The 901467-nt window shown below is 67.7% G+C and carries 802 protein-coding genes, 2 tRNA genes, 3 rRNA genes, 23 pseudogenes and 3 riboswitches (2 of these 833 cut by a window edge); of the genes and pseudogenes, 375 read left to right on the top strand and 455 right to left on the bottom strand.

Annotated features, from left to right (window positions below; all coding sequences use genetic code 11):
* The 6 genes from E0W60_RS08600 to E0W60_RS08570 form a co-directional block, all read right to left on the bottom strand.
* On the bottom strand, window positions 1-89 hold the 5' end (the start) of the coding sequence (locus E0W60_RS08600) for an IclR family transcriptional regulator (RefSeq protein ID WP_133094917.1). It extends 739 nt beyond the left edge of the window; the window shows 89 of its 828 coding nt (coding positions 1-89); it begins with the start codon at window positions 87-89; its stop codon lies off the left edge, out of view.
* 297 nt (window positions 90-386) lie between these two features.
* Window positions 387-1109 carry a CoxG family protein gene (locus E0W60_RS08590; protein ID WP_135703660.1) on the bottom strand — a complete coding sequence of 241 codons (723 nt, stop codon included), beginning with the start codon at window positions 1107-1109 and terminating at the stop codon, window positions 387-389.
* Entirely contained in the window at window positions 1099-1575 is a 477-nt protein-coding gene (locus E0W60_RS08585) for a (2Fe-2S)-binding protein (RefSeq protein WP_135703659.1), read from the bottom strand. The genes E0W60_RS08590 and E0W60_RS08585 overlap by 11 nt, the downstream gene beginning before the upstream one ends.
* 9 nt (window positions 1576-1584) lie before the next feature.
* Window positions 1585-2451 (bottom strand): FAD binding domain-containing protein, encoded by an 867-nt coding sequence (locus E0W60_RS08580; RefSeq protein ID WP_133094914.1) that lies wholly within the window; start codon window positions 2449-2451, stop codon window positions 1585-1587.
* Window positions 2444-4753 carry a xanthine dehydrogenase family protein molybdopterin-binding subunit gene (locus E0W60_RS08575; protein ID WP_135703658.1) on the bottom strand — a complete coding sequence of 770 codons (2310 nt, stop codon included), beginning with the start codon at window positions 4751-4753 and terminating at the stop codon, window positions 2444-2446. Before E0W60_RS08575 ends, E0W60_RS08580 begins: the two co-directional genes overlap by 8 nt.
* Before the next feature lie 62 nt (window positions 4754-4815).
* Complete coding sequence (locus tag E0W60_RS08570; RefSeq protein ID WP_431189856.1) at window positions 4816-5805, bottom strand: Bug family tripartite tricarboxylate transporter substrate binding protein; 990 nt, start codon at window positions 5803-5805, stop codon at window positions 4816-4818.
* Window positions 5806-6129: 324 nt separating this feature from the next.
* On the opposite strand from E0W60_RS08570, the gene E0W60_RS08565 reads away from it, so the two are divergent.
* A complete protein-coding gene (locus tag E0W60_RS08565; RefSeq protein WP_133094912.1) occupies window positions 6130-6645 on the top strand; it encodes a MarR family winged helix-turn-helix transcriptional regulator in 516 nt (171 codons plus the stop codon).
* Between the two features lie 88 nt (window positions 6646-6733).
* Here the strand turns inward: E0W60_RS08565 and E0W60_RS08560 are convergent, their stop codons facing one another.
* The 13 genes from E0W60_RS08560 to E0W60_RS08500 form a co-directional block, all read right to left on the bottom strand.
* Window positions 6734-8152 carry an MFS transporter gene (locus E0W60_RS08560; RefSeq protein ID WP_135704011.1) on the bottom strand — a complete coding sequence of 473 codons (1419 nt, stop codon included), beginning with the start codon at window positions 8150-8152 and terminating at the stop codon, window positions 6734-6736.
* Between the two features lie 275 nt (window positions 8153-8427).
* Window positions 8428-9384 carry a PDR/VanB family oxidoreductase gene (locus E0W60_RS08555; protein WP_133094911.1) on the bottom strand — a complete coding sequence of 319 codons (957 nt, stop codon included), beginning with the start codon at window positions 9382-9384 and terminating at the stop codon, window positions 8428-8430.
* Between the two features lie 30 nt (window positions 9385-9414).
* The gene (locus E0W60_RS08550; protein ID WP_135703657.1) at window positions 9415-10389 is read right to left on the bottom strand and encodes a VOC family protein; all 975 of its coding nucleotides are present in this window, start codon (window positions 10387-10389) and stop codon (window positions 9415-9417) included.
* 23 nt (window positions 10390-10412) lie between these two features.
* On the bottom strand, window positions 10413-11891 hold the full coding sequence (locus E0W60_RS08545; RefSeq protein WP_135703656.1) for an aldehyde dehydrogenase: 1479 nt from the start codon (window positions 11889-11891) through the stop codon (window positions 10413-10415).
* A gap of 39 nt (window positions 11892-11930) precedes the next feature.
* On the bottom strand, window positions 11931-12731 hold the full coding sequence (locus E0W60_RS08540) for an aspartate dehydrogenase (RefSeq protein WP_135703655.1): 801 nt from the start codon (window positions 12729-12731) through the stop codon (window positions 11931-11933).
* A 13-nt stretch (window positions 12732-12744) separates the two neighbouring features.
* A complete protein-coding gene (locus tag E0W60_RS08535) occupies window positions 12745-14454 on the bottom strand; it encodes a thiamine pyrophosphate-binding protein (protein WP_135703654.1) in 1710 nt (569 codons plus the stop codon).
* On the bottom strand, window positions 14447-15250 hold the full coding sequence (locus tag E0W60_RS08530) for an SDR family oxidoreductase (protein ID WP_135703653.1): 804 nt from the start codon (window positions 15248-15250) through the stop codon (window positions 14447-14449). Before E0W60_RS08530 ends, E0W60_RS08535 begins: the two co-directional genes overlap by 8 nt.
* Window positions 15251-15255: 5 nt before the next feature.
* The gene (locus tag E0W60_RS08525) at window positions 15256-16107 is read right to left on the bottom strand and encodes an IclR family transcriptional regulator (protein WP_133094905.1); all 852 of its coding nucleotides are present in this window, start codon (window positions 16105-16107) and stop codon (window positions 15256-15258) included.
* A gap of 31 nt (window positions 16108-16138) precedes the next feature.
* Entirely contained in the window at window positions 16139-16675 is a 537-nt protein-coding gene (locus tag E0W60_RS08520) for a cupin domain-containing protein (protein WP_133094904.1), read from the bottom strand.
* Window positions 16676-16710: 35 nt separating this feature from the next.
* On the bottom strand, window positions 16711-17484 hold the full coding sequence (locus tag E0W60_RS08515) for an SDR family oxidoreductase (RefSeq protein WP_135703652.1): 774 nt from the start codon (window positions 17482-17484) through the stop codon (window positions 16711-16713).
* Window positions 17477-18547: an aromatic ring-hydroxylating oxygenase subunit alpha gene (locus E0W60_RS08510; RefSeq protein WP_133094902.1), complete on the bottom strand. Its 1071-nt coding sequence runs from the start codon at window positions 18545-18547 to the stop codon at window positions 17477-17479. The genes E0W60_RS08515 and E0W60_RS08510 overlap by 8 nt, the downstream gene beginning before the upstream one ends.
* Before the next feature lie 34 nt (window positions 18548-18581).
* Entirely contained in the window at window positions 18582-18887 is a 306-nt protein-coding gene (locus tag E0W60_RS08505; RefSeq protein WP_371704171.1) for a recombinase-like helix-turn-helix domain-containing protein, read from the bottom strand.
* Window positions 18888-19127: 240 nt separating this feature from the next.
* Window positions 19128-20015 (bottom strand): alpha/beta fold hydrolase, encoded by an 888-nt coding sequence (locus E0W60_RS08500; protein ID WP_135703651.1) that lies wholly within the window; start codon window positions 20013-20015, stop codon window positions 19128-19130.
* A gap of 579 nt (window positions 20016-20594) precedes the next feature.
* Here E0W60_RS08500 and E0W60_RS08495 point away from each other — a divergent pair.
* The 3 genes from E0W60_RS08495 (at window position 20595) to E0W60_RS08485 (ending at window position 23442) form a co-directional block, all read left to right on the top strand.
* Window positions 20595-21689, top strand: coding sequence for a porin (locus E0W60_RS08495; protein ID WP_135703650.1), 1095 nt, complete (start codon window positions 20595-20597; stop codon window positions 21687-21689).
* Between the two features lie 118 nt (window positions 21690-21807).
* The gene (locus E0W60_RS08490; protein ID WP_133094898.1) at window positions 21808-22794 is read left to right on the top strand and encodes a Bug family tripartite tricarboxylate transporter substrate binding protein; all 987 of its coding nucleotides are present in this window, start codon (window positions 21808-21810) and stop codon (window positions 22792-22794) included.
* 156 nt (window positions 22795-22950) lie between these two features.
* Window positions 22951-23442, top strand: coding sequence for a DUF421 domain-containing protein (locus E0W60_RS08485; protein ID WP_133094897.1), 492 nt, complete (start codon window positions 22951-22953; stop codon window positions 23440-23442).
* 37 nt (window positions 23443-23479) lie between these two features.
* On the opposite strand, the gene E0W60_RS08480 is transcribed toward E0W60_RS08485, so the two are convergent.
* Together E0W60_RS08480 and E0W60_RS08475 are read right to left on the bottom strand one after the other, a co-directional pair.
* On the bottom strand, window positions 23480-25063 hold the full coding sequence (locus tag E0W60_RS08480) for a fatty acid--CoA ligase (protein ID WP_135703649.1): 1584 nt from the start codon (window positions 25061-25063) through the stop codon (window positions 23480-23482).
* A 37-nt stretch (window positions 25064-25100) separates the two neighbouring features.
* The gene (locus E0W60_RS08475) at window positions 25101-25883 is read right to left on the bottom strand and encodes an SDR family NAD(P)-dependent oxidoreductase (RefSeq protein WP_133094895.1); all 783 of its coding nucleotides are present in this window, start codon (window positions 25881-25883) and stop codon (window positions 25101-25103) included.
* Between the two features lie 321 nt (window positions 25884-26204).
* Here E0W60_RS08475 and E0W60_RS08470 point away from each other — a divergent pair, with 321 nt between their 5' ends.
* From E0W60_RS08470 to E0W60_RS08455, 4 genes are all read left to right on the top strand, one after another.
* Complete coding sequence (locus E0W60_RS08470) at window positions 26205-28550, top strand: mechanosensitive ion channel family protein (protein WP_135703648.1); 2346 nt, start codon at window positions 26205-26207, stop codon at window positions 28548-28550.
* 480 nt (window positions 28551-29030) lie between these two features.
* The gene (locus E0W60_RS08465) at window positions 29031-30224 is read left to right on the top strand and encodes a helix-turn-helix transcriptional regulator (protein ID WP_135703647.1); all 1194 of its coding nucleotides are present in this window, start codon (window positions 29031-29033) and stop codon (window positions 30222-30224) included.
* A gap of 198 nt (window positions 30225-30422) precedes the next feature.
* Window positions 30423-31583: an acyl-CoA dehydrogenase family protein gene (locus tag E0W60_RS08460; protein WP_135704010.1), complete on the top strand. Its 1161-nt coding sequence runs from the start codon at window positions 30423-30425 to the stop codon at window positions 31581-31583.
* Between the two features lie 48 nt (window positions 31584-31631).
* The gene (locus E0W60_RS08455) at window positions 31632-32615 is read left to right on the top strand and encodes an acyl-CoA dehydrogenase family protein (protein ID WP_135703646.1); all 984 of its coding nucleotides are present in this window, start codon (window positions 31632-31634) and stop codon (window positions 32613-32615) included.
* 68 nt (window positions 32616-32683) lie between these two features.
* Here E0W60_RS08455 and E0W60_RS08450 read toward each other — a convergent pair whose 3' ends face one another.
* The 8 genes from E0W60_RS08450 to E0W60_RS08415 form a co-directional block, all read right to left on the bottom strand.
* The gene (locus E0W60_RS08450; RefSeq protein WP_135703645.1) at window positions 32684-34228 is read right to left on the bottom strand and encodes a SpoVR family protein; all 1545 of its coding nucleotides are present in this window, start codon (window positions 34226-34228) and stop codon (window positions 32684-32686) included.
* A 129-nt stretch (window positions 34229-34357) separates the two neighbouring features.
* On the bottom strand, window positions 34358-35620 hold the full coding sequence (locus E0W60_RS08445; RefSeq protein WP_133094890.1) for a YeaH/YhbH family protein: 1263 nt from the start codon (window positions 35618-35620) through the stop codon (window positions 34358-34360).
* 37 nt (window positions 35621-35657) lie between these two features.
* Window positions 35658-37580 (bottom strand): PrkA family serine protein kinase, encoded by a 1923-nt coding sequence (locus E0W60_RS08440; RefSeq protein WP_133094889.1) that lies wholly within the window; start codon window positions 37578-37580, stop codon window positions 35658-35660.
* A gap of 458 nt (window positions 37581-38038) precedes the next feature.
* Window positions 38039-39226, bottom strand: coding sequence for an acyl-CoA dehydrogenase family protein (locus E0W60_RS08435; RefSeq protein ID WP_135703644.1), 1188 nt, complete (start codon window positions 39224-39226; stop codon window positions 38039-38041).
* 120 nt (window positions 39227-39346) lie between these two features.
* The gene (locus E0W60_RS08430) at window positions 39347-40126 is read right to left on the bottom strand and encodes an enoyl-CoA hydratase/isomerase family protein (RefSeq protein WP_133094887.1); all 780 of its coding nucleotides are present in this window, start codon (window positions 40124-40126) and stop codon (window positions 39347-39349) included.
* Window positions 40127-40158: 32 nt separating this feature from the next.
* The gene (locus E0W60_RS08425; protein ID WP_135703643.1) at window positions 40159-41142 is read right to left on the bottom strand and encodes a Bug family tripartite tricarboxylate transporter substrate binding protein; all 984 of its coding nucleotides are present in this window, start codon (window positions 41140-41142) and stop codon (window positions 40159-40161) included.
* 34 nt (window positions 41143-41176) lie between these two features.
* On the bottom strand, window positions 41177-42889 hold the full coding sequence (locus tag E0W60_RS08420) for a long-chain fatty acid--CoA ligase (protein WP_135703642.1): 1713 nt from the start codon (window positions 42887-42889) through the stop codon (window positions 41177-41179).
* A gap of 47 nt (window positions 42890-42936) precedes the next feature.
* A complete protein-coding gene (locus E0W60_RS08415; RefSeq protein ID WP_133094884.1) occupies window positions 42937-43950 on the bottom strand; it encodes a Bug family tripartite tricarboxylate transporter substrate binding protein in 1014 nt (337 codons plus the stop codon).
* Between the two features lie 278 nt (window positions 43951-44228).
* Here E0W60_RS08415 and E0W60_RS08410 point away from each other — a divergent pair, with 278 nt between their 5' ends.
* Window positions 44229-45425, top strand: coding sequence for an AraC family transcriptional regulator (locus E0W60_RS08410; protein WP_135703641.1), 1197 nt, complete (start codon window positions 44229-44231; stop codon window positions 45423-45425).
* A 6-nt stretch (window positions 45426-45431) separates the two neighbouring features.
* Here E0W60_RS08410 and E0W60_RS08405 read toward each other — a convergent pair whose 3' ends face one another.
* The 3 genes from E0W60_RS08405 to E0W60_RS08395 all read right to left on the bottom strand — a co-directional run bounded on the left by E0W60_RS08405 (window position 45432) and on the right by E0W60_RS08395 (window position 47900).
* The gene (locus E0W60_RS08405; protein ID WP_133094882.1) at window positions 45432-45638 is read right to left on the bottom strand and encodes a DUF6494 family protein; all 207 of its coding nucleotides are present in this window, start codon (window positions 45636-45638) and stop codon (window positions 45432-45434) included.
* A 92-nt stretch (window positions 45639-45730) separates the two neighbouring features.
* Window positions 45731-46984, bottom strand: coding sequence for a CaiB/BaiF CoA transferase family protein (locus tag E0W60_RS08400; RefSeq protein WP_135703640.1), 1254 nt, complete (start codon window positions 46982-46984; stop codon window positions 45731-45733).
* 1 nt (window position 46985) lies between these two features.
* Window positions 46986-47900, bottom strand: a complete 915-nt coding sequence (locus tag E0W60_RS08395; protein ID WP_133094880.1) for an SDR family NAD(P)-dependent oxidoreductase — start codon at window positions 47898-47900, stop codon at window positions 46986-46988.
* A gap of 274 nt (window positions 47901-48174) precedes the next feature.
* Between E0W60_RS08395 and E0W60_RS08390 the strand changes: the two genes are divergently transcribed.
* Window positions 48175-49077: a LysR substrate-binding domain-containing protein gene (locus tag E0W60_RS08390; RefSeq protein ID WP_029047285.1), complete on the top strand. Its 903-nt coding sequence runs from the start codon at window positions 48175-48177 to the stop codon at window positions 49075-49077.
* 34 nt (window positions 49078-49111) lie between these two features.
* Here E0W60_RS08390 and E0W60_RS08385 read toward each other — a convergent pair whose 3' ends face one another.
* Entirely contained in the window at window positions 49112-49621 is a 510-nt protein-coding gene (locus tag E0W60_RS08385; protein WP_135703639.1) for a DUF2628 domain-containing protein, read from the bottom strand.
* A 149-nt stretch (window positions 49622-49770) separates the two neighbouring features.
* Window positions 49771-50238, bottom strand: coding sequence for an MgtC/SapB family protein (locus E0W60_RS08380; RefSeq protein WP_133094877.1), 468 nt, complete (start codon window positions 50236-50238; stop codon window positions 49771-49773).
* A 492-nt stretch (window positions 50239-50730) separates the two neighbouring features.
* On the opposite strand from E0W60_RS08380, the gene E0W60_RS08375 reads away from it, so the two are divergent.
* From E0W60_RS08375 to E0W60_RS08355, 5 genes are all read left to right on the top strand, one after another.
* A complete protein-coding gene (locus E0W60_RS08375; RefSeq protein ID WP_133094876.1) occupies window positions 50731-51900 on the top strand; it encodes an acyl-CoA dehydrogenase family protein in 1170 nt (389 codons plus the stop codon).
* A 12-nt stretch (window positions 51901-51912) separates the two neighbouring features.
* Window positions 51913-53112, top strand: coding sequence for a CaiB/BaiF CoA transferase family protein (locus tag E0W60_RS08370; RefSeq protein WP_135703638.1), 1200 nt, complete (start codon window positions 51913-51915; stop codon window positions 53110-53112).
* A gap of 87 nt (window positions 53113-53199) precedes the next feature.
* Window positions 53200-54582, top strand: coding sequence for an MmgE/PrpD family protein (locus E0W60_RS08365; protein ID WP_135703637.1), 1383 nt, complete (start codon window positions 53200-53202; stop codon window positions 54580-54582).
* 10 nt (window positions 54583-54592) lie between these two features.
* A complete protein-coding gene (locus tag E0W60_RS08360; RefSeq protein ID WP_135703636.1) occupies window positions 54593-55417 on the top strand; it encodes an HpcH/HpaI aldolase/citrate lyase family protein in 825 nt (274 codons plus the stop codon).
* 38 nt (window positions 55418-55455) lie between these two features.
* Window positions 55456-56322, top strand: coding sequence for an FAS1-like dehydratase domain-containing protein (locus E0W60_RS08355; protein ID WP_135703635.1), 867 nt, complete (start codon window positions 55456-55458; stop codon window positions 56320-56322).
* 95 nt (window positions 56323-56417) lie between these two features.
* Here E0W60_RS08355 and E0W60_RS08350 read toward each other — a convergent pair whose 3' ends face one another.
* The 3 genes from E0W60_RS08350 to E0W60_RS08340 form a co-directional block, all read right to left on the bottom strand.
* Window positions 56418-56768 (bottom strand): hypothetical protein, encoded by a 351-nt coding sequence (locus tag E0W60_RS08350; protein ID WP_135703634.1) that lies wholly within the window; start codon window positions 56766-56768, stop codon window positions 56418-56420.
* Between the two features lie 329 nt (window positions 56769-57097).
* Window positions 57098-58069, bottom strand: a complete 972-nt coding sequence (locus tag E0W60_RS08345) for a Bug family tripartite tricarboxylate transporter substrate binding protein (RefSeq protein WP_135703633.1) — start codon at window positions 58067-58069, stop codon at window positions 57098-57100.
* 74 nt (window positions 58070-58143) lie between these two features.
* Window positions 58144-59664, bottom strand: coding sequence for a class I adenylate-forming enzyme family protein (locus E0W60_RS08340; RefSeq protein WP_135703632.1), 1521 nt, complete (start codon window positions 59662-59664; stop codon window positions 58144-58146).
* 316 nt (window positions 59665-59980) lie between these two features.
* Between E0W60_RS08340 and E0W60_RS08335 the strand changes: the two genes are divergently transcribed.
* The 6 genes from E0W60_RS08335 (at window position 59981) to E0W60_RS08315 (ending at window position 74658) form a co-directional block, all read left to right on the top strand.
* Window positions 59981-61174 (top strand): acyl-CoA dehydrogenase family protein, encoded by a 1194-nt coding sequence (locus E0W60_RS08335; protein WP_135703631.1) that lies wholly within the window; start codon window positions 59981-59983, stop codon window positions 61172-61174.
* Between the two features lie 13 nt (window positions 61175-61187).
* Window positions 61188-62315 (top strand): acyl-CoA dehydrogenase family protein, encoded by a 1128-nt coding sequence (locus E0W60_RS08330; RefSeq protein WP_135703630.1) that lies wholly within the window; start codon window positions 61188-61190, stop codon window positions 62313-62315.
* A gap of 192 nt (window positions 62316-62507) precedes the next feature.
* Window positions 62508-63887, top strand: coding sequence for a DUF1329 domain-containing protein (locus E0W60_RS08325; RefSeq protein ID WP_135703629.1), 1380 nt, complete (start codon window positions 62508-62510; stop codon window positions 63885-63887).
* Between the two features lie 378 nt (window positions 63888-64265).
* Entirely contained in the window at window positions 64266-72734 is an 8469-nt protein-coding gene (locus tag E0W60_RS08320) for a hemagglutinin repeat-containing protein (protein ID WP_135703628.1), read from the top strand.
* 11 nt (window positions 72735-72745) lie between these two features.
* Complete coding sequence (locus tag E0W60_RS38055; RefSeq protein ID WP_255519741.1) at window positions 72746-72880, top strand: hypothetical protein; 135 nt, start codon at window positions 72746-72748, stop codon at window positions 72878-72880.
* A gap of 47 nt (window positions 72881-72927) precedes the next feature.
* Entirely contained in the window at window positions 72928-74658 is a 1731-nt protein-coding gene (locus E0W60_RS08315) for a ShlB/FhaC/HecB family hemolysin secretion/activation protein (protein WP_135703627.1), read from the top strand.
* A 78-nt stretch (window positions 74659-74736) separates the two neighbouring features.
* On the opposite strand, the gene E0W60_RS08310 is transcribed toward E0W60_RS08315, so the two are convergent.
* The 22 genes from E0W60_RS08310 to E0W60_RS08205 all read right to left on the bottom strand — a co-directional run bounded on the left by E0W60_RS08310 (window position 74737) and on the right by E0W60_RS08205 (window position 98489).
* Window positions 74737-75528: an SDR family oxidoreductase gene (locus E0W60_RS08310; RefSeq protein WP_135703626.1), complete on the bottom strand. Its 792-nt coding sequence runs from the start codon at window positions 75526-75528 to the stop codon at window positions 74737-74739.
* 2 nt (window positions 75529-75530) lie between these two features.
* A complete protein-coding gene (locus E0W60_RS08305; RefSeq protein WP_133094861.1) occupies window positions 75531-76616 on the bottom strand; it encodes a Rieske 2Fe-2S domain-containing protein in 1086 nt (361 codons plus the stop codon).
* A 71-nt stretch (window positions 76617-76687) separates the two neighbouring features.
* Window positions 76688-77929 carry an NADH:flavin oxidoreductase gene (locus E0W60_RS08300; RefSeq protein ID WP_135703625.1) on the bottom strand — a complete coding sequence of 414 codons (1242 nt, stop codon included), beginning with the start codon at window positions 77927-77929 and terminating at the stop codon, window positions 76688-76690.
* 29 nt (window positions 77930-77958) lie between these two features.
* Window positions 77959-80403: an efflux RND transporter permease subunit gene (locus E0W60_RS08295; RefSeq protein WP_135703624.1), complete on the bottom strand. Its 2445-nt coding sequence runs from the start codon at window positions 80401-80403 to the stop codon at window positions 77959-77961.
* Between the two features lie 42 nt (window positions 80404-80445).
* On the bottom strand, window positions 80446-81417 hold the full coding sequence (locus tag E0W60_RS08290; protein WP_135703623.1) for a WD40/YVTN/BNR-like repeat-containing protein: 972 nt from the start codon (window positions 81415-81417) through the stop codon (window positions 80446-80448).
* 84 nt (window positions 81418-81501) lie between these two features.
* On the bottom strand, window positions 81502-82704 hold the full coding sequence (locus tag E0W60_RS08285) for an acetyl-CoA C-acyltransferase (RefSeq protein ID WP_135703622.1): 1203 nt from the start codon (window positions 82702-82704) through the stop codon (window positions 81502-81504).
* Window positions 82705-82718: 14 nt separating this feature from the next.
* Window positions 82719-83174 carry a MaoC family dehydratase gene (locus E0W60_RS08280; protein ID WP_135703621.1) on the bottom strand — a complete coding sequence of 152 codons (456 nt, stop codon included), beginning with the start codon at window positions 83172-83174 and terminating at the stop codon, window positions 82719-82721.
* Between the two features lie 165 nt (window positions 83175-83339).
* Window positions 83340-84143 carry an SDR family oxidoreductase gene (locus E0W60_RS08275; RefSeq protein ID WP_135703620.1) on the bottom strand — a complete coding sequence of 268 codons (804 nt, stop codon included), beginning with the start codon at window positions 84141-84143 and terminating at the stop codon, window positions 83340-83342.
* Window positions 84140-85342 (bottom strand): acyl-CoA dehydrogenase family protein, encoded by a 1203-nt coding sequence (locus E0W60_RS08270; RefSeq protein WP_135703619.1) that lies wholly within the window; start codon window positions 85340-85342, stop codon window positions 84140-84142. Before E0W60_RS08270 ends, E0W60_RS08275 begins: the two co-directional genes overlap by 4 nt.
* Window positions 85339-86499 carry an acyl-CoA dehydrogenase family protein gene (locus E0W60_RS08265; RefSeq protein WP_135703618.1) on the bottom strand — a complete coding sequence of 387 codons (1161 nt, stop codon included), beginning with the start codon at window positions 86497-86499 and terminating at the stop codon, window positions 85339-85341. The genes E0W60_RS08270 and E0W60_RS08265 overlap by 4 nt, the downstream gene beginning before the upstream one ends.
* Before the next feature lie 11 nt (window positions 86500-86510).
* Complete coding sequence (locus E0W60_RS08260; RefSeq protein WP_135703617.1) at window positions 86511-87386, bottom strand: SDR family oxidoreductase; 876 nt, start codon at window positions 87384-87386, stop codon at window positions 86511-86513.
* Between the two features lie 10 nt (window positions 87387-87396).
* Window positions 87397-88548: an acetyl-CoA C-acetyltransferase gene (locus tag E0W60_RS08255; protein WP_135704009.1), complete on the bottom strand. Its 1152-nt coding sequence runs from the start codon at window positions 88546-88548 to the stop codon at window positions 87397-87399.
* Window positions 88549-88577: 29 nt separating this feature from the next.
* Window positions 88578-89657 (bottom strand): acyl-CoA dehydrogenase family protein, encoded by a 1080-nt coding sequence (locus E0W60_RS08250; RefSeq protein ID WP_135703616.1) that lies wholly within the window; start codon window positions 89655-89657, stop codon window positions 88578-88580.
* Window positions 89658-89677: 20 nt separating this feature from the next.
* The gene (locus E0W60_RS08245) at window positions 89678-90853 is read right to left on the bottom strand and encodes an acyl-CoA dehydrogenase family protein (protein WP_135703615.1); all 1176 of its coding nucleotides are present in this window, start codon (window positions 90851-90853) and stop codon (window positions 89678-89680) included.
* Entirely contained in the window at window positions 90843-91634 is a 792-nt protein-coding gene (locus E0W60_RS08240) for an enoyl-CoA hydratase family protein (protein WP_135703614.1), read from the bottom strand. Before E0W60_RS08240 ends, E0W60_RS08245 begins: the two co-directional genes overlap by 11 nt.
* A gap of 19 nt (window positions 91635-91653) precedes the next feature.
* Window positions 91654-92736 (bottom strand): NAD(P)H-dependent flavin oxidoreductase, encoded by a 1083-nt coding sequence (locus E0W60_RS08235; RefSeq protein WP_135704008.1) that lies wholly within the window; start codon window positions 92734-92736, stop codon window positions 91654-91656.
* 8 nt (window positions 92737-92744) lie between these two features.
* The gene (locus tag E0W60_RS08230; protein WP_135703613.1) at window positions 92745-93635 is read right to left on the bottom strand and encodes an enoyl-CoA hydratase; all 891 of its coding nucleotides are present in this window, start codon (window positions 93633-93635) and stop codon (window positions 92745-92747) included.
* A 7-nt stretch (window positions 93636-93642) separates the two neighbouring features.
* Window positions 93643-94443: a CoA-transferase subunit beta gene (locus E0W60_RS08225; protein WP_135703612.1), complete on the bottom strand. Its 801-nt coding sequence runs from the start codon at window positions 94441-94443 to the stop codon at window positions 93643-93645.
* A gap of 35 nt (window positions 94444-94478) precedes the next feature.
* A complete protein-coding gene (locus tag E0W60_RS08220; protein ID WP_135703611.1) occupies window positions 94479-95372 on the bottom strand; it encodes a CoA transferase subunit A in 894 nt (297 codons plus the stop codon).
* Window positions 95373-95377: 5 nt separating this feature from the next.
* On the bottom strand, window positions 95378-96274 hold the full coding sequence (locus tag E0W60_RS08215; RefSeq protein WP_135703610.1) for a VOC family protein: 897 nt from the start codon (window positions 96272-96274) through the stop codon (window positions 95378-95380).
* A gap of 105 nt (window positions 96275-96379) precedes the next feature.
* Window positions 96380-97096 (bottom strand): EthD domain-containing protein, encoded by a 717-nt coding sequence (locus E0W60_RS08210; protein WP_135703609.1) that lies wholly within the window; start codon window positions 97094-97096, stop codon window positions 96380-96382.
* A 205-nt stretch (window positions 97097-97301) separates the two neighbouring features.
* The gene (locus tag E0W60_RS08205) at window positions 97302-98489 is read right to left on the bottom strand and encodes a helix-turn-helix transcriptional regulator (RefSeq protein WP_133094843.1); all 1188 of its coding nucleotides are present in this window, start codon (window positions 98487-98489) and stop codon (window positions 97302-97304) included.
* Window positions 98490-98700: 211 nt separating this feature from the next.
* Between E0W60_RS08205 and E0W60_RS08200 the strand changes: the two genes are divergently transcribed.
* Both E0W60_RS08200 and E0W60_RS08195 read left to right on the top strand, forming a co-directional pair.
* Window positions 98701-99531 (top strand): SDR family NAD(P)-dependent oxidoreductase, encoded by an 831-nt coding sequence (locus E0W60_RS08200; protein WP_135703608.1) that lies wholly within the window; start codon window positions 98701-98703, stop codon window positions 99529-99531.
* A 56-nt stretch (window positions 99532-99587) separates the two neighbouring features.
* Window positions 99588-100487, top strand: a complete 900-nt coding sequence (locus E0W60_RS08195; RefSeq protein ID WP_135703607.1) for an NAD-dependent epimerase/dehydratase family protein — start codon at window positions 99588-99590, stop codon at window positions 100485-100487.
* A gap of 42 nt (window positions 100488-100529) precedes the next feature.
* Here the strand turns inward: E0W60_RS08195 and E0W60_RS08190 are convergent, their stop codons facing one another.
* From E0W60_RS08190 to E0W60_RS08180, 3 genes are read right to left on the bottom strand one after another with little or no spacing between them, the layout of a single operon-like run.
* A complete protein-coding gene (locus tag E0W60_RS08190; protein WP_133094840.1) occupies window positions 100530-101288 on the bottom strand; it encodes an SDR family oxidoreductase in 759 nt (252 codons plus the stop codon).
* A gap of 25 nt (window positions 101289-101313) precedes the next feature.
* Complete coding sequence (locus E0W60_RS08185) at window positions 101314-102168, bottom strand: SDR family NAD(P)-dependent oxidoreductase (RefSeq protein WP_431189873.1); 855 nt, start codon at window positions 102166-102168, stop codon at window positions 101314-101316.
* On the bottom strand, window positions 102168-102587 hold the full coding sequence (locus E0W60_RS08180; protein WP_135703605.1) for a nuclear transport factor 2 family protein: 420 nt from the start codon (window positions 102585-102587) through the stop codon (window positions 102168-102170). The genes E0W60_RS08185 and E0W60_RS08180 overlap by 1 nt, the downstream gene beginning before the upstream one ends.
* Window positions 102588-102819: 232 nt before the next feature.
* Between E0W60_RS08180 and E0W60_RS08175 the strand changes: the two genes are divergently transcribed.
* Window positions 102820-103686 (top strand): SDR family NAD(P)-dependent oxidoreductase, encoded by an 867-nt coding sequence (locus E0W60_RS08175; RefSeq protein ID WP_135703604.1) that lies wholly within the window; start codon window positions 102820-102822, stop codon window positions 103684-103686.
* Between the two features lie 77 nt (window positions 103687-103763).
* Here the strand turns inward: E0W60_RS08175 and E0W60_RS08170 are convergent, their stop codons facing one another.
* The 9 genes from E0W60_RS08170 to E0W60_RS08130 form a co-directional block, all read right to left on the bottom strand.
* Window positions 103764-104210 carry a nuclear transport factor 2 family protein gene (locus tag E0W60_RS08170; RefSeq protein WP_135703603.1) on the bottom strand — a complete coding sequence of 149 codons (447 nt, stop codon included), beginning with the start codon at window positions 104208-104210 and terminating at the stop codon, window positions 103764-103766.
* Window positions 104211-104226: 16 nt separating this feature from the next.
* Complete coding sequence (locus E0W60_RS08165; protein WP_135703602.1) at window positions 104227-105867, bottom strand: FadD3 family acyl-CoA ligase; 1641 nt, start codon at window positions 105865-105867, stop codon at window positions 104227-104229.
* Between the two features lies 1 nt (window position 105868).
* The gene (locus E0W60_RS08160; RefSeq protein ID WP_135703601.1) at window positions 105869-106912 is read right to left on the bottom strand and encodes a ferredoxin--NADP reductase; all 1044 of its coding nucleotides are present in this window, start codon (window positions 106910-106912) and stop codon (window positions 105869-105871) included.
* A 27-nt stretch (window positions 106913-106939) separates the two neighbouring features.
* Window positions 106940-107704 carry an SDR family oxidoreductase gene (locus E0W60_RS08155; protein ID WP_133094833.1) on the bottom strand — a complete coding sequence of 255 codons (765 nt, stop codon included), beginning with the start codon at window positions 107702-107704 and terminating at the stop codon, window positions 106940-106942.
* Window positions 107688-109388 carry an FAD-binding protein gene (locus tag E0W60_RS08150; protein ID WP_135703600.1) on the bottom strand — a complete coding sequence of 567 codons (1701 nt, stop codon included), beginning with the start codon at window positions 109386-109388 and terminating at the stop codon, window positions 107688-107690. The genes E0W60_RS08155 and E0W60_RS08150 overlap by 17 nt, the downstream gene beginning before the upstream one ends.
* 17 nt (window positions 109389-109405) lie before the next feature.
* Window positions 109406-109930, bottom strand: a complete 525-nt coding sequence (locus tag E0W60_RS08145; RefSeq protein ID WP_135703599.1) for a flavin reductase family protein — start codon at window positions 109928-109930, stop codon at window positions 109406-109408.
* Window positions 109927-111681 carry an FAD-dependent oxidoreductase gene (locus E0W60_RS08140; RefSeq protein ID WP_135703598.1) on the bottom strand — a complete coding sequence of 585 codons (1755 nt, stop codon included), beginning with the start codon at window positions 111679-111681 and terminating at the stop codon, window positions 109927-109929. The genes E0W60_RS08145 and E0W60_RS08140 overlap by 4 nt, the downstream gene beginning before the upstream one ends.
* A gap of 27 nt (window positions 111682-111708) precedes the next feature.
* Entirely contained in the window at window positions 111709-112902 is a 1194-nt protein-coding gene (locus E0W60_RS08135; protein WP_133094829.1) for a flavin-dependent monooxygenase, read from the bottom strand.
* A 180-nt stretch (window positions 112903-113082) separates the two neighbouring features.
* Entirely contained in the window at window positions 113083-114234 is a 1152-nt protein-coding gene (locus E0W60_RS08130) for an LLM class flavin-dependent oxidoreductase (protein WP_135703597.1), read from the bottom strand.
* Between the two features lie 215 nt (window positions 114235-114449).
* Between E0W60_RS08130 and E0W60_RS08125 the strand changes: the two genes are divergently transcribed.
* Window positions 114450-114794: a VOC family protein gene (locus E0W60_RS08125; protein ID WP_135703596.1), complete on the top strand. Its 345-nt coding sequence runs from the start codon at window positions 114450-114452 to the stop codon at window positions 114792-114794.
* A gap of 8 nt (window positions 114795-114802) precedes the next feature.
* On the opposite strand, the gene E0W60_RS08120 is transcribed toward E0W60_RS08125, so the two are convergent.
* Window positions 114803-115990 (bottom strand): helix-turn-helix transcriptional regulator, encoded by a 1188-nt coding sequence (locus E0W60_RS08120; protein ID WP_135704007.1) that lies wholly within the window; start codon window positions 115988-115990, stop codon window positions 114803-114805.
* A gap of 448 nt (window positions 115991-116438) precedes the next feature.
* Here E0W60_RS08120 and E0W60_RS08115 point away from each other — a divergent pair, with 448 nt between their 5' ends.
* Genes E0W60_RS08115 through E0W60_RS08105 form a run of 3 tightly spaced genes read left to right on the top strand, consistent with a single transcriptional unit; the run spans window position 116439 to window position 119365 of the window.
* Window positions 116439-117248 (top strand): SDR family NAD(P)-dependent oxidoreductase, encoded by an 810-nt coding sequence (locus tag E0W60_RS08115; RefSeq protein ID WP_135703595.1) that lies wholly within the window; start codon window positions 116439-116441, stop codon window positions 117246-117248.
* Window positions 117249-117293: 45 nt separating this feature from the next.
* On the top strand, window positions 117294-118247 hold the full coding sequence (locus E0W60_RS08110; RefSeq protein WP_135703594.1) for an alpha/beta hydrolase: 954 nt from the start codon (window positions 117294-117296) through the stop codon (window positions 118245-118247).
* Window positions 118244-119365: a 3,4-dihydroxy-2-butanone-4-phosphate synthase gene (locus E0W60_RS08105; protein WP_135703593.1), complete on the top strand. Its 1122-nt coding sequence runs from the start codon at window positions 118244-118246 to the stop codon at window positions 119363-119365. Before E0W60_RS08110 ends, E0W60_RS08105 begins: the two co-directional genes overlap by 4 nt.
* On the opposite strand, the gene E0W60_RS08100 is transcribed toward E0W60_RS08105, so the two are convergent.
* From E0W60_RS08100 to E0W60_RS08085, 4 genes are read right to left on the bottom strand one after another with little or no spacing between them, the layout of a single operon-like run.
* Entirely contained in the window at window positions 119331-120335 is a 1005-nt protein-coding gene (locus E0W60_RS08100; protein WP_135703592.1) for an acetyltransferase, read from the bottom strand. The genes E0W60_RS08105 and E0W60_RS08100 overlap by 35 nt on opposite strands.
* Before the next feature lie 33 nt (window positions 120336-120368).
* The gene (locus tag E0W60_RS08095; protein WP_135703591.1) at window positions 120369-121160 is read right to left on the bottom strand and encodes an SDR family oxidoreductase; all 792 of its coding nucleotides are present in this window, start codon (window positions 121158-121160) and stop codon (window positions 120369-120371) included.
* A 29-nt stretch (window positions 121161-121189) separates the two neighbouring features.
* Window positions 121190-122359: a sulfotransferase family protein gene (locus E0W60_RS08090; RefSeq protein WP_135703590.1), complete on the bottom strand. Its 1170-nt coding sequence runs from the start codon at window positions 122357-122359 to the stop codon at window positions 121190-121192.
* The gene (locus E0W60_RS08085) at window positions 122356-123465 is read right to left on the bottom strand and encodes a DUF1214 domain-containing protein (protein ID WP_135703589.1); all 1110 of its coding nucleotides are present in this window, start codon (window positions 123463-123465) and stop codon (window positions 122356-122358) included. The genes E0W60_RS08090 and E0W60_RS08085 overlap by 4 nt, the downstream gene beginning before the upstream one ends.
* A gap of 211 nt (window positions 123466-123676) precedes the next feature.
* On the opposite strand from E0W60_RS08085, the gene cysD reads away from it, so the two are divergent.
* The 4 genes from cysD (at window position 123677) to E0W60_RS08065 (ending at window position 128544) form a co-directional block, all read left to right on the top strand.
* Window positions 123677-124573 (top strand): sulfate adenylyltransferase subunit CysD, encoded by an 897-nt coding sequence (gene cysD / locus E0W60_RS08080; RefSeq protein ID WP_063239596.1) that lies wholly within the window; start codon window positions 123677-123679, stop codon window positions 124571-124573.
* The gene (gene cysN / locus E0W60_RS08075; RefSeq protein WP_135703588.1) at window positions 124573-126495 is read left to right on the top strand and encodes a sulfate adenylyltransferase subunit CysN; all 1923 of its coding nucleotides are present in this window, start codon (window positions 124573-124575) and stop codon (window positions 126493-126495) included. The genes cysD and cysN overlap by 1 nt, the downstream gene beginning before the upstream one ends.
* 175 nt (window positions 126496-126670) lie before the next feature.
* On the top strand, window positions 126671-127810 hold the full coding sequence (locus E0W60_RS08070; protein ID WP_135703587.1) for a helix-turn-helix transcriptional regulator: 1140 nt from the start codon (window positions 126671-126673) through the stop codon (window positions 127808-127810).
* A gap of 263 nt (window positions 127811-128073) precedes the next feature.
* Window positions 128074-128544 (top strand): SRPBCC domain-containing protein, encoded by a 471-nt coding sequence (locus E0W60_RS08065; RefSeq protein WP_135703586.1) that lies wholly within the window; start codon window positions 128074-128076, stop codon window positions 128542-128544.
* 335 nt (window positions 128545-128879) lie between these two features.
* On the opposite strand, the gene E0W60_RS08055 is transcribed toward E0W60_RS08065, so the two are convergent.
* From E0W60_RS08055 to E0W60_RS08040, 4 genes are read right to left on the bottom strand one after another with little or no spacing between them, the layout of a single operon-like run.
* On the bottom strand, window positions 128880-129518 hold the full coding sequence (locus E0W60_RS08055) for a TetR/AcrR family transcriptional regulator (protein WP_133094813.1): 639 nt from the start codon (window positions 129516-129518) through the stop codon (window positions 128880-128882).
* Window positions 129519-129537: 19 nt separating this feature from the next.
* A complete protein-coding gene (locus E0W60_RS08050; protein ID WP_135703585.1) occupies window positions 129538-129915 on the bottom strand; it encodes a nuclear transport factor 2 family protein in 378 nt (125 codons plus the stop codon).
* Between the two features lie 18 nt (window positions 129916-129933).
* Complete coding sequence (locus tag E0W60_RS08045; protein WP_135703584.1) at window positions 129934-130719, bottom strand: SDR family NAD(P)-dependent oxidoreductase; 786 nt, start codon at window positions 130717-130719, stop codon at window positions 129934-129936.
* Between the two features lie 40 nt (window positions 130720-130759).
* Window positions 130760-131632 carry an alpha/beta fold hydrolase gene (locus E0W60_RS08040; RefSeq protein ID WP_135703583.1) on the bottom strand — a complete coding sequence of 291 codons (873 nt, stop codon included), beginning with the start codon at window positions 131630-131632 and terminating at the stop codon, window positions 130760-130762.
* 129 nt (window positions 131633-131761) lie between these two features.
* Here E0W60_RS08040 and E0W60_RS08035 point away from each other — a divergent pair, with 129 nt between their 5' ends.
* From E0W60_RS08035 to bcsR, 16 genes are all read left to right on the top strand, one after another.
* Window positions 131762-132553: an SDR family oxidoreductase gene (locus tag E0W60_RS08035; RefSeq protein WP_135703582.1), complete on the top strand. Its 792-nt coding sequence runs from the start codon at window positions 131762-131764 to the stop codon at window positions 132551-132553.
* 122 nt (window positions 132554-132675) lie between these two features.
* Window positions 132676-134244, top strand: coding sequence for a DUF1302 domain-containing protein (locus E0W60_RS08030; protein ID WP_133094808.1), 1569 nt, complete (start codon window positions 132676-132678; stop codon window positions 134242-134244).
* A 59-nt stretch (window positions 134245-134303) separates the two neighbouring features.
* Complete coding sequence (gene dmpE, locus E0W60_RS08025; RefSeq protein ID WP_135703581.1) at window positions 134304-135086, top strand: 2-oxopent-4-enoate hydratase; 783 nt, start codon at window positions 134304-134306, stop codon at window positions 135084-135086.
* A 47-nt stretch (window positions 135087-135133) separates the two neighbouring features.
* A complete protein-coding gene (locus tag E0W60_RS08020) occupies window positions 135134-136033 on the top strand; it encodes an acetaldehyde dehydrogenase (acetylating) (RefSeq protein ID WP_135703580.1) in 900 nt (299 codons plus the stop codon).
* Window positions 136034-136044: 11 nt separating this feature from the next.
* Entirely contained in the window at window positions 136045-137070 is a 1026-nt protein-coding gene (gene dmpG / locus E0W60_RS08015; protein WP_133094805.1) for a 4-hydroxy-2-oxovalerate aldolase, read from the top strand.
* A 90-nt stretch (window positions 137071-137160) separates the two neighbouring features.
* Entirely contained in the window at window positions 137161-138147 is a 987-nt protein-coding gene (gene surE, locus E0W60_RS08010) for a 5'/3'-nucleotidase SurE (RefSeq protein ID WP_135703579.1), read from the top strand.
* A 22-nt stretch (window positions 138148-138169) separates the two neighbouring features.
* Window positions 138170-138832, top strand: coding sequence for a hypothetical protein (locus E0W60_RS08005; protein WP_135703578.1), 663 nt, complete (start codon window positions 138170-138172; stop codon window positions 138830-138832).
* 327 nt (window positions 138833-139159) lie between these two features.
* Window positions 139160-141475 (top strand): cellulose biosynthesis cyclic di-GMP-binding regulatory protein BcsB, encoded by a 2316-nt coding sequence (gene bcsB, locus E0W60_RS08000; RefSeq protein WP_135703577.1) that lies wholly within the window; start codon window positions 139160-139162, stop codon window positions 141473-141475.
* A 1-nt stretch (window position 141476) separates the two neighbouring features.
* Window positions 141477-142691 carry a cellulose synthase complex periplasmic endoglucanase BcsZ gene (bcsZ, locus tag E0W60_RS07995; protein ID WP_135703576.1) on the top strand — a complete coding sequence of 405 codons (1215 nt, stop codon included), beginning with the start codon at window positions 141477-141479 and terminating at the stop codon, window positions 142689-142691.
* Complete coding sequence (locus E0W60_RS07990) at window positions 142676-146518, top strand: cellulose synthase subunit BcsC-related outer membrane protein (RefSeq protein ID WP_135703575.1); 3843 nt, start codon at window positions 142676-142678, stop codon at window positions 146516-146518. Before bcsZ ends, E0W60_RS07990 begins: the two co-directional genes overlap by 16 nt.
* 14 nt (window positions 146519-146532) lie before the next feature.
* Window positions 146533-148272 carry a cellulose biosynthesis protein BcsE gene (bcsE, locus tag E0W60_RS07985; protein ID WP_135703574.1) on the top strand — a complete coding sequence of 580 codons (1740 nt, stop codon included), beginning with the start codon at window positions 146533-146535 and terminating at the stop codon, window positions 148270-148272.
* A gap of 21 nt (window positions 148273-148293) precedes the next feature.
* Window positions 148294-148497 (top strand): hypothetical protein, encoded by a 204-nt coding sequence (locus tag E0W60_RS07980; protein ID WP_029047114.1) that lies wholly within the window; start codon window positions 148294-148296, stop codon window positions 148495-148497.
* Complete coding sequence (gene bcsQ, locus E0W60_RS07975; RefSeq protein ID WP_135703573.1) at window positions 148494-149306, top strand: cellulose biosynthesis protein BcsQ; 813 nt, start codon at window positions 148494-148496, stop codon at window positions 149304-149306. Before E0W60_RS07980 ends, bcsQ begins: the two co-directional genes overlap by 4 nt.
* Window positions 149303-151897 (top strand): UDP-forming cellulose synthase catalytic subunit, encoded by a 2595-nt coding sequence (gene bcsA / locus E0W60_RS07970; RefSeq protein WP_240745763.1) that lies wholly within the window; start codon window positions 149303-149305, stop codon window positions 151895-151897. Before bcsQ ends, bcsA begins: the two co-directional genes overlap by 4 nt.
* Before the next feature lie 42 nt (window positions 151898-151939).
* On the top strand, window positions 151940-153529 hold the full coding sequence (bcsG, locus tag E0W60_RS07965; protein ID WP_135703572.1) for a cellulose biosynthesis protein BcsG: 1590 nt from the start codon (window positions 151940-151942) through the stop codon (window positions 153527-153529).
* Window positions 153526-153723 carry a BcsR/BcsP family cellulose biosynthesis protein gene (bcsR, locus tag E0W60_RS07960; protein ID WP_135703571.1) on the top strand — a complete coding sequence of 66 codons (198 nt, stop codon included), beginning with the start codon at window positions 153526-153528 and terminating at the stop codon, window positions 153721-153723. The genes bcsG and bcsR overlap by 4 nt, the downstream gene beginning before the upstream one ends.
* 64 nt (window positions 153724-153787) lie before the next feature.
* On the opposite strand, the pseudogene E0W60_RS07955 reads toward bcsR, so the two are convergent.
* Window positions 153788-154187, bottom strand: a pseudogene (locus tag E0W60_RS07955) (thiamine pyrophosphate-dependent enzyme); the annotation flags it as partial.
* A 182-nt stretch (window positions 154188-154369) separates the two neighbouring features.
* Between E0W60_RS07955 and E0W60_RS07950 the strand changes: the two are divergent.
* Window positions 154370-154867, top strand: coding sequence for an acyl-CoA thioesterase (locus tag E0W60_RS07950; RefSeq protein WP_133094795.1), 498 nt, complete (start codon window positions 154370-154372; stop codon window positions 154865-154867).
* A gap of 111 nt (window positions 154868-154978) precedes the next feature.
* Here the strand turns inward: E0W60_RS07950 and E0W60_RS07945 are convergent, their stop codons facing one another.
* From E0W60_RS07945 to E0W60_RS07915, 7 genes are all read right to left on the bottom strand, one after another.
* Entirely contained in the window at window positions 154979-156397 is a 1419-nt protein-coding gene (locus tag E0W60_RS07945) for a sensor histidine kinase (protein WP_133094928.1), read from the bottom strand.
* A gap of 249 nt (window positions 156398-156646) precedes the next feature.
* Window positions 156647-156850, bottom strand: a complete 204-nt coding sequence (locus E0W60_RS07940; protein WP_133094794.1) for a CsbD family protein — start codon at window positions 156848-156850, stop codon at window positions 156647-156649.
* A 150-nt stretch (window positions 156851-157000) separates the two neighbouring features.
* The gene (locus tag E0W60_RS07935) at window positions 157001-157612 is read right to left on the bottom strand and encodes a hypothetical protein (protein WP_133094793.1); all 612 of its coding nucleotides are present in this window, start codon (window positions 157610-157612) and stop codon (window positions 157001-157003) included.
* Window positions 157613-157867: 255 nt separating this feature from the next.
* Window positions 157868-160990 (bottom strand): efflux RND transporter permease subunit, encoded by a 3123-nt coding sequence (locus E0W60_RS07930; RefSeq protein WP_133094792.1) that lies wholly within the window; start codon window positions 160988-160990, stop codon window positions 157868-157870.
* A gap of 13 nt (window positions 160991-161003) precedes the next feature.
* Window positions 161004-162218, bottom strand: coding sequence for an efflux RND transporter periplasmic adaptor subunit (locus tag E0W60_RS07925; protein WP_133094927.1), 1215 nt, complete (start codon window positions 162216-162218; stop codon window positions 161004-161006).
* 42 nt (window positions 162219-162260) lie between these two features.
* Entirely contained in the window at window positions 162261-163676 is a 1416-nt protein-coding gene (locus E0W60_RS07920; RefSeq protein WP_135703570.1) for a TolC family protein, read from the bottom strand.
* Window positions 163677-164060: 384 nt separating this feature from the next.
* Window positions 164061-165218, bottom strand: coding sequence for an acyl-CoA dehydrogenase family protein (locus E0W60_RS07915; protein ID WP_135703569.1), 1158 nt, complete (start codon window positions 165216-165218; stop codon window positions 164061-164063).
* A gap of 238 nt (window positions 165219-165456) precedes the next feature.
* Here E0W60_RS07915 and E0W60_RS07910 point away from each other — a divergent pair, with 238 nt between their 5' ends.
* Window positions 165457-165711 carry a hypothetical protein gene (locus tag E0W60_RS07910; protein ID WP_135703568.1) on the top strand — a complete coding sequence of 85 codons (255 nt, stop codon included), beginning with the start codon at window positions 165457-165459 and terminating at the stop codon, window positions 165709-165711.
* Between the two features lie 15 nt (window positions 165712-165726).
* On the opposite strand, the gene E0W60_RS07905 is transcribed toward E0W60_RS07910, so the two are convergent.
* The 3 genes from E0W60_RS07905 to E0W60_RS07895 form a co-directional block, all read right to left on the bottom strand.
* Window positions 165727-166587, bottom strand: coding sequence for a LysR family transcriptional regulator (locus tag E0W60_RS07905; protein ID WP_135703567.1), 861 nt, complete (start codon window positions 166585-166587; stop codon window positions 165727-165729).
* 89 nt (window positions 166588-166676) lie between these two features.
* Window positions 166677-167039: a hypothetical protein gene (locus E0W60_RS07900; protein WP_135703566.1), complete on the bottom strand. Its 363-nt coding sequence runs from the start codon at window positions 167037-167039 to the stop codon at window positions 166677-166679.
* Between the two features lie 210 nt (window positions 167040-167249).
* Window positions 167250-168731 (bottom strand): SLC13 family permease, encoded by a 1482-nt coding sequence (locus E0W60_RS07895; RefSeq protein ID WP_135703565.1) that lies wholly within the window; start codon window positions 168729-168731, stop codon window positions 167250-167252.
* Window positions 168732-168898: 167 nt separating this feature from the next.
* Here E0W60_RS07895 and E0W60_RS07890 point away from each other — a divergent pair, with 167 nt between their 5' ends.
* Window positions 168899-169750, top strand: a complete 852-nt coding sequence (locus E0W60_RS07890; protein WP_135703564.1) for an AraC family transcriptional regulator — start codon at window positions 168899-168901, stop codon at window positions 169748-169750.
* Window positions 169751-169799: 49 nt separating this feature from the next.
* Here the strand turns inward: E0W60_RS07890 and E0W60_RS07885 are convergent, their stop codons facing one another.
* From E0W60_RS07885 to acnB, 4 genes are all read right to left on the bottom strand, one after another.
* Entirely contained in the window at window positions 169800-170624 is an 825-nt protein-coding gene (locus tag E0W60_RS07885; protein ID WP_135703563.1) for a class I SAM-dependent methyltransferase, read from the bottom strand.
* Window positions 170625-170834: 210 nt separating this feature from the next.
* Entirely contained in the window at window positions 170835-172178 is a 1344-nt protein-coding gene (locus E0W60_RS07880) for a PQQ-dependent sugar dehydrogenase (RefSeq protein WP_135703562.1), read from the bottom strand.
* Window positions 172179-172311: 133 nt separating this feature from the next.
* The gene (locus tag E0W60_RS07875; protein ID WP_135703561.1) at window positions 172312-173016 is read right to left on the bottom strand and encodes a glutathione S-transferase N-terminal domain-containing protein; all 705 of its coding nucleotides are present in this window, start codon (window positions 173014-173016) and stop codon (window positions 172312-172314) included.
* A 209-nt stretch (window positions 173017-173225) separates the two neighbouring features.
* Complete coding sequence (acnB, locus tag E0W60_RS07870; protein ID WP_135703560.1) at window positions 173226-175817, bottom strand: bifunctional aconitate hydratase 2/2-methylisocitrate dehydratase; 2592 nt, start codon at window positions 175815-175817, stop codon at window positions 173226-173228.
* Window positions 175818-176688: 871 nt separating this feature from the next.
* Between acnB and fliL the strand changes: the two genes are divergently transcribed.
* The 8 genes from fliL (at window position 176689) to nadC (ending at window position 182327) form a co-directional block, all read left to right on the top strand.
* Window positions 176689-177183: a flagellar basal body-associated protein FliL gene (fliL, locus tag E0W60_RS07865; protein ID WP_135703559.1), complete on the top strand. Its 495-nt coding sequence runs from the start codon at window positions 176689-176691 to the stop codon at window positions 177181-177183.
* A 171-nt stretch (window positions 177184-177354) separates the two neighbouring features.
* A complete protein-coding gene (fliM, locus tag E0W60_RS07860) occupies window positions 177355-178374 on the top strand; it encodes a flagellar motor switch protein FliM (RefSeq protein WP_133094778.1) in 1020 nt (339 codons plus the stop codon).
* Complete coding sequence (fliN, locus tag E0W60_RS07855; protein WP_135703558.1) at window positions 178367-178819, top strand: flagellar motor switch protein FliN; 453 nt, start codon at window positions 178367-178369, stop codon at window positions 178817-178819. Before fliM ends, fliN begins: the two co-directional genes overlap by 8 nt.
* 68 nt (window positions 178820-178887) lie before the next feature.
* Window positions 178888-179331 (top strand): flagellar biosynthetic protein FliO, encoded by a 444-nt coding sequence (gene fliO, locus E0W60_RS07850; RefSeq protein ID WP_133094925.1) that lies wholly within the window; start codon window positions 178888-178890, stop codon window positions 179329-179331.
* Window positions 179328-180149 carry a flagellar type III secretion system pore protein FliP gene (gene fliP, locus E0W60_RS07845; protein WP_276609535.1) on the top strand — a complete coding sequence of 274 codons (822 nt, stop codon included), beginning with the start codon at window positions 179328-179330 and terminating at the stop codon, window positions 180147-180149. Before fliO ends, fliP begins: the two co-directional genes overlap by 4 nt.
* Before the next feature lie 46 nt (window positions 180150-180195).
* Window positions 180196-180465, top strand: coding sequence for a flagellar biosynthesis protein FliQ (gene fliQ / locus E0W60_RS07840; RefSeq protein ID WP_029047088.1), 270 nt, complete (start codon window positions 180196-180198; stop codon window positions 180463-180465).
* A 33-nt stretch (window positions 180466-180498) separates the two neighbouring features.
* Window positions 180499-181284, top strand: a complete 786-nt coding sequence (fliR, locus tag E0W60_RS07835; protein ID WP_133094776.1) for a flagellar biosynthetic protein FliR — start codon at window positions 180499-180501, stop codon at window positions 181282-181284.
* A gap of 209 nt (window positions 181285-181493) precedes the next feature.
* Window positions 181494-182327 carry a carboxylating nicotinate-nucleotide diphosphorylase gene (gene nadC / locus E0W60_RS07830; protein WP_135703557.1) on the top strand — a complete coding sequence of 278 codons (834 nt, stop codon included), beginning with the start codon at window positions 181494-181496 and terminating at the stop codon, window positions 182325-182327.
* Between the two features lie 119 nt (window positions 182328-182446).
* Here nadC and E0W60_RS07825 read toward each other — a convergent pair whose 3' ends face one another.
* Entirely contained in the window at window positions 182447-182992 is a 546-nt protein-coding gene (locus E0W60_RS07825) for a MarR family winged helix-turn-helix transcriptional regulator (protein ID WP_133094774.1), read from the bottom strand.
* Between the two features lie 350 nt (window positions 182993-183342).
* Between E0W60_RS07825 and phnN the strand changes: the two genes are divergently transcribed.
* Both phnN and E0W60_RS07815 read left to right on the top strand, forming a co-directional pair.
* Entirely contained in the window at window positions 183343-185148 is a 1806-nt protein-coding gene (gene phnN / locus E0W60_RS07820) for a phosphonate metabolism protein/1,5-bisphosphokinase (PRPP-forming) PhnN (RefSeq protein ID WP_135703556.1), read from the top strand.
* 43 nt (window positions 185149-185191) lie between these two features.
* Window positions 185192-186184: a tripartite tricarboxylate transporter substrate binding protein gene (locus tag E0W60_RS07815; RefSeq protein ID WP_135703555.1), complete on the top strand. Its 993-nt coding sequence runs from the start codon at window positions 185192-185194 to the stop codon at window positions 186182-186184.
* Between the two features lie 82 nt (window positions 186185-186266).
* On the opposite strand, the gene E0W60_RS07810 is transcribed toward E0W60_RS07815, so the two are convergent.
* The 19 genes and pseudogenes from E0W60_RS07810 to E0W60_RS07720 all read right to left on the bottom strand — a co-directional run bounded on the left by E0W60_RS07810 (window position 186267) and on the right by E0W60_RS07720 (window position 206130).
* Window positions 186267-187496, bottom strand: coding sequence for an RtcB family protein (locus E0W60_RS07810; RefSeq protein WP_135703554.1), 1230 nt, complete (start codon window positions 187494-187496; stop codon window positions 186267-186269).
* 82 nt (window positions 187497-187578) lie between these two features.
* Complete coding sequence (locus tag E0W60_RS07805) at window positions 187579-188553, bottom strand: threo-3-hydroxy-L-aspartate ammonia-lyase (protein WP_133094923.1); 975 nt, start codon at window positions 188551-188553, stop codon at window positions 187579-187581.
* Window positions 188554-188755: 202 nt separating this feature from the next.
* A pseudogene (locus E0W60_RS07800) lies at window positions 188756-189442 on the bottom strand (methyl-accepting chemotaxis protein); the annotation flags it as partial.
* Entirely contained in the window at window positions 189439-190503 is a 1065-nt protein-coding gene (dmpG, locus tag E0W60_RS07795; protein WP_133094770.1) for a 4-hydroxy-2-oxovalerate aldolase, read from the bottom strand. The gene dmpG (E0W60_RS07795) and the pseudogene E0W60_RS07800, both read right to left, overlap by 4 nt.
* 30 nt (window positions 190504-190533) lie before the next feature.
* The gene (locus E0W60_RS07790) at window positions 190534-191478 is read right to left on the bottom strand and encodes an acetaldehyde dehydrogenase (acetylating) (protein ID WP_133094769.1); all 945 of its coding nucleotides are present in this window, start codon (window positions 191476-191478) and stop codon (window positions 190534-190536) included.
* A 41-nt stretch (window positions 191479-191519) separates the two neighbouring features.
* The gene (locus E0W60_RS07785; protein WP_116318750.1) at window positions 191520-191711 is read right to left on the bottom strand and encodes a 2-hydroxymuconate tautomerase; all 192 of its coding nucleotides are present in this window, start codon (window positions 191709-191711) and stop codon (window positions 191520-191522) included.
* Window positions 191712-191748: 37 nt separating this feature from the next.
* Window positions 191749-192537, bottom strand: coding sequence for a 2-oxo-3-hexenedioate decarboxylase (gene dmpH / locus E0W60_RS07780; protein ID WP_133094767.1), 789 nt, complete (start codon window positions 192535-192537; stop codon window positions 191749-191751).
* A 30-nt stretch (window positions 192538-192567) separates the two neighbouring features.
* Window positions 192568-193350, bottom strand: coding sequence for a 2-oxopent-4-enoate hydratase (gene dmpE / locus E0W60_RS07775; protein ID WP_135703553.1), 783 nt, complete (start codon window positions 193348-193350; stop codon window positions 192568-192570).
* Window positions 193351-193358: 8 nt separating this feature from the next.
* Window positions 193359-194813, bottom strand: a complete 1455-nt coding sequence (locus E0W60_RS07770) for a 2-hydroxymuconic semialdehyde dehydrogenase (RefSeq protein ID WP_135703552.1) — start codon at window positions 194811-194813, stop codon at window positions 193359-193361.
* 118 nt (window positions 194814-194931) lie between these two features.
* The gene (locus tag E0W60_RS07765; RefSeq protein WP_133094764.1) at window positions 194932-195867 is read right to left on the bottom strand and encodes a catechol 2,3-dioxygenase; all 936 of its coding nucleotides are present in this window, start codon (window positions 195865-195867) and stop codon (window positions 194932-194934) included.
* Window positions 195868-195900: 33 nt separating this feature from the next.
* Window positions 195901-196224, bottom strand: a complete 324-nt coding sequence (locus E0W60_RS07760; RefSeq protein ID WP_133094763.1) for a 2Fe-2S iron-sulfur cluster binding domain-containing protein — start codon at window positions 196222-196224, stop codon at window positions 195901-195903.
* Window positions 196225-196240: 16 nt separating this feature from the next.
* The gene (locus E0W60_RS07755) at window positions 196241-197308 is read right to left on the bottom strand and encodes an NADH:ubiquinone reductase (Na(+)-transporting) subunit F (RefSeq protein WP_133094762.1); all 1068 of its coding nucleotides are present in this window, start codon (window positions 197306-197308) and stop codon (window positions 196241-196243) included.
* Window positions 197309-197336: 28 nt separating this feature from the next.
* Window positions 197337-197696 (bottom strand): phenol hydroxylase subunit P4, encoded by a 360-nt coding sequence (locus E0W60_RS07750; RefSeq protein WP_133094761.1) that lies wholly within the window; start codon window positions 197694-197696, stop codon window positions 197337-197339.
* Window positions 197697-197724: 28 nt separating this feature from the next.
* Window positions 197725-199236 (bottom strand): aromatic/alkene/methane monooxygenase hydroxylase/oxygenase subunit alpha, encoded by a 1512-nt coding sequence (locus E0W60_RS07745; RefSeq protein WP_135703551.1) that lies wholly within the window; start codon window positions 199234-199236, stop codon window positions 197725-197727.
* Window positions 199237-199267: 31 nt separating this feature from the next.
* Window positions 199268-199546 (bottom strand): MmoB/DmpM family protein, encoded by a 279-nt coding sequence (locus E0W60_RS07740; protein WP_133094759.1) that lies wholly within the window; start codon window positions 199544-199546, stop codon window positions 199268-199270.
* Window positions 199547-199567: 21 nt separating this feature from the next.
* Window positions 199568-200563, bottom strand: a complete 996-nt coding sequence (locus E0W60_RS07735; RefSeq protein ID WP_133094758.1) for an aromatic/alkene monooxygenase hydroxylase subunit beta — start codon at window positions 200561-200563, stop codon at window positions 199568-199570.
* A gap of 53 nt (window positions 200564-200616) precedes the next feature.
* Window positions 200617-200838 carry a phenol hydroxylase subunit gene (locus E0W60_RS07730; protein ID WP_133094757.1) on the bottom strand — a complete coding sequence of 74 codons (222 nt, stop codon included), beginning with the start codon at window positions 200836-200838 and terminating at the stop codon, window positions 200617-200619.
* A 1257-nt stretch (window positions 200839-202095) separates the two neighbouring features.
* A complete protein-coding gene (poxR, locus tag E0W60_RS07725) occupies window positions 202096-203799 on the bottom strand; it encodes a phenol degradation transcriptional regulator PoxR (RefSeq protein WP_135703550.1) in 1704 nt (567 codons plus the stop codon).
* 207 nt (window positions 203800-204006) lie between these two features.
* Window positions 204007-206130 carry a catalase gene (locus tag E0W60_RS07720; RefSeq protein ID WP_135703549.1) on the bottom strand — a complete coding sequence of 708 codons (2124 nt, stop codon included), beginning with the start codon at window positions 206128-206130 and terminating at the stop codon, window positions 204007-204009.
* A 272-nt stretch (window positions 206131-206402) separates the two neighbouring features.
* Between E0W60_RS07720 and E0W60_RS07715 the strand changes: the two are divergent.
* A pseudogene (locus tag E0W60_RS07715) lies at window positions 206403-206633 on the top strand (glyoxalase superfamily protein); the annotation flags it as partial.
* Window positions 206634-206655: 22 nt separating this feature from the next.
* Here the strand turns inward: E0W60_RS07715 and E0W60_RS07710 are convergent.
* On the bottom strand, window positions 206656-207465 hold the full coding sequence (locus E0W60_RS07710) for an IclR family transcriptional regulator (RefSeq protein WP_133093346.1): 810 nt from the start codon (window positions 207463-207465) through the stop codon (window positions 206656-206658).
* Between the two features lie 174 nt (window positions 207466-207639).
* Here E0W60_RS07710 and E0W60_RS07705 point away from each other — a divergent pair, with 174 nt between their 5' ends.
* The 4 genes from E0W60_RS07705 to E0W60_RS07690 all read left to right on the top strand — a co-directional run bounded on the left by E0W60_RS07705 (window position 207640) and on the right by E0W60_RS07690 (window position 213033).
* Window positions 207640-208659, top strand: a complete 1020-nt coding sequence (locus E0W60_RS07705; protein ID WP_431189854.1) for a Bug family tripartite tricarboxylate transporter substrate binding protein — start codon at window positions 207640-207642, stop codon at window positions 208657-208659.
* Window positions 208660-208693: 34 nt separating this feature from the next.
* Window positions 208694-209893 carry a CaiB/BaiF CoA transferase family protein gene (locus E0W60_RS07700; RefSeq protein WP_135703548.1) on the top strand — a complete coding sequence of 400 codons (1200 nt, stop codon included), beginning with the start codon at window positions 208694-208696 and terminating at the stop codon, window positions 209891-209893.
* Window positions 209890-210756: a citryl-CoA lyase gene (locus E0W60_RS07695; protein ID WP_135703547.1), complete on the top strand. Its 867-nt coding sequence runs from the start codon at window positions 209890-209892 to the stop codon at window positions 210754-210756. The genes E0W60_RS07700 and E0W60_RS07695 overlap by 4 nt, the downstream gene beginning before the upstream one ends.
* Before the next feature lie 264 nt (window positions 210757-211020).
* Window positions 211021-213033, top strand: a complete 2013-nt coding sequence (locus E0W60_RS07690) for an alkaline phosphatase D family protein (RefSeq protein WP_135703546.1) — start codon at window positions 211021-211023, stop codon at window positions 213031-213033.
* Between the two features lie 54 nt (window positions 213034-213087).
* Here E0W60_RS07690 and E0W60_RS07685 read toward each other — a convergent pair whose 3' ends face one another.
* Window positions 213088-213888 carry a DNA-binding transcriptional regulator gene (locus E0W60_RS07685; protein ID WP_135703545.1) on the bottom strand — a complete coding sequence of 267 codons (801 nt, stop codon included), beginning with the start codon at window positions 213886-213888 and terminating at the stop codon, window positions 213088-213090.
* 142 nt (window positions 213889-214030) lie between these two features.
* Between E0W60_RS07685 and E0W60_RS07680 the strand changes: the two genes are divergently transcribed.
* The 7 genes from E0W60_RS07680 to dmpG (E0W60_RS07650) all read left to right on the top strand — a co-directional run bounded on the left by E0W60_RS07680 (window position 214031) and on the right by dmpG (E0W60_RS07650) (window position 221795).
* Window positions 214031-214969 carry an alpha/beta fold hydrolase gene (locus E0W60_RS07680; RefSeq protein ID WP_135703544.1) on the top strand — a complete coding sequence of 313 codons (939 nt, stop codon included), beginning with the start codon at window positions 214031-214033 and terminating at the stop codon, window positions 214967-214969.
* Between the two features lie 91 nt (window positions 214970-215060).
* On the top strand, window positions 215061-216944 hold the full coding sequence (locus E0W60_RS07675; protein ID WP_135703543.1) for a bifunctional 3-(3-hydroxy-phenyl)propionate/3-hydroxycinnamic acid hydroxylase: 1884 nt from the start codon (window positions 215061-215063) through the stop codon (window positions 216942-216944).
* A 1-nt stretch (window position 216945) separates the two neighbouring features.
* A complete protein-coding gene (locus E0W60_RS07670) occupies window positions 216946-217890 on the top strand; it encodes a 3-carboxyethylcatechol 2,3-dioxygenase (RefSeq protein ID WP_135703542.1) in 945 nt (314 codons plus the stop codon).
* A 20-nt stretch (window positions 217891-217910) separates the two neighbouring features.
* Entirely contained in the window at window positions 217911-218702 is a 792-nt protein-coding gene (gene mhpD, locus E0W60_RS07665) for a 2-keto-4-pentenoate hydratase (RefSeq protein ID WP_135703541.1), read from the top strand.
* A 50-nt stretch (window positions 218703-218752) separates the two neighbouring features.
* Complete coding sequence (locus E0W60_RS07660; RefSeq protein WP_240745762.1) at window positions 218753-219760, top strand: Bug family tripartite tricarboxylate transporter substrate binding protein; 1008 nt, start codon at window positions 218753-218755, stop codon at window positions 219758-219760.
* A 20-nt stretch (window positions 219761-219780) separates the two neighbouring features.
* Window positions 219781-220731: an acetaldehyde dehydrogenase (acetylating) gene (locus tag E0W60_RS07655; RefSeq protein ID WP_133093363.1), complete on the top strand. Its 951-nt coding sequence runs from the start codon at window positions 219781-219783 to the stop codon at window positions 220729-220731.
* A gap of 14 nt (window positions 220732-220745) precedes the next feature.
* On the top strand, window positions 220746-221795 hold the full coding sequence (dmpG, locus tag E0W60_RS07650; RefSeq protein WP_135703540.1) for a 4-hydroxy-2-oxovalerate aldolase: 1050 nt from the start codon (window positions 220746-220748) through the stop codon (window positions 221793-221795).
* Here the strand turns inward: dmpG (E0W60_RS07650) and E0W60_RS07645 are convergent.
* The 3 genes from E0W60_RS07645 to E0W60_RS07635 form a co-directional block, all read right to left on the bottom strand.
* On the bottom strand, window positions 221773-221925 hold the full coding sequence (locus E0W60_RS07645) for a hypothetical protein (protein WP_431189853.1): 153 nt from the start codon (window positions 221923-221925) through the stop codon (window positions 221773-221775). The genes dmpG (E0W60_RS07650) and E0W60_RS07645 overlap by 23 nt on opposite strands.
* 51 nt (window positions 221926-221976) lie before the next feature.
* A complete protein-coding gene (locus E0W60_RS07640) occupies window positions 221977-222585 on the bottom strand; it encodes a glutathione S-transferase (protein WP_135703539.1) in 609 nt (202 codons plus the stop codon).
* A 159-nt stretch (window positions 222586-222744) separates the two neighbouring features.
* Window positions 222745-223698: a LysR family transcriptional regulator gene (locus tag E0W60_RS07635; protein WP_135703538.1), complete on the bottom strand. Its 954-nt coding sequence runs from the start codon at window positions 223696-223698 to the stop codon at window positions 222745-222747.
* Between the two features lie 121 nt (window positions 223699-223819).
* Here E0W60_RS07635 and E0W60_RS07630 point away from each other — a divergent pair, with 121 nt between their 5' ends.
* The 8 genes from E0W60_RS07630 to E0W60_RS07595 all read left to right on the top strand — a co-directional run bounded on the left by E0W60_RS07630 (window position 223820) and on the right by E0W60_RS07595 (window position 233200).
* Entirely contained in the window at window positions 223820-225649 is a 1830-nt protein-coding gene (locus E0W60_RS07630) for a gamma-glutamyltransferase family protein (protein ID WP_135703537.1), read from the top strand.
* A gap of 60 nt (window positions 225650-225709) precedes the next feature.
* A complete protein-coding gene (locus tag E0W60_RS07625) occupies window positions 225710-226687 on the top strand; it encodes a Bug family tripartite tricarboxylate transporter substrate binding protein (RefSeq protein ID WP_135703536.1) in 978 nt (325 codons plus the stop codon).
* A 1-nt stretch (window position 226688) separates the two neighbouring features.
* Window positions 226689-227237, top strand: a complete 549-nt coding sequence (locus E0W60_RS07620; protein WP_346769547.1) for a GAF domain-containing protein — start codon at window positions 226689-226691, stop codon at window positions 227235-227237.
* 81 nt (window positions 227238-227318) lie between these two features.
* Window positions 227319-227470, top strand: a riboswitch (FMN riboswitch).
* A 75-nt stretch (window positions 227471-227545) separates the two neighbouring features.
* Window positions 227546-228055: a 6,7-dimethyl-8-ribityllumazine synthase gene (locus E0W60_RS07615; RefSeq protein ID WP_135703535.1), complete on the top strand. Its 510-nt coding sequence runs from the start codon at window positions 227546-227548 to the stop codon at window positions 228053-228055.
* Between the two features lie 182 nt (window positions 228056-228237).
* Entirely contained in the window at window positions 228238-228981 is a 744-nt protein-coding gene (locus E0W60_RS07610; protein WP_135703534.1) for a DUF3348 domain-containing protein, read from the top strand.
* Between the two features lie 10 nt (window positions 228982-228991).
* A complete protein-coding gene (locus E0W60_RS07605) occupies window positions 228992-231868 on the top strand; it encodes a DUF802 domain-containing protein (RefSeq protein WP_135703533.1) in 2877 nt (958 codons plus the stop codon).
* Window positions 231865-232515 (top strand): OmpA family protein, encoded by a 651-nt coding sequence (locus tag E0W60_RS07600; protein ID WP_133093371.1) that lies wholly within the window; start codon window positions 231865-231867, stop codon window positions 232513-232515. The genes E0W60_RS07605 and E0W60_RS07600 overlap by 4 nt, the downstream gene beginning before the upstream one ends.
* A complete protein-coding gene (locus E0W60_RS07595; RefSeq protein WP_135703532.1) occupies window positions 232508-233200 on the top strand; it encodes a DUF2894 domain-containing protein in 693 nt (230 codons plus the stop codon). The genes E0W60_RS07600 and E0W60_RS07595 overlap by 8 nt, the downstream gene beginning before the upstream one ends.
* Here the strand turns inward: E0W60_RS07595 and E0W60_RS07590 are convergent.
* Window positions 233197-234045, bottom strand: a complete 849-nt coding sequence (locus tag E0W60_RS07590; RefSeq protein WP_135703531.1) for an amidohydrolase family protein — start codon at window positions 234043-234045, stop codon at window positions 233197-233199. The genes E0W60_RS07595 and E0W60_RS07590 overlap by 4 nt on opposite strands.
* 121 nt (window positions 234046-234166) lie before the next feature.
* Between E0W60_RS07590 and E0W60_RS07585 the strand changes: the two genes are divergently transcribed.
* The 3 genes from E0W60_RS07585 (at window position 234167) to E0W60_RS07575 (ending at window position 237009) form a co-directional block, all read left to right on the top strand.
* The gene (locus tag E0W60_RS07585) at window positions 234167-234916 is read left to right on the top strand and encodes a GntR family transcriptional regulator (protein WP_135703530.1); all 750 of its coding nucleotides are present in this window, start codon (window positions 234167-234169) and stop codon (window positions 234914-234916) included.
* A 49-nt stretch (window positions 234917-234965) separates the two neighbouring features.
* A complete protein-coding gene (locus E0W60_RS07580; RefSeq protein ID WP_135703529.1) occupies window positions 234966-235952 on the top strand; it encodes a tripartite tricarboxylate transporter substrate binding protein in 987 nt (328 codons plus the stop codon).
* Between the two features lie 67 nt (window positions 235953-236019).
* The gene (locus E0W60_RS07575) at window positions 236020-237009 is read left to right on the top strand and encodes a Bug family tripartite tricarboxylate transporter substrate binding protein (RefSeq protein ID WP_135703528.1); all 990 of its coding nucleotides are present in this window, start codon (window positions 236020-236022) and stop codon (window positions 237007-237009) included.
* A 72-nt stretch (window positions 237010-237081) separates the two neighbouring features.
* Here the strand turns inward: E0W60_RS07575 and E0W60_RS07570 are convergent, their stop codons facing one another.
* From E0W60_RS07570 to E0W60_RS07550, 5 genes are all read right to left on the bottom strand, one after another.
* Window positions 237082-238068 (bottom strand): Bug family tripartite tricarboxylate transporter substrate binding protein, encoded by a 987-nt coding sequence (locus tag E0W60_RS07570; RefSeq protein ID WP_133093377.1) that lies wholly within the window; start codon window positions 238066-238068, stop codon window positions 237082-237084.
* Window positions 238069-238137: 69 nt separating this feature from the next.
* Window positions 238138-239424 (bottom strand): phosphopyruvate hydratase, encoded by a 1287-nt coding sequence (eno, locus tag E0W60_RS07565; RefSeq protein WP_135703527.1) that lies wholly within the window; start codon window positions 239422-239424, stop codon window positions 238138-238140.
* A 10-nt stretch (window positions 239425-239434) separates the two neighbouring features.
* Window positions 239435-240853, bottom strand: a complete 1419-nt coding sequence (gene pyk, locus E0W60_RS07560) for a pyruvate kinase (RefSeq protein ID WP_135703526.1) — start codon at window positions 240851-240853, stop codon at window positions 239435-239437.
* The gene (locus E0W60_RS07555; protein ID WP_240745761.1) at window positions 240850-242160 is read right to left on the bottom strand and encodes a glycerate kinase type-2 family protein; all 1311 of its coding nucleotides are present in this window, start codon (window positions 242158-242160) and stop codon (window positions 240850-240852) included. Before E0W60_RS07555 ends, pyk begins: the two co-directional genes overlap by 4 nt.
* Window positions 242161-242337: 177 nt before the next feature.
* Window positions 242338-243423 carry a tartrate dehydrogenase gene (locus E0W60_RS07550; protein ID WP_135703525.1) on the bottom strand — a complete coding sequence of 362 codons (1086 nt, stop codon included), beginning with the start codon at window positions 243421-243423 and terminating at the stop codon, window positions 242338-242340.
* A gap of 132 nt (window positions 243424-243555) precedes the next feature.
* Between E0W60_RS07550 and E0W60_RS07545 the strand changes: the two genes are divergently transcribed.
* The gene (locus tag E0W60_RS07545) at window positions 243556-244497 is read left to right on the top strand and encodes a LysR family transcriptional regulator (RefSeq protein ID WP_133093381.1); all 942 of its coding nucleotides are present in this window, start codon (window positions 243556-243558) and stop codon (window positions 244495-244497) included.
* Window positions 244498-244629: 132 nt separating this feature from the next.
* The gene (locus E0W60_RS07540) at window positions 244630-245106 is read left to right on the top strand and encodes a DUF3597 domain-containing protein (RefSeq protein ID WP_135703524.1); all 477 of its coding nucleotides are present in this window, start codon (window positions 244630-244632) and stop codon (window positions 245104-245106) included.
* Window positions 245107-245157: 51 nt separating this feature from the next.
* On the opposite strand, the gene E0W60_RS07535 is transcribed toward E0W60_RS07540, so the two are convergent.
* From E0W60_RS07535 to E0W60_RS07525, 3 genes are read right to left on the bottom strand one after another with little or no spacing between them, the layout of a single operon-like run.
* Window positions 245158-245658 carry a TlpA family protein disulfide reductase gene (locus tag E0W60_RS07535; RefSeq protein ID WP_135703523.1) on the bottom strand — a complete coding sequence of 167 codons (501 nt, stop codon included), beginning with the start codon at window positions 245656-245658 and terminating at the stop codon, window positions 245158-245160.
* Window positions 245655-246905: a sialidase family protein gene (locus tag E0W60_RS07530; RefSeq protein WP_431189852.1), complete on the bottom strand. Its 1251-nt coding sequence runs from the start codon at window positions 246903-246905 to the stop codon at window positions 245655-245657. The genes E0W60_RS07535 and E0W60_RS07530 overlap by 4 nt, the downstream gene beginning before the upstream one ends.
* A 5-nt stretch (window positions 246906-246910) precedes the next feature.
* The gene (locus E0W60_RS07525; RefSeq protein ID WP_135703522.1) at window positions 246911-249196 is read right to left on the bottom strand and encodes a TonB-dependent receptor; all 2286 of its coding nucleotides are present in this window, start codon (window positions 249194-249196) and stop codon (window positions 246911-246913) included.
* A gap of 254 nt (window positions 249197-249450) precedes the next feature.
* Window positions 249451-249552, top strand: a riboswitch (glycine riboswitch).
* Window positions 249553-249683: riboswitch (glycine riboswitch) on the top strand.
* A 54-nt stretch (window positions 249684-249737) separates the two neighbouring features.
* Between E0W60_RS07525 and E0W60_RS07520 the strand changes: the two genes are divergently transcribed.
* Window positions 249738-251003: a D-amino acid dehydrogenase gene (locus E0W60_RS07520; protein WP_135703521.1), complete on the top strand. Its 1266-nt coding sequence runs from the start codon at window positions 249738-249740 to the stop codon at window positions 251001-251003.
* Between the two features lie 133 nt (window positions 251004-251136).
* Here the strand turns inward: E0W60_RS07520 and E0W60_RS07515 are convergent, their stop codons facing one another.
* Genes E0W60_RS07515 through E0W60_RS07505 form a run of 3 tightly spaced genes read right to left on the bottom strand, consistent with a single transcriptional unit; the run spans window position 251137 to window position 253223 of the window.
* Entirely contained in the window at window positions 251137-251535 is a 399-nt protein-coding gene (locus tag E0W60_RS07515) for a Zn-ribbon domain-containing OB-fold protein (RefSeq protein ID WP_135703520.1), read from the bottom strand.
* A 24-nt stretch (window positions 251536-251559) separates the two neighbouring features.
* Window positions 251560-252726, bottom strand: coding sequence for a thiolase domain-containing protein (locus E0W60_RS07510; RefSeq protein WP_135703519.1), 1167 nt, complete (start codon window positions 252724-252726; stop codon window positions 251560-251562).
* Window positions 252727-252764: 38 nt separating this feature from the next.
* Window positions 252765-253223, bottom strand: a complete 459-nt coding sequence (locus tag E0W60_RS07505) for a MaoC family dehydratase (RefSeq protein ID WP_135703518.1) — start codon at window positions 253221-253223, stop codon at window positions 252765-252767.
* Window positions 253224-253506: 283 nt separating this feature from the next.
* On the opposite strand from E0W60_RS07505, the gene E0W60_RS07500 reads away from it, so the two are divergent.
* Window positions 253507-254430 (top strand): LysR family transcriptional regulator, encoded by a 924-nt coding sequence (locus E0W60_RS07500; RefSeq protein WP_133093389.1) that lies wholly within the window; start codon window positions 253507-253509, stop codon window positions 254428-254430.
* An 11-nt stretch (window positions 254431-254441) separates the two neighbouring features.
* On the opposite strand, the gene E0W60_RS07495 is transcribed toward E0W60_RS07500, so the two are convergent.
* Window positions 254442-254960, bottom strand: a complete 519-nt coding sequence (locus E0W60_RS07495; RefSeq protein ID WP_135703517.1) for an Lrp/AsnC family transcriptional regulator — start codon at window positions 254958-254960, stop codon at window positions 254442-254444.
* 171 nt (window positions 254961-255131) lie between these two features.
* Here E0W60_RS07495 and mdeB point away from each other — a divergent pair, with 171 nt between their 5' ends.
* Window positions 255132-257834, top strand: coding sequence for an alpha-ketoglutarate dehydrogenase (gene mdeB / locus E0W60_RS07490; protein WP_135703516.1), 2703 nt, complete (start codon window positions 255132-255134; stop codon window positions 257832-257834).
* A gap of 40 nt (window positions 257835-257874) precedes the next feature.
* Here mdeB and E0W60_RS07485 read toward each other — a convergent pair whose 3' ends face one another.
* Window positions 257875-258312, bottom strand: coding sequence for a MerR family transcriptional regulator (locus E0W60_RS07485; protein ID WP_133093392.1), 438 nt, complete (start codon window positions 258310-258312; stop codon window positions 257875-257877).
* 63 nt (window positions 258313-258375) lie between these two features.
* Here E0W60_RS07485 and E0W60_RS07480 point away from each other — a divergent pair, with 63 nt between their 5' ends.
* The 5 genes from E0W60_RS07480 to E0W60_RS07460 all read left to right on the top strand — a co-directional run bounded on the left by E0W60_RS07480 (window position 258376) and on the right by E0W60_RS07460 (window position 262974).
* Window positions 258376-258663: a DUF2188 domain-containing protein gene (locus E0W60_RS07480; protein ID WP_240745760.1), complete on the top strand. Its 288-nt coding sequence runs from the start codon at window positions 258376-258378 to the stop codon at window positions 258661-258663.
* Between the two features lie 278 nt (window positions 258664-258941).
* Window positions 258942-259787, top strand: coding sequence for a TauD/TfdA dioxygenase family protein (locus tag E0W60_RS07475; RefSeq protein WP_133093393.1), 846 nt, complete (start codon window positions 258942-258944; stop codon window positions 259785-259787).
* A 32-nt stretch (window positions 259788-259819) separates the two neighbouring features.
* Window positions 259820-260878, top strand: coding sequence for a 3-keto-5-aminohexanoate cleavage protein (locus E0W60_RS07470; protein WP_133093394.1), 1059 nt, complete (start codon window positions 259820-259822; stop codon window positions 260876-260878).
* Window positions 260879-260944: 66 nt separating this feature from the next.
* Window positions 260945-261946 (top strand): tripartite tricarboxylate transporter substrate binding protein, encoded by a 1002-nt coding sequence (locus tag E0W60_RS07465; RefSeq protein WP_133093395.1) that lies wholly within the window; start codon window positions 260945-260947, stop codon window positions 261944-261946.
* A gap of 56 nt (window positions 261947-262002) precedes the next feature.
* On the top strand, window positions 262003-262974 hold the full coding sequence (locus E0W60_RS07460; RefSeq protein WP_133093396.1) for a quinone oxidoreductase family protein: 972 nt from the start codon (window positions 262003-262005) through the stop codon (window positions 262972-262974).
* Here E0W60_RS07460 and E0W60_RS07455 read toward each other — a convergent pair.
* From E0W60_RS07455 to E0W60_RS07435, 5 genes and pseudogenes are all read right to left on the bottom strand, one after another.
* On the bottom strand, window positions 262961-264043 hold the full coding sequence (locus E0W60_RS07455) for an AraC family transcriptional regulator (RefSeq protein WP_133093397.1): 1083 nt from the start codon (window positions 264041-264043) through the stop codon (window positions 262961-262963). The genes E0W60_RS07460 and E0W60_RS07455 overlap by 14 nt on opposite strands.
* 241 nt (window positions 264044-264284) lie before the next feature.
* Entirely contained in the window at window positions 264285-264941 is a 657-nt protein-coding gene (locus E0W60_RS07450; RefSeq protein ID WP_135703515.1) for a DUF799 domain-containing protein, read from the bottom strand.
* Entirely contained in the window at window positions 264938-265357 is a 420-nt protein-coding gene (locus E0W60_RS07445) for a DUF4810 domain-containing protein (RefSeq protein WP_133093420.1), read from the bottom strand. The genes E0W60_RS07450 and E0W60_RS07445 overlap by 4 nt, the downstream gene beginning before the upstream one ends.
* A 28-nt stretch (window positions 265358-265385) precedes the next feature.
* The gene (locus tag E0W60_RS07440) at window positions 265386-266012 is read right to left on the bottom strand and encodes a CsgG/HfaB family protein (RefSeq protein ID WP_133093421.1); all 627 of its coding nucleotides are present in this window, start codon (window positions 266010-266012) and stop codon (window positions 265386-265388) included.
* Between the two features lie 292 nt (window positions 266013-266304).
* Window positions 266305-266481, bottom strand: a pseudogene (locus E0W60_RS07435) (aldo/keto reductase); the annotation flags it as partial.
* A 63-nt stretch (window positions 266482-266544) separates the two neighbouring features.
* On the opposite strand from E0W60_RS07435, the gene E0W60_RS07430 reads away from it, so the two are divergent.
* Together E0W60_RS07430 and E0W60_RS07425 are read left to right on the top strand one after the other, a co-directional pair.
* Complete coding sequence (locus E0W60_RS07430; RefSeq protein ID WP_135703514.1) at window positions 266545-267471, top strand: LysR family transcriptional regulator; 927 nt, start codon at window positions 266545-266547, stop codon at window positions 267469-267471.
* A 110-nt stretch (window positions 267472-267581) separates the two neighbouring features.
* On the top strand, window positions 267582-267923 hold the full coding sequence (locus tag E0W60_RS07425; RefSeq protein WP_133093400.1) for a zinc ribbon domain-containing protein YjdM: 342 nt from the start codon (window positions 267582-267584) through the stop codon (window positions 267921-267923).
* Window positions 267924-268615: 692 nt separating this feature from the next.
* Here the strand turns inward: E0W60_RS07425 and E0W60_RS07420 are convergent.
* Together E0W60_RS07420 and E0W60_RS07415 are read right to left on the bottom strand one after the other, a co-directional pair.
* Window positions 268616-269029, bottom strand: a complete 414-nt coding sequence (locus tag E0W60_RS07420) for a hypothetical protein (protein ID WP_135703513.1) — start codon at window positions 269027-269029, stop codon at window positions 268616-268618.
* Between the two features lie 107 nt (window positions 269030-269136).
* The gene (locus tag E0W60_RS07415; RefSeq protein WP_010812830.1) at window positions 269137-269340 is read right to left on the bottom strand and encodes a cold-shock protein; all 204 of its coding nucleotides are present in this window, start codon (window positions 269338-269340) and stop codon (window positions 269137-269139) included.
* 789 nt (window positions 269341-270129) lie between these two features.
* Here E0W60_RS07415 and E0W60_RS07405 point away from each other — a divergent pair.
* The 5 genes and pseudogenes from E0W60_RS07405 (at window position 270130) to E0W60_RS07375 (ending at window position 273657) form a co-directional block, all read left to right on the top strand.
* Window positions 270130-270721, top strand: a pseudogene (locus tag E0W60_RS07405) (S1 family peptidase).
* Window positions 270722-271186: 465 nt separating this feature from the next.
* Window positions 271187-271462, top strand: a complete 276-nt coding sequence (locus E0W60_RS37460) for an isochorismatase (RefSeq protein ID WP_135703999.1) — start codon at window positions 271187-271189, stop codon at window positions 271460-271462.
* Window positions 271463-271479: 17 nt separating this feature from the next.
* On the top strand, window positions 271480-271701 hold the full coding sequence (infA, locus tag E0W60_RS07395; RefSeq protein ID WP_135703512.1) for a translation initiation factor IF-1: 222 nt from the start codon (window positions 271480-271482) through the stop codon (window positions 271699-271701).
* 1234 nt (window positions 271702-272935) lie between these two features.
* Complete coding sequence (locus E0W60_RS07380; RefSeq protein ID WP_240745759.1) at window positions 272936-273166, top strand: hypothetical protein; 231 nt, start codon at window positions 272936-272938, stop codon at window positions 273164-273166.
* A 206-nt stretch (window positions 273167-273372) separates the two neighbouring features.
* A complete protein-coding gene (locus E0W60_RS07375) occupies window positions 273373-273657 on the top strand; it encodes a hypothetical protein (RefSeq protein ID WP_135703998.1) in 285 nt (94 codons plus the stop codon).
* Window positions 273658-273746: 89 nt separating this feature from the next.
* Here the strand turns inward: E0W60_RS07375 and E0W60_RS07370 are convergent, their stop codons facing one another.
* From E0W60_RS07370 to E0W60_RS07350, 4 genes are all read right to left on the bottom strand, one after another.
* On the bottom strand, window positions 273747-273989 hold the full coding sequence (locus tag E0W60_RS07370; RefSeq protein ID WP_135703509.1) for a hypothetical protein: 243 nt from the start codon (window positions 273987-273989) through the stop codon (window positions 273747-273749).
* Between the two features lie 50 nt (window positions 273990-274039).
* Window positions 274040-274309, bottom strand: coding sequence for a GTP cyclohydrolase (locus E0W60_RS07365; protein WP_135703508.1), 270 nt, complete (start codon window positions 274307-274309; stop codon window positions 274040-274042).
* Window positions 274310-274656: 347 nt separating this feature from the next.
* Entirely contained in the window at window positions 274657-274893 is a 237-nt protein-coding gene (locus E0W60_RS07355) for a hypothetical protein (RefSeq protein WP_135703506.1), read from the bottom strand.
* A 217-nt stretch (window positions 274894-275110) separates the two neighbouring features.
* Complete coding sequence (locus E0W60_RS07350; RefSeq protein WP_135703505.1) at window positions 275111-275629, bottom strand: hypothetical protein; 519 nt, start codon at window positions 275627-275629, stop codon at window positions 275111-275113.
* A 964-nt stretch (window positions 275630-276593) separates the two neighbouring features.
* Here E0W60_RS07350 and E0W60_RS07345 point away from each other — a divergent pair.
* Window positions 276594-277451 carry a transglutaminase-like domain-containing protein gene (locus tag E0W60_RS07345; RefSeq protein WP_135703504.1) on the top strand — a complete coding sequence of 286 codons (858 nt, stop codon included), beginning with the start codon at window positions 276594-276596 and terminating at the stop codon, window positions 277449-277451.
* Between the two features lie 6 nt (window positions 277452-277457).
* Here E0W60_RS07345 and E0W60_RS07340 read toward each other — a convergent pair whose 3' ends face one another.
* Together E0W60_RS07340 and E0W60_RS07335 are read right to left on the bottom strand one after the other, a co-directional pair.
* Window positions 277458-277775, bottom strand: a complete 318-nt coding sequence (locus E0W60_RS07340) for a hypothetical protein (protein ID WP_135703503.1) — start codon at window positions 277773-277775, stop codon at window positions 277458-277460.
* An 842-nt stretch (window positions 277776-278617) separates the two neighbouring features.
* Window positions 278618-278908, bottom strand: coding sequence for a DUF2188 domain-containing protein (locus E0W60_RS07335; RefSeq protein WP_135703502.1), 291 nt, complete (start codon window positions 278906-278908; stop codon window positions 278618-278620).
* Between the two features lie 1463 nt (window positions 278909-280371).
* Between E0W60_RS07335 and E0W60_RS07330 the strand changes: the two genes are divergently transcribed.
* Window positions 280372-280782 (top strand): H-NS histone family protein, encoded by a 411-nt coding sequence (locus E0W60_RS07330; RefSeq protein ID WP_135703501.1) that lies wholly within the window; start codon window positions 280372-280374, stop codon window positions 280780-280782.
* Between the two features lie 301 nt (window positions 280783-281083).
* Here the strand turns inward: E0W60_RS07330 and flgL are convergent, their stop codons facing one another.
* From flgL to flgB, 11 genes are all read right to left on the bottom strand, one after another.
* Entirely contained in the window at window positions 281084-282307 is a 1224-nt protein-coding gene (gene flgL / locus E0W60_RS07325; protein ID WP_133093401.1) for a flagellar hook-associated protein FlgL, read from the bottom strand.
* Between the two features lie 41 nt (window positions 282308-282348).
* On the bottom strand, window positions 282349-284271 hold the full coding sequence (gene flgK, locus E0W60_RS07320; protein WP_135703500.1) for a flagellar hook-associated protein FlgK: 1923 nt from the start codon (window positions 284269-284271) through the stop codon (window positions 282349-282351).
* A 219-nt stretch (window positions 284272-284490) separates the two neighbouring features.
* Window positions 284491-285555, bottom strand: a complete 1065-nt coding sequence (gene flgJ, locus E0W60_RS07315) for a flagellar assembly peptidoglycan hydrolase FlgJ (RefSeq protein WP_135703499.1) — start codon at window positions 285553-285555, stop codon at window positions 284491-284493.
* 2 nt (window positions 285556-285557) lie between these two features.
* Entirely contained in the window at window positions 285558-286727 is a 1170-nt protein-coding gene (locus E0W60_RS07310) for a flagellar basal body P-ring protein FlgI (RefSeq protein WP_133093404.1), read from the bottom strand.
* Complete coding sequence (gene flgH, locus E0W60_RS07305; protein WP_133093405.1) at window positions 286711-287409, bottom strand: flagellar basal body L-ring protein FlgH; 699 nt, start codon at window positions 287407-287409, stop codon at window positions 286711-286713. The genes E0W60_RS07310 and flgH overlap by 17 nt, the downstream gene beginning before the upstream one ends.
* 11 nt (window positions 287410-287420) lie before the next feature.
* Window positions 287421-288206: a flagellar basal-body rod protein FlgG gene (flgG, locus tag E0W60_RS07300; RefSeq protein WP_029048755.1), complete on the bottom strand. Its 786-nt coding sequence runs from the start codon at window positions 288204-288206 to the stop codon at window positions 287421-287423.
* A 90-nt stretch (window positions 288207-288296) separates the two neighbouring features.
* Entirely contained in the window at window positions 288297-289040 is a 744-nt protein-coding gene (flgF, locus tag E0W60_RS07295) for a flagellar basal-body rod protein FlgF (RefSeq protein ID WP_135703498.1), read from the bottom strand.
* A gap of 44 nt (window positions 289041-289084) precedes the next feature.
* Entirely contained in the window at window positions 289085-290347 is a 1263-nt protein-coding gene (gene flgE, locus E0W60_RS07290) for a flagellar hook protein FlgE (protein WP_133093407.1), read from the bottom strand.
* 66 nt (window positions 290348-290413) lie between these two features.
* Complete coding sequence (gene flgD / locus E0W60_RS07285) at window positions 290414-291085, bottom strand: flagellar hook assembly protein FlgD (protein ID WP_135703497.1); 672 nt, start codon at window positions 291083-291085, stop codon at window positions 290414-290416.
* A gap of 38 nt (window positions 291086-291123) precedes the next feature.
* A complete protein-coding gene (gene flgC, locus E0W60_RS07280) occupies window positions 291124-291531 on the bottom strand; it encodes a flagellar basal body rod protein FlgC (RefSeq protein ID WP_029048751.1) in 408 nt (135 codons plus the stop codon).
* Between the two features lie 34 nt (window positions 291532-291565).
* Window positions 291566-291973, bottom strand: a complete 408-nt coding sequence (gene flgB, locus E0W60_RS07275) for a flagellar basal body rod protein FlgB (RefSeq protein ID WP_135703496.1) — start codon at window positions 291971-291973, stop codon at window positions 291566-291568.
* 230 nt (window positions 291974-292203) lie between these two features.
* Between flgB and flgA the strand changes: the two genes are divergently transcribed.
* The 3 genes from flgA (at window position 292204) to E0W60_RS07260 (ending at window position 293960) form a co-directional block, all read left to right on the top strand.
* Window positions 292204-293013: a flagellar basal body P-ring formation chaperone FlgA gene (gene flgA, locus E0W60_RS07270; protein ID WP_135703495.1), complete on the top strand. Its 810-nt coding sequence runs from the start codon at window positions 292204-292206 to the stop codon at window positions 293011-293013.
* Between the two features lie 172 nt (window positions 293014-293185).
* Window positions 293186-293494: a flagellar biosynthesis anti-sigma factor FlgM gene (gene flgM / locus E0W60_RS07265; protein WP_133093411.1), complete on the top strand. Its 309-nt coding sequence runs from the start codon at window positions 293186-293188 to the stop codon at window positions 293492-293494.
* Window positions 293495-293501: 7 nt separating this feature from the next.
* Window positions 293502-293960, top strand: coding sequence for a flagellar protein FlgN (locus E0W60_RS07260; RefSeq protein WP_135703494.1), 459 nt, complete (start codon window positions 293502-293504; stop codon window positions 293958-293960).
* Between the two features lie 96 nt (window positions 293961-294056).
* Here E0W60_RS07260 and E0W60_RS07255 read toward each other — a convergent pair whose 3' ends face one another.
* The 6 genes from E0W60_RS07255 to flhB all read right to left on the bottom strand — a co-directional run bounded on the left by E0W60_RS07255 (window position 294057) and on the right by flhB (window position 301702).
* The gene (locus E0W60_RS07255) at window positions 294057-294494 is read right to left on the bottom strand and encodes a flagellar protein FlhE (RefSeq protein ID WP_135703493.1); all 438 of its coding nucleotides are present in this window, start codon (window positions 294492-294494) and stop codon (window positions 294057-294059) included.
* Window positions 294494-295210: an RNA polymerase sigma factor FliA gene (locus tag E0W60_RS07250; protein ID WP_133098475.1), complete on the bottom strand. Its 717-nt coding sequence runs from the start codon at window positions 295208-295210 to the stop codon at window positions 294494-294496. The genes E0W60_RS07255 and E0W60_RS07250 overlap by 1 nt, the downstream gene beginning before the upstream one ends.
* A gap of 102 nt (window positions 295211-295312) precedes the next feature.
* Window positions 295313-296107: a MinD/ParA family ATP-binding protein gene (locus E0W60_RS07245; protein ID WP_135703997.1), complete on the bottom strand. Its 795-nt coding sequence runs from the start codon at window positions 296105-296107 to the stop codon at window positions 295313-295315.
* 11 nt (window positions 296108-296118) lie between these two features.
* Window positions 296119-298458: a flagellar biosynthesis protein FlhF gene (flhF, locus tag E0W60_RS07240; RefSeq protein WP_135703492.1), complete on the bottom strand. Its 2340-nt coding sequence runs from the start codon at window positions 298456-298458 to the stop codon at window positions 296119-296121.
* A 23-nt stretch (window positions 298459-298481) separates the two neighbouring features.
* Window positions 298482-300563, bottom strand: coding sequence for a flagellar biosynthesis protein FlhA (gene flhA / locus E0W60_RS07235; RefSeq protein WP_135703491.1), 2082 nt, complete (start codon window positions 300561-300563; stop codon window positions 298482-298484).
* The gene (gene flhB / locus E0W60_RS07230; protein ID WP_135703490.1) at window positions 300560-301702 is read right to left on the bottom strand and encodes a flagellar biosynthesis protein FlhB; all 1143 of its coding nucleotides are present in this window, start codon (window positions 301700-301702) and stop codon (window positions 300560-300562) included. Before flhB ends, flhA begins: the two co-directional genes overlap by 4 nt.
* Window positions 301703-302078: 376 nt before the next feature.
* Here flhB and E0W60_RS07225 point away from each other — a divergent pair, with 376 nt between their 5' ends.
* From E0W60_RS07225 to E0W60_RS07205, 5 genes are all read left to right on the top strand, one after another.
* Window positions 302079-302534 carry a DUF1772 domain-containing protein gene (locus E0W60_RS07225; protein ID WP_135703489.1) on the top strand — a complete coding sequence of 152 codons (456 nt, stop codon included), beginning with the start codon at window positions 302079-302081 and terminating at the stop codon, window positions 302532-302534.
* 371 nt (window positions 302535-302905) lie between these two features.
* Window positions 302906-303622: a hypothetical protein gene (locus E0W60_RS07220; protein ID WP_135703488.1), complete on the top strand. Its 717-nt coding sequence runs from the start codon at window positions 302906-302908 to the stop codon at window positions 303620-303622.
* A gap of 327 nt (window positions 303623-303949) precedes the next feature.
* Entirely contained in the window at window positions 303950-304963 is a 1014-nt protein-coding gene (locus tag E0W60_RS07215) for a 1-aminocyclopropane-1-carboxylate deaminase (RefSeq protein WP_135703487.1), read from the top strand.
* Between the two features lie 275 nt (window positions 304964-305238).
* The gene (locus E0W60_RS07210) at window positions 305239-305718 is read left to right on the top strand and encodes a YbhB/YbcL family Raf kinase inhibitor-like protein (protein WP_135703486.1); all 480 of its coding nucleotides are present in this window, start codon (window positions 305239-305241) and stop codon (window positions 305716-305718) included.
* Between the two features lie 88 nt (window positions 305719-305806).
* Window positions 305807-306196, top strand: coding sequence for a cupin domain-containing protein (locus E0W60_RS07205; RefSeq protein WP_135703485.1), 390 nt, complete (start codon window positions 305807-305809; stop codon window positions 306194-306196).
* 453 nt (window positions 306197-306649) lie between these two features.
* Here E0W60_RS07205 and cheZ read toward each other — a convergent pair whose 3' ends face one another.
* The 18 genes and pseudogenes from cheZ to E0W60_RS07115 all read right to left on the bottom strand — a co-directional run.
* Complete coding sequence (gene cheZ, locus E0W60_RS07200) at window positions 306650-307285, bottom strand: protein phosphatase CheZ (protein WP_135703484.1); 636 nt, start codon at window positions 307283-307285, stop codon at window positions 306650-306652.
* 18 nt (window positions 307286-307303) lie between these two features.
* A complete protein-coding gene (gene cheY, locus E0W60_RS07195; RefSeq protein WP_133095417.1) occupies window positions 307304-307690 on the bottom strand; it encodes a chemotaxis response regulator CheY in 387 nt (128 codons plus the stop codon).
* Between the two features lie 68 nt (window positions 307691-307758).
* Window positions 307759-308832 (bottom strand): protein-glutamate methylesterase/protein-glutamine glutaminase, encoded by a 1074-nt coding sequence (locus E0W60_RS07190; RefSeq protein WP_135703483.1) that lies wholly within the window; start codon window positions 308830-308832, stop codon window positions 307759-307761.
* 21 nt (window positions 308833-308853) lie between these two features.
* Window positions 308854-309525, bottom strand: coding sequence for a chemoreceptor glutamine deamidase CheD (cheD, locus tag E0W60_RS07185; protein ID WP_133095419.1), 672 nt, complete (start codon window positions 309523-309525; stop codon window positions 308854-308856).
* Entirely contained in the window at window positions 309525-310448 is a 924-nt protein-coding gene (locus E0W60_RS07180; protein WP_195427993.1) for a CheR family methyltransferase, read from the bottom strand. Before E0W60_RS07180 ends, cheD begins: the two co-directional genes overlap by 1 nt.
* A gap of 37 nt (window positions 310449-310485) precedes the next feature.
* Window positions 310486-310980, bottom strand: a complete 495-nt coding sequence (locus E0W60_RS07175; RefSeq protein ID WP_133095420.1) for a chemotaxis protein CheW — start codon at window positions 310978-310980, stop codon at window positions 310486-310488.
* Between the two features lie 35 nt (window positions 310981-311015).
* Window positions 311016-313061, bottom strand: a complete 2046-nt coding sequence (gene cheA, locus E0W60_RS07170) for a chemotaxis protein CheA (protein ID WP_135703482.1) — start codon at window positions 313059-313061, stop codon at window positions 311016-311018.
* Window positions 313062-313135: 74 nt separating this feature from the next.
* On the bottom strand, window positions 313136-314113 hold the full coding sequence (gene motB / locus E0W60_RS07165) for a flagellar motor protein MotB (protein ID WP_133095422.1): 978 nt from the start codon (window positions 314111-314113) through the stop codon (window positions 313136-313138).
* Between the two features lie 24 nt (window positions 314114-314137).
* Window positions 314138-315003, bottom strand: a pseudogene (motA, locus tag E0W60_RS07160) (flagellar motor stator protein MotA).
* A gap of 120 nt (window positions 315004-315123) precedes the next feature.
* Window positions 315124-315728 (bottom strand): annotated as a pseudogene (gene flhC, locus E0W60_RS07155) (flagellar transcriptional regulator FlhC).
* Window positions 315725-316043 (bottom strand): annotated as a pseudogene (gene flhD, locus E0W60_RS07150) (flagellar transcriptional regulator FlhD). Before flhD ends, flhC begins: the two co-directional pseudogenes overlap by 4 nt.
* Before the next feature lie 482 nt (window positions 316044-316525).
* Window positions 316526-317260 carry a DUF4088 family protein gene (locus E0W60_RS07145; protein WP_135703481.1) on the bottom strand — a complete coding sequence of 245 codons (735 nt, stop codon included), beginning with the start codon at window positions 317258-317260 and terminating at the stop codon, window positions 316526-316528.
* 58 nt (window positions 317261-317318) lie between these two features.
* A complete protein-coding gene (locus E0W60_RS07140) occupies window positions 317319-319163 on the bottom strand; it encodes a methyl-accepting chemotaxis protein (protein ID WP_135703480.1) in 1845 nt (614 codons plus the stop codon).
* Between the two features lie 39 nt (window positions 319164-319202).
* Window positions 319203-320864, bottom strand: coding sequence for a methyl-accepting chemotaxis protein (locus tag E0W60_RS07135; RefSeq protein ID WP_135703479.1), 1662 nt, complete (start codon window positions 320862-320864; stop codon window positions 319203-319205).
* Window positions 320865-320988: 124 nt separating this feature from the next.
* Window positions 320989-321486 (bottom strand): chemotaxis protein CheW, encoded by a 498-nt coding sequence (locus E0W60_RS07130; RefSeq protein WP_133097965.1) that lies wholly within the window; start codon window positions 321484-321486, stop codon window positions 320989-320991.
* Between the two features lie 116 nt (window positions 321487-321602).
* The gene (locus tag E0W60_RS07125; RefSeq protein WP_135703478.1) at window positions 321603-322025 is read right to left on the bottom strand and encodes a response regulator; all 423 of its coding nucleotides are present in this window, start codon (window positions 322023-322025) and stop codon (window positions 321603-321605) included.
* A 209-nt stretch (window positions 322026-322234) separates the two neighbouring features.
* Window positions 322235-324199, bottom strand: a complete 1965-nt coding sequence (locus tag E0W60_RS07120) for a putative bifunctional diguanylate cyclase/phosphodiesterase (RefSeq protein WP_135703477.1) — start codon at window positions 324197-324199, stop codon at window positions 322235-322237.
* 241 nt (window positions 324200-324440) lie between these two features.
* A pseudogene (locus E0W60_RS07115) lies at window positions 324441-324920 on the bottom strand (Tar ligand binding domain-containing protein); the annotation flags it as partial.
* Window positions 324921-325510: 590 nt separating this feature from the next.
* Between E0W60_RS07115 and E0W60_RS07110 the strand changes: the two are divergent.
* Window positions 325511-325819: an H-NS family nucleoid-associated regulatory protein gene (locus E0W60_RS07110; RefSeq protein WP_133097962.1), complete on the top strand. Its 309-nt coding sequence runs from the start codon at window positions 325511-325513 to the stop codon at window positions 325817-325819.
* Window positions 325820-325898: 79 nt separating this feature from the next.
* On the opposite strand, the gene galE is transcribed toward E0W60_RS07110, so the two are convergent.
* Both galE and E0W60_RS07100 read right to left on the bottom strand, forming a co-directional pair.
* A complete protein-coding gene (gene galE / locus E0W60_RS07105) occupies window positions 325899-326918 on the bottom strand; it encodes a UDP-glucose 4-epimerase GalE (RefSeq protein WP_133097961.1) in 1020 nt (339 codons plus the stop codon).
* 171 nt (window positions 326919-327089) lie between these two features.
* The gene (locus tag E0W60_RS07100; protein WP_135703476.1) at window positions 327090-328115 is read right to left on the bottom strand and encodes a tyrosine-type recombinase/integrase; all 1026 of its coding nucleotides are present in this window, start codon (window positions 328113-328115) and stop codon (window positions 327090-327092) included.
* A 247-nt stretch (window positions 328116-328362) separates the two neighbouring features.
* Between E0W60_RS07100 and E0W60_RS07095 the strand changes: the two genes are divergently transcribed.
* Both E0W60_RS07095 and E0W60_RS07090 read left to right on the top strand, forming a co-directional pair.
* A complete protein-coding gene (locus E0W60_RS07095) occupies window positions 328363-328794 on the top strand; it encodes a nuclear transport factor 2 family protein (RefSeq protein ID WP_133097959.1) in 432 nt (143 codons plus the stop codon).
* A gap of 69 nt (window positions 328795-328863) precedes the next feature.
* Window positions 328864-329859: an NAD(P)H-dependent flavin oxidoreductase gene (locus E0W60_RS07090; protein WP_135703475.1), complete on the top strand. Its 996-nt coding sequence runs from the start codon at window positions 328864-328866 to the stop codon at window positions 329857-329859.
* A gap of 66 nt (window positions 329860-329925) precedes the next feature.
* Here E0W60_RS07090 and E0W60_RS07085 read toward each other — a convergent pair whose 3' ends face one another.
* Complete coding sequence (locus tag E0W60_RS07085) at window positions 329926-330486, bottom strand: PadR family transcriptional regulator (RefSeq protein WP_133097957.1); 561 nt, start codon at window positions 330484-330486, stop codon at window positions 329926-329928.
* A 352-nt stretch (window positions 330487-330838) separates the two neighbouring features.
* Between E0W60_RS07085 and E0W60_RS07080 the strand changes: the two genes are divergently transcribed.
* The gene (locus E0W60_RS07080; protein ID WP_135703474.1) at window positions 330839-331063 is read left to right on the top strand and encodes a hypothetical protein; all 225 of its coding nucleotides are present in this window, start codon (window positions 330839-330841) and stop codon (window positions 331061-331063) included.
* 118 nt (window positions 331064-331181) lie between these two features.
* Here the strand turns inward: E0W60_RS07080 and E0W60_RS07075 are convergent, their stop codons facing one another.
* The gene (locus tag E0W60_RS07075) at window positions 331182-332324 is read right to left on the bottom strand and encodes a hypothetical protein (protein WP_135703473.1); all 1143 of its coding nucleotides are present in this window, start codon (window positions 332322-332324) and stop codon (window positions 331182-331184) included.
* 86 nt (window positions 332325-332410) lie between these two features.
* On the bottom strand, window positions 332411-332956 hold the full coding sequence (locus tag E0W60_RS07070; RefSeq protein ID WP_135703996.1) for a GNAT family N-acetyltransferase: 546 nt from the start codon (window positions 332954-332956) through the stop codon (window positions 332411-332413).
* Between the two features lie 208 nt (window positions 332957-333164).
* Between E0W60_RS07070 and E0W60_RS07065 the strand changes: the two genes are divergently transcribed.
* Window positions 333165-333401 carry a hypothetical protein gene (locus E0W60_RS07065; RefSeq protein ID WP_029048395.1) on the top strand — a complete coding sequence of 79 codons (237 nt, stop codon included), beginning with the start codon at window positions 333165-333167 and terminating at the stop codon, window positions 333399-333401.
* Window positions 333402-333410: 9 nt separating this feature from the next.
* On the opposite strand, the gene E0W60_RS07060 is transcribed toward E0W60_RS07065, so the two are convergent.
* Window positions 333411-334775: an MFS transporter gene (locus E0W60_RS07060; RefSeq protein ID WP_133097954.1), complete on the bottom strand. Its 1365-nt coding sequence runs from the start codon at window positions 334773-334775 to the stop codon at window positions 333411-333413.
* Between the two features lie 75 nt (window positions 334776-334850).
* Complete coding sequence (locus E0W60_RS07055) at window positions 334851-336596, bottom strand: IlvD/Edd family dehydratase (protein WP_135703472.1); 1746 nt, start codon at window positions 336594-336596, stop codon at window positions 334851-334853.
* A gap of 192 nt (window positions 336597-336788) precedes the next feature.
* Here E0W60_RS07055 and E0W60_RS07050 point away from each other — a divergent pair, with 192 nt between their 5' ends.
* Window positions 336789-337769, top strand: a complete 981-nt coding sequence (locus E0W60_RS07050; protein ID WP_195428017.1) for a LysR substrate-binding domain-containing protein — start codon at window positions 336789-336791, stop codon at window positions 337767-337769.
* Window positions 337770-337788: 19 nt separating this feature from the next.
* On the opposite strand, the gene E0W60_RS07045 is transcribed toward E0W60_RS07050, so the two are convergent.
* The 5 genes from E0W60_RS07045 to E0W60_RS07025 form a co-directional block, all read right to left on the bottom strand.
* Window positions 337789-338355, bottom strand: a complete 567-nt coding sequence (locus E0W60_RS07045; protein ID WP_135703471.1) for a DUF3016 domain-containing protein — start codon at window positions 338353-338355, stop codon at window positions 337789-337791.
* Between the two features lie 85 nt (window positions 338356-338440).
* Entirely contained in the window at window positions 338441-339616 is a 1176-nt protein-coding gene (locus E0W60_RS07040) for an L-rhamnonate dehydratase (protein ID WP_133097951.1), read from the bottom strand.
* A gap of 88 nt (window positions 339617-339704) precedes the next feature.
* Window positions 339705-340724, bottom strand: a complete 1020-nt coding sequence (locus E0W60_RS07035) for a 4-hydroxythreonine-4-phosphate dehydrogenase PdxA (RefSeq protein ID WP_135703470.1) — start codon at window positions 340722-340724, stop codon at window positions 339705-339707.
* Between the two features lie 22 nt (window positions 340725-340746).
* Entirely contained in the window at window positions 340747-341739 is a 993-nt protein-coding gene (locus tag E0W60_RS07030; RefSeq protein ID WP_135703469.1) for a Bug family tripartite tricarboxylate transporter substrate binding protein, read from the bottom strand.
* A 107-nt stretch (window positions 341740-341846) separates the two neighbouring features.
* Window positions 341847-342794 carry a LysR family transcriptional regulator gene (locus E0W60_RS07025; RefSeq protein ID WP_135703468.1) on the bottom strand — a complete coding sequence of 316 codons (948 nt, stop codon included), beginning with the start codon at window positions 342792-342794 and terminating at the stop codon, window positions 341847-341849.
* 142 nt (window positions 342795-342936) lie between these two features.
* On the opposite strand from E0W60_RS07025, the gene E0W60_RS07020 reads away from it, so the two are divergent.
* Both E0W60_RS07020 and E0W60_RS07015 read left to right on the top strand, forming a co-directional pair.
* Window positions 342937-343866, top strand: coding sequence for a dihydrodipicolinate synthase family protein (locus E0W60_RS07020; RefSeq protein WP_135703467.1), 930 nt, complete (start codon window positions 342937-342939; stop codon window positions 343864-343866).
* A gap of 166 nt (window positions 343867-344032) precedes the next feature.
* Window positions 344033-345607: an aldehyde dehydrogenase (NADP(+)) gene (locus E0W60_RS07015; protein ID WP_135703466.1), complete on the top strand. Its 1575-nt coding sequence runs from the start codon at window positions 344033-344035 to the stop codon at window positions 345605-345607.
* On the opposite strand, the gene E0W60_RS07010 is transcribed toward E0W60_RS07015, so the two are convergent.
* Together E0W60_RS07010 and E0W60_RS07005 are read right to left on the bottom strand one after the other, a co-directional pair.
* On the bottom strand, window positions 345604-346530 hold the full coding sequence (locus E0W60_RS07010) for a LysR family transcriptional regulator (RefSeq protein ID WP_135703465.1): 927 nt from the start codon (window positions 346528-346530) through the stop codon (window positions 345604-345606). The two genes, E0W60_RS07015 and E0W60_RS07010, sit on opposite strands and share 4 nt — an antisense overlap.
* A 122-nt stretch (window positions 346531-346652) precedes the next feature.
* Window positions 346653-347141 carry a SixA phosphatase family protein gene (locus E0W60_RS07005; protein ID WP_135703464.1) on the bottom strand — a complete coding sequence of 163 codons (489 nt, stop codon included), beginning with the start codon at window positions 347139-347141 and terminating at the stop codon, window positions 346653-346655.
* Between the two features lie 167 nt (window positions 347142-347308).
* Between E0W60_RS07005 and E0W60_RS07000 the strand changes: the two genes are divergently transcribed.
* Together E0W60_RS07000 and E0W60_RS06995 are read left to right on the top strand one after the other, a co-directional pair.
* Complete coding sequence (locus tag E0W60_RS07000; RefSeq protein ID WP_133097943.1) at window positions 347309-347968, top strand: dienelactone hydrolase family protein; 660 nt, start codon at window positions 347309-347311, stop codon at window positions 347966-347968.
* 123 nt (window positions 347969-348091) lie between these two features.
* Entirely contained in the window at window positions 348092-349141 is a 1050-nt protein-coding gene (locus E0W60_RS06995) for a phytoene/squalene synthase family protein (RefSeq protein ID WP_135703463.1), read from the top strand.
* Between the two features lie 18 nt (window positions 349142-349159).
* On the opposite strand, the gene E0W60_RS06990 is transcribed toward E0W60_RS06995, so the two are convergent.
* Together E0W60_RS06990 and E0W60_RS06985 are read right to left on the bottom strand one after the other, a co-directional pair.
* A complete protein-coding gene (locus E0W60_RS06990) occupies window positions 349160-350338 on the bottom strand; it encodes an FIST signal transduction protein (protein WP_133097941.1) in 1179 nt (392 codons plus the stop codon).
* Between the two features lie 91 nt (window positions 350339-350429).
* Window positions 350430-351428 carry a tripartite tricarboxylate transporter substrate binding protein gene (locus E0W60_RS06985; RefSeq protein ID WP_135703462.1) on the bottom strand — a complete coding sequence of 333 codons (999 nt, stop codon included), beginning with the start codon at window positions 351426-351428 and terminating at the stop codon, window positions 350430-350432.
* 186 nt (window positions 351429-351614) lie between these two features.
* On the opposite strand from E0W60_RS06985, the gene E0W60_RS06980 reads away from it, so the two are divergent.
* The 3 genes from E0W60_RS06980 to tcuB all read left to right on the top strand — a co-directional run bounded on the left by E0W60_RS06980 (window position 351615) and on the right by tcuB (window position 355265).
* The gene (locus E0W60_RS06980; protein WP_135703461.1) at window positions 351615-352541 is read left to right on the top strand and encodes a LysR family transcriptional regulator; all 927 of its coding nucleotides are present in this window, start codon (window positions 351615-351617) and stop codon (window positions 352539-352541) included.
* A gap of 128 nt (window positions 352542-352669) precedes the next feature.
* The gene (gene tcuA / locus E0W60_RS06975) at window positions 352670-354079 is read left to right on the top strand and encodes an FAD-dependent tricarballylate dehydrogenase TcuA (RefSeq protein ID WP_135703994.1); all 1410 of its coding nucleotides are present in this window, start codon (window positions 352670-352672) and stop codon (window positions 354077-354079) included.
* Window positions 354066-355265: a tricarballylate utilization 4Fe-4S protein TcuB gene (gene tcuB, locus E0W60_RS06970; protein WP_135703460.1), complete on the top strand. Its 1200-nt coding sequence runs from the start codon at window positions 354066-354068 to the stop codon at window positions 355263-355265. The genes tcuA and tcuB overlap by 14 nt, the downstream gene beginning before the upstream one ends.
* A 131-nt stretch (window positions 355266-355396) precedes the next feature.
* Here the strand turns inward: tcuB and E0W60_RS06965 are convergent, their stop codons facing one another.
* The 5 genes from E0W60_RS06965 to E0W60_RS06945 form a co-directional block, all read right to left on the bottom strand.
* The gene (locus E0W60_RS06965; RefSeq protein ID WP_133097937.1) at window positions 355397-356404 is read right to left on the bottom strand and encodes a Bug family tripartite tricarboxylate transporter substrate binding protein; all 1008 of its coding nucleotides are present in this window, start codon (window positions 356402-356404) and stop codon (window positions 355397-355399) included.
* Between the two features lie 196 nt (window positions 356405-356600).
* A complete protein-coding gene (locus tag E0W60_RS06960) occupies window positions 356601-357332 on the bottom strand; it encodes an SDR family NAD(P)-dependent oxidoreductase (RefSeq protein WP_133097936.1) in 732 nt (243 codons plus the stop codon).
* A 90-nt stretch (window positions 357333-357422) separates the two neighbouring features.
* Complete coding sequence (pcaF, locus tag E0W60_RS06955; RefSeq protein WP_133097935.1) at window positions 357423-358625, bottom strand: 3-oxoadipyl-CoA thiolase; 1203 nt, start codon at window positions 358623-358625, stop codon at window positions 357423-357425.
* Between the two features lie 39 nt (window positions 358626-358664).
* Window positions 358665-359303 carry a 3-oxoacid CoA-transferase subunit B gene (locus E0W60_RS06950; RefSeq protein WP_063241051.1) on the bottom strand — a complete coding sequence of 213 codons (639 nt, stop codon included), beginning with the start codon at window positions 359301-359303 and terminating at the stop codon, window positions 358665-358667.
* 22 nt (window positions 359304-359325) lie between these two features.
* Complete coding sequence (locus tag E0W60_RS06945; protein WP_195428012.1) at window positions 359326-359988, bottom strand: 3-oxoacid CoA-transferase subunit A; 663 nt, start codon at window positions 359986-359988, stop codon at window positions 359326-359328.
* Between the two features lie 518 nt (window positions 359989-360506).
* Here E0W60_RS06945 and E0W60_RS06940 point away from each other — a divergent pair.
* Window positions 360507-360746: a hypothetical protein gene (locus tag E0W60_RS06940; protein ID WP_135703458.1), complete on the top strand. Its 240-nt coding sequence runs from the start codon at window positions 360507-360509 to the stop codon at window positions 360744-360746.
* 42 nt (window positions 360747-360788) lie between these two features.
* Here E0W60_RS06940 and E0W60_RS06935 read toward each other — a convergent pair whose 3' ends face one another.
* Together E0W60_RS06935 and E0W60_RS06930 are read right to left on the bottom strand one after the other, a co-directional pair.
* Window positions 360789-363851, bottom strand: a complete 3063-nt coding sequence (locus E0W60_RS06935) for an AAA family ATPase (RefSeq protein ID WP_135703457.1) — start codon at window positions 363849-363851, stop codon at window positions 360789-360791.
* Window positions 363848-364996: an exonuclease SbcCD subunit D gene (locus tag E0W60_RS06930; RefSeq protein WP_135703456.1), complete on the bottom strand. Its 1149-nt coding sequence runs from the start codon at window positions 364994-364996 to the stop codon at window positions 363848-363850. The genes E0W60_RS06935 and E0W60_RS06930 overlap by 4 nt, the downstream gene beginning before the upstream one ends.
* 112 nt (window positions 364997-365108) lie before the next feature.
* On the opposite strand from E0W60_RS06930, the gene E0W60_RS38050 reads away from it, so the two are divergent.
* Window positions 365109-365243 carry a hypothetical protein gene (locus E0W60_RS38050; protein WP_276609531.1) on the top strand — a complete coding sequence of 45 codons (135 nt, stop codon included), beginning with the start codon at window positions 365109-365111 and terminating at the stop codon, window positions 365241-365243.
* A 147-nt stretch (window positions 365244-365390) separates the two neighbouring features.
* Here the strand turns inward: E0W60_RS38050 and E0W60_RS06925 are convergent, their stop codons facing one another.
* Complete coding sequence (locus E0W60_RS06925) at window positions 365391-365597, bottom strand: dodecin (RefSeq protein WP_029048440.1); 207 nt, start codon at window positions 365595-365597, stop codon at window positions 365391-365393.
* Window positions 365598-365834: 237 nt separating this feature from the next.
* Between E0W60_RS06925 and E0W60_RS06920 the strand changes: the two genes are divergently transcribed.
* The 3 genes from E0W60_RS06920 to E0W60_RS06910 all read left to right on the top strand — a co-directional run bounded on the left by E0W60_RS06920 (window position 365835) and on the right by E0W60_RS06910 (window position 369057).
* Window positions 365835-366530, top strand: coding sequence for a phospholipase D family protein (locus E0W60_RS06920; protein WP_133097930.1), 696 nt, complete (start codon window positions 365835-365837; stop codon window positions 366528-366530).
* 147 nt (window positions 366531-366677) lie between these two features.
* Window positions 366678-367388 (top strand): dienelactone hydrolase family protein, encoded by a 711-nt coding sequence (locus E0W60_RS06915; protein WP_135703455.1) that lies wholly within the window; start codon window positions 366678-366680, stop codon window positions 367386-367388.
* Window positions 367389-367509: 121 nt separating this feature from the next.
* Window positions 367510-369057: an acyl-CoA synthetase gene (locus E0W60_RS06910; protein WP_135703454.1), complete on the top strand. Its 1548-nt coding sequence runs from the start codon at window positions 367510-367512 to the stop codon at window positions 369055-369057.
* Between the two features lie 31 nt (window positions 369058-369088).
* Here E0W60_RS06910 and E0W60_RS06905 read toward each other — a convergent pair whose 3' ends face one another.
* Both E0W60_RS06905 and E0W60_RS06900 read right to left on the bottom strand, forming a co-directional pair.
* Window positions 369089-369790, bottom strand: coding sequence for a glycine zipper 2TM domain-containing protein (locus tag E0W60_RS06905; protein WP_135703453.1), 702 nt, complete (start codon window positions 369788-369790; stop codon window positions 369089-369091).
* 163 nt (window positions 369791-369953) lie between these two features.
* Window positions 369954-370412, bottom strand: coding sequence for a MarR family winged helix-turn-helix transcriptional regulator (locus tag E0W60_RS06900; RefSeq protein WP_133097926.1), 459 nt, complete (start codon window positions 370410-370412; stop codon window positions 369954-369956).
* A gap of 211 nt (window positions 370413-370623) precedes the next feature.
* On the opposite strand from E0W60_RS06900, the gene E0W60_RS06895 reads away from it, so the two are divergent.
* Together E0W60_RS06895 and E0W60_RS06890 are read left to right on the top strand one after the other, a co-directional pair.
* Complete coding sequence (locus tag E0W60_RS06895) at window positions 370624-371187, top strand: YggT family protein (RefSeq protein ID WP_133097925.1); 564 nt, start codon at window positions 370624-370626, stop codon at window positions 371185-371187.
* 160 nt (window positions 371188-371347) lie between these two features.
* On the top strand, window positions 371348-371641 hold the full coding sequence (locus E0W60_RS06890; RefSeq protein WP_135703452.1) for a hypothetical protein: 294 nt from the start codon (window positions 371348-371350) through the stop codon (window positions 371639-371641).
* Between the two features lie 54 nt (window positions 371642-371695).
* Here the strand turns inward: E0W60_RS06890 and E0W60_RS06885 are convergent, their stop codons facing one another.
* Window positions 371696-372715: a LysR family transcriptional regulator gene (locus tag E0W60_RS06885; RefSeq protein WP_133097923.1), complete on the bottom strand. Its 1020-nt coding sequence runs from the start codon at window positions 372713-372715 to the stop codon at window positions 371696-371698.
* Window positions 372716-372775: 60 nt separating this feature from the next.
* Here E0W60_RS06885 and E0W60_RS06880 point away from each other — a divergent pair, with 60 nt between their 5' ends.
* The gene (locus E0W60_RS06880; protein WP_135703451.1) at window positions 372776-374398 is read left to right on the top strand and encodes an MFS transporter; all 1623 of its coding nucleotides are present in this window, start codon (window positions 372776-372778) and stop codon (window positions 374396-374398) included.
* A 203-nt stretch (window positions 374399-374601) separates the two neighbouring features.
* Window positions 374602-375438: an IclR family transcriptional regulator gene (locus E0W60_RS06875; RefSeq protein WP_133097921.1), complete on the top strand. Its 837-nt coding sequence runs from the start codon at window positions 374602-374604 to the stop codon at window positions 375436-375438.
* 30 nt (window positions 375439-375468) lie between these two features.
* Here E0W60_RS06875 and E0W60_RS06870 read toward each other — a convergent pair whose 3' ends face one another.
* Window positions 375469-376329: a phytanoyl-CoA dioxygenase family protein gene (locus tag E0W60_RS06870; protein ID WP_135703450.1), complete on the bottom strand. Its 861-nt coding sequence runs from the start codon at window positions 376327-376329 to the stop codon at window positions 375469-375471.
* 250 nt (window positions 376330-376579) lie between these two features.
* On the opposite strand from E0W60_RS06870, the gene E0W60_RS06865 reads away from it, so the two are divergent.
* The 5 genes and pseudogenes from E0W60_RS06865 to E0W60_RS06845 form a co-directional block, all read left to right on the top strand.
* Window positions 376580-377506 (top strand): AAA family ATPase, encoded by a 927-nt coding sequence (locus E0W60_RS06865; RefSeq protein WP_135703449.1) that lies wholly within the window; start codon window positions 376580-376582, stop codon window positions 377504-377506.
* Window positions 377507-377511: 5 nt separating this feature from the next.
* Entirely contained in the window at window positions 377512-378579 is a 1068-nt protein-coding gene (locus E0W60_RS06860; RefSeq protein WP_135703448.1) for a DUF58 domain-containing protein, read from the top strand.
* Window positions 378576-380549 (top strand): transglutaminase TgpA family protein, encoded by a 1974-nt coding sequence (locus E0W60_RS06855; RefSeq protein WP_135703447.1) that lies wholly within the window; start codon window positions 378576-378578, stop codon window positions 380547-380549. The genes E0W60_RS06860 and E0W60_RS06855 overlap by 4 nt, the downstream gene beginning before the upstream one ends.
* 31 nt (window positions 380550-380580) lie before the next feature.
* Window positions 380581-381051: a MarR family winged helix-turn-helix transcriptional regulator gene (locus E0W60_RS06850; protein WP_135703446.1), complete on the top strand. Its 471-nt coding sequence runs from the start codon at window positions 380581-380583 to the stop codon at window positions 381049-381051.
* A pseudogene (locus E0W60_RS06845) lies at window positions 381048-381439 on the top strand (MFS transporter); the annotation flags it as partial. The gene E0W60_RS06850 and the pseudogene E0W60_RS06845, both read left to right, overlap by 4 nt.
* A gap of 351 nt (window positions 381440-381790) precedes the next feature.
* Here the strand turns inward: E0W60_RS06845 and E0W60_RS06840 are convergent.
* Window positions 381791-382123, bottom strand: a complete 333-nt coding sequence (locus E0W60_RS06840) for a hypothetical protein (RefSeq protein ID WP_133097915.1) — start codon at window positions 382121-382123, stop codon at window positions 381791-381793.
* Between the two features lie 235 nt (window positions 382124-382358).
* On the bottom strand, window positions 382359-383828 hold the full coding sequence (locus tag E0W60_RS06835; RefSeq protein ID WP_135703445.1) for a DegQ family serine endoprotease: 1470 nt from the start codon (window positions 383826-383828) through the stop codon (window positions 382359-382361).
* A 170-nt stretch (window positions 383829-383998) separates the two neighbouring features.
* Here E0W60_RS06835 and E0W60_RS06830 point away from each other — a divergent pair, with 170 nt between their 5' ends.
* Both E0W60_RS06830 and E0W60_RS06825 read left to right on the top strand, forming a co-directional pair.
* Complete coding sequence (locus E0W60_RS06830; RefSeq protein ID WP_135703444.1) at window positions 383999-384487, top strand: MarR family winged helix-turn-helix transcriptional regulator; 489 nt, start codon at window positions 383999-384001, stop codon at window positions 384485-384487.
* Window positions 384488-384520: 33 nt separating this feature from the next.
* Window positions 384521-384943 (top strand): organic hydroperoxide resistance protein, encoded by a 423-nt coding sequence (locus tag E0W60_RS06825; protein ID WP_133097912.1) that lies wholly within the window; start codon window positions 384521-384523, stop codon window positions 384941-384943.
* Window positions 384944-384993: 50 nt separating this feature from the next.
* Here E0W60_RS06825 and E0W60_RS06820 read toward each other — a convergent pair whose 3' ends face one another.
* From E0W60_RS06820 to E0W60_RS06795, 6 genes are all read right to left on the bottom strand, one after another.
* Window positions 384994-385263, bottom strand: a complete 270-nt coding sequence (locus tag E0W60_RS06820; protein WP_063241085.1) for a GIY-YIG nuclease family protein — start codon at window positions 385261-385263, stop codon at window positions 384994-384996.
* 105 nt (window positions 385264-385368) lie between these two features.
* Window positions 385369-385482, bottom strand: a 5S ribosomal RNA gene (rrf, locus tag E0W60_RS06815).
* Between the two features lie 115 nt (window positions 385483-385597).
* A 23S ribosomal RNA gene (locus tag E0W60_RS06810) occupies window positions 385598-388476 on the bottom strand.
* A 285-nt stretch (window positions 388477-388761) separates the two neighbouring features.
* A tRNA-Ala gene (locus E0W60_RS06805) sits at window positions 388762-388837 on the bottom strand.
* Between the two features lie 11 nt (window positions 388838-388848).
* Window positions 388849-388925 (bottom strand) — tRNA-Ile (locus E0W60_RS06800).
* A gap of 62 nt (window positions 388926-388987) precedes the next feature.
* A 16S ribosomal RNA gene (locus E0W60_RS06795) occupies window positions 388988-390519 on the bottom strand.
* Together the 16S, 23S and 5S rRNA genes with 2 tRNA genes alongside form the textbook arrangement of a ribosomal RNA operon.
* Before the next feature lie 565 nt (window positions 390520-391084).
* Between E0W60_RS06795 and E0W60_RS06790 the strand changes: the two genes are divergently transcribed.
* The 3 genes and pseudogenes from E0W60_RS06790 (at window position 391085) to E0W60_RS06780 (ending at window position 393617) form a co-directional block, all read left to right on the top strand.
* Complete coding sequence (locus E0W60_RS06790; protein WP_135703443.1) at window positions 391085-391474, top strand: OsmC family protein; 390 nt, start codon at window positions 391085-391087, stop codon at window positions 391472-391474.
* A 394-nt stretch (window positions 391475-391868) separates the two neighbouring features.
* Complete coding sequence (locus E0W60_RS06785) at window positions 391869-392690, top strand: hypothetical protein (protein WP_135703442.1); 822 nt, start codon at window positions 391869-391871, stop codon at window positions 392688-392690.
* Window positions 392611-393617, top strand: a pseudogene (locus tag E0W60_RS06780) (DUF3047 domain-containing protein). Before E0W60_RS06785 ends, E0W60_RS06780 begins: the two are co-directional and overlap by 80 nt.
* On the opposite strand, the gene E0W60_RS06775 reads toward E0W60_RS06780, so the two are convergent.
* The 8 genes from E0W60_RS06775 to E0W60_RS06740 form a co-directional block, all read right to left on the bottom strand.
* Entirely contained in the window at window positions 393614-394375 is a 762-nt protein-coding gene (locus E0W60_RS06775) for a lipoyl protein ligase domain-containing protein (RefSeq protein WP_133097052.1), read from the bottom strand. The pseudogene E0W60_RS06780 and the gene E0W60_RS06775 overlap by 4 nt on opposite strands.
* 53 nt (window positions 394376-394428) lie before the next feature.
* Window positions 394429-394770 carry a carboxymuconolactone decarboxylase family protein gene (locus E0W60_RS06770; RefSeq protein ID WP_133097053.1) on the bottom strand — a complete coding sequence of 114 codons (342 nt, stop codon included), beginning with the start codon at window positions 394768-394770 and terminating at the stop codon, window positions 394429-394431.
* Window positions 394771-394845: 75 nt separating this feature from the next.
* A complete protein-coding gene (locus E0W60_RS06765) occupies window positions 394846-395961 on the bottom strand; it encodes an acetoin dehydrogenase dihydrolipoyllysine-residue acetyltransferase subunit (protein ID WP_135703441.1) in 1116 nt (371 codons plus the stop codon).
* Window positions 395961-396977 carry an alpha-ketoacid dehydrogenase subunit beta gene (locus E0W60_RS06760; RefSeq protein ID WP_135703440.1) on the bottom strand — a complete coding sequence of 339 codons (1017 nt, stop codon included), beginning with the start codon at window positions 396975-396977 and terminating at the stop codon, window positions 395961-395963. The genes E0W60_RS06765 and E0W60_RS06760 overlap by 1 nt, the downstream gene beginning before the upstream one ends.
* Before the next feature lie 47 nt (window positions 396978-397024).
* A complete protein-coding gene (locus E0W60_RS06755) occupies window positions 397025-398026 on the bottom strand; it encodes a thiamine pyrophosphate-dependent dehydrogenase E1 component subunit alpha (RefSeq protein WP_133097056.1) in 1002 nt (333 codons plus the stop codon).
* A 33-nt stretch (window positions 398027-398059) separates the two neighbouring features.
* The gene (locus E0W60_RS06750; RefSeq protein ID WP_135703439.1) at window positions 398060-399133 is read right to left on the bottom strand and encodes an ATP-NAD kinase family protein; all 1074 of its coding nucleotides are present in this window, start codon (window positions 399131-399133) and stop codon (window positions 398060-398062) included.
* A 184-nt stretch (window positions 399134-399317) separates the two neighbouring features.
* A complete protein-coding gene (locus tag E0W60_RS06745) occupies window positions 399318-401330 on the bottom strand; it encodes a sigma-54-dependent Fis family transcriptional regulator (RefSeq protein WP_133097058.1) in 2013 nt (670 codons plus the stop codon).
* 223 nt (window positions 401331-401553) lie between these two features.
* Window positions 401554-402594, bottom strand: coding sequence for an LLM class flavin-dependent oxidoreductase (locus tag E0W60_RS06740; RefSeq protein ID WP_135703438.1), 1041 nt, complete (start codon window positions 402592-402594; stop codon window positions 401554-401556).
* A gap of 219 nt (window positions 402595-402813) precedes the next feature.
* Between E0W60_RS06740 and E0W60_RS06735 the strand changes: the two genes are divergently transcribed.
* Window positions 402814-403569 carry an IclR family transcriptional regulator gene (locus tag E0W60_RS06735; RefSeq protein WP_135703437.1) on the top strand — a complete coding sequence of 252 codons (756 nt, stop codon included), beginning with the start codon at window positions 402814-402816 and terminating at the stop codon, window positions 403567-403569.
* Window positions 403570-403591: 22 nt separating this feature from the next.
* Here E0W60_RS06735 and E0W60_RS06730 read toward each other — a convergent pair whose 3' ends face one another.
* Complete coding sequence (locus E0W60_RS06730; RefSeq protein ID WP_135703436.1) at window positions 403592-406372, bottom strand: hypothetical protein; 2781 nt, start codon at window positions 406370-406372, stop codon at window positions 403592-403594.
* A 178-nt stretch (window positions 406373-406550) separates the two neighbouring features.
* On the opposite strand from E0W60_RS06730, the gene E0W60_RS06725 reads away from it, so the two are divergent.
* From E0W60_RS06725 to E0W60_RS06700, 6 genes are all read left to right on the top strand, one after another.
* On the top strand, window positions 406551-407264 hold the full coding sequence (locus tag E0W60_RS06725) for an IclR family transcriptional regulator (RefSeq protein ID WP_135703435.1): 714 nt from the start codon (window positions 406551-406553) through the stop codon (window positions 407262-407264).
* Between the two features lie 80 nt (window positions 407265-407344).
* Entirely contained in the window at window positions 407345-408952 is a 1608-nt protein-coding gene (locus E0W60_RS06720) for an OPT/YSL family transporter (RefSeq protein ID WP_135703434.1), read from the top strand.
* A 65-nt stretch (window positions 408953-409017) separates the two neighbouring features.
* Complete coding sequence (locus E0W60_RS06715; RefSeq protein WP_135703433.1) at window positions 409018-410202, top strand: aminotransferase class V-fold PLP-dependent enzyme; 1185 nt, start codon at window positions 409018-409020, stop codon at window positions 410200-410202.
* Window positions 410203-410232: 30 nt separating this feature from the next.
* Window positions 410233-410988: a dipeptidase PepE gene (pepE, locus tag E0W60_RS06710; RefSeq protein WP_135703432.1), complete on the top strand. Its 756-nt coding sequence runs from the start codon at window positions 410233-410235 to the stop codon at window positions 410986-410988.
* 200 nt (window positions 410989-411188) lie between these two features.
* Entirely contained in the window at window positions 411189-412349 is a 1161-nt protein-coding gene (locus E0W60_RS06705) for a porin (RefSeq protein ID WP_135703431.1), read from the top strand.
* A 59-nt stretch (window positions 412350-412408) separates the two neighbouring features.
* On the top strand, window positions 412409-413365 hold the full coding sequence (locus tag E0W60_RS06700) for a DUF1177 domain-containing protein (RefSeq protein ID WP_133097066.1): 957 nt from the start codon (window positions 412409-412411) through the stop codon (window positions 413363-413365).
* Between the two features lie 10 nt (window positions 413366-413375).
* Here E0W60_RS06700 and E0W60_RS06695 read toward each other — a convergent pair whose 3' ends face one another.
* Window positions 413376-414356, bottom strand: a complete 981-nt coding sequence (locus E0W60_RS06695) for a DedA family protein/thiosulfate sulfurtransferase GlpE (RefSeq protein WP_135703430.1) — start codon at window positions 414354-414356, stop codon at window positions 413376-413378.
* Between the two features lie 354 nt (window positions 414357-414710).
* Between E0W60_RS06695 and kdgD the strand changes: the two genes are divergently transcribed.
* Window positions 414711-415625, top strand: a complete 915-nt coding sequence (gene kdgD / locus E0W60_RS06690) for a 5-dehydro-4-deoxyglucarate dehydratase (RefSeq protein WP_135703429.1) — start codon at window positions 414711-414713, stop codon at window positions 415623-415625.
* A 109-nt stretch (window positions 415626-415734) separates the two neighbouring features.
* Window positions 415735-417261 (top strand): aldehyde dehydrogenase (NADP(+)), encoded by a 1527-nt coding sequence (locus E0W60_RS06685; RefSeq protein WP_135703428.1) that lies wholly within the window; start codon window positions 415735-415737, stop codon window positions 417259-417261.
* A gap of 156 nt (window positions 417262-417417) precedes the next feature.
* On the opposite strand, the gene E0W60_RS06680 is transcribed toward E0W60_RS06685, so the two are convergent.
* The 3 genes from E0W60_RS06680 to gudD form a co-directional block, all read right to left on the bottom strand.
* Window positions 417418-418419 carry a Bug family tripartite tricarboxylate transporter substrate binding protein gene (locus tag E0W60_RS06680; protein ID WP_133097070.1) on the bottom strand — a complete coding sequence of 334 codons (1002 nt, stop codon included), beginning with the start codon at window positions 418417-418419 and terminating at the stop codon, window positions 417418-417420.
* Between the two features lie 104 nt (window positions 418420-418523).
* The gene (locus E0W60_RS06675) at window positions 418524-419549 is read right to left on the bottom strand and encodes a Bug family tripartite tricarboxylate transporter substrate binding protein (RefSeq protein WP_135703427.1); all 1026 of its coding nucleotides are present in this window, start codon (window positions 419547-419549) and stop codon (window positions 418524-418526) included.
* A gap of 46 nt (window positions 419550-419595) precedes the next feature.
* Window positions 419596-420969, bottom strand: a complete 1374-nt coding sequence (gene gudD / locus E0W60_RS06670; RefSeq protein WP_240745757.1) for a glucarate dehydratase — start codon at window positions 420967-420969, stop codon at window positions 419596-419598.
* A gap of 112 nt (window positions 420970-421081) precedes the next feature.
* On the opposite strand from gudD, the gene E0W60_RS06665 reads away from it, so the two are divergent.
* Window positions 421082-421885, top strand: coding sequence for a FadR/GntR family transcriptional regulator (locus tag E0W60_RS06665; protein WP_240745756.1), 804 nt, complete (start codon window positions 421082-421084; stop codon window positions 421883-421885).
* A gap of 76 nt (window positions 421886-421961) precedes the next feature.
* Here the strand turns inward: E0W60_RS06665 and E0W60_RS06660 are convergent, their stop codons facing one another.
* Window positions 421962-422591 carry a response regulator transcription factor gene (locus E0W60_RS06660; protein WP_133097072.1) on the bottom strand — a complete coding sequence of 210 codons (630 nt, stop codon included), beginning with the start codon at window positions 422589-422591 and terminating at the stop codon, window positions 421962-421964.
* 256 nt (window positions 422592-422847) lie between these two features.
* Between E0W60_RS06660 and fusA the strand changes: the two genes are divergently transcribed.
* Window positions 422848-424956, top strand: a complete 2109-nt coding sequence (gene fusA / locus E0W60_RS06655; RefSeq protein WP_135703426.1) for an elongation factor G — start codon at window positions 422848-422850, stop codon at window positions 424954-424956.
* A gap of 78 nt (window positions 424957-425034) precedes the next feature.
* On the opposite strand, the gene E0W60_RS06650 is transcribed toward fusA, so the two are convergent.
* The gene (locus E0W60_RS06650) at window positions 425035-426054 is read right to left on the bottom strand and encodes a DUF1338 domain-containing protein (RefSeq protein WP_135703425.1); all 1020 of its coding nucleotides are present in this window, start codon (window positions 426052-426054) and stop codon (window positions 425035-425037) included.
* A gap of 187 nt (window positions 426055-426241) precedes the next feature.
* On the opposite strand from E0W60_RS06650, the gene E0W60_RS06645 reads away from it, so the two are divergent.
* The 3 genes from E0W60_RS06645 (at window position 426242) to E0W60_RS06635 (ending at window position 432417) form a co-directional block, all read left to right on the top strand.
* Complete coding sequence (locus tag E0W60_RS06645; RefSeq protein ID WP_135703424.1) at window positions 426242-427171, top strand: LysR substrate-binding domain-containing protein; 930 nt, start codon at window positions 426242-426244, stop codon at window positions 427169-427171.
* A gap of 347 nt (window positions 427172-427518) precedes the next feature.
* Window positions 427519-427944 carry a PRC-barrel domain-containing protein gene (locus E0W60_RS06640; protein WP_133097076.1) on the top strand — a complete coding sequence of 142 codons (426 nt, stop codon included), beginning with the start codon at window positions 427519-427521 and terminating at the stop codon, window positions 427942-427944.
* 87 nt (window positions 427945-428031) lie between these two features.
* A complete protein-coding gene (locus E0W60_RS06635) occupies window positions 428032-432417 on the top strand; it encodes a response regulator (protein WP_135703423.1) in 4386 nt (1461 codons plus the stop codon).
* A 95-nt stretch (window positions 432418-432512) separates the two neighbouring features.
* On the opposite strand, the gene E0W60_RS06630 is transcribed toward E0W60_RS06635, so the two are convergent.
* Together E0W60_RS06630 and E0W60_RS06625 are read right to left on the bottom strand one after the other, a co-directional pair.
* Entirely contained in the window at window positions 432513-433262 is a 750-nt protein-coding gene (locus tag E0W60_RS06630) for a creatininase family protein (protein ID WP_135703422.1), read from the bottom strand.
* Window positions 433263-433327: 65 nt separating this feature from the next.
* Window positions 433328-434623, bottom strand: a complete 1296-nt coding sequence (locus E0W60_RS06625) for an MFS transporter (RefSeq protein WP_133097079.1) — start codon at window positions 434621-434623, stop codon at window positions 433328-433330.
* Between the two features lie 209 nt (window positions 434624-434832).
* Here E0W60_RS06625 and E0W60_RS06620 point away from each other — a divergent pair, with 209 nt between their 5' ends.
* Window positions 434833-435762, top strand: a complete 930-nt coding sequence (locus E0W60_RS06620; RefSeq protein ID WP_133097080.1) for a LysR family transcriptional regulator — start codon at window positions 434833-434835, stop codon at window positions 435760-435762.
* On the opposite strand, the gene E0W60_RS06615 is transcribed toward E0W60_RS06620, so the two are convergent.
* Window positions 435759-435938, bottom strand: a complete 180-nt coding sequence (locus E0W60_RS06615; protein ID WP_240745755.1) for a hypothetical protein — start codon at window positions 435936-435938, stop codon at window positions 435759-435761. The genes E0W60_RS06620 and E0W60_RS06615 overlap by 4 nt on opposite strands.
* A gap of 415 nt (window positions 435939-436353) precedes the next feature.
* On the opposite strand from E0W60_RS06615, the pseudogene E0W60_RS38315 reads away from it, so the two are divergent.
* Window positions 436354-436512: pseudogene (locus E0W60_RS38315) on the top strand (copper resistance protein CopQ); the annotation flags it as partial.
* A 47-nt stretch (window positions 436513-436559) separates the two neighbouring features.
* Here E0W60_RS38315 and E0W60_RS06605 read toward each other — a convergent pair.
* Window positions 436560-437930 carry an FAD-containing oxidoreductase gene (locus E0W60_RS06605; protein ID WP_135703420.1) on the bottom strand — a complete coding sequence of 457 codons (1371 nt, stop codon included), beginning with the start codon at window positions 437928-437930 and terminating at the stop codon, window positions 436560-436562.
* A gap of 723 nt (window positions 437931-438653) precedes the next feature.
* Between E0W60_RS06605 and fur the strand changes: the two genes are divergently transcribed.
* Window positions 438654-439127, top strand: a complete 474-nt coding sequence (gene fur, locus E0W60_RS06600) for a ferric iron uptake transcriptional regulator (protein ID WP_240745754.1) — start codon at window positions 438654-438656, stop codon at window positions 439125-439127.
* A 53-nt stretch (window positions 439128-439180) separates the two neighbouring features.
* Window positions 439181-439468: a hypothetical protein gene (locus tag E0W60_RS06595; RefSeq protein ID WP_133097082.1), complete on the top strand. Its 288-nt coding sequence runs from the start codon at window positions 439181-439183 to the stop codon at window positions 439466-439468.
* Between the two features lie 4 nt (window positions 439469-439472).
* On the opposite strand, the gene E0W60_RS06590 is transcribed toward E0W60_RS06595, so the two are convergent.
* Window positions 439473-440399 (bottom strand): DMT family transporter, encoded by a 927-nt coding sequence (locus E0W60_RS06590; RefSeq protein ID WP_135703419.1) that lies wholly within the window; start codon window positions 440397-440399, stop codon window positions 439473-439475.
* A gap of 533 nt (window positions 440400-440932) precedes the next feature.
* Here E0W60_RS06590 and E0W60_RS06585 point away from each other — a divergent pair.
* On the top strand, window positions 440933-441253 hold the full coding sequence (locus E0W60_RS06585) for a PadR family transcriptional regulator (RefSeq protein WP_133097084.1): 321 nt from the start codon (window positions 440933-440935) through the stop codon (window positions 441251-441253).
* Between the two features lie 79 nt (window positions 441254-441332).
* Here E0W60_RS06585 and E0W60_RS06580 read toward each other — a convergent pair whose 3' ends face one another.
* Together E0W60_RS06580 and E0W60_RS06575 are read right to left on the bottom strand one after the other, a co-directional pair.
* On the bottom strand, window positions 441333-444530 hold the full coding sequence (locus tag E0W60_RS06580) for a bifunctional diguanylate cyclase/phosphodiesterase (protein ID WP_135703418.1): 3198 nt from the start codon (window positions 444528-444530) through the stop codon (window positions 441333-441335).
* A 353-nt stretch (window positions 444531-444883) separates the two neighbouring features.
* The gene (locus E0W60_RS06575) at window positions 444884-445270 is read right to left on the bottom strand and encodes a hypothetical protein (RefSeq protein ID WP_133097086.1); all 387 of its coding nucleotides are present in this window, start codon (window positions 445268-445270) and stop codon (window positions 444884-444886) included.
* A 469-nt stretch (window positions 445271-445739) separates the two neighbouring features.
* Between E0W60_RS06575 and E0W60_RS06570 the strand changes: the two genes are divergently transcribed.
* Both E0W60_RS06570 and fumC read left to right on the top strand, forming a co-directional pair.
* Window positions 445740-446090, top strand: a complete 351-nt coding sequence (locus E0W60_RS06570; RefSeq protein WP_133097087.1) for a four-helix bundle copper-binding protein — start codon at window positions 445740-445742, stop codon at window positions 446088-446090.
* Window positions 446091-446330: 240 nt separating this feature from the next.
* Entirely contained in the window at window positions 446331-447737 is a 1407-nt protein-coding gene (fumC, locus tag E0W60_RS06565; RefSeq protein WP_135703417.1) for a class II fumarate hydratase, read from the top strand.
* 41 nt (window positions 447738-447778) lie between these two features.
* Here the strand turns inward: fumC and E0W60_RS06560 are convergent, their stop codons facing one another.
* A complete protein-coding gene (locus E0W60_RS06560) occupies window positions 447779-448114 on the bottom strand; it encodes a hypothetical protein (protein ID WP_133097089.1) in 336 nt (111 codons plus the stop codon).
* 262 nt (window positions 448115-448376) lie between these two features.
* Here E0W60_RS06560 and E0W60_RS06555 point away from each other — a divergent pair, with 262 nt between their 5' ends.
* Both E0W60_RS06555 and E0W60_RS06550 read left to right on the top strand, forming a co-directional pair.
* Complete coding sequence (locus E0W60_RS06555; protein ID WP_133097090.1) at window positions 448377-449300, top strand: LysR family transcriptional regulator; 924 nt, start codon at window positions 448377-448379, stop codon at window positions 449298-449300.
* 98 nt (window positions 449301-449398) lie between these two features.
* Window positions 449399-449872, top strand: a complete 474-nt coding sequence (locus E0W60_RS06550) for an aminoacyl-tRNA deacylase (protein WP_133097091.1) — start codon at window positions 449399-449401, stop codon at window positions 449870-449872.
* 61 nt (window positions 449873-449933) lie between these two features.
* Here E0W60_RS06550 and eutC read toward each other — a convergent pair whose 3' ends face one another.
* The 11 genes from eutC to tssH form a co-directional block, all read right to left on the bottom strand.
* A complete protein-coding gene (gene eutC, locus E0W60_RS06545) occupies window positions 449934-450773 on the bottom strand; it encodes an ethanolamine ammonia-lyase subunit EutC (protein WP_135703416.1) in 840 nt (279 codons plus the stop codon).
* Window positions 450774-450804: 31 nt separating this feature from the next.
* Entirely contained in the window at window positions 450805-452187 is a 1383-nt protein-coding gene (locus E0W60_RS06540) for an ethanolamine ammonia-lyase subunit EutB (RefSeq protein WP_133097093.1), read from the bottom strand.
* Window positions 452188-452309: 122 nt separating this feature from the next.
* A complete protein-coding gene (locus E0W60_RS06535; protein WP_167884559.1) occupies window positions 452310-453488 on the bottom strand; it encodes a DotU family type IV/VI secretion system protein in 1179 nt (392 codons plus the stop codon).
* The gene (gene tssM, locus E0W60_RS06530; RefSeq protein ID WP_135703414.1) at window positions 453485-457363 is read right to left on the bottom strand and encodes a type VI secretion system membrane subunit TssM; all 3879 of its coding nucleotides are present in this window, start codon (window positions 457361-457363) and stop codon (window positions 453485-453487) included. Before tssM ends, E0W60_RS06535 begins: the two co-directional genes overlap by 4 nt.
* A gap of 15 nt (window positions 457364-457378) precedes the next feature.
* Window positions 457379-458671 carry a type VI secretion system protein TssL, long form gene (gene tssL / locus E0W60_RS06525; RefSeq protein WP_240745753.1) on the bottom strand — a complete coding sequence of 431 codons (1293 nt, stop codon included), beginning with the start codon at window positions 458669-458671 and terminating at the stop codon, window positions 457379-457381.
* Window positions 458671-460014, bottom strand: coding sequence for a type VI secretion system baseplate subunit TssK (gene tssK / locus E0W60_RS06520; protein ID WP_133097096.1), 1344 nt, complete (start codon window positions 460012-460014; stop codon window positions 458671-458673). The genes tssL and tssK overlap by 1 nt, the downstream gene beginning before the upstream one ends.
* A 3-nt stretch (window positions 460015-460017) precedes the next feature.
* Window positions 460018-460506, bottom strand: a complete 489-nt coding sequence (gene tssJ, locus E0W60_RS06515) for a type VI secretion system lipoprotein TssJ (RefSeq protein WP_135703991.1) — start codon at window positions 460504-460506, stop codon at window positions 460018-460020.
* Window positions 460507-460655: 149 nt separating this feature from the next.
* Window positions 460656-461141 carry an Hcp family type VI secretion system effector gene (locus E0W60_RS06510; protein ID WP_135703413.1) on the bottom strand — a complete coding sequence of 162 codons (486 nt, stop codon included), beginning with the start codon at window positions 461139-461141 and terminating at the stop codon, window positions 460656-460658.
* Window positions 461142-461237: 96 nt separating this feature from the next.
* A complete protein-coding gene (tssC, locus tag E0W60_RS06505) occupies window positions 461238-462743 on the bottom strand; it encodes a type VI secretion system contractile sheath large subunit (protein ID WP_135703412.1) in 1506 nt (501 codons plus the stop codon).
* Window positions 462744-462792: 49 nt separating this feature from the next.
* Window positions 462793-463326 (bottom strand): type VI secretion system contractile sheath small subunit, encoded by a 534-nt coding sequence (gene tssB / locus E0W60_RS06500; protein ID WP_135703411.1) that lies wholly within the window; start codon window positions 463324-463326, stop codon window positions 462793-462795.
* Between the two features lie 38 nt (window positions 463327-463364).
* A complete protein-coding gene (gene tssH, locus E0W60_RS06495; protein WP_135703410.1) occupies window positions 463365-466091 on the bottom strand; it encodes a type VI secretion system ATPase TssH in 2727 nt (908 codons plus the stop codon).
* Window positions 466092-466597: 506 nt separating this feature from the next.
* On the opposite strand from tssH, the gene E0W60_RS06490 reads away from it, so the two are divergent.
* The 6 genes from E0W60_RS06490 to E0W60_RS06465 all read left to right on the top strand — a co-directional run bounded on the left by E0W60_RS06490 (window position 466598) and on the right by E0W60_RS06465 (window position 472863).
* Window positions 466598-467080 carry a TagK domain-containing protein gene (locus tag E0W60_RS06490; RefSeq protein ID WP_165971553.1) on the top strand — a complete coding sequence of 161 codons (483 nt, stop codon included), beginning with the start codon at window positions 466598-466600 and terminating at the stop codon, window positions 467078-467080.
* Window positions 467064-467630: a type VI secretion system baseplate subunit TssE gene (gene tssE, locus E0W60_RS06485; protein ID WP_135703408.1), complete on the top strand. Its 567-nt coding sequence runs from the start codon at window positions 467064-467066 to the stop codon at window positions 467628-467630. The genes E0W60_RS06490 and tssE overlap by 17 nt, the downstream gene beginning before the upstream one ends.
* Before the next feature lie 15 nt (window positions 467631-467645).
* Entirely contained in the window at window positions 467646-469526 is a 1881-nt protein-coding gene (gene tssF / locus E0W60_RS06480; RefSeq protein ID WP_135703407.1) for a type VI secretion system baseplate subunit TssF, read from the top strand.
* Entirely contained in the window at window positions 469523-470563 is a 1041-nt protein-coding gene (tssG, locus tag E0W60_RS06475) for a type VI secretion system baseplate subunit TssG (RefSeq protein WP_431189878.1), read from the top strand. Before tssF ends, tssG begins: the two co-directional genes overlap by 4 nt.
* Window positions 470564-470570: 7 nt before the next feature.
* On the top strand, window positions 470571-471638 hold the full coding sequence (gene tssA, locus E0W60_RS06470) for a type VI secretion system protein TssA (protein ID WP_135703405.1): 1068 nt from the start codon (window positions 470571-470573) through the stop codon (window positions 471636-471638).
* A gap of 187 nt (window positions 471639-471825) precedes the next feature.
* Complete coding sequence (locus E0W60_RS06465; protein WP_133097106.1) at window positions 471826-472863, top strand: AI-2E family transporter; 1038 nt, start codon at window positions 471826-471828, stop codon at window positions 472861-472863.
* 123 nt (window positions 472864-472986) lie between these two features.
* On the opposite strand, the gene E0W60_RS06460 is transcribed toward E0W60_RS06465, so the two are convergent.
* The gene (locus tag E0W60_RS06460; protein WP_135703404.1) at window positions 472987-473658 is read right to left on the bottom strand and encodes a FadR/GntR family transcriptional regulator; all 672 of its coding nucleotides are present in this window, start codon (window positions 473656-473658) and stop codon (window positions 472987-472989) included.
* 184 nt (window positions 473659-473842) lie between these two features.
* Here E0W60_RS06460 and E0W60_RS06455 point away from each other — a divergent pair, with 184 nt between their 5' ends.
* From E0W60_RS06455 to E0W60_RS06440, 4 genes are all read left to right on the top strand, one after another.
* Complete coding sequence (locus tag E0W60_RS06455; protein ID WP_135703403.1) at window positions 473843-474625, top strand: (Fe-S)-binding protein; 783 nt, start codon at window positions 473843-473845, stop codon at window positions 474623-474625.
* The gene (locus tag E0W60_RS06450) at window positions 474622-475344 is read left to right on the top strand and encodes a LutC/YkgG family protein (protein WP_135703402.1); all 723 of its coding nucleotides are present in this window, start codon (window positions 474622-474624) and stop codon (window positions 475342-475344) included. Before E0W60_RS06455 ends, E0W60_RS06450 begins: the two co-directional genes overlap by 4 nt.
* Window positions 475341-476786 (top strand): LutB/LldF family L-lactate oxidation iron-sulfur protein, encoded by a 1446-nt coding sequence (locus tag E0W60_RS06445; RefSeq protein ID WP_135703401.1) that lies wholly within the window; start codon window positions 475341-475343, stop codon window positions 476784-476786. The genes E0W60_RS06450 and E0W60_RS06445 overlap by 4 nt, the downstream gene beginning before the upstream one ends.
* A gap of 67 nt (window positions 476787-476853) precedes the next feature.
* Entirely contained in the window at window positions 476854-478563 is a 1710-nt protein-coding gene (locus E0W60_RS06440; RefSeq protein ID WP_135703400.1) for a lactate permease LctP family transporter, read from the top strand.
* A 79-nt stretch (window positions 478564-478642) separates the two neighbouring features.
* Here the strand turns inward: E0W60_RS06440 and E0W60_RS06435 are convergent, their stop codons facing one another.
* From E0W60_RS06435 to E0W60_RS06425, 3 genes are all read right to left on the bottom strand, one after another.
* Window positions 478643-479764, bottom strand: coding sequence for a CaiB/BaiF CoA transferase family protein (locus E0W60_RS06435; protein ID WP_135703399.1), 1122 nt, complete (start codon window positions 479762-479764; stop codon window positions 478643-478645).
* Between the two features lie 25 nt (window positions 479765-479789).
* Window positions 479790-480767, bottom strand: a complete 978-nt coding sequence (locus E0W60_RS06430; RefSeq protein WP_135703398.1) for a Bug family tripartite tricarboxylate transporter substrate binding protein — start codon at window positions 480765-480767, stop codon at window positions 479790-479792.
* 123 nt (window positions 480768-480890) lie between these two features.
* Window positions 480891-482690 (bottom strand): acyl-CoA dehydrogenase family protein, encoded by a 1800-nt coding sequence (locus E0W60_RS06425; protein ID WP_135703397.1) that lies wholly within the window; start codon window positions 482688-482690, stop codon window positions 480891-480893.
* A 132-nt stretch (window positions 482691-482822) separates the two neighbouring features.
* On the opposite strand from E0W60_RS06425, the gene E0W60_RS06420 reads away from it, so the two are divergent.
* The 4 genes from E0W60_RS06420 (at window position 482823) to E0W60_RS06405 (ending at window position 486681) form a co-directional block, all read left to right on the top strand.
* Complete coding sequence (locus E0W60_RS06420) at window positions 482823-483770, top strand: LysR substrate-binding domain-containing protein (protein WP_135703396.1); 948 nt, start codon at window positions 482823-482825, stop codon at window positions 483768-483770.
* A gap of 380 nt (window positions 483771-484150) precedes the next feature.
* Window positions 484151-484480, top strand: coding sequence for a FeoA family protein (locus tag E0W60_RS06415; RefSeq protein WP_240745865.1), 330 nt, complete (start codon window positions 484151-484153; stop codon window positions 484478-484480).
* A gap of 13 nt (window positions 484481-484493) precedes the next feature.
* Window positions 484494-486353 carry a ferrous iron transporter B gene (gene feoB / locus E0W60_RS06410; protein ID WP_135703395.1) on the top strand — a complete coding sequence of 620 codons (1860 nt, stop codon included), beginning with the start codon at window positions 484494-484496 and terminating at the stop codon, window positions 486351-486353.
* 13 nt (window positions 486354-486366) lie between these two features.
* Window positions 486367-486681, top strand: a complete 315-nt coding sequence (locus E0W60_RS06405) for a DUF6587 family protein (RefSeq protein WP_133097117.1) — start codon at window positions 486367-486369, stop codon at window positions 486679-486681.
* Between the two features lie 368 nt (window positions 486682-487049).
* Here E0W60_RS06405 and E0W60_RS06400 read toward each other — a convergent pair whose 3' ends face one another.
* Window positions 487050-488363, bottom strand: a complete 1314-nt coding sequence (locus E0W60_RS06400) for a hypothetical protein (protein WP_135703394.1) — start codon at window positions 488361-488363, stop codon at window positions 487050-487052.
* A gap of 194 nt (window positions 488364-488557) precedes the next feature.
* On the opposite strand from E0W60_RS06400, the pseudogene E0W60_RS06395 reads away from it, so the two are divergent.
* Both E0W60_RS06395 and E0W60_RS06390 read left to right on the top strand, forming a co-directional pair.
* Window positions 488558-488748: pseudogene (locus tag E0W60_RS06395) on the top strand (alpha-isopropylmalate synthase regulatory domain-containing protein); the annotation flags it as partial.
* Between the two features lie 387 nt (window positions 488749-489135).
* Complete coding sequence (locus E0W60_RS06390; RefSeq protein WP_133097118.1) at window positions 489136-489780, top strand: OmpW/AlkL family protein; 645 nt, start codon at window positions 489136-489138, stop codon at window positions 489778-489780.
* An 83-nt stretch (window positions 489781-489863) separates the two neighbouring features.
* On the opposite strand, the gene E0W60_RS06385 is transcribed toward E0W60_RS06390, so the two are convergent.
* Entirely contained in the window at window positions 489864-491351 is a 1488-nt protein-coding gene (locus tag E0W60_RS06385) for an AMP nucleosidase (RefSeq protein WP_133097119.1), read from the bottom strand.
* Between the two features lie 188 nt (window positions 491352-491539).
* On the opposite strand from E0W60_RS06385, the gene E0W60_RS06380 reads away from it, so the two are divergent.
* On the top strand, window positions 491540-491929 hold the full coding sequence (locus E0W60_RS06380) for a GNAT family N-acetyltransferase (RefSeq protein ID WP_133097120.1): 390 nt from the start codon (window positions 491540-491542) through the stop codon (window positions 491927-491929).
* Between the two features lie 282 nt (window positions 491930-492211).
* Here E0W60_RS06380 and E0W60_RS06375 read toward each other — a convergent pair whose 3' ends face one another.
* From E0W60_RS06375 to E0W60_RS06360, 4 genes are all read right to left on the bottom strand, one after another.
* Entirely contained in the window at window positions 492212-493240 is a 1029-nt protein-coding gene (locus E0W60_RS06375; protein WP_133097121.1) for an MBL fold metallo-hydrolase, read from the bottom strand.
* A 263-nt stretch (window positions 493241-493503) separates the two neighbouring features.
* On the bottom strand, window positions 493504-494472 hold the full coding sequence (locus E0W60_RS06370) for a Bug family tripartite tricarboxylate transporter substrate binding protein (RefSeq protein ID WP_135703393.1): 969 nt from the start codon (window positions 494470-494472) through the stop codon (window positions 493504-493506).
* A gap of 48 nt (window positions 494473-494520) precedes the next feature.
* The gene (locus tag E0W60_RS06365) at window positions 494521-494877 is read right to left on the bottom strand and encodes an AtuA-related protein (protein WP_135703392.1); all 357 of its coding nucleotides are present in this window, start codon (window positions 494875-494877) and stop codon (window positions 494521-494523) included.
* A gap of 10 nt (window positions 494878-494887) precedes the next feature.
* Window positions 494888-496249, bottom strand: a complete 1362-nt coding sequence (locus E0W60_RS06360; protein ID WP_135703391.1) for an acyclic terpene utilization AtuA family protein — start codon at window positions 496247-496249, stop codon at window positions 494888-494890.
* Between the two features lie 114 nt (window positions 496250-496363).
* Here E0W60_RS06360 and E0W60_RS06355 point away from each other — a divergent pair, with 114 nt between their 5' ends.
* The gene (locus E0W60_RS06355) at window positions 496364-497269 is read left to right on the top strand and encodes a LysR family transcriptional regulator (protein WP_135703990.1); all 906 of its coding nucleotides are present in this window, start codon (window positions 496364-496366) and stop codon (window positions 497267-497269) included.
* Window positions 497270-497334: 65 nt separating this feature from the next.
* On the opposite strand, the gene E0W60_RS06350 is transcribed toward E0W60_RS06355, so the two are convergent.
* From E0W60_RS06350 to E0W60_RS06315, 8 genes are all read right to left on the bottom strand, one after another.
* Window positions 497335-498132, bottom strand: coding sequence for an SDR family oxidoreductase (locus tag E0W60_RS06350; protein WP_135703390.1), 798 nt, complete (start codon window positions 498130-498132; stop codon window positions 497335-497337).
* Window positions 498133-498209: 77 nt separating this feature from the next.
* Window positions 498210-499346, bottom strand: coding sequence for an ABC transporter substrate-binding protein (locus tag E0W60_RS06345; protein ID WP_133097126.1), 1137 nt, complete (start codon window positions 499344-499346; stop codon window positions 498210-498212).
* Window positions 499347-499631: 285 nt separating this feature from the next.
* Window positions 499632-500144 carry a DUF1269 domain-containing protein gene (locus tag E0W60_RS06340; RefSeq protein WP_133097127.1) on the bottom strand — a complete coding sequence of 171 codons (513 nt, stop codon included), beginning with the start codon at window positions 500142-500144 and terminating at the stop codon, window positions 499632-499634.
* Window positions 500145-500372: 228 nt separating this feature from the next.
* On the bottom strand, window positions 500373-501809 hold the full coding sequence (locus tag E0W60_RS06335; protein ID WP_133097128.1) for an acetate kinase: 1437 nt from the start codon (window positions 501807-501809) through the stop codon (window positions 500373-500375).
* Between the two features lie 75 nt (window positions 501810-501884).
* On the bottom strand, window positions 501885-502751 hold the full coding sequence (locus E0W60_RS06330; protein WP_135703389.1) for a flagellin: 867 nt from the start codon (window positions 502749-502751) through the stop codon (window positions 501885-501887).
* A gap of 10 nt (window positions 502752-502761) precedes the next feature.
* Window positions 502762-503460 (bottom strand): C39 family peptidase, encoded by a 699-nt coding sequence (locus E0W60_RS06325; protein WP_135703388.1) that lies wholly within the window; start codon window positions 503458-503460, stop codon window positions 502762-502764.
* Window positions 503457-503888 carry a hypothetical protein gene (locus tag E0W60_RS06320; RefSeq protein ID WP_135703387.1) on the bottom strand — a complete coding sequence of 144 codons (432 nt, stop codon included), beginning with the start codon at window positions 503886-503888 and terminating at the stop codon, window positions 503457-503459. Before E0W60_RS06320 ends, E0W60_RS06325 begins: the two co-directional genes overlap by 4 nt.
* Window positions 503889-504069: 181 nt before the next feature.
* Entirely contained in the window at window positions 504070-505713 is a 1644-nt protein-coding gene (locus tag E0W60_RS06315; RefSeq protein ID WP_135703386.1) for a hypothetical protein, read from the bottom strand.
* 713 nt (window positions 505714-506426) lie between these two features.
* Here E0W60_RS06315 and E0W60_RS06310 point away from each other — a divergent pair.
* From E0W60_RS06310 to E0W60_RS06295, 4 genes are all read left to right on the top strand, one after another.
* A complete protein-coding gene (locus tag E0W60_RS06310; RefSeq protein ID WP_135703385.1) occupies window positions 506427-507209 on the top strand; it encodes a GntR family transcriptional regulator in 783 nt (260 codons plus the stop codon).
* A gap of 88 nt (window positions 507210-507297) precedes the next feature.
* Window positions 507298-508347 (top strand): tripartite tricarboxylate transporter substrate binding protein, encoded by a 1050-nt coding sequence (locus E0W60_RS06305; RefSeq protein ID WP_135703384.1) that lies wholly within the window; start codon window positions 507298-507300, stop codon window positions 508345-508347.
* A gap of 2 nt (window positions 508348-508349) precedes the next feature.
* Complete coding sequence (locus E0W60_RS06300) at window positions 508350-509663, top strand: 3-isopropylmalate dehydratase large subunit (RefSeq protein ID WP_240745752.1); 1314 nt, start codon at window positions 508350-508352, stop codon at window positions 509661-509663.
* A 62-nt stretch (window positions 509664-509725) separates the two neighbouring features.
* A complete protein-coding gene (locus tag E0W60_RS06295) occupies window positions 509726-510283 on the top strand; it encodes a 3-isopropylmalate dehydratase (protein ID WP_133097136.1) in 558 nt (185 codons plus the stop codon).
* Window positions 510284-510317: 34 nt separating this feature from the next.
* On the opposite strand, the gene E0W60_RS06290 is transcribed toward E0W60_RS06295, so the two are convergent.
* Window positions 510318-511013 carry a phosphoribosyltransferase gene (locus E0W60_RS06290; protein ID WP_135703382.1) on the bottom strand — a complete coding sequence of 232 codons (696 nt, stop codon included), beginning with the start codon at window positions 511011-511013 and terminating at the stop codon, window positions 510318-510320.
* 267 nt (window positions 511014-511280) lie between these two features.
* On the opposite strand from E0W60_RS06290, the gene E0W60_RS06285 reads away from it, so the two are divergent.
* Window positions 511281-511472 carry a hypothetical protein gene (locus E0W60_RS06285; protein ID WP_135703381.1) on the top strand — a complete coding sequence of 64 codons (192 nt, stop codon included), beginning with the start codon at window positions 511281-511283 and terminating at the stop codon, window positions 511470-511472.
* A gap of 8 nt (window positions 511473-511480) precedes the next feature.
* Here E0W60_RS06285 and E0W60_RS06280 read toward each other — a convergent pair whose 3' ends face one another.
* The gene (locus tag E0W60_RS06280) at window positions 511481-512371 is read right to left on the bottom strand and encodes a LysR family transcriptional regulator (RefSeq protein ID WP_133097139.1); all 891 of its coding nucleotides are present in this window, start codon (window positions 512369-512371) and stop codon (window positions 511481-511483) included.
* A gap of 150 nt (window positions 512372-512521) precedes the next feature.
* Between E0W60_RS06280 and E0W60_RS06275 the strand changes: the two genes are divergently transcribed.
* Entirely contained in the window at window positions 512522-512989 is a 468-nt protein-coding gene (locus E0W60_RS06275; RefSeq protein WP_135703380.1) for a nucleoside deaminase, read from the top strand.
* 10 nt (window positions 512990-512999) lie between these two features.
* Complete coding sequence (locus tag E0W60_RS06270) at window positions 513000-514319, top strand: cyanate transporter (protein ID WP_240745751.1); 1320 nt, start codon at window positions 513000-513002, stop codon at window positions 514317-514319.
* Here the strand turns inward: E0W60_RS06270 and cynS are convergent.
* Window positions 514313-514756 (bottom strand): cyanase, encoded by a 444-nt coding sequence (gene cynS / locus E0W60_RS06265; RefSeq protein ID WP_135703379.1) that lies wholly within the window; start codon window positions 514754-514756, stop codon window positions 514313-514315. The genes E0W60_RS06270 and cynS overlap by 7 nt on opposite strands.
* 65 nt (window positions 514757-514821) lie before the next feature.
* A complete protein-coding gene (locus E0W60_RS36975; protein WP_165971554.1) occupies window positions 514822-514959 on the bottom strand; it encodes a hypothetical protein in 138 nt (45 codons plus the stop codon).
* A 587-nt stretch (window positions 514960-515546) separates the two neighbouring features.
* On the opposite strand from E0W60_RS36975, the gene E0W60_RS38045 reads away from it, so the two are divergent.
* The 4 genes from E0W60_RS38045 (at window position 515547) to E0W60_RS06250 (ending at window position 518732) form a co-directional block, all read left to right on the top strand.
* The gene (locus E0W60_RS38045; protein ID WP_255519748.1) at window positions 515547-515672 is read left to right on the top strand and encodes a hypothetical protein; all 126 of its coding nucleotides are present in this window, start codon (window positions 515547-515549) and stop codon (window positions 515670-515672) included.
* Between the two features lie 81 nt (window positions 515673-515753).
* Entirely contained in the window at window positions 515754-516068 is a 315-nt protein-coding gene (locus E0W60_RS06260) for a YXWGXW repeat-containing protein (RefSeq protein ID WP_133097143.1), read from the top strand.
* A gap of 702 nt (window positions 516069-516770) precedes the next feature.
* The gene (locus E0W60_RS06255; RefSeq protein ID WP_135703378.1) at window positions 516771-517724 is read left to right on the top strand and encodes a helix-turn-helix transcriptional regulator; all 954 of its coding nucleotides are present in this window, start codon (window positions 516771-516773) and stop codon (window positions 517722-517724) included.
* 75 nt (window positions 517725-517799) lie between these two features.
* Window positions 517800-518732: a glycosyltransferase family 2 protein gene (locus E0W60_RS06250; RefSeq protein WP_135703377.1), complete on the top strand. Its 933-nt coding sequence runs from the start codon at window positions 517800-517802 to the stop codon at window positions 518730-518732.
* 58 nt (window positions 518733-518790) lie between these two features.
* On the opposite strand, the gene E0W60_RS06245 is transcribed toward E0W60_RS06250, so the two are convergent.
* Together E0W60_RS06245 and E0W60_RS06240 are read right to left on the bottom strand one after the other, a co-directional pair.
* Window positions 518791-519825, bottom strand: coding sequence for a GNAT family N-acetyltransferase (locus E0W60_RS06245; RefSeq protein ID WP_135703376.1), 1035 nt, complete (start codon window positions 519823-519825; stop codon window positions 518791-518793).
* A 127-nt stretch (window positions 519826-519952) separates the two neighbouring features.
* Entirely contained in the window at window positions 519953-521206 is a 1254-nt protein-coding gene (locus E0W60_RS06240; protein ID WP_135703375.1) for a DegT/DnrJ/EryC1/StrS family aminotransferase, read from the bottom strand.
* A 463-nt stretch (window positions 521207-521669) separates the two neighbouring features.
* Between E0W60_RS06240 and E0W60_RS06235 the strand changes: the two genes are divergently transcribed.
* Window positions 521670-523685, top strand: a complete 2016-nt coding sequence (locus E0W60_RS06235; RefSeq protein WP_133097148.1) for a polysaccharide biosynthesis protein — start codon at window positions 521670-521672, stop codon at window positions 523683-523685.
* A gap of 350 nt (window positions 523686-524035) precedes the next feature.
* Here the strand turns inward: E0W60_RS06235 and E0W60_RS06230 are convergent, their stop codons facing one another.
* Window positions 524036-525370 carry an NAD(P)-binding domain-containing protein gene (locus E0W60_RS06230; protein ID WP_133097149.1) on the bottom strand — a complete coding sequence of 445 codons (1335 nt, stop codon included), beginning with the start codon at window positions 525368-525370 and terminating at the stop codon, window positions 524036-524038.
* Between the two features lie 348 nt (window positions 525371-525718).
* Between E0W60_RS06230 and E0W60_RS06225 the strand changes: the two genes are divergently transcribed.
* The 12 genes from E0W60_RS06225 (at window position 525719) to E0W60_RS06170 (ending at window position 540165) form a co-directional block, all read left to right on the top strand.
* The gene (locus tag E0W60_RS06225) at window positions 525719-526375 is read left to right on the top strand and encodes a sugar transferase (protein ID WP_133097150.1); all 657 of its coding nucleotides are present in this window, start codon (window positions 525719-525721) and stop codon (window positions 526373-526375) included.
* A gap of 309 nt (window positions 526376-526684) precedes the next feature.
* The gene (locus E0W60_RS06220; protein ID WP_135703374.1) at window positions 526685-527725 is read left to right on the top strand and encodes an ATP-grasp domain-containing protein; all 1041 of its coding nucleotides are present in this window, start codon (window positions 526685-526687) and stop codon (window positions 527723-527725) included.
* A 17-nt stretch (window positions 527726-527742) separates the two neighbouring features.
* Window positions 527743-528864, top strand: coding sequence for a GNAT family N-acetyltransferase (locus tag E0W60_RS06215; RefSeq protein WP_135703373.1), 1122 nt, complete (start codon window positions 527743-527745; stop codon window positions 528862-528864).
* A gap of 474 nt (window positions 528865-529338) precedes the next feature.
* Window positions 529339-530655, top strand: coding sequence for a UDP-N-acetyl-D-glucosamine 6-dehydrogenase (gene wbpA, locus E0W60_RS06210; protein WP_133097186.1), 1317 nt, complete (start codon window positions 529339-529341; stop codon window positions 530653-530655).
* An 18-nt stretch (window positions 530656-530673) separates the two neighbouring features.
* On the top strand, window positions 530674-531624 hold the full coding sequence (locus tag E0W60_RS06205; RefSeq protein ID WP_135703372.1) for a Gfo/Idh/MocA family protein: 951 nt from the start codon (window positions 530674-530676) through the stop codon (window positions 531622-531624).
* 7 nt (window positions 531625-531631) lie between these two features.
* On the top strand, window positions 531632-532213 hold the full coding sequence (gene wbpD / locus E0W60_RS06200; protein WP_133097154.1) for a UDP-2-acetamido-3-amino-2,3-dideoxy-D-glucuronate N-acetyltransferase: 582 nt from the start codon (window positions 531632-531634) through the stop codon (window positions 532211-532213).
* 47 nt (window positions 532214-532260) lie between these two features.
* A complete protein-coding gene (locus tag E0W60_RS06195; protein ID WP_135703371.1) occupies window positions 532261-533376 on the top strand; it encodes a DegT/DnrJ/EryC1/StrS family aminotransferase in 1116 nt (371 codons plus the stop codon).
* Window positions 533373-534833, top strand: coding sequence for a lipopolysaccharide biosynthesis protein (locus E0W60_RS06190; protein ID WP_167884558.1), 1461 nt, complete (start codon window positions 533373-533375; stop codon window positions 534831-534833). The genes E0W60_RS06195 and E0W60_RS06190 overlap by 4 nt, the downstream gene beginning before the upstream one ends.
* Before the next feature lie 70 nt (window positions 534834-534903).
* Window positions 534904-536016, top strand: coding sequence for a glycosyltransferase family 4 protein (locus E0W60_RS06185; RefSeq protein ID WP_133097157.1), 1113 nt, complete (start codon window positions 534904-534906; stop codon window positions 536014-536016).
* Between the two features lie 284 nt (window positions 536017-536300).
* The gene (locus E0W60_RS06180; protein ID WP_135703369.1) at window positions 536301-537530 is read left to right on the top strand and encodes an O-antigen ligase family protein; all 1230 of its coding nucleotides are present in this window, start codon (window positions 536301-536303) and stop codon (window positions 537528-537530) included.
* A gap of 73 nt (window positions 537531-537603) precedes the next feature.
* Window positions 537604-538560, top strand: a complete 957-nt coding sequence (locus E0W60_RS06175; RefSeq protein WP_135703368.1) for a GNAT family N-acetyltransferase — start codon at window positions 537604-537606, stop codon at window positions 538558-538560.
* Window positions 538561-538731: 171 nt separating this feature from the next.
* Complete coding sequence (locus E0W60_RS06170; RefSeq protein WP_135703367.1) at window positions 538732-540165, top strand: hypothetical protein; 1434 nt, start codon at window positions 538732-538734, stop codon at window positions 540163-540165.
* 88 nt (window positions 540166-540253) lie between these two features.
* On the opposite strand, the gene E0W60_RS06165 is transcribed toward E0W60_RS06170, so the two are convergent.
* On the bottom strand, window positions 540254-541606 hold the full coding sequence (locus E0W60_RS06165; RefSeq protein ID WP_240745750.1) for a polysaccharide deacetylase family protein: 1353 nt from the start codon (window positions 541604-541606) through the stop codon (window positions 540254-540256).
* A gap of 331 nt (window positions 541607-541937) precedes the next feature.
* Between E0W60_RS06165 and E0W60_RS06160 the strand changes: the two genes are divergently transcribed.
* The 5 genes from E0W60_RS06160 (at window position 541938) to E0W60_RS06140 (ending at window position 548238) form a co-directional block, all read left to right on the top strand.
* Window positions 541938-543350 (top strand): glycosyltransferase family 4 protein, encoded by a 1413-nt coding sequence (locus tag E0W60_RS06160; RefSeq protein ID WP_240745749.1) that lies wholly within the window; start codon window positions 541938-541940, stop codon window positions 543348-543350.
* 284 nt (window positions 543351-543634) lie between these two features.
* Window positions 543635-544786 carry a polysaccharide biosynthesis/export family protein gene (locus E0W60_RS06155; RefSeq protein WP_195428072.1) on the top strand — a complete coding sequence of 384 codons (1152 nt, stop codon included), beginning with the start codon at window positions 543635-543637 and terminating at the stop codon, window positions 544784-544786.
* A gap of 13 nt (window positions 544787-544799) precedes the next feature.
* The gene (locus E0W60_RS06150; protein ID WP_135703366.1) at window positions 544800-545264 is read left to right on the top strand and encodes a low molecular weight protein-tyrosine-phosphatase; all 465 of its coding nucleotides are present in this window, start codon (window positions 544800-544802) and stop codon (window positions 545262-545264) included.
* Window positions 545261-547483, top strand: a complete 2223-nt coding sequence (locus tag E0W60_RS06145) for a polysaccharide biosynthesis tyrosine autokinase (protein WP_135703365.1) — start codon at window positions 545261-545263, stop codon at window positions 547481-547483. The genes E0W60_RS06150 and E0W60_RS06145 overlap by 4 nt, the downstream gene beginning before the upstream one ends.
* Window positions 547484-547569: 86 nt before the next feature.
* Window positions 547570-548238, top strand: coding sequence for an acetyltransferase (locus E0W60_RS06140; protein ID WP_135703364.1), 669 nt, complete (start codon window positions 547570-547572; stop codon window positions 548236-548238).
* Window positions 548239-548258: 20 nt separating this feature from the next.
* Here E0W60_RS06140 and E0W60_RS06135 read toward each other — a convergent pair whose 3' ends face one another.
* Window positions 548259-548960 carry a phosphatase PAP2 family protein gene (locus E0W60_RS06135; protein ID WP_135703363.1) on the bottom strand — a complete coding sequence of 234 codons (702 nt, stop codon included), beginning with the start codon at window positions 548958-548960 and terminating at the stop codon, window positions 548259-548261.
* 69 nt (window positions 548961-549029) lie between these two features.
* Window positions 549030-549650, bottom strand: coding sequence for a sugar transferase (locus E0W60_RS06130; RefSeq protein ID WP_135703362.1), 621 nt, complete (start codon window positions 549648-549650; stop codon window positions 549030-549032).
* A gap of 359 nt (window positions 549651-550009) precedes the next feature.
* Between E0W60_RS06130 and E0W60_RS06125 the strand changes: the two genes are divergently transcribed.
* Window positions 550010-551017 carry a DUF1839 family protein gene (locus tag E0W60_RS06125; RefSeq protein ID WP_133097189.1) on the top strand — a complete coding sequence of 336 codons (1008 nt, stop codon included), beginning with the start codon at window positions 550010-550012 and terminating at the stop codon, window positions 551015-551017.
* 25 nt (window positions 551018-551042) lie between these two features.
* Here the strand turns inward: E0W60_RS06125 and E0W60_RS06120 are convergent, their stop codons facing one another.
* The 11 genes from E0W60_RS06120 to E0W60_RS06070 form a co-directional block, all read right to left on the bottom strand.
* Window positions 551043-553634, bottom strand: a complete 2592-nt coding sequence (locus E0W60_RS06120; RefSeq protein ID WP_135703361.1) for a beta-mannosidase — start codon at window positions 553632-553634, stop codon at window positions 551043-551045.
* A 138-nt stretch (window positions 553635-553772) separates the two neighbouring features.
* Window positions 553773-554777, bottom strand: coding sequence for an amino acid--[acyl-carrier-protein] ligase (locus E0W60_RS06115; RefSeq protein WP_135703360.1), 1005 nt, complete (start codon window positions 554775-554777; stop codon window positions 553773-553775).
* A gap of 10 nt (window positions 554778-554787) precedes the next feature.
* Window positions 554788-555987: an acyl-CoA dehydrogenase family protein gene (locus E0W60_RS06110; protein ID WP_135703359.1), complete on the bottom strand. Its 1200-nt coding sequence runs from the start codon at window positions 555985-555987 to the stop codon at window positions 554788-554790.
* Window positions 555984-556235 carry an acyl carrier protein gene (locus E0W60_RS06105; RefSeq protein ID WP_135703358.1) on the bottom strand — a complete coding sequence of 84 codons (252 nt, stop codon included), beginning with the start codon at window positions 556233-556235 and terminating at the stop codon, window positions 555984-555986. Before E0W60_RS06105 ends, E0W60_RS06110 begins: the two co-directional genes overlap by 4 nt.
* A 410-nt stretch (window positions 556236-556645) precedes the next feature.
* On the bottom strand, window positions 556646-558985 hold the full coding sequence (locus E0W60_RS06100; RefSeq protein WP_255519752.1) for a polysaccharide biosynthesis tyrosine autokinase: 2340 nt from the start codon (window positions 558983-558985) through the stop codon (window positions 556646-556648).
* A 179-nt stretch (window positions 558986-559164) separates the two neighbouring features.
* On the bottom strand, window positions 559165-559887 hold the full coding sequence (locus tag E0W60_RS06095; protein WP_133097171.1) for a Crp/Fnr family transcriptional regulator: 723 nt from the start codon (window positions 559885-559887) through the stop codon (window positions 559165-559167).
* Window positions 559888-560183: 296 nt separating this feature from the next.
* Window positions 560184-560975, bottom strand: coding sequence for a hypothetical protein (locus tag E0W60_RS06090; RefSeq protein WP_135703356.1), 792 nt, complete (start codon window positions 560973-560975; stop codon window positions 560184-560186).
* Window positions 560972-561955: a DUF1839 family protein gene (locus tag E0W60_RS06085; protein ID WP_368671143.1), complete on the bottom strand. Its 984-nt coding sequence runs from the start codon at window positions 561953-561955 to the stop codon at window positions 560972-560974. Before E0W60_RS06085 ends, E0W60_RS06090 begins: the two co-directional genes overlap by 4 nt.
* Window positions 561956-562642: 687 nt before the next feature.
* On the bottom strand, window positions 562643-562921 hold the full coding sequence (locus tag E0W60_RS06080; protein WP_135703355.1) for a hypothetical protein: 279 nt from the start codon (window positions 562919-562921) through the stop codon (window positions 562643-562645).
* A gap of 159 nt (window positions 562922-563080) precedes the next feature.
* Entirely contained in the window at window positions 563081-563566 is a 486-nt protein-coding gene (locus tag E0W60_RS06075; RefSeq protein WP_346769545.1) for a DNA-binding response regulator, read from the bottom strand.
* 302 nt (window positions 563567-563868) lie between these two features.
* Complete coding sequence (locus E0W60_RS06070) at window positions 563869-564708, bottom strand: response regulator transcription factor (RefSeq protein WP_135703354.1); 840 nt, start codon at window positions 564706-564708, stop codon at window positions 563869-563871.
* 456 nt (window positions 564709-565164) lie between these two features.
* Here E0W60_RS06070 and E0W60_RS06065 point away from each other — a divergent pair, with 456 nt between their 5' ends.
* Window positions 565165-566985 carry a phage integrase family protein gene (locus E0W60_RS06065; protein ID WP_346769544.1) on the top strand — a complete coding sequence of 607 codons (1821 nt, stop codon included), beginning with the start codon at window positions 565165-565167 and terminating at the stop codon, window positions 566983-566985.
* A 219-nt stretch (window positions 566986-567204) separates the two neighbouring features.
* Here the strand turns inward: E0W60_RS06065 and E0W60_RS06060 are convergent, their stop codons facing one another.
* Both E0W60_RS06060 and E0W60_RS06055 read right to left on the bottom strand, forming a co-directional pair.
* Window positions 567205-568218, bottom strand: a complete 1014-nt coding sequence (locus E0W60_RS06060; protein ID WP_133097176.1) for a ParB/RepB/Spo0J family partition protein — start codon at window positions 568216-568218, stop codon at window positions 567205-567207.
* A gap of 3 nt (window positions 568219-568221) precedes the next feature.
* A complete protein-coding gene (locus tag E0W60_RS06055; protein ID WP_063237647.1) occupies window positions 568222-568881 on the bottom strand; it encodes an AAA family ATPase in 660 nt (219 codons plus the stop codon).
* Window positions 568882-569259: 378 nt separating this feature from the next.
* On the opposite strand from E0W60_RS06055, the gene E0W60_RS06050 reads away from it, so the two are divergent.
* Complete coding sequence (locus E0W60_RS06050) at window positions 569260-569463, top strand: cold-shock protein (protein ID WP_006159056.1); 204 nt, start codon at window positions 569260-569262, stop codon at window positions 569461-569463.
* Window positions 569464-569565: 102 nt separating this feature from the next.
* Here E0W60_RS06050 and E0W60_RS06045 read toward each other — a convergent pair whose 3' ends face one another.
* Together E0W60_RS06045 and E0W60_RS06040 are read right to left on the bottom strand one after the other, a co-directional pair.
* Entirely contained in the window at window positions 569566-570660 is a 1095-nt protein-coding gene (locus E0W60_RS06045; RefSeq protein WP_133097177.1) for a replication protein RepA, read from the bottom strand.
* A gap of 1806 nt (window positions 570661-572466) precedes the next feature.
* Window positions 572467-572670, bottom strand: coding sequence for a cold-shock protein (locus tag E0W60_RS06040; RefSeq protein ID WP_010811149.1), 204 nt, complete (start codon window positions 572668-572670; stop codon window positions 572467-572469).
* A gap of 416 nt (window positions 572671-573086) precedes the next feature.
* Between E0W60_RS06040 and E0W60_RS06035 the strand changes: the two genes are divergently transcribed.
* From E0W60_RS06035 to E0W60_RS06025, 3 genes are all read left to right on the top strand, one after another.
* Entirely contained in the window at window positions 573087-574451 is a 1365-nt protein-coding gene (locus E0W60_RS06035; RefSeq protein ID WP_135703353.1) for an NCS2 family permease, read from the top strand.
* A gap of 802 nt (window positions 574452-575253) precedes the next feature.
* Window positions 575254-575727 carry a hypothetical protein gene (locus tag E0W60_RS06030; RefSeq protein ID WP_133095566.1) on the top strand — a complete coding sequence of 158 codons (474 nt, stop codon included), beginning with the start codon at window positions 575254-575256 and terminating at the stop codon, window positions 575725-575727.
* A gap of 119 nt (window positions 575728-575846) precedes the next feature.
* On the top strand, window positions 575847-577214 hold the full coding sequence (locus E0W60_RS06025; protein WP_133095567.1) for a sigma-54 dependent transcriptional regulator: 1368 nt from the start codon (window positions 575847-575849) through the stop codon (window positions 577212-577214).
* Between the two features lie 147 nt (window positions 577215-577361).
* On the opposite strand, the gene E0W60_RS06020 is transcribed toward E0W60_RS06025, so the two are convergent.
* The gene (locus tag E0W60_RS06020; RefSeq protein WP_135703352.1) at window positions 577362-577769 is read right to left on the bottom strand and encodes a hypothetical protein; all 408 of its coding nucleotides are present in this window, start codon (window positions 577767-577769) and stop codon (window positions 577362-577364) included.
* Between the two features lie 1158 nt (window positions 577770-578927).
* Here E0W60_RS06020 and E0W60_RS06005 point away from each other — a divergent pair.
* Window positions 578928-580064, top strand: a complete 1137-nt coding sequence (locus E0W60_RS06005) for a YhjD/YihY/BrkB family envelope integrity protein (protein ID WP_371704425.1) — start codon at window positions 578928-578930, stop codon at window positions 580062-580064.
* Between the two features lie 124 nt (window positions 580065-580188).
* On the top strand, window positions 580189-581802 hold the full coding sequence (locus E0W60_RS06000; RefSeq protein ID WP_133095570.1) for a peptide chain release factor 3: 1614 nt from the start codon (window positions 580189-580191) through the stop codon (window positions 581800-581802).
* 136 nt (window positions 581803-581938) lie between these two features.
* On the opposite strand, the gene E0W60_RS05995 is transcribed toward E0W60_RS06000, so the two are convergent.
* Window positions 581939-584098, bottom strand: coding sequence for a TonB-dependent receptor family protein (locus E0W60_RS05995; protein ID WP_135703351.1), 2160 nt, complete (start codon window positions 584096-584098; stop codon window positions 581939-581941).
* Between the two features lie 330 nt (window positions 584099-584428).
* On the opposite strand from E0W60_RS05995, the gene E0W60_RS05990 reads away from it, so the two are divergent.
* Together E0W60_RS05990 and E0W60_RS05985 are read left to right on the top strand one after the other, a co-directional pair.
* On the top strand, window positions 584429-585676 hold the full coding sequence (locus E0W60_RS05990; RefSeq protein WP_135703350.1) for an MFS transporter: 1248 nt from the start codon (window positions 584429-584431) through the stop codon (window positions 585674-585676).
* 237 nt (window positions 585677-585913) lie between these two features.
* The gene (locus E0W60_RS05985; RefSeq protein WP_135703349.1) at window positions 585914-586804 is read left to right on the top strand and encodes a helix-turn-helix domain-containing protein; all 891 of its coding nucleotides are present in this window, start codon (window positions 585914-585916) and stop codon (window positions 586802-586804) included.
* Between the two features lie 268 nt (window positions 586805-587072).
* Here E0W60_RS05985 and edd read toward each other — a convergent pair whose 3' ends face one another.
* Complete coding sequence (edd, locus tag E0W60_RS05980; protein WP_135703348.1) at window positions 587073-588902, bottom strand: phosphogluconate dehydratase; 1830 nt, start codon at window positions 588900-588902, stop codon at window positions 587073-587075.
* 216 nt (window positions 588903-589118) lie between these two features.
* Here edd and zwf point away from each other — a divergent pair, with 216 nt between their 5' ends.
* The 6 genes from zwf to E0W60_RS05950 all read left to right on the top strand — a co-directional run bounded on the left by zwf (window position 589119) and on the right by E0W60_RS05950 (window position 595041).
* Complete coding sequence (gene zwf, locus E0W60_RS05975; protein WP_133095575.1) at window positions 589119-590576, top strand: glucose-6-phosphate dehydrogenase; 1458 nt, start codon at window positions 589119-589121, stop codon at window positions 590574-590576.
* 15 nt (window positions 590577-590591) lie between these two features.
* On the top strand, window positions 590592-591272 hold the full coding sequence (gene pgl, locus E0W60_RS05970) for a 6-phosphogluconolactonase (protein ID WP_133095576.1): 681 nt from the start codon (window positions 590592-590594) through the stop codon (window positions 591270-591272).
* A gap of 30 nt (window positions 591273-591302) precedes the next feature.
* Window positions 591303-592340, top strand: coding sequence for a glucokinase (gene glk, locus E0W60_RS05965; RefSeq protein WP_135703347.1), 1038 nt, complete (start codon window positions 591303-591305; stop codon window positions 592338-592340).
* A gap of 2 nt (window positions 592341-592342) precedes the next feature.
* Window positions 592343-593038 (top strand): response regulator, encoded by a 696-nt coding sequence (locus tag E0W60_RS05960; protein ID WP_135703346.1) that lies wholly within the window; start codon window positions 592343-592345, stop codon window positions 593036-593038.
* Window positions 593038-594372, top strand: coding sequence for a sensor histidine kinase (locus E0W60_RS05955; RefSeq protein WP_135703345.1), 1335 nt, complete (start codon window positions 593038-593040; stop codon window positions 594370-594372). Before E0W60_RS05960 ends, E0W60_RS05955 begins: the two co-directional genes overlap by 1 nt.
* Window positions 594373-594585: 213 nt before the next feature.
* On the top strand, window positions 594586-595041 hold the full coding sequence (locus E0W60_RS05950) for a YccF domain-containing protein (RefSeq protein WP_133095580.1): 456 nt from the start codon (window positions 594586-594588) through the stop codon (window positions 595039-595041).
* Window positions 595042-595063: 22 nt separating this feature from the next.
* Here the strand turns inward: E0W60_RS05950 and E0W60_RS05945 are convergent, their stop codons facing one another.
* The 3 genes from E0W60_RS05945 to E0W60_RS05935 are packed head-to-tail and all read right to left on the bottom strand — an operon-like array spanning window position 595064 to window position 597434.
* Window positions 595064-595531, bottom strand: coding sequence for a MarR family winged helix-turn-helix transcriptional regulator (locus E0W60_RS05945; protein ID WP_135703344.1), 468 nt, complete (start codon window positions 595529-595531; stop codon window positions 595064-595066).
* 33 nt (window positions 595532-595564) lie between these two features.
* Window positions 595565-595744, bottom strand: coding sequence for a hypothetical protein (locus tag E0W60_RS05940; protein ID WP_135703343.1), 180 nt, complete (start codon window positions 595742-595744; stop codon window positions 595565-595567).
* The gene (locus E0W60_RS05935) at window positions 595734-597434 is read right to left on the bottom strand and encodes an FAD-dependent oxidoreductase (protein ID WP_135703342.1); all 1701 of its coding nucleotides are present in this window, start codon (window positions 597432-597434) and stop codon (window positions 595734-595736) included. Before E0W60_RS05935 ends, E0W60_RS05940 begins: the two co-directional genes overlap by 11 nt.
* A 192-nt stretch (window positions 597435-597626) precedes the next feature.
* Here E0W60_RS05935 and E0W60_RS05930 point away from each other — a divergent pair, with 192 nt between their 5' ends.
* The 3 genes from E0W60_RS05930 (at window position 597627) to E0W60_RS05920 (ending at window position 601296) form a co-directional block, all read left to right on the top strand.
* Window positions 597627-599423, top strand: coding sequence for an OPT/YSL family transporter (locus E0W60_RS05930; protein WP_135703341.1), 1797 nt, complete (start codon window positions 597627-597629; stop codon window positions 599421-599423).
* Between the two features lie 119 nt (window positions 599424-599542).
* Window positions 599543-600700: an acyl-CoA dehydrogenase family protein gene (locus E0W60_RS05925; protein ID WP_133095585.1), complete on the top strand. Its 1158-nt coding sequence runs from the start codon at window positions 599543-599545 to the stop codon at window positions 600698-600700.
* Window positions 600701-600732: 32 nt separating this feature from the next.
* Window positions 600733-601296 (top strand): hypothetical protein, encoded by a 564-nt coding sequence (locus E0W60_RS05920; RefSeq protein ID WP_135703340.1) that lies wholly within the window; start codon window positions 600733-600735, stop codon window positions 601294-601296.
* Window positions 601297-601375: 79 nt separating this feature from the next.
* Here the strand turns inward: E0W60_RS05920 and E0W60_RS05915 are convergent, their stop codons facing one another.
* Together E0W60_RS05915 and E0W60_RS05910 are read right to left on the bottom strand one after the other, a co-directional pair.
* Entirely contained in the window at window positions 601376-601765 is a 390-nt protein-coding gene (locus E0W60_RS05915; RefSeq protein ID WP_135703339.1) for a PHA-granule associated protein 4, read from the bottom strand.
* Window positions 601766-601958: 193 nt separating this feature from the next.
* A complete protein-coding gene (locus E0W60_RS05910; RefSeq protein WP_135703338.1) occupies window positions 601959-604811 on the bottom strand; it encodes a M16 family metallopeptidase in 2853 nt (950 codons plus the stop codon).
* 180 nt (window positions 604812-604991) lie between these two features.
* Between E0W60_RS05910 and E0W60_RS05905 the strand changes: the two genes are divergently transcribed.
* Genes E0W60_RS05905 through thpR form a run of 3 tightly spaced genes read left to right on the top strand, consistent with a single transcriptional unit; the run spans window position 604992 to window position 607555 of the window.
* Window positions 604992-606476, top strand: coding sequence for an AlkA N-terminal domain-containing protein (locus E0W60_RS05905; RefSeq protein WP_135703337.1), 1485 nt, complete (start codon window positions 604992-604994; stop codon window positions 606474-606476).
* Window positions 606473-606976, top strand: coding sequence for a methylated-DNA--[protein]-cysteine S-methyltransferase (locus E0W60_RS05900; RefSeq protein ID WP_135703336.1), 504 nt, complete (start codon window positions 606473-606475; stop codon window positions 606974-606976). Before E0W60_RS05905 ends, E0W60_RS05900 begins: the two co-directional genes overlap by 4 nt.
* 9 nt (window positions 606977-606985) lie before the next feature.
* On the top strand, window positions 606986-607555 hold the full coding sequence (thpR, locus tag E0W60_RS05895; RefSeq protein ID WP_135703335.1) for an RNA 2',3'-cyclic phosphodiesterase: 570 nt from the start codon (window positions 606986-606988) through the stop codon (window positions 607553-607555).
* Here the strand turns inward: thpR and E0W60_RS05890 are convergent.
* Window positions 607539-608174, bottom strand: coding sequence for a LysE family transporter (locus E0W60_RS05890; RefSeq protein WP_133095592.1), 636 nt, complete (start codon window positions 608172-608174; stop codon window positions 607539-607541). The two genes, thpR and E0W60_RS05890, sit on opposite strands and share 17 nt — an antisense overlap.
* Window positions 608175-608326: 152 nt before the next feature.
* Here E0W60_RS05890 and E0W60_RS05885 point away from each other — a divergent pair, with 152 nt between their 5' ends.
* On the top strand, window positions 608327-609238 hold the full coding sequence (locus tag E0W60_RS05885) for a LysR substrate-binding domain-containing protein (protein WP_135703334.1): 912 nt from the start codon (window positions 608327-608329) through the stop codon (window positions 609236-609238).
* A gap of 198 nt (window positions 609239-609436) precedes the next feature.
* On the top strand, window positions 609437-610204 hold the full coding sequence (locus tag E0W60_RS05880; RefSeq protein ID WP_133095594.1) for a flagellar brake protein: 768 nt from the start codon (window positions 609437-609439) through the stop codon (window positions 610202-610204).
* 27 nt (window positions 610205-610231) lie between these two features.
* On the opposite strand, the gene E0W60_RS05875 is transcribed toward E0W60_RS05880, so the two are convergent.
* The 3 genes and pseudogenes from E0W60_RS05875 to E0W60_RS05865 form a co-directional block, all read right to left on the bottom strand.
* On the bottom strand, window positions 610232-611080 hold the full coding sequence (locus tag E0W60_RS05875) for an IclR family transcriptional regulator domain-containing protein (protein ID WP_135703333.1): 849 nt from the start codon (window positions 611078-611080) through the stop codon (window positions 610232-610234).
* Window positions 611081-611194: 114 nt separating this feature from the next.
* Window positions 611195-611311: pseudogene (locus E0W60_RS38310) on the bottom strand (YeeE/YedE family protein); the annotation flags it as partial.
* 291 nt (window positions 611312-611602) lie between these two features.
* The gene (locus tag E0W60_RS05865) at window positions 611603-613933 is read right to left on the bottom strand and encodes a patatin-like phospholipase family protein (RefSeq protein WP_135703331.1); all 2331 of its coding nucleotides are present in this window, start codon (window positions 613931-613933) and stop codon (window positions 611603-611605) included.
* Between the two features lie 211 nt (window positions 613934-614144).
* Here E0W60_RS05865 and E0W60_RS05860 point away from each other — a divergent pair, with 211 nt between their 5' ends.
* The 5 genes from E0W60_RS05860 to E0W60_RS05845 all read left to right on the top strand — a co-directional run bounded on the left by E0W60_RS05860 (window position 614145) and on the right by E0W60_RS05845 (window position 617021).
* A complete protein-coding gene (locus E0W60_RS05860) occupies window positions 614145-614519 on the top strand; it encodes a hypothetical protein (protein WP_240745747.1) in 375 nt (124 codons plus the stop codon).
* A gap of 155 nt (window positions 614520-614674) precedes the next feature.
* Window positions 614675-614890, top strand: a complete 216-nt coding sequence (locus E0W60_RS05855) for an oxidoreductase-like domain-containing protein (protein ID WP_371704433.1) — start codon at window positions 614675-614677, stop codon at window positions 614888-614890.
* Window positions 614887-615714: an NAD-dependent protein deacetylase gene (locus E0W60_RS05850; protein ID WP_133095598.1), complete on the top strand. Its 828-nt coding sequence runs from the start codon at window positions 614887-614889 to the stop codon at window positions 615712-615714. Before E0W60_RS05855 ends, E0W60_RS05850 begins: the two co-directional genes overlap by 4 nt.
* A 90-nt stretch (window positions 615715-615804) precedes the next feature.
* Window positions 615805-615948 carry a hypothetical protein gene (locus E0W60_RS36970; protein WP_167884557.1) on the top strand — a complete coding sequence of 48 codons (144 nt, stop codon included), beginning with the start codon at window positions 615805-615807 and terminating at the stop codon, window positions 615946-615948.
* 158 nt (window positions 615949-616106) lie between these two features.
* Entirely contained in the window at window positions 616107-617021 is a 915-nt protein-coding gene (locus E0W60_RS05845) for a DMT family transporter (protein ID WP_135703330.1), read from the top strand.
* On the opposite strand, the gene E0W60_RS05840 is transcribed toward E0W60_RS05845, so the two are convergent.
* The 3 genes from E0W60_RS05840 to E0W60_RS05830 all read right to left on the bottom strand — a co-directional run bounded on the left by E0W60_RS05840 (window position 617018) and on the right by E0W60_RS05830 (window position 618411).
* On the bottom strand, window positions 617018-617575 hold the full coding sequence (locus E0W60_RS05840) for a DUF1439 domain-containing protein (protein WP_135703329.1): 558 nt from the start codon (window positions 617573-617575) through the stop codon (window positions 617018-617020). The two genes, E0W60_RS05845 and E0W60_RS05840, sit on opposite strands and share 4 nt — an antisense overlap.
* 109 nt (window positions 617576-617684) lie before the next feature.
* Window positions 617685-617888, bottom strand: a complete 204-nt coding sequence (locus E0W60_RS05835) for a SlyX family protein (RefSeq protein ID WP_133095601.1) — start codon at window positions 617886-617888, stop codon at window positions 617685-617687.
* Between the two features lie 97 nt (window positions 617889-617985).
* Window positions 617986-618411 carry a VOC family protein gene (locus tag E0W60_RS05830; RefSeq protein ID WP_133095602.1) on the bottom strand — a complete coding sequence of 142 codons (426 nt, stop codon included), beginning with the start codon at window positions 618409-618411 and terminating at the stop codon, window positions 617986-617988.
* Window positions 618412-618669: 258 nt separating this feature from the next.
* Here E0W60_RS05830 and E0W60_RS05825 point away from each other — a divergent pair, with 258 nt between their 5' ends.
* Window positions 618670-619605, top strand: a complete 936-nt coding sequence (locus E0W60_RS05825; protein WP_133095603.1) for a LysR family transcriptional regulator — start codon at window positions 618670-618672, stop codon at window positions 619603-619605.
* Window positions 619606-619627: 22 nt separating this feature from the next.
* On the opposite strand, the gene E0W60_RS05820 is transcribed toward E0W60_RS05825, so the two are convergent.
* Genes E0W60_RS05820 through E0W60_RS05810 form a run of 3 tightly spaced genes read right to left on the bottom strand, consistent with a single transcriptional unit; the run spans window position 619628 to window position 622604 of the window.
* Window positions 619628-620404 carry an enoyl-CoA hydratase gene (locus E0W60_RS05820; RefSeq protein WP_135703328.1) on the bottom strand — a complete coding sequence of 259 codons (777 nt, stop codon included), beginning with the start codon at window positions 620402-620404 and terminating at the stop codon, window positions 619628-619630.
* A 23-nt stretch (window positions 620405-620427) separates the two neighbouring features.
* Window positions 620428-621399 carry a Bug family tripartite tricarboxylate transporter substrate binding protein gene (locus E0W60_RS05815; RefSeq protein WP_135703327.1) on the bottom strand — a complete coding sequence of 324 codons (972 nt, stop codon included), beginning with the start codon at window positions 621397-621399 and terminating at the stop codon, window positions 620428-620430.
* Between the two features lie 41 nt (window positions 621400-621440).
* Complete coding sequence (locus E0W60_RS05810) at window positions 621441-622604, bottom strand: CaiB/BaiF CoA transferase family protein (RefSeq protein WP_135703326.1); 1164 nt, start codon at window positions 622602-622604, stop codon at window positions 621441-621443.
* A gap of 303 nt (window positions 622605-622907) precedes the next feature.
* On the opposite strand from E0W60_RS05810, the gene argG reads away from it, so the two are divergent.
* From argG to E0W60_RS37455, 5 genes and pseudogenes are all read left to right on the top strand, one after another.
* On the top strand, window positions 622908-624233 hold the full coding sequence (gene argG, locus E0W60_RS05805; protein WP_135703325.1) for an argininosuccinate synthase: 1326 nt from the start codon (window positions 622908-622910) through the stop codon (window positions 624231-624233).
* A gap of 128 nt (window positions 624234-624361) precedes the next feature.
* Window positions 624362-624544: a type II toxin-antitoxin system HicA family toxin gene (locus tag E0W60_RS05800; protein ID WP_135703324.1), complete on the top strand. Its 183-nt coding sequence runs from the start codon at window positions 624362-624364 to the stop codon at window positions 624542-624544.
* Between the two features lie 24 nt (window positions 624545-624568).
* A complete protein-coding gene (locus E0W60_RS05795; protein ID WP_135703323.1) occupies window positions 624569-624958 on the top strand; it encodes a type II toxin-antitoxin system HicB family antitoxin in 390 nt (129 codons plus the stop codon).
* Window positions 624959-625028: 70 nt separating this feature from the next.
* The gene (pip, locus tag E0W60_RS05790) at window positions 625029-625982 is read left to right on the top strand and encodes a prolyl aminopeptidase (RefSeq protein WP_135703322.1); all 954 of its coding nucleotides are present in this window, start codon (window positions 625029-625031) and stop codon (window positions 625980-625982) included.
* A 32-nt stretch (window positions 625983-626014) separates the two neighbouring features.
* A pseudogene (locus tag E0W60_RS37455) lies at window positions 626015-626089 on the top strand (glutathione S-transferase family protein); the annotation flags it as partial.
* A 60-nt stretch (window positions 626090-626149) separates the two neighbouring features.
* Here the strand turns inward: E0W60_RS37455 and E0W60_RS05780 are convergent.
* From E0W60_RS05780 to E0W60_RS05770, 3 genes are read right to left on the bottom strand one after another with little or no spacing between them, the layout of a single operon-like run.
* Complete coding sequence (locus tag E0W60_RS05780; protein ID WP_135703321.1) at window positions 626150-627364, bottom strand: cation:proton antiporter; 1215 nt, start codon at window positions 627362-627364, stop codon at window positions 626150-626152.
* Window positions 627365-627384: 20 nt separating this feature from the next.
* A complete protein-coding gene (gene fabG, locus E0W60_RS05775; RefSeq protein ID WP_133095610.1) occupies window positions 627385-628116 on the bottom strand; it encodes a 3-oxoacyl-ACP reductase FabG in 732 nt (243 codons plus the stop codon).
* Window positions 628117-628158: 42 nt separating this feature from the next.
* Window positions 628159-629388, bottom strand: a complete 1230-nt coding sequence (locus E0W60_RS05770) for an NAD(P)/FAD-dependent oxidoreductase (RefSeq protein ID WP_135703320.1) — start codon at window positions 629386-629388, stop codon at window positions 628159-628161.
* Between the two features lie 293 nt (window positions 629389-629681).
* Here E0W60_RS05770 and E0W60_RS05765 point away from each other — a divergent pair, with 293 nt between their 5' ends.
* Together E0W60_RS05765 and E0W60_RS05760 are read left to right on the top strand one after the other, a co-directional pair.
* Window positions 629682-630716: an aldo/keto reductase gene (locus tag E0W60_RS05765; protein WP_135703319.1), complete on the top strand. Its 1035-nt coding sequence runs from the start codon at window positions 629682-629684 to the stop codon at window positions 630714-630716.
* Window positions 630717-630976: 260 nt separating this feature from the next.
* Window positions 630977-634243, top strand: a complete 3267-nt coding sequence (locus E0W60_RS05760) for a transglycosylase domain-containing protein (protein WP_135703318.1) — start codon at window positions 630977-630979, stop codon at window positions 634241-634243.
* Here the strand turns inward: E0W60_RS05760 and E0W60_RS05755 are convergent.
* Complete coding sequence (locus E0W60_RS05755) at window positions 634216-634467, bottom strand: GlsB/YeaQ/YmgE family stress response membrane protein (protein WP_133095615.1); 252 nt, start codon at window positions 634465-634467, stop codon at window positions 634216-634218. The genes E0W60_RS05760 and E0W60_RS05755 overlap by 28 nt on opposite strands.
* A gap of 121 nt (window positions 634468-634588) precedes the next feature.
* Window positions 634589-636145 carry a methyl-accepting chemotaxis protein gene (locus E0W60_RS05750; protein ID WP_133095616.1) on the bottom strand — a complete coding sequence of 519 codons (1557 nt, stop codon included), beginning with the start codon at window positions 636143-636145 and terminating at the stop codon, window positions 634589-634591.
* Window positions 636146-636486: 341 nt separating this feature from the next.
* Here E0W60_RS05750 and chrA point away from each other — a divergent pair, with 341 nt between their 5' ends.
* The 7 genes from chrA to E0W60_RS05715 all read left to right on the top strand — a co-directional run bounded on the left by chrA (window position 636487) and on the right by E0W60_RS05715 (window position 645325).
* Window positions 636487-637710 (top strand): chromate efflux transporter, encoded by a 1224-nt coding sequence (gene chrA / locus E0W60_RS05745; protein ID WP_135703317.1) that lies wholly within the window; start codon window positions 636487-636489, stop codon window positions 637708-637710.
* A gap of 272 nt (window positions 637711-637982) precedes the next feature.
* Complete coding sequence (locus E0W60_RS05740) at window positions 637983-638639, top strand: PepSY-associated TM helix domain-containing protein (protein WP_135703316.1); 657 nt, start codon at window positions 637983-637985, stop codon at window positions 638637-638639.
* 75 nt (window positions 638640-638714) lie between these two features.
* Window positions 638715-639239 (top strand): DUF2271 domain-containing protein, encoded by a 525-nt coding sequence (locus E0W60_RS05735; RefSeq protein ID WP_135703315.1) that lies wholly within the window; start codon window positions 638715-638717, stop codon window positions 639237-639239.
* 19 nt (window positions 639240-639258) lie between these two features.
* Window positions 639259-640125, top strand: a complete 867-nt coding sequence (locus E0W60_RS05730; RefSeq protein WP_135703314.1) for a DUF4198 domain-containing protein — start codon at window positions 639259-639261, stop codon at window positions 640123-640125.
* An 11-nt stretch (window positions 640126-640136) separates the two neighbouring features.
* The gene (locus tag E0W60_RS05725) at window positions 640137-641165 is read left to right on the top strand and encodes an FAD:protein FMN transferase (protein ID WP_205751605.1); all 1029 of its coding nucleotides are present in this window, start codon (window positions 640137-640139) and stop codon (window positions 641163-641165) included.
* Complete coding sequence (locus tag E0W60_RS05720) at window positions 641162-642760, top strand: sulfite reductase subunit alpha (RefSeq protein WP_205751604.1); 1599 nt, start codon at window positions 641162-641164, stop codon at window positions 642758-642760. Before E0W60_RS05725 ends, E0W60_RS05720 begins: the two co-directional genes overlap by 4 nt.
* A 126-nt stretch (window positions 642761-642886) precedes the next feature.
* Window positions 642887-645325, top strand: coding sequence for a penicillin acylase family protein (locus tag E0W60_RS05715; protein WP_135703313.1), 2439 nt, complete (start codon window positions 642887-642889; stop codon window positions 645323-645325).
* Between the two features lie 123 nt (window positions 645326-645448).
* Here the strand turns inward: E0W60_RS05715 and E0W60_RS05710 are convergent, their stop codons facing one another.
* Window positions 645449-646126, bottom strand: a complete 678-nt coding sequence (locus E0W60_RS05710; RefSeq protein WP_133095622.1) for a type 1 glutamine amidotransferase domain-containing protein — start codon at window positions 646124-646126, stop codon at window positions 645449-645451.
* Between the two features lie 116 nt (window positions 646127-646242).
* On the opposite strand from E0W60_RS05710, the gene E0W60_RS05705 reads away from it, so the two are divergent.
* Entirely contained in the window at window positions 646243-647178 is a 936-nt protein-coding gene (locus E0W60_RS05705; RefSeq protein WP_135703312.1) for a LysR family transcriptional regulator, read from the top strand.
* A gap of 43 nt (window positions 647179-647221) precedes the next feature.
* Here E0W60_RS05705 and E0W60_RS05700 read toward each other — a convergent pair whose 3' ends face one another.
* Both E0W60_RS05700 and E0W60_RS05695 read right to left on the bottom strand, forming a co-directional pair.
* Window positions 647222-647914: an SDR family NAD(P)-dependent oxidoreductase gene (locus tag E0W60_RS05700; protein WP_135703311.1), complete on the bottom strand. Its 693-nt coding sequence runs from the start codon at window positions 647912-647914 to the stop codon at window positions 647222-647224.
* A 184-nt stretch (window positions 647915-648098) separates the two neighbouring features.
* Window positions 648099-649055, bottom strand: a complete 957-nt coding sequence (locus E0W60_RS05695; protein WP_135703310.1) for a LysR family transcriptional regulator — start codon at window positions 649053-649055, stop codon at window positions 648099-648101.
* Between the two features lie 214 nt (window positions 649056-649269).
* On the opposite strand from E0W60_RS05695, the gene E0W60_RS05690 reads away from it, so the two are divergent.
* The 4 genes from E0W60_RS05690 (at window position 649270) to E0W60_RS05675 (ending at window position 652909) form a co-directional block, all read left to right on the top strand.
* The gene (locus E0W60_RS05690) at window positions 649270-650217 is read left to right on the top strand and encodes a hydroxymethylglutaryl-CoA lyase (protein WP_135703309.1); all 948 of its coding nucleotides are present in this window, start codon (window positions 649270-649272) and stop codon (window positions 650215-650217) included.
* Window positions 650218-650225: 8 nt separating this feature from the next.
* Complete coding sequence (locus E0W60_RS05685) at window positions 650226-651383, top strand: CaiB/BaiF CoA transferase family protein (protein ID WP_135703308.1); 1158 nt, start codon at window positions 650226-650228, stop codon at window positions 651381-651383.
* A gap of 73 nt (window positions 651384-651456) precedes the next feature.
* Entirely contained in the window at window positions 651457-652446 is a 990-nt protein-coding gene (locus E0W60_RS05680; protein ID WP_135703307.1) for a Bug family tripartite tricarboxylate transporter substrate binding protein, read from the top strand.
* Window positions 652447-652522: 76 nt separating this feature from the next.
* Complete coding sequence (locus tag E0W60_RS05675) at window positions 652523-652909, top strand: DUF427 domain-containing protein (protein WP_135703306.1); 387 nt, start codon at window positions 652523-652525, stop codon at window positions 652907-652909.
* A gap of 14 nt (window positions 652910-652923) precedes the next feature.
* Here the strand turns inward: E0W60_RS05675 and E0W60_RS05670 are convergent, their stop codons facing one another.
* The 6 genes from E0W60_RS05670 to E0W60_RS05645 form a co-directional block, all read right to left on the bottom strand.
* Complete coding sequence (locus E0W60_RS05670; RefSeq protein WP_135703305.1) at window positions 652924-653277, bottom strand: hypothetical protein; 354 nt, start codon at window positions 653275-653277, stop codon at window positions 652924-652926.
* An 8-nt stretch (window positions 653278-653285) separates the two neighbouring features.
* Window positions 653286-653705 carry a cupin domain-containing protein gene (locus E0W60_RS05665; protein WP_135703304.1) on the bottom strand — a complete coding sequence of 140 codons (420 nt, stop codon included), beginning with the start codon at window positions 653703-653705 and terminating at the stop codon, window positions 653286-653288.
* 100 nt (window positions 653706-653805) lie between these two features.
* Complete coding sequence (locus E0W60_RS05660) at window positions 653806-654624, bottom strand: GntR family transcriptional regulator (RefSeq protein ID WP_135703303.1); 819 nt, start codon at window positions 654622-654624, stop codon at window positions 653806-653808.
* Between the two features lie 89 nt (window positions 654625-654713).
* Window positions 654714-655703: an allantoinase PuuE gene (gene puuE / locus E0W60_RS05655; RefSeq protein ID WP_135703302.1), complete on the bottom strand. Its 990-nt coding sequence runs from the start codon at window positions 655701-655703 to the stop codon at window positions 654714-654716.
* 32 nt (window positions 655704-655735) lie between these two features.
* Window positions 655736-656470 carry an aspartate/glutamate racemase family protein gene (locus tag E0W60_RS05650; RefSeq protein WP_029045211.1) on the bottom strand — a complete coding sequence of 245 codons (735 nt, stop codon included), beginning with the start codon at window positions 656468-656470 and terminating at the stop codon, window positions 655736-655738.
* 45 nt (window positions 656471-656515) lie between these two features.
* A complete protein-coding gene (locus E0W60_RS05645; protein WP_135703301.1) occupies window positions 656516-658048 on the bottom strand; it encodes an NCS1 family nucleobase:cation symporter-1 in 1533 nt (510 codons plus the stop codon).
* 707 nt (window positions 658049-658755) lie between these two features.
* Between E0W60_RS05645 and E0W60_RS05640 the strand changes: the two genes are divergently transcribed.
* From E0W60_RS05640 to E0W60_RS38305, 3 genes are all read left to right on the top strand, one after another.
* Window positions 658756-658968, top strand: coding sequence for a hypothetical protein (locus E0W60_RS05640; protein WP_135703300.1), 213 nt, complete (start codon window positions 658756-658758; stop codon window positions 658966-658968).
* A 65-nt stretch (window positions 658969-659033) separates the two neighbouring features.
* Window positions 659034-659300, top strand: a complete 267-nt coding sequence (locus tag E0W60_RS05635) for a type II toxin-antitoxin system RelB/DinJ family antitoxin (protein WP_133095676.1) — start codon at window positions 659034-659036, stop codon at window positions 659298-659300.
* A complete protein-coding gene (locus E0W60_RS38305) occupies window positions 659287-659643 on the top strand; it encodes a type II toxin-antitoxin system YafQ family toxin (protein WP_135703299.1) in 357 nt (118 codons plus the stop codon). Before E0W60_RS05635 ends, E0W60_RS38305 begins: the two co-directional genes overlap by 14 nt.
* Here the strand turns inward: E0W60_RS38305 and E0W60_RS05625 are convergent.
* Window positions 659535-661085 (bottom strand): amino acid permease, encoded by a 1551-nt coding sequence (locus tag E0W60_RS05625; protein WP_135703298.1) that lies wholly within the window; start codon window positions 661083-661085, stop codon window positions 659535-659537. The genes E0W60_RS38305 and E0W60_RS05625 overlap by 109 nt on opposite strands.
* Window positions 661086-661456: 371 nt before the next feature.
* On the opposite strand from E0W60_RS05625, the gene E0W60_RS05620 reads away from it, so the two are divergent.
* The 3 genes and pseudogenes from E0W60_RS05620 to E0W60_RS05610 all read left to right on the top strand — a co-directional run.
* Entirely contained in the window at window positions 661457-663121 is a 1665-nt protein-coding gene (locus E0W60_RS05620) for a phospholipase D family protein (RefSeq protein WP_135703297.1), read from the top strand.
* A gap of 108 nt (window positions 663122-663229) precedes the next feature.
* Window positions 663230-664315, top strand: a complete 1086-nt coding sequence (locus E0W60_RS05615; RefSeq protein WP_135703296.1) for a Zn-dependent alcohol dehydrogenase — start codon at window positions 663230-663232, stop codon at window positions 664313-664315.
* Window positions 664316-664457: 142 nt separating this feature from the next.
* Window positions 664458-664583: pseudogene (locus E0W60_RS05610) on the top strand (helix-turn-helix domain-containing protein); the annotation flags it as partial.
* A 29-nt stretch (window positions 664584-664612) separates the two neighbouring features.
* On the opposite strand, the gene E0W60_RS05605 reads toward E0W60_RS05610, so the two are convergent.
* Window positions 664613-665119 carry a DUF6630 family protein gene (locus E0W60_RS05605; protein ID WP_135703295.1) on the bottom strand — a complete coding sequence of 169 codons (507 nt, stop codon included), beginning with the start codon at window positions 665117-665119 and terminating at the stop codon, window positions 664613-664615.
* Between the two features lie 55 nt (window positions 665120-665174).
* Window positions 665175-665864: an ArsR/SmtB family transcription factor gene (locus E0W60_RS05600; protein ID WP_135703294.1), complete on the bottom strand. Its 690-nt coding sequence runs from the start codon at window positions 665862-665864 to the stop codon at window positions 665175-665177.
* A 596-nt stretch (window positions 665865-666460) separates the two neighbouring features.
* On the opposite strand from E0W60_RS05600, the gene E0W60_RS05595 reads away from it, so the two are divergent.
* The 4 genes and pseudogenes from E0W60_RS05595 (at window position 666461) to E0W60_RS05580 (ending at window position 669237) form a co-directional block, all read left to right on the top strand.
* Entirely contained in the window at window positions 666461-667249 is a 789-nt protein-coding gene (locus E0W60_RS05595) for a class I SAM-dependent methyltransferase (RefSeq protein ID WP_135703293.1), read from the top strand.
* Between the two features lie 48 nt (window positions 667250-667297).
* Window positions 667298-668329 (top strand): annotated as a pseudogene (locus tag E0W60_RS05590) (AAA family ATPase); the annotation flags it as partial.
* Window positions 668330-668395: 66 nt separating this feature from the next.
* Window positions 668396-668986, top strand: coding sequence for a sigma-70 family RNA polymerase sigma factor (locus E0W60_RS05585; protein WP_135703983.1), 591 nt, complete (start codon window positions 668396-668398; stop codon window positions 668984-668986).
* Window positions 668987-669033: 47 nt separating this feature from the next.
* Complete coding sequence (locus tag E0W60_RS05580; RefSeq protein WP_133095642.1) at window positions 669034-669237, top strand: zf-HC2 domain-containing protein; 204 nt, start codon at window positions 669034-669036, stop codon at window positions 669235-669237.
* 106 nt (window positions 669238-669343) lie between these two features.
* Here the strand turns inward: E0W60_RS05580 and E0W60_RS05575 are convergent, their stop codons facing one another.
* A complete protein-coding gene (locus E0W60_RS05575; RefSeq protein ID WP_135703292.1) occupies window positions 669344-669730 on the bottom strand; it encodes a hypothetical protein in 387 nt (128 codons plus the stop codon).
* A 245-nt stretch (window positions 669731-669975) separates the two neighbouring features.
* On the opposite strand from E0W60_RS05575, the gene czcI reads away from it, so the two are divergent.
* The 7 genes from czcI (at window position 669976) to E0W60_RS05540 (ending at window position 678590) form a co-directional block, all read left to right on the top strand.
* Entirely contained in the window at window positions 669976-670350 is a 375-nt protein-coding gene (gene czcI, locus E0W60_RS05570) for a cation efflux protein, CzcI family (RefSeq protein ID WP_133095644.1), read from the top strand.
* Window positions 670351-670446: 96 nt separating this feature from the next.
* A complete protein-coding gene (locus E0W60_RS05565) occupies window positions 670447-671727 on the top strand; it encodes a TolC family protein (protein ID WP_135703291.1) in 1281 nt (426 codons plus the stop codon).
* Window positions 671728-671744: 17 nt separating this feature from the next.
* Window positions 671745-673046 carry an efflux RND transporter periplasmic adaptor subunit gene (locus E0W60_RS05560; protein WP_135703290.1) on the top strand — a complete coding sequence of 434 codons (1302 nt, stop codon included), beginning with the start codon at window positions 671745-671747 and terminating at the stop codon, window positions 673044-673046.
* A gap of 12 nt (window positions 673047-673058) precedes the next feature.
* Window positions 673059-676238: a CusA/CzcA family heavy metal efflux RND transporter gene (locus tag E0W60_RS05555; RefSeq protein WP_135703289.1), complete on the top strand. Its 3180-nt coding sequence runs from the start codon at window positions 673059-673061 to the stop codon at window positions 676236-676238.
* Window positions 676239-676296: 58 nt separating this feature from the next.
* Window positions 676297-677439 carry a cytochrome P450 gene (locus tag E0W60_RS05550; RefSeq protein ID WP_135703288.1) on the top strand — a complete coding sequence of 381 codons (1143 nt, stop codon included), beginning with the start codon at window positions 676297-676299 and terminating at the stop codon, window positions 677437-677439.
* Window positions 677440-677466: 27 nt separating this feature from the next.
* Entirely contained in the window at window positions 677467-677823 is a 357-nt protein-coding gene (locus tag E0W60_RS05545) for an antibiotic biosynthesis monooxygenase family protein (RefSeq protein WP_135703287.1), read from the top strand.
* Between the two features lie 11 nt (window positions 677824-677834).
* Window positions 677835-678590, top strand: a complete 756-nt coding sequence (locus E0W60_RS05540; protein ID WP_135703286.1) for a sulfite exporter TauE/SafE family protein — start codon at window positions 677835-677837, stop codon at window positions 678588-678590.
* Window positions 678591-678688: 98 nt separating this feature from the next.
* Here the strand turns inward: E0W60_RS05540 and E0W60_RS05535 are convergent, their stop codons facing one another.
* Window positions 678689-679438: a carbonic anhydrase gene (locus E0W60_RS05535; RefSeq protein ID WP_133095651.1), complete on the bottom strand. Its 750-nt coding sequence runs from the start codon at window positions 679436-679438 to the stop codon at window positions 678689-678691.
* Window positions 679439-679735: 297 nt separating this feature from the next.
* Window positions 679736-679936: a DUF3606 domain-containing protein gene (locus tag E0W60_RS05530; RefSeq protein ID WP_133095652.1), complete on the bottom strand. Its 201-nt coding sequence runs from the start codon at window positions 679934-679936 to the stop codon at window positions 679736-679738.
* Window positions 679937-680088: 152 nt separating this feature from the next.
* Between E0W60_RS05530 and E0W60_RS05525 the strand changes: the two genes are divergently transcribed.
* The gene (locus tag E0W60_RS05525; protein ID WP_135703285.1) at window positions 680089-681189 is read left to right on the top strand and encodes an extracellular catalytic domain type 1 short-chain-length polyhydroxyalkanoate depolymerase; all 1101 of its coding nucleotides are present in this window, start codon (window positions 680089-680091) and stop codon (window positions 681187-681189) included.
* A 39-nt stretch (window positions 681190-681228) separates the two neighbouring features.
* Here E0W60_RS05525 and E0W60_RS05520 read toward each other — a convergent pair whose 3' ends face one another.
* A complete protein-coding gene (locus E0W60_RS05520; RefSeq protein WP_135703284.1) occupies window positions 681229-681543 on the bottom strand; it encodes a 2Fe-2S iron-sulfur cluster-binding protein in 315 nt (104 codons plus the stop codon).
* The gene (locus tag E0W60_RS05515; protein WP_133095655.1) at window positions 681536-682153 is read right to left on the bottom strand and encodes an IMPACT family protein; all 618 of its coding nucleotides are present in this window, start codon (window positions 682151-682153) and stop codon (window positions 681536-681538) included. The genes E0W60_RS05520 and E0W60_RS05515 overlap by 8 nt, the downstream gene beginning before the upstream one ends.
* 275 nt (window positions 682154-682428) lie before the next feature.
* Here E0W60_RS05515 and E0W60_RS05510 point away from each other — a divergent pair, with 275 nt between their 5' ends.
* From E0W60_RS05510 to cysK, 3 genes are all read left to right on the top strand, one after another.
* Complete coding sequence (locus E0W60_RS05510; protein ID WP_135703283.1) at window positions 682429-684417, top strand: PhoX family protein; 1989 nt, start codon at window positions 682429-682431, stop codon at window positions 684415-684417.
* Window positions 684418-684530: 113 nt separating this feature from the next.
* A complete protein-coding gene (locus E0W60_RS05505) occupies window positions 684531-685148 on the top strand; it encodes a DUF938 domain-containing protein (protein WP_135703282.1) in 618 nt (205 codons plus the stop codon).
* 187 nt (window positions 685149-685335) lie between these two features.
* Entirely contained in the window at window positions 685336-686253 is a 918-nt protein-coding gene (gene cysK / locus E0W60_RS05500) for a cysteine synthase A (RefSeq protein ID WP_133095658.1), read from the top strand.
* Between the two features lie 49 nt (window positions 686254-686302).
* On the opposite strand, the gene E0W60_RS05495 is transcribed toward cysK, so the two are convergent.
* Window positions 686303-686788: a GFA family protein gene (locus tag E0W60_RS05495; RefSeq protein ID WP_133095659.1), complete on the bottom strand. Its 486-nt coding sequence runs from the start codon at window positions 686786-686788 to the stop codon at window positions 686303-686305.
* 92 nt (window positions 686789-686880) lie between these two features.
* A complete protein-coding gene (gene alkB / locus E0W60_RS05490) occupies window positions 686881-687543 on the bottom strand; it encodes a DNA oxidative demethylase AlkB (protein ID WP_135703281.1) in 663 nt (220 codons plus the stop codon).
* Between the two features lie 138 nt (window positions 687544-687681).
* Between alkB and E0W60_RS05485 the strand changes: the two genes are divergently transcribed.
* From E0W60_RS05485 to E0W60_RS05465, 4 genes and pseudogenes are all read left to right on the top strand, one after another.
* Window positions 687682-687984 carry a hypothetical protein gene (locus E0W60_RS05485; protein WP_240745746.1) on the top strand — a complete coding sequence of 101 codons (303 nt, stop codon included), beginning with the start codon at window positions 687682-687684 and terminating at the stop codon, window positions 687982-687984.
* A 378-nt stretch (window positions 687985-688362) separates the two neighbouring features.
* A complete protein-coding gene (locus E0W60_RS05475; protein ID WP_135703280.1) occupies window positions 688363-689760 on the top strand; it encodes an amino acid permease in 1398 nt (465 codons plus the stop codon).
* A gap of 269 nt (window positions 689761-690029) precedes the next feature.
* A complete protein-coding gene (locus tag E0W60_RS05470) occupies window positions 690030-691124 on the top strand; it encodes a Leu/Phe/Val dehydrogenase (RefSeq protein WP_135703279.1) in 1095 nt (364 codons plus the stop codon).
* A gap of 27 nt (window positions 691125-691151) precedes the next feature.
* A pseudogene (locus E0W60_RS05465) lies at window positions 691152-692345 on the top strand (2-isopropylmalate synthase); the annotation flags it as partial.
* Between the two features lie 214 nt (window positions 692346-692559).
* Here E0W60_RS05465 and E0W60_RS05460 read toward each other — a convergent pair.
* The gene (locus E0W60_RS05460) at window positions 692560-693444 is read right to left on the bottom strand and encodes a LysR family transcriptional regulator (protein WP_135703277.1); all 885 of its coding nucleotides are present in this window, start codon (window positions 693442-693444) and stop codon (window positions 692560-692562) included.
* A gap of 128 nt (window positions 693445-693572) precedes the next feature.
* Between E0W60_RS05460 and argC the strand changes: the two genes are divergently transcribed.
* On the top strand, window positions 693573-694502 hold the full coding sequence (gene argC / locus E0W60_RS05455; RefSeq protein WP_135703276.1) for an N-acetyl-gamma-glutamyl-phosphate reductase: 930 nt from the start codon (window positions 693573-693575) through the stop codon (window positions 694500-694502).
* A gap of 77 nt (window positions 694503-694579) precedes the next feature.
* Here the strand turns inward: argC and E0W60_RS05450 are convergent, their stop codons facing one another.
* From E0W60_RS05450 to fliF, 6 genes are read right to left on the bottom strand one after another with little or no spacing between them, the layout of a single operon-like run.
* On the bottom strand, window positions 694580-696028 hold the full coding sequence (locus E0W60_RS05450) for a flagellar hook-length control protein FliK (protein WP_135703275.1): 1449 nt from the start codon (window positions 696026-696028) through the stop codon (window positions 694580-694582).
* Between the two features lie 36 nt (window positions 696029-696064).
* Window positions 696065-696517, bottom strand: coding sequence for a flagellar export protein FliJ (fliJ, locus tag E0W60_RS05445; RefSeq protein WP_135703274.1), 453 nt, complete (start codon window positions 696515-696517; stop codon window positions 696065-696067).
* Window positions 696495-697976, bottom strand: a complete 1482-nt coding sequence (gene fliI, locus E0W60_RS05440) for a flagellar protein export ATPase FliI (protein ID WP_135703273.1) — start codon at window positions 697974-697976, stop codon at window positions 696495-696497. The genes fliJ and fliI overlap by 23 nt, the downstream gene beginning before the upstream one ends.
* Window positions 697969-698820, bottom strand: a complete 852-nt coding sequence (gene fliH, locus E0W60_RS05435; protein WP_431189851.1) for a flagellar assembly protein FliH — start codon at window positions 698818-698820, stop codon at window positions 697969-697971. The genes fliI and fliH overlap by 8 nt, the downstream gene beginning before the upstream one ends.
* Entirely contained in the window at window positions 698813-699835 is a 1023-nt protein-coding gene (fliG, locus tag E0W60_RS05430) for a flagellar motor switch protein FliG (protein WP_133095669.1), read from the bottom strand. Before fliG ends, fliH begins: the two co-directional genes overlap by 8 nt.
* Window positions 699822-701549 (bottom strand): flagellar basal-body MS-ring/collar protein FliF, encoded by a 1728-nt coding sequence (gene fliF / locus E0W60_RS05425; RefSeq protein ID WP_135703271.1) that lies wholly within the window; start codon window positions 701547-701549, stop codon window positions 699822-699824. Before fliF ends, fliG begins: the two co-directional genes overlap by 14 nt.
* Before the next feature lie 26 nt (window positions 701550-701575).
* Between fliF and E0W60_RS05420 the strand changes: the two genes are divergently transcribed.
* Together E0W60_RS05420 and fliE are read left to right on the top strand one after the other, a co-directional pair.
* Window positions 701576-701764 (top strand): hypothetical protein, encoded by a 189-nt coding sequence (locus E0W60_RS05420; protein ID WP_135703270.1) that lies wholly within the window; start codon window positions 701576-701578, stop codon window positions 701762-701764.
* 182 nt (window positions 701765-701946) lie between these two features.
* Entirely contained in the window at window positions 701947-702270 is a 324-nt protein-coding gene (gene fliE, locus E0W60_RS05415) for a flagellar hook-basal body complex protein FliE (protein WP_133096018.1), read from the top strand.
* 117 nt (window positions 702271-702387) lie between these two features.
* Here fliE and E0W60_RS05410 read toward each other — a convergent pair whose 3' ends face one another.
* The 8 genes from E0W60_RS05410 to E0W60_RS05375 all read right to left on the bottom strand — a co-directional run bounded on the left by E0W60_RS05410 (window position 702388) and on the right by E0W60_RS05375 (window position 708614).
* Window positions 702388-702678: an EscU/YscU/HrcU family type III secretion system export apparatus switch protein gene (locus E0W60_RS05410; RefSeq protein ID WP_135703269.1), complete on the bottom strand. Its 291-nt coding sequence runs from the start codon at window positions 702676-702678 to the stop codon at window positions 702388-702390.
* On the bottom strand, window positions 702675-703982 hold the full coding sequence (locus E0W60_RS05405) for a flagellar hook-length control protein FliK (RefSeq protein WP_135703268.1): 1308 nt from the start codon (window positions 703980-703982) through the stop codon (window positions 702675-702677). The genes E0W60_RS05410 and E0W60_RS05405 overlap by 4 nt, the downstream gene beginning before the upstream one ends.
* Window positions 703983-704088: 106 nt before the next feature.
* Complete coding sequence (locus E0W60_RS05400) at window positions 704089-704421, bottom strand: flagellar protein FliT (protein WP_135703267.1); 333 nt, start codon at window positions 704419-704421, stop codon at window positions 704089-704091.
* Window position 704422: 1 nt separating this feature from the next.
* Window positions 704423-704830 (bottom strand): flagellar export chaperone FliS, encoded by a 408-nt coding sequence (fliS, locus tag E0W60_RS05395; protein WP_135703266.1) that lies wholly within the window; start codon window positions 704828-704830, stop codon window positions 704423-704425.
* Between the two features lie 18 nt (window positions 704831-704848).
* Window positions 704849-706255 carry a flagellar filament capping protein FliD gene (fliD, locus tag E0W60_RS05390; RefSeq protein ID WP_135703265.1) on the bottom strand — a complete coding sequence of 469 codons (1407 nt, stop codon included), beginning with the start codon at window positions 706253-706255 and terminating at the stop codon, window positions 704849-704851.
* A gap of 61 nt (window positions 706256-706316) precedes the next feature.
* Window positions 706317-706691: a flagellar protein FlaG gene (locus tag E0W60_RS05385; protein ID WP_135703264.1), complete on the bottom strand. Its 375-nt coding sequence runs from the start codon at window positions 706689-706691 to the stop codon at window positions 706317-706319.
* 142 nt (window positions 706692-706833) lie between these two features.
* Entirely contained in the window at window positions 706834-708072 is a 1239-nt protein-coding gene (locus E0W60_RS05380) for a FliC/FljB family flagellin (protein WP_135703263.1), read from the bottom strand.
* Window positions 708073-708296: 224 nt separating this feature from the next.
* Window positions 708297-708614, bottom strand: a complete 318-nt coding sequence (locus E0W60_RS05375; RefSeq protein WP_135703262.1) for an RNA chaperone Hfq — start codon at window positions 708612-708614, stop codon at window positions 708297-708299.
* A gap of 997 nt (window positions 708615-709611) precedes the next feature.
* Between E0W60_RS05375 and E0W60_RS05370 the strand changes: the two genes are divergently transcribed.
* On the top strand, window positions 709612-709887 hold the full coding sequence (locus E0W60_RS05370; RefSeq protein WP_135703261.1) for a hypothetical protein: 276 nt from the start codon (window positions 709612-709614) through the stop codon (window positions 709885-709887).
* Between the two features lie 27 nt (window positions 709888-709914).
* Here the strand turns inward: E0W60_RS05370 and E0W60_RS05365 are convergent, their stop codons facing one another.
* Window positions 709915-710892 carry an oxygenase MpaB family protein gene (locus E0W60_RS05365; RefSeq protein WP_431189849.1) on the bottom strand — a complete coding sequence of 326 codons (978 nt, stop codon included), beginning with the start codon at window positions 710890-710892 and terminating at the stop codon, window positions 709915-709917.
* A 248-nt stretch (window positions 710893-711140) separates the two neighbouring features.
* Between E0W60_RS05365 and E0W60_RS05360 the strand changes: the two genes are divergently transcribed.
* A complete protein-coding gene (locus E0W60_RS05360; RefSeq protein WP_205751603.1) occupies window positions 711141-711335 on the top strand; it encodes a hypothetical protein in 195 nt (64 codons plus the stop codon).
* A 392-nt stretch (window positions 711336-711727) separates the two neighbouring features.
* Window positions 711728-712171, top strand: a complete 444-nt coding sequence (locus tag E0W60_RS05355; protein WP_133096007.1) for a BON domain-containing protein — start codon at window positions 711728-711730, stop codon at window positions 712169-712171.
* Window positions 712172-712260: 89 nt separating this feature from the next.
* Here the strand turns inward: E0W60_RS05355 and E0W60_RS05350 are convergent, their stop codons facing one another.
* From E0W60_RS05350 to ligD, 4 genes are all read right to left on the bottom strand, one after another.
* Window positions 712261-713346 (bottom strand): Ku protein, encoded by a 1086-nt coding sequence (locus E0W60_RS05350; protein WP_135703260.1) that lies wholly within the window; start codon window positions 713344-713346, stop codon window positions 712261-712263.
* A gap of 209 nt (window positions 713347-713555) precedes the next feature.
* A complete protein-coding gene (locus E0W60_RS05340; protein WP_135703259.1) occupies window positions 713556-715649 on the bottom strand; it encodes a hybrid sensor histidine kinase/response regulator in 2094 nt (697 codons plus the stop codon).
* A 296-nt stretch (window positions 715650-715945) separates the two neighbouring features.
* Window positions 715946-716362, bottom strand: coding sequence for a hypothetical protein (locus E0W60_RS05335; RefSeq protein ID WP_240745745.1), 417 nt, complete (start codon window positions 716360-716362; stop codon window positions 715946-715948).
* Window positions 716363-716480: 118 nt separating this feature from the next.
* The gene (gene ligD / locus E0W60_RS05330; RefSeq protein ID WP_135703258.1) at window positions 716481-719327 is read right to left on the bottom strand and encodes a DNA ligase D; all 2847 of its coding nucleotides are present in this window, start codon (window positions 719325-719327) and stop codon (window positions 716481-716483) included.
* Between the two features lie 305 nt (window positions 719328-719632).
* On the opposite strand from ligD, the gene E0W60_RS05325 reads away from it, so the two are divergent.
* Both E0W60_RS05325 and E0W60_RS05320 read left to right on the top strand, forming a co-directional pair.
* Window positions 719633-720640 carry an SDR family oxidoreductase gene (locus E0W60_RS05325; RefSeq protein WP_133096003.1) on the top strand — a complete coding sequence of 336 codons (1008 nt, stop codon included), beginning with the start codon at window positions 719633-719635 and terminating at the stop codon, window positions 720638-720640.
* A gap of 238 nt (window positions 720641-720878) precedes the next feature.
* Window positions 720879-722825, top strand: a complete 1947-nt coding sequence (locus E0W60_RS05320; RefSeq protein ID WP_135703257.1) for a hybrid sensor histidine kinase/response regulator — start codon at window positions 720879-720881, stop codon at window positions 722823-722825.
* Here E0W60_RS05320 and E0W60_RS05315 read toward each other — a convergent pair.
* Window positions 722810-723862 (bottom strand): sigma-54 interaction domain-containing protein, encoded by a 1053-nt coding sequence (locus E0W60_RS05315; RefSeq protein WP_135703256.1) that lies wholly within the window; start codon window positions 723860-723862, stop codon window positions 722810-722812. The two genes, E0W60_RS05320 and E0W60_RS05315, sit on opposite strands and share 16 nt — an antisense overlap.
* A gap of 356 nt (window positions 723863-724218) precedes the next feature.
* On the opposite strand from E0W60_RS05315, the gene E0W60_RS05310 reads away from it, so the two are divergent.
* The 5 genes from E0W60_RS05310 (at window position 724219) to E0W60_RS05290 (ending at window position 728475) form a co-directional block, all read left to right on the top strand.
* Window positions 724219-725619: a sigma-54-dependent transcriptional regulator gene (locus tag E0W60_RS05310; RefSeq protein WP_133096000.1), complete on the top strand. Its 1401-nt coding sequence runs from the start codon at window positions 724219-724221 to the stop codon at window positions 725617-725619.
* Between the two features lie 104 nt (window positions 725620-725723).
* Window positions 725724-726557: a sensor histidine kinase gene (locus E0W60_RS05305; protein WP_167884555.1), complete on the top strand. Its 834-nt coding sequence runs from the start codon at window positions 725724-725726 to the stop codon at window positions 726555-726557.
* 202 nt (window positions 726558-726759) lie between these two features.
* Entirely contained in the window at window positions 726760-727344 is a 585-nt protein-coding gene (locus E0W60_RS37320; protein ID WP_135703255.1) for a hypothetical protein, read from the top strand.
* Window positions 727345-727364: 20 nt separating this feature from the next.
* Window positions 727365-727970 carry a hypothetical protein gene (locus tag E0W60_RS05295; protein WP_135703254.1) on the top strand — a complete coding sequence of 202 codons (606 nt, stop codon included), beginning with the start codon at window positions 727365-727367 and terminating at the stop codon, window positions 727968-727970.
* 46 nt (window positions 727971-728016) lie between these two features.
* Complete coding sequence (locus E0W60_RS05290) at window positions 728017-728475, top strand: PRC-barrel domain-containing protein (RefSeq protein WP_133095996.1); 459 nt, start codon at window positions 728017-728019, stop codon at window positions 728473-728475.
* Window positions 728476-728556: 81 nt separating this feature from the next.
* Here E0W60_RS05290 and E0W60_RS05285 read toward each other — a convergent pair whose 3' ends face one another.
* On the bottom strand, window positions 728557-728895 hold the full coding sequence (locus tag E0W60_RS05285) for a BON domain-containing protein (RefSeq protein WP_133095995.1): 339 nt from the start codon (window positions 728893-728895) through the stop codon (window positions 728557-728559).
* A 245-nt stretch (window positions 728896-729140) separates the two neighbouring features.
* Between E0W60_RS05285 and E0W60_RS05280 the strand changes: the two genes are divergently transcribed.
* The 4 genes from E0W60_RS05280 to E0W60_RS05265 all read left to right on the top strand — a co-directional run bounded on the left by E0W60_RS05280 (window position 729141) and on the right by E0W60_RS05265 (window position 732946).
* Window positions 729141-729710 (top strand): low affinity iron permease family protein, encoded by a 570-nt coding sequence (locus E0W60_RS05280; RefSeq protein WP_135703253.1) that lies wholly within the window; start codon window positions 729141-729143, stop codon window positions 729708-729710.
* A gap of 91 nt (window positions 729711-729801) precedes the next feature.
* Complete coding sequence (locus E0W60_RS05275) at window positions 729802-730983, top strand: DUF3182 family protein (RefSeq protein ID WP_133095993.1); 1182 nt, start codon at window positions 729802-729804, stop codon at window positions 730981-730983.
* Window positions 730970-731830 (top strand): alpha/beta hydrolase family protein, encoded by an 861-nt coding sequence (locus E0W60_RS05270; protein ID WP_135703252.1) that lies wholly within the window; start codon window positions 730970-730972, stop codon window positions 731828-731830. The genes E0W60_RS05275 and E0W60_RS05270 overlap by 14 nt, the downstream gene beginning before the upstream one ends.
* Before the next feature lie 57 nt (window positions 731831-731887).
* On the top strand, window positions 731888-732946 hold the full coding sequence (locus E0W60_RS05265; RefSeq protein ID WP_133095991.1) for a DNA topoisomerase IB: 1059 nt from the start codon (window positions 731888-731890) through the stop codon (window positions 732944-732946).
* Window positions 732947-733006: 60 nt separating this feature from the next.
* Here the strand turns inward: E0W60_RS05265 and E0W60_RS05260 are convergent, their stop codons facing one another.
* Window positions 733007-733642: a ParB-like protein gene (locus tag E0W60_RS05260; RefSeq protein WP_135703251.1), complete on the bottom strand. Its 636-nt coding sequence runs from the start codon at window positions 733640-733642 to the stop codon at window positions 733007-733009.
* A 55-nt stretch (window positions 733643-733697) separates the two neighbouring features.
* Entirely contained in the window at window positions 733698-734813 is a 1116-nt protein-coding gene (locus E0W60_RS05255; protein WP_135703250.1) for a BON domain-containing protein, read from the bottom strand.
* A gap of 329 nt (window positions 734814-735142) precedes the next feature.
* On the opposite strand from E0W60_RS05255, the gene E0W60_RS05250 reads away from it, so the two are divergent.
* The 3 genes from E0W60_RS05250 to E0W60_RS05240 all read left to right on the top strand — a co-directional run bounded on the left by E0W60_RS05250 (window position 735143) and on the right by E0W60_RS05240 (window position 737271).
* Complete coding sequence (locus E0W60_RS05250) at window positions 735143-736000, top strand: SDR family oxidoreductase (RefSeq protein WP_135703249.1); 858 nt, start codon at window positions 735143-735145, stop codon at window positions 735998-736000.
* Between the two features lie 148 nt (window positions 736001-736148).
* Window positions 736149-736610, top strand: a complete 462-nt coding sequence (locus E0W60_RS05245) for a hypothetical protein (RefSeq protein ID WP_135703248.1) — start codon at window positions 736149-736151, stop codon at window positions 736608-736610.
* Window positions 736594-737271 carry a ParB/Srx family N-terminal domain-containing protein gene (locus E0W60_RS05240; RefSeq protein ID WP_240745845.1) on the top strand — a complete coding sequence of 226 codons (678 nt, stop codon included), beginning with the start codon at window positions 736594-736596 and terminating at the stop codon, window positions 737269-737271. Before E0W60_RS05245 ends, E0W60_RS05240 begins: the two co-directional genes overlap by 17 nt.
* A gap of 84 nt (window positions 737272-737355) precedes the next feature.
* Here E0W60_RS05240 and E0W60_RS05235 read toward each other — a convergent pair whose 3' ends face one another.
* The 4 genes from E0W60_RS05235 to E0W60_RS05220 all read right to left on the bottom strand — a co-directional run bounded on the left by E0W60_RS05235 (window position 737356) and on the right by E0W60_RS05220 (window position 740715).
* Window positions 737356-737544: a DUF3008 family protein gene (locus E0W60_RS05235; RefSeq protein WP_133095986.1), complete on the bottom strand. Its 189-nt coding sequence runs from the start codon at window positions 737542-737544 to the stop codon at window positions 737356-737358.
* A gap of 120 nt (window positions 737545-737664) precedes the next feature.
* Complete coding sequence (locus tag E0W60_RS05230; RefSeq protein WP_133095985.1) at window positions 737665-737823, bottom strand: DUF3309 family protein; 159 nt, start codon at window positions 737821-737823, stop codon at window positions 737665-737667.
* A gap of 226 nt (window positions 737824-738049) precedes the next feature.
* On the bottom strand, window positions 738050-738706 hold the full coding sequence (locus tag E0W60_RS05225; RefSeq protein WP_133095984.1) for a response regulator: 657 nt from the start codon (window positions 738704-738706) through the stop codon (window positions 738050-738052).
* Window positions 738703-740715 (bottom strand): type IV pili methyl-accepting chemotaxis transducer N-terminal domain-containing protein, encoded by a 2013-nt coding sequence (locus E0W60_RS05220; RefSeq protein ID WP_135703247.1) that lies wholly within the window; start codon window positions 740713-740715, stop codon window positions 738703-738705. The genes E0W60_RS05225 and E0W60_RS05220 overlap by 4 nt, the downstream gene beginning before the upstream one ends.
* A gap of 346 nt (window positions 740716-741061) precedes the next feature.
* Here E0W60_RS05220 and E0W60_RS05215 point away from each other — a divergent pair, with 346 nt between their 5' ends.
* The 3 genes from E0W60_RS05215 to E0W60_RS05205 are packed head-to-tail and all read left to right on the top strand — an operon-like array spanning window position 741062 to window position 743540.
* Complete coding sequence (locus E0W60_RS05215; protein ID WP_133095982.1) at window positions 741062-741487, top strand: hemerythrin domain-containing protein; 426 nt, start codon at window positions 741062-741064, stop codon at window positions 741485-741487.
* A 24-nt stretch (window positions 741488-741511) separates the two neighbouring features.
* A complete protein-coding gene (locus E0W60_RS05210; RefSeq protein ID WP_135703246.1) occupies window positions 741512-742855 on the top strand; it encodes a hypothetical protein in 1344 nt (447 codons plus the stop codon).
* A complete protein-coding gene (locus E0W60_RS05205) occupies window positions 742848-743540 on the top strand; it encodes a Crp/Fnr family transcriptional regulator (RefSeq protein ID WP_133095980.1) in 693 nt (230 codons plus the stop codon). Before E0W60_RS05210 ends, E0W60_RS05205 begins: the two co-directional genes overlap by 8 nt.
* Before the next feature lie 70 nt (window positions 743541-743610).
* Here the strand turns inward: E0W60_RS05205 and E0W60_RS05200 are convergent, their stop codons facing one another.
* On the bottom strand, window positions 743611-744786 hold the full coding sequence (locus E0W60_RS05200) for an NAD(P)H-dependent flavin oxidoreductase (RefSeq protein ID WP_133095979.1): 1176 nt from the start codon (window positions 744784-744786) through the stop codon (window positions 743611-743613).
* A gap of 272 nt (window positions 744787-745058) precedes the next feature.
* On the opposite strand from E0W60_RS05200, the gene ubiU reads away from it, so the two are divergent.
* From ubiU to ubiT, 3 genes are all read left to right on the top strand, one after another.
* Window positions 745059-746117, top strand: coding sequence for a ubiquinone anaerobic biosynthesis protein UbiU (gene ubiU, locus E0W60_RS05195; protein ID WP_431189871.1), 1059 nt, complete (start codon window positions 745059-745061; stop codon window positions 746115-746117).
* Window positions 746118-746188: 71 nt separating this feature from the next.
* Window positions 746189-747130 carry a U32 family peptidase gene (locus tag E0W60_RS05190; protein WP_135703245.1) on the top strand — a complete coding sequence of 314 codons (942 nt, stop codon included), beginning with the start codon at window positions 746189-746191 and terminating at the stop codon, window positions 747128-747130.
* Complete coding sequence (ubiT, locus tag E0W60_RS05185) at window positions 747127-747597, top strand: ubiquinone anaerobic biosynthesis accessory factor UbiT (protein ID WP_135703244.1); 471 nt, start codon at window positions 747127-747129, stop codon at window positions 747595-747597. Before E0W60_RS05190 ends, ubiT begins: the two co-directional genes overlap by 4 nt.
* 27 nt (window positions 747598-747624) lie before the next feature.
* Here the strand turns inward: ubiT and E0W60_RS05180 are convergent, their stop codons facing one another.
* The 3 genes from E0W60_RS05180 to norR all read right to left on the bottom strand — a co-directional run bounded on the left by E0W60_RS05180 (window position 747625) and on the right by norR (window position 751601).
* Window positions 747625-749238, bottom strand: a complete 1614-nt coding sequence (locus E0W60_RS05180) for a histidine kinase N-terminal 7TM domain-containing protein (protein ID WP_135703243.1) — start codon at window positions 749236-749238, stop codon at window positions 747625-747627.
* A 192-nt stretch (window positions 749239-749430) separates the two neighbouring features.
* Entirely contained in the window at window positions 749431-749883 is a 453-nt protein-coding gene (locus tag E0W60_RS05175; RefSeq protein WP_240745844.1) for a polyhydroxyalkanoate granule-associated phasin, read from the bottom strand.
* 161 nt (window positions 749884-750044) lie between these two features.
* A complete protein-coding gene (gene norR / locus E0W60_RS05170) occupies window positions 750045-751601 on the bottom strand; it encodes a nitric oxide reductase transcriptional regulator NorR (RefSeq protein ID WP_135703242.1) in 1557 nt (518 codons plus the stop codon).
* 153 nt (window positions 751602-751754) lie between these two features.
* On the opposite strand from norR, the gene ytfE reads away from it, so the two are divergent.
* Together ytfE and E0W60_RS05160 are read left to right on the top strand one after the other, a co-directional pair.
* Entirely contained in the window at window positions 751755-752483 is a 729-nt protein-coding gene (gene ytfE / locus E0W60_RS05165) for an iron-sulfur cluster repair protein YtfE (protein ID WP_135703241.1), read from the top strand.
* A 38-nt stretch (window positions 752484-752521) separates the two neighbouring features.
* Window positions 752522-754810 (top strand): nitric-oxide reductase large subunit, encoded by a 2289-nt coding sequence (locus tag E0W60_RS05160; protein ID WP_133095973.1) that lies wholly within the window; start codon window positions 752522-752524, stop codon window positions 754808-754810.
* Window positions 754811-754899: 89 nt separating this feature from the next.
* Here E0W60_RS05160 and E0W60_RS36960 read toward each other — a convergent pair whose 3' ends face one another.
* On the bottom strand, window positions 754900-755076 hold the full coding sequence (locus E0W60_RS36960; protein WP_167884554.1) for a hypothetical protein: 177 nt from the start codon (window positions 755074-755076) through the stop codon (window positions 754900-754902).
* Between the two features lie 40 nt (window positions 755077-755116).
* Complete coding sequence (locus E0W60_RS05155) at window positions 755117-756430, bottom strand: DUF3422 family protein (protein ID WP_133095972.1); 1314 nt, start codon at window positions 756428-756430, stop codon at window positions 755117-755119.
* Between the two features lie 149 nt (window positions 756431-756579).
* Here E0W60_RS05155 and E0W60_RS05150 point away from each other — a divergent pair, with 149 nt between their 5' ends.
* Window positions 756580-757446 carry a LysR family transcriptional regulator gene (locus E0W60_RS05150; protein WP_135703240.1) on the top strand — a complete coding sequence of 289 codons (867 nt, stop codon included), beginning with the start codon at window positions 756580-756582 and terminating at the stop codon, window positions 757444-757446.
* 283 nt (window positions 757447-757729) lie between these two features.
* Here the strand turns inward: E0W60_RS05150 and E0W60_RS05145 are convergent, their stop codons facing one another.
* From E0W60_RS05145 to bufA1, 6 genes are all read right to left on the bottom strand, one after another.
* Window positions 757730-758575, bottom strand: coding sequence for a cytochrome c (locus tag E0W60_RS05145; protein ID WP_135703239.1), 846 nt, complete (start codon window positions 758573-758575; stop codon window positions 757730-757732).
* A 140-nt stretch (window positions 758576-758715) separates the two neighbouring features.
* Window positions 758716-758934 (bottom strand): GDCCVxC domain-containing (seleno)protein, encoded by a 219-nt coding sequence (locus tag E0W60_RS37450; protein ID WP_133095969.1) that lies wholly within the window; start codon window positions 758932-758934, stop codon window positions 758716-758718.
* Between the two features lie 48 nt (window positions 758935-758982).
* Entirely contained in the window at window positions 758983-759459 is a 477-nt protein-coding gene (locus tag E0W60_RS05135; protein ID WP_133095968.1) for a DoxX family protein, read from the bottom strand.
* 24 nt (window positions 759460-759483) lie between these two features.
* Complete coding sequence (locus E0W60_RS05130; RefSeq protein WP_135703238.1) at window positions 759484-760269, bottom strand: HvfC/BufC N-terminal domain-containing protein; 786 nt, start codon at window positions 760267-760269, stop codon at window positions 759484-759486.
* Window positions 760241-761122, bottom strand: a complete 882-nt coding sequence (gene bufB / locus E0W60_RS05125) for an MNIO family bufferin maturase (RefSeq protein ID WP_135703237.1) — start codon at window positions 761120-761122, stop codon at window positions 760241-760243. Before bufB ends, E0W60_RS05130 begins: the two co-directional genes overlap by 29 nt.
* A gap of 11 nt (window positions 761123-761133) precedes the next feature.
* Window positions 761134-761454, bottom strand: coding sequence for a BufA1 family periplasmic bufferin-type metallophore (gene bufA1 / locus E0W60_RS05120; RefSeq protein ID WP_135703236.1), 321 nt, complete (start codon window positions 761452-761454; stop codon window positions 761134-761136).
* Window positions 761455-761571: 117 nt separating this feature from the next.
* On the opposite strand from bufA1, the gene E0W60_RS37315 reads away from it, so the two are divergent.
* Window positions 761572-761793: a hypothetical protein gene (locus tag E0W60_RS37315; protein WP_195430437.1), complete on the top strand. Its 222-nt coding sequence runs from the start codon at window positions 761572-761574 to the stop codon at window positions 761791-761793.
* Between the two features lie 106 nt (window positions 761794-761899).
* On the opposite strand, the gene E0W60_RS05110 is transcribed toward E0W60_RS37315, so the two are convergent.
* A complete protein-coding gene (locus tag E0W60_RS05110; RefSeq protein ID WP_135703234.1) occupies window positions 761900-762814 on the bottom strand; it encodes a sterol desaturase family protein in 915 nt (304 codons plus the stop codon).
* 254 nt (window positions 762815-763068) lie between these two features.
* Here E0W60_RS05110 and E0W60_RS05105 point away from each other — a divergent pair, with 254 nt between their 5' ends.
* Both E0W60_RS05105 and E0W60_RS05100 read left to right on the top strand, forming a co-directional pair.
* Window positions 763069-763362: a hypothetical protein gene (locus tag E0W60_RS05105; RefSeq protein WP_135703233.1), complete on the top strand. Its 294-nt coding sequence runs from the start codon at window positions 763069-763071 to the stop codon at window positions 763360-763362.
* A gap of 89 nt (window positions 763363-763451) precedes the next feature.
* Window positions 763452-763748 carry an EF-hand domain-containing protein gene (locus E0W60_RS05100; protein WP_135703232.1) on the top strand — a complete coding sequence of 99 codons (297 nt, stop codon included), beginning with the start codon at window positions 763452-763454 and terminating at the stop codon, window positions 763746-763748.
* A 33-nt stretch (window positions 763749-763781) separates the two neighbouring features.
* Here the strand turns inward: E0W60_RS05100 and E0W60_RS05095 are convergent, their stop codons facing one another.
* Genes E0W60_RS05095 through E0W60_RS05085 form a run of 3 tightly spaced genes read right to left on the bottom strand, consistent with a single transcriptional unit; the run spans window position 763782 to window position 767274 of the window.
* On the bottom strand, window positions 763782-765044 hold the full coding sequence (locus E0W60_RS05095) for an MFS transporter (protein WP_135703231.1): 1263 nt from the start codon (window positions 765042-765044) through the stop codon (window positions 763782-763784).
* Window positions 765045-765081: 37 nt separating this feature from the next.
* On the bottom strand, window positions 765082-766275 hold the full coding sequence (locus tag E0W60_RS05090; protein ID WP_135703979.1) for a chromate transporter: 1194 nt from the start codon (window positions 766273-766275) through the stop codon (window positions 765082-765084).
* 36 nt (window positions 766276-766311) lie between these two features.
* The gene (locus E0W60_RS05085) at window positions 766312-767274 is read right to left on the bottom strand and encodes a chromate resistance protein ChrB domain-containing protein (protein WP_135703230.1); all 963 of its coding nucleotides are present in this window, start codon (window positions 767272-767274) and stop codon (window positions 766312-766314) included.
* 138 nt (window positions 767275-767412) lie between these two features.
* On the opposite strand from E0W60_RS05085, the gene E0W60_RS05080 reads away from it, so the two are divergent.
* The 7 genes from E0W60_RS05080 to E0W60_RS05050 all read left to right on the top strand — a co-directional run bounded on the left by E0W60_RS05080 (window position 767413) and on the right by E0W60_RS05050 (window position 775647).
* Window positions 767413-767784 (top strand): hypothetical protein, encoded by a 372-nt coding sequence (locus tag E0W60_RS05080; protein ID WP_135703229.1) that lies wholly within the window; start codon window positions 767413-767415, stop codon window positions 767782-767784.
* Between the two features lie 99 nt (window positions 767785-767883).
* Window positions 767884-769101, top strand: coding sequence for a TolC family protein (locus E0W60_RS05075; RefSeq protein ID WP_167884553.1), 1218 nt, complete (start codon window positions 767884-767886; stop codon window positions 769099-769101).
* Window positions 769098-769652, top strand: a complete 555-nt coding sequence (locus E0W60_RS05070) for a hypothetical protein (RefSeq protein ID WP_135703227.1) — start codon at window positions 769098-769100, stop codon at window positions 769650-769652. Before E0W60_RS05075 ends, E0W60_RS05070 begins: the two co-directional genes overlap by 4 nt.
* Window positions 769653-769720: 68 nt before the next feature.
* Window positions 769721-770785: an efflux RND transporter periplasmic adaptor subunit gene (locus E0W60_RS05065; RefSeq protein WP_240745843.1), complete on the top strand. Its 1065-nt coding sequence runs from the start codon at window positions 769721-769723 to the stop codon at window positions 770783-770785.
* Between the two features lie 9 nt (window positions 770786-770794).
* On the top strand, window positions 770795-773899 hold the full coding sequence (locus E0W60_RS05060; RefSeq protein ID WP_135703225.1) for an efflux RND transporter permease subunit: 3105 nt from the start codon (window positions 770795-770797) through the stop codon (window positions 773897-773899).
* Window positions 773900-773951: 52 nt separating this feature from the next.
* Entirely contained in the window at window positions 773952-774329 is a 378-nt protein-coding gene (locus E0W60_RS05055) for a hypothetical protein (protein ID WP_135703224.1), read from the top strand.
* A 175-nt stretch (window positions 774330-774504) separates the two neighbouring features.
* A complete protein-coding gene (locus E0W60_RS05050; RefSeq protein ID WP_133095958.1) occupies window positions 774505-775647 on the top strand; it encodes a 3-deoxy-7-phosphoheptulonate synthase in 1143 nt (380 codons plus the stop codon).
* Window positions 775648-775706: 59 nt separating this feature from the next.
* Here E0W60_RS05050 and E0W60_RS05045 read toward each other — a convergent pair whose 3' ends face one another.
* Complete coding sequence (locus E0W60_RS05045) at window positions 775707-776366, bottom strand: DsbA family oxidoreductase (RefSeq protein WP_135703223.1); 660 nt, start codon at window positions 776364-776366, stop codon at window positions 775707-775709.
* Window positions 776367-776486: 120 nt separating this feature from the next.
* The gene (locus E0W60_RS05040) at window positions 776487-776891 is read right to left on the bottom strand and encodes a hypothetical protein (RefSeq protein ID WP_133095956.1); all 405 of its coding nucleotides are present in this window, start codon (window positions 776889-776891) and stop codon (window positions 776487-776489) included.
* Window positions 776892-777048: 157 nt separating this feature from the next.
* Between E0W60_RS05040 and E0W60_RS05035 the strand changes: the two genes are divergently transcribed.
* The gene (locus E0W60_RS05035; protein WP_133095955.1) at window positions 777049-777438 is read left to right on the top strand and encodes a c-type cytochrome; all 390 of its coding nucleotides are present in this window, start codon (window positions 777049-777051) and stop codon (window positions 777436-777438) included.
* 9 nt (window positions 777439-777447) lie between these two features.
* Here the strand turns inward: E0W60_RS05035 and soxR are convergent, their stop codons facing one another.
* Entirely contained in the window at window positions 777448-777963 is a 516-nt protein-coding gene (gene soxR / locus E0W60_RS05030; RefSeq protein ID WP_240745842.1) for a redox-sensitive transcriptional activator SoxR, read from the bottom strand.
* 126 nt (window positions 777964-778089) lie between these two features.
* Between soxR and E0W60_RS05025 the strand changes: the two genes are divergently transcribed.
* Window positions 778090-778524, top strand: coding sequence for a RidA family protein (locus tag E0W60_RS05025; RefSeq protein ID WP_205751623.1), 435 nt, complete (start codon window positions 778090-778092; stop codon window positions 778522-778524).
* 26 nt (window positions 778525-778550) lie between these two features.
* Here the strand turns inward: E0W60_RS05025 and E0W60_RS05020 are convergent, their stop codons facing one another.
* A complete protein-coding gene (locus E0W60_RS05020) occupies window positions 778551-778946 on the bottom strand; it encodes a nuclear transport factor 2 family protein (protein ID WP_135703222.1) in 396 nt (131 codons plus the stop codon).
* Between the two features lie 98 nt (window positions 778947-779044).
* A complete protein-coding gene (locus tag E0W60_RS05015) occupies window positions 779045-779947 on the bottom strand; it encodes a LysR family transcriptional regulator (RefSeq protein WP_135703221.1) in 903 nt (300 codons plus the stop codon).
* Window positions 779948-780044: 97 nt separating this feature from the next.
* Between E0W60_RS05015 and E0W60_RS05010 the strand changes: the two genes are divergently transcribed.
* Complete coding sequence (locus E0W60_RS05010) at window positions 780045-780821, top strand: NAD(P)H-dependent oxidoreductase (protein ID WP_135703220.1); 777 nt, start codon at window positions 780045-780047, stop codon at window positions 780819-780821.
* Between the two features lie 46 nt (window positions 780822-780867).
* Here E0W60_RS05010 and E0W60_RS05005 read toward each other — a convergent pair whose 3' ends face one another.
* Both E0W60_RS05005 and E0W60_RS05000 read right to left on the bottom strand, forming a co-directional pair.
* Complete coding sequence (locus E0W60_RS05005) at window positions 780868-781854, bottom strand: Bug family tripartite tricarboxylate transporter substrate binding protein (RefSeq protein WP_133095950.1); 987 nt, start codon at window positions 781852-781854, stop codon at window positions 780868-780870.
* A 100-nt stretch (window positions 781855-781954) separates the two neighbouring features.
* The gene (locus E0W60_RS05000) at window positions 781955-783454 is read right to left on the bottom strand and encodes an amidase (RefSeq protein WP_135703219.1); all 1500 of its coding nucleotides are present in this window, start codon (window positions 783452-783454) and stop codon (window positions 781955-781957) included.
* 142 nt (window positions 783455-783596) lie between these two features.
* Between E0W60_RS05000 and E0W60_RS04995 the strand changes: the two genes are divergently transcribed.
* Window positions 783597-784520 carry a LysR substrate-binding domain-containing protein gene (locus tag E0W60_RS04995; protein WP_133095948.1) on the top strand — a complete coding sequence of 308 codons (924 nt, stop codon included), beginning with the start codon at window positions 783597-783599 and terminating at the stop codon, window positions 784518-784520.
* Window positions 784521-784541: 21 nt separating this feature from the next.
* Here the strand turns inward: E0W60_RS04995 and xth are convergent, their stop codons facing one another.
* On the bottom strand, window positions 784542-785351 hold the full coding sequence (xth, locus tag E0W60_RS04990; RefSeq protein ID WP_135703218.1) for an exodeoxyribonuclease III: 810 nt from the start codon (window positions 785349-785351) through the stop codon (window positions 784542-784544).
* 110 nt (window positions 785352-785461) lie between these two features.
* On the bottom strand, window positions 785462-786586 hold the full coding sequence (locus E0W60_RS04985; protein ID WP_135703217.1) for a BON domain-containing protein: 1125 nt from the start codon (window positions 786584-786586) through the stop codon (window positions 785462-785464).
* A gap of 399 nt (window positions 786587-786985) precedes the next feature.
* Between E0W60_RS04985 and E0W60_RS04980 the strand changes: the two genes are divergently transcribed.
* A complete protein-coding gene (locus E0W60_RS04980; protein ID WP_135703216.1) occupies window positions 786986-787687 on the top strand; it encodes a response regulator transcription factor in 702 nt (233 codons plus the stop codon).
* 11 nt (window positions 787688-787698) lie between these two features.
* Window positions 787699-789606, top strand: coding sequence for a sensor histidine kinase (locus E0W60_RS04975; RefSeq protein ID WP_240745841.1), 1908 nt, complete (start codon window positions 787699-787701; stop codon window positions 789604-789606).
* Between the two features lie 93 nt (window positions 789607-789699).
* Here E0W60_RS04975 and E0W60_RS04970 read toward each other — a convergent pair whose 3' ends face one another.
* Entirely contained in the window at window positions 789700-790935 is a 1236-nt protein-coding gene (locus E0W60_RS04970; protein ID WP_135703215.1) for an MFS transporter, read from the bottom strand.
* Between the two features lie 143 nt (window positions 790936-791078).
* Here E0W60_RS04970 and E0W60_RS04965 point away from each other — a divergent pair, with 143 nt between their 5' ends.
* Window positions 791079-792119, top strand: a complete 1041-nt coding sequence (locus E0W60_RS04965) for a LysR family transcriptional regulator (protein WP_135703214.1) — start codon at window positions 791079-791081, stop codon at window positions 792117-792119.
* Between the two features lie 215 nt (window positions 792120-792334).
* Window positions 792335-794287, top strand: coding sequence for a methyl-accepting chemotaxis protein (locus tag E0W60_RS04960; RefSeq protein WP_135703213.1), 1953 nt, complete (start codon window positions 792335-792337; stop codon window positions 794285-794287).
* 16 nt (window positions 794288-794303) lie between these two features.
* Here E0W60_RS04960 and E0W60_RS04955 read toward each other — a convergent pair whose 3' ends face one another.
* Complete coding sequence (locus E0W60_RS04955) at window positions 794304-794513, bottom strand: DUF2905 domain-containing protein (RefSeq protein WP_133095941.1); 210 nt, start codon at window positions 794511-794513, stop codon at window positions 794304-794306.
* Between the two features lie 456 nt (window positions 794514-794969).
* On the opposite strand from E0W60_RS04955, the gene E0W60_RS04950 reads away from it, so the two are divergent.
* Window positions 794970-796349 (top strand): MFS transporter, encoded by a 1380-nt coding sequence (locus tag E0W60_RS04950; protein ID WP_133095940.1) that lies wholly within the window; start codon window positions 794970-794972, stop codon window positions 796347-796349.
* A 23-nt stretch (window positions 796350-796372) separates the two neighbouring features.
* Here the strand turns inward: E0W60_RS04950 and E0W60_RS04945 are convergent, their stop codons facing one another.
* The gene (locus tag E0W60_RS04945) at window positions 796373-797326 is read right to left on the bottom strand and encodes a LysR substrate-binding domain-containing protein (protein WP_135703212.1); all 954 of its coding nucleotides are present in this window, start codon (window positions 797324-797326) and stop codon (window positions 796373-796375) included.
* A gap of 94 nt (window positions 797327-797420) precedes the next feature.
* Between E0W60_RS04945 and pcaH the strand changes: the two genes are divergently transcribed.
* The 4 genes from pcaH (at window position 797421) to pcaD (ending at window position 801382) form a co-directional block, all read left to right on the top strand.
* Window positions 797421-798122 carry a protocatechuate 3,4-dioxygenase subunit beta gene (pcaH, locus tag E0W60_RS04940; protein WP_135703211.1) on the top strand — a complete coding sequence of 234 codons (702 nt, stop codon included), beginning with the start codon at window positions 797421-797423 and terminating at the stop codon, window positions 798120-798122.
* Between the two features lie 4 nt (window positions 798123-798126).
* A complete protein-coding gene (pcaG, locus tag E0W60_RS04935; RefSeq protein ID WP_135703210.1) occupies window positions 798127-798696 on the top strand; it encodes a protocatechuate 3,4-dioxygenase subunit alpha in 570 nt (189 codons plus the stop codon).
* Window positions 798697-798820: 124 nt separating this feature from the next.
* Window positions 798821-800179: a 3-carboxy-cis,cis-muconate cycloisomerase gene (locus tag E0W60_RS04930; RefSeq protein ID WP_240745863.1), complete on the top strand. Its 1359-nt coding sequence runs from the start codon at window positions 798821-798823 to the stop codon at window positions 800177-800179.
* A gap of 27 nt (window positions 800180-800206) precedes the next feature.
* Complete coding sequence (gene pcaD / locus E0W60_RS04925; RefSeq protein ID WP_135703208.1) at window positions 800207-801382, top strand: 3-oxoadipate enol-lactonase; 1176 nt, start codon at window positions 800207-800209, stop codon at window positions 801380-801382.
* 4 nt (window positions 801383-801386) lie between these two features.
* Here pcaD and E0W60_RS04920 read toward each other — a convergent pair whose 3' ends face one another.
* Complete coding sequence (locus tag E0W60_RS04920; RefSeq protein WP_135703207.1) at window positions 801387-802274, bottom strand: helix-turn-helix domain-containing protein; 888 nt, start codon at window positions 802272-802274, stop codon at window positions 801387-801389.
* Window positions 802275-802401: 127 nt separating this feature from the next.
* On the opposite strand from E0W60_RS04920, the gene pobA reads away from it, so the two are divergent.
* Entirely contained in the window at window positions 802402-803571 is a 1170-nt protein-coding gene (pobA, locus tag E0W60_RS04915; RefSeq protein WP_135703206.1) for a 4-hydroxybenzoate 3-monooxygenase, read from the top strand.
* 91 nt (window positions 803572-803662) lie between these two features.
* Here the strand turns inward: pobA and E0W60_RS04910 are convergent, their stop codons facing one another.
* The gene (locus tag E0W60_RS04910) at window positions 803663-804577 is read right to left on the bottom strand and encodes a sterol desaturase family protein (protein ID WP_135703205.1); all 915 of its coding nucleotides are present in this window, start codon (window positions 804575-804577) and stop codon (window positions 803663-803665) included.
* 252 nt (window positions 804578-804829) lie between these two features.
* Between E0W60_RS04910 and E0W60_RS04905 the strand changes: the two genes are divergently transcribed.
* From E0W60_RS04905 to E0W60_RS04890, 4 genes are all read left to right on the top strand, one after another.
* Window positions 804830-805828, top strand: coding sequence for a hypothetical protein (locus E0W60_RS04905; protein ID WP_135703204.1), 999 nt, complete (start codon window positions 804830-804832; stop codon window positions 805826-805828).
* Window positions 805829-805990: 162 nt separating this feature from the next.
* Window positions 805991-806704, top strand: coding sequence for a response regulator (locus tag E0W60_RS04900; protein ID WP_133095930.1), 714 nt, complete (start codon window positions 805991-805993; stop codon window positions 806702-806704).
* Between the two features lie 14 nt (window positions 806705-806718).
* A complete protein-coding gene (locus E0W60_RS04895; RefSeq protein ID WP_133096045.1) occupies window positions 806719-808050 on the top strand; it encodes an ATP-binding protein in 1332 nt (443 codons plus the stop codon).
* Between the two features lie 243 nt (window positions 808051-808293).
* Window positions 808294-809058, top strand: coding sequence for a DUF4410 domain-containing protein (locus tag E0W60_RS04890; RefSeq protein WP_135703203.1), 765 nt, complete (start codon window positions 808294-808296; stop codon window positions 809056-809058).
* A gap of 73 nt (window positions 809059-809131) precedes the next feature.
* On the opposite strand, the gene E0W60_RS04885 is transcribed toward E0W60_RS04890, so the two are convergent.
* The 23 genes from E0W60_RS04885 to E0W60_RS04775 form a co-directional block, all read right to left on the bottom strand.
* Window positions 809132-809590, bottom strand: coding sequence for a potassium channel family protein (locus tag E0W60_RS04885; RefSeq protein WP_205751622.1), 459 nt, complete (start codon window positions 809588-809590; stop codon window positions 809132-809134).
* Between the two features lie 50 nt (window positions 809591-809640).
* A complete protein-coding gene (gene cobA / locus E0W60_RS04880) occupies window positions 809641-810408 on the bottom strand; it encodes a uroporphyrinogen-III C-methyltransferase (protein ID WP_135703202.1) in 768 nt (255 codons plus the stop codon).
* Window positions 810409-810441: 33 nt separating this feature from the next.
* Window positions 810442-811941 carry a nitrite reductase gene (locus E0W60_RS04875; RefSeq protein ID WP_135703201.1) on the bottom strand — a complete coding sequence of 500 codons (1500 nt, stop codon included), beginning with the start codon at window positions 811939-811941 and terminating at the stop codon, window positions 810442-810444.
* A complete protein-coding gene (gene nirJ, locus E0W60_RS04870) occupies window positions 811938-813101 on the bottom strand; it encodes a heme d1 biosynthesis radical SAM protein NirJ (protein ID WP_135703200.1) in 1164 nt (387 codons plus the stop codon). Before nirJ ends, E0W60_RS04875 begins: the two co-directional genes overlap by 4 nt.
* Window positions 813101-813616, bottom strand: a complete 516-nt coding sequence (locus tag E0W60_RS04865; protein ID WP_135703975.1) for a siroheme decarboxylase subunit beta — start codon at window positions 813614-813616, stop codon at window positions 813101-813103. Before E0W60_RS04865 ends, nirJ begins: the two co-directional genes overlap by 1 nt.
* Window positions 813616-814116, bottom strand: coding sequence for an Lrp/AsnC family transcriptional regulator (locus E0W60_RS04860; protein ID WP_135703199.1), 501 nt, complete (start codon window positions 814114-814116; stop codon window positions 813616-813618). The genes E0W60_RS04865 and E0W60_RS04860 overlap by 1 nt, the downstream gene beginning before the upstream one ends.
* Window positions 814113-815096: a siroheme decarboxylase subunit beta gene (locus E0W60_RS04855; RefSeq protein ID WP_133095924.1), complete on the bottom strand. Its 984-nt coding sequence runs from the start codon at window positions 815094-815096 to the stop codon at window positions 814113-814115. Before E0W60_RS04855 ends, E0W60_RS04860 begins: the two co-directional genes overlap by 4 nt.
* Window positions 815097-815104: 8 nt before the next feature.
* Entirely contained in the window at window positions 815105-816346 is a 1242-nt protein-coding gene (locus tag E0W60_RS04850; protein WP_371704616.1) for a cytochrome D1 domain-containing protein, read from the bottom strand.
* Window positions 816274-816660: a c-type cytochrome gene (locus tag E0W60_RS04845; RefSeq protein WP_133095923.1), complete on the bottom strand. Its 387-nt coding sequence runs from the start codon at window positions 816658-816660 to the stop codon at window positions 816274-816276. Before E0W60_RS04845 ends, E0W60_RS04850 begins: the two co-directional genes overlap by 73 nt.
* Window positions 816642-816995 (bottom strand): c-type cytochrome, encoded by a 354-nt coding sequence (locus E0W60_RS04840; protein ID WP_133095922.1) that lies wholly within the window; start codon window positions 816993-816995, stop codon window positions 816642-816644. Before E0W60_RS04840 ends, E0W60_RS04845 begins: the two co-directional genes overlap by 19 nt.
* Before the next feature lie 67 nt (window positions 816996-817062).
* Window positions 817063-818748, bottom strand: coding sequence for a nitrite reductase (locus tag E0W60_RS04835; protein ID WP_133095921.1), 1686 nt, complete (start codon window positions 818746-818748; stop codon window positions 817063-817065).
* Between the two features lie 276 nt (window positions 818749-819024).
* On the bottom strand, window positions 819025-819450 hold the full coding sequence (locus E0W60_RS04830; protein ID WP_133095920.1) for a universal stress protein: 426 nt from the start codon (window positions 819448-819450) through the stop codon (window positions 819025-819027).
* A 10-nt stretch (window positions 819451-819460) separates the two neighbouring features.
* On the bottom strand, window positions 819461-820477 hold the full coding sequence (locus E0W60_RS04825; protein ID WP_133095919.1) for a TerC family protein: 1017 nt from the start codon (window positions 820475-820477) through the stop codon (window positions 819461-819463).
* Window positions 820478-820576: 99 nt separating this feature from the next.
* Window positions 820577-823462, bottom strand: coding sequence for an AMP-binding protein (locus tag E0W60_RS04820; protein WP_135703198.1), 2886 nt, complete (start codon window positions 823460-823462; stop codon window positions 820577-820579).
* Window positions 823463-823682: 220 nt separating this feature from the next.
* Entirely contained in the window at window positions 823683-824240 is a 558-nt protein-coding gene (gene mobB, locus E0W60_RS04815) for a molybdopterin-guanine dinucleotide biosynthesis protein B (protein ID WP_135703197.1), read from the bottom strand.
* On the bottom strand, window positions 824237-824944 hold the full coding sequence (locus E0W60_RS04810) for a carbonic anhydrase (RefSeq protein WP_133095916.1): 708 nt from the start codon (window positions 824942-824944) through the stop codon (window positions 824237-824239). Before E0W60_RS04810 ends, mobB begins: the two co-directional genes overlap by 4 nt.
* 29 nt (window positions 824945-824973) lie before the next feature.
* The gene (locus tag E0W60_RS04805) at window positions 824974-825726 is read right to left on the bottom strand and encodes a peptidylprolyl isomerase (protein WP_135703196.1); all 753 of its coding nucleotides are present in this window, start codon (window positions 825724-825726) and stop codon (window positions 824974-824976) included.
* Window positions 825727-825743: 17 nt separating this feature from the next.
* The gene (gene narI / locus E0W60_RS04800; RefSeq protein WP_135703195.1) at window positions 825744-826427 is read right to left on the bottom strand and encodes a respiratory nitrate reductase subunit gamma; all 684 of its coding nucleotides are present in this window, start codon (window positions 826425-826427) and stop codon (window positions 825744-825746) included.
* Window positions 826428-826472: 45 nt separating this feature from the next.
* Window positions 826473-827138, bottom strand: coding sequence for a nitrate reductase molybdenum cofactor assembly chaperone (narJ, locus tag E0W60_RS04795; RefSeq protein WP_135703194.1), 666 nt, complete (start codon window positions 827136-827138; stop codon window positions 826473-826475).
* 27 nt (window positions 827139-827165) lie between these two features.
* Entirely contained in the window at window positions 827166-828716 is a 1551-nt protein-coding gene (gene narH, locus E0W60_RS04790; protein ID WP_135703193.1) for a nitrate reductase subunit beta, read from the bottom strand.
* A complete protein-coding gene (locus E0W60_RS04785; RefSeq protein WP_135703192.1) occupies window positions 828713-832462 on the bottom strand; it encodes a nitrate reductase subunit alpha in 3750 nt (1249 codons plus the stop codon). Before E0W60_RS04785 ends, narH begins: the two co-directional genes overlap by 4 nt.
* A gap of 187 nt (window positions 832463-832649) precedes the next feature.
* Window positions 832650-834035: a NarK family nitrate/nitrite MFS transporter gene (locus E0W60_RS04780; RefSeq protein WP_135703191.1), complete on the bottom strand. Its 1386-nt coding sequence runs from the start codon at window positions 834033-834035 to the stop codon at window positions 832650-832652.
* 53 nt (window positions 834036-834088) lie between these two features.
* The gene (locus E0W60_RS04775; RefSeq protein ID WP_135703190.1) at window positions 834089-835369 is read right to left on the bottom strand and encodes an MFS transporter; all 1281 of its coding nucleotides are present in this window, start codon (window positions 835367-835369) and stop codon (window positions 834089-834091) included.
* A gap of 281 nt (window positions 835370-835650) precedes the next feature.
* Here E0W60_RS04775 and E0W60_RS04770 point away from each other — a divergent pair, with 281 nt between their 5' ends.
* Both E0W60_RS04770 and E0W60_RS04765 read left to right on the top strand, forming a co-directional pair.
* Window positions 835651-836874 carry an NnrS family protein gene (locus E0W60_RS04770; RefSeq protein ID WP_135703189.1) on the top strand — a complete coding sequence of 408 codons (1224 nt, stop codon included), beginning with the start codon at window positions 835651-835653 and terminating at the stop codon, window positions 836872-836874.
* Window positions 836875-836945: 71 nt separating this feature from the next.
* Window positions 836946-837382: pseudogene (locus E0W60_RS04765) on the top strand (substrate binding domain-containing protein); the annotation flags it as partial.
* A gap of 34 nt (window positions 837383-837416) precedes the next feature.
* On the opposite strand, the gene E0W60_RS04760 reads toward E0W60_RS04765, so the two are convergent.
* Window positions 837417-838424, bottom strand: a complete 1008-nt coding sequence (locus E0W60_RS04760) for an AraC family transcriptional regulator (protein WP_135703188.1) — start codon at window positions 838422-838424, stop codon at window positions 837417-837419.
* Window positions 838425-838955: 531 nt separating this feature from the next.
* Between E0W60_RS04760 and E0W60_RS04750 the strand changes: the two genes are divergently transcribed.
* Entirely contained in the window at window positions 838956-839540 is a 585-nt protein-coding gene (locus tag E0W60_RS04750) for a hypothetical protein (RefSeq protein WP_133095906.1), read from the top strand.
* A gap of 66 nt (window positions 839541-839606) precedes the next feature.
* Here the strand turns inward: E0W60_RS04750 and E0W60_RS04745 are convergent, their stop codons facing one another.
* A complete protein-coding gene (locus tag E0W60_RS04745) occupies window positions 839607-839921 on the bottom strand; it encodes an H-NS histone family protein (RefSeq protein WP_135703187.1) in 315 nt (104 codons plus the stop codon).
* A gap of 279 nt (window positions 839922-840200) precedes the next feature.
* Here E0W60_RS04745 and E0W60_RS04740 point away from each other — a divergent pair, with 279 nt between their 5' ends.
* Window positions 840201-840611 (top strand): VOC family protein, encoded by a 411-nt coding sequence (locus E0W60_RS04740; RefSeq protein ID WP_135703186.1) that lies wholly within the window; start codon window positions 840201-840203, stop codon window positions 840609-840611.
* Window positions 840612-840745: 134 nt separating this feature from the next.
* On the opposite strand, the gene E0W60_RS04735 is transcribed toward E0W60_RS04740, so the two are convergent.
* Window positions 840746-842140, bottom strand: a complete 1395-nt coding sequence (locus tag E0W60_RS04735; RefSeq protein ID WP_133095903.1) for an NCS2 family permease — start codon at window positions 842138-842140, stop codon at window positions 840746-840748.
* Window positions 842141-842620: 480 nt separating this feature from the next.
* Between E0W60_RS04735 and E0W60_RS04730 the strand changes: the two genes are divergently transcribed.
* Complete coding sequence (locus tag E0W60_RS04730; RefSeq protein ID WP_135703185.1) at window positions 842621-842842, top strand: hypothetical protein; 222 nt, start codon at window positions 842621-842623, stop codon at window positions 842840-842842.
* Between the two features lie 26 nt (window positions 842843-842868).
* Here the strand turns inward: E0W60_RS04730 and E0W60_RS04725 are convergent, their stop codons facing one another.
* Genes E0W60_RS04725 through E0W60_RS04720 form a run of 3 tightly spaced genes read right to left on the bottom strand, consistent with a single transcriptional unit; the run spans window position 842869 to window position 843860 of the window.
* On the bottom strand, window positions 842869-843474 hold the full coding sequence (locus tag E0W60_RS04725; RefSeq protein ID WP_240745839.1) for an N-acetyltransferase: 606 nt from the start codon (window positions 843472-843474) through the stop codon (window positions 842869-842871).
* Window positions 843475-843534: 60 nt separating this feature from the next.
* The gene (locus E0W60_RS38040) at window positions 843535-843666 is read right to left on the bottom strand and encodes a hypothetical protein (RefSeq protein ID WP_255519863.1); all 132 of its coding nucleotides are present in this window, start codon (window positions 843664-843666) and stop codon (window positions 843535-843537) included.
* A 17-nt stretch (window positions 843667-843683) separates the two neighbouring features.
* Complete coding sequence (locus tag E0W60_RS04720; protein ID WP_135703184.1) at window positions 843684-843860, bottom strand: glycosyl hydrolase; 177 nt, start codon at window positions 843858-843860, stop codon at window positions 843684-843686.
* A gap of 222 nt (window positions 843861-844082) precedes the next feature.
* On the opposite strand from E0W60_RS04720, the gene E0W60_RS04715 reads away from it, so the two are divergent.
* Complete coding sequence (locus E0W60_RS04715; protein WP_240745838.1) at window positions 844083-845231, top strand: glycosyl hydrolase; 1149 nt, start codon at window positions 844083-844085, stop codon at window positions 845229-845231.
* 14 nt (window positions 845232-845245) lie between these two features.
* Window positions 845246-845506 (top strand): MoaD/ThiS family protein, encoded by a 261-nt coding sequence (locus E0W60_RS04710; RefSeq protein WP_063237368.1) that lies wholly within the window; start codon window positions 845246-845248, stop codon window positions 845504-845506.
* A 132-nt stretch (window positions 845507-845638) separates the two neighbouring features.
* On the opposite strand, the pseudogene E0W60_RS04705 reads toward E0W60_RS04710, so the two are convergent.
* Window positions 845639-846581, bottom strand: a pseudogene (locus E0W60_RS04705) (HEAT repeat domain-containing protein).
* On the opposite strand from E0W60_RS04705, the pseudogene E0W60_RS37440 reads away from it, so the two are divergent.
* Window positions 846566-846655, top strand: a pseudogene (locus E0W60_RS37440) (ABC transporter ATP-binding protein); the annotation flags it as partial. The pseudogenes E0W60_RS04705 and E0W60_RS37440 overlap by 16 nt on opposite strands.
* Window positions 846656-846701: 46 nt before the next feature.
* Here E0W60_RS37440 and E0W60_RS04695 read toward each other — a convergent pair.
* Both E0W60_RS04695 and E0W60_RS04690 read right to left on the bottom strand, forming a co-directional pair.
* Window positions 846702-847228 (bottom strand): annotated as a pseudogene (locus tag E0W60_RS04695) (FAD-binding protein); the annotation flags it as partial.
* Window positions 847225-847419 carry a hypothetical protein gene (locus E0W60_RS04690; RefSeq protein WP_135703183.1) on the bottom strand — a complete coding sequence of 65 codons (195 nt, stop codon included), beginning with the start codon at window positions 847417-847419 and terminating at the stop codon, window positions 847225-847227. The gene E0W60_RS04690 and the pseudogene E0W60_RS04695, both read right to left, overlap by 4 nt.
* A 162-nt stretch (window positions 847420-847581) precedes the next feature.
* On the opposite strand from E0W60_RS04690, the gene E0W60_RS04685 reads away from it, so the two are divergent.
* Window positions 847582-848538 (top strand): chemotaxis protein, encoded by a 957-nt coding sequence (locus tag E0W60_RS04685; protein ID WP_133095900.1) that lies wholly within the window; start codon window positions 847582-847584, stop codon window positions 848536-848538.
* A gap of 342 nt (window positions 848539-848880) precedes the next feature.
* Here the strand turns inward: E0W60_RS04685 and E0W60_RS04680 are convergent, their stop codons facing one another.
* Window positions 848881-849537: a peroxiredoxin gene (locus tag E0W60_RS04680; RefSeq protein WP_133095899.1), complete on the bottom strand. Its 657-nt coding sequence runs from the start codon at window positions 849535-849537 to the stop codon at window positions 848881-848883.
* 82 nt (window positions 849538-849619) lie between these two features.
* Window positions 849620-850057 carry a universal stress protein gene (locus E0W60_RS04675; protein ID WP_133095898.1) on the bottom strand — a complete coding sequence of 146 codons (438 nt, stop codon included), beginning with the start codon at window positions 850055-850057 and terminating at the stop codon, window positions 849620-849622.
* A gap of 265 nt (window positions 850058-850322) precedes the next feature.
* On the opposite strand from E0W60_RS04675, the gene E0W60_RS04670 reads away from it, so the two are divergent.
* Window positions 850323-852032: a SulP family inorganic anion transporter gene (locus tag E0W60_RS04670; protein ID WP_135703182.1), complete on the top strand. Its 1710-nt coding sequence runs from the start codon at window positions 850323-850325 to the stop codon at window positions 852030-852032.
* Between the two features lies 1 nt (window position 852033).
* Here the strand turns inward: E0W60_RS04670 and E0W60_RS04665 are convergent, their stop codons facing one another.
* The 5 genes from E0W60_RS04665 to E0W60_RS04645 all read right to left on the bottom strand — a co-directional run bounded on the left by E0W60_RS04665 (window position 852034) and on the right by E0W60_RS04645 (window position 856687).
* The gene (locus E0W60_RS04665; protein ID WP_063237357.1) at window positions 852034-852228 is read right to left on the bottom strand and encodes a CopG family transcriptional regulator; all 195 of its coding nucleotides are present in this window, start codon (window positions 852226-852228) and stop codon (window positions 852034-852036) included.
* Between the two features lie 166 nt (window positions 852229-852394).
* The gene (locus tag E0W60_RS04660) at window positions 852395-853513 is read right to left on the bottom strand and encodes a dihydrolipoamide acetyltransferase family protein (RefSeq protein WP_135703181.1); all 1119 of its coding nucleotides are present in this window, start codon (window positions 853511-853513) and stop codon (window positions 852395-852397) included.
* A 45-nt stretch (window positions 853514-853558) separates the two neighbouring features.
* Window positions 853559-854536: an alpha-ketoacid dehydrogenase subunit beta gene (locus E0W60_RS04655; protein WP_135703180.1), complete on the bottom strand. Its 978-nt coding sequence runs from the start codon at window positions 854534-854536 to the stop codon at window positions 853559-853561.
* Window positions 854537-854582: 46 nt separating this feature from the next.
* Window positions 854583-855668, bottom strand: a complete 1086-nt coding sequence (pdhA, locus tag E0W60_RS04650; RefSeq protein ID WP_135703179.1) for a pyruvate dehydrogenase (acetyl-transferring) E1 component subunit alpha — start codon at window positions 855666-855668, stop codon at window positions 854583-854585.
* A gap of 203 nt (window positions 855669-855871) precedes the next feature.
* Complete coding sequence (locus E0W60_RS04645) at window positions 855872-856687, bottom strand: MetQ/NlpA family ABC transporter substrate-binding protein (protein WP_133095893.1); 816 nt, start codon at window positions 856685-856687, stop codon at window positions 855872-855874.
* Between the two features lie 181 nt (window positions 856688-856868).
* Here E0W60_RS04645 and E0W60_RS04640 point away from each other — a divergent pair, with 181 nt between their 5' ends.
* The 3 genes from E0W60_RS04640 (at window position 856869) to E0W60_RS04630 (ending at window position 859480) form a co-directional block, all read left to right on the top strand.
* Complete coding sequence (locus E0W60_RS04640; protein ID WP_135703178.1) at window positions 856869-857210, top strand: hypothetical protein; 342 nt, start codon at window positions 856869-856871, stop codon at window positions 857208-857210.
* Window positions 857211-857273: 63 nt separating this feature from the next.
* The gene (gene clsB, locus E0W60_RS04635; protein WP_133095891.1) at window positions 857274-858491 is read left to right on the top strand and encodes a cardiolipin synthase ClsB; all 1218 of its coding nucleotides are present in this window, start codon (window positions 857274-857276) and stop codon (window positions 858489-858491) included.
* The gene (locus E0W60_RS04630; RefSeq protein WP_133096038.1) at window positions 858491-859480 is read left to right on the top strand and encodes a lysylphosphatidylglycerol synthase domain-containing protein; all 990 of its coding nucleotides are present in this window, start codon (window positions 858491-858493) and stop codon (window positions 859478-859480) included. Before clsB ends, E0W60_RS04630 begins: the two co-directional genes overlap by 1 nt.
* Before the next feature lie 47 nt (window positions 859481-859527).
* On the opposite strand, the gene E0W60_RS04625 is transcribed toward E0W60_RS04630, so the two are convergent.
* The 6 genes from E0W60_RS04625 to E0W60_RS04600 all read right to left on the bottom strand — a co-directional run bounded on the left by E0W60_RS04625 (window position 859528) and on the right by E0W60_RS04600 (window position 865653).
* Window positions 859528-860802 (bottom strand): O-acetylhomoserine aminocarboxypropyltransferase/cysteine synthase family protein, encoded by a 1275-nt coding sequence (locus E0W60_RS04625; RefSeq protein ID WP_135703177.1) that lies wholly within the window; start codon window positions 860800-860802, stop codon window positions 859528-859530.
* Between the two features lie 203 nt (window positions 860803-861005).
* Window positions 861006-861974 carry a TauD/TfdA dioxygenase family protein gene (locus tag E0W60_RS04620; protein WP_135703176.1) on the bottom strand — a complete coding sequence of 323 codons (969 nt, stop codon included), beginning with the start codon at window positions 861972-861974 and terminating at the stop codon, window positions 861006-861008.
* Window positions 861975-862018: 44 nt separating this feature from the next.
* On the bottom strand, window positions 862019-862807 hold the full coding sequence (locus tag E0W60_RS04615) for an ABC transporter ATP-binding protein (protein ID WP_135703973.1): 789 nt from the start codon (window positions 862805-862807) through the stop codon (window positions 862019-862021).
* A 36-nt stretch (window positions 862808-862843) separates the two neighbouring features.
* Window positions 862844-863641, bottom strand: coding sequence for an ABC transporter permease (locus tag E0W60_RS04610; RefSeq protein WP_135703175.1), 798 nt, complete (start codon window positions 863639-863641; stop codon window positions 862844-862846).
* Window positions 863642-863654: 13 nt separating this feature from the next.
* Window positions 863655-864494 (bottom strand): ABC transporter permease, encoded by an 840-nt coding sequence (locus E0W60_RS04605; protein WP_135703174.1) that lies wholly within the window; start codon window positions 864492-864494, stop codon window positions 863655-863657.
* A gap of 4 nt (window positions 864495-864498) precedes the next feature.
* Window positions 864499-865653 carry an ABC transporter substrate-binding protein gene (locus E0W60_RS04600; RefSeq protein WP_240745837.1) on the bottom strand — a complete coding sequence of 385 codons (1155 nt, stop codon included), beginning with the start codon at window positions 865651-865653 and terminating at the stop codon, window positions 864499-864501.
* Window positions 865654-865924: 271 nt separating this feature from the next.
* On the opposite strand from E0W60_RS04600, the gene E0W60_RS04595 reads away from it, so the two are divergent.
* The 5 genes from E0W60_RS04595 to E0W60_RS04575 all read left to right on the top strand — a co-directional run bounded on the left by E0W60_RS04595 (window position 865925) and on the right by E0W60_RS04575 (window position 870564).
* On the top strand, window positions 865925-866851 hold the full coding sequence (locus tag E0W60_RS04595) for a TauD/TfdA dioxygenase family protein (RefSeq protein ID WP_135703173.1): 927 nt from the start codon (window positions 865925-865927) through the stop codon (window positions 866849-866851).
* Window positions 866852-866929: 78 nt separating this feature from the next.
* The gene (locus E0W60_RS04590) at window positions 866930-867940 is read left to right on the top strand and encodes an ABC transporter substrate-binding protein (protein WP_135703172.1); all 1011 of its coding nucleotides are present in this window, start codon (window positions 866930-866932) and stop codon (window positions 867938-867940) included.
* Between the two features lie 2 nt (window positions 867941-867942).
* Window positions 867943-868794 carry an ABC transporter ATP-binding protein gene (locus tag E0W60_RS04585; protein WP_135703171.1) on the top strand — a complete coding sequence of 284 codons (852 nt, stop codon included), beginning with the start codon at window positions 867943-867945 and terminating at the stop codon, window positions 868792-868794.
* A gap of 32 nt (window positions 868795-868826) precedes the next feature.
* Entirely contained in the window at window positions 868827-869738 is a 912-nt protein-coding gene (locus tag E0W60_RS04580; protein WP_133095886.1) for an ABC transporter permease, read from the top strand.
* Between the two features lie 55 nt (window positions 869739-869793).
* Window positions 869794-870564 (top strand): class I SAM-dependent methyltransferase, encoded by a 771-nt coding sequence (locus E0W60_RS04575; RefSeq protein WP_133095885.1) that lies wholly within the window; start codon window positions 869794-869796, stop codon window positions 870562-870564.
* 11 nt (window positions 870565-870575) lie between these two features.
* On the opposite strand, the gene E0W60_RS04570 is transcribed toward E0W60_RS04575, so the two are convergent.
* Both E0W60_RS04570 and E0W60_RS04565 read right to left on the bottom strand, forming a co-directional pair.
* Window positions 870576-870935, bottom strand: coding sequence for a helix-turn-helix domain-containing protein (locus E0W60_RS04570; protein WP_135703170.1), 360 nt, complete (start codon window positions 870933-870935; stop codon window positions 870576-870578).
* Window positions 870936-871147: 212 nt separating this feature from the next.
* On the bottom strand, window positions 871148-871381 hold the full coding sequence (locus tag E0W60_RS04565) for an IclR family transcriptional regulator (protein ID WP_195430021.1): 234 nt from the start codon (window positions 871379-871381) through the stop codon (window positions 871148-871150).
* Window positions 871382-871887: 506 nt separating this feature from the next.
* Between E0W60_RS04565 and E0W60_RS04560 the strand changes: the two genes are divergently transcribed.
* Window positions 871888-873126 (top strand): GGDEF domain-containing protein, encoded by a 1239-nt coding sequence (locus E0W60_RS04560; protein WP_135703971.1) that lies wholly within the window; start codon window positions 871888-871890, stop codon window positions 873124-873126.
* Between the two features lie 100 nt (window positions 873127-873226).
* Window positions 873227-874483, top strand: a complete 1257-nt coding sequence (locus E0W60_RS04555) for an Hsp70 family protein (RefSeq protein WP_135703169.1) — start codon at window positions 873227-873229, stop codon at window positions 874481-874483.
* 35 nt (window positions 874484-874518) lie between these two features.
* Here the strand turns inward: E0W60_RS04555 and E0W60_RS04550 are convergent, their stop codons facing one another.
* The 4 genes from E0W60_RS04550 to E0W60_RS04535 all read right to left on the bottom strand — a co-directional run bounded on the left by E0W60_RS04550 (window position 874519) and on the right by E0W60_RS04535 (window position 878680).
* Window positions 874519-875199, bottom strand: coding sequence for a phosphorylase (locus E0W60_RS04550; protein WP_133095881.1), 681 nt, complete (start codon window positions 875197-875199; stop codon window positions 874519-874521).
* Window positions 875196-877262, bottom strand: coding sequence for a squalene--hopene cyclase (gene shc, locus E0W60_RS04545; protein WP_135703168.1), 2067 nt, complete (start codon window positions 877260-877262; stop codon window positions 875196-875198). The genes E0W60_RS04550 and shc overlap by 4 nt, the downstream gene beginning before the upstream one ends.
* An 88-nt stretch (window positions 877263-877350) precedes the next feature.
* Complete coding sequence (hpnD, locus tag E0W60_RS04540) at window positions 877351-878223, bottom strand: presqualene diphosphate synthase HpnD (protein WP_135703167.1); 873 nt, start codon at window positions 878221-878223, stop codon at window positions 877351-877353.
* A gap of 253 nt (window positions 878224-878476) precedes the next feature.
* Entirely contained in the window at window positions 878477-878680 is a 204-nt protein-coding gene (locus E0W60_RS04535) for a cold-shock protein (protein WP_029045406.1), read from the bottom strand.
* An 887-nt stretch (window positions 878681-879567) separates the two neighbouring features.
* On the opposite strand from E0W60_RS04535, the gene E0W60_RS04530 reads away from it, so the two are divergent.
* The 3 genes from E0W60_RS04530 to E0W60_RS04520 are packed head-to-tail and all read left to right on the top strand — an operon-like array spanning window position 879568 to window position 884456.
* Window positions 879568-880296, top strand: a complete 729-nt coding sequence (locus E0W60_RS04530; RefSeq protein ID WP_135703166.1) for a response regulator transcription factor — start codon at window positions 879568-879570, stop codon at window positions 880294-880296.
* A complete protein-coding gene (locus E0W60_RS04525) occupies window positions 880289-881992 on the top strand; it encodes a FecR family protein (RefSeq protein ID WP_135703165.1) in 1704 nt (567 codons plus the stop codon). The genes E0W60_RS04530 and E0W60_RS04525 overlap by 8 nt, the downstream gene beginning before the upstream one ends.
* Window positions 881907-884456, top strand: a complete 2550-nt coding sequence (locus E0W60_RS04520; protein ID WP_135703164.1) for a CHASE2 domain-containing protein — start codon at window positions 881907-881909, stop codon at window positions 884454-884456. The genes E0W60_RS04525 and E0W60_RS04520 overlap by 86 nt, the downstream gene beginning before the upstream one ends.
* A 164-nt stretch (window positions 884457-884620) precedes the next feature.
* On the opposite strand, the gene E0W60_RS04515 is transcribed toward E0W60_RS04520, so the two are convergent.
* Both E0W60_RS04515 and E0W60_RS04510 read right to left on the bottom strand, forming a co-directional pair.
* The gene (locus tag E0W60_RS04515; protein ID WP_135703163.1) at window positions 884621-886027 is read right to left on the bottom strand and encodes a heavy metal sensor histidine kinase; all 1407 of its coding nucleotides are present in this window, start codon (window positions 886025-886027) and stop codon (window positions 884621-884623) included.
* The gene (locus E0W60_RS04510) at window positions 886024-886716 is read right to left on the bottom strand and encodes a heavy metal response regulator transcription factor (protein WP_135703162.1); all 693 of its coding nucleotides are present in this window, start codon (window positions 886714-886716) and stop codon (window positions 886024-886026) included. Before E0W60_RS04510 ends, E0W60_RS04515 begins: the two co-directional genes overlap by 4 nt.
* 158 nt (window positions 886717-886874) lie before the next feature.
* On the opposite strand from E0W60_RS04510, the gene E0W60_RS04505 reads away from it, so the two are divergent.
* From E0W60_RS04505 to copD, 4 genes are read left to right on the top strand one after another with little or no spacing between them, the layout of a single operon-like run.
* Window positions 886875-888752, top strand: coding sequence for a copper resistance system multicopper oxidase (locus tag E0W60_RS04505; protein ID WP_135703161.1), 1878 nt, complete (start codon window positions 886875-886877; stop codon window positions 888750-888752).
* Entirely contained in the window at window positions 888752-889759 is a 1008-nt protein-coding gene (locus tag E0W60_RS04500) for a copper resistance protein B (protein WP_431189869.1), read from the top strand. Before E0W60_RS04505 ends, E0W60_RS04500 begins: the two co-directional genes overlap by 1 nt.
* 44 nt (window positions 889760-889803) lie before the next feature.
* A complete protein-coding gene (gene copC / locus E0W60_RS04495; protein ID WP_135703159.1) occupies window positions 889804-890199 on the top strand; it encodes a copper homeostasis periplasmic binding protein CopC in 396 nt (131 codons plus the stop codon).
* Between the two features lie 9 nt (window positions 890200-890208).
* Complete coding sequence (gene copD, locus E0W60_RS04490; protein WP_135703158.1) at window positions 890209-891132, top strand: copper homeostasis membrane protein CopD; 924 nt, start codon at window positions 890209-890211, stop codon at window positions 891130-891132.
* A gap of 25 nt (window positions 891133-891157) precedes the next feature.
* Here the strand turns inward: copD and E0W60_RS04485 are convergent, their stop codons facing one another.
* The 3 genes from E0W60_RS04485 to E0W60_RS04475 all read right to left on the bottom strand — a co-directional run bounded on the left by E0W60_RS04485 (window position 891158) and on the right by E0W60_RS04475 (window position 893487).
* Window positions 891158-891670: a DUF6644 family protein gene (locus E0W60_RS04485; RefSeq protein WP_133095869.1), complete on the bottom strand. Its 513-nt coding sequence runs from the start codon at window positions 891668-891670 to the stop codon at window positions 891158-891160.
* 15 nt (window positions 891671-891685) lie between these two features.
* Window positions 891686-892048: a DUF6152 family protein gene (locus E0W60_RS04480; protein ID WP_133095868.1), complete on the bottom strand. Its 363-nt coding sequence runs from the start codon at window positions 892046-892048 to the stop codon at window positions 891686-891688.
* Window positions 892049-892161: 113 nt separating this feature from the next.
* Window positions 892162-893487, bottom strand: coding sequence for a tetratricopeptide repeat protein (locus E0W60_RS04475; RefSeq protein WP_133095867.1), 1326 nt, complete (start codon window positions 893485-893487; stop codon window positions 892162-892164).
* A gap of 218 nt (window positions 893488-893705) precedes the next feature.
* Between E0W60_RS04475 and E0W60_RS04470 the strand changes: the two genes are divergently transcribed.
* A complete protein-coding gene (locus E0W60_RS04470; protein ID WP_135703157.1) occupies window positions 893706-894155 on the top strand; it encodes an FKBP-type peptidyl-prolyl cis-trans isomerase in 450 nt (149 codons plus the stop codon).
* Between the two features lie 19 nt (window positions 894156-894174).
* On the opposite strand, the gene E0W60_RS04465 is transcribed toward E0W60_RS04470, so the two are convergent.
* Both E0W60_RS04465 and E0W60_RS04460 read right to left on the bottom strand, forming a co-directional pair.
* Entirely contained in the window at window positions 894175-895023 is an 849-nt protein-coding gene (locus E0W60_RS04465) for an MlaA family lipoprotein (RefSeq protein ID WP_135703156.1), read from the bottom strand.
* 32 nt (window positions 895024-895055) lie between these two features.
* Window positions 895056-897698 (bottom strand): MMPL family transporter, encoded by a 2643-nt coding sequence (locus E0W60_RS04460; protein WP_135703155.1) that lies wholly within the window; start codon window positions 897696-897698, stop codon window positions 895056-895058.
* A 175-nt stretch (window positions 897699-897873) separates the two neighbouring features.
* Here E0W60_RS04460 and E0W60_RS04455 point away from each other — a divergent pair, with 175 nt between their 5' ends.
* On the top strand, window positions 897874-898506 hold the full coding sequence (locus tag E0W60_RS04455) for an MlaC/ttg2D family ABC transporter substrate-binding protein (protein ID WP_135703154.1): 633 nt from the start codon (window positions 897874-897876) through the stop codon (window positions 898504-898506).
* Between the two features lie 116 nt (window positions 898507-898622).
* Window positions 898623-898841, top strand: a pseudogene (locus E0W60_RS38300) (ChbG/HpnK family deacetylase); the annotation flags it as partial.
* A gap of 161 nt (window positions 898842-899002) precedes the next feature.
* On the opposite strand, the gene hpnH reads toward E0W60_RS38300, so the two are convergent.
* Window positions 899003-900175 (bottom strand): adenosyl-hopene transferase HpnH, encoded by a 1173-nt coding sequence (gene hpnH, locus E0W60_RS04445; RefSeq protein ID WP_133095862.1) that lies wholly within the window; start codon window positions 900173-900175, stop codon window positions 899003-899005.
* 21 nt (window positions 900176-900196) lie between these two features.
* Entirely contained in the window at window positions 900197-901222 is a 1026-nt protein-coding gene (gene ispH, locus E0W60_RS04440) for a 4-hydroxy-3-methylbut-2-enyl diphosphate reductase (protein ID WP_135703153.1), read from the bottom strand.
* Window positions 901223-901456: 234 nt separating this feature from the next.
* Between ispH and hpnA the strand changes: the two genes are divergently transcribed.
* Window positions 901457-901467: the 5' portion of a hopanoid-associated sugar epimerase gene (gene hpnA, locus E0W60_RS04435; RefSeq protein WP_135703152.1), read on the top strand. The gene runs 994 nt beyond the window's last position; 11 of the gene's 1005 nt are visible here — the first part of the coding sequence; its start codon is at window positions 901457-901459; its stop codon lies beyond the right edge, outside the window.

The raw sequence follows: 901467 nt of genomic DNA, 5'->3' as shown, positions 1-901467 counted from the left end.
AGCAGCCGCAGGCCGCGCTCCAGGCCGGGCACGATGTACTTGTCCTGGCCGCTGTCCTTGTCGTCCTCTGGCGGCGTTTCGGTGGTCATGGTCTGTCTCTGCAGGTTTCGGTCTTGGCGTAACGCTTTCATATACCACGCCTGAAACCGATAGGGTACCTGTTCCGGGGATGAGACCCGCGATTCGGCAAGGTTTGGGGGCTTGACGACCAGCACTTTGTTGATGCTCCGGCCCTCTCCCCCGGCCCCTCTCCCGCGAGCGGGAGAGGGGAGCAAACAAGCGGGATAGAAAGGATTGCGGGCAGCGCCGCGACGGCGCCAAGCGGGCGGAACCGGGCATCCCAAGCGCCACCAGATATCAGCCGCAGCGCCTAGCCCCCAAGAGCCTCACCGCAAATACTCCCGCAACCAAGCCACACACTGCTCCCCCTGCGCCGCCGGCCACCGCACCACAATGGTCTCGTCGCGACGCCGCAACTCAACGCAAATATCGCTCAACGGCCTAGCATCGCCACGCCCAAGCAGCCGCGCAAACAGTCCCGGCGCAGCAATTGGCGCCCGAACCGCATGACCATTGGCCGCAGGCACGGCAGCGGGTTGCAAGCGCACCGCCGAAGACAGCTGCGGTTGTGCCTGCCCTTGCGGCGGAGCCTGCAATTGCCCCTGCGGCGACAATCGCACCAGCAGGTTGGCGCCAAACTCATCCCACATCCGGTCTGCCTTGGTCTTCATCACACTCAGCCCGAACGTGCCGAGCCGCCCCAATACATCCACCTGCACCCTGATGCGCAGCTGCGTCGAGCCATCTTCCTGTGGGGTCAGGAAGATCTCGCTCGACTGGCGCAGCGAACTTGCCACCGACGCATCCTCGCCGGTGCCCTCGGTGCGCAGGTAATGCGGGGCGCGGGTTTCGACGATCTTCGTATGCAGCCGGAAGCGCGCGTTGATAAAGGCAATCTTCACCGCCATGTGCGCGATGTACTCGACATCGCTCAGCACCTCGATCGATTCCATGCCGGGGACGCACGCGCCCATTACGTTGGGGTCGAGCAGCAGTTCCCATACGCGCGCCGGCGGCGCCGCGGTCACAAGGGTCTTTTCAATTTCCACGCATTTTCTCCGCGGCGGACAGCACGGATTCGACGATGCCCACATAGCCGGTGCAGCGGCACAGATTGCCGTTCAGGCCGTGGCGGACTTCGTCCTCCGTCGGGTTGGGATTGTTGGCAAGCAGCGCGCACGACGCCATCAGGAAGCCCGGCGTGCAATAGCCGCACTGCAGCCCGCCGTTGTCCATGAAGCACTGCTGCAGCGGATGCAGCTGGCCGTCGGCGGCCAGCCCTTCCACCGTCATCACATGACGCCCGCGCGCCTGCACGGCAAGCATCAGGCAGGACTTGACCACCTCGCCGTCGACCAGCACGGAGCAGGCGCCGCAGATGCCGGTCTCGCAGCCGCGCTTGGTGCCGGTCAGGTTGAGGCCGTCGCGCAGCAGGTCGGAGAGCAGGCGCCGGGCCGGCACTTCCACCTCGTGTTCTTCACCATTGACGGTGAGTTCGATGCTGACTTTGTTCATGGCGATTCCTTACTCCGAGGCCACGCCGAACAACTCGGCGATAGTGCGGCGCGCGACCACGCGCACCATCTCGCGGCGGTACGTGTCCGAGCCGCGCATGTCCGAGACCGCATTGATGTCGGTGGCGACGATGGCGGCCGTCTCGGCAGCCAGTTCGGCGGTCACGATCTTGCCGGCGAGCAGCGCTTCGGCGCGGCCCAGCCGCGCCGGGATCGGCGTCGACGCGCCCACTGCGAGCCTTGCTTCCACGCAGAAAGCGCCTTCACGGCGCACCGCCAGCGCCACGCTGGCAAGCGGCCGGTGCTCGGCGGCGGTGCGCAGGAAGCGCGCGTAGCGGCCGTCGGCGCCCGCGCCCGGTGCGGGCACGCGGATCTGCGTGAGCACCTCGTCGGGCGCCAGCGCGGTCACGTAGTAGTCGACCAGGAAATCTTCGATGGGGATCACGCGCTCGCCGCCGCTGCCGCTGACCACGACCTGCGCCCCCAGCGCCAGCAGGCAGCCCGGCGGATCGGTGGCCGGGTCGGCGTAGCAGAGGTTGCCGCCGATGGTGCCCTGGTTGCGCACCTGCGGGTTGGCCACGCGCGCGGCCATGCTGGCCAGCATCGGGTAATGCGCCTGCACCAGCGTCGAACGCGCCACCTCGGCATGCCGCGTCAGCGCGCCGATGCGCAGGCCCTCGCGCGCATCGAAGCTGATGCCGCGCAGCGCTTCCAGCCTGCCCAGCGACACCAGGTGGCCGGGCGTCAGCATGCGCTGCCGCATGCCGAGCATCAGTGCGGTGCCGCCGGCAAAGACGCGGCAGCTGTCGCCAAGGTCGGCCAGCATGCGGCTGGCCTCGGCCACCGACGCCGGCTCCAGGAACTCGAAATCACGCATGGGCGGCCTCCCCGTCCTGCTGCTGCAAGGCGCGCAAACCCGCCAGCACCTTCTCCGGCGTGATCGGCAGCGACTGGATGCGCACGCCCACGGCGTCGAATACGGCATTGGCGATCGCCGCCGCACCAGGCAGGATCGCGGTTTCGCTGGCACCCTTGGCGCCATACGGCCCGTTGGGATCGTTCGATTCAACCACGTCGGTGCGCAGCATCGGCACCGCGTCGGCGGTGGGCATGGTGTAGTCGGCAAGGTTGCCGTTCATCAGGCGGCCTTCCTCGTAGTGCAGGTTCTCGTACAGCGTCCAGCCGATCGCCTGCACCGTGGCGCCATGGGTCTGGCCATGCACCGCAAGCGGGTTGATGGCCTTGCCGCAGTCGTCGGCGACAAAGCTGTCGACCACGGTGACCTGGCCCGTGCAGGTATCGACTTCCACCTCGACCGCATGCGCCGCGAACGAGTGCGACGGCGCGACGTTGCCGTAGTAGTTGTCGTCATGCATCACGGTGGGCGCGTCATAGGTGGCCCGCACATGGATGCCTTCGCCGCCGTGGCGGAAGATGTGCAGCCGCGCGATCTCGGCCAGCGTGGCGGACTTGTCCGGCTGTCCGGATGCAACGATGCGGCCATCGGCAATCGTCAGGAGCTCGGCCGCGACGCCCAGCTTCTCCGCCGCCAGCGCCAGCAGCTTCTGCCGCGCCTCGCGCGCGGCGCGCAATGCCGCGTTGCCGGCGATGATGGTCACGCGCGACGCCAGCGATCCCAGGCAGAACGGTGCGGTGTCGGTGTCGGGCACCATCACCGTCACGTGCGACAGCGGGATGCCCAGCTCCTGCGCGCAGATCTGGCTGAGCATGGTGTTGGCGCCCTGCCCCATGTCGCATTCGCTGGTCTGCAGCATCACGCGGCCGTCTTCGTTGAGCTTGAGCAGGATAGTCGAGCCGTCCCAGTTGCCCAGCGTACGGTTGCCGCTGACATGCATCGCCGCCGCGATGCCGACGCCGCGCCGGCGCGTGCCGGTGCCGCGCGCGGCGAAGTTCAGGGTGGCGCGCTTCTGATCCCATCCGATCGCCTTGCGCGTCATCTCCAGGCACTCGGCCATGCCGGTGCTGCTGATCTTCCAGCCATGCACGCTGGTCGCGCCGGCGGGAATCGCATTGCGCTTGTGCACTTCAATCGGGTCGATGCCGAGCATGCCGGCCAGCACCGTCAGGTGGCAGTTCAGCGGAAACTGCATCTGCTGGCCGCCGAAGCCGCGGAACGCGCCGCGCGGCGGGTTGTTGGTATAGGCCATCACCGCGTGCGAGCGCACGTTGCGCACCTGGTGCATGTTGTCGCTGCGCATGGCGGTGACATGCATCACGTCGCCGGCCAGGCCGGCATACGCGCCGCACTCGGCGGTGATGCGCACGTCCTTGGCCACGATCATGCCGTCCGCGGACAGGCCCATGCGCAACCAGACCGTCATCGGCACGCTGGCGCGCGCGCCCTGGAAGTCCTCCAGCCGGCTGTTGACCAGCCGCACCGGCCGGTCCAGCCTGCTGGCCAGGAACGCACAGATCAGGCTGTTGTTCTCCTCGACGATCTTGGCGCCAAAGCCGCCGCCGGTGGTGGCCTGCACCACGCGGATGGTCGACACCGGCCGGTCCAGCGCCTCGGCCAGCCGCATGCGAGCCAGGAACACCGACTGGGTCGAGGCCCACAGCGTCAGCCGGCCGTTGCCGTCCTGCGCCGCGACCGACGCCATCGGCTCCAGGTAGCCCGGGTACTGCGAATGCATGTCGTAGGTGGCCTCATACACAACGGCGGCGCCGGCGAAGCCCGCTTCCACGTCACCGCGTTCGATCCGCATCTGGTGGCCGATATTGCGCGTGCCGGGGTGCAGCTCAGGCGCGCCTTCGGCCAGCGCCGCTGCCGGCGTCAGCAATGCCGGCAGCGGTTCATACTCGACGCGGATCAGGTCCAGCGCATCGCGCGCCACCTCGTCGCTGACTGCCGCCACGGCCGCCACTTCCTCGCCCACGTGGCGCACCACGCCGCAGGCCAGGATGCGCTGTTCCTTGCGGTGCGGGCCCCAGCTGCGGGTGGGCACGTCGTGTCCCGTTACCACCAGCTTCACGCCGGGCAATGCGCGCGCCGCCGACGTGTCGATGCCGACGATGCGCGCATGCGGGTGCGGGCTGCGCAGCACCTTGGCGTGCAGCATGCCGGGCAGCTTGATGTCGCCGGCATACTGCGCGCGCCCCATGACCTTTTCCCGCGCGGTCACCTGCGGCGTGGACGTTCCCACGATGGCCTTGCTCATGCCGGCCTCCTGCGTGTCGTGCTGCAAATAGCGTGTTGCATGAATCGATGCGCTGGCTGCTCTCACTCCGCGGTGATGCCGAGGTCGCGGATCACCTTGCCCAGGCGCTCGTAGTCGCCCGCATTGACCTTGTCGAGCGCGGCCGGCGCGCCGCCCACCGGGATGGCACCGAACGTGGCCATCTTCTCGGCCACGTCGGGCAGGCGGATCACGTCATTGAGCTGCTGGTTCAGCACCTTGACCACTTCCGGCGGCGTGCCCTTTGGCGCCATCACGCCATGCCAGGCACCGACTACCACGTCCTTGTAGCCAAGCTCGGCCAGCGTCGGCACGTTGGGCAGCAGCGGCGAGCGCTTCGCGTCCGTGATCGCCAGCGGGATCAGCCGGCCAGTGTTGATGTACTGGGCCACCGGACCCAGCGTGACGTAGGCGAAGTTCACATGCCCCGCCACCACGTCGTTGACCGCCGGCGCCACGCCCTTGTACGGCACGTGCTGGATCTTCACGCCGGCGGCGCGGTTCAGCATTTCACCGGCGATGTGCATCGGCGACCCGGCACCCGGGCTGCCGTAGGTGAAGGTCTTGCCCGCCCTGGCCGCCGCGATCATTTCCGGCAGGGTCTTGACACCAGCGGCCGGGTTGGCCACCAGCAGCACCGCCTGCACCGCTGTCTGGATCACCGGCGTGAAACCGTGCAGCGGGTCGTAGCTGGCGGCCGGCGCCAGCTTGAGCACCATCGGCGCGAGCGTGAACGGGTTCGGCGTGTAGAGCAGCGTGTAGCCGTCGGCGGGCGCCCGGCTGACAAAGCTGGCGCCGACCACCCCGCCGGCGCCGGGACGGTTCTCGACGATCACCGGCTGCTTCAGGCGCGCGGACAGCTTGTCGGCATACAGCCGCGCCATGGCGTCGGTATCGCCGCCGGGCGGATAGGCGACGACCATGGTCACGGTCTTTGCCGGATAGGGCGCGGCCACCGCGCTGCCCGCGGCAAGTGCGAGCGCGGCCATGGCAGTGGCGGCGAGAAAATGGCGGCGGGGGCGATCATGTCTCATCAACAGCTCCTGAGGGGGCGCAGTCGCGGCGTTGGAGGTGGGCTGTTGTGCACACCGCGAAACAGGGTTGGCTTATGGATCACAACACTGCGGTTGTTTTATTGGTAAAACACATGTTCACATCAGGAACGTGACTACTGTAGGTGGCAAATATTGACAACTCAACTTACTGAAAACACCAATTGACTTTTTATATTCGCTCATTGATTTTTTCTGGTGGTAATGACGAGACATTGGCACCGGACTCGCTGCGGCCTGTGAGACAATCTGGCCCGCCCACCGGCCCCGACCAACCTGCCGGCAGACCCCAGACAAGAGGACCGCATGCCCCGTGACGCCGCGCCCGCCCAGGGCCAGCCCGCGCCAGAACTGACCGCCAGCCCCTGGACCGATCTCGACGAGGCCGGCAACGGCCTGACTGTCGACAATTTCCTGACCACCATGCTGAGCCAGCTGGTGACCGCGCTGCGCAGCACCGTCACCAAGCCCTACGCCGAGCAGTTCGGCCTGACCGTGCCGGAGTGGCGCATCCTGGCGCTGCTGGCGCATGCGAAAGAACTGCCCTTCTCCGAGCTGGTCACGCAATCGACCTCGGACAAGGCGCTGGTCAGCCGCACGCTGCGGCTGCTGGAAGACCGCGGGCTGGTACGCCTGACTTCGGCCGGCAACACGCCGCGCAAGAAGCTGATCTGCGCCATCACCGAGGCCGGCTCGACGCTGCACGACCAGGTGATGCCGCTGGCACGCAAGGGCCAGGCAGAAGTGATCCGGATGCTGTCGCCGCAGGAAAGGGAGGCGGTTTATCAGGGGCTGCGCAAGCTGCTGCGGGCGCAGGGATAGCGCAGCGCCAGGTCGCACAGCAAAAGAAAAAGGCCGCCCCGGATCCCGGCGCGGCCTTCAAAGATAAACGGGACAAGCACGCGCCCGTTCAGACCTCCAGTTCCTCCAGCACCTGCCCCTTGGTCTCGATGCCGAAGAAGTGAACGGTGACGGCTGCCAGCGCGGGCACCACGGCCAGCGCGAAGAACGCCACGTTGAGGGTGCCGTTGCCGATGGTGCCGGCGATCAGCGTCGGCGCGAAGATCGCGGCCAGTTTCAGCCAGGCGCCGCCCAGGCCGCAGCCCATCGCGCGCACGCTGGTCGGGTACAGCTCGGGCGTATAGACATAGGCGGTGATAAAGCCGCTGGCCAAAAAGCCCATCGCCAGCGCGCAGAAGGTCGCCACCACATACACCGACGCGGCGTGGAACACGCCGGCCAGCACCAGCGACAGCGCGCACAGCAGGAACGACACGTTGATCACCGGCTTGCGGCCGACCTTGTCGACGATCATCGCGCACACCAGCGAGCCGACCACGCCCAGCACCGAGGCGCCCGCGGCCAGGTTCAGCGCCAGCTGCAGCGGCGCGTGGTAGACGGTCTTGTAGACCGTGGGCAGCCAGGTCGACAGGCCGTACTGGATAAAGCCGCAGGTTGCCCACAGCATCCACACCGCGATCGTGCGGCCCAGGTAGGCCTTGCTGACCAGGTCGCGCACGCGCCGGCGCGGATGCTGGGTCATGCGGTCATAGGCGCTGGCATTCTGCGGCGGCGGCAGCGGTCCCCTGGCGCGTGCCTCGAACGCACGCAGCGCCGCGTCGGCTTCTTCCAGGCGGCCCTTCTCGGCCAGCCAGCGCGGCGATTCCGGGATCACGCGCTTCAGGATGAAGAACAGCACCAGCGGCACGCCGCCGATGAAGTACATCACCTCCCAGCCGTAGTGCGGCACCAGCCAGGCGCCGACGCCGTTGGACACCATCAGGCCGATCGGGAACACCACCTCGTACAGCAGCACGAAGCGGCCGCGGCCATGCGCGCGTGTGACTTCATTGATATAGGTGGCGGCCACCGGCAGCTCGCCGCCCAGGCCCAGGCCCTGCACGATGCGCAGCAGCAGGAAGATCTCGAACGACGGCGCGAAGCCGCAGGCAATGCTCATCAGGCCGATGATGCCCGCGCTCCAGCCGATCGAGCGCAGCCGGCCGAAGCGCTCGGCCAGCCCCGGGAACAGCAGCGCGCCGACCAGCTGGCCGACCGACGGCGCGGCGATCAGGACCCCGATCTGCGCCGGCGTCAGCGACCATTGCGCGATCAGCAGCGGCAGCGTGGCGGCAATGGCGATGACATCGAAGCCGTCGAAGAAGGTGGCCAGGCCGATCAGCAGCCGGGCGCGGATATGCATGGCGTTGCCCGGCATGCGTTCAATGCGGGCGACGATGTTGCCGCGCGTGACCGGGCCGCTGCGGGCAGCCGCAGCGCTTTGGCCGGCGCTGTCGGCCGTGGTCACGATACCTGCGGTGGCGGCCACCGGTGCGCCGGGGGACGCTGCGTCTTGTCTCTGTGTGAACACGGTACTTCTCGGTTTGATTCTTCGGGGGTTGCTCCCCTCTCCCGCTTGCGGGAGAGGGGTTTGGGGAGAGGGCAGGCGCTGCAGGCGGCATACGCCCGGCTTGCCCGGCGGCCTTGGATGAGGAAATCGGGACCTGGCAACGCGCTGGCTGCGGCCAGCGCTGGCCCTCTCCCCCGCCCCTCTCCCGCGCGCGGGAGAGGGGCGAAAACACTCTCGGAACGAGCAATCGCGAATTACAAGTCCAGCACCAGCTTGCTGCCCTTGCACCCGGACACGCATACCATCATGGTCTTGTTGCTGGCGCGCTCGCTGTTGCTCAGCACGCTGTCGCGGTGGTCCGGGCAGCCTTCCAGCACGGCGGTTTCGCACGAGCCGCACACGCCTTCGCGGCAGCTGTACTCGACCTCCACGCCGGAATCGAGCAGCGCATCGAGCAGCGACTTGCCCGACGGCACCTTGACCAGCGAGCCGGTGCGCGACAGCTGCACCACGTATTCGCCCTCCTGCACCGCCTCGGTCGACGGGTCGGCGGCAAAGCGCTCGATATGGACATTGGGGTAGGCATGCGCCTCGCATGCGGCCTCGAACGCATTCAGCATCGGGCCCGGGCCGCAGCAATAGAAATGCGTCTGCGCGTCCTGTCCGCCCAGCATCGCCTTCAGGTCCGGCGGCGCGCCCGCTTCGTCGTCGAAGTGGAAGCGCACCGCATCGCCATAGGCCGACAGCGGTTCGACGAATGCCGCCTCGGCGCGCGAACGGGCGCAGTAGATCAGCGTGAACGACTTGCCCAGCTCCGCCAGCCGGCGCGCCATGCAGACGATCGGCGTGACGCCGATGCCGCCGGCCACCAGCACGGTATGCGCGGCGCTCTCGTCCAGCTCGAAGTTGTTGCGCGGCGCACCCACCGTCAGCGTGGCACCCACGCGCAGCTGCTCATGCACGTAGCGCGAGCCGCCGCGGCTGCCGCGGTCCAGCAGCACGCCCACGGTGTAGCGGTTGCGCGCTTCCGGCGCGCCGCACAGCGAGTAGCTGCGCACCAGGCCATTGCCCAGGTGCAGGTCGATATGGGCGCCCGGGCTGTACTCGGGCAGGGTCTTGCCTTCGGGATCTTGGAGTTCGATGCTGACCACGCCGCGCGCTTCAAAACGCATGGCCTGGACGCGCAGGGTCAGGGACTGGTGGGCACTCATTGCTGCTTCCTTCTGTCGCGCTTCTCTCTCTTACCGCTTCTCGGTCAGGAACTTGCCTGCCGGGCCGCCTGCGTTCTTCTGGCGGCGGGTGTTGCCGTCGATGCCGCCCTCGATCGCCCATTCGGCGAACATGGTCGGACCCGGCTCGAAGGCGCGCGGCTCCCAGTGCTCGTCGAGCTGGTCTTCATCGGCGTAGTATTCGATCAGGCCGCCGGCCGGGTTCTTGAAGTACCAGAAGTAGGCCGAGGAAATCGGATGCCGGCCCGGGCCGAGCTGCGTGTCCCAGCCCTTGCGCGAGACATGCATGCCGCCGCCGAAGACTTCATGGATGTCGCGCACGGTGAAGGCGACGTGGTTCAGGCCGCTCTTCGGTTCCGGCAGCTGTAGCAGGAACAGGTCGTGGTGGCCGCCATCCGCGGTGCAGCGCAGGAACGCGCCGCGGTCCGGGTAGCGGTCCGACGGCACGAAGCCGAACTTCTCCACATAGAACTGCTCGGTGGCCTTGACGTCCTTCACGAAGAACACCACGTGGCCGACTTCGATCGGCGTGGCGTGGTCGTAGATCGGGCTGCGCTGGTTCAGGCGCGGCTTGTCGTTCCACGTATTCATCAGCGCGCATTCGACCTGCACGTCATGCTTGCGCGTGACCTGGAAGCGCACCGCCAGGCCGTTCGGGTCGGTGCAGCCGATGCGCAGCGTGGCGCCTTCGCCTTGCTTCACGAAGCCCGGCGCATCGGCGATCGCGTCAGCCAGATGGTCGAGCGATGCCTGCGACTCGACGCCCCACACCACTTCGCGCAGCGTCGGGCCGGCCTCGATCGCAGGCGGCAGCGAAGCATCGTCGATGCGGCGCACCAGCACGCGGCAGCCGTTCAGCGTTTCGAAGTCCAGGCCCTGCGCGTCATCGCGCTTGATGGCCAGGCCCCAGTCCGAGAAAAAGCCACGGCAGGCGTCAAAGTCATCCGCGCCGTAGACGATCTCGTCGATTCCCAATACCTTGATCATTGCTTCTCTCCTGCCTGCCGGGCTCAGTGGCTGGCCCACGGCAGCGGTTGTTCGTTCAGGCCCCAGTACACGCTTTTCTGCTCCATGTACTGCAGGATGCCCAGCCGTCCCTTCTCGCGGCCCAGGCCGCTGTCGCGCCAGCCGCCGAACGGCGTCGAGATCGAGAACTGCTTGTAGGTGTTGATCCACACATTGCCCGCCTGCACCGCACGGGCCACGCGCCAGGCGCGCTTGTAGTCGCGCGTCCAGATGCCGGCGGCCAGCGCGTAGACGCTGTCGTTGGCCTGTCCGATCAGGTCGTCCTCGTCGTCGAACGGGATCGCCACCAGCACCGGCCCGAAAATCTCTTCCTGGCAGATGCGGGCGTTGTTATCCAGGCCTTCGATGATGGTGGGCGTGTAGAAGTAGCCGTTGGGCAGGCCGGCCACGTCGGGACGCACGCCGCCGGTGCGCAGCTGGCCGCCTTCGTGCACGCCGGTCGCGACGTACGATTCGATGCTGTCGCGGTGGCGGTCGGTGATCAGGGGGCCCATCTGGGTACGTTCATCGGCGGGGTCGCCAACGCGCAGGTGCGAAGCGGCGGCCGCCAGGCGGTCGATGAACGGCTCATACTGCGAACGCGCGACGAACAGGCGCGAGCCGGCGATGCACGACTCGCCCGACGAGCTGAAAATGCCGTACAGCACGCCGTTGACCGCGTGGTCGAGGTCCGCGTCGTCGAACACCATGGTCGGCGACTTGCCGCCCAGCTCCAGCGACACCGGCATCATCTTGTCGGCGGCGATATGCGCGATGTGCTTGCCGGTGGTAGTGCCGCCGGTGAACGACACGCGCCGCACCAGCGGATGCTTGGTGATGGCATCACCGATCACCGAGCCCTTGCCCGGCAGCACGCTGATCAGGCCCTTGGGCACGCCGGCTTCTTCGCAAATGCGCGCCAGTTCCAGTGCCATCAGCGGCGTGACTTCGGCCGGCTTGACCACCACGGCATTGCCGGCGGCGAGCGCGGGGGCCATCTTCTGCGCCTCGCTGGCGATCGGCGAGTTCCACGGCGTGATCGCCGCGACCACGCCCATCGGCTCGTAGACGCTCATGGTCAGGCAGTCGCCGCGCTGCGGCGTGATGGTTTCTTCCAGCGTTTCGCAGGCGGCGGCAAAGAACTGGAAGGTGCCGGCTGCGCTGGCGACCAGGGCGCGCGTTTCGCTGATGGGCTTGCCGTTGTCCAGGCGCTGCCGTTGTGCCAGCGGCTCGGCTTGTGCGCGGATCAGTTCGGCCACGCGGTACAGCACAGCGGCACGCTCGTGCGGCTTGCGCTGGGCCCAGCCGCTGGTAAGGAAGGCATGGTGCGCGCCCTGCACGGCTTCTTCCACGTCAGCCGGGCTGGCGGCATTCAGTTCTGCGACGACCTCGCCGGTCGCCGGATAGCGCGTGCCGTAGCGGTCGCCCGTGCCGAGGCGCCATTCGCCGGCGATGCAGATGGGGAGGACTTCTTGTGGGTTCATGTCGTTGCCTGCTAAGTCTGTGGGGCGTGGCTGCCGGAACTAGATCGATACCGCATGCGCGCGGTTGCCCAGCGCCCGCACCACGCTGAACACCGTCAGCGCCGACGTCTTCGGATTCGCCGCCAGCGGCTTGCCCCGCATCGTCAGCTCGAACCCGCCAAACGCCCCGCGCGCTTCCACGTGATGCACGTTCTCCACCGCATGCGGATCGGCCAGCAGCTTCACCGCAGTGCGATCCAGCCCGAGGCCGGCCAGCGACACCGTGGCGGCGACGTTGGCGTTCTTCGGGTACAGGCGCGCGGCGTCGCGCGCCGTGCCTTCGAAGATCACCGTCGCCTCGGTCAGCGCATCCAGGTCGAACAGCTTCTCGGCCGGGGTGCCAGCCCAGGCGCGCGCCGGCTTGCGGCCGGTGTAGATCACTTCATCCAGCCCGCCGACGCGCGCCGCGGCCAGCGCGTCGATGGCGCCGATGGCACCGGACAGCAGCTGCACCTGCGTGCCGCCACGGCGTGCCGCCGCTTCCAGCCGCTCGGCCATGCCGGGCTCGGACAGCGCGCCCACCGACACCACCATGCACGGGATGCCGCGCTCCAGCGCCGGCACGATGTGCTCTTCCAGCGCATGGTGGCCGGCGCACTCGACCAGCAGGTCGGGGCGCTGGTCGTCAAGGTGCGTGGCCACGCGGGCGCTGGGCGCCAGCGCGGACAGCGCGCCGCGGGCCTCGTCCATCGCGCTCTCGGGCACGATCACCACGTCGAAGGCGACGTCGGGATCGCTCTTGAGCAGCTCAAGCACGCCCCGGCCGATCGCACCGCACCCAATCATGGACACATGCAGCATTTTTCTGCTCTCCTCAGGCGCTGACGGTGGCCTGTTCCGAAGCCGGGGTTTCCTTGTTCACCGGCGGGCCGGCAAACACGGTCTTGAAGCTGCCGATCGACAGCATGTCGATTTCCAGCAGGAACGGGCCGGGCTCCACCGTGGCCTGCTCCAGCGCGGCGCCGACTTCGGCCAGGCTGCTGACGCGCGCATGGCGCAGCGACAGCGACCTGGCCAGCGCGGCGTAGTCGGGCGTATGCAGGTCGACGTAGTGGCGGCGGCCGCCGTACTGCGCGTCCTGGATGTTCTTGATCACGCCGTAGCCCTTGTCGTTCATCAGCACGATGACCATGTCGGCACGTTCCTGCACGGCAGTCGCCAGCTCACCCAGGTTCAGGATGAAGCCGCCGTCGCCGGCCAGCGTGAAGGTCTTCTTGCCCGACGCGGTGGCCGCCGCGCCGATCGCGGCGCCGATGCCCATGGCCAGGCCCTGGCCAATGCCGCCGCCCAGCGCATGCACGCCGGCGCGCGAGTCGAAGATGCGCAGTTCGCGATTGCCCCAGGTGCTGTTCGACACGGTCACGTCGCGCACCCAGTTGAAGTTGCGGCCGACTGCGCCTTGCAGCGCCTGCACCAGTGCCGAGTACGGGCCCAGGCCATCGACCAGGCCGTTGACGGCGACGTCATGCGCGCGGCGCAGGTCGGCGGCGAAGGCCGGATCGACATTCATGCGCTTTTCGAGCCGGTCTGCGAGCGCGTCCAGCGCCAGCGCGGCATCGCCGCTGACAAAGTAATCGCTCTGGTAGCAGCGGCCTTCGGCGGCGGGATCGGCGTCGATGCGCAGCAGCGGGCGCGGCAGCTTCAGTTCGTACTTCAGCGTTTCATTGCCGCGCAGGCGCGAGCCCACCACCAGCATCGCGTCGCAGGTCTGGTAAAAGGCCTCGACCGGCTTGTGCAGGTTGTAGGCGCCCAGCGAGCGCGGATCGTCTTCCGCCACGATGCCGCGGCCTTGCGTGCTGGTGACCACGCCGAAGCCCAGGTCCAGCAGGCGCTGCACCTGCTTGCTGGCGTGGCGGGCACCGCCGCCCAGCCACAGCAGCGGGCGTTTGGCATTCACCAGGCGCTCGGCCAGCGCGTCCAGCGCGTGCGCCGACGGCACATGCTTAGGCACCGGCAGCGGCTGCAGGTCGGCCGGCAGGTCGATCAGCGCGGCCTGTATGTCGATGGGGATCTCCACGCTGACCGGGCCGGTCGGCGCCGTCAGCGCGGTCTGCACCGCCAGCTTGATGGTGCTGATCGCGGTGTCGGCGCTGCGGATGCGGAAGGCGGCCTTCGACACGGCCTTCAGCATGGTGAGCTGGTCCGGCGCTTCGTGGATGTAGGCCAGGTTCTGGTCCAGGTACGGCGTCTCGATCTGGCCGGTGATATGCAGCATCGGCGTGCCGGCGGTCAGCGCTTCGACCATGGCGCCGGCGGCATTGCCCGCGGCGGTGCCGGTGCTGGTCAGGCACACGCCCAGGCCGCCGGTGGTGCGGGCGTAGGCGTCGGCCATGTTGGTGCCGCCCGCTTCGCCGCGTGCCGGCACGAAGCGGATGTGGCCGCGCTCGCCCATGGCGTCGAGGATCGGCATGTTGTGGATCGAGATCACGCCGAACGCGGCCTTGACCCCGCACTGCTCGAGAAACGCCGTGATGGCGCAGCCGACGGTGACCTGCTGTTGTTCGTACTGGTGTTGATTAGGCATGACGGGAGTGTCCTCCGGAGATATCGATATGGCTGCCCGTGGTGTACGAAGACAACGGCGAGGCAAGGAACAGGATGGCGCGGGCTGCCTCGACGGGCAGGCCCAGGCGGCCAAGGGGAATATGTTTCTGCTGGGCCAGGCGCGCGGTCCACGCGGCCCAGTCCAGGTGGCGGTCTGCTTCAGGACGCGCCTCGAAGCGGCGGCGCCACTGGCCCGATTCGACCAGCCCGATCAGGATGCCGTTGACGCGGACACCCTTGGGCGCGAACTCGGTGGCCATCGAGCGCACCAGGTTCAGCACGCCGGCGCGCGCGGCGGAGGTCGCCACCATGTGCGGCTCGGGCTGTTGCGCCAGCAGCGAGTTGACGCAGACGATCGCGCCCTGGCCCGACTTCTCCAGCTGCGGCAGGAAGGCGCGCGTCGGGTGGATCACCGAGAAGAACTTGAGCTGCAGTTCGTCCATCCAGGCCGCGTCTTCGGTATTGGCGAAGGTGGACACGCGGCCCTGGCCGGCGTTGTTGACCAGCATGTCGACATTGCCGAGCTTCTGCTGCACGTCGGCCGCGAAGGCGGCGACCTGTTCCGGCTTGAGCACGTCGCAGGTGGCGGCATGGAGCCGGCACCCGGGGAATTTCTCGCGCAACTGCGCTTCGGCGCTGCGCAGGCGGGCTTCGTCGCGGCCGCACATGGCGACGGCGGCGCCCGCTTCGAGCAGCAGTTCGACGGTCGCCAGCCCGATGCCGGAGGACCCGCCGGTAACGACGGCAACCTTGCCGCCGAGTTCAATCATGGACATTGTCCTCACTCCCGATACAGATTCACGACCTTGCCGGCGCTGTGCAGCGACAGCCGGTAGTCAAGCAGGCGCGACAGCTCGCCCGCTGTGCTCCTCACCTTCTCCACCATCGCGTCCAGCTGTTCCGGATCGATATGCGCAGCGGGGATGGTGGCGCCCAGCGCCGCCACCACCTTGCCGGTGCGGTCGCGCACCGGCGCGGCAATGGTCGAGATGCTCGATTCGAAAAAGCCTTCCTGCAGCACGTAGCCACGCTCGCGGTCGCGCTGGACGATGGCAAAGAGCGCATCGACCGTGCGCGGCGTGCTGTCTGAGAACACTTCCAGCTGCGCCTCCGGATACAGCGCGTGCAGTTCCGCCAGCGGCAGGTCTTCCAGCAGCACCCGGCCCAGCACCGTGGCATGCGCGGGCAGCCGCGTGCCGACGTTGACCGAGCTGGCGAAGGGCCGCGGCGACACCGCCTTGGCCACGTAGACGATCGAACGCCCGTCGCGCACCACCAGGTTGGTCGGATAGCCGATCTCGTCGCGCAGCCGCTCCAGCAGCGGGCGGCCCAGTTCGGTCAGCTCCAGCGACGCCAGGTACTCGAACCCCAGCCGCAGCACCGCCATGCCCAGCCGGAAATCGCGGCCGCCATCGGCGCGCTCGACAAAACCCAGCATTTCCAGCGTGGCCAGCAGGCGGAACACGGTGGAGCGCGGCACCTTCAGGCGGCGCGCCAGTTCGGCGGCCGACATGGTGCGGTCCTTGCTGCTGAACTCGCCGAGCAGGCGCAGCCCGCGCTCCAGGCCCGGGACGATGTACTTGTCCGGGGTTTCGTTGGCGGCTGGCGTCGTCGGGATGGCGTTGGTGCTCATGGTCAGTGCGTGCGAACAGGCCGATGGCGCATCAGCGCTTGATCTTCGCGAGCGGGTGCTCGGGCGGGTAGGTCGGCGTGACCGGCTTCTTGGCGCCGAGCATCACGCACATCAGCGCGTCTTCCTCGCCGATATTGATTTCCTCGCGATACACGCCCGGCGGCACCGAGACCAGGTCGCGGTCGGTCAGGACGGTCTCGAAGCGCTCGCCATCCTTTTCCAGGATCAGCTTGATCTTGCCGCGCAGGACGAAGAACACCTCTTCCACGTCGGTGTGGATATGCGACGGGCCTTCATGGCCGGCCGGGATGATCATGGTGGAGAAGGTGAAGTGCTCCGACGGCACGGTGTTGGTGTCCGCGGCCACGCCGGTGCCGCCGGTGCCCAGGTAGCGCATCTGCGCGCGGCGGTACTTGGGGTCGTAGTCGGCCTGGAACTTCAGCGCGTCCCAGTCGTACTTGCGCGTGGAGAAGCGCGCCACGCGGCTTTCCATCCACTGGTCGAACGAGGCGCCGTCCGGCTGGTCCCAGGAACGCTTGATGTTTTGCTGTTGGGAAAGATCGCTCATTTGGATTCCTTCGGTTTTCTTCAGTGGATTTCGGATCAATGCATGACAAAGCCGCCGTTGACCGCCAGCGTCTGGCCGGTCACGAAACGGGCAAGGTCGGACAGTGCGAACAGCACCGCGCCGCAGACATCGTCGGGCAGCTGCTCGCGCGAGATCGCGCGTTGCTCGCGGTACAGGTCGTGCCGGTGCTGGGGCACGTACTCGGTGGCTTCCACCAGCGTCAGGCCCGGGGCCACCGCGTTGACAGTGATCTGGTCGCGGCCCAGCTCGCGCGCCAGCGAACGGGTCATGCCGATGATGGCGCTCTTGCTGGCCACATAGGCGAGCAGGTTGGGCGCGCCCCACAGCGGCGTGTCCGAGGCCAGGTTGACCACCGCGCCACGGCCGCTGGCGCGCAGCGCCGGCAGGCAGGCGGAAGTCATCAGCCAGGTGCCGCGCACGTTGACATTCATCACGCGGTCCCAGGTGGCGATGTCGATGGCGCTGGCATCGCGGCCGCCCGAGTCGGTCACGGCGGCGTTGTTGACCAGCCCGTCGAGGCCGCCCAGTGCCTTCACCGCGGCATCGGCGCAAGCCTGCACCGAGGCGGGGTCCGACAGGTCCAGCAGGACCGGCACCACCTTCAGGCCGCGGGCGCGCAGCGCATCGGCTTCCTGCTGCAGGCGTTCGGCCAGGATGTCGGCCATGGCCACGCTGGCGCCGGCTTCCGCCAGCGACTTCGCGAAGGCCAGCCCGAGGCCGCGTGCGGCGCCGGTGACCAGCACCTTGCGGCCGGCCAGCAGAGCGTTGTTGGTGATGGCCTCAGGCATGGCTGGCGGCTCCGGCGGCTTGCGTGGGCTTGAGCATCGCCACCGGCTCGTCGGCGATTTCCTGGTCGGCGCGGCGCTTCAGCAGACGGCGCACGCGCGTGATGCCGGCGTCGTGCTGGTACAGCATCTCGTGGTCGCGTGCGTTGGGGGCCATCATTTCCAGCACCACGCGGTCCTGCTCCAGCACGTCCCAGTGCAGCTGCTCCAGGCGGTTGCGATACAGGAAGCGCCACACGTCGCGCTCCCAGCCCTGCACGTGGCGGGTGCGCCAGAAGAACACCATGCAGTGGTCTTCATCCACCGGCGTGGCCATGCCGACGATGCCGAACGGGCCGCCGGGGCCGACCTTGGCGCGGTACGGGATCGCCAGGCGCAGCCACAGCGTGCCGGTCTCGCCGAACTCCACCCAGTCGAAGTTGACGCCGCGCTGGCCGGTCTTCTCGAACACCAGGCCGTGCTCGGTCTCGCGGATCTGCATCACGGCGGACTTCTCGCCGGATGCCATCGAGTGCGACACCGCGTGCAGGTAGGCGCCGTGCATCGGGTCCATCACGTTGTCGATGGCGTAGCGGTAATTGCAGTCCCAGTGCGCCACGCACAGGAAGTTGCTGTGTTCTTCGCTGACCAGTTCTTCCGGCAGGCGCAGCTCGTCGGGGCTGCCTTCGCCCTGCGGGGCCTGGTCGCCGAACCACAGGAAGATCGCGCCGGCCTTTTCCTGCACCGGGTAGCTGCGCACGCAGGTGCGGCCTTCCAGCGGGCAGCTTTCCACCGCCGGCACGCTCTTGACCTGGCCGTCGCCGCCGACTTCCACGCCGTGGTACCAGCAGGCGACGCGGTCGCCCAGGTTCCAGCCCATCGACAGGCGCGCGCCGCGATGCGGGCAGCGGTCTTCCAGCGCGTGGACCTGGCCGGCGCCGTCGCGCCACAGCACGATGTTCTGGCTCAGGCGGGTGATGCCGATCGGGGCATGGCTCACCGCCCACGAGGCGGCGACCGGGTACCAGTAGTTGCGCAGGCCGGTGTTCAGGCGGGCTTCGGCGCGGGCTTGCTTGTTCGATTCCATGTTGTTCTCGCTATGGTCGCGATGCGGACGCGGTTCAGGCGCCCAGGCGGCGCATTTCGGAGAGGAAGCGCTCTTCGGTCCATGGCTGGCCGTCGACGCCCAGGAAGCCGGCGGCGTTGAACGCGCGCACGATGTCCTGCGGGTTCTGCGCGCCGCCTTCGAAGGCGGCCTCAAGCGCGTCGCCCAGCGCGTTCTCGTAGGCGCTCGGCGCGGTGGCGCGGGTCTGCCAGACAATGTTGGCAACCTTGCCGGGTTGTTCGATATGGCCCTTGCCTGCGACGTTGTTCGGCGCCGGACGCTCCCAGGGCACCAGGTTCGGGTTGTACGAGAGGCTTTCCATTGCGCTTTGCTCCATGTCTTGCAGCTTGGGGGACCGTGTTCCGACGCCGCCCGGGCGCGACCTGCTTTTGCGCCCGTCGTGTTTTACTAATGAAACACTGGTTTAGATATTGAACACAGGTACGACTATAGACAACACAACCGTAAAAATTGACTGGGGTAAACCCGCGAAGCCGGAGCCAGGTGGCGCAAGCGGCGCGCCAAGGGAGCGGCGCCAAGCGGCTGGCGGCGCCGGGTAGGGTCAGGCGTCGCCTTGGGGCGGCAGCGCCGAGCGGATCAGCCGCGCGGTCGCGGCGGCCTGCTCGATGTAGCAGGCATGGCCGGCGTCGGGGATGAGCGCCAGCGGCAGGTCGAAGCGTTCGGCCAGCGTGCCGCAGGCCAGCGGGGTGGTCACCACGTCGCGGCTGCCGCAGGCAATGCGCGTGGGCAGTGACGCCGGACGGCGCGACAGATAACGGTCGATATCGTCGCCGCACAGCATCGCCACCGCCTGGCGATAGCCGTCCGGGTTGAGCCGCTGCATATTCCACTGCACCCACGCCTGCGCGCCGGCATCGGCCAGCTCGCTCAGCAGCCGGGCCGGCCCGCGTTGCGCCAGCCCTTCAACGCCAAGCGTATCCAGCGCCGCCAGCCGCTGCTGGGCCACCTGCTGCGCCTGCGCCTCCTTGCCCGCCGCGCCATAGCCCTGCGCCACGCTCAGCAGCAACAGCCGCGCCGGCAGGTTGCGCGCGTTCGCGACATAGGCCGCGGCCATCAGCGCACCCAGCGAATGGCCGACGATCAGCGCCGGCTGCATGCCCAGCGTCTGCAGCAAGCCATCGAGCCGCAGCGCGTAGTCCGATGCCAGCGGGCGCGCCTGCGCCAGCGGCGTCGAGTTGCCATAACCCGGCGCGTCCCAGGCGATCACGCGCGCCTGCGCCGCCAGCAGGCTGGCGCAAGGCAGCCACGAGGCCGCGCCGGAGCTGATGCCGTGCAGCAGCACGATGGCGGGCCCGCTGGTCCCGCCGCTGCGGTAGGTCACCTGCGCACCGCGGTCGACCGTCACCACGCGTTCCGCAAACCCGCTGCTCAGGGCCTCCAGTAGCTGCCGATCCGGCTGAGGAGGAATGGGGGGCTGATTTTGTTCCATATATAAAACTTAGGTTTGCGAATAAAACTTTTGAAGCATAGGCGTGCGCCTCGGGAAACGGGATGAGGGTAAACGATAGGCCTATCCGACACGGAAACGTCAACGCGCCGGCCTGGTGCACGCGCCGGTTTGCAGGGTGCGGCAGGCCTTGGCCCATGGCATCCGGCGCAGCGCCTTTGCCGGTGCGGCAAGACGCCTGGGCGACCGGGCCGCCGGTGGCGCGCGCCGCGCAGTGCCGATGCACCGCCCGTGCGCACGCCCGGCCCTGCGCGGGTGCAGCCAGCGGCTGTCCGGCGCGTCGTCGCCTTGCCGCACTAGGGATAACCCTCCTCACAGCTTTTGGAAACTCGCGGCTATATTTTGCTCAACGTTTCTTATGTTGTTTGATGTTCCATATATAAAACACAAAAGCGGCTATGGCAGCATTTTTGCTAGACACTGCGGCTTTTGACAGCCTGCGGGATCCACAAGAGGAGAACACCCTGCCAATAACAAGCCTGCCCTGAAACCCGGGCGCCATCGCAGCGGCCCGGACCACAAAGACGATTACAAGACGGAAAAACGGAAGGAAACTGGTAGATGAAACTTGCACGAACCGCCGCGGCGCTGCTCGCGGCTTCCCCCCTGCTGGCCTCGGCCCAATCGTCGGTGACGCTGTACGGCGTCATCGATAGCGGTGTCGAGTACGTGAGCAATGTCGGCGCCAACGGCGACAGCCTGGTGCGCATGCCCAACAACACCGCCACGGTGCCGTCGCGCTGGGGCATCCGCGGCACGGAAGACCTCGGCGGCGGGCTGAAGGGCCTGTTCGTGCTGGAATCGGGCTTTTCGCCGGACACGGGCAACGCCAACCAGGGCGGCCGCCTGTTCGGGCGCCAGGCGCTGGTCGGCCTGAGCAACCAGTATGGCCAGCTGTCGTTCGGCCGCCAGTACACGATGCTGTTCTGGGCCATCCTCGACAGCGATATCCTCGGGCCGAACGTGTACGGCTCGGGCTCGCTCGACAACTACCTGCCCAACACGCGCGCCGACAACGCGGTCGCATACAAGGCCAACTTCAACGGCTTCGTGGTCGGTGCCACCTACAGCTTCGGCCGCGACGCGGTCAACGCCGGCCCCAGCCCGGCCGGCACCAACTGCGCCGGCGAGAACCCGGCCGACAAGAAGGCCTGCCGCGAGTGGTCGGCCATGATCGGCTATGACAGCAAGACCTGGGGCCTGATCGCAGCCTACGATTCGCAGCGCGGCGGCCCCGGCGCCTTCGGCGGCCTGACCAACAGCAACCTGACCGACGACCGCCTGTCGCTGGGCGGCTACATGCTGCTGAAGAACACCAAGCTTGGCGCCGGCTGGATCCGCCGCGACAACGAAGGCAGCCCGACGCCGATCAGCGACCTGTACTACGCCGGCGTCTCCTACGACATCACTCCGGCGGTCAACCTGGCCGGCCAGGTCTACTTCCTGAACTACCACGGCAGCGACAACGAGGCCATGCTCTACGCGCTGCGTGCGACATACAGTTTCAGCAAGCGCACCTCGGTCTACGCCACCGCGGGCTATATCAATAACGACGGCCAGCTCGCCATGTCGGTGAGCGGTGGTTCGCCCGGCTCCAACCCCCGCCCCGGCGCGAACCAGTGGGGCTCGATGCTGGGCATCAAGCACATCTTCTGAGTCGGCTGAGTTGGCCACCATGCCCCGGCGCCGCGCGCCGGGCTTCACCAGCCGCTTCACCAGCCATGTTGGCCCCCGGCCCCCGCCGGGCGCCAAGTCTTACCGAGGTCTGAACATCATGAAGTCTGCACGCCGCAAAGTCCTGGCCACGCTGGCCGCCGCCACCACCGTGCTTTGCACCGGCGCCGCCCTGGCCCAGGGCGCGTACCCGAACAAACCCATCACCATCGTCGTTGCGTATCCGGCCGGCGGCGATGTCGACGTACTGGCCCGCATGTTCGCGGAAAAGCTGGCACCGCGGCTGAAGCAGTCGGTGGTGGTGGAAAACCGCACCGGCGCCGCCGGCACGATCGGCAGCGCCTATGTCGCGCGCGCCAACCCCGACGGCTACACGCTGCTGCTGGCGCCCAACACGGTCGCCATCGCTCCGCTGGTGCTGAAGGCCGGCACCGGCGCCAGCTACGACGTGCAGCATGACTTCACGCCGATCTCGCAGATCGGCACGCAGTCCCTGTTCGTGGTGGTCAACAAGGGCACCGGCATCACCAAGGTCAGCGACCTGGTGGCACGCGCCAAGTCGGGCAAGGTGGAAACCTATGCCACGCCGGGCAACGGCTCGCCGATGCACATCATGGGCGAACTGTTCAACAAGTCCGCCGGCATCAAGATCAGCCAGGTGCCGTATCGCGGCCTGGCGCCCGCCATTGTCGACGTGATCGGCGGGCAGGTGCCGGTGACCTACGTCACCTACGGCGCGGTGGCGCAGTACGTGGGCAACGGCAGCCTGGTGCCGCTGGCGGTGGCGGACCTGAAGCGCTCGCCGTTCGCGCCCAACGTGCCGACGCTGGCGGAGCTGGGCTACAAGGATGTCGAGATCGGCGCCTGGCAGGCGCTGCTGGGTCCGAAGAACATGCCCGCCGACGTGGTGCGAACGCTCAATACGCACGTCAACGACATCCTGAAGATGCCCGACGTGGTGTCGCGCATGGCCACCATCGCGGTCACGCCGGCGGGCGGCGAGCCGGCCGCGCTGTCGAAGCTGATCGCCGCGGATACCACGCGCTATACGAAGATCGTGAAGGAGTTCGGCATCCAGGCCGACTGATCCTCGCACCGGCGGCTTCCTGCGGAAGCAGGAGCCCGCCCGGCTGCGCGACGGCAATCCGTACGCAGCCGCTGCAAGAATTACCGTCAGCGCGGCGGCGTGGCGTGCACAAGCGCCATCGCTGCAAAGTGGTCCGGAAGTTGCTGTGTTTCGGGCATGGACTTCTCGTTCGACTGGCGCGAAGCGCTCTTCTTCACCGTCTCGCCACTCGAGATCGTCGTTCGCGGCACGGTGATGTACTGGGCGCTGTTCCTGCTGTTCCGTTTCGTCGTGCGGCGCGACATCGGCTCGATGGGCATTGCCGACCTGCTTCTGGTCGTGATCGTTGCCGACGCGGCGCAGAACGGCATGGCCGGCAAGGGTGAAGGCGTTGCCGACGCCATGCTGCTGGTCGTCACGCTGATTGCGTGGAACCGGTTGATCGACCTGTTGGCCTACCACTTCCCCACGTTCCAGCGCTTTGCCGAAGCGAAGAAAATCCTGCTCGTGCGCGACGGCACCAGGCTGCAAGAAAACATGCGGCGCGAATCGATCACCGACGACGAGCTGGAAGCCAAATATCGCGAGCAGGGGGTAGAAAAGCTCGAGGAGATCAAGGCGCTGTACCTGGAGGCGGATGGCAAGGTCAGCGTGATCAAGAAGAAGTAGATGCTCCCCGCCCCGCTCGCGGGACAGGGAGCCAGGCTCAGTTCACCTGCCGGTTCATCCCCTCCCAGAACGGCTCGCGCAGCTTGCGCCGCAGCAGCTTGCCGGACGGATTGCGCGGCAGCGCGTCGACGAACTCGATGCTCTTCGGCACCTTGAAGCCGGCCAGCCGCTGGCGCGTCCACGCGATGATGCCGTCGCGATCGGGCGATTGTCCCGGCTTCAGCACGACGATGGCCTTCACCGCTTCGCCCCACTTCTCGTCCGGCACGCCGATCACGGCCACGTCAGCCACCTGCGGGTGGCCGTAGATCGCGCTTTCGACCTCGGCCGGATAGACGTTCTCGCCGCCGCTGATGATCATGTCCTTGACGCGGTCGTGGATGTACAGGTAACCCTGCGCATCCATGTAGCCCGCGTCGCCGGTGCGCAGCCAGCCATCGGCGTCGATGGTGCGCGCGGTCTCCTCGGGCTGCTTCCAGTAGCCGGCCATGTTGTGCTGCGAGCGCACCACGATCTCGCCGACTTCATCGGGACCCAGCCCGCGCCCCTCATAGTCGACCACCTTGATTTCCACGCCTGGCAGCGGCTTGCCCGCGGCACGCATGCGCGGCACCTCTTCGGTGGTGTGGTCCTCGGGCGGCAGCGCGACGATGGTGCCGGTGGTCTCGGTCATGCCGTACTGCTGCACGAAGCCGCAGCCGAACACCTCGATGCCCTCGCGCAGCAGCGCCGCCGGAATCGGCGCGGCGCCATACAGCAGGTACTTCAGCCGCGAGTAATCCACTTGGCGCGCGCGCGGATCGCGCAGCACGATCTGCATGGCCGCCGGCACCATGAACAGCTTGCTGACGCGCTCGTGCTCGATGAAATCCAGCACCGCGCGCGGGTCGAATTCGCGCGCGACCACGCCCTTGGCGCCAGACAGCAGATTGCGCAGTCCCCAGCCCGAGCCGCCGATATGCGCGACGGGCATCGCCACCAGCGAGATATCGTCGGCCGTCCAGTGCGACCAGGCAATGCCTTCGCGCTCGCTGACCTCGGTGCCGATGGTCAGGTTGCGGTGCGTCAGCATCGCGCCCTTGGGCCGCCCGGTGGTGCCAGAGGTGTACAGCTGCAGCACCACGTCGTGCGGCGCCGGCCGGTGTGCCGGCGGCGTGGCCGGCTGCGCGTCGCGCCAGTCGGTGTAGCAAGGGGCATCGCCGCCGTCGGCGCACGGCTCCATCAGCACCACCGTGCGCACCATCGGCAGCGCCGGCAGCAGCGACTTTGCCATCGCCGCCGATTCCGGCCCGACGAACAGCACCACCGCGTCGCAATGGCCGACGATAAACTCGATCTCCGGCGGCGCCAGGCGCCAGCTGGCCGGAGTGGTGACGACGCCAGCCTTGGCCGCGCCGAGCAGCAGTTCGAAGTAGTGGTCGCTGTTCTTGCCGATATAGGCAATGCGGTCGCCGGCGTGGATACCCTCGGCCAGCAGCGCCTGCGCGACCCGGTCGGTATTGCGCTCGAAGTCGGCGTAGGTAGTCTGGCGGCCCTCGAACGCATATGCCACCGCGTCGGGCCGCAGTCCGGCGAAATGGCGCACGGCATCGGGCAGCGTGCTCAGGTAGCTGAAATCCATCCGCGTCTCCGTGTTGATTCCATCCAGGCCGCTTCGCTCAGCGCGGCGCCATCCGGATGGCGCCGTCCAGCCGCACGGATTCGCCGTTGAAATAGCCGTTGCGGCACATCTCGACGGCCAGCGAGGCGAACTCTTCCGGCTGGCCCAGGCGCTTGGGAAACGGCACCGAAGCGGCCAGCGCGGCCTTGACGTTCTCGGCCGCGCCCTGCAGCAGCGGCGTATTGAAGATGCCCGGCAGGATGGTATTGACGCGGATGCCCTCGCCCGCGAGGTCGCGCGCGATCGGCAGCGTCATGCCGACCACGGCGGCCTTGGACGCCGAGTACGCGGCCTGCCCCATCTGGCCATCCTGCGCCGCCACCGATGCGGTGCTGATGATCACGCCGCGCTCGCCGCCCGCGGTGTCCAGCGTCAGCATGCCGGCCGCCGAGCGCGCGATGCAGCGGAAGGTGCCGATCAGGTTGATCTGGATGATGCGTTCGAAGGCATCGGAGGGAAAGTGCTTGATCTGGTCCGGCGCTTCCTTGGAACGCGACGCGGTCTTGATGGCATTGCCGGTGCCGGCGCAGTTGACCAGGATGCGCTCCTGGCCGATGGCGGCACGTGCCCTGGCGAAGCCGGCCTCGACTTCAGCTTCCGAGGTCACGTTCACCTGGCAGAACACGCCGCCCAGTTCGCGCGCCAGCGCTTCGCCCTTCTCGGCGTTGAGGTCGAACAGCGCCACGCGCACGCCGTGCGCCGCCAGCGCGCGCGCCGTTGCCGCGCCCAGGCCCGAGGCGCCGCCCGTGATCACTGCCGATACCGATGCATTGAGTTCCATGCCGTCTTTCCCTTGTGTCTTGTTGCTGGCCGGACGGGCCACCGGTTCTGGTGCGCGCGCCCGCGATCTGAGAGTGGCCGGCGGGCGCCGAAATGCCCACGCCGGAGTGGGTTCGAGATTCGTGGATCGGCGCAAGCGACGCATCGTCCGAAGCGACGAATGGTTCCGACGTGGACCCAGACGTGGACCCGGGGTGGCCCGACGTGCCGGATGCGGCGGTGCGTCACCCGGCACCGCCGATGCGCTACAGTGGCGCGATCGACGTTCATTCCCGCGCCTCCGCCGGCAGCGTCACGCCGGGCCAGGTGCGGACATCCAGCCATGCGCAAACCCGATCGCAACGCCCCCTCCCGATCGATGTGGCCACGCCGGCTCACGCCAGGTGCGAGCCTGGCCATGCATGCCGCGCTGCTGGCGCTCGCACTGCTGTGTTGTACGGTTCCAGCGCCCGCTATGGCGGCAGGCCCGCTTGCCACCCTGCTGGCACCGGCCAAGCCCGCTCCGGCGCCGGCCAGCGCGCCGGCGGCCCCGGCCAGCGTGCCGCTGGCGCAGTCGCTCGACCAGGTCATCGCAACACTGCAGGACGATCGCGAACGGCGCGCGCTGGTCGGCCAATTGCAGGCCTTGCGGCGCGGCCTGGACGCTTCCGCGGTGGCGCCGGCGCCGGCGTCCGCCGCTGCGGCCGGCGCTTCGGCACCCGGGCTGATCGGAGCCGTGGCCGAGGTGCTCGACGAAGTCGACACGCACCTGCGCAAGGACCGCGGCCCGTGGCAATACTGGGGCTGGCGCTCGCGCTTCGCAGGCGAGGAATGGCGCGCCGCGCTGACCCACCGGGGCACCCGCTCGGGGCTGGAATCGCTGCGCGAATTCGCGCTGGTGCTGGCGGTATGGGCGGCGAGCGGCTGGGGCCTGTGGGAGATCGGCCATCGCATCCGGCGCCGGCGCGCGCCGCCGCGCCCGCGTACCGAGCGCGCCAGGCTGCCCGAGGTGCCGTCCTGGGTGGATGTCGGCGTCTTCATGCTGCGGCATATCGGGCCCTGGGTGATCGCATTCGGCATCACGCTGCTGATGGCGACGCGCACCTTCGCGCAGTCGCCAGCAGCCGTGGCCGCGGTGCTGGTCGCATACGCCATCGTGGCGGGTGCCGTCGCCGCCGCGATGTGCCAGGTCATCTTCGTCCTGTTCCGCACCGCGCACCGCCAGCTTGCGGTCCGGCAGCTGCTGGCGCGCTCGCCGTGGCTGCTGTTCTGCACCGGCGCACTGGCGGCCCTGGGCGACAGCGCCACCGACAGCCGCGTCGTCGCGGTGCTCGGCACCAACCTCGCCGCGCTGGTGTCGACCACGGCCAATATCGCCGCAGCACTGGGCATCGGCGTGTTCGCGCTCGTTTTCAGTCGCCAGATCGGCCAGCTGATCAGCCACCGGCCGCTGGCCTTCCGCCAGTCCCACCCGGGCCTGACCGACCTGCTGCGGCTGATCGGCCAGGCCTGGCACTTGCCGGTGCTCGCGGTGGTGGTCGCGTCGGTGATCGGCACGCTGCTCGCCGCCGGCCACGCCGATGTATTCCTGCGCCGCACCGTGGCTTCGGTCGCGCTGTTCGTGGCGGCACTGCTGCTGACGATGGTCGCCAGGCGCTCGCCCAAGGCAACGGCACGGCCGCCCCGCTTCCGCGACCGCCGGCGCTCGGCCTATGTGCAGCGCTTTGGCCGCTTCGCCATGGCGCTGCTGCGGGTGGCGATCTGGGTGGTATTTCTTGCCATGGTGATGCGCGTCTGGGACACGTCGCTGATGCAGCTGGCGGAATCTTCCGCAGCGGGCCGCCATATCACCGAGACCGTGTTCAGCGTGACCAGCACCGTGCTGCTGGCCTGGCTGGTCTGGCTGCTGATCGACACCGCCATCACGCAGACGCTGTCGCCCGCGCATGGACGCGGCGCGCAGCCCAGCCTGCGCGCCAAGACCATCCTGCCGCTGGTGCGCAATGCCTCGTTCATCGGGCTGCTGCTGATCGCGGTGATTGCCGTGCTGGCCAACCTGGGCGTCAACGTGACACCGTTGCTGGCCGGCGCGGGGGTGGTCGGGCTGGCGATCGGCTTCGGGGCGCAGAGCCTGGTGCAGGACCTGATCACCGGATTGTTTATCGTGGTCGAGGACTCTATCGCCATCGGCGACTCGATCGAGCTGCCTGACCATGCCGGCGTGGTCGAAGGTATGACCATCCGCACGGTCAAGCTGCGCGACGGACGCGGCGCGCTGCATACGCTGCCGTACAGCCAGATCAAGGCGGTCAAGAACCTGTCGCGCGGCTATGGCTATGCCGTGTTCAGCATCGGCATCAGCTACCACAGCGACCTCGACCGCGCCCTCGAGCTGATCCGCACCACCGGCACGGAAATCGCGCGAGATTTCCGCTACTCGCGCAACCTGATGTCGGGGCTGGACATCCTCGGCCTGGACCGCTTCGACCCGAGCGGGCCGGTGGTGATGGCACAGTTCAAGACCCGGCCGCTGACGCAGGCGGAAATCACGCGCGCGTTCAATGCACGCCTGAAGCGCAACTTCGACGCCCACGGCATCCGCATGGCATCGCCCAGCCTGACCATTCAGGTCGATGGCAAAGGGCTGCAGGTGGGGGGCGACGAGCAAGCGAACCCGGCGGCGCCATAGCAGCCGGTTCGAATGCCGGTTCGAACCGGCCCGTTCGCAGAAACGGGTATGGCAACCTATTCTCGGCCCGGCAACGGGGTCTTTTTGCCGCCAACATTCTGGACACGTGTGGCGTGTGTGAAACGCCCGGCACTATTTCCGTGCTGAAAATTTCGGCGTTCTCGTCACCCGCATTACCATCACGCCTCACAAGTCGGTAGTGCGCCCGACCTCCCATACGCTGCAAAGCAGCAATTTGGTATGGCCCCAGCTAAGTGTTATGCCTGCAATCCGTGTTTTCCCTCCCGACACGGGGGACAAAAGAAACAACATTGTTTGGCATGATTGCCTTATCGCAGCGCGCCGGATGAGCCTGACGGGACCGCTGCGAGCCGTATCGGCGCAGGTACAGAACGCCAGAGCGGCACCGATAACACAAAAGAAAGTGGCCACTTGCCGTGGCACAAGCAGGAGGCGTTTGCCGCCGGGGGGAATGTGAACATGGGCGAACACCCGACTACGGACGAGGACTTCCATCGTCTGGTCGACTCGATCTACGAGTCCGCGCTGGACGTTGCGGCAATGCCGGCGGCACTCGACCTTTTCTCCCGGTACACCTCCACCGGCAGCCCGCGTTACCTGATCTGGGACAAGCTCGCCGGCCATGCACGCCTGGGCGTCACGCCCCACGGCTGCTTCACCAACGGCGCAAGCGTTGGCGGCTGGCTGCCCAATCCGCTCGAGCTGCCCTACGCCGGCGCCTGCTGTATGCCGGCCGACACGCCTGACAGCCCCGCCTGCGCGCCGCTGCACACGGCCTCTCACGATGGCGCCGTGGCCGAGCGTCCAGTCTCCACGCTGGCATGCAGCGGACTCGAACATGGCATCCGCCTGGTCGAGAACGCCGAGGTCTGCGTACTGATGAGCGGCACCAGCGCGGGCAGCATCAGCGCCGGCCAGCGCGAGCGGCGCCTGGCCCACGTCATGCCGCATTGGGTGCGTGCCGCGCGCATGCAGCAGCGCAACTTTGAACTGAGCGGGCTGGCCAGCCTTGGCCTGGCCGGGCTCGATACCCTGGATTTTGGCGTGATGGTGCTGCAGGCCGACCTGCGCGTGCGCTACGCCAACAGCTGGGCCGAGGCGCTGGTGCAGGCCGACAGCCACCTGTCGCTGCAGGACGGCGTGCTGCGCGCCCACAGCGACACGCTGCAGGCGGTGCTGCGCAAGCTGCTCGACGGCGCCATGCGCGGCCGCGGCGCCGAAGCCGCGTCGGGCTCCTGGATGCACATCACCTCCGGCGGGCAGCCGGTGCCGATCATCGTCACGCCGCTGGTCTCGCGCCAGCCGGTGGAAGGCCCGTGGCAATTGCCGGCCGCGATGATGCTGTTCGGCAATTCGGAATCGCGCGCGGTGCTCGATGCGGGCGTGCTGGCCTCGCTGTTCGGGCTGTCGCGCAAGGAAAGCATCATCGCCGTCCGTCTCGCCGCCGGCGAGACGCTGAATGAAATCGCCGAGCGCGAGTTCCTGTCGCCGCATACGGTGCGCGTGCATATCCGCGATACGCTGCGCAAGACCGGCACGCACCGCCAGTCCGAGCTGGTGCGCCTGCTGCACCTGCTGCCGGGCGTCAATCTCGAACGCGCCGGGGTGACCTCGGCGGTCCGGCCGCGTACGCCGCGAGCGGGGACGGCCTGAAGCACTGGCACCGGCCCCCAAGGGTGACCCGGCCGGGGGGCACCTCCATATCGAATCGGTATCGCTTCCCAATAAATCAATATTGGACTGGCGCTCGACGCGTGAACTACGCTGTGGCCCACCCTGAGCCATCCGGAATGCAAGGCAGCCGCCGCCGCGTTCCGCAGGGCTCGCGTGCCACAGCTACCGGACTTCACCGTGACCGCCTTGCTATCCACCTTCGACCTGACGCCCCTGCCGCCGCACGCGCTCGCGTTCCGCGCCGAGGTCCGCGCCTTTCTTGACGAGCACCTGCCCGCCCTGCCGCCGGAAACCCGCGCGCGCTCGTGGATGGGGTTCGATGCGGCGTTCAGCCGCGCACTTGCGGCGCGCGGCTGGGTCGGCATTACGCTGCCGGCGCAATACGGCGGCGCCGGCCTCGATCCTTACTCGCGCTTCGTGCTGGTGGAGGAGTTGCTGGCCTGCGGCGCGCCGGTGTCGGCGCACTGGATCGCCGACCGCCAGAGCGGCCCGCTGATCCTGCGTTACGGCAGCGACGCGCAGAAGGCCCGCTACCTGCCCGCGATCTGCCGCGGCGAGGCGTTCTTCTGCATCGGCATGAGCGAGCCGAACTCCGGCTCCGACCTCGCCAGCGTGACGACCCGCGCCGTGCGCCAGCCCGATGGCTCGTGGCGCCTGACCGGCCGCAAGATCTGGACGACCAACGCCGACCGCTGCCACTTCATGATCGCGCTGGTGCGCACCTCGGGCACGCCGCAGGACCGGCAGGCGGGCCTGTCGCAGTTCATCGTCGACCTGCACGCGCCCGGCGTCTCGGTACGGCCGATCCACGACCTGGCCGGCGATGCGCACTTCTCCGAGGTCACCTTCGACGACGTCGCGCTGGCCCCGGATGCGCTGGTCGGCCAGGACGGCAGCGGCTGGGAGCAGGTCAACGCCGAACTCGCGTTCGAGCGCAGCGGCCCCGAGCGGCTGTACTCCAGCGTGGTGCTGCTCGACACCTGGCTCGACGCCATGCGCCGCCTGCCGCCGGCACGGCGCGACACCGTGACCGCGGGCCGCCTTGCCGGGCACCTGGCGGTGCTGCGCGCGATGTCGCTGGCGGTGACCGCGCGCCTGGCGGCCGGTGAAAGCCCCGTGGTCGAGGCCGCACTGGTCAAGGACCTGGGCACGACCTTCGAGCAATCGGTCCCCGCGCTGGTGGAAGCGGCGCTCGGCGACGAAGCGGCACTGGCCGCCGACGGCGCGCTCTATCGCACGCTGGCCTACGTCACGCAGATCGCCCCGTCGTATTCGCTGCGCGGCGGCACGCGCGAGATCCTGCGCGGCATGATCGCGCGCGGCCTCGGCCTGCGCTGAAGACCCGCCGCACCGTCCCGACGTCCTGCCCCCCCGACGAGACCCATCATGCATAACGCTTACTCCGACGCCCTCGACGCGCTGCTGCGCGATTGCTGCACGCCCGCCACGGTCCGCGCGCTGGAACGGCAGGCCGATCCCTCTCCCTTGTGGCAAACTCTGCGCGACAGCGGCTTTGCCGACTGCCTGCTGCCCGAGGCCGCCGGCGGCGCCGCGCTGCCGCTGCCTGAACTGGCCCCCGTGCTGTTCGTCACCGGCCGCCATGTCCTGCCGCTGCCGCTGGCGCAGACCATCTTCGCCCGCGCCCTGCTGCACGCGCAGGGCATCGCCCTGCCCGACGGACCCATCGCCCTGGCGGGCTTCGACGACGGCGCGCCCGCTGCGCTCGTCGCCGATGCGCGCCATGCCCGGTGGTTCCTGGTGCAGGACGGCGAGCGTTGCCTCTTGCTGCCGGCGGCCGACGCGCGCGCCGAACTCACCGGCGCGCACGCCGACCTGACCCTGCGGCTGCCGCGCCCGGAGGCGGCCATGCCGGCTGCGTTCCGGCTGGCGCCCGGCACGCTGCGCACACTCGGCGCCTGCCTGCACGCGGTCCAGCTGGCCGGGGCGCTGTCGCGGGTGCTCGACCTGACGCTGCAGTACGCCAACGACCGCCAGCAGTTCGGCCGCGCCATCGGCAAGTTCCAGGCGATCCAGCATCAGGTCAGCGAGATGGCCGAGCATGTGGCGGCAGCGCGCGTGGCGGCGCAGCTGGCCTGCGCCAGCACCACCGGCCAGCCCGAGCGCCTGCGCGCCGCGCTCGGCAAGCTGCTCGCCAGCGATGCCGTCACGCCAGTGGCGGCCATCGCCCATGCGGTGCACGGCGCGATCGGGATCACGGAGGAATACGACCTGCAGCTCTGCACGCGCCGGCTGCATGCGTGGCGCGTGGCGGACGGGTCGGAGCGCTGGTGGAGCCGCGTGCTGGGCGAGGCGGTGCTCGACGGCACGGACAGCCGGGCGGTCGAACTGGTGCGTGGATGGTGCGAGTGAAAATGAAAACGCGCATTGCCTGAGGTTTCAGGCAACGCGCGTGGCAAGCACTGCGAAGGATCAGGCGATCACGCGGCCAGGCTCAGCCCGCTGTGCGACTTGCGGTGCCGGCGCTCCGGCTTGCATTCGTACTTGAGTTCGGTGCGCCCGTCTTCATAGGCCACTTCCAGGCGCACGGTAAAGCCCCACAGCCGCGTCACGTGCCGCACCACTTCGTCGAAATTGTGCGCCAGCGGCCGGCGGTCATTCTGCAGGTGGCGCAGCGTCAGCGAACGGTCGCCGCCGATATCGACATTGGTGACCTGGATATTGGGCTCCATGGTCGACAGGTCATACTGCGCCGCCATCAGCTGGCGGATCGCGCGATAGCCCTCGTCGTCGTGGATGGCGGTGACGCGCAGCTTGCCCTCGCGGTCGTCGTCCAGCACCGAGAACAGCTTCAGTTCGCGGATCACGCGCGGCGACAGGAACTGCAGCAGGAAGCTCTCGTCCTTGAAATTGCGCATCGCAAAGTCCAGCGTCGTGCGCCAGTCGCTGCCGGCGATCTCCGGCGCCCAGCGGTAGTCCTCGTCGGTCGGGTTCTCGCACATGCGGCGCAGGTCCTGGAAGATCAGGAAGCCCACCGTGTACGGGTTCAACCCGCTGTAATACGGGCTGTGGTACGGCGGCTGGTAAATCACGTTGGTGTGCGCCTGCAGCAGCTCCATCATGAAGGCATCGTTGACCAGCTTTTCTTCGTAGAGCTGGTGGATGATGGTGTAGTGCCAGAACGTTGCCCACCCTTCGTTCATCACCTTGGTCTGGCGCTGCGGGTAGAAGTACTGCGCGATCTTGCGCACGATGCGCACGATCTCGCGCTGCCACGGCGCCAGCTTGGGCGCGTTCTTCTCGATGAAGTACAGCAGATTCTCCTGCGGCTCGGGCGGGAACGTCATTTCCGGCGCCTCTTCGTCGGCCGTCAGCGCGTGCGGGCGATGCTTGGGCAGCGTGCGCCACAGATCGTTGACCTGCATCTGCAGGTAGTTCTCGCGATCGGCCTGGCGCGCCTTCTCTTCGGTGATGGAGAGCTTCTTGGGCCGCTTGTAGCGGTCCACCCCGTAGTTCTGCAAGGCATGGCAGGAGTCGAGCAGCAGTTCCACTTCCTGTTCGCCGTAGCGCTGTTCGCACTCGGCCACGTAGTTCTTGGCGAACAGCAGGTAATCGACGATGGCGTCCGCGTTGGTCCAGGTGCGGAACAGGTAGTTGCCCTTGAAGAAGGAGTTGTGGCCGTAGCAGGCATGCGCGATCGTCAGCGCCTGCATCGGCATGGTGTTCTCCTCCATCAGGTAGGCGATGCAGGGGTTGGAGTTGATGACGATCTCGTAAGCCAGGCCCATGTGGCCGCGCTGGTAGCTGCGCTCCGACGCCAGGAAGTGCTTGCCATAGGACCAGTGGTTGTAGCCCACCGGCAGCCCTGCCGACGCGTAGGCGTCCAGCATCTGCTCGGCCGTGATGATCTCGATCTGGTTGGGATAGGTATCCAGCCCGAACTCGCCGGCGATGCGGGCGATCTCGCGGTCATACCGGTTGACCAGCTCGAAGGTCCATTCCGAACCCGTGGACAGATAAGCCATCTTCGCCCCTTGTTGCGGGCAAGGCGCCAACCGCGCAGGCGCGCGCTGGCGCGCCGCGTGGTCCGCGTTGCCTTGCCACCAGACTTCACTGCGGCCTTCGCTGCCGGTTGCCCCGGCAGCAGGCCCCAACTAAGCCGCCCGCTTCTGGAACAGGTCGTGCAGCACCGGGTAGATTTCGTCCGCGCCGATGATGCGCTGCATCGCAAAGTGCTCGAACTGGCCCTTGACCGTCAGATACTCTTCCCAGAGGTTCTGTGGTTCCTCGGACGCCACTTCCACGTATGCGTAGTACTGCACCAGCGGCAGGATCGACTCGCGCAGCAGGCGTCCGCACAGTTCGGAATCGCCAGCCCAGTTGTCGCCGTCGGAGGCCTGCGCGCAGTAAATGTTCCACTGGCTTGGCGGATAACGGTCATGGACCACCTCCACCATCAGCTTCAGCGCACTGGACACCACGGTACCACCGGACTCGCGCGAGTGGAAGAAGTCTTCCTCTTCGACTTCCTTGGCCACCGTGTGATGCCGGATGAACACCACGTCGATACGCTCGTAGTTGCGCTTCAGGAACAGGTACAGCAGCATGAAGAAGCGCTTGGCCAGGTCCTTGCGGCTCTCGTCCATCGAGCCGGACACGTCCATCAGGCAGAACATCACCGCCTGGGCCTGCGGGCGCTTCTTGAGCACGCGGTTGTTGTAGCGCAGGTCGAGCTTCTCGATAAAGGGCACGCGATCGATGCAGGCGCGCAGGTGCCGCATCTTCTCCATCAGTTCGAGCGTGCCTTCGGCGTAGGGGCCGTCCTTGTCCAGCGCCTCGGCGTACTCCAGCTCCAGGTCGCGCAGGCGCTTCTGGTAAGGGCTGGACAAGGCGATGCGCCGCCCGATCGAGCTGCGCATGGTGCGCAGGATCGACAGGTTGGACGGGGTGCCGTCGATGGAATAGCCGGCGCGCACCTTGCGCACTTCGGCGATCTTGGCAAGGTGGCGCTTGGCCAGGTCCGGCAGCGCCATGTCCTCGAAGAAGAAATTGAGGAAATCCTCGCGCGACAGCGTGAAGACGAAATCGTCCTCGCCTTCGCCGCTGTCGCTGGCCCGCGAACCGCTCCCGCCACCGCCCTGCTGCTGCCGGTCGAAGGAATCGCCCTTGACGAACTTCTTGTTGCCAGGGTGGATCCACTCGCGCCGGCCGCCCGGGCCGTGGTGGAAGATCGGTTCGGTGATGTCCTTGACCGGAATGGACACCTGGCCGCTCTGCTCGATGTCCATGATCTTCCGGCCGGACACCGCCTTTGCCACCGCCTGCCGAATCTGTTCGCGGTAGCGCTTGATGAAGCGTTGCTGGTTGACGGCACTCTTGTTGCCGCCGTTCTCGCGCCGATCGATGACCGTAGCCATATGTTGCCCTCGTTGAGAGACTGCTTCCGCGGCGCCGTTACGATGATTTTCTTACGCGCAGATACCACTCCACCAGAAGTCTCACTTGCTTGGGCGTGTACCCCTTCTCGACCATGCGGTTGACGAAGTTCTCGTGCTTGTCCTGGTCTTCGCGAGAAGACTTGGCGTTGAACGAGATCACCGGCAGCAGGTCCTCCGTGGTGGAGAACATGCGCTTCTCGATCACCATCCGCAGCTTTTCATAGCTGGTCCAGACCGGGTTCTTGCCACTGTTGTTGGCCCGCGCCCGCAGCACGAAGTTGACGATCTCGTTGCGGAAGTCCTTCGGGTTCGAGATACCCGCCGGTTTTTCCACTTTCTCCAGCTCGTCGTTCAGGGCGTTGCGGTCGAGGATTTCGCCGGTGTTGGGATCACGGTACTCCTGGTCCTGGATCCACAGGTCGGCGAACACCACATAGCGGTCGAAGATGTTCTGGCCATATTCGGAGTACGACTCCAGGTAAGCGGTCTGGATCTCCTTGCCGATGAACTCCACGAACGGCGTGGTCAGGTACTCCTTGATGTACGACAGCAGCTTGGCTTCCTGCTCCGGCGGGAACTGCTCGCGCTCGATCTGCTGCTCGAGCACATACAGCAGGTGCACCGGGTTGGCCGCAACTTCGGTATTGTCGAAGTTGAAGACCTTGGACAGGACCTTGAACGCAAAGCGCGTCGACAGCCCGTTCATGCCCTCGTCGATGCCGGCGTAGTCGCGGTACTCCTGGTACGACTTCGCCTTCGGGTCCACGTCCTTCAGGCTTTCGCCGTCATAGACGCGCATCTTCGAGAAGACGTTGGAGTTCTCGGGCTCCTTGATCCGGGTCAGCACCGCGAACTGCGCCATCATCTTCAGCGTGTTCGGCGCGCACGGCGCGGCCGACAGCGAACTGCAGCGCAGCAGCTTGTCGTAGATCTTCACCTCGTCGGACACGCGCAGCACGTACGGCACCTTGACGATATAGATACGGTCCAGGAATGCCTCGTTGTTCTTGTCCGACTTGAAGGTGGTCCACTCCGCCTCGTTCGAGTGCGCCAGGATGATGCCGTCGAACGGAATCGCGCCGAAGCCTTCCGTGCCCTTGTAGTTGCCTTCCTGGGTCGCGGTCAGCAGCGGGTGCAGCACCTTGATCGGCGCCTTGAACATTTCGACGAACTCGAGCAGGCCGCGGTTGGCCAGGCACAGGCCGCCGGAATACGAGTACGCATCCGGATCGTCCTGCGGGAAGTCCTCGAGCTTGCGGATGTCCACCTTGCCCACCAGCGACGAGATGTCCTGGTTGTTCTCGTCGCCCGGCTCGGTCTTCGAGATCGCGATCTGCGACAGCACCGACGGGCGCAGCTTCACCACCTTGAACTTGGTGATGTCGCCGTTGAACTCGTGCAGGCGCTTGACTGCCCATGGCGAGGCAATCGTGTTCAGGTAGCGGATCGGGATGCCGTAGTCCTCTTCCAGGATCTTGCCGTCTTCTTCCGGCGAGAACAGGCCCAGTGGCGACTCGTGGATCGGCGAACCCTTCAGCGCGTAGATGGGGATCTGTTCCATCAACGCCTTGAGCTTCTCCGCGAGCGAGGACTTGCCGCCGCCGGGAGGCCCGAGCAGATACAGGATCTGCTTGCGCTCTTCCAGGCCCTGCGCGGCGTGCTTGAAGAATGAGACGATCTGCTCGATCGTGTCCTCCATGCCATAGAAGTCGCGGAAGGCCGGATAGATGCGGATGACCTTGTTGAAGAAGAGCCGGGACAGCCTCGGATCGTGGTGGGTGTCCACCAGTTCAGGCTGGCCGATCGCGGCGAGCATGCGTTCGGCAGCGGTCGCGTAGGCAGTCGGATCCTTCTTGCAGATCTCCAGGTACTCCTGGATGCTGTATTCCTCTTCCTTGCGGGCTTCGAAGCGCGTAGCGTAATGGCCGAAAATGTCCATACCTCACTCCCGTCAGAGTTCACATCCGAGGCGAAGGTAGTTCTACCCTTCAAGACTTCGCAAGTTCCGCGGTTCGCCACCCCGGCTTGACGACCGGTGAATGTTGCGAAGACTTTACTTCATCATAGTCAAATAACGGCGATGGTGGAGTCCGAGTTGACGAATCTTGCATCGACGCAACGCTTGTTTCCACGCTGCGTTTATCGCCTGATTCCGCTGGTGGCGCTGTCAGCTTTTGGCTGATATTTCCACTCGGTGCCGCACCCCGCGCGCGACGGGCCATTGACTATGCTTGTGACACACCTTACACCTTTCCGCCGATCCGTGCACAGCCGGTTTTGTAACCGGAAACACAAAAGCCGGCATCCTGTGCCGGCTTTTGTGTTGCTTTCAGAATTAGCTTAGACGCGCATCAGCAAACGCAGAGTGCTGATAGCAGTTGGCACTGCGCGCGGCCATCAGAGCGTGCGTGCCACCAGCTCTTTCATGATTTCGTTGGAGCCGCCGTAGATCTTGCCGACGCGTGCGTTGGCGTACATGCGCGCGATCGGATATTCCAGCATGTAGCCGTAGCCGCCGTGGAACTGCAGGCACTCGTCGATGATCTCGCAATTCTTTTGCGTGCACCACCACTTGGCCATCGCGGCGGTCGCGGCATCCAGTGTACCCGCCATCAGGCGCATCATGCAGTCGTCGACGAAGGTGGAGGCGATGGTGGCCTCGGTCTTGCACTCGGCCAGGCGGAAGCGGGTGTTCTGCAGGTCGGCCAGCGCCTGCCCGAAGACCTTGCGCTCGCGCACGTATTCGGTGGTGAGCTCGATCGCGCGATGCATCGAAGCGCTCGCGCCCAGCGCGATGATCATCCGCTCCTGCGGCAGCTGCTGCATCAGTTGGTAAAAACCCTGCCCTTCCTGCTCGCCGAGCAGGTTCTCGCACGGCACCAGCACGTCGTCGAAGAACAGCTCGGCGGTGTCCTGGCCCTTCTGTCCGATCTTCTCGAGGATGCGGCCGCGGCGGAAGCCTTCGAGGTCGCGCGTCTCGATCATGATCAGCGAGACGCCACGCGAGCCGGCTTCCGGATCGGTCTTGGCGACCAGGCACACGAGGTCGGCGTGGTAACCGTTCGTAATAAACGTCTTTGCACCGTTTATGCGATAGCAGTCTCCGTTTGCGGTCTGTTCGCGCACCGCGCGGGTGCGTACCGATTTGAGGTCCGAGCCGGCGCCAGGTTCCGACATGGCGATGGCCGCGACCATCTCGCCGCTGGCCATCTGCGGCAGCCACTTCTTCTTCTGCGCTTCGGTGCCGTAGTTGAGCAGGTAATGTGCCACGATGCCGCTGTGCACGTTGTTGCCCAGGCTGGTGAAGATGGCGCGCGCCATCTCGCGCGTGATCACGGCTTCATGCGCGAAGTTGCCGCCGCCGCCGCCGTACTCTTCGGGGATGCTGGCGCACAGCAGGCCGGCCTGGCCGGCGCGGCGCCACACGTCGCGGTCGATATAGCCCTGCTCGGCCCAGCGCGCTTCATTCGGTGCCAGTTCGCGCTCGATAAAGCGGCGTACGGTGTCCTGGAACATTTCCAGGTCTTCGGTCATCCAGGGAGTCTGGCGTGCGGCGGGCGCCGCATGGTGGTGTTGGGTTGCCATAAGTATTCGGATACGGGGATAGACGGATGATCGACAGGGGCAAGCGGCGTCTCGCGCGGCCTGCCTGTATACGTAAACAACTGTGAGTCGCCATGCTGCGGAGCAACATGGCAGCGGCGCTCAGTCGGGCCAGCGGTAGCGCAGCGGCTGCCTGGCCATGAAGCGGTCTGCGGCCTCGCGGCGATAGCCGGTGGAAAAGGCGATGCCCTGTCCGTCCGCTTCCATCGCCAGCATGGTGTGCAGGTCCTGGTTGAGCGACGCGTTCAGCGCCTGCTTGGTCAGGCCCACCGCGACCGGCGAGGCCTCGGTGAAGGCGCGTGCCAGCGCTTGCGCGCGCCCGGCCAGGCTTTCTTCCGGCACGATTTCCATGACGATGCCAAGGTCTTGCGCGGCCTCGGCATTGAGCTCGCGCATCGAGAACATCAGCGCCTTGGCGCGCTGCAGCCCGATCATCCGCGGCAAGGTGTAGAAGACGCCACAGTCGGGAATCAGGCCCATGCGCAGGAACGGCAGCCCGAAGCGCGCCCGCGGCGTGGCCAGGATGATGTCGGCGGTCAGCGCCAGGCTGAAGCCGGCACCGTAGGCCGCGCCGTTGACGGCGGCAATGACCGGCACGTCCAGCTGGATCAGGTCTTCCAGCCAGCCGTGCGCCTGCTGCAGCCGGCGGCGGCCCCGCGGCGCGTCGATCTCGACCTGCATCGAGCTGATGTCGCCGCCCGAGCAGAAGTCGGTGCCGGCGCCGGTCAGGATCAGCGCGCGCACGCTCTCGTCGGCACGCACCTGGCGGATGGCTTCGCCGATTTCGCCGCGCATCGGGATCGACAGCGCGTTCTTGCGCTCGGGGTAGTTCAGGGTCAGGGTGGCGATGCCGTCTTCGATGGCAAAGCGGATGGTTTCCATGGATAGACTCCGGTATGCGGTGCCGTGGGCGCTCAGTCCAGCTGGATGTTGGCGTCGCGCACGATCTTGGCCCACTTGGGCATGTCGCCGCTGACCACCTCGGCCAGTTCCTGCGGGCTCGAGCCGACCGGCTGCAGGCCCATGCCGGCCAGCTTCTGCGAGACCTCGGGCAGCTTCACGATGCGCGCGGTCTCGGCCGCCAGCCTGGCGGTCACGTCCTTGGGCGCGCCGGACGGCAGGAACAGCGCGAACCAGCCGTTCGGCTCGAAGCCCTTCAAACCCAGCTCGGCAAAGGTCGGCACATTGGGCAGCGCCTTGTAGCGCTGGCTGCCGGTGATGCCGAGGATCCTGAACTTGTTGCTGCCCAGGTAGGGATTGGCCGACGTCACGTCGACAAAGGCCGAATCCACCTGCCCGCCAAGCACGTCGCTCATCAGCGGCGCGGCGCCCTTGTACGGGATATGGGCCATGTCGATGCCGGCCTGCTGGCGCAGCAGCTCGCCATGCAGGTGCGACGAGGTGCCGTTGCCGTAGGAGCCGTAGCTGAGCTTGCCTGCCTTGGCCAGCGCCAGGAACTCGCGCATGTTGCTGGCCGGCACGCGGTTGGGCACGACGAACAGGTCCGAGGACTTGGCGATCAGCGACACCGGCGTGAAGTCCCTGGCCACGTCGTACGGCATGCGCTTGTATAGGCTGGGCGACTGGATCATCGCGGTGATGGCCAGCAGCAGCGTGTAGCCGTCGGCCGGCGCCTTGGCGACGGTGTCGTTGCCGAGCATGCCGCTGGCACCGGGCTTGTTCTCCACCACCACCGGCTGGCCCAGGATCTCGGCCAGGCGCTGGCCGACCAGGCGGCCGACGGTATCGGTGCCGCCACCGGCGGGATACGGCACGATCAGGCGGATCGGCTTGCTCGGATACGGTTGCTGGGCGAAGGCCTGGCCGGTGCTGCCGAGGATGGCCGCGCCGGCCAGGGTCCCGGCCTGCGCCAGCCAGTTGCGTCTGCTTTGCTGCATGCTGTGTCTCTCTTTGTTCCGGGTTTCGCCGCCCTCAGGCGCGCGGGGCTTCGGCCTGCATCTCGCGTTCCTGCAGGGCGCGCCACTGGATCTTGCCGGTGCCCGACTTGGGCAGCGCCTCGACGAACTCGACGATGCGCGGCACCTTGTAGGCAGCCAGCCGCTCACGGCACCAGGCCATGATGCGTTCGGGATCGGCCTCGGCGGTGCCGCGCGCCTCGGGGCGCAGCGCGATCACCGCCTTGACGGTCTCGCCGCGGCGCTTGTCGCGCGCGGCGATCACGCAGGCCTCGTGGATGGCCGGGTGGCCATACAGCAGGTTTTCCACCTCCGCCGGCCAGACCTTGAAGCCCGAGGCGTTGATCATGCGCTTGAGGCGGTCGCGCATGAAGAAGTAGCCCTCTTCGTCCATGAAGCCCAGGTCGCCGGTGCGCAGGAAACGCTTGCCGTCGAGCTCGACGAACGAGGCCTCGTTGGCTTCGGGGTTGCGCCAGTAGCCCTGCATCACCTGGCCGCCGTGGGCGACGATCTCGCCGGTCTGGCCTTGCGGCAGTTCCTGCAGCGTCTGCGGGTCGATCACGCGCGCGTCGACGCCGAAGGTGGCGATGCCCAGGCATTCGCGCTTGGGCTTGTTGCGCGGGTTGGACAAGAGGAACGAGGCGGTCTCGGTCATGCCGTAGGCTTCCACGTAAGGCAGGCCGAAGCGTTCCTGCAGCATGTTCGCGACCGCGTCGGGCATGGCCGCACCGCCGCCGCCGAGGAAGGCCAGGCTCGACAGGTCGCGCTGCGCGATGCCGGGCTGGGAGAAGAAGTCCACCATCATCGCCGGCGGCGCGCCCCACACCGAGACGCGGTAGCGCTCGATCAGGTCGGCGGCGAGCGCACGGTCCCAGCGCGGCATCAGCACCACGGTGGCGCCGAGGTAGATCGGCGAATTCATGCAGTTCTGCATGCCCAGCAGGTGGAACATCGGCGCCACCGCCAGCACCACCGATTCGGGCGTGCTGCTGCGCCAGATCTGCGAGCCGACTGCGGCGGTCATCATGGTGCCGTGCGTATGCATGCAGCCCTTGGGATTGCCGGTGGTGCCCGAGGTGTAGGCCAGCATGCACAGCGTGTCGAAGCCGGCCTGGTGCGGCAGCGGGCGATGCCCGGCCGCGCTGGCGGTCTCCCATGCCACCGGCATCGCGCCGGACGGCGCCGCCCGCAGCGCCGGCGCGGGCTCGCGCAGCCATGCCGGCACCGGCAGGCCGCCGTCGTCGCGCAGCATGCCGGCGTAGTCGTGCACGATCACGTGGCGCAAAGCCTGGCCATGCAGCGGCGACAGGCACTGGTACAGCTCGCTGCCGGCAAAGGCGGCAACCGCGCCGCTGTCGGAGACCACGTGCGCCAGCTCGGCCTCCAGCCACATCGGGTTGGCGGGCACCACCACGCCTTCGGCGCGCAGGATCGCGTAGTAGGCAATGATGAACTGCGGGCAGTTCTGGCTGAACAGCAGCACGCGGTCGCCGGGCTGGATGCCGCAGGCCTGCTGCAGGTAGCCGGCCATGCGCTCGATCTCGTCCTGCAGCTGCGCGTACGAGATCGCGGTGCCGAAGTACCGGATCGCGGCCTTGTCCGGATAGCGGCGCGCGGCGGCCTCGACGTTGTAGTACAGGCTGGTGCGCGGCGTGTGCAGCGTGGCGGGCAGGTCCGGCGGCCAGGCCGGAGAGCGGAACGGCAGGTTGGTACTTGTAGCAGGCTTCATTTGCAGCAGGGGTGAGCGGTTCAAGCGGTTCAATTCAAAATGGAAAATCAGTCCAGCCGGATGTTGTTGATACGGATCACCTTGCCCCAGCGGGCGTAGTCGGCCTGCACGGTCTGCGCGAAGGCGTCTGGCGTGCTGCCGGTCAGCACGATCCCCATTTCGCCCATGCGCTTGCGCAGCTCGGGCTGGGCCAGGATGCGGTTGACCTCGGCGGCGTACTTGTCGACCACCGCGCGCGGCGTCGCCGCCGGCAGGAACAGGCCGAACCAGCCCTGGCCGTCCATGCCGGCCACGCCGGCTTCGCGGAAGGTCGGCACATCCGGGAGTTGCGGCGAGCGCGCCGCGCCGGTCACGGCGAGCGCGCGCAAGCGGCCCGAGGCGTTGTGCGGCTTGGCGCCCATCACGGAAATGACGGCGGCCGGCACCTGGCCGCCAAGCAGGTCGTTCAGCTCCGGCGCCTCGCCCTTGTATGAGACGTGCACCATGTCGAGCCTGGCCGACTCCTTAAAGATCTCGCCGTACAGGTGGCCGCTCGAGCCGGTGCCGTACGAGCCGTAGGAGAACTGCTTCGGCTTGGCGCGGACCAGTTCGATGAATTCCTTCAGGTTGTTGGCCGGCACCGAGCTGTGCACGGCAAAGACGAGGTTGGTGGTGGCAAGCTCCGACACCGGCACGAAATCCTTGACCGGGTCGAACGGCGGCTTGGCGTAGAGGCTGGGCGCCTGCACCAGCGTGGTAATCGTCAGCAGCGCGGTATGGCCGTCGGCCTCGGCACGGGCCACCGCTTCGGAGCCGATCATGCTGCTGGCGCCGGGGCGATTCTCCACCACCACCGGGCGCTTCCAGGCCTTGCCCAGGCCATCCGCCACCGCGCGCCCCAGCACGTCGGTGGCGCCGCCGGCCGGATATGGCACCACCAGGCGCACGGCCTTGCTCGGGAAGGCTGCCTCGGCCCAGGCGGTGCCCGAAGTCAGCAGGCCCACGCCCACCGCCGCCAGCAGCCCTGCACCGAAGCGCCTCGATGCATGACGAAGATCCGCACCACGACGATTTGCCTGCATGTGTTGTCTCCTTTGGTTTTTTCCGGGGCGGTTGGGGCGCCTGGCCCCGGTTCACCCGGTACTGGCCGCGCTGGCGGGCCGGTTCTCTTGTATTAGCCGGAGAGTGCGCGATGCTGCGGTGCGTGGACAATGACCAGACGGGCCAAAATGATTGGCCGAATCGTTCAGGCAAAAGGCAGGCTTTGGCAAATCCCGATTGTGCGGTGCTGCAGGCGCTTGATAAGGTGGCGCAAAGACCGGAAATGTCCGCGCCGGCGCGTCACGTGACGAGGAGACCCATGCACACCGCTGTCCTGCCATCGCTGCGCCCTCCAGTACCGGGCAAGCTGCACTTCGCCGGCGCCCTGACGCAGGGTCCGCTGCCCGGCAGCGCCGCGCGCCTGACCGGCGCGGCACAAGCCCAGGGCGCCAAGGGAGCCGTGGCAGCCACGACTGCCCAGGCCCCGGCACGCCACACTGTCGCGATCCAGCACGTGCACCGCATCCTGCAGGGTGCGCGCCGCCTCGGTCACGACGTCGACGCATTGCTGCGCCGCGCCGGCGTTTCGCCGGCGCTGCTGGCCTCGCCCAGCGCGCGCGTGACACAGGGGCAGTACGCGGCGCTGATCCGCACGCTGCGCCGCGTCATGCGCGACGAGCTGTGGGGGCTGCTGGAGCGGCCGGTCCCGCCCGGCACGTTTGCCCAGGCGGCGCGGGCCATGATCCATTGCGCCACGCTGGAAGACGCGATCCACGCCGCCATGCGCCTGTACCGGCTGCATCTCGATGCCTTTACACCGCGCCTGCATGTCAGCGCCGACGGCAGGGTTGCCTCCATCCGGCTGCAGCGGCGCGCACCGACCTCCGCCTGCCGCAGCTTCGCGGAATCGACCTTCGTGTTCCAGGGCTATGCGCTGGTGAGCTGGCTGGTGGCGCAGCATATCCCGCTGCTCCGCGTCGACCTGGCCAACGAACGCCCGCAGGGCGGCAGCGACACCGAACGCGTGTTCAAGACCGCCGTGCACTACGGCCAGCCGTTCACGGCGCTGCATTTCGATGCCGCCTGCCTGCGCCTGCCGGTGATGCAGGACGGCGACAGCCTGCGCGCCTTCCTGCAGGAAGCGCCGCGCAACCTGCTGATCCGCTACCGCGACAGCTGCTGCCTGGCCGAACGCATCCGCCAGCACCTGCGCTCGCATCTGAGCGACGAACTGCCATCGCTCGAGCAGATGGCGCAGATGCTGCGGCTGACGCCGCAGACGCTGCGCCGCCGGCTGCGCGACGAGGGCCGCGGCTACCAGAGCATCAAGGACAGCCTGCGCCGCGATGTCGCCATCGGTATGCTGGAACACCCCGGCATGACGCTGCAGGAAGTGGCGCTGCGGCTCGGCTTCTCGGAGCCGAGCACCTTCCATCGCGCGTTCAAGAAGTGGACCGGGGTGGCGCCAGGCGAGTACCGGTTGCGGGGGATGCGCGGCGAGCTGGAGCCCGCCTGAGCCGCGCTATTCAAGCTGGATCTCGCCGTCGAATTTCGCCTTGAGCTTTGCCGCCGGCAGTTCCAGCGTCATCGTCACCGGAAAGCGTCCGGTGGCGGAGATGGTGCCATCGGCAATGGCCTGGGCGATCGCCTGCTCGATCTCGCGCTGGGAACTGACGCCGACGACCTTGAGGAACTTGCGGATGCTGAGGTTGAAGGTTTCCTCATCCATGTGCTGTCTCCGGGAGTTAGGCGCGCGCTGCGCCCTGGAAACAGCCTAGGCGATGCGGGGGCCTTGTGCAGGCGCCCCCGGGGACCTGTGCTTCAGATGACGCCCTGCTCCCGCAGCGCGGCAATGCGTGCGGCGGACAAACCCAGCACGTCTTCCAGCACGCGCCCGGTATGCTGTCCCAGCCGCGGCGGCGGCGCATCGTACTGCACCGGCGTTGCCGACAGCCGCAACGGGCTCTTGACCGTCGGGCACAGGCTGCCGTCGTCGCGCACCAGGTCGACCTGCAGCTCGCGGTGCCGCACCTGCGGGTCTTCCAGCACCTGGCCGTAGTCGTTGATCGGCCCACACGGGATGCCCTGCGCCTCCAGCGCCTGGACCCAGTGGGCGGTCTCGCGCGTGCGCATGTGCGCCTCCAGCATCGGCACCAGCGTCTCGCGGTGGACGATGCGGCCGGGGCCGGTGGCAAAGCGCTCGTCGGCCGCCAGGTCAGGGCGTTCGATGCCGCGGCAGTAGGCCTGCCACTGCCCGTCGTTGCCCGCCGCCACGATCATGTAACCGTCGGCGGTGGCGAACACATGGTAGGGCACCATGTTGGCGTGCGCGTTGCCAAAGCGCGGCATGGCCTTGCCGGTCACGCGCTGGGCGATGATCGGCGTGGCACCGACCGCCACCACCGCGTCGAGCAGCGCCATGTCGATATGCTGGCCCTCGCCGGTACGTTCCGCATGGCGCAGCGCGGCCAGCACCGCCACCGTGGCATACATGCCGGTCAGCATGTCGACCACCGCGACGCCGACCTTCTGCGGCCCGCCGCCGGGCAAGTCGTCGCGCTCGCCGGTGACGCTCATCAGGCCGCCGAGGCCCTGGAAGATGAAGTCGTAGCCGGGCTTGTGCGCGCTCGGCCCGGTCTGGCCGTAGCCCGTGATCGAGCAATAGACAATCGCCGGGTTGACCGCCTTCAGGCTGTCATAGTCCAGCCCGTAGCGCTTCAGGTCGCCGACCTTGTAGTTCTCCAGCACGATCTGCGACTTCGCCGCCAGTTCGCGCACGATCGCCTGCCCTTCCGGGCTGGCGATATCCAGCGTCACCGACTGCTTGCCGCGGTTGGCGCCGGCAAAGTAGGTGGCGTCGCGCGACGGCTGGCCGTTCGCATCGGGCAGCCAGGGCGGCCCCCACGAACGGGTGTCGTCGCCGGCGCCGGGGCGCTCCACCTTGATGACCTCGGCCCCCAGGTCGGCCAGGTTCTGCGCGCACCACGGTCCGGCCAGGATGCGCGACAGGTCAAGCACCCGCACGCCCTGGAGGGCGCCGCGGGCGGTGCCGGGCAGCGATTGCGCCCCCGCCATCTCAGATCGGGTCCCAGCCGATCACGTCGGGCGAGCGCTCCAGCTTGAAGAAGCTGTTGCGCATCGCCGGCATGGCGATCTCGGCCACGCTCTCCGGGGTCCAGCCTTCGCTCATGTGCACCGAGCGCACCGGGCGCGGCTGGCTCATCAGCATGATCTCGTTTGCGCGCACCGCGAAGATCTGGGCGTTGACTTCGGACGCGGCGTCGCTGGCCAGGTACACCGCCACGGGGGCGATCTTGCCGGCTTCCATCTTCTGCAGCTTGGCGACACGGGCCTTCTCTTCCGGCGTTTCAGCGGGGATCGAGCTGGTCATGCGGCTCCACGCGAACGGCGCGATGCAGTTCGAGCGCACGTTGAAGCGCTGCATGTCCAGCGCGATCGACTTCGACAGCGCGGCGATGCCCAGCTTGGCCGCCGAGTAGTTGGCCTGGCCCAGGTTGCCGATCAGGCCCGAGGTCGAGGTCATGTGCACGTAGGCACCGCTCTCCTGGTCCTTGAAGTAGCTGGCGGCGGCGCGGCTGACGAAGAAGGTGCCGTGCAGGTGCACGTCGATCACCGAGCGCCATTCTTCTTCATTCATCTTGAAGAACATGCGGTCGCGCAGGTTGCCCGCGTTGTTGACCACCGCGTCGATGCGGCCGAAATTGTCCAGCGCGCACTGCACGATGGCGTTGGCGCCGTTCCAGGTCGAGACGCTGTCGGTGTTGGCCACGGCCTCGCCGCCGGCGGCGCGGATTTCTTCCACCACGCGCTGCGCGGGGCCGGTGTCGCCACCCTCGCCGGTCATCGACACGCCCAGGTCATTGACCACCACCTTGGCCCCGGCGGCGGCCATTGCCAGCGCGATGCCGCGCCCGATCCCGCCACCCGCGCCCGTCACCAGCGCGACCTTGCCTGCCATCAAACCGCTCATTGCCTTGCTCCTCTGAAATCTTCTGAAATCCTGTCGTCCGGTCACTGCCGCCGTGGGCGGGGTGATCACCGTGCGTACGGCGCGATGATCGTCCGGATTCGCCGTTCACATGCCGGTCCGGTCCAAATTCCGGTGCGATTATCGGCACGGCGCGACCGGCGACGCCCGAGTGCTGTCATTCCGGATGTCAATGCCACGTGGGATACGATAAATTGGCACCCGCGTCTTTGGAATTCACGAATCACAAAAGTGGCCTTTGGCCTGACGGAAGCCCATGCATTACGACCTGACCGATCTGCGCCTTTTCCTGAACGTCGGCGAGACGGAAAACCTCACCCGCGCCGCCGAGCGCAGCTTCCTGTCGCTGCCGGCGGCCAGCACCCGGATCAAGCAGCTGGAAGAGGCGTTCCAGACACAATTGCTGATCCGCCAGGTCAAGGGCGTGCGCCTCACCCCGGCGGGCGATGCGCTGCTGCGCCATGCGCGCGAAGTCTTCCGCGAGCTGGAATGCCTGCACGCAGACCTGCGCCCCTATGCCAAGGGCATCAAGGGGCGCGTGCGGCTGCTGGCCAATACCACCGCCACCAATTCCTTCCTCGCCACCGGCGTGTCGCGTTTCCTGACCGAGAATCCCGACATCGATATCGAACTGGAAGAGCATCTGTCGCAGGAAATCGTGTCGGCCATCAGCGCGGGCGCAGCCGACCTCGGCATCGTGGCGGGTGAAGTCGCGACCCAGGACCTGGACGTGATGCACCTGTGCAGCGACGAGCTGATCGTGATCGCACCGGTGAACCACCCGCTGCCGGCGTTCAAGCGGCTGCATTTCGCCGACCTGCTCGATACCTGCCGCTTTGTCGGGCTGAACCAGTTCAGCGCGATCCAGTCGTTCCTGGACCGCATCGCCAGCGGCATGGGCAAGCGCATCAGCCTGCGCATCCAGGTCGGCAGCTTCGACGCGGTGTGCCGCATGGTCGAGGCCGGCGCCGGCATTGCCATCGTGCCCAACAGCTGCGCGCGGCGCTACGCCAGCCGCAAGGTGCTGCGCTTTATCCAGCTGGAAGACGAATGGGCCAAGCGCGAGCTGCGCCTGGTCCGGCGCCCCGGGCGCGAGCTGCCCCAGTTCGCCGAGACCCTGATCCAGTACCTGGTCGACGCGTCGCGCGAGCCGGTATAAGCGCCGGTATAAGCGCCGGTATAAGCGCCGAGCCCTAGCCGGCGGCCAGCCCCGTGGAGTGCGCCACCAGCCCGGCCAGCGGCCGCAGCGAGACCGCCATGACCGCCAGAAGCAGCCCCATGGCGAAGACTCCCGGCCAACTGGTGCGGCCGCAGCGCGCCAGCGAATCGTGGACCAGTTCCGGCGACCAGTGGTATTCACGCAGGCGCCGGATGGTGGACTCGGCCTGCCAACGGTACAGCTGGTTGCCATACATGCCCAGCAGCAGCGCCAGCGCATAAAGCAGCGGCCGGGACAGCGCCAGCGGCATGTCGACGCGGAATAACGCGTGCAGCACCGGCTCCATGCAGACGATCAGCGCATAGACGCCGACTTGCCAGTACATGCGCCGGTAGGCCATCCAGAACGGGCCGAACAGGCACGCCGCCCAGTTCCACGACATGCCGCCGCGCGCCTCGGCCAGGGCCCAGCGGCCGCTGTAATACGCGTAGCGCGGGCCCACGAAAGCGGCCAGCGCCGCATCGTCACGGATCGATGATTTCATGCCCCCTCCCCTGCCTGCTGCCTGCCCCGTCATCGCGGAACAGCATTTGCAGCATAGGCCGGTACGCGCCGGCGCAGCGTGCGCTGGCGCGCATTGAAAGGAGATTGGCGCAGTCCGGTGGGAGAACCGGCCTGTAGTGTCCCGAAGCGCTATTTCAAGCGCAGCAGGAGCTGCAGGATGACCAGCGTGAAAACCGTGGCGATGACTGCCGTGGTTTCGCGCCCGAGGCCGGCCGCCACGCCGATTGCCGCCACCATCCAGATGCTGGCTGCCGTGGTCAGGCCCTTGATATCGGATTCGCTGCCGTGTTTCAGGATCGCACCCGCGCCCAGGAAGCCGATCCCGGCGGTCAGCCCCTGCAGCACACGGCTGATGTCCGCCAGCGGCACGCCCGCCTGCAGCGGCACCAGCACGAACAGCGCCGAGCCCAGCGCCACCAGCATATGGGTGCGCAGCCCCGCGGCCTTGCCCGAGGCCTCCCGCTCATAGCCGATCAGCCCGCCCAGCACCACCGCCATGGTCAGCCGCACCAGCAGGCGGGTGGCTTCGCCGGCGTCGGGCAAATCGCTGAATTCGGCGCGAAGGGCGCCGTAGATTTCCGACCAGACCCCGTCCATCGCTCGCCCCCAAGGTGCTTTGGTACAGACCTGAGCCTAGCACGCACCGCTGGCCTCCGGCGCTGGCCGCAGCCGAATGCGGCTACGCCTTACCTGGCCGTGCGGCGGCGTCCTACACGGCAAGCGGAACCTCCCCGACAGTGCCGCCACGGGCCCGACCCTATATTGGAATCACCACGACTAGTGCAAAACAGGAGCTACACCATGCCCTACATCCTTGCCTGGCTACTTGGTGTCCCGGCCTTTGTCCTGATCCTGATCTGGCTGTTCGTACACTGATACCCACCCGCAGGCCCGCGCGTCTGCCTTTGAAGCGCCCCTGAAGCGCCCCCCGGACGCCCGGCACAGCCGGGCGTCTTGCGCTATGCAACCAGGTGCACAGCGCGCCGCAAGCGCTTCCGGCGGCCCTAAGCCGCTCTTTCGCAAATCCGAATTTCGGCGGGCAGGGGGGTCGGGAATAATGGCCCCATTCGAAATAGACGGGGCCTCCCCATGCTTGCAGAACAGGATCCGGAACTGCTGTATCCCGAAATCCGCGAGGCCGTGCGCGACCTTTGCGCCGGCTTCGATTCGGCATACTGGCAGCGCGTGGAAGAGCAGGAAGCCTTTCCCGAGCGGTTCGTGCAGGCGCTGACCCAGGCCGGCTGGCTGTCGGCCCTGATTCCCGAGGCCTACGGCGGCTCGGGCCTGTCGCTGACCGCGGCCTCGGTCATCATGGAAGAAATCAACCGCAGCGGCGGCAATTCCGGCGCCTGCCATGGCCAGATGTACGTGATGGGCTGCCTGCTGCGCCACGGCTCCGAGGGACAGAAGCGCCGCTGGCTGCCCGGCATCGCCTCGGGCGAACTGCGCATGCAGTCGATGGCCGTGACCGAGCCCACCACCGGCACCGACACCACCAAACTCAAGACCACCGCGGTGCGCCAGGGCGACAAGTACATCGTCAATGGCCAGAAGGTATGGATTTCGCGCGTGCAGCACTCCGACCTGATGCTGCTGCTGGCGCGCACCACGCCGCTGGACCAGGTCAAGCGCAAGTCCGACGGGCTGTCGGTGTTCGTGGTCGACCTGCGCGACGCCATCGGCAAGGGCCTGACGGTCAAGCCGATCCGCAATATGGTCAACCACGAGACCAACGAACTGTTCTTCGATAACCTCGAAGTGCCGGCCGCGAATCTGATCGGCGAGGAAGGCAAGGGCCTGAAATACATCCTCGACGGCCTCAACGCCGAGCGCATCCTGATCGCCGCCGAGTGCATCGGCGACGGCTACTGGTTCGTCGGGCGCGCCAGCAACTATGCGCGCGACCGCATCGTGTTCGACCGCCCGATCGGCCAGAACCAGGCCGTGCAGTTCCCGATCGCGCGCTCGTACGTCAATGTCGAGGCCGCCAGCCTGATGCGCTACAAGGCGGCGCGGCTATTCGATGCCGGCAAGGCGTGCGGCAAGGAAGCCAATATCGCCAAGCTGCTGGCCGCCGATGCCTCGTGGGAAGCGGCCAACGCCTGCCTGCAGACGCACGGCGGCTTCGGCTTTGCCGCCGAATACGACATCGAGCGCAAGTTCCGCGAAACGCGCCTGTACCAGGTCGCGCCGATCTCCACCAACCTGATCCTGTCCTACGTGGCCGAGCACGTGCTCGAACTGCCGCGTTCGTTCTGAGGTTTTTTTCGCATGTCCCCCAATAACTCCAAGGGCATCCGCCCGCTCGACGGCATCCGCGTGGTTTCGCTGGAGCACGCGGTTGCGGCCCCCTTCGCCACGCGCCAGCTTGCCGACCTTGGTGCCCGCGTCATCAAGATCGAGCGTCCCGGCGTGGGCGACTTTGCGCGCGGCTATGACCAGTCCGTGCACGGCCAGGCCTCGTACTTTGTGTGGCTCAACCGGGGCAAGGAAAGCCTGACCCTGGACCTGAAGGATCCAGAGGCGCAGACCATCCTGCACCGGCTGCTGGCTGATGCCGATGTACTGGTGCAAAACCTCGCCCCCGGAGCGGCCGCGCGCATGGGCCTGGACTTCGACAGCCTGCACGGCAAGTACGACAAGCTCATCGTCTGCGACATCTCGGGCTATGGCGACTCCGGCCCCTATCGCGACAAGAAGGCCTACGATCTGCTGATCCAGGCCGCCGCCGGCCTGGTGGGCCTCACCGGCGGCCCCAACGAGCCGTCGCGCGCCGGCGTTTCGATCGCCGACATCTCGGCCGGCATGTACGCCTACAGCGGCATCCTTTCGGCGCTGCTGCAGCGTGGCCGCACCGGCAAGGGCCTGCGCGTGCAGGTGACCATGCTCGAGGCGATGGCCGAGTGGATGAACCAGGTCCTCTACTTCGGCCACTACGGCGGCAAGCCGCCGGCGCGCTTCGGCGCTTCGCATCCGACCATCGCCCCGTATGGCGTGCATCGCACCGGCAACGGCAGCGTGATCTTCAGCGTGCAGAACGAACGCGAGTTTGCCAGCTTCTGCGAGATCGTGCTCGGCAACCGGGAACTGGCGCAGGACGAACGCTTCTCCAGCAATACGGCCCGCGTGCGCAATCGCCCCGAGCTCACCGCCATCATCGAGGAGCGCTTCGCGTCGATGACCGTGGCGCAGGCCGAGGCACTGCTGGACGAGGCGCAGATCGCCAATGCCCCGATGAACGACATCGAGGGCGTATGGAACCATCCGCAGTTGCAGGCACGCCAGCGCTGGCGCGAAGTGGCCACGCCGGGCGGTCCGATCGGCGCGCTGCTGCCGCCCGCCAACCTGTCGGGCGTGGAACCTGTCATGGGCGACGTGCCGGCACTGGGCGCGCACAGCCGGCAGATCCTGGCCGAGCTCGGCTATGCCGATGGCGACATCGCCGCGCTGGCCGACAAGCAGACCATCTGAAATCGAACACACCACGCCCGGTCATCTCGCAACTGGGCCCCGGGCTTTTTCCATTTCCACGAAATCCAATTCCGCATCGGAGCCTGCATGAGCCAAGCCGCAGACACCAACTACCCGACCCGCCAGCTGTGCCAGTTCCTGGCCGACTTCAAGCTGGCGCACGTGCCCGCGCCCGTGATCGAGCGCACCAAGGACCTGTTCCTTGACTGGATCGCCTCGGCCATCGCCGGCAAGGACGCACCGGCCGTGCGCCGCCTGCAGGAATTCGCGGCCGCCATGGGTCCGGGCCAGGGCGACGCCGAAGTGCTGGTCGACCGCCGCCGCACCTCGCCCTACTTCGCCGCGCTGATCAACGGCGCTTCGTCGCACGTGGTCGAGCAGGACGACGTGCACAACGGCTCGGTGCTGCACCCGGCCGCGGTGGTGTTCCCGGCCGTGGTGGCCGCGGCGCAGGCCGAAGGCAAGACCGGGGCCGAAGTGCTGCTGGCGTCGATCGCCGGCTATGAGGCCGGCATCCGCATTGGCGAGTTCATGGGCCGCTCGCACTACACCGTGTTCCACACCACCGGCACCGTCGGCACGCTGGCCGCCGCTGCCGCCGTGGCCAAGCTCTACAACCTGGATGCCGAAGGCATCAACCAGGCGCTGGGCTCGGCCGGTACGCAGGCCGCAGGCCTGTGGGAATTCCTGCGCGACGCCGCCGACTCCAAGCAGCTGCACACCGCCAAGGCCGCGGCCGACGGCCTGCAATCGGCGTGGCTGGCGCGCGCGGGCTTCACCGGCGCGAAGCAGATCCTGGAAGGCAGGCAAGGCATGGCCGCCGGCATGTCGAGCGACGCCGATCCCGCCGCGCTGACCGACGGCCTGGGCACGCGCTGGGCCACCGCCGAGACCTCGTTCAAGTTCTTTGCCTCATGCCGCCACACGCATCCGGCAGCCGATGCACTCAAGGTGCTGATGCAGCGCGAAGGCCTCAGCGCCGACCAGGTCGCCAGCGTCACCACCCATGTGCACCAGGGCGCGATCGACGTGCTCGGCCCGGTGGTCAACCCGGTCACCATCCACCAGGCCAAGTTCTCGATGGGCACGGTGCTGGGCCTGGTCGCCGTGCACGGCCACGCCGGCCTGGCGGAATTCGAGCAGCACGCGCTGCCCGATGCCAAAGTCGTCGACTTCCGGGAGAAGGTCACGATGGAACTCGACCCGGAGATCAACGCCGCCTACCCGCGCCAGTGGATCGGCCGCGTCACGGTGAAGACCACCGACGGCCGCACGCTGGCCGCACGCGTGGACGTGCCCAAGGGCGACCCGGACAACACCCTGTCGCGCCCCGAGCTGGAAGCCAAGGCGCTGCAGCTGGGCGCGTTCCGCAACGGTGCCAGCGAGGCCGAGATGCGCGCCATCATCGCGCGCGTGTGGGCACTGGAGCAGGCGCCCAACGTCAACGACTGGCTGCCCGCCGCACGCTGAGGAACGCTGCATGACTACTGCCGTCACCTACCTGTTCGTCCCCGGCGACCGGCCGGAGCGTTTTGACAAGGCCGCCGCCGCGGGCCCCGACATGATGATCCTCGACCTCGAGGACGCCGTGCACCCCGACGCCAAGCCCGCCGCGCGCGAGGCGATCGGCGCGTGGCTGGCGGGCAAGCCCGCCGCGCGCGCCATGGTCCGCATCAACGACAGCGCCTCGCCCGCGTTTCCCGCCGACCTGGCCTGGCTGCGCTCGCTGCCGGCCGGCACGGCGCTGGCCGGGCTGATGGTGCCCAAGGCCGAAGACGCCGCCGCGCTGGCACAGATCGCGCAGGCGCTGCACGCCATCAATCCGCAAGGTGAGCTGGTCGCCATCATCGAGACCGCCCTAGGCCTGCACCAGGTCGACACGGTGGCCACGGCCAGCGGCGTGGCACGGCTGGCGTTCGGTTCGCTCGACTATGCGGTGGACCTCGGCTGCAGCCACACCCGCGACGCGCTGGCGTTCGCGCGCGCCCGCATCGTGCTGGCTTCGCGCGTGGCCGGGCTGCCGCCGCCGGTGGACGGCGTCACCACCGCGCTGAAGGATGAAGCCGTGCTGGCCAGCGACGTCGCCTACGCGCGCGAACTCGGCTTTGCCGGCAAGCTGTGCATCCACCCGGCGCAGCTGGGCGCGGTGCGCGCAGGCTTCCTGCCCAGCGCAGAACAGCTCGACTGGGCCCGCCGCGTCCTCGCAGCCACCGCCAGCGGCAGCCATGCCGTGCAGGTCGATGGCAAGATGGTCGACCGGCCCGTGATCGAGCAGGCGAAACGCCTGCTGGCGCTGGCGCAATAGCGCCCCGCTTTTCCTGTCCACCCCGAACCTGCAAGCCCATGACTGACGCCACTTCCGAACTCGAACGCCTGCGCGGCTGGATCGGCCGCAGCGAATCGCGCACCGAAACGCTGTCGCCCGAACCGGTGATCGGCCTGGCCGCGACCTTCGACCTCGACCCCGAGGCGGTCGCCGCCGGCCCGCTGCCGCCGCTGTGGCACTGGCTGTATTTCCTGCCGCGCGCGCAGCAACGCGACATCGGCCGCGACGGCCACCCGCACCTCGGCGGCTTCATGCCGCCGGTGCCGCTGCCGCGCCGCATGTGGGCCGGCAGCGAACTGACCTTCAGCCATCCGCTGCATATCGGCGATACCGTCACGCGCACCTCCACCATCGCAGACGTGCAGTACAAGACCGGCCGCAGCGGCGAACTGTGGTTCGTCGCGGTCGACCATGAACTGACCGTCAACGGCAAGACCGCGATCAACGAGCGCCACGACATCGTCTACCGCGCCATGCCGGACCCGTCCAAGCCGCAGCCGCCGCGCCCGCGGCTGGAACACACCGCGCAATGGCAGCGCACGCTGCAGGCCGACCCGGTCATGTTGTTCCGCTATTCGGCGCTGACCTTCAACGGCCACCGTATTCACTACGATCGCAGCTATACCCGCGATGTTGAAGGGTATCCCGGCCTGGTGGTGCATGGGCCGATGCAGGCCATGCTGATGCTGGACCTGGTGGCACGCGAGCAGCCGCAGGCGCGCGTGAAGCGTTTTGGGTTCCGGGGGCTGGCGCCGCTGTTTGATCAGGACACCATCACCGTTGGCGGCGCGGCCGATCCGGAGCAGGCTGGCCGGCTGGTGCTTTGGACGGGCGATGATGCTGGTGGGCAGGCGATGCAGGGGTGGGCTGAGATAGAAGGGTAAAGGGGCGAGGGCCGCAGGCGGATGCTGCAGGCGCTGATTCTCTGAGCATGAAGGGCGCCTGCCATCTCAGGGAATCAGCGCCCAACCTCGATTGGTTACCCGGGCATCGCGTCCTCAATTCCCTCCGCGACTTGTTCTACCCTGTCGGCCAGCAATTCAAGTGAGGTCCGGCAGAGCTCTCGCAAGGCATCCAGCGTAGTCGCCCGCAAGACTACGCTTCCTTCTTCCTGTGCGTCGCAATCGCTGTGTGTCACCAATGTCAGTACGCAGGCCGCGCCTCGCACAATCGCATCGGCTTGATCCAGCAGATTCAATAACAAGAGTTGCCGGGGGACAGGTAGCGCGTCCTCACGCGCTGCGCGCCGGGTTTCGGGACTGAAACGCGAAAGCGAATCATCTAGTCGAGGCGGGATGAAGGCGTCGGGTTCGAGGCTGGATTGGAGCATTACTGACCTCCGTAAGGTCGAAGACGAGGTAGCGTTAACCAGGTTCTCACTCCCGGCTCCTGCTGTGTCAGGAGCCCAGTCAGTCTAGAGCCGCTTGCCGTTCACAATCAAGGCGCAGATTGTGAAGGATCGATACGTCAAGGCAGTTTCAGAAGCGGCCAAGCTCCATGTTGCGAAGAATTGCGGGTTCGGGCCACGACTTGATCTGTGGCACTGGTGAAATGTTGTCGCAGTTTGAACCGCCTGGTTCAACGGCCGACAATCAAAGGCGCCATGCACGGGCACGGCGAAAGGACGCCGAGCTAACCGTAGCGCCCCCAAAATCCCCCTTAATCCGCCTGAATCCCCGCCTTCTTCACCACCCCACCCCACAGCGCCAGCTCCCGCTGGATCCGATCCCCAAGCTGCTTCGGCGTGCTGACATTGACGTCATACCCACCCGCCGCCATCCGCTGCCGATAAGCAGGATCGTCGCCGATGGCCTTCTGCGCCTTCACCAGCTTGTCGACCACATCCGCCGGCAGCTTCTGCGGCCCGATCAGGGCATACCATCCAGTCAGGTCATAGTCCTTCTGCCCCGACTCGATCATGGTCGGCACCGTGGGCAGCGCCGGATTGCGCGTCTTCGACGTGACCGCCAGCGCGCGCACCTTGCCGCCGTTGATATGGCCGATGGCGGTGCCGGTGATATCGAACATGAAGGTCACCTTGCCGCTCATCACGTCCGCCATCGCCGGCGAGTTGCCTTTGTACGGCACGTGCAGCATCTTCACGCCATTCATCTGCGCCAGCAGTTCCGCCGACAGGTGGTTCGATGCGCCCACGCCGGCCGAGCCGAACGAGACGTCCTGCGGATGCTTGCGCGCGTAGTCGACCAGTTCGCCGACGTTCCTGGCCGGGAAGTCCTTGTTCACCAGCAGCACGTTGGTGTAGTCGGTGATCAGGCCGATGTAGGTGAAATCCTTGACCGGGTTGAAGTTGACCGAACGCTGGATCAGCGGAGTCATGGTCATGGTGGGGCTGGCGACAAAGTACAGCGTGTAGCCATCCGGCGTCGCCTTGGCGGTCATGTCGGCGGCAATGGCGCCGCTGGCGCCGGCGCGGTTGTCCACCACCACCGGCTGCTTGAGCACGCGGCCCAGCTGCTCGGCGTAGATGCGCGCGGCGGTGTCGACCGGGCCGCCGGGGGCATAGCCCACCAGCAGCTTGACCGGCCGCGACGGGTAGGCGTCCGTCGCCCAGGCCGCGCCCTGCAGCAGCAGGGTCGTGGTCAGTGCCGCGAGTGTGGTCCAGGTTTTCATTGTTGTCTCCTCCAGATAGGGCTGAAATGCCCGGGCCGGCGTATGACGCCAGCCCGGTAAAGGGATTCAGGCGCTCAGTCCAGCAGCGCGCGCAGCGGCTGCTTGAGCAGCTTGCCGCTGGCAGTAGTGGGAATGACATCGACGGTGCGGATCTCGGCCGGGCGCTTGTACGGTGCCAGGCTTTCGCGCAGGTAGACGTCGAGCGCCTTGGGATCGACGCTCGCGCCTTCCTGCGTCTCGATAAAGGCGACCACCTCTTCGTTGCCGTCGCTGGCGGGGCGCCCCACCACCGCCGACTGGCGCACGCCGGGGAAGGCGTTGATCACCGACTCGACTTCGATCGGGTAGACGTTGAACCCCGAGCGGATGATCAGGTCCTTGGAGCGGCCGGAGATAAACAGCGCCCCGTCGGCATCCAGGTAGCCCAGGTCGCCGGTGTTGAGCCAGCCGCCCGGCAACAGCGCATCAGCCGTCTGCTCCGCGTTGCGGTAGTAGCCAAGCATCACGCCGGGACCGCGCACGCGGATCTGGCCGCGCTCGCCTGCGGGCAGAGGCGTGCCGGCATCGTCGGTAATCTCGATTTCGACGCCTTCGACGATATGCCCGGCCGAGCAGTCGGCACGCGGCGCGTCCAAGCGCGTGATGAAGAGCGAGCCGGCATATTCGGTGATGCCGTAGCCATGGTGCAGCGGCTGGCCGAACAGGGCTTCTACGTCGCGCTTGAGCGTGGGATCGAGCGGCGCGCCGCCGGTGTACAGGTAGCGCAGGCGCGGATACTTGCCCGGGCCTGCCCCATGTTGCGCCGCCACCGCAAGGATGCGCGTGAACATGGTCGGCACGCCTTGCAGGATGGTGACGCCGGGCGACGCCAGCGCCTCGAACACGTCGTTGCCGTCGAAGCGCGGGCGCAGGAACAGGCTGGCACCGGCGTAAAGGGTAGCCATCAGCACCGTGGCGATGCCGAAGATATGCGACATCGGCAGTGCCCCGTAGGCCACGTCCGCCTGCCCCATGTCGCGCGAGGTGGCGGAGATGCGGGCAAAGTGCGTCAGGCCGACATGCGGCACCATCACGCCCTTGGGCGCGCCGGTGGTGCCGGAGGTATAGATCAGCGTCGCGACCTGGCGCGCCTGTTCGCTGGCCACGCGTTCCGGCGCGCTGGCTGCGCGCAGTGCGAGCATGCCGTCGGCAAAGACGGGGCAGGCGCTGGCCTGCGCGCCGAGCCGCGCACCGTGCGCGGCGGCCACGTCGGACACATGGCCGGTGAACAGCACCAGCGCCGGCTGGGCGTGGTCGCGGATATTGTCGATTTCGCGCGCGGACAAGCGCGCGTTGACCTGGATCGGCCAGGCATGCAGCAGGCTGCTGGCGAACAGCGTCACCACCATCTCGTTGCAGTTCTCGCCGACCATCATGACCCGGTCGCCTTCGCCCACGCCCTGCGCCGCCAGCCAGTCGCGCGCCGCTTCGATGCGCTGCCACAGTTCGCCATAGCTGATCACCGCGCCGCTTTCGAACAGGCAAGGCGCGGCGGGCGTCTGCGCGGCCCAGTGGCCGGGGATATCGTGGATGTATTCGGGGCGGAAGGAAGACATGCGGCTGGGCTCGTTCGGGATACGGCTGGGTTGGCGATGCTTGCCGGCGGCAAATGCGCCGGAATGCACCCCGACGCACTTGAGCAGGCCGTGCCAGTTTGCGGCAAGGCTGCGCGCCGCGGTATTTGGAATTGGCTAAGGCCGTGTTCGTCCACGCCACCACCACCCGGCTCAGGTGGTTCCGCCGGCACGAAGGGCGACTTTATGATTGATAAAGCAATGGAGAACGCCCCGCGCCCTACAATCGGCCGGCACACCTAGGGCTGCACCGGTTGCTTGCCAGCAGCGGACGCCCGCGTAACGAGGGGACATTCAGATGGATTTGCGTTTCACCGCCGAGGAACAGGCCTTCCGCGAGGAAGTCCGCGCTTTCGTGCAGGCCAGCCTGCCGGAAGACATCCGCAACAAGGTGCTCAACCACCAGCGCGTCGAGAAGGACGACTACGTCCGCTGGCACCGCATCCTGCAGGCCCACGGCTGGGGCGCTCCCACCTGGCCCACGCAATGGGGCGGCACCGGCTGGACCGCGCTGCAGCGCCTGATCTTTGAAATCGAGACCTTCCGCGCCGGCGCGCCGCGCATGCTGCCGTTCGGCCTGACCATGATCGGCCCGGTGCTGATGAAGTACGCCAGTCCCGAGATGCAGCAGCGCTTCCTGCCGCGCATCCCGGGCGTGGAAGACTTCTGGTGCCAGGGCTATTCCGAGCCGGGCTCCGGTTCCGACCTGGCCTCTCTGAAGACCCGCGCCGTGCGCCGCGGCGACAAGTACATCGTCAACGGCCAGAAGACCTGGACCACGATGGCCCACTTTGCCGACTGGATCTTCTGCCTGGTGCGCACCGATCCCGATGCCAAGGCGCAGGAAGGCATCTCCATGCTGCTGATCGACATGAAGTCGCCCGGCGTGACGGTGCGCCCGATCAAGACGCTGGACGGCGGCCACGACGTGAACGAGACCTGGTTCGAGGACGTGGAAGTGCCCGTGGGGAACCTGGTCGGCGAAGAGAACCGCGCGTGGACCTACGCCAAGTACCTGCTCGGCCACGAGCGCACCGGCATTGCCGGCATCGGCCACTGCCACCGCGAGCTGCGCCAGCTCAAGCATTACGCCAGCCAGGCCACCGACGGCGCCGGCCGCCCGCTGATCGAAGACGTGCGCATGCGCGACAAGATCGCCCGCGTCGAGATGGACATCATGGCGCTGGAAATGCTGCTGCTGCGCGTCGCCACGCAGGCCGCCGGCACGCCCGGACCGGAAGCGTCGATCGTCAAGATCCGCGGCTCGGAGGTGCAGCAGGACCTGGGCATGCTGATGATGGAAGTGGCCGGCCCCAACGCCTGGCCGTATTCGCCGGACTGGCTCGAGCCGGGCGCCACGCAGCCGGTGTCCGGCCCAGAGTGGGCCGCCCCCGCCGCCTCCACCTACTACGACATGCGCAAGACCTCGATCTACGGCGGCGCGACCGAAGTGCAGAAGAACATCATCTCCAAGATGATCCTGGGTTTCTGAAGGGATAGCTGACATGGACTTTACCTACAGCGAAGAGCAACAGATGCTGGCGGACAGCCTGCGTCGCTTCATCGATACCGAATACACCTTCGAGGCCCGCCGCAAGAGCGCGCGCCAGGGCGAGAGCCTGGATCGCGGCGTGTGGAACAAGCTCGCCGAAATGGGCGTGCTGGGCCTGACCGTGCCGGCGGATTTCGGCGGCTTCGGCGAAGGCCCCGCCAGCCAGCTGGTGGTGCAGCGCGAGCTGGGCCGCGGCCTGGTGCTGGAGCCGGTCACGCCCAGCGGCGTGATGGCCGCGGCCATCCTCAACGCCTACGGCAGCGACGCGCAGAAGCAGGAATGGCTGCCCGCGATCGCCTCGGGCGAACGCATCGTCACGCTGGCCTACCTGGAGCCGACCACGCGCTACCGCCCGGAATCGGCCCGCGCCAGCGCCGAGCGCAGCGGCGACGGCTACGTGATCAGCGGCACCAAGAGCGTGGTCTGGCACGGTGCCGCCGCCGACGCCTACCTGCTGACCGCACGGGTTTCCGGCAGCAACGAGATCGCGCTGTTCCTGGTGCCGCGCGACAGCAAGGGCCTGGGCGTGACCGCCTATCCCACCATCGACGGCCTGCGCGCCGCCGACCTGTCGCTGCAGAACGTCACCGTGCCGGCCAGCGCACTGGTGGGCCAGGCCGCCGACGGCCTGGCGGCGCTGGGCGTCGGCCTCGAGCACGGCATCGCTGCGCTGTGCGCCGAAGGCGCGGGCGCCATGGAAAAGCTGATCCAGATCACCGGCGAATACCTGGGCACGCGCCAGCAGTTCGGCAAGCCGCTGGCCAGCTTCCAGGCACTGCAGCACCGCATGGCCGACATGCTGGTGCAGAAGGAACTGGCGCTGTCGATGGCCTACGTGGCGGCGCAGGCGCTGGACGAAACCGATCCTGCCGCGCGCCGCCGCATGCTGTCGGCTGCCAAGGTGACGGTTGCACGCGCCGGGCGCTTTGTCGGCCAGCAGGCGGTGCAGCTGCATGGCGGCATGGGCATGACCGACGAGCTGTCCGTGGGCGACTACTTCAAGCGCCTGACCATGCTGGACCAGTTGCTGGGCGACAGCGACTACCATATGCAGCGCTTCGGCGAAGTGATGGAAGCCTGATCCGGCCAGCGGCCGCTGGCCGCCAGTTGCTATGAGGCCGGGTAATTACCCGGCCTCTTTTTGTTTACACCTCGCTCCACAGGCTAGGGAAATCCACTAGTCCGTTCCAACGATTCCCGGCTGCGGCGCCGTCACTACCCTGTGACCACAGGCACGGACGTCGCCGGCCATTCCCCTAGGAGCGAGACTGCAATGACATCCACTACACATAGACTGCTGCGCGGCAGCCTGCTGGTGACCAGCATGGCACTGGCCGCGGCATCGTGGGCGAAGGTCACCCCCGAGGACCTCAAGCAGCTTGACGGCAACCTGACGCCGATGGGCGCGGAACGGGCCGCCAGCAAGGACGGCGATGTGCCCGCATGGGCCGGCAAATGGCTGGGCACGCCGCCAAACGTCAAATACCAGCGCGGCGAACGGTATCCGGACCCGTATGCGGACGAAAAACCCCTGTTCGTCATCACCGCGCAGAACATGGCGCAGTATGCGGAGCGGCTCAGCGACGGCCAGAAGGCGCTGTTCAAGAAGTACCCCGACACCTTCAAGATGCCGGTGTACGCCAGCCACCGCGACTTCCGCTACGAAGACACGGTCTACAAGGACATCCGCACCTACGCCACCACCGTCAAGATGACGGGCGATGCCAACGGCCTGAAGGACGCGGGCCCGCAGGTGCCATACCCGATCCCGAAGACGGCAATGGAGCTGCTGTGGAACCAGCGCTTCTCGTCGGCAGTCGGCACCGAGAAGGCGCAGTACGACCAGGCCGTGGTCTACCCGAATGGCTCGATCGCATGGGGTCGGGTCTCGTACAGCATCCTCTCGCCGCGCAACAACGGCAAGTTCGACCCGCACAATGCGCTCAACGAGCGCTCCTTCTTCCGCACGGCGACCGACCTGCCGCTGCGCGACCGCGGCCAGGTGATCGTGGGTTATGCCGTGTGGGACCAGGAAGGCTCCGACACCAACCGCACCTGGATCTACAACCCGGGCACGCGGCGCGTGCGCCAGGCGCCGGAATTCGGCTTCGACCAGCCGCAGGGCCCCGGCGGCTTCCGCACCGTGGATGACGACCGCCTCTTCAACGGCTCCGGCGAGCGCTACAACTGGAAGATCGTCGGCAAGAAGGAGATCTATGTCCCGTACCACAACTACAAGCTGCTGAGCACGTCGATCAAGTACAAGGACCTGCTGGCCAACGGCCACGCCAGCCCAGACGTGATGCGTTATGAGCTGCATCGCGTATGGATCCTGGAAGCAACGCTCAAGTCCGGCTTCCGGCACCAGTATGCGAAGCGCGTGCTGTATCTCGACGAAGACACCTGGCAAGCCCTCGCCGCCGACAACTACGATGGCCGCGGCCAGCTGTGGCGCACCAACCTGCAGGCCTCGGTCTACGCCTACGATGCGCGCCGCTATCATCCGACCGCGGTGTTCTACCATGACCTGATTTCCGGCGCTTACTTTGCGGACCGCCTGACCAACGAAGGCCCGATGTTCCAGCTGAACAACAGCCCTGAGTTCACCGAAGCGTTCTTCTCCCCGGACGCCGCGCGCGGATCGGGTACCTGACCACATCGCATGATCCGGCCGGGCGAGTCTTCGCCCGGCCGCGCCACGTCTCCCCTTCCTTCCTCCTTCCCTCGCCACTGCGCCGGCGTAGCCATGCGCCATAAGCCCCTCGTGGATTGGCCGCAAGCCCACCTTTGAGAAATTCCCGTCTCAAAGTCGGATTCGTCCCAGCAACTTATCGGCCTGCCGTCGATACCCTTGCACATTGCGGTGCGTGCCTCCTGCCGTGCACCGCTGCTCTGGCGGTGACCTCAACCCGTCCGCCTTTTCTTTGACCGCTGGCGATCCAGGCCCGGTGCACATCAACGATGGCAGCGCGATGCCAGTGCCCGGGGACGGTGTTCTCGCCGGGTGAAGCTGTGCAAGACAAGAGCCATCATGAACACAAGACTCTATCGGCTGGTATTCAATGCCGTTCGCGGCATGCTGGTGGCAGTTCGCGAAAGCGCGACGGGATGCGCCAAGGGCCGCCATGGCGGAACGCGCGGCGGCGCGACAACGGCGTTCGTGCCGGTGCTATGGCTCACCGCTGTGACGACGGCAATGATGGGCGTCCCCGTAGCGGCGCAGACGCTGCCGATCCAGGCGGACAGGAATGTGCCAGGGCAACGTCCGGTGGTCGGGGTCGCGTCCAATGGCGTCCCGGTCGTGAACATCGCCCCGCCCCAACGCAACGGTGGAACCAGCGTCAACAATTTCATCCAGTACAACGTAGGCCCGTCCGGCGTGGTGCTGAACAACGGCGGCCAGAACTCGCAGACCCGGATTGCGGGCTGGGTTCAGGGCAACGTGCAGCTGGGCAACAGCAGTGCCGGCAATATCGTGGTTCAGGTGACGCAACCCAATCCGTCACAATTGCTAGGGGCGCAGGAAATCGCCGGCAATCGCGCCAACCTGGTCCTGGCCAACCCCGCGGGCATCACCTGCTCGGGCTGCGGCGTGATCAATGCAGACCGCTTCACGCTTTCAACGGGGCGCCCGGTGTTTGGGGCCGATGGCAGCCTGACCGGGTTCGATGTGCGGGAAGGCCATATCGGGATTGATGGCCCAGGCCTGTCCAGCCCGCAGGCGCAGGTCGATCTGCTGGCGCGCTCAATCAGCATTAACGCCGAACTGTGGGCCAGGCACCTGAACGCCATTGCAGGCGCGAACCATATTGACCACTCGACGCTCAACGCCACGCCGCAGGCGGGCACGGGCGCCGCGCCGCAGTTCGCGCTGGATGCGGCGGCGCTGGGGTCGATGTACGCGAATTCGGTACGTCTCATCGGGACCGAAAAAGGCATCGGCTTCAATGTCGGCGGCGGCATCACAACCCGCGCTGGCGATATCGTCGTGGACAACAATGGGGACGTGCGCATCGTGCCGGGTGGCCGCCTGCAGTCCGAGGGTGGCGCCAACGTTGCCGGGACCAACATCGATAACGCCGGCACCATCACTACGCGCGGCGCCATCAATGGCAGCACGCCGGGGCAGCTGGCCAACAGCGGAACGATGGCGGCCGGCACGGATCTGCTGGGCTTCGCCGAGCGTATTGTGAACACCGGGACCATCGGCGCCGGGGTCGATGCCAATGCCAGCGTCACCGGCGCGGGCACGGCCAGCCTTGCCGCGCGCACCGCCATCCAGTCCAGCGGCAAGCTCGTCACCGGGGCCGATTCCAACCTGTCGGCGCCAACGCTGGACCTGTCCAACGGTACGACCGTCGCGCACAACACTGCCACCCTGAACGCCTCGGGTGACATCACGCTCCAGAACGCGCGGCTCGAAGCCACTGCCTTGCAGGTCAATGCCGGCGGCAGGGTGGATAACCGGGGCGGCGCCATCGTGGCCGGCACCAACGGCGGCCAGGTCAGCGGCGCTACCGTGTTGAACCAGAACGGCGCCATCACCAGTGCCGGCGCACTGCGCGTCGCCGCATCGCATACCGTGGACAATGCCTGCGCCACCGTAGCCGGCACCGGAGCGACGACTGTAGCTGGGGCGACCATCGCCAACCGCGGCGGCGTGATCGGCTCCGTGCAGGACAACCTGACCCTGAATGGCGCTCTGGACAACACCGCCGGCAAGGCCCTGGCGACCAGGGACTTGGTCATTGTCGGCGGCGCCATCACCAACGACCATGGGCAACTGTCGGCAGTCCAGGCGCTCAAGGCCGATACCGGCGGCCAGGCGCTCACGAACAACGCCGGTGAGATCTCGGGTGCCAGCGTCCAAACCGACACGGGCCTCTTCGACAACCGCGGAGGTGTGGTGCAGTCCACCGGACTGCTGGTGGCAGACACGCACGGGCACCTGTACGACAACGGCAACGGTGGCCTGACAGTCGCCGACGGGCCATTGACGCTCGCCACGGGGGTCTTCAGCAACCAGGCCGGGACGGTCTCCGGGCAGCAGTCGGCTAAGGTCAATGCGACGATCCTCGATAACTCCGGAGGCAAGTTCGTTACCGGTGGGCCGCTTGACGTGACCGCCGGGAGCCTGGCCAACAACAGCGGCTATCTCGCCTCGAAAGGCGACGCGACAATCCGCCTGACCGGCGGCTTCGACAACACGGCGGGCTTTGCCCATGCCGGCGGCCTGCTCGACGTTCAAGCGAGCACGGTGGTGAACCGCAGCACGCTCGGCGGGACCGACGCGGCGCCGAAAGGTATGGAAGGCGGCAGCGTCCGGATCGCCGCCAGCACCATCGACAATATCGATGGTGCCCTACGGGCCGACACAGCCATGACGGTCGCCTCGGCGACGTTCAACAACACCCGGGGCGAGATGACTTCGGGCGGCACCGCGCAGTTCAATGTCGGCGCCACCACCAACACCGATGGCCTGCTGGCGGCCGACACCCGGCTCGCCATCGTTGGCAATAGCCTTTCCGGCGACGGTACAGTGCGGTCCAAGGGGGATGTTGATATCCACCTGACCAACGACTTCACCAACACCAAAACGCTCGCCGCCGGCGGGAACCTGACCTTCGACACCGCTGGCAATATCGTCAACAGCGGCAAGATGCTGTCCGCCAACTCGATCGACGTACATGCCCGCAATGTCGACAACTCGGGGGAGTTGTACGGCGAAGTCGCCAACACCGTGCGCGCCGACGAGGCAGTCACCAACAGCGGCCTGATCGAAGGCGGCACGGTGCGTGTGCAGGCCGGCACGACGGTCACCAATACCGACCGCATCTTCGGGGACGCTGTTGCCATCGGCGCAGGCGTGCAGATCCTGAACGACCAGGACGCCGCCACTGGCAAAGGGGCCGTGATCGCCTCGCGCACCGGGGATGTCAACCTGGGCGCGCCGGACATCGTCAACCGCGAGCACGCGCTCATCCTGTCGTCGCAGGACCTGAACGTCGGCGGTGCGCTGGACGCCGAGGGCAAAGCCACGGGACAGGCCAGCTCGCTCACCAACGCCTCGGCCGTCATCGATGTGGCACGCGACGCCAACATCAACGCGGCCAGCATCCGCAACGAAAACAGCCATTTCGAGGCCCAGGAGACGGACACCGGCGTGAAAAGGACTCTGGTCTACCGCCTCAAGGGGTCAATGGACGATATCGACCCGACCACAGCGCTTATCTTCGACTGGAGCGGCAAGGACGATTACTTCCATCCAGGCACGGACCTTGGCTGGCTGTACCGCGATGGCAACCAGAAAGGCGTGGCACGCGTGCTGCTGCTGCCCTCGGAGCAATATCCATTTGCTGAATTCGGTCCGCCGTTCGACTGGTCGCGCCGCCCCGACGGCGAGGCCGGACCAGTGATGCCTTGGCAGGACCCCTATTACCTGGACTACTACGGCGGCCTGCCACAAGAACAGTGGTCGCCGCTGGGTCTGGCCTACACCTCGCACTACGAGAAGGATGCAAACGGAAATCCGGTGCTGGTGACGCAGCAGTACAACTATCCACCCGACCACCCGATCTGGGACAAGCTGAAGGTCGAGCGTCCCGACAGTGCGCCTCCTCCTTATGCCGCACCGTGCGAGATCGACGCCCCGCCGGCGTGCAATGCCGCATACCAGAAGTACCGCGACTGGCAAGGCGCCAATGTTGCGAAATATGAAGCGCTAAACGAAAGGATCGTTGCCTTCAACAAGGATTTTCACGCGCGCACTGTCGACAACTTTTATTCCGTGGACAAGCAGACGCAAGTGCGCGAGGAGGTGGTCTTGCATACCGATCCCGCCCGATTGCTGGTTGGCGGCAATGCCACGATCAACGGGGCCGTGGCCAACGACAAGAGCGAGATTGCCGTCGGCGGCACACTGACCGCGCCGGCACCAGTACGCAACGAAGGCTATACCGGCACCCGCTTCGAGACTAGCACCGGCACCCAGGCGTGGCACTACATCAATCGCGGCGTCAACGCACCGGACCGGCGCAGCGACAGCTCCCCCTTGGCTCCGCTCAATCTGACGCTTCCGCTGGTTCTGGCAACGGGCACCACGCAGGAGCATCTGCAAACGGTCCCTGGCAGCGGTGCGTCCGTCGACCCGAAGGCCGGCACCGGCCCGATTGCCAGCGCGCCAAGCTTGATGCAGGTGTCGCTAAATCCCGGCGGCAGTACGGCCGGAGGGCGCCTGGGCGGCGAGCTGATCCGCACTGTCACCCCGTCGCTGGCGATGCCCGGCAACGCGCTATTCGTCACGCGCACCGACCCCGGCGCGCGCTACCTGATCGAGACCGACCCGCGCTTCACCAACCAGCGCCAGTGGCTGTCCAGCGATTACATGCTGACCCAGCTCGGCCAGGACCCGACCAGGGCCCTCAAGCGCCTGGGCGACGGCTTCTATGAGGCGCGGCTGGTGGCCGACGCCGTGATGCTCGGCACCGGCCAGCGCTTCGTTGGGGACTACACCGACAATGAGGCCCAGTACAAGGCGCTAATGCAGTTGGGCGCCGAATTCGCCAAACAGTTCTCCCTGACCATTGGGACGGCACTCACCGCTGAGCAGATGCAGGCGCTCACCACCGACATCGTCTGGCTGGTCGAGAAGACCGTCACGCTGCCGGACGGCTCCACGCAGCAGGTGCTGGTGCCACAGGTTTACCTAAAGGTGCGCGAGGGCGACCTCAAGGGCGACGGCACGCTGATCACGGCGCGCAACATGGCGATCCAGACCGGCGGGGATGTGAAGAACACCGGCACCATCGCGGCGCGCGACGTGATGCTGATCGATGCCGGCAATATCCGTAACGAGCGCGGCACGCTGTCAGCCGGCAACATGGAATTGCACGCGAAGCAGGATATCGAGAATCTGGCGGGCAGGATCAGTGCCGGCGAGTTGGCAGCCACGGCCGGCAGGGACATCAACCTGTCCACCACCACAGCCTCGGACAGCAACAAGGCCGGCGAATCCACCGCCAGCCGCACCGTAATAAGCGGCGTCGCGAGCGTGGACGTGGACAATGCCGTGCTCGTAGCGGGCCGGGATATCAATAGCCAGGCGGCCAGCATCACGGCAACCGGCAGCCTCGGCATGGGCGCCGGGCGGGATATCAACCTGGACACGGTGAAGGTCGCCGAGAGCTTCGATGCCGTCGCGGACGCGAAGAACCGCTCCAGCGTGGCGCGCAGCGCGGAGCTCGGCTCACAGATCATCGGCCACGATGTAGCGCTCGTTGCCGGCCGGGATATCAATGCCAAGGCCGCGTACGTGAACGCTGACGGCGCCCTCGCCGTCAGCGCGACCCGTGACATCAACGTGAAGGCCGTTGAGGCAAGCGCGGCGATACGCGACGAGCAGTCGAAGCAAAGCGGCGGCGTCCTGTCGAAGAAGTCCACCCATACCATCGACGCGGCAAGCCGCACTGAGGCGCTCGGCAGCACCTTCTCGGGCGACACGGTTGACATGACGGCGGGTCGTGACCTGAACACCTCTGGCAGCACCATTGCCGCCACGCACGACGTGACCCTCGACGCCGGACGCAATATCGCCATCGGCACGGCAGAGACCACGTCCTCGTCCTACAGCTTCAAGGAGGAGAAGAAGACCGGATTTGGCGCCACCGGTTCCGGCCTCTCCTACGGCAAGCGCGAACAGAAGGACACCGTCAGCGACAACAGCACGCAGCAAGTGGGCAGCCTGGTAGGCTCCACGGGTGGCAGCGTGCACATGAATGCGGGCAGTACGCTGAAGCTCACTGGCAGCGACCTGATCGCCGCCAAGGACATCACCGGTGTGGGCGCCGACGTGACCATCGAGGCCGCGCAGAACCGCCAGCACCATGACGAGACGCATGAGGTCAAGCAAAGCGGCTTCACGCTGGGCGTGTCGGGCGGCGCCATCGGCGCGGCGATCAATGCGGGCAACAAAGTCATCTCGGCCAGCCAGAGCCAGGACGGACGCGCCTCGGCGCTGTGGGGCATGGCCGCCGGGCGCGATGCCTACGACGCCGCCACATCGCTCGCCAAGGATGGACTTGCCGGCGGCGCCGCGCTTACCCTGTCTTTCGGCAATAGCCGGAGCAAGCAAACCCTTACCGAGGACAGCACCCTTCACAATGGGTCCAACGTGTCAGCGGGCGGCACGACCGCCTTTACTGCCACGGGCGTGGATGCCAATGGCAACGGGACGGCCGGCAACCTGAACATCATCAGCTCGAACATCGACGCCAACAAGGTGGTGCTCGGTGTGAAGAATGACATCAACATCGTGTCGGCCACGGACACGAACGAGAGCCACAGCACCAACAAGTCGAGCAGCGCCAGCGTCGGTGTCTCCTACGGCATGGGTCCGAACAACGCAGGCTTTGGCGCCTCGGCCTCGGCCTCGACGGCCAGAGGCAACGCCGACAGCCAGGGCGCCACGCAGGCCAACAGCCATGTGACCGGCAAGGAGTCCGTCACCTTGGTGTCGGGCAACGACACCAATATCCTGGGCGCCACGGTGAGCGGTGGCAAGGTGCTGGGCGATGTCGGCGGCAACCTGAACATTGCCAGCCGCCAGGACACCGAAAAGGTGCGCGCCCGGCAGGAAAGCACGGGTGGCGGCTTCAGCATCAGCCAGGGCGGCGGTTCGGCCAGCGGCTCCGCGAGCCAGGGCAAGGCCAGCGGCAACTACGCGAACGTGAGCGAGCAATCGGGCATCTACGCAGGAGAAGGCGGCTTCGACATCCGGGTGGAGGGCAATACTGACCTCAAGGGCGCGGTGATCGCCAGCGCCGCCGGCAAGGACAAGAACCAGCTCGACACCGGCACGCTCAGCTTCAGCGATATCCGGAGCCACTCCGACTACAGCGCAACCTCGTTCGGCGTTTCGGGTGGCATTACCGCTGGCCCACAGAACAGCGAGAAGAACAGCGGCCAGACCTCGGGCAGGAACACCGGCGGCATCAGCCCGATGATCCCGCAGCATGAGAGCGGCAGCCAGGACGGCGTGGCGCTCAGCGCCATTGCGGATGGCACCATCGCGATCCGAGACGAGGCGCATCAGAAGCAGGACTTGTCGAGCCTCAAGCGCGACACCGCCGCCACGAACACTACGGTGGAAAAGAATCCCGACCTGAAGAACGTGCTCGACAAGCAGGCGGACACGATGGCTGCGGCGCTGGCGGCGGGCGAGGCAATAGCGAAGACGGTAGGTCAGGTTGCCAATGCTAAGCAGGCGGCGGCGGAAGAACGGTACAAGGCTGCTGCGGAGGCGTATCGCCAGGATCCGAGCGCCGAAAACCAGGCGGCCATGGCGGCAGCCCAGTCCGATATCGACGGCTGGAAGGAAGGGGGTGAGTATCGCGCTGCACTCCACAGCGCGGGCGGTGCACTCGTCGCCGGCCTGGGTGGAGGCAATGCGTTGGCCGGAGCGGCTGGCGCGGGCGCGGCATCCTTGGCCGGCGGCAATTTAAGCCAGTTGGCTAACGCCGCCAATAGCGCAGTTAGCACCGGCAGCAGCGAACTTGATCAAGCGATTGGTAACCTTGCAGCCAATATTGCTGCAGGCAGTATTGGTGCGGTTCTCGGCGGCGGCTCCGGCGCGGCTACGGCGTCCACTACGGATCGCTTCAACCGCCAGCTCGGCAATGACGAACGAGCATTGGCGATCAAGCTGGCAAAAGACAGCGGCGGAAAGTACACGACAGAGCAGATCGAGAACGCGATGCGCGCGGGTGGCAACTCCCTGCGTGGCGAGAATGTGACGAGCGGCATGGTTGTCGATGGTAAGAACAACCCCAACGGTGTCAGCGACATGGGCGCAAAATGGGAGGTGGGTCAGGACGAAAACGGAAATGGCCGCTATTTGGTTCAGCAGGTTCAGTCCAACGTTGATCCCGGGCTTGCCGCCTATATTCAGGGGAAGACCGGGGGAGAAATGTCGCCCTACAACTGGAGTACGGATACCCTCGGTCAGTCAACTGCATCGACATCAACTTCTCCGCAGAACCTGTTTACCCCTGCTGCTAGCGGATGTATCACTGCGGAATGTGCCGCTGGCATCGGAGGTACCGGTGGCCGTGGCTTGCTACCCGACTACGTAACAGTCAGCGGAGGAGCATTGTCGGGCACCGTCGGCGGAGCGATGAATCTTCATGACGGCACGAAGTATCTTTCCACGGGGGTGGTCCTGACAAATCCATCCGCAGTTTCATTTTCACTTGGTGGAGCAATGAGCTTTGGCTGGATATTCGGGGCAAACAATGGGAATGATACCAATTCGTTCATAAATGGCGACGGAAACCAAGCCTTCATTTCTATTCCAACACCTTTCCGCGTCAATGGTTATGCCGCGATTACGCACGCGTACGGCGGTGCCACGGCAATTGAGTTTGGCGTTGCGTCACCAGGAAGGATCAGCTTTGGCTTAATGCCATGGGGTCATTCCTCACCGACAAAAGAGAATTCAAGGTAAAGGAAAAAACTATGGCAATCGGCGGTGGCCCAACACCGGATCAATGGAAGAAGATGAGTCGATCGGAAAAGATCTCCTACGTCCTATTCCTTGCATTCGTCTTCGGCGTGATTCTCTATTTCGCCTACGAAAAATGGATTGCATAGCGTTACAGGTTGTGCAAGCCCGTTTGATGTTTCTGGCATTTTAATTCATGCTTCCCAAGACCAAGAACGCGCGTCACAAGGCGCGCGCTACCTCTCCATTTGTCCCGTTCCTCCTGTCGTTCCCCTCGCTGGCGGTTGCCCAGGCATTGCCGTTCTTCCCGGCCGTCACTCCGAACGACGCCATCGAGCGCCGCCAGGAACAACAGCAGGGGGCCGCGCGTGAACGCGCCCTGGCCCGTCCCGACGTATTGACGCCCGCGCCCGAGACACCCACCGTAACCGGGCAGCTGATCCTGCCCACCGAGGCGCCGTGCTTCCCGATTCTGACCGCGGAATGGGAAGGCGCCGAAGACTTCGAATGGCTGCGCGCCGAGGCCGGCATCCTGCCCGGCCAATGCGTCGGCGGCAAGGGATTGGAGACTATTCAGCAATACTTCGCCGCACGCCTCGTCGCCCTGGGCTATGTGACCACGCGCGTGCTGATCCCCGAACAAAACCTCGCCAGCGGCACGTTGCGCCTGCGCGTGGTGGCCGGGCGCATCACCGGCGTCAAGGCCGACGGCACGCCCGGCTGGTGGCGCACGGCCCTGCCGACTGGTCCCGGCGGACTGGTCAACCAGCGCGACCTCGACCAGGGCATGGAGAACATGCGCCGCCTGCAGGGCCAGGCCGATGCCGGCATCGACCTCGTGCCCGGTGACAATCCAGGCGACACCGATCTGGTCGTCAAGCCCGGCACGGGCAAGCGCTGGCATGCGCTGGTGACAGGCGACAACGGCGGCCTGGAGTCCACCGGCAAGTACCAGATGGGCGGCACGCTGACCGTAGATTCGCCGCTGTTCCTGTATGACAGCCTGACGATCTCGGGCAACACCAATGCCGACGTCGGCAACGGCGCCGCCGGCACGCGCTCGTCGGCCATCAACTACAGCATTCCGTTTGGCTACTGGAACGCATTCGTCGATGCCAACCAGTCGAAATACCACCAGACCGTAGCGGGCTTCGAGGGCGATATCGTCTACGGCGGGCGCAGCACGCAGATCGAGGCGGGCCTGGGCTATGTGCCATTCCGCAATGCCTCGGGCAAGACCAGCCTGTACGGCAAGGTTTTCCGCAAGACAGCGAGCAGCACGCTGGACGGCATCGACCTCGCCGTGCAGCACCGCGACTTCGTCGGCCTGGAGTTCGGCGCAGCACACCGCCAGTTCTTCGGCGCCAATGTGTTCGACATTGGCGCGGCGTGGCGCAGATCGCTGCCGGCGCACTCGAAGGCGCCGGGCTTCGTCCTCGGCGATCCGTCCTGGGCTGGCAAATCGGAGATCGTGCTGGCGAATGCCGGTCTGATGGTGCCGCTCCAGGTGGCTGGCCAGCACCTGCGTTACCAGACCAATGTCCGCATGCAGTACGCGCGCACACGCATCCTGCCATCCGACTATTACACCATCGGCAACCGCTATTCGGTGCGCGGCTTCGATGAGCAACTCACCCTGGCGGCCGAAAACGGCATCACTTGGCGCAACGACCTCGCCTGGCAACTCGGCAACGCCCGTCAGGAGGCGTTCGTCGGCTTTGACGCCGGTCACGTAGGCGGTCCCTCCGCGCAGTTCCTGGTGGGCCAGACACTGATCGGCGCGGTGATCGGGGCGCGCGGGCGCTGGGCCATGTGCCACGATGCGGCGCTGACTTACGAAGTGACGCTTGGCTGGCCCGTCAAGAAGCCGGAACTGTTCCGCACCAAATCGCACAACGTCGCCGCCCAGGTCGGGCTCGAGTTCTGATCCCCCTATGCCACGGCAAGGCTTTCCGGCCGTGTCGCGAGGGCAAACCAGGCGGCATTGGCACATGCCGCCACCGCTTCAGAACGTCAGCGGACGCTGCGCGGCATCGACGCCGCCGTCGATGAACACCACGTTGCCATGCATATAGCCTGCCTGCGGCCCGCAAAGGAAAGTAATCAGACCAGCCACCTCCTCAGGCTGCGCACGGCGACCCAGCGGTGGCAGGAAATCGCGTATGGCATCGCCGTAGCGCGGATCCTTCAACCCCGCCTGCAGCAGCGGTGTTTCCACCGCACCCGGCGCCACCACGTTGAGGCGAACACCCGCCTGCCCCCAGGCTCCGGCACGTTGCCGCGCAGCTGCCGTCACCGCATGCTTGGAGCTGGCATAGGCGATATAGCCAGCCTGGTCCCGCGTCGCTTCCGCCGCCGCGGCAGCTTCGAGCAAGGCACGCACGCCGGCCTCATCGACGGCGAGGTAGGCATCGCGCAAAGGGCTGCCCTCCCAGCACTGCAGCGTGGCGGAACTGGAAGACACCACCACGGCGCACGGATCCCGCCCGTGGCGCAGCGCATCGAACAAGCCATCCAGCAACGCCACCACGCCGAAGTAGTTGACCGACGCCACCAGTGTTGCAGGATCGACATGCGGGCCCAGGCCGGCGCAGCAGATCAACTGGTCGATGCGGCCGTCCGAATGCGACAGCACAGCATCGATCGCCGCAGCGCGGCCTGGCCCGGTGGAAAGATCGGCAAGAATGTCCGCGTCGCGCAGGTCGACGCCGATGACCCGGCAACCGTCGGCCAGCATGCGCGCCCGCACGGCCGCGCCCATGCCGGACGCGGCACCGGTAATGACTGCGGTTTTCATGGTCAGTCCTCGAACACGTGCCGCAGGGCCGGCGGCACGATATTGCCCGGGTTCAGCTCGATCACGCGGCGCGCCACGCTGGACGGCCGCACCTGCTCGATGTCGGTGTAGAACTGCTGGTACCAGTCACGCATCTGGTAGATCGGCCCGTCGCCTTCGCACAGCAGCGGGTTGTCGATGCGGATCTTGCTGTCCCAGATGGCCACGTCCTCATAGAAGGCCTGGCGCGCCTGCTCGACGTAGGCTTGCGCCATGGCGCGGTTCTGCTCGTCGCTCAGCCCCGGAATCTTCTTCACCAGCACGCCGTAGCGCAGCACGAAGCTGTTCAGGTCGATCGGCACATGGCAGTTGAGCAGGACGGAGTGGATCTCCTGGTCGCCCATGCGGCCGCTCATGTCGGTGATGTGGTACGCCGGACCGAAGTAAGTCGACAACGCCGTCAGCTGCGCATCGCCCGACAGCCGGGCACTGCGCCCGATCATCAGCTGTGTGGCCTTGTGGTCTTCGAACAGATTGGCGAAATAGTCGACCGGCGACCCGTGTACGGTGCCGAAATGCGCCATGTCGGAGATATTGTCTACCAGCTCCCGGCAGTTGGTGCGGATCACCATCTCGTCCATGGCCCATTCCGACCACTCCGGCGAGAAGCAGGCCTCGATGCGCGGAATCGCCACCTCCGGCGGCGCCGGACGGCCCTCTGGATCGTGCCAGATGAACAGCAGCCGGTTCTGCTCGCAGGTCTGCCACGCGCCGACGCGCGCCTTGGGCGGCACGCGTTTGCAATAAGGGATCGACTTGCAGCCGCCGTCGCCGCCCCACTGCCAGCCGTGGAACGGGCATACCAGGTTGTCGCCCTGCACTGTGCCGGTGCTGAGGTCCGCGCCCATGTGCGGGCAGAAGCCGTCGATCACGCGGATGGCGCCGGTAGAGTCGGCGAACGCCGCCAGGCGCCTGCCAAAGATATCGAGTGTGTGCGGCTTGCCGTCGCGATAGGCGTCGGCCAGGCCGAGGCAGTGCCAGCCGCGCGCGTAGCGGGCCTCGGGCGGGCGTGATTCGATCTTGTAGCCGCTGATGCCGGTTTGGCTCATGGTGTCTCCTTGAAATCCCGTGGGAACTTCAAGATAAGAGCCTCCGGCCGCTGCCTCATCGTCCCATCGGACTACTGCAGTGCGACCAGGCGCGTCAGCGCCGGATCGTTGCCCGGGCCATGCACGCAGCTGACGCCGGCGGGATCGTAGATCCTGGCCACGCAGCCATTGCAGCTGTCGCAGGCCGAGCGCCGCACCGCGCCGCTGCGCCAGTTGGCGACCAGCGCGGGATCGTGGATCAGCGCGCGTGCCAGCGCGATGCAGTCGAATCTTTCCGCCATCAGCTGCGCCACGTTGTCGAGCGACTTGACGCCGCCGACATAAGCCAGCGGCATGTGCACCGCCTGCCGCACCACGCGCGACGCCTCGATGAAATACAGCTCGCGGAACGCCAGGTCGCGCGGCGTGCTGCGCTCCAGCATGGTGATGCCGAAGCGCGCCAGCGCGGTCGGGGCCGCGGCCTTCATCTGCGCCGTAGGCATCGGGCTGCCGAACAGCACCCACGGGCTTTCCACGTTGCGGCCGCCGCTGAGCGTCAGCAGGTCGGCCCCTTCCGCCTCCAGCATGCGCGCGGTCACGGCGGAGTCCGCGGGCTGGTTGCCGCCCGGCACGCCGTCGCTGACGCTGAGCTTGCAGCAGACGGCCAGTCCGTTGCCGACGGCATCCTTGACCTGCCGCAGCACCGCGGCCGGGAAGCGGGTGCGGTTCTCCACGCTGCCGCCGAACGCGTCGCGCCGCCGGTTGCTCAGCGGCGACAGGAACTGGTTGAGCAGGTAGCCGTGGCCCATATGGATCTCGACCGCGTCGAAGCCGGCTTCGCGCGCCAGCCTGGCCGCCGCGGCAAACTGGCCGGCCACGCGCGCCATGTCCGCCTCGCGCATGGCGCGCTGGAAATACACGCCGTGCATCATGCCGAAGGCATTGAGACCGGATGAGGCGCTGCCCGGCGCGCGGCTGCCGCCGTGGCGCATGGTGGTGAACGACCCTGCATGCGTGATCTGCAGGCAGGCCGCCGCGCCTTCGCGATGCACTGCGTCGGTCAGTACGCGCAGGTATGGCACCTGCTCCGGGCGCATGCTGAGCTGGTGCGCGAAGGTCAGTCCGTCGTCGGCCACGGCGGCGTAGGCCACCGTGGTCATGCCCACGCCGCCGGCGGCGAGATCGCGGTGGTGCCCGACCAGCGCCTGCGTCGGCAAGCCGTGCGGCGTCATGCCTTCATTGGCGCCCGCCTTGATGAAGCGGTTGCGCAGCGTGAGCGGACCGATGCGCAGCGGCGTGAAAGCCGTTGCTGCGGATGCCTGGGTGTCGTGCATGCTGTCTCTCCGCTTTTTATCCGCGACGTTCAAGCCGCATCGGACTTGAGGGCACGCGCGGGCGGCGTCGTGTCTCCGCCTGCCGCAATATCTGCCGCAACGCCTGCCTTCACGCGGGCGCGCTCCTCCTGCTCGACACCCAGCCACGCGGCCAGCGCCGGCAGCAGCGACACCGCGCCGAACAGGTTCACCAGGAACATGAAGGCCAGCAGGATCCCCATGTCGGCCTGGAACTTGAGCGCGGCAAAGGCCCATGTGCCGACCCCGATGCACATCGTCAGCGCCGTGAACAGCGCCGCCGAGCCGCGCTGGCGCATCGCCTCGGCGAATGCCTGCGGCAACGCCTGCCCTTCCTCGCGGATCTGGTGCTGGATGCGCTCGTACAGGTAGATGCCATAGTCCACGCCAACGCCAACACCCAGCGTGATGACCGGCAGCGTCGATACCTTCAGGCCGATGCCGAGGCGCGCCATCAGCGCATTGCACAGCACCGACACCAGCGTCAGCGGCACGATGATGCACAGCACCGCGCGCCACGAGCGGAACGTCAGCAGGCACAGCAGCGTGATCGCGCCGAAGATCGCCAGCAGCATTGCCACCTCGGCCTCTTCCACGGCCTCGTTGGTGGCGGCCATCACGCCGATATTGCCGCCTGCCAGCCGGAACGCGACATTGGGAGTCTTGTCGGCGGCGGTAAAGCGGCGGATCTCACGGACGATATGGGCAATGGTGGCGCCCTCGTGGTTGGCGGTGTAGATCAGCACCTGGATCGCCTGGCAGTTGGACGTGTTCATGCCGTTGTCCGGGTCGTAGGCCTTGGCGCCCTGCCCCAGGCCCTCGCTGCTGCGCGGCAGCGCCTCCCAGCGCGGGTTGCCCTCGTTGTAGGCGCCGATCACCACCTTGGCCAGCGACGACACGCTCACCACCGACTGCACGCCGGACACGCCGCGCATATGCATTTCGAAGCGTTCCACCGCGCTCATCACCGGGTAGTGCAGGCAGCCGTCGTCGAAGCCGGTCGGCTCCACCACCACGGTGAGCGCATCCGAGCCGATGTTGTACTGGCTGACGATGCTGGCGCTGTCGCGGTTGTAGCGCGAATCCGCGCGCAGCTCGGGCGCGCCGCTGCCGACATCGCCGATCTTCAGGCCGCGCGACTCGATCGCGCCCGCCGCCAGCAGGGCGAGCGCGGCGACGAAAACGCCGAGTGCCGGAGCCGGACGGGCCAACGCGCCGAACTTGTGCCACAGCCCGCCGCCACCCTGCGCGCGCCGCGCCTGCGACCGTGCCAGCGCCGACGGCTCCAGCCGCGTGTACGACAGCAGGATCGGCAGGAACACCTTGTTGGTCACGATCATCAGCAGCACGCCCAGGCAGGCGGTGATGCCAAGCTCGCGCACGATATCGATCTCGATGCGCATGATGACCATGAAGCCCAGCGCATTGGTCAGCAGCGCCACCGTGCCGGGAATGAACAGCTTGCGGAAGGCCGCGCTGGCGCTCTCCCGCGGGCTGTGCCCCTGCACCACCTCCTGCTTCCAGGCATTGGTCATCTGCACCGCGTGCGAAACCCCGATCGAGAAGATCAGGAACGGCACCAGGATCGACATCGGGTCGATGCCATAGCCCAGCAGCGGCAGCAGCCCCAGCAGCCAGCCCACCGGCAGCAGCGCTACCACCAGCGCCAGCACGGTGATGCGCAGCGAGCGCGTGTACAGCCACAGCAGCAGCGCCGTGACGGCAAAGGCCAGCGCGAAGAAGCCCATCACGCCGGCGATGCCCTCCTCGACATCGCCCACCAGCTTGGCAAAACCGACGACATTGACTTCGACGTCCTGGCCGCTGAATTGCGCGCGGATCTTCTCCAGCTGGCGCGCGACGGAGCCGTAGTCGATGGTCTTGCCGGTGGCCGGATCGGTCTCGCGCAACTCCGCGCGGATCAGCGCGGACCTGAGGTCATTGCTGACCAGCCGGCCGATCTGCCCGGAGCGCGCCACGTTGCGCCGCACCTTGTCGAGCTCGTCCGGCGCGCCGGAGAAACGGCCCGGCACCACCACGTCGCCGCGGAAGCCGGCCTCCGTCACCTCGGTGTAGCGCACGTTGGGCGTGAACAGCGAGAACACGCGCGAGCGGTCCACGCCCGGGATGAAGAACACTTCATCGGTGGCGTGGCGCAGCTTGTCCATGAAGGCGGCGTTGTAGATGTCGCCGTCGCCCTTCCAGCGCAGGCTTACCAGCACCGTATTGGCACCGGAGAAGGTGCTCGCGTACTTGGTGAACACCTGCATGTAGGGGTGCTGCAGCGGGATCATCTTGTTGAAGCCGGGATCGAGCCGCAGGCGCGTGGCCGAGAAGCCCAGCGCCACGGTCACGGCCAGGCACAGCAACAGCAGCAGGCGGCGCCGGTGCATCAGCACGCTGGCGCAGGCATCGACGAAGCGGCCCAGGCGGCCGGAGGATTGGGGGCGGGTCATGATCGTTCTCGCGTTCGGTCAGGCGGGGGTTCAACCGGGGGTTCAGCGATTTGCGGCGAGCGTCGCGCCGGCCAGGCCGCTGCTGCCGCCCAGCGCCAACTTGTCCGTGCCGGCAGGCACCAGCGCGGCCAGCGTCTGCGGGCTGCCGGCCGGCAACGGCGCGAAGTGGCGTCCGCCATCCGCGGACATCACCAGCGTGCCGCCCTGCCCGGCCAGCACGATGCGGCCATCGGGCAATTCGGCGCCGCCGAAGAACGAGGTCCGCAAGCCGGTTTCCGCGGCCTGCCAGGTGGTGCCGAAGTCGTCGCTGCGCAGCGCATTGCCGCGCATGCCGAAGGCCAGCCAGGCGCCGTCGCGCAGCGGCAGCACGCCGTACAGCGAGCCTTCATAGGGGGTCTTGACTGGCTCCCAGCGGCTGCCGCCATCGGTGGAGCGCAGCACCAGCCCGGCTTCGCCGACCAGCATCAGGCGTCCGTTCCCGTCGCCGGCGATGGCGTTGAGATGGCGGTCCTGCATGGCTGAGTTGGCATTGCGGGCGGCCTCTTCCCAATGCCTGCCCTGGTCGCGCGAGACCAGGAACCGCCCGAAGCTGCCCACGGCGAACCACGGCCCGTTGCGTTGCGCCAGGGCACCCAGCAAGGGGTCGGACGATTTCGCGTCGAAGGCGACCTGCTGCCAGTGCGTGCCGCCATCTTCCGTGCGCAGGATCAGGCCGCTGTGGCCGACGGCGATGCCATGGCGGCTGTCGGCAAAGGCCACCTGCGTCAGCGTGGCGCCCTGGGGCTTGTCCACGGCGGCCACGCGCCAGTCGCCGCCCCGGTCATCGCTGAACAGGATCTTGCCGCGCTCGCCCACGGCCACCAGGCGCTCGCCGGCGCGGGCGATGCCGTTGATCTGCAGGCCGTCGGCGCGCAGTGCGGTGGCCGGGAACGGCGGCAGCGGGCGCGGCGCGAAGGCCCAGACCGCGGTGGCCAGCACCGCCAGCGATATGGCGAGGCCGATCAGTCGTTTCATGATGTGTCCTCCGTGTGGAGCGGTGGCAGGTGGCCTCGTGGCGGGCCGTCCGTGCCGGGGCTGCTTCCATAAGCTGAATGTTTGCTACAGGACGTCGAACAGCGCCGCAGCACCCATCCCGCCACCAATGCACATCGTCACCACCGCCTGCTGCACGCCGCGGCGACGCCCTTCGACCAGCGCATGCGCAGTCATGCGCGCGCCCGACATGCCGAACGGATGCCCAACCGAGATCGCGCCGCCATTCACGTTCAGCCGCGCATCCGGGATACCCAGCTCCCGCTGGCAGTACAGCACCTGGCAGGCAAAGGCCTCGTTCAGCTCCCACAGGCCCACATCCGCCACCGTCATGCCATGGCGCGCGAGCAGCTTCGGCACGGCAAACACCGGACCGATGCCCATCTCGTCCGGCGCACAGCCCGCCACCGCCATGCCGCGATAGCGGCCCAGCGGGCGCAGGCCGCGGCGGCGCGCCTCGTCCGCGCTCATCAGCAGCACCGCGGCGGCGCCGTCAGACAGTTGCGAGGCATTGCCGGCGGTGATGTGCTCGCCCTCGGCCACCGCCTGCCCGCCGCTCCAGACCGGCTTGAGCGCAGCCAGGCTTGCAGCCGTGGTATCGGGCCGGTTGCATTCGTCCTGCGCCAGCGTTACGGTCTCGTGCCCGGCCAGTGCGCCGGCCTTGTCGAACAGCGCGCGGCGCGTTGCCAGCGGCACGATCTCGTCGTCGAAGGCGCCGCGCCGCTGCGCCTCGGCGGTGCGCTGCTGGCTGCGCCAGGCGTAGGCATCCTGCTCGGCGCGACTGATGCCGTAGCGGCGCGCCACCACCTCGGCGGTCTCGATCATCGCCATGTAGGCGGCCGGCTGGCGCGCCACCACCGCTTCGGACTGGGCGCGGTAGCCGTTCTTATGCTTGTTCTGCGTCAGCGAGATCGACTCCGCGCCGCCGGCGACGATGATGCCGGCCTCGCCGCACTGGATCGCACGGGCGCCCGCGGCGATCGTCATCAGGCCCGAGCCGCACATGCGGTCCATGGTCATGCCGGGCACGCTGTCCGGCATGCCGGCCGCGACCGCGCACAGGCGGCCCAGGTTGTAGCCCTGCGTGCCCTGCTGCGCGGCCGCGCCGATCAGCACGTCGTCCACCTCGGCCGGGTCCACGCCGGCGCGCTCGACCACCGCGCGCACCACGTGGCCGCCCAGCACCGGGGCTTCGGTATCGTTGAAGGCGCCACGGAACGCCTTGCCGATGGGGGTGCGCGCGACGGCGACAATGACTGCTTCATTCATGCTGGATTCCTGTTTCAGAAGTAGTAGCGGCTGATCGTCTCGGCCACGCAGGCGGGCTTGGCTTCGCCTTCAATCTCCACCGTCATGCGCACCACCGACTGCACGCCGCCCTGCAACGGCTCGGCTCGTATCAACTCACCCACGCCGCGCACGCGGGCGCCCACCCTCACCGGGGCCGGGAAGCGCACCTTGTCGCAGCCGTAGTTGACGCCGAACTTCATGCCTTCGACGGTGACCAGCTCGGGCAGGAACTGGTTGACCAGCGCTAGCGTCAGGTAGCCGTGGGCGATGCAGGCGCCGTAGGGACCTTGCGCGGCGCGTTCGGGGTCGACGTGGAGCCACTGGTGGTCGCCGGTGGCGTGGGCGAACTGGGTGACCTGGTCCTGGGTGATGCGCGTCCAGGCGCTTTCGCCGAGGGGTTGGCCGACGGCGGCGTGGATGTCTTCGGCTGAACGGAAGATTCTTGGCATTGCTGTTTCCTGTGTTTCTTCACCATGGCGGCCTGACTTGCCGACGAGTCCATCACTCCCGTCTGGTTTGCTCCCCTCTCCCGCGCGCTGGAGAGGGGAGCGCCTGCGAGGGGTGGTGGCTAGCCCCAACGCTTTCGCATACCGCCGGCACCAACTTTCAGCCTTTCAGGCCCGCTGGCTGCTCACCGGCAACACTTCCCCCGTCATGTACGACGCATAGTCACTAGCCAGAAACACCATCACATTGGCCACCTCCCACACCTCCGCCGCACGCCCGAACGCCTCGCGTTCGCTGAGTTGCCGCAGCAGGTCCGCCGGCGCCGACTTCTTCAGGAAGTCGTGCAGCGCGATGCTCGGCGCCACGGCATTGATGCGCACACCAAATTCCGCGGCCTCCATCGCGCTGCAGCGCGTCAGCGCCATCACCCCGGCCTTGGCCGCGGCATAGTGCGACTGCTCCTTCTGCGCGCGCCAGCCGAGCACCGACGCGTTGTTGACGATGGCGCCGCGCCGGCGCGCCTGCATATGCGGCAGCATCGCGCGCGTCATGCGGAAGGTGCCGGTGAGGGAAATATCGATCACGCGCGACCACTCGGCATCGTCCATATCAACTAGGCGGCGCGAGCCGCCCAGGCCGGCGTTGTTGATCAGCACGTCGGTACCGCCGAGCGCTTCCTCGGCAGCGGCCACGAGTGCGCGTGCCTGCGCTTCGTCGGACACATCGCACAGCTGGCCGTGAATGGCTTGCAGGCCGGTTTCCGCGCGCAGGCTTTCGACCGCCTCGTCCAGCCGCTTCGGATGGATATCGGAAATCATTAGCGCGCGGCAGCCCTCCTCCGCACAGCGGCGCGCGGCGGCAAAGCCGATGCCGGCGCCGGCCGCGGCGGTAATCAGAACGCTCTTGCCGGCGAGCAGTTGGTGGCCGGGCACATAGGCCGGCACTGCGGGAGCTTCGGTGTTCAGGGTCATGACTGTCCTCGGGCCTCGCGCGGCATGCCCAGCCCGCGTTCGGCGATGATGTTGAGCTGGATTTCGTTGGTGCCGGCGTAGATGGTGTCGGCGCGCGAGAACAGCGCCATCTGCTGCAGCCGGGTGCGGCGCGTGTCACCGGGGTCGAGCACGTTGGCGAGCGGGCCCAGCACGTCCAGCGCGAGCTGGCCAAGGTCGCGGTGCCAGTTGGACCAGTAGTACTTGTAGATCAGCGCCTCCCGCTGCAAGGCAGTGCCGCCGTCCTGCCCGGCCTGCGCCGCACCGGCCAGCATGCGCAGCGCATTGGCGCGCATCACGCGCAGGCCGGCCCAGGCGCGCGCGATGCGCTGGCGCACCAGCGCGTCGCGGCTGCTGCCGTTGTCGCGCGCGGCCTGCGCCACCCATTCCAGCTCATGCGTGAACTGCATCTGCTGGCCGAGCGTGGAGATGCCGCGCTCGAAGCCGAGCAGCGCCATGGCGATGCGCCAGCCGTCGCCGGGCTCGCCCAGCACGTCGGCGGCCGCGGCGCGCGCGCCGTCGAAAAAAACCTCATTGAATTCCGCGCCGCCGCCCATCTGGCGGATCGGGCGGATCTCGATGCCGGGCTGGCCCAGCGGCAGCATCAGGAACACCAGCCCCTTGCTACCGCGCGAGCCGGGCTCGCAGCGCGCCAGCACGAAGATCCAGTCCGAGTCGTGCGCGAGCGAGGTCCACACCTTCTGGCCGCTGACCAGCCAGTCGCCGCTGGCGGCATCGCGGACCGCGCGCGTGCGCACATTGGCCAGGTCCGAGCCCGCGCCGGGCTCTGAATAGCCCTGGCACCAGAATGTGGTGCCGTTGCGGATGCCGGGCAGCAGGCGCGCCTTCTGGTCCGCGGTGCCGAAGGCGATCAGGGTCGGGCCAATCAGCCCTTCGCCGATATGACCCATGCGGCCCGGGCCGCCGGCGCGCGCGTATTCCTCGTGGAAGATCACCTGCTGCATCACCGGCAGCTCGCGCCCGCCATGCGCGCGCGGCCAGCCCAGCCCGGTCCAGCCGCCCTCGGCCAGGCGCCGTTCCCACGCCTTGCGCAGTTCGGGGAAGGCCTCTTCGTCGCCGGGGCCGCCGCGGTGCTTCAGGCAGGCGAACTCGCCGGCCAGGTTGGCGACCATCCACTGCGCCACCTCGGCGCGGAATGCCTGCTCTTCATGCGCGCTCATGCTGTCCTCCAGGCTTGCGGGCCATGGTCTGCGAGATATGCGAGCGCTGCCCGGGCGCCGCCCAGCCAGTGGCCGGCAGCCTGTGCGCGCTTGAAATAGAGCTGGGGGTCATATTCCCAGGTAAAGCCAACGCCGCCATGCAGCTGGATGGCCTCCTGCGCACAGAAGCGCAGGGCATCGTCGGCCGCGACGGAAGCGGCGGCGATGTCGAGGCGGGCCTGGTCGGCAGGCTCCGATTCCCACGCCTGCGCCGCGCCATACACCGCCGAGCGCGCGGCCTCGACCAGCACCATCATCTGCGCGCAGCGGTGCTTGACCGCCTGGAACGAAGCGATGGCGCGGCCGAACTGGATGCGCTCCGACGCATAGGCGACGGTCAGGTCCAGGCACTGCTGGGCCGCGCCGAGCTGCTCCGCCGCCAGCATCAGCTTGCCGTGCCACCAGGCCCGGGCCAGGCCCTGCGCCGCGTCGTTCCCGCGTACCAGGCAGGCACCTGGCGCAACGGACAGGCCGTCCAGCTGCAGCGATGCCAGCGGCCGCGTGCGGTCGAGCGTGTCCAGCGGCGCCAGCACGAAACGCACATCCTGCGCCAGCGCAGCGGGTTCCAGCAGGAACAGCGCGGGCGAGCCGTCATCGAGCCGTGCCGGCACCAGCAACCAGTCGGCGCCAGCGGCATCGGCCACCTGGCCGGCGCTGCCGCGCAGCACGAAGCCGTCCGCGCCTGCCTGCGCGGTGATCGCGACACCGTCGTAGTGCCAGCCGCCATCGTCCGGCAGCACTGCCGCGGCGCGGCACTCGCCAGCAGCCAATCGTTCCAGCCACTGCGCGCTGTGGCCGACGCTGCCCTGCAGCCACGGCGCCGCCACGCACGCCGTCGACCAGAACGGCACGCAAGCCAGGCGCTGTCCCAGTTGCTCCTGCAGCAGCACCAGCCCGGGAGCGCCCAGGCCGGCGCCGCCCACCGCTTCGGGCAACGCGATGCCGCACCAGCCAAGCTCGCCCGCGATTGCGCGCCACAGCGCGTCATCGTGCGCCGGACCCGCCTCGGTCGCGCGCCGCACCGCCGCCGAATCGCTGTGCACGGCGAGGTAGTCGCGCGCGCTGTCGCGGACCATCTGGTGTTCGACGCCAAATTCCACGGAATGAGAGAAGTCCATGGCCGTCGCGCTCAGGTGCCGTAGACCGCCTGCGGCGGCTGCGCCTGCGCCAGCAGTCCGGCCACCGCCGCGCCCACTTCTGCCGGCTGCCAGCGCCCGCCCTTGTCGGCTTTCGGCCCGGTGCGCCAGCCATCGGCAAGCGACACCATGCCGCCGGCCGCCTCGAACATGCGGCCGTTGACCTGCGCCGAGTCCGCGCTGCCGAGCCACACCACCAGCGGCGCAACGTTGGCCGGATCGTAGTAGTCGAAGCCGCCTTCCGGCGCCTTCATCATGGCGGCGAACACCTGCTCGGTCATGCCGGTGCGCGCGGCCGGCGCCAGCGCGTTGGCGGTGATGCCATAGCGGCCCAGCTCGGCGGCCTGCACCAGCGTCAGCGCGGCAATGCCGGCCTTGGCGGCGGCGTAGTTGGACTGTCCGACCGAGCCCTGCAGGCCCGCGCCGGAGCTGGTGTTGATGATGCGCGCGTCGACGGCGCGGCCGGCCTTGGCCGCATCGCGCCACCGCCTGGCCAGCAGGTTGGCCAGGCAGAAGTGGCCGCGCAGGTGCACACGCATCACGTCGTCCCAGTCCGCCTCGGTCAGGCTGACGAACATGCGGTCGCGGCAGATGCCGGCGTTGTTGACCAGCACGTGCACCTCGCCGAAGGCCTCGACCGCGGCATCGACGATGCGCTGCGCGGTGGCCAGCTGCGTGATGTCGTCATCGCTGGCCAGCGCACTGCCGCCGGCTGCGCGGATCTCCGCGCAGACCGCCTCGGCCGCCTCGCGCCGGATGTCGTTGACGACCACATTAGCGCCCTCGGCGCCGAAGGCCAGTGCATAGGCGCGCCCCAGCCCGCCGCCGGCGCCGGTGATGATGACAGTGCGTCCGTCGCAGATTCCCATGGCGGTCTCCTTACAGCCGTTCGATGATGGTGACGTTGGCCAGCCCGCCGCCCTCGCACATGGTCTGCAGGCCGTAGCGGCCGCCGGTGCGTTCGAGTTCGTGCAGCAGCGTGGTCATCAGGCGCGCGCCGGTGGCGCCCAGCGGGTGGCCCAGCGCGATCGCGCCGCCGTTGGGGTTGGTGCGCTCGGGCGCGTAGCCGGTCTCGGCCAGCCAGGCCATCGCCACCGAGGCGAAGGCTTCGTTGATCTCGACCACGTCGATATCCGCCAGGCGCAAGCCGCTGCGCTCCAGCGCGCGCTTGGTCGCGGGGATCGGCGCCGTCAGCATCCACAGCGGGTCGTCGCCCATCACGCTCATATGCGCGATGCGCGCCCGCGGCTTGAGCTGGTAGCGCTTGAGCGCGTCTTCGGAAACGATCAGCAGCGCGGCGGCGGCGTCGGCGGTCTGGCTGGACACCGCGGCGGTCAGCGCACTGCCCGGCATCAGCGGCTCCAGCGCGGCCATCCTGGCCAGCGTGGTATCGGGGCGCGGCGTCTCGTCATGCTTCACGCCCTCGCACGGCACGATCTCGCGGGCAAAGCGGCCGCCCTCGATCGCGGCCGCGGCGCGCTGGTGGCTTTGCAGCGCATAGGCTTCCATCGCCTCGCGCGACAGCTTCCAGTGCTCGGCAATGCGCTGCGCGGCATGGAACTGCGACACCGGCGCATCGCCGAAGCGCGCCTGCCAGCCCTTGCTGCCCGAGAACGGATCGGCAAAGCCCAGCGCCTGCCCGGCCAGCATGGCCGACGAGATCGGGATCTGCGTCATGGTCTGCACGCCGCCCGCGATCACCACGTCCTGCGTGCCGCTCATCACCGCCTGCGCGGCAAAGTGCACGGCCTGCTGCGACGAGCCGCACTGGCGGTCAACGGTCACGCCCGGCACCGTCAGCGGCAGGCCGGCGGCCAGCCACGCGCTGCGCGCGATATTGCCGGCCAGCGGGCCGATGGTGTCGACACAGCCGAACACAACGTCGTCGTAGTCTTCCGCGGGAATGCCGTTGCGGCGCACCAGCTCGGCCAGCACGAAGCCGCCCAGGTCGGCGCCGTGCACGTGCGACAGTCCGCCCTTGCGGCGCCCGGTGGGCGTGCGCAGGGCATCAACGATATAGGCGTCTTTCATGGTCATGGTTCTCCTTGGGATCGGGCAATTCAGGCAAACGTGGCGCCGGCGCCGAGGGCATGCTCGCCGTCCAGGATGTGCGCGCCCAGGCGCGCCTTGTGGAAGGCGCGGTCGCCCCAGCTTCCCGCCAGGGCCCAGGCACGCTTGGTGAAGATCTGCAGGTCCAGCTCCCAGGTGTAGCCCATCGCGCCATGCACCTGGATGGCCTGGCGTGCCGCGGTCCATGCGCAGCGCGCGGCCGCGACGCGGGCATGCGAGACATGCATTCCTGCGTGCGGCAAGCCATGCGCCAGCGCCGCGGCGGCGCGCAGCAGCACCGGCTTGGCGAACTCGAGCTGGATCGCCACGTCGGCCAGCAGGTGCTTGACCGCCTGGTAGGCGCCGATGGCCTTGCCGAACTGCTTGCGCTGCGCGCTGTAGTCGATCGCCAGGTCCAGCATGCGCTGCGTCAGGCCCATCTGCTGCGCGGCCACGCCGAGCGCGCCGCGGTTCAGTGCCATGTCCCACAGGCCAGTGCCGGCGGGGATCAGCTCAGTGTCAGGGGCCGGCGTCCACGCCAGCTCGAACAGCCGGCGCGACGGATCGAGGCCGCTGCGCGCCGTCAGCGTGGCCTGGGCTGGCCGCAGCAGGTGGACCGTGCCTTCATGCGCGCACAGGATGGCGTCGGCGACATGGGCGTCGGCCACCAGCCGCTCCTGCGGATGCGCGACCGCCACGCGGGCATCGCCGCCGGCGATGCGCTCCAGCAGCGCGGCGCAGCGCTCGCGCGCCGCCGCGTGGGGCGCCGGGTGTGGCCCGAGCGCCAGTGCATCGCGCAGCAGGCCGGTTGCCACCAGCGCGGTGTCGAGCAGCGGCTCAGGCAGCGCGAAGTAGCCGCATGCCTGCGCCAGCGGCGCCCATTCCACCTCGCCCAGCCCCAGCCCGCCCTGCTCCTGCGGCACCATCAGCGCGGTCAGTCCCTGGTCGGCAAGCTGGCGCCACAGCGCGTCGGAGCGGCCGGTCCCGGTGCTCCACAGCTCGCGCGTCAGCTCGGGCGTCATCTCGGTCATCAGGAAGCGCCGGATCGCCTCGGCAAACTGTTCCTGCTCTTCGGTCAATGCGAAATCCATGGTGTTTCCCCCGGGTGCCGTCATGCGCGCGGCATGCCAAGCAGGCGCTCGGCGACGATGTTGCGCTGGATCTCGTTAGTGCCGGCATAGATCGGCCCGGCCTGCGAGAACAGGAAGCCATCCAGCCAGTGGCCGAGAGAACCCGGCGGCTGGCCCGCTGGCGCGACTTCTGCGGCCTGCCCCAGGATGGCCAGCGCGGTATCGTGCATATGGATGTCCAGCTCGGACCAGAACACCTTGTTCGTGCTCGATTCCGCGCCGATATGAGCATTCGGGCCGCCCCGCACCAGCCGGCTCGCGGTGGCGTAGGTCGAGAGCGTGTAGGCCTCCGCATCCATCCATGCGCGCAGCACCGCGTCGCGCAGCGAGGGGTCGCGGTCAGCCGCATCGCGGTTGGCCTGGTACAGCCTGACCAGCGCGCGGGCGGTCTCCTGGAAGCGGGCGGGCGAACGCAGCATCAGTCCGCGCTCGAAGCCGGCAGTGGCCATGGCCACCTGCCAGCCGGCGCCTTCCGCGGCCAGCCGGTTCTCCACCGGCACGCGCACGTCGTCGAAGAAGATCTCGGCAAAGCCGGTCTGGCCGTTGAGCTGGCGGATCGGGCGCACGGTGATGCCCGGCGTATCGAGCGGCACCAGCACGAAGGTCAGCCCGTGGTGGCGCGTCGAGGCCGGGTCGGTGCGGAACAGCCCGAACAGCCAGTCCGCCCAAACCGCCCGCGTCGACCAGATCTTCTGGCCGTTGATCACATAGTCATCGCCATCGCGGATCGCGCTGCAGCGGATCGCGGCCATGTCGGAGCCGGCGTTTGGCTCGGACCAGCCCTGCGCCCAGATATGCTCGCCGGAGGCCATGCGCGGCAGGAAGCGCGCCTTCTGCGCCGCGGTGCCGAACTCCATCAACGTCGGACCGAGCAGGAAGATGCCGTTCTGGTTGACGCGCATCGGCGCGCCGGCACGCCAGTACTCCTCCTCGAAGATCAGCCACTCGATCAGGTCGCAGCCGCGCCCGCCCAGTTCGGCCGGCCACGTGACCATGCTCCAGCGGCCCTGGTTGAGGGTGGCTTCCCAGGCGCGGTGCTGGGCAAAGCCTTCCCCGGTGTCGAAGCTGGCCAGCGGCGAACGCGGTACGTGCGCGGCCATCCAGTCGCGCACCTCGGCGCGGAAGGCGCGCTGGGCGTCGGTGTATTCAAGCTGCATCGCGCGCCCCTTGTGAAAAGCTGGCTTCGCGCCGTTCGACAAAAGCGGCGCGCGCCTCGCCGGAATCCGCACTCATATAGGCCTGCAGCGTGAAGCCCTGCTCCCAGCGGTACTTGTCCTCCAGGTTGCCGTCTTCGACGCCGTTGAGCGCTTCCTTGGCGAGCTGCAGCATGGCAGGGCTCTTGGCGGCGATCTGGCGGGCCAGGGTCATGCCCGCGTCGCGCAGCTCGACACGCGAAACCACGCGCTCGACCGCGCCGAGCCGGTACGCTTCGGCGGCATCGATCATCTCGCCGGTGAAGTACATCGCCCTGACCTTCTGCACGCCGAACATGCGCTGCAGGTGCGCGCCGCCGCCCATGGCGCCGCGGTCGATTTCGGGCACGCCAAAGCGCGCGCAATCCGACGCGACGATGATGTCGGCGGCGCCGCAGATGCCGATGCCGCCGCCGAGCACAAAGCCGTGCACGGCCACGATGACCGGCTTGGGATTGCGGTGCACGGCGCGGAAGGTGGCGTAGTTGCCGGCATTGACCTCGACGATGCGCTCGGGGTGTGCGGACAGCTCCTTGATATCGACGCCCGCGCAGAAGCCGCGCCCTTCGCCGCGCAGTACGATCACGCGCACGGCGGGGTCCGCGCCCAGGCGATCAATGGCGGCCGCCAGCGCGTGCCAGCCGGCGTTGTCGAGCGCGTTGACGGGCGGATGGTCGATCACCAGTTCGGCGATGCCGTCGGCGGTGTCGATGCGGAACGGCCCGGTCTTGTGGTTCATTTGCATGGTCTCCTCTGTCTGTAGGTCAGGCCGCTGCAGCCAGTCCGGCTCCTGCCAGCGCCTCGAGCCGTGCCTGCGCCTGCGCGGCCATGCCGGAAACGATCTGCTCGCACGATTCGATCGCGCCGATTACCGCCGCTGCCTGCCCGCTGGGCAACACGCCTTCATCCGGACACCCTTCCACCATCGCGCGCTGGATCAGCACCGGCGCGTTGGCGGCCATCAGCGTCTGCGCGGCGCTGTAGTCCTGCTCGCGCATCGCGCGCCACGCAGTCGCCAGCATCTGTGCGCTGCGCATGCCGGTGCGCGCCTGCCATTTGCGCGCGGCCGACAGCGCCAGCCAGGTGCGCCGCCACGGGCCGGCTTTCTCCAGTTCCAGCAGCAGCGTGTTGTCGATCATCCGCTGCGGCAGCCCGTCAATGGCCAGCGACACGCGGATCCGGCCCGGGTCGCGCACCTTGACGTAGCGCTCCAGCGTCTGCGCCGGCACCGGCGATTCGGCCGACATCAGGAAGCGCGTGCCCATGGCCACGCCGGCCGCGCCATAGGCCAGCGCGGCGGCCAGCCCGCGGCCGTCGAAGAAGCCGCCCGCGGCCACCACCGGCACGCTGACGCTGTCCAGCACCTGCGGCAGCAGCAGCGTTGTCGGCGTGCCGCCGGTATGGCCGCCACCCTCGCCGCCCTGCACGGTGACCACGTCCGCACCCATCTCCACGGCCTTGGCCGCATGCTTGCCGGCGCCGACCGTCGGCATGCAGACGATCCCCGCCGCCTTGAGCCGGCCGACCATCTTCGCGTCAGGGCCGCGCCCGTAGCTGACCGCGCGCAGCCGGTGGCGGATCGCCATTTCGATCACTTCGTCCGCGTTCGGCTGGAACATGTGGAAGTTGATGCCGAAGGGCCGGTCGCTGAGCGCCTTGACGCGCAGGATCTCCTGCTCGACCTCGCCGGGCGGAATGGTTGCGCCGGCCAGGAAGCCAAAGGCCCCGGCGTTGCCGCTGGCGGCGACCAGCTTCGCGTCCGCCACCCAGCCCATCGCGGTCTGGACGATGGGGTAGCGGCAGCCCAGCAGGTCGCAAAGCACTGTGTGCAGGCTCGCGTTGCTCATGCCGGTGCTCATGCCTTCTCCTCGCCGCCGCTGCGTTGCGACGCCGCCATGGCGCGCGCGTCATAGCCGCCGAGCTTGTCGCCGCTGACCAGCTCGTTGTGCGCATGCGCGAAGTGGTGCCAGGCAAAGACCGCATCCATCGCCGTACGCTTGCCCTGCAGGTCTTCCACATGGTTGACCGCCTGCTTGGTCAGCGTCAGGCCCAGCCGCGGCATCTGCGCGACCCTGGCGGCCATGCCGTAGACGGTGTCCTCCAGCGCATCCCGCGGCACCACGCGGTTGACCATGCCCATGCGCTCGGCGCGCTGCGCGCCCATGCGCTCGCCCAGGAACAGGAACTCCTTGGCGATGCGCGGGTGCAGCTCGTAGGCATGCGCGAAGTACTCCACGCCCGGGATGCCCATGCGCACCACCGGATCGGCAAAGAAGGCATCGTCCGAGGCCACGATCAGGTCGCACACCCAGGCCAGCATCAGGCCACCGGCAATGCAGGCGCCGTGCACCATCGCAATGGTCGGCTTGGGCAATTCGCGCCAGCGCCGGCACATGCCCAGGTAGACCTCCTGCTCGCGCGCATAGAGGAACTCGCCGCCGGGCTTGTTGACGTGGTCGTACCAGAGCGAGGCGCGCTCGAACGACTCGTTGATGTCGCGCCCCGGCGTGCCGATGTCGTGCCCCGCGGAGAAGTGCTTGCCGGCGCCGCGCAGCACGATGACCTTGACCGCGTCGTCGGCGGAAGCGCGCCGATAGGCCTCGTCCAGCGCATACGTCATCTTCGAGTTCTGGGCGTTGTGGAACTGCGGCCGGTTCAGGGTCACGGTGGCGATGCCGTCCGTAACCTGGTAGAGCACCTCGGCGTTCGGGCCCAGGCTGATGGGTTCGATGGCAGGCGATGTCATGTCAGTTTCACGCGCGTCCGGAAGGGTTGCCGCGCACGATCGTGGCGCGCAGGTTGTGCGGATCGAGCCGGGCCATCAGCCGCAGCTCTTCCGGCGTCGGTGGCGCCGTTTCCGGCAAGGCTTCGCCGGGGGCGTTTGCCAGCGCAAAGCCGGTCGCCGCCTGCACCTGCTCGAAGCTCACGCCCGGGTGCAGCGAGCGCACGCGGATGGCATGGGCAGGCCCGCCGAAATCCATCACGCACAGGTCGGTGACGATCACGCGCAGGTCGACGAAACTGCGCATGCCTTCGATCTGGCGCGCCGGGTTGTAGCCGGCGCTGCAGACCATGTCGACTTCGCCGCCGACAAACGCGCGCGTGCTGTGCCCCGGCACGAAGAAGGAGTTTGCGTGGTGGATGCTGTTGCCCGGGAAACCGCGCGCGCCGAGCAGCTGCGTCTTAGGCTGCGCATGGGTGCCGCCCAGGCAGGAAATATTGGCCTGCCCGAAGCGGTCGATCTGCGTCGGCATCACCAGCGCGTGGCGGCGCCCGCCCCACAGGCAGTCGAACACGCGCGAATAGCCCATCCAGCCGCTGGCGCGGACCTTGTAGCCGGCCTCGCGCGGACCCAGCGGCACCGGCGTCTCCACCAGGTAGGCCTCGCCGTCGGTCATCAGCAGCCCTGGGTTGTGCGCAAGCCGCGCCAGGCCGGCGGCGATGCGCGGGCCGGTGCCGATGCCGGTGGCCAGCACCTCGCCGTCGTCGCGCCAGGCGCGGGCGGCGGCGGCGATCATTAGCTCGGCGCGGGTGAATTCATAAGTGGCGCTCACGGTCGCTCCTTGGGTTGGCGGGTTCAGACGGCGGTTCAAAGGACGGGCAGCGGCAGGTCGTGCACGTGGCCGAGGCCGCCGATGCGCTCCAGGTAGGCCGCTTCGCTGGCGCCCACCACCTCGTCGCGGTACGCGCGGAAGCCGTCATCCTCGGCCTCGGCGCTGGCACAGTACGCCTTCAGCGCCGGCAGGTCCCAGCCATAGGCGGGTGCGCACGAGGTGGGATGAGCACCGGCGGGCGCGTGCACCACGCCCGTTACCAGCGAGCGTTCGAAGGGGTTGCTGCGGGCGTGGGCCAGGTCCTCCTCTTCAAGACGCGGATGCAGCGTTTCGCAGCTCACATAGCAGCGCCGCGCGGCGCGGGCGAACCACTCATCGAAGAACGGATCGGGGCCGTCGATGCGGGTGTTGCCGAGCACATCGCTCTCGTTCACATGCAGCAGCGCCGCGTCGAGTTCGATCGCCGGCATCGCCAGCAGCACCTCGCCATCGGCATAGGGCGAGCGCACGGTCTTCAGCTGCGGATTCCTCGCCTGCACGTCGGTGCCCAGCGATGCGCGCGTCGGCAGGAACGGCAGCCGCGCCGCCGCCGCGCGCAGGCCGAGCTGCAACATGCCTTCGTCAAGCTCGGTCACTTCCAGCGAGCCACGCTCGCGCGCCTGGCGGAAATATGGCTCGAGCGGGATCACGTCGAGCGAGACAAAGCCGAACACGAGCCGGCGAACCTTGCCGGCCGCGCACAGCATGCCGACCTCGGGGCCGCCATAGGCGACCAGGGTCAGGTCCTTCAGCGGCGAGCGCAGGATCTCGCGCACCAGCGCCATCGGTTTGCGGCGCGGGCCCCAGCCGCCGATGCCGATGGTCATGCTATCGGCGAGCTGGCCGACCACGTCGGCCGCGCTCATGGTCTTGTCGATTGTCTTGGTCATGGTGTCTAGCGGTATCCGATGCTGAAGTCGTGTCCCCACAGGCTGACGCGCGTGGCTTCGTAGGCGGCGTGGTGGCCCCAGTCCACCACCAGTCCGCCGTGCCCGTATTCGAGGTCGAAGCCGCCCGGCGTCTTCATGTAGAAGGAAGTCATGCGGTCGTTGCAGTGCTGGCCCAGCGTGGCGGACAGCTTCACGCCGTGCTGGTGCACGCGGTCGAGCGCGCGCCCCACCTCGGCCATGTCGGGCACTTCGGCCATCACGTGGATGCAGCCGGCTTCCGACGGCATCTCGAAGATCGCCAGGCTGTGGTGGCGGCCGTTGGCGCAGTGCAGGAAGTGGATGCGCTTCTCCGGCTCATCGGGATCGCCGCTGAAGCGCACGCGGTAGATGTCGGACAGGCCGAAGCCCATCACGTCGCGCAGGAAGGCGTAGGTCTGGTCGAAGGCCGGCGCGGGCAGCACGGTATGGCCGGCGCCCATCGGGTCGGTGATGAAGCGCGGCACGCCGACCGGCGAGACAAAGCGCAGGAAGTCCGAGCGCATGCCCCATGAAATCTCGTGGCGGTTGCCCGACGGATCGGTGAACCACGCCATGGCCTGCACGCGGCGTTGTGCCAGCTCCGCGGGGCTGGCGTGCACGACTTCGACGTCGGCATGCCGCAGCGTGTCGAGCGCATGGCGATAGGCCAGCTCGTCGGCCAGTTCCCAACCCGATGCGAGATAGCGGTCTCGCGCGCCCCGCACCACCAGGTAGCGGTAGTCGCGCTCATCCATCTTCACGTACAGCGCGCCGCCCGGGGCGCCGGAGCAGGCCATGCCCAGCACCTGCCCGGCATAGTGCCGCCACCGCTCCAGGTCGGTGGACTCGACCACGATGTAGCCAAGCGCACGGATATCCAACATGCCGGTCTCCTCTGTTCGTTGCCACTGCTGGCTGATGAGACCTATTCTTCCGTGCGCGGCCACCCGGCACATCGTCCAGTGGGACTAGCCGATCCGGGGCCGGATTCAGGCGCTGGCGGGGCGGACGACGTACTGGCTGGTGGGGACCACGTCGATCCTGTCGAAGTCGATGAAGCGCTGGCAGCTGGCCATCATGGCCTGCAGGTTGCGCTGGAACTTCTCTTCATCGCCGACGGCGTCGAAGAACGCCTGCGGGTCGGTCATTGCCGCGTCGGGGAAGCATTCCTCGACGATCGCGTCGCAAGGTGGCGCGGCGTAGCTGAGCGGCCGCACCACCACGTTCTGCACGTACAGGAAGTTGTCCTGGGTCTCGACCGCCACCTGGGTGTGATGGTTGTGCCAGGTATCCAGCCACGCCTGCGGCGTGAGCCGCGGCGGGCGCGTCAGGAAGGCCAGTTGCGCGAAGCCGGGGGTGCGCTCCCCCGTCGCGACGGGGAAACGCGTATTGCGGATCGGCTGGGACTCCGTGACGAGGTACGCTGCCATGCGGCCGACCGCGGCCTCGACCGCCTGGTCGAACGGCTGGCGCAGGCGGTCGACGGCGCTGTCGATCCAGAGCGAGACCAGCCCTTCCATTTGCGGCCGGGTGTTCGTCTGCCGCAGGCCCGCTGCAGGCAGCACGGCGTCATCCGCCACGTTGACCTGCAATCCGCGCGCGCCCAGCGCCAGCAGCTTGTCGGCCAGCGTCGTGCGCAACCGGCGCGCGAACTCCGCCGGCTCGTTCCGCGGATCGCGCCAGACGATATAGATGACTTTTTCCATGCTCCACGCTCCCTGGTAAAGTTGCCGGCCGTGGCCGGACAGGTTGAAGCGTGCGCGGAACCGGATTGATTGCGGAACCCATGCCTCGCTGCGTCCGCATGACGTGCCATCCGGCTGCCGCGCCCGCTGGTCCTGTGCATGCTAGGCGCGTGGATGGCGGCGATCATCCTCCAGTCGGACTAGAGGGAGGACGACACGCTGGCGCTCAGCCGAGCGTCACGACACTGCTCAGCAGCATGCGCACCAGCGTGGCCTGCCGCGTGACCCCGGTCTTGGAGAAGATCGCGCGCAGGTGGGCGCGTACCGTGTTCTTGCTGGTACCCAATGCCTCCGCGGCTTCGTCAAGGGTCATGCCGTCGGCAAGCACCAGTGCCAGCGCCGTTTCGGCGGGGGTGAGGTCGAACAGCTTGCGCACCACCTCGTGCGAGGCGCGCGACTTGCGCTCGGGATCGCGGATAAAGACCGCGCACGCTGGCCGGTGCCGGTTTTCTTCGGACCATTCGCTGAGCGGGATGGTGCGGATCAGCACGCCGAGCTTGCCGCGCCCGGACGGGCGGGTGATGGACATGGCTTCGGCCAGTGCCGGCGCGCTGCCGTGGTGTCCCATCTGCGCGCGGCGCAGCAGGTACTGGAACTTGCGGCTCTCCTGGGCGTAGGCAATCTCGAAGATGTTCCCGTTGAGGCGGATGCCGTCGTTCTCCGCCAGGATCTCGTCGGCCTCGGGATTCTTCTTGAGGATCGTGCCGGAGGCGTCGAGGATCACCATGCCCACCAGCATGCGGTCGATCGCCCCCGCATAGAGCGAGCGCTCGGATTCGACCACGTCCAGCCGGGAATGCAGCCGGATCGCGCGCTTCAGGTGCGGCAGGATGGCGCCACAGGCCGCCTTGTCCACTTCGGAGAAATCCTGCGTGTCGTCCTGCCGGCAGATGCGCAGGCGGCACTCGACACCGTCCTCGGTACGAATGTCCGCGCCCAGCAGGTAGCGGATGCCTAGCGGCTGCAGGAACTGGCGGTAGATCTCGCTGCGGCACCAGTTGCCCGCGCCCAGCGCCTCGTCGACCGTCACCGCGCGGTCGGTGGGCAGGTTGATGAACGGATCGATCGCGTAGTAGTAGCTGTTGTAGGAAGCCTCTGCCTCCAGCGAGGTGCCGTGCGCCGATGCATGCACCGCCAGGCCGCTGCGGTCGCTGGCGGGCGAGCGCAGGATAAAGCTCACATAGCTGGCATCGAGTTGCTTGCGCAGCATTTCGAGCGCGCGGCCCCAGGGCACGGGTTCCATCGGCCCTTCATAGACCGCGGCCAGCAGCGCGCCGAACTGCGTGACGCTCAGGCCTGACTGCGCAAGCAAAGGCGACGCCATTTCCTGCGCCTCAACGGTCGCCATCAACATACCTTGTCTCCTGTTTCCACACCACGTGTGTGCCTGCCGGCGCTCTGCGGCACCTGGAGGCAGCGCAGATTATAGGGATGCTGCCCGCCCGTTGCCCGCCAATGCGCAGCCCTCGGTGTTTTCCCTGACCTGCAATCGGACGATGTTCGTCCCGCCAGCCGCGGATCAAATGCGCGCATTCCCGCAGTGCAACCGAAGGAGAGCAACCGAGATGGATTTCACCGACAAGACCGTGCTGGTCACCGGCGGCGGCGCCGGCATCGGGCTCGCTACCGCGCAAGCCTTTCTGGACCAGGGCGCGCGCGTGGCGATCATCGAGATCGACGCGCAGCGCGCCGACCATGCCCACACGCTGCTGGGCAAGGCCGGCGCCGATGTGCTGGTGGTACAGGGAGACGCCGCCGACGCCGGCACCGTACGCGAACTGGCCGCGCAGCTCGAACAGCGGTTCGGGCGGCTCGACGTGCTGGTCAACAACGTCGGCGACTTCCTGCGCATCGCCAAGCCGTTCGAGCACTATGACGACGCCGAGATTGCCAGCCTCTACGCGGCCAACCTCGGCCACGTCTTCACCGTCACGCGCGCCATGCTGCCGCTGCTGCGGCGCAGTGAAGCCGGCAGCATCGTCAGCGTGTCGTCGATCGAGGCCTTCCGCGGCATTCCGTACTGCAGCGTCTACGGCGCCTTCAAGGCCGCCATCACCGGCTTCACGCAGAGCCTGGCGCTGGAGCTGGCGCCCGCGGGCATCCGCGTCAACCTGATCGCCCCCGAAACCACCGAAACGCCGCAGGTCCCCGTATCGCAGATGGTCGCCGCGGAGCACCAGCACCATATCCCGCGCTGGATCCCGCTGGGCCGCTTCGGCACGCCGCAGGACATCGCCGACGGCATCCTGTTCCTGGCCAGCCCGCGCGCCGCCTGGATCACCGGCACGGCGCTGCATGTCAACGGCGGCGCGCTGGCCGCCGCCGGCTGGTACCGCGATCCGCAGGGCGCGTGGACCAACATGCCGGTCATCGGCGGCAACGGCATGAACCTCTGATGGCGGCGCCACGCAGCCACACCACCCGGCCACACCATCCGACCAAGGAGACAAGCATGAAGATACTGATCGTCGGCGGCGCCGGCATGATCGGGGGCCACGCGGCCCTGCACCTGCGCAGCCGCGGGCACGAAGTCACCATCGCGGGCCGCAACCGACCCGCCCCCGGAACGCCGCTGGGCGGGCTGGACTTCCTGCGCTGCGACTACATCGCCAACGACCTGCCTGCGGCGCAGCTCGGTGCCTTCGATGCGCTGGTTTTCGCCGCCGGCAACGATGTGCGCCACGTCCCGCCTGGCGGCGACGAAGCGGCACACTGGGAACGCGCCAACGTCGAAGGCGTGCCGCGTTTTTTCCGCGCCGCGCGCGATGCCGGCATCCGGGTCGCGGTGCACGTCGGCAGCTTCTATCCGCAGGCGGCACCGCAACTGGCCGAAGACAACGCCTATATCCGCTCGCGCAAGCTGGCCGACGCAGGCGTGCGCGCACTGGCGACGGCTGCCTTCCGCGTCAGCAGCGTCAATGCCCCGTTCGTCGTGGGCACGGTGCCGGGCCTGACTGTTCCGATGTTCAAGGCCTATACCGACTACGCCAGGGGCGGCTTTGCGCCGATGCCGGACTTCGCGCCGCCGGGCGGCGTCAACTTCATCTCGGCCATGTCGCTGTCCGAAGCGATCGAAGGTGCCTTGCTGCGCGGCGAGAATGGCAAGGCCTACCTCGTGGGCGACGAGAACCTGACCTTCCAGGAATACTTCGGCGCATTCTTCCGCGATGCCGGCCGCCCGGTACCGCCGGTCATCGACCAGGAGCACCCGTTGCTGCCTGACTCGGCGATCTGCTTCGGCCGGGGCAACACGCTCTACTACGAGCCGGACGCGGCCGAGACTGTCCTGCTCGGCTATCGCCGCCGCGACATCCTGCGCACGGTGAGCGAAATCGTGGCGCAGTACAGCTAAAGGCGGCACCGCGGCGGCCCGCGCAGGCCGCCGCGGCGGGTCTTACAGCCCCGAGATCAGTTGCGCGTTGTCGATGCGCAGTTCCGCGCCATTGATGAAGCGCGATGCGTCCGAAGCCAGGAACAGCACCAGGTTGGCCACATCCTCCGGCTGGCACATGCGTGCCATCGGGTCCGTGCCGATGCCCAGCGCCACCGGGTCAAGATCCGGCACCAGCGCCTGCGTCATCGGTGTCCAGATGCCGTCGGGGTGGATCGAGTTGCAGCGGATGCGATAGCCGTTGCGCTTGCAGTGCACGGCCACGCTGCGCGCCAGCGCTGTCACGGCGCCTTTCGCGCCGCTGTACGCGCACATCATCGGCAAGCCGCCCAGCGCTGCCACGGACGACATCACGATGATGGAGCCGCCGGCCGGATTGCCTTTCATCGCCTGCACGCCGAACTTGCAGCCGAGGAAATACCCGTCGGCATTGACGCGCATGACCTGCCGCCAGCAGTCGAGCGAGGTTTCCTCGATCGATCCCGGCGGGCAGATGGCCGCATTGTTGACCAGCACATCGAGCCGCCCGAAGCGGTCCTGTGCCGCGGCCACGGCCTTGCGCCAGTCGTCTTCGCTGGCGATGTCGTGGCGTATAAACAATGCCGCATCGCCGATCTCGCGGGCGAGCGCCTGCCCGGCTTCCTCATTGACGTCGCTGAGCACCACGCGCGCGCCTTGCGCAGCCAGCAGCAGCGCGTCGGCGCGCCCTACCCCACTGGCCGCGCCGGTGACCAGCGCGACCTTGCCCTTGACCTGATCCATCTTCTCTCTCCTTGTGTGGTCCGCTTCACGCGGCGTCGGGAATCCTGCCGGCCAGCACCGCGTGCAGCGCGGCTTCGCCGTACACCGCCGCCACGGTTTCGTCGAGGATGGGATTGCCGCGCAACTCGCTGCCGCCATCGACGGCAATGCTCTGGCCGGTGACCCAGCCCGATTCCGGCCCAGCCAGGTAGCGCACCGCGCTGGCAATGTCGTCCGGTTCGCCGGCGCGGCCGAGCGGCATCTGCGCGACGAACTTGTCGAGCATGGCGGGGTTGTCGAACATCGGCCCGGTCGCGCCGGACCGGGTCAGGCCCGGGCGCACCGCATTGACGCGGATGCCGCAGCCGGCCAGTTCCTCGGCCGCCGCGCGCACGAAGGCTTCCAGGCCCGCCTTGGCGGCGCAGTACCCCGACAGCCAGCGGCAGGTCATGCGCGCCGCGTTCGACGAAATGCAGACGATCGCGCCGCCATGCGGCGCCATCAGCGGCGAGGCGTGACGGATCGCCAGGAAGGCGCTGGCGATATTCAGCCCCAGCTCCGCCATCAGTGACGCGGTGTCATGCATCAGCATGGGACGGAAGCCGCCGCCGCCGACCGTCGCCACGACGATATCGAGGCGGCGTTCCATCTCCCAGGCCTGCCGCAGCGCGGCCTGCACATCCGCCTCGCGGCATGCGTCGCCGACGTTGATTTCAACCGCGGCGCCGGCCACTTGCGCAAGCAGGTCGCGCCGTGCTGCTTCCAGCGCTTCGCGGCGCCGCCCCATCAGCACTACCGCCGCGCCGTCGCGCAGCAGCGCCAGCGCGCTGGCCGCACCGATGCCGCCCGCGCCGCCGGTAACGAGGGCGGTCTTCCCTTCCAGTACACGATTCGTCGTCATCATGCCCCCCGCAGCGGCAGGTCCTGCGTCCAGTCGACCACCAGCTCGCGCGCTGCGATGCGCCACCGGCCCTGCCATCGCTCGAAGCGGTCCTGGTAACGGATGCCCCAGTCCAGCTTGCGCTGCATGCCGTCCTGCTCATACAAGTGGTTGGCGACGCAATAGGTTTCGCCGGTGGCGGCATCGCCATCGAGCTCAACCAATTGCTGGTGCATGTGGTGCTGCGTGGCGCTGTACTTGCCGAGTGCCGACATGCCCTCGGCAATCGCTTGCGGTCCGTCCATGCAGAAGCCTGGCCCGGTGAGCCGCGCATCGGGGGTGAACAGATCCGCCAGGCGCGGGAAATCGCGCCGGTCCACCGCCTGCGCATAGCGGCAGGTCAGCGCGTGAATGGCTTGCTTGTGCTCCAGATCGGACATGGCCAGGCTCACTCCTTGGTTGTGACCGGCCGGGGCAGGATGCGCGACCGGTCGTTGGGATGGCGACTATCGTCAACCCTGCCGCGCAGCCGGCCATCGTCCGCGTGTAGTAACCGGTACGGATGCCGTTTAGTCCGAACGAAGGATGTAGCGGTGCCTCGCCCGCCCCAAGCTTTCGACGAGGACGGGCGGCCCCAACGGCGCCCGCATATCACTGATACAGGAGACAGAAATGAAGCAGACGGAACAGCCCATCGTCGCGGTCGTCACGGGCGGCTCTCGTGGTGCCGGCAAGGGCATTGCGCTGGCGCTCGGCGCTGCCGGTGCCACGGTGTACGTGACCGGGCGTACGGAGCAGGAAGGCAGCGCGCCGCTGCCCGGCACCATCCACGCCACGGCGCGCGAGATCGATGCGCTGGGCGGTCGCGGCATCGCGGTCGCCTGCGATCATCGCGACGATGCGCAGGTGGCGCAGCTGTTCGTGCGCGTGCGCGAGGAGATCGGGCGGATCGATATCCTCGTCAACAACGCCACCTTCCTGCATGACGAACTCATCATGCCCGGCCCCTTCTGGCAGAAGCCGCTGGAGATGACCGGGATTCTCGACGTTGGCCTGCGCTCGGGCTACGTGGCCAGCTGGCATGCGGCGCCGATGATGGCGGCGCGCGGGCGGGGGCTGATCGTGTTCACGTCGTCGTTTGGCGCCAACTGCTATATGCATGGCCCGGCGTATGGGGCGCAGAAGGCCGGCATCGACAAGTTTGCCCATGACATGGCGGTCGACCTGCGCCCGCACGGCGTGGCGGCGGTCTCGGTGTGGATGGGGCCGTTGCGCACCGCGCGCACGCAGCGCGTGTGGGAACAGCATCCCGACAAGTACGCATCGTTCGCCACCGTGGCGGAGACCCCTGAATTCACCGGGAAAGTCATTGCGGCGCTGTATCGCGATCCCGGGCTGATGGAGAAATCCGGCCAGGTGCTGATCGCGGCGGAGGCCGCGCTGGGGTATGGGATTGTCGATGCGCAGGGGGTGCAGCCGCCTTCGTACCGGGAGGTGCTGGGCGGTCCGCCGGCGGTGCATCCTGCGATCGTGGAGTAGGGCCTGGGCTAGCCAACGCCCCACGCATACGCTCCGCTCTCCCGCGCAGTGGGAGAGGGGAGCAAACAAGCGAGGTTTTAGCTGCCCTGCGACAGCAACGCCGTCGTAAACTCCGTCGACCGGATCAACCACACCCCATCGATCCGCACATACTCATCCGCATAGCGCCCGGTCAGGAACGTGCGCGAACCGTTGACGTCATCCAGCGCCAGATACGCCAGATCCCAGCTACCCTGCGCCGACGCCTCATCCAGCACCCGGATCTCCGACTGCCCGGCAAAATGCATCTCCCGCAGCGTAGGCCGGCAAGCCAGCTCCGCAAAACACTGCACCAGCGCATCACGCCCGGCAAAGCTGCCAATGCGGTCATAGTGGATATGCGCGTTGTCCGGCACGAAGCAGGCCCGCATGGCTTCCGGATCCTTGTCATCGCACGCCCGCAGGTAGCGCAGCTTAAGCGCCCGGATCGCATCCGCGGCTTCCAGCCGTGAAAGGCGGTCGGCAATGCCGGCAATCTCGGTCATATTCAATCTCCGTTGATCAGGCTTCACGCAGCTGATACTTCAGCACCTTGCCCGCCGCGCTCACCGGCAGCGATGTGACGAAAAGCACCTCGCGCGGCACCTTGTAGTTGGCCATGTGCCTGCGCGCCCAGACGATCAGGGTCTCGGCATCCAGGCGTGCGCCATGGCGCAGCACCACGTAGGCGCGCCCCACTTCGCCCAGCCGCTCATGCGGCATGCCCACCACCGCGACCTGGGCCACCGCCGGGTGGGCCGTCAGCAGCTTCTCCACCTCCGCCGGATAGCAGTTGAAGCCGCCGACGATGAACATGTCCTTGATGCGGTCGGTAATGCGCAGGTAGCCCCGCGCATCGAGCGTGCCGACATCGCCGGTATGCAGCCAGCCGTCGGCGTCGATGGCTTCGGCGGTCGCCTCCGGCAAGCCAAAGTAGCCCTGCATCACGTTGTAGCCGCGCACCAGCACCTCGCCCGGCTCGCCGGTCGCGACCGGCCGCCCCTGCGCGTCGACGCAGCGCAGCTCGATCCCCGGCATGGCGCGGCCGGAGGTGCCGGCCACCGTTTCGGCATCGTCGCCGGCGCGGGTCAGCGTGGCAAAGCCGCACGATTCGGTCAGGCCATAGCCGGTGATCACGGTGTCAAAGCCCAGTTCCTCGCGCATGCGTTCGATCAGCACCGGCGCGATCGCCGAGGCGCCGGTCACCGCAACCCGCAGCGATGACAGGTCGAACTCGCGCAGCCGCGGCGCGTTGAGCAGCGTCTGGTAGAGCGTCGGCGGCCCCGGCAGCACCGTAATGCGCTCGTTCTCCACGCGCGTCATCACGGCTTCGGCATCGAACACCAGGTGCGGCAGCACCGTGGCCCCGCGCGACAAGGCGGCAAGCCATCCCGCCTTGTAGCCGAAGGTGTGGAAGAAGGGATTGACGATCAGGTAGCGGTCCCCGGCGCGCACGCCCGTGATCGCCGCCCAGCCGTCGATGGCGCGCAGGTTCTGTGCGTGCGCGGTCATCACGCCCTTGGGCCGCCCGGTGGTGCCCGAGGTGAACATGATGTCCATCGGCGTGTCGCCGCGCACCCCGGCCTCGCGCTGCGAAAACGCCGCCATGTCCACCTGCTGCGCCAGTCCAAGGAAGCCATCCCACGCCAGCTCGCCGTCGCCCAGCGCCCTGCCCTGCCCCGGCCGCAGGATCACCAGCCGCTCCAGCGTGGCTGGGCGATGTGGCGCCAGCATCTGCGGATAGCTTTCGCCGAGAAAGTCGTCGACGCAGACCAGCAGCCGAGCGCCGCTGTCGGCCAGCACGGCGCCGGCTTCGGCGCCCTTCATGCGCGTATTGAGCGGCACCAGCGCGGCACCCACGCTGTGCGTGGCCAGCGCCGCGATGATCCATTCCGAGAAGTTCGGCGCCCAAACCGCAACGCGGTCGCCCGGCTGCACGCCGAGCGCCATCAGCGCGCGGCCCGCTTCGGTCCGGCAGGCATCCAGCGCGGCGTAGCTCAGGCGCAGCCCGTCCTCCTGGATGGCGATACGCTCGCCGTGGCGCAGCGCCGCGCGCCGCACCAGCTCGGGAATGGTGGCAGCGATATCCTCGTTGGCGGCGGCTTCCTGGGCGTCCTGGCCGGCCAGCACCGCAATGTCGTCGATGGTGTCAGATGGGGTCATGTCAATCCGGGAACTTCAGGTGGAGTTCGTCGCTCGCGGGGCGCGCCTGGCAGGCCAGCGTCCAGCCCGCGTCGAGGTCGGCGCGATCGAGCACGTGGTTTTCGCCGAGCGTCACGTCGCCCTGCGTCACCTGGCACATGCAGGCGCCGCACAGGCCCGCACGGCAGGAACTGGGGGCGGCGACGCCGGCGCGCTGCAGCGCATCCAGCACCGTCTCGTCGGGCGCGACATTGAGCTGGTGGGCTGCGCCGTCGAGCTGCACGGTCAGCGCCGCGCCGCGCATGGCGGCGGGCTCGTTCGGGACAGGCGCCGCCGGTGTCTTGGCCGCTGCCACATCCGGCAGGGACACGAAGCGCTCCACATGCAGCTTGCCGCGCGGCACGCCAAGCTGCTGCAGCGCCGCCTGCGCCGCGTCCATGAATGGACCAGGCCCGCAGACAAAGCACTCGGCCAGGCTCCACGGCCGCACCAGTTCCTCGACCTGGCGCTGCGTCGGCGGCCCCTGCACGCTGTCCAGCCAGTGGATCACGCGCAGCCGGCCGGGGTGGCTGTTCGCCAGCTCGCCGAGCGCCTCGCGGAAGATGACGGAGCGCTCGTCGCGGTTGGCATAGACCAGCGTCACCGCGCCGCGCCCCTGGCGCAGTGCGGCCTTCGCGATCGACAGCACCGGCGTGATGCCGCTGCCGCCGGCCAGCAGCAGGAAATCGCCATGCAGCGTGGGCGGGGTGAAGACGCCGGCCGGCGGCATCACCTCGACCGTATCGCCCGCGCCGAGGTGGTCGCAGATCCAGTTGGAGACGCGCCCGCTTTGCACCCGCTTGATCGTCACGCGCAAGGCGTGGTCGACCTCGGGTGTGCTCGACAGCGAATAGCAGCGCTGCAGCGGCACGCCGTCGACGGCCACGCGCAGCGTCAGGAACTGGCCGGGACGGTAGGCAAAGGCGTCGCGCAAGCCGTCAGGCAGCGCGAAGACCAGCGAATGCGCCTGCTCCGTTTCCGTGATGACTTCGGCGATCTGCAGCCGATGGAATTGCACTGGCGCCATGATTTCCTTCTCTCGCCGGGGGTGGCGTCAGGCCACGCCCATGATGGTCTGTGCGTTGTCGATGCGCAGTTCCGCGCCGTTGATGAAGCGCGATTCGTCCGACGCCAGGAACAGCACCAGGTTGGCGACGTCGCGCGGATGGCACATGCGCTGCATCGGCTCGGCGCCGCCCACCTCTTCCGGCAGGGCCGCCGCGCCGCCCGGCAGGAAGGCAGCGGTCATCGGCGTGAGGATGCCGTCGGGATGGATCGAGTTGCAGCGGATGCGGTAGCCGCTCTGCTTGCAATGGCCCGCGACGGCACGCGTCAGCGCCGCCACCGCGCCCTTGCTGGCGCTGTAGGCGCAGAACGCACCCATGCCGCCCAGTGCTGCCACCGACGACATGTTGACGATGCTGCCGCCGCCTGCCTTCATCGCGGCCACGCCGTACTTGCAGCCCAGGAAGTAGCCGTCGGCGTTGATGCGCATCACGCGCTGCCATTGCTCCAGCGTGGCATCCTCGACCGAGCCCAGCATCAGGATGGCGGCGTTGTTGACCAGCACGCCGGGCGCGCCGAAGCGCTGCTCGGTGCGCGCCATCACCTGCTGCCAGCCGGCTTCGCTGGCGATGTCGTGCGGCACGAACAGCGCGGTCTCGCCGATCTCGCGCGCCAGCGCGTGGCCCGCTTCCTCGTTCAGGTCGGTCAGCACCACGCGCGCGCCTTCGCGGGCCAGCAGCAGGGCGTCTTCCTTGCCGACGCCGCTGGCGGCCCCGGTGACGATCGCGATCTTGCCTTCAGTACGTCGGCTCATGGGTAATCTCCTCGTTGGTGTGTGCCTGCCGCTCGCCGGCGGGCTGTTGTGTCAGGTGGCGGCCGGCATTGCGCCCCGACCAGATGCAGTCGGCAAGCGACAGGCCGCTTACGTAATGGTTGGAGGCGATGCCCACCGCGGTCCGGCCGACGGCGTAGAGGCCCGAAATGGGGGCGCCGCCTGCGACGGCCAGCACACGGCCGCTCGACTCTTCCACGGACAAGCCGCCGAGCGTGATCGCCGGACAGGGGAAGACGCGGGAGTTCGCCGAGATGTCGATGGCGAGCCATGGCCCGGCCTCCAGCGAGGCGCACATCGGCGCGGACTTGCCGGCCGGGTCGGGAATCTCTCCGCGGGCAGCGGCGCTGCAGGCGTCGACGGTAGCGCGCAGTGCGGCCGGCGGCATGCCCAGCTTGCCGGCCAGCGCCTCGATGCTGGACGCACGCCTGGCGCCGGCGAGCAACAGCATCGCCGCGGGCAAGGCCTGGAACGCCCACAGGCGGCCGCCCAGGCATTCACGCAGTGCGGCGCGCGCCAGCGCGCGGTCCAGGATCAGCCAGGCGCGCCCGCCATGCCGCTCGCAGATGGCGTGGCCCAGCGTGGCGCCATAGGTTTCCTCGTTGCCGATGCGCTCGCCCCGAGCGTCGACCACGCAACCGCGCGCCCAGTCGAACGGCGGATTGATAAAGCGCCAGGCCGACACGCGCTCCAGGTGTCGCGTGGCCGCGCCCGCCGATTCGCCGAGCCGGATGCCGCTGCCGTCGCACCCGGTCGCGCCGAGGCGCCAGTTCTGCAGGTACTTGCCGGCATGGCGCGCCACCATGGCGCGGTTGAAGATAAAGCCGCCGGTGGCCAGCACGACGGCGCGGGTGCGCACTGCCACGCGCTGCGCATGGCGCAGCTCGAGCTGCAGCACGCGCTGGCGCAGCAGGTCGGCAACGCCCGGCATGGCGTTGTGCAGGCGCTCGGCCAGCCGCGCCAGGCGCGCGTGGCGCTTCTGGTGGCGTTCCGGCGGCACCTGCCACAGCTCGATGCCGATGACTGCGCCGTCCTTGTCGACGATCAGCCGGCGCGCCGCGGCCTGGCGCATGACCGTGATTTCCGCCCGGGCTTCCACGGCGCCGCGCAGCGCGCCGTACAGCGTGCGCCCGGACATGCCGGGGCCTTTCACGCGATGCCCGCGCGGGGCCGGTGCGGCATGCTGCGCGTACGCCGGCACGGCTTCGTTGCCGGAGTAATAGAGGTAATACGGCTGCGCCGGGTACGACGTCTTGCGCGGCGGCACGGTGGCGGCAAAGCGCACGCCCACGTCTTCCAGCCAGGCCAGCATGTCGCGGCTGCGCTCGCAGAAGGACTGCAGCGTGCCTTCGCTGACGACGCCGCCGGTCTCCTGGCGCAGGTAATCCGCCATCGCCCGCGGCGTATCGGCATAGCCCGCGGCGGCCTGGTAGGACGTGCCGCCGCCGGCATACACCACGCCGCCGCTCTTGGCGCTGGCGCCGCCGCCTTCGAAGCGCTCGGCGACGATCACGCGCGCGCCGCCGCGCGCGGCTTCCAGCGCTGCGCAGGCACCGGCGGCGCCGAAGCCCACTACCACAGCATCGCAGGCGGCCTGCCACGGATGCGCGTCCGGGTCATCGAGCCGCAGCGGTGCGTAGACCGGCGTGACGGAATCGGGATGCATGCTGGCGCCTCCGGGGCTCAGGCGGAACACAGCGCGCGCAGCGGCGCGGAGGTGGTATAGGCGCCGTCGACATAGACCAGCGGTGACACCTCGCCTGCCAGCCGCACCTCGCGCAGCCGGCCGATGAAGACAGCGTGGGTGCCATAGTCGAAGCGGCCGTCCTGCCGGCACACCAGGTTGGCCTGGGCATTGCGCAGGCACGGCACGCCGAGCAGGTCGTCCTCCCACTCGCCGCTGGTGAAGCGTTCCTCGCCCTTGAGGCGGCCGCTGCAATCGACCGCGATGTCCTGGTGGTCGGCGGCCAGCAGGTTGATGCAGAAATCGGTGCCGGCATCGAGCGGCGGATAGATCGACGAGTTGCGGTTGATGCAGATCAGCAGCGATGGCGGATCCGCCGACAGCGAATCGACCGCCGTCACCGACATCGAATAGCGGCGCTCGCCATCGCGGCAGCTGATGACCGCCACCGAGCGCGCCATGCGGCGCATCGCCTTCAGCATGTCGTCGCGCAACGTCTGGCTGGATTCCGGATTGGCGCTCATAGGGCCTCCTGTACGGTTTGAGCGTGGGGCGCGGCGGCAGGCTGCCGCGCTTGCTGCGCGATCACGTCCGCAGCGATATAGCCGAAGGTCATCGCGGGCCCGAGCGTCGAGCCCGCGCCGGGATAGCTGGTGCCCATCATCGAGGCACTGGTATTGCCGATGGCGAACAGCCCGGCGATAGCGCTGCCGTCCTCCCGCAGCACGCGCGCGCTGGCGTCGGTCACCAGTCCGCCCTTGGTGCCGATATCGCCGGCATCGAGCCGCACGGCGTAGAACGGCGCCTTGCCGATCGGCGCCAGGCACGGGTTGGGGCGCACCGCCGGGTCGCTGTAGTAGGTATCGAACAGGTTGTCGCCCTTGCCGAATTCCTCGTCCACGCCGGTGGCGGCGTAGCGGTTCATGCGGGCGACGCTGCCGGCGAGCCCGTCGGCGTCCACGCCGATCCGCTGCGCCAGCTGCGCCAGCGTGTCGGCGCGCACCAGGATGCCGGACAGGCCGGCCGGAATGCTGCGGTCCGGCATCACCGAGGCAGGCAGGATCGGCCCGCACGGGTACTTGTGGCGGAAGGTGGCGTCGAACACCATCCACGCCGGCACGCTGCAGCCGGTCTTGTCGTGGTCGCGGTACATGGCCGGCACGAACTCGGAATACGGCGCGGCCTCGTTGACGAAGCGGCGGCCCTGCCCGTTCACCACCAGGCAGCCCGGCATGGCGCGCTCGATAAAGAGCGCGCGCTGCTTTTCCTCGCCCTGCACCTGCACAGTCGGCGCGCCCCACACATGCGACATCAGGGCGACGCCGGCGCCGGCGGCCTGCCCCGCGCGGATCGCGTCGCCGGTGTTGTTGGGCGGCGTCGCGCTCCAGCCGGCCTGCGTCGGCTGCGGCAGGTATTGCTCGCGCATGGCCTGGCTGCGCTCGAAGCCGCCGGCGGCCAGGATCACGCCATGCAGCGCGCGGATTTCCACCACCTGCCCGTCCTGCACGGCGCGCACACCGCGGACCGAGCCGTCTTCGACGACCAGGTCTTGCAGCGCGGTGTCGAGCCACAGCGGGATCGCGCGGTCCATCATTGCCCGCCGCAGGCCGCCGGCCAGGCTGTTGCCGAGCGTAAGGCGGCGGTCGCGCCGGGTCTTGCGGCGCCAGCCGAAGTCGAGCCAGTAGCGGGCGAACTGGCGCACCGCCAGTCCGAACCAGCCGGGCGAGCGGCACAGCAGCGCGTGCGCCTCGCCGGAGGTCACGGCCACGCGGCCGCCCACCAGCGTGCCGGGTGACGGCGGACGCAGCCGGTCGAACTCCTCACGCAGGCGCGCACCGTCGAACGGCATCGGGTCGAGCGCGCGGTAGCCGGGCATCGCGCCGGGCAGCTTCTGGAAGTAGTCGGCGTAGCGCGGCAGCGTGTAGTAACGCACACCGGTCTGCTGCTCCAGGTATTGCAGCATGCGCGGCGCCTGCTCCAGGTAGGCGCGGATCCGCCGCGGGTCGCCGTCGTCGCCGGTGCAGGCGAGTATGTACTCGAGCGCCTTGGCGTAGTCGTCCTGCCCGCCCGCCGGCGCGATATGGTGGTTGAGCGGGATCCAGATGCCGCCGCCGGACACCGCCGAGGTGCCGCCGTACTGGCTGCTCTTCTCCAGCACCACCACCGACAGCCCGCGGTCGGCGGCCCGGCAGGCGGCCAGCATGCCGCCGGCGCCCGAGCCGACCACCACCACGTCAAACTCCCTGGCCTGCAGGCGCGCTGTGTTCTGGGTCATGATGGGTTCCCTTGCCGGTGCGCGGCTTCAGATGAAGAAGTCGGTGTTGGCGCGGCCCATCATCACGCCGCCCAGGTTCTGGCCGAAGCGGTCCAGGTTGTTGGCGTAGTGGGCGCGTGCCGCGTGCAGGTCGAGGAAGCGGCGCACCATCGGGTTGGTGCGGTAGATGCCGTTGCCGCCGGCATAGCGCAGCAGGCTGTTGGCGAGCTGCGCGCAGCGCTCGGCCACCTGCGACGACTGGTAGCGGAAATGCAGCCGTCGCGGCGTCTGCACCTGGCCGCCTTCACGCGCTACGGCCAGCAGCTCGTCGAAATTGCGTTCGAGGACGGTGCGCATTTCGTCGACGGCCACCTGGGCATTGGCGCAGGCCAGTTGCGCACCGCCGTCCTCGGCGGTCTTGCTGCCGCCGTTGCTGCTGACGCGGCCGTCGGCGTAGGCGACGAAATCGTCAAGGGTGCCTTCCAGCGCGCCGATGCACGCGGTGCACACGGCACGCACGAAGATCTGCGCGAACGGCAGGCGATATAGCGGCACGTCGTTGACGGCAAGGCCCGGGCTGGTGCCCATGGCGCCATCGACGGCGCGATGGGTGCGGTAGTCGGGGACGAACACGTCATCGACGACGATATCGTGGCTGCCGGTGGCGCGCAGTCCCAGCACATCCCAGTTGCGCACGATCTTGTAGTCGGTGCGCGGCAGCAGGAAGGTGCGGTAATCGTAGGCACCGCCCGGTTCGGACGGCGGCACCAGGCCCCCGAGGAAGATCCAGTCGCACAGTTCGCTGCCGCTGGAGAACTTCCAGTGGCCTGAGAAACGGTAGCCGCCTTCGACCGGGGTGACCTTGCCGACCGGCATGTAGGTCGAGGCGATCAGCGTGGTGGGATCGTTGCCCCAGACCTCTTGCTGCGCGCGTTCGTCGAACAGGGCGAGCTGCCAGTTGTGCACGCCGACCACGCCGTAGACCCAGGCGGTGGACATGCAGCCTTTGGCCAGCGCCATCTGGATGCGGAAGAAGGTCTGCGGGTCGAGTTCATAGCCACCGTAGCGGCGCGGCTGCAGCACCTTGAAGAAGCCGGCGGCCTGCATCTCGGCGATAGTTTCGGCGGGGATACGCGCTTCGGACTCTGCCTGCGCGGCGCGCTGCGCCAGCACGGGGATCATCTGCTCGGCGCGCGCGATCAGGCGTGCGGCCAGTTCCTTGGGGTTGTTGTCGTGATGCACCGCGGTCTCCTTTTCGCTTTGTCTTGTGGCTGGCGTTGATGTTTGCATCGGGCGGGCGGGGCGCCATCGTCTGATGGGACTAGCTGTTTCCTGCGGCACTTCGTGGATGCGCCGGCCCTCTCCCCCGGCCCCCCTCTCCCGCTCGCGGGAGAGGGGAGCAAACCATCGATCAGCAAACGTTCACGCCACCGCGCTCAGCTTGCGGCCCTGCTTGCGGAAATGCGGGATCACGTGCTCGCCGATATTGCGGATGGTCTCCATCTGCGCCCACTGCGGCACCGTGCCCATCTGGCAGATAAACAGGATCTCGTCGGCGCCGGCATCGATCAGCCGCTGCACGTAGCCGATGCAATCCTCCACCGTGCCGTAGGCATGGTTCGGGTTCAGCATCATCATCGAGGGGTCGCTGAAGTCGACCGAGACCTTCTCGGAAGCGAACCTGGTATTGATGACGGCCTTGCCCTGCGCGTCGGTGGCGGTGACATGCTCGTCGTCCCACGCGGACGGATCCGGGCGCTCGCCGCCGGCATACCAGTACGACAGCGACTCCATGAAATAGCGCTGGCCCTTGATGCCGATCTTGCGCGCAGCCAGGCCGTCTTCCAGCACGATGGTCGGGCACAGCGCCGCCAGGTGCTGGTGCGGGCGGAAGCCCACCTGGTCCTCGGCCTTGCGGCTTTCCCACGCGGCGCGATAGATCTCGTTCTTCTTCGCCACATCCTCGGGGCCGCCAAAGCCGAGCACCAGCGCGCCCATGCCGCGCGCGCCGGCGCGCTGCAGCGTATCGGCATTAGTGCAGGCCAGGTACATCAGCGGATGCGGGTCCTGGCGCGGCTTGGGGTGGATCGGGCGGCGCGGGATCTTGATGAACTCGCCATCGTGCTCGATCTCGTCCTGCGTCATGATCCTCGGGATCAGGTACATCGACTCGTCGATCATCGGGTGCAGGCTGTTCAGGTCGTAGCCGAACGTGCCCGCCTCCTGCTGCGTGCCGCCCTTGCCCACGCCGAAGTGCACGCGGCCGCCGGACAGGATGTCGAGCGTGGCGATGCGCTCGGCCACCTTGACCGGGTGGTTCATCGCCGGCGGCAGGCACACCACGCCGTGGCCGATGCCGATGCGCTGCGTGCGCCCGGCGACAAAGGCGAGGAAAGTCTCCGGCGCGCTCATGTGCGCGTAGTTGGTCAGCGCGGTGTGCTCGACCGCCCAGACCACGTCGAAGCCCATGTCCTCGGCCAGCACCACCTGTTCCATGATTTCATCGAACACCTTGTGGTCGCCGGCGCGCGAGGCATCGACGGTCTGTGCTTCATAGATCAGCGAAAAACGCATTGCAGTCCCCTTCCCTGGCATTGATGGTTCAGGACCGCTGCCGGGACGCCGCCGGTTGCCGCGCCTCGGGCCGGAAGCGGCCTGTGTGCTTGCAGTGTGGGCGGCGCAAGGCGTTGCAACATCGTCTGATTGGATTATGAGCAGTGCCTGGCCCATCCCTATCATGATTCGCGGGCAACGATGCCCGCTTTTGACCTTCGAAAGGACCAGGACACATGCAAGCCAGACTGCTGCTTTACCCCGTCACGGACATCGACACCGCGCTGCCGTTCTTCACGCAAGGACTCGGACTCGCCGTGAAATTTCGCGACGGCGACCGCTATTGCGCGCTGGACGCGGGCGCGCTGACGCTGGCGCTGGTGGCCGGTGAAGAACGGCTGGTCGACCAGCCCGCGCTCGCGTTCAAGGTGGATGAGGGGAAAGACTTTGCCGCGGCGATTGCGCGGCTGGTGGGTGCGGGGGCCAGCGTGACGCTGCCCGCGGCGCAGGGCCCGCATGAGACCCGCGCGGTACTGCAGACCCCGCAGGGCTTTGCGCTGGTGCTCAGCGCAAAGCCCTGACGCTTACATCAGCCCAGCGAAATCACGCTGCTCAGCAGCATGCGCACCAGCGTGGCCTGCCGGGTCACGCCGGTCTTGGAGAAGATCGCGCGCAGGTGCGCGCGTGCCGTGTTCTTGCTGATGCCGAGTTCATCGGCGGCTTCGTCGAGCGTGAGCCCGTTGGCCAGCTGCAGCGCCAGTTGCGTCTCCGCCGGCGTGAAGTCGAACAGCTGGCGCACCACATCGTGCGAGGCCTGCGAGCGCCGCTCCGGATCGCGGATGAAGACCACGCAGGCCGGGCGCTTGCGGTTGTCCTCCGACCACTCGCTGAGCGGGATGGTGCGGATCAGCACGCCCAGCCTGGCGCTGCCGGACGGACGCGTGATCGACATCGCCTCCATCACCGCCGGCGCGGTGCCCAGGTGCCCCATCATTGCCTGGCGCAGCAGGCGCTGGAACTTGCGGTTCTCCTGGCCGTACTCGACGTCCAGCCCGCCCTTGGCAATCCGGATGCCGTCCTTGGCGCCCAGGATCTCGTCGGCCGCGGCGTTGGTCTTGATGATGGCGCCGGTCTCGTCCAGGATCACCATGCCGACCAGCATGCGGTCGATGGCGCTGGCATAGACGGTGCGCTCCGACTCCACCACGTCGAGGCGCGAATGCAGGTCCACCGCGCGCTTCAGGTGCGGCAGCAGCGCGGTGCACAGCGCCTTGTCCGCGGCCGAGAAATCGCGGCCCTCATGCTTGCGGCAGACACGGAAGCGGCATTCGACGCCGTCGTCGGTACGCAGGTCCGCGCCCAGGATGTAGCGGATGCCGACGTCCTTGAGGAACTGCAGGTAGATCTCGCTCTGGCACCAGACGCCCGGCCCTAGATGCTCGTCGATGGTCACCACCCGGTCCGACGGCAGGCCGATGAAGGGATCGAGCGCGTAGTAGTAGTTGTTGTACGAGGTCTCCCCCGGCAGGGTCGAACCGCCATGCTCCGAGGCATTGATCATGAGCCCGCGCCGGTCCGTGGCCGGCGAACGCAGGATCAGCGTGACGTAGTTGGCGTCGAGCTGCCTGCGGATCTGCTCCAGCGCCTTGCCCCATGGCACCTGCTCCATCGGTCCCTGGTAGATATTGCCCAGCAACGCGCTGAAGTCAGACAGCGACACCGTCGTCTGCGCGAACAGGTGCGCGGCTGCCTGATTGTGGCTCGCCTCCATCAGCATTTCCTCTGTCTCCATTGTGGCGTGCGCAGCGCACCGGACGTGCCGGTCGGCTGGCCTTCCTGTGCGGGCTCTGTGGCCCTTTTTTTGTGCCCCGATTATAGGGACGGCGCAGGGGTCGCGGCTTGCCCCCCGCCTTCATGGTTTGCCCTAGTCCACGCCGGCATGGCACGCATGCCGGACTAGTCCCGAGGGACAGGCCAATCCTCACGCGCCGGCGGCGCAAACACATACTCCAAACAGACTAAGGACCAACCCATGGCCGTCCGGCTGCGGGCAAACCCCTAGGCGTCATGGGGTGCCATGTGACGCCATGTGAATCCGCATGACGCCAGGTGGCGCCGCCCCACCCAAACAGACGATGCCGCGCCGCCGCGGCGCCGCTACAAGTCGTGCATGGGCGGCAATCCCCGCCTTTTTCCACGTCTTTTTCCTACGGAGAACCATCACCATGGCGGCAAACCCGCGGCAGCAGGCCGCAGTGATTACCGGTGCGGGCAGCGGCATCGGCGGCGCGCTGGCGCATGCATTGGCGGCGCAGGGCTATGCGCTGGCACTGGCGGACATCGACGCCGACGCGCTCGAAGCGACGCGCGCGGCGCTTGCCGGCCAGGGCGCCATCGCGATCGCGGTCCCGACCGACGTATCCGACTTGCGGCAGATGGAGCACCTGTGCGCTGAAGCCTTCCTGCGCCTGGGCCGTGTCGACCTGCTAGTCAACAACGCCGGGGTGCTGGCCACGGGCCGCTGCTGGGAGCTGGCGCCGGAGGTCTTTGAGCGCGTGCTGCGCATCAACCTGTGGAGCGTGCTGTACGCACTGCGCTGCTTCGTGCCGCGCATGGCGGCGCAGGGTTCGGGCCATATCGTCAACGTGGCGTCGATGGCCGGGCTCGCGGTCGGCCCCTGGCTGGCGCCCTACACGCTGTCCAAGCAGGGCGTGGTAGCGCTCAGCGAAGGACTGGCGCTGGAGCTGCAGGCGGCCGGCCTGCCGATCCGGGTGTCGGTGGTCTGCCCCGGCCCGGTCGCCACCGGCATTGCCGCGGGCCTGGACGGCGCCGGGCCGCAGGAGGTGAACCAGATGAACGGCGCGCTGCGCAGCGGCATTGCCGCCGGCATGACGCCGGACGAGGTCGCGCGCGTGATCCTCGACGGCGTGTCGGCCGGCCGCTTCTGGATCCTGCCGCACGAGCAGGCGGCGCACGCCGCGCTGGCGCGCGCGCAAGGCATTGCCGCCGGCAGCCAGCCGGCCTTCGCGCTCTGAGATCGCGCTCCGAACTTGAATCCTCAACCGCAACCGGGAGACACCATGCCGCTCGACCCCCAGGCCCGCGCCATGCTTGATGCCATGGCCGCCTTGCCCAGCCCCGACTTCTCCACGCTGCGCGCCGCCGACTACCGTGCCGCGCTGGCGGCCATGCCCGGATTCGCACCCGGCGATGCCATCGCCGCGCAGCACGACCTGATCCTGGACGGTGCGGCCGGCCCGCTGCGGGCGCGCCTGTACCGGCCGGACGACAGCGCCGCGCTGCCGCTGGTGATCTATTTCCACGGCGGCGGCTTCGTGCTGTGCGGCCTCGATTCGCACGACAACATCTGCCGCAGCCTGGCGCGCCGCAGCGGCGCGCTGGTGCTGTCGGTCGACTACCGGCTCGCGCCGGAAGCGCGCTTCCCGGCCGCCGCGGAAGACGCGGTCGCGGCGGTGCGATGGGCGGCTGCGCATGCGGCGCAACTGGGTGCGGATCCGGCGCGGATCGCCGTGGCGGGCGACAGCGCCGGTGGCAACCTCGCCGCCGTAGCCTGCCAGCAGGTGCGCGGCAGCGGCATTGCCCTGCGGCACCAACTGCTGCTCTACCCTTACCTGGACTGCACCGATGCCGCGACCGGCAGCGCCAGCTACCGCGAATGCGCAACCGGCTACTTCCTGAGCGCGGCGGAACTGGACTGGTATCGCGCCCAGTATCTCGGCAATCGCGCCGATGCCGCGGACGTGCGCGCCAGCCCGCTGCGCCAGCGCGACCTGCATGGCTTGCCACCGGCCACCATCATCACCGCCGAGTACGACCCGCTGCGCGACCAGGGCGAAGGCTACGGCGAAGCGCTGCAGCGCGCGGCCAGCAGCGCCACCGTGCGCCGCTGGCCGGGGCAGTTCCATGGCTTCATCAGCATGCAGGGCGTGATCGATGCCGCCAGCGACGCACTGGATGCGGCCGCAGCGGCGCTGCGCCACGCGTTCGGCAGCAGCCGGCAGGAGGCAGCATGAGCACGGCCAACGCCTTGCCGCCGATGGCCGACGTGCTTGCCGCACTGGCCGCTGGCCAGCGCGTGGTGGTGATCGAGGACGAGACCACCGAGGCCACCGGCTGCGTGCTGGTTACCGCCGAACGCACCACCGAGGCCGACGTCAACTTCATGGCCGCCGAGGCGCGCGGCCTGGTCTGCATGGCCATCACCGAGGCGCGCCGCGACCGGCTGCAGTTGCCGCCGATGGCCGCCAGCCAGCGCCAGCGCGAGCGCTACACGGTGTCGATCGAAGCGGCCACCGGCGTCAGCACCGGCATTTCCGCGGCGGACCGGGCGCTGACGCTGCGCGTGGCGGCAGCGGCGCGCGCCCAACCGGCAGACCTGGTCCAGCCGGGACACATCTTTCCGGTGGTAGCGCAGGCCGACGGCGTGCTGCGCCGCGCCGGCTTTGCCGAGGCCTGCTCCGACCTGCCGCGGCTGGCCGGGCGTGTCGCCGCCGGCGCCTATGCGATGCTGCTTGATGACGACGGCGACCTGCTGCGCGGCCCCGGCCTGCTGGCGTTTGCGCAACGCCACGGGTTAGCCGCGGTCTCGATCAGCGGGCTGATCCACCACCGGCTGCTGACCGAAGGCGCGCTGCGCCGTACCTGCTCGACCGGGCTGGATACGCCGTTCGGGCGCTTCACCGTGCACGCCTACCACGACGCCCCTGCCGACGCGCTGCACCTGGCATTGGTGCTGGGCGAGCCCGATCCGTCCAGGCCGGTACTGACGCGCGTGCAGGCGGTGGAAATGCAGCGCGACGTGCTGGCCTTCGGCACGCCGGCGCAGTCCACCTCTCAGCCCGCCTGGAACCTGGAACGCTCGCTCGCCCGCATCGGCGCCGAGGGCTGCGGCGTGCTGGTGCTGCTGGACGAGCGCGAATCGCCGCAGCAGCGGCTGGCGCGGCTGGCCGCGCCGCCTGCCGCCGCGCCGGCGCCGGCCTTCGCGCAGCGCGCGCTGGGGGTCGGGGCGCAGATCCTGCGCGATGTGGGCGCGCACAAGCTGCGCCTGCTCAGCCATCCGGTGCCTTACCGCGCGGTCACCGGCTTCGACCTGGAGGTTACGGAGTTTGTCCCGCCGGGCCAGCCTGGTTGAACGGCGCGCCGAAGCAGTCGGCAAAGCTGCGCGTGAAGCGCTCCACTTCGGCGTCGGGCAGGTGGTTGATGCCCCCGGCCAGGCGCCGGCCGCCTCCGGTCTCGAAGGCGCGGCAGAAGTCGGCCGCACCGGTGATGCTGTGCGCCGGCACGCGCACGCTGACCGCAAAGCCGCCGCCGGATTTGGGCGACAGCAGGCCGATCGCATCGCCGGGACGTCCGCGCACCAGCTCGTTGGCCAGCACACCGATCGCGCGCCGTGCCCACGGTGCGTCCGGCAGCACCAGCAGCGCGGCGCCGGGGACTTCATGCACGGGCGACAGGCGGCGCGCCTGGGCCATGTCGTCCTCGTAGCCATCGCACAGCAGCGCGTAGGTGGCGCACTGCGCGGCGAACTCCAGCGGGTCGGCGAACGGCAGCATGTGCTGCGCCAGCTCGGCGGGATCGCAATGCAGGTCCGCCACGCACTCGCCATACGCGTTGTAGTTCAGGCAGGTGCCGAGCCGTTCCAGCATCAGGGTTTCGCGCGCGTCCAGCCGCGCCTGCGCCGCCATCGCGCGCGCCACGTCGCCGAGGTTGTCGCCAAAGGCGGCGGTGATCGCCCAGCGCCGGTGGCGCCCGTCGAGGTGGCGGTCGACCAGGATGCTGGTGCAGACCGCCGCGCTTTCGTCGATATGCGCGCGCAGACCGGCATGCGACGGCAGCTCGCCGGCGTGGTGGTGGTCGAAGTAGTCCACCTGCGCACCGGCGGCGAGCAGCCGCAGCAGCCCGTCGCGGTTCTGTTCGAGCGAGATGTCCAGCGCCGTCACGGTATCTCCGGCACAGGCGTCGATCCGCTCGAGCAGGCGGATATCGCGCTTGACGCCGGTGACCAGCGCCGCATCGCCGGGGTGCAAACGACGGGCCAGGCGCAGCTGCTGCAGGGCACACAGGCCGTCGGCGTCGCCGTTGAAGGCAAAGTAGCGGGTCATGGCAGTTGGCAGTAGAGCAGTCGGTCCGGCCGGTCAGGGCATGAAGTCGCCACCGTTGGCATCCAGCGAGGCCCCGGTGATCGCACGGGCGTAGTCCGACACCAGGAACAGCGCCGCGCGCGCGCAGTCGTCGTCCGTCGGCATGCGGCCCAACGCAATCTGGGAAGCCACCGGTGCGATGATAGCGTCCTCGGCGACCCCCTGTTCGGCCGCGGCGTGGCGCACATAACCCTGCACCGGCGCGCCCCACATCCAGCCCATGAAGATGCTGTTGGCGCGGATGCCATGCGGCCCCAGCTCGCGCGCCAGGTACTTGACCGCCACCGCCAGCGCGCCCTTGGACGCGGCGTAGCCCGATTCGCCGGGCATCGGCTTGCGCGTGGCCTGGGTGTTGATCATCACGATGGCGCCGCCGCCCTGCGGCTTCATCAGCGCGGCCACCTCCTGCGTCAGCGTCATGGTGCCGAAGACATTGGTGTCGAACACCTGGCGCCAGACGTCCAGGTCGGCGGCTTCCACCGGCTCGGGGAAATTGCCGTGCTGGAAGGCGCTGTTGACCAGCGCGTCGATGCGGCCGAAGCGGCGCACGGTCTCGCTGGCGAGATGGCGGGACTGGGCGCGGTCGGTGATGTCGGTCACCACCTTCAGCACTTCACAGTCGGCGCCCAGTGCATCGATGCGGGCCTGGGCCTCGTCCAGCTTCGCGGCGGTGCGCGCGGCGATGGCAACGGCGCGGGCGCCCTCGCGCGCGGCCTCTACCGCCAGCTTGATGCCCAGACCGGGGCCGATGCCCGATACGATCACGATCTTGTCTTTCAGCAGCATGTGGATGTCTCCTCGGTGTGTTTTCGGTATCAGTCGCGGCTCAGCACATGGCGTGCGCGATAGCCGGCGAAATCGCGTGCCAGCTGTGCCTGGCTCAGCCCGAACTGCTCGGGCGTATAGGCGTGCGCCGCGCGCCGGTTGCGCGGATTGCTTTCCATCCATGCCCACATGCCGGCGCGCGCGGCCTCGGTCAGCGGCATGCCGGCGAAGCGATAGACCGCCTGCGCCACACCGAAGGGATCGCGCACCGTATCCTCGAAACGCACGTCGAGGAAGCGGCCGGCGGGCATGGCGTCGCGCACGGCCATGGCGTGATCGGTGCCGCGCCGCATCTGTTCGCTCCATTGGCGGCCTACCGCGACCGGATCCGGCGCATCGGCGTACATCTTCCACAACGTATGCGCCATGCTGGCCATCGACGGGATGGTCTGGACCGGATCGCGGTGGGTCAGCACCACCTGCGCGCCCGGGAACACCCGGAACAGGACTCCCAGCGTATGCAAATGCTGCGGGGTCTTCAGCACCCAGCGCTGCGCGGTCCCCTCGCCGCGCTGGCGCTTCTGCCACTGAAGGAACTGCAGCATGGTCTTCAGGTAGTCGTAGACCTCGGTGCGGTCCTGGCACGCCAGCCAGCCGGTGTAGCCGGGCACGTTGGCGTAGGAGTCCATTGCGCACAGGAATGAATGCTCCATCAGCATGAATTCCTCGTCGGCGGCCATGGCGTCGAGCGGATGGATGGCGAGGATGTCCGGGATGAAGCGGATCATCTGCGCCACTTCGTCGCGCGCCAGCGCAATGCGCCGGCTGGCATCGCGCACGTCCTCGCCGGGCAGCGGCGCGGGGTAGCGGGTTTCCCACCACGCCGCCGAGCAGAAGCGCGCGTCGGTAGCCAGCATGCGCTGCAGCAGCGTGGTGCCGGTGCGCGGCAGCCCGACGATGACCAGCGGGTCTTCCACGCGCTCCTGCAGGATCCCCGGATGGCGCCTGCAGTAGTCCTGGATCACCAGCCGGTTCACCAGCTGGGCCTGCAGCTTGGCTTGCAGCAGTTGCTCGCCTTGCTGCGAGAGGCCGGCCTCGCGTGCCAGCGAATCGGACAGCACGTCCAGGGCCTCGCGGTAGTTGCCCGGGCCGAAGTCGGCCAGGCCGCCGGCCTGCTCGCTCGCCTGCGCAAGCAGGCCCTTCACGTTGATGCCCTTCATGCGTTGTTCTCCCTGAGCGATGCGAGCTTGACCACGCGCGTGCGCGGATGCGCCGGCTGCGCCGCGCCCACCCAGCGCCAGCACATGGTGCCGTTGCGATGGCCGGCGGTCTCCAGCCAGTTGGACAGGCCCGGATCGCCCGCACTGAGGATGACGGTGACGCCGCCACCGGCATCGAGCCGGGCGCCGTGCTTGTTGATGCAGATGTCGTGGTAGCGGTAGTCGAGCGACTCCATCCAGTAGTTGTTGATCTGGAAGTTCCAGAACTCGCAGTCCGGCACCCGGTCGACCTCGACCACCAGCGCCTCGTCATCCGCGAGCTGCCAGCAGGAGTGGTAATAGAAGATGTTGGGATCGCCGCCCGCCGCCTGGCACACGGCCTGGTCCGCGGGCGGCAGGGCGTTGACGTGGCCACCGTAGCCCCTGGCCCAGTCGGCAAAGATGCGCGCGGTGCTTTCGACAAAGCCGGCGGCGCGCAGCAGGCCGCCGTGCAGGCGCTCGGCGCTCAGCGCGGGCGGCTTGCCGTTGCCGTCAACGCGTTCGATATGCAGTTCGGCCGGGGTCTCTGCCTTGCGGTCGAGGAAGGTCTGGCGCACCACCAGCGCATTGGTGGCCGGCTCCATGCGCACCCAATTGCCCTGCTGCGGCTGAGCGCCGAGGACGATCTCGAAGCTGCCGTCCGCCGCCACCGCCAGCTGGCTGCTGTCGATAAAGCCGGTCTGGACCATGCGTCCATCGGTTTCGTAGCCACCCTTCTGCGTGCCGAAGCTGAGGTACGCCACCGTGCCGCGCCGGCCGCGGATGCGGTACGCCGCATTGCCGTCCAGGCGCGCGTAGCGGTACAGGTTGTCCGGATTGTCAGCGCCGATCTTGGCGGTCTCGTGCGACGGCGAGAAGAAGCCGGGAAACGCCGGATCGGCGAACTCCACATGCATCTCCAGCGCAATGCGCAGCAAGCGGCTCAGGTAGCGGAAGCCCTCGGCGCGCGTGAGCGCGTCGGTCGGCGCTTCGGGGCGCAGGATCTGCTGCCCGCTGCGCTTGAGCACTTCGCAAAACTCGGCCCAGGTGTGGCCGCTCAGCAATTGGTCTTCGGCGGAGGTCGCCATCTGCCTGCTCCCGTGGTTCGTCGGCGAAGCAACGATACCCAGTGCAGGCCCAGCGCTTCCTCGTCCGGGCGGACTAGGAATTGCATGCCGCGGCCCGCGATTTCCTAGTCCGCCCGGACGAAGTGGCGCGGGGCCCCGGCTCGCTACCTTGTGGCCATGCCAGGCCACCGCGAGATCCGTGCATGGGCCGGCAAACCAAGAGGAGAACCCGATGTTGACCCACCTGGAGCAACTGGAGGCGGAGAGCATCCACATCATGCGGGAGGTGGTGGCGGAATGCGAAAACCCCGTCATGCTCTATTCCATCGGCAAGGACAGCGCCGTGATGCTGCACCTTGCGATGAAGGCCTTCCATCCCGCGCGGCCGCCGTTCCCGCTGCTGCATGTCGATACCACGTGGAAATTCCGCGAGATGATCGCGTTCCGCGACCAGACCGCCGACCGGCTCGGCCTGGACCTGCGCGTGCATATCAACCCCGAAGGGGTGGAGCGCAATATCAGCCCGCACGAGCACGGCTCGGCCGTCCACACCGACGTATGGAAAACGCAGGGCCTGAAGCAGGCGCTGGACCACTACGGCTTTGACGCCGCTTTCGGCGGCGCGCGCCGCGACGAGGAAAAGTCGCGCGCCAAGGAGCGGGTGTTCTCGGTGCGCACCGCCCAGCACCGCTGGGACCCGAAGATGCAGCGCCCCGAACTCTGGCGCCAGTACAACACCCGCAAGCGCAAAGGCGAGAGCCTGCGCGTGTTTCCGCTGTCGAACTGGACCGAGCTCGATATCTGGCAATACATCTACCTCAACGACATCCCGATCGTGCCGCTCTACTTTGCCAGGGAGCGTCCGGTAGTCGAGCGCGACGGCACGCTGATCATGGTCGACGACGAGCGCCTGCCGCTGCGCCCCGGCGAAACGCCGCGGATGCGCAAGGTCCGCTTCCGCACGCTGGGCTGCTACCCGCTCACCGGCGCGATCGAGAGCGAGGCCGACACGCTCGGCGGCATCATCCAGGAAATGCTGCTGGCGACCACGTCGGAGCGCCAGGGACGGCTGATCGACAGCGATTCGGCCGGTTCGATGGAGAAGAAGAAGCAGGAGGGATACTTCTGATGGCAACGCTGATCGACACCGCGCCGCCGATGGCGCAGCCCGCGGGCACGCAGAGCGAGATCGCCCACTACCTCCATGCCCAGCAAGGCAAGAGCCTGCTGCGCTTCATCACCTGCGGCAGCGTCGACGACGGCAAGAGCACGCTGATCGGCCGGCTGCTGTATGAGTCGAAGATGCTGTTCGAGGACCAGCTGGCGCAACTCGAAGCCGATTCGAGGAAGATGGGCACGCAGGGCGACAACCTCGACTTCGCGCTGCTGGTGGATGGCCTGGCCGCCGAACGCGAACAGGGCATCACTATCGACGTGGCCTACCGCTTCTTTGCCACCGACAAGCGCAAGTTCATCGTCGCCGACACGCCGGGGCACGAGCAATACACCCGCAACATGGTCACGGGCGCGTCCACCGCCGACCTGGCCATCCTGCTGGTGGACGCGCGCCGCGGCGTGCAGACGCAGACGCGCCGGCACAGCTACCTGGTGTCAACGCTGGGCATCCGGCGCGTGGTGCTGGCGGTCAACAAGCTCGACATGGTGGACTACTCGCGCGAGGTCCATACGCGCATCGAAACCGAGTACCGCGAATTCGCACGCCAGATCGGGCTGACCGATATCACCTGCATCCCGATGTCCGCGCTGCGTGGGGACAACATCACCGCGCCCAGCGCCAGCACGCCGTGGTACCAGGGCCCGACGCTGATGCAGCACCTGGAAACCGTGCCGATCGACAGCGCACCCGTGCAGGACGAGTCGTTCCGGCTGCCGGTGCAGTGGGTCAACCGGCCCAACCTGGATTTCCGCGGCTTCGCCGGCACCGTCAGCGCCGGCGAAATCCGCCGCGGCGACCGGGTGCGCGCGCTGCCCTCGGGCCGCGAAAGCCGCGTGGCCGCCATCGTCGGCGCCAATGGCGAATGCGAGCATGCGGTACGCGGCCAGGCGGTGACGCTGACGCTGGCCGACGAGATCGACATCAGCCGCGGCGATGTGCTCGCGTGCGCGGAAGACCCGCCCGCGGTGGCCGACCAGTTCGAAGCCACGCTGGTGTGGATGAGCGAGGATGCGATGCTGCCCGGCCGCCCCTACCTGCTCAAGCTCGGCACGCGCACCGTGGGCGTGACGGTCGCGCAGCCCAAGTACAAGGTCAACGTCAACACGCTCGAACACCTGGCCGCGCGCACGCTGGAGCTCAACGAGATCGGCGTGTGCAACCTGCACCTGGACCGGCCGGTGGCGTTCGACCCCTATGCGCGCAGCCGCGAACTGGGCGGCTTCATCGTCATCGACCGCCTGACCAACAACACCGTCGGCGCCGGCATGCTGCATTTTGCGCTGCGCCGGGCGCAGAACGTCCACTGGCAGGCGATCGACGTAGACCGCCGCGCCCACGCCGCGCTCAAGCACCAGTCACCGCGCATCGTCTGGTTCACCGGGCTGTCCGGCGCGGGCAAGTCCACCATCGCCAACCTGGTGGAAAAACGTCTGCATGCGCTCGGCCACCACACCTACCTGCTCGATGGCGACAACGTGCGCCATGGGCTGAACAAGGACCTGGGCTTCTCCGAGGCCGACCGCGTCGAGAACATCCGGCGCGTGGCTGAAGTGGCAAGGCTGATGCTCGATGCGGGGCTGATCGTGCTGGTGTCGTTCATCTCGCCGTTCCGCTCCGAGCGTGAGATGGCGCGCACGCTGGCGGGCGACGGCGAATTCGTCGAGGTCTTCATCGATACGCCGCTGGCGGTGGCCGAGCAGCGCGACCCCAAGGGCCTGTACCGCAAGGCGCGGCGCGGCGAGCTGAAGAACTTCACCGGCATCGATTCGCCGTACGAGGCGCCCGACCGGCCCGAGCTGCGCATCGACACCACCGCCGACACGGCTGAGCAGGCGGCGGAACGGATCGTGGCGTGGCTGCGGGATAGGACTTAGGCTGAATGGACGATGAGGCCGTGGTGGGGGTGGGTACGATGGGCGAATCCGAGTTTCTGCCGGAGATCCTGACCGCGCCCACCCGGGACCAATGCGCTTGCATGGCCGACTGCTTGCTCCCTCTCCCGCCTGCGGGAGAGGGAGCACACCGGCCATCAACCCACACGCCTCGACCATGCTGCCACATTCCCTGCAGGCCGCCGAACTCAGCGCCCTGCTCGCCCAGCTCTACCAGGGTCCCACCGAAGCCGTCCCCTGGGCCGGCTTCCTCGAAACCGTGCGCCAGCGCCTCGAGGCCGTCTTCGTCACGCTGGTGCTGCGCCACCCCGCCACCGACCGCCTTGGCCTGATCGTCAACGCCTCCGCCTACGGCCCGCACCTGCCCGGCGAACCCTCGTACAGCGAGCAGTACTACGCGCTGTGCCCCTTCCTCGACCTCCATCCCGACCGCCTCTTCAGCGCCGATGAACTGTTCGGCGAAGCCGGGTGGCTGGCCCACCCGTTCTATACCCAGTACCTCGCGCCGCTGGACCTGCGCTATATCCTCGCCGCCAACCTCGTCACCGCCGACGGCGTGGAATGCGCGCTGTTCATCAGCCGCGGCGAGGCCGGCCAGGATTTCGGCGCCACCGAGAGGGCGCTGCTGCAAGGCCTGCTGCCGCACCTGAAGCGCGCGGTCGACCTGCATGCCGCGCTCGACCTGCTGCAATCCGAGCGCGCCCTGTACGCGGAAGCCGTGGACCGGCTGCTGGTCGGCACCATCATCCTCGACGAACACGGCAAGGCCATCCGCAGCAACGACGTCGCCAGGCGCCTGCTGCAAGAGCGCGACGGCCTCCATCTGTCCGGCGGCACGCTGCACGCACACTGCCCGGTGGAAAACCGCCGCTTCCGCAAGATCCTCGAAGACGCCGCGCAAGCCCACGCACTGGCCACCTCGCGCAGCGAAGTCACGCTGCTCAGCCGCCCCGCGGCGGCCACGCCGCTGAGCGTGCTGGTGCGGCCCATTCCCCTCAGCTACCGCACCGAAGACAAGGCCCGCCGCCCCGCGGTCGCGGTATTCATCCGCGACCCGGCCGGGTCGCCGCGCAACACGCACGCCAGCCTGCGCAAGCTGTTCCACCTGACGCCAACGGAGATCGAGCTGGCCTTGCTGATGGTCGATGGCCTGACGCTGGATGAAGCAGCCGTCAGGCTCGGCGTGAAGAAGAACACGGTACGCGCGCACCTGCGGGGGATCTTTGCCAAGACCGGGGCGACAAGGCAGGCGGTGTTGGTGAAGATGCTGTTGTCTAGTGTGGTGGGGATGGGGTGAGGCACCCACAGCTCTGGGCTCGTTCAACAATCGCGTCAATGCCGAGCCGCAAGCCAACATTCCATAAAAAAAATGCCGACCATCACCCCCAAGGCCGGCACCAAGCTCACAGCATCCGGAGACTCGCGGAGCATACCCCCAATATCCCCCAGCAACACCAAATCATCATCGTCCACCCAGACTCGTCCATTCAGGGTATGCGCCCCGCACAGCCCAGCCCTAGTGTTGGATTCCCAAACAAAGAAATGAAAGGAGACAACAGAATGGCCAAGCCAGAAAATCTGGTCACCTCAATCACCGTGGAAATCGAAGCCCCCGCTTCCCTGGTATGGGAAGTCCTGACCGACTTCCCCCGCTACGCGGAATGGAACACCTTCTGCCCCGGCCTGGAAACCACTGCGAAGCTTGGCGACATGGTCCACATGCAAGTCCGCATCCCGGGCACCGACCAGATCATCCCGGTCAATGAGTACCTCGTGGCATGGGAACCGGAACGCCTGCTGTCGTGGGAGCAACGCCCCACCGACGCAAACAAGGACGCCGCCCGCCGCGACCAGTACATAGAAGCAATCGCACCCGCCCGCACCTACTACTTCACCACCGACCTGTTCCTGGGCCTGAACGCCGAAACCATCATGCGCGAACACGGCGCCTGGGTAAAACAGGGCTTCGACCAGGTGGCAAGGGATGTCAAGGCGCGCGCCGAAGCGCTGCACGCGCAGCGCCAGGGCTGACCCATAGCGTGGAAGACCACCCCGCCGCCGTCATTGCGGCGGGCGCTGGCTGAGCACCACCATCGCCGCAACGCCCCGGCTGCGCACGCAGGCAGCATCGCACCCATCCGGACCCGCCGTGCCGGCAGCACGGGCTTCATCGTGGCCGCCGTATGCCACGGCGACCCCATTCCCGCCTGCAAGCACCCAGGCCACTCCCAGGCCGGCCCCTACCGCGGCCAGCCCGGCCGCCCAACGCAATCCGAGCCGCTTCATCGCTGTCTCCTCCGCACCCTTTCCGGGTCCTTTGACAGCATCGTAGGCGGCGCTCGCCGCCGTCTCTTCGTCCGAGCAGACTAGGGGGTATCCCGAGGAAATGCCGGGCCGGTGGCCCCGTCCGGGCATGCACCGCGTTGCATACCAGGTGCCGCATACAGCCGCGCCAGCGATGCCGCGCACCCGGACAAGCCGGACGGCGCCAGCTGCAGCGCATGGGCGCTGAGCAAGCCCCACAGGTGCGCGACCAGCAGGCCAGCCTGGGCTGGCTCGGCCATCCGGGCCGCCAGCGCGTTGCGCAGGGTATTGGCACCCTGCAACACGCGCGCGCGCAGCGGACACAGCTCGCAGGCGGTGCCGCACTTGTGCTGCAGCAGGAACGCCAGCAGGCTGACATGGCATGCCATGCCATCGCCATCATCGCCATCGAGCAAGGCGGCAAGCGCCGGCTCCAGCAGGTCCGTGGCCGCGCCGGCGGAGCGCCGGGCCAGCGGTGCGAGCCGTTCGGCAAGATCCGCTTCGGCACAGGACAGCAGCGCGCCCATCAATGCGGCGCGCGAACGGAAATGGGCATACACCGCCCCGCGCGTCATGCCGATGGCGCGGGCCACATCCTCCAGCGTGACGCAATGCACGCCCCGCTGGCGCATCAGTTGCTGCGCGCTGGCAAGAATGCGCCCGCGCGTGGCGACAGCATCGTCGCGGCTACGCCGGACCATGGTTGCAGTTGGCGCGGTCTTACATGAAATGCACGTCGTCCGGCCCCCAGTGGGCGCGCATGCTCTGGATGCGCCCGTCCGCGCCGAACGTCATGATGTCGGTCACGTCGATGCGTGCGGCCCGTCCTTCAAGCCGCGCATGCACGGCAAAGGTCAGCGCCGCGGCATTGCCGTGCGAACCGCGCGGCGGCGCCACCATCTCCAGGCGCGCGCCGAGCGAGGTGGCGTGCTGGTAGAAGGCAAGGATGGCCGGCTTGCCGGCAAGCGGCTGCGCGCCGACCGGATCCTCCACCGTGGCATCGTCCGCGTAGAGCGCGGCGATGCCCTCGGCATCGCCGGCATTGAAGCGTTCGACATAGGCAAGCAGCGTGGCTTTCATCGCGGCGCTATCGGGCATCGTGCTCTCCTCGTCCTGTCAGCGCGCGGTGTAGCCGCCGTCGATCACCAGCTCGGCGCCGGTGACATAGCGTCCGGCATCGGAGACCAGGTACAGGATGCCCGCCGCGATGTCGCGCGGCTGCCCGACTTGGCCGACCGGCGTCAGGCCGCCGAGATAGTCGAACAGCGCCTCGCCCTGCCCCGAGGCCTGGGCCACGTGCTCGAGCATTGGCGTGCGGATATAGCCGGGATGGATAGAGTTGGCGCGAATCCCCTTGGCCGCATAGAGCATGGCATCGGTCTTGGCCATCATCCGCACCGCGGCCTTCGACGCATGGTAAGGCGGCACGTCCGGCCCCGCGGCAATGCCATACATCGACGACACGTTGACGATGGCCCCGCTGCCGGCGCGCTCCATGTGCGCGATGGCATGCTTGGTGCACAGGAAGGTGCCGGTCACATTCACCGCCATCACCTTCTGCCATTGCTCCAGCGTCACCTGGTGGGTCGGTTCGTTCGGGCCTTCGATGCCGGCGTTGTTGACGAGGATGTCGAGCCCGCCGAAGCGCGCCGCCACCGCGCCCAGCACGCGCGCCACGTCGATTTCGCTGGTGACGTCGAGCTGCCAGAACGCGGCCTCGCCGCCTGCGCCGCAGATGGCCTCGGCGGTGGCCTTGCCGTCGGCTTCCAGCACATCGAGCACGGCCACCTTCGCGCCTGCCGCCGCCAGCACACGGGCGGTTTCCGCGCCGATGCCGCGCGCGGCGCCGGTGATGGCGGCTACCTTGCCGCGCAGGTCGAACAGGCTATACGGGTATTCCATGATGTCTCCTGAGATATCGTTGTATGGATATGCGCGCCAATTATGCCGCCACGGCCTGCGCGGTATCGGCCAGGAAGCCTAGGCATTCGCGATTGAAATACGCGGCGTGCTCGACCATCACCCAGTGCCCGCAGCGGTTGATCATGACAAAGCGGGCATCGGCGCAGCCGCCGAGGAACTTCATCGCGCCGGCGGCGGGATTGAACTGGTCCTCCGTGCCCCAGAAGCCGAGCACCGGGCAGCGGATCTCGCCCAGCCGCTCCGTCAGGTTGGGCACCCTCATGGTGGCCAGCACCTCGCGCGGCTGCTCGCGGCACACCGCCATGCGCTCGTCCACCAGCGCGTCGGTGACCAGGCTGGCGTCATGCACCAGCAATTGCAGCAGCTGCCGCATGGTGTCCGGGTTCATGTGCCCGCCGGTGAACAGCGACACCATGCGCTGGATGCCTTCCATCTGGAAGTAGGTCTCGCGCTCTTCCACGCCGCCCGGGGCCATCATGACCAGCCGGCTCACATGCTCGGGATAGTCCAGCGCGTACTTCAGCGCAATCGCGCCGCCGAGCGAATTGCCGACCAATACGCAGCGCTGCAGCTCCAGTGCCACCAGCTGCTCCCGTAGCGCGGCGACGAAGAAATCCAGCGTGTATTCGACGTCATCCGGCTTGGACGACAAGCCATAGCCGGGCAGATCCACCACCACGGTACGGAAGCCCGCCGCAGCGAAGGCCGGCACGTTGAAGCGGAAGTTGCTGTGCCCGCTCGCGCCCGGGCCGCTGCCGTGGATAAAGACCACGGGTTCGCCACTGCCAGCGTCCAGGCTGTGCAGCCGCAGGCCCCCGGACGTGGTGACGAAGCGCCCGACCGGCAGGTTGGGATGCAGGGATGAAGGCGGTTGCTGTGGCGTAGCGGACATGAGGGCGTCTCCCGTGGAATCGTGCAGCGATATTGCGCAGCCACGGCCTGCCGGGCATCGTTCATTCGGACTAAGAGCGATCCCTCCACTTCTCCTACGATGGGCCCTCCATGCATCAGGGGGGACCCCATGACAGGATTCGACTACACCGGCCAGGCCGTGCTGGTGACCGGCGGCATGCGCGGCATCGGCCGCGCCATCAGCGAGGCTTTCCTGCGCGCGGGCGCGCAGGTCTTCGTCTGCGGACGCACCGCGTCCGCGCACGACGGCGAGCTGCCGAGCGCAGACGGGCGCAGCGCCCGCTTTATCGCCGCGGACATACGCGACCTCGAACAGGCCGATGCCATGCTGGCCGAGATCGCGCAGGCCAGCCCCACGCTGGACGTCGTGATCCACAACGCCGGCGGCTCGCCGTACGCGCTGGTCGCCGAAGCCTCGCCACGCCTGCTGGAATCGGTGATCCGGCTGAACCTGGTGGCACCGCTGCAGCTGGCGCAGCGCGTCAATGCCCGCATGCAGCGGCAGCCCGGCGGCGGCACGCAACTGTTCGTCGGCAGCGTCAGCGCGCTGCGGCCCTCGCCCGGCACCGCGGCCTATGGCGCCGCCAAGGCCGGCATCCTCAACGCGGTGCGCACCCTCGCGGTGGAATGGGCGCCGCGCGTGCGCGTTGCCGCGGTCAGTCCGGGCATGGTGCTGACCGACACCTCGCGCGACCAGCACTACGGCGATCCCGGGGCACTGCGCGCGATGGCCGCGACAGTGCCGCTGGGCCGCCTGGCACAGCCTGATGACATCGCCAATGCATGCCTGTTCCTGGCTTCGTCGCAGGCGTCGTATGTGTCGGGCGCCAACCTCGTGATCGATGGCGGCGGCGAACGCCCGGCCTTTCTCGACGCGGCATCGCTCAACCGCGTGCCGTAGGGAAACCGCCTAGTCCGTTCTGCCGATTTGTGCAGGTCTCCCCCTCTCTACGCTTGCGGCCAGATGCGCGCCATTCGAAGTGCCAGGCCATGAACCACCACCGAAACCAAGGGGAGACCACCATGCAACAACCACCACGCGGCCCAGTGAAGCGCCGCAGCCGGCTGCGGCCGATCGCCGCCGCGGCACTGGCTACGCTGGCCACGCTGCTCGCGCCTGCCGCGCATGCCGGCGACACCATCGAATTCGGCCGCGGCACCACGCTCGACTACAGCGTCACCGCATCCTACGGCGCCGCCGTGCGCACCGGCCACCGCAGCGACACGCTGCTGAGCCCGGCGAATATCAACGGCGACGACGGCGACCGCAACTTCAAGCCCGGCGACATGATCGCCAACCGCGTGTCGCTGCTGGGCGAGGCACATCTGCGCCACGGCGCCTTCGGCGCGCTGGTGCGCGGCAGCGTGTTCTACGACTGGGCCTACCGCGGCACCAACTCGAACAACGCGCCGTTCACGGTCAACCACAGCGGCCCGTTCAACCAGTTCACGGAATCGGCGCAGGACTACCACGAGCATCGCGCCCAGCTGCTCGATGCCTATGTCTACGGCGCCACGCCGGTCGGCGGCACCCAGCTGAGCTTCAAGCTGGGCAACCAGGTGGTGGCATGGGGCGAGAGCCTGTTCTTCGCCAATATCGCCGGCGCGCAGGGGCCAGCGGACGCCACCAAGGCGTTCGTGCCTGGCGCAGAGGTCAAGGACATCCTGCTGCCGGTGCCGCAGGCCTCGCTGCAGCTGCAGGTCACGCCGTCGTTCAGCCTGATGGGCTATTACCAGTTCACCTTCAAGCCGAACCAGCTGTCGGCGCCGGGCAGCTATTTCAGCACCAGCGACGTGGTCGGCCCGGGTGCGGAGTTCATCATCGGGCCCGGCTTCCGCATCCCGCGCGGGCCGGACGTGCGCCCGTCCGACTGGGGACAGTGGGGCGTGGGCGCGCGCTGGCGCGTGTTCGAGGGCACCGAGCTCGGGCTCTACCAGCTGCGCTACCACGACAAGAACCCGAGCGTCGTGACCTCGCTGTTCCCCACGCTGCAATACCAGGAGAAGTTCTTCGGCGGCATCAACCTGACCGGCGCCAGCTTCTCCACCCAGGTGCTCGGCGCCAACATCGCCGGCGAAGTCAGCTACAAGGACGGCATCCCGATGCTGGTAGACGTGGCCGGCTCGCCCACCGCCTCGCGCGGCAAGGCACTGCAGGGACAGCTGTCCGCGATCTACTCGGTGGGGCCGACCTTCCTCGCCAACTCGCAGTCGCTGCTCGGTGAAGTCGCCTACCTGCATGTGCTGAGCGTCGATCCGGTGATGGGCTTCAGCCAGCTGACCAACACGCGCAACTCGGCGGCGTTCCAGCTCGGCTGGTCGCTGACCTACAACAACGTGTTCGATGGCTGGGACCTGACCGTGCCGCTCACCTACGCGCACCAGTTCAGCGGCCGCTCGGCGGTGGCCGGCGCCTTCGGCACGCTGATGGGCTATGGCGACCGGCGCGCCAGCGTGGGGCTGACCTTCAAGTACCTGAACAACCTGGAGCTCAACCTGACCTACGCGGCGTTCATCGGCGGGCCGAGCATTACCAACCGTCCGCTGGCTGACCGCGACTACGTGGCGTTCAACGCCAAGTATTCGTTCTGACGCCTGCTTCGTCCCTGGCTGCCGCGGCAGGTCCGCGGCAGCGCAACCCGTTCCTCCCCATGCACCCGGACCAGATCGCCACGCTCAGCCAAGAACTCCACCACGCGCTCGTCACGCGCTCGCCGGTGCCGCCACTGAGCGGCCGCGGCCTGGCGCTGGATGTGAACGACGCCTATCGCATCCAGCAAGGCTTCATTGCCCACCGCCTCGCCGCGGGCGACCGCGTCGCCGGCAAGAAGATCGGCGTGACCAGCAAGCCCGTGCAGCAGATGCTGGACGTGCACCAGCCGGACTTCGGCATCCTGCTGCAGAGCATGCACTACGCGGCGGGCCAGCCCATTCCGACCGATACGCTGATCCAGCCCCGCGCCGAGGGCGAAATCGCCTTTTTCCTGCGGCGCGACCTGCGCGGGCCGGGCGTGACGCGCGAGGACGTGCTCGCCGCGACCGAGTCGGTGGCGGCGTGCTTCGAGATCGTTGACTCGCGCATCCGCGACTGGCGCATCCGCATCGAGGACACCGTCGCCGACAACGCATCCTGCGGCGTCTACGTACTCGGCGACGAGCGCGTCAGCCCGCACGGACTCGACCTGGCCGCCTGCGCGATGACGCTGGAGAAAAACGGCGAATGCGTAGCAACGGGCCTGGGCAGCGCCGCGCTCGGCCATCCCGCCGATGCGGTGGCCTGGCTGGCCAACACGCTGGGCAGCTTCGGCATCCCGCTGCTGGCCGGCGAGGCCATCCTGTCGGGCTCGCTCGCGGCGCTGATCCCGGTCCAGGCCGGCGACCGGCTGTCCATGCACATCACCGGCATCGGCGGCTGCAGCGCCGCGTTTTGCTGACTTCCTTGCTGACTTCCTGATTCCTTCCACTTGCCACGCGAGACACCATGAACAAGATCCGATGCGCCCTGATCGGGCCCGGCAATATCGGCACCGACCTGCTCTACAAGCTGCGCCGCAGCGACATCCTGGAACCGGTCTGGATGGTCGGCGTGGAGCCGTCATCCGAGGGCCTGGCACGCGCGCGCGAGCTCGGCCTGAAGACTACCAGCGACGGCATCGACGGCCTGCTGCCGCACCTGGAGGCCGACGATATCCGCATCGCCTTCGATGCCACGTCGGCCTACGTCCACGCCGGGCACTCGGCCAGGCTGACCGCGCGCGGCGTGCGCGTGATCGACCTGACGCCGGCGGCGATCGGGCCGTTCTGCGTGCCGCCCGTCAACCTCGAGGCCCATATCGGCAGCAACGAGATGAACGTGAACATGGTCACCTGCGGCGGCCAGGCCACCATTCCGATGGTGTTTGCGGTGTCGCGCGTGCAGCCGGTGGCCTATGGCGAGATCGTGGCGACGGTGTCGTCGCGCTCGGTCGGGCCCGGCACGCGCCGCAATATCGACGAATTCACGCGCACTACGGCAGGCGCGATCGAAGCCGTGGGCGGCGCGCGCCAGGGCAAGGCCATCATCGTGATCAACCCGGCCGAGCCGCCGCTGATCATGCGCGACACCATCCACTGCCTGACCGACGAGGCGCCCGACGTCGCGGCGATTACCGCGTCGGTGCACGACATGATCGCCGAGGTGCGCAAGTACGTGCCCGGCTACACGCTGAAGAACGGCCCGGTGTTCGACGGCAAGCGCGTCTCGATCTTCCTGGAGGTCGAGGGCCTGGGCGACTACCTGCCGAAGTACGCCGGCAACCTAGACATCATGACCGCCTCCGCCGCCCGCACCGCGGAGTGCATCGCCGCCGCGATGCTGTCCAGCGCCACCACCACTGCCTGAGGAGCCACGCCATGGTCCAACGCATCACCCTGCACGACATGACCCTGCGCGACGGCATGCATCCGAAGCGCCACCAGATCTCGCTGGAACAGATGAAGGGCATCGCCCGCGGCCTGGACGCCGCCGGCGTGCCGCTGATCGAAGTGACCCACGGCGATGGCCTGGGCGGCGCCTCGGTCAACTACGGCTTTCCGGCGCACAGCGATGAAGAGTATTTGCGCGCGGTGCTGGGCGAACTGAAGAACGCGCACGTGTCCGCGCTGCTGCTGCCCGGCATCGGCACCGTCGACCACCTGCGCATGGCGCACGACATCGGCGTGCAGACCATCCGCGTCGCCACCCATTGCACCGAGGCCGACGTGTCCGAGCAGCATATCGGCATGGCGCGCCGGCTCGGCATGGATACCGTGGGCTTCCTGATGATGGCGCACATGGCGCCCGTAGAGGTGCTGGTGCAGCAGGCGCTGCTGATGGAAAGCTATGGCGCCAACTGCCTGTACATCACCGACTCGGCCGGCCACATGCTGCCGCACGACGTCACCGAAAAGCTGACCGCGGTCCGGCAGGCGCTGCGTCCCGAAACCGAACTGGGCTTCCACGGCCACCACAACCTCGCCATGGGCGTGGCCAACTCGCTCGCCGCGATCGCCGCCGGCGCCACCCGCATCGACGCCGCCGCCGCGGGACTGGGCGCCGGCGCGGGCAACACGCCGATGGAGGTGCTGGTGGCGGTGTGCGAGCGCATGGGCATCGAGACCGGCGTCGATGTGTTCCGCATCGCCGACGTGGCCGAAGACCTGGTCGTGCCGATCATGGACCAGCCCATCCGCATCGACCGCGACGCGCTGACGCTGGGCTATGCCGGCGTGTATTCGTCGTTCCTGCTGTTCGCCAAGCGCGCCGAGGCCAAGTACCGCATCCCCGCGCGCGAGATCCTGGTCGAGCTGGGCCGGCAGCGCCTGGTGGGCGGCCAGGAAGACATGATCGAGGACACGGCGATCACGCTGGCGCGCGCGCGGGGATTGCTCGCGGCGTAGGGCGCCGCTTCATCGGTTCGCTTCATTACTTTTACCCGGCGCCGCGGCCATGCAGCGCTTTCCACACCATCAGAACGAGGAACTGGTTCCATGCTTCGACTTCCCGCCGCTTTGCGGCTGAGTCTCGCTGCCGCGGCCCTGGCCGCTGTGGCCACCCCCGCCCAGGCGCTCAATGTGCTGCTGACCAATGACGACGGCTGCGCCGCGCCCGGTATCACCGCGGTGCGCAAGGCCTTGCAGGATGCCGGGCACCGCGTCATCACGGTTGGCCCGGCCAGCAACCAGAGCGGCTCCGGTGCCGCCTATGCCGTGCCCGACGGACGCACGCGGCTGGTGGTGGAACCGCTGGCCGGCGGCGCCGACACGTACTGCGTGCACCGGGTCAAGCCCACCTACGTGGCCGGCGGCGCGCTCAACGCCACCAATGCCGACTACATCGGCAGCGGCTCGCCGGTCGATGCCACCGCCATGGGCCTGAAGATCGTCGGCCCGGAAAGCGGTTTCACGCCCGACCTCGTCGTCTCCGGCGCCAACTTCGGCGAGAACCTGTCGGACTCGATCCCGCATTCGGGGACGGTGATGAACGTGCTGTTCGCCGCGCGGCGCGGCGTGCCGGCCATCGCGTTGAGCGTCGGCGTCGACTTTGCCGAGGCGCGCAGCGGGTTTCCGGCAACGCTGGCAGCCTTTCCCAAGGCCGGGGCCTTCCTGGCCCGCGTGATCGCCAGCCTGGAGGCCACGCGGCGCGCGGCGCAGCCGTTGCTGCCCGTGGCCAATCCGCTCAGCATCAACTACCCGATCACCGCGGGCGGCCAGGCCCCGGCCGGCGTGCGCCTGACCGTGCCGGGCACGGTGGATTCGTTCACCACCGCATACAAGCGCAATGCCGACAACACGGTGTCGATCGAAGCCGGCGCAGCGGATGCCGAGTTGAAGGCGCTCGCCCGCACCGCCGAGACCCCGGCGTTCCTGGCCAAGTTCATCACCATCTCGCCGCTCGACGTGGATTTCCGCCCGACGCCGCTTGCGCGCGGCCTGTTCAACCGCTCGCACCGCGACCTGGCCGCGCTGGCGCCCTGAGGACGACACTGAGGAAGACACCATGGGCAAGCAACCTGGAAACTGGCGCCACCTCGTGCTCGCAGGCGCGGTGGCGGCCCTGGCGGCATGCGGGGATGACGAATCGCGCGACATCGGCGGCACCGCCGCGGTCGGCGCGGCCCTGGCAGGCGCATCGGTCCAGCTGCGCGACACGCAAGGCCAGGTGCGCCAGGCCACCGCCGACGCCAGCGGCGCCTTCCGCCTGCACAGCGTGCCGGACGGCGCGGTGATGGTGCGTTGCGACGGCGGGCAGGCACAGGGCGAGGCCAACCGGCAGCGGCTCCACGGCCTGGTGCTGGCCGGGCAAACCGTCAATTGCACCCCGTTGACCGAACTGGCACTGTGGAAGCTGCTGGACGGGCCGCCGGCGCAAGCCTTCGACAGCTTCGGCCCGCAGCACGCGGCGCGCCTGGGCGCCGATGCCATCGCGGCGGCCGAGCAGGCGGTGCTTGACGCGCTGGCCGAGGGCGCCGGTGTCGGCATCGATCCCGCCGCCGTGCCGCGCCGCTGGCATGACACGCCGCTTGCGGCCGGCAACCCCGCCGATCCGCACGACGCCGCGCTGGATGCCATGCGCGAGGCGATCGCCGACCAGCCAGCCCTGGACCTGATGGGAGAGATGGTGCTGCACGGCGTTTGCCGGGCAGACGACTCCTGCGGGTAAGTGGCACGCCGGAGTGGACGGAGTGAAGCGCGGGCGACTTGCCGTGCTTCCGCGCCGGTGCTTCTCCTACCAAACCGCGCGGAAATGTCCCCTTTGGCAAGAGGGTGGCTTTTCCGCCTTTTTTATTCGCCGTTGAATCTTTTTTAGAGCGCTGTCGCAAAGTGGAGCCCCGGGGTGCATTTGCAGCTACACTTGCGCGACCGTTATCAGCCAGAAGCCGTACCAGTTGCCGCAACATTGCGCCGTGCCATCGCGGCGGGTATCAAAGTTCCCGCGCCGCGTGGGCCGTCCGCCCTGGAAGCATGCAAAGGAACTGCCATCCTGCCCATGACCCGCTCCGTCCCGCCCCGCTTCCACCGGCCCCCGCTACACGCCGCCGCCGGCCTGCTCGCCCTGTCATGCCTGTCGTGGCCGGCGGGCGCGCAAGCTCCGGCCGCGGGCGCCGCGTCCGTGCCTGCCGCAAGGCCGTCAGCCACGCTCCTCACGCCTGCCGCAACCGCGCCGGCCAACTCCGCCACCCACGTCCTCACCCTGCGCCAGATGGGCGCCTACGGACCGATCGCGCTGCGCGGCGTGGACCACGCGCGCCAGCTCGATATCGGCGTGCGGCTCGATGAAGTGGTCACGGCGGCCAGGCTCAAGCTGGCGTTTACCTATTCGCCGGCGCTGGTGTTCCCGCTGTCGCATATCAAGCTGACGCTGAACGACGAGGTCATCGCGACTTTGCCGCTGGAAGAGAAGGAAGCCGGGCGACTGGTCACGCGCGAGCTCGATATCGACCCGCGCTTCTTCACCGACTTCAACCACCTGCGGGTGCAGCTGATCGCGCACTACACGCTGGATCATTGCGAGGACCCGCTGCACTCGAGCCTGTGGGCCGACATCAGCCCGGCCACCACGCTGACGCTCAATACCTTGCGCGTGTCGCTGCCGGATAACCTGGCGCTGCTGCCGGCACCGTTCTTCGACCGCCGCGACAACCGCCGCGTGACCGTGCCGTTCGTGCTGCCGGCCGGCGCCGACAGCGCGACGCTGCGCGCCGCCGGCGTGGCGGCATCGTGGCTGGGCGCGCTGGCCGCCTGGCGCGAGGCGCGCTTCCCCGTGGCGCGGACCGCGCCGGCCGGCAGCGATGCCATTGCCTTCGTCACGCCGCAGACCATTCCGGCGGGCCTTAACCTGCCGGCGATCGCCGGCCCCACCGTGAGTCTCATGCCCAACCCGGCCAGCCCGGACCGCAAGCTGCTGGTGGTGGCCGGCCGCAATGCGCAGGAGCTGCAGACCGCGGTCAATGCCCTGGTGCTGGGCAAGGTGGCCATGGCCGGCAACAGCGCGCGGGTGGAGTCGGTCGACATAGGCAAGCCGCGCCGGCCCTATGACGCGCCGGCGTGGGCGCCGACCGACCGCCCGGTGCTGTTACGCGAACTGGTGGCGGACCCGCGGGACCTGCAGGTCGCCGGCGGCAACCCGAACCCGATCCGCGTCAACCTGCGCGTGCCGGCGGACCTGTACGACTGGACCCGCAGCAACGTGCCGCTGAACCTGCGCTACCGCTACACCGCGCCGCCCACCTACAACGACTCGGTACTGAGCATCGACATCAACGACCAGCTGGTGCGCTCGTACCGGCTGCGCCCGCTGGCCAGCACCGACGACCACAACGTGGTCAGCGTGCCGCTGCTGTCGGGCACCACCGCGTCGGCGGCGCAGCGGGTCGGCATCCCGGCGTTCCGCGTCGGCAGCAACAACCAGATGCAGTTCCAGTTCCATATCGATTCGCAGAAGACGGCGCTGTGCAGCTCCACCGCGACCGACGTGGCCCGTGCGGCGATCGATCCCGACTCGACCATCGACTTCAGCCAATTTTCCCACTACACCGGCCTGCCCAACCTGGCGTACTTCGCCAACAGCGGCTATCCCTTCACCCGGCTGGCCGATCTCGCCGACACCGCCGTGGTCGTGCCCGACGCGCCGACCGCGACGGACCAGGAAGCGCTGCTGTCGCTGCTGGGCCACATGGGCAAGTGGACCGGCCTGCCGTCGCTGCGCGTGACGGTGGTGCCGACGGCAAAGATCGATACCGTGCGCGACCATAACCTGCTGCTGATCGGCACCGGCAGCGGCGCCGCCACGCTGGAAAAATGGGGCAAGTCGCTGCCGCTGCTGATCGCGCGCGGCAAGACCGAGATCTCGCTGCGCGACCAGCGCACCAGCATCCGGTCGAACTGGCTCGCCGGCATGCGCGAAGACCCGGTCACGCCGGTGGGGCGCGCCATCCTGTCAGCCGATGGCCCGGTGGCGGCGCTGGTCGGCTTCGAATCGCCGCTGGCCGACGGCAATACCGTGGTCGCGCTGACCGCCACCGAGGACCGCCGCGTGGCCGACGTGCTGGACGCCCTCGAGAACCCCGGCAAGGTGGCGCAGATGCGCGGCGACCTGACCGTGATCCGGCAGGACCAGGTCGATGGCCTGCGCCTGGGCGAGCGCTACTACGTCGGCGACCTGCCGTGGTATGCGCGCATCTGGGTGCGGGTGTCGGCCTTCCCGAGCCTGATGGCGATCGGCGGGTTGCTGGCCGGACTGGTGGTGGCGCTGTCGCTGTTCTGGACATTGGGCAGGCTGGCGGCGCGGCGCGGCGGGAGCTGACATGCGGCGCACGCTGACAGGGCTGGGCCGATGGCTGGCGGCCGGCGCGCTGGCCTGTGCCGCGCTGGCCCCCATTGCGGCCAATGCCGCGCCCGCACCGGCCTGCAAGTGGGCCGACTGGGATGCCTTCCGCCAGCACCTCATGAGCGCCGACGGGCGCGTGATCGACCGCAGCTCGGACCAGCAGGCCACCGTGTCCGAAGGCCAGGCCTATGGCCTGTTCTTCGCGCTGGTGGCCAATGACCGCGCCAGCTTCGACAAATTGCTGGCCTGGACCGAGAACAACCTGGCCCAGGGCGACCTGGCCTCGCGCCTGCCCGCGTGGATCTGGGGCAAGCTCACGCCCGCGCAGGCAGCCAGCGCCGGCCATGTGGACAACCCGGGCAGCGGCTGGGGCGTGATCGACAGCAACCCGGCATCCGACGCTGACCTGTGGATCGCCTACGCGCTGCTGGAAGCGGGCCGGCTGTGGCAGGAGCGCCGCTTCACCGCGCTCGGCACCTTGCTGGCGCGGCGCATCCTGCGCGAGGAAACCGCGCTGCTGCCCGGCCTGGGCCGCACCGTGCTGCCGGGACCGCAGGGCTTCAGGCTGGGCGACAAGCGCTGGCGCCTGAACCCCAGCTACGTGCCGCTGCAGGTGATGCGCCGGCTCGCCGCCGCGCTGCCGGAAGAGCCGGCGTGGCAGCAGATGGTCGGCACGTCGGCGCGGCTGATGCTGGACACCGCGCCGCGCGGCTTTTCGCCCGACTGGGTCGAATACGAAGCCGGCCGCGGCTTCCTGCCCGACGCGGCCACCCGCGCCGAAAGCGCCTACAACGCGATCCGCGTCTACCTGTGGGCCGGCACGCTGCCGGCCGACGAGCCCCAGCGCGCCGCGCTGCTGCGCACCTTCACGCCGCTGGCCGACTATGTCGCGGCCAGGGGCTACCCGCCCGAGCGCATCGATACCCAGACCGGCCAGCCCGGCCCCAACGCGGGCAACGGCGGCTTCAGCGCCGCGGTGGCGCCTTACCTGGCCGCGCTCGGCCGCGCCGACCAGGCCGCCGCGCAGGCGCGCCGCACGCGCGAGCTGGCGCAGCGCGAGCCCGGCGGCCAGGCCGGCTACTACACCCAGGTGCTGACGCTGTTCGGGCTCGGCTATCTCGACGGCCAGTACCGTTTTGCCCAAGACGGCGCGCTGCTGCCCGCATGGAAGACCGGATGCCCCGCGCGCTGAATCCGATCCTGCTGCCGGCACTGTTCGGCGCCGCCACGGTGGCACCGATGGCGGCCGCGCCGGCGCTGGCCCAACCGGCTGCAAAGCCCTCGCCCGAGCTGGCGCAACTGCTGTCCGCGGCACGCATGTGGGAAGCCAAGAACCGCACCGACGTGGCCCGCGGCATCCTCGACAAGGCGCTGCTGATCGATCCCAACCAGCCCGACGCGCTGATGCTGATGGGCCTGATCGAGCTGCGCTCCAACCGCCCGCTCGAAGCCGAGAAGATCCTGCGCCGGCTGCGCCAGGCCAACCCCGGCCATCCCGCCACGCTCGAACTGGAAGACGCCTGGCGCATCGCCACGCGCGACAAGGCCGAGATGGCGCGCATCCGGCTGCTGGCGCGCGCCGGCAAGTCCGACGAAGCGATCGCCCGGCTGCACAGGCTGTTCCCGCACGGCGCCCCGCGCGGCGAGCTGGCGATCGATTACTACCGCATCCTGGCCGGCACGCCCGCCGGGCGCACCGCCACCATTGCCGAGCTGCGCACGCGCGTGCGCCAGAACCCTGACGACCTGCGCCTGCAGATGGCACTGGCCAGCCTGCTGACCGACCGCGAGGCGACGCGCCAGGAAGGGCTCGGCATCCTGCAGCGCATTGCCCGGCGGCCCGACGGCGACCGCAAGGGCGCGCTGGAGATGTGGCGGCGCACGCTCTACAACGTCAGCGACGATCCCGCGTACTACAAGTGGTACGAGGCCTACCTGCAGGAAGTGCCGGACGACGACGCCGCGCGCCAGACGCTGGCCGAGCTGGGCAAGCACGGCACCGCGCGCCAGCGCGAGCAGGCCAGCCCGGCCTACCAGGCGCGGCGCGAGGGCGAGAAGCAGCTGGCGCGCGGCAATGTGCGCGAGGCCGAAACCGCGCTGGAGAGCGCCAACCGCAAGCGCCGCAACGAAGGCGAGACGCTTGGCAACCTGGGGCTGGTGCGCCTGCGCCAGGGACGCCACGACGAAGCGCGCGAACTGTGCACGCGCGCCGCCGAGCTCGATCCCGGCAACCGCGGCAAATGGCGCAGCCTGCAGGGCACCGCCACGTTCTGGGGCACGCTGGCGCGCGCGCGCGAGGCCAACGCCCAGGGCAAGCCGGCGCAGGCCGAAGCGCTGGCGCGCCAGGCGCTGCAGCAGCAGCCGGACAACGCCAATGCCCGCGCCATCCTCGCCGACGCGCTGATCGCGCAGGACCGGCCGGCCGAGGCCGAACGCCTGCTGCGCGCCAACCTTGCCGGCCCCGAGCCGGATATCGGCAGCCTGCGCACGCTGGTCAGGCTGCTCAATGAAAGCGGGCGTGGCGACGAGACCGGGCCACTGATCGCCAGCACCGCAAGCCGCCTCAAGGACTCGGCCGAAGAGCTGCGCAGCCTGCGCGCCGAACTGCTCGCGCTGCAGGGCGAACAGCTGCTGGCGCAGCGCAAGCAGAGCCCGGCGCTGGCACGGCTGGAAGAATCGATCCGGCTGGCGCCGCAGGATCCCTGGACGCGCTTCACGCTGGCACGCGCCTACCGCGACCTGGGCCTGCCCGTGCTGGCCCGGCGCGTGATGGACGAAGGCGTGGCCGCCGCCGGCAACGCCGAGATGCGCTATGCCGCGGCGCTCTACCTGAATTCGGTCGACGACATCGACGCCGCCAGTGCGCTGCTGGCTGGCGTGCCGGACGCCGAGCGCTCCGACGGCATGCGCCGCCTGTCCGGCAACCTGGCCGCGCAGCGCCTCCTGCGCGAAGCGCGCCAGCTGTCCGCGCAGGGCCGCGAAGACGAAGCCATGGCCCGGCTGCGCGCGGCCGCAGCCGAGGTGCCCGACGATCCGCAGATGCTGGCCTCGGTCGGGCGCGAATGGATCGCGCTGGGCCAGCCGGACACCGGCCTGAAGCTGGTCACGGACTGGCTCGACGCGCATCCGGACGACCCCGCCATCGACGTGCGCATCCGCTATGGCGAACTGCTGGCCGCGGCCGGGCACGACGATGCGCTGCGCGCGTGGATCGCCGACGTGCGCGCGCGTCCCGGCCTGAACGCCGCGCAGCGCGCCGATCTCGACGACCAGTCGCTGCGGCTGGCGGTGCGCGAGAGCGACCGCCTGATTGCCGAGGGCGATTTCGCCGGGGCGCAGCGCACGCTGATGGCCGTGCCCGCAGCGCAGCAGCGCGAGCGCCGCTGGCTGCTGGCGCTGGCCGACCTGCGCGAGGCCCGCGGCGACTATGCCGGCGCCGCCGACGCCGCGCGCCAGGTGCTGGCGGCCAACCCGACGGACGCCGGCGCGCGCCTGATGGTGGCCAACATGCTGGAGCGCCAGGGCGACGAGAACCAGGCGCTGGAGATCGTGCGCGCGGTGCTCGCCGATACCCCGGGGGACGACATCGACACGCGCCTGTCGATCGCGCGCCGCTTCACGGCGATGCGGCGCGAGGACGAGGCGGTGGCGGTGGTCGGCCCGCTGCGCCAGCGCTATCCCGGGCACGCCGACATCGCGGTGCAGGCCGGGCGCATCGCGCAGTCGCGCGGCGATTTCGACCAGGCCGCGGCGCTGTACCGCGAGGCGCGCGTGCTGGAGCAGCGCGAGGGCGTCAGCCCGGGCCCCGAGGGCGCCGAAGGCACCGCGGCCGGCCGCGCGCTGGCCTCGCTCGAAGCCCGGCGCGAAGGCCAGGTGGCCTCGGCGGTGCTGTTCTCGCACAAGACCGGCGATCCCGGCATCTCGCGCCTGCTGGCAACCGAGATCCCGCTGTACGTGCGCATTCCGCACGGCTACACCGGCCACACATTCTTCCATGCCGACACGGTGCTGCTCGATGCCGGCACGCTGCCCGCCGACAACCTGTCCGCCTCGCGCGACTTCGGGCGCATCCGCGCGCTCGGCAACACCGGCCTCGGCCCGATCGGCCAGAACGACCGCGGCGTGGCGCTGGCGGCCGGCTACGAGTTCAACGGCGCCTACAACAGCTGGCGTGCCGACATCGGCACCACGCCGCTGGGCTTCCTGCGGCAGAACATCGTCGGCGGGCTGCGCTGGCGCGGCGAGATGGGGCCGGCATCGACCACCATCGACGTCTCGCGCCGCGCCGTCACCAGCAGCCTGGTGTCGTACGCCGGCGCCACCGATCCCGCCCATGTCGACCCGACCACCGGCGTGGTCTCGCCCGCGGCCACCTGGGGCGGCGTGGTGCGCAACGGCGTGCATGTGCGCTATGCGCGCGACGTGGGGCGCTTTGGCCTGTTCGCCGATCTGGGATACGGCATCTACACTGGTCACAATGTCCTGACCAACCGCGAGTTCACCGTGCGCACCGGCTTCGACGTGCCCGTCTTCGTGCGGCGCGACCAGCGCCTCACCAGCGGCCTGGTGCTGAACTACTGGCGCTACAGCGAGAACGAGCGCTACTACAGCTTCGGACACGGCGGCTACTACAGCCCGCAGCGCTACCTGTCGTTCGGCATCCCGCTGGACTGGACCGGGCGCCGCGACAAGCTGTCGTGGCGCGTGCGCGGCTCGGTGGGGCTGTCGAGCACGTATGAGAAGTCGATGCCGTACTACCCGACGGATTCCCGGCTGCAGGAACTCTCCGGCAATGCCACCTATGGCGGCGGCTCCGGCGGCGGCTTCAGCTATACCATCGGCGCGGCGATCGAGTACCGTCTTGCCCCGCACTGGGTCGCCGGCGCGGTGTTCGAGATCGACCGCTCGCGCGACTACGCGCCAAACCGCGCGCAGGCCTACGTGCGCTATATCTTCGACAAGCAACAGGGCCCCGTGCCCTACCCGCCCACCCCGGTGCGGCCGTATTCGACTTACTGAGCCATCCCGACACGATGAACGACGCCAGCCGCCCCACCGCCCCGCCGCCGCCGCGCACGCGCAACAAGCCGCGCGCCTGGCTGCAGGCGCGCCCGGCGCTGGCCATCGATGCGCTGCCGCCGGCGCTGGCGGCGCTCGAGCCCACCGCCGTGCACGTGGTCTATGCCGACGCCACGCCCGCCTGCGACGCGCTGTTCTGGCAGAGCGCGGCACGGCTGCTGCGCGCACGCACCACGGTGCTGTCCCCGCGCGAACCGGCCGGGATCGCCGACATGCTGCGCGCGCACGGCCTCGACATCGAACGCTCGCGCACGCTGCATCCGCGCGCCAACGTCTGCACGCTGCGTGGCGTGCCCGGCCGCTCCGGCATCGCCGTGCTGACCGAAGCGCTGCAGGCCATGGTGGACCAGTGCGGCGCACAGGGCAGCCAGTTCCTGGTGGAAGGCGCGCAGGCGTATTTCCGCTGGGACGACCCGGTCGCGCTGGCCGATGACGGCGAGCTGCTGGCACGATGGTGCAGAAGCAACAGCTGTGGCGTGCTGCTGGTGATGGCGCCGCCCGGCGGCACGGAAGCGCTGCAGCTGGCGTCGCTGGCGGGGTTCCACCGGCATTTCGCCGGCGTCGCGCGGCTGGCGCAGCAGCACGGGCACTTTGTCTGGGAAGTCGGCTTCTGGCGCCACAAGGACGCGATCCTGCCGCCCGAGATGGTGCCGCTGCGCTTCTCGCCGGTAGACCGCGGCCTGGTGGCTGGCAGCGGCGCCGACGAAGCCATCGCGCCCGGCGAGGCGCCGACGCTGCTGGCCCCCGACGAGGACCGCATCATCGTCAGCCGCGCAGCCGTGCTGCGCGAACGCTGGATCCCCGCGCACTGGCAGGTGGTCGACGACAACGCCGCCGCGGTGGCCGCCGCCGCCGGAGCGGTCGCGGCCACCGTGGTGTTGCACTACGGCCAGATCGCCGAGCTCGAGACCCTGGCCGGCCAGGTGCACCAGCTGCGCCATGACGGCGGCAAGGCGCTCAAGATCGTGGTGCGCGAGGACCACGAGATCCTGCGCCAGCGCTACGAGCTGCTGATGTTGACGCTGGGCGCCAGCCTGGTGATCCACCGCAACACGCCGTTCGCGCGCGTGCAGACCATGATCGAGGCGATCCAGGGCCAGGTGTTCTCGCGCCCGATCCTGCCGGACTACAAGAACGCGCTGTCCGCGGTGGTGGCCACCGCCGCCACGGGCTACGTGCCGCCCGCCGACTTTGTCTCGTTGGTGCGCACCACGCTCGAACGCAGCAGCGTGATCCGGCTGCCGCACGTGCTGCTGGAGCTGCCGCTGCTGCCCGAGGTGGCGCATGTCGACGCGCTGCGCGCGTGCCAGATGCAGGATGCCGGCGACCTGTGCACCGCCGGCAGCAACGCGGTCTACGCCTTCTTCTTCGCCTGCCGCATGGAGAACGTCGAGACCGCGTGCCGCCATGTGTTTGTGCGGCCGATGTCCGAGCTGTTCGGCGGGGAGCTGCGCTGCGGCGATCCCGAATCGATCCTGGGCTCGCTTAAACGGCTCGAATCCGATCTCGCGCAGCGCCCGGTGCAGGACTACAGCGGCTGGCTGGCCAGCCAGCCCGGTCCGTCGCCGGTGGCGGCGCCGGCGGAACTGCCGCCGCAGGACGCGCCGATCCCGCTGCCCGCGACCTCGCGCGCGCGCCGTGGCCGGCGCGCGCAGCCACAGGCGTTTGCCATCCCGCTGAAGCCGCAACGCTAGGCAAGATCGACAGGAAACACCATGGACTTGTTTCTCGGCTATTTCATCTGGGGGCTGATCCTGGCCGTGCCGGTGGCCTGGGTCGTCTGGCACTTCCGGCTGCTGCGCCTGCTGCCGCGCTGGCGCCTGCCGCGCGCGCGCCGCGCGGTGCGGCTGCCGCCCCAGCTGCAGCCGGTGGTGATCCGCGGCCGGCGCTGGCGCGAGGCGAGCGGAGAGCGCGAATGAAGACCGTGGCCATCGTCTCGACCGTCGGCGGCGCGGGCCGCACCACCGTCACCGCCGAACTCGCCACGCTGCTGGCCTGGCACGGCCATCCGGCGCTGGCCGTCGAATGCGACCCGCGCGGGGTGCTTGGCTTCCACTTCGGCCTGCGCGCGCCGGCCGGCGCAGGGTTGTGCAACAGCGCCAGGTGGAATGAAGCGGGACAGCGCAGCGACGACGGCGTGCTGTTCGTGCCGTGGGGCGATCCCGGCAGCGCGGCCGAGCAAGGCCGCATGGCCGAGCGGATGGAGCGCGATCCGCACTGGCTGCGCGGCCTGCTGGCCCAGGTCGACCTGCCGAGCAATGCTTTGGCGCTGGTCGACAGCGCGCCGTGGCCGTCGCCGCATGCGCGCCAGGCCATTGCCGCGGCCGATCTCGTGCTGGTGCTGGTGCCGCCGCAGCCGCAGACCTGCGCCACGCTGCCGCCGCTGCGCGCGGCGCTGCGCGAGAGCGGCGCCGCCGTGGCCTGCGCGGTCACGCGGCTGCAGCCGGCGCGCCAGCTCCATACCGATATCTCGGTGCTGCTGCGCGCCACGCTGGACGGCGAGCTGCTGCCGTATGAAGTGCACGAGGACGCCGCCGTGCCCGAAGCCTTTGCCCGCGGCGAGAGCTTCTGCCGCAGCACGCCGTACTCGCAGGCGGCGCATGACCTGCAGGGGTTGGCCTCGTGGGTATCGGGCTGGAGCCTGCTGGCCGTGCGCGGCAACGCCGGACCCGCCAGCGTGCGCGACATGGGCGCCCGCCAGATGGCCGCCGAGGCCGACCGGACATGATGCGCGCGCTGCTGCCCCTGCCGCTGCGCCAGCGCGCGGCCGACTGGTTCCAGGCGCTGCGCCGCGCGCTGGCGCGCGAGCTGGGCGTGGCCGCCGAAGCCCCGGTCAGCCTGTGGCTGCTGCGGGTGTTCTTCCGCACCCCGCCGCGCGGGCGCCCCGACCTGGCGCTGCTCACCGCCAGCTGGATGCGGCGGCGCCTGCGCCAGCGCCTGGACATCCCGCGCCACCGGCACGGCCCCGGCATCTGGCTGAGCCGGGCGCTGCTGCGGCCGCCGCGCGCACTGGTGCCGCTCGCCGCCGACGTGCACCATCGCCGCAAGCCGCAGGCGCCGCCCGAGCCGAGCGCGCTGCGCCGCTGGTTCCGCGGCTGGCTCGAGCCGGTCTACTTCCGCGCCAAGCGGCTGCGCCGGCGACTGCTGGCGCGGCTGCCGGGCATCGACTGGAAACGCGTGGGACTGCGCCTCGAGTCGCTGTCGCCCACCTTGTCCGGCGTGCCGTGGCTGATGCCGGCGCTGCTGTCGCTGGCCGCCGCCGCGGGCATCCTGCTGTGCACCACGCCGCTGCCGCTGCGCGACCAGCTCCTGCTGGCCGTGCTGATCATCCTGGGGCTGCTGGTGCTGCGCCGCATCCCGGGGCGCGCCGCCACGCTGGCCATGGCCGCGCTATCGGTAATGATGGCCGGCCGCTATATCTGGTGGCGCATCACGACCACGCTGCAGTTCGAGAGCGTGCCGGAGGCTGTCTTCGGCTACCTGCTGTTCGCGGCCGAGGTCTATACCTGGATCGTGCTGTTCCTGGGCTACGTTCAAACCATCTGGCCGCTCAACCGCCAGCCGGCGCCGCTGCCTCCCGATACCGCGAGCTGGCCTACCGTCGACGTGCTGATCCCCACCTACAACGAGCCGTTGCGGGTGCTGCAGCCGACCGTCTACGCCGCACTGGGACTGGACTGGCCGCAGGACAAGCTGCGCATCTATATCCTCGACGACGGTGCCCGCGACGAAGTGCGCGACTTCGCGCGCGACGCCGGCGTGGGCTACCTGGCACGCACCGAGCACGCGCATGCCAAGGCGGGCAATATCAATTCGGCGCTGCGGCACACGCAGGGCGAGTACGTCGCGATTTTCGACTGCGACCACATGCCGGTGCGCTCCTTCCTGCAGATGACGATGGGCGAGTTCCTCGCCGACCCCAAATGCGCGATGGTGCAGACGCCGCACCATTTCTTCTCGCCGGACCCGTTCGAGCGCAACTTCGACACCTTCCGCCGCGTGCCCAATGAAGGCAGCCTGTTCTACGGCCTGATCCAGGACGGCAACGACTTCTGGAATGCCACCTTCTTCTGCGGTTCGTGCGCGGTGATCAAGCGCGCGCCGCTGGAAGAAGTCGGCGGCATCGCGGTGGAGACCGTGACCGAGGACGCCCACACCGCGCTCAAACTGCATCGCCGCGGCTACAACAGCGCCTATATCCGCATCGTGCAGGCCGCCGGGCTCGCCACCGAGAACCTGGTGGGCCATATCGGCCAGCGCATCCGCTGGGCGCGCGGCATGGCGCAGATCTTCCGCATCGACAATCCGATGTTCGGCAAGGGCCTGCACCTGTTCCAGCGCCTGTGCTACACCAACGCGATGCTGCACTTCTTCTACGGCGTGCCGCGGCTGATCTTCCTGACCATGCCGATCGCGTACCTGTATTTCGGGCTGCATGTGATCCATACCTCGGCGGTACTGATCATGGCCTACGTGCTGCCCTACCTGTTCGTCGCCAACGTCACCAACTCGCGCCTGCAGGGACGCTACCGGCATTCGTTCTGGGCCGAGGTCTATGAATCGGTGCTGGCGTGGTACATCGTGCTGCCGACCACGATGGCGTTCATCAACCCGAAGCTGGGCAAGTTCAACGTCACGGCCAAGGGCGGACAAATCCGCGAGGAATACCTGGACTGGACCATTTCCAAGCCTTACCTGGTATTGCTGGCGCTGAACGTGATCGCGCTGCTGCTGGGGCTGGGGCGCATCCTGTTCGATCCGGCCTTCGAGCCCTCGGCGATCATCATGAACCTGGGCTGGGCGCTGGCCAACCTGGTGATGCTGGGCGCGGCCATCGGCGTGGCGCGCGAGGCGCGCCAGGTGCGCGTGTCGCACCGCATCCCGATGCGCGTGCCGGCGACGCTGCTGCTGCCCGACGGCCGCACGCTCGCCTGCAAGACCGAGAATTACTCGCTGGGCGGGCTGGGCCTGGCGCTGCCGGTGGAGGCCAGGGTCGAGCCCGGCACGCACGTCGGCGTGTGCCTGTCGCGCGGCACCCGCAGCTACCATTTCCCGGCGGTGGTGACGCGCAATGTCGAGCGGCAGATGGGCGTGCGCTTCGACGGCATGGACGCGCGCACCGAGCAGCAACTGGTCCAGTGCACCTTCGGCCGCGCCGACGCCTGGATCCACTGGGTCGACGAGCAACCGGTGGACGTGCCGCTGCGCGGTCTCAAGGAAGTGATCGAGATGGGCTACCAGGGGCTGCTGCGGCTGGTCGATGCGTTCCGCGGCGCCACCACGGCGCTGGCCGAGCGCGTGCGCCCGCGACGGCTCTGAACTCAAACACAACGGAAACGCGGCCACGCCACGCTTCGGACAATGGGCATCTGGAACCTTTACTTCATCGCCAAGCTGTACCTGTTTTTTATCGGCCGGCTGCATCCGCAATGGCTGCTGAACCTGCTGTTCGCGCTGGTGCTGGTGGTGCGCATCCGCCATCCGGCGCTGTCCGCGCTGCGGCACATGCTGGCGGTGGTGGCGGGCGCCGCGCTGATGTACCGCGAATCGGAGCTGCCGCCCTTCGCGCGCGTGGTCTCGCAGTTCACCAGCCTGCAGGCGTTTACGCCCGCGTACATGCTGGAACTGGCGCAGCGCGTGATCACGCGCGAGATGCTGCTGGTCGCGCTGGCCGCGCTGGTGATCTTCTGGCTCGTGAACCGCTGGGTGCGGGTGACAACGCTGGTGCTGGGCGCGCTGGTCGCGGTTCCGCTGTGGCAGGCGCTGTACGGCGCCGGCGAACCGGGCGGCATCGCGGGCGCCCGCGCCGGCACCGCGACCGCGGCGCTGACCACGGGCGCTGCGCTGGGCACTGGCGGTGCCGAGGTCGCCGCAAGCGGCCCGGATGCCCGGCTGGCCGCGTTACGCAACCAGGAAGCGCTGCGCCAGGTCAGCTTCCCGCGGATGGCGGCCACGCCAGACACGCAGTACGACGTGATCGTGCTGCATGTCTGCTCGCTGTCATGGGACGACCTGGACACGGCGCGCGCGCGCGACAACCCGCTGCTGCAGCGCTTCGATTTCCTGTTCACCAATTTCAGCTCGGCGGCCAGCTATAGCGGCCCGGCGGCGATCCGCGTGCTGCGCGCGGCCTGCGGCCAGCCCGAGCACAAGGCGCTGTACGACCCGGCGCCGGCCCAGTGCCACCTGTTCCAGGCGCTGGCGCAGGCCGGTTTCTCCACGCGCATGCTGCTCAACCACGACGGCCACTTCGACAACTTCCTGAAGGAAGTGCAGAAGGAGATCGGCGTCGACGGCGTCGCGCCGCCCCCCAACACCGGCCTGCCGGTGGCGATGCGCTCGTTCGACAACTCGCCCGTCATCGGCGACTTCGACGTGCTGCAGCGCTGGTTCCGCGATCGCCAGCAGGCCGGCGGCGGGCCGCAGGCGCTGTACTACAACACCGTGACGCTGCACGACGGCAACCGCATGACCGACAACCGGCTGTCCAGCCTGGAGTCCTATCCGCTGCGGCTGTCGCGGCTGCTGGGCGACATCGACAAGGTCATCGAGATGGTGGCGCAATCGGGCCGGCGCGCGGTGATCGTGTTCGTGCCCGAGCATGGCGCGGCCTTGCGCGGCGACGCCAACCAGATCGCCGGCATGCGCGAGATCCCGACCCCGCGCATCATCAACGTGCCGGTGGGCGTCAAGCTGGTGGGACTGCCCAGGCCCAACAACAGCACCGTCACCATCGATGCGCCCACCAGCTACCTGGGCCTGTCGCAGCTGCTGTCCAACCTGATTGCCGAGAACCCGTTCGCCGCGCAGGCGCCGGCGCTGGCCAGCTATGCCAGCGACCTGCCGCAGACGCAGATGGTCGGCGAGAACGAGGCCACCGTGACCATGCGCGAAGGCAACGGCTATGTCGTGCGCACGCCGGACGGGGTCTGGATCGAGGGCAAGCCATGAAGCCGGCCAACGCACGCGGACAGCCGCTGGCGCGCAGCGATATCGACGTCCTTGGCAGCGAGGTCGACGGCTTCGACCCGCGCCGGTATTTCGACCACCAGGAACGGCGGGCCGCGCAAGCGGCCGCGCGGCGCTGGCCGCTGCTGGCGGGGTTGCTGGGCTATGACGCGGAGGCGCCGCCGCGCGACGCCTGACCGCCGCGGCCGCCGTACCGGCACGGCCGTTGCATGGCTCGACGGCGTGGCCGCTATCGTCCGGTCAGATCACCAGCTCGATCAGGAACGGTCCCTTGCGGCCGTTCGCCGTCCGGAACAGGTCGGCGAAGGTCTCCATGTCCTTCGCCCGCGCTCCTTCCACGCCCATGCCGTTGGCCAGCTTGACCCAGTCCAGGTCCGGTATTGCCAAGGCCCAGCATGTCGAGCGCGGTCTTGCCGGGGCTTGCCCCGACGCCGGCCAGTTCGCCCAGCAGGATCGCGTACTTGCGGTTGGCGAGCAGCACCACGGTGACATCGAGCCGTTCGCGCGCCATGGTCCACAGCGACTGCAGCGTGTACATGGCCGAGCCGTCGGCCTGCAGCGACACCACGCGCCGGTCCGGTGGCGCCACCGCCGCGCCGACCGCCAGGGGCAGGCCGTCGCCGATGGCGCCACCGGTCAGAGCCTTCGGTATCGGCGGTCAGCGGCGCATCGAGCGGCCGGTGGCAGGTGGCCTGGTCGCCGATGATGTTGCGTGCCACACCATGCACATCAGCGCACCGCATCCGGCCAGAATGCCAGCATGCCCCGACCTCCCCGGGGCAGGCGCGGCTGCCGCCTGCAGCCCTTTCAAGGAGTCAACACATGTTGATGCGAGACGTGATCCCCCAAGTCCTGAACCACGCGACGACGATGCCGGAGCCAGGCTCGCTCGAGGCCGGCGAACACAAGACCTTCCACCATGCAATCGACATCTACCTCAAGGATTCCAACGCCTTCATGAATACGTACTTCGCCCGCTATTTCGAATGGCAGGGCATCTGCCGCGAGCGGTGGTTCCATGAATGCATCCATGACAACCTGCTGGCCGCCGGCGGCGTCTTCGTGACCAAGCGCGCGCACCAGGAGTATGTCGAGGAGACCTTCCCGTTCCAGCGCGTGGACTGCTACCTGAACACCTTCCAGGTGCGCCAGTGCTCGGCCTACCTGCTGTTCCGCTTCTGCGTGGGCGGCAAGCCGGTGTCGCTGGGTTACCAGCAGATCGTGTTTGCCGACCGTCAGAAGCGCATTTCGCGCTTCCCGGCGGGAATCATCGAACGGGTGAAGGAGTATGAGCTGGCGTTGCCCCGGTTTGCCAGCTGATGCAGCGGCCCGGCGTGGCATGCGTCAGTGCAGCGCCTGGCCTGATACCCGCTGAAATGCACGCTGAAAGGCAGCAAGACGTTGTGGCATGACCCCTACCGCCGGCGTGGTTCAGCCGGCGGTGCTGGTGCGCAGCCGGCTGTCGGCCATCGGGGTGAAGCGCGGCAGCCGCAGCGTGAAGGTGGTGTGCACCCTGGGCACCGACTCGCACTCGATGCGGCCGCCAAAGGTCTCGATCACGCGGCGGCAGAATGCCAGCCCGAGGCCGGCGCCGAGGCCATGCGCCTTGGTCGAGAAAAACGGCTCGAAGATGCGCGGCAGCACGTCGGCCGCGATGCCGGGGCCGGAATCGCGGAAGCGGATCACATGGTGCTGGCCTTCGGTCGCGCCGGTGATGTCGATGCGCCCGCCGCCGGTGGCGCGGATCGCATGCAGCGCATTCTTGAGCAGGTTGAACAGCACGTAGACCAGCAGCGTGTCGGAACCGACGAAGCGCCAGCCCGCATCGATGCCGCGCACATGCACCCAGCCGCGCTCATCGCCCTGGAACGGGTAGCGCTCCAGCGCCGCATGGACACAGTCGGCAATGCCGTGCGGCGCGAAGGTGCTGCGGTCCAGCCGCTCGAGCGTGACCGAGGCCAGCGCCATGTCGATCACCGTGCTGGTGCCGTCGACCTCGCGCGTGATCGCGCCGACCAGGCTCGACACGCGCTCGAGCTGCCCGGGGCGCATGCGGTCTTCGCACAGGCCCTGCTCGACCGCCAGCTGGTAACCCTGCAGCACCTGCGGCCAGGTGCGCGCCAGCTCCTGCGCCTGCATGCGGATCGTGGCCAGCGGCGTGCGCACTTCATGCGCGACCGTGGCCGCCAGCGAATACGGATGCATCAGGTCGTAGCGCACCACGCTGACAGCCAGCATGCCCAGGCTCGCCGCCACGAAGACCACACCCGGCGGGTAGAAGGCCACGCCGTAGTTGACCAGGTAGTCCACCGCCGCCAGCGAATACAGCACCACCGCCACCAGGCACAGGTTGTAGCGCTTGCGGCGTTCGGCGGTGGCGTTGCGGCGGGCCTCGGCCAGGATCCAGGCGCTGCGGATCGCCACCAGCACGGTCTGCGCGAGGTGCAGCGGATGCAGCGGCCCGGCCTTGGGATAGTCGCCGAAGAAATAGGTGTAGTAGCCCGACACCACCTGCCCGGTGGTCAGCAGCAGCACCACCAGCACCAGGCTGAGCCCATAGGAGGCCAGCAGCAGCGGCCGTTCCCGGCGGCGCTCGGTCACTTCGGCGATGAAGTGGTAGAACGTCGTCGGCAGGAACAGGATGAACAGGTAACCCAGGCGGGCCAGCAACAGCGCCACGTCGGGATGCGTGGCCTGGTACAGGAAGACCCACGTGCCCTGCCAGGCGAAGGTGGTCACGCACAGCAGGAAGAACGATGCCGACACGCGCGTGACCCCCTTGGTCACCAGCACGTAGAGGCCGTAACCGAGGAAGGTGGACGAGACGAAGGCAGGCAGGGCAGCGTACATGCGCGGTGCGGGTAGCCAGCAGGCGTATAGCGGCAGGTCGGCGCCTATCGCTGGCGCGCTGCCGCGACGCGACATGTTATGACGTCTGCGCGTGATGCGTGCTTCATTTCTTTGCATACAGAGCTAACGCCTGCTTAATGCAGCGGGGATCACTCCCCACGACGTGGGGGTATCCAGAGCGCAGCCCGGGCAACAAAGAAGGCGGGACGTCCAAGGACGTCCCGCCTTATGCTGCCGTGACAAACCGGCTTACCAGCGCGAGTCGTTTTCCCACGCCTTCATCTCTTCCTCGGCGCGCTCCTTGGAGTAGCCATAGCGCTCCTGGATGCGGCCGGCGAGCTGGTCGCGCTTGCCATTGATCTGCGCGATGTCATCGTCGGTGAGCTTGCCCCACTTTTCCTTGATCTTGCCCTTGGCCTGCTCCCACTTGCCTTCGATCTGGTCCCAGTTCATGTTGTGCTCCTTCATGCGGGGGCGGACGGGCCGCGCGGTGGCCGCCCGCCATTGCGTCGATGAATGGTCCGCCAGGGGCTGGCGGGCGGCCCGGCTGGACCATGCCGGCGACTGCGCCGGCATGGGCTGCCTGTCGACTTACTTGCCACCTTACTTGCCGTACTTGGCCTTTACGTCAGCCTGGCACTTGTCCTTGGCATCGCCGGACATTGCATCGCAACGTTCCTTGTCGGCCTTGTAAGCGGCGTCCATCGTGTCCTTCTTGGCATCTGCGCGGGCTTCCGCCACATCGGTGCGCGAGCCGGTTGCCGCGGCCTTGTCGACCTTGGCGGCGGTCAGGGCCTTTTCATGGGCAGCCTTGGCGTCCTTCTTGCAAACGTCCTTGTCGTTGCCCTTCTTGTCGTCGCACATTTCCTTGGCAACGTCGTAGTCACGGTCGGCCTTCACTTTCTCGGCCTTGGCCATGGACTTCTGCGTGCCGTCGCGCCGGGCTTCGGCCTGGGCCTTGGCCACGTCGCGGTCGCGCTTGGCCTCGGCCTTGCACACGTCCTTGGCGTTGTCCTTCATGCCGTCGCACTTGGCGGTGGCAGCCTTGTAGTCCGCATCAGCCTGCTTGGCCGCGGCGTCATAGTCGGCGCGGGTGCCAGCGGCGGCCGTGGTGGCCGGCGGCGTGCCGGGCGCTGTCGCCTGGGCCAGGGCATAGCCCGCGGGGGCCGCGACCATCATCGAACACACTGCTGCAGTGAGCCATTTCTTCATCATGTCGAGCTCCTTTCCAGTTGGTTGCGTGGTCGTACGCATAGTCGTACGCATAAGGGGCCGGCGGCGATGCGCTGCTGGCCACGCCGTATGTACAGCGTAGGCTGCAGGGGTAATGGGAAGCAGGCGTTGGGTTCCGAAAGGCGCGTCAGACTATTCCGACACCAGGGTCCGGGAGCGGCACTTGCGGGGATAGCGCGCAAAAAAAGAATCCCCTGTACCGCTCACGGAACAGGGGAGGACACCAGCCGGGGAGCCTCAGCCGGAGATAGACGTCGTCAGCCTGTTCTCGTCAGGCGCCGGGGCTTCTTCGTCCGGCCAGTTGCGGCCGACCATCCATTCGTACAGCGTCGGCAGCACGATCAGCGTCAGCACCGTGGCGGTGATCAGGCCGCCGATGATGACGATGGCCAGCGGGCGCTGCGTCTCCGAACCGATCGCACGCGAGATCGCCATCGGGAACAGGCCAAGCATTGCCAGCAGCGCCGTCATCAGCACTGTGCGCAGCCGGTCCATCGAACCGGTCAGCACGGCCTGGCGCACCGGCATGCCCTCGTCGCGCAGCTGGTTGAAGTAGGTCACCATCACCACGCCGTTGAGCACGGCCTGGCCGAACAGTGCGATAAATCCGATCGCCGCCGACACCGACAGCGGGATGCCGGTCAGGAACAGCGCGAACACGCCGCCGACCAGCGCGAACGGGATGTTCGAGATAATCAGCGTCGCGCTCTTGAACGACTTGAACGCGTTGAACAGCAGCAGGAAGATCATCAGCACCGACAGCGGCACCACGATCGCCAGCCGCGCCATGGCGCGCTCCTGGTTCTCGAATTCGCCCGACCAGCTGATCTTGACGTCGTCGGCCTTGACGTTCTTCTTCACCAGCGCCTGCATGTCCTTGACCACGCTGCCCATGTCGCGGTCGCGGATGAAGATGCCGATCGAGGTGGTGCGCTGGCCGTTCTCGCGGCTGATGTTCATCGCGCCCGACGCTGCGCGGAAGGTCACCAGCTGCGACAGCGGCACCTGCGCGCCATCGGCGGTCTGCATGAAGATATTGGGCAGGTTGGGCAGCTCGCGCTCGGACGGCTTCAGGCGCACCGCCACGCTGAAGTGGCGCTCGCCTTCCCACAGCTCGGTGGCGGCCTTGCCCGCCAGCGCGGTTTCCATCAGGTCCTGCACGTCGGCCACGTTGATGCCGTAGCGCGCGGCCTGGGCGCGGTCGAACTCCAGCACATACTGCGGCAGCTCGCCGTCGCGGTCGATAAAGGCGCGCATCACGCCCTTGACCGACTGCACGTTGGCCAGGATCTGGTCGGCCACCTTTTTGTTCTGCTCGAGGCTGTCGCTCTGCACCTTGATCACGATCTGGCCCTTGATCTGCGAGATGCTTTCCAGGATGTTGTCGCGCACCGGCTGCGAGAAATTGGGCTCGATGCCAGGCAGCTGGCGCAAGTTCTTGTCGATTTCGCCGATGATGGCGCGCTTGTTGAAGCCATCGCGCCATTGCTTCTCGGGCTTGAGATCGACCAGGACCTCGACGGTGTTGATCAGCTTGGGATCGGTGCCGTCGTCGGGGCGGCCCACCTTGGAGATGGTGGTATTGACCTCCGGCGTCTTGCGGATGATGCTGCGCAGCAGCCGCGCCTGGTCGCGCGCCTCATCGACCGAGACCGAGGCCGGCAGGTCGAAGCTGACCCACATCGAGCCTTCGTCCAGTTCGGGCAGGAATTCGCTGCCGAGGAACTTGCCCACGCCCACCGTCACCAGCAGCAGGCCCAGCGCGGCACCGATCACCAGCTTCTTGTGGTCCAGCGCCCAGCCCAGCATGGGCTCGTACAGCCGCTTGCAATGGCGCACGATGAAGTTGTCGTCGTGCGCGATGTTCTTCGTCAGCAGCAGGTGGCACAGCAGCGGCACCAGCGTCAGCGAAATGATCAGCGAACCGATCAGCGCACCCGTCACGGTATAGGCCATCGGCGCGAAGATCTTGCCCTCGTGCCGCTGCAGCGTGAAGATCGGAATGTGCGCGGCGATGATGATGACCATCGAGAACACGGTCGGGCGGCCCACCTCGGTGGTGGCCAGCAGGATCGCGTGCAGCCGCGCCTTGCTGTCGCGGATCTGCTGCTCCTTGAGCTCGCCCAGGCGCTTGAAGATGTTCTCGACCACGATCACCGCGCCGTCGACGATGATACCGAAGTCCATCGCCCCCAATGACAGCAGGTTGGCCGGGATGCCGACCCAGGTGAGCCCGATGAAGGTCGACAGCAGCGCCAGCGGGATCACCAGCGCCACGATCGCCGCGGCGCGCACGTTGGCCAGGAACAGGTACAGCACGGCCATCACCAGCAGCGCGCCTTCGACCAGGTTGCCGAACACCGTGTGCAGCGTCTTGTCGATCAGCGTGGAGCGGTCGTAGTACGGCACGATTTTCACGCCCTTGGGCAGGATCTGGTCGTCGAGCAGGTCGATGCGCTTCTTCAGCGCTTCGAGCACCAGCGACGGGTTCTCGCCCTTGCGCATCACCACGATGCCCGAGACGATGTCGTCTTCGTCGTCCTGGCCCATCAGGCCCTGCGGCGGCGCGCTGCCAACCTTGACGTCGGCGATGTCCTTGACCAGGATCGGCGTGCCGTTGTTCTCGGCCACCACCACGTTGGCGATGTCGGCCGAGGTGCGGAAGCTGCCCAGCGAGCGCAGCAGGAACTGCTGGCGCCCGTGCGCGACGGCGCCGCCGCCGGCGTTGGCGTTGGCGCGCTGCAGCGCGGTGAACAGCTGCGACAGCGAGATCTTGGCGTCGCGCATGCGCGCGAGGTTGGGGTTGACCTCGTACTGCTTGATGGTGCCGCCGATCGTCACCAGGTCGGCCACGCCCGGCACCTGGCGCAGGTTCTTCTCGACCACCCAGTCCTGCAGCGTGCGCAGCTCCTGCGGCGTATAGCCCTTGCCGGTCAGCCGGAAGCGGAAGATCTCGCCGATCGCGGTCGACAGCGGCGCCAGGTCCGGATGCACGCCGTCGGGCAGGTCGACGCTGCGCAGCCGCTCCAGGATCTGCTGGCGCGCGGTCACGTCGGTGGCACGGTCATTGAAGGTCACCATCATGAACGACAGGCCGAACTGGGTGTGCGAGAACACCCGCACCGCGTTGGGCGTGCCGGCCAGCGCGGTCTCGATCGGGATGGTGACCTGCCGCTCGACTTCTTCCGCGGCGCGCCCCGGGTACAGCGTGATGACGTTGACCTGGATGTCGGATACGTCGGGGAAGGCCTCGATGGGCAGGTTCTTGAACGCGGCCAGGCCGCCGCCGACGAAGATGAGCAGGCCCAGCCAGACAAAGAGCTTCTGGTGCAGGGCAAAGCTGACGATGCGCGAGATCATGTGGCGACCGTCCTCACTTCTTGTCGGCCGCACGCGCCGCATTGACTGCTGTGGCATCGCGCAGGATGTCCTGCAGGTAGAGGTTGCCCTCGGTCACCACGGTCTCGCCTTCCTTCACGCCTTCCAGCAGTTCGGTGGTGCCGGGCATGGTCACGCCCACGCGCACCTGGCGGCGCTCGAAGGTATTGGGGGCGGTGCGCACAAAGACATAGTTGCGGTTGTCGGCCAGGAACACGGCCTTGGATGGCACCGCGATGCCTTCGAACGACGCCGCGGGCAGGCGCGCCGTGACAAACATCTCGGCCTTCAGGCGGCGCCCGGGATTGGGCACGCTCAGCCGGACCTTGATGCTGCGCGCGGTCGGGTCGACATAGTCGGCGATCTTGACCACGGTGCCGGTGAAGGTTTCGCCGGGGTAGGCGGCGGTGACCACCTGCACGATGACACCGTCGCGAAACAGGCTGAGGTCGGATTCACCGGCATCGACCTGCGCCCACAGCGTGGTGGGGTCGGTGATCAGGAACAGCGGCGCGGCCGGCGGCTGGTCGGGGCGCAGTTCCATGCCCTGGTTGATGTTGCGCTCGACCACCAGGCCGTCGATCGGGCTGCGCAGCGCGAAGCGCTGGTTCACGCCGTCGCTGCCCGCCGCTGCGCCGTACTGGCGCAGCGCCGCCTGCGTGCGCTGCAGGTCGGCCGCGGCGCGCGCCGCGTCGGCCTGCGACTGTTCCAGGTCCTTCTGTGCGATGACGCCGGCGCCGTACAGCTCGCGCTGGCGCGCCAGCGCCTTGGCCGCGACCGCGCTGTCGGCGGCAGCCTTGCGTGCGTCGGCCTGGGCCACGCCGAAGTCCGGCGACGTCAGGCTGGCCAGCGGCTGGCCGGCTTTGACCGTGGCGCCGGGCTGCACCAGGACCTCGGTCACGCGGCCGGCAAAGGGCGTGGACACGCGCACAGTCTTGTCCTCGTTCCAGACCAGCCGGCCCGGCAGGTTCAGCATGCGCTCGCCGCCGGACTTGGCGGGTTCGCCGGCAATGCCGGGCAGCGATTTCACGCTGGCCGGGAACTGGATGGTGTTGCCGCTGACCTTGGGATCGTCATCGGGCTTGGGCGGCTCGGACTTGCCGCAGGCGGCGAGCACCAGCGCGCACAGCGCCATGGCGCAGACGGAAGACAGCCGTGCGGGCACGGCGGTGGAAAGCGGACGATGGGTGCAGGACGTGCGGCGGAACATGCGTGACAAGTAAGACATGAAGAATGCGCGGGAACTGCGGTATCAGGGACGTGCCTGCGAGGCCACGGGCGCGCCCGCGGTGCCAGAGGTCTTGGAGGTCTGCAAGGCGGCGCGGTAGGCCGACAACGCCTTGGCGTATGCGCCCTGCGCTTCGACGGCGTCGAGCCGGGTCTGGCGCAGCGCACGGCGCGCGTCGAGCAGGTCGAGCACGCCGGTGGCGCCCTTGCTGTAGGCGAACTCGGCGCTGCCGGCGACGCTTTCCGCGGCGGGCAGCACTTCGTCGCGCATCTGGCGCAGCGACTGGCGCGCGGTTTCGAGCTGGCTGCGCAGCCGGTCGATTTCGTTGCCCGCCTCCAGCATCACGCGGTTGCGGTCGTCCAGCGCGGCGTAGTAGTCGACTTCGGCACGCCGTGCCTCGCCGCTGTTGCGGTGGCGCACGAACAGCGGGATCGACAGGAACACGCCGAAGCTGTTGCCGGTGCCATAGGAGTTGGTGGGAGAGACCGGATAGTGCTCGGCCTGCGCCCCAATGGTCACGTCAGGCACGCGTCCGGCGCGGGCCAGGTCGCGCGCGGCGGCGGCCGCTGCCAGGCGGGCCTCGGCGGCGGTCACGTCGGGGCGGCGCTCGAGCAGGTAGGGATCGGGTTGCGGCGCCGGCGCATCGAGCGCTGGCCAGTCGGCGACCAGCCGGTTATCCGACAGCGTGCCGGGAACCCCCATCGCCTGCGCCAGCGCGGCCTTGTCGCTGTAGTGGTCGGTCATGGCCTGGCGCATGTCGTTCTGCGCGCGCAGGACGTCGAGCTGCAGCTTGTTCACGTCGGCGCGCGCCACGTCGCCTGCCTTCAGCCGCGTTTCGCTGGCCTGGCGGGTACGCTCGTACAAAGCCAGCGTTTCCCGGAGCACCGCCACGTGTTCCTGGCTGACCAGCGCCTCGAAGAAGGCCTGCTCGACCGCGGCAGTCTGCTGCGCCACCACGGCCTGCACCGCCTCGCCCGCCGCGGCGCTGGCCTTTTGCGCGGCGTCGACGCGCAGGTTGCCCTTGTTGGCGGTCTCGATGAGCTGGTCGACGCGCAGCTTGGAGTCCACCGTCTTGCTGCGCAGGTTGCCGGAGCCGACGCCGGCGTGCGGGTTGATGTTCTCCACACCCAGGCTCAGCACCGGGTTGGGCCGCTGCGACGCGATCTGCACATCGGCCTGGCTGGCTTCCACGCCCCGGCGCGCGGCAATGATGGTGCGGTTGCAGCGCAGCGCGTCCAGGCGCGCCTGGGCCAGCGTCAGCGTGGCGCCGGCGGGCGGTGGCGTGCAGGGGGCGGCGGCATCGACGGTATCGGCGGCGGCGGTATCGGCGGCGGTATCGGCCGCAGGCTCGGATTCGGCGGCAATGCTGGCCGCAGGTGTGGCGAGAACGCCCAGCAGGAGCAGGGTTCCCGCGGTGGCACGGGCAAAGACAACGGGCACGGTCAGTCAGGCTCGGTTCGAAAGCGGTTTTGCGGTCAACGGTCTGCGGTAAACGACCGTGCCCCCAAAGCGGTGCACCGACCGATGAATTTTCATCCGTCTGGCAGCTGCTCCGGCGGTCGCCCGGCTGGGCTGTCATGCCGCGTCCTCGCGCGCCCTCGCCCTGCTATCCCGATGCTTCAAACGCCACCCGGGCACGATCTCCCGACGGCATTCAAACCGAATCGCTTTACAAACGGCTTTCATATCGTTGACAAAAGCCTTTAACTGCGTGAAAACCCCAGTCCGCGCGACTTCGATCAAGAATGCAAGCGGCCCGGGAATCACCGACGCGTGCGTCGGTGATTCCCGGTCCGTTATTCCAGCCTTGGCCGCCCTGGTGGCTTATGCCTTGGCGCGGTCGTCCAGCCCGAGGCTGCGCCCGATGATTTCTTTCATGATTTCGCTGCTGCCGGCGTAGATTCGCGAGATCCGCGCATCGGTGTACATCCGGCAGATGCGGTACTCCTCCATATAGCCGGCGCCGCCGTGCAGCTGCACGCCCTCGTCCACCACGCGGCCCTGCAGCTCGGAGGTCAGCAGCTTGGCCGACGCCGCCGTCTCCACCGTCAGCGTGCCGGCGTTATGCTGCAGCACGCACTGGTCGACAAAGGTCTGGATCGCGTCGAGCTGGGCGCGCAGCTCGGCCAGCTTGAAGCGCGAGTTCTGGAAGGTGCCGATCGGCCGGCCGAAGGCCTTGCGTTCCTTGACGTAGTCCAGCGTCAGGTCGAACGCCACCTGCGCCGACGCCATGTAGCCGCAGGCGCCGATCAGCCGCTCCTCGGCCAGGTGCCGGGTCAGGTAGCGGAAGGCCTGGCCGGGCTCGCCGAGCACGTTGGCCTTGGGCACCTTCACGTTGTCGAAGAACAGCTCCGAGGTGTCCTGCGAATGCAGGCCCATCTTGCGCAGCTTGCGGCCGCGCTCGAAGCCCGGCATGCCTCGCTCGACGATAAACAGCGTCAGGCCGTGGCTGCGCTCGGGGTCGGTGCGCGCCACCACTACCACGTAGTCGGCCAGCTGGCCGTTGGAGATATAGGTCTTGGCGCCGTTCAGCACCCAGTGGTCGCCATGATCCTCGGCCCGGGTGCGGATGCCGGCCAGGTCGGAGCCGGTCTGCGGCTCGGTCATGGCGATGGCGAAAATCGCCTCGCCGCGCGCCGCGGCCGGCAGCAGGCGCAGGCGCTGCTCTTCGTTGCCGATGCGGCCGACATACGGCGCCACCAGGCGCGAATGGAGCGTGCCGAAGAAGCCGGAGTCGCCATGGCGCGCGTTTTCCTCGATCAGGATCTGCTCATAGCGGAAGTCATCGACGCCGGCGCCGCCGTATTTCTCGTCGGCCCACATCAGCAGGTAGCCCTGCTCGCCGGCCTTGCGGAACACCTCGCGGTCGACGCAGCCCTGCTCGCGCCAGCGCTCGCCGTGCGGCCCGACCTCACGCTGGTAGAAGCGGCGGGCGGATTCGCGGAAGGCGTCGTGTTCGGCTTCGAAGATCAGGCGTTGCATGGCTGGAGTCCCCCTTCTGGTGTGATGTTCGGATCGGTTGAGTGTCTGCCGTGCCGCGCGCCTGAGGTTCGTCGGAAAAGATGATTTTTCTACAACCCGTGCCCACGCTGGCGTTGCCGGGACAGGCCATTCAATGCAGTTTTATTGATATGAACCCATGATAACTTTCATTTACCCGCGGGCATGGTTTGTGCCAATACTAGGAGACACCGACACTTATTCGATGGAGCGGGAAATCATGGAAACCGTCCTCTGGATCGCGCTGGCGCTGGCGCTGTTGGCGCTGGGAGGCACTGTTACCTGGCTGATCGGCACGCGGGTACCTGAACCGGTATTCGAGCGCGTGCAGCGGCATGGCCGCTTCGCCGGCCTCGAACCCAGGCCGCCGCGCCGGCCGCGGGGCGGCAAGCGCGTGCGGCAGTACCGGCTGGTGCCGGCCGGCATGCCCGGCTGGGCGGGGCTGTCGGCGCGGCCCATGCCAGTGCGCGCCTGATGCCGCGGGCGCCCGCTACAGTGGCACGTCCCAACGCTGCGACCAGTCCGATTCTTCGCGCACGATATCGCGCAGCATGCGCACGGCCTCCTGCGTCATGCCGGCTGGCGTCCTGGCGCAAACAAGGAAGACCGGATACGAGAATTCCGATGCGCTGTCGACTCGCACCAGCGCGCCGTTGTCGAGGTAGCTCTGCACGACCCGCGTACGGAAATACCCGCTGCCGCCGAACTGGAGGATGTACTGCAAAGCCAGTGGCCCGAGGTTGAAATACAGCGACGCGCGCGCATGCTGGGGCAGGACGCTGTCATGCTGGCGCCGGAATTCCGGCCCCCAGTCAACGTAGACATAGGGGCCGTCGCGCTGGGCCGAGCGGATCAGGATCAGCTTTTCCTCCATCAGCGCCTCGACATGCATGCCGGGCGCGTACTCCGGCTGGTAGACCAGCGCCGCATCGAGCGTGCCCGACTGCAGCTTGTACTGCAGCGCCTCGCCCTCCCCCACTTCAGCGCGCACCGCCAGCGCCGGCATCTGCTGGCGCATGCGCGTGGCCCACAGCAGCGCCAGCGGATTGCCCAGGCTGATCTCGGCGCCAAAGCGGAACAGGTTTGCCAGCCCAGCCGGCAGTGGCAACTCGCGGCAAGCCGCCTCCCAGGTCTGCACCAGCTGGCTGGCATAGCCCAGGAAACGCTGGCCGTCGGCGGTGAGGCGCGCGCCGGCCTTGTTGCGCTCGAACAGCCGGCAGTTCAGCTGTGACTCCAGGCTCTTGATCCGGGCCGTTACCGCGGTTTGCGTGACGTGCAGCTTGTCGGCCGCCGCCAGCAGGCTGCCGGTGCGCACGACTTGCAGGAAGGTGCGGGCGAGTTCGATGTCCATGGTCGGAGCTGCGTTGGGCCGGTGTGACGGATTGTAAGCAGATCCCAACCGAGAATCGGAAATCTCACACTGACTCCCTTGCATCCCGCTCAACGAACCCGCGGCTTTGCCGAAACCGGTCGCATCGCCGCGCCGGCATCTCCCGCACTCGGCCCACGCACCTCGCGCGGCTGCCGCAGCGGCGCGATGCCTTCCGGTTCCCGCCACGCCACGCCATTGTCATAGCCGGTGGACACGGCCTCGAGGTAGCCGGGGGCGAATTTCTGTTCAGGGGTGACAGCCGCTGCCGCGGGAGCGGCGGGCTGCGGGGCTTCGGCCTGTGCGCAGGCGACGCTGTTCAGGCACAGCCCCAGCACACGCAGCAGCACGACGGCGCGGCGGGTGCGGTGCAGCAGTTTCTTTTGCGGGCGCGATGCGGCCTGCCCGCGCTGGCAGGGGGATTGGGGGTTCATCGGTGTTCTCCGGGGAAGCCATTGCTGGCGGGTGGGACAACGAGCATCGGCGCCGCGCTCGCTGTCCATTCCGCAATGACCGTGCCACCACCACTACGCCGCCTGCGGCGCGGTGCAGGGCACTTTCCGGGCTGTTCCGCTGATCATTCGTTGGCACCGGGCCGACGACCAGCGAAAAGCTGTCGGTATCCGTCCAACACCGCATGAAGCTCAGGGCAGGTACCCCAGCAGCCGCCACCAGAGGTAATCCAGCGGCAGCAACGCCACCACCGTGATGGCCGCCAATGCCAGGCACAGCCGCGTGCCATGGCGTAGCCCGACGCCGCCCAGCTGCATCGCGATCACGATCGGCGGCGACTGGTAGGGGAAGAACACCGTGGAGAACACCGGCACCTGCAGCATCAGTACCGTCTCCAGCGGCAAGCCGGTGGCGCTGGCAAATTCCCGCGCCAGCGGAGACAACACCGCCGGCAGGCTCGGCAGCGTGGTCATCAGGCCCATGCTGGCGCCCACGGCGCCGAGCGCGCCGACGTTCGCCACCGTGTGCCCCGGCGTCAGCTGCAGCCAGTTCAGCAGCGCGTGGCTGACGGCAGTGCCCAGGCCGGTCGACTCCACCACCGCGCCAAGTCCGAGGAAGCCCGCCACATAGAGCAGCGGCACCAGGTGAACCTGCTCGGCCAGCGCCCTGGACGAGACCAGCCCCACGCCCGGCAGCAGGCAGACGATGCTTGCGGCCAGCGCGATCCAGGCCGGCGAGATGCCATGCAGCGCGTCGGTGGCGAATCCCACCACGGCGATCGCCAGGATGACCGCCAGCAGCCGCTCCTGCCGGCCCATCGGCGCGCGCGCTGCCGCCGGCGCCGCGGCCAGCGGTGCGTCGTGCGGAAACAGCCGGCACACCAGCCAGACCAGCACCACGGTCTTGAGCAGCCCGAGGATCGGGAAGTGCAGCAGCAGGTAGCCGCCGTAGCTGAGGTTGATGCCGTACAGCGAGCTGGCCGCGCCCAGCAGCACGCTGTTGGGGATATTGGCGGGCAGGATGGTGGTCGGCGGCATATAGCTGGCCGCAGCCACCGTCAGCACCAGACCGATACGGCCGTTGGAGCCGGGGGCCAGGCCCACGCGGTCCGCCAGCGCCAGCACGATCGGGATCAGCAGCAGCACGCGGCCGGTGGTGGACGGCATCAGGAACGCGAGGCCCACGGCGCTGGCCGCGACCAGCGCGACCAGTTGCGGATACCCGTGCACCCGGCGCTGGAAGATGGCGTCGGCCAGCCGCAGCGCCAGCCCGCTGTTGCGCAGCGCCACGCCGGTGACGGCGCCGCCGAACATCAGCCACCACGCGGGCGACGCAAAGCCGCTGAACACCACCTTGGGCGGCGCAATCTGGAATACGACCGCGCACAGGAAGAACAGCAGCGTGGCGGTGGGCTCGGGCAAGGCGCCGAGCGCCCAGCAGCACACCGTGGACAACACCAGCGCCGCGGCCCAGACCAGCGCCGGCGGCGCGTCGATGGCGTGGCCGGCGCTCAACACCAGCGCAATGCACACGCCGATGGCAAAGGCGGCCCTGGCGGATTGCCGCAGGCCGGGGTCGGAAATGGTGTCCCGCACCGGCGCGGTGGCGGCCAGCGTGGCATCCGGGCCGCTCAGGCCGAAACGCGCCGCGGCGCGGCGTACGAATGGAGGCATGGAAGAACATCTCGTCTATGGCGCCGGTCCCATGCCGCGCGCGATTTCGGCGGGCCGGTGCCTGTTCGGCAATTGGCCGGTCACCTTTCCGGTCGCGGCCGCTCGATGCATCGTAGGCCGACCGCGATTGGCGGAGTTACACTAATCAGGCAATTTCTTACGATTTCATGCCACACGACGTCGCCCCCGCCCCTGCCCTGCCTGCCGCCTCGCCGCCCGCCCCGGCCCGCCGCCGCCCGGTCTACTCGCCGGTGCCGCGCGCACGTCCCAGCGCCGCCGACCCGGTGATCGCACACCTGCGCCGGCCGCCTCCCAACGCGGTGATCCACCCGCACCGCCATCCGTGGGGCCAGCTGTCGTTCCCGATCAGCGGCAGCCTGCGCATCACCGCCGGCGGCACCACATGGCTGGTGCCAGCGATGCGCGCAGTCTGGATCCCGCCCGACGTGGAGCACAACGTGGTGGTGCTGGGCACGGTGCGCTTTTACGCCTGCTATATCGCGCCGCAGGCCTGCGCGCTGTCGGCCGATTCATGCGCGGTGCTGGAGGTGTCGCCTCTGTTGCGCGAGCTGATGGAGGCCCTGGCCCACGACGACACGCTCGGCGAGCGCCGCCGCCAGCTCTGCGCCAGCCTGCTGGTGGAGGAACTGGCGGCCGCGCCCACGCTGTCATTGGGGCTGGCGCTGCCGTCGGACCGGCGGCTGCAGGCGCTGTGCCACGCGCTGATGGAAGATCCCGGCTCCAGCCTGACGTTGTCCGAATGGGCGGCCCGCACCGGCGCCAGCGAGCGGACGCTGGCGCGGCTGTTCGAAAGCGAGCTGAAGACCAGCTTCGGCAGCTGGCGCCAGCAGTTGCGGCTGGCCCATGCGATCGACCTGATGAGCCGCGGCCGGCCGCTGGCGCATGTGGCCGCGGAAACCGGCTACGCCCACGCGGGCGCGTTTTCGACCATGTTCCGCCGCGCGCTCGGGCAAACCCCGCGCGACTTCATGGCGCGCCGGCGCCGCGTGCTGGCTTGAGGTGACGCACGGGAGGTGACGCGGGTGGGTAACGTACAGCGGCGCCGGGTCAGGGCTTCACCGCGGCGGCCAGCACCGCCGGCATCGGCACCTCGAAGCCGCTGCCGCGCATATAGCCGGCCACCGTACCGCGCAGCACGGCCCGGATCTCGTCGCGCGCCCGCGGGGTCTGCGCGCGCAGCGTGGCGGCCGCGCGCACGGTGCCTTGCGCAAGCGCATCGAACAGCTGGTCCGGCGTGGAAAAGCGCCATACCTGGTGCACGTGCCGGCACGACGGGGCAACGAAGCCGGCCTGCTGCAAGGCGCTGCGGCACTCGTTGGGATCGCTGAAGAGAAAGAAATTGGGCCCCGCCGGCAGGTCGACCTCCATCGAGCCATAGGCACGGATGGCGGCATAGACCGCGCCGAAGCCCACCGCGCGTTCGGGGGCATCCCACACCGTGAAGGCTATGCGACCGCCTGGGCGCAGCACGCGGAAGGCTTCGCGCAGCGCGGCATCGGGATCGGACAGGTGGCACATGCCGAAGCCGTTGACCACGACATCGAAGCTGGCGTCGCCGAAGGGCAGCGCCTGCGCGTCGGCCTGCTGGTAGTCGATGTGGGGATACAGCTTGCGCGCCAGCTCCACCTGCGCCAGCGAGAAGTCGATGCCGATGGCCTCGGCGCCGCGCCGTGCCGCCGCCGCGGCGATATGGCCCGAGCCGCTGGCGACATCGAGCACACGCTGCCCGCTGGCGGCGCGCGCGTCGTCCAGCAGCGCCTCGATCGATTGCCGGGTCACGTGCGACAGGTGCTCCTGGTAGCGGCTGACGACTTCGGGGTCCTCCCAGCCAGCCAGCTCAAAGGCGCGAAACGAATCTCCGGTGTGATCCATGCCCCCCTCCCAGGCGTCGGTGTCCAGGCTGCGGTTTGCGCGGGGACGAAGCAGGCACGATTGATGCCCCGCGGCCCCCTCCAAGCGAAGTATAGTCAGCGTGGCGCCGGCGCAATGGCCTGGAAATGGTCAGCAGATGGCCAGGCGATGGCCCCGCTCACACGCAGCGCAGCGTGGCAGCGCCGGGGCAGTCCGGCATGGGCCTGGCCGCTATTTCGCCCCGCTCACACGCCAGATGACATTGCCGACGTCGTCCGCCACCAGCAGCCCGCCGCGCTTGTCGATCGCCACGCCCACGGGCCGGCCGCGCGCATTGCCCTCGCCGTCGACAAAACCGGTCAGCACGTCGAAGGGCGCGCCGTTCGGACGGCCTTTGCTGAACGGCACGAAGATGACCTTGTACCCCGCCAGCGGCCGCCGGTTCCAGGACCCATGCTGGCCCACGAACATGCCCTCGCTGAAGCGCGCCGGCAGGCTGTTGCCGGTGGCGGCCGCGAGCCCCAGCGGCGCGGTATGCGCGCCGACCGCGTAGTCGGGCACGATCGCCCTGGCCACCAGGTCGGGCGCCGGGGGCTTGACGCGCTTGTCGACGTGCTGGCCGAAGTAGCTGTATGGCCAGCCATAGAAGCCGCCGTCGCGCACGGTGGTGATGTAGTCGGGCACCAGGTCGCTGCCGAGCTCGTCGCGCTCGTTGACCGCGGTCCACAGCGCGCCGGTGACCGGCTCCCACGCCATGCCGTTGGGATTGCGCAGGCCGCTGGCAAAAATGCGGTGCGAGCCGTTCCTGGGATCGACCTCCCAGATAGCGGCGCGGCCCGCTTCCTTGTCCATGCCGTTCTCGGCCACGTTGCTGTTAGAGCCCACTGTCACGTAGAGCTTGCGGCCGTCGCGGCTGGCGATGATGTTCTTGGTCCAGTGGTGATTGAGCGGCCCGCCGGGCAGGTCGACCACCTTCTGCGGCGCCGCGGCGATCTCGGTCTGGCCGGGCTGGTACGGGAAGCGCAGCACCGCGTCGGTGGCAGCCACGTAGAAATCGTTGCCGACCAGCACCATGCCGAACGGCGAGTTGATGTTTTTCAGGAATATCGACCGCTGGTCGGCGACACCGTCGCCGTTGCTGTCGCGCAGCAGCGTGATGCGGTTGGCGCTGGGCGTGCCGGCGCCGGCGCGCTTCATCACCTTCTTCATGATCCAGCCCTTGATGCCCTTGCCGTCGTCGGGCTTGGGCGGGGCATTGCTCTCGGCCACCAGCACATCGCCGTTGGGCAGCACGTAGACCCAGCGCGGATGATCGAGCTTGTCGGCGAAGGCGGTCACCGCCATGCCCTCGGCCGCCACCGGGCGCTGCCCTTCGCCCCAGCCGACGGCGGGCGCGATCTTGACGGTGGGGATGGCGGTCTCGTTCGGCGGCGGCAGCTGCGGCGTGGGTCCGAAGCCGGCCTCGGAAGGCAGCTTGGCCGATTCGCCGCACGCGCCCAGCGTCGCGGCGGCGCCCGCCAGCAGCACTGCGCCACACAAGCGGGAAGAAGGCGGGAAGGGCTCGGGCAGCGGCATGGTGCGGACTCCTCGGGCGAGGCAGGATGCGCCCGCTACTCGACTATAGGATGCGTGCCGCCGTCCCCTCTGTAGGCCCCTGGGAAGGCCCGGTGTAGGACAACGCCCACGCCGGCCCACCGCATGCCGGCACTCAGCCGCGATGCGGCGTATCCAGCCCCTTCACCACCGCCGGGCGCTGCACGAACGCCTCCAGCACGCGCCGCACGTTGGCAAAATCCTTGAAGCCGACCAGGTCGCCTGCCTCGTAGAAGCCGACCAGGTTGCGCACCCACGGGAAGGTGGCGATGTCTGCAATGGTGTACTCGTCGCCCATGATCCACGCGCGCCCGGCCAGGCGCTGCTCGAGCACGTTGAGCAGGCGCCGGCTTTCCGCCACGTAGCGGTCGCGCGGGCGCTTGTCTTCATAGGCCTTGCCGGCAAACTTGTGGAAGAAGCCGACCTGCCCGAACATCGGGCCGATGCCGCCCATCTGGAACATCAGCCACTGGATGGTCTCGTAGCGCCGTGCCGGATCGGCCGGAATCAGCTTGCCCGACTTGTCGGCCAGGTACAGCAGGATCGCGCCCGATTCGAACAGCGGCAGCGGCTTGCCGCCCGGGCCATTGGGATCGAGAATCGCGGGGATCTTGTTGTTGGGGTTGAGCGACAGGAATTCCGGCGAGAGCTGGTCGTCGGTGTCGAAGCGCACCAGGTGCGGCTCGTACGGCAGGCCCGTCTCTTCCAGCATGATCGATGCCTTGACGCCGTTGGGCGTCGGCAGCGAATAGAGCTGGATGCGCTCGGGATGCTGCGCCGGCCATTTGCGGGTGATGGGGAAGGCGGACAGATCGGACACGTGGGCTCCGGTGGTGGCATGGTGCCAGACGCGCGGCCGGCACCGGATGGCTGAAAGCCCGGATGATAGCCCGGCGCGGCAAACCATGCCGGGAGGCTGGCCAATATGCAAAACCCCGCATCTCTCGCGAGATGCGGGGTTTTGTTTTTGCCGTGTGGGGCGCTGTTGTGCGGCGGCGCCCCGCCGCCCTTACCAGCTCAGTGCGACGCTCAGACCGTCACGCCGTCAGCCACTTCCTTGAAGTCCTCGATCTGGTCGAAGTTCATGTACTTGTAGATCTTGTCGCCATTCTGGTTGATGACGCCAATATCGGCCATGTACTCGTCCTTGGTCGGGATGCGGCCCAGGCGCGAGCAGATCGCTGCCAGTTCGGCGGAACCCAGGTACACGTTGGTGTTCTTGCCCAGGCGGTTCGGGAAGTTGCGGGTCGAGGTCGACATCACCGTCGCGCCTTCGCGCACCTGTGCCTGGTTGCCCATGCACAGCGAGCAGCCCGGCATTTCGGTGCGGGCACCGGCGGTGCCGAACACGCCGTAGTGGCCTTCCTCGGTCAGCTGCTTCTGGTCCATCTTGGTCGGCGGCGCCACCCACAGCTTGACCGGGATGTCGCGCTTGCCTTCGAGCAGCTTGGAAGCCGCGCGGAAGTGGCCGATGTTGGTCATGCACGAACCGATGAAGACTTCGTCGATCTTGGCGCCGGCCACGTCCGACAGGGTCTTGACGTCGTCCGGGTCGTTCGGGCAGGCCACGATCGGCTCGTGCACGTCGGCCAGGTCGATCTCGATCACGGCGGCGTACTCGGCGTCGGCGTCCGGCTCCAGCAGCTTCGGATCGGCCAGCCACGCTTCCATGGCCTTGATACGGCGCTGCAGGCTGCGCGGGTCCTGGTAGCCCTGGGCGATCATCCACTTCAGCAGCGTGATGTTGCTGTTGATGTATTCGATGATCGGGTCCTTGTTCAGGCGCACCGTGCAACCGGCGGCCGAGCGTTCTGCCGAGGCGTCCGACAGTTCAAACGCTTGCTCGACCTTCAGGTCGGGCAGGCCTTCGATTTCCAGGATGCGGCCCGAGAAGATGTTCTTCTTGCCTTGCTTGGCCACGGTCAGCAGGCCTTGCTTGATCGCATACAGCGGGATCGCGTTGACCAGGTCGCGCAGGGTCACGCCCGGCTGCATCTGGCCCTTGAAGCGGACCAGCACCGATTCCGGCATGTCCAGCGGCATCACGCCGGTGGCGGCGGCAAAGGCCACCAGGCCCGAACCGGCCGGGAAGCTGATGCCGATCGGGAAGCGGGTGTGCGAGTCGCCGCCGGTGCCGACGGTATCCGGCAGCAGCATGCGGTTCAGCCACGAGTGGATCACGCCGTCGCCCGGGCGCAGCGAGATGCCGCCGCGGGTGCTGATGAACTCGGGCAGGGTGTGGTGGGTCTTGACGTCGACCGGCTTCGGATAGGCGGCGGTATGGCAGAACGACTGCATCACCAGGTCGGCCGAGAAGCCCAGGCAGGCCAGGTCCTTCAGCTCGTCGCGGGTCATCGGGCCGGTGGTGTCCTGCGAGCCCACCGAGGTCATCTTCGGTTCGCAGTATGTGCCCGGGCGGATGCCCTTGCCTTCGGCCAGGCCGCAGGCACGGCCGACCATCTTCTGCGCCAGCGTGAAGCCCTTGCCGGTATCGGCCGGGTTTTGCGGCAGGCGGAACAGCGTCGACGGGGCCAGGCCCAGCGCTTCACGCGCCTTGGCGGTCAGGCCGCGGCCGACGATCAGGGGGATACGGCCGCCGGCACGGACTTCGTCGAACAGCACGTCCGACTTGACCTTGAACTCGGCGATCACTGCGCCGTCCTTCAGGGCCTTGCCTTCGTACGGGCGCAGTTCGACCACATCGCCCATTTCCATCTTCGACACGTCCAGCTCGATCGGCAGTGCGCCGGCGTCTTCCATGGTGTTGTAGAAGATCGGGGCGATCTTGTTGCCCAGGCACACGCCGCCGAAGCGCTTGTTCGGGATGAACGGGATGTCTTCGCCGGTGAACCACAGCACCGAGTTGGTGGCGGACTTGCGGCTGGAGCCGGTACCGACCACGTCGCCCACGTAGGCAACCAGGTGGCCCTTTTCCTTCAGCGATTCGATGAACTTGACCGGGCCGCGCTTGCCGTCTTCTTCCGGCTGGAACGCCGCGCCTTCGCGCTTGTTCTTCAGCATGGCCAGCGCGTGCATCGGGATGTCCGGGCGGGTGGTGGCGTCCGGGGCCGGCGACAGGTCGTCGGTGTTCGTTTCGCCCGGCACCTTGAACACGGTGATGGTCAGGCTTTGCGGGACTTCCGGACGGCTGGTGAACCATTCGGCGTCGGCCCAGCTTTGCAGCACTACCTTGGCGTTGGCGTTGCCCTTGTCGGCCTTCTCCTTCACGTCGTGGAAGGCGTCGAACATCAGCAGGGTCTTCTTCAGCGCGTCGGCAGCCACGGTACCGACTTCAGCGTCGTCCAGCAGCTCGATCAGCGGCGAGATGTTGTAGCCGCCCAGCATGGTGCCGAGCAGCTCGGTAGCCTTGGCGCGGGAGATCAGCGCGCACTTTTCCTTGCCCAGGGCAACGGCGGCCAGGTACGAGGCCTTGACCTTGGCGGCGTCGTCCACGCCGGCGGGAACGCGGTTGCTGATCAGGTCGACCAGGTTCTGCTCTTCGCCTGCGGGCGGGTTCTTCAGCAGTTCGATCAGCTCGGCCGTCTGCTTGGCGGTCAGGGGCAGAGGAGGGATACCAAGCGCGGCGCGCTCGGCCACATGTGCGCGATAGTTTTCAAGCATGGGAACCTGCTGAGTAATTAGGTTTTGAAAAACTTCCTTTGACGTTCGCGATTGTAGTCGGTGTGGGGGCTTCGGTCAAATGTCTTATATCTTATATAAGAGTTGGGTTTTGAAAATCCTTATTAATCAATGGGGTTCTGGATAGAAGAGTTGGTGGGTTGCAGGGGGACTACTTGAGTAGGGGAGTCGGGAATGGTGGCTTTGTCTTGGATATGTGGCTTTGGCATGGCATTTGATGGGTTCGTGCGCCTTCGGCTTGGTATCTAGTGGTGATGGATGCGCCCTGTTCCGCCCTCCCGGGCAGGTCACTTTTTGGCCGAGCGCCAAAAAGCCACCAAAAAACGCGTTTACGGCCGTGCGGGCGGCCACTCTTATCGTAGTGTGCCCGGGCTTTCGTACGGGGCTTTGCTTCGTTGCAGGGCCTCGCAGGGGTCGGCTTGAGCGAATTGGTTGGGCTTCACTCCGTGGCGGCTCCGGCCCTCTCCCCCGCCCGCAAGCGGGAGAGGGGAGAAAACGGTGGCCGCCCGCAGGGCCGTTACGCGCTTTTGGTTACTTTTGCCGCTCGGGCAAAAGTGACTCGCCCCTTTAGGGGCGAAACCGGGGCATATCAAATCCCGCCAGATGCCAGCCGCCAGGCAAAACAAAAACACAAAAACAACCACATCCCACCCCCACCACCCCCAAACTCAAGTTCCCGCCCCACCACTCGTTAACCCCCCTGCAGGCGCGCACCACAAAGCGCCCGCTAGCGTAGCCATGCCTGCTCCCTTTCCGCTCAAACGGCCAAGCTGAAAGGGTTTCCCCCTTTTTTTCGGCCCTTTGCTGGCCTGCGATTCCGGAAGAATGGCAGGCATTCCGACACAGGCTTCTCATGGCGAACACGGCTTCCCCTTCCCAGACTGGCAGCAACACAGGCAAGCGCGGCCGGCTGCTGCTGATCGGCGGCGGCGTGCTTGTCGTGGCACTGGGTGCCGGAGGCTTTGTGCTGGGCAGCGTGCTGAGCAACCGCCTGCCGGCGGCGCCCGCCGCGCCCGCCGCCCCGGTCATTCCGCCACCGATCTTCGTGCCGCTGGATGCGTTCACCGTCAACCTGAAGAGCGAGGACGGCGACCGCTTCCTGCATACCGGCCTGTCGCTGAAGGTGGCGGATGCCGAGACGCAGGCGCGCCTGGCGCAGTACCTGCCCGAGGCACGCAGCCGCATCCTGCTGCTGTTGTCGGCACGCCAGCCCGCGGATCTGGCCACGGTCGAAGGCAAGCGCAAGCTGGCCGACGACATCCGCACCACCATCGCCCAGCCCTTCGCCACCGGCCTGCCGGCCCAGCGCGTGCTGGATGTGTTGTTCACCTCTTTCGTGGTGCAGTAAGCGCCCGCTTGCGCCCTGCCCCGCCCGCAAACCGATATGAAACCGTCCGCCGCCACAAAGGCCCGCCCTGCACACGCATGCCGCCGGGCACGGTGATGCGCGCCTGGCCATGCCGCAACGGTTTCATCCATAACGACGCCGCATAAAGCCGCACAAGGGGCAGGACACCAGATGGCCTACGACAAGTTCCTCTCGCAAGACGAGGTCGACGAGCTGCTCAAGGGCGTATCCGGCGAGGCCGATACGCCCAAGGCCAGCGAGCCGGCGCTGGACGACAGCGGGGTGCGCCCGTACAACCTGGCGACGCAGGAACGCATCATCCGCGGCCGCCTGCATACGCTGGAAATCATCAACGAGCGCTTTGCGCGTTCGCTGCGCTCGGCACTGTTCAATTTCATCCGCCGCGGCGCGGATATTTCGGTCGGCAGCATCAGGATCGAGAAGTTCGGCGATTTCGCCCGCAACCTGCCGATGCCGACCAACCTGAACCTGGTCCACCTGAAGCCGCTGCGCGGCACGGCGCTGTTCGTCTACGACCCGAACCTGGTGTTCCTGGTGGTGGACAACCTGTTCGGCGGCGACGGCCGCTTCCACACCCGCGTGGAAGGGCGCGACTTCACCCAGACCGAGCAGCGCATCATCCAGCGCATGCTGGAGCTGACGCTGGCCAGCTACGGCAGCGCCTGGCGCACCGTGCATCCGATCGAGACCGAGTACATCCGCTCGGAGATGCACACCAAGTTTGCCAATGTCGCCACGCAGAACGAAGCCGTGGTGACCACCGCCTTCCATATCGAACTGGGCGCAGTCGGCGGGCAGCTCCACGTGTGCCTGCCGTACGCGATGATCGAGCCGCTCAAGGACCTGCTGATGAATCCGCTGCAGGACGAGAAGGAAGTCGACAAGGGCTGGGTCAACCAGCTGTCAAGGCAGCTGCGCGCGGCCGAAGTGGAACTGGTCGCCGAGTTCGCGCACCTGCAAAGCACGGTGGCCGAAGTGCTGGCGCTGCGCGCCGGCGACGTGCTGCCGATCGAGCTGCCGGAGAAGATCTTCGGCAAGGTGGACGGCGTGCCCGTGATGCAGTGCGGCTTCGGCACCATGAACGGCCAATACGCGCTGCGGGTAGAACGAATGATCAATCACCAGGACGGCCAATCCCACCTGGACACCGAGGACACCGATTATGAGTGACGGCTTCGAGGACAAGCCGGTCGATCCGATGGACGACTGGGCCAGCGCGCTGGCGGAGCAGACCAGCGCCACAGCCGCCGGGGTGCCCGCCGCGGCCCCTTCGGCGGCCTCCGCGCCCGCGGCCACCCCGGCCGCCGCCACTGTCTTCCAGCCGCTGGCGAAGGAAACGACCAGCGGCTTCCACAACGATATCGAGATGATCCTCGATATCCCGGTGCAGCTGACGGTGGAACTGGGCCGCACCAAGGTGCCCATCAAGAACCTGTTGCAGCTGGCACAGGGCTCGGTGGTCGAACTGGACGGGCTGGCCGGCGAGCCGATGGACGTGCTGGTCAACGGCTACCTGATCGCGCAGGGCGAGGTGGTGGTGGTGAACGACAAGTTCGGCATCCGCCTGACGGACATCATCACGCCGTCCGAACGCATCCGCAAGCTGAACAAATGACCATCCGGAAGTACCCCGCGCCCGGTGCTGGCCGCCTCCGGGCCGTCGGCGCCAGTCTCGCCACGCTGATGCTGGCGCTGACCCCGGCGCTGGCACTGGCCGCCGACGACAAGCCGGCACCGGCCATCAGCGGCGCGGGCAGCCTGGCCCAGGCCGGGCTGGGGCTGTTTGCCGTGATCGCGCTGATCCTTGGCATGGCATGGCTGGCCCGGCGTGCCGGACTGGTGCGCCATGCCACCGGCGGGGTGATGAAGGTGGTCGGCAGCACCATGCTGGGCGCGCGCCAGCGGCTGGTGCTGGTGGAAGTCGGCGATACCTGGCTGGTGCTGGGCGTCAGCCCCGGCGAAATCCGCCCGCTGCACAGCATGCCGGCGCACACCGCTGGCGGTTCCTCCTCTGCCTCCGCCAACCCGCTGACCCCGGCACACGCCACCGGCATGCCGCAACCGCCGACCGGCGGCACCTTCGCCGAGAAGCTGCTGCGTTCGCTGCAATCCCAGTTCAAGTCATGAGTTCCCTGCGTGCCGAATGGCGGCGCCGCTTCCGGCCCGCGAGCCTCGCCGTGGCCGCGCGCTACCGCCCGTTGTCGATTGCCCTGGTCCTGGCGCTTGCCGCCGCCGTACTGGCATTGGCCCCAGCGCCTGCCTGGGCGCAGCAGCTGCCCGGCGTGGTCAGCAAGCCCGCCCCGGGCGGCGGCCAGATCTGGTCGCTGCCGATCCAGACGCTGGTGCTGCTGACCTCGCTGTCGTTCCTGCCGGCGGCGATGCTGATGATGACCGGCTTCACCCGCATCATCATCGTGCTGGGCCTGCTGCGCAACGCGCTGGGCACGGCCACCTCGCCGCCCAACCAGGTGCTGGTGGGGCTGTCGCTGTTCCTGACCTTTTTCGTGATGGCGCCGGTGCTGGACCGCGTCTACAACGACGCCTACAAGCCGCTATCGGAAAACAAGATCAGCCTGGAAACCGCCGCCGCCAGGGCCGCCGAGCCGCTCAAGGCCTTCATGCTGCGCCAGACCCGCGAAAAGGACCTGGCGATGTTCGCGCAGATGGCCAAGGCGCCGGAGATGCAGGGCCCGGAAGAAGTGCCGCTGAGCATCCTGGTGCCCGCCTTCGTCACCAGCGAGCTGAAGACCGCGTTCCAGATCGGCTTCACCATCTTTATCCCGTTCCTGATCATCGACCTGGTGGTTGCCAGCGTGCTGATGGCGATGGGCATGATGATGGTGCCGCCGGCAACCATCTCGCTGCCGTTCAAGCTGATGCTGTTCGTGCTGGTGGACGGCTGGCAGCTGCTGCTGGGATCGCTGGCGCAGAGCTTCATGAACTGAGGCCAGTTGCCTCGCCCTTCGCATTCCTATCCGCAGGATCCGAGCCATGACCCCGGAAACCGTAATGACCATCGCCACCCAGGCGATGAAGATGACCCTGCTGCTAGCCGCGCCGCTGCTGCTGGTGGCGCTCGCGGCCGGCCTGGTGGTGAGCCTGTTCCAGGCCGCAACGCAGATCAACGAGATGACGCTGACCTTCATCCCCAAGCTGATCGCGCTGTTTGCCACCATGGTGCTGGCCGGCCCGTGGATGATCAACACCATGGTCGACTATATGCGCGAGGTGTTCCAGAGCATTCCCGCGCTGGCGCACTGACGCGCGCTCACTCCCGCCTTCCGCCAGACTGCCGTGGTCGAGTTCACTTCAGCCCAGCTCTATGGCTGGCTCGCGGCATTCCTGTGGCCCTTCTTCCGCATCCTGGCGCTGATCGGCACCGCGCCGCTGTTCGGTGAGTCGACCATCCCGCGGCGCGCCAAGATCGCGCTGTCGGCGATGATCGCGATGGTGGTGTCGCCTACCATCGCCCAGCTGCCGGCGGCGCCGGTGTACTCCTTCGAGGGCCTGCTGATCATCCTCAACGAGGTCGGCATCGGCCTGGCCACCGGCTTTGTCATGCGGCTGGTGTTCGCCACCGTGCAGCAGGCCGGCGAAATCATCGGCCTGCAGATGGGCCTGTCGTTCGCCTCCTTCTTCGACCGCGCCGCCGGCGGCCAGACCATGGTGCTGTCGCGCTTTCTCAACATCATCGCGGTGCTGCTGTTCCTCGCGCTGGACGGCCACCTGATGATGCTGGGCGCGCTGGTCGACAGCTTCAATGGGCTGCCGATCGGGGGGACGCCGCTGTCAGCGGGCGGCGCCATGGCCGTGGCGCGCGCCGGCGGCATGGTGTTCGCTTCGGGGCTGCTGCTGGCGCTGCCGATGATCGCCGCGCTGCTGACGCTGAACCTGGCCATGGGCATCCTGAACCGTGCCTCGCCGCAGCTGTCGATCTTCGCGGTGGGCTTCCCGGTGACGCTGTCGGGCGGGTTCCTGGTGCTGATGCTGGTGATGCCGCAGATGGGCACCTTCATGCAGCACCTGATCGAGGCCGGGTTGGAATCGATCGGAACGGTGCTGGGGCAGTTCGGGCGCTAGCGCCACGGCGGCACCGCGCCTTCTTTGCGGCTGCAATTCCACTCTTTTCGGCAACAAGGTAACGCGGCGCCACGCCGATCTTCAACGCGTGCGCGCATTAATCTTAGACCTCGAATATGTCTTGACACGAGGCGGCAAGGCGCTAAGATTGCGCCATGTACTTCGATCTCTAAGATTATTGACCGCAACCCCTACCCAGGAGCCCTTACATGTACGACCTCTTTGCCACCGACAAGCTGATCGACCTCTGGCTGACCGAAGACATCGGCATCTGCGACTTGACCGTCCAGACCATGATCGAGCCCGGCGAGACCGGCACCTTCTGCATGAACGCCCGCGAGCCGATGATCATCGCCGGCATCGACGTGGCGGCACGTATCTTCGCCCGCTACGATCCCACGCTGTCTGTCGACGTGCGCGTCGCCGACGGCGACAAGGTCGCCAAAGGGGCGGTGCTGCTGAACGTGAGCGGCAATGCGCGCAGCGTGCTGACGGCCGAGCGCACCGCGCTGAACATCATGCAGCGGCTGTGCGGCATCGCCAACCTCACGGCCACCTATGCCCAGGCCATTGCGCATACCAGGGCGCGCCTGATCGACAGCCGCAAGACCACGCCAGGCCTGCGGGCGCTGGAAAAGCATGCGGTGACCTGCGGCGGCGGCCTGAACCACCGACTGAGCCTGGACAATGGCGTGATGATCAAGGACAACCACATCTCCGTGTGCGGCAGCATCGCCGCCGCCGTGGAACGCGTGCGCCGCAAGCTGCCGGTGCTGACCAAACTGGAAGTGGAATGCGACCGGCTAGAGCAGGTGCACGAGGCCCTGGCCGCCGGTGTCGACGTGATCATGCTGGACAACATGTCGGTGCCCGACATGAAAGAGGCCGTTCAGGTCGTCAATGGCCGGACCAAGGTCGAGGCCTCGGGCGGCATTCGCCTGGAAACGATCCGGGCCGTGGCGGAAACCGGCGTGGACTACATCTCGACGAGCAAGATCACGCAGTCGGCACCGGCCGTGGATATTGGACTGGACGACGCCTGACGCATCGCGCCTGTCGGGGCCCAGGCGCTCCGGCATCGGTTTCACGCCTTCTACCCAAGGCATTCCCCCTCGCCGGCATGGCCGACGGGGGCTTTTTCATTGGCGCCAGCCGACTACCGCTACAGGTCCGACAACAGCCGCCCCACCTCCTGCGTGGACGGCACCCGCCGGCCGTTCTCTGCCGACGCGATTTCGTCGGCGACCAAGCGCTTGGCGATGGTAATCAGTACGCGGCGCGTAGTCAGCACATCCTCTTCGCTCACGCCTTCCACGCTGAGTTCGTTGACCTCGGTGGCCAGCGGTTCGAGCTTGCGGCGCAACGCGCGCCCGGTCTTGCTCAGGAACACGTGCACCTTCTTCTTGTTGCCGGGAAGGTGCGTGCGTTCCACATAGCCCAGCGCTTCCAGCGCCTTCACCGCCGCAAAGGTGGTCGGCTCGGTCACGCCGGCCCGTTCGCTCAGCTCCCGCTGCGACAGACCATCATGGCGCCACAGGATACGCAGAATGGTCCAGTGGCCGTACGAAACCGAATGTTCCGCCAGGCGCAGTTGCAGCGCCCGGATATAGGCGCGCGCAGCGTCCTTTACCAGGTGGGCAAGCCGTTCTTCATCGGCTTCATCCGGCGGCGTGATTTTGACCGGAGCATCCGGCTTCCTTGTGGCCATAGTTGTGACGGGAAATGAGATGTATGCATGCGGCACCATGATGCGGTGCAAGCGACAGCGCACATGATAGCGCCTCGCGAGCTCGCGCGTCCGGCACCGCGCCCCTGGCCTCCGGTCCTCTTTATGTAGTATTCACTCCATTAGTGCACCATGCGCGCAACCGATGCATGAGGCACCGGCAGCGCGCATGCGGTGACCCGTGTTTTCCCCTACGACCATGCGAATCCCGCGTACACACTGGATTTGCGGGGGATGGTCCATTGCTTGCATTACCTTAGACATCGAACTTATCTTGACACCCGTCTAGCCGGTGCTAGCATAGCCGTACAACTTCGACATCTAAGATAATCATGAAGGCAACCGGCACATTCTTTCTCGTTGTAGGGCCCAGTGGCGCTGGCAAGGATTCCTTGATCGACGGTGCGCGTGCCTCGCTCGATGACGACTATGTCTTCGCACGGCGCGTCATCACGCGCCCGGGCGGGTCTGCCGGCGAGGATCACGAGGGCGTTTCGGAAGCCGAGTTCGCACGGCGCCAGCGAAAGGGCGAGTTCCTGGCCACCTGGGACGCACACGACCTTCGCTATGGATTGCCCATGTCGCTGGTGCGCGAGCTGGAACGCGGGCGCAACGTCGTAGCCAATGGCTCGCGCGGCGTCGTCGCCGACCTTGCCGCCCGCTTGCCGCGCTTCGTGGTCATCCTGGTGACGGCACCGCAGGAGGTGCTGGCACAGCGCATCAGCGCGCGCGGACGTGAATCGGGCGACCAGGTCGCCAGGCGGGTGGCGCGAGCGGGAGTATCGATGCCTCCCGAGGTCGCCTGCATCACGGTGTCAAACGACGGCACGCTGGAAGCGGGCATGGCACGCTTTGTCGAAGCGCTGCGAAACGGCACCAGTACATCCGCCGCCAGGCAGCCGGCCAGCCGCGCCAACCTCATGGCCAAGCTGCGCGGCGAGCCGCTCGACGAAGCTGCCTATGTTGCCGTGCTGCAAGACGCCATCGCCGGGCGGTACACCGAGGCAGAGCTGACCGACTTCCTCATTGCCGCAACCCTCACGCTGACCGATGACGAAGTGGTGGCGCTGGCACGCGCTCGGACGGCCTTCACACCCCGCATCGACTGGGACGAGCCTCTTGTCGTCGACAAGCACTCAATGGGCGGCGTTCCCGGCAGTCGCATCACGCTGGTCGTGGTGCCGATTGTCGCGGCCTACGGCCTGGCCATGCCCAAGACGTCATCGCGCGCTATCACATCTGCTGCCGGCACCGCCGATGCCATGGAAACCATCGCGCGGGTCGACCTGACGCACGAGGACGTGCGCCGATGCGTGGCGCAGGCGCGTGCATGCATTGCATGGAACGGACGCCTGAACCATTCCGTGATCGACGACGTGATGAACGCGATCACCCGGCCCCTGCGCCTCGATTCGCGACGCTGGTCGGTGGCGTCGATCCTGTCGAAGAAGTTCACCGCCGGCGCCACCCATGTCATCGTCGACCTGCCCTTCGGGCCGCAGACCAAGCTGGCGACGCGCGCCGACGCCGAGGCGCTTGGCGCACTGTTCGAACACGTCGGCAAGGGACTGGGCCTGCACGTGCGCGCGCTGGTCACGGACGGCAGCCACCCGATAGGCCGTGGCATCGGCCCCGCGCTGGAAGTGCGCGACGTCCGGCTGGTGCTCGACAACGATCCCGCGGCTCCCGCGGACCTGCGTGAAAAGGCCCTGCGCTTTGCCGGCGGAATCATCGCCTTCGATCCGCGCGTGGGCTGCGCCGAACAAGGCATGCGCATTGCGGCTGCGCTGCTGGACGAAGGCAAGGCAAAGGCCGCATTCGACCGGATCGCCGCAGCGCAGGGTATTCGCTCCCGCCCGGTGGCGCCGGGTACGCATACACGGATCGTGGCCGCCACGACGCGGGGCCAGGTGACGGCCATCGACGGCTTGCAGATTTCCGGCGTGGCGCGCGCCGCCGGGGCACCGCGCGCTGCGGGTGCAGGCATCGACCTGCTGTGCACGCTCGGTGCGCAGGTGGCGCCAGGGCAACCTCTCTACCGTATCCACGCCGACTCCGCTGCAGCACTTGAGGCGGCATCGGCACTGGTCGGCGTTGGTGGCGAGTGCCATCAGGCAGTGCGTATAGATTCCGATTGACCAGCGTTTCCCCTTCCTTCAACCTAACCGACGAGACATATTGATGAGACCCCTATCCGTCGTCAACAGCCTGGCATCGCTCCTGTTTGTTGCAGGGAGCCTGGGCACCCTGCCCGGGCGCGCCGAGGCCAATATCGCCAGTACCTTCCCGCAGAAGCCCATCCGCATGGTGGTGACGTTCCCGGCCGGAGGCGGGACCGATTCCCTTGCGCGCGTGATCGGAGCGGACATCAGCAAGTCGCTGGGGCAGCAGGTAGTCGTCGACAACCGGCCCGGCGCCAGCGGCAACATCGGCGCCGAGTACGTCGCCAAGAGCCCTGCCGACGGCTGCACGCTGCTGATCGTCAACAGCAGTTTTGCCATCAACCCGAGCGTCTTCAAGAAGCTACAGTTCAACCCGAAGTCCGATTTCAGCGCCGTCATCACCTTTGCTTCGGTGCCGTCGGTGATCGCCGTGCCATCGCACTCGAAGATCCGCACCTTCAACGACTTGCTGGCGACGGGCAAGAGCGCCTCCCCCCCCAGCTATGCCTCGTGCGGTAACGGCACGCCCCAGCATCTGGCCGGTGAATTGCTGAAGGTCTCGGCAAAGATCGCTATGCTTCACGTGCCGTACAAAGGTTGTGCACCCGCCATCGCCGACGTGCTCGGCAATCAGGCCGATGTCAGTATCAATACGCTGACCAACACCATGCCCTACCTGAAAAGCAACAGGTTGCGCGCGCTGGCCGTCACCTCGAAGGCACGTTCGCCGTTCCTGCCCGACGTGCCAAGCGTGAGCGAGCTTGGCATCCCCGGCTATGACGTCGACCAATGGTTCGGCATCCTGGCTCCGGCGAACACGCCGCCCGAAATCGTGCAGAAGCTGAACACGGAAATCGCCAGGGCCATCTCCAAGCCCGAGGTCAGGTCTTCGCTGGAGCAGCTCGGCTTTGCCACGACCACGAGCACCCCTGCCGAATTCCAGAAGCTGGTGACCTCCGATATCGATCGCTGGCAGAAATTCGCGACGAAGATCAATCTGCTGGTCGACTGACCACCCGGGTGACCGGCCGGGCCACAGCAGCCGGAGCCCTGCCTTTCTCCCTTGCATTGTTGCCGCGCGGGCCTTGTCGCGCCTACCCCTTTACACACACCACCTGCCGCAGCGTATGCACCACCTCGACCAGGTCCGACTGCGCCGCCATCACCGCATCGATGTCCTTGTACGCCATCGGGATCTCGTCGATCACCGCGGCGTCCTTGCGGCATTCCACCCCTTCGGTGGCTTGCTTCTGGTCAGCCACGGTGAAGCGGCGCTTGGCTTCGCTGCGGCTCATGGTGCGGCCCGCGCCGTGGCTGCATGAGCAGAACGATTCCGGATTGCCCTTGCCGCGCACGATGAAAGAGCGCGCGCCCATCGAGCCGGGGATGATGCCCAGCTCGCCCGCGCGCGCACTGACCGCGCCCTTGCGTGTCACCAGCACTTCCTTGCCGAAGTGATGTTCCTTCTGCACATAGTTGTGGTGGCAGTTGACGGCTTCGAGCCGTGCCTGGAACGGCTTGCGCAGCACGCGCTGCGCCGCGGCCAGCACCGCTTCCATCATCAGCTCGCGGTTGCGGCGCGCGAACGCCTGCGCCCACGACACCGCGAAGACATAGTCCTCGTAGTGCTGCGAGCCTTCGACAAGGTAGGCCAGGTCGCGATCCGGCAGGTTGGCCAGGTGGCGCCGCATGTCCTGCTGCGCCAGCGTGATGAAGGTGGTGCCGATGGCGTTGCCCACCCCGCGCGAGCCGGAGTGGAGCATGAACCAGACCGCTTGCGACTCGTCCAGGCAGACCTCGATAAAGTGGTTGCCGGTGCCGAGCGTGCCCAGGTGGTTGCGGTGGTTGGTGCGCGCCAGCTGCGGGTATTTGTCGGTAATGCGGCGGAAATCCGCGGCCATGCCCGCCCACGCCGCGTCGACGTGCGTGGGCACCGAGCCCCAGGCGCCCTGGTCGCGCCGCCCGCCCTGCGCCGTGCGGCCGTGCGGCACGGCGTGCTCGATCGCGCTGCGCAGCGGGCCGAGGTTGTCGGGCAGGTCCGAGGCGGTCAGCGAGGTCTTTACCGCCATCATGCCGCAACCGATATCCACGCCCACCGCGGCCGGGATCACCGCGCCCACGGTCGGGATCACCGAGCCGATGGTCGAGCCCTTGCCGAGGTGCACGTCCGGCATCACCGCCAGGTGGCGGAAGATAAACGGCATCTGCGCGGTATTGACGAGCTGCTGGCGCGCGGAGTCCTCCACGGGGACACCGCGGGTCCACATCTTTGCCGGCTTGCCGGCGCCGGTATCGAGAACGTCATAGTGCTGCCTGGCCGTCATGGTCTGTCCTGCTCTGGCGTTGCGTTGCAGGTTAGACGGCCGGGCGCCGCACGGATTCCGGATAACGCAAGGCAGTCGCGGCTCAGCTCGGCTGCCCCTGCAGGAAGCCGGCAAAGCTGCCCAGGTCGACATTGCCGCCGGAAACGATGATGCCCACACGCTTGCCCCGCACATCGAGCTTGCCATGCAGCACGGCGGCCGCGGCCAGGCAGCCGGTGGGCTCGACCACGATCTTCATGCGGCCAGCGAAGAACTTCATGGTCTCGACCAGCTCGGCGTCCGAAACGGTCACGATATCGGTCACCCGTTCGCGGATCACGGCAAAGGTGTACTGGCCGAGGAAGGGAGTCTGGGCACCGTCGGCGATGGTGCGCGGGGTGTCGATGCGGACGATCTCGCCGCTGCGCAGGCTGCGCTGGCCGTCGTTGCCGGCTTCGGGCTCGACGCCGTAGACCTCGCAGCCGGGCGACATGGCGTGCGCCGCCACGGCACAGCCCGACAGCAGCCCGCCGCCACCCAGGCACACCGCCAGCATGTCCAGCGGGCCGGTTTCCTCCAGCAGTTCCTTGGCCGCGGTACCCTGCCCGGCCATCACGTGCGGATGGTCGTACGGCGGGATCAGCGTCATGCCGCGCTCGGCGGCGATGCGCCGGCCCAGGGCCTCGCGATCCTCGGTGTAGCGGTCGTACAGCACCACCTCGGCGCCATAGCCGCGCGTGGCCTCGATCTTGATCGCCGGTGCGTCCTGCGGCATCACGATCACCGCCTGTACGCCGAGCAGCCGAGCCGACAGCGCGATCGCCTGCGCGTGGTTGCCGGAGGAGAACGCCAGCACCCCGCCGGCCTTCTGCTGCGGCGTGAACTGGGCGATGGCGTTATAGGCGCCGCGGAACTTGAAGGCGCCGATGCGCTGGAAATTCTCGCACTTGAAGAACAGCTGCGCGCCGGTGGCCGCATCGGCGGTCGCGGAAGTCAGCACCGGCGTGCGGTGGGCCGCGGCGCGGATGCGGTCGTGGGCGGCGGCAACGTCTTCGAAGGAGATCGGCAGGTTGGGCATGACGGTGGCGATGGAAGGGAATGGGACAGGCAAGTCTACCCGTCCCGCGCCGCCAATGCATCCGCCGGTTTGCTCTCCTCTCCCGCTTGCGGGAGAGGAGCCGGGGGAGAGGGCATGGCCGTGGCATACCGCTGCGCTGACATCGTTGCTACGCCGGCCCTCTGCCCAACCCTCTCCCAGAGGGAGAGGAAACAAGGCAGCGCTATGCCGTCGCCAGCGAGCCTGCCTGACGGCGCGCCGCGACTGCCGCACCCGGCACCGCACGCCCGCCACCCTCACCCGGCAGCCGGAAGAACGACACCACCTCGTTCAGCTCGCGGCCCTGCTCTTCCAGCACGCGCGATGCCATGGCGGCCTCGTTCACCAATGACGCGTTCTGCTGGGTCACCTGGTCGATCTGCACGATGGCCTGGTTGACCTGCTCGATGCCGCGGCTCTGCCCGGCCGACGCCGTGGCGATGTCTTCCACGATACCGGTCACGCGCCCCACTGCCTGCGACGAGCCGTCCTGCACCTGGCGGCCCGAAGCCTCGATCAGCTCCTTGACTTCCCTGGCCGCGCTCGACGACCGCTGTGCCAGCCCGCGCACCTCGCTGGCCACCACCGCGAAGCCGCGCCCCTGCTCGCCCGCGCGCGCCGCCTCGACCGCGGCGTTGAGCGCCAGGATATTGGTCTGGAAAGCAATGCCTTCGATGATGCCGGTGATCTCGGCAATCTTGGCCGAGCTGGCGCTGATGTCCTGCATGGTGCCGACCACGCGCTGCACGGTGGTGCTGCCGCGCAATGCCACCTCGGCGGCATTGCCGGCGGCGATCTCGCTGGTCGACAGCGCGATATTGGCGCTGCTCGCGCGCACCTGCGTGACGGTGGCGGTCGCGCCGTCCCTCAGGCAGACACCTCCCCCGGCTGCCGCTGCCCCTGTCGCCGCGCCAGCAGGTCCAGCGCCACGTCGACGATCATGTCTTCCTGCCCGCCCACCATGCGGCGGCGGCCCAGCTCGACCAGGATGTCGACCGTACCCAGCCCATAGCGTGCCGCCGCCGCTTCGGCATGGCGCAGGAAGCTGGAATACACGCCCGCATAGCCCAGCGCCAGCGTCTCGCGGTCGACCCGCACCGGGCGGTCCTGCAGCGGCCGCACGATATCGTCGGCGGCATCCATCAGCGTGTACAGGTCGCAGCCGTGGTCCCAGCCCAGCCGCTCGGCGGCAGCGATGAACACTTCCAGCGGCGCGTTGCCCGCGCCGGCACCCATGCCTGCCAGGCTGGCGTCGATGCGGTCGCATCCCTCTTCCACGGCGACGATGGAGTTGGCCACGCCCAGGCTCAGGTTGTGGTGCGCATGCATGCCGGTCAGCGTTTCGGGCTTCAGCACGTCCTTGAACGCGCGGAAGCGCTCGCGCACGTCCTGCATGCCGAGCGCGCCGCCCGAATCGACCACATACACGCATTGCGCGCCGTAGCTTTCCATCAGCTTTGCCTGCTGCGCCAGCGCCGCCGGCGTGGTCATGTGGCTCATCATCAGGAAGCCCACGGTGTCCATGCCGAGTTCGCGCGCCGACTCGATATGCTGGCGCGAGACATCGGCCTCGGTGCAGTGCGTGGCCACGCGTACCACGCGCGCGCCGGCGTCATAGGCGGCGCGCAGGTCGTGCACGGTGCCGACGCCAGGCAGCAGGAGCGTCGCCACGCGCGCATGGCGCACGGTCTCCGCCACAGCGGCGATCCATTCCAGGTCGGTATGCGCGCCGAAGCCGTAGTTGAAGCTGGAGCCCGACAGGCCATCGCCGTGGGCCACTTCGATCGAATCGACCCGGGCCGCGTCGAGCGCCGCGGCGATGCGGCGCACCTGGTCCAGGCTGTACTGGTGGCGGATGGCGTGGCTGCCGTCGCGCAGCGTCACGTCGGAGATGTAGAGCTTCTTGTTGGGCGTGTTGGACGGTAAGGTCATGTTCGTCTCCCTGCGGTGATGGGGCCGCGCTCAGGCGGACAGCCGGGTCGCGGCCAGGCGCTCGGCGCAGGCCAGCGCGGCGCTGGTCATGATGTCGAGATTGCCGGCATAGGCCGGCAGGTAGTGCGCGGCGCCCTCCACCTCGAGGAAGATCGAGGTCTTGAGGCCGCTCATCGGTCCCAGCCCCGGGATGTTCAGCGGCGCCGAGGGGTCGATGCGCTCGAACTGCACGCGCTGCTTGAGCCGGTAGCCCGGCACGTAGGCCTGCACCGCCTGCGCCATCGCTTCGATGCTCGCCTCGATCGCCGCCGTGTCGGCATCCTCCGACAAGGTGAAGACGGTGTCGCGCATCATCAGCGGCGGCTCGGCCGGGTTCAGCACGATGATGGCCTTGCCGCGCGCCGCGCCGCCCACCGAGCACAGCGCCTGGCTGGTGGTCTCGGTGAATTCGTCGATATTGGCGCGCGTGCCCGGCCCCGCCGACTTGCTGGAGATCGACGCGACGATCTCGGCGTAATGCACCTTCGCCACGCGCGACACCGCCGCCACCATCGGGATGGTGGCCTGGCCACCGCACGTGACCATGTTGATATTGGGCGCCGCCAGGTGCTGGTCGAGGTTGACCACCGGCACCACGTGCGGCCCGATCGACGCCGGCGTCAGGTCGATCACGCGCACGCCGTGCTGCTGCAGCACGCGGTTGTGGTGCGCGTGCGCGCCGGCCGAGGTGGCATCGAAGGCGATGCGGATCTCGCCAAAGCCGGGCATGGCGACCAGCCCGTCGATCCCTTCCGCGGTGGTCGGCACGCCCAGCCGCGCGGCGCGGGCGAGCCCGTCCGACGCCGCGTCGATGCCCACCATGGCGCCCATCTCCAGGTGCTGCGATTGCCGCATCACCTTGATCATCAGGTCGGTGCCGATATTGCCCGAACCGATGATGGCCACCTTGTGCCGGGCGTTTGCTTTCATGTCCATGTCGCTGTCTCTCCGTTGTCTTCCCTGTCTCTGCGCAGTGCTCAGCGCCCCAGCGCCTTGGCGGTCGTGCCGCCTATGCCGAACTGCGTCTTCGGCACCTCGGTGATCATCACGCGCACGGTTTCCACCGGCGCGCCCACCGCTTCCACCGCGGCATCGGTCAGCGCGCGGATCAGGCGCGCCTTCTGTTCGTCGGTACGGCCTTCGATCAGGAAGACCTGCATGATCGGCATGGTGTGTCTCCTTTTTCCAAACGTTCGCGGCGCGGGTTCAGGTGAAGCGCATCGAGACCGTGCCGAGATGCTGGTAGCGCACGGTGATGCTGTCGCCCGCGGCGACCGCGATGGCCTCGGTCACGCCGCCGGTCATGATGAAGGTCCCTGCAGGCAGCTCGCGGCCGCGCGCGCCCAGCATGTTGGCCAGCATGGCAACGCTGTTGGCGGGATGGCCCAGCACCGCGGCGCCGGCGGCGGTGGCGACCACCTCGCCGTTCTTCTCCAGCACCACGCCGAGGGTCTTCAGGTCGAGCCCGTCGGCGCCGCGGTGGCTGCCGCCGACCACGAAGCGCGCGGACGAGGTGTTGTCGGCAATCACGCTCTTGAGGTCGAAGCGGAAGTTCTCGTAGCGCGAATCGATCACCTCCACCGCCGGCACCACGAAGTCGGTCGCCGCCAGCACGTCGCCGATATGGCAGCCGGGGCCTTTCAGCGGCGCCTTGAGCACGAAGGCGATCTCGGCCTCGACCTTGGGGTGGATCAGCGACGACGTATCGATGGCGGCGCCGTCCATGCAGGCGCCGTAGTCGGTGAGGAAGCCGTAGACCGGATCGCTCACGCCCATCTGGCGCATCTTGGCGAACGAGGTCAGGCCCATCTTGAGGCCGGCGATGCGGGTGCCCCGCGCCAACTTGCGCGCGCGAATCGCGTCCTGGATGGCGTAGGCGTCGTCCCAGTCCATCTCCGGATGCGCGTCGGTGATCTTCGGCACCGCTTCCCGGTGCAGCTCGGCGTTTTCCAGATGCTCGGCCAGCCGGGCGATGGTGTCTTGCGTGAGGTTCATGGCTTTGTCCTGCTGAAGGGATGGAAGGGGTCAGACGAAGCGCACGCCGGCCGAGCCGATGCCACCCAGGCTGATGCGCAGCTGGTCGCCGGCGGCGACCGGCACCATCGCCGCCAGCGAGCCCGACAGGATCACCTCGCCGCGCTTCAGGCCAAGCCCCAGCCGGCCGAGCGTGTTGGCCAGCCACGCCACCGCATTGGCGGGGTGCCCGAGCGCGGCCGCGCCGGCGCCGGTGGCGACGATCTCGCCGTTCTTCTCCAGCGTCATGCCGACCGTGCCGAGGTCGAGCCGGCGCGGATCGACCGCCGCATCGCCCAGCACGAACACGCCGGAGGAGGCGTTGTCGGCGACGGTGTCCTGGATGCGGATCTTCCAGTCGCGGATGCGCGAGTCGACGATCTCGAAGCACGGCAGCACGTAGGCAGTGGCGCGCAGCACATCGGCATTGGTCACGCCGGGTCCTTCAAGGTCGTCCTTCAACACGAAGGCGATCTCGCCTTCGGCCTTGGGCGCGATCAGGGAATCGGCGGCAATGGCGGCGCCGTCGGCATACACCACGCCCGACAGCAGGTGGCCGAAGTCGGGCTGGCGCACGTCCAGCATGTCCATCACCACGCGGCTGGTCACGCCGATCTTCTTGCCGACCACGCGCTCGCCGGCATCTAGCCGGTGCTGCACCATGGCGAGCTGGATGCGGTAGGCGTCGTCGAGGGTGAGCTCGGGCCAGGTTTCGGTCAGCGGCGCCAGCGGGCGGCGGCTCGCCAGCGCCTGGTGCAGGCTGGCGCCAAGTTCGCGGATTTTTTCGCTTTGCATGTGGTGGCTCACAGTTTGACGCAGACGTTGCGCAGCTCGGTGTAGAACTCGAGCGAATGGACGCCGCCTTCGCGGCCGATGCCGGATTGCTTCGCGCCGCCGAACGCGGTGCGCAGGTCGCGCAGGAACCACGCGTTGATCCAGCAAATGCCGACTTCCAGCGCGCTGCCCATGCGGTGCGCGGTGCCGAGGTCGCCGGTCCACACGGTGGCCGCGAGACCATACGGCGTGGCGTTGGCCAGCGCGATGACTTCCTCTTCGGTGTCGAACGGGGCGATATGGCAGCACGGTCCGAAGATCTCCTCGCGAATCACCGCGGCGCTTTCCGGCAGGCCGGTCCAGATGGTCGGCTGCACCCAGGCGCCTTCGGCGAGCTTGCCCTGCATCTGCGGCACGCCTCCGCCGGTTATCACCGTGGCGCCTTCCTCGGCGGCCTTGCGGTAGTAGGACAGCACCTTGTCGCGGTGCTCATGCGAGACCAGCGGCCCCATGTTGACGCCGGTTTCCGTCGGTGCGCCGAGCTTCAGCCCTTCAGCCCTGGCCTTGAGCGCGGCGACGAAGCGCTCGAAGATCGGGCGCTGCACGTAGACGCGCTCGGTGCCCAGGCAGACCTGGCCGCTGTTCTCGAATGCCGAGCGGGTGATGCCGGCGACCGCCTTGTCGAAATCGGCATCGGCGAAGACGATGCCCGCGTTCTTGCCGCCCAGTTCAAACGACACCGGACGCACGCCGCTGGCGGCGGCCTTCATGATCGCTTCGCCGGTGCGCGTTTCGCCGGTGAAGGTGATGCCGTTGACTTGCGGATGCGCCGTCAGGAAGGCGCCAGCGGAATCCGGGCCAAAGCCGTGGACCACGTTGTAGACGCCCGGCGGCACGCCGGCCTCGTTCATAACCTCGCCCAGCAGCGTGGCGGTGGCGGGGGTTTCCTCGGACGGCTTGACCACCACGGTATTGCCGCAGGCCAGCGCGGGGCCGACCTTCCACGTCATCAGCAGCAACGGCAGGTTCCATGGGCAGACCACGCCGATCACGCCGCGCGGGCTGCGCACCGCATAGTTGATGGCCTTGCCGCCATCCGGTGTATCCATGGCGAAGCTTTCGGTGGGCACGTTGCGGATCAGGTCGGCGAAGACCTTGAAGTTGGCCGCGCCGCGGGGGATGTCGATATGGCTCGCGAGCGCATAGGGCTTGCCGGTATCGGCAATCTCGGCCTGCACGAATTCCTCGAAGCGGCGGTTGATGCCGTCGGCGACGGCGTGCAGCAGTTCGACGCGCTGCGCTACGGTCATGCGGCCCCAGGGACCATGCAGCGCATTGCGCGCGGCCTGCACGGCGGCGTCGACTTCGGCCTGGCCGGCTTCGTGGACATGGCCGATCACGGTGTTGTCGGCGGGGTTGCGGTTGGGGAACGTGCGGGTAGTGCCGACCCACTCGCCGTTGATGAAGTTCTTGAAGTCTTTCATGTTGGTTCTCTGTGTTGGGCGACGTATCCACTACGGCTTTCCCGCTCACCGATTGGTTGCTCCCTCTCCCGCAAGCGGGAGAGGGAGCAAACCAGCTGCGGGCTGGCGCAATGCGTTCTCAAGTCAGCACATTCAAAAACGCCTCGTTCAGCTTGCGGTCGTGATAGAAAATCGCCTTGCCCAGCTCGTTGTCCGTCCACGTGATCGTCGGCTTGTCCGGATAGTGGATATAGCCACCGGAAAACACCTCGTTCCGGTTTCCCGAAGGATCGAAGAAGTAGATCGTCGCCCCGCGCGTGATCCCATGCCGCGTCGGCCCGATATCCAGCGACACGTCCTTCTTGGAAATAATGTCCGCCGCCTTCAGCACCTCGCTCCAGTTGTCGAGCAGGAACGACGCATGGTGGAAGCGGTTCTTCTCCGGGTGCCGGATGAAGGCCACGTCATGCGCCTTGTTCGAGCATGTCAGGAAGGCACCGATCAGCACCTCGCCGTCCGGCCCGGCCACCACCTGCTCCGCCAGCGAGAACCCCAGCACATCGCGGAACAGCTTCACCGTGCCGTCGACATCGTCGCCATACAGCAGGCAGTGGTCGAAGCGGCTGGGCGCCATGCCGCGCAGGTCGTCCGGCCAGGGATCCGGGTTGAGGTCTCCGGTCTTGCAGCCGGGCTTGTCCTTGTCCGCGAACAGCTCCATCGCATGGCCGGTGGGAATCGTGAAGCGGAAGCGCACGCCGGTGTGCGGATGCTCGCCCGCGGCGATCCACTGGCATTCGGTGGCCAGCCCCGACTGCTCCACCTCCTGCGCCAGCCGCTCCAGCGTGCGGCCGCTGTCGACGCGAAAACCCATGTAGTCCATGCCCGGGCTGTCGGACTCGCGCAGCACCACGCTGTGGTGGTCGTGCTCGTCCCACGCCTTCAGGAACACGCGGCCGTGCTCGTCGCGGGCGGTTTCGATCAGGCCGAGGACCTCGGTGTAGTGCTTTACCGCCGGTTCCAGCTCCAGCACGCGCAGGGCCACATGCCCCGGGCGCAATACGCCAGTCAATGCCATGTCTGTCTCCTTGTGTGTGTCTTCACTGCTTGGTCATGCGTGATTGCTTTTGCCGGCATGCCGCTCCAGGCAGCGCTGCAGCAGCGCCACCGGGCGCAGCCGGATATCGCTGTCGGGATAGGTCTTGCAGGCGAGCACCAGTCCGTCGCGCTGCTCCGACTCGGACAGGCAGGTGCGGCTCATCTTGCCCACGTGGTAGTGCCCGGCCTCAATACGCACCTTGCACACACCGCAGCCGCCACCGCGGCAGCCGGCGGGAATGCCACGCTGGCCCAGCACTTCCATGGCCCGCAACAGGTTCTGCTCCGGCGCGCATGCGTAGCGCTGGCCGCTGCCGGCGATTTCGACGGTATGCATGCATGGCCCTCCCCGATCAGATCTTGAACAGCGGGCTGCGCGCGCTGTTCTGCGCATCGCCCGCGGACAGGAACTTCTCTGTGTGGATATCCGCCTCGAACAGGCGTCCCTGCATCAACGTGCGGATGCAGGCCTCGATCATCGGCGGCGGCCCGCACAGGTAAGCCTTGTGGCCGCGGAAGTCGGCGCTGCCGTCCTTTGCGTAGAGCTGGTGCAGCACGTCATGCACGTAGCCGCGCGCGCCGTCCCAGCCGCTGCCGGCGGGCTCGTCCGACAGCGCCGGCACGTAGCGGAAGTTTGCATGCGCCTGCGCCAGCGCGTGGAACTCGTCGTCGTAGTACAGCTCATCACGGTTGCGCGCGCCCTGCACCAGCGTGATCGGCAGCGTTTCGCCGGCGGCGAGCAGGTCGAGGATCATCGAGCGCGGGCTGGACAGGCCCGAGCCGCCGGCCAGGAACAGCATCGGCACCTGCGCCGACTTGCGCACGAAGAAGCGCCCGTACGGGGCCGAGAAACGCAGTTCGCTGCCTACGGCCAGCTGCTCGTGCAGCCATGTGGTGGCGGGCCCGCCGGGCACGCGGCGCACATGCAGCTCGACCAGTTCATCGCCGGGCTTGCTGGCAAGCGAGAAGGCACGGGGCTGGTCGCAGCCCGGCACCTGCAGGTTCAGGTACTGGCCGGCCTGGAACGCGGTGCGCTGGCCGTCCTTCGGCTTCAGCCAGATGCCGAGGATGGTCGGCGTCAGCGCGCGCGTGGCCACCACCTCGGCGCGGTAGTCGGCCAGCGGCAGGCCTTCGGCGTCGGCGTCTTCCTCGATATCGGCTTCGATCACGAGGTCTGACTGCGCGGTGGCGCAGCAGGCCAGGCACTGCCCGTTGTCGCGCTCGAAGTCCATCAGCGCGAAGCCGGATGCATCGCCCTGGTCGACCTCGCCGTCGACCACCTGCACCTTGCAGGTGGCGCACAGGCCATGGCAGCAGGCATGCGGCAGCCACACGCCGTTGCGCAGGCAGGCATCGAGCACGGTCTGCCCCGGCGCGATGGGAATGGTCTGGCCGATCGGTTCAATGGTCAGCGAATACATCTCGGTCTCCTTGCTTGCCAACCGCGCATCAGCTGCCGCTGCCGCCGATGCCATCCAGCCCTGGTGTGCGGAAGCGGATCACGTCCTTGTGGCCCAGGCCGTTCTCTGCCAGCGTGCGGTCCAGGTCGGGCTGCCACGGCTGGCCGCCGCGCAGCCACTGCACCGCGCTCCAGTCGATGCGGGCGAAGTCCGGGTGATAGCCGTAGACGCCAGGAAGCACGTCCTGCACCACCGCGCGCAGCGGCATCGACGGCGCAAACGGGAAGCAGTGCGGCGCGCAGAACAGCAGGTGGCCGTCCCAGCCGATATAGAGCAGGCGGTTGCCGTGGAACGCGTCTTCGCGGTCGGCCGGCGCGAAGGTGTAGTCGCCGATGGATACGACGGGCATGGTTGTCTCCTTGTCTGTGATGCGTCGCTCAGGCGGCCGGCGCGATGCCCTTCCAGGCATTCCAGTTGCGCTGGTCCTGCGAGCCTTCGAAGTCGAGGTTGTCGGCGCCCTGATTGATGCGGTACCACTGCAGCACCTCAGGCAGCGTGGCGCCGCCGCAATTGCCCTGGTAGATCTGGTGCACCGGCAGCCAGGCCTGCGCGTACTTGCCCGGCTCGTCGTCGAAGATGTCCTTGCAGCCGTCGGAGCAGAAGTGGAACTTCATGCCGTGGTAGCTGCTTTCGCGGTAGCAGGTCTGGGTGGGGTCGTCCGCTTCGGAGAACACCATCGGGATCTGGCAGGTCTGGCACAGCATCGGCAGCGTGGCGTTGTAGAAGCGCCCGCCGGCCTGCTGCCGATCCTGCCAGTGGTCCAGGCGCGGCTTGTAGTAGCGCTCGAAGGTCTGGGGGTATTTCTCGGCCAGCCACGCCATCTCGTCGGCCTTCGGGATCCAGGTGTGGAAGCCCGCCGCGGCCGCGTAGTTGTAGAAAGTGCCCCACGCCTCGTGCGTGATGCGGTCCTTGGTCCTGGTGGCGACCTCGTGGTACTTGGGCATGCGCAGCCCGTAGCGCTCCAGGTCCTTGAACAGCGCGCCGCCGGCCTGCTCGAAGTACATCTCCCACGCCTCGGCCCACGACATCACGCGCTTGGGCAGCATGTAGTCCATCATCATCCCGACCAGCGTCAGCAGGCGGAAGCCGCGCCAGAACCATTTGTCCAGCCACTTCTGCAAGATCGGGATGTTGCCGGGGTCCTGCTCGCACAGGAACTTGACCACCTCCAGCCCCAGCGTCATGTGGCGCGACTCGTCCGACTGCGCCGAGAAGCCGAAGGTCACGGTGGCCATGTCGCCGTTGTACGCCGCGCCCGACATGAACGGCATGAACAGCAGGTTGGTCAGCACGTATTCGAACGAGAACGAGATCGCGGTGATGAACTCGAACGGCCCCGCGCTCATTGCGTCTTCAAAGTAGGACTTGGGCACCGACAGGTACCAGACCCGGTCGTGCATATGGCGCCATTCGCCGAAGCCGTGGAAGTACTTGTTGTAGACCGACAGCGTATGCAGCTGGGTCTGCGCGTGGCGCAGTTCGTCGATCGACTGCATCTGCGCCGCCACTCGCGCGCCGGCGCCGCGAAAGTGCCGGCCCAGGTGGGCATAGCCGCGGTGCGCGGCATATTCGAGCGGCGTCACGCCGGTCAGGAACAGCCGCAGCGCGTTCAGGTAGCGCGGGTCGGATACGTTGAGGTGGCCGTTGTTCTGCACGAACGAGTCGATGATCGCGTACAGCTTGCGCTCCTTCTCCGACTGGTATTTCCAGTAGGCGTCCATGGTCATGCGGAACGGGTCTTCCCACTTGTCCCAGTCGTGGATCTTGATCCCTTCGTACTTGTCGAAAGGAAAGACCTGGTCCATCGGCTCGTAGGTCGTTTCCCAGGCGAGGTCGCGCGTCATCGAGGCGTACTTCTCGCGCAGGTTGAGCTTCTTGCGTGCGTCCATGATGTCTCCGTGTTGTCCTGTATGCGTGGGGTCAGGCGTTCCAGCGCAGCGTGAAGGCGTCTTCGTCTTCGTCGATGTTTCCGCACAGCGAGATCAGGTTGAGGTGGATCTCCTGCAGGTCCCAGTCGCGGCCGAGCTTGCCAGCGACCAGCTCGCGCACGATGGTCAGGTGGCCGGGGGCGTCGATCTTGACCATGGCCGGGAACTGCGAGACCACGGCGTGCGGGTTGGCTTCGGTGATGGCGTCGATGATGGGGCGGGTGTCGTCGTTGTTCTGCAGGGCGATGTAGACGTTGGCAGCGGTCGTCATGGCGGGTCTCCTTCTTTGCAGTCAGGCAGCAAGGCCGAGCTTGTTCAGGCGGACTTCAAACTGTTCGCGGCACAACGCCACCATCTGGGCACCGTCGGCTCCGGTCAGTGCGTTGGCAACTGGGACCAGCGCTTCGGCTACCTGCGCCGCGGCGGCGTGCGCCCAGCCGGACAGCAGCGCGCGGTTCGCGTCGGACTCCGCGGCGGCGGCCTGGATCACCGCATCGACCCAGCGCGCATGCTCGTCGCGCCAGTCATTCATGAACTCGGTCAGCACGGCGAGGCCGGTGCCGCAGGCGCGCACGATGACCGCGTCGGCGTGCTGGTAGACCAGCGGGTAGAGCAGCCCGTCGAGCACCAGGTTCTGCGCGACGAAGGTCTCGAACCAGTCATCGGTGACGAAGCTGTGTTCGACATAGCGGCGCAGCGGCTGCCACGCCGCGCCTTCCAGCCACGCCACTCTCGCGCGCTCCAGCGCCACGCCGGTATTGCCGTCGAGCAGCATGCCGATGCGCGACAGGTACTGCGCGATGCCGAGGCGATCCATCGCGCAGTAGGTGCAGGCCTGCGTGATCGCCGTGCCCCAGCCATAGTCGGCGCAATAGAAGTTGTTCATGTTCGCGCCCCACTCCACGTGGCGCAGCGGCAGCAGGCCCGTGGCCAGGCGCTCCTGCCATTCAGCCGGCAACGCCTGCAGCAGGCCGCGCTTCTCGACGAAGGCGAAGTTCTTCTCGGCGGCATCCTGCTGGCGGCCGCGCGTGGTCACGTAGGCGCCGTAGTAGTACTGGCGCGGATCCTTTAGCGCGTACCAGTCCTGCATCACGATGGCGGTGCGGCGCTTGTCGTACAGCTCGAAGCCGGGGTCCCAGGTGGGGCGGTAGTGGAAGTTGACCTCCGACTGCACGTCGTAGGTCGCCTCCTGGTAGCGCGACGCGGGCTTGTCGCCGAAGCGGCGCGCCACGTGGCCGTAGGTCTGGCGCAGCGGCTGGATCTGCTGGGTCTTGATATCGACTTGCATCGCTTGGTCTCCTGTGTCCCTCTCTTGTGGTGCGGTGGGTGGGGTTGGTTCTGTCAGGCTTCGTCTTGCTGCGGGGCTTCTGCCAGCGGCGGCAGGAAGCGCACGCGGTTGACGCAGCAGAAGGCTTCGAACATCGGCTCTGGCATGATCAGTTCGACGTTGAGGTCGGGGTCGGCCACGCTGAAGGCGAATTGCACGAAGCCTTCCGGAGTACGGCCTTCGACGCGGACGTAGCGCGGCGTGGCTTCGAACAAGGGGACCGATGGGGTGGTCATGGCAGGCTCCTTCGCAATGGCTTGGGGTGCGGGGGTTATTGCGAAGACTGTGCCAAGGGCTTGGAAGGCTGGTGGGATAAGGGATTGCGGGGGATGGGCGTGGCTTGCGTCGGCGTTAACCCGCAGGCGCTGGCGTTGTGGCGATCATTCGATTGATCAAGCTGGGGGGAGTGTTTGATCAAATGATCAAAAGCCGCTTGGGGTGGGCGATTGCGGGTAGCGGGGGTATTGGGCGTGTTTGCCTTGCGGCGCAGCAGCTAGTTACACGGTTGTGCCTTTAAGTTGCTGATGTGACAGGGGAAATGCAGTGAGGCAGTGCAGCATTGCGCTACCGCGGGAACTGACAGGATGGACTGGGGATGGATTAAATGGTGAAGCCAGGTTTTGCTGTGCCTGACGGCTCGGCATCTGGCGGATACTTGATGCGCCCGGTTCCGCCCTAAAGGGCGGGTAACTCTTTGTCCGAGCGACAAAGAGTCACCAGAAAGCGCATTACTGTCCTGGGCGGACGGCCACTCTTATCGTAGTGGGCTGGGGCTTTCGTACGGGGCTTGGCTTCGTTGCAGGGCAGGACTGCCTGACGCCCTGGTGCGCCACGGTGGCTGGGATTGATTCGATTTTTGAACGAGCCCAGAGCTGTTGGGTGGCCCCTGCTGCTGGCGGCGTGGTAGGAACGCCTGCGGCTGCGCTGCGCGCGGGTCCTAGTTGGTTTGCTGGGCTTGGCGATATGGCTATCGCTAATGAGAATCCGGGGCCCGGTCTGAGGGAATTGGCTGGATGCACTTCGTGGAGGCTCCGGCCCTCTCCCCCGGCCCCTCTCCCGCAAGCGGACGAGGGGAGCGAGCAATGGGTAGGGATGCGCCTGTGGGCTCATCGGCGATAGCGCCAAGCGAGCGCAGCGACGCGTTCGTGCCGGAGCTCCTGACCTGAGATGCTGCCGGCGCGCAGCGCAGCCGTAGGCGTCCCCGCGTTGACGCCAGCAGCAGGCGGCCACCCAACAGCTCTGGGCTCGTTCAACAATGGCGTCAATCCCGAGCCACGGTGGCGCGCCAAGGCGTCAGGCAGTCCTGCCCTGCAACGAAGCCAAGCCCCGTACGAAAGCCGTTGCCCACTACGATAAGAGTGGCCGCCCGCAGGGCAGTTAACGCGCTTTTGGTTACTTTTGCCGCTCGGGCAAAAGTGACTCGCCCCTTTAGGGGCGAAACCAGGGCATATCAAATAGCTACCAGATGCCGAGCCGAAGGGATTAAAGCAATTTCAATTCCCCCCTCTCCTAATCTTCCACCGATAAGCCAACTGCGGCCGCGTAATCCCCAACAACCGCGCCGCCTGACTCATATTCCCATCCGTCCGCTGCATCGCAGCCTCCATCAACACCGTCTCCACATCCCCCAGCGCCAGCTGCTGCTCCGACAACTGGTCAAGCAACGCATGCACAGCCGCCTCACGCAGTTCGGGCAGCGTCCCGCCAGCACCAAGGCGTGGTGCGGTATCCACCGGCGGCGCAGCGCTTGCCGGCAGGAACAAATGATCCGCACCAATCTGCCCCCCATTGCTTGCAAGAATCACTCCCCGCTCAATCACATTCTCCAGTTCCCGCACATTCCCCGGCCAGTCATAGCGCCGCAGCTCCGCCAGCGCCCGATCGGTAATGCCAAGGATGCGCTTCCCATGGCGCGCGCCATAGCGCGCCAGAAAGCGTTCCGCCAGCAAACGAATATCATCCAGCCGCTCCCGCAACGGCGGAATCGTCACCGGATACACATTGAGCCGGTAATACAGATCCTTGCGGAAGGTGCCTTCCCTGACCGCCTGCGCCAGGTCGACATTAGTCGCGGCCACCAGCCGCACATCGACCTTGCGCGATCCCGAGCCGCCCACGCGCTCGACCTCTCCCTCCTGCAGCACGCGCAGCAGCTTGGACTGCGCCGATGCCGACAACTCCCCCAGCTCGTCCAGGAACAGCGTGCCGCCGTGCGCGCGCTCGAAACGGCCGGGCCGCGACTGGTGCGCGCCGGTGAAGGCGCCCTTCTCCACGCCGAACAGCTCCGACTCGATCAGCTCGTCCGGGATCGCCGCGCAGTTGACCGCGACAAAAGGCTTGTCAGCGCGGCCACTGACGCTGTGCAGCGCCTGCGCAAAGCGCTCCTTGCCCACGCCGGTCTCGCCCAGCAGCAGCACCGTCACGTTGCTGGCCGCGGCGCGCTGCAGCAGGTTCCATGCGGCACGGAAGCCAGGCGAGCTGCCGACCAGGTCGGCCGGCGTCGCGCGCGTTTCTTGCAGCGCGCGCAGGTTCTCGACCTCGCTCTGCAGCGCCATGATGGTTTCGATCACGGGATCCGGCTGGTACAGCGCCAGCACCTGCTGCCCGTCTTCCCAGGCCTCGACCGGCTTGCCGACGATGCGGCAGTGCGCATGGCCGCAGGCAATGCACTCCACCTCGCGATAGAGGATGGTGCGGCCCATCAGCGCCGAAGTGTAGCCGGTGGCATAGCCGATCTGCATCCAGCAGGCGGGCTCGTCGACAATACCGAACAGTTGCCGGTGCACGTCGCCCTCGAACGAGTCTTCCCACAGGAATTCGCCGTCGTAGATGCCGGCGGCGATATCGATATCGACCTTGACCGGCGTGACGCGGACCACGCCCTCGATGGTATGCAGGCACGGCCCGATCTCGAGCTGGCCGAAATCGCTCTGGCCGGCGCGCAGCTTCTTCGCGACCTCGGCATCGCGCATGCCGGAATGGAAGCCCATGCGCATAAACAGGCCGCGCGCGCGCTCCATGCCCATGGTGTCGACCAGCTCCTTGCGCAGCGCGCCAAGCGCCGCGGTGTGGATCAGGATCATGCGCTGCTCGTCGAGCCAGATCGCGCCTTCCTCCATGGCAAAGCGCAGCCGGCGCGCAAGGTCGGCCAGCCCGGCGCGCATGGTCGCCGAGAACTTGTCGGTTGAACTGCTCATTGTCTCCCCTCTGTGGCGGCGGGTAACCCGCTCGCGTGTGCCGTTTCACCGGCATCGCTTGCACATTATGTGCCAAAGGCAGAGGGGGTTTCTAGTGGATTTCCCTTGGAGAAACGGCCGTGCTCAGGCCCGGCAAAGCACCGCGGGCGCTTACGGTGGGACGCCGGCCCGCCACGGCCGGCGCTATATTGCGGGCCGGTCCCGGCATTACGCCAGCATCCGCACCTGCGGCTCGCGGTCCCACTGCCGCGTCTTGGCGGCCGCGATAAAGCGCGCGGTATCGCCGGCCGGCACCACCCCGTTATCGGGCTTGAGGTTGGCCTGCGCCAGCAGCGCATCGCCGCCGGCATCGGCCGCGATGGCTTTCAGGTGCGCGTAGGCAAAGCAGACGAAGTCCAGCGCCGCGCTTTCCTGCGCCAGCTGCGCCGCGCCGTCGGCGGACAGCACCACCGCCACCGCGTCGAACATCACGGATGGGGTGCCGGCAAGCTGCCCGTCGGCGGCCAGCCTGGAGCCGTCGGCCATTACCGCGCCGCCCACCTTGGGCGCGACGATCCTGACCGTGGCGCCGGCGGTGGCCGCAGCCTGCCGGATCGCCTCGACGGTCGCGCCATCGGAGCCATCGGCAACCAGGATGCCAACCTCGCGCCCCTGCAGCGTGTCTTTCATGCGGTCGATGATCTGCAGCGCCGGTGACGGCGGCAGGTCCTGCACCGGTGCGGCGGTGGGCAGCGGATCGGGCACCCGGTCCAGCGCCAGGCCGTCGGCGACGCGCCGGCCCAGGCCTTCGTCGATATTGCGCAGGTGCGCCACCATGCGCTCGCGCACGTGCACATGCTCGACCTTGGACAGCTCGAACACCAGCGCCGAGGCGATATGCGCCTGTTCTGCGCGGTTCTGGCTGCGAAAGAACATGCGCGCCTGGCTGTAGTGGTCGGCAAAGCTCTCGGCGCGGATGCGGCCCTTGTCGCCCTGCTCGGGCACGCGCGCGTTCGGGAAGCCGAGGTCCGGCGCCTCGCGCGGCGATGCGTCGTCGAGCGAGCTGGGATCATAGGCCACGCGTCCGCGCGGCACCTCCATCTGCATCTTGCCGTCGCGCTGGTGGTGGGCGAACGGGCACTTGGGCGCGTTGACCGGGATCTGGTGGAAGTTCGGCGAGCCCAGCCGCAGCAGCTGCGTGTCAAGATAGGAGAACAGCCGCCCCTGCAGCAGCGGGTCGTTGGAGAAATCCACGCCCGGCACGATATTGGCCGGGCAGAAGGCCACCTGCTCGGTCTCGGCAAAGAAGTTGTCGGGCCAGCGGTCGAGCACCATGCGGCCGACGATCTTCAGCGGTACCGTCTCTTCCGGGATGATCTTGGTGGGATCGAGGTGGTCGAACGGAAATTTCGCCGCGTCGTCCTCGGTAAAGAGCTGCACGCCCAGTTCCCATTCAGGGAAGTTGCCCGACTGGATCGCGTTGAACAGGTCGCGGCGATGGAAGTCGGGATCGGCGCCGGCGATCTTGACCGCCTCGTCCCACACGGTCGACTGCAAGCCCAGCCTGGGCCGCCAGTGAAACTTGACGAAGGTGGAGTTGCCCTGCCCGTCGAGCAGCCGGAAGCTATGCACGCCAAAGCCTTCGATCATGCGCAGCGAGCGCGGGATGGTGCGGTCCGACATGATCCACATCACCATGTGCATCGACTCGGGCGTAAGCGAGATGAAATCCCAGAAGGTGTCGTGCGCGCTGGCCGATTGCGGGAAGCCCCGGTCCGGCTCCATCTTGACGGAGTGGACCACGTCCGGGAATTTCATCGCGTCCTGGATAAAGAACACCGGGATGTTGTTGCCGACCAGGTCCCAGTTGCCTTCCTTGGTATAGAACTTGACCGCGAAGCCGCGCACGTCGCGCGGCGTGTCGACCGAACCCGCACCGCCGGCCACGGTGGAAAAGCGGGTAAAGACCGGCGTTTTCTCGCCGACTTCGGTCAGCATCCTGGCGGTGGTGAAAGCCGCGAGCGACTCGGTCAGCTCGAAGTAGCCATGCGCGGCCGAGCCGCGTGCGTGGACGATCCGCTCCGGGATGCGCTCATGGTCGAAGTGTGTAATTTTTTCGCGCAGGATGAAATCTTCGAGCAAAGTCGGGCCGCGCGGATTTGCCCTGAGCGAGTTCTGGTTGTCCGGAATGGGAATGCCCTGCGCGGTGGTCAGCGGCGGATGGCTGCTGCCGGCAGTCTGGTGCAGTTCGCCGCCGGTGCCGCGCCGGGCGTCGCCGTAGCCCGCCGGCGTGCCTGCTGCCGCCTGGCCTGCAGCGTTGTTTGCCCTGGGCCTTGCCTGTTTGTCGGCCATATCGATCTCCTTGCGCTGGGTAGTTGGAGGACGGGAGGAATGGGAACCTTCGCGATCGGTGCTCGTATCGGCTGGATAGCCGATATCTATTGAGTGCTTTACGCCGATCACAAGACCATCCAACCGCCAGCAATTGCCGCGCCTGGCGATACAGAACGTCCGGTTGCAAGACCAAGGAGACCAAATGTGCTTCGCGTCAGGCTTCTGACTGGCAAAAAAAACCGGCTCGCAGGCAGCGATGCCTGCGTGCCGGCGTGTGGAAGGGCCTAATGCAGGTCAGGCGCTCCGGCCTGGCGCTGCATTTGAGCGAGCACTACGGCGACGCCACGCCGGGATCGACGGTGTTCGTGCCGATGCAGGACATCGATGCGCTGCAGCGCGAACTGGCGGCGAAGGACTATGCGTATGCGCGCCCCGGTATCGAGACGCTCGGCTGGGGAAGGCAATTGCAGGTAGCGGATCCGTTCGGCAACCGGTTGCGCTTCTGCGAGCAGCCGGAATAGGCGCGAGCCTTCGCTACGCCCGCTAGTCTGCATCCCCGGCACCGATCGCGCCGCTGGCCATGACCTGCTCCATGCTCAGCTGCGCGATGCCCTGGTCGTAGCGGGCGCCATTGCCGCCTAGCACCCCGGTGGCCTGCCGCGCGACCTTGAGCAACGTTGCCACTGCCGCGTACATCGTCGGCGCCGCGGCAAGCCGCTGCTTCGGGCCCGACAAGGTCAGCGCGCCCACCAGCTCGCCGGTGGCGCCGAACACCGGCACCGAGGCCGAGGCGGTCTCGGCATCGCGCTCGCCATACGACACCGCCCATAGCCGCGCCCGCACTTCGCCCCATCGCTCGTCGCCGGGTTCGGTGAAAGCGCGCAGCACCTTGCCCGAGGCGCCGCGGTCGATCGGGAAGGCATCGCCGACGCCGATCGAGACGCGCACGGCGCGCGCCGGCTCGACGCGGTAGAGCACGAGGCGCTGCTCGCCCTGGCGCACGTAGAACGATGAGGTTTCGCCCAGTTCGCGGCTGACCTGCTCGAGCAGCGGCTCGATCACCGGACCGACGCGGAACGAGCGCTGGTAGATCGCCGCCAGCCGCAGCGGCTGCGGCCCGATCGCATACTGGCCGTCGTCGAGCTTGCGGATATAGCCGCCATGCTCCAGCGCCGCCAGCAGGCGCAGCACGGTGCTCTTGTACAGGTCGGTGCGGCGCGACAGTTCGGTCAGCGACAGGCGCTCGTCGGTCGGCCCGAAGGCGCCGAGGATGGCGAAGGCGCGGTCCAGTACAGCGACGCCGCTGGAGGTATCGGGGGCGCCGGCAGGTTGGGCGGGTTGGTTGTCTTCCATGGGCAAAGCGGTCGAAGTTCTGTCTAGTAGAACACAAATCCTAAGATTCTCGAAATTCGCGGGTATACCCGGATTAGTTTCGCTGCAGGACGGCATTAAAGTTCTTTTCTGTAGAACCATGTTCTATCTGAAAGAACAAAACGACGCCCCACTCGCCGCCAGTCAGGAGACCCAATGACCCGCCGATCCCTTCCTTCCCCGATGCTTGCAAAGCCGACGCGCGCGCTGGTTCGCGCCGTTGCCTGCTGCGCGCTGCCGGCGCTGCTTGCCGCCGGCGCCGGCGTCGCCCATGCCGCCGACGCCTATCCCGCGCAACCGGTCCGCCTCATCGTGCCCTTCCCGCCGGCCGGCGGCACCGACGTGCTGTCGCGGCTGGTCTTCAACAAGATCGGCATGGCGACCAAGTGGAACGTGGTGGTGGAAAACCGCGCTGGCGCCGGTGGCAATATCGGGCTCGACAGCGTGGCCAAGGCAAAGCCCGACGGCTACACCCTGGGCATGGGCCAGACCGCCAACCTGGCGATCAACCCCACGCTGTACCCCAGGATGCCCTACAACGCGCAGAAGGATTTCACGCCCGTGGTACTGGTAGCGGCACAGCCGGTGGTGCTGATCGTGCGCAACGACGCCCCCTACAAGACGGTCGCCGACCTGGTGGCCGCGGCCAAGGCGAAGCAGCTGTCGATGGCGTCTGCAGGCACCGGCACGGTCGGCCACCTGACCGGCGAGATGTTCGCGCGGCGCGCCGGCATCAGGATGCTGCATGTTCCCTACAAGGGCGCCTCGCCGGCGCTGACCGACCTGATGGGCGGGCAGACCGACTTCTATTTCGCCACGCCGCCGATCGCAATGCCCATGATCAAGGCTGGAAAGGTCCGCGCGCTGGCGGTGACCTCGGCCAAGCGCATGCCGCTGCTGTCCGCCGTGCCTACCGTTGCCGAGTCGGGCTACGCCGGCTTCCAGGCGGAAGACTGGAAGGCGCTGGTGGCGCCGGCCGGCACGCCGCCCGAGGTGGTGGCGCGGCTGAATGCCGAAGTCAACAAGGCGCTGGCGCAGGCCGACACCGTCAGCAAGCTGCGCGAGGAAGGCAGCGAGCCGCGCGGCGGCACCGCCAGGGAGCTCGGCGCCTTTATCCAGAGCGAGAACATGCGCTGGGGCGAGATCGTGCGCCAGTCCGGCGCGCGCGTCGAATAGCGGTTCAGACATCAACGGATCAGACACCAACACCATGCAAAAGCCCTTGCGCAACATCCGCGTGCTCGACCTCACCAACGTGCTGGCCGGCCCGTTCTGCTGCCACCAGCTCGCCCACCTGGGCGCCGAGGTCATCAAGGTGGAAACGCCGGGCACCGGCGACCTCGCGCGCCAGCTGGGCGCGGATGCCGAGCTGAACCAGCGCCTGATGGGCGTCTCCTTCCTGGCACAGAACCCCGGCAAGCAGTCGGTGACCATCAATCTCAAGCACGCTCGCGGCAAGGAAGTGTTCCGCAAGCTGGTGCGCAGCGCCGACGTGGTGGTCGAGAACTTCCGCCCCGGCGTGATGGACCGGCTTGGGCTCGGCTACGAGACGCTCAGGCAGGAGAACCCGCGGCTGGTCTATTGCGCGATCTCCGGCTTCGGCCAGGACGGGCCGCTGGCGGAACTGCCGGCCTATGACCAGATCATCCAGGGCATGTCGGGCGTGATGAGCATCACCGGCGATCCGCAGACGGCGCCCTACCGCGTCGGCTATCCGGTGTCCGACACCATTGGCGGCCTGACCGCCGCGTTTGCAGTGGCGGCATCGCTGGCGGACCACCAGCGCACCGAGGGCTATTTCATCGACGTATCGATGCTTGAGGCCACGCTGGCCACGATGGGCTGGGTGGTCTCCAACCACCTGATCGCCGGCAAGGCGCCGGTGCCGATGGGCAACGAGAACATGACCGCGAGCCCGTCGGGCACCTTCCGCACCGGCGACGGGCTGCTCAATATCGCCGCCAACAAGCAGGAGCAGTTCGAGGCGGTGTGCCGCGTGGTCGGCCGTCCCGACCTGGCGGGCGATACGCGCTTCGCGCAGCGGCAGGCGCGGCTCGCCAACCGCGCTGCGTTGACCGAAGCACTGGAAGCGGAGCTGGCGAAGAAGCCGGCCACCGATTGGTGGCCGCTGCTGAATGCCGCCGGCGTCCCCGCCGGCCCGGTGCTCGATGTGCCCGGCACGCTGGCGCATCCGCAGGTGCGCGACCGCGGCATGATCGGCGAATTTGCCGAAGTGCCCGGCGTGGGCCGCGACATCCGCGTGGTGCGCACCGGCTTCAAGCTCAACCGCGAGGCCCCGGCAGTGGATGCGCCGCCGCCAGAGCTGGGCCAGCACACGCGCCAGGTGCTGGAAAGCCTGGGCTACAGCAGCACGGACATCGACCAACTCAGCCAGGAGCGCGCAATATGAGCGGCATCGGCCAACCCAGCAACGCCGGCAAGGACGGCAAGGACGACATGGACCCGGGCCAGCGCCTGTCGCAGGACTGGTGGCACACCGGCATCATCGACATGAAGCCCGGCGAGATCCGCTACCGCGGCTATCCCATCGAGCAGTTGATCGGCCGCGTTTCGTTCGCGCAGATGATCTGGCTGATGCTGCGCGGCGAACTGCCGGGCCCGGGCCAGGGCGAACTGCTCGACGCCGCACTGATGGCCGCGGTCGACCATGGCCCGCAGGCACCTAGCATCGCCATCGCGCGCATGGCAGCCACCTGTGGCGTGGGGCTGAACAATGCGATGGCGTCGGCGGTCAACGTGCTGGGCGATGTGCATGGCGGCGCCGGCGAGCAGGCGGTGGCGCTGTATCAGGACGTCGCCGCGCGCATCGACAACGGCAGCAGCATGGACGATGCCGTCGCCGCGGCACTGCATGGCTACCGCGACCTGCACGGCAAGTTCGTTTCTGGCTTTGGCCACCGCTTCCATCCTGTCGACCCACGCGCACCGCGGCTGCTTGCGCTGGTCGAACAAGCCGCTGCCGATGGCGTCGTCACCGGGCGCTGTGCGTCGATCGCGCGCGCGATCGAACAGGCACTGTCCGCCGGACGCAGCAAAGCCATTCCGATGAATATCGATGGCGCCACCGCGGTCATCTATGCCGAGCTGGGCTTCCCCGCCCCGCTGGCCCGCGGCCTGTTCTGCCTGTCGCGCTCGGTCGGCATCCTTGCGCACGCGTGGGAGCAGACCTGCCAGGGCGGGCGCAACAAGGGACCCATCCCGCGCCAGTTCCTGTGGACCTATGACGGCGCGCCGCAGCGCGACGTGCCTTAGTTTAGTTAGTCGTTGATGAATCATTGCGTGGCGGCGGCACGCCTGCGCCTCGCCGCCATGCAAGACTGGCAAGCCCATGCACAACGCATCGCGGCACCAGTCATCCTTTTCCTATATCGATGTCGGCGCCTCACCGACAGCGAAGACAGAAGGCGGCCACTAGTATCCATGCAACAAGCAGTCACGCTCCCCACAAAAAGCTGATGCCCTCTCCGGCGTCCGGGCCGCGGCTGCGTTCCGCAACCCGAGAGTAGGAGAACGATCATGGATCGACGCCAGTTCCTGAAGTGGGGAAGTTTCATGACCGTCACGATCGCCACCGGCGGCCTGACCGCCTGCGGCGGCGGTGACGACGGCGATGAGCCCGATACCGGCAATCCGGAAAACTTCAATTTCGTACATGGCGTCGCCTCGGGAGATCCCAAGCCTGACAGCGTGGTGGTGTGGACCCGCGTCGAAGGCAACAACGGCAAGCGGCCCGTGGTGGTACGCCTGCAAGTCTCGACGCAGCAGGATTTCGCGCCGCAATCGCTGCTGGTCAACGAGCCGCTGATGGCCCGTCCGGAATGGGACTACACCATTCGCAACAAGGTCACGGGACTCACCGCCGGCACGCGCTATTTTTACCGCTTCCTGCTCGGCAACCGCGCCAGCACCGTGGGCCGCACGCGCACCGCCGCTGCGGCCGGCACGCCGCTGTCGCAGCTGCGCTTTGCCTTTGTCAGCTGCCAGGACTGGAACGCCAACCATTGGGCCGGCATGGAAGAACTGGTGCAGCAGGACCTGGACTTCATCGTCCACGTGGGCGACTACATCTACGAAGCGGTGCCCGGCGGCTCGCGCGCCGGCCTGGTGGAAGACCGCCACACCGCGCTGCAGCTGCCCAACGGCACGGTGCTGCCGGATGCCAGCGTCTACGCCACCACGCTCGACGACTACCGTTACCTGTACCGCAGCTACCGCAGCGATACCCGCTTGCAGGCGCTGCACGCGGCCTTCCCGATGATCGCGATCTGGGACGACCATGAGTTCTCGGACAACTGCTGGCAGGACCGCCAGACCTATGACTCGGACGACGACCAGACGCCACGCACCGCGCGCCGGCGCGCGGCCAGCCAGGCCTGGTTCGAATACCTGCCCGCAGACGTCAGCCTCGACACCAGCAACCCGTCGTTCCAGAACATCCAGATCTACCGTTCTTTCACCTTCGGCAACCTGGCGACGCTGCTGATGACCGACGAGCGCCTGTACCGCGCCAACCACGTCATGCCGGAGGAAACCATCGGCCGCACCGTGGGCAGCCTGTACCTCGTTCCCGCCGACACGCTGGCCGCCACCGAGGCGCAGAAGATCAGCGCCGCCGGCAATGCGCTGACGCCGGTATCGATGCTCGGCGACACGCAGCGCGCATGGTGGCAGGACCGCGTGGGCGGGGCGAATACCACGTGGAAGCTGTGGGGCAACCAGCTGTCGCTGCTGCGCATGCAGGTCGACGTCACCAAGGCCATCGCCGACCTGATCGCGCGGGCGCTGGTGCAGGCCCACAGTGCGCTGTCATCGCTGCAATCCGCCATCGCCAGCGCGCTGGAAAGCGACCTGGCCACGGCCAAGGCGGCTGGCACCTATGCCAACCTGGCGTACACCGAATTGCGCAACCTGCTGTCGCAGGCCGGCATCGATGCGGCGGCCTTTGACGCCAACATCCGCCCGCTGATCGAAAGCCGGCTGCCGGCGATCTCGCTGCTCGACCGGTTTATCCTCAATACCGACCAGTGGGACGGCTTCAATGCCGAGCGCAAGAACCTGATGGCGTTCCTGAAGGCCAACAGCGTGCGCAACGTGGTGGCGCTGAGCGGCGACATCCATGGGTTCTTCGGCGGCCAGGTCATGGACGACTACGATGCGGCCTCGCCCATGCCGGTGATGGTCGACCTGGTCACCGCGGGGTTGTCCAGCAATTCGCTGCTGAGTTCGTTCCGCGCTATCGTCGACAACGACCAGGAATTCGCCGCGTTGCGCGAACTGGTTTACAGCGACGTGGGCGGTGTGCTGTTCAACGCGTTCGACAACACGCTGCGCGCCTTCAATTCCTGGATCCGCCACGCCGACACCAACGCGGAAGGATACGCGCTGGTGACGCTGACGCCGGACAAGCTCAGCTGCACGTACCATACGCTGAAGTCCATCAGCGGCGGCGTCGCACCGGCGCTGCCGGCGACCGCAAGCACGCGGGTGCTTGAAGTGGCGGCAGGCACGGCGGATGTGAATGTGCTGTAGCAGGATGGGTGCGGTGCGGTACGGTGGGTGTATTCGGCTGCTGCGCCAGTCCGCTCAGGCGCCAGCCATACCCGCCGCGATCTTGCCCGCAATGCCAGCCAGCGGCGCCACAAACTTCGCCTCCGCCTCAGCCGGCTTGAGCGCGCGCGACAGGTAGACCACGTTCAGGCTTCCGAGCACGCGTTCCCCCGCGCGCAGCGGCACGGCAATGGCGCTGATGTTGCGCTGCTCGCTCCAGTCGCCATGATTGGTGCTGAAGCCATCCTGCCGCACACGCTTCACCAGGTTCTGCACGAACTGCGCATCGCTGGCGAGCGCGGCCTGGTGCTCGCCCCCGGCACCTGAGCGCAGCATCGCGACGATGCTCTCCTGCTCGGCCTCGGTGCAGTTGGCAAAGTAGGCGCGCCCCGACGCCGTCAGCAGCATCGGCAGCCGCCGCCCCACCATGGCGCGGTGGAACGACAGCGGGCTGAAGCGGTGCGTGGTCTCGCGGATGATCATCGCGTCGCCGTCGGGGGTGGTCAGGTCGGAGGGCCATACCACTTGCTGCAGCAGTTCGCCCATCAGCGGCGCGGCGGTGGTGGAGATCCATTCGTCGTCGGTGAAGCCTTCGCTGAGCGCGCGCACCTGCAGCGTCAGGCGGAAGGTGTCGTCCGACTCGCTGCGACGAACGAAGCCCTGCGCCACCAGCGTCTCCAGCAGGCGCCGTACGGTGGTGCGATGCAGCCCCGTCTCCTGCGCGAGTTGCTGGGCCGTCGCGCGCCCGCTTTCCATGCGGTTCAGCGCCCGCAGCACATCCAGGCCACGCGTCAGCCCCCTGACATTGGCGTAAATGGCATCCCGTTCCAGCGCCATAAAAAATCCTTTTAAATCAACGTTGTGCACTCCTTGCACAGTTTGCACATTTTTTTTGCCGCGAGCAATGCGGTCTCTAGACTTCCGTTCAAAGCAAGCCCCCCGAATGCAGGCACCCTGCACAGAACCTGGAGACAACCGAATGTCGACGCAAGCCGTCCCGGCCACCGCCCTCAATACGTCCACCACTGCCGCCAAGCCGTTCCAGAGCATCTGGGCCGACCTGCGCGGCGTCAGCTTCACCCAGGGCTGGCTCGATGCCGGCGGCATCCAGACACGCTACCTGCACGCCGGCGACCGCAGCAAGCCCGCGCTGATCCTGCTGCACGGCGTCGGCGGCCACGCCGAAGCCTATGTGCGCAACCTGAAGGCGCATGCCGAACACTTCGACGTCTGGGCCATCGACATGATCGGCCACGGCTGGACCGACAAGCCCGATGGCCCGCGCGAGGTGTCTGCCTATGTCGACCACGTGATCCGCGTGCTCGATGCGCTCGACATCGAACGCGCCTCGTTCAGCGGCGAATCGCTGGGCGGCTGGGTCGCCTCGCAGTTGGCGATCGACCATCCCGGTCGTGTCGAGCGCCTGGTACTGAACACCGCCGGCGGCTCGCAGGCCGACCCCGTGGTGATGGAACGCCTGAAGACGTTGTCGATGCGCGCGGTCGAAGACCCGAGCTGGGACTTCATCAAGGCGCGCGTGGAATGGCTGATGGCCGACAAGTCCAAGGTCTTCGACGACCTCGTCGCCACGCGCCAGGCGATCTATGCGCAGCCCGGCATGGTCGAGGCGCAGCGCGGCAACATGGTGCTGCAGGACATGGAGACGCGCCAGCGCAACATCCTGCGCGCCGGCGACTATGGCCGCATCCAGGCGCCGACGCTGGTGCTGTGGACCTCCGACGATCCCACCGCAGATGTCTCGGAAGGACGGCGCATCGCCACCATGATTCCCGGCGCGCTGTTCACGGTGATGGATGGCTGCGGCCACTGGCCGCAGTTCGAGGATGCCGACACCTTCAACCGCATCCAGCTGAACTTCCTGCTCGGCAAGCCGGTGCCCGAGGCCACCGCGGTCTGATGCGCTGCGCGCATCCCTGACGACTGGGCTGCGCACATCCCTGACGGTCCGGGCCGCGCCCGGACACCCACAACACATAACGGAGACAGACATGACCCACGCCATCGCCATGGCGGGCGGCGACGCTCGTCCTGACACTGTCGATTGCGATGTCGCCATCGTCGGTGCCGGGCCGGTCGGCCTGATGATCGCCAATATCCTCGGCCTGCAGGGCGTCAGCGTGGTGCTGGTGGAAAAGCTCGCGCAGATCATCGACTACCCGCGTGCCATCGGCCTCGACGACGAAGCGCTGCGCGTATTCCAGTCGGTCGGCCTGGCGCAGACGCTGCTGCCGCACACCACGCCCCACCACTGGATGCGCTTCGTCACCGCGGGCGGGCGCTGCTTTGCGTCGATCGAGCCGCGCACCGACGAGTTCGGCTGGCCGCGCCGTAATGCCTTCATCCAGCCGCTGGCCGACCGCATCCTGTTCGAAGGCCTGCGGCGCTTCCCGCATGTGCGCACGCTGCTGGGCCACGGCGTGGCGTCGTTCACGCATGACGACCACGGCGTGCAGATCGAAGCCGCCGACGAAGCCGGCCGGCCGGTGCGCATCCGTGCCGCCTATATGGTCGGTGCCGACGGCGGCAACAGCCTGGTGCGCCGCGCGCTCGACATGCCGTTCGAAGGCCGCACCAAGCCCAACCAGTGGATCGTGGTGGACGTGCGCAACGACCCGATCGGCACGCCGCACATCTACATGCACTGCGACCCCGAGCGGCCCTATGTGTCGGCCGCGCTGCCGCACGGCATCCGCCGCTTCGAGTTCATGGTCATGCCCGGCGAGACCGAGGAAGAACTGTCGCGCCCCGAGAACATGGCCGCGCTGATTCGCAAGGTGGTGGCCGACCCGGACAAGGTCGACTACATCCGCAAGCGCGTCTATACCCACAATGCACGCCTGGCGCGCGACTTCCGTGCCGGCCGCGTGCTGCTGGCGGGCGATGCCGCGCACATCATGCCGGTGTGGCAGGGCCAGGGCTACAACAGCGGCATCCGCGACGCCAGCAACCTGGGCTGGAAGCTGGCGATGGTGGTCAAGGGCCAGGCCGGCGATGCGCTGCTCGACACCTATACGGCCGAGCGCCGCGCCCATGCGCGTTCGATGATCCACCTGTCGGAGGTGGCCGGCGATATCTTCGCGCCTGCCAGCCGCGCGGGCTCGGCGCTGCGCGACGGGCTGACCAGGGTGCTGAACCGCTTCCCCGCGGTCAAGCAGTACTTCGTCGAGATGCGCTTCAAGCCGATGCCGCGCTACGAGCAAGGCGTCGTGCTCCTGCCCGAAGGCCAGCGCCGCGCGCATCCCGGCCTGCTGGCCCGCTGCCTGGCGCGCTCCGGCAACTCCGCGCTGGGCCGACTGCTGGGCCTGATGAGCGAGAAGCGCGAATCGCTGGTCGGCCGGCTGGTGCATGGCCGCGACCCCGCGGGCAACTCGCCGGTGGGCCGCATGTTCATCCAGCCGCTGGTGCGCACCGAAGCCAATAACGTCGAGCGCCTCGACGATGTGATTGGCAACCGCTTCGCCATCCTCGGCTGGGGCACCGATCCCACCTTCGGCCTGACGGCGCAGGCGCGCGCGGTGTGGCGCCAGCTCGGCGGGGTGTTCGTGCTGGCCAAGCCGGATCCGCAGCTCGACTACCGCGACGACGTGCCCGCTGGCGTGATCGCCGTGGGCGACGTGCATAACCGCCTCAAGGACTGGTTCGGCAACCAGCCCGGCTCGGTGGTACTGCTGCGGCCCGACCGCTTTGTCGCGGGCATGTGCTCGCCGCAGCAGGTCTCGGATTCGGTGGTGGCGCTGGCGCGCAAGCTGGCCTTGCGCACGCCGGCGGCCGAGGAGGCCGGGGAAACCGATACGCGCGCCGCCGCCCGTGCCGCCGCGCCTTCGTACGAGGCGCAGGCCGCCGCCGTCCGGCAGCTTGCCGCGGGAGCCTGACATGCCGATTCATCTCGAATGCCTGTCGCATACGCCGCTGCACGGTTACTACGACCCGGCGCCGGCAATCGTGGCCGAGGTCGAGCGCCTGCAGGCCGCCGCGCGCGCCCGCGTGGAAGCCTTCGATCCCGAGCTGGTGGTGGTGTTCGCGCCCGACCACTACAACGGCTTCTTCTATGACGTAATGCCGCCGTTTTGCGTCGGCGTGGCGGCCAGCGCCATCGGCGACTTCAACAGCCTCGCCGGTCCGCTCGACGTGCCGCAGGACGTGGCGCTGGGCCTGGCCGAAGCGGTGATGGCGCAGGACCTCGACGTGGCGGTGTCGTACCGCATGCAGGTCGACCACGGCTGCGCGCAGGCGCTGGAAGTGCTGACCGGCGCGCTCGACCGCTACCCTGTGATCCCGGTGTTCATCAACTCGGTCGCGCCGCCGATGGCAAGCTGCCGCCGCGCGCGGCTGCTGGGCGATGCCATCGGCCGCTACCTGTCGGGGCTGGGCAAGCGCGTGCTGGTGGTCGGCTCCGGCGGCATCTCGCACGAGCCGCCGGTGCCGGAGATTGCCGGCGCCAGCGCGGAAGTGGCGGAACGCCTGATCGCGGGGCGCAACCCGCCGCCGGCTTCGCGCCAGGCGCGGCAGGAGCGCACCGTGGCCGCCGCGCGCGCCTTTGCCGGCGGCGACAGCCACCTGCATGCGCTCAACCCCGACTGGGACCGCGCGTTGCTGGCGCTGCTCGCAAGCGGCGAACTGACCCGCGTCGACGGCATGACCAACGACGGCATCACGCGTGACGCCGGCAAGTCGGCCCATGAGGTGCGCACGTGGATCGCCGCCTTTGCCGCACTCGCTGCGAGCGGCGCCTACCGCGCCGAACTGGACTACTACCGCCCGATCCCGGAATGGATTGCCGGCTTCGCGCTGATGCACGCCGCGCCCGCGCATCACTGACACTTCTCAAGGACACAGCCATGCCAGACCAGGAAACCATCCTCGCCCTCGCCGCACGCCTGCGCGAAGCCGAGCGAACGCGCACACCGGTAGCGCCGCTGCGCGGCGAGATCGCCACGGACGACGCGGCCACCGCCTACGCCGTGCAACGCGCCAACGTCGCCGTCTGGCAAGCCGGCGGCCGCCGCGTGATCGGCCGCAAGATCGGCCTGACTTCGCCCGCGGTGCAGCGCCAGTTGGGCGTTGACCAGCCCGACTTCGGCACGTTGTTCGCCGACATGGTCTACGGCGACGACGAGCCGATCCCGATGGCGCGCACGCTGCAGCCCAAGGCCGAGGCCGAGGTGGCGCTGGTGCTGCGCCGCGACCTCGACGTAGCCGATGCCACCGTGCTCGACGTGCTGGGCGCGGTGGACTACGTGCTGCCGGCGATCGAGGTGGTCGGCAGCCGCATCGCCAACTGGGACATCTCGTATGTCGACACGGTGGCCGACAACGCCTCCAGCGGGCTGGTGGTAATCGGCGCAGTTCCGGTGCCCCTGGCTGGCCTCGACCTGAAAGCGGTGGAGATGGAAATGCGGTGCGGCGACGAACGCGTCTCGCACGGCAGCGGCGCCGCCTGCCTGGGCCATCCGCTCAACGCCGCGGTGTGGCTGGCGCGCAAGCTGGCCAGCCTGCGCGACCCGCTGCGCGCCGGCGACCTGGTGCTGACCGGGGCGCTGGGGCCGATGGTGCCGGTGCAGGCCGGCAAGACCTATGCAGCGCATATCACCGGCGTCGGCACCGTACGCGCGAAGTTCGCCGACAGCTGACATGACTGCCGAAGCTTTGAACCCATAACGACAGAGAAACGGAGACAACCATGCAACGCCCCCATCGCATGCATCGCCTGATTGCCAGGCTGCTCGCCCCCATCGCCATCGGCGCCGCCCTGGTCGGCAGCGCCGGCGCGGCCACGGCGCAGGCGCCCGCCTTCCCCAACCGCCCCGTCACCATCGTGGTCCCGTTCCCGGCGGGCGGCATCACCGACATGATCGCGCGCCAGGTCGCGCAGCAGATGCAGAGCGACCTCGGCAAGCCGGTGATCGTCGAGAACCGCCCCGGCGGCGGCGGGCAGATCGCCGCGCTGGCGGTCAAGCGCGCCGAGCCGGATGGCCACATGGTGTTCGTCGCGGCCACCGAGATGTTCGCGATCAACCCGGGCCTGTACCGCAACTTCTCATACGACCCGCTCAAGGACTTCAAGCCGGTGACGGCGCTGGCCGCCTCGCCGCTGGTGCTGGTGGTGCCGCAGAACAGCCCGGCCGGCTCCGTGAAGGACCTGGTCGCGCTGGCGAAGTCGCGCGCGGACGGGGTCAACTACGCTTCGCAGGGCATCGGCTCGATCGGGCACCTGCTCGGCGGCCTGTTCGGCGACAAGACCGGCGGCAAGTTCACCCATGTCGCCTACAAGGGCTCGGCCCCCGCGCTGCAGGACGTGATGGCGGGCCAGGTCGACATGATGTTCGACCCGGTCATCACCACCTCGCCGCTGATCAAGGGCGGCAAGGTCAAGGCCCTGGCGATCGCTTCAAGCAAGCGCTCCCCCAGCCTGCCCGACGTGCGCACGCTGGCCGAGCTGGGCGTGCCCGGCCTGGATGCCGGCGTGTGGTTCGGCATGGTGGTGCGCAGCGGCACGCCCGACGCGGTGGTCGCGCGGCTCAATGAATCCGCGCTGAAGGCGCTCAAGGCCCCGGAAGTGGCCAGGCGCTTCGCCGACCAGGGCCTCGATCCCATGCCGATGAGCCCGCAGCAGTTCGGCACCTTCCTCGCCAGCGAAAGCACGCGCTGGACCCCGCTGGTCAAGGCCAGCGGCGCCAGCGTCGAGTAACCCATCCAAGGAGAATCCCTATGACGCGCAAGCTCAAAGCCGCCATCATCGGCTCGGGCAATATCGGCACCGACCTGATGATCAAGATCCTGCGGCATGGCCGGCATGTCGAGATGGGCGCGATGGTCGGCATCGACCCCGCCTCCGACGGCCTGGCCCGCGCGGCCCGCATGGGCGTTGCCACCACGCATGAAGGCGTGGAAGGGCTGGCCCGGCTGCCGGTGTTCGGCGACATCGACATCGTGTTCGATGCCACCAGCGCCGGCGCGCACGTGAAGAACGATGCGTTCCTGCGCGCGCTGCGCCCGGCGCTGCGCATGGTCGACCTGACCCCGGCGGCGATCGGCCCGTACTGCATCCCGGTGGTCAACGGCGCCGCGCACCTCGACGCGCCCAACGTCAACATGGTCACCTGCGGCGGCCAGGCCACCATCCCGATGGTGGCGGCGGTATCGCGCGTGGCGCCGGTCCACTACGCGGAGATCGTCGCCAGCATCTCCAGCAAGAGCGCCGGCCCCGGCACGCGCGCCAATATCGACGAATTTACCGAAACCACCTCGCGCGCCATCGAGCAGGTGGGCGGCGCGCGCCGCGGCAAGGCCATCATCGTGCTGAACCCGGCCGAGCCGCCGCTGATCATGCGCGACACCGTGTACTGCCTGAGCGAGCCGGCCGACCAGGATGCCATTGCCGAATCGGTGGCGCGCATGGCCGCCGACGTGCAGCGCTACGTGCCGGGCTACCGACTCAAGCAGGCGGTGCAGTTCGAGGAAATCCCCGCGGAGGCGCCGCTCAATATCCCGGGGCTGGGCCGACTCGCCGGCCTGAAGACCACGGTTTTCCTCGAAGTCGAGGGCGCCGCGCACTACCTGCCTGCCTACGCGGGCAACCTGGACATCATGACCAGCGCCGCGCTGAACACCGCCGAAAGCATGGCCGAAGCCATGCTGGCCGAGTCCGCTGCCGCCTGAACCGGAACCACGCCATGAGCATCGACAAGACACTCTATATTTCCGACGTGACGCTGCGCGACGGCAGCCACGCCATCCGCCACCAGTACAGCGTGGCGCAGGTCCGCCAGATCGCCGCCGCGCTCGATCAGGCCGGCGTCGATTCGATCGAAGTCGCGCACGGCGACGGGCTGCAGGGCTCCAGCTTCAACTACGGCTTCGGCGCGCATACCGACCTGGAGTGGATCGAGGCCGTTGCCGACGTGGTCAGCCACGCCAGGATCGCGACGCTGCTGCTGCCCGGCATCGGCACCGTGCACGACCTCAAGGACGCCTACCAGGCCGGCGCGCGCATCGTGCGCGTGGCCACGCACTGCACCGAGGCCGATATCTCGCGCCAGCATATCGAGGCGGCGCGCGAGCTGGGCATGGAAGCGGTCGGCTTCCTGATGATGAGCCACATGACCACGCCGCAGCAGCTGGCGCAGCAGGCCAAGCTGATGGAGAGCTACGGCGCGACCTGCTGCTACGTGGTCGACTCCGGCGGCGCGCTGACCATGGACGGCGTGCGCGACCGCTTCCGCGCGTTCAAGGACGTGCTCAAGCCCGAAACGCTGACCGGCATGCATGCGCACCACAACCTGAGCCTGGGCGTGGCCAATAGCATCGTCGCGGTGGAGGAAGGCTGCGACCGCATCGACGCCAGCCTGGCCGGCATGGGCGCGGGCGCGGGCAATGCACCGCTGGAAGTGTTTGTCGCCGCCGCCGAGCGCATGGGCTGGCATCACGGCACCGACCTGTACCGGCTGATGGATGCCGCCGATGACCTGGTGCGCCCGCTGCAGGACCGCCCGGTGCGGGTCGATCGCGAGACGCTGGCGCTGGGGTATGCGGGGGTGTATTCCAGCTTCCTGCGCCACAGCGAAGCTGCCGCGGCACGCTATGGCCTGAAGACCGTCGACGTACTGGTCGAGCTGGGCCGCCGCCGCATGGTGGGCGGGCAGGAAGACATGATCGTGGACGTGGCGCTGGACCTGCTGAACCAGCCTCTGAACCAATCGGCTACGGCTCCAGCAGCCGGCTGATCTGCGCCAGCGCGTTGAGCGTGTGCTGCAGGTGCTCGCGCATCGCCTGCGAGGCTTCTTCGTTGCGCCCGCGCGCGAGCAGGTCTACCCCGAACACGCGAGGCAGCACCTGCACGTGCTGGACCACCATGAACCACGACCGATCCATTGCCACCCATCGCGACCGCGATCCCCCGGGCTGTCATGCGTGGGGCAGCGCGCTGAACGCAGGAAAGCTTTCGAGCTGCGCCGCGAGCGCCGCCAGCGCCGGGTGCGCCGCGCGGTCGACGTGACCGGGGAGCAGCGCCTGGGTGAAGGTCCACACCACGCCGGCGGTCAGCGTGGCCTGGCTCACGGCCGCCTCATCGGCCGGCACGGGCATGCGCGCGATCTCGTCTTCCAGCAGGGCAAAGGCACTGGCGCGCTGGCCGTCGACGCGCTCCACCCACGGCTGGTGCACCTTCTCCGCCGGCCGCAGGTTGTGCTCGTACACGTGCTGCACGGCCTTCTCGCTGGCCGCCAGCGCCAGGCCGATGGTGCGCAGCGCGCGCTGGCGCTCTTCCAGCGACGCCGGCATCAGGCTGCGGCCCGCCAGCGCTTCCGCGTAGTCGATGATCAGCGTCGAGTCCATCAGCACTACGCCGTTGTCGCACACCAGCGACGGCGCCTTGACCACCGGGTTGATGGCGCGGAACTGGTCGAAGGTGCGGAACACGGAGATGGATTCGTGGGTGAACGGCAAATCCAGCAGGCGCAGCGTGATGGCGGCACGGCGCACGTAGGGGGAATCGAGCATGCCGATGAGTCGCATGGGTATGGCTCCGGGTTGGGTTGGTTGGGGATGCGAGGCTGATTATGAGCGCGCACGCGCCATGACCGCCAGCCGTTTGCTCCCCTATCCCGCGCGAGGGAGAGGAGAGCGTATGCGAGGGGCGGAAGCAAGCTCTGATGACTGCACAGTCCCGGCGCCCTATCCCTCCTCCCACCGCAATTTCCCCAACGCCGCCACCAGCGATACCACCACATCGTCCTCCAGCGCCTGCCGCCGCCACATCACCCCCACCGGCGGCAAGTCCCAGCTCAGCGCATGCGGCAAGGCCGCCGCGCCCCCGCCTTCGACCAGCTCGGCAGCCACCGCGCGCGGCACGATGGTGATAGCCGCCGCGTGGTTGCGCAGCAGCGTGGCCATGGTCTTGATCGAGTAGGTCTCGACGATCGGCACCGGCTGCGCCACGCCGGCCACCGCGAAGATGGTGTTGATGGTGCGCCGGATCGGCGTGTTCGGCGGCGGCAGGATCCAGTCGCGCTCGGCCAGCCGGCGCCAGTCGAGCGGCCCGCGTCCGAGCCGGCCGGCGGCCGCGGCGGGCACCACCAGCGCGGGCTCTTCGCGGTAGAGCGGCTGCTGGGCGATGTCCGCGCCGGGCGCGTAGAAGGTCCGCGCCACCACGCAATCCAGCTCATGTTCGCGCAGCGCCGCCACCAGCTCGTCGGTGGTGCCCTCGCGCACCAGCACCGAAACCCGCGGCGACTGGGTCAGGCCGAAGCTGCAGGCCGCATCGAGCACGGTGCGGCTGATGAACGGGATCACGCCGATGCGCAGCCGCCCCGACATGCCGGCGCCGATCGCCGCCAGCTCGCGCCCCAGCGCATCGGTATCCGCCAGCGTCAGCCGCGCATGCGCCAGCACCGCGCGGCCCGTGGGCGTGGGCTCCAGGCCGCGCCGGGTGCGGGTGAACAGCGGCACCGTGAAGATGTCCTCGATCTCGCGCAGGGTCTTGGTGACGGCGGGCTGCGACAGGTTCAGCTCGGCCGCCACGCGCGACACCGAGCGCTGGCGCTCCAGCGCCAGCAGCAGCGGCAGGTGCCTGAGGCGCAGGCGGGAGACGAGGTTGTGGACCAGCTTGTCGGAGGCGGCTATGGGCACAGGAATCCTGCAACGGGGGCGCTAATGTCGTATTACCAAATGGTAATGCAACGATAACCAATCAGACTCTCGCGGTTATTCCACAATCCTATACTGGCTCGCATCACCGGAGTTGCAACCCATGTTCACTACCCGCCCCGAAATCGTCGGTACCTTTGGCGTTGCCGCCTCCACCCACTGGCTGGCCACGCAAACCGCCATGGGCGTGCTCGAACGCGGCGGCAATGCCTTCGATGCCGCGGCGGCGGCCGGCTTCGTGCTGCAGGTGGTCGAGCCGCACCTGAACGGCCCCGGGGGCGAAGTACCGATCCTGTTCTGGAGCGAGCGCGAGCGCCGCATGCGCACCCTGTGCGGACAGGGCCCGGCACCGGCGCTTGCCGATCCCGCCGCGTTGCGCGCGCAGGGCCTGGAGCTGATGCCGGGCATCGGGCTGGTGCCCGCCGCCGTTCCCGGCGCCTTCGGCGCGTGGCTGACGATGCTGCGCGATCACGGCACGTGGTCGCTGGCCGATGTGCTGGCGCCCGCCATCGGCTACGCGCGCGACGGCTTCCCGCTGGTGCCGCGCATCTCGCGCGCGATCCTGGCGGTGCAGGCGCTGTTCCGCGACGAATGGCACAGCTCGGCGGCCACCTGGCTGCCGGACGGCAAGGTGCCGCGCCCGGGCAGCCTGCACACGTTGCCGGCGCTGGCCGATACCTACACCCGCATCGTCGAGGATGCCCAGCGCCGCAGCGACAGCCGCACCGGCCAGATCGACGCCGCGCTGGATTGCTGGTACCGCGGCTTCGTCGCCGAGGAAATCGACGCCTACTGCCGCAACACGCCGGTGCGCGACACCACCGGCGACAAGCACACCGGCCTGCTGCGCTACGACGACATGGCCGGCTGGAGACCCGGGGAAGAGGATCCGGTCACGCTCGACTTCGGCCGCTACACGGTGGCCAAGTGCGGCATCTGGAGCCAGGGTCCGGTGTTCCTGCAGCAGCTCGGCATGCTGCGCCACGCCGGGCTGGCGCAGCATGCGCCCGATTCGCCCGAATTCGTGCACCGCATTGCCGAAGCCACCAAGCTGGCGATGGCCGATCGCCTGGCCTGGTACGGCGATCCCCGCTTCACGCAGAGCCCGCTTGCCACATTGCTCGACGACGGCTACCTGGCCGCGCGCGCGCAGCGCATCGGCGAGCGCGCGGCGCTGGCGATCGATCCCGGCACGCTCGATCGCATGGCGCCGCGCCTGCCCGACCTGGGTGTCGCCGAGCGCACGCTGCGGCAAGCCGACGTGCGCTTCGGCGTGGGCGAGCCGACCTTCGCCGAGCTGCCGCCGGTAGCCGAATGGGCCGAACGCGAACTCTTTGTCGGCGACACCTGCCATATCGACGTGATCGACCGCCACGGCAACATGGTCGCCGCCACGCCGTCGGGCGGCTGGCTCTCGTCGAGCCCGACCATCCCGGCGCTCGGCTTCGCGCTCAATACCCGCCTGCAGATGACCTGGCTGGAGCCCGGCCTGCCCAACACGCTGGCCCCCGGCAAGCGCCCCTGCACCACGCTGTCGCCGTCGCTGGCGCTGCGCGACGGCGAGCCGTATATGGTGTTCGGCACCCCGGGCGGCGACCAGCAGGACCAGTGGTCGCTGGCATTCTTCCTGCGCCATGCGGTGCATGGCATGAACCTGCAGGAAGCAATCGATGCACCCGCGTGGCATATCGACCATTTCCCGGGCTCGTTCTGGCCGCGCCAGACCGTGCTCAACCGCATCAGCGTGGAATCGCGCTTCCCGGCGGCAACGCTGGCGGCGCTGCGCGGACGCGGGCACGAAGTCCGCGTGGGCGAACCCTGGTCAGAAGGCCGCATGTCGGCATGCTCGCGCGAACGCGACGGGCGCGGGCGGCTGGTGCTGCGCGCCGGCGCCAATCCGCGCGGCATGCAGGGCTACGCAGTGGGTCGCTGACGATTCAAATCATGACAGCGGACCGCACCAGGTCCGCGCCAGTCCCAAGGAGGAAGGAAAATGCGCGCAGTACTGAAAACCCTGCTGGGCGGCGTGGCCGCGCTGGCGATGTGCCTGGCGGCCCCGGCCGGCGCCAGCGAAGCCTGGCCGCAGAAGCCGATCACGCTGATCGTGCCCTGGGCCGCCGGCGGCTCGACCGATATCCTGGCGCGCGTGCTGTCCGAGCACCTGACGCGCTCGCTCGGCCAGCCGGTGATCGTCGACAACAAGCCGGGCGCGTCCGGCAACATCGGCTCGGCCATGGTGGCGCGCGCCAGGCCGGACGGCTACACGCTGCTGGTGGGCTCGATGAGCACCCACGCCATGAACCCGGCGCTGATGTCCAACATGCCGTTCCGCGGCGTGGATGACTTCACGCCGCTGGGCCTGCTGGCTTACGTGACCAACACCATGGTGGTCCACCCCTCGGTGCCGGCGCAGAACGTGAAGGAGCTGGCGGCCTACGCCAAGGCCAATCCGGGCAAGCTCGCCTACGCCAGCGCGGGTCCGGGCTCCACCAACCACCTCAGCGCGGTGCTGTTCGAGAAGATGGCCGGCATCCGGATGCTGCACGTGCCGTACAAGGGCGGCGCGCCGGCGGTGGTCGATACCGTGGCCGGGCAGACCCAGCTGCTGTTCTCGGCGGGCACGCAGACGCTGCCGCACGTCAAGGCAGGCAAGCTGCGCCTGCTGGCCGTGACCGAGAGCAAGCGCTCGCCGCTGCTGCCCAACGTGCCGACCGTGGCCGAGACCCTGCCCGGCTATGAGCTGGCAGTCTGGTATGGCGCCTTCGGGCCGAAGGACATGCCCGCCGAGCTGACGGCACGGCTCAATCGCGAGATCAACGCCGTGATGGCGCTGCCTGAAGTGAAAGCCAAGATGAACGCCATCGGCGTTGAAACCGCGACCTCCACGCCGCAGCAGTTCGCCACCATCCTGCGCCGCGATGCCGACCGCTACGGCAAGCTGATCCGCGAGCTGGGCATCCAGGGGGAATGAAGTGAGCCAGGCAACGCACCCGGCCCCGCAAGCCGGCGCACCGCTGGAAGACGCCGGCTCGCTGATCGCGCAGGTCAACCTGCTGTGCGACGCGCTGCGGCAGGCGCGCGGCCCCGCCGCGGCGCTCGACGCGATCGGCGCAGCCACGCTGCGCACGCTCGGCCCCGGCCTGCTGACGATCAATGCCTGGCATGCGGAGACGGCGCGGATCGAACGTCTGTGGTCATCCGACACCGCCGCCTATCCGGTCGGCGGGCACAAGACCAAGGGCGACAGCCCGTGGCGCCGGCAATTGCTGGAGCGCGGTGAGGTCTTTGTCGGCGAGGGCGATGAAGCGCTGGCGGCGGTGTTCGATGACGTGCAGGTGATCCGCAAGCTCGGGTGCACGGCGGTGGTCAATGTGCCGCTGGGCTATCAGGGCCCGGTGATCGGCACCTTCAACTACCTGGCCGATCGCGCCATCTGGTCGGCGGCGGAGGTTGCGGCGCTCAGGCTGCTGGCGGCGCTGGCGGTGGCGCCGGTGCAGGCGCTGACCGCTGCGCGCCGCTGACGGAAGCGTCCGCCCACGCCGAACGCTACTCTGCGGTATGATTCCCCCGCCGCGTTGAAAGCACAACGAAGCACAGCGCGGCAACGTTCTCAGGGCAGGGTGAAAGTCCCTACCGGCGGTGAAGGCGTCTGACGCATAAGCCCGCGAGCGCCCGGCATGCCCACATGCCGGGGTCAGCAGATTCGGTTCAAATCCGAAGCCGACGGTGATAGTCCGGATGAAAGAGAGCGAGCAAAAATGCCCCCGTCTTCACGGGGGCAAGTCTCGTGCGCCCTGATTCTGGCCAACTCCATCCGTACAGGAACACCATGAATCAGCCTGTCTCTGCATTCCAGCGCGCCACCGCACCCGCGGCCGGCTTTTCCCTCCCCGAAGGCAAGCGCATTGCCTACATCCATGCCCAATGGCATGCCGATATCGTCCATCGTGCGCGCGACGCGTTCGTGGTCGAAATGGCAAAGCTCGGCGTCGCCGCGGATGCCATCGATATCTACGATGTCCCCGGGGCCTTCGAAATCCCGCTGCATGCGCAACGGCTTGCCAGGTCCGGCAAGTACGCCGCCATCGTCGCCAGCGGCTTTGTCGTCGACGGTGGCATCTACCGGCATGAATTCGTCGCCGATGCCGTCATCAGCGGCCTGATGCGCGTCCAGCTCGACACCGAGATCCCTGTGTTCTCGGCCGTGCTGACGCCGAAGAGCTTCCATGAGCACGACGAGCACCATCGCTTCTTTGCCGAGCATTTCGTGGTCAAGGGCCGCGAGGCGGCGCAGGCCTGCGTCCGCACGGTGGCGTCGCTGCAGAAGCTGGCGGCCTGATGCGTTGAAGGGCTGTGCCGCGCGGTTCATGTCCGCGGCATGTTCAGGAATCATGAACCGCGGGACTTGCTAAACGGCACGGCTCGCCCGCGGCGGCATCCGTTGCCGCCGCTCCCCTCCCCCGGATACTGCCTTCCGCCTCCCCGAGGCGTGTAAACTGCTGGCTTTTTGAATCCGGCGGTATGTCCCAAGAGCCCCGGCGCACAGGTTTCAGCGGTCCGACGCTAGTCCGGCTGCTGGCGCGCCTGACCGACGCCGACGCCCCACCTCCTGCAACGTCACTTTCGGGCCAGCTGAGCCAATGGCTGGGCTGGCCGGATGCGATCGCGTTGTCGGCGGCGCTGAAAGCCGCGCCGGGCGCGGGGCCGGCCGTTGCACGTGCCTCCGGCGCCACCGCCGAAGAGCAGGAGTGCGCACGCGTGCGCGCGGCGCTGAGCGACGCCATCGCGGGGGACAACGCCCTCGCCGCACGCCGGCGCGGGCCGGGGCGACCGTCCGAGGCCGTGGATGCGCAGGTGGACTTCGCCATCTACCGCCACCGCTACGTGTCGCAGCAGCAGTCCATGGAAACCGCGATCGGCGCCTTGCGCGGGCGGTTGCGGGCGGCGTTGTCGACGCGTGCGCCGGACATGGCCCGGCTGGCCATGGTCGATGCAGTAATGGAGCGCGTGCTGGGCGCGCGCGAGCAAAGCGTGCTCGGCAGCGTGCCGACCCTGCTGGAAGGGCATTTCCAGCGTTTGCGCCAGGCGGAAGCCGCGGCGCTGGCCGAGGCCCAGGCCGCCACAAAGCCGGCCGCCGCAGCCCCGGTCGCGCCCGGCGCGTGGCTGGCCGTGTTTCGCAAGGATATGCAAAGCGTATTGCTGGCCGAGCTGGAAATACGCTTCCAACCCGTCGAAGGATTGCTCGCCGCGCTGCGCGGCAGCTGACCAGGACCCCATGAACCGATACTTCTTCCATCTTGTTGTTTTCCTGGCGGGCCTGGCGGCCATGTGCTGGATCGCCGCAGGCTATGCCGGCTCGAATGCGCTGGCGTTGTCGGTCACGCTGCTGATCGGCGCCTGCTACGTGGCCGGCGCGCATGAGCTGCTGCGCTACCGGCAGGGCACGCTGGGGCTGGCGCAGGCGGTGCAGGGGCTGTCCGAAGCGCCGGCAAGCCTGGATGGCTGGCTGGAGCGCCTGCCCGCGGGACTGCGCAACGCGGTGCGCCTGCGCGTCGAGGGCGAGCGCGTAGCGCTGCCGGGGCCGGCGCTGACGCCGTACCTGGTCGGCCTGCTGGTGCTGCTGGGCATGCTCGGCACGTTCCTCGGCATGGTGTCGACGCTGCGCGGCACCGGCATGGCGCTGGAAACCGCGACCGACCTGCAGGCGATCCGCGCGTCGCTGGCGGCGCCGGTGAAGGGGCTGGGCTTCGCCTTCGGCACCTCGGTGGCCGGCGTGGCCACGTCGGCCATGCTGGGGCTGCTGTCGGCCCTGTGCCGGCGCGAACGCGTGCAGGCCGCGCAGGCGCTCGATGCGCGCATCGCCACCACGCTGCGCCCCTATTCCCGCAGCCACCAGCGCGACGAGTCGTTCCGGCTGCTGCAGCGCCAGGCCGATGCCATGCCGGCGCTGGTCGACCGGCTGCAGGCCATGATGGCGACCATGGAGCAGCAGAACCAGGCCATGGCGGAGCGCCTGGCGGCCAGCCAGGAAGCCTTCCACGGCAAGACCGAAACGGTGTACACGCAGCTGGCCGCCGCGGTCGGGCAATCGCTGAAAGACAGCGTTGCCGACAGCGCGCGCGCCGCCGGCACGGCGATCCAGCCGGCCGTGGAAGCGACCATGGCCGGCCTGGCGCGCGAGACCGCCGCCATGCGCGACGCCGTCACGCAGTCCGTGCAGCAGCAGCTCGAAGGCATCTCGGCACGCTTCGAGACCTCGACCGCCGGCGTCGCCGGGATCTGGAACGAAGCGCTGGCCAGCCAGCAGCGCAGCAATGAAGTCCTGACGGGCGAACTGCGCGGCGCGCTCGACGGCTTTGCACAGGCATTCGAGCAACGTTCGGCCGGCCTGGTCGAGCAGGTCGCGGCACGGCTGGAAACAACCTCCGCCAGCACCGCGCGGGCGTGGACCGAGGCCCTGTCGCAGCAGGCCCGCACCGGCGAGAAGCTCGCCGCCGACAACCAGCAGGCGCTGGCCGCCGCCACGGCGGCATTCGAACAGCAGGCGGCGTCGCTGGTGTGCACGGTGGGCCAGTCGCACGCCGACCTGCAGGCGGGCCTGGCATCGCATGACGAGCAGCGCCTGGCTGCGTGGGCCGGCACGCTCGGCAGCATGACCGAGGCGCTGCGCCAGCAGTGGGACCAGGCCAGCGCGCAGGCCGCGAGCCGCCAGCAGGAAATCAGCGAGACGCTGGCGCAGACCGCGCGCGAGATCGCCGCGCAGGCGCAAGCGCATGCCAGCGGCACCATCGCCGAGATCGAGCGGCTGGTGCAGGCCGCCGCCGACGCGCCCAAGGCCGCGCTGGGCATGCAGGCCGAGCTGAGCGCGCGCGACGAACAACGCCTCGCAGCCTGGACCGACGCGCTTGGCAACATGGCCGCCGGACTGCGCGGGGAATGGGAACAGGCGAGCGCACTGGCCGCGAGCCGCCAGCAGGAAATCTGCGCCGCGCTGGCGCAGACTGCCAGCGACATCTCGGCGCAGGCGCAAGCCCACGCCAGCGGCACCATCGCAGAGATCGAGCGTCTGGTGCAGGCTGCCGCCGACGCGCCGAAGGCCGCGCTGGCCCTGCAGACCGAACTGAGCGCGCGCGACGAGCAACGCCTCGCAGCCTGGACCGAAGCCCTCGCCGCGATGGCCGCCACGCTGCGCCAGGAATGGCAGCAGGCGGGCGCGCAGACCGCCACCCGCCAGCAGGAAATCTGCGCAGCACTGGCGCAGACCGCGCAAGCGATTTCCACCGAAACGCAGGCGCACGCCAGCGGCACGCTGGCCGAAATCGAGCGCCTGGTGCAGGCCGCCGCCGAGGCGCCCAGGGCCGCCGCCGCCCTGCAGGCCGAGCTGGCCGCGCGCGACGAACAGCGCCTGGCCGCCTGGACCGGCCACCTCGACAGCATGGCCGGCTCGCTGCGCCAGCAATGGGAACAGGCCGGCAGCCACAGCGCCAGCCGCCAGCAGGAGATCTGCGACACGCTGGCGCAGACCGCGCGCGACATCACCGCGCAGGCCGAGGCGCACGCCAGCAGCACCATCGCCGAAGTCGCGCGCCTGATGCAGGCGTCCGCCGAAGCGCCCAGGGCCGCGGCCGAAGTCATCGCCGAACTGCGCCAGAAGCTCACCGAAGGCATGGCCCGCGACAACACCATGCTGGAAGAGCGCAGCCGCATGCTGGAAACGCTGGGCACGCTGCTCGACGCCGTGAACCACGCCTCCACCGGCCAGCGCGCCGCGGTCGACACGCTGCTCGCGACCACGTCCGAGCTGCTGGAGCGCGTCGGCGGCCGCTTCACCGAGCAGGTAGAGTCCGAGACCGGCCGCCTGGCGCAGGCCGCGGCGCAGGTCACCGGCAGCGCCGTCGAGGTGGCGAGCCTGGGCGAAGCCTTCGGCGTGGCGGTGCAGATGTTCAGCGCCTCCAACGACAAGCTCTCCGAACAGCTGCAGCGCATCGAGGCCGCGCTCGACAAGTCGATGGCGCGCAGCGATGAGCAGCTGGCCTACTACGTGGCGCAGGCGCGCGAGGTGGTCGACCTCAGCATGCTGTCGCAGAAGCAGATCCTGGAAGACCTGCAGCATCTGGGCGGCCGGCAGGCACCGCGCGCAGAGGCGGCATGAAGGACGACTACATCGACGCCGGCGCCGAGCCGACGGTGCCGGCCTGGGCGGTCTTCGGCGACCTGATGTCGGTGCTGCTGGGCGCGTTCGTGCTGGTGCTGCTGGGCGTCATCGGCGTGCAGCTCGAACTGTCGGCGCGGCTTGAGGACGAGGTGCGGCAGCGGCAGGAAGAAGCGCAGCGCCGCCAGACGCTGGAGCAGGCGCTGGCCGGCCCGCTCGCCGCCGGGCGCGTGACGCTGGTGAACGGGCGCATCGGCATCAGCGGCAGCGTGCTCTTTGCCTTGAACTCCGACCAGCTGCAGCCCGAGGGCCGCGAGCTGTTGCGCAGCCTGGCCGCACCGCTGTCGGCCTACCTGCGCACGCGCGACGAGATGCTGATGGTCAGCGGCTTCACCGACGACCAGCAGGTACGCGAGGGCAACCGCCGCTTCGCCGACAACTGGGAGCTGTCGGCGCAGCGCGCGCTGACCGTGACGCGCGCGCTGATCGATGCCGGCGTGCCGCCCGCTTCGCTGTTCTCCGCGGGCTTCGGCTCGCAGCAGCCGGTCACGGCCAATACCGATGCCGGGAGCCGCGCGAAGAACCGGCGCGTGGAAATCGCGCCGGTGCCGCGCGTGACCATGGGGACGGGGAAGCCGCGTGACTGAAGACGTCGCCGCAAGCGCACGCGCGCAGCTCGACGCCTGGCGCGACAGCGATGCCGCCGGCGTCGACCCGGTGCGCTTCCGGCTGATCGATGCGCTGGCGCGGCGCTCGGCCGGCCATGACGGCGCGGTGCGGCAGATGCTGGATGCGCGGCTGGCGGCGCTGGTCGACAGCTACCGCGAAGCCGTGGCGCAAGACGCTGCGCGGCGCGAAACGGCCGCAGCAACCGAACAGGAAGCCACCGCAAATCCGATCGGCACGCTTGCCGGACTGGTCGGCTACATCAAGGCTAATACGCGCGCTGCAGGGATCGCGTCCGCACCGAGCGCCCCTGCGCCGCGCGCCGCTGCACCGGCGCGCGCCGTGCGTCCCGAACCCGAGCCGGAACTGGTCGACTATTTCCGCGACACGTGGTCGCGCGTCAGCGTGAGCCGGCAGTTGCGGCAGTCGCAGGCGCAGTTGCCGGGCAATGCCGGACCGCTCAATTCCGACCACCTCGTGCATCGTGCGCTGACGCTGATGCATGAGGTGTCGCCAGGCTACCTGGAGCAGTTCTTCTCGTATGTCGAGGCGATGGCGTGGCTGGAGCAACTGCATCGCGGCGGCGCACCGGCCGAGAACGAAGCGGTGCGGGCCACCAGCGCGAAGAAGACCACCCGCGCCAGGCCGCGCAAGGCGGCGGGCTAGTCCGCCGTCCCTGGCGCGATCGCAAACCCGTAGAGCGCCGCGGCATTGCGCCAGCGCAGCGCTTCATTCAGCGAAGCCTCCGCCGGCGCGGTTCCGGGCCAGCGGCTGGTTTCCCCGCACTCCCCCGCCCGCTCCCCGGCTTCATGATTGGTCCACGGCCAATCGCTGCCCCAAAGCAGCCGGTCGGCACCGACCACTTCCAGCCAGCGCTGCGCCAGTTCGCGCCACGCCCCCGGCGCCACCAACCGGTATGGCGCGCTGAACTTGACCCACACCTGCCGACGCGCTCGCACCGCCGCGGCCACGCTGAACACCGGGTCCGCCACGCCCGCCGCGCCCGGCCTGCCAAAATGGTCGAGCACCACCGGTACGCCTGACTCGCCCAGTACGCCATCCAGCGCGGCCAGCACCGCGCTGCCGTCGCCGTTGTCGGTATGGAGCTCGACATGCCAGCCCAGCGCGGCGATACGTGCGAACAATGCGCGCCACGGCGCTGTGCCGATGCGCTGCCAGCCGGGATCGCGATAGAGGTTCAACCGGATGCCGCGCACGCCGGCGTCGTCCAGTTCGCGCAATGCCGCATCGGATACGTCGGGATCGACCACCGCGACGCCGCGCAGCCGCGCCGGCATGGCGCGCAGCGCCGCCAGCAGCGCGGAGTTGTCGGTGCCGAGGAAGCTGGTCTGCACCACCACCCCGAACGGATCGCCAAGCGCCCCGGCCAGCAGCCGCCAGTCCGGCAGCGTGGCGGCATACGGGGGCCGGTAGCGAGCGGAGGGCGCTGCCGGGCCGGCATCGAAGGTATGGAAGTGGCAGTCCACCACCGGCGTTTCGGGTTGATTCATCTGTCTGCCCTGCTGTGTCCGCGGGTAATTCCGGATAGGGGAAGCAAGCCCGCGTCAGTATTCTAGTCCTCTAGAGGACATGGACAACAATTTAGCACGGCTCCAGACCGACGGACAACCGATGGCGGACATTGACCTGCTTCAGAAAATCACCAGCGCGGCCGGCCTGAGCCGGTATGGCCAGATCGCCGCACAGCTCCAGGCGCGCATTGTTTCTGGCGACTGGCCGCCGGGCGAGGCGATACCCGCCGAGGGCGCCCTGGCGAAAGAATTCGGCATCGCGCTGGGAACGATCCGACAGGCGATCGCCGTGCTGGTGCAGGAAGGGCTGCTGGAACGCGTGCAGGGCCGGGGCACCTTTGTGCGCAAGGGCCTGACCGGCGCCAGCCCGATGCGTTTCTTCCGCTTCGGCGGTGCCGACGGCGACGCCAAGGTGCCGCGCTCGGAAATCCTGTCGTGCCGCGCCGTGCGCCTGGACAAGGCCATGGCGGAGCGCTTCGAACTGCCATCCGGAGCGCGCGGCCTGGCGATCACGCGCCGCCGCTGGCTGGACGACAAGCCGCGCCTGCTGGAATCGATCTGGCTGCCGCTGCCGCGTTGCGAAGCGCTGCAGCAGTTGCCGGTATGGGAATGGGGCGACCTGCTGTATCCGCTGCTCGGCAGCCAGTGCGGCATCACCGTGCACCGCGCGGTCGACGAGGTCACCTTCCGCACGCTGGCGCATGACGAGGCCGAGTTGCTGGAACTGCCCGATGCGCACCCCTGCGCGGTGGTGACCCGGCACGCCTTCGACCTGCGCGGCACCTGCATCGAATACCGGCTGACCCGGGGCGATGCCTTCGCTTTTCGCTATACCGCTGACATCCGCTGATTGTCTGCTAGCCATCCGATACCTGATCCGCATCCGAGGAGACCGTTTCATGCATTCCATCAAGGCGCTGGGCGCGGCCATCGGCGCCGCCGGCATCCTGCTGCAACTTGCGCCGGCGCAGGCCGCCGAGAGCGCCGCCACGTGGCCGTCGCGGCCCATCACGATCGTGGTCACGTATCCGCCGGGCGGCGGCGCCGACCTGATGGCACGGCTGATCGCGCCGGGCCTCGGCCGCGAACTCGGCCAGTCGGTGGTGGTGGAAAACCGCCCCGGCGCCGGCGGCCAGATCGGCGCGGCCTATGTCGCCAAGGCGGCGCCCGACGGCTATACGGTGATGGTCGATGCCTCTTCCTACGCCGTGAATCCCAGCCTCTACGCCAGGCTGCCCTACGACCCGGCCAAGGCGTTCAAGCCCGTCGGCGTGCTGGCGCGCTATCCCAACGTGCTGGTTTCCACTGCCAGCTTCCCGGCCACCAAGGTCGGCGACGTGCTGGCGATGGCGAAGCAGAACCCCGGTTCGGTAGCGTTTGCCTCATCCGGCAATGGCTCGGCGCAGCACCTGGCGGGCGTGCTGTTCGAACAGCGCGCGGGGGTGGACCTGCTGCACGTGCCTTACAAGGGCGGCGGCCCGGCCATGACCGATGTCATCGCCGGGCAGGTGCCGCTGTTCTTCGCCAATGTTGCATCGAGCCTGCAGCACATCAAGGCCGGCAAGCTCAAGCCGCTGGCGGTCACCAGCCACCAGCGCACCAACGCGCTGCCGGGCGTGCCGACGATGCAGGAGGCCGGCGTGCCCGGCTATGAAGTCTATGAGTGGAACGCAGCCTTCCTGCCGGCTGCCACGCCCGAACCGATCGTCGCCAAATTTGCCGAGGCGTTGCACAAGGTGATGCACAGCCCCGAGACGCGGCAGCGCGTGACCGAACTTGGCGGCGAGGTGGTGGCCGCGCCGCCGGCACAGGCGCAGCAATTCATCGACGGCCAGGCCCGGCTGTGGGCCAAGGTGATCAAAGACGGCAACGTCAAGCCTGAATGATCGCCGGCATCGCCAGCCGCGGCGCAATCGCCGCAATCACTACGACCGGATACCCACGGAGACCCGCATGACCCGCGTCAACCACACCCGCCGCCAGTTGCTGCAAGCGACCGCGGCACTGGGCGCCAGCGCCCTCTTCCCCACGCTCGCCCGCGCCCAGGCGTGGCCGGCCAAGCCGGTCCGGCTGGTAGTGCCGTTCGCGCCGGGCGGCAGCTCGGAAATCGTCGCGCGCTCCACCGCGGCGGAACTGACCAAGCTGCTGGGCGTGTCGGTGTTCGTGGAAAACAAGCCGGGCGCCGCCGGCAATATCGCCATGGGCGAAGTGGCGCGCGCCGAAGACAACCATACGCTGATCCTCGGCCATATCGGCACGCTGGCGGTGAACCCGTTCATCTTCCCCAAGCTGCCCTACGACCCGATCAAGGACTTCCGCCCGATCTCGCTGCTGTCCAAGGTGCCAAGCCTGTACGTGGTGCATCCCGACGTGCCGGCGAAGAACCTGAAGGAATTCGTGGCGCTGGCCAAGAGCAAGCCGGGCAAGCTCAACTACGGCTCGGCCGGCAATGGCAGCGCCGGGCACCTGGCTTTCGAGTACCTGAAGGCGGCGACCGGCACCTTCATCACGCACGTGCCGTACCGCGGCAGCGGCCCGCAGATCACCGACCTGCTCTCCGGTCGGCTGGAAGCGGCCGCCGTGGGCGCGCCGGCAATCCTGCAGTTCATCAAGACCGGCAAGGTGCGCTGCATCGCCACCGGCACCACGCAGCGCATTCCGCAGCTGCCGGATGTACCGACCGTGGCCGAGCAAGGGTATCCCGGGTTCGAGATGACGCAGTGGTATGGGCTGCTCGCGCCCGCAACGCTGCCGCAGGCGGCCGCGGACAAGCTGGCGGATGCGACCATCAAGGCCGTCAAGAGCCAGAGCTCGGTCGAGCGGCTGAGCGCGGACGCGGCCATCGTGGTGGGCAATACGCCGGCGGAGTTTGCACGGTTTATCGCGCAGGAGCAGCAGCGCTGGAAGCCGATCATTGCGCGGGCGCAGATCAAGCCGGATTGAGTGGCTTCCGGAGGATGCTATGTTTGCTCCCTCTCCCGCTTGCGGGAGAGGGAGCAAACCGCGGGGCAGCATCTATTCGATCGTCACCTTCCCGTCCTTCACCAGCTTTGCGAACTTCACCGTCTCATCCTGGATGCGGCGCGCGAATTCCTTCGGCGTGCTGGTCATCGGCTCGGCGCCGATGGCCTGCATGCGCTGCTGGAAATCCGGCGATTTCACGATCCTGACGATCTCGGCGTTGAGGCGCGTCACGACCGGCTCCGGCGTGGCGACCGGCGCCATCACGCCGAACCACGTGCCGATGTCGAATCCCTTCAGGCCGGCCTCTTCCAGCGTCGGCACGTCGGGCAGCACGGTCGAACGCTTCGCCGTGGTCACCGCCAGCGCACGCAGCTTGCCCGACTTGATGTGCTGCAGCACCGGCGTCAGCGTGTCGAACGACATGGTCACCTGCCCGCCAAGCAGGTCGGTGGTCAGCGGACCACTGCCCTTGTAAGGCACGTGCAGCAGCGGCGCGCCGGTGGCGGCCTGGAACTGCGTGCCGATCAGGTGCTGCGCGGTGCCGTTGCCGTTGGAACCGTAGGCAAACTCGGGCGAGGCGCGCTTGGCCAGCGCCACCAGTTCGCTGACAGTCTTCGCCGGCGTCTTCGCGGCGTTGATCACCAGCACATTGGGCACCATCGCCACCGGGGCCACCGGCGCGAGGTCTTTCTCGAAGCTATAGGGAAGCTTCTTGTACACGCTGGTGGCGATGGTGTGGTGCACCGCGCCCATCAGCAGCGTGTAGCCGTCCGGCTTGTTCTTGGCGACATAGTCGGCGCCGACCGTGGCGCCTGCGCCAGGCCGGTTCTCGACGATCACCGGCTGGCCGAGGCTTTTGGAAAGCTGGTCGCCCAGCGCGCGCGCCAGCACGTCGGTGGTGCCGCCCGAAGGGAACGGCACGACCAGCGTAATTGGCTTGGCCGGCCAGGCTTGCGCCATGGCGCCACCGCTGAGGGCGAGGCCGGCGGCGGCCAGGGTCAATGCCGATACGCGGCGCAGAAAGTCGGTTGCATGCATGTCTTGTCTCCTGTCTGATGGATTTTCAGCAAGCCTTCATGGCTTGTCTGTCGGTTGCTGCTTCGGGCACTAGCGCAGTTGTCGCAGCGCACTGCTGCCGGCGAAGGCCGCGGCGCAGCCCAGCTCCGCTTCGATGCAAAGCAGCCGGTTGTACTTGGCCACGCGGTCGGAACGGCTGAGCGAGCCGGTCTTGATCTGCGTGGCCGCGGTGCATACGCTCAGGTCGGCAATGGTGGTGTCCTCGGTCTCGCCGGAGCGGTGCGAGATCACCGACGCATAGCCGGCACGCTCGGCCACGTCGATGGCCTGCAGCGTCTCGGTCAGCGTGCCGATCTGGTTGGGCTTGATCAGGATCGCGTTGGCAACGCCCTGCGCGATGCCTTCGGACAGGATCGCGGCGTTGGTGACGAACAGGTCGTCGCCTACCAGCTGCACCTGCGCGCCGAGTTTCTCAGTCAGAAGCCGCCAGCCCCGCCAGTCCTGCTCGGCCATGCCGTCTTCGATGGTGACGATGGGATACTGGCGCACCCAGCCGGCCAGCAGGTCGACAAAGCCTTCGGCGTCGTAGCTGCGGCCTTCCGACGCCAGCACGTAGCGGCCCTCGGCATGGAACTCCGAGCTGGCCACGTCCAGGCCCAGCGCGATATCGCGGCCGGCCCCGAAGCCGGCGGCCTCCACCGCTTGCAGGATCACTTCCAGCGCATGCTCGTTCGAGGCCAGGTCCGGGGCAAAGCCGCCCTCGTCGCCGACCGCGGTGGAAAAGCCGCGCTCGCGCAGCACGCGCTTGAGCGTATGGAACACCTCGGCGCCCCAGCGCAGCGCTTCGGAAAGACTGGGCGCGCCCACGGGCAGGATCATGAATTCCTGCATGTCGACGCTGTTGTCGGCATGCGCACCGCCGTTGATGATGTTCATCATCGGCAAGGGCAGGCGCGTCTCGGCGCGCCCTGCCCCAAGCGAGCGGTACAGCGGCACGCCCGCCGACGCCGCAGCCGCCCGCGCGGTGGCGAGCGAAACCGCGAGCAACGCATTGGCGCCGAGGCGCGACTTGTCGGCGGTGCCGTCCAGCCGGATCAGGCACGCATCCACTTCGGCCTGGTCCGCTGCCTGCATGCCGGCGAGCGTGCGGGCGATATCGACATTGATATGCTGCACGGCCTTGCGCACGCCCTTGCCGAGATAGCGGCGCGGATCGCCGTCGCGCAGCTCCAGCGCCTCGCGCGAGCCGGTGGAGGCGCCCGACGGTGCTGCCGCGAACCCTTGCGCGCCATCGGCCAGCAGCACGCGCGCGGCCACGGTGGGATTGCCGCGCGAGTCGAGGATCTCGTAGCCGAGGATTTCCTTGATGACAGCCATCTCGCTCCCCCTACCGGACCTGCGCGATGCGCAGCAGGTTGGTCGTGCCCGCGACGGTAAAGGGCAGCCCCGCCGAGATCACGATCGACTGGCCGGCCGCGCCGAACTGCTCCTTGAGCACGGTGCGGCTGGCCACTTCGGTCATCTCCACCACGTCGACCACTTCATGGCAGAGCACCGCGTGCACGCCCCACGCCAGCGCGAGGCGGCGCGCGGTGGCAAGCCGCGGCGTCATGCCGAGGATCGGCACCTCGGGCCGTTCGCGCGCCATGCGCAGCGCGGAATAGCCGGAGCTGGTATAGGCTACCGCCGCGGGCGCGCCCAGCAGGCTGGCCACGTGCCGCACGGCGTAGCCGATGGCGTCGGCAGCGTCGGCACGCGGTGCCGAATGCGAGGCCTGGATGGCTTCGTGGTAGTGCGGGTCGGATTCGGTGCGGGTGATGATGCTGTCCATCATCTTCACCGCTTCCACCGGATAGCGGCCCGACGCCGATTCCGCGGACAGCATCACTGCGTCGGCGCCGTCATAGATGGCGGTGGCGACGTCGGATGCCTCGGCGCGGGTCGGCACCGGTGCGGCCACCATCGACTCCAGCATTTGCGTGGCCACTATCACCGGCTTGCCGGCCTTGCGGCAGGCGCGCACGATGCGCTTCTGCAGCGACGGCACCTGTTCGGCAGGCATTTCCACGCCGAGGTCGCCGCGTGCCACCATGATTGCGTCGGACGCCTCGACGATCGCCTCCAGGCTCTGGATCGCGGCCGGCTTCTCCAGCTTGGCGACGATGCCGGCGCGGCCGTCGACGATCTGGCGGATCTCCTCGATATCCTCGGCGCGCTGCACGAACGACAGCGCCACCCAGTCCACCCCGAGCGACAGCCCGAAGTCCAGGTCGGCGCGGTCCTTTTCGGTCATGGCCGACAGCGGCAGCACCACGCCCGGCACGTTGACGCCCTTGCGGTCGGACAGCGTGCCGCCGTTGACGACCACGGTCTCGGCATAGTCGGCGCCGCAGCGCTCCACGCGCAGCCGCACCCGGCCGTCGTCGACCAGCAGTTCCGCGCCTGGCTGCAGCGCCGCGAAGATCTCCGGATGCGGCAGGCTCACGCGCTGCGCGCTTCCGGGCACGGACGCATCCAGATCGAGCCGGAATGCTGCCTGCGCCGCCACTTGCACCGGACCCTCGGCAAAGGTGCCGATGCGCAGCTTGGGACCCTGCAGGTCAAGCAGCACGCCGATCGGGCGGCCGCGTTCCTGTTCGATCGCGCGGACGGCGTGCAGGCGCTGCTTGTGGTCTTCATGCGAGCCATGGCTGAAGTTGAGCCGGAACACATCGGCTCCCGCATCGAACAGCTGGCCGATGGTGGCCGGATCCGAACTGGCGGGCCCGAGCGTGGCCACGATCTTTGCGTTGCGAAGGCGTCTCATGTGTTGGCTCCGGAAGCGCGCGTCAGCACGATCGCGCGGAAATCATTGACATTGGTCAGCGTGGGGCCGGTCACGACCGCGTCCCCCAGCGCCTCGAAGAATCCATGGCCGTCGTTGGCGGCCAGCGCGTCCTGCGGGTTCAGGCCGGCGCGCCATGCGCGCTCGAGCGTGTCAGGGCCGATCACCGCACCGGCGATCTCTTCCTGCCCGTCGACGCCGTCGGTGTCGCCGGCGATGGCATGGATGCCGGCCTCGCCGCGCAGGGCCAGCGCCAGCGACAGCAGGAACTCGACATTGCGGCCGCCCTGGCCGTTGCCGCGCACGGTGACCGTGGTCTCGCCGCCGGACAGCAGCACGCACGGCGCGGCAAAGGGCTGGCCGTGCCTGGCCGCCGCCAGCGCGATGCCGCCCAGCACCTTGCCAACCTCGCGGGCCTCGCCCTCGATGGCGTCGCCGAGCACATGCACGGCATACCCGGCGTCGCGGCCCGCTTGCGCAGCGGCCTGCAGCGCCAGCCGCGGCGTGGCGATCCACTCGGTGCGGATGCGCGGCAGGCGCGGGTCGCCGGGCTTGGGCGTCTCGGCCGCGTCGGACTGCAGCGCGGCCAGCACGTGGGCAGGCAGGTCGATGGCGTAGCGCCTGACGATGGCCAGCGCATCGGCGCACGTGGTCGGGTCGGGCACGGTCGGGCCGGAGGCGACGTCGATGGCGTCGTCGCCCGGCACGTCGGAAATCAGCAGGTTCAGCACCTGCGCGGGGTAGCACGCGGCGGCCAGCCTGCCGCCCTTGATCGCGGACAGGTGGCGGCGCACGCAGTTCATCTCGGAGATTGTCGCCCCCGACTTGAGCAGCGCGCGGTTCACCTGCTGCTTGTCGTCCAGCGTGATGCCGGCCAGCGGCAGCGGCAGCAGCGACGAGCCGCCGCCGGAGACCAGGCAGATCACGAGGTCGTCCTCGCTGAGGCCGGACACCAGTTCCAGCATGCGGCGCGAGGCGGCCAGCCCGGCATCGTCCGGCACCGGGTGCGCGGCTTCGACGATCTCGATGCGCGCGCAAGGCACCGCGTAGCCGTAGCGCGTCACCACCAGCCCCTGCAGCGGGCCTGGCCACGCTGCTTCCAGCGCTGCGGCCATGGCCGCAGAGGCCTTGCCGGCACCGATGACGATGGTGCGGCCGCGCGGCGCTGCGGGCAGGTGGCGCGCCAGCGTGCGTGCCGGCTGCGCGGCGGCGATGGCCGCGTCGAACATGCGCCGCAGCAGCACGTCGGGATCGATCGTTGGCATGGTCACGGCGCGCTCATGGATCATGGCTGTTTCCTGCTGATTCGGTGTTTCGTAAGGCAAACGCTCCCCCCGGCACAGCTCTGGGCGTGCTGCTTGTGGCGGAAGGCGGTGCGGCTATGCCGCTGGTTTGCTCCCCTCTCCCGCGCGCGGGAGAGGGGAGCGTTCACGACGGCTAGCGGCTAGCGGTTGGCGCGCGAACGCTCAGGCTGCCCTGGCCTGCTTGCCGGACAGCAGTTCGCACACGGCTTGCGTCACCTGCGCGGTGGTGGCCTTGCCACCCAGGTCGCCGGTATGCAGCGCCGCGTTGGCGGTCACCGCCTCGACCGCCTCCATCACACGCTGGGCCGCGGCGTGCTCGCCCAGGTGTTCCAGCAGCATCACCACCGACCAGAACGTGCCGACCGGATTGGCCAGGCCCTTGCCCATGATGTCGAAGGCCGAACCGTGGATCGGCTCGAACATCGACGGATAGCGGCGTTCCGGGTCGATATTGCCGGTTGGGGCGATGCCCAGGCTGCCGGCCAGCGCCGCGGCCAGGTCGCTCAGGATGTCGGCGTGCAGGTTGGTGGCAACGATGGTGTCGAGCGACTTCGGGCGGTTGACCATGCGCGCGGTGGCGGCATCGACCAGTTCCTTGTCCCAGGTGACGTCCGGGAAATCCTCCGCCACCTGCACCGCGACCTCGTCCCACATCACCATGGCGTGGCGCTGCGCGTTGGACTTGGTGATCACCGTCAGCTGCTTGCGCGGACGCGATTGCGCCAGCTTGAAGGCGAAGCGCAGGATGCGTTCGACGCCGACGCGGGTCATCATGCTGACATCGGTGGCGGCCTCGATCGGATGGCCCTGGTGCACGCGGCCGCCGACGCCCGAGTATTCGCCTTCCGAGTTCTCGCGCACGATCACCCAGTTCAGGTCTTCCGGCGCGCAGCGCTTGAGCGGCGCGTCGATGCCCGGCAGGATGCGGGTCGGGCGCACGTTGGCGTACTGGTCGAAGCCCTGGCAGATCTTCAGGCGCAGGCCCCACAGCGTGATGTGGTCGGGGATATGCGGGTCGCCGGCCGAGCCGAACAGGATCGCATCCTTGTCGCGCAGCGCGTCCAGGCCATCGGCGGGCATCATCACGCCGTGCTGGCGGTAGTAGTCGCCGCCCCAGTCGAAGTCTTCGAACTCGAAGCGGAAATCGGCGCCGGCGGCGGCCAGCGCTTCCATCACCTGGCGGCCCGCGGGTATCACTTCCTTGCCGATGCCATCGCCGGGGATGGTCGCGATGCGGTAGGTCTTCATCTCTTGTCTCCTGGTCAGAATCCGTGTGAATCCGTGTGTTTGCACGATTGCGTGGAATGGATTCTGGGCCGTGGACAAGGTTTTGGATCGCTTGTAAAGTTAAACCATTCTTAACCTGAGATTAAAGCTGGCATGGCATCGTCCGCAGGAATCCAGCCGTCGGAACTGGGCTTTTTCACGTCGGTGGCCACCGCCGGCAGCCTGAGCGCGGCCGCGCGCGACCTTGGCATCACAACCGCGGCGGTCAGCAAGCGGCTGGCACAGATGGAGGCGCGCATCGGCATGCCGCTGGTCACGCGCACCACCCGGCGCATGAGCCTGACGCCCGAGGGCGAGGTCTACCTGGAGCACGCGCGGCGCATCCTGAGCGAGATCGAGGACCTGGACCAGCTGCTGACGCGTTCCAAGGGCAAGCCGAGCGGCCTGCTGCGCGTCAATGCCACGCTCGGGTTCGGCCGCATGCACGTGGCGCCGGTGATTTCCGAGTACGTCGCGGCCTATCCCGAAGTCGACGTGCAGCTGCAGCTGTCGGCCGACCCGCCACCGCTGAACGAAGATGCGTTCGACGTCTGCATCCGCTTCGGCCAGCCGCCCGATGCGCGTATCGTGGCGCGCAAGCTGGCGCCCAACCGGCGCCTGCTATGCGCGTCGCCCAAGTACCTGCGCGATCACGGCATCCCCAACACGCCGGCCGACCTGCGCCGCCACAACTGCATCGGCATCCGGCAGGGCAGCGACGCCTACGGCGTGTGGCGCCTGACCACCGGCAAGGGGGCTAAGGCGCGTACCGAAACCGTGCGCGTGCGCGGCAACCTGACCACCAACGACGGCGAGATCGCGGTCAACTGGGCGCTGGAAGGCCACGGCATCCTGATGCGGGCCGAATGGGATATCGAGCGATTCCTGCGCAGCGGACGGTTGGTGCAGGTGTTGCCGCAGTACGCCACGCCGGAGGCCGACATCTACGCGGTCTATCACCAGCGGCATCAGCTGTCGTCGCGGCTCCGGCTGTTCGTCGAGTTCATGGCGGCGAAGTTCAGCGAGTTCGGCGAGCCGGCAAAAGTGCCGGCATGACTGTCGCTGCATGCAGCATTTACAACCCGGCGCTGCCTGGTGCGCCGAAAGCAAGGCCTGCGTGGATGGTGCGTTTCCTGCATGGCGCTGTACTCCACGTGCTGCGATCCAAACGGACAGGAGGCCACCGCCATGAGCATCTTCAAGGACATCCTCAACAAGCTGCTGGGCCGGGCCAAGCCGGCTGCCACGACTTCGGGCACCCCCGCCGGCACATCCGCCGGCACAGCGGCTGGCACGCCGACCTCGGCAGGCGCGGCACCCGCGCCGTCGAGCCCGTCGCCCGCGTCGGCAGGCGCCACCACGCCCGCAGGCAGCGCTGGCCAGGCCGCGGCCAAACCCACGCCGCTGTCGGGCGTCGACGTCGAATCCATCATGGACAACCTGGTCAGGGAGAGCGGCCAGACGCTGAACTGGCGCACGTCCATCGTTGACACGATGAAGGCGCTGGGCATCGACAGCAGCCTCGAGCACCGCAAGGAACTGGCGCGCGAGCTGCACTACAGCGGCGACATGAACGATTCCGCCGGGATGAATGTCTGGCTGCACAAGCGCCTGATGCAGGAGCTTGCGGCCAACGGCGGCAAGCTGCCGGCGGACTTGTCGTAAGGAAATCCGGGAAGCGTTGGCGGCTGCCTCAGGAAAGGGCCGGCGGCCGCCTCAGCCGCCGATGCCCGCCCAGCGCAGGTGCTTGTCCCAGTCGGCGTCGCCGATCACGCCGGATACGCCCTGCCGCTGGCCGTCGGCCCGATAGAAGTACGTGCGCGGCATCTCCCCCATCCAGTCGGGATCGACCGAATAGCGCAGCCTCTCCTGCGGCTCGTTGCCGAACATCCACGCGTCGCGCGTCAGGTTGACGCGCTTGAGCAGCTGCTGCACCTGCGGCAGCGCGTCGGGCCGGTCCATGGCCAGCGTGACCACGCGCAGGCTGCGATGCTTCGCCTGCAGCTTGCCGATGGCTTCGAAATTACGCTTGCAGTAGACGCAGTCGAGCGACCACACCACCAGCACGAAGGGCTTGCCCTGCTGGCTGGCACTGAGCTGCGCGGCACTGGCGGATTCGAACACCGATACGCGTTCGGCCGCGTGCGCCATGCCGGCGACGCCGAGCGCGATCGTGGCGCCCGCCAGCGCGGCGATGAGTTTGCGACGCAATGTCATGCGCCCTCCTGCGCCAGCGGGAAGACCTGGAAGCCTTCGGCCTCGGTGCGCCACAGCACGTAGGCGCGGCCGCCGTGCTGCAGCAGGTGCGGCTGGTCCGAATCGCGCGCGGTGCCGGCAACCTGGCGCGTCTGCCAGGTCTTGCCGCCGTCCTGCGACAGCATCGCCGAGAGCCGGGTCTGCTGGCCGTCGAACGATTTCCACGCCACCACGATGCGATGGTCGTCGAGCGCGACGATATCGGCATGCTGCGCGCGCGGGTCGTCCAGCGGACGCTGCGCCTGCAGCTTGCCGTCCCGGAAGCGGCCGACCGATACCGTCGGCTTGCCTGCCTTCACGTTGAACCAGACCATGTGCAGCATGCCGTCCGGCGCCACCGCGGCGCCCGGGCCGTGGTGCGGGCAGGCGTCGATGCGCCAGTCGTCGAAGGTCGCGCGCTGCATCGGCGCGGGCGTGCCGTCGGCGCCGAGCAGTGCCACCGCGTGGTCGCGCGCGTTGGGCGGGAACACGTGGCGCCACAGCGCCAGCATCTTGCCGTCCGGCGTCGGCGCGAGCGCGATGCGGCAGCATTCGCAGGACTGGTCGGCGATCTTGTAATCGCCCTGGAAGCTCTTGCCGTGGTCGGCCGATACCGCGTAGTAGATCGCAGCGCCGGCATAGGGCTGCCTGCGCGCTTCGGCGGCGACCACGTCGCGCTTGTCGATCCAGCTGACGAAGACGCGGCCGGCCGGGTCCACCGCGATCGCGTCGAAGCGGTGCGCGATCTGGTCGCGGTTGGCATGCACGGTCACCGGCGCGGCAAAGGTCTTGCCGCCGTCGGCGGAGCGCGCGAAGCGGATAAAGCCGGTATAGGGCTTGGGCAGCGGCTGGGTCCAGGTGACGTAGATCTCGCCGTCGCGGCCGGTGGCAACCTTGGGCCGGCTGTCGTGGTCAGCAGCCACGGCTTCGGGCACGCGGTTGACGTGCTGCACCGGCCCGAAGCTGCGACCCTGGTCGGCCGACGCGCGCACGGCCACGTGCTGGCCGTCCTTGTAGGCGATCCACAAGCGGCCGTCGCGATCGAAGGCGGCGCCGGTGCCGAGTTCGCTCATCGCCTTCGGCGCCGCGCTTTGCGCACCGTGGCCGGCATGGTTGCCATGGGACTGCGCCATCGCGGCGAACGCCGTGCAGGCGATCACGCCGGCGGCAAGGAAGCGGAAGCTGCGGGGCAAGCGCTGCAGGGGAATGGTCAGGATCGGACTGGTCACTGCACTCAGAAGGAAAGCTTGGCCTCGGCGTAGAACGTCCGGCCCGGGTACGGGTGGTAGACGAAGTAACGCTGGTCGGTCAGGTTGTCGATGCCAAGCCCGAGCCGCACGTTCCTGGCGGGCTTGTAGGTCACCTTGACGTCGAAGGTCAGGAAACTGCTGGTGCCGCCGAAGGTGTCGGGATTGACGTCGCTGTTATCGAGCGTATTGTACTGCCGCCCCGAATAGGTCATCGCCAGCGTGCCGGCCCATGCCGGCGTAAAGCGGTAGGTGCCGACCAGGTTCGCGCGCCACTGCGGGATGCGATAGAAATACTTGCCCACCGATGCCGGGTTATTGGCATTCTCCAGCGTCTTGGAATGGTTGTACGCGCCGCTGGCCGACAGGTCGAAGCCGCTGGTCAGCACGTCGCGCCCGTCGTAGGCAAGCTCGATGCCACGCGTACGCACGCGGTCCACGTTCTGGAAACTGGTGACGGTGGGGAACACCGTGGTATTGGTCTGGCTGACCAGCGCATCGCGGATGTCGTCTTCATACACCGACACGCGGAAGTACGAACGGTCGACCGTGCGTTCGAAGGTCAGGTCCTTCGAGAAGGAGCGCTCCGGTTTCAGGTTGGGATCGTTGTTGATCAGCGAGGTGCCGGTGATGCGGCCCTGGAACAGCTCGGCGACGGTCGGGTAGCGCCAGGCCTGGCCGAGCGACAGCCGGCCCAGCCAGTCCTGACCGATGGCCTTTTCCAGCGCCAGCTTGGGCGACCAGTTGGACTCGCTGCGCACCGGGTAGGCGACATCTACGCCTGGCTGGCTGCGGCTGCCGTCATAGGCGCGCCAGTGCTCCCAGCGCACGCCCGGGATCAGCTTCCAGTCCTCGGCGAAGTACCACGCGTCCTGCGCGTACAGCGCCTGCGTCTCGGTCTTGCCGGCAAAGGCGTTGTTGAACGCGGAGATGGTGGCGGCCTGCCAGTCCGAGGTGTTGTAGGTGGTGTTGCTGAGCCTGTAGTTGTCGTAGTGGTAGCCGAGGGTGACCCAGTGGCCGCCCTTGAGCTGCTGCGGGCGGTAGTCGGCCTTCAGGTCGAGCGTGCGCCAGCCGGTGCCGTCGCCATAGGTCACCGTGCCCGGGCCATTGCCCGCGGTGCTGGCGGTGCGGCTGATGTCCTTGGTGACATCGAACAGCGATGCCACGCCGGAGAAATTCCACCCGGTCTCGTTGCGCGTGCGCAGCGACAGGCCGTAGAGCCAGCGCGCGTCCTCGCCATTGCCCGGCGCAAACGCGTTGGCGGGGATCACGTAGCGGAGGCCGCCGATATTGACCGGGCCGCTCGACACCACGTTGCCGTCGGCATCGCGCAGGTAGCTGCCGGTGGCGCTGGAGCGGTCCTGCTGCCAGTAGGCGGCGGTGAACTGCGCCTGCAGGGTATTGGTGATGTCGTAGCCGAGCTTGAGCTTGAGCTGGTCCTGCACGGTGTGCGTGACGCCCTCGCTGTTGACGCCCATCACGGTGCGGTCGGCGCCGGTCTGGTCCTGGTCGAAGTAGGCGCCGGTCACGGGCTTGTCGGCCGAAGTCGCCCGCACGCTGGAGCGCGCCGCGGTGTAGAAGCTCAGCGGCTGGCTCTTGCTGTCCTGCCGGTCGACGCTGACCAGCCACGAGAACGGCCCGGCGCGGTCGCCCACGTAGGCGTTGGCGTGCACGCCGTTGAAACTGTCGTGCGTGCCGTACAGGTTGAAGCGCTGCGTGAATAGCTGCACGCTGGCATCGCCCTCGAACTTCTCCGGTGTGCGCGTACTGATCAGCACGGTCGCGCCCAGCGAATTGCCCGGGTACAGCGCCGAATACGGGCCATACAGCACGTCGACGCGCTCGATCTCGGCGGCGTTGACCAGCGACCAGCGCGGCGGGAAAGTGAAATCGGAGCCCAGCAGGTTGGAAAGCAGCAGGCCGTCGGCATAGACCAGCCCGCGCGCCGACTGGCGCGAGCTAGTGCTGCGCACCGAGATGATCGAGTTCATATCGCCGATGAAGCGCTTGCGCACGGCGAGGTTGGGCGCGTACTTGAGCGCGTCTTCGGTGTTGACCACGTTGAAGTCCGCCATGCGTGCGGCGCTGATGCCATAGGCGGGCGATGGCGTATTGGGCGGCGTGGCCGGCGTTTCGCCGCGCCCGGTCTTCGCCGAGACCACGACTTCCTGCAAGGGCTGCGGCGCGCTGACGGGTTCATCCGGCTGCGCGCCGGCGATGCCGGGGCCCATCAGCGCGGCCGAGGCGGCCAGCGCAATCCGATTTCTTCTCACTGGAATACCTTTTCTGTTCTTCTGGCTCGCCCGACCGGTGCGCCGTATCCGGCTCGTGCTACGGCGCACTTCCTCCGCGTAGCGAGTGCTGACATTCTAGGGGGCGGGTCGGCTTGACGCAGTGCGACATAGCGCCGCGCCGGTAAAGAAGCGACTCGACCCATCCATGCGAACACGACTGGCTCTATTCGCGTTTACCCGCATATCCACTTGCGGCCTTTGTCTCTAGATTTGCGCGGATTGGCGTTCGCGCCAACGTGATGCTGGGAGAGACTGATCCGGCGGCAGCCGCCGCGGACAGCGCCGAAGGAGCAACCGCCCCGGAAACTCTCAGGCAAAAGGACCGGTATCACGCGTCACAGCACTCTGAAGAATGCCGCCATCGTCAGCCGGCATACCGAAGGAGCAAGCGGCCCCCGCCACCGGTACCCCCGGGCACCACCGGCGGCTGTCGTGAATCTCTCAGGTCAGGAACAGAGGGGGCGTCCGCCACGCATGTCGCGTGCGGGCTCCCACCCCGACGTTTCTGGACTGCCAGATCATGAAGACAATCGCCGTCATCGGCGGTGGCATCACCGGTGTCACCACGGCCTACGCGCTCGCCCGGCGCGGATTCTCCGTCACCCTGTTCGAGCGCCACCGCTACGCCGCGATGGAAACCTCGTTCGCCAACGGCGGGCAGCTATCCGCCTCCAATGCCGAGGTGTGGACGCACTGGTCCACCATCATCAAGGGCCTGAAGTGGATGCTGCGCAGCGACGCCCCGCTGCTGGTCAACCCGCGCCCGAGCTGGCACAAGCTGAGCTGGTTCGCCGAGTTCATCGCCTCGATCCCGCATTACCGCCGCAACACCATCGAGACCGCGCGCCTGGCCATCGCGGCGCGCGAGCACCTGTTCGCGTGGGCGGCGCAGGAAGGCATCGACTTCGACCACAAGCGCGAAGGCATCCTGCATATCTATCGCGACAAGGCGGGCTTCGAGCACGCGGGCCGCGTCTCGGCGCTGCTGGCGCAGGGCGGGCTGGAGCGCCGCGCGGTGACGCCGGCGGAAATGCGCGCGATCGAGCCGACGCTGGCCGGCACCTACTACGGCGGCTATTTCACCGAAAGCGATTCGACCGGCGACATCCACAAGTTCACCAGCGGCCTGGCCGCCGCCATCGAGCGCATGGGCGTGCACTGCCGCTACGGCGAGGACGTGCGCAAGGTCACCACCGATGGCCGCAGCGCCAGCGTGACCGTGCAGGAAGGCGCGGACAGCGCCACCTCGACCTTCGACGGCGCGGTGATCTGCGCCGGCACCGCCAGCCGCGCGCTGGCCGCCGGGCTGGGCGACCGCGTCAACATCTATCCGGTCAAGGGCTATTCCATCACCGTCAACCTGAACGACGCGGGCAGCCGCACCGCGGCGCCGACCGTCAGCCTGCTCGACGATGAAACCAAGCTGGTCACCAGCCGCCTGGGCGACGACCGCTTCCGCGTGGCCGGCACCGCGGAGTTCAACGGCTTCAACCGCGACATCCGCGCCGACCGCATCCGGCCGCTGGTGGAATGGGTGCAGCAGTGCTTCCCCGGCGTCAGCACGCGCAGCGTGGTGCCGTGGGCGGGGCTGCGGCCGATGCTGCCGGATATGCTGCCGCGTGTTGGGCGGGGGCGGGCCCGGTGCGTGTTCTACAACACCGGGCATGGGCACCTTGGCTGGACGCTGTCGGCGGTGACGGCGGATATGGTGGCGGGGGTGGTGGCGCAGGCGCTGGTTGAGCCGAAAGTCTCGGGCGTGGGCTCGCTGGGACTTGCCAAGGCTTGAGATTGCCAGTTGAGCGCCTCGCTATTGCCAGCGCTGGCCCTCTCCCCCAGCCCCTCTCCCGCTCGCGGGAGAGGTACGGGGGAGAGGGCGGGAGCCTCCACGGAGTGAAGCGCCACCGCCCGCCGTGAACCGCTCAGGCCGGCGCAAACACCGGCACCGGCGCCCCATCCACGCTGGGCGCGAACCTGACCTTCACCTTCTGCCCGATGCGCACCTCATCGAGATCGCAATCGACGATATGGGTCATCATGGTCACGCCCTCGTCCAGCGTCACATAGGCAATGCAATACGCCTGCGGGCCAGCCTTGCGCGTGACGCTGTACGAGTAGATGGTGCCGCGGCCGCTGGCGGTCTTCCAGACCGTATCGCCCATGCAGAACGGGCACAGCGTGCGCGGATACCAGTGCGTCTTGCCGCATGACTGGCAGTGCTTGACCAGCAGCCGGCCTTCGCGCGCGGCCTGCCAGAATTCGATGTTGTCGGGCTGTTCGTCCGGGGCCTTGTAGGCCATGGGAGTGTGCGGGGTCGTCATGTCAGTTGCTCCGGCGATCGTTCATTATTCGCGCTCGAGGATCAGGGTGGCGCTGCCGTGGCGCGAGCCCAGGTAGCCGCCGGTGCCTTGCGCCAGCGCCAGGTCGCAGTTCTTCACCTGCACCGCCGGATGCGCCTCGCCGCGCAGCTGGCGCACGGCCTCGATCACCTTGGTGATGCCGCCGCGGTTGGCCGGGTGGTTGTTGCACAGGCCACCGCCATCGGTATTGAACGGCAGCTTGCCGACGCCCGAGATCAGGTTGCCGTCGGCCACGAACTTGCCGCCTTCGCCCTTCTTGCAGAAGCCCAGGTCTTCCAGCTGCATCAGCACGGTGATGGTGAAGCTGTCGTAGATCGAGGCGTACTTGATGTCGGCCGGGGTCACGCCGGCTTCAGCGAACGCGGCCGCGCCGGAAAACTTCGCGCCCGACCAGCTCAGGTCGACCTCGCCGCCGAGCTGGCCCTTGACGTATTCACCGGCGCCGATGATCTTCACCTTCGGGCGCCTGAGCGTGGCCGCGATCTCGGGCCGCGCCACGATCAGCGCGCCGCCGCCGTCGGACACCACGCAGCAGTCGAGCTTGTGCAGCGGGTCGGCGATCAACGGCGAGTTCAGCACCTCTTCCACCGTGACCACGTTGCGCAGCATCGCGTGCGGGTTGTGCTGCGCGTGGTGCGACGCCGCCACCTTGACCCATGCCAGCTGCTCGGGCGTGGTGCCGTACTCGTACATATGGCGCATCGCCACCATCGCGTACAGGTTGACGGTGACGGGATTGAACGGCGCCTCGAACGGGGCGTCCGGCAGGTTGGCGCCCCAGTTGCGCGCCTGCGTGCCGGTCGAGCCTTCGGAGCGCGGCCGGCCCGCCAGCGTGATCAGCGCCACGTTGCACTTGCCGGCGGCAATGGCCTGCGCGGCGTGCGAGACATGCACCAGGTAGGCGGAGCCGCCGGTGTCGGTGGAGTCCACGTGGCGCACCTTCAGGCCGAGGTAGTCGACCATGTTGGTGGCGCCCAGCCCCGGCGCATCGCCGGCGCAGAAGTAGCCATCCACGTCCGCCAGGGTCAGGCCGGCATCGGCCAGCGCGCCGCGCGCGGATTCCGCGTGCAGCTGCGCCACCGACTTGTCCGGCGCCTTGCGGGTCGGGTGCTCGTAGGCCCCGACGATATATGCCTTGCCTTTGATGCTCATGGGAGTCTCGTCCTGCTTGGGATTGATATTGGGGAACTTCAGAAGCGCATCTGCACCAGCCAGGTCGCCACCATGGCCGGCCGCTCGCTGCCTTCGACCTGCATCTCTACTTTCCAGTGGCAGCGCACTTCACCGGGGCGGACTTCGTCGAGCTGCTGCAGCGTGAACGCGCCGCGCACGCGCGCGCCGGCCGGCACCGGGCCGGTGAAGCGCAGCCGGTCGAAGCCATAGTTCAGCGCCAGCTTGCGGCCCGGAAAGGTAAAGCACTGCCCGAACGCCGCCGACACCATCGACACGATCAGGAAGGCGTGCGCGACCGTGCAGCCGTATGGCGAATCCGCCGCGGCGCGCTCGGGGTCCACGTAGATCCACTGCCGGTCATGCGTCAGCTCGGCGAAGGTATCGATGGCGTCCTGCCCGATGGGGAAATACTCGCTCACGGCGGCGGGCGCGGCGCAAAGCGCGCGCAGGTCGTCGAGCGATGCAATGCTGTGCATGAGGCTCCTGTCGGTCCAGGCCTGGTCAGGCGCGGCGGGCGCGATCGGCGCGATCGGCCTGCGCCCGGCCGGCTGTCTCCGTTGTGTTCCTTGAGTGTTCCTTGATACGGAATCTGTTGCTGCACGGCAGCTTGCAATCGAGTGTAGCGACGCCGCGGAACCGGCGTCCAATATCGTTTGCCGCGCGATCGATAAGCGCTGTTTATCGACCCACCCGGCGCGCGCGGTTGCCCGGGGGGCGCGCGGCGCACTAAGATGTGGCTCCCGCATCCCCGCTGACCCCATGGAACTGCGCCGCATCCGGCACTTCGTCGTGCTGGCCGAGACCCTCAATTTCCGCCGCGCGGCAGAGCGCCTGCATATCGCCCAGCCCGCGCTGACGGTCTCGATCCAGAAGCTCGAGTCCGAGCTCGACGCCACCCTGTTCGTGCGCGAGCCGCGCGGCGTCACGCTGACCGAGACCGGCCGCGCCGCGCTGGCCGAGGCCCGGCGCATCCTGTTCCACGCCGGCCAGTTCAGCGAGCTGGTGCAGTCGGCCAGCAGCGGCATGGCCGGCATCTTGCGGGTGGGCTTTGTCGGCACCACGACCTCGCACCTGCTGCCACGGCTGGTGACGCGCTTCCGCAATGAATACCCCGGCGTCGAACTGGTGCTGCGCGAAGCGACCTCGACCCGCATCATGCAATGGCTGGAAGACGAGGCGCTGGACGTGGGCCTGGTGCGCACGCCGCTGCTGACGCCGGGCAATACCGCGCTGGCGCTGCTGGAGCGCGACCGCTTTGTCGCCGCCCTGCCGCGCAGCCACCCGCTGGCGGGCAAGCCCGCGCTGACGCTGGCCGACCTCGCGCAGGAGCGCTTTGTCATGTACGAGCAGGCCGAAGCGTCGGGCCTGCGCAGCGCCGCGCTGTCGGCGTGCCAGGTGGCCGGCTTCCAGCCGCGCGTCACGCAGGAGGCCACGCAGGTGCAGACCGTGCTGGCGCTGGTGGAGAGCGGGCTGGGCGTGGCCCTGGTGCCGTCGATCATGCAGCGCTTTGCCAACGACCGCATGGTGATCCGCGACCTGGCGGGTTATCCGGACAGTGCCGGTATCGGCCTGGCGCTCACCTGGCTGCCGGCGCACGACACCCCGGTGGTTCGGCATTTCCGCGAGGTGGCGTTGTCGGAATTCGCGGTGGATGGCGGCAACGAGGAGCGTGGCGCGCCGTAGCCCGCAGCAGGCTATTCGCCCTCTTCTTCCGCCAGGCTCAAGGTCAATCCGCCCGCCGGCAGCGGCAGCGCCGTGCGGTACCGCACCTGCTTCAGCGCGAAGCTCGACCGGATATTGGACACGCCAGGGATCTTGGTCAGATGCTCCAGGATAAAGCGCTCCAGGCTCTGCATGCTGGGCACGACAACGCGCAGCAGGTAGTCCGCATCGCCGGTCATCAGGTAGCACTCCATCACTTCGGGCCGCTTGTCGATTGCCGCCTCGAAGCGGCGCAGCGCGTCTTCCACCTGTTTTTCCAGGCTGACCTGGATAAACACATTGATGCGCAGGCCCAGCGCCTCGGCATTCAGCAATGTGACCTGCTGCTTGATCAATCCCATTTTCTCCAGCGCCTTGACGCGGTTGAAGCAAGGCGTCGGCGACAGGTTCACGGCGCGCGCCAGCTCGGCATTGGTGATGCGGGCGTTCTGCTGCAGCTGATTGAGGATGGCGATATCGATGCGATCGAGCCTGAGCGAGGTGTCGTTCATGATGTAACAATTCCGGATTTTGGCATCTATTGAGAATTTTTATACTGCGATACCCGCTTCTGGCAAGGAAATTCAGACACATTCTCTGCGGCTCCAGGCGTAATCTTGTTGGCATCGGCGAGCGTGACTGACATGCCGCCACAGACAAGCAACATGGACAGGAGCGGTGCCATGACCAACCTGGCAAACGGTGTGCAATCGATGCTCGCGCTGCCTTCGGCCAACGAGGACAGCGATCCCCAGGAAACGCGCGAATGGCTGGACGCGCTCGAAGGCGTGCTGGCGCATGCCGGCAGCGCGCGCGCCAGCTTCCTGCTGCGGCGCCTGGCGGCGCATGCCGCAGCGCAGGGCCTGCCGCCGCCCGGCGCCGGCCCGAGCGCCTATGTGAATACCATCCCCGTGCAGGCGCAGCCGCCCTACCCTGGCGACCTGGAGATCGAAGCCCGGCTGGGCGCCGCGCTGCGCTGGAATGCGTTGGCCATGGTGGTGCGCGCCAACCGCGCCTATGGCGAACTGGGCGGCCATATCGCCAGCTATGCCTCCGCGGCCGATCTGTTCGAAGTCGGATTCAACCACTTCTTCCGCGGCGACAGCGCCGAACAGGGCGGCGACCTGGTCTACTTCCAGCCGCACTCGGCCCCCGGCGTCTACGCCCGCGCCTACCTGGAGGGTTTCCTCGACGAGACCCACCTGCAGCACTACCGGCGCGAGATCGGCGGGCCGGGCCTGTGCTCCTACCCGCATCCCTGGCTGATGCGGGACTTCTGGCAGTTCCCGACCGGCTCGATGGGCATCGGCCCCATCAATTCGATCTACCAGGCGCGCTTCATGCGCTACCTGCAGAACCGCGGGCTGCAGCCGGCGTCGTCGCGCAAGGTCTGGGGCTTCTTCGGCGATGGCGAGATGGACGAGCCCGAGTCGATCGGCGCATTGTCGCTGGCCGCGCGCGAGCAGCTCGACAACCTGGTCTTCGTCATCAACTGCAACCTGCAGCGGCTCGACGGGCCCGTGCGCGGCAACGGCCGCATCGTCGATGAGCTCGAAGCGCTGTTCGCCGGCGCCGGCTGGAACGTGATCAAGGTGCTGTGGGGCTCGGACTGGGACGAGCTGTTCGCCCGCGACCGCTCCGGCGCGCTGGTGCGGGCCTTCGCGCAGACCGTCGACGGCCAGTTCCAGACCTTCTCCGCCAACGACGGCGCCTACAACCGCGAGCATTTCTTCCAGCAGAACCCCGAGCTCGCCGCACTCGCCGCGCACCTGAGCAACGACGACATCGACCGCCTGCGCCGCGGCGGCCACGACCTGCGCAAGCTGCACGCCGCCTACACACGCGCCATGGGCCACCGCGGCCAGCCCACCGTGATCCTGGCCAAGACCATGAAGGGCTTCGGCATGGGCACGGCTGGCCAGGGGCGCATGACCACGCACCAGCAGAAGAAGCTGGAGCTGGAAGACCTGAAGGCCTTCCGCGACCGCTTCCAGCTGCCGCTGTCGGACGACGACGTCGCCAACCTGCGCTTCTACAAACCCGCCGACGACAGCCCGGAAATGCGCTACCTGCACGCACGCCGGGCCGCGCTCGGCGGCTACCTGCCGCGGCGCCGGCAGGCCGCGACCACCGCGCTCACGGTGCCGCCGTCCGGCCAGTGGGCCGGCTTCGCACTGGCCGCGGACGGCAAGGAAATGTCGACCACCATGGCCGTGGTGCGCATGCTCGGCAGCCTGCTCAAGGACACCGCGCTGGGGCCGCGCATCGTGCCGGTGGTTGCTGACGAGGCACGCACCTTCGGCATGGCCAACCTGTTCCGGCAGGTCGGCATCTATTCGCCGCTGGGCCAGCGCTATGAGCCGGAAGACCTGGGTTCGATGCTGTACTACCGCGAATCCACCGGCGGGCAGATCCTGGAAGAAGGCATCTCCGAAGCCGGCGCGATCTCGTCATGGATCGCCGCGGCCACCGCCTACAGCGTGCACGACCTGCCGATGCTGCCCTTCTACATCTACTACTCGATGTTCGGCTTCCAGCGCATCGGCGACCTGATCTGGGCCGCTGCCGACCAGCGCGCCCGCGGCTTCCTGATCGGCGCCACCTCGGGCAAGACCACGCTCGGCGGCGAGGGGCTGCAGCACCAGGACGGCACCAGCCACCTGGCCGCGTCGACCATCCCCAACTGCCGCGCGTGGGATCCCGCCTTTGCCTATGAAGTGGCAGTGATCGTGGAGCATGGCATGCGCGAGATGGGCGAGCAGCAGCGCGACGTCTTCTACTACGTCACCGTCGGCAACGAGAACTATGCGCAGCCGTCGATGCCGCAGCCGGCCGATGCCGTGCGCGACGGCATCCTGAAGGGCATGTACTCGCTTACGCCCGAACGGCGCGATGCCAGCCAGGTCGACCTGCTCGGCGCGGGCGCCATCCTGCCCGAGGTGATCGCCGCCGCGCGCCTGCTCGAAGACGACTGGGGCGTGGTGGCGCAGGTCTGGAGCGTGACCAGTTTCACCGAGCTGCAGCGCGACGCGATCGCCGTGGAACGCAGCAACCGCCTGAACGACCAGCATGCCCGCTCGTATGTCGAAACAGCGCTGGCAGGGTCGAACGGCCCGGTGATCGCCGCCACCGATTATGTGCGCGCGGTGCCGGAGCTGATCCGCGCGTGCGTGCCGGGGCGCTATGTCACGCTGGGCACCGACGGCTTCGGGCGCAGCGACACGCGGCAGGCGTTGCGCGCGTTCTTCGAGGTGGACCGCCATTCTGTCGTGGTCGCGGCGCTGCGGGCGCTGGCCGATGACGGCAAGCTGCCTTCCGATGTCGTGCGCGCGGCGCGGGAGCGCTATGGCAAGTCGGGGGACAAGGCCGCGTCGTGGCAGGCGTGACACGCCGCATGCCCTGACCTTCTCGGTCAGCAGGCTTGCGTCACCGGCCCCGCAATGCCGCGGCGCGCCCGTTTTCCGGGTTGCCGTTCGCAGACAAGGTGTTCATCAAGGGGCAGCAATCCTCGGTGCCATTGGCGTGGCATTGTCCGATCAGGATCTTTAGTTCCGCGCGCATCCCGCGCAAATCCCTCAGCCTTTCCTCCACCAGGCTGAGCTTGCGCTCGGCCAGTGCTCGGGCCGTGCTGCACCGGCCATGCTTCTGCTGCAGCAGTCCCCGGATCTCATCCAGCGTGAACCCGAGCGACTGTGCCTGGCGGATGAAATGCATCCGCTGCAGGCTCTGTTGCGAATACTGGCGAATTGCGCCATGGGCGCGCTCTGGCACCGGCAGCAGCCCGCAGCGATGGTAGTACCGTACCGTCTCCACGCCAACGCCAGCCGCCTTGGCCAGCTTCCCGATCGTCAGTGTTTGCTCCATCGCTTGACTCCGTACCTTGGTACGGACCTAGCCTATGCCAAACCCGCCTTTAAGTGAAGGGGATTGCATTTCGACCGCAGAATGACGGCGGCCGCCTTACGTAGCGGTATCTCTAAAAAGGTCATCATGCAATCGCGCATCATTCGTGTTCTGCCCGCGGAACATGGCTGGACATTGGAATTCAGCGGCCTCGATATCAAGCCCCAGCGGTTTCCGACCATGGAAGCGGCAATCGCGGCCGGCTGGAACGTGGCCAGGCGGCATCAGGCCGAATTGCATATCCATCGTCTTGACGGGGATGTGCATCTGCGCAGCCCGTTCGGCGACAAGCAACAGAAGCCGGAGCAGTGATGCCGCGCAGCGGCGGCGGCCGCGTGCGTGATGCAAGGCCATATCACTAGCGTGCGCCGGAAAGCGAGCCTTTTGCACAGATCTCGCGAGGAAAGGTCAGCAGTCGATACGTGGCCTTGATCAAGCGGCACGCCGCCAGGCGAAGCGCGCTCCGCATGTCCCAAATTAACAAACGAATGTCCCCGTAAAGCAAGCGGGTCCGCTTCGATCGCCCGATACTCCATCTCCAAGCAGGCCCTGAACCTGTACGCAGATCCAATCACTGCTGGAGACATGACATGGAGATCAGGCAGATCACCCCGGCCATCGGTGCCGAAATCACGGGCATCCATCTCGGCGACGCGGCGCGCGATCCCGCGCTGTTCGCCGACATCAAGGCAGCGCTGCTCAGGCATCGCGTGCTCTTCTTCCGCAAGCAGGACATCACGCGTGCCGAGCACGTGGCGTTCGCCAGCGCCTTCGGCAAGCTGGAAGACCACCCCGTGGTCGGCAGCGATCCGGATCATCCTGGCCTGGTGCGTGTCTATCGCAGCGACAACCCGCACAGCTACGAGAACAACTACCACTGCGACGGCCTGTGGCGTCCCAATCCGGCCATGGGCGCGGTACTGCGCTGCATCGAATGCCCCGACATCGGCGGCGACACCATCTGGGTCAACATGGTGAAGGCGTATGAGGAACTGCCCGACGACATCAAGGCGAAGGTCGACGGGCTTCGTGCCCGCGCCAGCATCGAGCAGAGCTTCGGCGCGGTCATGACGCCCGAGGCGCGCGCGAAGCTCGCGCAGGACCATCCGCCCGTGGAGCATCCGGTCGTGCGCACGCACCCGGAAACCGGCGAAAAGGTGCTGTTCGTCGGTGCCGGCTTCTCGACCTACTTCACCAACTACAGCACGCCGGCCAATGTGCGGCACGGCATCGACAAGGCGCCCGGCGCGGCCCTGCTGCTCAACTACCTGATCAGCCGCGCCACCATTCCCGAATACCAGGTGCGCTGGTCGTGGCAGCGGGGCGACGTCGCCGTGTGGGACAACCGCTGCACGCAGCACTACGCGCTCAACGACTACTTTCCCGCGCCGCGCAAGATGGAGCGCGCAGCCATCGTCGGCGACATCCCCTACTGAACCGAAGCCGCCTTCCGACCCGGAGACTCCCCATGAACTTCCTCGACGGCCACCTCTTTCCCGAAAACCAGCAGCCGCTGATCATCACGGCCGCACCGTATGCCCCCGGCTGGCTGCCTTCCGATTTCCCGGAAGACATTCCGGTCACCATGGAGGCACAGATCCAGAAGGCCGTGGACTGCTACAACGCCGGCGCCACCGTGCTGCACCTGCATGTGCGCGAACTGGACGGCAAGGGCTCCAAGCGCCTGTCCAAGTTCAACGAACTGATTTCCGGCGTGCGCGCCGCGGTGCCCGACATGATCATCCAGGTGGGCGGCTCGATTTCCTTCGCGCCGGAGGATGAAGGGCAGGCAGCCAAGTGGCTGTCGGACGACACCCGCCACATGCTGGCCGACCTGGATCCCACGCCGGACCAGGTCACGGTGACGGTCAATACCTCGCAGATGAACGTCACCGACCATGCGGAAGACGCTGACTTCCACGGCACCTCGCGCCAGGACATGGCGCTCTTCGACGCCTACAAGAACATGACGGTGCCCGCCAATCCGGGCTGGGTGGAAGAGCATGTGCGCCGGCTGACCGCCGCCGGCATCCAGAGCGAATTCCAGTGCTACAACATCAACAGCCTGGAGTCGGTGGAGCGGCTGATGCGGCGCGGTTTCTACAAGGGCCCGCTGAACATCAACTGGGTGGCGATCGGCGGCGGCATGGACACGCCCAGCGTCTACAGCCTGGCCAACTTCATGCGCGCGGTGCCGGACGGCGCGGTGGTGACGGTCGAGAGCAATGTGCGCAACGTGCTGCCGGTCAATACCATGGGCATTGCCATGGGCCTGCACGTGCGCTGCGGCACCGAGGACGTGCTGTGGAACCCGCGCCGCACCGCAAAGCAGGGATCCGTGGACCAGATCGAGCAACTGGTGCGCATCTCCCGCGAACTGGGCCGTGACATCGCCACCGCCAAAGAGGCGCGCGAGATCTGCCGGATCGGCGTGTTCTACGACACGGTGGAAGAGTCGCTGCGGGCCAACGGCTTCGCGCCCAACCGCAACGGCGCTACCCAGGGCTTCCTGCGCAAGACCCAGTAAGCCGCACTCCCCCGCCGACACGGCCCGCCGACAGGGCCGAGGGGACACAGAGAAACGGAGACAAACATGAAACGCTTCCCCCAGACCCGGCGCCGCGCGGTCGTGCTCGCGCTTGCCCTCGGCGCACTGCTGCCGGCCGCCCAGGCGGTGCGCGCCGCGCCGGCCACCGAGTGGCCGACCAAGCCGGTGCGGATACTCGTCGGCGCGCCCCCCGGCGGCACCGCTGACATCCTGGCACGGCTCTTTGCCCATGAACTGCAACGGCCGCTCGGGCAGCCCGTGATCGTCGACTACAAGTCCGGCGCGGCGGGAACCATCGCCGTGCAAAGCCTGCTGTCCGCGCCGCGTGACGGCTATACGCTGCTGCTGATCCAGAAGGGCATCGCCTCGGAGGTGCCGCAAGCGATCAAGGTGTCCTACAACCCGTTCAAGGACATCGTCCCGCTGGTCCAGCTCACGCGCCAGGGCCTGGTCCTGGTCGGCAATCCCGGTCTTCCCGCGAAGAACCTCGCCGAGCTGGTCACGTACGTAAAGGCGAATCCGGGCAAGGTCGATATCGCGAACTTCGGCATCGGCCTGCGCGGCCACACCATCGGCGTCCAGTTCAACCGGCTGGCGGGGCTCGATACCGGCGCGGTCAGCTACAAGGGCTCGCCGCCCGCGCTGCAGGACATCATGGGCGGGCAGGTTCCGCTGATGTTCGACGGTCCGGCGACGTCCATGCCGTTCATCAAGGCGGGCAAGCTGCGGGCCTTCGCGGTGGCCTTCCCGCAGCGGCTCGCCGCGCTGCCGAACGTTCCCACGTTTGCCGAGCTGGGCTATCCCGACCTGAGCGAGGTGGGCTGGATGGGGCTGTGGGCGGCGCCGGGCGTGCCGCCGGCAGTGGTCGCCAAGGTGCGCGAGGCCACGCTCGCGGCCATGAAATCGCCCGCGCTGCAGCGCAAGATCGAAGAGCTGGGCATGGAGATCGGCACGCCGGCCACTACGGATGAGCTTGCCAGAGACGTGCGCGAGTCCTACGAGCGCCAGGGCAAGCTGCTGCGTTCGATTCAGTTCAAGCCGGAATGACGGCAGCCGGGGCGCCTGCCTCGGCCCTGCCAGCACAATCCCTGTCAGGAGACAGCATGAAAGCAGTACGAGTACTACCGCGCGCGGAGGGTGGCCAGCTGGCCGTGCAAGATATCCCCACGCCGCAACCCGGCCCCGGCGAGGTGCTGGTGCGCGTACGCGCATCCGGCATCAACTATGGCGAAATCAAGTACATGCGGGAACACCGCACCGGTGCCCCGATGACCGCCGGCGTGGAATTCGCGGGCGAGGTCGCCAGCGTCGGCGCGCAGGTCCGCGGCTGGCGCGAAGGTGACCGGGTGATGGGCCATGGGCGTGGCTGTCATGCCCAGTACGTCATCGCGGCGCCGCTGGCGCTGATGCCGGTGCCGCCGGAGGTATCGTGGGTCGACGCGGCCGCATTCCCCAATGTGTTCATCACCGCCCATGACGCGCTGGTCAGCAACGGCGAGCTCAAGGCCGGCGAGACGGTGTTCATCAACGGCGCCTCGGGCGGGGTCGGCATGGCCGCGGTGATGGCCGCCTCCGCGCTCGGCGCGAAGGTGATCGCATCGTCGCGCTCGGCGGCCAAGCTGGAGCGGCTGGCAGGCTATGGCGTCGATGTCGGCGTCAATGCATCGAGCGAATCGCAGGTCGAGGCCATCATGGCCGCCACCGACGGGCGTGGCGTCGACGTCATCATCGATACCATCGGCGGCACGGTCTTCGAAGACCACATCAAGAGCCTGGCGGTCAAGGGCCGGCTGGTGAACCTGGCGCGCCTCGGCGGCGCCAGTACGGCCCAGGTCGATCTCAACTTGCTATGGCTTAACCGGCTGAAGCTGATCGGCGCCACCTTCCGCACGCGCACCGAGGCCGAACGCCTCGCCTGCGTGCAGGCCTGCGCGCGCGACCTGATGCACTTCTTCCGCGAAGGCAAGCTGCGCCTGCCGATCGACCGCACCTTCCAGATGGATGCGATCGGCGAGGCCTATGCCTACATCGAGCGCAGCCAGCATATGGGAAAAATCGTGCTTATTGCCGACTGACGGCAGTTCCCGCGCGCCGGCGCCCCGTGCCAGCGCGCTCCGCTGCTGGCTGGCCACCCGACACGGCTGCCTGCAAGCGCCATTGCGTGACGCTGCAGCCGAAGCTCGCGCGAAACCAATGGCTGAAACTGCTCTGGTTCGAGAATCCGAGCAGCCCCGCGATCTCGCCGAGCGGCAGGTCGCTCTCCTGCAGGTGCCGTTTGACCAGCTCGGTACGAACCTCGTCGAGCAAGTCCGAGAAGGTCAGCCCATCGACGATGAGATGGCGATGCAGCGTGCGGCGGTCCACCCGAAGATGCCGCGCCACCTGCTGGGCGGTACAGCGTCCGCCGGGCAACAGCGCCATGATCAGCTCGCGGCACGCCTCGCGCATGCCCTCGCCGCGCTGGCGCAGCGATGCCTCGAGGTAGTCCCGTGCCAGCTGGATGGCCCCGGAATGGTCGGGCGTGCGCGGCGTGTCCAGGTCGGCCGTCGCGCAGACCATGCCATTGAACGACTGGTTGAACATCGGGTTGCGGCCGAAGAATGCGCGGTGCGCCGCCATATCCGCCGGCGGCCGGTGCGTAAAGCAGACCTGCTGCGGCCGCCACTGCGGCCCGATCAGCTCGCGCAGGATCCGGAACATCATGGCGACGCTCAACTCCATCGCCTGCCGCGTTGGCGCGCCCGGCCCCGGCAGCAGGTCTTCGCGGATGACCACGGTCTGCCCGGTCTCCTCGATGCGCATGACCAGCGAAGTGCTGATCAGCTTCAGGTAGCGGCACAAGGCATCGAGCGCCTGCCTCGGCGATGGCTCCTCCTTCAGCACCAGGCTGATCGGCCCCAGGTTGGAAAGCGTGCGGCGCGCCGCCAGCCGCAGCGCAAAATCCTCCGTACCGGTGGCGCTGGCGGCCAGCTCCAGCAACTCGCGCAGCGCCTGGCTGGGAATCAGCGCCTGCGGGTCCCTGAGCAGCCGCGCGGACAGCCCGGCCTTGCGCAGCAAGGCCCCGGGATCATGCCCGAGCGACTCCGTCAGCTCGATGAAGCCACTCAGGCTGGCGCTGCGGACAAGTCTTCCGACGTTTTGCATGGCGAGGACCCGGCGCGCGCGGGGACTGCGCCGGTGCATTCGTGTGAGTCGATGGGGGCGCTGCGGGACGGGGGTCGCGCACGCGGGTGCGTGCAGTATGCCTCAAACGGAGGCCTGGGACCGGCGAGTGGGGAGCGTTGGAGATTTCAAGACACGCGATCAAGGCACGGGACCAAGGCACCAGATCAGGAGAGATCGCATGGTCGGACCGGCACATGGCACCGGTCCGTTTTGCCTGAGGTCAGTCAGACTGGTACTTGGGCGAGCGCGGCCCGTAGAGAATGCCGGCAGGCTGGCCGGCAGACAGCAGCCGGTAGCTGGCGGTGCCCGCCACACTGTAGCTGGCATCGAACGTGTGGTTCATGACCTGCGTCACCGCCGCATTGATGAGCATGCCGATCAGTCCGCCGCCACCGCTGGAGCTGTCGGTGGCTGACACGGCCGTACCGCTCCACAGGACGTCGCCCGTCTTGAGATCGACCAGCTTGGCGTTGGCGGCCACGCGGGTCACGCTGCTGATGATCTGGTATTTCGAACCATACTCGGTGACGGTCACGTACAGCGCGGCGTCGGCCCCGAAGATCTGGCGCAGCTTGGCCACCGGCACGGAATGGATGTCAGCCGGCACGGTCAGGCCGTTCTGCCGGAACGTCTCTTCAACCACTGCGACCGGCAACACGTAGTAGCCCGATTCCGCCAGCGGGACCGTCGCTTGCGACAGCATGGCATAGGTGGCCTTGACGTCCGGCGACTCGTTCAGCGGCGGCAGCACCACGATCGAGCGGGGACGGCTGGCCTTGAACGCGGAGTAGTCCACCTGCTTGTTCTGCACCGCGCAACCGGCGAACAGCAGCACGACACCCACGCTGGCGATATAGGTCAGGATCCGGCGCATCATTTGGCACTCCCTGCCGCGGGCGCGGCCTTGGCGGCGTCCGCCTTGATTTCAGTGCGGCTGTCGCTCTTGACGTTACGCAGCAGGAAATCCATGTACGGCGTGGCTTCGGGGAAAAGGGTTTTCTCGGTCTGGAATGCGCTGACCATCTGGTCCGGCTTGCCAAGGTTGAGGTACAGCATGCCAAGCTGGGCATGGTAGCCCGGCGGCACGGCGCCGCCCTTGGCCTGGATCTTCTGCAAGCCCGCTTCCAGCGCCGTAACTTGCGCCTCCCGGGACTCGCCCTTGAAATATTCGTAGACCTGGGCCTGGTACCCCTCCCACTGATACATGGGCTGTGGGGCCGCGCAGCCGGCAAGCAGGATACTGCCAGCGACAGACCATAACGCTGCCCTGCGCAGCGTGACCGTTTGCATCATCATTGTTTTCATTTTGGTAATGGAATGGTTATCTCTGACCCGGGTTCCACGCCCCGTTCTCGATGGCAGCCACGAGGTTGTTGATGGCCTCGCGCATGGCCAGGTCCATGACCTTGCCGTTCAGCGTCGAGTCATAGCTGGCGGTGCCGCCGAAGCCGATCACTTCGCGGTTCGACAGCGTGTATTCACCCGCGCCCTGGGTTGAATAAACCACTTCCGAGGTCGAGATGTTGATGATGTTCAGGTTGACCTTGGCATAGGCCACCTGGGATTTGCCCCGGCCAAGGATGCCGAACAGCTGCACGTCGCCGACTTCCTTGCGGCCAAATTCGGTGATGTCGCCGGTGACGACAAAGTCCGCCCCCTTCAGGCGCTGCGCCTGGTTCTTGATGGTTGCCTCGCGCCTGATCTCGTCCAGGTTTTCACGCTCCAGCACGTTGAAGCGGTTGGTCTGCTGCAGGTGGGTGACCAGGCTGGTCTTGGCCTGGCCGCTCAGGCGATCGATGCCGTCCGAAAAAACACCACGCATGTAGTTCGAGCGGTTGTCGAACTTGCCTACCGCAATAGGCGTGCGCACGCCGTTGTACGGGCGGCTGGCGCTTTCCACCTTCTGGACCGGCAACGCGGTCGAGGATTCGGTGGCGCAGCCAGCCATGCCAAGCGCGGCAACGACGGCGAGCAGGCAGCAAGTCTTGGTTTGTTTCACTGATTTCTCCTGGTTTGCAGTGGGGACGCGGCGGCTATTATGGCGCGGCGGCGCCCGGGCCGCGACTGGTGGCACAGCCGGCGGCGTCATTCCGGGAGGAAAGAGGGAGGGAGGTGTATCCGGCCAGCTACAGCGACCGGCCGCAGGAGGGAGCTGGAGGTAGAGAAGCCCCTGCAATGGCGGGGTTCAGGCTGCGGCCGGGGCCAGCGCGGGGGAATCGGTGAGGCCTTGCGCAACGCCGCCGAAGGGCGTTCGCGAGCAGGTTGCTGGCGAGGTTCTCGCACCTGGTGGACGACGGGATCACCGAGTAGCCGAGTTGCAGCGCCCAGGCCAGCACTACCGGGCCGGCGTCGCCTGGTGCCGCTGCGCGATCGCGCCGATCACCGGGTACGCCAAGCACCTTGCCGCACGCCAGTGTGCCCGCTTTACTTTCGCTCAAAAAGTCGTCTATAAACCAGACTGTCTTGATTTCAGATCAACAATGAACATCACGCTCGACGAAATCCAGGCGTTTGCGACCGTGGTCGACACCGGCTCGATCACCGCCGCCGCGCAGCAGCTGGACCTGACCGTGTCGGCCACCAGCCGCACGCTCGCGCGGCTCGAGGAAAAGCTGAAAACCACGCTGCTGCGCCGGACCACGCGCCGCCTGGAATTGACCGAGGAAGGCCGGGCATTCCTGCAGAATGCGCGGGCGATCATCGACTCGGTCGAAAGCGCCGAGGAACAGATGCTGGCGCGGCGCGAGAAGCCGTCCGGGCGCTTGCGGGTCGACGCCGCGACGCCGTTCATGCTGCACGTGATCGTGCCGCTCGTGCGCGGCTACCGCGAGCGCTATCCGCAGGTGGAACTGGAGCTGAACAGCAACGAAGGCATCATCGACCTGCTCGAGCGGCGCACCGACGTGGCGATCCGGATCGGCCGCCTGAAGGATTCGACGCTGCATAGCCGGCTGATCGGCAATAGCCGGGTGCGCATTCTCGCCAGTCCCGCCTATCTCGACGCACATGGCCATCCGCGCAAGGCCGACGACCTTGGCGGGCATGCTCTGCTCGGCTTCAACCAGCCCGAGTCGCTGAACGTGTGGCCGATACTTGGCGCGGACGGGGAACCGTACCGGATCGCGCCGGCCGTGTGGTCGTCGAGCGGTGAAACGCTCCGGCAACTTGCGCTCGACGGCTCAGGCATCGTCTGCCTGTCGGATTTCATGACCGCGCAGGACCGCGAGTCCGGGCGCCTCGTGCAGGTCCTTGCGCGCCAAACGCAGGACGTGCGGCAGCCGGTGCATGCGGTCTACTACCGCAACACGGCGATTTCATCGCGGATCGCGTCGTTCGTCGAGTATCTGATCGAAGTGCTCGGCAGCGGAAGCGCCGCGCGCGGGGCGCCGGCGTGGACGGACCGGTAACCTCGCGCTCAAGCCCGGTGGCACCCTGGCTGGCCCAGTTGTCGTACTCAGCCTGGCCGCCGAACCGGCCGGTATACTTCCGGCCTTCACCAGGTACCCAAGGATTATCCATGAGCGCGTTACCCTCCTGCCCGAAATGTCATTCCGAGTTCACCTATGAGGATGGGGGTCTCTATATTTGCCCGGAATGCGCTCATGAATGGTCGGCGCAGGCATCGGCACCGGCCGAAGCGGAAGCCCGGGTTTATCGCGATTCAGCCGGCAACGTATTGCAGGATGGGGATACCGTCACAGTCATCAAGGATCTCAAGCTGAAGGGATCGGCCGGTGTGGTCAAGATGGGCACCAAGGTGAAGAACATTCGCCTGGTTGACGGTGACCACGATATCGACTGCAAGATCGATGGCTTTGGTGCCATGAGCCTGAAATCGGAGTTCGTCAGGAAGGTGTGACGGGATCGAGATTGCGCTTCGCCCGCAAGGCGCGGAGACCGATGCCTATCTGGGGCTCATCAATGCCATCGATCCCGACAGGAGGTTTCCTCCGATGCATGACCAACGTGTCGACGATGGCACCCGAGATGCCCCTGCCGCGGATTCCGCGCTGCTGACGAAGCTCTCGCCGGTCCAGCATGAAGCACTGGCTGTCTGTCGGGAACAAAGTATGGAAAGCTCAGCTTTTGGCCCCTATCAATCAGCCTGAAACCGTTGTGCCGTATGGGTTTCCGGGAAACCTTCCAACTCATCGGGAGGTTCGCTTTTCGGGCCAATTTGCCGAGAGTTCACGCATGCTGGCACCTGAGCCAGAACGGGAACATAGTTTGGAAAACCTGGCGACACCTTCACGGGTACAGACTTCCGGACCACCCGTCTTGCACTGCCGAACGGCAGCTTGCGCTCCCCAACTTGCTTTGCTTTCGGTGCCGTCGATTATCAGCGCAAGCTTCCAACGTCGGCCACGATCGGAATATAGCGGAAAGGAGACGCGGCGTTCCTCCTTCGCCGGCGCGGCCTGGGTCTCGCGAGGGGGCGGCCATCAGGAAGGGTAGCAGAACATTGATGGCTTGATCGCGGCGCAGAACACTACTGGCCCCCAGCCACCTCACCCCTCGCTCTGCGCGGCATGGCCGACCGTATCAATCGCTCTAGCCGGGCCAGCGTCGCTGTGGCGGCTTTGCGCTATTGCCGGTTCCCACGGGTCTGAGTTCCCCCTCCAATGGCAATGCATCCGGATCCAGCAGATGCTCTCCCTCGGTGGCCTTCTCATAGAGATGATCTCGTACGACCTGGCCGATCGCGATTCGACACAGCACTTCGGAGGTCTGGTCAGTTGCCGACGGCAGATTGCTATCGGTGCTTCGTACGGTAAAAGAACGTCTTCCCGTGCCGAAAAAGCTGGTGAACTGGATGCCCCCGGCATGAGTGCTGTCGCGGAAGCTGACAGACACGTGATAGGCAAGGCCCTTGCCATCGGCGAACAGCGTGCAGAGAAAACTGGATGGCGAGGTTGCTGTGCATGACTGGCGATCCTGGAGTTTCGGGGGAGTCTCCGACTTCAAGACCTGTTTCCGACTCTACTCCTTCCGCACCCATCACGGTGAACCAATAAAGAAAAAGCCCCGCCGGCTTTCCTGGCGGGGCTTCTTGCGCACCTTGAACGGTCGGCTTAGATCGGTTCGATCTTGGTCGCGGCCGGGCCCTTCTGGCCTACGCCAGCCACATAGCGCACTTTCTGGCCTTCCTGGAGCGACTTGAACCCGTTCCCCTGAATTTCGGAAAAATGAGCGAACAGGTCGTTTCCGCCTGCATCAGGCGTAATGAAGCCAAAACCCTTTGAATCGTTAAACCACTTTACAGTACCGGTTTCCATGTGAGGACCCCTTAAGAATTCTCGCCGAGCCGAAAAAGCGGGCGAGGCATGACAATCAAGGAGGAAACATGGAGAGAAAGTGGCGCCGCCGGGGCGTGTACCTAACGCTTCGAGGTTACGCTTGAAGATCCTGCATTTATTCTTATACAGGCATGCCGCATCGCGGTCAATGAAGATCTCACGGCGATCGATACGTACTCGCCAGGTCCGTCACAAGCCAATGCGCTGAAGACGTCCGAGAAAGAGTGCCGGATTGTTCCGCGATGCATGCTACAGTGGTACGCCTTCAGCACAAGAGGTCGGTATGTTTCTCTGCGCAAACTGTCTCGCTGTGGCGAGTGACGCCTCCGGTGCCCCTGGACATCTCGGGTTGCGCATCATCGATACCCGTCGAAGCAAGATGCCTCGGTCGGTCACGAGCACGATCAGTACATTCCGCTGCTCGGACTGCAGCGCAATCTGGAGCTACCGTGAAGCAAAGGACAGCGGTCCGCAAGGCTGGTCGCTGGTGCCGTGCGAAAAGACCGGCGATGGTGGCTGATACGCCGAGCCACATGCTGCAGACTTGCACAGATACGGAGAGACATGACCGGTCTCTTGCACCGTCTACACTCCCGCCATCACAACCTTTTGGGTCGTCGTGCCTTGGGTGACAGCACAAGCCTGTAGTCGATGGATGCCAACGCCAACACATATTTTTCAGGCAAGGACCGCGATCGAACTGGGCGGCGCTGAACCGCGGTGCATTCCGACTATGCTGTTGAGCGAGCAGAGGGGGACCACCGAATCATGATCGAGCCAATCCTGCTGGCCGTCACGTGCGTTGCCACATTCGAAGCTCAACAGGCAAAGACCAACGCCACCGGCTTTTTCTTCAAACGAGGCCAGCGACTGTTCATTGTGACAAGCCGGCACGTGCTGCGCGGCGGCGGCATCGACGTGGCCTTGATCGAACTCGACCGTACCGTTCTGCCGTCGAGCGGTCTACCGTGCCTTTACGCCGGCCCACCTTTACCGGCCACACGAACGCATCGAAGCAGGCACTCCGGTGCTGAGCGTCGGCTTCCCGCTGGGTTTCCATGACACGCTTCATCATCTGCCCGTCGTACGCCAGGAAGTCATCTCGTCCTCGTTCGGCATGCGCTTTCAGGGGCATGGCTACTTCCTGACCGATGCGAGGACGCATCGCGGCACAAGTGGAGCACCGGTGGTCATGCGCATACCCAGGATCGATGCATCCACGCGCGCGCTGCCGGGGATGCTGCTCGGCACCCATTCGGCCAGACTGGACGTGGGCTCGCGGGACTTTGAACTGGACGAAGCCTTGGGCTTGAATTCCGCCTGGTATGCCGACATCCTACTGCCCCTGACCGAGGCATGATCCGGTAAGGCGATCGGACCTGATGGATTCGGCACTCCATGGAATTACCCCGGATGCGCGGTACCCGCCGGCCTAGGACGCACCCTCCAGGCAGGAAATCCCCGCAGGTGGTACCATGCGTTTGTGTCGACACCAGTCGATGCCCAATGCGCCGTCCGCCAGACATCATCATTAGAAGAGTATTAGCGGCAGCACGGGCGTACACCCGAACCTTTCGCGGCAACAATCGGCCGCAATCATCTCCGACCCGCGGCGCGTCCGCTCCGTAACCAGCGCGCATGTACTAGGCGTACTGGCTAGCGCAAGCACGGTCAATCCCACGCCAGTTTCTCCGCCTGCGATGGCACGCGGGACGCGACACTGGCTTTTGCAATGGCAACCGATCGCCGGGCACGCACGTACCACACCAAATGGGAACGCTGGACATGCCCTCCGGAATCGAGCGCCTTCCGAACAAGCAACAATTTGAATCCCAGCATTACTCCGTTCACCGTTTCGGTTTACCCCATCCAACAAGAGCCCGGCGTCTGGTTCGCGAACTACATGATCTCCGAGTATAAGGACGGCGCTGAACGCATCGTCGCCAACGTCTCGATGCGGCATGCCACGCACCATACGGAAGCCAAGGCCAGGCAAGCCGCCCGTAGCGCAGGGGAAAGCGCAGTGGCACACATACGCCTGCAACCATCCCCGCATCGGCAAGCTGCAACCCATTCCACGCTACCGCGTGGCACTCGCTGAATCAGAAAGGAGCGTCCTTGGCTAAAGAAGAACTGGTGGAATTTGGCGGAAAGGTTTCGGAAGTCCTTCCGGATAACCGCTTTCGTGTCACCCTGGAGAATGGCTTCGAGGTTTGGGCCTATTCGTCCGGGCGGCTCAAGAAGAATCGCATACGTATTCTTGCCGGGGATCGTGTCACGCTCGAAATGTCGCCATACGATCTGACAAAGGGACGCATCAACTATCGCCACAAGTTCTGAGCGAATGCGGCGTTTCCACGTTCCCGAAATGGCGACCACCGTTGACACCACCTCGGTATAGGACCATCTTTGTCTTCGTCCAGGTACACGAGAGCGCAACCTCTGGATCCACATAGCACTCCAATCCACGCAGCAACAATACATGGCGTAAGCCAATAGGATCCGAGGTGCGAGATGCAACGAGACAAGTCTTTGCTGGACAGAATCCTCTTGGCGCTACGAGCCGAGATCCAGGCCTCGATGACCGACGTCCAGCTTGGCAAGGCTCTTGCAATGTCGACCCTTCCAGGCTAGCCCACCATCTCCTGCTCCTGCAGGACCATAGACTGGTGGAGAAGACCCCAAATATGGCGTGGCGCCTGACGTGGAACGGCCACGATCGAGCAGACGCCAGCCTGAAGTCTTAGCTCGCTGGCGCCAGGCGTGGTTACTGAACGACGCGCGGAACGGCTGCTCTGGCAGAATATCCCCATGAGCCAGCATCCCTTTGCAACCGCACCGGCCGTTACCGTGTAGCGATATCCAACCCTGGCGCGAACCGTCGCTTGGCGCCAGCGCTGTGCATGATCCGCATGGGTCATGGCAACCGCTCCGCAGGTCATGGCGCTCTCGAGCGGCTCTCCTTACAAGACAGCGTCATGCCGATCCGAGTGCGCAGAACAATACTACGCCGCCTTGGGTAGACCGCTTGCAGATTCGCGCGATAGTCTCATTGACTACGGTTGGAAAGCTCCGTATAACTACTGAGCAGGATCTTCAAGCAGCCATGCCACCTGCGTTGAAACGTCGGCCTCTACGGGGCGACCGTCATCAATGCCGCCTCCTTGATCTTCTCGCTGCGCCCTACTTACTGAGGCGTAGATTGCCGCAAGACACAACGCGAAGCGTGCGAATCCATATGCCAGCCAGGGTCTGCGAGAGCCCACTTCTTTTCTATTGAGCCATTCCTCATCGGGGATCGCTGAACCACTGACTGTAGAGAAACGCTATTCGTTTACGAGGGGGGGCGTGTGTTGGCAGTTTACTCTTCCAGTTTTATCCTATTTGTCCTCTCTCAGCTATTTGATTGGCGACAACGACGAAGCGAAATACCGAGCAGAATGCTCCATTGGCTCAGTGTGTTCGCCTATTCCACATCATTACTGGTGATGGTATGTGCTGTTGCAAAGATGCTCACTGACGAGCGTTCGCCATGCAAGCACGAATGAGTTGGCTGTGCCAGGAGTATCGAGGCATGTACATACACGTCGCGGCATTCGAGTCTCCCCGCGAGTGTGTTCGAACTGGCGCTCCCGGGCCGAAATGGCGCTATATGATGGCCATCCGTTACACAGCGAATCGGGACGATCGAATGCTCTGTGAATCATTCGACGAAGAGGATGATTACTACACGCGCGCGGCCGCGGAGCAGGCTGCCGTCCACTATGGAAAATTCGCTGTCGATATTATTCATGACCTGATCTGAGGCGTCGCCGCGTATCGCCATGGAAAGGTAAAAATTCCATGAGCGTTCACAGCGAATAAGAATTGTCGTGCACTAGCGGCCTTTATTTAGATCGAATATGAAGAACATAAAGTAATGCCATAGTGGATAGTCAAAAATCCTGATGAAATACCTTAACGCCATCACGAAAAGCGCATACGGGAACAAACCATACTTGGAGTGAAATGATGGACAACTATCCTGCAGCAAACTGTAAGGGCTTTGATATCTACCCGTTGGTCTATAAATTCGACGCACCTCGCAAATGGCACGAGCGCCGGCCAGACCGCTCATACAGTGCGTCCGTGGTCATCTGTCGGGAAGGTCAGCCACCTAGTGGAAATAACGCGCGGGTGTTCCACGTTCCAGATATGCACTGGGCTGACTTGGGATTGGCGAAGCGTGCCGCCGTACGACACGGCGAACACGTTATCGATGGCCTGGTCGCAGGTGAGTCGATCGTCGGCCTGTGATCGTAAACGCTGAGACCCTTCTTCGGACATACACTTGCCTACAGACAGGCTAACCATGCACAGGTCACTCGTACGGCGGCCGTAATGCGTTATTTTCCCTCGTCCGGCACGTTGTACAGCTCGCGCAGCCGGCTGGCGAACGGGCGGATCGCCTCCAGGCACGCGGCGCTGTTGCCGCCTTCCATGGTTGACAGACTCCAGTTGCAGCCCCCGGCATCTGCGGCATGCCAGAACACGTCGCCAAAGCAAGCGCCCTCGCATTCTGTAAATTTTTCCTGTTCCGCACGAAGCATGGCGCGTAGTTCGGCCTTGTTCTTGAGCTGTCTCGACATGATGTCCTCCCCTTCTCTTTCGATCAGAGCCCATGGCATGGCCGCCGAGACTACCTCGCCTTGACGAAGGTGGGCAAGCCGTCGATTGCGTCCCTGGCCGATGACAAGGCCAGTGCGATGGCAGTGTGCGGCGCGCTGGCGAAATGTTGGATCATGGGTGGCAGCCGTCTGCGGGAACCCATTCCTGAACTGACTTGCGTGATCGTTACGGTAGCGAGGAAGCGCAGGTGGACCAGGTCGCCACCGGGGACTGCACCGGATACGTGACGCACCCTCGCAGATACCCTGAAGCCTTTGTAGATTGCGTTGTTCTGAGACATGTCGGTCTCCTTTCATCACCGAGCATACGCGGATATGCCGGGATGTGTCCGATTTACTTTCGGCGACAAGGTAGCAATGTCATCGCGAGCCTTTGCGTCTCCATAGTCAAACGCCGCATCGAGGCTGTGGAAGTAGCCGGTACCGTCAATGAGATCGTAGGAATGTACGCTGAGAAGATCACCTCTGACGGGCCGGCGGTCCGTACGAGCGATCGAGTAGCGTACTACGTAGCCAATCGCTCCGACCAACGGGGTGGGACCGAGGTGTTGCTCAGCCTCGATCAACACTTCGTATTCACCGATCGTGACGCGTCTTTGCATATCTGACCTCAACTCCCGGCCTCCGTTCATTCATCCGGTCCAAGAACAACGTCCACGGCGGCCCGCCCTGCCAGTTCCGCCACGAGGTAAGCCCAACGTCTGGAATAAGGCCCGCCAAAGACTTTGATTCGCTTGCCAAACGCCGCGACGCCCGGCGGTCTCATGGGCCCCTCGACCTGGAACCAGACGTCGAACATGTCCTTGGCTGACATATGGAGATCGACATGGATATCGAACCCACGATACTCGGTCACGCGATCCATAGCCATCTTCAATCTTCCTGGAGTGACTTTGTCAACGTAATGCCCTACCCAGTAGGAATCGAAGCTGATCTGAGCCCGGAGCAGCAGGATCCAACCATAGGCACCTGGCGATTTGACAGCCAAACTTCCTGGTGACAGTTCGGGCTTCGCCTTTTCGTTCAGCCTGCGTAACGTACGTATCCGAGGGGGCATCGCCACGGCCGATCCGAAGCGGCAATCATAGCCATCTGAAATTCGGCATCAGGTCACTATGCTCGTCGATCCTGACGCCGCCCAGTTCCTTGATGATCTGCTTCAAGGCCTCCTTCGATTTCGAATCGCAACTGGCTATCATCAACAACGGGCCCCGTGCAGTTTGCGCATTCTGCCGCCACAACCGAAGGCGACCGATCTTGCCGCCGACCAATCCGCCGGCCCACCAGCCGATCATCGCGCCAAGCATGACAGCGCCAACATACGCAACGGCCGTGGCACCGGCGCCGACGGAGACTCCGTATCGCAAGATGACAAGCGCGCCCACAAATGCGCCGACGAAGATTCCGGCGATCGCCGCCTCTTCGCGGTACGTAGTCTGGCCGATGTCAGTCTGCGGAAATCCCTCAACTGGCTGATTGTCGCGCTGGACAAACCACGGCCCTTTGACGCGTGCTGAGGTACCGGCCAAATCGCCGATTCGCACTTGTGCCAGTCGTGCCGTGGCGATGTCTTTCAGACTGAAATACAACAGCGTACGCATGAAGTTGCCTCACGCAATCTCAGTTTCCATTTCTGGCGAGCCGGCGGATGCTTGCTTGATGACTGCGACCGATGCTCCTGATGGCCCTGGTTCGGGTGCAGGACGGTGACCGCAGGTCTGGCCAGCCTTCGTTGACAGCGCGATCCCAGTCAATCAGCAGCGTGATTGCCTGACGCCATCTGGGCGCTGCCAATCGCATGACTCCGAATCGCTGGGTGTTCCTCTTCTGCGACGTGCCTACATGGCCGTCGCGCAGAAGGCGCGTGACATGTATGATCCGGTAAGTGGTCTCTGTAGATTCTCTCGGCACGATATCTTCCTTCATTGCCTGCCAGGGTGGCATGGTGATGGCAGTGTTGAACAACTGTCACCGTTGTGGGCGCTGATCTTCCATTGCCAACGGGTAATCATTTCCACCCATATCGCATTGCTCAGGATCGTTACGGCATCTTCATCACGATGAGAGCACGACTCCGCCAACGTGAAACGCGGAAGAGCAGCAACGAAGGCGGAAGCCAACTTTGCGATCGGTTTTGCGAAGAAGAGTCTCTCTCCCCAGACATCGATTGGATCGATCCTGGCGAAAGACTGCCTTGCCTGGCTACTGGGGGATTGGGCGAACGGCGGTCGCCGCGTGGCATCTTGCATGAATGTTCCAGGAATCCCCATAAGTGACTTCAGGAGTCACCAGTCCTAAGACGTCATCGAGGGGGAGGGCCCGGAAACGAGTGATAGGCGGACCAGAAGCACTTCGCTTCTGAAACGCTACACCTAGCAGTATAGGGGGGTGATTCACACCGTCCTAACCCGCTTACAAATTGGTCAAGCAGGCGCTGCGTCACGCACCTGCGGTGCCCGCTGGCGCGGACCGCTCGCCCGCTTCTGGCGCTACACTGAATTGGATGGCCAGAGCCGTTCCCGCGGCCGACACCGTCTCCGCCTTCATGTCGACACAAGGTCAGAAATGAACCGCCTTCGGTACTCGGTGAACCTGTCCTATGAGATCCTGGATCCCACGGCAGACTTTCTGTTAATTGTCGAAGCTGCGAAAACTGCAAGACAGTCCGTTGTCTCCGAGCGTCTGGCGCTCACGCCACCGGTTCACGCCGCTCGCCACACGGATCCACTCTGCAACCGCCTGCTCAGAATACATGCGAACAAGGGCCCACTGGCCATCCGCTATGAAGCTGTGGTGGACATCGACCATCGTCTGGACGATGGCATGTCACTAACGGAGGTACCCGTCGCCGAACTCCCCTTCGATGTACTTTCGTACCTGGCGCCGAGCCGGTATTGCGAATCCGATCGCATGATGGAATTCGCCATGCGCGAGTTTGGCGCCATGCGCCCCGGCTATTCGCGCGTGTATGCGATTCGGGAGTGGGTGCGCAACCATGTGCGCTTTCTTTCGCGATCCACCAATGAGCGCACCTCGGCGATCGATACGATTGTCGAGCGCACCGGCGTATGCCGGGATTTTTCCCACCTGATGATCGCGATCTGCCGCGCCCTGAGTATTCCCGCCCGTATGTCCAGCAGCGTGGACTATGGCGCGAATCCCGCCTTGGGTGCGCCGGACTTTCACGCGGTGGTTGAGGTGTTCCTGTCAGGCGGCTGGTACCTGCTTGATCCCTCGGGGGTGTCCATTCCGACTGGCCTGCTGCGGATCGGCACCGGCCGGGATGCCGCCGACATTCCGTTTGCCGCCATATTCGGCAAGGTCGCGTCGGAGCGGCCCTTTATCGAAATCCAGCCGATAGCCGACCCGGCTGCCGGTATTGGCCTGCCACTCGCAACGACAAGCGCCATCTCTACCTGGTAACCGGCATTAGCGCGCTTCGCCTTTCATCCCCTCGATTTCCATGGCGGCGTTCCAATCTTCGTATGCTGCAATCGGTTCCATGGCCTCGTCGACGAACGATGCCGCACGTTCCGCGGCAGCGAACGGTCCCAGAAGAACATCTTCCTGACCGCCATCCTCGGTCTTCGGCGGCAGCAACATGTCTTCGAGCATCCCGCGTAGTTCCGGGGTATCCCATGGCTTGCCAAGCCTCGTTTTTCTGTTCTGATAGTGGCGAACCTCCGAGTCTTGCTCGGCGGTAAGTGGCAGGCCTCGGAACGTCGGGCCTGTGTCAGGGTGGATCATGGTGCGCCTCCCTATCGGTCGGCTTACGTTGAATGAAGAGGTATCACCTTGCGGTGATATCGCGACTTGCCAGGCACTTGCCCGGCTTACGACTTCCTCTTGGCGAGACCGTCGGTCCGGACCCGCGACTGAACCGTGCTGAACGGAGTTGTCGGTGCGAAAGGCTTCTTGGGTTGCTTTAGCTTTTTCGCTTCGCGGTTGCCGCGTAGTTGGCTTTTTGCCATGAGAACTCCTATTGTGTTGCTTGCCGGTTGGCAATCCCAGCATACGCGCTTAATCTTTGGCAAAGGGAATTATTTCGTCCAACTTCGTATGGCTCCAAGGCGTGAGAGTCCCTGTCCCTCGCATCGCGACTGAACCCTTCCGCCTCGCGCCCCAGCGCGGACGCGAGCGATACGCAGCCCATTTTCCCGTGATTGGAACAAGCGTGCGTGCCGCCCAATTTCCTGACGCCGCTGTATCCACCAGCACCGGCGGCGCCACGTAGATGAAGTCTGCCTTGCCAAGACGTCCGTCGGCCCTGGCGCTTGACGTCATTGGCTTCGGTACGATGGGGCGTAACGCCTGCGTCTCCGCACTCGCTGATCTCCGGCCCATTGAAGTACCCACGATCGGCAGAGGTTTGCAGTTTGTTCCAGCCCGAGGCCTCACCCACGACCTTCGCCACCGTGCCCAGTGACGCATGGTCGCTGCCGATGTTCATGACCTCGTGCGCGACAATCAGGAGACGCTAGGCATCAACGCCCCACTGAACGTTGTATCCAACGATAGCAGTTCCCTTGACTTGTGAGCTCATCGAGCGCGCCTGGGAACCCGTGAGTGATAGCTGCGAGAACATGCGGTTAGTGGACAGGGCTACGCCACATCCGCGGCGCGGCTTTCGGAGCTCGCCCATAGGAAATCCGCGTCGCCATGATTGGATGCTTCATAGGATCGAAGGAATTGCGCTCACGGATCTGGCCATCACGATCATAAATGAAGAGCTCGACCCCGTCCTGCTTCGCCGCGTCCGTGCCAGCAGCGATTGCCTCAGCTTCCGTTGGGAATAGGACGGTGGCGCCGTTCGGGCCTTCCACTGTTACAGCCCAGCCTCGATCGCCTTCCGGCATGACGTGGATATTTCGAGAAGTCATGATCGCCCCCGGTTGATCGCGCTTACAGCCAGTCTCGCGCAGACAATTGTGCCTCCACAATCAGTCGCTGTCCCACGACGGAAAGCGCACATCTGTCCGAGCGTGTGTCGGCGGAGATCAGGCGCGCACATGCTTATGACCATTCGACAGGTCAGTCAACCCATGGCCACGCCCACATGCGCCGCAGGGAGATTGCTGTGCGCAAGTCCGATATGGCGAATGCCGAGCAACATACGGACGTGCCGCTGCCAAACGTCCGCTCTTCATCGCAGCGGCCATTCGGAGCGAACTCAGCGAATGACTGAGAGGGGTCGGCACCTGCCTTTGGCACGAAGAAGAAAGGCAACGCATTCAGACGCCGGCTATCATCTCTTGCTCGCAGACTGGCGACACCATCTGGCGCTGGTCCGGCCATGGGCCCGCCTCTGTCGAGTGCCGAGTTGAGCATTGGCCGCTGGTTCGCCAAATTTTACTTTCGAACGGCCAATCTTTAAGAGTCAATGATTTATGTCGAAGCTGAAGAGCCATGGTAGCCGGCGCGACTCGATACCCACCCTCGCTTCCCACGCTAGCTGCAATCGGTGGGTTTAAACGCCGCAGGTCTCTCTACCAACCGAAAAAACCGGTGATCGCAAAGTTGAGCGGCGGCTTTGGGGGCAGTGAAATCGCCGATTCGAACGGCCGCCCGGGAGCCGATCAGCGACAAGCGCAGTTCTGGCGACAGGTATCCGTCCGAGCCCGGCCATTCTCGGCCGTCCACCCTTGCAGCAACCACCGGTTGAATCCGCAGTCGATCAGAGACAGCCGTGGCCGGCGCTCGGGTAGCCGGCAGAAACCAGCTTCTGCCATTTCCGCTAGCGCTTCGATGGCGGAAGCATTGGCCAATACAGCCCCTTGCAGGGGATCCTGAGGGGAGGATCGGACTACAAGCGATGCCTGCTCATCGATTGTCTGCAGCGAAGCCTGTAGGTATCGCTTCACAACCGACAGCCTCAGGCCAGCATCAAGGCATAACATCCGTTCCGTCAAACGTCCGAAGTTGTGACGAATATCGACGGAAGAGGCGTTATGACCGAGTTTCCTCTGCACGCCGAGCTTGATGCGGACGAAGCAAGCAATGCGGCAGGGGCCGGTCAGATTGACCGGTTAAGGCCTCACATGGTGACGGAGCGGCGCCAAGGCTAATTGTAGAGCGTCAACTACTTTGCCCGATCAAGCGCTGGCAGCAGATCTTTTCGGCCTCGCAACTTGGCCAAGTCCTTCATTCTTTGTTCGTTCTCGAACATCGCATCCAACGAGATAGCGTGAACGTGTCACTCGATAACCTTGTATTGCTAGCGGACGCTCTAGGCGTATCTCTGAAGGATCTATTCAGTGAGCCTCCAGATCCCGCTCCTGACAAGCCGCGTCCCTCAGAAAAAGGTTGATCTCTCTGCGATATCCAACGGTTTGAGGGAAAGCGTATGGAGCTTAAATATCCGGCTTTGAAGGCTCGCCTGAAGCAGATGGAAGTTGAGATTGAAGCCGCAAGAGTTCGCGAGCGGGAGATCGCGATTGAGAAGATTCGGCGACTGCTTGCCAGTGTAGATCTCCGCCCCGAAGATCTGGGACGGCTGTTGGGGATAGGGGCACGGCCGCTCACGCATCGCACTATGCCCGGCAAGCGAAAGCACGCGGCGCTAGCGGCGGAGCGCCCCACGCGTAAGCAGCACTCTAAACGGCTACCAACAAGCACGCTGAATCAACGGGCTATGCTTGGCAAGAACCACGAGCTTTACATGGACCCGCACACAGGAAAGACCTGGTCGGGTCGCGGCAGGCGCCCAGGATGGCTTCGCGGCAATGAAAGCCGCTATCAGGTGACAGGGTTCTAGGGGAAAGCCGTCCAACTCGGCCCCGTTTTGCCACCCTCGCGCAAGTAGCCTATATTTGGGGGCGGACGCTGGCGAACTGCCTGAAGAATGGTTACTTGGGTCTTTGCGCGAGGTCTGGAGCCAAATGGACCGACAGATCTCTCGCACGCGGGTACCTCGCGCTCGGCCAAAGTCTGGAAAATCCTTGTCTGGCGCAGCTTCCAGGGTAGCGACGCCAAATTTTCCAAACTTCAGTGAAGGTCTTTCCAGACTTTGTTTCCGTCGCACACTGGCTTTGCTTATTCTGCGCGGATTTCTTGCATCACAAATACTTAAACAAATTCATTCCTTGAATCTGCATAAACGATTGCTGCGCCCCCTGCAGCGCAGTCTGCCGCTGGTAGTACTCGGTAATCGCCGCCGCATAATCCAGGTCCTGCAGCCCCGACAGCGTCTGCGAGTACGTCAGGTCGCGGTTAGTGCCGACATCGTCCAGCGCATCCAGTTCCTGCATCCGCGAACCCACCGAGGCGCGCACCGTCAGCACGTTATCCAGCGAGTTGGAAAACTGGCGCGTCGCCGTGGACAGCACGTTGCTCAGGTTGGCCTGATCGCCCGGAGTGGTAGTCGGCTTGCGCAGCGTGTCGATCACGTTCTGCAGATTGGCGAACATGTCAGTGCCGGCTTCCCTGGCAGGTTGCATGGTCAGGGTATCGCCGTCCTTCGGCTCGCCGCTGACGTTGAAGGTCACGCCGCCGATCTCGATGCGCGCCGGTGCGTTGTAGGCAGTCGGGCCGGCCAGCGCGGGCGCGGCGGGATCGGCCATGTCGGTGATGGTGTATTCCATCTGGCCGCCGGCGTTGGCCTGGAACGTAACCTGCAGCGACTTGCCATACAGCGGGTCGCTGGGATCGGTGATCGAGACCGTGCCGAAGGTGGCGCTGCCGGTGTTGGCGCTATTGCCCTTGACGACATAACCAGCACCGCCGGTGACGCTCATGAACACGTCGCGGCCGTTGTCGCCCGCGGGCATCTGGCGCGCGACGTCGACCTGCAGCAGTTGCTGGCCGGTGTCGCCGATGTAGACGCCGGCGCCGCTGGCTTGCGAAAACGGCGCCGTACCGGAGCGGGTGCCGCCGAACAGGTACTGGCCGTTGCCGTCATCGGAGTTGGCCAGGCCGACCAGCTGGTTGTACAGGCCTTCCAGCGCGGTGGCGAGCGAGCCGCGGTCGGCGTCGCTCATGGTGCCGTTGCCGGCCTGCACCAGCAGCGTCTGGATGTTCTGCGTGACGGTGGTCAACGATTGCAGCGCGTTTTCTTCCGCGGCCAGCGCGATATTCGCCTGGCTGCGCGACGTCGCGTACTGGCCGTTGACCGCCTGGGCCTGGCTGACGCCAAGGGCGCGGGTGGCCGCGACCGGGTCATCCGACGGCGTGAGAATACGGCGGCCGGTGCCGAGCTGCTGCTGGATATGCAGCAGCGAGCCCTGCTGCAGGTTCATCGACGCCAGGCCTTGCTGATACAGGGTAGAGCTTGCAACACGCATGATGGATTGCCTATTCGGATACGTTGACTTGCCGGCTGGCCTTACCGGATGCCGATGAGGGTGTCGAACAGCGAGCCGGCCGTCTGGATCACGCGGGCGTTGGCCTGGTATAGCTGCTGGAAACGCAGCATCGACACGGTTTCCTCGTCCATGTTGACGCCCGACACCGACTGCTGGGCGGCCTTGATCTGCGTGGTGATGCTGTCCTGCGATGCCGAGGCGATCTTGACTGACTTGGCGCGCGTGCCGACGTCGTTGACCAGCTGCGCGTAGGCATCGCTGAAGCTGGATACGCCGCCGATGGTCTTGGCGTTCTGCAGCTTGGCCAGGTTCAGCATGTTGCCGTTGTCCTTGACGCCACCGGCGTTGCCGCCGAGCGTGAAGGAATCGTCTACCTTGGGCGTGCCGCCAAAGCTGAAGGTCAGGCCGCCGATGTTGTAGTCGGTATTGCTGCCATTAGGCACGCCCGTGGGCTGCGGCGTCAGGTTCGTGCCTGCCGCATCCTTGAACACGTAACCGGCCGCGGTATAGACGGCGGTGATCTTGCCCGCCAGCGGCGTGAAGCCCGGCGCAACGTTGCTCAGGCTGGCAGTGGCGCTGCCCTTGTTGCCGGGAGCGGCATCGGCCCGCGCCGGCGAGGCTGCGGCGATCCTGGCGGGATCGCTGATCGCCATGTCGAAGCCGGCCGCGGCATTGCGCGTCGGCTGGATCACGAACGAATCGTTGGTGCCCATTGCCGCATCGATCGTCACGCTGAAGCCATCGGCACTGAAGGTCAGCGGATAGGTGGGCGCGGGCGTGCCCGGCACTGGCGTGGCCACCTGCGCGTTGTCGGACAGGCGCGTCAGCGTGTAGCTGGTGCCGTCGAACTGCAGCTTGTAGTCGCTGGTGGTCAGTGCCGAGGCGTCGTCGATGGTGGCCGTGGCCACGGTGCTGATGGCAGTGTTCCTGTCGTTGGGCAGCACCGTGGCATTGCCCAGCTTGAACATGTCGGTGCCGATGTCGCCGTTCAGGTCCATGCCCAGCTTGTGCTGTTCGTTGAAGCTCTGGCCGATCGCCAGCGACAGCCGGCCGATCGCGCTTTGCGCGGCATCGAGGGTCTCGGTGCGGAACTGCAGCAGGCCGCCCAGGGAGCCGCCGGTGATCGCGCCCGGCTGGCTTTCATAGACGCTGCCGTTCGGCAGGGAATAGGCGACCACGGTACGGCCCGGGTCGGCAGCGGAAGTCACTGCCTTCAGGTCGTACGACTCGTTGCCCATCACCAGCGGCTGGCCGTTGCCGACGAAGACGTTGTAGGTGCCACCGTCCTGCACCACTACCTTGGCGCCGACGAGCTTGTTCAGCTCGGCCACCGCCTGGTCGCGCTGGTCGAGCAGGTCGTTGGGCGGCTGGCCGCCGGACGCGGCCTTCATCCGCGTGATTTCCTGGTTCAGGTTGGCGATCTGCGTGGTGTAGGCATTGACCTGCGTGACCGCGGTGCCGATCTGCTCGTTGACGCCCGACTGCAGTTGCTTGAAGTAGTTGCTGGCGGAGCGGACCTGGCCGACCAGGGCCTGGCCGGCGGAGAGCATGCCCTGGCGCGCGGCGGGGTCGGCCGGCGTGTCGGCCACTGCCTGCACCGCGGCAAAGAATTTCTGCATCAGCGGCGCCAGGCCGCCCTTCTGGTCGGCGAGCAGGTTGTCGATCTGGGCGATCTGGTCGGAATAGGTCGCCAGCGAGGCGCTGGCCGAGGTGGCGCCACGCAGCTGGCCGGTCAGGAACTCGTCATAGACGCGGATCACGGTGGTGGTGTTGGAGCCATAGCCGTAGAAGCCCTGGCTGGTGTACTGGCCGCCGGCCGATGCCACGATGGTGTTCTGGCGCGAATAGCCTTCGGTCGCCGAGTTGGCAAAGTTGTGGCTGGTCGTCGTCAGCGCGTTCTGCGCGGTGTTCAGGCCGGAAAGACCAATACTGAAGAGAGACATTGTGCTCTGACCCCGGATTCGTTGGGCTGCCCGCGGCGTGGCGCGGCGGTGGTGGATGGGGGTGTTATCGGCCGATTTGAGGTAGGACTTTAGGCTGACGTGCGGGGATAGCGCGCGACCTTGAGGTCCATATGCCGCGCAACTTGCGGCGGTTTGCTCCCCTCTCCCACTTCGCGGGAGAGGGAAGCCTCGTTCCGGCGGTCAGCCACGGCCTGCGCGTTAAACCGCCACCTTTTTCATGATCTTCACCAGCTTGTGCCCGTACGCAGGATCCGTCGCATACCCCGCACGCTGCAACCCATGCGCCGCCTCCTCCGCCGACCCCGCGCTCACCACGCCGGCATAGCGCGGATTATTGGTCAGCAGCCGCGCGTAGTCCGCGCAGGCCTCGTCATACGATCCATACGCGCGGAACTTCGCCTTTACCTTCTGCGGCTGGCCGTCGACGTACTCGGTGGTGGTGATCTCGGCCACGCGGCCCTTCCAGCTCGATCCGGCCTTGATACCGAACACGTTGAAGGTGGTCGAGCCATCGGCATGCAGGATTTCGCGCTGGCCCCAGCCCGACTCGAGCGCCGCCTGGCCGACGATCAGCCGTGCCGGCACGCCCGAGGCACGGGATGCGGCTTCGGCCGGCGCCGCCATGCGCGCGACAAAGGCGCTGACGTGGGCGGGCGCATCGGCAGGCAGCGGGCCGAGCACTTCGCCGCCCTGGCCGTCCTGCCCGTCCTGCCCGTCCTGGCTTCGGTCGCCGTAGAACTGCGACTGGTACTGGCGCAAGCCCGCGGTTGGGTTCCAGTTCTGTCCCGGCACCACCGTGCCGACAGCAGGCAGGTCCGCGGCTTCATTGCCGCCGGCGGAGGCCGCGCCGCGGCTGTCGAGCAATCGAGCCATCTCGGCATCGGCGGCACGGCCGGACTCGGCCGCCGTCATCGCATTCATGCCCGCGGGCATCGGCGTGCCCGCGGCGCGCGCCAGCTGGCGCACCATCACTTCGGCCAGCCCGATGCCGCGCGACGACATCTGCTGCGCGAGCTGCTGGTCCATCATCGACATATAGAGCTTGCTCTGCTCGTTGTCGAAGAGTCCATCCTGCGGCGTGGCATTGCGCATGCTCTTGAGCACCATCTGCGTGAACACCGCCTCGAACTGTTTGGCGGCCGCCTGCAGGGTGGCCGCGTTGGCACCGTTGCGCGCGCTGTGCTTGAGCGCCTCGAAGCCCTGCGTGTCGAGCGCGAAGCGCTGCGTCAGGTCCGCGGCCTGCGGTGGCATGGACGCGCTCATGATCAGATCACTTCCAGTTCCGCACGCAGCGCACCGGCGGCGCGCATCGCTTCCAGGATGGTCTGCAGGTCGGCCGGGGTCGCGCCCAGCGCGTTCAGGCCCTTGACCACGGCCGCCAGCGAGGCGCCCGCCCTGACCACCTGCAGCGAGCCGCCCTGCTGCCTCATGTCGATCTGGGACACCGGCGCCACCACGGTCCGGCCCTCGCTGAATGGCGCGGGCTGGCTGATCACCGGCTGCGTGTTGATCACCACCGACAGGTTGCCGTGCGCGACCGCGCAGTCTTCCACCGTCACCGCCTGGTTCATCACGATCGAACCGGTGCGGGCGTTCAGGATGACCTTGGCCGCGGCCTTGGCCGGGGTCACGTCGATATTCTCGATGCGGGCCAGGAAGCCCACGCGCGCGCTCGGCGCGGCGGGAGCGCGCACCTGCACGGTGCGGCCGTCGAGCGCCGCGGCGACGCCGCCGCCCATGGAACGGTTGATGGCTTCGACCACGCGCTCGGCGGTGCCGAAATCGGTTTCCTTCAGCTCCAGGTTGAGCACGCCGCCGTCCGGCTGGAACGGCGCGACCGCGCGCTCGACGATAGCGCCGTTGGCGATACGGCCCACCGCAAGCTGGTTGATCTGCACCTTGCTGCCGTTGGCCGACGCGCCCGCGCCGCCCACCAGCATGTTGCCCTGCGCGATGGCGTAGACCTGCCCGTCGGCGCCCTTGAGCGGCGTCATCAGCAGCGTGCCGCCGCGCAGGCTCTTGGCATTGCCCATCGACGACACCACCACGTCAAGCTGGCTGCCCGGCTGCGCAAACGCGGGCAACGTGGCCGTGACCATCACCGCGGCCACGTTCTTGAGCTGCATGTTCTTGCCGGCCGGCAGCGTGATCCCCAGCTGCGAGAGCATGTTGGTCAGGCTCTGCGTGGTGAACGGCGTCTGCATGGTCTGGTCGCCGGTGTTGTCCAGGCCGACCACCAGGCCGTAGCCCACCAGCGGGTTGTCGCGCACGCCCTGGAAAGTGGCCAGGTTCTTCAGGCGCTCGGCCTTGGCAGCGGTGGCGAAGGCGCCGAAGGCCACGCCCAGCGCCAGGCTGATCACGCTCACGCGCAGCAGGCGTGACAGGAAATAGGCGAGCATGGAAGCGGACATGGCGCGGTCAGAACGGTAAGACATTGAGGAAGAAGCGCTGCAGCCAGCCCATGTTCTGCGCTTCGTCGATCACGCCCTTGGCGGTGTACTCGATGCGCGCGTCGGCCACCTGCGTGGACAGCACGGCGTTGTCGCCGGTGACGGTGCGCGGGTTGACCACGCCCGAGAAGCGGATGAACTCGGCGCCCTGGTTGATCGCCATCTGTTTTTCGCCGGAGACCACCAGGTTGCCGTTCTGCAAGACTTCCAGCACGGTGACGGTGATAGTGCCGTTGAAGGTGTTGGCCGCGCTGGCGCCGCCGCTGGCCTTCATGTTGTTGCCGCCATTGATGTCGGCGTTCTGGCTGGCGCCGAACAGCCCGCCCAGTGCGCGCGGCACGGCATCGAACGTCAGCGTGGTGCTGCCGCTACGGCTGGTATTGGTGCCGGAGTTCTTGCTGGCGTTGACGTTCTCGGTGATGACGATGGTCAGGATGTCGCCCACGTTGCGCGGGCGGCGGTCCTCGAACAGCGGGTTGCCGGCATACGACGACTGGTAGATCGATCCGGAAGCCGGCCCGACCGGGCGCGGCTCGGCGCGCGCGGTGGTGGGCAGTTGCACCAGCGGCTCGCGCGGCACCAGCGCGCAGCCGCTCGTGGCCAGCATTGCCACGCCGGCCAGGCAAACCAGCGCATGCGCGCCCAGGCGGGAAAGCAAGGTGGCCATGTCCACAACTCTCAACCCATCTGCGCCAGGCGCTGCAGCATCTGGTCTGAAGTCTGCACTGCCTTGCTGTTGATCTCGTACGCGCGCTGGGTCTGGATCATGCTGACCAGCTCTTCCACCACGTTGACGTTGGACGCTTCCACGTAGTTCTGCTGCAGCACGCCGGCGCCGTTCAGGCCCGGCACGGTGGTATTGGGCGCGCCCGACGCATCGGTCTGCACATACAGGTTTTCGCCCATGCTTTCCAGGCCGGCCGGGTTCATGAAGGTGGCCAGCTGCAGCTGGCCGACCTGCACGTTGGCGCTCGAGCCCGGCTGTGTCACCGACACCGTGCCGTCGCGCGCCACCGTCAGCGACAGCGTGTTGGCCGGGATGGTCACGGCGGGCTGGATCACGAAGCCGCTGGACGTCACCAGCTGGCCGTTCTGGTCCACCTGGAACGAGCCGTCGCGGGTGTAGGCAGTGGTGCCGTCGGGCAGCGCTACCTGGAAGAAGCCCTGGCCGATGATGGCCACGTCCTTGTTGTTGCCGGTCTGCTGCGGATTGCCCTGTGTGTGAATGCGCTCGGTCGCGACCGGGCGCACGCCGGTGCCCAGCTGCATGCCCGAGGGCAGCGTGGTCTGGTCCGACGACAGCGCGCCGGGCTGGCGGATGGTCTGGTACATCAGTTCCTCGAACACCGCGCGGCCGCGCTTGAAGCCGTTGGTCGACACGTTGGCCAGGTTGTTCGAGATCACGTCCATCTGCGTCTGCTGCGCATCGAGGCCGGTCTTGGCAATCCAGAGAGAGCGGATCATGGTGGTCCTTGCTGGGAGTCTTGTAGCTGGTAGCTGGAGCGAGGGGCGCGCAATCGGCGCGCCGCGCTCCGGTCCTGTTTTGCCGCCGCGTCAGTTGGTCGACAGCAGCTGGTTGGCGCGCTGCTCGTTGCCGTCCGCGCCCTGGATCATCTTCATCTGCATCTCGAAGCGGCGCGCATTGGCGATCATCTCGACCATGGCTTCGGTCGGGTTGACGTTGCTGCCCTCGAGCGCGCCAGAAATCACGCGCACGGTGGGGTCGGCTTCCAGCGGCTGCGCGCCGGGGCGCAGGCGGAACAGGCCATCGTCGCCGCGCGCGATGGCGTCGTTGGGCGGGTTGACCACGCGCAGCTTGCCTACCTGGGCCAGGCCAGCCGATGCTTCGCCCGGGCCGCGCGCGGTGATGGTGCCATCCGTGCCGATGGTGACCTGCGAGCCCGGCGGCACCGCCAGCGGGCCGCCGTCGCCCATCACCGGCAGGCCGGACAGGGTCTGCACCTGGCCGTCCTGCGCGACCTGCAGCGCGCCGGCACGGGTATAGGCCTCGGAGCCATCAGGCGCCTGCACCACCAGCCAGCCGTTGCCCTGCAGCGCCACGTCGAGATTGCGGCCGGTGTAGGTCAACGGACCGGCGCGCATGTCGGCGCCGGGCGTCGAGGCCAGCGTGAAGGCGCGCGTGCCGGCCTCGGCACCGACCACGGGCACCGCGCGGTACAGGTTGACCTGCGCGCGGAACCCGGGCGTCGACACGTTGGCCAGGTTGTTCGATGCCGCCGCCTGCTGGTCGAGTATCTGCTTGGCGCCCGACAGGGCGGTATAGATCATGCGGTCCATCGACTTGCCTCAGCTGGTTTGCTCTTCACGCGACGCGTCGTGCCTTACATGTTCACCAGCGACTGCATGACCTGGTTCTGCGTCTCGATGGTCTTGGCGTTGGCCTGGTAATTACGCTGGGCGATGATCAGGTTGACCAGCTCGGCGGAGAGGTCGACGTTGGACGCTTCATTGGCGTTCGACATCAGCTGGCCGCGCGAGCCGCCCGGCGTGCCGATGACCGGCTGGCCGGAGGCGCCGGTGGCTGCCCACGTATTGCCGCCCTCGGCGCGCAGGCCTTCGGCGTTGCCGAAGCTGGCCAGCACCACGGTGCCGAGTTCCTGGGTCTGCTCGTTCGAGTAGCTGCCGCGGATGGTGCCGTCGGCTTCGATCGAGAAGCCGAGCAGGCTGCCCGAGGCATAGCCATTCTGTTGGGGCGGCTTGGCGTCGTGGTCGGAGCCAAATTGCGTCGTGCCGGCCAGGTCTACCTTCATCGACATGGCGCCGGCGCCGTTTGCCGCCGGCGAGGTCAATGCGAACGAGGCGGGGTTGGTGGAGACCAGTTTGCCGGCACTGTCGAACGCCAGCGTGACCGTCTGGCCGGCGGGGGTGGGCGGCGTCGTGGCGGCATCGCCGATTCCAAGCCGGTTGCCGGCCTCGTCGGTCACGTTCAGCACCCAATCGGTGCCGCCGGGCACCGTCGGCGCCCCTCCCATCTCCTTGCCGAAGTAGGCAACCACCTGCCTGGCATTGCCGAGCGAGTCGTACACCGTCATGCTGGTGCTGTAGTTGTACATCGACGAGTCAGGCAGGTTGCCGGGCGTGCTGGCGAACGCGGTCGTCGGCACGGTGCTGCGCGAATCGAGGTTGTACTGCGCCGTGATGTCTGTGGTTTCCTGGGGCGGCATCTGCGCATTGGATACCACCAGCGGCTGCGGCGTGGCGCCGCCGCCGGCCGCGGCTGCCGGATAGCCGGTCAGCTGCAGGCCCTGCGCGTTGACGATGCGGCCGTCATCCGTGCGCAGGAACTGCCCATTGCGCGAGAAATGCACCGATCCATCCGTCCCGACCAGCCGGTAGAAGCCGCTGCCATTGGTGATGGCCACATCCAGCGATCGCCCGGAGGCCTCGATATTGCCCTGCTTGAACGACTGGACCACCGAGTTCACCGTGGTGCCCAGGCCGATCTTGCTGCCGGCGTAGACATCGGCGAACTGCGTGCTCGATTGCTTGTAGCCGACCGTGTTGGCATTGGCAATGTTGTTGCCGATTACATCCAGATTGGCTGCCGCGGCGTTGATGCCGCTTACCCCTTGACCGAAACCCATGGATATCTTCCTTTTGACTTGGCTGTCGTTGATGCCGGTGCGCGCAGCATGCGCCAGCGCCTGCGATTAGAGAATGCGCCGCACCTCGTCGACGTTCGCTGCCTGGCCGTCGGCCAGGTTGACCAGCACGCCGGACGCGTCACCGCTGATGCTCTGTACCTTGCCGTAGACCAGCGCCACCGGCTGCACCGAGGTGCCGTTGGCTGTGGCGTTGACGCGGAAGGTGTATTCGCCGTCCGCGACCGCGACACCGGCATCGTTCTTCCCGTCCCACGCCACGTCGTGCACGCCCGAGGTCTGGCCCTTCATGTCGATGGTGCGCACCACGTTGCCCTTGTCGTCGAGCACGTCGACCGTGACGGCGTCCGCCGTGGACGGCAGGTCGACGCCGAACCTGGAGGGCACACCGCCTTCGACCGACACCTGCTTGCCCGGCACCATCACCGTGCGGCCGATCAGCGCGGCGGAGTCCATCGCGCGGCTGGCGCTGACCTGGTTCAGCAGCTGCGACAGGGTCGCATTCATGGTCTGCATGCCGCTGACGGTGGAGATCTGCGCCAGCTGCGAGGTCAGCTGCGAGTTGTCCAGCGGCTTGAGCGGGTCCTGGTTGTTGAGCTGGGTCACCAGCATCTTCAGGAAGTTGTTCTGCAGGTCGGCGGCGCTGGCGCTGCTGTTCTTCAGAGCATCGTTGATGTTGGTGGTACTGCTGTTGCTGTTGACCGAAGAAGTGGTTGTCATGTCGCGCGGTTCCTCTTTCCTTAGCTCGTCGAGGGCCGTTACTGGCCGATCGTCAGCGTCTTGAGCATCATGTTCTTGGCGGAGTTGAGCACCTCGACATTGGCCTGGTACGAGCGCGAGGCCGAGATCATGTTGACCATCTCTTCCACCGGGTTGACGTTGGGCATGACCACGTAGCCCTGCGCGTTCGCCATCGGATGCGTGGGGTTGTGGACCATGCGCGGCGGCGAAGGGTCTTCGCTGATGCCGGCCACCTGGACCCCGCCGACGTCGCTCTGGCCGGGCGTGGGCGCCATGCCGAACACGACCTGCTTGGCACGGTAGGCCTGCCCGTCCGGGCTGACCACGCTGTCGGCGTTGGCCAGGTTGGACGCGGTCACGTTCATGCGCTGCGACTGCGCCGCCATGGCCGAGCCCGCGACGTCGAAGATGTTCATTGCCGGCATGCGCTCCCTCCTTGCTGCTGGATCTGTTGCTCGCTTATTGCTGGATCGCCGCCAGCATGGTCTTGATCTTCGAGTTCATCACCGTCAGGCCCGACTCGAAATGCACCGCGTTGTCGGCGAAGGCCACGCGCTCGGCATCCATTTCAACGGTGTTGCCGTCGACGCTGGACTGCAGCGGAATGCGGTAGGCCAGATCGAACGCCTCGCGGGTCGGCGCCTGCGCGGGCAGGTGGCGGACCTGGGTGGTCGACAGCGACATGCCTTCGTTGCGATGGCCGCGTTCCACGGACTGCGCCAGCGTGCTGGCGAAATCGAAGTCGCGGGCCTTGTAGCCCGGGGTATCGGCGTGCGCGATGTTGGAGGCAATCACCGATTGCCGCTGGTTGCGCAGGCTCAGCGCTTCCTGCTGGAAGCGTAGCGACGCGTCGAGTCTGTCGATCATGCTGGCATCTCCCTGGACGACCTTCTTCAGGGGTGCCATCTTAGGCGGGGGCCGGTGGCGCCAATCGGATGAATAAGGACGGGAAATCCTTGCATTTCGGCACGCCCTCGCGCGAGGCGCTGCCTACAATCGGAACCCGATGACTGATGTAGACGGGGCGCGCCGCCGGTCACGGGGCAGCGCGCCGGGCATGCCAGCGCAGGCCCCGCCGTCCTTGCCGGGAAGACCAGATGAACCCCAATCGCCGCTCCCTCCGACGCACCCTCGGCCGCTATTCCCGCCGCAACGGCCCGCGCAAGGCGCAGACCCTGCTGGCGGCAGGCCTGCTGTGCCTTGCCGGGGCCGCCGGCGCTGCGCCGGCGCAGGTCACTCCGGTCGCCATGCAGGCACCGGCGGCCGGCCAGCACGCGGCCGCTGCAAGCCCCTTCACCGAGGATCCCGCACGCGCTGCCGTGGAGCGCTTCCTGCTGCAGCAGACCGCCGGCCTGCCCGGCAAGGTCAGCGTGCAGGTGGCTCCGCCGTCGGGCGGCCGCGCGCCGGAGTGCGCATCGCCCGACCCGTTCCTGCCCGCCGGCGCCTCGCCGTGGGGGCGGGTCTCGGTCGGCGTGCGCTGTGGCGGCGAGCGGCCGTGGGTGCGCTATATGCAGGCGCGCGTATCGGTGCTGACCGACTATTACGTCGCGTCGCGCGCCCTGGGTCCGGGCGAACCGGTCAGCCAGGCCGATATCGAAGTGCGCCAGGGCGACCTTGCCACCTTGCCGCGCGCGGTCATCACCGACCCGGCCCAGCTCGCCGGCGCCGTCGCCGCCAACCGCATCGCCGCCGGCTCGCCCATGCGCAGCGACCTGCTGCGCAAGGCCATCGCGGTGCGCCAGGGACAGACCGTCACGGTGTCGGTCGAGGGTGAGGCGTTCCAGATCTCCAGCGAGGGCAAGGTGCTGGCCGACGCCGCCACCGGCAATACCGTGCAGGTCCGCCTGCGCAACGGCCAGGTGGTCAACGGGTTGGTGCGCAGCGGTGATACCGTCGTGCTGCAATAAGCACTTCGAGTCTGCCGATCGTGGCTGGCAGCCGGATTCCGATGGCACCGCGGCATGCGAAAATGCCGCCGGTCCAGCCGTGCGGGCGATATGGGACGCACCCCTGGGGCACGTTCCCTAAAGATTTCCCCGCCACGGCCGTAATGCCATAGGAAACCAGCAAGGAACGCCCGTGAAGATCAACCATTCCACCTCGTCCCGGCCCGCCGACGCGCCCGCAGGCGACGCCGCCGCCCGGCCCCAGGCCGCACCGGCCAGCGCCGCCCCGCCGTCCTCCGGGCTGAGCGTCAGTCCGCTGGCCGCACAGGTGCGCGAGATCAGCAGCCGCCTGGCGCAGGAAACCGACGACGATATCGATACCGCCAAGGTCGAAGAAATCCGCCAGGCCATCGCCGAAGGCCGGATCAAGATCGACCCGGGCAAGATTGCCGATGGCCTGCTCGCCAGCTTGCGCGAGCTAGGCCAGGCCGACCCTCAATAGCCAAATCATGAGCCAAAGCCTGATCCAGTCCCTGCAGCGTGAAACCGAAGGTGTTGAAGCTTTCGGGCAACTTCTTGCGCAAGAGCGAGATGCCATCAAGCGCGGGGATTTCACTGCGCTCAGCGAGTTGCTGACGCGCAAGGTGGAAGTGGGTCAGGGGCTGTCGCGGCAGGTCCGGGCGCGGGAAGCGCAGATGCAGGCGCTGGGCCTGCGTGCTGGCGCGGACGGGCAATTGCTTGGCCGGCTCGATGCCGGCGTGGCGGAGGCCTGGCGCAAGCTGATCTTTGCTGCGCGGGTGACGCGGGATGGCAATGCGCTGAATGGCGCGGTCATCAAGGCACATCTCGATTTCACGCAGCAGGCGATTCAGGCGCTGCGGCAGCATAGTGGCGGGGATGCCGGGTTGTATGGGAAGGATGGGAAGGCGGCGACCGGGGTTGGGGGGGTGAGCCTGGCGGCAGGCTGATTTGGGTTTTGCTTTGCGGACCGGCATCGGCTTTTTGTTGCGTGCCTTGCGGATAGGTCCCCATCTGGTGGCCAGCCAGGCACCTAGAACAGATGCCTACCGAAAGCCCACAACCACCTCATTACTCCGCCCCTGCAAAACCGGCACCAGACTCCCCTGTCCCGGCACCCGAAACGCAAACACAAACCCCTTGGTAGCATCATCGCCGGAGAACGCGGACGTTAGCCCCTCGGCCTGGGGCAACATCACACACCGCTGCGCATTGCACAAATATGCCTGCAACTCGGCCGGCGGCGTCTGCGCAAAGCTGTAACGCCACCGCACCGTCGTAATCACCCCTTCAGCCTGCGGCAACACCCCCACAGGCTGAATCGGCGCCGACACCGCCCGCTGCCCCCGCCCATGCAACGCCGGCCCATTGACCGACCCGGTCCACGCATGCCGTGTCCCACCTTCGATCGCCGACCAGGCACAAGCCGACGCAGCGAGCAGCACGACGCCGGCGCCGCGGGCAAGCAGGCCACCAACACCCATCACAACAACCCACGCAACTGGTTCCGCAACCGCGTAATCGCCTGCCCCCGGATCTGGCACACGCGCGACTCGGTCACATCCAGCACCGCCCCGATCTCCCGCAGGTTCAGCTCCTGGTCATAGCACAGCGACAGCACCAGCTTCTCGCGCTCGGGCAGCCGGTCGATGGCGCGGATCAGCGCTTGGCGCATGCCGCTTTCCATCAGCACCGTCAGCGGATTGCCGTCGTCGCTGCCGGCAAGATGGCGGTCGAGGAAATCCTCTTCCCCGGAGCGCTCGAAATCCTCGTAATGCAGCAGCTGGCAGCCATAGACCTCGTTGAGCAGGACCTGGTATTCGCCCAGCGGCATCTCCATCGCCTCGGCCACCTCGGAATCGAGCGGCGTGCGTCCGAGCTTCTGCTCGAGCGAGCGCTGGGTGCGTTCGATGCGCCGCGTGAACTGGCGCAGGCTGCGCGACTGCCAGTCGTTAGCGCGCACCTCGTCGAGCATGGCGCCGCGGATGCGCTGGCTGGCGTAGGTCTCGAAGCGCGCGCCGTGGGTGTCTTCATAGCGCTTGGCGGCGTCGAGCAGGCCGATCATGCCGGCCTGGATCAGGTCGTCGATCTGCACGCTGGCAGGCAGCTTGGCGGCCAGCTGCAAGGCGATGCGACGCACCAGCTGTGCGTGCGCCTTGACCACATCGGCCTGGTCGAGCTTTCCCTGGATCGTGTACATGGTGCAATTCTCGTGAATGCTGGATTGCTGGACGGGCACGCCACGCGGCGCGCCGGCTGGCTCAGGGTCTGGTTCGTTGGTAAGGCATGGCTCGGGTGGCGCTCACGCCGGCACCGGCGTCGCGGCAGGGGCCGGCGCCTCGGCGCGCAGCGGCCAGCCGCCGATGCTGCCGGCGGTGCGTCGCAGCGCGCTGGTCGCGGGTGCTGCCGGGAAGGCCTCGACCACGCAGCGGCCAAGCTGCACGCCGCGCGCCACCAGCGGGTCGGCCGGCAGCCAGCCGGCGCACAGCACTTCCACGCCGAGGTACTGGCTGGCGGTACGCGCCAGGTTGCGCAGGATCGCCTGCACGGCGGCTTCGGTGGCGGCCATGTTGACCACCAGGTAGAAGCGGCGCCAGGCATACAGGTGATGCAGGCGCTTGATGCAGGCATAGGCGGCGGTGATCGACGCCAGCTCCGGGCGCATCACGATCACCACGTTGTGCGCGCCGCCGGCAAAGGGCGACAGCGCGCCGTCGGCATCGGCGGTGGCATCGACCAGCACGCTGCGAAAGGCCGACAGCGCCGCGGCGGGCACGTCGAGCCCCGCGCGTTGGCGGCCGGCCGGCAGCACCGATACCGCGCCGCCGGTGCCGACGCCCGCCGCGGCTTCCAGCGGCAGGCGTCCTTCCTGCACGTCGGCGAGCGTGCCGGCCGGGGTCGCGCCGGCGAGCCTGGTCGCGCGCGCCGTGGCCGGGTCTTCGTCGAGCAGCAGTACGCGCTCGCCCTGCATCGCAAGCGCGTGCGAAAGGCCCAGCGCCACCGTGGTGGCGCCGGCACCGCGTTCGCTGGCGACCACGGCGATGCGGCGCGTGGTGCGCGGCGCCAGCATGCGCCGCAGGCTTTCCGCCTGGTCCATGGCGAGCGTGCTCACTGCAGGGCTCCCATGACATCGGCCGCTTCCGCGACAGCGGGTGCCGCCGCGGCGCGGCCGGAGTAATTCTCCAGCACGTCGAGCAGCGCCAGCATGCGGCCCATGCCTTCATTGAGCACGGTGCCCGGCACCGCCGTGCCGGCTCGCACGGTGCGCCCGGCCAGGCGTGCCAGGAACGCCGGCGCGGTCGCGGTTGGCGCGTGTTCGAGGCACAGCACCGACAGGCCAAGCTGCAGCGCCGCGAGCGCGGCACTGGCGGCGTGGCCGGCTTCGGCATCCTGCGCGAAGTGGTCGATGGCATGGCGCAGCGTGCGCAGGCGCGTTTCGGCCGTATCCGACCATGGCGCCCAGTGCGCCACCTGTGCTGCATCCGGCGCCAGCGCCGGGTCGCACAGCAGATAACGGGTATCGAGCAGCTCGCCGCTGGCGCGGTCGACCAGGCGCACCACCACCAGGCAGGCATCGATGCCGCCTTCGGGAGCGCCCTTGCCACGCGCGGGGCTGTCGGGCACGCGCACGTCGGCAGTGGCCAGCCAGCGTACCGCGTCGCGCTCGCACACGATGGCGTCGCCGATGGCGTGGAAGGTCAGCGTATCGGCGAGTGCATCGAGCTTCCAGGCGGCGCCTGCGCCCACCACGCGCACGGTCTTGCGCGCGCCCGCGATCCAGCGTTCGCCGGCCTGCTGCCAGCGCGCCAGCGTGGCGGCGGACGGCATCGCGTCGACCACGTTGACCACCCTGCGCGCAGCGCTCATGGCGGCGCGCAGGTTGGCGGCCTCGGCGTCGGCCTCGCCCAGCGGCTGGCCGGCGCGGCCAGCGGCGGTGACGGTGGCGGCCAGCGGCGTGCCGTCGCGGTCGCCCAGCCACAGCGTGTGCTGCAGCGGCTGCGGCGTGCGGCGGTCGGGCACGCTGACCGGCAGCGTGGCCGCCAGCGCCAGCACGTACTGGTCGCAGGCACGGTTGACGTCGCGGCAGACCGCTTCGCGCACCTGCTGCGCCATCGCGCGCAGCGCGGTATCGCCCGCGGTGCGCTGCTGCCACAGCGAGCGCGCCAGGTCGAAGCCCAGGCCCGCGCCGTTGAGTTCCGCGACACACTGGCCCAGCGCATCGGCGCTGTCGGTGAGCGAGCGCAGCACGTCTTCGGCGCCGCCCTTCCCGCCCTTCCCGGACTGATCGTCCGCTGCCGCGTGGCGGCGGCGCGCGACGTCGGCATCGTTAAAGACCGAGCCGCGGCGCGGTGTCAGGAAAGCGCGTTCGACCAGCGCGGCGCTGCTGGCCAGCTCCAGGTGCTCGGGCACGCGCTGGCCGGTCGAGGCGTAGAACACCGGCAGCCGATGGCGGATCACCACATCGAGCACCGAGCCCAGGTGGGTAGCTTCATCCAGCTTGCTGATGATGCAGCCGTCGATGCCGCCATCGTTGGGCGCGGCGTCGTGTCGGTAGGCATGCACGACTTCATTGAGCGTGTCGCCGTGGCTGGCGCCGTTGAGCAGCAGCACGCGCTGCACCGGCGCGGGCACGCCGGCGAGCATGGCGATCTGCTCCGACAGGCTGCGGTCGCGCTGGCTCATGCCGACGGTGTCGATGATGACCAGGTGCTTGTCCTTCATTGCCGCCAGCGCGAAGCGCAGGTCGGCGGCGTCCTTCACCGCATGCACCGGCACGCCGAGGATGTCGCCATAGATGCGCAGCTGTTCATGCGCGCCGATACGGAAGCTGTCGGTGGTCAGCAACGCCAGCTTGTCGGCGCCGTGGCGCAGCACGAACCGCGCCGCCAGCTTGGCGGTGGTGGTGGTCTTGCCCACGCCGGTGGGCCCGATCAGCGCCAGCACGCCGCCCTGTGCGAACAGCTGGTCTTCGTCGCCCAGCACCGGCACCTTGCTGGCCAGCTCCTTGCGGATCCAGGTCATCGCGGCCGGACGGTCGTAGCACAGCGGCAGGCGTGCCAGCAGCGTGCGCGCCAGCTGGCCGGAGAAGCCGGCCCCCACCATCCATTCGAACAGCGATTCGCGCAGCGGGTCGCTGGCGGCAACGCCGTGGCCCGCCGCGGTGGGCGCATTGCCGATGCCGGCAAGCTGGCGCTCCAGCATCGCGCGCATCGACTGCAGCTCGCCGCGCAGGTCGCCAATGGCTGCAGGCTCCGCCGCCGGCGCGGGCGGCACATAGGCCTGCGCGCTGGCCGATACGCTGCCCAGGTCGGCATCGCGCATCGCGACGATCTCGACACCGCCCTCTACGGTACGGTTGGACAGCACCACGGCATCGGGGCCCATGGCTTCGCGCACCTGGCGCATGGCTTCACGGCCGTTGGCGGCAACAAATTTAGCTACGCTCATCGTTGGCTCTGTCGGGTGATCGCTCACGCGCCGATCATGGCGGTGATGCGGATATTGCGGTTGTCAGGCACTTCGGCATGCGACAGCACCCGCAGCTGCGGCAGCGTGCGGCGCAGGAAGCGCGCCATCAGCGGGCGCAGCTGCGACGGCACCAGCAGCACCGGGTCCAGCCCCATCTGCTCCTGGCGCGTGACCGCGCCCTGGGTCTGCTGCAGCAGCGCATCGGCCAGGCCCGGCTCGATGCCGCCGCCGTTGGTCAGCGCCTGCGACAGCACCCGCTCGAGGCCGGCGTCGAGGCCGATCACCTGCAGGTCGGCGTTGTTGGGGAACAGCTGCTGCGTGATGGCGCGGCCCATGGCCACGCGCACCATCGCGGTCAGTTCGTTCGGATCGCTGATCTTGGGCGCATGCTCGGCCACCACGTCGAGGATGGTGCGCATGTCGCGGATCGCCACGCCTTCGTCGAGCAGGTTCTGCAGGATCTTCTGCAGCGCCGTCAGCGAGATGGTCTTGGGCACCAGGTCTTCGGTCAGCTTGGGCGCGTCCCTGGCGATGCGGTCCAGCAGCGCCTGCACTTCCTGGCGGCCGAGCAGCTCGGCCGCATGCATGTGGATCAGGTGATTCAGGTGCGTGGCGACCACGGTGCTGGCATCGACCACGGTGTAGCCGTAGGACTGCGCCTGCTCCTTGATGCCCGCGTCGATCCATACCGCCGGCAGGCCGAAGGCGGGATCGCGCGTGGCCGCGCCCGGCAGCGTGCCGCTGACCTGGCCCGGGTTGATCGCCATCCATTGCCCCGGCATGGCTTCGCCGCGGCCGATCTCGACGCCCTTGAGCGTGATGCGGTAGGCGTTGGGCTTGAGTTCCAGGTTGTCGCGGATATGCACCACCGGCACCAGGAAGCCGATTTCCTGCGCCACCTTCTTGCGGATGCTCTTGATGCGGCCGAGCAGTTCGCCGTCCTGCGCGCGGTCGACCAGCGTGATCAGGCGATAGCCCACTTCCATGCCAAGCGGGTCGACCAGCGAGACGTCGTCCCAGCTGGCTTCGGTCGACTCCTGCGCGACAGCGGGCGCGCGTTCCTCGCGCTGCCTGACCTGCTGCTGCGTCGCCGCCTTGCGCGACAGGTAGCGGCCCATCCAGACCAGCGCGCCGGACAGCAGCAGGAAGGCGAAATGCGGCATGCCCGGGATGATGCCCATCAGCCCCATGATGCCGGCGGTCAGGTACAACACGCGCGGGTTGGAGAACAGCTGCCCGGTCAGCTGTTCGCCGACATCCTGCTCATTGGCCACGCGCGACACGATCACGCCGGCCGCGGTGGAGATCACCAGCGCCGGGATCTGCGCGACCAGGCCGTCGCCGATGGTCAGCAGCGTGTAGTTGTGCACTGCGGTGCCGAAGTCCAGGTCGTGCTGCACCATGCCCACCACCATGCCCGCGGCGACGTTGATGAACATGATGATCAGGCCCGCCACGGCGTCACCGCGCACGAACTTGCTGGCACCGTCCATGGCGCCGTAGAAGTCGGATTCCTGCGCCACTTCGGCGCGGCGCTTCTTGGCCGCCGCTTCGTCGATCAGGCCGGCGTTGAGGTCGGCATCGATCGACATCTGCTTGCCGGGCATCGAGTCCAGCATGAAGCGCGCGCCCACCTCGGCAATCCGGCCCGCGCCCTTGGTGATGACCATGAAGTTGATCACAACCAGGATTGCGAACACCACGATGCCGACCGCGAAGTTGCCGCCCACCAGGAAGTGGCCGAACGCTTCCACCACTTTGCCGGCGGCGTCCGGGCCGGTATGGCCTTCGAGCAGCACCACGCGGGTGGAGGCGACATTCAGCGACAGGCGCAGCAGCGTGGTAAACAGCAGCACCGCGGGGAACGCGGCAAAGTCCAGCGGCTTCTGCGTGTACATGCTGACCAGCAGCACCATGATCGCCAGCGCGATATTGAAGGTGAACAGCAGATCCAGCACGAAGGCCGGCAGCGGCAGGATCATCATCCCCAGGATCATGATGATCAGCAGCGGCCCGGTGAAGGCCTTCATCTGGCCGGCCGAGCGCAGGCCAGGCAGGTTCAGCAATGAGCTCAGAGCATTCATTCGCGGCTTTCCGGTACGGCGAGTTCATCAGGCACCAGCAGGTCCGACGGCGCCTGCGGCTGCGGGCCCTGCGAGTAGTGCCAGTGCTTCAGTTGGTAGACCCAGGCCAGCACTTCGGCCACGGCGGTATAGAGTCCGGCGGGAATCTCGTGGCCCAGCTCCACGTGGCGGTGCAGCGCGCGCGCCAGCGGCGGCGCCGACATCAGCGGCACGCGGTGCTCGGCGGCCAGCGCGCGGATGCGCGCGGCGACTTCGCCGGTGCCCTTGGCCACCACGCGCGGCGCGCCCATGCGGCCCTCTTCATAGCGCAGCGCCACGGCGAAGTGCGTGGGGTTGGTCACCACCACGTCGGCCTTGGGCACCTCGGTCATCATGCGGCGGCGGGCCATGGCGCGCTGCTGCTGGCGGATGCGGTTCTTGATATGCGGATCGCCCTCGCTCTCCTTGAATTCCTGCTTGACCTCTTCCTTGGTCATGCGCAGCTTCTTGAAGAACTCCCAGTACTGCCAGGGCACGTCGATGGCCGCCACCACCAGCAGCGACAGCGACACCACCAGGCAGCAGTACAGCACCAGGTCGACCATGTGCAGCAGCGCTTCCTGGACCGGTGCGTTCATCAGCGCGATCGCCTCAGGCAGGCGCTGCCACAGCACCCAGGCGCCGACCGCGCCGACCAGCAGCGACTTGGCCACCGCCTTGAGCAACTCCACCAGGGAATGCGCGGAGAACAGGCGGCCCAATCCGGCCATCGGCGACATGCGCGAGAACTGCGGCGCGAACGACTTGGCCGAGAACACCCAGCCGCCCAGCATCAGCGGCGCGGCCAGTGCGGCAACGCCGAACAGCAGCAGCAGCGGCAGGAAGGCGAGCAGGCTGTCCCACACCATCAGCACGAAGCGCGACAGCATGCGCGAGGTATCAAAGGCGGTTTCCCGCTCGAAGCGCAGCGCGCCCTGCATGACCTGATTGAGGCTGCGGCCCATGTGGCCGCCCAGCGTCCACAGGCCGAGGACGCCGGCGATCAGCATGATGAACGTGGCCAGCTCGCGCGAACGCACCACCTGCCCCTCCTCGCGCGCCTTTTCCAGGCGCCGGGGTGAGGCGGGTTCGGTTTTCTCGAGATCGCTTTCTTCGGACATCCACGCTCCGTGCGAAGCGGCAGACCGCTATTCGTCAGCACGGATTATCGAAGCGTGGGGGGCTTCCCATTCATGGGAAAAGGCGGGGGATTTGGGTGTTGTTTGGGAAATCGGGGGACTTGGGGGATTAACGGCGGGGGGTTGGGAGACTTTAGGGAAATCTGGAGTGGCCGTCGACCGGCGAGTGCCTTGAAACAAGCCACCGCCCGTCGTGGACGCACTCCTGTGGGTGAGCGCTGTGCTTGTCCATCAGGCATCGTCAGCGAACCTGCCAGTCGCGCGCAAAACGCCGGAAGCCTTCCAATGCCTTACGAACTCCCTGTGGGGCCTCTCGGGTTCTTCACCATAATTGGAGGTAGGCTTCACGGAGGGTGTGATGAACCACGCACTGCAAATGATTGCCGCGTTCGCTGCGATGCTCTTCGCCGGGGCCGCCTTGTATATCAACGTGGTTGAGCATCCCGCAAGAATGGTGCTTGAGACAAGGTCCGCGGCACAGCAGTGGGCGCCCAGCTATAAGCGCGCCACGCTCATGCAGGCTCCATTGGCGCTGGTCAGCTTACTGAGCGGAGTGATGGCATGGCTTTTGGGCGCCAGTATCTGGTGGTTTGCTGCCGCGCTACTGATCGGATCTGTCGTGCCGTACACCTTGCTCGTCGTAATGCCCATCAACCACAAGATTCTCGAGCCGGATCGCGATCTATCGTCGGTGGAGACCCGGGAACTCTTGCAGAAATGGGCCAGGCTGCATGGAGTGCGCACAGCATTGAGTCTTGTCGCGTCCGCCATCGATGTGTGGCAGTTGGGTGGAGTTGGAAATGGAGTCACTTGAACTGAAGATCCCGCCAGCCGGTGAATGACATGACGACCCTGAGTTCGCCCATCGCGGCGTCCGGATGAGGGCATACGCCTGACAGCTTCCGGCCTGTATCTCGAACGAAACAGATTGCACCGATTTCACCAGCGCCTCGAATCTATATGTCTGCCATAACATAATAAAAACAACACATCCGGCAGTGTTGGCATCTTTGTTGCGGCTTATTTGGGGTGACGGGCTCGCGCGCCAAGCCTGCCGAACAGCAGGGCATTTTGCATGGGTTGCGGGTATGGAAAGATTGCGGTTTGCGCCATGCCCTACCCGTTCCGCCGGGTCGCATGCCAAGACAGGTTTCGAATCCGGGGCACTTCGGCCAGGAGACTGCGATGTCCGGGAGATTCCTTCTTGTGCTTGCAATTTCATTCTTTCTCGGCGGCTGCGGCGGCGACGACAACGACAGCAACGAAGCAGCCACCACGCCGGTGCAGCCTCTGACGGTGCCGCTCAGCACAGCCATGGCAAGTCTGGCGGCGAATGGACTGACCGCAAGTTTCTCGATTTCCGGCACGGTAGAGAATGTGCCGGTATCAGGCTCCGGAACCCTGACCGCAACCCCTTTCGTTGCGACCTCTCTGAATAACACTTCGGTATTGAGGACCACTGAAACCGTCAGCGGCACGGTTGTCGCAAATGGTAATTCGATGCCGTTCTCGAACACCAGGACCATCTCCCGCAATACCGTTACCTATGCCGTGATGGTGATCGACGAGGGGGATGCCTTTGTGGTGTTCGCCGACTATACGATTCCACCGACAGTGAAGGCCGGCGACTCGGGACCTCTGGCAAGCGCCACGATTTACTCGGACAGCACACAGGCCACGAAGGTGGGAACACTTACCGAGTCCTATAGCGTTGCCGCCGATACCGGAAGCAGCCTGCTCTTGACCTTGCTCGACAAGGTGTTCGACAACAGCAATGCCCGCATCGCCGAGGATGAGACCATATTCCGCATCGACACCAGCGGCAACATCAGCTTTGTTTCGTCCAGATCCACGATGTTCAATATCAATGGGCAATCGCTGGGCACGCTGGTGTTCCAGTAGGGTAGTCAGGAGCAGGCCTATAGGCCAATCATGCGAGGCCACTGATACCTGGCCTTCTAGAATCTAACGACTCGAACGACAAAAGCGCCGGCGATCGCCTTCTCGTCCGACCGGAATCGGGCCATAAGGCGCCGTTCGACGGCGCCGAAGCAGCTCGTTCGAATGTGATGTTTGCACCTCAACATTCCGTCCAGAGCGAGGGCGCATTTGAATACCGATTCGACCCTGGCGAGGCGCCCAGGTGAATGCGCGCCACGCTCCAATGTCTCGGCCTTTTGGACCTAATCTAGAGTCAATCTTTCCCCGTTCCTCGACAGGGAGCCCGCCATGGCACTTGATCTCGAGCATCGCTTCGGCCACATCTCGCTTGGCTTCTTCCCATCGCCGATTCATCGGCTCAATCGCCTGTCCGATGTGCTCGGCATTTCGGTGTGGGCAAAGCGCGACGATGTGTCGTCCGGGCTCGCGTTTGGCGGCAACAAGATTCGCAAGCTCGAGTGGCTCGCCGCTGACGCAGTGAAGAAAGGCGCCGACACGCTCGTTTCCATCGGAAACATTCAGTCGAATCACACGCGCCAGGTTGCGGCCGTCGCGGCGGTGCTCGGCATGCGCTGCCGGCTGGTGCAGGAGGAGTGGACACACTGGGACGATCCGGTCTACGACAAGGTCGGCAATATCCTGCTGTCGCGGCTGATGGGCGCCGAGACGCTGCTGGAGGGCGAGGGCTACTCGACCGAGGTGAAGGAGACCTGGTCGCGCGCCCTCGAGCAGGTGCGCCGGGAAGGCGGCAAGCCTTATGCGATTCCGGCGGGTGCATCCGACCATCCCCTTGGTGGCCTTGGCTATGCGAACTTCACCGAGGAACTTGCGCGCCAGGAACAGGAAATGGGCATGTTCTTCGACACCGTGATTACCGCGACCTGCACCGGCTCGACACAGGGCGGCATGGTCGCTGGGTTCAAGGCGCAGGACAGGCCGCGCCGCCTGATTGGCATCGATACCGCTTGCAACGAGGCGATGACCCGCCGCGCCGTGACAAAGAGCGCGCGGCAGACTGCGGAACTGATCGGCATCCGCAAGCCGATCGACGACGCCGACGTGATCGTCGATCCGCGTTTCGCGGGCCCGGACTATGGCCTGCCCGACGATGGGACGATCGATGCGATCCGCACGGCAGCGCGGCTTGAGGCGATGCTCACCGATCCGGTGTACGAGGGCAAATCCATGGCGGGCCTGATCGCGATGGCGCAGGCGGGTGAGATTCCGAAGGGAACGAACGTGCTGTACGTGCATCTGGGCGGCGCGCCCGCACTCAACGCGTATCACAAGGCGTTCGCATGATCGGCTTGCACAAGATCGTGTGAGTCTGATAGCAAGCGCTTGCCAGGCCTGCACGTATCAGATGTCCCAAGACAGGGGAATCCGCGCGCGAATGTCAGCCGCCGGCTTCGGAAAGCTGCACGGTCCCTTGTACAGGGATTGAATCCGGGCTAAGTTGGAACAGCCGTCATGCGCCGGCGGAGGCAGATATGGTGCGATTGGCACTTCTACCGAGGTGGCTGGCCTTAGCGGCCATGCTGTTCGGACCAACGCTACTTGCCCAGCAGAGGCCATCGATGCCGCTCATACTGACATCCCCCGCGTTTGCCCAAGGCGGGGAGATCCCCACCGTGCACACGTGCGAAGGCACCGATGTGTCACCGCCACTGGCTTGGTCTGGGTTGCCACCCTCCACTGCCAGCCTGGTCCTGATTGTCGACGACCCGGATGCCCCGGACCCGGCGTCACCGCAAATGACATGGGTCCATTGGGTCGTGTACAACCTGCCGCCGAAGGCCGGCTCGCTTGCGCAGGGCATGAGCCGGCATAGCTTGCCGCCGGGCGCTCGCGAAGGTTTGAACGACTGGCACCGTGCCGATTACGGCGGGCCGTGTCCTCCAATTGGCCGGCACCGGTATTTCCACAAGCTATATGCCCTGGACGTCGTGCTGCCGGATCTCGGCAAGCCCGACAAGGCGGCGCTGGAACAGGCGATGCGGGGGCACATACTGGCCCATGCCGAACTGATCGGGACCTACCAGAAGCAGGGGCGCTGACGTAGTAACAGCCTGCCAGCATGAATGTCGGCGGGGACCAGACGGGGCAGTCATCTCTGGAAAAGATAAATAATTTCGAGGAGAAATCATGCACTACAAGAATCTGGTCATTTTGAGCATCGTGGCGCTGATGACAGGTAGCGCGCTGGCGCAGGGTTCGGGACTGACTCGCACCGTGGTCGGCCGGGCCGATGTATCCGTACCGGGTCGCGAAGCCGTGGTCGCGCGCGTGGAGGTGGCGCCAGGCACCTATGCGGGGCGGCATACGCATCCTGGAGACGAGATCAGCTACGTCATGGACGGCGAGGTGCAACTCCTGATCGACGGCCAGTCGCCGCGCACCATTAAGGCCGGAGAGTCGTTCGTGGTGCCGGCCGGCGTGGTGCATGACGCCCACAACAATGGTGGCACGGCGGCGCGGGTGGTGGGCGTGTACGTGGTCGAGAAAGGGAAGCCGCTGGCATCGCCGGCGCCGTGAGTGATGTGTCGGTCGGTGCGGGTTGGCACATCAGAAGAGGGCGCCAAGGCCTTTGACTTCCCTCAGAGGAACCATAAAGCCGCGGGAGTTCTCGTACTGATCGGCAAGAAAGGAAGGTTGGCACCGCGGGCATTCGTTCGGGGCCCCAAACAGCACCGACCTACAGGTTGAGTCCCGCTACCCCGCTGCTAATCGGGGTGGGCAGGCGCAAGGCAGGGTTAGCAGACCGGTGAGGAGGAGCCGGCGAGCCCGAGGGCTCCCCCGCCATGGCCCGCGCATGGAAGAGGCGTGCGCAGACACGGCGGATGTAAGGATACCGCCAGAAGGCGGTCGGCCAACTTTCTCACTCAGGCTGCTAAACCCGGTCGCCACGGCGCAACGACGAACCCAACGGGAACTGGGGCAGCAAGCGCGGGTATGGGCAAACTCTTAAAGGCGCGCCCAAACGAAACGTCAGAAGCCCAAACTAGCCAGCAGATCATCCACCTGCGACTGGTCCGACACCACATCGGCCTTGCCCTCCGGATTCACCTGCGGTCCGTTGAGCAGCGTCGACGGCGCCTGCGCTTCCACGCGGCGCTCGGACGGGACATTGTCGATCAGCACCTGCAGCAGTTCCTGCTCCAGCGTTCGGATCATGTCCATCATCTTCTTGATCACCTGCCCGGTCAGGTCCTGGAAGTCCTGCGCCATCATGATGTCGAGCAGGTGGCTGTTGGTGGCGCGGGCCTGGCCCGGCACCTCGGACAGGAAGGCGCGCGTGTCGAGCACCAGCGAGCGGGCGTCGGCCAACTCCACCGGCTTCTCGAACCACGCCTCCCAGCGCTTGTCCAGGGTCTCGGCCTGCTGCTCGATGCCGGACTGGATCGGCTGCGCCAGTTCGACCGCGTTCAGCGTGCGCTCGGCGGCCTGCTCGGTCATCGCCGCGATGTAGTTGAGCCGGTCGCGCGCGTCGGGAATGGCCTGCGCGGCGCGCTCGATCTCCTTGTCCAGGCCGAGCTCGCGCATATTGTCGCGCAGCATCCGCGTCAGGTTGCCGATGCGCAGGATCAGTTGCTCGGCCGAATCGTTGCTCAGCGTCGGAGTCATGGCAAAGGCTCCTCTTGATCAACCGGCGAGCTTCTCGAAGATCTTGGTGATCTTCTCGTCCAGCGTGGCGGCCGTGAACGGCTTGACCACATAGCCGTTGGCGCCGGCCTGGGCCGCGGCGATGATGTTTTCCTTCTTGGCCTCGGCCGTCACCATCAGCACCGGCATCTTGCCGATGTTCGCGTCGGCGCGGATCGCCTGCAGCATCGACAGGCCGTCCATGTTGGGCATGTTCCAGTCCGAGATCACGAACTGGAAGCTGCCGTCCCGGGCCTTCTCCAGGCCGGCGGCGCCGTCCTCGGCTTCCTCGACGTTGACGAATCCCAGCTCCTTGAGCAGGTTGCGGATGATCCGGCGCATGGTCGGGAAATCGTCCACGACCAGGATCTTGATGTTCTTGTCCACTTTGAGGGCTCCAGGTAAATGCAGTTATGGCTTGTTGGTCCGGCTTTGTTGTCGGCTTGCCGGCTCGACTAGACCCGTTGCGCGCGCGTGCCGTACGTGGCCAGGCGCGCCATCACGCGCTGGGTCATCGCCGGCAAGGGCACGATTTCATGCACGCCGCCGGTGGCGATCGCCTCCTTCGGCATGCCAAACACGATGCAGGTGTGCTCGTCCTGCGCCAGGTTATAGGCGCCGGCCTCGCGCATGCGCAGCATGCCGCGCGCGCCGTCCTTGCCCATGCCGGTCAGGATCACGCCGATCACGTTCTTGCCGCCATGCTCGGCGGCGGAATCGAACAGCACGTCGACCGAGGGCCGGTGGCGGTTGACCGGCGCTTCCTGCGACAGGTGCGCGACATAGTTGGCGCCGCTGCGCGCCAGGCGCAGGTGCGAGTCGCCCGGCGCGATGTACGCATGGCCCGGCAGCACGCGTTCGCCGTGCTCGGCTTCCTTCACGGTGACGCGGCACAGCCCGTCCAGGCGCTGCGCGAACGAGCGCGTGAAGCCGGCCGGCATATGCTGCACGATCATCACCGCGGGGCTGTCGGGCGGCAGCGGCATCAGGAATTCCTTGATCGCCTCGGTGCCGCCGGTGGAGGCGCCCAGGATGATCAGCTTCTCGGTCGACAGTAGCGGGCTGCGCAGAATCGGCGCGGGGGCAGCGACGCCTGCCGCGGGTTGCGCGGCCGCACGCACCCGCGCGCGCGATGCGGCACGCAGCTTGTCGGCAATGGTGTCGGTGTATTCGATCAGCCCGTCGCGGATACCGAGCTTGGGCTTGGTGACGAAATCCACTGCGCCCAGTTCCAGCGCGCGCATGGTGATTTCCGAGCCGCGCTCGGTCAGCGACGACACCATCAGCACCGGCATCGGCCGCAGCCGCATCAGGCGCTCAAGGAAATCCAGCCCGTCCATGCGCGGCATTTCGACGTCCAGCGTCAGCACGTCCGGGTTCAGGCGCTTGATCAGGTCGCGCGCCACCAGCGGGTCGGGCGCGGTGCCAACCACTTCCATGTCGGGCTGGCTGTTGATGATCTCCGTCATCAGGCTGCGGATCAGCGCGGAATCGTCCACGCAGAGCACCTTGATCTTGGCGGCAGTCATAGGAATTCGTGCTCGGTTGGGTCAGGGAAGCTGGCGCGTGGGAGACTGCCGCGCAAACAGTTCGGGGGTGCGCTCCGGCGCGCGCGCCGGGGTCCTGGCCGAGGTGGCGATGGCCCGTGCCAGCGCGCGTTCGTCGCGCGCCACCGAGACCTCGTCGTCCTGCCGCGTCAGGCGGCGCACCAGCGCCAGCCCGCCGATCGGGAAATAGCTGACGCGGCGCGCATGCGGGCCGCGCAGGTCCTGCGCCGCCACACGGATCTCTTCGGCCTTGAGGTAGCGCAGCACGAAATCCGCGTTGCGGTCGCCGATGTTCAGCGTGGTCATGTTGGCCAGCACCGCACCGCCGCCGAAGACCTTGGCCTCCAGCCGCTCGCGCCGCGCGCCCATCTTGAGCAGCTCGTTGATCAGCACCTCGAGCGCGTAGCTGCCGTAGCGCATCGATGGCGACAGCATGCGGTCGGCGCCAGCGCCGCCACCTTCGTCGTCGGGCAGCATGAAGTGGTTCATGCCGCCGACGCCGGCGACCTCGTCGCGGATGCACGCGGCCACGCACGACCCCAGCACGGTGGTCAGCACCACGTCCTCGCGCGTCACGTAGTACTCGTTGGGCAGCAGCTTGACCGCCTGCTTGCCGAACTCGCGGTCGAAGTAGGTGCGCGTGGCCAGCGCCTCGGGCAGATAGGGCGTGCGCATCAGGCCCTTCCCGCCCTGGCGGCATCGGGCGCCAGTTCGTAGACAGTCTGCCCGCGCAGCTGGAATGCGCGCGTGACGTAGGAAAAGTTCTCCGAATGGCCGGCGAAGAGCAGGCCGTGCGGCTTGAGCAGCGGCACGAAGCGCTCCAGGATGCGGCCCTGCGTCGGCTTGTCGAAATAGATCATCACGTTGCGGCAGAAGATCGCATCGAACTGCTCGCGGATGCCCCAGTCGGGCGCGAGCAGGTTGAGCGGATCGAACGTGATGGTGGCGGCCAGCTCGGGCTTGACCTTGACCGAGCCCGCGCGCGGGCCGGTGCCCTTCAGGAAGAAGCGCTTGAGCCGTTCGGGCGACAGCCGTGCGACCTGGTCGGCCGAATACACACCGCTGCGGGCCTTGGCCAGCACCTGCGTGTCGATGTCGGTGGCCAGCACGGTGGCGGCGCGGTCGCCCAGCGCCTCGGCCAGTGTGATGGCGATCGAGTACGGTTCCTCGCCGGTGGACGCCGCGGAGCACCACACGCTGTACGGGCGCCCTATTTTCTTCGCGTGCTCGGCCAGCAGCGGGAAATGGTGCGATTCGCGGAAGAACGAAGTCAGGTTGGTCGTCAGCGAGTTGGTAAAGAACTCCCACTCGGGCGAGCGGTCATCCGCTTCCAGGATCGCCAGGTACGAGGCAAAGTCGGCCAGCTGCAGCGTGCGCAGGCGGCGCGCCAGGCGGCTGTAGACCATTTCGCGCTTGTGGCTGCCCAGCGAAATCCCCGCGCGCTTGTGGATCAGCGCGCGGATCTTCTCGAAGTCGCGCTCGGTCAGCAGGAAGTCGCGCATCTCGTCGCGCCGCGGGTTGGCGACCGGCGCGGCGACTGCGCCCGCCAGGCCCTGGAGGCTGGCGGGAGCGCTGGCGGCAGTGCGGAACGGCGTCATGGCTGGCGTGGCGTTTCAGGTTGCGGCGGCGCCGGGTTCAGGCCAGCTCGGCCTCGACCAGCGCCATCTCGGGGCTGGTCATCAGCTTCTCGATATCGATCAGCACCAGCATGCGGCCGTCGACGGTACCCAGCCCGGTCAGGTGCTCGGTCGAGATCGACACGCCGAACTCCGGCGCCGGCTTGATCGCCTCGCCGGTCAGCGTCAGCACGTCCGACACGCCATCGACCACGATGCCGACCACGCGGCTGGCCACGTTGAGGATGATGACCACCGTCTGGTGGTCGTAGCGCACGTTGCCCAGGCGGAACTTCAGGCGCAGGTCGACGATCGGCACGATCACGCCGCGCAGGTTGGTCACGCCCTTGATGAATTCGGGCGCGCTGGCGATGCGCGTGACGGTCTCGTAGCTGCGGATCTCTTGCACCTTGAGGATGTCGATGCCGTATTCCTCCGAGCCCAGCGTGAAGACCAGGAACTCCTGGCCCGAAGCGTCGCTTCCGGGGGTATCGATGTGTCCGATGCCGGCCATGATGTGTTTTCTCTTCCTGTAGTGGGTCGGGGGGATCAGGCCAACGACGAGGCCAGCGCCGGCTCCTGCCGGCGCACGCCGGTGCGCTGCAGCGCGCCGACATCGACGATCAGCGCCACGCTGCCGTCGCCGAGGATGGTCGCCGCCGAAATGCACGGCACCTTGCGGTAGTTGGTTTCCAGGTTCTTCAGCACCACCTGGTGCTGGCCGATCAGCTGGTCTACCAGCAGCGCGAAGCGCTTGCCTTCGGCCTGCAGGATCACGGCGATGCCCTGCGTCGGCTCCTGCAGCGCGCCGGCGACGTTGAAGACGCGGTGCATTTCCAGCAGCGGCAGGTATTCGCCGCGCACGTGCATGACGCGGTCAGAGTTGGCGGCGGTATGCACGTCCTCTGCCTTGGGCTGCAGCGATTCCATCACGCAGTTCAGCGGCAGGATGAAGGTCTCGTCGCCGACCCTGACCGACATGCCGTCCAGGATCGCAAGCGTCAGCGGCAGCACGATGCGGATGGTGGTGCCCAGGCCCGGGCGCGAGCTGATCTGCACATGGCCGCCCATCTCCTGGATGTTGCGCTTGACCACGTCCATGCCCACGCCGCGGCCGGAGACGTCGGTGACGACTTCGGCGGTGGAGAAGCCAGGTGCGAAGATCAGCTGCCAGACTTCCTCGTCGCTGATGTTCTCGGACACCGGCAGGCCGTTCTGGATCGCCTTGGCCAGGATGCGCTCGCGGTTCAGGCCGCCGCCGTCGTCGCTCACTTCGATCACGATATTGCCGCCGTGGTGCTGCGCGGACAGCACCAGCTGGCCGGTCGGCTCCTTGCCGGCGGCGACGCGCTTGTCGGGCGTTTCGATGCCGTGGTCCAGGCTGTTGCGCACCAGGTGCGTGAGCGGGTCGATGATGCGTTCGATCAGGCTCTTGTCGAGCTCGGTGGCCTTGCCGAAGGTGACCAGGTCGATCTGCTTGCCGAGCTTGCTGGCCAGGTCGCGCACCAGGCGCGGGAAGCGCGAGAACACATAGTCCATCGGCATCATGCGGATCGACATCACCGCTTCCTGCAGGTCGCGCGCGTTGCGTTCGAGCTGGCCCATGCCGGAAAACAGGCGGTCGAACAGCACCGGGTCGAGCGACGACGCGGTCTGCGCCAGCATCGACTGGGTGATCACCAGTTCGCCCACCAGGTTGATGATCTGGTCGACCTTCTCGGTCGGCACGCGGATCGAGCCTTCGCCGTGCGCGGCGGCCGGGGCCGGCCTGGCTTTTTCCTTCTCCTTCTCTTTCTCGCGTGCGGCGGTAGCAGGCACTGCCGGGGCGGCCGCGGCCGGAGCCGGCGCGGGCACTGCCGCAGGTGCCGGTGCCGGTGCCGGTGCCGGTGCCGGTGCCGGCGTCGGTGCGTCGGTCGCGGGCTCGATCACGATCTGGTCCATGTCGATCACGAAGCAGCACACCGCGATGATGTCGTCGGCGCTGCACTGGGTGTTGAGCCACACCACCAGTTCGCCGTTGACCTCCTGCTGCCCGGTGATCTCGCCGAGGTTGGCGAGTTCTTCGCGCAGCAGCGCCTGGTCGTTGGCCGAGACCTTGATCAGCCGGATCTTCAGCGCGCCGCCGGCAACAGGAGTCGCTACCGGTGCGGCAGCGGGTGCAGGGGCCGGCGCGGCCGCGGGTGCGCCCGCCTCGCCGGCGGCTTCCTGCGCGAGCTGCTGCAGCACGGCGCAGATGCGCGCCAGCGTTTGCGGATCGGGTTCGGTGCCGTTGCGGTAGGCGTTGAGCTGGTCTTGCAACACGTCCTTGGTTTCCAGAAAGGTGTCGATGATGGTCCTGGTCAACGCCAGTTCCCGCCGGCGCGTGCGGTCCAGCAGGTTCTCGAAGATGTGGGTGGTCTCGGTCAGCGCCGCGAAGCCGAAGGTGGCGGCTCCGCCCTTGATCGAATGCGCTGCGCGGAAGATCGCGTTCAGATGCTCTGCATCGGGAGACTCGATGTCCAGGCCGAGCAGCAGCTGCTCCATTTCCACGAGCAGTTCTTCCGCTTCTTCGAAGAAGGTCTGGTAAAACTGTGTGATATCGATATCGACAGACATGGCGTCCTGACTCACTAGGTTACTGCGCTAGGCGCGGGCGCCGCTGGTGCGGCCGCGACTGGTGGTTTGCTGTGTCATGGCTTGCGGCCCTGCGCTTCCGGGGCGGCCGCTGCCGCCGGCGCGGAGGCAGCGGCCAAACCGGCCTGCATCTCCTGCGCCGCCTTGCCGGCCTGCGCCGACACCGAAACCTCGGCGGCGCTGGCGTTCTCGGCCTCGAAGCGCGCCTGCGCCTTCTGGTTGAGCACCACAATGCTGATGCGGCGGTTCACCGGTGCGAGCAGGTCGCCCTTGTCCAGCGGCATGGTCGCGGCCAGGCCCAGCACGCGCAGCACCTTGCCCTCCTGCATGCCGCCCGCGATCAGTTCGCGGCGCGAGGCATTAGCGCGGTCGCTGGACAGCTCCCAGTTGCTGTAGGTGCGCTCGCCGTTGGAATAGTTGGCCGCGTCGGTATGGCCGGACAGGCTGACCTTGTTCGGCAGCTCGTTCAGCACCGGGCCGATCTCGCGCAGGATGGTGCGCATATAGCTTTCGACGGCGGCGCTGCCGGTGCGGAACATCGGACGGTTCTGCGTATCGAGGATCTGGATGCGCAGGCCTTCGCTGGTGATATCGAGCAGCAGCTGCGGACGGAACTGGCGCAGCATCGGGTTGTTCTCGATGATCTGCTCCAGGCGCTGCTTGAGCGCGCGCAGGCGCTGCCCTTCCTGCAGTTCGTTGCGGCGCTGCTCCTCGCTCGGCTCGTTGTCGCGCGCGCGCATGATCTCGCCGTCCTTGCGCATGACGTCCATGCCGCCGCCCGGAATCACGCTGGGCGACTGGCTGCTTTTCTCGCCGCCGACGACAGCCACCTTGAGCGGCATGCGGAAATATTCCGCGATGCCTTCCAGCGTCTTCTTGTTGGCGCTGGACAGCAGCCACAGCACCAGGAACAGCGCCATCATCGCCGTCATAAAGTCGGCATAGGCGATCTTCCAGCTGTGGTTGCCGTGCGGCCTGGCGTGCGATTTCGCCCGGCGGACGATGATCGGACGCATGTCATGTGCGCTGCTCATGGGGTGCCTCCTGCCTTGCCGTGCTCAGTTCAGGCTCTTGACTTCGCGCACGTGGTCGTCGAGCTCGAGGAACGACGGCCGCACCGTGGAGTACAGCACCTTGCGGCCGAATTCCACCGCGACCAGCGGGGCGTAGCCGTTCAGGGAGGCGAGCAGCACCACCTTGATGCACTCGTAGACCTTGACGTTCTCGGACACCTGCAGCTCGATGCGCGCGGCCAGCGGCGAGATAAAGCCGTAGGCCAGCAGAATGCCCAGGAAGGTGCCGACCATGGCGTGCGCGATCAGCGCGCCCAGCTCGGCCGGCGGCAGGTCGGCAGAACCCAGCGCATGCACCACGCCCATCACCGCGGCGACGATGCCGAAGGCGGGCAGCGCATCGCCGACGCGCGACAGCGCATGGGCGGGAATCTCGGCCTCGTGGCGGAAGGTCTCGATCCTCGTGGTCCATCAGGGCCTCGATCTCGAAGGCGTTCATGTTGCCGTTGACCATCATGCGCAGGTAGTCGGTGAGGAATTCCACTCACCACCGGATCCGACAGGATGCGCGGGTACTGGCTGAAGACGCTGCTGGAAGCGGGATCCGCGATTTCCTTTTCCAGGAACAGGATGCCCTCGCGTCGTGCCTTGGACAGCAGCACGTAGAGCAGCGACATGACGTCCAGGTACAGCTCCTTCTTGTACTTGGAGCCCTTGAACAGGCCCGGCAGGGCGCGGGCGGTGGCCTTGATGGCCTTGGTGGTGTTGGTGGCGATGAAGGCACCGAAGGCGGCGCCCCCGATGATGACGAATTCCGCCGGTTGATATAGCGCGCCCATGTGGCCGCCGGTCATGGCGTAACCGCCAAGCACCGCGACAACCACGACGACATAGCCAAGAACTACTAGCACGATGGGATCCCCGTCAAAAAAACGCGCGTCAATCACGCACAATGGCCCGCGCACGGGCGAACGGGGAGTGGTCCGTCCGCCAGCGCTGCAAGCTTGCCGGCCGACGGACCTCAACCAGGATCAGGCGTTGGTCTGCACGGCGGCTGCGTCTTTCGAGAGCTTTTTCACTTTCCCTGCGCGCGAGGGCGGACGGCACAGGCTGCACACGAAGTTCGCGTGCGGCTCATACGCGTGCGTGACGAACTGTCCGCCGCAACACGTGCAGCCGGACAGCTGCAGCATATTGCTCTCGAAGAACCGTACTAACGTCCAGGCACGCGTGAAACTTAAGACAATTTCGCCGCCCAGCAGCGATACGTGCTCGAGGTACAGGCGATAGGCCGCCACCACGGCTCGGATGCCCACGGTCTCGCCTTCCTGCACCATGAACTGGTAGGCAGAGAAGAACAGCGACGAGTGGATATTCGGCAGCCAGGTGGTGAACCAGTCCGTCGAGAAGGGCAGCATGCCCTTGGGAGGCGAGACCCCGCGCAGTTCCTTGTACAGGCGGATGAGCCGGTCGCGCGACAGCGTGGTCTCGGCTTCAAGCACCTGCAGGCGCGCACCCAGGCCGATCAGCTCGATGGCGAGCTGGGTCTGGTTGGCATCCTGGAGAACGCTCTTGCGGGCGGCTGTGGAGGTGGCCGTGAACTCCGGTTCGGCTCGGCCTTCAGCAGCGCGGTCAATTGAGTGACTCCACAGGCTGGCGAGCAAGCAGGATCGCGGCGTGGATCTGCTGCATGTCATGGCTCTTGGCCGTGTGGGTGAGAGTGGACAGAAGCGCATGGTCGTCGAAGCGGAACCTGCACAGCACCATGTTGGATGCCGCGAGCTTGACGAGTTGCGCCGAAGTCAGCTTGCCGAGGATATCCGCGATTTCCTTGCTGACCCCGAGCCGAAACATGGCTTCGACCTGGTTTTCCGCGCACGAGTCGTTGCGCGAGCAGCAGATAGGCGAGGTTAACCTCCCTGATCTCCTGGAGAACTTCACTGCTTTCCAATTTTTCCCCGCTACCAAAAACCCACCGTTGCCGCTTGTCCGGCGCTTACCGGGCCCGAGGGCTCCGGCGACCAGATCGTTGATTTGCGGCTGGGCGGGTACAACGTACGACCTAAAGAAACTGCGCCCTTGTCACACTGTTATCAGCCCCGTTACAAGTGTTACAGAGTGTAAGTGAGACTGGTACGTTTATATCGGCAATCTGCCCGCAATGCCAATCCCTACTTACGCGGGGGGGTTGCAAATGTCGCACGAAACATACATGAGGCCTGCGGATTTTGTAACATTTCACAGTCCCGTAGCTTGATTTCGATCAACGCTGTAACGCAATCGTCATAAGAACCAAACGCGCGAAACGCCGTCCCGGTGCCTGCTGGATTCCTCTATTGACGAAGTGCGTGCGGGGTGCTCATTGCGCACGTGGCTTGCCCTGCCCTGTCCGAAAACGGCATGTCCAAAATCCGCGGCACGGCACGCGCGCGTTCAACCGCCGAACATGCGCCGCAGCCACGCCGCCAGGCGCGCAAAGACATCGTCGGGCGCGTCGCGGAACAACGCGGGGCGCGAGCGCTCCACCTGCTCGAGCACGCGCGCGGCTTCTTCCGGCTGCACCGAGCCATATTCGAGCGCCAGTCCCAGCATGCCGCGCAGTTCGCCGACGCGCGCACGGCCCGTGGCCTCGTTGTCGTCGGTCTGCAGCGCGTACATCAGGTCATAGGCACGCTGGCGCAGGCTTTCGGCCAGCCGCCATGCCGGTGTGCGCATGCGCTCCTCGAGCGCGCGCACGTCTTCGGCCGAGGCCGCGACCTGGGTCGCAAGCGCTTCGGTGAAGGCGGCGTCAGCCCCGCATTCGGCCAGCACCTTCGCGGCCCATTCGCGCGCATGCGCAAGGCGCTGCGCCGCGTTCCAGTCCGGCTGCACCGCGAGGCCAAAGCCGAAACGCTGCGCGTCGCGCATCAGCGCCGCCAGCGCGTTGGGCAGTTGCTTGTCGAACACGCGCCGGGCCCAGCCGTACTCGCCGCCGGACAACAGCCGGTTCACGGCGCGCTCGGTCAGCGGGCCATCGTGCTGCAGCAGCCTGGCGCGCAGGAAGTCGTTGAACTCGGGCGGCAGGAACTCGCGGTCCAGGCCGGTCGAGACGCCGATGAACTGGTCGAATTCCTTGCGCAGCCTGGCCGCGTCATCAGGCGGCAGGGCCAGGGTGATCTCGCTCGTCATAGCATTGCCATCCCGGGCCGCGCCACGGCCCGTGGTTCCGGTAGAAGGCGCCGGTGGATCAGAACGCGCTCCAGTCGCCGTTGTCGGCGCCGGCCAGCGCGGGGCGCGGCGCGCGTGCGGTGGTGACCGAATGCACTGGCTGTTTCTGCTCCATCGGCTCGGCGGGGCGCGAGGCATCGGCTTCAGCGGATGCCGCCGCGTTTGCCGCAACCGGAGCGGCCGCACGCTTGTGGATGGCCGGCGTGCGCACCTTCCCCGCCGCCTTGCCTGGCACCGCAGCGGAAACTGGCTTCGTGGCAGGCAGCGAGAACGATGCCTGCGCATCCTCCGCCGCCAGGCGGAACATCGCCACCGCGCCCTGCAGGCGGCCGGCCTGCTCTTCCAGCGCGCCGGCAGCGGCCGCGGCCTGCTCGACCAGTGCCGCGTTCTGCTGCGTCACCTCGTCCATCTGCGCCACGGCCTGGTTGACCTGTTCGATGCCTGAGCTCTGCTCGGCCGAGGCCGCGCTGATCTCGCCCATGATGTCGGTCACGCGCTTCACCGCCTGCACGATCTCGTCCATGGTCTTGCCGGCCTGGCCCACCAGCGCCGAGCCGTTGTCGACGCGCTCGACGGTATCGCCGATCAGGCCCTTGATCTCCTTGGCCGCGTTGGCGCTGCGCTGCGCCAGGCTGCGCACTTCGCCCGCAACCACGGCAAAGCCGCGGCCCTGCTCTCCGGCGCGCGCGGCTTCCACCGCGGCGTTCAGCGCCAGGATGTTGGTCTGGAAGGCAATGCCCTCGATCACGCCGATGATGTCGACGATCTTCCTGGATGCATCGTTGATCTCGTCCATGGTCTGCACCACGCGGCCGACCACCTCGCCGCCGCGCAGCGCGGTCTCCGACGCATTGGCCGCCAGCCCGCTGGCCTGGCGCGCGTTATCCGCGTTCTGGCGCACGGTGCTGGTCAGCTCTTCCATGCTGGAGGCGGTCTCTTCCAGCGACGCGGCCTGCTGCTCGGTGCGTTGCGACAGGTCGTTGTTGCCGGCCGCAATTTCACGCGAGGCGGTGCCGATCGATTCGGCCGATTCCTTGAAATCGCGGACCATGTGCGACAGCTGCTGCTGCATCTGCTGCATGGCATAGACCAGGCTGCTCTTGTCGCCGGCGCGCGTAGCCACCGGCGCGGAGAAGTCGCCGTCGGCGATGCGCTTCGCGATCTCGGCCGCGTAGCCCGGCTCGCCGCCGAGCTGGCGCGACAGCCCGCGTGCCAGGAGCACGCCCAGCAGCACCGAGAGCGCCAGGCCGCCCAGCACCAGGCCCAGCATCCACAGCCGCGTCGCGTCATACACGCTTTGCGCCTCTTCCATGTTGCCGCGGGCGCGGTCGTCGCGGCGCTTGACCATCCTGGCCATCACGGCTTCCAGCGCATGGCTGTCCTTGAGCAGGTCGGTGCTCTCGGTGAACACCTGGCTCTCGAACTGCGAGGTATCGAGCGGCTGCTTGCTGACCAGCTCGACGTACTTCTCCATGCGCGCCCGGAAGGCCGGCGCCAGGTCGTGGTACTGCTTGACCAGCGCCTGCGACTCGGCGGTCGACGAGAAGGCGCCTGCCACGCTGCGGATGCGCTCGTCCATCACGCCCAGCGACTTGGCGATCTGCTCCTTCTCGGTGGCGCGCTCGCCCATGGTCGACGCGGACAGCAGGCCGATCTGCGAGCGGCTGGCGTAGACCAGGTTGATGTTGGCGTCCTGCACGGCCTTGAGCGCCTGCAGGTCGCCGTGATAGATCCTGCCGGTCCAGTCGGCCATGCGCCCCATGTTGACGACGCCCAACAGGCCCATGACGGCACCGATCACCGCGACGACCAGGAATCCGGCAACCAGCCTGGTCGTGACGCGCAATTGATTGAACCACTGCATAGCAACTCCCCCTTGTGACCCTTGTTACTGAACTTCGCACTAAGCCTGTGCCATGGACCGGGCCGCCGCTTCGCGCTGCGCGGCCGGCAGGCGTTGCGGGCGCCGTTGTGGACGAACCTCGGCCTGCATGCTGACGCGGAAGGTGGCAACCGCATCGCGCAGCCGCAAAGCCTGCTCTTCCAGCGAGCCCGCTGCTGCTGCGGCCTGCTCGACCAGCGCGGCGTTCTGCTGCGTGCCTTCATCCATCTGCGCCACGGCCTGGTTGACCTGCTCGATGCCGGCGCTCTGCTCGGCCGAGGCCGCGCTGATCTCGCCCATGATGTCGGTCACGCGCTTCACCGCCTGCACGATCTCGTCCATGGTCTTGCCGGCCTGGCCCACCAGCGCCGAGCCGTTGTCGACGCGCTCGACGGTATCGCCGATCAGGCCCTTGATCTCCTTGGCCGCGTTGGCGCTGCGCTGCGCGAGGCTGCGCACCTCGCCCGCGACCACGGCAAAGCCGCGGCCCTGCTCGCCGGCGCGCGCGGCTTCCACCGCGGCGTTCAGCGCCAGGATGTTGGTCTGGAAGGCAATGCCCTCGATCACGCCGATGATGTCGACGATCTTCCTGGATGCATCGTTGATCTCGTCCATGGTCTGCACCACGCGGCCGACCACCTCGCCGCCGCGCAGCGCGGTCTCCGACGCATTGGCCGCCAGCCCGCTGGCCTGGCGCGCGTTGTCCGCGTTCTGGCGCACGGTGCCGGTCAGCTGCTCCATGCTGGAGGCGGTCTGCTCCAGCGACGCCGCCTGCTGCTCCGTGCGCTGCGACAGGTCGTTGTTGCCGGCAGCGACCTGGTGCGTTGCCGTGGAAATGCTGGCCATGCCTTCCTGGATTTCATGCACCACTGACAGCAGGCTGCGCTGCATGGTCTGCATCGCCTGCGCCAGCGCGCCGATCTCGTCGCCGCTGCGATGCTCGAAGCGCGTGGTCAGGTCGCCCGCGCCCAGCCGCAGCGCAAAGTCCAGCATGTCGCCCAGCGGCCGGTGCACGCGCGCCAGCAGCATGGTGCCGGCCGCGAACGAGGTCGCCAGCGCCAGTGCGAAGCCGCCCCACAGCCACGGTCGCAGCGTCGCGGCCCCTGCCGGGTCCAGGATCTCGACCGCTGCCAGCGCCGCCAGGAACCACACCAGCCCGCCCGCCTGCGCCCACAGGATGCGGCGCTTCAGGTTCATGCGCAGCGCGCGTTGCGCCAGGCCGGCGAGCCCCGTGCGCACCACGGCGCCGTCACGGATCGCCAGTCCCGCAGCGCGTCCCGCTCGGAAGCGCGCATACAGCGCGCCGGCGGCTTCGACCTGCTCGCGCGAGGGCATCGAACGCACCGAGGTATAGCCGACCACGCGCCCGTCGATGCGCGTGGGCGTCACGGTGGCGGTGACCCAGTAGAAGTCGCCGTTCTTGCGGCGGTTCTTGACCACGCCGATCCAGGTGCGGCCGGCTTCCAGGTTTTGCCACAGGTCGGCAAACGCCTCGGGCGGCATGTCGGGATGGCGCACCAGGTTGTGCGGCGCGCCCATCAGTTCCTCGGCTGCATAGCCGCTGGCCTCGATAAAGGTGCGGTTGGCGAAGGTGATACGGCCCTTGAGGTCCGTGCGCGAGATCAGGTAGTCAGATGGTGAGAGCTGGTATTCGCGCTGCGTAACGGGTTGGTTGTTTCGCATGGATGATATCGATACTGCTTGCCCGAAGAAACCATGGCTGCCAGGCATGGCGCAATTCCGGGCGGTACGATCCGGCAGGCGTGCCAGCCGGGCGGCGGGGGTGAACAGGCAGGTGTGGCAGGGATCAGGCCACGGCGTCGAGCGCGGCCAGTTCTTCGGTATTGAGCAGCTTCTCGATATCGACCAGGATCAGCATGCGCTGCTCGACCGAGCCGAGGCCGCGGATGTAGTCGGTAGCCAGCTCGCCGGAAAAATGCGGCGTGGGCTTGATCTGCGCGGGCGTCAGCGTCAGCACGTCGGAGACGCCGTCGACGACGATGCCGGTGGTGCGCTCGTTGAGATCGACGATGATGACCACGGTGTACTGGTCATAGCTGACGTTGGCCTGGCGGAACTTGATGCGCAGGTCGATGATCGGCACGATGATGCCGCGCAGGTTGATCACGCCCTTGATGTAGTCGGGCGCATTGGCAAGCTGGGTGACCGACTCGTAGCCGCGGATCTCCTGGACCTTCAGGATATCGATGCCGTACTCTTCGCGGCCCAGCGTGAAGGCCAGGAATTCCTCGCCCGCGCCTTCGTTCACGCCTGCCGCGCCGTTTGCCTTGTCGATATGCCGCATCGTCAGCCCCCATTCTGGTCATGCCGGTTTCCTGGCGCCGTGCGCCGGGGCGTGGTTTCGCCCACCAGTGTTTACGGCAGCAAACGGGGTGACTGAAGGCCGATGCGGCGCCTTCCTTACCCTTCCGAGGAGGGGTGCGGGGGCGCCAGCAGCGCCGCCACGGCCTGCATCAGCGCATCGGGATCGAAGGGCTTGGGCAGGAAGCCCGAGGCGCCCGCGGCGCGGGCCTGCTCGCGGATGCTGCCGTCATGCTCGGTGGTCAGCATCAGGATCGGGATGGCGGCGTAGCGCGCGCTGGCGCGCAGTCGGCGGATCAGGGTCAGGCCGTCCATGCCGGGCATGACCTGGTCGGTGACCAGCATGCCGAACGCGACATGATCCGCGGCATCGTCATCCGCAGCCGCGGTGTCGGCCAGCGCATACGCCTGCTCGCCGTCGGCCGCCTCGGTGACGTCGAACCCGCCGGCACGCAGGCATGCGCCGATCATGCGGCGTAGCGAGGGGGAATCGTCGACGACGAGAATGCTGGGCAATGACATTGGCGCCTCCGTTGGCAGGGCTCGGTTGATCCGCCGGATGCTGAAGCAGTGCTTGGCGCGGATGGCGCGCGGCCGGCGACGGACAGGCCGGCGCAGGGCCGCGCTGCAAGCGCGCGGGCCCTGCCAGCGTGGATATCGGCATGGCAGGCGCGTCGCTTTAGCGTTTTTGGCGTTTTTTCGGCCTGGTGCTTGTGCGTGCGGCGCGGCGCTCAGGCTGGCTGCGGCCCGCGCAACGCCTCGGCAAACCCTGCCGCATCGAGCGGCAGCGACAGCAGGAAGCCCTGCACCTCGTCGCAGCCCATCTCGTTGAGGATTTCCAGCTGCGAGGCCGACTCGACGCCTTCGGCCACCACCTTCATGCGCAGCTCGTGCGCCAGCGCCACCATCGAGCCGACGATGGCGCGCCCTTGCGCATCGGTGTCGAGCCCGCCGATCAGCGTGCGGTCGATCTTGAGCGTGCCCACGCGCAGGCGCTTGAGATAGCCCAGGCTCGAATAGCCGCTGCCGAAGTCGTCCAGCGCCACCTGGATGCCGAGCGACTGCAGCTCGGCCAGCGTCTCCAGCGATTTGCCGATGTCCTTCATGGCGGCGGTCTCGGTGATCTCCAGCGTGATCGCCGACGGCGGGATGTCGTGCTGGTGGATCTGCTCGAGCAGGTACTGCGGGAAATTGCGGCTGGCAAAGCGCAACCCCGACACGTTGATCGCCACCGGCACGGTCGGCAGGCCGGCGTCCTGCCACAGGCGCACCTGGCGGCAGACGCTGGTCAGCACCCAGTCGTCGAGCTTGTCGATCTGGCCGGACTGCTCGGCCACGGCGATGAACTCGGCCGGGCTGACCTGGCCCAGCGCGGGATGGCGCCAGCGGCACAGCGCCTCGGCGCCCACCAGCGTGCGGCGGCGGGCGTCATACTTGGGCTGGAACTGCAGCGACAGCGCCTCATCCTGGATCGCCAGCCACAGGTCGCGGCGGATCACGCGGGTGCGGCGGGCCCGCTCGCCGGCAGCGCTATTGAACAGGCGCACCTGGTTCGAGCCGCTTTCGCGGGCCTCGGCCAGGCTCACTCGTGCGGCTTGCATCAGCGCCTCGGAGGTCTGGGCGTCGCGCGGGTAGATGGCGATGCCGATATTGACGCCGATCTGCATCTGCAGCCCGCGCGCGGCGATGAATTCCGCCAGCGAGCCCAGCACGCGCGAGCCCAGCTCCTGCGCGCGGCCGTGGTGCACCAGCTCGGGCACGCCGACGGCGAACTCGTCGCGCGCCAGCCGGGCGAGGAAGTCGTGCGGCTCCAGCACGGCCTGCGCCAGCGCGCCGGCGTCCTGCGCCAGGATATCGTCGGCGCGGATCTCGAAGACTTCGTCGACCTCGCGGTAGTCGGCAATATGGATCAGCAGCACGGCGCAGCCGGTGTCGGCCAGCCGCGCCTGGGCCATGGCCTGGTCCAACCAGCGGCCGAACGCGACGCGGTCGGGCATCACGGTGGCGACGCTGTACTCGCCCACCGTGCCCTGCCCGCGCGCGGTGGCGCGCACCGTAAGCCGGCCGGGAATGCGGGCGCCGCGCCGCACCAGCCGCGGCTCGGCGCCGCGCACCAGGGCGGTGGCGGCATCATCGGCAAGATCCCCGGCGGGGCTGGTCTCGGTGCGCGATACCGGCAGCCAGCCGCGCGACTGCGCCCGGTGCAGCGCGAACATCAGTGCGCACAGCGCGGTCAGGCCGCCTGCCAGCCAGGCGGGATGAGGCAGTCCGGCCGCGTCGATGCAGGCGCGCGCCGAAGGCGCGCCGGCGCCGCAGGCCCGGCCCAGGTGGGTGCCGGCCGCGGCCACCATGCCGGCGCCGGCGACCACCGCCAGCACCGCCGCGCCGCGCCACAGGCGCGCGCCCTGGCGCAGCCACTGCAACAGCAGCTTGGCGGCGGCGGTGGCGGCCGCGGCGGCGGCGAAGCTGGCGGCCATCTCGGCGGTGTCGTTGGCCACCGGCACGCTGCCCGACAGCACCACCACCACCACGGGCAGGCTCACGGCGAGCTGCGACAGCAGCGCCGCCGTCCAGGTCAGCGTGCGCAGCGACCGGCTTCCGGCGCCCTCGTCCGCACGCCCGGCGCGGGCGCCGAGGGCGGCGGCCACGCCCAGCAGGGCGGCGAGCAGCAACAGGACGGTACTCAGGGCAATCATTGGGCTGCGCGGTGGTAAAGAAAATGCGCGAAGACAAAGCCGACGCGGGGCAAACCTCGCATCATGGCATCTTGCGGTCGCCGTGTGAACAACACAATACGGGGGTCCCCTGCCGGGGACATCTGTTTAGAACGCACTCCAGTCATCGTCGCGGCCGGCGGCGACCGGCGCCGGCCGCGGCGCGGTGCCGGGGCCACGGTACCGCCTGCAAGGGTAAATACCGAAACCACGTTCTTCAGCTGCTGGTGATGCGCGAGGCCAGGTCGCCGCGCGCAATGCGCTCGAACATGGCCAGCGCTTCCTGCACCGGCGTGACGATGGCGCGGTTCAGTGCCACCGTGCACAGCACCGCGACCGCCAGCCCCAGCACGACCAGCGCGATCGACAGCGTGCGGATGCTGGCAAAGCTGGCCTGCGCGGCGTCGAAATTGGCCTTGCCGGCGCCCAGCTGGAATTTCTGCAGCGCTTCATGCGCGCTGGACATGCTGCGTTGCAGATCGGGCAGTACCTTGCGGGCCAGGCGCATGCGGGTCATGGCCAGCATGGCGTCGCTCAGCGCAATGGACGAAGCCAGCTGGTTGGAATACGTCTCCTTGAGCGAGTCGTTGCCGGAGGAAATACCGTGCAGCCCGGCGCCGCCTACCAGCAACAGCAGCACCGACAGCATTCCCATGGCGCCCCGCAACAGGGTCTTGATCTGGATATTGTGGTGGAAAGACATTGTTGAAAGGAAAACGTAAGCATTCCGCGAGGCACGCTCCTGGCCTCGTTACGGCAAGACCAGACACCCACTTGATCCGCCCTGCCCGGATAACGGCGCGGCCCATCTGGTACTTGAGCAGCAGCGCCCGGCCGCGCGGCAAATGGCCGGAATTAACCCGGATGTCGGATATACGGCACGCCGCGTCTCGCGGCATGTAAGCAGACGCTTTATTCACCGGAGCGGCGCCGATTATGGCAATTTGATTTCCACCGGCGCCGGCGCGCCCCGGCGCCACTGGTTTGCGCGGATCGCGCCGCTCAGGCCGATTTATGTGCCGGCCCGACAGTACAACAGAGGTAGTGCGGCATTGCGTTCCGGTTCAAATCCGGCGGGGCGACCGGAATGGTTCACGAAAGTTCACAGCAATATCGGCTGCAAGAATTTTCGCAAAAACCATGCAGGAATAGCGCCCCGGGATTTGCAGCGGCTCGCTACCCCGTTATAATTGTTTTCAGCATTTCAGCACACCCACAGCGCTGCGCAGCATTGCGCGACACCCCGCTGTACCGACACCCACGCATATCACCCCACCGGAAACCGAGGACGCAATGGCGACTTATCAGGAAATCGTTCAGCAAATCAGTGAACTGCAGAAGCAAGCCGAGGAAATCAAGGCGCGCGAACAGGCTTCGGTGATCTCGGATATTCGCGAGAAAATCGAGCAATATGGCCTGACCGCTGAAGACCTGGGTTTTGGCGTGAAAGCGCCGGCCGGCAAGAAGGCGGCAAACCGCAAGGTGCCGGTGCGCTATCGCGACAGTGCGGGCAATACCTGGACCGGCCGCGGCAAGCGTCCGGGCTGGCTGACCCAGGCCCTGGCACAGGGCAAAACTGTCGAGGACTTCCTGATTCGCTGAAGCGCGACGCCGGCACATGGAAAAACGCCAGGGTTGCAAACCGTGGCGTTTTTGTTTGGTGTATTACCGGCGTTGCCGCTCAGGCGCCGAATCCCTGCGGGTTCATCGACTGCCAGCGCCACGAGTCCTGGCACATGCGTTCGATGTCGTGCTGCGCGCGCCAGCCCAGCAATTGGTTGGCCAGCGCGGGATCGGCATAGCAGGAGGCGATATCGCCCGGGCGGCGCGCCACGATCTCATACGGTACCGGCTTGCCACTGGCGCGCTGGTAGGCCTCGACCACTTCCAGCACGCTGTAGCCGCGTCCGGTGCCCAGGTTGACGGTCATGCCCCGCCCCTGGTCGCGCAAGTAGACCAGCGCCGCCAGGTGGCCGTCAGCGAGATCGCACACGTGGATATAGTCGCGCACGCCGGTACCGTCGGGCGTGGGATAGTCGCCGCCGAATACCATCAGTTTCTCGCGGCGCCCGCCGGCCACCTGTGCCACGTATGGCATCAGATTATTCGGAATTCCGCGCGGATCTTCGCCGATCAGACCGCTTTCATGCGCGCCGACCGGATTGAAATAGCGCAGGTAGGCAATGCGCCATGCCGGGTCTGATTTTTCCAGGTCGCGCAGGATTTGCTCGCCCATCAGCTTGGTCTGGCCATACGGATTGGTCGCCGACAGCGGGAAATCCTCAAGGATCGGCACCGTCTGGGGATTGCCATAAACCGTCGCCGAGGAGCTGAACACCAGTTGTTTCACCCCGGCCGCACCCATGGCGGCGCAGACCGTCAGCAGGCCGTCAAGGTTGTTGCTGTAATACTGCAGCGGCTGGCTCACGGATTCGCCCACCGCCTTGAGCGCGGCAAAATGAATCACGCCGCTGATGCGGTGTTCGGCAAAAAGCTGGTCCAGCAAGGCGCGGTCGCGCACGTCGCCCTGGACAAAATGCGGGGTCTTGCCGGTAATGGCAGCGAGCCGCTCGATCACCACCGGGCTGCTGTTGCACAGATTATCCAGTCCGATCACGTGGTAGCCGGCATTGAGCAGCGCGACCCAGGTATGCGAGGCGATATAGCCGGTGGCACCGGTAAGAAGCAGGGTTTCGGGCATGAAAATAAGCGTCGGATTTCGATTCAGGGCGGCGCGGTCTCATGCGCGAGCATGCAATGCCTGATACCGCACATTGAACCCGCGCAGGCGGTAGTGTCGCCTATTATCCACGATGAGTCAGCCGCACCCGCTCAGCTGGCACACACAGTTACAAGCATGGCACCGCCGGACTCAGGCGTGTCTGTCGCTCGCCTGAACCACCAGCCCCGCCCGTGCCTGCCAGGCCTCATACGCGCCGCGCAGCCGCCAGCCCGATTCCAGGTCGCGCATGCCCAGGCATTGCGCCACCTCGGCCGGCGTCGTGCCGGCCTCGAAATGCATGGCCGCGCAGGTATTGCGCAGGGTCTGCGGCGAGGCCCGTTCATGGCGGCCGGCTAGTACGCCGGCTTCGTCAAGCAAAATTTCCACGCGTCGGTAGACCGAAGCCGCATGCATCGGCCGGCCCGCCGGCATGGCCGGGAACAGCAGGCTGCCGAGCGTGCCCGACGCCTCGCGCAGCACCAGCCACGCCCGCAGCGGGGCATGCGCCAGCGCGAACAACGGCGCGGTATAGGCGCGGCCATTGTCGGGACGCACCATGCGCAGCGCCATTCGGCCCGGGGCGCCATCGTCGATCGCCTCCAGGCGCAGGGCGCGCGCTTCGCCCACCTTCAGCCCGCCGCCCAGCAGCACCGCCAGCAAGGCGGCATCGCGCGCGCGCTTCCATTGCGTCGGCGATGCCGCACGGCATTCCTCCGCCGTCGGCGGCACGCCGGCCGGGCCGAGGATGCGGGCCACCAGCAGGTCGCGCTCGCCCGGCAGCAGGAAGGCAGTGGGGTCGTTCTCGCCCTCGGCGAGGTGCGCGCGCACCGCCTGGCTTCCCGGGTTGTGCATGCCCTCGCGCAACTGGGAGAGATGGTGGAACACCCGTTCGATCAGCCGCGCATAGCGGTAGCGGTGCGACTTGTGCAACTGCTGGGCGTCGAGGAATTCGCCGATCTGCTCCGCCGACCAGCTCAGCGGCGGCAGTCCGCGCTCGGCCGACCAGCGCAGCAGCTTGCCCCACATCGCCCGGTACACCACGCTGGTGCCGTGGCGGAAGCCATGCCGCGCCAGCCAGCCGTCGAAGGCGCGCTCGGGATGGGCGCGCCAGGCGTCGAGGTCGGCATCGAATAGCGCCGCCTGGCCGGGTTGGTGCGCGGTCGACTTAGTGGTCACTGACTCTCCTGCCGGTGGCTTGCGGGCGCGGGCGGGATTCCCGCTGTGCGATGCCGCCTATTGTAGTCAACCCGTCACTGCAAGGCGCCCTGGGCGGGCACGGGACCAAAACCGGCTTGCGCAGTGCAGCAGCGCATGCTACCTTTCATCCCACTATGCAACTGGTTGCATAAGACGCGAACACAAACAAGAACACGACGTAGCCGGCGCATGCCGCGACCGCCCAGAACAGTTTAAGGAGACTGCAGTGACCACCCAGCTGATTCCCGCAGCGCAGGCCTCGCTCGACACCTGGCACCAGTTGATTGCCAGCAATTCGATGGCCGGACTCGACGCCATCGTCGCCGACGACGTTGTTTTCCGCTCGCCGGTGGCGCATACGGCCTACCCAGGCCGTGCCGCGATCGCACTGGTGCTGACCACGGTGAACCAGGTGTTCCGCGATTTCCGCTACCACCGCAGCTTCGTCAGCGAGGACGGCCACAGCGTGGTGCTCGAGTTCAGCGCCACGGTCGATGGCAAGGCGCTCAAGGGCATCGACATGATCCGCTTCAACGACGCCGGCCATATTGCCGAATTCGAAGTAATGGTGCGCCCGCGCTCCGGACTGGAGGCGCTGGCCGCCGCCATGGGCGCGCGCCTCGCCAGCCAGAAGGACGTACTGACCGGTGCCGCGTAAGCGGCCAGGCCGCCGCCCGCGCCCGCCAGATTCTCATTGCCTCACCGTACTACCCAGGAGACTTCACCCATGGCCCTCCCCGCCCTGCTGCAGAACCGGCTGTCGCTGCCGGTGGTCTGCTCGCCGCTGTTCATCATCTCCAACCCCGACCTGGTGATTGCCCAGTGCAAGGCCGGCGTGGTGGGCTCGTTCCCGGCGCTGAACGCGCGCCCGGCGCCCAAGCTGGAAGAATGGCTGGACCGCATCACCACTGAACTGGCCGAGCACAACGACAAGCATCCGGACCGTCCGGCGGCGCCGTTCGCGGTCAACCAGATCGTGCACAAGTCCAACGACCGGCTCGAGCATGACCTGGAGCTGTGCGTGCGCTACAAGGTGCCGATCGTGATCACCTCGCTGGGCGCGCGCAAGGAAGTCAACGACTCGGTGCACTCGTATGGCGGCATCGTGCTGCACGACGTGATCAACAACGCTTTCGCGCGCAAGGCCATCGAGAAAGGCGCCGACGGGCTGGTGGCGGTGGCGGCCGGCGCCGGCGGCCATGCCGGCACGCTGTCGCCGTTCGCGCTGCTGCACGAGATCCGTGAATGGTTCGATGGCCCGCTGCTGCTGTCAGGCTCGATCTCCAGCGGCGACGCCATCCTGGCGGCGCAGGCCGCCGGCGCCGACCTGGCCTACATCGGCTCTGCCTTCATCGCCACGCAGGAAGCCAACGCGCAGGACGGCTACAAGCAGATGATCGTCGACAGCAGCGCCGGCGACATCGTCTACTCCAACCTCTTTACCGGCGTGCACGGCAACTACCTGCGCGGCAGCATCGAGCGCGCCGGGCTGGACCCGGAGGCGCTGCCGCAGTCGGATCCGTCCAAGATGAACTTCGGCTCGACCAGCGTGAAGGCCTGGAAGGATATCTGGGGCGCTGGCCAGGGCGTGGGCGCGATCAAGCGCGTGGTGCCGGCCGGCGAGCTGGTGCGGCGCTTTGCCGAGGAGTATGCGCTGGCGCGCCGGCGCCTGGGGTTGGGCGAAGCCAGCCAGGCGGGTGCCCGCGCGCTCGACGTGGCCTGAGCCTGACCAAACCCCAATAAAGAGCGCCGGCCGCAAGGCCGGCGTCTTGCTTTGGCGCGCGGCGCGCTACGCCGACTGCTGCTCCAGCAGCGGCAGCAGGTCTTCGCCCCACGCCACCCAGTCCTGCTCGAAGCGGATGCCACGGCGCAGCAGCGCGTAGCGCAACCGCTGCGCGCGGTCCATGTCGGGCGCGGAAAAATCCTTGCGCTCGATCGCCAGGTAGGTCTCGAGCCGTGCCTGGTGCAGCGCGATCAGCCGCCGCATTTCATCGCCCAGGCCGAGCGGCCCGATCGCGGCATCGGCACGCAGCTTGACCAGGATTTCCTCGCGCTGGTCGAGCCCGGCCCCCGGGGTCAGCACCCAGCGCACCAGTTCGTCGCGCCCGGCCGGCAGCACCTGGTAGACCTTCTTGCGATTCTTGCGGTCGGCGCCGCCCTCGTTTTCCGCCGCCTCGTTCTCGTCGGCCGCGATCCACCCGCTGTCCGCCATGCGCCCCAGCTCGCGGTAGATCTGCTGGTGGGTGGCATGCCAGAAATAGCCGATGGAGCGATCGAAGCGGCGCGCCAGGTCATAGCCGGACGACGGCTTTTCAAGCAGGGAGATCAACAAGGCGTGCTGGGTCGACATGCGTCTTGGCAATGGCCCGTCGGGGGCGGGTGATGGTTTCGGAGATGCCATGCGGCAGGAGCGCCGGTCATGCCGGTGCGCCACGGACCGCAAAAAACTGGCGCTATGTTAGCGCAATGCCCCCCTGCTGTCGGCAAGCCGTGATGCAAGGATCGCCGCAATCCGGCAATACCTGCAAACGCCGACATATATTCGGTAAATCTGGCAATTTCGAGATTTGGCAGCAAACAGAATTAAATAATGCTGAATAGCATTTTTGCGTTACCTGCCATACATTTCATACATTGAAACGCTGTGCGAGCAAGAAAAATCCGTCCCCGGCCGCACCATGCACCGAATCTGGAGTATGCCCATGACCGGAAAACCCATTGCCGAAGAGCGCGACGTCGCCTGGGAAGCCGATGCGGGCGAACGCCCGTTCGGCCTGCTGGCGCCGCTGCGCGACAAGGCCCCGATCTACTACCGGTTGCCCGATACGCCTGACGGGCACCATATCAAGGAATTCGCCAGCGGCCTGCGCCAGCTGGTACGTTTTGTCGGCGTCGAAGAACAGGTCGTCAAATACTGCCTGACCTGACTGGCGCGCTGCCTTTCCTGTGGTTGTCTCCTCCGAGCCCGATCCTGCGGGCAGGGACTTGAACCCGCGATTGCCGCGGGTTTTTTTCTTGCCGTGACGGTGTCCGGATGCGCCCGCCTCAGAGCTGCGGCGCACGGCAGGCCGCACCGCCGGCATTGGCGGCTTCAGGCATGCCGAACACCGCCCGCGCCCCGCACTGCGAACCGAACATGCGCGCCTGGTCGTGCCCCACGCCCACCACTTCATACGCCTGATGGCGGATGGCCAGGCCCGGGCTGGCGAGGTAGCGCTCGTAGCGCAGGTAGCCGCGCGCACGCTGCAGCCGCGTCGCGCCCTCGGCCTCGGCGCCGCAGGCCTTGTCGAGTACGCGGTGGTTGGGATCGTTGTCCTCGGTGCCGGCGAGATAGGTCACCTTGCGCCCGGCATAGCGCTTGTACAGCGCCATGCCGTCGGCACCTCTCGCGTACGGCACCATGTCCTGCACGCCGTAGCTGTACTTGTCGTAGTCCGGGCAAATGGCCTTGTCATACGGCGCGAACGACTTGCCATTGGCGCCGGCCGGCCGTACCGGCGTGAAATACAGGTAGGACGACGGATTGGCCACGACGTAGCGCAGGTCGATGCCGCCCGCGCGGATGCGCTCGTCGACATTGTTCAGCACCGCGTAGCGGTGCACGACCTGGGCGCCGCCGGAATGGCCGGCCACCGTCACCTTGCTGACCTGCGGCAGCCGCGCCTTGTCGGTGACGAAGGCGAGCAGGTCGTCGAGCACCTGCAGCGAACTGACGCGGGCCGGGCCGTCGATCGCGTCCTCGCCGCTGAGCCAGCCTTGCACCGACCATTGCGGCATGCCGGTAAAACCCTTCTTCTGGTCAGGCGTGCCGGGAAAATTCGGCGCGAGCAGCAGCACCTCGTCCGGCTTGCGGCCGCTGGCCTTCAGCAGTTCGGCGCCGGCGGCATAGTAGTCGTCGCCGTTGCGCTGCAGGCCATGCTGGACAAACACGACTTCACGAATGCGCGACAGGTCGCCGTCGAGCCGGTGGTTGGCATAGACCGGGAAGTCATAGCCGGCGCCAGCGCCAAGATGCACGCGTTGCCAGTGCGGTGCGGCCACCGCGGTATCGGCAGCCTTGGCCGCGGCGGGCGGCACTGCCGTCGTGCCGGCGCAGCCGGCCAGTACCACAGTCATGGCTGCAGCGGCCAGGGCCAGGGACAGGCGAGAACGGTTGTGCTGAGGCAAGCTGGCGGTCGACAGGATCATGGCTGGGCGCCTCCGGTTGGCATGCCGGCGATGGTAGGCCAGGGGCAAGCGGTTCGGCAACGCCTGCCGTGCCCGCCATCCCTGCGTTACGCCAGCCGCCTGGCCAGCGCCGCCACGTCGGGCCAGGTCACGCGCCGCACCATGACGCGCAGGCCCGGGCCGTGGAAATCGTCTTCGAACGGTTCCGATGCCTCGCCGCCCAGCCGCTGGTAGAACTCGCGCGCCTGCGTATTGGCCTCGAGCACATAGAGGAACAGCGGCTGCCCGGGCCAGCGCTGCGCCACGCGCTGCACGCAATGCGCCAGCAGCCGCTTGCCCAGTCCCTGGCCATGGAAGGCAGGCAGGACATGCAGGTTGTCCAGGTAGATGCCGTAGCGGGGGTCGGCCTCGGGCAACAGGCAGGCAAAGCCGGCGTCCGCGCCATCGACCAGCGCCAGCGTGGCCTCCACGGGGCCATCCGCGCCGTCATGCATGCGCGCGCGCCAGGCCGCCAGCCGCTCCGGATTGGCCTGCTCGCGCAGGTACGCGTCTGGCAGCATGCCGGGATAGGTGTGCTGCCAGCTGGCGGTGTGCATGGCGGCGAGGCGGTCGGCATCGGCTGCGGTGGCGGGAATCAGCGCAATATCGGGCATGGAGTGCATGGAGTATCGGGACGAGACGGGAACGGCACAGCGACGATGCCAGAAACGCCCATTGTGCCCGTGGCACGCCAAAGCTTGCAAAAGTCCGAGGAACAGATTGCAATCGGCATGCACCGCGAACCCTGCCTTCGCCCCTGCCCTGCCGGGAACGAAGGTTGCAGCGCCTCGTGGTCACCGGCGCAATCGAGAGGAATGCCTTATGTACATGGTCTACTGGTCCGAAGCCCACGGCACCGGACTGACGCCGCACGCGCAGTCGTTCCCGAGCGACGCGATGCGCGAGGCGCTGCACTTCACCGAAGCGCTGCGCCAGCGCCAGCATGCGGGCGAGCCGGTGAGCTTTGTCACACTGTGCTCGGAAAACCCCAACTCGGTCGGCCGCGCCGGCGCGGCGGATCCGCCGCCCGACTACGAGTGGAAGAAGCGGCGGCCGTGACGATTGCGGTCAGGCACCGGCCTGCTGCGCCGCACCGGCGCGCGCCGCCGGCCGCAGCGCGGCGCGCACCACGAACGCCATCACCACCGCGAACACCAGCATCGCCGCCAGGAAGTACAGCCCCGCCGCCAGGCTGCCGGTGGCGTCCTTGATCACGCCGATGCCATACGGCCCGAAGTAGCCGCCGAGGTTGGCCAGCGAGTTGATGGTGGCAATCCCCACCGCGGCGCTGGCGCCGGTCAGGAATTCGCCCGGCAGTGCCCATACCACCGCCTGGATCGAATAGATCGAGAACGCGGTCAGGCAGATAAACAGGAACTGCAGCACCGGCGACTGCACCCAGGCGCTCAGCGCCATGGTGATCGCTGCCATCCCCGACACCACCACGATATGGCCGTAGCGCTCGCCCTTGCGGTCCGAGTGGCGCGGCACCAGGTACAGGCCGACCACGGCGAACAGGTAGGGCACCGCCGACAGCAGGCCGGTCATTGCATCGGTCACGCCGAACTGCTTGATGATGGTCGGCAGCCACAGCGATAGCCCGTAGATGCTCAGCGGGAACGGCAGGAACAGCAGCGACAGCAGCAGCACGCGCTTGTCCCTGAGCGCCTGCAGAGGATTGCCGTGCGGCTTGAGCGCATAGGCGGCCTGGTCGGCGGCGAGTTCGCGCTCGATCCAGGCGCGGTCGGCCGGTGCCAGCCATGCGGCACTGGCGGGCGATTCCGGCAGGATGCGCAGCGTCGGCAGGCACAGCAGCACCGCGGGCAGGCCGCTCAGCACGAACAGCGTCTGCCAGTTGGACATGCCGAACAGCCCCTGTGTCGACAGCACCAGGCCTGCAATCGGTCCGGTGATGATCAGCGCGATCGGCTGGGCCAGCACCAGCAGGCCGATGATGCGCGCGCGATGCCGCATCGGGAACCACTTGGTCAGGAAGTACAGGATGCCCGGATACAGGCCGGCTTCGGCCGCGCCCAGCAGGAAGCGCAGCACGTAGAAGCTGTGCGCGCCCTGCGTGAACGCCATCGCCATGGTGATCAGGCCCCAGGTCAGCAGGATGCGCGCGAACCAGCGGCGCGCGCCGAAGCGCTCCAGCGCCAGGTTGCTCGGCACCTCGCACAGGAAATAGCCGACGAAGAACAAACCCGCGCCCAGGCCATAGGCCGCGTCGCTGATGCCGATCGCCGCGTTCATGTGCAGCTTGGCAAAGCCGACCACCGAGCGGTCGATATACGCGACCACGTAGATCAGCGCCAGGAACGGGATCAGCCGGCGCACCAGCATGCCGACGATGCGGGTCTCTTCCTGCGCCTGTGCGCCGGTTTCCTGTGCTGGGACGGCGCGCTCCAGCGGCGCGGTCTGTGTGCCTTGCATGGCTAGTCTCCTCTGTTCTTGTAAGGGGTCGCGCGCGCCGCCGGGGCCGCGCGCATTCAATGCAATGGGATGGAATCAGTGCGAGTGGCGCGGCACTTCACGTCCGCGGCAGCCGACCAGGAAGTCGAGGTCGCAACCTTCGTCGGCCTGCAGCACGTGGTTGACGTAGAGCTTGCGATAACCGCCGTCGGCGGGCGCCTGCAGCGGCTGCACGTCGGCCATGCGGCGTTCGAACTCGGCGGGATCGATATCCAGGTGCAGGCGCCCGGCCTCGCAGTCCAGCTCGATCCAGTCGCCGTCGCGCACGATCGCCAGCGGCCCGCCGGCGGCGGCCTCGGGCGCCACGTGCAGCACCACGGTGCCGTAGGCGGTGCCGCTCATGCGTGCATCGGATATGCGCACCATGTCCTTGATGCCCTGGCGCAGCAGCTTGGGCGGCAGGCCCATGTTGCCGACCTCGGCCATGCCGGGATAGCCGCGCGGGCCGCAGCGCTTGAGGACGAGGACGGAATTCTCGTCGACATCGAGCGATTCATCGACGATGCGCTCCTTGTAGTGCTCCAGGTTCTCGAACACCACCGCGCGGCCGCGGTGGCGCAGCAGCTTGGGCGTTGCCGCCGACGGCTTGAGCACCGCGCCGCGCGGCGACAGGTTGCCGCGCAGGATGCGGATGCTGCCGTCGCGGATCAGCGGCTTATCCAGCGGTCGGATGACTTCGTCGTTGGTGATCGGCGCATCCCTGACGTTGTCCCAGATCGCCTTGCCGTTGACGGTCAGCGCGCCCGGATGCGGCAGCAGGCCGGCCTCGCCCATGCGGCGCAGCACCGCGGGCAGGCCGCCCGCGTAGTAGAACTCTTCCATCAGGAAGCGGCCCGACGGCATCAGGTCGACGATGGTCGGCGTGTCGAGCCCCACGTTGCTCCAGTCTTCCAGCTCCAGCGGCACGCCGATGCGGCCGGCGATCGCCTTCAGGTGGATCACGGCGTTGGTCGAGCCGCCGATCGCCGCATTGACGCGGATCGCGTTCTCGAACGCCTGGCGCGTCAGGATCTTCGACAGCGTCAGGTCCTCGCGCGCCATCTCCACGATGCGGATGCCGGACATGTGCGCCAGCACGTAGCGGCGCGAATCGACCGCCGGGATCGCCGCGTTGTGCGGCAGCGACGTGCCCAGCGCTTCGGCCATGCAGGCCATGGTCGAGGCGGTGCCCATGGTGTTGCAGGTGCCGGCCGAGCGCGACATGCCGGCTTCGGCCGACAGGAACTGGTGCAGGTTGATCTCGCCTGCCTTCAGCGATTCATGCAGCTGCCACACCGCAGTGCCCGAGCCGATGTCCTTGCCGTCGAGCTTGCCGTTGAGCATGGGCCCGCCGGTAACGACGATGGCCGGCACGTCGCAGCTGGCCGCGCCCATCAGCAGCGCCGGCGTGGTCTTGTCGCAGCCGGTCAGCAGCACCACCGCATCGATCGGATTGCCGCGGATCGCTTCTTCCACGTCCATCGCGGCCAGGTTGCGTGTCAGCATGGCGGTCGGGCGCAGGTTCGATTCGCCGTTGGAAAACACCGGGAATTCCACCGGGAAGCCGCCGGCCTCGTACACGCCACGCTTGACGTGCTCGGCCAGCTTGCGGAAATGCGCGTTGCAGGGCGTGAGTTCCGACCACGTATTGCAGATGCCGATCACCGGGCGGCCGTCGAACGCGTGCTCGGGAATGCCCTGGTTTTTCATCCAGCTGCGATACATGAAGCCGTTCTTGTCGGCGGTGCCGAACCACGCCGTCGAGCGCAGCGGCTTGCGTTGCTTGTCCTTGGAATCCGACATGTTGTTCCTGATGCGAGGGCTGCCCGGGAAGGCGGCGGGAATGGCAGGGACGACGGATCCAGCGGCCTGGCGGGCTCCACGCTGTCTCCTGTCGTTGTTGTTTTGTCGGACGGAGTGTATGCAGCTTGCCGATATGCTACTAATGAAGAGTTCGGCATTTGCGATATCGATATCGGCATTGGTATTTACCCTATGGACGCCCCCAACCTTTCCGTCGCGGCTGATGCAGCACCTGCGGCACCCGTATGGCACAGCCACACCCGCCTGAAGACGCGCCAGCTGCTGCTTTTACTGGCCGTCGCCGACGAGGGCAGCATCCACCGCGCCGCGGAACGGCTGGCGATGACGCAGCCGGCCGCGTCCAAGCTGCTGCGCGAGCTGGAAGAGATGCTGTCGGTCCCCCTGTTCGAGCGCCTTCCGCGCGGCATGGCGCCGACGGACTATGGCCGCGCGATGATCCGGCACGCGCGCGCGGCGATCGGCAGCCTGAACCAGGCGCGCGAGGAAGTGCTGGCGTTGAAGGCGGGCCGGCTCGGCCACGTGGCGATCGGTGCGATCACCTCGCCCGGCGTGCGGCTGCTGCCGCCGGCGATCGCCCGGGTGAAGGCCAGCTATCCGGGATTGCGGGTCTCGGTGGAGATCGACAACAGCAACGTGCTGCTCGACCGGCTGGGGCAGGAGAAGCTGGACATGGTGGTCGCGCGGCTGTTTCCCGAGCACGACAAGGGCCGGTTGCGCTACGAGCCGATGGCGGAAGAGCCCGTCTGCGCCGTGGTGCGGCCCGGCCACCCGATGCTGGCGGCGCCCGCCCTGTCGCTGGCCGACACCACCGACGCCGCCTGGATGATACCGCCGGCCGGCACGGTGCTGCGCCACCGCTTCGAGCTGATGTTCCAGCGCGCGAGCCTGGCGCCGCCGACCAACGTGGTGGAAACCGCCGCGCTGCTGTTCCTGACGCGCATGGTGACGCAGTCAGACATGATCGCGGTGCTGACCGCGGATGTTGCGCAGTACTACGCGGCGTTCGGCATGGTGGAGGTGCTGCCGATGGCGATGCCCTGCCATATGGACGACTTCGGCCTGATCACGCCGACCGACCGGCTGATGTCGCCCGGCGCGCTGCTGGTCGCGGATGCGCTGCGCGAGACGGCGCTGCGCATCTACGGCCCGTAGTGCTAATGCCCGCTTCAGATCATCCCTGCCCGTCCTCGCGCGCTGCGATCCGGCGCCTGACGGTCTCGTCGAACCAGCGGTCCATCATCGCCTTTTCATAGCGCAGCCTGTCGCTCTGGCTGTAGACGTTGACACCCATGTTGAAGTTCTGGTCGGAGATGCGCTGCTCGCCGCTGCCGATCACGGCACCGTCGCTGCCGCGCAGTTCATAGCGCAGCGTCATGCGCGGCCAGGTGACATCGCGCACGATGCGCACGTCATCGCCGCGCACGCGCCATGGCTCGAAATGTCCTGCGAGATCGACATCCAGCACCGCGATGCTGAGCGCATAGCCCTGCGGCAGGTAGCGTGCCGCCAGCTCGTCGAAGTGTCGGCGGATATCGTTCATCACCTGCGCGCGCTCGCGGTCGCTGCCGTATGCGCTGCGGTAGGCGGCATCGGTGTAGGTTTCGGGATGGGGGAAGGAAACTGTCAGCGTTCCGGCAGGCGGCGCGGCGAAGGCACTGAAGGCGCTGACGGCACCGATGGCACACATCAGGCCCATGGGTGCCGCGCAGGCGGCCAGCAGACGGCGGGATCTGGCCATGGCGAACTCCAGCACAAGGGCATTGCGCTTCTTGATTGTAGTGCGCCAGGGCCGGTCAGCCAGCGACAGCCCGCCTGTCAGCCTGTCAGCCGATGATGTTGAACTGGCTGAAGTACTCCTCGTTCAACTCCAGCCCCAGCCCCGGCAGGTTGTCGTCAAGCTGCAGGTAGCCGTTGTCCGGGGCCGGATCCCCCTTGAAGATGTAGTAAAACAGCTCGTTGCCGACCTCGACGTCGTGCACGGGGAAGTACTCCGACATCGGCGATGCGGTCGACGCCATGGTCAGGTGGTAGTTATGCATCTGCCCCGCGTGCGGGATCACCGGCACCGACCACGCCTCGGCCATCGCGTTGATCTTCTGCGCCGCGGTGATGCCGCCGACGCGGTTGGTGTCGTACTGGATCACGTCGACGGCGCGGCGCTCCAGCAGGTCCTTGAAGCCGTACGAAGTGAACTCGTGCTCGCCGCCGGAGATCGGGAACGGGCTCGCCTTCTTCAGCTCAACATAGCCTTCGATATCGTCGGCGATCACCGGCTCTTCCAGCCAGCGGGGATTGAACTCCGCCAGGCGCGGCAGCATGCGGCGCGCGTATTCCAGCGTCCAGCCCATGTAGCACTCCAGCATGATGTCGACGCCGTCGCCGACCAGCTCGCGCAGCAGCCGCACCTGCTCGATGTTCTTCCGCATGCCGGCAGGGCCGTCCTTGGGGCCGTAGCCGAAGCGCATCTTCATCGCGGTAAAGCCCTGGTCGAGGTAGCCTTGCGCTTCGGCCAGGAAGGCGTCGCGGTCGTCGTTGTTGTAGAGCTTGGAGGCATAGCACCAGATCTTCTCCTTGGTGCGCCCCCCCAACAGCTTGAACACCGGCTTGCCGACGGCCTTGCCCATCAGATCCCACAGCGCGATATCGACCGCCGAGATCGCCGCCATGCCGATGCCCTTGCGGCCCCAGGCCTGGGTGCGGCGGTACATCTTCTGCCACAGGTATTCGTTGTCGAACGGGTCCTGGCCGATCACCACCGGCGCCAGGTATTCGTCGACGATCTGCTTGGCCACGCGCGGGGCCAGCGCGCAGTTGCCGATGCCGACCAGCCCGCTATCGGTCTCGATCTCGACCACCATCCAGCCGTGGAAGCGGAACGAGCCCATGGCGTCGCCGCGCTCGAACAGGATGTCGGTGGCGTTGGTGCAGAAATGCGCCTGCGGCGGCACGGTCTTGCCCTTCCATTCGAAGACGCGGGCGCGGACGTTGGTGATCTTCATGTTCAGCTCCTGATGGCAATGCGTTGGCGCGAACGCTCCCCGGCCGCGCCGGGGGCGGTCATGCTGATCCGGTATGGATTGATGGTGGCTAGGCGTTTGCGGCGGCGCGCCGTTGCGCGCCCATGCGGCAGGCGATCTGGAACGCCTGCTGCGTGGCGCCGGGATCGGCGCGGCCCTGCTGCGTGATATCGAACGCGGTACCGTGCGCCGGCGTGGTGATCGGCACCGGCAGCCCGCCCTGCACCGTCACGCCGCGCGAGAATCCCATCAGCTTGATGCCGATCTGTCCCTGGTCGTGGTACATGGTGACGATGGCGTCGAACTGCCGCTGCGACGGGCCGCCCTGCACCTTCAGGAAGATGGTGTCGGCCGGGAACGGGCCCTCGACGTTCACGCCGCGCCCGCGGGCAGCGGCGACGGCCGGGGCGATCACGTCGATCTCTTCGCGGCCGAAGGCGCCGTTGTCGCCGTTGTGCGGATTCAGGCCGCACACGGCGATGCGCGGGCTTGCCATGCCGGCGCGGCGCAGTGCCTGGTCGATCAGGTCGATGGCGCCACCGACGCGTTCCGGCGTGATCATCGCCGGCACGTCCTTCAGGGCCACGTGCGAGGTGACGCGCGAGGTCCACAGGCCGTCGAGCACGTTGAATTCGCAAAAATTGCCGTGGTAGCCGAGCTGCTCGGCAAACCAGTGCAGCTCGTCGCTATGGTCCATGCCGGCGGCATGCAGCGAGCTTTTATTGAGCGGCCCGAACAGGATCGAATCTGCCTGGCCCGACTGCGCCAGCTCCAGCGCGAGCGACAGCGTGCCGAGGCTGTAGCGGCCGCCCTCGGCACTGGATGCGCCGCGCGGATAGGCGGGCTTGCCGTCCAGCTCCCAGTGGTAGAGGCGCGGCGCGCCTTGTGCGAACGCGAGGGTATCGGTCTCTGCCAGCGCCAGCTCGACGCCCGCCACCTGCATGCCGTGGCGCCATTCGTCGCGGTCGGCGATCAGCAGGATGTCGGCCTGTTCGCTGGTGGCCGGGTCGGCCAGCAGGCGTGCGATCAGCTCGGGGCCGATGCCGGCGGGATCGCCCAGCACCATCGCGATTCGTGGACGTGAAGTCATGAAATTCTCTTGAAATACAGGCTCAGTCGAGCTTGACGCCAAGCTCGGCGATCAGCTTGCCATAGCGCGCGTACTCGGCGCGCGAGAAGGTATCGAACTGCGCGGCCGTCAGCGTGCCGGGCACGGCGCCGACCTCGCTCAGGCGGCGCACGGTATCCGGGTCCTTGATCACCGTGGTCAGCGCCGTGCCGAGCTTCTGCAGCGTGGCGGGAGGCGTGCCGGCCGGCGCATAGACGCCGTACCAGGCGTTCATCTGGATGCCCGGCACGCCGGCCTCGGCCAGCGTCGGCACATTGGGCAGCAGCGCCGAGCGCTTGTCCACGGTCACCGCCAGCGCGCGCAGCTTGCCGGCCTTGATATGGTTGATCACCGACGGCATGGTCTCGAAGCTCATGTCCACCTGGCCGCCCATCAGGTCCACCAGCGCGCTGCTGCTGCTCTTGTAAGGCACGTGCAGCAGCTTGCCCTGGATCTGGCGCGCAAACGCGGCGCCGGCCAGGTGCTGGGTGCTGCCGACGCCCGACGAGCTGAAGCGGAACTTGTCCGGGCTCGCCTGGATCTGCGCCACCAGCGCCTTGACGTCGCGCGCCGTGACCTGGTTGTTGACCACCAGCACGTTGGGCACCGACGACACCAGCGCCACCGGCGCCAGGTCCTTGAGCGGGTCGAACTGCAGCTTGAGCAGGTGCGGCGCGATCGCCTGCGAGGTGACCACGCCCATCAGCAGCGTGTTGCCGTCCGGCGCGGCCTTGGCGGTGATGTCCGCGGCGATGGTGTTGGACGCGCCGGGGCGGTTGTCGACCACGACGGGCTGCTTCAGCTGTGCGGCCAGCTTGTCGGAGACGATACGCGCCATCACGTCGGTGCCGCCGCCGGGCGCGGCGCCCACCATCAGGCGCACCGGCCGTGTGTCCTGCGCCCAGGCGCTGGTCGTCGCTGCAACGGCCACCGTGGCCAGGCCGGCAAGTGCGCCGGCGAGTTTGCCGGCGCACTTGCCAACATTCCGTGTCTTCATCGCTGTCTCCGTTGTGCTGTCCGGCTCTGGTGGCGCGGATGAGCAGACTATATGGGTATCAGCGATTCGCTACTACTGACGTTTTTTGAACTGGCGATCACCTGGCGTTATACCTCGGCCGCTGGCTTCCCCGCCTGCGCTTTCAGGATCGCCACCAGTTGCCGTGCGGAAGCCGACAAGGCGCCGCCGCGCCGCGTGACGATGCCGAAGGTCTGCTGGCGCGACTGCAGGTGCACTGGCAGTATGCGCAGCATCTTCTGGCGCACGAACAGCTCCGCCACGCTGGTCGGCAGCAGCGACACCAGCCCGGGATCGCGCTGGAGCATGGCCACGGTGATCAGCGCCGACGACGTCGAAATGGCGTTGGCGGGGAAGCTGACGCCGGCATGGTCCAGTTCGCGCTGCAGCAGGGCATGCATCGGCATGTGCCCCGCGTAAGTGATCCAGCGATAACCCTCAAGGTCGGCAAAGTCCATCGCCTGCACCCTGGATGCGGGGTGAACGTGACCGACCACCACGGACACCTGCTCGTCGCCGAGCGGGTGATAGTGGTACTTGCCGGGTTCGTCGCTGACCAGCGAGCGGCCGAGCACGAGGTCGAGGTGGCCGTCGTCGAGCTGGCCGAGCAGGCGCAGGCTGGTGTCCTCGATGATCTCGAGCGCCAGGTCGGGATGCGCCTGCCGCAGTTGTTCAAGCGCCGGCACCAGCACCTCGGGCACGGCGCCCATGATCACGCCGACGGCGACGCGCCCGCCACTGCCAGCGCGGATGCCGGCCACTTCCTCGCACATCGCCCCCAGGTCCGCCACCAGCTGCCGTGCATGGCGGATCACGCAATGGCCGAAGGCGTTGGGGCGCATGCCGCGTTTGGAGCGCTCGAACAGTGGCGCTTCCAGCATGCCTTCCAGTTCCTGCAAAGACTTGCTGGCGGCCGACTGCGTCATCGCCATCGCGCCCGCGGCCTGGTGCAGTGACTGGTGCTCGTCCAGCGCGATCAGCAGTTGCAGTTGCTTCATGCGCAGTCGGCCGGTGAGGGTGTCCAGGGTGGATTTCATATCGGGACCGTGTGAGTCGCAAAAGCGATCACAAGATGGAAATGATTCAATATACAGGCCCTCCCCCCGCTCGTATATTGGCCCGACCCGATTGACTGCCCAGAACCCGCGCCGGCCGCGTGCCAGCCGCAAGGAGGAGACCATGACCCGATCCCAGCCGCCCGTCTACCGCGGCGTATTCCCGGTAGCGCCAACCATTTTCGACGAGCAAGGCGGCCTCGACCTCGACGGCCAGCGCCGCTGCATCGACTTCATGATCGACGCCGGCTCGCACGGCATCTGCATCCTGGCCAACTTCTCCGAGCAGTTCGTGCTGACCGACGACGAACGCAGCGTGCTGATGAAGACCGTGCTCGAGCACGTGGACGGCCGCGTGCCGGTGATCGTCACCACCACGCATTTCAGCTCGCGCATCTGCGCCGAGCGCAGCCGCGCCGCGCAGGACGCCGGCGCCGCCATGGTGATGGTGATGCCTCCCTACCACGGCGCCACCATCCGCGTGCCCGAGCGCGGCATCTACGACTTCTTCGCCACCGTCTCCGATGCCATCGACATCCCCATCATGATCCAGGACGCGCCGGTCAGCGGCACCACGCTGTCCGCGCCCTTCCTCGCCCGCATGGCGCGCGAGCTGGCCAATGTCTCGTACTTCAAGATCGAAGTGCCGCAGGCCGCGGCCAAGCTGCGCGAACTCATCGAGCTGGGCGGCGACGCCATCGTTGGCCCGTGGGACGGCGAGGAGGCCATCACGCTGATGGCCGACCTGGAAGCCGGCGCCACCGGCGCGATGACCGGCGCGGGCTTCCCGGACGGCATCCGCCAGGTCCTGGATGCATGGCAGGCCGGCGACGCCGAGCTGGCGGCGCAGCGCTACCAGCAGTGGCTGCCGCTGATCAACTACGAGAACCGGCAGGGCTGGCTGGCAACCAGCAAGGTACTGATGAAGGAAGGCGGGGTGATTGCCTCGGATGCGGTAAGGCATCCGCTGCAGCCGATGCATCCGGCCACGCGCGAGGGGCTGCTGAAGATTGCGCGGCGGCTGGATCCGCTGGTGCTGCGCTGGGGGCGGTAAGGAAGCGCCACGCATCTTGTAGCGCCGGCCCTCTCCCCCGGCCCTCTCCCGCGTAGTGGGAGAGGGCCGGGGGAGAGGGCAAGAGCCTCCACGAAGTCGCGGCGGGTAACCAATGCCACTGCGCATACTCCATCGCTAGCCACAACACCCTTTCAAAGGACCAACCATGACCCTCACCGGCGAACTCCTGGTCGGCCGTCAATCCGTACCTGGCACCCACGGCACCCTCCACGCCATCGACGCAACCACCGGCGCAACGCTCGAACCCGCCTTTGGTGGCGCCACGCTGGCACAACTCGACCAGACCTGCGCCCTCGCCTGGCAGGCCTTCGACACCTATCGCGAGACCGCGCCCGCGCGGCGCGCCGACTTCCTCGAAGCCATCGCCGGCAACATCCTGGCGCTGGGCGATGCGCTGATCGAGCGCTGCGTCAGCGAATCGGGCCTGCCGCGCGCCCGCATCGAAGGCGAGCGCGGACGCACCGTGGGCCAGCTGCGGCTGTTCGCCGGCATGCTGCGCCAGGGCGATTTCCTTGAGCTGCGCGTCGACCCGGCCCAGCCCGAGCGCCAGCCGCTGCCGCGCCCCGACCTGCGCCTGCGCCATATCCCGCTGGGCCCGGTCGCGGTGTTCGGCGCCAGCAACTTCCCGCTGGCGTTCTCGGTGGCGGGCGGCGATACCGCATCCGCACTGGCCGCCGGCTGCCCCGTCATCGTCAAGGCGCATCCTGCGCACCCCGGCACCTCCGAACTGGTCGGCCGCGCCATCCAGAAAGCGGTGGCGGAACTGGACCTGCCCGAAGGCACCTTCTCCTTGCTCTTCGATACCGGATTGGAAATCGGCCAGGGGTTGGTGGCGGACCGCCGCATCAAGGCAGTCGGCTTCACCGGCTCGCGCGCCGGCGGCCAGGCGCTGATGGCGATCGCCGCGGCGCGCCAGGAGCCGATTCCCGTCTATGCGGAGATGAGCAGCATCAATCCGGTGCTGCTGTTCCCACACGCGCTGGCCAACCGCGCGCAAGCCATCGGCACGGCGTTCGCCAGCTCGCTGACGCTGGGCGCCGGACAGTTCTGCACCAACCCCGGACTGGTGCTGGCGGTGGAAAGCGAGGGCCTGGACCAGTTCCTGGAAGCGGCGGCGGCGAGCCTGGCGGACATCGGCGCACAGAACATGCTGACCGCCGGCATCCTGCGCGCCTTCTGCAACGGCGTGGGCACGCTCGCGCAGCATCCGCAGGTACAGCTGGTGGCGCGCGGCAAGGCAGGCAATGCGCTGCAAGGTCAGGCGGCACTGTTCAGCACCAGCGCCGAGGCCTTCCTGGCCGACGAGACGCTGCGCCATGAAGTCTTCGGCGCGTCGTCACTGGTGGTGCGCTGCCGCGACGCCGCGGAAATGCGGCGCGTGGTCGAATCGCTGGAGGGCCAGCTTACCGCGGCGCTGCATATCGACCCCGCGGACCACGACGCGGCGCGCACGCTGCTGCCCGCGCTGGAGCGCCTGGCGGGCCGCATCCTGGTCAACGGCTTCGGCACCGGCGTTGAAGTCGGACATGCCATGGTCCACGGCGGCCCCTGGCCGGCTACGTCGGATGGCCGCTCGACCTCGGTCGGCAGCCTGGCGATCGCGCGCTTCGTGCGGCCGGTCAGCTACCAGGACATGCCGGCGGACCTGCTGCCCGCGTCGCTGCGCCCCGACAGCGAACAGCGCCATCTCTGGCGCCTCGACGGCAAGCCGCAGCGCTAGCGCGACAGCGCCCGCAGCGTATCGATCAGCAGGCTCATCGATGCGGTCGGCGGGCGCCCGCGCCGCGTGACGATGCCGTACGGCCCCAGTTTCCGCGGCAGCGGCAATGGCAGCACCGCCAGCGCGCCCAGGCGGCCGTAGTAAGCCGCCACCGACTCCGGCAGCACCGCGATCAGCTCGCTGTCGGCCAGCAGCGACGTGGTCATCAGCACCGCGGCGGTCTCGATGGTCGACGGCGGCGCCGGCACGCCGGCATCCTCGAACGAGCGGTCGATCAGCGCGCGCATCGGGCTCGGCCGTGGCTGCATGATCCACGGGTAGCTGGTCAGTTCCGCGAACGACAGCTTGCGCCGCCGCGCCAGCGGATGTTGCGGCCCGACCACGATCGCCAGCCCCTCGTCGCCAAGCTGCTCGAACTCGAGGCCGCTGCTGTCCCAGCCATCGGGCACGCGGCCCAGCACGATATCGAGCTGGTCGCGCTCCAGCAGCGGCACCAGCAGGTCGCTGGTCTCCACCTGCACCGCCACCTCCAGCCGCGGATGATCGCGATTCAGCCGGCGGATCACCTCGGCCAGCAGGCCCGGCGTCGGCGCCATCACCGCGCCGACCCGCACGCGCCCGATCTTGCCCGACTCCAGCGCCACCAGCTCGTCGCGCAAGCCATCCATGTCGGCAAACACCAGCCGGGCGTAGCGCGTGGCCGCCATCCCGAAGCGCGTCGCACGCAGCCCGCGCGCATGGCGCTCGAACAACGGCACGGCCAGCAGGTCTTCCATATCCTGCAGCATCTTGCTGACCGCGGGCTGGGTCAGCGTCAGCGCTTCGGCGGCCTGCCGCAGCGAGCCGCGTTCCTCCACCGCCAGCAGCAGGCGCAGGTGCTGCATCTTGAGGCGGCCGTGGAGTGTGCTGACGGGTGGGATCATGGGTGGGACGAGGGGCAGAAAAGCGTGAAGGCCGGCTTGCGCCTGCGATCACAAATTCTTATCGCTTCATCCCGGATGGTCAAGCCGGAGATATCGCTGCAAAGCCCACGCCCGACATTCGACTACGACTTCCTGGGCGAATCCAGCGAGACTTTCGACGGGGTGATTTCCCCGACATCCGTCCATGCCTTGGTGTCGAAACGGAATTTGGCGACGGCGCAGGTCGGCATGTCGCTGATCTCGTCCGACAAGCGCTGCGCGAAGTCAGTGAACTCGGGGTTGTGACCGAACAACATCACGCTGCCAAGCTTCTTGTCGAGCGCACGGACGACAGCGAGCAGGTCATCCGCGCTACTGGCGTACAGCCGGTCTTCGATCTCGATGTCCTTGCGGGCAATGCCGAGTTCGTCGGCGATCAGGTGCGCCGTGGTCAGCGCGCGCACGGCCGGACTCGACACGAGCAGGTCTGGCTTGACCTTGCGCTCGGCCAGGCGCTTGCCCATCTCCGGGGCGTCGCGCAGGCCGCGATCGTCAAGCGGACGCTCGCGGTCGGGCAAGGACGGGTCATCGCGACTTGACTTGGCGTGGCGGACGAGAAACAGGGTCTTCATGGCCCCTCCTGATGCATCGGGATGTTGGTCGACTGTTGTTCGATTGCGGGCGTCCGCGGACCAGCAGACGAAGGCTGGCCTCGCCGCCACGCTCGCCCTATAGTGGACTGCGATGGGGCCGATTGCAACGCGGGCAGCGTCGAAGCACCATCTTCCGGAGGGCGGCCATGCGTAGCAGCAGTGCAGATGCCAGCGAGGTTGTGATCCCCGCGGATGGCGTGGCGTTGCAAGGCATGCTGGCCTTGCCGCCAGGCGCAGGCGCCCTGGTATTGTTTGCGCACGGCACCGGCAGTTCGCGGCATAGTCCGCGCAATCGGTACGTGGCCGCCGAACTCAACCGCTGCGGCATGGGAACGCTGTTGATGGACCTGCTCATGCCGGAGGAGGACCAGGTGCAGGCGATCCGCTTCGACGTCGGGCTGCTGGCCAAGCGGCTGGCACAGGCGACCGACTGGGTGGCGCGGCAGCAAGGCGTGCCACCGCGGTTGGGCTACTTCGGCGCCAGCATAGGTGCCGCCGCGTCGATCCGTGCCGCGAGCCAGTCGCCGATCCCGATACACGCCATCGTTTCACGAGGCGGCAGGGTCGACCTGGCGGGCGCCGACGCCCTTGCGAGCCTGTCCACGCCGACCATGCTGATCATCGGCGGACTCGATGTGAGCGTCATTGAACGGAATGAGTTCGCCTTTGCCCAGCTCAAGTGCCAGAAGAAGCTGGTAATCGTGCCCGGCGCCTCTCACTTGTTCGAAGAGCCCGGCGCACTGGAATCCGTCGCCCGCCTGGCAGCGCAGTGGTTCGAGCGTTATCTGGGCAAGGCCTCGCCCTGACCACGGGGCCTGCGGATCCCGGGATCCGCTTTTCGCGCCAAAGGTACAATGCGCCCGGGCCCGGCCTGACGGCCGGGCGGGCCATGCCATTCCGCAAACCTCTCTGGGAACAGGACACCACCCATGCGCGAACCCAGCCGGGAATTCCTCCTCGGTCCGCTGCTCAAAGGCGTTTCGCGTTCGTTCTACCTCACGCTGGGCGTGCTCCCTGCCCGGATGCGCGATCCGGTCGGCCTGGCCTACCTGCTGGCGCGCGCTGCGGACACGATTGCGGATACGACGCTGGTTGCGCCGGAAAGGCGGCTGGCGTTGCTGCTGTCCTTGCGTGACCAGGTCAACGGCAACCCGGATGGCGCAGCGCCGGCGCTCAGCATCGCGACGGAAATGGCTCGCCACCAGGAGCATTCGGATGAGCGGATCCTGCTGGAGTCGCTCGATCCCGCGCTGGCGGTGCTGACGCAGCTGGAACCGGCTGACCGGCAAGCGGTGAGGCAGATCGTTTCCATCCTCAGCGAAGGCATGGAGTTCGACCTGCGCACGTTCCCCGACGAGCGCGCCGGCCGTGTCGTGGCGCTGCCTGACCTGGCGGCGTTGGACCACTACACCTACATGGTCGCCGGTTGCGTTGGCGAATTCTGGACCCGCATGACCGCGGCGCATGTGCCGGGTGCGATCAATGGCGACCTCGGCGCCATGCTGCGCAGTGGGGTCCGCTTCGGCAAAGCCTTGCAGATGACCAATGTGTTGCGCGACTGCGGCAAGGACCTGCGCATCGGCCGGTGTTACCTGCCGGCGTCGCTACTGGTTCAGCACGGGCTGGGCCCCCAGGACTTGCTGCTGCCTGACGCCTCGCAACGCGCGCGTGCCCTGATGCGTTCGCTCGCCGGCATGACGCTGGCACATTTTCATGAGGCCATGGCATACACGCTGGCTATCCCTAAGCGTTTCGTCCGGCTGCGGCTGGCCTGCCTGTGGCCGATCCTGATCGGCATGGAGACCCTGCTGCTGCTGGTGCGCAATGAGTACTGGCTGGACCCGGCCCGCGCCTCGAAGATGCCGCGCCGCGAGGTCTACCGCATGGTTGCGGCTTCGCTTCCGATGATCTGGTCGAACGGCTTGCTGAGCAGCTGGTTTGCGCGCCAAAAGCGCAGCATCGAAAACGTCATCCGCTGACTCGGGCGCCAGGTCCGTTCAATGGCTGGTGAAGACCGTCAGCACCCCCGTATAGCCATAGAGGTGATCCCTCGCGATCTCGCCGCCGGCGAAGAAGCCGGCCAGCGGCAGGTCGCCCAGCGCAGCGCGCACGGTTTGCAGTTCGGCATGCGGCGCGCCGAAATGCGGCCCGCCCCGGCCCGAGCAGCTGATATAGAGCGCGCCACGCGCGTGGCCGCCGCCGTGTTCGATATCCGTGCGGATTTCCGTGGCGATGCGTTCCAGGTCCGCGCGCGCCGCGGCGGCGTTGCGCATGCAGAATGCCAGCCGCATGCCGGGCGCGACCTGGTCGGCAAGCGCGAGCACGCGATGCTGCACATCCAGGCCGATCAGGTGGCGCACCAGCGTATCCGCGCCGAACCGGCCCGGCTGCACCGGCGCATCGTCGGTGGCAGCGTTCAGGCCCGCAAGCGTTCCCGACAACGCTGCCGCCATCGCTTCCACGGGTGCGTCGCGCTCGACGCCCAGGTCCTGCAGCACGCAATCCAGCGCGGGCTTGCCGTCCAGCGCAAACAGAAGGTTGTGTTCGCTGCGCGTGACCGCGCGTGCCGGGCCGATCGGCTGGCAGCCCTGCGTGACGCGGGAGACGAGTTCGACTTCCGGGCCAAACAGCACGCCGGACAGGCCACCGGAATACACGCCGTCGGCAATATGCAGCGTACGGTTGCGTGCCGAGCTCAGTCCGCCGAACAGGTAGCCGGTGGCGGTACGCACGCTCAGCTCGTGCAGCAGCTCCTGCACGTCGGGTGTGCTGCCTTCGGCATGCACCAGCGCGGTATGGGGAACGAAGCCCGACGACGCGGCCGGCAAGGGCTGGCGCCCCGAGAACAGCTGGAAGGCCTGGCGCGGAAGCGGCGCTGCCAGCAGCACCATCGCCGGCTGGTCGAAGTACTCCACGCCGCTCGCCGACACGCCGAGGCCAACCGTGCCGACCCACGACACCCCGGGCCAGTTCTGCTGCAACGCGGCAAGGATCGCCTCGGCGGCGAGCGCGTAGTAATCGCTCAGGTAGCACCAGCCGAGCGTCAGCGGCGGCGCATGATCCAGCCGCGCCTGGCGCAGCAGGTCCTGCGTGTCCAGCTGCCTCTGGCAGTCAGCCAGTGCGACCTGCCACTCGACATGGGCGGCGTCAGCGTGAACAAAGGTCAGGTCATGCATGGCTTGCCTCCGGGTCCAGGCTGGCGTCATACCATTGGACTGCGGCAGGCAGCGGGTGTTCAGGTCCCGCGTCGATGCGCGTGGCCCTGGCTTAGTCCGCCTTCGCCCCCGACTCGCGTGCGACCTTGACCCACTTGTCGGTCTCGACGCGGATAAACGCCGCGAGCTGCGCCGGCGTCATGTCGCCGGCGGTCACGCCCTGCTCTTCGAAGCGCTTCTGCACATCCGGCGCCTTCAGCAGCTTGCCCAGTTCCGCCGACACCCGCTGCCCGATCGCCGCCGGCGTACCGCGCGGCGCCATCAGCGCGAACCACGTGGTGACTTCATAGCCTTTCACGCCGCTCTCGGCCAGCGTCGGCACGCCCGGATAGGCGCCTGAGCGCTTCGCGGTGGTGACGGCCAGCGCCTTGACCTTGCCGCTGCGCACGTGCTGCGAGGCCGACGGGCTGGTCTCGATCGCCATCTGGATCTGGCCGGCGATCAGGTCAGTCATCATCGGCGCGCCGCCCTTGTACGGCACGTGCGCGATATCGGTCCCGGTGAGCGAGCGGAACAGCTCGCCGGACATGTGCTCGGTGCTGCCGATGCCGGCCGAGCCGTAGTTGACCTTGCCGGGGTGCGCCTTGATGTAGGCGATCAGCTCCGGCACCGACCGCGCCGGGATGGCGGGATTGACCACCAGCACGTTGGGCGTCAGCGCCACCAGCCCCACGGGATCGAGGTCGCGCGTGAACTCGTACGGCAGGCTCTTGTAGATGGCCGGCGCCATGGTGTGCGCCACGGTGGCGAGCAGGAAGGTATAGCCGTCGGGCTGCGCGCGCGCGACATTGGCCGCGCCAATGGTGCCGCCGGCGCCGGGGCGGTTGTCGATCACAACGGGCTGCTGCAGCGCCTCGCCCAGCTTCTGGCCGACGGTGCGCGCGAGGATGTCGGTGGTGCCGCCGCTGGCGAAGGGCACCACCAGCGTGATCGGCTTGGTCGGCCAGCTGTCGGCAGCGAATGCGGAAGTGATGGCGGCGGGATTGCCCAGCACGGCGCCGGCGGCCAGCGCCGCAAGCACGCCGCGGCGGATGCGCGAAACGGAAGGCATGCAGTCTCCTTTGCGGGAAGTCATGTTGTTATGGGACGGCGGGCGGGCGCCCGCTTCTGGTGGTGCGACTCTACGCAGCCGCCATGGCGCGCGCCATCGGGCGGGCGTTAAGGGGTCTTCAGGATTCGTGAACCGCGACGGGTTTTCCGCTACCATGCCGCCAATTTGCGGCAGCGGGGATGCGACATGGAACTGAGGCAATTGCGCTACTTCGTCAGCGTGATCGAGCATGGCAGCATGGGCAAGGCGGCGCGGGAGCTTGGCGTGGTCACCTCCGCGCTGAGCCAGCAGATCAGCCGGCTGGAAAGCGAACTGTCGACGCGGCTGCTGCAGCGCACCTCGACCGGCGTGGTCGCCACCGATGCCGGCCTGGCCTTCTGGCGCCAGGCCCAGCTGGCGCTGCGCCATATCGACGACGCTGCGCTCGCGGCCCGGCAGGCGCGCTTGTCCGGCCATGTCAGCGTGGGGCTGCCGCCCAGCACGGCGGGAGTACTGGCGCTGCCTTTCATGCAGGCCATGCGCGAGCGCTACCCCGACGTGCGGCTGCGCATGGTGGAGAGCCTGTCTGGCTATCTCGGCGCCATGCTGAGCGCGCGCCAGATCGACCTGGCGGTGCTGTTCAGCGAGGAGCCGGCGCAGCGCTGGAGCGTGCTGCCGCTGCTCGACGAGCGCCTGTTCGTGATCGGCGCCGAAGGGCTGGCCGGGATGCCGCGCGGAGAAAGCACCTCGGTGGCGGCGCTGGACAAGCTGCCGCTGATCCTGCCCAGCGGCTCGCACGGCTTGCGCGCACTGGTCGCCGCCTGCTTCCGGCAGGCAAAGCGCGAGCCGCAGGTGGTGGCCGAGATCGATGGCCTGGCGATCCTGATGGATGCCGTGCAGGGTGGCCTGGGCGCCACCATCCAGCCCGGCGCGGCGCTGGCGCGCAGCCAGGGCATGCCCTACCGTAGCGTGCTGCTCACCGACACCGGCGCGACCCGCCCCAACCTGCTGGTGAGCCTGTCGGACGATGAGCTATCCCCGGCGGGGCTGGCCGCGCGCGTGGTGCTGGCCGACGTGGCCGCCACGCTGGTGCGCGAAGGGCGCTGGCCGGGGGCCACGCTGCGCCCTCGCTGACGCCTTCGGGATTGTCCCCGCCAGGGCTTCACGAAAGCTGAAGCCCCCTTGCCGCGGCCCTGATGGCGGCTGTGCGCCTTGCCGGCCAAGATGGCGCCAGCAAGGAGACAATCCCGATGGTCGACGTATTGGTGGACGTATTGATTATTGGCGGCGGCAACGCGGCCCTGTGCGCGGCGCTGATGGCGCGCGAAGCCGGGGCCTCGGTGCTGCTGCTCGAATCCGCGCCGCGCGCCTGGCGTGGCGGCAATTCCCAGCACACCCGCAACCTGCGCTGCATGCACGACGCGCCGCAAGACGTGCTGGTCGATGCCTATCCCGAGGAAGAGTACTGGCAGGACCTGCTCAAGGTCACCGGCGGCATCACCGACGAGCACCTGGCGCGGCTGGTGATCCGCGCCTCGTCCACCTGCCGGCCGTGGATGCGCAAGCATGGCGTGCGCTTCCAGCCGCCGCTGTCGGGCGCGCTGCATGTGGCGCGCACTAACGCCTTCTTCATGGGTGGCGGCAAGGCGCTGGTCAATGCGTATTACCGCAGCGCCGAGGCGATGGGCGTGCAGATCCGCTATGAAACGCCGGTCGACGCGATCGAGATGGATGGCGACCGCTTCGTCGCCGCGCGCAGCGGTGGCCAGCGCTTCACCGCGCGGTCCTGCGTGCTGGCCGCCGGCGGCTTCGAGTCCAACCGCGAATGGCTGCGCGAGGCCTGGGGCCGGAACGAACGCGGCGAATGGCCCGCCGACAACTTCCTGATCCGCGGCACGCGCTTCAACCAGGGCGTGCTGCTGCGGCACATGATCGAAGCCGGTGCCGATGCCATCGGCGATCCGTCGCAATCGCACTGCGTCGCCATCGATGCGCGCGCGCCGCTCTATGACGGCGGCATCTGCACGCGCATCGACTGCGTGTCGCTGGGCATCGTCGTCAACCGCGACGCCGAGCGCTTCTATGACGAAGGCGAGGACTTCTGGCCCAAGCGCTATGCGATCTGGGGCCGGCTCGTGGCGCAGCAGCCGGGGCAGATCGGCTATTCGATCATCGACAGCAAGGCCGTCGGCCGCTTCATGCCGCCGGTATTTCCCGGCGAGAAGGCCGACACGCTGCCCGAACTCGCGCGCAAGCTCGGGCTGCCGGAGGCGCAGTTCGTGCGCACCGTGCAGGACTACAACACCGCGTGCCGCGTCGGCACGTTCGACCATACCGCGCTGGACGATTGCCATACCGAGGGCCTGGCACCGGCCAAGACGCACTGGGCACGACCGCTGGACCAGGCGCCGTTCTACGGCTATGCGCTGCGGCCGGGCATTACCTTCACTTACCTGGGGCTAAAGGTGAACGACCGGGCCCAGGTGCATTTCGGCGGCAGGCCGAGCGGAAATCTATTTGTGGCAGGAGAAATGATGGCGGGCAACGTGCTGGGCAAGGGATATACGGCCGGAGTCGGCATGTCGATCGGCACCGCCTTCGGGCGCATTGCCGGCACGCAAGCCGCGCGGGCAGCTGGGATCAACTCGGGAGCGAGCCATGCAGAAGCTTGAAGCCCTGGCGCGAGAGGCCGCCGATCTGGCAGGCGCAGACGCTGTCGCCAGGCATGGCAACGCACGCGTGATCCGGGTGCTGCCGCTGACCGACAACGAAGCCGAAGTCGCGCGGCAGATGCAGATCTGCAATGCCTGCCGCTATTGCGAAGGGTTCTGCGCGGTGTTCCCGGCGATGACGCGGCGGCTTGAGTTCGGCAAGGCCGATGTCAACTACCTGGCGAACCTGTGCCACAACTGCGGGGCGTGCTACCACGCTTGCCAGTATGCGCCGCCGCATGACTTTGGCGTCAACGTTCCGCAGGCGATGGCCAGGGTGCGGCTGGAGACGTACAGCGAATATGCGTGGCCCGCGCCGCTGGGCAAGCTGTACCAGCGCAACGGCCTGACGGTAGCGGTGGCGCTGGCGATCGGGCTGGCATTGTTCCTGGTGCTGGCGGTGACGACGGGCGGTGCCCTGTGGCAGCGGCATGCCGGCGGCAACTTCTACGCGGTGTTCCCGCACAACACGCTGGCGGCGATGTTTGGCGCGGTGTTTGGGTTCTCGGTGCTTGCGCTCGGGGTTGGCGTGCGGCGCTTCTGGCGCGATGTGTCGGCCGGGACGGCGTCAGCGCCTGCGGTGGCCGAGGCGGCGAAGAACGTGCTGGCGCTGACCTACCTGGACGGAGGTCATGGCGATGGATGCAATGAGGCGAGTGATCGCTTTACGCTGGCACGGCGGCGCTTCCACCATTTCACGTTCTATGGCTTCATGCTGTGCCTTGCCTCGACGGCGGTAGCTACCGGCTACCACTATCTGCTGGGCTGGCATGCGCCGTATCCGGTTGCCAGCCTGCCGGTGCTGCTGGGTATCGCTGGCGGGCTGGGGCTGTTGATCGGGCCTGCTGGCTTGCTATGGCTGAATCTCCGGCGGCATCCGATGCAGGGGGATGTGCGCCAACGCCCGATGGATCGGGGTTTCATCGCGCTGTTGTTGCTGACCAGTGCTACCGGGCTCGGGTTGCTGGCGTTGCGTGACACGTTGGCGATGCCGTTGCTACTGGCGGTGCATCTTGGCGTGGTGATGGCGTTGTTTGCGACCCTGCCGTATGGGAAGTTTGCGCACGGGATCTATCGTAGCGCGGCGCTGCTCAAGTCCGCGATCGAGAAGCGGCATGGGGGCGGGCCGCAGCTGGGAAGCGATTGAGGCTTGTAAGGTCGGGCGTCTGACCCTGGCCACCAAAAAGCAAAACCCCACATTCCGAAGAATGTGGGGTTATCAACCATCTGACCAGCCCGACGGGACCGGCGATTTTCCAGGCTAAGAAAGCTTCAGGCTCAGTCTACCGTAGCACCCGAAGCCTTCACAACCTTCGCCCACTTGGCGGTTTCCGACTTCATGAACGCGGCCAGCTGCGCCGGCTTTTCCGGATTGGGTTCAGCGCCCTGGTCGGCCATCTGCTTCTTCACTTCCGGCATGGCCAGGATCTTGACCACTTCCGCGTTCAGGCGATCGACGATCGGCTGCGGCGTGCCGCCCGTGGCGTACAGCGCGAACCACGAAGTCGCCTCATAGCCCGGCACGCCCGACTCGGCCACGGTCGGCACGTTCGGCAGCGCCGGCGAGCGCTTGGCCGAAGTCACGGCGATCGCACGCAGCTTGCCCGCCTTCACATGCGGATACGACGACGGCATGTTGTCGAACATCAGGCCGATCTGGTTGCCCAGCAGGTCATTCACCGCCGGCGCGCTGCCCTTGTACGGAATGTGCTGGATATGCAGGCCGGTCATCGAGTTGAACAGCTCACCCGACAGGTGCATCGACGAGCCGCTGCCCGACGAGCCATACGACAGCTTGTCCGGATTGGCCTTCACGTAGGCGATCAGTTCCTTGACGTTGTTGACCGGCACCTTGGGGTTCACCACCACCAGGTTCGGCACCATCGCCACGCGCGTGATCGGCGCGAAGTCCTTGACCGGGTCATACGGCAGCTTGGAATACAGCGACTGGTTGATCGCGTGCGTGCCGATGGTGCCCATGAACAGCGTGTAGCCGTCGCCCGGCGCCTTGGCCGCCAGCGAAGCGCCGATGTTGCCGCCCGCGCCCGGACGGTTGTCGATCACCACCGGCTGGCCGAGCGCCTTGCCCAGTTGCAGGCCGACGATGCGGGCCAGGATGTCGGTGGTGCCGCCGGCCGAGAACGGCACGATCAGCGTGATCGGCTTGGTCGGGTAGCCGCCTTGTGCGTGCGCGGCGCCAGCGAAGCCGGCAAAGGTGGTGGCCAGCGCCACGCCGGCGGCGAGCAGGCGGCGGCGCGTGGTGGAGGTCTGGGAATCGTGTCTCATCGGTATTACTCCGGTAAAGCTGTCCCAACGGAGATTGGGGCCCGTGCAGGACGTTGTGCTGAAATGGCGTGATTGCCGTTCCCGAACGGATGCCGCGCACTCGCGCGCATCCCGGTTGACGGCCCGGCTCCGGGCCGCCATGCGTGACGTTTGGTTAACGTCTCTTCTTGTCGAATCTTTGAGTGCCGGGGCGCGCTTATACCGGCGCAACGCCCAGCGTGGTGCCGCCGCACACGTACATCACCTGGCCGGTGACGAAACCGTTGTCCGGCGACAGGAAGAACAGCGCGGCGCGCGCGACGTCTTCCGGGGTGCCCATGCGCTTGACGGTGATGCTGGCAAGGATGCGTTTGGTCTGCTCGGCGCCTTCCGGGTTGCTCTTGCGGAACAGCTCGGTGGCGATCGGGCCCGGGGCCACCGCGTTGACGGTGATGCCGTCGCCGCCAAGTTCCATCGCGAGCGTGCGGGTCATGCCGATCAGGCCGGCCTTGGTGGCCGAGTACACCACGCGCTCGGGCTTTCCCAGCGCGGCGCGCGAGGCCATGTTGACGATGCGGCCGAAGCCTGCGGCGCGCATCGCGGGCAGGCAGGCTTGCAGCAGCAGCAGCGGCGCTTGCAGGTGCAGGCCGGTCACGTAGTCCAGGTCGGCAACGGTGGCGCTGTCGGCGGTGCCGGGACGGGTGGCGCCGGCATTGTTCACCAGGCGCGTGACGGCAAAGCGCGACGTGACCTGCTCGGCCACGGCGCGGGTCGCGTCGGCGTCGGTCAGGTCGGCCTGGAAAAAGGTCATGTTGGGATGCGACCAGGCCGGCGCGGCGTAGTCGACATTGACCACCTGGGTCACGCCATCGGCCAGCAGCATTTCGCAGATGGCGCGGCCGATGCCGGAACTGCCGCCGGTGACGAGGGTGGCTACGGGGAGGGACATCTTTGACTCACTTTCAGGACTACCGCGGTCTTGCTCCCCCTCCCGCAAGCGGGAGAGGGGAGCCAACACTCAGCAATGCGACGACAACGATTAAACGCGCTCGATCACCATCGCAATACCCTGGCCCACGCCGATGCACATCGTGCACAGCGCGAAGCGGCCGCCGGTGCGGTGCAGCTGGTACATCGCGGTGGTCACCAGGCGCGCGCCGCTCATGCCGAGCGGGTGGCCCAGCGCGATCGCGCCGCCGTTCGGGTTGACGCGCTTGTCGTCGTCGGCCACGCCCAGTTCGCGCAGCACAGCCAGGCCCTGCGCGGCGAACGCTTCGTTCAGCTCGATCACGTCGATCTGGTCCAGCGTCATGCCCAGTTGCTTGAGCAGCTTCTGCGTCGCCGGTGCCGGGCCGATGCCCATCACGCGCGGCGCCACGCCGGCGGTGGCCATGCCGACGATGCGCGCACGCGGGGTCAGGCCGTGTTGCTTGATGCCGGCTTCGCTCGCCAGCAGCAGCGCGCAGGCGCCGTCGTTCACGCCCGAGGCGTTGCCGGCGGTGACGGTGCCGTCAGGGCGGACCACGCCGCGCAGCTTGGCCAGCGCTTCCATGCTGGTGGCGCGCGGGTGCTCGTCGCGTTCGACCACGATCGGGTCGCCCTTCTTCTGGGCGATGGTGACCGCGGTGATCTCCTGCGCCAGCGTGCCGTCGGCCTGCGCGCGCGAAGCCTTCTCCTGGCTGCGCAGCGCCATCAGGTCCTGGTCTTCGCGGCTGATCTTGTAGTCGGTGGCGACGTTCTCGGCGGTCTCGGGCATGGAGTCCACGCCGTAGGCCGCGCGCATGGCCGGGTTGATGAAGCGCCAGCCGATGGTGGTGTCGAAGATCTGCGCATCGCGCGAGAAGGCGCTGGTGGCCTTGCCCATCACGAACGGGGCGCGGCTCATGCTTTCCACGCCGCCGGCGATCATCAGCTGCGCTTCGCCCGCCTTGATGGCGCGCGCGGCGGTGCCGGTGGCGTCCATGCCGGAGCCGCACAGACGGTTGATGGTGGCGCCCGGCACGTCCTGCGGCAGGCCCGCCAGCAGCGACGACATGCGCGCCACGTTGCGGTTGTCTTCGCCGGCCTGGTTGGCGTTGCCGTAGATCACGTCATCGATGGCCTTCCAGTCGACATTGGGATTGCGGGCCATCAATGCCTTCAGCGGCACCGCGCCGAGGTCATCCGGGCGCACCGCGGACAGGCTGCCGCCGTAGCGGCCGATGGGCGTGCGGATGGCGTCGCAGATAAAGGCTTCGGTCATGGTGTGTCTCTCTCTTTGTGATGGATATCGATGCGGCGCTCAGGCCTGCTTCAGGGGCACGCCGGTCAGGCGCTGCAGTTCTTCAAAACTCAGGCCTTCCACCAGGTCGCGCGCGACCAGGCCGTCGGGGGTCACGTCGAGCGTGGCAAGGTCAGTGTAGATGCGCGTCACGCAACCGATGCCGGTCAGCGGATAAGTGCACTGCGGCACGATCTTGCTTTCGCCCTGCTTGGTCTGGTGTTCCATCATCACGAACACCTGCTTGGCGCCGATCGCCAGGTCCATCGCGCCGCCCACGGCGGGGATGGCGCCGGGCGCGCCGGTGTGCCAGTTGGCCAGGTCGCCCTTTTCCGACACCTGGAACGCGCCCAGCACGCAGAAGTCGAGGTGGCCGCCGCGCATCATCGCGAACGAATCGGCGTGGTGGAAGTACGAGCCGCCCGGCTTGATCGTCACCGGCTGCTTGCCGGCGTTGATCAGGTCGCCGTCTTCCTCGCCGGCAGCGGGCGCGGGGCCCATGCCGAGCAGGCCGTTCTCGCTATGCAGCAGGATTTCCTTGTCTGCGGGCAGGTGGTTGCCGACGAGCGTCGGCAGGCCGATGCCGAGGTTGACCACGGCACCTTCCGGAATGTCTTTGGCCACGCGGGCGGCCATCTGGTCGCGGGTCAGGCGTTGCATGCTGTTTCTCCTGTTGCCGCGCTCAGGCGACCTTGACGACGCGCTTGACGAAGAGGCCCGGCGTCACGATGTGTTCGGGGTTCATCTCACCCAGCTCGACAACCTTGTTGACCTGCACGATGGCGCACTTGGCGGCCATGGCCATGATCGGGCCAAAGTTGCGCGCGGTCTTGCGGTAGGTGAGGTTGCCCCAGCGGTCGGCGGTGTCGGCCTTGATCAGCGCGAAGTCGGCGTGGATCGGCGATTCGAACACGTAGCCCTGGCCATCGATGATGCGGGTCTCCTTGCCCTCTGCCAGCGGCGTGCCGTAGGCGGTGCGGGTAAAGAAGCCGCCGATGCCGGCGCCAGCAGCGCGGATGCGCTCGGCCAGGTTGCCCTGCGGCACCAGTTCCAGCTCGATCTCGCCGGCGTGGTAGAGCGAGTCGAACACGTACGAGTCCGTCTGGCGCGGGAACGAGCAAATGATCTTGCGCACGCGCCTGGCCTTCAGCAGCGCGGCCAGGCCGGTGTCGCCGTTGCCGGCGTTGTTGTTGACGATGGTCAGGTCGCGCGCGCCTTGCTCGATCAGCGCGTCGATCAGTTCCGCGGGCATGCCTGCGAGGCCAAAGCCACCAATGAGGATGGTGGCGCCGTCGTGGATGCCGGCCACCGCCGCTTCCACCGTGTCGTATAGCTTGTTGATCACTTGCGTTTCCAGGTCGGAAGATCCGCAGGCTACCGGAGCGGGCCGCAAGGCGCGGCGCATGAAAGACGGTCTCCGATAGTCCTGCCGGAAGGATGTTCGTTCGCAGCCGGCGGCATTGGCGCCGCCAGTACCGCCCGTTGAACGGTCCAGCAGTCTGCGTGGTGTTGTTTGGGGCCGCGCGGTTCCCACGGCCGCGATCCGAAAGCCGCCAGCGGTTGGCTGGACCATTGTTCGCTATTAGAACTTGAATTCGCAGAATGAACAGATTACACCTGCGCGCGGGCGACGGTCAACCAGTGGGCCCGCCCAGGGCACACACGGTGGGCGATCACCGCGCGAGGTGACGGCGGCTTCCCGTGTAGGACAGAACCGACAGGGGAATCGGTTCGCTGTCGATGTTGCGCCGGGGTCGCGGGGACTATCGTTGAATCAGAGGACGGCAGCGCCCGCACAGCAGCCCCCGGACCACCCGGCTCAGGCGCGCCGCCAGGCAACAGACAAGAACGAGGAGTCAGACCATGGCCACCGTCAATGTCCCGAATGCCTCCACGCAACATGCCGCAGCCCTTGCGCGCATCCTGCAGGTTACGCAGCAGGCGTGGGGATTGGGCCAGGAAAACAAGCGAAGCATCGCGTCCGCGACAGGTCTCGGCGTTGCGCCCAAGCTGTCGCGCCGCGCGCGGCTGGCGCGGGCCGCCGCACGCGCGTTCGAGGCGCAGGTCATGGCGATCCGCTGCCGCCAGGTGTTCGTCGGCTGAGCGGCATGCCGGCCACCCCGGCCGGCAAATACGCAAATATTCTCAGGCCGCGGCCGCCACGCCGCTCAGCGTGGCGCGGCTGCCGCCAACCCCCGGCCGCACTTCCAGACGCACGTCGATGCGCTCGCGCAGTTCTGCCACGTGCGAGATGATCCCTACCAATCGGCCGGCTTGCTGCAGGTCGAGCAGCGTGCGGATGGCAAAGTCCAGGCTTTCCGGATCCAGCGTGCCGAACCCTTCGTCAACGAACAGCGTATCGAGCTGGATGCCGCCCGCGCGCGACTGCACCACGTCGGCCAGGCCAAGAGCCAGCGACAGCGACGCCAGGAAGCCTTCGCCGCCCGACAGCGTATTGGCCGGGCGCGGCGCCCCGGTGTCGTGGTCGAACACTTCAATATCCAGCCCGCCTGCACTGCGCTGGTCGGCCTGCTCGCGCACGCGCTGCAGCACATAGCGGCCCCGGCTCATCGCCAGCAGCCGCGCCGACGCGGCTTCCAGCACCTCGTCAAGCAGCGTTGCCAGCACGAAGCGCTGGAAGGTCATGCGGCGCGGGTTGTTGCCGTTGGCCACCTCGGCCAGCCGGCCCAGCACCGCATAGCGGGCTTCGATATCGCGGCCCTGCGCGTCGAGCTGCTGCAGGCGCAACTGGCATTGCTGCAGCGTGTCGCGCGCGCGGCCGCGATCCGCCTGTTGCCGGACCAGGGCTTCGACTGCGTCGGCGGCGGCCTGCCGGGCGGCGCGCAATCCGTCCAGGTCCGGCACGCCGAGCCCTTGCGCGGCGGCGTCGGCGCGCTCGCGCAGCCGGGCGGCGGAGACCAGCTCCATATCGAATGCACGCAGCGCCTGGTCGATACGCGCCATGTCGGCATCGGGCAGGCTGGCCGCGGCATGCGCCCGTGCATCGGCAAGACCTTCACGCGCCAACGCTTGCGCCAGCGCGCCTTCCGACTCGGCAAGGCGCGCGGCGGCTTGCGCCTGGGCCTGCCGGGCCGAGCCGAGCGCGGCCTGCGCGGCGGCGGCATCGGTGGCTGCCTGCCGTTCCGCCGCCTGCGCGGTGGCGAGCGCGTGCTCCAGCGCCGCGGCATCGGCCTGGGCCTGGCGCAGGGCTTCGGCCAGCGCCACCGGATCGCGCGAGTCTTCGGGGACCTGCGCGCAGGCAACCTGCCATTCGACCTGGCACTGCGCCAGCGCTTGCGAAGCCGTTTCCGCTGCGGCGGCGGCTTCGCGGCCGGCGAGCTCCGCCGCTTCGCGCGCGGCGCGGCTGGCGGCGATGGCCGCTTCGCACTGGCCAACGCTGGCCGCTGCCTGCTGGCCTGCTGCCAGCGCGGCTTCCAGCGTTGCCATGTCTGTCTTCAGCTGGCGCGCGGCCTCCTCCGAGACATCGCCCAGGGCCTGCGCGAGTTCCTCGGCGCGCTCGCGCGCCTGCAAGCTGGCGGCCTGCGCGGCTTGTAGCTGGCCGGCGCAACGCACCGCCTGCGACTCGGCCTCGAGCATGGCGCCGCGCGCCTGCTCCAGCGCCTCATCGGACAGCGGTGTCTCGACATGCTGCGCCGGCGTGGGATGCGCACTGCTGCCGCATACCGGACACGCCTCGCCGGTGGCGAGCAACGCCGCCAGCCGGGCCGCCTGGCCGGCGCGCCACGCGGCTTCGGCTTCGGCCAGCGCGGCACGGCGGCGTTCGCGCATGCGGTCGGCCAGTTGCAGCGCCGCTTCCACGTCGGCTGCCTGCGCGACGGCATTGGCGAGCGCCTGCATCGCCTGCGCGTGACGGCTGAATTGCCGCGACTTTTCCTGCAGCGCGGCGAGCTGCAGTTGCGTGCCTTGCAGCTGCGCGGCAGCCAGCTGTGCCTGCCCGAGCGCGGCCTCCGCCGCCACGGCCTCGGCCTGGCTCGCCGCCAGCCTGGCGGCGGCACGCTCGCGCGCCGCGGTGGTGGCGGCTTGCTTCTGCTGTGCCGCCTCCAGGGCCTCGCGCAGCGTGCCGAGCTGGCGCGCGCGCGGCAGCATGGCGTCCAGTTCCGCGCAGCGCCGCTGCGCGGCCGAGCGCAATCCGGCACGGCCGGTCTCGGCCTGCAATGCGGCGGCGGCCTGCGCCGCCTGCTGCGTGGTGCGTGCCGCGCCCGCTTCGGCCTGCTCAAGCGCGGTCCCGGCCGCAGTGAGGTCCCGCTGCGCGAGCTGCCACTGCTGCAATGCCGGGTTGACGCGTGCCGCCCGCTGCGCCGCCTGCAGCCGCATGCGTTCGGCCTCCATCACGGGTTGCTGTGCCAGCAACGCCGTGTGCGCGGCTTCGGCCTGCTGGCGCTCCTGCAGCCGCGCCGCGACCTGTTCGCCCGCGCCCAGCGCCGCCTGCGCAGCGGCCAGCGCCTGGCGTGCGACCTGCTCCTGTGCCTGCAGCGCATGCATTTCCGCCTGCAGCGCGGCGATGCCGTCGGCAAGCGCCTGCGCGCTCTCCATGCCGGCCTGCCGCAGCGCTTCGTCGCGCTGGATGCCGATGCGCTCGGCATCGCGGCGGATGCCGGCCGCCTGCGTCTTCAGCAGTTCTTCCACGCGGCGATAGAGCTCGGTCCGGAACAAGCGCTCCAGGATCGCCTGCCGCGCCTGCGAACTGGCGGTCAGCAGTTCGCGGAAGCGCCCTTGCGGCAGCACGATGACCTGGCGGAACTGCGCGCTGTCGAAGCCGAGCAGCTCGCGGATGGCATCGCTGACCTTGCCCGGCTGGCCAGCCTTGCTGACCCAGCCATTGCCGTCATGCTGGTCGAGCTGCGCCTTGGCCGGCTCCGTCAGCCAGCCCTCGCCGCGCTGCTTGGGCCGCTCCTGCGCGGGCGAGCGCACCACGCGCCAGCGTTGCGCGCCCAGGCTGAATTCCAGCGTGACCTCGGTGCGCAGTCCCGGCGCGGCGTTGGCGCTGCGCATGGCCTGCGCACTGCGCTCGCCGCCGGAGGTATCGCCATACAGCGCAAAGCAGATGGCGTCGAGCAGCGTGGTCTTGCCGGCGCCGGTGGGGCCGTGGATCAGGAAGAAGGCCTGGTCGCCGAGCCGCGTGAAATCGACCTGCTCGGTCGCGGCAAACGGCCCGAAGGCCTGCAGGGTCAGGTGCAGAGGTCTCATGCCGACTCCCGCTCCGCCGCCGCCATGCCGGCCAGCACATGGTCCAGCACCTCGCGGTGGCCCGGCTCCAGCTCGGCATCGGCCACCTCGCGGAAAAAGCTGGCAAACAGCTCGCCGGTGCCAAGCTGGCGCAGCTGGCGGCCCGCTTCCGAGGCCGTGCCGCTGCGCGCCAGCACCGCGCGCTCGATCGCCAGCGCATTGGGGTAGACCTGGCGCAGCTTGGCCATGGGGTCGAGCAGCGCGCCGGCATCGGTCAGGCGCGCGTGGATATAGTCGTCGCGCTGCGGGTCATCTGCGCCAGCGGCAAGCAGCGCGGCCAGTTCGCCTTCCACCACGCGCACGTCGCGCAGCGGCTGCAGCGGCACCGGCGTGATCGAGACGGTGCCATCGCCATCCAGCTCGATGCGCGACACCGACTTGTCGTGCGCGCATTCGGACAGCGAGTACTTGAGCAGCGAGCCGGCGTAATGGATGCGGCCCCCGCCAAGCGTCTGCGGCCGGTGCAGGTGGCCCAGCGCGACCAGGTCGAAACCGGCGAAGAGGTCGGCCGCCACGGCGCCGCTGCCGCCGACCGACAGCGGCCGCTCCGATTCGCTGGCCGCGCCGCCGACCACGAAGGCATGGCCCACCACCACCGCGCGCACGCCCGGGGGATGGACCGCGCGGATCGCGTCGAGCTGCGCGCGCAGCGCGGCTTCGTGCGAGGGCAGATCGGCGCCCATGGCGTCGCGCACCACCGCGGGCTCGGCATAGGGCAGCGCGTAGACGCGCACTTCGCCGTGCGCGTCCTGCAGCGTCACGCTGGCGGCCTCGGCCAGCGTGCGGCCGGCCACGTGCAGGCCCTGCGCGCGCATCAGGCGCGCGCCGAATTCCAGCCGCTGCGCGCTGTCATGGTTACCGGCGATCATCACCACCGGAACGCCGGCATCGACGACGATGCGGCCCAGCACGTCGTCGAGCAGCGCCACGGCCTCGGGCGGTGGCACGGCGCGGTCATAGACGTCGCCGGCGATCAGCACGGCGTCGGGTCGTTCGGCTTTGACCAGTTCAACGAACTGGCCAAGGATATGGGCCTGGTCTTCCAGCAGGCTGCGGGCATGGAAGAGCCGGCCGAGATGCCAGTCGGCGGTGTGCAGGAAACGCAATCTGGGATCCGGTGGATTTTGCGCGCATGTGGCGCGCGAACCCAGCATGATAAATCGTCGCGGTGCCTGCATGACCGTTCAGCGACGGTTCAGCCGCGCCGGCGCATCATCCGTGAAGACCAAGCAGAAGGTGTGGCCGGCGCAGAAGCCCGTCGACGCCAGCACCACGGTGGAGCTGGTCGGCGAGTACGACACGGAGCTGATCGGCGAATCGCACTTCGACGTGAAGGAAATCCGCCTGCCTTGATCGTTGACCGCGCGGGCATGCGCCCGTCGGGGATTGCGCCGCAGTTGACCGCGGCGAACGGGCCGCCGCCGGCCGCTCTGTAAATGCAGGAGGCCAAGCAGTCCGAAGCAGGAACGATACGCGGCGCAAGCCGCGAGCGCGCCGGGCTCAGGTCACGCGGAAGCCGACCTTCAGCGTGACCTGGAAATGAGCGATCTTGCCGTTCTCGATATGGCCGCGCGTTTCCACCACTTCGAACCAGTCGATGTTCTTGATGGTTTCGCCAGCCTTGGCGATGGCGCTGCGGATCGCCGCATCGCAGCCATCCGGCGAAGAGCCGACGATTTCGACCAGCTTGTAGGTATGGTTCGACATGTCCCTCTCCTTGGCGGGCAGGCCCGCGGGGTTCCATCCATCATAGGCGCCATGCGCCGATAGTCCCAAGGCCGGTGCCGCCGGCGCATATCCTGTTACACATCGCCCTTTGCCAGTGGCGTATGCGGCTGCTACGCTGCGGTCCCGCGCACCACAGCCCGCGCCGCGCGGCGCGCGCAGGCTGTCCCTGACCGAAGCCAGCATAAACGTCGCGACCTACGCGCCCTGACTTACCGAATGTTCCGCCGTACCGTACTGGGCCTTGCCCTCGCCGCCGCCGTATCGGCCTTCACCTCGTTCAGCCCCTTCGCCCTGATCGCGCATGCGCGTTCGGCGTCCGGCTTCGACCAGGTCACCGAGTCCATCACCAACAGCATCAGCGACACCTTCAGCGAAGCGGTAGCGAAGCACCTGCCTTCGCGGTCCGGCAAGCCAGCGCAGCCGCCCGAGGCCAGCCCCGCGCCGAGCAAGGCGTTCGCGCAGGGCAGCGGCTACACGCTGTGCTTCGTGCCCGACGGTGCGAGCTGCCAGGCGCTGCTGGTCAATGCCATCCGCAGCACGCGCCGGCAGCTGCTGATCCAGGCTTACTCGTTCACCAGCGCACCGATCGCCGAGGCCGTGGCGCAGGCGCACCGGCGCGGCGTGGACGTGCGCGTGATCCTCGACAAGAGCCAGCAGTCGGAGCGCTATACCAGCGCCACCTATCTCAAGCACGCGGGCGTGCCGGTGGTGATCGACAACAAGCCCGCGATCGCGCACAACAAAGTGATGGTGTTCGACGAACAGGCAGTGTTCACCGGCTCGTTCAACTTCACCAAGTCGGCGCAGGAGCGCAATGCCGAGAACGGCATGCTGATCCGCGGCGATGCGGCGGTGGTGAAGGCCTATACGGACAACTGGCACAAGCGCTACCGGCAATCGCGCGCATATTGAGCGCTTCCCTGACCCGGCAAACGACAGCGCCGGCACGACGGCGCGCGCGGTGGCAAACTTGCGGCTGGCGCGCGGCACGCGCCGCGCATTCCGCCGACCCGCCGCGCGTTCCGCCTACCTAGTGAGCCATTCCGGAGAGCCTTTGCCATGACAGCCATTCCCGACAGCCAATGGATCCGCGTCGACAGCGACGCGGGCAGCTTCGACGCCTACCTCAGCCTGCCGCCGGCGGGCGTCCGGCCCGGCGCGCCCGGCATCGTGCTGCTGCAGGAAATCTTCGGCGTGAACGAACACATCCGCGCGGTGGCTGACCAGTACGCCGCCGACGGCTATGCCGTGCTGGCGCCCGACGTGTTCTGGCGCGACGCGCCGCGCGTCGAACTGGGCTACGCCGGCGACGACATGACGCGTGCGCTGGCGCTGCGCCAGGCGGTCGACATCGAAGCCGCGATGGGCGACATCGCCGCCACCGTGCAGGCGCTGCGCCAGCGTACCGGCGCCGGCAAGGTCGCAGCGGTGGGCTACTGCTTCGGCGGCCTGCTGTCGTACCTGAGCGCGGCGCGCGGGCTGGTCGACGCGGCGGTGCCGTACTATGGCGGCGGCATCCAGAACCAGCTGCAGGAAGCGGCGAACATCCGCGTGCCGGTGCAGTTCCACTACGGCGCGCTCGACGCGCACATCCCGCCCGAGGCCGTGCTGAGCGTGCGCGACGCGGTGGCCGGCAAACCCGGCACCGAGATCCACGTCTACGGCAACGCCGACCACGGCTTCAACTGCTGGGCGCGGGCCTCGTACCACCAGCCCAGTGCCGCGCTGGCACACGGGCGCGCGCTGGCCTTCCTGGCGCAGACGCTGTAACAGGCCACCCGGGGGCGCTCGCCCCCTGCGCCGCCTTGCCAGGGCGAGGCGGCAGCCCTTATCCTCGGCGCTTGGCTTCAAAGACTTGCTGGACCCTCAAACCATAACGACGGAGACCACCATGCAGTCAGAGCAGCAGCGCGCCCTGCGCAACACCATCCCCGACGCCATCGCCCGCGCGGTGCGGCGCAGTCCCGCCAAGACCGCGCTCCGCTTCGGCGAGCGGGCCTGGAGCTACCGCGAACTCGACCTCGCCGCCGCGCGCGTGGCCGGCGCGCTGGCACGATGGGGCCTGCGCCCCGGCGACCGGGTCGCGGCCTTTGGCAAGAACTCGGATGCGTACGTGCTGCTGTGGCTGGCCTGCCTGCGCAGCGGCCTGGTCCATGTGCCGGTCAACTTCTCGATGACGCGAGCGGAGGTGGAATACCTCGTGACGCAGTCGGGCGCCAGCGCGATCTTTGCCGACCCGGTACTGGCGGCGCGCATCGAAGGCCTGCCGTGCCGCATCGGCGGCACGCTGCATGGCGGCGGCAGTGCGCGCGATATCCTCGCCGCGGCAGCCAGCGGGCCCGAAGCACCAATACTCGACAGCCTCGCCGACACCACGCCGGCGCAGATCCTGTACACCTCCGGCACGACCTCCGCACCCAAGGGCGCGGTGCTGACCCACCGCGCGCTGCTGGCCGAGTATGTCAGCACGATTGACGCCTGCGACATCCGCGCCACGGACTATTCGCTGGCAGCGCTGCCGCTGTACCACTCGGCGCAGATGCACGTGTTCCTGATGCCGCTGCTGCTGTGCGGCGGCACCACGCTGATCGCCGACAGCCCCGAGGCGGGCTACTGCCTGCGCACCATCCACGCGGAAGGCATCACCAGCTTCTTTGCCCCGCCCACGGTCTGGATCTCGCTGCTGCGCCATGCCGAGTTCGAGCCCGCCAGGCTCGGCGCGCTGGTCAAGTCCTACTACGGGGCATCGATCATGCCGGTGCCGGTGCTGCTGGAGTTGCAGCAGAAGCTGCCGGCGCTGCGCTTCTACAACTGCTACGGGCAGAGCGAAATCGGGCCGCTGGCGACAGTGCTGGGCCCCGACGAGCATGCGGCGCGGCCCGCGTCGGCAGGACGGCCGGTGCTGAATGTCGAGACGCGCATCGTCGACGAGACCATGCAGGACGTCCCTCCCGGCGAGCTCGGCGAGATCGTGCACCGCTCGCCGCAACTGCTGACCGGGTACTGGGACAAGCCGGAGCAGACCGCCGAAGCATTTGCCGGCGGCTGGTTCCATTCCGGCGACCTCGGCTACATGGATGCCGAGGGCTACCTGTACGTGGTCGACCGGATCAAGGACGTGATCAATTCAGGCGGCGTGCTGGTCTCGAGCCGGGAAGTGGAGGAGTGCCTGTACACGCATGGCGCGGTGGCCGAAGCGGCGGTGTTCGCGCTGCCGCATCCGAAGTGGGTCGAGGCAGTGGCCGCGTGCGTGGTGCGCAAGCGCGGCCAGGAGGCCAGCGAAGAGGCGCTGATCGCGCATGCGCGCGAAGCGCTGGCGCCGTTCAAGGTGCCCAAGCGCATCGTGTTCGTCGACGACCTGCCGCGCAATACGGCCGGCAAGCTGCTCAAGCGCCAGCTGCGCACGGATTACGCGCAGCTGTTCAGCACCGAAGCCTAGCCGGCCGGGAGCGCCATCGCATCGGCATCGGTCAGTACGGTACCGCCACGCCGTTCTCGACCTTGACGCGGTCGCCGATGCGCATCTGGTAGGCGTTGGACTGCGTCAGCGTCAGGTAGGCGTTGTCGCTGGTGCGCACGCGCACGCGGTAGGCCGACGCGCTGGTGCCGGTGCGCTTCTCGACCTCGTTGCCGGCCACCGCGCCTACCACGGCGCCGCCGATGGTCGCTACCGTATTGCCGCGGCCGCCGCCGACCTGGTGGCCGAGCAAGCCACCGACGATGCCGCCGACCACCGCGCCCGCGCCGCTGGTCGAGGGCGGCTGGCCGGCAACCACTTCGATGGCCTCTACCCAGCCGTAGCGTACGCCGTACGCCTGGTTGCCGTAGTTGCTGTTGCCATAGCCGTTGCTGTCGTAGCCGCCGTCCGGATATTGCTGCTGCGGATACCCCTGTTGCGGATAGCCTTGCTGCGGATATTGCTGTTGAGGGTAGCCCTGCTGGGGATAGCCCTGCTGCGCCGGGTAGCCGCTGATGGTGGTGCCGCTGGTGCCGTAGTTGCCGCCATAGCTTCCACCATAGCTGCCGCCATAGGCGGTATTGGTGCCGTAGCTGCCGTAGCCGCTGCCATACCCCCCGCCATAGCCGTTGTCATAGCCATACGGCGTGGCACACCCGGCGAGCGCACCGGCGCCCAGCACCGCAAGCACAACCGAACGAAAGGGGATGGACATGGCTCGACTCCTGCGCACTGCGCTTATTGATAATGGTGATGAATGCGCGCGAGTCTAGGGCCGCGCGCGGGCGGCGGGTGTCACCGGAGCTTTTGATTGGTAACCGCCTGTAACCGGATCCGTGGCACCCGGTTGGCACCCGGTTGGCGCTCGGCTGGCAGGCTCAGCCGCGCTCGGCGCCGTCGTCGTTGAACTGCGTGATGCGTGCCACGCGGAAGGTGTTGCGCAGCGATTCCAGCTCGGTCCGGTGCAGCATCGCCAGCCGGTTCAGGCTGCGCTCGCCCTTGGCCAGCAGGTGCACCTGCACCACGCGCCGGTCCTCGGGATTGAGGCGGCGCTTGACCAGTCCGGCCGCCTCGCAGCGGTTGACCAGCGCCACCACGCCGTGCTGCTTGGCCTGCAGTCGTTCGGCCAGCTCGCCGATCGAGGCCCACTCCTTGTCGGCGCTGCCGCGGATATGCAGCAGCAGCAGGTACTGCTGCACGGTCAGCCCTTCCTCGCGCGCCGCATCCTCGGAAAACCGCAGGAAGCGCCGCAGCTGGTAGCGGAAGTCCGAGAGCGCCTCGAAATCCGCCTTGTTGAGCGGCGCAGGGTTGCGGGACGAGGCTGGCTTGCTGGGCATAGGACGAGACGGAAGAACGGCGCAAGGCGCAAAAAAAAACGGGGACGTGCCCGCCGCCGGCGCAGTGCGGCCGCGGGCGCTCGCAATTATAGGGCGGCGCCGGCATGTTGGACGCGCCACAGGCACGCGACCCGGATGTGCCGACGTGACGCCGGGCTATGGCAGAATCTGTGCGGTTGCAGACACCCTAACCCCACCGGAAACCGCATCGATGTTTACGGAAATCGCCCTCTTCCTGCTGGATACCATCTTTACCTTGTTCGGCATGGCCCTGCTGCTGCGCGTCTGGATGCAGCTGACGCGGCTGCCGACGCGCAACCCGGTCTCGCAGGGCGTGTTCCAGATCACCGACTGGCTGGTGCGGCCGCTGCGCCGGATCATTCCGGGCGTGGGCGGCATCGACTGGGCCACGGTGGTGGCGGCCTGGCTGACGGCGGTCGTGTTCCTGCTGCTGGTCGCGCTGCTCAGCGGCGCCGACCTGCTGGCGTTCCTGCCGGCGGTGCTGCTGACCGCGTTGCTCTATGTGCTGAAGTGGGCGATCAGCCTGGTGATGTGGGTCACGCTGCTGATGGCGATCCTGTCGTGGGTCAACCCGCATTCGCCGATCACGCCCGCCATCGACCACCTGACCGCGCCGGTGCTGCGCCCGATCCAGCGCGTGGTGCCCCGCCTCGGGGGCTTCGATGTCTCGCCGCTGGTGCTGTTCGTGATCGCGCAGATCCTGCTGATGGTGGTCGCCAGGCTGGGCGCGAGCGTGTTCAACATGCATTTTTGAGGACCGCAGGCCGCTGCGATGGGGCCGGGCACTGGCCGGCGCATTGTCCAGATGTCTGGACAGTGTTTCGAGAATTGACGCTTTTTCTGCTTAGTGTGAAGTCCTACATTACAGGCAACGTGGCGCTGCAGCCACGCACCCTGCCAAGAAGGACCACACCATGAAGACCCTCGCACAACCCCGCAACCTGGCGCTTTCGCTGCTGTGCGCGGCCGGCCTGTCGTTTGCCGCCGCTGCCGCGCACGCCTCTGAACCCGTTTCCGATATTGCGCGCCTCGACGGCGGCATCGCCCACGCCAGCAAGGCCGATCCTTTCCTGGACGGCGCTCGATATGCCTTCCGGAACGGCCGCGCCGATCCGTTCACCGACGGTGCCAGGCAAGGCAAGGTCGATCCGTTCACCGACGGCGCCGCCATCACCGGCCGTCGCGACAGCTTCACCGAAGGCGCCTGAGTCTGCGCGTTTTCCCTTGCCACGGCCTTGCGCCGTGGTGGCCCGCCGGCGTCCTCAACCCGCAGGGCGGGCCTCTCCCTGTGCCAGGCCGCTTCCGTCCGCCTGCGCGTCGTCTTCGGGCCCAGCGCCCTCCCTCGCCCACTCGCCGGGCTCGATCCCTTCCAGGCCTGGCTCGGGCCCCAGCTCCGACACCATCATCGACTCGATCGCTTCCATGAACACGCGCACCTTGCGCGGTTGCAGGCGCCGGTCCGGCAGCAGCGCGAACACGCGCAGCGGCGGCAGCGGGAAATCCGGCAGCACCCGCACCAGGCGGCCCTGCGCGATCTCGGCCTCGCAGTAGTTCACCGACAGGCGCGCGATGCCGAGGCCCGCCAGCGCGCCCTGCAGGCGCAGCTCGGCGTTGAAGGTCTGCATGCGCGGGCGGATCGGCACAGAGACGGTCTCGCCGTCGCGGGTGAATTCCCACACCGTGTCGCCCGGCGTGGTCAGCGTCGGCATGTTGGCCAGGTCTTCCGGGCGCAGCTGCGCCGGCAGGCTGTCCGCCAGCGACGGCGCGGCGAACAGCCCGCGCTCGACGTGGTAGATGCGGCGGGCCACCGTGCCGGAGTCGGGCAGGTCGGCATCGACGATGACGAACGCCACGTCAAACCCGTCGCGGATCGGGTCGACCAGTCCCTGCGTGATCTCGACCGCCACATCCAGCGCCGGATGCGCGACGAGTGTACGGCAGATCACCCCGCCCAGTTGCTGGGCGCCAAATTCATAAGGTGTGGCGATGCGCAGCACGCCCTGCACGCGCTCCTCGCGCGCCAGCGTTTCCTGGCGGATCTCGCGCAGCCGCGCGAACAGCGGCGCCACGTCGCGATAGACCGCCTTGCCGGCATCGGTGAGGCGCATGCGCCGCGTGGTGCGCTCCAGCAGCTTGGCGCCGATGGCGGTTTCCAGCCGCGCGACCGCGGCCGAGACGCGCGACTTGGGGCAATCGAGCTGCTCCGCCGCGGCCGTGAACGTTCCCTGCTCGACGACGCAGCAGAACGCTTCCCAGTCGTTCCATTGAATTGTTTGATTCACCGGACAATGTTTCCCTGACAGCCTGTAGTTCTCGGCGGCAGGCGACATTATGCTTGAGCGATGCAACAAACGCCTGTCCCGGCTGCACCGGACGGCTCAGCCCCAGCGCTGGCAACATCAGTCCCGGCAGCCCTCGCCCCCGCTACGACACCGGCCTCCGCCCCAGCACACCCCCGCATGCAACTCACCAGTCACCCCGAAATGGGTCACTGGCGTCTTTCATTGTTCGGCCTGACGCTCGGCCTGGTCACCGGCATCGACTTTTCTTCCACGTTGATGATGGGCGTGGCCAGCCAGCATATCCAGGGCGGCGTCGGCGCCGCGCCGGAAGACTACCTGTACGCGGTCTCGGCTTATGCCGCCACCGCGGTGCTGATGAACATGGTGCTCGACCAGGTCGCGCGCCGCATCACGTACAAGCGCTTTACGCTGGTGTCGCTGGTGGTGTTCATCCTGGGTTCGCTGATCTGTGCCGAATTTGCCACCCCCACCGGGCTCATCTCCGGCAAGGCGGTGCAGGGCCTGGGCGCCGGGGGCCTGTTCGCGGCCTCGCGCATCCTGGTGCAGCTGGTGTCGACGCCGGCCGAACGCGGCGCGCTAATGCTGCGCTTCGGCGGCGGCGCGTTCTCGATGCTGGCGCTCGCGCCGTGGCTGACCAGCATGTTCCTCGACGATATCGGCTGGCGCGCGGTGTTCCTGTTCCAGGCCGGCATTGCCTTGCCGGTGCTGCTGTCGGTGGCGCTGACCTACCCCACGCGCGCGCCGCGCGACCGGCATCCGCCGGTGTCGACGCTGGACTGGCCCGCCGCGATCGCCGCCGCGGCCGGCGCGCTGGTGATCCTGCATACGCTGCAGGAAATGCGCTACACGCGCTTCTTCAGTTCGCCGGAAATGCCGCTGGCGGCGCTGTGCGGGCTGGCGCTGTTTGCCTTCGCCGGCTGGCGCCTGTACCGCCATCCCGACCCGTGGATCGACCTGTCGCGGCTGGCCGGGCGCCAGTATCTCTACGGGCTGGGCTTCTACACGCTGTATTACCTGATGTCGTCGGCATGGGCCTTCCTGCTGCCGTCGCTGACGCAGACCGGCCTGGGCCTGACCTTCCGCACCACCTGCATGCTGCTGGCAACCAGCGGCGCGGTGGCGACCATCGGCGCCGTGGCCATCACGCTGGGCATGGCGCTGGTATTCCGCAAGCGGCGCGTGATCGCGCTTGGCTTTGTCTTCTATGCCTGCGCCGCGATGCTGTTTTCGCACCAGCTGATGCCGGGCGCCCCCGACTATGCGCTGGTGCCGGTGGTGCTGCTGGAAGGGCTGACGCCGGTGCTGCTGATGGTGCAGGTGGCATCGATGACCTACCTGGAGGTGCCGGTCGAGGATTTCTCGCACGCCTACCAGTTCAAGAACGTGTGCAAGCAGATTGCCTCGGCCGTGGGCACCGGCCTGGCCAGCGTGTTCATGCAGGACGGGCTGGCCGAGCACCGCACCCACCTGGTCGAGCAGGTCACGCGCTTCAACCCGGCGCTGCAATCGCCGGATGCGCTGTCGGCCTCCGGGCTGGCGAAGATCTCGCTGGAAATCGACCGGCAGGCCACGCTGCTGGCAGGTATGGACATGCTGCATGGCTTCGCGGTGATCTGTGTGCTTGGCGCGGTGTTCGTGCTGGTGCAGCGCAGCTTCCGCTAAGACGCCTCTCCAGCCCCCGATAACAAGGGAGGCGGTGCAGGAGACAGCATGGCGGCGGCGTTCCGAACGGGCGCCGCCGGGGCCATGCCGCCATCCCCCGCTGGTGGTGAGCCATGGGGGCCGGCACTGGCGTTGTGCCGGCATTTCCTCTACCCTTTCGGCCTTTCCGTGCCAATCCGGCGACCCGCGCCGGTGCTACACCGATGGCCAGTTCCACCGACTCCCCCCGCGACGCGCAGACGCCCCAGGGCGCAGGCAGCGCCGCCGCGCCCGAGAAGCCAAGCGACAGCTATGTGCAGTCCTTTGCACGCGGGCTGTCGGTCATCCGTGCCTTCAATGCCCAGCACCCGGCACAGACGCTGACGGAAATCGCCCAGGCCAGCGGCCTGACGCGCGCGGGCGCGCGCCGCATCCTGCTGACACTGGTGGGACTGGGCTATGTGCAGGCGGACGGGCGGCTGTTCCGGCTGACGCCCAAGATCCTCGACCTCGGCTTTGCCTACCTGACCTCGATGCCGTTCTGGAACCTGGCCGAGCCGATCATGGAGACACTGTCGCAGCAGGTGCATGAAAGCTGCTCGATCTCCGTGCTGGACGGGACCGAGATCGTCTACGTGCTGCGCGTGCCGGCGCGCAAGATCATGACCATCAACCTGTCGATCGGCAGCCGGCTGCCGGCGTATTGCTCGTCGATGGGCCGCGTGCTGATGGCAGGGCTGAACGAAGCCGAGCTGGACGCCGTGCTGCGCGCCAGCGAACTGCGCGCGCGCACCAGCCGCACCGTGACTGACATCGAAGCGCTGAAGACCATCGTCGCCGATATCCGCACGCGCGGCTGGGCGTTGAACGACCAGGAGCTGGAAGAGGGACTGGTGTCGCTGGCGGCGCCGATCCGCAACCGCGCCGGCCAGACCATCGCCGCGATCAATATCAGCGGCCAGGCCAATCGCACCAGCGCGCAGGAAATGCTGGAGCGCTTCCTGCCGCCGCTGCTCGAAGCTTCGGAAAAAATTTCAGGGCTGGTCGGGCTGCGTACCTGAAGGCCGGCCCCACCACCCGCGCCGGCTGCCTCAGCCGGCCACCGGCAGCGCCACGCTGCCGAACTCGGCCGAACGCGTGCCGTCCAGCGGCCGGTTGCTGGCGCCGAAGTACGCAAAGGCAACCGACAGCTTGACCGCGTTGGAGGCATTGCGGCCCGCCGCGTGGAACAGCCGGCTGTCGAAGAACAGCACGTCGCCGCGGTGCAGCGCGAGCGGCCGCGCCGCCTGCAGCAGCGGCTGGCTGGCGGGATGCGCCTCGATCAGGAATTCCGCGGGATCCAGCTGGCCCGGCTCCAGCGCCGCGCGGTGCGAGCCCGGAATGACGCGCAGCACGCCGTTGCTTTCATCCTCGTCGCCCAGCGCCAGCCAGACCGTCACCAGCTCGGGCTTGGCAAACGACCAATAGCGCGTATCGCGGTGCCAGCCGGTCTGGCTGCCGTAGTGCGGGTGCTTGGTCATCACGCAGTTGTGGTGCGCCAGCGTCAGGCACGCGGGTTCGCCCAGCAGCGCCTGCACCACCGACACCAGCTTCGGAGCGGTAGCCCAGTCGTGGAACACTTCGTCGCGGCCGTAGGCCTGGCGCAGCCGCCTGACGGTGCCGCCGCCGGCGGCGTCGCGCGCGGCCGGGGCGCCGGGATAGCCCAGGTCGGCCTCGAACTCCACCGGTGGCACCACCGCCGCCAGGTGCCTGCGCGCCACCGCTTCCAGCGCGGCGCAGTCTGCCTCGCTCCCGAAGCCGCGCAGGATCACGAAGCCGTTGGCATGGAAGGCCTGCGCCAGGCGCAGCAGCGCGTCGGAATCGGCGGCGCCGGGGGTCAGCACGGCAGCCGCAGGGAGGTCGGCACGGAGGTCGGCACGGAGGTCGGCGGAGGGGTCCAGCGAGGCAGTCATTGCAGCGGGCAGCGGAAGGAGAAAGAAATACGGTTGGGCCGGCGGTGGCCCGACAGGCTCATGATGCCAGAACCCGCGCAAACTGGCGCAGCCTGTGCGCCATCCGGGTGCATCGCCGCCGGCCCGGGGTGTCTCCGTTCGGAAACAGACGGTGCCGCGTGCCGCGCACGCCGCTACAATGCGCTGCACTGCGTCCCCGTTTTTGCCGCCGGTCCGGCTCCCTTCCAACTCCCTTGCGCCGAGGTCCAACGTGACTGCTCGCCCACGCATCGTCGCTTCGCTGGCCGAGGCCCAGGCCCAGCTGGGCCGCATCGTCCTTGGCAAGCCGCAGCAGGTCCGGCTGGCGCTGGCCTGCATGCTGGCGGGAGGCCACCTGCTGCTGGAAGACGTGCCCGGCGTGGGCAAGACCACGCTCGCGCATGCGCTGGCGCGTACGCTCGGGCTGCAGTACCAGCGCGTGCAGTTCACCAGCGACCTGCTGCCGGCGGACCTGATCGGCGTCTCGGTGTTCGTGCGCGATGCGGGCGAATTCCGCTTCCATCGCGGCCCGGTGTTCGCGCAGGTAGTGCTGGCCGACGAGATCAACCGGGCGCCGCCCAAAACCCAGAGCGCCCTGCTCGAAGCCATGGCCGAGCGGCAGGTGACCCATGACGGCACCACGCACGCGCTGCCGGAACCGTTCTTCGTGATCGCCACGCAGAATCCGCTGGAGCAGCTGGGCACCCATGCGCTGCCTGAATCGCAGCTCGACCGCTTCACCATGCGCGTGTCGCTGGGCTATCCCGATCCCGCCTTCGAGCGCGTGCTGTACCTCGGCGGCGCCAGCGCGGCGGAAGCCACGCCGGTCATGGATGCCGCGCAGGTGCTGGCCCTGCAGCAGGCCGCCGCGCAGGTGTACGCCAGCCCCGCGCTGGTCGATTATGTGCTGGCACTGGTGCAGGCCACGCGGCGCCACAGCGGCTTTGCCGCCGGCCTGTCGCCGCGCGCCGGGCTGGCGCTGCTGGCCTGCGCGCGCGCACGGGCCCTGCTGGCGCAGCGCGAACTGGTGCTGCCCGAGGATGTGCAGGCGGTCTTTGCCGCCGTTGCCGCGCACCGGCTGCTGCCGGCGGGCGGCGGCAGCCCCGCGGCGGTGGACGGCGAGCTGGCGGCGCTGCTTGCCGGCGTGGCCATTCCCTGACGCCCATGGCGAGCGATCCGCTGGCGGCGCCGCACGACAACCGGAACGCGGCCGCACACCATCGCCTGCCCTGGCCAGGCCTGTTCGCGTCCGTCAGGCTCTTCCGCCAGCGCATTGCCGCGCGCCGGCCGTCCGGCGGCACCGTGCGGCTGGACCGGCGCCATCTCTATATCCTTCCCGCGCGGGGCGGCATCGGCTTTGCCGTGCTGCTCGGCGCGATGCTGCTGACTTCGCTCAACTACAACATCAGCCTGGGCTTCGCGCTGACCTTCCTGCTGGCCGGCATCGGCATGTCATGCATGTGGCTGGCCTACCGCAACCTGCTCGAACTGGCGGTGAGCGCGGGCACGGTGGCGCCGGTGCATGCCGGCCAGCTCGCGGTGTTTGCGCTGCGCGTCGACAACGCCGACGCCGGCGCGCGCATCGGCATCGAGGCGCGCGTGCCGGCGCTGCCAGAAGTCGTGCCGGCCACGCTGACGCTGGACGGCCACGCCAGCGGCACGCTTGCGCTGCACGTGCCGGCGCCGCGGCGCGGACGGCTGGCGCTGCCGCGCGTGGTGATCAGCAGCCGCTTCCCATTCGGGCTGTTCCGCGTCTGGAGCCATGCGGACCTGCCGCTGTCGACGCTGGTCTACCCGGCGCCGGAAGTTAATGCACCGCCCCCGCCCGCCGCGTATCGCCCTGGCGCGGATGACGCGGGACCTGCCGCGTCATCCGTTCCGGGCGACGACGGCATCGACCAGCTGCGGCGCTACCGCAGCGGCGACCCGCTGCACCGGATCGCGTGGAAGCACAGCGCGCGCACCGGCCGATGGCTGAGCCGCAGCGGCGATCCACCGCAGCGCCCGGCGCGCTGGCTCGACTGGCAGGCGATGCCCGCGGGCATGGACGCCGAAGCGCGGCTGTCGCGGCTGTGCGCCTGGCTGCTGGCCGCGCCGGACGATGCGGAAATCGGCCTGCGCCTGCCGGGCCTCGAATTGCCGCCCGCATGCGGCGCAAGCCATCGGCGCGCCTGTCTTGAAGCGCTGGCGTTGTGGCCGCAGCATCCAACGCGGCCCGGAGCCCGCCGATGAACGCCGTGGCAAGGCCGCTGCGGCATGAAGACCACGGCATGCTGCTCGGCCAGCTGGCGCTGGTGCTGGCGCCGCAGGCGCGGACCTTGCCGGTGTCGGTCAGCCTGCTGTTGTTGCTGCTGCTGGGCTGGCGCTGGCTGCTGTGGCGCCGGCGCGCGCCGCTGCCGTCGCGCTGGATGCTCGGCACCACCGCGCTGCTGGTGCTGCTGGTGGCCAGTGCGCTGGCCTGGCAGGCCGGCGGCGGCGTGGGGCGCGAGCTGGCGGTGGCGCTGCTGGGTGCGTTCGTCATCCTCAAGCTGCTCGAGTGCCGCGCGCTCGGCGATGCCACGCTGGTGACGCAGTTGTCCTTCTACCTGCTACTGACGCTGTACCTGTCGGACCAGCCTTTCTGGCTGGCGCTGTACAGCCTGGCCATCGGCGCCTGGGTGTTGCGCAACTGGCTGCTGCTGCACCACCCGGAGGCGCGCAGCCGGCTGGCGATCTGGCCGATGCTGGGCCGCATGGCGCTGCTCGGCCTGCCGTGGGCGGTGGCCATGTTCGTGCTGTTCCCGCGGCTGGAGCATCCGCTGTGGCAGCTGCCGCAGTCCGCGCCCACCGGCACCACCGGCCTCAGCGATACCATGCGGCCAGGCAGCGTCGGCCAGCTGATCCGCTCGCCGGCGCTGGCGCTGCGCGCTGAAGTCGCCGGCCCGCCGCTGCCTGCCGCGGCGCTGTACTGGCGCGCGCTGGTGCTGTGGGAGTACGACGGCACCACCTGGCGTCCGGCGCGGCAGCGCCTGCACGCGCAGGCGCCCGCACCTGCGATGGCAGTGGCTGGGCGTGGAGTCGACTACAGCATCACGCTCGAGCCCAGTTCGCAGCACTGGCTGCTGGTGCTGGACCGCGGACAGGCCCTGTCGCCATCCGCCGACGCCGCCGTCACGCCAGATGGCGAATTCCTGTCGCGCCGGCCGGTGGACCAGCGCATCCGCTACCAGGCGCGATCGACGCTCACGCCGGCACCGGAGGCGCTGGATGCCGCCACGCGCCGGCTGGCGCTGGCCCTGCCCGCAGGCAACCCGCGCGCCCGCGCGCTGGCGTCAACATGGGCCGCGCAGCACGCCGATCCCGCCGCACGCGTGCAGGCGGCACTGCGCCTGTTCGCCGCCGCGCCGTTTGCCTACACGCTTAGCCCGCCACAGCTCGGCGCGGAGCAGGTCGACAGCTTTGTGTTCGACACCCGGCGCGGCTTCTGCGAACACTACGCCAGCAGCTTCGTCTTCCTGATGCGCGCCGGCGGCGTGCCGGCACGGGTCGTCACTGGCTACCAGGGCGGCGAATACAACCCCATCGGCGGCCACTACGTGGTGCGCCAGTCCGACGCCCACGCCTGGGCCGAAGTCTGGCTCGACGGCCGCGGCTGGGTGCGCGTCGATCCCACCAGCGCGGTCGCGCCCAGCCGGATCGAGCGGGGCCTGGACGCCGTCCTTGGCGCCGAGGCCGCGGCCTGGCGCCCGGCGCACCAGCCGGGCTGGCTGCAGGATGTCCGTTGGGCCTACGAGGGCATGGTCTACCGCTGGCAGCGCTGGGTGCTGCAGTACGACCACGCGCAACAGGCGCGCCTGCTGGCCACCCTCGGCACGGGCGCCAGTGCCGGGCAGCTGCTGGCCGGCGCGCTCGGGGTGCTGTGCCTGCTCGCACTGGTGCCGCTGTGGCGGCGCCGGGAGCGGGCCGATCCGCTTGACGCAGCCTACGACCGCTTCTGCGAACTGTTGGCCCGGCACGGCTGCGCGCGCGCGCCGGCCGAAGGTCCCCAGGACTTCGCCGCACGCGCCAGCACCCGACTGCCGCAGGCGGCCGCAGCCATCGCGGCGGTTGCCGCGGCCTACATCGGGCAACGCTATGGCAATGCCGATCCGGCTCACGTGCGGCAGGCGGCGGAGCGCATGCGGGCGGGTACGCGGGACATCGCGGGCGCGCTGCGTCGGTAATCAATCCGTCGCCAACGGATTGCTGCCCGCCATGAGTTTCGAAGCCCGCATAGATCGCTATTGCGCCAACCATCCCGAAGCGCCGCGCGACCTGATCCTGGCCTCGCGCTTGCTGCTGCGCGCGCATATCGACCAGGCGCTCGCCCCCTTTGAGCTGGACATGAACCAGTACCTGGTGATGAGCATGCTGTCGGCCGACGAAGGCCAGCCCAGCATGGCGTCCGAGTTGGGTACGACACTGGACGTCACCCGCACGCAGATGACGCGGCTGCTGGACGGGCTCGAAGCGCGGGGCCTGCTGCGCCGCCAGGCGTCGGCGCAGGACCGCCGCGGACTGGAACTGACCCTGACCGCGGCCGGACGGCGCCTGCTGGAGCGGGCCGCGCCGGTGGTCCACGCCGCCTACGGCGAGGCCTGGGCACCGGTGGGCGCGAGCGGCCTCGCCGGTGCCACCCGCGCGCTGACGCAGTTGCACCGGACCCTGCAAGCCCTGCAGCCATGACGGCCGGCACATCCTGGCGGCCGCTGTCGCGGCTGCGCGTCGACATGCGCTGGCTGCGCTGGCTCAGCCACCGCCAGCGCCAGACGCTGCTGATGATGCTGCTGGCGCTGGCCACCGGCGTGGAGTTCCTCGAGAACATCATGTTCGTGTTCGCGTCGAGCCATATCGTCGGCGGCATCGGCGCCGATCCGCGCACCTTTGCCCCGGTGCAGGCGGCCTACGCCGTCGGCAGCATGCTGATGATCCTCAAGCAGCGGTGGCTGTTGCGCCGGTTTGGGTACCGCTATTAGCTGACCGGCGCCCTGCTGCTGTTCATGGCCGGTACGCTTGCTGCGGCCACCGGCCATACGCTGGCGCAGATGTGGCGGCGCGTTTTGTCCAGGGCGTGCAGCAATGGGGGGCGTCGGTGCAGGCGGCGCTGTCCGCGCGCGGCTTCGACATGGCACAGGCACACCAGGGAGCACTGGCGCAACTCGCAGCGATGGTCGAGCAACAGGCCAGGCTGATTGCCTGCGAGGATATCTACCGGTTGATTGCGGTGCTCGCGCTTGGCGCGGCGGCGTTTCATGCTGGCGCAGCGGCGTCTGGCCTGAAACGCGCGCATTTTCCCGCCGTCAGTGGCGGAACGCTGGATTGACTGCAGGGCGAATGAATCGGGGAGGTGCGGAGTCGCCGCGCAGCGGATGATGGCGCGGACGGGTCGCAGTGCCGGCAGAGGCGGCAGCGGCGAAATACCTGCTCAGAACAGCGACAGCTGGCGCATGCCGAAACCGATGGTTTCTTCGACGCGCGCGCGTGCGTGGGCCAGCGATCCTTCGGCGCCCGAGTAATTGCCTGCGGCCCAGTGGTAGACCACGGGAACTTCGCCGCGCTCGGACAGGCGCACCTCGCCAAGCTTGTCGCCGCGTTCATTGCGGTAGAAATGCGAGCGATAGCCGCGCTCCCAATGCGGGGCGACTACTTTCTTGCGCCGCCGGGGCTTCGGCGCGGAGCCGGCCGCCGACGTCGTTGACGCCAGTCGCCGCGCTCTATCGGTACCCGGCGTTGTGGCGCGGGTGAAATCCAACTGCATAGACTTCCTTTTTGTCGATTCAGCAGAACCAGGGCCGGCGGGGGCTACCGCCGCATGCTTCGTGCATCGCAGTCGAGATAATACCTGTTGGCGCGCCTTCTGTAAGTAATTGGTTGTGCGGAATGCCGCTTCCCATAAGGCTTAGCGGGCCGTATACCGGTCGAGGTATACGGCCCGCGTTAACCCAAAAGCCTTGTCTGTTAACGATTAGCGGGTAGCGCCGGCGCGCCCGGTGTCAGCCGATATCGAGCGGAATAAAGATGCGGGCATCGTCGCGCTGCACCAGCAGCGCCACCTGCTTGCCGGACTTTGCCACCAGCGCTTTCAGCTGCTCGGCCGAAGTGATCGGCGTGCCGTTGAGCGACAGGATCACGTCGCCCGGCTGGATGCCAACCCGCGCCGCTGGCCCGGCCACGCCTTCGACCACCAGGCCGCCTTCGATGCCGCTGTCGCGCTTTTCTGCCGGCGACAGCGGACGCACCGCCAGCCCGAGCCGGCCGCTGGCCTCGTTGGTGCCGCCCTTCTGCGCCACCGCCTGGTCCTTGGCCGTGCCGATTTTCACCGACAAGGTCATCGGCTCGCCCTTGCGGATGATCTTCAGCGAGCTTTGCGTGCCGGGCTTGAGGTCGGCCACATGCTCGGGCAGGTCGCCCGAATGGTCGATCACGTCGTTGCCCAGCTGCACGATCACGTCGCCCGGCTTCAGGCCGGCTCGCGCTGCGGGACTGTCCGGCTCGACCGAGTTGACCAGCGCGCCGGTCGGCTTGGACAAGCCGAACGATTGCGCCAGCGCCTGGTTGACTTCCTGCACGCTGATGCCGAGGCGGCCGCGCGTGACCTTGCCGGTCGCCACCAGCTGCTGCTGGACCTTGGTGGCCACGTCTATCGGGATCGCGAACGACAAGCCCTGGTAGCCACCGGTCTGGCTGTAGATCTGCGCGTTGATGCCGATCACCTCGCCACGCTGGTTGAACAGCGGGCCGCCCGAGTTGCCCGGGTTGACGGCCACGTCGGTCTGGATGAACGGCACGTAGGTATCGTCAGGCAGCGAGCGCGACTTGGCGCTGACGATGCCGGCAGTCACGGTGTTCTCGAAGCCGTACGGCGAACCGATGGCCAGCACGGGCTCGCCGACGCGCACCTGCGAGGGATCGCCCAAGCGAACCGTCGGCAGGTTCTTGGCATCGATGCGGATCACCGCCACATCGGTCTGCGGATCCGTGCCCAATACCTTGGCCTTGAATTCGCGACGGTCGGTGAGCTTGACGGTCACCTCCTGCGCGCCGTCGACGACGTGCGCATTGGTCAGGATCAGGCCGTCAGGGCTGACGATAAAGCCGGAGCCCAGGCCGCGCACCAGTTGCTGCTGGCCACCTTGCGGGCCCTGGAACTGAGGGCCGAAGCGCTTGAAGAACTGGAACAGCGGATCGTCGGGATCGATCCCGGGCGGCATCTGCGCGGCGGTGCGTTGGGCGCGCGCGGTCACGCTGATATTGACCACGGCGGGTCCATATTGCGCAACGATGCCGGAGAAGTCCGCCGGCGTGGCCACGGCGGCCGCTGGCTGCGTGGCTGCGAGGGGCGTCGGCATGGGAGCAGCGTATCCGGGCGTGACGACTTCCTTCTGCAGGTAGGCATACCCGCCGCCCAGGGCGGCGAGGGCCGCAATACCGACGGCCGTGCGAGCAATGGTCTGGCGAATCATGTCAGGGTCCTTACGTAGAAGATCTGGCGTCGGCACTTTGCGACGCGACGGGATCATGCTAACGACCGAGACTTAAAACAGGCTTAAGGTTACGAGTGCCTTGATTATCACTTTTAGCGCAGGTGACAAATTTATGTTGCACACAATTCAATTGCGTATAATATATCGGCATGGAACGCGACAACGATGACACCTCGAATTGGCTGCTGCTCGATCGGCAACTATGCTTTGCCCTGTATTCGACGTCGCTTGCGATGACCAAGCTGTACAAGCCCATGCTTGGTGAGCTTGGACTCACTTATCCGCAATACCTGGTGATGCTTGTATTGTGGGAGACTGAAACGCTGACGGTATCGGAACTGGGTGGTCGCCTTGCGCTGGATTCCGGCACGCTGACACCGTTGTTGAAGCGGCTGGAAGCCACCGGCCTGGTTACCCGCAACCGCGATACCGGCGACGAGCGCCGGGTACTGGTGCGCGTGACCGAGGCCGGTCGGGCCCTGCGCGATGCAGCCGAACGTATTCCTGAACAGATGTTGTGCGCCACGCAGTGCCCGGTCGAAGAAATCCAGGCCCTGACGCAGCGCCTGCATGCACTGCGGTCCACGCTGGAAGCAGCGCGTACCGATTTCCCACCGCCGCACGACGGCAAGCCTTGATACGCCCCTGCGGGCAACCAAACGGAGCCTTAAATGAAACTCGAAAAAGTCGTTTATACCGCCCATGCCAAAGCAACCGGCGGCCGCGATGGCCGGGCCACAACCTCCGATAGCCAACTCGACGTCAAGCTGGCAGTGCCCAAGGAAATGGGCGGCGCCGGCAACGGCCTGAACCCGGAACAGCTGTTTGCCGCTGGCTACTCGGCCTGCTTCCTGGGCGCGATCCGGTACGTGGCCGGCCAGCAAAAAATCAATGTACCGGCAGAGGCTTCGATCGAAGGCGCCGTCGGCATCGGGCCGATTCCGCAAGGTTTCGGCATCCAGGTCGAGCTGAAGATTTCGCTGCCGGGCTTCGAACGCGAAGCGGCGGAGAAACTGGTGGAGCAGGCTCACCAGGTTTGCCCGTATTCGAATGCCACCCGCGGCAATATCGACGTGACGCTGACGGTCGTCTGATTCCGCGCCCAGACAAAACGGCCAGGATCGCCTAGCGGTCCTGGCCGTTTTTATTTTGGGTCTTCGTGCTGCGCACAGAACGCGCGCTTCTGCGCCGCACTCATCCGCTTGATCTCGATTTCCGCCTTCAATGCTTCCGATTTGGTTTCAAAACGAAGCCGCACCATGACCCGGATGGGCTTGCGCGAACGCGTATATTTGGCCCCCTTTCCCGACAGATGCTCCGCAAAGCGCCGATCGACGTCGGTGGTGATCCCGGTATAGATCGAGTCACCGGTGCATTCGAGCAGGTAGAGATACCAGGCGCAGTCGTCTGACATGGAATGAAAGGTCTAAGCGAGCCGATAAACCGCTGATAAACTCGAAGCCGCAAAAAGCAAAAACCCCTCGCAGCACATGCTGTCGAGGGGTTTTGCACAATAAGAGCCTGGCGATGACCTACTTTCACACGGGTAATCCGCACTATCATCGGCGCGGAGCTGTTTCACGGTCCTGTTCGGGATGGGAAGGGGTGGTTCCAGCTCGCTATGGTCACCAGGCATGAGGGGTTGTGGCGCTGGGGTTCAAGCCAGCGTCACGAATCGGGATGTAGTTGGGGTTGTGCGTATCTGGCACAGACACGATCACACACACCAGGTGAAACACACTGGTTATAGGATCAAGCCTTACGGGCAATTAGTACTGGTTAGCTTAACGCATTACTGCGCTTCCACACCCAGCCTATCAACGTCCTGGTCTCGAACGACCCTTCAAGGAGGTCAAGCCTCCAGGGAATCCTCATCTTCAGGCGAGTTTCCCGCTTAGATGCTTTCAGCGGTTATCTCTTCCGTACATAGCTACCCTGCGATGCCTCTGGCGAGACAACAGGTACACCAGCGGTACGTCCACTCCGGTCCTCTCGTACTAGGAGCAGCCCCCGTCAAGATTCCAACGCCCACGGCAGATAGGGACCAAACTGTCTCACGACGTTTTAAACCCAGCTCACGTACCTCTTTAAATGGCGAACAGCCATACCCTTGGGACCGGCTACAGCCCCAGGATGAGATGAGCCGACATCGAGGTGCCAAACACCGCCGTCGATATGAACTCTTGGGCGGTATCAGCCTGTTATCCCCAGAGTACCTTTTATCCGTTGAGCGATGGCCCTTCCATTCAGAACCACCGGATCACTATGTCCTGCTTTCGCACCTGCTCGACTTGTCGGTCTCGCAGTTAAGCACGCTTTTGCCATTGCACTTTAGGTACGATGTCCGACCGTACCAAGCGTACCTTCGAACTCCTCCGTTACACTTTGGGAGGAGACCGCCCCAGTCAAACTGCCTACCATGCACTGTCCCCGACCCGGATTCACGGGCCAAGGTTAGAACCTCAAACAAACCAGGGTGGTATTTCAAGGACGGCTCCACGTGAACTGGCGTCCACGCTTCAAAGCCTCCCACCTATCCTACACAGATCGGTTCAAAGTCCAATGCAAAGCTACAGTAAAGGTTCATGGGGTCTTTCCGTCTAGCCGCGGGGAGATTGCATCATCACAAACACTTCAACTTCGCTGAGTCTCGGGAGGAGACAGTGTGGCCATCGTTACGCCATTCGTGCAGGTCGGAACTTACCCGACAAGGAATTTCGCTACCTTAGGACCGTTATAGTTACGGCCGCCGTTTACCGGGACTTCAATCAAGAGCTTGCACCCCATCATTTAATCTTCCGGCACCGGGCAGGCGTCACACCCTATACGTCCACTTTCGTGTTTGCAGAGTGCTGTGTTTTTATTAAACAGTCGCAGCCACCATTTTATTGCAACCCCTTCACCCTTCTGGCGCAGGCCAGTCAAGCTACCAGGGCGTACCTTATCCCGAAGTTACGGTACCAATTTGCCGAGTTCCTTCTCCCGAGTTCTCTCAAGCGCCTTAGAATACTCATCTCGCCCACCTGTGTCGGTTTGCGGTACGGTCTCGTATGACTGAAGCTTAGAGGCTTTTCTTGGAACCACTTCCAATTGCTTCGCAGCACTAGGCCGCTCGCCCCACATCCTTGAATCCCGCGCCCGGATTTGCCTGAGCGCCTTCTCCAATGCAGGGACCGGGACTTCCAACACCCGGACAACCTTCCGCGATCCGTCCCCCCATCGCATCATACGACGGTGCAGGAATATTAACCTGCTTCCCATCAGCTACGCATCTCTGCCTCGCCTTAGGGGCCGACTCACCCTACGCCGATGAACGTTGCGTAGGAAACCTTGGGCTTACGGCGAGGGGGCCTTTCACCCCCTTTATCGCTACTCATGTCAGCATTCGCACTTCTGATACCTCCAGCATCCTTTACAAGACACCTTCACAGGCTTACAGAACGCTCTCCTACCACGCACTTGCGTGCGTCCGCAGCTTCGGTATATAGCTTAGCCCCGTTACATCTTCCGCGCAGGACGACTCGATCAGTGAGCTATTACGCTTTCTTTAAAGGGTGGCTGCTTCTAAGCCAACCTCCTGACTGTTTTAGCCTTCCCACTTCGTTTCCCACTTAGCTATATTTGGGGACCTTAGCTGGCGGTCTGGGTTGTTTCCCTCTTGACACCGGACGTTAGCACCCGATGTCTGTCTCCCGTGATTGCACTCTTCGGTATTCGGAGTTTGCTATGGCGGGGTAATCAGCAATAGACCCCCCAACCATGACAGTGCTCTACCCCCGAAGGTGAGACACGAGGCACTACCTAAATAGTTTTCGGAGAGAACCAGCTATTTCCAGATTTGTTTAGCCTTTCACCCCTATCCACAGCTCATCCCCTAACTTTTCAACGTTAGTGGGTTCGGTCCTCCAGTACGTGTTACCGCACCTTCAACCTGGCCATGGATAGATCATCTGGTTTCGGGTCTACACCCAGCGACTCAACGCCCTGTTCGGACTCGCTTTCGCTACGCCTGCCCTAATCGGTTAAGCTTGCCACTGAATGTAAGTCGCTGACCCATTATACAAAAGGTACGCCGTCACCCGTTTCCAGGCTCCGACTGTTTGTATGCATGCGGTTTCAGGATCTATTTCACTCCCCTCCCGGGGTTCTTTTCGCCTTTCCCTCACGGTACTGGTTCACTATCGGTCGATCACGAGTATTTAGCCTTGGAGGATGGTCCCCCCATCTTCAGACAGGATTTCACGTGTCCCGCCCTACTTGTCGTACACCTAGTTCCACAACGCTGTTTTCGCATACAGGGCTATCACCTGCTAGGGCCGGGCTTTCCATCCCGTTCTGCTAACAACACTGCTAAAGAGTACAAGGCTCTTCCCATTTCGTTCGCCACTACTTTGGGAATCTCGGTTGATTTCTGTTCCTGCAGCTACTTAGATGTTTCAGTTCGCCGCGTTCGCTTCCCACACCTATGGATTCAGTGTGGGATGACCCATACGGGCCGGGTTTCCCCATTCGGACATCTCCGGATCAAAGCTTGTTTGCCAGCTCCCCGAAGCTTTTCGCAGGCTACCGCGTCCTTCATCGCCTGTGATCGCCAAGGCATCCACCACATGCACTTGTTCGCTTGACCCTATAACAAGTGTGTCTCGAGGACACGACTCACTACAGGTTGAGTTCTCGCATTTGTGCCGTATTCCAAGTCATCTTTCGATCACTTTAAATACATTTTGGTTGATACAATCACAACCCGGTATCGCGTTTGCTACTGCAGCGTCTCATCAACGCTCGCGCGACACCTTTACTACATCCCATATTGTTAAAGAACAGCCGATCTTGCGATCGCTTGGCAATGCCAAATGCAAACGCTCAATTCTTAAGCGCTTGCATTTGGCGGCCAACCAAAGTTACCAGGCAGTGGTGGAGGATGACGGGATCGAACCGACGACCCCCTGCTTGCAAAGCAGGTGCTCTCCCAGCTGAGCTAATCCCCCCTCGGATAACTTGGTGGGTCTGGTAGGACTTGAACCTACGACCCCCGCCTTATCAAGACGGTGCTCTAACCACCTGAGCTACAGACCCTTGGCTGTAACAGCAAACAAACCGATAAGTGTGAACGCTAGGCTTGAGACACAAGCCTCTGGAAAGGAGGTGATCCAGCCGCACCTTCCGATACGGCTACCTTGTTACGACTTCACCCCAGTCATGAACCCTGCCGTGGTAATCGCCCTCCTTGCGGTTAGGCTAACTACTTCTGGCAAAACCCACTCCCATGGTGTGACGGGCGGTGTGTACAAGACCCGGGAACGTATTCACCGCGGCATGCTGATCCGCGATTACTAGCGATTCCAGCTTCACGTAGTCGAGTTGCAGACTACGATCCGGACTACGATGCGTTTTCTGGGATTAGCTCCCCCTCGCGGGTTGGCAACCCTCTGTACGCACCATTGTATGACGTGTGAAGCCCTACCCATAAGGGCCATGAGGACTTGACGTCATCCCCACCTTCCTCCGGTTTGTCACCGGCAGTCTCTCTAGAGTGCTCTTGCGTAGCAACTAGAGACAAGGGTTGCGCTCGTTGCGGGACTTAACCCAACATCTCACGACACGAGCTGACGACAGCCATGCAGCACCTGTGTCCACTTTCCCTTTCGGGCACCTAAGGCATCTCTGCTTCGTTAGTGGCATGTCAAGGGTAGGTAAGGTTTTTCGCGTTGCATCGAATTAATCCACATCATCCACCGCTTGTGCGGGTCCCCGTCAATTCCTTTGAGTTTTAATCTTGCGACCGTACTCCCCAGGCGGTCAACTTCACGCGTTAGCTACGTTACTGAAGAAATGAATCCCCAACAACTAGTTGACATCGTTTAGGGCGTGGACTACCAGGGTATCTAATCCTGTTTGCTCCCCACGCTTTCGTGCATGAGCGTCAGTGACGTCCCAGGGGGCTGCCTTCGCCATCGGTATTCCTCCACATCTCTACGCATTTCACTGCTACACGTGGAATTCTACCCCCCTCTGACATACTCTAGCCTGACAGTCACAAGCGCCATTCCCAAGTTAAGCTCGGGGATTTCACGCCTGTCTTATCAAACCGCCTGCGCACGCTTTACGCCCAGTAATTCCGATTAACGCTCGCACCCTACGTATTACCGCGGCTGCTGGCACGTAGTTAGCCGGTGCTTATTCTTCCGGTACCGTCATCCACGCCAGGTATTAACCAGCGCGATTTCTTTCCGGACAAAAGTGCTTTACAACCCGAAGGCCTTCTTCACACACGCGGCATTGCTGGATCAGGGTTGCCCCCATTGTCCAAAATTCCCCACTGCTGCCTCCCGTAGGAGTCTGGGCCGTGTCTCAGTCCCAGTGTGGCTGATCGTCCTCTCAGACCAGCTACTGATCGTCGCCTTGGTAGGCTCTTACCCCACCAACTAGCTAATCAGACATCGGCCGCTCCTATAGCGCGAGGCCTTACGGTCCCCCGCTTTCACCCTCAGGTCGTATGCGGTATTAGCTAATCTTTCGACTAGTTATCCCCCACTACAGGGCACGTTCCGATGTATTACTCACCCGTTCGCCACTCGCCACCAGGCCGAAGCCCGTGCTGCCGTTCGACTTGCATGTGTAAGGCATGCCGCCAGCGTTCAATCTGAGCCAGGATCAAACTCTTCAGTTCAATCTCTGTGTGGGTCCGAAGACCCTCGCTCTTTCGAGCGGTCGCTCACTCTCAGAAAACTGACTGACCAGATCCGAAGACCCAGTCACGTTTTGCTGTGCGAGCACTGTATAACTTGTGAAGCAACACTGTCCGAAGACAGCGGCGCCCGCTACCCAGCGCCCACACTTATCGGTTGTTTGTTTGTTAAAGAACTTCGCTTCCCGGCTTTGCCGTTCAGCGCGCTGCGTTGTCTGCAGCAGAGAAACGAGATTATGCAGAGCTTTCTTCGTTTCGTCAACCGTTGCAGCAATCTTTTTTTGCTGCGGCCAGCGCTGCCAACTTCGCTGCGCCAACCTTGCGGTCGACCCCGCAACCCTTGCTGCGTCTGCCTTGCAGCGCCGCGTTGTGTTGCGAGGGGGCGAATATTAAGTGAGCGTGCCAGGGTTGGCAAGCACTTTTTCGGAAAACTCCGAAACCGCAGCAAAAGTGCAGCTGCCACCGCTTTGAACAGCCTGCAACGCCCTGTATAGAATGACTGCTCCGGCCCGCCGGGCCGCCTTCTCTTATTAGATGGGGACGATCGATGACTATCCAAGCGACCTGGCAGCCGAGCCAGGGCAACACCATCTGCCACCTGAGCAACGGTACCGCCAAATGGCAGGCCGACCTGGATGCCTCGGCGGGCGGCGATACCAGCTACCCCAGCCCCCACGACTTGCTCGACTCCGCGCTGGCCGCTTGCACTACCCTGACGCTGCAGCTCTATGCCAAGCGCAAGGGCTACGCCATCGCCAGGATCGACGTGTCGATCGTCCATGAAGAATCCAACGGCACCTATTCGCTGAAGCGCGAGGTCAAGGTCAGTGGTGAACTGACGCCCCAGATCCTGGATGACCTCCTGCGGGTCGCCAACCGTTGCCCGGTACACAAGACGCTGTCCGGACAGATCGCTATCGAGACATCGATCGGCTGAGAACCGGCTCCTGTTGCCGCAGAAAATGATAATCGTTATCATTTGTGACCTCGGGTTCTGACACGACCTGAGTCAGCAAATGGGTTACCGGACACGCTTCGTGTCCGGTTTTTTCTTCCCGCTCGTACCCTCAATCCAGAGCCGCTGACGCGCTCGCATGCATCGGAATGTCATCGTCCTGACGCCGGCCCCGGGCTACTGTGCGGCTAATGCCGCTACGCCCACCCGATCGGGGGACGCCGCCGGCAGTATGTTGGCTGTCCAACGAAGGTTGCGTCGTATTCAGGCTAATCCGGCACCGCGCACTTTGTCTGCGATGCAGCGCCGGCTTACCATGATCGAAAAGCAGAACAAGAAAAAAGCGCATCCAGAAGCGTCGCGAGCGGGGGAGTCCTTGACCAACTTTATTGAAGCGTATTGCTCTCAGGTACGGCTTGGGGGCGCCACCGGCGTCATCGCCAGACCCGTCCTGGTTGGGCAAGACGGTACGTACGCCATGCACTACGTGCCGTGCGAATACCTGAACACGCAGGCGCAGCTGGTGCTCGTCAGCACCACCCCGGGCCATGCCCATGTGCGGCTGGCAGCGTCCGTGACCGAGGAGCTGCTGCGCAGCCATGCGCCGGGCCGCGTGATCCAGCGCGAGAACAAGCGTCGGGTGGAACTGGGCGGCAAGCTGATTCGGCCAAACCTGATCCGCATGCTCGACCACTTCCGCGTACCCGAGCTGGTCCGCCTGCCACATGCCGCGGCGCTGTGGAACGAAGGCTTCGAGCGGCTGCAGCCGCTGGCCTTGCTGCCGCATGCCACTACCCGGCGCGGGCTCGCCTTCGACGGCCCCTTCGAAGATCTGATGGCGGCGCCCATGCTTCGCGAAGTCTTCGAAAACCAGTTTCTCGGCACCGTCCGGCAGATACGCACCGACGCTTTCTATATCGCGCTGGGCCGCACCGCCTGGGCCGGGCTCCGGCATGCCGTCAGCCGGCGGCTGATTGCGCGCGACCAGTTGCTGGGCATGATGCCGGTACCCGCACGAGCCGGCAGCATGGTGCGCTATTTCCTGCGCGAGCTGTCCGTCAGCGACCTGTCGCCGAAGGATCCCGTGCGCCATCGCGTGGGATGGCTTGACACCGCCCATGCCGAACTGGAAGCCAATGTCCGCAGGATCAAGGCAGCGGCAGAACCGGATCCGCATGGCTCCTGCCTTATCGCCTGAACGATTGCCCGCCTCGCAAACTGTGATGCATACGCCCCACCGAAGTGGGGTCTTGCGACGCCGTCTGGCGTCGATAACGCTTCTTGAGGAAACTGACCTCCTCGCATTCCCGATTGGCGGCCCCACGTGGGCCGCAATTTTTTTGTGCGGCCGGTGCGTGATGCGCATGGTGATGGGCACGAGCCTTGCGTCACGCCCCGTGGCCATATTCCCTCCCGGATCGACCATGAGTGCCACGCCTGCCCTGCGCCTCGCCTTGTGTGCCGCGCTGCTGCTGCCGCAGCTTGCCGTTCAGGCCGCGGACGAACAGCCCGGACTATCGGTGTCCGCGCTCAAGCCGGGAGCAGCGCTGCCAGATGGCTGGAAGAATTTACCGGTGGCCAACGGCAAGGCGCAAACCAGCTATCAGCTGGTGGCCGACGGCCGCGCCACGGTGCTGCAGGCCGACGCCGAACACTCAGCCTCGGCGCTGCTGCACGCGGGCGATGTGAATCTCTCACGCACGCCCGTGGTGGCGTGGCGCTGGAAGGCGCAAGGCCCGATTCCCGGTGCGGACAATAGCGACGGCGCCCATGAGGATGCGCCGGCCCGGCTGGTGTTCTTCTTCGAGGGCGACACGAGCAAGCTCTCGCTAGGTGACCGCGCGGCGATGCAGATCGCCAAGAGTCTCGCCGGTGAAGAACTTAGCCGGGCAGCGTCATCCCCAACCCGCATACCGGCCGCGTGCAGATGATCGTCGTCTCTGGCGCGCAAGGCGATGCCGGTAAATGGCAAAGCCTGCGCCGTAACGTCGTGCAGGACTACGAACGGGTGTTCCATGAGCAACCGGGCCCGCTCAAGGCGTACGGCATCATCACCGATACCGACAACACCCACAGTGCCGCCCGCGCCTGGTATGGCGACATCCGCTTCCTGCCTGCCAACTAGGCCGGCGGGGGCGTCTGCGCGGCACTGTGCCTCAGTACCTGCGATACCTGCGCCATCAGTTCGGCCCCGTCGGCGGCGGCGCGCCCCTGCGCCTGCAGCGCCTCGCGCACGCTGACCACCTTGCGCGGATCATAGTGGCGCCCGCTGTCGATCGCTGCCTCGAAGGCATTGGCGCGCGCGTTGATCTGCGCCGGGTCGGCACTTACCAGCAGCACCGCATGCGCCAGGACCAGGTGCCGTTGCCCATCCGGCGACTGCATGGCCGCCGGCGCGCGCCGCCAGTACTGCGCGGTGCCGGCGATCTTGCGGGCCGCCTCCGGCGGTCCCCACGCGAGATTGAAGCGGCCGTCGCAGAACGAGCCGGCCACCGCCTGCCAATGGGTCGGCACGCACAGCGCCAGCAGCCCCTTGCCGATGACATCGCACAGGTGCAGGTAGACCCCATCGCTGAGCGCACCCGGCGGCTGGCCGACGCTATAGGCCAGGCTCAGGTTGAGGATGCCCGGGCCTTGCGGCACCAGTCCCCCGCCCGACATGCGCAGGAACACCGGACAGCCTTGCCGGGCGAACTCGGCGCGCGCCGCCTCGAAGCCGGCATGCCGCTGATAGGTACGCGGCACCACCAGCGACAGTGGCGCTTCCCACAGTTGCGCGACCTGCCGGCCCTGCGCGGCGAACTCGAGCAAGGCCAGTTCGTCCTGCAGCGGATCCGCATGCGGCTGGCCGGCAGGCGCGGGCTCGACGAACTCAAAAGGCATGGCGCGGCAGCGGTCTTGGCCGGTCGGGTAACGATAGGCCGAGTCTAGCAAGGCTAACCGTTGAGCGCATCGAAATAGGCCAGCGCCTTCGACGCATACATCGCGCCCGGGCCGCCGCCCATCTCGATATTGAGCGCCAGTACTTCGGCCAGTTGATCGCGCGTGGCGCCGTGGCGCAACGCCTGTGCCGTGTGGAACAGCACGCAGTCGTCGCAGCCCTTCTGCACAGCCAGCGCGACCGCGACCAGTTCCTTGACCGCGGCCGGCAGGCTGCCTTCCTGCGTGGCGGCCTTCATCAGGCCCTGGAATGCGCTCATGGCCGCGGGCTGGGCCTGCGCGAGCGCGGCGAACTGCTTGTTAATCTGGGCGAGGCGGGTCTTCAGTTCAGTGCTCATAAAAGCTGTCGTCCTGATTCGGTGGATGGAGGACAAAGGCGGGCGGCAGCGCACGCCGCCGCCCGCGCCGCGGCATCAGCCGCCGAGGTGCTGCCTGAGCAGCGCGTTGAAGTCGTTGGCCTTCTCCATCTGGCTCATATGGCCGGCGTCGGCAAAGACCTTGACGGTAGCGCCGGGCGGCGCCGCCTCGGCATGTTCCGCCGGGATGATGCGGTCCTGGCCGCCCCACACCACCAGCACGCGCTTGCCGCTGCCGGCCAGCCGCTGGCCGGGCTGCTCCTTCTGCCTGCCGCCGGCGAACAGGTCCTGGCCCAGGGACGTCAGCGCTTCGGTCACGCCATCCAGCCGCTTGTAGCGCAGCAGGTCGTCGAGCATCTGCCGGCTGACCAGCCCGGCATCCGCGAACAGCAGTTCGATCACCGGCTTCAGCTCTCGCCGCGACTGCGCATTGACGAAGCCCTCGGTATAGCCGCTGTTGACCGCTTCGCCAAAGCCCACCGGCGACACCAGTGCCATCGACAACACCCGCTGCGGCGAGTCCACGGCGAGCTGCGCCGCCACGCCGCCGCCCATCGAATGGCCGACCAGGTGCGCCGCGTCGATCCCGGTCTCGTCCATGAAGCGCGCTACAAAGCCGGCCATCTGCGCCAGCGTCGTGCCCGCGAGCCGCGGCGACGACTGTCCATGGCCGGGAAGGTCCAGTGCCACGACCGTGTACGCGTCGGCAAGGGGATCGAGGTTGAACAGCCAGTTGTCCAGGTCACCGCCAAAGCCGTGGATGAAGAGCACGGTCTCGGCGCCGCTGCCCTTGCGGGCGTAGCGGACGCGGACGCCGTCCACGTCGGCGAACTGGTACGCGGCGGCAGCGTCTTCCTCGTCGCCGTCGTCCGCGGGCGCTTCATAAGCCGATACATACGCGTCGATATCCGCATCGCTCACCTCCGCCGGGGCCAGCACGCCAAGCAGCGCCTTGACCGGCAGCACGTCGCCGGCCTGCGCCACCTTGCGGCGCAGCGTGCCGGCGTCCGGCGCCTCCACCGCATTGGCGATCTTGTCGGTTTCCACATCGAGGATCGGCATGCCCACGCTGATCTCGGCGCCCTCGTCGACCAGCCAGGCATTGACCGTGCCTTCCTTCATCGACAGGCCCCACTTGGGCATCACGATCGGGGTAATTGCTGCGCTTGCCATCACTGCTTGCCTCCCTTCACCGTCTTGCGCGCGGCAGCAGCGATCTGCGCGGCGCCGGGGATATACAGGTCTTCCAGCGTCGGCGAGAACGGCACCGGCGTATGCGGCGGGCACACCATCTCGATGCCGGCCTTGAGCGCGCCGAAGGCCTGCTGCGCGACCTGCGCGGAGATATCGGTGGCGATATTGCAGCGCGGGCTGGCTTCATCCACCACCACCAGGCGGCCGGTGTTCTCGACCGATTCCAGCACCGTGTCCATGTCCAGCGGCGACAGCGTGCGCAGGTCGATCACTTCCGCTTCGATGCCTTCCTTCGCCAGCGTGGCCGCCGCCTCCAGCGCGCGGTGCACCATCAGCCCGTAGGTGACGATCGACACGTCCTTGCCGTCGCGCACGATATTGGCCTCGCCAAACGGGATCGCGTACGCGCCCTCCGGCACCTCGCCTTCCAGCCCGTACAGGTTCTTGTGCTCGCAGAAGATCACCGGGTCGTTGTCGCGGATCGCCTGGATCAGCAGGCCCTTGGTGTCATACGGCGTTGACGGGCATACCACCTTGAGCCCGGGGATATGCGTGAACAGTGGCGTCAGCATCTGGCTGTGCTGCGCGGCGGCACGAAAGCCCGCGCCGACCATGGCGCGGATCACCACCGGGGTTTCGGCCTTGCCACCGAACATGTAGCGGAACTTGGCCGCCTGGTTGAAGATCTGGTCGAAGCACACGCCCATGAAGTCGATGAACATCAGCTCGGCGATCGGGCGCATGCCACAGGCCGCGGCGCCGATGGCCGCGCCCACATAGGCCGACTCCGACAACGGCGTATCCAGCAGCCGGTCGCCATGCTTGGCATAGAGTCCCTTGGTCACGCCCAGCACGCCGCCCCAGGCGTCCTTCTCGCCATCCGCGCCGGCGCCGCCGACGATGTCTTCGCCCAGCATGATGACGCTGGGGTCGCGGGTCATTTCCTGGTCGATCGCCTCGTTGATCGCCAGCTTGATGCTCAGTTTGCGAGCCATGTTTGTCTCCTGATAGTTCGGTTAGCCGTCTGGTTGGCGAGAGGCGATCAGTAGCTGACGTAGACGTCGGTGAGCAGGTCTTCCGGGCCGGGCAGCGGCGCGGCCTTGGCTTCCTGCACGGCGTGCTCGATCAGCGCGGCGACTTCGCGGTCGATGGTGTCGAGTTCCTCGCGCGCGACCACGCCGGCCTGCGTCACGGTGCGGGCGAACAGCTTCAGGCAGTCCTTGTTGGCGCGGATATCGTCGAGTTCGCCGGCGGCGCGATAGGTCTGCGCATCGCCCTCGAAATGGCCGTAGAAGCGCACCATCTTGCATTCGAGCAGCGACGGGCCGCCGCCTTCGCGCGCGCGGCGGATCACTTCGCCCGCGGCCTCGTGCACGGCGAAGAAGTCGGTGCCGTCGACAGTCACGCCGGGGATGCCGAAGCCGGCGGCGCGGTCGACGTAGCTGTCCACCGCGGTGCCATAGTCACGCGAGGTCGACTCGGCATAGCCGTTGTTCTCGATCACGAAGATCACCGGCAGGTTCCACACCGCGGCCAGGTTCAGGCTTTCCAGGAAGGTGCCCTGGTTGGAAGCGCCGTCGCCGCAGAAGGTGATGCCGACCTCGCCCTTGCCGCGGAACTTGGCCGCCAGCGCGGCGCCGCAGACCAGCGGCGCACCCGCGCCCAGGATGCCGTTGGCGCCCATCATGCCCTTGGACAGGTCGGCGATATGCATCGAGCCGCCCTTGCCGTTGCATGAACCGCCCTTCTTGCCATAGATCTCCATCATCATCGCCACCGGATCCACACCCTTGGCAATGCAGTGGCCGTGGCCGCGGTGCGTGCTGGCAATGCGGTCGCCATCGTGCAGGTGGTGCAGGATGCCGACGCCCGCGGCCTCCTCGCCTGCGTACAGGTGGACGAAGCCCGGGATGTCGCCACGCGCGAAGTCCACGTGCAGGCGTTCCTCGAAATCGCGGATGGTGCGCATCTTCCGGTACACCGTCAGCAGGGTCTCCTTGTCGAGCGGCAGCAAGGCGGAAGCTTGTGAAGCTCTGGCTGTCATGTCTGTCTCCTTCGTTCTATCAAGGTTTGCACTTCAGGAAAGGCAGGAAAGCAACGGGTTGCTGCTGCGCATCAGCCGATGCTGCGCGGCATAGCGCATGCAGCCCGCCACGTCGATGCTGCGAAAAGCGTGTTCATGCAGGGTCACGGTGACTTCGTCGTCAGGGCCGAAGGCCAGCTCGCGTTCGCCGTCGAGCGCGACAATGCCGCTGCGCTGGCGCACGCGGTGCGGGCGGCCGTGTTCGAGACGCTGCCAGCCGGCGACCGGCACCGTGCACAACAGTCCCGGCGCGATCGGCGCGCGCAGGTCGAATTCGCCCTCGCCCGGCGCGGCCAGCTCGATCGCCAGGCCGCCGGGCTCGCGCCGGCCCAGCGGTTCGAGCAGTCCGGCAATGGCCGACAGGCCGATGGCCTGCGGATCGGCGAACGACACATAGACCGCTGCGAGCGTGTCGGTCTTCCACAAGGCGCGCGCGCCGATGAAGTGTTCGTGCGAGATCACCGCATCCACCAGCGCGATGTCGCGGCGAAAGCCGCCATCGCCGTCGCGGATGACGATGTCGAGCCGCTTGTTGGAGGCCAGCGCGTGCTTGTCGGAAACGCGCCCGGTGGCGTAGAGCCCGGTGGCGAGGCCGATGATGGTCGGCTCGCGCATCTCGGGGTAGGCGTTGTTGGTGCCGGTCGACAGGCCGGCGATGGGAACCCCGCCGCATTCGCGCACCACCGCGCGGTGGGTGCCGTCGCCGCCGAGCACGATGATGGCGGCCACGCCGGCATCGGCCATGCAGCGCGCGGCGTGCAGCGTGTCGTCGACGCGCGCGGTCACGGGCATGTCGAGGTATTCGACGGCAGGCAGGCCGGAGTCGGGTCCCTGCCGGCGCGCCAGGTGCCGCGCCAGCATGACGCGCAGTCCTTCGCGGTCCGGCATCATCAGCACGCGGCCCACGCCGCATGCCGCCAGCGCGGACAGCAGGCGCAGCACGATATTGACGCGATCGGCCAGTTGCAGGCTGTTGGCGTTGGCGATCACGCGGCGGATATCGCGCGCGGAAATCGGGTTGGCGATGATGCCGACCAGTGGCGTGCCGGCGCCGGCTGCGTGCCCCATTGCCTGTCTCCTGTTGTCGTTGTGGTGACAGGCAAATTGCAATGGCTGTGCCAGCGCGCGCAGGGCGAGAAACGCGCAAAAACCGAGGGATTACCCGCGGCGAAAAGGCAAGACGGGGCGGTGCGCTGTGACAGGTGTCACAGCACAGGTGTACAGCGGGTGGACAACCGTATCGCGCGACCGCTCAGTGAATGGGCTTGCCGCCTTCATCGTCGGCCCCGTCGCGCCGGTTAGGCGACTGGATGCCATAACGCTCCATGCGCCGGTACAGCGTCATGCGGCTGATGCCGATCTGGCGCGCGACCGCGCTCAGGTTCCAGCCGGAAGCGCGCAGGTACTGCATCAGCAGCATGCCTTCCGGCGGCAGCTGGTGCGGGTCGAATGGCGCGGCGGCGCTGTCGCCGGCAACCTGCGCAGCTTGTGCCGGCGCAGCGGCGATGGCCGCGATCCCGAGGCCGTCGGGCAGGTCGTGCTCATCGATATAGCCGCCGGTGCAGACGGCGCGCGCGTATTCCAGCACATTGCGCAGCTCGCGCAGGTTGCCCGGCCAGCTATGGCGATGCAGCCGCTCGCGTGCCGCCGGCGACAGCGTTACGGGTGCGGCGGCGCCTTCCTGCAGCAGCTTGGCCATCAGCCAGTCGAGGTCGTGGCGTGCGCGCAGCGGCGGCAGTTCGAAACGGGCGCCGTTCAGGCGGTAGAAGAGGTCTTCGCGGAAGCGTCCCTCGGCGACCAGTTGCTCCAGGCTGTGGTGCGTCGCCGAAATGACGCGCAGCCGCACCGGCACCGGCCGCGCGGCGCCGACCGGCAGCACCTCGCCTTCGGCCAGCACGCGCAGCAGCCGCGACTGGAGCTCGCGCGGCATGTCGCCGATCTCGTCCAGGAACAGCGTGCCGCCGTCCGCTTCCTGGATCAGCCCGCGCTTGCCGCGCGGGCCGGCGCCGGAGAAGCTGTTGGGCAGGTGGCCGAACAGCTCGCTCTCGATCAGCGTTTCCGGGATCGCCGCGCAGTTCACCGCGATGAACGGGCCGCCGCGGCGGGCGCTGGCCTGGTGCAGGGCCTTGGCGAAGAATTCCTTGCCGCTGCCGGTCTCGCCGTGGATCAGCAGGTTGATCGGCGAATCGACCAGCCGCGCGGCGCGCTGCAATTGCTGCTGCAGCGCAGCGTCACCGCCGGTCAGCGCGGCCAGCGCCTCGGGCATAACCACCGGCGCTTCCTTCGCGGGAGCCTGCCAGCGCAGCGCGGGTGGCATCACGCTCAGGTATAGCAGCCCGCCGCTGCGGTTCAGCGCCACCAGCCGCTGCTCGCTGGGCCGGGAGTAGACATAGTTGCCCAGGTCTTCCAGCCGGGCGCCGAACAGCGTCTCGAACCGCTGGCCGAGCACGGTGGCGCCGGCCGCGCCGCCCAGCTCGCCCTCCAGCATCAGCCGGGCGCGGTGGTTGTGGCCGACGATGCGGCCGACCTCGTCCAGCGCCAGCAGGTATTCGGGATTGACGTCGACGAACTCCGGCGCCACGTTCAGCTTCAGGATCCAGTCGCGCCGGTGCGCGCGCAGGAAGTTGGCGTTCTCGATATGCGCGGCATAGATGCGTACCAGCTGCAACGCCAGCCCCTGGCTGTCCTTGGCGTGCGGCGAGGTCAGCGCGGAGATGTCGAGGATGGCGTGCAGGTTGCCGTGCGTGTCGAACAGCGGCGCGGCGGTGCAGGTCAGCGGGATATGGGTTGCATCGAAATGGTCGGCCTGGTGCACCGTCAGTGCCTGGCCGGTGACCAGCGCCGTTCCCACCGCGCAGGTGCCGGCGCCGCTCTCGCTCCATTCCGCGCCGAGGTAGAGGCCGGCGTGCCGCAGTGCGGCATCGGTGCGCGCATCGCCGATATAGTCGACCGTCACGCCTTGCGCATCGGTCAGCAGCACCACGTAGCCCAGTGCGGCCACTTGCCCGTACAGGCTCTGCAGGCCGTGGCGCGCGATGCGCGCGAAATCGTCGATGCGTTCCTGGTGTTCGCGCAGCCGCGGCTGCGGCAGGATGCGCGCTTCCTGCATGCGCGAGGGATCGAGCCCGTACTGGTGCACGCAGCGCCGCCATGAGTTCTGGATGATGGCGTCGTGCGCGATCCGGTCCGCCAGCACGGCGGGCGGGGCTAGGTATGTGGTGGCCTGGACCACCGTCTCGATGTGCTCGCGTTGCCGCAGGTCCATCGCTGTCTCCTGGTCGTCGCTGCCGTCGGCCCCGGGAGCCTGCTGAGGGGGGCGGATCGGGCGGACTGTGCGGGCGCGTGCCTGGGTGGCCACGCCTCTGTCTGGTCTCGGCCTTCTAATGTATCCGAGCGCGTCGGCGGGATGCAAACCAGAATGGCAGGCAGGAATCAGGAGACGTCGGCCAGCGCACGCCGCAAGTGCGGCGTGCGCCATACCGGATGGCTCAAAGTGCGGCGTTGGCCTTGAGGCTGCGCGCCGCGCCGGCGGCGATCTCGAAGGAGCGCAGGCGCGCCTGGTGGTCGTAGATCTGGCCGGTCAGCATTAGCTCGTCCGGCTGCAGGTCGTCGACAAAGCGCTGCATGCCGGCGCGCACCGAGTCCGGATCGCCCACCACCGAGCACGCCAGCGAGCGGCGGATATGGTCGGCCTCGCTCTCGGTCCACAGCGACTCGATGTCGTCCACCGGCGGGCGCAGTTGCCCCGGCGTGCCGCGCACCAGTGCCAGGAACTGCTGCTGCAGCGAGCTGAACAGGCGGCGCGCCTCATCGGCGCTGTCCGCGGCAAAGACGTTGAAGCCGAGCATCACGTACGGGCGATCCAGCGCTTCAGAGGGCCGGAAGGTGCGACGGTAGAGGTCGAGCGCCTGGCGCATGAAGCCCGGCGCGAAGTGCGAGGCAAACGCGAACGGCAGGCCCATGGCCGCGGCCAGCTGCGCGCTGAACAGGCTCGAGCCCAGCAGCCAGATCGGCACCTTCAGGCCGGCACCGGGAACGGCGCGCAGGCGCTGGCCAGGGCGCACGTCATCGAAATACGCCTGAAGCTCTTCCACGTCCTGCGGGAAGGTATCGGCGCTATCGCTGGTCAGATGGCGGCGCAACGCGCGCGCGGTGGCCTGGTCCGTGCCGGGCGCGCGGCCCAGTCCCAGGTCGATGCGGCCCGGGTACAGCGAGGCCAGCGTGCCGAACTGCTCGGCGATCACCAGCGGCGAATGGTTGGGCAGCATCACGCCACCGGAGCCCACGCGGATGGTCTGCGTGCCGTTGGCGACATAGCCGATCAGCACCGCGGTGGCGGCGCTGGCGATGCCGGGCATGTTGTGGTGCTCGGCCAGCCAGTAGCGGTGGTAGCCCAGTTGCTCGGCATGGCGCGCCAGGTCGAGCGAGTTGCGCATGGCCTGGCCGGCGTCGCTGCCCTGCGGGATGGGAGCCAGGTCGAGCACCGAGTAAGCGATGCCGTTGCCGGCGGGGAGAGAGTCGCGATTCATGTTGTGGTCTGGCGGGCGGCGTACGCCACACGTGCGCCGCCCGATGCTATGCGGATGGTTCGCTATGTTAGTGAGCCTGCGCGGAACGTGCTGGCGACGGATTTGCGGCCCTGCGGGCGGCGTGGGTATGTGGGTATCCGCCGGACCAGCGCCCGACGGCAAGGATTGAGCCTCGCGCCGCTTGCCCTTACCATTCAGCCCGATGCGAAGGAACGATCGATGACTCTCAAGACACTGGACGGCGCGCTGGCCCTGCTGACGCACTTCACCGTGCGCCAGCCCACCTGGGGCGTGCGCGAACTGGCCAAGCACAGCGGCGTGCATTACGCCGTGGTGCACCGCGTGCTGGCGACCTTTGCCGCCAACGGCTTCCTGGTACAGGACGCGGCGACCGGCAAGTATTCGCTGGGGCTGCGGCTGTTCGAGCTGGGACAGGTGGTGCGCAAGAGCTTCTCGCCGGACGAGATCGTGCGCCCGGTTCTGGAAAAGCTGGCAGCGCAAAGCGGCGAGACCGTATTCCTGTCGTGGCTCGACGGCCATGAAGGCCTGTGCGTGGGGCTGGTGCAGAGCCAGCACCAACTGCGTTTCTCGATCGAGCTGGGCGAGCGCTTTGCGCTGTACGCGGGGGCGCATGCCAAGGCGATGCTCGCCTTCCAGGAAGATGCCTTCCGCGACGAAGTCTACCGCCAGGGCATGGCGCGCGTGGGCCCTCACACCACGCTGGACCGCGAGCGCATCGAGCAGCAGCTTGCCGAGGTGCGCGAACGCGGCTGGGCCCATACGCGCGAGGAAGCCGCGGCCAGCGTGGCCGGGCTGGCACTGCCGCTGTGGTCGCGCGACCGCAGCGCGGTGGTGGGCTCGGTGGCGATTGCCGGGCCGCAGCAGCGCCTGGACGAGGCCGCCGTGCCGCGCCTGCTGGAGGCCTTGCGCGACGCCAGCGGCCGGCTGGAAGACGTGATCGGCTTCGTGCGCTGACGCCAACGTTCAGTCGGCTCGATCACGCAAGCAGCGCCTTTCCCACTTCGCCGCCCAGCACCCGCTTGCCGATCGCATGGCCCAGCGCCCGATAGCTTTCCCATTGGGCTTCATCGAAGAACTGGTCGCTGGTGCTTTCCTGCGGGAAGGCCGGGTGCGTGGCGCCATAGTGCCGCACGTCGGCCGGCGCCCATGACACCAGCCGCGGCTTGAGCAGCACGATGCGGCAGACCTGCGCGCGCGGCGCCGCGCACGCCGGATCGGTGCGGTACACGTTGAGCAGCACCGCGCATTTGTCGGCGGCAGGGTCGCTGCCCGTCACACCAGGCATGAAATCGTCCGGCACGCCGAAGACGCGGCTCAGCACGGGATGCGTGGCGGCCTCGGTATCGACCACGATCTCCAGGCCATGGTCGATGCGCGCGAGCCGGATCAGGTTGGCGAGGTCGCCGAAGCGATAGTCCGGATCGCCGCCACAATCGCACAGCACGATCAGCGCGACGTCCCGACCCGGACGCAGCAGCTCGTAGACACCGGTGTTGTCGAAATGGCCGCCGTCCGACAGGTATTGCCAGCCGCGCCGCGTGCCATGGAAGCGGGCGCTCAGCTCGCACCCGAGGTAGTACTGCGTGCGGAACATGCCGGCGGCCAGCCACGGATGCGTGGCGCGTTCGGGATGGCGCCACCGCTCGCCCTCGGCTCCGCCCTGGCGCGCATACCTGGCCGGGTACGAGGGCCACCACGTGCCCAGCCGCAGGTTGGCCAGGCCCAGCAGCAGCGAGGTCCCGAGCGTGGTGGCCCGGCCCAGTCCCGTTGACACCACCGCCCCCGAGATGGCGATCCAGTCGCCCACCGTGAGCGATTGCGACAGCTTGCCCGATGCGGGCCATGACGCATCCGGGCAGCACTGCCGGCCGTCGATGGTGAAGCGCGCATAGGCATCCGGCGCGATGGTGGCCGCGGCGCCCGGCTGGGCCACGCTGGCGCCGGGCGCCAGGCACAACGGCTTGCCTTTGCGGTCGCGCTGGACCAGTTGCTCGGCCGGATCGACGGTCAGGTTCAGCGTCACGTTGATCAGGTGCAGCGGCGCCAGCACGCGCGGATCGTAATAGGCGTTGAGGCCGAGCTGGTCGCCGGGCACGGGCTCCGCCACGCTGAAGCGCGCGCGCCGGCGGCGGTCCGCCACCGGATCGGGATCGGGCGCGGCAAAGCGCTCGCCGTTGGACGCGCCAAGGTAGGCGCGCGTGAGGCGCGCCGCATAGAAGGGCTGCAGCGTGGACAGGTTGAGGAACCCGGTAAAGCGGCCGGCGACCAGCGCCAGCACCAGCGCCACGACAGTCAGCATTGCCAGCGCCGGCCCGGTGTAGGCCGTGCCGTACACCAGCCAGTCGACCGGCTCGCGGCCATCCCAGCGCACCCACAGCACCAGCCACGACCACAGCACGAACAGCAGCAGCGCCAGCACCGCCGCGGCCGCGCCGGCCAGCAACGAGACCGGCAAGCGCGCCCACAGTGCGCGCCAGGCGGTGTCGGCGCTGCCCTTGCGGCCTGCGTCGAGCCAGCGCGCGCCGTAGCGCACCAGCCAGACCAGCACGCCAAGCACGCCCGCGGGCAGCGCCGCGCCCCACGGATGATGAGCGGCATGGGCATACAGGTAGGCGGTTCGCGCGACCGTATCGGCCACGCCCAATGCCGCCAGCCACAGCGTCAGCGTGACCGCAGTGCGCAGCGCACGCGTGGCGCGTACGCGATAGCCGGACACGGTGCGCGGCTCGCCCTGCAGCATCACCAGGCAGCTCAGCACGCCCAGCCACGTCAGCACACCCAGCGCGGCAAAGAGCTGCGCCGGAACGTGGTTGGCACCGAGCCATTCCGACCAGTGCGCGGCCGCCAGCAACAGCAGGCCGAGCAGCGTCGCCACCAGCGGTGCTGGGCTGAGAAAGCGCGCCGGCGCCTGCGGATCGTTGGCGCGCGCGTAGACCAGCCAGTATGCCAGGCCGGGCGGCACCGCGCCGATCACCACCGTAACCAGCGGCAGCCACAGCCAGGGGCTCCACCAGATCGCGCACTCGCCCTGGTTGAAGGCCTGCCGCGCATCGTGCAGCAGGTCCATCTCATAGCGCCCGAACCCGTACCACGCTCCCGCGGCGCCATGCAGCAGCAGCGCGAGCAGGGCCAGCAACGCCAGCAGCGCGCTGCCGATCACGTAGTGCATGGCCAGCCAGTTGCGCACCACCAGGGCGGCGGCATAGAGGTTGTCGCCCGCGCCCGTGGGCGACAGGTAGCGACCGTTCTCGCGCAGCCACGCGAGCGCGCCGCGGCCGGGATCGGCGGCATAGGAGACCGAGGTGTGGATGCGCCCGGGCGGCTCGCATTGCAGCGTGTGGTAAGCGTCGGCCGCGGCCTGGACCGGGCCGGTGCCGCGGCGCAGGCGGCCCGGCACGAACAGGCTGACGAAGAAGGCCCCGAGGTAGCCGCCGCCGCTGACGGTGGACAAGTAGTCGAACTGGGCCAGCAGCGAGGCCATCCCGGGCACGGCCTGCGCCGCGGCGGCGGTGTTCGCCGCGGGCGTCGGAGGAGCCTCGGTGTTCGCGGCGGTGGCAAGCGTGCGCGCCGGCATGTCGGTGCCGGCCATCGCCTGCACCACGCCCAGGCAGAACGTGGCGCTGCGGATGCCGCCGCCGGACAGCGCCAGCGCCCAGTTGCGCTGGCGCTCCTGCGTGCGCAGCGCGATGCCGAGCTGGCGGCGCCGATGCGCGATGCGGGCCGCTTCGTCGCCGAAACCGTGGTCTTCCGCAGCCATGGGCGCCTCCCGTAGCAGTCGCTCTGCGCCAAGTATAGGCAACGGCGCATGGTCGATATTCGCCCAGCCACCGGCGGAGATTGAGCGTTAACCCTGATTGTTGCGCGTCTGGGCGCGGCCTAGCATTTCTCTGTATCAGAGACGTTGTCTCTATAATAGAGACAAAAAGCAGTCAGTCATGCTCAAGACCCTGGACGGCGCGCTCGCGCTCCTCACCCATTTCACCGCTCGCCAGCCCAGCTGGGGCGTGCGCGAACTGGCGCGCGAAAGCGGCGTGCACCACGCCGTCGTGCATCGCGTACTCGCCACGTTTGCCGCCAATGGCTTCCTGACGCAGGACAGCGTCGGCCGCTATGGGCTGGGCTTGCGCTGGTTCGAACTGGGTCAAGTGATGCGCAAGGCGTTTTCGCCGGCGGCAGTGGTCCAGCCCGCGCTGGAGGCGCTGGCGCAGGAAAGTGGCGAAACGGTTTTCCTGTCGTGGCTGGACGGTCACGAAGGCCTGTGCACGGACATCGCCCAGAGCCAGCACCAGCTGCGCTTTTCGATCGAGGTGGGCCAGCGCTTCGCGCTGGACGCCGGCGCGCATGCCAAAGCGATCCTCGCATTCCAGCCGGAAGCGTTCCGGCGGCAGGTCATCGGCGACGCGCCGGAACTGGCCGCGCAACTGGCCCAGGTCCGCGCCGACGGCTTTGCCTATACCTGCGAGGAATCCGCGGCCACGGTGGCGGGGCTGGCATTGCCGCTGCACCACCGCGACACCCAGGCGGTGGTGGGATCCCTCGCCATCGCCGGCCCGCTGCAGCGGCTGACGCGCGAGGCCGTGCCGCGGCTGCTGGAAGCGCTGCGCGCGGCGCGAAAGACGATCGGCCCGGTGGCGGGCTTCATGCGATAGCGGGTCAGGATTGCCGGCCCACGCAAACGCGCGCACACGACACACAAAACCAGACAACACTACGGGGAGCGGTGGAAGACATGACCATGCCAACACAACTGAACGCGCCAATGGCGGCGCAGCCCGCGACACGGTCGCGCTTTATGGAGCCTTTGCTGCTGCTGGTATCGGTGGCGCTGTCGGTATTCGGCGCCATGATCGGCATGCAGCTGATCGTGTCGCTGGGGATCTCGGCCAATACCTCGATCATCGGCGCGCTGATCGCGATCGTGTTTTCGCGCATCCCGCTGGAGATCACGCGGCGCTTCCGCGTGCTGGAGCGGCAGAACCTGGTCCAGACCGCGATCTCGTCGGCCACCTTCGGCGCCGCCAACTCGCTGATGATCCCGATCGGCGTGCCGTATGCGATGGGCATGCCCGAGCTGGCCACGCCGATGCTGATCGGCGCGGTGATCGCCATGTTCGTCGACGGGGCCATGCTGTACTTCCTGTTCGGCAGCAAGGTCTTCCCCGCCACCGGCACCTGGCCGGCGGGTATCGCCACTGCCGAGGCGATCTGGGCCGGCGACCGCGGCGGCCGCAAGGCGGCGTTCCTGGGCCTGGGCATTGCCGTGGGCGTGGGCGGCGCGTGGCTGGGCGTGCCGATGTCGGCCTTCGGCGCGGCGTTCCTGGGCAACCTGGCGGCGCTGACCATGTTCGGCATCGGCCTGCTGGTGCGCGGCTATTCGGTGGCCGTGACGGGCATCGATATCGCCAAGGCCTATATCCCGCATGGGCTGATGATCGGCGCGGGCATCGTCGCGCTGTTCCAGGTCGCCATGGAAATCCGCCGTGCACGCAACGCGCCGGCCGCCGACGCGCGCACCATCGAAGTCCCGGCCTCGCGCGCCAGCCGCATCCTGTCGGGCGGCTTCCTCATCTACCTGGCGATCGCGTTGCTGATCTCGCTGCTGGCCGGGAATGTATCCGACATGTCGCTCGGCATGCTGGTCGTGTTCGTGCTGTACGCCGCCTTTGCCGCCTATGTGCACGAGCTGATCGTCGGCATCGCGGCGATGCACTCGGGCTGGTTCCCGGCCTTCGCGGTGGCGCTGATCACGCTGACCATCGGCATCCTGATCGGCTTCCCGCCAACGGCGCTGGCGGTGCTGGTGGGCTTCTCGGCCGCCACCGGGCCGGCCTTTGCCGACATGGGCTACGACCTCAAGACCGGCTACCTGCTGCGCGGCGAGGGCCGCGACATGGAGGCCGAAATCGCGGGCCGCAAGCAGCAGTTCCTGGCGGCGATGGTCGGCTTCGGCGTGGCCGCCGTGGTGGTGATCGTGTTCCACGGCACCTTCTTCTCGCAGGGCCTGATCCCGCCGGTGGACCGTGTCTATGCGGCATCGATCAAGGCCGGCTCCTCGGCGGAGATCGCGCGCAACTTGGTGATCTGGGCGATCCCCGGCGCGCTGTTGCAGTGGCTCGGCGGTTCCAAGCGCCAGCTCGGCATCCTCCTTTCCACCGGCATGCTGATCGCCTCGCCGCTGGCCGGCTGGGCAGTGCTGGCGGGCCTGCTGATCCGCTTCGTGGTGCAGCGCCTGCGCGGCGACAAGCATCTGGCCGAGATGAGCGCCTTTGCCGGCGGCGTGATCGCCGGCGATGCCCTCTTCAGCTTCTTCGGCTCCGTCACCAAGCTGAAGAAGTAAGCCCTGCGGCAAGCCATCCCGGGGCGCGCGCGCCGCGCCCCGCCTGTCATTACCCGAGACGTTCCATGGATATCCAAGCAATCCGCGCCGACACTCCGCTGACGGCTTCCACCATCTATCTCGACACGGCCGCGGCCTCGATTCCGCCCGACGCCGTGCTCGACACCGTGCGCAGCTACCTGCTCGATACCGGCCATGTTGGCATCTACCTGCCGGCGTTCCGCAAGGAGACCTATGCCCGCGTGGAAGCCGTGCGCGGCATGCTGGCCGGATTGCTCAACTGCTCGGCCGACGAGATCGCCTTCACCAAGAACGCCACCGAAAGCATTTCCATCGCCGCGCGCGGCATCGCGTGGCAAGCGGGCGATGAAGTGCTGGTGGCCGACACCGAAATGCTGAGCAACCTGCTGCCGTGGCGGCGGCTGGAGCAATCGCACGGCGTTGTAGTGAAGACGGTGCCGGCCAATGCCGAGGGCCTGCTGAGCGCGCAGGCATTCGAGGCCGCGATCACGCCGCGCACGCGCCTGCTGACCTTCTCGCACCTGCCCAATTCCACCGGCGCCGTGCAGCCCGCCGCGCAGATCTGCGCGGTCGCGCGCAAGCATGGCGTGCTGTCGCTCGTCAATGCCGCGCAAAGCGTGGGCATGCTGCGTTCCGATGTGGCGCAGCTGGACTGCGACTTCCTCGCCGGCTGCGGGCGCAAGGCGCTGCGCGCGACCGAGGGCTCGGGCTTCCTGTATGTGCGCCGCGCGCTGATCGGGCAGGTCGAGCCGATGCTGGTGGGCTGGTGGAACGGCGCGTGCGACCGCAACACCGGCGCGCTGTCGCTGGTGGCGGGCGCGAAGCGTTTCGAGGCCGGCTGCCCGATCGTGCCGGCAATCCTCGGCATGGGCACCGCCATCGACTATGCCACCGCGATCGGCATCGACGCCATCGAGGCGCGCGTGCGCGACCTGACTGAGTACGCGGTGGCGAAGTTCGCCGCGATTCCGGGCTTCGAGCTGTACGGTCCCACCGACGTGACCCAGCGCATCGGCATCGTGCCGTTCAACGTGCGCGGCGTCGACCCCGCGCGCATCGTGGCCGCGCTGGAAGCGCAGCAATGCATCATCGAAGCGGGCAACTTCATGGCCGATTCGATCCTGGCGCGCTACGGCGTGCCGACCATGGCGCGCGTGTCGCTGCACTACTTCAACACGCACGAAGAGATCGACCGCGTCGCCGCACTGATCCGCGCCGCCATCGCCTGAACGCATCACCGAAAAAACGGATACCAAGACATGACCCAACGCATCCTCCTGATGAGCAGCTCGCGCAAGGACAACCTCGGCTACCTGGAGCACGCCGGCGAGCAGATCCACACGCTGCTGCAGCGCGAGCCGCGCAAGGTGCTGTTCGTGCCGTTCGCGGGCGTGACCTTCAGCTTCGATACCTATGAAGGCATGGTCAAGCCGGTGTTCGAGAAGCTCGGCTATGCGCTCGAGTCGATCCACCACAGCGCCAATCCGCTGCGCGCGGTGCAGGAAGCCAAAGCCATCGCCGTGGGCGGCGGCAATACCTTCGCGCTGCTCAAGCGCATGTACGACGCCGGCATCGTCGACGCGATCCGCGCCAGGGTGCGCGCGGGCACGCCGTACGTCGGGTGGAGCGCCGGCAGCAACGTGGCCTGCCCGACCATCCGCACCACTAACGACATGCCGATCGTGCAGCCGCCCTCGCTGCGCGCGCTGGGCCTGGTGCCGTTCCAGGTCAACCCGCACTTCATCAGCGGCAAGCCCGCGGGCCACAACGGCGAAAGCCGGGAAGAGCGCCTGGCCGAGTTCCTGCACATCAATGCGCCCGAACAGGTGTTCGCGCTGCCGGAAGGTTCGGCGCTGTACTCGGACGGCACCCACGGCACCGTGCTAGGCGAGCGCAATGCGCTGTGGTTCCCGGCTGAAGGCAGGGTCGAGGCCATTCGTGAGGGCGAGCCTTTTCCGCTGTCGCAGATCACCGGGCCTGCCGGGATGGAGGAATGGCGGGGCTTTTCGGCCTGAGTGATGCGTTAAACGCCGAAGCACAGACTGTTGCCTCCCCTCTCCCGCAAGCTGGAGAGGGGAGCAAACCAGCGGGACGAATGCGTGACTAGCGACTAGCCAACCCCGGTCACAACAAACACACAAACAAAACCCTGCCCCGCGGGCCGCGTCTGCGCCGCCCGCGCGGCCCCCTTTTTGCCATCTGGAGGAGAAACACAATGAGCCAAACCCTTCGCCACGCCGCCCGGCTGACCTTGCCACTGATGCTGTGCCTGCCCACCGCCGCGATGTCGCAGTCCGGCGTGACGCTGTACGGCGTCATCGATACCGCGCTGACGTACCAGACCCATTCCAACCCCGCCGGCGATGCGCAGGTCGGCCTGCAGCAAGGCGGCGAAGGCTTCCTGTCCGGGAGCCGCTTTGGCCTGAAGGGCGTCGAGGACCTGGGCGGCGGGGTAAAGGCCGGCTTCGTGCTGGAGAACGGGTTCCTGGCCGACACCGGCAAGTTCGACCAGCAGGGCCAGCTATTCGGCCGCCAGGCGTACGTGAAGATCGGCAACCAGTGGGGCGAGCTGGCGCTGGGCCGGCAATACACCACGGCCAACACCATGCTGTACTACGTCGATCCGCTCGGCGTGGGCGCGGCACCGTCGAACTCATGGATGGTGTACCTGACCGGGCAGCGCTACGACAACGCCGTCAGCTTCACCGGCAATTTCGGCCCGATGTCGCTGATCGCCGAATACGCGCTGGGCGAGACCGCGGGCAACACCCGCGCCACCTCGTCCACGTCGTTCGGCCTGAAGTACGCGGCCGGCCCGATCACCGCGATCGGCGACTTCCAGCAGACCCGCGACAGCCAGAGCCGTACCGCAAACATCTACCTGGCGGGCCTGAAAGTCGCGATCGGCCGCGCCAGCCTGTTCGCCAACTACCTCCACAGCGACCGCGAGGCGGGCTTCGACTCGTCCAAGGGCGGCACCGACACGGCCACCATCACCAGCATGTCGACCGCGGCCACGCCGACCAACCGCGCGGCGATCAACTCGGTGTTCGGCAGCAGCCGCCACGACGACTTCTTCACGCTGGGCGCGAGCTATGCCGTGACCGGCAACGTAACGCTGACCGGCAGCGTGATGCACAACCGCACCCGCGCCGACAGCTTCAGCGGCAACCGCACCACCGCGTATGCCGTGGCCGACTACGCCTTCAGCAAGCGCACCGACACCTACGTGGCGCTGGCCTATGACCGCGTCCACGGCGACTGGTCGGGCCTGTTCGGCAACAACACCACCAGCTGGACCGGCGGCAGCGGCACGCCGCTGGACGGGCGCGACAGCCAGACCACCGTGATGGTCGGCCTGCGCCACCAGTTCTAACGATTCAACCGACGCCGGGCCCGCGCCACGCGGACCCGGCACCTCATCTGGAGAAAGCCATGGCCCTGCAGCAGACGCTGGTCATTCACGAAGCCCTGGACAGCCCGCACGCCAACGGTGCGGTCGTCAGCGAACTGTTCGCGCCCTACGCCGGCGCCGGCGTGACCTTGCAAGTCACCACCGTCAACAACGCGCCCCCCGAGAACACGGCCAACACCACCGACTTCATCACCATCGTGATCCCCGGCAGCGCCGGCAAGCGTGGCCGCGGTAAGGCGCCGACGCTGGGCGTGATCGGCCGCAACGGCGCCATCGGCGCGCGTCCGGAACTGGTTGGCCTGGTGTCCGATGCGGACGGCCCGATCGGCTGCCTGGCGGTGGCGCTGAAGCTCGCGCAGATGAAGGCGCGCGGCGACCACCTGCAAGGCGACGTGATCGTGACCACGCACCTGTCGACCGATGTCTCGATGGTGCCGCACGACCCGGTGCCGTTCATGGGCATGCCGGTGTCCTCCGACACCATGAACGACTACCAGGTGCTGCCGGAAATGGATGCGATCCTGTCGATCGACGCGTCCAAGGGCAACAGCATCATCAAGCATCGCGGCTTTGCCATCTCGCCGACGGCGATGCAGGGCTATATCCTGCGCGTGGCGCCGGACCTGGTGGCTACGATGGAATCGACCACCGGCTGCCCGGCAGTGACCTTCCCGATCTCGCTGCAGGACATCACGCCGTACCACAACGGCCTGTATCACTTCAACAGCATCATGCAGCCGCACGTCGCCACGGCGGCGCCGGTGGTGGGCGTGGCAGTGACCGCGCAGTCGGTGGTGTCAGGCAGCGCCACCTCGGCCAACCACGAGATCGACATCGCCGAGGCGGTGCGCTTCTGCGTGGAGGTGGCCAAGCGCTTCGGCATCGGCAAGTGCCAGTTCTTCAATGCCGCCGAGTGGGAGAAGATCCGCGCGATCTATCCGGACCTGTCGGTATTCCAGACCGCCGGCAAGCGCTGAGGCTTGCGCTTCAGCGTGCCGCCACCTTGCCCGGATCGGGATGCGTGACGGCGGGCGGCACGGTCTCGCCGTGCCGCCGCTTCCATTCGTCGAAGCCCCCGGCGAGCGCCCAGGTCCTTGGGTAGCCGGCAACGCGCAGGCGTTCGGCCAGCAGTGCCGCGGACATCTCGTGCGGGCAGGCGCAATAGACCACGATGTCGGCCTCGGCAGGCGGCACGCCCAGCGCGTCGAGACTGTCGAGCGCACCCTGCATGTCGAGCACCATCGAGCCGGGGATGCGCTCCATCGGCATGTCGCCATGGGCGCGCACATCGATCACGACGGGCAGCGTGCCGGCCAGGCGGCGCGATTCCAGTTCATCCACGCTCATGCGCGGCACGCGCCTGGTGATGCGCAGCAGCCGGAAACGGCGCCACGAGCGCCACGCCAGGAACACCAGGAACGCCGCCACCACCGCCACCACGGCCATATGCCCGTAGGTGCTGAAGCCCTCCAGGATGGTATCGATAAAGTCGCTGAACACCACGCCGATCAGCAGGCCGCTGCCGGCCCACACCAGGGCACCGATCGCGTCATAGAACAGGAACACGGGCAGCGGCGTGCCGGTCATGCCGGCCATCGCGGTGGACAGCGCGCCGGCACCGGGAAGCAGCTTCGCGACCACCAGCGAGCGCGGCCCCACTCGCAGGTACAGCGACTGGGTCTGGCGGATGCAGGAATCGGGCGAGATCGATACCTTGCAGATGGTGCGCAGCATCGGCTGCCCCAGCCGGCGGCCGGCGAAGTACCAGCCGGTATCGGCGATCAGGCAGGCGACAATCACCGCGGCCAGCACCGCGCCGATCGACGGACCGGTTTCCTGCATGCCGAGCGCGCCGGCGACGAACAGCATCGGGTACGCCGGCACCGGCAGTCCCGCCTGTTCAACCAGCACGTTCAGGAATACCAGCATCAGCCCGTGGTCTTCCAGCAAGGCTTGTAACTCTCCCACCGTCTTTTCCCCCGTTGGTTCAGGTTGCCAGTGTGCCAGCCGGAGGCAACCGATGCACGGGGCGGCTTTGCATGGGAGCATCAAAATTACTGATTTGCCGTCACTTACGTTGTCCTACAACGTTGAGAGGGCACGCCGGCTCATGCCGGTGCCGCAGACGTCTCAATGCCGGTGCCATCCATGGATCTATGCGGGCTGCCGGCACATCCGCCCCGGTAAACCCGCGAACCCCCTCCAGCCCTATTGCCTTTGTATGATCGTTGTCGTACGATGACTGATAACTCGGATGTCCCGCCAACTGGCAGGTCGCCGCCGTCACCACCCTGGGCCGCCGGCCCGATCAGGATTTCGCAAATGCTCGCACCCAACGAACTCAAGCAGATCGTCTCTGAAGGCCTGCTCTCCTTCCCCATTACCGACTTCGACGTCAAGGGCGACTTCAACGCGAAGTCCTATGCCGCCCGCCTGGAATGGCTGGCCCCGTACGGCGCCACCGCGCTGTTCGCCGCCGGCGGCACCGGCGAGTTCTTCTCGCTGACACCGGCCGACTACACCGCCGTGGTCGACACCGCGGTCAAGACCTGCGCCGGCAAGGTGCCCATCCTGGCCGGCGCCGGCGGCCCGACCCGCACCGCCATCGCCTATGCGCAGGAAGCCCAGCGCCTTGGCGCCGCCGGCGTGCTGCTGCTGCCGCACTACCTGACCGAAGCCAGCCAGGACGGTGTCGCCGCCCACGTGGAAGAGGTCTGCAAGTCGGTCGGCATCGGCGTGATCGTCTACAACCGCGCCAACTCCAAACTGAACGCCGAGCAGCTGTCCCGCCTGGCCGACCGTTGCCCCAACCTGATCGGTTTCAAGGATGGCGTGGGCGACATCGAGTCCATGGTCAGCATCCGCCGCAAGCTGGGCGACCGCTTCTCGTACCTGGGCGGCCTGCCCACGGCCGAGGTCTACGCCGCCGCCTACAAGGCGCTGGGCGTGCCGGTGTACTCGTCGGCGGTGTTCAACTTCATCCCGAAGACCGCGATGGACTTCTACCGCGCCATCGCCGCGGACGATCAAGAGACCGTAGGCCGCCTGATCGACAACTTCTTCCTGCCGTACCTGGCCATCCGCAACCGCAAGGCTGGCTACGCCGTGAGCATCGTCAAGGCCGGCGCCCGCATCGTCGGCCGCGACGGCGGCCCGGTGCGCGCGCCGCTGACCGACCTGACCGGCGAAGAGATGGAAATGCTGGGCACGCTGATCAACAAGCTCGGCCCGCAGTAATCCGATCCGTCCTTGCCATATGCATCGCGACAAGCCGGCCGCGGGGCACCTTGCCCTCCGGCCGGCTTGTCCTCTTCTGCCACACTCAAACGTTGACAAGGAACCTCCCATGCAAATCACCGGCGACATGCTGATCGGCGCGCAAGCCGTGCGCGGCACCGAATCGACGCTGCAGGCCATCAACCCGGCCACGGGCGAGACCCTGGGCCCTGACTTCCACGGCGGCGGCCAGGCCGACGTCGAGCGCGCCTGCGCGCTGGCCGAAGCGGCCTTCGATACCTATCGCAATACCTCGTCCGAGCAGCGCGCGGGCTTCCTGGACGCGATCGCCGCCGGCATCGAGGCGCTGGGCGACACGCTGATCGAGCGCGCGCACCAGGAAAGCGGCCTGCCAATCGCGCGCCTGCAGGGCGAGCGCGGCCGCACCGCAGGCCAGTTGCGCCTGTTCGCGACCGTGCTGCGCGAAGGCCGCTGGCAGGAGGCCACCTTCGACGCCGCGCTGCCCGAGCGCACCCCGCCGCGCCCCGACCTGCGCATGCAGCGCATCGCCATCGGCCCGGTGGCGGTGTTCGGCGCGAGCAACTTCCCGCTGGCCTTCTCCGTTGCGGGCGGCGACACCGCCTCGGCGCTGGCAGCCGGCTGCCCGGTGGTGGTCAAGGCGCATTCGGCGCACCTGGGCACGTCCGAACTGGTCGGCCGCGTGATCCAGAAAGCCGTGCAGGACGCCGGCCTGCCCGAAGGCGTGTTCTCGCTGCTGGTGGGCGCGGGCAATGTCGTCGGCACGGCGCTGGTGTCGCACCCCGCGATCCAGGCGGTCGGCTTCACCGGTTCGCGTTCGGGCGGCATGGCGCTGATTCAGGCGGCCAACGCGCGTCCGCAGCCGATTCCCGTGTATGCCGAGATGAGCAGCATCAATCCGGTGTTCCTGCTGCCCGCCGCACTGCAGGCGCGCGGCGCCGAGATCGGCCGCCAGTTGGTCGATTCGCTGGTGCTGGGCGTCGGGCAATTCTGCACCAACCCCGGCCTGGTGATCGGCATCGAAGGCCCGGCGCTGGACCAGTTCCGTGCCGCCGCGCTCGACGCGCTGGGCGGCAAGCCGGCGGCGACCATGCTGACGCCCGGCATCCATGCCGCCTATGAAAAGGGCGTGGCGCAGCTGTCGTCGCTGGATGGGCTGCAGCGTATCGGCGACGGCGTCGCCGCCACGGGTGTCAACCAGGCCCGTCCGGTGATGTTCGAGACCACCGCCGCGCAGTTCCTGGCCGATCACCGCATGCAGGCCGAAGTGTTCGGCCCGTCGACCGTGCTGGTAGTGTGCCGCGACCTGGAAGAGGTGCTGGCGCTGGCCAACCAGCTCGAAGGCCAGCTCACCGCCACGATGCAGCTCGACGACGCCGACCTCGACGCCGCGCGCCAGCTGCTGCCGGTGCTGGAGCGCAAGGCCGGGCGCGTGCTGTGCAATGGCTATCCGACCGGCGTGGAAGTTGCTCACGCCATGGTGCATGGCGGGCCCTTCCCGGCCACGTCTGACGTGCGTTCGACCTCGGTCGGCGCCACGGCGATCGACCGTTTCCTGCGCCCGGTGTGCTACCAGAACCTGCCGCAGGGATTGCTGCCGGCGGCACTGCGGGGATAAGCGCAACACTTGCAATGATGAGCCCCGCGCCTTGTGCGGGGCTTTTTGTTTTAATAAGCCAGCGCAAAAGAAAAGAAAGCGACCCGCGTTCGTCACGCGGGCCGCCTGTCGTTTATCGCGTCGAAGCGCCCTGCCGGGGCGGCCGATCCCTGCCGGTCAAGCCTCCAGCTTGATCCCCGCCTGCTTCACCACCCCCGCCCAGCGCGCCTGCTCGGCCACGAAGAACTTGCCGGTTTCCGCCGGCGTCATCGTCACCACTTCGGCACCCTGCTGGACCAGTTGCGAACGCAGTTCCGGCGCGCGGATGATCTTGATCAGCTCGGCGTTCAGGCGCGTCACCAGCGCATCCGGCATGCTGGCCGGCGCCATCACGCCCTGCCACGTGCCCGACTCGAAGTTGGGCACGCCCTGCTCGGCAATGGTCGGCACGTTCTGCAGCAGCGGCATGCGCGTGCGCTTGGACTGGGCGATCAGCTTGAGCTTGCCCGACTGCACATGCGGCAGCGTGGCCAGCATGCCGTTCATCAGCACCTGCGCGCTGCCGCCCACGGTGTCCGCAATCGCCTGCGAGCCGCCCTTGTACGGCACGTATTGCCACTTGGCGCCGGTGGCCTGCTCCACCGCTACGCCGGCCAGGTGCGGCGCGCTGCCGATCGCCGTCACGGCGAAGTTGAGCTGGCTGCGCTTGGACAGTTCGACCAGTTCCTTCAGGTTGCTGACCTGCACTGACGGATGCACCACCAGCAGGTGCGGCGAGTACGCCAGCATCGTCACCGGCTTGAGGTCCTTGGCGATGTTGAAGCTGAGCTTGGTATAAACCGACGGGCTGATCGCCAGCGCGCCGATATCGCACAGCATCAGCGTATGGTTGTCGGTGGCCTGCGCAACCATGGCCGCTCCGACGTTGCCGTTGGCGCCCGGCTTGTTGTCGACCACCACGGACTGGCCCAGCGCTTCGCCCAGTTGCTTGCTGATCAGCCGCGCGATGATGTCGGACGAACCGCCGGCGGTGTACGGCACCACCAGGCGGATCGGGCGCGTCGGCCAGGCCTGCTGCGCGGCGTGCGCGCCTGTGGCGAGGCCGGCCAGCGGGCCGGCGGCGATGCCCGCGGCCAGCGCGGAAGTCTGCTTGAGGAAAATGCGGCGTCCCTGGGTCATGCTATGTCTCCATTGTTGTTGCAGGTGCGCCGGCGCGGCACGGTGGTCGTGCGGCGGCCGGCGCTGTCGGTGTGTTGGTCAGGTGCGGTCGATGCTTGTTGCGCTCAGTCGAGCACGATGCGGCCCTTCTCGATCACGGTCTTCCAGCGCTGCAGTTCCTGCGCTTCAAACTGGCTGAATTGCTCGGGCGTATTCGCCACCACCTCGAAGCCGCTCTCCGACAGCTTCTGGCGCATCTTCGGATCGTTCAGCGCGCCGACCAGCGCACCGTGCAGGCGCGTCTTCACGTCGGCGGGCAGCCCGCGCGGCGCGGCGACGCCCTGCCAGGAATAGACCTCGACTTCCTTGACCCCGGCTTCGGCCATGGTCGGCACGTTGGGCAGCACGGCCGGGCGCTTGTCCGCCGTCACCGCCAGCGCCTTGAGCTTGCCGGTGCGGATGTGCTGCAGCACCGCGTTGATGTTCTGGAACGATACGTCCACCTGGCCGGCGAGCAGGTCGGAGATGGCGGGCGCGCCGCCCTTGTACGGCACATGCAGGCCGTCGGTGCCGGTCTTCTGCCAGAACAGCGCCGCGGTCAGGTGGTCGGACGACCCCGCGCCGGACGAGGCAAAGCTGACCTTGCCCGGGTTCTTCTTCATGTGCGCCACCAGTTCCTGCACGTTATTCGCCGGGAACTGCGGATTGACCACCAGCACGTTAGGCGCGCGCACCGCCACCGTCAGCAGGTCGAAGTCCTTGACCGGGTCGTAGCCCAGGTTCTTCTGCAGGAACGGGTTGACGGCAAAGACGCCGATCGACGCCACCAGCATGGTGTAGCCGTCCGCCGGCGCGCGCTTGACGAAGGTCGCACCGATGGCGCCGGTCGCCCCGGGCTTGTTGTCGACCACGAACGGCTGGCCCAGCTTCTCGTTGAGCGGCGCCGTCAGCATGCGCGCGATGGTGTCGGTGGAACCGCCCGCGGGGAACGGCACCACCACCGAAACAGGGCGTTGCGGCCAGTCTTGCGCGGCCCGGGCGTTGCCGGCCGCCAGCGCGGCCAGCGCCGCGACCGTCAGCACCGAGCCGACGGCAACCATGCGCAGCCAGTCTTGCAGGCGCAGGGCACCCGTGCGTTGGGAGGAATACATCGTTGTCTCCTGCTCTGTCTTGTCGATACCGGACTGCCGTGCCGGCTCAGCGCACCATGCAGGGCGCCTTGTTGTTGAACTGCCAGCCGGGGATCAGGAACTGCATGGCGATGGCATCGTCGCGCGCGCCCAGGCCCTTGCTCTGGTACAGCGCGTGGGCGCGGCCCAGCGCGTCCATGTCGAGCTCCACCCCCAGGCCCGGCGTCTTCGGCACCTGCACCAGGCCGTTCTCGATCTTCAGCGGCGCCTTGGTCAGGTTCTCGCCGTCCTGCCAGATCCAGTGCGTGTCGATGGCGGTGACCCGGCCCGGCGCGGCGGCGGCCACATGGGTGAACATCGCCAGCGAGATATCGAAGTGGTTGTTCGAGTGCGAGCCCCAGGTCAGGCCCCATTCGGCGCACATCTGCGCCACGCGCACCGAACCCTGCATGGTCCAGAAGTGCGGGTCGGCCAGCGGGATGTCGACCGACTGCAGGCGCACCGCGTGGCCCATCTGGCGCCAGTCGGTGGCGATCATGTTGGTCGCCGTGGGCAGGCCGGTGGCGGTACGGAACTCGGCCATCACTTCGCGGCCGGAATAGCCGTCCTCGGCGCCGCACGGGTCTTCGGCGTAGGCCAGCACGCCGCGCTTGTCACGGCACAGGCGTACGGCCTCGGCCAGCGACCAGGCGCCGTTGGGGTCGAGCGTGATGCGGGCCTTGGGGAAGCGTTCGGCCAGCGCCAGGATCGCCTGCATTTCTTCTTCGCCGCGCAGCACGCCGCCCTTGAGCTTGAAGTCGTTGAAGCCGTAGCGTTCGTACGCGGCCTCGGCCAGCCGGACCACCGCCTCGGGCGTCATCGCCACGTCATTGCGCAGGCGGAACCAGGCGTTACCGGCATCGGCTTCGGTGCGGTAGTCCAGCGTGGTGCGCTGGCGGTCGCCGATATAGAACAGGTAGCCGAGCATCTCGACGGCGTCGCGCTGCTGGCCTTCGCCGAGCAGTGCCGCCACCGGCACCTCCAGGTGCTGGCCGAGCAGGTCGAGCAGCGCCGATTCCAGCGCGGTGACGGCGTGGATGGTGATGCGCAGGTCGAAGGTCTGCAGGCCGCGGCCGCCGGCGTCGCGGCTGGCGAAGGTGGCGCGCACGCGGTTCAGGATGGCCTGGTACTGCCCGATGGGCTGCCCGACCAGCAGCGGACGCGCGTCTTCCAGCGTCTGGCGGATGCCTTCGCCGCCCGGCACCTCGCCCACGCCGGTGTGGCCGGCGCTGTCGCGCAGGATCACGATATTGCGCGTGAAGTACGGGCCATGGGCACCCGACAGGTTCATTAGCATACTGTCGTGCCCGGCCACGGGCACCACGGTGAGTTCGGTCACCACGGGGGTCTGGCCGGCACCGGCGTGCATGGCGGGGGCGGCGGAAGTGGCGGGATGGGTCATTCGGGTCTGGTCTCCGGCATTGCTATGTTATCTGTCATCGTATGACTGATAACCCAGTATAATGAGGCCATCTCGAACCGGTCAAGTCCGGGAAACCCCGCCCGTATCCGCCATGCCTACCGCACGCAACCCTGCCCTGCCCGACCCGCTTGCCGCTGCCCCCGCCGCCGGTGCGCCCAACGCCGCCGCGGCCGTGCCGTTGCGCCGCCGCGGCCGCACCCTGGCCGAAGAAGTGGTGCAGGCGCTCTCCGAAGAGATCCGCCAGGGCCAGCTCAAGCCCGGCGACAAGCTGCCGACCGAATCGGAAATCATGGCGACACAGGGCGTAAGCCGCACCGTGGTGCGCGAGGCCTTGTCGCGGCTGCAGGCCAGCGGCCTGGTGGAAACCCGCCACGGCATCGGCACCTTCGTGCTGGCGCGCGCGGCGGAGGCACCGTCGCCCTTCCGCATCGGGCCGGATACGCTGGGAACCGCGATCGACGTGATGGCGATGCTGGAATTCCGCGTCAGCCTGGAGGCCGAGGCGGCCGGACTGGCCGCCGCGCGCCGCAGCGACGCGCAGCTGGCCGCCATGCGCCAGGCGCTAGACGACCTCAAGCGCAATACCGGCGCCGGCAACGACGCGGTGGACAGCGATTTTGCTTTCCACCTGGCCATCGCCCGCGCCACCGGCAACCGCTACTTCACCGACATCATGGACCACCTGGGCACCATGCTGATCCCGCGCAGCCGGCTGCGGGTCAATACGCCGGAGCGCGAGCAGTACCTGGAGCGGGTCCAGTTCGAGCACGAGAACATTTACGATGCGATCGAACGCCGCGACCCCGACGCGGCCAAGGCGGCGATGCGCATGCACCTGACCAACAGCCGCGAGCGGCTGCGCAAGGCCTCGGGCTCCGGCGGCGCGCAGGCCTGACGCCCGGGACGCCCTGCCGGGTGTTTCCAGGCGCCGTCAGTCATACGATGTCTGAACAATAGCTGGCGACTGGCGCCTACAAGGCGAGGTGGCAGCGGCGCGCGAAGTCGACCAGTTCCACCAGCGACGACACCTGCAGCTTGGCCATGATGCGCGCCTTGTAGCTGCTGACGGTCTTGTTGCTGATGAACAGGCTGGCGCTGATGGCCTTGTACGACATGCCGCGCGCCAGCATCTGCAGCACCACCAGTTCCTTGTCGGAAAGCCGGCGCAGCATCTCGTCGTCGGCGGAAACCGCGTGGCGCGAGCCGCCGTCCCGCCCCATCGCGGGGAACACGGTATAGCCGGCCAGCACCGACTCGACCGCGCGCAGGATTTCCTTCAGGTCCTGCGTCTTGCTGACAAACCCCTGCGCGCCAGCCTGCCACGCGCGGCTGACGAACACCGCCGGGTCGAGCGCCGTCACCACCAGCAGGCGCACCTGCGGATGGATCGCCCGCAGGCGCGGCGCCACGTCGAGGCCGCTGGAACGCGGAATGTCGAGATCGAGCAGCACGAGGTCGGGCATGCGCGCGCGCACCAGCTCGAGCGCGCTTTGCCCGTTGTCGGCCTCGAGCACTTCATCGACGCCGAGCAGCTGCAGCAGATGGGTCTTGAGAATCAGCCGCATCGCCGGGTGGTCGTCAACGATCAGGATGGTGGTCATGCGTCGGTTCGCGTGAATGGGTATGTCGGGGCATCGGCCGGCGCGATGCAGGGCCAGTATAGGGAGGCAAGGCGGCGCGCAGGATGGGAGGATTCCGCAAGGTAATGCAGCTCGCCCCTAGGCTCGCCTCAGACGCCGAGCACCGGGTTATGCAGGGCCATGCGCCGCTCGCGCGCGTTCCCCTGCGTGCTGCAGGGACAACGGCAAAGTTCCAGTGGTGCTACTCTATTCCGGAGGTGTTACCCAGGAGAACACTGTGTCCCGCAAGACCCCCATCGAGCGCTACCGCAACATCGGCATCAGCGCGCATATCGACGCAGGCAAGACCACGACGACCGAACGCATCCTGTTCTACACGGGCGTCAACCACAAGCTGGGCGAAGTGCACGATGGCGCTGCCACCATGGACTGGATGGAACAGGAGCAGGAGCGCGGCATCACCATCACGTCGGCTGCCACCACCGCCTTCTGGAAAGGCATGGCCGGCAATTACCCCGAACACCGTATCAACATCATCGATACGCCGGGACACGTCGACTTCACCATTGAAGTCGAGCGCTCGATGCGCGTGCTCGACGGCGCCTGCATGGTCTACGACGCGGTCGGCGGCGTACAGCCGCAATCCGAGACGGTCTGGCGCCAGGCCAACAAGTACGCTGTGCCCCGCATCGCCTTTGTCAACAAGATGGACCGCGTCGGCGCGGACTTCTTCCGCGTGCATGCGCAGATCGCCGACCGCCTCAAGGGGCGCGCCGTGCCGATCCAGATCCCGCTCGGCGCCGAAGACCATTTCCTGGGCGTGATCGACCTGGTCAAGATGAAGGCCATCGTCTGGGACGATGCCAGCCAGGGCGTGCGCTTCGAGTACCAGGAGATCCCGGCCGAGCTGCTGCAGACCGCGCAGGCCTGGCGCGACAAGATGGTAGAAGCCGCCGCCGAGGCCGACGAGGCCCTGCTCGAGCGCTACCTGTCGGGTGAGGCGCTGACCGAAGAGCAGATCAAGCGTGGCCTGCGCAAGCGCACCATCGCCAACGAGATCGTGCCGATGCTGTGCGGCAGTGCCTTCAAGAACAAGGGCGTGCAGAGCATGCTCGACGCGGTGATCGACTACCTGCCTTCGCCCGCCGACGTGCCCGCCATCCTCGGCCACACCGAGGACGACCGCCAGGCCGAGCGCCATCCGAGCGATGACGAGCCGTTCTCGGCGCTGGCGTTCAAGATCATGACCGATCCCTTCGTCGGCCAGTTGATCTTTTTCCGCGTGTATTCGGGCGTGGTCAATTCCGGCGACACCGTCTACAACCCGCTCAAGTCCAAGCGCGAGCGGCTCGGCCGCATCCTGCAGATGCATGCCAACGTGCGCCAGGAGATCAAGGAAGTGCGCGCCGGCGACATCGCCGCGGCGGTCGGGCTGAAGGAGGCGACCACCGGCGATACGCTGTGCGACCCGGACAAGGTCATCATCCTGGAGCGCATGAGCTTCCCCGAACCCGTGATCTCGCAGGCGGTGGAGCCCAGGACCAAGGCCGACCAGGAAAAGATGGGCATTGCGCTGAACCGCCTGGCGCAGGAGGACCCGTCGTTCCGCGTGAACACCGACGAGGAATCCGGCCAGACCATCATCTCGGGCATGGGCGAGCTGCACCTGGAAATCCTGGTCGAGCGCATGCGCCGCGAATTCAACGTGGAAGCGTCGGTGGGCAAGCCGCAGGTGGCCTACCGCGAGACCATCCGCCAGCCGGTCAAGGACGTGGAGGGCAAGTTCATCAAGCAGTCCGGCGGCCGCGGCCAGTACGGCCACGTGGTGCTGAACCTCGAGCCGATGCCGCACGGCGCCGGGTACGAATTCGTCGATGCGATCAAGGGCGGCGTGGTGCCGCGCGAATTTATCCCGGCGGTGGACAAGGGTATCCGCGAGACCCTGCAGTCGGGCGTGCTGGCGGGCTACCCGGTAGTAGACATCAAGGCCACGCTGGTGTTCGGCTCGTACCACGATGTGGACTCGAACGAGAATGCCTTCCGCATGGCGGGCTCGATGGCGTTCAAGGAAGGCATGCGGCGGGCCCGCCCGGCGCTGCTGGAGCCGATGATGGCGGTCGAGGTGGAAACGCCGGAGGAATTCACCGGCAACGTGATGGGCGACCTCTCGTCACGCCGCGGCATGGTGCACGGCATGGAAGACATCGCCGGTGGCGGCGGCAAGATCGTGCGCGCCGAAGTGCCGCTGGCGACGATGTTCGGCTACTCGACCACGCTGCGCTCGCTGACGCAGGGTCGCGCGACGTTCACCATGGAGTTCAAGCACTATGCCGAGGCGCCGGCCAACGTTGCCGAAGCGGTGATTTCGGCGAAGAAGCTCGGCTAGCGATGGTTCGCTCCCTCTCCCGCAAGCGGGAGAGGGAGCACGCAACCTGCGGAGTCGACGGCTATCCCCAACTCGCGCTCAGCACGCCGCCGCGGTCATCCTGAAAATCCCCTGCGCATTGCCCGCATCAAAGCCGAGGTCATAACGCTGCGGCGCAGCTTCGGCCTCGGCAAAGCGCTCGCGCGTGATGAACTCGTAGAACGATCCCGGCACCTCGCGCTCCACGGCCTCGCCCTGTGCACCGACGAACGTGCGGCGCACGGTATCGGCACGGAACGCCGTCTGCCTGACGCGCCCGCTGCCCGACACTTCCACCTTGTCCTTCATCGGCCGGCCCAGCTGCTTCTGCTGCTCGGCCAGCGCAAACACGTCGTCGACGCGGTCCGTGGCGTGGTTGAAGGCATTGCCTTCGGTGGCGATCCACGCCATTTCGGCCGATTCGCGCAGCAGCGCTTCGTAGTCGGCCAGCCGTGGTGCAGCGTGCTGGCGCTCGAAGCAAGGCACCAGCAAGCCGACCAGTTCAGCGCCGTCGGCCACTGCCAGCGCGCCGTCGCGCTCCAGTTGCCACAGCAGCGTCTGCGCGCGCGGCGTCAGCGGATCGGCGGAGCTGCCGGTCACGCGGCTGACTGCGGCGCGGAAGTCTTCGCTGAAGCGCTCCGGATGGAATTCGCTGACGAAGAACTGGGCAATGTCCTCGGATGCATCGGCGTGGGCGTACGAGCGCCCGGTCATGCCGATGCGGTCAAGCGGATAGGTGCCGTTGAGCACGTAGCCCAACGGCCGCAGGATGCGGGTAAAGGCGGCCTCGCCTTCGGGCAGCGCGCCGTTGTCGCGCCACTTGACCGTGCGCAGCGCGCCGTGGTCGAAGGTGACCTTGCCGCCTGCGGCGGCGACGTCATCGGTGTAGGCGCGGCCGGTCGGCACGCGTTCCAGGATGCCGCCGAACAGCACCATGTTCAGCGCCTGGGCGATCTCGGCCCGGGTAGCACCTTGCGGGTCCTGGGGCAGGCTGGCCGGCAGCGTGACCAGCGACATCAGTTGCGCGGCGCGGGTGGCGCCGACGTTGGCGGTGAGGAGCGTGGAGATATTGGATGACATGGGCGCTTGGAAGTGGGCTGGACCGGCTTTCACCCCGGCGGGCAATATGGCAACGATCCGCGGGGCAGGATAGTGGCCCGCGCCGCCCGGGCACAAGCGCGCATTGCGCACAACGTTGTGCGCGCGGCGCACGACCTCCGGTGCCTCGCCGCTGTTTATACTGTCGCACTCCCTTCCTCGCCGTCCCATGAGAAACGACATCCCCAACCTGGGCGCGCTGCAGGCCTTCGAAGCCTCGGCACGGCTGGGCAGCTTTACCCGCGCCGCAGCCGAGCTGGCGCTGACGCACAGCGCGGTGGGGCGGCAGGTGGCGCAGCTCGAGCAACGCCTGGGCGTGGCGCTGTTCACGCGCGTGCGGCGGCGCCTGGAACTGACCGAGACCGGGCGCGAATACGCCGCGCGCATCCGCCGGCACCTGGACCACCTGCAGCGCGACACGCTGGAAATCAGCACCGGCCGCGCCATGGGCTTCACGCTGGAGCTGGCGGTGGTGCCCACCTTCGCCACGCAGTGGCTGATCCCGCGGCTGCCCGACTTTGCGCGGCGCCATCCCAACGTCACCGTCAACCTGTCGGCGCGCTCGCAGCCGTTTTCGTTCCAGGAGTGCGCTTACGACGCGGCGATCTATTTCGGCGACCAGTTCTGGCCCGGCACGCGCGGCGGCGTGATCTTCCGCGAAGGCGGCATGGTGCCGGTGTGCAGCCCGGCCTTCCTTGCCGACCATGCCGTCACCGATGCCGCCAGCCTGGCACGCTGCCGCCACCTGCACCTGAGCACGCGCGCCAACGCCTGGCGCGACTGGTACGCGGCGCAGGGCTGGGACTTCAGCCTGGCCGCCTCGCGCGGGCCGCGCTATGAGCTGTTCACGATGATGACGGCCGCCGCCGCCGCGGGGCTCGGCATCGGCCTGGCGCCGCGGCTGCTGATCGAGCGCGAGCTGCAGACCGGGCAGCTGGTGACGCCGCTGGCCCGCATGCTGGACCAGGACCAGGACCAGGACCAGGGCTACTATTTCGCCTACCCCGAGGGCCGGCCGGAATCGGAGGCACTGGCGGCCTTCCGCGGCTGGATCCTGGGCCTGTCGCGCGACATGCCGGCCGCCCCTGCAGAAGGCTGACGCGATTCGCCAGTGCAGCGCCAGACACGGCACCTTTCCTGGGTGCCCGCATCGACCAGGAAAACCAGCGCCTGTCGTCGGCCGGCAGACCGAATACCGGGCCGGCACCCCGGCCGCCGGCGTGGACGGCAGCACGCGCGTGGACGTCATGCTGGGGATGCGCCACCAGTTCTGAACGCGGCCGTCCCGGCGCGCATTTTTGCAAACCCGGCGCGAAAGAATTACGTTGCCGCGCGCCCGACGCGGCAAAACAGCCTTGCGTGGCCCGCTGCGGCGCCGCCCGCGGTGCAGGCATGGTCATTGCGCACGCTCCATGTTCCTGAGTTCATTGGCACAAGGAGCCCAACATGCAAACCCAATCTCCCAGCAGTCAAGGCGCGGCCATCATCGGTTCGGGCGTGGGCGAAGGCCCCGGTCCGGAAGTCATGGCGGCATCCAGCCTGGACGGCACCAAGGCGTACTCGTCCGACGGCGAACACGTCGGCACGATCTCCGAGATCATGCTGGACGTGCCGCACGGCCGCATCGCCTACGCGGTGCTGAAGGCCGGCGGCTTCCTCGGCATTGGCGATACGCTGCACGCCATCCCGTGGAACGCCCTGGTGATGGACACCGACGAAAAGTGCTTCCGGATCGCCGTGACGGCGGATCGGATCAAGTCCGCCCCCGGCTTCAACAAGGACAGCTGGCCGGCCATGGCCGATCCGCAGTGGGGCAAGTCGCTGCACGAGTACTACGGGCGGGACCCGTACTGGGTGAACCCGCCGCTGTAGGCGCCGGCGCAGCTTGCATTGCGCCACCAGGCTAGGCAAAGTCTTGCGGGACGCGCGCGCAGCGCAGGCGCGGCTCGGGAGACCACCATGAGCAGACCCGACGGCATCGGGCCGCAAGCGCCCGCCTGCCCAGACATGCCTGGCTTTCTGGCCGGGGGCGGCGAGATGGGCGCGCTGATCCGCGCGCACGACTGGGCCGCCACGCCGCTGGGGCCGCCGCAGGCGTGGCCGCACAGCCTGAAGACGGCCATCCGCATCATGCTGACCTCGCGCCAGCCGATCTGGATCGGTTGGGGCGAGGCGCTGCATTTCTTCTACAACGACGCCTACAAGTCCATCATCGGCGGCAAGCACCCCGGCGCGCTGGGCCAGCCGACCGCAGTGGTCTGGCGTGAAATCTGGCCGGAAATCGGCCCGCTGCTCGACACCGCGATGACCGGTGCCGAGGGCACCTTCGTCGAGCAGAAGCTCCTGATCATGGAGCGCAACGGGTATCCGGAAGAGACCTACTACACCTTTTCGTACAGCCCCGTGCCGAACGACCACGGCGGCACCGGCGGCATCATCTGCGCCAACAGCGACGATACCGAGCGCGTCCTGGCCGAGCGACAACTGAATGTGTTGCGTGACGTGGCCGCGGCGGCCACCGACGCGCGTTCGTGGCGCCAGGCGTGCGAGCGCACCATGGGCGCGCTGGCATCGGACCCGCGCGACATCGTCTTCGCGCTGCTCTACATCGCCGAACCCGGCGCCACCGACCTGCAGCGCGTGGTCGCCAGCGGCATCGATCCTGCTCACCCCGCCGCACCGCCCGCGATCTCGCTCGAAGGCATGGCGCCGTGGCCGGTGGCCGAGGTCCTGCAGCAGCAACAGCCGGCGCTGATCGAGCAGCTGGCAACGCGCTTTGCCGCGCCGCTGCCCGCCGGCGCGTGGGGTGTGCCCACGGATGCGGCCGCGGTGATCCCGGTGGCGCCGTCGGGCAGCGCCTCGCATCGCGGCGTGCTGGTGGTGGGGCTGAACCCGTACCGGTTGTTCGGCGAGCGCTACCGCAGCTTCCTGAACCTGGTGGCGGGCCAGATCGGCGCGGCCATGCATTCGGCGCAGGCCTACGAGGAAGCGCGCAAGCGTGCCGAGGCGCTGGCCGAGATCGACCGCGCCAAGACCACCTTCTTCTCCAACATCAGCCATGAGTTCCGCACGCCGCTGACGCTGATGCTGGGACCGCTCGAAGAGCTGCTGCGGCGCGCCGGCACTGGCGACGACAGCGCCGGCGACGAACAACGCTCGCTGCTGGAGATGACCCACCGCAGCGGCATGCGCCTGCTCAAGCTGGTCAACGCGCTGCTCGACTTCTCGCGCATCGAGGCCGGCCGCATCCGCATGCGGCGCCACCCCACCGACCTCGCCGCCTTCACCGCCGACCTCGCCTCGCTGTTCCGTGCCTGTGTCGAGAGCGCCGGCATGTCGCTGCGCGTCGAATGCGAACCGCTGCCGCAGCCGGTGGCGGTGGACCGCGACATGTGGGAGACCATCGTGCTGAACCTGGTCTCCAATGCGTTCAAGTTCACGTTTGCCGGCAGCATCACCGTCAGCATCGTGGCCCATGGGGACAATGCGGTGCTGCGCGTGCGCGACACCGGCATCGGCATCCCGGCCGGCGAGCTGCCGCGCATCTTCGAGCGCTTCCATCGCGTCGAAGGCGCGCAGGGCCGCTCGATCGAAGGCAGCGGCATCGGCCTGGCGCTGGTGCGGGAACTGGTGCGCCTGCATGGCGGCACCGTCGAAGTCGACAGCATGCAGGGCCAGGGCACCTGCTTCACGGTCACGATGCCGGTGGCGGCCGCCGGGGACGTGCCGGCGGACACGGTGCCAGCGCTCGCGGCCAGCAGTGCGCAGGCCCGCGCCTACGTGGACGCGACGCTGCGCTGGCCGCATGCCGAGGCACCGGCGCTGGCCATGGCCGCAGAGGACGCGCAGTACAGCCCGCAACATGCGCCTGCGCCCGGCGGCGAAGCGGCTGCCCCCGCCACCGTGCTGGTGGTTGACGACAACGACGACCTGCGCGACTACATGCGCCGGCTGCTGAATGCCGCCGGCCACCGCGTCGAGGTGGCACCCGACGGCGAGGCCGCGCTCGAGTTGGCGCGCCGCCAGTTGCCCGCGCTGATCGTGTCGGACGTGATGATGCCCAGGCTCGACGGCTTCGGCCTGGTGCAGGCCGTGCGCGCGGATCCGGCGCTGCGCGACACGCCGGTGCTGCTGCTGTCGGCGCGCGCCGGCGAGGAAGCGCGCGTGAGCGGCCTGGGATCGGGCGCCGACGATTACCTGATCAAGCCCTTCTCGGCCCGCGAACTGCTGGCCCGCGTGGCCAGCAACCTGCGCCTGTCAGAGCTGCGGCGCGCCACCGAGCGCCGCCTGCAGGACCTCAATGCCTCGCTCGAGCGGCGCATCGCGCAGGCCGTGACTGACCACGACCGGCTGTGGGAACTGAGCGAAGACCTGCTGATCGTGGCCGGCTTCGACGGCACCCTGCAGCGCATCAGCCCGGCCTGGACACGCACGCTTGGCCATGCCCCGCACGAGGCGCTGGGCCGGCCTTACCTGTCGTTCATCTATCCGGACGACCTGGTGCTGGTGACCGCGCAGCTGGCGGCGCTGCGCCACGACGGCACGCCGGTGCGTTTCGAATGCCGCCAGCCGCGCGCGGACGGCGCGTTGCGCTGGCTGGCCTGGACCCTGACGGTGGATCCGGCCAACGGCCATCTCCACGGCGTCGGCCGCGACGTGACCGGCGACCGCGAAGTCCAGGCGGCGCTGCGCCATGCCGACCAGGCCCTGCGCACGGCGCAGAAGATGGAAGCCATCGGCAAGCTGACCGGCGGCGTCGCCCATGACTTCAACAACCTGCTGCAGGTGATCGGCGGCAACCTGCAGCTGCTGGCGCGCGACCTGTCCGGCAATACCGACGCCGCGCCGCGGCTGCGCAATGCGCTGGCCGGCGTGGCCCGCGGCGCCAAGCTGTCGTCGCAGCTGCTGGCATTCGGGCGGCGCCAGCCGCTGGCCCCGCGCGTGGTCAACCTGGGCCGGCTGGCGCGCACGCTGGACGACATGCTGCGGCGCGCGCTGGGCGACGGCATCGAGATCGAAACCGTGGTGGCCGACGGCCTGTGGAATACGCTAGTCGACCCGTTTCAGGTCGAGAACGCGCTGCTGAACCTGGCGATCAACGCGCGCGACGCCATGCACGGCCAGGGCCGCCTGACCATCGAGGCGCGCAACACGTGGCTCGACGAGGCGCTGGAAGAGCCGCCGCACGGGCGCGCGCCGCGGCCGGCGGCGCAGTATGTGCTGCTGGCGGTCACCGACACCGGCACCGGCATGACGCCCGAGGTGCAGGAACATGTGTTCGAGCCGTTCTTCACCACCAAGCCCGAAGGCCAGGGCACGGGCCTCGGCCTGAGCATGGTGTATGGCTTTATCCGCCAATCGGATGGCCATGTGAAGATCGTAAGCAAGCCCGGCCGCGGCACCACGGTGAAGCTCTACCTGCCGCGCGTGCACATGGCCGAGGATCCCGATGCCGAACCCGATATGGACCGCGCGCGCGGCGGCGGCGAAACCGTGCTGGTGGTCGAGGACGACGAGGACGTACGCGCCACCGTGGTCGAGATGCTTGCCAGCCTGGGCTACCACGTGCTGCGCGCGCGCGATGCGCAGGGTGCGCTGGCCATCGTCGAGCGGGGCGTTCACATCGACCTGCTGTTCAGCGATGTGGTGATGCCGGGGCCCTTGCGCAGCACCGAACTGGCCGACAAGGTGCGCGAGCGGCTGCCGGGCATCGGGGTGCTGTTCACCTCGGGCTATACCGACAGCATCATCGTGCACGGCGGCAGGCTGGATCCCGGCGTCGAACTGCTCAGCAAGCCCTATACACATGAAGCGCTGGCGCGCAGGGTCCGCCATGTGCTGGCCAACCGGGAACAGCGTGCCGCGGGGGCAGCGGCTGTGGCTGCCGCCGGCCGCGCGCCCAGTGATTCGGGCACGCGCGTGCTGTGCGTCGACGACGACGCGCAGGTGCGCGCCAGCACGGCGGAACTGCTGCGCGCCTGCGGCGCCGAGGTGACCGAGGCGCAGAACGACATCGAGGCGCTGGCACTGCTTGCCGCCGGCACCTTCGACCTGCTGCTGACCGATGTCGCGCTGCACGGCGGCACCAGTGGCTCGGGCGTGGACCTGGCACTGGCCGCGCGCCAGCGCCAGCCGCGGCTGCGTATCGTGTTTGCCACCGGCTATCCGCTGGCGCTGACGCCGGCCCAGCACCAGGCGCTGGGCGACGCCGCGGTGCTGCGCAAGCCGTATGCGCCGCAGGCGCTGCTGGACCTGCTGCAGGGCGCCGTCGCCGAAGGCCCTGGGGGCACGGAGAGCGCGGAGGGCGCCACAGCGCTCGGAAGCCGACCGTCATCGACAGCCTGAAGGTGCGCGGCGCTTCTTGGCGCAAGATAGCCGCCGTAGGCGGAGGCCCAGCGGGCCTTCTGCAACGTTCCCCACCGCGGCGCGCAGCGTGTGAATCAGGCGGGCATGGACTCGCGGCCGAACGCTTCCAGTTCGCGCACCAGGCTTTGCGCGGCCAGCCTGACCAGCTCGGCACCCTTTTCCGGCGTCGCCAGTCCCGGATCGGAGCCGATACGGCCATCCGGATAGCGCGCGCGGAAGTCCAGCGCTTCGCGGATCGGGCCCGACGGTGCGATCTTCGGCGCATAGTCGGCAATCTTGATGGCGTCCGGAAAAGCCCACTGAGTGATCGCAATCTCGGAAGGCGTGGCGTGCGAGCCGTGGCCAGCCGGGAACTGATTGCGCGCCAGCTCGCCGACGCCTTCCAGGTCCCACCAGTTGCACAGCTTTAGCGCGAAGCCCGCGCGGCGCCTGGCGAAGCTCGCCTCGGCGTAGAGCTCGGAGAACGCGGCTTCAATTGATGCCACATTGCCCCCGTGGCCGTTCAGGAACAGGATCTTCTCGAAGCCATGCCCGGCCAGCGAGCGGACCCAGTCACCGATCGCGGCGATAAAGGTCGAGGGGCGCAGGGAAATGGTCCCCGGAAAGGCGAGGTGATGCTGCGCCATACCGATATTGAACGTCGGTGCCACCAGGACATCGGCCCCCTTCTCCGCTTCATTGGCGATGATTTCCGGGCACAGCCAGTCGGTGCCGAGCAGCCCGGTCGGTCCGTGCTGCTCGTTCGAGCCGATCGGAACCACGATGGTACGGCTGCGCGCCAGGTATTGCTCGATTTCAGCCCAGGTTGAAAGATGCAAGCGCATTGCTACTCCTTTTGATCTCCGGTGCGTCCGGACACGATACTTGATTCATGCCGCCTGGCGCAGGTTCAGCGCTTGGCCGGCAGCTTGTTGGCAAGGACGATCACGGCGGCGAGCAACGGCAGCGAAGCCATCAGCAGCACCCCATAACTTAGGCTGCCGGTCGCGCCCTTGGTCCAGCCGATGACGGCAGGACCCCAGAAACCGCCCGACAAGCCAATGGTATTGATCAGCGCGATGCCGCCCGCCGCCGCCGGACCCTTGATGTATTCGGCGGGCATGGCCCAGAACACCGTGTAGGCCATCCACAGCCCCATCGTGGCGAGCGTCAGCAATGCCAGCGTCACGAACAGGTTTCCATCCGTTGCAAACGAGGCCGCCAGCAGCACCGCCGCGCCCAGCGCAGGCACCGCGCAGTGGAAGCGCCGCTCCCCGACCCGGTCAGACCTGCGGCCCATGAAGACCATGCCAAAGGCGGCAGCCAGGTAGGGGATGGCCGAGTACCAGCCAAGCTGCACCGTATCGTTCACGCCCTGTGCCTTGATGAGGCTCGGAAGCCAGAAGCTGATGGCGTAGATGGTTGCGATGATGCAGAAGTATGCCAGGGCCAGCACGTAGACCCGCGCGTCCTTCGCCACGGCCTTGAAGGAATGCTTGTGCGCCGCCGCGGGACTCAGCTCGGCTTCAAGCAGGCGCCGTTCCTGTTCGCTCAGCCAGCTGGCCTGGGCGGGCCGATCCGGCACCAGCCGCAAAGCCATCACACCGAGCAGGATGCAGGGCAGGCCCTCGACCAGGAACATCCACTGCCAGCCCGCGAGACCGGCCTGGCCGGCGAGCGCGGTCATCAGCCACGCCGACACCGGACCCCCGACGATCCCGCCGATCGGGCCCGCCAGGAAGACGATCGCGATGGCGCGGGCCATGCGTTGCGGACCGTACCAGCACGACAGGTAATAGATCATGCCCGGGGCGAATCCCGCCTCGAACACGCCGAGCAGGAAGCGCATGGCGTAGAACGTCGGCACGTTGCGCACGAACAGCATGCAGGCGGAGGTAATGCCCCACAGCACCAGGATGCGGCTGAACGTCTTGCGCGCGCCGACCCGCGGCAGCATCAGGTTGCTGGGCAACTCGAACAGCACGTAGCCGATAAAGAAAATCCCCGCGCCCACGCCGTACGCGGCATCGGAGAAGCCCAGGTCACTTTGCATCTGCAGCTTGGCGAAGCCGACATTGACCCGGTCCAGATAGGCGAACAGGTAACAGACCAGCAGGAAAGGCAGCAAGCGCCAGTTGATCTTGCTGTACAGCGAGGAAGCGTCGGAAGCGCCGTCGGCGGCGCTCGAGGTGGGAATTGCCAGCATGCTGCCTGTCTCCTGTGGTTGCGTGTCGTCTGCATGTTTTTCTGGCCTGAAGTCTGGCAGCCGGAGAGGGGCAGGCAAAGAGCAACTAAGTCCACGGTTCGTTCCCTTTTGAGCAACGGATTTTCCGCCGAGTGCCGCAAGTGCCGCGCAAGGGCCTCCGGCTTCAGGTATCGTCAGCGCGGTCAGAAAGCGAAGCGGAGCGTTTCGACATGCGAGAGATCAACCAGCAGCGGTTGCGATACTTCCGGGAAGTCGTGGCTCACGGCACCATCCGGGGGGCCGCGGAAAGCCTCAATACCTCGCCGTCCGTGATCACCCGGCAGATCAGGCTGCTCGAGGAAGAACTCGGCGCGACGCTGTTCGAGCGCGAGCCGCGTGGCCTCAAGCCGACTGCGGCGGCTGCGCACCTGCTCGAGTTCTGGCGTGGCTATCGCTCGCACCAGGAGAAGCTCGAAGACCAGTTGCATTCACTGAAGGGCTTGCAGCAAGGCGAGGTCCGGCTGGTGCTGAGCGAAGGCTATGTGGACCTCCTGGTCAACGAAGTCCTTGCGCAGTTCTGCGCCCGGTATCCGAAGCTCGATATCCACATGGACATCCTGGCGGTGGACGGCGTGCTGCAGGAAGTCGCCGAAAGCCGCGCACATATCGGGCTGGCGTACAATCCGCCGCCCCATCCGCGCGTCGAGTACCGCGCGAGTGCGGCGCAGCCGGTGGTCCTGCTGGTCCGCCCCGACCATCCGCTTGCCGTGCGCGGCGGCGCGGCCAGCCTCCAGGATCTGCAGGCCTACCCGCTCGCGATCATGCCGGCATCTTTCGGCGTGGGTCATGCACTGAGCATGGTGGAGTTTGCCGAGAACATCTCGATCCGGGCGACGCTGGTCAGCAATTCGCTGACGGCCCTGAAGCAGTTCGTCGGCTACAACAATTTCATGACGCTGATCGGTGAATTTGCCGCCTATCGCGAGATCGCGGCAGGCACGCTCGCCGTCGTGCCGATCGATCACCCGCTGTTCATGGGCACCCAGGCAAGGCTGATGGTGAAGGCCGGCCGGCCATTGCCGGCGGCTGCGCTCGAACTGCTAAGCCATATCACGCGGCACATGTCCATGTTTGCCAGGACCACGCCCGGCGCGGATTAGCCGGATCCCTCGTTCTCCAGCCGCAGCATCCGCAACTGGATCGCCGCCGCCAGCTCCATCAGTGGCCCGGCCAGCGCGGCCTCGGCGGCTTCCACGGCCCCGGCGCCTGGCTGCGTCGATACGCTCACGTTCAATACGTGGATGCCATAGCCGCGAAAGCGCATGGGCGTCACCATGGCAAGGACCTGAGGCTGCCAGGAGATCGTGCCGAGCGCTACACCAAGCCAAGCTGCTGCAAAGCAGCACCCGTGTCGATGAGCGAACACATTGGCATCCGGCGGCAAGCCAACCCCATTTTGAGTGTTGCCATGCCTGCCCGGAACGCTGCAAGCGGCCGTGGCCCACGGCCTGAATCCCACCATTACCAACCATCGGTTGTCATTGAATCGCTACTCATCGCTCTACTGTGTTGAGTAGCTGGCTCCTACATTGAACCCAACGGCGACGCACCAATCCAGCGAAGCCGCAAACGAGGTTCTTCCTACCAAGATTCAGGAGCTGATCATGATTTCCCATTTCGCCCGTATTCTTGTTGTTGCGTCGACGACCCTGACCGTTGCTGCCGCGCTGTCGGGCGGCTACGCCCACGCAGGAGAAGTCGTTGTGGCCGGCATGGACCGGACAGGTGTGTCCGCGTCGCCCGCTCGCAAGCCCGATCCGTTCACGGACGGTGCGCGCATCGGTGCTTACGACTTGTACACCGACGGCGCCCGCGCCGGCGAGTCGGACTCGTTCACCAAGGGACTCTGATGCCGCAGGCCTACGCCTCACCTTCGGCTGTCGCCATTTCCATCCACTCATGCCAGCTCCTGCAGCATTGTCGGCACCAGCTCGGATACCGTGGGATGGATGTGCATGGCGCGGCTGATGGTGGTATAGGGCGCCCCGGCATACATCACGTCGAGCAGGGAGTGAATCACCTCGTCGCCGTTCAGACCCAGGATTGCCGCGCCCAGGATCAAGCGGCTGTCGGCGTCGACCACCACCTTCATGAAACCCTGGCTTTCGCCCTTTTCCACGGCGCGCCCGACGCGGCTCATGGGGCGCCTGCCGACAAGAACGTTGCGCCCGGACTGGCGGGCCTCCGTTTCAGTCATGCCGGCGCGCCCGAGCGGGGGATCGGTGAACAAGGCATAGGCCGTGATGCGGTCCGCAACCGTGCGAGGATCGTTGTCGAGCAAGTTGGCGGCGACGATTTCGTGGTCGTGATACGACGTATGCGTGAAGGCCCCGCGGCCGTTGCAGTCACCCAGCGCCCAGATGCCGGGGACGCTGGTGCGCAACTGTTCATCCACCTTGATATAGCCCCGCTCGTCGGTTTCGACCCCTGCCTTGTCGAGTCCCAGGTCTGCCGTGTTGGGTACCCTCCCCACTGCCAGGAGCAGGTGCGAGCCATTGACGTCGCGCGAACCAGACGCGCAATCGAGCCCGACGGAGATGCCTGCTCCCGCCCGGCGGGCAGTCAGGCAGTTGGCATCGAGGCGGATTTCGACCCCCTCCCGCTCCAGGATCTCCCGCACCGCCTCCGACACGTCTTCGTCCTCGCGCTGGATCAGGCGCGGGCCTTTTTCCACCACGGTGACCCTGGCGCCAAAGCGTCGGTACATCTGGGCAAACTCCAGGCCTATGTAGCTGCCGCCAATGACGACCAGATGCTCGGGCAGGTAGTCAACGTTCATCATGCCCGCATTGGTCAGGTACGCCACTTCGTCGAGCCCGGGCATCGGCGGAACGAGGGCCCGGCCACCGACGTTGATAAAGATCCGCTCAGCTTCCAGCAGTTCGCCATTGACGCGCACGGTGTGCGCGCTTTCGAAGCGGGCGTGCCCCTGATAGACGGTGCCGTTGGCCAGGCCGCGCATCCACTGTTCCACGCCACTGGCGGAGCGCCCGGCGATTTCGTCCTTGCGCGCCTTCACCTGCCTCATGTCGATGGCAACCGGCCCACCGATCGTCACGCCATAGTCGCCCGCGCGCCGCGCAAGATGGGCCGCATACGCGCTCGCGATCAGGGTCTTGGTCGGGATGCAACCGGTGTTCACGCACGTGCCGCCAAAGTTCGCACGTTCGATGACTGCCACTTTCTTGCCTGCGCCGGACAGCCGCGCGGCCAGCGCGGGGCCAGCTTGTCCGGTGCCGATGATGATCGCGTCGAATACCTGAGCCATCACGCTTCTCCTTACCTTGTGCCGGGGCCGCTACACAAGCCAAGCGCAGCGGTGCGCTCCCGCTGTGGATCTGGGAGCGATGCTGGCTGCGCGCTCGTCAAAGCAAAGTCAACTTTAGGTGAATTGGGTCACGGCAGGCAGGCGAGGTGATGGCTCCGTCCAGCGTCATGTCATGGAAGAAGCCCCGCGCAGTTCAGTGTGACTGGGCCTCGATTCAATCAGAAATCAGATCGGCAAAAATTTCACTTGTAATGAGATCGATTCCCATTTACTATTCGATCACTGCCTGACGCACGGTGCTTCACCACCCAGGCAGCCCGGCCAGCACCGAGGCCGCCGCGGCAAGCGGCACCGCCCCGAACCCTGGCAGGACAGAATTTCCGGACGCCGCCACGTGCCATGCCACGCGGCATCCGATACCGACTTTTGTGGGGACCGCTCCGTCACGCGGAGCGTTTGGCAGTAGCCAGTCTTCGGAAGATCGGGAAAGCAACCAGACCCCGCTTTCCCGATCGCGTCTTCCGCAGGCAAGCCAGGCCGCCTTTTTATTCAGCGCGTCGTGCAGGCACGGCGTGCCGCCAGGGACGCCAGCGCTGCGCGCGGCCGGCCCTGGCGCTCCAGCCTGAATATCCCGCCAAGCCATCGACGCCGCCGTGCGCGGCGACGGGCACGGTGCCGCCCTGTCCGATGCGGGGCAACAGCAGCATTCCAATGTCATCCGCCATGTCATCCGAACAGTCCAGCCCGATCCACCTCAAGCGCGCGGGCCTGAAGGCTACGTCGCCGCGGATGCGGATCCTTGAAGTGTTCCGCACCAGCGCACGGCGCCATCTCAGTGCGGAGGATGTCTACCGCATCCTGCTGACCCAGGACGAGGATGCGGGACTGTCTACCGTGTACCGGGTGCTCAACCAGCTGGTGCAGGCCGACATCCTGCTGCGGCACACCTTCGAGTCCGACCACGCCGTGTTCGAACTCAACGAAGGCGGCCACCATGACCACCTGATCTGCGTTGCCTGCGGCCGCGTGGAGGAATTCCGCGACGAAAGCATCGAGCAACGCCAGCGCCAGGTGGCCGCCGACAACGCCTTTATTTTGCGCGAGCACATGCTGGTGCTGTACGGCGTCTGCCCCGAGTGCCGTGCCGGCGCGGCGGACGAAACGCATCTGTCCGCGGCGCTGCCCACGCAAGCCTGAACGCGCCCGAGGTCCGCGTAGACATAGCGATGCCGCGCCCTGACGGAGCCATCATGAAGCGCCTGACCAAGCCGCTATCCGAACTGGAACGCCTGCTCAGCGTGTACCTGAGGCAGGAACCCGGCTGCCATGACTGCCAACTGCGGGCGGTGTGCGTGCACCGGCCCGACCACACCGGCTGCAACTGGAGCGCCGAGGTCGATTTCCCCGAACGTACCGAGGCCGACGCCATCCGTCATTGGCGCCAGGCGCGCCGCGTCGTGATGATGGTGCGGGAGCAGTACAACGTCGCCGCGGGAACGACGGCGGGAGCGCCAGCGCGCCCAGGGGCGGCTTGCTGACAGGTCAGCGTTTCGCCGGCATCCCCACCGCCGCCGCCGCCGGCACGTCGGCCATCACCGGCCGCAGCACCAGCCACACCGCCAGGCCGATCAGCGCGCCGCCAGCGGCATGGGCCCACGATAGCGCCTCGCCCAGGAACAGTGCGCCCCAGACCATGCCGAACGGCGGAATCAGGAAGGTCACGGTCAGCGAGCGCACCGGGCCAAGGTCGGCAATCAGCCGGTAATAGAGGATGTAGGCCAGCGCCGTGCAGAGCACGCCAAGGCCCGCCATGGCCCACCACACTCCGGCGCCGGCCTCGGGCAGGGTGTTGTGGCGCCACAGCGCAGCGGCGCAAAACGGCAGCAGGAACAGCGTCGCGCCGACCATGCTGCCGGCGGCGACCAGGCGGCTGTCCAGGCCGCCGCGCTGGGTGATCCAGCGCCGCGCCAGGAAGCCGGACAGGCCGTAGCAGGCGGTCGCCACCAGGCAAGCCAGCGCGCCGAGCAGCAGCTCGGTCGAGAACGCGACCGGGCCGGTGCGCGTCAGCACCGCCACGCCGGCCACGCCCAGCATCACGCCCAGCGCCTTGGCGCGCGTCAGCCGTTCGGAAAAGGCCAGCGCGCCGATCACGACGCCCATCAGCGGCGTCATGGCATTGAACACCGCCGAATAGCCGGCGGGCAGCCACAGCGCCGCCACCGCGTACATGGCGAACGGAATGCCGGAGTTGATCACGCCCAGTGTGAGCACCGCCGGCCATTTGGCGCGCATGTCCCAGCGCAGTCCCAACAACGGCAGGCATACGGCGAGCGTGATGGCGGCAACGAGCACGCGCACGAAAGCGGCCGGCATCGGGCCGAGCACCGGCGCGCCAATGCGGATGAACAGAAAACTGGCGCCCCAAATGGCGGCCAAGGTGAGCAGGCGTGCGAGATCGGCGGGCTTCATGAGGAGGCGGCGGCGAGCTGCGTCGCCACGGCAAGATGAGGGTGTCGCGATTTGACGCTGGTGGTGGCACGGGCGCAAGCCGGATTCGGACATCTGCATCTTGTTGCATGCGATGAATGCGGCACATGTGAGTCGCTTTTTCGCTGCAGTTGAGGGATCTACCTCACATCAGGCTGCCTTTTTGGGCACAATGGCAGACAATTGCAGGGCGTTCCCTTCGAACCGCCTACACCCATACCCCTCCATGGGAGGGGTGTCGAATCAGACAGGTGACAAGCCGTATTCAATTAAATTAAACTCTGGTCTGCGCCAGAGTTAATTGACCCCTCCGACGCATTCCCGACAAGCCGCCAGGGCACCTGGCGGCTTCTTTTTTGCCTGCGCCGTCTAAAGTGAATTATCCGCCATACGCTGCACGGCAAACCCGGCTACCGGCAGCGTTTCCGCTGTTGGCGGCACAACGTCCGCAAACCCAAACATCCAGCATGCCGCCCGCGTCAACCGCCGGTACGGCTGCCGCGTTGCCAGATTTCATGAAACGACAGTTCCTGGGCCTGCTTGCCCGCGTCTACGTCCTGCAATTTGCCCTGGAAGTCCCCGCCACGGTAGCCATGCTCGCCGACATGCTGCTGGAGTACGGCTTCCAAGTCGACATCGGCACCGTGCGTCCCCTGCTGCGCGCCCTGCAGATGGAGGGCTATCTCGAAAGCGTGCTGCGCGACGGCATCGGCCGCGTCTACCTGCTGACCGAGCGCGGCCGCGAGGAACTGGCGGCCAGCCGCCAGCGCATCGACGAACTGTACCGCCGCCTGCACGCCGAGCTTCCCACCCCCGACACGCCGCGCGAAGCCTGACCGGTCCGCGCATTCACTAAGCCGCCCAACCGCACTGAGCGTACCCGTTTCTGCGAGGTCGCAGTCCGGCGTGTCCGGCCTATTGCCGCGGGGCGGCCTGGTCGGCCAGCGGCGTTTCCAGGCCTGTCTCCAGCAGCTGGCGCAAGGCGTGCGGCGCCACCGCCTGGCAGAACAGGAAGCCCTGCACGCCGTCGCAGCCCTGCGACCGCAGGAACTCGAACTGCGCCGCGGTTTCCACCCCTTCGGCAACCACCTTCAGGTGCAACTGGTGCCCGAGCGCGATGATCGCCGCAGCCACCGCCTGGTCGTGGCCGGGCGTGGCCACGTCGTCGACGAAGGACTTGTCGATTTTGAGCCGGTCGATCGGCAGCCGGGTCAGGTAGTTCAGGCCGGAATAGCCGGTGCCGAAATCGTCGATCGACAGCGCCACGCCAAGCGCGCGCAGCCGACGGAAGGTCTCGATGGTGGTCTCGCCGCCGTCGACGAGGATGCCTTCGGTGACCTCGATCACCAGTTGCCGCGGCGGCAGGCCGGCCTGCTCCAGGCAGCGCGCCACGGTGTCCGGGAAGCCGGCCTGGCGCAGCTGCAGCGGCGAGATATTGACCGCCACTTCGATGTCGCGGCCCAACGCCTCGCGCAGCGCCTGGATCTCGCGGCAGGCGGTGGCCAGCGTCCATTCGCCCAGCGGCGCGACCAGCCCGCTTTGCTCGGCGATGGGGATGAACTCGGACGGCTGCATCGGGCCGCGTTCGGGCGTTTCCCAGGCGATCAGCGCCTCGACGCCGGTAATCTCTTTCGTGGCGGTATCGACGATGGGCTGGTAGCGCAGCCGGAATTCATTGCCGGCCAGCGCGCGGCGCAGCAGCCCTTCGATGGTGAAGCGCGCCAGCGAGGCCTCCGCCATCGACGCGGCAAAGCGGCACAGCTGGGCGCGGCCACCCTGCTTGGCGGCATAGACGGCGGCGTCGGCGGACTTCATCAGCTCGGTCAGCGAATCGCCGTCTTCGGGGAAGATCGCCATGCCGATCGACAGGGTCACGCGCAGGCGCTGCCCGCCGGCCAGCAGTTCCTCATTGACCCGCGCCTGGATCTTGGCGGCGATCAGCTCGGCCTCGCTGTCGTCGCGCAGGCCGCCCAGCACCACGCCGAATTCGTCGCCGCCCATGCGCGCCACCAGGTCGCCCTGGCGCACCGCGCCCTTGAGGCGGTCGGCCATGGTGCGCAGCACGTCGTCGCCGACCGGGTGGCCGAGTGAATCATTGATGTGCTTGAAGTGGTCCAGGTCCAGCAGCAGCAGCGCCACGCGTTCGCCGTGGCGGCGCGCGTGCAGCAGCATGGGCTGTGCGCGCTCGTTGAGTTCGGCGCGGTTGGGCAGGCCGGTCAGCGGGTCGTGCAGCGCCAGGTGGCGGATGTATTCGTCGACACGGCGGCGTTCGGTCAGGTCGTAGGCGATGGCCTGGTAGCCTGCCGGCGGCCCGTCCGGCTGCGCGGCCAGCGCCGACACGGATACCTGCACCGGCAGGCGCGACCCGCCCTTGCGCACCCAGGTCCATTCGCCTTCGTCGGTCAGCCCGAGCCGCGCCTTGGCGACCAGCGCGGGCATGCCGGCCGGCACCGGTTCGCCCAGCTCCTGGCTGAGCGCGCGCGCGTGCGCCGCCAGTTCGTCGGCGAGATGCAGCCCGGTGACCGGCATGCGGCCGACCAGCTCGGCGGTGGTGTACCACAGCATGCGCGTGCCTGCGGCATTGACGCTGGTGATCACGCCGTCGTCGCCGAAGGTGATGACGCCGAAGCTGGCATGGTCGAGCAGCCCGGCGTAGCGCGCGGCCTGGTGCGCGGCGGCCTGGTGCGCGCGCTGCTGCGGCTCCAGGTCGGTGATTGCCCACAGCCAGTGGGCGCCGCTGTCGCTGCTGTCGCCGCCCTCGGCGCTGGGCAGGTGCGCGGCACTGGCGCGCAGCGGGAAACGGCTGCCGTCGCTACGCACGCCGGCCAGCTCTCGCTGCGCGGCGCCGCGGGCCAGGCCAGCGCCATCGGCACCCTCCACGACACCGGTGGCGCCCGGGGCGAGCGTATCGAGGCTACGCCCGACGAGATCGGGCGGCGCGATGCCGAACAGCATGCCGGCGCGCTCGCTGGCACGCACGACCACGCCGTTGGCGTCGGTGAGGACAAAGCCGTCGGCGGATTGCGCCATGCATGCCTGCAGCGTGGCATTGTCGTCTTCCCAGGGGGGGACAGCCTGCGCCTCGCGTTGCCGCGCGGTGCGGCGCTGCCGTGCCAGCGCATAGGCCATGCCGGCCAGCGCCAGCGTGGCGAGCGCGCCCGCGGCCAGCACGGCATACCCCTGGCGCGGGCCATATGCCGCCTCGAACGCGGGACGCGTGGCCGCACGCAGCCTCCACGCGGCGCCACCATAGTGGAACCGGCGCTCGCCGCGCAGCAATGGGGCATTGCCGTCATCGCGATCCGCGGTACCAACCGTATCCGACAGCTGCGGGCCGGGCATGGCAGGCGTGCCCTCGTGCAGCGACAGTTCCAGGTCCGCCAGTGCCGGCGCGCCGATCCCGCGCATCAGGTCGCCCAGCCGCAGCGACACATAGACATAGCCGACCACCGCCTCGCGCCGCTGCGCCAGCGTGCTGGCGGCCACGCCGCCACCGTAGACCGGCAGGAACAGCAGCGCGCCGCGCTGGCGCTCCTGCGCCTCGGCCTCGCGCACCAGGTCGAGCCCGCGCGTCAGCCGGGGCTCGCCGCTGTCGCGCGCCGCTTCCATCGCGGCACGACGGGACGGCTCGGACAGCAGGTCAAAGCCGGCGGCGCGGGCGTTGCGCCCGGCCAGCGGCTCCACGTAGAGGATGGGCGCGTAGAGCCTGCGCGGGCCGGCGGGATGGATCCGGTAATCGGTCAGGCCATCGGCGCGCGCGGCCGCGATCAGGGGTTGGACCTGGCGCGGCGCCGTCAGCGGTGCGTAGCCGATCGATTGTGTGCCGGGCGGCAGCTCATCGAGCTGGGCGGTATAGAGATAGTTGCGCCATTGCGCGCGCGAAGTTGCCGGATTGGCCGTCATCAGGCCCGCCACGCCGCGCAGCAGCCGCTCGTTCTCGAGCATGCGCTCGCGCAGTGCACTGCTGGCCTGGCTCAGCCGCGCATCGAAATGCTGCTGGGCCAGCCGCTGCTCGAATTGCTGTACCTGGCGCCACGCCCCCGCGGTCAGCAGCGCCCCGCCTGCCGCGACCAGCAGCGACAGCAAGGCAGGGGGAAGCGCAGTCAGTCTCATGGTCTTCGTGAACGGTCTGGCGCCAGCGACGCGCGCCTGCCACGGAACCCGTCAGGCTGGCCAGCGCCCGGCAAACGGCTGCGTGCCTTGCGATAACGCGGCACTATACCGCGACGGATGCACAAGGCACAGTCCCGTGCGCGTGACCCGAAGGGGTGTAAGGTGCTGGCCCGATGTGGCGCTCTACCACGGCGGGCCGGTGCAGGACCGCGGGCTGACGCGGCTCGCGGACGTGCTGCTGTACCGCGCCAAGGGTGCCGGGCGCGGGCGCTATGAAATCGGTCCGCCGGACCTGGCCGGCGAACTCAGCCACCAGCCGGGCCGTGGCAGGCCCGTGCCGGGCCGGCGGCCCGTCAATGCAGCGTGCCGCCAGGCTTGCCAGGCACGGTGTTGGCAGTTGCCGCACCGCTGCCTTCCGGCTCGAACGGGACATGGCGCCCGTCGCTGGACTGGTAGCCAAGCTGGGCGTCGGCGCCCAGCATCTTTTCCCAGGCGATCATGGCCTGCGCCACGGCTTCCGGCGCGCCCTTGAACACCACCACATCGTTGCCGCAGCCGGGGCATTCCCCGCCGAACACGGCGTCGATGCCGGGCAGGCCCGGCACGTTGAGGGTGTCGAACTGCTTGAACGCAGTCTTGCAGTGCCCGCAGACCAGCTGCGCCGGACGCAGGGCCTCAATCTTCGCGCGCGCCTGTGCCGCACGCTCTTCGGGGGTGCCCCGTTTCTTTGCCTCGCCCATGATGTCCTTCCTTCCCGTGCTGCCGGTGTGCTTGCCCCGGCGCGGCCACTGTGGCCACGCGGTGCGGTGTGTTGTTGGGTAGCCGACTGGCGGCCTGTCGCGTGCCCGGCCGGAGCCCGGCAATGCGTCATGTTGTCTGCGGCTTCCTGTTAGATGCGGTTGGGGGGACGGTGGTGCCCGACGACCACGCCGGGTGCCGGGCACGATACCCGCGCCCTATCCTCCGGAACGCCTGGCGCAGGCGGCATTGTAACCAGCGCGGCGCTGCAAGTACCGGGCCCGCAGGATCGACTTTCGCCTGCTATTGTGAATAACGATGCCCCGTGACGGCGCCTTTGGGGCGCCCGCATCACCGCGGGCATGCCATGGGACCGGCTTGCCGCCGCCAGGGCGGCGCGGTGCCCTGCGCCCGCCGGCCACGCGCCGGCATTCACGGTTCCATCCACCTACCCCCGAAGGAGGACGCTCGATGATCCGACCCACCGTGCAGGAAAACGCCGCCCGCTACGCCGACTGCATCGCCGCGTGCAACGCCTGTGCCGCCGCCGCGCTGAAATGCGCCGGGGCCTGCCTGGAAGAGCAGGACGTGCACAGGATGGCGCGCTGCATCGCGCTGGACATGGATGTTGCCGGCATCGCGCAGCTGGCCGCCTCCTACATGCTGCGCAACAGCGAGTTCGCGCCGCTGGTCTGCGAGGACTGCGCCGAAGTCTGCAAGTGGTGCAAGGAGGAATGCGAGCGCCATGACGCCGAGCACTGCCAGGAGTGCGCGCGGGCCTGTGCGGTTTGCATGGAGCAGTGCCTCAAGATGACGGCGTAGCCGCGCACCCGCCCGCTGCGTCGGCCGCATGCTGGTTACCCCGGCGGGCAGCATGGACTTGAACGCACGCAGCGCGCCTGCGGCGTAATCTGGCGGACTGCTCGCACGGGCGGTGCGCGGCCTGGCTCCAGACGGCCATGACTTGCCGGCGCCCGCGCTTCCCCACGTTCCTTGCCACGTTCCTTCCATCCGGCAATGCCGGCGCCCGCAGCGCCGCCTCCTGCCTTGAGGAGTCTGTCCATGTCCAGCCCTTCCGCCAGCGACACCCGCATCGAGAAAGACAGCCTGGGCGATGTCCCGGTGCCCGCCGACCACCTCTGGGGCGCGCAGACCGAACGCTCGCGCCAGAACTTCCGCATCGGCGACGAGAAGATGCCGCCGGCGCTGGTCGAGGCCTTTGCCGTCCTGAAGCTGTGCGCGGCCCGCGCCAACCGTGAGCTGGGCGTACTGCCGCCCGAGCTGGCACAGGCCATCGAGCAGGCGGCCACGGAAGTGATCGAAGGCCGCTGGCCGCAGGAGTTTCCGCTGTCGGTCTGGCAGACGGGATCGGGCACACAGACCAACATGAACCTCAACGAGGTCATCGCCAACCGCGCGATCCAGCTGCTCGGCGGAGAAGTCGGCAGCAAGAAGCCGGTGCACCCGAACGACCACGTCAATGCCAGCCAGTCGAGCAACGACAGCTTCCCGACCGCGATGCACATCGCCGCGACGCGCGCGATCCAGCAACAGCTGCTGCCGGCGCTGGAGCAGCTGCAGCAGACCTTTGCGCGCAAGGTGGAAGCCTTCGCCGATATCGTCAAGGTCGGCCGCACGCACCTGCAGGACGCTGTGCCGCTCACGCTGGGCCAGGAGTTCTCGGGCTACATGACGCAAGTCGCCGATGCGCAATCGCGGCTGCAGCAGGCCATGCTGCGCGCCATGCCGGTGGCGCAGGGCGGCACCGCGGTCGGCACCGGGCTGAACGCGCCGCACGGCTTTGCCGTGGCCTTTGCGCGCGCGCTGGCCGATTACACCGGCCTGCCGTTCGAGCCCGCGCCCAACCGCTACGCGCTGCAGGCCTCGCATGATGCGCTGGCCGACCTGTCGGGCGCGCTCAACACCACCGCCTCGTCATTCCTGAAGATCGCGCGCGATTTCATGCTGCTGGGCTCGGGGCCGCGCGCCGGCTTCGCCGAGCTGATCCTGCCGGCCAACGAGCCGGGCTCGTCGATCATGCCGGGCAAGGTCAATCCGACCCAGGCGGAGGCGCTGGCCATGGTGTGCTGCCGCGTGATCGGCAACCACACCACGGTGACGCTGGCCAACGGCCTGGGCACGCTGGAGCTGAATGCGTACAAGCCGGTGATCATCTACAGCCTGCTGCAGTCGGTCAGCCTGCTGGCGGGGGCGGCGTCGAGCTTTGCCGAGCATATGGTCGAGGGCGTCGAGGCCGACCGCGAGCGCATTGCCGAGCTGCTGGAACGCTCGCTGATGCCGGTCACGGCGCTCAACCCGCATATCGGCTACGACAAGGCCGCCGAGATCGCCAAGCTGGCGGTGCAGCGCAACCTGTCCCTGCGGGAAGCGGCGATCGCGTCCGGACATGTGACCGAGGAGCAGTTCCGCGAGTGGATCGACCTGGCCGGCATGACGCGCGAAGTATGAGCCGCGTCGACGCGAGCGCGTGTTGATGGCGGTCGCGCGGCTCAGCCGGGCGTGCCGCCCAGCGGATTGCAGCGCTGGCGCGCCAGCGCTTCGCGCGAATAGCCATGGCGTACGCGCAACTGGTGCTCGACCGCGTCCGCCTGGTCCAGGCAAGCGAAGATCAGGTCATCCTTGAAGCGCTGCGAGACGCCTTTGAGGCGTGGCGCTTCGTAGGCGACCTGGCGCGCACGGCAGCGCAGGAACAGCAGCGTTTCCTGGGTGGCGGCAATCAGCTGGTCATGCTCGATCCGCTTGCATTCGACCAGGTCCTGGGCAGAGGCACTGGCGCCGGCAATGAACAAAGGCACGCACAGCCAGCGGCGCATCAAGCGGTGCATGGCAAACGGGGGCGCGTCGGGCCGGTTGACGGTGTGGATCGCATCATTGCCCAGAGTCGCGTTCGGTGCAAGCGATGGCCAGCCTGAAACGCCGTCACGGGCGGCCGAAACGCGGCACACACTGTTTCGCCGGCTGGACAATCCCCCAAACCCTGATGATACGTTCGCCGTATGCTGCACCTCGGCGCCGAGGTGCGCGCGCCAGCATGGCAATATACGGGGCCGGCCCTTTTTCTTTCCTACTAGCTCTTTCCTACTAGCCATGGACCTCAACGCCTTGCGCCTGTTCGTCGACATCGTCGACGCCGGCAACCTGAGCGCGGCCGCGCGCAAGCTCAAGATGACGCGCGCCAATGTCAGCTACCGGCTGAAGGCGCTGGAAGAAGAGCTGGGCGTGCAGCTGCTGCGGCGGACCACCCGCCATGTCGAGCCCACGCCTGTGGGGGCCGGGCTGTACGAGCACGGGCGCAATATCCTCGGCGAGGTGGCAGCCGCCAATGCGCTGATCAGCAACATGGGCAAGAGCCTGCAGGGCCATGTGCGGCTTTCGGTCCCTACCGGCCTCGGCCATACGCTGCTGTCGCCGCTGATGGTGCAATTCAAGCAGCGCTATCCCGACATCACCCTCGATGTCGTGTTCGACAACCGCGTGCACAACCTGGTGTCCGAGGATGTGGACGTGGCGCTGCGCATCATCTCCACGCCGCCCGATTCGGTCATCGCCACCGAGATTGGCACGGTGGACTGGGTCATCTGCGCTTCGCCCGCCTACCTGGCAAACCATCCCGCGCCCCAGTCACTCGCAGACCTGCAGCAGCATGCGATCGTTTGCGCCTCGCCAGTCGGGCAAAAGCTGAAGGTCGCGGGAACGCGGCCCGGCAGCGAAGCGCAGGAAGCCCGCGACCAGGTGGTGCTGGAACCGACGCTCAGTTCCGATAATTTCGGCTTCCTGAAGGAAGGAGTGGTGGCCGGCCTGGGCATCGGCATCACGCCAATCTACGCGATCGGCGAGGAACTGGCGAGCGGCGGGCTGGTGCAGCTGCTGCCGGATTACCGCATCAGCGTGTTCGGCAGCCGGCTGTACATGCTGACCATGCCAAACCGCTACCAGACGCTGGCGACGCGCTACCTGCTGAACTTCCTGAAAACCGAGCTGCAGGCGGTGTGGCCGCGGCTGCACCGCTAGCGCTGCAAGGCGGATCGGGAGCCGTTGGGCACGGCGCCAGGCACTATATTAGGAACACAAGGATAACCGTAGGCGTATCCCTGTTCTGAGGAGCAACCATGGCCCTGTCTAGCACGCTTGCAAACTGCCTGAGCAGCAAGAATACCCAGTACGACATCATCCGCCACCCCTACACCCTCAGCAGCATGGCCACTGCCGAGGCGGCGCACATTCCCGGAGACCGTCTGGCCAAGACCCTGTTGCTCGAGGACGAGCGCGGCTATGTCGCCGCCGTGATCCCTTCGAGCCATCACCTGCAGCTGGCTGCGATCTGCGAACAGACCGGCCGCGACCTGGTGCTCGCACATGAGGATGAAATCCGCGAGATCTTCAAGGATTGCGACCTTGGCGCGATTCCGCCGGTCGCCATGGCGTATGGCATGCAAACCTATGTGGACGACAGCCTGATGCAGCAGCCCGAGGTGTATTTCGAAGGCGGCGACCACCAGGAACTGGTGCACATGACACGGGACCAGTTCATGGACCTGATGTCGGATGCCACGCCGGGGCACTTCTCGCGCCGCATGATGTAGCGCGGCGACGTTACGGTGCGGCCACCGCGGATCCGCCCGCGGTGGCCGTTTTCGTTTTCATTCATTCGAGGTCCCGCAATGCCGCTGCCGGCGGCGCCGCGCCGGCCAATGCGCGCTCGCTGTCGTCCTTCAGGTCCACGCCCGAGCGCCCGAGTGCCGCGGCACCGCGCAGCAGGAACACCAGCCGTTGCGCGGCCTGCACATAGGACAACCCTTCGGGCCGCACATTGGAGATGCAGTTGCGCTCGGCATCGGTACGGCCGGGCCGCGGGGCGTAGGTCAGGTAGATGCCGAGGCTGTCGGGCGAACTCAGCCCGGGCCGTTCGCCGATCAGCATCACCACCTGACGCGCGCCAAGCACGGCACCGATATCGTCACCGAGCGCGACGCGCGATTGCTCCGCCACCACCACCGGTCCGATACGCCATTCCTGCGGCAGCAGCCGGCACGTTGCTTCCAGCACCGCTATGGCATGGGATTGCGCTGCCAGCGCCGAAAGGCCGTCGGCGATCACGAACACGACATCGGGCGCCTGCTGCGGTCGCGCCGCCGCCAGGCGCTCCCTGCTCGCGTCATCCAGGCCCCGGCCGAGGTCCGGGCGCCGCAGGTAATGGGTGCGGTCGGGCGCTGCGCTATGGACGACCACGTGGTCGCATCCCGCCTGCCGCAGTGCGCCGGCGATGGCATCGGCGTCCAGCGGCAGATGCACGGCATCGCGCGCCTGCGCATGGGCCAGGCCGAACGCGAGCACGGCCTCGGTGGTCTGGCTGTGGCCGGTGCGCCCCAATGCGATGCGCGCGCGCGTGAACTGGCGCAGGCGCTGCCATGGATCGGCGTCGTGCGTAGCGGAGGTATTGGCGCTATTGGCGGTATTGGCGGGGCGCGAAGGAAGGTCGGACATGGCGTGTCGTGAAGAATGGCCGGGGGCGGCCTTACAGGCTGTGCGCCATCTGCAGCAGCGGCTGGCGCTCGGACGGCTCCAGCAACCGGCCGGCGGCATCTGCGATGCCCATGCGCTGCAGCCATTGCTCGAATTCCGGCGCGGGGCGCAGGCCCAGCACTTCGCGCAGGTATAGCGCATCGTGGAACGACGTGCTCTGGTAGTTCAGCATGATGTCGTCGGCGCCGGGCACGCCCATGATGAAGTTGATGCCGGCCACGCCGAACAGCGTCAGCAGCGTGTCCATGTCGTCCTGGTCGGCCTCGGCATGGTTGGTGTAACAGACGTCGCAGCCCATCGGCACGCCCATCAGCTTGCCGCAGAAGTGGTCCTCGAGCCCGGCGCGGATGATCTGCTTGCCGTCGTACAGGTATTCCGGCCCGATAAAGCCCACCACCGTATTGACCAGCAGCGGCGAGAACGCGCGCGCCACGGCGTAGGCGCGCGCCTCCATGGTCTGCTGGTCGACGCCATGGTGAGCATTGGCCGACAGCGCGCTGCCCTGCCCGGTCTCGAAATACATGACGTTGTCGCCGACGGTGCCGCGCGCCAGGCCCTGGGCGGCGTCGTGGGCCTCGGCCAGCAGCGCCAGGCTGATGCCGAAGGCCGTATTGGCGCGTTCGCTGCCCGCCACCGACTGGAACACCAGGTCGACCGGCGCGCCCTGCGCGATCGCGCGCAGCGTGTTGGTGACGTGGGTCAGCACGCACGACTGCGTCGGGATATCGAAGCGGCTGCGCAGCGCATCGAGCATATGCAGCAGCGAAACAATGGCGCCCAGGTTGTCCGAGGCCGGGTTGATGCCGATGGTGGCGTCGCCGCAGCCGTACAGCAGGCCGTCGATGACGGAAGCGGCAATGCCCTTGGGGTCGTCGGTAGGATGGTTCGGCTGCAGCCGCACCGCCAGCCGCCCCGGCAGTCCGACGGTATTGCGAAAGCGCGTCACCACCTGGCATTTGCGCGCCACCGCTACCAGGTCCTGGTTGCGCATCAGCTTGCTGACCGCGGCCGCGATCTCGGGGGTGATGCCCGGCGCGACGCGCGCCAGCGTGGCGCTGTCGGTCTCGTGCCGCAGCAGCCAGTCGCGCAGGTCGCCGACGGTCGTGGCACCGATCGCGGCAAAAGCGCAAGCGTCATGCCGGTCGACGATCAACCGCGTGATTTCGTCCGCCTCATACGGCACCAGCGCCTCATTGAGGAATTGCGTCAGCGGCACGTCGGCCAGCGCCAGGCGCGCGGCCATACGCTCCTGCTCGCTGGCGGCGGCGATGCCGGCGAGCGCATCGCCGGAGCGCGCCGGGCTGGCCTTGGCCAGCAGCGTGCGCAAGCTGTCGAAGACATGGCGCTGACTGCCGATGGTGTGGGTATATGCCATGGGGAATGCGGTTCCGATGCCGGGGCCAATGCGGGGGCCGATGCCCCTAATATAGTCACCGTTGCGGCACCTGGCTGGCGCGGCGATACGAAAAGCGGAGCAATTCCCATGCCGGCTGGCGCCTAGCGAACGCTGGCAAAGACTTCTATCCGGCGGTTCAGCATCCGGCCCCCGGCGGTCCGGTTGTCTGCCACGGGCTGCGCGGCGCCCCGCCCGATGGTGTCGACCCGCACCGCTGCCAGGCCACGCGCCTGCAGGTAGCCGGCCACCTCTTGCGCGCGCGCTTGCGACAGCGCCTGGTTGGACCGATAACCGCCCGGGGCCACCGGAGAATCGTCGGCATGCCCGACCACCGTGATCCAGTCGGCCCGGCCGTCGAGCAGGTCGGCCAGCTTGTCGAGTTGCTCGGCCAGCGCCGGTGGCAGTTGCGCCTGCCCGGGCGGAAACGACAGGCCGTGTTGGAAGACGATGTGCAGGCGGCCGCTGCGCACATCGGCATGGATGGCTGCGCTGGCGAGTTGCCCGGCGAAGGCCTGTTCGATGTCCCGCTCCAGGGTGTCTGCCGACGGGGAAACGGACGGGGAAACGGACGGGTAAGCGGGTGGGTAAGCGGCTTGTGCCAGCCGTTCCACCCGTAGTGCAAGCGCTTCGGTCGCGGCGTTCTGGCGCGTCGCCTGGACCGCCACGACGACGGCAGCGACTAGGAAGGCCAATGCGGCGACGGCAAGCAGCGGCCGGGCGCCGGCCATCGGCACCCGCGGCGGCGCTTCGGGCTGCGCTTCACATGGCGATGCCGGTCTCAGCGCCATGATCTCGCGTGTCGCCGGCCGGATCCGCGGCACCAGTTCTGCCGGTGGCCGCCCGTACTCATCCGTGAGCCCGCGTGCGACCAGGCATGCAACGACTTCAAGCGCATCAGCATGGGCGCCGGCTCGCTGCTGCAGCCTGGCGACCAGTGCGCGGCAGCGGCTGCCGCGCTCCGCCTCGCCGTAGTGCGCCGCAAGCAGGCCGCGCTGCAGCCAGGCGCCACGGCAGGCACCGGAGCGTCCCTGCACGCGGCGGCCCGCCTGGTCCAGCGCCGCGCACAGGCAATAGTGGACCGCCTCCACATCCTCCGCCGGCAACGCCGCCGCGCGACAGGCCTGCCGGAAGTTGGCCAGGCGCGTGTGCGCGGCTTCCTGCAGCGTCTCCAGGCGCGCCGCGGAATCGAGTTCCGGCGTCAGTTCATCGAGCACCCAGATCACCGGCTGCGCCAGCCGCAGCAGGTGGTTGCCATTACCCATCGCGGCGTGCGTCATCATCCCGAACGCCCCGGGCATTCGAAGCCTTGCAGCAAGCCCGTGGTCCACGGATTGGCCAGGCTGCCGGTGTTGATATCCAGCCGCGCCTTGCGGCCGTCGAAGTCGTACTCCGCCATGAAATGGCTGGCGCTGGCCGATCCGGCCAGCTTTCCCCTTGCCACGATCCGCATCAGTGCCCATGGGCCGCTTGCGGCCAGCGTCGAAGTCTCCGGGCGGATGCGCGGGCTGGCGCTGATCTGTGCGCCCTGGCCGCCGCGCGGACCGGGCCAGGTGATCTTCAGCGGCACCACCGGGCCATGCACGTAGCGCTGCCCTTGTCCGTCGAAGTCCAGGTTCAGCTCGACGATCTCGGGATCGAGCCCGACGACCTTCAGGTCGACCTTCCACGCCAGCCTCTTCGCGCCCGGATCGCGCAAAAACACCTCGCGGATGTCCCGTGCGCGCTGGAACGGCACCAGGCTCGGCCCGGCCACCGGCGGCACGTCCGGCGCGGTCAGCTTGTAGCGCCAGGGAGAGATGGTGGTATCGACGTGCGGCGCCAGCACTTTCTCGAAAAAGTCGTCGAGCACGCCGCCGGCGGCAAAGATCCGCGCGAAGTCTTCCGGATCGACATCCGGTGCCGCCGCGGGGGCGAAAGGGTACTTGCCCTCGATGGCGCTGCGGCAGCTTTCGCCGATCATGGCATCCATCTGCGCCACCAGGATCTCGCCGATGCCCTTGTTGACATCGCGCGTACCCTGCACCACCAGGTCGGCCAGCACCGCAGCGAACGGCGCGGGCAGCTTGGCCGCTTCCATGCGCAGCTGCGCGCCGGTGTCCGCCGGCGGCGGCAGGTTGCGGGTATTCAAGGCGTTGTTGGCTACCACCAGGGTGGTGTAGTAGGCGTTGACCATGCCGGCAATCGCCTCCAGCCGCGGCTTGGCGCCCGTTGCCAGCGCGTCTGGCGCGGCGGCATCGGCCTGTCCGGTCACGACCTCGCGCAGCGCGGCAAAGCGGTTGTCGACCAGTTCGCGCTCCTGGCGCGCTTCGGCGCGCGCATTCAACACCTGTACTGGTCCGGATGTCTTGTCGAGTACGGACAGCGCCTTCTGCGCCAGCGACGGGTCCTGCGGCGCGAGCGGCCGGGGGAGCGTGGAGAGCGTGGTCTCCTGCACCGCGGCGCGGCCGAGCCGGGCCAGCGGCGAGTCCGGCGCGGCGAAATTGCGCAGGATCTCCAGGTCAAAGGCAAGGTTGTCGCCGGTCACCGTGCGTATGTCGCCAAGGAACGCGATCCAGCGGCGAGCATACTCCTCCAGGTACAGGCGGCGGATCTCGCGCGTCAGCGGATCGTTATCGCCCGGCTTGCCCGCTGCGGCCTCAAGCGTTTTTTTTTGAGCGCCGTCGTGGCCCGTGCGGCCCATCACCCAGGCGTCGACCGCCTGCGCCTTGCCGACAAACTCGGGCAAGCGCGCGTTGAAGAGATCGTGATAGCCGGCATAGGTAAAGAGCCCGGGAATGCCCCGCTCCAGCGGCTCGCCGCTGGCCCGCGTAAAGACCGTTCCGGCCTGCGGCCCGACCGCCCGGACCAGCGTGAAGTCCTGCGGCGCGGCTTCCAGCATGGCCGCCTTGGCACGGTCGTAGAGCCGCTCGATCGAAGTGTTGCCATCAAGGAAATCCCGCGCCGAGCGGATCAGAGCTTCGTTCCTGGCATAGGGGGATTGCACCGGCCGGCCGCCGTCCAGCAGCCCATTCAGGTGTTCCAGCACGGCGACCCTGCCGCCAAAGGCGGCCGCGCCGTTGCCGGTGGCCCAATCGCTCTGGACCCATGCCCGCACCTCCGGCGCGCTGAACCTGTTCTTCTCGTGCAGCATCAGGTAGACGCGCAGCGTGTCGTAGGTCTGCCTGGCATCGCGCGCGGCCACCGCGCTTTCGAGCACCGATTCGACCCGGCGCACCAGGTATGGCACCAGCAAGTTGTCCTGCAGCCTGACGTGGGTCCGGATCGAGGCATCGAGGACCGGTGGCACGCTGTAGAGGCCGTAGCGCCATGCCAGCGGCGGAACGGCCGGCGCCAGGCCGGCATAGGCAGGCAGGTCGCGCGCGGCCGACAGCACCTCGGGCATTGTGCCGGGCTGCGGCGCCTTGTAGAAGGCGGCGACGGTAGCGGCCAGCGCACCGGCCTTCTGCCGCACCGACTGCAGGTAGGCGCGGTTGTGGCCATCGCTGGCATAGAGCGCACCGGCCAGCCACAGGAAGATCACCACGGCCAGCGTGTGGCCGAGCAGCCGCAGCAGGCGGAAGCGGAATTCCCAGCGCAGGTTCGGTTTCACCAGATGCGCTTCGGGCACGATCACGCGCTTGAAGACGTCCTGCAGGAAATAGCTGCGATGGCCCGTCGCTTGCGCCGCCGCGGAATCGGCAACGGATTCGGCCGTGGCAGGGAAGGCCTGCTCCGCAGTTTCCGTGGTGTCGGCATGGTTGCGCTCCAGGCGCCTGAGCACGGTTTCATGGTCCGCCACCACCGTTGACGACGTCTGGGCCGCACTGGTGAAGTACACGCCGCGCAGCATGTGGGTGCTCTCGGTATCGTCAAAGCGGGAATCGAGGAACACCTGCGCCAGCATGGCGACGACCGGCCCGGCCAGGCCGGCAAACTCTTGCGGCAGCGCGAACAGGTCCTTGCGGCGCTGCGGGTCGTACTCTTCATACAGCCGCGCATCGAGTCCCGCCTGCAGCCGGTCGACCAGCAGCGCCATCTCGGTGCGGCAGCGTTGCGCGAAGGCGTCGGGCGCATCGGAGCGCCTGGCCTTGCGGTCGTCATGCGGGAAAGTAAAGCCCCACGGCTGCGCGCGGCCTTCGCTGCTCAGGTACCGGAAGTACGCGCCGAAGCCCGCCAGCTGGTCGAGCTTGGTGACGATCACATAGACCGGGAAGCGGATGCCGAGATCCGTGCGCAGGTCGGCCAGCCGGGCGCGCAGGCTGGTCGCCTGGCGCACGCGCACTTCGGGCGACTGCGTCAGCAGGTCCTCGGCGCTGATGGCAAGCACCGCGCCATTGATCGGCGCCCGGCTGCGATGCCTGCGCAGCATCGTGAGGAACCCGGTCCACTCGGCCTGGTCGATCTTTGGATTCTGGCCATGGCTGGTATAGCGGCCGGCCGTGTCGATCAGCACGGCCTCGTTCGAAAGCCACCAGCTTGCAGTCCGGGTGCCTCGATCCTTGCCGGCCAGCGCGGCGGCGCTCATCTGCTCCGGCAACGGGAACTGCAAACCGGCATTGAGCAGGGCGGTGGTCTTGCCCGCTCCCTCTACGCCGACCACCATGTACCACGGCAGTTCGTACAGGTAGCGCCTGCCTTCCAGGACGCGACCGATCCCGCCACCGCTGCGCATCCCCTTGAGCTGCCTCAGCGCCTTCCGCACAGCCTCTTCCACAATGGCGAGCTCGTCCGTGGCAATGGCTTCCGGACGCTTGCCGCCAGGGTTCAGCAGCTTCTGCAGCAACGAATCGTTCGCCCGCGAGCGGCGCAGGAAACGGAACACTTCATAGGCCGCGAGCAAAAAGACAAGCACGGCAATGACGACGACCCGCACGACGTCCGAAGCGAGCGGATGCGCTGCGCCGACAGCAAGCAGCGGCCCGGCATGCCAGATTGCCAGGCAAAGCACGGCGATCCCGATCACCGCCACCGACCAGCGCAGCACCAGCAACAATGCCAGCGCCAGCAGCAGCACGATGGCGGCCATCCGCATGCCGATCCCCGCCAACGGCCGCAAACCATTGAACGCGAGCAGCGGACCGATAAACCAGATCGCGGCCGCGGCTAGCGCCAGCGCCACGTACACCAGCATCTGACGCGAGAACAGCACGGCCAGGCAACGTTTCAGGAATTCCATACCGCACTCTCTCTCTCAATGCATCACCACGATTTCCACACGGCGGTTCTGGGCGCGCGCGGCGGGCGACGCATTGCCCGCCAGCGGCTCGCTATCGCCCTTGCCCACCGCCGCCAGCCTTCCCTTGGCAACGCCCTTGCCGGCGAGGTATTCGGCGACGACGGCCGCGCGCTCTTCGGACAACACCTGGTTGGAAGGAAAGCGTGCGGTCCTGATCGGAACGTTGTCGGTATGGCCGATGACGTTGACCTGTCCGGCGACCTTGCTGATCTCTGCGGCCACCTTGTCGAGCACCGGCAGGACCTTGCTGCCGACATCCACCTGGCCGGCGGCGAACATGTCGTCGCCGCGGAACGTGACCGTGCTGCGCTTGTCGTCTTCGCTGACGCTCACGACGCCGCGGGCGATCTCCGCCCGCAGCAGCGCCGCCAGCCGCATTGCCTTCGGCGGATCCGGCGGCGCGGCGTGGCCGATGGCGACGATCTGCCGCGCCAGCGCATCGGTGCCGGCGAGCAGCTGGTACTTGTACCAGCCGAACAATGCCGCAATGCCGAGCGACAACACGCAGGCCGTGACCCACACCGGCACCGAACGCAGCAGCCGCAGCTTGCCGGGCGCCGCGCCGCGCCAGTGCGGAGACAGCTCGCGCGGCACGCTTTCGCGCGCGCCGGCGATCAGGTTCAACAGTTGCTGGCGGATCGCGTCGAGTTCGCGCGGTCCTTCGGACCGCTTGCCGTAGCGGCCGCGAAAGCCCAGTGACAACACCTGGTAGACCAGCTCGATGACGTGCATGTGCTCTTGCGGCGAGGCCACCAGCCGGCCCAGCAGCTGGAACACTTTCTCGCCGCCGTCTCCCTCCTGGTGGCACTGGATCAGCAGGCTCTGCGTCGCCCAGTCGCCGGCTTCGCCCCAGCGGGTCGCGTTGGCGGCCTCGTCAAGCGCGGTGCAGAGCGTGTAGCGTGCGGCGAGCACATGCTCGCGGCGCAGGTTGGCGCGCTCGCAGACCGCCTGGAACCGCAAGATCTCCTGCATCAGCATCTGCTTGAGCGCTTGCGCCGCACCATCACCGGGCAGCTCCGCCGGCATGTCGGCCAGCGTGCGCAGCAGCGGTTGCGCCGCGGCAAGCAGGGGATTGGCGCTGGCCGCAATGCGCGCGGCACGCTGCTCCAGCGTTTCGGGTGTGTTCCAGCGCCATGCGGAACGTCCTGGCGCGGTGGTGTCCGCGGATGTCGCGTCGGCCCCGCTGACAGCGTCCGCGATGGCGGACGGCGGCATGGTCTCGCCGGTGTGTTCGACTGCGTCTTCCATCAGCTGCGCACTCCCCACAACTCGAGACGAATTTCCGGAAAATGGCCGGCCACATGCAACGCGAGGCCGCCGTAGCGCTGGACCTGCTCCCACAGCGGATGGTCCTGGGACAACTCGAAGTAGACCTGCCCGGCGTTGAACGGAATCTGACGCGGCGGCACGGGCAGCGGCCGCAGCGGGATGCCGGGAAGGTGCGAGCGGATCAGTTCGGCAAGGCGCTCCGAAGGCCCCGCCTTGGCCTGGGCCGGGAATTGCCGCTGCAGCACGTCGGGCGGCATCTGCGCGCCAACGGCCAGCACAAAGGTATGGAAGCGCGAGAACTCGCTCGGCTCCAGCACCGCAAGCCGGATGCCGTGGGACTGGTCGCGCAGCTCGATGCGCTGCGCACTGCGCTCCAGCACCACGTTGAGCAGGAAGCGCAGGTCATCGACCACCGGCTTCAGGCAGGTGTGCGGCTCGTCGTGGCGATAGGCGCCAAACGGCAGCGGACGCCGGGTAGCGGTGCGGACAAAGGTAGACAGCTCGCCGGCCAGCGCGGTCAGCATGACATAGAGATCCTCCGGCGAGGCTGCCTTGGCCTCGAGCATATGCGTCAGCACCGGCTCATGCCGGTTCAGCAGCTGGAGGATGAGGTACTCCGACACCTCGGCGGCATCTCCGCCGCGGGTGCTGGCCGCGGCAAGCCGTTCGGCCATCGCACTGGCACGCAGGCGCAGCAGGCCGTGGAGTTCGCCCAGCCACGCCGTCAGCAAGGCGCTGGCCGTGTACACGTTGACCGGCGGGATCAGCGCCGGATCGAGCGTGGCGCTGCCATCGGCGCGGATCTCGGCCACCCTGGCAAGCGGCAGTCCGATCCAGGATTCGGTCAGCTCCTTCTCCGGCAGCAGGCGCAGCCGCAAGTCGGCCAGCTGCACCAGCTTCGGCCCCTGCCCGATCGAGTTGGCATCCAGCAGTTCCTCTTCGAAGCTGTGGTACCGCGCCAACGAGTCCGCGGCGTTGTCGAATGTGGTCTCTTCCGTATTGGGCGTGCGAATCGGTGCCGACAGGCAGATGCGCTGGTTCAGGTGCTCATGGCGCAATGCCAGCGGGGCGGGCAACCGCGCATGGGCGGGCGCGTCGAACGGCGTGCCATCCTGCAGGATGCCGGCGGCGCCGGAAACCACCAGCTTGCCGAGCGCCAGCGCCTCGGTGTCGATGGCCAGGTGTGAAAAGCCCCAGAAGAATGCGCTCAGCGCCGCGGCGCGTTTATGCGCGAAATGCTCCAGATAGCGCTCCTGCTGCTGAAACAGCTGCGGGCGCAGGAACAACCCTTCGCTCCAGACAACCTTGTTGTACCAGCTCATGAATCAGTCGGGTTTTATAACGGTAATGGTTTGCTGGTCGAGCACGACCTGCAGCCTGACCTTGCGCGCAGGCACGACGGCGCGGTACCACGCCGCTTCCGGTGCAGGCGGCAATGGGTAGACCGTGCGCCAGGTCGCCTTGCCCAGGTCGCGGTATCCGACCAGGAAGCCCAGCGCTGTGGTTTGGGGATTGAGCTTGCGCTCGATCGATCGGGATTCCCCGGGGCGCAGCACGAACGCATCGCGGGCCAGCAGGTCCTGGGTCAGGACGGTGCTGTCGTTCTGATCGAGCGAGAAGTAGTCAGCGCTGCTGAACGCCGCTTCCGTCTTGAGTTCGTAGACGCGAACCAGGACGGGTGCAGCGCGATCCTGTTCGTCCGGGTTGACGGTCGGCCTGGCATCGACAGCCAGCGCGAGCTTGATCTGTTCCCGGGAGGCGTCCGGCTGCGGCGCCGAGCAGGCGCACAGCAATGCGGCAGCCGATGCCGCCATGATGCGTAGGCTCACTGCAATCTCCTTGTACCGCACGAATAAGCGTCTGGCCTTCGGGCGTCATGCCGCAACCGCCTCGCGTGCCAGGCGGAGGCCCTGCCGATCCCCTTTATCAGGGTTCGCGGCAGGGCCCCACGCCGGGGTGCGGGTCAAGCCTCCTTGTTGCCCTTGATGTCGTATCCCGCCGTCACGGCGCCGCCGCTGCCGCCCTGGGCGTTCTGCACCACGTACTCCTGCTTGACCCGGGAGAACGACAGCGCCACCTGCTCGCGCATGCGGACTTCATCGTCCACCGACCCCCTCGGGCTGACCTTGGTGACAATCACATCGGTCATGGTGAGCTTCAGGTACTCGAGCGGGTTGCCGCCGGCCTTGCGCACCACCAGCACCGCTTCATTGATGTGCTTGCCCGTCAGGCAGTACTTCATCAGGTTGGGCGAAGCGCGGTCGATGTAGTGCTCGAAGCTCAGGTCCGACACCGTCGCCTTGCCGGCGCCGCCGCCACTGCCGGCGTGCATGGTCGACTGCTGCTCGATGGTCCAGTCCCACGCGAGCAACTCGATCTCGTTCTTGTGGGACGAATCCTGCGATTCGCCATCGATGCCGTTGATCTTCAGGAAGGTGTCCTGCGCCATAGCGTCACTCCTTTACGTAAGTCAGAAACTGCGGACAAGGGCCACGGCAGGCCTTGCCGTGGGCATTTCCGGCCCGGATCAATGCCCCGACGTGGGCTATGCGGCGTCCTTGACCGATGGCAGCCGCGCCACCAGCCGCAGCGAGACCGTCAGGCCTTCCAGCTGGAAGTGCGGGCGAAGGAAGAACTTGGCGCTGTAGTAGCCGGGATTGCCATCGATTTCTTCCACCAGCACTTCAGCGGCCGCCAGCGGGCGCCTGGCCTTGGTCTCCTGCGAGGAGTTGGCCGGGTCGGCATCGACGTAGTTCATGATCCATTCGTTGAGCCAGCGCTGCATGTCCTCGCGCTCCTTGAACGCGCCGATCTTGTCGCGCACGATGCACTTCAGGTAATGGGCGAAGCGCGAGCAGGCAAACAGGTACGGCAGCCGGGCAGAGAGATTGGCGTTGGCGGTTGCATCGGCGTCGTAGTATTCCGCAGGCTTCTGCAGCGACTGGGCGCCGATAAAGGCCGCGTAGTCGGTGTTCTTGCGATGCACCAGCGAGATGAATCCATTCCTGGACAGCTCGGCTTCGCGGCGGTCCGAGATCGCAATCTCGGTCGGGCATTTCGTGTCGATGCCGCCGTCATCCGTCGGGAAGGCATGGCAGGGCAGGTTCTCCACCACGCCGCCGCTCTCGACGCCGCGGATCAGCGTGCACCAGCCGTAGAGCTTGAAGGAGCGGTTGACATTGACCGCCATCGCGTAGGCCGCGTTGCTCCAGACATACTTGCGATGATCGGCGCCGTCGGTGTCTTCCTCGAAGTCGAAAGCATCAACGGGATTGGTATGGATGCCATACGGCAGCCGCGCCAGGAAGCGCGGCATGGCCAGGCCCACGTAGCGCGCGTCTTCCGAGCTGCGCAGGCCATTCCATGGCGCGTACTCCAGGTTCTGGAAGATCTTGGACAGGTCGCGTGGATTGGCCAGCTCCTGCCACGAATCCATCTGCAGCACCGACGGCGAGGCGCCGGCGATAAACGGAGCATGGGCCGCCGCCGAGATCTTGGCGATCGAACCAAGCAGTTCCACGTCCGGCGGCGTGTGGTCGAAGTAGTAGTCGGCCACCAGGCAGCCATAGGGCTCGCCACCGAGCTGCCCATATTCCTCCTCGTAGATGCGCTTGAAGAACGGGCTCTGATCCCAGCCGATGCCCTTGTAGCGGCGCAGCGTGCGGCGCAGCTCTTCCTTGGAAACGTCCATCACGCGAATGCGCAGCTTGTCGTCGGTTTCGGTGTTGGCGACCAGGTGATGCAGGCCGCGCCACGCAGACTCCAGCTTCTGGAAATCCGCGTGGTGCAGGATCAGGTTGATCTGCTCGGACAGCTTCTTGTCGATGGCGGCAATGATGGCCTCGATGCTCTTGTAGGCATCGTCGCTCAGGGTGCAGGCGCTGGCGAGCGCCTGCTCGGCCAGCGTCCTGACGGCGAGGTCGACGGCCTCGCGCGCCTGCTCCGTCTTGGGTGAAAACTCGCGGCTGATCAGCGCGGCAAAGTCAGCGTGGTCGGCGGCATGCTCAGCGGCCGCTGCGGCTTGGGTCTGCGTTTGGTGGGCGGAAGCCATGGATTCCTTGCTCGATGAAATGGTTCAGGTAGGCAAGCAGCCGGCCGATTCACGAGGGCTCGGCTTCGCCCTTGTCTTCGCTGGCCTGTGTCCGGGGTGTGCAGGCAAGCGATTGCAGCAGCGCGGGATCCTGGAGCAGCCGGTTGATCAGCGCTTCGGCGCCCGACTTGCCGTCCATATAGGTCTGCAGGTTGGCAAGCTGCGTGCGGGCTTCGAGCAGCTTTCTGAGCGCGTCGACCTTGCCGGCCACGGCGGCCGGCGAGAAGTCTTCGATGCTCTCGAAGGTCATGTCGACCAGCAGCTGGCCCTGGCCCGACAGCGTGTTATGCACGGCAAACGCCACGCGCGGCTGCATCGCCTTCATGCGCTCGTCGAAATTGTCGACATCGACTTCCAGGAACTTGCGGTCGGCCACCGGCGGCAGCGGCTCGGCGGGCTTGCCCGTGAGGTCCGCCAGGACGCCCATCACGAACGGCAGCTCGATGCGCTTCTCCGAGCCATAGACTTCGACGTCGTACTCGATCTGGACGCGCGGCGTGCGATTGCGCGCGATAAATTTCTGCGAACTGTTCACAACGGACATGGCTCTCCTCAACGGGTTTCAAGGATGTGCCGGAGGCATCAGGCCGGTCCGGCTTCGGCATTGCCCGGCTCGGCATGACCCTGGCCGGAACGGTATTCGATGTCATAGGTCAGCTCGCCCGGCCCTGTACCGGACAGGCCGATGGCGACGGCCGCCACATCCTGTTTGCCGGACAGTGCCGTCAGCCATAGCCGCGCGAGCTGCGGCTGGATGGCCTGCTCGATAAAGCCGATCAGCTGGCGCGCGCCGGTCTCGCCCACCGCGCACCGCGACACGATGAGATCGACCACGGCATCCGCGTACTTCAACGCAATGCCGTGCTGGGATTGGAGGCGTGCCGCGACCCGCTCCAGTTGCATGCGCGCGATGCGCCCGAGGTTTTCCGGCGCCAACGGCAGGTAGGGAAGGACCACGAGGCGGCCGAGGAAGGCCGCCGGGAAATGCTTGCGCAGTTCGGGCGTGAGGGCCTCGCACAACGCGGCAAGGTCGGGGGGCGAGCCGTTGCGCTCACACAGGTCCAGCAGCAGCTCGGAACCCACATTGCTGGTGAGCAGCAGGATCGTGTTGCGGAAGTCGATGTGGCGGCCTTCGCCGTCTTCCATATGGCCCTTGTCGAAGACCTGGTAGAAGACTTCGTGCACATCGGCATGCGCCTTCTCGACTTCATCGAGCAATACCACGCTGTGCGGCCGGCGGCGCACCGCTTCCGTGAGCACGCCGCCGTCGCCGTAGCCGACATAACCCGGCGGCGCGCCCTTGAGCGTCGAGACGGTATGCGCCTCCTGGAATTCGGAGAGATTGATCGAGATGAGGTTCTGCTCGCCGCCGTACAGCGCATCGGCCAGCGCCAGCGCCGTTTCGGTCTTGCCGATGCCGGACGGCCCGACCAGCAGGAACACCCCGACCGGCTTGCCGGGATCGGCCAGCTGCGCCCTGGCGGTCTGGATGCGCTCTGCCAGCAGGGCAAGCGCGTGGTCTTGCCCGGTCACCCTGGCGGCGAGCGTCTGCGGCAGCCGCATCACCGCCGCTACCTCGTCCGCCACCATGCGGCCGACAGGGATGCCGGTCCAGTCCGAGACGATTTCGGCCACGACTGCCTCGTCCACTTCGGTATGGACCAGCGGCGCGCTGGCGCGGGCCGCGCTCAGTTCGGCTTCGATGTCCTCGAGCTGGCGGCCGGCCTCGTCCGTGGCCAACGGCGCCTGCTCCGGCGCCTGGCTCAGCACGCGCCGGCAGGCAAGCAGGTCGTTGGCCAGGCTCAGTTCGCGCTTCCACCGACCGTCGGCCAGCGCCAGCTCGCCCTCGATCCGCTCGCGGCGCGTATTGAGGTCGGCCATCCGCGGCGTCAGCAGCTTGCCCGGAGCGGCACCGAGCGTCGCCTCTTTGGCCAGCAGCGCATGCTCGGTATCGCATTCCTGCAATTGCTGCCGCAGGAATTCGACCTCCTTCGGCGGGGCGTGCAGTGACAGCGCAACGCGCGCGCAGGCAGTGTCGAGCAGGCTGATCGCCTTGTCAGGCAACTGCCGCGAAGGGATGTAGCGATGCGAGAGCCTGACCGCGGCACGCACCGCGTCATCGCGCACGAGCACCTGGTGATGCGTCTCGAAAGTGGAAACCATCCCGCGCAGCATGGCCATTGCCATGGCCTCCTCCGGCTCGATGACCTGCAGCACCTGGAACCGTCGCGTGAGCGCGGGATCCTTTTCGATATGGCGCTTGTATTCCGTCCAGGTGGTGGCGCCGACCGTGCGCAACGCGCCGCGGGCCAGCGCCGGCTTGAGCAGGTTGGCGGCATCGCCGGTGCCCGCCTGCCCGCCGGCACCGACCAGCGTGTGTACTTCGTCGATAAACAGGATCACCGGCTTGGGCGACCGGTCGGCCTCTTCCAGCACAGCCTTCAGGCGCGCCTCGAATTCCCCCTTCATGCTCGCGCCCGCGAGCAACGCGCCGACATCGAGGCTCAGAAGCCGGACATCCTTCAGGCTGGGCGGCACCTGCCCTGCCGCGATGGCCCGGGCGAATCCTTCGATCACGGCGGTCTTACCTACACCCGCATCGCCGGCCAGCAGCGGGTTGTTCTGACGGCGGCGCAACAGGATGTCCGTCATGGTGCGGATCTCCTGCTCGCGGCCGATCACGGGGTCGAGCTTGCCGGCACGCGCGGCTTCGGTCAGGTCAAGGCAGTACTGGTGCAGCGCCGACCGGCCAGACGGCGCGCCGGCGATGGCGCCGCTCGCCTCCCCTGGCGCCGCCGGCGCCAGGCCGCTACCGTCATATGCACCCTCCTCCGCTTCCGGCGACTGGGCAACCTGTGTCGGCAGGTTGGCGACGAGATCATCGGCCTGTACCTTCCCGAACTGCCTGGACACGCCAAGCACGGTGCGGCGCAGCTCGGGCGTCTTCAGCAGCGCGGTCAGCAGGTAGGCGCCGCGCACGCGGCCGTCATCGAATGCCAGCGTTGCGTAGACCCAGGCACGCTCCACCGCTGTCTCGATCTGGAACGAGAAATCGTTGATCGACGAAGCGCCGGCCGGCAGCGCCGCCAGCGCCCGGGTCAGGTCGGCCTCCAGGGCCGCCCGGTCCGCACCCGCATGCCGCAGCATGCGCTGCATGTCGCCGTCGGGCGCCTGCAGCAACTGGTGCAGCCAGTGGACCAGCTCCACGTACGGGTTGCCGCGGAGCTTGCAGAAAGCGGTCGCGCTTTCCAGCGCCTTGAACAGGGTGGAATTGAGTCGGCCAAACAGGGCCTGGCGCGAAATATCCATTCGAATGCCTTGCGTCTTCCGTTCACGGCTGCATGAATGCGAGCCGTTGGACGGTTGTCTTTGCTTTTTTTCAGACTATTGACAAATCTTCAGGCATGCAATGCGCCGACAATCTGAATATTCATAGCGCGGCGCCATAAAAATCGAATCACAACATTCATGGCGTAGTTCGACCCATCTCGTGCGCAATTACCACCGCATGAATCATGCTGCAATGACAGACAGCCTTATTTCTTCGGACTCTCATCGAAATACGGGACAGCCGTCACTGACTACACACACCCGCAAGTCAAACAATAGGATTCTTCATATTTTTAATGAAATTAAATTAAATCTAATATTAGAAATTAATAGCACGTAATACCGGATTTCCGCATTCATTTCCGCAATTTTTGTGATTATCATCAGCGCCATTTCCTGAAACCGAGGTGGGCGGAGGCGACATGAGCGAATGGCCAGCCGATCCAGCAAGGGCGCTTTCCGACGCAGGACCCGACGCGAATGGGTTGCTCGACCTGGTCGGCCAGGGTCACATCCCGGCGCCAAGCGCCAGCCACGCCGGCATCGCGGCGGGCCCGGACATGCTGGCGCGGCTCATGCTGGAAGCCGAGGCCGTCTTGCGCGATCCCGACTATGTCGGCGTCCACGATGCAGGCGCCAGGGCGCCCACCCCGCTTGCCGCGTCCGATCCCAATCCGCTGCAGACGCTCGCCCACGAAGCCGCCAGTACGGCCAGGCTGATGGACATGCTGGACGTGGCCGGTCATATCGATGCCTGCATCAGCGCAGGAGACGCCGCGGATGACTGCCAGCTCTTTATGCAACCGCGAGCCCCGGACGTTCTGCGGCTCTTTGCCAGCGGCATCGATTGCGCGCAAGTCCGCGCCGCCACCGCCAGCCTTACACGGCGCGAACACCATTTGGTTTCCATGGACAGCGTCTATTGCCCAGAACGCGAATGGTCCCCGGACGATGAGCAAACCACCTGAGCGGCCGGACCGTGGCACGCCGGCGGCCTTGCGCCGCGCAGGTCCGCCCCGCCGTCCGAATTCGCAACTGCTGCCGACGCTGTTCGACCGGCTGCGCGACGATGCGCCGCACCGCAGGACGGAAGCGCCGGAAGAATACACCGTCACGCGCACGCAGATGCGCAAGATCATCCAGCGCGATCTCACCTACCTGCTCAACACGACCAACCGCGAGGACGAGATCGATCGCGCGCGCTATCCCGAGGCTGCCAGCTCGACGCTCAACTACGGCGTTCCCGCGCTCGCAGGAAGCTACCTGTCCGAGCGCAAATGGGACGACATCATCCGCATCGTCCAGCGCGCCATCGAGGATTTCGAGCCGCGCCTGATCCCGGGCTCGCTCGGGATCGCGCCGATGCTGAAGGAGGATGCGCCGCATCGCCACAACGTGCTGCTATTCGAGATTTCCGGCCTGATCCACATGGATCCCTATCCGATGGCCTTCACCGCACAAAGCTCGCTCGACCTGGAGACCAGCCGCATGCAGGTCAAGTCGATTCACGCCAACTGATGCCTCCCCACCACCATGGACCCTCGGCTGCTTGAGTACTACAACCGCGAACTGGTCTACATGCGCGAGCTGGCGGGGGAGTTTGCGAACCAGCATCCCAAGGTGGCCAGGCGCCTGGGTATGCAGGGCATCGAGGTGGCCGATCCCTATGTGGAGCGCCTCATCGAAGCGTTCTGCTTCCTGTCCGCCCGCACGCAGCTGAAGCTCGATGCGGAATTCCCGCGCTTTACCCAGCGCCTGCTGGAAGTCATCTATCCCAACTACATCGCGCCGACGCCGGCGATCGCGGTCGCGCAGTTCCATCCCAGCCACAAGGAGGGCGACCTGGTCCGCGGCATCCCGATACCGCGCGGCACCGCGCTGCTGGCTCGTGCGCCGGCGGGCGAATCGACCCAATGCGAGTTTCGCACGACCCAGCCGCTGACACTGTGGCCGATCGAGATCGCCGACGCCCGGCTTACCGGCATCCCGCCGGACATCCGGCATCTCGAACGCTACGTGCCGGCCCACGTGAACGTACAGGGTGCGCTGCGGCTGCGACTGAGGCTGACCCGCAATGTCACGTTCGCCAGGCTGGCCGGGCTTGATACCCTGCCCCTGCATCTGTGCGGCAACGACCAGATCGCCTCGCACCTGTTCGAGTTGCTGCATGGTGCCGGCGTCACCGTGCTCATCGGCAAGCCAGGCGCGATGGGCGAGCGGCCCTGCGCGGTCCCGCAGGACGCGGTCGGCTACGTCGGCATGGCACCGGAGGAAAGCGCCTTGCCGGTGCCCTGGAACAAGTTTCACGGGCACAACCTCGTGCACGAGTATTTCGCGTGTCCGCAGCGGTTCTATTTCGCCGCACTCAACGGACTCGCACCCGGACTGGCCGGCATCGACGGCGGCGAGGCCGAGATCGTGATCCTGCTGGCCAGGCCGCCCGGGGTGCTCGCGAGCCAGGTCGATGCGAGCCAGTTCGCGCTGTTCTGCACGCCGGTGGTCAACCTGTTCCCGATGCGCACCGACCGGATGGAAATCCATGCCGGGCACACCGAGTTTCACCTCGTGCCGGACCGGCGCCGGCCGCTCGACTACGAGGTCTTCTCGGTGCAGGGCCTGTCCGGGCAGGTTTCCGAGCGCAGCACGCCGGTGGCGTTCCGGCCGCTCTTCGCCACGCTGAACAGCGACGAGGGCAACCATGGACGCTACTTCTCCATGCGGCGGGAACGGCGGCTGGTTTCCGATCATGCGCGCAAGTACGGGACACGCGCCGCGTACACCGGCACCGAGGTGTTCCTGTCGCTGGTCGACCAGCGCGAGGCCCCCTACCCGAAGGACTTGCGCTACCTGTCGGTGCAGGCCATGGTCACCAACCGCGACCTGCCGAATCTTGTCCCGCGCAATGGCTACGATGACTTGCGCACACCGGATTCGATTCCCGTCGGCGGGGTCGGGCTGATCCGGCCGCCGTCGGCCCCGCGCGCGCCCTTCGCCGAGGGAGAAATGGCCTGGCGGCTGATCCGCCAGCTGGGGTTCAACTACCTTTCGCTCACCGATCTCGACCATCGCGAAGGCGGCCAGGGACTGCGCGACCTGCTGCGGCTGTTCGTCGCCCCCGACGACGCGGCCCAGCAGCGGCAGGTCCAGAGCCTGATCGGCAGCAGCATCCGGCCGGTCACGCGGCGGCTGCCCGGAAACGGACCCGTCCTCTACGGCCGCGGTGTCCAGTGCCAGCTGACGGTGGAGGAAAGCGGCTTCTCGGGCATCAGCCCCTACCTGTTCGGCGTGATCCTCGAGCACTTCCTGGCGCGGCACGTATCGGTCAACGCCTTCGCGGAAACGGAGTTGTACGCGATCGAACGCGGCCTGATTCACCGCTGGCCGGTACGAATGGGAGGACGCGGCGCGATATAGCCATGAGCCAGACCGACAACAGTATCGGCCAGCGCGGCGCCGCGCGCTCCGTCGCAGACGATGCGCAACGCGCGCCATGGAAGGTCAGCTTCCTCGGGCTCTTGCGCGCGCTGTCGGCGCAGCATGCCGACCTGCCGCCGGCCGGCCGCGCCATCCGACCGCAAGCGGAATGCTTCCGCATTGGCCAGGCCGCCTCGCTGGCGTTTGCGCCGCGCGAGATTGCCCGGCTTGAGATGCAGGCGGGCCGGTTGCGAATCCAGCTGTTCGGGCTCGGCATGCTAGGCCCCAATGGCGCCTTGCCGATCCATCACACGGAAATTGTCAGGGAGCGCACCGAGGCACACCGCGACGGGACGACTGCGGCCTTCCTCGACCTGTTCCATCATCGCGCGCTGACGCAGTTCTACCAGGCCTGGGCGGGCTCGCAGGCCACGGCGGGGCTCGACCGGCCGGACGAGGAAGTCTTTTCGCGCTACGTGGGCTGGCTGGCGGGGCAGGATCCCGGAGAAATCCGCCGCGGCCCGTTGCCGGCGCACGCGCGCCTGTCCGCGAGCGCCCACCATGTGCGCGAGTCGCGCTGTCCCGATGGCATCGCCGGGACGGTGTCGCACTTCTTTGGCGTACCGGTGCGGCTGGAGGAGTTCGTGCTGCACTGGATCGTGCTAGATCCGGCCGAACACAGCCGTCTCGCCCGCCCCGGTTCGCCAGGCGTGATGGGCCAGGGCGCGCTGCTGGGCGACATGGTCCCCGACCGGCAGCACAAGTTCCGTCTCGTCATCGGCCCGCTGCATCTGCAGCAGTACCTGAACTTCACGCCCAACGGGCGCGATCTGCCGGTGCTGGTGGAATGGGTCCGGTCCTTCATCGGCTTCGAATACGAGTGGGAGCTGCAGCTGCAGATAAAGCCGCATTGCGCGCCGCCTGCCGTGCTCGGTGCGCAAGAGGGCCTGGGCTGGTCGACCTGGCTGGGTGAGGCCGACCAGCAGCGCGCCATCACCGGCATGGTCTTCGACCCCGAGAAGTACGTCACACACTGAGGCTGCCATGAAGGCAAAATCCAGGGCAGCCAGATCCGATGCGCGCCAGGCAATCCGCCTCGCCGAGCTGGCACAGCCGATCGATGCCGCACATCCTTGCGGCCCCGATCTCGAATACGACCCGGAATTCGTCGTCCTGATGGCAAAGGCGGCGCCCGGCGCGGAAGCACAATACGGCGATTTCGTTACGCAGGCCGAGCCACCGAACTGGACAGAGCTCGAGCGCGACTGCCGGCGCCTGCTGATGCGCAGCAAGGACATCCGCTTGCTGAACCTGCTGCTTCGCTGCCGCACGCGGCTCGACCACGCCGAGGGCCTGCGCGATGGCATGGCGCTGCTGCAACGCCTGCTGGCTGACTATCCGGAAGACATCCATCCCCAGCTCATGGTGGAAGGTGAACACGATCCGGCACTGCGCGCCAACGCCTTCGCGGCGCTGGTCGACCCGGACGGCCTTCTCGCCGATATACGCGAGATCGTGCTGGCAGGCAATGCGGCAACGCGCCTGCAGGTCAGGGATATCGAACGGGCGTTGGGGGTACCTCATCCTGCCGATGCCCTCGCGCCCGAATCCGTGCGCCAGCAGCTGGACGCGTTGCGACGCCAGGGCATGCCCCAGATTGCCGCCATGGATGAAGCCTACGGCCTGGCAGCGATCTTGCAGCATTGGGGCGATGAGACGCTGGCGGGCCATGCGCCGGACCTCGCGCCGCTTGGAAAGTTACTTCGGCTCGTCGGCAATCCGGAACTCGCGGGCACGACCGTGGCGGAGGCAATGGCCGATCGCCCCGTCAAGCCTGGGCCGATGCCCATGTCAGATGCCTCTCACTCCATGGCGCCATCGGCGCCTGCCGCCCTGCCAGTCATCCCGGACCCCGGCGATAGCCCCGCTGGCCGCGATGCCGCCTTGCGCCAGGTCCGGGCTGTGCGCCAGTGGTTCGAGCAGCATGAACCCAGCAGCCCGGTTGCCCTGCTGCTATGGCAGGTCGAGCGCCTGATCGGCAAGCGCTTCGAAGACGTCTACCGCGCCATACCGGAGGAACTTGTCGAGCGCTGGGTGCGGGAGTCCGCATAGGAGCGCTGCGCGGCACGCCTTCCAGCCTTTTGCCACCAGCGGGACCCGTTCACGGCAGGCTTGCCTAACCCCGCCACCGCCCCGACAATCGAGCGCTAGGCTGCCTGACCCGAACTGACAGGCGGGCTTGCCCTGGCCCGCCCCGCACCCGCCGAGGGCGCGTGCCCCCCAACGCCGGAGACCATCGATGAAAGACCCCGACCAGACCAACGCCCCGCGCCTGCTGCCGGCCGCGTGGTACAGCGTCGGTGCCGTCGCCTATGTCCTGACTGCGCTGGCGCTCTGGACCGTGCTCCAAGCGAACCTGGTGGCAGCCTTGCTGTCCGGGCTGCTGCTGTATTCCCTGGTGGATGTGCTGGCGCCGCGGTTGAAGCGGCTGAACCAGCGGCACGATGCGCTGGCGGTGGCAATCCTATCGGCGTTGATCCTGCTGGGGCTGTCGTTGGCAGGCTGGCTGCTGGTGCGCTTTATCAGCGGGGAAGGCAATACGCTGGATGGCTTGCTCAATCATGTCGCGGACATTATCGACCAGTCGCGCGGGCAGTTGCCGCCGTGGCTCAGTGACGCGCTGCCCAACGGCGTGGACGAGCTGGCCAATGCGCTGATCGAAGCGCTGCGCGCGCATGCTGCCATGGCGCAGAAGCTGGGGGCGGAGGTGTTGCGCACGCTGGTGCATATCCTGATCGGCCTGGTGATCGGCGCGATGGTGGCGCTTTACCGCGCCGTGTCACGGCCGAACCGCCGTCCCTTGGCGGCTGCGCTGGTGGCGCGGGCGCGCACGCTGCAGCAGGCGTTCTCGCAGTTCATCTTTGCGCAGATCCAGATTTCGACGATCAATACCTTGCTGACGGCGATTTACCTGCTGCTGGTGCTGCCGCTGTTCGGCGTGCACCTGCCCCTGTCGAAGACGCTGGTGGTCATCACCTTCGTGGCCGGCTTGCTGCCGGTGCTGGGCAACCTGATTTCCAATACCGCCATCGTGGTGGCGTCCCTGTCGGTATCGCTGCCGATCGCGGTGGGTTCGCTGGTGTTCCTGGTGGTGATCCACAAGCTGGAGTATTTCCTGAACGCCCGCATCATCGGCGCGCGCATCCAGGCCGCGGCGTGGGAGCTGCTGGTCGTGATGCTGCTGATGGAGACGCTGTTCGGCATTCCCGGCGTGATCGCCGGCCCGATTTTCTATGCATACCTGAAGCGGGAACTGGCCGGTGCCGGCCTGATATAAACACAGCGCCCTGGCCTTTGGCCGCGGGCAAAAGTGGGCGAATGTGCCGCAGCCGTTGCTGGCATTGGAGACGTTTTCCATTCCGGCGCCCCAGCGCCCGCTGGTCCGACCAATTACGCGCATTCAGCTCCCGTCCTGCTCGACCCGGCTGCGCACGAAGTCGATATGCGTCTGCATCGCCGTGCGCGCTTCTTCCGGCCGGCGCGCGCAGATCGCCTCGCATAGCGTCCGGTGCTGCAGCAGCAACAGTTCCGAGGCGCTGTCGTCCTGTTCGCGCAGTCCGGTGCCATTGATGGTGATGTGTTCGCGCAGCATGCCGATCACGCTGGTATGCAGGTGCAGGAACATGGTGTTGTGCGAAGCCAGCGCGATGGCGTCATGCAGGCGCGCATCGGCATCGGCCTCGGCTTGCTTGTCGTCGGCGGCGCGGGCGCGTTCGAGTTCATCCATCAGGGTGCGGATGCGCCTGACGTCGGCGGCGTTGGCGCGCAGCGCGGCGAAATAGGCGGTCGCGCCTTCCAGTACGCGGCGGAACTCCAGGATGTCGTCACGCAGCGCGGGATGGTCGGCCACCAGCTGGCCCCATGGGGAAGCAATGCCGGCGCGCAACTGGTCGGTGGCATAGACGCCGGCGCCGCGCCGGCTTTGCAGCAGGCCGCGCGCGGCCAGGCGCTGGATGGCTTCGCGCACGGTGTTGCGCGCCACCGCGTACTGCTCGGCCAGCACGCGCTCGGCCGGTAGCCGGGTGCCCGGCGGCCACGTACCGTCCAGCAGCGCGGTTTCCATCTCGCGCATGACCGCCTCCACGCGCCCGCGGGTGCGTCCGCTCCTTTGTGCCGCCGCCGTCATGCCGTCCACCCTCGCTCCACAATCGCCCCGCCGACTGGTCCAACCAATTTGAACAACCGCGCGGAAGCGGGAATTATGCGCCCAAATGTGCGACGCCAAGCAGCGCAACCCAGCACATACGGAGCGAGACATGAAGGATCGTCAGTACCCCAACGGCCCTGCGCCTACGCAGGCCTATCTCTTTGCCACCTGCCTGGTCGACCTGTTCGTGCCGCAGGCCGGGCTCGACGCCGTGCGGCTGCTCGAGCGCGAAGGCCTCACCGTACACTTTCCGCGTGCGCAGAGCTGCTGCGGCCAGCCGGCTTACAGCAGCGGCAATCCCGACGCCGCGCGTGCGGTAGCCCGTGCGCAGCTGGACCTGTTCAGCCAGCCCTGGCCGGTCATCGTGCCGTCCGGGTCATGCGCCGGCATGATGCGCCACCACTGGCCGCAATTGTTCGCCGACGATCCCGTGGCCGGCCCGAAGGCGCGCGCGCTGGCCGAGCGGATTTACGAGCTGGGCGAATTCCTGCTGCACGTACTGCACGTTGATTTCCACAACGCCGTGCCGCCGGGCCAGGCGCCCGAGCGCATCGTGCTGCATACCTCCTGCGGCGCGCGCCGCGAAATGGGTACGCGCCAGCATGGCGTGGCACTGGTCGATGCATTGCCTGGCGTGACCCGCGTCGAGCATCAGCGCGAGTCGGAATGCTGCGGCTTCGGCGGCACGTTTTCGCTCAAGCATCCCGATATCTCCGGTGCGATGGTGCGCGACAAGGTTGCGTCCGCCTTCGCCACCGACTGCGAGCGGCTGGTGTCGGCCGACTGCGGCTGCCTGCTCAATATCGGCCATACCGCCGCGCATGACGGCGCCCCGCTGCAGGTCGAACACCTGGCCAGCTTCCTGTGGCGGCGCACCGGAGGTGCCGCATGAGCACGCCCGGCGCCCGCGAACGCATGCTGGGCCGGCTGCGCGCCGCCGCCCCCACGCCTGCGTCCTCCACCGCTGAACTGGATCGCCGCATCGATGGCCATTTCGAGGCGCGCCGGCATCGCGCGCCTAGCGCCGACGAGCTGGTCGATGCGATGCGCATGGCACTGCAAGCCTCGCACGCTGAAGTCTGGTGCACCGATGCGCAAGCGTGGCCGGCATTGCTGGCCGCCGCGCTGGCCGAAGCCGGCGTCCGGCGCCTGCTGCTCGATCCCGCAAGCCACGCCGGCGCGGCGCTGGCTGCCGCGCTGCCGCCCCAGGTCGAAGCCATCGGCTATGACCGCCCCATCGAAGCCTGGAAAGCCGAGCTGTTCGACACCGTCGACGCCGGCTTCACCGTGGCGCGCTCGGGCATTGCCGCCACCGGCACGCTGATCGTTGCACCGGACGCGGGATCGCCGCGCACGGTATCGCTGGTGCCGCCGCTGCACGTGGCGCTGGTGCGCGCATCGACGCTGCACCAGGACCTGCACATGGCCGCGCGCGCCGAACGCTGGCGCGACGGCATGCCGACCAACCTGGTGATGATCTCGGGCCCGTCCAAGACTTCCGATATCCAGCAGACGCTGGCCTACGGTGCGCACGGCCCGCGCCGGCTGTGGGTCGTCATCGTGCAGGACATCGACAAGCAGAACATCGATAACAAGGAGGCCGCGCAATGAGCCAGAACACGCTGCATTTCGTCGCGCCGCAAGACTTCAAGGCGCGCGCGCGCGAGGCGCTGGACGATCCCAAGCTGCGCCAGAGCTTTCGCGGCGCGATGGACTTCCTGCAGGGCAAGCGGCTGGCGCAGTTTCCCGACGCCGATGAGCTGGAGCGGCTGCGCGACCTGGGCGAAGCGGTGCGCCAGCACGCGCTCGCCAACCTGCCGGACCTGCTGGTGCAACTGGAGGAACAGCTCGCCGCCGCCGGTGTGCAGGTCCACTGGGCCGAGACCGCCGACGACGCCAACCGCATCATCCACGGCATCGCGGCGGCAAGGCAGGCCAGTCGCGTGATCAAGGGCAAGTCGATGGCCAGCGAGGAAATCGAGCTGAACCATTACCTGGCCGAGCGCGGCGTCGAATGCATCGAGTCGGACATGGGCGAATACATCGTCCAGCTTGCCGGCGAGAAGCCGTCGCATATCGTGATGCCGGCGATCCACAAGACCAAGGGCGATATCGCCGCGCTGTTCGAGCAGCATATTCCTGACACGCCCTATACCGAGGACGTCGACGCGCTGATCCAGACCGGACGCCGCGCGCTGCGGCAGGCGTTCGTCGGCGCCGACATCGGCCTGTCCGGGGTCAACTTCGCCGCGGCGGACACCGGCACGCTGTGGCTGGTCGAGAACGAGGGCAACGGCCGCCTTTCGACAACGGTCCCCGATGTGCATATCGCCATCATGGGCATGGAAAAGGTGGTGGCGAAGCTCGAGCACATCGTGCCGCTGTCGAGCCTGCTGACGCGCTCGGCCACCGGGCAGGCGATCACCACGTACTTCAACCTGATCTCCGGCCCGCGCCGCGACGGCGAGCGCGACGGCCCGCGCGAGGTGCACCTGGTGCTGCTCGACAACGGCCGTACGCAGGCCTACGCCGACGCGCAGCTGCGCGCCACGCTGCAGTGCATCCGCTGCGGGGCATGCATGAACCATTGCCCGGTCTATACGCGCATCGGCGGCCATGCCTATGGCACGACTTATCCCGGTCCGATCGGCAAGATCATTTCGCCGCATCTGCTGGGGCTCGAGGCCACGGCGGACCTGCCCACCGCATCCAGCCTGTGCGGCGCCTGCGGCGAGGTCTGCCCGGTACGCATCCCGATCCCGCAATTACTGGTGCGCCTGCGCACCGAATCCAACCGCGATCCCGAGGAGCGGGTGGCCAACCCGCTGCGTGGCCAGGGCGCCAAGTACAGCAAGGGCGAGCACCTGGTGTGGCGCTTCTGGAGCGGGGCGTATTCGCACCCGGCCACTTACCGGATGTTCCGCTGGGCGGCCACCAGACTGCGTGCGCTGGCGCCGTCGAAGCAGATGGGATGGACGCAGCATCGCACGCCACTGAAGCCGGCGGCGAAGAGCCTGGCGGATCTGCTCAAGGAGAAGGGGCAGCCGGAGTAGGCACGCCCGCCTGTTTGCCAGAACTACAAAGAATTCCCGAAACACCACTGAAGTAGGAGACTAAGCCGTGCAACCCTGGACCCAACTCTATACGCCGCTAGGCAGCCTGTGGCTGTCGGCGCTGGCGGCGGCCATTCCCATCCTGTTCTTCTTCATCGCGCTGGCCGTGTGGCGCATGAAGGGCCATGTCGCCGCCGCGGTCACGTTGCTGCTGGCGCTCGGCGTGGCGATCTTCGCCTACGGCATGCCGGTGCAGCAGGCGCTGGCCTCGGCCGGCTTCGGCTTTGCCTACGGGCTGTGGCCGATCGCATGGATCATCGTGACCGCGGTGTTCCTCTACAAGATCGTGGTCAAGACCGGCCAGTTCGACATCATCCGCGCCTCGGTGCTGGCGATCACCGACGACCAGCGCCTGCAGATGCTGCTGATCGGCTTTGCCTTCGGCGCCTTCCTGGAAGGCGCGGCAGGCTTCGGCGCGCCGGTGGCGATCACCGCCGCGCTGCTGGTCGGCCTGGGCTTCAATCCGCTGTATGCCGCCGGACTGTGCCTGATCGCCAATACCGCGCCGGTGGCATTTGGCGCGATGGGTATTCCCATCATCGTGGCCGGACAGGTCACGGGCATCGATCCCTTCCTGATCGGCGCCATGGCCGGCCGCCAGCTGCCGCTGCTGTCGCTGCTGGTGCCGTTCTGGCTGGTGTTCATGATGGACGGCGCCAAGGGCGTGCGCGAGACCTGGCCGGCGGCGCTGGTGTGCGGCGGCAGCTTCGCGGTGACGCAGTACTTCACTTCCAACCATATCGGGCCGGAACTGCCGGACATCACCTCGGCGCTGGTCAGCCTGGTGTCGCTGGCGGCGTTCCTGAAGGTGTGGCAGCCGCGCGGCGCGTCGCAACGCGCTGGCGGCGCAGGCAGTACGGTCAGCGGCGGCACCGTGGCGCTGGGCGGCTTTGGCGGCGGCTTTGGCGCCGCGCCGGTGAGCCGCAAGGCATCGCCCTACACGCTGGCGCAGACGCTGCGCGCCTGGGCACCGTTCGGCATCCTGACGGCGATCGTCACGGTATGGAGCCTGCAGCCGTTCAAGGCGCTGTTCGCCGCCAACGGCGCGCTGGCGGGCACGGTGCTGAAGTTCAAGGTGCCGGGGCTGGACCAGATGGTGATCAAGGCCGCGCCGATCGTGGCCACGCCCAAGGCCTATGAGGCCGTGCTGAAGCTTGACCTGCTGTCCGCCGTGGGCACCGCCATCCTGCTGACCGCGCTGATCTCGGCCGTGCTGCTGCGCATGAAGCCGCGCGACCTGGTTGTTACCTTCGGCGAAACGCTGGTGGAACTGGCGCGCCCGGTGCTGTCGATCGGACTGGTGCTGGCCTTTGCCTTCGTCGCGAACTACTCCGGCATGTCGTCGACGCTGGCGCTGCTGCTGGCCGGCACCGGTGCCGCGTTCCCGTTCTTCTCGCCGTTCCTCGGCTGGCTGGGCGTGTTCCTGACCGGATCGGATACGTCGTCCAACGCGCTGTTCTGCTCGCTGCAGAACACCACCGCGCACCAGATTGGCGTGTCCGATACGCTGATGGTGGCGGCCAACACCACCGGCGGCGTGACCGCGAAGATGATTTCGCCGCAATCGATCGCAGTGGCCTGCGCGGCGACGGGACTGGTGGGGAAGGAATCGGAGCTGTTCCGGTTTACCGTCAAGCACAGCCTGTTGTTCGCGGTGGTCATCGGGGTCATCACGATGGTGCAGGCTTATCTCTTGCCTGGGATGATTCCGGGCTGACCTGAGCGGCGGGCCGGCTGCGGCGCGTGGGATGTGCCTGCGGCTGGCCAGGCCGCGGCCCCCGCCTCACAGCCGGATCTCAATCAAGAAACCCCTCCCCCTCACTCAACGGCGCATGCCGATAACTGGCCGGCGTCCGGCTAAGCTTGACCGGCGCGCCCAGTCCCTTGTAGCCGCCTTCCATTTCCACCACCATCTCGCGATGCAATGTGTGCGGATGCTGCAGGGCATCGGCCACCGATAGCACCGGTGCGCACGGCACGCCCGCGGCGACCAGCGTGTCGGCCAGTGCCTTGCCGTCGTGCTTGCGCAGGTGCGTCTCCAGCTCGGCCTTCAGCGCCACGCGGTTCACCGACCGCGCACCGGCGCAGGCATAGCGTTCGTCTTCCGCCAGTGCCGGCACCCCGAGATGCTCGCACAGGATGCGGAACTGGCGGTCATTGCCGACCGCGAGGAAGATCGGGTCCGTCGCGGTGGCCACCGTGTCGTAGGGATAGATGTTGGGATGCGCATTCCCCGTGCGCTGCGGCGTCTTGCCGCTCATGAACCAGTTGGCCGCATGCGGATGCAGCAGCGACAGCCCCGAGTCATACAGCGCGGCCTCGACAAACTGCCCGCGCCCGCTGCGCGCACGTTCCTGCAACGCCAGCAGCACGCCGATCGCCGCATTCAGCCCGGTGACCATGTCGACCACCGGCAAACCCACCCGCAGCGCATCGCCATCGGCTTCGCCGTTGATGCTCATGATGCCGGACATCGCCTGGATCGCCGCGTCATAGCCGGGCAGGCCACCGAGCGGGCCATCCGCGCCGAAGCCCGACACGCGGCAATGCACCAGCCGCGGAAAGCGCTCCGACAGCACGTCATAGCCCAGCCCCCATTTCTCCATCGTGCCGGTCTTGAAATTCTCGACCAGCACGTCGGCCTCGGCCAGAAGCGCGAGCAGGACTTCGCGCCCGGCGTCCGTGGTCAGGTCCAGCCGCATCACGCGCTTGTTGCGGTTCAGGCCGAAGTAGTACGACGCCACGCCGTCCTTGAACGGCGGGCCCCAGGTACGGGTGTCGTCGCCCTGCGGCGGTTCGATCTTGAGTACGTCGGCGCCGTGGTCGCCCAGGATCTGCCCGCAGTACGGGCCGCCCAGGATGCGCGACAGGTCGACCACGCGGATGCCGGCAAGCGCGCCGGGACTGGATTGGGTCATGGCTGGCTCCTGTTCGCTTGGTCGCTTAATCAAGCTGCGCGCCGGACTTCTGCACCACAGCGCGCCACTTGCCGACCTCGGCCTTGACGAAGCCGCCAAGCTGCTCCGGCGTGGTCGACGGCGCGAATTCCAGGCCCTGCGCCTGCAGCGTCTTGCGAACCTCGGGCTGCTTGAGCGCATCGGCGAAGGCGCGGTTGAGCTTGCCGATCACTTCGGGCGGCGTGCCCGCCGGCGCCACGACACCGAAGAACACCGAAACGTCGAAGCCCGGCACGCCCTGCTCGGCGACAGTCGGCACATCCGGCAGCGCCTGCGAGCGCGCCCTGCTGGTGACGCCCAGCGCGCGCACCTTGCCGCTCTTGATGAAGGGCATGGCGGTCAGCACGTCGGTGAAGGTCATGCTGACCTGGCCGCCGAGCAGGTCGTTCAGCGCCGGGCCGGTGCCCTTGTACGGAATGTGCTGGAAGTCGGTGCCGGTGACGTTGTTGAACAGCACGCCGGCCAGGTGCGACGAGGCGCCGTTGCCGGACGACGCATAGGTGAGCTTGCCCGGATGCGCCTTGCCGTAGGCGATCAGCTCGCTGACGTTCTTTGCCGGCACCGACGGGTTCACCACCAGCACGTTGGGCAGCTGGCCGATCTGGATCACCGGGGCGAAGCTCTTGACCGGGTCGTAGTTGATCTTGCGATAGAGGCTGACGTTGATCGCCAGCGGCGCCGATGTGCCGAACATCAGCGTGTAGCCGTCGGGCTCCGCTCGCGCCACCGCTTCCGCGCCGATGTTGCCGCCGGCGCCGGCGCGGTTTTCCACCACCACCGGCTGGCCCAGGCTGGTCTTGAGCGCGGCGGCCAGCGTGCGGGCCATCGCGTCGGTCGGGCCGCCCGGCGGATAGGTGACGACCATCATGATAGGCTTGGTCGGGAAGTCCTTCTGCGCGAAGGCGGGGGCGGCGATGCAGAGCGAGCACGCGGCAATGGCCGCGAGGCGGTGCCAGAGTTTCATGGCGTTGTCTCCTGGTGTAGGGCGTCTCCCGCGGAGGCGGGATGGTATGGGGCGTCGTCGAGGCGGGGTGCTCCCACTCCCGCTTGCGGGAGAGCGGAGCAAACAATCGGGATGGATACGGTGTCAGAACACGTTGACGTCTGCGACCGCGCCCGCTGCGCGCACCACGCCGTTAGCAGGGGGCGCCACCGTCTCGGCCAGCCAATCCGGCTCGGTGCTTGCCGCCAGCGGATCCTGCGGCAGCACGCGATGGCGCAGCACCAGCTGCGCCAGGCGCATGCGGCGCACCGAGCCGATGCGGCCGGCTTCCCACGCCATCGCCACCGCGGTGGTCACGTGGTACAGCGCGGAAGCCGCCTGGCGCGCCAGCAGGTCGCCGTCGGCGCCGGCTTCGGCGGCATGCGCGGCCAGTTTCGCGGCAGCGGCGATGGCGCCTTCGAAGGTGGCGTGTGCGTCTGCGTGCATCGGGGTATCGGCCAGCAGCCCGGCCAGGTGTGCCTGCAGCACCGGCAGCGCGCCTTCGCGGCGGATCGCGCGCAGCACGTCGAGCGCGACGATATTGCTGGTGCCTTCCCAGATCGAGCCGAGGTGGGCGTCGCGCACCAGGCGCGGGTCGCTCCATTCCTCGATATAGCCGCAGCCGCCGCGGATCTCCATCGCGTCGCCGGTGACCTTGCGCGCGTCGCGGCAGGCGCGGAACTTGATCAGCGGTGTCAGGATGCGCATCAGCGGGTAGGCATCGGCCTCGCCGGCATCGGCGCGGCGCAGCGCCTCGGCGGTCTGGAACACCATGGTGCGGGCCTGCTCGGTGGGCAACGTCAGCTTGAGCAGCTGGCGGCGCATCAGCGGCATGTCCTCCAGGCGCTTGCCAAAGGCACGGCGCTCATGCGCGATGAACAGGCCCTCGGTCAGCGCGCGGCGCATCAGGCCGGCGGCGCGCACGCCGTTGGACAGACGCGAGTTGTTGATCATGTCGGCCATCTGCACGAAGCCGCGGCCGGGTTCGCCCACGAGGTAAGCCTGCGCGCCTTCGAGGCGGATCTCGCCGCTGGCCATCGAGCGCGTGCCGAGCTTGTCCTTGAGCCGGATGATGCGGTACTGGTTGTCGCTGCCGTCGGCCAGCTTGCGCGGCAGCAGGAACAGCGACACGCCCTTGTGGCCGGGCACGGCGTTGCCGGCTTCGTCTTCCACGCGCGCCAGCACCATCGCCAGCGCGGCGTCGGGGTTCGAGCAGAACCACTTGTCGCCGTGCAGGCGCCAGCCGCCCTCGGCGCCGGTGTCGCGCACCGCGCGCGTGGCGGTGGCGGCCACGTCGGAGCCGGCGCCCTGCTCGGTCATGAACATGGCGCCCTGGTACAGGTCTTCGAATACCTGCGTGGTCAGGTTGGGCAGGAATTTCCCGACCAGCGCCGGATCGCCGAACTTGCGCAGCGTGCGCGTCAGCGAATCGGTCATCGACAGCGGGCAGCACAGGCCGAACTCGGCCTGCACGAACAGATAGGTGAGCGCGTACTTCGCCGCCGGCGGCATGGGCTTGTCCCAGCCGAGCACGCCACCACGGTGCGAGGCGGCGGCCAACCCGAATTCGGCGAAGGCCACGCGCTCCATTTCCACGTAGGCGGGATGCTTGTCGATGCGCTGCGCGTCCATGCCGCTGCGGGTGCGGTAGCTCAGCGTCGGGGGGTTCTGGTCGGCCACGGCGGCCAGTTCGTCGAGCACGCCGCCTGCCAGCGCGCCCATGCGCTCCAGGTGCGGCAGCAGGTGATTGAACAGGTCCGCGGGCAGGTAGAGCGGCAGCAGCGCACGCAACTCGGGGTCGGCGCCGAGCAGGCTCCCGCCCTGGCGGTCGGGCACCGGATGGGCGGCGGCGGGGCTGTCGGGCTGGGCGTGAGGTGCGGTATTGCGCACGACGCTGGTCGGCATGTCTGGTCTCCTTGGCGGGTGGACCGGCATGGTTGGCGAACACGCTGCGGCCCTTTGACCTGCATTATTCAAACCCCAAGGATTTGCGTCTAATTCTAAAATTGGCTCGATCAATATGATTTTTGTATCGCCATGGAATTCCGTCACCTGCGCTATTTCCTTGTGCTGGCAGAGGAACTGCACTTCGGCCGGGCCGCGCGCCGGCTTGCGATTTCGCAGCCGCCGCTGTCGCTGAACATCCAGCAGCTCGAAGCCTCGGTCGGCGCCCGGCTGTTCGACCGCGACAGCCGCGGCGTACGGCTGACTGCGGCCGGGCGCGCCTTTCGCGAATCGGCCACGGCATTGCTGGCGCAGGCCGAGGCCGCGCGGCTGCTGGCACGCGAGATCGAAGCGGGCGCCATAGGCCGGCTGCGTGTCGGCTTTGTCGGCTCGATGCTGTACCGCGGCCTGCCGCAGATCCTGCGCGGGTTCGAGGCGGCTTACCCGGGGATCCAGGTGGCGCTGACCGAGCTCAACTCGCAGGAGCAGATCGATGCGCTGCTGCACGACGAGCTCGACGCGGCCTTTATCCATACCGGCCGGGTGCCCGACTCGCTGCGGGCCACGCGGGTGCATGCCGAACCGTTCGTCTGCTGCCTGCCGGCGGACCACCCGCTCGCGGCGCAGCCGGAGCTGGCGCTCGCAGACCTGCGCGGCGAGGCCTTCGTGCTGTTTTCGCGCAAAGCGTCGCCGGACTACTACAGCCGCATCTTCGATATGTGCGCGGCCCAGGGCTTTTACCCGCAGATCCGGCACGAAGTGCGCCACTGGCTCTCGGTGGTCTCGCTGGTCTCGCAGGGCATGGGCGTGGCCGTGGTGCCGGCGGCGCTGGCGCGTTCCGGCATGGCGGGGGCGGCATTCCGGCCGCTGGCGGGCACGGCGGTGCGCTCTGAAGTCTATTGCGTGTGGAAGACGGCGCCCGACCATCCCGCGCGCGACAACTTTGTGGCGATGGTGGCCGCGCAGGCGGCGTCGAAAGCGGCGTCCAAAGAAGCAACGTCCAAAGAAAAAGCCACCGGCCCTGCGGCCGATGGCTTGTGAAGTACGCGTGGAACGGGGTGTTCAGCGTGCTTGGAGCTTAACGCCGCAGGCTTGCGGCATCCAATAACGCAAATGTAGTAATTGCATGGTGCTGCATGAGACCTGTTGCATTAGGTTTTGGACAGCCGAACTTCGAAACGCTAGCGCGCATGTGTGCCAGCGCACGGCCGTAAGCTTGGCCCCTCCGCGCGCGCCGTCACCGGTTATCATTCGCCTCCTGCCGCGCAGCGGCATGGCGGCTGGCGTGCCCGCCACTTGCGGGGCATCGTCATGCCCTATTTGCGATACAATGAAAACGATTTTCATTTACGTACCTGGCGAGGTCATGCCGGCCGCATCACGGCCGCGTTGGACGACCGCGCCAACGGACTGGAAGCATGATGCGGTTGTCTGAACTTCCACGGCGCACGCCCGCCGTAGTGCAATCGGTGGACGACGCCACGCCCGGCGACCCGGTTGCGCGCCGCCTGCGAGAGCTAGGCTTTGTTCCCGGCGAAATCGTCCAGGTCATCGCCTACGGACCCTTCGGCATGGATCCGCTGGTCGCGCAGATCGGCTTTACGCGCTTTGCGCTGCGCCGCGTGGAAGCGGCGCGCATCGGCATCGAGCTCGCCAGCGCCTCGGTGACCAGCATCGCGCCTGCCGAAGCGGGCAAACAGCCCGGCGCCACGACGCCCACACCGAACGAGCGGACCAAGCGGACCGCGTGAGCCCTTCCGGAATATGTCTGTAGCAGCTTCCCCGACTCCTGCCCTGCGCATCGCGCTGGTAGGCAATCCCAATTGCGGCAAGACCGCACTGTTCAACCGACTGACCGGCAGCCGGCAGAAGGTGGCCAACTACGCCGGCGTGACCGTCGAGCGCAAGGAAGGCCATTTCGTCTCGCCGGCCGGACGCCAGGTGCGCATCCTGGACCTGCCGGGTGCCTACAGCCTGCACGCGGCGAGCCTGGATGAAGCCATCACGCGCGACGTTTGCATGGGCGTGCGCGCCGGCGAGCAGCGTCCCGACCTGCTGGTGTCGGTGGTGGACGCGACCAACCTGCGCCTGCACCTGCGCTTCGTGCTGGAACTGCGCCGGCTGGGCCTGCCGATGGTGGTGGTGCTCAACATGAGCGACGCCGCCGCGCGCCGCGGCATCCGGATCGACCGCGACAAGCTGGCTGCCGCGCTGGGCGTGCCGGTGGTCAGCACCGTGGCGGTCAAGCGCGACGGCGCGGCAGCGCTGCTGGCGCTGCTCGACGGCGCCCTGCCTGCCGCACCGCCGTCCTCGCCCGAGCCCGCCAGCGACGTTGACGTGCACACCGAGGTCAACCGCCTGCTGGCCACAGCGGTCAGCATGCCGGCGCGCACCGCGGCGCTGGACGACCGGCTCGACCGCATCGTGCTGCACCCGGTGTTCGGCCTGCTGCTGCTGGCGGTGCTGCTGTTCCTGACGTTCCAGGCGGTGTTCTCCTGGGCCGAGCCGCTGATGGACGGCATCGAGGGCGGCGTGCACTGGGCCGGAGAACTGCTTGGTGCGCATCTGCCCGACGGCCTGCTCAAGAGCCTGCTGGTCGACGGCCTGATCGCGGGCCTGGGCAGCGTGGTGGTGTTCCTGCCGCAGATCCTGATCCTGTTCCTGTTCATCCTCACGCTGGAAGAATCGGGCTACCTGCCGCGCGCGGCATTCCTGCTGGACCGGCTGATGATGGGTGCGGGGCTGTCCGGCCGTTCGTTCATCCCGCTGCTGTCGAGCTTTGCCTGCGCGATTCCCGGCATCATGGCCACGCGCACCATCCAGGATCCGCGCGACCGCCTCACCACCATCCTGGTGGCGCCGCTGATGACCTGCTCGGCACGGCTGCCGGTGTATGCGCTGCTGATCGGCGCCTTTATCCCCGAACGCACGGTGATGGGCCTGTTCAACCTGCAGGGGCTGGTGCTGTTTGCGCTGTACGTGGCAGGCATCGTCAGCGCACTGGTGGTGGCCTATGCGCTCAAGTTCTTCCGCCGCGACCGCACCGACCATCCGCTGCTGATGGAGCTGCCGTCGTACCGCATCCCCAATGTGCGCGACGTGGCCATCGGCCTGTGGGAGCGTGCCCGGATCTTCCTGTCGCGCGTGGGCAAGGTGATCCTGACGCTGACCGTGCTGCTGTGGTTCCTGTCGACCTTCCCGGCGCCGCCGGAAGGCGCGACCGCGCCGGCCATCGACTACAGCTTTGCCGGCATGATCGGCCATGCGCTGCAGAAGGTGTTCGCGCCGGTGGGCTTCAACTGGCAGATCTGCATCGCGCTGGTGCCTGGCCTGGCCGCGCGCGAAGTGGCGGTGGGCGCGCTGGCGACGGTGTACGCGCTGTCTGGCAGTGAAGACGCCATGGCCGCGCAGCTGGCACCGATGATCGCCGCGCAGTGGTCGCTGGCCACCGCGCTGGCGCTGCTGGCGTGGTTCGTGTTCGCGCCGCAGTGCATCTCGACACTGGCGGTGATCCGCCGCGAGACCAACTCGTGGAAGGTCATGGCAGGATCGATCGTGTACCTGACCGGGCTGGCCTACCTGGCCGCGTTTGTCACTTACCGCGTCGCGCTGCTGTTCAGCTGACGCCATCGCTGCCATGACGCTCTACCACGCCTTCGAAACGCTGCTGGTCCCGCTGATCGTGCTGGCGTGCGCGGTCTCGGTGCTGGCGCGCTATGCGCCGCGCACGCGCGAGCGCGTCAAGGCCGCCCTCGCGACACGCCTGGGCGGCGCCGCCGCGAGCGGCTGGCGCGGCCGGCTGGTGCGGTGGCTGGCGCCGCAGGCGGCCTCGGGCTGCACCAGCGGCTGCGACGACGGCGGCTGCAACACCTGCGGCTCCAACACCGCCAACGCCACTGGCGCGCAAGGAAAGCCCGCCGAGCAGGTCGTGCGCTTCGTGCGCAAGCGCTGAACGGCGCGTATTTTCCCCTCCATCTCCCTTCTGGGCTCCTTCACGCAGAAACGGGTACGCCGACTGCTTGCGCGGCATGCGCAGGCAGCGGGATACGCTCGTCTGGCGCGGGCTGATGGGGTACACCGGCGGCAATGAAGGACTGTGAAGCGGCACGCAGAAATGGGTACGCTTTGGGTGCGGAACGTGGTCGGTGCGGGCCGCGGCACTGGCAGGACGTGGGCTCACCTGGTGGTTTCGCGGGCTGTATTGGCCGCGCAATACGACTCTTCCTTGCTGCGCAGAAATGGGTACGCTTTGGGAAGGCACCAATGCAAAACGCCCTCCGGACCGGAGGGCGTTTCACTTGCGCGCGGGAACGTTGCTGCTTACTTGACGGTACCGACGAAGACCAGCTTCAGCGGCGTGTTGTCCGCCACCACCGTGCAGGTCGCGGTGATGGTGAAGTCGCCGGCGGCGGTGCCCGTCGCGCGCACCTGGTGCGGCAACATCAGCATGCTAGGCGTCAGTGACACTGGACCGGTCTTTTCCCACGCCCAGTCTTTGCACGCGGTGTACTGCGCATCATCGCCCAGGTGCTTCATGCGCGCGGTCACTTCCACCGGGATCGCCGGCATCAGCAGCAGCGTCAGCGGCTGCTGGTTGTCGTCGACCAGCGTCCAGGTCGGATTCTCGGTCACGGACAGGGCGGCAGCCGGGCGCACGGCCAGCTTGGTGCTCACGGCGGTCACCGTCAGCGTGCTCTGGACCGGGCCGGTGCCCTTGGCCAGGCTGCTGCTGACCGTGGCATCGTGCGTACCCGCGGCTTCGGCGGTCGACAGCGTCGGCGAGGTGGCGGTGTAGGTCCAGGTGCCGTCGAAGTCGGCCGTGACATCCTGGCCGTCGTTGCGCAGCACGCGCGAGGTGAATTTGGCCGGATGGTCGTTGAGCACCTGCAGCGCATCCACCGGCTGGCCAAGGCGCGTGGTCACCACGCGATAGGTGGCCGAGCCGTTCTTCGCCACCGTCACCACGATGACGCCGCCGATCGCGCGGCCATCCGGCGCCGTGACCGACACCGACACGTCAGCCGTCACGGCCGCGGTGGTCGAGCTGTTGCTCGCCTTCAGCGTGGCGCTGTTCTGGCTGGCCGTGACCTGGACCGCGGTGGCGCTGCTCGCCCACGCCCAGCTGTTGACGCTGGCCGAGACGTCATTGCCGTTGCTGTCGACCAGCGACACCTTGACCGGCAGCTCCTGGCCGTCGCTCATCGACAGATTGGTATGGGGAATCGACAGGCTGTAGCTGACCGCGGAAGCCGGCACCACGGTCATGGTGGCGGTCTGCGCAGGCAGCGTGGTGGTGGTGTTGTCGGCGTTCCTGACGGTCGCGACCACCTGCACGTTGGTGGTACCGGTGGCGATGCCGCGCACCACCGCATTGGCCGGCGTGGCCGCGACCGGTTCGACCGTGGCGATGCCATTGTCGGCGCTGCTCCAGGTGAACACCGTATTGCCGCTGACATCGACGCCGTTGCTGTCCACCGCCAGCGCGCTGATGGTGAGCGTGCGGCCCACGCCTACCTCGCCCGAGGTCGTGCTCATCTTGACGGTGAAGGTCAGCGGCGTGGTCGCGGCAGGCGTGGAGGGCGAACTCGAGCCGCCGCTGCCCCCACCGCCGCAGGCGGCCAGCAAGAATGTCATGGCAGTCCCTGCCAGCCAGGTTGCCCACGTTCTCAGTTTCATGATGTTCCCCCGTGTTCTTTCACGCGCTACCAGCCTAGGTGCAAAGGTGCCAGCGCAATACTGGCCAGATGACTGAGGGATAACGTACGGACCCGCGCATAACTCATCCTTTCAGCGCACATGCGACCGTCCTTCGGTCGAGGCGGAGCGCCGTGACGGATGTGGACCTGCCGGTGCGCGTGATGGACTACCACGAGCACGCGATGACCGCCGGCGCCGATGCGCGCGCGGCTTGCTATGGGAAGTGCGGGTGGGAGATTCGCCGACGGGCTTCGGCGCGGGCATCGACGTGAACCCGGTCACGGCGTCGCTGCGCGCGGTGGTCTCGGGCGTGAGCCGGCACCGCGCCGGCCGGCAGACGAAGCCGACGTGGCCTGACACGGCGCTCGCCGCAAGGGGATCCGAAGAAAACCGGTGTGCCCCGCCCCCACGGGGCACACCCGGAAAGACGCCCTTGCGGACGCCCACGACATGCCCGGTGCCACGGCGCCCGCCTTTGCGTGGAAGCTCGCGGGCGCTGATCTCCTGCACAGCGTAAGGGCTGGCGCGCCGGCTTGCCACGAATGATTCCGCATGTGGTTATTAGCGGAGGATTAGCGCCGCAACTCCGCTGTCGCGCGATCGCGACGCACCTGTGTGGCGGCTTCTCGACTTGTTCTGCATCAAGGTCCGCACAAACCCGCTCGGCCAAACTGTCCGCGGACTCCTTACCAGACCAAGACAAAACATCATGAACAAGCTCTCTCTCCGTACCCGGGTCACCTGCTCCGCCATCGCCGCCTGCGCCATGCTCGGCGCGTTCGCCGCGCCCGCGATGGCCGCCGACGATGCACAAGGCAACTGGATGGTGCGCCTGCGCGGCACCTACCTCGACATGGCCAACAGTTCGGACCCGGTTGGCGGCGTAGGGGCATCGGACCGCATCACGGTCAACAACAAGTGGATCCCCGAGCTCGACGTCACCTACTTCTTCACCCCCAATATCGCCGCCGAGCTGGTGCTGACCGTACCGCAGAAGCAGAACGTCTATCTCGACGGCAACAAGATCGGCACCTTCAAGCACCTGCCGCCATCGCTGCTGGTGCAATACCACTTCATTCCCAATGGCACGTTCCGTCCGTATATCGGCGCGGGCCTGAACTTCACCCGCATCTGGGGCGAGAACCTCGCCAACAACGCGCTGCAGCTCGACAGCTGGAGCGTCGGGCCGGCGCTGCAGATCGGCATGGACTACAAGCTGACCAAGAACTGGTTCCTGAATGCCGACATCAAGAAGATCTGGCTGTCGAGCGATGTGAAGGCCGGCGACGTCAAAGTGTCCAAGGTGAGCCTGGACCCGTGGCTGTTCAGCATGGGCGTGGGCTATCGCTTCTGAGCGGCAACGCGAGAGTAAAAAATTAAAGGCCGGCCCCGTCGGGAGCCGGCCTTTTTTGCTTGGGCAAGAAAGAACGTCGCAGCCTAGCGGAATGCCGGCTCGTCGAAGCTGCGCAGCTTGCGCGAATGCAGTTGCTCGACACCGTTTTCACGCAGGATGCGGATTGCCTCCAGGCCGATGGTCATATGCTGGCTGACGCGCTGCCGGTAGAACGCGTTGGCCATGCCGCGCAGCTTGAGCTCGCCGTGCAGCGGCTTGTCCGAGACGCACAGCAGCGTGCCGTAGGGCACGCGCAGGCGGAAGCCGTTGGCGGCCACCGCGGCGCTTTCCATATCGATGGCGATGGCACGCGACTGGTTAAAGCGCGCATACAGCGACTTGGATTTCAGCTCCCAGTTGCGGTCGTCGGTGGAGACCACGGTGCCGGTGCGCATGCGCGTCTTCATCTCGCTGCCGGACAGGCCGGTGACGCGCGCCACCGCTTCCTGCAGCGCCACCTGGATCTCGGCGATCGGCGGCACCGGCACCCAGGGCGGGAGGTCGTGGTCGAGCACGTGGTCGTCGCGCACGTAGGCGTGTGCCAGCACGTAATCGCCCAGCTGCTGCGAGCGGCGCAGGCCGCCGCAGTGCCCGACCATCAGCCAGCAATGCGGGCGCAGCACGGCAAGATGGTCGGTCATGGTCTTGGCGTTGGACGGGCCCACGCCGATATTGACCAGCGTCACGCCCAGCTTGTCCTCGCGCACCAGGTGGTAGGCCGGCATCTGCGGCAGCGCGCGCGGGCGGGTCGTGTCTTCGGGCTCGGCGCCGCCGAGGTCCTGGACCACGTCGCCGGGCTCGACAAAGCGGGTGTAGCCGCCGCCGTCGCTGCTGCTCATCAGCGCACGGCCCAGCGCGACGAATTCATCGACATAGCGCTGGTAGTTGGTGAACAGCACGAAGCGCTGGACATGCTGCGGCGCCGTGCCGGTGTAGTGGTACAGCCGCTGCAGCGCCAGGTCCACGCGCTCGGCCGGGAACAGCGACAGCGGCCAGGCCTCGCCCGGGATCGGCTCGTAGGTGCCGTTGGCGATGCCGTCGTCGATGCGGCTGAGCTCGGGCAGCACGAACGAGGCCTCCAGCTCGCGCGCCTGGGTGTAGCTGATGTCGGTGGTCGAGGCTTCGATCACGAACGGCAGCGGGATCGGGCGCCGGCTCAGGCCGACGACCACCGGGACGCGGTGGTAGCGCATCAGCCGTTCGATCTGGTCGCGGTAGTAGTCCGCCAGCAGGTCGGGGCGGGTCACCGTGGTGCCGTACACCCCGGGGTAGGCCACCGTGCCCCAGGAGGGGCGGCTGTCGGTGACCATGGTCTCGATGTTGACCGAGATCCCCAGGTACGGATAGCAGGCGTGCGCGGCCGAGGGCAGCGGCTTGCCGCTGGCGAATGCATCGAAGCGCGCGCGCACCGCGCCGACCGAGGCGTCGTAGATCTCGCGGATGCGCGCCAGCGCTGCATCTGCGTCAGAAAATTCGGCGAGCTGGTCGGCCGGATGGGCTGAGGAGAAGACGGGGGCGTTCATGCAGGCCATGATACCCCGCCGGCGCGCTGGCGTGAGCGGCACCCCCACCCACCCGGAAGCCAAATTGACGCGCCCGCGCCCGCTCGCTACACTCCGCCAATTGTGCGGCGCGGGTTCCCGTGCCGTTCTCGACTCGCGGCGCCCCTGGTGGCAAGGGGCGGCGAGGGGCCGTACATGCTTTACTGGGAGAGCCGCCAATGGAAATCCGTAACCTGTTGCCCGATGACATCGAGGCAGCCAGACAACTACTGATCGCCAATGGCTGGTCCAACCGGATAGGCGGTCCCGACAAGTTCGCGCGGCTGGTGGCCAATTCCCAGCGCGTGGCCGTGGCGGTGGAAGGCGGCGAGATCGTCGGCTTCGCCCGGGCCCTGTGCGACGACGTCTCCGACGGCTTCCTGTCGATGGTAGCCGTGGCCCCGAGCCACCGCCGGCGCGGCATTGGCCGCTCGCTGGTGCGCCACGTCATGGGCAACGATCCCGATATCACCTGGGTGCTGCGCGCGGCGCGCTCTTCCGAAGCGGCGTTCTTCGGCCAGCTCGGCTTTACGCCATCGATGGTGGCAATGGAGCGGCGCCGGCCCTGAGCCGTACCGGCCAGTCCCGACTGATCCTCGCGCCTCACTCCGCGCCCATCTGCGCGAGAACTCCCCGGCGTACCAACCTGAACAGCGGCCGCCCGGCGCGCCATGCGTCGGCGTGGTCGCGCCCCGGCTGCGGCAGCCCGCTACGGGCGGGGCCAGGAACAGCACGTCGAAGAACGCGATGCCCTCGGCCAAGTTGCCGCAGCGGGCAAGCGTACCCATTTCTGCGGCCATCGGCCTGAGCGTTTCCCCAGGCATGGCGAACAGCGCGGCGTGCGCCCCGGGCTATCGATCCGCTCGGATCGGCCCGTACTCGGCCGGCACCCAGGTATAGCCGGCCGTGTCGCGACGCACATGGCCCAGCCCCGGAAATGGCAGGTGCGCGCCCCCTACCCACAGCTTGCCCTTGGCCGCATCGGCCAGGATGCGCTTGCGCGTGATCACCGCGGCATGGCTGTCGGTATCGAACTCGATCGCCACCTGCGGACGGCGGAACTGGACCGCATGGCTGTGGACGATGTCGCCCCACAGCAGCAGGCTGTCCTTGCCCGAGGTGAACAGGTAGCCACTGTGGCCCGGCGTATGCCCGTAGGCGGGCAGCGCGCGCACGCCCGGGATCGGTTCGGCGCCGCTGCCGCCTTGGCCGCCGCTGCCGCCGTTAAACGTGCGGAACCGGTTCGCCGCCTGGTATGGCGCGACCGCGGCGCGTGCCATCGCGAACAGCCCCTGTGCTTCCTTCGGCGCCGCGGCGGCATTGGCTTCGTTGAGCCAGTAGTCGGCATCGGCCTTGTCGACATAGACCGTCGCGTTGGGGAAGGCCGGCTGCCCGTTCGCGGCGAGGCCGCAGGCATGGTCGCCGTGCAGGTGCGTCAGCAGCACCGCGTCGACCTGCTCCGGCGCATAGCCCGCCGCGCGCAGGTTGTCGCCAATGCGCCCGAGCGTGGGACCGAAGCATGCCGCTGCGCCGGTATCGACCAGCACCAGGCTGCTGCCGGTATTGACGAGGTAGGCATTGACCGCCGTCTGCATGCCCGGCGTCGACTCGACGAACATCCGTGCCAGCAGGCTCTGCACCTCGCGTGCGCTGGTGTACTTGAGGATCTTCGGGTCGAGGTCGATGTAGCCGTCGTACAGTGCGGTGACTTCCAGCTGGCCGATCACCATGCGGTAATAGCCCGGTACCTGGGTCTTCTGCTGCGCCGCGGCCGCATGGGCGCTACCGATGGTGGCCGGTAGCATCGTGATGGCTATCGCGGCGGCGGTTGCGGCGGCCATGGCCAATGCCGGCAGGCGCGCGGCGGACTGCAGCTTCATGTCTGGTTCCTTGTTGTTGGTGGTTGTCGGGGGAGACAGCGCCGGCCGGCGCGCACACCGGCCGAAGGCGTATGTTAAGCCGGATGGCGACTCACCGGAAAAGCAGGCCCGGCGCGGCAGCGAGCAACAAGGAGAGACCGCGGACGACACGACAACAGCTACGCAGAAATAGGTACGCCCGACCAAAGCGTACCTACTTCTGCGTAAAGAACGGGGCCGCGTGGCCCCGTTTTCCATTCATGCGAGCTTGCAGCGGCTCGTCGTCACTCAGGCTGGATATTCGCCGCCTTGATGATGCGGCCCCACTTGCCAGACTCCTGCGCCTGGAATTTCGCGAGTTCGGCGGGCGTGCTGGTAAACACTTCGGTGCCCGTCGACTGGTAGAAGCTGGCCGCAGTGTCGCTGCGCGCGGCCTTCACCATCAACGCGTTCAGCCTGGCCACCACGGGTTGCGGCGTACCGGCCGGCGCGTAGGCCGCGAACCAATAGCTCATCTCGTAGCCCTTGATGCCGGCCTCGTCGATGGTCGGCACGTCGGGCGCCAGCGGCGAGCGTGCCTTGCCCGATACGCCCAACGCGCGCAGCTTGCCGCTCTTGACCTGCGGCAGGCCCGTGGCGGTGTCGGTGATCATCATCTGGATCTGGTTGCCGAGCAGGTCGGTGATCGCCAGCGGGTTGCTCTTGTACGGCACGTGCAGCAGTTCGACGTGCGCCATCTGCTGGAACAGCTCGCCGGCGATGCGCGACGACGAGCTGCCGCTGCCGAAGCTGAGCTTGCCCGGTTGCTTCTTTGCCAGCGCGATGAACTCGCCCACAGTCTTGGCCGGCACTTGCGGGTTGACCACCATGATCTGGCCGCCGCGGCCGAGCGCGGTCACCGGCGCATAGTCCTTGACCGGGTCGTAGGGCAGCTTCTTGAACAGGTGCTCATTGGCGGCATGGGTGGTGTTGGTGCTGATCAGCACGGTGTAGCCGTCGGGCGCGGCCTTGGCGACGTCAGACGCCGCAATAAAGCCATTGGCGCCGGGCTTGTTGTCGACCACCACGGTGACCTTGCTGTCCAGCGTGATGGCCTGGCCGATGGCCCGCGCGAGCTGGTCGGTGGCGCTGCCGGCGGCGAACGGCACCACGAAGCGGATCGGCTTGTCGGGGAATTCGGCCCATGCCTGCCCGGCGGGCAGGACCAGTGCGCACAGCGCGACGGCGGCCAGTGGCTTGAGGAATCGGTGCATCGTTGTCTCCTGTCGGAATCGTTGTTGGTGCGCGTTGTTGGTGCAGATTCAGGGTGCGGCGGTCACCAGCCGCGGCGGCAGCGGGATCTGCAGCTGCAGCAGGCGGAACGACAGCGCCTTGCCGTGGGTGTCGAGGTTGAGCGCGTCATTGACGCCGCCGTCGAGCACGCCGTCGATGACAAAATTCATGGCGTGCAGCGACGGCACCAGGTAGCGCGTGACGGCGCCGGGCCGGCGCTCGCTGAACAGCGTGCGCACGGCGTCCTCGGTGACGTGGGCAACCAGGTGCTCGTAGTCGTGCGCGTCGTAGGCGATCACGCTGATGTTGGAACGGTCGCCCTTGTCGCCGGTGCGACCGTGGGCGAACTGGTAGAGCGAGGCGGTAGCGATATCGATCGTGGTCATGGCGTCGTCCTCAGGCGATGAAGCGATGCGTGGCGCTGACGGCTGCGCGCGGCACCAGGCACGACACGGCGTTCAGGCGCGCGCGCTGTCCCGTGCGCACGCCGCCGCCGCCGGCGGGGCCGCAGGTGTAGAGCGCGTTGACCTCGCGCAGCAGCGCCTGCGCCACCGCGGCATCGTCATGCGCCAGCGCGGCGCGCAGGCGCACGTCCTGCGCTTCGGCTTCGTGCGGCTGGCGCCGGGCGAGCATCGTGCCGGCGTCGTCGGCCAATACGCTGAGCACGCCGATCAGGTCGAAGCGGATCGGCACGTCATGGCCCAGCATCTGCATGCGCCGGCGCAGGATGTCGGCCGCCAGGCGCGCGCGGGCGGCGGCGTTCGGGCCGGCATAGGAAATCTCGCCTTCGGCCAGCCAGCCGCCGTGGCTGAACACATTGGCCTTGAGCTGGGCCGGCTGTGCGTGGCCGCGCACGTTGCGCACCGCCACGCGGTCGGGGCCGATCTGCGTGACGGTGACGGCGCTGATGTCGGCCACTACGTCAGGGGTCAGGTATGCGGCCGGATCGTGGACCTCGTACAGCAATTGCTCCTTGACCGTGCGCAGGTCGACGCAGCCGCCGGTATTGGCCGCCTTGAAGATCTCGATGGCGCCGTCTTCGGCGAGCTGCGCGATCGGGAAACCCAGCGCGTGGACATCGGGTACGTCCTTCATGCCGGGATCGGCAAAGTAGCCGCCGGTGACCTGGGCCCCGCATTCGAGCAGGTGGCCGGCCATGGTGGCCGCGGCGAGCCGGTCCCAGTCGTCCCACGACCAGCCGTGATGCGCCATCGCCGGCCCCACCGCCAGCGCCGGGTCGGCGACGCGGCCGCACACCACGACCTGCGCGCCGTCGGCCAGCGCGGCGGCGATGCCTTGCGCGCCGATATAGGCATTGGCGCAGACAAAGCGGCCGGCGTCGAAGGCGTCTCCAAGGATGCCCTGCAGCAGCGTGCGGCCAGCGTCTTGCGAGAGATCGTCGCCCTCCACCACCGCCACGCGCGGCGCAGGCAGGCCGAGTTCGCCTGCCAGCTGCAGCACGCGCCGCGCCGCGGCGTGCGGATTGGCCGCGCCGAAATTGCCGACGATGGGAATGCCGTGTTGCAGGCACAGGCCGAGCACCGGCGCCAGCAGCGCGTCGAGCAGGGGTTCGTAGCCGTGCGCGGGATCGTTGCGCCGCGCCAGCTGCGCCAGCGCCAGCGTGCGTTCGGCCAGTGTCTCGAAGATCAGCGCCGCGGGCTGGCCGGCGGCGATCAGCGTGCGCACCACCGGCAACGCGGCGTCGGTACGGTCGCCGGAGAAGCCGGCGCCGGAGCCGATGAGCAAGGGAGCAGTCATGGTCGGGGGCAAGGTTGTTGGCGGGGTCGAAGCCATTCTAGGCCGGGACCGTCCAGCCAAAAAACGGATTATTTGGATTAATCTATCGACTTGCTGGATAAATATGAAGCCTCGATGAACCTGTCGGTCAAGCACCTGCGCGCCTTCGTGGCGCTGGCGACCTACCGCAACTTCACCCGCGCGGCGCGCGCCTGCCACCTGTCGCAGTCGGCCTTCAGCGCACTGGTGCAGACGCTGGAGGAGCAGGCGGGCAGCCGCCTGTTCGAGCGCACCACGCGCCACGTGGAGCTGAGCACCGACGGCGTGCGCTTCGAGCAGACTGCGCGGCGGCTGCTGGCGGATTTTGAAGCGGCGTTCGAAGACCTGCGCGCGCACGCCGAGCGGCGCAAGGGCCGCGTGTCGATCGCCGCGCTGCCGTCGCTGGCGGGGGGCGACCTGCCGCCGCTGCTGGCGCAGTTCCGCGCACGCTACCCGGGCATCGTGCTGGAACTGTTCGACCAGCTCGCCGATGGCTGCATCGAGCTGGTCCGGCAGGGCCGCGCCGACTTTGCGCTGGCACCCGCGCCGGCGCAGGACGACGACCTGCGCGTCGAGCCGCTGGTGCGCGACACGTTCCACCTGGTTTGCCCGGCCGGCCATCCGCTCGCGCGCAAGCGCCGCGTCGCGCCTCAAGCCCTGGCGGGCGAGCCGTTTATCCAGCTGTCGCGCACGACCAGCGTGCGCCAGCATCTCGATGCGGCGCTGCACCCGTTGCGGCTGCACAGCGTGATGGAGGTGGAGCACCTGGCAACCGTGGCGGCGCTGGTGCAGGCGGGACTCGGCATCAGCGCGGTGCCGTCGCTGGCGCTGTTCCAGTTCCGGCGCGAGGGCCTGGCGATCCGGCCGCTGCAGCTGCCGTCACTGGTGCGCGATATCTGCCTGGTGCGGATGAAGGACCGCGGCGACTCCGCTGCCGCCGCGGCGATGATCGAAAGCCTGCAGGCGTTCTACCGCGGCGGCAAGGCGCCGGCGCGGCGCTGAAACGCGGCCACCGCCGTCACCGGAATGGCACGCAGAATTGGGTACGCTTTGCCGTTGGCGGCGGGTCAGAAGTGGCCCAGGTAGCCGCCGTCGACCGCCAGCACGTGCCCGGTGATATACGACGCCGCCGGCGATGCCAGGAATACCGCCGCGCCCGCGATCTCTTCCGGGCGGCCCCAGCGGCCCAGCGAGGTGCGCTGGCGCAGCCACTCGGCCACGCTCTCGTCGTCGACCATGGGCTGGTTCGGTTCGGTGGCGAAGTAGCCGGGCGCGATCGCGTTGACGGTGACGCCGAAGCGGCCCAGGTCCGCGGCCAGCGCGCGCGTCAGCGCGTCCAGGCCGCCCTTGGTGGCGGGATAGAGTACGTCGCCCGCGCGCGCCACCTGGCCCGCGATCGAGCTGACGTTGACGATGCGGCCGTACTGCCCGCGCTGCATCCGTCGCGCGGCGTGGCGGCACAGCGTGTAGGGCGCGACCAGGTTGGTCTCGAGCATGGCGCGCAGGTCGCCGGCATCGAGCTGCGCCATCGAGCTGCGGTTGCGCGCGCCGGCATTGTTGACCAGGACATCGAGCCGGCCGTGGGCGGCATCGATCCGCGCGAACGCCGCCTCGACCGCCGCTTCATCGGTGATGTCCAGCACCAGCGCCTCGGCGCTGCCGCCGCGCGCGGCCAGCGTGGCAACCGCGTCATGCACGCGTGCCTCGCTGCGCGCGGCCACCAGCACGTGGGCCCCGGCATCTGCCAGCCCGGCGGCAATCGCCAGGCCCAGGCCCTGCGCGCCGCCGGTCACCATCGCGACGCGGCCATGCAACGAGAATGGGGTACGCGCGGCGGCGTCGGGAGATGAGGTAGGAGTAGCCATGCGGGCGAATATACCGCAGCAGGCCGGCCCGCGTGGCGCGGAACCGGCATGCCCCGCAGGCCTGTCCGCCCGCCCGCTCAGCGGATCAGCTTGCCGGTGGACGAGACGATCGACATCTCGACGAAGGACGAGCCGGTATGGCGCGTGGGGCTGTAGCTGATCAGGATGCCGCCGAGGTCGTAGTCGCGCAGGCCTTCGAGCGCGCTGACCAGGCGCTCGCGCGTCGGCTCGGGCCCGGCGCGGCGCAGGCCTTCCACCAGCACCTTGGCCGACATGAAGCCTTCCATGCCGGCGTTGGACGGCTCCACGCCCTGCTGGCGGGCCTGGCTGCGGTATTCGCTGGCAAGCGTCATCTGGCTGGAGTTGGTGCCCGGCACCACCTGCGTGATGATCAGGCCGCGCGCATCGTCGCCCAGCTCGCGGATAAAGGAATCGGCAGCGTTGTTAGACAGCGTGACGAACTGCGCCTGGCTGCCGGCGCTGCGCAGCTCGCGGATGATGCGCGCGGCTTCCGAGCCCGAGCCGATCACCAGCACCGCCTGCGGGTTAGCCTTGTTCATGGTGGCAACGCCCTGGCTGATGTCGCCCATCGGCCGCGCGAAGCTGACGGTCGCCGCCGGCTGCACGCCGCGCGCCTGCAGCGCGGTGGTATAGCCTTCGAGCACGTCCTGGCCGAAGCCGTCGGTGGTGTGGAAAATGCCGATCCGGCTCATGCCGGTGGTGGCCAGGTGGTTGATCGCGCGCGCGACTTCATCCTGGTACTTGGCGCGCACGTTGAACACGTAGCGGTTCACCGGCCGGTGCAGCGTGATCGCGCCGGTCAGCGGCGCCACCAGTGGCACCTTGTGCGCGGCGACCAGCGGCAGGATGCTCTCGTTCTGCGGCGTGCCGCGCACCATGAACAGCGCGAACACCTTGTCTTCGTCGAGCAGTTTGCGCACGTTGTCCGGCGTGCGCTTGGCATCGAAGCCATCGTCGTAGGTGACCAGCTCGATGCGCCGGCCCGCCACGCCGCCGCTGGCGTTGACCGTGCGCAGGTACACCTGCGCGCCGGCGATCTGTTCCTTGACCGAACCGGCGACGGGGCCGGTGATGCCGGCCGACTGGCCGATGCGGATGGTGTTGCGGGTCACGCCCGGTTCCGCCTGCGCCGTTTGCACGGCCCATCCAAGCGTGGCGGCCAGCATGCCGCACGCGATCCATTTCGCCTTCATCGATTGCCCCCTCTGGTATGTCGTTATTCTGATGCGCGCTGTTGCGAGCTTACGCGCGCTGCGCACGGCAACGGCCATGCGCCGTTGCGAAAATTACCGCATGCGCCAGGTCAGGGCAAACAGGAGGTGGTGGGGTGTTGCAGCGGCATCACACCGGAACCGGAGGGCGGTTCCGGCGTGGCCAGCTACGCGCTAAGAGATGCGCGTCAAAGTGCGCCGCGCGGGCGCACGAGAGAGACTGCGAATGGCCTTGCCGTCGCGACGGCAAGGCTTGCTGCGGACGGATCAGGGGAAGGCCGGCACGGCCGGATCGAGACCGGCGAAACGGGCTTCCGGGTGCGCGTTCTGCAGCAGCGTTTCGATTTCCTCGACGCGGCCGCGCGGCACGTCGACCATCAGCAGGATCTTGCCCGCCTCGATGTCCTTCTCGAACGCGCGCAGGCGGCTGTTGGGCGCGGAACTGCCGATCATGCTCGCGGCCCATGCGCCGAACACCGCGCCGAGCACCGCCAGCACCCCGACCAGGCCCCATTGCGGCGTATCGCTGACGATCGGGAACATCGCCACCACCGCGCCGGCCACCACGCCCACGCCGCCACCGACCACCAGGCCCATTTCCGCGGCATGGACGATATCGGAGGTCTGGAACAGGTTGGCCTCGTGCAGGCCCGTCATGTCTTCGCCGTCGCGCGCCACGAAGTGGATGCGGCGGTTCTCGACGCGGGCGAGCAGCAGGTCGTCCATGGTGCGGCGGGCGCTCGCCACGTCGGGCAACAACCAGAAGATGCGTTTGCGCATGTCTCTCTCCTTGTTCAGGCCGCGCCGATGGTGTGGGTAGACCGGGTGAGAAAGTACCGCTGACGGCGCGGGGTTATTTCGTTGTACGCCGTTCGGGGGGCAAGCGCAAGGCAAGTGCCGGGGCGCTACGCGTGCGCGCGCGCATGTGACGCGCACGCGTGCCCTGCCTGCTGCAAGGCACACGTCACGTGAGTCAGAAACGCCTGGAAAAGCGCGGCGAAAGCCGCCTCAGAAAGTGATCGGCAGGCGCAGGTTGACCTGCAGGTCGGGCGTGTCACGAGTCAGGCCCGCACCCACCGACAGGTTCAGCGTGTAGCGGTCGTTGAAGCGGTACGAGTAGCCCACCAGCAGCGTGCCTTGCGTGATGCGCACCGAGCCTGGCACAGTCTGTCCGTTCTGCTTGGTCGGCCAGATGATGGCCTGGTCATAGCCGATACTGAACGACGCCTTCTCGTTGAGCGACAGGCCCATGCCAAAGCTGAACTCGAAGATATCGCCCGGGGCGATCTTGCCCAGGTTCTCCGTCTGGCCGTTGAGCACGGTGCGGCTGACGTTGTCGCGCGCAAAGTTGTGCAGGTAGCTGAAGGTGCCGAAGAACACCGCCGGATCGGTCGGCAGCAGCCAGGTGATACCTGGCTGGATTGCCTGGAAGCCGGTGCCGGTCGGCATGCTGAGCGGCAGGCCGGTGCCGGTGGTATTGCCTATGCAACGCGTCACGCAATCGGTCACCACTTCGAACGGGTCCCTGCCGGTGGCGGACTTGTAGCGCAGCCAGCCAACGAAGTACGGGATTTTCTCGTTGCCGTAGTTCAGCTGGTAGCGCACGGTCGCCTCGACGTCGCCAATGCCGCTACCACTGGCATTGAACACGTTGTCGACGGCGGTGCCGGTGAAGACTTCACGGCTCACGGTCGAGCCCGACGTATGCACGTAAGGCACCTTGGCCTCGACTTCCAGCCGCTTGGTCACGCCATAGCGCAGCGCGATCGACGGGATGTAGGTCGAGGTCTTGACCTCGCGCACGTCGAGCAGGCCGATCAGGATCGCGGGGATCACCGTATAGCCGACCAGCGCCACGCGGTTGTTGGAGGAGTAGCCGTACTGGAAGCCTGGCTCGAGCACCAGCTTGCCCTGTGCGGTCAGCACGCCGGGCTGGTCGATGATCGGCGCGATCTCGGGCGGCCGGGTCTCGCGCTCGGGCGGACGGCCCACGGGTTCTTCCACGGCCACGGTCTGGGGGTTGGCGGACTCGCCCGCCTGCGGGCCCTGCGCGACATCCTGCGGCGGCTGCAGCGTGATCTGCTGCGGGTTGTTGACCGCGTTGGGCGCGCTCTGCGCCGCGCTGGCCGCCGCCGCAGCGGTGGCGGCATTGGTGGCGTTGTTGGAGGGCGACACACCGCCCCCGACACCCTGGCCGCCGCGCTTGGTGGCCAATACCTCGTTGCTGATGACGCTGCGCAGCTCGCGAATGACTGCCTCTTGTTCGGCCAGCGCCCGCTTCATGGCGTCGAGCTGGGTGGCTTGTTCGGCGAGTTCCCTTTGCAGCGATTCCAGGCCTGCCGCGGGTCCCCCCGCATCGGGCGTCTGGGCCTGCGCCAGGCCGCCGAGCAACAGCAACGTCGAGCATCCGGCATTCCGGATGCCCTGCATCGACCGCTTCTTCATCACGTCTTCCTCCCCCGGGACGGGCGGGCTGTTGTCAGGAGCCCGCAACCTGTAGTGCCTGCTGCTTCGCTACGATTACCTCATGCTGGCGGCCCGCATCAACGCATCCTGCAGCGTCGCGTTGGCCAATTGCGACCGGAAGGCCTGCAGCGTATTCACGCTTGCGTCGATTGTCATCAGGCTCCGGATGCTCTGGTTGTCCATGCTGTTCTGAATCACCGTGGTGGGCGTGCCGGCCAGCGCCGCCACCGCGGCCGAGTTGCCAGGGCCGTTCTGGATCACGTTCAGCAAGCCGTTGGTCACCACCTGGCCCGTGCCGGTCGACACCACGGCAGCGGGCAGGCCGGCCGCGCCCGCGGCGCCGCTGGCACTGGCGCTGCCGCCGTTGGCCGCAGCCGACGTGGCCGAGGAAGCCCCTGCGGCGCCGGCACTCGCACTACCGGCGGACCCGTTCGCGCCACCCTGAGCGCCGGCCGTGACGCCCGCCAGCGCGCTATCGACCGCGGCGTTGGTGGAAGCAATGATGGCGGGGCCCAGCGTCGTCGCCAGGCGCGCCGCCTGGTCCGCGGTGATGCGTCCGACGTCCGGGATGTTAATGCTGGTTGCGACGACCAGGGCCCCGTTGATGTACACAGCGCGTTCGATACCGAACGAAACCTGCAGGCCCGACATCTCGAAGCCGCCCCGCATCTCGTCAAGCTTGTCATGCGCGACCGGTTTCCAGCCGGCCATGCTGCCGCGCGCGGCAGCCACGGGTGTAGGGTCCCGGTCGCTGGCAGAAGCGGCCTGCGACGGCAGCGCCGACGGGTCGAGGCTGTCGGGCTGGGGTAGCGAACTGGCATGTGCCACGCCGGCACAGGCCAGGCCCGCACCAAGCAGCATCGCGGCCGCCGACGTGGCGGTGCGAGGCGCTGCTGGGGTCGGGAGGGAAGTCTGCAACATGATGCATTCCTCAGAAATCGCCAACGCCATGCTTGGGCATGACGGTGAAGAACAGGCTATCCCGGTTGACTCCCATCCAGTAAGGGCCGCTGGGCGCCAGGCGCCAGTCCGCGGCCAGGTTGAAGCGCGCGTTGTCCGTGCGGTTGTGGATCACGAACAACAGCTGGCTTTCCCATACTTTCTCGAAGTGCTCGCGTGACATGGCACGTGTTCCGCGGGCTGGATCACCGACCAGCACGCGGTTGCCTTTTACACCCTTGACCACCACGAAATGGTGGTAGCCGTTTTCCACGATCAGCACGATGGCCGGGATCTGCGTTTCCTCGAGCTTGGACAGCGGCAGCTCATAGCCGTCCGCCTCGTAGCCGAGCGCTGCCAGGAAACGTTTCATGTCCAGCAGCGAGAACCCCTCGGCGCGGATCTTTGCCTGGTCACCGTTGAGGTACATGGTCTGGAACACCGTGGCCTCGTTCATCGGATGGCCGTACTGGTAGGTCAGCAGCGTGGCCACCGCGGCAGAGCCGCAACTGAAATCGTATTGCTGGCGGATCGTGGATTTGAAGCGCGCTTCGCGAACGCTGGTGACCCTGACGCTGTAGGGTTCGCCGACCGGACCGTAGATGTAGGCATCCGCGGCATTGACACATGGGCTGAACCCCGCGGCCAGTGCGAACGGCACAGACATCAACAGGTTGCGCAGCAGCTTCATGGTCTGAACTGGACGTTGACGATCGTTGCGTTCTGGATCAGCACGTTGTTGCCGGAGTTCTGGATCGCGGTGGGTATCCCGGCCGCGTTCGCGAATGCTCCTTCGGTGATCCGGTTTGTACCGGTCACGACATCCCACGCGGCGTTGTCGGCAACCGTGCCGTGCAGGCGCATATCATTGACGGTGACTTCCGCGCCACCGCGGATATCGTCTAGTTTAGACACGGGTACAGCTTTCGCCACCCCGCCAAACAAACTATTGACCGCGGGCTGCGTCGTATCTGCCGCGACTTCCTGGATAGCTGCCGGGGCACTGCGCGCGGCTTCCATGGCAGCTTCCAGACCCGGCGGTTCCGCGCGGGCCTGCAGCGCTGGCCAGGCCAGCAGGACCGTCGCGAATGCCCCGACGGCAAAGCGGACCGATTGCATGGTGTCATCCTCCCCTGCCCCGTGCGCGCCTCCATCCGGGCGGCCGCGAAGCATTTAGGCTGCGTAGGCATGGACAGGGGCCGGGCGCCCGCACACAGTACGGGCGCCGGTCCTGTCGGCAAGAGATCGAAGTGCCGGCCCGTCCTGGCACAAGGCTCAGGCCGGGCCGGTGCCGCGCGCCTTACCTGGCGTTGACGTTCGCCTGCACGTTCACGCTCATCTGCGTCAGCGAGGCTGCGCCGCTGTTCTGGCTCGCCATCATGACGCCCGCTGCGGACTGGCCGACGCTGGTCATCAGGTTGGACATGTCGAACGTGCCTGCATTGACGACGACATAGCCGCCCGCGCCACCGGTGCCACCTGCACCACCGTTGCCGACACCGCCCGCGCCACCGGTACCACCGGTTGCCGCGCCGCCATTGCCACCGGCGCCGCCGCTACCGCCGTCGCCGGCCGTCGCGCTGCCGTTCGAGGCCGCCGTGGTGGCAGCGCCCGCGGTCGCCGCACCACCAGCGCCACCGGCGCCGCCCGTGGCAGTCTGCGTGCCGCCGGCACCGCCAGTTCCCGTGCCTGCGCCGCCTGACGCCGTCGAGGTCGCGGTGCTCGCGCCGCCCGCGCCGCCCGTTCCCGTACCTGCTCCGGCCACCGCCGACGAGCCCGCAGTGCTCGCGCCGCCCGCCGCGCCGGTGCCGCTGCCAGCGCCGCCGGTCGCAGAAGCGGAAGAGGTGCCTGCGCCGCCCGCACCACCGGTCCCGCTCGCGGCGCCGCCCGTGCCAGAACCAGAACCAGCAGTGTTGGTCCCGGCCGCAGCTCCGCTGGAACCTGCGCCACCGGCGCCACCGGTGTCGCCACCCATACCGTTGGCACTGCCGCCGGCACCGCCCGAGCCGCCGGCCGCACCGGCGAGACCGCCCAACGCAGCGCTGGCACCCAGGGCATCACCGCCGATTGCGCCGGCGCTGCCGCCGCGCCCGCCCGCGCCGAGCGAGGCGCTCAGTGCGCCGCCGCCCTTGCCGAAGCCGTCGCCGCCGCTGCCACCCTTGCTGCCTGCCGCGCTAAGGGAGCTGCCGCCCTTGCCATAGCCGTCGCCGCCGCTGCCACCCTTGCTGCCCGCCGCGCTAAGCGCGCTGCCGCCCTTGCCATAGCCGTCGCCGCCATTGGCACCCCAGTTGCTGGCCTTGCCACCGTTTCCGCCATCGCCGGCGTTGGCCTTTCCGCTCCTGGCGTCGCCGGCCGTGGCGCTGCCGTTGGAGGCATAGGCCTGCGCACCGACTGCGCCTTCAGCACCGTCGCCGCCCGAACCGCCTGCGCCAGCACCGCCGTTGCCGCCCGTGCCGCCCTTGCCACCGTAGCCGGCGGCGTTGGCGTTACCAGAGTTCGAGGCATAGTTGCCGATGTTGTGGACATGGTTGCCACTCACCGTGCCACTCAGCTTGCTCACCGCGATAGCGGTGGTCTTGTTGAATGCGTCGGAGATGCTCGACGATGCGGCCCCGCCCACGGCGGCGGCGCTACCGACACCGGCCGCCACTGCCTTCAGATGGTTGTCGGAATCGCTCTTGGTCCGGTTGTTGGAACTGTTGTTGGTCTTGGATTTGTCGACAGATACAGTCGTGGTCTTGGTGTTCGTGCTGCTGTCGTTCGCTTGGATGGCATTCGAGTATTCGTTCGCCGCCGCACCGCTACCACTTTGGGTCGAGGTTGCCGTGGCCGACTGGTTGTTGTCGCCCCCGCCTCGCACTACGTCGTTGTTGTTGGTCGGATTTGCCCATGCGGAACTTGCAAATGCCATGGCAATCGCCGACGCCAGTAAGGTCTTTTTCATTCCTAGCTCCCAGGAGTATTCACAGTGTCACTGCGGCTCAGCCTCCGGCCGGCGCTCAAGTCCGGAACGACGGCTGGAGGTTCAGGTCCGGCATCCTGCCAAACCGACCAGCCCTAGCGCATAATCGGTGCCAGCTTCGCCACCTGCGGCGGCAAACCCTTGTAATACAAGGCCTGCCCGGTACCAGTCGGGGAACTTTCTAGCCGCTTGCGCCATCAATGGGGCCCTGCCTGCTGTGCACGCCAAACGACATGTCACACCGCTGTGACAGTGCCTCCCCTGGCGGCCCCGGGGCTGCGCAGGGAGCCCAAAAAAATCCAATAGATTTCAAAGAGTTATGAATAGCCCTGGGAGTTGCCCGAAGCGCCATGCCGCGTATCGGGCCTGAAACACGACTACACGGGTGCGGCTCCCGTCTCCCATGTTGGCTGCCACACATTGCGGCGATGTCCGTTTTTCGCCGCCTGGTTCCGGTCATAGGCGCCTTCCGTCAGAAGCTCCTGCGCCCGGCCATGCCGCGGCGCCCCCGCCACGCGCACAGCCGCCGCCGTGTGATCGGCCACCGGCATGGCGCAAAGCGGAGGTCATGCCGCGGAGCCGCGCGCCCACGTTGTATCCGAATCGCCTCAGCCGCTTATCCCTGCTAGGCTCTATGTCTGATTTAAAGTACATTAGAGGCATTACAGACTTGTCATCTCTCCACAAGGGAAACCATGAGTGAAGCCGTCGTTCCCCTGTATCACCAGATTTACGTGGTACTGCGCCAGCAGATCGTCGAAGGACGCTTCGGCCAGGGTCCCCTGCCGGGAGAGATCGACCTGGCCAAGCAGTTCCACGCCTCGCGCGTGACCATGCGCCGCGTGTTCGACCGACTGGTGCAGGAAGGCCTGGTGCGGCGCCATCGCGGGCTGGGCACCTTCGTCAACCCGCACCCCGTGCGTCCCGCGTCGGCCACCGAGGAGCGCGGCACCAGCCTGCTCGACAACATCATCGACATGGGCCAGAAGACGTCGGTGAAGGTGATCTCGATCGACGAAGTCCACGCCACGCCCGACGTGGCCGAGTCGCTGCAGCTCCAGCCGGGCGATCCGGTAATCAAGATCGTGCGCGTGCGCCACTACCGCAACCGGCCTCTGTCGCATATCACCGTCTACCTGCCCGCGGACCTGGGCCGCCCGATCTCGCGCAAGGCGCTCGAGGAAACCCCGGTGCTGCGGCTGCTGGAAGCCGGCGGCGTCAAGCTGGGCCGTGCAAGCCAGGTACTGTCGGCACGCCTGGCCGACGTGGTGGTGGCGCCGCTGCTGGACGTGCCGGTAGGCGGCGCGCTGCTTGCGGTGCGCCGCGTGGTGAAGGACCAGGGCGGGCGCCCGGTGCAGCTGCTGCTCGGGCAGTACCGTCCCGACCGCTACGAATACCGCATGGAACTGTCGCCCGCCGGCGTGGACAGCGCCAACGTCTGGGTGGAAAGCGAGACTCGCCCCGGCCTGCGCGACTGATCCGTCCGCGCCAGCAAGGCACGGGATGCGCGGACACCCGAGTCGGGCGATACTGCGCACTCCCGATCACATCTAGCGAGGAGTCGTCATGCCAGTGTTCCGCCTGGTTTCGTCCAGCCCGACCCGTCAGTCTCCGCCTCTGCCCGCGCGCCGCACCGCGCTGCGCCGCGTTTCCGGCCTGGCCGCCCTGGCCGCCTGCGGGCTGATCCTGCCGCTTGGCGCCGCTGCCCAGGGGCAGGGCCAGGTCGCTGGCGGCAAGCCGATCCGGATCCTGGTGGGCGCCCCCGCCGGCGGCACCACCGACACGCTGGCGCGCACCATCGCCCAGGAGATGTCGCAGCTGCTGGAGCAGTCCGTGGTGGTCGAGAACCGGCCCGGCGCGGGCGGCAATATCGCCGCCGACCTGGTTGCCAAGAGCGCGCCGGACGGCAGCACGCTGCTGATGAGCTTCACCAGCCACACCATCAACGCCACGCTGTACAAGAAGCTGCCCTTCGACCCCGTGCAGGACTTCACGCCGGTCACGCTGGTCGCCACCGTACCCAGCGTGCTGGTGGCCACGCCGAAGCTGCCGGCCAATAGCGTGCCCGAGCTGATCCGGCTGGCGCGCGCCGAGCCGGGCAAGCTGAACTTCGCCATCGGTTCGGTCGGCTCGTCGCTGCACATGGCCGGCGACATGTTCAAGATGATGACCGGCACCTATATCGTCAACATCCCGTACAAGGGCACTGCGCCGGCGCTCACCGACGTGCTGGCCGGACAGTGCGACCTGATGTTCGCCAGCACGATCAACGTGCTGCCGCACGTGCGCGCGGGCAAGCTCAAGGTGCTGGGCGTGACCAGCCCGGCGCCGATGCCGCAGTTCCCGGGCGCGGCGCCGATCGGCTCGACCGTCAAGGGTTTCGAGTCGAGCGCGTGGTTCGGCCTGTTCGGGCCGGCCGGCATGCCTGCGGAGGTAACTCAGGCGCTCTACCAGGCGGCGCGAAAAGGCCTGGAGTCACCCTCGGTGCGCAAGCGCCTGGAAAACGACGGTGCGCAGCCGGTGGGCATGGCGCCCGAGGCATTTGCTGCCTTCGTCAAGCAGGACGTCAAGCGCTGGGCCTCGGTGGTCAAGTATTCGGGAGCATCGCCGGAATGAGCGTGCCTGCGGACTCCCCTTGCGCGGAGGCGGCGGCCAGGCCGGCGACGCTAGCCCAGAAGCTGGTCGCCCGCGCCGCCGGACTGGACTATGCCGAGATCGGCACGGTGGCGATCTGCCGGGTCGACCTGGCGATGTCGCACGACTCCAGCGGCCCGCGCCGGGTTGCGCCGCTGCTGCAGGAGCTCGGCGTGAGCGTGTGGGACCCGTCGCGCTATGTCGTGGTGACCGATCACTTCGTGCCGGGCGGCGATGCCCAGGCCGAATCGATCCTGCGCTTCACCCGCGACTGGACGCGCCAGGCCGGCGCCGAGCTGATCGATGCCGAAGGCATCTGCCACGTGGTGCTGCCCGAACGCGGGCACGTCCTGCCGGGCCGCCTGATCGTCGGCGGCGACAGCCACAGCCCGACCGGCGGGGCGTTCGGCGCCTATATGTTCGGCGTGGGCGCCACCGAGATGGCCGGCGTGCTGGCCACCGGCGAGATCTGGCTGCGCGTGCCGCACACGATCCGGCTGGAATGGGACGGCGTGCTCGCAGCCGGGGTCTGCGCCAAGGACATCAACCTGTTCCTGTGCGCCACGCTCGGCCTGGGCGGCGGACGCTATGAAGCGATCGAGTACACCGGCAGCGCCGTTGCCGCGCTGCCGATGCAGGAGCGCATGACGCTGGCCAACATGAGCGCCGAACTGGGCGCGCAGACCGGCCTGGTCGCCCCCGATGCGGTCACGCTGGACTGGCTGGCACAGGCCGGCGTGCCGGCGCAGGTGCTGGCGCAGATCGACCTGGCGCACTGGCGCACCGACGCGCGGGCGCCCGTGCTGGCGCACCACCGCTTCGACGCCGCGGCGCTGGCGCCGCAGGTGGCCGCGCCGCATTCGCCGGCCAACAGCGCGCCGGTCGACCAGGCCGCCGGCGAGCCGGTGCAGATCGCCTACCTCGGCGCCTGCACCGGCGCCAAGCTGGAAGACCTGCGCATGGCCGCGCGCGTGTTGCGCGGACGCAGGGTCGCGCCGGGCGTCAAGCTGCAGGTGGCCGCCGCCTCGCGCCGCGACCAGCAGCAGGCCGAACGCGAAGGCACGCTCGCCATCCTGGCCGAGGCCGGCGCCAGCCTGCTGCCCAACGCCTGCGGCGCCTGCGCGGGCTATGGCGCCGCACGCTTCCCGGCCGGCAGCAGCGCCATTGCCTCGACCGCCCGCAATTTTTCCGGCCGCATGGGCGATGCCGGCAGCGCGGTGTGGCTGGGCTCGCCGATGACCGTGGCCGCCAGCGCTGTCACCGGCCGCATTACCGACCCGCGCACCTTGCTGCCATAAAGACATAGACATAGCGACGCGGCCTGACCACGTGCCCCGCGCAGGCGGGCCTGACCTCTTGCATGACTGCCCTTACCGCCCCCACACCGGCCCCCACACTGGCCCAAACCGCGGCCCAAACCACGGCCCCAACGCCGGCCGGCCGCATCTGGCGTTTCGGCGACAACGTCGACACCGATGCCATGGCTCCCGCCGTGCTGATGAAATCGCCCCTGCCCGTGCTGGCGCGGCACTGCCTGGCCTCGCTGCGCCCCGAGTTTCCAGGCAGCGTGCGGCCGGGCGATGTGCTGGTAGCGGGCGCCAACTTTGGCATCGGCTCCTCGCGCGAGCAAGCGCCGCAGGCGCTGCGCGAGCTGGGTGTGGGCGCGGTGGTGGCGCAGTCGTTCGGCGGGCTGTTCTACCGCAACGCGATCAACCTGGGACTGCCGGTGCTGGTGTGCGCGGAGGCCGCCCGGCTGGCCGACGGCGCCCGGGTGGCACTGGACCTGGAGACGGCGCTGCTGCGCCTGGACGACGGCAGCACGGTGGCGTGCGAGCCGATCCCTGGCTTCCTGCGCGAAATCCTCGGCGCCGGGGGGTTGGTTCCGCACCTGAAGCGGCGCCTGGCCGCCCGGGCCTGATACTGACGCTGACGCTGGCGCTGGCGCCGGCGCGTCAGCCCGCGCGCGTGGGGGTGGCCTGGCGCAGCAGCCCGAGCGCCTCGTCGTCGCTGGTCTGCGTGAAATCCAGGTAGAAAGAGCCAACCGCACCGAAGTTGGGCGGCGTATTCAGGCAGATCACCTCGTCGGCGGCCGCCTCCAGGCTGGCCAGCCCTTCCTGCGCGCCGACCGGCGTGGCCGCGATCACCCGCGCGGCGCCCGCCATGCGCACGCCTTCCAATGCGGCACGCATGGTCGCGCCGGTGGCGACGCCGTCATCGACCACGATCACGGTACGCCCGGCCCGCGCCGGCACCGGCGCACCGCCGCGATAGCGCTGCTGGCGCCTGGCGATCTCGTCGAGCTGGCGCCCGCGTTCGGCATCGAAGCTGCCGCTTTCCACCGCTCGGCGCGCCCAGGGATCGTCGTTCACCACCGTATGCGGCCCGCCGCCGGCGGCATCGCCCTCGACCACGGCGCCCAGCGCCAGCTCCGGGTAGCCGGTGGCGCCGATCTTGCGCACCAGCAGCACGTCGAGCTGCGCACCGAGCGCGCGCGCCACCTCGAAGGCGACCGGCACGCCGCCGCGCGGCAGCGCCAGCACCAGTGCGGGCTGGTCGAGCTTGTCGGCGCCGAAGCCCAGCTCCGCCAGGCGGCGGCCAAGGTAATGGCCGGCTTCGCGGCGATCGGCAAAGCACGGTGGGACTGACATTGCGCGCTCCCGGTTGGCTGGCCGGCAGGTTCCCGGCCGGAGCACCGCACGATGGTGCCCCACGGCCAATATAGACCTTGCCGCGGAAGGCGTCGGCGCAACCGGCGAGTTGCATTCATCCGCCGCCAACGTCTCACAAGGCACCGCGATTGGACGCGATTGCGCAACAGTGTGTTCAACGCAGGGGGGCTGATCGCGAGGCCCGGGCGCATTAGGATGGATGCGTTGCCAATCGCCGGCCCGTCCGGCCTTCGACGTACCGCAAAAATGACTTCGCAAGCCCACGCCCAGCATCCCGCCCAGCATCCCGCCCATCAATCCGACACCACTGAAGCCGCCAGCCTGAACGCGCCCGACATCCCCTTCGGCTCGCTCGAAGCCGCCGCGCTGGCCGAACTGCCGTACACCTTCCGGCCGTCCGGCACCTGCACCCGCTACTACAACGAATACTTCGGCTGACGCTTGCGCTAGCCGGCGTCCGGCGCCGCCGCGCCGGAACTCATGACACGCTCGCACAGGGCGGCCAGGCGCGCGGCCATGTCGCGCGCCGGGGCCGGCAGGTCCGGCTGCGCGTGCAGGCTCAGCTCGACGTCCGGCACCGCCGCCGGCCAGCCGCCGCCATCCAGCACCTCGTGATGCGCCGTGGCCAGCCGCCGCGGCAGCAGCGTGATGCCGAGCCCGTCCGCCACGGCGGCCAGTATGCTGGCCAGGCTCGCGCTGACAAAGGCGATGCGCCAGCGCCGCCCGCCGGCGTCGAGCGCGTGCGTCATCTCGCCGCGGTACAGCCCGCCGGCGGGAAAGGCCACCAGCGGCACCGGATCGCGCGCCACCGCCGGGCGGCTGCGGCTGTCGATCCAGCACAGCGGCTCGGGCCAGCTCGCCATGCCCGGCGCCTGCGCCACGCGCTGCTTGACCAGCACCAGGTCTAGCTCGCGGTCCTGGAAGCGCTGCCACAGCTCGTGGCTCATGCCGCTGGTCACTTCCAGGCGCACCCCGGGCCAGTCGTCGGCAAACCCGGCCAGCACCGGCGTCAGCGGCCGCGCGGCAAAATCCTCGGGCACGCCGATGCGGATCTCGCCCTGGCCGGCGCTCTGGCGCAACTGCCCGACCGCCTCGGCCATCAGCTGCTGCAGGCGGCGCGCGTAGCCCAGCAGCCGCTCCCCCTCCGGCGTCGTCACCACGTAGCGCCCGCCGCGGTCCAGCAGCACGCAGCCGAGCTGGTCTTCAAGCCGCCGCACCTGCTGGCTGACGGTCGACTGGGTCAGGTGCACGCGCTGCGCTGCGCGGGTAAAGCTGCCGCTTTCCGCCACGGCGACAAAACTCTGCAACAGCACGGGATCGAGTCGGGGGTCCTGCATGGCCGGCTTTCCATTGGGTTTTCCACTGCCGGCGATTTCATCATTTAATTTCCCAATCACCAAGCCCCCGCGTACAGTGTGCAGCCTGCCACCTGCCATGCCGCAAGACTTGCGAGCGTGGACTCACTTTTCGGGATCCCTGCGCAAACCATGACCACTCACCAGGAATTCATGCGAGAGGCCGTGCGCCTTGCCGCGGCCAATCGCAAACGCGGCGGTCGTCCGTTCGGTGCCGTGCTGGCCATCGACGGCCAGGCCGTTGCCACCGGCGTGAATGACATCGTGCACAGCCACGACCCGACCACCCACGCCGAAATGGAAGCGGTGCGGGCCGCGGCGCGCAAGCTGGGCCGTCCGGACCTGCGCGGCAGCGTGGTCTACGCCAGCGGCCATCCCTGCCCGATGTGCCTGGCGGCGATGACCATGGCCGGGGTGCAGGCGGTCTACTACGCCTTCGACAACAACGATGCCGCGCCCTTCGGCTTGTCCAGCGAGGCCGCCTACCAGGCGCTGCGCCTGCCGCTGGATCCGCCCCCGCTGCCGCTGACGCGCTTGCCGGTAGACCTGTCCGCCGCCCAGCTCTACGGCCCGCGCGCGCCGCACGCTCCGCGCGGCTGACATGGCGGACATGGCACAGGCGCCCGACCTAGCCGGCGCCGCGGCGTGCGCGCGCGGCGGCAGGGCCCCGGCGCGCTGGCTGGTGCTGGCCGCCGTGGCAGGCATCGGCCTGAACCTGCGGCCGTTCCTGACCGCGGTGGGGCCGCTCGCGCCGTCGATCCGCTCCGGCACCGGGCTCACGTACCAGGGCATGGCCTGGCTGACCTTGCTGCCGATGCTGCTGATGGGCGTGGGCGCGTTCTTCGGCCCCGCGCTGCGCGCCCGCCTGGGCGCGCGCAACGCGGTGCTCGGCGCGCTGGCGCTGCTGGGCGCGGGCTGCGCGCTGCGCCTCGGCGTGACCGACGCCGGCTGGCTGATCGCCTCGGCGGCGCTGTGCGGGCTGGGCGTGGCCGTAGTGCAGGCAGCCTGCCCGGGACTGGTCAAGCAGGAATTCCCCGGCCGCGTGGCCCCGGTGATGGGACTGTACTCGGCCGCGCTGATGGGCGGCGGCGCGCTGGGCGCGCAACTTTCTCCCTACGTGACGGCGCTGTCCGGCAGCTGGCGCGAGGCGCTGGCGCTGTGGGCGCTGCCGGCGCTGGCCGCTCTCGCGCTGGCCTGGGTGGCGCTGCCGCGCGCGCATCGCAACGACCGGCTGCCGGACCACGCGGCGGCGCGCAGCCAGTCCGCGGGCCAGTCCGCAGCCATTACGCGAACCCTGCTGCGCCGGCCGCGCACGTGGTTGCTGATGGGATGCTTTGGCGTGATGAATGGCGGCTATGCCTCGCTGGTGGCCTGGCTGGCGCCGTTCTACCAGGGCCACGGCTGGAGCGCACCCGCCAGCGGCGCGCTGGTGGCGCTGATGGCGGTGGCGCAGGCCGGCGCGGCGCTGCTGCTGCCGGCGCTGGCGGCACGGCGCGTCGACCGGCGCGCGTGGATGTTGCTGGCGCTGGCGATGCAGGTGACCGGCTTTGCCGGGCTCGCGCTCTGGCCCGACGCAGCGCCGTACGCATGGGCCGTGATCGGCGGCGCCGGGCTGGGCGGCTGCTTTGCGCTGTACCTGGTGGTGGCGCTGGACCACCTGCCCGACCCGGACAGCGCCGGCGCGCTGAGCGCGCTGATGCAGGGCGGCGGCTTCCTGCTGGCGGCACTGGCGCCGTGGCTGACCGCGATGCTGCAAGCCCATACCGGCGGCTTTGCCGCGGGCTGGTGGTACCACCTCGGCTGCGCCGCGCTGGTGGGCGTGCTGACGCTGCGCCTGAACCCGGCCAGCTTTGGCGCGGCCTACGCCGCGCCGGCGCCGGCGGCCAGGCCGTCGACGACAATCGACGACAAGCCCGTAAGCCCTCAATAGGTCTTGTAGGGCAGGAACTTGCCCGACATCTCGATGCGCACCCGATCCCCGTTGGGGTCGGATTCGCGCTGCAGGTCCATGCGGAAATCGATCGCGCTCATGATGCCGTCGCCGAACTCCTCGTGGATCAGTGCCTTGAAGGTGGTGCCGTACACGCTGACCAGCTCGTAGAAGCGATAGATCAACGGATCGGTCGGCACCGCCGCTGGCAGCGAGCCCTTGTACGGCACCTCGCGCAGCCAGGCCTCGGCCTCGGGCGGCAGCCCGAAGATCTCCGCCACCGCGCGCGCTCCGGCCTCGTCGAACGTCATCTGGCCGAGGCACGCGGCCGTCGTCCATTCCTTGCTGCGGCCGACACGCTCGGCAACCTGCGCCCAGGTAATGCCGCGCCTGACCTTGGCTTCGATGATGAGATCGGTGACGTCGCTGCGGTTCATGCTGCCTCCATGGCTATGGCGTGGATGGAAGCCATGCGGAGCGCCACCGCCCATTGGCGGCAGGTTCAGCGAGTCAGCGCGGTTTCGACCGTGGCCGTGGCATCCGGCGTCTCCAGCTCCTGCGGCAGCGCAAACAGCGCAGCGGCGGGTGGCGACAGCCCCTGCAAAAACTGCAAGGCAAGCACGATGAGCATGATTGGCATGGCGCCTCCTTCAAGCACACGTGGCAGATTCCACTTCCTGGCCCGACCGGGTTCCGTCTGGCACTCCGTCTGGCACTCCGCCACGCGCAAGCTTCATGCCATTGGCGCAATGCCCCGGAGCGGCCGTACTGGCATCCCGCGCGCACCGTGACGAGCCAGCCCGGCACGCAGCGCGAGCCATGTTGAAGCATGCTGCACCGTCCCGGTCCCGGCAAGGACTGCAGGCAAGGCTTCGGCATCGGCGCCGGCCGTACCCGTTTCTGCGTCAGAAGTGGCAGTGCGCCGGCCGCCCGGCCGACACGCTGGCGGCCTCCCGACGCACGCGCTTGCTTGCTAGGTTTATTTCCGATGTAACGTCACATTACGCCACCCGAGGGCTGGCCGCACCCATCCGCGGTGCCGCTCCGGCGTGCGGCGCCTTGCCGTACAAGGCTGCGCAGGCATCGCCAGGCAGCGCGCGCCCGATCGCGCCCGATCTCGCGCGATTAAGCCCCATGTGAGACAGCCTTACAAGTGCAAGCACGCAGCGAGGGGGCCGGTCGCTACATTGAAGCCGTGTCCAACGCGATCCCGCCAGGAGCCCAGAAATGAAACGAGCCCTTTCCCTGGTCGTGCTGCTGTCGACCACGGCCGCACTGCTTTCCGCCTGCATCGTCGTGCCGCCGCGGGGCGGCCCGCCGCCCCGCTACCACCATCACTACGACCGGTATTGATCCCCTGGATTGATCCCCGGATTGAGATTGATGATCGCTTGCCTGATTGCCTGACCACCACCGCCCACAAGGAGCCATTCCATGAAACGCCAGCTCATGCTTGCAGCAGCCGTCCTCGCCACGGGCGGTGCCTTCGGACTCATCGCGCCCGCCGAAGCCCATCCCACGGCCGTCGCCCACGGCTATGGCCATCCGCCGCCGCCGCGCTATGAGCCGCATCCCGCCGCGCGCCGCGGCCAGGTCTGGGTGCCCGGCCACTGGGTCGGCGCTCGCGGCAGCTACGACTGGCGCCCCGGCTACTGGCAGGCGCAACGCCCGGGCCACCGCTTCGTGCCCGACCGCTGGGTGCGCGGACCGAACGGCTGGGTGATGCGCCCCGGCTACTGGACCCGCTGACTGACAAGGCCCGAAACCGGCTTGCCACCTTGTCTGATGCAGTTGGTGGCAAGCCGGGTGCAGACCGGTGCAGCAGCCTTCCCAGGTCTCATGCCGAGGGTGTAGCCACTCCTCATCCAGAAGCACTAGGCCATGCGCCCGAGCGCGTCATTAATCGTGCAGATATATTACGAAGCCCCGTATCAAGCTGCCGTTTCATTATTGCGCCACCTGCATGGGCGATATATTCCGTACACCCCACGATGGGGTTACCAATCCCTCTCACGAGGGCTTTGGATAATGCGATCTGTTTCAACGCTGCAACCAATCTAATTTCGGTTGTCACATCGGTGAAACTGCCCGGACCCGGCACCAGCGCGGCGTTTGCGGAACCTGGCATGGCGCATTTGGGTGAATTCTTAAAGGATTATGACGCGTCTGTCATTCCCACCCTGCCTCGTCCCAAATCCGCTCGCTTGCAATCCACTCAACCAGCCCATAAGATGAATTTAAGCCGATTTAGGAGCGAGAATCTTTCGGGTTCGGGTTCGGGTCAACCATCCAGCCATCGACAAGTTCCATCCAGAAGAACGGAACTGCCGGGGCATGGAAGCATGGGGGTCACACACGCGGTCAGGCACCAATGGTGGCTGACGTCCTGCACTGCCCTCCATACGCAAAGCGCCCCGCAGTCCGCTCCCGAGCAAACGGGGAGTGAAGTCGATGAACGCGTTGCTGATCGAGGAGCATCCGCTGCTCCGGCTCGGGCTGTTGCAGATGCTCGAGAACATCCAGGAATCCGCCCAGGTGGCAGCCATCGCGCCCGCGGACATCGCCAGGCTGGATAGCCGGCACCACCATGCAGACCTGCTCGTGTTTGGCATGCCCGCCGAATCCGGTCCGGGCTGGGCACAACTCGAACAGGCGCAGGCCGTGCTGCAGCCGCAGCGCGTGCTGATCCTGGCCGACGTACTGCCCTTGCACGTGCCCAATCCGGAAAGCGCCCGCGGCGTGTGCGGCTGCCTGCCGAAGACCGCTTCGCTGGCGGTAATCGAGGCGGCCATCCGCCTGGCCATCTCCGGCGTGCAGGGCCTGCTGTTCTCGGCTGAAACCGGGACCACGCCTTCCGCCTCGCGCTCGGCCATGCCGGCGGTGCAATCGCTCGCCTCGGCCGCGCCGCTGCCCTTGCCGGCGAACCTGCCCACCGAATCGCTTTCGCTCGCCTCATGCGCCAGCGCGCAGCGCAGCACGCCGCGCACTACCGTGGCGGTGCGCGACCTGACCGACCTGAGGCCCGGCCAGCCGTTGCCCGCGCCAGACGCCGCCGGCGCCATGCCGATCGGCGAGGAAGAACCGAGTTACGGCGAAGCGGAAATGCTCAAGATCACGCCGCGCCAGTACGAAGTGCTGGTGCTGCTGGCACGCGGCTATCCGATCAAGACGGTCAGCCGCATGCTGAATATCTCGGTGGCCACGGTGAAAAGCCACGCCTGCACGCTGTACCAGCGGCTCAAGGTGCGCAACAAGGGCGAGGCGGTCTACGCCGCCCTGCAGCGCGGCGCGACGCTGGAGTGGGTCAGCGGCGACGAACGTTTTTCGCGCGACAGCAGCGCGCGCCCGCTAGCCGCATCCCGTGGTGGCGACGCCGCATTCCAGGCCACCAGCACGGCGCTGTAACACCAGACTCTGCGCCGTACCCGCGCAAGACGGGCCGGCGCAGTGCCTGGATCTGTGGATCACAGGGGGTCAAACATGCCGGCACGCACTTTCATGCCGACCTTTTCGGTGTGTGTCGCCACGTGCGACCAACCTGAAGGCCTGCGGCACACGCTGCAATCGGTAGCCGATTCCACCATGCCGCCGCATCAGCTGATCGTCACGGACGACAGTCACGGCTACGACACGCGCGAAATGATGCGCCGCGACTATCCGGACATCACCTATCTGGAAGGTCCGCGCCGCACCAGGGCCGCAAACCGCAACCGTATATTGCCCGTTGCCACCGGTTCGCACGTGCTGTTCCTGGACGACCGCACGCGGCTGGGGCCAACCTTCCTGCAGCAGATGGCCGATTGCCTGGCTGACGACTACATGCACCGCACGGCATCGGGCTGCGCCACACCGCTGATCGTGACGGGCACGGACATGTGCCAGGGACAGCGCGGCAAGCCGCGCAAGGCAGCCTTTCTGGGCTACCCGTCTCTGGACTACAGCCATGGCGAGCGGCTGTGCTCAGTGGTGCTCCACAGCACCGTGTTCCCGCGCGAGTTGTTCGACCATATCCGCTTCTGCGAGCAGCTCGCGGCAGGCTACGAGGACTGCGAGTTCGCCAGCCGCGCGGTGTACGAGTTCGGCCACCGCATCGCGCTGGTACCAAGCGCGGTCAATCAGTACATGGTCTCCGTCGGCCATGACGAGGACACCGAGCCGGCCAGCGCGGCGTCGCGCCTGTACGTGACCTACCGCCGCCACGGGCGCAGCCAGCACCGTCCGGTCAGGGCGGCGCTGTTCCTGGCGGTGGCGCTGCCACATATGCTGGCGCGCAATGTGCGCCAGGCAGGCTGGCATGGCGCGGTGCCGGCGTGGGACACGACACGGAAATTGTGGGCGCTGCTGCGCGCCGACCGGCTGCCGCAGGCGCGCGGCGCAGCAGCCGGGACGAGCCTGCCGGGATCCATGGCCTGAGTGGCGCCGCGCAGGGTGCGCCAGCGTACCCGTTTCTGCGTCCCACTCCGGGATCAAACTAGCGCCGGTACGCCGGAAAGTATCCGCGCAGGTCCGCCAACTCCTGCTCGCCAGCCTTGCCACCGCCGCACAACGCGGCGTAGCGCTTGGGATCGACAATCAGGCGCTGGGTGCGGAACATCCGGGTGTCAGGCGAGAAGCCTCGCTTGAAGCGAAGCAACGAATCCTGCTCCCCGTTGCTCCCACGCCCCCCGCCCAGGTTCAGCACGCGATATCCGTGCTCGCGGCCCCATTGCCGCTGCGCGTGAATGAGCAGTTTCAGCGGCTGGCGATTCAGGGCGCGATCGTCGGCGCCATACAAGTGCCCCTGCAAGATGCCCGACGACGGCGCCACGGTAAGCAGCGCTGCGGCGATGGGCATGCCAGCCTCCTCGGCGACGAACAGCTTCAGCAGGTCACCGAGTTCATGGCGCAGTGTGTGGTAGTAGCGCTCATCAAAGTAATAGAATGCCGGTGCCCCCAGCCGCCGCATCGACGCGTTGTACATTGCGAGGAAGCTGCCCAGCGCGCCAAAGGACTCGTCGATGCGCACAGTGATACCGGCGCGCATGGCCCGGTTGATATCGCTGCGGTGACCATGCGCGGTGTCGCGCCAGTGCGCGGCCTCGCTCTTGGTCAGGTCAATCGTGACCGTAGGGCCTTGATCCACCACCTCGCCGACTGCGCTGTTCCAGCTTGAATTGAGGAGCGGATGCAAACGGATGAACCAGGACACGCAGCCATCGGCGCGCAACATGGCGATAGCCTTGCGCAGTGCGGCATCGGCAAAGTCCTGCCCGGCGCCCTCGCTCAGGAGCGGCCCGCCGTAGCCGTAGGGCGAGACGGCATCCCACTCCCCACAGCCAATGGCGCGCCTTACCAGCGGCAGCAGCAACTCGGCCTCACCGTCGCGGGCATATAGCGCCCCTGCGCTGCCACGGTCGCCGAACTCCGCCGCCCGCGCCCAGCCGGGCATGTGGTAGCAGTCGTGACAGCGGCGCCGCAGCACCTCACCCCAGGCGGTGTCTGATGGAGCGAGCAGCTGGATCTTCATGACGTCACAGGTTGCGGTTCAGGCTGCCTGCCGGTCTGCACAGTTTGTCCTCCCACGCGAAAAAAACCTGGCGCACCAGCACGAAGGGACCCCACGGTGTCCAGCCGGATCAGCGTTGGCCGGTGCATCATCGCTGCATGGCGCCGGCGCAATCCCGAGCCGCATCGTGCATCGCCACGCCTTCCACGTCCTGCCTTGCTCCCGTCGGCAGGGTTGCACGAAGGACTACCTCGCGCACCACCCGCGCAGCCAGGGCAATCTCGGCCTCGGTCAGGGTGGGATGTACCAGCAGCATCAGGCTGCATTCACCCAGCAATCTGGCATTGGGCAACCGACACGGCGGACGCCAGCCAGTGTCATCGAACGCCTTCTCGAGATAAGCCTCCGAGCAGCCGCCCACATAGCAGGGTACCCCGGCTGCCTGGATCTCGGCCACGATGCGGTCACGGCTCCAGCCTTCCCTGAGCAACTCCGGGTGGACGAATGCATAAAACTTGTACCACGCAGGCCGGGCATCAGGTGGGCAGGCGGGCAGCCAGACTGCAGCGCATTGCCGAAGCGCGCCGGCAATGACCTCTGCATTGGCAGCGCGCTGCGCCGTCCATTGCTTCATGCGCGCAAGCTGTATGCGCCCGATCACCGCCTGCATTTCCAGCATGCGCCAGTTGGTACCGAAGGACTCATGCAACCACCTGAATCCCGGGGGATGCTGGCGCCCATAGACCGCATCCCAGTTCTTGCCATGGTCCTTGTACGACCACATGCGCAGCCAGAGGTCTCTTGCGCTGGTCGTCACCATCCCGCCCTCGCCGCCGGTGGTCATGATCTTGTCCTGGCAAAAGGACCAGGCGCCCACATCCCCAATTGCGCCAACCGAGCGCCCTTTGTAGCGCGCGCCATGTGCCTGCGCGCAATCCTCGATCACCTTGATGCCATGCTCGCGCGCCAACGCCATGATCGGGTCCATGTCGCAGGGTATGCCGGCCAGGTGCACGCAGATGATGGCTCGTGTCCTTGGCGTCAGCACCTTGCCGATCGTCGCTGCCGAAAGATTGCCACTCGCAAGCTCGACATCGGCAAAGACTGGCGTTGCACCCGCATTCACCACGCATGAAATGCTGGCGATAAACGTGCGTGGCGTGACCACGACCTCGTCGCCTGGGCCAATGCCCAGCGCCTTCAGCGCGACATCGAGCGCAAGCGTCCCGTTTCCCAGCGCAATTGCATGCGGCGTCCCCACCCAACTGGCAAATTCCTCCTCGAACTCCCGGCATTCGGAGCCTGTCCAGTAGTTCACACGATTAGACAACAGCACCTTCTGGACGGCAGCCGCCTCGTCGGCGGTGAAACTTGGCCAGGGAGAAAAGCTGGTATCCAGCATGGTCGTCCACCTCAGCAATGGAAGTCGGAGCGGGTACTGCCGCGCAGGCCAGGTGTCAACTAAGCACCCGCTGGAATGCCATCATCTAACCAGACTTGCATTGGCACGTGAAGGCCACCATGTGGACTAGGACACTCAGATGAGGCGCCATGGTGAGGGCGCGCGCCGGCGCCCATTGCGTACGCAAGCCCACGTTGCGGTGTTGCAAGAGAAGCGCCAGCAACAATAATTGCTTCAGTCTGGAGTGGTGCCGAAGCACCCAGTCATGCTGACGGGCTGACGGGCTGACGGACTGGCCAACGGACGGGCCAACGGGCAAATCGGAAGCCATTGACAGAAGAAGCCTCAAGACAATGCAAAACCGTGTGCAGCCATTCTTGTTCGTTCCGCCAGTAGGGCATCCTTGTCGCAGCCTGGTCGCCACCAGGTCCCTGCACCCTGCGGTGCATGGAGGTTCCGGCAAATGACCAGACTATTTTCGCGCTGGCTGATTGCGCTGCCCCGACGCCGCAAGGTCGCGCTCATGATATCGGCTGACCTGCTTGCGCTGCCGCTGTGCTTTGCTTTCGCTTTGTTCCTGCGCGTCGGCAATTTCGAGTTGCTGGCCCAGTACGGCATCACACCGCCGCTGATCATTGCGGCCTGCACGATTCCCGTGTTCTCGCTCAGCGGCCTGTATCGGACCGTCGTGAGGTATTTCGACCTGAAAGTCCTTTGGACGACTGGCACCAGCCTGGCCTGCATCATCGGGATCACCTATGCGCTGTCGTTCCTGGTGCACCTCGACCGGCTGCCTCGCACCGGCCTGCTGATCTACTGGTTCATCGCTTTCTCCTATGTCGTAATCTCCCGCTTTGTCGCGCGTGCATTGCTGATGCGCTCGCTCCAGTCCCGGCAGGTGCAGGCCGAGCCAGCGCCTCTGCGCGTGGCAATATTTGGAGCCGGCGAGGCGGGCTTCCAGCTCGCCATCGCCATGCGATCCAGCCTGCGTCACAAGGCGGTCTGCTTCTTTGATGACGACTTCGCGCTCGAGGGCAAGATCTTTGCCGACCTCCCCGTCCATCACAGCAACCAGATGCGCGCGCAGATCCAGAAGTACGCGATCAATGAAGTCGTGCTGGCCGCGCCGACCCTGCCCATAGAACGCCGCCGCCAGCTTGTGGAGAAGTTGCACCACTATGCGGTCAGCGTGCGCACAGTGCCCACCCTGCTCGAACTGGTCGACCGGCAGATCACCGTGCAGTCCATCCGTGACATCAGCGTGGAAGACTTGCTGGGCCGCGACATCGTCCCCCCACGTGAAGACCTGTTCGCCAAGTGCACGCTACGCAAGACGGTAATGGTCACCGGCGCGGGTGGTTCCATCGGCAGGGAGCTATGCCGTCAGATCGCCACGCAGGGACCGCAGCGACTGATCCTGTTCGACCACTCCGAATATGCCCTCTACGCGATCGCAGAGGAGCTGCGGCAGCGCTATCCTGAACTGCAGATCGATGCCCGGATCGGCTCCGTCTGCGATTCCACCGCAATGTCCGCGGCACTGCGCGGCCAGCAGGTCGACACCATCTATCACGCCGCAGCTTACAAGCATGTGCCGCTGGTCGAAGTGAACATGCCGGAGGGCATTCGCAACAATGTGTTGGGTTCCCAGACCGTCGCCGACCTGGCGGATCATTTCGGCGTTCAGACCTGCGTGCTGGTTTCCACCGACAAGGCGGTCCGCCCTACCAATGTCATGGGCGCAAGCAAGCGGATTGCAGAACTCGTTTTCCAGGCTGCCGCCGCCCGCCCCAATACGAGAACTACGTTCTCGATGGTGCGCTTTGGTAATGTATTGGGCTCATCCGGGTCGGTGGTGCCGCTGTTCCGCAAGCAGATCCGCGCGGGCGGGCCCATCACGATTACGCATCCGGATGTCATTCGCTTCTTCATGCTGATCCCCGAAGCGGCACAGCTGGTAATACAGGCCGGCGCGATGGCCAAAGGTGGCGAAGTGTTCGTGCTCGACATGGGCAAGCCGGTCCGCATCATCGACCTTGCCCGCACAATGATCGAGATGTCCGGGTTGGTGGAAAAGACGCGCAAGAACCCTGCCGGCGACATCGAGATCAAAGTCGTAGGGCTGCGCCCGGGCGAGAAGCTTTTTGAAGAGCTTTTGATCGGCGGCGAGGTGACGGCCAGCGGTCACGAGCGCATCATGTGCTCGAACGAACCGTTTCTCGAAGCCGCAGAGTTGCAGGCGAAGCTCCAGCGCCTGCTCGCAGCCTGCGACACCCGCGACGAGCTGGAGATCCAGATCGCCGTACAGAGCCTGGTCTCCGAGTACACCCCCTACAGCTCTCTGGATTCGCCCGCCCGCAAGGTGCTGGCACCCGCACCGCCGCCGTTGCGCGGCGTTACATCGCGCCGGAACCCGTCCCCGGAAGTCGGCGTGGACCTGCAGCCCCCAACATTGTCCAATCCGAGCGAGGCTGGCTGAAGGCGGCCGGCCAGGTGCCCGGGACGGCGACGCAGTAACCCAATTGCCGAGCCAGGTCCTGCACGGCCCCGTGTGGCTCGGCACAGCTGAGCGCGCGCCTGGTCCGAGGGCCATGCATTTCCGAGCGTTCCGAGCGTCAGGCAGGGTGGTGCTGCGCGGGTCTGGTGCGTGCAGAGCGCACGCGCCAGCCGTCAAGCCTGCCTGCGGCTATCCGTGCTTCGTGGAGAACGCACGCGGCATCGTTGGCTTGCGACGTGCCTGACATCATCCGTCATGACGCCACGACACTGTTCGCCGCACTGTCGAAGATCCAGTACGGCGCCCGATGGACAAAGCCAGGGATTCCGACGCTATTTCGCCTTGTTGTCGGAGACATGAAGCATGGTTTGCCCATGCAAACGGCTTCCACTGTGTTCCTGGTCCAGTTCCGGTTCTCGGGCCGATGGCTGGACACGATGATCCCCGTCCTCCTTGAAGCGCCCGAGAATGTGCCGTGCCAGGTGTGGCGCCGCATACTTCGCGCCATAGACGAAACGCAGTGCGGGCCCGAAGCTCAGCGCAGCCGCGGGTCCAACCACGTACAGGTCGCGTAGATTGGTTTCGAAATTGCGCGTCAGGCTTGGCGCGCCGCAAACGAGTGAGAGCGAATCCTGAAGCTCCTGGGAGAGGAAGGAATGCCTGGCCATATCAATCTTGAACCCTGTGGCCAGAACAACATGATCGGCACTGATTCGGGACACATTATTCGCGCTCGAGACCTGCAGGACTACCTGACCGTCCCTGAGTTCGGCATCCCTGATTTCGCTCTGGGTCCGGATATCAACCTTGCCCTCCACGCGATCGCGCAGCCACCACGCCCCAGACGGTGCCCAACCCGTGTCGAGCAACCTCTGGCGGCGCTGGAGATCCATCATGTGGAAGAAGGCGGGGTGCTCGGACAACAGGAAGGACATCAAAAGCACACTTGGACTATTGGAATCCCAACCACGTCCCAGGCCGACGCGCCCTCGGAGCAGCCTTGTGACACCACCGCCGGAGACACGCGGCTCCCTGCCCCAATTGATCTCGCCGCGCACAAGCAGCCGAACCCGAGCTCCGAGTTCGCCAAAAAGCGCAGCCAGCCCGATTGCCGACTGGCCCCCGCCGACAACAACGATACTCTTGCCTTTCGCCCAAGCCAGGCTTCCGAACTCGCCGGAGTGGACCACGTAAGGCTTCGGCATGGCCTGCAGTGCCGGGGGCACCTGCGCGAATCCTTTCAGGCCCAGGGCGACTACCACGCGCCGCGCCGCCATGGCGCTGCCATCGCTCAGAAGCAGCCGGTAGAGCCCCTCCTTGCGGTGCATGTCGACAACTTCCACCGGGCGCACATGACTGACCAGTCGCGACTGAAACCACAGCCCATAGTCCACGAAGAGTTCCAGCGGCACGCGCAATCCGACCTGTCGGTACGCGACGCGATTACGACGGCAATATTCTTCCAGCGTATAGCCTTTCCACGGCGCGTAGAGATTCGAGGCAAACGGTTCCGAGCGCAAGAGCATCCCCGGCGGCATGAAATTTCTCCAGGCATGCATTGGTTCCCCGAGAATCTGATTGGGCACGCCGGCCTTGCTCAGATAGGCCGAAACCGACAGACCATAGGGGCCGGCCCCGACAATAACCGTATCCGTGGATGAGAACATTATTGCTCTTCCCTTTTGAGTTTTCCTGGCGGTTACGAAGCCGCGCCTTCCGGAGCAGCGTTGCGCGCCATGCAGCCGTCGTCGGTTGCTTCGATCACGCGCCCAGCCAGATTACGGCAGTCTGAAACCTGCCCTCCGGTGCATCGGTACGGACCCGCACACTCCTTTTCGATCACAGCGGCGCCCCGACTTTGGCATGACCAGTGGCGCGGCAGAACGTGGCCTCGGCCACATTTGCTGCTTCACACAACGAGCCGATTTTGGTGAGATAAGACTCAGAGCGGAAATTCGGAATCCGTCGGACGGCGGCAATGAACTCCTCTGCGTGACAGACTGGACGGATCGATCATGAAGCGCTTGTTTGACATTGTGTTCGCCTCCATGGCATTGCTTGTGCTGGCAATACCGCTGCTGCTCCTGGCGGGTGCCGTGCGCTGGAAGCTAGGCAGTCCGGTGCTGTTTCGACCGACGCGGGCGGGCCTGGACGGCAGGCCATTTCGGGTTGTGAAGTTCCGAACCATGACGGATGAGCGAGGCCCGGATGGCAATCTCCTGCCGGACAACGACAGGCTCACGCCGTTCGGCAGATTCCTGCGCCGCGCCAGCCTCGATGAGCTACCCCAGTTCTGGTGCGTCCTGCTGGGGGACATGAGTGTCATTGGCCCACGCCCGCTGCCAATGAAGTATTTGCCGTGTTACTCACCCGACCAGGCTCGCCGCCTTCTGGTCCGCCCCGGCATATCCGGGTGGGCACAGGTGAACGGGCGGAACACCCTGACCTGGGAAGAGAAATTTCGCCTGGACACCTGGTACGTGGACCACCACTCTTTCTGGCTGGATCTGAAGATCCTCTTGCGCACGGTAGGCACCGTTGTCGGCCGCCAGGGCATTAACGCAGCAGGGGACATCGAGGTACCGACGTTCACAGGCAGTCCCGGTGTTCAGCATGCGGCGAGCGTGCCCCGGCCCGCTGCGAACGAAGACGTTCCGATTCACATCGCATGATGACTCTTCTCGTGCTGAATGTCACATTCCCGCTCGCGGTACAAGAGGCGTGTCGCCACTTCGTGAACTTGCGCACGTATCGCGCTGCTTTCGGGCAGGCCATTCTGATTAGATGACATATGTCAGACATTGAGCGTGGGCATCGGGGGCAGCAGGCGTCCGCGCGGTCGGCAAGCCACGACTCAAGGCAGCAGAAAACAAAATGCCGGTATACAGGCACTATTCCAACGAAAACGGCCGAAGGCCTGCATGACGGGGCCTGCTGGGCTACGACAGGGTCATTGTGACTGGAATGGCATTGGGGTGAACATGAACGTTCTGCTGACGTGCATAGGTAGAAGGCGCTACCTGGCGGAGTATTTCAAGTCGGAGCTGAATGGCGCCGGCCTGGTGCTTGGAGTGGACATGAATGGCGGCGCGCCGGCTGCGAGCGCGTGCGACAGGTTTTTTTTGGCGCCCGGGCTTGATGCGGATAACTACATCGACTTCCTGCTCAACCTGTGCAGGGTGCATCGGGTCTCCGCCATCCTGTCCCTGAATGACCTGGAACTTCCGCTCCTTGCGGCGAACGCACAACGGTTTCGCGAGATCGGAACGATACCGGTGATCTCGTCGACAGAGGTGGTGAATCTGTGCGCGGACAAGTTCCTGACTGTGCAGTTTGCCGAATCTATCGGAGTATCGACGCCGCGCAGCTATGCCACGCTGGAGAGCGCCGAAGATGCAATTTCGGCGGGAACCGAGATTTTCCCACTGGTGGTCAAACCCCGCTGGGGCAGCGCAGGTTTTGGCATATTGTTCGTCGAGAACCTCGACGAGCTTCGCTTCGCCTATGCCTACTGCCAGCGGATGTGCAGGAAATCGGCTTTTGCCAGGCTGGGACAGCCAGATGCGGCGGTGATGATCCAGGAATGGATCTCGGGCCAGGAGTACGGACTCGATATCTTCAACGACCTTGAAGCGAGGCCGGTCGGATTTGCCGTGCGCAAGAAGCTGTCGATGCGCGCGGGAGAGACCGATCGCGCGATCACGGTCGAAAGCGGGCCTTTCGACGACATCGCCACGCGCATCAGCCATGAACTGGGACATATCGGCAATGTCGACTGCGATGTGATCGAGCGCGAAGGGCGCCAGTATCTCCTGGAGCTGAATCCAAGATTTGGAGGCGGCTACCCCTTTACCCATCTGGCGGGAGCCAACCTGGTAAGAGTGCTGCTGAATTGCGTGCGCGGGCAGCACGGCCAGGAAGTCCACTATCAGGCCGGCATCGAACTGTTCAAGTGCGCCTACCTGGCCAGGGTCGGCGAACTGGCGGAGCAGCATGTTGCCATGGAAGCATCAGCCGGCTAACGGCATGGAAGGAATCGATGAACAGCGCGAATGGGATTGCCAGTGCCGCGACGGACCTGGTGCGGCCGACTTCCGACCCCAGCCGTCAAGGGGATGCTGACCACCACCCCGGACTAAATGCTCCAGCGGCGAGCGGAGCCACTGCTCCCGTCAGGCAGGTCGCTGACACGGAGGTTGCGGGTAACGCGGCACAAGCCCGCTACCGCCAGCTCTGCAATACTGCGAATATTCCGCTATTTAGTCAGGCGTGGTGGCTGGACGCCACCGCCGGCCCCGGGAACTGGAGCGTAGCGCTGGTCGAGCGCGGCGGTCAGATAGTCGCAAGCCTGCCCTACGCCCCCCGGCGCATGTACGGGTTTTCAGTCATTGCCCAGCCGGCACTGGCCAAGATGTCCGGACCGTGGCTGGCCCCGATGGATGGCAAGCCGGCGAGAGTGCTGGGCCAGCAGAAGGAGTTGATGGACGATCTGATCGGGCAGCTCCCGCGGTTTGACCATTTCCAGCAGCACTGGGATCCCGGCCAGACCAATTGGCTGCCCTTTGCCTGGAAGGGGTTCCGTCAGACCACCAAGTACACCTACGTATTCGATGACCTGTCGGATCCGGAAGCGCTCTGGAATGGCATGCAGCACAACATCCGAGCCGAAATCCGCAAGGCGGGCTCCCGCCATGGTCTTCAGGTGCGCGACGACCTTGGCATCGACGAGTTCATCAAGCTGAACCGGCAGGTCTTCTCCCGGCAGCGCATGGCAATACCCTACACGGACGACTTCGTGCGCCGCCTTGACGCCGCGTGTGCGGCGCGAGGCGCACGCAAGTTCTTCATTGCCGTGGATAAGGAAGGCCGTCGTCATGCCGGCGTCTATCTGGTCTGGGACGGGCGAGTCGCCTATTACCTGATGGGAGGCTCAGATCCATTGCTCCGGACCAGTGGCGCGACCAGCTTGTGCATGTGGGAAGCAATCCGCTACGCCTCGGGCGTGGCGCGCACGTTTGACTTCGAAGGGTCGATGCTGGAGCCGGTCGAGCGCTTTTTCAGGGCATTCGGCGCCAGACAGCAGCCTTACTTCTTTATCCAGAAGACCCCCTCGCGCATCCTGCTGACATACCTGTACCTGCGTTCGCTCCTCAATCCCTGAGGGATTGCTTGTTGTGGCAGTGCCTATTGCGTCGACGCGCGTTGCGCTCAGGTCGCGCCGATCCGTAGCAGCTGCGCGTGGATTCGCGGCAGCTCCGATCCCCCATTGCTCGCATTCCGGGAATGCCACCTTGCCAGCATCCGTGCGGTTTCGCACATTGCTGGCCTGTCGCGCACCGCACGCGCGATGGCGTGGTACGGCCTCAGTCGAATGGACGATACCCGTTGGAACGATGTTTCCTTCAATTGCCAATCGCTAGTCTGAAGGCTCCCCGGCACGCCGCGACGAGTACCGGCGCTGGGACGCGCCCGATCGCAGGTGTATGTGCAGCAATGTGTGTGGGTGACAACAATGCCCACATATCCGGCGGTCGGCGAATTTCTACAATCGGAGCACGGTTCATCAGTTCAGCGCTGTCACCTCGCAAGTCAGTCCGATTCGATCGGCTTCAACCACAAACCTTCTGATTCCATCATGTCGAGCCCAATCGCCAAAGATCTCATCGAACGGATCAAGAACAGGGAGTCCATTATCGGCATCGTCGGCCTGGGCTATGTCGGGCTGCCCCTGATGCTGCGCTACTGCGCAATCGGTTTCCGTGTGTTGGGTATCGACATCGACGAGGGCAAGGTTGCCAAGCTCAACGCCGGCCAGAGCTATATCGAGCATATTCCCGCACGCAGCATCGCCCGTGCCCGCGAGACCGGGTTCGAGGCCACTACGGATTTCGAGCGTGCCGGAGAGTGCGATGCCATCATCCTGTGCGTGCCGACGCCGCTCAACAAGCATCGTGAACCCGACATGAGCTTTGTCATCAACACCGCGGACGCCATCAAGAAGTACCTGCGCGCCGGACAGGTGGTGTCGCTGGAAAGCACCACCTACCCCGGCACGACCGAGGAGGAACTGCTGCCTCGCATGCAGGAAGGCGGGCTTGAGGTGGGCGGCGACATCTTCCTGGTCTATTCGCCGGAGCGCGAAGACCCGGGCAATGGCAAATTCGAAACGCGCAGCATTCCCAAGATCGTCGGTGGCCAGACGCCGGTCTGCCGCGAGGTCGGTATGGCGCTGTACGAAGTGGCGATCGACCGCGTGGTGCCGGTCAGCTCGACCAAGGCCGCCGAGATGACCAAGCTGCTCGAGAACATCCATCGTGCGGTGAACATCGGCCTGGTCAACGAAATGAAGATCGTGGCCACGCGGATGGGCATCGATATCTTCGAAGTGGTCGACGCCGCTTCAACCAAGCCATTCGGTTTCACCCCTTACTATCCCGGGCCGGGCCTGGGCGGGCATTGCATCCCCATCGATCCCTTCTACCTTACCTGGAAGGCGCGCGAATACGGCTTGCACACCCGCTTCATCGAATTGTCCGGCGAAGTCAACAAGGCCATGCCGGAGTACGTGGTCAGCCGGCTGGTGGACGGACTGAACCAGCAGGGCAAGGCACTCAAAGGCTGCCGGGTGCTGGTGCTGGGCATTGCCTATAAGAAAAACGTCGATGACATGCGCGAGTCGCCCTCGGTCGAGATCATGGAACAGATTCGCGCACGCGGCGCGACGGTCGCATACAGCGACCCGCACGTCCCGGTGTTTCCGAAAATGCGCGAGCACTATTTCGAGCTGTCGAGCGTGCCGCTCGACGGCGAATCGCTCTGCGGCTTCGACGCCGTGGTGCTGGCCACCGATCACGACGCCTTCGACTATCTTCTCATCCGCCAGCATGCGAAGCTCCTCGTCGACAGCCGCGGAAAGTATCGCGCGTCATACGCGAATGTTGTCAAGGCCTGAGTACATGGGAGCGCTAGCGTGAAACGATTCGCACTGATCGGAGCGGCCGGCTACATTGCGCCACGCCACATGACCGCCATCAAGGATTCGGGCAATGAGCTCGTGTCGGCGTACGACATCAACGATTCAGTTGGCATCCTCGACAGCATTTCGCCACAGAGCGAATTCTTCACCGAATTCGAGCGCTTCTATGACCATGCCTGGCGCCTGCGGCGCCAGCCGGGCGCAGCGCTGGACTACATCTCCGTCTGCTCGCCGAACTACCTGCACCAGTCGCATATCTCTGCCGGCCTGCGCCTCGGATGCGACGTGATCTGCGAGAAGCCGCTGGTCCCGACACCTGCATTGCTCGATGAACTCGCGCTCGTCGAACGCGAGACCGGCAGGCGCGTGTTCAATATCCTGCAGCTGCGCCATCACCAGGCAATCCTCGCGCTCAAGGAGAAGGTTGCGTGCGAGCGCAACGGGCACAAGCACGAGGTCGACCTGACATACATCACCTCGCGCGGAAAGTGGTATCTGGAAAGCTGGAAAGGCGACACGCGCAAATCCTTCGGCGTGGCCACGAACATTGGCGTGCACTTCTATGACATGTTGCACTTCATCTTTGGCAGCCTGCAACGCAATGTGGTGCACTATGGCACGGACAACAAGGCTGCAGGCTACCTCGAATACGAGAATGCGCGCGTGCGCTGGTTTCTATCGATCGATGCCAATGACCTGCCTGCCACGGTGAAGGGCAAAAAGACGACCTATCGCTCGATCGCCGTGGACGGTGCCGAGATCGAGTTTTCGGAAGGCTTCACCGACCTGCACACCACCAGCTACCGGGAGATACTCGCGGGCCGGGGCTACGGCCTGGACGACGCGCGTCACTGCGTAGAGACGGTCAGCATAATCCGTTCCGCACGCGCCACGGCGCCCAGCGACAACGAAGGTCATCCTTTCCTGCAGCAACTTCTTGCATGAGGCTGTGATGACGGACCAGGTACACCCATCGGCCATCGTCGACGCGGGAGCCCAGATCGGCGAAGGATCGCGCGTCTGGCATTTTGTCCATGTCTGTGCCGGTGCGCGCATCGGCAGGCATTGCTCGCTCGGCCAGAACGTGTTCGTCGGTAACCGCGTCGTCATCGGCGACCACGTCAAGGTGCAGAACAACGTCTCCGTCTACGATAACGTCACGCTGGAGGACGGCGTTTTCTGCGGCCCCAGCATGGTGTTCACCAATGTCTACAACCCTCGCTCGCTGATCGAGCGCAAGAACGAGTACCGCGACACGCTGGTGAAGCGGGGCGCGACCCTGGGCGCCAATTGCACCATCGTCTGCGGCGTCGTTATCGGCGAATATGCGTTCGTCGGCGCAGGCGCCGTTGTCAACAAGGACGTACCTGCCTATGCGCTGATGGTCGGCGTTCCCGCACGGCAGGTCGGCTGGATGAGCGAATTCGGCGAGCAGCTTGACCTGCCAGTGCGCGGCGAGGGCGAGGCCGTCTGCCGGAATAGCGGGCAGCGCTACGTCCTGGACGGCGCAACACTGCGCAAGGCCGCAGACTGAGGCAGTGACCAGTCCCCTCCGCATGCCGTCTGCACAGGAAATCAGCCATGATCGAGTTCATCGACCTCAAAGCGCAGCAAGCCCGCATCAAGCACAGGATTGACACCGGCATCCAGCGCGTGCTGGCGCACGGCCAGTACATTCTCGGTCCGGAGGTCGAGGAGCTGGAGCAGCGGCTTGCGCACGATACCGGCACCCGGTACTGCATCAGTTGTGCCAACGGCACGGACGCACTGCAGATTGCCCTGATGGCGCTGGGCATCGGGCCCGGCGATGAGGTCGTCATGCCCGGCTTTACCTATATTGCCACCGCTGAGACCGTCGCCTTGCTGGGAGCGAAGCCGGTCTATGCGGACGTGGATCCGCGCACCTGCAACCTGGATCCCGCGGCGCTCGAGGCGGCGATCACCGACCACACAAGGGCCATCATCCCGGTCAGCCTGTATGGACAGTGTGCCGATTTCGACATCATCAATGCCATTGCCGCGCGCCACGGCTTGCCGGTCATCGAGGACGCTGCGCAGAGCTTCGGTGCCACCTACAAGGGCCGCAGTAGCTGCAATCTGTCCACGATTGCCTGTACCAGCTTCTTTCCCAGCAAGCCACTAGGCTGTTACGGGGACGGCGGAGCGATCTTCACCAACGACGAAGACCTGGCCAAGGCGATGCGCCAGATCGCCCGTCATGGCCAGGACCGGCGCTACCACCATGTCCGCGTTGGCGTGAACAGTCGCCTGGATACATTGCAGGCGGCCATCCTGCTGGCAAAGCTGACGATCTTCGATGAGGAGGTCGAGCTACGCCAGCAAGTGGCGGCGCGGTACGGAGAACTGCTGCGCCAGGGGGGGTTCGAGGCCACGCCGCATGTCGAACCCCACAACCTCAGCGTATGGGCACAGTACACCATCCGTGTCCCGGATCGCGATTCCTTGCAGGATGTGCTGAAAGCCACCGGAATCCCCACTGTCGTGCACTATCCGTTGCCGCTGAACCGGCAGCCCGCAGTAGCCGCCTGCGAGGCCCGCCTGCCGGTCGGCGACGCGCTGGCGCGTGAGGTGTTGAGCCTGCCGATGCATCCGTACCTCGACATGGCAAGCCAGCAGGCTATCTGTTCAGTGATTCTCCGACATGCCATGTGCCAGCCAGAGCGAGTCGTGCCTTGAACAAGCAGGCGCTCGCCGTGGACCCCGGCACGGCGGAGAAACCCCGTGTCGGCAGAAGCATTGGCGTGCTGGTCAGCGGGCAGGCCGCCGCGCAGATACTTACGCTGGCGGTCTCGCCAGTTCTGACGCGCCTCTATTCTCCGCAGGATTTTGGCGCCGTGGCGGTCTTCGCGGGCCTGCTCGCGTTCTTCGGCGTTGTCGCCTGCCTGCGCTATGACTTGTCGATCGCCCTGCCCGCCAGCGATCGCGATGCCGAGAACCTGGTGGCCTTATGCCTGCTGTGCGTGGCGACGACCAGCGCGCTTTGCGCGCTCGGCGTGCTGTTCTTCGGCGAATCGCTGATCCTGACCCTTAACTGGTCAATCGACGCCAGCGCTCTCTGGCTGCTCCCCTTCGGCGTTGCTTCGGTCGGCCTCTACACTGTGATCGAGCGATGGATGGTCCGGATGCAGTATTTTGGCCAGCTGGCGCAGACCAGGCTGGTGCGGTCCGTGATCGCAAACCTGGTGCAATTGGGCGGCTATGGTTTCGGCGTCCTGGCCTTGATGGGTGGAACGGTAATCGGACATGGCGCCGGCGGACTGTTCTATGCGATCAGGGAAATCCGCCGCAGGCGGGGCGGCAACGTGAAGCTGATCCGCATCGTGGCCCTTGCGCGCCGCTACAAGGATTTTCCGCTGTACTCCACCTGGACAGCCACATTCAATGTGGCGGGCGTGCACCTGGTGCCGCTGATCTTCTCGGCGTTGTTCGGCGCTGCCGTAGTCGGCCACTTTGCCTTCGCGCTGCGCATGGTATCGGCGCCGATCTCACTGATCGGCGCGGCGATCGGTAGTGTTTTTTTCGCCCAGGCGCCGGCCGCCATGCGGGCCGGTCGCCTGCCCGAGGCGGCCGAGGCGCTGCGCCGGAAGCTGGCCAATGCCGGCGTTCCGGCACTGGTGCTGCTTGTTTGCGCCGGGCCGGACCTGTTCGCGGCCGTGTTCGGCGAACGGTGGCGCATGGCCGGCCACTATGCGCGCTGGATGGCTCCCTGGATCTATTTCCAGTTCCAGTTCTCGCCGCTCTCCTGCCTCCCTGATGTGATGGAACTGCAGAAGATGGAACTGATCGCGCAGTTCAGCACCTTTGCGATTCGTCTTGCCACGCTGGCAGTTTGTTACGGATTCAGCGTTCCGGCGGACCCCAGCATTGCCGTTTTCTCCGCAGTGAGCGCCGTTGCCTATCTCGGGATGCTTACCCTGTTCATGTCGCGAGTGGGGGTGAGGCTCAAGACAATGGTGACGCACGATGCGGGGCGCTTGCTGGTCTTCTGCGCCTGGGCACTGCCTTCGATACTGCTGTTCAGCGGCGAACCCGACTGGCGGACCCTGGTTTCTGCCGCTTACTTCCTGGCCCTGTCTGCGTTCTGGATGCGGCGCACGCTGCGCCCGACGCGAACTGACGATGAACGACGGTAGCCTCGATCCGCTAGCGGACCAGACATCTCTGTGCCGGATGCATGTCGTGGCGTTGTAGACGGAGTTTCAAGTGCAAGTTGCTAACGTAGCCCACCTCACCTCGGTTCATCCGCGCTACGATGACCGCATCTTCCTCAAGCATTGCCGTAGCCTGGCGGCCAACGGCTATCGGGTCTCGCTGGTGGTGGCCGACGGCGAAGGGGATGAAAGCCGGGACGGGGTTTTCATCACCGATGTCGGCGGCTCGGCGGGGCGCTTAAACCGCGTCTTCCGGACCACGACACGCGTGCTGCGCCGGGCGCTCACGCTGAATGCCGACGTCTACCACCTGCACGACCCCGAGCTGATTCCCGTTGGCTTGAAGCTGAAGAAGATGGGTAAACGCGTCATCTATGATTCGCATGAGGACGTGCCCCGCCAGTTGCTCAGCAAACCCTACCTGGGGCCGAGGCGATTGCGCGCGCTGGCGGGTGCCTTTGCCATATACGAGAGACGTGCCTGTCGCGAATTCGACGGCATCGTCGCGGCTACCCCCTTTATCAGGGACAATTTCCTGCCGATCAATCCTCGCACCGTCGACATCAACAATTACCCGATTCTCGGCGAACTTGGCGGCCCGGTGCAGTGGGAATCCAAGCGAGCGGAAATCTGCTATGTCGGCAGCATCAGCTCAACTCGCGGTATCCGCGAGACTGTCATGGCGCTCGAGCAGGTGCAATCCGCGGCGCGACTGAATCTGGCCGGCCGGTTCGGCGACCAGGCACTGGAATCGGAGGTGAGGGCGGCCAGCGGCTGGTCCCGCGTCAACGAACTCGGCTATCTGGACCGGGACGGGGTGCGGGGCGTGCTGGCGCGGTCGGTGGCCGGCCTGGTGACGCTGCACCCGCTCATCAATTTTCTCGATGCACTGCCCGTGAAGATGTTCGAGTACATGGCGGCCGGGATCCCGCCCATTGCCTCCAATTTTCCGCTCTGGCGCGAAATCGTCGAGGAAAGCGAAAGCGGCCTGTGCGTGGATCCGCTGGATCCGAAGGCAATCGCCAATGCCGTCGACTATCTGGTGACGCATCCCGATGAGGCGCGCCGCATGGGCGAGAACGGCCGCCGCACCGTGACCAGGAAATACAACTGGGCGAACGAGCAGGACAAGCTGTTTCATTTCTACGAGCGGATCCTGGCCTAAGTGCGTGGCCGGTTCGCCGCTTCAGCGACTCGGCCGAGGAATGGCTTTGGCTTCGGGCTTGCGCATTGTCCGGTGTGGGCTGGCTCACGCACTGCGCTATCAAAGTAGCGGCAAATTTGATTAGATGGATGGAGCGCGAGCGGATATCCGTGGCTGAGCCTTGCATCCGGAAAGGCTAGATCCACCGCTTGCCTGGGGGGCAGACTTTCACTGGCTGATGGACTGCAAGGGGACGGCGATCCGGAATCCGCAATGACGACTAACAGGGAGGCGGCAGAGCGGTCATGAAGCACGGCAACCTCTCGCTCTTTGGCAGCGTAGTCTTCCTCACGCTGTTTCCGGGCTATTTCTACTACCACACCGCGGTGGCCGGCGCCTTTTTTCCGCCGGTGCTGGGTGGCTTCTTCGGCCCCATGTCGGTAGTCCTCGGCATCCCGCTGGTGATTTTCGGTTTCGGTGCACTGGTACGCGGGCGCGAGCCGACTCTGTTTATCGATCGTGCTTTCGTTCTGTATGTGCTCTTTGTCCTGGCATGGTCAAGCCTGCACTACCTGCTTGGTACAGGAGTGCAGGAGTCCTTCGACTTCTATATGTATAACCTCAGCACGATACTCATGTGGCTGGTGGTCTACATGTCGGTAAGGAACCTCGATCTGAACGAGAAGTGGCTGCGTTGGATAATATCTATTTCACTGCCCGTATTCCTGGCCATCGCCGCGTGGAACTCGAATGGCCAGTTCTACGATACAGAGAAGATTGCCGGTGACGCCGTGCGGGTTTCCGGCTATCAGGGATTGGCCCGTTCTGCCGCCATTGCCGCCCTGGCAGCGCTCGCATTGCATCGCGGATTGCGTGCCGCACTGGTGGTAGTGATTGCCGTACCGCTGTTGTTCCTGCTCGGGGCGCGCAGCGAGTTCATGGCCTTCCTCGTCGTAGCCGCAGTTCTCTTCGGGCTTCGGGACGGCGCATCGCGGACCACGCTGGTCTGGGTTCCGCTTGGCATAGCCGGACTCGCCTATCTGGCTGTCAGCTTCCAGGTCTTCGAAGGCAGCTCGCGCATCCTCCAGCTTCTGGAGATCAGGGAATCGACTTCCTATCAGGCAAGAAACGAATTGCAGCAGTACGCGGTCAGGACAATCGCAGAGCATCCGCTGCTCGGCAGCTACGCTTCCCAGTTGTATCTCGGCGAGATCGGGAGCTACGCGCACAACGCGCTCTCCGCGTGGGTCAGCTTCGGGCTGGTGGGCTTCCTGGGCTTCGTACTCTTGCTCGGCTATGCATTGGTGCAATCAGCCAGGCTGGCCAGGAAGGGCTACGCCGCGAATCCGGAAGTTGCGCTCGCGCTGGCATTCAGCGTCTATACCGTGACCTTGGCGGCCACCGCCAAATCCGTCAACGACCCGATTTTCGCCTTGGCATGGGGCGCGATGGCCTGCGCACTGCGCAAGCGCGAGCGGGCGGGCAGCCGGCCTGCGCTTGCGCAGTGCCCAGGTCAGCAAGCTGCGCGATCCTGACAGGTATCCGCCAGTCTGGTCACCAGGCAAGGCCTGTACAGCGGCAACTGATATTCATCGATGATTGAGGCGTATGGACATCAATCAGAGCAAATACAGGGAGCTCTGCGAGACCGAACTTTCAATCCCGCTGTCCAGCCGGGCCTGGTGGCTTGACGCGACGGTCGGGGCCGACCGCTGGAGCGTGGCCCTGGTGGAGCGGGCAGGAAAGGTAATAGCAGCCATGCCCTACGTCAAGAAGACAAGGTATGGCTTTGTCATCCTTACCCAGCCTCCCGCCGGAAACGGATTGGGACCATGGCTCGCGTGCAAGGATGCAAAGCCGACAAAATTACTGAGCCAACAGAAGGAGTTGATGACGAATCTGATCGAACAACTGCCGAGGTTCGACCATTTCGTGCAGGCCTGGGACTACAACAATACCAACTGGCTGCCCTTCTTCTGGAAAGGCTATCGGCAGACCACGAGATATACCTACATTCTTCCGGACCTCAGTGACGAGACATCGCTTTGGAGCGCCATGCAACCCACGGTGAAACAGGACATCCGGAAAGCAAGCGACCGCTTCAATCTTCGCGTGCGCCACACCGACAACATTGATGAATTCCTGCCACTGAACCGCAATGTCGGCATTGACCCAAAATGGCGCCGAGGCTATTCCGATAACGTCGCGAGGCGAATCGACGCTGCGTGCAAGGAGCGGGGCAAACGCAGGATCTTTATCGTCGAGGATGAGCAGGGACGGCCTCACTACAGCGCCTATCTCGTGTGGGACGAGCAGAGCGCATATGGCCTGATGGGAGGCGCAAACCGGGACATGCCATCCAATACCGGAGCCGGCAGCTACTGCATTTGGGAAACCATCAGGTTCGCCTCGACGGTAACCAAGGTCTATGACTTCTCTGGCTCCATGCTGGAATCGGTGGAACGCTTCTTCCGAGGCTTCGGTGCTGTTCAGAGACCGTATTTCCTCATTACCAAGACACCATCCAGGGCGCTCTCGCTGTATCAGCTCATGCGTTCCCGATAGCCGTGCCGCCGGGAAAGCAAAGCGCCCGCGCTTTTACAAGGAGATGCTGGCATGAGCAAGCACAACGCACGCGCCCGTCGACCTCTTGCGCGCGCTCTGCTGCGCGCCGGTAGCCTGGTTGTACTGCTGGCCTGTAGCGTGCCAGCGGCGCAGGCGCAGTCTGGCGGTGTGATGCCGGCCGCGCTGGAATGCGGTGGCCCTGTCGAAGGCCTGGTCTGGCGCCGCTGGGACGAAAGCGGGTTCGTCTTCGTGCAACAGCAGCTGATCGCGGAACGGCTGGTGAAGCAAGGCGACACCTATGCGCTATATCACCTAGAGGTCTTCTTTCATAACTTGCTGGCCATGGCACAACGTTGCCAGCGCAGCGCGCGCCAGGCCCAGTTGGCCGGCCTGGTTGCCAGCACTTATGCACAGCTTGCACCCGCGCCCGGCGACCAGCCAGGGCGGGCCTGGATATGCCGCGGTGGCCCCGAGTGCAGCCACAGCATCCGGCTGCGCAATACCGAGGTGTTGCTCAACAGCACCCAGTTCCTGGCCTTCGCGAGCAGCCTTGCCAACGGCATGAGCCGCGAGGTTCGGACGGGGGCTCCCAACGACTTTGTCGAGCAGACGGCACGCATCGCGCGCGAGCACCTGGAACGCTGGAACACGCCTGCGGCGCAGGACGCGTTGCGCAAGCGGATCGCCGCCAGGCCGGAGGATGTAAAAAATACCTCGTCGGAATTGTTCCTGACCGACAAGGAGCTTTGGCAGATTGCCATCTACGCGGATCTGGCCGGCATGCTGGCCGCGCGGCCTCGGCTTGCCCAGGCGGTGGGCCTGAATGACGGCAGTATTGCCACCATGAAAGCACACCTGGACTTGTTGCTGCGCCTGGTTGCGGCTCGTACTACTGTACAGGCGCTTCCTGACCCGGAGGGCAAGACCGGCAAGGGCATCAGGGTGGCCGATCTTGATGCGGGATTCTGGCGGCTTTATGACACAAACCGGTATGCCTCCTACACCGGGCGGGACAAGCCCGTGGTGTGCAAGCGCGATCCGGCCAGACCCGAGCTGGTCACGGCGCAGACGCATATTCCAGCCGAGCGCTTCGCGCCGGTCGCCAACATCGGCTGGGACATCAGCCACGCACGACGGCTGGTACATTTCTTTGATGCCATCGAGCGCAATCGTGCGGCCATGGTCCAGGTCTACGGTATAGACCCGGCGAGTTTGCCCTCGCAAGACACCATGGCTGCCTTTGCACGCCAGTTCAGTCTTCGCGTCTGGAATCAGGATCGGGCTCGCCCCCTGTTCGCCAACTACTTCAGTGGCGCCAACGGCTGGTATCGGGTGAATTACGACAACGGTACCGGCAGTTGCGCGGAGGGCTATCCACCGTATGGCCTGTCTGAGTCATTCCCCACCGGTGGCTATGCAACCTGGCCAGCCATGCACGCGCTGGGTGTGCGCTTGTACGACATTACCCAGTCGTCGCGCAAGGAAGACCGGGACTTCGTTGCAGCCCATTACCCCGGCTTTGCCAGGCAGCCCGGCGACAGCGGGCGCATGCTTGCCGAGATGATGTTCTGGCCTACGCTGGTGCGCCGCGGCGGCGCGCGCTGAAGGGACGAGCCAACCGCGCGCTCGTTTCCATCGCGCGCGGCCGGGCGGCAGGGGTGGGGCGATCGTGGCTCGCTGACGCGACAGCTTGTCAGTGGGCGACGACAGCCTGGTACAGCTCGCGCTCCTCGGCTTTGCCGAGCGACGAGTTATGCCACAGCATGGTAAAGCAGCCATTCACCGCATTGCAGGTGTCCTTCAGCTCCCGGAACTTGCTCCATGCCGCCTCGCCGGTTCCAAGCCCCATATAACCCATGACGGTGCCTTCCATGGCAATCAACGGGCGAATGCGCAGGTTCAGGGCCTTGCCTGCCACCGGATCGAAGGCCGGATATTCGAAGCAGGTGCCGCAGCGGAATCCGGCGTGGTCGGCATAGCTGAGCGTGCTGTCGTAGGTCATGCCCGCCTGCTCCCAACCGAGCATCGTGGTCGGGTGCTCCCAGCGCAGATAGTGCATGCGTCCGCCCCAGACCTCCTGCTCGATCTTCTCTTGCTCGCATACCCGCCGCAGCCGGATTGCCTCCGCCTGCACCGCGCCGGGGGCCTGATAGGTATTGAAGCTCGGATGCAGGCCGATCTCATGACCACGGGCATGGATACGCTGCATCAATCCGCGTATCGCAGGATGCTCCGGCTCGTAGTCGGCATCCATGCCTGGGTGGGTGCGGCCGCAGATGAAGTAGAAGGCGCTGACCAGTTCATGGCGCTCGGAAACATCCATGATCCAGTCAAAGGTATTGACCCGATCGCCGGGATGCAGCGCGGTGCGCGTCTTCATCCTGATGACCGGGGCCTGCAGCACGCTCCGTACGTCCCGGCGAATCAGAATGTCGCCGGCCATGCGGCGGAGCATTCGCGCCGCGGAGCCAAAACCATAACGACTGGGAACATCCACGTCATGCGACACCTTCATGCCGGGCCGAAGCTGCCTGAGCTGCAGTTCTGGCCACTGTCGCCTGATCACCTGCCCAAGGATATGCAACCACTCATCCACCACCGGTCGCTCCAGGTAGCCATGCCTGTGGGCATGCGAGCCGCTCGCCGGGAAGCGCCTGTATTTATCCAGGTCGGTGCGGCCAACCTCCTCCTGGCGCGACAGCATCCAGTAGCAAAGACCGAGAACGTCATAGTGGATTCGATAGCCAGCCGGCGTCGACTCGATCAGCGGCGACGGAGCGCGCGCGAGGCCTGGCGCCGGCAAAGGTCCGCGCAGGGCCGTCTGCCACCCCTCGGCAAGTGCATCCCAGGTTGTAAAGGCGAGCGCCGAGTCCGCGCGCTTGAAGGTGACGGGGTCAGCGGCAATCTCGATCGATCCCTCGCCGCAACCAGCAAGGCTCAAGCGGACAAAGCCCGCGTCGGTACCTTGCAACTGAAAACCATGGCCAAACCGCTCCGCGAGAATCCGCTGCAGCCAGGAGAGGGTTTCCTCAGTCATGTGCTTCATAGGGAATTCCAGAGTGAGAATGCCGGCGTCTGATTGAACGACGTCTGTGCACGGCTTTGAGCAGGGCATGGACAGCACATGGCAAACCGGATGGCCGAGCCACAGCCGACTGCGCTGACAGAGAAGATTATCGGGACTCGCTACCGTGCCCGCAATGAAGCTGGGTGTGACGCCGAACGCAAGGCGCGCGCGCTTTCCTGCCGCACCCGCGAGGCTGCCGCGGTGCGATGCCGGGCAGTGTGGTCTGGGCCACGCTATGCGCTTTCACGGGGCGTCGGACTCTGATTAGATGTATTCGGGCGGATGGGAAAGTACTCATCCGGCCCTGACCATGGCCCTGACCATGGCCCTGCGCGTCCACATGCGGTCGCGGCAGGATCAGCTATTGTCAGGCCCGCGTCTGCCCTGGTGGCCCACCCTGCGGGCCGGGTCGGCCAACCGGGCGAAGCCCGCCAATGACATGTGCGCCAGCATCCAACGATCCGGTCCCTCCATGAAGCACGTCTGGATTCTCAATCACTATGCCCTGGAACCCGGCAGCAGCCCCGGCGGTACGAGACACTTCCACCTGGCAGAGCACCTGAGGTCGTCCGGCTGGCAGGCAACCGTTATCGCGGCCAACGCGGTCGGCGCAAGGGAACGGCATCTGGAGGCGGGCAGGTTGTCGCGCCTTGACAGTATTCGCGATGTGTCTTTCCTCTGGGTACGTACGCCCACATACGAAGGCAATGGCGCTGGCCGCATCCTCAACATGCTGGCCTACAGCTGGCGCGCCTTGCGGCGGCGGACCACGCGTGGCCTGCCGCGTCCCGACGTGGTGATCGGCTCCAGCGTACACCCCTTCGCCGCGGCGGCGGGCGCCTTGCTGGCGCACCGCTTCAAGGTCCCGTTCGTGTTCGAGGTGCGTGACCTGTGGCCGCAGACGCTCGTGGACATGGGTCGCCTGCGCGAAGGGGATTTCCTTACCTGGGCGCTGCGCAAGCTCGAGCTTTGGCTGTATCGGCGTGCCACTCGCATCGTCGTGCTGCTGCCGCACGCGTGGGAGTACATCGCGCCGCTGGGCATCCCGAAAGAGCGCATAACCTGGATACCCAACGGCGTGGACCTGTCGCTGTTCCCGCCGCCCACGCCTGCACGCACCGTCGCGCCGTCCGAGCGTTTTACGCTGATGTATTTCGGCGCCCACGGGCAAGCCAACGGCCTGGACAATGTGCTGCAGGCAATGAAGCTTGTGCAGCAGCGGCCAGAGGGGCGGCACATCATCCTGCGCATGGTTGGAGATGGCGGCCTCAAGCCTGCGCTGATGGCGCAGGCGCAGCAACTCGGCTTGTGCAATGTCATCTTTGAGCCCCCCGTACCGAAGACCCGCATTCCGGCTGTGGCAATGGAGGCCGATGCCTTTGTCATCGCCGTGCGCGACCTGCCACAGTTGTACCGGTACGGCATCAGCATGAACAAGCTGTTTGACTACCTGGCTGCGGGCCGGCCCATCGTCATTGCCTCCAATGCCTCCAATAATCCGGTGGCCGACTCGACGGCGGGATTGACAGTGGCCGCGGAGCAGCCGGAGGCGCTTGCCGACGCCATCATCAGCATCGCCGCAGCGCCGCTCGAGGCTCGCCTGCGTATGGGGCGCGCCGGCCGCGAATATGTCGAGCGCAACCACAGCTTCCAGCTGCTGGCGCAGCGCCTGGCTGGTGTGCTGGACGAAGCATGCAGACCTCAGGCCAACCCGGTGTCCTGACCTGGTCGATATCGAGGCTCCGTGCATTGCACACGGGCTGGAAGACCAGTGCTGGCCTTTGCACCTTTACTGCAGGAAGCGAGATGCAGCGAACGGAGGGGCCCACTGGGCGAAGGCTGGCGCTCGCGGCAGTACAGCTTTCACGTCCGAACATTCAACGTGCGACAACGCACCGAAGCATGGAGCTGCCCCTCCTACGATGCAAAGCATCAGGGCATGGCAGATGCGATGCGTTGTCCGCTGCCATCAGTAAGGAGACCGCCGTGAGACCAGTCAATTGGCGCATGCATTCCCGAATCATCCTGGCTACCCATCGCCACAACATCGCTTCCAGTCTGTCGATACTTGTCGCCACCGGCCTGCTTGCAGCCTGCTCTGCTTCGCCGGGCATGTACTTCGGCACCAATGCAGTGGTGAGCGCAATCGGTCCCGATGTCGTACCCAAGGTGACACCGATCACCCTCGATCTGGTGAAAGCCCAACGCAGCAAGGTTCGTACAGACAATGAGCGGGTCGAAGAACTGTTCGCCACACCGCGGCCTTATCAGATCGGCCCTGGCGACATCATCTCGGTCGTGGTGTGGGACCATCCGGAACTGGTGTTTCCCACGCAGACCTACAGCATCGGCGCCGCCTTCGAAATCCCGCAGTCCAGCGGCGGCGCCAACGTGCCGGGTTATGTGGTCAGCGCACAGGGCGATATCCAATTCCCCTACGCCGGCGTCATGAAGGTGGGTGGGAAGACAGCAAACGAGGTTCGCGACCAGATGGCGCGGGTTCTGTCGCGAGTGGTCAGGAACCCCCAGATGACGGTGCGGGTGCTCGGCTTTCGTAGCCAGCGTGTCTATGTTGACGGAGAAGTCAAGACGCCTGGCATGCAGGCCATCGATGACGCGCCCATGACGCTGGTGGAAGCGCTCAATCGCGCCGGCGGCGTGCTGAATCTGACCGGTGACAACAGCCGCATCCGCGTTACCCGCGGCGAGCGTAGCTGGTATGTCAACATTCCTGCGCTGCTTGCCAGGGGTATTGATCCGTCCCGCATTCTGCTGCGCTCGGGCGACATCGTCCGCGTGGAACAGCGCGAGGACAACAAGATCTTCGTCACCGGCGAAGTGGTGCGCCCGGCCTCCCTGCTCATGCGCAATGGACGGATGACACTGAACGAAGCACTTGGCGATGCCGGCGGTGTCAATCCGAGTTCGGCCAATGCGGAACAGATCTACGTCATCCGCAAGGCGGCCGATGGCGAACCCAACATCTTCCATCTGAACAGCAACTCTCCGGCGGCGCTGGCTATCGCCGAGGGCTTCGAGCTGGAACCGAAAGATGTGGTCTATGTGGACGCACGTGAGGTGGTCCGCTGGAGCCGTGTGATCAACCAGTTGTTGCCGAGCACGCAGCCTGTGTTCAGTACTGCCACGGCAATCAAATAGCGGGATGCGAAACATGACTCGCTCGATCCTGGTGATTTGCATCGGCAACGTCTGTCGCAGCCCCATGGCGGCCTGCCTGCTGAGCCAACTTCTGCCCGCATGCGAGGTAGCTTCGGCCGGACTCGCTCCGCCGGTCGGCGCACCCGCGGACCCAAGCGCTGTCAGGCTGCTTGCGCGCGAGGGCCTCGATATTGCCAGTCACCGCGCCCGCGCTGTGAACGACGCACTTGTGGCAGCTGCGGACCTGATCCTCGTGATGGACAGCGAGCAACGCGACGAGCTTGAACGGGTTTTCCCGCTGGCACGCGGGAAGACCCACCGGATTTGCGAATCCACGTCCACGGATGTGCCGGATCCGTACGGATGCTCGCCAAGCATGTTTTATATCGTTCTGGAACTGATCAAGCAGGGCATTGCTTCATGGTCTGCACGGCTGGCAGAGGTTGCACCAACTGATGCTCAAGGAGAGGTATCATGAGAACGGTCAGTACCGGGGATCAAGCTCCCGCTGGCGGGGACGAGCATCAATCGGCCGTGGACTTTACCGCCTATCTCGATTTGCTGGCCCGCTATCGAAAGACCTTCCTGTCCGTCGTCGGCGTGGTCCTCGTGGTCGGCCTTACCTATGCCCTCCTGGCCAAGCCCGTCTACCGCACGAACATGACGGTGCAAGTGGAGGACTCGGGTGGTAGCCACGTCAGCAAGCTCATAGCCTCCATCTCACCGGGACCCGATGCCAAACCCGCCGCTTCCGCGGAGATTGAACTCCTGCGCTCGCGGATGGTGGTCGGAAAGGCTGTCGACAACCTGCACCTGTATATCGAAGCCGCACCGCGCTATTTCCCCGTGATTGGCCCGGTAATCGCCAGCTTCAATCCTGAACGGTCGCACCCTGGGCTGTTTGGATGGGGTGGCTTTGCGTGGGGCCATGAATCGATTGCCGTGTCCCAACTCGACGTTCCTGCGTCGATGGAGGAGCGCAAGATCCTGCTGACCGCGCTGGGTGACAACGAGTACAGGGTGCGGTTTGCCAGCGACGATGTCGAGGCTACCGGCAAAGTGGGATCGCCATTGACGATCACCACTGCCAACGGCGCGGTCACCATGCTGGTAAGCCAGTTGGACGGGCGTCCCGGTACCCAGTTCGTGCTGCGTCGCCTGGCGCGCGCTGCTGGCATCGCGCGCTTGCAGGAGAAGCTGACGATCAGCGAACGCGGCAAGGATAGCGGCGTGATCGGCGTGGCTCTGGAAGGTGCCTCGCCAGACATGACGGCGGCTATCCTCAACGAAGTCGGCAATGCCTATGTTGAACAGAACATCCGCCGCAAAGCCGCCGAAGCCGAAAAGTCCCTCGCATTTCTCGAGCAGCAGGTGCCGCTGCTCAGGCAGCAGGTCGACACGGCCGAGACCCGATATAACGCGATGCGCAATCAACGCGGCACGATCGACCTCGGCGAGGAGTCCAAGCTGATCCTGGGTCAGTCGGTGCAGATTCAGACCAAGCTGCAGGAGTTGCAGCAAAAGCGCCAGGAACTGGCTGCGCGCTTTACTTCAACTCATCCGGCCGTCGCACTCGTCGACAGCCAGATCTCCGGCCTGACCGCCCAGCTGAACGGAGTGTCCGGGCGGATCCAGAAGCTGCCGGACGTGGAGCAGAACGTGTTGCGGCTGATGCGCGACGTCAAGGTCAGCACCGAGCTGCTGCAGTCCCTGCTGAACGAGGTCCAGCAGTTAAAGCTGATCAAGGCGAGCAAGGTAGGAACGGCGCGGATTGTCGACCCGGCGGAGGTACCGCTCAAGCCGGTCCGGCCGGACCGGGCGCTGATTGCCGGGCTATCGCTCGCGCTGGGCTTGGTTGCTGGTCTGCTGGTGGTCTTCGTGCGCCATACGCTCGAGGGCGGCGTGGCAGACCCGGACGAGATCGAGCGGCAGACAGGGATGACTGTCTACTCGACCATCCCCTTCAGCAAACAACAGTCACAGTTGTCACCCGGCGCCGGCCTTCTGGCACTCCAGCAACCGGACGATCCCACGGTGGAGAGTCTGCGCAGCTTCCGTACCGCATTGCGTTTCGCCATGGCCGGGAGCAACAGCCCGACGGTAGTGATCACCGGGCCTGCCCCGGGCGTCGGCAAATCCTTTGTCTGTACTAACTTTGCCGCAATTGCCGCGACCGGAAGCCGCGTGGTGCTCATTGATGCCGACCTGCGCCGCGGTAGCCTGCAGAGTTCCTTTGATGTCAAGCGCGGCCCTGGCTTGACGGAACTGCTGATGGGCGCGCCGCTGGAGCAGGTATTGCAGCGGCAAGTGGTGCCCGGCCTGGACTTCATACCGACCGGCTCGCAACCACCACACGCGACAGATCTGCTGCTGAGCCCCGCCATGGACTCCGTGCTTGAGCAGCTCAAAGCGCGCTATGACCTGGTGCTGATCGATACGCCGCCAGTGCTTGTGGCTGCCGACGCGGGCATCCTGGCAGGCAAGGCTGGCGCCGTGTTCCTGGTGGCGCGCGCCGAGAAGACCACGACCGGCGAACTGGTTGCGGCGCAACGCGCGATCCGGCAGGCTGGCGCCGATGTCAAGGGCGTGCTGTTCAACGGGCTTCTGATCGAGGGTCGCTGGTACCGGTCCCATAGCTACTTTGGCAAGTATCGCTATCTCGCCGATTACGGCAATGGACAGACCAAGCGGGCTTAGCCAGGGCGACGGCGGCGGCTGGTGTAGTTTCCGTCCAGCCGTCGGCCGCTGAACTCGAACTTTGCTTCGCTGAGGGCAAACAAGTCATGCCACTCGTTCATGCGGATGCCGTCTCGTCCGTGGTCATCGCCGGCGCAGGCGGACTTGGGCTGGAACTCTATGACTATCTGCAGGCAGAAGCGCTGTGCGGCGGACCGACGGTAGCGGGCTTCATCGATGACACGCCAGACAAGGTTCCGGAGGGCATAGACCTGCCACATCTGGGGTCGATTCGTCAGTACCGGCCAACGCCGCGCCAGGCAGTGCTGGTAGCGATCGGTGCCACCCTGGCACGGCAAGAGGTACTGTCATGGCTCCTGCATAGCGGGATCGAGGTTCCGATCTATGTCCACGGTACGGCCCTCGTCTCGCCCTCCTCCCACCTGGGCGTCGGCTCGTTGATTTTTCCGTTTGCGGTCATCAGCCGGGGCGCGGTGGTGGAGGACGGCGTGGTGGCCAATGTCTCCAGCGGAATTGGGCACGGTGCCCGGGTGGGTGCGTGCTCCGTGCTTTCTCCTCATGCGGTCCTCAATGGCAACGCCGCCATCGGACCGCGGTGCTTCCTGGGGACACGCGCGACGCTCTTTCCGGGCGTCAGCATCGGCGCGGAATGCGTTGTCGATTCTCACACCTGCGTTTCGACCAGCGCCAAGGACCGGCAGTTCATCACTGCCGGCAGTTTCCAGATGACCTCACGCCTGATTCGCGATCAGTGATGAACAGCTCGGGGCCCGGCTCAAAAGGTTTCAGAACATACGCGGTACGACGGCACCCGGCATTTCACGACCGTCACCACGATCTGGCCGGAGACCGGATCGGTATCGATGTACCTGGAATAGCGCTCGGTGACGCCGAACCAATCCATTCCATGTGACCACAATCGACCCTTGACGGGACGTGTCGCTGCCAGCACAAAGACGAACAGGAACCCGCAAAGCGCCAGCCTCGCAAGCATCGGCGTCCGACCGGGGCGCGCACGCTGACGAGCGGGCTGACGAAATGGATGCAAGTTGATCCACGCCACGGCAAATCCGACAGTCATGCCGATCAGGGTTTCAGCAAGCGTGTGATAGTGTCCGACGATCAGGGCAATCGCCACCAGTACGGCCACGAGTACACCGGCAGACAGGCCGATCCTGGCCGTTCGCTTGCCCCATGCCGATCCCAGTATCGCGCCCAGCATCGGGTAGACCGATGCAGTGAGCATGGCGTGCCCGCTTACGCTGTACACGTTCACCGATGGCATTGACCACCCATTGAATTCGAACGCCAGCTTCCCTGCAAGAATGACGGCTGCACCGCCCACCAGCGACATGAGCCAGTAACACGCGCGCTCCCACAATCCCAGGTAGGCCAGACGGAGCGCAACAAGGCCCGCCAGGGGGACCGCCAGTGACGCGCCGCCACTATGGACAATGAGCATCCAGGATAGCTGCATCAGGAGCCTCAAGTTGTCGAATGGTCGCTTACCCGTGCGCCCCGGCGTATGTCGCCACCCGTTTCCAGTTCATCGCGCGATATCGGCATCCGAGGCGCTCCGTTTGCTTCCCATGAAGCGAGGGGCGGAGAATTCTCCCGCGGCACTGATCCCCTCGCGCGCTACTACCTTGATGACGGTCTTCCACAAGATCACGATGTCCAGCCACACCGAAACGTGATCCACGTACCAGACGTCCAGCCGGAATTTTTCTTCCCAGCTGATCGCGTTGCGTCCACTGATCTGTGCGAGTCCGGTAATGCCGGGACGGACCATGTGGCGGCGCATCTGCTCTGGAGAGTAGCGCGGCAGGTATTCCATCAATAGCGGCCGTGGCCCAACCAGGCTCATGTCACCCTTGAGTACATTCCAGAGCTCCGGCAGCTCATCGAGGCTGGTGGAGCGAAGAAACGCCCCAAGTCTGGTCAGCCGCTCCGGATCAGGCAGCAGTTCGCCGTCCGGTCCGCGAGCATCCGTCATGGTACGAAACTTGAGAATGTGGAATGGTTCGCCATGAAGCCCCGGCCGGACTTGCCGGAAGAAAACCGGGTTGCCCAGACGCACGCGCACTACGCAAACCAGGAGCAGAAGCGGAATGGCAAGCAGCAGCATGCCCAGCAAGGCCAGGACAACATCAAAGATGCGCTTCATCACAATGGCTCCGAGAAACCGCACTCATTTGGGCATGGCGCAGGGGGAGCGCCGCTGACAGGCTTCATGCTCTTGGTTCGGTTGCTTTGCCCATGGCAACGATCCATCCACGGGCACTCAATGCGGAGGATTGCCTGCAGTGACTATGCCCCGCGGCGCCCCTTTGCACCGTTGGCTATCTCACACTTCAGCCGCCGGCTCTGCCACGGCGCCAGCGAGCACTCCCGCGACCCATTTTCCTCGGCTTGCCTCACCAGTTCTTCAAGTCTGTTTGAGAGCGCACCGAATGGCAGGTGCCGTCTCGCCAGAATCGGAAGTCCGTACGCAAGCCAGCACAATGAAAGGTGCAGAGGACCGACATGAAAGTCTCGACAGCAAGCGGCGAAGGTGGAGGCGGGCTGAGAACCGCCCTGCCGGCGACCGCGCATCCCCACGCTCTGCATGGTTCCGAAGCCATCTGGCAGGAAACCAATTGCTATATCGACCTGTGGGTGGAATTGCTGCATGGCTGGGGGCTCGAACCGCGCGCAGGACTCGCGTTCACCGTTGCACAAGACTTTGAAGGCGATCACTTCACCTTCTTCAAGTACCCGCAGATGGATCTGGAAACGCTGTATGGGATCAGCGTGCAGGAAATGGCCGTTTATGACACGCTGCAGGCACACGTCACGGCGCAGGTCGAGCGCGGTCACACCGCACTGGTCGAAGTCGACAGCTTTTACCTGCCCGACACGCATGCCACCGCCTACCGGCGCGAGCACGTCAAGACCACGATAGCGATCAACCGTATCGACAACCAGGCCGAGCGTGTCTGGTACTACCACAGCCTGGGCTACCACAACGCGCAGGGCGAGGACTATCGCGGCCTGATGCGGCTCTTGCCCGAGCTCGCAGGCAACGCAAACATCCTGTTCCCCTATGCTGAATATGCAAAACGCGTGCGGCCTCCGCTCGAATCGTCCGCGTTGGTCGATGCTTCGGTGGCACTGATGCGATACCACCTCGCCAGGCGCCCCGCAGGCAATCCGGTAGGTCGCTGGCGACAGGTGTTCGGCAAGCATATGGACGCCCTGCTGGCGAGGGACGAATCCTATTTTCACCTGTACACCTTCAACTTCCCGCGCCAGCTGGGCGCCAACTTCGAGATGCTGCATCACTGGCTGTACTGGCTAAGCGAGCATGGGCACGAGACGCCCCTGGCCGTCGCAGACGACGCACGCGCCATCGCAACCGAGAGCAAGGTATTGCAGTTCCGACTGGCGCGGGCAGTGGCACGCCGGCGCGCCGACCTCTGCGCGGACTGCCTGGATAGCCTGGAGTCCTGCCATGACAAGGCCATGGCAGGACTGCTATCGGCTTTCGGCTGAGCCAGCACGCGACCGGCAGGCGTCGCTAACCATCATAGCCAAGCGGATGGTCAGCATTCACAGCGTAGATTTCGCCTGAGGGAACGGTAACAGCTTGCGCCGCGCCCTTGCGCTCGTGCACGAGTCGAACTCGCCGGCTGCTTCCCGGTGCAAGGTGGAACCAGTTCTCCGAAGCCTGGTAGGCAACGTCCTCGATGTGCACCCAGCGCGCGAAGCGCTCCGCTGACACCGTCAGCCACCACTCGTCGCCAACCTGCTCTAGCTGCGCCCGCAACCCAGGCGCCTTGAGCGCGGTGGCACGGCGGTCGGGCAGGTACACCGCCTGGCTCAGTGGCTCGCCGCTGTCGCCGGCAAGCAACGTCGCCAGTACCACGTCATGCGTCGGCGGGCCGAAGCGATAGGCATACGTGAAGTCAAAGAAGCGATCGAGCAGTGCGGACGCCTCGATACGCTCCGACCCGCGCGCCGGCAGCCGCAGGCTGTGCCGGGCTTCAGCCACCACCATCGCGCCATCACGCAGGCAGCGCAGGACCAGCAGCAGAGAGCGTGGCTGCGGCATTTCGTTCAGCACGTGCAGGTGCAGTCCATTGAGCCCCTCATCAGTAATCAGCACCTGCACTGGTTGCCAGACCTGGCGTAGCGCATGCCATGCCGACTTGGGGCGCCCGCACGCATCGACAATACCCCAGCCTGCGCCAGGCGTCAGGTCTTGCAGCTGCCAGATCAGGCCGCCGGAACAACCCGATCCCACCCGTCGCCATTCGCTGAAGACTTCGGTCATCACCTCCGCCGTCACCGCCCGCGACAGCATCAGATAGCGTTGGGGCTGCTCATACCGCAAGCGCGGCGGATCCACATCGTACAAGGCGCGCAAATAGTGATCGCGGACATCTTCGAAATCCCACGGTGCACCCGCGTCGCGCGGCACCGTGGCTTTCCAGCGCGGGGAATGCAGCGGCAGCAACAGTCCGTGCTCTGTCAGCGTTCGATCACCGGGAACATTGGCAAAGGCCAGGCATTCGGAGGCGAAGCGGACCTGTGCCAGCCGCGCATCCGTCAACGGACGTTCGTAGGCCCCCACGCCGTAATAGTGGCAGACACCGCTGTCCGGCTGGAACGGCCAGGCCCCTCCGGTTGGCGAATTGCTGACATAGACCACGTCCGGACGATGCGCGGCAACCAGGCCCGGGATCAACTCCTCGAACAGCGGTTGCTTCCATTCGCCACGCGAGGTACCCAGCATTGCCGCCTGCTGCTCCGCCTCGCTACCGCCGCAAAGCACCGCAACGCTTGGATGCGCCCGGGTCGATGTCAGCCACCCGGTGACTTCGCGCTGGAAGTCATCGGTAAGGCCAACGCCGGGTCCGATGCTGCCATAGTCGAAGTTGGCGAACATGAAATCCTGCCAGACCAGCAAGCCCAGTTCGTCGCAAACCCGATAGAAGGCTTCACCCGGATAGCACGTGACACCGCTGATGCGCACCATGTTCATGCCGCCGTTGCGCGCAAGCGTCAGCCAGTACCGGGAGGCTTCATCAGTGTCTGCGAGGCCAGGCAAATCGATGCTGGAAATGCAGGCCCCGCGGCAAAACAGCCGCTCGCCATTGATGCACAGTGCAAACGGCTCAGACAACCGCGAAGGCCCGGACGAAGCCGATGCGCTCGCACCGTCGAGCGATACCGTGCGAAAACCGGCCCGGCCGCATTCGATGGCGCGCCCGTCGACGGTTGCATCGACACGGTAGAGGTGTGGCTCGCCGTGCGTATGAGGCCACCATGGCTTCGGTCGTTCGACCCGTAGCGTGCCCGAAAGGGTGTGCCTGTCAATGCGCGAGAGTGTGCCGGGATGGCGGCAACCCTCACCGTCTGTTGCCTCGAACGACCCCGAAGCCGGCGCTGCCCCCGGGAAATGCAGCCGCAGCGAGACGACGCCGTGTCCTTCCGGCATTTGCGCCGACATGTCAGCGCGCACGCCGTGAAGAATGTCGTCGCTTGCCGGATCGAGCAACTCTACGGAACGCCAGGGCCCCACCGCATGCACCGGCGGGCACCAGCCCGGCATATGGCCAAGCAGGGTCGTGCGGACCGTACGCAAGGTGGGGGGCACGATCATTCTGGGCTTCCAGCGCACTGCGCCATGCCGCTTGCGCAACCATGGATGCAGCGCCCGAAAACAGAGATACAGCAGGTTGTCTCCGTCCAGGTCGACCTCGACCTCGTGCGCGGCGAACATATGCTGAACACCCAGCACGAGTTTTCCGTTGAGCCAGGCTTCGGCCACTGTGGCGAGTCCGTTAAAGCGCAGCACTTGCCTGCCCCGCCCGGCAAAGCGCACACGATACCAATGGTCATGCAGGTGCAGTGGCGGCGGCGCGGAGTCGTCCCAGCGACCGGCGGCGCGCAGCGCGCTGGCCACCGTGCCAGGAACCGGGGCCGGCAGCCAGCCCGCCGTGCCATCCAGGCCCGCCGGACTGTCGGCTGCACCGGCGCCCGTCTGTATCCACGTCCACTCGCCACCGAGCACGGCGTTGCCAATGGGGATGCCCGATCGGATGTCAGGGAATGACTCCGGATCAGGCATCGAGGTGTTTGTGTCCGGGTAACCTTGGGACATCATGGACTGCCTTCATCGCGTAACCCGGCAGGGCCGGGATGCCAGCCTGGCGGATCACAGCCGACTGCCTCGCAAATTGGCTCCAGCGGCATCAGCCGGCAACACTCTGCGCGGTTCCGGTCGAATGCTCGCGGCGTTGGACTAGATGCCTCCGAGCACATCGCGCACGCGTTGCGGCCAGCGCGCCAGTTCGAAGCCGTGATGGCGCAGTAAAGCCAGCGTCAGGCGCTCGATGCCGAAGCCCACGCAGCCGGTATGGGCCAGCGCCCCGTCATCGGTGCGCAGCGGCCACGCATGGGCGAAATGATCCATGTGATAGTTGAAACTCATGCAAGCGGTCGGGGGCGCGCCATCGTTGATCGGCACCAGCAGCTCAAACTTCAGTTTGAGTTCACGCTGACTGTCCGCGACGATCTTGCCGCCACGACCGAAGAACGGATCGTTCGCAATATCCACCTCGTGCGGCAACCCGAGCATGCTGGCCAGCTTCTGGCCACGCTCCATCCATGTCTGGCGGAATTCGACAATCTGCTCGGCTGTCCCGAGCCGCACGTACTCGCGCTGGCGGAACATCTGCATGCGTGCGGGGTCGATGGAGGGCTCATGGCGGAAGCAATACGTCAGCACGTCGACCACGAGGCCGCCACGGGGCATCGGCCCGCGGTCGGCCACTACCGGGTAGACCGGATAGCACGCGGCGGGTGCCAGCACCACTTCGGTCGGTCGCTGCTGCTCCGCCCAGTTCTCACCGTGTTCCACACGGGCGAGCAGACGGTGATGTTCCCGTTCGCCGCCACAGAAGCAATGCACCGTCCCCGCCAGTTGCGGAAAACTCTTGAGGTATTCGCTCGCTTCGAAATCCTCGCGCGGCATCGCGGGAGGAAATCGCATCACTTCCGCATGCTGGTCGGCTCCGAGCTTGCCGATGGCGAGGTTCAATCCATCGGCAATGCCTTCGAACAGCGCGCTGCGACCATAAATGCCATCGACCTTGGTCGGAAAGAGCACGCGGGCATCGATGAGCGCCTGCCGGTAGGCACGACGGCCGAGGTCCGGATCCCGCACCGGTACGGCGTGGAAAAAATGATCACCCGCAACAGGTGATGCGTTCTCGTCGGGCGTGCAAGTGTTGCTGGTGTCGTCCATGCTCGGATCCTCAGGCAGTCCGGTCCGCCAGCAGCAGATTGGCGGTGTTGGTCAGGATGCGATCGTTGTTGATCATCAGGGGCGCCGACCACAGATCCCGAAGGTGGCGTCCCAGGCTGAACGGCGTGCCATGCTTGTAGCCCGCCATGCCGCACACCAGCATCGCGATCTGGACTGCCTCGAGCGCCAGCACCGACACGCTGGTCTTGAGACCATTCATTTCCGCCGCCAGGCTGAACATCGCCGACACGCCCTGCCTTGCCTGCCGCTGGCGCTGGTGGCTGAGCGCCAGCTCCAGGCGGCCATCGAGCATCTGGATGATGGCTACGGCCTCAGCCACGCGCGTTGCCGATGGCGGCAGCGTGCCGGGTCGGGCACGGGCCTGGCCCTGGAACAGTGCCTTGGCACGCTGGACCGCGTCCGCCGCGATGCCTGTCCACACGGCAGACCACAGGATATGCGACACGGGGGTCATCGTAACGTCCGCAATCTCGCCGAACGGCACCGGCAGGATCTGATCGGTATGGCCGCGCGCTTCGAGCCGGAAGCCGTTGCTGCACGTGCCCCGCATGCCCAGGGTGTCCCATGCGGAGAGGTTGTCCAGCGTGTAGTCCGGCTTCAGAACGCTCACCATGACCTGGTCCGTGGGCGCGGCATCGGGGTGTCGACGTGCCGTCACGAGAATTCCGTCAGCGTGGGCGCCATAGGAGATGGTTGGCGCCATCTTCAGCAAATGGAGGTTGCCGTTGTCGACGTTGACCGCGCGTCCGCTGTTGCGCAACGCACCGCCAATAGCCTCTTCGGAGGTGGCCGATGCGAGCAGCAACTGTTCGCCGCCAAGCCGTTGCAACAGTTGCGCGTGCCATGCACTGTTGCCGGCATGGTTGACCAGGCATGCCACCTGGATCTGGTGCATCGCGTAGATCATGCCCGTCGAAGCGCAGGCGGCGCCGAGCACGCGGCAAACCGCCGCGATCGTCTCGAGCGGCGCGCCACCACCGCCAAGGTCAGTCGGCACCATGGCACCCAGCAGTTTGTGCTCGCGCAATACCGTGAAGGCCTGACAGGGAAAGCTTGCGTCCCGGTCGACCTGGTCTGCATGCCGTGCTGCTTCTGCGGCGACCAGCCTGGCCGCCGCCAGCCAGTGCGCGGCATCGGCAATCTCGGCGCGCGGAGGTGCCAGCTCAACGCTGGCAAGCGCGGGGCTCACGCCGCCTCCTGCTCATTCTTGAGTTGCTCGGCTGCCGTCGCCAGTGCGCCGATGCTGCGAAACAGCTGGCGGGTCAGCATGCGATCGGGGATTTCGATGCCGAAAGCGTTCTCGATCGCGATCATGACGTGCACGGTCGCCAGCGACGACAGTCCTGCTTCATACAGATCGGCGTGGTCGTCCAACGATTCAACTGGCACGTTCAGACGAGCCACTTCCAAGAGGATGGTACGTATGGCTGCTCTCATGCTGGGACTCCAGATTTTGGGGAAGCATGGTGTTGAGCCATTTAGCCTGAACTTCGGGCTCGAATCGGTACGCTTCCGTACCAATGGGCTGCGGTGCCGGCACGCCTGCAAGGCTGCCCGGGCACGGCGAGCTCCGGGCGGAGAAGCCCGGCTGCAGTTGCGAGGGCAATGCGTGGTCTTTGCGCGGGAAAGCACGAAGGGACATCCAGGCCTCGGGGCGAAGACCCTGTCAGGATCTTCTTGCCATAGCGCTACCAATGGAGCAGCTCCGCGCGGAGGCGGCACCGACCGAGGGCCGTCACGCGATGCGGACGTACCCGTTTCTGCGTAACGCTTTGCCGGCGTTGCTGCATGCGCTCGTGCGTATGTCGCGCAGAAACTGGCACGTCCCGCGACCCTGAGCTCCAGCTTCAGGCTTTCTCCGCTCCATTGACTTGCCTGGTCAATGCCGGGCGCTTCGCTTCCGCCTTGGGCAAGGGCATGCCCAGATAGGGATTGATGGTATTGAAGTCCGACCTGTTGCTGCGCCGTGGCATGACCCCGTTCAGGATCCCGCCCGCCAGCCGCGCGTTGGCATGCGCGAGGCGCTTGAGGGCGTCGTCAACCTGGCCCGCCGCGGTTACGTCAGCGCGCACCACCACCAGCGTGGAGCCTGCCAGGTTGGACACCAGCGTGGCATCCGCCACCGCCAGCACCGGCGGAGTATCGACCAGCACCAGGTCGAAGCGGCCCGCGCACAGGCGCAGCGTTTCCGCCAGCGCCGGCAGCATCAGCAACTCGGACGGATTCGCCGGCGCCGCGCCGCGATTGAGCAGGAACAGGCCGCTGACCACGCTCGGCCTGACCGCGTCGGCGATCGCGGCGCGCCCGGCCAGCACTTCGGCCAGGCCCGGCTCTACCGGCTGGTCGAACCAGTCCGCCACGCGCCCGCGGCGCAGGTCCGCGTCGATCAGCAGCACGCGCTGGCCGGCCTCGGCAAACAGCACCGCGAGGTTGACCGCGGTAAAGGTCTTGCCCGCGCCGCTGGCCGGGCTGGTGATCGCCACCAGGCAATTGGGCGCATCGCGCAGCGCGAAGTGCAGCGCCGCACGCAAGGTACGCAATCCCTCCACCGCCAGCGAATGCGGCGCGCGCCGCGCCAGCAGGTACTGGTCGTGCAGGCCCTGGCGCAGCAGGCGTTCGGCGCGCGCGCGCTTGTCCTCCGGCGCGGCCGCGGTCACGGCATCGATCACCTCGGTGCCCGGCTCGGGCCAGCCCAGGCGCGCCTCGGTCGGCAGCGTGAAGCCCGCGGCAATGCCCAGGCTGCGCTTGGTTTCGATCTGGCGCTCCAGATCGGCCTGCTCGTTGCTGAAGGCGATGTCGCCGAGCATCGCCATGCCAAGCCGCTCTTCGGCATCAGCCGCGCTGGCCACCGACGGGCGCAGGCGCTGGCGCAGGTTGATGCCGGCCACGCCCAGGCACAGCCCGAGCAGCGCGCCCACGGAAGCGAACGGCCACGTGCCGATCCCCACCGGCGTCACCGGCGCGATCGCGGCGTCGATTACGCGCAGCTGGCTGGAGCTGTCGGACAGCATCAGCGACAGCTGCTCGACCTTGGTGCGCAGGGCCATGTACATGTCCTCGGCCACCTTGACGTCGCGCGTCAGCGCCACCGATTCGCGCTCGGAGGCCGACAGGCTTTGCATGCGCGCATCGATCTCGGCGCGCTCGCGCGTCATCTGCTGAATCTGGCTGTCGACCATGCGCACTTCATTGGCCTCGGTGGTGAAGCGCTGCAGCAGCCGTGTGCGCTCCAGCCGCAGCGCGGCGATCTGGCGCTGGTACTCCATGCTGTTGTTCAGGAACGATTGCGCATCGCGGCTGGGCGCCATCGAGCCGGTACGCGCGCGGTAGCGCGTCAGCGCCTCTTCCGCACGGGTCAGCTCGGCCTGCACGCGCGGCAATTCGTTCGACAGGAAGGCCAGCGTGCCGGCGGCGTCCTCGCGGCGCTTGGTGGTCTGTCCGTCGATATAGGCGCGCGTGACGCCGTTGACCAGCTCGGCAGCAAGCTGGCGGTCCGCATACTGCCAGCCCACGCGCACCGTGCCGCCCGGCTGCGCCGGTGCGCTGCCCTGACTCGCGGACATCTGCGCGCCTTCGCTCTCGACCTGGAGGCCCTTGCGCACGGCCTCGGCGGTGCGCGCGAGGTCATGCCGCGTCAGTGCGAAGCGCGTGCCGGGCGCGGCCTCGATGCGGTCCACGCGCAGCGTGATGCCGTTGCCGCTGGCGGTCTCCCCGACACGGCCCTCGAGCAGCAGCACGTCATGGTCGAAAAGGCGGTAGGCGCCGTCGCGGCGCGTCTCGAACACCAGTGGCTGGTCCACCAGGTCCTCGGGCACGGTCATGGTGTCGACCACCAGGCGTTCGCCGCCCCAGGCATAGCCCTGGCTTGCGGGCCAGGTGCCGCGCACGTGGCCGGGCGTGGAAAAGCGGTCGACCAGCGCGCCCACCAGCGGCGCGCGCAGCGGCTGCGCGGTGATATCCAGGCGCAGCCGCTCCACCACGGGCCCGACCACGGCGCGGCTCTTGAGCAGCCCCGCGTCGAAGCCGGCGGCGCCCTGCGTCTGCGCCACGCTGCGCACGCCGCCGTCGCGGCCCTCCACCTGCACCAGCGCCTGCGCACGGTATTGCGGCGGCTCGGACAGCGCCACCAGCGCGCCGACGCCGGCGCCGACAACGCCCGCGGCGACGATCCAGCCCATATGGTCCATCAGCGCGCGCGCCTGGCGCGTGCTGGCGGGCTGGGCTTCGCGCCGGGGGGCCGCACCTTCCGCCGGTGCACTGGCATATGACAGTCTGCTCACGGGTACCGCTCCTCAAATGGGATCAGCGCGGCGTCCTGCGCCGCGCGTGGCCACCTCACGCCGCCAGGGGCAGCTGGCAGCGCCGTTCAGGCGCTGGCCAGCGCGGGCAGCAGCCGGTCATATTCGCGCTTGACCAGCTTGTAGCATTCGCATGAATGCTTCTCCAGGCCGCAGCGGTCCAGTACCGTGATATGGCCGCGGCTGTGGTGGATCAGTCCCAGGTCCTCCAGCTTGCCCGCGGCCTCGGTCACGCCTTCGCGGCGCACGCCGAGCATGTTGGCGATGACCTGCTGCGTGATCACCAGCTCGTTGGAACTGAGCCGGTCGATCGCCAGCAGCAGCCAGCGGCACAGCTGCTTGTTCAGCGAGTGGTGGCGGTTGCACGCGGCGGTCTGTGCGATCTGCGTCAGCATCGCCTGCACGTACAGCAGCGTCACGCGCTGCAGCGTGGGCAGGCGCGGCAGCTCGGCGCGCAGCATGCGTGCGGGAATGCGGTAGGCCAGGCCGGGGCTGCGCACTTCGACGCGGCTGGGCATGGTGTCGCCGCCGGTGACCACCGGGATCCCGACCAGCCCTTCATGGCCGACCGCGGCGATCTCGACGGTCGCGCCGTCTTCGAGCAGCGACAGCAGCGAAACCACTGCCGTGGTTGGAAAGTAGACGTGGACGATGCGCTGGCCGGAATCGGTGAGCAACTCCCCGGCGCGCAGCCGGACCAGCTCGAAATGCTGGGCCAGCGCTTCCCACTCGCCACGCGGCAACGCGCTGAGCAGGTGATTGACATGCAGTTCCGACCGATGCGTAATCATTTTTCGTACCCCCTGTCCAAACCCGTTTTCGGGAACAACGTCCAGCCGGCTCGGCGAACGCCACTCGGGAAAACGGGCTTCAGCCTTGCCGGTCCCCGTTCAGCGCCGGCATGGACCGGCATGACTGGTTTCCGACTGCCTGGCTGCGCCGTTGACCCTGCTGCGGCGCTGACTGCAAGCCAGTGACTCTATTTAGCGTCATGGCGAGGCGCTGCGACAGTAGGCGAATGGTTGGGAAGCGCTCATCCATCGGGAGGTTGGCCGGAAAGCCGAGCGGATGCCCGGCCACGGCGCAATCAGCGTGCAGCGCGCTGCAGCGGCGCCGGCAGGTGCCGGGCCCTCCTGCAAAAGTCGGAGACGGGTGGAAGCGCGGGGCGGCCGGCGGAAACGAGCGGTGCCGGAAGGGGCGCAAATGGCGTAAAGAGCGTGATGGGCGCAAGCAATTCGACGGGCTGGCATGGCCCGACCTCATCCAACGGCAAGGCGCGCGGAAGAAAACCGGCCAGGTGGCCGGCGGCGGCCACCACCGTGCAGCGCCAGCCACGCACTGCCGCCGCGGCGGGATGCAGCACGCGCGGCGCGCGGAAGCACAGGTGGATCGTGTTCATGCCCGACAGTTCGATCGCGGCCTCGTACAACTGATGCGGTGCGTGCAACTCGTGCAGTTCAGTGCCATGCCCGATCGCATCATCCACGGCAATCACCTGGCGCCCGTTGACCCACGCTTCGGTGCCGCGAACCAGGCCGCGCAGCCGCAGCAGCCGCGGTCCGTGTCCGGCAAAACGCAGCCGGTACCAGTAGTCGTGGCAGTGCAGCGGCACCGGCGCGCCTTCGCACAAGCGGCCCGCCGCCTGCATGGCCATCGCAACCGAACCGGGCACCGGCGCCGGCAGCCAGCACGCGCCATCGTCGAGCACCGCGGGCGACGGTGCCGCGCCGGGCAGCGTCTGCAGCCATCGCCACGGGCCGCAAGGCGCGCGCCCCGCAACGTCGGTGAAGGCGGTGAGGGGTGTGACGTCGACGGACGGAACGGCGGCCGAAATGAGGGCGGCGGCTCGCCGGCCCGTGGCCTCGGCAGCGGCGGTCATGGCGCATACTCGCCGAAATGCCGGGCCAGCGCCGGCACGCTGGCCTGGTAAGAGGCCTCGAGCTGGTCCAGGCAGTCTTCGCAGCGATCCGGCTTGCGGCTGATCACGGCGCGCATCAGCCGGAACTGCATCACCATCGCTTCCGACGCCATCGTGTAGCACGCTTCGGCCGCCTTCTCCGGGACCTCCTGTCCCTGCATCACCAGCCAGCGCAGGTAGCGCGCCAGCAGCTCGAAGTTGGCGCCGAGCTGGCGCAGCACGCCCGAGGCGTAGTGGTGGAAGCCCGGCTCGCCGCGCGCCATCAGCCGCTCCAGGTGGGCGGGAAACACGGCACGGAACTGTGTCACGGGATTCTGCTGCGGACGGTTGCCGAGGTGCGTGCGCAGCAGCGCCAGCGAAGCGTCGAGCAACGACTCGCGCCCGCGCAGCCGGCCATCGCGGCGCACTACCTCGGCATGCACGAAGGGCAGCGACTCGGCGCTGCGCGCTCCCGGTGCCAGCCGGAAGATCGCGGCGTAGTCCTCGCCGCTGGCGGTGTGGTAGCCGTCGGTGTGGTAATAGCCGACGGCGCCCGCCTGGGGGATCAGCACGTCGACGGCGATGCAGGTCGGCGTGCGGTGGCGCTGGTAGCCCGCGCCGGGCGGCGGCGGCAGCTGGCCGCTGTCGAGTTCGATCACGACGAGATGGCCGCGCGCGGTCTGCGCCGCCACGTGCGACTCGAGCGAGTCGTACAGCGTCAGCGCATGGGCGGTCAGCCCGTAGAGCCGCTCCAGGTCCGCCACCGGAAAGCGGCACTGCGTGAAATGATCGGCCTCGAAATCCTGGCGCACTGCGCACGGCAGCGCGGCGACCGGTGGCAGTTCAAGTCCGTGCAGCAACTCGATCCACAGGTCGACATGGCAGTTGACGTGCGACCACACCGGATTGCCGCCACGCAACCCAGGCCCGCCACGTCCACGCATCTTGGTGTCGCCGTACACTAGAGACCTCCGCGCCTGCCATGCCGATCCAATCGCGGGTGTGCGTGGCCCGCGCCGGATGCGCGCCCTCGCGCTCGCGTTCCGGCTGCCGTGCACTGACTGTCTGCTGTCATGCCCGCCTTCTCCCTGCCCCGAGCCAAATGCTTGCGCCATCGGTCTTGATGGCGATCTTGGCGCGCGCGGTTCAGGACAGTCTGTTGGACGGCGCACAAACCTTGCACGGGCCCACAGGTTCGGCCGTCATTGCGTGGCGCAAGGACGCGCATGCCGATGGCAAGCGCGTCTGTACCGTTCGCCGCAGAGGTTGAGTTCCGGTTGAGCCGGTTTAGTGGCATTCAGCCGCATGCGTGACGCGCATGCTGCTTCTGGTTGATAGAGGCGTGCGTGCCGATTGGATATCGTCAAGAGGACGTGTGGGCGGGCAGTATTGCCTGCACGCCTTCAAAGCCCGCATGGTCCCCCGGTCGGCGGGCTTCTTTTTTTGTGGCATGGCACGGCGCGCGCGACAGGGTTCGGCAGCGCGGCGACGCCAGCAGGCATGTGCATGCCCTGTGGGTGCACGGCAATGGCTGGCGAGCGGGACTGGTGGCAGGCAGCACTGCTGCAGGACAACGGCAGCAGTGGTCGCGCCTCGCGCTGGCGCTGGCGAGGCACGCGGAACACAGCAGGGCGCCGCGGCGCCCTGGCTCAGGGCAGCGTAGCTGCCGGCAGGCGCAGGCGATGCTGCGCCAGGATCAGTGCGCGCAGGCTTTCCACCCGCAACACCGCTTCACGCTGTCCTGCTTCACGCGCGGCCTGCGCTGCGGCATGCTCGCAATCGTAGCGGCGACCATGCAGTTCTCCGCGATACAACAGTGGCTGCTCGCCCGCACCAGCCAGCCGGATCTCGAAGCAGCAAGCCCACTTGCCCCGGCCCTCGCGCACGGCGAAGCCATGCACGACCAGGTATTCCATCCCGCCTTCCATACGACCCCCTAGCATCCCGGCGCGGCAAGCCCTCTTGGAATGGGGCTGCTCGGACGCCGGGCATCTCAAGCATAGTGCTTGCGCGCACAGAACGCCCTCATCCGCAGGCTGTAATCCTGTGGTGGCCGAAGGAGGGAAGCAAGAGAGGGACGGGCAGATTCAGGCGGCGCCAACGCTGTCGCAGGGCGTGGCCTGCATCAGCGAAAGGGCCATGCGCGGGAAGCACTGGCCGCCAGCCCACACCAGCGCGGTCGCGGCACAGACGAGCTCGGCAGGCGCCGGCACCGCCAGGCAACCGCTCGCGCCCCGCAGCGCGGCGTGGACGATCAGCGTCGCGTCGAGCCGGTCCGACAACACCAGCCAGCGGCGCGGCGCGAGCCGGGCCTGCATCTGTTCGAGCAGCTTGCGCGGGTCGCCGTCCAGCCCGCTGCAATCGATCAGCGCGACATCGGCCGGGTCGCTGCCGGGCTCGTCCGCATCGGGATGACGCTGCCGGCCGGCAGCACCATCCTGCAGCCAATGCGGCGCGCGCCACCGGATCGGGCGCGGCAGGCCCAGCGCTTCCAGGCGCCGCACCAGGGTGCGGCACATCATTTCGTTGCTGGCGATCAGGTAGGTCGGCATCGAATCGGCAATGGAGGCCACGGCCGGTGCGGCGGGATGGGCCCGGGGTCAGAAGGTCAAGTGGCCGGATGGCCCGCCGTGGCGAACATGGCGGGCCTCGCGGCGAGCGCGCCCTGCCGTTGGGCGCCTGACGCATGGCGCGCGGCAGGCGGCGGCGAACGCCTCCCTGTCAACGTAGCAAGCGCTCCCCGGCACCGCCTCATGCTTTTGGTGGAGGCCGCCACGTCAAATGGATGACCTGCGGGGATGGCCGCGGCACCGGATCCGACCGGCGCCGGCATGGCTGCAACCGATGCACCCCAGAACGGTCATGCAGGGGGGCTTCAGGCGGCCCGGCATGCGCCGAGCGGCCGCACCGCCGGCGGGCCGGCCCAGTCCAGCGTGGCGCCACGCTGCAGCGCCACGTAGACAGCTTCGCCCTTGTTGCGTACATGGAGCCGCTGGTACAGCGTGCAGGCATGCGTCTTGGCCGTGGCGACGGAGATATTGAGCATCCGGCTGACGGTCTTGATCGGATAGCCGCGCGCGAGCAGGGCCAGTACCTCATACTGCCGTTCGGTGATGTTGAGCAGATGCGCGCCGCTCGACGGCGTTTCGCTCGTATACGCAGGCGGCGTGGCCGGTGTTTCGCCGCGCAACGCATGCAGCGGCACCACCACCGGGGCGCCGGCGTGACCGGACGGCATGGATGGCGCGGCCGGTGCGGACTGTTCGGACTGTGCGGACATGGCCAGCGTGCCGGCATCGTCGCTGCGTCCGCTGGCTGGCTCGGACAGCAGCAGCGACGGGAAGCACTCCCCACCGGCCAGCACCAGCCGCACCGCGGCGTCGAGCGCTTCGGCGCTGGCGGCCTTGTGCAGGCAGCCACGTATGGACTCCGGCAGCGTCGGCCGTGACAGTGCCGCGGCGGGCCGCTCGGTCAGCAGCAGCACGCGCCGGGGCCGCAGGCGCTCGCACAGGTCGTCGAGCTGGGCCCAGCCTGCCGCGGCGTCGTGCGGTAGCCCGTACACCAGCAAGTCGGCGTCTACCAGCCAGAGATCGGGGTCGATTGGGGCGAGCGGATCGATATCGATCAGGTCGCCCGGGAGATGCGCTTGGGCCAGAAGGTGGCGAAGACCCAGGCGCAGCAGTGGATGGTGTTCGATCAAGAGGATGCTGGCCATGGCCGCTCTCCTTCTTATTGCGGCAAGCCCAGGTCCTGCGACAAACCCGTTCTTGCTGTTGGACCGCCTTCCGCTATGCTGCGGCTCGTCGATCCATACGATCCGGCTTGTTCCTGGCCTGGTACGGCGTCCCGTCGGTTGCCGTGCCCGTCCCTTCCCTTGGAGTGCCGAATCGCCCCGTTTGCGCCGTTCGAACCGAGTCTGGCCGGCTGGTGCCGGACCCGCGCAGTTCATGACTAACGCTTTAGCAACTTTCCGATCAAATTTAACAGAATCTAATTCTGATCTTCAGCTTATGAAACAGGGGCGTCGAAAGCAAGCCTCTGTTGCATTGCAGCGGGTATTCCCGAAGGGGGCTCCCTTCGTCCCGGAACGCTGTCACGGGCGGCCCACTGCGACCCTGCCAGCGAGCTTAGATCGACAAACGGGTGTTCGGGTGGCCCGGGGACTGGCGGAATGCCGCTTACCTCGCATAAAATTATCGGCATTGCTCTTTGCTGTGCATTTCCGGTCGGATGGATTTGGCCTGAGTTCAAGTGCCTTATAAATCAAGGAGTTACCGTAAGCTATGTGCCCTCCCCCACCGACGCTCCCGCCCCCCTGCCCATGTTGTCCGGATCGCATGCCGTCAGCCTGACCCGCAGCGAATTCGCCGCCGTCCGCGCCTATGTCCAGGGCATGCCGGCTGCGTTGGTCGTCGGCCGTTACCTTGCCGACGACGGCGATGACGACGATGCCGGCGAATCGGCGCTGCGAACCCTGCTGGGTCTGCGCGACCGCATGGTCCAGCTCGCCCATCTCCATGGCCGCGCCGACCTGGGCGAACTGCTGGTGGCCGGTCCGGGCCGTTCCAACCGCGGCATGGATCGCCGGGTGGATGCGTTGGCGGAACTGGAACGGCTCGGTACGGCGGCGCCGCGGGCGGAGCATGGCGTGGAACTATGGTTCGGGCCGTCACTGGCACGCCGCCTGCGCAAAGCCAATATTGTTACTATTAAGGAACTTATAGCATTGACAAATGCCCGCGGCACGGGATGGTGGCGGCGTGTGCCACGTATCGGCGCCCTCGCCGGCCAGGCCATCAACCGCTGGCTGGCGGAACATCGCGACCTGGTCCGCACGTCCCAGGGCCAACCCATGCTGGCCGCGCATGTAGGTGACCGCGCGCCGCTGGCGCGCGGCGCGCTGACACCGGACATGCCGCGCCTGCTGCCGCTGGAACTGCTCGCCGGTGACGCCGGGGCATCGCCCGCCTGTCCCTTTGCGAGCGGCGTCGACGTGGTGCGCAAGTGGCTGCACGCCAGTGCGCCCCCTGCCGGCGCCACGTACGCGGCGTACCGCAAGGAGGCCGAGCGGTTGCTGCTGTGGTCGGTGATCGAGCGCCGCAAGGGTCTCGCCGCGCTGGACGGGCAGGACCGCCAGGCATACCTGGCCTTTCTTGCGGACCCGCAGCCGGCGGCGCGCTGGTGCGGACCGCGGGCTTCCCGGCAAGTCGGGGCCTGGCGGCCATTTACCGGGCCGCTGGGCGATGCCAGCTTGCGGCATAGCATGCGTGTCCTGGGCGCCTTGTGGGCCTGGATGGCGCGCAACGGGTACGCCTCGGCCGCGCGGTGGCTGCCAGCAGGCGCACCGGCAACGGGTACAGGAACGGATATCGGGATGACGCGCGCGGCAGGCGATGTGGCTTCCGGCCTTGACCCGGGCAGCGCTGCCGGTGAGGGAATTGTCGACGACATGGCGCTGGTGCGCTTCACTGCCTGGCTGGAGAACGAATGCGTCCAGCCCGATGGCCGGCGCTACCGCGCCGCGGCCGCAGCGGTCGCGCTGCTGCGCGAATGCCGGCCCCGCTTTGCCGGGCTGGTGGCGCTGCGCTGGAAAGACCTGCGGATCCTCGACCGGGTGCCGGCAACGAAGGCGGACGAAGCATTGGATGGCGACCGGCTTGCGCTCAGCGACACGGCGCTGGCCGCGCTACGCCGCCATTGGCAAGACCGGGCGCTGGACCTGGACATGCCCGCGATGGCGGATGTGCCCCTGCTCGGCCCGCCCGTTGCGCCGCCCACCCGGCGGGCGCAGCGCAAGCTCGCCAGCATGACCCACCCGCCCTACTCGGTGCGAGGGCTGCACGCACTGCTGTCGGCGGTGATTACGCGCTATCGGAGGCTGGATGCGAGCTTCCCGGCGTGCACGCCGCGTGACCTCGTGCGCGAGGCGCGGCGTTGCCGGACAGCGTTGGCATCGGCCGAAGAAGTTGGTACGGAGAAAGAGTCGCCGTAGGGTCTGGCTGTACGGAACAGGACCCTTTTCGGCATGAACAGCCTTGGCTGACCATCTGCCTTGGCGTAGATATGGGTGGCAGCATCGCCACCGAAGAACTGGGTACGCTGCAGGGGTCTTGCCGAGCGATCCTGCCACGTCCGCGGTCTCCCTGATGCGCCGGGAGTGCGGTGGTTCGTAGCCCGCTTCCCCGGCACCTGACTCGCTCAGCGGACTCGATCAGAGCAAGGTCTTGTCCAGCCCGAAGCGAGCCTTGAGGAGTTCGACCAGGTCCTCGCGGGCGCTGCGGTCGCCCAGCTGGACATCGAGGACGACGCGCCCCGAATCCCACTCCTTGATGGTTCCGAGCAACTGGCCGCTGTCGGTCCGGATTTTGTATTGCCGGCTGATCTCCTTGACCTTGCGCGCCTTGCCTTCCTGCGCGTGCTTGCGGATTGCCTCGACTTCGCGGCTCGACAGGCCATCGTTGATGATCCGTGCCGCCAGCTCGCGGGTTCGCTCCTCCCCCGCCAGCTTGCAATACAAAGTCAGCTCATAGCCCGCGGCGATGCCGATCGCGCTCGGCCGCTCGCGCATCACGCCCAGCACGGACTCGGGCAGGCGCAATAGCGCCAGCGTCTTGTTGACCGTTCCAGCGGACATCCCGGTCAGTTCACAGATTTCTTCTTCCTTCTGAACCTTGCCTTCATCGAGCAACTGGCGCCAGGCAATCGCATTGTCCAGCGCCGACTGGTCCGAGCGCTGCTCGTTGAGCATGAACGACAGCCGGTAGAAATCCAGGTCGCTCAGGTCGTCCTCGACAAAGCACTCCATCTCGAGCTTGCCGGCCGAAGCCAGCGCTCGTTTGCGGTAGTGGCCGTCGATCAGGATGTAGTGGCCGGGACGCGAGGGGTCGGGTGCAGCGAGACCGGGGGTCTTCTGTCCATGCGTGGCGATCGACGCCGCACGCTCCTGCACGACCGCGGGATCATAGATCCGGCGGGCATTCAGTGGATTGTCGTGGAGCTGCGCCAGCGGAATCCGCACCAGCTGCCGGCCGGACGCCATCTCGCCCGCACTTTCAGCGCTGAAAACCGCCGCGGCGTCGTTGGCCCTGCCCTGCAGCAGGCCATTCGGATGCTGCGAAATTGCTGCCTCGGCCCGCGCAAAGCGGTCCAGCGTGTCGTTGCGGTTCTTCTCCGCCACCATGCCGGCGAGCATGCCGGCCTTAAGGCTTTTCAGTTTTGTAGCCATGCCTTATTGCTCAATCAAAGACAACACTTCGTCGACCATCATGTCGACCTCCTGTACCGCTTCACGCGCTCCGGCAACGCCATGGACGGTACAGCCGATCGCCTGGCATTCGCGGAAGGCCGAGCGCGATCCAATCATCGAATTCAAAAGGGGCACCTCGCCATCGTCACCCAGGATCTCGATCGCCTGCCGTGCGATCGACACGCGCCGCTGCACCATATTGGCCATTACCCGGATCAGCAAGGTTTCATTCTGGACTTGCGCATGTTGTGCCAGCGTTTTAGCGGCGACCGCCGCCCATAGGTCCGGAGGCGACGGCACTACCGGGATGATGGCAAGGTCGGAAATCAGCAGCGCACTGGATGGCGCCGCCGAATGAACCGCAGGCGGACAATCGACCACGATGTAATCGTAGTCCTGCACAAACTTCCGAACCTCCCGGTGCATGGCGCCGCCCGAGGGCGCCAGGCCGATCACCGACGCGGGAAACGGGCGCTCATCGCTGGCCTGCGCAGCCCAGCGGGTGGCGGTGCCTTGCTCGTCCATGTCGACCAGCATGGATCGGGCACCGCGCAGGCCGAGTGTTCCCGCCAGATGCATGCTGACCGTGGTCTTTCCGCAACCGCCTTTCTGGTTGAAGACGGTAATGATTTTGGCTGCCACTGCGACCTCTCTTTCAGCGCTGAAAGCGCGGTTGACTCTTAAGGCGCAACTGTAGCCAAAACCAGGTGACGCTTCAACCGTTTTACAAATTTACAAATATTTTATTAAGGTGCAGCGGAGCGTCGTCCCGGCTTTTTTGCAGGAGAGGTCGCGTTCGACAATAAATTTGCTTGAAATGCGCCCGCCCCTATGTCTAAAGTATTTGTAGTGCGCATTACGCCGCACATGACACCGCAATCCAAAGTGGTTATGATGCGCGCTACAGTCGAGTCAAGTCGTGTCAACCTCGTCGGCTTCCGTTCGGTATCTACGAGAACTCAACGTGCTTGAACGGTTGTTTGCGTGGTGTACTAGAACTTGCTTCGAAAAGGAACTCTTATGGCAACCGGTACGGTCAAGTGGTTTAACGAGACCAAGGGCTTTGGCTTCATTACCCCGGACGATGGTGGTGCAGATCTGTTTGCGCACTTCTCCGAAATCCAGGGTTCTGGCTTCAAGACCCTGAAGGATGGGCAGCGCGTGACGTTTGAAGTCAAGCAGGGTCCGAAGGGCCTGCAGGCTTCGGCCATCAAGCCGGCCTGATCCAGCTGATTTGCCCGCTGCAGCAAACCTGCCGCGGCGGACAAACAAAAAGGCAAGCGTTCAACGCTTGCCTTTTTTGCATCTGGCCATTCGGCCAGGAACTCAGCCCAGCTTGCGCACGCTGGTACGGGACGGCTGCAGGATCAGCGCCTTGGACGAATCCGCATCGACCTTGGCCCCCGGATAGACCACCAGCACGTCCTTCAGCGCCTTGCGGAACAGCGCGCGGAACTTGCGCTCGCTTTCGGTTTCCGTACCGAATTGCATTTGCAGGGCTTCCCACGGGATCTCGGTGCGCCGCTGGATCGTGAAGAACCGGTAGGTCAGCCACGAGTAAACGTCCAGCGCGAACGGCGACTGCTTCAGCGCCTTCAGTGCACGCATGTCCACCGGTACCGGTCGGTTGACCAGTTCGTTGAAAAACGGCTCGGACAGCACCACAAAGCTCTCGAACATCGACCCCTGCCCCGGCTGCATCGGGTCCCACCATGTCGACAACTGGTCGGCCAGCAGGTAGCCCACACGGTCGATCGATAGCGGCTCGTGATTCGGGTTCTGGTTCTGGCTAGGCGTCGACTTGTTCTGCACGATCGCAATGGTTGCGGAGAACAGCCGGATCATCTGCTGGCGAACCAGCGTCATGGTGCCCCGCTTGCCGCCAGTGGCCATCGGGATACCGAGGTTGTACATGAATTCGGACAGCGAATTGCCCAGCGAGATACGCCGGTCTTCCACCGTCCCGGTGAATTCACCCCGTTTTTTCTTCGCCATGATCTCCTTGCCGATCCAGGCAAGCATCAGGCGCGGATAGGAGCCATAGGGATAGCCCAGCGAGACGGTCTCCGACACCAGCTTCTGGCGGCCGTTGGCGGCGCGTTCAGAGCGCTGCTGCGTGAAGTAGCCCGGCTGGATCATCAGCGAGATATTGCCGCTGGTACGCGTCCATACCGGCGGTGCGCCCTTGGGCGCCCGATATGGCAGCGTGACCTGGACGCTGGCGCGGCTGAGGAAGCCAACTTCGCCGCTTTGCCAGGCGTCTTCGCGTTCCATGGCCTGCGCCTCGTCAAACAGACGCTGGAATTTCTCGGACGGAACCAGGATGTTCTCGTTGCCGGGAACAATGATGCGGGAGGGCTCGGCATCCACGTCGAGGACACTTCGATCCCCCGTGGCGGCCGGGGAGCGTTTGATGGGCATATTGGCGTGCTTCGGATTACCCGCCTTTGTACTCGAAGCCGCAAAAGTTGTCACGCAGAAACAGGTACGCTGAGGTTTGGTCTTGCTTGCCTCGGTTTTGTCGTGCGGGGACTCTCACGACTGGTAGCTGGGGGGCGGACGGTGGGCAACCCGCAAGGGTTGTCCACGGTGCGCAACCCTGTGACTACCAGTAAACGATACCGATACGGGTTAACTACTTGTAAACCGTATACGTGAAGTTCAGCGCCTTGATTCGTAAGGAAAAAAACTACCCTTGCGAACCCGAATCTGCGGACAACCGTACTCGATTCTGCGAAGGGCCGAACCCGAATCTGCGGCGCCCCGAACCAGTATCTGCGGACCGCGCGTACTGGTTTCTGCGGGGATAACCCCGTGTTTCCACAGGCTTTTCCACAACGCAGACCGCGCAAAGCGTACCCGTTTCTGCGGCGACCCGGGCGGTATACGCCGTTTACGCCCGGTTTACCGCCGGATTGCGCCGTCGCGCGGCCTGCGACATGGGTTATCCACGCAGAAAAGGGTTCGAGCCCTGGATCGCCCTCGGCCTCCCAGCGCCGGCGGCGTACCCATTTCTGCGGTGAATGGGCCGAAACCGTACCTGATTCTGCGTGGCGAAGAAAAACGGCTGCCCCTTTGCCTCTGCGTACCCGTTTCTGCGGCGTACCCAATTCTGCGCCCGCAGACCTGTGCGCCGGGCGTTGGCCCCCGTACCCGTTTCTGCGGTGAGATCTCGGGCTCTGTACCTGCATCCGTACCCATTTCTGCGTTGAAGGGGTGGGGTTGCGGATGGATGTACTGCCAAGTTTCTATTATATATCTGCCTCATAGAAAAAGCTAGCGCTCACACTCAACGTATACATGAGTGTGCCGCCCCTCATCCATGCGTACCTGTTTCTGCGAGCCAGTCGGGGGCTGCGCTTCATCCCAACAAGTCGGAAATGTCCGGAAACCCCGGACACCGTACCCGTTTCTGCGCGACAGGCGGCATCCACGCACTTGTGGTGGCCGTACCTGTTTCTGCGAGCGTTCGTTTCAAGCTTTTGGCTGAACGGATCTTGTGCGCTGCAATACGAGGCGTACCCATTTCTGCGTGGCGTTCGCGGCGTAGTCGTGTGGATATCTAGGCGTCCGGCTGTTACCGGCGCCCCATGATCCGAGCAAGCCTGGTAACGCGGTGGAACCGGGCGTACCTATTTCTGCGGGCTGTGCGAACCCACGCCAGGTGGCGTTCTGGCACCAGGCGTACCCGTTTCTGCGTTGTTGCGAGCCGCTGGGAAGAGGCTTTATGGCGACGGGCGTACCCGTTTCTGCGTTAGCGGGCGGATGGCGCCCGCAGCTTGCACTGCAGCAAGGCGTACCCGTTTCTGCGGGCGGCATGTGGATAGGAAAGTAAGCGCCAGGACCGGCGCATAGAAGCCGGGAGGCAGGAAAACGGGGAGCGGGAAAGCGGGAAAGCGGGAAAGCGGGAAAGCGGGAAAGCGGGAAAGCGGGAAAGCGGGAAAGCGGGAAAGCGGGAAAGCGGGAAAGCGGGAAAGCGGGAAAGCGGGGAGGCGCGGAAGCGGGGAAGCGGGAGGCGGGGAAGCGGGAGGCGGGAGGCGGGAGGCGGGAGGCGGGAGGCGGGAGGCGGGAGGCGGGAGGCGGGAGGCGGGAGGCGGGGAGAGCGGCGGACCTCCCGGCGGGCAACCCACGCGCCGCCGGCAGCGCAAGCCGACAGAAAACAAAAAACCCCGCCGAGGCGGGGTTCTTCCGTTGCGTGGCGCGCACGTGGCGCGCCGCGGGCAACGCTTACAGCGGGGTGATGTTCGCTGCCTGCAGGCCCTTCGGGCCGTTCTTGACTTCGAACTGCACACGCTGGTTTTCCTGCAGCGACTTGAAGCCGTCGGCGCGGATTTCCGAGAAGTGGGCGAAGAGGTCGTCACCACCTGCGTCCGGCTTGATGAAGCCAAAACCCTTGGCGTCGTTGAACCACTTGACGATACCGGTTTGCATGATTTGCTTTCCAGAAAAAGGATATAAAACGTCGCATGACGCGCGCGCCATCCGACAGGGGAACTCAAGGAAAGGACACCATGGACAACCGAAGTACCAGACGGTGGCTAACGAATGAACTGTTGCCTCGTCGCTTGAATCTAGCCGGGTTTATACGGGGGATTGGGGCCAGCGTCAAGTTGGGGCCAGCCCCAACCCCGGCCACGCGCGGGCGGGCCCGTCGCCCGCGCGGGCCCTGTGCGCCCGGTATCCGCTGTGGGATCATCACGCTTTTTGCATATCGCTTATTCGTGTGCGCCGTGGCGTATCGGGCCCATGCTGGACCAGAGTACGCATGCCGCATGATGGCGCGCCACGCGGCCATGCCGCGCAGGGATCCCTGCCGCGGACACGATAACGATACTGGAGACTTAGTCATGTCGATGCCGGAACCCGCTTCCAAGCCGGGTACGCCTTCCGTCAACCCCTCGCGCGGCCAGCCGACGCTGCTCGAGCGCCTGTTCAAGCTGCGCGAGCACCAGACCGATGTCCGCACCGAGGTCCTCGCCGGTATCACCACCTTCCTGACGATGGCGTACATTATCTTCGTCAACCCGTCGATCCTGGGCGACGCCGGCATGCCCAAGGACGCGGTCTTCGTCGCGACCTGCGTGGCCGCAGCGATCGGCACGCTGATCATGGGGTTCTACGCCAACTACCCGATTGCGATGGCGCCGGGCATGGGCCTGAACGCGTACTTTGCGTACACGGTGGTGAAGGGCATGGGATTTCCGTGGGAGGCGGCGCTGGGCGCGGTCTTTATCTCGGGCTGCCTGTTCCTGCTGGTGACGCTGTTCCGCGTGCGCGAGATGATCGTCAACGGCATCCCGCATTCCATCCGCGTGGCGATCACCGCGGGCATCGGCTTGTTCCTGGCAATTGTCGCGCTGAAGAATGCCGGCATCGTCGCCGCGAGCCCGGCAACGCTGGTTACCCTCGGCGACCTGCACCAACCCCCGGCGGTGCTCGCCATCGTCGGCTTCTTCGTGATCGTCGCGCTGGACCACCTGCGCGTGAAGGGGGCGATCCTGATCGGCATCCTGCTGACCACGCTGCTGAGCTTTGCCTTTGCCGGCAACACCTTCCACGGCGTGTTTTCGGCGCCGCCTTCGCTGAGCCCGACGCTGCTGAAGCTCGATATTTCGGCGGCGCTGTCGATCGGCATCATCAATGTCGTGCTGGTGTTCTTCCTGGTCGAGCTGTTCGATGCCACCGGCACGCTGATGGGCGTGGCCAACCGCGCCGGCCTGCTCAAGGCGGGCCGCATGGACCGGCTGAACAAGGCGCTGATGGCTGACAGCACCGCCATCATGGCCGGCTCGTTCCTCGGCACGTCGTCGACGACTGCGTATATCGAAAGCGCTTCCGGCGTGCAGGCCGGCGGGCGTACGGGGCTGACCGCGGTGACGGTGGCGGTGCTGTTCCTGGCGGCGCTGTTCATCGCGCCGCTGGCGGGCACGGTTCCGGCCTACGCCACCGCGCCGGCGCTGCTGTATGTGTCCTGCCTGATGTTGCGCGAGCTGCTGGAGATCGACTGGAACGATGTCACCGAAGTCGTGCCGGCGGTCATGACCGCGCTGGGCATGCCCTTCACATACTCGGTGGCGAATGGCGTGGCGTTCGGCTTCATCAGCTACGCGGCACTCAAGCTGCTGACCGGGCGCGCGCGCAGCGTGCCGGTGATGGTCTGGATCATCGCCGCGGTCTTTGTCTTCAAGTTCTACTACCTGCCGGGCCACTGAGCATTCCTGGCGGCAATCAAGAATGGGCGGCGTGGGCCGCCCATTCTTGATTGCACACCCCCGTTGCCCCTTCGCGGCAAGGTCGCAAGGCCGGAGCATCGGAACGCGCGCAAAGCGTACCCGTTTCTGCGGCCCTTCCGCGGCCGCACGAGCGTTCGCAGCGTACCTGTTTCTGCGGGCTGCGTTTCGACATGCCTTGCCGCGAGCCATACCACCTCGCGCATTGGCCACGCGTGCTAACGAGAGCTCTGCCATCACCCGTTCGGGGTGCGAGAGCGTACCCGTTTCTGCGTACCATGCGGGCGTGGAAACGGCGCGCCGGCGGCACGACAGGCGGGCCGCATCCAGTCCGAAATTTAGTCCAAAATTCGGTCCGAAATTTGGCTCGAAATTCGGTCGCGAATCTGTCACGAACCAGCCCGCAAGCCGCTTCCGGCGGGCCAGATCGACGGTGTGCAGGCCGGCTCATTCCAAAGTATGAGATTGGGTGTAAGTCACCCACTCAGGGCTGGACAAACCGCCCCAAATGCACTGAACTATAGGCGTGGCAAAGAGGGGCGCGGCAAGGCGCCCCTTCTTGACTCCGGTGCATGCGGCTGGATTGCCGGAGCACACCGAGCGCGCGTTGGCGCCGTCCGCTAGTCTGGGGACAGTTCGGATGAGACCGCCAGGCAAGGCGGCACGGCCACGACCAGGGAGCGTGCGGAAACACGTACGCCACGCAGAGACAAATAATTCCAAGACTGACAAGTGGTATCCGCAGACGTGTAGTGCCGGGGGATGTTGTTCAACGGGGATAATCATGACCGCAGGAGAGATTCGGCGACCCGCCATCGGGCCCGTCAGGGAGTCCATAAGCCGATCCAATAGCCGATCCATCCACCAAGCCTGGGCTGCTCTGGGGGAAGCCGCAGGCGAAACACCCGCACACCGCGCCAGCCGCGACGGCGCTGCTGCCGACGTGGCGGCCCTGCTGGCCGAGGACAGTGCGCTCAGCGACAGCGCCCGTGCCGCGGTGGAAAACCTGCTGCGCCGCCATCGCCTGCTGGAGGACGAACTGGCGCGCCAGCGCGCCATGCTGCAGGAATGGATCCTGAGCCAGCTCACCTACAAGTCGCTCTACTACCAGTACTCCGGACAGACCCCCGAGGCACCGCGCGTAGAGTTGATGCGCGAGAAGGAAGCGGTGCGCCGACGCATCCGCGAACAGCTCCAGGGTGGCAGCGGCTATCTCGCCGCGCCCGAGGAGCCGTCCCGCAGTCTGTCCACCTCGTGATACCGACGTTGCCTGCGGGCGCCAAACCGCAGCCAGTCCAGCGCCAGTCCGCGCCACGGCCACAGGCCCCGGCGCCGGGTGCCGGAACCAAGAACAAGCCAAACGTCCGGGAGATCGTGATGGACCGACTGTGCAAGGCGCCACGCACTGCGCAGATCGTAGTCGTGTCGCGTCATGAAGATTTTGGTTTTGACCCGTCCAGCTTCGGCCCCGGATGGGAACTGCGCCGCGTGCAGCAGATCCGTGACGCCGAACGCGTGGTGCGCGCGAGCCCGCCCAGCGCTGGCGTGATCGACCTGCAGGCGGAATACAGCGATGCCGAGCTTGGCCAGCTCGAACTTGCGCTGCAGCATCTGCATGTCGCCTGGGTGGCCATCACCTGCGACGCGATGCTTGCCGACGAGCGCGTGCGCGGGCTGATCCGCGACTATTGCGTGGACTACGTGCGCACGCCGTTCTCGGTGCAGGAGCTGATCTACACGCTCAAGCACGCGCATGGCATGGCGTCGCTGCATGGCGTGCGCGTGCAGGAGACGGCGTCGCGCGGCACCATGATCGGCGAGTGCGCGGCCATGCGCGCCATGTTCCGCTCGCTCGCCAAGGTGGCGCACAACGAGGCGCCGGTATTCATCTCCGGCGAATCCGGCACCGGCAAGGAACTCGCCGCGCAGGCGATTCACGATGCCTCGAGCCGGCGCAAGGGGCCGTTCATCGCCATCAACTGCGGCGCCATCCCTTCGCACCTGGTGCAGTCCGAACTGTTCGGCTACGAGAAGGGCGCGTTCACCGGCGCCAACCAGCGCAAGATCGGCTGGATCGAGCAGGCGCAGGGCGGCACGCTGTTTCTCGACGAGATCGGCGACCTGCCGCTGGAGAGCCAGGTGGCGCTGCTGCGATTCCTGCAACAGGGCACCATCACGCGCCTGGGCGGGCATCAGTCGATCCCGTTGAACCTGCGCATCATCTCGGCCACGCACGTGGACCTGGTCGCCGCGCAGGGCGACGGACGTTTCCGTTCCGACCTGTTCCACCGGCTGTGCGTGCTGACGCTGAGCATTCCGCCGCTGCGCGAGCGCGGCGAGGACATCCTCCAGCTGGCCAACGCCGTGCTGGCCGAGCATGGGCACGAGGCGCACCGGCGTATCCGCGGCTTCTCGGCATGCGCGACCCAGGCCATGATGCAGTACGCATGGCCGGGCAACGTGCGCGAGCTGATCAACCGCGTGCGCCGCGCCATCGTGATGACCGACAACCGCAAGATCACGGCCGAGGACCTGCAGCTGCACGGCGGTGCGGAACTGCCGCGCAAGACCCTCGACGCGATCCGCGAGGAGGCCGAGCGCGAGGCGATCCGCAACGTGATGGCCAGCCATGGCTTCCACGTCGTGCCGGCTGCGCGCGAACTCAACGTGTCGCGCGTGACCCTGTACCGGCTGATGCACAAGCACAATATCCGCGTGGAGAGCCAGCCCGCCGCGGGCGAGTAGGCTGGCAAGTGCGCAGCGCAAGCGCCGGTCACCGCTGTCCGCAGCTATCGAACTGCAAACAGTCGAGCCTCGGGCAGCGCGCCACAGGAAAGGGGAACCGCCGACGTCCGCTCGCCGGTTCCGCCTTTCCCCGTGCCCGCTGGCACGTCAGCGCACAACCACGCGAGGCTGGCCGGCCGTGCCTCCTCCAATCGTCCCATCCGCCGGGGCGGCCGCGAGATTCATGCTGATCTTGCCGCGCGGCGTGCGCGGCGGGCCGTTGTCATCCCGTTGCAGCCACGGCGGCGCGTCGCGCCGGTCGGGGTAGTCGCGCGCCTGCCGGCGGCCTTGCGGCGCCGCAGGTGCGGCCGCGCCTGGCGAGGTATCCTGCTGCATATGCAGTTCGCCCCAGGCCCAGCCGAAGCCACGCACGTACACATCATTGCTGACCGCCGCGTGGCTGTTGGCGCTGGCGTCGTCGGGACGATCGAACCAGGCATAGCTGGCTGCCACGGCAGGGGCCGAGAAGACCGCCAAGGCGGCCAGCACGCCTGCGGCAGGGATTGCGGCTTTCATGGCGTCTCCTCCTTGTGGAAAAAAGTGCCCGCCGGGGGACGGAGCACAAATCCGCGCGGGCACGCTGGCCCGCGTGCCCACTCAATATCGCACCAGCTCCCGGTCAGGCGCGCCGCCTTCCGGCCGGGCGCCTGCCGGCTGCGCGCGTGCAGGACGGACCCCGCGCCCGGCGCGCACCGCCGGGGCACGGCGCGCTGGCCGTGTCCAGCTGTGCCGGCTCGACCCGCGCGCGCGGGTAGGGCAGCAGTGGCGGCGAAAGCAGGTCCGTCACCGTAGGCGGGGGGCCCGCCAACCGGTATGAGCGCCGGCGCGCCGTCATGCGTGAAGGCGGATGACGCATGGCTGGTCTCTCTCCGCAGTAGTGGCTGGTTGATGGCCCGGACGCGCACGGCGTCCCTGCGGATACTGAGCGACAAGTGTGCCAATGGCCGCAAAGGTATATCCCATGCGGGTTTGCGGCTCGTCCGGTCGTGCCGTGCGCGGCCGGGGCGGCGCCACGGGGCCATTCGGTTTCGCCGTTGCAACGCGTGCGGCGAGCGCCACCGCCGGGCGCGCCTGCGCATGTGCGGGCATGGCCGCCTGACATGCACGCCGGGTGCGGGATAGCGTGCCCCGGCAGCGGCGCATTCTTCGCATTGCACCGGGTTGCATCTTTGAAACTGGAGTTACTTCAGCCTTGCATTGGCGTAACAGCGGGGGACACGGTGGAAGACAAAGAAAGGTTCCGGGGACCTGAGGACCGTGCCTTGAACATTGCCGAGCGCGCTGCCCGCCCGGCGCTGCGGCGACGCGCGGCGCAGTACGCAGAAACGGGTACGCAGCGGGCGTCCCTCGCGGCAGGGCGCGGCAGCGGCTAGCGGCCGCCGTGGTCGTCAGCGGGACTGGCCCGGCGGGGCGGGTGCCGCTGGCAGGGCGGGAGCGGCAGCGGAGGACGAGGCCGTGGCAGTGCCTGAGATGGGTTTGGGGCCGGGCTGGCTGCGCTCGCAGCCGGCAACACCCAGCATCCCGATCACAAGCATGGCGGCCACCGGGCGTGCGGAGAGGGAACGGATCACAGATGCCTCCTTGCGCCGGCGCGCTGGCACGGATGCGCCGGCAGGTGTGCCTGGTCTTACTGTAGCAGGTCGCCCCGGGGGTGCTGCTTGGGCAAGCCGCACAATGCGCAGTATGATGAACGCAAGCTACCCTTGCTGCCGGAGCGTGCCGCGGCCGCTCGCGCCAGGCGTTCCGGCTCCGTCCCTGCGTACCAGGGCTCCCGAACCTGGCAAACCCAAGGCCGTGAACGACAACTCCGAACACCGTCCCGCATCGTCCCCTGGCACCGAATCCCCGCAGCCGCGGCCCCGCCGCCCTCACTGGCTGCCGGACCGCCACACCGGTGGGCGCACGCTGCGCGTGGTCACCGCGGCGGTGGCCTCCTGGTTCGATCACCGCGCCGCCAGCAAGGGCGCGGCGCTGTCCTTCTACATGCTGTTCTCGCTGGCGCCGATCCTGGTGCTGGTGATCTCGATCGCCGGCCTGTTCTTCGGCGCCGAGGCGGCGCGCGGCGAGATCTTCACCCAGATCGAAGGGCTGGTCGGCGAACAGGGCGCCACGGCGATCCAGCAGATCCTGGCCGCCACGCACCGCGCCGGCGGCAGCGGCATGGCCGCACTGATCGCCATGGGCATCCTGTTTGTCGGCGCCACCAGCGCCTTTGCCGAGCTCAAGAGCAGCCTCGACGACATCTGGCATGTGCCGGTGCCCAAGACCGCCGGCTGGCAGACGCTGCTGCGCGCGCGGCTGCTGTCGTTCAGCCTGGTGCTGGTGCTGGCCTTCATGCTGCTGGTGTCGCTGATCGTCAACGCCGCGCTGGCGGTGGTCGAGCGCATCTGGGGCCAGCTGTGGACGCAGTCCTGGTTCGCCCCGGTGGCAGACGTGATCTCGACGGCGTTTTCCTTTGCGGTCGTGACCGCGCTGTTCGCCGTGATCTTCAAGATGCTGCCCAACGCGCGCATCGCCTGGCGCGACGTGACCATGGGCGCCGTCATAACCGCGCTGCTGTTTTCGGTGGGCAAGCGGCTGATCGGCCTCTATCTGGGAAATAGTGCCGTGGCCTCTTCATACGGCGCGGCGGGCTCGGTGGTGGCGCTGATGCTGTGGATCTACTACTCGGCGCAGATCTTCTTCTTCGGCGCCGAGCTGACGCGCCAGTACGCGCTTCAGTTCGGCAGCCTGCGCGGCGTGCCGGGCATGGGAGGGGAGGGGGATGGCAAGGGCGAAGGCAAACCCCCGGCCTGGCCCGTGAACCGGTAAAATAGCGCCCCATTCCTTCCGTAAGTCCCGCAGGCCCGGCGCAATGCCGCCTGCGGCGGCGCCGGTCCGGGTGCCGGCTGATGCCGCACCCTCTGTTCCCTCTACCTATTCCCAGCCAGATTCCGTGAGCTCGCTCGTATCCGAAATTGCGCGTCGACGCACCTTTGCCATCATCTCCCACCCCGACGCGGGCAAGACGACCCTGACCGAAAAATTGCTGTGGTTCGGCGGCGCCATCCAGGTCGCGGGCGAGGTGCGCGCGCGCAAGGCCGACCGCCATGCCACCTCCGACTGGATGGAACTGGAAAAGCAGCGCGGCATCTCGGTGACCTCGTCGGTGATGCAGTTCCCGTATGGCCGCGGGCATGCCAGCAACAACGCGGACGGCAACGCGCAGGAGAACATCGTCAACCTGCTCGACACGCCTGGCCACGAGGACTTCTCGGAAGACACCTACCGCACGCTGACGGCGGTCGACTCGGCCGTGATGGTGATCGACTCGGTCAACGGCGTGGAAGCGCAGACCATCAAGCTGCTCAATGTCTGCCGCCTGCGCGATACGCCCATCCTCACCTTCATCAACAAGCTCGACCGCGAGGGCCGCTCGCCGATCGAGCTGCTCGATGAAATCGAGGACGTTCTGCAGATCCAGTGCGCGCCGATGACCTGGCCGATCGGCATGGGCAAGCAGTTCCGCGGCGTGTATCACCTGATCGACGACAAGGTGCAGCTGTTCGACCCGAAAGGCGACAAGGGCACCGCGGCGATCCTGGATGGCCTGGACAACCCGGAACTGGACCGCATCCTCGGCAGCCAGGCCGACGAGCTGCGCGTCGAGATCGAACTGGTGCGCGGCGCGTCGCATACCTTCGACAAGGAAGCGTTCCTCGCCGGCAAGCAGACCCCGGTCTACTTCGGCTCGGCGATCAACAACTTCGGCGTGCAGTCGTTGCTGGACGCACTGTGCGAGCTGTCACCGCCGCCGCTGGCGCGCAACACCGACACGCGCGTGGTCGAGCCGAACGAAGGCAAGTTCACCGGCTTCGTCTTCAAGATCCAGGCCAATATGGACCCGCGCCATCGCGACCGCATCGCCTTCGTGCGCGTCTGCTCGGGCCGCTTCGAGCGCGGCATGAAGCTGCTGCACGTCTCCGCCGGCAAGACCGTCGCGATCAACAACGCCATCACCTTCATGGCGCAGGACCGCAACACGACGGAAGAGGCCTACGCCGGCGACATCATCGGCGTGCCCAACCACGGCACCATCCGCCTGGGCGATGTCTTTACCGAAGGCGAGCCGCTCAAGTTCACCGGCATCCCGTCGTTCGCGCCGGAGTTCTTCCGCCGCGCGCGCCTGAATAACCCGCTCAAGGTCAAGCAGTTGCAGAAGGGCCTGCAGCAGCTGGCGGAAGAGGGCGCGACGCAGATGTTCCGTCCGCTCGCCTCCAACGACCTGGTGCTGGGCGCGGTCGGTATCCTGCAGTTCGACGTGGTGGCGCACCGGCTCGAGCATGAGTACGGCGTCGATGCCATCTTTGAGTCGCACGAGTGCGCCACGGCGCGCTGGCTCAAGGGTTCGCCCGCGGAGATCGAGAAGCTGATCGCCAAGGCCGGGCATAACGTGGCGCTGGACGGCGCCGGCGACCATGTGTACCTGGCGCCGAGCATGGTGAACCTGCGGCTGACGCAGGAGCGGTTCCCGGAGCTGCAGTTCCTGGAGACGCGCGAGATCGTTTGACGATCCCGTCGCTGACAATGCAAAACGGCTCGCCTTGGCGAGCCGTTTTGCATTCGGGGGATTTGCTCCCCTCTTCCGCTTGCGGGAGAGGGGCCGGGGGAGAGGGGAGCAAACACGCCGCCTTACTTGCGCCAGCTTAATACGCCAGCGACGCCTGGATATAGAAAGTCCGCGGCATCCCCACATACTTGCCCGCATTGTTGTCCGTCGAGCGCGTGAAATAGCGCTTGTCTAGCAGGTTCTTCACCCCCACCGCCACCTTCAGGTTCTGCGCCGACTTGCCGAAGTCGTAGCCCAGCCGCATGTTCAGCAGTGCATAGCCAGGGATGTCGCCCAGCGCGCCATTGGCGCTCTCCGCGGTCTGGTACGTGGTCGACGTGCTCGGGTCGCCCGGCGAATGCTGCTTCGACTGCGCGTAGCCGTCGATATTGAACGCCCAGCGGTTGCGCGCATAGCGCATGCCCACGGTGGCCACATGGCGCGAATAGAACGGCAGGTCGCGCCCGGCGAAGTTGCCCTGGTTGTAGGTGGCTTCGGTGAAGGTGTAGGTCGCATACGCCGACAGGCCGGCCAGCGACTTGTCGAGCGCGCCGAAGTCATAGCGCAGCGATGATTCCACGCCGCGGTGCGTGGTGGCGCCGAGGTTGGTCCACGCGTCCGGCGCGCCGCCGGTGCCGCCGCGCAGCTGCAGCTCGTCGTCGAAGTCGATATTGAACAGCGTCAGCTCGCCGCCCCAGCCGTTGCTGTTGAAGTGCGTGCCGATTTCGTACGTCTTCGCCTTCTCCGGCGTCAGGCCGTTGGTGGTCTGCGCGATCTGGAAGTACTGCAGCGGCCCGAACGAGACGCCGGCATTGGCGAACAGCTTCCACTGGTCGCTGACGTGGTACATCACCGCCAGCGAGGGCAGCGGCTCGTTGGACGAGACATCGTTGCGCGCGCCGGTGAAGTTGTCGGTCACGTACGACCGTATGAATTCGTAGCGCAGGCCCGGCGTGATGGTCCAGCTGCCGACGTTGATGGTGTCGTCGATATAGACCGCGTTGGCGGTGGTGCCGCCCGTGCGCGACTGGTACACCGGCGACGGCAGCGTGGTCGGATCGATGGTGCCCGGCGTGTAGAACACCGTGCGCGAGGCCTTCTCGTCGCTGGCTTCGCGCAGGAAGCGGTAGCCGACGCTGACCTCATGGCTCATGTTCTCGCCGCGGAACAGCTGCGAGTAGCGCGGCTCGATCGCGAACGTATGGTAGTTGCGCGGCGCCGAGGTCAGGCGCCGCCGGTTGGCCTGTGCGCCCGTGCCTTGCTGCTCGATATTGCTGCCGCGGAAGCTGTCGGTGTAGTACGTCAGCACCTCGAACTTGCGGTTGTTGTCGTTATGGCTGTACTTCAGGCTGAAGTCGTTGCGGCGGCCGTCGAAATTGTCATAGGGCCGCACCGACTGGAACGGGTCGGCCGCGTACTGCGCCGGGGTCAGGCCGCCGGGCATGCCGGCCCTGCCCTCGTAGTAGTGGAAGGCAGCGCTCAGTTCGTCGGTCTTCGAGATCCGGTAGTTGCCCTTGAGCAGCAGGTCGTCGATATTGGCGTGGTCGTTGCTCTCGCGATAGCCGTTGCCGTGGATGCCCGAATACAGCAGCGCGCCGCCCAGCCCGTTGTCGTTGGTGCCGCCGATGAACGCGGTCGGGTTGGTCTTGACGTTGCCGCCGTGGCTGTAGATGTCGGTCGAGACCGAGGCGTCGGCCGCGAAGGTCTGCGGGATCGACCGCGTCGCGAAGTTGATGATGCCGCCCACGTTCTGCGGGCCGTAGCGCACCGAACCGGCGCCGCGCACCACGTCGATGCTTTCCAGGTTGCCCAGCGACAGCGGCGCCATCGACAGCTGCGGCTGGCCATAGGGCGCCACCGCCAGCGGCACGCCGTCCATCAGGATGGTCGAGCGCGGCGACAGGCGCGCAGTCAGGCCGCGCACGCCCACGTTCAGCGACACATCGCTGCCGCCGGTGCCGTTGTTCTCCTGCACCTGCACGCCCGGGACGCGGCGCAGCACTTCGCGCACGTTGTTGGCGCCGGCTTCCTGGAAAGTCACGCGGTCGACGATGGTGCGGGCGCCGGGGTGCTCCAGCACCTTGGCTTCATCGGCGTTGTCGAGCCAGTTGCCGACCACGGTGACGGCATTGAGGGTGGTTTCCGCGTTGGCGCTGCCGGCTGCGGGAGCCGTGGCTGCGTTCTGGGCATGGACGGGGAGGGCGAACAACAGGGCGGCGCCGATGGCACCGGCGGTGGGACGGAAAGCGGGCTGCAAGATGAAAATCCTGAAAGGGCAGCGCAGTCCACTGGCGGATGCGCCGAATGGGGCCGGATTATAAGTGCGAGTGATTCTCAGACGCGATTAGTCAGATCAAACGGGGACGTTTGTCGCATCCATGCATCAGCTTGGATACATTTGCACTGTAAAATATGACAAAAGATCCACTTATCTTGACTGCTGGCGCGCAGGGCATGCACGTGTATGCACTAATTCAGCAGCCACCGTAAAATCGTGGCTTTACTCCGCCGCTTGCCGGGCGCCTTTGCAGCACATTGCTGCGCTTTGCCGCGGCGCCTTCGCAGTCCGATCCCGTCCTTCGCATCCATGTCTTCCCCTGCCACCGTCCCGGCCGCCGAGCCGGATAGCGTCTTTGGCGACGCCGCGTTCCGCCGCTACTGGTTCGCCCGCCTGTGCACCACCATCGGCTACCAGATCTTTACCGTGGCGGTGGGCTGGCAGATGTACGACCTGACGCGCGACCCGCTGATGCTGGGCATGGTCGGGCTGGTGCAGTTCCTGCCCTCGGTGGTGCTGATCCTGATGTCCGGCCACGTTGCCGACCGCTTCGACCGGCGCCGCATCGTGCGCACGTGCCAGTCGATCGAAGCGCTGCTGGCCGCCGGCATGGCGGTGGTCAGCCTTACCGGCTGGATCGACAGCCATCACATCTTTATCTTCGTGGCACTGATCGGCGCCACCCGCGCGTTCGAGAACCCCACGCTGCAGGCGCTGCTGCCCAGCGTGGTGGCGCCGCGCCAGCTGCCGCGCGCAGTGGCGCTGGCCAGTTCCGCCGGGCAGACTGCGATCATCATCGGCCCGGCCATCGGCGGCTTTGCCTATGTGGCGGGCCCCGGCGTGGTGTACGCGCTGAGCGCGACGCTGTTCGTCATCGCCGCGGTGCTGGTCAGCGGCATCACGCTGCGCCAGGCCGCGCAGCGGCTGACCGCGCCGGTCAGCGTGAGCACGGTGTTTGCCGGCTTTGCCTATATCCGCAGCCGGCCGGTGCTGCTGGGTGCGATCTCGCTGGACCTGTTCGCGGTGCTGCTGGGCGGCGCGGTGGCGCTGCTGCCGATCTATGCGCGCGACATCCTGCATACCGGGCCGTGGGGCCTGGGGCTGCTGCGCTCGTCGCCGGCGGTCGGTGCGCTGGTCATGGCGCTGTGGCTGGCGCGCCATCCGCTGAACCGGCGCTCCGGGCGCATCATGTTCGGCGCGGTGGCGCTGTTCGGCGTCGCCACCGTGGTGTTTGGGGTGTCGACGTGGCTGCCGCTGTCGATGGCCGCGCTGGTGGTGCTTGGCGCCTCGGACATGATCAGCGTGGTGGTGCGCTCGACGCTGGTCCAGCTCGATACGCCCGACGACATGCGCGGGCGTGTCGGCGCGGTCAACTCGGTATTCATCGGTGCCTCCAACCAGTTGGGCGAGTTCGAATCCGGCGTGACCGCCGCGCTGTTCGGGCCAGTGGGCGCGGTGATCCTTGGGGGCGTCGGCACGTTGCTGGTGGTGGCGGTGTGGATGCGGTTGTTCCCGGCGCTGGCCTCGCGCGACCGGCTGCATGAACTCGCCACCTGACAAGCGCAGATTGTTCGCCGCCCAGATCTGTCCAGGCTGTGGCGGGGCCACGAAGCGTACCCGTTTCTGCGTAGCTCCTGCTTAGTCCTTGGCTGGCTGCCGCATGAGCAGCCACCGCCCGGCTGACGGTATAGTCCAGCTTTGTGCGGCGGCTTTCCGGACCAACTTTCGTCGCTGAAAGTTGCCCCGGGGCGCCCCGCCGACGTCGCCCCGCCAGCTCCTGTCAGCCCCCGTCACATGGCCGCTCCGTCCGATCCGCTCCAGCGCCACGCGGTCTTCGCCGCGCTCACCGGCTCGCGCGCGTCGCTGGAGCGCGCGGCCATGCTGGGCGATGGGCTGGGCGTGGCGCTATGGCGCAACCGGGACGACGATACCGCCTACGCCCATCCCGGCCATCACACGGTTTCGGTCTACCTGGAAGGCGGCCTTGGCACCTACCGGCGCGACCAGCCCGGCAACAAGGGCGCGCCCGGGCGGCTCTGCCTGTTGCCGGCGGACCATGAGTCGCGCTGGCACGTGGGCGGCCCGCAGCGCTTCGTTCACCTGTATTTCAGGCCGGAGATGCTGGCCTGGCACTGCGTGCGCCTGCTCGACCGCGAGCCGCGTTCAGTGGCGCTGCGCGACCTGACCTTTGCCGACGATCCGTTCCTGTACGCATTGAGCCAGCGGCTGGCCGCGCTCGACTGGCACCACCCCGATGCGCGCATGGCCTGCAATGCGCTGGCGCACGAGGCGGTCAGCCACCTGGTGCTGCAGCATGCCGGGCGCGCCGCGCCGGCGGACTGGCGCGGCGGCCTGTCGGCGCAGGCGAGGCGCACGGTGCGCGACTGGATCGAGGCCCATCCGGCGCACAACCCGACCCTGGGCGAGCTGGCCGCTCTGGCGGGCCTGTCGGAGTTCCACTTCGCGCGCATGTTCCGGGTCTCGTTCGGCATGCCGCCGCATGCCTGGATCCTGAGGGCGCGGCTCGAGCGCGCCCGCCAGCTGCTGGCCGAGCCATGGCCTGGCCTGCATGAAGTAGCCGTGCGTGCCGGGTTTGCCTCGGCCAGCCACCTGAGCCACCGCTTCCGTGCCGCGTTCGGGGTCACGCCCGGCACCTGGCGCGCGGGATCGTCGCGCTCCGCGTGACTCGCCGCCAGCCTTGCCGGGCAAGGGCTGGGGAGACGGGGTACGCACTGCTGGCGGATTGTGCGGGAAACCAATTGGCGCCCGGTTATGCCCTTTCGGTGTGGCGCGCCATGTCTTTGTCTGTGATCGTCTGACATCGCGCGATCAATATTCACTAATTACATAAAAATTTGCGAGTCCGCCGGTTATCGGCGAGGCGCCGCATTCCCGGTGACAGCACGCAGAAACGGGTACGCAGACGCTGCCGCCGAATACCGCCGAACGTGCGCTACTTGCCCTCGTTGGCAAACAGCGTGCAGGCGCCGCTTTCGGCCGTGCTCACATTGCTGCGGAAGGCCGCGAACAGGTCGCGGCCGACGCCGTGCCGGTTGGCACTGAGGTCCGGATGGGCGGCCTCGCGCGCGCGCCATTCGTCTTCCGGCACCAGCACGTCAAGCACGCCCGCGGGCGCATCCACGCGCATCATGTCGCCGGTGCGCACGCGCGCGATCGTGCCGCCGAGCAACGCCTCGGGACAGACATGGATCGCCGCCGGCACCTTGCCGGATGCGCCCGACATGCGCCCGTCGGTGACCAGCGCGACATGGAAGCCGCGATCCTGCAGCACCGTCAGCGTCGGCGTCAGCTTGTGCAGCTCGGGCATGCCGCATGCGGCCGGGCCCTGCCACGGCAGTACCGCGACAAAGTCGCGCTCCAGCTCGCCGCGCTTGAATGCGTGCAGCAGGTCGTCCTGACGCTCGAACACGATCGCCGGCGCCTGAACGACCTGGTGCTCCAATTTGACCGCCGAGGTCTTGATCACCGCGCGGCCCAGCTTGCCGTCCAGCACCTTGATGCCGCCGTCCGGCAAGAACGGCTTGTCGGCGCTGCGCACGATGCTGTCATCGAGCGGCGCCGCCGGGCCGTCGATCCAGCCCAGCTTGCCGTCGCGCAGCACTGGCTCGCGCGTATAGTCCTCCAGCCCGCGGCCGAAGATGGTGGTCACGTCGTCATGCAGCAGTCCCAGCGACAGCAGCCCGCGGATCACCACCGGCAGCCCGCCGGCCGCCTGGAACTGGTTTACGTCCGCCTTGCCGTTGGGGTACACGCGCGCCAGCAGCGGCACCACCGCGGACAGCTCGTCAAAGTCGTCCCACCCCAGCACGATGCCGCCCACGCGCGCCATCGCAATCAGGTGCAGCGTGTGGTTGGTCGAGCCGCCGGTGGCCAGCAGCCCGACGATGCCGTTGACGAAGGCGCGTTCGTCCAGCACCTCGGCCACCGGCGTGTAGCGCTCGCCGCCATGCACCAGCTTGAGCGCCTGGCGCGCGGACTCGCGCGTGAGCGCCTCGCGCAGAGGCGTGCCGGGGTTGACGAAGGCGGTGCCCGGCAGGTGCAGCCCCATCATTTCCATCAGCATCTGGTTGGAATTGGCGGTGCCGTAGAAGGTGCAGGTGCCGGGGCCGTGATAGGAGCGGGTCTCGGCTTCGAGCAGCGCCTCACGCCCGATCTTGCCTTCGGCATAGAGCTGGCGCGTGCGCGCCTTCTCGTCGTTGCTGATACCGGTGGTCATCGGCCCGCCCGGCACGAACACCGCGGGCAGGTGGCCGAACGACAGCGCGCCCATCACCAGGCCGGGCACGATCTTGTCGCACACGCCCAGGTACAGCGCGGCATCGAACATCTGGTGCGACAGCGCCACGGCCGAAGCCAGCGCGATCACGTCGCGCGAGAACAGCGACAGGTCCATGCCGTCCTGGCCCTGCGTCACGCCATCGCACATCGCCGGCGTGCCGCCCGCGAACTGCGCGGTGCCGCCGGACTCCAGCGCGGCTTCCTTGATCCATTGGGGATAGGCCGCCAGCGGCTGGTGCGCCGACAGCATGTCGTTGTAGGCGGAGACGATCGCCAGGTTGGGCCGCTCGTCGGCCTTCAGCCGGATCTTGGCTTCGTCAGGCATCGCGGCCACCGCGTGGGCCAGGTTGGTACAGGAGAGCTGGGCGCGTTCCACTTTCTGCCCGGCCATGGCGCGGGTGCGGTCCAGGTACGCCTGGCGGGTGGCGGCACTGCGGGAGACGATGCGGGCGGTGACCCGCTCGAGCACTGGATGACGTGGCATGGGGTTCTCCTGCGGGGGAGCTTTCAGCCTAGCGCACTTTGCCGGGCGCTGCACGCCGGAGGCCCGCCCGCGGCCCGGGCGCGCCACGCAGAAATGGGTACGCTTGCCTCGCCAAGCCGTAGCGACTCACGTAAACTTGCCGCAACACGGCCCGCCAGCGCGCGATGGCCGCCACAACTCGAATCCTCCCGAATCCTCAAGGAGCACAGGGTGAGCATGCCTGATTTCGACATGGTGCTGTTCGGCGGCACCGGCGACCTGGCGCGGCGCAAGCTGCTGCCTTCCCTGTTCGACGCGCACCACGCCGGCCTGCTGCATCCGGCTGCGCGTATCCTCGCCACCGGCAGCCAGCCGTTGTCGACCGGCGACTACCTCGCGTCGCTGGAGCAGACCGTGCGGCCCGCATTGGCCCATGCGCCGCCGGAGTCATGGGAGAAGTTCTGCGCGCGCATCACCTACGTGCAGGCCGACGCACGCGTGCCCGCGCATTTCGATGCGCTTGCCGACAAGGTGCTGTCGCGCAGGCCGGAAGTGGTGGTGTGCTATCTCGCCACCGCGCCGCACCTGTTCGTGTCGATCTGCGAGCAGCTCGCCCGCACCGGGCTCAATACGCGCACGGCGCCAAACGTACGCATCGTGCTGGAAAAACCGCTGGGCCATGACCTCGACTCGAACGAGGCGATCAATTCGGCGGTAGCCAACTACTTCGCCGAAGAGCAGATCTACCGTATCGACCATTACCTCGGCAAGGAGTCGGTGCAGAACCTGATGGCGATCCGCTTTGGCAATGCCCTGTTCGAGCCGCTGTGGCGGCGCGAGTGGGTCCGGGACGTGCAGATCACCATCGCCGAAGAGCTCGGCGTGGAAACGCGCGGCGATTTCTACGACCAGACCGGCGCGCTGCGCGACATGGTGCAGAACCACCTGCTGCAGCTGCTGTGCATGGTGGCGATGGAGCCGCCCGCCAGCCTTTCGGAGGACGCCATCCGCGACGAGAAGATCAAGATCCTGAAGGCGCTCAAGCCGATCACGCCGCAGGACGTCGCCGAGAAAACCGTGCGCGGCCAGTACCGCGCCGGCGCCATCGGCGGCAAGCCGGTGCCGGGCTACACCGATGAGGCCGGCATCGCCGCGGACAGCCGCACCGAGACCTTTGTCGCGATCAAGGCGGAGATCGCCAACTGGCGCTGGGAAGGCGTGCCGTTCTACCTGCGCACCGGCAAGCGCATGCAGGCACGCGTGGCCGAGATCGTGATCCACTTCCGCGACGTGCCGCACGCGATCTTTCCGCGCCCGCTGACGCTGTCGCCGCAGAACCGGCTGGTGATCCAGCTGCAACCCGAAGAAAGCATCCGGCTGTATTGCCTGGTCAAGCAGCCCGGCGACACGCTCGAGCTGACGCCGACCTCGCTCGACCTCGACTTCGCCAACTCGTTCAAGGTGCGCCGCGCCGGCGCCTACGAGCGGCTGCTGCTGGACGTGATCCGCGGCCGGCTGGGTCTGTTCGTGCGCCGCGACGAGCAGGTGCAGGCGTGGCGCTGGGTCGAGCCCATCATCGATACATGGGAAGCCAGCACGGTACCGCCCAAGCCCTACACCGCCGGCACCTGGGGCCCGGCCGCGTCGTCGGCGCTGATGTCGCGCGACGGCGGCTTGTGGCACGAAGAAGCCTGAACCAGGGGGAACCACATGCGCATGTTTGAACATCCCACCCCGATGGACCAGGCCGAGGCCCTGGCCATCTCGATCAGCAATGCGCTCGAACTCGCCATCCGCGTCAACGGCTGGGCGGTGCTGGCGGTGTCCGGCGGACGCTCGCCGGTGCCGATGTTCGAGCGGCTGCGCTACCGTCCGCTGCGCTGGGAAGCGGTGACGGTGACGCTGGTCGACGAACGCGTGGTGCCGCCCGACCACCCCGACAGCAATGCCGCGCTGGTGCGCGCGCACCTGCTGCGCGAGGCCGCGGGCAGCGCCGCCTTTATCCCGCTGGTAGCCGATGCGCAGGACGTGGCCGACCCAACCGCGGCGGTGGCGCGCGCGAATCGCGCGTTCCGCCAGCCTGACGTGGTGGTGCTCGGCATGGGCGAGGATGGGCATACCGCGTCGCTGTTCCCGGACGCGCCCGAACTCCAGGACGCGCTGAGCGATCCGCAGCCGGCCTACCTGCTGACGCATCCGGGCACCGCGCCGCATGCGCGGATCACGCTGAACCTGGCCGCGCTGCTGGCGGCCGAACGCGCCTTCCTGTCCGTCACTGGCGAAGCCAAGGCAAAGGTGCTCGAACGCGTGCTGCAGGGGCCGACGCCGGCGCTGCCGGTGAGCCTGGTGGCGTCGCGCCACCGGCATGGATTCGATGTGTTCAAGGCCTGAATTCTGACTGAAGGGGACGTGACCGACGCCATGGCTGACACCGCCTCCACTCCCGCGACCGCCCGCGCCAGCGCCAGCGCCACCTTCCCGCGCCTGCTCGGCGATGTCGGCGGCACCAACGTGCGCTTCGCGATCGAGTCCGCGCCGATGCAGATCGGGCCGGTGACCGCGCTCAAGGTCGCCGACTTTCCCTCGCTCGAAGCCGCAATGCGCCAGTTCCTGGATGGCCTGGCGGCCACCGGGCAGCGCTTGCCGCGCCATGCGGCGGTCGGGCTGGCCAATCCGGTCACCGGCGATCAGGTCAAGCTGACCAACCACAACTGGTCGTTCTCGATCGAGGGCATGCGCCGCGCGCTCGGCCTGCAGACTCTGGTGGCGCTGAACGACTTCACCGCGCTGGCGCTGGCCTTGCCGCACCTGCCGGCGGACGGCCTGGCGCGGGTGCGCAGCGGCACCGTGGTGCCGACCGCGCCGCTGGCGCTGGTGGGGCCGGGCACTGGGCTGGGCGTGTCGGGGCTGGTCCCCGCTCCGGGCGGGCAGATGGTGGCGCTGGCCGGCGAGGGTGGCCATATGGAACTGATGCCGGCCACCGACGATGAATGGGTGGCGTGGCGCGCGGTGCATCGCCAGCTCGGCCGGGTGTCCGCGGAACGGCTTTTATCGGGTGCCGGGCTGTCGCAGATCCATGCCGCGCTGGCCGCAGAAACGGGTACGCTTTTGCTCGCGCCGCTGCAGCCGGAGCAGGTCACCGACGGCGCGTTCCAGCGCAACGACCCGCTATGCCAGCGCACCATGACGGTGTTCTTCGGGCTGCTGGGCTCGGTCGTGGCGGATATCGCGCTGGTGCTGGGCGCCCGCGGCGGCGTCTATCTGGGCGGCGGCATCCTGCCGCGCTTCGTGCCGGCGCTGCAGGCCTCCACCTTCGCCGAGCGCTTTGTCGCCAAGGGCCGCATGCGCGGCTGGCTCGAAGACGTGCCGGTCCATGTCGTCACCGCGCGCCACCCCGCGCTGCCGGGGTTGGCGCGCGCGCTGGCCGAGCGCCTGGACCGCGAAGCGGGGAACGCCTAGCCATGCGCGTGCTGCTGGTGGAAGACGACGCCATGATCGGCGACAGCGTCAGGCAGGCGCTGCGGCAGGAGGGCTTCACCGTCGACTGGGCACGCGACGGCGACGCCGGCCTGGCCGCGGCCACGTCGTCGCAGGACGGCGAGGCCTGCTACGACCTGGTGCTGCTCGACCTCGGCCTGCCGCGCCGCTCGGGGCTGGACGTGCTGCGCACGCTGCGCACGCGCGGCGTGCCAACGCCGGTGCTGATCCTCACCGCGCGCGATGCGGTCGCCGACCGCGTCGCCGGCCTCAATGCCGGCGCCGACGACTACCTGGTCAAGCCTTTCGACCTGCAGGAACTGGCCGCGCGCATGCACGCGCTCGCGCGCCGCGCCGCGGGACGGGCCGAGCCGCTGGTGACCTATGGCGAGATCGTGCTCAACCCGTCCACGCGCGAGGTCACGCAACGCGGCGAGCCGGTGCGGCTGTCGGCGCGCGAGTTCGCGCTGCTGTCGGCGCTGATGTCGCGGCCGGGCAAGGTCTGGTCGGTGCCGCAGCTGCAGGAGCGCCTGTACGGCTGGGACGACGAGGTCGGCAGCAATACCGTCGAGGTCTATATCCACGCGCTGCGCAAGAAATTCGGCACCGCGCTGATCCGCAATATCCGCGGCGTGGGCTACGTGGTGCCGCGCCTGGACGGCGAGGGAGAGCCCGGCTGATGCGCTCCATCCAGCGAACGCTGCTGTGGTGGCTGGCAGCGGGACTGCTCGCCGGCATTGCCATCGCCACCGCGCTGATTTACGGCCAGGCGCGCCAGGAAGCGAACGCGCTGTTCGACTACCAGATGAAGCAGATGGCCGCGGCGCTGCCGAGCCAGTTTGCCAACCCCGTGGTGCCGCCCTTCATCGGCTCGCCCGGCGACCTGTCGCATGCCGACGAGGATGTCGTCATCCATATCTGGGACGGCTCCGGGCGCAGCCTGTACCTGTCGCACTCGCACCCGGCGCTGCCCGCGCGCGCCGAGCTGGGCTTCTCCAATGTGACCACGCAGCAGGGCGAATGGCGGCTGTACAGCATGCAGCTCGGGCCCACCGTGGTGCAGATCGCGCAGCCGATGAGCGCGCGCCGCACGCTGGCCGCGCGCATGGCGCTGCGTACCGTGGCGCCGCTGCTGTTGCTGCTGCCGCTGCTGGGCTGGCTGGTGTGGATGGCGGTGGGGCGCGGGCTGCGGCCGCTGCGCGAGATTGCTGCCGAAGTGCGTGCGCGCGACGCCACCACGCTCGCGCCGCTGGCGCTGCGGCAGATGCCGGACGAGATCGCGCCGCTCAGCGCCGCGCTGAACCAGCTGCTGGCGCGGCTCTCGCACGCCATCGACACGCAGCGCGCCTTCGTGGCCGACGCCGCGCACGCGCTGCGCACGCCGTTGGCCGCGCTGCAGCTGCAGGCCCAGCTGGTCGAGCGTGCCGACAGCGGCGCTGCGCGCGACGAGGCGCTCGCAAAGCTGCGCCAGGGGCTGGAGCGGCTGACCCATCTCGTCACGCAGCTGCTCACTCTGGCGCGGCAGGAGCCCGGCGCTGCCACGCCGCCGCACGAGCCGGTCGCGCTGCGCGCGCTGGCCACCGGCGTGGTGGCGGAGCTGGCCCAGGCTGCGCTGGATCGCGATATCGACCTGGGCGTGGATGGCGATGCCGACGCCGACGCGGCGCCTGCCATCGTGCATGGCGATGCCGATGCCTTGCGCATCCTGCTGACCAACCTGCTGGACAACGCGCTGGCCTATATCCCGGCCGGCAGCCGCGTCGACGTGCAGGTCGCGCGCGGCAGCGACGGGCGTTCGGTCGAGCTGGTGGTCGGCGACAACGGCCCCGGCATTCCGGCCGGGGAGCACGAACGCGTGTTCGACCGCTTCTACCGCGTGCCGGAGGCGCCGACCGGCGGCAGCGGGCTGGGCCTGGCGATCGTGGCGGAGATCGCGCAGTCGCACGGGGCGCGCGTGGCGCTGGAAGACGCGCGGCCGGGGCTGCGTGTCAGGGTTGTATTTCCAGCGGCCTGAGCCCCGGCCAAAGTCACGCAGAAATGGGTACGCTTTGCAGGTGCGACGCAATGCCATGCGGCGCGCCGCTGCAGGTTTGCGATCGCAATTCAGCCCCGCGAGCCATGCACAGGAGTCATTGCCAGTGGCCAGAAACGGGCACGCAGAAACGGGTACGCTCCCTCGCCGCGCGTATCATCGAAGTCCTCTCCTGTTCACATACAAAAGGCTCGCATGCGCGCAATCGGCAACTTCCTCTGGTTCATCCTCGGCGGCGTGGTGATGGGCCTGGCCTGGTGGCTGGCCGGGCTGCTCTGTTTTATCTCGATCGTCGGCATCCCGTGGGGCAAGGCCTGCTTCGTGATCGGCGGCTTCACCTTCTTCCCGTTCGGCAAGCAGGCCATCAGCCGGCGCGAGCTGACCGGGCGCGACGATGTCGGCACCGGCGCGCTGGGGCTGGTGGGCAATGTGCTGTGGTTTGTGTTTGCCGGTGTGTGGCTGGCGATCGGCCACGTGATGGCGGCGGTCGCCAACTTCGTCACCATCATCGGCATCCCGTTCGCGATCCAGCACCTGAAGCTGGCCGGCATCGCGCTGGCGCCGATCGGCCAGACCGTGGTCACCAACGAAGTAGCCGACGCCGCGCGCCGCGACGGTGCGCGCGCGCACGTGGACGGCTTGCGTCGCTAGGCGTCGTCGCTGGTCTTTGCGGCTAGTCCTCGTCGCTGTCCGCCGCGCCGTCCTGCCGGGCAGCGTGCGCGACCAGCCGGTCGAGCAGGCTGCCCAGCAGCGCCTGCTCATCCTCGCTCAGGCAGCCGAAGATCTCGTCATTGCGCCGCGCAATCATGGCGATCGCCTGCCGGTACAGCGGCTTGCCCTGCGCGGTTAGCGACAGCACCACGCCACGGCCATCGGCGGCGCTGGTTTCCTTGCTGACCAGCCCCCGTTCCACCAGCGCTTGCGCAGAGCGGCTCGCCTGGCCCTTGGTCAGGTTGGCGCGGTGCGCCAGCGCGTTGACCGACAGCGGCGCGAACGCGCCGATCGCGGCCAGGCAACGGCCTTCGCTCAGCAGCAGGCCGCACTGCTCCAGGTAGGCGGCGGCGCTGTCCTTGTCGCTGAGCTTGTTGACCTGGTGCAGGCGGTAGGTCAGGAACTGGTCCAGGCGTGGCAGTGGTTTCATGGCGATGTCCGGTCGGCGTCGGCATTGTAGTGCCTACGCCTGGCTGCGTGCCTCCGCCTCGTCGATCAATGCCAGCACCGGTGCCAGCGAATCCTGCCGGCTCATCAGCCCCAGGCACATCATCGCCAGCAGCAGCGGCGATCGTGCTTCGCCAACGCGGCCCAAGGCCTCGCACAGGCGGGTATAGGCGAGGTCGAGGTCATCAGCTTGCATGGCGGGCTCCGGCGGGTTGGGATTGCGGGGTTTGCATCAGGGGGGCGAGGGTTGCGCCGACCTCGTCCCATGCGGGCGCGCGCCAGCGCGACAGCACGTACCCGTCGGGGCGGATCGCGTAGAGCGTACCCGGCCGGGCACCGTAACGCGCCTGCGCCTGGCCGGCGACATCGGCAAGTGCGCCCTGCGCGGGGCCGGCGTTACCGTTGACGATCACGCGGGCCTGCAGTGTATGCGGATAGGCCTGCACCAGCGCGGCCAGCGGGGCAGGCAGCGTTGGCGAATCACCGAAGTACAGCAGCGTGAAGCGCTGCCCGAAGCATTGCGTCAGGTGGCCGATGCCTTCCGCGCTGGCGACGCGCGCCTCCGGAGCGGGCAACCCGGGCGCGGCGCCGGGGCAGTCGGCGCCGAAGTCGCTGGCGCCGTTCAGCGGCGAACCGGCATAGGCGATCGGTGCCGACTGGCGCGGGTTGATCAGCGACCGCACCGGGCTGCCGCCCTGCGCCAGCCGCAGCGTGGCCTCGCGCATCAGGCGGAAGGCAAAGTCGGGGGGCGCCATGAATTCGGTGCTCTTGGCGCCGTAGGCGATGTTCTGCCGGGTGGCGTGGACGCGTTCGGCCGAATAGGAGTCGAGCAGGCTGTCCGCGGCCTGGCCGCGCACGACCGCTGCCAGCTTCCACGCCAGGTTGCCGGCATCATCCAGCCCGGAGTTGAGCCCGCGCACGCCGAAGATCGGCACCAGGTGCGCGGCGTCGCCGGCGAACAGCACGCGGCCGTGGCGATAGTCCTGCAGCGTCAGGCACTTGGCGTTGTAGATCGAGATCCACAGCGGCTGCCAGGGCTCGGTCTCGCCGATCATGTCGAGGTGGCTCTGCACGCGCAGCAGCACGTTCTCCGGCTTGACCGCTTCCTCGGCATCCTCGTCGTCGCGGATCTGGTAGTCGATGCGCCAGACATCGTCGGGCTGGCGGTGCATCAGGATGGTCGAGCCCGGATTCGACGGCGGGTCGAACCAGGCCAGCCGCTCCACCTCGCGCCGGGTCTTCTGCACGATGTCGACAATGACATAGCGGCCTTCGTACTGGGTGCCTTCCATGCGCAGGCCCAGTTGCTCGCGCACCGTGCTGCGCCCGCCGTCGCAGGCGACCAGCCATTGCGCGTCGACCTGCACCACGCCGTCGGCGCTCTCGATTTCCGCGACCACGCCGCCGTCATGCGGACGCACCGTGCGCACGCGCGCGCCGAAGCGCACCTCGGCCGGCGTGGCGCCCCGCAGCGCGGCCTCGTGCGCGAATGCTTCGAGGTAGTACTGCTGGATATTGACCATCGGCGCAAAGCGCTCGTCCGGCTCGCTCGGCATGCGGAAATGCAGCACCTCGGCGTCGCGGTAGTAGCTGCGGCCGCCTACCCAGGGCAGGCCGGTTTCGACCGTTTGCTGGTCGGCGCCGACCCAGCCCAGGATCTCGAGCGAGCGGCGCGACATGCAGATGGCGCGGCTGCCGGCGCAGTAGCCGTCGTCGGCCTCCACTACCAGCGAGGCGACGCCGTAGCGCGCCAGCAGTGCCGCCAGCGCCAGCCCGACCGGGCCGCCGCCGGCGATCAGCACGGGTACGTGTCGGGGCCAGGGGCGCGGCGTCGCGGGAGGCGGTACCGGTGGCACGGCCGCGCGTGGTGCGGTGGAGTCGGTCATGGCTGGTCTCGTTTGATGTAATTGGTTTCGTACGCAACTATATCCCAGATGGTTGCGCACGAAACCAGTGTTTACCCGGCTGGCTCGGCGGCGCCGCCCTGTAAAGAGAGACAAGTCGCACATCGCCTACCCGGTACCGTGGCCTATGCTTCGCAGAACGCACCCCGCTACTGCTGCCTGCGAACCTTCGCCATGCCAACCCTGCCCACCGACGCCGTGCACCGCGCCAGCTGGCTGCCCGCTGCCGGCAGCTGGCGCTACCACGCGCTGCTGGGCGCGGCCGGCATGCTGGTGCTCGGTCCACTTGGCGGCATTGCCGCCGCCTACATGAATTTCTCGCTGGGCTTCTTTGTCGGTGGCCAGGTGCTGGCCGGCATACTCGGCTCGGTGGTGACGGCCAGCTACGGCGCCCCGGGCCGGCATGGCGCCAACTACATCCAGACCGCGGCGGCATCGGTGGCTGGCATGGGCGGCATGGCGGTGGTGCTGCAGGCGATGACCTGGCTCGGCCTGGCACAGCCGCCGCTGTGGCAGCTGGTGCTCTACATGCTGTGCATCGGCATGTACGGCGTGGGCATCGGCATGCTGTACACGCCGTTGCTGGTGGACCGGATGCAGCTGACGTTCCCGTCGGGACTGGCGGTTGCCAATATCCTGCGCGCGCTGACCGACCCGGTGCTGCTGCGGCGCTCGGTGGCGCGGCTGGGCGGCGGCATGGCGCTGGGGCTGGCCAGCGGCCTGGGCGCGGCGCGCGTGTCGTGGCTGGCGGCGCTGGACCTGTCGGCGGCGACATTCGGCGCGGGCATGATCGTCGGGGCGCGCATCGGCATTGCCGCGCTGGTGGGCGGCCTTGCCGGCTGGGCGCTGACGCCGTGGTTCGTGTCGGTGGGATGGCTCGCGCCTGGCGAACCATATCGCAAGGCCACCTTCCTGGTGGCGCTGGGGATGATCATGGGGGCGGCCGCGCTCGATGTCGCGCTGCTGCTGGCGCAGGCGTGGCGGCAGTGGCGTAGCCGGGCCCCGCGAAAGGCGCAGGCGCGGCGTGGACCCGGCATGGCCTGGGTGGCCGCGTGGGCGCTGCTGTGGGGCACCGCCACGGTCGCGGCGGGCGTCGCGTGGTTCGGCCAGCCGCCGGTCTTCCAGCTGATGGCGGTGCTGCTGGTGCTGGTGTTCGCGCTGGTCAACGGCATCTCGGTCGGCATGGTCGACCAGAACCCGATCTCGTCCGCCTTCGTGCTGACGGTGATCCTGATGGCCGCGGCCGGCTTGCGCGCGCCGCATGTCGGCCTGATCGCGGCGACGGTGCTGCTGGTGGCGACCGCCGAAGCCAGCGACATGCAGCAGGACCGCTCCACCGGCTGGCGCCTGGGCAGCGACCGCATGGTGCAGTTCGGCTACCAGGTTGCCGGCATCGTGGTAGGCGCGCTTGTGGCCGTGGCGATGGCGCGGCTGTTCATGCAGGCGTATCCGGTGCTGGCGCTGGACCAGACACAACTGCCGGCGGACCAGCAGCCGGCGCGCTGGGCCTCGGCCATGACCTACAAGATCGTCGGCGTGCTGCACGGGCTGGCGCAGCCGCGCGCCGCCCAGCATGCCGCGGTCGCGCTCGGGCTGGCCCTGGGGCTGGCTACGGCGGTGCTGCGCAAGGTCATCCTGGGCGGCCCGGCGTGGCAGCGCTTCGCGCAGTCTGGCCGGCGGGGCAGGGTGGCGGACTTTTTGCTGGATGCGGTGCTGTTGCCGTCACCCTATGCATCGTCCTTCGGCGGCTTCGTCAACCTGGCGGCGGCCGGCTGGATGGCCGCGGGCGGCGTGGCGGCAAGCGTCGGCGGCGCTTTGGCCGGGCGCAGGCCTGGGGCGAGGCGTGAGCGGCAGGCGCTGCCCGAGGACATGAGCACCGCATCGCTGCTGGGTGGCGGCCTGATCGCCGGCGACGCGCTGGCGGCACTGGCCCTCGGCCTGGCCGGGCTGCTCGCAGTGACGTGGAACTGACACAGGCGGATTGTCAAATTTTGTTGACGCTTCTGTCCAATCTCCAGTGGATTGTCAAATCGCGCCGCCGGCGTACCATGTCGGCCAGACCGACGTATTGCCTGACCCGGAGAATCCTCATGGCCCTTGACCAAGAATCCTTTGCCCTGCTGCGCGCCTCGGTGCAGCGCTTCATCGACGAACGCCTGAAGCCCGCCGAGGACACGCTGGAAGAGACCGACGACGTCCCCGCCGATATCGTCGCGGACATGAAGGAGATGGGCCTGTTCGGCATCTCCATTCCCGAAAACTACGGCGGCATCGGCCTGTCGATGTCGCAGGAATGCGATGTGGTGTATGACCTCGGCCACACCGCGTTTGCCTTCCGCTCGGTGTTCGGCACCAACGTCGGCATCGGCTCGCAGGGCATCCTGATGGATGGCACCGAGGAGCAGAAGCAGTCTTACCTGCCGCGTATCGCCAGCGGCGACCTGATCATCTCGTTTGCGCTGACCGAACCGAATGCCGGCTCCGACGCAGCCTCGCTGCAGACCAGGGCGGAGCTTGACGGCGACCACTACGTCATCAACGGCACCAAGCGCTTTATCACCAACGCACCGCGCGCCGGCGCCTTCACGCTGATGGCGCGCACCGGCGGTGCGGGTGCCTCGGGCATTTCGTCCTTCATCGTGCCGGCCGACACCCCGGGCATCTCGCTGGGCAAGCCGGACAAGAAGATGGGCCAGCGCGGCACAAAGACCTGCGACGTGGTGCTGGAGAACGTGCGCGTGCCCGCCGCCAACATCATCGGCGGCGTGCCGGGCGTGGGCTTCAAGACCGCCATGAAGGTGCTCGACCGCGGCCGCCTGCATATCTCGGCACTGGCCTGCGGCATGGCGCATCGCCTGATCACCGACGCGGTGGCATATGCCAAGGAGCGCAAGCAGTTCGGCAAGCCCATCGGCGACTTCCAGCTGATCCAGGCGATGCTGGCCGACAGCCAGGCCGAGCTCTACGCCGGCCTGTCGATGGTGCGTGACTGCGCGCAGCGCTACGACGCCAAGCCCGCCGGCAAGAGCGATCCGGAAGTCAGCATGCTGGCCTCCTGCACCAAGATGTTCTGTACCGAGATGGTGGGCCGCGTGGCCGACCGCGCGGTGCAGATCCACGGCGGCGCCGGCTATATCGCCGAGTACAAGGCTGAGCGCTTCTACCGCGACGTGCGCCTGCTGCGCCTGTATGAAGGCACCACGCAGATCCAGCAGCTGATCATCGCCAAGCAGCTGCTGCGCGACTGACCATGCAAACGCCCGGCGCGGCAGGAGTCGACATGGACGATTGGCAGGATCGCGGGCCGGCAGGCCATGACGTTGACACGCCGCACCGCCTGCGCGCGGTGGTGGCGTCCTATCGCACTGCGCTACAGGCGTACACGCTGGCGGTATCGCCCGCGGAGCTGATGGCGCTGGGCGCGGTGCCGGCCAATATGGCGCAGGACAGCGACCCGCGCGCGCACGCGCACCTGGCGCGCTTGCGCGGCAAGGTGCAGGCCAGCGGCATTGCGCTGCCCGGCGCGATCGTGCTGGCGGTAAGCGGCGGCAGCCTGCATTGCGAATGCGATCACCTGTACACGCTGCAGCTGCAGCCATGCCGCGGCGACCGCCTGATCGTGATGGAAGGCTACGAGCGCCTGCTGGCGCTGGCGCATGGCGAACGCCGCCAATGCAAGACGCTGGTGTCGGCAGTCATGTGGCGCACGGCGCTGGACAGCGCCGCGCAGGTGTCGCCGGCCGATGCCGGCGAGCTTGCCGATGATGCGGCCGAGTCAATCGCCGCTGCCGCCACGCAATCGTGCGCGGCGCGATGGGCCAACGCGACGCGGGTCTGGCACTGATCGCGCCGCGTGCAATATAGAAGGTCGAAGGCCGCCGGCATGGCGGCCTTTGCTTTTGGTTGCAGCGCTTATTGCTCGCTTATTGCTCGCTTTTTGGCTGCGGCCACACTCCATCGACATCGCGCAGCAGGTGGCCCGCGAGAATATAGTCCCCGAGCCGCGTGGCCTTGGCCTCGAGGTCGAGCAGTTCATGGTCCGCCAGCGTGCCGAGATCGAACTGGCAATAGAGATTGCGTTGGCGGAACGTGCCCTTGGGTTTGGCAAGCCCTTCGATCAGGGCTTCGCGGGAGCGGACGGCGATGCTTTCCTGTCCGCGATACTGCACCTTGATACCGCGCTTTTCTCCGAGCCTGCCGAGTTCGACCGCATCCTGCCAGCCTGTCTCGTAGTCCAGCTCCAGCGCCAGCACGTTTTCCGAGGCCAGAAGCCGGAGCGCTTCTGCCTTGCTGCCAGCTCGCACGATTGACATCCACACCTCTTGTATCGACTTATACTGTACGAATATACAGTCAACCCGGGGTCGCGGCAAGAGCCTGCACCGCGGCGATGCCTACATGCCCGGCCTTGCGCGCCCCGGCCGTTAGCCTAGCCGCCCGGGCAGCTGCTGCCTGGCCGGTCCTGCGCTTCCCGCCAGTGCAGCCGAACTTTGTTTCCCCGGTATGTCAGGGCTGCGCGGCCGATGTGGCGCCGGCGGCTTCAGTGTTCGCCCCGCCGCCTGCCTGGCTGCCGCTGGCCGCCTCGCGTGCCTGAGTCGGCTGCGCCGCAGGCGCGCCGCTGAAGTCGCCCGCATAGACGCGCGACATGCCACCCGCCTGCATATAGCGCCGGATCGCGGCGTTGACCGATTCCGTCGTGGCCGCGCGCAGCCGAGCCTCGAGTTCCGCGGTGAAGGCCATGGTGCGGCCCAGGTAGAGCTGGTTGGCAAGCGCACCCGCCAGCGCCGCGTCATTGCTGCGGCTGACCGTGCCCTGCTGCAGCAGGCCGCTGACCGCTTCTGCCAGTTCCGGTGCGGTGATGCCGTCACGTGTGAAGCGCTCGAGCTCGTCGGCGACCGCGCGCTGCAAGCGCGCGAGGTTCTGCGGCGCGTATTGCGCCTGCACGCCGAAGCGGCCGGCGCGGTCGAGCGCGCCCACCTGTACCCAGCTGCTGGCGCCATAGCTCAACCCTTCCTGCTGGCGCAGGCGGTCGGCCAGCCGGCTGCGCAGGCTGGCACCACCCAGCACGCGGTTTGCGATCATCATCAGCGCATAGTCCGGCGAGTCGCTGGTCAGGTCGATCGGCGCCGCGGCCACGTAGACGGCATTGGCCTTGCCCGGCGCGGGCAGCGTGAATTCGGCCGGCGCAATCGGCACGAACGGCCGGTCGACGCGTTCAAACGGCTGCGCCGCGGTCCAGTCGCCGAACAGCTGCGCGACCTGCGCCGCCGCGGCCGGCGCATCGAAGTCGCCTACCAGGCTCAGTTGCGCATTGCCCGCGCCGTAGAAACGCGCGTGGAAATCGCGCACCTGCGCCAGCGTGGCCGCGCGCAGGTCGGCGATGTTCTCGGCAAAGCTGCGCGCGTGGCGCGGATCGCCCATGGGATACGGATCGCCGTGACGGCCCAGTGCGTTCGACGCCATCACGCCCGGCTGGCTCTGGATGCTTTCGATATCCGCGATGCTGGTCTTGCGCAGCGTCTCGAACTCCGCTTCGGGAAAGTCCGGCGCGCGCAGGATCTCGCGCAGCAGTGCCAGCAGTTCGGGCAGCTGCGTCCGGCGTGTCTCGAAGCTGACGGTCACGCGCTCCGAACTGCCGCCGATGCCGACGCGCGCGCGCAGCGCCTCGATGCGATCGGCGATCTGCTCGCGGTTCATGCCGGCGGCGCCGCGCCGAAGCATTGACGCGGTCATCGCCCCCACCGTGGTCAGCCCTTGCAGGCTCTGCACGTCGCCCATGCGCAGCACCAGCACGCCATGCACCACCTCGCCGCGCGCGGGCTTGGGCAACAGGGCTAGCTGCATGCCGTTGGCCAGCGTCTGGCGCGTGGTATGTGCGTCGATATTGGCGGGGCTGGGGTCGAACGGCGCGACCGCGGCCAGCGCCGGCTTGCCCTGGTAGCCGCTGACCATCGCGGCGACATCAGGCTTGCCGGGCACCTGCGCGCGGGCTGGCTGCGCGGACGGTACGAACAGGCCCACGGTGCGGTTTGACGACTGCAGGTAGTTCTGTGCCACGCGCTGCACGTCCGCCAGCGTGGTGGTCTCGATGCGATCGCGGTTCAGGAAGAACAGCCGCCAGTCGCCTTTTGCAATGGCCTCCGACAGGGCGATGCCAAGCGCGCCGGGGTCGCTCATGTAGTGGTCGTAGGCATTGCGCATGCGCACGCGTGCGCGTTCCAGCTCGGCTTCGGTCACGGGGGCCTCGGCAAAGCCTTCGACCTGCGTGATCAGGCCCGCGCGCGCGGCTGCCAGCGACTGGTCCCTGGACGTCTCCGCCATGAACAGCAGCGTGCCGGGGTCCTTCATCGCATAGAACGCGCTGCCGATCGAAGCGGCCTGGCCGCGCTCGACCAGCGCCTTGTACAGGCGCCCGCCGGGCGTGTCGCCGAGGATGATCGTCAGCAGCGACAGCGCCGTGGTGTCGGGATGTGCGCCGGGGCTGACGTGGTACTGCGCGGCCACCAGGCTGTTGTCGCCGGGCCGCATGATCACCAGTTCGCGCGCGCCTTCCTGCGCCGGCTCGACCGTATGCTCGGGCGGCAGCACGCGCGTGGGGCGCGGGATCGGGCCGAAGTAGCGCTCGATGCGTGCCAGCGTGGCGGCGGGATCGAACTTGCCCGCCACCACCAGCACCGCGTTGTCCGGCTGGTAGTAGCGCCGGTAGAACGCGCGCAGGTTGTCGATGCTGACGTTCTCGACGTCGCTGCGCGCGCCGATCGGTGCCTTGCCGTAGTTGTGCCAGCGGTATGCGGCGGACATGGTCTGCTGCATCAGCATGCGCGACGGGCTGTTCTCGCCCATTTCCATCTCGTTGCGCACCACAGTCATCTCGCTGTCGAGGTCGGCCTTGGACAGCACGCTGTTCACCATGCGGTCCGCTTCCATGCGCAGCGCCCAGTCGAGGTTTTCGTCGCTGGCGGCAAAGGTGCCGAAATAATTGGTACGGTCCTGCGTGGTGGTGCCGTTGACGCTCATGCCGCGCCGCGCGAACTCGGTCGGAATGGCCTTGCCCGGCAGCGAAGGCGTGCCCTTGAACAGCAGGTGCTCGAGCAGGTGGGCCATGCCGGTCTCGCCATAGTTCTCGTGGCGGCTGCCCACGAGGTAGGTGATATTGACCGTGGTGGTGGGCTTGGCCGCGTCCGGGGCCATGACGATGCGCAGGCCGTTGGGCAGGCGGTATTCGGTGATGCCCTCCACAGTGGCGACCTGCTGCGCCTGCGCAGGCGATGCCGCCGGCACCGGCTGCACGGGTTGCGCCGGCGCGGGCAGCGGGGCCAGCAAGGCAAGCATCGACAGGTGCAGGGCAAAACGGCGCATGGCATCTCCGGTGTGGGCTGGCTGCCGGGTAATGAGCTGAAGGGGGGCGCGGCAGTGGCGCAAAGCGCAATTCTAGCCGCCGCCCATACCCGGAACTGTGCCGCAGCCCACCTCTGCATGCCAGAGGGAAATGTCCGAATCCAGCCGGTGCCCAGGCGGCCGAAGCGGTAGCATGCCTGCATGAACCTTGATCCCGACACCTGCTACAAGGCCGTGGCATCGCATGACCGCCGCTTCGACGGGCGCTTCTTCGTAGGCGTCTCCTCGACCGGTGTGTACTGCCGGCCGGTGTGCGCAGTACGCACCCCCAAGCGCGAGAACTGCACCTTCTACGAAAGTGCCGCCGCCGCCGAGAAGCACGGCTTCCGGCCCTGCCTGCGCTGCCGCCCGGAACTGGCGCCCGGGCACGGGCTTGCCGATATCTCGGGCCGGCTCGCGCAGGCCGCCGCCACGCTGATCGACGAAGGCTTCATGGCCGAAGGCAGCGTCACCACGCTGGCCGCGCGCATCGGCGTGACCGAGCGGCATTTGCGGCGCCTGTTCGATGCGCAGTTCGGTGTCTCGGTGCTCGAGTACGCGCAGACCCAGCGGCTGCTGCTGGCCAAGCGCCTGCTGGCCGACACCGCGCTGCCGGTGACCGAGGTGGCGCTGGCGGCCGGCTTCGGCAGCGTGCGCCGCTTCAACGATGTGCTGAAGACGCGCTACGGCCTGACCCCGCTCGCGCTGCGCCGGCGCGCTGCCGACGGCGTGGCCGACCGGCTCGTGTTCGAGCTTGGCTACCGGCCGCCGCTGGCGTGGGAGGCGCTGCTGGGCTTCCTGGCCGCGCGCGCGGTGGATGGCATCGAAGAGATCCGCGACGGCGCCTATGCGCGCACGCTGCGCGTGGAAGCGGGCGGCACCGTGCATGACGGCTGGGTCCGCATTGAGCATGTGCCGCGCCGCATGGTGTTGCGCGTGACCTTGTCGGCGTCGCTGGCGCGCGCGATCCCGCAGGCGCTGGGCAAGGTGCGGCGCCTGTGCGACCTGGGCTGCCGCCCCGATGTGGTCGACCGCCATCTCGGCGAACTCGCGCAGGCCGTGCCGGGCATGCGGTTGCCGGGCAGCGTCGACGGGTTTGAGATTGCCGTGCGTGCGGTGGTGGGTCAGGTCATTTCGGTGGCGCACGCGCGCCGCATCCTGGCCGCACTGGCGCAGCGCGCGGATTCGGCGGCAACGCTGCCCGATGCCCTGCCGGGCAGTCTGCGCTACCTGTTCCCGAGCGCCGCCGCCATCGCCGCCATGCCGCCGCAGGACCTGCGCGACGCCGGCGTGCCGGCGGGCAAGGCGCACACGTTGCAGGCGCTGGCGCAGCGCGTGGCCGACGGCACACTCGCGCTTGACGCGCACGCGCCGCCCGAAGCGACCGTCGCGGCGCTGCGCGCCATCGACGGCATCGGCGACTGGACCGCGCAGTACGTCGCCATGCGCGCGCTGGGCTGGCCCGATGCCTTCCCTGGCACCGACTATGCGCTGCGCAAGGTGCTGGGCGTCGGCACCGTCAGTGCAATGCACGCGCGCACTGCGCAATGGGCGCCGTGGCGCGCCTATGCGGCGGTCCACCTGTGGCATCGCTATGAGACCATGAAGGACGCGCCCGCCGCGTCCGAACCGGAGACCATGACATGAGCAGCTATCGCCAGATCGACAGCCCGCTGGGCACCATGCTGTTGCGCGCGGAAGGGACGCACCTGACCGGCGTCTTCTTCGCGGGGCAGAAGTACTATCCCGCCAACGTGGCAGCAAGCAGTGGCGAAGCATCGCTGCAGGAGGCGGCCGTGCTCGAACGCGCCGCGCTGGAGCTGGCCGAATACTTCGCCGGCAAGCGCGACGCCTTTACCGTGCCGGTGCGCTTCGCGGGCAGCCCGTTCCAGCAGCGCGTCTGGCACGCGCTGCAGGCCATTCCATGCGGCGCAACGGCGTCCTACGGCGAACTGGCCGGCGCCCTCGGCCTGCCGCCGACGCACGCGCGCGCGGTCGGCGGCGCGGTGGGGCGCAACCCGCTGTCCGTCATCGTGCCCTGCCATCGCGTGCTCGGCACTGCCGGCGCGCTGACGGGCTACGCCGGCGGCATCGAGCGCAAGCGCGCGCTGTTGCGGCGCGAGGGTGTCGGCCCGGCGGGCGCTTGAGCCGGCGCCATGCCGCGCCTGTTTTTCGCCGTGGAAGTGCCGCCGGCGCGGGCGGAGCGGTTGCTGTCGACCCTGCCGGAGGCGACCGGCCTGCGCCCGGTGCCGGCCACGCAGGTTCATCTGACCCTGCATTTCCTCGGCGAATGCGGCGTGCCCGAGGCGCAGCTGAACGCCGCGCTCGACGGACTCGCAGCGCCCGCCTTCACGCTGCAGGCTGCAGGCACCGGCCGCTTCCGGACCGGCCAGGGCTCGGTGCTGTGGGCCGGCCTCGCGCCGGGTCCCGGGCTTGACGCACTGCGCGCGCTGCATGCCGCGGTGGGGCAGGCGCTGGCACAGGCCGCCGGCATCGAGCCGGAGCGCCGCCGCTACCACCCACACCTGACGCTGGCACGCTGCCGCCCGACGGTACCCGAGGCCATGTTGCGCGCCTGGCTCGACGCGCAACGGATGCTCGCCAGCGATCCCTGGCCGGTGCAGCGGCTGGTGCTGTTCGAAAGCCGGCTGGGACCGCAGGGCGCGGAGCACCTCGTGCTGCAGGCGTGGCCACTGGCCCGGCCTGCTGCTACGCCAGGTTGCTGAGCCCCAGCGCGGCCCCGAGCCCGCACAGCGCCGACCCGATGGCGCCGTCCAGCAGACGTTGGCGGCGCAGCATCGCCGCCCGCAACGCCGGCGCGGCGAATACACCGGCCACCAGGCTGAACCACGCCAGGTGCGCCAGCGACATGAACGCACCGTAGCCGAACTGCACCGGCACCGGCGTGTGCGCGTCGACCACCTGCGTATAGGTGCTGACCACGAACAGCGTGCATTTCGGGTTCAGCGCATTGGTCAGGAAGCCCATGCGCAAGGCCGCGGCCGGCCGCAGTGCCGGGGCGCCGTGCAGGTCGACCGCCAGCGGCGCGCGCCGGCGCAGCGTCTGCAGGCCGATCCACACCAGGTAGGCCGCGCCCAGCGCCTTCACCACCGTCAGCACGCTGTGCGCATGCGCCATCAGCAGCGCCACGCCGAACATCGTGTACAGCACATGGACCTGCACCCCCATTGCGATGCCAAGGGCGCTGAGCAGCCCGGCGCGGCGGCCGTACAGGTAGCTGTTGCGGGTCACCATGGCGAAATCCGGGCCGGGGCTGACCACGGCGAGCACGGTCACGGCGGCGACCGCCAGCGGTTCGACGACTGGAAGGGCAACTGGAATCATTTTGTGTGAGGTTACGTTGTGGTTGAGAGCCGATCGCCGCCGCCGGACTAGGCCGGCACGGCAAAGCGTACCCAATTCTGCGTGCCACAAACGAGACCCACAACCGATATATACTCGCGCAAATACGTGAGAAAAACTGACTGAAAATCCCGATGCACTGGCTGGGCTGGATCCGCTTTTTCGAGGCTGCCGCACGCCACGAGAGCTTCGTGCGCGCGGCCGAAGAACTGCACCTGACCCACGGCGCGGTCAGCCGGCAGATCCGCCAGCTGGAAGACACGCTCGGCGTGGCACTGTTCGAGCGGCGCAACCGCGGCGTCTTCCTGACCGATGCGGGGCGCACGCTGTTCGCCGCCGCTTCACAGTCAATGGAGATGCTGGCCGGCGCCGCGGCGCGCATCCGCACCCAGCCGCCTGGCCGGGCGCTGGTGCTGTCGTGCGAGCCGACCGTGGCAATGCGCTGGCTGATCCCGCGCCTGCCGCGCTTTGCCGCGCGCCACCCTGACATCCCGCTGCACCTGATGGCGGCGGGCGGCCCGATCGATTTCGCGCGCAGCGGCGCCGACCTGGCGCTGCGGCGCAATGACTTCGCCTTCGAGCCGCGCTGGCACGCGCGCGAGGTGGCGCAGGAATGGGTCGGGCCGGTGTGCCGCCCGCTGCTGGCCCAGGGTCCCGCCGCTGTTCCGGCACGGCTGCATACGCGCACCCGGCCCGATGCCTGGCAACGCTGGCTGGCTGCCGCCGGCCCTGACGCGCAGGCCGTCCGCTTCGAGGGCGATGCCTGGTACGAGCACTTCTACCTGAGCCTGCAGGCCGCGGCGGCGGGCCTCGGCTGGGCCATGGCTTCGCGGCTGATGGCCGCCGACGAGATCGCCGACGGGCGCCTGGCTGCCCCGTTCGGCTTCACGCCGGACGGGTCGGCGTACCATCTGTTGTCGCCGGCGCCGTTCGAGCACGACACGCGCCGGCTGCTGCTGCTCGCGTGGCTGCGCGACGAGGCGCAGGCAATGCTGGCGCCGGCCGCATCCCCGGCGGGGCCGCCATTGGAGCCGAAGGACGCCTGAAAGCGGCGCAGGCGCTACCCCCCGTAAGTCTGTGCTCAAGTTCTGCCACAGTTTTGCCGAAGGTGTCGCCATGAGTCTTGCCGGACGCGGGGGCACGCGCTTAACATGCGGCGCGCGGCCGGCAGGCCGACTGGCTGCCGCGCCCCCACTACACCCCCAGCCGGCGGCATCCCGCTATACCAGACGTTGCGTGAATCCATGAATCAGCACGAAGCCACCGGGGCCGGCACCGGAACCGAGACCGACACTGCCGCCGCCGACACGCCGGCGGACGATCGTTACCGCCTCACGCACAACTCCCAGATCGGCACCGTGCTGCGCGACCTGTCGTGGCAGAAGTGCATGCTGAGCGTGCGCACCCGTACCGGGCACCAGTTCGTCACCTCGATCCTGCAGGTCGATCCGGTCAACCGGACCTTCGTGTTCGACTGGTGCAATGCCGACGCCGAGCGGCAGTCGCTGATGACCTCGGAAGAGAATGCATTCTCGGGTTTGCTGCGCGGCGTGCCGGTGAACTTTATGGTGGGGCAGCCGGCCGCGACCCGCTTCGAGCAAGGCCCGGCCTTTGTCGTCGAATTTCCGGAGAAGCTCTATCACTTCCAGCGCCGCCGCCATTTCCGCGCGCGCACACTGGTGACCAAGGGCTACCGCTGCGAAATCCGGGGCGCCGACAATGCGCTGCTGTGCCTGGACATTGCCGACCTGTCGCTGTCCGGCGTCGGGCTGCGCTCCAAGAGCGTCACCGAGGAACAGTTGCCGGTCGGTACCACCGTGGCCAAGTGCCGTCTCGACTTCCGCGAGCTGGGCAAGGTCGAGCTCGACCTGCAGGTGGTTGGCCACTGGCTGGTCGGCCATGACGGCAACGCCATCCACCACTTCGGCTGCGCCTTTATCAATCCGGACGGCCGTATGGAGAACTTCCTGCAGCGGCTGGTATTCGCGCTGGAGCTGGCGCACCGGGGCTGAACATCCCGGCGCGCGAGGCGCGGCCCGTCAGGAGCCGATCAGCCGCCCGATGGCCGCCGCGGCTTCGCGCATCGGCGGCAGCAGCCGCGTGATCATCTCGCTTTCCGGTACGCGCGCGGCGCGCACGCTCACGCTCAGGCCAGCCAGCACGATGCCGGAGGCCGAGCGCACCGGCACGGAAATCGCGCGCAGGCCCGGCTCCAGCTCCTCGTCGACGATCACGTAGTCGACTTCGCGTGCCCGCGCGAAGCATGCCTCCAGCTCCTGCCGCGACACCTTGGTCTGCAGCGTGCGCGGACGCAGCTCGGCATGCTCGAAAAAGCCGTCGAGCACCGAGGCCGGCTGGTGCGCCAGCAGCAGCCGGCCGTTGGAGGTGCAGTAGGCCGGCAGGCGGCTGCCCATGCCCAGCGAGTAGTTCAGGACCCGCTGCACTTCGGAGCGGACCAGGTAGAGGATGTCGGTGCCGTCGAGGATGGCCAGCGCGCAGGTCTCGTGGATGCGCGCGCTCAGGTTGTCCAGGATCGGCTGCGCCAGCGACACCAGCGAGGTCGAAGAGAAATACGCATGCCCCAGGTGCAGCACCCGCGGGCGCAGCGCGAACTGGCCCTCCTGCTGGCTGACATAGCCAAGCTGCTCCAGCGTATAGAGGCAGCGCCGCACCGAGGCGCGCGACAGCTGCGTGCGCTGCGCCACCTGCGAGATGGTCAGCGGACGCTTGCGTTCCGAGAAGGCCTCCAGCACGGTCAGCCCGCGCGCCAGCGACAGCATGAAATTGGGATCGCCGGCAAAGCTGCTCAGCAAATCGGCCTGCGGCCGGGCGACGCGGACGGTGTCGGCCTGTGCATGGCCGAGACCGATGGGGCGGAGGACTTCCATTGGGCTGTGCTTGTCCGGGTTCGTTGTTCGATAATCGCGCAATCTTAAACCGGCTTGGCGCAACGGGCCAGCATTGCGTGCATCCAACTGTGTCCCGGTGGCCACGATGCGCGTTTAGTGATCGATGCGATACCTCCCGAGCAGGTGGCGTTGCACCAGCACCGTCAGGAAGCCCGCCGCCATGAAGGTCAGCGTGGCCACCAGCGAGCGCACCGGACCACGCGACAGGCCGCTGTGAAATGGTGAAACCGATCTGCATGGAAACCTCCGCGAGTGCGGCCGGCAGCGCGGCCCGAGGCGGGGATAGGAGGTGGGCAACCATGCTCGCGGCCGTTGCCCGAATGCGGCGACCGCCCATAAAAAAGTCGCCGCTGGGGCAGCGGCGACCGGGGAAGGGTCGTCATTCAAGAGGGGGTCTTGCTGACGGGAAAAGTATAGACCTTTGAATTAAGACATTACATACAACTTCGGTGGGGTACGCTCGCATCACACGCGCGGCCCACGTTGCGGTGGACCCGCGTCTCAGAACGGCTTGCCGAGGAAGAGGTAGAAGCTGTATGTCCCGGCCGCGGCCCGGCCATAGGCGAAATAGAGTGGCCCGAGCGGGCTGTCCAGCGCCAGGAACAGCGATCCCGACTTGAGCAGCCCGGTCGGGCTTCCCGGCACCAGCGGCGCACCCATGCGGCCTGCCTCCAGCGAGAAGCCGGCGTAGATGCCCTGCAGCAGCGTCTGCCGCGCCAGTTTGTTGTAGTAGACCAGCCGCGCAAACTGCAGGTTGCCGCCCAGCAGTTGCCCGGTCGCATAGCCGGATTGCTGCAGGAAGCCGCCCCACTGGAACAGGTCATAGCGCGGCAGCGGGTTGCCGACATTGGTGCCGGCCTTGAGCCCGAGCGACACGGTATGGTTTCCGATCGAATGGGCATACACCAGGTCGCCCTGCGCCTTGATATAGGAATCGTCGGCACCGAGTCCCGGTTGCGAGGCATAGACCCGCAACGAGCCAGCATAGCCGAAGCGCGGGAAGTCGACGCTGTCGAGCTGGTCGAAGAAGAGCCGGCCGGTAATTGCGCCGCGCTTGATCCTGCCGGGGCCCGGCGACAGCGCCTCCGGGCCGGTGCTCAGCGTGGCGTCCAGCGTGCCGGTCTGCACGCCCAGCCGCAGCTCACCGTACTTGGTGAACTGGCTGCCCACGTCCAGCGCTACGTCAAGGCGGCGCAGGTCATAGGTGGCCAGGCGGGTGCTGCCCTGGAACACGTTGACCGGGCGGCGCTCCAGCTCGATGCGCGGGGCGATGAAGAAGTACTGGCGCGTGTTCAGCGGCTGGTAGAACTCGCTCGTCAGCGAAGTAGTCTGGCCCACCTGCAGATCGGTGCGCCATTCGGCGCCAAGCGAGTTCAGCCAGGTGCGCCGGTAGCTGCCGATCAGGTTGAAGAACGCATCGCCGCGGAAGTCCGTGCTGAGCCCGAGGCCAAAGCGCAGGTAGTCCGGCCCGTACGATTTCTCGACCGCATTGACCACCAGGATGCGCTTGCCCGGCTCTTCCATGATGCCGTAGTTGACGTGCTCGAAGTCGCCGGTGCCGAACAGCCGCCGCATGTCCTGGTCGAGCGTGGCCTGGTCAAGCGGCTCGCCCGGCTTGGTCTCCATCACCGCCGTCGCAAACTCGGGATTGACGCGGTGCAGCGGCGCCAGCTCGATCGCATCCACCGGCCGCGTGTCGGGCGGCGACACCGCCTGCTGCGCCGCGCGCAGCTGCGCATACTGCGCCGGCGGCAGTGCCAGCGGCGCGAGGCGCTCGGCCACCTTGCGCGCCGCGGCTTCGCCGATGGGGATGGTGGCGGTCAGGTGGTCGAAGTCGGTCGCGGAAAAATCGCCGAGCGCGGGCTCGATCAGCACGTCGGCGGGGCCCAGCGAGGCCAGCGAGGCGCGCACGTTCTGCTCGGTCAGGATGTTGAGCATCTGGCCTGTCACGCCGATGACCGAGGTCAGCTCCTCGCGCTTCATCAGCGGCGTGCCGAGGTTGACGGCGATGATGACATCGGCGCCCATCGCGCGCGCCACGCCGACCGGCAGGTTGTCGGTGAGCCCGCCGTCGACCAGCAGCCTTCCCTGGTATTCCGCCGGCGCCACCGCGCCCGGCACCGACATGCTGGCGCGCATCACGTTGGCCAGCTCGCCGGCGTTGAACACGACCGGCGTGCCGGCGACGAGGTCGGTGGCGACGGCGCGGTAGGGGATCGGCAGCTTGTCGAAGTCGCGGTAGCCGGGCGTGCGCGCCAGCTGGCGCAGCACCGTCTCAAGCTGCACGCCCGAGACCGCGCCCTTGGGCAGCAGCAGCCCTCTCGTTTGCACGCCGATCTCGGGCGTGAACAGGTTGGTGAAATCGTCCTGCTTGCGGCGCACGGTCAGGTCCTTGCGCGGCGGGCGTTCCTTGAACAGCTTTTCGGTGCTCAGCCCGCTGACCAGCCGTTCCATCTCGGCGGGCGACATGCCGGTGGCATAGGCGCCGCCCACCAGCGAGCCCATGCTGGTGCCGGCGATGCAGTCCACCGGCACGCGCAGATCCTCCAGCACCTTGAGCACACCGATATGCGCGGCGCCGCGCGCACCGCCGCCGGACAGCACCAGGCAGATGCGCGGACGCGCGCCGCGGGCCGGCGCGGCGCTCACGGCGGGTGTGTCGATCGCGGCGGGTGCCGGGGGCATGATCGCTGGTGCCGGCGCGAGTGCGGAGTCAGGCGTTGCGTCCGGCGCTGCGTCCGGCGCGGCCCGGGCGCCAACGGCAAGGCAAGCCGCCAGCGCGAGCGCTGCCAGCCGCAGGATCCGCAACCCCCAGGGTGTGGCTGCCTTCATGTCGTCGTCCGTTCAGCAGGCAGCCGCAATGCGGCGCCGGTTGCCCGGTCTGTGCGCGGCCGGGATGGGCGTCGGCTTATCTTCGGGCAAAACGCGGCGCACGGGCCGCCTGGAGTGCGCGCCGCAAAACAATTCATCATGCCGCTCGGAAGCGTGCAGATCGGCATCCGCTGCCGGGAGCGCACTGCACAGGCCGCTTGCAGTGACTAAGATGAACGCAGACCAGGGCGGGCGCAGCCCGCACAGAGGGGGAATCGCCATGACCGCACTGGTGGAGTGGACCCGCGAACATACCTGCCGGCTGTTCCCGATGTCGGCCGAATACCATCGCGCCGGGGGCAGCGAGGTGCAGGTGAGCTGGCAGGCCGAGCCGCCCGGCTCGCCCGGCCGCTGCCGCATCAGCGCGTCGCTGGCATTCGACCAGGACGTGATTGACGCCGTCTACCTGGCCGACCCGGCCGAGCTGGCCCGCATCGGCGCGCGGCTGGCAGACGTGGTGGCGCGCTGGCTTGCCGACGACGACATCGCCTGCCTGTCCGGCACCGCGCTGGTGATCCCGGTCGGAAGCGTGCTGCTGAACCACTGAGCGCCACTGGCCCGGCGCTGCAGCCACGTGGCGGGTGGCGGGGTGGTCGGCGGCGTGGTGGGCGGCGTGGGGGCGGCGTGGGGGCGGCGTGGTTGGCGCCGGCGGCATATACTGGCGGCTGATCCGCCATTTCCGCCCGCAGCGGCGTGCAGTCCGTGTCCCAAGTGTCTCCCGTCAACCCTGTCGCCAACCCCGCGGACGACCCGCGCCCCGTGCCGCCCGAACGGCCCGGCGACGACGAATGCTGCGGCTCCGGCTGCGATCCGTGCATCTTCGATTTCTACTACCAGGAGCTGGACCGCTATCGCGAGGAACTGCGCGCGTGGGAGGCGCGCCACGCGGCGCGGCACGCGGAGGATCCGGCCAGTTGAACGCGCTGCTCGACTTCGTGCGGCGCCATCCGCGCCTGTTCGTGCTGACCGGCGCCGGCATCAGCACGGATTCCGGCATCCCCGGCTATCGCGACGCGCGCGGCCAGTGGCAGCGTTCGCAACCGATCACGCTGCAGGCCTTCCTAGGCTCGCACGCCGGGCGCCAGCGCTACTGGGCGCGCAGCATGCTTGGCTGGCCGGTGGCGTGGCAGGCGCGGCCCAACGGCGCGCACCATGCGCTCGCCCGGCTGGGCGAGCATGGCCGCCTGGGCGCGCTGGTCACGCAGAATGTCGACGGCCTGCACCAGCGCGCCGGCAGCCGCGACGTGATCGAGCTGCACGGCAGCCTGGCCAGCGCCATTTGCCTGGACTGCGGCGCACGCCATGACCGCGCCGGCCTGCAGGACTGGCTGCTGGACCAGAACGCCGCGCTGCGCGACGTGATCGCCGAGCCCGCCGCCGATGGCGACGTGCATTTCGAATCGCCGCTGTTCGCGCAGTTCCGCGTGCCCGAGTGCGGGCGCTGCGGCGGCATCCTCAAGCCTGACGTGGTCTTCTTCGGCGAGTCGGTCCCGCGCGTGCGCGTCGATGCCGCGCGCGCGGCGCTCGAGGCCGCCGACGCGGTGCTGGTGGTGGGCTCGTCGCTGATGGTGTATTCGGGCTACCGCTTCTGTGTCTGGGCCGGGCAGATGGGCAAGCAGGTGGCGGCGCTCAACCTGGGCACCACGCGCGCGGACGATATGCTGGCGCTGAAGGTCGAAGCCGGCTGCGCGCCCACGTTGCAGGCGCTGGTGGCGCAGCTCGAATCGGACACTGCGCGCTGAACTCCGGCGCGACCCGGCACACCACCCGTTGACGCGGCCGCCTTGCAGGCATAGCATCGCCAGATCTTCGAATCCTTTCCCGATTTCGTCATGAACGCAGACCGCCAACGCCCCGTCATCGCCGCGCCACCGTGCGACGCGATGCCGCGCGTGCGTCGCCAGCCTGCGTTCGTCGCTGTCGCACCGCCGCCGTTCTCCGCCGGCGCGCATCCGCCCCCGCCGCCACGCGGCTGACGGGCGCGCATCGCGGCCCGCATCACAGCTCCCCGGTTTTCACGCCTGCGCGTGCCTGACGGCACGGCAGCCGCGCGCCTGTGCGCCGCTGCCGGCTGCCGCAGTTGCTATGCGCGCTTGCGCGCCGGGGTCTGCCAGGCTTTCGACAGATGACATCCATGACCACCGAAAAAGACTGCGCGGCGCAACTGGGCGCCGCGACCCACGCCCGGCATGCGGTATCCGCCGCGTTCTGGGCCACACCCCTGTTCGTGCTGCTGTGGAGCAGCGGCGCCATCGCGGCGCGCCTCGGGCTGGACCATGCCACGCCCTTTGCCTTGCTGACGCTGCGCTTCGCCATCACGCTGGCGGTGCTTGGCGCCATCGGCCTGGCAAGCGGCCACCTGCTGCCGCCGCGCGGCGAACGGCTGCATGTGGCGCTGACCGGCCTGCTGCTGATTGGCGGCTACGCCGTGTTCTACTTCCTTGCGCTCGACCATGGCATGACGCCTGGTGTGCTGGCCACCGTGCTGGGCGCGCAACCGATGCTGACCCTGCTGCTGACCGAGCGACGCTACAGCACCACCCGCATCGCGGGCCTGGCGCTCGCGCTCGCCGGGTTGGCACTGGTGGTCGCCGACAGCCTGCTGCTGGCACGGCTTTCTGTGGCGGGCGTGTCGTGCGGGCTGGCAGCGCTGGCCTGCATGACCGTCGGCGCCATCCTGCAGAAGCGCATCGCGCGCGCGCCGGCGCAGGTGTTGCCGCTGCAGTATGGCGCCAGCCTCGCGGCATGCCTGCTGTGCCTGCCGTTCCAGCCCTTTGCCTTCGAGGTATCGCTGGCGTTCGCGCTGCCGCTGCTGTGGCTGACGCTCGGCATCTCGATCGGCGCCACGCTGTTGTTCTACCGCCTGATCCGCGCGGGCAACCTGGTCAATGTGACCAGCCTGTTCTACCTGGTGCCTGCGGGCACCGCGGTGCTGGACTACCTGCTGCTGGGCAACCGGATGGCGCCGCTGGCGCTTGCCGGGATGGCGGCGGTGCTGGCGGGACTGGCGCTGGTGTTCCGCGGCGCGCGCGAAACGGCGCGGCGTTAGCGGTTCTTCACTTCAACCCGCACTTCTTCCTTGCCGACCGTGATGGTCCCCGGCTCGACCTCCTTGCCGCCGAAGTGCAGTTCCTCGGGCTTGAAGGTATAGACCGGATAGTCCTTCAGCAGCTGCTGCGCAACGACCGCGCCAATGGCGTTGAGTTGCTCGCGGTACTGGGCCATGCCGGCAACTTCCACCTGTTGCACCGTGGGGTTGTCGAGCAGCACGGCCCGCTTGCCGGAGTCGTAGCGCACGCCGCTGTTGAGCGCCAGCTTGCCGTCGACCGGCGGCGAGGGCAGCAGCGCGTTGGTCAGGCGGGCCTCGACATGGGTGATGAGCCGGTTGCTGGCCTCGTCTAGCACCAGCCGGGGGTGGCTAAGCTGTACGGTCACCACTTCCGCGTAGCGCAGCGTGGCGGGAAAACGCTGATCCAGCGCGGCCTGCAGTTCCTGGCGGGTGAGCGTGTATTCGCCGGTCCAGACGTTGTAGCCGGCCAGCGCGGGCGTAGCCGCGGCGAAGACGGCCGCGGCGGCAAGGAGCAGGGAGGGGCGCAGGCGCATGTGGCGGATGGTGCGCGCCTTGACGGCGCGGCGTGGATGGAGTCAGCCAGTCAGACCGCGCGCGCGGGATGGCGTTCCGTCACATAGCCCCGGCGCGCATGCGCGCAGGTCAGTAATGCGGCGGGATTTCCTGCAGGGGATCGGACTCTGCCGCCGTCGACGTGGCGCTGCGCAATTGCTGGTACAGCGCGCGGAACTGCTCCTGCAGCAGGTCGATCTGCTGCTGCTGGCGCGCCACCGTGGTGTTGAGCGTTTCGAGCAGGTCTTCCTGGAAGGCGAGCTTGATTTCGAGTTCGGTGATGCGTTCGTCCATGGCGCGTGGCTGTCGTGGGTTCGCCGGTTTCTCCGGCTGGCGGCGCGCATTGTAATCCCGTATGCCGATGCCGCCGGCGAAACCGCACGCGCCGCGCTTACTTCTGCTCGGTGATCAGCATCCACATGACGCCAAAGCGGTCGCTCACCATGCCAAATTGCTCGGCGAAGAAAGTCTTGTCCAGCGGCATCACCACCTGGCCACCTTCCTTCAGGCCGTTGAAGGCATTTTCCACCCCGGCCTTGTCGGCAAAGCTGATTGTCAGCCCGAAGCCCTCGAACTTGGGCTGGTTCGAGCAGCGGCCGTCGGAAGCCATGATCACGCTGTCGCCGATCTGGAATTCCATGTGCATGACTTTGTCTTCCGTTCCCGGAGGCGCCTGGCAGCCGGGGTCGGCCTTTTGCGGCTCGGGATTTTCCTTGAACGTCATCCGCATATTGACCTTGGCGCCAAGGGTCTTCTTGTAGAACTCGACAGCTTCATCGCAACGGCCTTCAAAAAAGAGATAGGGCTGGACTTGCATGACAACTCCTGTAGAGAGAGCCGCCCGGGCGGGGCAGGCAGGAAGAACCTAGCCGGCGTACGGACGATGGCCTCGGGGATCCGGCAACGGGCGCAACGATTTGTGTACGCCGTCCACAATACCTTAGCAAACCAAGTGGCTGGTGTCCACATCAATGCGGGATCGGCCTCGGCTGGGGCGTGCATGCCGGGCTGTAGAATGCCCGCGAACCGTCACTATCCGGCTCTCGCCTGAACACCTTAGACATCCGGAGCTGCCTTGCGTTACGAATTGACCGACCTGCGCCTGTTCCAGGCGATCGCCGATGCACAAAGTCTTTCCGGCGGCGCTTCGGCCACGCATATCACCGCGTCGGCGGCCAGCTACCGGCTGAAGAACCTCGAGCATGCGATGGGCACGCCGCTGTTTGTGCGCACCGCGCGCGGCATGGAGCTGACGCCGGCCGGCGAGACATTGCTGGTCCATGTGCGCGAGCTGCTGCTCGGCGTCGAGCGCATGCACGGCGAGGTGGGCCGTTTCTCGGCGGGACTGAAGGGCAATATCCGGCTGCTGGCCAACAGCAGCTCGCTCAATGGCTTCATCATCCCGAGCGTGAGCCGCTTCCTGCTGGCCAACCCGGACGTGAACATCGACCTCGAAGAACGCGCCAGCCAGTCGATCCTGACCGCGGTCGCGGCGCATGAAGCCGACGTCGGCATTCTCGCCGGCGACTTCGAGACCACCGGCGTGCGCTCGGTGCGCTATGCGCGCGACGAACTGATCCTGGCGGTCGCGGCGGAGCATCCGCTGGCGCGCGAGCCGGAGGTTCGCTTCGGCGCGGCACTGGCTTTCGACTTTGTGTGCATGAGCCGCACCAGCAGCAACTTCCTGTTCCTGCGCGACATGGCGCAGCGCGCGGGCAAGAGCCCTAACGTGCGCCTGCATGCGCACAGCTTCGACGCGGTGCTGTCGCTGGCCGAGGCGGGGGTCGGGGTGGCACTCGTGCCGCGCAGCGTGGCGGCACAAGCGCTGCGCGATGCGCGCGTGGCGGGGGTGCGGCTGGCCGAGCCCTGGGCACTGCGCGAGCTCAACCTGATCGTGCGCGCCGACGGCAAGCTGCCGTCATTTGCCGAGGCGTTCGCGCAGTTCCTGCTCAACGATCCGCGCGTGGTGGCCACGCGCGAGGGCGGCGCCGTGGCCGGCACGGCGCCGTAATAGCGCAACCAGGGGGCGCAGGTCAGCGCTTCCGGTTCAGGAACGTGGCCATATGCTGCTGCGGCTCGCCGGTGTCGAACGCGCTGCCGAATTCCGCCACGCTGTTGTTGATCGAAACATCGACCGGCGCATCTTCCCATTCGCGCAATAAACGCTTCTGCTGACGCACGGCAACGGGACCGAAGCCCGCCAGCAGCGCGGCCACCCGCTCGACCTCCTGGTCCAGCGCATCCAGCGGCACCACGCGGCTGACCAGCCCCCACTGCAGCGCGTCTTCGGCGTTGGCGATCTCGCCCGTGAGCAGCAGCCATGACGCGCGCGCATTGCCGATCAGGCGCGGCATCAGCGCCGCGTGGATCACCGACGGGATGCCGACCTTGACCTCGGGCATGCCGAGCTGCGCATTGTCGGCGGCGATGCGGATGTCGCACGCCAGCGCCAGCTCCAGCCCGCCGCCCAGGCACCAGCCCGGCATGCGCGCGATCACCGGCGCCGGGCAATGGCGCACCGCGTCGCAAAGGCGGCGCAGGCCGCTGATGAATGCCTGCGCGCTGGCGCGGTCCAGCGCGGCCATTTCCTTGATATCGGCGCCGCCGACAAAGCCCTTGTCGCCGCTGCCGCGCAGCACCACCACGCGCACCGCATCGTTGGCGGCCAGCGCCTCGATCGCGCGCGTGACCGAGGCGATCACCGGCGTGCCGAGGATGTTGAGGGAACCCGCGTCGCGGATGGTGACGGTGGCAATGCCGCGCGCGTCGACGTCGACGCCGGCGTATTGTTCCTGGATGGTTTCGCTCATGTCGTTCCTTGCTGGTGGCTGGCTTACTGGAGCCTGGTGAACCGGATATCGTCGACGACCTTCTTCCAGTGCGCATTCTGCCCGCGCACCAGGTCGGAGAAGGCCTGGCGCGAGGTGGGCGCGGGGATCGCGCCCTGCTTCTCGATCGCGGCGATCACGTCGGGTTCGGCCAGCACCTTGCGCACGGCCTGGTTCAGCTTGTCGAGGATGGGGGCGGGCGTGCCGGCCGGCGCGCCGAGCCCGAACCACGACGGGTTGTTCATCGCCGGCAGGCCGGCTTCGGCATAGGTCGGCACGTTGGGCAGCACCTTCAGGCGCTGCTTCGCCGCAACCGCAAGCGGCTTCAGCCGGCCACCCTGGATCAGCGCGGACGACGAGGGGATGTTGTCGAACACGACCTGGATCTGGCCCGCGACCGCATCGTTGAGCGCCGGGCCCAGGCCCTTGTAGGGCACATGCAGCATGCGCGTGCCGGTGGCGTTCATGAACAGCTCGCCGTTCATGTGGCTCAGGCCGCCGTTGCCCGACGAGCCAAACGAGTACTTGCCGGGATTGGCTTTCAGCAGCCTGATGAACGCCTGCAGGTCGGTGGCCGGAAACGACGGGTTGACCACCAGCACGTTCGGCACGTCGGCGAGGTTGCTGATCGGTGCGAAGTCCTTCACCGGGTCATACGCGGTCTTGACGTAGACGTTGGGATTGACCGCGTGCGAGCTTTCCACCTCCATCACCAGCGTGTAGCCGTCGGCGGGCTGCTTGGCGGCATAGGCGCTGCCCACCGCGCCGCCGGCGCCCGGGCGGTTCTCGACCACCACCGGCTGGCCCAGCACCGGGCCCAGATGGGTGCCGACGATGCGGGCGATGATGTCGGTGGTGCCGCCCGCGGCGTAGGGCACGACCAGCTTGATCGGGCGGTCGGGGTAGGCGCTGGCCTGCGCGGCGCCGGCAGTGGCGAGCGCTGCGAACAGGGCAACGGTGGAAAGGACTGGCTTCATCGGTTGTCTCCGGAGCAGGGTTTGTGTGTCTTGCAGGGCAATCAATTCGCGGCGCTCTGCTCGCCCAGCAGCGGCGGCGGCATGAGCGGGCCGTCGTGGCCCGCCAGCATCGGGTTGCGCACCATCGGCACGCGGCCCATGACGGGATGCTCCGCTACCCGCATCAGGCCGCGGTGCTGCACCTGCGGGTGGGCGAAGACTTCGTCCATGGTGTGGATCGGGCCCCAGGGCACGCCGTTGGCGTCGAACGCTTCGGTCCATTCGATGCGCGTGCGCGTGGGGAAAAGCTCGGCCAGCAGCGCGCGCAGCGCCGGCAGGTGCTCGATGCGCGCCGAATTGGTGGCGTAGCGCGGGTCTTGCGCCAGCTCGGGCATGCCCGCCACCGCGCAGAAGCGCGCGAACTGGCCGTCATTGCCGATCGCCAGGATCAGGTGGCCGTCGGCGCAGCGGAACACTTCATACGGCGCGCAGTTGGGATGCGCATTACCGCTGCGCTGCGGGTTCTGACCAGAGACCAGGTAGTTGGCGGCCTGGTTGGCATTCATCGCCACGGCCACGTCGAGCAGCGCGATATCGAGATGCGCGCCCGCACCGGTCGACTGCCGCTGGTACAGCGCGGCCAGCACCGCCGAGGTCGCATACATGCCGGTGCTCAGGTCCACCACCGCCACGCCGGTGCGCAGCGGCCCCGCGCCCGGGGCGCCGTCGGGCTGGCCGGTATAGCTCATCAAGCCGCCCATGCCCTGGAACACGTAGTCATAGCCGGGCTTGTCGGCCATCGGCCCGTCCTGGCCGAAGCCGGTGATCGACAGGTAGACCAGGCGTGAGTTGATTGCCTTTAGGGCTTCGTAGTCGAGCCCGTAGCGACGCAGCGTGCCGACCTTGTAGTTCTCGACCAGCACGTCGGCCTCGCGCGCCAGCTCGCGCACCTGCGCGGCGCCTTCCGGCGTGCTGTAGTCGATTGCCACCGAGTGCTTGCCGCGGTTGCAGCAGATGAAGTACCCCGACAGGCGCGGACCGCCTTCGGTGCCGGCCGGCGCGTCGAGGTAGGGCGGGCCCCAGCCGCGGGTGTCGTCGCCGCGCCGGGGATGTTCGACCTTGGTCACCTCGGCGCCCAGGTCGGCCAGGTTCTGGGTGCACCAGGGACCGGCGAGGATGCGCGACAGGTCCAGGACCCGGATCCCTTGCAGGGCGCGATGCAGCATGACGACTCCGCTCTCAAAACGACGATGCGGCGCAGTATAGGGAGGGGTCCCGGGAGCTAACCAGTCGAGAGTTTTGAAGGGCGCGTTCGCGGCTTTTCAACGCTCCGCCGGGGTGCGGCCCGCGACCCGGCATTGGCCTGCGTTTGGCGCGTGGGCGCTGCCGTGTCACAATTCGCGTTTGGCACTGACTCGGCCCGTGACTCGGCCGGCCGCGTCGCCGTGCTTCCGCGCGCGCTGGCACCCTTCCGGGCGACGCGGCGGGAGCCCGCCCAAGAGCCGACAAATTCACTTAGATTTCTGGCGATGACTACCATCCTGCAGCACATTCCTACCGGCGAGCGCGTCGGTATCGCCTTCTCCGGCGGCCTTGACACCAGCGCGGCACTCCTCTGGATGCGCCAGAAGGGCGCCGTCCCCTACGCCTACACCGCCAACCTGGGCCAGCCCGACGAGCCCGACTACGACGATATCCCGCGCCGCGCCAAGGCCTACGGCGCCGAGGAAGCCCGCCTGGTCGACTGCCGCACGCAACTGGTGGCCGAGGGCATCGCCGCCCTGCAGTGCGGTGCGTTCCACATTTCCACCGCCGGCATCACCTACTTCAACACCACCCCGATCGGCCGCGCCGTCACCGGCACCATGCTGGTCGCCGCGATGAAGGAAGATGGCGTCAACATCTGGGGCGATGGCAGCACGTTCAAGGGCAATGACATCGAGCGCTTCTACCGCTACGGCCTGCTGACCAACCCCGGCCTGCAGATCTACAAGCCGTGGCTGGACCAGCAGTTCATCGACGAACTGGGCGGCCGCGCCGAGATGTCCGAGTTCATGCGCCAGAACGGCTTCGACTACAAGATGTCGGCCGAAAAGGCGTACTCGACCGACTCCAACATGCTGGGCGCCACCCACGAGGCCAAGGACCTGGAGCACCTGGATTCGGGCATCCGCATCGTCCAGCCGATCATGGGCGTGCAGTTCTGGCGCGATGACGTCGAAGTCAAGCGCGAGGAAGTCACCGTGCGCTTCGAGGAAGGCCAGCCGGTCGCGCTGAACGGCCAGACCTTCGCCAACAGCGTCGACCTGTTCATGGAAGCCAACCGCATCGGCGGCCGCCATGGCCTGGGCATGAGCGACCAGATCGAAAACCGCATCATCGAAGCCAAGAGCCGCGGCATCTACGAAGCCCCGGGCCTGGCGCTGCTGTTCATCGCCTACGAGCGCCTGATCACCGGCATCCACAACGAAGACACCATCGAGCAGTACCGCGACAACGGCCGCCGCCTGGGCCGCCTGCTGTACCAGGGCCGCTGGTTCGACCCGCAATCCATCATGCTGCGCGAAACCGCCCAGCGCTGGGTGGCCGGCGCCATCACCGGCGAAGTCACCATCGAACTGCGCCGCGGCAACGACTACTCGATCCTGAACACCACCTCGCCCAACCTGACCTACAAGCCGGAACGGCTGACGATGGAAAAGGGCGAGTCGATGTTCACGCCGCTGGACCGGATCGGCCAGCTGACCATGCGCACGCTGGATATCGTCGATACGCGCGAGAAGCTGCAGACGTACGCCAAGACCGGCCTGCTGTCGACGCAGGTGAGCGCTTCGCTGCCGAAGCTGGAAGACTGAGTGGGGTCGCGCCGGTTGGCACGATTTGCCAGGTAAGCAAAACCGGCGCCTTTGGGTGCCGGTTTTTTTTCGCCGTCTCCGGCAACACCGGCTGGACGGCTCAGTGCGTGTTGTGTAAAGTTGCGCAAATGAAGAGCGCGGACCTGATCAGGCAACTGATGTCCGACGGCTGGTATTTGACGCACATCGTCGGATCGCACCATCAGTTCAGGCACCCCACCAAACCAGGAAAGGTAACGGTGCCTCACCCGAAGAAAGACCTGCCACTCGGCACGGTGCGCAGCATCCTCAAGCAGGCCCGCCTCCGGTAACAGAAAATTTTTTCTGATCGCCCCATGCTATATCCCGTCCATATCGAGCCCGGCGACGCAAAGCACGCCCACGGCATCTCGTTTCCGGATTTCCCCGGATGCTTTTCCGCTGCCGATGACTGGGCGGACATTCCAGCCAACGCGCAGGAGGCTGTCGAAGCCCACTTTGCCGACGGGGAGCCGATTCCCGAACCATCCAGTCCGGAGCGCTGGTTTCATCATCCGCAGTATCAGGGCGGCATCTGGATGCTGGTCGACATCGACTTGTCGCGCGTCAACACAAGAGCCGTACGGGTGAACATCAGCTTGCCAGAGCGCTTGGTCCAGCAAATCGATGATGCTGCCAAAAGCCGGCATATGAGCCGATCGGCATTTCTCGCGCTGGCGGCACAGCACGAGATGGAACAAGGCTGATCGGCGGCTGACGCGATTCCCCATTGCGGCAGCGTACACTGTGGCCTCGAGACCACCGGAGCCACCCCCCATGCCCTCCCTCCGTACCCTCTACCCCGAAATCGAGCCCTACCACTGCGGCACGCTCGATGTCGGCGACGGCCACGTGCTCTATTACGAGCGCGTCGGCACGCCGGGCGCCAAGCCGGCGGTGTTCCTGCACGGCGGCCCCGGTGGCGGGATCTCGGCCGACCATCGGCGCCTGTTCGACCCGGCGCGCTATGACGTGCTGCTGTTCGACCAGCGCGGCTGCGGACGATCGACGCCGCATGCCGGGCTGGAGCACAACACCACGTGGCACCTGGTCGACGATATCGAGCGGCTGCGCGAACTTGCCGGCGTGGAGCGCTGGCTGGTCTTCGGCGGCTCCTGGGGCTCGACGCTCGCGCTGGCCTATGCGCAGAAGCATCCGCGGCGCGTCAGCGAACTGGTGCTGCGCGGCATCTACACGGTGTCGCAGGCAGAGCTGGACTGGTACTACCAGTATGGCGTGTCCGAGATGTTCCCCGAGAAATGGGAGCGCTTCCAGGCGCCGGTGCCCGAAGCGGAGCGCGGCAACATGATGGCGGCCTATCGCAAGCTGCTGACCGGCGACGACAAGGACAAGCAGGTCGAAGCCGCGCGTGCCTGGAGCGTGTGGGAAGGCGAGACCATCACGCTGCTGCCGGATGCCGGCAACAGCGCCAAGCATGACGACAGCCACTTCGCGCTTGCCTTTGCGCGGCTGGAGAACCATTACTTCACGCACCGCTGCTGGCTGGAGGATGGCCAGCTGCTGCGCGATGCGTACAGGCTGGCGGATATTCCCGGGGTCATCGTACATGGCCGCTATGACATGCCGTGCCCGGTACGCTATGCGCATGCCCTGCACAAGGCCTGGCCGAAGGCCGATTTTCACCTGATCGAAGGGGCGGGCCATGCGTGGACGGAACCGGGGATCATGGACCAGCTGATCGCCGCCACGGACCGCTTCGCCGCGGCGTAGTGCTGGCGCGCCGACAGGAGACCACGATGCAGCTCTTCGCACGCGCCGTCGACGAGGCGCGGCCCTATCGCTCGCTCTTTCCGCCGGGCGCGCCGGACCGGGACTGAAAGCAGCCGGCGATCGCCGGCGGCAAGCGACAGGATGCCATTCGCGCCTCCGGCCGCCGCTCAGCGCAAGCGGCCATGTGTCGCGAGCAAGGTCAGAGGACGCGCCAGCAGTGTACTGGCCAGCGCCATCAGCAGCAGCCCCGAGAATGCCGTCGTGCTGATGACGCGCGCGTCCAGCAGCACGGTCAGCACCACCACCTCGACCAGTCCCTTGGTCTGCAGCAGCGCGCCCAGCGCGAGCGACTTGCGCCAGCCCATGCCCGCGCGCAGCGCCGGCAGCGCAACGCCGGCCATCTTGCCGGCAATGGCGACGACCAGCGACAGTGCGGCGATCCACAGCGTCATCGGTTCCTGCAGCGAAATCTCGGTACGCAGCCCGGCGGCAAGGAAGAAGAATGGCAACAGCACCACCACCGTCATCGGTTCCAGCTGCTGGCGCACGCGCTGTGCCGCCTGCGACGGCCAGGCCAGCCCGGCGACGAAGCCGCCCATCACGTGATGCAGCCCGGCCAGCTCGCCCAGGAATGCCGACGCCAGCACCAGGAAGAAGGCGACCGCCAGCAGTAGTTCCGTCTCCTGCGCGCGGCGCAGCAGCCAGGCGAGCGCGGGGCGCACCACGCCGAACATGAAGGCGAGGTAGGCGCCGGCGCGCACTCCGGTCACCAGCGCGCTGGCGCCTTGCTGGCTGCCCTGCTGCAGCAGCACCAGCGTCAGGAACAGCCACACCCACGCGTCATTGACCGCCGCGCAGCGCAGCGCGAGCTGGCCCAGCGGCGTGCCGGTCAGCCGCATCTCGCGCAGCAGCGCGCCTAGCACGGGCAGCGCGGTGACCGCGGTGCAGATCCCCATCGCGCAGGCGAACCAGTAGGGATCGGCATGCTCGCCCGCCACCGGCCAGCCGGCGCGGATCATCCACCATCCCGTCACGCCGCCGAGCACGAACGGCGCCGCGATGCTGCCCAGCGAGATGCGCAGGGTGTCATGCCAGTGCGTCGTCGCCGCGTCTTCGCGCAAATGCAGGCCGGTCAGGAAGCAGAACAGCGTCACGGCGAGCCATTGCAGGCCGGACAGCATCGGCAGGTGATCGGGGCCGAACAGCGCCGACCAGCGCTGGGGCGCCAGCTGGCCGAACACCGACGGCCCGAGCAGGATGCCGGCCAGCACCTGCACCGCCACCAGCGGAAAGGCGGCCTGCAGGCCCGCGCCGCGCCACAGCAGGTAGGGAAGCGCCACCACCAGCATGGCCTGCAGGAAGAAGATGCTTACCGCGTTCATCGGATCTCCCCGGCCATGCCTTACCCGAACATCCCGCCGTTGACCGAAATCACCTGCCGCGTGATATAGCCGGCATCGGGCGACAGCAGGAAGGCGACGGTGGCGGCAACCTCGTCCGGCGTGCCCATGCGCCGCGCCGGGATCAGGCGCAGCGCTTCCTCGCGCACGTGCGCCTCGACCATGTCGGTGTCGATCAGGCCGGGCGCGACGCAGTTGACCGTGATGGCGCGCTTGGCCAGTTCGATGGCGAGCGCCTTGGTGGCGCCGATGATGCCCGCCTTGGCGGCGCTGTAGTTGGCCTGCCCGCGGTTGCCGACCAGTCCGGAGACCGACGACAGCGTGACGATGCGGCCAGGCTGGCGGCGCTGCACCATCGGCATCACCACCGGGTTGAGCACGTTGTAGAAGGCATCGAGGTTGGTGTGCACCACCTCGTCCCATTCGGCGCCGGTCATGGCCGGGAAGGCCGCGTCGCGGGCCAGCCCGGCATTGCAGACCACGCCGTAGTAGCAGCCGTGCGTGGCGATGTCGGCCAGCAGCGTGGCCGCTGCCTCGTCGCGGCGGCTGACGTCGAAGCACAGCACGCGCGACCTGCTGCCATGGGCGCGCACCGCGTCGGCCACGGCTTCGGCTTCGTCGCGGCGTGCGCGGCAATGGACCACCACGTCATAGCCATCGCGCGCCAGGCGCAGCGCGATGGCGCGGCCGATGCCACGCGACGATCCGGTGACCAGTACGGTCGGATTGGTCATGCTTGTTGTCCTTGCAGAATTGCCATGCCGGCTCGGCGGCGGTCAGACGTTGCAGAATTCTTCCAGCACCGCCATGCGGCGGCGCGGATCGGCGACGAACGGGTTGTTGCGGTCCCAGGCATATCCGGCCAGCACCGCGCTGATCATGCTGCGGATCTCCGGCGTGGCATTGGGGTAGAAAATCAGCTTCTGGAAGCGGCCTTCATACCATGCTTCGACAAAGACGCGGAAGCAATCCACGCCCGCTCGCAGCGGCTGCGCGAAATCCTTCTCCCAGTCCACCGCTTCGCCGCCGAGCTGGCGCACCAGGCACTCCACGGCCAGGCTGGCCGACTTGAAGGCAATGGTGACGCCGGAGGAAAACACCGGATCGAGGAATTCGCCGGCATTGCCGAGCAGCGCGTAGCCATTGCCCCACAGCGAACTGACGTTGGCCGAATAGCCCGCGATCTGCCGCGCCGGGGTGTCCCAGCAGGCATCGGCAAGCAGGCTCGCCAGCCCGGGCTCCTCCGCCACCAGCGCGCGCAGCCGCTCGGTCTCGGTGCCGGTGTAGTTGTCCAGGAACGCCTTCTCCGCCACCACGCCGAGCGAGCAGCGGCCGTCCGAGAACGGGATGGTCCAGTACCAGACATCCGGGTGCTGCGGATGCACGCTGATCAGGATCTTGTTGCGGTCGAAGCCCCCCGGCGCGATCCGGTCCTCGACATGGGTGAAGAGCGCGCTGCGCACCGGGAAGCCCGACGGCGACTCCAGCTTGAGCAGGCGCGGCAGGATGCGGCCGAAGCCCGAGGCATCGAGCAGGAATTTCGCGCGCACCCGGTACCGGCTGCCCTCCGGCGCGCGCACCGTCACCTCGGGCTGCGCGCCGCTGACATCGACGTTCTCGACCAGATGCGCGAAACGGACCTCGGCGCCCTGGCGTGCCGCCTCGCGGATCAGCACATCGTCGAAGCGGGCACGCTGCACCTGGTAGGTCGTGCCCCAGCCGGGAGAGAATTTTTCGCGGAAGTCGAAGGCGGTGTGCTGGCCGGCGCGGGAGAACGCGGCGCCGTTCTTGTACTGGAAGCCGGCTTCGACCACCGCGCGCAGCATGCCGGCGCTTTCGATATAGGCCATGCTCTGCGGCAGCAAACTCTCGCCGATCGAAAAGCGCGGGAAGATTTCCTTCTCGATCACCAGTACCGGGATTCCGTGCTTGCGCAGCAGGCCCGCCGCGACCGAGCCGGCCGGGCCTGCGCCGATGATGACGACATCCGTGGTTTCCGTTTGCATGGTGTCCGATCCTTGTTCCTGGTCAGGCCGGCGGGGTGGGCGCCGCCGGCAAACGCAAGAATATGGCGGTAAATCGTCGCCAGTTGGCGTTCCAGCAACATCTTGAAACCATTTCAGGGCGCTGTCGCGCGGAATCGGGTGTGCAGCAAAGGTGCTGCAAGGGGTGCAATAAAAAGCGCATGGCGGCCGCGTTTATTTCGCTGCCCGCCATCTGACGGTGCGCTTGCCGGCAAGCCTGCCCAACTCCCGGCAAAATGTGGGACCGTGGTCACACCCCCCTTCCGGAGAATCCCATGCCAGCCACCACCATGCCCTACCGCCGCCTCGGCGTCAGCAACCTGCGCGTTTCAGCGCTGTGCCTGGGCACCATGATGTTTGCCGACCAGACCGACGAGGCCGAGGCGGCGCGCATCGTTGCCAGCGCGCGTGACCACGGCGTGAATTTCATCGATACGGCCGATGTCTACACCAAGGGCGCGTCGGAGCAGATGGTCGGCCGGCTGCTGACCGCGAACCGCCACGACTGGGTGCTGGCGACCAAGCTCGGCAACGTAATGCAGCCCGCGCCCAACCACTCGCACTACTCGCGCGTGTGGATCACGCGCGCGGTCGAGGACAGCCTGCACCGGCTCGCGACCGACTACATCGATATCCTCTACCTGCACCGCGACTATCCCGGCGAGAACCTGGAAGAGGCGGTCCGCGCGATGGGCGACCTGGTGCGCAGCGGCAAGATCCGCTACTGGGCGGTGTCGAACTTCCGCGGCTGGCGCCTTGCCGAGATCGCGCGGCTGTGCGGCGAGCTGGGCGTGCCGCGCCCGGTGGCCTGCCAGCCGTACTACAACCTGCTGAACCGCCTGCCCGAGGTGGAGATCCTGCCGGCTTGCGAGCACTACGGCCTGGGTGTGGTGCCCTACAGCCCGGTGGCGCGCGGCGTGCTGACCGGCAAGTACGCGCCCGGACAGGCGCCGGAACAGGGCACGCGCGCCGGCCGTGCCGACCGCCGCATGATGGAAACCGAATTCCGCGAGGAATCGCTGGTGATCGCACAGCAACTCAAGGCGCATGCCGAGGCGCGCGGCCTGACGCCGGGGCAGTTCGCCACGGCGTGGGTGCTGGCCAACCCCATCATTTCGTCGGTTATCGCGGGGCCGCGCACGCTGGCGCAGTTCGAAGATTACTTCGGTGCGCTCGGGGCTGCGATCACGCCCGACGAAGAATCGATGATCGATGCGCTGGTCGCGCCGGGGCATGCGTCGACCCACGGCTACAACGACCCGGGCTACCCGTTCGGGGGACGGCCGGTGGCACGCGCGCAGCAGGCATGACAGCGACGCACGCCGGCGGTGCAGGGCACGCCGGCATGTGGCGCAAGCGCGTCTCCGAATGACGCGCGTTAGCGACGGCGCGATGCAGGGCGAGGGTCAATAACGCCATGACCTCGCGCATGCTTGATGCACGCCGGCCAGACTCCTACTAATATCAAGACAGGCGGCACGCGCAATGCGCGTGCCGCGAGAACATTGCGCTTCGAGCTGGTGCGCGGATTCCGATGCGCGCAACGCCGGCCAAACAGGGAAGCCCAAACGTGTCGCGTCGTGGCTGGATTTTCGCTGGCTTGGCGGTCGCCCTCACCGGGGGCGTCTACGTCGTGTATAGCTTTGTCGCGAGCGAAGTGCGCAATTCGCACTGGCAGGCGCGGCTCATCGGCGAGCTCGGCCAGCGGCTGACCTTCGAGATCCAGCCTGGCGCCAGCGACAGCATCCGCTTTCCGCATTCCGGTCCTTACGACGCACGCATGGGCTACGGCCTGCTGCCGCAGTTCGCGCAACGGCTGCAGCAGCGCGGCTACGTTCCCGCCGAGCAGGCGCGCATGTCGCCCGACATGGTCAGGCTGATGGACCAGGGCTTGTTCGCGCCGTACCGCGAGAAGAACCAGGCCGGCCTCCTGCTGCGCGACTGCAACGGGCTGACGCTGGCGTTCGAGCGCTATCCGCAGCGCCAGTATCCCGACTTCGCCACGGTGCCGCCGCTGCTGGTGAGCGCGCTGCTGTACGTCGAGAACCAGGGCCTGCTCAACCCCGAATACCCCAACATGAACCCGGCGCTGGACTGGCGCCGGCTGTCGCGCGCGGTGCTCGACCAGTTCATCCGGCTGGCCGACCGTTCGCACGACGCGCCCGGCGGCAGCACGCTGGCCACGCAGATCGAGAAGTACCGGCACTCACCCGAAGGACGCACCGCGTCGATCCCCGAGAAATTCCGGCAGATGGCATCGGCGTCGTTGCGCGCTTACCTGGACGGACCCGACACGCAGCGCGCGCGCGAGCGCATCGTGGTCGACTACCTCAACACCGTGCCGCTGTCGGCGCGCGAGGGCTTCGGCGAGATCAACGGCATCGGCGACGCGCTGTGGGTGTGGTATGGCGAGGACTTCGGCGAGGTCAACCGGCTGCTCAAGGAAATGGACCAGCGCGCGCCCGAGCCGCGCCAGGCGCAGGTATTCAAGCGAGCGCTGTCGCTGATCATCTCGCAGCGCCGGCCGTCTTACCATTTGCGCCGCGACGACACCAACCTGGATGCGCTGACGGCCAGCTACCTGCGCTTGCTGGCCGCCAACAGCGTCATCACCGCCGAGCTGCGCGACGCGGCGCTGGCGCAGCCGCTGGACAAGGCCGCGCCGCCGCAGCGCGGGCCGCAGGAGCCGTTCGTCACGCGCAAGGCCGTCAACCGCGTTCGCGCCGATGTCACCCGCCTGACCGGCGTGGAAAGCCGCTACGACATGGACCGGCTCGACCTGACGGTCGACAGCACCATCAACCGCGAGGCGCAGCGCATCGTCACCGAGACGCTGCAGCGCGTGAACAACAAGACGGACGCGCGCGCCATGGGCCTGTACGGCCATAACCTGCTGCGCGACAACGACGACCCGTCGAAGCTGATGACCAGCTTCACGCTGTTCGAGCGTGTCGGCAACGCCAACGTGGTGCGGGTGCAGGCCGACAACATCGACCAGCCGTTCGACATCAACAGCGGCGCGCGGCTGAACCTCGGTTCGACCGCCAAGCTGCGCACGCTGGTGACCTACCTGGAAATCGTCAGCGAGCTGCATGCGCAATACGCCGGCATGGGCCGCGCCGAACTGGCCGGGGTGCGGCTGGCACGGCAGGATGTGCTTGCCCACTGGGCGGTGGATTACCTGTCCAAGGCGAAGAAGCCCGAGGAGCGCGAACTGATGGCGATGCTCGAGGCCGCGATGGAGCGCAAGTACTCCGGCAGCGCCGGGGAAGGCTTCTACACCGGCGGCGGGCTGCAGAGCTTCACCAACTTCGAGCGCTCGGCGGGCGAGCGCAACATGACCGTGCGCATCGCGTTCCAGCATTCGGTCAACCTGGTCTTCATCCGCATGATGCGCGACATCGTGCGCTACGAGACCTTCCACGCCAATCCGGACATCGGCGACCTGTTCGAGGACCGCAACGCCCCGGGCCGGCGCGAGTACCTGGAGCGCTTTGCCGACCAGGAAGGCAGCGCCTACATGGTCAACTTCTACCAGCGCTACCGCGGCAAGACTTCCGAGCAGCGGCTGGATACGCTGCTGGGCCGCGTGCGCATGACCATCCCGCACATCAACGCGGTGCGCATGTCGGTGACGCTGCTGAGCGCGCGCCCCTACCTGGACGAGGACAGCTATATCCGCATCATGCGCGCGCGCCTGGGCGACAAGCAGCTCGCCAAGGAAGACCTGCCCGCGCTGTACCGCAAGTACGGCAAGGACAAGTTCAACCTGAACGACCGCGGCTACCTGTCACGGGTGCATCCGCTGGAACTGTGGATGGTGGAGTACCTGGACCAGCACCCCGACGCCACGCTGACGGAGCTGCTGCGCGCCAGCACGGCGGAGCGCCAGGAAGTCTACAAGTGGCTGTTCAAGACGCGCAGCAAGGCGGGCCAGGACAACCGCATCCGCACGCTGCTGGAGCAGGACGCCTTCACCCGCATCGCCAGGCGCTGGCAACGGGTGGGCTATCCGTTCGATTCGCTGACGCCGTCGTACGCCAGCGCGATCGGCGCGGCGGGCGACCGTCCGGCGGCGCTGGCCGAGCTGGCCGGCATCCTGCTGGCCGGCGGCGTGGCCACGCAGAGTGCAGCGGTGCGCAGCCTGGCCTTTGCCGACGGCACGCCCTACGCCACGCGCTACGTGCTGCAGCCGGGCCCGGGCAAGCGCGTGCTGCCGGCCGAGGTGGCCGAGCTGGCGCGGCGTTCGATGCTGGACGTGGTGGAACGCGGCACCGCCAAGTCGATCCGCGGCGCTTTCACGGTGCCGGGCCGCGACGGCGGGTCGCTGACGGTGGCGGGCAAGACCGGCACCGGCGACCAGCGCTTCCAGGTGTACGGGCCGGGCGGGCGGCTGATCTCGTCGCGCTCGGTGAACCGCTCGGCGACGTTCGTCTTTACGCTGGGCGAGCGCTTCTTCGGCACCGTGGTGGTCAATGTGCGCGAGCCGTACGCGGTGCGCTACAGCTTTACCAGCGCGCTGGCGGTGCGGGTGCTGCGCGCGATCGCGCCGCAGGTGGCGGCGATGGCGCCAGGCGGCGACCGTGCGCTGCTGCGCTGCCGTGATGCGGCGCCGGGCCTGCGCATGCCGCGCGTGCCGACCATGGCGTCACCGGCCGAAGCCGTGCCGGGCGCCAGCATGGCGCAGGGGCTGGAAGCCCCGCCGCCCCGCGCCGACGCGGTGGCTCAGCCCGCGGCGCCTGCGCCGGCCAAGCCCGAAGCGCCGAGCCTGGCCGACGCCAACGATGCCATCACCGTGCGCAAGGCCAGTCAGCCCTTGCGGCGGACCATGCCGTAGATCACCAGCAGCACGATCGCGCCGATCACCGAGGCGATCCAGCCGGCCGGTTGGCCCGGCTGGTACCAGCCCATCGCGCGGCCGACGTAGCCGGCCACCACCGAGCCCAGCACGCCGAGGATGATGGTCATGATCCAGCCCATCTTGTCTTCGCCGGGCTTCACCGCCCGTGCGATCAGTCCGACGATGAGGCCAACGAACACGGTGCCGATGAATGCCATCATGGTGCGCTCCCGGTAGTGGACTGCTTAGGATGGGGGCCGGCTGCATGGTGCAGCCGGCTGCGCTTCATGATACACGCAGCCGCCGGCCGCGTATGACGCTGACGTGACAGCGCCGCTGCGGTCAGGCGCGCGCCAGCCGGAACTGGCCGACGGCCCGGTGCAGCATGTCGGCCTGGTCCTCCAGCGACGCCGCCGCGGCCGCCGCCTCTTCCACCAGCGCCGCGTTCTGCTGCGCCATCTGATCCATCTGCGACACCGCCTGGTTGACCTGCTCGATGCCGCCGGTCTGCTCCTCGGTGGCGGCCCGCATCTCGCCCATCAGGTCGGTCACGCGCTTGACCGCTGCCACGATCTCGTCCATCGCCTTGCCGGCGCTTTCCACCAGCACCGCGCCGTCTTCCACGCGCTGCGCCGAGTCGCCGATCAGCGCCTTGATCTCCTTGGCGGCGGTGGCGCTGCGCTGCGCCAGCGTGCGCACCTCGCCGGCCACCACGGCAAAGCCGCGGCCCTGCTCGCCGGCGCGCGCGGCTTCCACTGCGGCGTTCAGCGCCAGGATGTTGGTCTGGAAGGCAATGCCCTCGATCACGCCGATGATGTCGGCCACCTTGCCCGAGGCCTGCTTGATCTCGCCCATGGTGCCGACCACCTGGTTGACGATGGTGCCGCCGCGCACGGCGATGTCCGAGGCACCCTCCGCCAGGCGGCTGGCCTGGCGCGCGTTGTCGGCGCTCTGGCGCACGGTGCTGGTGAGCTGCTCCATGCTCGCCGCGGTTTCCTGCAGCGAGGCGGCCTGCTCTTCGCTGCGGCGCGACAGGTCGGCGTTGCCCGCGGCGATCTGCTTGGCGGCGCCGGCGATCGAATCGGCCGAGCCGCGGATGCTGCCGATCGCGCCGGTCAGGCGCGCCTGCATGCGCTGCATCGCGAACAGCACGCTGTGCTCGTCGCCCGGGCGCACTTCGACATGGCCGGCGAGGTCGCCCTCGGCAATGCGGCCGGCGATCTGCGCGGTGGCCGCCGGCTCGCCGCCGAGCTGGCGGTGCAGGCTGGCGGAGACGCGCACCATCACCAGCGACATCAGCGCGCCGACCGCCAGCAGCAGGCCCAGCGCCTTCCACAGCTCGGCGCGGAACGCCGCCTCGATGTCATCCAGGTACAGCCCGGCGATAAAGTTCCAGTCCCACGGGCGGAAGTTGGCCACGTAACTCAGCTTCGGCTGCGGCGCCTCGGCGCCCGGCTTGGGCCACAGGTATTCGACGAAGCCCTTGCCGGCACCCTTGCCGATCGCGGCGATATCGCGGAACAGGTAGACGCCGTTAGGGTCCTTCATCCCCTCCATCGCCTTGCCGTTCATCTCCGGCTTGAACGGGTGCATCAGCACCACGGTGTCGGAGCGCATCAGCGTGAAGTAGCCGTCGGCGCCGAAGCGCATCGCACGCACGCGCTCGATGGCCTGCTGCCTGGCCTCGTCGGCGGGCAGCTTGCCGGCCCTGGCCAGCGCTTCGTACTCGGCCACCACCGAGACCGCGGTGTCGGTGACGTGAGCCAGGTCGAGCCGGCGCTCATCCATGCGCAGCGTGCGTATGTGCCAGGCGTTCCACAGCGTGATGCCGAGCAGGCAGACCCAGCTCAGCACCAGCGGCAGCATCAGTTTTTTCTTCAGGCTCAGGTTGTCCAGCATGCTTTCCATTCCTCCTTCAGCGCATTGCGCATTGCTCATCGGTGACACGCATCTGCGGCGTCATTCGTGGTTGGCGCCTGTCCGGGCATGCGTGTGCGTCTGCGGGCTAACGGCGGGGCAGGAAACTAACTTGATTGGGGTAATACCGTCCATGGAAGCGGTGTGGTTGTTTGGCTTTAATACATTTGCCTTATAAGTGCTGTAGTGAGCGCTTATTTTTTATGGGTGGCATGCGAGACGTGCTGCTGCCGGCTCTTGTCGCGCCGTTGCCCCCGGAAATCCGGCAGAATCGGCGCGTTGCACCGACGTAGCCTTTCTTATCTCCATCGATCCCCGCGCACATGGCCACCTTGCCGAGCCCCTCCGAAAACACCCACCGCCACGAGGGGCCGCTTGCCGTGTTCCTGGTGTTCCTGCACCTCGGCCTGACGTCGTTCGGCGGTCCGGTTGCGCACCTGGCGTTCTTCCGCGATGAGCTGGTGCGGCGCCGCCAGTGGCTGAGCGAGGCCGCCTATGCCGACGTGGTCGCGCTGTGCCAGTGCCTGCCTGGCCCAGCCAGCAGCCAGACCGGGATCGCGCTGGGGCTGTCGCGCGCGGGGTACGCTGGCGCGCTCGCCGCATGGCTGGGTTTCACGCTGCCGTCGGCATTGCTGATGATCCTGTTCGCGCTGGGCGTCTCGCACTACGGCATGGCCGCGGCACCCGGGGTGCTGCACGGGCTCAAGCTGGTGGCGGTGGCGGTGGTGGCGCAGGCGGTGTGGGGCATGGCGCGCACGCTGTGCCGTGGCCCGGTGCGCATCGCCATCATGATCGCCGCCACGGGCGCGGTGCTGGCGCTGCCGGGGGCGTGGACGCAGGTGGCGGTGATGGCCGTTGCGGCGCTGGCGGGCGCCTTGCTGCTGCGGCCGGCGCTGGCCGGCACGCATGAGCCGCTCGGACTGCCGGTCAGCCATCGTGCCGGGGCGCTGCTGCTGGTGGCATTCGCCTTGCTGCTGGCCGGTCTGCCGGTGCTGGCGCAGTTGAGCGCCGATCCCGCCGTGCGCCTGTTCGATGCCTTCTACCGCGCTGGCGCGCTGGTCTTCGGCGGCGGCCACGTGGTGCTGCCGCTGCTGGACGCCGAAGTGGTGGCGCCCGGCTGGGTCGGCAAGGAAACCTTCCTCGCCGGTTACGGCGTGGCCCAGGCCATGCCCGGCCCGTTGTTTACGTTTGCCGCCTTCCTGGGCGCCTCGTCGCAGGTGCCGCCGTCCGGCTGGGCCGGCGGGCTGCTGTGCACGGTGGCGATCTTCCTGCCCGGCGCGCTGCTGGTCATCGGCGCGCTGCCTTACTGGGATAGCCTGCGCCGCAACCGCCGGGCACAGGCGGCTCTGGCCGGCGTCAACGCGGCCGTGGTGGGGCTGCTGCTGGCGGCGCTGTGGCAGCCGGTGTGGGTCAGCGCGGTGCGCGGGCCGCTCGATATCGTGCTGGTCGCGCTGGCGCTGGTGGCGCTGATGCTGTGGAAGCTGCCGCCCTGGCTGGTGGTGCTGGCCAGCGGCGTGGCGGGGTGGGCGGCGGGCACGTGGTTGTAGCGCCGCTGTCATAGTGGCTATAGCGGCGCATCCGAGGAGGGCGCGCGCCGCACACACACACAAAGCCTGACCCTTGTAATGCGCCGTAACCTGACGCGCCCGGAACCGTTTGCGCATTCAAATGCGAACGATTATCCTTCTCTCCTGCGTCCGTCATTGTGATGGCAATGGCACAACCCCTGCGTCTTGTGTGCAAGGCGGCGCTCCAGCTTCCCAGGATTCCCAGCAGGGCCGGCCGCCGGTCCTACCGGGGCCAGCCGCCTACCACCGCGATGACCGAATCCCAGCCAGCTTCCGGCCAGCAGCGCCGCGCGTTCTGGCTCAAGCACCTTCACCAGTGGCACTGGATCAGTTCCGCGATCTGCCTGATCGGGATGATGCTGTTTGCCGTGACCGGATTTACGCTTAACCACGCATCGCAGATCGAGGCAAAGCCCGCGGTCGAGACGCGCCATGCCACCGCCCCCGCTGCGCTGCTCGACACGCTGCGCGCGCAGGAGCCCGCTGGCGACGGCAAGGCCCGCGATCGCAAGGCGCCCGTGCCCGAAGCGCTGGCCGCCTGGCTGGCACAGGCGCTCGATGTCGATGCCGGCGGGCGCGAGGCCGAATGGTCGGCCGATGAAATCTACGTGGCGCTGCCGCGCCCGGGCGGCGATGCCTGGGTCAGCCTTGAGCTCGACAGCGGCGAGGCCCAGTACGAGAAAACCACGCGCGGCGCGATCTCCTACCTGAACGACCTGCACAAGGGCCGCAACACCGGCCAGGCATGGAGCCTGTTCCTGGATGTGTTCGCGCTCGCGTGCCTGGTCTTCAGCGTCACCGGCCTGTTCCTGCTCAAGCTGCATGCGGGCGGGCGGCTGGCGACCTGGCCGCTGGTCGGCCTGGGGCTGGTGGTGCCGCTGCTGCTGGCGGTGTTGTTCATTCACTGAGCCTGGCCCTGGCCAGGCACGCCGGCATCCCGATCGATTTTCCTGCTGCATCTCACTGACGAGGTTTCTCCGAATATGCGCCGACTGCTCTCCGTCACCCTGACCGGCATGGCCACGGTCCCGTTCGCGGGCCCCGCGCTGGCCGCCGACCTGAACGTCAAGGTGGAAATCCCGCGACTTAACGTGGCCGGGTACCACAAGCCCTATGTGGCGATGTGGGTCGAGCGCGCCGACCAGAGCCCGGTGCAGACCCTGGCGGTCTGGTATGACGGCAAGCTCAAGGAAAACGAGGGCACCAAGTGGCTCAAGGACATGCGCCAGTGGTGGCGCAAGGCCGGCCGCGACCTGAACATGCCGGCCGACGGCATCTCGGGCGCGACCCGCGCGCCGGGCGAGCACACGGTCAGCTTCCGCGACGGCAAGAACCCGCTGGGCAAGCTGCCGGCGGGCGACTACCAGCTGGTGGTCGAAGCCGCGCGCGAAGTCGGCGGACGCGAGCTGGTGCGCGTGCCGTTCACCTGGCCGCCGCAAGCCGCACAGACCGCCCGCGCCAAGGGCGACCACGAACTCGGCGGTGTCACCGTCGACCTGAAGCCGTAATCCTTCCCGGAGCCCGACGATGAAACCCGCCGCCAACCTGTCTGCCATCCTGTCCCCCGCCCGTTCCCGCATGGCCACCCACATGGCCACCAACCTGGCCGTGCTCGCCCTGGCCGCGCTGGCGCCGCTGGCCGCGCACGCGCACCGCCAGTGGCTGCTGCCGTCGGCCACCGTGCTGTCGGGCAACGATTCGTGGGTGACCGTGGACGCCGCGGTCTCCAACGACCTGTTCTACTTCGAGCACGTGCCGCTGCGCCTCGACAACCTGCAGGTGACCGCACCGGACGGCAGCGCCGTCAAGGCCGAGAACGCGGCGACCGGCAAGTACCGCAGCACCTTCGACGTGCACTTGACGCAGCCGGGCACGTACCGCGTGGCGGTGGTCAACCAGGGCGTGTTCGCCAGCTACAAGGTCGATGGCCAGGCAAAGCGCTGGCGCGGCTCGGCGGAGAACTTCGCCAGGGAAGTCCCGGCCAACGCGCAGGAGCTGACGGTCACGCAGGCCGAAGGGCGGGTCGAGTCCTTCGTCACCGCCGGCAAGCCCAGCGACAAGGGCCTGCGCACCACCGGCCGCGGCCTGGAGCTGGCCCCGATTACGCATCCCAACGACCTGGTCGCAGGCGACACCGCCAGCTTCCGCCTGCTGCTCGACGGCAAGCCCGCCGCCAATCTGAAGGTCGAGGTGGTGCCGGGCGGCATCCGCTATCGCGACAAGCTGCAGGAGCTCAGCGTCACCACCGACGCCGACGGCAAGTTCAGCGTTAAGTGGCCGGCGCCCGGCATGTACTGGATGGAAGCCGAGGTGCGCGACGACAAGGCGACCTTCAAGCAGGCCAAGTCGCGCCGCGCGACCTACGCGGTCACGGTAGAAGTGCTGCCGCAATAAGCATTGCGCTGATGAACCGCATCCTGGTCCCCGTCGCGCTGCAAGCACCTCCGGTGCCGCCCGCGCGCGATGGGCGGCAGCACCGCTGGGGCGGCGCGAGCATGGGCACGACCTGGTCGGTCGTGGCCATGTTGCCGCCGGCTGCGGATGCCGATGCCATCGGCGCAGGCATCGCCTCGGTGATCGACGGCGTGATTGCGCAGATGAGCAACTGGGAGCCGGATTCCGATATCAGCCGCTTCAACCGCGCCGGGGCGGGCAGCTGGCACGAGCTGCCGCCCGATTGCTTTGCCGTGCTGCAATGCGCGCTGCAGGTGGCGCGCGACAGCGGCGGCGCATATGACCCGAGCGCCGGGCCGCTGGTCGACCTGTGGGGTTTCGGCCCGGCGCCGCGGCGCGGCGCGCCGCCGTCGCCCGATGCCGTCCAGGCAGCGCGCGGCCGCTGTGGCTGGTCGCGCATCGAACTCGATGACGATGCAAGGCGCGCGCGCCAGCCCGGCGGCGTGTCACTGGATTTCTGCGCCATCGCCAAGGGCTTTGCCGTCGACGCGGTGGCGCGCTACCTCGACACGCAGGGTTTGGCGCACCACCTGACCGAGATCGGCGGCGAACTGCGCGGCCATGGCGTCAAGCCTGACGGCATGCCGTGGTGGGTCGCGCTGGAAGCGCCGCCGGGCCTGGGCAGCGACGAACAAGAAAAACAGGAAAAACAGCACGGGCAGACCCTGCTGGCATTGCACGGCCTGTCCGTCGCCACCTCCGGCGACTACCGCCGCTACTTTGACCGCGACGGCCGGCGCTATGCGCATACCATCGACCCGCGCACCGGCTACCCGGCCAGCCACGCGCTGGCTTCGGTCACGGTGATCCACCCGCAGTGCATGCTGGCCGATGCGCTGTCCACCGCGCTGACCGTGCTCGGCCCCGAGGCCGGCATGGCGCACGCGCGCCGCCACGGCATTGCCGCGCGCTTCCTGGTGCGCACGCCGGGCGGTTTCGACGAACATCTTTCCCCGGCTTTTGCCGCGATGCTGGCATGAGCCGTCCCATCCTTTCACCCTTTGCCGGCGCCAGCTGGCTGGCGCTGGCCGGCGGCGTGGCGCTGTCGCTGCTGGGACCGTCGCGCAGCGCCATCGCCGCCGGCGTGGTCGCCGCCTATGCCGGCTTCTGCGGCACGGTGCTGGCGACCCACCGCCAGCGGCGCACGCGCGTGGCGGCATTGGCAGGCACCACGGACGGCGCCACGCTGGTCGCCTATGCCAGCCAGACCGGGTTTGCCGAGCAGCTCGCGCTGCAGACCGCGACCGCGCTGCAGGGCGCCGGCATGCCGGTGCAATTGCTGTCGCTGGCCGATGTCGATGCCGGCCGGCTGGCCGCCTGCCGGCAGGCGCTGTTCGTGGTCAGTACCACCGGCGAGGGCGACGCGCCCGACAGCGCCTGCGGGTTTGCGCGCCGGCTGCTGGCTGGCCGCGCGGACGGGCTGCGCGAGCTGCGCTACGGCATCCTGGCGCTCGGCGACAGCAGCTACGCGCGCTTCTGCGCCTTTGGCCACGCGCTCGACCACTGGCTGCAGCGCCATCGCGCGCAGCCGCTGTTCGACCTGATCGAGGTCGACAACGGCGATGCCGGCGCGCTGCGCCACTGGCAGAACCACCTGTCGGCGCTCAGCGGCGGCGCCGAGATTGCCGACTGGGAGCGCCAGCCCTACGGCGACTGGGTGCTGGCCCAGCGCCGCCACCTGAATCCCGGCAGCCACGGCGCGCCGGCGTTCCACGTGGTGCTGGAGCCGCGGGACCGCGACGCGCTCGACTGGCAGCCGGGCGATATCGCCGAAGTCGGCCCATGCCATGCGCCGGCCGAGGTCGCGCGGCTGCTGGCGCGCCTCGCGCTGGACGGTGCCACGCCGGTGCGCTGCGACGCCCGCGACCTGACGCTAGCCGAGGCGCTGGCCACGCGCATGCCGCTGCCCGACGTCCACTTTGCCGCGATGCAGGCCGTACCGCCGCAGCAGCTGGTCGATGCGCTGTCGCCGCTGCCGCACCGCGAGTATTCAATTGCTTCGCTGCCGCAGGACGGCCGCCTCGAACTGCTGGTGCGGCAGGCGCGCCGCGACGACGGCCGGCTGGGGCTGGCCTCCGGCTGGCTGACCGAGCATGCGGCCGTGGGCGCGCGCATTGCGCTGCGCATCCGCGCCAACCGCAGCTTCCATCCACCCGCCGACGATCGGCCGCTGATCCTGGTCGGCAACGGCACCGGGCTGGCCGGCCTGCGCGCCCACCTGAAGGCGTGCGCCGCGGCGGCACGGCGCCGCAACTGGCTGCTGTTCGGCGAGCGCTCGGCGCAGCATGACGCCTTCTTCGCCGACGAACTGGCCGCATGGCGGGCCGACGGCACGCTGCAGCGTGTCGACCACGCCTGGTCGCGCGACGGCGCCACGCCGCACTACGTGCAGGACGCGCTGCGCGCGCAGGCGGCGCTGGTGCGCGAGTGGGTGCAGGAAGGCGCGGCCATCTATGTTTGCGGCAGCCTGCAAGGCATGGCCGGCGGCGTCAACGAGGCCCTCACGGAAATCCTCGGCGAACCCGCGCTGCGCCAGCTTGCCGACGAGGGCCGCTACCGGCGCGACGTCTACTGATTGCACCACGTGCCGTGCGGAGATCGGCCGCGCCTTCCTTTACCCACTCGCGCCCCGGCCGCGCATGCACTATCTTCGGTGTGGACTGCAAAGCATTTGCAGCGAACACAAAACCGAGGAGACCTGATGCGACGCACCCCCCGCCGCCTTGCCGCTGCGCTGGCTTTGGCTGCCACCACCGTTGCCACCACCATCCCCGCCGCCATGGCCGAGGCGCCCGCGCGCGCCGACCGCCTGGCCGTTCCCGGCCTGGAGAAACCCGCGACCGTGCTGGTCGACCGCTGGGGCGTGCCGCATATCTACGCCGGCACGCTTTACGACGCCTTCTACGTGCAGGGTTTCATGGCAGCGCGCGACCGCCTGTGGCAGATCGACCTGTGGCGCAAGCGCGGCCTCGGCGAGATGGCGAAGGACTTCGGCCCCGCCTATGCCGACGGCGACCGCATGGCGCGCGCGGTGCTGTTCCGCGGCGACATGTACCGCGAATGGCTGGCCTACGGCTCCGACGCCAAGCGCGTCGCCGAGGCCTTCGTTGCGGGCGTGAACGCCTACGTGGCGCTGACCGAGCAGAAGCCGGAACTGCTGCCGCCCGAGTTCCGCAAGCTCAACTACAAGCCCGCGCGCTGGCAGGCCGAGGATATCGTGCGCATCCGCCACCACGGCCTGACGCTGAACTTCACCGGCGAGATCGATCGCGCCCGCCTGTTCTGCGAAGCCAAGGCCGATGCCGTGCGCGCCGACTGGATCCGGCGCGAGCTCGACCCGCCGGTCGAACCGAGACTCAGCGCCGGCCTCGATCCCTGCACGGTGCCCGCTGCCGAGCTGCGCCGTGCCTACGAGCTGGCCACCGCCGCTGCGCGCTTCCCCAAGGACGCATGGAGCGGCGCCCAAAACGCCAGCATCCCGCTCGACCAGCTCTACGCACTGGTCGACCCCAACAGCGACACCGGCCGCAGCCTCGGCTCCAACAACTGGGTCATCGGCGGCAAGCGCACCACCACCGGCCGGCCGATCCTGGCCAACGACCCGCACCGCTCGCATGGCGCGCCCAGCCTGCGCTACATCAGCCACCTGAACGCGCCCGGCATGTCGGTGATCGGCGCGGGCGAGCCGTTCCTGCCAGGCATCTCGATCGGGCACAACGGCACCATCGCGTTCGGCCTGACGCGCTTCTACATGGACCAGGAAGACCTCTACGGCTACGAGCTGAACCCGGCCAACGCGCGCGAATACAAGTACAAGGGCCGCTGGGAGCCGATGGAGACCGTCACCGAGGAGATCGTCGTCAAGGGCGAGTCAGCACCGCGCAAGGTCACCGTCGACTTCACCCGCCACGGCCCGGTGCTGTACGCCGACGCCGCGCGCGCCTGGGTGCTGCGCGCCGCGTGGCTCGACTACGGCATGGCGCCGTACTTCGGCTCGATGGACTACATGCGCGCGCGCAACTGGGACCAGTTCCGCGCCGCCATGAACCGCTGGGGCGCGCCCGGCGAAAACCAGGTCTATGCCGACACCGGCGGCAATATCGGCTGGATCCCCGGCGGCCTGACCGTCAAGCGCCCCAACTGGGACGGGCTGACGCCGGTGCCGGGCGACGGCCGCTATGAATGGGCCGGCTACCGCAACATGGACGAGCTGCCGTGGGCCTACAACCCGGCGCCCGGCTATATCGTCACCGCCAACGAGAACAACATCCCGCCCGAGCATCCGGCGGCAAAGCCGGGCGTGGGCTACGAATGGAGCGACAGCTCGCGCGCGCGGCGCCTGAAGGCGGTGGTGGGCGCCAGTCCGCGCAGCTCGGTGCAGGACTCGATGGCGTGGCAGAACGACACGGTGTCGCTGCCGGCGCAGCGCGTGGTGGCGCTGCTGAAGGACGTGCGCAGCGACGACGCGCAACTGGCGCGCGGCCTTGACCTGCTGCGCGGCTGGGACGGCAACGAACGCGCCGACAGCGCCGCGGCGGCGTTGTTCGAAGTCTGGTTCAGCAAGCACCTGCGCCCGGCGGTGGTGCGCGCGGCCTTGCCCGCCGATGCCGCCCGGCTGGTCGGCGCCGGCGATGCAGCGCGCGTGGTCGCGGTGCTGGAGCAGCCAGATCCGTGGATGCCGGCGGCGCGGCGCAATGCGGTGATGCTCGAATCGCTGAAGGCCGCGCTGGCCGAGGTGGAAGGCAAGCTCGGCCCCGACCCGCGCGGCTGGCAATGGGGCAAGCTGCACACCGCGGTGTTCACGCATCCGATGGACCCGATCCTGAACGACGCCGAGCGGCAGCAGTTCAACGTCAACGCTGGCCCGATCGGCGGCTCGGCCTTTACGCCGATGAATACCAGCTACCGAAACAACGATTTCCGGCTGACCGCGGGGGCCTCGTTCCGCATGGTGCTGGATGTTGGCAACTGGGATGGCTCGCGCGTGATCAACACGCCGGGGCAGTCGGGCAATCCTGCGAGCGCGCATTACCGCGACCTGGCGCCGTTGTGGGCCAAGGGGGAGTATTTCCCGCTGGTTTATACGCGCAAGGCGGTGGAGAGGGTGAGCAGGGAGAGGTTGGAGCTGGTGCCGCAGTAAGAACCTTCAACCGGCGCATCGCAAGCTCAACCGTCTGCCGCAAGCTACCACCCCCTGCAAACGCACCCCTCTCCCGCAAGCGGGCGAGGGGTGCAAACCGCCAGCAGGTGGAAGACTCTCGCCTTACTTCAACAACCCCAACACCGCCTCAGCCCCCGCCTCCGACGACGCCGGGTTCTGCCCCGTCACCAGCCGTCCCGCCACCGCAACGTGGCTGGCCCAGTCATCCCCTCGCGTAAACCGCCCGCCGCTGGCCTTCAGCACATCCTCCACCAGGAACGGCACCACCTCGGTGAGCTGCACCGCCTCTTCCTCGCTGTTGGTAAAGCCCGTGACTTCCTTGCCCTGGACCAGCGGCTGCCCGTCCGCGCCCTTGACGTGCCGCAGCACCCCCGGCGCATGGCACACGGCGCCCACCGGCTTGCCGAGCCGGTCGAACTGCTCGATCAGCGCGATCGAACGCTTGTCTTCCGCCAGGTCCCACAGCGGGCCATGGCCGCCGGGATAGAACACGGCGTCGAAGTCGTCGGCCTTTACCTGGTCCAGCGTCAGCGTGCTGGCCAGCGCCTGCTGCGCGGCGGTGTCGGCGCGGAAGCGGCGGGTCGCATCGGTCTGTGCATCCGGATCGTCGCTCTTGGGATCGATTGGCGGCTGGCCGCCTTTGGGCGAAGCCAGCGTGATGTCGGCGCCGGCGTCCTTGAAGACGTAGTAGGGCGCGGCGAATTCCTCCAGCCAGAAGCCGGTCTTCTTGCCCGTATTGCCAAGCTGGTCGTGCGAGGTCAGCACCATCAGGATTTGCATGTTCGTTCTCCGGTTTTGCGTCCACGGTCAGCCGGGGCAGCCCCGGCATTGGCAACATCCTACGCAGCTGGATATGATTCGAAAACTTCGAATCTTCGATTTCTGCCATCCAAAAAATGAATATCGTCAGCAAGGACCTGAACCTGCTCTACGTCTTCCATGTGCTCTACCAGGAAGGCAACGCCTCGCGCGCGGCGGCGCGCATGGCGCTGAGCCAGCCGGCGCTCAGCCACAAGCTGAACCGGCTGCGCGACGAACTGGGCGACCCGCTGTTCGTGCGCGCGCCGCGCGGCCTGACGCCGACGCCGCGCGCGCACGAGCTGGCACCGCAGGTGCAGCGGCTGGTGGCGGAACTGGATGCCTTCTACGAGGCCTGCGATGGCCGCGATTTCCTTGCGCGCGGCGAGGCCGTCCATCTCTACACCACCGACTACATGGAACAACTGCTGCTGCCCGCGCTGCTGCCGCGGCTGCGGCGCGACGCACCCGGGCTGGTCGTGGTCACGCATAACACCCGCGGCGAGCTGCCGCGCGAGGAACTGGAAAAGGGCACCTGCGACCTGGCGATCGCGGGGTTCTACGAAGACCTGCCGGATACCTTCCACCAGCAGCGGCTGTGCAGCGAAGACTTCGTCGTGCTGGCATCCAGGTCCAACCCGCACCTGGCGCGCGGCCTCGATCTCGATGCATTCCTGGCTTGCGAGCACCTGCTGACGACGCTGACCGGCGACCTCAACGGCGTGGTCGACCGCGCGCTGGCGGCGCAAGGGCGCAAGCGCAAGGTGGTGGCGGGGCTGTCGAGCTTCCTGGCGCCGAGCCGGCTGGTGCGCGGCACGGCCTTGCTGCTGACCTGCCTGCGGTCGGTGGCGGATGAGGCGGTCGCGCGCGACCCGGACCTGTTGCTGCTGCCGGTGCCGTTTGCCTTGCCCAGGGTGGAGATGATGCAGATCTGGCATGCCCGCACCGACGCCGACCGGCTGCGGCGCTGGCTGCGCCAGCAGATCCAGGAAGTGGCCGGCTCGCTGCAGCCGCAGCCGCTGTTGCAGCCATAGCCGCAGGACAGGCCTGCGGCGCGCAAGCCGGCCCGGCCAGCGGTCAGGCGCGGTTGACCACTGGCACCAGCGCCCCCTGCACCGCGCGCGCGGCGTCGGAGGCGAGGAACAGGATCACGTCGGCCAGCGCATCGAGGGCGACCCAGCGCGAGGTATCGGCATCCGGCATGGCCTGGCGGTTCTCGGGCGTGTCGAGGATGCTGGGCAGCACCGCGTTGACGCGGATGCCCTGGTCGCGCAGCTCGGCCGACATCGATTCGGTGACACGCGCCAGCGCGTCCTTGGAGGCGCAGTAGGCGCCCATCTGCGCCAGCCCGCGCGCCGCCGAATTGGCGCCCACGTTGACGATGGCGCCGCCGCCGGCGGCCAGCATGTGCGGCACCACCGCGCGCGCCATGTTCAGCACCGTGCCCACGTTCATGTCGAACAGGCGGTTCCAGTCTGCGGTGCTGGTCTCGTGGATGCCCGTGCCCATGGCGAAGCCGCCGGCCAGGTTGCACACCACGTCGATGCGCCCGCACGCCTGCACGGCTGCGCCGATGGCCTTGGCCAGGCTGTCCGCATCGAGCAGGTCGGCCTGCAGGGCCAGGTGGCCGCTGCCGACTTCCGGCAATGGTGCGTCGTGACGGTCCAGCAGCACCACGCGCGCGCCCGCCTGCGCAAAGGCGTGCGCGACCGCGCGGCCCAGGTTGCCGCGTGCGCCGGTGACCAGTACGTTCTTGCCGTTGAAGTTCATTTGCGTGCTCCTGCGCCGTGGCGGCGCGCATTGTCGTGATCAGGTTTCGCCCGGCTTTTTTCTTCTTCGACCATCGTGGCCGGCAGCGAAAAACGCAAGCCAGTCTACGCAACGGCACGCAACATAAGCTTGCGAAAACGCCTCGGGGTAACCCTCGAAACGCACGAGAAGTTGCGCGCGCGGCTTACCGTTTGCGCCGCGCCGGGGTCTGCGCGGGCACAACGCCTGAAGCGGCCGCCTCCTTCGCCGCGGCTTCTTCCAGGAACTGCACCAGCAGCTGTGCCGCGGGCGACAGCAGCGAGAAGTCGCGGCAGCAGATCGCAAAGCGCCGACGCGCCCAGTCGTTGCGCAGCGGGATCACGCGCAGGCCAAAGGCCGCGGCGACGAGCGTGGCGATCTCCGCCGGGATGATGACGATGCCGAGTTCCGCGCGCACGCAGCGCAGCGCGGCGTCGAAGGTGGACACCACCGCGCGATGCGCCATGCGGCGGCCCAGGATCGAGGCATAGCGCGTCAGCATGATCTGCACCGCGGTCTGTGCCGGCATGGCGATCTGGTCGTAGTCCAGCGTGTCTTCGAACAGGCAGGTATCCGCGCGCGCCAGCGGGTGCCCCGCGTGGACGACGGCGGCGAGGTGGTCGGTGCGGTAGGGGCGGGTCTGGAAGCCTTCCAGGTCGGCCGCGTCCCAGCAGATGCCCAGCGGCGCCGTGCCGTCGCGCAGCGCGCGCACCACTTCGCTGCTCAGGCTCTCCTCGATCGTCACGCGCACGTCGCGGTGCGCCGGCAACTGCATGAAGGCGGCGATGTCGTCCGGCAGCGATTCCGCCATGGTCGACACCGTGGCGAGCAGGCGCACCTGCCCGCGCACGCCGGAGCCGTAGTCAACCATGTCGCGCGTCACGCGGTCGGCCGCTGCCAGCATGACGCGCGCATGACCCAGCACGATCTCGCCGGCGGGGGTGGGGATGACACCGCGGCGGCGGCGTTCCAGCAGCGTGGCGCCGACCGTCTCTTCCAATTGCGCCAGCCGCTTGCTGATGGCGGACGCAACGATGTGTTCCTGCTCGCCCGCGCGCGCCATGTTGCGGGTTTCGCAGACGGCGACGAACAGGCGCAGCGTGGTGAGGTCGAGGTCTCGCATGGCGGGGGCAACTTGGTTTCCGGATTGGAATGCTACGCCGCCGGGAGGCGCGATGACATCGCATCCGGGAAATCCCGGAGCGTGACAAAGGGCACGTGATGACTTTCCGTTTCGGCATGTCTGGATGCGTAAACCATCGCTTCAGCTTGCCTGGAGAAACTCATAGAGTTATCCCGTCGCCCCCGCACGGACGCCTCACCAGTCCCCGAGAACCATGACCCTTTCCTTCCCCAGCCAGGCCGTGATCCGCGAAGTCGGTCTGCGCGACGGCCTGCAAAGCATCCGCACCATCCTGCCTACCGCCAGCAAGCTCGCGTGGATCCGCGGCGCCCACGCCGCCGGCCTGCGCGAACTGGAAGTCGGTTCGTTCGTCCCCGCGCGCCTGTTGCCGCAACTGGCCGATACCGCCGAACTGGTCGCGTTCGCGCGCACGCTGCCGGGTATGTTCACGTCGGTGCTGGTGCCCAACCTGCGCGGCGCGCAGGACGCGCTGGAGTCTGGCGCCGACCTGATGATCGTGCCGCTGTCGGCCAGCCACGCGCACAGCCTTGCCAACCTGCGCAAGACGCCCGATGAAGTCGTGGCCGAAGTGACGCGCATCCGCGCCGCGCGCGATGCCAGCGGCGCGAAGACGCTGATCGAAGGCGGCGTCGGTACTGCGTTCGGCTGCACGCTGCAGGGTCATGTCGATGCCGATGAAGTGCTGCGGCTGATGCAGGCGCTGCTCGATGCCGGCGCCGACCGCGTCAGCCTGGCCGATACCGTCGGCTACGCCGATCCGGCCATGGTGCGCGAGCTGTTCGCGCGCGCCATCGCCATCGCCGGCGAGCGCTTCTGGTGCGGCCATTTCCACGACACGCGCGGGCTCGGCCTGGCCAATGTCTATGCCGCGCTCGAGGCCGGCGTGACCCGCTTCGACGCCTGCCTGGCCGGCATCGGCGGCTGCCCGCACGCGCCCGGCGCCAGCGGCAACGTTGCCACCGAAGACCTTGCCTACCTGCTCGGCAGCATGGGCATCGATACCGGCATCGACATCGGGCGCCTGCTGGCGCTGCGTGAAGACGTGGCCGGCTGGCTGCGCGACGAGACCCTGCACGGCACGCTGTGGCGCGCCGGCCTGCCCAAGACCTTCGCGGCCGAGCGCGTCGCGGCCACCGTTTGAGAACCAACATGCCCCAAGACAGCAACAGCAACGCCCTGCCGCTCGCCGGCGTGCGCGTGGTCGAATTCACGCACATGGTGATGGGCCCCACCTGCGGCATGATCCTGGCCGACCTCGGCGCCGAGGTGATCAAGGTCGAGCCGCCCGGCGGCGACAAGACGCGCAGCCTGCCGGGCCTGGGCATCGGCTTCTTCCGCGCCTTCAACCGCAACAAGAAAAGCGTGGTGCTCGACATCACCACCGACGAAGGCCGCGCCGCCGCCGCCGAGCTGGCGGGCCAGAGCGACATCCTGCTGGAGAACTTCCGTCCCGGCCTGATGCAGAAGCTGGGGCTGGACTACGCCACGCTGTCGCGCGACTACCCGCACCTGATCTACGTCTCGCACAAGGGCTTCCTGCCCGGCCCGTACGAGAACCGGCTGGCGCTCGATGAAGTCGTGCAGATGATGGGCGGCCTGTCCTACATGACCGGCCCGAGCGGCCGGCCGCTGCGCGCCGGCACCTCGGTCAACGACATCATGGGCGGCATGTTCGGCGCGATCGGCGTGCTCGCCGCGCTGCGCGAGCGCGACCGCACCGGCAAGGGGCAGGAGATCCAGAGCGCGCTATTCGAGAACTGCGTGTTCCTGGCCTCGCAGCACATGCAGCAATTCGCGATGACCGGCGAGCCGCCGCCGCCGATGCCGTCGCGCGTGTCGGCGTGGAGCGTGTATGACGTGTTCACGCTGGCGCAGGACGAGCAGCTTTTTATCGGCGCGGTCAGCGACAAGCAGTTCGTCACGCTGTGCCACGTGCTGGAGCATCCGGAACTGATCGACAAGCCGGAGTACGCTAGCAACACCGCGCGCGTGGCCGTGCGGGCGCAACTGCTGGAAGAACTGGGTGCGATCCTGCGCCACCATCGTTCCGCGGAACTCGCGCCGAAGCTCGAAGCGGCCGGCATTCCCTATGCGCCGATCGTGCGCCCCGACCAGTTGCTCGACGATCCGCACCTGCTCGCCAGCGGCGGACTGGTGCCGATGCAGGCCGACGACGGCTCGACCACGCCCACGGTGCTGCTGCCGTTGCTGATGGGCGGCCGCCGCCCCGGCGTGCGCAGCCCGCTGCCGAGGCCCGGCGAGCACAATGAAGAGATCCTGGCGCAGCTCGGCAAGGGCCGCGGCTGAACTGCGCCTGCCCGGCAGGCCGCGGCACAGCGGCGCCGGCATCGCCCGACGATAACGATACGGAGACAAATCCATGCAACGTCGCACCCTGCTCAAGTCCGTGCTGGCAATTTCCGCCACGCTCGCCGTTTCCCTCACCGTTCCTGGCTTAGAAGCGCTCGCACAGGGCGGAGCGGGCAAGCCCGTGCGCCTGATCCTGCCGATCAGCGCCGGCTCCGGCGTCGACACCATCGCTCGTGCCGCGGGCCCCGCGCTGGGCAAGGCATTCGGCCAGCCGGTGGTGATCGAGAACCTGCCTGGCGCGGGTGGCATCACTGGTGCCGCGGCCGTGGTCAAGGCGCAGCCCGACGGCAGCACGCTGGGGCTGGTATCGAACAACCACGTGATCAACCCCAGCGTGTTCCGCGCGATGCCGTTCGACGCAATCAAGGACATCACGCCGATCAGCGTGATCGGCACCACGCCGCTGGTGCTGGTGGTCAACCCCAGGGTGCCGGCGAAGAACGTAAAAGAGCTGGTGGCGCTGCTCAAGGCCAGGCCCGATGGCTACAACTACGCGTCGTCGGGCAACGGCACCATCATCCACCTGGCCGGCGAGATGTTCCTGGACGAGGCGGGCGTGACGGCACGCCATGTGCCGTACAAGGGCACCGGCCCGATGATCAACGACCTGCTCGCCGGGCAGGTGGAAATGGGCGTGGTCGCGCTCAATGCGGTGGCGCCGCACCTGAAGGCCGGCACGCTGCGCGCGATCGGCCTGTGCGGCGACAAGCGCACGGACGCCGCGCCGGACATTGCCACCATCGCCGAACAGGGTTTGCCGCGCTACAACGTCGCGGGCTGGTTCGCTGTCATCGGCCCGGCCGGCATGCCGGCGCCGGAAGTCAGGCGCGTGCACGATGCCTTTGCCAGGGCCTTCACGTCGCCCGAAGTGCTGGAAGCGATGAAGAAGCAGGGCACGGTGGTCGAGCCCGGCACGCCCGAAGCCGCTGCAGCGTTCTTCCGCAGCGAAGCCGCGCGCTACGCCGCGCTGGTGAAGAAGGCCAACGTCAAGGTCGAATAGGCCGGCGACCACACACGCGGCACATAAACCGGCAAGCGCCTAGAATGTCCTGATCCCGCCATGCAGGAGCACGAAGATGCCAGGCAAGCCCGTCAAGATACCCGGCCCCGACCATCCCATCACTATCACGCCGACACAAGGACGAGTGGTGGTGAAGGTGGCGGGCCGTATTGTCGCCGACAGCACCGCGGCGCTGACGCTCCAGGAAGCCAGCTACGCGCCGGTGCAGTACATCCCGCGCGCCGATGTCGACATGGCGCAGCTCGCACGCAGCGATCACGCCACCTACTGCCCCTACAAGGGCGACTGCAGCTACCCCTCCATCCCCGCCGCCGGCGAGCGCGGGCGCAATGCGGTATGGAGCTACGAGACGCCTTACGACGCGGTCGCCGCGATTGCGTCGCACGTGGCCTTCTACCCGGATCGCGTCGACAGCATCGATATCGGCGGCATCGGCGATTGAATGTGCCGGCGCAGTCAGGGAGACAGCGCCGCGTCGACCATGGCCACGGCCAGTCCCGTCAGCAACGCCAGAGCGGAAGCGATAAACCACCGTACGGTCTTGCGATATTCCTCCACCGCATCGTCCTCGATGCGCAGCGCGCGGAACAGCGCCACGATCTGCAGCGAGACTGCCGCCAGCAGCGAGATCGCGGCGAACACCGCGCGCACGTTCCAGTGGCCCGGGCTTTCGAAGCCCCAGAAGCGCCAGAACGCCAATGAAAAGCCCAGCAGCACCGTGATGGCGGTGATGATGCCCTGGCGGTAGCCGCTGGGCACCAGCGGTGGTACGGGCCCTGGTGGCGTAGCGGGTTCGGTGGGCGGTTCCATCGGGCGCCTCAGCCGCGGCCTTCGGGCAGTTGCACCGCGGCGAGGGTGGCGTCGTCAGTACCGATAACCCTGCTGACGTGCCCCTTGCCCGTGGTGTCTTCCAGCAGCAGCGCACTGCCCGCGGCAAGCGGCCGGCGCTCGCCATCGCTGGCTTCGAACTCCATCGCACCGGCCAGCACGAAGATCCACATGCGTATCGGCGACGGGTGCAGCGTGCCGACCCAGCCGGCCGGCACCAGCAGGAACCCCTGTCGCGCCGCATCGGCCAGCGGCGATATCCAGAAGGCCCGCGCGGGCGGGGCAAACAGCCTCTCCGTGATGGCCACGGAAACCGGGCCGAAGTGGGATTCGCCGTCGGCATCGGCATAGAGACGCTCGAAGGCCAGCGGCGGACGCTGGGTTGTGACGGTTTCGGCAGTGGCAGCCATGACACCCCCTGCGGCGCATTGCAAGTGCGGGTTGTTATCCACGCAGTCTAGGCTGCCATGCGGCGAGTGCAATACCAGGCCGGCGCACCGGGTGCTTCAATCAACCCTTGCTGAAGATGCTGTAGAAGTCGGGCGCGCCGCTGTCGGGCATGCTCAGGTCGAGCGAGCCTTCGATGTGCTCGAGGTGCTCGGCCATCAGTGCGCTGGCACGCGCGGCATCGCGCTGCTCGATGGCATCGATCAGCTGGCGGTGCTCGTGCTCGGCGCATGCGGGTGCGCCGGGGCGGTCGTACAGCGTGATGATCAGGCAGGTGAGCGAAACCATCTCGCGGATCAGTTTTTCCAGGATCGCATTGCCGGCCATCTCGGCCAGCAGGATATGGAATTCGCCGGACAGCCGGATCATCGCGGCGCGGTCGCCGCGGGCGCGAGCGTTGTCCTCTTCCATGGCATGGCGGCGCAGGCTGCGGACCTTGGCCGGCGTGGCGCCCAGCGCCAGCTCGGCGGCCAGCGCGGGCTCGACCACGCGGCGGGCCTGAAAGACCTCGCGCGCCTCGTCGACGGTGGGGCTCGACACGAAGGCGCCGCGGTTGGGCACCAGCGTCACCAGCTTTTCATGCGCGAGGCGGGCGAACACCTGCCGGATGCGGGCGCGGCTGGCGCCGGTGACTTCGCACAGGCGTTCTTCGACCAGCTTGGTGCCGGCCAGGAGGCGATGCTCCATGATCGCCGTCAGCAGGCCAAGGTAGATGGCCTCGGTGGCGGAGGCCTCGCCGGCGGCGGACTCGTTGCCGGCCGGTTCCTCCGGGGTGGCTGGCGGGACGGGCCTGGGTGCGGCTTTCGGTGCCGCTTTGGATGCGGGCCGGCGCGGCGCTTTTGCCGCGGCGCCGGGCGCCGCGTTCTTCGATGTGGTTGCCATATCAGGGTACGGACAGTCGGGCTGTCGCCGGAAGTGGCGACGAAACACGGCTATATCGTACACAAATATGGCGACGCGGACGTTCCTGGTCAGGCCGTCGCGGCTTCCTTCACCGGGTTGGCAACGGCAGCGCCAGCCGTCGCGGGGCGGAACGGATGCGCCTGCGCCCAGTGCCGCGCGATGTCGACACGGCGGCAGATCCACACCTTGTCATGGCCCTGCACATAGTCGAGGAAGCGCTGCAGCGCGCGGAAGCGGCCGGGGCGGCCGAGCAGCCGGCAGTGCATGCCGATCGACAGCATCTTGGGGCTGTCCTGTCCTGCGGGATCGCCTTCCTCGTAGAGGACGTCGAACGAATCCTTCAGGTACTGGAAGAACTGCTCGCCGGTGTTGAAACCTTGCGGCGTGGCAAAGCGCATGTCGTTCGAGTCCAGCGTGTACGGCACCACCAGGTGCGGCTTCTTCTCGCCGCCGGTGACTTCCACCTCGGTCCAGAAGGGCAGGTCGTCGCCGTAGTAGTCGGAGTCGTACAGCAAGCCGCCGTGCTCGACCACCAGCCGGCGCGTGTTGGGGCTGTCGCGCCCGGTGTACCAGCCAAGCGGCAGCTCGCCGGTCAGCTCCTTGATGATCTGCATGCCGATGCGCATGTGCTCGCGCTCGGTGGCCTCGTCGATGTTCTGGTAGTGGATCCAGCGCCAGCCGTGGCAGGCGATCTCGTGGCCCAGCTCGACGAACGCTCGCGTCAGCTCCGGATGGCGCTGCAGCGCCATCGACACCCCGAAGATGGTCAGCGGCAGGCCGCGCTTCTCGAACTCTCGCAGGATGCGCCAGACGCCCGCGCGCGAGCCGTATTCATAGATGCCCTCCATGCTCATGTGGCGGTCGGGATAGGCTGCGGCGCCGACGATCTCGGAGAGGAACTGCTCGGAGGCGGCGTCGCCGTGCAGCACGCAGTTCTCGCCGCCTTCTTCGTAGTTGAGGACGAACTGCACGGCGATGCGCGCGCCGCCCGGCCAGCGCGCGTGGGGAGGCTGGGCACCGTAGCCGGTCAGGTCGCGGGGATAACGTGTCTGGAGCATGTTGCGCGATAAGGTAAGAGGTTCTGGAAACGTCAGTTCAGCGCATACGGCGCCAGCATGCCGGCATACGCCTTGGGCAGCGGCCGCGCCCAGTCGCCGCGCTTGCTGGTGGCCAGCCGCACCGAGACCATCGCCTCGGCCAGCTTGACCGCGCACGTCACGCCGTCGATCACCGGCGCGCCGATGGCGTCGGCGATTTCGTCGCACAGGTCGGTCATGCCGGCGCAGCCGAGCACGATGCATTCGCTGCGGTCTTCCACCAGCGCGCGGCGGCAGGCCTCGGTGATGATGCGGCGCGCGTCCGAGCCGGGGCGCTCCAGGTCGAGCACCGGCAGGTCGCAGGCGCGCACGTTGCTGCAGAAGCGCTTCATGCCATAGCGCTCGGCCAGGTGCCAGGCGATATTGCAGGTGCGCGCCAGTGTGGTCACCACGCTGAAGCTGCTGCCGACCATGCTGGCCATGTGCATCGCCGCCTCGGCGATGCCGATCACCGGGCCGCGCGCCACCTCGCGCGCCGCGTACAGGCCGGGGTCGCCGAAGCAGGCGATGACGTAGCCGTCCACGCCTTCCTGTTCGCCGGCAAGGATCTCGTCGAGGATGCCGGGCACCGACAGCGCCTCGTCATAGTGGCTCTCGATCGAGGCCGGGCCCATGCGCGGGCTGACCGCGCTGATGCGCGTGCCCTGCTCGGCCACGGCGCGGGCGCACTGGCCGATCTTCTCGGTCATGCTTTCGGTGGTATTGGGGTTGATGATCTTCAGCTTCATGGGACGCGGCTCTGGGATGGATGCTGTCGAAGGAGTGATGTCGTTTCAAGCCTGGCTGGAGGCAGCGGCGGGCGCGGCCAGGTGGCCCGGCATCATGCGCGGTGCCAGCTGGCGGTACAGCACCAGCGCGATGCCCATGCCGATGAACCAGCTGTAGTTGGCCGCAGCCTGCCAGGCCGGCACCACCACGCACAGGATCGGGATGATGGCCGCGGGGATCATGGTGGCCACCGCCGCCGGGTTGAAGCCGTTGCGGTACCAGTAGCGGCCGCGCGGGTTCAGCGTGTACAGGTCATCGACTTCCACGTGCTGGCGCCGCACCAGGTAGTAGTCGGCGATCAGGATGCCGAACAGCGGGCCGATGAAGGCGCCCAGCACATCCAGCGTGTAGTGGATCACGGCCGGGTTGTTGTACAGGTTCCAGGGCGTGATGAAGATCGAGGCCACCGCGGCGATCATGCCGCCCGTGCGCCAGCTGATGTGCTTGGGCGACACATTGGAGAAATCGAACGCCGGCGATACGAAGTTGGCGACGATGTTGATGCCGATGGTCGCGGTCATGAAGGTGAAGGCGCCCAGCAGCATGGCGAAGGTGCTGTCGATATGGCTCACCGTCTCAACCGGGTCGGTGATCAGCTTGCCGAACACCGGCAGCGTAGCCGAGGTGGTGATCACGGTCAGCAGCGAGAAGCCCAGGAAGTTGACCGGCAGGCCCCAGAAGTTGCCGCGCTTGACCGACTTGAAATCCTTGGCATAGCGCGAGAAGTCGCCGAAGTTCAGCATCGGGCCGGAGAAATACGACACCACCAGTGCGATCGCGCTCAGCATCACCGGCACCGCTTCCCAGCCGGTGTACTTGACGAAGCTCAGCGTGAAGTTGACGTTTTCCCAGCCGGCCTTGTTCACCAGCCAGATCGCCAGCGCGATCATTACCACGTACACCGCCGGGCCGGCCCAGTCGATGAACTTGCGGATGGTCTCCATGCCGGTCCAGAAGACCAGCGCCTGCAGCACCCACAGCACCATGAACGCAGCCCAGCCCAGCGTCGACAGCCCGGCGAGGCCGTGCAGCTTGACGTCGGCATATGGCGCCAGCGATGGGAAGAAGTGCAGCGCCAGCACCAGGAAGGCGCTGGACGCAAGGTAGGTCTGGATGCCGTACCACGCCACCGCGATCAGTCCGCGGATGATGGCCGGGATATTCGCGCCGAGCACGCCGAACGAGGCCCGGCAGATCACCGGGTAGGGCGTACCGGTCACCTGGCTGGGCTTGGCCACCAGGTTGCAGAAAAACTGCACGATCACGATCCCGACCAGCAGCGATACCAGCACCTGCCAGCTGGTCAGCCCAAGCGCGAACAGGCTGCCGGCGGTGATGTAGCCGCCCACGCTGTGCACGTCGGACATCCAGAAGGCAAAGATGTTGTAGGTGCCCCAGGTCTGCTTGCGCAGCGGCGCCAGGTCCTCGTTGGTCAGCCGCTCGTCGTAGGTGGGCTTGATCAGGGCATTGCCGTGTGCGGCATGCCCCGCCTGCTGCGCGCCGGCGGTCGCATCTGGCGTTACGGTCGTTTGCATCATCTGAGTCTCCTGGCAGATGGTTGTCTTGACGATAGGCGAACGTGCGGCTGTCTGGCTCTTTCGTGCGCCATGGGATTGCTTGCTGTGCTGTCTACTAAATTGTCTACAAAATCTGTTTGGTGTGTAGACGATGTTGTAGATCACGGTTTGGTGATTGTCAACATTCGTTTTCCCGAAAGAGCGAGGCGGGTAGACATGCTGGCGGGTAGGCAGAGGGAAGCTGCAATATGCGGAACAGGGCACATGAATGCCGTCCCGGCGAGGGGCGCCTTGCCGCAGATAAAAGACACGTGGCAGGGGAAGCCGCGGCCGCCCTATTGGATCGGGCGCAGTGCATGGCAAGGTAAGATCCCGACCCGATCACCTGCGCGCCGTTGAACCTGGCGGCCAGTTGCGGCAGCACGGCATCTAGCCAGCCTCGGGCAATGGCAGTTTGTCGTTGGCGAAGTGCCCAGCACTACCGCTACCGGTTATCCGTCCCCAAGGTTCAGAAGGACGAGGCGAAGGGTACGGTGACGAGGCTGGACAGCGCCTTGCATGCGGCCATGACGAGAGCGCTTGCTCAAGTGAGCAGCGAAGTCGCTCGCGATGTAGGCCCGCCGCAGGACAAGCCCTTGTGCCCCGTCCCCGACACGGTCAAGGACGACGACCGCGATGCCTACTAAAGCTACGGCGCGGGCCACTACGCCTATGAAATCGTGAGGGATATGCCAGTCTGGGTTGGCCGCCAATGCTTTATCGGGCGCCTGATCGACTGGTTCGGCGGCTATTCACGCAAGGATGGTCTGTTCGCGCAACTCTGGGTGCGCAACCTGAAGGGCGATGCTGAGCAGACGTATGCCGTCCACGGCTTGCGCACCGCCATCGCAGGCGGGATCAAGATATCGGTAGGCAAGGTCGAAGGCGACAACGGCATGTAGCCTGCCTCGCGGCCGCCCAACAAGTAGTTGCTCGTCCACTTCGTTATTGTCCGCAGGAGCCTGCCATGTCCGCCTCGACTTTCGTTCGTGCCCGGATCGATCAGCAAATCAAGGAAGAGGCCGCGGCCGTGCTGGAAGCAATGGGTTTGACCGTTTCCGACGCCGTCCGCATGCTGTTGACCCGCATCGCGCTGGAGCAGGCTTTGCCTTCGGGGCTGATAACTCCGAACCCTGCAACCATTGCCGCGCTGAAAGAAGCGCGGGCCGGCGGCCTGCGCAAATTCGGGTCCGTGGCGGCGTTGATGGCGGATCTCAACGATGAGGATGAATGAACTGACGAGCCAGTTCAGACGAGACTACAAACGCGAATTGAAAGGCCCTTACCGGTCGGCGTTGCAGGGCCAGAAAAACGAACTTTCCGCCACCATCGAATTGCTGGCGCGCGACGAGGCCTTGCCTGCACGATGCCGCGACCACGGCCTGGTCGGCGCGCCGCGCGCCTGCCTCAAGCATAGCGTGCGGCCGCCCGGGGACGGGCGGCACAGTGCCATCCGCGGGACTGGCCCCTATTCTCCCGGAACCGGAACCGGAACCGGAACCGGAACCGGAACCGCGGCGCGCGTAGCCACGCCATTGGCGCCGGCCGGCAGCGCGGGGAATTCCATCTCGGCATAGCGCACGAAGCGGGTCTTGCGCACGATGCGGTAGCCCGCCCAGATCGCGAGGAAGATCGGGATGCCGATATAGGTGGCGGCCACGCCGACCCAGTCGATCCTGCCGCTGGTGAAGGCCTGGTAGTTCTGGCCCAGCGTGACGATCAGGCACAGTGCGAAGGCGAAGATCGGTCCGTAGGGAAAGAATGGCGAACGGTAGGGCAGGCGCGACAGGTCATGGCCCTGCGCGACGAAGCCCTTGCGGAAGCGGTAGTGGCTGACCGCGATGCCCAGCCACGCGATGAAGCCGGTCATGCCCGACAGGTTCAGCAGCCACAGGTACACGGACTTGCTTTCGAACAGCGAGGTGAGGAAGCACAGCGCGCCCACCGCGGTGGTCGCCAGCAGCGCCACCAGCGGCACGCCGTTGCGCGTCAGCCGCGCGAAGATGCGCGGCGCGCGCCCCTCGGTGGCGAGGTTGTACAGCATCCGGGTCGAGGCGTACATGCCGGAATTGCCGGCCGACAGCACCGCGGTCAGGATCACCGCGTTCATCACGCCGGCGGCAAAGGCCAGGCCCGCATGGCGGAACACCAGCGTGAACGGGCTCACGCCCGGGGTCTGCACGTCGCTCTTGAGCAGGCTGGGGTCGGTGTAGGGGATCAGGATGCCGATGATCAGGATCGCCAGCACATAGAACAGCAGGATGCGCCAGAACACCTGCCGCACCGCGCGCGGGATGTTCTTCGCCGGGTCGGCCGATTCGCCGGCGGCCACGCCGATCAGCTCGGTGCCCTGGAATGAGAAGCCGGCAATCATGGCCACGCCGATCAGCGCCGGCAGCCCGCCGACGAAGGGCGCATCGCCAAGGGTCAGGTTGGCCAGGCCGTCCGTGGCCGGCATGTCGCCGCGCATGATGCCGAAGATCATCAGCGTGCCGATGCCGATGAAGGCGATCACCGTCACCACCTTGACCAGCGCGCACCAGTACTCGGCCTCGCCGAAGCCGCGCACCGAGATGGCATTGAGCGCGAACATCAGCCCGAGGAACAGCGCACTCCACAGCACGCCTGGCGTGTCGGGGAACCAGTACAGCATCACCAGCTGCGCCGCGGCCAGTTCCACCGCGATGGTCACCGCCCAGTTGTACCAGTAGTTCCACCCCAGCGCGAAGCCGAAGCCTTCGTCGACATAGCGCGCGCCGTAGGTGGCGAACGATCCCGATACCGGCATGTACGCGGCCAGTTCGCCCAGGCTGGTCATCAGGAAATACACCATCGCGCCGATCAGGATGTAGGCGGCCAGCGCGCCGCCGGGCCCGGCCTGCGCGATGGTGGCGCCCGACGCCACGAACAGTCCGGTGCCGATCGAGCCGCCGATGGCGATCATGGTGAGATGGCGGGCGCGCAGCGTGCGGCGCAGCGTTGGCGCTGGCGCGCCGGAAGTGGAAGGTTGGCTGGACATCGGGACTTGGGTCGGGACGCGCAAAAGCGCGCAACTATGCCGGGGATCGGCCGCGGAGGCAACGCGGCCGGAGGTTCCGCCGGGGCGGCCTACCGGCCGGTATATACAACTGGCTACGCGGCGGGATCATAAGAGAAAACGCAGTGCAGGAAAAGCCGCAAACTTGACGCCACCCAACGCAAGTCATGCCGCAGCGCACAAGCCATGTAGGACAACGACCCCGCCTGGAAAGGAATGGCACCGCTGCCGTCACCTGTTGCCGCGGTGTATTGTCGTGATAGCGGGGCCTGGCACGCCACATGCGGTCTGTATGGAGTTGACTGCATCGCGCGTCCCGGCCCGGCGCCTTTCCGGCGCAGGGAGCTCCATGGATGTTCCAGACTTTCTTCTGCCACTATCCGTCCGATACCTGCCGCCAGCGGCCGCAACCGCTGGCAGCGCTGCCGCTGGCGATCACGCTGACGCTGGCGCTGGCCATGGGGCTGACCGGTTGCGCAAGCCTGCCGGCATCGGCCCAGCGCCCGCCGTCCAGCGCGCCGGCCGCCACCGCCACTGCCGCGGACACGCCGCTGGGCAAGGCGCTGGCCCCGCGCCTGGCGCAGCGCCCGGGCGAGTCGCTGTTCTACCCGCTCTCGTCAGGCCCCGATGCGCTGGCTGCGCGCCTGGCGCTGGCCCGCGCGGCGCAGCGCAGCCTTGACCTGCAGACCTACATCCTCGAGCCGACCGGTACCGGCGCCGCGGTGCTGGGCGATATCATCGACGCTGCCGACCGCGGCGTGCGCGTGCGCATGCTGCTCGACGACCTGCGCACCGGCGGCGAGGTAGACAAGGTCCTGTCGGCGGTCGATTCGCATCCCAATATCGAAGTGCGCCTGTTCAACCCGTTCGCCAACCGCAGCCTGCGCTGGCTGGAAATGCTGGCGGACTTCAGCCGGCTGGACCGGCGCATGCATAACAAGTCGATGACGGTGGACAACCAGATGTCGGTGGTGGGCGGGCGCAATATCGGCGATGCCTACTTCTCCGCGCGCACCGACATGGATTTCAGCGACCTCGACGTGCTGATCGCCGGCCCGGCCGTGCCGCAGGTATCCGCGGTCTTTGACGAATACTGGAATGACGAGTCTTCCTACCCGGTGGTGGCGCTGATCCCCGAGGGCAAGGAGGCGCCAGTGGAAATGCGCAACCTGCGCAAGCGCCTCGAGGCGCGCGGCGACCAGGCCAAGGCCAGCCAGTACGTGCAGGAACTGCTCGACTCGGGCCTGGCCAAGGGCATCGAAAGCGGCCGCATGCCGGCCTACACCGGCAAGGCTACGGTGGTCTCCGACAAGGCCGCCAAGATCACCCACCAGACCCATGACGATCCCGGCCATGCCACCGCCCGGCTGGAGAAGATGATCAGCGGCGCGCAGAAGGAAGTCCTGCTGATCTCCCCATACTTCGTCCCCGACGATGACGGCGAAGCCTGGCTGATCGCGATCGCAAAGCGTGGCATCCGCGTGCGCATCCTGACCAATTCCTTCTCGGCCACCGACGTCAGCGCCGTGCACGCGGGCTATGCCCCGCACCGCGAGGCACTGGTGGCCGCCGGCATCGAGCTGTACGAACTCAAGCCCAGCGCCTATGCCGAGCTGGCGCAGCGCGGCAAGGCCGCCAAGGGTTCGCGCTCGCGCTCCTGGCTGTCGTCCAGCCGCGCCAGCCTGCACGCCAAGAACTACATCGTCGACCGGCGCCTGGTGTTCATCGGCTCCCTCAACATGGATCCGCGCTCGGCCAAATTGAACACCGAGATGGGCATCGTGCTCGACAGCCCGGCGCTGGCCGAGCGCATGATCAAGACCACCGAGGACGGCCTGCTCGACATGGCCTACCGCGTCGGCGTGCGCACCGATGCCGACGGCAACAACGCGCGGCTGACGTGGACCACGCGCGAGAACAGTCAGCTCACCACCTACGACAGCGAGCCCGGCATGGGCGCACTGCAGCATCTGGGCATCGGTGTACTGCGTGTGCTCCCGATCAAGAAAGAGTTGTAAACATCGCTGCACGGCGCCGACGCGCCTTTCCTGAACCATCGTTTGCGGTTATGGTTTTTCGCTTCATTGCACCGTGCCGTCCCGGCACGCCCGCCGCAAAGGAGCGTTATGAAAGCCGCCGTCCTGCATCAACCCAAGACCCCGCTCGTGATCGAAGATGTTGCCATCGGCAAGCCCGGCCCGCGCGAAGTGCTGGTGCGCACCGCTGCCGTGGGCGTGTGCCACTCTGACCTGCATTTCCTGGACGGCGCCTATCCCTACCCGATGCCGGCCATCCTGGGGCACGAGGCCGCCGGCGTGGTCGAGCAGGTTGGCGCCGAGGTGCGCACGGTCAGGCCCGGCGACCACGTCATCACCTGCCTGTCGGCGTACTGCGGCCATTGCGAGCATTGCCTGACGGGGCACCTGTCGCTGTGCATCGAGCCCGACACCCGCCGCCGCGAGGGCGAGGAGCCGCGGCTTATGGCGCGGCAGGGCGGACCCATGAACCAGTTCCTGAACCTGTCGGCCTTTGCCGAGCAGATGCTGATCCACGAGCACGCGCTGGTGGCGATCCGCCGCGACATGCCGCTGGACCGCGCCGCGCTGATCGGCTGCGCCGTCACCACGGGCATGGGCGCGGTCATCCATACCGCCAGGGTGCAGCCGGGCGAGAGCGTGGCCGTGATCGGCTGCGGCGGCATCGGCCTGGCCACGGTCAACAGTGCCGCGATTGCCGGCGCCGGCCGCATCATCGCGATCGACCGGGTGCCGGCCAAGCTGGAACTGGCGCGCAAGTTCGGCGCCACCGACGTGATCGATGCCGGCAATGCCGACGTGCTCGACGCCGTGCGCGGGCTGACCGGCGGCGGCGTGCATCACGCCTTCGAGGCCATCGGCCTGAAGCAGACCACCGAGCAGGCCTTTGCCATGCTGCGCCGCGGCGGCACCGCCACCGTGATCGGCATGATCGCGCCGGGCGTCAAGATCGAACTGAAGGGCAGCGACTTCCTCGGTGAGAAGCGCATCCAGGGCTCGCTGATGGGCTCGAACCGCTTCCCGGTCGACATGCCGCGCATGGTCGATTTCTACATGGCCGGCCGGCTGCACCTGGACCAGCTGATCGCGCAGCGCCTGCCGCTGGAGCGCATCAACGATGCCTTTGACGAACTGCGCCGGGGCGAACTGGCGCGATCGGTGATCCTGTTCGAGTAAGAGTTAAGTAAGCGATCGCCTCAGGGTTGCGCGGGACCGCTGCCGAGCGCTGCTTGCATCGACCGGTGCCATTGTCCACACTGTGGGACAATGCCGCTCTCCCACCGCAGCCGCCCCCAACCCTATCCCAGCTTCCCCCCGCATGAAGACCATCGACTGGAAAGACTGGGAAATCTTCTGCCGCGTGGTGGAAGGCGGCGGCTTCACACAAGGCGCCGAACTCGCGCAAGTGCCCAAAGCCTCCGCCAGCGCCGCCGTGGCGCGGTTGGGCCAGCCGCAGCGTTCGCCGTGGATGGCTCAGTAGGGCTGGTTCGCGGGCCGGACCTCGAAGCGCAACTGCTCGGCCAGGTCCAGCATCTCTTCATCATCCTCGCTACGCGTGATCCAGCCGGCGTAGGCGTCGCCGCCGGTATCCCAGTTCCACAGCGTATAGCCGGCCACGCGCAACTGGTTGTGCGCCAGCTCCATCAGCTCGGGCACGCTGGTGCTTTCCAGGAACGACTCTTCCTCGGGCTCGTCCGTGCCCCAGTCGATTTCCAGGTCGATGCGCTCGCACAGCTGGTTCAGGCAGCCGATAAAGGACTGGCAGTCCTTCCAGTCGACAAAGAAGCCGGATTGCCAGTCGATGACTTCGCGCACCACCCACAGCAGCTCGCCGCCGTCGGTGTCGTCGTCCTCGGCGTCAAGCAGCGCGTCTTCGAACATCGACAGCTGCGCCGCCGTCTGCGCGCTGTCGTCGAGGTTGATCAGGGCGAAGAAACGCGCGATCGCGTCCTGCGTGTCGTCGTCCAGTGGTGTGGCCATGCGGGATCTCCTGTGGTGCCGTGCGGCTTGGTCATGCCGCGATTAGTGCCGCGACCTATGCCGCGATGCGCATGATCTCGCGTTGGCCCGCCGGTGTCACGCGCAACGCGCGCGAAGTGCGCGTAGTCTCGACCCAGCCGCGCTCCAGCAGGCTGCCCAGCAGCGCCGCGCCCAGCGCACCGCCGAGGTGGGGTTTGCGCTCGCTCCAGTCCGGGCAGGTGCAGGCGAACTGGCGCCGCTTGCGCCGCGCTGCAGCAATGTCGATGCCCAGTCCCGCCAGCGCCTGCGCGCCGTCGCCGCTCAGCTCCACGCGCTGCGCGTCCAGCACCAGCCAGCCGCTATGCGTCATCCGCTCGAACAACCCCACCGCCAGTTCGCCGGCCAGGTGGTCGTAGCAGGTACGCGCCTGCCGCAGCGCCGGCGGCGCGGTGCGCGACACGGGCACGTCGCGCAGCCGCGGCGGCCGGCTGGCCAGCGACGCCGACGCCAGCGCCTCGATCGCCACGCCAATCTCCGGCGCCGCCAGCCGGTAATACCGGTTGCGCCCGCGCGTCTCCACCGCCAGCATCCCGCCCTCGGTCAACCGCGCCAGGTGCCCGCTGGTGGACGACGCCGACAGGCCGGCGATCAGCGCCAGCTCGCCCGCGGGCCGCGCGCTGCCATCCATCAGCGCCCATAGCATGGCGGCGCGGCCGGGGTCGGCGAGCAGGCCGGCCAGCTGGCTGATACCGGGGGTGTAATCCATGGTTCGGCTCCGGGTGAAGGGTGCAAGGCGGAGTATATGGCCGAACTCGGGGGCCATTACGTGCGAGATAGCTTCATCGCGCGCACGTAGTCCTGCGCCGGTCGATCACTCCCACAAATCTGTGGACAGGGTTAGGCGATCCAGGCGGACCAGCGGAGTGTTGCCGATTGCGTCGACGATGGATTCAAGGACTTTGCTCATAGTGCCTTCCTGCAGCGGAAAGCAGATGTGTCTTGAATGGCAAGTTGTCTCTGGTGGCGAAGATTGGACAATCGTGAGGGTTTCTAGGAGCGGGCAGGCTTAATCCTTTTCAAGGTGAGTAGTCGCCGTTAGAGCGATGGCAGCCTAAGTGCGGCGCGATGGTCGCTCCTTCGAGGTCAAGCCACTCTACGCCAGGTGGGAGCGCACCATCAGCGGCCGAGAATGGCCGAACTTGGGCTCACGTCAAGGCGGTGCTGGCGCAGCGCTTACTCTGCTCCGAGATTAGCCGCGTGTTCTGAGGCTTTCCGCACAAACGTCATCAATCTTTGGGATGAAGCGGCTCATGCTTGTTACTAGTCTGAAACATCCGAAGCAGGCCCTAGACAGGAGACAATATGACTACGGCAGCCACTCCCACAGGTTCCGTGCTGGCGCAACGATTCAAGCAACGCTTGAAGCCATTCATGCCGGCGTGGCTGCTGAAATTCCGCCGCGACGGTGTGATACGCAGGGAAAGCTCATTGTACGAAGGCAAGTCGCTGGGCGAAATCTTCACCCATGTGTACGAAACCGGCGCCTGGGGCGTGGCCGAGGACCAGTCGGGGTTCTATAGCGGCAGCAGTTCCCACGACCCGAAGATCGTCGAACCCTATGTCGAGGCGGTGACTGCGTACCTGACGGCAATGCCGGAGCGGCCGTCCGTCGTCGACATGGGCTGCGGCGACTTCAATGTCGGCAAACGCCTGCGCGCCGTGTGCGGACGCTATATCGGCTGCGACGTGGTGGACGCGGCGATCCAGTCGAACCGCACGAGGTTCGCCGATCTTGACGTCGACTTCCGCTGCGTCGACATCACGACCGACCTGCTGCCTCCTGGCGACATCGTGTTCCTGCGCCAGGTGCTGGACCATCTGGACAATGCGCGCATCGCCACCGTGCTGTCGAAGCTGGGGCCGTACAAGGTCCTGATCCTGACCGAGTACCTGCCACAAAGCGCAAACTTCACGCCCAATCTCGACAAGACGATCGGCTCGCACCTGCGCCTGTTCGGGGCGCAACCGAGCGGGCTCGTGCTGACCGCGCCGCCGTTCAATCTGAAGGTGCTGTCCGCGCGGATTCTCTGCGAAGTTCCCGACAGCGGTGGTGTCATCCGCACCATCGCGTACAGATTGCCGGGACGCTGAGTCCTGTCGATCGGGAGCCGTCTCGGCAATTGCACGGGAGACGGCCTCGAACACCACGCGCGGCGCTTCGTGCGCTACCAACAGCGCTTCGGCGCGCAGTTTGTCGCCAGCGGGCCGGCGTGGTCGCTCGACGCCAAGGGCGCGGCCGAGCCGACGCGCGTGCCCGATGGCGTGGCGGCGCGCTGCGTCAATGACGAGGAACGGCTCGCGCGCCGTTTCGAGATGAGCTGCGATGCGTCGTTCTGGCGCGAGGCCGGGGTGGAGGCGGGCTTCGAGTCGGTGCCGCTGCACGGCTACGTGCATCTCTTCCACCTGGAATGGCACCGCAACCTGTGGGTGCATGTGCAGCACCTGACCGAATACCGCTACCAGCCAGAGTTGCGCGACAAGCTGGTGCTGCCCGACCACCACCGCGACCTGATCGATATCCTGACCTCGCACATGGACGTGCTGGTGCCGGACTTCGTGGCCGGCAAGTCGGGCGGCACCACCATCCTGTGCCAGGGCGCGCCTGGACTGGGCAAGACGCTGACCGCCGAGATCTATGCCGAAGTCGTAGGCAAGCCGCTGTACCGGGTCCATTCGGGACAGCTCGGCACCACGGCGGCGTCGGCCGGCGCCAGCCTGGGCGGCATCCTGCAGCGCGCCATGCGCTGGAACGCGATCCTGCTGCTGGACGAGGCCGACGTCTGTATCCGCTGCCGGGACAAAGACCTCGAGCACAACGCCATCGTCGCCGAGTTCCTGCGCACGCTGGAGTACTTCAACGGCCTGCTGTTCATGACCACCAACCGCATCGGCGAGGTCGACGATGCCATCCTGTCGCGCTGCATCGCCACCATCCACTACGAAACGCCGGGCAAGGTCGATGCGCGGCGCCTGTGGCGGCTGCAGGCGGCGCAGTTCGGCGCCGAGCTGGGCGACGGGCTGGTCGAGGCGCTGCTGCGGGCCTATCCGAAGGCCAGCGGGCGCGATATCAAGGAGCTGCTCAAGCTGGCCACCCGCTATGCCCGCGCGCGGGAGGTGCCGCTGAACGAGGACGTGTTCAGGCTTTGCGGGCAATTCCGGGGACTGAACTGAAGCGCATGCCGTGAAGCGCGGGCCAGCGGTATCATGGCGCATCTGCCAACGCCGCTGACGCGCCCCATGAGCCTCGATCCTGCCGAACTGCAGGCTGTACGGCCCTACCTGCTGCGCTTTGCGCGCCTGCAGCTGCGCGATGAGGGGCTGGCGGAAGACGCCGTGTCGGAAACGCTGCTGGCCGCGCTGGAGCACCCGGAGCGCTTTGGCGGCCAGTCCTCGCTGCGCACCTACCTGGTCGGCATCCTCAAGCACAAGCTGATCGACAGCCTGCGCAGCGGCCGGCGCGAGGTGCGGCTGGCGCTGGTGGCGCCGGAGGACGGCGAGGTGCCGTCCGAACAGGAGGCGCTGGATGCGCTGTTCACGCGCAACGGCCACTACCAGGACCCGCCTTCCGACTGGGGCGACCCCGAGCGCGCCTTCGAGCGCCGCGAGTTCTTCGAGATCCTGCAGTTGTGCGTCGACCGGCTGCCGCCGCGGCTGGGCCGGCTGTTCATGATGCGGGAATGGCTGGAGCTGGATACCGAAGAAATCTGTCAGGTCTTGCAGATCAGCGCGACCAATGCATGGGCCATGCTGTACCGGGCCCGCATGCGGCTGCGCGCGTGCCTGGAACTGCACTGGTTCGGGCGCCGCGACGCAACCGGCAAGGGGTGATCGGCCTCCTGCGAACGATCTCGTCCACATAACCCTCGGCAACCACCATGCCCGACCGCCCCGCCCGCCGCCTGCTGCCGGACTGCGAAGAGGTTCACCACCTGACCATGAAGGGCCTGGACCAGCCCTTGTCATGGGTGGAACGGCTGCGCATGCGCAGCCACCTGGCGATCTGCGAAGCCTGCACCGTGTTCAGCGCGCAGATGCGGACCATGCGGGAGGCGATGCGGCGGATGGGGCGGGAGGATTGAGGCCACTGCTCGCAATCAGGTGCGCGAGGTGCTGAACGCAAGCCAACGTCTCTCGCAAACGCTCCCCTCCCCCGCGAAGTGGGAGAGGGGAGCAAACCGGCGGCAATCACGCACGCGCACCTTCGCCGTAGGGATCGAAACCACCCACGCGGCTGCCTTCGCTGTACGGGTCGAAGCTGCGCGCCGGGGCTGCCGATACGCCGCCGCGGTCCAGGCCGGCCACCGTGCGGGCGCCGTCCACGTACGGATCGGGCTTGCCGGCGCGGGCGCCATCGGTGAAGGCATCGTGCGAACGGAACTCATAACCGTACTTGTCGCCAGGCAGCGTGGCGGCGGCCAGCGTGCGCGCACCATCGGTGAAGACGTCGTGCGAGCGGAACTCGTAACCATACTTGTCGCCGGGCAGCGGTTCGGCTGCGCTAGCGGCGTGCGCGGCGCCGAGGGCGGCCAGCGACAGGAACAGGGCGGAAGCGAAACGGGCGGTCTTGGTCATGATTTTCTCCAGTATTATTCGTTGAATTTGGCAGAACGTCTTGCTGTGTGTGCGTGCCGTTCATGTAACGAACTATAGGAGTCTTGGTCGGGCATAAGCGGGGAGCAGTATGGACAAATCGTTCAAATAAATTGAAATAGATGCCGGCTGGCGCGCCGCGTTACGTCATGACGCAAATGTAATCGGCTCGCCGCGTGAACACTGCCCGGCCTCGGTTAAACTTGCGGCTCACTGCCATTCCCGACATGCAACGCCTGCTCCTCATCGTCCTCGCGCTGATCCTGCCGCTCCAGTTCGCCTGGGCGGGAGCGGCCGCCTATTGCCGGCACGAGGTGGCAGCGGCGGCCAAGGCGCACCTGGGGCATCACGAGCACCAGCACCAGCAGAAAGGCGAGGCCGGCCAGCCCGCAACCAAGGCCGACGCTGATGTCGACAAGCTGGGCATCGCCGATCCCGACTGCGGCGTCTGCCATGTCGCCTCGGTCCCGTTCGCACGGGCCGACGGGCCGCGCGTGCAGGCCAGCCAGCGCGTTGAACTGGCGCAGGCCCCGCGGCAGGCCGGCTTCTCCTCCCACAGCGCCAGGGCGCCCGACCGCCCGCAGTGGCCCCGTCTCGCTTAGCCGGCGAGACGACGCCACCCGCTTCCCTGACTTCTTCCTGATTCGCTGAACTCAGGCGTCTCGCCGAATTCCCGGTTTCTTTCCTGGTGCAATTCGATGCGAAGACTTTTGCTGCCGCTGGGGCTGGCGGCCGTACTGACCAGCCCGCTTGCCGGCGTCGCCCAGACGCCACCATCCGCCATCCAACCCTCGCCGTACGCCGCCAGTGCGGACGGCGCGGGCGTACGCGAGCCATCCGGCACGCTGACGCTGGACGCCGCGCTGGCGCTGGCCGAAGCCGGCAGCTTCGCGCTGTCCGCCGCCGGCAAGGAGCTGGATGCCACCGAGGGCGACCTGACGCAGGCGCGCGTGATCCCCAATCCCGAGCTGGCAGTGTCGATGGAAGACACGCGCCGCGCCACGCGCTCGACCACCGGCCAGTTCAACGTGCCGATCGAACTCGGTGGCAAGCGCGCCGCCCGCATCGGCGTGGCCGAGCGCGGCCGCGAGCTGGCGCAGGCGGAGCTGGGCGGCGTGCGCGCCGAACTCCGCGCCGCGGTGATCGCGCGCTTCTTCGGCGTGCTGGTGGCGCAGGAGCGCGTCAAGCTGGCCGAGGGCTCGGTCGGCATCGCCAGCCGCGCGGCGCAGGCTGCCTCGCGCCGAGTCGCCGCCGGCAAGGTGGCGCCGCTGGAAGCGACGCGCGCACAGGTCGAGCAGGCCAACGCCGAGCTGGAATTGGCCGAGGCCACCGGCGCGCTGCAGTCCGCACGGCAGTTGCTGGCCGCGCTGTGGGGCAATGCCGCGCCGCGCTTCGCGCAGGCACAGGGCGACCTCGACGCGTTGCCGTCGCGCCCCGCGCCCGCCGCGCTGGAAACGGCGCTGGAAGATTCGCCGTTGCTGGCCGCGAGCCGGCTCTTAGCCGAACGCAGCCGCGCCGAAGCCGCGGTGGCGCGCAGCCGCCAGTACCCCGACGTCACCGTCAGCCTCGGCGCCAAGCGCGACAACGAGGCCAACCGCAACATGGCCGTGCTGGGCGTGGCGATCCCGCTGCCGCTGTTCGACCGCAACCAGGGCAACCTGTACGCGGCGCTGCGCCGGGCCGACCGCGCGCAGGACGTGCATGCCGCCAACCGCATCCGGCTGGCCAATGAATTGCAGCAGGCGTCGACGCAGCTGTCGGTGTCGCGCGCCGCGGCCCAGACGCTGCAGGGTTCGGTGCTGCCGGCGGCGGAGCAGGCGTATGCCGCCGCTTCGCGCGGGTTCGAGGCCGGAAAATTCAATTTCCTCGACGTGCTGGACGCCCAGCGCACCCTGTTCCAGGCGCGCATCCGCTACCTGGACGTGCTGGCCCGCACCTATGACGCGGCCGCCAGCATCGATCGCATCCTCGGACACTGATACGGAAGGCTCCAGGCATGGCAATAAGCAAGCAACAACGGGCCGCGGTGGTGGCCATTCTGGTCGCGGGGCTGCTGGGCGGCGCGGCGATCCTGTTCACGGGCAAGGGCGGCGGGTCGGGCGAGGCCGGGCATGAGCATGGCGAGCACGCTGAAAAGGGCGAGCATGCCGACCATGACGACGGCCACGCGCACGACAAGCCGGCGAGTACGCAGGCCGACGCCCCCGCTGCCGCCGCTGCGCCGGCGCAGGCCGCGGACCGGCCCCATGTCATCAAGCTGACGCCGGAGCAGGTGCAGCAGGCCGGCATCGGTATCGCCACGGCAGGCCCCGCGCCGTTGCGCGGCAGCATCGATTTCCCCGGCGAAATCCGCTTCAACGACGACCGCACCGCGCACGTGGTGCCGCGCGTCGCGGGCGTGGCGCAGGCGGTGCCGGCCAACCTGGGCGAGCAGGTCGCCAAGGGCCAGGTTCTGGCAGTAATCGCCAGCACGGCACTCGCCGAGCAGCGCAGCGAACTGCTCGCGGCGCAGCGGCGCGAGGCGCTGGCGCGCGCCACCTACGCGCGCGAAAAGACGCTGTGGCAGGAGAAGATCTCTGCCGGGCAGGACTACCAGCAGGCCCGCGCCGCGCTGGAAGAAGCGCAGATCGCGGTGCAGAATGCCAGGCAGAAGCTGGTCGCGATCGGCGCATCGGAAAGCGCCGGCAAGGATCGAGTGGACGGCAAGGGCGGCAGCCTGAACCAGTTCGCGCTGCGCGCCCCGTTCGACGGCATCATCGTCGAGAAGCACCTGTCGCTGGGCGAAGCCGTCAAGGAAGACGCCAGCGTCTTCACCATCTCGGACCTGAGTTCGGTCTGGGCCGAGTTCGTGGTCTCGGCGCGCGACCTCGACCAGGTGCGCGTGGGCGAGACCGTCAGGATCCGTTCCACCGCCTCGGAGACGCAGGCCGAGGGCAAGGTCTCCTACGTCGGCGCGCTGCTCGGCGAACAGACCCGTACCGCCAAGGCCCGCGTGACGCTGTCAAATCCGGGCATGGCGTGGCGGCCCGGGCTGTTCGTCACCGTCAGCGTGCTCGGCGCCGCGACGCAGGTGCCGGTTACGGTGGAAGCCGATGCCGTGCAGCAGGTCGATGGCCGCAGTGCCGTGTTCGTCGCGGTGCCGGGCGGGTTCGCCATGCAGGCGGTCAAGACCGGCCGCAGCGGCGGCAAGCTGGTCGAGATCACCGAAGGCCTGCAGGCCGGCGCGCGCTACGCCGCGGCCAACAGCTTCATCCTCAAGTCCGAGCTGGGCAAGGCCAGCGCCGGGCATGAGCACTGAGCGGGAGGCGCCATGTTCGAACGCCTGATCCGCTTTGCCATCGAGCAGCGCTGGCTGGTGCTGCTGGCCGTGCTCGGCATGGCCGCGCTGGGCCTGTACAACTACACCCGGCTGCCGATCGACGCCGTGCCTGACATCACCAACGTCCAGGTGCAGATCAACACCGCCGCGCCCGGCTATTCGCCACTGGAGACCGAGCAGCGCATCACCTACCCGGTCGAGACAGTGATGGCGGGCCTGCCGGGGCTGGAGCAGACCCGCTCGCTGTCGCGCTACGGGCTGTCACAGGTCACGGTGATCTTCCGCGAAGGCACCGATATCCATTTCGCGCGGCAGCTGGTCAACCAGCGCATCCAGGAAGCGCGCGACAAGCTTCCACCCGGCATCACGCCGGCGATGGGCCCGATCTCGACCGGCCTCGGCGAGATCTACCTGTGGACCGTCGAAGCCGAGCCCGGCGCGCGCAAGCCCGACGGCACGCCCTACACGCTGCCCGACCTGCGCGAGATCCAGGACTGGGTGATCCGTGCGCAGCTGCGCAACGTGCCTGGCGTGGCCGAGGTCAATGCCATCGGCGGCCATGCGCGCGCCTACGTGGTGGCGCCAAGCCTGGAGCGGATGGCGTCGTACGGGCTGTCGCTCGCCGACGTGGTCACGGCGCTGGAGAAGAACAACGACAACGTCGGCGCCGGCTACATCGAGCGGCGCGGCGAGCAATACCTGGTGCGCGTGCCGGGCCAGGTGCGCTCGCTCGACGATATCCGCGACGTCATCGTCGGCACCGCGCAGGGCCAGCCGATCCGCGTGCGCGATTTGGCCAGCGTGCAGACCGGCGGCGAGCTGCGTACCGGCGCCGCCACCGAGGATGGCCGCGAGGTGGTGCTGGGCACGGTCTTCATGCTGATCGGCGAGAACAGCCGCACGGTGTCGCAGGCCGTAGACCGCAAGATGGCGGAGATCAACCGCACGCTGCCGGCCGGCGTGAAGGCGATCACCGTGTACGACCGCACCAAGCTGGTCGACAAGGCCATCGCCACGGTGAAGAAGAACCTGCTGGAAGGCGCCGTGCTGGTGATCGCCATCCTGTTCCTGTTCCTCGGCAACCTGCGCGCGGCGCTGATCACCGCGCTGGTGATCCCGCTGTCGATGCTGTTCACCTTTACCGGCATGGTCCACACGCGCACCAGCGCCAACCTGATGAGCCTGGGGGCGCTGGACTTCGGCATCATCGTCGATGGCGCGGTGGTGATCGTCGAGAACTGCGTGCGGCGCCTGGCGCATGCGCAGCAACGGCATGGCCGCGCGCTGACGCGCACCGAGCGCCTGCACGAGGTCTTCGGCGCCGCGCGCGAGGCACGCCGGCCGCTGCTGTACGGCCAGCTCATCATCATGGTGGTGTACCTGCCGATCTTTGCGCTGACCGGCGTCGAGGGCAAGATGTTCCACCCGATGGCGATCACGGTGGTGCTGGCGCTGCTGGGCGCGATGGTGCTGTCGGTAACCTTCGTTCCCGCCGCGGTAGCGCTGGCGATCGGCAATCGCGTGGCCGAGCGCGAGAACCGGCTGATGGCGTGGGCGCGGCGCCGCTATGCCGTGCTGCTGGACCGCTCGCTGTCGGCGACGCCGGTGGTGCTGGCGCTGGCCGGCGTGGCGGTGGCGCTGTCGCTGGCGATCGCCACGCGCCTGGGCAGCGAGTTCGTGCCCAGCCTCAACGAGGGCGACCTCGCCATCCAGGCGCTGCGCATTCCCGGCACCAGCCTGACGCAATCGGTGGCGATGCAGCAGCAGGTCGAGACCACGCTGAAAGCGAAATTCCCCGAGATCGAACGCGTGTTCGCGCGCACCGGCACCGCCGAGATTGCCTCCGACCCGATGCCGCCGAATATCTCGGACGGCTACATCATGCTCAGGCCGCAGTCCGAATGGCCCGCGCCGCGCCGCACGCGCGACGAACTGATCGCCGCGATCCGCGCGGAGGTCGGCAAGCTGCCCGGCAACAACTACGAGTTCTCGCAGCCGATCCAGCTGCGCTTCAACGAGCTGATCTCGGGCGTGCGCTCCGACGTCGCGGTCAAGGTGTTCGGTGACGACAACGCCGTGCTGGAAGATACCGCCAACCGCATCGCCGCGGTGCTGCAGGGCATTGCGGGCGCGGCCGAGGTCAAAGTCGAGCAGACCACCGGGCTGCCGATGCTGAGCGTCAATATCGACCGCGACAAGGCCGCGCGCTACGGGCTCAACCTGAGCGATATCCAGGAAGCGGTGGCGATCGGCATCGGCGGCAAGGTGTCAGGGACGTTCTTCAGCGGCGACCGCCGCTTCGACATCGTGGTGCGCCTGCCCGATGCCGTGCGCGAAGACGTGGACGCGCTGCGGCGCCTGCCGGTGGCGCTGCCGAAAGACACCGTGGCGGGCGCGCGCACCAGCTATATCCCGCTCAGCGAAGTTGCCACCGTGGAGATCGCGCCGGGCCCCAACCAGGTCTCGCGCGAGAACGGCAAGCGCCGCATCGTGGTCAGCGCCAACGTGCGCGGGCGCGATATCGGCAGCTTCGTGCCCGAGGCGGAGGCCGCCATCCGCGATCGCGTGCGCATCCCCGCCGGCTACTGGACCAGCTGGAGCGGCACCTTCGAGCAGCTGCAGTCCGCCACGGCGCGCCTGCGCGTAGTGGTGCCGCTGGCACTGGGGCTGGTGTTCGTGCTGCTGTTCGCCATGTTCGGCAACGTCAAGCACGGGCTGCTGGTCTTCACCGGCATCCCGTTCGCGCTGACCGGCGGCATCCTCGCGCTGTGGCTGCGCGGCATCCCGCTGTCGATCTCGGCCGCGGTGGGCTTTATCGCGCTGTGCGGCGTGGCGGTGCTGAACGGGCTGGTGATGCTGTCGTTTATCCGTTCGCTGCGCGAGGAGGGCGTGGGGCTCGACCAGGCGATCCGCGACGGCGCGCTGACGCGGCTGCGGCCCGTGCTGATGACCGCGCTGGTGGCGTCGCTGGGTTTCGTGCCGATGGCGCTGGCCACCGGCACGGGCGCCGAAGTGCAGCGTCCGCTGGCCACGGTGGTGATCGGCGGCATCCTGTCGTCGACGGCGCTGACGCTGCTGGTGTTGCCGGTGCTGTACCGGCTGGCGCACAGGAAAGATGAGCCGGTGACTGCGGACCGCCAGGCCGGCAATCCATCTTTCACGTCGCCGTGAAGCGTTTGCCGTGCCCAGGCGGCAAACTGGCAGCATATTTCAGCCCCCGTGTGCCGCCATGCTGCCTGCCGCCGAATCCCATGCCAACGATGCCAACCATGCGCTCGACCCGCTAAGCGCCGTCACGCACCCCGATCCCTATCCCTACTACCGCGAACTGGCGACGCACCGGCCGTTCTTCCGCGACCAGCGGCTCGGCCTGTGGGTTGCGGCGGGCGCACGCGAAGTGGCGACGGTGCTGTCCCACCCCGACTGCCGCGTGCGTCCGCCAGCGCAGCCGGTGCCGCCCGCACTGGCTGGTACCGCCGCCGGGGATCTGTTCGGCCGGCTGATCCGCATGAACGACGGCGCCGCGCATGCGCCGTTGAAGGACCTGCTGATGCCACTGCTTGCCGCCATCGATCCGGCGGCAGCTGCACGCCGTGCGGCAGCGCTGGCTGAGCTGATGGACGCCGGCACGGCATGGTCCGCGGAACGCATCAATGGCGTCCTGTCGACGCTGCCGGTCGTGACGCTGGCTGACCTGCTCGGCCTGCCCGTCGCGGTGGATCGAGCCACGGCAGCGGCCGTGGCCGCCCACGTCGCAGCATTTGCCGCCGCACAGTCACCGCTTGCCGATGCGAACGCCGTGCAAGCCGGAGCGGTCGCCGCACAATGGCTCGGCAACTGGCTCGCCAATGCCGTACCGGCAGCAGGCCCGTTGCCGTCGCTGCAGCAGGCTGCCTGTGCGGCGGGCATCGATGCGCAAGCGGTGGCCGCCAACACCATCGGCCTGCTGGTGCAGGCCTGCGAAGCCACCGCCGCGCTGGCAGGCAATTCGCTGCTGCATCTCGGCCGTGGCAAGGCGTTGCCCGGAATATCACCGGACCAACTGGTCACAGAGGTGGCGGTGTCGGATCCCCCGGTGCAGAACACGCGCCGCTTCCTCGCCGCCGATGCAACCCTGTGCGGCCATGACGTCAAGGCCGGCGATGTGGTGCTGGTGCTGCTCGCCGCAGCCTCCTGCGGCGGTATGGCGGATGGCGAGCGTCCGTGGACCTTCGGCCACGGACGCCACGCGTGCCCAGGCGACAGGCTGGCGCAGGCGCTCGCCGGCGCGACGGTGACGGCACTACTTGCACGCGGCGCCGCCCCGGCCGTACTGGCGCGCGCGTTCCGCTATCGTCCTTCCCTGAACGCCCGCATCCCGCATTTCTGCTGACCTCACCATTCAAAACACGGAGCCCTCATGATCGCCGTCATCTTTGAAGTCGAGCCCGCACCGGGCCGCCGCGACGCCTACCTCGATATCGCCGCAAGGCTGCGCAGCGAGTTGGAGAGCATCGACGGCTTTATCTCGGTCGAACGCTTCCAGAGCCTGGCCAACCCGGGCAAGGTTCTGTCGCTATCGTTCTTCCGCGACGAGGCGGCCGTGATCGCCTGGCGCAATACCGTGGCACACCGCGAGGCACAGGCCGTGGGCCGCGGCGGCGTGTTTGCCGACTACCGCCTGCGCGTGGCACAGGTGCTGCGCGACTACGGCATGCACGCACGCGACGAAGCCCCCGCCGACAGCCGCGCAGTGCACGACCGCAAGCCCGGCTGAAGGAGCATGCGATGACGATGGAAGCAATCGGCACGCAGGCTGCCTTTATCGGCCTGACCTTCCTGCTGGCAGGCTTGGTCAAAGGCGTGGTGGGCCTGGGCCTGCCCACCGTCGCGGTGGGATTGCTCGGGCTGGTGATGCCGCCGGCGCAGGCCGCGGCGCTGCTGGTGGCGCCGTCGATGGTGACCAACGTGGTGCAGCTGTTCAGCGGTCCGCGCTTCGGCCAGCTGGTACTTCGGCTATGGCCGATGCTGGCGGCGATCTGCGCCGGCACGTGGCTGTGCGCTGCGCTGGTGGCGGCCGGGATGATGACCCACGCCACCTCGGCGCTTGGCGTGGCGCTGGTGCTGTATGCGGTGGTCGGACTGGCAGCGGTCAAGCTGCACGTGCCGCCGGCGGCAGAGGCCTGGCTCGGGCCGGTGGTCGGGGTGGTGACCGGCGCGATCACTGCGGTGACCGGCGTGTTCGTGATTCCCGCTGTGCCTTACCTGCAAGGGCTGGGGCTCGAAAAGGAGGGCCTGGTGCAGGCGCTGGGGTTGTCCTTCACGATCTCGACCATTGCGCTGGCGGTCAGCCTGGAGCTGGACGGATCGTTGCTGCACACCCCGGTGCTGGGGGCTTCGTTGCTGGCACTGGTGCCTGCGCTTGGCGGCATGTTCATCGGGCAATGGCTGCGCCATCGCATCAGTGCGGAGCGCTTCCGCAAGCTGTTCTTCTGCGGGCTGCTGGTGCTGGGCGGCGAGCTGGCGATGCGCGGGCTTTCGTGATCACGCTTTCGCATACGATCGGTTTTCTCCCCTCTCCCGCTTGCGGGAGAGGGAGCACCCAGTCGGTTAAGCAAAGGTCATGGGTACGCGAACGATCCTCACCGCCCCGCCTGCACCACTCGCCCATTCAACGGCTGCACCGGCCGCGCATTCATCGGGTAGAGCTTGCGGAACGTCGCCAGTTGCGCCGCCGAAATCTCCACCGGCGTCTTCAACACCTGCCATCGCACATCCTCGCTGCAAGGCGGCGTGGTCAGCGAGCCGGTGAACGCCCAGTAGGATTGCTGCGCAGGCAGCAGCGCCGCCACGTCAATCGGCGCACCCAGCTCGCGCGACTCGCCGGCCTTGGCCGGCAGGCTGGCAAAGACCGGCTGCAACGCCGCGTTTTCGCGCCCGGTCTTGAACAGCACCGCCACCACCGCCAGCTTGCCTTCGGCGTTCTGGTGCACCAGGTGCGCCACCAGCGGATAGGCCTTGCCGTTGATCTTCTCTTCGCTCGGCGTATGGAAGTGGAATTGCACCAGCTTGTACGCCGCGCCGTCGAACTCGGCCTGCCCGCCCGCAGGCAGGTTGACCTGGATGGTATGGCCGTTGTTGACCACGGTTGCCGGCGTTGCGGTGTAGCCAAAGCCGATCGGCTTCAGGTCTGCGCTCACGGTCTTGTTGGTACGGATATCGATGGGCGACTGGTGCTTGCCCAGCGTGCAGGTCTTGTAGCCGGCGTCGAGCTCGCCCCAATGGCTGGCGCCGGTCGGCCCGGCGTAGGTCCAGTGGGTGTCGTTGCCTGCCCAGGCGGCAGGGGCGAGCAGGGCTGCGCAAATGGTGATGGCCGGCAGCTTGATGGTCATGTCGATGCGTCCTCGTGTAGGTGACCCCTTCGTACTCCGAACTCCCGGGTTGGCGCGATCTGCTGCCACGCCTGATCCGGGCCCGAAATCATGCAGCAAAAATCGCCCCGCGCGAACTCAGCATTACTGAATTCCGGTCTGCACTGCGCTTATTCCGGGTATGCGGCTGACGCTGGCGCACCGGCCAGCACTGGGACGGTCCGGGGTATTCGAGCCGTTTGATCGACGGCGCGGCCCTGGACCGGCAAGCGGGTTCATGACAGGCACGGCCGGCGTGATCCGGCCGTGCCTGCGCCTTCAGTGGGGCGGGGTGCCCGGCTGGCTTGACTCCAGCTGGTCCCGAACCGCGGCGATATGGTCGCCGGCGGCATCGACGGCCGCTTCGAGATCCTGCTCGCTGCAGTGAAGCTCGCGGCACCAGTACTGCACTTCAAGCGGATCCATCAGGTTAACGCGGCCCGGATCCAAAGGCCTGAACTGGCTCGTTGCATCGATCATGCTCGCCTCCTGTCCGTGCCTCGGCGCGACACGACCCTTGCATTGTAGGCAGTGATCGCGATCGCGTTGCATGCAAAGCCGATGCTGTGCGCCATGCCATGCACGCGACTCGGCATATGATGCACGGGTTACCCACACCGACAGGACGACGCATGCCCCGCTCTTCCGGTGCAAAGCTCTGGTCCACGCTGAACAAGGCCGCCACGCGCAATGCCCGCCGCATGCAGCGCGCGGTCAACCGCAACATCACCAAGCCGATGACCGAAGCCATCGTGCGCAACGCGGTGAAGCAATCCGCTGCACTCACCGCGGCCACGCAGCGCGCGCTGTCCGGCGTGGTGTCGCCGGCCGAGCCGCCGCGCAGCCGCGGCAGCGGCCGCTGGGAGGAGGGCAGCTGGGGCGCCGGGCCGCTCGCGCCGCGGCGCTATCGCATCTTCGTGCCGGCGGGCGCCAATGGCAGGCGGCGCGCACCGATGCTGGTGTTGCTGCATGGCTGCGGGCAGGACACCGCCAGCTTTGCAGCGGTCACGCGTGCTGCCGCCGTGGCGCGCGAGGCGGGCTGGGTGGTGCTGTTGCCCGAGCAGAGTTCGCAGGCGAACGCGCAGCGCTGCTGGAACTGGTTTAAGCCCGCCGGGCACGGTGCGGTGGAAGCGGGCCTGCTGATGGCGCTGGTCGAGCAGGCATGCCGCACGCATCCGGTGGCGGCTAACCGCGTCAGCGTGCTCGGCTTGTCAGCGGGCGGGGCGATGGCTTTGACGCTCGGCCTGCGCTATCCCGCGCGCTTCGCGGCGGTGGGCTCGCATTCCGGTGCGGTGCCGTGGAGCGCCACCAACGCGGCGCAGGCCACACGCGCGATGCGCGGCCAGCGCGGGCCCGATGCGCAGGCCGTCCACGCGCTGCGCCTCGGCCTTGCCGGCCGGCGCCCGCCGCCGCTGCTGCTGCTGCATGGCGACGCCGACGCCATGGTCGACTTCAGCAATGCCACCGCGGCGGCGGCACTGTGGATGCACCTGCAGCCCGAAGGCGCCCATCCGCTTGCCGCGGTGCCGGCGCGGCGCGCCCAGCGCGGCATGCGGCGTGCGGTCGATGTGTTCGACTGGACCGAGGGCAAGGCGCCTTACATGCGGCTGGTGCGGGTCGAAGGGCTCGGCCATGCGTGGAGTGGCGGAGCCGGGGGGCACGCGTTCTCGGATCCGGCGGGGCCGGATGGGCTGAAGCTGGCGTTGCGGTTTTTTCTGGCGGTCGGGGGGTGAGGAGCGTCACCCGGGCGTCACCCCGGCGTCACCCCGGCGTCACCCCAGCGTCACCGGCTCGATCACTACATCAGTGACCGCACAAGCCACGCACGGCAGGATCAACCCTTCCTCTTTCTCATCCAGGCTCAGCCCGGGCCATTCGATCCGGTAGCGGATCGATCCGGCATGCAGCCGGCTGGCACAGGCGCGGCAAGTGCCGTTGCGGCAGGAGTTGGGCAGCGGCACGCCGTCCAGCAAGGCGGCTTCCAGCAAGCTTAGCGCGGCCGGGGCGGCAAAAGTCTGGCCGCCTGGCAGCACCTGCGCGGTGAATTCGCCGCCGATGTCCGCTATGGACGCATCGCGTTCATCCATGGGAATCGTCCTGTGCCTGCGGAAATTGCGCGCGCCCATGGGTGGCGTCGCGCAAGGCATCGCGCGCCGTATCCACTTGCGTGGCGGGAAGGCGCAGCACCAGCGTTGCCAGCGCGCCATAGGCGGTATCGGCCAGCGTGCAGCCATGTTGGGCGGCCTGTTCGATCCAGCGGCGCACGCGTGGCTCGTCGGCATAGTCGATCGATATCGTCAGCGTGGCGTAGGCGATGCGCTCGATGCGTTCGGCCGATTTCAGCGCGGCGGCGATGGCATCGGTGTAAGCGCGCACCAACCCGCCAGCGCCCAGCTTGACGCCGCCGTAGTAACGCACCACCGCGGCCAGCACGCCGTCGAGGTCGTGGTGGCGCAGCACTTCCAGGATCGGCCGGCCGGCGGTACCCGAAGGTTCGCCGTCGTCGGACATGCCCGACGCGCCGCCGGCGAGCAGCGCCCAGCACACATGGGTAGCGGTGGGGTGTTCCGCGCGCAGCGCCTGCAGCGCGGCCATGGCCGCGTCGCGGTCGGCCACCGGCAAGGCCAGGGCCAGGAAACGGCTCTTGCGGATTTCGACTTCGGCCTGGACAGGGTGGGCTAGCGTGTAGGTCGGCAAGCGGGAAGGGCGGAAAAAGCTGGAAGAAGCTGCGCGGTGCGGCCGCGGACAGAAGCGGGAAGTGTACCGCAGCGGATGAGGCACCCCGGCCGTGGCTCCCATGTGAAGTGTTGCATCGTCAACTTCCTGTCACAAAGACGCCCTACGATCTCCGGCTGTCGGGCGCAATGCCGCCCGCCGCCCGCCTGTGCCAACAGGTGCCCGGCCGCCCGCGCGGTGCCGGCGCGATCAAGCGGTCAAAAAAACCAGATCCATCCCTTTCCCCGGATAAAACCATGCAACAACAACCTGATGCTGGCCGCCGCAAGGCCCTGAAACTGCTGGCGGGCGCGCCGATGCTTCCGTTTGGCCTGGCTTCCGCCGGCCTGCTGGCCGGCTGCGGCGGCAGCGACGATGCCGTGGCCGCGCCCGCCACTGGCCCGGCGCCTGGCGCCACCTTCACCACGGCCGAGTTCATTCCCATGAGCGCGCCCACGCTGTCGGATGCCGCCGCGATGGCGACCACCACTGTCGGCTCGAGCCTGAAGGTGTCGTTCAGCGACGGCAGCAGCACCACCTACAAGCTTGCCTACCAGCCGTTCTTCGTCACCGGCGACACGCTGCCGGACGGCAAGGGCGGCACCATCGTGGCCGGCGGCTACTACAACATCAACAACCAGCCGATCATGGACACCTCCGTGGCCGGCAAGGAACGCCAGTTCTTCTCCGACGCACCGGACGGCAGCTCGCTGCTGAAGCTGGCCAACCCGACGGTGCCCGGCGTCAAGGGCAATACCGTGTTTGCGGTGGTGCAGTTCGAGTACACCTCGCGCAACCAGAACAACACCAGCATGTACGGCCTGCTGCCGTCGCCGATCGCTGTCGTGACGCTGGACCAGGACCCGGCCACCGGCAAGCTGACCCCGGTGAAGTACCACAACGTCGATACCTCCGGCGTCAACGGCCTGTGGATCACCTGCGGCGCGAGCCTGTCGCCGTGGAACACCCACCTGTCGAGCGAAGAGTACGAGACCGACCTGAAGGACGCCGCGGCGGTCACGCAACTGCAGGGCTACAGCCAGAACCTGTATGGCGACCCCGCCAGGGCCAATGCCTACAACTATGGCCACCTGCCCGAAGTGACGGTCAACCCCGACGGCACCGGCACCATCAGGAAGCACTACTGCCTGGGCCGCATCTCGCACGAACTGGTGCAGGTCATGCCCGACGAGCGCACCGTGCTGATGGGCGACGATGCCACCAACGGCGGCTTGTTCATGTTTATCGCCGACAGCGCGCGCGACCTGTCCAGCGGCTCGCTTTACGTGGGCAAGTGGCAGCAGACCTCGGGCGTCGGCCCGGGCAGCGCCACGCTGTCGTGGATCAAGCTGGGCAGCGCCACCAGTGCCGAGATCCGCGCGCTGGTCGATGGCGGCATCAGGCTGGCCGACATCATGGACGTGCAGACCGTCAACCCGAACGACAGCAGCTACACCCGCATCCTGTACAACGGCAAGGCCAACTGGATCAAGCTGGTGCCGGGCATGGAAAAGGCCGCGGCCTACCTGGAAACCCACCGCTACGCCGCGCTGGTCGGCGGCAGCCTGGGCTTTACCAAGATGGAAGGCACCACGGTCAACATCAGGGACAAGAAAGCCTACTCGGCGATGTCGCGCATCGAGTCGAGCATGCTCACCGGCAACGCCGCCAACCAGGGCGACATCCAGGTCGAAGGCCCGTACTCCGGCGCCGTCTATGAGCTGAACCTGAAAGGTGGACAGACCGACAAGAGCGGCAACGCCATCAACAGCGAATGGGTGCCGGTCGACATGGCCGCGGTGCCGGCACTGGTCAGCGAAGACCTCGGCGGCGGCAAGATGAAGCAGCAGGATGCGCTCGGCAACTTCGCCAACCCGGACAAGGTCGCCACGCCCGACAACCTCAAGTTCTCGGAGAAGCTGCGCACGCTGTTCGTCGGCGAGGACAGCAACACCCACGTCAACAACTTCCTGTGGGCCTACAACGTCGACACTAAGGTGCTCAGCCGCGTGCTGTCGTGCCCGGCCGGCGCCGAGTCGACCGGCTTGCATGCGGTGGACGAGATCAACGGCTGGACCTACGTGATGAGCAACTTCCAGCACGTGGGCGACTGGGAATCGCCGCTGCATGACGTGGTCAAGCCGACGCTGGACCCACTGGTGCGTGCCAATTACAAGGACCGCTTCGGCGCGGCGGTGGGGTACCTGACCGGCGACCCGACGGGCGTGAAGCTGGCGAAGGCCTGACCGCAAGCGGGCGCTGTAGCATGAAGGCGGCGGCCTTGGCCGCCGCCAGTGCATCCCGGGTCCGCGCAGACTCTGCTACGCTAGCCGTTCACCCGGCAAACGAGCCAGTCGCCATGACCGACCAGACCCACGACCCCGACGCACGCCGCATGGCGCCCGCCACCGAGCGCAATCGCGAGCCCATCCTCGCGGTGCTGCGCAATGTGCTGCCCGCCAGCGGCACGGTCCTGGAAATCGCCAGCGGCACTGGCCAGCACGCGGTGCACTTTGCCGCGGCGTTTCCAGGCCTGACCTGGCAGCCGAGCGATCCCGACCGTGCCGCGCGTGAATCGATCGCCGCATGGACCGCGCATGCGGGGTTGGCCAATGTGCGCGCGCCGCTGGACCTTGACGTGTGCCGCCAGCCCTGGGGCATCGATGCGGCCGATGCGATGGTCTGCATCAATATGCTCCATATCTCGCCGTGGGCCGCGGCCGAAGCACTGTTCGCAGGCGCAGGGAGGCTGCTGAAGCCTGGCGGCGTGCTCTACCTGTATGGTCCCTATCGCCGCGGCGGCGCACATACCGCGCCGAGCAATGCCGCCTTCGACGCCCAGCTGCGCGCCACCGACGCTGACTGGGGCGTGCGCGACATGGAGGACGTGGTTGCGCTGGGCGCCGCACAGGGATTGCGCTGCGACGAGCCGGTGCCGATGCCGGCCAACAACTTCAGCCTGGTGTTCCGCAAATAGGCGCATGCGCGGCGCGTGAAAGCGCAGGGGTGGAACACCGGAAGCGCGAAAGCGGAAAGCGCAGCGGGGCACCATCCTACGCCACGGGCCCCGTGGCCGCTTTGCACTAAAATCTTCCGTTCATTTCGATCCAGCGACGCCGTTGCCCCCAGGGCCCTGCCGCGCCGCGCCCGCCACGGAGAACACGATGAAGGTCCAGAACATCCTGCAGACGATCGGCAATACCCCGCATATCCGCATCAACCGCCTGTTCGGCAGCGGGCACGAAGTCTGGATCAAGTCCGAGCGCAGCAATCCCGGCGCCTCGATCAAGGACCGCATTGCGCTGTCGATGGTCGAAGACGCCGAGCGCCGTGGCGTGCTGAAGCCGGGCGGCACCATCATCGAGCCGACCTCCGGCAATACCGGCATAGGCCTGGCAATGGTGGCCGCGGTCAAGGGCTACAAGCTGGTGCTGGTGATGCCGGACAGCATGTCGATCGAGCGCCGCCGGCTGATGCTGGCCTACGGCGCCAGCTTCGACCTGACTCCGCGCGAGAAGGGCATGAAGGGCGCGATCGCGCGTGCCGAGGAACTGGTTGCCGCCACGCCCGGCGCCTGGATGCCGCAACAGTTCGAGAACCCCGCCAACATCGACGTGCACGTGCGCACCACCGCGCAGGAAATCCTGAACGACTTCCCCGAAGGGCTTGACGTGCTCATCACCGGCGTCGGCACCGGCGGCCACCTGACCGGCTGCGCCCGGGTGCTGAAGGACAAGTGGCCGCAGCTCAAGGTCTTCGGCGTCGAGCCGGTGGCCTCGCCGGTGATCTCCGGCGGCGCGCCGGCACCGCATCCGATCCAGGGCATCGGCGCGGGCTTTATCCCGAAGAACCTCGACACCGCGCTGCTCGACGGCGTGATCCAGGTCGATGCCGAACCCGCGCGCGAGATGGCCCGCCGCTGCGCGCGCGAAGAAGGCATCCTGGTCGGCATCTCGTCCGGCGCGACGCTGGCCGCGATCGCGCAGAAGCTGCCGGAGCTGCCCGCCAATGCGCGCGTGCTCGGCTTCAACTACGACACCGGCGAACGCTACCTGACGGTGGAGGGTTTCCTGCCGGCCTGAGCCACTGGCCGGCAGCGAGGCCGCGCCAGGCAGTGGGGGATGGGTGCCGTCAGGAGGACAAGCCGTGGCGCTTGTGCCAGTCGGCCAGCGATTCCTCCGGCCACGTGTCGCAGCGCACGTGGCCCTTGCCCTTGGGCACATCGACCCATGGCGCGGCGGATTCCAGCGAGGCTTCCACCACCTCGGGCGGGCGCGGCAGCGGCGTGTCGATGGCCGAGGCATGCGGATACACCAGCTCCGGCCAGCGCGGATCCCACAGCCACAGCGCGCTGCCGCACTTCACGCAGAAATGCCGCTGTGCCGGCGAGCGCCGCGCGCGCTTGCCCGGCTCGCGCAGCACCGCGTGGTAGATGCCCAGGTGTTTGCGCCCGCGCACGTGCAGCGTGGCGGCATCGCCGCCGATATTGATCGCATAGCCGCCGCCGCCGGCGGTCTTGCGGCAGATCGAGCAATGGCAGTGCATGTACGGGCACGGCGAGTCCGATTCCAGCGAGAAATGGACGGCGCCACAATGGCAGGAGCCTTCGAGATGCATGGTGGGATCCTTTGCGCGTTGGCGTTTTCGGCAGTCCCTTGACTGTAGAAAACCCTGCCCAAAGTGCAAAACCAAGCCGCGCCAGGCTCGCGTCACAGCGCCTTGCGCAACGTCAGGTTGACGCGCGCGCGTCCCAGCAGCGGATGATCCCCATCGGCCAGCGGCGCCACGCCGTGGAAGGCCAGCCGCGACGGGCCGCCCCACACCACCACGTCGCCATGCGCCAGCCGCACGCGCTGCGGCCGGTCCGCGCGGCGCATGCCGCCGAACAGGAATACCGCTGGCAAGCCCAGCGAGACCGATACGATCGGCGCGCCGAAGTCGCGTTCATCGCGGTCCTGGTGCAGCGACAGGCGCGTGCCCGGCACATAGCGGTTGACCAGGCAGGCATCGGGCGCGAAGCCGGCAAAGCCGGCTTGCGCCGCCGCTTCGGCCGCCAGCGCGCGCAATCGCGGCGGCATCGCCGGCCAGGGCTGGCCGCTCAGCGGGTCCGTGCGGTCGTAGCGGTAGCCGCGGGCATCCGAGACCCAGCCCGCATCCCCGCAGTTCGTCATCGCCACCGACATCGTCAGGCCGCCAGGCGTCACCATGTGGCGCAGCGGGGCCGCGGCAATCACCGCCTGCACGTCGGCGAGCAGGGCCTCTGCATCCGCGCGCGCCAGGCCGCGCAGCACCACTGCGCCGTCCGCCAGGGGCTCGGGCGCAGAATCGGCAGGGGCGGTGTCGTCGAGGTTGTCGAAGAGGTCGAAGGTCATGGCCTGAGGATAGACGCGTCGGACCGCGCGTGCGGAAAAATCAATAACTTAGCACTGAAGGACGCGTCAGCCCCCAATGCGGACAACCTCGCAGACCGGACATGACAGATCCGGCGGACATGGAAGGAGACAACCCTGATGCAACGACGTCGCATTTTGCGCATCGCACTGGCTGCCACCGGCCTCGCGCTGACGGCACCTCTCGGCACGCAGGCACTGGCTGCCGACGATTTCCCGACCCGCCCGATCCGGCTCATCGTCCCTTATGGCGCTGGTGGCGTCACCGACCAGGTGACGCGCGCACTGGCTGAGGCGGCCAGCCGTGAATTGGGCCAGGCGATTGTGGTGGAAAACAAGATCGCGCCCGGCGCCTCGCGGAGGCTTGGCCGCGACTATCCTTTCGCTATTCGTTCCGAGCATATCAGGTGTTGGAATTTTTGATTTTACGATGGCGCGGACGCTTCCTACACTCCCCAGACAAAAGAAGCATGCGGAGACAGACATCGTGATTACCTCACTATCGCCAACTTGCGCGAAGCCCTGGCCGCGACCAGCCTGGACGACTAAGACACTCTCGAAAAAGCCCGCGTCTACATGAGCGGCACCATGCGCTGGTTCCGGCTTTATCTCCGTGTCCCCGCGGCCTGATCGGTCCGGATAATTCCAACAAATACCGGGGCCGGTGCGCGACCTGCGTGCCGGCAAGCCGTGCTGTCGACCCCGGCAGCACGCTCCCCGCAAGCCGCGCGCCCGCATGACTCGTCGCCACCCGGCGCGGGCCCGTGCGAACGCTCGGCAGCACATGAAGGAGACCCCTATATGAGCTTGTTCCGAACCAAAGACATTGACGCCATGCTGGTGGACCGCAACGTCGGCGGCCTGAAGAAGGTGCTGGGTCCGATGGACCTCGTGCTGATGGGCATCGGCGCCATCATCGGCACCGGCATCTTCGTGCTGACCGGCACCGGCGCTTTGACCGCGGGCCCGGCGCTGACCGTGTCTTTCGTCATTGCGGCCATGGCCTGCGGCTTCGCCGCGCTGTGCTATGCCGAGTTCGCCTCCGCCATCCCGGTGTCGGGATCGATCTATACGTATAGCTACGCGACTCTGGGCGAGATCATCGCCTGGATGATCGGCTGGGACCTTCTGCTCGAATACGGTCTGGCTACCTCGGCGGTTTCGGTAGGATGGTCGGGATACTTCCAGTCGCTGGTGGCAGGTTTCGGCCTGCATTTACCGACGGCGCTGACGGCAGCTCCGGGGGCGGTGCCAGGCGTGACCACCTTGTTCAACCTGCCGGCTTTCCTGATCATGTTAGTCACCACTTGGGTGGTGTCCTGCGGCGTGCGGGAGTCGGCCCGACTCAATAACGTGATGGTGGCGATCAAGATTGCGGTGGTGGTGCTGTTCATCGCGGTCGGCGTCTGGCACGTCAAGCCGGCCAACTGGCAGCCATTCGCGCCGTTCGGGGTATCTGGCATCTTCAATGCGGCGGCGCTGGTTTTCTTCGCCTTCATCGGTTTCGATGCGGTGACCTCCGCCGCCGAGGAAGTGCGAAATCCGCACCGCGACCTGCCGGTGGGTATCATCGGCTCGCTGACGGTCTGCACAGTGCTATACGTGATAGTCGCGGCCATCATGACTGGCGTCGTCCCCTTCACCAAGTTCGCCGGCGTCGACCATCCCGTGTCGCTGGTGCTGCAGTACGCGGGACAGAACTGGGTGGCCGGCTTTGTCGACCTGGGCGCTATTCTGGGCATGACCACAGTGATCCTGGTGATGACCTTTGGCCAGACTCGCGTGATTTTTGCCATGTCTCGCGATGGCCTGCTGCCCGCCAGGCTGTCGTCGGTGCACCCGTTGCACGCCACGCCGTTCTTTGCCACGTGGACCGTCGGCATTGTGTTCGCGATGATCGCCGCCTTCGTGCCGCTCAATGTGCTGGCCGAGTTGATCAATATCGGCACGCTCGCCGCCTTCACGCTCATTTCAATCGCGGTGCTGGTACTGCGCCGGACCCGTCCCGAACTGAAGAGGGCCTTTCGCTGCCCCGGCGTGCCGGTGGTTCCGCTGCTATCGGTTGGCTTCTGCCTGTTCCTGATGGCGCACCTTCAAGCGCTGACCTGGGTCGCCTTCCTCACGTGGCTCGGGATCGGGCTGTCGGTCTACTTTCTGTACGCGCGCCGCAATGCGGTGCTGCACGGTGGCACCAGGTAGCACGCGGGGCCGGCCGTAGAAGCCTGCATGGACGCCACCGTTTGCCACTGAAAAGCGTGTGAATGGATGTAGAGGCCAACCTTGGGGTAAGCGAAAACCCCAACCGCTTCCACGCCCGGATCTGAGTAAGATGCCAACCCGGCGCTGGCGCGACACAATCGCCCGCCGCCGAACCCGATGGGGGCTCCGCGCCCATCAAAGCCGCACCGCACTGCAACCCAGGCGGTGTGCCAAGGAAGGCAGAGCTACAGCTTTGCATTCCCCACGTCATGGAGAAGAAGTTGAACGACCGTACCCACGCGGCCGCTGTCCGCCTGTTCGGCACCGGCGAAGGCCTGTCCCACGAGCGCGTGACGCTCGCCACTGATCCGCAATCCGGCCTGCAGGCCATCATCGCCATCTACAACACCAGACTGGGCCCCGCCTTCGGCGGCTGCCGGTACTGGACCTATTCCGCCGAGACCGAGGCGCTGTCCGACGCCCTGCGCCTGTCGCAGGGCATGGCTTACAAGAACGCCCTCGCCGGGCTGCCTTTCGGCGGCGGCAAGGCTGTGATCCTGCGCTCGCCGGCGCAGACGGACCGCCAACAGCTCTTCCGCGCATTCGGCCGCATGGTGGAGTCGCTGCGAGGCAGCTATATCACGGCTGAAGACGTGGGCACGACGGTGGACGACATGCGCGCTGTCCAGGCCGAGACCGGCTACGTTAGCGGCATGCCGCGCGACGGCGGATTCGGTGGCAACCCCTCGCCGTGGACAGCTTATGGCGTGTTCGTCGGTATTCAGGCGGCGGCGCAGTACCGCCTGGACCGCAAGTCGCTCGCGGGGCTGTCAGTGGCCGTCCAGGGACTGGGGTCGGTAGGCTGGGAACTCTGCCGCCGCCTCCATGAGGCGGGTGCGAACCTGACCGTGGCGGATATCGATGCCGGGCGCGCATCGCAGGCGCAACAGCAATTTGGCGCACACGTCGTATCGCCGGAAGCCATTACGGGCGCGGATGTCGACGTATTTGCACCTTGTGCGCTGGGTGCCGTCATCACCCCGGCCGTGGCCGAAAGCTGCCGCTTCCAGATCATCGCCGGCGGCGCAAACAACCAACTCGCTTCACTGGCCGAAGGCGACACCTTGCATCAGCGCGGCATCTTCTATGCGCCGGATTTCCTCATCAATGCCGGTGGCATCGTAAGTTGCGCCCGGGAATACCTCGGCGGCGTCGACGATTCAGCCCTTCGCGATGAAGTGGCCGGTATCCGCGATCGGGTGCTCAGGCTCGCGCAACGCGTAGAGTCGGCAGGCGAGGCGCCGGCACGCGAGGCGGTGAAGTGGGCGCACGAGGTGTTGTCGCACGGCATCGGGTTGCACTGAGCTGTCACCCCGACCCGGAGAAGGTATATGAACGGACACCCGAAGCCCCACAGTTCGGCCAGCGCCGGCGACAAGCTCGTCATCTTTGACACCACCCTGCGCGATGGCGAACAGTCGCCCGGCGCGGCGATGGCCATCAGGCAGAAAATCGCGATCGCGGAACAGCTGGACGCCCTGAACGTCGATGTCATCGAAGCCGGCTTTGCAGCCAGCTCGGATGGCGACCACGACGCCATCAAGGAGATTTCCCGGCAAGTAAAAGGCAGCGTGATCTGCTCGCTTGCCCGTGCCAACGAGCGGGATATCGAGAGAGCCGCCAATGCGCTGAGCGGCGCGAGAAGATCCCGCATCCACACCTTTATTGCAACGTCAGCGTTGCACATGGAGAAGAAGCTGCGCATGACCCCGGAGGAGGTATCTCTGCGGGCCCGCACTGCTGTCCGCTTCGCGCGAAAATTCACGGACGACGTGGAATTCAGCACTGAGGATGGGAGTCGATCGGACCCGGATTTCCTCTGTCGCGTGATCGAGGGTGTCATCGACGAAGGGGCGACCACGATCAACTTTCCCGACACCGTTGGCTATGCCATGCCCGCCGAATTCGCCGAAGGACTCAGGAAGCTTCGCGAGCGTATTCCCAACTCCGACAAGGCCGTATGGTCAGTCCATTGCCACAATGATCTCGGCCTGGCCGTTGCCAACTCGCTAGAGGCCGTCAGACATGGTGGCGCGCGTCAGATCGAATGCACCATCAACGGGCTTGGCGAGCGCGCAGGCAATGCGTCTCTGGAAGAGGTCGTCATGGCAGTAAAGACCAGGCGCGACCTGTTCGGACTAGATGTTGGAGTGAACACCGCCCATTTGCTCGCTGCGTCCAGGGCTGTCTCTGAGGCCACGGGATTCAGCGTTCCACCCAACAAGGCGGTGGTTGGTGCAAATGCCTTCGCCCATGCTTCCGGTATTCATCAAGATGGCATCCTGAAAGCGCGCGAGACCTATGAAATCATGCGACCGGAAGACGTCGGATGGGACAAAGGCGCGCTCGTGCTTGGCAAGCTTTCTGGTCGGAATGCTTTCAGGCACAGGGTTCAGGAGCTGGGCATGCATTTTCGCGACGACGAAATGCTATCCGCCGCCTTCGCGCGCTTCAAGCGACTGGCGGATACCAAGCCCGAGATCACCGATGATGATCTGAGAGACATTGCCTTTGGCGTGGCGGAATCCCGCACATTCAGCGCCTGATAAGCGGGGCCGGCCACGTCGCCGGCAGCTACCACAGGCGGCGCTGGGGACAGCGCCGCCTGTACGGATCGCCGAACGTCGGGACAAGCCGACACCGGAATTCCGGTATCCGCTAACCTCTGGCGCCAGCACACCAGTACGCGGGCGGGTGGCTAAAACACGGGTAGCGAACCGAAGCTGCGACTGGCAGCTACTACACCAATCGCAGATCCCACAGCGCATCCAGTACGTGTTGGGTGGAGCGTTCAACGTACCCCGCACGATGCGCGATGCCGAGCCGACGCCATAACGCCGGGCGCAGCGGACGCATGACGATGCGCTTGTCCGGCAATGGCGTGGTGGCCTCGTGGGGCAACAGCGCCGCGCCGTAACCCGCCGCGACCAGGCTCTTGATCGCGTCGTTGTAGTTGAGCTGAATGCGTGGTGCGGGATGGTGTCCCGCGGCCGCGAACCACTCCGCAGTCTGACGCGAGAGGCGCGTGGTCGCATCATTAAGAATCAGAGGCTGGGCGGCGAGCCAGTCCGGCGTGACGCGGGCCGGGCACTGCCAATGCGCCGGCACGAAGGCCATCACGGGGTCGCGGCGCCAGGGCTTTATCACCAGTCCGGCCACCGGCGGCTGAGGCAGTGCAACCAGCCCGATATCCAGCGTGCCGTCCGCCAGCCGGGACAGTGTTTCCTGCGAAGTGAGGACCGCAATCTGGATGTCGATGGCGGGATGCTGCTGGCGCAGCACCTCGAGCGCCTGTGGCAGCAGGTGCGCGATCGCGCCAGTCGACGCACCGAGCCGGACGCGCCCTTCGAGCCCCTCCACCTGTCGTTGAATATCGTCCAGCGCCTGCTCCGCATCGGCCAGCAGCCGACGCCCGCGCTCCACCAGCACCTCTCCGATCGCCGACGGCCTTACCTGTCCGCGTTTTCGCGACAGGAGCGGTGCTCCGATGCGTTGTTCCAGGTCAGCGATGTGGAGGCTGACCGTGGGCGGCGCAAGGTGCAAGGCACGCGCCGCCTCGGCGAATGAGCCATGGTCGGCAATGGCGACCAGCGTGCGCAGGCGGTCCAGGCTGATCTCTCGCATGTCGGCTCCATATTCAGGAAAACTGAATGTCAAGGTTGTGAAATTCAACTTTCGCTATTCTAGTGCTCCATGGAAGATGGGTGCTCCTTCGACGTGTTACCCCCTTCAGTCACCGGAGTATTCCTCGCATGAGCTCCCCCCTGGTTTTTATCGACGGCGACCAAGGCACCACCGGGTTGCAAATCCACGAACGGCTGCGCGGCCGGACCGACCTCAGCCTGTTCACGCTTGACGCGTCGGAACGCAAGGACCCACGGCGTCGTGCGGAAGCCATCAATGCCTGCGACATCGCCATCCTCTGTTTGCCCGATGCCGCCGCGCGCGAGGCGGTGAACGCCATCGTCAATCCCGCCGTCAGGGTGATCGACGCAAGTTCAGCCCACCGCACGCATCCGGACTGGGCATATGGTTTTCCGGAAATGACACCGGGACAGGCCGCGCGCATTGCGAACGCGCGACGGGTCACCAATCCCGGCTGCTATCCGACCGGTGCGATTGGCCTGCTGCGTCCCCTGGTGCAGGCCGGGCTTGTGCCAGCCAGCTACCCGGTCAGCATTCATGCGGTGTCCGGCTACTCCGGACGCGGGCGTGCCGGCGTGGAGGAGTATGAGGGGCCGGATGCCGTCAGCGCGCCGGCATTCCAGGTGTATGGCCTGGAACTCGCGCACAAGCACCCCCCGGAGATCCAGCAGCATGCCGGGCTCGCGCAGCGTCCGATCTTCGTTCCCGCGTATGGGGCGTTCCGCCAGGGCATCGTGCTGACGGTGCCCCTCGCGTTGAGGCTGCTGGCCCCCGACGTGGATGGCGCCACGCTCCACGCTTGCCTCGCCCGCCACTATGCGGGGGCGGCCCATGTACATGTCCTGCCGTTGCACGAATCGCGCGTTTTAGAACACCTGGATCCGCAGGTACTGAACGGTACGAATGACATGCACTTAAGCGTATTTCCTAACATGGAGCACGGGCACGTCCTGCTGTCCGCGGTTTTCGACAATCTTGGCAAAGGCGCATCCGGCGCCGCGGTTCAAAACCTGAACCTGATGCTCACGCAGCAATAGTGGCCGATGGCGGCCGCCTGAAACGGCGGCCTTTGTGTTCCGGTGGTGCCTGAATGCCCGACACGTCCCCAAAAAAATCAGGCGAACGTATCAATCTCGCCGCGCGCCGGCACCCGTGCAGACCGGGCCACCGGTTCCGCTGATGCGGCGGGCTCGGCGCCAGCCAGCGTGCTCGTGCCGAAGGCCGGCTGCCCGCGCCCGTTGCCCGGCGCCTGCTGCTGTTGCTGCCCGTTGCCGGCCTGGTTGGCAAAGCCGTCGGCGCCGACCGACGTCTGTCCCAGCTGGATGCCGTTTTCGGACAGCGCGGTGCGCAGGTGCGGCAGCGCCGCTTCCACTGCGGCCCGTACCGCCTGGTGCGGCGAGACGAACTGCGCCTGGGCCTGGTCGTTGACCACGTTGAGCACGACCTTCAGCGGGCCAAGGTCGGGCGGGTTCAGTTGCAGCTCTGCGCTCTGCGTGCCCTGGGTGCTGAGGCGGAGCATCTGCTGGCCCAGGGCCTGCGGCCACTGGCTGTCGTACAGCGCCGGGGCGACCATCGGGCGAGCGGTTGCGGCCGCGGCAGCCGCCGGGGCCTGGGCCGTGTGCTGGCCGGCGAGCGCGGCGGCCAGGGCGGGCGCGTTGTCGGCGCTGGTCGACACCGTGGCGGCCTCGGTGGCGCGCGCCGCGGCTTGCGCGGCGGCGAACGAGCTGGCGGCCGGACGCGCTTCGCCGGCGCCATTGGCAGCGGCAAGCGGATCGGCGCGGTGCTGGCCGATGCCGCTGTCGGGCTGCTGGCCGGCGTTGTCCTGCTGCGCCGGAATGCTGGCGGCTGGCACGGATTGCGTGAGGGCAGAGCCCGACCTGGCGTCCGTGGCGGCCGGCGTGCTGCCCTGCATCGCGGCGCGTTGCGAGGCGATGGTGGCGAGCGTGTCGGCGACTGAAGGCTGGGCCGGCGCGGCCTCGGCGGTCACGACCTGCAGCGTGTCGGGCAATACGGCGTTGCCCCGCAGCGTCTGCGCCTGGGCGCTGGCAACGTCGGATGCGCCGGCAGCCGCCGGCTGCGCGGCGCCGGCCAGCGCGGCTTGCAGGGCAGTGTTGCTGCCTGCGTCGGCGGTCGAGCCGACCGCTGCGCCGGCAGCGCCGGCCGCTGCGGACGCTGCCGTGGCCGGGGCCGTTGCCGGCAGCAGCAATGCCAGCGCCGCGGCGGCGGCTGCGGCCGCGGCATCGGCGGCCACGTTGCTGTCATCGTCTTCCTTGGCCTTGTCGGCGGCCGCCGGCTTGTCCGCCGGCGCCGCCGGCGGCTTGCCGGTGTCGGCGCGTGCCGGCTCCGGCGCTGGCTGTTTTTGGCTCGCGGACCTTTCCTGCCCGGCGTCTGCGTCCCGGGCCTTTGTTGCCGGGGCTTGCTGCGGGCTGCTTTCGCGGGCACGCGCCAGTGCGTCGCCGAAGCCGCTGGTGTCGCTGCTGGCGCGCCTGGTGCTTTCGGTTGCACTGGCAGCCGCCTTGGCGGCATTGGCGGTGTTGCTGACAATCTGGCTGATATCGATCATGTCGTTCTGCTGCGGAATTCCGGTAGCGGTCGCGGCTTAGCCAAGCCGGGTGGCGGCGGCGCGTGCCAGCCGGGCCGCGTATTCGTCATTGGCGCGCTGCTCGCGGCGCGCGGCGACCTGTTCTTCCCTGGCCTCGGCCCGCGCGATCAGCGTGTCGAAGGAATTCAGCCGGCGCTTCTGGTGCTGCCAGCGGGTGCGCCCGGCCAGGAGGTCGGCTTCGGCCTTGGCCAGCGCCGCGGTCTGCTGGCGGATGGCCTGGTCGAGCGAGTCGAGGAAGCGCGAAAAGTCCTGCCAGCGGCTCGAGGTCATGCCCTCCGCGGCCACGGCCTGCATGCGCGCGCGGTACTCGTGGCGGTATTGCGTCAGCTGGTTCAGCTGCTGCTCCGCCTGCGTGCGCGAGCCCTGCAGCCGGCCGAGTTCGCGCGCGGCGGCGTCGGTATCGTTCTGGGCAAGGTCCGCCAGGGTATTAAGCGGTGAAGGCTTGGCCATGATCACTCCTGTCGAAGAGGCTGTGCAGCTGGGCGATGGCGTCGTCGTAGCCGGCGCGCTGGTGGATATCCTGTTGCAGGAAGGCTTCCATGCGCGGATGCAGCCGGATTGCAAGGTCCAGCTCGGGATCGTTGCCCGGCACGTAGGCGCCCACGCTGATCAGGTCGCGGTTGCGCTGATAGCGCGACATCAACTGCTTGAAGCGGCGCACCGAGGCGAACTGCTCATGCGGGATCAGCGCGGTCATGGCGCGGCTGATGGAGGCCTCGACATCGATGGCGGGGTAGTGCCCCGACTCGGCCAGGCTGCGCGACAGCACGATATGGCCGTCCAGGATCGCTCGCGCCGAATCGGCGATCGGGTCCTGCTGGTCGTCGCCTTCGGTCAGCACGGTGTAGAACGCGGTGATCGAGCCGCCGCCCTCGGGGCCATTGCCGGTGCGCTCGACCAGCGTCGGCAGCTTGGCGAAGACCGACGGCGGATAGCCCTTGGTCGCGGGCGGTTCGCCGATCGCCAGCGCGATCTCGCGCTGCGCCATGGCGTAGCGCGTCAGCGAATCCATGATCAGCAGCACATGCTGGCCCTGGTCGCGGAAATACTCGGCGAGCCGGGTTGCATAGACGGCGCCCTGCATGCGCAGCAGCGGCGAGCAATCGGCCGGCGCCGCCACGACCACGGAGCGGCGGCGGCCCTCCGGCCCCAGGATGTTCTCGATGAATTCTTTGACCTCGCGGCCGCGCTCGCCGATCAGGCCGACCACGATCACGTCGGCGCTGGTGTAGCGCGCCATCATGCCCAGCAGCACGCTCTTGCCCACGCCCGAGCCCGCGAACAGGCCCATGCGCTGGCCGCGCCCCACCGTCAGCATGCCGTTGATGGCACGCACGCCGGTATCGAGCACGGTTTCGATAGGTGCGCGCATCAGCGGGTTGATCTGCTCGCCGGCCAGCGGCACTTCCATTGCCGCGGCCAGCGGGCCCAGGCCATCGAGCGGGCGGCCCGCGGCATCGAGCACGCGGCCGAGCAGGCCCGCGCCGACGGGCAGGCGCTTGGAGCCCGGCTCGCGCGGCGCGGCGGTGCCGGCCGGCTGCGGCGACGGCTCCAGCGGATAGACGCGGGCGCCCGGCAGCAGGCCGACCACGTCGGATTGCGGCATCAGGTAAAGGCGGTCGGCACCGAAGCCCACCACTTCCGCTTCGGCGGTGCGGGGTGCGTTGCTGTCGGCGATGAACTGACCGGCGGGCAGTTCGATCAGGCAGTCGCTGCCCACCGGCAGGCGCAGGCCCACGGCCTCGAGCACCAGCCCCGCGGCACGCGTCAGGCGGCCGCAGCTGCGCTTGCTGTCGAGGCCGGCAATGCCGGCCGATGCGGTTTCGAGCGCGCCGATCCAGCGTTGCGTATGCCGGCTCGATGCGCCATCCGGCGCGGCTTGTCCGACTGGTGCGGCGGCCTCAGTCATGCGGCGGCTCCCACGGATCGTCGCGCCCCAGCGCCTTGGCCACGCGCGTCCAGCGCGTGGCCAGCGTCGCGTCGCGCTCGCCGCTGGCGGCGCTGGCAATGCAGCCGCCGCGCGCCACCGTCGGATCCGGTCGTACGGTCCAGCCCGCGGCTTCGAGTTCGCCCTGCAGGTGCGCCTCGACCAGCGCAACGTCGTCAGGATGCAGCAGCACGCTGGGCGAGCCCTGCAGCGCGGGCTCGCTGGCCAGCAGCTCGCGCACCGCGGGCAGCAGCACCGAGGGATCCCCGGCAACCGTGGTGCGCACCAGCTGGCGCGCCACATCCAGCGCCAGCGTCACCAGCGCGCGCGCGACCTGATCGTCGACGCCCGTCAGCGCGCTGCGGAAATTGGTGGCCAGCGCCTGCAGCTGCGCGGCCTCGTTGCGCGCCGCTTCCAGCCCGCGCGAATAGCCTTCGCGGTGGCCGTCGCCATAGCCCTGAGTCTGTCCCTGCGTGTAGCCCTGCGCATAGCCTTCCTTGCGCGCGCCCTCGCGCATCGCATCCAGCGCCGCGAAATCGATCGGCGGTGGCGCGGGCTCGGCCGGCAAGAGGTCGGCAGGCGTCTCGGGCGCGTTGTTGCGCGCATCGCGCGGGTCGAGCGAGCCCATCTGCCAGCGCTGCCAGCCGGCGCCACCACCGCGCGCGCGGCGCGGCGGCTCGAACGGCGCGAAGCCGCCGTGCGCGCTGTCAGGGGGATCGCCCCGTACCGCGCGGCGTGCGCTCAGTGCGTTCGGCGCGTGCTGTGCGTTCGGTGCGTGCTGTGCGTGCTGTGCATTCAGGCCGCGCTCGGGTAATGCATCAGACATAGGCATCGTCGCCTCCGCCGATCTGGACTTCGCCCGCATCCGCCAGGCGTCTCACCACCTGCAGGATGGCCTTTTGCTCGGCTTCGACCTGCGACACGCGCACCGGGCCGAGCGCATCCAGGTCCTCGCGCAGCATCTCGCCGGCGCGCGTGGACATGTTGCGGATGAACTTGTCGCGCAATTCCGACGGCGCGCCCTTGAGCGCGACGATGAGCGACTCGGTGGCGATTTCCTTGAGCACGCGCTGGATGCCGCGGTCGTCGACCTCCAGCAGGTTCTCGAACAGGAACATCTCGTCGATGATCTTCTGCGCCAGGTCGCCGTCGTGCAGGCGCACGCCGTCGATGACCGCCTCTTCGTGCGCGGTGCTCATCAGGTTGATGATCTCCGCCGCGGTGCGCACGCCGCCCATGCGGCTGCGCTTCAGGCTCTGGCCCGCCAGCAGCTTGGTCAGCACGTCGGTCAGCTCCTGCAGCGCGCCCGGCTGCACGCCGCCGAAGGTGGCGATACGCAGGATCACGTCGTTGCGCAGGCGGTCGGTGAACAGGCCCAGCACCTCCGACGACTTCTGGCGGTCCAGGTGGATCAGGATGGTGGCGATGATCTGCGGGTGCTCGTCGCGGATCAGCTCGGCGATCGAGGTCGCGTCCATCCAGTTGAGCGAGTCGATGCCGCTGCCCGGGTCGCGCGACTCCAGGATGTCCTCGATCACCGACTGCGCGCGCTCCTCGCCCAGCGCCTTGTTCAGCACGCTGCGGATAAAGGCGCTGGAATCGACGTTCAGTGCCAGGTACTGCTCGGTCTCGGAGCGGAACTCGCCCAGCACGCCGGCCATTTCCTCGCGCGTGACTGAACTGAGCGAGGCCATGGCAGCGCCCAGTTCCTGCACCTCGCGCTGTGACAGGTGCTTGAACACCTCGGCCGCGGCATCCTCGCCGATCGCCATCATCAGCACGGCGCTCTTCTGCAGGCCGCTGGCGGAGACTTCCTTGGAGATGGCCTTAGCGGTTGTCATTGGCAATCCAGTTCTTGATCACGCTGGCGACCAGGCGCGGGTCGCGCTGTGCGGCGTCACGCACCAGCGCGAGGTCGCTTTCATACTTGGCGGCAAGCCGCAGGACTTCCGGATTGGCGGGCTCTTCTGGCGGCAGCAGCACGGCCTCGGTCTCTTCCCTGGCTTCCGGTGCCGGCAGCGGCGGCGTGGTGTAGCGGCGCAGGATCGGGCGCGCCACCTTGAACCACGCGAACAGCGCCAGCAGTGCCAGCAGCAGGTAGCCCGCGCCGGTCTTGCCGAGATCGATCATTTCAGGTTGCTTCCACAGCGGGACTTCCGGCGTGACCTCGCGGTCCACGGTGAACGGGCTGTTGACCACGTTGATCGAGTCGCCCCGATCGGACGAGAAGCCCATTGCCTCCTTGGTCAGGTTCTCGATCTGCGCCAGCAGCGCCGGCGGCAGCGGCTGCGCCACCATCTTGCCCTTGGCATCGGCCGCCTGGCGGTAGTTCACCACCACCGCCACCGACAGCCGGCGCACGCCGCCCGGTGCCTGCTGCACATGGCGCACGGTGCGGTCCAGCTCGTAGTTGACGGTGGAATCGCGGCGGTTACTGCTCGGGCCGCTGGCCGTGCCGGCCTGCGCGCCTTGCGCGGCCTGGCCTTGCTGGCCCGCTTGCCCTGCCTGGCCCGGCTGGCCGGCGGCGGGGGCGCCGGCCTGTCCAGGCGCCTGGCCCGCGCGCGGCGTCTGCGGCGTGGTCACCGGCGCGACCGCGGCAGCGGGCGGCTGGTTGGACAGCGCGCCCGGCACGCCGCCCGGCGGCGTCGCGCCCTGCTGGCTCGACTCGCTGGTCTGCTGGCTGCGGATGGCCGAGCGGGTGGGATCCTGGTTGGGCTTGTAGCTCTCGTCGGTGTGCTCGACGATGGAGAAGTCCACGTCGGCCGTCACCTGCGCACGCACGTTGTCCTTGCCGACGATCGGCGCCAGGATCGCCTCGATGCGCTTGAGGTAGTTCTGTTCCAGCGCCTGCACGTACTTGAGCTGGGTGGCGTCGAGCATGCGCTCGTTGCCGCTGTTCGACAGCAGGTTGCCGTGCTGGTCGACGATCGAGATCGACTTGGGCGTCAGCTCCGGCACGCTCGACGACACCAGGTGGCTGATCGCCGCGACCTGGCCCTCGTCGATGGCGCGGCCCGGGTAAAGCTGCAGCACGATCGAGGCGGTAGGCTTCTGGCGCTCGCGCACGAACAGCGTCGGCTTGGGGATCGCCAGGTGCACGCGGGCCGACTGCACGGCGGCGATCGATTCGATCGAGCGCGCCAGCTCGCCTTCCAGCCCGCGCTGGTAATTGACCTGCTCGGCAAACTGGCTGATGCCGAACTTCTGGTTGTCCATCAGCTCCATGCCCGCGGTGCCGCTCTTGGGCAGGCCCTGCGAGGCGAGCCGCAGCCGCGTCTCGTGGACTTTCCCGGCCGGCACCATCACCGCGCCGCCGCCTTCGGCAAACTTGTACGGCACGTTCATCTGCTGCAGCGACTGCAGCACCGCACCGCCGTCGCGCTCGGACAGGTTGCTGTACAGCACCTTGTAGTCCGGCGCGCGCGACCACAGCACGCCCACGGCGATGGCGGCGGCAAGCGCCGCGCCGCCCAGCATCAGCGGCAGCCTGGGGTTGGCCTTCAGGCGCTCAAGCACCTCGGCCGGCCGGCCCGGCATGGCAACCGCCGCGGTCACGCGCGTGCTCCTGCGCCGGCGCCGCGATGCTCGCGACGGCTCGGGCGGTGATGGCGGCCATGGTCGTCGGCACGGCTCATGGCGCGGCACACATTACGCTGCAGAGAAAACACGCGTACTCCCGGATCAATGGTTGGTCTGGCAAGTGCCGGAAGGCGGCGCTCGGCGGCTGCCCGCGCTTGTCCGGCACGGTGGCAATGATCGGCCAGACTTGAGTGGGACAATGCCGCAAACAGACCCGGTTTTCCGCCCGATTTCGGGCCATGGCGGGTGCGTGGCGGCGGGTACTCTGCAAACCGCTGAAAATCGGTGCGCCCCGTCTGCCTTGCCGGCATGAATGTGCTCGACGAGACGCGCCATCGACTGACCCGGCTACGAGCCGGCCCATGACGACGCCATGACCACTATCTCTTCCATCGAGTCCATGCTGCAGCAGTTGCGCGGCCTGTCACAGGTTGCCTCGGGCAACAGCGCCACCCAGTCGGCACCGGTTGCCGGCGGCGGCTTCGCCGGCGAGCTGCAACGCTCGCTGGGCAAGATCAATGCGGCGCAGGAGCGCGCCTATGGCCAGGCCGAGGCCTTCGAGCTGGGCAAGCCGGGGGTGGCGCTCAATGACGTGATGATCGACCTGCAGAAGGCGAACATCTCGTTCCAGACCGGGGTGCAGGTGCGGAACCGGCTGGTGCAGGCGTATCAGGAGATGATGAGCATGCCGATCTGATTGGCGCGGCAGGATTGCCGCGCACAGAGCAAAGAGCCCCTGGCCGCGTGCGCATGCCAGGGGCTCTTTGCCTTTCAGGGATGCGTCAGGGCATGGCTGGGCCAGACCAGCAGAAGTTCAGGTCCGCGGCTCCGCGATGTCCATGCCCGATTCCAGGTGGTAGATCCACGCCAGCAGTTCGGCCACCGCTACATACAGCTGCGGCGGAATCTGGCTGTCCAGGTCCACCTGCATCAGCAGGTTGACCAGCGTGGGCGAGTCGTGGATATAGACACCCGCTTCTTTGGCGCGGGCGATGATGGCCTCGGCCACCACGCCATAGCCCTTGGCAACCACGCGTGGTGCCTGGTTGTTGTGCTGGTAGCTGAGCGCGATGGCCGCGCCGCGGTCTGCTGCGCCTTCGCTCATGACGTGGCTCCTGCGGCGAGGTCGTCCTGGGTCTGGATATTGAGCCGCTGCAGCGGGATGCCCTGGGCTTCCAGACGGTTGCGCAGCAGCGGCCGCGCGGCGATCAGGCGCGCGGCGATATCGGTCTCGCCGGTGGCGACACGCGCCTCCAGTCCGGACGGGCCCAGCGTCAGCAGGACTTCCACAGTGCCAAGGCTGGGCAACTGCAGCCGGATCCGGCTCGACCACGGCCTGCTCGCGTCGTCGGGGCCCTGGCCATTCGCCTCGGGATCCGTACGCCGGATGTCCCACTCCATGGCTGCGCCAGGCCATGCTTCGCCGGCAAAGCGGAACTGCTGCGTCGCGAGCAGTTCGAGCTGCTGGCGAACCACGCCCTCGGTCGCGGGATGAATCGCCGGTCCGGCGGGTGCTGCTTGCCGGGAGGCTTCGCTGGCGATGCTGTCGGTATTGCCGGTGCGCGCTGCATGGGCTGCCATCGGCTCGGCTGCCGCCGGACGCGCGGCGTCCGCGGTGGCCTGGTAGGCCTGCGTCGCCAGCATGCCGGTGGATGGCCGTGGCGGTGGCGTGTCGGCATCGCGGCTATACACGGCTGCGGAGCCGGTGCCCTGGCGCACACCCTGCTCGGACGGCGCGTGGCTGTGCGCCACGCGCGGATTGCGCGGCGAGGCCAGCGCTTCGGCCAGCACCTGCGAGGCCGGCAGCAGCGGCGGTGTGCTAATGCGAGGCACGTCACCGCTGGCCGGTCCGGCATAGGTCAACATGGCCGAGGTGGAAGCCTGCGGCTGCGTGGCGGATGGTTGGCCGGGTGCCGCCTGTGGTGACGTGCGTGGTACACCTGCCTGCGGCTCCTGCAGGATGGTCGACAAAGGGCGCGCACCGCCGACCCACTGCGCCAGGTGCGACTCATAGAACAGCCCGCTTTGTCCCACGGCATTCGCCAGCGCCGCTGCGGCAGCCTGCATCAAACCGGCTGCCGGCGGGGCGGGCAACAACGGCATGCCGGCCTTGACCGGCTGCGGCCCGGCGCCCTCCATCACCGCCAGGATCGCGCGCGCGGCACTGCTCAGCGATTCGCGCGTGGACGTGCCCGGCAGCAGCGCGGCCTGCGCCGGCATGCCATTGGGACCTGCTGCCTGCTGGCTGTGGCGGATTGCCTGGCCGGTGGAATTCTGGACGCTTGATTCCGTGGTCTCGGGCACGGGCTGCAGCGCGGCCAGCCTGTCGATCGCCAGCGCGGGGCGCAGCGATTGCGGGTCCGGGGCCTGACCGGGAGCCAGGCCTGGTGGCAGGTGGATGCCGGTCATTTTTCAGGAATCAGTGGAAAAGGCGGCGCGGCGCACGGACGTGCGTGTGTGTGTTCAGGCGAGTGGGCGCGCCGCTGGCGGCGCGCGGTATCTGTCTGGCTGCCGCTCAGGCCATGGCGCCGTACGTCGACGCAAGCTCCACCTGCCGGCGCGAACTGGTCAGCATGTCGCCGAGCTTCGTGAGCCGCGGCATGGCCAGGTCGCGGATGCTGGCATCGTATGTGAGGATGCGGTCCAGCAACTGGTAGCGGCGCATGCGCTCGGCATCGGAGAAGGGGGTTTCGTGGTCGAGCTGGCGCAGGTGCTCGACCTGTTCCAGGTAAGTGCGCTGCAGCTCGGTGACGGTGTCCCAGTCGCCGGCCTGGGCGGCGTCATGCATGCGAGACGACAGGGCCAGGATGGCTTCGTAGCAGGTGACGATGGGGGAGAAGGGTGCCATGTCAGTTGTCCTGTAAGGCAGGTTGCGGCTCGCCGATCTGCGCCCAGGCCGAAGCCAGGCTTTCCAGTAGGGTATCGACCTCGGCCAGCAGGGCCGCGTCGCTACGCAGGTTGGCCAGCATCAGCCGGCGCACCATGTATTCGTACAGGGACTCGAGGTTGGCGGAGATTTCGCCGCCCGCGTTGTGGTCCAGCACGGCGCGCAGGCCGTTGTCGATGATGTCGATGGCTTTGGAGATGGCGTTGCCGCGTTCGGCAATGTTGCCGCCTTCCAGGTGGAACTTTGCCCGCGCGATGGCGGCGCGGGCGCCGTCATACAGCATCGTGATGAGTTTGTGCGGGCTGGCGCTCATCGCGCCGGTGTGAACACCGACCTGGGCGTAGGCGTTAGCGGCTTGGCGGGCGAACATGTGCGTTATCCCCGTACGTTACTTGGAGCTGCTGTTGGTGAGCGCGTTGAACTGCTGCGTCAGGTAGCTGCTGGTGCGGTTCATCTGCGCGACGACCAGGTCCAGTTGCGTGAACTGGGCCTTGTAGCGGTCGATGGTAGCGTTGACCCGCTCTTCGACGCGGTCATAGTCGTCTTCCAGGTCCTTCAGCGTCTTGGTGATGCCATCCTGGGCCGATTTGAGTGCGCCATCGGTCTTGGTCAGGCCGTCGACGTAGTCGGTGACCTGCTTGCCGATGCCGCCGCTGCCGCTGGTGCTGGAAAACATTGCCGTGACACCGGCAAGGTCATTGTTCAGAGCCTTGGTCAGCTTGGTGTCGTCGAGCGCCATCGTGCCGTCCTTGTTGAACGAGATGCCGACGTCGATCAACGTCATCGTGCCACCATTGCCGTTGTCCAACGCGCCGCCGAGCATGCCGCGCAGGCGCGACTGGATAGAACGCAGCGTGGTGTCGCCGGTCAGCGCCGCCGAAGTGCCGGCGTCGGTGTCGAAGGCCGTCAGGGACTTCGCCGCGCTCTGGATATTGTTATACGCGGTGACGAAGGCCTGGACCGACGACTTGATCGAATCGTTGTCGCGCGTCACCACCAGCGAGGTGGTGCCGGTCTTGCTCAGGTTCATGGTCACGCCCTGCGCCGCGTCCACCACTGAGTTGCTCTGGCTGACCACGTCGATGCCGTTGATCTTCAGCGTGGCATTGGCCGGCGGGACCTTCTGCTCCATCTTGTTCGCGGCGGGCGCGGCGGCAGGGTCAAAGGCAACGAGGTTGTTCAATGCGGCATCGCCCGACGACACGCGCATCGTGGCTTGCGTGCCGGTCTTGTCGGAAGTCAGCACCAGGCGGTAAGGCGTGGCGCTGCCATCGTTGACGATGCTCGCGGTCACGCCGACGCCAGCCTTGTTGATGGCGTCGCGCACGCCTTCCAGCGATGCGTTGGCCGGGATCGTGACCTTCTTGGTGCTGGTGGCGGCGCCACCGGTGGCCAGCGCTTCGCCAAAGTCAAAGGTGATCTCGCCCCCGCCGATCGCCGCCTTCTGGTCGGCGACGTTGCCGCTCACGAGCGACTGGGCGGTGGCCAGCGTGTTGACGGTGATGCTGTAGTTGCCCGGTACGGCATTGGCTGCGGTGGTCACCGACATCACGTCGGTGGAGCCGACGGTGGCCTTGACCGCGCCGAATGTATCGGCGTTGGACAGCTTCTTGGCCGCGGCCTGGTATGCCGACAGCACGCTTTGCAGCTGGCTGAAGGCTGACAGCTTGGTCTGGTAACTCCTGGCCTGGTTGTTGATGGCGGTGAGCGGCGCTTGCTCAGCCGTCTTGAGCTGGTCCAGCAGGGAACTCAGGTCCAGGTTGGAGCCGATGCCGATGGAGGAGATCGTTGCCATGCGTGTCGTGCCTTTCTTCAACTTTGTTCGTTTCCGCGGCGATGGTGGGGTATTCCGTGCCTCAGGCCTTCTGGGTGACGAGCAACCCCTGCAACTTGTTCATGGCCCGGGCGATGCGCAGCACCTCTTCGGTGGGCATCTGGCGGATCAGGTCACCTGTTTCCTTGTCGATCACCTTGGTGATGATGCGGTTCGTGTCTTCATCGATCTCGAAACGCAGGCCGATCGAGGTGGTCTCCAACACGTCGGCAAGTTCGCCGAGCGCTGCCAGTGCTTCCGCGGAGTCGGCGCTATCGTTGCTCATCCTTGCCGCCTCGCTTAGCGCTTGGGGTGCTACGGTTGGTTTCGGGGTGCGCTGCGCCGCGGTGTCATTGGTGGAGAGCATTTCGGGCGGCAGGCCGACTTTGCCAGGGTTCAAGATCAAGAATGGCGGCATGATCTGTTCCTTACACGGCGGGAGAATTCGGGGTTAGGTTGAAACGCTTGGCTCGCAGCGGTCTGCCAGCGAAGCGCTCCAGCTGATCGGGAAAAAAGGCTGGGCCTCGCGGCCCAGCCTTTGATGCCTTGCGCGGATGCGATCAACGCAGCAGCGAGAGCACGCCTTGCGTGGTCTGGTTGGCTTGCGCCAGCACAGAGGTACCTGCTTGCTGCAGAATCTGCGCACGGGTCATGTTGGACACTTCCGTGGCGTAGTCAGCGTCTTGAATACGCGAGCGCGAGGCCGACAGGTTGGTTACTGCAGTGCCCAGATTGGCGATCACCGAGTCAAAGCGGTTTTGCACGGCACCAAGGGAACTGCGCAGATCGTCGACCTTCTTCAGCGCCGCGTCGATCGCCTCCAGCGGGCTCGCGGTCGTACCGGTCTGCAGGCTAGCAACTGAAACTTTCGACGTGTCAACGGTGAAGGCGGCCGTGCCTGCAGTCGTCGTGGTATCGGCCGATTGCGGATCCAAGGCGATATAGCGGTACATTGCAGTGCCGTCGACTGCGCCGGTGAAGCCTTGGTTGATCAGCGAGGTGGTTTCGCCGGCGCCGTTAGGAGTGATCGCAACCTCGGCATACAGATTACCGTTCTTATCCGCCACGGCGTTGCCGGTGAAGACTGCGCCGCCAGCTGCCAAGCCGAGCTTGGACGACAAGTCGTCCGTGTTCGCTTCTGCGACAGTAGTGGTCGTAACGGCAGTAGTCGAGCCGTAGAGGGCTTGCAGCTGAGCGGCCGTGGGAGCATCGCCAGCTGCCGAGCCAGTTGCGCCATCGAAGGCGAAAGTAGCGGTGGCGGCCGGACCGGCTACGTTGAAGCCTTGCATCCCCAGAGTTTTCGAACTGATTTCGGCCAAATCGATGGTGATCGTCTCGCCGTCGTTAGCGCCAACTTGGATGGTAAGGGGCTTGGCGCTGGAGGACAGCACCTTCACGCCGTTGAAGTCGGTCTGTTGCGAAGTCCGGTCGATTTCCGACAGGCGCTGCGAGATTTCGTCCTGGATCGACTTCAGGTCCGAAGCCGAGTTCGAGCCGTTGGCGGCCTGCACGCTCAGTTCGCGGATACGCTGCAGGTTGTTGTTGACTTCGGTCAGCGCGCCTTCGGTCGTTTGCGCCAGCGAGATGCCGTCGTTGGCGTTGCGCTGTGCCTGGGTCAGGCCCTTGATGTTCGCAGTGAACCGGTTCGCAATCGCCTGACCAGCTGCATCGTCCTTGGCGCTGTTGATGCGCAGGCCCGACGACAGGCGCTGGATCGCCGTGTTCAGCGACGATTGCGAAGCGTTCATGTTGTTCTGAGTCATCAGAGACAACGAATTGGTGTTAATGACTTGCGCCATTTACGACTCCTATTTGCAAAGTTTTTTGGCATTCCGGCTGCTAGCCGTAACGTTGGCTGCCTGCTTTGCAGGGCGTAGAGTGCCTCCGTTGCAAGGGTTATCGACCGCCCCCGGCAAAGGTTTAGAGTGATCTCTGCAAGAGTTTCAGGGGGTATCGCCGGGGGCGCCCGGGCGTGCGTCGGCCTGCCAACAGGCCGCAGGAGTGTGGTGTTGCGATGGCTGCTTCAGCGCCCCTTGCGCGTCCGCGGTATATAGATAGGCACGAATTCCGCCGCAATCGCCGGATCGATACCGACCACCGGCGTGTCCAGCGGTGTCACCAAACAAATCGCCTGCTTGTAGACAATGGTGGGCTGCGGATCGTCCAGCCGCCGGCCGAGCAGCACCATATAGTTGTCCGTCGCCAGCACGATCCCCTGCAGGCGCGTGCCGTTGGACAAATAGACGACCACCGGCGCGCGGTTGGCCGACTGGGCGGCGAGGTGCTGGTACTGCAGGTCCTTTCGGGTGGAGCGCTTGGGCCGGATTTCCTTCTTCTTCACAACGACTCCGGAAGAGCCCGCAAGGGTTCTGGCGGCTGATGACGGTCCGTTGGCCGGCGACCGGGTGGGCGGCGCGGCCAGGGCGGCAGGGGAAAGGTCCGCTCTCGGAACCGGCCTCGGGTCGGGACGTCGGCGCCGCGACGCCTGCGGGCCTCTTGTGTGGGCCGCGGGAGTGTCGGGCACATGCCGGCGAGGGGCGCTGCCAGAAGAGAAGGGGAGTACTTCAGCGCCGAGAGTAACAAAGTTTTACAAGGGTCGACGGGCAGAGTGCTTCGCCAGGCCTAGAGCGTTAGCTCTACAAAATTTGTTGCGCTCGGAGTCGTGATATTGTACCGGTTTTGTGCGACTGCACAATGATCTTCGCCTGCCGTGTCCACCAGCCCTGACGCGGTCGGGGCACGCAGTGAAAAACTGAAGGAAAGTCAAAATTCGTCCTGAAGTAATCTCAGGACCAAAATCACTAAAAGTGCGCGAATTGCCGCATGACAGGGATTCCCCTGATAGAAGCGGGATTTACACCTCATGTAAGCGCGTTTATATTCTTGGCAAGAGCTTGGTTTCAAGCTCTTGCAGTCCTGGAAAGCCTACGAGCACCCCGCGCGTGGGCTTCTTTTTTTGGTGCCTACGTCGTTTGAGTCGCGCTCTGTGGCGCTGTGGCCGGGAATAAACCGACCGTTCGGGATGTCCAGCGTGATTAAAAGCCACCTTCCGGACAGGCAATTCACCGAACTGCGGGTGTTTTTGCCTCTAATTCTCATTTCCCTTCAAGAATTGTGCGCTGACCGCCGATAGCGCGCCACCGCTGCCATATGCCCTAGCGCGCCGGGGCACGGCAAGCACCGGCGGCGGGAAGCGCCTACCATAGCCGCTCTCCTTGACTCCGCAACAAGAGCAGGACCGGTCACCGCGCCGCCTCGATGCGCGGCTTTCCGCGATCCTGCCGTCCGCAGGTGCACATGACCGCCTCCTCCCCGCCGCCCTTGCAAGCGGCCGCCCGTTGGGTTCCGCTTCCTCGGGCGGCACTGCTTCCAAGTCCGCCAGCCAGCGCAACACCGGCGCTCCCGTGCCGCCGGTGCCGGTCATGCAGGTGATCTTCGGGCTGATGCTGGCGATCCCGTTCGGCGCGTTTGCGGCGGACCGGCTGATGTCGTGGAGCGGGCGCGACAAGCCGCTGCGGATGGCCGGCGCGCTGGTGGCGCCGCTGCTGGTGGCGCGGCTGCCGGAGACAGTGCTGCGCGGCAGCGTCGGCAGCGCGGCAGCGGCTGCGGAGTGAATATTCCGAAGGCCGCGCCGGGATGTCCTAGCCCGCGGCCCCGCCCACATTGCCGCCGCGCGCCACGCGCCGCCGTGCCCGTGCGGCCAGCCCCGCGCCCAGTGCCCAGCGCAGCGCCGGCGCAAGCACGCGCATGCCGGCCCGCGTGGCCGAGCGCCGCAGCGACGGTCCGTCGAGGTCGAGCTGCTGCCGCGCCCACGGCGGCAGCAAGGCAATGCCGGCATCGGCCATGATCCGCACCGCCGGTTGCAGCAGCGGGTTGGCCACCGGCATCCTGCGCACCAGCCGCACCACTTCACGGGTGCGCTCGCTGGCCTGCAGCTGGGGCCGCATCGCTTCCAGGTAGGCCGCCACCGCCGCGCGCGAGCGCGGCACGTCGGCTGCGCCGAGCAGCAGCGCAACGCGCGCGACCTCGTCGTAATAGCGGTCCTGCTCGGCCTCGCCCAGCGGCCCGACATAGCGCAGGTAGCCCGCCATGAAGCTCGACACCTCGGCCACATGCACCCATGTCAGCAGCGCCGGATCGGTCGCCGCATAAGGCCGTCCGTCCGGCGCCACGCCGGTGACGCCGGCATGGATGCGCCGTACGCGCCCGATCAGCGCCATGGCATCGTCGCGGCTGCCGTAAGTGGTGCCGGCAATAAACTGGGCGGTGCGGCCGAGCCGGCCCTGCATGTCGGTGCGAAAGCTGGAGTGGTCCCACACGCCGGCCAGCGCCAGCGGATGCAGCGTCTGCAGCAGCAGCGCGCTGACGCCGCCGGCCAGCATTGCCGGGAAGTCTGCGTGCACGCGCCAGCAGACCGCGTCGGGGCCGAACAGCCCGGGGTCGCCGGGCGGGTTGTCATAGTCGAGCGTGAGGCCGGAATTGCTGCGCGTCAGCGCGCGTACCTGCGCGCCGGCGTGCGCACGCACCCTGGCCACCGGTCCAGGCGCGCTGCGTTCGCGCCGGGCGTCGCGGGAGACCGCGGAATCAGCGGAATGGGCGGGATCGGTGTGGCTGGACAAGACCGTGTGGCAAGCAAGAAGACGTCACGGCCAGCATACACGGTAAGCCGCGGACGCGCGCGACGGGGTGCCGCGGCAATTTGGAAAGGAGAGCGGCAACCTCAGCAAAAAGGGCCGGATCTCCCGTTCGGGAGACCCGGCCGATCAAGTTCCGGCGTATGCCCCTGCGGCCGCACCGCATGTTGCTGCCGCACATACCCGGATAGCTGCCTCTATGTCAGCGGCAAGCCTGACTGCTGAGGTTACTGTTGGCGTTGTCCGCCCTGGCCGCCCTGGCCGCCTTGACCGCCCTGTTGGCCGCCCTGACCGCCTTGCTGACCACTGCGTTGACCGCTCTGCTGGCCCGGTTGCGAGCTGCCGCGATCCTGCTGTTGCTGTTGGCCTTGGCCACGATCTTGATTACCCATTTGACCGCCGCCCTGTTGTTGTCCCATGCCGCCTGATTGCTGGCTGCCGCGTTGGCCAGATTGCTGTTCTTGTTGCTTTTGATCTTGCTTTTGGCCCGACTGCGATTGACCCGGCTGTTGCTGCTGTCCCATTGCTAGTCTCCTTGACGCGGCGGACTGCCGCATTCCCGGTTTTGCAATCGCCATGCCAAGCGGAAGCATGCCGGCAGCGGGCTTGCCGTGGCGGGCGGCGCCGCATGCTGCACCCGGCGCGGCTGCCCGCTTTTACAACAGGTGGACCGATTTACACACCCCTGTCGCCGCGGCTCCCGCGTGGCGTTGGGAGAACACTTGGTATGGACTTTGCGGACTGACAACGTGCCAGCAGTCCCGCGTGCCAGGCAGCGAACGCGGCGGAGGCGCTGGGAACCTGTACAGGAGACACAGCCATGCGAATTACCCGATTTTCCGCGCGCGGCATCAGGCTGGCTTGCGTGGCCGCAGCGTTGGCGGCGGCTGCCGGCGCCGCGCAGGCGCTGGACAAAAGTGGCCTGATATTCATCGCGGCCGACAACGCGCCGGCGGCACCGGTCAACTCCGCGCCAGGCATGCCGGGCCGGGCCGACCCGGATCGTGGCGCGAGCGCCGACATGAGCGCCGACAAGGCCAAGCAGGCGGTCGAGGATGGCGCCATCACCACCAAGATCAAGACCAAGCTGCTGACCGCCAAGGATCTCAAGTCGACCGGCATCCACGTGAAGACGAAGAATGGCACGGTTGAAGTGGGCGGCACAGTGCCAAGCCAGCAACAGCATAACCTGGCACTGGACACGATCCGCAGTGTCGAAGGCGTGACGTCGGTGAACGATAACCTCAAGGTCACTTCGCGCTGACCGCTGAAGCGCAATGCCGGGCACGCCAGTGCCCGCCGTCCGCCGATGTGCGAAACACAACGCACCATCTCCGGTTTTCCGGATTCCAGCTAGGCGGCTTTGCGGCGTGTCGTGCCCGTGCTCTTGCGAGCCGCGGCATGAGACTTGGCATGCGACTTGGCGTGCGACTGGGCCGGCGCATGCTTGGCCGCGGTCGTGCGCTTGGCCGTCGTCCGCTTTGCGGGTGATTTCGTCGCCGCTGCATGGCGCGCGGGCGTCTTGCGGCGGCTGCGGCTTGCGCGGGCGCGGTCGTCATCGGCTTCGGCTTCCTTCGCCGCTTGCGATTCCTCCGCCGGCTTCGCGCGGCGCCGGCCCTTGCCGTCGTCGCCCTTGCCGCGCTCGCCCAGGCTCTTGCGCAGCAGCGCCACCATGTCGATGACCTTGGCGCTGCGCCGCGGCGCTTCTTCGTCCTCGGTGGGCTGGGTCAGCTGGTGCGTCTTGCCGGATTCGATCTTGGCGTCGATGCGCGCCATCATGTCGTCGCGATAGGTGTCGCGATACTGTTCTGGCTTCCAGTCTTCGGTCATGTCCTCGACCAGCTTGGTTGCCATCTCGATCTCGCGCGCATGGGCGCCGCTGCCCTTGGTGCTCGACGCCTTCGGCAGGCGCAGCTCCGAGATCGGCAGCACTTCGTCGGCGAAGCGCATGGTGTTGAGTACCAGCGCGTTGTCGTGGACCAGCACTGCCGCCAGGTGCTGGCGATTGCGCAGCACCACAAGCGCCAGCGCGGCGCGGCCGGTGCGCCGCATCGTCGCATGCAGCAGCGCGTAGCCGCGGTCGCCGCGCTTGTCCGGCTCGAGGTAGTAGGGGGTGTCGAAGAAATAGGGCGGAATGCTCTGCGCCTCGACAAAGCTGACGATGTCGACCGTCTGCGTGGCTTCGACATTGGCCTGGCGGAAATCCTCGTCGTTCAGCAGCACGTACTCGTCCTTGGCGTACTGGTAGCCCTTGACGATGTGCTCCTTGTCGACCGGCTTGCCGGTGCTCTTGTTGATGCGCTGGTAGCCCACCGGGGCCATGTCGCGCACGTCTAGCAGGTCGAGGTCGAGTGTCTGGCTGCGCGACGCTGGCCGCAGGACGACCGGGATATTGACGAGGCCAAAGGTAATGGCGCCTTTCCAGATGATGCGGGACACTTGACGGCTCCTTTATCGCATTGATCGCGCGCGCGTTGCGGCGGCGGTGGCGGCTGGTCGCCCGGTGGCGGGTCGGAGACGGGTTCGGGAGGCCCCGGCGGCGGCTCGGGCGGCGGGACTTCCGGCTCTCGCGGGGGAATGTCGGGGTCGGGCGTGGTATGCACGTAGGCTCCTTGTCAGGGTTGATGGCGGACCGGCATGGCCGTTGGCTAAACGCGGTCCTTGAGCGTATCGAGCAGGTGCGTCAGCGCGTCCAGGTCGGCCGGCTTTACCAGGTGCTGGTCGAAGCCCGCTTCCATCGCGCGGCGGCGGTCCTCGGGCTGGCCGAAGCCGGTCAATGCGACCAGCGTGGCGCCGCGCATCTCGGGCAGCGCGCGCAGCCGGCGCGCAGTCTCGAAGCCGTCCATGGCCGGCATGCCGAGATCCAGCAGCACCACTTCCGGGCGCGCGGCGGTGGCGAGCGCGACAGCCGTGGGCCCGTCCGGCGCCGTCACCACGGTGTGGCCCATGGTCTGGAGCGTCATGGTCATGGCTTCGAGGGCGTCGGCGTTGTCGTCCACCACCATGATCCGCCGCGACACGCCACTGTGCGCCGCGGACTTGCCGGTGCCGGGGTGCCACTTGTGCCACGGCTCGACCGGCAGCGTGACGCTGAAGGTGCTGCCCTGGCCAGGGCCGGGGCTGTCGGCGCGGATCGTGCCGCCATGCAGCAAGACCAGCTTCTGCACCAGCGTCAGGCCGATGCCGGGCCCGTCGTGCGGGAAGGCGTTGGCCGGCGCCGTGCCGTCGTTGATGTTGCGGTTGCCGACGCTGCTGTCGATGCTGCTGCCTTTGCCGGCGTTGCCATCGGCGGGATCGTGCGGGGCCAGCGGGTCGAACAACAGCCGCTGCAGCGCCTCGGATAGTCCGGTGCCGTTGTCGCGCACGCGCACCGTGACATGGCCGCCGGCGGAACCGCTGGCCGCATTCTCGTCGAGCGTGGCGTCGACCGTGATCTGGCCGCCCGCGGGCGTGTAGGCGGCGGCATTGTGCAGCAGGTTGCTGAAGATCTGCGTCAGCCGCACCAGGTCGCCCCGCACCGGCAGCGGCTGCTCGGGCAGCGACAGGCGCAGCGTGTGGCCGTAGACGTCGATCTCCGGCCGCACCGCTTCGACCGCGGTACTGAGCGCGGCGCGCAGCTCTACCAGGTCCTGGCGCAGTGTGATGCGGCCCTGGTTGAAGCGCGAGATATCGAGCAGCTCGTCGACCAGCCGGGTCAGGTGGTGCAGCTGGCGGCCGATGATGTCGCGCGCGCGGAACATGTCCTCGCGCGAAGGCGACAGCTGCTGCAGCATGTCGGCGGCGCTGCGCAGCGGTGCGAGCGGGTTGCGCAACTCGTGGGCGAGCATGGCCAGGAACTGGTCCTTGCGCCGCTCCTCGTCACGCAGCGTGCGTCCGGCGCGGTTCTGCAGCGTCACGTCCTGGCAGATGCCGGCAATGCGCAGCGGCCGGGCATGGCCGGTATCGCAGGCATCGCCGCCATCGCCGGCATGGCCGGCATCGGCGCGCGCGGCCGCCTGACCGGCGCCGTGCACGGGGAAGGCGCGCGCGCGGATCTCGCGCAGCTGGCCGTCGGGCCGCGTCATCTGGAATTCGATATCCATGCGGCCGTCGGACAGCATGCTGGCGAGAGCGGCCTCGACGCGTGGTCGGTCGGCCGGGACCAGGCGGTCCAGGCAGCGGCGCGGGTTCTCCATCACCTCTGCGGCCGAATGGCCCCACAGCGCCTCGAACGAAGGGCTGACGAACAGCAGGCGCCGGGCGGCGGGATCAAGGATCCAGACCACGTCGGCCAGCGACTCCGCCAGCTGGCGGAACAGGTCCTCGTTGTCGTGCAGGGCCTGCGTGGTGCGGTGGTAGGCATCTTCCGCCCCGCGCAGCCGCAGCAGCGCCTGGATGCTCGACAGGACTTCCTCGGGCTCGGCAGGCTCGACCAGGTAGCCGTCGGCGCCGCAGTTCAGCGCCTCGACCCGCTGGCGCGCCTGGGCCACGCCGGGCGAGGTCAGCAGCACCAGGGTGCGGGCGATCTCCGGGTCGTCCTTGATCAGCCGGCACACCTCCAGCCCACTGATATCGGGCAGGCGCGACGACAGCAGCACCAGCGCCGGCGCATGCTGGCGCACCAGCGCCAGCGCCGACTGGCCGGTGGCCGCCTCGATCACGGAAAACTCGCCGCGATGCAGGATGCGGCTCTTGACGTAGCGCGGTCCCTCGCGGTCCTCGACGTTGAGGATCAACGGAGCGCGGTTGGCTTGCGGGCGCATGGCGTCACGCTGACGCGCGCTTTCGCGCGCGTCCGCAGGCGACCACCGGCGCGCAGGCGCGCGGCCGGTGCGGCCGGTTTCGGAGCAGGTAAAAGCGTGCCGGCTCCGTGTCCTCGTGTGCAAATCCTGCAAGGCTGGGCGGCATGCCGGTTGTAATAACTACATGCGTGCAGAAGTGATCCATTGCGTTCCCCCTTTGTGGCGGCTTATCCACGGGCCCTCGACGAGGCCGTTCCGCTTCGCAGTGGCAAGAGGCATGCCGGGGCCATGCGCCGGCGGCAGGACGCGACGTGCCTTTAGCGGCGCGCGGCCTCGCCGCTATGCGCTTCGGCACTTGGCGAGGTGCCGCCGTGCGGGCCGGTCGAGCCAGGGGCTTCGGCCGCCTTTTGCGGGATCTTGCCGGGCTCGGTGGCGCCCCCTGCGGCAGCGCCCTTGCCAAAACGCGCTGCCAGCTTGTCCTGCACGCGAGTCAGGGCTTCGGCCTGCTGCTTGGCCGTTTCCGCTTCCTTGGCCTTCTTGGCTTCGGCCGCCTGCTGCTGCTCGGGCGTGGGTGCCGGCAAGCGCGCCTGCACCGGCGCGGCGGCGAACGACAGCATCGCGCATGAAATCAGCAGACGGCGCAGCGCGCGCCGGTTGTGCGGCGCGCGGGTGCCGGAGCCAGCGCTGCCGCCGCCGACGGCGCGGATCGTACCGGGAATGCTGAGGTGGGTCATTGCGCTCTCTCCGTAGGTTGCGGCCTGGGCTCACGCCGGGTGTCCCGCCGTTTGTCCCGCCGTTTGTCCTTATGGAAAGCGGGGCAAGAAATGTGCCGCAGGTGTGCGGCGAGGTGGTTCAGCCGGCCCGCCCCAGCCGCGCCGCGGCACGGGTGATGGCCTGCCGCACGCCGGCATAGCCGGCCCACGGATCGTCGGCCTGCAAGGCCTCCAGCCGCGGGCCCACGTTGGCGACGGTCCATTGCGCCGCGCTCTCCAGCGTCCCGAGCTCTTCCCATGAGACCGGGATCGATACGCCCAGCCCTGGCCGCGCGCGTGCCGAGAACGCCGCGACGGTGGTCGCGCCGACACCATTGCGCAGGTAATCAATGAAAATCTTCCCTACGCGATTGCGCGCACCGCTCTTGGCGACGAAGCGCTGCGGGATGGTGGCGGCGACATGGCGCACTACGTCTTGCGCGAAGTCCTTGACCTCGTCCCAGCCGGCGCGCGGCGCGACCGGCACCACCACGTGCAGGCCTTTGCCGCCGCTGGTCTTCAGGAAGCTGGCCAGGCCAAGCTCGTCGAGCAGTGCCTTCATCAGCGCGGCGGCCTCCTGCATCTGGTCCCAGGGCACGCCTTCGCCGGGGTCCAGGTCGAAGATGATGCGATTGGGCCGGTCGAGGCTGCGCTTGCTGGCATTCCAGGTGTGGAACTCGACCACGTTAAGCTGGGCCGCCGAGACCAGCGCCTCGGCCGACACGATCTCCAGCAGCGCGGGATGCCCCGGCCACAGCGACGGGTCCAGGATGTTGATGCCATCGACGCGCAGCGTGTCGCCATGGCGCTGGAAGAACTGTTCGCCGCCCACGCCGGCAGGGGCGCGCACCATCGCGATCGGGCGGCCGCGCAGGTGCGGCAGCATCAGCGGCGCGGCCTGCTCGTAGTAGCGCACCAGGTCGCCCTTGGTCAGGCCGGAGGCGGTGTCGATCACGCGTTCGGCATGGCTGATCCTGACCTTGCCACCCAGCGCGGCAGGCTGCTTGCCGTGGGAGCCGGTTCTTTCCGCGGTTTTTGCCGGAGCCTTCTCGGCTGTCTTCGATGCAGTCCTGGCTGCGCGCTTTGCGGGGGCCTTCTCTGGCGCCGTCTTTGCCGCCGTCTTTGCTGCTTTCGCTGCGGCCTTGGTCCCCTTGCCGGCCGGTGCCGCCGGCATCTCGACCGACACCGCGCCGGCGGGCTTGTCGGTGCGCAGCCCGTGGAACACGGCATGGCGCACGCGGCCTTCGCGGGTCCAGCTGCCGAACGACACCTCGGCCACCAGCTTCGGCCGCACCCAGTGTCCCTTCACGCCCGCCGGCACGGTCGCGAACGGCGACGTATCGGCGCGCAGCGCGTCGAGCTGCGCGCGCAGTTCGCCGAGCGTGCGCGTGTCGAAGCCGGTGCCGACGTTGCCGGCATAGCGCAGCCGTCCGCCGCTGTCGTGCACGCCCAGCAGCAGCGAGCCGATGCCGGTGCGGCTGCCGCTGGGATCGGTAAAGCCCGCCACCACGAATTCCTGGCGCAGGGTGCATTTGAGCTTGATCCAGGTGTTGCTGCGCGTGCTGACATAGCTGGAATCGGCGCGCTTGCCGATCACGCCTTCGAGCTTCATGCGGCAGGCGGCGTCGAGCATTTCGTCGGGGGCGGCCTCGAAGTCCTCGCTGAACTGCAGCCGCGGCGCGGTGTTGCCGGCAAAGATATGCCGCAGCAGCGCGCGGCGCTCGGCCAGCGGCACCTTGCGCAGGTCATGGCCGGCATAGAAGGGCAGGTCGAACACGAAGTACTGGATGGCCTCGACGCGCGCGGTATCGAAGGCGTTCTGCAAGGCCTGGAAGTCGGTCTCGCCATGCTTGCCGAGCACCACGATCTCGCCGTCGAGCCAGCCGTCGGGCAGCCCCAGCGTGCCGACATCACGCGCCAGCGCGCGCAGCTTCGCGGTCCAGTCATGGCCCTGGCGCGTGAACAGCCGCACGTCCTTGCCGTCGATGCGCGCCAGCACCCGGTAGCCGTCGAACTTGATCTCATAGCGCCAGGCCGCGGCGTCGGCCGGAGGCTTGTCGACCAGCGTGGCCAGCTGCGGCGCCAGCGCCAGCGGCAACGCCGCGCGCGGCGCGCCGGGCTGCGGCTTCAGTGCCCTGGCGCGGGGGGCGGCGTGGGTTGTCCCGCCGGCGTCGGCCTTGCCGGCACGCTTTGCCGCCGGCCTGGCGGAGCCGCTGGCAGCTTGCGTCTTGCGCGCCGTGCCGCCCAGCACGCTGTCGGGCAGCGCCTCGACCACGTCGAACTCGGCCGCCGGCACCGCGGCGTCGTCGCGCTCCTTGATCAGCAGCCACGCGTCCTGCTCCTTCTGCCGGCTGCCGTGCATCCGCACCAGCGTCCAGTGGCCATGCAGCTTTTCGCCGCGCAGCTCGAACTTGAGCTTGCCGGCGCGGTAGCCGGCCTCGGCGTCGCCGACCGGCACCCAGGTGCCACGGTCCCATACGATCACCGTGCCCGCGCCGTAGTGCCCGGCTGGGATGACGCCCTCGAAGCCCGCGTAGTCCATCGGATGGTCTTCGACGTGGACTGCCATGCGCTTGTCGTGCGGGTCCAGGCTCGGGCCCTTGGGCACGGCCCAGCTTTTCAGCGTGCCGCCGAGTTCGAGCCGGAAGTCGTAGTGCAGCCGCCGCGCCGCGTGCTTCTGGATCACGAACGACAGCTCGCCGGCGCGCTTGCGCGGTGCGCCGCGTGTGCGGGCGGCGGCACCGCTGGGCTCGGGCGTGGCGCCGAAGTCGCGCATGCGGCGGTATTTGTCCAGCGCGGCGCTGGCCGTGCTGCGCTTGCGGGCCGCCGCGCCGGCCTTGCGCGCCGCCGGCGGCGAGCCCTTGCGGGCAGGCTTGCCGCTGCGCGCCGTCGTGCGCTTTGCCGCAGTGCGGCTGTCGCCGGAGTCCTGTCGCGTCGTCTTGGCCATGGCTGTCGCCGGTTGCGGAAAGATGCATCCAGCTTAGGCAGCACATGGCGCCGGCGAAATCGGCGCCAGTCCTACAGCGGCACAGGATGGCGCCGCGACGGCACGCGCACGGCAGCGCGTGCCGGCCGGCATGTGGTTCTTACCGGACGTTGTAATTCTGCCGCGCGTCTGCTCCCCCCTCCGCGCGCCCGCAGGCCGGCGCGGATGGGAACGCAATTTGCGATGCTTGTCTGCAATGCACTGTCGGTGATCAACCATTGCCACGCCCGGCGCCGTGCCGGGATCATCCCGAGGAGAAGCGGCAGATGAAACCCACCCTGAAGAAAATCGGCTCGCAGGTGATCGTGCTGACCGGCGCCACCAGTGGAGTGGGCCTGGTCACCGCGCGCAAGGCCGCCGCGCGGGGTGCGCGGCTGGTGCTGGTGGCGCGCAGCGAGGATTCGCTGCACAAGCTGGCCGAAGAGTTGCGCCAGCAGGGCGCCGAAGTCATCACTGTCGCTGCCGATGTGGGCCGGCACGAAGAGGTCGGCAAGGTCGCGCAGGCCGCGATCGAGCGCTTCGGTGGCTTCGACACATGGATCAACAATGCCGGCGTGACGATCTTCGGCCGCCACGGCGACGTGCCGCTGGAAGACCAGCGGCGGCTGTTCGACACCAACTACTGGGGCACCGTCCATGGCTCGCTGGCGGCGGCCGCGCACTTGCGCGAATGCGGCGGCGCCATCATCAACATGGGCAGCGAGGCCTCCGATGGGCCGCTGCCGCTGCAGAGCGCGTACGCGGCCTCGCAGCATGCGATCAAGGGCTTTACCGATTCGCTGCGGCTGGAGCTGGAACAGGAACAGGCGCCGGTCAGCATCACGCTGATCAAGCCCGCCGGCCTGGAAACGCCGCTGGCCATGCACGCCAAGAACTTCCTTGACGTCGAGCCGCGCCTGCCGCCACCGCTGTACGATCCGGCGCTGGCCGCCGATGCGATCCTGTTCGCCGCCGAGAACCCGCGCCGCGACCTGTTCGTCGGCGGGGCGGCCAAGGCTTTCTCCGCGGCGGCGTACCACACGCCGCATACCTTCGACCGCTTCATGCGCCGCTTCATGGGCCGTGCCCAGCAGACGCGCCACCCGGCCGGCCCGCTCGAGGACAACACACTGTACGGCAGCGGCAGCGGGCTGCAGGAGCGCAGCGGCACGCGCACCGCGCTGCAGTCGTGCCCCTATACGACCACGGCGCGGCATCCGGTGCTGGCCACCGCGCTGATCGTCGGCGCGTCCGCCGCGCTGGCGGCGGTGGTGCAGGCGCGCCGGGGGCGCTAGCCTTCCGCCCAGCCACACCGGCAACCAGCGCGCCGCGTGGTGTGCGCCGTGGTCGCGGTCGGTGCCACGAACACCTATCATGGAGCTGAATGCCCGCCGGCTGGCGGGCATTTGGCCGTGCCGCAGGCGTACCGCCTGCCGGCCATGGTGGCACGCCGGGCGCCCGCATCCGCCGTACTGCGCGTACTACGTATTGAATGGCCTGCCATGATCGTCCATTACCACGTAGGGTTTGTCCATGTCGGAGCCGCAAGCGACAAAAGGTGCCTGCGCGCCACATCTGGCAGAGGCGGGAGCCGTTCCCCCCGGGCGTGTCGGCCAGCCAACCGTTGAGCAATACCGGCGCCTGCTGGATGCGGTCGAGGACGTGGCGGTGTTCGAAACGGATGCAGAGGGCCTCATCGTGGCGTGGCCCGACTCCGCGCTCCGCGTATTCGGCTACCGCGCCGAAGACATCGCCGGCCGGCACTTCTCCTGCCTGCACCGCGCCGATGATGTCGCCGCCGGTTTGCCGCTGCAGTGGCAGCAGGCCGCGGCGCAGGCCGGCAGTGCCCGCGACCGGGGCTGGCGCGTGCGCCGGGACGGCAGCCAGTTGCAGGCCGCCTGTGTCATGCATGCGAGCGCCGGCGGCTTCGTGGTGGCTTGCCGCGATATCACCGTGCAGGAAGCCGCGTCCGATCACGCCCGCCTGGCCGAGTCGCGCCTGCAGCTGCTGGCCGACAACCTGCCCGGCACCGCGGTCTGCGAGCTGGACCTGGATGGCACCATCCGCAGCTGGAACGTCGGCGCGCAGGCCGTGACCGGATACACGGCGGCTGAGGCGGTCGGCAAGCCGCTGGCGCTGTTGTACACCGGGCCGGATGCCGCGGCCGGGCGCGACCGCGCGGCGCTGGAAGCCGCGCGCGCCTGCGGCCAGTGGGCCGGCGACGAGCGCCTGGCACGCCAGGATGGCGCGATCGTGCGCTGCCAGACCCGCATGGTGCTGGTGCGCGATGCCGCGGGTTGCCCGGCCGGGCTGCTCTGGACCGCGCGCGACATCAGCGACGCGCTGCGCCTGGAGCTGCTCGAATCCGGCAACCGGCGCCTGCAATCCTTCCTTGCCATCCTTGGGCACGAACTGCGCAACCCGCTGGCGCCGGTGCGCAATGCGGTCGAGGTGATCGCGCTGACGCCGGATGCCGATACCCGCATCCGCCATTGCGCCGCGATCATCGACCGGCAGTTGCGCCAGCTCGAGCGGCTGGTCAATGACCTGCTGGATGTCGGCCGCGTGACCGCGGGCAAGATGAAGATGGAGCTGACGCCTACGTCTTACAACGAAGTGGTCGGCAACAGCCTCGAGGCGATCCGGCCGGTGCTCGATGCCGCCGGCCAGCAGCTGGTAGCGGAGCTGCCCGCCGTCTCGCCGCACGTGCGCGCCGATGCCAACCGGCTGGGACAGGTGCTGTTCAACCTGCTCAGCAACGCCACCAAGTACACCCCGCGCGGCGGCACCGTGAGCGTGCGGGTCCACGTGGAGCCGGCGCGCGTGGTGACGACCGTCTCGGATACCGGCCGTGGCCTGCAGCGGGCGGCGCTGGACCGGATCTTCAACCTGTTCTCGCAGGAAAGCGAGGCCGGCAGCCGCAGCGGGCTCGGCGTCGGGCTGGCGCTGGCCAAGGCCGTGGTCGAAGCGCACGGCGGCGCGATCCAGGCCGACAGCGCCGGGCCGGGCAAGGGCAGCACCTTCACCGTGATCCTGCCGCGTGCCGGTGCGCCACGCCGCGAAGCGGCCGCACCGGCGCCGGGAACGCCGCCGCGGCGGCGCGTGCTGGTGGTCGACGACAATGCCGATTCCGCCGACAGCATGGCCGAACTGCTGATTATGCTCGGCCACGATGCGCGCGCGGCCCATGGCGGCTACCAGGCGCTGGCGCTGGCCGGCAGCTTCCGCCCCGACTGCGTGCTGCTGGACCTGGAGATGCCCGACATGTCGGGCTATGAAGTCCTGCAGGCGTTGCGCCAGACCTGCGGCGCGCAGGTGCGCTTCCTGGCGCTGACGGGGCGCGGCACCCCGGATGACCATCGGCGCAGCAAGCTGGCCGGCTTCCATGCGCACCTCACCAAGCCGCTGGCGATCGACGCGCTGTTGCGCGCGCTGGCCGATCCGGCCACCGGCGCTTCGCCGTCTCAGAGCGAGCGGTAGGCGTCCAGCCGGTTGTACAGCGTCTTGAGGCTGATGCCGAGCGCGCGCGCCGCCTGGCGCTTGTCGCCGTCGAAGCGCGCCAGCGTGGCCATGATGATCTCGCGCTGGGTATCGGCCAGCGTGGTGCCCACGCGCACGTTGACCACGCCGTCCACGGTGGTGGGCCGCGGCGGCTGCGTGGCCAGGTTGGGATTGCCGATCTCGACCACCTTGTCGGCGAGGATAAAGGCCCGGTAGACCGTGTTCTTCAGCTCGCGCACGTTGCCCGGCCAGTCATAGCGCACCAGCCGGTCAAGCGAAGCGGCCGAGAAGGCCTTGTCGCTGTGTTCCATCGCGTTGTATTCGGCGAGGAAGTGCCGCGCCAGCGGCACGATATCGTCCGGGCGCTCGCGCAGCGGCGGGATATGCAGCGGAAACACTGCCAGCCGGTACAGCAGGTCTTCGCGCAGCTGGCCGGTGCGCACGGCATCGACCGGATCGCGGTTGGTTGCGGCCAGGATGCGCACGTCGGTGACGATCGGCGTATCGCCGCCGACGCGGTGGAAGGTGCGGCTTTCCAGAACCCGCAACAATTTGATCTGCATCTCGAGCGGCATTTCGGTGACTTCGTCCAGGAACAGGGTGCCGCCCTGCGCCTGCTCGAAGTACCCCGCCTTCTGCTCGATCGCGCCGGTAAAACCGCCCTTCTCGTGCCCGAACAGCTCCGACTCGATCAGCGTCGGCTGGATCGCGCCGCAGTTGACGGCGATAAAGGGGCCGTTGCGCCGCGCGCTGCGCTCATGCACGGCGCGCGCCACCACTTCCTTGCCCGAGCCGCTTTCCCCCACCGCGAGCATGGTGACATCGGTCGGCGCCACCCGCTCCACCTGGGCCATCAGGCGCTGCATGGCCGGCGCGGTGCTTTCCCACAGCAGCGAGACCTGCGAGGGCACGGCCCGGCGCGGCGCAGCTTCCCCGGCCGCGGGGGAGAGGGGGGCCTGGCGGGCTGAGGCAGGGGCGGCGGCGCTGCGCCGAGGAGGCGTGGTGGTCACTGGCACGATCGAAGGCAGGGCTTGGCGAGCTTGTCGTGTGAGGGTGGGAAGTTCCTATGCTAGCCTTTGCCAGAGGGCCTTGCCATAGCCGCGCGGTCCCGCGCGGAAAGGTCCGACAGCGGTGTCAGACAGACACTGGCAACCTTGGCCCCAGGCCGGGCTTAGACTTTTATTACGCAGTGGACTGGCAGTATGCAGTCGGAACCGTGCCGCACCTGTCCTGAATTGCCCGGAATGCCTGCCTTGCCGCGCTTCGCATGGCGCGCGGCGGCGGCTGCGGTACCTGGCGCCGGGCCGGAATCCGGACAGGCGTTCTTTGCTGGTTCCGCAGAAGTTTCCATTAAGTCTCACTGACGGATCGTATGCCCCACATCCTGATTGTCGATGACGATGAAAACGCATGTGCCGCGCTGGCGGAGATCGTGGCCATGGAAGGTTTCACTTCCGCCACCGCCGGCAGCCTGCGCGAAGCCCGGCTGCAGTTCGGCTGGCACATGCCTGACGCGATCGTCGCCGACCTGCGCCTGCCCGACGGCAACGGCATGGAGCTGTTCGACGAGGTCGGCGCCTCCGGCGTCGAAGTGATCCTGACCACCGGCTATGCCAGCGTCGAAAGCGCGGTCGAGGCCCTGCGCGCCGGCGCTACCGACTACCTGGTCAAGCCGATCAACGTGGCGCGGCTGCAGACCGTGCTCAAGCGCCTGGCCACCACCGGCGAGCTGCGCGCCGAAATCCATTCGCTGCGCGGCGAACTGCGCCGCTACGGCCGCTTCGGCCGGCTGATGGGCAGCTCGGAGGTGATGCAGACGGTCTATGACCAGCTCGCGCGCGTGGCGCCCACCGAGGCCACGGTGCTGCTGATCGGCGAAAGCGGCACCGGCAAGGAGCTGGCCGCGCAGACCGTGCATGAGCTGTCGTCGCGGCGGCGCCAGCCCTTCCTCGCGGTCAATTGCGGCGCGATCTCGCCCACGCTGATCGAGAGCGAAATGTTTGGCCACGAGCGCGGCAGTTTTACCGGCGCCGACCGCCAGCACAAGGGCTACTTCGAGCGCGCCGACGGCGGCACGCTGTTTCTCGACGAAATCACCGAGATGCCGGCCGAGCTGCAGGTCAAGCTGCTGCGCGTGCTGGAGACCGGCACCTTCATGCGAGTGGGCACCAACCGCGAATGCCATGCCGACGTGCGCGTGCTGGCCGCCACCAACCGCAACCCGGAAGAGGCCGTGGCCGACGGCAAGCTGCGCGCCGACCTGTTCCACCGCCTCAACGTGTTCCCGGTGGAGCTACCGCCGCTGCGCGCGCGCGGCGACGACGTGATCCAGATCGCCAACCTGATGCTGGACCAGCTCAACGGCGAGCAGGGCACGCAGCGGCGCTTCGCCCCCAACGTGCTCGACAGCCTGCGCCTGCATGCCTGGCCGGGCAATGTGCGCGAACTGCGCAATTTCGTGCAGCGCGCCTTTATCATGGCCGACGAGGATCTCATCACCGAGGTGCAGGTGCCGCTGCAGGTGGCGGCCACGCAGGCCCCCGGCGCGGCGGTGGTGTCGGTGCCGGTAGGCATGTCGCTGGCCGACGCCGACCGCCAGCTGATCTTCGCCACGCTGGAGCAATGCGCCGGCGTCAAGAAGCATGCTGCCGAGATCCTCGGCATCAGCCTGAAGACTTTGTACAACCGGCTGGAAGATTATGCCGCCCGCGGGGAGCTGCCCGAGTGGCTGCGCGCCTCGCGCAATGACACGGGATCGTCCGCGACCGGTTGACTGGCCTGGGACGCCCTGTGGGCTGGCCTCCCGGCGCTGCGCGCAGCACGTTTCTTGCTTCTACGCCAAGTAGCCAACCTGGCCGCCCAGACGCCAATCCGACCATGACGCAACCGCAGCCGCCGTCCAACCTGCCGGACGTTTCTGACGATCAAGCCACGGATGTGGCTGCCGGCGCGGACACCGCCGAAACGGCCGCGGTGCGCGCGGTGCAGGAAGTCAGCACGCTGATCGAGCAGTCGGCCCATGACCTTCGTTCATCGCTCAATGCCATCCAGAGCTGGGCCTACGTGCTGGACCGCGCCTTCGATGCGGCGCCGGCCCCGGCGCAGCGCGCGCTCGACGGGATTCGCGCCGGCACCCAGCAGCAGCTGGCGCTGATCGAGGAAATGGAGGAATCGGTGCGACTGCTGGCCGACGAGCGCCCGCCGAGCTGGCAACGCATCGACCTGCTCGACGCCGCCGCGCAGGCCATTGCCGACCGCCGTCCGGCCGCCGAGGCGCGAGGGGTGCTGCTGGCCCCCGTCACCACCGACGGCGCGGGGGATGGCGCGTATGGCATCGACGGCGATGCGAACCGCCTCGTCCCGTTGCTGCGGCACCTGCTGGTGCATTGCATCTGGCGCGCGCCGGCGGGCGGCTCGGTGGCCATGCATCTGTTCGGCGAGCCTGCCCACGTGAAGCTGCGCATCGCCGAGAGCCCGCCGCTGGACCAGCAGCGCAGCGCCAGCCGGCTGGCGGCACTGACCGACTTCTTCGGCCGTCGCGCCGCGCCCGACAGTGGCAGCCAGGCGCGGCAAAGCACTGCGCTGCTGCTCACGCGGCGCATGGTCGAGATGCATGGCGCCCTGCTCAGCGCCGAAGGCGATGGCTGCGACGCGGACAAGATCAGCGTCTGCATCGCCGTCAGGTTCCCGCGCCAGCCACGTACGGCGTGACATCGCGCGCTGCGCGCCCAGCTTCCATCCTTTGCTTGACGATGTAGTTTTTACCGGCAGGTCTGTCGCGCAGCGCATTGGCCGAGCGCCGGTGGCGTGTCCGGCGTGGCGCCTGGCGGGCATGTAGCGCGCGTCGGTCAGGCCCGGGCGGTCTGGCCCGGCCTTTGCATGGGTCAGTCACCCAACCAAGGAGGGAACAACCATGCCTAACGCCAGCCGCAAGTCCGACAAGGCCGCGCAGGTTGCCCGCAAGCCGTCCGGCGCGAAATCCTCGGCATCCACCGCAAGATCCTCGGCCAAGCCTGGCGCGCGATCGGCCGCCAAGCCGGCTGCAAAGACTGCGATCAGGGCCGCGGCAAAACCAGCGGCCAAGCCGGCAGCCAAGCCGGCCAAGCCAGCCGCCAAGCCTGCTGCAAAGACCGCTGCCAAGACCGCTGCCAAGACCGCTGCCAAGACCGCTACCAAGACCGCTACCAAGACCGCGGCCCGCCCTGCAGCCAAGGCCGCCGCGAAGGCTGACAAGCCGCAGGCGATGCGCGCCAGCGCCGCTTCCGACAAGCCCCAGCGCGGCAAGGAGGCCAGGACGTACCAGGCCGCCGTCGACGACTCCCTGGAGATGACCTTCCCGGCCAGCGACCCGATCTCGCCGAGCGCCGCCATGCACGCCGAAAGGAAGACGCAGACCGCGCGCGACGACGTCGACTGGAAGCTCAAGCGCGGCAGCGCGCAGCAGCCCGTCGGGGCCAAGCCCGCGGGTCAGCGCAAGGGCAGCATGCGCGGCCGCTAGCAACAAGACATGGAGCCAGCATGACCGCTATCGTCGCAGGTCGATTCGACAGCTTCAGTACCGCCGAATCCGTCGCCAGCCGCCTCAAGGCACGCGGTTTCGCGGACCAGGACCTTAGCCTGTTCTACGTCAATCCGCCCGGGCAGCACGCTGCCTACGCGGTGGGCGGCGACCACGCGGCCGATGCCGGCGCGCGCAAGTCCGGCGCCGGTGCCATTGCCGGTGTAGTGATCGGCGCCGCGGCCGGCGCTGCCGTGGGTGCGATGCTGGTGTCGGCGCTGGCCGCTGTACCGCCGGTATCGATCCTGGTGCTGGTAATTGCCGTGGGCCTGGGCGCGTACCTCGGTTCGCTCGCGGGCGCGCTGGCGCTGGCGCGCGACGGGCGCCGCAATCCGGTGACCGGCCAGCCGCCGGTGCGCAACGCCGGCGTGCTGCTGGCCGCGCACGTTTCCAGCGGCGACACCGCCGCGGTCGCGGACCTGCTGCGCCGGGAAGGCGCCAAGGACGTGGAGCGTGCGGACGGGCAATGGGTCGATGGCCGCTGGGTGGATTTCGACCCGCTGGTGCCGCCGGTGCCGGCAGACGGGCGACGCCAGGCACCGGGCAGCCGGCCCCGCGCGGAATGATTTTTTTGCAGCGACTTGTTGCAGCCAACCCGAAACGGAGGTGTCCATGACCCAAGTCCAACCTGAATCCCCTGGCGAACAGCCGCGCGGCGCATCGATCGTCGGCGGCATCGACCGCAATTCCCCGGGCCCGGGCCCGTTCGTGATGGCCGCCGATACGCTCGAGGGCAACAAGGTGGTCGACCCGGCGGGCGACGACATCGGAACCATCGATCACATCATGATCGATGTCCTTGGCGGCCGGGTCGCGTATGCGGTGCTGGCCATGGGCGGCTTTCTCGGCATCGGCGAAAAGCTCTTTGCCTTGCCGTGGTCCGCGCTGACGCTGGACACGCGCCGCAAGTGCTTCGTGCTCGGCGTCGAGAAAGATCGTCTCAAGGCCGCACCCGGGTTTGACAAGGACCACTGGCCGAGCATGGCCGATTCGCAGTGGGCCACCAGCATCCACCAGTACTACGGTATTTCGCCGTATTGGGAAGCGGACCGCTACGATCCGTGGGGCTGAGCAAGGGAGACAGCGCTGTGAGCCAGTGTGAGCGATGAACGAGGCGCCGGATCCGATCCGGCGCTTCTATTTTTTGGGGAGTCAGACCTTGTGGTTGATCTGCCCATACGGGCGCTGCGATGGGTCGGCTTGCATGCCGCTGTCTTCGGGCTGCGCCGGCGCCTCCGGTGGCGGTTCATGACGCAGCGACAGCGCGTTGTGCACGCCGAGCACCCCGGCGCTGACGGCCGCGGCTTTTTCGATGCGCTGCGCGGTGTCGGCGTCCTCCACGCAGCCCCGCACGGTGACCCGGCGATCCGAGACTTCGAGCGTCACGCCGTCGGGAAAGCGGCCGTCGCATGCCGCGGCGATCTCGGCGCGCACCGCCACGCGCAGCGCTTCGTCGTCGGCGGCGGATGGGGAAGGGGCGTTCTCGTTCATTTCGGCTCCTCGACAGATAAACCCTGTCCGGCGCAAGAACCATTCCCGCGCAAGCTGCCAGCGGCATGCGCGCCGCGCGCGGCGGAAACGCAAGCCGTGTGCCGCGGATTGCCAGGCAAGTGCTGCGCGCGTTGTAGGACTGCGCCCGCTGCACATCGGCCCCATGCCCTCCATACAATGAAATCAGCATGCCGCGGCGCCGGCGCACCGCGCGAACGAGCAAGGCGCAACAGAGGAGCGCAACGATGAGCAAGTCCAGCCCGAACCTGCCGCGCGTCAATCATCAGCCAGCGTCTAGGCGTGACAGCGTATTGCACGCGTTTGACCGCTTCGCGGGTGGTGCCACGCGCCGAGCCGGCTCTCCCACTGCATTTGTGCTCGCGCTCGGCGTGGTGGCCGCCTGGGCCATCACCGGGCCCATGTTCGGGTTCTCCGAGACCTGGCAGCTGGTCATCAACACCGGCACCACCATCGTCACCTTCCTGATGGTGTTCCTGATCCAGCAGAGCCAGAACAAGGACGCCGTCGCGGTCCACCTCAAGCTCAACGAGCTGCTGGCCTCGCACCGCGAAGCCAGCAACATGCTGGTCTCGATCGAAGACCTCGACGAGGAAGAGTTGCGGCAGCTGGTGAACTTCTACCGCCACCTGGCCGAGCTGGCCGATAAGGAAAACGGGCTCAAGATGAGCCATTCGCTGGACGAGGCGCGCGAGAACCACGCGGCCAAGCAGCAGGCCCGCGCCTCGCGGCAGTACCGCCCGAAGGACGGCGGCGGCGGCGCCGATGCGCATGCCATTGCCGACGCCAGTCCATAAGCCGCTCTACCGGGCAGCGGCACGCATGCCGTTTGCCGCGGTAGTCGTCAACTTGTCGCGCCAACCAGGTCATCGAGCAAGGAGCCACCCCGTGTCCGATCCGAACAAGGCAAGCAAGCGCAAGCAGATGGAAGCGGCCGGCGCTGCGTCCCGCACGGTCATGGTGTACGGCTGCGACTCGCTGGGGCAGCCGGACAGCCACCTTGGCACCACCATGGCCAATATCGCGCGCAAGGTGGCCGAGATCGCGGGGATCGGCTACGCCGGCACCTATGATGAAACCGCGCCCGGCCAGCCGCGGCCCTACCTGGTGCCGGCGCAGACGCTGGTCGGGCAGGACCTTGCCGCGCGCCTTGGCGTGCAGGGAAAGGGCGACCTGTTCGGCGGCGTGGTGCCGTACGCGTTCGTCGCCACCAAGGCGATCACGCACGGCCTGGTCGAGCCGGGCGCGGCTGCGCCCGAAGGATGGAGCGACGCTTTCGTGCAGCGTGTGGTCGGCGCCACCCTGCCGGGCTTTACTGCGTTCACCCTTGCCGATGCGCGCACCGCCGGCACGCGCCTGCTGGCACTGGGTCCGGTGCGGCTGAAGGAGCCATGCGGCATCGGCGGGCTGGGCCAGTGCGTGGTCGACAGCGCGCGCGCGCTGGACGAAGCGCTTGCCGCCATGCCCGCTGCGGTGGTGGAGGCCCACGGCATCGTGGTGGAACGCGACCTCGACGCGCCGCAGACCTATAGCGTCGGCCAGGTGGAATTGGCCGGGCTGCGCGCCAGCTATTGCGGCACGCAGGGTCTGACGCAGAACAACCGTGGCCAGAAGGTCTACGGCGGCTCGACGCTGACGGTGGTGCGCGGCGGTTTCGACACGCTGCTGGAGCAGCCGTTCGACGCACGGACGCTGGCCGCGGTGCGCGCGGCGATGGTGTACCACGATGCCGCGCTGTCCTGCTATGGCGGCATGGTGCTGACCCGCTGCAACTACGACGTGGCCTTCGGCCCGGCCGCTGGTCCCGACGCCGACCGCGAGCAGGTGCTCGGCGGCGTGCTCGAGCAGTCGTGGCGCGTAGGCGGTGCCACCGGTGCCGAGCTGGCGGCACTGGAGGCGCTGCGCAACGATCCGGACCGCGCCCGCGTGGTCGCATCCACGCGCGAGGTGTATGGCGCCAACGTGCGGGTGCCCGCCGGCGCCGTGATCTATTTCCAGGGAGAGGACCGCCACGTCGGCCCCCTGACCAAGTACGCAAGGCTGGAGCCCGATTCCCATGGCAACCCATGAAGAACTGCTGCAGATCCAGAGCGAGGGCGGCACCATTGCCGGCACCCTCATCAGTCCGGAGACGAAGTTGCCGGGCGTGCTGTTCGTGCACGGCTGGGGCGGCAGCCAGCAGCAATACCTGGCGCGCGCGCGCAAGGTTGCGGGGCTGGGCTGCGTCTGCCTGACCTTCGACCTGACCGGCCACGCCGGCACCAGGTCGCAATACGAGACCGTCACCCGCATGCGCAACCTGGCCGATGTGGTCGCCGCGTACGACACGCTGGTACGGCAGCCGGAAGTCGATCGCAACGCCATCGCGGTGGTGGGCAGCAGCTACGGCGGCTACCTGGCGGCGCTGCTGAGCGCGATGCGCCCGGTGCGCTGGATGGGTTTCCGCGCGCCGGCGCTGTACATGGATTCCGGCTGGGAACTGCCCAAGCGCCAGCTGCACCGCGAACAGGATCTGGTGGCGTACCGGCGCAGCGTGGTCGCGCCCGAAGACAACCGCGCCGTGCGCGCCTGCGCGGAATTCGGCGGCGACGTGCTGGTGATCGAATCCGAGCACGACCAGGTGGTTCCGCACGCCGCGGTGATGAGCTATGTCGACGCCTGCGTGCATGCCAACTCGATGACCTACCGCGTGATCAAGGGCGCCGACCATGGGCTGACCGAGGAGGAGAGCCAGCGCGCGTACAGCAGCCTGCTGGTCAACTGGCTGCGCGAGATGATCACCGTGGCGCGCGCCGGCCCGGTCAGCGCCGACAGTGCCTTGCAGCCCAAGCCGCCACGCGCGGCGCCGGAGCCCGACGGCGATGCTGCCGGCATGGGCGGGGAGCTGCCCTCGTCAGCCCCGGCCAGTGCCGGATAGTGCCCGGATAGTGCCCGGATAATGCCCGGATAGTGCCGGCCCCGGAACGCAACGCGCATGGACAGCATCCTCACCGCCACCGAGCCCGCCGCGACGCTTGACGCCGTGCTGCGCGATGCCGGCCTGCGCTATGTCGACGACAGCAGCCCTGGCATTACCCGGTGCCGCCAGGGCAGCGGCTTCAGCTATATCGATCCCGATGGCGAACGCGTGCGCGACGCAACCACGCTGGCCCGCATTGCCGCGCTGGCCATCCCTCCGGCGTACGAGTCGGTGTGGATCTGCCCGGATGCGCGCGGCCACCTGCAGGCCACGGGGCGAGACGCGCGCGGGCGCAAGCAGTACGTCTACCACCCCGAATGGGCGGCACTGCGCGATTCAGACAAGTACGCGCGCCTGCCAGCCTTCGGCGCGGTGCTGCCACGGCTGCGCGCCCGTGCCGCGCGCGACCTGGGCCGCAACGGCATGCCGCGTGAAAAGGTCGTGGCGGCGGTGGTGGTGCTGCTCGATGCCACGCTGGTGCGGGTGGGCTCGCCGCGCTACGCGCAGCAGAACCGCACTTATGGCCTGACCACGCTGCGGCGCCGGCATGTGACCGTGCGCGGCAGCCGGCTGCGCTTCCAGTTCACCGGCAAGAGCGGCATCACCCACGACGTCTCGGTCAACGACCCGCGCCTGGCGCGCGTCGTGCGCAACTGCGCCGACCTGCCGGGCCAGCGGCTGTTCAAGTACCGCGACAGCGACGGCGAGATCCGCGAGATCGGCTCGGCCGACGTGAATGCCTACCTGAAGGAGGCGACGGGCGGCGAATTCACCGCCAAGGATTTCCGCACCTGGGCCGGCAGCGTGCATGCGCTGGCAATCCTGCGCAAGCTGCCGGAAGCCGCCAGCGAAACCGCGCGCAAGAAGGCCGTGGCCGACGCGATCCGGGAGGTGGCGCGACAGCTGCGCAATACCATGGCGGTTTGCCGCAAGTGCTATGTGCATCCCGGCGTCATCGAGGCTTACCTGTGCGGTGTGCTCGAAGCCGGCGGAAAGGCGCCGACGGTGGCCAGGCTGCGCGCTGACGAAGCCCGCTTGCTGCATTTGCTGCAAGCGGTGCGGCGCGATGACTGAGCGGCCAATTGCCGGGCATCGGGCCGGCCGTCGGGCCGGGGCGTCAGCCGCCACCGGGCTTCAGCACCGCAGCGGACCGATATAGCCGGGCAGTTCGCGCGCACCCGCGGCATGCGCCAGGCGGAACGCGCGCGTCAGGGCGTCGGCGAAGTGATGCGCCGTGTCGAACGGACCCGGCACATTGCGGCGGAAATAATCGGCCCAGCGGAAATCCGGGTAGGCGGTCTTGACCTTGCGATAGCCCCCGGCGAGCTGCACGAATGCTTCAAGACTGCGGTAGGGGTCGTCGCGCATGTCGTGGACGGCCACGGGCAGCTCGGTCAGCGGCCGGCGGCGGCCGTGCTCGTCATAGGGGTGGACCAGGTGGTTGGTGACCATGTAGCGCCAGAACGCCGGCACATCGAGGTCGCTGACATCGGCGCGGACAATGCCGGGCACGTGGCTCAGGCCGAGGTCGTGCCAGGCGCGCACCCAGTGGTGATGGTCGACCACGTAGAGGCCCTGTTCCGGCCCGATTATCAGGTGGACGCGGTGCCGGTCCAGGAACGCTGCGCGGTGCTCGGGCGGCACGCGGCGCGTTGCGTGGACCTTTTGCGCGACGTGGTAGCCGCCGACAGTGATCTGGGTCGGGTGCAGCGCGTCCAGGGGCACCATCAGCTTGGCACCACGACGAAGTTTGCGGGGATGGCGTGGCATATCGGCGCGGCGCGGCCAGGCGCTTCTTAGACGCGCCGCGCCGGATGACTGGCGCTCAGCTCTTGTTCAGCGTGCGCTCCGGCGACGTGCCGGTATCCGCCGCGCTGCCGGCAGTGTCTTCGCCACCAACCTCGGAGCCCGCGGCCCATGCCGAGCCCTGGCCGCCTTGCCCGCGTTCCACGCGCAGCCGGTTGTCGACCTCGGTCACGCCGAACACCGCATCGGCGATTTCCTCGATGACATACTTCTCGCGGCGCTCGCGCACGGTGCCGTCCAGCGTGACCACGCCGTTGGCGACTTCCACGCTGACTTCGCCGACATCGATGTAGGGATTCATGGCGAGGCGCTCGCAGACGTCCTCGCGCACCCGCTCATCCGAGCGGCGGTAGCCCTTGGGGCCGGTCATGCGCCTGCCGGCTTGCTGGCTGCGCTGGCTCCATCCCTGCGCGGCCGCCTGCTGGCCAAAGGCCCGGCTGCGGCGATAGCCGTAGTCGTCCGGGTAGACCCGCTGCCCGCCGCTGAATGACTGGCCGCCGCTGGCGGAATCGCCATAGTAGCCGCTGCCATAGCTCGGCTCGCCGCCGCGCTGGCCGCGGTCGCGCTCCATGCCTTCGCGCCAGTGCATGGCGCGGCCGCCGCGCTCGCCACGTTGGCCCCGCTCATCGCGCTCATCGCGCTCATCGCGCTCGCCGCCACGGCCGCGCGGCCCGAAGCGGTCTTCGTCGCGGTAACCATAGCCCGATTCGCGCTCCTGGGCGTGATAGCCGCTGTCTTGCGCCGACGGACGGTAGCCGCCGTAGCCGCTGCTGTAAGGATGGCCGGTGCCGCCGGCATCCGATGCGCCATAGCCCGGCTGGCCCCAGCTGCCGCGGCCCTGGCCGGAGGGCGTGTCCTGCTGGTACCACGGACCGCCGTGGCGCGCGGATTCGCTGCCGCGGCGTTCATCGCCACGTTCGTTGCCGTACTGGCCACCCGAGCGGCCGCGGCTTTCGCCGCGCCACTCGCCGCGGCCCTCGCGCTCGTCACTGCGCTCGTCACCGCGCCAGTCTTCGCCCCATTCCTGGCCCCAGTCTTCCGAGCCGCTGCCCCGGCTCTCGTCGCGCCGGCCCGCTTGCTGGCGCTGGCCCTGATTTCCGCCGCGGCTGCCGCGGTCGTTGCGGAAGTTGAACATTGCTTGCCTCCTGGCTGAATGGTCCGGCTGGGCCGTTGCCTGCGCAAAGCTGGCTGCGGCGCCGGGCCGTTGAAGTGCGGTGGTTTCCGCAGGGTTTCCGCAGGGGAAAGCCGCAAAATCCGTGCCCCTTCGCTGCCGCGCCCGCACGCCGCCGCGGGCGTGGCACCGCTGTAAGGATTGCCGGGCGATGTAACGGTTACGGGCGGCTGCGACGTCACCGCAGTTGGCGCGGCGCGCTGCGGGGGCAGCATGCCGGGTGCCTCCCAGCGGCATGGAACTTGCGCGGCACGCGCAAGGGCCAGCGCGCCCTCCACAGACAGGAGTCAGCCATGTCCACACCGAAGAGCGTCCCACCCCAGCACCAGGACCGCCAACCCGGGCTGGAAGCGCCCATGCGGCCGCAGCCGGACAGCGGCGCGGACGACTACGTCGGCAGCGGCCGCCTGCAAGGGCGCGTGGCGCTGATCACCGGCGGCGACAGCGGCATCGGCCGCGCCATAGCGGTGGCTTTTGCGCGCGAAGGCGCTGACATTGTCATTGCCTACCTCGACGAGCATGCCGACGCCCGCGAAGCCGTCGAACTGGTCGAAGCCTCCGGACGCAAGTGCCTCGCCGTCGCGGGCGATCTTGCCGACCGCAGCCATGCCGAGGGGGTTGCGCGCCAGACGCTGCAGCAATTCGGCAAGCTCGATATCCTGGTCAACAACGCCGCCGAGCAGCATCCCGAGAAGTCCCTGGAAGACGTCGAAGAAAGCCAGGTCGAGGCCACCTTCCGCACCAATGTCTTTGCGATGTTTCACCTGACGCGCGCAGTGCTGCCGCACATGAAGGCGGGCGCGTCGATCCTGAACACCACGTCGGTGACTGCGTATCGCGGCAGCAAGCATCTGCTCGACTACTCCGCGACCAAGGGCGCGATCGTGTCGTTCACGCGCTCGCTCGCGCTGCAGGTGGTTGAACGCGGCATCCGCGTCAATGGTGTTGCGCCGGGCCCGATCTGGACCCCGCTGATCCCGTCCACCTTTACAGCGGAGGAAGTCGCCGAGTTCGGCAAGAAGACGCCGATGGGCCGGCCGGGGCAGCCATTCGAAGTGGCGGCGGGCTTCGTGTTCCTGGCCTCGGATGCGGCCAGCTATATCACGGGGCAGATCCTGCACATCAACGGCGGCGAGGTCGTCAACGGCTGAACCAGCCGCGCATGTAGTTCGGGCGCTGCGCTTGCAAAAATTGCACGTGCCGCGCGCCGCCTCGGCCGCCAGCGTGCAGGTCCGGCGCGGGCGTGGCTCTTGCAAGCGGCGAAACTACCGCATCCATTCATCGATACAGAGAGCCACCATGTCACCGATCGTAGCGGGTCGCTTCGACTCCATCGCCAGCGCCGAAGAGGCGGCGCGGATCCTGTTCGCGCGGGGTTTTTCGGTATGGGACGTTTCCATCATGTCGGTACGGCCGCAAGGCGAGGTGCAGGCCGGGACGCAAGCCGAGACCCACACCGACAATAGCGCCGGCAACGTGATGCTGGCCGCCTGCGTCGGCAATGGGCTGTCGTCGGTTGCGGTGGACGTGCTGCGCGAAGCCGGCGCGAGCCACCTCGAGCGTGCGCAGGGCTGCTGGGAATGCGGGCAGTGGACCGACTTCGACCCGAACGTGCACGGCGAGCCGGTGCAGGACGTTGAAGGCGAATACTGGCCACGGCCGCTGGCACGGGAGTCGGTCGCCGAGCAGTCCACCGGCAACGAAGACCCGGGCAGCGAGCTGGAGCATTTCGTCAACCAGAAGCGTGCCGAACACGACTGAGCGGCGCGACCGCGCCATTCCCCGGAACGGCAACGCCATTGCCGAACTCGCGCGCCTGCGCCCTACGCAACTCACGCTGGGCTATGCCCACGTCAGCCAAAAAAAAGAAGTCACGCAGCGCCACGCGGATCGCAACGACGGCGAGGCGCTGCGGCGCTTCATGCGCAGGCACCGCATCAAGACCATTGCGGGCCCCGGCGGCAGCCTCTATATCGTCGATCATCATCACTGGGCGCGCGCCTGGCTGGAGCTGGGATACCAATGGGGGCCGGTGCGCATCCTGCGCGACCTGAGCGCACTGAGTCCGTCCGCGTTCTGGAAGCGCATGCGCCAGCTCAACCACGTCCATCCATATGACGAGCACGGCGAGCTACACGGCCCCAGGGCGCTGCCGCCCACGGTGATGGGGATGCTCGACGACCCGTACCGCAGCCTGGCGGCATTTGCGCGCATGGCGGGCGCCTACCGCAAGCCGGGCAATGCCTATGGGGATTTCCGCTGGGCCGGCTTCCTGCGCGAGCGCGTGGTGCAGGATCATGACAGCATCGCCGGCTTCGGACTGGCGCTGGCCGAATCGATCAGGCTAGCGCGCAGTTCCCAGGCCAGGGAGCTGCCAGGATTTTGCGGCGGACCTGCAAACAGCAAGAAAGGGAAAGGCTGAAACGGCGCGGCGAGGGAGCGCTGAGATTCGCGCCCGTGGCGCGTCGTCCCCGCGCGAGCGGGAACGACGGGGTGCGTGAACGCGTCAGCGTTCCGATTTGTGCTTTGGCAGCTTCTTGGTCTTGGTCGATGCCATCTTGTCGAGTTCTTTCTCGCTCATCGACTTGTACATCGAACGCGAAGCGCCCTTCAGCGATCCGGCCTTGGTTTCCCCGCGCTTGGCGGAGAGCGCCGCTCCAGCGGCCTGCTGTTGCGCCTTCGATTTGGCTGGCATGTCAGTCTCCTGGATAGGGTGAAGGAAAAACGGGCGATGCGGCAGACAGGCCCGGCGTGAGCAGCGATGCCGCTCATGCCGGGCCTGCCTGCCGCCGTTGCCCGCTGGACGGCCGGGACGCTATATCCGGCCGAGAACCACGAGCAGCAGCACAATCAGGACGATCAAGCCCAGGCCGCCGCTTGGCCAGTAGCCCCAGCCGGAACTGTACGGCCAGGCCGGCAGGGCGCCGACCAGCAGCAGGACAAGAATGATCAGAAGAATAGTGCCGATTCCCATGGCGTGCTCCTTGTTCGTGGATCGGGGAAGCCGGGGGCTTCCGTACCGAAGCGGCCCGCGCATCTGAAAGGCCACTGCTCAAGGTTCAGCCTACGTCAAGGCTCGCCTGCGTCCCCCCGGGCAGGGACTGATAACGGTGTAGGAATCGGACGACGCCGTGCGCGATGCGCCTTTGGCGCGCTGCACACGGCTCGTGCAGCACATTGGCGCCGTTGTGGCCGCGCGCTCAGCCCGCTTCGGTCAGGCCGTGCTCGACCGCGTAGACTGCCACCTGCACGCGGCTGGCGAGGTTGAGCTTCTTCAGGATGTTCTGCACGTGGATCTTCACTGTGCTTTCGGCCACGCCGAGATCGCGCGCGATCTCCTTGTTGCTTTCGCCGCGTGCCAGCCCCTGCACGATCTCGCGCTCGCGCGCGGTCAGGCGCGGCGCGTCGTCGTGGCGCGCCGCGCCGGCGGGAGTCGGCGTGCGGAACTGCGCCACCAGCTTGGCCGTCATGCTGTCGGAGATCACCGGCTCGCCCGCGGCGGCGCGGCGGATGCCGGCGATCAGCGCCTCGGTCTCGATGTTCTTGATCAGGTAGCCGCGCGCACCGCTGCGCAGCGCGGCGGCCAGCTCCTCGGCCTCTTCGGACACGGTCAGCACGATCACCGCGGTCTGCGGCAGGTCTTCCACCAGCAGCTGCAGCGCCTCCAGCCCGGACAGGCCGGGCATGTTGAGGTCCAGCAGGATCACGTCGGGGCGATGCTGCTTGGCGCGCTTGATGCCCTCCACGCCGTCGGCGGCTTCGTCGACGATCTCGAAGTCGGTCTGTCGCTGCAGCAGCGCGCGGATGCCGGAGCGGAACAGGGTATGGTCGTCGATCAGCAGGATGCGGATGGTCATGGCTGGGTCTCTGTGTTCTGTGGGGCGCGGCGCGGCAGCACCAGTTCGATGCGCACGCCACGGCCGGGGGCCGCCTGCACATGCAGCTGGGCGCCCAGGCGCGCGGCGCGCTCGCGCATGATGTTCAGGCCGATATGCGCGTCGGCGCGCGTGGCGGGTTCGGCAGGATCGAAGCCTTCGCCGTCGTCCTCAACCACCAGGCGGAAGTCGCGGCCGTGGCTGAGCGCCACCGTCACGTGCGCGGCCAGCGCATGCTTGCGCACGTTGGAGAGCGCTTCCTGCAGGATGAAGAGCACCTGCAGCTGCTGTTCCGGCGCCAGCGGCCGGCCGCCGGCGCCGTTGCCGTCGGCATGCTCGTCGATGGTGAGCGTGGCTTCGGTGCGGCACTGGCGGCGGAAGCGCGCCACGGTGTCTTCCACTGCCGGGCGCAGTTCGCCGCCGCCCAGGCGCGAGCGGAAATTGTTGAGCAGCTCGCGCACGTCCTGGTAGCTCTCCTCCACGCCGTGGCGCAGCATCGGCACGATCTCGCGGGTCTCGGCGAGATCGTCGCGCGCGACCGCGTCGTCAAGCAGTTGCACCTGCAGGTTCAGGTAGTTCAGCCCCTGCGCAATGCTGTCGTGCAGGCCCTGCGCCACCAGATTGCGTTCTTCCACCACCGCCAGCTGGCGCGCCGTCGCCGACAGCCGCAAGTGCTCCAGCGCCGTGCCCAGGTGCTGGCCCAGTGTTTCGAGCAGTTGCCGGTCGGAGGCGGGCAGCGCGCGCGGGGCGCGGAAATGCAGCGCGAACACGCCGGTGGCGCCGCGCTGGCTTTCGATGCGGAAGGCCGCCAGCGCGCGGAAGCCGTTGCGCGCGCACGGCGTGCCGTCCTCCATGGCCGTGGCGCCCTGCCTGCCGTCCTGCATGCCGCGCAGGTCGGTGATGGTAATCACGGCCTCGCGCGTCGCGTCGCCGCAGTGGCAGGCATCGGCGGCGGCGCACGACGCGGCCTCGGCCAGCGCCGCGGGCAGGCCCGCGCTGGCCAGCAGGTGCATGCGGTTGTGGCGTGGGTCGAGCACGCGCACGCTGCCGCCCTCGGCGTCGAACTGGCGCATCACGCGCGCCAGGAAGCCGCGCGCCATGGTGTCGGCGTCGCGGGCCTGGTTCAGGAACGCCGCCATGTCGTACAGCTCCTCCAGGTCGCGGTTCTGGCGTTCCAGCTCGGCGGTCTTCTGCGCCACGCGAGTCTCCAGGTCGTGATACAGGCTTTGCAGTTCGCCGGCCATGCGGTTGAAGCCTTCGCTGAGGGTGCCGAACTCGTCGCGCGTCTCCACCGGCAGGCGCAGCGAGAACTCGCGCGCGGCCATGCGCCGCAGGCCGTCCTGCAGCCGCAGCACCGGCAGGATGATCCACAGGTAGAGCAGGTAGATCACGGCCACGGTGCCCACGCAGGCCATCAGCGCCAGCGCCGTCTGCGACAGCCGCAGCAGGTCGGTCTTGCGCGCGCTGTCGTGCTCGATCATGCCGACCAGCTTGTCGGCCTGCGCCACGAAGCCCGGCAGCGCGGCGATATAGCGCGCCGGCGCGGTGCTGTCGGTGCCGGCCATGGCGATCGGGCGCAGCTGGGTGTGCCAGTCCTGCGTCACGCGCGCGAGCTGGGCGTGGATGGCGGGTTCGTCGGGCAGGAACAGCGGGCGCGACGGGTTGCCGCGGCGCAGCTGCGCCAGCGTGCCGTCCAGCGCCTGCACCTGCATCGCCAGCGCATTGCCGCGCTGCGCGTGCGCCAGCGTCAGCTCGATCGCGACCCGGTTGGCGCGCATGCGCAGGCTGCCGGCGTCATTGATGGCGGCGCCGGCGCCTTCGAGCTTCCAGGACAGCCACAGCGTGCCGGAGATCATGCCGAGGACGACCAGCAGAACGGCCAGCGACAGCGAGATGATGCGCGTGGAAAGGCGGTGGCGCAGCGGGGTGGCGGCCTGCGCTTCGGCCGGGGGATCGGCCGGGGGATCGGCCGATAGATCGGTGTAAGGCATGGTTCGGTATCGGGGGCTACCTGTCAGGGGAACGCCGGCGTACTGTCAGTCGCGTCAGTCGCGCGCGCGTCTCGAAGGCAATTCTCCACGTGACAGGCGCTGCACTACCTGCGCCAGATCAACAAAACGCGAGGTCGGCCAATTCGCATGTGCGCCCGGGATCGCATTGCTCGTCCGCAGTCAAGCGTGATGGCGATGAATACGACGCTACAGCATGTCACGTTGTGATATATCGACACGCCAGTCCCCTTACACCGGCTATTGGCGCCCGACTTATTCCCGATCAAATCCCCACGCCGGGCCGCGCCCTAGCATCCGGTCAATACCGGTCCGGAGAATCCACACCATGTCTGATGGCATCGACACCCTGGTGCAGCAGCACCGCAGTTGCGACGCCGCGCTGGCACGCCTGGAAGGCGCGCTGCGCGAAGCCGGCTGGACAGAGGCCGCCGCGGCCTTCGCCGAGCTGGAGACCGCGCTGGCCGGCAATTTCGGCGCGGAAGAGGCACGGCTGTTCCCCGCCTTCGAGCAGGCCACCGGCATGGCCGGCGGCCCGACCGCCGTGATGCGACAAGAACACGACGAAGTGCGCGCGCTGGTGGACAACGTGCGCGAATGGCTGTCGCTGCGCGACGCCAATGCGCTCGCGGCCGAGACCGACACGCTGGTGGTGCTGCTGCAGCAGCACAACATCAAGGAAGAGAATGTGCTGTTCCCGATGTGCCGCGCGCACGTGCCGGGGCTCGACGCCGTGCTCGACGGCATTGCCTAGCGCTGGCGACGCAGGGCAACCCAGATGAAGGCCGCCAACCTCGATTACGAGCGCGCGCCGCGTCCCGCGGTGGTGTTCGGTTGCCTGGTGCCGGCGCCGTGGCTGGGCGCCGCGGCAGGGTTGCTGCTCGCGGCGGGGCCCGCCGGCGGCTTGCCGGACCGCTTTGCGCCGCTGGCGCTGGTGGCGGTCCATGTGCTCGCGCTGGGCATGCTGATGCCGGTGATGGTGGGCGCGTTGTTCCAGATGATGCCGGTGGTGGCGGGCGTGGCCGTGCCGGGTGCCGGCGTGCTGGCACCGTTTGTCGCCGTGGCCGGTGCCGGCGTGGCCGCCGGGCTGGGCTTCGGGCTGCTTGGCGGCATGCCGCAAGGCATGCAGGCCGCCGCCGCGGCCGGCCTGCTGCTGTTGCTTGCCGGCGCGCTGCTGCTCATTGCCGGACGGCGCGTGGCCGCGGTCGACGCCACCACGCGCACGCTGGCCGGCATCGGCGCGCCGCTGCTGGCCGCGGTGCTGTGCGGCATCGCGCTTGCCGGCACCTTCGGCGGCTGGTGGCAGGTGCCGGTGGCGCCGGTGCTCGACATGCATATGGCCTGGGCGCTGGGCGGATGGCTGGCGGCACTGGTGGCCGGCGTGGCCACCACCGTGTTGCCGATGTTCTGGCAGACGCGGCGCCTGCCGGCTGCGCTGGCGCGTGGCCTGCCGATGGCGCACTGGGTGCCGCTGGCGCTGTTCAGCGGCGCAACCCTGCTATGGCCCGGCCAGCCTGCCCTGGGCCAGGCGGTGCTGCTGGCGTGGCTGGCGTTCGTCGCCGTGGTGGCCGCGTTCGGGCTGGCCGGCACCCTGCGCGCGCGGCGCCGCCAGGACCCGCTGTGGCTGCTGTGGCCGGTGGCCTGCGCCAGCATGCTGGGCGCGGCCGTGCTGGGCGCGGCGGCGATCGTGTGGCCCGCATTGGCTGCACCGCTGGCGTGGTGGGCCGGCACCATGGCGCTCATCGGCACCGGCGTGCTGCCGGTCACCGCGATGCTCGGCAAGATCGTGCCGTTCCTGGTCTGGCTGCACTTGCGCCGGCTGCTGCCGCCGCGCGCGCGCGTGCCGGCCATGCAGGCCATCATCGTGCCCGCCCGGCAGCGCCGCCAGGCGTGGCTGCTGCTGGCGGCCTACCTGCTGCTACTGGTGCTGCCGCTGGCGCCGGTGCCGCTGGCCCGCGCCGGCGGCCTGCTGCTTGCCGCGGCCAATGCCTGGCTCGGCTGGCAATTGTTGTCCGCGTTGCGCTGCATGCGGCAGATGCGCCGCAGTGGCGGCCTGCCGCCGCGCCATGCGGCCTGGAATGCTGAACGCAGTCATGCCGAAGGAGGTCATCACCATGGGTGAAGCCATCAACCTGGAAGCGCTGCCGTTGTTCCGCGGCGTCGATGCGGCCGTGGTGGCGCAGTTGCGCGCCGCGGCCACGCTGCGCTGCCTGCGCAAGGGCGAATACCTGTTCCGTGGCGGCGAGCCGTGCGCCGGCCTCTATATCGTGGCGGAGGGCCTGCTCAAGCTGGCGCTGCAGCCGCCCGCCGGCGACGAGGCCGCCTGCGAGCGCGCCATCGAAGTATTCGGCCCGGGCGCGGCCTTCGGCGAAGACCTGCTCTGCCTGGACGTGCCGGGGCGCATGGCCTGCCAGGCGCAGACGCGCACGCTGGTGCTGCAGATCGGCAAGGCGGCGCTGTGGCAGGCCGTCATGCAGGAGCCGCTGCTGGCCGCGCAGCTGTTGCGCAACCTGTCGGGCCGGCTGCATGGGCTGATGCGCGACATCGAGGCGATCAGCCTGCAGACCGCGCTGCAGCGCGTGGCTGGCTTCCTGCGCGAGCAGGCGTTTGCCACGCGGCGCACCTGGCTGGCCTGCACGCAGCGCGTGATTGCGTCAAAGCTGGGGATTACGCCCGAGACCCTGTCGCGCGTGATGCACAGGTTCTGCGCCGAGCGGCTGGTGCGGATCGAGCGCGGCAAGATCTACCTGATCGATCCGGATGGGTTGGCGCGCCAGGCCGGCGTGGAGGAGCCGGCGGTGGCCTGAATGTCGGCACGTCAGGCACGTCAGGCACGTCCGGTGCCGCGTGCCGGGGATCCGGACGCGGCACGCAGGCTCAGGCCGTAGCGGCCACCTTGGCAGAAGCCAGCGCCGCTGGCTTTTCCCCTGTCATCAGGTAGTGGATCAGCTCGGCCACCGGGCGGATCGCCTCGCCGAACGGCAGCGCGCCCCTGCCGCGGAAGAACAGCCCGCGTTCCACGTCGCCACGTACCGCCTGCGCGAGCTTGAGGTCGATGCAGAACTGGCCGATGCGCGCAATGCCGTCGCGCAGGCCGCACGATTGCAGGCAATCGAACCCTTCCAGGCACTCTCGTACCTTGGCGCGGCGCTGCAGCCTGGCTTCGCTCGACAGGTAGCGCGACAGCCACGGCGTCAGCACCGCGCGCGCCGGCAGGCCGGCCACGCTGGTGAACTCGCGCAGCGTCTCGGGCCGCGCCGTGGCCAGCACCTGCTTGAAGGCCGGATGCGCATCGCATTCCTCGGTGACGGCAAAGGCGGTGCCGAGCTGCACCGCGGCGGCGCCCTCGTTGAGCCAGTGGCGCACCTTGGCATGGCTGTCGATGCCGCCGGCGAGAATCAGCGGGATGCTGTCCCATGCCAGCCCCAGCGACTGGAACAGGTCGCGGCACTCGGCCAGCACGCGCGAGAACGAAAAGCGCGGCTCGGACAGGTCCTGGATGGTGGCGGCGCCAAGGTGGCCGCCGGCATGGGCCGGGTGCTCGACCACGATGGCATCGGGCAGGCGGCCCTTCTTCATCCAGCGGCGCAGCACCAGGCCGATGCCGCGGGATTCCGACAGGATCGGGATCAGCGCCACCCCGGGGTGGCCGGCGGCCAGCTCGGGCAGGTCCAGCGGCAGCCCTGCGCCCATCACGATGGCATCGGCGCCGCTTTCGCACGCCTGGCGCACCAGCGAGGCATGCGAGCCCACCGCCTTCATCACGTTGACCGCGATCAGCCCGCGGCCTTCCGACAGCGTGCGCGCGGCGCGGATCTCGCGGTCGAGCGCCTCGAGGTTGGCGGCTTCGATGCCCGCCTTGTCGCGCACGCCGCGGGTGCGCGCCATCAGGTCGGGATGGTGGTGGCGCAGGTCGATGCTGGCGATGGTGCCCACGCCGTTCTCGCGTGCCACTGCGCCGGCAAGCCGGTGCGCCGAGATGCCGATGCCCATGCCGCCCTGCACGATGGGCAACAGGCGGCGGCCGGCCAGCTTCAGCCAGTGTTCGTTCATAAAAGGGATCTCCGGAAGGTGAATCGCGTGTGGCCGGCAGCCGGCCTGGCGCGGGGGGTGACTGGCGAAGCGTGGCACAGCGGAAAGCCCCTGCGTTTGCCGCAGGTCAAGCCCACGGGCGCTGCCTGCCATCGGCCTACGCCGACCGGCATACGCCGGCGCCAGCCATGTGCCGTTGGTGCGGGTTTGCGCGCGATCAAGCCCCTTGCGCCAGCGCGTGGCTAGCATCGGCCGCTGTCTTTGTCCTGTTTTTTGTCCTGTTTTCCCACACCATGACAACTGCCTCTACTGGCCCGGATGCGGCCACCGTCGCGCCTGCCTGCGCGCCACGCCGGCCCCAGCTGGTTGCGCCCGCCGGCTCGCTGGCGGCGCTGCGCATGGCGCTGCAGCACGGCGCCGACGCGGTCTACCTGGGCCTGCGCGATGCCACCAATGCGCGCAACTTCGGCGGCCTGAACTTTACCGAGGCCGACATCCGCACCGGCGTCGCCGAAGCCCACGCCCGCGGCGCCGAAGTGCTGTTCGCGATCAACACCTTCGCGCAGATGGGTGCGGTGCCGCAGTGGCACCGCGCCGTCGACGCCGCGGCGGAACTGGGTGCCGACGCGGTCATCATGGCCGACGCCGGCCTGATGGGCTACGCCTGCGAGCGCCATCCGCGGCTGCGCCTGCACCTGTCGGTGCAGGGCTCGGCCACGCATGCCGATGCCATCGAGCTGATGCGCGAGCGCTTCAATATCCGCCGCGTGGTGCTGCCGCGCGTGCTGTCGCTGGCGCAGATCGGCAAGCTGGCGCGGCAGACCAGCGTCGAGCTGGAAGTATTCGGCTTCGGCAGCCTGTGCGTGATGGCCGAAGGGCGCTGCCTGCTGTCGTCGTACGCGACCGGGGATTCGCCCAACAACAAGGGGGTCTGCTCGCCCGCGCACGCGGTGCGCTGGACCGAGCAGGACGGCACCATGCAGGCGCGCCTGTCAGGCATCCTGATCGACAGCTACGCGCCCGGCGAGCCGGCCGGCTATCCGACCTTGTGCAAGGGCCGCTTCGAGGTGGAGGGCGAGCGCGGCTACGTGCTGGAAGAGCCCACCAGCCTCAATGCGCTGTCCCTGCTGCCGGCGCTGGTCGGCATGGGCATCGCTGCGATCAAGATCGAAGGCCGGCAGCGCAGCCCGCGCTACGTCGCCGATGTGGTCGGCGTGCTGCGCGCCGCCATCGACGACGCCTGTGGCGATCCCGCACGCTTTGCGCCGCGCCAGGAGTGGCAGGCCACGCTGGGCCGCCATGCCGAGGGCGACCAGGTGACCCAGGGCGCCTACGACCGGCCATGGCGGTGACGCGGATGGACGCGACCAGCCTAAATCGCCCCGTCGATCTCCCCGCCACCCTTGCCACGATGGAACCTGCCATGCCCGATACCGCCACGGCGACCGCGCCTCGAGCTGTCTCGCAACATACTGCACCGCAATTCGGCATCGCCCTCGGCCCGCTGCTGTACTACTGGCCGCGCGAGCGCGTGCTGCAGTTCTACGCCGCCGTCGCCGATGCCCCGGTGGACCGCGTCTACCTCGGCGAGACCGTCTGCACGCGGCGCCACGAACTGCGCCACGCGCAGTGGCTGGAGATTGCGCAGATGCTGCGCGATGCCGGCAAGGAGGTGGTGTTGTCCACCCCGGTGCTGGTGGAGTCCGATACCGACATCGCCTGGATGCGCCGCGCCTGCGAGCAGCACGACTACCTGGTCGAGGCCAATGACCTTGGCGCGGTGCGCTGCATGGGCGGGCGGCCTTTCATCGCCGGCCCGCACCTGAACGTCTACCACGCCGACACGCTGGCGTGGCTGTCCGGGCTGGGCGCGGCCGGCTGCGTCGTGCCGGTGGAAATGGACGGCCGCACGCTGGCCGCGCTGGCCGCGGCGCGGCCGGGTGGCGTTGGCGTCGAAACCTTTGTCTGGGGCCGCATGCCGCTGGCGTTCTCGGCGCGCTGCTTCACTGCGCGCCACCATCGGCTGCGCAAGGACAGCTGCGAATTCCGCTGCATGGACTACCCCGACGGCCTGGTCGCCGCCACCGGCGAAGGCCAGGCGTTCTTCACGCTCAACGGCGTGCAGACCCAGAGCGCGACCTGCCTCGACCTGTGCGCCGAGGCGCTCGCCATGGCCGCGATGGGCGTGGACATGCTGCGCGTCAGCCCGCACTCGACCGGCACGCTGGAGGTGGTGCAACAACTGGCGGCGATCCGCGCGGGCGAGCGCGCGCCGGCGCCCAGCGGCATCGCCCCGGCGGGGGCGCAGCCCTGCAACGGCTACTGGCACGGCGGCGCCGGCATTGCGTGGGAGGCACGGGCATGAATGCGAACACAAGCCCATTGCACAAGCTGATGGCCGGCGTGCACCGGCGCATGCCGGCGCGGGCGCGCGCGCTGCCGCTGGTGGCAGCGCTGGAACTGGCGCGGCGCGCCGGCTGGCTGGAGCCGCCGGCCGCGCTGGAAGGCCATGTATTCCTGCTGACGGTGCAGGACCTGGGGCTGGAAGTGCCGTTCCGCTGCGAAGGCGGGTGCTTCCGCACCGCCGGTGCCGGCAGCGGCGAACCCGCGCTGACGCTGCGCGCCGCCGCGGTCGACTACCTGCGGCTGCTCGGCGGCGAGGCCGACACCGACACGCTGTTCTTCCAGCGCAAGCTGGTGATCAGCGGCGACACCGCGCTCGGGCTCGAGGTCAAGTACTGGCTCGATGCGGCGCCGCGGCCGGCGTGGGTCAGCCAGGCGGCGGCGCGGCTGGTGGCGCTGCAGGGCGCGCTGACGGTACGCGCGGGTTAGCCGGCGCCATGTTCTGGCCACGGCTGGTCAGGCCGCTTCGCCATCCACCATGTACCGGTTGCGGCCCGCGCGCTTGGCGCGGTACATCGCGCTGTCGGCGCGGTGCAGCAGCGGCTCCAGCCGCGGCGACTCGGGCACGGCGCAGACCGCGCCCACGCTGATCGTCACCACGGGCTGCACCGGCGTGCCGCGGTGCGCGATGCCAAGCTCGCGCACCGCGGCGACCATGCGGCGCGCCACGTCGCGAGTCTCTTCGCGCGATGCGCCGGGCAGCACCGCCGCGAATTCCTCGCCGCCCAGCCGCGCGCAGAACTGCTCGCCCGTTACCGTGCCGGCCAGCGCGCAGGCGATCTGGCGCAGGCAGTCGTCGCCCGCCAGGTGGCCGTGCAGGTCGTTGTACTGCTTGAACAGGTCGACATCCAGGATCAGCAGCCCCAGCGGCTGGCCGCGCTCATGCGCGCGGGTCACGGCGGCGAGCGACTCGCGCTGGAAGTAGCGCCGGTTGGGGATGCCGGTGAGCGCGTCGACGTCGAGGTCGGCCTGCACCTGCCACAGCTGCTCCTCGGTCTGGCCGAGGCGCGCGGTCAGCGCCAGCTCGCGCGACTGGAAGCGGCTGATGTCGCGCATGAACACCAGGCTGCCGATCTGCCTGCCGTCCAGGCGCTCGACGCGTTCGACAGCCAGCTCGAACGGGGCACCCGGCGGCACGAACGGCGTGGCGGGCGCAAGGCCGGGCGCAGCCTGAGCCGATCCCTGAGCCGGTCCCTGAGCCGATCCCGGCGCCGATTCCAGTGCCGTCTCCCATCCTGCCGGCACCGCGCTGCCGCGGTGCAGCTGCGGCCACAGCTGGGCCGCGGCGGGGTTGAATTCCACCACCGCGCCCTTGGCGTCGACGATCACACAGCCCTCGCGCAACGCGTCGAACACGCGCAGCCGGGCGTAGTGGCCGATATCGTCGAGGTGCGTGCGCAGCGCGCAGAACCACACCAGTACCGCCATCAGCGAAAACGTGGCCGGGGTCAGGTCGCCGCCCAGCGGGCCGGTCCAGCGGTTCAGGTAAGCCACATGGGCAATCAGCGGCAGCGCCAGGCCGCCGGCCAGGATGACGCGGCCGCGGCGCGACAGGGCGTCGTTGGGCACTTCGGCCGTGATCAGGAAAAACCAGCTCAGCGCCAGCAGCGAGTAAGACCAGAAGGCCGCCACGGCGTAGCCCGCGCCATGCTCGAACACCGCGCCGGGCGCGACCCCGGGCGGCATCAGCGTAATGCGCGTCCAGACCAGGTGGTGCCGCTCATTGGTGAAGACCAGCACTACTGTCACCACTGCCGCCATCACCGGCAGCCACAGCCGCGACCATGGCACCACGTAGCGCGGGCGGCTCAGGTGCACCATCGCCACCAGCCAGCCGATCGGCACCGCGACGATGCCGATGTACTGGATCTTGGCCCACAGGATGCGCCCGGGCAGGTCGGTCGAACTGATCTCAAGCAGGCGTCCGCCGCTCCAGACCACCGCGCCGAAGGCCAGCACCAGGAACGCCTGGACGGTGGGGTCGTCGCGCCGGGGCCAGGTGGCTATGGCCATGCCGATGCAGCAGACGACGGCGACGGTGAGCAGCAGGACCAGTGGATATGAGGGCATGAACCGGGGCGCGTCCTGAACCAGTCCTGTGTGGAGATCCGCCAGCCGGGACGGCGGGGATGGCGAATCGGGGTGTCATGATCTGCATGATACCGGTGCGCGCGCGTTGTCATGGCAAGCCGCGCAGGAAAAAAATTGGCCGCGGCCAGGCGCGAGCCACCCGGCGCGCAACGCCACGGCGCTCGTGCCGGTTCAGCTCGCGCTCGGACGCGGTGTCTCGCGGATCAGCCAGGAGGGAATGTCGGTGACGGCCTTCGCGCCCGCGGTCCAGTCAGTCAGCGGGCCCTGCATGAACAGGTGGCCCCAGCCATCGATCCACTTCTGCTGGGCGCGGGCCAACAGTTCCAGCATGGCCGAGGCATAGTGCAGCGGCCCGCCCAGCAGCGGCAGCTCGCAGGCGATCTCGCGCGCGTACAGGGTCTCGGGGTCCTGTTCCACCAGCATGCCCACGGCGTCGAAGCGCAGTTCCTCGGCCATGTTGCTGGCAAATTCCAGGTTCAGCTCGGCCATGCGGCGCCAGTTCTCGGCCAGGTCTGCCTGGATGGACTGGAACTGTTGCAGGCTGGCAAAGCCTGCCGTGAAGACGGCAGGGAAGGGCCAGGCGGGCCAGGCAGGCCAGAAGGCTTGCGTTGCGGTCATCATCATGGGCATCTCCGGTACGGGTCCACAGGGCGCGCCACCGCAGGGTGGTGAGGGCACCACATGCATGCTGCACTGCAAACGACGCCTGACTAGCTTAGGCAGGCCAGGCGACCTTTGCCATCCCAATGCCGCCCGCGCCCTCATTTGCCTCCTCACTTGCCAACTTACTTGCAGCCCAGGCGCCTGGCCAGCTTGTGCAGGTTGCTGGCATCGACGCCGAGCTGCCGCGCCGCCTGCGCCCAGTTGCCGCCGTGGGCCTGCAGTGCCTGTTCGATGCACGCGCGCTGGGTCTGGTCGACGGCCTCGCGCAGGCTGGTGCCGGGGACGATCGCTGGCAGTGAGGCGCATGTCGCCTCCGCCAGCGCTGGCGGAGGCGCATCGAGTCCGTCCAGGTCGAGCAGCTCCGTTTCCAGCGTGACGATGTCGTTGCGGCCGGCGCCCCGGCTGACCGCGCGCAGCGCGGCGCGGCTGAGCACGTGCTCGAGCTCGCGCACGTTGCCGGGCCAGCGATAGCGCCGCAGCGCATCCTGCGCCGCCGGCGCCAGGCGCAGGCTGCGCAGGCCCAGGCGGGCGCGGTTCAGTTCCAGGAAGCGCCCGGCCAGCAGCAGCACATCGTTGCCGCGCTCGCGCAGCGGCGGGATCGGGATCGGGTAGACCGACAGCCGGTGGTACAGGTCGGCGCGGAACGAGCCGTCGCGCACATGTTCGCGCAGGTTGCGGTTGGTGGCGGCGATCACGCGCACGTTGACGCGGCGCGGCCGGTCCGAGCCCAGCCGCTGGATCTCGCCGTTCTGCAGCGTGCGCAGCAGCTTGGCCTGGATCGACAGCGGCAGCTCGCCCACTTCATCGAGGAACAGCGTGCCGCCGTCGGCGGCCTCGAAGCGGCCCGGGCGTTCGCCGGTGGCGCCGGAAAAGGCGCCGCGGGCGTGGCCGAACAGCTCGCTCTCGGCCAGCGACTCGGGCAGCGCCGCGCAGTTGACGTGCACCAGCGGCTGCGCGCGCCGGCGCGACTGACGGTGCAGCCGGTGCGCGAACAGCTCCTTGCCGACGCCGGTCTCGCCCAGCAGCAGCACCGGCAGCTCGGTATCGGCAACCACCTCCAGCTCGTGCAGCAGGTTGGCGATGGCCGGACTCTGGCCGACGATCTCGCCGGTGATGTCGCCGGCGCCGGCCGTGCCTTCGTCGGCAACGGGCTTGCCCCGTGCCACCTGCAGCGCCAGGATCTCGGCCTCGAGCCGGGTGGTGCGGATCGCCGCCTCGACCACCACGGTGAGCCGCTGCAGCTCGGCCTGCGCGGCGGCGTCGAAGGTGCCCACGGCGAGCGCATCGAGCGTGAGCACACCCCATGGCTGCCCTTCGACCTCCAGGCTGGTGCCCATGCAGTCATGCACCGGCAGCGGCTCGCCCACGTGCTCGTCGATCAGGCCGTCGTACGGGTCTGGCAGCACGCTGTCGTGATGGAAACAGGTCACGTCGCGCCGCGCCAGGATTGCCGCCAGGCGCGGATGCAGGCCGACGGCGAAGCGCCGGCCCAGCGCGTCGCCGACCAGGCCATCCACCGCCATCGGGCGCAGGTGGTCTTCTTCCAGCCGCAGCAGCGCCACGGCGCCGCAGCGGAAATGCGCCCGCAGGCCGCTGACCAGGCGCTGCAGGCGCACGGCGTGGGGCAGGTCGGCCACCAGGTCGGCCAGCAGCTCGGGAACGATCGCGGAAGTCGTCATGGTGAAAAACACCAGTTGGGGTGATTAGTACCACGAACAGTCTAGGGTATTTAGAACCATCCGTGTGACAACCCTTTGATCTGGAATGGTTTTTTTCAGGCACGCTCCTCGCGTCATGTCATGCGGACGCAACTTCCCACACAGGAGCACCTCATGACCTACCAGGACCAATCGCTCGGCCAGCTGGCCCGCCGCATCCCCGGCGCGACGCGCATCTTCCATGACTACGCGCTCGACTTCTGCTGCGGGGGCAAGCAGACCCTGCGCGATGCCGCGCTCGAAAAAGGCCTCGATGCCGCCGCCATCGACAGCATCGAAGCGCGGCTGCATGCCCTGCACGACGACGCCGCACCCGCCGGACAGGACTGGAACACCGCGACGCCGGCCGCGCTGATCGACCATATTTTGACGCGCTTCCACGCTCGTCACCGCGAGCAGTTGCCCGAACTGATCCGGCTCGCAAGCCGGGTCGAGCAGGTCCACGGCGACCGGCCGGATTGCCCGGTCGGCCTGGCCGACCACCTGGCCGGCATGCTCGGCGAGCTGGAAACCCATATGCAGAAGGAAGAGCAGGTGCTGTTCCCGATGCTGACGCGCGGCATGCAGGCCGCCGCCGGCCGCCCGATCGCGGTGATGCGCATGGAGCATGACGACCATGGCGTGGCGCTGCAGCGGGTAGCCGACCTGACCAACGACATCACGCTGCCGCGCGCGGCCTGCAATACCTGGCGCGCGCTTTACCTGGGCCTGCGCGCGCTGCGCGAAGACCTGATGGAACACATCCACCTGGAAAACAACGTGCTGTTCGAGAACGCCGCAGTGGCCGCCACGGTGGCCGCCACCGTGCCAGCCACCGGTTGCGGCTGCGCGGGCCACGCCTGAGCCGCGCACCAGCCATCACAACCAAACGACTTCGCATCATGGGTTCCTACCGCAGACTCTGGTTCATGCTGATCGCCGTGCTGGCGGTCACTTTCTCCCTGCTCGGCTACTACGGCGTCGAGGTATACCGGCAGGCCCCGCCAATGCCGGCCAAGGTGGTCACGGCCGAAGGCCGCACCCTGTTCACTGGCGACGAGATCCTGGACGGCCAGACCGCCTGGCAGTCGGTGGGCGGCATGCAGCTCGGCTCGATCTGGGGCCATGGCGCCTACCAGGCGCCGGACTGGACCGCCGACTGGCTGCACCGCGAACTGACCGCGTGGCTCGAACTGGCGGCGCAGGACACGTACGGCCGTCCGTACGCCAAGCTGGCCGCGCCCGAACAGGCCGCGCTGCGCGAGCAGTTGCGCACGGAATACCGCGGCAACGCCACCGATCCGGCCACCAACGTGCTGACCGTGTCGAAGCGCCGCGCGCAGGCCATCGCCAACACCGCGGCCTACTACGACCAGCTCTTCTCCGACGCGCCGGCACTGCACACCACGCGCGATCACTACGCCATGAAGGAGAACACGCTGCCCAGCGCCGAGCGGCGCCAGCAGCTGACACAGTTCTTCTTCTGGACCGCATGGGTCGCCTCGACCGCGCGTCCCGGGCATGAAGCCACCTACACCAACAACTGGCCGCATGAGCCGCTGATCGGCAACAAGCCGACCAGCGAAAACGTGGTGTGGTCGGTGATCAGCGTGGTGGTGCTGCTGGCCGGCGTGGGCTTCCTGGTGTGGGCGTGGGCCTTCCTGCGCGGCAAGGAAGAGACGCCGCCGCAGGCGCCCGCGCGCGACCCGCTGTTGTCGGTGGCGCTGACCCCGTCGCAGCGCGCGCTGGGCAAGTACCTGTTCCTGGTGGTGGCGCTGTTCGTGTTCCAGGTGTTCCTGGGCGGCTTTACCGCGCACTACACCGTCGAGGGGCAGAAGTTCTATGGCATCGACGTATCGCAGTGGTTCCCGTACGCGCTGGTGCGCACCTGGCATATCCAGAGCGCGTTGTTCTGGATCGCCACGGGCTTCCTGGCCGCTGGCCTGTTCCTGGCGCCGCTGATCAACGGCGGCAAGGACCCGAAGTTCCAGCGGCTCGGCGTCGATGTCCTGTTCTGGGCGCTGGTGGTCGTGGTGGTGGGCTCGTTTGCGGGCAACTACCTGGCGATTGCGCAGAAGCTGCCGCCGCACCTGAACTTCTGGCTGGGCCACCAGGGCTATGAATATGTCGACCTGGGCCGGCTGTGGCAGATCGGCAAGTTCGCCGGCATCCTGATCTGGCTCGTGCTGATGATGCGCGGCATCCTGCCGGCGCTGCGCGCGCGCGGCACCGACCGCAACCTGCTGGCGCTGCTGACCTCGTCGGTGGTGGCGATCGGCCTGTTCTACGGCGCGGGCCTGGCCTACGGCGAGCGCACCAGCCTGACGGTGATGGAGTACTGGCGCTGGTGGGTGGTGCACCTGTGGGTGGAAGGCTTCTTCGAGGTCTTCGCCACCACCGCGCTGGCCTTTATCTTCGCCACGCTGGGGCTGGTGTCGCGCCCGATGGCGACCGCGGCCAGCCTGGCCTCGGCATCGCTGTTCATGCTCGGCGGCATCCCCGGCACCTTCCACCACCTGTACTTTGCCGGCACCACCACGCCGGTGATGGCGGTCGGCGCCGCGTTCAGCGCGCTGGAAGTGGTGCCGCTGATCGTGCTGGGCCATGAGGCCTGGGAGAACTGGAGCCTGAAGCAGCGCGCGCCGTGGATGGCGGACCTGAAGTGGCCGCTAATGTGCTTCGTCGCGGTGGCGTTCTGGAACATGCTGGGCGCCGGCGTATTCGGCTTCATGATCAACCCGCCGATCGCGCTGTACTACATCCAGGGCCAGAACACCACGCCGGTCCACGCCCATGCGGCGCTGTTCGGGGTCTATGGCTTCCTGGCACTGGGCTTCACGCTGCTGGTGCTGCGCTACGTGCGGCCGGCGTACCGGCTGAGCCCGGCGCTGATGAAGACCGCCTTCTGGGGCCTGAACGCCGGCCTGGTACTGATGATCGGCACCAGCCTGCTGCCCGTCGGCATCATCCAGTTCCTGGCCAGCGTCGAGCATGGCACGTGGTACTCGCGCAGCGAGGAGTTCATGCAGCAGCCTATCCTGCAGACGCTGCGCTGGGTGCGCACGTTCGGCGACGTGGTGTTTATCGTCGGCGCGGTGTCGTTTGCCTGGCAGGTGGTGCTGGGGCTGGCTAACCGTACCCCGGCCGCGGCGGATGCGGTGGCTGTGAGGATGAAGGCGGCGGCGCGCTGAAGCGCGCGACGGAAGGTGAAATCGACGCAGTAAGAGGTAAGGAGAGGCAGTACTTGCCCGCCCGGTTTCCGGGCGGGCGTTTTTTTGCGTCAGTTGTAGCCAAGAATCGCGATCGTCGCGACGTCTGGCCGGTCGTTCGAGTTGTCCGTCAGCACTTCCGTGGGTGTTTTCTGCTGGCTCACCCAATGCGGCCCGGGCTGCGGCGCTTGCCGGGTTGCCGCAGGCAACGATATGGGAGGCGGGTCAATGCTCGTGGTGGCGTTCATATGCGTGTCTCGGTAATAAGCGCTTCAGGTCGACTACGTTTCAGGCGCGGCTTGCCTGGGCAACGCCATCGTGGGATTTCTGGGTCCGGCTGCGTTTGATGATGCCGAACACGATCAGCACCACGGGCAGGATCAGCAAGCCTTCGGCCAACTCGGGGTCGACCGGCAGTTTCACGACATGCAGCGCCTTCAACCCCGCTGCGGCGATGGACAGTACGTAATACGAGATCGCGGCCACTGACAGCCCCTCGACGGCATGCTGCAGATGCAGCTGGTTCCGCGCGGTACGGTCCAGTCCGGCCAGCAGCCGGGTGACGTCACGCTCCTGGGTCAGGTTGACGCGGGTGCGGAGCAGGTCGACGGCACGTGCGACCCGTGCCGCGATCTGTTCGTGGCGTGACCAGACGCTGCGGCACGTCTCCATGGCGGGTCCGAAACGCCGCTCCATGAATTCCGAGATCGTCGGCATGCCTTCGATCCGCTGTTCCCGCAGCTCCTGGATCCGCGCCAGCACGATTCGCTCATACGCACGCGACGCGCTGAAGCGTCCGCTGTGCCCGGACAGCGATTCCACGCGCACGGCCAGTTCGGTGAGCCTGTCCAGCAGTTCCGCATCGTCGTCGCCGGCGCGACGGGCGTCCATGGCCCGCATCAGTTGCTGGAGCGACGCGTGAATGTCGTCGAGTTCCCGGCCAAGGCTGCGTGCGACCGGCAACGCCAGCAACGCCATCATGCGATACGTCTCGATCTCGTAGAGCCGCTGCAGCAGCCTGCCGCCCTGTTCCTCGCGGAAGTCCTCGTCGATCGCAAGGATGCGCATATAGCCGTCGGCCCGCACATTCCAGTCGCAGTAGACCTTGCCGCCGCCCAGGACATCGCTGCCGACGAGAACCGGCCCGTCGAGCCAGTGGCGCAAGTCCGCGCTGACTGCGGCCGCGGCGTTTCCCGACAGCAATTCCATCCGGACCGCATGAAAGCGCTTGCCCGCCAGCAGGCTCAGCCAATCCGCCGGAACCCCATGGATGGCGAGGTCATTGAAGTAGTCCGTGTCGTCGCGCGGACTGACGAACGTGAAGGTGGAGAACTCGGTGTGCCGCTCCCATTTCAAGTGCCAGCCGAAGGGCGATTGCACGGCGTGGTGCGTGACCCCGTCCGTGGGCAGCGCCATGCCGGTCTGTTCGCACAAGGTACGAACGAGATACTCGTGGATCGCAGGATCCTCGTCCGAATAGATCGCATAGTGGGTCAGTGACACGCTGCCGCTGAGCCGGAGAAAGGGGCGGGCGTGCAATTCAGCGACGAGGGAGGCGCGTAGCGGGTGGTCGACGAGTAGCGAAGCGGCTTTGTTGTCCATGCTCGGAAGGCGGATACCGAAATCCCGCGGTCAAGACGTGGTGCAAGGTTGCGGTCCACGTTTTTGTTTGCTGTTGCCAAATATCGCACGCCGTTCTCAAGAAGAAAAACGCATAATATTGATTGTTGTATTCAGTTTTCCTGATAGCTATGAAGATGCTTGACCACGATGTCCTGGCTACGGTAGTCGCCGTCGCCGAGACCGGCAACATGACGCGCGCCGCCGAGGCGGTGAACCGTTCGCAGTCCGCCGTCAGCATGCAAATCAAGGCACTCGAGGAAGCGCTGGGCCGGCCCCTGTTCGTGCGGCGGCCCCGCAGCATCGTGCTTACGCACGAGGGTGAAGTGCTGCTGGGCTTCGCCCGGCGGATGCTGGCCCTGCACGACGAAGCCTGGGCCGCCGTGGTACGGCCGGAGGTGACGGGCAAGGTAGCGATCGGGGTGCCCGACGACTACGCATCATCGCTGCTGCCATCGGTGTTGAAGAAGTTCTCGACGACGTACCCGAAAGTGCAGATCCAGGTAGTCGGCCTGCCCAGCAGCGCGCTCGCGCCACTGGTCAAGGACGGCACCGTCGACCTTGTCTGCGGCACACGCGTGAAGGGCTTGTCGGGCGACTTCATCCGTTACGAGCCGATGGCATGGGCCGCCATGACGAACGGGCCGCAAGTGTGGGAGGACAGGCCGTTGCCCATCGCCGTGTTCATGCCGGGTAGCGTGGCGCGCGAGAACGCGATCCGCAGCCTGGATCGAGCACGGATTGCGCATCGAACGTCGTACGAGAGCCCAAGCCTGCTGGGTTTGCTCAGCATGGTCGAGGCTGGCCTGGCCGTCGCGGCGTTGGCCCGATGCGCGATCCCGCCACAACTGGCCGTGCTTGGCCAGGCCCATGGGCTGCCCGACCTGCCGCCGCTCGAGCTTATCCTTGCCCGAAGCGCAAAGTCCAAGCGGCCGCCTTGCGATTTCCTTGCCGAGCAGATCATGACGGACCTTCGGGCAGGGGCCGCGCAGGCTTAGCACCGGTCGCCTGTATTATGGCGGCGCTTAAATGGGGCGCTTTGTCGCGTGGCTTGTCGCCGCTTTTATCCCCGCTTTTGTCCCCACTGCGCCGGCACGATGCAGACATGGCTAACCCCGGCGGGATAGTCCATACCGCATTGCGTGCATTCTGGCTCTCACCATAAAATCCAGGGAGCTAGCCATGAAGCTGACCTGCATTGCTTGCCTGGCGGTTCGCAATGGCTGATCACAAGCCATCATTCGTCGGCCATGCCGGAGAAGACCTGACGCAACCCTGGCCTCAGGAGCCCTTGCGCCCGGCCATATGATGCAGGTACGCCAGCAGGTCCTTCAGGTCGGCATCCGATAGCGTCCTTTCGTCGATGGCCGGCATGCGCGCGCCCGGCCACCAGCGTAGTGACTGCGGGTCGCGGATCAGGCTGGCCAGTTTGTCGTCGCCCATGTACTCCACCGCGCTGTGCGGCACATTGAGATCCGGGCCGAGGTGGGCATCGCCCACCTTGTTCAGCGAGTGGCATGAGAAGCAGACCCGCTGGAAGGTCGCGAAGCCGCGCATGACCGGGCCATCGGCCGGCTGGTCGGAGGCAGGGCGGATGGCCGCAAAGCGCTCCGCGGGCGATGCGGTGATATCGATGCGCGCGATGTTGTAGGTCCAGTGGCTTTCATTGACCACGGATGCGGCGCCCCCCGACGGCAGCGTCCAGATCAGCCGAAACGGGCCGATGCCCTGGCCCTTGAGCTTCGGCCACGGCCGTGCAGGATTTTCCACGGCCAGCCAGGCCCGCGGCTCGTCGGCACTATCGGCCAGCAGCATACGCAGCGGCAGGTGAGAGACATAGCCATCGCTGGCCGCTGTCGTGGCAGTCGCGCCGGCTTCCGCAGGCATGCCGCGCAACAGGGAGGCCATCGGGATCGCCTTGAATGTCAGGCGGCGTTTCAGGTTGTCATCGTCGACCGTCACGTTGGTGAGCCGACGGTCCTTTAGCAGCGCATCGGCCGTCCAGCTGCATTGCTGCATACCAGCCGAAATGACCAGCGTGGCCGGCTCGGCGCCGCTCGCCGGACCCGCAAGCAAGGCCATGGCACAGCCAAGCGCTCCAACTGCCTTTGCAATCCAGGCCTTCATGGGTGTATCTCCGGAAGCGGGGTAACGTGTTGAGCCGAACGTTCAGTGTAATAAAGAAAGGGTTCATCACAGATATCCGTGAAGGGGATGATCCGACGGACGACCTCATCCTCGTCGCGTTCTGCGGCAGACGTTTCACATCAGAACTTTCCTTCACAGCAGTGTCCTTGTTGCGCCGGCGGACACCTGACTGTCCCGAACGAGCAGAACACGCAGCAGTCACCAGGAGCGGGCTTCAGCAGCGTCTTGCAGTTTGCACACTCATAGAAGAACACGCAGGCATCCGTCGGCATCGTCTCCTGCTGTGCCCAACCGCAATGCGGACAAGTCAGAACGGATTCCAGGATGACGTCTCGCATCGCCCCTCCCTTGCAAGAAACTGCACATCACCAAGCGGTCCACGCGGTTCATTGCTCCCCAGTGCACATGGCATGCCGCCGGATCAGCCAATCGGCCGAAAGGGTCCCCGCACCCCGCGCCAGCAATACCAACAGCATCGCTCCCCACTGGATATGCGTCGGCCATGCCTGTGGATAGACGAAGAGCTGTATCACTGCCGTCATGCACAACAGTACCAGTGCTGCGAGCCGGGTTGCCAGGCCGAGGAGCAGCAGCACTGGCGCGGTCAGCTCGACGGACACGGCCAGGTAGACAGCCACTTCGGGTGGCAGCAACGGCAGCCGGTATTCTTCGCGGAAAAGTTCGAAAGCCGTCTCCAGGTTCGCCAGCTTGGCCATGGCCGAATGCCAGAAGACAGTGGCCACCGCGACGCGCAGTGGGACGGCGAGAGCCGAGTACGGAATTCGATCCAGCCAGCCCACCGCGCGCCGGAAATGCGCGCCGAGCGTGAACGAGGACCGGGCTGAGTGCGTGATATGTGTCATGCCGAACGCTCCGCGATAGTCAGATCAGGCGCATGGCGCGGGGCCGAATCCGGTGAAACAGCCAGCGCACAGCAGGGGGGCCAGCCACGCGTGAGCGTCAGCCGGCGAGGCAGCGCCAAGTGCGATGTGCAGTGGAGCGCCGGCCAGCAAGGCCCCTGCGAATTGCCATTGCCAGGCATGGATCCGGTCGACGTCGATGCCGGCGGATGCCCGGCGCACCAGCAGGCTGACCGGGCCCGATGCAAGGTCGACAAGCCCCAGCGCCCGGTCGTCGCGCATCAGCACCGCCCGCCAGATGACGTCGACAGGAGAATCGGCTTGCACGAGGCGCACCGCAGGGTGTGCCACAAAACAGATCTCGCCGGCCACGGCCATGTCCAGTTCCGCCAAACGGCCCAGGTCAAGCGGCATGGCGTCCGGCGCGTGCAACACCGAATTCACGGCCCAGTCAAGGCGGGCGACGTCCGGCACGTAAGGGATTGCTGCGGCCTCGGGCAGGCGCGCCAGGAAAACGGGGTACCCCTCGCCATACGCATCCAGCCATGCGCTGCGCGGGGGCTCTGCTTCGATGAACAGCCGGGCCGCGCCTTCGAAGAACTCCGGCCCCACCAGGGCCTGCACCGCCGGATATGACAGGCGCAGCGCGGCCACCAGCGTGGCGGTGGACGTGTTCCGGTAGATGCCAACCCGATCCTGCGGCGCAAGCGCGCCAGCGGTCACGGATGACGAGGCGCGACCGTCGCCAGCATTCCTCAACGCGTTGGCGAACGCGTGCTGCAGATCAAGCAGCGATGGCAGATCGGATTGCATGCCGCTGTCTCTCCAAGGCTGCCTCTGCAATACGCGCCTCATCCCTCAGCACGTCGAGCGGCGGCACATCCGTATCCCATTCGATCAGCGTCGGCACTGGCCCGAACAACCCAAGCGCGGCCTCATACAACGCCCACACCGGTGGCACCACCCGCGAGCCGTGGTCGTCGATGCACACGACCTGTCCCTGTCCGAGTTGCAGCATGCTGTGGCCGGCCAGGTGGATTTCGCCGATGGCGGCCGGCGACAGCGCGCGCAGGTATGTCATGGCATCCCATCCATGATTGCTAGCGCTGACAAAGATATTATTGACGTCACACAGGATGCCGCACCCGGTGTGCCGCGCCACTTCGGCGAGGAACTCCCACTCCGGAATGGTCGAATGACGGAACTGGAAGTAGGTAGACGGATTCTCGAGCAGGATGCTGCGTCGCAAAGCGCCCTGGACTTGGTCGACATGCCGGCATACCACCGCCAGGGCCTCTTCGGTCATCGGCAGCGGCAGCAGGTCGGCAAGGTACTTGCCCCCCGCGATGCTCCAGGAAAGATGTTCCGATACCAGGCCGGGTTCCAGCCTCTCGACCACCTGGCACACGCGCGCCAGATGGGCCGGGTCGAGCCCCTCGGCACTGCCAAGGGACAGGCCCACGCCGTGCAGCGAGAGCGGATAGTCGGAGCGGATGGCCTCCAGGCAACGTGGCGCGCGGCCACCGCCCATGTAGTTTTCCGTATGCACCTCAAACCACGCAATCGGAGGGTGCTCCTCCAGCACCGCCTGGTGATGCCGGAAACGCAGCCCGACCCCGGCGCGCAGCGGGATCAGGCCCGGCCCGTGTTGATGGAGGGCAGCCATGGTCGCCGGCCTCAGGAGGCTTTCAGCTTGCCGCCCTGGATTTTGCTGCAATCGCCCGCGGGAAGCAGCACGAACGACTTGGCATCACGCGCCTGGGTGGCTTGTCCAGCGCAGGAATGGACACCCTCCGCGCAGTCGTTCCTGGCGACAGCATTGATGCCGTAGCACTTTTCCAGCTTGCCTTTTTCCATCCTCGCCATGTTGTCCTTGACGACCTGCGGCATCGCACTCATGTCCTTCGTGGCTTGCGCCTGCGCGGGCACGGCGATCATGGCAAGCGCGAGGCCCAGCGCGGACGACAAGGTCGAGGCTGCCAATGCATGCTTGTTCATGTTGCAATCTCCTGAAGGTTGCGGCCCCGGATCCGAGCCGTGTCAGGAAATTCGGTCTGAGGCGACCAAAGGTTACGCATCCCTGAAAATTTCAAGATGCGCGACAGGCGATTTCCAGTGAAGCAGAATGTGGGTATGTCGTCCCAGGCAATGTCCGCGGCGCTCGCGGTAGCCGCGATGACGGCAGCGGTCCTTTCAGTCATTCATCCCCTGGATGCCAGCGCGATGATCCTGCTTTGGAATCTCGGTGTGGCGCTGGTGTTCGTCGCTGGCGGCGGCCTGATTGGGCGTCGCTTGACCAGCAAATACGTCGACGCGACCAGCGCGCCCAGCAGGTGAGCCTGCTGCCCGATCAGCGATGGGCGGCCGATCTCGGCGGAACTCGTCGAAGAACAAAAAAAGCGGGCAGCCTGCGCTGCCCGCTTCATCTCCTCCATCCTGCCTGTTACCTCGCACTGACCGGCACCGCGCGCTCCATGGCTTGCTGCTGCCGCAGGACCTCCGTCGTCTGACCCTTCCCGTCCGGTGCCCAGCCCGGAGGCATCAGCAGGTAACCGAGCGCATTCAGCAGGCTGCCGGCGTTGATCATGTCCTTGCCCAGGCCGATCCAGTGTTCGAACTGGTTGACGAACGGGTTGTGCGTGGTGGTGCGGTGGACCAGGCCGTAGCGGCACGGTTCGTCTTCACGTTCTTCCACGTAGGTGCCGAACAGGCGGTCAAAGATGATCAGCACGCCGCCGTAGTTGGCATCCAGGTAATCCACGTTCGAGGCATGGTGCACGCGGTGCGACGACGGGGTGTTGAACACTTTTTCGAACCAGCCCAGCTTGGGAATCCAGGTGGTGTGCAGCCAGAACTGGTACAGCAGGTTCAGGCTCAGCGTGGACAGCACGACCTCCGGACGAACACCAAGCCAGACCAGCGGGGCAAAGAACATCGACGCGCCGAGGATCTTGCCGGTCCAGCCGAGGCGATAGGCGGTGCCCAGCGTCAGTTCGTTCGGCGAGTGGTGCACCGCGTGCGTCGCCCAGAAGAAGCGGATGCGGTGCGAGGCGCGGTGGTACCAGTAGTAGCAGAACTCTTGTCCGAGGAAGAGCAGCAGCACGGCCAGCGCGCTGTTGATCTCAACGGTGAAGATCCGGTGTTGCCAGGCGAGCGCGAAGATCGGCGTGGCCAGGGACAGCGGCAGCAGTGCCATCAGCTTGCGTCCGGCCATGTCGGCCAGCGACAGTCCCATTTCGTGCCAGGGGTAGGCCTTGCCTTGCTGGCGAGTCCTGCGCGCCAGGAAGAAGGCTTCGACCAGTGAGATCGCCACGACGAAGACTGTGGCGAGAAGGGTGATCTTGTGGAGGCTGTGCATGATCGTCCTGTGGGGTGAGTGGTGACGCCTTGCTTTGCGGGGAGCGGCATTGCTGCGTCGGTGAGGCAAATGTAGTGGCCGATCGCTGCCGGCGCCATGTGGGAAATATGTCGGCGCATGTCATGCCTGACGGGGCTGCCGTCGTGTAACACCGCGACATGTTTTCCGCGTCGAAATTCGCCAGGCCCCGACCTATAGTTCGGTCCGTTGCCGCGCTGCACCGGCCGGCTGAAACCGAACCTGAAGGACTTGTGATGACCTCGCGCTTCTCCAAATACCTCCGCATTCCCCGCTTCCTTGGCGCTGCCGCCGGTACGCTGGTCCTGCTGGCAAGCAGCCAGGCCTTCGCCTCGACGGTGGTGGTCGCCCCGGCCAGCGTGTATGTCCGTCCGCCGGCGGTGGTGGTTGCGCCGCCGCCCAAGGTGGTGGTCAAGCCTGCACCCAAGGTGGTCGTGGCCTCGGCGCCGCTGCCGACGGTAGTCGTGAAAGCCACGCCGCTGCCGCGTACCGTCTACGTCGCATCCCGCCCGGTCTACCTGGTGCGGTGATATTCCCGGGCCACTGCGCGGGTGCGGTATGCGTATCCGCGAACCTGAGTTCACAACGCCGGCAGAGGCCGGCCAAACGGAGAAACACCATGAAGAAGATGATTGCAGTAGCCGCCATGTGCCTGGTTTCCGCCGGTGCGTTAGCGCAAAGCGCTGACATGCCCGCTGCCGCCGCCAACCCCCGGGTGGAGCGTGCGATGCAGCAACTGCAAGGCCGCTTCGCCAGTGCAAATACCACGCACGACGGCAAGCTGACGCGCGAGCAGGCGGCCGCCGGCATGCCGATGGTCGCCAAGCACTTCGACCAGATCGACGCGCAGCGGACCGGCTACGTGACGCTGCCGCAGATCGAGGCGTTCATGGGGCAGATGATAATGTCGCGGTAATCCCGGTCTCCCGCAGTTTACGGGTCCGCTGGATCAGTTGAGCGGCTTGACGCGACGGAACGAGCGCAGCATGGCGAGGTCGTAGGCGATCTTCAGCAGGCCGCAGGCGACCAGCGGCGTGCTGGTAAAGCCGTAGGCCATCAACGCGGCGGCGAGCGCAGGACTGAGTGCCGCGGTCAGGCTGCGCGGCACCGCGGTCAGGCTTGCAGCGGCCGCCCGTTCAGGCGGGGTGACAACGGCCATCACATAGGCCGTCCGGGTCGGCACATCCATTTGCGACAGCGCGCTGCGAGCCAGCAGCAGTGCCAGGCTAAGCGCCAGCGTGGGTGCAAAGGCGGCTGCGATCAGGCACAGGCTGGACGGAATATGCGTGAACACCATCGTATTGAGCAGGCCGATCTTTCGCGCCAGCGGCACCGCAGCGAGTTGCGAGAACGTCGTCAGCACCCCCGCCACGAAGAAGAACTGGCCGGTCGCGGCCGGACTCAGGCCGAAACGCTGCATCAGCCACAGCGACAGCAGCGAATTGACGACGAGCCCGCCAGCGAACGCGTCTACGCTGAACAACATGGCCAGCCGTAACACGATCGGACGGGAAGGACCCAGTGGTGTTCTAGCCGCGGTCGCAGCGCCATGAGGCTGAGCGGCATGCACGCGCGCATACAGACGCCACAGCAGCAACCCAATGATCCCGTAGAAAACGAACATCAGGCGCATCGCATCGAGTAGCGACAGCGGGGATTGCCCGGCCAGCCATGCCGGTATCGCCGCCGCCAGTGCCCCGAAGGCGGATGAGAATGCGCCGATCAGGCCGTAGCGGGCGAACAGCGCCGTCCGGGTGTCGGGCGTTGCCGATTCCGCCAGCCGCGCATGTTCCAGCGGCAGGAAGATACTGACATCGCCGGACCCGGGGTTGAGCGTGCCGACGAAGGCGATCATCAGAAGCGGCCACAGCGTGGAGAAACCCGCAAAGCCGAGGCCAGTTGCAAACATCAGGGCAGCCGCCAGCATCATCAGGCGGCGTTGCGGGTAGCGGTGCCCGACGAGTCCGATCAGGATCGTGGCGAGGGCGGAGCCGATCAGGGTCGCGCTGCTGATGAGCCCGACCGCCATCGAGTCGAAGCCGAGTGCCAGCAGGTAGGACGGCAACAGCACGGCAACATAGCCATCGCAGATGCCACGCAGCGCGCGGCCGGCAAGCAGCGGCATGGCGTCGGCGTGGACACCGGATGGCAGCGCGATGCGTTCGAGCCAGCTGCTTCTGGCGTTCGAGGGATGGCCATTGTGCCGGGCCATGGCGAGCCTGGGTTTAGCGGAGCATGTGCATGCGCCTTCAGTGGTGCAGCACAGGATAAACCGCGAGGCCGATCAGCGCGGCGCCGGTGATGATGACGGGCTCGGGCAGCTTCCTGAACTTCAGCAGCAATGCGACCGTTCCCAGGGACAGCAGGATGGTCGGAACGTCGACGATCGAGCGCTTGGCCAGCACCAGCACTGCACCCGTGATGGCGCCAACCGCGGCCGCCGTGACGCCATCGACAAAGGCGAGGATGGCGGGCAGTTTTCCGTACTTCTTGAAATAAGGAGCGGGCAGCACGGTGAACAGATAGCAAGGCAGAAACGTCGCCAGTGCCGCCACGCAGGCGCCGGGTAGTCCCGCCACCAGGTATCCGATAAAGCCAACCGTGATGACAACCGGGCCGGGCGTGATCATGGCCACGGCCACCGCATCGACAAACTGCTTTTCGTTGAGCCACTGGTACTCCGTCACGACACCGCCGTACAGGAACGGCACGATGGCGAGTCCGGAGCCGAAGACAAAGGCGCCTGCCTTGGCAAAGAACAAGCCGATCTGGGTCAGTAGCGACCAGTCCAGCGTGCTCGCCAGGCCGCTTGCGGCGGGTACCTGCACTGCCGCGAGCGCATTGACGCCACTCTGGCGCAGCCATTTGGGCGGGGCGCGCCAGAACCAGGCAAGCACCCCCGCCGCCAGGAACAGCCAGGCGATTTCGGACTCGGTGACGACGGTCACCGCAGCCAGCACCAGGTGGATTGCCCACAGCAGCTTGTCCTTGCCGACGCTCTTCGTGGTCAGCTTATAGGCGCTGATGGCGATAATGCCGATGACGGCGGCACCTACGCCATAGAACACCGATTGCATCCAGGTCAGCCCGCCGAAGCTGACATAGGCCCAACCCAGCGCCAGCACCATCAGGAACGACGGCAGCACGAAGGCCACGCCGGTCAGCGTGGCGCCGAGGATCCGATAGTGGGCGTAGCCCAGGTAGATCGCCAGTTGCGCCGCCATCGGGCCGGGCGCAAGTTGTGCCAGCGCCATCCCTTCCTTGTAGTCGCCATCGCTGATCCAGCCCCGCCGCTCCACCAGGTCGCGATGCATATAGCCGGCCAGCGCGACCGGCCCGCCAAAGCCGGTTGTGCCCAGGCGAAGAAAATAGAGCACGAGCTGCCAGAGGGTATAGGCGGGCTGCTCCGCGGCGTCCGGCGGGGCCATGCCGCCTGATTGCATGCGATTCATCACGGGATCCTGTAAGGAAGCTGGCTATCAGGGCTTCCTGTTGGTGGAAAAGTGTGCGTAAAGCGAATCCAGCACCGCGCCGATTTCCGCCAGCAGGGCGTCATCATCCTTCAGGCGCGCGCGTGCGCCGGCCAGCATGGCCTCGAAGCCGCTGGCTTCCGGTACCGCAATGCCGCCGATGTCCAGCGCATGGACCATGGCGCCTAGCCGGCTGAGCCCGCGGTCGGAATCGAGGCCGAAGCTCGACAGCAGCACTTCGAATGAAACGCGCTCGCCCACATGCGTGAAGGTCGCGCCGTCGAAATCGAAGCCCAGCGCATCGCCAGGGCAATCAGCGGGGTTCTCCAGCCACAGGAAGCGGGCGTGGGGATCGATGAAGCGCTGGATCAGCCAGGCGCTTGCCACGCGGTCCACCCACAAGTTGCGGCGTGTGGCCCAAAGCCGCCCTTGGTACTGGACAGGATCCCGGCGAGCAATCGCGTGCGCGAGGGCCTGTGGCTCACCCGGAGACTGGATGGTCTCGATGGCGCGGCTGAAGTCATTCCATTGGGCTTCGGCGCGGGCCGACGCCGCATCGGGGAAGAAGTCGATCATGCGGATCGCTTCGTAGGCACGCCCGTGACGGCGCAGCAGGCGATTGAGTTCGGCGCTGCTTTGATCGGACAGCGACTTGCGCGCCTCTGACAGGGCCGCCTGCAGTTCGGCATAGTCGGGGCTGCGGTCGAACAACGCCCGGAAAGCGCTCTCCTCCTCCGGATCGGCGGCCCGGACATTCAGGAGCCAGGCTTGCCCGCCTTCCTGGCGCGCCTCGTCGGCCAGCTCTCGCAACTGGGCGACCTGCACGTTGCCCGCGGGCAATAGATAGGCGCCGTCACGCAGGGCGGCGCAACCAATGGTCTTGATCGCGCGCCAGATCCGCATCCGGGCGGTGGCGCCGGAGGTTGGTAGCGTGACGATCAGCAGGGCCCAGTTGTCGGAGAACGCTGTCATGAGCGCATGTTAGAAGCCCATAACTCGCATTTCAATAATGTAGATATCTCTACAAAAAACGCTCATGAGCCACATTTGAGACATGACCTGGACCCCCGGCCGCGCCCGCACGCGATAGGTCAGGTAAAATCCCGCCCCATGTCGCGCGTGATTGCCATCCTCCTGATGCTGATCCTGCCGCTGCAGGCACTGGCCGCAGCGCAGCGGCAGCTCGCGCATTCCGCCGGGTTCCCGGTGGACCTGGTGGACCTGGTGGACCACATGGCGGTGCATGCCGATCATGTCCCCCATCACCACGATGATGACGGGGATATCACGTTCGACGATTCCGCCGCCTCCGCGTCGCACCAGCTTGACTTCGACTACGGCATGCACTTCCAGGCGCCGCTGCCCGGGGGCCTGCCGCTGTCGCTGGCGCAGCGGACGCAGCCCAAACCGTTGTTCCTCGGCGGCCGCATGCCTGATCCCCGCGGCAGTCCACCTTTACGCCCCCCTCACGCGCCCGCCTGACGGCGGGGCACTGATCTCCTGACTGCATCCCGTGGCGCAATGTCTTGTGCCGCGCCCCGCCGCATTTGCTTCGTTTTTGCAATTTGCATTGGGGATTCCATGCGGAAGATTTTCATTTCCATTGTTGCGTCCGCGCTGCTGCTGCCGTCGGCCCATGCCCAGCCAGCGCCGGCGGACCTGCACGCGCTGTTCAATACAGCGTGGGAGCGGTCCGTTGCCTTCCAGGCGACCGAAGGGCGGCGCCTCGAGGCCGCGGCCAGCCGGATCCAGGCCGATTCGCTGATCGCCGGGCCGCCTACGCTCGGGCTGCTGCACCGGGATGACCGCTGGACCGACAAGCGCGGCCTGCGCGAGAGCGAGGTCCAGCTTGGCGTCCCCGTATGGATGCCAGGGCAGCGTGCGGCACGCGGCGACCTGGCCGACGCGCAAGCCGCCGAAGCTGAAGCCGGCGGCGCCCTGGCGCGGCTGAATCTTGCTGCGGAGGTGCGCGAGCGAGTCTGGCAGCTCGCGGCCGCGGAAGCGGAGCGCGATGTGCTGCGGCATCGCGCAGAGATCGCCGCGTCATTGCGCGACGATGTGCGCCGGCGGGTTGCCGCTGGCGACCTCGCGCGCACCGACCTGCTGCTGGCGCAGCAGGACCATCTGGCGGCACAGGGCCTGCTGGCGGACAGCGAGGGGCGGCTGGTGGACGCCAGGACGCGGCTGCTGCAAGCGACCGGGGTATCGGCCCTGCCGCTTCGCTTTGACGAAGCCGCCGCGCCAGTGAGCGACCCTGCTGCCGCCGCCGCGGCCCACCCGCGGCTGGAAGCGGCGCAGCGGGCCGTGCAGCGCGGCGAGCGTCAGGTGGGCTACCTGCGCAAGTCGCGCCGCGACCCGCCGGAAGTCGGCGTGCTGTACCGCAATGACCGTGCGGGCGGCGGCATGCCCAGCGACCAGACCGTCGGCTTGTTCATCAAGATTCCGTTTGCCACCGAGGCGCGCAACATGCCACGCGAGTCGGCCGCGCAGACGGATCTGATGACGGCGCGCGCCGAACTCGACCGCACCGAGCGCGTCGTCCGCTCCGAAATTGACGCGGCACGCCAGGCGCTGTCGCTGGCGGAACAGCAGCTCAGGCTCACCGAAGAGCGCAGCGCCACGCTGTCCGAGCGGGCGGCGCTGCTACGCAAGGCTTTCGATGCCGGCGAACTCGGCTTGCCGGAGGTGCTGCGCGCCCAGAACCACGCCCTCGAAGCCCAAGCCGACCTGGCGCGCCAGCGCGCCAGGCGCGGTATCGCCATTGCCAACCTGAACCAGGCTCTCGGAGTGCTGCCATGATCCGCCAGTTCTTTCTGACTTTGCTGCTTTCCTGCGCCTGCATGGCGCATGCCGGGCCCGGGGCCCACGGACCAAACGGCGAACACCTGGACGCGCCGGCAAGCGCCGGCGCTGCCGTGAATGCCCAGCCGATCATCGAAGCCCATACGGAAACATTCGAACTGGTTGGCACCCTGGCTGCCGACGAGCTGTCGGTGATGGTGGACCGCTATGCCACCAACGAACCAGTCCTGAACGGCAATCTGGAGGTCGAGTTCAACGGCATCAGGGCGCAAGGCAAGCTGCACGCCGACTTCGGCGACTACTCCTTTACCGACGAGAAGCTCCTCAGGGCGCTGCACCGGCCCGGCAACCACGCGCTCGTGTTCACGCTGATCGCGGGGAATGAGTCCGACCTGATCGAGGGCAGCCTGAATGTTGTTGCGGACGGGCACGACGCTGGCTTTGGCGCGTTCTGGAAAGCGCGCTGGCCGTGGATCATCCCCGTCGCGCTGGTACTGGCCGCTGCGGCCGGGTTCGTGTGGCGCCGCCATGCAGGCAAGAAGAGCTGAGGCCAGACATCATGTCCAGGATTACAAGATTCGTCGCCATTGCTATGGCATTGGCCGCTAGCGCAGGCATGCCGGTCCAGGCAGGACCCGGTGCCCATGGGCCCGATGGCGAGCACCTCGATGTGGCCGGCGCGGTATCGGGCACCGGCCTGGCCAGGCTGCCGGATGGCAGCGTCCACGTGCCCAAGCTCGCGCAACGGCGCATGGGCATCCGGACCGCGATGCCGCAGGAAGCCACGCATCCGATGACGGTGGAGCTGAACGCCGTGGTGGCGATCGATCCCAATGCCGGCGGCCGGCTCCAGGCAGGCCATGCCGGCTGGATCGAGCCGCCTTCCGGCGGCTTCCCGGTGCTGGGGCAGCGCGTTGCCAGGGGCCAGGTGCTCGCCGTCCTGCGGCACAAGAACGAACCCTTCGATACCGGCAACCAGCAGGCCCGCCTGGCGAGCCTGAGTGCCGACCTCAAGCTGGCGCAGCAGCGGCTGGCGCGGCTGGAGTCGCTGCAGGACAGCATCCCGCGCAAGGAGATCGAAGCCGTCCGCGCGGAAGTCCGCAGCCTGTCCGGCCAGCGCGACGCGGTGGGCAAGAGCCTGCGCCACACCGACAACCTGACCGCGCCGGCCAGCGGAATCATCGCAACCGCCAATGTCCTGGCCGGCCAGGTGGTCGCGCCGGGCGACGTGCTTTACGAAGTGCTGGATCCGGAGCGGATGCTGATCGAAGCCAACACCGCGGATGCCACGCTGGCGGGCCGCATCCAGGGCGGCACGCTGGGCCGCGCGGACGGTGGCAAGCTGGAATTCGTGGGCGCGGGCCGCAGCCTGAAGAACGGGGCCGTGCCGCTGATGTTCCGGCTTGCAGGCAAAACCTTGCCGCTTGCCGTTGGCCAGCCGGTAACCGTGGTAGCCACGCTGACCGACACGGCCACGGGCATTGCGCTGCCAGCCGAGGCGCTGGTGCGCAATGCCAGCAACGTGCCGGTGGTATGGATCAAGTCCGGGACACAGCGCTTTATCGCCCAGCCGGTTGAGGCCCGGGTGCTGGATGCGCGTACCGTGGTCGTGGTCAGGGGCCTGTCGCCGGAGAACCGCGTGGTGGTGTCCGGCGCGGCGCTGATCAACCAGGTCCGCTGAGGGGCGCGCATGTTCAACTGGATTGTTCGCGCGAGTCTTGGCAACCGGCTGCTGGTCCTCGCCGTCGCCGTCATTCTGATGGCGTACGGCGCCTTCACCGCGTGGCGCACGCCGGTGGATGTCTTCCCGGACCTCAACAAGCCGCTGGTGACCGTGATCACCGAAGCCGGCGGCATGGCGCCGCAGGAAGTCGAACTGCTGGCTTCGTTCCCGATCGAGACTGCGCTCAACGGTATGCCGGGCGTCACGCGGGTCCGCTCGGTGTCCGGCGTCGGCTTATCCATCGTATATGCCGAGTTCGACTGGGGCAGCGATATCTATCGCAACCGCCAGCTCGTGTCGGAACGGCTTGCCCTGGTCAGGGAGCAATTGCCCGGCGGGCTCACGCCCATCCTCGGGCCGGTATCGTCGATCATGGGCGAGATCATGCTGATCGCCTTGCCGATCGATCCGGCCAGGGCCAGCCCCATGCAGGCGCGCGAGTATGCCGACTTCGTGCTGCGTCCGCGCCTGCTGTCGGTGGCCGGGGTGTCGCAGGTCATCCCGATCGGCGGCGAGGTGCGCCAGCTACGGGTGGAACCGGACACCGCCAGGATGGCGCAGTTCGGCGTGGCGCTGCCGCAGGTGGAAAACGCGTTGCGCGACTTCGCGGCCAATACCAGCGGCGGCTTCATCGACCTGAACGGCCGCGAATACCTGATCCGCAACCTCGGGCGCACCAACCGCCTGGAAGACCTCAAGGGGCTGGCCGTTGCCTACAAGGACGGCGCGCCGGTGCTCCTCGAGCAGGTGGCGAGTGCACGATATGCCGCGGCGCTCAAGCGCGGCGATGCCGGCTTCAATGGCACGCCGGCAGTGATCGTCAGCGTGCAGAAGCAGCCCGCGGCGGATACGGTCCGGCTGACGCGCGAGCTGGAAGCAGCGCTGGGCGAACTGAAGCGAGGACTGCCGGCAGGCGTGTCCGCGCCGCAAGTCCTGTTCCGGCAGGCGGACTTTATCGAGGCGTCGATCGGCAATGTGGTCGAGGCGCTGCGCGACGGCGCCATCATGGTCACCGTGATCCTGTTCGCCTTCCTGCTGAGCGCGCGCACCACCGCGATCTCGCTGGTCGCGATCCCGCTGTCGCTGGCGGTGACAGCGCTGGCCTTCCATCTGCTGGGCCAGTCGATCAACGTGATGACGCTGGGCGGGCTGGCCATTGCCATCGGCGAGCTGGTCGACGACGCGGTGGTCGATGTGGAAAACATCCTGCGCCGGCTCAGGCAGCGCTCAAGCGTGGAGGACCCGCCGTCCGTGCTGGAAACGATCTGGCGCGCGTCGGTCGAAGTCCGCTCCGGCATTGTCTATGCCACCCTGGTGGTGGTGCTGGTATTCGTGCCGCTGTTCGCGCTGCCTGGCATCGAGGGGCGGCTGTTCGCGCCGCTGGGTATCGCCTATATCGTGTCGATCCTGGCGTCGATGCTGGTGTCGATGACGGTGACCCCGGTACTTTCGTACTACCTGCTGCCGCGGATGAAGCGGCTGGATCATCCTGACAGCCCGCTGGTGGCGTGGCTCAAGCGGGTCGATGCCAGGATCCTGGACCGGTCGTTCCCGCGTGCCAAAGCCGTGCTTGTGACGGCCGCCGTCACGGTCGCGCTGGCGGCCGCCACTGTACCCTTCATGCCGCGGACCTTCCTGCCGTCCTTCAACGAAGGCTCGCTGGTGATGTCGCTGATGCTGAATCCCGGTACTTCGCTGGCCGAAGCCAACCGCATGGGCGCACTGGCCGAGACGCTGGTCCGCCAGGTGCCTGAAGTCACCCAGGTGGGACGGCGCACCGGCCGCGCCGAACTCGACGAACATGCCGAAGGCGTGCATTCGTCCGAGATCGACATCGACCTGAAGCGCTCGGATCGTAGCCGGGAGCAAGTGATGGCCGCGATCCGCGCCCAGCTTGCAAGCCTTCCGGCGTCGGTCGCGATAGGCCAGCCGATTTCGCACCGGCTGGATCATTTGCTGTCCGGCGTGCGGGCGCAAGTCGCGCTCAAGATCTATGGCGATGACCTCGATACGCTGCGCGGGCTGGCGGAGAGCGTGCGCGGGCGGCTCGCTGCCATACCGGGGCTTGTCGATATCACGGTGGAGCGCCAGGTATTGATTCCGCAGGTAAACGTGCGGCTCGACTACCGCAAGGCAGCGCAATACGGCATCCCCGCGGGCGAGGCGCTGAAGGCTCTGCAGACCTTGTCCGATGGTTCGCGCATCACCCAGCTCATCGAAGGCGTGCGCCGCTACGACCTGGTGGTGCGCTTGCCGGATGCCGGCCGCACGCCGCAGGATTTGTCCCGCATCATGCTGGAATCGCCGCGCGGGCCGGTGCCGCTGTCGGCTCTCGCCACTGTCGAAGAGGGCGACGGCCCCAACCAGATTGGCCGCGAGAATGGCCGGCGGCGCATCGTCGTCTATGCCAACACCGACGGCTCGGATATGTCGAGGATCATCAGCGAAGTGCGCGGCGCCGTGGCGCGCGCCGGGCTGCCGGGCGGTTACTTCATCAGCATCGAAGGCCAGTTCCAGGCGCAGGAGCAAGCCACGCAACTGATCGTGCTGCTGTCCCTGGTGTCGCTTGCGCTGATCTACCTGGTGCTCTATTCGCGCTACCGCTCGGCGACGCTGACGCTGATCATCATGGCCAACATTCCGCTGGCGCTGATCGGCAGCGTCATCGCGATGTGGATCGGCGGACTCGCGCTGTCGGTGGCATCGATGGTCGGCTTCATTACGCTGACCGGCATCGCCACCCGCAACGGCATCCTGAAAGTCAGCCACTACATCAACCTGTGCCGCCACGAAGGAGAAACCTTCGGAATCCCGATGATCGTGCGAGGCTCCCTGGAGCGGCTGACCCCGGTGCTGATGACTGCGCTGGTCGCCGCATTTGCGCTGGTTCCGCTGCTGGTGTCGGCCAATGCGCCAGGCAAGGAAATCCTGCATCCGGTTGCCGTGGTGATATTCGGCGGCCTGGTCAGCTCGACCATCCTGGATTCCGTGCTGACGCCGCTGGCCTTCTGGCTGTTCGGGCGCCGCCCGCTGGAGCGGATCCTGTCGCAGCGGCAGGTCGACATGTACTGAACATGGGCCTTGGCAGCGACGCCCCCAAGTTGCTGCATCAATGGAGTATGCGATGAAGAAGCAGATCACAACCATCCTGATTGCCACCAGCCTTGGCGTGTCCGGCCTGGCGCTGGCCCACGGCGCCGGGCCCGCGCAGTACGGCGGCATCGTGCATGCGGCCAGCGACCTGCAATTCGAACTGGTCAACAAGGATGGCGCAGTCACCATCTATGTTGACGACCACGACAAGAAATTGCCCGTGGCCGGTGCCAGCGGCAAGCTGACGGTGCTGACGGGTGCCAGGAAGACGGAAACCACGCTTGCGCCGGGCGCTGGAAACGCGCTCGTGGCCGCCGACAAGCTGTCGCTGCAGGCTGGCGCCAAGCTGGTTGCGACGATCCGGTTTGCCGACGGCAAGACCGTGACGGCGAGATTCGTGGCGAAGTGATTTGTGGCCAAGTGATTCGTCGACAGTAACAGGTGCCGGCCGGACCAGGGTGGCGAAGGCGGATCATATGTGCCCGTCAACACAGTTCGGAAGCAGGCGGGCCTTCGGCCTGCCTTGACGCCCTCGCCATTGGTGTAGCACCATCGTTCGCTAGCAAAACCTGCTCGACCTCGCCATGAACGACCCGCTCAAACCTTCGCCCACCATCGCCAGTGAATGGCAGTCACCGCCGGACCGTACCAGCGTGACTGACGACGCGCATGTCGAAGACATCATCCCGCTGCCGCCGCCCGAACACCTGATCCGCTTTTTCCCGATCCGGAACACGGCGGTCGAGTCGCTGATCACGCAGACGCGGCAGCGTATCGCGCGTATCCAGCATGGCGAGGACGACCGGTTGCTGGTGATCATGGGACCCTGCTCGATCCACGACCCGCAGGCGGCACTCGAATATGCGCGGCTGTTGCTGGAGCAGCGGCAACGTCATGCCGGCACGCTCGAGATCGTGATGCGCGTGTATTTCGAGAAGCCCCGGACCACGGTCGGCTGGAAAGGGCTGATCAATGATCCTTATCTGGACGAGAGCTACCGCATCGACGAGGGCCTGCGCATTGCGCGCAGCCTGCTGGTCGACATCAACCGCCTCGGCCTGCCGGCGGCCGGCGAGTTGCTCGACGTGATCTCGCCACAGTACATCGGCGACCTGATCTGCTGGGGCGCGATCGGCGCCCGCACCACGGAAAGCCAGGTGCATCGCGAGCTGGCTTCAGGCATTTCAGCGCCGATCGGCTTCAAGAACGGCACCGACGGAAATATCAGGATTGCGATCGACGCGATCCAGGCCGCATCGCGACCGCACCACTTCCTGGGAGTGCACAAGAACGGCCAGGTCGCGACGGTGCACACCAAGGGAAATCCGGATTGCCACGTCATTCTCCGCGGCGGCAAGGTGCCCAACTACGATGCGGATTCCGTGGCGGCGGCGTGCCGGGAGTTGCAGGCGGCAGGGCTGGGCGACGCGCTGATGGTGGATTTCAGCCACGCCAACAGCAGCAAGCAGCATCAGCGTCAGCTGGACGTGGCGCGGGACGTGGCGCAGCAGATCCGCAGCGGCAGCCGCTCCATCTTCGGGGTCATGGTCGAGAGCAATCTGGTGGCCGGCGCGCAGAAGTTCACCCCGGGGCAGCACAGCCCGTCCGCCCTGACCTACGGGCAGAGCATTACCGATGCCTGCATCGGCTGGGAGGATTCGCTGGCAATGCTGGACTTGCTCGGCGAAGCGGTCAATGAACGGCGCGGGCACAAGCGCAATTCCTGACCGGCAAGCTACCGGCCTGAGGACCACCCCAGGCCGGTCCAGTCAGCACACGCGTTGCTTCAGGTTGCCGTACCCGCCTGCGCCTCGGCCGCGATCTCCCGGATCGCCTGCTCGAAGGCCTCGACCGGCTGCCCGCCCGTTACCAGGTAGCGGTTGTTGAAGATCACCGACGGCACCGACTGGATGCCCATCTGCTGGTACTGGCGCTCTTCGGCGCGCACCTCGTCGCCGTACTGGCCGCTTTCCAGCACGTGGCGCGCGGCGTCCGCATCCAGGCCGACCGACGCCGCCGCCTCGAGCAGCACGGCATGGTTGCCCGGATCCTTGCCATCGGTATGGTAGGCGCGCAGCAGCGCCAGCTTCAGCGGGACTTGCTTGCCCTCGAGGCCGGCCCAGTGCAGCAGCCGGTGCGCGTCGAACGTGTTGTAGACGAAGGCGCGCTCGCCGAAGGTGAAGCCCACGCCGGCGCCGCGCTCGCGGATCATGGCCTGGGTTTCGGCGATCTGCGCGGGCGTGCGGCCATACTTTTTGCCGAGGTAGTCGACAATGGCCTGGCCTTCGGGGCCCATGTCGGGGTTCAGCTCGAAGGGATGCAGCACGATCTCGGCGTCGACTTTGTCGCCCAGCCGCTGCAGCGCGAGCTGGAGCGAAGACAGGCCGATGGCGCACCAGGGGCAGGCGATGTCGGAGACGAAGTCGATTCTGAGGGGTTGGGTCATGGCGATTTCCTGGCAGGCTCAAACGGGAAGTTGGCCGACAGGGTAGCCTGACTTGCGGATCTTTGCTGGAAGGGCCTTTCCACGGCGGCCGGGCTGGAGGGCCCGGCCGGCAGCGGCGTGTCAGTCCCAGTGGCGGCCCGGGCCGCGGTAATCGCGGTGCCCGTCATGGCGGTGGGCCCATTCGCGCTCGCGCCATTCGCGGCGAGCCTCGCGGTATTCCGCGCGGTGATAGCCGGGGTGATAGCCGGGGTGATAGTCGGCCCGATAGTCCGGGCGATAGCGCACCGGCACCGGGGCCACTACCACCGGGCGTGCCGGGGCGTAGGCGACTGGGGCGGGGGCATACGCTACCGGCGCGGGCGCCGGCACGTAGACCGCCGGGGCCGGGCGGTACACCGGCGCCGGCTCCGCGACCACGACGGCGGGCGCGCCGATATTGATGCCGACGCTGACGCCGGCATGGGCTGCGGCACTCGCCGCCAGCAATGCACCGCCTGCTACTGCCATTGCCAGGATTCGTTTCATGGGTGCCTCCCAAGGGGCGTTGGACATGGGCTCACTGTAGGGGCAGGGTCCGTAATATTGGGCGCTCGAAGTGTTGCAACTGTGACGCGGTGTAACCTGCCCATCCACCCGCGCGCCTGTATCATGCAGCCTCGCAGTTCATTGCCCCGTGTTGCCCATGCGCCGTACCGTCCTGCCCGCCGCCGCTTTCCTCGCCTTTTCCATCCTTGCCGCAATGCCCGCCGTGGCGCGCGCCGAGCCTGACCTGCAGGCCGGCAAGGCACTGTTTGCCACGCGCTGCGCGTCGTGCCACTACGTCGGCCGCAATGCGCGCGGCGCGTTCGGGCCGCAGTTGAACGGCATCTTCGGGCGCCAGGCGGGCACGACAACGGATTTCCAGTATTCGGAAGCGATGCGCACATCCAGGGTGGTGTGGTCGCGCGACACGTTGAGCGCCTTCCTGCGTTCCCCGGCCAAGGTCGTGCCGGGCACCAAAATGCGCTTCTGGGGCATGGGCAACGACAAGCAGATCGAAGACCTGCTCGGCTACCTGCAGACCTTCCGGTAAGGCCTCCGCCTAATCCTCTTCGCCGGGGAAATGCGGCCCCGGCCCTGCTCCGGCCAGCGTATCCTGCGGATTGCGCAGCGGGCACGCCTTCAGCGACAAACAGCCGCACCCGATGCAGCCATCGAGCTGGTCGCGCAGCATCGTCAGCGTGCGGATGCGTTCCTCCAGGTCATCGCGCCAGCTGGCCGACAGCCGCCGCCAGTCCGCCACTGTCGGCGCGCGCCCGTCGGGCAGCTTCTGCATCGCCGCCGCGATCACCGCCAGCGGCAGCCCCATGCGCTGCGCCACGCGGATCACCGCCAGCCGCCGCAGCACGGCGCGCGCATAGCGGCGCTGGTTGCCGCCGCTGCGCGTGCTGGCGATCAACCCGCGTGATTCATAGAAATGCAGCGCCGATACCGCGATGCCGGTGCGTTCGGCCACCTGCCCGACCGACAGCAGTTCCTCGGCAGGTCCTGGCCGGCGCCGGCGCGGCGCATCGGCCGTGGCAGGCACGGCGGGAACAGGTCGGGAAGTCTTGGGCATGGCTGGGTGGAGGGAGGGCGGCGGCGGGAATGCCCATGCTACCACCGTGGCCGCGCTTGACCTTAACCTAACTTGAGGTTTGATACTTGCGGCTCCATTGTTTGCCCTTCTCTCAACACAGAGTTGATGACCATGCTGACGCCTGCCCGCCCCAATGCTTCGCTGAACCTGATCAATCCCCCCGCGCTGTACGACCCGCGTCCCAACGGCTATTCGCACGTGGCGGTGGTGGAAGGGCCCGCCCGCATCGTCTACGTGGCCGGGCAGGGCGGCGAGGATGCCGCCGGCTGCCTGGCGGCGGATTTTCCGCGGCAGGTGGCGCGGGCCATGCAGAACCTGCGCATCGCGCTGCAGGCCGCGGGCGCCGACGTGGGCGATGTCGCCAAGCTGACGGTGCTGGTGGTCGACCACTCGCACGACCGCCTGCGCACCTTCGGCGCCGCGCTGCGCGAGATGTGGGGCGACCGGCCCGCGCCGGCCTGCACGCTGATCCCGGTGCCGCGGCTGGCGCTCGACAACATGCTGTTCGAGATCGAAGCCACCGCGGTGCTGCCCGGCTGAGCCGCGCGGGCAGCCGCCGCAGTACGTTACTGCGGCACGCGTGGCGCGGCGCTGAAGGTCTTGTTGACGATCTTCCACGCGCCGTCGATCTGCAGCAGCGTCATGTAGTCGGTAAAGACCACGTCCGGATGCTCCAGCACGACCTTGGCCACGCCGGCATTGCCGACCACGTCGAACTGGCTGATGGCGCGCCGGCGCTGCGCTTCATCGGCCGGCGGATGGCCGGGGCAGCGCGCGGCGATAAAGTCTTCCACCGTCAGCGAATGCAGCTTGCCGTCGCGGAACGAGACGATGCGGGCGTCGGCATGGAAGGCGCGGCGCATCACCTCGGGGTTGCCGGTGGCGTGGCCCTGCAGGTAGTCCTCGATCGGGGCCAGGGCGGCGGTGTGGCGGGAAGTCAGGCCGGTTGTACTGTAGGTCATGGTCTCCTCCAAAACTGGGGCGGCGCGGGAAGCACCCGGCCGCTACATTGAAAGCACTGATTGTATTCCAGTTTTGTATGCAAAACAGAAGCGCCGGTCTAGGCCTGTGAGAGCGACGCGACGATCTGCTCCCGTAGCCAGCGATGTGCCGGGTCACGGTGCACGCGCTCATGCCACAGCATCGACATCTCGTAGCCCGGCACCTCGACGGGCGGCTCGACCACGCGCAGTGCCGGCGCATCGCGCACCAGGCGCTGCGGCACCATCGCCACCAGGTCGGTGCTCGCCAGCACCGCGGCGACAAAGAGGAAATGTGGCACCGACAGCACCACGCGGCGCTGCATGCCGGCCAGCGCCAGCGCCTCGTCGGTAACGCCGGAGAAGCCGCCGCCGTCGGGCGACACCATCACATGCTCGAGCGCGCAGAACTGGGCCAGCGTCGGCCGCCGCTTCAGCCGGGGATGGCCGCCGCGGCCCGCCAGCACATAGCGCTCGGTGAACAGGGCGCGCCGGTGCAGCGCGGGCGGCGAGCCTTCGGTCGTGTGGAAGGCCAGGTCCAGCTCGCCCTGCTCGCACTGGCGGGCGATGCGCGACGGCACCATCTCCAGCACCGCCAGCCGCGCGCCCGGGGCGGCGGTGCGCAGCGCCCGGATGGCCGGCAGCACGATGGTCGATTCGCCGTAGTCGGTGGCCGCCACGCGCCAGGTATGCGTGGCGGCGGCGGGATCGAAGGGACTGTCGGGCGACACCGCGTGCTCCAGCGCGGCCAGCGCTTCGCGCAGCGGCTCGCGCAGCGATTCCGCCCTGGCCGTGGGCCGCATGCCGCGCGGCCCGGGCAGCAGCAACGGATCGCCGAAGTAGTCGCGCAGCCTGGCCAGGTGGACGCTGACCGATGGCTGCGAGAAATGCAGGCGTTGCGCGGCGCGGGTCACGTTGTGCTCGGACAGCAGCACGTCCAGCGTGACCAGCAGGTTGAGGTCGAGCCGCCTGAGATTAGTCATGACAATACCTGTGATACTGGATATTCATTTCCAATATACCTCGCGGCGGCCTAAGCTGGCTTCTCCCGATCATTGCTTACCCAAGGAAGCCGCTGTCATGAACGTTCTTATCGTCTACGCCCACCCCGAACCCACCTCGCTCAACGGCGCCATCCGCGATTACGCGGTGCAGCGGCTGAGCGATGCCGGCCACCAGGTCCAGGTATCCGACCTGTACGCGATGCAATGGAAAGCGCAGCTCGATGCCGCAGACAGCAAGGCGCGCCGCGGCGATGCGCCGTTCCATCCCTCGCTGGATTCCAGGCACGCATTCGAGAACGGCCTGCAGAGCGACGATATCGCGCGCGAGCAGGACAAGCTGCGCTGGGCCGATACGGTGATCCTGCAGTTCCCGCTGTGGTGGTTCTCGATGCCGGCGATCCTGAAAGGCTGGATCGAGCGCGTCTACGCCTATGGTTTTGCCTACGGCGTGGGCGAGCACTCGGACGAACGCTGGGGCAACCGCTACGGCGAAGGCATGCTCGCCGGCAAGCGCGCGATGCTGGTGGTCACCACCGGCGGCTGGGAATCGCACTACAGCGCGCGCGGCATCAACGGGCCGATCGACGATGTCCTGTTCCCGATCCAGCACGGCATCCTGTACTACCCCGGCTTCGACGTGTTGCCGCCGTACGTGGTGTACCGGACCAGCCGGGTCGACGACGCGCGCTTTGCCGCGATCCGCGCAGAGCTGGGCGAGCGCCTCGATACGCTGGCGACCACGGCGCCGATTCCGTTCCGGCCGCAGAACGCCGGCGACTACCGGATCCCGGCGCTGACGCTGCGCGAAGACGTGGCGCCGGGCCTGGCAGGGTTTGCTGCGCACGTCGCATGAGCCGCGCGCGCGGGGGCACCGTGCGGCAGGCAGGCGCCTGCCACCGTCATTCAGCGCGGATATCCGCGCGCGCGGCCACTGCGCGCATCTCCGGCAGCTCCTTCTCGACCCGCGCCCGCACCGCGGCGCCGTTGCCGTAGGCCGGCGTCAGCGCCAGCTCGACCATGCGCGCGCGCGTGGCCGGGGCATTGGCGACTTCGGCCAGCGCCTTTTCCAGCTTCTGCTGCACCGGCGCGGGCAGTCCCGCCGGCGCCAGCAGTGCGAACCAGGTGCCCATCTGGAAGCCGGGATAGCCGCTTTCCGCCACCGTCGGCACCTGCGGCAGCGCCGGCAGCCGCTGCGGCGACAGCACCGCCACCGGCCGGATCTTGCCGCCCTTGATCAGCGGCAGGCTGGCAACCACGGTATCGACCGCCACCTGCACCTGCCCGCCGGCGAGCGCGGTCAGGCTCGGCGCGCTGCCATTGAAGGGAACGTGGACCATGCGGATGCCGGTGGCGGACTTGAGCATCTCGCCGCCGAAATGCACCGACGAACCCGTGCCGAACGAGCCATAGGAGAACTTGTCGGGATGGGCCCTGGCCTGCGTCACCAGGTCCTTCACCGAGCCGACCTGCGCATCGGGATTGGCAACCAGCACCAGGCTCATGTCGGCGACCAGGCCCAGCGGCGTGAAGCTCTTGATCGGGTCATAGCCCAGGTGCTGCCGGATCGCCGGGTTCAGCGTCAGCGTGGTGCTGGCCGCCAGCAGCAGGGTGTAGCCGTCAGGGGCTGCCTTGGAGACCTGGGTGGCGCCGACCACCGTGCTGGCGCCGGGCTTGTTCTCGACCACTACCGGCTGGCCCAGCTTTTCGCCGAGGCCGACAGCGAGCAGCCGGCCCAGCAGGTCGGTGGCGCCGCCGGCGGCGAACGGCACCACCAGCCGCAACGGGCGCTCGGGCCAGGCTGGCGCCTGCGCCATGGCAGGCGCCGTGGCCATCGCCGCGCTGAATGCGGCACAGGCGAGGAACAGCTTCGGGGGCAATGCGGTCATCGGATTCACTCCTGCCGGCAGTTGTAGGAAAGCGAAGGGTGGGCGCCGGCCCGGGTCAGGCCGGGCCGCGTGTGTTGTGATGGTGTGGTGTGTTGTCGAACTAGGCCGCGCGGTCCAGCCACGGGCTGCGCACGCGCGAGAAGCCGCCGGCCTGGTCGTAGGCATGGCCCAGCTGCAGCACCGCCGCGTCGGCCTGCGCCGGCCCGATGATCTGGATGCCGGCTGGCAGCCCCTGCGGGCCGAAGCCGGCGGGCGCGGCCAGCGCCGGCAGCCCGGCCATGGTGGCCGGCACCACGACCTGCATCCAGCGGTGGTAGGTGTCCATGTCACGGCCGCCGACGCTGCGCGGCCAGTCCCATCCGGCGTCGAACGGGAACACCTGCGCGGCCGGCAGCACCAGGTAGTCGAAGCGCTCGAACAGCGCGCGCAGTGCCTGGTACCACGCGCTGCGCTCGCACAGGGCTTCGTAGACGCGCGTGCCGGGCAGCGCCAGGCCGCGCTCGATTTCCCAGGCGGCCTCGGGCTTGAGCAACGCGCGCGTGGCCGGGTCGCGGTACAGCGTGCCATTGGCGCCGGCCACCGAGAAGCTGCGCAGGTCGATCCACGCCTGCCACAGGCGCTCCAGCTCGAAATCCGGCAGTGCGGCGTCGACGTCGCAGCCGAGCGCGCGGAAGTGGTCCAGTGCCTGCTCGCAGGTTTCGAGCACACCGGGCTCGGTCGGCAAGTGGCCGCCCAGGTCGCCAAGCCAGCCCACGCGCACACCTTTCCAGTCGCGCGCGGGGGGCAGCGTGAAGGCGCCGGGCGCTTCGGCGCGCCGCGTCAGCGGCATGCGCGCATCGAAGCCGGCCTGCACCGACAGCAGCAGCGCCAGGTCGGGCACGTTGCGCGCCATCGGCCCGGCCACGCTGAACTGCTGGAAGAAGACCTCGTCGGCGGGCCCATGCGGCACGCAGCCGACCGACGTGCGCAGGCCGTACACCTGGTTGAAGGCCGCGGGCGTGCGCAGCGAGCCCATCATGTCCGATCCGTCCGCCACCGGCAGCATGTGCAGCGCCACGGCCGCCGCCGCGCCGCCGGAGCTGCCGCCGGCCGAGCGCGCCGGGTCGAAGGCATTGCGGGTGGTGCCGTAGACCGGGTTGTAGGTATGGCCGCCCAGGCCGAACTCGGGCGAGTTGGTGCGGCCGATAAAGACCGAGCCCGCGGCGCGCATGCGCTCGAAGATCGCGGCATCGCTCCGGGTGACCTGCCCGGCAAAAATCGGCGACCCCTTGGTGGTGACCATGCCCGCCGCCGGGCTGATGTCCTTGGGCGCTTGCGGAAAGCCGTGCAGCGGGCCGCGGCTGTCGCCGCGCGCCAGCTCGGCATCGAGCGCTTGCGCCTGGCTGCGCAGCACGTCGCGGTCGACTGGCGCGACGATGGCGTTGACGCGGGGGTTGTGGCGATCGACCTGGCCGAGGAAGGCCTCCAGCACCTCCACGCAAGAGACCTCCCGGGCATGGACGGCGCGCGACAGGGCGACGGCATCGAGTTCGGTGATCGGGTCGGTGGGAAGCGCGGTGGGAAGCGTGATGGAAAGCGCGCTGGAAAGCCTGTTCGCCATGGGTTCTCCCGGTGTCTCCTGTGGTGTCGGGAAAAAGCATACGGGCCCGGCAGGGCTTTACGCAATCGATGATTTTTTCAAATATCCTTGCATAAAACGCAAAGCGGCTCGCTGCACCGCCGCATTCCACGGAGCCGCCCCCATGCTGTCGCACCGCCTGCAGGACACCTCGCTGCGCTACTTCCTGGAGGTGGTGCGCAGCGGTTCGCTGACCGAGGCGGCGCAGCGCCTGAGCGTGACCGTTTCGGCGGTCAGCCGGCAGGTCGCGGCACTGGAGGCGCTGCTGGGCGTGCCGCTGTTCGACCGGCGCCCCCGGGGCATGGTCGCGAGCGCCGCCGGTGAACTGCTCGCCGCCTATGCGCTGCGCGGCGCCCTGGAAGCGGACCGCGTCGTGGCGGAGATCGCCGCGCTGCAGGGGCTGCGCCGTGGCCGCGTGCGCATTGCCAGCTCCGCCGGGTTTGCCATCGAGTTCCTGCCGCGCATCATCGCCGAGTTCCGCGAGCGCTATCCGGGGCTGCATTTCCATGTGCGCGTGGCGGCGCCGGCGGAGGTGACCGGCATCGTGCTGCATGGCGACGCGGACATCGGCATCACCTACAGCCGTGCGGCCGAGCAGGGCATACGCATCGAGCATCGCCAGCCCGCGCCGGTCATCGCCATCATGCGGCCCGACCACCCGCTGGCGCGCTTTCGCAGCATCACGCTGGCGCAGATGCAGCCGTACCCGCTGGCGCTGCCGGAAGGCGACAACACTGTTCGGCAGCTGTTCGACATTGCCTGCGGCGAGCGCGGCATCGTGTTCGATCCGGTGCTGGTGACCAACCACTTCGAGACGCTGACCAGCTTCGTGCTGCATGGCGGCGGGCTGTCGATCTCGGGCGCGGTGACCGTAGGCGACCGCCTGCGGCGCGGCGAACTGCATGCCGCTGCCATCCGCGAGCGCGGCATGCGCAGCCGTGCGGTCGAACTGCAGACGCTGGCCGGCCGCACGCTGCCCGAGGGAGTGCGCGCTTTCCTGGACTTCGCCCGGGAGCGCCTGGCGGCGGAGATGGGCGCGGCGGCCTGAATCCTGCGCTGGCGGCGCTGGCTATGGCGCGCGCTTGCGCCGGGCGGCGGGCCGGTTCAGCACCACCCACGCCGGTGCATGGTCGCTGGGATGATCCTCGCCGCGGACCCAGGTGTCGACGCCCGCATCGCGCAGCCGCGGGGCGAGGTCGGCGCTCAGCAGCAGGTGGTCGATGCGCAGCCCGGAGTTGGTCTGCCAGTGCTGGCGGAAGTAGTCCCAGAAGGTGTAGACGCGTTCCTCGCCATAGTGCGTGCGCAACGCATCGGTCCAGCCTTGCGCCAGCAGGCGCGCGTAGGCCTCGCGGCTTTCAGGCTGCAGCAGCGCGTCCTTGCGCCACGAGCGCGGGTTGTAGATGTCTTCGTCGGTGGGCACCACGTTGTAGTCGCCCGCCAGCACCACCGGCTGGCCGCTGTCGAACAGCGTCTGCGCGTGTTCGATCAGCCGCGCGAACCAGGCCAGCTTGTAGTCGAACTTGGGCCCGGGCTGCGGATTGCCGTTGGGCAGGTAGAGGCAGCCGACCAGGATGCCGTGCACCGCTGCCTCCAGGTAGCGGCTGTGGCTGTCGTCGGGATCGCCGGGCAGGCCACGGCGGACTTCCACCGGATCGGCGCCGCGCGCCAGGATGGCAACGCCGTTCCACGACTTCTGGCCGTGCCAGACGGCGCCGTAGCCGGCCTCGCGCAGTTCGCGCGCGGGAAAGCTTTCGTCGGCGGTCTTCAGTTCCTGCAGGCAGGCCACGTCGGGCGCCTCGCGCTCCAGCCAGTGGCGCAGCGCGCCGACCCGGCTGCGGATGCCGTTGATGTTGAACGTGGCGATCTTGAGGGCGGGCATGGGCACCTTGCGCGTTGGTAATGAGGCAGGAACGAGGCCGGCCGGCACAAGTGCCGGCCGGGGCATCTGCCGCGCGCACCGGCGCTGCACCGGTGCGCTGCTGCGGCAAATCAGGCGCGCCAGGTGCTCCCGGTCGCCTCGGACGTACTCGTGCTGCCGGCGCTGGTGCCGTGGCCCTCGCGGCGCACCCGGATGTCGTTGTTGACTTCCTTCACGCCGTAGGTGCCGTCGGCCAGATCCTCGATGTAGTACTTCTGGCCGCGCTCGCGCACCGTGCCGGTCAGCGACACCACGCCTTCGTTGACGTCGACGCTGACATCGCTGACATCGACGCCGCGCGCATAGCTGAGCCGCTCGCAGATCTGGTCGCGGATGCGGTCGTCGCTGCGCTGGTAGCCGCGCGGGCCAGCCTTGCGCTCGTGCTCGCGCTGGTCGGTGCCGAACAGGTCGCCGACCGCCTCGCCGATGCGGCGGCCAAGGTTGTAGAGCACGCCGCGGTCTTCCCGGTCGTCGCCGCGATAGCCTTCGCGATCATCGGTTTCCCACCCCCGCTGGCGCGCCGCCGCGCGGCTGTAGCGCTGGCCGTAGCGCTGCTGGTCTTCGCGCTCGTCGCGGTCCTCGGTCCAGTAGCGGGTGTCGCTGCGCAGGTCGCGGAAGTAGCGGTCGCGGTTGCGCTCGCGAGCGATCTCATACGGGTCGCGGGCGCGCTCGGCGCTTTCGCGCCACTGGCGGTCGGCGTATTCGTCATCGCGTTGCCACGCCTGCGGATCGCGCCATTCGCCTGCGCGTTCCCAGCCATAGCCGCCGTTCAGGCCGTAGCTCAGGCTGCTGCCGGCTCGGCGGCGATAGCGCTCTTCGTCCCGGTCGCGCTGGCTGCGCTCGTCGCGCTCATACCGCCGGCTTTCATCGCCCTGGTAGCCCTGGGAACCCTGGGAACCCTGGAAGTCCTGGCGCTGTGGATAGTCGTAGTCACCGCGCCACGCACCGGCGGAGCGCTGCTGGCCGCGGCTGCCGTACTCGCCTTGCGTCGGCCGCTCCGGATACCGGCCGGCTCCGTACTCGTCACTGTAGCCGCCGCCCTGGCGTGCCGGCCCGCCGTAGCTGGTCTGGCCCGGCGTCAGCTGCTGGCGACGGCGCTGCGCCTGCCAGCGGTCGCGGTCGCTTTCGGATTCCGGTTGCCAGTCGTCGTCGTCCCACGCCTGGCGGCGTTGGCGTTCGTCGTAGTAGTAGCTCATGCTGATTTCCTGATATGTGAATGGCGCCATACGCGGACGAGCACAACAATGTCCGCATTCCGGTGGCGGGTTATCAGGAGCGGCAAGATTCATACCGTGCGGCAGCCGCGCGCCTGCGGCCCGGGTGACGCCGCAGGCCGTGCAAGCCTTGCAGACCTTGTAAGGGATGCAGGGTGGGGAACCGGGAGAAATGCCGCGTGCTCCACAACGGGGCGGCGCCGCGAACCAGCGGACGAAAAGCGACACCCGCATGGATAGGCTGGTGCGGGCGGCCGCGGCGACGCTTGTGTTTACCCTGAAAACCAGCCCGAGCCACGCCCGCGACACCGGGGGATATGTCAGAATCCGCCGGCAACCCGTCGCGCCGACGCAACGGCAGGGCCCCGCAACCACACTGGCATGACAAGCACAACAAGAGTCCTGATCGTCGAGGATGACCCGGCGGCGCAGAGCCGCCTGGTGCAGGCCGTCGAGATGCATGCTCCCGCCAGTACCGTGGCCGGCTGCGCCGGCAGTGTCGCCAATGCCCTTGCCTGGCTGGCGCTGCACCAGCCCGACGTCCTGCTGTGCGACCTGGGCCTGCCGGACGGCAGCGGCATCGCCGTGATACGCCAGGTGCGCGAACGCTATCCCGAGTGCGAATGCATGGTGGTCACGGTGTTCGGCGACGACCAGCACGTGCTGGCCAGCATCGAAGCCGGCGCCATTGGCTACCTGCTCAAGGACGAGACCACCGACCGCATCGCCGCCTCGATCGGCGAACTGCGCGCCGGTGGCTCGCCGATGAGCCCGCTGATTGCGCGCCAGGTGGTCAACCGCCTGCGCGGCGAGCCCGCCGGGGCCGCTGGGTTGGCCGGGGCCGCCGAATGCGCCGGACGCGGCAACGCCGCCCAGCGCGGCGTCACGCTGTCCGCGCGCGAAAGCGAGATCCTCGACCTGATCTCGCGCGGCTATACCTATGCCGAGACCGCGCGCTATGTCGGCCTGAGCGTGCATACCGTGCAATCGCACATCAAGAACATCTACGGCAAGCTGGCGGTGCGCTCGCGCGGCGAAGCCGTGTATGAGGCCGCCAAGCTCGGCCTGCTCAAGTCCCTGTAGCTTCCTGCGCCATGCCGCCGACCTGGCTGCGACTCACCCGGACCTTGCTTGCCGTGCTTGCGGTACTGCTGCCGCTGTCGTGGCTGGCGTCGCCGGCGCGTGGTGCCGCGCCGGCCGCCAGCGACGGGCTGGCGGAGCTGGAGCTGGCCGTGCGCAGCGCCACGCTTAGCGACGGCAGCTTGCTGCCGGCGCAGCCGCTGACGCTGCCGGACTATTGGGACCGCGCGCTGCCGGGCAAGTCCGGCATGGCGGTCTACGACCTGCGCTTTGACCGCGGCTGGCCGGCGGCGGCAGCGGCAGGGCTGTTCGTGCCGTGGGCAGGCGGCAGCTACGAGGTGCGCCTGAACGGCATCCTGGTGGCGGCGGGCGGCAGCCTGGGCGCGCCGTCATCCGCGCTGGCCAAGCGACCCTACTATGTGCCGTTGCCGCCGGAGCTGGTGCGCGAGCACGGCAACGCGCTGCGCATCACGGTGGCGGCGCGCGCGTTTTCACGAGCCGGCCTGCTGCCGGTCACGGTGGGGCCGGCCAAGGCGGTGCGCGCGCGCTACCAGGACGCATTCATGGTGCGCGTGGCCGGGCCCTTCATCGTCGCCGTGCTTAGCGCCGTGCTCGGCACCATCGCGCTGCTGATCTGGTGGCGCCAGCGCGACCCGCTGTTCGGCCTGTACGGCCTGGCCGAGATCGCCTGGAGCGTGCGGCTGCTCGACTATTTTGTCGACGACCTCGCGCTGCCGCCGGAACTGCGCAGCTATATCGTCGCGGCCGCGCGCGAGGTCTTCCTCGGCGCCATCGGCAAGTTCTGCCTGCTGGTGATCCGCGTGCCCTGGCGCTGGCTGCACCGCACGCTCGACGCCTACCTGTGGCTGGCATTGCCCATACTGGCGCCGCTGGCCGCGCTGTCGAGCCATCCGCTGGTGTTCCCGCTGAGCTGGCTGGCCAAGGTCGGCATCATCCTGACGGTGGCGGCCGCGCTGGTATGGGCCGCGCTGCGGCATCCAAGCCGCGAGGCCAGGCTGCTGGCCGCCACCGTGGGCGTGTCGGCGGTGCTGTTCCTGGGCGACTGGCTGCGCGTGTGGCTGACCGGCGACTACTACTGGGTGCACTCGATGACCCGCTATGTCTCGGTGCCGTTCAGCGTGGTCATGGCGTGGATGCTGGTGGAGCGCTACACCAGCGCCGTACGCAGCCTGCAGCGCGCCAACCAGGTGCTGAGCGAGCGCGTGGCGCAGCGCGAGGCCGAGTTGCGCGCGGTGTTCGCACGCGCGCAGAAGGCCGCCGCCGAGCAGACCGCGCTGCGCGAGCGCAGCCGCATCCTGCGCGACATGCACGACGGCCTCGGCAGCCAGCTGGTCACCACGCTGTCGATGCTGGAGTCAGGCCAGCCCAGCCGCGCGGAGATCGCCGGGCAGGTGCGGCATGCGCTGGACTCGCTCAAGCTCTCCATCGATGCCATGCAGGACACCGGCGGCGACCTCGCCGCGGTGCTGGGCAACCTGCGCTACCGGCTGGGGCCGCGCATCGAAGAGGCCGGCATCGCCATCCGCTGGCAGGTCGAGCGGCTGCCGGTGCTGCCCCACTTCACCGCGCGCAAGGTGCAGGAGCTGCAGTACCTGCTGCTCGAGGGCATCACCAACGTGCTGCAGCACGCCGGCGCCAGCGCGATCACGCTGGCGGCGCATGCCGACCCGGTGGCGCAGGTGATCCGCGTCACGCTGGGCGATGACGGGCGCGGCTTCGATGTCGACGCCCCGCGTGGCGGGCGCGGGCTGCGCAATATGGGGGTGCGTGCTGCGGCGATCAGCGGGCGGCTGCAATTGAAATCGGTACCGGGCCAGACGACGCTGACGATCGAACTGCCGCTGGCGCCGACGGGGGATGAGGACGGCGAGGAAGGTGAGGGACTGGCACCCGCCGCATGATCGTGCCGCGGCGGCATGCCAGGGCGCAGGCCGGGCCGGGACGTAGCCGCCCGCCATCACCGCCCGCAGGAAGCCTTGCGCATTGCTTCCTGGTTACGACGCCTGCCCGGCTCGCAACGGCAGCGTCCGTACCGCCAACGCTGCCAGCGATGTGGCCGTGGCGAGCGCGGCCACACCCGTCCAGCCGGCATGCGCCAGCGCCAGGCTGCCGAGCGCGGCGCCCGCGGCCATGCCGGCGAACATGCAGACAAACAGCACCGCGTTCAGCCGGCTGCGCGCGCCCGGGTCGATGCCATAGACAATGGTCTGGTGTGCGACCAGCGTTACCTGCACGCCCAGGTCGAAGCCGACGGCGGCGGCCACCAGCAGCCCGAGCTGCGCCTGCGGCGACAGCCATGGCGCCAGCAGCATGGCGGCAAAGGACAGCGCGGCGAGCGCGGCGCCGAGCCGGGTCACGGCCTGCGGGCCGCGGCGGTCGGCGATGCGGCCCGCGATCGGGGCGCCGAGCGCGCCTGCCGCACCGGCCAGCCCGAATGCGCCAGCAGCTTCGCTGCCAAGGTGGAACGGGGCGCCATGCAGCATCACCGCCAGCGTTGACCAGAACGCGCTGAAGCCGACCGACAGCAGCGCCTGCGCCAGCGCCGCGCGGCGCAGGTCGCCATGCCGGCGCCACAGCGTCAGCAGCGAGCCCAGCAGCGCGCGGTAGGGCATCACCGCGGTCGGGGCGAAACGCGGCAGGCTGCGCTGCGCCACCAGCGCCATCGCGGCGATGCTGCCGGCGGCGGCGATGAACATCGCGCGCCAGCCGAATTGCGCGGCGACAAGGCCGCTGACCACCCGCGACAGCAGGATGCCGAGCAGCAGCCCGGTCATGACCGTGCCCACCACCTTGCCGCGCTGCGCATCGGGCGCCAGCGTTGCCGCGGCGGGCACGATGTCCTGCGCCAGCGTGGCGGACAGGCCGATGGCCAGGCTCGCCGCCAGCACCAAGCCGATGCCGGGCGCCAGTCCCGCCAGCAGCAGGGCGGCCACCAGCGCCGCCGACTTGGCCAGGATGATGCGGCGGCGGTCGAAGCGGTCGCCGAGCGGTGCCAGCAGCAGGATGCCCAGCGCATAGCCAAGCTGCGTCAGCGTCGGGATGGCGCCGACAGCCGTGGCGGAGGTGTGCAGGTCAGGCGCCATGATGCCGAGCATGGGCTGGCTGTAGTACAGCGACGCGACGGCGAGACCGGCGGCAGTGGCGAGCATCAATACGAGGCGTGCCGGGAGCGCCGGTGCCGGCGATGGCGCCGCGATGGCAGCGGCGGGCGAGGTGGATAGGCAAGGCATGGTCGTTGTTCCTGAATCTGGTGATTTCGTTGAAAAAAGGCAGATCCGCAATCGGTGCAGTGGATGCGATGGATGCAGATGTTGTCCGGCCCCCGCGTTTTCTGGTAGAGGTGTGCGGTGAACAACGGCTATACGAGGCGCGTATGACCAGATCCCGGACCACTGCACGGGCCACCGCACGGGCCGGCACCCCGGAACCCGCTCCGGCCAGCGCCGGTGCCGACCGCATCGACCTGCTCCAGACCTTCGTGCGCATCGTCGAGGCCGGCAGTTTGTCGCAAGCCGCCGCGCAATTGCGGACCACGCAGCCCACCGTCAGCCGCCGCCTGCAGGCGCTGGAGCGGCAGCTGGGCGTGCGCCTGCTGCAGCGCTCCACGCATGGGATGAAGCTGACCGAAGACGGCGAGCGCTGCTACGAGCGCGCCAAGGCGCTGGTCGGCGACTGGGCGACGCTGGAGGCCGACCTGCGCGGCGCCGGCTACGCGCCCGAGGGCACGCTGCGCGTGGTGGTGCCGCATGCCTTCGGCCAGGACCTGATGGTGCCGCCGCTGGCCGCCTACATGCGCCAGTACGACCAGGTCGCGGTGGAGTGGCTGCTGCATGACCGCACGCCCGACTTCATCGCCGAGGCCATCGATTGCGCCATCCATGTCGGCGAGGTGCGCGAGCCCGGGCTGGTCGCAGTCAGGCTGGCCGAAGTGCCGCGCGTGGCAGTCGCCGCGCCGGCGCTGCTCGAAGGCCGGCGGCTGCCGCTCCAGCCCGAGGAACTGGAGGCGCTGCCCTGGCTGGCGCTGCACACCTTCTACCGCCAGGCGATGACGCTGTCGCACGCGGCCAGCGGCGACTCCCGCGAACTCCGGTTCCGGCCGCGGCTGAGCACCGACAGCCTGTACGCGTTGCGCAGTGCCGCGCTGCAGGGCCTGGGCGTCGGCGTGGGCTCGGCGTGGATCTTCGCCGACGACATCGCGCGCGGCGACCTGCTGCACCTGCTGCCGGAGTGGCAGGCCGAGCCGCTGCCGGTCTACCTGGTTTATCCGTACGCCAGCTTCTACCCCGCCAGGCTCAGGTTGTTCATCGATGCCATGCGCGAGGCGGTGCCGGCCATGGCGGGCGTGCAGCCGCCGCGCGCCCGGCGCAGGCAGGCACAGACCGGGGCGGGCAAAGCGAGGGCCGGAAAGCGATAGACGACGGCACACCGCAATCGCGCAGAGGACTCTGTCGGTATCGCCGACCTTGGCGTGCAAGCACCGTTTTTCTGCCCCTGGTGCGTGCATTTTGCCCCGATGCCGGGCATTTTCTGCACCCCGTTTGCGCATCGTCAAAACGATCGGAATTCGTGCTTCAGGCCTGGAAAACGCGGCCGATAGCCCGGGGGAAAGCCAACCCCTTGCCGAGCCCGATGACCGCCTTTTTCCGCCCCGCCGAGCGCCTGATGGCGCGCCTCAACATCAACCAGAAACTGACCCTGATCGCGGTGCTGTTCCTCGTGCCGCTGTGCGGAGCGATGTACGTCGTGCTGCATGGCTCGGCGCAGTCGATCCGCACCACCGACAGCGAACGGCGCGGCCTGGTCATCGTCGGCCACGCGCTTGATTTCATGCGCGAGACGCAGGTCCGGCGCGGTGCCGCGAATACCGTGCTGGCCGGCAACGCCGGCTTCCGGCCGACCTTCGACGCGGCCGACGGCAAGGCCGCGGCCAACCTGGCCGGACTGCTGCGCGCCACCGCCGACAACTCCGGCTTTGCGCTCGAGCCCTCGGCGCGCAAGCTGGAGCAGGACTGGCAGTACATCCGCGGCCTCGGCCTGAACACCTCGCCCGGACCGCTGTTCGAGCGGCACAGCGCGCTGGTCAGGCAGACGCTGCTGTTCATCGCCGACGTGGCCGACCGTTCGGAGCTCGCGCTCGACGGCGAGGCCGGCGCCTACTACCTGATCAGCCTGATGGTTGGCCCAATGCCGCGCCTGGCGGAGCACAGCGCGCTGGCGCGCGGGCGCGGCGCCGGCATCATCGCGCGGGGCGGCTATGCCGATGCCGCGCAGCAGGCCGACCTGGGCGCGCTTGCCGAGCAGATCCAGGAGGGACTTGAAGCCATCCGGCGCGATGCCGCGCGCGTGCGCAGGAATGCGCCGGCACACCAGCCGCAGCTCGACGCGGCCATGCAGCAGCTGGCGGCGATGGACAACTTCCACCGCACGCTCAAGTCGCGCATGCTTGGTGCGAGCGGCATCGGCATCGATGCCAAGACCTATTTCGACGAGGCGACCGCGGCGATCAACGGCGTACTGGCCGCCAACAGGGAGTTCTCGGCCATCGCCGGCGCCATGCTGGCGCAGCGCATCGCCGCGCAGCAGCGCCAGTTCGTGCTGCTGGCGGCGCTGGGCGTGGTCGCGCTGGCCCTGGCCTTCTATCTGTTCGGCGGCTTCAGCCGCGGCATGCGCAGCGATGTGCGCACCGTGGGGGACATGGTCGACCGCATCAACGCCGGCGACCTGAGCCTGAGCATGGCGGTGCACGGGCGCGACGAACTCAGCGAGGTCAAGCGCCACCTGCTGTCGCTGGTGGACAGCTGGCGCGGGCTGATCGGCGATACCAAGGCCGGCGCGCACAATGTGCTGGCTGCCGCCGGCGAGATCGCGCAGGGCAATATCGACCTGTCGGCGCGTACCGAGCAACAGGCCTCTTCGCTGGAGCAGACCGCGGCCAGCATGGAGCAGCTTACCGCCACCGTGCAGCAGAACGCCGGCAGCGCCGGGCAGGCCAGCGAGCTGGCGCGCGAGGCGTCGGACATCGCGCTGGCCGGCGGCGCCGCGGTGGGGCGCATGCGGCAGACCATGCAGGACATCGAGGCCGATTCGCGCCGCATCGTCGACATCATCGCGGTGATCGATGCCATCGCCTTCCAGACCAATATCCTGGCGCTGAACGCCGCGGTGGAGGCGGCGCGCGCGGGCGAGGCCGGGCGCGGCTTCGCCGTGGTGGCGACCGAGGTGCGCGGGCTGGCGCAACGTGCCGGCAACTCGGCCAAGGAAATTGGCGCGCTGATCTCGCAGTCGGCGCAGCGCGTGGCATCCGGCACGTCGCTGGCGGTGGATGCCGCCGCCAGCATGGACAGCACGGTGGCGGCGATCCGCCGCGTGACGGCGATGATGGACGAGATCAGCCATGCCTCGCGCGAGCAGAGCACCGGCATCGCGCAGGTCAACCAGGCGGTGGCGCAGATGGATCAGGTCACGCAGCAGAACGCCGCGCTGGTGGAGGAGGCCGCCGCCGCGGCGCAGTCGCTGCAGGCGCAGGCGCAGCAGATGCAGCGCGCGATGGCGGTGTTCCGCACCGAGGCGCAGGCGGCCTGATGCCGCTGGCGCGGGGTCAGCGCCGCAGCAGCCAGATCACGACCGAGACCACCACCGACACCAGGATGCAGGTCGTGATCGGCAGGTAGAAGCTGAAGCCGTCGCGGACGATATGGATGTCGCCGGGCAGGCGGCCAAGGCGGTCGAACGGCAACTTCGACAGCCAGGGCCAGGCGGCGCCGGCGGCAAGCAGCACGGCGCCCAGGATGAGGAGCAGGCGTTGCATGGGATGGGGAGGGTCAGCGGGCGATCCTGAGGCATTTGACCGGCAGGTCGACGCATTGATTCCGGTCTGCCGCCGGCCAGCCATCCTGGTCAGGATGCCGTGATTTACATGGATTTCGGAATGTAAATTGAAGGCTCGCGCTTTTTGTATGAAATTTCCTTATTCGTATTGATGGTTGGGATAGAAAATTTCAGTATGTCGTAGAACAGTGAAATAAATATCCAAAATAGTGAGGAACAGATAGTGAAAAACCCGAGATAGGTGGAGATTCCTGGTGAATCGCGGCTCTGATGCGCACGCCTTTTTGCCGGGTTAACGCCAATTCTTGGCCTCAATGCCCGTTGCCTAAGATTCGTTCAATTAGAGAACGTGAGTTCGCTATTAGAACAAATCGCGGTGCCGGTCGTGCCTGCCTGCAGGCGGACCGCGCGATTTCCAAGGCAGACGGAGACAATAGTGCCCCAATCCCTCCAAACCAAGGCTGGCGTCGCGGACGTCCAGGCCCTGATCGACGGACAGCGATTCACTGCTTACCAGTGGCTGATCCTTGTGCTTTGCTTCCTGGTGGTTGCCGTCGACGGCTTCGATACCGCCGCCATCGGGTATATCGCGCCGGCGCTGGTGCAGGACTGGGGGATCGAGAAATCGGCCCTCGGGCCCGTCATGAGCGCGGCGCTGTTCGGCCTCGCCTTCGGCGCGATCTTTGCTGGCCCGCTGGCTGATCGCATCGGCCGCAAGAAGGTGCTGGTGCTGTCGGTCTTCTTCTTTGGCGCCTGCAGCCTGGCCACGGCCTTTGCGCCCACGCTGGGCTGGCTGACGGTGCTGCGCTTCCTGACCGGCCTGGGTCTGGGCGCCGCCATGCCCAATGCCGTGACGCTGACCGCCGAGTTCGCGCCGCAACGCCGCCGGGCCGTGCTGGTGAACACTATGTTCTGCGGCTTTCCGCTCGGCTCCGCGGCCGGCGGCTTTGTCGCCGCCGCGATGATCCCGCATTTCGGCTGGCACAGCGTGCTGCTGCTTGGCGGCATCGTGCCGCTTGCGCTGGCGCTGCTGCTGGTGGTGCTGCTGCCCGAGTCGGTGCGCTACATGGTGTTGCGCAACTATCCGGCCGACCAGATCCGCCAGCTGCTGCGGCGCGTGACCGGCGCGGACGTGGGGGCAGCGAACGCCTTCGTCATCGGCGAGCAGGCGCCCGCGACCCGCTCCGCCATCGGCACCGTGCTGGCGCCGGGCTATCGCCTGGGTTCGGCGATGCTGTGGTGCACCTACTTCATGGGCCTGGTCATCTTCTACCTGCTGACGAGCTGGATGCCCACGCTGATGAAGGACGCCGGCTTCTCGATCCAGCACGCGTCATTCCTGACAGCGCTGTTCCCGCTCGGCGGCGGCATCGGCACCATCGCGGCCGGGTGGTTCATGGACCGCTTCAACCCCAACAAGGTGATCGCCATCACCTACGCCGCCACCGGCGTGCTGATCTACGCCGTGGGGCACGGCACTGGCAGCCAGGTGCTGCTTGGCGTGCTGATCTTTCTCGCCGGCACCGCCATGAACGGCGCGCAGTCGTCGATGCCGTCGCTGGCCGCGGCGTTCTACCCGACGCAGGGCCGTGCCACCGGGGTGGCGTGGATGCTTGGCATCGGCCGCTTCGGCGGCATCACCGGGGCCTTGCTCGGTGCCGAACTGCTGCGGCTGCATCTGGGCTTCGACACCATCTTTACGCTGCTTGCCGTGCCGGCATTCCTGGCTGCCGGTGCGCTGGTGGTCAAGCATTTCAGCGGCAGTCATGCCCCGGGTGCCGACGCCGAGGGCAGCGCCGGCGTGGCAGCTCACTGAGCCTCACTGAGCAGTCCTGAGCATCACTGAGCCGCAAGCGGCCGGGCCGCGGCGCGGATGCAGTCAGCCAGCGCTTCGGCCATCGGGCTGAGGGTGCGGTCGCCGTGCCGTAGCAGGCCGATCGGTTCCTCCGTGCCCTGCGTATCGAGCGGCAGCAGGACCAGTTCATCCTCGGCCACCGCGCGCTGCGCGGCAGACAGCGGCGCCGCCCACACGCAGTCGCTGTGGCGGGCCAGCAGCCGTCCGAGGTAGGCGTCCGATGTTTCCACGCATCCGCCCGGCAGGGGCAGGCCGTGGCGGGCGAGCAGGCTTTCGGTGTTGTGGCGGGGGATCGAGCCCGCTGCCGGGATCACCAGCGGCCATGCCAGCACGTCAAGCAAGGTCGGCCGCGATACGGCGGCAAGAGGGTGCGCGGAACGCACCGCCAGCGCCAGCGAGTCCGGGCCCAGCGATTCGAACCACAGGCTTTCCATGGCAACCGGGTCATCCATCCGGCCAATGACCAGATCCAGCACATCGGCCTTGAGCTGGTCGATCAGGCTGCGGTTCATGCCGGTCTGGACGGCAAGCCCGACCTCGGGGTGCGCGGCGCGGAAGCGCAGCAAGGCATCGGTCAGCACCGCCGGCACGACGCTGGGCAGCGCGCCCAGCCGGATGCGCTCCTGTGGCTGCGCCTGCTCGCCGGCCATGCTGTCGGCCGCCGCATCGATATCGGCGAGGATGCGCAGCGCGTGGCGCAGGAAGCGCGTGCCGGCGGTGGTCAGTTCCGTGCCCGCGCGCTGGCGCACCAGCAGGCGCGTGCCGGTCAGCTCCTCCAGCTCGCTCAGGGTCTTGGACACGGCTGGCTGCGTCAGCCCCAGGCGATCAGCGGCGCGGCCCAGGTGCTGGGTCTGCGACACCGCCACGAAGCAGTAGAGATGCCGCAGCCGCACGCGGTTGCGGAAGATTTCGAGCGCGGGTGGGGCGGGGGGTTTCATGCTGAAAAGTTATCGTAATTCTTGGAAATCTCAATTTACATGACTTTATGTGTTGCTTAAAGTCATACCATTCCAACGACAAGGAGACTGCGCAATGACCCGCCTTGCCCAGTATCGACGTCCCTACTGGGACACCCAGCCCGAATACCGCTTCGACCCCTACGCTTCCACGCAGAAGCGCTCGCCGGGCCAGCCGCTGATTGCGCTGCCGCAGTCGCTGTCCGAAGTGACCGGTCCCACCTTCGGCGACGAGTTCGTCCGCGAAGGCGATAACGACCTCACCGTCGGCAACGGCGGCGAGCCCATCGGCGAGCGCATCCTCGTGACCGGCCGCGTGCTGGACGAGAATGGCCGGCCGGTGCCGAACGCGCTGATCGAGGTGTGGCAGGCAAACGCGGCCGGCCGCTACGTGCACAAGCGCGACCAGCACGACGCGCCGCTGGACCCGCATTTCTCCGGAGAGGGCCGCACCGTCACCGACGCCGACGGGCACTACCGGTTCAAGACCATCAGGCCCGGCGCCTATCCCTGGCGCAACCACCACAATGCCTGGCGGCCGCAGCATATCCACTTCTCGTTGTTTGGCAATGCCTACGCCACGCGGCTGGTGACGCAGATGTACTTCCCCGGCGATCCGTTGCTGCCGTTCGACCCGATCTTCAACTGCGTGCCGGACGAGAAGGCGCGCGACCGGCTCATCGCCAGCCTCGACTGGGAGACCACCCAGCCCGAATACGCGCTCGGCTACCGTTTCGATATCGTGCTGCGTGGCCGCGATGCCACGCCGATGGAGTAAGACCATGCTTTACGCCACCTCATCCCAGACCGTCGGCCCTTACCTCCATATCGGCCTGAGCGGGCTGAACTGCGCCGACCTGACCGCCAGCGCACCGGCACTGGCCGGCCAGCGCATCGTGATCGAAGGCCGCGTCACCGACGGCAACCGCGAGCCCGTGCCCGACGGCATGGTCGAGATCTGGCAGGCCAATCCCGCCGGCCGCTACCGCCACGCCGAAGACACGCGCGAGCTGCCTCTGGTGCCAGGCTTTACCGGCTTCGGCCGCGTGCCGACCGAGGCTGACGGGTCGTTCCGCTTCGTCACCGTCAAGCCGGGCGCCGTGCCCGGTGCCGACGGCCGGCCGCAGGCGCCGCACATCATGGTGTCGGTGTTCATGCGCGGGCTGGTCAAGCACGTTGCCACGCGCATGTACTTTCCGGACGAGGCCGCGGCCAATGGGGCCGATCCGGTGCTGGCGCTGGTGCCGGCCGAGCGGCGCGGCACGCTGGTTGGCAACGATGCCGGCAATGGCACGCTGCGCTGGGATATCGTGCTGCAAGGCCCGGGCGAGACGGTGTTCTTCGATATCTGACACGCCGCGCCGGCGGCCGGGGAATCTCCCGGGCCGCCGGCGACAAAGCATAATCAGGTGGTCGTCATCGCCACGACCCCTACCGATCGCCCCCATGCCAACCGTCACGCGTCTTACCGATCCCATGTTCGGCAGCCCCGCGGTGCTGGACATCTTCTCCGACGCCGGCACCGTGCAACGCATGCTTGCCGTCGAGGCCGCGCTCGCGCGCGCCGAAGCGCAATGCGGCGTGATCCCGGCCGCTGCCGCGACCGTCATCACCGAAGTCTGCAGCGACGTCGGCGCCATCGACCGCGATGCGCTGGCGCAGGCCGCGGTCGCCGCCGGCAATCTGGCCATTCCGTTTGTCAAACAGCTGACCACCGCCGTGGCTGCGCGCGATGCCGATGCGGCGCGCTTCGTGCACTGGGGCGCCACCAGCCAGGACATCATCGACACCGCGCTCGTCCTCCAGCTGGGCGACGCGCTGCGCGTACTCGATGCCGACCTGATACGCCTGGGCGAATCCTGCGCCGCGCTGGCCAGCGCGCACCGCGCCACGCCGATGGTGGCACGCACCTGGCTCCAGCATGCACTGCCCACCACCTTTGGCTGCAAGGCCGCCGGCTGGCTCGACGCGCTGCGCCGCGACCTCGCCCGCCTTGATGCGGCACGCGCGCAGGCCCGCGCGCTGCAGTTCGGCGGCGCCGCGGGCACGCTCGCCAGCCTCGGCTACGCCGCGCCCGGCGTAGCCGCCGCACTGGCCCGCGAGCTGGGCCTGGTCGCACCCGTGCTGCCATGGCATGCGCATCGCGACCGCATGGTCGAAGTGGCCGCCACGCTTGGCATGCTGACCGGCACGCTCGGCAAGATGGCGCGCGACATCTCGCTGCTGATGCAGACCGAGGTGGCGGAAGTGGCCGAGCCCACCGGGCCCGGCCGCGGCGGTTCCAGCACCATGCCGCACAAGCGCAATCCGGTCGGCTGCGCGGCGGTGCTGACGGCATCGGTGCGCGTGCCGCCGCTGGTGGCCACCATGCTGTCGGGCATGGTGCAGGAACACGAGCGCGCGCTTGGTGGCTGGCAGGCGGAATGGGACACGCTGCCGCAGATCGTCACGCTGGCCGCGGGCGCGCTGCGCCAGATCGGCGAGGTGGTGGCGGGGCTGCAGGTCGATGCGGCGCGCATGCGTGGCAATCTCGATCTCACGCATGGGTTGATACTCGGCGAGGCCGCGATGCTGGAGATCGGCGGCAGGATCGGACGCCTGCAGGCGCACCATCTGGTGGAGCGCGCCTCGCGCCGCGCAGTGGCCGACGGCACCAGCCTGCGCGATGCGCTGGCCCGCACGCTGCAGGAGGAACCCGCCCATGCGGGCTTGCTCGACGACGCCACGCTCGACCGCCTTGCCAACCCCGCCAACTACGCGGGCCAGTCATCGGCTTTTGCGGATGCCGCGGTGCAGGCGTGGCAATCCGCGCTTGCCGGACGTGCCGCACGCTGACTGGCCACGGATTCTCAGGAGACTGCATTGCCCTATCTCGATCACGCCGGTGCCCGGCTCTTCTACACCGTCGACGGCCCCGAGGCCGCGCCGGCCATCATCTTCTCCAACTCGCTCGGCACCGACCACACCATGTGGGAGCCACAGGCCGCCGCGCTGGCCGGGCGCTTTCGCGTGGTGCGCTACGACACGCGCGGCCATGGCCGCTCGACCGCACCCGGCGATGCCTTCACGGTTGAACAACTCGGCCAGGACGTGATCGCCATCCTGGATGCATTGGGCATCGGCCAGGCCATATTCTGTGGCCTGTCGATGGGCGGCCTGACCGGGATGTGGCTCGGCATCCATGCGCCCGAGCGCTTTTCCCGCATCGTGCTGGCCAATACCGCCGCAAAGATCGGCAACGCGGAGGGATGGAACACTCGCATCGACACCGTGCTGCGCGACGGCATGAGCGTGATGGTCGCGCCTTCGGTCGAGCGCTGGTTCACCCCCGGGTTTGCCGCCACGGCCGACCGAGCGCTGGACGGCCTGCGCAGCGTGCTGGCAGGACTCGATCCACGCGGCTATGCGGCCAGCTGCGCGGCGGTGCGCGACGCCGACTTCCGCGAGACGGTGCCGTCGATCCCGGTGCCGGTGCTGGTTGTCGCCGGCAGCCAGGACCCGTCGACCACCGCGCAGGAGGGCCGCGCGCTGGCCGATGCGATTCCCGGCGCGCGTTTCATCGAACTGCCTGCCGCGCATATCTCCAGCTTCGAGCAGCCGGGCCGCTTCACTGCCGCACTGATCGATTTCGTGCGCGGCCGCCTGCCCGTGACCGACGACCACGCGCGCTACGACGCCGGCCTCTCGGTGCGGCGCGAGGTGCTCGGCAGCGCGCATGTCGATCGCTCGCTGGCGCGGCTGACGCCGCTCAACGAAGAATTCCAGAACCTGATCACACGCTACGCCTGGGGCGAGATCTGGACGCGCGAAGGCCTGCCGCGCCATACGCGCAGCCTGCTGACCATCGCCATGATGGTGGCGCTGAACCGCACGGATGAACTGAAGCTCCATCTGCGCGCCGCCGCCAACAATGGCGTGACGCGCGACGAGATCAAGGAAGTGCTGTTGCAGACGGCGATCTATTGCGGCGTGCCGGCGGCGAATTCGGCCTTCCACATGGCCGAGGAAATCTTCGCCGCGATGGACCAGCCCGCCTGATCCGTCAGCGCACCGCGAACGCCGGCAGCCGCGCCCGCCCCGATTGCCGGAACTCCGTGGGCGCCTGGCCCACCTGCCGCGCGAAGAAGCGCGAGAAGTACGCCGCATCGGAAAACCCGAGCGACAGTGCGATGTGCTTGATCTCCAGGTCGCTGAAGAGCAGGTCGCGCTGCGCTTCGGCGAGCACGCGCGCGTGGATCATCTGCAGCGCTGACTGCCCTGAGGCCTGGCGGCACACGCGGTTGAGCTGTGTAGGCGTGATGCCGATGGTGCCGGCATAGTGGCCGATCTCCTTCTGCTCGCGGTAGTCCGATTCCAGCAGTTGCTGGAAGTGCTGGAAGTGCCGCGCCGGTCGGCCGCTGCTGCGCGCGGCGGCCGGCTGATCGGCATTGCCCAGCCGCGCAATGCCGATCAGCACCAGCGTCAGCAGCGCCGACAGCGACGCCCCGCGCCAGGCGGACACCGCTTCCATCTCCGCACGAAACAGCGCCAGCGCATCCGCCAGCGCATGCCCGCGCCGCACGCGGTCGTGGCGCGGGTGGTCGAGCAGCGGCAGCGCATCCGGCACACCCGCCAGCAGCGTGCGCAGGTGGCTGTCGGTCATGGTGACAACCATGCCGTCAGTGTCCGGCGTAAACACGAAGCCGTGGATGTGCCGCGGCGGCATCGTCACCAGCGAGCCGCCGCGCAACGGCTCGCGGCGTTCCTCGAGCAGGGCTTCCCCGCCACCCGCGTGGATGTACAGAATTTGCAGGAAGCGTTCATGCCGGTGGGGCTTGATCTCCCACCCGTGCAGGCGGCTGCGCGCGGCGATGGACTCGAAATGCAGCTGGTCAGACAGCGGCTCGGACGAATTCACGCCATACAGGGAGTAGGTCGGGACAGGTTTCACGGGGGGCGTCAGTGTTTACCAGCAATGTTCCGATTGTCCTGTCATCGGTTCGGTCTGTCCATTCCGTAGCGGGCCTCCGCCGACTATCGTTAGCGCCGGTAGATCGATATGTACAAGGAGACAAGACATGCGCACCCAGATTGCCATCATCGGCGCCGGCCCCGCCGGCCTGCTGCTCGGGCAGTTGCTTACCAAGGCGGGCATCGACAACATCATCGTCGAGCAACGCAGCCCGGAATACGTGCTGGGGCGCATCCGCGCCGGCATCCTCGAGAGTGTGACCGTCGATGCGCTGGAGCGCGCGGGCGTGGCGGCGCGGCTGCATGAGGAAGGCCTGGTGCACGACGGCATCGAGCTGTCGTTCGATGGCCAGCGGCATCGGATCGACCTGCATGCGCTGGTCGGCCGCAGCGTGACCGTCTACGGCCAGACCGAGGTCACGCGCGACCTGATGGCGGCACGGCAGGAAGCGGGCATCACCACGGTCTACGAGGCGCAGGATGTCAGCCTTCATGATTTCGATGGCGCCAGGCCGGTGGTCCGTTACCGCAAGGGCGGCGTGGCGCACGAGATCCACTGCGACTACATCGCCGGCTGCGACGGCTTTCATGGCGTCAGCCGCCAGAGCGTGCCGCTTACCGCCACGCAGCTGTTCGAGCGCGTCTATCCGTTCGGCTGGCTTGGCATCCTCTCGGACACGCCGCCGGTGGCGGAGGAACTGATCTATGCCAGCCACGAACGCGGCTTTGCGCTGTGCAGCATGCGCTCGCGCACGCGCAGCCGCTACTACGTACAGGTGCCGTCGAGCGAGCGCGTGGAGGACTGGTCCGATGAACGCTTCTGGGACGAACTGCGTTGCCGCCTCGATCCGCAGTCGGCGCAGTCGCTGGTGACGGGCCCGAGCATCGAGAAAAGCATCGCGCCGCTGCGCAGCTTTGTGTGCGAGCCGATGCGCTTCGGCAACCTGTTCCTGGCCGGCGATGCCGCGCATATCGTGCCGCCCACCGGCGCCAAGGGGCTGAACCTGGCCGCCAGCGACGTGCTGACCCTGGCCGATGGACTGGTCGCCGCCTACCGGCATGACGACAAGCGCGAGCTGGATGCCTATTCGGCGCGCTGCCTGCGCCGCATCTGGAAGGCCGAGCGCTTTTCATGGTGGCTGACTTCGCTGATGCATCGCTTCCCGGCTGCGGATCCGTTTGCGCTGCGCATGCAGCGGGCCGAGCTCGATTACCTGGTGGGTTCGGAAGCGGCGTGCCGGGTGCTGGCGGAGAACTATGTGGGGTTGCCGTACTGAACGGCCAAAACCGGTGCCGCGCGGGGCGTTGTCGGAAGAAAAAATAGAGCGCGGCACTTGCCGCGCTTTCCAACCCTGCATTCCGCAGGTCTTACCTGACTTCTATTGCCACCGCCCGCTCAGCCTGCGCCTGCAGCCGCAGGCTCTCCGTGGTCTGGCCCGACCCATCCGGGGTCCATCCGGGGGGCATCACCAGATAGCCAATCGCTTTCAGCAGGCTGCCAGCGTTGAGCATGTCCTTGCCCAGGCCGATCCAGTGCTCGAACTGGTTGACCAGCGGGTTATGCGTGGTGGTCGGGTGGACCAGGCCGTAGCGGCAGGGCTCTGCTGCACGCTCTTCCACATAGGTGCCGAACAGGCGGTCGAAGATGATCAGCACGCCGCCGTAGTTGGCATCGAGGTAGTCGATGTTCGAGGCATGGTGCACGCGGTGCGCCGACGGGGTGTTGAACACGTACTCGAGCCAGCCCAGCTTGGGAATCCAGGTGGTGTGCAGCCAGAACTGGTACAGCAGGTTCAGGCTCACCGTGGCCAGTACCACTTCAGGACGAACGCCCAGGAAGACCAGCGGCGCGAAGAAGATGGCGGTGCCGGTGATCTTGCCGGTCCAGCCGAGGCGATAGGCGGTGCCCAGCGTCAGTTCGTTCGGCGAGTGGTGGACCGCGTGCGTCGCCCAGAAGAAGCGGATGCGGTGCGAGGCGCGGTGGTACCAGTAGTAGCAGAACTCTTGTCCGAGGAAGAGCAGCAGCACTGCGAGCGCGCTGTTGATCTCGACCGTGAAGAGGCGGTGCTGCCAGGCAAACGCAAACACGGGGGCGGCCAGCGACAGGGGCAGCAGCGCCAGCAGCTTGCGGCCAACCAGGTCGGCCAGCGACAGGGTGACTTCATGCCAGGGGTAGGCCTTGCCCTGGCGATTCGCCTTGCGTGCCAGGACGAAGGCTTCGACCAGAGAGACTGCCACGATAAACGCCGTGACGTAGAGGGTGAATCTGCCGAGATTGTGCATGTCAGGTCCAGTGCGGTGAGGTGGGACGCTTGGCTTGCGGGTTGCTGCTTGCTGCGTCGGTGAGGCAAATGTAGTGGCTGGACCCGTGCGGCGCCATCCAGCAATTATTTCGCCGTATGTCATGCCCGGCGGGCCGCGGGCGGTGCAACAGCGCGACATTTTTTCCACCGCGAAAAGCCGCCGTCCCTTTCCTATAGTTCGACCGTCGCCGCGCCACGGAGCGCGGCAAGAAACGAACCGGAAGGACCTGCCATGACGAAACGCCTCAGCAATCTTGCCTCTTCCTTGCACCTGCCCCTGCACCTGCCCCGCGTGCTCGGTATCGCCAGTGGCGCGCTGGTGATCCTGGCGAGCACGCCCGCCTTCGCTGCATTCGGCGGACACAGCATGGCCTATACGCCGCGCGGCACGTTCGAGAGCGGGCATATCGGCGCCTGCGGTGGCGGCAGCTGCTCGCACGCCGGCGGCATCGAGGGCCCGCATGGCGGCCTGGCCACCAATACCGGCACCGTCACGCGCACGGCGCCGGGCCAGTTCAGCAACAGCGGCACCGCCGTCGGCTCCAACGGGCGCTCGGTGCAGCACGACGGCAGCACCAGTTGCGCCGGGGGCACCTGCTCGCACAGCGGCGACCTGACCGGCCCCAACGGCCAGACCGCCACCACTTCCGGCAGCGTGACCCGCGAAGGCGTGGGCCAGTATTCGTCGTCGGGCACCGTCACTGGCGCAAACGGCAATACCTACGGGCACGCCGCTTCGACCAGCTGCGCCGGCTCGACCTGCTACCGCTCCGGCACCGTGACCGGCACGCAGGGCGGCACGGTCGTGCACTCGGGCAGCGCCACCAGCGTGGCGCCCGGCGTGGTGACCACCGGCGGCGGCACTACCGTGGTCCACGGCGCGGCGGTGACGACCGGCGGCACGACCGTCACCACGGTCGGAGCGGTCGGCACTGTGGCTGCCGTCGGCACGGTGGGTACGACCGTGGCGGTCAGCACGCCGCCGGTGGTGGTCACGCCGCCTCCGCCGGCGCCTGTCTACGTGCCGGCCCCTGCGTCCGCCACGGTGTACGTGCCGCCGCCCGCCAAGGTCGTGGTTGCCCCGCCGCCGCCTCCGGTGCGCGTGGTGGTTGCCGCACCGGTGCCGCGCACCGTCTATGTCGCGCCGCGCGCTGTCTACGTGACCCGCCCGCCCGTCATGATCCCCGGCCACTGGGCCGGCGGCGCGTGGGTGCCCGCACACTTGGTCTGAGCACAGCGAGGCGGTTTTCCCTTCGGTATCCCATCGCAAAGCGCCGGTAAATGACCGGCGGGCCTACCGCGCCCCACATGAAGAAGATGATTGCTGTGCTTGTGTTGTGTATTGTTTCTGCAGGCGCCTATGCACAAAGGGCCGCATCGCCGGAGACCCGTGATGGAACAGGTGAACAGGATTGTCGTGCTCGACGACGAAGCCGAGCTGCGCAACATGCTGCAGCGCTTCCTGACCGGGCACGGCTTCCGCGTGCGCGCGGTGGCCGACGGCAAGCAGCTGGACAAGTACCTGCAGCGCGAGCCGCACGACCTGCTGGTGCTCGACCTGATGATGGAGCCCGAGGACGGCCTCACCATCTGCAAGCGCCTTCGGGCAGAGGGCCACACGCTGCCGATCCTGATGCTGACGGCCAAGGGCGACCCGATGGACCGCGTGGCGGGGCTGGAAACCGGCGCCGACGACTACCTCGCCAAGCCCTTCGTACCCGACGAGCTGGTGGCGCGCATCCGCGCGCTGCTGCGCCGGCAGAAGATGTCGGCCGGCGATCCCACCGTGACCACGCAGAGGCTGCGCTTCGGCGACTTCACCTTCGATGTCGGCAAGCAGACGCTGCTGCGCGGCGGCGAGCCGGTAGAAGTGCATTCGGCGCAGATGCTGCTGCTGCACGCGCTGGGATCGTCGCCGAACCGCGCGGTCAGCCGCGAGAACCTGCTGGCGCGGGCGCGCGGGCGCGACCATGATGCGCTCGACCGCAGCATCGACGTGCAGATCCTGCGGCTGCGCCAGATCGTCGAAGACGACCCGTCCAAGCCGCGCTTTATCAAGACCGTGTGGGGGGTCGGCTACATGCTGGTCGCCGGCGTGGATTCGTGAACCGTTCGTCGCCCATGCTCAGGCGCCTGCTGCCGCGCTCGCTGCTGGCGCGCAATATCCTGCTGCTGGTAGCGCTGGTGGCCATCACCCAGGCGTGCTCGCTGACGGTGCTGATGCATTACGTGCAGCGCCCGCGCATCGAGCGCGCCGCCATCGTCTTTGCCGACTACGTGCGCACGCTCGACCGCGTGGTGGCGGCAATGCCGCTTGACCCCAGCGGAGCCGCGGCCACGCGCATGGGCGCGCAGGCGCAAGAGCCCGAGCACGCCGCGGCGAAACCCGCGGCCGATCTGCAGCACCTGCTGCGCACCTGGCAACGCGATGTCTTCATGGAGGCGTTGCGGCGCCACCTGCCCGCCGACATGCCGGTGCGATGGCAGGCCGGCGAGGCCGAGCAACTCTGGATCCGCATGCATGTGGGCGGCGAGCCTCGCTGGATCGGCCTGCCCATCAGCGAGGACGTGCGCGCCGGCGGCATCGCCACGGCGCTGGCGCTGTCGACCGCGCTGGCGCTGCTGGCGGCCTTGACCGGCTACCTGATCCAGCGCCACCTGAACCGGCCGCTGCAGGACCTTGCGCGTGCCGCGCAGGACATCTGCGCGGGCTCGACGCCGCCGCCGCTGCCGACCGACGGTCCGACCGAGATCGCCCAGGTCAGCGGCGCCTTCAACCAGATGACGCAGGCGTTGCAGCAGGCCGAGCAGACGCGGGCACTGATGCTGGCGGGAGTCTCGCATGACATCCGCACGCCGCTGACCAAGCTGCGCCTGGCGATGGCCATGTCGATCCCGCGCGGCGCCGACGACGCCTTCGTGGCCTCGGCCGAGGGCTACCTGGACCACATCGAGACGATCCTGCAGCAGTTCATGGACTACGCCGGCAGCGGCGAGAAAGAGCAGCCGCAGCCCGGCGACGTCAACGCGCTGGTGTCACAGCTCGCCGCCGACTTCGCCGGCCTGGGCCATGAGTTCGAGCTGTCGCTGGCGCAATTGCCGCCGGTTCCCTATCGCCCGGTCAGCCTGATGCGGCTGCTGATGAACCTGATGCAGAACGCTGTCGTCTACGGCAAGTCTGGCTTCAGCGTGCGCACGTGGCGCGATGCCGCGTGTGCCTACGTGGCGGTCGGCGATCGCGGCACCGGTATCGCCGCGCACGAGCTGGAGCAGCTCAAGGCGCCCTTCAGCCGCGGCGCCAACGCGCGCGGCCACGCGGGCGGCACCGGGCTCGGGCTGGCCATCGTCGAGCGCATTGCGCGGCTGCACGGCGGCTCGCTGCAGTTCCGCCCGCGCGATGGCGGCGGGCTCGAAGCGGTGGTGGCGCTGCCGCTGCAGGCACCGGCGGCGTAGCGCAGCACCTCGCCGCACCCCGCCGCGCCGTGACATGGCGCGAAATAATTCCCAGATGGCGCTGCGCGCGGGTTTTTCCCATACTTCCGTCACCGCGATGCCGAACGGCAACACACTCGGCAACACCCGAAGCAGGCAACGCGGCAAGAAGCTCCCGATGGTTTGCGATCCCTGATGCAACGATGTCGGTGACAGCTTTTACAGACCACTGACGGCACCACTCGCCAACCCAAAGGAAACGATATGCGCAACGCTCTCCAGACCATCGCCAAGCAAACCAAGCGCCTGACCATCGCCGCACTCGCCGCCACCGCCATGCTCGGCGCCGGCTGCGCCAACGCCGGTGTCACCGGCATCAACCAGGTGGGCCTGATGCAGGCCGTGCACGCCGACGTGATCTACGTCCACGCGTTCGACGCCGATGCCGGGCAGGTGAAGCTTGACGGCGGCCTGGCGCAGAAGGTCAGGATGATGGCCACCGGCGGCTCGTCGGCGAGCGCGCAAGGCCAGACCGCCGCCGAAGCGCGCGAGCAGGTCGCCAACGAGATCGTGCGCGAGCTGCGCGGCATGGGCCTGAACGCGGTGCGTTCCGATGCGCCGGCGCCGGCTGGTGCCAGCGCGCTGATCGTCGAGGGCGATTTCCGCAAGATCGATGAAGGCAGCGGCCGCCGCCGCCTGCTGATCGGCCTGGGTGCGGGCAAGAGCGAAGTCGGCGCCGATGTGCGCATCTCGTACAAGCCCGCCGACGGCGCGCCGATCCCGCTGCAGAGCTTTGTGGCCAGCGCTGATTCGGGCCATGTCCCGGGCGTCGCGGAAACCGCCGGCATCGGTGCCGCTGCCGGGCATGTGGCGATGGCGGCAGCCGGTGGCGCCGGCGTGCACGGCGCCACGGAAATGACGCGCGACTCGATCTCCGCCGATGCCACGCGCCTGGGCAATTCGATCGCCAGCCAGGTCGCGGCCGCGAGCACCGAAGAAGGCTGGCTGACTGCCGCGGCGGCTCGCTAAGCCAACGGCTTGCTCCCCTCTCCCGCGTGCGGGAGAGGGGAGACAACACTGGCAGCTTTTGGCGCTGTCAGCACTATGCGGCCCCGCCTTGCGCGGGGCCTTCGTCTTTCCGGTCGCGCAGCACCTTGCTCACCAGCCTGGAAAAGAACGCGAAATACAAGCCGGTCGACAGGCCGCACATCAGGATGCCGGTCAGCGCTTCCACGCTGCCCACCAGGCGCCATTCCTGCGGCAGCACCACGTCGCCATAGCCCGTGGTGGTGTAGGTCACGGCGCTGAAGTACAGGGCCGTATGCAGGTCGGGCATCCCCGCGCGCCAGTAGTAGAACAGGCCCCATGCCGTGATCTGCAGCAGGTGCAGCAGGATCGTGCACGCCGCCAGGCTGATCAGCGCATGCGTGGCGCGCCAGAAGTAGCGCGGCCCCGACGGGATCCGCCACTTGAGCCAGTGAAACGCCGCCAGGATGCCGATCGCGTGGATCGATACACAAAGCGCCATCAATAGGAATGCGGTGAGAGCCTTGATCAGCATAGTTGTGCCTGTTGGTGTGGCGCAACCCGGGCCGGCCGCGCGGCACCATGCTACTCCAGCGGCGCGACGAAGGAGAGCGCCATCGCCGGCGGCATCGCCTCTGCCACCACGCCGCCCACCAGCACCACCGCCGGGCTGGCTAGCCCGGCAGTCAATGCATCGGCCAGCGTTTGCACCGTGCCGGTCCACGAACGCTCTTCCGTGGCGCCGGCATGCATCACCACCGCCGCCGGCATGCCCGCGCGCATGCCGGCCGCCAGCAGCCCGTCGCGTATCGCCGCGAGCCGGCTCATGCCCATGTAGATGACCAGCGTGGTGCCGCCGCGCACCAGCGCGTCCCAGTCCGGCGAGCCGTGTTCGCTGGTGTGCCCGGTGACGAAGGTCACGCCGTGGCAGTGGGCGCGGTGGGTCAGCGCGATGCCCAGCGCCTGCGCCGCCGCCACGCCGCTGCTGATGCCGTTGACCACTTCCACCGGCACGCCGTGCGCGCGCAGGAAGGCGGCTTCTTCGCCGCCGCGGCCGAACAGCAGCGGATCGCCGCCCTTGACGCGCGCCACGGTGCGGCCGGCCAGCGCATGCTGCAGCGTCAGCTGCTGGATGCGCGCCTGGGTGACCGAGCAGCGGCCGCCACGCTTGCCGACCCACTCGACATGCGTGCCGGGCCGGGCATAGCAGGACATCTCCGGCGAGACCAGGTCATCGACCAGCCATACGTCGGCGGAGCCGAGCGCGCGCACCGCGCGTACCGTGACCAGGTCGGGGCTGCCGGGGCCGGCGCCGACCAGCCAGACCTTGCCGGGCTTGAGGGGAGAGTTCATGCGAGTGACTCCTGCGTGCGTGGCGGCATGGCGTCAATGACTGGTGCCGGCCGAGCGCGTGGTCTTGTTGAAGACGTTGTATTTGCCGATGGGCTTGTCCATCGGGATGCGCTTCACTTCCCGCAGCGTGGCGGCGTCGTAGACCACGATCGCGCCGTCGCGCTCCATCAGGCTGACCAGCGCATAGCGCCCGTCGCGCGTGAATTCAACATGCGCGGCGGTGCGGCCGGGGCTGGGCGTGACGCTGCCGGCGACTTGCAGGGTCTGCTTGTCGATCACCTGCAGCGTGTCGCGCCGCGGGCTCATCATTGCGTCCGCCCAGGCGTAGCGGCTGTTCTCGTGGCTGCGCAGGAAGAAGCCGGGGCCGTTGGTCGGGATGGCGGCGACAGTTTTCCAGTCCTGCATGTCGATCACCGGGATGCGCCCCTGCCCGAGGTCGGGCGACGCCATCACTGCATGGCCGCCCCGTTCCCACGTGATGCCGCTGCCGAGGTGGGGCATGCCGCCGAGCGCCAGCGAGGCCACCTTGCGGCCCTGGTCGAGGTCGATCACCTGGCCGCCGCCGCTGCGCGATGCGCCGAGGATATGGCGGTAAGGCTGGTCGAAGAAGAAGTCGTCGAGCACATCGTCCAGCACGATCGCACGCGGCGCCAGCGACGCCAGGGGCTCGCCGGCGGCGTCGGCATACGGGATCTCCCAGACCTCGGCAATGTCCTTCAGCGCCGCGATAAAGCTGTGGCGAGGCGCCGCGTCGTAAACCGCCGATACCCGCGAAACGTCGCCACTGAGGCCCTTGACGTCGATCACCCGCTCCAGCGACAGGTCGTCGGCGCGCAGCAGCACCAGCGTGCGCGGCAGCGTATTGCCGGCCAGCACCCAGCGCCCGTCGTCGCTGACGGCAACGTTGCGCGTGTTGATGCCGACGCGGATCTCGGCGACATAGGCCAGGTTCCACAGGTCGTACTTGCTGACCCAGCCGTCGCGGCTTGCCATGTAGACATAGCGGCCATCGCGGCTGAACTTCGGGCCGCCGTGCAAGGCGAAGCGCGTGGCAAAGCGATGGATCGGTGCCAGCCTGTCGCCGTCGAGCACGGTCATGTGATGGCTGCCTGCCTCGACCACCACGAACAGGTTCTGCGGATCGGCGCTGAACACGGGACGCGCCGGCAGCGCGCCGGGTGCATGCATGACCACGTGGCTGGCCCGGATCGCGCCGGCGCTCCATTGCGGCGCGGCGGCCGGTGCCATGCGCAGCCAGCGCGCCAGGGCCTGCAGTTCGGGCGCCGGCAGCGTGGCGCCGAAGGCCGGCATCTGCGTCGCGGCGCGGCCGTCGCGCAGCACGGTGTCGAGTTCGCTGGGGCGCAGCCGCTCCAGGCTTTCCGGCAGCAGCGCGGGGCCCAGGCCGCCGAGGCGGTCGGCGCCGTGGCAAGTGGCGCAGTGCTGGCCATAGAGCGCGGCAGGATCGTGCGCGAGCGCGGATTGCATCCCGCAAGCGAGCGCCATGGACATGAGCCATCGGGCAAGGCGTGTCATGCCGCCACCTCCGCTTGGGGCGAGGTGGCGATTTCGGTGCCGCTGAGGTAGCAGCCCGGATCTTCCGCCCACGCGTTGCCGGTCAGTGCGAGCGCGCGCACTCGCGTATTGCCGTTGCAGATGGCACGGTGCGCGCAGTCAGCGCAGCGTCCCTGCAACGGGCGCGGCCGGCTGGCCAGCCCCGCCATCAGCGGATCGGCGCGGCTTGCCCAGATCTCGCCAAAAGGCCGTTCGCGCACGTTGCCCAGCGTGACATGCCACCACATCGTGTCGGGATGCACATTGCCGAGGTTGTCGATATTGGCGACACCCACGCCGGTCGGATTGCCGCCCCACTGTTCCAGCCGCTGGCGCATGTCGGCGACGCGGTGCGGGAAGCGCTGCGCGATCCAGTGCAGCAGGTAGACCCCGTCGGCATCGTTGTTGCCGGTGACGAAGTCGCCGGCATGGCCCGCGCGCGTGCGCTGCCAGACATGGTCGAACAGCCAGTCCAGCGCGGCGCGCGTGCGCGCATGCCGCGCGTCCTCGGCGCGATGGCTGCGCGCGCGGCCCGCGTAGTTGAAGTGGGACAGGTAAAACTTGCCGATGCCTTCGCGTTCGGCCAGCGCGACCATGTCGGGCAGTTGCGCGGCGTTGGCCTCGGTCAGCGTCATGCGCACGCCGACGCGCAGGCCGGCGGCGCGCGCCACGCGCAGGCCCGCCAGCGCCTGCGCGAAGGCGCCGTCGCTGCGGCGGAAGCGGTCGTGCGTGGCTGGCAGCCCGTCCAGGCTGACGCCGACATAGTCGAAGCCCGCCGCGGCCAGCCGTGCAGCGTGGCCGGCATCGAGCAGCGTGCCGTTGGACGACAGCGACAGGTGGAAGCCGAGCGCGCGCGCATGCGCGGCAATGTCATACAGGTCCGGCCGCAGCAGCGGCTCGCCACCGGACAGGATCAACGCGGGCACGCGCGCATCGCGCAATTGCGCCAGCACGCGCAGCGCCTCGGCGGTATCCAGCTCGCCCTTGAAGTCGGTATCGGCCGAGGTGGCGTAGCAATGGCGGCAGTTGAGGTTGCAGCGGCGGATCAGGTTCCAGATCACGACCGGCCCGGCGGCCTTGCGGGCAGGCGGCACCGGCCCGGCATCGCGCAGGGCTTCCATGAAACGGGACAGGCGGAACATCAGCGTGACTCCTGTGGGGCAGCGCCCGCCGGCGGCAGGCGCAGGCCGGTTTTCTTCAGGATGCGGGTGGACCACAGCACGTCATGCGCGCGGCTGGCGTCGCCCAGCAGTGCCGCGATACGGGCTATCTGCGGCGCCGCGTCGGCGCGCGTATGCGCGTGGACCATCGCGAACAGGTTGTAGGGCCAGTGCGGCAGGCGGCGCGGGCGCAGGTAGCAGTGGCTGACGAAGGGCAGCGCACCGACGCGTTCGCCGAGCGCATCGACGCGGGCATCGTCCACGTCCCACACCGTCATGGCGTTGGCGCGCCAGCCCAGCCGGTAGTGGTTGGGCACCGCGCCGATGCGGCGGAGCATGCCGCGCGTCTGCATCGCCGCCAGCCGGGCGATGACTTCGGCTTCTTCGAGGCCCAGCATGGCGGCGACCGCTGCGAACGGCGCCGGCTCTAGCGGCAGGCCGGCCTGGGTGGCGCGGATCAGGGCAAGGTCGATGGTATCGTGGGCGTCGGCGGACATCATGCGGGAAGGTAGAGGTTGACGAAGAATTCGCGCTCCTTGGGAAACGGCAGGATCTCGACGCCTGCCGCGGCGGCGATGCGCGCGAGCGCCGGGGCCACGTCCTCGGCCCGCGCGACCGCCAGCACGAACCACAGGTTCAGGTGGTGGGTGCGCTGGTAGTGGTGCGCGACCTCCGGGAAGGCGTTGATCGCGGCGGCCACGGCGTCGAGCCGCTGTTCCGGCGCGTGGCAGGCGCACAGCACAAAGCGGCCGCCCGCCCGCTCGATCTGGTAGAGCGGGCCGAAGCGCGTCAGCACGCCGTGGTCGAGCAGCCGGCGCAGCCGCGCCAGCAGTTCGTCCTCCGCGATGCCAAGCGAGGCGGCTGCCTCGGCATAAGGCCGGGGCACCAGCGGCAGGCCCCGCTGCAGCGCGTTGATGATGCGGCGGTCGGTGGCGACGATGGTGTCGATGGTGTCGAAGGAGTCGGGAAGCACGGCACCGGAGGCATCGGCTGTCATGCTCGCGCCGCCTCCTGCGTGGCGTAGCGCGTGCCGCGCTGCTTGTAGCAACGGGTGCCGACCAGCACCGCGCCGGGGGTCTGGTCCATCCCCACGGTGGCGCGGATGTCGTCGAGTGCCGGCCGCAGGTCGTGCGCATCGCGCGCATGGATCATCGCGAACAGGTTGAAGGGCCACGCCGGCAGGCGCCGCTCGCGCCGGTAGCACAGCGTCACGCGCGGCTGGCGTGCCAGGCGCAGGCCGATCGCGTCGACGCGGGCGTCCGGCACGTCCCATACGCACATGGCGTTGTGGCGGTAGCCGAAGCGGCCGTGGCGCAGCACTACGCCGAGCCGCCGGATCACGCCCTGCGCCGACCATTGCGCAATCCGCTCCAGCACCCGCGGCATCGGCAGCCGCGTGCGCAGCGCCAGATCATGGAACGGGCGCGGCGTCAGCGGCAGGCCCGCCTCGAGCGCCGCCACCAGGCGCCAGTCATCCGCATCCAGCGTGACAGGCAGCACGGGGGCCGCGACTCGGCGCTGGCGGCGATTGCCAGTACCGAGCGCAAAACCCAGGTCGATGTGGTACTCGCGTGCCATCGGCAGGTCCAGTGGCACCTGCCCCGCCATGTCGGCAATCGCCGCCAGCGTGCGATCCAGCGTGCCGCGCTCGCGCGCGCCCGCGACAAACCACAGATTGTAGGCGTGGCCGCTGCGCGCGTAGTTGTGGCTGACCGACGCGCAGGTGCTGACGCGCGCGGCCACGCGATCCAGCTGCGCTGTCGGCACGCTCAGCGCGGCCAGCGTGCTGACGCCGATCACATTGGGCGCGAACACGGCGCCGACGCGGCTGATCCGGCCCGCGCCCAGATCGCGCGCCAGCAGCGACAGCAGCGTGTGCTCGCACAGGCCCAGCCCTTGCGCGAGCGCCTGGTAGGGGCGAGGCTGCAGCGGAAAGTCGTGCTGCAGCGTGTCGTACAGGGTGAATTCGTCGAACATGGCGCCGTCTACATGCCGAAGCGCTGTGCCCGCGCGGTGAAGAAGATGCCGCTGGGGTTGTCGGCCGGCAGCGTGGCGATGCGTGCCAGGCTGGCGGTGTCATAGACCTCGACGCGGTTGTCGTCGCGGCAGGACAGCCACAGCGCCTCTCCCTTGGGCGTGAATTCCATGTGCAGGACTCCGCCGCAGGGCCGCAGGGTGCGAATCACCTCGCGCGTGGCGGTGTCGATGACCTGCACCGTGTCGTTGTGCGGGAAGGCGAAGTTGACCCACACCTGCCGGCCGTCCGGGCGTGCCATCACAAAGACCGGCTGGCCGGCCAGCGCCACGCGCGCGGTCTGCTGCCAGCCGCGCGCCGGATCCGCCACCAGCACTTCGTGGCGGCCGATGGCCGGCAGCCATGCCTGGCCCTGCGCCATCGCCCAGCCGCGCAGGTGCGGCATCTTGTAGACCGGCAGCGGCTGGCTGCCGCGCCCGTAGCCCGACAGGACGCGGCGTGCCTGCGGTGGCGTTTGCCACAGGTCGACCAGCGCCAGCCCGTCCTCGCCGAACAGGCCGGCCAGGTACCAGCGTCCATCGGGCGTGACCAGGCCGTCGTACGGCTCGCGCCCGGCCGGCAGGCGCGTCACCTGCGGATGGCGCGGATCGGCGGCATCGATGATCCAGATCTCGCCGGACTCGAACAGGCTGGCGGCGAAGCGCCGGCCCGGCAGGTCGGCCAGGCCCACCACCTTGGCGCGACGCCCGTCCTGGCCGATGGCCGGCAGGTCGGCCAGCGGTTCGAGGGTCTGGGCATCGAACAGCCGGACCCCGCCCGGCGCGTAGTTCTGCGCGGCCACTACGCGGCCATCCTGCGAGATCGCGCCGCCGATGCTGTTGCCGGCTTGCAGGACGCGGTGCGTGATGCGCGCGTCCAGCAGGTCCACGCGCGTGAGCCCGCCGTCGCGGCCGAACACGTAGGCGTAGCGCGCATCGCGCGAGAACACCACGCTGGCGTGCGACAGGTCGCCCAGCCCGTCGACCGTGGCCAGCCGCGTCATGCCGGTGGTTTCCACGATCTGCAGCCGGCCGGCGGCACGTTCCACCACCACGCCGAGATCGCCGGTGCCGCGCACCGCGCTGGCACAGCCGGCCAACAGTGCCGCGGCGCAGGCTAAGGCAGCGGCCAGGCCGCGCATCATCGTGCCGGCGCCGTGGTGACGGGCACGACGGTCGGCGGAGTGCCGGCCCGGAGTCGTTCGATCAGCCATTGGGCTTCATCCTGCGTCATGAAGGGTTGCCAGGGCGGCATGGCGGTGCCGGGCCGCCCGTACAGCACGGTGGCGACGAGGCTCTCGGGCGGCTTGCCCGCCAGCGCCTCGCGCGTCAGCGGCGGACCCAGGCCGCCGCGCAGCGTCATGCCGTGACAGGCGCCGCAGTCGTCGCGCAGCCAGTGCGCCAGTTGCGCCTGCCGGGTGGGCGTGGGCTGCGCTGACGCCGCTGCCGGCGCGGTCAGCAGCACCGCGGCCAGAACCGTCACCGTGGCGCCACGCCACCCCCGGGGTATCAGAGCGACAGGATCCATTTGGCCAGCGTATTGGCCTCGGCCTCGCTGACCGCGTTGGCCGGCATCGGCATCGCGCCCCACTGGCCGTTGCTGCCCTTCAGGATCGACTGGACCATATGCGGCTGCCCGTCTTTCTTGCCTGCGTACTTGGCCTTGACGTCCTTGAAGGCCGGTCCGATCAGCTTCTTGTCGACGCCGTGGCAGGACAGGCAAGCTTTGCTGGAAGCAAGCTGCTGGCTGGCATGGGCCACGCCGGGTACGGCGGCGCCGAATGACAGGACACAGGCGGCGGCTGCGAGCAGCGCGGGCAGGCGCGCAGGAAGGTGCGCAGTCAGGTGAACGGGGTGCTTCATCTTGATTTCTCCGTTGGGGGAATGGAACCGGGCACCGCACCGAGAGAGCGGTGCGGTGCCGCGGGTATTAGTAGACGTCGTGTTGTGTGTTGTAGGCGTTGAACTTGCCGGTTGGCGTGACCAGGCGCTTGTCCTTGATCACCGTCTTGAGCGTGCGGGTCTTGTCATCGACCACCACCAGCGCGGACTCGCCGTCCTTGGTGCCCCAGACCGAGAACCAGACCTCGTCGCCGGCCTTGTTGTACTCGGCCTGCACCACGCGCTTGGCGCCCGCACCCTTCAGGCCGGCCCAATCGGCGATCGGCAGCACCTTGAAGCCGTCTTCCAGGTTGCGCGTATCGAACACCGCCACGGACTGGTTCAGCTTGGCATCGGGATTCAGCGGCGTATCGACCCAGAGGTTCGAGGACTTGGGATGCGTCTTGATGAACAGCGAGCCGCCGCCCTGGCCCTTGAGCGTCTGCACGACCTTCCAGGCCTGTGCCGGATGGCCGGCGGGATCGGTGCCGATCAGGCTGATGGTCTCGTCGCCCAGGTGGCTGGTGGCCCAGACCGGGCCGAACTTCGGATGCGAGAAATTGGCGCCGCGTCCCGGGTGCGGGGTCTTGCCCACCTCGATCAGTGCGGCGAGCTTGTCTTCCTTGGTGTCGACCACGGCGATCTTGTCGGATGCGTTGGCCGCGACCAGGAAGTAGCGCCCGGTGGAGTCGAAGCCACCGTCATGCAGGAACTTGGCCGAATCGATGGTGGTGGTCTTCAGGTTGGACAGGTCCGAGTAGTTGACCATCAGGATCTTGCCGGTCTCCTTGGCATTGATCACGAACTCGGGGTGGTAATGGCTGGCGACGATCGAGGCAACGCGCGGCTCGGGGTGGTATTCGTTGTCGACGGTCATGCCGCGCGTGGACACGACCTTCAGCGGCTTGAGCGTATCGCCTTCCATGATCACGTACTGCGGCGGCCAGTAGGAGCCCGCCACCGCGTACTTGTCTTCATAGCCCTTGTACTTGGAGGTCTCGACCGAACGCGCCTCCATGCCGATCTTGACCTCGGCGACGATGTCGGGCTTGGGCAGCCACAGGTCGATCAGGTCCAGCCGCGCATCGCGCCCGATCACGTACAGGTAGCGGCCCGACGCTGACATGCGCGAGATGTGCACCGCATAGCCGGTCTTGACGATGTTGATGATCTGCTTGCTGTCGCCGTCGATCAGCGCGACTTCGCCGGCGTCGCGCAGCGTGACCGAGAAGAGGTTGTCCAGGTTGTACTGGTTCATCTTCTTCGTCGGCCGTTGCGCGACGGGCAGGATGTCCTTGCGGCTCTTCTCGATGTCGGCCAGTGAAAACTCCGGCGGCGTCGGCGGATCAAGCTGGATGTAGCGGGCCATCAGGTCGACTTCCTGGTCGGAGAGATCGCCGGAAGTGCCCCAGTTCGGCATGCCGGCCGGGCTGCCGTACTTGATGAAGGTCTTCAGGTATTCGGAGCCGCGCGCGCGGGTGATGTCGGGCGTCAGCGGCTTGCCGGTCGCGCCCTTGCGCAGCACGCCGTGGCAGCCGGCGCAGCGCTCGAAGTAGATCTGCCTGGCATGATCGAACTCGGCGGCGGTGAGGGTGGGGATAGCCGCCTTCCTGTCAGCCTTTGCTTCAGCCTTCGGTGCGGCCTTGGCGGTGTTGGTGGCTGCCTGGGGAAGACCCAGCCAGAGCGAGAGCGGCAGTGCCGCGAATGCGGGGTAAAGCCATTTTCTTGCTTTCATGGTGCCGTGGTTCAGCGGGTTGTGGAAAGCTGTTGTCGCGGTGCTTGTGGGGCGCGAACTGGCACCAGGCGCTTGCAGTGATGATGCGGACACACTGCGAGAAGGGGATTGACTGGCATCAAACCGGGCAGGATGTCATGCAGCGGTTTTTTGCCTGTGGAGAAGACGCGGTTGCGCGCGCGGCAGGCGCGCGCGCTCCCAGCGGCGGCGCCATCGCGTGGAAGCGCTCGCCGCCCTTATGGCTATGGGGCCGTGCCTAGTGGGAACGACGCGCTGCTAATCCTTGATCAGCAGCACAGGACAGTGCGCATGGGCAAGGACCCGCCTTGCCACCGACCCCACGATGGCATCCAGGAATCCGCCCCGGCCATGCGAGCCCATCACGATCAGGCTCGCACCGATCTGGCTCGCATACTCCACGATGCGGGTCGGCGCGAAGCCAGTGAAGCCATGGCGCTCGAACGGGATCCCGGCTTCGCCGAGGATGGTGGCCACCGAGCCCATCGCCTTCTCGTTCTGTTCGCGATGCCAGTCGTCGAGCGTGCGGCGATCGATGAAAGATTTGATGTCGCCGGGCACATCCGGCTCGCAATGCACCACGTGCACGACGAAGTCGCGGGTCAGCAACGGGCTTTGCGCCAGGTAGCGCGCAGCCGCGTCGCTATAGGACGACCCGTCGGTCGCCAGCAGGATCTTGTTCATGGCTTGCTCCTCATGTGCGCCGGTTACCGGCCTCGCGTTCGCGCGGTGCGCCGCCGCGGCCCGGCTCATCGCCCGCCGCGGCGGCTCGCCTGGTCCTGGCCTGGCTGAGCAGGACGGAGACGAACAGTGTCATCGCGACCGCGCCCAGGGACCAGTGCACCGGTACGTGGAACCACGGCTCGACCAGCATCTTGGCGCCGATGAAGGCGAGCACGACGGCAAGGCCGTACTTTAGGTACTGGAAATGCGCCGCCAGGTTGGCGAGCAGGAAATACAGCGCGCGCAGCCCCATGATCGCGAAGATGTTCGACGTGAAGACGATGAAGGGATCGGTGGTCACGGCGAAGATCGCCGGGATGCTGTCGACGGCGAACACCAGGTCGGTGGCCTCCACCATCAGCACCACCACGAACATCGGGGTGGCATAGCGCAGGCCGTCGATGCGCACGAAGAAGCGTTCGCCGTGATACTGCGGGGTGATCCGCATATGCGCGCACAGGAAGCGCACGATGGGATTGCGCGAGAGGTCGGGCGCATGCCTGGACATGAACAGCATCTTGATGCCGGTGATGATGAGGAACACGCCGAACACGTAGAGAATCCAGGCGAACTGGCTGATCAGCCATACGCCCACCAGGATCATCGCGGCGCGCATCAGGATCGCGCCGAGCACGCCAAGCAGCAGCACCCGGCGCTGCAGTTCCGGCGGCACCGCGAAGTAGCTGAAGATCATCGCGAACACGAACATGTTGTCGACCGACAGCGACAGCTCGATCAGGTAGCCGGTGTAGAACTCCAGCACCTTGCGATTGGCGGCGTCGTGGCCGGCGTCCTCGGCCACCACCCACCAGAGCCCGAGGCCGAACAGCGCGGCCAGGGTCATCCAGGTCAGGGTCCAGCCCAGCGCTTCGCGCGAGGAGACGCGGTGCGCATGCCGGCCGCCAAGGACAAAGATGTCCACGAGCAGCGTGCCCAGCACCAGGACAAAAAATCCGGCCCACATCGGGGCGGTGGCAAAGGTCTCCATTGCCTTATGGTGAAACGGCGGGTGAAACGGCGGGTGAGACGGCCGGTGAGACGGTCGATGTGGCGGTCGGCGGCTCGCGCCCGGTCCGGCCAGCAGGGATCATGGCAGCTGCCGCGCGAGGTGGGGCCGCGCAGGCTGCGCCTTGATACGCAGTGCATCGGGTTCGCCGCAGTAGTGCAGGATCTCGGCGCGGGCCGCGTTGCGCAGTCGCATTGCCGCCGGCCAGTCCTGCCCGTCGGGCGGCAGGGGCCGGCCGATGACGACACTGATCGGGCCCCGGCGCGGCAGCCACTGGCCGTCGCGCAGCACCGAGCGGGTGCCCCGCAGCGCAATCGGAACCACCGGGGCGCCGGCACGGGCGGCGGCGACAAAGGCGCCCGAGCGAAAACGTTGCAGCCCCGGCTCGCGGCCGAAGGTGCCTTCCGGGAACAGCAGGGCAGAGCGCCCGGCGCGCACGGTTGTGACCAGTCGCTCGATCGCCTCGGATTCGCGCACGTTGTCGAAACGGTCGATGAAGTCGGCCCCGATGCTGGACAGGTAGGCGCCCGGGATGCGTTGTCCTTGCAGCTCGCGCTTGGCCACCACGCACACGGGCATGGGCAGTGCGGCGATCAGCACCATGCCGTCCAGGTAGCTGGCATGGTTCGATACCAGCACGCAGGCGCGATTGCGCGGCAGGTGCTCCAGCCCCTGCACGAACCATGGCACCCCGGCCAGCCGCAGCAGCAGCCGGGCGGCGTGGTGGCTGAGCGTCCAGCCCATGGCAGGCCGGTGCATCGCCACCGAAGCCAGGCACGTCACTGGCGCCATCGCGGCGAACAGCAGCCACGCGTACAGCGAATAGGACAGCCCGGCGGCGGCATGCCGGCCGCGCCGCAACTGCGGCAGCAGCGCCTGCCAGCCGAAGCGCGCGATCTGCAGCCATGGCGCGGCGTCGCCCGGGCCGGTGCCGCCATGCTCGAATCGCTCCCGGCAAGCGGCGCGGCGGATCTTGCCGCTCGACGTCTTCAGGATGGTGTGCGGTGGCACCAGCACGACATGGTCCGGCGGCATGCCGAGCACATCGAGCGCGGTCTTCAGCGCCTGCCGTTGCAGCGCGCTGCGCGCTGCTTCGTCCGTTGCCGCAGATTCCGCCATCACCACGATGTGCTCGGTGCCGCTGGCCGGATCGGGGCTGCCGAACACCGCGACGCAGCCCTTGCGGATGCCGGGGATGGCCCCGATGGCCTGCTCCACTTCGTAGGGATAGAGATTGCGGCCGCCGCGGACGATGGTTTCCTTGGCGCGTCCGGTGATGAAGAGCTCGCCGTCGGCGATATAGGCGTAGTCGCCGGTGTTGAGCCAGCCGCGATCGAAGAGCTGGCGCGTCTGTGCGGGGTTGCGGAAATAGCCGCTGGTGGCCGAAGGCCCGCGGAACTGCAGCAGGCCCTCACGCCGCTCGGGCAGTTCGCAGCCGCTGGCGTCGACGATGCGGATATCGTGGCCGGGCAGCGGCCGCCCGCACGACGGGATCTCCATGGCGTCCCGTTCGCCTGCCACGTCTGGCCCGTCCGCTCCGGCAGGAACGGCCCGCGACGTGCGTGCGAATGCGGCGCGGTCGATGAGGTCGGCCGTCAGATCGCGTCCCGGCGGCGGGAAGGTCAGGCCCACCGATGCTTCGGCCAGCCCGTAGACCGGCGCTGCCGCTTGCGCGCGCAGTCCATGCCGGGCGAAGCGCGCCGTGAACTTGCGCATGGTCTGCAGGCTCACCGGCTCGGCACCGTTGAAGGCGAAACGCCAGCTCGACAGGTCCAGGCCCGACAGGTCCGCCTGGGCCAGCCTGTGCAGGCACAGTTCATACGCAAAGTTGGGCCCGCCAGACAGCGTGCCCCGGTACTTGTGGATCGCCCACAGCCAGCGCTCGGGCCGTGCCAGGAACGTGAGCGGCGACATCACCACCAGCGGGAAGGCGAAGTACAGGCTGCCCATCCAGGCGCCGATGAGGCCCATGTCGTGATACAGCGGCAGCCAGCTGACAAAGACGTCGCGCGAGTCGACCGACAGCGCCAAGCCCATGGCGCGCAGGTTGGCCAGCAGGTTGGTGTGCGTCAGCACCACGCCCTTGGGCGAACCGGTGCTGCCGGAAGTGTATTGCAGCAGCGCGATATCGTGCGCGCGCAGCATCGCATGGACCGGCGCCGCGTCGGTGTCCTCAACTTCTTGTGGCGTCAGCACGCTTTGCAGCGTGCCGGTGCTGGCCTTGAGCAGGGTGGCGAGCGGCCGCGCTTCGGCCACCGTGATCAGGATCGGCGCCTGCGCGTTGGCCAGGATGCCGGCGTGGCGCTGCAGGTGGTCACCGATCTGCGCCAGCCGCGCCGGCGGGTAGAGGGGCACCGGGATCCCGCCTGCCATCAGGATGCCGGTAAAGCAGTAGAAGTACTCCGCGCTGGTTGGCAGCATCAGTGCCACGGTCGTACCGGCGCGCACGCCGCGCGCGGCCAGGCCGGCTGCGACTGCACAGGCGCGCCGGTGCAGTTGCGCAAAAGTGATCGGCGTATCCTCGCCCTCGCCGCTGTGCAGGATGATGTGGGTACGGTCCGGGTGGCGGTGCAGGTGCCAGCGCAGCACGTCCGTCATGGTGGCGGCGCCTTCCGGCGCTTGTGCCGCGGCATCTGCCGGTGCCGGGCTGGCCAGCCGTGCGGGTGCATCTTCAGCGCCGGGCGGCAGGTCCCTGGCGGCGAGCACGGCGCGCAGCAGCGCGCGCGGGGTGTCGGCCTGGGCCAGCACCTGTTCCGGCAGGCTGACGCCGAAGCGCTGTTCGATGCGGGTCAGGAGTTCGGCGCGCGTCAGGCTGTCGAAGCCCAGTTCGGCTTCGAGCGCGCTGTCCAACGAGGGGGCGGCGGCTGCACCGGCTTCGGCCTGCGGCCGCATGGCGGTAGACATCTCCCCCACGATGCCGAGCAAGGCATCCTCATAGTTCTGCCGCGGGGGTGAGTCCTCGTTCATTCGCTTGATGCCTGCGTCCGGGCAAACGGCGACTGCCGCCTGCCGCGGACGGGCAGTCGGCAGCACCGGCGGCGCCAGTACTGACACCCTTAAGATAGGCGGCGTGCGGAAATTGTCGAGGCGGGTGGCGGCGCGGGCACTGGCGCGGGCATTCCGGCGACGCACAGACGCAGCATCCCGCACATGCCGCCGGGGCTGTCGGGTCCGCCGGAGGCCGCCGTCAGGCGGCGACCATGTCCACCGCTGTGGGGAAAGCGCCGGAGTCGAGCGGATCCAGATGGTTCCGGCCGCGCATGGCGAGGATGAACCGGCCGACCTGCCCGCTATCGTCCAGCGGCAGGCACGGCAGCAATGTGTCGAGCCGCGCATCGGTCGCCACAGCGACGATCGACGGATCGCAGGGATAGTAGGGCGCACGCCCATGCGCCGGGCGATACACCTCGATGCGCGGAATATCCTCCCGGCGGAAGCCTTCGACCAGCGTGATGTCCGCCGGCCGCAGCCGCGCCACCTGTTCGGCAAGCGTCGGCTCGGCTTCATTGGCCAGCTCTCGCACGATGGCGTAGCGATAGGGCGAGGCCACCATCACTTCCGTGGCACCGGCCGTGCGAAAGCGCGCGCTGTCCTTGCCGGGGGGCTCGAGCTCCAGCGGATGGTGGCTGTGCTTGATCACGTTGACGGTCAGGCCTTGCGCGCGAAACCACGGCAGCAATGCGGTAATCAGCGTGGTCTTGCCGCTGCCCGAGGTGCCGGTGATGCCAAAGATAAAGGGATTCATGTCGTGACGGATTCGGTTTGTGCGGCGGTAATGGGCAAAGGGCATACCAGCGGCAGGAAGGCATCGGCGCGTTGCGAGTAGGCCAGCAGGGCGCCGGCCTGCAAGTCGAAGTACCAGCCGTGCAGCGTCAGCCTTCCGGCTTCCAGCGCGCGACGCACGAACGGGAAGGTCTGCAGGTTGCGCAGCGAGACCAGGATCGCCGCCTGTTCGCAGGCGCGCTGGCGCTGCGCCGGGCTGGCGTCGGCGAGCGTTTGCTCCACCTGCCGGCGCGCCGGTGCGGCGATGCGCACCCAGGCGCCGAGGTAGTCGGCTTCGTCGCCTTCTTCGGGCGGATGGTCGCCGGCGTCGGCCGGCTGCGCCAGCAGCGCGCGGATGCCGCCGCAGCCGCCATGGCCCATCACGATGATGCGGTCGACCTGCAGCTGCTCGACGGCAAACTGGATCGCGGCGGACACGCCGTGCAGGCTGCCTTCATGACGCCCGGTGCAGGGCGGCACCAGGTTGCCGATATTGCGCACGGTGAAGAGATCGCCGGGGTCGCAACCCAGCAGCAGGGCCGGGTCCACGCGCGAGTCGCAGCAGCCGATCAGCAGCGTGGGCGGCTGCTGCCCGGTGCGCAGCGCGTCGAACAGGCTCGGCGCATCGTCGAAATAGCGTTGCTGGAACCGCTCGAAGCCCTTCAGTAGATGTTCGATCTGATGCATGGCGGTTTCCGTTGGTCAGGATGGCGGCGCTACTGCACCAGCGGGCTGTCGGCGCCTTCCAGTTCGATGCCTTCGATGCGGGCGCGGCCGATCAGCAGGCTGGCGTACTGCTTCCAGGCGCGGTCGCGCGCCGCCGTGGCCAGCGCACAGGCGATGTCGCCGCGCACGGCATCGAAGGGCAGTCGGGTGCCGGGGCAGCGCTCCAGGATGCGCACGATATGCAGCCCGAAGCGGGTCTCGACCAGTTGCGGCAAGACGCCGTCATGCTGCGCGGCAAAGAGCGCGCGCTCGAACTCCGGCGCGGCTTCGCCGCGGAACACGCGGCCCAGGCGGCCGCCGTTGTTGCCGCTCGGGCAGTTCGACAGCGCGCGGGCATGCTGCGCGAAGCTCGACGGATCGCCGCGCACCAGCGCCAGCGTCTGCGCCGCGATCTCGCGCAGCGCATCCAGCGGCACGCGCGGCGTCACCTGGAACAGGATGTGGTCGGCCTCGACCCATTCGCCGTCGCGGAAGCGCTCCGGACGGCTGTCGTAGTGGCGGCGGCAGCTGGCTTCGTCAGGCTCGGGGATGCCGGCCTCGCGCTCCAGCAGCGCCATGGCGAGCGCGTCGTCGTCCTGGCCGGGCACGCTCAGGCCGATGCGTCCGGCCTCTTCGCGCACCAGCAGGCGCAGGATGGCCGCGATCGTCGCCATCTTCGCGGGATTGGCCGCGTCATGATGGTGGTCCAGCTCGCGTTCGATATCGGCGTCGCGCAGTTCCACGCCGTTGACGGTGACAGGCATGTCGGTTCTCCGTTGGTTCAGCGTCCGCGTACCAGCTGCCAGGCGCGGCCGACGTAGCCGACCGAGGCAAAGCCGCTCCACACATGCACCAGCCGCGTGAACGGGAAGATCGCGAACAGCGTGATGCCCATGAACAGGTGCGCCTTGAACAGCAGCGGCGCGTCGGCGATATAGCCGGCGGCGTCGCCGCGCAGCGTGACGAGGTGCTGGGCCCAGGTCATCAGCTGCACCATCATGTGGCCGTCCATGTGGCCGGCCGATTCGAAGATGGTGGACAGGCCCAGCAGCAGCGTCACCAGCAGCCACAGCAGCAGCACCTTGTCCCCGGTGCGGGTCACGGCGGACACGCGCGCGTTGGTCAGGCGGCGGTGCAGCAGGATCAGCAGCCCGGCCAGGCACATGGTGCCCATCACGCCGCCGGCCGCCATGGCCACGCCTTGCTTGAAACCGTGCGAGACGCCCAGCGCGTCCCATACCGCCACCGGCGTCAGCAGGCCCACCAGGTGGCCGAAGAACAGGCCCAGGATGCCGACGTGGAACAGGATGTTGCCCATGCGCAGGTTGCCGCGGTAGAGCACCTGCGAGCTGTCGGTCTTCCAGGTGTACTGCTCGCGCTCGAAGCGGGCCAGGCTGCCGAACAGGAAGATGGCGGCAGCGATGTAGGGGTAGATGCCGTAGAGGAATTGGTGAAGCGTTGCCATGGTATTAGCCCAATGTCTGTGTTCGGGTTGCCTTGCCAGGTGTGGTCAGCAATGCGCGGGAACCGGCGCCGTGCCACGCGGATAGAATTTCACCGCCTGCGGCCCAGTCTGTGGCGCCAGCAGCGGCTCCACGCCGTCGGCGCCCGGACCGAAGGTCTCCAGCGCCTCGTCCATGTCCCGCACCGGCGGCTCCTGCTGCGGTTGCGGCTGCACGTCGGTCAGCGTGCGCAGCACAGCGAACACGCCGGCATACGGGCTCTGGTTGCGCGCGAGCCGGTCGCCGATCGCGGCCAGCACGTGGATCGCCTCGCCCAGCAGGTGCTCGGCGCGTGCCTCCTTGCCGTCGGCGCTCAGCGCCCCGAGGAACTCCAGGAACAGCGGCACGTAGTCCGGCAACTCCGACGCGGCCGGCTCGAAGCCGTCGCGCCGGTATTCGTCGATCAGGTCGACCATGGCCTGGCCGCGGTCGCGGCTTTCGCCGTGCACATGCTCGAACAGGTGCAGCGAGTGCGACGGGTTGCGGTCGAAGGTGGCGACATAGTTCTCCTGCAGCGTGATCAGCGCTTCGCCGCGCAGCATGTCGGTCACCGGCGCCAGCAGGTGGCGGGCCTGCGGCCATTCGGCCAGGGCGGTGTCGATCTCGGGCAGCGCGTCGATCAGTTCCTGCTCGGGATAGCCGAGCAGCGCGCTGAGGATGGGATAGAGGGGCATGTTGTTCTCCGGTTCGTTCGCGGGCGCTCAGCTCATCACGGCCTTCTTGCGCGACCTGGGCATATCGACGAAATGCACGCTGCCCTGCGGCTTCTTGCCGAACAGCGCGCCATCCGAGGTGCCGCCCGAGCAGCCGTTGCCGAAGGTGAAGCCGCAGCTGGCCTTGTCGTTGAAGCTGTCCTCGACCATTTCCTTGTGCGAGGACGGGATCACGAAGCGGTCCTCGTAGTTGGCGATCGCCATGGTCTTGTACATATCCTCGACCTGCGCTGGTGTCAGCCCCACTTGCCTGAGCACGTCCAGGTCCTGCACGCCGTCCACCACCTGCGAGCGCTTGTAGGCGCGCATTGCCAGCATGCGGTCCAGCGCCGACAGCACCGGCATCACGTCGCCCGCGGTCAGCAGGTTGGCCAGGTACTTGACCGGGATGCGCAGGCTCTTGACGTCGGGGATGATGCCGTTCATGCCCATGTGGCCCGCTTCGGCCGCCGACTGGATCGGCGACAGCGGCGGGATGTACCAGACCATCGGCAGCGTGCGGTACTCGGGGTGCAGCGGGAAGGCGACCTTCCATTCGCACGCCATCTTGTACACCGGCGACTTGCGCGCGGCATCGAGCCAGCTTTGCGGGATGCCCTGGCGCAGCGCCTCGGCCTGCACCGCCGGGTCGTGCGGATCGAGGAGCACGTCGAGCTGCGACTGGTACAGGTCGCGTTCATCGGCCACCGACGCGGCGTGCTCGATGCGGTCGGCGTCGTACAGCATCACGCCGAGGTAGCGGATGCGGCCGACGCAGGTCTCGGAGCAGACCGTAGGCTGGCCAGCCTCGATGCGCGGATAGCAGAACAGGCATTTCTCGGCCTTGCCGCTCTGCCAGTTGAAGTAGATCTTCTTGTACGGGCAGCCCGAGATGCACATGCGCCAGCCGCGGCACTTGTCCTGGTCGACCAGTACGATGCCATCATCCTCGCGCTTGTAGATCGAGCCCGACGGGCAAGAGGCCACGCAGGCCGGGTTCAGGCAGTGCTCGCACAGGCGCGGCAGGTACATCATGAAGGTGTTCTCGAAGGTCGAGTACATCTCCTTCTGCACGTCGTCGAAGAGCTTGTCGCGGCCGCGCGAGCTGAACTCGCCGCCGAGGTCGTCTTCCCAGTTCGGGCCCCACTCGATCTTTTCCATCTTGCGGCCGGTCAGCACCGAGACCGGGCGCGCGGTGGGCGGGGTCTGCGACAGCGGCGCCTTCTGCAGGTGCTCGTAGTCGTAGGTGAACGGCTCGTAGTACTCGTCGATCTGCGGCAGGTTGGGGTTGGCGAACAGGTTCGCCAGGATCTTCAGCTTGCCGCCCTGGCGCGGCTCCAGCGTGCCGTCGGGGTTGCGCTTCCAGCCGCCCTGCCACTTGTCCTGGTTCTCCCATTCCTTGGGATAGCCGATGCCGGGCTTGGTCTCGACGTTGTTGAACCACGCGTACTCGACGCCGTCGCGGCTGGTCCAGACGTTCTTGCAGGTTACGGAGCAGGTATGGCAGCCGATGCACTTGTCGAGGTTCAGCACCATGGCCACCTGGGCGCGGATCTTCATTGCGTTGCTCCTTCCTTCTCTGTCTTTTCCACGAGCGGCCCTTCGAGCCAGTCGACCTTCTTCATCTTGCGCAGGATCACGAACTCATCGCGGTTGCTGCCCACGGTGCCGTAGTAGTTGAAGCCGTAGGCGAGCTGCGCGTAGCCGCCGATCATGTGCGTGGGCTTGGTCACGGCGCGCGTGACCGAGTTATGGATGCCGCCGCGCATGCCGCTGGTCTCGGCGCCAGGCACGTTCACGATCTTTTCCTGGGCGTGGTACATCAGGCACATGCCCTTGGGCACGCGCTGCGACACCACGACGCGCGCGGTCAGCGTGCCGTTGACGTTGAACACCTCGACCCAGTCGTTGTCGCGAATGCCGTTTTCCTTGGCCTCGGCTTCCGAGATCCACACGTGCGGGCCGCCGCGCGACAGCGTCAGCATGCGCAGGTTGTCCGAATACGTGGAGTGGATCCCCCACTTCTGGTGCGGCGTGATCCAGTTCAGCACCAGCTCCGGGTTGCCGTTGGGCTTCTTGCCCAGCATCGGCGCCACGGTCTTGGTGTCGATGGCCGGCTTGTACACGCAGGCGCCTTCGCCGAAGTCCAGCATCCATCGGTGGTCCTGGTAGAACTGCTGGCGGCCGGTGAGTGTGCGCCAGGGGATCAGTTCGTGCACGTTGGTGTAGCCCGCGTTGTAGCTGACCTCTTCCGATTCCAGCCCCGACCACGTCGGCGCGGAAATGATCTTGCGCGGCTGCGCCTGCACGTCGCGGAAGCGGATCTTGTCGTGCTCGCGCCCTTCGGCCAGGTGGGTGTGATCGCGGCCGGTGATCTTCGAAAGCGCTTCCCACGCCTTGACGGCGACGTGGCCGTTGGTTTCGGGCGCGAAGGTCAGGATCATCTCGGCGGCGTCGATCGCCGTTTCGAGCTTCGGGCGGCCCTGGCTCACGCCCGGTTCCGTCACCGTATGGCTCAGCTCGCCGATTTCCTTCACCTCATGCCGGGTGTTCCAGTTGATGCCCTTCCCGCCATTGCCGAGCTTGTCGAGCAGCGGGCCGATCGAGGTGAATTTCTTGTAGATGTCCGCGTAGTTGCGCTCGACCACCGTCATCGACGGCGCGGTCTTGCCCGGGATCAGGTCGCACTCGCCGGCCTTCCAGTCCTTCGGCTCGAACGGCTGCCCCAGTTCGCCCGGGGTGTCGTGCAGCAGCGGCGTGCACACCAGGTCCTTGCGGGTGCCCAGGTACGGGCCGGCGATCTCGCTGAACTTCTTCGCGATGGCCTTGTAGATTTCCCAGTCGGTCTTGCTTTCCCACAGCGGCTGCACGGCCTCGGACAGCGGGTGGATGAAGGGGTGCATGTCGGACGTGTTGAGGTCGTCCTTCTCGTACCAGGTTGCCGTCGGCAGCACGATGTCACCGTACAGGCAGGTGGTGCTCATGCGGAAGTCCAGCACGGTCAGCAGGTCGAGCTTGCCTTCGGCGGCCGGGCGCACGTTGACTTCGCTCGGCGTGATCGCATCGTTTTCATCCCCGAACACGGCGTTCTGCGTGCCGAGCAGGTACTTCAGGAAATACTCATGGCCCTTGCCCGAACTGCCCAGGATATTGGAGCGCCACACGAACATGTTGCGCGGGAAGTTGGCGGGATTGTCGGGATCGTCGCAGGCGAACTGCAGCGCGCCAGACTTCAGTTGCTCGACGGTGTAGGCCACCGGATCCTTGCCGGCTTGCTCGGCGGCGTCGACCACGTCGAGCGGATTGCTGCCGAGCTGCGGCGCCGACGGCAGCCAGCCCATGCGCTCGGACCTGGCGTTCAGGTCCAGCAGCGACAGGCCGTCATAGCGCTTGCGGTCGGCGGTCGGCGACAGGATCTCGTCGACGGCCAGCTTCTCGTGGCGCCACTGGCTGGTGTGGTTGTAGAAGAACGAGGTGCCGTTCATCTGGCGCGGCGGGCGCGACCAGTCCAGGCCGAACGCCAGCGGGGCCCAGCCGAACTGCGGGCGCAGCTTCTCCTGCCCCACGTAGTGGGCCCAGCCGCCGCCGCTCTTGCCGATGCAGCCGCACATCATCAGCAGGTTGACGATGCCGCGGTAGATCATGTCGTTGTGGTACCAGTGGTTCAGCGCGGCACCGACGATCACCATGCTCTTGCCCTGCGTGCGGTCAGCGTTGTCGGCGAACTCGCGCGCCACCTGGGTCACCAGGCGGGCCGGCACGGAGGTGTGCTTTTCCTGCCAGGCCGGGGTGTAGGGCACGTCGTCTTCATACGACGATGCCACGTTGGGGCCGCCCAGGCCCTGGTCGACGCCGTAGTTGGCCATCTGCAGGTCGTACACGGTCGCCACCAGCGCGGTGCTGCCGTCGGCCAGCGTGATGCGGCGAGCCGGCACGCGGCGGCGCAGCAGTTCGTCGTGCTCGCCGCCGAAGTAGGGGAAGCCGACTTCCACTACCTCATCGTGCTGGCTGAGCAGCGACAGGCGCGGCTCGACCGGGCGGCCGCTGCCCCCGTCCTTCATTTCCAGGTTCCAGCGGCCTACCTTCTCGCCGCCGTTGTGGGCGGCCTCGCCCCAGCGGAAGCCGATCGAGCCGTTGGGCGCGACGATCTCGCCGGTGGTGTCGTCGATCTGCAGCGTCTTCCACTCGGGATGATTGGCTTCGCCGAGGTTGTCGGCCAGGTGCGAGGCGCGCAGGAAGTGGTCGGGCACCAGCGTGCCTGCGTTGTCCTGGTTTTCGCGCAGCAGCACCAGCATCGGCATGTCGGTGTACTGCCTGATGTAGTCGCGGAAGTAGGCGGACTTGCCGTTGGCGTGGAATTCCTTCAGCACCACGTGGCCCATGGCCATCGCCAGCGCGGCATCGGTGCCCTGCTTCGGCGCCAGCCAGATATCGCCGAACTTGACCATCTCGCCGAAGTCGGACGAGACGGCGACGGTCTTGGTGCCCTTGTAGCGGACCTCGGTGTAGAAGTGAGCGTCGGGCGTGCGCGTCTGCGGCACGTTGGAGCCCCACACCATCAGGTAGGTCGAGTTGTACCAGTCGGCCGATTCGGGCACGTCGGTCTGTTCGCCCCAGATCTGCGGGCTGGCCGGCGGCAGGTCGCAGTACCAGTCGTAGAACGACAGGCAGGCGCCGCCGAGCAGGCTCAGGTAGCGCGCGCCGGCGGCGTACGAGACCATCGACATGGCCGGGATCGGCGAGAAGCCGATCACTCGGTCGGGGCCGAACTTCTTCACGGTGAAGGCGTTGGCCGCGGCGATCATCTCCGTGGCGGTGTTCCAGTCGGCGCGCACGAAGCCGCCCTGGCCGCGCACGCTCTTGTAGCGCACCGCCTTCTTCGGATCCTGGCTGATCGATTCCCAGGCGGCGACCGGGTCCATGGTCTTGCGGGCCTCGCGCCACATCTCCATCAGGCGGCCGCGGATCATCGGGTACTTGACGCGCTGCGCGGAGTAGACGTACCAGCTGTACGACGCGCCGCGCGGACAGCCGCGGGGCTCGTGGTTGGGCAGGTCCGGGCGCGTGCGCGGGTAGTCGGTCTGCTGCGTTTCCCAGGTGATCAGGCCGTTCTTGACGTAGACCTTCCAGGAGCAGGAGCCGGTGCAGTTCACGCCGTGGGTGGAGCGCACGATCTTGTCGTGCTGCCAGCGGCTGCGGTAGCCGTCTTCCCACTTGCGGTCTTCGTTCACCACCGCGCCGTGGCCGTCCGCATAGGTGGACTTGACGCGCGACATGAACTTCAGTCGATCCAGGAAATGACTCATTTGCTTGTTCTCCGCGAGGCTTTTCTGCGGGGCTCCGGGGCTTGCCGGAGCGTTTGCAGGGACACCTTGAGCTTATGGGGGAGCGGCGCGGCAGCCAATTCGCTGGTGGAACAGCCGCCGCATGGCGATCGGGGGAGGTGCCGGCCGCGGGACTAGTTCCGAAGAACTAGTCCGGCCGGCAAGGCGGTCAGCAGGGCATGGGCGCGTTGCGGCGCGCGTAGTACCACCAGGTCACCAGCACGCAGCTGACATAGAAGGCGATGAAGCAGTACAGCGCGGTGTCGGGGGCACCGGTCAGTTCCAGCGAGGTGCCGAAGCTCTTTGGGATGAAGAAGCCGCCGTACGCACCGATCGCGCCGGAAAAGCCCAGCACCGCCGCGGATTCCTTGCCGGCGTCCTGCAGCGCCTGGCGCTGCGCGGCGTCGCCCTTGCCCTTCGCGGCGCGCTGGCGCTCGGTCAGGAAGATCACCGGGATCATGCGGAAGGTCGAACCATTGCCGATGCCGGTCAGCGCGAACAGCGCGATGAAGGCCGCGAGGAAGTACGTGAAGTTGCCGCCGGCGCCGTCATGCGGCAGCGCCGCCAGCACGGCGAACACCGCCACGATCATGCCGATGAAGGTCCACAGCGTGACGCGCGCACCGCCGAGCTTGTCGGAGATCCAGCCGCCCACGGGACGCGTCAGCGCGCCGACCAGGGGCCCGAGGAAGGCATAGGCGGTGGGGTTCACGCCCGGGAACTGCGACTTGGTCAAGAGCGCCAGCCCGGCCGAGAAGCCGATGAACGAGCCGAAGGTGCCCACGTACAGCCAGCACATCAGCCAGTTGTGCTTGCGCTTGAAGATCACGGCCTGCTCGGCGAACGACGCCTTGGCATCGGCGATGTCATGCATGCCGAACCACGCGGCCAGCGCCGACACCACGATGAACGGCACCCAGATAAAGCCCGCATTCTGCAGCCACAGGTCCTGCGTGGCGCCGTTGGCCTGGAATTGCTGCGGCTCGCCGCCGAGCGCACCGAACACCGCCAGCGACACCACCAGTGGCGTGACGAACTGCACCACCGACACGCCCAGGTTGCCGATGCCGGCATTCAGCCCGGTAGCCAGGCCTTTCTTCGCCTTGGGGAAGAAGAAGCTGATATTGGCCATCGACGAGCTGAAGTTGGCACCGCCCAGCCCGCACAGAAGCGCCAGTACCAGCAGCGTGGGATAGCCGGTGGACGGGTCGCGCAGCGCGAAGCCCATGCCCAGCGCCGGGACCAGCAGCAGCGCGGTGGAGATCGCGGTGAAGCGGCGCCCGCCGAACACCGGCACCAGGAAGGAATAGAAGATGCGCAGCGTGGCGCCCGACAGCGCCGGCAGCGCGGTCAGCCAGAACAGCTGGTTCTTGGTGAACTGGAAGCCGGCGCGGTCGAGGTTGACCGCGACCACGCTCCACAGCATCCAGACCACGAACGCCAGCATCAGCGCGGGGATCGAGATCCACAGGTTGCGATAGGCGATGCGCTCGCCCTCGCTTTGCCAGAACGCCACGTTCTCGGGCTCCCAGCGGGTGAGTACGGATGAGGTCATGATTGGTATGCCTTGGTTGAGAGAGCGCGGAGGCGCGCTTGTGAGGTGAGCAATCAGGCTGCCTGTGTCAGGCCGACAGCCTGTGCCTTGCGCTGGCGTTCAGCGCGGTGGCTGTAGTGCATCCACACCAGGCTCACGCACACCGTGCCGTACATCAGCATGAAGCAGCTGCTGCGGATGCCGGTCAGGTCGGCCAGCATGCCGAACAGGATCGGCAGGATGAAGCCGCCCAGGCCGCCGGCCAGGCCGACCACGCCGGAGACCGCGCCGATGTTGTGCGTGAAATCGTTGGAGATGAACTTGAATACCGAGGCCTTGCCGATGGCGAAGGCGATGCCGACCAAGAACAGCAGGAAGGTGAATACCGTGGGCGTCAGCGCGATGCGGAAGCCCTGCGGGCCGCCGGTGGTCTGGATGATGAAGTCGGTCTGCGGATAGCTGAGCAGGAAGAAGCCGACCCAGCTCACCCACATCACCCACCAGGTGGTGCGGTGTGCGCCGTAGCGGTCGGAGATCCAGCCGCCGATGGCGCGCAGCACGCCGCCGGGCAGCGAGAAGCAGGCGGCCAGGAAGGCGGCGGTCTTGATGTCGAAGCCGTATTCGCCGATGTAGTACTTGGTCATCCACAGCGACAGGCCGACATAGCCGCCGAACACCACCGAGTAGTACTGCGAATAGCGCCACACGCGCGGGTCGCGCATCACCGTCAGCTGCTCGCGCCAGCCCACGCTGGACTTGACCATGTGCGCCGGGTTGCTGCGCGAGAGCACCCAGAACAGCAGCGCGGTGACGAGCATCGCCACCGAATAGACGCGCGGCACGATGGTCCAGGTGCCGGCCGCCAGGATCATCGCCGGCGCGACGAACTTGGTCAGTGCCGCGCCCGAGTTGCCGGCGCCGAAGATGCCCATCGCCAGGCCCTGGCGCGAGCGCGGGAACCAGCGCGCCACGTAGGGCGTGCCGACCGAGAACGACCCGCCAGCCAGGCCGACGAACAGGCCCAGCACCAGCAGTTGCCACAGGCTGTGCGCGTAGGAGATCAGCCAGATCGGGACCACCGTGGCCAGCATCAGCACGAAGAAGACGATGCGGCCGCCGAAGCGGTCGGTCCAGATGCCCAGCGGCACGCGGATCAGCGAGCCGCTCAGCACCGGCGTGGCGGCCAGCAGGCCGAATTCAGTGTCGTTGAGACCGAGTTCCTGCTTGAGCGGGATGCCCAGGACGGCGAACAGCATCCAGACGGCAAAGCAGATGGTGAAGGCGAAAGTACTGGACGCCAGCGTGAGTGCCGCGCCGGCTGGAACGGGTTCCGGCGCGCGTGTTTGGGTGGCCATGGCCATGCTCCTGTGTCAACTTTGGCGGGGGTGATGCCAGAGTAGGGGCGGCCACTGGTGCTGCCTATTCGCCGGCAGCACAGCACGCCACATGGAGCGATCTGTCGTTGGAGGTAGTTCCACCGGCGGAGGTTGGTGGCGCGGCGCTGGTGCTATCGTGATCGCAGCACGCATGGCACCCGTTTGCGTGCTTGCGGCAATCCTGCGCCAGATCAAGAATCTGACGCCTGCCGCCCCGGCACTGCCGGATTCAACAGATATACCGACCCCTTCCGCCCGCCATGGAAACCATCCCGATCCTTCCTTCCCGGCCTTCGCCTTCCGGAAAAAAACCGGCCGGGCCGCCGCCGCGTGGCTTCGCCTTGTTCGCGCTGGGGTTCCGGCCGTTCTACCTGGGCGGCGCGGCCTTTGCCGCGCTGGCGATCGCGGCATGGTCGGCAATGCTCGCGGGCATGCAGTCGGTCGGGCCGGCGCCGGTGCTGCCAGGGATGTTCTGGCACGCGCACGAGATGGTGTTCGGCTTTGCCGCGGCGATCGTGGTGGGTTTCCTGTTCACCGCGGGACGCGCCTGGACCGGTCAGCCCACGCCGACCGGTGCCGCGCTGGCCGTGCTGTTCCTGTTGTGGCTGGCGGGACGCGTTGGCATGTGGATCGCGCCGGGCACCGTTGCCTTCGCCATCGAAGGCGCATTCCTGCCGCTGGCGGCGCTGGCGTTCACGCGCACGCTGGCCAGGGCCGGCAACCGGCGCAACTACCCGCTCGCACTGGCGCTGTGGCTGCTCGCCGTGGCCAATATCGCTGCATTGTGGCTGCAGGCCGGCGGGCACGACGTCGCGGCGCTGCATGCCTGTCGCGCCGGCGTGGCGCTGGTGACGCTGTTCGTGGTGGTGATCGGCGGCCGCGTGATCCCGATGTTTACCACCAACGCGATTCCCGGTTTCCGCCTGCGGCAGTACCAGCAGGCCGATCGGATGGTGATCCCGGCAACGGTGCTGGGGCTGGCCTCGGGACTGCTGCCCTTGCCGGCATGGCTGGCCGCGGCGCTGTCGCTGCTCGCTGCCGGCGTGCTGGCGGTGCGCGTGGCGGGATGGCGCGGCTATGCGGTGGGCAACCGGCCACTGCTGTGGGTGCTGCATCTCGCCTATGCGTGGCTGCCGCTAGCGTTGCTGCTGCAGGCACTGGGCGCGCTGGGGCTGGCGATGGCCGGGCTGGCGACCCATGCGTTCACGGTGGGCGTGCTCGGCGTGGCCATCATCGCCATGATCACGCGCACCGCTCTGGGCCATACCGGGCGCATGCTGGTGGCCGGCCGCACCGAAACGGTGGCGTACTGGCTGATTGCCATGGCCGCGGTATTGCGCGTGTTCGGTCCGATGGCATGGCCGGCCGGCTATCTGCACTGGATCTGGGGCGCGGGGGCGTGCTGGGTGGCGGGGTTTGGTCTATATGCACTGACCTATGCGCCGCAGCTTGCGCGCCCACGGGTGGACGGCAAGCCGGGTTGAGTGATGCGAATACTCTGGTTCCCGAGTATTGCCTGACAGGCTGCTGCGGTTCCGTGGAAGAATGCCTGTAGCGGCATCCCGGGCTATCGCTCAGCGTGAACCTGACCGACAACGTGCTCGACCTCGTCAGCGCCGGCTTCGACCTGGCCATCCGCATCGGCGCGCTCGACGATTCCTCGCTGGTGGCAAGCCGCCTTGCCAGCAACCGGCGCGTGCTGTGCGCCGCGCCGGATTACCTGCCCGGCGCGGCACGCCGCGCACGCCGCATGACCTGGCCCGGCACGATTGCCTGGTGCTGGTGGGCAGCCAGGGCCGGCAGGACGTCTGGAGACTGGGCGACGGCCAGGGCGGGGAAATCGCGGTGCGGGTGCGTGGGCGCATCGAGGCCAATACCGGCGAGCTGCTGGCGGACGCAGCGCTGGCCGGCTTCGGCATCGCGCTGCATTCGACCTCCCTCGCGCAGGAGTACGGCGAGAATCCGCCGTGGGAAGCGCCGGCCGGCGCATGAAGCCGGCCGGGGAGGGGGAATCGGGCCGCTTGCCCTAACCCTGCGGGTGCGCCGCCGAGCGCCGGTAGTCGCCCGGTGTCATGCCGGTCCAGCGGCGGAAGGCGCGGAAGAACGAATTGGCATCGTCAAAGCCGAGCCGGAAAGCGATTTCTCCCAGCGACATATTGCCCTCGGTCAGGTATCGGCCGGCCAGTTCGCGACGCACATCTTCGCACAGCGCGCGGAAGCCCGTGCCTGCCGCCATCAGCCGGCGCTGCAGCGTGCGTTCGCTGATGTCGAGGTGGCGCGCCACCGCGGCCAGGCTCAGCGCGCGCTCGCCGGCCAGCTGGTGCAGGGCGGCTCGCACGTCGTCGAGCGATGCCGCCGCGCGCTGCGCGTCGCGCATGGCGGCGGGCGCAGCCGGACGGCTGTGGGCGCGCGCGACCAGGCGCAGCGACAGGTCGCGCCGGCCGAACACGATCGCGTCTTCCGGTTCGCCAAAGCGCACCGGGCAATCGAAGGCTTCGGTATAGCGCAGGTGCCAGTCGGGCTGGCCGATGCGCAGCGAAACCCGCAGCGGATGCAGCGGCTTGCGCGTGAACTGGCGCCCGAAGGCCAGCAGCGAGCACAACTCCATGTCGATGCGGGGGCGGGTGTCAGGCGCCTCCGGCTCGCTCGGGCGGATACAGACCCAGGCCTCTTCGCCCTGCCGGCGCAGTTCGATGCGGTCGCCCATCATCAGCTTCTGGTAGCGCGCGATACGCCGCAGCGCCGTGCCCAACGACGGGCCCGCCATGGCCGGCATGCCTGCCAGGCCGAGCAGGTCGGGCTGCATCCGGCTGCCCAGCCACAGGCCGATGGCGGGATCGCCGGTGGCCTGGTAGACCGCGCACAGCAGGTGGCTCGCCTGCTGGGGCCCGGCCTCGGGCGTGTACGGGGCGGAAGACTCGGGATCGGATTCAGGAGCAGGCACGAGCGCCGACACATCGTAACCGCCTTCACGCAGCGCGTGCAGCAGGTCGCGAGGAAACGGCCTGGCCTGGATTGGCTCTTGTAGTGGCATTGTTATTGGCTGGCAAATTGGCGCAAGGCACCTGTGCTAGCCCCCGGTAAGACTGAGATTACGCGGTGGTGGCGGCGCCTTCAAGGGCACGCGGGGGGAGGATGTGTGGTCAAGGCAGCGCAACCGGCGGGCTGGGCAAGAGGGCGCGACACCGGGGGAGGCTTCGACGCGCTGACGAGGGTCGATGCGCGATCGATGCAGCGCGTTGCCTAAAATTTGTGCGGTCCGGTGCGTTGCCGCACAGACCAAGGCTTCCGGGGAGGGTGAAGGCAGGATATCCACAGATTCTGTGGATATCACGCCGGGGTTTTCAACATGGGTTTGTGCGGCTGCCGCAATCTGCCGGAAACCGGTATGCTGCACGGTTTTGGGAGCAGGGCAACACTGCGCAAGCCGCGACGGTGTCACCGCCGGATGCCGTGCATGCCGGTATCGCGCATGGTTCGTGGCCTATCTCCACCGATGTTGCCGCTTTCCCGCTGCCAGCGATCGCCCGGCTGGCGTAACCGCGATGCCAAACTGCCTGCCGCCATGCGCCATGACCGGTCGTCCGCAGTCCCCTCCCGCCTGACCTGCCTCGCCACATTGGCCGCCACCGCGGCACTATGCGGCTGCGTGGCGCAATACCGGGTGCCATCGGGCGCCCCCACGGCCAGCGTGCGGCTGCTGACCAATACCGAAGAAATCACCTCTTTCGCGGTGGTCGACCCGGCCAGGTGCCCGGTGCCAGCACGGCCGCTGATCCTGGCCGGCACGGGCAAGCAGTTGTCGGCAATGGGACGGGATCGCGAACTGGGCCTGCCGGGGCGCTCGCCCGAGCCGCCGGAACGCACGCGCGAACGGCTGGTCGAGGCAGGCCGGCGCATCTACGTGGCCGTGACGTCCATCGCCGAGCCGCCGTTGCCGGAGCAGCGCTGCGCGGCCGGGGTGTCGTTCGTGCCCGCGCCGGGCGGCCTCTATGAAATCCGGTATCAGCGTGACGAGAGCGCGAGCCAGTGCTCGGCGCAGGTATTGCGGATGCAGCCGCTGGAAGCCGGCGGCGCGCGCCTGACGGCGGAACCGACGCAGAAGGGCTTCCGCGCGCTGCGCAAGGAGTATGTGTGCCAGGCGCTGTGACGGCGCCCTGGGCGGCGCCGGAACGATAGCGCGCCGGGCAGGCCCCCGCCTGGCCGACAGGCGGGATTACTGCTCGATCAGGAAGCGCTCGGGGCGCTTGCCCAGCCATGCCGGGGCGCGGCCGCGGCCGGACCAGGTCTTGCCGGTCTTGGGATCCATGTACTTGGGGGGCAGCGTCGAACCCGAGGCGGCCGCCTTGCCGGCGGAACCCGCGGGGCGGCCGCGCCTGCGCCGGGGCATGATGTCTTCCGCGGTCAGGCCATATTCGGTCATCAGTTCGCGGATTTTGTCGATCACACCGGCGACTTCCGTCGCACGCACTTCATTCAGCTTGGCTTCCAGCGCTTCTTTCTCTGCCAGGAGTTGCTTGTATGTCGCCATTCATTTCCCCTTTCTGCAATTAGGCCGCTGCATGTTACTAGAACCTCAGGTGTCGGTAGACATAAAAATTTTACAAAAAATAACGGGGATTGCACGGATTGATTGTGTTTGCGCACAGCCTCACTGTTTTACAGCGCACCGATGCGCGCCATTGCGGTGCTCCTAGTGCGGCGAATGGCAATGCCGCCGCTCCAATTTCCGGGAAAGGAAAAAGCTGGCGCTACCGGATTTTGCACCTAGACTGGTTCTCTGCGTTGTACAACGCTTTCCGGAGACGTCATGAACCAGCAGATCTTTGTCAATTTGCCAGTACGCGACCTGCAAGAGTCGATCGCGTTCTTTACCAGTCTTGGCTTTACCTTCAATCCGCAATTTACCGATGACACCGCCACCTGCATGATCGTTGGCGAGAACATTTTCGTGATGCTGCTGACCGAAGCCAAATTCCGCAGCTTTTCACCGAATGACATCTGCGATGCGCGCAAATTCACCGAAGTGCTGGTGTGCCTGTCGATGGAAAGCCGAGCGCGCGTGGATGAAATGGTGAATGCCGCGGTGACCGCGGGCGGCAATACCTACAAGCCGCCGATGGACCTGGGATTTATGTACGGGCATGGCTTCCAGGATCTGGATGGCCATGTCTGGGAACTGGTGTACATGGATACGGCGGCAATGCAGGGCGCGCAGTAAGGCGCGCACCAAAAAAAACAGCCCGGGAAAGCAGGAAGCCCGGGCTTGAAATCCACCTGGATCGCGGTGGAGGAGACAACTTGTCGTGGACAGCCCGGGCCAGTTGCCCGGGATGCGGGATGTATCAAGCAGGATCAGATCGCCCAGCCGCCGGCATAGAAGGCAGCCAGCACCACTGCGATGGCGACGGTGCCGACATTGAGCTTGCGCCATTCGCCGGCGATCACGCGGCCGACCACCAGGGTGCAGAAGCCCAGCATGATGCCGGTGACGATATTGCAGGTCAGCACGATAAACACCGCGCAGACCAGGCCGGCCAGCGCATCGACCAGGTCATCCATATGCAGGCGGCTGACGCTGGACAGCATCAGCAGGCCCACGTACATCAGCGCCGGCGCCGTGGCGTACGACGGCACCAGTGCCGCCAGCGGCGAGAAGAACATCACCGCCACGAACAGCAGGCCCACCACCACGGCGGTCAGGCCGGTCTTGGCGCCCGCGGCCACGCCGACGGTCGATTCGATATAGGCCGCGGCCGGTGCGCCGCCAAAGAAGCCGGAGAAGATCGAGCTGACCGAGTCCGCCGTCAGCGCGCGGCCGCCGTTGTGGATATGGCCGGCGGCGTTGAGCTGCCCGGCTTGCCCGGCCACGGCGCGGATGGTGCCGGTGGCGTCGAAGACGGCGGTCATCACCAGCGCCAGTACGCTTGGCAGCACCGCAGCGGTCAGCGCGCCGCGCAGGTCCATGGCGCCGATCAGCGAAGCATGGCCCGGTGCGCTCAGCGACGGCAGTGCAAACACGCCGGTGAACTTCACCGCCGGATCGAAGATGAGGCCCAGCGCCGAGATCGCGATGATCACCAGCAGGATGCCGCCCGGCACCTTGCGCCGCTCGAGGCCGAAGATCGCGGCCAGGCCGAGCACCGACATCACCACCGGGAACGAGGTAATCTTGCCCAGCGCCACCGGCAGGCCGGCGTGGGTGTTCTTGACCACCAGGCCGACTTCATTGGAAGCGATCAGCAGCAGGAACAGGCCGATGCCGATGCCCGTGCCATGCGCGACGCCTGCCGGCAGGTTGCGCAGGATCCAGGAACGCACCCCGGTCACCGAGATCGCGGTGAAGATCAGGCCCATCAGGAACACTGCGCCGAGCGCGACCGCCGGCGACAGGCCCTGGCCGAGCACCAGGCCGAAGGCCATGAACGCGGTCAAGGAAATGGCGCAGCCGATCGCGATCGGCAGCTTGGCCCACAGGCCCATCAGCAGCGAGCCGAAGGCGGTGGTCAGGCACACCGCGACAAAGACCGCGCTGGTGTCGAAGCCGGCCTTGCCCAGCATGCCGGGCACGACGAAGACCGCGTAGACCATTGCCATGAAGGTGGTGATGCCCGCCACCACTTCCTTGCGCTGGGTGCTGCCGCGCGCGGTGATCTCGAAATAGGCGTCGAGCCGGTTCCGGACCTCGGGGACGTTGGGGCGTGCCGCATCGGCTTCCGTCGCTGACGACGGATAGGGCTGCTCGATCATGATGAACTGTCTCCTTGCAGGGCGCTGCAACGTCCGTCGTACGGCGCGTCGTCAGGCTTGTCTCACGTGGTTCTGGCTGTTTTGGGCTGCAGGCCTGGAGGGCCTCGCCAACCCGCTGTTATCGGTGTGCCGGCTTGTCGTTGCCTTCTAGTGCGGGCTTGATCTGGGCAAGGCTGAAGGCTAGGTGAGTGCGAGGGACTCGTCATAACCGCAGCGGAATGCACGGCATGCGCGGTGCGGAATACCGAGTGTGGAGAATGATTATCTTTGAGGCCGAGGCTTCCGCCAGGTGGCGCTTTGGACGCAGGGAATTATCACGCCACCCATATACGGCCTATAGGTAATGACCCGGATGCCGAACGAGGTACTTCGCTATACTAGGGATAACCCTGAACTGCCTTGCGCGGCTGGCCAGAACCCGGTCAGATATGCATTGCGAGGCACTGAACATTTCTCCGATCCGGAAAAGGAAATATTGCCATGCAAGTGCTCGCTGATACGCTTTATCGTCAACCCCGCCAAGCCAGGCCCGAGGCCAGGTCCAATGCCCGTGCTGCCGCCGAACCGGCGCGCGAGACCGATGATTACGCCCGCATGGGCAGCGGCCGCTCGCTGTCGGCTCGTGTTCGCGACTACTTCGCCCGCGGCTGGACGCTCTATCTCGACAACGCCCGCGCAGTCGCGCCGCTGATGCACCTGTAAAGACGCTTCCGTGGCGCGGCCCGCGCTCAGTACATGCCGGTACGTGCCATGAATTGCTGCAGGGTCCAGCCGCGGCCCAGCAGCAGCCGGCGCGTGTGGAGGCCATCGCATTGCTGCGGGCTGACCGTCTCGCCCTGCCATGTCAGTGTCTTCTGGCGCAGGTCGACATAGCCGCCGGCGTAATCCGCGGCCAGCACCTGCCATAGCGCGTGCGCGCCTGCCGACTGGCGGGCGCCGCTCAGCAGGCACAGCCCGCCGTCCAGCGCCCAGCGGTACAGCGCCCTGGCCATGCCGCGGCGCTGGTAAGCGGGCGCAAACTTCGTGTGCGGCGCACGCACCCATGGGTCGGCGCGCCGGCCCACCTCGATCAGCCGGTTGAACACGGTATAGCCGGCCAGGCGCCGCTGCATCAGGTCTTCCACATACACGTAGTACTCGCCGTCGGCTTCGCGGTAGCGCAGCCGCAGCGCCGGCGTGCCCGCCGGCAGCGCGGGCATGTCGTGCAGGCGGTCGCCGGGCCGGTGGATGCGCTCGTGGAGCGCGTCCAGTTCGCGCTCGATCTCGCCCGGGGCCAGTTCCACGTCGATGCGCAATGCCAGTGGACGGGTCAGGACCGGAGTCGGGGCCAGCATCGGGCCCAACATCGGGCCCAACATCGGGCCTAGTGAAGGAAACGGGACCATGGCTGCGCCTCAGGCTTCGAGGAGCAGGTAAAGGGCGGCAAGCGCCACCATGGCAAGAAGGGTCTGGCGGTAGAGCTGAGGCATGGCTGGCTTTCTCCTGGCTGCATGATCAAGCGGATGCCGGATGGCGATCCGCGCCATGTGCCGTGCAGGAAAGCTCAGGTCTGCTGAAGGGTAGTGTCCCGAGCTGCCCGCACGGCCAGGAAAAGCACGGCGCTGCGGACCACGCCGTGGGCGTGGTCAATGGCGTAGCCCGGTTGCTGCGAAGTCACGGCGAACGCCGCCGCCGGCAGGGCCGGGCGGTTCAATGCGGCGATGCGGACGATGCGAGACATGGGGGCGCGGTGCGTCGGATTCGGGGGAACCATGCTTATGCCATATTTGTGCGCCGATGTCCAGCTAACGTGCCGATATCCGCTTTTATCTGCTGTCTACCGACTCGCTGGATGCGGCTATGGCGCTGTTTGGGCCGATCGCACTCGTGCAATCTCAATTGTGAACACTGTCTACATGTACTAGACTCGGATGCATCGTTCAACGGCCTTCCCGCAGGAGCCATGATGACGACGTCCCCCGAAACCGGCCCGATCACGCTGCTGGTCGCCACCACCAAGGGTGCCTGGACCCTGACCAGCGATGCCGCCCGCGGCCACTGGCAGGTGGCAGGTCCCACCTTCCTTGGCCACACCATCCACCACATCGTGCAGGACCCCCGCGAGCCGTCGCGGATGCTGATGGCCGCGCGCACCGGCCACCTTGGCCCGACGGTATTCCGCTCCGCCGACGGCGGACGCAACTGGACCGAGGCCACGCGCCCGCCCGCTTTCGACAAGGCGCCCGAAGGCGAGACCGGCCGCGTGGTCGACCATGTGTTCTGGCTGACTCCCGGCCACGCCAGCGAACCCGGCGCCTGGTACGCCGGCACCTCGCCGCAGGGATTGTTCCGCAGTACCGACCATGGCGCCACGTGGGAGTCCGTGCCGGGCTTCAACAACCACCCGATGTGGCGCAACTGGACCGGCGGCGAGCAGGACGGCACCCCCGACGGGCCCAAGATGCATTCCGTGCTGGTCGATCCGCGCGACAAGCGTCATCTCTATATCGGCATGTCCAGCGGCGGCGTGTTCGAGAGCACCGACGCGGGGGCCGACTGGAAACCGCTGAACCGAGGCAGCCTGGCCCTCTTCCTGCCCGACCCCAACCCGGAATACGGCCAGGATCCGCACTGCGTGCTGCAGCACCCGGCCAATCCCGACATCCTCTACCAGCAGAACCATTGCGGCATCTATCGCATGGACCGGCGCGAAGGTGTGTGGAAGCGCATCGGCGAGGCAATGCCGGCCGAGGTGGGCGACATCGGCTTCCCGATCGTCGCGCATCCGCGCGATGCGCGCACGGTGTGGGTGTTCCCGATGGACGGCAGCGATGTCTGGCCGCGCGTCAGTCCCGGCGGCCACCCTGCGGCCTATGTCACCCGCGACGGCGGCGAGACCTGGCAGCGACAGGACCGCGGCCTGCCGCCAGAGCAGGGCTGGTTCACGGTCAAGCGGCAGGCCATGGCCACCGACCGCCACGGGCCGGTGGGCGTGTACTTCGGCACCACCGGCGGCGAGATCTGGGCGAGTGTTGACGAAGGCGAGCACTGGCGCTGCATCGCCAGCCACCTGCCGCAGGTCTACGCCGTCAGCGTGGCGCGGCCGGCCTGAGTCGGAGGGCAGCCATGCAAGTACGCATTGCCACGCCGCTGTTCTCCTACACCGGGCAGCGCGAGTATGTGGAAGCCCACGGCGCGAACATCGGCGCGCTGCTGGACGACCTTGACCGGCAGTTTCCGGGCATGCGGTTCCGCATTGTCGATGAGCAGGGAAAGTTGAGGCCGTATATCCGCGTCTTCGTTAACCGGACGCAGTTGATGCGGCTGGATGCGCCGCTGCGGGAGACCGATGAGGTGCATATCCTGCAGGCGCTGGCGGGGGGCTAGCGACTGCTCGCAGGTGCTGCTGGTTTGCTCCCCTCTCCCACTGCGCGGGAGAGGGGACCGTTCCATCCGGCCAGTGGATGCGCAGCGTCCCTTCAACCCTGGCCAGTTCCAACCGCGCCGGAACCTGCATGCTCAGGCCCCGCCATGCGGATGGCCGATCTGCGCCAGCGCGATCCGCACCGCCTTGCGCACCTCGGGGTCCGCGTCGCTGGCCGCGGCGGACAGCGCCGGCAGCGCGGCGGGATCGCGCAGGCTGCCAAGCGACAGCGCGGCTTCCTTGCGCAGCTTACTGATTGCATGGGCAAGCTGCACGGTGAGGGGCGCCAGCGCCTGCCGGTCCCCGAGCTTGCCCAATGCGCGCGCGGCCTGCAGGCGGACCTGCCAGTAGGCGTCTTCCAGCGCTCCGATCAACGGGCGCACGGCTTCCGCAAATCTGAGCTTGCCGAGCGTCTGCGCCGCTTCCTCGCGCACCTGCCACGCGCTGTCGCCGAGCGCGGCAAGCAGCGCGTTGCGCGCCGAGGCGTCGGCAGCCAGGCCGAGCGCGCCGGCCGCGGCGCGCCGGACTTCGGTGTCGGCATCGCTGGCGGCGACCTGCGCCAGCGCCGGCAGCGCTTCGCTGCGCCTGAGCCAGCCCAGCACGGTCACCGCTTCGCGCCGCACCGGCGCGGCGGCGTCGGCCAGCGCCGCCATCGCGGCAGCGAAGCCCGGCGCGTAGCGCAATTCGCGCAGGCCGCGCCAGGCTGACGCGCGGACAAAGGGATCCTGATGCGTGACCCAGGGCAGCACGGCCGCGCCGGAGTCTGCGTCCTAGTTCCGCCAGTGCCAGTGCTGCCGCCTCTGCCACCTCGCGGTCGGCATCGGCCAGCGCGGCAGCCAGCGCGCGCACGACGGTATCCGTCTCCCAGCTGGCCAGCGTGCGCGCGGCTTCGGCGCGCACCGCCGCGGCGGGATCGGATTGCAGCCGCTGCAGCAGCAGCGGGACGCCGGCTTCGTCTTCAAGGTCGGCCAGTCGCAGCACCGCCACGCGGCGCACGGCGGGGTCGGGGTCGGACAGGCGCGGCGCAATCGCGCCGATGGCAGCAGTCGCTGCTGCTCGACGTCTGGACGCAGATGCGCACCACCGTAGTCTTTGTCACCCACGATATCGAGGCTGGCGAGCGCCAGCGCGAGGCGCAGGCGCTGCTCGACCTGGAGCATCGAAACCCATCACGCCGCAGGCGGCGCCATTGGCATCGGTGAGCACGCGCGTGGCGACGATGCGGTTGGTGATCTCCACGCGCGCGCGCTTGAGCTGGCGGTACAGCACCTTCTTGACGTTGTGGCCCTCCGGCATCGGCAGCACGTACGAGCCCATGTGGTGGACCTTCTTCACCGCGTAGTCGCCGGTCTCGTCCTTTTCGAAGCGCACGCCCCAGCGGTCGAGCTGCTCGATGGTGGCGAAGCTGTGGCGCGCATAGGCATAGACCGTGGACTGGTCGACGATGCCGTCGTTGGCCAGGGTGATCTCGCGGGTGTATTGCTCGGGCGTGGCGTGGCCGGGGATCACGGCGTTGTTCAGGCCGTCCATGCCCATGGAAATCGCGCCGCTGCGCTTGACGTGCGCCTTGTCGAGCAACAGCACGCGCAGCGCGGGGTTGCGCTCATTGGCCTTGATCGCGGCATCGGGCCGGCGGTGCCGCCGCCGACGACGACAATGCCGTATTCGTGGGTCAGGGTGTTCATGCGTTGGGATTTCCCTTGCTGGCAGGTTTGCGGGTGCGCTTCGGTGCGGGCGTGGCTGGCGCTGGTTGCGAAGTAGGCAGCTCGGCCTTGTGGCGCTCGGCGCGCAGCCGGTACCGGAAGGCGTCGCCGCGGAAGTAGAGGAACTCGTAGTCGACACGCCCGCCGAGGATCGAAGCAATCCGGATATCCAACGACGAAATCCGAACATGCTCCCCCCGGGCGATCTCCCTCAACTCTCCAGTCCCCGCGCCGATATCCAGTCAAGAAACCTGCCGTCCGCCAGCCGCCGCGGCGGCACGGCAAGGCATACACGGCGGCCACAGATCATCCAACGCACGGCACGGGAGCGACGCATGAGCAGTTCCATGAGGGACATCGACGAACGGACTAACCTCACCAACAACAACCAGTTCGAACTGCTGCTGTTTCGGCTGGGCGACGCCGAGCACAGCGGGCAGTCCGAACTGTTCGGCATCAATGTGTTCAAGGTGCGCGAGATCCTGGTGATGCCGCAGGTCACGACGGTGGTCGGGGCCGACCCGTCGATCCTGGGCATGGCCGATATCCGCGGGCAGGTGATCCCCGTGATCGACCTGCCCAGGCTGGTGGGATGCAAGCCGCGCAACGGGCTCGGCATCCTGCTGGTGACCGAGTACGCACGTTCGACGCAAGGCTTCGCGGTCGAGGCGGTGGAAGAAATCGTGCGCCTGGAGTGGAACCAGGTGCACTCGGCCGAGGCCAGCGTGCGCACCGGCCACGTGACCAGCATCGCCAAGCTGGATGCCGGCACGGACCAGGCGCGCCTGGTGCAGGTGCTGGACGTGGAGCAGATCCTGCGCGATGTGCTGCCGGCGCGGCAGCCGGACGTCGAGCCGGGCTCGGTGGGTCCGCAGCTGAACCTGCGCCCGGGCCTTAAGGTAATTGCCGCCGATGATTCCGCGCTGGCGCGTGGCCTGATCGAGCAGGGACTGAAGGCGCTGGGCGCACCGGTGCTGATGACCAAGTCGGGCAAGGAAGCGTGGGAACTGCTCGACCGCATCGCCGGCGAGGCCGCCAGCCACGGCAAGTCGGTGCAGGACGAAGTGGCGCTGGTGCTGACAGACCTGGAAATGCCCGAAATGGACGGTTTCACGCTGACCCGCAAGATCAAGGCCGACAGCCGGCTCAAGCAGCTGCCGGTGGTGATTCATTCGTCACTATCGGGCGAAGCCAGCGAAGAGCATGTGCGCAAGGTGGGCGCGGATGCCTACGTGGCGAAGTTCGTCGCCAAGGAACTGGCCGATACCATCCGCCAGGTGCTGACGCGCTGAGCGGGCGCTGAGTTAGGTGCCTGAGGCCACAACCGGGTTGGCCTTAGGCAGCACAAGGCACAAAATCAATCAGGCTGCAAGCATTCCCGTATGTTTACGGTTTGCCTATAAAACGGGCACTCCAGTACGAGCCAAGGCCGGCGCGCCCTTGGCGGTTGTCAAGAGGGGAGATATCCACTGAAGCTGTGGATAGATCCTGTGGACAAGTCAGGCGTCCCGGCCGAACAGCCCGGGACGCCTGCCGGCGGTCCTGCGTGACCTCCACGCCCTGCCGCGCTCCCTTGCTCGCTCTCTCTCCCTTGCCTGGCCTGGCCCGGTCGCTGCCGGGATCCCGCGATTGCGCTACTTGGGCTGCTCCACCGTGCGCAGGTAGGGCTTCAGCGTCTTGAACCCTTGCGGGTATTTCTTCTTCGCATCTTCGTCCGAGACCGATGTCGGGATGATGACATCCTCGCCCGGCTTCCAGTTCACCGGCGTGGCTACGGTGTGCTTGGCGTTAAGTTGCAGCGAGTCCAGCAGCCGTAGCACTTCATCGAAATTGCGCCCCGCGGTCATCGGATACACCAGCATCGCCTTGACCTTCTTGTCCGGGCCGATGATGAACACCGAGCGGATGGTGGCGTTGTCCACCGCCGTGCGCGGCCCGGCGCCGCTGGCTTCGGGGTGGATCATGTCGTAGAGCTTGGCCACCGTCAGGTCGGCGTCGCCGATCATCGGATAGTTGATGGCGGCGCCCTGGGTTTCCTCGATGTCCTTGGCCCAGCGCTGGTGGTCGCTGACGGGATCGATGCTCAGGCCGATGATCTTGGTATTGCGCTTGTCGAATTCGGGCTTGAGCCGCGCCATGTAACCCAGTTCGGTGGTGCATACCGGCGTGAAGTCCTTGGGGTGCGAGAACAGGATCGCCCAGCTGTCGCCGATCCATTCGTGGAAGCTGAGCTTGCCTTCCGTGGTGTCTGCGGTGAAGTCCGGGGCTTGTTCACCCAGTCGAATCGCCATGGTTGCGCTCCTTGCAGTTGGCATGGGGTGGAAAAAGCGCGTTGCCGGCGTGCCGGCCCGCAACGCGCGCGATGCATGGCGCCTAGCGCAGGACCAGCACCGGGATCGTGCTGTGCGTCAGGACTTTTTGCGTTTCGCTGCCGATCAGCAACGCCTGCAACCCGCGCCGCCCGTGCGACGACATCACGATCAGGTCGCAGCCGCGCTGCTCGGCGCATTGGATGATGGCCTGCCACGGGTGGTCGTCGGTGGCGGTGACGGTGTCGCACGGCACTCCGGCCTGGCCGGCAGCACGCGTGACGGCGGCCAGGAAGGTATCGGCATGGCGTGCGGCCTCGGCCGCGAACGAGTCCCTGGTGTCCTGCTGGCTGGTCAGCCGGTACGTCAATACGTGATACTCGGGAATCACATGCAAGCCGGTCGCGCGGGCGCCGATGCGGCTGGCGAAGGTCATGGCCCGGGCTACCGTCGCCTCGGCGCGTGCGGAGCCGTCGGTGGGGACTAGGAGGTGCTTGAACATGATGGCCTCCGATTGCAGTGAATAGCCGCGTCCGCCGGGCCGTTCCGCCCGGACCGTCCGGACGAGCCACTCCAGTATAGGAATTGGCCCGTGATAGCGACAGGTCGCGTGCAGCGCCGGCCAACTCCGGCCCTCGATGGCGCGATGCCCCGCGTCCGGCGCAAGCCGCAAGTGCCTGGGTCCATGTCACGGCATTAGCATGTTGTTATCATTCCATGCACCTGCGCCCTCCCTCCGACGTTGACCCACTGCAAGGATTCTCCGCATGATCGCGCTGCGCGAAGCATGGCAGGCCGGGCTGTTCCGCCGCGCCAACTGGCTGCCCAACCTGGTGTCGGGCGTGATCGTCGGGGTGGTGGCGCTGCCGCTGGCGATGGCGTTTGCGATCGCATCCGGCGCCAAGCCCGAGCAAGGGCTGTATACGGCCATCGTCGCCGGGCTGGCGGTGTCGATGTTCGGCGGCAGCCGCCTGCAGATTGCCGGGCCCACCGGCGCGTTCATCGTGGTGCTGTCCGCCATCACGGCGCGCCATGGGATCGGCGGGCTGCAACTTGCCACGCTGATGGCCGGGCTGATCCTGCTGGCGCTGGGCCTGGCGCGGCTTGGCGGCGTGATCCGCTACATTCCCGCGCCGGTGATCGTGGGCTTTACCGCGGGCATCGGCGTGATCATCTTCGTCGGGCAATGGCGTGATTTCTTCGGGCTGCCGCCGGTAGCCGGCACCCACTTCCATGAAAAGCTGTGGCACCTGCTGCAGGCGCTGCCGCAGTGGCATGCGGCCACGACCGCGCTGGCGCTGGGGAGCCTGCTGCTGGTGCTGGGCGCGCCGCGCGTGCGCTGGCTGCACCGCGTTCCCGGCCCGCTGGTGGCGCTGGTGGTGGCCACGGCAGTGCAGGCGCTGTTCCGCTTCGACGGCGTGGCCACCATCGGCAGCGCCTTCGGCGGCCTGCCGCGCGGATTGCCGGTTCCGGCGCTGCCGGAGATCTCGCTGGCGCGCGTGATCGAGCTGGCAGGGCCGGCCTTCACCATCGCCATGCTGGGCGCGATCGAATCGCTGCTGTCCGCGGTGGTGGCCGACGGCATGGCCGGCACCCGGCACGATTCCAACCAGGAACTGGTGGGGCAGGGCATCGCCAATGTCCTGGCGCCGCTGTTCGGCGGGTTTGCCGCCACCGGCGCCATCGCGCGCACCGCCACCAATATCCGCAACGGCGGCAGCAGCCCGCTGGCCGGCATCGCCCATGCGCTGACGCTGGTGCTGGTGCTGCTGTTCCTGGCGCCGCTGGCAGCGAGCGTGCCGCTGGCGACGCTGGCCGCGATCCTGTTCGTGGTGGCGTGGAACATGAGCGAGGCGCGCCAGTTCGCGCGCATGGTGCGGCAGGCGCCGCGCGCCGACGTGGCGATCCTGCTGATCACCTTTACGCTGACCGTGCTGACCGACCTGGTGGTCGCGGTCAACATCGGCGTGATCCTGGCCATGCTGCAGTTCCTGCGGCGCATGTCGGCGTCGGTGGAAGTGACGCGCCAGGACGTAACCGGCATCGAGCGCGAGCTAAGCGCCGAAGCGGACGCGGCCGATTCCGTCGCGGCCCGGATGCCGCCGGGCGTGCTGGTCTACGCCATCGACGGCCCGTTCTTCTTCGGCGCGGTCGAGGCCTGCGAGCAGGCGCTGGTGCACACCCATACCGAGCCGCGCGTGCTGCTGATCCGCCTGGGCCGGGTGCCGTTCATCGACATGACCGGCTTGCAGACGCTGGAAGCCGTGATCCGCACGCTGCGCCGGCGCGGCGTGGCCGTGGTGCTGGCCGAGGCGAATGCGCGCGTGCGGCAAAAGCTGGAGCGGGCCGGGGTGCTTGCGGCGCTGGGGCAGCAAAACTACGCGGATGCGCTGGCGCAGGCGGTGCGGCGTTGCGGCGTGCTGGCGGGAGAGGAGGGTGCGGAACGGGAGCGCGAGGACACGGGCGCCCCGCACTGAGCTACTTCTTTTGCCGGCCGCTGCCGGCGGGCCGTGCCTTGGTGGCGTATTCCACGCCGTGCTGGGCCAGGTAATCGCGGATCAGCTGGCGCACCACCTGCGACGGCGTCAGGTCCTGCGCGGCGCACAGGGTTTCGAAGGCCTTCTTCTTGACCGGATCGATCAGGATGGTGAGGCGGGCGGTCTTGGTTTCCATGAGGGGTGTGTCGGGCGGTCCGGCTGGATCGCTCGCATTATATACAGCGCAAACTTTGCCGAGCCGCTGGTTTGCCCCCCTCTCCCCCACCCTTCTCCCACTTCGCGGGAGAGGGGAGCGTTCACGACGGGCGGCGGCCTTTGCAGGCGCTTTCCCCGGTGTTCCGCTAAGCCGGCATCTCCAGGTCCGCAATCACCGCCGCCAGAAACCGCGCCGCCTCGCCCCCCGTCACCACGCGGTGATCGAACGTCAGGCTGAGCGGCATCACCCGATGCACCGCCGGCACGCCGCCGGCCGCGACCACCTCGTCCCGCACCCGTCCCGCCCCAAGGATCGCCACCGTCGGCGGCACCACGATCGGCGCCGCGTAGCGCCCCGCGATCATGCCGAAGTTGGACAGCGTGATGGTATTGCCGCGCATCTCCTCCGGCGCGATGGTGCGCGCGCGGATGTCCGCGCGCATGCGGTCGAGCCCGCGGCGCAGGTCGGCCGCGTCGCGGCTGCCCACGTCGCGCAGCACCGGCACGAACAGCCCTTCGGGCAGGTCCGCGGCAATGCCCACGTCGATCTTTTTCAGCACGTGGCGGCGCCCGGTCTGGCCCTCGTACCAGGCGTTCAGGCCCGGCTCGGCACGGCAACCGGCCACCAGCGCGCGCACCAGGCGGATGGTGACGTCGGCGCCCGCCTGCCAGGCGTGGATATCGGCATCGTCCATCACCGTGGCCGCGGCGACCTCGTTCTGCGCGCGCGCCATGTTCTGCGCCATCGCGCGGCGCACGCCGCGCAGTTCCTCGGGCGCACCGAGTTCGGCCAGCGTGGCGGCCATGCGTTCGACGTCGGCGGCGGTGACGGTGCCCTCCGGCCCCGACGCGGTGGCCATCGCCGGGTCGACGCCGAGGCGCCGCGCCAGCGCGCGTACCGCGGGTGTGGCCTTGACGCGCGCGGCCATGCCGGAGGCAGGCGCGGCCGCGCCCGGCGGCGCCGCTTCGCTGGCCACGCGCGTGCCGACCTGCACGGAGCCGACCACGGTGCCGGCATCGGCATCCTCGCCGGCGCCCTCGAAGCCGACCAGCGGCGCGCCCAGGTGGACGATATCGCCCGGCTGCGCGTGCAGCCGGGCGATGGTGCCCGCATAGGGCGAGGGAATCTCGACGATGGCCTTGGCGGTCTCCACCGACAGCAGCGGCTGGTCCGCGGCCACCGCATCGCCCACCTTGACATGCCAGGTCACGATCTCGGCCTCTTGCAGGCCCTCGCCCAGGTCGGGCAGCTTGAAGACTCTCATCGGCGCTTCCTCGGCTTGGTGTCGCTCGGTGTTGCCTGGTGTCAGTCAGGCGGCCATGGCCTTGCGGGCCGCGTCGGCGATGCGCGCAGCGCTGGGCAGGTAGGTGTATTCCAGCCGCGCCAGCGGCACCACGGTATCGAAGCCGGCCACGCGCTGCACCGGCGCCGCCAGCGAATACAGCCCGGCATCCGCCAGTTCCGCCGCGATCTCGGCGCCGAAGCCCGCGGTGCGCGGCGCCTCGTGCACGATCACGCAGCGCCCGGTGCGCGCCACCGCTTCGAGGATGGTCGGCATGTCGAGCGGCTTGAGCGTGGCGACATCGATCACGGTCGCACTCACGCCTTCGGCGGCCAGTTCGTCGGCGGCGGTCAGCGTCTCCTGCACCATCGCGCCCCAGGTCACCAGCGTGATGTCGCTGCCTTCGCGCAGCGTGAAGCAGGTATCGAGCGGCAGCGCCGCGCCGTCGTCGGCGACCTCCTGGCGGAATAGCCGGTACAGCCGCGTGGGCTCGAGGAAGATCACGGGGTCGGGATCGGCGATTGCGGCCAGCAGCAAGCCGTAGGCGCGCGCCGGCGACGACGGCACCACCACGCGCAGCCCCGGCATGTGGGCGAACATCGCTTCCGGGCTTTCCGAATGATGCTCGGGCGCGTGGATGCCCGCGCCGCATGGCGAGCGCACCACCAGCGGGCAGCTCAGCCGCCCGCGCGTGCGGTGCCGCATGCGCGCGGCGTGGTTGATGATGTGGTCGATGGCGGGGTAAATAAAGCCGGTGAACTGGATCTCGGCCACGGGCCTGAGTCCCATCGCCGCCATGCCGATCGCCGCGCCGACGATGCCGCCCTCGGCCAGCGGCGTATCCATGACCCGCGCCGCGCCGAAGCGCGCCTGCAGTCCCGCGGTGGCGCGGAACACGCCGCCGTTGACGCCGATGTCCTCGCCCAGCAGCAGTACGTCGGGATCGTTCTCCAGCGCATGTCCCAGGGCCAGGTTGACTGCTTCGACCAGATTGATTTCCGCCATGGTTCGCTCGCTTTGGTCGTTGAAGGCCAGGGGGACGATGAAAGCGTCAGCCGTGCTGCGCGGGATAGCGCCGCGCGGTCTCCAGTTGCGCCTGCAGCGCCGGCGGCATGGTGGCGTACAGGCAGTCGAACATCGCCGCGGCGTCCGGCGGCGGCAGCGCCAGGTAGGCTTCGACCGCTTGCGCCACCTGCTGCGAGCAGTCCTTGACCAATGCCTCTTCGCGCGCCGCGTCCCATGCGTTCAGCGACAGCAAATGCGTGCGCAGGCGCAGCAGCGGCTCTTCCTGCCAGTGCGCCTTGACGCTGGCCTCGTCGCGGTAGCGCGAGGCATCGTCGGCGGTGGTGTGGTCGCCCAGCCGGTAGGTGATGGCCTCGATCAGCGCGGGGCCGCCGCCCGTGCGGGCGCGCTCGATGGCCTCGCCCACGCGGTGCCGCACCGCGACCACGTCGTTGCCATCGATTTGCTCCCCCGGGATGCCCGCCGCGATCGCCTTCTGCGCCAGCGTCTGCGCCGCGGTCTGCCCGCTGCGCGGCATCGAGATCGCCCACTGGTTGTTGTTGATCACGATCACCATCGGCGCGCGCCACACGCCGGCCATGTTCATGCCTTCGTAGAAGTCGCCCTTGGAGGTGCCGCCGTCGCCGAGCAGGCACACCGCCACCCGTGGCTCGTTGCGCAGCTGGAAGGCATAGGCCGCGCCCGCGGCATGGCACACCTGGGTGCCGATCGGCACGCAGTTGGCAAAGTCATGCGGCGCCGCCGCAAATCCACTGCCGCGTTCGTCGCCGCCCCAGTACAGCAGGCTCTCGGTCATCGTGACGCCCCGCACAAACTGCGCCGCGTGGTCGCGGTACGAGGGCACCAGCACGTCTTCGGGCCGCATCGCAAAGGCCACGCCGACGCCGATGGCTTCCTGCCCGAGGGCCGAGGCGAAGGTGCCGATCTTGCCGGTGCGCTGCAGCGCGATCGCCTTCAGGTCGAACTGGCGCGCCAGCACCATGGCCTGGTACAGAGGCAGCAGCGCCTCAGGGTCGCTGGCAAAGGGCGGGGGCGGGGAAGTGGGGGAAGGGGGTTCGCCCGGCGGGGCGAGATAACGCGTATAGCCGATCTCGAAGCTCGCAACCATGGACATGGCAGGTCTCTCGATGCGCGTGTCGTGTTGTGATCCCGGGCGTGCTTTGTGGGCGCGCGCGGCATGTGTAGTCGAGTGTAGGGTATTTGCGGCGCAATGGCGGCGGCAATTGTCTTGCCGTGCACAAGGCGGAGCGGGATCCCGGCACCGCCAACGAAAAAGGGCTCCCGTGCGGGAGCCCTGCGCAGATGATACGAGCCGGATCAGCGCTGGTACGGCGGCGGCACGAAGCCCGCGAAGCGCTGCTGCGTCACCGCCTTGAACTCGGCCGACTGGTAGGCCTCCTTGATGTCCTTGACGAACGGCTTGTTGACGTCCGCAGTCTTCACCGCCACCAGGTTCATGTAGTAGTCGGGAATCTTCTCCAGCGCCAGCGCAGTGGTCAGCTTCAGCCCCGCGGCCAGCGCGAAGTTGCCGTTGACAAAGGCGTAGTCGACATCGTCGAGCGAACGCGGCAGTTGCGCGGCCTCCAGCTGGACCAGCTTGAGCTTGTGCGGATTGGCATCGATGTCGCGCTCGCTGGCGCGGATCGGGTCGGTGCCCGGCTTGAGCGTGACCCAGCCCACCTGCTGCAGGATGGCGATGGCACGCGCCAGGTTGGTGGGGTCATTCGGCAGCGAGACGGTATTGCCCGGCTTCACCTCCGCCAGCGTCTTGTGCTTGTGGCTGTAGATGCCGATCGGCGCGGTCGGGACCTGGATGATGTCGGTCAGCTGCAGCTTGCGGTCAGCCGAGAACTTCTTCAGGTAGGCCACGTGCTGGAAGGCGTTGGCGTCGATGGCGCCGTCGGCCAGCGCCAGGTTGGGCTGCACGTAGTCGCTGAACTCGATGATGGTGACCTTGTAGCCGCGCTTCTCCAGCACCGGCTTCACGCCGTAGCGGATCTGGTCGGCGTACGGGCCGGCGGTGGCGCCGAAGCGGATTTCCTTCTTGTCCGGATCGGCGGCGCTTGCGCCCTGCACCACGCCCAGCGCCAGTACTGCCGCGGCTACCGCGAAGCCGAATTTCCCGTATCGCATCAAAACGCTCCCCTGTTTGTTCATTGATCGTTCGTTGGAGAGCCCATTGTATGGAAGGCAAGTCATCTGGCGAACGAGTACTTAATCATGCCGATATGCCTGAAGCGCATATAGGCTGCCTGCAGGCAGCGCCGTGCGCTACGCTGAAAGACCGCCAGCCCATCCTTGCACGGAGGCCGCCATGCCCGAACAACTGACCCGGCATCCCGATGTCACGCTGCAGGTCCTGCGCAGTGCCGGCGCGCGCTGCGGCGAAGGCGCGCCGCAGGAGATCCTCAAGGCCTGCCCGCGTGAGCGCTTCTGCAAGCTGCCTGGCGGCGAAGTCTGCGTGTACGGCCTGGACAACGCCATCAGCATGACGCAGATCACAGCCGCCGACTGGCGCGCGCTGGCACAGCAGGCGGGTGCGCCGCCCAATCCCGGCATGCCGCCGCTCACCATGGCCGGGGTGGGCACGGCGGGGCTGCTGGCGGGCGTGCTGCTGACGGCCCTGGTGGTCCGCCGGCGGCGCGGCCCTGGCTGAGCGGCCCGGGCGCCCCCGGCAACACCCCGGCGCTGGCATGGTGTTTGCGGCGCCTCTCGGGCCATGACACCGTTGCCGTCCGCCCCCGACAGCATCCGCCTGCTGGAGAACGGAGAAGAGTACTTCCCGCGCGTATTCGAGGCGATCGCGCAAGCGCGCGAAAGCGTGCTGGTGGAAACTTTTATCCTGTTCGACGACGAGGCAGGAACGAAATTGCACGCCGCGCTGCTGGCTGCCGCGCGGCGCGGCGTGCGCGTGGCCGTCACGGTCGACGGCTTCGGCTCGCATGACCTGCCCCCTGCATTCATTACAGAGCTGGTCAAGGCGGGCGTGCACTTCTGCACATTCTCGCCCTGCCGCCGCCTGCTGGGCGTGCGCACGCATATCTTCCGGCGCATGCACCGCAAGCTGGTCGCGATCGACGGCGAGGTGGCCTTTGTCGGCGGCATCAATTTCTCGGCGCAGCACCTGTATGGCTACGGGCCACGGGCCAAGCAGGACTATGCCGTGGAAATCGCCGGCCCCGCGGCGCGGCAGGTGCATGACTTCCTCGCGCGGGCCATCCCCGGCGCATGCCTGCAGGGCAGGCTGGCACCGCCGCCGCCGGGCTGCAACACGGCGCCGCCGGGTCCGGTGCGTCTGGTCACGCGCGACAACCATCGCCATCGCAACGACATCGAGTTTGCCTACCTCGATGCGATCCGCGCCGCGCGGCGCGAGGTGGTCATCGCCAACGCTTATTTCCTGCCGGGCTACCGGCTGCTGCACGCGCTGTGCGAAGCCGCTGGGCGCGGCATACAGGTGCGCCTGCTGCTGCAGGGCAAGCCCGACATGCCATGGGTCGCGCGTGCCGGTGGCCTGCTGTATTGCCACCTGCAGGACTCCGGGGTGCAGATCCTCGAGTACGTCGAGCGGCCGTTCCACGGCAAGGTCGCCGTCGTCGACGAGCAATGGGCCACGGTGGGTTCGAGCAACCTCGACCCGCTCAGCCTGTCGCTGAATCTCGAAGCCAACCTGGTGATCCGCGACACCGCCTTCGCGCAGCGGCTGCGCGGCAGGCTGCAGGCGCTGATCGCCGAACGCTGCCGCGAGGTGCCGCCGCGCCGGCACGAGCGCTCGCTGCTGGACGCGGCCGGCGCCACGCTGATGTTCCACTTCCTGCGCCGCTTCCCGGCGTGGGCCGGCTGGCTGCCCGCGCATACGCCGCGGCTGGTGACGCCGCAAGCCGGCGACCCGCGCGGGCGCCGCCGCGTATTCGTGCTGGAACGGGAGGCCGAGTGATGGTCGCGCAGGCGCTTTCGGCAATCCGGCACCACGCGCGCTGGCCGATGTGGCGGCGCGCGATCGGCATCCTGTTCATCGCGGCAGTGCTTGCGCTGATCGCGCGCAAGCTTGGCACCATCGACTGGGACGCGGTGCTAGCCGCGCTGCGCGGCTTCGACCGCCGCACGCTGTTGCCAGCCGCGGGGTTCGTGGTGCTGACGGGTCTGCTGTACAGCCAGTTCGACGTGCTGGGGTGCCGCTACGCCGGCCACCCGCTGCCGGTGCATCGGGTGATGGCGATCGCCTATGTCAGCTACACCATGAGCCTGAACCTGGGCGCGACGCTCGGCGGCGCGGGCGTGCGCTACCGGCTGTATTCGCACGCGGGCCTGAGCCCGCCGCAGATCTGGAGCGTGTTCGCGGTGGCGGTCAGCAGCAACTGGCTCGGCTACGCGCTGCTGGCGGGCATCATCCTGGCCGGGCAGCTGGTAGTGCTGCCGCCCGGGTGGGGTATCCCGCCGGCGGCGACGCGGCTGATTGGCGTAGTGATGCTGGCCGCGCCGGCTGGCTACATAGCGGCATGTGCGGCGTGGCAGGGTCGGCACCGTACTGTGCGCGACCATGATATCTATGTGCCGTCACCGCGCTTCGCGCTGTTGCAGATCCTGGTGTCGGCGGGCAACTGGGCGGCGGTGGCGGCCATCCTGCATGCCTTCCTGCATACGCATGCGGACTATTACACGGTGCTCGGCGTGTACCTTGCCTCCGGACTGGCGGGCGTGGTGATCCGCGTGCCGGGCGCCCTTGGGGTTGTCGAGACGGTGTTCCTGACGATGCTGGGCGGACAGGTGCCGCATGGGTTGTTGCTGGCGGCGTTGATCGCGTATCGGGCGTTGTATTACCTGATACCGCTGGCAGTAGGGACGGTGGGGTACTTCCTGCTGGAGGCGCGGGGGAAGAAGCTGGCGCAGGGAACGGCGATGGAAGAAAACCAACGCCGGCAGTGAACGCTCCCCCCCTCTCCCGCAGGCGGGAGAGGGGGGCAAACCTGCGCTTACGCTGCCGCCAGCGCGCGCTCCAGGTCCTCGATCAGGTCATCGATATGCTCGATGCCCACCGACAGCCGCACCATATCCTCGCTGACGCCAGCCGCCTTCAGCTCCTCGGGGTTGAGCTGGCGATGCGTGGTCGATGCCGGATGCGTGGCCAGCGACTTGGCATCGCCGATATTGACCAGCCGCGTGAACAGCTGCAGCGCATCCAGGAAACGCGCCCCGCCTTCGCGGCCGCCCTGCTTCAGGCCGAACGACAGGATGCCGGGACCGCGGCCGCCCAGGTACTTCTGCACCAGTGCGTGGTCCGCATGGTCGGGCAGGCCGGCAAAGTTGACCCATTCCACCTTCGGGTGCTGCTGCAGGTGGCGTGCGATCGCCAGCGCGTTTTCGGTGATGCGGTCCAGCCGCAGCGCAAGCGTCTCGATGCCTTGCAGGATCAGGAAGGCGTTGAACGGCGACAGCGCCGCGCCGGTATTGCGCAGCGGCACCACGCGCGCGCGGCCGATATAGGCCGCCGGCCCCAGCGCCTCGGTGTAGACCACGCCGTGGTACGACACGTCCGGCTCGTTCAGGCGCCGGAAGCGCGCCTTGTGCTGGGCCCACGGGAACTTGCCGCTGTCGACGATGGCGCCGCCGACGCTGTTGCCGTGCCCGCCCAGGTACTTGGTCAGCGAATGCACGACGATATCGGCGCCATGCTCGAACGGCCGGCACAGGTAGGGCGAGGGCACGGTGTTGTCGACGATCAGCGGCACGCCGTGGTTGTGCGCCACGCGCGCGATCGCCTCGATGTCGACCACGTTGCCGAGCGGGTTGCCAACCGACTCGACGAACACGGCCTTGGTGCGCTCGTCGATCAGGTCGCCGAAGCTCGACGGGTTGCGGCCGTCGGCGAAGCGGGTCTCGATGCCAGACTGCGGCAGCGTGTGCGCCAGCAGGTTGTAAGTGCCGCCGTACAGCTGGCTCGACGAAACGATGTTGTCGCCGGCCTCAGCGATGGTCTGGATCGCGTAGGTGACCGCGGCCATGCCCGATGCCAGCGCAAGCGCCCCCACGCCGCCCTCGAGCGCGGCCAGGCGCTGCTCGAGCACGTCGTTGGTCGGGTTCATGATGCGGCTGTAGATGTTGCCCGCGACCTTCAGGTCGAACAGGTCGGCGCCATGCTGCGCATTGTCGAAGGCGTAGGCCACCGTCTGGTAGATCGGCACCGCCACCGCGCGGGTGGTCGGATCGGGCGAGTAGCCGCCATGGACGGCCAAAGTTTCGAGTCTCATGTTCTTCTCTGGGTTGTGTGCCGGACATGCCTGGCGGCGCCGCGCACGCAAATGCGCGCCGCCGGGCCGAGCGATGGTACCAGCCGGCCGCTGCACCGCCCAGGCGTTCGGGCGCTATGGTCACGGACGGCACCCAGCGAGGCAAGGAACCTTATTGCATTTGGATATGCGGCCGGCGCGAGCGTGCCGGCCGCTGGCACTACTCACGCCGCGCGCTGCGCGGCTGCGTCGGCGTGATCTGCAGGCTGATTGGCCGGGGCCGTGTCGTCGCGGCGCACGCCGGCCTTGACCGCCACGCTGTGGCGCCCGTCCACGCTGACCGGCACCGCGCCCACCACGGTGGCGCGGCGCACCACGCGCTTGGCGTCGCCGTAGTCGTTGATGGCGTAATGCTGCGTGGCGCGGTTGTCCCAGATCGCGACGTCGCCCGCGCGCCAGCGCCAGCGCACCGTGTTCTCGAGCCGGTGCACGTGGCCCTGCAGCACCGATACCAGGTGCGCCGAATCGACCGACGAATAGCCGAGCAGCTTCTTGACGAAGTGCCCCAATACCAGCGTGCGCTCGCCGGACTCGGGATGCACGCGCACCACCGGATGCTCGGTTTCATAGAGCGCGGAGGTGAACACCTCGCGATAGCGCTTCAGCCCCTCGCTGCTGGCCTTCACCCGCGTGGCCGCGTAGTCGTAGTCGTTGGTGTGCAGCGCCCACAGCTTGTCGGCCAGCTCGCGCAGGGGCTCGGGCAGGTCCTGGTACGCCGCGGCGGTGTTGGCCCACACGGTGTCGCCGCCGAACGCGGGAACGGTCACCGCGCGCAGCACCGACACCGCAGGGTAGGCCAGGTCGAAGGTCACGTCGGTATGCCAGGAGTTGGCGCGGCCGCCGTGCTCGGAATCGAGTTCGAGCAGTTGCGTGCCGTCGCGCGAGGGCACGGTCGGATGCGGCACCAGTTCGCCGAACAGCGCGGCAAAGCGCTGCTGTGCGCTGTCGTCGAGGTGGACCTGGTCGCGGAAGAACAGCACCTTGTGCTGCAGCAGCGCGGCGCGGATGGCGGCGAAGGTCTCGGCAGGCAGGTCGCCATGCAGGGCGACGCCGCGCACTTCGGCGCCGATGCGGCCGGCCACCGGGTGGATATCGAGCTGAACTGCCTGGTCTTGCTGGATTGCTTGGGTCATTGCTGGGCTCCGGAAAAATGCGGGTGGGTCATCGTTCGATGCGGTCAGGCGGGTTCGGCAATGGCTTCGGCGGCGATAGCCTGTCCGGCGAATTCCTGCAGCACGGCATCGCGCACGCGTGAAAACGGCTGCCCGGCGCGCTCGCGCGGATGCGGCAGGCCGACCGGCACGATGCGGCGGATTCGGCCGGGCCGCGGCTCCATCACCACCACGCGGTCGCCGAGATACACGGCTTCCTCGACGTCATGCGTGACCAGGATCATGGTGATGCCCTCGGCCTGCCAGATGCGGTGCAGCTCCTGCTGCAGGTAGGTGCGCGTCATCGCGTCGAGCGCGCCGAACGGTTCGTCCAGCAGCAGGATTTCGGGTCGCGTCACCAGCGCACGCGCGATCGCCACGCGCTGCGACATGCCGCCCGAGAGCTGGTGCGGATACGCATGCTCGAAGCCACGCAGCCCGACCAGCGCGATATGCTCGGCGACATTGCGGTCCTTTTCCGCCGCGCTGCCCGGCGTGTTCAGCAGCGCCAGCCGGATGTTCTGCTCCGCCGTCAGCCACGGGAACAGCCGGTGCTCCTGGAACACGATGCCGCGCTGCAGGCTGGTGCCGGCCACGCGCTTGCCATCGAGCAGGATCTCGCCGCGATAGTCTTCTTCCAGCCCCACCACCAGCCGCAGCAAGGTCGACTTGCCGCAGCCGCTGGCGCCGACGATGCTGAAGAACTCGCCCGGGGCGATGGTCAGCGTGATGTCCTCCAGCACGGGCAGGGTGCGGCCCTTGACCTCGTACTGCTTGTGCAGGTGTGCGATGCTGAGCGTGCCGGCATGCGCCATGTCGTTCTCTCCGGAAATATTGAGCAAGCGTCGGGCTCAGCCCGCCGCCACCGAGCTGCCGCGCCACGCGAGCAGCCGTCGTTCGATGCGGCTGGCGATCCAGTTGAGCGTGAAGCCGACCAGCCCGACCACGATCACGCCGAAGATCACCAGGTCCATCCAGAAGTTCTCGCGGCCGTCGATCATGGTGTTGCCGATGCCCTTGCCCGAGACCAGCAGGTACTCGGCGCCGAGCGTCGCCAGCCACGCATAGATCAGCCCCAGATGGATGCCGGCGAAGATCGACGGCGCCGCCGACGGCAGCACCATGCGCCACAGCACCTGCGCGCGGTTGAAGCTCAGCACGCGCGCCACTTCCAGCAGGTCGGCGGGCACCGCGCGGATGCCTTCGAAGGTGTTGAGCACCACCGGAAAGAATGCCGCCAGCGACAGGAACACCACCTTGGCGGTATCGCCCAGCCCGAACCACACCGAGATCAGCGGAATCCATGCGAACAGCGAGATCTGCTTGACGGTATGGAAGCTCGGGCCGACCAGCCGCTCGAACAGCCGCGACAGCCCCAGCGCAGCGCCGAACACCAGCCCCGCGCTTGCGCCGATCGCAAAGCCGGCCACGTCGCGCCACAGGCTGGCCGACAGCGAGACAAGGAGCGCGCCGCTCTGCAGCTGGCGCACGGCGGTGTCCCATACGGCGGAGACCGGCACCAGCAGCGGGGATGTGGTCCAGTGGAAGCGCACGGCAGCCCACCACAGCGCCACCAGCACCAGCGGCAGGATCCAGCCGCGCAGCGCGCGCGGCACGGCAAGACGGGAATGCCTGGCGGATACGGTCATTGGTGGCCTCCGTTCAGAATCCGGGCTTGCGCCAGCGCAGCACCGCGCCCTCGGCCAGCGCCAGAACCTTGTCAAGCGCGAAGCCGATCACGCCCACCACTACCACCGCGGCAAGCACCATGTCGAGCTGGAACAGCTGGCGGCCGTAGACGATCATGTAGCCCAGCCCCTCGGACGAAGCCAGCAGCTCCACCACCACCAGCGCCAGCCAGGCGTGCGTGAGGCCGTAGCGCACGCCGTTCCACACCGGTGCCGCCGCTGCGGGCAGCACCACGCGCGCGAGCGTCTGCCAGCGCGTCAGCTGCAGCACGCGCGCCACTTCCAGGTAGCGCACCGGCACGCTGCCGATGCCCTTGTACGTGTTCAGCGCCACGGGCACGAACGCCGCCTTGGCGATCAGGATGACCTTGAGCGCTTCGTCGATGCCGACCAGCAGCATCAGCAGCGGCAGCCAGCCCAGCACCGGCACCTGGCTGAAGGCCTTGAAGGTCGGGTACACGTAGTCGCGCAGCGTCGGCGACAGGCCCATCGCCGCGCCCAGCGCGAGTCCGCCGAGCAGTCCCACGCCGAAGCCGCCGGCCACGCGCAGCGCGCTGATGGCAAGGTTGGCCTGCAGTTCACCGCTGGTCCACAGCCCGGCCAGCGTGTGTGCCACGTCTTCCGGCGCGGGCAGCACCTGCGGCGGAATCCAGGCATGGCGCGATGCCACGTACCAGAGCAGCAGCAGTGTCAGCGGCACCGGCCAGGCCAGCAGCCAGCGCGTGGCATTGCGCCAGTTCAGGGCCTTGCGCAATGGGGCCGCACGCGAGGCACCGTGCTGTGCGGCGGGCAGCGAGAGTTCGGCGACGGACATGGCATCAGGCTCCCAGGATCTTGCCGTTGGGCTGGTACACGGGCCAGTAGGACTGCAGGCTCAGGTCGTTGAGCGCGGCCTTGAGAAAGCGCTGGTCGATCCACTGGTCGACGTCGAAGCGCGCGCGGCTCAGGCGGAAGCGATAGGCCTGCTCGACCGCGTCCTTGTAGCGGCTCACCAGGAAGGGATCGAAGTTCGGGTTCAGGCGCACGCGCAGCGGCTCGCCGTCGAAGTCTTCCTTCCAGTGCTCGTACGGCGTGCCTGCACGCGCCCAGGTGCGCAGCACCTCTTCGCGATGGCTTTCGTCGGAGGCCCAGCGCGCGGCTTCGACCGCGGTCTTCACCAGGTGCTGGGTGGCCTCGGGATAGAGGCTGGCGAAATCGTCGGTCACCAGCACGTGGCTCTGGCGCGTGTAGATCGGGGACTGGTTCTTGCTCGAATAGAGGATGCGCACCGCGCCCTTGTCGCGCAGGCGCAGGATGTCCATGGCGCCGATGGCCGCATCGATGTCCTTGGTGGACAGCGCCGCGAGGTAGCCCGCGGTGTCGAGATTCAGCAGGCGCAGGTCCCTGTCGGTGAGGCCGTTGGCCTCCAGCAGGCGCAGCGCCGGCAGATGCATGTTGGTGCCCTTGAACAGCGACACGCGCTTGCCGCGCAGGTCGGCCAGCGTCTTCAGCGGCGAGTCGGGCGGCACGCCGACATAGATGTTGGCGCGCACACCGGTGGCAAGCACCAGCCGCGTCTTCAGCCCGGCGGCGCGGCCGACGAGCGACGGCAGGTCGCCCTGCAGCGCGAAATCGAGCTGGCGGTTGGCCAGCGCCTCGTTGACCGCGGGGCCTGCGCCCTTGAAGAAGAACCACTCGACGCGCGTGCCGGTGGGCTTGAACGATTCCTCCAGCCAGCCGCGTGCATGCGCAATCGCGAGCGAGCTGCCGGCGAAGCTGGGCGGCGTGCCGGTGGCCGGCTGCGCCACGCCGATGCGGATCACGTCTGGACGCGCCGACGGACTCGCGCTGAACGCGGACAGCGGCGACAGCGATGCGGCCAGGCCAAGGCCTGACCATGCCGCACCGCGCAGCAGGTCGCGGCGGCTCAATCGGGATGGCAGTGCATCGGCACCGCGGAATCCGGCGGCGGAACGGGGGCGCTGGGTCTTCATCGTGCAGACCTTCTCGAAGTGGAGGACGGCTCAACGATAAGCGGCGCCGTGCGCGGACCTGAACGAATGATTCCGGCATTGGATATCGGGTCGGCGTATATGGGATGCGCTCTTTCGCGCGCGCAGGGCAATGTGCAGACATGGATATGCGATAAGCGGATAAGCCCCAGCGATTTGATTCGTTGACCCTGCTTGCCCCGTCTCTCTACAGTGCAAGCTTGCACGCGGCACCCGTTGCCGCGCAGGCTTCCCCCGAATTGCCAGAGCTGCCATGACGACCGCAACCGCCTACACCATAGTTTCGCGCCAGCAGAGCGCACTGCATTCCGCCGCGATCGATGCCGGCCAGGATTTCGAGATCCGCGCGCTGGACGCGCCGCTGGGCGCGGAGGTGCTCGGCCTCGACCTGTCCCGCCCACTGTCCGACAGCGATTTCGCGCGCATCCATCGCGCCCACCTCGACTACCACGTAGTGGTGTTCCGCGACCAGCGGATCACCCCGGCGCAGCAGATCAGCTTCAGCCGCCGCTTCGGGCCGCTGCAGATCCACGTGCTGCACCAGTTCCAGCTACCCGGCCATCCCGAAGTGCTGGTGGTGTCCAACGTGGTCGAGAACGGCAAGCCGATCGGACTCGGCGATGCCGGCCACTTCTGGCATTCGGACCTGTCGTACAAGGAGAAGCCGAGCCTGGGTTCGCTGTTGCATGCGCGCGAGCTGCCCGCCGAAGGCGGCGATACGCTGTTCGCCAACATGCACCTGGCATGGGATACCTTGCCCGCGGAACTTCAGCGCACTGTCGACGGCCTGTACGCCGAGCACACCTACCTGGCGCGCTATGCCGAACTGCAGCAGCGCAGCCCGTGGCGTCCCAACCTGATGCCCGAGCAGATCGCGCAGGTCAGGCCGGTATTGCAGCCGGTGGTGCGCACCCATCCCGAAACCGGCAGGAAGGCGCTCTTCGTCAGCGAGCACTTCACCACGCGCATCGCGGGCCTGCCCGAGGACGAAAGCCGCGACCTGCTCAAGCAGCTGTTCGCGCACAGCGTCAAGCCTGAGCACGTGTACCGCCACCAATGGCAGCCGCATGACCTGGTGTTCTGGGACAACCGCTCGCTGCTGCATCTGGCCGCGGGCTGTCCGGACCACCTGCGGCGCGTGATGTACCGCACCACCATCGAAGGCGACGTGCCGCGCTGACGCGGCGATCGCTTCGCCATGCATCCCGGACTCACGCATGTCGCGTGCGTCCCTTCCCTGATTTCCCGGAGTCCATTCATGTTCCAACGGTTTTCCCGCAAGCTGGGCCTGCTCGCGCTGAGCGCCGGCCTGGCGATTTCCGGTGCCGCGCACGCCGAAGGCAAGCTGCGCATCGCCGAGCAGTTCGGCGTGGTCTACCTGCTGCTCAACGTGGCGCGCGACCAGCAGCTGATCGAGAAGCACGGCAGGCAGCAGGGCATCGACGTCAAGGTCGAATGGACCCAGCTTTCCGGTGGCGCCGCGGTCAACGATGCGCTGCTGTCCGGCGCGATCGATATCGCCGGTGCCGGCGTCGGTCCGCTGCTGACGCTGTGGGACCGCACCCATGGCAAGCAGAACGTGCGCGGCGTGGCGTCGCTGGGCAATTTCCCGTACTACCTTGTGAGCAACAACCCCAAGGTGAAGACCATTGCCGATTTCACCGAGAAGGACCGCATCGCCTTGCCGGCGGTGGGCGTGTCGGTGCAGTCGCGCGTGCTGCAGCTGGCAGCGGCGAAGCAATGGGGCGACAAGGAGTACAACCGGCTCGACAAGTGGACCGTGGCGGTGCCGCATCCCGACGCCGCTGCCGCGATCATCTCGGGCGGCACGGAAATCACCGGTCATTTCGGCAACCCGCCGTTCCAGGAGCAGGAACTGGCCGGCAATCCGAACGCACGCATCGTGCTGAGTTCGTACGACGTGCTGGGCGGGCCGAGCTCGTCGACGGTGCTGTACGCGACCGAGAAGTTCCGCAACGACAATCCGAAGACCTACCGCGCGTTCGTCGATGCGCTGGCTGAAGCGGCTGCCTACGCCACCGCCAATCCCGAGGCCGCCGCCGATATCTACCTGCGCCAGGCCAAGGCAAAGACCGACCGCGCGCTGCTGGTGCGCGTGCTGAAGAACCCGCAGGTGCAGTTCAAGGTGGCGCCGCAGAACACCTTTGCGCTGGCCTCGTTCATGCACCGCGTGGGCGCGATCCGCAACCAGCCCAAGTCCTGGCAGGATTATTTCTTCCAGGACCCGGTCACCGCGCAGGGAAGCTGATCATGGCCACGCACAGCCTGCGCGTGGTGTCCGACCGCGCCGCGCCGCTGCTACCGCCGTTGCTTCAGATTGACGGCGTGTCGCTCGAGTACCGCACGCCCGAGCGCATCGTGCGCGCCACGCACCGGGTCAGCTTCGACGTGCATGCGGGCGACCGCTTCGTGCTGCTGGGGCCGTCCGGCTGCGGCAAGTCGACGCTGCTCAAGGCGGTGGCCGGCTTCGTCGCGCCCGCCGAGGGTGAGATCCGCCTGGAAGGCCAGCGCGTGCAGCAGCCCGGGCCGGACCGCATCGTCGTGTTCCAGGAGTTCGACCAGCTGCCGCCGTGGAAGACCGTGGTGCAGAACGTGATATTCCCGCTGCGGCAGGCGCGCGGCCTGTCGCGCGCCGAAGCGCGCGAGCGCGCGCTGGACAGCCTGGAGAAGGTCGGCCTCGCTGATTTCGCCGATGCCTACCCGCATACGCTGTCGGGCGGCATGAAGCAGCGCGTGGCGATCGCGCGGGCGCTGGCGATGCGGCCCAAAGTGCTGCTGATGGACGAGCCCTTTGCCGCGCTCGACGCGCTGACGCGCCGGCGCATGCAGGAAGAACTGCTGGCGCTGTGGGACGACGCGGGTTTCACGCTGCTGTTCGTCACGCATTCGATCGAAGAGGCGCTGGTGGTGGGCAGCCGCATCCTGCTGCTGTCGCCGCACCCGGGCCGCGTACGCGCCGAACTGAACAGCCACCAGTTCAGCCTGGCCAGCCAGGGTGGCACGGAATTCCAGGCCGCCGCGCAACGCATCCACACCATGCTGTTCGGCGAGCCCGCCGCCGACGCGCAGCCGCTGCGCGCGCGCAGCGCCGCGGGCCGCTAGCGAGCCTTACTGCGGAAAGGGAAAGAAGCATCATGACGCAATCCACCCTGGCGCTCCCCGAGTCGCCCGAACTCCGTCCCGACTTCCGGCCGCTGGTGCGCCCGGCATACGAGCGCGACATCGAACCCTTCACCGAAGCGCCGCTGGCGCGCGCGCTGCCGTGGCAGCAACGGCTGTGGCAGTACGGCTGGCTGCGCAAGGCCGTGATCCTTCTGGCGCTGGCACTGGTGTGGGAAATCGTGGCACGCGTGCAGGACAACGACCTGCTGCTGCCGACGTTCCTGGCGACCCTGCGCGCCTTCGTCCAGGATGTGGCCAGCGGCGAACTGCCGGGCAAAGCGGCGGTGTCGCTGTCGGTGCTGCTGCGCGGCTATGCCGCGGGCATCGTGCTGGCGTTCGTGCTCACGTCGCTGGCGGTATCGACGCGCTTCGGCCGCGATGTGCTGGACACGCTCACCGCCATGTTCAATCCGCTGCCGGCGATCGCGCTGCTGCCGCTGGCGCTGCTGTGGTTCGGGCTGGGCACCAGGAGCCTGGTGTTCGTGCTGGTCCACTCGGTGCTGTGGCCGCTGGCGCTGAACATGTACGCCGGCTTCCAGGCGGTGCCGCAGACATTGCGCATGGCCGGGCGCAACTATGGCCTGCGCGGGCCGCGCTATGTCGCGCTGGTGCTGGTGCCTGCCGCGCTGCCGGCGATCCTGTCGGGGCTGAAGATCGGCTGGGCCTTTGCCTGGCGCACGCTGATCGCGGCCGAGCTGGTGTTCGGCGCGTCGTCGGGCGAGGGCGGCCTGGGCTGGTTCATTTTCCAGAACCGCAACGAGCTTTATACGGACCGCGTGTTCGCGGGCCTGGCGGCGGTGATCCTGATCGGCCTGCTGGTGGAGGGGCTGGTCTTCACCACGCTGGAGCGGCTGACCGTACGACGCTGGGGCATGCAGCACTAGCCGCGCGGGGACTTCGGGCGTAGCCTACGGCACCGTAAAGCCAACCGGAGCCGCCATGACCGCCATCCACCAGGCCGCCGCACAGGGATTCGCCAGCCAGGCCGATGCCTACGCGCGCGGACGCCCCGAATATCCTGAAGCCATCGATGGCTGGCTGCGCGCCACGCTCGGGCTGGGCCCGGGCCGCACCGTGCTGGACCTGGGTGCCGGTACCGGCAAATTTACGCGCCGGCTGGCCGACACCGGTGCAGCGGTGATCGCGGTCGAGCCGGTGGCGCAGATGCGCGCGCAGCTCGCCGGTGCGCTGCCGGCCGTGCGGGCGCTCGCGGGCAGCGCCGAAGCGATTCCCTTGCCCGATGCCAGCGCAGACGCAGTGGTCTGCGCGCAGGCGTTCCACTGGTTTGCCAACGACCGCGCCATCGCCGGGATCCGCCGCGTGCTGCGGCCGGGCGGCCGGCTGGGGCTGGTCTGGAACGTACGCGATGAAAGCGTGGACTGGGTCGCGCAGCTGACCGCCATCATGACGCCCTACGAGGGCGACGCGCCGCGCTTCTACAAGGGCGACTGGAAGCGGGTCTTTCCCGCCGAGGGCTTCGGCCCCATGGCGCTGCACAGCCTGCCATACACGCACGCGGGCCCGCCGCAGCAAGTGATCGTCGACCGGGTGATGTCGGTGAGCTTCATTGCCTCGCTGCCCGGCACGGAGCAGGAGCGCGTGCGCGCCGCGCTGCAGGCTGTCATCGATGGCCACCCGGCGCTTGCCGGACGGCAGGAAGTCGCGTTTCCCTATCGCACCGAAGCCTATAGCTGCGAACGCCTGGCCTGAGCCGCGCCGCGCTACATCGTCGCGTGCCGGACCCAGAACGCCGGGCCGCGGCGTGCGGCGTCACTGAACTCCGGCGGCGGGCCGGTGCGGCCGGCGCACGGGCGCGGCGCAATCTGTTCCCAGATGTGCAGCATCGTCATGACCTTGGGCAGGGCCTTGACGCCGGTGGGCGTGGGCAGCCAGTTGGGGCTGCCCACGCTGAACAGCGGCGTGCCGAGCACGGCCTCGAGGCTGCGGATCTGGTAAAGGAGTCTCTGGGTCTGTATGCCCAGCGCTTGCGCGGCGCGGGCGGTGTCGCGGTGCTGCATCAGTGCGACGAAGGCGCGCAACGACAGGAAGCTGACGCGCCTGTTGTTGACAAGGTATGCCATGGATGTGCCATTGCCGGGACGGGCACTTGCGGCGCGCTGGGGCACCGTTGCGCGGCGGGGAGGCGATGCACCCCGGGTGCGCGGCCTGTTGCCGGCGGATCGAAGTTAACCGATCGTAGCGGCGCACGCACGGGGGTAGGGCGGTGAAGCTTCCGAGTTAAGGTGGGGAATGGTCCCGGTCAGATGGTCACAGATGGCGATGCCGGTGCGCTTCAGTGCATCGGCAAATGGCCGATCGCCGTCAGCGCCTGCATCACCTCGGGCGACAGGCGGCGTTCGCGGCACGGCACGCCGGCGGTCTCCAGCGTGGTCCACAAGTCGGCATCGCCGGTGACGATGCGTTGCCGCAGGTGCGCCAGGTATGCGTACTCCGCGGATGTCAGCGGGCGCGGTGCGCTGCGCAGGTCATCCAGGATGGCGCCAAGCGAGAGGGCGGGAACGGTCATACCAGGGTCGGGAATAGCAGGGCGGGTCATTGATGCAGTATTGACGCGAGATTCTTGCGCGGTCGGCGCGGTAGGCAACGCATGATTTTATCCAGCCGGTGCAGTGCCTGCTTAACCAAATGCAACCAACTTTGACCTCAATTCCGCTTGCACGCGAGCGAGTGGCGATTGCGTGGTGGCAATGTGGCGCATGCTGAGGCTGGTGGGGCGCGCAAGCCGCTTGCGCGCGAGTGGTTGCCGTTAGAGGCATCCTTCAACGCGGTCTGGGTGTTGCATAAAAACGCCAGTGGGATCTATCCATGCGACGCCGCGCAGCGGCGCCGGCACCACAACCGGCCCGTCATGCACGCCCCCGGCTAGACGGGGGTGCCAACTGCCAGCGCACGCGGGCTATCATGCTCGTTTGCCGAGCGCCGCCGGCCTGCCGCGGCGTATCTTGACTGTCCCTTGGCCCCAGTCCCGCCCATCGATTGACGGCAAGGCGGACCGCCTCCTTGAGGATTCCCGTGCACCTGGACCAGCAGACCATTGCGGTCGTGATGATGGTGTTTTTCTGCAGCACGCTGGTGATCGCGGCGGGGCTGGTGTTCGCGCTGCGCGCGAGCGAGGCGGGACGCCTGTGGGCATCGGGGCACGTGCTGGCATCCGGCGCGGGCCTGGCGCTGGCGTTGAGCGCGGCCACAGGCACCATCCACCTTGGCACGTTAGGGGCGGGTGCCTTCGTCATCGGCTGGCTGCTGATCTACCGCGGGGTGCGCGTCTATTACGGCGTACCGGCGTACCCGGGCGCGCTGGCCAGTGCCGCCACCATCGTGCTGGCCACCCTGGTGGCCGTTGGTGGCCTGCCCGGCGGGCCTCAGCTGGTGCTGCGCGTGGTCTACGGCGTGCTGGCGCTGTTGTCGCTGGCCACCTTTGCCACGCTGGCGCGCGCCGGGCGCGGGCGGCGCAGCATCGGAGCCCCGCTGGTGCTGGTTGCCAGCCTGGTGCAACTGGCCACGCAGCTGGCCGGCTTTGACCATGCGATGCGGCTGGCCGGCGCCGATGCGCAGCCGATGATCCTGTTCTTCGCCGGCCCCGCCGGCTCGGCCTGGATGCTGGCGCCGCTGATCGCCACGCTGCTGGGCCTGTTCGGCTTCACCGTGATGGCAATGGAGCAGATCGTCGCGCACAACGAGAGCGGCGCGCGCGTCGATGCGCTGACCGGCCTGCTCAACCGCGGCGCGCTGGAGATGTCGGCGCTGCAGCTGGTGGCGCGCTGGCAGCGCGACGGGCTGCCGCTGTCCTGCCTGGTGATCGACATCGACTACTTCAAGCAGGTCAACGATACCTTCGGCCACCATGCCGGCGATGCGGTGCTGCGCGAAGTGGCGCACGCGCTGGACAACTCGCGCCGCGCCTCCGACGTGGCCGGGCGCTATGGCGGCGAGGAGTTCTGCATCCTGTGCCCGCACACCGACGAGCAGCAGGCGTCGGCGCTGGCCAACCGCATCCTGCGCAAGGTGCGCGCGATCGCGCTGCCGGGCGCGCAGGGCTTTGCCAGCGTCAGCATCGGCGTGGCCCAGCTGCGCGGCGGCCCGGGCAGTAAGGAAGGCCTGTGGCGCGCGCTGTTCGCCGATGCCGACCGCGCGCTGTACTGCGCCAAGGAGCACGGGCGTGACCGCTATGTGCTGGCCTCGTCGATGGCCGCGCCGGTGCCGGGCCACGCCCCGCCGATGCTGGAGCCTGCCGCCGACCCCGTCGCCTGAAATCGCGGGGCCGCCGCGCGCCTGCCCTACAATGGCGCCCCCGCCCGGACTCGCGTCCAGCGGCAACTGATGTGGTGTCTTGCAGGAAAATCTGGAATCAATGATGTCAAACGCATGCGGCCTGGACTTCGGCACGTCCAACTCAACCGTCGGCTGGAGCCGGCCCGACCGCCCCGCGGCGCTGCTGCCGCTGGAAGACGGCAAGGTGACGCTGCCGTCGGTGATCTTCTTTCACGCCGAGGATCCGCTGGTCAGCTATGGCCGCGCCGCGCTCGGCGACTACCTGGCCGGCTATGAAGGGCGGCTGATGCGCTCGCTCAAGAGCCTGCTCGGCACCTCGATGATGGACGACAGCACCGAGGTGATGGGGCAGGCCATGCCGTTCCGCAAGCTGCTGGCGCATTTCATCCGCGAGCTGAAGGCCCGCGCCGAGCAGGCCGGCGGCACCACCTTTACCCACGCGGTGCTGGGCCGCCCGGTGTTCTTCATTGACGAGGACCCGGCCGCCGACCGGCTCGCCGAAGAGACGCTGGCCGAGATCGCGCGCGACGCCGGCTTTGCCGAGATCGCGTTCCAGTACGAGCCGATCGCCGCGGCGTTCGACTACGAAGCCGGCATTTCGCGCGAGGAGCTGGTGCTGGTGGCCGATATCGGCGGTGGCACCTCGGACTTCTCGCTGGTGCGCCTGTCGCCCGAACGCGCCCGCAAGACCGACCGCAGGGGAGACATCCTTGCCAACGGTGGCGTGCATATCGGCGGCACCGACTTCGACCGCGCGCTCAGCCTGGCGCGCGCCATGCCGCTGCTTGGGCTGGGCAGCCAGCTGCGCAACGGCAAGGCGATGCCGTCGAGCCAGTACTTCGACCTGGCCAGCTGGCACACCATCAACTACGTCTACACGCGCAAGGCCTGGTCGGTGGTGATGGACAACTACCGCGATGCTGCCGACACCGTCAGCCTCGACCGCCTGGTGCGGCTGATCCGCGAGCGTGCCGGCCACTGGCTGGCGATCCAGGTGGAAGGCGCCAAGATCGCGCTGTCGGATGCGGCCAGCACCGAGGTCGACCTGCACCGGCTGGAGCAGGGGCTGATGCTGACGATCACGCGCGACGAATTCGATGCGTCGATCGACAAGCTGGTCGCCAGGACCGAGAAGACGGTCCAGCAACTGCTGGTTGACGCGGGCGTGGACGGCAACGGCGTCAATACCATCTTCTTCACTGGCGGTTCCAGCAGCGTGCCGTTGCTGCGCCAGCGGCTGGCGGCACTGCTGCCGCAGGCGCGCTGCGTCGAAGGCGACCGATTCGGCAGCATCGGCAGCGGGCTGGCGCTGGATGCGGTGAGGAAGTTCGGCTGAGGAAATCCGGGCGACGTTCGGCTCGACCGGCCCGCCTACTGCTGCAGCACGTCGCGCAACGCAAAGCCGTCGCCCACCGCCAGCCTGGCCGCCCGCAGCGCGCCACGCGCCGCGGCGGCATCGCCCGCCAGCCGCAGCAGCGCCGGCAATTGCCACGGCGCGCGCAGCAGCCCGCCCAGCACCGCCGCCACATCGGTCTTGCCGCCTTCCCCCATCCCTGCCGCCGCCGCGGCCGGCACGGCGCGGCTGGCCGGGTCGATGACCACGCGGCAAGCCGCGAACGGCAGCCGGCAGGCGGCGGCCATGCGCGCGGCGAGATGCGATTCCATGTCGACGCACAGCGCGCCGCTGGCCTGCCGCAGCGCGTGTTTTGCGGCGACGTCGAGCACCGGCTCTTCCGTGCCGGCGATGGGGCCGACCCGGGCATGCGGCAGCGCCGCGTGCAGCGCATGGGTCCAGTCCGGCGCGGTGTCGTAGCGTTCGCCGGGCGCGCGGATCTCATCGGCAATGACCAGGTCGCCGGGCGCCAGCGCCGGGTCCAGCCCGCCGGCGACGCCGAAGCTGACGATGCCCCGGCACGCGCGGCTGGCCATGGCCGACACCTCCTGCTCCAGCGCGACGCCGCGCAGCCCGTGCACCACGCGGCAATGCGGGCCGGCGGCGATGCCGGCCTCGAAATCCATGCCGGTGACGACCATGACGAAGGGCGCGTTCACAGGCCCCACGCCACGCGGCCCTCAGCGACACCCTCACCGCCACCGCCACCGTCACCGCCGCGCCGCAGGTTGCGGTAGCGCGCCAGCGCCCACAGCGGGAAATAGCGCGCGTATCCGTGGTAGCGCAGGTAGAACACGCGCGGGAAACCCACGGCGGTGAAGCGCGGCTCGTGCCAGAGCCCGCCTTCCTGCGGCGGGCGCTGCGTGCGCAGCAGGTAGCCGATGCCGCGCGCGACCGCCGGGTGTTGCACGGCGCCGGCCGCCATCAGCGCCAGCAAGGCCCAGGCAGTCTGCGATGCCACGCTGGGCGCGGCCTCATAGCCGCGGTAGTCGAGCCGGTAGCTGGCGCCGTCTTCGCCCCAGCCGCCGTCGTCGTTCTGGATTCCGGCCAGCCAGTCGGCGGCGCGCCGCACCGCGGGCGCGTCGGGCCCCAGGCCGGCCGCATTCAGCGCGCACAGCGCGCTCCAGGTGCCGTAGATGTAGTTGGTGCCCCAGCGGCCGAACCAGCTGCCATCCGGCAGCTGCTCGGCCAGCAGGTAGCGCAGCGCGCGCGCGGCGGGCTCGCTGCTGGCGGGCGTGGCGCCGGTCTGGCACAGCATCGACAGGCAGCGCGCCGAGACATCCGCGGTGGGCGGGTCCAGCAGTGCGCCGTGGTCGGCGAAGGGGATGTTGTTCAGGTACAGGTGCGTGTTCTCGGGCTCGAACGCACCCCAGCCGCCGTTGCCGCTCTGCATGCCGACGATCCATTCGGCCGCGCGTGCCACGGCTTCGTCGTAGCGGCCGGGCGTGGCGTGTTCGCGCATGTAGCGGTCCATCGCCGCCGCCACCACGGCGGTGTCGTCGACATCCGGGTAATGCGCGTTGGCGTACTGGAAGGCCCATCCACCCGGGCGCACCCGCGGGCGGCGCACGCTCCAGTCGCCGCGCACGTCCAGCACCTGCAGCGGCTTGAGCCAGTCCAGCGCGCGCCCCACGGCCGCGGCCGCGCGCGCCTCTCCGGTCTCGAGCAGCGCTTGCGCGGCCAGCGCGGTGTCCCACACCGGCGACAGGCAGGGCTGGCAGTAGGCCTCGTCGCCATGCTCGACCAGCAGCCGCTCGACCGAGTGCCGGGCCACCGCGCGCGCGGGATCGTCGGCCGGCACGCCCAGCACGTCGAACATCATCACGCTGTTGGCCATCGCCGGAAAGATCGCGCCGAGCCCGTCCTCGCCATTCAGCCGCTCGCGCACGAACCTTTGCGCCGCGGCGATGGCGCGCCGGCGCAGCACGCGCGGGAACGCCGGCTCGGCCACGCGCAGCAGCGCGTCGAGCCCGCGGAACAGGTTGTACCAGCCGGCGTGCTGGTGCGGCGCGCGCGGCGCGAGGCCGACGCTGCGGCGCGGGTTGGAGAAGAGTTCGTCGATGCCGATCCCGCGCGGGTTGCGCGCGCGCGGGCGCAGGCTGTTCAGCACCAGCAGCGGCACGATCACCGTGCGCGCCCAGTAAGAGACCTTGGACAGGTGGAACGGGAACCAGCGCGGCAGCAGCATGATTTCCACGGGCATCATCGGCACCGCCGACCACGGCATCACGCCGTACAGCGCCAGCAGCGTGCGCGTAAACACGTTGCTGGCCTCGGCGCCGCCCATGGCATGGATGGCCTGGCGCGCGCGCGCCATGTGCGGCGCCTGCGGATCGTCGCCCGCCATCTTCAGCGCGAAGTAGGCCTTGACGCTGGCGCTGATGTCCGCCTTGCCGTCATGGAACAGCGGCCAGCCGCCATCGGCGTTCTGGATGCGGCGCAGGTAGCGCGCGATGCGCGCTTCGAGCGCCAGGTCGGGCGCCTCGCCCAGGTAATGCACCAGCAGCACGTATTCGGCCGGGATGGTGGCGTCGGCTTCCAGCTCGTAGACCCAGTGGCCATCGGGGCGCTGCTGGTGCAGCAGCGCATCGACCGCGAGGCCGATGCCGTGGTCGAGCTCCTGTGCGGCAGATCGCTGGGCGAAAGCAGGGGCGAACGCCGGATCGGCGGCGACCCGGACAGGCGGGGCTGTCGTGCCCAAGGCGGTCTCGTTGATCGACATGCGGACTCCTTGTGCCGGCGCGGGCGGGATGATCCGCGCCCGGCCTCGGCTTGCATCGGCTTACATCGCCGGCAACGGCATGCGGCGCTCAGCCAATGGCGTGGCGCAGCATGATCCAGAGCAACTGCGCGCGCGGCAGGCGCACGCGCTGGCGCGGTGCCCGCCAGCCCTGCATGCGCAGGCGCGCGAGGATGCGGTGGTAGACGTCGGCCATGATGCGCGGCGAGCGCACCAGCCGTGCCGGGCAGCGCGCCATGATGGCGTCGGCCTGGTCGTAGTGCGCCTGCGCTTCCAGGGCCAGCGCCGCGCAAGCCTGGCCGATTGCCGCGTGCGCGACCACGGCCTGCGGCGTGGCGCCCGCGGCATCGATGCCGGCGGCGGCCAGCGCCTCGGCCGGCAGGTAGAGGCGGCCGATGGCGGCATCCTCGTCGATGTCGCGCAGGATGTTGGTCAGCTGCAGCGCTCGCCCCAGGTGGTGCGCCAGCGCGATGCCGCACGACGTTTCCAGGCCGAACACGCGCACCGCCAGCCGCCCCACCGCGCTCGCCACGCGGTCGCAATACAGGTCGAGGGTGGCGGCGTCGGGGGCGCGGATGTCCTGCACCACGTCCATGGTCATGCCGTCGATGACGGCGAGGAAATCCTGCTGCTGCAGGTCGAAGGCGCGGATCTGCACGGCCAGCGGCTGCAGCGCCGCGGGCGGGCTGCCCGCGTAGCAGGCGGCGATGTCGCTGCGCCAGGCATCGAGCCCTGCCAGGCGCTCCGCATGCGGAGCGTTGCCGTCGGCGATGTCGTCGACCGCGCGGCAAAACGCGTAGATCTCGAACATGGCCTGGCGCTGGTGCGCCGGCAGGATGCGCAGTGCGGCATGGAAGGAACTGCCGGCAGAGGCGGCGGCTCCCGCGCTGGAGCCGGCCACGGCGGCGGGGGTGTCTTGCGTTGCGATCTGAGTACCGGCCACGTAACTCCTCGACACGCTGCATACCTTCCCGCGCTTCGCACGCAACGGTGTGCGCGCCCATGCGCGGGCGGTGGTTGTGGGTCGGGCGATTATAGCAACATCAACCCTGGCATCGCGGCGCCCTGGCCGGCGGCAGGGAGGCGGCAGCGCATTGCCGGCGCGCAAAAGAAAAGCCCCGCGCCGGAGCTGCGGGGCTTGCTGGCCGGCGCGGCGTCGCGAGACGCCGCGGGACCGGGCCGGTCCTAAACCGGTATCAGACGGCCTGAATCTTGGTGGCTTGCTCGCCCTTCTGGCCCATGGCCTTGACGTAGCGCACCTTCTGGCCTTCCTTCAACGACTTGAAGCCCGAGCCTTCGATTGCGGAGAAGTGCGCGAACAGATCGTTGCCGCCTGCGTCCGGCGTGATGAAGCCGAAGCCCTTGGCGTCGTTGAACCACTTAACGGTACCGGTTTCCATATCTATCTCAACCTTGGATTTCAAAATGAGCGAAAACGCTCGTTATACACCGTGTGCAACGCAGGCAACGGATTGTTTTGGTTCCGCTGCTGCATCCGTATGACCTCGATATGTCGCTGTCGTGACAACCGAAAACGTCACGGAACAACACACCAAATGACACACCCCAAAGGGCGCTGCACAAGTGGGAATCATTCTGCCGAATTTTCCCGATGTGTCAATCAGGCGAAGCGCCTAATCATGATGAGAGGTTCCGATAGGAGATATTAACGTCTTCTACTTCGCATTCGATTCAGTGAATTCCCTGAGTGTGCTTGCCTGCGCGGTTTGGACTGAATTTCAGACGGGTGCACCTTGAATGCGCGCCGAATGCGGGCTCCTGGTGCGGAAGGTCCGTGTTTCGGTGCATTTGTTTCGCTTTGTTTCAAATGCATTACCACATTCGGGGGATGTTTTTGCCCGTTCGGGTGTGGGCGGCAATAGTTTGGGGCAAATCCGGCGGGAGAAATGCCGCAGCGCTCCATTTCGCAGAACGATTCTCGTGCAACGTATATAGGGTGAACCCCTGCATGCCGCGCCTGAGTGTTCGCGGGCTCTCCCACCGCCGGTCCGCCAGTCCGCCGCCCCCGCTCGCCCGCGATCGTTGCGATTGGCCGGTTTTTCGCCTCGGATCGATGGCCGATCCCGGCATGTTGCGGCATGCCCCTCGTCGGTAGCCTCGACGGCGGGTGTCGCTGTTAGGTAACATTGCGACTTCCGGCTTGCTTCGGCCACGCTTGCCGCGCGATTGACCATGGGCCGCGCCCGCCAGGGTGGATATCAGAGCAGCCGTCAGTATTGCCCGGCGCGCAGTCGCAGTGGCAGTCGCAGTAGGCAGGGGGGAGTGGATGAGAATTGCCTCGGTGGAGGACGATCCGGATCAGGCCGAACTGATCCGGCAGATTTTGGGCGAGGCCGGTTTCGAGTGCGAATCGTTCGCCAATGGCGCCGATTTCCTGCGCGCGCTGCGCGAACGGGCGTTTGACCTGCTGATGGTCGACTGGCAGTTGCCCGGCACCAGCGGCTATGAACTGGTCAGCTGGGTGCGCCAGAAGTCCGGCAACATGCCGCCGATCCTGTTTGTCACCAGCCGTACCGGCGAGGCCGACATCGTCGCCGGCCTGAGCGTCGGCGCCGACGACTACATGCTCAAGCCCATCCGCGCCGGCGAGCTGGTCGCGCGCGTGCGCTCGCTGCTGCGCCGCGCCTATCCCGAGGCCGCGCAGGAAGTCGAGCTGATCCGGCGCGGTAACTACACCGTCGATCCCCATACCCGCGCCATTACCATCGGCAGCCAGCCCGTGCAGCTGTCGCCGCGCGAGTATGAGCTGGCCCTGTTCCTGTTCCGCAATACCGGGCGCCTGCTGGCGCGCGAGGTGGTGGAGCAGGCGGTCTGGGGCCGCGCCATGGGCGCCGGCTCGCGCACGCTCGATACCCATATCTCGCGGCTGCGGCTGAAGCTGGCGTTGCGCCCCGAAAACGGCGTGCGGCTGACGTCGGTGTATTCGCACGGCTATCGCTTTGAGGAAATTTCCGCTGGCGAAGCGGAAGCTGACGAGGCCGCGGCGGATGCGTAAGTGGATTGGCACGGCTGCGCTGGCCTGGTTGGCCGGCGTGGCGGGTCCGGCCCAGGGCGGGCCGGCGGGCGCGGAGGGCGCCGATTTCCTGTACCTGGTGGAGCCGGGCGATACCCTGATCGGGCTGGCCGAGCGCTACATGGCCTCGTCCGATGGCTGGCGCACGCTGCAGCGGCTCAACGGCGTGGCGGATCCCTACCGGCTGGTGCCCGGTTCGCGGCTGCGCATCCCGCTGAGCCAGATCCCCGAGCAGGCCGCGTCGGCGCGCGTGGTCTATGTCAACGGCGAAGTGCGCGCCAACGGCCGTGCGGTGCAGGTGGGCATGTCGCTGGACGAATCGGCACGGATCGAGACCCCGGCGGCCGGCTCGGTCACGCTGGAACTGCCCGATCGCAGCCGCATCACGTTGCCGCCAAATACCACGGTGGCCGTGCGCCGGCTGCGTACGTTCGCGCGCAGCGGCCTGACCGATACCGTGATCCGCATCGACCAGGGCGGCGCCGATACCCGCGTGGCGCCCGAGGGCAGCGGCGTGGGCCGCTTCGAGCTGCATACGCCGATGATGGTCACGGGCGTGCGCGGCACCAGCTACCGGGTTGCGGCCGACGCCGCCGGCAGCCGCAGCGAGGTGCTGGAAGGCCGCGTGGGCATCAGCGCGGCGCGCCAGGCCAGGCCCGTACCCGCCGGTCGCGCCATGACGGCGGCGGCGCAAGTGAGCGCCGGCTACGGCGTCGGCGTGTCCGATCGTGGCCGGCTGTCGCAGCCGGTGGCGCTGTTGCCGGCGCCGGTGTTGCTGCCCCCCGCCGATACCGTGCTGGGCCCGGCCTTCGACGCCGCCTGGCAGCCGGTGCCCGGCGCCAGCGCGTACCGTGTCACGGTGGCGCGCGACGCGGCGCTGACCGAACTGGCCTGGAGCGGCACCACCACCGACACCCGCGCGCGTCCGGAGGGCCTGCCGGAAGGCACGCTCTATCTTGCCGTCAGCGCCATCGACGCCAACCGGCTGACCGGCCTTGCCGCGCAGGCGCCGGTGGCCGTGCGGCTGAACCCGCCAGCGCCGTTCACGCTGCAGCCAGCCGCCGATGCGGTGCGCTATGGCGAGACGGTGGCGTTCGCCTGGGCGGCGGTGCCCGGCGCCGGCAGCTATGAACTGGCCGTGGCCACGGATGCCGGCTTCGCCAGCGAGGTGGCACTGCATCCCGCCGCCGAGCCGGCCAGCGCGCAGCCGCAGGCGCCGGGCCAGTACTGGTGGCGCGTGCGCAGCGTCGACGCCGCGGGCCGGCCCGGTCCCTGGTCGGCGCCGGTCGCCTATCGCGTCGAGCCGCCGGGCCCGGTGCCGTCGATGCAGGACGACGGCAAGACACTGCAGATCGGCTGGCCCGCCGACCGTGGCGCGGGCACCGGCTACCGGGTCCAGTTGTCGGCCGATGCCGGCTTTGCCACGCTGCTGGTGGACCAGCACAGCGAAACCAACGCCATCGAGCTGCCGCGTCCGGCGCCCGGCGTCTACTACGTGCGGGTCGCCCGCGCGGCGCCGGGGACAGCGCCCGACCCGGCGGCCTTCTCCACGCCGCAGCGCATCGAGGTCTTCACCTACCTGATGGACGGCAATGGCGGTGCCATCGGCGCGGGTGGCGGGACAGGTGGCGGCGCGGGTGGCGGGACGGTTGGCGGTGGCCGCATCCGCCTCCACTGAGCCCGCCGCGGCGCCGGAGCCGGACGCGCCGATCGCGCCGGGGCGCGCCTTCGGCCGCCGCACGCTGGCAGAATGGTGCGTGCTGGTCGCGGCGGTGCTGGCGCTGGTGCTGCTGGCCGCGCGCCAGGGCTGGACCGAACGCGCCGACCTGGCCGCCTACGACACCGCCATCGCCGCCCAGCACCATCCCGCCCGCGACGACATCGTCATCGTCGCCATCGACGACGCCAGCATCACCGCCATCGGCCGCTGGCCCTGGCGCCGCGCGGTGCTGGGGCAACTGGTCGAGCGCATTGCCGCCGGCGGCCCGCGCGTGATCGGCGTCGACGTGATCCTGTCCGAGCGCGACACCCGCTATCCGCAGGACGATGCGCTGCTGGCGCGCAGCCTGGCGCAGGCGGGCAATGTGGTGCTGCCGGTGGTGGCCGAACCGAGCACCGGCGGCACCGGCGGCATGCTGGTGCGCTATCCGCTGGCGGGGCTGGGCGCCGCGGTGGGCCATATCAACATGGTGGTCGATACCGACGGCGTGGCGCGCCAGGTCTGGCTGCGCGAAGGGCCGCAGCCGGTCGAGGGCGCCGGCGTGCCGCACCTTGCGGCGGTGATGGCCGGCATGCTGGCAGAACCGGGACGCGCACCGCGCGCGCTCGACAGCTACCGCCACGAAGCCGCTCGCGTCGCCGAAAGCAACGGCTGGCAGCGCAGCGGCCGCCTGCGCATTCCCTACGCCGGCCCGCCCGGCACCTTTGCGCGCGTGTCGGCGCGCGACGTGCTGGAAGGCCGCGTCGATCCCGCGCGCTTTGCCGGCAAGGCGGTGCTGGTCGGCGCCATGGCCACCGGCATGGGCGATGTGCTGCCCACCCCGGTGTCGCGCGACGGCCGCGGCATGAGCGGCGTCGAGATCCTGGCCAATACGCTGCAGGCGCTGACCGACGGCGACGCCATCCTGGCGGTGCCGCGCGGCTGGCAGCTCGCGGGAACGCTGCTGGCGGTGCTGCTGGCGGCGCTGGCCGCGCTGCGTTTGCCGCCGCGTGGCGCGCTGGTCGCCACCGGGCTGCTGCTGGCGGCCCTGCTGGGCGGCTCGCTGGCGCTGCTGGCGTTAGCACGGTTCTGGTTCGCCCCGGCCGCGGCGGCGCTGGGCTGCCTGCTGTTCTACCCGCTGTGGGCGTGGCGCCGCCAGGAAGCGGCGCTGCGCTTCCTGGCCGACGAACTGGCGCGGCTGGAGCGCGAGCCGGGACTGATGCCGGCACCGCACTACACCGGCGCCACGCTGGACAGCCGCATGCGCGCCGTCTATGGTATGAGCGCCAGGCTGCGCGGCATGCGCCGATTCCTCTCCGACGGGGTGGAAAGCCTGCCCGATGCCACCGCCATCTGCGACCTGGCGGGCGGCGTGATGCTGGCCAACCGCCGCTGCGTGGCGCTGGCGCCGGCGGTGCTCGGGAACATGGCCGCGGCAGGCGATTCCGGCCAGCCGCGCCCGCCGATCCGCGACGTGATCGAGGCGCTGTTCCCGGCGCCCGCGCCGGCGCTGGCGTACTGGCACGCGCTGCATGACCGCCATGCCGGGGTCCGGCCGGGGCAGGAGCCCGTGCCCGAGGGCGGCATCGAGGTGGCCGGGCGTGGCGACCGCCGCTACCTGGTGCACGGCGCGCCGCTGCACGGAGAATCCGGCGCGGTGGCGGGGCTGATCGTCAGCGTCACCGACATCACGGCGATCCGCGTGGCCGAGCGCCAGCGCGAGCAGATGCTGCGCTTCCTGTCGCATGACATGCGCTCGCCGCAGGCATCGATCCTGGCGCTGATCGAGCTGCACGAGCGCCGCGCCCGCCGCAATGCCGCCGACATCGCAGACACCGATGACGCCGCCGACACCGACACCGACGACGGCCACCATCGCGCCGCGCACGCCGTGCTGCACCGCATCGCCGCCCACGCGCGCCGCACCATGACGCTGGCCGACGATTTCATCAGCGTGGCGCGCGCCGAGTCGCAGTCGCTCGCCTTTACCGAGGTCGAGCTTGGCGGCCTGGTGCTGGATGCCACCGATCAGCTATGGGCGCTGGCCAATGCCCGCAGCGTATCGCTGCAGGTCGACCTGCCCGACGAGCCCGCCGTGCTGCGTGGCGAGCCCGCGCTGCTGGTGCGGGCCATCGCCAACGTGGTCAGCAACGCGATCAAATTTAGCCCACACGGTGCCGAGGTGGCGGTGACGCTGACGCACGCGCACCAGCATTTCGTGATCGCGGTGCAGGACCACGGCCCCGGCATCGACGAGGCCGACCAGGCGCGGCTGTTCGAGCCCTTCGTGCGCCTGCACGAGGGCCGGCAGGGCGCGCCGGACGGCACGGGGCTGGGCCTGGTGCTGGTGCGCGCGGTGGCCGAGCGGCATGGCGGCAAGGTCACGGTGCAGAGCGCGGCAGGTGCCGGCGCGACATTCCGGATCGCATTGCCGGCGGGTTAAGCGCGGGTCCGCCGACACAATTGTTGCCATTCGATCAGGGCGGAATTGCGTAGCATCGGACCGCCGCTGGAGCCGCATCCGGCGGTTTTTGCGCCCTTGCCAGCTCCCCCAACGGCCTTACTGGCTCGGGCGTTTTTTTTGCGCGCCGTGCAGCCCGCCGGCCGTCAAGTCCGCACGGTGTCCCGTTCGCGCCGCGCGCGGAACGTCAGCACGAAGCGCGTCCTGCCCGCGATTGACTCGGCGGCGATGGCGCCGCCGTGCGCGGCCATGATCGCCTGCGTGATCGCCAGGCCCAGCCCGGTGCCGTCCGATTCTGGCCGCGCCCGCGACTTGTCGGCGCGCGAAAAACGGTCGAACAGCGACGGCACGAATTCGGGCGGAATGGTTTCGCCTTCGTTTTCGACCACGATATCCACTGCGTCCGCGCCGTCCTGCGCGCTGGCGCGCGGCACGATCGTCACCACGATCGGCTTGCCCGCGGCGGCGTGCCGCAGCGCGTTCGACAGCAGGTTGCTGAGCGCGCGCCGCACCATCAGCCGGTCGCCGGTGATGCGGCCGCTGCCGTGCTGCCGCAGCTGCACGCCCTTGTCTTCTGCCAGCGCATCGTAGAAGTCGAACAGGGCCGCGACTTCCTGCTCGAGCGTGATGGGCTCGGCGCTGGGCAGCGTGATGCCGTGTTCCATCTTGGCCAGGAACAGCATGTCGGACACCATGCGCGCGAGCCGCTGCAGCTCCTCGGCGTTTGACGCCAGCACCTCGCGGTACTTGGCCGCATCGCGCGGCTGCGACAGCACCACGTCGGTCTGCGTCATCAGGTTGGTGATCGGCGTGCGCAACTCATGCGCCAGGTCGGAGGAGAATTCCGACAGGCGCCTGAAGTCGTCCTGCAGCCGCGCGAGCATGGCGTTGAGCGTGGCGGCCAGGTCGGCCATTTCCACCGGCACCGCTTCCACCGGCATGCGCTCGTCGAGCTTGTGCGCGGTGACCGTGCGTGCGCGCGATGCCATGGTGCGCAGCGGCGCCAGCCCGCGGCGGGCCGCCCACCAGCCCAGCAGCCCGCTGGCCAGCGCGGCCAGCGCGGTGTAGAAGGCCAGCGACTTGCGGAACGCCTGCATGAAGTGCGCATGCAGCGCGGTGTCCATGCCGACCACGATGCGCAGCGCGCCGGCACCCGGCACCTGCGCCACGGCGCGCAAGCCGCGGTAGGCCTGTCCGCTCTGCTCCCAGGCGAAGGTATCGCGCTGCGCTGCCGTGGCAACGGCCTGCGCGGGGCCGAAATCGAAGCCATGCGTGGCGTACACGCGTTGGCCATCCGCGTTGCGCACCTCGGCGACGAAGCCGGGATGGTGCTCCAGCGCCTGCCCCAGCCGCTGCGGCAGCGACGCCATCGGGCCTTCGGCCGCGATCTTGCGGACCAGGCGCACGTTGTCGTCCAGCACGGCATAGTCTTCGTCGGCGAAATGGCTGTCCATCGCCAGCCAGATCAGCACGCCCAGCCCCAGCAGCACCACCGCCGACGACAGCGAAAACAGGATCGTGAGCCGCGCCGTCAGCGACAGCCGGGCCTTCATGCCGCATCCTCCGGGTCCGGCGCCTCCAGCACATAGCCCATGCCGCGCACGGTCTGGATCAGCCGGGGCTCGAAGCCGTCGTCGATCTTGGCGCGCAGGCGGCGGATGGCCACGTCGATCACGTTGCTGTCGCTGTCGAAGTTCATGTCCCACACCTGCGAGGCGATCAGCGAGCGCGGCAGCACTTCGCCGCGGCGGCGCGCCAGCAGTTCGAGCAGCGCGAACTCCTTGCTGGTCAGCGTGATGCGGCGCCCGGCCCGTGTGGCGCGCCGGCGGCCCAGGTCGAGCACAAGGTCGGCCACCTGGATCCGGTCGAGCGCCATATGCGCGGCGCCGCGCCGCAGCAGGGTGCGTACGCGCGCCAGCAGTTCGGAGAAAGCGAAGGGCTTGACCAGGTAGTCGTCGGCGCCCAGCTCCAGTCCCTTGACGCGGTCCGCCACGCTGTCGCGAGCGGTCAGGAACAGCACCGGCACGGCGTTTTCGGCGGCGCGCAGCGCCTGTACGATGCGCCAGCCGTCCATGTCCGGCAGCATCACGTCGAGGATGACAAGGTCGTAGGGCTCGGTCATGGCCAGGTGCTGGCCGTCCAGGCCGTTGTGCACCAGGTCGACGACAAAGCCCGCTTCCGTCAGGCCCTGGCGCAGGTACTCCCCGGTCTTGGACTCGTCTTCCACTACGAGAAGCTTCATTGGCCCTGGATTCCTTGCAATCAATGGTTGCGGCAACTGTACGCGCGCGCGGCGCGCGAGAACATGACCGGAAGATTACCGGATTGTCATGTTCCGGTCAGGCGAGGGTAGGGTGGCGCTAGCTACGCTTGGCTTGCCTTGATCAACAAAGTGAAGCCATGCGACGCCACCGACCTACGGGCCTCTTGCTGCCCACGCCTCCCGACCTGCCACGCCGCCGCTTCGTCCAGGGACTGGTGGCCGGCGGCGTGGTCGCCGGGCTGGCGGGGCTTGGCGGCGCCAGCGCGCTGGCCGGCACGCCCCACCGCGCCACCGCTGCCGCCGCGGCGGGAACCGCGCCGGTGCTGCGCGGCACCGAATTCGACCTCGTGATCGGCGAGTCGCTGGTCAACTTCACCGGCAAGCCGATGGTGGCGACCACCATCAACGGCATGCTGCCGGGCCCGACGCTGCGCTGGCGCGAGGGCGACACCGTCACCATCCGCGTCACCAACCGGCTGCGCGAGGCGACCTCGATCCACTGGCACGGCATCATCCTGCCGTTCGGGATGGACGGCGTGCCGGGCATCAGCTTTGCCGGCATTGCCCCGGGCGAGACCTTCACCTACCGCTTCAAGGTGGCTCAGCAGGGCAGCTACTGGTACCACTCGCACTCCGGTTTCCAGGAGATGACAGGCGTCTACGGCGGCATCGTCATCGACCCGGCAGCGGGCCGCGAGCACGGACATGCCGACCGCGACCACACCGTACTGCTGTCCGACTGGACCGACGAAGACCCGATGCGGGTGCTGACCAAGCTGAAGGTGCAGAGCGACTACTACAACTACAACCAGCCGACCGCCGTCGACTTCTTCCGCGACGCGGCACGCGACGGGATGAAGCAGGCGCTGGACAAGCGCCGCATGTGGAACCAGATGCGGATGAGCCCGACCGATCTCGCGGACCTGTCCGGCGCCACGCTGACCTACCTGACCAATGGCGTCACGCCTGCCGGCAACTGGACCGGGCTGTTCCGCCGCGGCGAAACCGTGCGGCTGCGCTTTATCAACGGCTCGGGCAATACCTTCTATGACGTGCGCATTCCCGGCCTGAAGCTGCGCGTGGTGCAGGCCGACGGGCAGGACCTGGAGCCGGTCACCGTCGACGAATTCCGCTTCGGCCCGGGCGAGACCTGCGACGTCGTGGTCGCGCCGCAGGACGACGCCTACACCATCTTCGCGCAGTCGATCGACCGCACCGGGTATGCGCGCGGCACGCTGGCCGTGCGCGAAGGACTGTCGGCGCCCGTGCCCGCGCTGGACAAGCCGGAGTGGCTGACCATGGCGGACATGATGGGCGACATGGGTGGCATGGGTCATGGTGGCGCGCATGGCATGGACCACGGCAGCATGCATGGCATGGCCGCGATGAACCATGGCGCGATGCCGGGCATGGACCACAGCCAGCACGGCATGGACCACAGCCAGCACGGCATGGCGGCGATGCCGGCCGAGGCGTCGCTCAAGGTGCCGAGCAAGGCCGCGCGCCACGCCCGCACCGAGTATGGCGCCGGCACCGACATGCGCGTCGACACGGCACGCACCAATCTCGACGATCCCGGCATCGGCCTGCGCAACAACGGCCGGCGCGTGCTGACGCTGGCCGACCAGCACACCATCGGCGGACCGATGGATCCGCGCGGCCCGGGCCGCGAAGTCGAACTGCACCTGACCGGCAACATGGAACGCTACACGTGGTCGTTCGACGGCGTGGAGTTCGGCAAGTCGACGCCGATCTATTTCAAGCACGGAGAACGGCTGCGCGTTATCCTGCACAACGACACCATGATGACTCACCCGATGCACCTGCACGGCATGTGGAGCGAACTGGAAGCGCCGGACGGCAGCTTCCAGGCGCGGCGCCACACCATCCCCGTGCAGCCGGCACAGCGCATCAGCTTCCTCGTCACCGCCGATGCGCTGGGACGCTGGGCCTGGCATTGCCACCTGATGATGCATATGGATGCGGGCATGTTCCGCGAAGTGGTGGTGGCGTGATGACGGCAATGAAGAAGGCTTCCCGTTCGCTGGCCAGGCCAGCCACCCATGTCGTGGCCGCCGTGCTGGCATTGGCCGCGATGGGCGCCGCGTCGGCGCAGGATCCGCACGCGGGCCACCAGGGCCATGGTGTGCCGGCGCAGGACACCTCCCCGACGCAAGACATGGAACCGATGCAGCCCATGGAACCGATGCAGCCCATGGAACCCATGCAGCCGATGCAGCAATCCGGCGCGATGGATCACGGCGACATGAAGATGCAGGGCGGCAGCGCCCCGCCCGATGCGCGCGATCCGAACGCGTATTCCGGCGGCTACCAGCTCGGCGTCGGCAAGTACGCGCTGGGCGACAAGCGCCAGCTGGTGATGGCCGACGAGCACCTGTTCGCTTCCGTGCTGGTCGACCGACTGGAGTGGGCGCACGCCAGCGGCGAAAACGCCGCGGCCTACGAGGCGCAGGCGTGGTTCGGCAACAGCTACGACAAGCTCGTGCTGAAGGCCGAAGGCGAGGCCGCCAAGGGAAAGATGCATGACGCCCGCACCGAACTGCTGTGGGGCCATGCCGTGGCCACCTACTGGGATACCCAGCTGGGCCTGCGCAACGATGCCGGCAGCGGCCGGCCCGCGCGCAACTGGCTGGCATTCGGCATCCAGGGGCTGGCGCCGTACTGGTTCGAGGTCGACGCCACCGCCTACCTCGGCACCAGCGGCCGCACCGCGTTGCGGCTTGCCGCCGAGTACGAGTTGCTGCTGACGCAGCGCCTGATCCTGCAGCCGCGCATCGAAGCGAACCTGTACGGCAAGAACGACCCCGAGACCGGCATCGGCAGCGGCCTGTCCAGCGGCACCGTGGGCGTGCGCCTGCGCTATGAGATCAGCCGGCAGTTCGCGCCGTATATCGGCGTCGAGCGCTACCAGGCCTTCGGCAACACGGCGGACATGATCCGTACCTCCGGCGGCCGCGCCGGCGAGACGCGCTTCGTGGCCGGCGTGCGCATGTGGTTCTGAGCGGCCGCCATTTTTCTTTCTTACTACCAATACGGAGCACAGCCATGCGAATCAAGCGCCCCCTGATCGCCACCATTGCCGCCGCGGCCGCCGCGGCCGCCGCGCTGGCCAGCAGCGCAGCCCTTGCCCATCCGAGGCTGGTCACGTCCTCGCCCGCCGACAAGGCCGAGGTGGCCGCGCCGCAGAAGATCGAGCTGACCTTCTCGGAAGACCTCGTCACGCAGTTTTCCGGCGCCAACCTGGTGATGACCGGCATGCCCGGCATGGCCAGCCATGCGCCGATGAAGATGGCCGTCAGGGTGTCCGCCAGCAGCGACCCCAAGGCCATGGTGATCACGCCGGCGCAGCCGCTGCCCGCGGGCAGCTACCGTGTCGAATGGCGCGCCGTGTCGGCCGACACGCATCCCGTCACCGGCAATTTCTCCTTCACCGTCAAGTGATCGCGAGCGATGGACTGGCTCGCCGTGGTGCTGCGCCTGGCGCTCTATGTCGTCCTGGGCCTGGCGTTCGGCCTGCCGCTGTTCTGCCTGGCTGCGCTGCGGCGCGATGAACACGGTGCGCGCTTCGCCACGCAGTGCCGTGTCATTGCGCTCGGTTGCGCACTGGCCGGCATCGTGCTGTCGCTGGCCGGGCTGGTGGTGATGGCCAGGACGATGAGCGGCGCGGCGTCGTATGCCGCATTGGACCGCGAGGTCTTCGCCATGATCCTGACCGGCACGGCGTACGGCCTCGCCTGGTCGGTGCGCGTGGCAGCGCTGGTGCTGTGCCTGCCCGCCGTGCTGGTGCTGCGCGCGCGGCCCGTGGCGCAGGCCGTATCGCTGGCGACGCTGTCGGCGGTGGCGCTGGCAGCGCAGCCCTGGGCCGGCCACGGCGCGATGAGCGAGGGGATTGGCCATTATGTGCACCTGGCCGCCGATGCGGCGCACTTGCTTGCCGCGGGTGCGTGGGCTGGTGCGCTGGCCGCCTTCGTGCTGCTGTCGCGGGCACGGCCCGGATCCGATCCCGCCGCGCTGTCGCTGCTCAGCCGCACGGCCAACGGCTTCGCCCGACTCGGCACCGGCATTGTCGTCACGCTGGTGCTGACCGGCGTACTGAACTACGGCTTCATCGTCGGTGCCGCGCTGCCGGACTTCTCGGCCACCGCATACGGTGGCTTGCTGGCCGCCAAGCTCGCGTTGTTCATGGCGATGCTGGCGCTGGCCGCGGCCAACCGCTTCCGCCACGCCCCGCGGCTGGCGCAGGCCTTGCGCACGGGCCAGGCCGCCATGGCGGCGCGCGCGCTGCGGCGCAGCGTGGCGCTGGAAGCGGCTGCGGGCACGGCGGTGCTGGCGCTGGTCGCGGCTCTGGGCACGCTGTCGCCCGCAATGAGCTGATTCAGCCGGCGCGCGGTGCGTCCCCTCAGACGTAGGCGATCAGGCGTCCGGCACAGATCACCAGCACCCACATCACCACCGACACGATGGCACTGATGCGCGCGCCGGCCGGCGGCGCGCGCTCAACGTCCCAGCCGAGCCGGCTGTCATGCAGCCGCCGGTACGGCACGGTGTGGAACCACGCGACGTTGAGCAGCGCCAGCGCGACCAGGCACAGCTTGGCCAGGAAGGCGGGATTGGTGGCCAGCTCGTCCGCGTGCGCCATGAACAGCAGCACGCCGCTGGCGGCGACGGCGATAAAGGCCGCTACCGTGAACGGCAGTGCATGGCGCAGCAGCAGGCTGACCGGCAGCCGGCGCCCGAGCCCGGCCAGGCGCATGTCAACCACGACGATGGAGCCGAACAGCAGCGCCATGCCGGCGAGATGGACGATTTCCACCGCCGGGTAGGCCCACGGGGAGGAGCGCAACGCGGCAGCGAACGGCAGCCGTGCCAGCCCGGCGGCCCATTCGCTCCATTGCGCCAGCAGTGCCGCCATGGCGCGCGTGGCGGCTCAGCGCAGCTCGACGGTCTTGCCGTCCACGGTGATGCGCTCGGCGCGCAGCTCGTCGGCCTTGTCCTTGCTGGCGTAGCCGACCAGCGTGACCTCGCGGCCCACGGCGACCTTGTCGGCGGTGGCGCCGCGCGCTTCCATGCGCGACACCGGCGCAAGGATCGCCAGCCAGCGCTTGCCGCCCGCATCGATGCGGATATGCGCGTGCGGGTTCTCGTAGTGGCTCTCGACGATCTTGCCGGTCAGCGTCAGGGGCTTGGTCTCGTCGTAGGTCGACCAGCCGTGGTGGGCCAGGGCGGGTACAGCGGCCAGCGCCAGCGTGGCGCTGGCGGCGAGCATCAGCGAGCGGAAGCGGTTCGGCATGGGGCGGTCTCCGGTCAGGTGCTGGGTCGGGGGCGCTCGGGTGCGGCCAGGTGCGGTCAGGTGCAGTATAGGCGGCGCTGGGCCGCCTCGCGGGTCCGCTTTATGGGGCCACATCATGGCCGGCAGCTGTCCGCGCGCTGCACCAGCCGGTGCAGGCTCGGGCTCACGGGCCTGAGCGCGGCACGCTCGGCAGTCAGCGCAATCGCCAGGTTGCGGCGGCCGGCACGCAGTGCCGACTCGAGCAGCGTCAGGCCGATCACGTCGCGCTGCGCATGGCTGCCGCCGAAGCGATGGGCGATCAGCCGCACCGGCAGCAGCAGGTCGATCGCCCCGGTGTAGTCGCCCTGCTCGAACGCGATCAGCGCATCGGCAACGGGGAGTCCCACGTCACGCGCCATCATGGCGTTGGTGCCGTTGCCCAGCGCGGCGCGCTCGAGCGCGGCCCGCAACTGGTCGACGGCCGCCGGCCGGTGCGCGCCCAGGCTCGCCATCACGGCGTGGACGTCGTTGAAGGCGTAGTATCCGGCCGCGCCGCGGCCCAGCCAGTCGTCCGCCACGGGCTGCCAGCGCGTGCCTACGTCGACGCCACGCAGGCGCAGCCGCCACAGCAGCGCGGAGGCATCCACCAGGTCCAGCGCGATCGCCGGCGCCGGGCGGCTGATCTCGTGGTCGTACAGTGCCAGCACGTCGTCGGTGTTGCCCGCTTCGAGCTGGAACAATGCCAGGTGCCACCAGTTGTGCACGGCCAGCATGTTGTCCTCGGACCAGTCGTCGCGGCGTGCATTCAGCCAGGCGATGCCGTCGTCGAGCCGCCCCTGCATCTCCATCACGTGCGCCACCGCGTGCACCGCCCACGGGTCGCGCGGGTTCAGTTCCAGCGCGCGCCGGCCGCTTTCCTCGGCGCGGCCGTAGAGCTGGGTTTCTTCCAGCCCGAACGCATGCATGCCGAGCAGGTAGCCGTAGCCCGGCATGCCTTCGTCCCAGTGCGGGAGCACCTGCGAGATGCGGTCGCGCAGCATCGACGACTGCCCCAGCAGGAAGTCGCCCAGGTGCGCCACCTGGATCGCCAGCAGGTCGCGCGGATAGTCGACCACGATATCGCCGTACAGCCGCAGCGAGCGCTCAAACTCGCCGTCCAGCCACGCGCGCGCCGCGGCCAGGTGGCGCTGCTCGCGCTCGTTCAGCCCGCCCAGCGCCTCGCCGGCTTCCACGCTGTCGCGCAGCATGGGCTCGGCGGTGCCGTCGCCGGCGGTCAGCATCAGGCCGGCGCGCAAGGCATGGCCCATGGCGAAGCCGGGATCGGCGTCGAGCGCGGCGTCGATGACGCCGAGCGGGTCGCCGTAGTAGCCGTTCAGCAGTCGCAATGCCGTCTCGTACAGCTCGACCGAGCGGGCGTTTTGGGTGGTGACCGCGAGATCCCTTGAGTCCGTCAATGCCATGGCATCCTCCGTGCGGCCCGGCCGCGCCGGGACTGTCAGAATCATCGTAGACCGCAAAACGGGGCATGCAACGGGCCCTGTGTCGCAATCCGGCGCATACGCCGCATACGCCGCATGGCGCAACCCGCCTGTGCGCCATCGGGCGCTGGCGCGCCGAGGGGATGCCCGCCTAAGTTACACTGCCGCATCCCAATCACGACAACACGATGGCCTTTCCCATGAAAACTCTCGCGCTTTTTGTCGGATCCCTGACTCTGGCCTGCGCCGCTGCCTCTGCCATGGCGGCGGGGCCGGCTGCATCCACCCCGGCCGCCCCCGCCGCCCCCGCGGCGCCGCAGGCGCTGCCTTCGGGCATGACCATCCAGCACCTGGTCAAGGGCACCGGCCCCTCGCCCAAGGACACCGACACGGTACAGGTCCACTACCGCGGCACGCTCGCCGACGGCACCGAGTTCGACAGCTCGTACAAGCGCGGCCAGCCGATTTCGTTCCCGCTCAACCGCGTGATCCCGTGCTGGACCGAAGGCGTGCAGGCGATGCAGGTGGGCGGCAAGGCCAAATTGACCTGCCCGGCCTCGACCGCCTATGGCGCGCGCGGCGTGCCGGGCACGATTCCGCCGAACGCGACGCTGACGTTCGAGGTGGTGCTGCTCGGTATCGGCAGCTGATCCGGGCGCAGGCGCCGCCTCAGCGCGGCGCCACCGGCTGCGTCGGCGTCGGCGCAGCGGCCGGCGCGGCAGGCTTGCTGTCCTTGCTGTCCTTGTTGTCCTGGTTGTCGCCCTTGCCGCTCGCGTTGTCCGCGTTGTCCAGGTCGTCCTCGTCGCCATAGTCGGGCAGCGCCGTGTTTTCCCCCAGCAGGTAGCGCCTGCGCTGCAGGTACGCGTCACGCACGAACGCATACTTGTCCAGCGCCGCCAGCGACAGCAGGTCGGTCGCGCCCAGCAGGTTGGTGCGCACGTCGACCACGTTGGCGGCAAACAGCGAATTCCGTACCGCCGGTTCGGCATAGGTGATGGGATCGAACTGGAAATTCACATACAGGCCCACGCCGTCGCGGAACGAACTCGGACCGAACAACGGCAGCACCAGGTAGGGCCCCGACGGCACGCCCCACGTGCCCAGCGTCAGGCCGAAATCCTGCGAACGCTTTTCCAGCCCGGCCGGCGTGGCGATATCGATCAGCCCGCCCAGCCCGAGCACGGAATTGACCGCGACCCGCATAAAGCTTTCGGCCGCCGCCACGCCCTTGCCCTGCAGCAGGTTGTTGGCAAAGTTGCCGACGTCGGCGAGATTCGAGAAGAAGTTGGTGACGGCGGTGCGAACGGGCTCCGGCGTGACCGCCTTGTAGCCCTGCGCGACCGGCTTGGCCACGTACTGGTCGAGCTTGTCGTTGACCTTGAACACGGCGCGGTTCATCGGTTCGAGCGGATCGTCGGGGTTGGCCTGCGGGCCGGTGGCGCAGCCGGCGAGCAGGGCCGCGGCGGCGATGGCGGCAAGGGAAATGGCAGGCGCGCGCGGGCGGGTGCGGAAAGGCATCGTACGAAAAAGGTGCGGGAAGTCGGGACGGCTCAGGGCGAAGGCGCGGCGGTTTTGTCGTGGCCGGGCTGCGCCTCTTCGCGCGGGCGGCCCATCAGGATCGGCTGGAAGAACACCGCGCCCACCAGCGTGCATACCAGTGCCAGCGCCAGCAGCTTGCCCATGCTGGCGGTGCCGGGATGGTGCGACAGCCACAGGCTGCCGAAGGCGGTGGCGGTGGTGGCGGCGCTGTACAGCACCGCATGCGTCAGGCTCGATTGCAGCAGCTTGGTCTTGCCGTGCCGCCAGGCGATCACGTAATAGATCTTGAAGGCCACGCCGATGCCCAGCAGCAGCGGCAGCGCGATCACGTTGGCAAAGTTCAGCGCAATGCCGAACAGCACGCACAGCTCCAGCGTGACGATGGCCGACACCAGCAGCGGCACCAGCGTGCGCAGCACGTCGCCGAAGCGGCGCAGCGTGATCCACAGCAGCAGCGTGATCGACAGCACCGCCCAGGCGCCGGCCTGCCCGAATGCCGTCATGATGGTGTTGGCCGAGCCGCGCACGGCGATGGGCCCGCCGGTGGCGGCAGGCTCGGCGCGCTGCACCGCGGCGATAAAGCGGTCCAGCGCGGCCTCTCGCTGCGCGCTGCCGGCCGGCGGCAACTTCGGGCTGATGCTGACCAGCGCGCGGCCATCGGGCGTGACCCAGTCGCGCACCAGTTCAGGCGGCAGTGTCTCGCGGCTGACCGGGCGCGGGCTGAGCGCGAGCCTGAGCCGGGCCAGCGCCAGCTGCAGCGGCAGCGCGATCGCGCGCTCGGCGCGGTCGCGCGTGGCCGCGTTGGCGCCGGCGAGTTTCTTCAGCGTGGCCGACAGGTGCGCCGCTTCGGCCGCGCCGGGGCCGGGATGCTCGTCGGCGGCGATGGCGAGCTGGCGCGCCGCGTTGCGCAGCGCATTGACGCGGGCGGTGTCGTTCGCGGGCGTGGCGGTGGGCTGCGTGAGCGCCGGCATCAGCGCGGCCGACGCCTGCGCGATCGCCTGCAGCTTGGGCGGCTGGTCTTCCGGGATAAAGCTCTGCAGCGTGACAGCGCGCGCCACCTCGGGCAGGGCCGCGAGCCGGGCGGCGCTGTCGCGCGCCGCCTGCAGCGACGGCGCCAGCACGCTCACGTTTTCGGTGCCGGCCTGCGGCGCGTCCTTCAGCGCCAGCAGCGTCGCCATCGATTCGGACTGCGGGTCCTTCAGGTGCAGCGGATCGAAATCGAAACGCAGGCCCGGCAGCAGCGGCGCGCCGGCGAGGATGGCCAGCAGCGTCACCAGCAGCACCGGCTTGCGGTAGCGCTCGAAGAACAGGTCCGCCGGCGCCAGCCAGGCAAAGCCGGGCGCCTCGGCTTCGCCGCCGGGCCGCAGCACGCAGACCAGCGCCGGCAGCAGCGTGAAGGTGGTGGCGAACGCGATCATCATGCCGACGCCGGCGATCAGGCCCAGCTCGGCCACGCCGCGGTAATCGGTCGGCAGGAAGCAGAAGAACGCCGCCGCGGTCGCGGCCGCGGCCAGCGCAAGCGGCGCGCCGACCGCGTGCGCGGCCATTCCCAGCGCCTCGACCGCGTGGTCGCGGTCATGGCGCTCGGCGCGGTAGCGCACCCCGAACTGGATGCCGAAGTCCACGCCGAGGCCGACGAACAGCACCGCGAACGCCACCGAGATCATGTTCAGCGCGCCCACCATGGCCAGTCCCAGCGCCGCAGTGATCACCAGCCCGGCGAACAGGCTTGCCAGCACGGCCACGATCAGCCGCGCCGAACGCAGCGCCAGCCACAGGATCAGCACCACCACCAGTACGGTCAGCACGCCGTTGAGCGCGGCGCCGTCGCTGACCGAGGCAAATTCATCGTCGGCGAGCGCCTGCGGGCCGGTCAGCCGCACCGTCGCCTGGTAGCGCTGCGCCAGCTGCAGGTCGGCGGCCGCCTGCCGGATCGCGCGCGAGGCCGCGGCGCCGGCCTGCAGGTCGCTGTAGTCGAGCACCGGGCTCACGGCGACGTAGCTGTAGGCATGGCCGCCGGGGCCGGGCTTGAGGCTGTCTTCGACCAGTCCGGCCCACGACAGCGCCGCGGGCCTGCCGGCCAGCACCTGGTCCAGTGCCTGTGCGCTGCTGCCGAGCAGCTTGGCCATGTCGCCAAGCTTGACCTGGCCCAACTGCAACGGCAGCGTCAGCGTGGTGGTGAGGGTATCGGAGAGGCCACGCAGCGTGGGGTCGTGCGCCAGCGCGCTGACCAGCGGGCGCGCCTGCACGAGTTGCTGCGACAGCTGGCGGACTTCGTCGGAACTGGCGAACAGCAGCCCGTTGCGTGCGAAGAACGCTCCCCCGCCAGGCTGGACGACGGCGGTGAAGCGCGCCGGCTGGCGGCGCAATGCCTCGGCCAGCGCATCGGCGGCGGCATCTGCCAGCTCCGCGGCTGGCGCCTGGACCACCGCCAGGAGCAGCTGGCCGCGCTGCGGGAAGGCGGCATTGATGGCGGCATTGCGCTGTGCCCACGGCGCGTCCGATTCGAGCAGGCGGCCGATGTCGGTGTTGATCGCGAAGTTGTGCGCGACGTAGACGCCGCTCGCAGCGCTCAGCAATGCCGCCAGCATGATGACCCGCCAGGGCCAGGCCGTGGCGAGCCGGACGATGCGTGTCAGCAGCGTAGTCAGCATGGGCGGATCCGGAAGGAGCACGAACCGCGAGTATATCGGCTGGCGGCGTGGCATATGCGGCATACAGGGCGGAGCAGCGCAGGAGTGTTCCGCTTATACTGGCCGCACACTTGCCAACCGCGCCTGACAGCCATGCGCCACACGCGCGGCCACCCTGTCCTTCCTGCACGAGATCATGAAGAGTTACGGTTTGCTCCCCCTGGTGCCGCTTGCGGCGGTGGTCATGGTTGCAACGGCGCACGCCCAGGCGGTCCAGCCCGGCGCCAGCCCCGAGAAGCTGGTGCAGACGGCGGTCGAAGGCGTGGTCGGCACGATCCAGTCCAACCCCGACACGCGCGCCGGCGACCTCGCCAAGATCACCGCGGTCGTGCGCAAGCAATTCCTGCCTTATGCCGATTTCCGGCGCACCACGCGGCTGGCGGTCGGCAGCGCCTGGCGCAGCGCGACGCCCGAGCAGCAGAAGCAGCTCTACGAGCAGTTCGAGACGCTGCTGGTGCGCAGCTACGCCGTATCGCTGGCGCAGCTGCGCGAGCAGAACGTCAAGTTCCGCTACCAGCCGTCCAAAGCCGGCAGCGACGCCTCCGACGTGGTGGTGCAGACGCGCGTGATCAACAATGCCGACGAGATGCAGATCGACTACCGGCTGCAGCGCACCGCCGCCGGCTGGCGCATCTATGACATCAACATGATGGGCGCGTGGCTGATCGAGGTGTATCGCAAGCAGTTCGCCGATATCGTCGCGCGCGGCGGCGTGGACGGACTGGTGAGCTACCTGACCACGCACAACGCCCGGCAGAACGCCGACTAGGCTTTTCCCGCCTCGCGCGCGCGGCTGCGGCGCCAGCGCCGCAGCTCCACCCACTGCGACGTTGCGCGCGGCCTGCGTCAGCGCCTCGATCGCCAGCGCATGCCAGAACTGCACCGGGTGCCATGGCGCTGGACGGCTGCCGCTTCTTCTTCCTGCCGCATGTGCGGCGCCAGCTGGCCGCCGAGATCCGCGCGCAGTTCGACGCCTTCGCCGCGACCGGGCTGCCGCTGGACCATGTCAACACGCACAAGCATTTCCACCTGCACCCGACCGTGCTGGCCGAAGCGGCCCTGCGCATCGACCAGCGCCGGGATCCGCGCGCGGCAGCGTGGCGGGCCCGTCAGCCAATACCACGTGCAGGCTCACGCGCAATGACGGCAGCCGGCGCGCGCGCTTCGACGGCGCGCCACCGACGCCGCGGCCAGCGCAAGCCCGCCGCCACGCAGGTCAGCGCAGCGCCGGTCAGGCTGGCGGCGAGCATGGCACGGTTCCGGGATCAGTGCGTGGCTGCGCCTTCGGCCTTGGCCGCCTGCCGGCCCTGATTGGCGGGCGGCTTCGCGCGCTGGATTTCCTCGAGCTTGATCTCGACGTGGCGCGAGAATACGTACTCCGCCGGCCGCTGCCGGTCCAGCGCAATATCGGGCGCCATCGGCCCGCTGGTGCGCACCCCGCGCAGGCTCACGCCCAGCGCCTTGAGCGGGTGGGCGAAGGTATCCGCCACCGCGGTGGCCTCGTAGCCGCTGTGCACCATGCAGTCGGCGCACTTCTCGTAGTTGCCGGTGCCGTAGGCGTCCCAGTCGGTCTCGTCCATCAGCTCGCGGAAGGTCTTGGCATAGCCCTCGCCGACCAGGTAGCACGGCCGCTGCCAGCCGAACACCGTGCGCGCCGGGTTGCCCCACGGCGTGCAATGGTAAGTCTGGTTGCCCGCCAGGAAGTCCAGGAACAGCGTCGACTGGCTGAAGGCCCAGTTCTTGCCCGCGCGGCCGCGGCCGAGGATGTCGCGGAACAGTTGCCGGGTCTTGCCGCGGTTCAGGAAATGCTGCTGGTCGGGCGCGCGCTCATAGGCATAGCCCGGCGACACGGTGATGCCGTCCACCCCCAGCGCCTTGACCGAGTCGAAGAAACTGGCCACGCGCTCGGGCTCGGCATCGTTGAACAGCGTGCAGTTGATATTGACGCGGAAGCCGCGTTCCTTGGCCTGCCGGATCGCCGCCACCGCGCGGTCGTAGACGCCTTCCTGGCACACCGAGCGGTCGTGCATCTCGCGGTCGCCGTCCAGGTGCACCGACCAGATGAAATAAGGGCTGGGCTGGTACTGGTCCAGCTTCTTCTCCATCAGCAGCGCGTTGGTGCACAGGTAGACAAAGCGGCGCCGGGCGATGATGCCCTGCACGATCTCCGGCATGTCCTTGTGCAACAGCGGTTCGCCGCCGGCGATCGAGACCACCGGCGCGCCGCATTCGTCGACCGCGTCCAGGCATTCCTGCACCGACAGGCGCTGGTTCAGGATGGGATCGGGGTAGTCGATCTTGCCGCAGCCCGAGCAGGCCAGGTTGCAGCGGAACAGCGGCTCTAGCATCAGCGCGAGCGGATACCGTTTTTGCCGCGACAGATGCTTGCCGACGATGTAGGCGCCCACGCGGGCAACCTGCAGGAGCGGGATGGCCAAGGCAGCTTCCTCTGGTTGGGTTTAGCCGGCGATATTCTCGCTGGTGCCGGCAGCGGCAGGCGCGGTGTCGGCTTCGGCGCGGGCGGCGGCCTTGCCAGCCTTGCGCGGCACGGCGGATGGCCTGACCTCGGCCAGTTCGGCGGGCAGGCGGAATTCGGCATGCTCCTCGCGCCCTGCCATGGTGGTGACCTCGACCGGGCCCAGATTGCGCAACGCGGCGATCACGTCCTCGACCATTTCCTCGGGCGCCGAGGCGCCGGCGGTGATGCCGACCACGTTGGCGTCGCGCACCCAGGCCGGGTCCAGCTCGCTGCCGTCGGCGATCAGGTAGCTGGGCACGCCGCTTTCGGTGCCGATCTCGCGCAGGCGGTTGGAGTTGGAGCTGTTGGTCGCGCCGATCACCAGGATGACGTCGGCCAGCTTGCACAGGTCGCGCACGGCGCTCTGGCGGTTTTGCGTGGCGTAGCAGATGTCGCGCGTATCGGGGCCGACCAGGTTGCTGAAGCGGCGGGCCAGCGCGGCGATGATATTGCGGGTGTCGTCAACGCTCAGCGTGGTCTGCGTGACGTAGGCCACCGGCGTTTCGGGCGGCAGGTCCAGCTGCTCGACCTCGGCCTCGTTCTGCACCAGGATCACCTTGCCCGGGATCTGGCCCATGGTGCCTTCCACCTCGGGATGGCCGGCATGGCCGATCAGGATCACGGTGCGGCCGCTGGCAGCGTACTGACGGCCCTGGGTATGGACCTTGATCACCAGCGGGCAGGTGGCGTCGATGGCATGCAGCTGGCGCTGGCTGGCATCGGCGACGACCGCGCGGGAAACGCCGTGCGCGCTGAAGATGGTCACGGCGCCGGTCGGAACTTCGTCGAGTTCTTCGACAAAACGCGCGCCTTTTTCTTTCAACCCCTCTACTACGTGCTTGTTATGCACAATCTCATGCCGCACGAACACCGGCGCGCCGTGCTTGACGAGGGCGCGGTCGACGATCTCGATCGCGCGCACCACGCCGGCACAGAAGCCGCGGGGCTGAGCCAGAATCACCTGCATAAAGTAGACCCCCAGACCCTTTGCAACGGGTTTCAGCAATTGGGATGGCCGGATTTGCGATCCACAGGCCGGCGCCGCACCGGAGATTCATCAGGATCACATTTCCGTCGCACGATGGTTACTATATACCCGACACGCGCGCTTTGTCTGGCAGCCCCGCGACCCGGCGGGCCGGAACGGCGAGCGCGGCCCGCCGCCTTTGCGGCGCTTGTACCACACCGGGAAAACGGCTTTATGACGAGAAA

The sequence above is a fragment of the Cupriavidus oxalaticus genome, from assembly GCF_004768545.1.
Taxonomy (GTDB): Bacteria; Pseudomonadota; Gammaproteobacteria; order Burkholderiales; family Burkholderiaceae; genus Cupriavidus; species Cupriavidus oxalaticus_A.
Note: the sequence above shows the minus strand (reverse complement) of the source record. Positions and strands in the feature narration are given on the sequence as shown.

Excerpts from the sequence above, each read along its gene's own strand:
- E0W60_RS08585 (WP_135703659.1), bottom strand. The coding sequence starts at position 1,575 with ATGAACAAAGTCAGCATCGAACTCACCGTCAATGGTGAAGAACACGAG.
- E0W60_RS08580 (WP_133094914.1), bottom strand. The coding sequence starts at position 2,451 with ATGCGTGATTTCGAGTTCCTGGAGCCGGCGTCGGTGGCCGAGGCCAGC.
- E0W60_RS08575 (WP_135703658.1), bottom strand. The coding sequence starts at position 4,753 with ATGAGCAAGGCCATCGTGGGAACGTCCACGCCGCAGGTGACCGCGCGG.
- E0W60_RS08570 (WP_431189856.1), bottom strand. The coding sequence starts at position 5,805 with ATGAGACATGATCGCCCCCGCCGCCATTTTCTCGCCGCCACTGCCATG.
- E0W60_RS08565 (WP_133094912.1), top strand. The coding sequence starts at position 6,130 with ATGCCCCGTGACGCCGCGCCCGCCCAGGGCCAGCCCGCGCCAGAACTG.
- E0W60_RS08555 (WP_133094911.1), bottom strand. The coding sequence starts at position 9,384 with ATGAGTGCCCACCAGTCCCTGACCCTGCGCGTCCAGGCCATGCGTTTT.
- E0W60_RS08550 (WP_135703657.1), bottom strand. The coding sequence starts at position 10,389 with ATGATCAAGGTATTGGGAATCGACGAGATCGTCTACGGCGCGGATGAC.
- E0W60_RS08545 (WP_135703656.1), bottom strand. The coding sequence starts at position 11,891 with ATGAACCCACAAGAAGTCCTCCCCATCTGCATCGCCGGCGAATGGCGC.
- E0W60_RS08540 (WP_135703655.1), bottom strand. The coding sequence starts at position 12,731 with ATGCTGCATGTGTCCATGATTGGGTGCGGTGCGATCGGCCGGGGCGTG.
- E0W60_RS08535 (WP_135703654.1), bottom strand. The coding sequence starts at position 14,454 with ATGCCTAATCAACACCAGTACGAACAACAGCAGGTCACCGTCGGCTGC.
- E0W60_RS08530 (WP_135703653.1), bottom strand. The coding sequence starts at position 15,250 with ATGTCCATGATTGAACTCGGCGGCAAGGTTGCCGTCGTTACCGGCGGG.
- E0W60_RS08525 (WP_133094905.1), bottom strand. The coding sequence starts at position 16,107 with ATGAGCACCAACGCCATCCCGACGACGCCAGCCGCCAACGAAACCCCG.
- E0W60_RS08520 (WP_133094904.1), bottom strand. The coding sequence starts at position 16,675 with ATGAGCGATCTTTCCCAACAGCAAAACATCAAGCGTTCCTGGGACCAG.
- E0W60_RS08515 (WP_135703652.1), bottom strand. The coding sequence starts at position 17,484 with ATGCCTGAGGCCATCACCAACAACGCTCTGCTGGCCGGCCGCAAGGTG.
- E0W60_RS08510 (WP_133094902.1), bottom strand. The coding sequence starts at position 18,547 with ATGGAATCGAACAAGCAAGCCCGCGCCGAAGCCCGCCTGAACACCGGC.
- E0W60_RS08505 (WP_371704171.1), bottom strand. The coding sequence starts at position 18,887 with ATGGAAAGCCTCTCGTACAACCCGAACCTGGTGCCCTGGGAGCGTCCG.
- E0W60_RS08500 (WP_135703651.1), bottom strand. The coding sequence starts at position 20,015 with ATGGAACAAAATCAGCCCCCCATTCCTCCTCAGCCGGATCGGCAGCTA.
- E0W60_RS08495 (WP_135703650.1), top strand. The coding sequence starts at position 20,595 with ATGAAACTTGCACGAACCGCCGCGGCGCTGCTCGCGGCTTCCCCCCTG.
- E0W60_RS08490 (WP_133094898.1), top strand. The coding sequence starts at position 21,808 with ATGAAGTCTGCACGCCGCAAAGTCCTGGCCACGCTGGCCGCCGCCACC.
- E0W60_RS08485 (WP_133094897.1), top strand. The coding sequence starts at position 22,951 with ATGGACTTCTCGTTCGACTGGCGCGAAGCGCTCTTCTTCACCGTCTCG.
- E0W60_RS08480 (WP_135703649.1), bottom strand. The coding sequence starts at position 25,063 with ATGGATTTCAGCTACCTGAGCACGCTGCCCGATGCCGTGCGCCATTTC.
- E0W60_RS08475 (WP_133094895.1), bottom strand. The coding sequence starts at position 25,883 with ATGGAACTCAATGCATCGGTATCGGCAGTGATCACGGGCGGCGCCTCG.
- E0W60_RS08470 (WP_135703648.1), top strand. The coding sequence starts at position 26,205 with ATGCGCAAACCCGATCGCAACGCCCCCTCCCGATCGATGTGGCCACGC.
- E0W60_RS08465 (WP_135703647.1), top strand. The coding sequence starts at position 29,031 with ATGGGCGAACACCCGACTACGGACGAGGACTTCCATCGTCTGGTCGAC.
- E0W60_RS08455 (WP_135703646.1), top strand. The coding sequence starts at position 31,632 with ATGCATAACGCTTACTCCGACGCCCTCGACGCGCTGCTGCGCGATTGC.
- E0W60_RS08450 (WP_135703645.1), bottom strand. The coding sequence starts at position 34,228 with ATGGCTTATCTGTCCACGGGTTCGGAATGGACCTTCGAGCTGGTCAAC.
- E0W60_RS08445 (WP_133094890.1), bottom strand. The coding sequence starts at position 35,620 with ATGGCTACGGTCATCGATCGGCGCGAGAACGGCGGCAACAAGAGTGCC.
- E0W60_RS08440 (WP_133094889.1), bottom strand. The coding sequence starts at position 37,580 with ATGGACATTTTCGGCCATTACGCTACGCGCTTCGAAGCCCGCAAGGAA.
- E0W60_RS08435 (WP_135703644.1), bottom strand. The coding sequence starts at position 39,226 with ATGGCAACCCAACACCACCATGCGGCGCCCGCCGCACGCCAGACTCCC.
- E0W60_RS08430 (WP_133094887.1), bottom strand. The coding sequence starts at position 40,126 with ATGGAAACCATCCGCTTTGCCATCGAAGACGGCATCGCCACCCTGACC.
- E0W60_RS08425 (WP_135703643.1), bottom strand. The coding sequence starts at position 41,142 with ATGCAGCAAAGCAGACGCAACTGGCTGGCGCAGGCCGGGACCCTGGCC.
- E0W60_RS08420 (WP_135703642.1), bottom strand. The coding sequence starts at position 42,889 with ATGAAGCCTGCTACAAGTACCAACCTGCCGTTCCGCTCTCCGGCCTGG.
- E0W60_RS08415 (WP_133094884.1), bottom strand. The coding sequence starts at position 43,950 with ATGCAGGCAAATCGTCGTGGTGCGGATCTTCGTCATGCATCGAGGCGC.
- E0W60_RS08410 (WP_135703641.1), top strand. The coding sequence starts at position 44,229 with ATGCACACCGCTGTCCTGCCATCGCTGCGCCCTCCAGTACCGGGCAAG.
- E0W60_RS08405 (WP_133094882.1), bottom strand. The coding sequence starts at position 45,638 with ATGGATGAGGAAACCTTCAACCTCAGCATCCGCAAGTTCCTCAAGGTC.
- E0W60_RS08400 (WP_135703640.1), bottom strand. The coding sequence starts at position 46,984 with ATGGCGGGGGCGCAATCGCTGCCCGGCACCGCCCGCGGCGCCCTCCAG.
- E0W60_RS08395 (WP_133094880.1), bottom strand. The coding sequence starts at position 47,900 with ATGAGCGGTTTGATGGCAGGCAAGGTCGCGCTGGTGACGGGCGCGGGT.
- E0W60_RS08390 (WP_029047285.1), top strand. The coding sequence starts at position 48,175 with ATGCATTACGACCTGACCGATCTGCGCCTTTTCCTGAACGTCGGCGAG.
- E0W60_RS08385 (WP_135703639.1), bottom strand. The coding sequence starts at position 49,621 with ATGAAATCATCGATCCGTGACGATGCGGCGCTGGCCGCTTTCGTGGGC.
- E0W60_RS08380 (WP_133094877.1), bottom strand. The coding sequence starts at position 50,238 with ATGGACGGGGTCTGGTCGGAAATCTACGGCGCCCTTCGCGCCGAATTC.
- E0W60_RS08375 (WP_133094876.1), top strand. The coding sequence starts at position 50,731 with ATGCTTGCAGAACAGGATCCGGAACTGCTGTATCCCGAAATCCGCGAG.
- E0W60_RS08370 (WP_135703638.1), top strand. The coding sequence starts at position 51,913 with ATGTCCCCCAATAACTCCAAGGGCATCCGCCCGCTCGACGGCATCCGC.
- E0W60_RS08365 (WP_135703637.1), top strand. The coding sequence starts at position 53,200 with ATGAGCCAAGCCGCAGACACCAACTACCCGACCCGCCAGCTGTGCCAG.
- E0W60_RS08360 (WP_135703636.1), top strand. The coding sequence starts at position 54,593 with ATGACTACTGCCGTCACCTACCTGTTCGTCCCCGGCGACCGGCCGGAG.
- E0W60_RS08355 (WP_135703635.1), top strand. The coding sequence starts at position 55,456 with ATGACTGACGCCACTTCCGAACTCGAACGCCTGCGCGGCTGGATCGGC.
- E0W60_RS08350 (WP_135703634.1), bottom strand. The coding sequence starts at position 56,768 with ATGCTCCAATCCAGCCTCGAACCCGACGCCTTCATCCCGCCTCGACTA.
- E0W60_RS08345 (WP_135703633.1), bottom strand. The coding sequence starts at position 58,069 with ATGAAAACCTGGACCACACTCGCGGCACTGACCACGACCCTGCTGCTG.
- E0W60_RS08340 (WP_135703632.1), bottom strand. The coding sequence starts at position 59,664 with ATGTCTTCCTTCCGCCCCGAATACATCCACGATATCCCCGGCCACTGG.
- E0W60_RS08335 (WP_135703631.1), top strand. The coding sequence starts at position 59,981 with ATGGATTTGCGTTTCACCGCCGAGGAACAGGCCTTCCGCGAGGAAGTC.
- E0W60_RS08330 (WP_135703630.1), top strand. The coding sequence starts at position 61,188 with ATGGACTTTACCTACAGCGAAGAGCAACAGATGCTGGCGGACAGCCTG.
- E0W60_RS08325 (WP_135703629.1), top strand. The coding sequence starts at position 62,508 with ATGACATCCACTACACATAGACTGCTGCGCGGCAGCCTGCTGGTGACC.
- E0W60_RS08320 (WP_135703628.1), top strand. The coding sequence starts at position 64,266 with ATGAACACAAGACTCTATCGGCTGGTATTCAATGCCGTTCGCGGCATG.
- E0W60_RS38055 (WP_255519741.1), top strand. The coding sequence starts at position 72,746 with ATGGCAATCGGCGGTGGCCCAACACCGGATCAATGGAAGAAGATGAGT.
- E0W60_RS08315 (WP_135703627.1), top strand. The coding sequence starts at position 72,928 with ATGCTTCCCAAGACCAAGAACGCGCGTCACAAGGCGCGCGCTACCTCT.
- E0W60_RS08310 (WP_135703626.1), bottom strand. The coding sequence starts at position 75,528 with ATGAAAACCGCAGTCATTACCGGTGCCGCGTCCGGCATGGGCGCGGCC.
- E0W60_RS08305 (WP_133094861.1), bottom strand. The coding sequence starts at position 76,616 with ATGAGCCAAACCGGCATCAGCGGCTACAAGATCGAATCACGCCCGCCC.
- E0W60_RS08300 (WP_135703625.1), bottom strand. The coding sequence starts at position 77,929 with ATGCACGACACCCAGGCATCCGCAGCAACGGCTTTCACGCCGCTGCGC.
- E0W60_RS08295 (WP_135703624.1), bottom strand. The coding sequence starts at position 80,403 with ATGACCCGCCCCCAATCCTCCGGCCGCCTGGGCCGCTTCGTCGATGCC.
- E0W60_RS08290 (WP_135703623.1), bottom strand. The coding sequence starts at position 81,417 with ATGAAACGACTGATCGGCCTCGCCATATCGCTGGCGGTGCTGGCCACC.
- E0W60_RS08285 (WP_135703622.1), bottom strand. The coding sequence starts at position 82,704 with ATGAATGAAGCAGTCATTGTCGCCGTCGCGCGCACCCCCATCGGCAAG.
- E0W60_RS08280 (WP_135703621.1), bottom strand. The coding sequence starts at position 83,174 with ATGCCAAGAATCTTCCGTTCAGCCGAAGACATCCACGCCGCCGTCGGC.
- E0W60_RS08275 (WP_135703620.1), bottom strand. The coding sequence starts at position 84,143 with ATGACCCTGAACACCGAAGCTCCCGCAGTGCCGGCCTATGTGCCCGGC.
- E0W60_RS08270 (WP_135703619.1), bottom strand. The coding sequence starts at position 85,342 with ATGAGCGCGCATGAAGAGCAGGCATTCCGCGCCGAGGTGGCGCAGTGG.
- E0W60_RS08265 (WP_135703618.1), bottom strand. The coding sequence starts at position 86,499 with ATGGACTTCTCTCATTCCGTGGAATTTGGCGTCGAACACCAGATGGTC.
- E0W60_RS08260 (WP_135703617.1), bottom strand. The coding sequence starts at position 87,386 with ATGGGAATCTGCGACGGACGCACTGTCATCATCACCGGCGCCGGCGGC.
- E0W60_RS08255 (WP_135704009.1), bottom strand. The coding sequence starts at position 88,548 with ATGAAAGACGCCTATATCGTTGATGCCCTGCGCACGCCCACCGGGCGC.
- E0W60_RS08250 (WP_135703616.1), bottom strand. The coding sequence starts at position 89,657 with ATGGATTTCGCATTGACCGAAGAGCAGGAACAGTTTGCCGAGGCGATC.
- E0W60_RS08245 (WP_135703615.1), bottom strand. The coding sequence starts at position 90,853 with ATGCAGCTTGAATACACCGACGCCCAGCGCGCCTTCCGCGCCGAGGTG.
- E0W60_RS08240 (WP_135703614.1), bottom strand. The coding sequence starts at position 91,634 with ATGCAAATGAACCACAAGACCGGGCCGTTCCGCATCGACACCGCCGAC.
- E0W60_RS08235 (WP_135704008.1), bottom strand. The coding sequence starts at position 92,736 with ATGAGCAACGCGAGCCTGCACACAGTGCTTTGCGACCTGCTGGGCTGC.
- E0W60_RS08230 (WP_135703613.1), bottom strand. The coding sequence starts at position 93,635 with ATGACATCGCCTGCCATCGAACCCATCAGCCTGGGCCCGAACGCCGAG.
- E0W60_RS08220 (WP_135703611.1), bottom strand. The coding sequence starts at position 95,372 with ATGACCAAGACAATCGACAAGACCATGAGCGCGGCCGACGTGGTCGGC.
- E0W60_RS08215 (WP_135703610.1), bottom strand. The coding sequence starts at position 96,274 with ATGTTGGATATCCGTGCGCTTGGCTACATCGTGGTCGAGTCCACCGAC.
- E0W60_RS08210 (WP_135703609.1), bottom strand. The coding sequence starts at position 97,096 with ATGGAAAAAGTCATCTATATCGTCTGGCGCGATCCGCGGAACGAGCCG.
- E0W60_RS08205 (WP_133094843.1), bottom strand. The coding sequence starts at position 98,489 with ATGTTGATGGCGACCGTTGAGGCGCAGGAAATGGCGTCGCCTTTGCTT.
- E0W60_RS08200 (WP_135703608.1), top strand. The coding sequence starts at position 98,701 with ATGGATTTCACCGACAAGACCGTGCTGGTCACCGGCGGCGGCGCCGGC.
- E0W60_RS08195 (WP_135703607.1), top strand. The coding sequence starts at position 99,588 with ATGAAGATACTGATCGTCGGCGGCGCCGGCATGATCGGGGGCCACGCG.
- E0W60_RS08190 (WP_133094840.1), bottom strand. The coding sequence starts at position 101,288 with ATGGATCAGGTCAAGGGCAAGGTCGCGCTGGTCACCGGCGCGGCCAGT.
- E0W60_RS08185 (WP_431189873.1), bottom strand. The coding sequence starts at position 102,168 with ATGACGACGAATCGTGTACTGGAAGGGAAGACCGCCCTCGTTACCGGC.
- E0W60_RS08180 (WP_135703605.1), bottom strand. The coding sequence starts at position 102,587 with ATGTCCGATCTGGAGCACAAGCAAGCCATTCACGCGCTGACCTGCCGC.
- E0W60_RS08175 (WP_135703604.1), top strand. The coding sequence starts at position 102,820 with ATGAAGCAGACGGAACAGCCCATCGTCGCGGTCGTCACGGGCGGCTCT.
- E0W60_RS08170 (WP_135703603.1), bottom strand. The coding sequence starts at position 104,210 with ATGACCGAGATTGCCGGCATTGCCGACCGCCTTTCACGGCTGGAAGCC.
- E0W60_RS08165 (WP_135703602.1), bottom strand. The coding sequence starts at position 105,867 with ATGACCCCATCTGACACCATCGACGACATTGCGGTGCTGGCCGGCCAG.
- E0W60_RS08160 (WP_135703601.1), bottom strand. The coding sequence starts at position 106,912 with ATGGCGCCAGTGCAATTCCATCGGCTGCAGATCGCCGAAGTCATCACG.
- E0W60_RS08155 (WP_133094833.1), bottom strand. The coding sequence starts at position 107,704 with ATGAGCCGACGTACTGAAGGCAAGATCGCGATCGTCACCGGGGCCGCC.
- E0W60_RS08150 (WP_135703600.1), bottom strand. The coding sequence starts at position 109,388 with ATGCATCCCGATTCCGTCACGCCGGTCTACGCACCGCTGCGGCTCGAT.
- E0W60_RS08145 (WP_135703599.1), bottom strand. The coding sequence starts at position 109,930 with ATGAGCGCCAATCCGGAATCCAGCCAGACGTTGCGCGACGACATGCTG.
- E0W60_RS08140 (WP_135703598.1), bottom strand. The coding sequence starts at position 111,681 with ATGACCCAGAACACAGCGCGCCTGCAGGCCAGGGAGTTTGACGTGGTG.
- E0W60_RS08130 (WP_135703597.1), bottom strand. The coding sequence starts at position 114,234 with ATGCGTTTTTCGCTGATCTATGAAGCACAGACCGTCGATGCCTCGCGC.
- E0W60_RS08125 (WP_135703596.1), top strand. The coding sequence starts at position 114,450 with ATGCAAGCCAGACTGCTGCTTTACCCCGTCACGGACATCGACACCGCG.
- E0W60_RS08120 (WP_135704007.1), bottom strand. The coding sequence starts at position 115,990 with ATGCTGATGGAGGCGAGCCACAATCAGGCAGCCGCGCACCTGTTCGCG.
- E0W60_RS08115 (WP_135703595.1), top strand. The coding sequence starts at position 116,439 with ATGGCGGCAAACCCGCGGCAGCAGGCCGCAGTGATTACCGGTGCGGGC.
- E0W60_RS08110 (WP_135703594.1), top strand. The coding sequence starts at position 117,294 with ATGCCGCTCGACCCCCAGGCCCGCGCCATGCTTGATGCCATGGCCGCC.
- E0W60_RS08105 (WP_135703593.1), top strand. The coding sequence starts at position 118,244 with ATGAGCACGGCCAACGCCTTGCCGCCGATGGCCGACGTGCTTGCCGCA.
- E0W60_RS08100 (WP_135703592.1), bottom strand. The coding sequence starts at position 120,335 with ATGACCCGCTACTTTGCCTTCAACGGCGACGCCGACGGCCTGTGTGCC.
- E0W60_RS08095 (WP_135703591.1), bottom strand. The coding sequence starts at position 121,160 with ATGCTGCTGAAAGACAAGATCGTGATCGTATCGGGCATCGGCCCCGGT.
- E0W60_RS08090 (WP_135703590.1), bottom strand. The coding sequence starts at position 122,359 with ATGAAGGGCATCAACGTGAAGGGCCTGCTTGCGCAGGCGAGCGAGCAG.
- E0W60_RS08085 (WP_135703589.1), bottom strand. The coding sequence starts at position 123,465 with ATGGCGACCTCCGCCGAAGACCAATTGCTGAGCGGCCACACCTGGGCC.
- cysD (WP_063239596.1), top strand. The coding sequence starts at position 123,677 with ATGTTGACCCACCTGGAGCAACTGGAGGCGGAGAGCATCCACATCATG.
- cysN (WP_135703588.1), top strand. The coding sequence starts at position 124,573 with ATGGCAACGCTGATCGACACCGCGCCGCCGATGGCGCAGCCCGCGGGC.
- E0W60_RS08070 (WP_135703587.1), top strand. The coding sequence starts at position 126,671 with ATGCTGCCACATTCCCTGCAGGCCGCCGAACTCAGCGCCCTGCTCGCC.
- E0W60_RS08065 (WP_135703586.1), top strand. The coding sequence starts at position 128,074 with ATGGCCAAGCCAGAAAATCTGGTCACCTCAATCACCGTGGAAATCGAA.
- E0W60_RS08055 (WP_133094813.1), bottom strand. The coding sequence starts at position 129,518 with ATGGTCCGGCGTAGCCGCGACGATGCTGTCGCCACGCGCGGGCGCATT.
- E0W60_RS08050 (WP_135703585.1), bottom strand. The coding sequence starts at position 129,915 with ATGCCCGATAGCGCCGCGATGAAAGCCACGCTGCTTGCCTATGTCGAA.
- E0W60_RS08045 (WP_135703584.1), bottom strand. The coding sequence starts at position 130,719 with ATGGAATACCCGTATAGCCTGTTCGACCTGCGCGGCAAGGTAGCCGCC.
- E0W60_RS08040 (WP_135703583.1), bottom strand. The coding sequence starts at position 131,632 with ATGTCCGCTACGCCACAGCAACCGCCTTCATCCCTGCATCCCAACCTG.
- E0W60_RS08035 (WP_135703582.1), top strand. The coding sequence starts at position 131,762 with ATGACAGGATTCGACTACACCGGCCAGGCCGTGCTGGTGACCGGCGGC.
- E0W60_RS08030 (WP_133094808.1), top strand. The coding sequence starts at position 132,676 with ATGCAACAACCACCACGCGGCCCAGTGAAGCGCCGCAGCCGGCTGCGG.
- dmpE (WP_135703581.1), top strand. The coding sequence starts at position 134,304 with ATGCACCCGGACCAGATCGCCACGCTCAGCCAAGAACTCCACCACGCG.
- E0W60_RS08020 (WP_135703580.1), top strand. The coding sequence starts at position 135,134 with ATGAACAAGATCCGATGCGCCCTGATCGGGCCCGGCAATATCGGCACC.
- dmpG (WP_133094805.1), top strand. The coding sequence starts at position 136,045 with ATGGTCCAACGCATCACCCTGCACGACATGACCCTGCGCGACGGCATG.
- surE (WP_135703579.1), top strand. The coding sequence starts at position 137,161 with ATGCTTCGACTTCCCGCCGCTTTGCGGCTGAGTCTCGCTGCCGCGGCC.
- E0W60_RS08005 (WP_135703578.1), top strand. The coding sequence starts at position 138,170 with ATGGGCAAGCAACCTGGAAACTGGCGCCACCTCGTGCTCGCAGGCGCG.
- bcsB (WP_135703577.1), top strand. The coding sequence starts at position 139,160 with ATGACCCGCTCCGTCCCGCCCCGCTTCCACCGGCCCCCGCTACACGCC.
- bcsZ (WP_135703576.1), top strand. The coding sequence starts at position 141,477 with ATGCGGCGCACGCTGACAGGGCTGGGCCGATGGCTGGCGGCCGGCGCG.
- E0W60_RS07990 (WP_135703575.1), top strand. The coding sequence starts at position 142,676 with ATGCCCCGCGCGCTGAATCCGATCCTGCTGCCGGCACTGTTCGGCGCC.
- bcsE (WP_135703574.1), top strand. The coding sequence starts at position 146,533 with ATGAACGACGCCAGCCGCCCCACCGCCCCGCCGCCGCCGCGCACGCGC.
- E0W60_RS07980 (WP_029047114.1), top strand. The coding sequence starts at position 148,294 with ATGGACTTGTTTCTCGGCTATTTCATCTGGGGGCTGATCCTGGCCGTG.
- bcsQ (WP_135703573.1), top strand. The coding sequence starts at position 148,494 with ATGAAGACCGTGGCCATCGTCTCGACCGTCGGCGGCGCGGGCCGCACC.
- bcsA (WP_240745763.1), top strand. The coding sequence starts at position 149,303 with ATGATGCGCGCGCTGCTGCCCCTGCCGCTGCGCCAGCGCGCGGCCGAC.
- bcsG (WP_135703572.1), top strand. The coding sequence starts at position 151,940 with ATGGGCATCTGGAACCTTTACTTCATCGCCAAGCTGTACCTGTTTTTT.
- bcsR (WP_135703571.1), top strand. The coding sequence starts at position 153,526 with ATGAAGCCGGCCAACGCACGCGGACAGCCGCTGGCGCGCAGCGATATC.
- E0W60_RS07950 (WP_133094795.1), top strand. The coding sequence starts at position 154,370 with ATGTTGATGCGAGACGTGATCCCCCAAGTCCTGAACCACGCGACGACG.
- E0W60_RS07945 (WP_133094928.1), bottom strand. The coding sequence starts at position 156,397 with ATGTACGCTGCCCTGCCTGCCTTCGTCTCGTCCACCTTCCTCGGTTAC.
- E0W60_RS07940 (WP_133094794.1), bottom strand. The coding sequence starts at position 156,850 with ATGAACTGGGACCAGATCGAAGGCAAGTGGGAGCAGGCCAAGGGCAAG.
- E0W60_RS07935 (WP_133094793.1), bottom strand. The coding sequence starts at position 157,612 with ATGATGAAGAAATGGCTCACTGCAGCAGTGTGTTCGATGATGGTCGCG.
- E0W60_RS07930 (WP_133094792.1), bottom strand. The coding sequence starts at position 160,990 with ATGATCTCGCGCATCGTCAGCTTTGCCCTGCACCAGAAGCTCTTTGTC.
- E0W60_RS07925 (WP_133094927.1), bottom strand. The coding sequence starts at position 162,218 with ATGTTCCGCCGCACGTCCTGCACCCATCGTCCGCTTTCCACCGCCGTG.
- E0W60_RS07915 (WP_135703569.1), bottom strand. The coding sequence starts at position 165,218 with ATGCAACGCCTGATCTTCGAAGCCGAACACGACGCCTTCCGCGAATCC.
- E0W60_RS07910 (WP_135703568.1), top strand. The coding sequence starts at position 165,457 with ATGGAAACCGTCCTCTGGATCGCGCTGGCGCTGGCGCTGTTGGCGCTG.
- E0W60_RS07905 (WP_135703567.1), bottom strand. The coding sequence starts at position 166,587 with ATGGACATCGAACTCGCCCGCACCTTCCTGCAAGTCGTGCGCACCGGC.
- E0W60_RS07900 (WP_135703566.1), bottom strand. The coding sequence starts at position 167,039 with ATGAACCCCCAATCCCCCTGCCAGCGCGGGCAGGCCGCATCGCGCCCG.
- E0W60_RS07895 (WP_135703565.1), bottom strand. The coding sequence starts at position 168,731 with ATGCCTCCATTCGTACGCCGCGCCGCGGCGCGTTTCGGCCTGAGCGGC.
- E0W60_RS07890 (WP_135703564.1), top strand. The coding sequence starts at position 168,899 with ATGCCACACGACGTCGCCCCCGCCCCTGCCCTGCCTGCCGCCTCGCCG.
- E0W60_RS07885 (WP_135703563.1), bottom strand. The coding sequence starts at position 170,624 with ATGGATCACACCGGAGATTCGTTTCGCGCCTTTGAGCTGGCTGGCTGG.
- E0W60_RS07880 (WP_135703562.1), bottom strand. The coding sequence starts at position 172,178 with ATGCCGCTGCCCGAGCCCTTCCCGCCTTCTTCCCGCTTGTGTGGCGCA.
- acnB (WP_135703560.1), bottom strand. The coding sequence starts at position 175,817 with ATGCTTGAAAACTATCGCGCACATGTGGCCGAGCGCGCCGCGCTTGGT.
- fliL (WP_135703559.1), top strand. The coding sequence starts at position 176,689 with ATGGCGAACACGGCTTCCCCTTCCCAGACTGGCAGCAACACAGGCAAG.
- fliM (WP_133094778.1), top strand. The coding sequence starts at position 177,355 with ATGGCCTACGACAAGTTCCTCTCGCAAGACGAGGTCGACGAGCTGCTC.
- fliN (WP_135703558.1), top strand. The coding sequence starts at position 178,367 with ATGAGTGACGGCTTCGAGGACAAGCCGGTCGATCCGATGGACGACTGG.
- fliO (WP_133094925.1), top strand. The coding sequence starts at position 178,888 with ATGCTGGCGCTGACCCCGGCGCTGGCACTGGCCGCCGACGACAAGCCG.
- fliP (WP_276609535.1), top strand. The coding sequence starts at position 179,328 with ATGAGTTCCCTGCGTGCCGAATGGCGGCGCCGCTTCCGGCCCGCGAGC.
- fliQ (WP_029047088.1), top strand. The coding sequence starts at position 180,196 with ATGACCCCGGAAACCGTAATGACCATCGCCACCCAGGCGATGAAGATG.
- nadC (WP_135703557.1), top strand. The coding sequence starts at position 181,494 with ATGTACGACCTCTTTGCCACCGACAAGCTGATCGACCTCTGGCTGACC.
- E0W60_RS07825 (WP_133094774.1), bottom strand. The coding sequence starts at position 182,992 with ATGGCCACAAGGAAGCCGGATGCTCCGGTCAAAATCACGCCGCCGGAT.
- phnN (WP_135703556.1), top strand. The coding sequence starts at position 183,343 with ATGAAGGCAACCGGCACATTCTTTCTCGTTGTAGGGCCCAGTGGCGCT.
- E0W60_RS07815 (WP_135703555.1), top strand. The coding sequence starts at position 185,192 with ATGAGACCCCTATCCGTCGTCAACAGCCTGGCATCGCTCCTGTTTGTT.
- E0W60_RS07810 (WP_135703554.1), bottom strand. The coding sequence starts at position 187,496 with ATGACGGCCAGGCAGCACTATGACGTTCTCGATACCGGCGCCGGCAAG.
- E0W60_RS07805 (WP_133094923.1), bottom strand. The coding sequence starts at position 188,553 with ATGCCCAACCTGCCGATCTCCTTCGAAGACGTTGCCGCCGCCCACGAC.
- dmpG (WP_133094770.1), bottom strand. The coding sequence starts at position 190,503 with ATGACCTTACCGTCCAACACGCCCAACAAGAAGCTCTACATCTCCGAC.
- E0W60_RS07790 (WP_133094769.1), bottom strand. The coding sequence starts at position 191,478 with ATGGACATGAAAGCAAACGCCCGGCACAAGGTGGCCATCATCGGTTCG.
- E0W60_RS07785 (WP_116318750.1), bottom strand. The coding sequence starts at position 191,711 with ATGCCGATCATGCAGGTCTTCCTGATCGAAGGCCGTACCGACGAACAG.
- dmpH (WP_133094767.1), bottom strand. The coding sequence starts at position 192,537 with ATGAACCTCACGCAAGACACCATCGCCCGGCTGGCCGAGCATCTGGAA.
- dmpE (WP_135703553.1), bottom strand. The coding sequence starts at position 193,350 with ATGCAAAGCGAAAAAATCCGCGAACTTGGCGCCAGCCTGCACCAGGCG.
- E0W60_RS07770 (WP_135703552.1), bottom strand. The coding sequence starts at position 194,813 with ATGAAAGACTTCAAGAACTTCATCAACGGCGAGTGGGTCGGCACTACC.
- E0W60_RS07765 (WP_133094764.1), bottom strand. The coding sequence starts at position 195,867 with ATGGCATTGACTGGCGTATTGCGCCCGGGGCATGTGGCCCTGCGCGTG.
- E0W60_RS07760 (WP_133094763.1), bottom strand. The coding sequence starts at position 196,224 with ATGCATACCGTCGAAATCGCCGGCAGCGGCCAGCGCTACGCATGCGCG.
- E0W60_RS07755 (WP_133094762.1), bottom strand. The coding sequence starts at position 197,308 with ATGTATTCGCTGACCATTGAACCGATCGGCCAGACCATTCCCATCGCG.
- E0W60_RS07750 (WP_133094761.1), bottom strand. The coding sequence starts at position 197,696 with ATGCCCGTCGTATCCATCGGCGACTACACCTTCGCGCCGGCCGACCGC.
- E0W60_RS07745 (WP_135703551.1), bottom strand. The coding sequence starts at position 199,236 with ATGGACGCACGCAAGAAGCTCAACCTGCGCGAGAAGTACGCCTCGATG.
- E0W60_RS07740 (WP_133094759.1), bottom strand. The coding sequence starts at position 199,546 with ATGACGACCGCTGCCAACGTCTACATCGCCCTGCAGAACAACGACGAC.
- E0W60_RS07735 (WP_133094758.1), bottom strand. The coding sequence starts at position 200,563 with ATGCAAGTCGATATCAAGACCCAGCAGATCCAGCCGCTGCGCCAGACC.
- E0W60_RS07730 (WP_133094757.1), bottom strand. The coding sequence starts at position 200,838 with ATGACCACCCCATCGGTCCCCTTGTTCGAAGCCACGCCGCGCTACGTC.
- poxR (WP_135703550.1), bottom strand. The coding sequence starts at position 203,799 with ATGAGCAGTTCAACCGACAAGTTCTCGGCGACCATGCGCGCCGGGCTG.
- E0W60_RS07720 (WP_135703549.1), bottom strand. The coding sequence starts at position 206,130 with ATGGCCGACAAACAGGCAAGGCCCAGGGCAAACAACGCTGCAGGCCAG.
- E0W60_RS07710 (WP_133093346.1), bottom strand. The coding sequence starts at position 207,465 with ATGGAAGACAACCAACCCGCCCAACCTGCCGGCGCCCCCGATACCTCC.
- E0W60_RS07705 (WP_431189854.1), top strand. The coding sequence starts at position 207,640 with ATGACCCGCCGATCCCTTCCTTCCCCGATGCTTGCAAAGCCGACGCGC.
- E0W60_RS07700 (WP_135703548.1), top strand. The coding sequence starts at position 208,694 with ATGCAAAAGCCCTTGCGCAACATCCGCGTGCTCGACCTCACCAACGTG.
- E0W60_RS07695 (WP_135703547.1), top strand. The coding sequence starts at position 209,890 with ATGAGCGGCATCGGCCAACCCAGCAACGCCGGCAAGGACGGCAAGGAC.
- E0W60_RS07690 (WP_135703546.1), top strand. The coding sequence starts at position 211,021 with ATGGATCGACGCCAGTTCCTGAAGTGGGGAAGTTTCATGACCGTCACG.
- E0W60_RS07685 (WP_135703545.1), bottom strand. The coding sequence starts at position 213,888 with ATGGCGCTGGAACGGGATGCCATTTACGCCAATGTCAGGGGGCTGACG.
- E0W60_RS07680 (WP_135703544.1), top strand. The coding sequence starts at position 214,031 with ATGTCGACGCAAGCCGTCCCGGCCACCGCCCTCAATACGTCCACCACT.
- E0W60_RS07675 (WP_135703543.1), top strand. The coding sequence starts at position 215,061 with ATGACCCACGCCATCGCCATGGCGGGCGGCGACGCTCGTCCTGACACT.
- E0W60_RS07670 (WP_135703542.1), top strand. The coding sequence starts at position 216,946 with ATGCCGATTCATCTCGAATGCCTGTCGCATACGCCGCTGCACGGTTAC.
- mhpD (WP_135703541.1), top strand. The coding sequence starts at position 217,911 with ATGCCAGACCAGGAAACCATCCTCGCCCTCGCCGCACGCCTGCGCGAA.
- E0W60_RS07660 (WP_240745762.1), top strand. The coding sequence starts at position 218,753 with ATGCAACGCCCCCATCGCATGCATCGCCTGATTGCCAGGCTGCTCGCC.
- E0W60_RS07655 (WP_133093363.1), top strand. The coding sequence starts at position 219,781 with ATGACGCGCAAGCTCAAAGCCGCCATCATCGGCTCGGGCAATATCGGC.
- dmpG (WP_135703540.1), top strand. The coding sequence starts at position 220,746 with ATGAGCATCGACAAGACACTCTATATTTCCGACGTGACGCTGCGCGAC.
- E0W60_RS07645 (WP_431189853.1), bottom strand. The coding sequence starts at position 221,925 with ATGGTGGTCCAGCACGTGCAGGTGCTGCCTCGCGTGTTCGGGGTAGAC.
- E0W60_RS07640 (WP_135703539.1), bottom strand. The coding sequence starts at position 222,585 with ATGCGACTCATCGGCATGCTCGATTCCCCCTACGTGCGCCGTGCCGCC.
- E0W60_RS07630 (WP_135703537.1), top strand. The coding sequence starts at position 223,820 with ATGTTCACTACCCGCCCCGAAATCGTCGGTACCTTTGGCGTTGCCGCC.
- E0W60_RS07625 (WP_135703536.1), top strand. The coding sequence starts at position 225,710 with ATGCGCGCAGTACTGAAAACCCTGCTGGGCGGCGTGGCCGCGCTGGCG.
- E0W60_RS07615 (WP_135703535.1), top strand. The coding sequence starts at position 227,546 with ATGAATCAGCCTGTCTCTGCATTCCAGCGCGCCACCGCACCCGCGGCC.
- E0W60_RS07610 (WP_135703534.1), top strand. The coding sequence starts at position 228,238 with ATGTCCCAAGAGCCCCGGCGCACAGGTTTCAGCGGTCCGACGCTAGTC.
- E0W60_RS07605 (WP_135703533.1), top strand. The coding sequence starts at position 228,992 with ATGAACCGATACTTCTTCCATCTTGTTGTTTTCCTGGCGGGCCTGGCG.
- E0W60_RS07600 (WP_133093371.1), top strand. The coding sequence starts at position 231,865 with ATGAAGGACGACTACATCGACGCCGGCGCCGAGCCGACGGTGCCGGCC.
- E0W60_RS07590 (WP_135703531.1), bottom strand. The coding sequence starts at position 234,045 with ATGAATCAACCCGAAACGCCGGTGGTGGACTGCCACTTCCATACCTTC.
- E0W60_RS07585 (WP_135703530.1), top strand. The coding sequence starts at position 234,167 with ATGGCGGACATTGACCTGCTTCAGAAAATCACCAGCGCGGCCGGCCTG.
- E0W60_RS07580 (WP_135703529.1), top strand. The coding sequence starts at position 234,966 with ATGCATTCCATCAAGGCGCTGGGCGCGGCCATCGGCGCCGCCGGCATC.
- E0W60_RS07575 (WP_135703528.1), top strand. The coding sequence starts at position 236,020 with ATGACCCGCGTCAACCACACCCGCCGCCAGTTGCTGCAAGCGACCGCG.
- E0W60_RS07570 (WP_133093377.1), bottom strand. The coding sequence starts at position 238,068 with ATGCATGCAACCGACTTTCTGCGCCGCGTATCGGCATTGACCCTGGCC.
- eno (WP_135703527.1), bottom strand. The coding sequence starts at position 239,424 with ATGGCTGTCATCAAGGAAATCCTCGGCTACGAGATCCTCGACTCGCGC.
- pyk (WP_135703526.1), bottom strand. The coding sequence starts at position 240,853 with ATGAGACGCCTTCGCAACGCAAAGATCGTGGCCACGCTCGGGCCCGCC.
- E0W60_RS07555 (WP_240745761.1), bottom strand. The coding sequence starts at position 242,160 with ATGATCCATGAGCGCGCCGTGACCATGCCAACGATCGATCCCGACGTG.
- E0W60_RS07550 (WP_135703525.1), bottom strand. The coding sequence starts at position 243,423 with ATGAAGACCTACCGCATCGCGACCATCCCCGGCGATGGCATCGGCAAG.
- E0W60_RS07545 (WP_133093381.1), top strand. The coding sequence starts at position 243,556 with ATGGCATCGTCCGCAGGAATCCAGCCGTCGGAACTGGGCTTTTTCACG.
- E0W60_RS07540 (WP_135703524.1), top strand. The coding sequence starts at position 244,630 with ATGAGCATCTTCAAGGACATCCTCAACAAGCTGCTGGGCCGGGCCAAG.
- E0W60_RS07535 (WP_135703523.1), bottom strand. The coding sequence starts at position 245,658 with ATGACATTGCGTCGCAAACTCATCGCCGCGCTGGCGGGCGCCACGATC.
- E0W60_RS07520 (WP_135703521.1), top strand. The coding sequence starts at position 249,738 with ATGAAGACAATCGCCGTCATCGGCGGTGGCATCACCGGTGTCACCACG.
- E0W60_RS07515 (WP_135703520.1), bottom strand. The coding sequence starts at position 251,535 with ATGACGACCCCGCACACTCCCATGGCCTACAAGGCCCCGGACGAACAG.
- E0W60_RS07510 (WP_135703519.1), bottom strand. The coding sequence starts at position 252,726 with ATGAGCATCAAAGGCAAGGCATATATCGTCGGGGCCTACGAGCACCCG.
- E0W60_RS07505 (WP_135703518.1), bottom strand. The coding sequence starts at position 253,223 with ATGCACAGCATTGCATCGCTCGACGACCTGCGCGCGCTTTGCGCCGCG.
- E0W60_RS07500 (WP_133093389.1), top strand. The coding sequence starts at position 253,507 with ATGGAACTGCGCCGCATCCGGCACTTCGTCGTGCTGGCCGAGACCCTC.
- E0W60_RS07495 (WP_135703517.1), bottom strand. The coding sequence starts at position 254,960 with ATGAACGACACCTCGCTCAGGCTCGATCGCATCGATATCGCCATCCTC.
- mdeB (WP_135703516.1), top strand. The coding sequence starts at position 255,132 with ATGACCAACCTGGCAAACGGTGTGCAATCGATGCTCGCGCTGCCTTCG.
- E0W60_RS07485 (WP_133093392.1), bottom strand. The coding sequence starts at position 258,312 with ATGGAGCAAACACTGACGATCGGGAAGCTGGCCAAGGCGGCTGGCGTT.
- E0W60_RS07475 (WP_133093393.1), top strand. The coding sequence starts at position 258,942 with ATGGAGATCAGGCAGATCACCCCGGCCATCGGTGCCGAAATCACGGGC.
- E0W60_RS07470 (WP_133093394.1), top strand. The coding sequence starts at position 259,820 with ATGAACTTCCTCGACGGCCACCTCTTTCCCGAAAACCAGCAGCCGCTG.
- E0W60_RS07465 (WP_133093395.1), top strand. The coding sequence starts at position 260,945 with ATGAAACGCTTCCCCCAGACCCGGCGCCGCGCGGTCGTGCTCGCGCTT.
- E0W60_RS07460 (WP_133093396.1), top strand. The coding sequence starts at position 262,003 with ATGAAAGCAGTACGAGTACTACCGCGCGCGGAGGGTGGCCAGCTGGCC.
- E0W60_RS07455 (WP_133093397.1), bottom strand. The coding sequence starts at position 264,043 with ATGCAAAACGTCGGAAGACTTGTCCGCAGCGCCAGCCTGAGTGGCTTC.
- E0W60_RS07450 (WP_135703515.1), bottom strand. The coding sequence starts at position 264,941 with ATGATGCGCCGGATCCTGACCTATATCGCCAGCGTGGGTGTCGTGCTG.
- E0W60_RS07445 (WP_133093420.1), bottom strand. The coding sequence starts at position 265,357 with ATGATGCAAACGGTCACGCTGCGCAGGGCAGCGTTATGGTCTGTCGCT.
- E0W60_RS07440 (WP_133093421.1), bottom strand. The coding sequence starts at position 266,012 with ATGGCTGGCTGCGCCACCGAATCCTCGACCGCGTTGCCGGTCCAGAAG.
- E0W60_RS07430 (WP_135703514.1), top strand. The coding sequence starts at position 266,545 with ATGAACATCACGCTCGACGAAATCCAGGCGTTTGCGACCGTGGTCGAC.
- E0W60_RS07425 (WP_133093400.1), top strand. The coding sequence starts at position 267,582 with ATGAGCGCGTTACCCTCCTGCCCGAAATGTCATTCCGAGTTCACCTAT.
- E0W60_RS07415 (WP_010812830.1), bottom strand. The coding sequence starts at position 269,340 with ATGGAAACCGGTACTGTAAAGTGGTTTAACGATTCAAAGGGTTTTGGC.
- E0W60_RS07380 (WP_240745759.1), top strand. The coding sequence starts at position 272,936 with ATGTACATACACGTCGCGGCATTCGAGTCTCCCCGCGAGTGTGTTCGA.
- E0W60_RS07375 (WP_135703998.1), top strand. The coding sequence starts at position 273,373 with ATGGACAACTATCCTGCAGCAAACTGTAAGGGCTTTGATATCTACCCG.
- E0W60_RS07370 (WP_135703509.1), bottom strand. The coding sequence starts at position 273,989 with ATGTCGAGACAGCTCAAGAACAAGGCCGAACTACGCGCCATGCTTCGT.
- E0W60_RS07365 (WP_135703508.1), bottom strand. The coding sequence starts at position 274,309 with ATGTCTCAGAACAACGCAATCTACAAAGGCTTCAGGGTATCTGCGAGG.
- E0W60_RS07355 (WP_135703506.1), bottom strand. The coding sequence starts at position 274,893 with ATGGATCGCGTGACCGAGTATCGTGGGTTCGATATCCATGTCGATCTC.
- E0W60_RS07350 (WP_135703505.1), bottom strand. The coding sequence starts at position 275,629 with ATGCGTACGCTGTTGTATTTCAGTCTGAAAGACATCGCCACGGCACGA.
- E0W60_RS07345 (WP_135703504.1), top strand. The coding sequence starts at position 276,594 with ATGAACCGCCTTCGGTACTCGGTGAACCTGTCCTATGAGATCCTGGAT.
- E0W60_RS07340 (WP_135703503.1), bottom strand. The coding sequence starts at position 277,775 with ATGATCCACCCTGACACAGGCCCGACGTTCCGAGGCCTGCCACTTACC.
- E0W60_RS07335 (WP_135703502.1), bottom strand. The coding sequence starts at position 278,908 with ATGACTTCTCGAAATATCCACGTCATGCCGGAAGGCGATCGAGGCTGG.
- E0W60_RS07330 (WP_135703501.1), top strand. The coding sequence starts at position 280,372 with ATGGAGCTTAAATATCCGGCTTTGAAGGCTCGCCTGAAGCAGATGGAA.
- flgL (WP_133093401.1), bottom strand. The coding sequence starts at position 282,307 with ATGCGTGTTGCAAGCTCTACCCTGTATCAGCAAGGCCTGGCGTCGATG.
- flgK (WP_135703500.1), bottom strand. The coding sequence starts at position 284,271 with ATGTCTCTCTTCAGTATTGGTCTTTCCGGCCTGAACACCGCGCAGAAC.
- flgJ (WP_135703499.1), bottom strand. The coding sequence starts at position 285,555 with ATGAGCGCGTCCATGCCACCGCAGGCCGCGGACCTGACGCAGCGCTTC.
- E0W60_RS07310 (WP_133093404.1), bottom strand. The coding sequence starts at position 286,727 with ATGTCTTACCGTTCTGACCGCGCCATGTCCGCTTCCATGCTCGCCTAT.
- flgH (WP_133093405.1), bottom strand. The coding sequence starts at position 287,409 with ATGGCCACCTTGCTTTCCCGCCTGGGCGCGCATGCGCTGGTTTGCCTG.
- flgG (WP_029048755.1), bottom strand. The coding sequence starts at position 288,206 with ATGATCCGCTCTCTCTGGATTGCCAAGACCGGCCTCGATGCGCAGCAG.
- flgF (WP_135703498.1), bottom strand. The coding sequence starts at position 289,040 with ATGGACCGCATGATCTATACCGCCCTGTCGGGCGCCAAGCAGATACTC.
- flgE (WP_133093407.1), bottom strand. The coding sequence starts at position 290,347 with ATGGGTTTCGGTCAAGGGGTAAGCGGCATCAACGCCGCGGCAGCCAAT.
- flgD (WP_135703497.1), bottom strand. The coding sequence starts at position 291,085 with ATGACAACCACTTCTTCGGTCAACAGCAACAGCAGTACCACCAACATC.
- flgC (WP_029048751.1), bottom strand. The coding sequence starts at position 291,531 with ATGCCGGCAATGAACATCTTCGACGTCGCGGGCTCGGCCATGGCGGCG.
- flgB (WP_135703496.1), bottom strand. The coding sequence starts at position 291,973 with ATGATCGACAGACTCGACGCGTCGCTACGCTTCCAGCAGGAAGCGCTG.
- flgA (WP_135703495.1), top strand. The coding sequence starts at position 292,204 with ATGAACCCCAATCGCCGCTCCCTCCGACGCACCCTCGGCCGCTATTCC.
- E0W60_RS07260 (WP_135703494.1), top strand. The coding sequence starts at position 293,502 with ATGAGCCAAAGCCTGATCCAGTCCCTGCAGCGTGAAACCGAAGGTGTT.
- E0W60_RS07255 (WP_135703493.1), bottom strand. The coding sequence starts at position 294,494 with ATGGGTGTTGGTGGCCTGCTTGCCCGCGGCGCCGGCGTCGTGCTGCTC.
- E0W60_RS07250 (WP_133098475.1), bottom strand. The coding sequence starts at position 295,210 with ATGTACACGATCCAGGGAAAGCTCGACCAGGCCGATGTGGTCAAGGCG.
- E0W60_RS07245 (WP_135703997.1), bottom strand. The coding sequence starts at position 296,107 with ATGGACCAGGCGGAAAGCCTGCGGCGCATGCTGGCGCCGCGCACCACG.
- flhF (WP_135703492.1), bottom strand. The coding sequence starts at position 298,458 with ATGAGCGTAGCTAAATTTGTTGCCGCCAACGGCCGTGAAGCCATGCGC.
- flhA (WP_135703491.1), bottom strand. The coding sequence starts at position 300,563 with ATGAATGCTCTGAGCTCATTGCTGAACCTGCCTGGCCTGCGCTCGGCC.
- flhB (WP_135703490.1), bottom strand. The coding sequence starts at position 301,702 with ATGTCCGAAGAAAGCGATCTCGAGAAAACCGAACCCGCCTCACCCCGG.
- E0W60_RS07225 (WP_135703489.1), top strand. The coding sequence starts at position 302,079 with ATGAACCACGCACTGCAAATGATTGCCGCGTTCGCTGCGATGCTCTTC.
- E0W60_RS07220 (WP_135703488.1), top strand. The coding sequence starts at position 302,906 with ATGTCCGGGAGATTCCTTCTTGTGCTTGCAATTTCATTCTTTCTCGGC.
- E0W60_RS07215 (WP_135703487.1), top strand. The coding sequence starts at position 303,950 with ATGGCACTTGATCTCGAGCATCGCTTCGGCCACATCTCGCTTGGCTTC.
- E0W60_RS07210 (WP_135703486.1), top strand. The coding sequence starts at position 305,239 with ATGCCGCTCATACTGACATCCCCCGCGTTTGCCCAAGGCGGGGAGATC.
- E0W60_RS07205 (WP_135703485.1), top strand. The coding sequence starts at position 305,807 with ATGCACTACAAGAATCTGGTCATTTTGAGCATCGTGGCGCTGATGACA.
- cheZ (WP_135703484.1), bottom strand. The coding sequence starts at position 307,285 with ATGACTCCGACGCTGAGCAACGATTCGGCCGAGCAACTGATCCTGCGC.
- E0W60_RS07190 (WP_135703483.1), bottom strand. The coding sequence starts at position 308,832 with ATGACTGCCGCCAAGATCAAGGTGCTCTGCGTGGACGATTCCGCGCTG.
- cheD (WP_133095419.1), bottom strand. The coding sequence starts at position 309,525 with ATGCGCACGCCCTATCTGCCCGAGGCGCTGGCCACGCGCACCTACTTC.
- E0W60_RS07180 (WP_195427993.1), bottom strand. The coding sequence starts at position 310,448 with ATGACGCCGTTCCGCACTGCCGCCAGCGCTCCCGCCAGCCTCCAGGGC.
- E0W60_RS07175 (WP_133095420.1), bottom strand. The coding sequence starts at position 310,980 with ATGGCCGGCATCGGACACATCGATACCCCCGGAAGCGACGCTTCGGGC.
- cheA (WP_135703482.1), bottom strand. The coding sequence starts at position 313,061 with ATGTCTGTCGATATCGATATCACACAGTTTTACCAGACCTTCTTCGAA.
- motB (WP_133095422.1), bottom strand. The coding sequence starts at position 314,113 with ATGAGCAGCGCACATGACATGCGTCCGATCATCGTCCGCCGGGCGAAA.
- E0W60_RS07145 (WP_135703481.1), bottom strand. The coding sequence starts at position 317,260 with ATGACGAGCGAGATCACCCTGGCCCTGCCGCCTGATGACGCGGCCAGG.
- E0W60_RS07140 (WP_135703480.1), bottom strand. The coding sequence starts at position 319,163 with ATGCAGTGGTTCAATCAATTGCGCGTCACGACCAGGCTGGTTGCCGGA.
- E0W60_RS07135 (WP_135703479.1), bottom strand. The coding sequence starts at position 320,864 with ATGCGAAACAACCAACCCGTTACGCAGCGCGAATACCAGCTCTCACCA.
- E0W60_RS07130 (WP_133097965.1), bottom strand. The coding sequence starts at position 321,486 with ATGCGGCATATCGACAAGGCAAACGGCGCGGCAGGCGTGAACGAAGGC.
- E0W60_RS07125 (WP_135703478.1), bottom strand. The coding sequence starts at position 322,025 with ATGTCATTGCCCAGCATTCTCGTCGTCGACGATTCCCCCTCGCTACGC.
- E0W60_RS07120 (WP_135703477.1), bottom strand. The coding sequence starts at position 324,199 with ATGATTGCCCTGAGTACCGTCCTGTTGCTGCTCGCCGCCCTGCTGGGC.
- E0W60_RS07110 (WP_133097962.1), top strand. The coding sequence starts at position 325,511 with ATGGCGACTTATCAGGAAATCGTTCAGCAAATCAGTGAACTGCAGAAG.
- galE (WP_133097961.1), bottom strand. The coding sequence starts at position 326,918 with ATGCCCGAAACCCTGCTTCTTACCGGTGCCACCGGCTATATCGCCTCG.
- E0W60_RS07090 (WP_135703475.1), top strand. The coding sequence starts at position 328,864 with ATGGCCCTCCCCGCCCTGCTGCAGAACCGGCTGTCGCTGCCGGTGGTC.
- E0W60_RS07085 (WP_133097957.1), bottom strand. The coding sequence starts at position 330,486 with ATGTCGACCCAGCACGCCTTGTTGATCTCCCTGCTTGAAAAGCCGTCG.
- E0W60_RS07080 (WP_135703474.1), top strand. The coding sequence starts at position 330,839 with ATGACCGGAAAACCCATTGCCGAAGAGCGCGACGTCGCCTGGGAAGCC.
- E0W60_RS07075 (WP_135703473.1), bottom strand. The coding sequence starts at position 332,324 with ATGATCCTGTCGACCGCCAGCTTGCCTCAGCACAACCGTTCTCGCCTG.
- E0W60_RS07070 (WP_135703996.1), bottom strand. The coding sequence starts at position 332,956 with ATGCCCGATATTGCGCTGATTCCCGCCACCGCAGCCGATGCCGACCGC.
- E0W60_RS07065 (WP_029048395.1), top strand. The coding sequence starts at position 333,165 with ATGTACATGGTCTACTGGTCCGAAGCCCACGGCACCGGACTGACGCCG.
- E0W60_RS07060 (WP_133097954.1), bottom strand. The coding sequence starts at position 334,775 with ATGCAAGGCACACAGACCGCGCCGCTGGAGCGCGCCGTCCCAGCACAG.
- E0W60_RS07055 (WP_135703472.1), bottom strand. The coding sequence starts at position 336,596 with ATGTCGGATTCCAAGGACAAGCAACGCAAGCCGCTGCGCTCGACGGCG.
- E0W60_RS07050 (WP_195428017.1), top strand. The coding sequence starts at position 336,789 with ATGGACGCCCCCAACCTTTCCGTCGCGGCTGATGCAGCACCTGCGGCA.
- E0W60_RS07045 (WP_135703471.1), bottom strand. The coding sequence starts at position 338,355 with ATGGCCAGATCCCGCCGTCTGCTGGCCGCCTGCGCGGCACCCATGGGC.
- E0W60_RS07040 (WP_133097951.1), bottom strand. The coding sequence starts at position 339,616 with ATGAAGATCACCAACGTCCGCGCCCGCGTCTTCGAATGGAAGGGCAAG.
- E0W60_RS07035 (WP_135703470.1), bottom strand. The coding sequence starts at position 340,724 with ATGACTTCACGTCCACGAATCGCGATGGTGCTGGGCGATCCCGCCGGC.
- E0W60_RS07030 (WP_135703469.1), bottom strand. The coding sequence starts at position 341,739 with ATGAAGACACGGAATGTTGGCAAGTGCGCCGGCAAACTCGCCGGCGCA.
- E0W60_RS07025 (WP_135703468.1), bottom strand. The coding sequence starts at position 342,794 with ATGAAATCCACCCTGGACACCCTCACCGGCCGACTGCGCATGAAGCAA.
- E0W60_RS07020 (WP_135703467.1), top strand. The coding sequence starts at position 342,937 with ATGACCCGATCCCAGCCGCCCGTCTACCGCGGCGTATTCCCGGTAGCG.
- E0W60_RS07015 (WP_135703466.1), top strand. The coding sequence starts at position 344,033 with ATGACCCTCACCGGCGAACTCCTGGTCGGCCGTCAATCCGTACCTGGC.
- E0W60_RS07010 (WP_135703465.1), bottom strand. The coding sequence starts at position 346,530 with ATGATCCCACCCGTCAGCACACTCCACGGCCGCCTCAAGATGCAGCAC.
- E0W60_RS07005 (WP_135703464.1), bottom strand. The coding sequence starts at position 347,141 with ATGAAGACCCTGTTTCTCGTCCGCCACGCCAAGTCAAGTCGCGATGAC.
- E0W60_RS07000 (WP_133097943.1), top strand. The coding sequence starts at position 347,309 with ATGCGTAGCAGCAGTGCAGATGCCAGCGAGGTTGTGATCCCCGCGGAT.
- E0W60_RS06995 (WP_135703463.1), top strand. The coding sequence starts at position 348,092 with ATGCGCGAACCCAGCCGGGAATTCCTCCTCGGTCCGCTGCTCAAAGGC.
- E0W60_RS06990 (WP_133097941.1), bottom strand. The coding sequence starts at position 350,338 with ATGCATGACCTGACCTTTGTTCACGCTGACGCCGCCCATGTCGAGTGG.
- E0W60_RS06985 (WP_135703462.1), bottom strand. The coding sequence starts at position 351,428 with ATGCCTTCCGTTTCGCGCATCCGCCGCGGCGTGCTTGCGGCGCTGGCC.
- E0W60_RS06980 (WP_135703461.1), top strand. The coding sequence starts at position 351,615 with ATGGAACTGAGGCAATTGCGCTACTTCGTCAGCGTGATCGAGCATGGC.
- tcuB (WP_135703460.1), top strand. The coding sequence starts at position 354,066 with ATGCAGAAGCTTGAAGCCCTGGCGCGAGAGGCCGCCGATCTGGCAGGC.
- E0W60_RS06965 (WP_133097937.1), bottom strand. The coding sequence starts at position 356,404 with ATGAGACACGATTCCCAGACCTCCACCACGCGCCGCCGCCTGCTCGCC.
- E0W60_RS06960 (WP_133097936.1), bottom strand. The coding sequence starts at position 357,332 with ATGTCCCTCCCCGTAGCCACCCTCGTCACCGGCGGCAGTTCCGGCATC.
- pcaF (WP_133097935.1), bottom strand. The coding sequence starts at position 358,625 with ATGACCGAAGCCTTTATCTGCGACGCCATCCGCACGCCCATCGGCCGC.
- E0W60_RS06950 (WP_063241051.1), bottom strand. The coding sequence starts at position 359,303 with ATGCAACGCCTGACCCGCGACCAGATGGCCGCCCGCGTGGCCAAAGAC.
- E0W60_RS06940 (WP_135703458.1), top strand. The coding sequence starts at position 360,507 with ATGGCCACCGTCAATGTCCCGAATGCCTCCACGCAACATGCCGCAGCC.
- E0W60_RS06935 (WP_135703457.1), bottom strand. The coding sequence starts at position 363,851 with ATGAGACCTCTGCACCTGACCCTGCAGGCCTTCGGGCCGTTTGCCGCG.
- E0W60_RS06925 (WP_029048440.1), bottom strand. The coding sequence starts at position 365,597 with ATGTCGAACCATACCTACAAGCTGGTCGAAATCGTCGGCTCTTCGCCG.
- E0W60_RS06920 (WP_133097930.1), top strand. The coding sequence starts at position 365,835 with ATGTTCCGCCGTACCGTACTGGGCCTTGCCCTCGCCGCCGCCGTATCG.
- E0W60_RS06915 (WP_135703455.1), top strand. The coding sequence starts at position 366,678 with ATGACAGCCATTCCCGACAGCCAATGGATCCGCGTCGACAGCGACGCG.
- E0W60_RS06910 (WP_135703454.1), top strand. The coding sequence starts at position 367,510 with ATGCAGTCAGAGCAGCAGCGCGCCCTGCGCAACACCATCCCCGACGCC.
- E0W60_RS06905 (WP_135703453.1), bottom strand. The coding sequence starts at position 369,790 with ATGTCCATCCCCTTTCGTTCGGTTGTGCTTGCGGTGCTGGGCGCCGGT.
- E0W60_RS06900 (WP_133097926.1), bottom strand. The coding sequence starts at position 370,412 with ATGCCCAGCAAGCCAGCCTCGTCCCGCAACCCTGCGCCGCTCAACAAG.
- E0W60_RS06895 (WP_133097925.1), top strand. The coding sequence starts at position 370,624 with ATGTTTACGGAAATCGCCCTCTTCCTGCTGGATACCATCTTTACCTTG.
- E0W60_RS06890 (WP_135703452.1), top strand. The coding sequence starts at position 371,348 with ATGAAGACCCTCGCACAACCCCGCAACCTGGCGCTTTCGCTGCTGTGC.
- E0W60_RS06880 (WP_135703451.1), top strand. The coding sequence starts at position 372,776 with ATGCAACAAACGCCTGTCCCGGCTGCACCGGACGGCTCAGCCCCAGCG.
- E0W60_RS06875 (WP_133097921.1), top strand. The coding sequence starts at position 374,602 with ATGGCCAGTTCCACCGACTCCCCCCGCGACGCGCAGACGCCCCAGGGC.
- E0W60_RS06870 (WP_135703450.1), bottom strand. The coding sequence starts at position 376,329 with ATGACTGCCTCGCTGGACCCCTCCGCCGACCTCCGTGCCGACCTCCGT.
- E0W60_RS06860 (WP_135703448.1), top strand. The coding sequence starts at position 377,512 with ATGGCGAGCGATCCGCTGGCGGCGCCGCACGACAACCGGAACGCGGCC.
- E0W60_RS06855 (WP_135703447.1), top strand. The coding sequence starts at position 378,576 with ATGAACGCCGTGGCAAGGCCGCTGCGGCATGAAGACCACGGCATGCTG.
- E0W60_RS06850 (WP_135703446.1), top strand. The coding sequence starts at position 380,581 with ATGAGTTTCGAAGCCCGCATAGATCGCTATTGCGCCAACCATCCCGAA.
- E0W60_RS06840 (WP_133097915.1), bottom strand. The coding sequence starts at position 382,123 with ATGCAGTTGGATTTCACCCGCGCCACAACGCCGGGTACCGATAGAGCG.
- E0W60_RS06835 (WP_135703445.1), bottom strand. The coding sequence starts at position 383,828 with ATGATTCGCCAGACCATTGCTCGCACGGCCGTCGGTATTGCGGCCCTC.
- E0W60_RS06830 (WP_135703444.1), top strand. The coding sequence starts at position 383,999 with ATGGAACGCGACAACGATGACACCTCGAATTGGCTGCTGCTCGATCGG.
- E0W60_RS06825 (WP_133097912.1), top strand. The coding sequence starts at position 384,521 with ATGAAACTCGAAAAAGTCGTTTATACCGCCCATGCCAAAGCAACCGGC.
- E0W60_RS06820 (WP_063241085.1), bottom strand. The coding sequence starts at position 385,263 with ATGTCAGACGACTGCGCCTGGTATCTCTACCTGCTCGAATGCACCGGT.
- E0W60_RS06790 (WP_135703443.1), top strand. The coding sequence starts at position 391,085 with ATGACTATCCAAGCGACCTGGCAGCCGAGCCAGGGCAACACCATCTGC.
- E0W60_RS06775 (WP_133097052.1), bottom strand. The coding sequence starts at position 394,375 with ATGCCTTTTGAGTTCGTCGAGCCCGCGCCTGCCGGCCAGCCGCATGCG.
- E0W60_RS06770 (WP_133097053.1), bottom strand. The coding sequence starts at position 394,770 with ATGAGCACTGAACTGAAGACCCGCCTCGCCCAGATTAACAAGCAGTTC.
- E0W60_RS06765 (WP_135703441.1), bottom strand. The coding sequence starts at position 395,961 with ATGGCAAGCGCAGCAATTACCCCGATCGTGATGCCCAAGTGGGGCCTG.
- E0W60_RS06760 (WP_135703440.1), bottom strand. The coding sequence starts at position 396,977 with ATGGCTCGCAAACTGAGCATCAAGCTGGCGATCAACGAGGCGATCGAC.
- E0W60_RS06755 (WP_133097056.1), bottom strand. The coding sequence starts at position 398,026 with ATGACAGCCAGAGCTTCACAAGCTTCCGCCTTGCTGCCGCTCGACAAG.
- E0W60_RS06750 (WP_135703439.1), bottom strand. The coding sequence starts at position 399,133 with ATGGGGCACGCAGCCGGCGCCGGCACGCCACTGGTCGGCATCATCGCC.
- E0W60_RS06745 (WP_133097058.1), bottom strand. The coding sequence starts at position 401,330 with ATGGACCTGCGGCAACGCGAGCACATCGAGACGGTGGTCCAGGCCACC.
- E0W60_RS06740 (WP_135703438.1), bottom strand. The coding sequence starts at position 402,594 with ATGAATCGCGACTCTCTCCCCGCCGGCAACGGCATCGCTTACTCGGTG.
- E0W60_RS06735 (WP_135703437.1), top strand. The coding sequence starts at position 402,814 with ATGACTCTCAAGACACTGGACGGCGCGCTGGCCCTGCTGACGCACTTC.
- E0W60_RS06730 (WP_135703436.1), bottom strand. The coding sequence starts at position 406,372 with ATGGCTGCGGAAGACCACGGTTTCGGCGACGAAGCGGCCCGCATCGCG.
- E0W60_RS06725 (WP_135703435.1), top strand. The coding sequence starts at position 406,551 with ATGCTCAAGACCCTGGACGGCGCGCTCGCGCTCCTCACCCATTTCACC.
- E0W60_RS06720 (WP_135703434.1), top strand. The coding sequence starts at position 407,345 with ATGACCATGCCAACACAACTGAACGCGCCAATGGCGGCGCAGCCCGCG.
- E0W60_RS06715 (WP_135703433.1), top strand. The coding sequence starts at position 409,018 with ATGGATATCCAAGCAATCCGCGCCGACACTCCGCTGACGGCTTCCACC.
- pepE (WP_135703432.1), top strand. The coding sequence starts at position 410,233 with ATGACCCAACGCATCCTCCTGATGAGCAGCTCGCGCAAGGACAACCTC.
- E0W60_RS06705 (WP_135703431.1), top strand. The coding sequence starts at position 411,189 with ATGAGCCAAACCCTTCGCCACGCCGCCCGGCTGACCTTGCCACTGATG.
- E0W60_RS06700 (WP_133097066.1), top strand. The coding sequence starts at position 412,409 with ATGGCCCTGCAGCAGACGCTGGTCATTCACGAAGCCCTGGACAGCCCG.
- kdgD (WP_135703429.1), top strand. The coding sequence starts at position 414,711 with ATGCTCGCACCCAACGAACTCAAGCAGATCGTCTCTGAAGGCCTGCTC.
- E0W60_RS06685 (WP_135703428.1), top strand. The coding sequence starts at position 415,735 with ATGCAAATCACCGGCGACATGCTGATCGGCGCGCAAGCCGTGCGCGGC.
- E0W60_RS06680 (WP_133097070.1), bottom strand. The coding sequence starts at position 418,419 with ATGACCCAGGGACGCCGCATTTTCCTCAAGCAGACTTCCGCGCTGGCC.
- E0W60_RS06675 (WP_135703427.1), bottom strand. The coding sequence starts at position 419,549 with ATGTATTCCTCCCAACGCACGGGTGCCCTGCGCCTGCAAGACTGGCTG.
- gudD (WP_240745757.1), bottom strand. The coding sequence starts at position 420,969 with ATGACCCATCCCGCCACTTCCGCCGCCCCCGCCATGCACGCCGGTGCC.
- E0W60_RS06665 (WP_240745756.1), top strand. The coding sequence starts at position 421,082 with ATGCCTACCGCACGCAACCCTGCCCTGCCCGACCCGCTTGCCGCTGCC.
- E0W60_RS06660 (WP_133097072.1), bottom strand. The coding sequence starts at position 422,591 with ATGACCACCATCCTGATCGTTGACGACCACCCGGCGATGCGGCTGATT.
- E0W60_RS06650 (WP_135703425.1), bottom strand. The coding sequence starts at position 426,054 with ATGTCATCCAATATCTCCACGCTCCTCACCGCCAACGTCGGCGCCACC.
- E0W60_RS06645 (WP_135703424.1), top strand. The coding sequence starts at position 426,242 with ATGAGAAACGACATCCCCAACCTGGGCGCGCTGCAGGCCTTCGAAGCC.
- E0W60_RS06640 (WP_133097076.1), top strand. The coding sequence starts at position 427,519 with ATGCAAACCCAATCTCCCAGCAGTCAAGGCGCGGCCATCATCGGTTCG.
- E0W60_RS06635 (WP_135703423.1), top strand. The coding sequence starts at position 428,032 with ATGAGCAGACCCGACGGCATCGGGCCGCAAGCGCCCGCCTGCCCAGAC.
- E0W60_RS06630 (WP_135703422.1), bottom strand. The coding sequence starts at position 433,262 with ATGCGCTTGCATCTTTCAACCTGGGCTGAAATCGAGCAATACCTGGCG.
- E0W60_RS06625 (WP_133097079.1), bottom strand. The coding sequence starts at position 434,623 with ATGCTGGCAATTCCCACCTCGAGCGCCGCCGACGGCGCTTCCGACGCT.
- E0W60_RS06620 (WP_133097080.1), top strand. The coding sequence starts at position 434,833 with ATGCGAGAGATCAACCAGCAGCGGTTGCGATACTTCCGGGAAGTCGTG.
- E0W60_RS06615 (WP_240745755.1), bottom strand. The coding sequence starts at position 435,938 with ATGGTGACGCCCATGCGCTTTCGCGGCTATGGCATCCACGTATTGAAC.
- E0W60_RS06605 (WP_135703420.1), bottom strand. The coding sequence starts at position 437,930 with ATGGCTCAGGTATTCGACGCGATCATCATCGGCACCGGACAAGCTGGC.
- fur (WP_240745754.1), top strand. The coding sequence starts at position 438,654 with ATGTCATCCGAACAGTCCAGCCCGATCCACCTCAAGCGCGCGGGCCTG.
- E0W60_RS06595 (WP_133097082.1), top strand. The coding sequence starts at position 439,181 with ATGAAGCGCCTGACCAAGCCGCTATCCGAACTGGAACGCCTGCTCAGC.
- E0W60_RS06590 (WP_135703419.1), bottom strand. The coding sequence starts at position 440,399 with ATGAAGCCCGCCGATCTCGCACGCCTGCTCACCTTGGCCGCCATTTGG.
- E0W60_RS06585 (WP_133097084.1), top strand. The coding sequence starts at position 440,933 with ATGAAACGACAGTTCCTGGGCCTGCTTGCCCGCGTCTACGTCCTGCAA.
- E0W60_RS06580 (WP_135703418.1), bottom strand. The coding sequence starts at position 444,530 with ATGAGACTGACTGCGCTTCCCCCTGCCTTGCTGTCGCTGCTGGTCGCG.
- E0W60_RS06575 (WP_133097086.1), bottom strand. The coding sequence starts at position 445,270 with ATGGGCGAGGCAAAGAAACGGGGCACCCCCGAAGAGCGTGCGGCACAG.
- E0W60_RS06570 (WP_133097087.1), top strand. The coding sequence starts at position 445,740 with ATGATCCGACCCACCGTGCAGGAAAACGCCGCCCGCTACGCCGACTGC.
- fumC (WP_135703417.1), top strand. The coding sequence starts at position 446,331 with ATGTCCAGCCCTTCCGCCAGCGACACCCGCATCGAGAAAGACAGCCTG.
- E0W60_RS06560 (WP_133097089.1), bottom strand. The coding sequence starts at position 448,114 with ATGCACCGCTTGATGCGCCGCTGGCTGTGCGTGCCTTTGTTCATTGCC.
- E0W60_RS06555 (WP_133097090.1), top strand. The coding sequence starts at position 448,377 with ATGGACCTCAACGCCTTGCGCCTGTTCGTCGACATCGTCGACGCCGGC.
- E0W60_RS06550 (WP_133097091.1), top strand. The coding sequence starts at position 449,399 with ATGGCCCTGTCTAGCACGCTTGCAAACTGCCTGAGCAGCAAGAATACC.
- eutC (WP_135703416.1), bottom strand. The coding sequence starts at position 450,773 with ATGTCCGACCTTCCTTCGCGCCCCGCCAATACCGCCAATAGCGCCAAT.
- E0W60_RS06540 (WP_133097093.1), bottom strand. The coding sequence starts at position 452,187 with ATGGCATATACCCACACCATCGGCAGTCAGCGCCATGTCTTCGACAGC.
- E0W60_RS06535 (WP_167884559.1), bottom strand. The coding sequence starts at position 453,488 with ATGATGACGCACGCCGCGATGGGTAATGGCAACCACCTGCTGCGGCTG.
- tssM (WP_135703414.1), bottom strand. The coding sequence starts at position 457,363 with ATGGAATTCCTGAAACGTTGCCTGGCCGTGCTGTTCTCGCGTCAGATG.
- tssL (WP_240745753.1), bottom strand. The coding sequence starts at position 458,671 with ATGGAAGACGCAGTCGAACACACCGGCGAGACCATGCCGCCGTCCGCC.
- tssK (WP_133097096.1), bottom strand. The coding sequence starts at position 460,014 with ATGAGCTGGTACAACAAGGTTGTCTGGAGCGAAGGGTTGTTCCTGCGC.
- tssJ (WP_135703991.1), bottom strand. The coding sequence starts at position 460,506 with ATGGCGGCATCGGCTGCCGCATTGCTGTGCGCCTGCTCGGCGCCGCAG.
- E0W60_RS06510 (WP_135703413.1), bottom strand. The coding sequence starts at position 461,141 with ATGGCGCAGGACACCTTCCTGAAGATCAACGGCATCGATGGCGAATCG.
- tssC (WP_135703412.1), bottom strand. The coding sequence starts at position 462,743 with ATGGCTTCCGCCCACCAAACGCAGACCCAAGCCGCAGCGGCCGCTGAG.
- tssB (WP_135703411.1), bottom strand. The coding sequence starts at position 463,326 with ATGTCCGTTGTGAACAGTTCGCAGAAATTTATCGCGCGCAATCGCACG.
- tssH (WP_135703410.1), bottom strand. The coding sequence starts at position 466,091 with ATGGATATTTCGCGCCAGGCCCTGTTTGGCCGACTCAATTCCACCCTG.
- tssE (WP_135703408.1), top strand. The coding sequence starts at position 467,064 with ATGAGCAAACCACCTGAGCGGCCGGACCGTGGCACGCCGGCGGCCTTG.
- tssF (WP_135703407.1), top strand. The coding sequence starts at position 467,646 with ATGGACCCTCGGCTGCTTGAGTACTACAACCGCGAACTGGTCTACATG.
- tssA (WP_135703405.1), top strand. The coding sequence starts at position 470,571 with ATGAAGGCAAAATCCAGGGCAGCCAGATCCGATGCGCGCCAGGCAATC.
- E0W60_RS06465 (WP_133097106.1), top strand. The coding sequence starts at position 471,826 with ATGAAAGACCCCGACCAGACCAACGCCCCGCGCCTGCTGCCGGCCGCG.
- E0W60_RS06460 (WP_135703404.1), bottom strand. The coding sequence starts at position 473,658 with ATGCGCGAGATGGAAACCGCGCTGCTGGACGGTACGTGGCCGCCGGGC.
- E0W60_RS06455 (WP_135703403.1), top strand. The coding sequence starts at position 473,843 with ATGAAGGATCGTCAGTACCCCAACGGCCCTGCGCCTACGCAGGCCTAT.
- E0W60_RS06450 (WP_135703402.1), top strand. The coding sequence starts at position 474,622 with ATGAGCACGCCCGGCGCCCGCGAACGCATGCTGGGCCGGCTGCGCGCC.
- E0W60_RS06445 (WP_135703401.1), top strand. The coding sequence starts at position 475,341 with ATGAGCCAGAACACGCTGCATTTCGTCGCGCCGCAAGACTTCAAGGCG.
- E0W60_RS06435 (WP_135703399.1), bottom strand. The coding sequence starts at position 479,764 with ATGACCCAATCCAGTCCCGGCGCGCTTGCCGGCATCCGCGTGGTCGAC.
- E0W60_RS06430 (WP_135703398.1), bottom strand. The coding sequence starts at position 480,767 with ATGAAACTCTGGCACCGCCTCGCGGCCATTGCCGCGTGCTCGCTCTGC.
- E0W60_RS06425 (WP_135703397.1), bottom strand. The coding sequence starts at position 482,690 with ATGCCGACCAGCGTCGTGCGCAATACCGCACCTCACGCCCAGCCCGAC.
- E0W60_RS06420 (WP_135703396.1), top strand. The coding sequence starts at position 482,823 with ATGGAATTCCGTCACCTGCGCTATTTCCTTGTGCTGGCAGAGGAACTG.
- E0W60_RS06415 (WP_240745865.1), top strand. The coding sequence starts at position 484,151 with ATGCGGTTGTCTGAACTTCCACGGCGCACGCCCGCCGTAGTGCAATCG.
- feoB (WP_135703395.1), top strand. The coding sequence starts at position 484,494 with ATGTCTGTAGCAGCTTCCCCGACTCCTGCCCTGCGCATCGCGCTGGTA.
- E0W60_RS06405 (WP_133097117.1), top strand. The coding sequence starts at position 486,367 with ATGACGCTCTACCACGCCTTCGAAACGCTGCTGGTCCCGCTGATCGTG.
- E0W60_RS06400 (WP_135703394.1), bottom strand. The coding sequence starts at position 488,363 with ATGACATTCTTGCTGGCCGCCTGCGGCGGTGGGGGCAGCGGCGGCTCG.
- E0W60_RS06390 (WP_133097118.1), top strand. The coding sequence starts at position 489,136 with ATGAACAAGCTCTCTCTCCGTACCCGGGTCACCTGCTCCGCCATCGCC.
- E0W60_RS06385 (WP_133097119.1), bottom strand. The coding sequence starts at position 491,351 with ATGGCCTGCATGAACGCCCCCGTCTTCTCCTCAGCCCATCCGGCCGAC.
- E0W60_RS06380 (WP_133097120.1), top strand. The coding sequence starts at position 491,540 with ATGGAAATCCGTAACCTGTTGCCCGATGACATCGAGGCAGCCAGACAA.
- E0W60_RS06375 (WP_133097121.1), bottom strand. The coding sequence starts at position 493,240 with ATGAAGCTGCAGTCCGCCGCGCGCCTGCCGGCATTGGCCATGGCCGCC.
- E0W60_RS06370 (WP_135703393.1), bottom strand. The coding sequence starts at position 494,472 with ATGCACCGATTCCTCAAGCCACTGGCCGCCGTCGCGCTGTGCGCACTG.
- E0W60_RS06365 (WP_135703392.1), bottom strand. The coding sequence starts at position 494,877 with ATGACCACGATCGATATCGCTACCGCCTCGCTCTACCAGTTCGCCCAC.
- E0W60_RS06360 (WP_135703391.1), bottom strand. The coding sequence starts at position 496,249 with ATGACTGCTCCCTTGCTCATCGGCTCCGGCGCCGGCTTCTCCGGCGAC.
- E0W60_RS06355 (WP_135703990.1), top strand. The coding sequence starts at position 496,364 with ATGAACCTGTCGGTCAAGCACCTGCGCGCCTTCGTGGCGCTGGCGACC.
- E0W60_RS06350 (WP_135703390.1), bottom strand. The coding sequence starts at position 498,132 with ATGGCTACTCCTACCTCATCTCCCGACGCCGCCGCGCGTACCCCATTC.
- E0W60_RS06345 (WP_133097126.1), bottom strand. The coding sequence starts at position 499,346 with ATGAAGGCGAAATGGATCGCGTGCGGCATGCTGGCCGCCACGCTTGGA.
- E0W60_RS06340 (WP_133097127.1), bottom strand. The coding sequence starts at position 500,144 with ATGCGCAAACGCATCTTCTGGTTGTTGCCCGACGTGGCGAGCGCCCGC.
- E0W60_RS06335 (WP_133097128.1), bottom strand. The coding sequence starts at position 501,809 with ATGAAGAAGCGGTCGATGCAGGGCATCCGGAATGCCGGATGCTCGACG.
- E0W60_RS06330 (WP_135703389.1), bottom strand. The coding sequence starts at position 502,751 with ATGTTGCAGACTTCCCTCCCGACCCCAGCAGCGCCTCGCACCGCCACG.
- E0W60_RS06325 (WP_135703388.1), bottom strand. The coding sequence starts at position 503,460 with ATGAAGCTGCTGCGCAACCTGTTGATGTCTGTGCCGTTCGCACTGGCC.
- E0W60_RS06320 (WP_135703387.1), bottom strand. The coding sequence starts at position 503,888 with ATGCAATCGGTCCGCTTTGCCGTCGGGGCATTCGCGACGGTCCTGCTG.
- E0W60_RS06315 (WP_135703386.1), bottom strand. The coding sequence starts at position 505,713 with ATGAAAAAGACCTTACTGGCGTCGGCGATTGCCATGGCATTTGCAAGT.
- E0W60_RS06310 (WP_135703385.1), top strand. The coding sequence starts at position 506,427 with ATGAGTGAAGCCGTCGTTCCCCTGTATCACCAGATTTACGTGGTACTG.
- E0W60_RS06305 (WP_135703384.1), top strand. The coding sequence starts at position 507,298 with ATGCCAGTGTTCCGCCTGGTTTCGTCCAGCCCGACCCGTCAGTCTCCG.
- E0W60_RS06295 (WP_133097136.1), top strand. The coding sequence starts at position 509,726 with ATGACTGCCCTTACCGCCCCCACACCGGCCCCCACACTGGCCCAAACC.
- E0W60_RS06290 (WP_135703382.1), bottom strand. The coding sequence starts at position 511,013 with ATGTCAGTCCCACCGTGCTTTGCCGATCGCCGCGAAGCCGGCCATTAC.
- E0W60_RS06285 (WP_135703381.1), top strand. The coding sequence starts at position 511,281 with ATGACTTCGCAAGCCCACGCCCAGCATCCCGCCCAGCATCCCGCCCAT.
- E0W60_RS06280 (WP_133097139.1), bottom strand. The coding sequence starts at position 512,371 with ATGCAGGACCCCCGACTCGATCCCGTGCTGTTGCAGAGTTTTGTCGCC.
- E0W60_RS06275 (WP_135703380.1), top strand. The coding sequence starts at position 512,522 with ATGACCACTCACCAGGAATTCATGCGAGAGGCCGTGCGCCTTGCCGCG.
- E0W60_RS06270 (WP_240745751.1), top strand. The coding sequence starts at position 513,000 with ATGGCACAGGCGCCCGACCTAGCCGGCGCCGCGGCGTGCGCGCGCGGC.
- cynS (WP_135703379.1), bottom strand. The coding sequence starts at position 514,756 with ATGAACCGCAGCGACGTCACCGATCTCATCATCGAAGCCAAGGTCAGG.
- E0W60_RS36975 (WP_165971554.1), bottom strand. The coding sequence starts at position 514,959 with ATGCCAATCATGCTCATCGTGCTTGCCTTGCAGTTTTTGCAGGGGCTG.
- E0W60_RS38045 (WP_255519748.1), top strand. The coding sequence starts at position 515,547 with ATGAAACGAGCCCTTTCCCTGGTCGTGCTGCTGTCGACCACGGCCGCA.
- E0W60_RS06260 (WP_133097143.1), top strand. The coding sequence starts at position 515,754 with ATGAAACGCCAGCTCATGCTTGCAGCAGCCGTCCTCGCCACGGGCGGT.
- E0W60_RS06255 (WP_135703378.1), top strand. The coding sequence starts at position 516,771 with ATGAACGCGTTGCTGATCGAGGAGCATCCGCTGCTCCGGCTCGGGCTG.
- E0W60_RS06250 (WP_135703377.1), top strand. The coding sequence starts at position 517,800 with ATGCCGGCACGCACTTTCATGCCGACCTTTTCGGTGTGTGTCGCCACG.
- E0W60_RS06245 (WP_135703376.1), bottom strand. The coding sequence starts at position 519,825 with ATGAAGATCCAGCTGCTCGCTCCATCAGACACCGCCTGGGGTGAGGTG.
- E0W60_RS06240 (WP_135703375.1), bottom strand. The coding sequence starts at position 521,206 with ATGCTGGATACCAGCTTTTCTCCCTGGCCAAGTTTCACCGCCGACGAG.
- E0W60_RS06235 (WP_133097148.1), top strand. The coding sequence starts at position 521,670 with ATGACCAGACTATTTTCGCGCTGGCTGATTGCGCTGCCCCGACGCCGC.
- E0W60_RS06230 (WP_133097149.1), bottom strand. The coding sequence starts at position 525,370 with ATGTTCTCATCCACGGATACGGTTATTGTCGGGGCCGGCCCCTATGGT.
- E0W60_RS06225 (WP_133097150.1), top strand. The coding sequence starts at position 525,719 with ATGAAGCGCTTGTTTGACATTGTGTTCGCCTCCATGGCATTGCTTGTG.
- E0W60_RS06220 (WP_135703374.1), top strand. The coding sequence starts at position 526,685 with ATGAACGTTCTGCTGACGTGCATAGGTAGAAGGCGCTACCTGGCGGAG.
- E0W60_RS06215 (WP_135703373.1), top strand. The coding sequence starts at position 527,743 with ATGAACAGCGCGAATGGGATTGCCAGTGCCGCGACGGACCTGGTGCGG.
- wbpA (WP_133097186.1), top strand. The coding sequence starts at position 529,339 with ATGTCGAGCCCAATCGCCAAAGATCTCATCGAACGGATCAAGAACAGG.
- wbpD (WP_133097154.1), top strand. The coding sequence starts at position 531,632 with ATGACGGACCAGGTACACCCATCGGCCATCGTCGACGCGGGAGCCCAG.
- E0W60_RS06195 (WP_135703371.1), top strand. The coding sequence starts at position 532,261 with ATGATCGAGTTCATCGACCTCAAAGCGCAGCAAGCCCGCATCAAGCAC.
- E0W60_RS06180 (WP_135703369.1), top strand. The coding sequence starts at position 536,301 with ATGAAGCACGGCAACCTCTCGCTCTTTGGCAGCGTAGTCTTCCTCACG.
- E0W60_RS06175 (WP_135703368.1), top strand. The coding sequence starts at position 537,604 with ATGGACATCAATCAGAGCAAATACAGGGAGCTCTGCGAGACCGAACTT.
- E0W60_RS06170 (WP_135703367.1), top strand. The coding sequence starts at position 538,732 with ATGCCGGCCGCGCTGGAATGCGGTGGCCCTGTCGAAGGCCTGGTCTGG.
- E0W60_RS06165 (WP_240745750.1), bottom strand. The coding sequence starts at position 541,606 with ATGAAGCACATGACTGAGGAAACCCTCTCCTGGCTGCAGCGGATTCTC.
- E0W60_RS06160 (WP_240745749.1), top strand. The coding sequence starts at position 541,938 with ATGGCCCTGACCATGGCCCTGCGCGTCCACATGCGGTCGCGGCAGGAT.
- E0W60_RS06155 (WP_195428072.1), top strand. The coding sequence starts at position 543,635 with ATGCATTCCCGAATCATCCTGGCTACCCATCGCCACAACATCGCTTCC.
- E0W60_RS06150 (WP_135703366.1), top strand. The coding sequence starts at position 544,800 with ATGACTCGCTCGATCCTGGTGATTTGCATCGGCAACGTCTGTCGCAGC.
- E0W60_RS06145 (WP_135703365.1), top strand. The coding sequence starts at position 545,261 with ATGAGAACGGTCAGTACCGGGGATCAAGCTCCCGCTGGCGGGGACGAG.
- E0W60_RS06140 (WP_135703364.1), top strand. The coding sequence starts at position 547,570 with ATGCCACTCGTTCATGCGGATGCCGTCTCGTCCGTGGTCATCGCCGGC.
- E0W60_RS06135 (WP_135703363.1), bottom strand. The coding sequence starts at position 548,960 with ATGCAGCTATCCTGGATGCTCATTGTCCATAGTGGCGGCGCGTCACTG.
- E0W60_RS06130 (WP_135703362.1), bottom strand. The coding sequence starts at position 549,650 with ATGAAGCGCATCTTTGATGTTGTCCTGGCCTTGCTGGGCATGCTGCTG.
- E0W60_RS06125 (WP_133097189.1), top strand. The coding sequence starts at position 550,010 with ATGAAAGTCTCGACAGCAAGCGGCGAAGGTGGAGGCGGGCTGAGAACC.
- E0W60_RS06120 (WP_135703361.1), bottom strand. The coding sequence starts at position 553,634 with ATGATGTCCCAAGGTTACCCGGACACAAACACCTCGATGCCTGATCCG.
- E0W60_RS06115 (WP_135703360.1), bottom strand. The coding sequence starts at position 554,777 with ATGGACGACACCAGCAACACTTGCACGCCCGACGAGAACGCATCACCT.
- E0W60_RS06105 (WP_135703358.1), bottom strand. The coding sequence starts at position 556,235 with ATGAGAGCAGCCATACGTACCATCCTCTTGGAAGTGGCTCGTCTGAAC.
- E0W60_RS06100 (WP_255519752.1), bottom strand. The coding sequence starts at position 558,985 with ATGGACCATATGGGCTGGATCGTCGCCGCGGGCGTTGTCGGCGCCGGC.
- E0W60_RS06095 (WP_133097171.1), bottom strand. The coding sequence starts at position 559,887 with ATGATTACGCATCGGTCGGAACTGCATGTCAATCACCTGCTCAGCGCG.
- E0W60_RS06090 (WP_135703356.1), bottom strand. The coding sequence starts at position 560,975 with ATGACCGCCGCTGCCGAGGCCACGGGCCGGCGAGCCGCCGCCCTCATT.
- E0W60_RS06080 (WP_135703355.1), bottom strand. The coding sequence starts at position 562,921 with ATGGAAGGCGGGATGGAATACCTGGTCGTGCATGGCTTCGCCGTGCGC.
- E0W60_RS06070 (WP_135703354.1), bottom strand. The coding sequence starts at position 564,708 with ATGGCCAGCATCCTCTTGATCGAACACCATCCACTGCTGCGCCTGGGT.
- E0W60_RS06065 (WP_346769544.1), top strand. The coding sequence starts at position 565,165 with ATGCCGCTTACCTCGCATAAAATTATCGGCATTGCTCTTTGCTGTGCA.
- E0W60_RS06060 (WP_133097176.1), bottom strand. The coding sequence starts at position 568,218 with ATGGCTACAAAACTGAAAAGCCTTAAGGCCGGCATGCTCGCCGGCATG.
- E0W60_RS06050 (WP_006159056.1), top strand. The coding sequence starts at position 569,260 with ATGGCAACCGGTACGGTCAAGTGGTTTAACGAGACCAAGGGCTTTGGC.
- E0W60_RS06045 (WP_133097177.1), bottom strand. The coding sequence starts at position 570,660 with ATGCCCATCAAACGCTCCCCGGCCGCCACGGGGGATCGAAGTGTCCTC.
- E0W60_RS06040 (WP_010811149.1), bottom strand. The coding sequence starts at position 572,670 with ATGCAAACCGGTATCGTCAAGTGGTTCAACGACGCCAAGGGTTTTGGC.
- E0W60_RS06035 (WP_135703353.1), top strand. The coding sequence starts at position 573,087 with ATGTCGATGCCGGAACCCGCTTCCAAGCCGGGTACGCCTTCCGTCAAC.
- E0W60_RS06030 (WP_133095566.1), top strand. The coding sequence starts at position 575,254 with ATGACCGCAGGAGAGATTCGGCGACCCGCCATCGGGCCCGTCAGGGAG.
- E0W60_RS06025 (WP_133095567.1), top strand. The coding sequence starts at position 575,847 with ATGGACCGACTGTGCAAGGCGCCACGCACTGCGCAGATCGTAGTCGTG.
- E0W60_RS06020 (WP_135703352.1), bottom strand. The coding sequence starts at position 577,769 with ATGAAAGCCGCAATCCCTGCCGCAGGCGTGCTGGCCGCCTTGGCGGTC.
- E0W60_RS06005 (WP_371704425.1), top strand. The coding sequence starts at position 578,928 with ATGCGCAGTATGATGAACGCAAGCTACCCTTGCTGCCGGAGCGTGCCG.
- E0W60_RS05990 (WP_135703350.1), top strand. The coding sequence starts at position 584,429 with ATGTCTTCCCCTGCCACCGTCCCGGCCGCCGAGCCGGATAGCGTCTTT.
- E0W60_RS05985 (WP_135703349.1), top strand. The coding sequence starts at position 585,914 with ATGGCCGCTCCGTCCGATCCGCTCCAGCGCCACGCGGTCTTCGCCGCG.
- edd (WP_135703348.1), bottom strand. The coding sequence starts at position 588,902 with ATGCCACGTCATCCAGTGCTCGAGCGGGTCACCGCCCGCATCGTCTCC.
- zwf (WP_133095575.1), top strand. The coding sequence starts at position 589,119 with ATGCCTGATTTCGACATGGTGCTGTTCGGCGGCACCGGCGACCTGGCG.
- pgl (WP_133095576.1), top strand. The coding sequence starts at position 590,592 with ATGCGCATGTTTGAACATCCCACCCCGATGGACCAGGCCGAGGCCCTG.
- glk (WP_135703347.1), top strand. The coding sequence starts at position 591,303 with ATGGCTGACACCGCCTCCACTCCCGCGACCGCCCGCGCCAGCGCCAGC.
- E0W60_RS05960 (WP_135703346.1), top strand. The coding sequence starts at position 592,343 with ATGCGCGTGCTGCTGGTGGAAGACGACGCCATGATCGGCGACAGCGTC.
- E0W60_RS05955 (WP_135703345.1), top strand. The coding sequence starts at position 593,038 with ATGCGCTCCATCCAGCGAACGCTGCTGTGGTGGCTGGCAGCGGGACTG.
- E0W60_RS05950 (WP_133095580.1), top strand. The coding sequence starts at position 594,586 with ATGCGCGCAATCGGCAACTTCCTCTGGTTCATCCTCGGCGGCGTGGTG.
- E0W60_RS05945 (WP_135703344.1), bottom strand. The coding sequence starts at position 595,531 with ATGAAACCACTGCCACGCCTGGACCAGTTCCTGACCTACCGCCTGCAC.
- E0W60_RS05940 (WP_135703343.1), bottom strand. The coding sequence starts at position 595,744 with ATGCAAGCTGATGACCTCGACCTCGCCTATACCCGCCTGTGCGAGGCC.
- E0W60_RS05935 (WP_135703342.1), bottom strand. The coding sequence starts at position 597,434 with ATGACCGACTCCACCGCACCACGCGCGGCCGTGCCACCGGTACCGCCT.
- E0W60_RS05930 (WP_135703341.1), top strand. The coding sequence starts at position 597,627 with ATGCCAACCCTGCCCACCGACGCCGTGCACCGCGCCAGCTGGCTGCCC.
- E0W60_RS05925 (WP_133095585.1), top strand. The coding sequence starts at position 599,543 with ATGGCCCTTGACCAAGAATCCTTTGCCCTGCTGCGCGCCTCGGTGCAG.
- E0W60_RS05920 (WP_135703340.1), top strand. The coding sequence starts at position 600,733 with ATGGACGATTGGCAGGATCGCGGGCCGGCAGGCCATGACGTTGACACG.
- E0W60_RS05915 (WP_135703339.1), bottom strand. The coding sequence starts at position 601,765 with ATGTCAATCGTGCGAGCTGGCAGCAAGGCAGAAGCGCTCCGGCTTCTG.
- E0W60_RS05910 (WP_135703338.1), bottom strand. The coding sequence starts at position 604,811 with ATGCGCCGTTTTGCCCTGCACCTGTCGATGCTTGCCTTGCTGGCCCCG.
- E0W60_RS05905 (WP_135703337.1), top strand. The coding sequence starts at position 604,992 with ATGAACCTTGATCCCGACACCTGCTACAAGGCCGTGGCATCGCATGAC.
- E0W60_RS05900 (WP_135703336.1), top strand. The coding sequence starts at position 606,473 with ATGAGCAGCTATCGCCAGATCGACAGCCCGCTGGGCACCATGCTGTTG.
- thpR (WP_135703335.1), top strand. The coding sequence starts at position 606,986 with ATGCCGCGCCTGTTTTTCGCCGTGGAAGTGCCGCCGGCGCGGGCGGAG.
- E0W60_RS05890 (WP_133095592.1), bottom strand. The coding sequence starts at position 608,174 with ATGATTCCAGTTGCCCTTCCAGTCGTCGAACCGCTGGCGGTCGCCGCC.
- E0W60_RS05885 (WP_135703334.1), top strand. The coding sequence starts at position 608,327 with ATGCACTGGCTGGGCTGGATCCGCTTTTTCGAGGCTGCCGCACGCCAC.
- E0W60_RS05880 (WP_133095594.1), top strand. The coding sequence starts at position 609,437 with ATGAATCAGCACGAAGCCACCGGGGCCGGCACCGGAACCGAGACCGAC.
- E0W60_RS05875 (WP_135703333.1), bottom strand. The coding sequence starts at position 611,080 with ATGGAAGTCCTCCGCCCCATCGGTCTCGGCCATGCACAGGCCGACACC.
- E0W60_RS05865 (WP_135703331.1), bottom strand. The coding sequence starts at position 613,933 with ATGAAGGCAGCCACACCCTGGGGGTTGCGGATCCTGCGGCTGGCAGCG.
- E0W60_RS05860 (WP_240745747.1), top strand. The coding sequence starts at position 614,145 with ATGAACGCAGACCAGGGCGGGCGCAGCCCGCACAGAGGGGGAATCGCC.
- E0W60_RS36970 (WP_167884557.1), top strand. The coding sequence starts at position 615,805 with ATGAACGCAGACCGCCAACGCCCCGTCATCGCCGCGCCACCGTGCGAC.
- E0W60_RS05845 (WP_135703330.1), top strand. The coding sequence starts at position 616,107 with ATGACCACCGAAAAAGACTGCGCGGCGCAACTGGGCGCCGCGACCCAC.
- E0W60_RS05840 (WP_135703329.1), bottom strand. The coding sequence starts at position 617,575 with ATGCGCCTGCGCCCCTCCCTGCTCCTTGCCGCCGCGGCCGTCTTCGCC.
- E0W60_RS05835 (WP_133095601.1), bottom strand. The coding sequence starts at position 617,888 with ATGGACGAACGCATCACCGAACTCGAAATCAAGCTCGCCTTCCAGGAA.
- E0W60_RS05830 (WP_133095602.1), bottom strand. The coding sequence starts at position 618,411 with ATGCAAGTCCAGCCCTATCTCTTTTTTGAAGGCCGTTGCGATGAAGCT.
- E0W60_RS05820 (WP_135703328.1), bottom strand. The coding sequence starts at position 620,404 with ATGAGCGAAACCATCCAGGAACAATACGCCGGCGTCGACGTCGACGCG.
- E0W60_RS05815 (WP_135703327.1), bottom strand. The coding sequence starts at position 621,399 with ATGAAGCCAGTCCTTTCCACCGTTGCCCTGTTCGCAGCGCTCGCCACT.
- E0W60_RS05810 (WP_135703326.1), bottom strand. The coding sequence starts at position 622,604 with ATGCTGCATCGCGCCCTGCAAGGGATCCGGGTCCTGGACCTGTCGCGC.
- argG (WP_135703325.1), top strand. The coding sequence starts at position 622,908 with ATGACTACCATCCTGCAGCACATTCCTACCGGCGAGCGCGTCGGTATC.
- E0W60_RS05800 (WP_135703324.1), top strand. The coding sequence starts at position 624,362 with ATGAAGAGCGCGGACCTGATCAGGCAACTGATGTCCGACGGCTGGTAT.
- E0W60_RS05795 (WP_135703323.1), top strand. The coding sequence starts at position 624,569 with ATGCTATATCCCGTCCATATCGAGCCCGGCGACGCAAAGCACGCCCAC.
- pip (WP_135703322.1), top strand. The coding sequence starts at position 625,029 with ATGCCCTCCCTCCGTACCCTCTACCCCGAAATCGAGCCCTACCACTGC.
- E0W60_RS05780 (WP_135703321.1), bottom strand. The coding sequence starts at position 627,364 with ATGAACGCGGTAAGCATCTTCTTCCTGCAGGCCATGCTGGTGGTGGCG.
- fabG (WP_133095610.1), bottom strand. The coding sequence starts at position 628,116 with ATGACCAATCCGACCGTACTGGTCACCGGATCGTCGCGTGGCATCGGC.
- E0W60_RS05770 (WP_135703320.1), bottom strand. The coding sequence starts at position 629,388 with ATGCAAACGGAAACCACGGATGTCGTCATCATCGGCGCAGGCCCGGCC.
- E0W60_RS05765 (WP_135703319.1), top strand. The coding sequence starts at position 629,682 with ATGCCAGCCACCACCATGCCCTACCGCCGCCTCGGCGTCAGCAACCTG.
- E0W60_RS05755 (WP_133095615.1), bottom strand. The coding sequence starts at position 634,467 with ATGATGGCATTCATCGGCACCGTGTTCGTTGGCCTCATCGTCGGACTG.
- E0W60_RS05750 (WP_133095616.1), bottom strand. The coding sequence starts at position 636,145 with ATGCTGGACAACCTGAGCCTGAAGAAAAAACTGATGCTGCCGCTGGTG.
- chrA (WP_135703317.1), top strand. The coding sequence starts at position 636,487 with ATGGCCACCTTGCCGAGCCCCTCCGAAAACACCCACCGCCACGAGGGG.
- E0W60_RS05740 (WP_135703316.1), top strand. The coding sequence starts at position 637,983 with ATGACCGAATCCCAGCCAGCTTCCGGCCAGCAGCGCCGCGCGTTCTGG.
- E0W60_RS05735 (WP_135703315.1), top strand. The coding sequence starts at position 638,715 with ATGCGCCGACTGCTCTCCGTCACCCTGACCGGCATGGCCACGGTCCCG.
- E0W60_RS05730 (WP_135703314.1), top strand. The coding sequence starts at position 639,259 with ATGAAACCCGCCGCCAACCTGTCTGCCATCCTGTCCCCCGCCCGTTCC.
- E0W60_RS05725 (WP_205751605.1), top strand. The coding sequence starts at position 640,137 with ATGAACCGCATCCTGGTCCCCGTCGCGCTGCAAGCACCTCCGGTGCCG.
- E0W60_RS05720 (WP_205751604.1), top strand. The coding sequence starts at position 641,162 with ATGAGCCGTCCCATCCTTTCACCCTTTGCCGGCGCCAGCTGGCTGGCG.
- E0W60_RS05715 (WP_135703313.1), top strand. The coding sequence starts at position 642,887 with ATGCGACGCACCCCCCGCCGCCTTGCCGCTGCGCTGGCTTTGGCTGCC.
- E0W60_RS05710 (WP_133095622.1), bottom strand. The coding sequence starts at position 646,126 with ATGCAAATCCTGATGGTGCTGACCTCGCACGACCAGCTTGGCAATACG.
- E0W60_RS05705 (WP_135703312.1), top strand. The coding sequence starts at position 646,243 with ATGAATATCGTCAGCAAGGACCTGAACCTGCTCTACGTCTTCCATGTG.
- E0W60_RS05700 (WP_135703311.1), bottom strand. The coding sequence starts at position 647,914 with ATGAACTTCAACGGCAAGAACGTACTGGTCACCGGCGCACGCGGCAAC.
- E0W60_RS05695 (WP_135703310.1), bottom strand. The coding sequence starts at position 649,055 with ATGCGAGACCTCGACCTCACCACGCTGCGCCTGTTCGTCGCCGTCTGC.
- E0W60_RS05690 (WP_135703309.1), top strand. The coding sequence starts at position 649,270 with ATGACCCTTTCCTTCCCCAGCCAGGCCGTGATCCGCGAAGTCGGTCTG.
- E0W60_RS05685 (WP_135703308.1), top strand. The coding sequence starts at position 650,226 with ATGCCCCAAGACAGCAACAGCAACGCCCTGCCGCTCGCCGGCGTGCGC.
- E0W60_RS05680 (WP_135703307.1), top strand. The coding sequence starts at position 651,457 with ATGCAACGTCGCACCCTGCTCAAGTCCGTGCTGGCAATTTCCGCCACG.
- E0W60_RS05675 (WP_135703306.1), top strand. The coding sequence starts at position 652,523 with ATGCCAGGCAAGCCCGTCAAGATACCCGGCCCCGACCATCCCATCACT.
- E0W60_RS05670 (WP_135703305.1), bottom strand. The coding sequence starts at position 653,277 with ATGGAACCGCCCACCGAACCCGCTACGCCACCAGGGCCCGTACCACCG.
- E0W60_RS05665 (WP_135703304.1), bottom strand. The coding sequence starts at position 653,705 with ATGGCTGCCACTGCCGAAACCGTCACAACCCAGCGTCCGCCGCTGGCC.
- E0W60_RS05660 (WP_135703303.1), bottom strand. The coding sequence starts at position 654,624 with ATGGCAACCACATCGAAGAACGCGGCGCCCGGCGCCGCGGCAAAAGCG.
- puuE (WP_135703302.1), bottom strand. The coding sequence starts at position 655,703 with ATGCTCCAGACACGTTATCCCCGCGACCTGACCGGCTACGGTGCCCAG.
- E0W60_RS05650 (WP_029045211.1), bottom strand. The coding sequence starts at position 656,470 with ATGAAGCTGAAGATCATCAACCCCAATACCACCGAAAGCATGACCGAG.
- E0W60_RS05645 (WP_135703301.1), bottom strand. The coding sequence starts at position 658,048 with ATGATGCAAACGACCGTAACGCCAGATGCGACCGCCGGCGCGCAGCAG.
- E0W60_RS05640 (WP_135703300.1), top strand. The coding sequence starts at position 658,756 with ATGCCAGTCTGGGTTGGCCGCCAATGCTTTATCGGGCGCCTGATCGAC.
- E0W60_RS05635 (WP_133095676.1), top strand. The coding sequence starts at position 659,034 with ATGTCCGCCTCGACTTTCGTTCGTGCCCGGATCGATCAGCAAATCAAG.
- E0W60_RS38305 (WP_135703299.1), top strand. The coding sequence starts at position 659,287 with ATGAGGATGAATGAACTGACGAGCCAGTTCAGACGAGACTACAAACGC.
- E0W60_RS05625 (WP_135703298.1), bottom strand. The coding sequence starts at position 661,085 with ATGTCCAGCCAACCTTCCACTTCCGGCGCGCCAGCGCCAACGCTGCGC.
- E0W60_RS05620 (WP_135703297.1), top strand. The coding sequence starts at position 661,457 with ATGTTCCAGACTTTCTTCTGCCACTATCCGTCCGATACCTGCCGCCAG.
- E0W60_RS05615 (WP_135703296.1), top strand. The coding sequence starts at position 663,230 with ATGAAAGCCGCCGTCCTGCATCAACCCAAGACCCCGCTCGTGATCGAA.
- E0W60_RS05605 (WP_135703295.1), bottom strand. The coding sequence starts at position 665,119 with ATGGCCACACCACTGGACGACGACACGCAGGACGCGATCGCGCGTTTC.
- E0W60_RS05600 (WP_135703294.1), bottom strand. The coding sequence starts at position 665,864 with ATGGATTACACCCCCGGTATCAGCCAGCTGGCCGGCCTGCTCGCCGAC.
- E0W60_RS05595 (WP_135703293.1), top strand. The coding sequence starts at position 666,461 with ATGACTACGGCAGCCACTCCCACAGGTTCCGTGCTGGCGCAACGATTC.
- E0W60_RS05585 (WP_135703983.1), top strand. The coding sequence starts at position 668,396 with ATGAGCCTCGATCCTGCCGAACTGCAGGCTGTACGGCCCTACCTGCTG.
- E0W60_RS05580 (WP_133095642.1), top strand. The coding sequence starts at position 669,034 with ATGCCCGACCGCCCCGCCCGCCGCCTGCTGCCGGACTGCGAAGAGGTT.
- E0W60_RS05575 (WP_135703292.1), bottom strand. The coding sequence starts at position 669,730 with ATGACCAAGACCGCCCGTTTCGCTTCCGCCCTGTTCCTGTCGCTGGCC.
- czcI (WP_133095644.1), top strand. The coding sequence starts at position 669,976 with ATGCAACGCCTGCTCCTCATCGTCCTCGCGCTGATCCTGCCGCTCCAG.
- E0W60_RS05565 (WP_135703291.1), top strand. The coding sequence starts at position 670,447 with ATGCGAAGACTTTTGCTGCCGCTGGGGCTGGCGGCCGTACTGACCAGC.
- E0W60_RS05560 (WP_135703290.1), top strand. The coding sequence starts at position 671,745 with ATGGCAATAAGCAAGCAACAACGGGCCGCGGTGGTGGCCATTCTGGTC.
- E0W60_RS05555 (WP_135703289.1), top strand. The coding sequence starts at position 673,059 with ATGTTCGAACGCCTGATCCGCTTTGCCATCGAGCAGCGCTGGCTGGTG.
- E0W60_RS05550 (WP_135703288.1), top strand. The coding sequence starts at position 676,297 with ATGCTGCCTGCCGCCGAATCCCATGCCAACGATGCCAACCATGCGCTC.
- E0W60_RS05545 (WP_135703287.1), top strand. The coding sequence starts at position 677,467 with ATGATCGCCGTCATCTTTGAAGTCGAGCCCGCACCGGGCCGCCGCGAC.
- E0W60_RS05540 (WP_135703286.1), top strand. The coding sequence starts at position 677,835 with ATGACGATGGAAGCAATCGGCACGCAGGCTGCCTTTATCGGCCTGACC.
- E0W60_RS05535 (WP_133095651.1), bottom strand. The coding sequence starts at position 679,438 with ATGACCATCAAGCTGCCGGCCATCACCATTTGCGCAGCCCTGCTCGCC.
- E0W60_RS05530 (WP_133095652.1), bottom strand. The coding sequence starts at position 679,936 with ATGATCGATGCAACGAGCCAGTTCAGGCCTTTGGATCCGGGCCGCGTT.
- E0W60_RS05525 (WP_135703285.1), top strand. The coding sequence starts at position 680,089 with ATGCCCCGCTCTTCCGGTGCAAAGCTCTGGTCCACGCTGAACAAGGCC.
- E0W60_RS05520 (WP_135703284.1), bottom strand. The coding sequence starts at position 681,543 with ATGGATGAACGCGATGCGTCCATAGCGGACATCGGCGGCGAATTCACC.
- E0W60_RS05510 (WP_135703283.1), top strand. The coding sequence starts at position 682,429 with ATGCAACAACAACCTGATGCTGGCCGCCGCAAGGCCCTGAAACTGCTG.
- E0W60_RS05505 (WP_135703282.1), top strand. The coding sequence starts at position 684,531 with ATGACCGACCAGACCCACGACCCCGACGCACGCCGCATGGCGCCCGCC.
- cysK (WP_133095658.1), top strand. The coding sequence starts at position 685,336 with ATGAAGGTCCAGAACATCCTGCAGACGATCGGCAATACCCCGCATATC.
- E0W60_RS05495 (WP_133095659.1), bottom strand. The coding sequence starts at position 686,788 with ATGCATCTCGAAGGCTCCTGCCATTGTGGCGCCGTCCATTTCTCGCTG.
- alkB (WP_135703281.1), bottom strand. The coding sequence starts at position 687,543 with ATGACCTTCGACCTCTTCGACAACCTCGACGACACCGCCCCTGCCGAT.
- E0W60_RS05485 (WP_240745746.1), top strand. The coding sequence starts at position 687,682 with ATGCAACGACGTCGCATTTTGCGCATCGCACTGGCTGCCACCGGCCTC.
- E0W60_RS05475 (WP_135703280.1), top strand. The coding sequence starts at position 688,363 with ATGAGCTTGTTCCGAACCAAAGACATTGACGCCATGCTGGTGGACCGC.
- E0W60_RS05470 (WP_135703279.1), top strand. The coding sequence starts at position 690,030 with ATGGAGAAGAAGTTGAACGACCGTACCCACGCGGCCGCTGTCCGCCTG.
- E0W60_RS05460 (WP_135703277.1), bottom strand. The coding sequence starts at position 693,444 with ATGCGAGAGATCAGCCTGGACCGCCTGCGCACGCTGGTCGCCATTGCC.
- argC (WP_135703276.1), top strand. The coding sequence starts at position 693,573 with ATGAGCTCCCCCCTGGTTTTTATCGACGGCGACCAAGGCACCACCGGG.
- E0W60_RS05450 (WP_135703275.1), bottom strand. The coding sequence starts at position 696,028 with ATGATCGATATCAGCCAGATTGTCAGCAACACCGCCAATGCCGCCAAG.
- fliJ (WP_135703274.1), bottom strand. The coding sequence starts at position 696,517 with ATGGCCAAGCCTTCACCGCTTAATACCCTGGCGGACCTTGCCCAGAAC.
- fliI (WP_135703273.1), bottom strand. The coding sequence starts at position 697,976 with ATGACTGAGGCCGCCGCACCAGTCGGACAAGCCGCGCCGGATGGCGCA.
- fliH (WP_431189851.1), bottom strand. The coding sequence starts at position 698,820 with ATGTCTGATGCATTACCCGAGCGCGGCCTGAATGCACAGCACGCACAG.
- fliG (WP_133095669.1), bottom strand. The coding sequence starts at position 699,835 with ATGACAACCGCTAAGGCCATCTCCAAGGAAGTCTCCGCCAGCGGCCTG.
- E0W60_RS05420 (WP_135703270.1), top strand. The coding sequence starts at position 701,576 with ATGCTCGCGACGGCTCGGGCGGTGATGGCGGCCATGGTCGTCGGCACG.
- fliE (WP_133096018.1), top strand. The coding sequence starts at position 701,947 with ATGACCACTATCTCTTCCATCGAGTCCATGCTGCAGCAGTTGCGCGGC.
- E0W60_RS05410 (WP_135703269.1), bottom strand. The coding sequence starts at position 702,678 with ATGAGCGAAGGCGCAGCAGACCGCGGCGCGGCCATCGCGCTCAGCTAC.
- E0W60_RS05405 (WP_135703268.1), bottom strand. The coding sequence starts at position 703,982 with ATGACCGGCATCCACCTGCCACCAGGCCTGGCTCCCGGTCAGGCCCCG.
- E0W60_RS05400 (WP_135703267.1), bottom strand. The coding sequence starts at position 704,421 with ATGGCACCCTTCTCCCCCATCGTCACCTGCTACGAAGCCATCCTGGCC.
- fliS (WP_135703266.1), bottom strand. The coding sequence starts at position 704,830 with ATGTTCGCCCGCCAAGCCGCTAACGCCTACGCCCAGGTCGGTGTTCAC.
- fliD (WP_135703265.1), bottom strand. The coding sequence starts at position 706,255 with ATGGCAACGATCTCCTCCATCGGCATCGGCTCCAACCTGGACCTGAGT.
- E0W60_RS05385 (WP_135703264.1), bottom strand. The coding sequence starts at position 706,691 with ATGCCGCCATTCTTGATCTTGAACCCTGGCAAAGTCGGCCTGCCGCCC.
- E0W60_RS05380 (WP_135703263.1), bottom strand. The coding sequence starts at position 708,072 with ATGGCGCAAGTCATTAACACCAATTCGTTGTCTCTGATGACTCAGAAC.
- E0W60_RS05355 (WP_133096007.1), top strand. The coding sequence starts at position 711,728 with ATGCGAATTACCCGATTTTCCGCGCGCGGCATCAGGCTGGCTTGCGTG.
- E0W60_RS05340 (WP_135703259.1), bottom strand. The coding sequence starts at position 715,649 with ATGCGCCCGCAAGCCAACCGCGCTCCGTTGATCCTCAACGTCGAGGAC.
- E0W60_RS05335 (WP_240745745.1), bottom strand. The coding sequence starts at position 716,362 with ATGACCCACCTCAGCATTCCCGGTACGATCCGCGCCGTCGGCGGCGGC.
- ligD (WP_135703258.1), bottom strand. The coding sequence starts at position 719,327 with ATGGCCAAGACGACGCGACAGGACTCCGGCGACAGCCGCACTGCGGCA.
- E0W60_RS05325 (WP_133096003.1), top strand. The coding sequence starts at position 719,633 with ATGAAACCCACCCTGAAGAAAATCGGCTCGCAGGTGATCGTGCTGACC.
- E0W60_RS05320 (WP_135703257.1), top strand. The coding sequence starts at position 720,879 with ATGTCGGAGCCGCAAGCGACAAAAGGTGCCTGCGCGCCACATCTGGCA.
- E0W60_RS05310 (WP_133096000.1), top strand. The coding sequence starts at position 724,219 with ATGCCCCACATCCTGATTGTCGATGACGATGAAAACGCATGTGCCGCG.
- E0W60_RS05305 (WP_167884555.1), top strand. The coding sequence starts at position 725,724 with ATGACGCAACCGCAGCCGCCGTCCAACCTGCCGGACGTTTCTGACGAT.
- E0W60_RS37320 (WP_135703255.1), top strand. The coding sequence starts at position 726,760 with ATGCCTAACGCCAGCCGCAAGTCCGACAAGGCCGCGCAGGTTGCCCGC.
- E0W60_RS05295 (WP_135703254.1), top strand. The coding sequence starts at position 727,365 with ATGACCGCTATCGTCGCAGGTCGATTCGACAGCTTCAGTACCGCCGAA.
- E0W60_RS05290 (WP_133095996.1), top strand. The coding sequence starts at position 728,017 with ATGACCCAAGTCCAACCTGAATCCCCTGGCGAACAGCCGCGCGGCGCA.
- E0W60_RS05285 (WP_133095995.1), bottom strand. The coding sequence starts at position 728,895 with ATGAACGAGAACGCCCCTTCCCCATCCGCCGCCGACGACGAAGCGCTG.
- E0W60_RS05280 (WP_135703253.1), top strand. The coding sequence starts at position 729,141 with ATGAGCAAGTCCAGCCCGAACCTGCCGCGCGTCAATCATCAGCCAGCG.
- E0W60_RS05270 (WP_135703252.1), top strand. The coding sequence starts at position 730,970 with ATGGCAACCCATGAAGAACTGCTGCAGATCCAGAGCGAGGGCGGCACC.
- E0W60_RS05265 (WP_133095991.1), top strand. The coding sequence starts at position 731,888 with ATGGACAGCATCCTCACCGCCACCGAGCCCGCCGCGACGCTTGACGCC.
- E0W60_RS05260 (WP_135703251.1), bottom strand. The coding sequence starts at position 733,642 with ATGCCACGCCATCCCCGCAAACTTCGTCGTGGTGCCAAGCTGATGGTG.
- E0W60_RS05255 (WP_135703250.1), bottom strand. The coding sequence starts at position 734,813 with ATGTTCAACTTCCGCAACGACCGCGGCAGCCGCGGCGGAAATCAGGGC.
- E0W60_RS05250 (WP_135703249.1), top strand. The coding sequence starts at position 735,143 with ATGTCCACACCGAAGAGCGTCCCACCCCAGCACCAGGACCGCCAACCC.
- E0W60_RS05245 (WP_135703248.1), top strand. The coding sequence starts at position 736,149 with ATGTCACCGATCGTAGCGGGTCGCTTCGACTCCATCGCCAGCGCCGAA.
- E0W60_RS05235 (WP_133095986.1), bottom strand. The coding sequence starts at position 737,544 with ATGCCAGCCAAATCGAAGGCGCAACAGCAGGCCGCTGGAGCGGCGCTC.
- E0W60_RS05230 (WP_133095985.1), bottom strand. The coding sequence starts at position 737,823 with ATGGGAATCGGCACTATTCTTCTGATCATTCTTGTCCTGCTGCTGGTC.
- E0W60_RS05225 (WP_133095984.1), bottom strand. The coding sequence starts at position 738,706 with ATGACCATCCGCATCCTGCTGATCGACGACCATACCCTGTTCCGCTCC.
- E0W60_RS05220 (WP_135703247.1), bottom strand. The coding sequence starts at position 740,715 with ATGCCTTACACCGATCTATCGGCCGATCCCCCGGCCGATCCCCCGGCC.
- E0W60_RS05215 (WP_133095982.1), top strand. The coding sequence starts at position 741,062 with ATGTCTGATGGCATCGACACCCTGGTGCAGCAGCACCGCAGTTGCGAC.
- E0W60_RS05210 (WP_135703246.1), top strand. The coding sequence starts at position 741,512 with ATGAAGGCCGCCAACCTCGATTACGAGCGCGCGCCGCGTCCCGCGGTG.
- E0W60_RS05205 (WP_133095980.1), top strand. The coding sequence starts at position 742,848 with ATGGGTGAAGCCATCAACCTGGAAGCGCTGCCGTTGTTCCGCGGCGTC.
- E0W60_RS05200 (WP_133095979.1), bottom strand. The coding sequence starts at position 744,786 with ATGAACGAACACTGGCTGAAGCTGGCCGGCCGCCGCCTGTTGCCCATC.
- ubiU (WP_431189871.1), top strand. The coding sequence starts at position 745,059 with ATGACAACTGCCTCTACTGGCCCGGATGCGGCCACCGTCGCGCCTGCC.
- E0W60_RS05190 (WP_135703245.1), top strand. The coding sequence starts at position 746,189 with ATGCCCGATACCGCCACGGCGACCGCGCCTCGAGCTGTCTCGCAACAT.
- ubiT (WP_135703244.1), top strand. The coding sequence starts at position 747,127 with ATGAATGCGAACACAAGCCCATTGCACAAGCTGATGGCCGGCGTGCAC.
- E0W60_RS05180 (WP_135703243.1), bottom strand. The coding sequence starts at position 749,238 with ATGCCCTCATATCCACTGGTCCTGCTGCTCACCGTCGCCGTCGTCTGC.
- E0W60_RS05175 (WP_240745844.1), bottom strand. The coding sequence starts at position 749,883 with ATGATGATGACCGCAACGCAAGCCTTCTGGCCTGCCTGGCCCGCCTGG.
- norR (WP_135703242.1), bottom strand. The coding sequence starts at position 751,601 with ATGACGACTTCCGCGATCGTTCCCGAGCTGCTGGCCGACCTGGTGGCC.
- ytfE (WP_135703241.1), top strand. The coding sequence starts at position 751,755 with ATGACCTACCAGGACCAATCGCTCGGCCAGCTGGCCCGCCGCATCCCC.
- E0W60_RS05160 (WP_133095973.1), top strand. The coding sequence starts at position 752,522 with ATGGGTTCCTACCGCAGACTCTGGTTCATGCTGATCGCCGTGCTGGCG.
- E0W60_RS36960 (WP_167884554.1), bottom strand. The coding sequence starts at position 755,076 with ATGAACGCCACCACGAGCATTGACCCGCCTCCCATATCGTTGCCTGCG.
- E0W60_RS05155 (WP_133095972.1), bottom strand. The coding sequence starts at position 756,430 with ATGGACAACAAAGCCGCTTCGCTACTCGTCGACCACCCGCTACGCGCC.
- E0W60_RS05150 (WP_135703240.1), top strand. The coding sequence starts at position 756,580 with ATGAAGATGCTTGACCACGATGTCCTGGCTACGGTAGTCGCCGTCGCC.
- E0W60_RS05145 (WP_135703239.1), bottom strand. The coding sequence starts at position 758,575 with ATGAAGGCCTGGATTGCAAAGGCAGTTGGAGCGCTTGGCTGTGCCATG.
- E0W60_RS37450 (WP_133095969.1), bottom strand. The coding sequence starts at position 758,934 with ATGCGAGACGTCATCCTGGAATCCGTTCTGACTTGTCCGCATTGCGGT.
- E0W60_RS05135 (WP_133095968.1), bottom strand. The coding sequence starts at position 759,459 with ATGACACATATCACGCACTCAGCCCGGTCCTCGTTCACGCTCGGCGCG.
- E0W60_RS05130 (WP_135703238.1), bottom strand. The coding sequence starts at position 760,269 with ATGCAATCCGATCTGCCATCGCTGCTTGATCTGCAGCACGCGTTCGCC.
- bufB (WP_135703237.1), bottom strand. The coding sequence starts at position 761,122 with ATGGCTGCCCTCCATCAACACGGGCCGGGCCTGATCCCGCTGCGCGCC.
- bufA1 (WP_135703236.1), bottom strand. The coding sequence starts at position 761,454 with ATGAACAAGCATGCATTGGCAGCCTCGACCTTGTCGTCCGCGCTGGGC.
- E0W60_RS05110 (WP_135703234.1), bottom strand. The coding sequence starts at position 762,814 with ATGCACAGCCTCCACAAGATCACCCTTCTCGCCACAGTCTTCGTCGTG.
- E0W60_RS05105 (WP_135703233.1), top strand. The coding sequence starts at position 763,069 with ATGACCTCGCGCTTCTCCAAATACCTCCGCATTCCCCGCTTCCTTGGC.
- E0W60_RS05100 (WP_135703232.1), top strand. The coding sequence starts at position 763,452 with ATGAAGAAGATGATTGCAGTAGCCGCCATGTGCCTGGTTTCCGCCGGT.
- E0W60_RS05095 (WP_135703231.1), bottom strand. The coding sequence starts at position 765,044 with ATGGCCCGGCACAATGGCCATCCCTCGAACGCCAGAAGCAGCTGGCTC.
- E0W60_RS05090 (WP_135703979.1), bottom strand. The coding sequence starts at position 766,275 with ATGCAATCAGGCGGCATGGCCCCGCCGGACGCCGCGGAGCAGCCCGCC.
- E0W60_RS05085 (WP_135703230.1), bottom strand. The coding sequence starts at position 767,274 with ATGACAGCGTTCTCCGACAACTGGGCCCTGCTGATCGTCACGCTACCA.
- E0W60_RS05080 (WP_135703229.1), top strand. The coding sequence starts at position 767,413 with ATGTCGCGCGTGATTGCCATCCTCCTGATGCTGATCCTGCCGCTGCAG.
- E0W60_RS05075 (WP_167884553.1), top strand. The coding sequence starts at position 767,884 with ATGCGGAAGATTTTCATTTCCATTGTTGCGTCCGCGCTGCTGCTGCCG.
- E0W60_RS05070 (WP_135703227.1), top strand. The coding sequence starts at position 769,098 with ATGATCCGCCAGTTCTTTCTGACTTTGCTGCTTTCCTGCGCCTGCATG.
- E0W60_RS05065 (WP_240745843.1), top strand. The coding sequence starts at position 769,721 with ATGCCGGTCCAGGCAGGACCCGGTGCCCATGGGCCCGATGGCGAGCAC.
- E0W60_RS05060 (WP_135703225.1), top strand. The coding sequence starts at position 770,795 with ATGTTCAACTGGATTGTTCGCGCGAGTCTTGGCAACCGGCTGCTGGTC.
- E0W60_RS05055 (WP_135703224.1), top strand. The coding sequence starts at position 773,952 with ATGAAGAAGCAGATCACAACCATCCTGATTGCCACCAGCCTTGGCGTG.
- E0W60_RS05050 (WP_133095958.1), top strand. The coding sequence starts at position 774,505 with ATGAACGACCCGCTCAAACCTTCGCCCACCATCGCCAGTGAATGGCAG.
- E0W60_RS05045 (WP_135703223.1), bottom strand. The coding sequence starts at position 776,366 with ATGACCCAACCCCTCAGAATCGACTTCGTCTCCGACATCGCCTGCCCC.
- E0W60_RS05040 (WP_133095956.1), bottom strand. The coding sequence starts at position 776,891 with ATGAAACGAATCCTGGCAATGGCAGTAGCAGGCGGTGCATTGCTGGCG.
- E0W60_RS05035 (WP_133095955.1), top strand. The coding sequence starts at position 777,049 with ATGCGCCGTACCGTCCTGCCCGCCGCCGCTTTCCTCGCCTTTTCCATC.
- soxR (WP_240745842.1), bottom strand. The coding sequence starts at position 777,963 with ATGCCCAAGACTTCCCGACCTGTTCCCGCCGTGCCTGCCACGGCCGAT.
- E0W60_RS05025 (WP_205751623.1), top strand. The coding sequence starts at position 778,090 with ATGACCATGCTGACGCCTGCCCGCCCCAATGCTTCGCTGAACCTGATC.
- E0W60_RS05020 (WP_135703222.1), bottom strand. The coding sequence starts at position 778,946 with ATGACCTACAGTACAACCGGCCTGACTTCCCGCCACACCGCCGCCCTG.
- E0W60_RS05015 (WP_135703221.1), bottom strand. The coding sequence starts at position 779,947 with ATGACTAATCTCAGGCGGCTCGACCTCAACCTGCTGGTCACGCTGGAC.
- E0W60_RS05010 (WP_135703220.1), top strand. The coding sequence starts at position 780,045 with ATGAACGTTCTTATCGTCTACGCCCACCCCGAACCCACCTCGCTCAAC.
- E0W60_RS05005 (WP_133095950.1), bottom strand. The coding sequence starts at position 781,854 with ATGACCGCATTGCCCCCGAAGCTGTTCCTCGCCTGTGCCGCATTCAGC.
- E0W60_RS05000 (WP_135703219.1), bottom strand. The coding sequence starts at position 783,454 with ATGGCGAACAGGCTTTCCAGCGCGCTTTCCATCACGCTTCCCACCGCG.
- E0W60_RS04995 (WP_133095948.1), top strand. The coding sequence starts at position 783,597 with ATGCTGTCGCACCGCCTGCAGGACACCTCGCTGCGCTACTTCCTGGAG.
- xth (WP_135703218.1), bottom strand. The coding sequence starts at position 785,351 with ATGCCCGCCCTCAAGATCGCCACGTTCAACATCAACGGCATCCGCAGC.
- E0W60_RS04985 (WP_135703217.1), bottom strand. The coding sequence starts at position 786,586 with ATGAGCTACTACTACGACGAACGCCAACGCCGCCAGGCGTGGGACGAC.
- E0W60_RS04980 (WP_135703216.1), top strand. The coding sequence starts at position 786,986 with ATGACAAGCACAACAAGAGTCCTGATCGTCGAGGATGACCCGGCGGCG.
- E0W60_RS04975 (WP_240745841.1), top strand. The coding sequence starts at position 787,699 with ATGCCGCCGACCTGGCTGCGACTCACCCGGACCTTGCTTGCCGTGCTT.
- E0W60_RS04970 (WP_135703215.1), bottom strand. The coding sequence starts at position 790,935 with ATGCCTTGCCTATCCACCTCGCCCGCCGCTGCCATCGCGGCGCCATCG.
- E0W60_RS04965 (WP_135703214.1), top strand. The coding sequence starts at position 791,079 with ATGACCAGATCCCGGACCACTGCACGGGCCACCGCACGGGCCGGCACC.
- E0W60_RS04960 (WP_135703213.1), top strand. The coding sequence starts at position 792,335 with ATGACCGCCTTTTTCCGCCCCGCCGAGCGCCTGATGGCGCGCCTCAAC.
- E0W60_RS04955 (WP_133095941.1), bottom strand. The coding sequence starts at position 794,513 with ATGCAACGCCTGCTCCTCATCCTGGGCGCCGTGCTGCTTGCCGCCGGC.
- E0W60_RS04945 (WP_135703212.1), bottom strand. The coding sequence starts at position 797,326 with ATGAAACCCCCCGCCCCACCCGCGCTCGAAATCTTCCGCAACCGCGTG.
- pcaH (WP_135703211.1), top strand. The coding sequence starts at position 797,421 with ATGACCCGCCTTGCCCAGTATCGACGTCCCTACTGGGACACCCAGCCC.
- pcaG (WP_135703210.1), top strand. The coding sequence starts at position 798,127 with ATGCTTTACGCCACCTCATCCCAGACCGTCGGCCCTTACCTCCATATC.
- E0W60_RS04930 (WP_240745863.1), top strand. The coding sequence starts at position 798,821 with ATGTTCGGCAGCCCCGCGGTGCTGGACATCTTCTCCGACGCCGGCACC.
- pobA (WP_135703206.1), top strand. The coding sequence starts at position 802,402 with ATGCGCACCCAGATTGCCATCATCGGCGCCGGCCCCGCCGGCCTGCTG.
- E0W60_RS04910 (WP_135703205.1), bottom strand. The coding sequence starts at position 804,577 with ATGCACAATCTCGGCAGATTCACCCTCTACGTCACGGCGTTTATCGTG.
- E0W60_RS04905 (WP_135703204.1), top strand. The coding sequence starts at position 804,830 with ATGACGAAACGCCTCAGCAATCTTGCCTCTTCCTTGCACCTGCCCCTG.
- E0W60_RS04900 (WP_133095930.1), top strand. The coding sequence starts at position 805,991 with ATGGAACAGGTGAACAGGATTGTCGTGCTCGACGACGAAGCCGAGCTG.
- E0W60_RS04895 (WP_133096045.1), top strand. The coding sequence starts at position 806,719 with ATGCTCAGGCGCCTGCTGCCGCGCTCGCTGCTGGCGCGCAATATCCTG.
- E0W60_RS04890 (WP_135703203.1), top strand. The coding sequence starts at position 808,294 with ATGCGCAACGCTCTCCAGACCATCGCCAAGCAAACCAAGCGCCTGACC.
- E0W60_RS04885 (WP_205751622.1), bottom strand. The coding sequence starts at position 809,590 with ATGCTGATCAAGGCTCTCACCGCATTCCTATTGATGGCGCTTTGTGTA.
- cobA (WP_135703202.1), bottom strand. The coding sequence starts at position 810,408 with ATGAACTCTCCCCTCAAGCCCGGCAAGGTCTGGCTGGTCGGCGCCGGC.
- E0W60_RS04875 (WP_135703201.1), bottom strand. The coding sequence starts at position 811,941 with ATGACACGCCTTGCCCGATGGCTCATGTCCATGGCGCTCGCTTGCGGG.
- nirJ (WP_135703200.1), bottom strand. The coding sequence starts at position 813,101 with ATGTTCCGCCTGTCCCGTTTCATGGAAGCCCTGCGCGATGCCGGGCCG.
- E0W60_RS04865 (WP_135703975.1), bottom strand. The coding sequence starts at position 813,616 with ATGTCCGCCGACGCCCACGATACCATCGACCTTGCCCTGATCCGCGCC.
- E0W60_RS04860 (WP_135703199.1), bottom strand. The coding sequence starts at position 814,116 with ATGACAGCCGATGCCTCCGGTGCCGTGCTTCCCGACTCCTTCGACACC.
- E0W60_RS04855 (WP_133095924.1), bottom strand. The coding sequence starts at position 815,096 with ATGTTCGACGAATTCACCCTGTACGACACGCTGCAGCACGACTTTCCG.
- E0W60_RS04850 (WP_371704616.1), bottom strand. The coding sequence starts at position 816,346 with ATGGCTGATCGAACGACTCCGGGCCGGCACTCCGCCGACCGTCGTGCC.
- E0W60_RS04845 (WP_133095923.1), bottom strand. The coding sequence starts at position 816,660 with ATGGATCCTGTCGCTCTGATACCCCGGGGGTGGCGTGGCGCCACGGTG.
- E0W60_RS04840 (WP_133095922.1), bottom strand. The coding sequence starts at position 816,995 with ATGAAGCACCCCGTTCACCTGACTGCGCACCTTCCTGCGCGCCTGCCC.
- E0W60_RS04835 (WP_133095921.1), bottom strand. The coding sequence starts at position 818,748 with ATGAAAGCAAGAAAATGGCTTTACCCCGCATTCGCGGCACTGCCGCTC.
- E0W60_RS04830 (WP_133095920.1), bottom strand. The coding sequence starts at position 819,450 with ATGAACAAGATCCTGCTGGCGACCGACGGGTCGTCCTATAGCGACGCG.
- E0W60_RS04825 (WP_133095919.1), bottom strand. The coding sequence starts at position 820,477 with ATGGAGACCTTTGCCACCGCCCCGATGTGGGCCGGATTTTTTGTCCTG.
- E0W60_RS04820 (WP_135703198.1), bottom strand. The coding sequence starts at position 823,462 with ATGAACGAGGACTCACCCCCGCGGCAGAACTATGAGGATGCCTTGCTC.
- mobB (WP_135703197.1), bottom strand. The coding sequence starts at position 824,240 with ATGAATCCCTTTATCTTTGGCATCACCGGCACCTCGGGCAGCGGCAAG.
- E0W60_RS04810 (WP_133095916.1), bottom strand. The coding sequence starts at position 824,944 with ATGCATCAGATCGAACATCTACTGAAGGGCTTCGAGCGGTTCCAGCAA.
- E0W60_RS04805 (WP_135703196.1), bottom strand. The coding sequence starts at position 825,726 with ATGCCTGTCACCGTCAACGGCGTGGAACTGCGCGACGCCGATATCGAA.
- narI (WP_135703195.1), bottom strand. The coding sequence starts at position 826,427 with ATGGCAACGCTTCACCAATTCCTCTACGGCATCTACCCCTACATCGCT.
- narJ (WP_135703194.1), bottom strand. The coding sequence starts at position 827,138 with ATGCCCCTCTATCCCATCCTCAGCGCGCTGCTCGGCTATCCCGAGCAG.
- narH (WP_135703193.1), bottom strand. The coding sequence starts at position 828,716 with ATGAAGATCCGCGCCCAGGTGGCCATGGTGCTGAACCTCGACAAGTGC.
- E0W60_RS04785 (WP_135703192.1), bottom strand. The coding sequence starts at position 832,462 with ATGAGTCATTTCCTGGATCGACTGAAGTTCATGTCGCGCGTCAAGTCC.
- E0W60_RS04780 (WP_135703191.1), bottom strand. The coding sequence starts at position 834,035 with ATGACCTCATCCGTACTCACCCGCTGGGAGCCCGAGAACGTGGCGTTC.
- E0W60_RS04775 (WP_135703190.1), bottom strand. The coding sequence starts at position 835,369 with ATGGCCACCCAAACACGCGCGCCGGAACCCGTTCCAGCCGGCGCGGCA.
- E0W60_RS04770 (WP_135703189.1), top strand. The coding sequence starts at position 835,651 with ATGGAAACCATCCCGATCCTTCCTTCCCGGCCTTCGCCTTCCGGAAAA.
- E0W60_RS04760 (WP_135703188.1), bottom strand. The coding sequence starts at position 838,424 with ATGCCACTACAAGAGCCAATCCAGGCCAGGCCGTTTCCTCGCGACCTG.
- E0W60_RS04750 (WP_133095906.1), top strand. The coding sequence starts at position 838,956 with ATGCGCCATGACCGGTCGTCCGCAGTCCCCTCCCGCCTGACCTGCCTC.
- E0W60_RS04745 (WP_135703187.1), bottom strand. The coding sequence starts at position 839,921 with ATGGCGACATACAAGCAACTCCTGGCAGAGAAAGAAGCGCTGGAAGCC.
- E0W60_RS04740 (WP_135703186.1), top strand. The coding sequence starts at position 840,201 with ATGAACCAGCAGATCTTTGTCAATTTGCCAGTACGCGACCTGCAAGAG.
- E0W60_RS04735 (WP_133095903.1), bottom strand. The coding sequence starts at position 842,140 with ATGATCGAGCAGCCCTATCCGTCGTCAGCGACGGAAGCCGATGCGGCA.
- E0W60_RS04730 (WP_135703185.1), top strand. The coding sequence starts at position 842,621 with ATGCAAGTGCTCGCTGATACGCTTTATCGTCAACCCCGCCAAGCCAGG.
- E0W60_RS04725 (WP_240745839.1), bottom strand. The coding sequence starts at position 843,474 with ATGCTGGCCCCGACTCCGGTCCTGACCCGTCCACTGGCATTGCGCATC.
- E0W60_RS38040 (WP_255519863.1), bottom strand. The coding sequence starts at position 843,666 with ATGGCGCGGATCGCCATCCGGCATCCGCTTGATCATGCAGCCAGGAGA.
- E0W60_RS04720 (WP_135703184.1), bottom strand. The coding sequence starts at position 843,860 with ATGTCTCGCATCGTCCGCATCGCCGCATTGAACCGCCCGGCCCTGCCG.
- E0W60_RS04715 (WP_240745838.1), top strand. The coding sequence starts at position 844,083 with ATGATGACGACGTCCCCCGAAACCGGCCCGATCACGCTGCTGGTCGCC.
- E0W60_RS04710 (WP_063237368.1), top strand. The coding sequence starts at position 845,246 with ATGCAAGTACGCATTGCCACGCCGCTGTTCTCCTACACCGGGCAGCGC.
- E0W60_RS04685 (WP_133095900.1), top strand. The coding sequence starts at position 847,582 with ATGAGCAGTTCCATGAGGGACATCGACGAACGGACTAACCTCACCAAC.
- E0W60_RS04680 (WP_133095899.1), bottom strand. The coding sequence starts at position 849,537 with ATGGCGATTCGACTGGGTGAACAAGCCCCGGACTTCACCGCAGACACC.
- E0W60_RS04675 (WP_133095898.1), bottom strand. The coding sequence starts at position 850,057 with ATGTTCAAGCACCTCCTAGTCCCCACCGACGGCTCCGCACGCGCCGAG.
- E0W60_RS04670 (WP_135703182.1), top strand. The coding sequence starts at position 850,323 with ATGATCGCGCTGCGCGAAGCATGGCAGGCCGGGCTGTTCCGCCGCGCC.
- E0W60_RS04665 (WP_063237357.1), bottom strand. The coding sequence starts at position 852,228 with ATGGAAACCAAGACCGCCCGCCTCACCATCCTGATCGATCCGGTCAAG.
- E0W60_RS04660 (WP_135703181.1), bottom strand. The coding sequence starts at position 853,513 with ATGAGAGTCTTCAAGCTGCCCGACCTGGGCGAGGGCCTGCAAGAGGCC.
- E0W60_RS04655 (WP_135703180.1), bottom strand. The coding sequence starts at position 854,536 with ATGGCGGAAATCAATCTGGTCGAAGCAGTCAACCTGGCCCTGGGACAT.
- pdhA (WP_135703179.1), bottom strand. The coding sequence starts at position 855,668 with ATGTCCATGGTTGCGAGCTTCGAGATCGGCTATACGCGTTATCTCGCC.
- E0W60_RS04645 (WP_133095893.1), bottom strand. The coding sequence starts at position 856,687 with ATGCGATACGGGAAATTCGGCTTCGCGGTAGCCGCGGCAGTACTGGCG.
- E0W60_RS04640 (WP_135703178.1), top strand. The coding sequence starts at position 856,869 with ATGCCCGAACAACTGACCCGGCATCCCGATGTCACGCTGCAGGTCCTG.
- clsB (WP_133095891.1), top strand. The coding sequence starts at position 857,274 with ATGACACCGTTGCCGTCCGCCCCCGACAGCATCCGCCTGCTGGAGAAC.
- E0W60_RS04630 (WP_133096038.1), top strand. The coding sequence starts at position 858,491 with ATGGTCGCGCAGGCGCTTTCGGCAATCCGGCACCACGCGCGCTGGCCG.
- E0W60_RS04625 (WP_135703177.1), bottom strand. The coding sequence starts at position 860,802 with ATGAGACTCGAAACTTTGGCCGTCCATGGCGGCTACTCGCCCGATCCG.
- E0W60_RS04620 (WP_135703176.1), bottom strand. The coding sequence starts at position 861,974 with ATGACCCAAGCAATCCAGCAAGACCAGGCAGTTCAGCTCGATATCCAC.
- E0W60_RS04615 (WP_135703973.1), bottom strand. The coding sequence starts at position 862,807 with ATGGCGCATGCCGGCACGCTCAGCATCGCACACCTGCACAAGCAGTAC.
- E0W60_RS04610 (WP_135703175.1), bottom strand. The coding sequence starts at position 863,641 with ATGACCGTATCCGCCAGGCATTCCCGTCTTGCCGTGCCGCGCGCGCTG.
- E0W60_RS04605 (WP_135703174.1), bottom strand. The coding sequence starts at position 864,494 with ATGTCCGTCGCCGAACTCTCGCTGCCCGCCGCACAGCACGGTGCCTCG.
- E0W60_RS04600 (WP_240745837.1), bottom strand. The coding sequence starts at position 865,653 with ATGAAGACCCAGCGCCCCCGTTCCGCCGCCGGATTCCGCGGTGCCGAT.
- E0W60_RS04595 (WP_135703173.1), top strand. The coding sequence starts at position 865,925 with ATGACGACCGCAACCGCCTACACCATAGTTTCGCGCCAGCAGAGCGCA.
- E0W60_RS04590 (WP_135703172.1), top strand. The coding sequence starts at position 866,930 with ATGTTCCAACGGTTTTCCCGCAAGCTGGGCCTGCTCGCGCTGAGCGCC.
- E0W60_RS04585 (WP_135703171.1), top strand. The coding sequence starts at position 867,943 with ATGGCCACGCACAGCCTGCGCGTGGTGTCCGACCGCGCCGCGCCGCTG.
- E0W60_RS04580 (WP_133095886.1), top strand. The coding sequence starts at position 868,827 with ATGACGCAATCCACCCTGGCGCTCCCCGAGTCGCCCGAACTCCGTCCC.
- E0W60_RS04575 (WP_133095885.1), top strand. The coding sequence starts at position 869,794 with ATGACCGCCATCCACCAGGCCGCCGCACAGGGATTCGCCAGCCAGGCC.
- E0W60_RS04570 (WP_135703170.1), bottom strand. The coding sequence starts at position 870,935 with ATGGCATACCTTGTCAACAACAGGCGCGTCAGCTTCCTGTCGTTGCGC.
- E0W60_RS04565 (WP_195430021.1), bottom strand. The coding sequence starts at position 871,381 with ATGACCGTTCCCGCCCTCTCGCTTGGCGCCATCCTGGATGACCTGCGC.
- E0W60_RS04555 (WP_135703169.1), top strand. The coding sequence starts at position 873,227 with ATGATGTCAAACGCATGCGGCCTGGACTTCGGCACGTCCAACTCAACC.
- shc (WP_135703168.1), bottom strand. The coding sequence starts at position 877,262 with ATGTCGATCAACGAGACCGCCTTGGGCACGACAGCCCCGCCTGTCCGG.
- E0W60_RS04535 (WP_029045406.1), bottom strand. The coding sequence starts at position 878,680 with ATGGAAACCGGTACCGTTAAGTGGTTCAACGACGCCAAGGGCTTCGGC.
- E0W60_RS04530 (WP_135703166.1), top strand. The coding sequence starts at position 879,568 with ATGAGAATTGCCTCGGTGGAGGACGATCCGGATCAGGCCGAACTGATC.
- E0W60_RS04525 (WP_135703165.1), top strand. The coding sequence starts at position 880,289 with ATGCGTAAGTGGATTGGCACGGCTGCGCTGGCCTGGTTGGCCGGCGTG.
- E0W60_RS04520 (WP_135703164.1), top strand. The coding sequence starts at position 881,907 with ATGGCGGTGCCATCGGCGCGGGTGGCGGGACAGGTGGCGGCGCGGGTG.
- E0W60_RS04515 (WP_135703163.1), bottom strand. The coding sequence starts at position 886,027 with ATGAAGGCCCGGCTGTCGCTGACGGCGCGGCTCACGATCCTGTTTTCG.
- E0W60_RS04510 (WP_135703162.1), bottom strand. The coding sequence starts at position 886,716 with ATGAAGCTTCTCGTAGTGGAAGACGAGTCCAAGACCGGGGAGTACCTG.
- E0W60_RS04505 (WP_135703161.1), top strand. The coding sequence starts at position 886,875 with ATGCGACGCCACCGACCTACGGGCCTCTTGCTGCCCACGCCTCCCGAC.
- E0W60_RS04500 (WP_431189869.1), top strand. The coding sequence starts at position 888,752 with ATGACGGCAATGAAGAAGGCTTCCCGTTCGCTGGCCAGGCCAGCCACC.
- copC (WP_135703159.1), top strand. The coding sequence starts at position 889,804 with ATGCGAATCAAGCGCCCCCTGATCGCCACCATTGCCGCCGCGGCCGCC.
- copD (WP_135703158.1), top strand. The coding sequence starts at position 890,209 with ATGGACTGGCTCGCCGTGGTGCTGCGCCTGGCGCTCTATGTCGTCCTG.
- E0W60_RS04485 (WP_133095869.1), bottom strand. The coding sequence starts at position 891,670 with ATGGCGGCACTGCTGGCGCAATGGAGCGAATGGGCCGCCGGGCTGGCA.
- E0W60_RS04480 (WP_133095868.1), bottom strand. The coding sequence starts at position 892,048 with ATGCCGAACCGCTTCCGCTCGCTGATGCTCGCCGCCAGCGCCACGCTG.
- E0W60_RS04475 (WP_133095867.1), bottom strand. The coding sequence starts at position 893,487 with ATGGCATTGACGGACTCAAGGGATCTCGCGGTCACCACCCAAAACGCC.
- E0W60_RS04470 (WP_135703157.1), top strand. The coding sequence starts at position 893,706 with ATGAAAACTCTCGCGCTTTTTGTCGGATCCCTGACTCTGGCCTGCGCC.
- E0W60_RS04465 (WP_135703156.1), bottom strand. The coding sequence starts at position 895,023 with ATGCCTTTCCGCACCCGCCCGCGCGCGCCTGCCATTTCCCTTGCCGCC.
- E0W60_RS04460 (WP_135703155.1), bottom strand. The coding sequence starts at position 897,698 with ATGCTGACTACGCTGCTGACACGCATCGTCCGGCTCGCCACGGCCTGG.
- E0W60_RS04455 (WP_135703154.1), top strand. The coding sequence starts at position 897,874 with ATGAAGAGTTACGGTTTGCTCCCCCTGGTGCCGCTTGCGGCGGTGGTC.
- ispH (WP_135703153.1), bottom strand. The coding sequence starts at position 901,222 with ATGCAGGTGATTCTGGCTCAGCCCCGCGGCTTCTGTGCCGGCGTGGTG.